We start from the raw sequence: 922,746 nt of genomic DNA on the forward strand, positions 1-922,746 counted from the left end.
TGCAGGCTCCCTCACAGGACGTCGCGACGATGCCCGGCGCTGGCGCAACGCTCCCGGACGTAGCCGACCGGCAGCAGAAGATCCCCGGAGCCAACGTCTTCATTCTCTTCGACACCAGCAACTACATGTACCGTGGCTTCGTTTACGCGCAGGATTCGATCGCTGACTTCGTCCGCTCCCTCGATAGCGTGAGCAAGCTCGCCCTCTACTCCTACAGCCGCGATCTCTCACGCGTCACCCCGCTCACGCCAGATCGCTCACAGATCCTCCACGGCGTCCGCTACACCGTGGCCGGCGATAACGCCGCCCTCTACAACAGCCTTCTGCTCACGGTGAAGGACGCCGCCCCGCTCTCCGGACGCAAGGCCATCGTCGTCTTCTCAAACGGGCCAGATAATGCAAGCCTCGTCCCACCGGAGGACATCGCCGAGCTCGCCCAGTCGACCGGAACCATCATTTACATGATCAGTACACGCGCCGCGCAGGCCGAACCGATCTCCACTGCGGTCTTCGAGCGCATGAGCAAAGCCACTGGCGGCAAGGCCTACTTCTCAAAAGACTGGCGCGACGAAAAAGACGCCTTCGCGTCGATCCGCGACGACCTCGCCCACCTCTACACGCTCAGCTACTATCCGCAGTTCAACGCGAACCATGGCTGGCGCAAGATCACCGTGAAACTCGTCGGCAAGGATAAGCAGAAGTACCACATCCGCACCCGCGAGGGATACCGAGTCATTCAGCAGACACAAAAGCCATCTGAAGGTGCATCCTTCGCCAGCGCGGAATCGGCGACGAAATAGCCAAGACGGAGCGGCACTTACTCCGCCTTTTCATCCTTGCCTTTCGGTGTGATCACGACGAGGTCCACGCGACGATTCGTGCGCCGTCCTTCCGGCGTGCTGTTATCCGCCACCGGACGATAAGGCCCATACCCCGCGACCGATATCTTCTCCGGCGGGAAACCTGCGTGATCGACAAGCAGGAGAAGCACGCTCATCGCCCGCGCCGTCGATAACTCCCAGTTCGATTGAAACATCGCGTTGTGGATCGGCTGATCGTCCGAATGTCCTTCCACCCGAAGCTCCAGCCCATGATCCATGAGAATCTTTGCCGTTCCCTGTAGCTTCTCCTCCGCACCAGGCAACAGGTTCGAGGCACCCGAATTGAAGAAGCCAAGCTCCCGCAGGCTGATAATCAACCCATCCTGCGTCTGCTGCATCACGATCTCTTTCTTGCTGATCGAATCCCCAAGGACGCCTTCAAGCTGCTTGCTGAGTTCCGCGGTGTTGTAGTGCGGCGGCGGAGTCCCGACCATCGACCCATCCGTAGGGTCCACAGGATCCAACAGGACATTGGAGCTATTGGCTGGAGGACTCACCACCGGAGGATCGGCACTCAACGCGTCGAAGCCGGTGTGGATCGCATTCGATACCGTGCTCATCCTCTGCTTGCTGTGCCACGAGAATGCAAACAGCACAACGAATACCGCGAACAAAAGCGTCACCAGGTCGGCGTAGGAGACCAGCCAGCGATCACGCTGGTGCGCCTCTGCCTCAATCCGCGTTCTCATCCCACGCCCACGCCTCACGGTACCGCCATCTCCGGAGCAGCCTGTGCCGCCACTACGGCCCTCTGCTCCACAAGGTACGATTGCAGCCTCTGCCGCAATGCCCGAGAGCTGATGCCTTCCACGATCGAAATGACAGAGTCCAGCGTCATCTCGCGAACCACCTGTCTCTCCCTCATCCTGATCTTCAGCTTGCCCGCAAGCGGAATGAAAAAGAGATTGGCGACCCCGATCCCATAGAGGGTAGACACGAACGCAACCGCGATCCCTTTGCCGATCTCGCCGACGTTATCCATGCGTTGCATGACCTGGATCAACCCAAGCACCGCGCCGATGATCCCAAGCGTAGGTGCGAATCCACCGGCCGCCTCGAGCACCTTGGTCACGCTCTCTTCTCGCTCCTCATGAATGGTGAGGTCGATCTCCATCATCTCGCGCAACTCACGCACCGCGATTCCGTCCACTGCAAAGGTGAGGCTCTTGCGCAGGAATGGGTCCTTAATGTCATTGAGATGCGGATCGAGCGCAAGCATGCCGTTTCGTCTAACCGTCAGGCACCAGCCCACAAGCTCTTCCACAAAGTCCGGCGAAAGAGGCTTCGTATCGACAAGCACATGCCGCATCTCGCCCATTGCCTCGCGGACAGTATGTAACGGAAATTGGATCATAATCGCGCCGAGCGTTCCGCCAAGCACGATCAGCGCCGCTGTCGGTTGGATGATCTGCTTCACGCTGCCGCCATCCAGTAGCAGACCAGCCACGATGCCGAACACCGCGAGCAGCACGCCCATCACTGTACTTCTATCGATATGTCGTTTAGGCATCGGTATGATCCGTTTCACGATAGAACCCGGTTTGCACTGCATGCCGAAAGGCGATCACCTTCGCAGTGAGTTCCTCGAGACCTTCCCGGATAACAAGCTTGTTGCCTGTTGTCAGGGTAATAACGGTGTCTGGAGTCGCCTCGACATGCTCGATGAGATCGCTGTTGATGGCGAAAATGATGCCGTTCAATCCCGTCACAGCAACCATAGTGCTGGTCTCGCTTCCATCATGATCGTCCTGTCCTAAACCACTTGATCTCCTTTATGGATACAGGAGAGTTTCGTCCCTCACACCCATGCACGTCGTCTGCCAAAGATCACGAGAGATATAGCCCGCAATTCCCCGGAAACAACCCTCATCATCAACTCACGCACCCGCATCCACCCTATGCGCTGTCCCTATGAGGACTTCATGAGAGAAGAATGGCATTTCGTGTGCACACGCACACTATGAGCTTTGTCTCCATGGGACGAACGCTGCGCTTTGTGTTTGCAAAGAAATTTCAAGCAGGTGTTGAACACAAAGAGAGGCAGTGACGATAGAAGGTCTGCACCAAGAAGGACCTGCCCTAAAAGAGCGATGCTCGGTAGTGGCGCAACCAGTTTAGGAACAGAAAAAAATCAAACAAGGAGCAACACAATGTCACTCAGCATCCTCAACAACATCTCGGCTCTCCAGGCAGAGAACCAACTCTCGATCACAACCGCAGCGGCCAACAAGAGCCTTCAGCAGCTCTCCTCTGGTTCGCGCATCAACTCGGGCTCGGATGACGCCGCCGGTCTCGCTATCTCCGACGGTTTGAACGCCAACGTCGCCGCCCTCAACCAGTCCTCGCTCAACGCGACCAACGCGATTGGCTCGCTCCAGACCGCTGACGGCGCTCTCGCTCAGGTCACCGCTCTCCTCAACCGCTCCGTGACGCTCGCGACCGAAGCCTCCAACACCGGCCTCAGCACCGCGCAGTCCACCGCCATCGACAACGAGTTCCAGGCGCTCCTCACCCAGATCGGCAACATCAACTCCTCCACCAACTTCAACGGCACCGCGGTCTTCGGTTCGACCGTCTCGGCCTTCACCAGCGACGGCACCAGCGCAGGTACCGTCAGCATCGGCGCTTCGGTCTCCGCGACGGACGTCAGCACCCTCTCGCTGAGCTCCTCGAACCTCACCACCACCTCCTCGGCCGCTGCTGCTCTCACCGCCATCAGCGCCGCTGTCTCGAAGGTTTCCGCCGAGCGCGGTACACTCGGTGCCGCCGTCGAGCAGCTCCAGGCCGCGTCCACCGTTGACACCAACGAGTCGGCCAACCTGGTCAGCGCTTCCAGCAACATCACCTCCGCCGACATCAGCACCGTCGTCGCAAACGACACGAAGTACTCCATCCTCCAGCAGACCGGTATCTCGGCTCTCCAGCAGGCCAACCAGCAGGCGCAGACCGTCCTCAAGCTCCTGCAGTAAACTACGGCGCGGCTGCCGGACGATGACTCCGGCAGCCGCACACTTACCCTCGCAACAACCCTGACCACCCGTTACCTGTTTTCATACTTGACTTGCAAACGTAAGAGGCCTGGCGTCCATGAGCACAACCAGTAGCACACTCACTTCGGTCCTCACCGCTCTTGGGGGCTCCACAGGAATCGACGTTACCGACGCGGTCGATGCCATCCTCTACGCCGATCGCGCTCCCGAACGTGGCTGGCAGGCCCAGCAAACCACGCTCAACACACAGGCCGCGGCCATCGAGCAGATCCAGTCCGAAGCATCGTCGCTCTCCGACTCCCTCAGCGACCTGCAAACCTCCGGCGGTGTGCTCAGTTCCACCTCGGCAACAAGCTCCAACACCAGCGTCCTGACGGCCAGCGCAGTCGACTCCACGGCAGCCGGCAGCCATATCATCGTGGTCAACAGCCTGGCCACCACCGGCTCATGGTACTCCGCAGCCGAGACGTCGAGTTCCACAGCCCTCTCCGCCGGCAGCTTCAGCATCACCGCCAACGGCACCACAACGCCAATCACCATCAATAGCGGCGACACCCTCACCTCTCTGGCCGCTTCCATCAACAGCCAGTCCCTCGGCGTCACCGCTAGCGTCGTCACCGATAGCAGCGGCGCCCGTCTCACCCTCGTCTCGCAAAAGTCAGGATCTGCCGCCGACGTCTCCGTCTCGGGCGCAACCGGACTCAGCTTCACCCGCGCCAACACCGGTGCCGACGCCTCCCTCACAGTCGATGGTGTCCCCATTAGCAGCGCGTCCAATACCGTCACGGGAGCCATCTCCGGCGTGACCCTTAATCTTCTCAGCTCCTCCGCGGGCAGCGAAATCAGCCTCAACCTCGCGCCCGATACCTCCTCGATCAGCACTGCGGTCAGCTCCTTCGTCACCGCCTACAACACTCTCATCAAGGATGTAAACTCGCAGTTCGCCTATGACAAGTCCACCAACACCGCGGGCACGTTGTCAGGCGACAGCACGATCTTTGCTCTCCAGTCCGCCCTTCTCGGGGCAACGAATTTCACGGGCACAACTGGTAGCATCACCTCCCTCTCGCAACTCGGCATCAGCACCAACGAGGATGGAACCCTCAGCCTCGACACAGACACCCTCAACAGTGCCGTCTCAAGCAACAGCAGCGCGGTAGCAAGCTTCTTCCAGGGAGCCTCGAGCAACGGATTCGCCGCTTCCGTCACGAACACCCTCAACACCTATACGGACTCTACCCAGGGCGCCTTCACCATCGATCTCAAGAGCATCAGCAGCGAATACACGGATCTCGGCAACCAGATCGATACTCTCGAGCTCTATGTAACCTCCCAGCAGAGCATCTTGACGGCGAAGTACAACGCGGCTGACATCGCCATCCAGGAACTTCCGCAGAAGCTCAAGCAGATCAATGCTCTTCTCAATCCAAATAGCGACAACAGCTCTTCGTGACCTCTATGACAAACAACACGGCATCCCTAACATATCGGCGGGCCGCGACCCAGCAGGCATCCGTGGTCGGCCTCGTCATCGCACTGCACGACACCCTCATCGGCGATCTCCGGCGCGCCGCTGAGGCCATGGAAAAGAACGACATCGCCAGTCGGTGCGAGCAACTGATTCACGGCTTCAAAGTTCTCCAGCAACTCGAAGCCATGCTCGACATGAATAACGGTGGACAGACGGCGCTCAACATTCGCCGCTTCTACACCCACGTTCGCGGCCAGATGCTCGCGGCACAGTTCAAGCTCTCACCCGAGATTCTGCACGACCAGATTCGGATCGTCCTCGAGATCCGGCAAGCGTGGCACCATGTGGATAGCGCTCCGATGGAGGCGCGCACCACGACTACATCGTCCTACACTTCGGGGCAAGAGTCAGTGTCGCAGGCAATACAACCTGAAGCGCAAACTTCCTTCTCCTGCAACGGCTAACCCGCTGCGCTGGAAATGAGGATGTGAGTTGAATCCTTTCTAACTTCACGGGCGTCCTGGTAACTCCAGGCCGCCCGCCTTTTGCTTGATCGGAGGCTGCGCCTCATCCTAAGGCGCGCAGCCTCTAAAGCGCCGCATAGGCTCGCAGGAACACACGGACCACTCCTTCCACATGCTTCCGGAGCGAGCGTTCCGAAAGGGGTTCGGTGTCGAACCCCAGAACGAACCAACGCACCGGGCTTCCTGTAATGAGGCTCATGAAATGGCGCGCCATCGTGAGAGAATCCTCGTCCCGCACACGCTTAACCTTGACCTGATCCGAGAGATAAGCGGCGAGTGCATCCTCGCCGCGCTTGGGGCCATTCTCATAGAAGCGTTTCGCGAGCTCCGGATATCGTTCAGACTCCATGCTGATCATCCGGATCAGCGAAATCTGCTCCGGCGACAAGGCAATGCGTAGAAGGTTCAAGCCGAAAGTCTGCAGCGTCTTCTCCGCGGTATCGCACTCCGGGAACTTCGCCACTTGCTCAAAAACAGGGCGCACGCGGCGCTCGATCACAGCGACGAAGAGATCCTCTTTCGTCGGAAAACGCGAGTAGAACGTAGTCTTTGAAGCGTTGGCAAGCCGCACTATCTTGTTTGTGCTCGCCGCCGCAGTCATCAAGGATGTCCTCACCAGGACGGAAGGTCTCACCGACACCATTGGAAGCGAAAGCTCACTCTTCCGCTCAGTGTTTAGTCACCTCGCGCCCTGGATCGTCAGCAAGGACGTTGTCCAGGAGAACAGCACCGAACGCATGAGCCAACTCTCCCTCAACTATCGCGACAGCCCGCTCTCCGCTTCAAGCTTCGCCCCTGGCGGTCTGCACGCCGGAGATCGCGTCCCGGACATCCTGGTCCAACGCATCGGAGGTGAAGGCAGTACATCGACAGAGCAGGCTGCGCAAAGTCTCTTTCAACTCCTGAGCCCTGATCGCTTCACCCTTCTCTTCACCCGCCGGACGAACCCCACCAACGCCGAAGCAGCGCACGAGGACGCACAAGCGACCTTGGCTCCGTGGAAGAACCTGCTCCAGGCCTCTAGCATCATGCCCATGGAGGGGTCACAAGCCGTCTTCGATAAGGTCTTCGGCGCTGATCCCTCCCTGACGCTCGTGCGCCCCGACGGCTATGCCGCCTTCATCGGAGCCGGGACTTCCCTTGAGGCCCTAGCTCAGTATCTGGGCAAATGGTTTCCCACCAAGGAGGCAGAACCGGAGCCAGAGCCGGAAAAGGAGGCGTCGCATGCCTAGTCAAAACCAGGCATGGCCGAAACTCTCAACCGAAACCGGCAGGTCCTCCTCAGCGACCGACTTCACGCGGCGGTTCCCTGACGTCGCATCATCACTGGGGCAGGAACTGTTCCAGTTCGTGCAGAGACTCCGGCTCGGATGAGGTCAGCGTTATCTGCGGACGGAATCCTCAAAAACTTGTCAAGCCCCCTCGACACCTAAGTGCATTTATTCGAACAACTTAGCAATGTCCTTTTAGTTATGGTCGGTTCGTTACAATTAAGAAGATGAGGACATGGGAGAGTGACGGATGCTCACCTTTGGGGAATGGAGGCAAAGATCAGAGCCAAGTGCAGAACCTTCAAAGCGCGGCCTAACTCTTTTATCTACTAATATTTAGCCGTAACGTCTTTGCTTACAGTAGGTTACGGCGAAATGCATCGCGTAAACGCAAGCAAACAAAAGAGTTACACCCAGGCTATGGGAGGGGGGGTGCAGGGTGGTCGACGTAAAAAAGGCCGCAGGCAAATGCCCGCGGCCACGTCCCAAACGGGACGAACTTATTTGAGGTAGTTGAGCAGCGAGTTCTGCAGCACCTTCGCCGCCGCAGCAAGCACAGCCGAGTTATCCGTCTCGGCCGCGGTCAGGTTCTCAGCCGCCGTTGCAGTGTCGATTCCCGTGAGCGAGCTCTCGCTCGCAGTCAAAGTAACCTTGTCCGACGCGAGGTAAGTCTCTTGCGAGGTGAGCTGATTGATCGAGTTGCCGTAGATCACATGCTGCTGCGTCACGTAGTTCAAAGCTGTAGTCACTGCGGTCGTCGCCGTGCCGATGGCAGAGCTCGAGCCGCTCGACAAGGCCTTCGAAAGACCGCTGAGAGCACCCAGAACACTCGCGCTCGAGTTATCGAAGAGCGTGCTGCCCGGAATGTTTGCCTGAACGGTGAGCGTGTCGCCAACCTGGACGCTGTTCACCGAGCTGTTGCCGTTGTATTTGTAGCCCGTGGAGGAAGTCGCATCGGCAGTAAACGCCGCCGTCCCACTCACCGTGCCACCGAAAAGGGAGATGCCCTGGTAGGTCGTGTTTGCGAGCGAGACCACGTTGGAAAGGATCCCCTGAATCGTCGTCGAGAGCGTCTGACGGTCGGAAGTAGAGGACGTGCTGTTCGCGCCCTCGGTCCCGGTCGTGATCGCCTGGTTCAGAAGCGCAACCACCGAGGTCAAAACGGAGTCAGCGCCCTGCGCCTGCGACAGTACCGACTCGGCGTTCGTCGTGTACTGGTCTACGTTCGCGGCCTTCGTCTGTAGCTGCACCAGTGCGGCGGAGGCTGCTGGATCGTCGGAGGGCACGGAGACCCGCTGGCCTGAAGACACCTGCTGCAGTGCGGTCGAGAGACCCTGCTCGCTCGACTGAATGTCGGAGATGACGTCGGAGGTAATATTGGGAACAAAGCGCATATCGATGCCTCTCAGGATCCGCTGATCATGTTGATGGTTGTGTCGAACAAACTCGCAATTGTCGTGACGACTTTGGCCGCCGCTTCGTAGGCTTGCTGATAACGAATCAGGTTCGCCGACTCTTCGTCGATCGATACACCCGAAACAGAGCTCTGCTCATTGTTCAAGCTGGTCAGGCTAAGCTTGGTGGCGGTCGACTCGGCTGTCGCCGTCGAGGTAAGGTTTCCGATCTGGTAGATCAGGTTGGACGCGGTTGTGGTCGCACTCTGACCGGAAGGAAGCACGGTGTTCTGTAACGCCGTGAGGTTTGCGACATTACCGTTTCCGCCCGTCGCCGTATCCGAGCTGGCCGCGATCGCGGTCGGATCGGTCGTGGCAAGCTTGATCGAAGCCGCCGATCCAGCGACCGTCGAAGTGATTCCGCTGAAGAGCGCAGTCCCGGCCGTTCCGTTCTGGTTGTAGCCTCCGGCCTGAGCGGCGTTGAACGCAGTCGCAAATTGGTTGGCGAGCGTGTCCAGCGAGCTCGAAAGACTCGGAAGATCCGTATCGCGAACCTGAATCGTGCCGCCGAGGTCTCCGCCTGAGATAGTCGACGTAATGTTCGCGCCGCCGGAGTCGAGCACCTGGAGATCGCCGGATGAATTATTGGTTGTCGAGAGCGCGTAGCTCTTGCTGCCAAGAACGATCGGAGTTCCGCTGCCAATGCTCAGTGAGTCGCCGTCCGAAGTATGAGTCACCGTAAGGTTCGTCAGGCCCGAGAGTTGCAGCTCAACCGCGTTCAGTTGGTCAGTAACCGTTCCCGAATCTTGTCCCGAGGCCTGCGCCTGCACGAGCTGCTGGTTGAGCGACGCAGCCTGCGAGGCAAGCTTGTTGATCTGCGCAACGTCTGTCTTCACGCTCGTATTCAGGCTGCTCGCGGGGCTGCTCAGTCCGGCTGAAATCGAGTTGAACTGGTTGACCAGTGTCTGCGCACTCGATAGAACAGTCTGACGATTCGCGGTGCTCGTGGGATTTGACGATAGCGCCGAGAGGCTCGTGAAAAAACTCGAGAAGCTGCTCGAGAGGCTCGTGCCTGTGCTCGGAAAAAGTGTCTGAATCTGCGTCAGTGCATTGACTTGCGCGTCCGCGCTGCTCTGCGTCGAGGTCTGCTGCTGAATCCTCAGCGTCAGAAGCTCGTCCTGCACGGACGTGATTCCGTTAATCGTGACGCCATTCCCGATGCTGACGCCGTCTTCGTCGGTCGGGCTTGCCTCGGACAGGCTAACGCTTTCACGGGAATAGCCAACCGTATTCACGTTGGCAATGTTGTTATTCGTAACTGCCAGGTTATCTTCCTGGGCAAGCAGAGACTGGGTAGCGATCGACAGGGATGCATTGAGACTGGACATAATCTTCTCTCCTCTAGAGTTCGCAGGACCAGGTACGGTGGTTCACTCGTACCGTAGCTGCATGCTGCGTGGGCCCACTGTAGCTCCGGAAGAGGCCGGCAAACAGTCGTAAGGTGTCGCCAGAATGCTTCAGCAAAGCAGAATAGCTTTTGTTCAGAAGAAGCAGCGTAGTCGCTGCTGTCTTGATCCGCTCCGCCAGTTCAGCGTCGACGGGGGGCTCATCAGCGCCGTCGTTCTGTGCTCGGCGAGCCGCGGCACGTCTCGGAAACTCAGAGAGCTTTGCGCATACGGCCCGTTGCGCCCTCAGGCTGTCCTCGAAGGATGGAAGCGCCTTCGCGGCCACAGCCTGCATCGCCCGGTCAAGCTCGAGAGCAAGCGTCTCGAGCGACTCCAGGTACTCCTCCGCATCGACTTGTGAGAGCGGTCCGACGATGTGCTGGATCATTTCGGTTTGCATAGTCCAAATAGTCCTATCCGATTGATCGCCGGAGTCCTCATCACTCGCATCCTAGATATCGGAGCTTGAGAGTGCTTCGGCGATCTTGTCAGAATCGAGCTTGTATTGGGCAGATTTCACTTCCTGCTTCAAGTCCTCAACCCTCTGAGCGCGGGTTGGAGAGGTCTGCAGAGCTGCCTGGGTGAGGGACGATACCGAATAGCCGGACGACAGCGTCGTCTTGTCTTCGGTGGCCTGATTCAACTGGTTCTTCGTGTTTGCTGCCTTTTCCGTACCAATCTTGCTGGTCTGCTGCACTGCTTCTGTGGTCGTCGCTGATCCGAAAAGATCTATTCTCACAACACACCTCCTAATCGAACGAACTAACTATCGGCAGGAGGTGGAAAAGCGTTCAGTCATGCCCAGCCAAATTTTGTAAATACCCCTCACGAACTTTTTTTCGCTACTTCTGCGCCACGCAGAACCATCTGAGGTTCAGCCGATTTCCCGGCACGCGATTTCTCAGAATCTGCTGCTGAGTGGAGATGCTGTGTGATCATTTTGGCGATCCCGATCCCGCCCGATTTCGTCATGGAACCCGCAAGTGCCTGCATCGCAATGCCTTGGAACTGATCCTTGCCGGAGTCGCTGTCCTCTTCTCCGTCTCCGCCAGGGACCGTGGCGAAGGTGCTCTCCGCCTGCTGGAGCCAGCTTCCAAGGAGAATCGACTCGAAGTCGGTTCCAGCCTTGGCGATCTTCGCATCCTCCTTGGAGCTCGAAGCGTCTCCCGTTGCTGCCGATCGTGTCTGCTTGAGAAGCTTGTCCGCCTGCGCGTCCAGCATTCCCGTCTGACTCGCCTGCGTGCTCAAACCCGTATCAAATGCCATTTAGATCACCTCCAGGTCTGCTTGTAGTCCGCCGGCGGATTTGACCGCCTGTAGTATGGCCACGATGTCATGAGACGTAGCGCCGATTGCGTGAAGGCCGCGGATCAGGTCATCCACATTGGCCCCGTTATCGAGGCGAATGGACTGCGCCGGAAGATCCTTTACCTCAACAGTCGTGTTTGCGACCGGCGTTGTCGTCCCAGTCTTGCTGAACGGCAGTGGCTGCGAGACTGTATAGCTCGTCTCCACCTCGATGCTCAGGCTGCCATGAAGCACGGACACGGGCGATAAAGTCACCGTTCCTCCCATCACAATCGTGCCAGTCCTCTCATTGATGACGACCTTCGCAGGAGCATGGAATTTGATCGCAAGGCCCTGTACCCGGGAGATCAGAAGCGGAACCGTTGGAGATCCGGAGCTGGCCACGTCAATCTGAATCGTTCGACTATCCAGCGCTATGGCAATCGCACTGCCAAAGTCTCTGTTGATCGCTTCTGCGGTGTCCCTTGCCGCAGTGAAGTCCGGATTTCGTAGAAGCAAGGAGACCTTTCGGAAGTGATTAAGATCGACGAGGCTCTCGCGCTCGATAATGGCACCTTCTGGAATGCGTCCCACAGTAGGATGATTCACCGAACGGATATTCCCTGCGGCCCCTTCAGAGTATCCACCGAGAGCAAGTGGCCCCTGTGCCTCTGCGTACACCTGCCCATCCGGCCCGCGGAGAGAGGTCATCAAAAGAACGCCACCCTCAAGACTCTTTGCGTCTCCCGCAGAGGACACTGTGATATCGAGCTTCATTCCCGGCCGGGAGAAAGCTGGCAGCGATGCCGTAATGAACACCGCAGCAACGTTCTTGACGACGACTTGGCCCGGTGAAATCTGCACCCCCATACGCTTCATCGCGTTCGCAAGGGTCTGAACGGTGAAGTAAGTCTGCTGCCGATCTCCTGTGCCACGTAGGCCGACCACCAAGCCGTAACCAACAAGCTGGTTGTCGCGAACGCCTTCAACATCCGCAATATCCCGTAGCAGAACCTGGCGTTCTGGTTGGCTCGCGTGAGCAGTGGGCGCAACACCGGCCATGATCGCCGCGATCATGAGTAAAGCTCGCAGAGAGGATGCCGACAAAGAACATGAGATAAAAATGGATCGCATAGGATTAGAAACCAAAGAGCCAGAGAACAGCGCGGGTTAGGGCATTCGGTGGACGTACGCTGTCGGAGATGATGCCCTTGCCCTTCATCTCGATCTCGAGATTACTAAGCGCGGCCGACGGGATCGTATTCGCAGAGCTAATATCTCCCGGACGCACGATCCCCCGGACGATGAGATCCTCATGCTGATTGTTCATGGCTATCTGCCGTTCCGCCTCGATCACCATGTTGCCGTTTGCAAGGATGGCGATGATCTGCCCGGTCAGACTGGTAGAGAAGGTGGTGTTGGAAGAGGTCTGCCCTGAACCCTTGAGTGCCGTGGCTGAATTCGCGTTGAACAACGGGTTCATGCCTTTGGTCGCAATATCACCAACAAGTCCGGTGATCCCCGATTGGGTGGAAAAGGTTCTCGAACTGTTCACTGCGCCGCTTTGTGCCGCCGTAGTCTGAACCGAAACTTGCACGATGATCGTGTCGTTCACGTTTCGAGCTCGGTAGTCAGAGGACAGATCGCCAAGAGCGTTCGCTGCGGACCACAGGCTTCCCGTTGTGCGAGCGTCTGGCGGGGGCATGTATTGCTCATGCAACCTTGTAAGATAATCGGCGCGCATCTCCTGAGGTGTCTTCTTGACCGGCTTAATGGCTGCTTGGGCGAGTCCATGAGCGATGACTGAGACGGCTATAACGGCCTTGAAAGACGCTCTTCTTGATAGATTCCAGATCATCTCAGAGACTTCCTTTCAGTAGGGTGGGCGATACCACTTCGCCTACATAAGCTTGTTTGTGATCTACGGTAGATACGCGAACCTTGTCGCCGGCCGCGCCACCTTGAAGACATACCACCTTCATGCGAATATGCACCCGCTCATCATCCATGACGAGAGTCGCCGGCGCGCCAGGCTTGAGAGCAACCCCACTCTGAGAAATTTCGATTCCGCTGCGTTCGTTCGAGGGATGATCCCGGTTGCTTTCCGTCAAGACCTTACCAAGAGAGCCCTTCGAAGCGCGAGACTGCTGGAGTACATCAGCCGGAATCCTTGGTTGAGGGGCATCTTCTGGCCACGAGACTGCGACATAGAAAGGAAGACACTCTACAGGGTTCCGGCAGACTATTTTCAATTGGGCTCGATATGGGGTAGTCATCGAAACTGCCTTGACCTCGAGCAGAGGAGTCGCCACACTAGCGCTCATAGCAACGGCGAGCCTTACCTGCGCTCCATCGAGCGGAAGATGCTTCTCCTGCATTGCTGCCATTACCTGCTCCGACGTGATGGCGTAGCGACTCGATACGACTTCAGCAGGGATAGGTTCTCCAGTTAGCATGAGGCTCGCCGCAATCAGGGGAAGGCAGCATCTCATTGATTGAGTCACTCCGCGCAACACGCTATGTATCACTTCTGGCCTCATCATGAATGTCTTACTGCGAGAGCTGGTTCAACTGCTGCAACATCTCGTCTGCAGCCTTCACGACGCGGGAGTTGGACTCATAAGAACGCTGAGCAACGATCATTTGCACGAACTCATCGACAACGCTTACGTTCGACTGCTCAAGCATCCCCTGCTGCAGGGTCCCAAGCCCTTCGGCTCCACCGGGATTGCCGATAACGGGATCGCCAGAAGCAGTCGTCGCAAGATAGATATTGTTGCCAACGCTGTTGAGGCCGCCCGGATTCACGAACAGCGCTAGCTGAATGCTGCCAACCTGGGTTGATTGCGTCTGGCCCGGTTGGACAACACTAACCGTGCCGTCGCTTCCAATGGTGACCGTTGTCGCATCGGGCGGGATCGTCACGGCCGGTTGTAGTGGGTTGCCATCACCCGTAACCATGTTGCCCTGCGCGTCCGTGTGGAAAGACCCGGCACGCGTGTATCCAGTCTGCCCATTGGGAAGGAGAATCTGAAAGAACCCTCCACCAGAGATCGCGAGATCAAGCGGATTGCCTGTGGTATTGAAATCACCCTGCGTCTGCATGGTCTCCGTCGTCGTGGGGCGGACGCCAAGCCCAACCTGCAGACCGGAAGCATTCGTTGTCTGCTGGGTCGCGGCCGATCCAGGCATCACGGCATTCTGGTACAGAAGATCGGAGAACTGGAGTCGGCGCTGTTGGAATCCGGTAGTGCTGGAGTTAGCCAGGTTATTAGCGATGTTATCGAGGTTCAATTGCTGAGCGGTCATGCCGCTAGCGGCCGTATAAAGAGCACGAATCATGAGGAGTGCCTTTCTCTAAAAAACAAAAGCTTAGCTAACGCGAGGGAGATCCTGAACAGCGGTCTTATCGATCTCGCTATCGATCATCGTCATGGCGTGACGCATGCCTTCCGCCGCACGTTGAGCGTTGATCAGTTCGATGACGCTGGCCACCGGGTTGACGTTTGATCCTTCAAGCATCCCCTGCTGCACCTTCGACTCAGGGGAGGCAACGACATCCTTCTGGGCGACGGTGTAGTAACTCGCGCCCATACTCTGCGGATCCGCCGTTGCCGAGAACTCCACTATCTTCAATCTGCCTGCAATCGCTCCATTTGCCGAGACGGTGCCATCGTTGCTGATCGTGATCGATGCCCCGCGCGGGATCGTTATGGGTCCGCCCTCTCCGAGAACAGGATCGCCGGAAGCGGTAACTAGCTGACCTTGAGAAGAAATCTGTAGCCCCCCATTTCGCGTGTAGGCCGTTCCGCCCTTGGTCTGCACCGCCAGAAAGCCCGGACCGTCAATACCAAGGTCCAGCTCATTTCCAGTGCGCTCCAAAGAGCCTGGCTGAAGATCTAGACGCGATGCACTCAAGAGACCATAGTGATTGGTCGCTTCGTTGAGTTGTGTAGCGAGCGGATGGCCATAGCCCGCAAGAACCGAGCTGAATGTTGTGTGCTTAGCGCGAAAGCCCCCGGTGCTGCTATTTGCCAGGTTATTGGCAATCGAGTCCAGGGCGTCGGTGCGTGCCATCAGAGCCGTGCATGCCGCGTACAGTCCACTATCCATGAAGAAACCTCACGAACAGTTAGTTGCAACGGAGTGGCCATTTGAACCGGAAAATATTGCCTAGTACCTAGCACGTTTGGTGTAGAAAAGTGACGGCATGATGAAGAAAGGAGGAGGAGGGGAGCGCTGGCTAGCCGTGAGAGGCGACATGCTCTCTCATTTTCTAATTGTCATGATGAGGATGAGAGAACCCCTCATCTCTACTCCGCTTGACGGCTCTCCATGCGGGCCACGAGAGTCTGCGCCATGGCGAGAAGCTCGCTCCAGCGGGAACAAGGAACGGCCTCCTGCTCATCCTGAATAGCGGAAAGCAGGTAGCCCGGAAGGTGCCAGTAGTCGGCGAGCATCACACCGAGCGCCCGATGTTCCCGGGATGAATCTCCCGAGCGATTCCAGCCAAGCAAGTGAGGGAATCTTCCGAGTTCATAGAGCAGGCCCACAACGTATGCTTCTTCCGGGGAAAAACCCTCGACGCACTGGGCGAGTTCCTTAGCGCATTGAGCAACCCGCCTACAGTGCTGCCACGCCATAAGAACTTCGCTGTCCTGAGGAATGCTCGAAGCGCATATGGCCTCGTACCAGCGTTCTGAGTTGAGGCTAACAATGCAGTCTTCAATCCGGGTCGGCCTGCCCTCCTCTTCTGGATACTCCTCACCAATCAGCCGTAGGACCTGAAGCGTCGCGCCCGCGTCCGATAGAATTACCTCGGAAACGGCGCTGAGGTCGACTAGCGACTCCTGCAGGAGAAGCTCTAGTTGAAGCTTGGTTCCGACCATCGCAGGCACATCGGGAAGAGGATCGGCAAAGGCGACTATCGGGGAGCCAATAAAGAGACCGGGAGAGTGGATCGTGGGATCCCCTGTTAAGAACTGATCATCTTGCATCTGAGAGACCTTTGCCTCTTTCATGGGTAGCCCCTTCATCGGCATTTTGAAGAGGGCATTTCATCGTGCAAGTTAAGAACGGGCCCGGAGTCGCCATACAGCGTGAGATCAAGAGACCACGGACTGGACGACCTGCGTGATCCGCAGACCGTAGTTGCCGTCGATGATAACCGCCTCGCCTCGCGCCACAACCCGTCCATCCAGCACGAGTTCCACAGGCTCATCCACCTGCCGGTCAAGCTCGACGACCGAGCCGCTCGTAAGATCAAGCACCTCTCTCAAGGAGAGTCGCCGTTGTCCAAAGCGGAGTGTTACATTCAGCGCGACATCCATCACCAAGTCGAGATTGCCACCGGCAGACTCCGCAGCCGGATAGGAGAACGCTTTCGCCGATGCCGCTTTCAGTGACTGAATGACCTTCTCATCGAAGATTAGCATCATGGATGCTTTGCGACTTGGATCCTCGGAATGAACTGACAGTCCGGTCGAGTTCTCGACCGGCAGCTCAGGCATGCCGGCAGCTTCCACCCGCACGGATGCAACACCATATTCCAGAAGTGACTCCTGGAGGTCGCCGGTGCATCGATTTACCGCGCTCGATAGCGCCTTATAGTGTTCCTCTCCAAACCCGTCGGCGTACTCCGGCGCGTCGCGCAGGCTGAGCGACATCGCATCGGAGTGCCGGATGACGAGGAAAACATCCCCCTCCAGCGAACCGCTCAGGGTGAAGCGGAAGTATACGGTCGACTGGGCATCATCCGGCAATTGCGCGGGAGGCTCAGATACTGACACCTGCCAACCTGTCCTGCACGCCTCTGCGAGAGGCCGCGTCAGAGACCGGCCGAATGCGACTTCCAGGGCTTTCCATGCCTTCCCTCGTTCAGGAGCTTGCATTGCGCTCATCCTCATTTATCTCATTTTCGTCGTAGTCGGACTGAACTGGACTAAGCAATTGCATCGCCTTATTGTTTCCCTGCCGAACAGGAGAGGCTTCAAAGTACGTCCTCCCCTCAAGCATCAGCTTGCCAGGAGCTGACACCGGTGCCGAGAGCGTCAGAACACTTCCGACCTCAATTCGGGCTAGATCTTTCACCGATACGTGCAGCTCTGGAATGTCCCCAGCGATTGCGAACTTGCAGTCGAGCAATCTCTTCTGAAGGCTGGGAAGAGGAAGATTTCCCATCCCGCTCTTCCCATTCGCAGGGTCGGTCCGAACATTGCGCACGAGGTGACTCGCCAGGGAAGCCTGGAATGCAAGGTGAAGAGATCCCGTCATTCCTGCGACCGTCACGGCGAACTGAATGCGAAGCACTTTTTCCGTTGGCGGAAAAACCCTGTGCGCAAGGTTTGGCTTGATACATTTTCCGGGTGTGAGTGTCGCCCCAATAGGCTGCCACACACGCTCGATCTGCTGTGCGATCAGCAACCCGGCGCCCTCCATGATCTCTTCATCCATCTCCGTCAGTTCCCGACTCGCCTCCAACTTCGCTCCGGAGCCCCCCAACAAGAGATCGACCATCGTGAACATGAGTTCGTTGTCCATCTCGAGCAGAACCGTGTTAGAGGAGGGGCGAGCCGCGCAGGGGAGGACATAACCCGCTGTCTGACACTTCGCTTTGAAGTCATCCATCGCCAGTTGCTCTAACGTTACAAGGCGAACCTCAAGCCCGGTGCCAAGATAGACATCCAGCGAGTTCATCAGATTTCGAGCCAGGACCTCGTGAAGCGTCGTCAGTGTTCTAGCACTCTCATTCGAAAGACGTCCCGCCGAACGAAAATTGCATGGCAGAATAGTCGCCGCGGCGGCGGAAGAACGTCCGATAATCTTGCTGTCGACAGTCTTCATTTCTGCCCCTTCGATTGAGCCCCGACCGCCTTGCCGGGCTCATGGTGTCCCAGAGCTACTTTCAATTTCGCCAGCGTGGCGAAGTGAATCTGGGAGACACGCGAGACAGCCAGGCCCACGATCTCCGCGACTTCTTTCATCGTCAGTTCCTCGCGGTAGTAGAGCGAGAGAATCAATTGCTCGCGCTCCGAGAGATCCGAGATAGCTTGAACCAGATGAGCTTTCGCCTCTGTCTTGCAATACATCTCAAACGGATTATCCCAACTGCTTGGAGCTGATTCGATCAGGTCTCGCGCGGCCTCACCCTCAAAAGAGGAGGCCGACTCCTGGCCAACGACGTGCAACCCGTTCAATTCCGTCTGAACGTCGTTCAGATCGCGCAGGCTGATCTTCATCTCTGCGGCAATCTCTTCCTTCGTGGGATACCTCCCAAGCGCACCCTCAAGCTTCTGAGTAGCGTCCGCGATCTCTCGCGCCTTCCGCCGAATCCCTCTCGAGCCCCAGTCCAGCGCACGGAGGCTGTCAAGGATTGCCCCTTTGATACGAAACTTCGCGAATGTCTTGAACTGTGCGTTCTTTGTGCTGTCAAACGATCGATACGCCTCTAACAGACCGATAACGCCCGCATGAACGAGATCGCTCAGCTCCACCTGTTGTGGAAGCCGCTCGAGGATACGCGAAGCGATATAGTGAACCTGCGGTAACTCTTGCATGATGAGCTCGTTACGCTCATCGAAATCTGTGTCACTCACCGCGATCATTTTGTAGATCGTATGTGCTGTTGCCATCCGGACCTCCTACTATTTATCGAGTACTCGTGAACTTAGCGGACCACTCCTACCGACTGCACCATCGTCATCGGGGGGATCTCTGTTGGGGAGATCACTACGACCTTTGGAAGAAAAGGTTCCAGTAATCGCCGCAGGTAGAACCGGCCCGGAGAAGAACACAGAAGTACTGGTGGTGCCTCACCAATCTGATCTCCAAACGAAGTACGTAAACTATCTAGCACGCGACGTGCCACAGATATCTGCAGGGCACTGGACGAGAGCTGTCCGCTCTGCATATTTGCGGCACGCGAGCATTCTTCCTCGATCGATGTGTCGAGTGTGACCACTCGCAGCTCACCCTTGGCATCCAGAAGAGGCCGGATCAGGGCGCGTCCAAGCGTCTGTCGCGCTGCTTCTACGAGCGCCACCGGGTTCTTATTCGTCGCGGCGGTGTCTACCAAGGACTCGAGGATCGTTCCGAGATCACGGATCGACACCTGCTCGCGCAGGAGCTGCTGTAGAACCTTCTGAACCTCTCCCAGGCTCATCAACTTAGGAATCAGCTCTTCCACCAGCTTCGGGTGAGAATCATTAAGGCGATCGATCAATCGCTTTGTCTCATGGCGGGACAAAAGCTCATAAGCGTTCCTCTTGATGAGCTCCGACAGGTGCGCCGCGAGAACCGATGTGGAATCCACCACAGCGTAACCGGATGCAATCGCTTGCGCCTGGAGTTCCCTGCTGATCCACTTGGCTGGTACGTCGAATGCCGGCTCTCTGGTCTCTTCTCCGGGGAGGTTCGGCGCGCCTGGTTCGGAGCTGATCGCGAGCAGCGAACCCCGCCTCAACTCCCACCTTGCAATTTCAACGCCCCGCAGATGAACCACATACTCTCCTTCGCGCAGTGAGAGGTTATCTGTGATGTGAATCGAAGGCACAAGGAACCCAAGCTGTTGCGCCAAACTCTTTCGCAGAGCTTTGACGCGGGCAAGCAGCTGTCCGCCCTGCTTTGCATCGACCAGCGGAACCAGCCCGACGCCCACTTCAAGCATTAGCTCGTCAAGCTTGAGGACCGAGTCCATGGCTTCCGTCGCTAAGGCGGCTCCAGGGGCGCCCTTTGCGGCAACAGCCGGTGCAACTTCCGCCAGGTCGGCATCTTCCGCTGGCTTTTCTGTCTTGATCTTCCACGCAGCGTACATCAAGGCAGCCGCCACGCTGAAGAATGCTACCTTCGGAAGCCCGGGAATCATGCCAAGGGCCGCCAGCACACCGCCGCCGATCCAGAGGAGGCGCGGGCTGTTCAGGATCTGTTTTCTGACGTTGACGCCCAGTGACTCCTTCGATGCCGCTCGCGTGACGACGATACCGCCCGCCACCGACACAAGAAGGGAAGGCAGAATCGAAACGAGTCCGTCACCAACCGTGAGGATCGTGTAGGTCTTTAGCGCCTCTTGGAAAGGAATGCCCTGCTGAAAAACTCCGATGAGAAAGCCGGCGATGATGTTGATCGCCATAATGAGAATGGTTGCCAGCGAATCACGTTGCGAGAAGCGCGCAGCGCCATCCATGGCTCCGCAGAATTCAGCTTCACGAGCCACATTCTCGCGCCTTTTGCGCGCCTGCTGCTCTGTGATCAACCCCGCATTCAGATCCGCATCGATGGCCATCTGCTTACCTGGCATAGCGTCGAGCGTGAACCTGGCCGTTACTTCGGCCGTACGGACGGCACCATGACTGACAACGAGATACTGGATCGCGATCAAAGCCAGGAAGATGACGAATCCAACAATATAGTTGCCGCCAACGACAAACTGCCCGAACGCCTCGATGACATGTCCCGCAGCCGAAGCACCTTCATTTCCATGCAGGAGAATACGACGGGTACTTGCGAGGTCCAACGAAAGCCTCAGGAGCGTGAGGAGTAGAAGCAGGCTAGGAAATACCGAGAACTCTACCGGCTTCAAGATCTGAACAGCAGTCAGCAGGACCAACACTGACGCCGTGATGCTCACCGTCAGCATCAGATCGAGGAGAAAACTGGGCATCGGGACGAGCATGACAAAAACCATGGCAACCGCAGCCACGGGTACGACCCACTCGCCGGACGCACCGAGCATCTTAAGGAATCCGTTGCTCTTCGTTACTGTCTTTGGCGCCGCCATTACTGGACCAACTCTCCGGAGGCGTTGCGATTACGGCGCATAGCCTCCTGCTTTCTCACTTCAGCCTGAGCACGGAAGACGATCACCAGGATGTCCGCGACTGCCTGGTAGAGCGTGGACGGGATGGCCTCTCCCACTTCCACGGTCTTGTAGAGTGCCTGTGCCAGGGGCTTGTTTTCGAGGATCGGGATTGCATGTTCCGCACCCAATGCCTTGATCTGTTGGGCCAAAAGATTCTGCCCCTTGGATACAACAAGTGGTGCTGCCATATCCGGGGTATACCGGAGAGCAACCGCGTAGTGGGTCGGGTTTGTAACGATGACGGTTGCAGTTGCTGCTGCGGCGAGCGCCTGCTTCTTCCGCATACGGCGCTGAAGCCGACGGATCCTGCCTTTGATCAAGGGGTTGCCATCGTTCTGCTTCGACTCCTCACGCACCTCTTCCTTCGTCATCTTGAGGTCGCTTTCCATCTTCATCCAGGTCATCAGGTAATCGACACCCGACCACGCAACGAGCACGAGGCTTGCCTTCCAACCTACTTCGAAGATCATGCTTCCGAGCGTGCTCGTAAGTTCGCGAAGTCCGAAGGACGAGGCCCTAACTAGAAGTCCCCAATGTGACCGGATGCAACTCTCTCCGATCCATGCGATCGCCGAGAACGGCAGCAGAGACTTCAAGATCCCGCTGAGACCTGTCAACGAGAAGATCTGGCCCACCTTGCTCGCGGGATTGAAGCGCTCGAACTTAAGCTGCATCGCTTCGGGAGAAAAGCTGATTCCGCCTTGCGCCGCGCCTGCGGCTACGGATAATAAGAGCGAAGCGGAAAGCACAGGCAGAACCCACCGAAACACTTCGACGGCACTCCAGAAGAAGATAGGGCCGTTGCTGTCGAGGCTGCCTGTTGCAGCAGTATTCAACATGTTCCGATAGAACGTCGTCCAATGTGTCGCTGCGTCATGCGACATCAGGCATAGCGAACCAATCGCCCCAGCAATGGCCAACACGCTCGGGAGCTCACGGGAGCGTGCGACCTGGCCCTGCTCCCGCGCTTTTTCGCGCCGTTTGGGTGTAGCCTGTTCTGTTTTATTCGAATCCGCCATTGTTCCTTATCGAGCCAGGTGCATCAGCCGATCGGCATAGCCCATCGAGTTGAGAAAAAGCGACCGGAACATATCCGGCCAGTACTTGAGTGAGGTGAACAGGATCGTCAGACCGAGCAAGCTCTTCACCGCCGGGCCAAGAACCATCAGCGGGAGTTGTGGCGACGCCTTGCCAAGAAGACCAAGCACTATATCGGTCAACAAGGTCGCAGAAAGGACCGGTGCCGCTATCTGCACTCCTATCGAAAGAATCATCGCTCCCGCCCCAATCAGACTGAGAGTGAAAGGACGGGTAAGTTGTGCGGCACCGGGCGGTAGATATCCGAAACTATTTCCAATTGCGCGCAGTAACCAGAGATGAACATCGAGACGCAGGAAGATGAGCATGGCAATCGACTGATGAAACATCGCGACCACTGTGGTATCGACCTGCGTGTTCGGATCCAGGATGTTCACCAGCGAATACCCCATCTGAATGCTTAATACCTGTCCCGCCATCTGGACCGCTTCGAACACGATCGACGTCGCAATCCCAATCGCAACGCCAACTAGCAACTCCCGGAACACAAGTAACGGCCACTCGCTCAGCGGCTGCGGCGGCAGTGTCTTCGAGATCATCGGATACATGAGGAAGGTCAACGCGAGCGTGAGGGCAGCCTTGATCCGAGCCGGGATCACAACGCTTCCGAGAAACGGCGCGAAGAGCATCAGTCCGGAGATACGGACTCCGATCGCGAGCAGTGCCTCGATTACATCTCCAAAGGGTATCTGCATTACTCCAACACCCTATGGAAGTCGCTCAGAAGCTGAACCGTGTACGTGCTCAGGTGACGCCACATCCAGGGCATCAAGATGAAGAGTGCGGTCCCTGTCGCAAGCAGTCTGGGAACAGTTGAAAGGGTTTGATCCTGAAGAGACGTCAGGACTTGCGCAATATTGACGACAAGGCTAACAGCGATAGCGATCAGGAGGATTGGAGCCGTGAGGATGATTACCTCCATCAGCATCGACCGCCCTAGCGCGACTACGGCATCTGTACCCATTAGTTGAAACTCCTCATCAAAGCGCCGATAAGTAGATGCCACCCATCCACCATCAGGAACAGAAGCAGCTTCAGCGGCGTGGAGATAACAACCGGCGGGAGCTGCATCATACCCACCGATGTAGTAATGGATGCGACGACCATGTCCACGATAAGAAAGGGAAGAAAGAGAACAGTGCCGATCTGAAAACCAGCCTTCAACTCGGACAAGATATAGGAAGGCAGCATTACGCGAAAGGAGAGATCCTTGATGTTATTCGGTCGTGGTTCCTTCGCGAGATCGAGAAAGAGCGCAACGTCCTTGTCGCGAACATAATGCGCCATGAACTGCCTGAGTGGAACGCCCGCACGGTTCAAGGCCTCAAGCGGCGTGATCTGACCAGCCTCGAGCGGCACGACAGCGGTATCGTAAACAACCGCACCGACGGGCTGCATCAGGAAGAACGTCAGAATCATCGACAGACCGATCAGCGTCTGGTTCGAAGGCGTGGTCTGCAGCCCAAGCGCCTGGCGCAAAAAGTGAAAGACAATCAGCAACCTTGCGAAGGGAGTGACGCAAAGCAGGAGCGAAGGAATCAGCGAGAGGAAGGTCAGGAGAACGACAACCGTCCAGGGTGCCGAAGCGCCGCCCAGGCCTTGTATCTGAAGTCCGTTCGCATTCGCCGAGGCTCCCGGAGCGACCAGGATCGCACTAAGCATCGGACTTATAAGGTGAACTTGCGATCCCCCGGAAAGAGATGCAGCGCTGGCTGTCGCCGGGAACAAGAACCCGGTAAAAAGGAGAGAGGCTGTAAGGAGACGAAGCTTCATGCCTGCTCCGTCGTCGATAATACCTGCTGATCGAGGGTGTCCCTGAAGCTCGGCTGCTTATCAAGCGCGGAAAGAAGAGCCACACTTCCGGCAGATCCACCAACGAGATAGTCTTTCCCGTCGACCTGAATGATCCAGATGGAGCGCTTCTCGCCGAGCGAGATCGTCTCTGAGATACGCAGCCGACGCATCGTGCTCTGCTGAACGCGCTTCTGCTCCAACCATTTCCAGGCGGATGCGAGGGCTCGCAGCACTCCTAAGGTTTGCTGAGGACGCATCCTTTGAGGAACCGTCTTCTCGACGGTGTTCGCGCCTATCATACGAGATCCGTGATGCGGGCAGCGAGACGCTCTCCTACAACCTCGAACTCAGTCCACGCCATCAGGATGCCGTTCACGTGCAGGGGAATATCTGTGCTCTGGTGGCAGGTCGTCTGTACGAGGGAACCTTCCGCCAGCTTGAGCAGAGATCCCACGGTGAACCCCTGAACTGTTACTTCAAGCGCCAGGGTGCAAGGAAGCCATGGAAGGACATCTCCCGGGTTCGCTTCCTTGGGCGCTGAAGAAGTGGCAGGCGACTTCGTTTGCTTCGTAGCTGGTGTTGTGCTTACCAAGAGTGCCCCTCATGCCGACATCGGCAAGGAAATACCTTCCGAGCCATCCGCGGTCTGCAGCGATCGCAACATGGTCATCGGTCCGGCACTGTCATCAATGCAAGCGGGGGGCCAAACAAGCTCGGGCGGGGGTGAGCTTCTAAAGCTATGAAAACAAAACGTGCCACACTCGCACACCGGTCTTGCAGCATTCGGAGGCGGTCTGACGTTACTGCGATGAGGGTGGGTGAGAAAGAGCCGGCCGTTCTCCGGCGACGGCGAGAACGGCAGGCTCTCATCACTCGCTCATAATGCAGGAGTCACCTGGACTAGCCAGTGATCATCTGAATCGTGGCCTGGGAAATCTGATTCAGGGTCGTAACTGTCTTCGCATTCGCCTGGTAGGCCTGCTGCGCGACGATCATCTTGGAGAATTCAGCCGCGACGTCCACGTTCGACGCCTCGACGGACCCGCCCGTGATCACTCCCCGACCGCCCGTGCCGGCTACTCCAACGAGGGGTGTCCCCGATCCGGCGGTCATTTGGTAGTCATTGTTTCCTGTGCGCAGTAGACCCTGCGTATTGGAGAACGTGGCCACAACAACCTGCCCCAGGGCCGTCACCTGTCCGTTCGAGTAGGTGCCATTGATCGTTCCATCGGTTGCGACCGCGTAACTGGTGAGCGTGCCGCTGGATTTTCCATTCTGGCTCGTGGCGCTGGTGGCGCTGGCGAGGTCGGTCTGCGTGATGCTTGAGTTTCCGGCTTCATCCTTCAAATCCCACGTGAGGCTCATGGAAGCTGCCCCATTGGCAAATGTCGGGACGCTTACGGCGACGCTGCCGCTCGTCGGGGAGGTCAGGTTTCCAGAGCTATCGAAAACCAGGTTCCCGGACGCAACCTGTGAGGATGCGGCACCGGTGTCGGCGGTGGGCATGTTGACCGAGTAGCTCCAGGTGTTTGTTCCAGTCTTCGTGTAGTTGACTGTCAGGACGTGCGAGGCTCCAAGCGAATCGTAAACAGGCGTGGTGCTCGCGAAAGTTGTGCCGGTCGCCGCGGTCGAATTGAGGTTCGTGGTCAACTCGAAGGTCGAGGTCGCGCTCGCGGGAACCACGGAACCGACAGCGATCTGGAGAGGCTGCAGCGTGCCAGTTGTCGAGATAACTCCGTTCACAGCCGGGTATCCCATTACACTCTCGCCGTTCGCGGTGGTGAGCTCGCCAGCCTTGTTCGCCGTGAAGTCGCCAGCACGGGTATACGAGGTCGTGCCGTCAGCGGCCTGCACGACAAAGAATCCATTCCCAGAGAGCGCCATGTTGGAGGAGATCCCCGTCGCATCCGTAGCGCCGTCGGTGAAATCTGACGTCGTCTGCGAAGCCTTCACGCCAAGACCCGCTTCGATGGGATCATTGGTCGCGTTGGTAAGGCTGCTCTGCGCGAAAAGATCGCTGAAAGAAACGGTCTGATCTTTGAAACCGACCGTATCGAGGTTGGCAAGATTATTGGAAACAGCCTGGAGTTGATCCTGGCTGGCGACGAGACCTGAAAGGGGAACACCGAAAAATGACATTACTTGCCTCCGTAAGGGGTGTTAAGAGCTGAAAAGTCGAGGGTGGAATTCGGATCGCTGGACGACAAGCCTAAGGCTTGGGCGTTGCTTGAGGCCGACCCGCCATTCATAAGTTCATTGCGGGCCGCGACCTCTGCCGACGAGCTTACGTGTCCGGTAGTCGTGCCGGAAGTTGTGGTGGAAGTCGTCGCCGTGGTCAGGTTTTGGTTGATGCTGATCAACTGATCAAGCTGGTTGAGCGAGATCATCTGACCCACCATGGCGGTGGAGTCCATGGGAGAGGTCGGATCCTGATTCTGCAACTCCTTGACTAGTAGATTAAGGAACGTCGTACCGGTCGTCGTTCCATCAAGACCGGAAGTGCTTGACGTGCTCGATGTGCTCGAGCCGGTGGTAGCGTTGGCCTTCGCTTTAGCGGCCTTTGCCTTGCTCGCGCTGACGATATCGAGTATCGATGCGGGTGTAGTTGCTGTTACTCCAGAAACGGACATGGTTCCTCCTGATAGAGATTTCTAAATTCGTATGTCTAACCGCGAAGACTTGGCGAGTAGAGATGTTGTCGTGGTTGCCGGGGCAGCTGCCATCCCGATTCCTGCGATCGAAGAATTCCTGGAGGAGCCGCTGGTTTGCGACTGGCGGCCATTCTCTGACTGCCTTCCTGAGTCCCCGGCCGACGTCCCGCTGGAATCCTTGACCTCAACCCTCGCTTGAAGACCATAAGCGCTACCCAGCTTCTGTTCGATCGAGGGAAGATGCATCGCGAGGGCCTGGCCAAGAGCAGAGTGAGATATCGAAATCTGGGCAGAGAGCGCCTGATGTGTGAGTGAAGTGTTAATGGAAATGGAACCAAACTCCGCCGAATGCATACCGAGCTTCATCTCGGATTGCCCCATCGACTGGATAAGGTGTGCGCTGTTCAACGTAGGCAACTCTTGCGCCGCCGTCGCGCTCGCGGCTTGCGCGGGGACCGCGGTCTGTGCGGCACCAGTCGCGTTCGAGGCGGTGCTTTCCGACGCTAACGCGTTTGACGGGGTCGCATTAGCGGTCGCCGCCTGCACAGCCTGCTGCGCGGCATCTCCACCAGCGTTCCCGGTATGCAAACCCGCCGGCTGGTGGTCGATGACGGCAACTACGGCAGGAATCTTCGCTGCGAAGGATGCGTCTGTCTCTTGACTGGACGTCTGCATCCCTTCATCCTCTGACTTCCCTTTGGTCTTGGCATCCGATACGGCTGCGCGATCTTTGCCCGAAGCCGACAGTTGCTTCGAACCGCCGCTCTTCAGCCCACCGGAAGAAGCTAATGCATTGTCAACACTAGATCCATTCTGGGCGGCCTCTACCTTTGCCTGATTCGCGGCAGCCAACGGCTGAGAGTTAGCCGCAGGCAGCAGAGCATTCGCGAGCACCGCGCTCTGACTCGCGGCATCAGGCTGGGCTGAATTGACGCTCTTGGCCTGATCGTCTTCGACCGCAGCCCGCGATTTAGCGATCGTCGCGGCACCATCACCAGCCTCCACGGAAGAGTCTAAAGGGGACGGTAAGGCTGTCATTCCGGCTATCTCAGCTTTCTGCTTCGAACCGAGAGCTCCGTTTCCATCGGCCGCATTCGAAGTTGCGCCTTCGCTCGGAGCAGTTGTCGCGGTACCCGCCGGCACATCACCATCCAACAAGTCTGTACCCGTCGCCGCATCGCTCTCTTGTCCAACGCCCCCGTTAGAATCGCCCGCGTTCTTCGCAGAAGGAAGAGTCACAGCCCCGTTATCTCTTGTATCAAGAGATGTGAGATCTTGGCTGCCGCCATCACCTGCCCCTGAAGGCACCGGCGCAGTCGGAGGCACCACAACTGCCACTGTCACCGGTACTGAGGTCTTCGTCTCGGGCGTGGACACGACAGGAGCTGAGGGATCCTGAGCAGACTGCTTTTCTCTCGTGCCCTTCTTCTCGTCCGCTTGCTTTGTGCCGCCCTGGGCCTTGTGAGCACTTGCAGCATCAGACGCTGCGGAGAAGGCATCCTTGAAACCATTGGAGCTCACGGATGTGGAGGCGAGCTTCACATTCTCCGCAGGAACACTGCTCACGATTTTGGAAGAGACTTGCACGCCTTCTGTAGTTGCATGTTGTGTGCCAAAGCTTCCAGAACAGTTCACGTTCGTATTCCTCTCTTGTTATGAACAACCTACAGATTGTTAGTCGCCGTACTGGAGTAAGACTATGTTCAATCGGCAGTCTTATACGGTAAGACTTGCCGTATCGCTAGGCAAACAGTGCCTAGCGAAGCGCTCTACGTGCCGAGAAATTATCATCCATCATGTTCTGCTCCTGACGAGTCTGTTCGCGGCGATAGGCATAAAGCTGCTGCTCTCGCAAGCCTGCCAGTAGCTCCCTCTTGCGATGCTCTGTCTCGTAGACCTTGACTTGTTGCTGACGCAACCCATCGAGCTTCCTGATATGCGCCTGGGCATCCTTCTCCCGAAGGTCAAGCGCCTTGATCTCTCCTTGAGAGATATGTATCTCCGCCGCTGACATGCGAGCTCGCAACTGCACTTCGCGTAGCGCAATAATCCTGACGCGCCGCGCCTGTATGTCCGCAAGGTTCTGGTGAGCCTGCGCGATCTCTTTCAAAATCTGGCTAAGGGCGCGCTCTTCGCGTTCTTCGGCAATCTCTCGGAGCCTAAGGACGGTCGCAAGTGTAAAGCGGAATGCCATGTCAGCTCGGTATCCCGCTTAGTTGCTTTGTAACCTGGGCGAATGTGGGGGTTTCAAGAGCTCCTTGATGCAGGAACTGCGTGATTTCAGGAAGCACCTCTACGGCTCGATCCAGGACTGAATCAAACCCCTTCTGATATGCCCCAATCCGGATTAGATCCTCGGATCGCGCATAGGATGCGAGTAGGATGCGCAATGCTCGGCTCTTAGCCATGTGCTCCGCGGAGGCAACCGAGGGCATAAGTCGGCTCAAACTATCTAAGATCGAAATCGGAGGATAGTGATTGCGTAGCGCTAGATTTCTGTCGAGGATGATATGGCCATCGAGAAGTGACCGTACAGTGTCAGCAACGGGATCCTGCTGGTCATCTCCCTCCATCAGCACCGTATAGAACGCGGTAATGCTACCCGTGTTGAAGTTCCCAGCTCTTTCAACCAAGCGAGCGAGAGTATTCAAAACCGAAGGTGTGTATCCCTTGGTTGTTGGAGGCTCACCTGCGGCGAGCCCGATCTCTCTCTGCGCCATTGCGAAGCGGGTCAGGGAATCGACCACCAACAAAACATTCTTTCCCTGGGACGCGAAGTGTTCCGCGATCGCAGTCGCTGAAAGCGCGGCACGCATCTTCAGAAGCGGCGACTGATCGGAAGTCGAAACGACAAGAATCGAGCGCCGTCTTCCCTCTTCGCCGATAACCTCTAAGAACTCCTGAACCTCACGGCCGCGCTCGCCAATCAGCGCCATCACCGTAAGATCCGCCTGTGTACCCCGGGCCATCATCCCCAGGAGCGTACTCTTCCCAACACCGCTGCCCCCAAAGACCCCAAGCCGTTGTCCGAGGCCGCACGTGACAAAAGCATCAAGTGCGCGCACGCCGCAACCAAGCGCCTGTCGAATCGGCAAACGATCAAGAGGAAGGGGAGCAGACCCATCGACCGTCATATTGTATCGGCCGCTATAGGGTCCGAGTGAGTCGAGTGGTTGGCCGGTGCCATCGATTACTCGGCCAAGTAGCTCTGGCCCGACACGAATCGATGGTCGCCCGCCCGAAGCAACAATGCGGTCCCCATACCGGATACCTTGCGGGAGCTGCAAGGTCATGGTGAGCATCGTCGCCCCTCGGAAACCGACAACCTCTCCCGCATAGCTGGTGCCGTCGGAGGAAATAATCTCACAGGCGTCGCCCACGGAACAGAATGGGCCTTCCGACTCGACAAGGTTTCCGACAACCTGCAGAACCCGGCCACTCCAGCGAAGGCTGCTGGCGCGATTGAGTTGGCTAAAATATGGAGCCAGCGGTGTCGTCATTAGGCCTGAGGTTTCTGCGCGAGCACATCGAAGAAGCCCTGCTCGATCTCTTTGAGTTGCAGATTAAGGCTGAAGTTGACTGTTCCCAACTCAGTCTCCAGAATGCAATCGGCAGGCTGAAGCGTCCTGTCCTCCACCACGGAGACGTCGAGCTTGAAATCCTGCGAGGCAAAATGGCTTCGCCACCTTTGTCCATCCTCCGGCCGCACACGAATCGAGGCGACAGATCCTTCTTTTAGCTGCCCAAGCGCTATCTGCACGATAGCCGCAACGAGCAGTGGGTCAACCTGGGCCTCTCGGTGGAGGATCTTGCCCGCGATCGCAAGAGCAAGTTGGACGACTTCGAGTTCAACCTTCGAAAAATATTCCTTACGGCTGCGCTCAAACTCATCAATGGCTCGCGTGATTCGCTGGCTCTCTGCCCGAATCTGCTCTTCATATCCGTGCCTGAGCCTTGCCTCGGCCTCCGCGACTCCTTCCGCGCGGGCGGTATCCAGACGCTTGCGCAACACTTCTTCCGTAAGTCGGATACCTGGCTCTCTCACCTCAACTTTGGGTGGTGGCGGCGGTGCCGTATCTTCTGACATTTGACGATACTGAAATCCCGCAACTGGTGTGGCCGAGCTGCTTGGCTGAGTCTCTCTGCTGAATGACATGCTCATCTACTCCCTGGGGTGATACCTGCGTTCTTAGCTATCTGCCTGAGCTACTGCGGCGCCAGTTGCGTCGCCTCAGTCGGTTTCCCCGCGCAACCAGGCCTGTACGACCCGGGCGCTGCTCGCCGGCTCAGACTTTACCTGCAGAACAAGCTGCTCTTTCAGCGCCAGGGTGCGTGCCACGTCGGTCGGCGTTGACGCTATCGGCAGGGGCAACGGAGCAGCCGACTCCGGGAGGATAGGTTGGACCGGTGCCTGCGCCACTGCCGCCCCAAGTACGCGCTTCTGGACCGGACGAATCATCAATAGGTACGCCAGGACGAAGAGAGCAAACAGCATGCCATAGCGGACGAGGGTCGCGTTGTCGGAGACACCTTTGCGAGCGCGGTCAAGAGCTGTCACTGGCGGTACATCCACATCATCCGGCCTCGTGAAGGAGAGATTCTGAACACTGATCACATCGCCCCGATTCGAGTCCAGCCCGATCGCACTCTGCGCAAGCATCTCGATCTGCTTCAGCTCTTGAGGGGAGCGCTTGACACGTGTCGTCGTCCACTTGCCGTTTGCTCCAAGCTTACGAGTGACAGAGTCATCGACGAGCAAAGCCGCTGTAATCCTCTTGATCCGTCCAGCCGGTTCAAGAGTGTGGCGAGTAATCTTATTTACTCCGTAAGTCGCGTTCTCGGTCTTTGAAGTCTGCGAAGAATCCTCGCCGACTGGAGGTGGTACATTCGCCTTATTCTGGGGAACATTGCTCGTCGTCCCCGGCACCCCACCTACGCCTGCACCAGGACCGGTCTGCTCATCAGACCGTTGGACGGAGAGCGGGACACTTACGGAAGGGTCGTACTTATCCTGGCTCTCCTCTGTCGTACCCAGCTCATATTCCACGTTCACACTGGCCCGCAGATGGTCGGCACCGACTACCGGAGTGAGTGTCGCCATCAGCCGCTGACTGAGTTGCCGCTCAGCACCCTCTTCCCCTGGAGACGAATCGCTCGCACCCCGGAGAGACTCGTTCGAATCCGCATCGATGATCGAGACGTCGGAGGGCTTGAGCCCATCGACGGCCCCAGAGACAAGACGCTGAATCGAAATGGTCTCTTCACGAGATAGTCCATCGCGCCCAAGCTTGAGCGTTACCGAAGCCTTCGCGCTCCGTTCCCGGTCAATGAAAACAGATTCCGTAGCCATGACCAGGTGAACCCTGGCACTCTTCACCCCACCGAGTGTCGTGATCGTACGCTCAAGCTCTCCTTCCAATGCACGCTGGTAATTGACCTTTTCATCAAACTCAGTCTGCCCCCAGGACACCTTGTCGAAGATCTCGAAACCCATCCGTCCGCTATGCGTCGTCTGGGTCGAAGCCACATCAAGACGAGCCGCGTCGATTTGGTCCGCCGGCACATTGATGCTCTTGCCGTCGGGGCTCAGCTGGAACGGAATCTTCTTCGCGGTGAGCTCCGCGGAGATAGCCTGCGCGTCAGCCGACTCGAGACCCGTCATGAGCGGCTTATAGTCAGGCGTCGTCATGAGGTTGGCGAAGAGAGCGAGCAAGCCTATCGTCGCAGCCGCTCCGACCCCAAGGAAGATACGCTGGTTCGCTGTCCTGGTAGACCAGAACTGCTTAGCCTGCGTCGTGATTTGATTGAATCCGGCCATAAGGTATCAACTCTTGGGGTAGTTCTTCAGAACTGCATCTTTTCAATGTCTTGGTAGGCGCTCACGATCTTGTTGCGCACCTGCATCATGAGCTGAAATGCGACGTCAGCCTTTTCGACTGAGATCATCACCTTGCTCATATCGTTGCTACCACCTTGCAGAAGCGTGTTCACCTGTTGCTCAGCGCCCCCCTGGAGGTTGCTGACCTGGGAAATGGCATTCTTCAGTACATCCCCGAAGCCTCCATTACTACCCGACGAGTCCGGCTCGGTAAACGATAATGGGCCTGCTCCGGTCGTAATTGGGCTGGAGATACCGAGACCCGAAATACTCATGCTCATAAGAAACTCTCCTCTTGCTGGTTAGCTCTTCAGGATGTCGATCGACTGCTGAATCATCTGCTTGGCGGCGGTGACTGCGGAAGCGTTGAGTTGATAAGCTCGTGTCGATCCCATCAGGTCAACCATCTCCTGAACGGGATTGATCGCAGGATAGGCTACATAGCCATCCTTGTCCGCGTCCGGGTGCCCAGGTTCATACCGCATCACCGGTGGAGTCTTATCTTCAACGATTTGGGAGATGCGAACGGACCCAAGCGTCTTGCCAGTGGTATGCCCGGCACTGGCAAACGCGAGGTGAAAAGAAGCGTTGCTCGCGGATGAGAAGACGACCTCTTTCCGAGTGAAAGGGCCACCGCCATCAGTGTGAGTCGTCTCGGCGTTGGCCATGTTAGCGGCGATCACCTCGGAGCGTTGCCGCTCCGCCGAGAGTGCCGAGGCGCTGATGGAAAGAATGTCGAACGGTCCCATGATTAGCTGCCCCCATTGATTGCGCTGAGTAGTTGATGAAAATTGGACTTCACTAACTGAATGCCCATCTGGTATTGCAGTTGTGTCTGGGCTAGCAGCAGGCTTTCCCGGTCAAGGTTGACATTGTTTCCGTCGGGCCGCTCCAGAAGGCCTTTGACATTCACCACGGTCGGCGTGAGCTGCACCTGACCGTCATCATTGCCAATGGTTGCTAGAGCTTGCTTGAAGTTGACGTCTTTCGTGTGATACCCGGGTGTATCTACGTTCGCCATATTTGCAGCAACGGTCTGCTGCCGGTCACTGGCTACTTCGAGAAAACGCTCGAGTGAGGATGGGATAAGTCCGGAACTTGCCATCTCAGGCATACCTCCTGGGCGGGAGCCCGTATTCGCGAATCCGATTACGCATCGTCCTGATGCTGATTCCCAGCATTTCAGCCGCTTGCGTGCGATTCCCCTGGGTCATCGTCAAGGTACTTTCAAGGTGGGCTCGTTCAAGCTGACGAATAGGTGCTCCTGGATTGAACATCGGAACTGAGGCCGGAACCGAAGCAACCTTGCTACGTCCCTGGAACTCTTGGTCAAAGCAAGAACCATCGAGCTCGACCCCAGGATGAAGCGAGCAGACGCGTCGCATAAAGTTACCAAGCTCCCGCACGTTGCCAGGCCAATGGTGAGCGTTAAGCCTCTCGATAAATTCTTCACTGACCCGCTGGGCCGGACCGCGTCCTTTGGCTGAGAACTTATCCACGAAGTAATGCGCGAGCAGCTCAACGTCCCCCGCTCGATCCCGCAATGCTGGAAGCGTAAGCGGGATCACTGCAAGCCGATAGTACAAGTCACTTCGGAACTTGCCCTCCTCCACCATCGCGCTCAGGTTGACGTTGGTCGTTGCAATAACGCGGATGTCCACCTTCACCGAACGCGTCTCCCCAAGGCGTTCGAACTCACGCTCTTGGAGTGCGCGCAGTAACTTAGGCTGAAGGTTCAGCGGCATGTCACCGATCTCATCGAGTAGCAGCGTGCCACCATTGGCCAGTTCGAACTTCCCGGCTTTGGCGGTCGTAGCTCCCGTGAAGGCACCGCGCGCATGCCCAAACAATTCGCTCTCAAGAAGGTGTTCAGGAACCGCCGCGCAGTTGACTGCGATAAATGGCTTACGGCTCCTGTCGCTTGCGTCATGGATAAACCGTGCAAGCAACTCTTTCCCCGTCCCACTTTCTGCTTCCACCAGGACATCGGCATCCGTCGTCGCCGCTGCTCTTGCCCGCTCAAGCGAGCGCAATAACTGCGGTGCCCGTCCAACAATACTCCTCGCCTCAGAGTGATCCGCGCGAGGGGCGGCCGCACTAGCCCGCATCACCCGTGAGGCGGCCTCTTCGAGTTGCTCAAAAGATACAGGTTTGGTGAGATAGTCGAACGCTCCGCTCCGCATGGCCTGCACGGCGTCCGGAACGTTCCCGAAGGCGGTCAGTAGAATCACCGCCGTGCTGGACGACATCTTCCTGGCGGAGCGCATGACGTCAAGTCCATCACCATCCGGCATACGCATGTCGCTGACAACGAGCTGGAAGTCCTTGTTCTCCAGAAGTTGCGTTGCTTCGTTCACTCCGCTGGCCGTCTCAACTGCCCAGCCGTTCCGCGCAAAGCTGACGCGGAGCGCAGTACGTATTCCAGCCTCATCGTCGACGATAAGGACCGAGGATGGGTTCGTGAATGTCATAGGGCGGGTATCTCCACGAAAAAGGTAGTTCCGACGTTCACTTCGCTGACGACACGAATCTTGCCTTCGTGCTGCCTTACAATTTGCTCGCATACCGCGAGGCCAAGCCCGGAGGTGTTGCCGCTGCCGCTGAAGCCGGGACGAAAGATCTCGTTGATATGTTCTAGAGCAATTCCATCGCCAGTATCCGCGAACTCGATCACGGCGTAGTTATTCAGGTAATTATTTTTGTCTCGGTCCACTCGGGCTGAGACACGGACCGCGCCACCCTTGTGTGTGTGCCGAATCGCGTTACACACAATGTTGAGAACAACCTGCTGCAACGCACTGGAATTTCCCAGCACTTTGACGATAGGATCCGCAGTGAAAAACAGGGAGACACCAGCTTGTTGCGCGATTGGCCGAACGAATTCAACGCTGCTGCGGAGCGCCTCGGAAAGGTCCAGCGCCACTAGCGAGGGGAATCCGACGCCATGAAAACTAAGAACATTATTGACGGTGCCACCCAGCGATCGGATTCCAGCACGTAAATGCGATACCCACTCCGCCGCATCCTCGCCCCCATCGGCGATCAGACCCGCAAAGAGCTCGAGACTGGCGAGAGGGTTTCTAATTTCATGAGCGAGTGTCGTCGCGACTTCCGAAAGAGCCGTCGCCTTCCGTGCGCGCTCTCGCTCATGCTCCGCCTGTTTATGAAGAGTGACGTCCCGGAGGATCAGAATCGTCTGCTGATGCTCTGGACCGTATGAGTCGCTGAAGAGTCGCCGGTCATGAACAGAGAGCCAGCGCTTCATGCCACCAGACGTACGGCAGAACTCCTGTTCGTCTTCCGCACTGCTGTTACGCGTTAGAAAGCCCGCCAGATCGATACCGGCCTTCACCGAGATACTGACCAGGTCGTCGATCGTTTCCGAACCGAGATCCAGCAACCGGCGTCCTTCGGGATTGATCATCGAGACGGAGCAGTCACCCTCCACGACTAACACACCGCAAGGCATCGAAGCCACGATCTGTTGCAGCGCTCCATGAACCCGCTGGTTCTCTGCCAGGCTTGCCTTCAGCGCGGAGTTGCGATCCGCCAGTTCATGGCTGAGGTGAGTTACTTCCTGTTGCAGCGTTGCGTAGGAAGCCTCCAGGCGAGCCGACGCCGAGATGAACTCGGAGAAGGCGTCTGCCAGGAGAAATACCTCGGGCTGACCGGCGCAGGCAGAGGTATTTATTGGCTCGAGATGAGAGAGAGGCTGCATCTGCAGTTACAAGATGCAAGCTGAGGGCCATAGCTATCTAGAGCAGAATATCTTTAGCGGCGATCTCGCGCGCCGTGCCCGCCATAATGCTGGCGCGCTCGATCACGTTCCTGAGCTCACGTACATTCCCAGGCCAGTCATGTTTATAGAGCGCCTCGATAGCCTCAGGAGTAACCGTAACTCCGGGGCAGAACTTGGTCGCAAAGAAGTGCGCGAGTGCCGTAACGTCATTCTCTCGTTCCCGCAACGGCGCAAGCCGGATCGGAAAGACAGCCAGACGATAGTACAGATCTTCGCGAAATAACTTCTGTTTGACGAGGTTCGGTAACTCCGCGTTCGTCGCCGCGACGACACGGACGTCCACCCTCAGGTTGTCATTGCTCCCAAGCCGCTGCACTTCACCCTGCTCGACAAAGCGGAGAATCTTACTCTGCAGAGAAAGAGGCATATCTCCAATTTCATCAAGAAAGAGGGTTCCACCATGCGCGGCGTGAATGCGCCCAATCCGCGACTGCATTGCCCCCGTAAACGCGCCTTTTGCATAGCCGAACAGCTCGGCTTCCAGGAGTGCCTCCGGAATCGCGGCGCAGTTGACAACGATGAACGGCGCTTTCTGCCGCGGGCTGATCATGTGAACAGCCTGGGCGATCAGATCCTTCCCCGTTCCGCTCTCCCCCGTAACCAGCACAGTTGTATCTCGCGCGGCCACCATATGCGTGAGCGCATACGCGTGCTGCATCGGGGCTGAACTCCCAACCATCCCCCGCAGGCCGGGAGTCCCGGTAGAACTGCGAACATAAGTCGTGGGTTTGACTACCGGCTTTACCGGAAGAGACGAAGTCGTTCCCTGATACAGCAGTTCCGCGAGTCTCGAAGCGAAGGGGGTCGGTGAGGTGCTGCCAACCAGCAGATGGCCGGTCGTCGTGTTCATCGTTAGAACTTCGATACCAGGAAACTGCTGACGGACCAGCCCGCAGAACTCGGCGGGAAGCAAGTCCGGCAACACGGGATCGAGGAGCAGGACCCCGGTTTCCTTATCAGCGTGCAGCAGGTCGAGTGCTTCAGCCCCACTCTTCGCTTCGGTCAGATTCCAGCGAAGAGGGGCGAGCCGGCCGCGCAGCTCCTCGCGAAAAGAAGTATTGCCGCTCACCAGCAGAATGTGGACAGCCGCGTTATCTTCCCTTCGACGCGTATTGATACTGGTATCTGAAAGTGTTATGCGGAGGTTCCTTTCTCACACAGGACCGCGTCAGCGCATTACGGTCATGGATCAGACGTTTAGCCTATCTTACTCTCCACTTTCAGTTTTCTCGATACCCAAACATTTCGCCGTATCAGCGTGCCTTTCGAGATAATGTTTACGGTGAGCAGGACCAGCTTACGCGTTCGCCTGGAAAAGATACCCCATCCCGCGCACAGTGCGGATGAGCTTCTCATCGTGCCCTTCGTCGAGCTTATCGCGGAGGTACTTGATGTACACGTCCACAATGTTTGTGTTCGCCTCCGCCGGCATGTTCCAGACCTCTTGCGACAGCATCGACCGCGTTAGGGTCTTCCCCGGATTTTGCATCATGTACTCCAGCAGCGCGAACTCCCGAGGCGTCAGGTCAATGCTGCGCCCGTCACGCTCCACCCGGCACTGGTCCGCGCACAGAGTCACCTTGCTCGTCCGCTGGGCCACCATCTGGCTCGTCGATCCAGCACGGCGCCGGAGAACCCGCACCCGCGCCATCAACTCCAGGAGCGAAAACGGCTTCAACAGATAGTCGTCAGCACCCTGGTCGAGCGCCAGAACGCGATCCTCCACGCCGCCACGCACGCTCAGCGAGAGAACCCGGAGGTCAGGGCGGCGTGAGCGCAGGTTCTGCAGCACGGCGGCTCCGTCCATATCCGCCAGATCGAGGTCGAGGATCAGAAGATGGTAAGGCTTGATTTCCAATAGACTCGTCGCCTCGGCCATGTCATGTGTGACATCCGCCGACACCGACTCCGAAGCCAGCCCGGTTGCCAGCAGACGGGCGAGCGACGCACTTCCTTCAACGATCAGAACACGATACGAAACCGCGGGAGTCGTCTCCGTCATCCCGAATGGGGGGAATCCCGTCTGGTTCATCATCGGGAAAAACTTTGCCAGCGTTCCGGTTTGTTCTGCCATCATTGTCTGCATGTCTGCTCTCCTCAGGCCTTGATTACCTTATAGCAGTCCCATTTTGGCAATGAAAGGGCTTGACGTGGTACTTAAGTACCATTGAGAAGAGCAAATCGGGTGACTGACTCTGCTAGGATAAAGTTGCCGCAGGGCCGTCTCATGCCCAGCCAAACAATTTTCCCTATGCGCAATTTCCTCTATCGTCTCCCTCGATTCAAGACGGACCTCCCCATGGACTTCATCCTCGGAGAGGCCGTCATCATTGGAACCTGCATTAATATCAGCGAGTCGGGCCTGCGTGGTCCATTTTCGAGCCCCGTTCCGGCTGGAGCGGACGGTTTGCTCACCCTTTACCACGGAGAGACAAGCTTCCAGGTCGATGCTCACGTCGAGTCGTTCCGCTCTGGAGAGGCTCGCGTTCGTTTCGTTTTGAAGTCGGATCAGGAACTCGAAGATCTGCGTGCATTCCTGAAGTTACTCACTCCGGTTCCCCTCTGGCGCCGGTGAGGGCGCTGGCGCCTTCGTTCGGGTGAAGAGGCCCTTCGCGCGCGCCATCAGACTTATCGATGGCTTCTCGGCAGCCGGTGCACCACTCTCCGCCTTGGCTTTTTCTTCCGGCGCAGTTCCCGCTTCCGGCTTGGAACTTGTACCGTCCGCTTTTGCGGACTCCTTTGGTGCGTCTTTGCTACCCTCCTTCGGCGCTTCCTTTCCGCCTTCCTTGGGTGTTTCCTTCCCGCCTTCCTTGGCTATTTCCTTGGGCTTTTCCCGCACCGGCAGGTTCTGCACGACGAGCGAGATCCTGCGGTTCGAGGCGTCGAACGGCTTATCCGGCGTGTGGAGGCGCTGGTCGGCGAAACCTCTCACCTGCGAAACCTGGTTCAAACGAACGCCATCGTTCTGCATTGACCGCCTGGCGACATTGGCGCGATCGGTAGAAAGCTCCCAGTTCCCGTACGGCCCCTTGCTCGAGTAAGGCTGCGCGTCGGTATGCCCTTCGATCGAAATGTTGTTCGGCAGGTTCTTCAACTGCTCGGAGAGAACCTTCAGCAACTCCTCCAGAGCGGGCGTTGGCTGCGCGCTTCCTGACTGGAAAAACGTCCCCTTCTCGTCCTCGATCAGCTCGATCCGGAGGCCTTCCTCCGTAATCGAGATCTCGATCTGCTTCTTCAGCTTATTCAGCATGTTGATGCTGTCGATCGCCTTCATCAGGTCCGCCTTGAGGGCGGCCATGTCGTCCTTCTTCTCTTTGGACTGCTCTTTAGGCTGCGGCTTGCCCTCGGAGCCTTTCTTGCTGGCAGTCCCCTTTGGATCGTTGAAGTAGCCGGCAATCTCCTCCTGGGTCTGCTTGTTGGTGGAGCTCAGCAGCCAGAGCACGATGAAGAGGGCCATCATCGCGGTCACGAAGTCGGCGTAGGCGACCTTCCAGGCTCCGCCGTGATGTCCGCCGTGACCACTGACCTTCTTGATGACGATGATCGGTTGTTCGTCTGCCATGTCATGCCTCCTAGGCTGCTACTGCTGCACCCTTCGCACGGCAGGCCTTTTCGACCTCCTGGAAGCTCGGGCGCAGGTGGGCCGGAATGGCGCGGCGGGCAAGTTCGACCGCGAGGATCGGCGTTGTGCCCTTGATGAAGGCCATCATGACCACGCGGAGGATGTGGTAGTACGCGTGCTCCTGGTCGTTCAGCTTGCTCATCATCGAGGCAAGCGGACCGAGCACTCCGTAACACAGGAGAATTCCGAGGAAGGTTCCAACCAGAGCCGCGGCAACCTTGTGGCCGATTTCCTCGGGAGGTCCACCGAGCGCACCCATCGTGACGACGATTCCAAGGACGGCGGCGACGATTCCAAGACCCGGAAGCGCATCGGCGACGGTGTTCAAAGCGGTGGTCGGCAGAGCGGTACTCTGATGGTGAACTTCCATGTCGAGCTCCATCATCTGCTCGACATCGAAGGCGAGCACACCGCCCGTAATCGCCATGCGCATCGTGTCACAGACGAAGTCGCGAATGTGGTGGTCGTGCAGAAACTTCGGATAGGCCGCGAAGATAGTGCTCTTATCCGGACCTTCGACGTCGGCTTCGATCGCGACCAGGCCTTCTTTGCGCGCCTTGGCGAACAGATCGAACATCATCTTCAACGTTTCGGTGTAGCGCTGCTTGGTGAAGGGCGACCCTTTCAGAATGCCCATGACGCCAGCGATGATGCCCTTGAGAATATAAATCGGGTTCGCGACGATAAGGGTTCCGAGCGCCGCTCCCCCGATAGTGACCAGTTCGGCCGGCTGAATCAGGACGGCGAGCTGTCCTTTCTCCATCAGAAATCCGCCGATAACGGCGCCGATAACGACAACAATGCCAACAATCGAGATCATGCGAGGGGCCTCTCCGGGTGTTCTGTCCAGCCTTCGGGCATGGATCAGCGTCCGCACTATCGACAACCGCAGGTAACCCTTCCATACCCCATCCGGGGAATTGCTCACACCTGGGCGCTTTCCGTAGCCTTGTTTGGATTACAGCTTCGCACTTCCCAGGCCACCCCCTCCCCATTGCCCGCGTCCAAGTCTTTTCCATGCAACGATATACGGGGAGGATGTCCGCGTAAATTAGACTAAGTAAAGGACTTAGGCGCAAATATTAGTAAAGAAAAGACTTAGCCACGGATGACAGCACGGCGCTTCGCCTTTTTCTTCACTGCTTAAATTGTAGACTGCCCACCATAACTAAAAGGACATTTCTATCTCTTTTGTTATGATGGAGTTATCCCATTTACCCCCTTGACAAGATTTTCAGCTCGTTATCAGACGCGGACAGATAGTCATCATTGAAGGGATAGAGCAGAGTCCGTTCGGAGTCAAAGCCATAGGGCGACGGCAGCAGTCACGGAAGCGCCAACGGCAAAAGCCTGGCTCCACAGCCTTCTACATGTCCTTGTACCGGAAGAGTGCTTTGAAACCATAGTCCATGTGCTGCTGGATGTGGCAGTGGAAGAGTGACAGGCCGGGCTGGTTCGCGACGAACTCGACCGCGGCGCGACCAAAGTACGGCACGACGACCGTGTCCTTGACGATGCCGTACGTCTTCTTTCCATTGATCTCAACCAACTCGACCTGGTGACGGTGCAGGTGCATGGGGTGCGCATCGTCGGTGCGGTTGCGGTAGACGAGGCGGTAGCGAAGACCCTGTTTCAGGACGAACTCGTTCTCGTGAGGGTAAGGTTTGCCATTGATAAGAAAGGTGTTGAACTTGCCCGATCCTCCGGGGATCTTCTCGAAGATCATATCGATGGTCTGATCGGGGGGTGGCCGGTTCCCTTCCGGGGCGCTGAATCGCGTGTAGTCCCACAGAAGCGATGAGGGTTTGATCCACTGAGGCTGCCGATGCTGATTGGCATATTCGACAATCACCCCCAGCCCGGCTGTCCGAATGGCGTCTTCGGGAGCCCCAAGCACCCACACCCCCGGCTGGTTCATCTCGACGACAGCGTCGACCCGCTCACCCGCTCCGAGAAAGACAGTCTCGACGACCTGCGGCGTCGGAACGGGATTCCCATCAAGCGCGATGATTTTGAACTTGTGCCCACCAAGCGCGATGCGACGGTTTTCGATCGCACTGGCGTTTAGAAGGTGAAACAGGACACGCTGACCTTCCTTCACCCGGATTGGCTCCCCGGCTCCAAGAGACTTGTCGTTAATCGAGTAGGTCATGGAATTGACCTCGAGGCCGTTCGGATCGGTATTAAGGACGGCGGGCTTCTCGAGCTGAGGATCGTTCTGCCCCTCCTCGTCGTCATCCTCCATGCTGCTGGTAAAGAAGGGCTCCCAGTCGCGGATGGCGAGGAAGAGTTCCTGATCGTACTGTCCGGGATCGCTCCCGGAGTCGATGTGGACAAAGCCGAACTGACCGGTAAAGCTGCCTTTGTGCAGGTCGGCGTAGGCCATCGCATGCGAGTGATACCACCGCGACCCAGCGGGATTCGGAGTGAACTGGTAGCGTCTACGCCCCTGCGGCGGCACAAAGGGTGTTCCCTGCTCCTCGACACCATCGACGTCCGCTGGGATGAGCATGCCATGCCAGTGGACCAGCTCAGGCGTGTCGGTCTCGTTGATGACGTCGACGGTGACAGGCTTCCCCTCGCGCATACGCAGGACTGGGCCAGGGGAGGTCCCGTTGTAGCCGATGGTCGAGAGAATCCGGTCCGGAGCAAGTTCGACGGTGACAGGAGCAATCCGCAAGGTAACGTCCGCCTTGCCAGTCTCCGGCGGCGCCGGGGAAGCCGGGCCGCCCATAGGCATCTGGCCGGGAAGCCGAGACGTAGCGGCGAAGGCCGAGGCGGAACCGAGCTTTACAAAGTCACGCCGCTTCACTGACTCCGGCCCTCCTGCGCGCCCCGCAGGTGCGAAGCACGCTAACATCCTCTCACGCTCCTGAAGAGACGTTTCCGGTGGCGGATTGGTGTTTGGCTGCATGAACAACTTCGCGTCCGCCGCACGAGCGTTCTGCAACAACTCTGGAGTGCGCTCCGTCTAAGGACACAAGCTCATCTGTTATGCTCCGGCGTGTGGAGGGACCAGTCCATGAAGCTCCTGCGGAAGACGATCGTCGCGACGTCGGTTCTCGCGGTTGGGACAGGTCTGTTCGCGATGCAGCGGGTGGCGGACTGGGATCGCGAGACGCCGCAAAGCACGGAAAAAGCTGAGTTCTCGTGGTCGCGCCTGAGCTACGCGTCGAGCATGGGAGGCAGCGGATACGGCTTCTACCACTGGGCTACCTGGCGCCGCGACTATCCGAAAGCCGACCGCCAGTTCCTGATCGCGCTGAACCGCCTGACACGGATCCAAGGCAGGACAACCGAGCAGGTCGTCAATCTCGACTCGGATGACATCTTCAACTATCCGATGGTCTATGCAGTACAGGTCCAGACCTGGTCGTTCACGGACGAAGAGGCGAAGCGCATGCGGGAGTATCTGCTGAAGGGCGGCTTCCTGATGGTGGACGACTTCCACGGCTCGGCCGACTGGGAAAACTTCATGAACGGCATGCGCCAGGTATTTCCCGACCGGCCAGTCGAAGACCTCGAGAACAAGGACGAGATCTTCCACGTCCTCTACGACATGGACGATCGCTTCCAGGTTCCCGGCGAGCAGTACATCCGTACCGGACGGACCTACGAGAAGGATGGATATGTGCCGAAATGGCGCGCGATACGGGACGACAAGGGGAGGATCATGGTCGCGATCTGCCACAACATGCACCTTGGCGACGCGTGGGAGTGGGCGGATGATCCGAACTATCCGGAGACGTTCGCGTCGATGGCGTTTCGGGTCGGTTTGAACTATGTCGTCTACAGCATGACGCACTGATCGCCAGGCGCGGTTCGGTTGTCGTTTGATATGGGGGATCGGCTCTACCCGAATGTTTTCTTTCTTATTCAAGTACCCGATCCCGGTGTTTACCAAAGGCAAGTTCATCCTGCTTGGCGCGTGGCCGGGATGGCTTCTACTGGTGCTGATGGTAGCGGCCGCGGCTGGCCTGGGCGTCCTGATTCGAGCCCAGCTGCCAGGAGCTTCGCCGCTGATGCAGACGTGGCGAGCCGGGGTGATCTGGGGTCTGCAGGCGTCGCTTGTTGCCCTTGTGCTCCTTTTGCTGTGGCAGCCGGCGATGACGGTTGCGGAGTTGAAGTCGCAGCAGAACATGATTGCCGTGGTCGTCGACGACTCGCGCAGCATGGCGATCGCGGACGGCGATTCGGGCGCAACACGGGAGGCCTCGGCGATCAAAGAGCTTGAGGGAGGCGTTCTGGATGGGCTGCGAAAGAGGTTCCAGGTGCGACTTTACCGGCTGGACGGAGGGCTGCGGCGAGCGGCGAAGACGGACGAGATCAAGGCTGGAGCCGCGGCGACGCATATCGGCGACGGGCTGAAGCAGTTGACGGCGGAGACGAGCGATCTGCCGGTAGGAGCAGTTGTGCTGCTGAGCGATGGCTCGGAGAACGCGGGAGGGATCGACGTGGAGACGATCGGCGCGCTCAGGAACCGGAGGCTCCCGGTGCATACGATCGGGTTCGGCAGGGAGCGGATGGATCGCGATGTCGAGATGGGGGATGTGACGGCGGCCTCGCGGGCAATGCTGAACTCACGCGTGACGGCCACGGTGAGCTTCCATCAGCGCGGGTACGCCGGAGCGAAGGGCACGCTGTCCGTCAAAGATGGAGATAAGGTGCTCGCCTCGCGTGAGGTGACGTTTGGCCGCGATGGGGCGACACAGAACGAGACCGTCTTCTTCAATGCCGGATCGGCAGGAGCGAGGACCCTAGCCTTCTCAGTAGGCCTGATGCCCGGCGAGGAGAATACGGCGAACAACCAGGTGACCCGTCTGCTAAGCGTCGCAACGGACAAGCGGCGGATCCTGTACGTCGAGGGTGAGCCCCGGTGGGAGTACAAGTTCATTCGTCGAGCGGCGGACGACGATCCGGAGGTGCAGGTCGTCTCCATGCTGCGGACGACGGAGAACAAAATCTATCGCCAGGGAATCAGCGACCCGAAGGAGCTGGCAGACGGATTTCCGACAAGAGCGGAGGACCTGTTCGGGTACCAGGCGATCATCATCGGGTCGGTCGAGGCACAGTACTTCACGCCGACGCAGCAGGAGTTGTTGCGGGAGTTTGTAGACCGGCGTGGCGGCGGGGTACTCTTCCTCGGCGGCCGCTTCGCGCTTGCAGACGGAGGCTGGGGTGCGACGAGCGTAGCGGACCTTCTGCCTACCTTTCTCCCTAACACTAAGGGCACGTTTCGGCGTGATCCGGCCACGGTGCAGTTGACCGCTGCGGGCGAGGCAAGCGCGATCACGCGGCTGATCGATGATCCCGCGAAGAATGCAGCGCGATGGAAGACGCTGCCGTATCTCGCGGACTACGAGGATCCCGGCAGCCCGAAGCCGGGAGCGACGGTGCTGGCCGAGATGCGTGCGGGGCGGTCGATGCCTCTGCTGGTGACGCAGAACTACGGGCGCGGGCGCACAGCGCTCATGGCGACGTCAGGAACGTGGCGCTGGCAGATGAGTTCGACGCTTGGGGATCCGGCGCACGATCTTTTCTGGCGGCAGATCCTCCGGTGGATGTCGGCGGAGTCTCCGGGGCGTGTCGTGGCAACGACGGCGACGCAAGAGCTGCAGGACGAAGGCACGGTGCGGCTGACGGCGACAGTGCGGGATAAAGACTATGAGCCTGCAGGGGACGCGCGGGTGACGGCGCACTTCAACGGCCCTGACGGTTCTTCAGCAGTGGTGGAGATGGCTCCGGTACCGAATGCTCCGGGTAACTTCGAGGCGAACTGGACGGCGGGAAAGGCCGGAGCGTGTCTGGCCGAAGTCACGGCGAGTCGGGGGAAAGAAGAGCTCGGCAAGGATGTCGTTGCGTTCGAGCGGAACGACGGCATGGCGGAGAACTTTCATACCGAACAGAACCGGGAACTGCTGGAGAAGCTATCAGCGGAGACTGGCGGAAGGTACTGGAAGCGCGACGAGTTAGGGAGGCTGCCCGGGGAGATCTCGTACTCGGAGGCGGGCATCTCGGTGCGAGATACGAAGGAGCTCTGGGACATGCCGGTTGTCTTCCTGGCGCTGCTCGGGCTGGGCGCAACCGAATGGCTTCTGCGGCGGAAGTGGGGTGTCGTGTGAAGATGCTCCTCTTCGCTCTGCTGATGCCGGGTCTGGCGCAGGCCTCGACGTTCTACGTCACCGTGGCGGGGCTTGGGGGCGAGCCGGACTATGAGCAGAGGTTCACGGCTACGGCGAACGATCTGGACAAGGTGTTTCGGACAGCGAGCGGAGCACACGTCTACACGCTGACCGGGAAGCAGGCGACGCGGGCAAAGTTGACCGAGACGATGGCGACAGTGGCGCGGGAGGCGAAGGTGGAAGACGACCTGATCCTGACACTGATCGGGCACGGGAGCTTTGACGGAACGGAGTACAAGTTCAACCTGGTGGGTCCTGATGTGTCGGCCACGGAGCTGGCTGCGATGTGCGATAAAGTCCCGGCGCGGCGGGAACTGATCGTGAATACGACGAGCGCCAGTGGCGGTGCGGTGGCGGCGCTTGAGAGGCCGGGCCGTGGGGTGATCGCGGCGACAAAGTCTGGAACGGAGAAGAACGCGACGGTCTTTGCGCGCTACTGGGCAGAGGCGCTTGGGGATCCGACGGCCGATCTGGATAAGAGCGGGTCGGTGTCGGCGATCGAGGCGTACCGGTATGCGGACAGGAAGACGGCTGCGTTCTATGAGTCGCAGAAACGGCTGGCGACAGAGCATGCGGTCTTCGAAGACACCGGACGCGGAGAGGCCGTCCGGACAACGGTGGATGGCGCGCGTGAAGGGGCGCTGCTGGCGAGTTTGACCGTAGTGCGCATCGGGGCGGCGCAAGCGGCCATGAACGATCCCGCGAAGCGCGAGTTGATGGAAAAGAAGGAAGAACTGGAACAGAAGATCGATGCACTGAAGTACCAGAAAGCCGCCATGGAGCCGGGTGAGTATAAGCAGGAGCTGACCGTGCTTCTGGTGCAGTTGGCCAAGCTGCAGGGGGAGTTGGATAAGTGAACCGGCTCGGCATTGCGGCGGTAGTGCTGCTGGCTTTGGCCAGCGCGGATTGCTGCGTCGCCGAATCAGCCACGCCGGCTAGTTGCCGGGTGTTGCGCAAGCACGGTCATGCAGGCGAAGCGGCGAAGTGCTTCGAGACCTTGAGCCGAAGTGACGACCCCTACCTGAGGGCCGAGGGGTTCTGGGGACTCCGGCAGTTCGATCAGGCAAATGAAGCTTTTCGCACGGCGGTGGCAAGTCCGGCGAGCAAGCCTCTATACCGCGTGCGGTGGGGACTTTTGCTGCACGAGCGGTTCAATAACAAGGACTCGGTCGACCTCTTTCACGAGGCGCTCGCGCAGGACCCGTCAAACGCACAGGCTTACTACGGGCTGGCGCTTGTACGTAGTGAGGATTTCGACGGGAAGGCCGCCGAGTACGCGGCGAAAGCAGCGACGCTCGATCCGAAGATGGTCGAGGCGCATGAGCTTCTGGCAGATCTCGCGCTGTCAGACTCCAAACCGCAGGACGCGGTTGTCGAAGCCGACAAGGCGATTGCGCTGGCCCCACAGGGAGATGCGCTCGACGCGATGGCAGTGCGAGCGGCAGTCGAGTTGATCGCGGATCGCTCGCCGGATGCCTGGTTTGCGAAGATAAGCGCCGTGAACCCATCTTACGGCGAGGGTTATGCGCTTGTAGCGCGTCAGCTTGTGCTGAACCGGCGCTACAAGGATGGGGTTGCGTACTACCGGAAGGCCATCGAGGCTGATCCGAAGCTATGGTCTGCTCATGAGCAGTTAGGCATCAACCTGATGCGGCTCGGCGAAGAGAAGGAACCACGAGAGCAGCTCGAGCTTTGCTTCAACAACGGTCAACGCGATGCCGCCACGGTGAACAGCCTGCGGCTGCTCGACAGCTACAGCAGCTTCGTAACGTACCGGGACGACACGACCATTCTTCGGCTGCGCAAGAAGGAGGCCGAGCTTCTTCGGCCTTACTTCGAACCCGAGTTACACAAGGCCATGGCGACGTACCAGAAGAAGTACGGCGTGACGCTCCCGGACCCGGTGCAGTTGGAGGTCTATCCGGATCACGAGGACTTTGCTGTGCGAACGATGGGCATGCCGGGGCTTGGAGCGCTTGGTGTAACCTTCGGCGAGGTCGTCGCAATGGATAGCCCGTCAGGACGCAAACCGGGCGACTTTAACTGGGGGAGCACGCTGTGGCACGAGATGAGCCACGTCTACATCCTGCAGGCAACAAACCATCGTGTGCCACGCTGGTTTACCGAGGGGCTTGCCGTGCATGAGGAAGGTGCGGCGTCACCCGAGTGGAGCAACCGGCTGACACCAGAGATCGTAGCCGCTATACGGGATAAGAAGCTCTTACCAGTTGCGGACATGGATCGCGGCTTCATCTATCCGGAGTATCCGACGCAGGTCATCGTCTCATACTTCCAGGCCGGTACAATCTGCGATTACATCCAGCAGCGTTGGGGCGATGCGGCGCTCATGGGTATGGTGCACTCCTTTGCAGCGCGGAAGACGACGGCTGAGGCTCTTCAGGAAAATCTACAGATAACCCCTGGGGGGTTCGATAAGGCGTACAGCACGTGGCTCGACCAACGCACCGGAGTTACGGTCAAGAACTTCGACACCTGGCGCGCGCAGTTGAAGGATCTCGTGGAGAAATCAAAAGCCAAGGACTACAAGGACGTCATCGCCGAAGCTCCGCAAACAATGAAGCTCTATCCCGAGTACATCGGCGACGCAAACGCTTATGAGCAGCTAGCGGTGGCACAGATAGCGGATGGTGATAAGCAAGGCGCAACGGCTACCTTGACGGCATACGAGAAGATGGGTGGCCAAAGCCCCGATGCGCTGAAGAAACTCGCATCTCTCGAAGAGGATCTTGGACAAAAGCAGGAGGCCGCGGCGACTCTCGATCGCGTGAACTTCATTTACCCCGAGGATGAAGCCATGCATCGCCACCTCGGCGACCTGTGGCTTGGGCTTGGCAACAACCCTGGTGCGGTGCGGGAATACTCCGCAGTGCTCGCGCTTGGCCCGCTTGATCGCGCGTCGGCAGAGTACAACGTTGCGCAGGCGTACATGGCAGAGGGCGACCGTGCCAAGGCCGAGGAGAATGTGCTCGAGGCGCTTGAGGTCGCTCCCGGCTTTCGTCCGGCGCAGAAGTTGTTACTCGAGTTAGAAGCGAAGAAGCAAGGCACCGCAACCGATAGCCCGAAGTAACGAGAGGAAAACACTCGATGGAGATGGTAACCGGACTCGAGCAGGATACGGCTCAACTGCAGCAGCGCATCGAGCGCTTCCACACTGTGCGCGATAGCATCATGGCGCAGGTGCGACAGGTGATCGTGGGCCAGGACGACGTGCTGGACCAGATCCTGATCGCGCTCTTCGTCGGCGGCCACTGCCTGATCACCGGCATGCCCGGCACGGCGAAGACGCTGATGGTGCGAACCATCGCGCAGACGCTTGGGCTCAGTTTCAAACGCATCCAGTTCACGCCGGACCTGATGCCTTCGGACATTACGGGCACGGACATCATCGATGAGGACATCACCACGGGCCATCGCAAGTGGACCTTCGTGCAGGGTCCCATCTTCGGCAACGTTGTGCTTGCGGATGAGATCAACCGCACGCCGCCCAAGACGCAGGCTGCGATGCTCGAGGCCATGCAGGAACGCTCCTGCACCGTACGCGGGCATGTCTATAAGTTACCCGCGCCGTTCTTTGTGCTGGCAACGCAGAATCCGATCGAACTCGAAGGGACATACCCCCTTCCCGAGGCGCAGTTAGATCGCTTCCTCTTCAACTCCCTCCTCGATTACCTGAGCGCAAGTGATGAGTTGAAGGTCGTGGACCTGACGACCGCCACGAAGACGCCTGAGGTCGTGGCAGTTACAAATGCGGAGGAGTTACTCGGATTCCAGCAGCTTGTGCGCATGGTGCCTATCGGAGACTCGCTGGCACGGTATGTCGTCAACCTTGTACGAGCGACACGGCATAAAAGCGAGAACGCTCCGGACTTCATAAAAAAATACGTGAACTACGGCGGAAGTATTCGCGCCGCACAGTTCATCGTCCTCGCCGCGAAGGCACGAGCGCTCTCGCGGAAGCGCTACCACGTGACCTACGAAGACATTACATCGCTTGCTATTCCTGTTCTGCGCCATCGCATTCTGCTGAACTTCCATGCCGAGTCGGAACGAATCGACTCCGACGAGATCCTTCGCCGGCTCATCGCTCATCTGCCACCACCGAAGGAATCCTGAGGAGACGGAATGCTGCAGCGCTTTCTCGATCCCACGGTGCTCGCCGGTATCTCCAGTCTCGACCTGATAGCGAAGACGGTTGTGGACGGGTTCGTGACCGGGCTGCATCGCTCTCCGGACTTCGGCTTCAGCCAGGAGTTTGCGGAGTACCGGGCGTATACACCGGGGGACGATCTGCGGCACGTGGACTGGAACCTATTCGCGCGGACCGAGAGGACCTATCTCAAACGGTATCGCGGAGAGACGAACAGCCAGCTTACGATCCTTCTCGATGCAAGTAACTCGATGAAGTACACCTCGCATGCCGTGACGAAGATGGACTACGCACGCTACATGGCAGCCGCGCTCTGCTACATGGCCATCCATCATCAGCGCGACCCGGCCGGGCTGATCGTCTTCGATGACGAAGTGCGAAACTACATCCGCCCATCGACGCGTCAGGGCCAGCTCTATCGCTTGCTTGCAGGCTTGGAACAAGCTGAGCCACGTGCCAGAACCGACTTCAGCAAGCCGCTCGGACACTTCCAGGAGTTCCTGCATCGGCGCGGGATCGTACTCGTGATCTCGGACTTCTATGCCTCTCCGGAGACGATCGTGAAGACGATCGAGCCGCTGCGCTTTCATGGCAGCGAGGTGGTGCTGTTTCACTTGCTGGATCCGAAGGAGATCCATCCGGAGATGCGCGGCCCGTCCATCCTCGTCGATCTCGAGACGGATCAGAAGATCGAGGTCATCCCGGATTATGTAAAGACCGAATACCGCAAGAAGATAGACGATCACCTTGAGCAGATGCGGGATCGCACGCGGGCCGCGGGGATGGGCTATCACCTCCTGATGACGGATAAGCCGCTCGATAAGGCGCTGACCGAGTATCTCTCGCTAAGAAACAGGGGGCTCTAGATGGGCTTCCTCTCGCCATGGTTTCTACTTGGGCTCGGAGCGCTGGCGCTGCCGGTCTATGTTCATCTGCTGCGACGGCATACGACGGAGCCGCGTCCAGTAAGCTCGCTGATGTTCTTTGAGGCCGGGACACAGAGTTCGACGAAGCATCGAAGGCTGCGCTATCTGCTTCTGTTCGCGCTGCGTGCGCTCCTCGTGCTGCTCGCGGTCCTTGCCTTTGCGAATCCATTTCTGCGGAGAACTTCAGCTTCCGCGAGCGACACTCTCCTTTTGGTTGCGGTCGATCGTTCCTACAGTATGAATGCCGGGACACGGCTGGCAGATGCGAAGAAAGGTGGTCTTGATGTGCTGGCTGCGCGCCGCCTTTCGCAGCGAGCGCAGGTCCTTGTTCTTGGCGAAAAGCTTGAGATCCTTACGCAGCCGATTCAGGATTCAGGAGCGTTACGGGCCGCCGTCGAAGGGATTCAGCCTGGTGATTCGCATGGAACCTTCGGCGAGTTAGGACGCGGCATGCGAGCCATGGCCGAAACGGTTCATACGCCGATCGAGCTGCACCTTTTCAGCGATATGCAGGCGTCGAACATGCCCGCGAACTTCGCCGATATGGTGATGCCGGGCAACGTGCGGCTCGTTCTGCATCCGATCGACACGGCGGTGGTGCCGAACTGGACGGTGGAGAGCGTCGAGGCGCCGGGGCAGCTGGTCGACACCAAGAAGGCGCGAACGGTAGCCGTGATTGCCGGACACGGAACACCCGCGGCTTCGCGCGTCGTGTCGCTTGTGGTGAGCGGGACTGTCGTAGCAACGCGCAAGGTGGACGTGCCCGCGAATGGCCGGGCGACGGTCACATTCGACGGGCTCGACGTGCCGTATGGGACGAGCCGGTGCGAGGTGCGCGTCGAGTCTTCGGACCGCTTTCCTGCGGACGATGTAAGCCTGTTCGCGGTGAAGCGGGCCGACCCGGAGCGAGTGTTGTTTGTCCATCAGGCGGGAGACGCGCGGTCGCCCCTGTATTTCGGCGCGGCTCTTGCGGCAGCGGCGCAAGCGTCCTTTGTGCTGCAGACGATTACCCCCGAGCAAGCGGCGGACGTGGATCCGGCGAAATACGCCTTCGTGGTGCTGTCAGATGTGGTGACGATCCCGTCCATCCTCGAAAACAGTCTCATCCGCAACGTGCAGAGCGGAGGAAGCGTGCTGATCGCGGCCGGTGCTTCAGGAACACATCGAGGACGGATCCCGGTGTATGGAGCGAATGTGCTGGACGGTAAGTTCTACTCGCGTGAGGGCGGATTCGCCTCCGTCGCGCAGATAGATGCGTCGCATCCTTCGATGAAGGAGGCGGGCGGGTGGCCGGCGATGAAGTTCTTCTATGCTTCGATCGTCGATCCGGGGCAGGCACGTGTGGTGGCGAGGCTGACGGACGGAACACCGCTCCTGCTGGATAAGCAGGTCGGCGAGGGGCATGTAGTCGTGTTTGCGTCGGGTCTCGATAATGTGACGAACGATCTCCCATTGCATCCCGCGTTCGTGCCGTTCGTGGAGCAGACGGCGCGCTATCTTTCGGGCGCAGACAGGCTAAGTGGCGCGCGGGTGGTGGACTCGTTCGTGCAGCTTCGGAGCGGCGCCGCATCCGGGGCCGGCGTGGATATCGTTGCGCCGGACGGACGTCATCCCTTGTCACTGAGTGAAGCGGCCACGGCACAGTCGTTCCAGCTTGCCCACGCGGGGTTCTACCAGGTGCGCTTTGTAAACGGGCGGGATTCGCTGATCGCGGTCAACCCCGATCGGCGGGAGTCCGATTTACAGCCGATTTCGGAAGACGTGCTGAAGCTCTGGAGCGGGAGCGCGTCTGACACGCCGACGGGAACGGACGCGACGGCGCAGCCGACGGAACACGTCGCAAGCCTGTGGTGGTGGTTTATGCTGTGTCTACTCGTGGTCGCGCTCTGCGAATCCGTCCTCGCAAGCCGATACCTGGGCACGCAGCGGGAGGAAGCATGAGCAAGCGGGAGCAGCTCAACCTTTATATCCGGCAGGTGCAGGGTAGGCTGCGTGTGGACGCATCGTTGCGCGGCGCGGCCCTAATAGCCGGCGTAGCGCTTCTGGCGACTGTGCTCCTTGCGCTCCTCCTGAATGCGTATGCCTTTCCTGAGAAGGGACTTACCCCAGCCCGGATCGTTCTTTTCGCGACTCTGGCAATCGCCGCGGGGCTTGGGTTGGCATGGCCTCTGCTGCGGCTGGATCGCAGGCGTTCGGTCGACCGCGCGGAGTCCGGCTTCCCCGATTTTCAACAGAGGCTGCTTACTTTTTCTGAAAGGGACGCGAAGGGCCAGCAGGATCCTTTTCTTGAGTTACTCGCGGGAGATACGCTTGCGGTCGCGGCGGAGGCCCGGCCAGATGCGCTCGTAACGCCAGCAAGATTGGGAGTCCTGTTTGCGATCCTCGCGGTCTGCGCCGGTCTTCTGAGCTGGATGGTCGCGGCCCGGCCAGGTTACATGGGGTACGGCGCTTCCCTGCTCTGGACGGGCCCTCACCACGATGTGCCCCCCATCTATGACGTCCGGGTTTTGCCTGGAAACGCGGCAGTGCGACGCAACAGCGACCAGATGGTGACAGCGCAGATCGTCGGCCTCGATACGAATAAGGTCGACCTCTACGCGCGGTATCAAAGCTCGCAGGCCTGGCAGAAGGTCCCAATGTCGCCGCAGATGGACGGTGGCGGCTTCCAGTTCCTGTTTACCGGGCTGCCCGAGAACGTGGAGTACTACGTCGCAGCCGGGCCCGCATCGTCGAAGCACTTCAACTTCCGCGTAGTCGATCTGCCCGCTGTGAAACAGATCGCCGTGAGCTACCGCTACCCGAAGTGGACGGGAATGAAGACCGTCTCAGAAGAGCAGACAGGCGATCTTCGGGCCCTCGAAGGCACGGACGCCGACGTATCGGTAACGATGACGAGCCCGCTTCGTGACGGTGTGCTTGTGCTCGATGGCGGCGAGGTTCTGCACCTCAGCGGCGGCGAGAGCAACCAGTACAAGGGCACGATCCACATGGCCAAGGACGGCGCCTACCACGTGGCAGCAACTGACCAGGGCCAGCAGGTGCGGCTATCCGAGGACTACTTCATCTCCACCAGCAAAGCCAACCCTCCGACCGTCGTCATCGATAAGCCTGGCGCGGACTACAGGGCCAGCCCGATCGAAGAGGTCAAGATCGGCGTCAAGGCCCAGGCGGATTACGGGCTGAACCATGTGAGCCTCCATTACTCGGTAAACGGCGGCGCGGAACAGACCGTCAACGTGCTCAAGCAGAATGGCGCCAAGGATACCGACGGCAGTGCCACGCTAAGCCTCGAGGATTTCAAATTGGTGCCAGGCGACCTCGTAAGTCTCTACGCGACGGCAAACGATCCACATGCAGAGGCCCGGACCGAGATCAGCTTCATCCAGGTAGAGCCGTTCGAGCGCGAGTTCTCGCAGTCGCAGCAGAACGGTGGAGGCGGTGGCGGTGGAGGCGGCGGACAGCAGAACGGGCAGACCGACATCGCGCGTCGCGAGAAGGAACTGATCGAGGCGACGTGGAAGCAAAGGAACGACAAAGCGGCCACGCCGCAGCAGGCGCAGGCAACGGGCAAGCTGCTCTCCGAGGCCCAGACGAAGCTGCGCGAACAGGCGCTCGCACTGACGGCCCGCATGGAGAGCCGCGACCTCTCCGAGGCGAACGAGGAATTCAACAGCTTCGGCAAGGACATGCAGATAGCAGCGAATGCGATGACTCCCTCGGCTGACAAGCTCAGCCACATGCAGTGGCAGGATGCGATGCCCATCGAGCAGAAGGCTCTGCAAGCCCTTCTGCGGGCTGAAGCCACCTTCCGCAAGATCGAAGTTGCCTTCGGCCAGCGCGGGGGCGGAGGCGGCGGTGGTGGTGGAAGCGCCGGGCGTGATCTGGCCAGTCTCTTCGATCTCGAGATGGACACCGAGAAGAACCAGTACGAGACGGCGAACAGCGGCTCTGCCGCCGAGCAGCAGGCAAAGAAAGTTGACGACGCACTGGCCAAGCTCGACGCTCTCGCGAAGCGCCAGGAGGAGTTAGCCCAGCAACAGGAGAACAAGGCCCAAAGCTTCCAGCAGAGGTGGCAGCAGGAGATGCTGCGGCGCGAAGCGGAAGAGCTTCAGCGCGAGATGGAGCAGATGCAGGCAAACCAGCAGGGCCAATCCGGACAGTCTGGACAGCAAGGCCAGTCGGGCCAGCAGTCAGGACGCTCGGGATCCTCCCAGAACTCGCCGAGCCAATCCGCTTCGGCCTCCTCCCGGCAGCAGAACGGGTCCGGTGGATCGACAGACGGCAATACCGATCCACGCGTACAGCAGGCGCTCGACCGCTTGCGTGCCGCGAACGACGAGATGCGCCGTGCCGGCGGCCAGCAGGGGGCACAGCAGAACTCGGCCGAAGCCAAGCGGGCAGCGGACCAGCTACGCCAGGCAACGAACCTGCTCGGCGGCGCGCAGAAGCAGCAGGCCTCGAGCAAGCTGGACGGCCTCGGTCGCGAGGCTGATCGTCTTTCAAAGGAAGAGAGCGCACAAGCCCAGCGAATCCAGAGCCTGGCCGCGAAGAGCGAGGGCGACGAGAGCCCCACTCCCGCCCAGCGTGCGGCCAAAACGCAGGAACGTACGCGCCTGGCAGAAGACCGTCAGCATCTCTCGGACGATCTCTCGCGCCTGCAGAAAGGCATGCGCGATACCGCTCGGGAGCTTGCGTCGAACCAGCCGGGAGCCTCCTCGAACCTGCGCGATGCCCTTGGCGGCATGGATCAGAGCGACCTCACGAACCTCGCGCAGCGAACCGCCGACTGGCTGCGCCGCGGAATTAATCCGAACTCCAACGGTACGGAATCTGAACTGGCTGGCGGCCTCAAGAAGCTGAACGATCAGGTCCGTCAGGCGCAGCAGGCAGCAGGAACCGGACAGCCCGGAAAGCGTGGGCAGGATCCTGGAGATCAGGTCGCGGCTCTCGATCACCTGGACCGCCTGCGCAACCAGGTGCAGCGGCTTGGCAGCCCAGGCAAGCCGGGCGATCAGCGCAACGGCCAGAGCGGACAATCCGGCCAGGGACGGGAGCGCCAAGGCCAGCAGGGCTCCCCCTCGGGAGCAACCGGCCAGCAAGGACAATCCGGGCAGCAAGGGCAAGGCGGTCGCGGACAGGGACGCCAGCCCGGGCAGCCTGGTGGAATCGGCGGAGGGGACCAGAACGGCGGTGATCAGGTCGGCAACCTCGGCGACCGCGTGATCCGGAGCGGCGGAGGAGACACAGGAGCCAACTACGGCGTCAACACCGGCAACAACATGTACGGCCCCGGCCGCGCCGTAAACCCTCAATTAGGTTCGAATCCCGCGGACTCGGAGCGAACCATCCAGCAAGGGCTCAAGGAACTCAATCAGCTTCGGCAGCTTGCCAAGAACGACCCGGCGGCAAGCAAAGAAATCGATGACCTCGTACGCGAGATGCAGCGCCTCGATCCGTCCCACTTCCCAGGTAACCCACAGATGGTCGAGGAGCTTCACGCCCAGGTGCTGAGCGATGTCGACAAGCTCGAAATGCAGTTGCGGCGCGAGATGGATCCGCAGCAGATGAGCCAGGTGCGCACCGCGACGCCCAGCACAGTTCCCCCCGGATACCAGGATGCGGTTGCCGACTATTACCGGCGGCTGGGCAAAACGCACTAGACATCAGCATCCATCGCTTGTAACTGCCCGTTATCAACACAGCTACTTCACCGAGCGCACCAGGAAATCGAATCGCACATTCGCCATCGAGACGACCTGCATGAAGTCGGCGTCAAGTTCATCAGGATCATCCTCAATCGTCGCTTCGCGACCGTTCGACGCATAACCAAGCCGGCTCGTCGTGGTGCGGAGGCGGTCAGCGAGAAACAGGGCGATGGCACGGTAAAAGCGTGAGCCGAACTGGCCATCAGCTTCAAGCTTCTGTTTCAGGAGAGCCTTGTCGATCCCGAGCACAATCGTAGGCATCAGGGCAACCACCGAAGCAAGGGGTGGTCGCGAATCGACAAACGAGATCTCGCCGATGACTTCACCCGACATAAGCGTGGCCACCTGCACGCTGTTCACTTCGACTGAGAGCCGTCCATCAAGCACGATAAAAAGATGCTGTACGGGCAGACCCTGCGTGATGAGCGTGGTGCCCTGCTCGAAGAGCATCTTACTTCCCTTGGTGGCGAGCCATTGCACGTCGATGTCGTTGAGAATTCCCATCAGGTAAAGAACTTTTCTCACGTGTTCCTCTTTTATCTAAGGCGGTAATGCAGATCGTTCAAGCGAGTTGGCGCTTCGCAAGCTCAGCGAAGTGCCCGTTCTGGCTGACTAACTCTTCATAAGTACCGCTCTCATGCAAACGTCCTTCTTTGAACACAAGAATGACGTCGGCGTGGCGGATGGTACTAAGGCGATGAGCAATGACGATGCGCGTAGCCTGCATGGCATCCAGGCTCCTGCTGACAATAGATTGCGTATGGTTATCGAGCGCGCTGGTCGCCTCGTCGAAGAAGAGGATGCGTGGCCGGCGCACAATAGACCGCGCAATCAGGATCCTCTGACGCTGCCCTCCGGAGAGGCCGCTCCCGCTCTCATTGATGACGGTATACATGCCCATCGGCATGGCGCGGATATCGTCGCCGAGACCGACCGCCTCGGCGGCTGCCCACGCATCATCCATGGTAAGCAGCGAGGCGCCGACGATGTTGATGTGGATGTTAGCCTGCATGAGCTTTCCTGCCTGCAGCACGACGCCGATCTGCCGGCGCACAGCTTGCATATCGAGTTCCGCAAGATCCTGCCCGTCATAGAAGATGGATCCACTCTCGGGCTTCTCAAAGCCGAGCAGTAAACGCATCAGCGTGGACTTACCGCATCCCGATTCGCCCACCAGCGCGATATATTGCCCCGCGCGGATGCTGAACGAGACATCCTTCAGGATGACCGGCCCGTCCTTCTCGTAACGAAAGTGCGCGTGGGAAACTTCGATGTCGCCGCGAAGCGCACCGGGCTTTTTCATCTCGGCCTTTAATTCAGGAAGCTCTTCGAGAATGGGCTTCGCACGTTCATATGTTGGAACGATGCTGACAAGGGAGAGCATCGCGGCGCTGAACCCCAGAGTGGCTCCAAGAAATTGCCCAAAGGCTGCGTTGAAGGCAAGAAAACGCCCGGTGCTGAAGCTTGGATCCTGGCGCGCCATATTCGCGGCAAGCACGTAGATCAGGATGGATGTGGCGGCAGGAAACACGGTATTGAACAGCGTCGTCGCAAGAGACACCTTGGCAGCCGTCAGCATGTTCTGCTTCTGCCACGTGTAATCGTGCGCCCAGCGGGCGAAGGCGCGTGGTTCAGTACCGGAAACACGGAATTTCGCGACGCCCTGCAGAAGCTCGGCAACACGGCCGGCAATTTTTCCCTGCATGGCGAGGATGCGCCGATCGAGCCGTACCGTAACAAGCGTGGAGATGATCGAAAAGACGATCGCGCACGCGGCAAGGCCCGTGGCGGCAAGAGCAAGCTTCACGCTGTAACTAAACAGCAGCGCAAAACTGAAGACGGAGAAGATGCCGGTCAGCAGCGCGGAAGTCGCCGTTCCAGTAAGCGCCTGGCGAATCTGGTTGATCGCAAGACTTCGGGAAGCGAGGTCGCCCGTAGTAAACCGGCGAAAGAACGTCGTCGGCAGGTTCATCAGCCGGTCCCATACCGCGGCTTCCATCTCCGACTCCATCCGCCCTTCAAGACGCTGCGTAGCGAAGCTCTGGCCGAGATTCATGAGGAACATTGCGATTGAAGCCGAGAAGAGGATGACGGAAAGCTGCACCAGGTTATTCCGCTGGCCCTCGGGAATCACGTCGTCGAAGAGGACACCGGTTGCGATCGGCATCGCCATGGCCAGCAGTCCGCTCATCATGCCAACAATAAGGATCGTGGTCAGATCCTTCTTTCCGTTTCGCAGGCCAAAGAGCAGGATGTCCTTCGCCGTCAGCTTGCGGTTCGGGAACGAGCGGTAAAGCACATAGGCGTGCGAGTCGAGCGAGTTAGAAAGCGCCTCCGTCATGGACACGCTTGTACCCGAAAGAGGATCGAGCATCACATAGCTTCGCGCATTTTTCGGGAGCAGCGCGACGGCCGAGACGCCGTTAAGCGTAAGCCCAACCATCGGCCCCTGATCCTGCTTCCACCACGCATCGCGCAGTAGCACCTGTCGATACCGCACACCGGACGCCGAAGCGATACGAATGATCGCCTGCTCCGTTTTCTCGTCGGCGATATCGTGCTCCGGCGCATGAATAGGAATACCCATGACCTCCCCAACGGCACGGCATGCTTCAAGCGCTCCGGACATCCTCGAGCTTTTCTCGAAGTGATTCGCGCCCGCCGGCAGCAACGGACGAGTAAGTTCGCGTAACGCTCCGGCAAACACTCGTCCATCGCGCTGAACCTTATCCTGAAAGCGTCCGCGCTCTTTGTCTTCGATGCGCTGACGCTTCTTCCTGCGCTGCGCAAGCATGGCGGCATGAACGGACGCCATCTCGCGAATAAGCCTGCCATCGACGCGCCTCTTCGCGAGCCACTGCTCCGTGGCTTCGCTTGAAAGAGTCTGGCCGCCTTCCGCAACTGCCCACAGATAGCGGCAAACCGGTACAGCCGCGAGGCTGTGATCCTCAGCCTCCGCATAAAGAGAAAGCCCTGCGGTCGCGCCACCGAGCCAAATTACGGATCGACTCCCAATCAGCGTAAGCCCTTCCTCGCCAGTATCGACGGGCTTACCGGCCTGCACCTGCACGCTGGCCGATGGGGCAAGCCCCGGCGCGCACCACTCAGAGATATTCGTGATCCAGGAGTCGAGATACTCTGCATCGACCTCGATAAGATCGATCGGCTGCAGCATGGTCTCGGAAGCGGCCTGCGCCATGATGGTCGTCTCGAATCCGTCGACAAGCACACCGCCCACGCCAAGTAGAAGCGAACCTGCGTCAAGCGTTCCAAGATAATCCAGGCTGCTCTGCGCAACCGTCTCGGCAACATCTACAAGGAAGAGATCAACCGCTCCCGAGACGATCGTCCAGGCCCGCGCGGAATCGTTCAGGATCATGCGGAGCGGCATCGGCACCAGCGGAGCAGCGATCATGTGGCAGACACCAACGCCTCTTCCGGCACGAGCCTGTCCTCAACATGAATGAGCTTCGCGTAAGGCCCAGCCTGCTGCAGCATCTCTTCGTGCGTGCCACGCTGCTGAATCGCCCCACGTTCGAGCACAATGATCTCGTCGCAATCACGAATCGTACTCAGCCGATGCGCGACAATCAGGCAAGCGCAACCAAGACGGCGGAAGTTATCCATCACCATCTTCTCGGTCATCGGATCAAGCGCGCTCGTCGCCTCATCCAGTACAAGGATACTGGGTCCGGTCACAAGCGCCCGCGCTATCTCAAGCCGCTGTCGCTGCCCGCCGCTGAAGTTCCGGCCGCCTTCTTCCACCCTGTAGTCGTAGTCGCCCTTCAGCGACGTGATGAAGTCGTGGATGCATGCGTCCTTGGCAGCCTGCACCACTCGAGCATCATCCATGGTCTCGTCCCACATGGTAATGTTCTCGCGGATCGTTCCATCGAAGAGCGCGATGTCCTGATCGACGCAAGCAACCGAGTTACAAATCACAATGCGTCCATGCTCACTGCGCGGCTTGCCGTCGAACAGGATCTCCCCACTCCATGCCTTGTTGAGTCCCGCGACGATCCGCGCCACGGTCGACTTACCGCTACCCGATCCACCAACAAGCGCTATCCGTTGTCCCGGAGCAAGCGCAAAGTTGAAGCCGTTCAGAAGTGGCGCCTCCAGCCGGCTGTACCCAAACACAACGTCGCGCAACTCAAGCCGTCCCGTAAGCTTATGCGCCGAGGCAGCGGCCCGTACCTCGGTCTCCGGGTCGCTCGCGCACGCAAGCTCATCGACCGGGTTGTCCATCACATCATCGAGCCGATTGATCTGCGTCTGCATCACCTGGTACTGCGTCCCCAGCGCCATCAATCCGCTCACCGGCGTTGTGAAGCTCGTCATCAACGCCTGGAACGTGATCAGCATGCCGATCGTCAGCCCGCCATCCATCACCCGCAACCCGCCAAGGCAAAGCAACGCCGTGCTGTTGAGCCCGGCAAGAAGAAGCGGGATCGACCCAAGCATCAGCGTCGACGACCCAAGCTCCTGCTCGAGACTGACAACGCGCGCCTGGAAGCCCGCCCACTTGGCAAAGAAATCCGATTCCGTCCCCCCCGCCTTGATCGTCTCGATGCTCTGCAACCCGATCATCGAGGTCCCCATCAGCTTGCCCGATGCCTGCAGCAGCTTGCGGCTCTGGTCGATGCGCCGCTTCGAGAGATAGCGCAGGATGCCCACGTTGCAGATCGCCATCGCGATGCCAAGGCAAGTTAGCAGAACATCGTACTTGAACATCACTGCGGCATAGAACATCACCATCAGCACGTTCAACGCGCCACCGGTCAACTGTGTCGCAATCGCAGTCGAGACCGTCTCATTGATCGCGACACGCGCCCCGATCTCCGCCCCATAGCGCTGCGAGAAGAAGTCCATCGGCAGCCGCAGCGTATGCCAGAAGTACTTGGCCGATTCGCTGATCGCCATTCTCATCTGGAACTTCAACGTCACCCATCCGCTCAGCAGCCCAAGCATCAGCATCAGCAGCGTGGTGCCCGTCATCACAAGCGCCAGCGGCCTCATCCAGTTCCACATGCCGCCCAGCAGGATGTTATCGAGAAAGACGCGCGAGTAAGCCGCATTCGCCATGCCCGGTATTACTCCGACAAGACTGGCCAGCAGAAGAAATAGCAGAGGAGTCGAAGCGCCGTTCATGCGCTTGCGCAGGGCAGCAACGATCGACGGCGGACCGCCTTCCTTCCTGAAGTCAGGACCAGGCTCGAACGTGAGCACCACCCCTGTAAAAGACTCCTCAAACTCCCATGGATCGACGTTCCTCCGTCCGATTCCCGGATCGTTCAGGAACGTCTCATCCTTCGCGAACCCATCGATCACGAGGAAGTGATTGAAGTTCCAAAACGCGATCACCGGGAGCTTCATCTCCTTGACCTGATCGATCTCCTTCTTGAAGCCCTTGGCAATCAGCCCATGCGCCCGCGCCGCCCGCAGGATATTGCTTGCCTTGCTCCCATCGCGCGAGACGCCGCAGTCCGAACGCAGTCTCTCCAACGGCACCCATCTGCCGTAGTAAGCAAGGATCATCGAAAGCGACGCAGCGCCGCACTCCACCGACTCCATCTGCAGGATGGTCGGCGTCTTCACTTGCCTGCGATTTCGTCTGAAGCGGGCGAAAGAATTCTTCATGCGTGTTAGTCGGGGTTGAAGAAGCTCTTGAGGAAAGGCATCACAAGCTCAATCGGACGCCGTTCCCGCGTGACCACCTCCACGCTGCAAAGGGTTCCACTGCTGATGATCTGGTTCGGCGTCTTCTTCGATGACCAGGCATAACCACTCGTGTTGTCCGCCTTCTCGAGCACAACCCGCACCTCGTTCGCTACACCCTGCGTCTTGAGCGCATTCACCAGCGACTGATTCTCGAAGGTCCTCATAGCCGCGGCATCCGTAGTGGGAAAGTCCGACACATACGTCACACGGCCCCGCAGATACCCAACCTCTTCCCGCTTCACGGTCGTCGGCGACACCTGCGCAGCCATGCCCGCGGTAATGCGCTTCGCATCACCCGTCGGCACAAAGGCCACAACCTCAAGCTGCCCAATCGCCGGTTGCAAACTAAGAACAGGCGTCCCGGCCACCGCTTCAGAACCCTCATACACCTTGAGTTCAACAACCTCACCATCGAACGGCGAGGTAACCTGCGTGCTCAGCGTCTTCTGCTGCTCAAGCGTCTGCAGTTGCCGCTCAAGCTCTTCCACACGAAGCCTCGCGTCGCGGCGGCTCGTCTCCGGCTGTGCCTCAAGCCCATAGCGCTCCGCATCGATCGCCACGAGCTGCGCCTTATTCTTCTCCACCGTCGATTGCAGTTCCACCACCTTCTGCTGCGCCGCGATCAATTGCTGCCGCGTCTGCAGTCCCCGCTCCAGCAGCCGTTCTTCAACCGGCACCTGCTCCTCCGCAAGCTTCACGAGATTGATCCCCTGCTTGATATCTCCTTCGACCGTAGTCCGTTGCCGGTCGAGCGCCGCGATCTGCAGCCGCGTCGATTCGCCTTGAAGATGCACGGCGCGCCCAGCATCGACGCGCGCCTCTTCCAGCCGATTCTGCGTCTGCCGGATACTCGTCATGATCTCTGGCTGCGAGATCGTCGCGACCACCTCACCCGCATGCACACGATCCCCGATCTTCAGCTTGAAATCAGTAATCGTCCCTGCGCCGGTCGTCACAACATTCACCACGCCTCCCTGCCCGATGAGGATGCCTTCGCCCGCCGCCTTGGTCGGAAGCCGCGCGACGAACGACCACGCCGCGGCCGTCGCCACGAAGCCAAGCAGCCCAAGCAGAACAAGCCACTGCCGCGCGCTCGTCACCGTGAGCATGCGGTCAAGGTCATCCGGAGAAGCAAGGCGCTCCAGTGCCGCCTTCCGGTACATCTTCGAGTTCATCGACTCGGTCGAACTCATCGGTTCCTATCCAGCCTCGCGGCTCCTATGGGAGTGAGGAAAACAAAAGTGGGTCCACCTGTTGGACATCCTGGCCGGCCTGCACGATGGTGCCGGTCGACTGACGCAACGTTACAAGCGCAAGCGCATAAGCAAGACGTGCGTTGACCTCTGCAAGAACGCCGGTAGTAAGCCGGTCTTCCACCGTCAGCACATCCACCAGCGAGTTGAGCCCAAGACGATACTTCTCCTTTTCGCCATCGAGCGCCGCCTGATAGTACCGCACCGCCTCGTGCGCCCGTTGAAGTTGCATGGTCGTGCTCCGAACCCCTTCATACGCCACCACCACCGCCGTAGCCGCTGTACGCGCCGTCTCGGAAAGCGTAACGTCACTCTGCCGCGTAGTAGCCATGGCCGTCTCAAGCCGCCCACGCGCGGCATTGTTGGCCGGGCTCTGGCTATACGTAATCCCCACGGTTACATCCGCGCCCTTCGGCGAATTCCCGACCGAGCGCGGATAGTCCAGAACATTCGTGCCTTCACGCAAGCCCGTATACCCCACGGACGATGAAACATCGAGCTGCGGCTTAAGCTGATTCACCGCCGCATTTTCAAGCGTCCGGTTCGCGTCCCGCCGAAGTCGCGCAGCCAGCACATCGGCTCGCTTCGTATTCGCCAGTTGTAAATAGCCCGCCAGCCGCGACGCATCATACGGCGCAGTCGCGTCCGGAATATCCTGCGCGGGAGCCGGAAGCGAAAGAATCTGATCCGGACCAAGCCCCATCACCAGCACAAGCTGCTGCCTCGCCTGCAGCAAACTCTGCTCCGCGGCGGTGCGGCTCGCGATGCGATCGGCGAGGTTGGCCCGCACCTGGTTCAAATCATTCGCGGGCAGACGATCCGCCTTTACCAGCGTCTCCGTCCCATTCAGAAGATCGCTCCCCCGAGCCTCGGACGCCTTGTAAACCGCAAGCGTGGCGTCCGCCGCAACAAAGTTCCAGTAGCGCGATGCCGCCGTAGCCAGCGTATCGGAGACCAATTGGCTAAGGTCCATCCGAGTCGCCTCAAGCACCTGCCGCGCCGAAGTCTCCTGCGCATCCACAACGCTGCGTCCGCGGTTTCTCAGTACCGGCAGCGTAACAGCCAGCCCCACATGCGATTCGTTGATCCCATCCTGTGTCAGGACATTATCCGTACTCCGCGTCGCCTCAAGCGACGGGGAAACACTGATGCCGTTGCGAAACTCCTTCGCCGCCGACGCCGACACGGTCGATGTATTCGCCACGATGGAGTCGACCCCAGACCCTCCAGGCACGCCGTACTCCGAAGCAAGCACCGGAGTCAGCGGTGTATACGCATGTTGCTGCGAACCATTCGCGGCGAGCGTCCAGTCGAACTGCCCCTTTGCCGTACGCACCACACCGGATTGCGCAGCCACGGTGTAAGTAGCAATCTTCAACTGCGGATTCTTCGCGAGCGATGCCTGCAGCACATCCAGCAACGACAGCCCCGTCGCCGGACTCAACGCCGCATGCGCCGGACCCGCCGGAGCCTGGTTCCCCTGCTCATTCCCCTGCGCCCCCGCACGCACCGCCAACACACCCAACCCAATGGCGACGAGCGCGTTCGAGGCCCATCCGGCAGCCCGCCGTAAATGCTGCATCAACATCAATCCCGATCTGCTCCCCGCCGAACCACTCGCAGCGGGCGCGAATGCTTCGTACACCGTCCACCATACGGACGATGCCCCCGGACAGCAATCGATTTATTCAGCCGCGGCCGCCTACCTCAGGCGATCTCTTCGCTCCACCGCCGCATCACGATTGAGGCGTTCGTCCCCCCAAACCCGAATGAGTTTGTCATCGCATACTCCATCGCCAGCGGCATACCCTTATCCCGCACCAGCCCGAACTCACAAGACGGATCGACATCCACCAGATTCGTCGTAGGCGGCGCCACCTGGTCCCGCAGCGCCATCACCAGGATTCCCGCTTCCAGGCTCCCCGCGCCGCCCAGCAGATGCCCCGTCATCGACTTCGTCGAACTCACCCACAAATCCTTCGCATGCTCCCCAAAGGTCTCGACGATAGCCTTCGCCTCCGCCCGATCCCCCAGTGGCGTCGAGGTCGCATGCGCATTCAAATAGCTGATCTTCGACGGCTCGAGCTCTGCATCCGCCAACGCCATCTGCATCACACGCCGCACTCCGCGCCCATCCTCCGGCGGAGCGTTTGTATGGAACGCATCCGAGTTCGCCGCATAGCCCATGATCTCCGCCAGGATCGTCGCCCCTCGCGCCTTCGCATGCTCCAGCTCCTCGAGGACTAGGACTCCCGCGCCCTCACCCGCCACAAACCCGTCCCGGCCCGCATCCCACGGCCGCGAAGCCGTCGCCGGATCGTCGTTCCTCGTCGACAACGCCCGCATCGCCGCGAATCCCGCGATCGACAGCGGGGTCACGGCCGCCTCGCTCCCTCCCGCGATCATTACATCCGCATCCCCGCGCTCGATCACCCGAAACGACTCGCCGATCGCATGCGCCCCCGTCGTACAAGCCGTCGCATGTGCCAGGTTCGGCCCCGTCGCCCCATACCGTATCGAGATCTGCCCCGCCGCCAGGTTCGCGATGGTAGCCGTAATAAAGAACGGCGACACCCTCCCTGGCCCACCCGTCATCAACTTCTCGTGCTCCCGCTCGATCACCTCGAACGCCCCAATCCCACTCCCCACGTACACCCCGACCCGCTCCGCGTCTTCCGCCTCCATCACCAGACCTGACTGCGCCATCGCAAACTGCGTCGCAGCCAGCGCGAACTGGATGAACCGCCCCGTCTTCTTGATGTCCTTCTTGTCGACGTACTTCTCCGGCTCGAACCCCTTCACCTCACCCGCAACCTGGCACGCGAATCCCGTCGGATCGAAGAGCGTAATCCGCTCAATGCCCGACTCTCCGGCAAGCAGCCTTCGCCACGTCTCCTCGGTCCCAATCCCCACCGGGCTCACCAGCCCCACCCCGGTCACTACCACTCGCCGCCGTATCTGTCCCATCCGCCTGCCCTCAGTCCCACCACACTATACGCCCGCATAAACCGTCGCTCGTAAACATGATGATCGTCATTCATCCGTCAGGCATGGGATGTCCAGCGCCCACATCACGATTCACCTGCGTGCCCCGGTCCCCGAGCCACGCCACCCTCCCGCCAGATCTTCTCCCAGTTCCAGATCCCATCCACCACCTCATGCGCCAGCGGAAATCCGAGTTGATGCGCCAGCAGACAAACCTGCCCCCGGTGATGCGCCTCGTGCGCCAGCATGTAGCAAAGCATCTCCACTCCGACCGGCCACGCCGAAGCCCACGCATCCCTGCGAAACGTCTCAATCCCACCCTCACCCAGAGCCTCCCCCAGCATCTCCGAGCACCGGGCAGCGCTCTCCGCCAGCGCCAGCCGCGCCACCTCCGGCGTGCACCGAGCCCGGTTGAGCTGCATCGGCACAGTCAGATGTGGAGCGGTCAGTCTGACCCACTTGCAACGGATGTTATGCACATGCGTAAAGATCGCCACAATCGTCCGGCCCCCGCCCGGCGGCTTCGCCTTCCAGGCCTCCGGATCGAGATGCTCGATCAGGCTCTGGTTCATCCGATCGCTGGCCGCAAACACATGAATCGCCGTTCGATCGAGTCGAGCTGCAAGCTCCCGTGGACGCATGGCCCATCCTACGTCCAGCCCAACAGCCTTGTGAACCTCTACTTCAGCCCAGATCAAGCGCCCACGTCTGCCCCACAAGGTCCTTCCCAAACGAGTGATGCCGATCCTCCGCGATGAGCTTGAACCCGGCCGCCTGGTAGATCTTCCGCGCCGACACCAGCACATCGTTCGTCCAGAGCAAAAGCTTTCCGTACCCTAACTCCCGCGCCCGCTCGATGCACCACCTCACCAGCCCCGAGCCCACGCCCTGCCCACGCGCCGCCGGATCGACATACAGCAACCGGAGCTTCCCAACCTGCACATCGTCCGTCCTCATCAGAAACACCGACCCGACCACCTCTTCATCCAGCTCAGCGATCCACGCATCCTCCCGTGCAGCGTCGAAATGAGCGACGAAATCCCCCAGGATCTGCGAGACCAGCCCTTCATAGCCCCAGTCCCACCCGTACTCCTTCGCATAGAGAACCGCCTGCCGATGGGCAATCCACCCCAGGTCTCCCACCTTCAAGGGCCGAAACCGCACGTCCTCCCTGGCCGCCGGCCTCGCCTTCAGCAGCCGCTCGATCTCCCGCATGCCCCTCGCCAGTCGTTCGCGATCCGATCCGGAGAGCGGCGTCACCAGCCCCTCAATCTGAGCCTCTGTCCCGTCGTTCAGCGTCTGGAACGCCTTCCTGCCAGCCGCCGTCAGCGACAACAGCTTGTGCTTCCCATGCTCCGGACTCACCCGGCACTTCAACAACCCGGCCCGCCGAAAACGAGTGACGATCCGGCTCACGTGCGCCTTGTCCATATTCAAGCTGCGGATGATCCCGGCAGCCGTCTGCTCTTTCACTTGAGCCAGTTCGTAGAGCACCCGCGCCTCAGCCAGCGTAAACTCGCTGCCAGGCAGGTGCTCGGTCAGCAGGCCGATTTCTCGCGTGTAGAAACGATTGAACCGCCTTACCTGTTCCACCAGCGAGGTCTGCATCGTCAACTCCTGTGTTGTCACCAACAACATATCCGAAGAGCGCCGACCTCCACAACCGAAACCTCGCGACTCGATGCACCCTCCATGTAAAATTCCTCCACACCCCTGACCGAGCGAACTCGTCTGATGACTATGCGTTACTCCGCCGCATCCCGGCTCCGCCTCCTCCGCGCTCGCACCCTCGCGTTCCTTCTAGCCGTGTCTCTCCCTATCTGTGCGTTCGGACAGTCAGTCGTCCAGCACGGCCCCTTTGGCGTCCCCTCCCAGGTCATGGACGAGACCCAGGTCTGGACCACTCCGCTGTCGGTCGCCTCCGATCACGACGTCGAGCTCTACATCCCCGACGTCTCCAGTCCCGACTGGCTGCGGCAGAACTATGCGACCTACGAAAGCAAGGGCGTCTACACTCTCTCGATCTTCACCTTCTACAAAACCACCAAGGCCTGCCAGATCAACCAGGCTGGCTGGGGCAATAGCGATGCCGAACACATCAACGCCTGCGCCGACATCGGCTACCGCGTCCGCCAGGCCCTCGTCGACCCCCAGCAGAAATCCGTCACCCTCATCATGGCCGCCATGGTCGATCACGACGGCCAGCTCGACGTCTCCTCCATCCAGAAGCCGAACACCTTCCGCACCTGGGACCAGCTCGACGCCAACACCCTCGAAGCCGTCAAGAAGGCAAACGGCCTCGTCAAGGAGCAGATGAGGATCTACGACGAGAAGCAGCAGAGCAAGCGCTAAGCAGACCCCAAAACGACTTAGGACTCGAATCCTCGAATATAGGGAGTATTCGGCGGCCGCTGCCCCGTTTCAAAGAGCGGCCCATGCGTCGAGTGATAACTCATGTTCATATACGGCGTCTCGATGCGTCGCCCGACGGCGGAATAACGGCCGTCCTCCCAGTTCGAGTCCATGTAGTGATTCACAATCCCGGTCGACAGCAGAAGCCGTTCCGCGTTGAACGGTTCCTTCCCGGTCAGCATCATCTCCGTGATCCAGTGCTCGTGCCCGTTCGCCGCGTGATACTGCGAGATCGGCCCGGGCCAGCCAAGCATCGAGATGAGCGTCGGGTCTTTCTGGCCCACAATTTCTCCGGCATAGGTCCACCCAACACCCTCGCCCGAGATCACCGCCCCGTTCGTCCCGTCGTTGTATTCCACGATACAGACGTTAGCCCTCCGGCCTTCCTGAAAGTGTCCCGGCGGCAAGTCAAAATTCTTCCTCACCGCCTCAAGCAGGTTGCCGGCCCACGGGTTGGCCTCAACCCACTTCCATGTCTCGGGCCCACGAATCGACTGCACCGACTTGACGCCCGTCTCCCCGCCCTTGCGGCGATCGTGAAACGCCTGTAGCACGTCGATGCAATGCGAGATGGCTCCCTCATCCGGAGCACCTCCAACCACGATCGAGTTCTTGATCGGCGTATCGATCGCAAGTTCTATCTCCGGCTTACGGAAGTAAGTCGGAATAGAGGAACCACCCGTGAGCGCAAACTTCAGTTCACGCGACTTATCGAACATCCACTTCGCATCGTCCCAGTTGTACGAAAGATGCTTGTCGTTGAACACCGGCACCGAGCGCTTGCTCTGCTCGAAAACCTTAACAACCTGCTGATAGATCCACCACCGCGGCAACAGCCAGTGCCCCTTCAGATCGGTCGGATAGTTCCCATGTTCCGCGACGATGACCACACCATCGACAGCAAGCTCTTCGCCCCCAAGCGTCACCGCCTCGCCGACCGTCTTGTAGATGGGAATATTCTTCGCCTTGCACACCTTCTGAGCCAGCAAGCTCGTATCAAGCTGATGAACGTAAACCGACACCACTTCCACCCGCGAGGGAGTATGGGCGCCCTTCCACCAGTAGCCATCCAGCAGCTTGTTGATGATCCAGTCCGCATGCGAAGTCGGGAGACCCCAATAGCTGACGAGACACGCGATCCGAGGCCGCTTCGGCGCGGTCTCCGCAACCGCGTCGGGCCCTAGGCCGGTCAAAGCCGCCACACCGGCCATACCAGTCATTCCCAGCATCTCTCGCCGCGTCAGAAAAGAGTTCGATTCGATCGTTTGGGTAATTCTGGATGAGTCCGCCGCCTCGGCTGCGACTTCGACTTGTCTCTTTTTCATAATCGTCATTTGATCATGTGGTAACAGGTTTGTTCACTCACGGCAAATGCAGTAACTCGCCCCTCTCACCTCGGAGCGGTGTTGTTTTCAAACTCCGAGGAGTATTCCAGGGGGCTCACCCGTTCTGCTCCACGTGCACTCGGTCGGTTGAGCAGGAGGAGCGCGCGCCCTGTCTATAATCGGGAGTCATGCGCAGACAGAGGCTATTTAGACAAATCGCTCCAGCAGTTCTCCTTCTCTCCGGAATAGCCGCAGCGCAAACGCAAGCGCTGGAGAGCTGTAAGCCCGTGAGTGAGCGGACGGGATCGGAGGGCTGCTGGATCCTCGCGAGCAAGCCGCTGGGGATGCTACCTGACCGGCCAATTTTCTGGACACTCGACGTGTACCCTGATCGCGAGACCGCTCAGTCTGCGGCGGCCAGCGGGAGCACAGTGTTGGACGCGCTTGGAAAGGTATGGCTGCTCACCGTCGGCGACAAGCAGCAGTTGACGTCCATGGGTCGCCGTGTGACACAGATCGGGCCTCTGCCGGTGAAGCCCGGGGAAGACTACACGGCTCAATACCGGGAATCGATCATGCGTCCCGGTGCGGTGAGCAGGACGCATCTGCATTCCGGGCCGGAGGTCTTCTACACCGAAACCGGTGAGACCTGTCTTGAAACTCCATCCGGCATGCAGGTAAGTCGAAAAGGGCACGATGTGGTTGTCCCGGAAGGTGAGCCTATGGAATTGACGGCAACGGGGCCTGACAACCGTACGGGTCTCGTTCTCGTGCTGCACTCCTCCTCAAAGCCACACACGACGCTAGTCGCGGACTGGCACTCAAGTGGGCTCTGCAAGAAGCAAAAATAGACCGAAGCCGCTTCACGGACATGTCCTCCTACCGCAGCGCCACGCTCACCCCGTTCCGCTCCGCCCCCACCTCAACCGCCCACGCGACCCCGCTCTGCGTAAGCTCCAGCACCTTCCCCTCGACCTCAACCTTCCGATCCTTCGGCGTCCACCCATACACCTCGATCCGATACGTCTTCCACCACGGCGTATAACTGCCCTCCTGCTGCGCCGCATCGACCGCCATCGAGCCATCCGGCCTGATCTTGCACGTAAACCTCACCCGCGCGAACTGCCCCTTGCGATACGCAAAGCTCTTCCCATCATCTGAGTACACCTCACCCGCGCAAGGCTCGCTCGCATCGCTGCTCAGGTAGATCCTCAAGGTCAGCGGCCCGTTCGGCGCCTCCTCCGTGCTCTGCGTCAAAGGCGCAATCGGCAGAATGCTTCCCCCGCGCACATACACCGGAAGCGTATCCAGCTTCGGCGTAATCATCAGCGGCTTATCCTGTGTCAGCTTGTCTCTCTGCTCGAGATCCAACCTCTGTCCCTTGGTCGCCCGCTCGAAACGCTCCCCCGTCCAGTAGTCGAACCACGTCCCCGGCGGCAGGTGCACCTCGTAGGGATTCACCTCTTCCGGCGATGGATTCGCCGCCACCAGCATCCTCCCGCCAAACAGAAACTCCCCGCCTCCCGTATCCAGATCCATCGGATGCCCATCGCTCGTGGCATGCGGAAACTCCAGGAACAGCGGCCGCATAATCGGGATCCCATCCCGCGAAGTCTCCTCCGCAGCCGTATACAGGTAAGGCATCAGCTTGTACCGCTCCTCGATATACCGCTTCCGGATCGCCTCCTGCTCCGGCCCATCCGCCCACACCTCGTGCGCCCGCGTACCCTTCGCCGCATGGTCCCGGTCGATCGGCTGAAACGCCGCATACTCGATCCACTTCGTCAGCAACTCCGGCGACGGCGACCCCGCGAACCCACCCACATCCGCCCCCGTCATCGAGAACCCGCTCAGACCCAAATTTACAATCTGCGGAACCGTCTGTCGCAGGTGGTTCCACGTCGAGCTATTATCCCCCGTCCACGTCGACGCATATCTCTGCCCACCCGCATAGCTCGCCCGCGTCAGCACAAACGGCCGCACATTCGGCTCAAGCGCCAGCAGCCCCTCGTACGTCCCCCGCGAGTTCTCCATACCAAACACGTTATGAATCTCGAGATGCGACGTCGTCCTCTTCACGAACCCCGGCTCATCGATCCGGTGCTGAATGTTATCCGGCATCGTCTTCGTCGGCGTCTCGAACACCGCAGGCTCGTTCATGTCGTTCCAGAACCCCGCCACGCCCTCTGACGCAAACTCCTTGTAAAGCGTGCCCCACCACTTCCGCGTCTGCGCCCGCGTAAAATCCGGAAATACCGAAGGCCCCGGCCACACCGGCCCAACAAACGTACTGCCGTCCGGGTTCTTCACAAAATGGTCTCCCGCCACGCCCGTATCGTAAGGCTTATACCCAACCCCCGCCTGCTTCGCGATATGCAGGTCGGTAATCACCACGAGATGAAACTTGTCTTTCGCAAGCTCCTTCACCATCTCCGGAAACTTGGGAAACTTCTCCGGATCGACTGTGAACGGAATGTTGTTCTTCTGATAGTCGATATCGAGATACAACGCATCCGAAGGAATCTTGTCTGCCCGCAGCCGGCTCGCAATCGCCATGAACTCCGCCTCGGGGTAGTAGCTATACCGCGACTGCTGAAACCCGAGCGCCCAGAGCGGCGGCAAAGGCGTCGGCCCCGTCAGCCACGCATAGGTCGACACCACCTCTTTCGGCTCCGGCCCATACATCAGGTAGTAGTCGATCGGGCCGTTCGGCGCTCCGAACGAATACGCATGTTCATCCTCGCGCCCAAAGTCGAAGAACGATCGCCACGTGTTATCGAAGAGCACCCCGAACGCCCGCCCCTCGCGAAAGTCGATAAAGAAAGGAATGCTCTTGTAGATCGGATCGGTCGACTCCTGCCAGCCGAAGTTATCCGTGTTCCACATCGTGAACGCCTGCCCGCCCCGGTCAAGCGGCCCCGGCTTATCCCCAAGCCCGAAGAAGTGTTCATCCATCGCCCGCTTCTTGTAGAGCCGAAACCCATCCCCGCGCCAGGCGATCGGACTCGCATCCTCCTGCAACACGTGCCCATCCAGATCCGATACAGTCAGCTTCAACCCCGCCCCGATCTCCACGCGCAGCTTCTGGGTATGAAACCCCGAAGCCGTAGCCGACACGTCCACTGCACTCGTCCTTGCCTTGGGAAGCACAGCCCACGAAGCATCCTCTGGCTTCGTGCCGCCCCGCCATATCCTCACCCGCAGCACGTCCTCCCGCAGCGCTGTCACCTGCATGGTCATGCCTTGGTCCACAGCCTGCACCCCATGGGCGGAAGCAGTGACCTGCTGCGAAAATACGGGGACCAGCGAGCCGAGGAAGAGCGCAGCGGAGAAGAAGCCATTGAAACGAAAGGAGGAACGCATCCAAGCATCAAACAGCAACCGCCCCACACCACGCAACCTGCAGTCGTCGCTACCGCAAAGAAAGTTTTGCGGATTTACGGGCAAATTCGCGTGTCAAGTCCCATAATCGCCTAAGTCACTCAAATAAAACGGCTTGACGATGTCCTTTAGTTACGGTCGGATCGCTACAATTAAGATATAGAGCAAACAAGCAAGAGGATATCGGTCCCGAAAGGCTAACTTGTTTGTTTTCTAATTTTTAGCCGTAACTCCTTTCTTATGAGGATCTTGCGGGGGTTCTCGATGCTCAAGCTAAACATTCGAAAGGACTTAGACCAAGGCTATGGGAGGGGGGGGGTACCGCTCAAACCGGCTCGGCAGCCGACTGGAGCAGGCCACGAATGTAGCCATAGCAAAACGCAAACGACTGCAGACCCTTCGGATCCGTTTCCGCCTGCGGTACATGATCCGGCATGATCATGTACTTGTATCCAACCTCCTGGTACGTCCGGATCGCACGAACGAAGTCAACGTCTCCCTCATCCGGAAACGTCTCGACGAAGTCGTCCCGGTGCCCACGGATGTTGCGGAAGTGAACATTGAAGATCTTGTCCCGCGTCCCGAAGTAGCGAATCACGTCGAAGATCTCCTTACCCGGGTCGGCCAGCATCTCCGAGACCGTTCCCTGGCAAAAATTCAATCCGTGATACGCACTCTCCTGGATCGAGACGAACCTCTTCAATCCATCCACCGTCCCAAGCACACGATGATCGCCCTGGTACCCCTGGGGTGGCACCCCAGGATCGTCCGGATGAAGAGCCATCCGAACCTTGTACTCATTTGCGACCGGAATCACGCGATCGAGAAAGTAGGTGATTCTCGCCCAACTCTCCTCCGCACTCACATTCCCGGCCCGCGTCAACGGAGTCTTCGGATGCGCCTCGGAAAACTTCCAGGTCGCATACATCGCATCGCCTCGCCCAGCAGTTCGAGCAATGCGGGCGTCACCCACAATCTGCAGGTTGTACTTGATCGCAGGAATACCAGCCGCAGCGCAGTTTTTGATCAGCGTTTGAATCGCCTCGATATCGTGATCTCGCTCAGGAGATTGTCCAAGCATGATCGCCGCATGCTTATCCACATCCACCGAAATAGAGGCCAGAAATGGAGGAGCGATCATATCGACCTCAATCCCATTCTTCGCCGCCAGATCCTTCATCCGCTGCAATTCGTCGACAGTCGCGTAAAGCCTCTCATCCGCGATCACCGGATAGCCGCAGATGTTCTTCACGCCATAACGAGCGAGATACTTCAGATGCTCATCAGTCGTTGGAGCAGTCTGACATCCAAGCTTCATCACCAAAGGCTTCCGCTTCGGAGCAGATCCCGAAGCAACACCAGAATTAAGCGAGAGCGCAGCAGCACTCGAAACGGAAAGGAACTGACGACGATTCACACCAGACATAACGCCTCCGATCAACGTGAAGCTTTGCGGTCCAATTCCATTTCCGTCGCAGCCAGCAGAAACGCACCAACACCCTTCGGATCGTCGCTCACCACAGGAGCATGCAGGTAATACGCATCGCTCCCATCGTTCTCCGGCGCAGCGCCAAGAGCAACATGAGTTACAGTTCCGGTAATCGAGACCTCACCCGAAGCCGAGACCTTTACGAACCACTCAAGGATCGCCTTCCAGGCAATCTCCGTCTTCGCTCGATATTGCGCTGGCAGATAGCCAAGACGAACACCCTTCGCCAGCGCATAGGTGAACATCAGCACCGAAGACGACTCGATATAGTTATCCTTCTCGCCAGGCTTATCGAGGATCTGATACCAAAGTCCACTCTGAGGATCCTGCTGACGAATCAAGGCAGCCGAAGTCTCTCGCAGAATACCGATCAACGCAGCGCGATGCCGATCGCTCTTCGGGTAATACGGAATCGTATCGACAAGCGCCATCAGATACCATCCCATTCCGCGCGCCCAAAGGTTCGGCGAAGTCCCAGTCTGACGATTGATCCAAGGTCGAGACTTGCTCTCATCCCAACCGTGATACAGAAGCCCAGTCTCCGGATCGCGCGCATGCTGATCAAGCAGCACGAACTGCCTCGCAACCTCATCCAGATCCTCAGGATGATGGAACGCGCTCGCATACTCCGCGTCAAACGGAGCGAACATGAACGTGTCATCAAGCAGCATCAGGTTCGGAGTCGCTTGCGCATGCCAGAACCCACCGGAAGCTGTCCTCGGCTGCGCGGCAAGTTGCCTGTGAAGCGCCTCGATCGCCTTGCGATACTTCTCATCACGCGTAACGCGATCGAGCATAAGAAGCTGACGACCGATGAGGATATTGTTGAGCGCATAGGCCTGAACATCGTAGGTCCGGATCGATCCATCAGCTTGCACGTACTGGTCAACCGATCTCCGGATGTACTCGAAGCACCTTTGGTCACGCGTCGCGTTCCAGACAGCGTCGAGTCCAGCAAGCACGATCCCCGGTTCGAAGCCCCACGAAACCGCCGCGTTCGCAGGACCGATATGTCCATTCGGCCAACGCTCCATCGCCTCCAAAGCCACTCGCTCAGACAACTTCTGCTGCTGCGCCGATGCTCCAATCGTGCTGATGACCAGAAGAGCGAGCAGACGCGCAGAGACCCTCATGCGCGAGCATCCCACGAAGCCTGACCATGGATCGCTCGACCACCTGTCGCAAGCACCGCCTCAATCGCCGCTCCGATGCCAAGGATCTTCCTGTCCTGTCCGGAAAGCCCAGCGATCGTAAGCCCAACCGGACCTTCTCCAGGCATGTGACTCGGGATCGAGAGCGCACAACCATCGAGGAAGTTGATGATGCTCGGATTGCGAAGCATCGCAACGTTGGCGTCGAAGTACGCTGCATCGCTCGCCTCAAGATCAGCAATCGGAGGCGCAATGCGCGGAACAGTCGGCATGAGGATCGCATCGAAACCCTCGAAGGCAGCCGCAGCATCCGCCATGATCCTCTTGCGCGCGTTGAGCACGTCGATATAGTCCGCGGCGCTCATCTCCTTGCCGCGCAGGATCCGCGAGAGCACACGCGGATCGTAGCGCGCAGCATTCTCCGCCAGCAGCGGCCGATGCCAGGCATACGATTCTGCGGCGCTGAATCCACCCTTCTGATTGGCCATGGGAATCTGCTCGAGCGAAGCGAACGTGACATCAGTCAGCATCGCGCCGAACGAGGAGAGAAGCGACAACGCCGAGGCGAAGGCAGATGAGACCAGAGCCTCGAGCCCATCGAGCACATATCCCTGGAGAACCGCAAGCCTCAGGCCCGCGAGTGGATAGACCTCGAGAGCCTTCGGATCATCACCAGCAAGCACGGCATCGATCAGCGCACAGCAAGCCACAGTCGGTGCGAGCGGCCCAAGCGAGTCCATGGTGGACGAAAGTGGCAACGAACCCTCAAGAGACACGCGGCGAGCAGTAGGCTTGAACCCGGTGAGACCACAGAGAGCTGCAGGAATCCGCACCGATCCGCCCGTATCCGAACCGATCGCCGCGGATGCCATCTGATCAGTCACCGAGATCGCAGCACCCGAAGACGAACCGCCCGGAATGCGCCCGACAACGCGATCGTATGGATTCCGTGGCGTGCCGTAGTGCGGGTTGAGACCGAGACCGGAGAAGGCGAACTCCGTCATATTCGTCCGCCCAACCAGCACCGCTCCGGCGTGGCGGAGACGCTGAACGGCGACGGCGTCCCTTTCGCTGGGCGCGGCATCGGCGAGGATCGCTGAACCAGCAGCAGTTGGCTCACCCACTACGTCGAGGAGATCCTTCACCGATATTGGCAGACCAGCAAGCGGACTCTTTGGACGCGACGCATCGAGTTCAGCCGCGGTCCTTCGCGCAGACTCGCTGTCAACTCGGATGAACGTGCGCGAACCTTCGCCCGCTGGATCGTCGATCGCTTTAAGGCACGCTCCGACTAAAGCACTGCTACTTAGCTTTCCGTTCGCGAGTCGCTCGAGCGTGTCCGCGATGGGCTGGAGTGATCTCACTCATCGTCCTTCGCAGGTGCGTCGTAGAGATGCACCTCAAGCAGAAGACACCCGCCGTTGGACTTGAACGGCCCATGGAATGTCCCAGGAGGACGACAGGCATACGTGTTCGGCCCGAACGACTCTCCCCCATTCCCATCTTCGTCGTTACCGACGGTCAGATCGCCAGAGATGAGATAAACCTCCTCCCAGTAGTCGTGAACGAAAGGAGCAGTCGTGTAAGCGCCGGGGCCGAAGCGCAGATGGCGCGTGCGGTAGCCAAGCATGTTCTTCTCGTCAAGGAAGCCTGCAAGAATCTGCTGCTGGATTCCTGGGGGATAACCGGGCGGAGTCTCCCATCCCTCATCCAGGTCGACCTTGTAGAACTCCTTATGTTCCTTCTCGATCGGCATGCTCTCTCCTTAGTCGTTATAAGGCAGTTCACGGCAAGTGTAGCTGTGTTTCAGAGAGCGCCCCAGCACCGGGTCTTCAAGCTCCAGCGTAAAGGTATCGGCGGACCCCATGGCCGCGAGCAAAGGCATCGTCCCACAGTACATCGCACTGTCCACCGGAAGAACCATAGCTCCTTCGGCGTAGCGTGAGATGAGATCCTCAGGCGCGAGCATGCGGCTTACCAAGCCCTCCTGGTAAAGGGAAGTCTCTCCAGCGCGTGTGACCGAGGATCGAAGGATCAGTGAATCCCAATGGCCTTTAACCGAATCGAACGGCCAAAGCTCCCGGCAGATAGGTTTGGGACACATCTGCTTTGAGACCGTAACCCCATAGGCCTCCACCTTGCGGTCGGTATGATCGGAACCGAGGCCTACACATAAACCTTCCGCCAGAGATATAAGAACGAACTCCGCCTCGCCGCTGCTATCCGGACCCGTGACTTCAATCTCTGAAGCGGTTGTAAGAAGGTCCGCGCCGACGCGATAGAAGCACGGCACAGTGCGCGGACGCGCAACACCGATAACCTGCAGTTCAGCAATATGATGCTCCACGGACGCAGCATCCCGACCCGTCCAACCAGCGATGATCAGGTCCCGGATCTTGGCGGACAACATTTTTCCGTCCAGGATGAACTCGAGTATGGGCATGGCTCCTCAATCGTTACTCAACGGTGTTTGTCTTCCTGCCGTTCAAGTCGTATGTCGACATGAAACGCTCGACGGCAGATGTAGCTCGATCCCAATCGCAGGTGCGAAACGCGTGGGAACGCGTCACCATCTCGGACCCGGCATAGAACATCTCGTATTGAAGATGGCGTGAGCCGAACTCTGAACCGATGGCGTCCCACGCGAGTTTGAAGAGCTTGACACGGCCAGTGGCGTCCGTAACCGGAGAGTGCTGCGTTGCTTCAATGTAACCTTCAATCTCTGGATTGGCGAAATCGCACGCCGAGGACGGTGTCATGATCATGCCTCCGCCAGAGATCCCGCGAATACGCCCCACAAACCTCGGATAAAGCTGCTGTGTAAGAACCATTGCAGGATAGAGACGACGCGCGTTCGGCACAAAGTACTTGCCATAGTGCGCTCCCGTGCACTCCATTGCTTCAAGCAAGCCCTCCACCATGGACACCTCAGCGGCCATCTGCCCCAGAGTCTCGCGCACCGCAGGAATGCCGATGACGCCATTCGTCTCGGCAATCTTCCGTGCTATCCCAAGCAGGAAACGCATCTTCACTGTGAGCCGGATCTGGCACTGATAGTTCTGGTACACGTGCGTCGGCGCGGAGTGCCACTGCGCTGAAGCCATCGCAACGTCGTTATGAACGAAGACTCGACTCCAGGGCACCTTGACCGAATCGAAATAGAGAACGCTATCGTTTTCATCGAAGGCAGAAGACAGGGGGTTATCGAAGGATGCGCCCGCAGAAGCTTCGAAAGACTTACGGGAAAGTAGCTTCAGTCCAGGTGCATTCAGCGGGACCATTGCCGTAATGCTGTACTTCTCCTCTCCCGGCTTCAAAGGCTGAATACACGCTACCATCACCTCATTGGCCATGGGGCATCCCGTCGCAAGCATCTTTGCGCCGCGCAGGGTTACACCTTCGGCATCCTCATCCACAACGCCCGCGGCGACGAACTCATTCGCCTGCTCCGATGCGCCTTTGCTCCGATCAGCCTGCGGGTTGATGATGGCATACGTAAGATACAGGTCGTTGTCACGGGCATATTCGTAATAGGAGCACAAAGCCCTTGCGTATCTCTCCCCGTGAGCCCGAAAGAGATCCATCCCCATATACATTCCGGAAAGCGCCGAGGCAACATGGTCAGGAGATCGACCCAAGAAACCGCAGGAAAGCTCAGCCCAAGCCTCAAGAGCAGCACGCCGCTCGACCAACTCCGCGTACGAAGTGGGAAGCTGCCACATGCGGCTGACGCCCTCTCCTGTCTTCGGCGAGGCGAAGGTCATCTGATGAATATTCTCGGGCCTCGATTGATAGTCGTAGAGAGCGGCTGCGGAACGGACGCTCGAACGAAAGGCGGAGTGATCGACGTGATTCTCGACGAGAGCCCCATCCAGAAAGATATGACGGCCGTCCCGGAGACTCGCAAGGTGCTGAACGCCATTTTTCGGCATGAATCTCCCGTCGCGATGGTCTGGGCTGTGCTCGTCGACTCAGAGAGGAGCATAGGGCGCTGCCCGGAGGTAGTCAAGTAGATTAAGTAAATTATTGTTTCTGTGGATCAAGCCTTTCGTGAAGTTTTCCGGTTAGAGTGGAGCGATGATCCGTTCCTCGAAGAAACGACCGGTGCGGAAGCGAACTGCCATCCCGGATCTCACGGGCGGCGCGCGGAAGCAGCCTTCGAAGGGTACCGTCGCCAGAGCGTCATCGCCGTTGCTCCCGCTCTCAGCGACGCGCCTCGCGATCCTTGATGAGGGCGGAGCCACCGATCATCAGTTTCGACAGCTTCTGCACGATTTCTCCACGCTCGGCGCATCCCTGGAGTTGGCCAGGGCTCATCTCGCTTCGCTGCTCGGCCTCTCTTCGCCTCAGTACAACATCGCCATGATCCTCGCGAATCATCAGCACGAAGGCGGCATCCGGGTAAGCGACGTCGCCAAGAGGCTTCACGTCAGCACAGCATTCATTACAAGTGAGGTTGGGAAACTCGAGTTGGCGGGCCTGGTAAGCAAGCGTCCCAACCCGAGCGATGGGAGAGGCGTGCTGCTTCGGCTAACCGATAAAGGCGAATCGCTGGTTCAGCGTGTTGGTCCGGAGCGTCAGAGAGTGAACGATCACCTGTTCGGAGGTCTCTCCGCCAAGAGCTTTCGCAATCTCTCCAAAACCCTCGCAGCGCTGATCGATGACTTCGCCTATACGATGTCGCTCCTGAAGTTCGCCAAGGTAGACCAAAGCGGAACGATCATCGGCTACGAAGACGGTCAGAAACATCTGCAGCACAGTGAGGACTGATGAAAGCACGTTTGCTCGCTCGACTTGCCATCCTTACCATTGCAGCATTGCCGAGCGCCTATGCACAGACCCTCGTACAGGGCAGAGACGCAGCGGCGCAGGGCTCTCCCGATTACGACCTGCTGCTGAAGGGCGGTCACGTCATCGACGCGAAGAACAGCATCGATACCGTGATGGACCTTGCCATCAAAGATGGAAAGGTCGCGGCAGTCGGGAAAGACATTCCTGCGGACACCGCTGTAAAGGCGGTGACCGTAACCGGCATGTACGTCGTTCCCGGACTGATTGACATCCACACGCACGTGTATGCGGGCACGGGTGAACGGCACTCCTACGCCGGAGACCTTAGTGTGTATCCCGATGGCTTCACGCTGCGCAACGGAGTGACGACCATCGTCGACGCGGGCTCCTCGGGCTGGCGGAACTTTCCCGACTTCAAGGACCGGATCATCGACCGTTCGGAGACGCGCGTCCTGGCGATGCTCAACATCGTTGGGTCCGGCATGAGAGGCGGCAAGTACGAGAACAACCTTGAGGATATGCAGGCCGAGCCCACGGCGGCGATGGCTCTCAAGTATCCGGGTGTCATCGTTGGTGTAAAGAGCGCGCACTTCATGGGACCCGAATGGACGCCGTATGAGCAGGCGGTGAAGGCAGGAACAATCGCGCATATTCCGGTGATGATCGACTTCGGCGGCAGGCGAATCGAAAGGCCGCTCTATCAACTGCTGGAGACTGTCCTGCGGCCAGGCGACATTTATACGCACGCACTCTCCGGCGAGCGCGGCGAGCAGGACTTCAAGACCGGCGGCCCGGGACGCGGCATGCGTGAAGGACGCGCGCGCGGCATCTACTTCGATGTTGGCCATGGGCAGGCGAGCTTCGCATGGTTCACCGCCATTCCTCTGTACAAGGCCGGCTTTGCGCCAGATTCGATCTCGACTGACCTGCACATCGACAGCATGAACGCCGGAATGAAAGACCTGCTGAACGTCGGTGACAAGTTCCTCGCGATGGGCATGCCTCTCCAGGAGGTCGTGAGGGACATGACCTGGAATCCCGCGCGGGAGATCCTGCAGACTCAACTTGGAAACCTTTCCGTCGGGGCCATCGCGGATGTGGCCGTCCTCAGCGTGCAGCACGGTGATTTCGGCTTCGACGACGCGTACAGCACTGTCGTGAGGAGCAACCAGAAAATGTTGTGTGAGTTGACGGTCAAGGATGGGAAGGTCGTCTATGACCTGAATGCCATCACAGGTGAGCCGTGGGATGTCCCTCCAGGCCGCGCCGACCGGCTGGCAAAGCGTTGGACGAAGCTCAGAGAGCGTGGCTTCGGCGACTCACATTGGAAGCCGCTTCCCGGTCAGCCGCTCGTCAAGGATTGGACGCCATATCCCTGGACCGGTGCTGACGCGCCGAAGCCGTAGCCGGGATCAGCTTGGAAGATTAAGGATGTGCATGCAAAAGAGAGTTTCTTGGACGACCGTCGTCGCCTTCGGGGTAATGCTCGCACTCGACCACGCGCAAGCGCAGCAGGATGCTCCGCTTGAGGATGTTGTACGAGAAGCAGCGGGCCGATCAACACTCGCTGCTTCCGGCGGCGTCCCCTTCCACCTGAAAGCGACGATATCTGACGAAAAGAAGCATGATCCACAGTGGGATGCCGAGGTGGAAGAATGGTGGCAGTCGCCGACAGTATGGCGACGTGAGTTTCATTCGAAGACCTTCTCGCAGACCCTTGTGGTGAACGGCGCCGCGAGGGAGGAGCACATTGCCGGACCTGTCTTCCCGGAACTGCTGCGGAATCTAACGGTAGAGTTGGTCGACACGGTGCCGAGGTTCGATCAGCTTGCGGCACTTCACATCAAGGTCGACAAGCCCGACGGCACGCCGGGCCAAATCAAGGCAAAGTGGGAGATTCCTGGAAGCGATGGAACGACCACAAGGGCATTAGCCGCATCCATTGCAATCTCACGTGAAACCGGGCTTTTTGTCTACGGCGGAGACATCGACTGGGATGTGGCGCTTCACGACTTTGCCGATTTCCACGGAAAGCAGATCGCACGCCGCCTCACCGCGCAGTCACAAGGCGGCCCGCAGCTAACCGCGAAGGTCACCCTTCTCGAGGATCTAGCCGGAAGCGAATCGGCAGGCTTCGTCATACGGAGGCCAACTCCCGCCAAACACCAGCTGCGTGTCGTTGTTGTCCCAGAAGGCCAGATGCGCAAGCTCATCCTCCAGGCCCCGCAGCCAAAGTGGCCCGCAGTGCAGACGGGGCCTCTTTCAGGCACCATGGTCATGCGGATCGTTGTTGATCGTGAGGGCAACGTTCGGTCGGTCGACGACTTCTTCTCCGATAACCCGGCTCTCCAGGTGGCAGCTCAGGAACAGATGATGCGATGGAAGTTCCGGCCGTACCCCGATCGAGACGCCTCAGTTCAGGTGATCTCCACCCTCACCTTCCCGTTCAGCACCACGCGAGAAGAGTCCGCAGCTGGCGCACAGATGCCCAAATAGCTGTAATTGAACAAGTTTCATCGCATTCGGCGAAAACTTCCATTCGTACAGATGACAATAAGCACGCTTTCAGCATCATAGAAACCAAAGCGACGTAATCTGGCGATATAGCCCCTCTGTGTTCCTGCACGTCCTCAAACGAAACTATGACGGAGTCGAACGCCAACGTGAACGGTCAAAGCCCCTGGCGGGAACGACTTAGCGCGCTCAAGAACATGCCGCCGGTCCTGAAGATTCTCTGGGATTCGGGTCCGGAGGTCGTGAGCTGGGGCCTTATCCTGCGCGTCATCGTGGCAGTTCTTCCCTTTGCCGTGGCCAAGGTCGCCCAGTACATTATCACGGACATCGCGGGGCATCTGCGTGGAGAGCCGCTCCCATCGCGCTTCTGGTCGCTCGTCGCCGCTGAGGTTGCGCTCAACGTTGTGCTTGGTCTGATCACCCGCGCCATCGACTATTCCGACTCTCTTCTTGCTAACCGGTACACGCAGTACGTCAGCGTTCGCGTGATGGAGCAGGCTGCACGGCTGGATCTCACAACGTACGAGAACCCGGTCTTCTACGACCGCTTGGAACGTGCCCGTGTCCAGGCCACGGATCGCCTGGCGATGATCCAGCAGATGGGGCGCCTCTTCCAGCAGGTGATCACCACCCTCGTCTTTTCGGCCGCACTCGCCTGGGCTTCACCGTGGCTTGTTCTCCTTCTCGCTCTCGGCGTGCTTCCTTCCTTCCTCGGCGAAACGCATTTTGCCTTCCTTGGCTACGCAAAGAACTTCCGCCAGACAACCGCAAAGCGGCAGATGGACTATCTTCGCGAAGTCGCGGGAAGCCGGGAAGGAGCGAAGGAGGTAAAGCTCTTCGGTCTGAATAAATTCTTTACCGAGCGCTTCCAGGCACTCGCCCGGAAGATCTACCAGGAAGATGTCGCCCTGTCTCGATCGAAGTTGATCATGGGTGGCCTTCTCGGAATCATCGGCACACTTGGCTACTACGGCGCCTACGTCTATGTGATCTGGAGAACGATCGCCGGACATTACGACATCGGCCAATTCACCTTCCTCACAGCGGCCATCCAGCAAGCGAGTTCCAACCTGCAGCAAGTCTTCTCGACGGCGTCAGGCATCGCCGACCAGGCACTCTTCCTCACCGACTTGCTCGCGTTTTTTGCAATGGAGCCGACAGTGCGATCTAAGCCGGATGGGTTGCCCGCCCCTCGATCGATCGTTCGTGGATTCGAGTTCCGCAACGTCTCGTTTACCTACCCCGGCACAAACCGCACAGTCTTGAAGGATTTTAACCTGACCCTTTCGCCGGGGGAGCGCATTGCGCTGATCGGCGAGAATGGCCAGGGCAAGACAACGGTAGTGAAACTGATCACCAGGCTCTACGACCCAACTCAGGGACAGATCCTCCTCGATGGAGTGGACCTGCGCGAGTACTCCCTGGAAGATTTGCATCGCCAGATCGGCGTGATCTTCCAGGACTTCATGCGCTTTGAGATGACCGCGAGAGAGAACATTGCCGTCGGTCGTGTCGATCAGACGCACAATCAAAATGACATTGAATCCGCGGCTCATAAGAGTCTTGCCGACACCGTGGTGGTCAAGCTCTCGGAAGGCTACGACCAGATGCTCGGAAGACGGTTTGAGGGAGGCGTTGAGCTTTCCGGCGGTGAGTGGCAAAAGATGGCCCTCGCCCGCGCCTACCTTCGCGATGCGCAATTGCTGATCCTGGATGAGCCGACGGCCGCACTCGACGCACGAAGCGAACTCGAGGTGTTCGAGCGCTTCGCCGAACTCACGCAGGGCAAAATGGCTCTATTGATCTCGCATCGGTTCTCCACGGTCCGTATGGCCGATAGGATCGTGGTGCTTGCGGGTGGCCGGTTGATTGAAGAAGGAAACCACCAGAACCTCATGGCTCGCGGAGGCGTCTACGCGGGCATGTTCGAGATGCAGGCGGCAAGTTATCGCTAGCCCACGGAGTCGCGCACTGCTGCAAGGTCTCGTCGCCTGAGCGATCGACGGCCGGAGGAGGAAACCTTGAAAGCACTCCACGACGATCCGGCAATGCCAGGACACGGGCATCAGTTCACGACGTCGTCCCCTGACGTTCCGGCCGACAGTCTGCCAGAGAAGCCCCTCGTATCTGACAACGTTCTCCGCGACCGGGCAACAACTCTCGCCGAGGGATGGGAGATGTTGCCTCCGGCGAAGTATGAAACCGGTCTTCCGCAGAGACTGAAGGAACTCCGGGCCAAACTCAAGAGCATCCTGGCCACCGCGCACGCCCGCACAACGGGTAAGGAGTTGACGCCGCAATTGGAACTGCTGGAGAGCGGCCGGATGCTGCAAGCGGTCATCGAATCGGCCGAGAGCGCCGTGCCCGCCTTGCAGGCCTTGCCTCATGTACGGCTTACTCACCACGGTGCTCTACCTCGCATCAACAATCTAGCGGAAGAGTATCTCTCGGCCGCCTCCGGAATCTGGTCACCCGCCTCCATCGCTCTTTATGTCCATCAGGTGCAGGAGCGTCACGTACTTCTTCTCGACGAGATCCTGCTTCTTCCACAGGCTCTGAAGTATGCCCAGCTCGAATTCATACTCGATCGTGCAGAAGAGGTATTTGAACAACGCGAGCTGCCACCCATTGAGCAGTCCCCGTTCTCCGCTCCGATTCATAGCCTGCGAAGGCTCAATCAATACGAGTGGCGACATCTGCTTGAGTCTCTTACTTCTTTTGATGAGACCCTCCGAGCTGACCCTGCCGGAGCGTTTGCCCTCATGGAGGATGAGACGCGGCACGCCTATCATGAGCGCGTCGCGCAACTAGCCGAGCATGCCGACTTCAGCGAGTTCGAGACTGCGCAAGCTGCACTCCTCATGGCGCAGCAGGAGCAGGAACTCGGGGACCCCGACCCCCGTGGAGCACGCCGGAAGCAGCATGTGGGGTATTACCTCTTCGCTGAGGGCCTTCCCGCCCTCAAGACGCGCATCGGCTATCATCCTCCACCCTCGGAAAGAATTCGAGATATCGTTCGAGAGCATAACGACTACATCTACGTTCTTGGGATCGTTGTACTCTCCTTCGTCCTCATTCTCCCGATCATCGCGCCGTTGGTTCCCCATCACGCGTTCTGGCCTGTGATGGGTGCTCTTATTCTGGCGCTTCTGCCTGTCACGCAAGGCGCCGTCGACCTGATCAACGGACTCGTCTCTTCTCTACTCAAAGCCGAGTCCCTACCAAAGATGGACTTTGTTAAGAGCGTTCCGGCCGAGGCAACCACGCTCGTCGTCGTGCCTACCCTTCTTCTCAAAGATACCCAGGTCCAGGAGCTGTTTGAGGACCTCGAGGCCCGTTACCTCTCGAATGAAGACGCAAACATTCACTTCGCGTTGCTGACTGACTTTCCCGATAGCATCGCGCAGCCATCGCCCGACGAACGTCATCCGCTTGTTCAGATGGCAATCGAATATACGAATAATCTCAATGCTAAGTACGCGGAAGGACGGGGCGGCTCTTTTCTTTTGTTACACCGGCACCGAGTCTTCAATGCCCGCCAGGGTGTGTGGATGGGATGGGAGCGCAAGCGCGGCAAGCTACTTGACCTGAACAAGCTTCTGCTGCACGAGTTCGACAGCTTCCCGATCAAGGCTGGTCCCCTCGACGTCCTTGAGAAAGTCCGATACGTGATCACGCTGGACTCAGATACCCAATTGCCGCGCTCCACGGCAGCCCGCATGATCGGGACAATGGCCCATCCTCTCAACACCGCAATCATCGATCCGAAAAGAAAGATCGTGACTGCGGGCTATGGCATTCTGCAACCACGCGTCGGCGTCAGCGTGTCGTCCGCATCGCGCTCAAGGCTATCAGCAATTTACTCAGGTGAAACAGGCTTCGACATCTACACGCGCGCCGTGTCGGATGTATACCAGGATCTCTTCGGCGAGGGAATCTTCACCGGCAAGGGTATCTACGACGTGAGCGTGCTCTACCAGGTCCTCGAGCGTCGCTTCCCTCGCAACGCCCTCCTCTCGCACGATCTCATCGAGGGAGCATACGTCCGCGCAGGGCTCGTAACAGATGTGGAAGTCATTGACGACTACCCATCCCAGTACCACGCCCACACACGTCGCAAGCATCGTTGGATTCGCGGCGACTGGCAGATCATGCGCTGGCTATTCCTCAGGGTTCCCGACGAGTCGGGACGCCTGGTCCCGAACCCCATCAGCTTTATCTCGCAATGGAAGATCCTCGATAACCTGCGCCGCAGTCTCGTCGAGCCATTCACGTTTCTAGTACTTGTCCTGGGCTGCTTTTATCTTCCAGGCGGAGCACCGTATTGGACCCTCATTACCATCACGCTGCTTCTCCTTCCAGCGCTCGTCCAACTCATGTTCGATCTCCTGCGGGCCTTATTCAGTACTAGCGTGACAGCCGTGCGTGGGGCCTTCTCAACATTCTTCGGCTCTATTGCTTTTGCGCTCATCAACCTCACATTTCTCGCGCACCAGATGATGCTCTCGATCGATGCCATTGTGCGTACGCTGAGCCGCAGCTTCTTCTCGGGCCGCCGCATGCTGGAATGGGAGACGGCAGCGCAGTCTGAGTCGAGCGCCAAGCGAAATTCACTCGATATCTATCTTCAGCTTTCTCCTGTTCTTGCCCTTGTGCTCGCGGCCTTGCTCGCGGTTCACGATCGCCACGGGTTGCTGGCAGCCGGACCAGTTCTTTTCCTCTGGATAATTGCCCCCTTCGCAGCGAAGTGGCTCAACTCGTCTCCTCGCCCACCGGAGCGCTCCCTAAGTCTCGCGGACCGTGCCTTTCTCGAGCAGCAGGCTCTTCTTCTCTGGCGCTTTTATTCTGAATTCGGTGGGCCAGAGAACCACTGGCTGATCCCGGACAATGTGGAAGAGAAGAATCTCTTGCAAGTGCGCAAGCTTTCGCCCACGAATCTCGGGATGCTCTTGAACGCAAGACAGGCCGCTTGTGAGCTTGGGTTTCTTACAATTCCAGAGTTTGTCGATGCGACACTCGGGACGCTGAGGACGTATGACCGCCTGGAAAAGCAGCGCGGACATATCTATAACTGGTACGACATTGAGACGCTGCAGGCCGTTCCGCCGTTCACCGTCTCCGCTGTCGATAGCGGCAATCTCGCTGCCTCTTTCTACACATTGCATACAGGTGGACTCGACTACCTCAAAAGGCCTCTACTAAGCTCCGAGAGCTTTGCGGCACTCGATCAAATTGCCGCAAATAGTGATACGAAACCACGTGAGGCGGCTGAGGTGACCGCCCACCTGCAAGAGCTTTTCTCCCCGTCAAGGTCAACCAGGGACGGCGCCGGTGCTTCAGACTCGTGGGTCTCCGCCGAGTTGGAGCGGCGGAGATTGGCACTAGTCTCCCTGATTGAAAACTATCTCCCATGGCTCTTGCCAGAATTCGATCCACTCGTTCAGGTGAAGGTCGAAGGAACGACTTCTATCCCATCGCTTGGGCATGCCGAATCGCACTTACGTACTCTCGCAGCGGCGCTCCACAAGCTCGATGCCGACCCTCTTCTGAGTGAGAAGGCCAGAGCCCTTCAGCAGCGGCTGCCGGCTGCCATCGACCGAGTGATCCAGTTAGAGCAAAACACCAAGAGCATCATCGACCTCGCCGAAGGGTTCGCGGAAGCCATGGAGTATGGCTTCCTTTTCGTCGAGTCGCGCCAGCTCCTCTCGATTGGTTACGACGGTCTCACTCATGAACTGCACTCTGCGTGTTATGACCTTCTCGCGTCAGAGGCGCGTATCGCGTCGTTCCTTGCGGTCGCCAAGGGAGACATCCCACAGCAGGCATGGTTTAGACTCGATCGCTCCCATGTCCTTGTGAAAGGCAGGGCGGCGCTCGTCTCATGGACAGGCACGATGTTTGAGTACATGATGCCCGCCCTATGGATGCGCACATTTCCGAATACGCTTCTCTCTAACTCGCTCGAGGCCGCCGTTCGCATTCAGTTCGAGCATGTCCGCAAGATTCCGTGGGGCATCTCTGAGAGCGGGTTTGCAAAAACCGATGAAGCGGGCCGGTATGGCTACCAGGCGTGGGGAATTCCGAAGCTCGCCCTCAAGTACGGAGCGGAGGACGGGCCCGTCATATCGCCCTATTCCACCTTCCTTGCATTGCCCATGCTGCGAAAGGAAGCTCTGTCAAACCTGCGGCGCATGGCATCCATGGGCTGGACCGGAGCCTATGGTTTCTACGAGGCTGCGGATTACACCGAAGGCTCAGAACCCCGGCTCGTGCGCTCCTGGATGGCGCACCATCAGGGTATGGCCCTGCTGGCAGTGACTAACCTTCTGCGTCAGAACATCTTCCAGACATGGTTCCATGCGAACCCCAGGGTACGCGCGGCAGAGCTACTCTTGCACGAGAAAGCCTTGAGCAAGCAGACGATCAGTGAACTTGCGAAACGGAAGACTCCGGAAGCAGCTTGAGGCCGGTAACCCGGCTACTGCACCTTGGTTTTGAGTACATCAAGAGCGAGCTCGAGCTTGACTCCGCGGGATGCCTTCAGCAGGACCGCGTCGCCAGGTCTCAGACTGTCTCTCATCCAGGACCCAGCCTCCTTCGGTGATTCGAAGAATATGCTCTCGACGCCGCCAGTGTGTGCAGCGTCCGCAATCGCCCGGGCATAACCGCGGACTCCAAGTACGAGGACGACGCCACGATCCGCCATTCTCTTACCGCAAGCGGCGTGGAGTGTCTCAGCATCGGGACCAAGTTCGAGCATCTCTCCCGCGACGACGATATGCCGTTCCGCCGGTATCGCGAGCAGGGCGTCTACCATCGCGTCCAAGGCGCGCGGGTTTGAATTGTAACAATCATTGATCACGGTGGCTCCGTTCCACTGCATGATCTCGCCGCGACGATCTCCAGCCTGTAGGGTGCCTAACGCGTCAACGCAAGCTTCGAGATCAATACCGCTTTGCAGACCAATCGCAATCGCGGCGAGCGCGTTCATCACATTGTGTCGCCCGAGCATTCTGAGTTGAACGCTCGCCCGTCTGCCACCGGCCGCAACGGTGAACACGGTTCCCTCCGAGCCGGCTTCGGTGATCTGAGTGGCACGAACCTCGGCGTCTTCTCCCATTCCATAAAAGACCGCGCGCGATCCCATTCCGTGGCCAAACGTTCTTACATACTCGTCGTCCGCATTCAGCACTGCGATCCCGTCTGGAGGGAGAGCCTCGACAAGCTCGTACTTGGCCGCAGCGATTCCCTTGATGCCATCGGCAAAAAACTCCAGGTGCACGGGTGCCACATTCGAAACCACCGCCCAGTCCGGCCGTGCGATCTCCGCAAGCGCACGAATCTCTCCGGCGTGGTTCATTCCCATCTCGATCACAGCGACTTCATGCTCCGGTTCCAGTTTGAGCATTTGAAGCGGCAGACCGAAACCGTTGTTGAAATTCCCATGGGATTTGAGCACGCGAAACCTCGCGCCGAGGACGGTCGCCACGGCCTCCTTGGTGGTCGTCTTTCCAGCCGAGCCCGTCACGCCGATGACGCGGCCACCCCACTCCTGCCGCACACGCAGCGCCAACCGCTGAAGAGCCGCGAGAACACCATCGTTCTCGTAATCGTTCTCATCCGGCACTCGCAATAGCCTGTCAGATCCGACACCTGCGGGGGATAACCATTGCATGCTTACGACTGCTGCCACAGCGCCATTCCCAAGCGCGGCCTCAACGTAGTCGTGCCCATCCATGCGCTCACCACGTACCGCAAAGAAGAGATCTCCTGCGGAGATAGTCCGTGAGTCAATGGAGTAGCCAATAGCTTCCGACTCGGTCGCAAAGTCCCCTTCAGCTCCGATCCAATCCGCCACGCGGCCAAGCCTAAGCTTCATTCGGGTCTCCATCTACTTCGTTCAATTCCGCCAGGACACCGGTTGCAACCGCAACGTCATCGAAAGGCACGGTCTCGTCCGCAAAGATCTGCACCTTCTCATGTCCTTTACCAGCTATCAAAACAATATCGCCCGCCCGCGCGGCACGAATCGCGATGCTGATGGCACCGGCACGGTCCTCCTCCACAATGCAGATCGTGCCGGTCTCGCGAATACCCACCATGATCTCCTCGATGATCTTTTCCGGGTCTTCTGACCTCGGGTTATCGCTCGTCACAACGATCAGGTCACTGCCCTCCGCTGCGGCTCTCCCCATCTTCGGCCGTTTCGTTCGATCGCGATCCCCTCCGCATCCAAAGAGGGTGATGACTCTGCCGCCATGCGGCCCGACAAGTTCACGGCCAAGTGCGATGAGGTTGCGTAACGCATCGTCAGTATGGGCATAGTCCACCACGACGGCGATCTTTGCGTTGCCGGAGGGTACGACCTGGAACCGTCCAGGCACTTGGCCCAAGCGCTCCGCTGCGCCGGCTATCTCTCCAAGCGACAAGCCGCGCGCGAGGGCTGCGCACGAGGCCGCAAGCAGGTTATACACATTCACCCGTCCAGTAAGTGGCGACATGATCGGAACGCAGCCTGCTGGCGTATCAAAATCGAAGATGGTCGCCCCGGCTCGAAGACTGATGTTATCCGCCCGATAAGCCGCGCGAGGCCCGAGTCCATAAGACATGACCTCGGATCCGTTCGCCATTGCTTTCTGTTGCAGCAGGTCACCATGGGGGTCGTCCGCATTGATCACTGCTACCCTCGGAGCCTTTGCGCCTACGCCTTCAAACATGCGCGCCTTGGCTTCGAAATAGCGGTCCATCGTAACGTGATAGTCGAGATGGTCCTGGGTCAGGTTTGTGAAAAGGGCGACATCGAGTGGGATGCTCCAGACGCGCTCCTGATCGAGCGCATGAGAACTCATCTCCATGATCGTCTCCGTGGCGCCAGCGGCCACGCCATCCGCGAACGTCGCAAACAAATCGCGGGCCTCCGGAGTCGTGTGCTCGCTTGATCTCACCTCGTCGGCAACATGAGTCTCGATGGTTCCGATTAGAACACAGGTGCGCCCGGCGCTCTTGAGAAACTGCTCGAGCAGATACGCGGTCGTCGTCTTACCGTTCGTTCCAGTCACTGCGCTGATTGCAAGACGCTCTTCCGGGTGAGAGAAGACATTCGCCGCAACCTCCGCCAAAGCTCTGCGTCCATGCGAAACAAGAGCAACTGGGGAGATGGGTCGCGTCGAACGGTGGGCGTCGTATGCCTCACGAGAGTCGGTGACGATACCAGCAGCTCCTCTAGAGACTGCTATATCAATAAATCGATTGCCATCGGTGCTGCCGCCGCGCATGGCGACGAAGATGTCTCCGTGCTGAACACGTCGTGAATCGTACTCGACACCCGCGACCTGAACTGGGGCGTCGAACCGTTCGACGACGGTGACACCCTTCAGAGCTTCTGCCCACAACATCGGTATCCCCTGAGTCCTATGCTACGCTGACTCGCCTGTTCAGCGAGTGAATCGGACAACCACCTCGGTACCGACTGGAACCATTGCTCCCGCACTCGGAACCTGCTCGCGAGCCAGACCGCTCCCTACCGGCTCGATCCGGAGTCCGAGCGCACCGGCCTCTTCAACCACAGTCCGCAGACCCGCACCTGAAAACGAAGGAACGGCGACTCGCCTGGTCGAGTCCACCACGATGGCGTTGTGACCGATCGCCTGAACAGCGGGTGTGACCAGAGGAGCATGGAGCGGAGCGGTAAGGCCGGCCACAGCATCCGGCATCGTGGATGTCGTTCCACCATTCGCCTTGAAGGCAGCAAGCACCTTCGCAGGCAGCAGATCGATCACGCCTTTACTCCTCACCGGCGGCGTGTAAGGCCTCTCGGACGGCGTAGCCAGAGTCGCGTCGGCTAGCCTCTGCGTGGAAACGGGGTTCGCGTTATTCACAGGCTGGGCACGCAAAGGATCATCCGCGGGAAGGTTGTTGACCTCGGCGAACATGTCACTCAGATCGCCAGGATCGTTGATAGAATCAGCCACTTCCTCAACCGGTGCCTTCATGTCCTTCTTATTGCGCAGCGGTTGATCATGCGGAACGCCAAGATACTCGAGCACCTGTTGCGCGACTTCCGCAAACACGGGAGCGCTTGCCGCACCTCCGTAGTGGGAGACCTCAGACCCCGCGGTCGGCGTATCGATCACCACCGCGACAGCGATCGCCGGATTACTCACTGGCGCGAAACCCGCGAAGCTGGCCACAAGCTTCGTATGCGAATAAGTATGCGTAGCTACATCGATCTTCTGCGCCGTCCCCGTCTTACCCGCCGACGAGTAGCCATTCAGCTTCGCAAGCTTACCCGTGCCCGTCTCGACAGTCCCCTGCATCATCATGCGCATCTTAGCCGAGGTCAGCTCCCGGATCACCCGGTGAGCCCCGTCCGGCAGCGTGGCAGGAAGCTGATTCACCGGATGAAACGCAACGGGCTGAAGACGTGCATCGCCCTTCATCTCATCGGTCGATTGCATCAGGATGCGAGGAGGCATATAGACTCCTCCATTCGCGATGCTCGATACCATCGACACCAACTGCACCGGAGTAACGCCAACCTCCTGCCCGATCGACATAGACAGAATGCTCGTCGCGCCCCACTTTTTGGGAGGCCGCAGAAGTCCACGCGTCTCGCTCGGCAACTCGATACCTGACCGGTCGCCGAACCCGAAGCCCTTCATGTACTCGTAAAACTTTTCGTTCCCAACCTTCAGCGCCATCTTCGCCGCACCCACGTCGCTCGAGTGCTCGAGAGCATACTGCACCGTGACGCGGCCGAAGTGATCGCTCTTATCGTCGTGCAACGTCCGTCCGTACATAGTCATCGCCCCACCCTGGCAATCGACGATATCCGTCGGCTCAACTCCCGCCGAATCCAGCGCCGCTGAATAAGTAACCAGCTTGAACACAGATCCGGGCTCATACACATCGCTCACCGCAAGGTTCTGCAGAACGCTCGCGTCCATGTGCTTCTGATCATTCGGATTGAACCGCGGCGAAACGGCCAGCGCGAGAATATGCCCGGTATGCGGGTCCTGCACGACAACCGTGCCATGCAGCGCCTTGACCTTCTCCACCTGAGCATCGAGCGCCCGTTCCGCCATGTATTGAATATTCGCGTCGATCGACAGAACGAGATTCTCGCCCGGCAGTGGTTCCCGTTCATCCGAGTCGAGCACGTGGCGCTTCGCATCGAGCGCCGTCAGCATATGCCCGGGCGCTCCATGCATCTCGTCATCGAACTTCAGTTCCAGCCCTCCAAGCCCCGCATCTTCCGTCCCGACATATCCAAGCACCTGCGCCAGCAGATCATTATTCGGGTAAAACCGCTTGAACTCCTTCTGCGTGTAAATGCCCTTGAGATTCAACTCACGAATCCGCGTCGCGGTATCCGCATCCACTCGCCGGGCCACCCAGGCAAAGTTCCTCGAAGCATTGAAGCGCGCAAGCATCTGTTGCTGCGAGGTGAAGTTATCCGTGGGGTCCGCGTGAACGATCTTGGCGAGTATCTCCGCCGCGCTCCCACGATTCTCTCCAAGCTCCGAAGGCACGGCATAGATTGAGTCCACCAGCACAGTCATCGCAAGCTCACGCAGATTGCGGTCGTACAGCACACCGCGCCGCGGAGCTACTTCGAACGTCCTCTGCTGCTGCAGCGCCGCCCGATGCACCCAGTCCTGCCGCTTCACCACCTGCAGCCAAGTCAGCCTAAGTCCGATAACTCCCGCCCAGCCGCAAAAAAACAACGCCACGTAGGCGAAGCGGATCCTCCGTATCGGAGCCGTCAACGTCTGCCGTGGCGCCTGCTTCATCCTCATACCAACTCCCACCAAGCCCAAAGATAGTGCTACTGCATCACCGGTGCCGAAGCCTGCGCCAGCACAGGCGCATTCTGCATGCTGCCGTCCGGACGCACAACCTGTCCAGGCTGAGGAACATCAAGTCCAAGTTGCTTTGCAATCCGGTCAATCCGGCCCGGATCGGTCAACTGCGCCTCCGTCAAGCGAAGCTGCCTGTTCTCTTCCCGCAGAGCCTCGACCTGCTGTTTCTGGCTCTCCACGTGATAGCCCACTTCAATCGCCGAGAAGTGCTGCCAGACATACACCATCACCAACAGAAACAAGATCCCCATCACAGCCGAGAAGCTCCGCATTTCGCGGCGTCGTTCCGGATCGTCCGCCTTCACAATCCGGCTGTTATCAATGTGCTTGGCAAAGAAGACCTCAGGCGTAGGTCCGCGCCGCGCCTTCCGTTGCGCCTCAAAGAGCGCCCTGTTCCGCTCCGAGGTCGTGCCCACCCGCCGTGCTCCACTCATGCCCGCTGCTACCATCGTCGCTGCCGCCATCGCCGTCTCCTTCTTCGCCGGCCTCCGCCGCGCGCTTCCTAAACCTTTTCTGCTGCCCGCATCTTTGCACTGCGTGACCTTGGATTCCGCATTTGCTCCTGCTCCTCGGCCACCACAGGTTTCTTCGTCAACACGTCAAATGTCTTGGCCTGTCCGGCCTCTCGAAACGCATCCTTCACCAGCCGGTCTTCCAGGCTGTGGAAGCTGATCAGCACCAGCCTTCCTCCCGGCTTTAACAGAGACCCCGCGCCTTTCAGCAGCGATTGAATCTCGCCTAACTCGTCGTTCACCCTCATTCGGATTGCCTGAAAGGTCTTTGTTGCCGGATGAATCTTGTCGCCTTTCATCTGCGGGGCTACGGCCGATATCACTCGAGCTAATTCCGCTGTCGTTGCTATCGGCCGCGCCCGCACAATGGCTCTGGCGATTTTCCGCGACCTCCTCTCCTCTCCGAATTCGTAAATCAGGTCGGCGAGAACGTTTTCGTCCTCCTGATTTACCACTTGCTCGGCCGTCTCCCCCGTCCGCGGATTCATCCGCATATCCAGGGGTCCATCCGACCGAAAACTGAATCCTCTGTGCGCCTCGTCGAGTTGCAGACTGCTCACGCCAAAGTCAGCGAGCAAACCATCCACACTCTTTGCGGCAACTTCTTCGGCAGCCTCCGAGAACTCCCTCGGCACATACACCACCTGAGGCATCTCTGCTCCAAGCTCGTCGGCGACTTCGCCCATTCGAGCCTTCGCCTTCTCCATCGCCTCGGGGTCGCGGTCGAAGCAGATCAACTTCCCTGCGCCGCCAAGCCTCTTCGCGATCTCGGAAGAGTGCCCCGCCAACCCGAGCGTGGCATCCACATACGTGCCGCCACGTCGCACATTGAGGTACTGCAAAGCTTCTTCTAAAAGAACCGGAACGTGGGCTTGCTTCCGCGCCGCACGCTCTCCCTGGGGAGAAAACCCGGGCTTCTCGTCCACGGGGTCCAACTAAATTCCCAACTCTGCCAACACTGCTTGCTCGGCCTCGGTCATCGGTTCGGCAAGCTTCGCCGTGAACTTCGGCCGGTTCGCCACTTCCAGAAACGTCTGCGAACCAAGAACGACAACCTCGTCGGTCAATCCGGCAGCCTCACGCAACACCTGGGGGAGTAACAATCTCCCTTGGGAGTCCATCTCCGTCATCTGGCCGTAGTAGTTCGTCGCGTCCAGAAACTTCTTCTTCGCCGTGTTCATCGAACCCAGCGTTGCCAGCTTTGCTTCAACTGCTTCCCATTCCTTCAACGGGTAGATCTCAGCCCGCTCTCCATCCTTGCTCGTGATGTAAAACATCGGGCCATACACCTCATCGATCCGGCGCTTGAAGTCCGCCGGCATCTTCAGCCGGCCCTTCTCGTCGATTCGCGTAGGGTGATTGCCACGAAACATGTTCCGCCTCGGTCATCCGGGGAGATTTGAGTGAACTTGAGCTCTTCAGGCTCCACTTCACTCCTTTTTGCTCCACTTTTGACCACTTCCGTCCACATCGTCTCCTGACACCCAGACGATGTAAAGAACTAAATTGGGATTTGGACTGGAGATTTCCACTTTTCTATGTGGATAAGCCACTAATGGGGGATAGTGGCGTCAACTCAACTAGATATGGGGCTGACGGCTTAGATTCTGTACAACTTTGGTATTGCCAAGCCCCGGAAACCTTGATAGGCGAACTAAAAGCGAAAGTCCCCGTGTCAGAGCGAAGACGGTTCCTTCCGCCGCCGGAGAAGCCACAAAAGATATGCCAGGACAAGAAGGTTGATGATCAGGAGCCCAAGCCGAAACCAACTCGGACGACGCGCTAGTTCGTAGAGTTCCCAGGGAAGAAAAGAGATCGTCAGTCCCAGCGTAAGGTACTCCGCCCAGGTCTTCTCAAGCATCAAGCCCACGCCCTCCGTCAGCGCAAGGGCGGAATACCCAAAGGTGGCGATACTGATCTCGTAGAGGCGATGGTGGTCGATCAGGTCGACCTTAGCCATCGCCATCGAGATCAGGCGGCTTTCCGGGTCGAACCGCAGCGCCGTTGCCAGGCGGATGAGCGAATCGCCGAGATCCTTGTGCAGGAAGTGAAGAGCGCCGGCCCCGATCGCGAAGAAGAAGATGGCTTTGCCCAGCTTGAACAGGCCGATCAGCAGAAGACCCCGATCGTGTCCATGGCGCTCTGGCGCGGAGACCGTTTCCTGAGGATTACTCTCGACCTGGATCGCTTCGCTCGACATCGCTGCTTCGTTTAGTTGACTGGGACGGTACCGAATTGTCAACGGTCGATCGGTTCTGGGTCCTCCGGTAGTCACAATTGTGGGATCTTCATCGAGATAGTGCTTTCCCTCCCGGCCAAAGAGGAATAAAAATATCTGGCTTCGAGAGTCATGATGCAATCCGCGCCGAACAGGCCTGCGTAGATGCTAGTGAGCGCCCTGAAGCAGGGCCCCTAAAAATCTCAACCATTTCGACGACCAACAAGGACAAAGGAAGACATCATGAAGAAGACGCTGCTTGCTACTTTCGCTGTAGGTGTTCTCGCACTCTCCACCCTTACCGCTTCTGCCCAGAAGGACCCGATGGTCGGCGGCGCCGCAATGTATCCAGACAAGACGATCGTCGCCAACGCTGTCAACTCGCCCATCCACACGACGCTCGTCGCCGCTGTCAAGGCTGCCGGCCTGGTCGATACCCTCAATGGACCTGGACCGTTCACCGTATTCGCTCCCACCAATGACGCCTTCGCCAAGCTGCCTGCCGGCACGGTCGATACCCTCGTAAAGCCTGAGAACAAGGCGACCCTCACCAAGATCCTCACCTACCACGTCGTCTCCGGCAAGATCTCCAGCAAGGAACTCGCCAAGGACATCAAGAAGGGCGGCGGCAAGTATGACCTCACCACCGTCGAGGGCGGCAAGCTCACCGCCACCATGTCCGGCGGCAAGATCATGTTGACCGACGAAAAAGGCGGCATGTCGACCGTCACTGTCGCTGACGTTTTCCAGTCGAACGGCGTGATTCACGTCGTCGATACCGTTCTGATGCCGAACTAGTCGCTTCCTCTCCCGGACTATGCGTAAAAGGCGCCTCTATCGAGGCGCCTTTTACATTCCTTGATCTTCCTCCCGGGGTGCCCCACCTTCGTCGCTGTTCGATCGCGACGAAGGTGGGAGCCCATGCAGCTCACCCACCTGCCATCAATCCCAGCAGCTCCACCGTCCGCGTGTTCCGGTACCGGAACGTAGCCCCCAACTGGAACGCGATCAAGGGCTGCGCAACCCTTCCCAGTGAGCCAAACGGAACCTCGTACTCCACCTCATCCCGCAGCAAGGTCCCTCCCGCCACCGTCCGCAGCCGATGGCAATGCCTCCACCGCGCAAAGGGCCCTCGAAGCTGCACATCGCAGAAATGATCGTTCCACACAAACTCCGAGATCTCCGCCTCCCAGGGCAACCGGATCGGCGACAGCGGCACCGGACGAAAGCTCATCGTCAACCGCGTCCCAGCCCCGGCCGCGATCCCCTTGATCCGCCGCGCAGGATCGGGGTGAGGCGGAGGCGCTGTAAAGGAGGCCTCTTCGATCCTCGCCTTCTGCCACTGCGGCATCAGCCGCGGGAGGTTCTCCGGGTTGGCGAAAAATGCGAACACGACCTCAATCGGGTAGGAAAGCGTCTGCTCGGAGCTAAAGGTGTAAGCCATCGCTCCCCAAGTAAAGCAAAGATTGCCTCGCCCCAGCGCGGAATTCCCCGGCGGTCCTGGATCCCCCGAAACTTGTCAAGGGGTAAATCGTACAAGATGAACAAAGCAAAGGATTTACCCGTGTCCTTTTTCTCTTCTCTATCCGCTATAATAGAAATAGAGGGAAAAACGCCGGGGTGGCATGCCTTCCTTCTCAACATCGCCTAAGTTGTTTCATATCTAATATTTAGCCGCAAGTCCTTTGCTTTGAACAATTTACAGCGCTAAATTCAGCGCAAATGCAACAAAATAAAAGCTTTACGCCAGGGCAATGGGGAGGGGGGGGTAGGGCCCCAGCCGGCTACCGGAGTTTATTCGCAGGCCGAGTCGGAAGCGTGAAGTGGAAGGTAGCTCCTTCGCCTAGGGTGCTTGTAGCCCAGATGCGTCCTCCGTGCTGCTGGACGATGCTGCGGCAGATAGCAAGGCCAAGACCCGTTCCTCCCATGGCACGAGAGTCGGAAGCATCCACCTGCTGAAAGCGCTCGAAGATCTGCTGCAGCTTGTCCGTAGGAATTCCACGGCCGTGGTCGCGGACCTGGATCTCGGCTTCATCGACGTCCAGGTAGCAGGCACTCAGCTCGATCGAACTGCCCGAAGGCGAGAACTTGATTGCGTTCGAGATGAGGTTCGTCAGCGTCTGGAGGATGCGGTCCGGATCGGCCCAGACATTGACGCCCGCGGCAGCGTACGTAATATTTACGGTCCCCTTGCTATCCGTAGCCTGTTGGAGACTTGTGGCGCGGTGCAGCAAATCGTCGACCGAGCACATCGTGTGGTGAAGCTCCGCCTGGCCGGAACCAATGCGCTCGAGGTCGAGGATGTCGTTGACGAGACGAACGAGCCGATCGGTGTTGGCAATGGCGATCTCGAGCATCTGGCGAAGCTTCTCGGGACGGCGTTGAAGAGCGCCACCGGCAATAAGGCCGAGAGCGGCCCGCAGGCTCGTAAGCGGTGTCCGAAGCTCGTGCGAGACCGTGGAGACGAACTCGTCTTTCATCCGGTCGAGGGCGCGGCGCTCGGTAGTATCAGTGAACGCGACGACCACGCCGATGGCTTTACCTTCCTCGCCGGAAGAGCCGTCCGACTCGATCTGAGGGCGCGCCACGTACTCGACGGGAAAGCTCGTTCCATCCTTACGCCAGAAGACTTCGTTCGAGACGCGGATGGTGTCGCGATTGATGACGGTACGGTTGATACGGCAGTCGGTGACGGGATATCGACTGCCGTCGGGATGAGAGTGATGGATGAGATTGTGTAGCTTCTGGCCGAGGATCTCCTCAGGCTTGTACCCGAGCATCTGGGACGCAGCGGGATTGATGACGGTGACTCGGCCCTCGAGATCGGTACCGTAGATGCCGTCACCGACGCTCTCGAGGATAGAGTTCGACTGGCGGATGAGGACGCGAAGCTTGTCCTCCGCGCGAACGCGTTCGGAGATGTCGATACCGAAGCCGAGGACGTGAGGCTCGTTGCCTGGCACATGAATGAGCTTGTTGCGGTAGGCGATGATCCGGGTTTCCCCGTTGGTATGCCTGAGATGGAGAATGCCCTCGGCTTCGCCGGTCTCCTGGATGCGCTTGAGATAGGGCTCAAACATGGTGAGCGCTTCGTAAGGAACAAGCTCCGCGAGAGAGTGCCCAACGACCTCATTCACACGGCGGCCGATGCTTTGTGCTCCATGAAGATTGACGGAGAGGAGCCTGCCCTGAAGATCGTGGGTGCAGACCATACCGAGCGATCCTTCGACGAGCTGTCGATAGCGCGCTTCAGACTCGCGCAGGGTGGCTTCGGCGGCAAGCTGCTCGGTGACGTCAATGCCGGTCGAGATAACGAATGCGACTTGTCCCTGGGGGTCAAGCAGGGCAGTGGCAGACCAGGCGATGCGGCGGAGATGGCCGTCGGCGGTAAGCCACGAGTTCTCAAAAGCTGTCGGGAATCCCCCGCTGCTGAGACGCTCAAAATCTTTGATGGCGGTAGGGATTTCAGCGTCGGGAATGAGCCTTTCCCACGCGTAGCGTCCGACAAGAGACGGGAAATCGTATCCGCTGACGGTCTCGCACGCGCGGTTGAACCGGACTATGCGGCCGGCAGTGTCGTAGACGACGACCAGAGCGCCTACCGTATCGAGAACGGCAGAAACGAAGTTGCGCTCGACCGTGAGGGCCGACTCGACCCGCTGACGGGCGCGGGCCGCACGATCCATCTGGAGGACACGGGCGTTGAGCTCGAGACGGCCGATGACCTGGCGGGCGAGGGCAGCGAGCCCGGTGCTTTGCGCCTGGCTGAGGCGGCGCACACCGGCATCGAAGACACTGAGGCACCCAATGACGGCTCCGGACGGCGTGACGAGAGGCGCGCCGGCATAGAAACGATAGGAGCGTCCGCTGAAGAGGATGCCAGCCGGGTAGGACGGATCGAGGCGAGCATCGGGAACCTCGTAGATCTCGGAGTTGCGGACAGTCTTCTCAAGAGCGAGGGGAATACGGCGGATTTCGCCGAGTTCAAGGCCGTAGGCTGAACGCAGGTAGAGGCGATCGGGCCCCGGGAGAGCGATAACGGCGACGGGCGCATTGCAGATCTGGGCAGCGAGCCGGCTGATGTCATCGAAGGCAGGATCGGACGCGGCATCGAAGACCTCGTATTCTTCGAGGGCATCGATGCGCCTGGTCCCGTCCTGGTCGAGTAGAACATTCATATGAATGGCTTAGCAGCGAAGCACGATCTGGCCCAATGGTACGGAGGGTGGCTGGAGCTTGGCACTCCTACTTTCGCGTCAGCGCCCAGAGAAAATGGGGAAAACTCGTCCCCTTTTGGGTCAGGGCTTAGGTAAAGTGCAACAATCCCCGGCGGCAGGGGGCTCGTTGGCACTGGCGTCGAGAACGACTTTCCAAGAGCCGTCCGCCGTCTTCTTCCAGAGGGTGATATAACGGCCAGCGGTAACGACGGGCTGACCATGCTGGTCGACGGAATGGCCTTCGTAGTGTCCCCATGTGAAGCCGGAGTCGTTGGAGGGAAGCATCTGGGCTCCCTGCGGCGTCCAGGTGAGCTGATAGGTGTGGGGATCCCAAGTGGCCGAGGCGGCAATGTTCCCGCGTCCGAGGACGGCGGGACGGCCGTTGTTCAGTGCGACGGCGTCATCGGCGAACCAGGTGGCGAAAGCTTTCCCTCCTCCTGCAGCCACGGATGCCGCAAAGCGGTGCTCGAGATCGTAGAGGAAGAGAACTCCTGGAGAGGCGGAAGGCTGCGCGAGGGGCGAAACGGCGGAAGGCACGGCAAGAGGATCGAGCGCCGAGGAGTGCGAGGACTGGCTTGGAAGCTGGGGGCTCAGCGGCTGCTGCGCGGCAACCGTGGAGAGCGGGAGAAGAATGGCAAAGATCGCCTGGCGAGCGTAGCGGCGCATATGTGGTTTCGATGCTATCAGTCGTGTCGGTTCTGCCTGTATGGTGACGTGATGTGAATTTCCGTTTCCGGGATTAGTACGTGTGGCGCAGCAGGGTGGATCGCGGCTGGTATTCTTCGCAGCACATGAATCTTTCGAAGAACGATCTTGGCGTCTTGCTTCCGGCGGTAGCGCTTGTGATGATCGGTGTGGCCGTTCAGGCGACCGGGCGTGGAATGCATGGGTCGCTGGTGGCGAGTGAGACTTTGCGGTGGGTGGGAGTCTTGGGGCTGGCGGTTTACGCGGTAAAGCGACGGACGCTGACGCCCTGGATCTTTGTGGCGATGGTGGCAGGCGCAGAGATCGGATTCGACGCGCCGGGGTTCGCGGTGGGACTGCGGGTGTTTTCAGACATCTTTCTCAGGCTTATCCGAACGATTGTGGCTCCGCTGATCCTGGCGACGTTGGTGACGGGGATCGCGGGGCATGGGGATCTTAAGGGCGTAGGGCGGATGGGGATCAAGAGCCTCATATACTTCGAGGTGCTGACTACACTTGCGTTGGTGATTGGCTTGGTGGCGATCAATATCAGTAAGGCGGGCGTGGGGCTCACGCTACCGGCGTCGGGTGGGGCGACGGAGACGCTCGCGAAGGTTGAGCCGACGCACTGGCAGGACTTTCTGCTGCACGTGTTTCCGGATAACATCGCGAAGTCAATTGCGGAAGGGCAGATTCTGCAGGTGGCGGTGTTCGCTGTATTCTTCGGGATCGCGCTGGCTTCGCTGCCTGCTGAGAAGGGTGCGCCGGTGCTGCGGCTCTGTGAGAGCCTCAGCGAAGTTATGTTCAAGTTTACGAACGTGGTGATGTACTTTGCGCCGATCGGGGTAGGGGCAGCGATGGCGTTTACCGTGGGGCATATGGGGCTTGGCGTGCTCGTGAACCTGGGAAAGTTGCTGCTGACACTCTATGCGGCTCTGGCGGCCTATGGGCTGTTCGTCATGCTGCCGGTGGCGCTGGTCGCAGGAGTGCCAGTGAAGCGGTTCCTGGCAGCAGTGGCAGAGCCGGCTACGATCGCGTTCGCAACCGCTACGAGTGAAGCGGCGCTGCCGAGGGCAATGGAAGCGATGGAGGCACTCGGGGTGCCTAGGCGGATTGTGTCGTTCGTGATTCCGGCGGGGTACAGCTTCAACCTGGATGGGTCAACCCTCTATTTGGCGCTGGCGAGCGTGTTCGTGGCGCAGGCGGCGGGAGTGCCGATGACGTGGGGAGAACAGCTCTTCATGATGGGGACGCTGATTTTGACGAGTAAGGGAGTAGCGGGTGTTCCGCGGGCTACGCTCGTGGTGCTTCTGGCTACGGCCGCTACATTCCGGCTGCCTACGGAGCCTATTTTTGTGATCCTGGGGATTGACGCGTTGATGGACATGGGGCGGACGATGGTGAATGTAGTCGGGAACTGTCTCGCCAGCGCGGTAGTGGCTCGGTGGGAGGGGCAGTTTGACTTGGAGGAGTTGGATGAGGTGGTGGCGGAAGGGTTGGCGGACTAGCCCCACCCTCCCCCTTTTCTTGCAAAGTTTTCAAATCATTTGATTTAGCTTCGGACTTCGAGGGCCGGGCCAAGCTAAAGTCTTGAAAACACGTGAGGTGATTCCGCAAAGTCTTCTAATCAAAGGAGATAGCCTCACCATGGATGCCGGACGAAACGAGATGCACTTTTACCGTCCGAGGGCTGGATTTGCGATGAAGCGAGGTGGGACGGGGTTGTCGGCTATGTCGAAGAGGCTTAGGTAGGCCAGGCGGATGATTTTTGTCATCTTGGTGAAGTCGATGCGGTCTACGGTGTCGGTGACGTGGTGGTAGTCGGGGTGGAAGCCGGTGAAGAACCAGAGGGCCGGGACGTCGTGGAGGATGAAGGGGAATTGGTCGGAGCGGAAAAAGATGCCGAGGGCGGTGTCGCGGTCGAAGCGGTCGTCGAGGATGAGGCCGACGTGCTGGTCTTCGTGCTGGACGATCTTGAGGAGGTCGGGGGCATAAAGGCTGCCAATGAGGTTGAGGCGATTGGTGGTGTCTTTGGGGATCTCGATAGCGCCGTCAGTCTGGGGGCTCGGGGCTTCGTCGCGACCGATCATGTCGCAATTAATCATGGCGCGGGTGGTGGCTAAGGGGCGCAGGGGATGGTTCGACATGTAGTACGAGCCCTGGAGCGGGCCGCGCTCCTCGGCGGCGAAGACCACGAAGAGGATCGAGCGCTTGGGCTTGACCGGATTGGCGGTGAAGGCGTGGGCCAGTTCGACGACGCCCACGGTGCCGGAGCCGTTGTCATCGGCCCCGTGCCAGATTTCAAGGTGGCGCTTGCCGTCGGGGTCTTCGACCTCGGAGGCGCCGTTGTGATCGTGGTGGGCGCTGATGAGGACGGTTTCGGCGGAGAGGGTGGGGTCGCTGCCGGGTAGGAGTCCGGCCACATTGTAGGCTGTGCCAGTGCGAGTGGAGGCGTTGCGGGTTTCGAGGTGGAGTTGAACGCCGGGGATCTCGCGGGACTGGGGCTGGAGGTCCTTGTCGATGGCGGTCTGGAGGGCTTTGGCGGTGGCATTGGCGGGCTGGAGTAGGTCGGCGGCTACGGTGAGCGGGATGGTGGTGCTGGAGATGTGGGTCTCGTCGTCGACGATGGCCTGGAGGGGGAGCGGGGTGAGGCGTTTGGTGTTGACGCCGACGTAGACGGCCATGAGGCGCTTGTTGGTGGAGATGTGGGTGGCATTCGGCTCAGGCATGAGCAGAACGGCGATGGCACCGTGTTTCTGGGCGTTGAGGAGCTTGACTCGGTTGGTAGCGTAGCGCGTGTTGCCAGTACCGTTGAAGATTGATTTGGGATCGTCTTCCTGGGGCTCGTGCTCCATGAGAAGGACGACTTTGCCGTGGACGTCGACGTTGGCGTAGTCATCGTAGTTGAGTTCGGGCGCGGTGATTCCGTAGCCGACGTAGACGAGTCCTCCGGTCACATCAACATTCTGGCGGAAGGAGCTGGTGATGTCGGCGGAGGTCCAGGATTTGGTTGCAGGACCGGTCGCAGGACCGGTCAGGGTGAGGCGGGTCGCGCCGGTGTCCGGCTTGTACTCGACGAGTGGAACGGGCTGCAGGAAGGATGGGTAGCCGGAGGCATCTTTCGCGGCGGGCTGCAGGCCGGCTTTGGCGAACTCGGAGGCGACCCACTCGGCGGAGGCTTCGTCGCCAGGTTGGAGAGACATGCGACCCAGCAGACCATCTCCGGCGATAAAGGTGAGGTTGGCGCGGAGGGTTGATTCCTTGATGGCATTGAAGCCAGTCTGGACGCGTTGGGGAACGGGGGTCTGGGCGAAGGCGATGGTGGAAAGGAGGAAGGACGCAATCTGCAGTGAACGCGAAGGTGACCTCATCGATCTAGTTTGGCATGGACTTCAGTGAAGGCTGGGTTCCGCTGGTCTAGATGCCTGGGCAGCTACGGGCGAGATACTGCATGGATAGGTGCCCCCGGCAAGGTCGTCATGGTCGATAAGGCCGATCAAGGCGAGGATCAATATGGCGACGCTGATGTAGTTGTTCATACGGCCGATATTGATCTTCCGTTTGGCATGAGCGAACCTCTCGAACGGGCTTCGGTCCGCGCACTCGAACCTCTGGATGTTAAGGAGGTGATGCTCCCAGCCGGCTGCGTGGAAGTGGTTCTCGACTCCGCGCAGATAGCTCCCAAGTTTGATGATGTCGTAGGTCAGTGCAGCCATCCGGCTCACGGATGCGACGGCAAGCAGAAGCGGAATGCACCAGAGAAGGACGTGGTGATTGTGATTCGTAATGAGCCATGCCCAGATGGCGCCGACGGCGATGACGAGGTAGCGCTCTTCGGTGCGAGACTCGGTGAGGTGAATCTCGATCTCCTTGCGGAGAGCTTTGTACTCTTCGATGTGGAAGACTTGGGGTTCGGTAAGTTCGGACATGGGGCTGGTCCTGGGATGGGTTTTGGCGGCGGAGCTAGGATAGCGCTGATCGGCTCGAGCCGACTTTTTGTTTTACGGCATCTGGTCAGCCACACGTGTGGCCCGGGTACACGTTCGGGCGGCTCGATAAAGTGGAGTCGTTCGCTACGCTTAGGATGACCGCGAAAAACATGCAACGACCAAATAACAAAGAAGGAACACGAGAAGGAACGTCTCGTCAGGATGGGTGGATGGGGTGGGATGGGTCCTCGTGGGTGTGTTCGACGCTCAGGTTGGGAAGAATCCAGATGAGGGTGACGACAGTGATGGCGGCGAGGGCAGCGCGAGGATACGGGAAGGCGAGCGGAATGGTGCAGGCGTAGACGAAAAGGGAAAGCCAGTGCTTCGTCCTGGCGGCGGTGTCTTCGTGGGCAAGTTCAGCGTGGTGGCGGAGATGGCGCATTACAGCAAGACGCAGAAGCATGAAGGAGAAGCCTGAGACGATGTTCGAGACGCCATAGAGGACGACGGAGAAGGTATTGATCTGCTTCTCCAGAACGTAAGAGGTAAAGAAAGGGAGAAGCGAGAGGCTGAAGAGGAAGGCCAGGTTCGCGTAGAGCATGGCGTTGTCGATGCGCTCGATGCGGTCGATCAGGTATCGGTGGTTGATCCAATAGATGCCGGTGAGGGTAAAGGACAAAGCGTAGACAAGGAGCGTTGGAAGGACAGCGTAGAGACCGGCGAGGCCGTCTTGGTGAGGAACCTTGAGCTCGAGAACCATGATCGTGATGATGACGGCGATCACGCCATCGGAGAAGGCTTCAAGGCGCGCGGGCGTGGGTAGTCTGCGGGGCATGGCGGGGTCCGGTTCCTGGATTTCATTGCAGAATACAGTGGCGCGGGAATTTGGTCGTGCAGGCAAAAATTCTGGAGCGAAGACCTAACGGCTTATGGCGTCGTAGGGCAGGAACACGACGAAGGCCGTGCCATAGCCGACACGGCTGCGGACCTGAATCGCTCCGTTGTGACGGTCGATGATCTCCTTACAGATCCACAAGCCGAGTCCTGTTCCCATGATGCCTTTGGTGGTGTAGAAGGGGCGAAATGCCTTCTGGATGGTCTCCGGGCTCATCCCGCTGCCGTTGTCCGCGAGAGTAAGAGCGATCCCGTGCTGGCCAGTGACGTAGTTCGTGCTTTCGCGTGTGCGCAGGAAAAGGCTTCCGCCTGGAGCAAGCGCATCGAGCGCGTTGCCGAGCAGATTACTGATGACCTGGCGTATCTCTCCTTCGAAGCAGCGAACGGGGCTATCGGCGCGATACCGGGTCTGAACCTGAACTCCAGAGTTGAGGATGCGGCCCTGGTAGATGGACAGTACGCTGCGGATGAGAGCTTCGCCCGTGATCGCCTGCGGGCTGGTGGATTGCTTGTGAAAGCGAAGTGTCTGGCTGGTGACAGCAGCCATGCGTTGCAACTCGTGATCTGCGCTTTCGAGATAGCCTTTCGCCAGATCGAGGGTCTCGCTATTGCGTGCGAGATAGAGCAGATTCGTGACCGACTCCAGCGGGTTGTTGATCTCATGCGCGATGGAGGAGGCGAGACGGCCCACAACCGCGAGCTTATCCGACTCGATGAGGGCGAGTTCCGCCTTCTTCTGCTGCGTGATCTCGAGCGAGGAGGCCGTGATGCCTTGGATCGCGCCGTCGGATCCGAGTACGGGAAAGTAGCTGACGACCCAGTAGCGATGGTCGGTGGGATCGTTGATGAGCGTCCCTTCGAGTGGGAAGTTGACGACAGGCGGACCACCGCTGGCTACCTGGTCGAAGAGCTCCCGCAGGCCCTCGATGGGAGCCATTTCCGTGAGCGTGCGGCCGACGACCTGTTCCGGCTTGAGACCGAAGAATGCAGCCTGACGGTCGTTGAGACGAAGGTAGTGATAGTCGTCGAGATCGAAGAGCGCAAGACCGATGGGAGCGGTGCGGTAGACAGCCTCGATTTCGGCGAACTGGCGTTCCATCTCTTCGCGGCGCCGAAGCAGCTCTTCCCGGTCTCTGCGCTCGGCGGTTATGTCGCGGAAGAAGAGAATGATGCCGTCTTCGGAGGGCAGTGTGTGGATGTCGAAGAGGACATTGAGGGGTTCGGGGTAGAAGTACTCGAAATGGGTCGCGACCCCTTCGTCCATGGAGCGGTGGTAGTTGATCCAGTAAGGCGAATCCTGGATGGCTGCCGCCGGGTAGGCATCCCATAGAGAAACGTCGATGAGTTCCCCGCTTGGGGCGAGGATTTCTCGCGCGCGGCGATTGAGAAAGGTGAAGACGTAGTTGCGATTGAGGAAAGCGATTCCGTCTGAGGTCGCCTCGAAGAATTGGGTCATCTGGCGCCGGATCGCCGCCGTGCTCTGCGCTTCCACTTTTCGGCGTTCCAACACGATGCGATCCTCGTCCTGATGCTAGCCAAAGTATAAATGTGCCCGAGCGACAGGCTCTCGCCGCTATGCCGGTTTTGGGGTACCGAAGCATAGGAGGGCTGCGAAGATTCCCGTTTGGGGGGCCGACCCTGCGCGCTCAGCCTCGCGTTTGAGTCAGCCGGGAAGTTGGTATAGTGAATGGTTGCGGCTTGTTGGCATGGGTCGCCTGAGAAAAAGACGCAATGGACACGATTCTGAGCACGATCACATCGCCGGCGGACCTTAAGAGCATGTCGATGGTGCAGTTGACGCAGTTGGCCGAGGAGATCCGGGAGCGGCTGATTCTTGGGGTTGCCAAGACCGGGGGTCACATTGGGCCGAACCTCGGGGTGGTCGAGCTGACCATTGCGATGCATTACGTGTTCGATACGCCGACGGATAGCTTTATTTTTGACGTTAGCCATCAGGCGTACGTGCATAAGCTGCTAACAGGGCGGGAACACCTGTTCGATACGATCCGGCAGCCGGGTGGGCTGAATGGTTTCATGCTGCGAACCGAGAGCGAGCATGACAGCTATGGGGCTGGACATGCCGGAACGGCATTGAGCGCGGCGCTTGGGATGGCGGTTGGGCGGGATCTCGCCGGCGGCACCGAGCATATTGTCGCGCTGGCGGGAGATGCGGCATTTACAAACGGGATCTCATTTGAGGCGCTGAACAATGTCGCCGCGCAGACGAAGCGGCTGATCATTGTCTTGAATGACAACGAATGGTCGATCGATAAGAATGTGGGAGCGATCGCGGAGTACTTCCATAAGATCGCGATGAACTCGACTTATGTGAGCCTGCATGATGCCGCGGCGGGGTTTGTGGAGAAGATCGGTGGCAAGGCTGCCCGGCACGTTGTGCGGCGAGCGGAAGAAGCGGCGAAGGGCTTGGTCGGGCGGGGGATGATCTTCGAAGAGTTCGGAATCAGCTATTTCGGGCCGATTGACGGCCATAACCTGCCGATGCTCATTGAGACGTTCAAGTTTTTGAAGACGCAGAACAAGCCTGTGGTGCTGCATGCGATTACGCAGAAGGGGCGCGGGTTTCAGCCTGCGCTCGAAGGTCAGAAGAAGTTCCATGGGCTTGGGCCGTACCATCCGGAGACGGGCGAGACGAAGCCCGCCATCCAAAAAACGTACTCGGAGATCTTTGCCGAGACGCTGACGAAACTAGCTACGGCGAACGACAAAGTCGTTGCAATTACGGCAGCGATGCCGAACGGTACGGCACTCGACCTCTTCAGGCCGGTGCATCCGACACGGTACTTCGATGTGGGGATCGCCGAAGAGCATGCCGTGATCTTTGCGGCGGGTCTTGCGATCAAAGGGTTCAAGCCTTTTTGCGCGATTTATTCAACGTTCCTGCAGAGGTCGTTCGACCAGATTGTGCATGATGTGGCTCTGCAGAAGCTGCCCGTGGTGTTCTGCATGGATCGCGGCGGGCTGAGCGGAGACGACGGACCGACGCATCATGGGCTATTCGATATCAGCTACCTGCGTGGGGTACCGAACCTGATCCACATGGATCCGGTGGATGAGGATGAACTGGCAGACATGATGTATACAGCCATGCTGCATGACGGTCCTAGCGCGATACGCTATCCGAGGGGGACGGGGCCGGGAGTTCGCGTCAAGGAGCAGCCGGTTGCGCTCGAGATTGGCAAAGCCAAGGTGCTGAAAGGCAGGCCTGGCGCTGAGGTTGTGGTGTTTGGGCTCGGCGCGATGATGGCGGAGGCGGAGCGCTTTGTGGGGATGCTCGAGGCAGGGGGCTTCAGTGTGGCCCTGATTAATCCGCGGTTCGCAAAGCCGGTCGATCGGGAATGCGTGGATCGGTACGGGGTAGAGTGCGGCCTCGTGGTGACCTTCGAGGACCATGTGCTCGCCGGCGGATTCGGTTCGGCGGTGCTCGAGACGCTGAACGAGTTGCAGATCGATGTGCCCATGGTGCGGGTGGGGTGGCCGGATGAGTTCATCGAGCATGGGAAGGTCGAGGCGCTCAGGGCCAAGTATGGGCTGACGGCCGAAGCTGCCGCGGAGACTTGCCGGGGGGCGTTGGAAGAGATCGTGGAGTGGCGCGCGGAGAATCGTCGACCCCACCTTAGCCGACGGTAACGCCGTCGTCGAAGGTGGGACGCCCGGTGGTCGTCTGGATGGCTAGCAGGGAATGTTGGCTTTCTGCAAGGTGTCCTTCAGGCCCTTCATACTGATTCGGGTGGAGGCTTCGGCGGTGCCGCCGCCGCGCCAGTGAGTTTCAAGGGAGACACCATACTTGTAGCCGTCGCGCTGGAGGGCCTTAAATTGGCCGACCCAGTCCACGATGCCGATGTCGACGGGCTCCCAGTCCCACTTCGCATTGGGAAGTCGTTTGGCGTTCTTGACGTGGCAGTGGCCGATGCGGTTCTTGGGAAGCGCGTCGTAGGCGTTCGGGTAGGGAACGTTGCCCGGGAAGGTGGCGGCGTTGCCGGGATCCCAGTTAAGCATGAAAGCTGGGTTGGGGATGGCGTTGAGGACGGCGAGTGCCTCTTCGCCGCTGCCGGTGTTGCAGGCCATCTCGTTCTCGAGGAGAAGGACGAGGTTATGCTTCGCGCACTTTTCGGCGGCTTCACCCAGTTTGCGATTCATCTCGGCGCGAAAGGGTTTAGGGTCGTCGAGACGCCAGAAGTCGAAGCAACGGATACGGTCGGTCCCGAATTGTTTGGAGAGGTCGATGAGATGGTCAAGGAGGGCGTCCTGCTCTTTATAGTCGAAGTCGGCCTTGAACTTGTCGCGGTGGGGGCTCTCTTTGGAGACGGGTGCCCCAGGGAGGTCGGTCTTGAAGAGGGGGCTCGCAAGGTCAGTGACGCGGAGATTGTATTTGCCCAGAATTTTTCTGGATTCGTCGATCTGCGCGGAGGTTAGGGCAGAAATATTGGTGTTCCACATGCTGCGGAGCTCGATCCACTGAAGACTGAAGTCGCGCGAGGCGACGTAACAGGCGTGGTCAAAGTCGGGAGAGATTTCGTCGTTGATGACGGCGAGACGGAAGGGACAGGCCCGGACGGTTTGCGCAAACATCTTCGTGGAAGCAGTTGCAGCGGCCATGCCAAGGATCATGTTGCGGCGGGAAACGGACATGCTCGTCCTCCAGAGGTTCGACCGTAAACGATCCAAGACATTCTTCCACAAAAGGCCGAGAAGTGGCGGCGGCTTGCGATATCAAAGGCATATGGGGATGGATTGCGTATGGTGGGCATTCTCGTATAACGTTATCGCGCGTGCGGTTGCGGCGGTGCGAGCTGAAGTTGGTAAGACCAAAGAGGTCTGAGGAGAGAGCGTGATTACTCGACGGGAGTTTATAGATGGAGTTGCCCTTGGGGCTGCCGGACTTGCGCTGAGTTCGTCGGCGAGAAGCTATGCACAGATCATGGGCTCGAACGATCGGGTGACCTTCGCGACGATTGGATTGAACAGCCGGGCTTATGCGCATCTTTCTTCGCTGAAGGCGAACGAGAAGACAAGCAGGCTGGCACATATCGCCGATGTGGACAGCAAGATTCTGGATAAGTACTGCGGGAATGCGACGAAGGAGCTTGGGTATGCCCCGAAGACGCATGGCGATTTCAGAAAGATGCTGGAGCTGAAGGAGATTGATGCGATCACGATTGCATCTCCGGACCACTGGCATACGCCGATGGCTGTGGCGGGTTTGCAGGCGGGAAAGAATGTGTATGTCGAGAAGCCTTGCAGCTACGATCCGCATGAGGGTGAGCTGCTGGTAGCGGCGCAGAAGAAGTACGGCAAGCTCGTACAGATGGGAAGCCAGCAGAGGTCGTCGCCCCATTCGATCGAGATCGTCGGGAAGATACACGGTGGTCTGATTGGCCGGGCTTACTTCGCAAAGGCCTGGTATGTGAACAATCGGAAGTCGATTGGCGTGGGAAAGGTGGTACCCGTCCCGTCGACACTCGATTGGGATCTTTGGCAGGGCCCGGCGCCGCGCCAGGCTTACAAGGACAATGTGCATCCTTATAACTGGCACTGGTTCAAAGTGTGGGGCACGGGCGAGAGCCTAAATAATGGAACACACGAGGTCGATGTGTGCCGGTGGGCTCTAGGCGTGGACTTTCCGAAGACGGTGTCCGCGCAGGCGGGCCGTTACCAGTTCAAGGATGATTGGCAGTACTACGACACGATGGTCACGGATTTCAACTACGAAGACAAGATGATCACGTGGGAAGGACGCTGCTGCAACCCGATGAAGTTGTACGACCGGGATCGCGGATCCATTATCCAGGGAACGAATGGATCGGTGATCGTCGATCGCGATGGCTACGAGGTCTATGACCAGAGTGGCAAGAAGAAGATCGACGAGTTCAAAGTGAACACGGCGAAGACGTCATCGACCGATACGACGGGCAAGGACTCGATGACCGATCTTCACTTTGCCAACTTCATCGCGGGTATTCAAAAGGGCGAGAAGCTGAATCAGCCGATTGCATCGGGTAATGTCGCAGTGACGATGCTTCAACTGTCGAACGTTGCATGGGAGACGAATCGCGTGCTGACGCTTGATCAGACGAGTGGACACATCGTCAACGATGCGAAAGCGCAGGCGATGACGCATCGGGAATATGAAAAGGGCTGGGAACTGAAGATTTGAGGTGCTTTGCGTTATGAGTCGGCATAAGTTTGCAGTTATGCTGGCTCGTTGCGCTTCAGCACTTTCTCGATTCGACTTTGGTGGGCCAGGTCGGGAATAAATCGTTAGTAACACGTATCGGTGTAGACGTGCAACCGGACTTCGTGCGTCTCTTTCTGATAAATTTTGATGAGGGACCTGCATTGCCGCAGATAACTCGCACGGGACCGCCCCGCGCGAGAACTGCCGACATGATGCCTCATTTGCTTCGCTGCACGGGATGCGTCTGAGAGTAACAACCTGGGATAAGAGAAGAGCGGGATACTGAAGGCCACATGCCGCTTGAGTGCTTAGCGATCCAAGAAGCCCAGGAGTGAGGATCTGAGAACGATATGTATGAATCGATTCTTTACGAAATTGATGCGGAGATCTCGCGGCTGCATGCATCGAAGGCCAAGCTGCTGAAGAACGTTGGTACCGCTCATAAGAAGCCGGGTCGTCCGGCTAAGACCGTAACGGCTGCGACCAAGCCTACCCGGGGAAGTACAACCAGGACGATGAGCGCTGAGGGGCTAGAACGTATTCGCCAGGCGCAGTTTCGGCGCTGGGCCGCCGTCAAAAAGGCAAAGCGGGCCGCATTAAGAGCTGCCTCTCCGACGGCGAAGGCAAAGAAAAGAACCGCGCGGTAAGCTAAACAAGAGGTCCGAGGTAAAACATCCAAGCCGAAGTCGATATAAGAGTCGGTGAAGTTATCAAGAGCCGGATACGCAATGCGCGTGTCCGGCTCTTGTTTGTGGTTCACCTTAACAGCGAAGAAGAGCTGCAGTCGCCTGCTTAAATGCGAGATACGCATCGGCGGCAGGGTTCTCCGCGGATGCGTATCTCGGTTGTCAGTTTTTATTAGAACTCGAACGGTGCGTCTGCTCCCCAGAGTGCGGTTGCACCCCAGAGTGCCGTGGCACCCCAAAGGGCGGTTGAGCCGTTGACATCTTCCGCACCCCAGAGAGCGGTCGCGGCTGCCGGCGTAGAGGCACCCCAAAGAGCAGTCGCACCCCACAGAGCCGTGTATGCCTGAGGATCGTTAGCGCCCCAGAGAGCCGTGGCTCCCCACAGAGCGGTCTGGCTGCCGACGAAGGCGTTGGCGCCGTAGATCTCCGAAGCTCCCCAGAGAGCGGTCGCACCCCAGAGTGCAGTCTCCGCCTTGCTGTTTGCCGCGCCCCAGAGTGCAGTGCTGTCGATGACGAGGTTGGTTCCACCAGTCGTCGAATCAAAGACCGCGACGGGGGACATCGCGGTGCCCTTAGGGAGCATGAGACCGAACTTCGCGATGTTGATCAGCGAGGCTTCTACATCGAGATAGCCGGCGCCAATGGTGAAGACATCGTAGTTCGCCTTGAAGACGGTGCCGGTGGTGGGATCGGTGACGCTGCTGGTCTGTGGGAAGTAGCTGCGGTTTGAGCTCTTCATCATGATCGCCTTCAACTGGTCGGGCGTGATGAGGGGATCAGCCTGCAGAAGGAGGGCGGCCGCGCCGCTGGTGACGCCGGTGGCCATGCTTGTGCCGCTCAGTGGGAAGTAGTTGACCGAGGATTTACCGTTGCCGCTGACCGTGTAGAAAGAGTTCAGGGTGACGAAGGAAGGATTGTTGATCGCGAGAGCGTCGTTGGAGAACTTCAAGCTGCTGACGAGATTGCCGGGAGCGACGATGTCAGGCTTGACGATGTGGTCGATGAACGAAGGACCCTTCGAGCTGTAGCTGGCGATGAGATCGTCGTTGATGCCTGCGGTGCCGACGGTGCGCATGGCTCCAACCGTGAGAACGTACGGGTCGTTGCCTGGCGATTCGATCGTGCCGTAGCCTTCGGGGTTGAGGGCGAGGTCACGTCCATCGTTGCCGGCGGCGACGACGACCATGATGCCGGCCTTCCAGGCCTTCTCTACAGCCTGGCAAAGCGGGTCAAGAGCATATCCCTCCCAGATGGGCCGTCCGAGCGAGAGATTGATGACGCGGATGTTATAAGCCGACTTGAGCTCGATGGCCCGCCCAATGGCGGCGATGACAGAGGAGTCCGTACCGGAGCCATGTTCGTCGAGCACGCGAAGGTTGATGAGGTTCGCGTTCGGCGCTGCACCGGAAAAGGTACGGAAGTACTTGGAGCCTGTGGAATCGTTACCATTTCCGGCGATCAAACCGGCGACATGGGTGCCGTGACCGAAATGATCCGTGGCATCAGCATCACCGGGGATGAAGCTCTCGCTATAGACGATGCGGCTGGCAACCTTGCCTCTGCCGTGGAGATCGTCAACGAGACTTATACCACTGTCGATGACGGCGACACCGACCCCGGTGCCGTCGAAGCCGACCTTCCAGACCCAGGGTGCGTTGATGGGCTCGGTTGTAAATTCGGCGGCGGTGACTGTGACCTGGCGAGCGCCAACATGGCGGTCCGAGGAGATATAAGCGACGTTGGGATCGGCGGCGATCTCGGCCACCGAAGATGCCGGCACGGTGGTAGCGATCGCGTTGATCGCCGTCAACTCCGTACCCGAGGTTGTTACGTGGGTCGGGCTCTTGGTGAGTCGCGGCAGACCTGGGACTGTCTTGTACTGGATGATCACTGGGATCATGGACGCGGGCGAAGCTGAAGAGGCGTCGGATGAAACTTTCGGGCTGAGGGTGCTCTGGGAGTGAGCTACGGAGGCGAACGGTACCACGGCCAAGAGAGTCAAGATCGGTCTAAAGTAGCGAGACAAGCTGTTCACTGTAATGCTCCTGTGGAAGTCTTTGAACTAAGTCCAAATCGGCTAACTCTTCGCTTTGGCTGCGTGACACGTTCGTGCGGCACAATGTGATGCCTGTTCTGCTTGAGTCGGCGAGCGTCATTCGGTGCCGCGAAGTTCTTATTCTTTGTTTTTATCGGGCATTTCGGCCCTCGTGAGTAACAGTACCAGTGCCCAAAAGGGGAGCCATCACCCTTTAGTTGCACCCTCGAAGAAGTTCGAGGGATAGTGGATGGCCCACCGGAGTGAGGAGGGTCCTCTATTGGTCGTTATTTCGCGGATTAGTTACCTGGCGTTACCATCCCGGTACTCGAGGAGGATTCGGGGTGGGGCGGGAAGGGCGTTCAGCAGAGCAAGTGTGGCCGGGTGCACTGCCTGCTCGATGCGATCGACTGAAAGTAACTCGACGATGGTTCCGGTATCAAGTACGGCGATGCGGTCGCAGAGCTGTAGCACGGAGAGAAGATCGTGCGAGATATAAAGCAGCGTCGTTCCCATGGTCTGATTGAGATGACGCAGAAGCTTGAGGATCTCCGCCTGCGTGACGGGATCGAGAGCGCTTGTAGGCTCGTCTGCAACGAGAATCGCTGGGCGATGCAGAAGGGCTAGCGCGATCATCACGCGCTGAGCCTGCCCGACACTGATCTCGCCGGGCTTTCTCTTCAGGAAGCTCGGGTCGGTGGGGAGCTGAACCTCGGAAAGAAGCGTCGCGAGGCGTGTTTCCAGTGCGGCGCGGCCCCTGTTGTCGTGCGCGCGCCATGCTTCGTCAAAGTGTGCTCGAAGCGAGACGACCGCATTGAGGGCGTTCATGGGACTTTGTGGAATGAGCGCGATACGGCTTCCCCGCAGGCGGCGGGCGTCGCGCTCCGGCATGGTGAGGAGGTTCTGCCCTTCCAGGAGAACCTCCCCCGTGACCGTACCTCCGCGCCAGGGAAGAAGTCCCAGGAGAGCGAGGATCAGTGTGCTCTTCCCTGCTCCGCTTGTGCCAACCAGGCCAAGGGACTCGCCTTTTTCCAAGTCCAAACGGATATCTCGCAGGACCGATTGACGCCCGTAGGAGGCCTGGAGGCTGACACGGAGTAGTGGAATAGCGCCTTCGCTCATCTAGCGAGTTCCCTGCCTTCGGATCATGTCAACGTTCCAGACAACTCCGGGTGAGAGGACGGCGGGTTGAACGCCGCCAAGTTGCGGCGATATCGCATAAAGGGTATTTGGGTGAACGAGATAGATGAAAGGCTGCTGGTCGGCGACGATCTGCTGAACCTGGTCGACAGCACGCTTGCGGTCCGGGGCGCTAAGGCTTGTGGCCTGGATCAGCATCTGCCTGTCGATCTCGGCCTCCCACGGAGTGGCTGGACTTTTTTCGGATGGATTCCATTGATGGTTGGGCGAAGAACTGAGCCAGAGGTTCATCATGGAGTTCGGTTCGGGATCGACATTCGAGAGGCCGAGAAGACAGGCCTGGTAGTCCTGCGTATGCATGAAACGTTCGATGAGTGCTGGGAAATCGAGCGTAACGATAGTGATCTCGATGCCAAGTGCGGCCAGATCCTGCTGGATAAGCGTAGCCATCTTCTGACGTGCAGCATTGCCGGCGTTGGTGAGGATCGAAAACTTCACGGGTTGATTGCCGGCGTCGTAGAGGGTCTTACCGCTCAGATGGAAGCCGCTCGCCGCGAGGAGGCGGGTGGCAGCCGCGACATCTTCGTGTGGGTAGTTTAGGGTCTTGTCGTACCAGGGGGTGTTCGCCGGAGAGATGAAGCTGTATGCGGGTGTGGCGTGGCCGTCGTAGGCGATGCGGGCCAGGTCGGCACGATGAATTGCCTGCGAGATAGCGACGCGGAAGCCGCGGTTCGTGAACCATGCTTTCTCATACGCGGGAAGCGGTGAAGTTGGGGACTCGTTGAACCACATCTGCTCGGTGTTGAGGGATGCGCCAAGGTCGCGCACGGCTCCTGGAGAGCGTTTGGAGAGCGCTGTGAAATACTCGGCGGGAAGGTTGTCGATGAGATCGTAGTCGCCACGCTGGAAACCGGAAATCTCCTGTTCTCGGTTGCTAAGAATGTCGAGGCGGATGCCGGAAAGATAGGGCAGTTGGACGTTAGCCCCATCATGACGCCAATAGTTTGGGTTGCGCTTGAGGCGGATAGACTGGCCGCGCTTGTAGTCGGCGAGAATAAAGGGACCGGACGTCACACGGGCTTCGCTTGGATGGTCGGCAGGCTCGATCGCAATCTCGTCGAAGACACGAGCAATGGCCACGACGCGCTTGGGCAGGGTAACACGGACTGTATGCGCGTCCGGGGCTTCGACTTTCACGTCCTTTGGGGTAAGGAACTCTTCGCCGGCCGGAGCCGCAGTGACTGGGGCAAGGACCCTGCGGATCGACCATGCCGCGTCGCGCGAGGTGAGGTCGGAGCCGTCCGAGAATCTGAGACCAGGACGAAGGTGGAAGGTCAGGACGCGGCCGTCAGGAGACAGGCTGTAGGTCTCTGCCAGGTCAGGTTCAGGCTGCTGGGTGAGACGGTTGACGCGGAGGAGGACACCGCCGGTAAGAAAGCGGACGAGCTCAGAGGACTGGTCGTCAACCTTCGCCGGATCGAACGTCTTGGGGTCGTAGCGGATCGCCCAGGCTAGTTCGCCGGGAGCTTTCGCGGAGGTCTGCGTAAGCAATGGGAGGACGATAAAAAGGAGTGCTCCGATGGAGACCCGGTTGGTGCGCAAACCCATGAGTTATACCTCTACAGCGAATGATTCAAGCAGGAGCAGAACGGCGACGAGCAAGGCTATCGGGAGATAGACCCAGCTAGAGCGGGCGAGAAGCGCGGAGTTATCGAGCTCGAGGAGCATAGTGCCCCACGAGGGAAGAGGTTCGGCGATGCCGAGGCCGAGCGTGCCCAGGTTTGCTTCAGCCACGATGAAGGCGGGGATACAGAGGAGGAACTGCGGAAGGAGAAGCGTCCTGAGGTGAGGAAGAAGATGAAGGCGAGTGAGCTGGACGGGACGGAGACCGCTGGCTCGGCCCTGCATCATCCACTCGGAGGCCCGAAGATTTGTCGCTCCGCTATAGACGGTGCGCGCGCAGGCGGACCAGCCGAGGAAGGCGAGGATGATGAACGTGATCGCGGCTGAGTGCATCGGCGATGTCGTGAGAGGCAGGCCGGAACGGACGAGCATTAGGAGGAAGAGCCACGGCAGCGTAAGGAAGAGGTCACTTGCGAGCATCAGAAGGAACGCAACGACTTTCGGACTGAACGCGGCAAGGGTGCCGACCGCCGCGGCAATGGCGGTCGCGACTGCGGATGCCGCGGTTGCCCCGGCGAAGGAGATTAGCAGGGCCGCGGAGATTCTCACCGTGCGATCGCGGCCTAGTTGGTCGGTGCCTGTCCAGTGCTGGGGGGAAGAGCTGGCCATGATGGCGTCGCGATCCTGAACGGCGTAGCTGCGCCCGGGCTTGAACACGATAAGGCTGGCGGCCAGCATAAGGAGAAAGAGGATTGCAGCGGCGAGGCGAGGCTTCATGCGGTTTCCAGGGGCCGCATCCGCTCGGAGACCATGCCCGCGCAGGCTACGGCAAAGGCCATGAGGAGAGTCACCGTCAGGAGGACGGGGAGGTCACGATTCATCGCCGCGGACCATGCGAGCTGACCGAGGCCGGGAGCGTCGAAGATGACCTCCACGGGAACGACCGCGCTGAGTGCGGTGACGAGGGATAGCGTCGCCAGGGCGAAGACCTGAGGGGCGACGTTAGGCAGGATGAAGGTGCGGATCACGCGATGGAAGCGCATTCCCTGGGCCCGGACCTGGAGGAGATGGGGGGCACGCCAAGCGACGCGGAAGAGGCGGGCGAGGAACTTGAAGTCGCGTGCGGCAAGGATGAGGCTCAGGACGAGAACGGGGCCGCCAGTGTCGGCAAGGAGCGAGACGGTCGCCATGGCTCCCGTGGGGATGGCAAGCAGGAGCGTGAAAGGTGCCGACACGAGGGTCGCTCCCCGGCGAAGCGTGCTGATGGGCAATGCAGCGGCGAACGCAATCAGCCATCCGTTGACGATACTGCGGGCGAGCAGTGAAAGCGTCACCCCAATCCGGGGGCGAACGAGTTCGGAGACGGGCGCGTCGTACTGGCGGGATCGGCCGAGGTCCCCGTGCAGCCAGCCAGCAAAGACATTCCGCGCAATGGCAGCAAGCGAGCCATGCTGGTTCTCCTCGGTCTCAATGGCGGTGTTGGCTGACTGAGCGTATTTCGGGTCGAGCTCGCGGATGTCCGTATAGTACCCAGGGGAGAAGCGCATCAGCACGATGGTCCCCATGGCTGCGAGAAGCATGAGGAGGAAGACACGGCTTAGTCGGCGGACGATGGCGAAGGCCAGCGTCATGCGACTTCGGCTACTTTGCGCGGCCTGTCGATGGGACTGGCGCCCGCCTCGAAGTACTTACGCTTATGAAAGTACATGCGGCGATCGGCAAGCCCAAGCAACTCTTCCGCCGTGTTCCCATCCGCGGGAAAGAACGATGCTCCGAGGCTGACCGAGATATTCATCTCGATCTTAAGATCGGTGGCGGCATGCCTGACGGTCTCCTCGATCAGCTGGAGTTGCGGTGTGCAGCTCTTCATGTCGATGCCGGGAAGGAGAAAGACGAATTCGTCGACCCCGATGCGAGCCACGCTGTCGTAGGAGTGACAGCACGCACGGAAGCCGTCCGCAACAGAGCGGAGAAGCTCGCTCGCCATCTTCGGACCATACCGTTCACTGATTGCTTTCAGCGAATTCAGATTGCAGACGACAACTCCGAGCTGCTCGCTTCCCTTGCTTGCCTTGATCAGGTCGGCTTCCATCCTCGGGAAGAATTGGCGGGTGTTCGGAAGCTGGGTAACGACGTCGACGCGAAGATCCTTTTCGGCGCTGCCGAAACTGAGCACATTCTGCAGGGTGAGTGAATATTTCGCTTCGACGGCCTGCAGGATGCGGAGATGATCGCGCGAAAAGGCGTCGAGCGCGCAGGCGTAGATCGTCAGGACGCCGAAGATGTCTCCCGTGAGGTTGAAGAGAGGAAGTGAGAGGGCTGAGCTCAGCTCCATCGTTGCATCCCTGCCGGCCTCGTAGTTCGGCTCGACCTTTGGATTGCCGTTGAGACTGGGCCGGCCACTCTGCGCCACCCATCCGGAGAGCCCTTCACCAAGAGGAATAGGCCGTGCGGAAAAGGACCGGGTGCCATGGCCGTCGATATACCGGACAGAAAGAATGTCACCCGTCTTAAGATAGAAGGCGAAGCAATCGAACGGGATAAAGTGGCGCAGACGCGAGGACATGACGGAGATGGTTTCGTCAGGGCTGAGCGATGCCCCGAGCGTCTGGCTCATCTCGAAGATCGCCTGCGCCTCTTGACTCGCGGCAGCCACATGGTTCAAGGCATCGAGCCTTGCCGCCTCGCCGGAAGCCAGTTCGCGAGCTACGGCATCGGAACTCTCATTATCCTGCTGGAACCCGGCGCCTGGAGCCTCTCCGCGTGCGACGGTCACGTCAATATTCAGGGGTTCGAGTCCCTTGCCGTGGAGCCGGGCGCGCTCTTCAAGTTCGACATGTCGTTTCTCGAGTACCGCCACGACACGTGGATCGAACTGGATTCCAGCTTTGCTTCTCACCATCGCCATGGCCTCCCCAATGGGGAGCGCTTTGCGGTACGGACGGTCGGAGGCAAGGGCGTCGAAGCAATCGACGGCCGAAAGAATACGTGCGCCGATCGGGATCTCTTCACCCTTGAGCCCGTCAGGGTAGCCGCTTCCATCCCATGCTTCATGGTGCGACCGGACGATGGGAACGACGGGATAGGGAAAGCGGACGCGCTCCAGAATGTCCGCGCCCACGACGGGGTGAATCTTGATCTTTTCGAACTCTTCCGGCGTGAGCTTGCCGGGTTTGTTGATGATGTGCTCCGGCACGGCGAGTTTACCGATGTCGTGGAGAAAGGAGGCTGTCATCAATGCATGCATCTCCAACTCGGTGATGCCAAGCTCGACGCCGATCTCCGCGACATACATGCGAACGCGCACAAGATGGTCGTGGGTATTGTGATCCTTCGCCTCGATCGCCATGGCGAGGCCCTCGATGGTGCGGAGATGGAGGGCTTCGGTCTCCTCCAGGTGGATCTGGCGATCCCGGACCATTGCCATTTGAGCGCGGTAAGCACGATGGATCGTATAGATGACGGGAACGAGCAGGAGCGAGGTAGTCCAGCCAAAGCGGACACTGATGAGATCGGCGACGGCCGCGAGGACCGCTCCGACCAGGTAAAACGGAAGATACCAGGGAAACTCACGCCGCCAGAGCGCGACGGGTGCTTCTCCCTTGGACCAGGCGATGACCAACGCAACCGGAATAGTATTGGCGAAGAAGTAAGTTGTCGCGGCGAGGGCGAGCGCGGGAGCCAGTTCGGTCCCGATTCTCGTCGCGCTCAAGAAGGTCAGAGTCGCTAACGCAGTTGCCGTGATCACGTTCGCGACGTTGAACGCTATCTGGACGAACGTAAACGGCTTGATGACCCGGATGCGGCATTGGGCGATGACGGAGAGTGCGGCCAGCGCGATAGCCTGGCCGGGCGAGAGCTGAACGATGCCGAGAAGGATGAAGGGAAAGTTGACGGCCATGGTGCCATCGCCCTTCGGCATGGCGACCTTCATGCCAGAACTGAGGAGGACGGCGACGAGATACACGGCGAAACGCAACCAAGTGTGTCCCGGGTAACGGGTAGACCACACCACGCTGCACGTTCCAACAAGAATAATGAGAACGATGAGTGCCCTTACCCGGTTCGGCATCCTGCCCCTTTCCCTAGAATCTCAACAGTTGGGCCCAAAACGACGCAAAGGAGTTACTCATGGGTAACTTACCTTGCCGGTCGCGGAAGAAACGTCTCGCAAAGACGGGTTCTTACGTTACTCACAACGGTAACCACTCGTACTCAAGCCTACTATAGCTCTAAGGTTGTACGTGAGGGAACACGGGTGGGACGATGGCTCTAATAGCTTTTCGTCAACATTCGACGATGTTTTTCAAGGAGTTATAGGTTGCACCGGGGTTTCCTGGTAAACAGTTACTCTCAAGTTACCTGCGCAGCGCATTCCCTGAAAGAGTCACCCAGACACCAAATCGAAATAGTACTGCGGGACGCTCGGATCTGTAGAGGTCAGCGCTAGCTCGGAACATGTAGGTGTCGCCCTCGGTCGTCCGCAGGTTGCCAGAGACAGCGTTCAAGGCGTACACAGATGGAATGAAATCTGGTTTGACACTTCTCGCTCCCCTTCTCGTCTGCCTTGGTGTTGTTTTCTACACGCCGACTGCGAGGAGTCAGGCCGCGCCCCACACCGATGGGTCGCTCAGGGTCTATTTCATTGACGTGGAAGGGGGGCAGTCGACTCTGTTCGTCACGCCGGCTGGACAATCGCTCTTAATCGATACGGGATGGCCGGGAAACAATTACCGCGATGCGGACCGGATCGCGGGAGCGGCAAAGCAAGCCGGTATCAGCAAGATCGACTATGTTCTTCTCACGCACTATCACGCTGACCACACGGGAGGGGTCCCTCAACTCGTCTCTCGCATTCCCGTCGGTGCTTTCATCGATCATGGGCCAAATCGTGAGATGGATCACGGAATTACCGAGAAGGACTACTCTGAATATCAGAAGGTGCTCGCGGCGGGAACATATCAGCATATTGTCGGGAAGCCGGGCGATACGTTGCCAATCAAGGGAATGGACGCGCATGTGATCAGCGCAGATGGCAACCTGATCTCGAGTCCACTTCCCGGCGCGGGGCAGGCGAACCCGTACTGTGCGACGTCGGAGGTTCGTCCGGCCGATCAGACGGAGAATTCGAAGTCTCTTGGGATAGAAATCACCTTCGGATCGCTCAAGATTCTCGACCTGGGTGACCTGACCTGGGATAAAGAGATGCAACTCATGTGCCCGCAGAACAAGCTTGGCAAAGTCGATATCCTCATCGTTTCGCATCACGGGTGGGAGCAAAGCTCCAGTCCGGCCCTCGTCGATGCGATTGGCGCTCGGGTGGCAATTATGGATAATGGGGCAAAAAAGGGCGGTTCTACCCCTGTTCTCAAGACTTTTTTGAAGGCTCCGGGGCTGGAAACGCTATGGCAGATCCATTTCTCCGAAGAAGGTGGCATGGAGAACAACACTCCGGAGAAGTACATCGCCAATGTCCCGGGGCCGGATGCGGGGCATGGAATCGAGTTGACGGCGCATGGGGACGGCAGCTTCGATGTGACCAACACGCGGACGGGTTACAAGCAGAACTACGCGGCGAAGCACTGAAAACGTGCGGTAGAACGTGGGGCGATGTGCGGTAAACGTGGTCAGCGGTCGCGTACTAAACGTGGTGAGAGGTGCGTCTTTATTGGGTGAATGCGATTTAAGTGCATGTTTTTCATGTTCGTGGTGAAAATGGGGTCTTCCGGAGGCGACGTTTGTCAAGCGCGGGTGGTTACGACCCGAAGATTACGAGACGGGATGCTTTGAAGATGGCGGCGGGTGCGGCGCTGGCAGGGACGTTGCGTGCGGAGACGGCGGGTGCGGCTAGGAGGCTTGCGGACGGGACGTTCCGACCTCTGCCGCTGGGTGAGGTGAAGCCTCTGGGATGGCTGCAGCGGCAGCTTCGGGTGCAGGCGGATGGGATGGGCGGACATCTGGATGAGTTCTGGCCGGATGTGGGGGGACGAGTGGATGGCTTGGCGGGAAAGGCGAGAGCTGGGAGCGTGGGCCTTACTTTCTGGATGGGCTGATTCCGCTGAGCGTCCTGCTGAATGACGATGTGCTGAAGGCAAAGGCGCAACGGTTCGTAGAGTGGACACTGACGCACCAGGCGGCGGATGGGATGATTGGGCCAGCGAGCAACGATGACTGGTGGCCGCGCATGGTGATGGTGAAGGCGCTGGCGCAATACCAGGAGGCTACGGGAGATCCGCGGGTGCTACCGGTGCTGACGAAGTACTTCAAGCATCAGCTTGTGGCGATGCCGGGAAGGCCTCTGAAGGAGTGGGGTAGGTTCCGATGGCAGGATGAGGTTTTGGTGATCGAGTGGCTGCATGAGCGGACGCAGGATCCGGACCTGCTGAAGCTTGCGGCGCTACTGAAGGAGCAGGGATATGACTGGGAGGCCAGCTTCGTCGACTTCAAATACACCGAGCCGGGGGAGATGCATAAGACGCCGCTCGAGACGCATGGGGTGAACCATGGGCAGGCGTTGAAGGTTGCGGCGGTTCAGTATCGGCTCAGCGGAGATAAGTCGGAGAGGGCAAGCTATTACCGGCAGCTTGGGGCGCTGGATAAGTACCATGGGCTGCCGAATGGGATGTTCTCGTGCGATGAGCATCTGGCGGGGAGGAGTCCGAGCCAGGGGACGGAGTTATGCACGGTGGTCGAGACGATGTTCTCGATGGAGGTGGCTCTGGCAGTGTTTGGGGATGTCGCGATCGCCGACCGGTTGGAGAAGATCGCGTTTAATGCGCTGCCGGGGACGTTCACGGACGACATGTGGGCGCATCAGTATGACCAACAGGCGAACCAGGTGCAGGTTGGGTTGAACTCGAAGCCGTGGCGGACGAATGGGCCGGAATCGAACCTGTATGGGCTGGAGCCTAACTTCGGGTGCTGCACGGCGAACTTCCACCAAGGCTGGCCCAAGTTTGCGGCGAGTCTTTGGATGAGGACGGCGGATGATGGGCTGGTGGCTGCGCTGTACTCGCCGTGCGAGGTGAAGACGATGGTGCGAGAGACTCTCGTACGTGTGGTCGAGGCCACGGAGTATCCTTTTCGCGAGACGGTGAAGCTAACGGTGACGCCGGAGAAAGCGGTGCGGTTTCCTCTGTCACTGAAGGTGCCTGCGTGGGCAGCGGGAGCTACCGTTGTGGTGAATGGCAAGGCTGAGGGTAACGTGACGGCTGGGGAGTTTGTGCGGATCGAGAGGACCTGGGAGGCGGGGGATGTAGTGGAGTTGACGCTGCCGATGAAGCCGGTGGCGACGAGGTGGTTCAATGAGGCGGTTGCCGTGGAACGGGGGCCGCTCGTGTTCTCGCTGGATCTGCAGGGACATTGGGTGAAGTTGCGGGAGCGTGGGTTGACCGCTGACTGGCAGGTGTTTCCGGGAAGGCAGTGGAACTATGGGCTGGATGTATCAGGCCTGCGAGTGAGCGAGGAGACGGTGGGTCCGGTCCCGTTCGCGGCTGCGAATGCGCCGGTGAAGATCCATGCGACGGGACGGCGGGTGAATGGGTGGAAGCCGGAGGATGGGGTGGCGCTGCCGGTGCCTGTGTCGCCGGTGGAGAGCAGTGAACCCGTGGAGGAGCTTGTGCTGATTCCGTATGGGGCTGCGAAGCTGCGGATCACGGCGTTTCCGGAGTTGAAGGGCTAGGCGTTTGCAGGTGGGGCGGATTTAGGGTTCAATCAGGATGTGCGGAAGCTCCTCTCCATCCTGCTGCTGACGCTGTTCAGCTTCACCCTCGTGTCGCCGCTGTTTGCTCTCGGCGGGGACGTAGAGGATGGGCTACCGGCGTGCTGCCGGCGAGGCGGGGCGCATCAATGCGCGATGGGGATGGGCGGTCATGGGGACGCGGTGCAAGCGGGTGTGCGGTTAAGCGCGCCCTTGCAGAAATGCCCTTATTGCCCAAGGGCTGTGTCGTCGGTGCATCAGGATGTGATGTCGGTTGATGTGTCGGATGGATTGTTCGCCTCGCTGATGACGCATCCGGCCGGTGTGGCGCAGACCGAGTCGAAGTGGCGCATCTCGCGTGACCGGTCGCGTCAAAAGCGCGGACCACCTTCCCTGCTCGGCTAAATCCTTCTCTTCGATGGCAATCTTTCCGGGCTCGATGTTACGAGACCGAGGTGATGCCTGCGAGTGTTTGGAATACCGATGGGCCGCGAATGATGTGGCCGGGAGTTTTGCTTCATGCGACGTTTTGTCTTCGTTCTTGTCTTGTGTCTGGTTGGTCATCCTGCCGCGTATGCCACAGTTTTTGGGCAGGTGCAGGGTGTGGTTCACGATACGCAGCACCGGCCTGTGAGTGGGGCTTCCGTGACGATTCACGCGGCTCACTCAGCCTTTACAACCACAACGTCCACGAATCGTGAGGGTGCGTTCGCGCTGCCTGCAGTGCCTCTTGGAGATTACCTGGTTACGGTGACGCAAGTCGGGTTTCGCGTGGTGGAGCAGAGTATTACACTCGCTTCCAATACGACCCCGGTGATGCACTTCGAACTGCCGGTGGGGAGTGTAAGCGAATCGGTTACAGTTTCGACTGACGCGGGTGGGGCGAACATCAACTCGGTGACGCCGACCGCATTGATCGGGCGAGAGGATATCGCCCAGACGCCGGGGGCGGACAGAACGAACAGCCTGGCAATGATTACGGACTTCGTGCCGGGCGCGTACATGACGCATGACATGCTGCACATGCGTGGGGGCCACCAGGTAAGCTGGCTTCTCGATGGGGTGCAGATTCCAAACACGAATATCGCGAGCAACCTGGGAGCGCAGATCGATCCAAAGGACATCGACTATGTCGAGGTGCAGCGAGGGAGCTATACGTCGGACGTGGGGGACAGGACCTATGGGGTCTTCAACGTGGTGCCGCGGACAGGCTTCGAGAGGAACCGGCAGGCTGAGCTTGTGCTGACGGCAGGCAGCTTTCTCCAGACAAATGACCAACTCAACTTTGGCGATCACACAGAGAAATTCGCATACTATGCGAGCCTGAGTGGAAACCGGAGCGACTATGGCTTGTCACCGCCGGTGAGCCAGGTGCATCACGACGCGAGTAACGGATACGGTGCGTTTGGCTCGCTGATTTATAACAAAACGCCGAAGGACCAGTTCCGGCTGATCGCGCAGATTCGGAATGACACGTTCCAGATTCCATACGACCCGGATCCGAACAGCTTCGAGAATGCGCAGTTCGATTCGAGCGGGCTTCGCGACAGTCAGCATGAGCGAGATGGTGTTGTCGCGCTCTCATGGCTGCATACGTTCAACTCTTCGACCGTGCTGCAGGTGTCGCCCTTCTTTCACCACAATCGCGCCGACTACGAGCCGAACGTGAACGATACTCCAGTGGCGACGACATCCGATCGGACGTCGAACTATGGTGGAGCGCAGGCATCGATAACAACGGAGATCGCGCGCAATACCCTCCAAGCGGGCTTTTATTCCTTCGGACAGCATGACAGTTATCTCTTTGGCGCAGTTTTCAATGATGGAAGCGGGAACACGAACTTCTCCCTGCCGGACTCTGCTTCCGGTGGTGTCGTCGAAACGTTTGTTTCGGATAATTACAAGGCGACGAACTGGCTGACACTGATTGCGGGGTTGAGGCAGACGCATTTCCAGGGGCAGTTCAGCGAGAACGAGGTTGATCCGCGGTTCGGAGTCGCGGTGCGGATACCAAGGCTAAACTGGGTGTTTCGTGGATTCTACGGACGGTTCTACCAGCCTCCGCCGCTGCTGACGGCGGCTGGGCCGGTGGTGCAGTTTGCCCAGGCGAATAACACGGACTTTCAGCCGCTGCATGGGGAGCGGGATGAGGAGCATCAGTTCGGTGTGCAGATACCCCTGAAGGGTTGGGTGCTGGATGCGGACACATTCAAGACGCGGGTGAATAACTTTCTCGACCACTCGAACATTGGGGACTCGAGCATTTATTTTCCAGTGACGGTGGATGGGGCGCTGGTGCGGGCGTGGGAAGTTTCACTGCGTTCCCCAAGGCTATGGCGGTTCGGGCAGGCGCATCTTGCTTACTCGAACCAGATCGCCGAGCAGCGTGGCGCGATTACAGGTGGGCTGATCTGCGCGCCGGTGAGTTCGCCGCAATGCGATGCGGATCCGGGGTACACGCCCGTGGACCATGACCAGAGAAATACGTTGAACGTTGGGTTCAATGCTTCCCTGCCCTGGCGCGCGACGGCTTCGACGAATGTCTACTATGGCTCGGGGTTTGTGAATGGGAGCCCGGATCCGACGACACCGTATCCGAACGATTATCTGCCGGAGCATACGACGTTCGACTTAGCCATCGGAAAGAGCTTTGGGGAGAGAACTACGGTTTCTGTCAATGCTTTGAATGTCGGTAATCGGCGGGTGCTGCTGGATAACAGCCTTACCTTTGGCGGCTTTCACTATAACGATCCGCGAGAGATCTATGGGGAAGTGCGATACCGGTTCCATTACTGACGGTTCGGACGCAGAAGAGGCTTCCAGGTGGGAGCCTCTTCTTGTTACCTATTCGTAGCTTATGCCCTGCTCTGGAACTCGCGGGTTTCTGTAGAGACTCTTACCTTTTCGCCTTCCTTGATGAACAGGGGAACGCGGATCTCCATGCCGGTTTCAAGGGTGGCGGGCTTGGTGACGCTGCCGCTTGAGGTGTCGCCGCGAACGCCGGGTTCGGTGTACTTGACATCCAGGTCGACGAAGATGGGGAGTTGCAGGCCGATGGGGTTGCCGTTGAACTTGTGGAGCTGGATGATGGCACCTTCAAGGAGGAAGTCGAGCGCTGTGCCCATCATGCCGGAGTCGAGGGTAAGAGTTTCGAAGCTCTCCTGATCTAGGAAGTGCGATCCGTCGTTGTCGCTGTAGAGGTAGGATGCGGGGACGAGGACGAGGTCGGGCTCCTTGAACTTGTCGTTGGCCTTGAAGGTCTTTTCGAAGACGGCGCTGGTGAGGAGGTTGCGCATCTTGAGGCGAACCAGGGTTTGGCCGCCTCGCGCGGTGGGCGAGCTGACCTCGGCCTCGAGGCAGGAGTAGGGGATGTTTTCAAGCTCGAATAAACTCTTGCGCTTGACGTCGATTGCATCGATCAGTGCGGCCATGAAGTCCTCATACGGCGCGTTCGTGCTGGGGCGAACGGATACCGGTTATCTGTTTATCAAGTATAAGGTTTGGCCGGGCGGCAATCGAGGGCTCGTTCTCCCTAAGCCAACCAAAAGGTTGAGGTGCAAGCCGTCACAAGTGTGGGCGACAGCCCCGAGCGCGAACTCTATCGTTCCTCTGTCACCGAAATTGAGTTTACGAGGTAGCGATGCGATTCGCGGCAGGCCGGTTTGCGCCGGGCGTTCTGATGATGTTGGTATTTTCTTTTGTTTTCTTGAACAGGAATTCGTTTGGCCAGGCGCCGACGGGCACGATTGAAGGGAATGTCACGGACCGGACGGGGCTCGTGCTGGCAGCAGCGCACCTGACCCTGACGGAGAAGACGACCGGGCTGCGTCGTGAGACGGACCTCGAGAGGAGCGGACGGTTTCAGTTCGTCGCGCTACCGATTGGTGAGTATGCGTTGAGGGTGGAATCTGCGAATCTCGCACCGTTTATCGAGGAGCCCATTCGTCTGAACGTCGGCGACACGATTCGCGTGGATGCGAAGCTGGTGCCGGCAACGCTGGTGCAGAGCGTTGTGGTGCAGAGCGGGGCGGATAACATCGATCTGGCGACGAACACGCTGGGCAAGACAGTGACCGCGCGGGAGATCGTCGACCTGCCCTTGAACGGGCGGAACTTTGCGCAACTCGGATTACTGCAGAGCGGCGTGGCGCCGATCAACGCGGGGCTGCTACAGGAAGGCGGATCGCTGCGCGCGGGTCAGTCTTACGTGGTGAATGGACAGAGACCGGAGGCGAATAACTTCATCCTCGATGGAGCGCAGAATGTCGATCGCATGGATGGTGGGTTTGCGCTGAAGATACCGATCGATGCGCTTGCGGAGTTTCGTATTCTGACAGCTACGGCCTCTCCAGAGTATGGGGGCAACATTGGGTCGGTAACAACGATCGTTACGAAGAGCGGGACGTCGCGCTTTCATGGGACGGCGTATGAGTTCTTTCGCAACGACATCTTTGACACGCGGAACTACTTCTCAGCGGGCGTCGAACCGTTAAAGCAGAATCAGTTCGGTGTGACAGTGGGTGGCCCGGCACTTGGGAAGAAGCTGTTCTTCTTCAGCTACTACGAGGGGCTCAGGAATCGCGCGGGAATCACGACGTCGGCTACAGTGCCCACGGCCGCGCAGCAGGCTGGGGACTTTTCTGGTAACAGCACTCCTCTGCTGAACATTGCAGCGGGCGGAACGCCGTTTCCGGGTGGCAAGTTGCCTGCAGGCGCGTTGAGCCAGGTGGGATTGAACGTGGCTAAGTTGTACTACGTGGGCAACACAGCACCTTCGATCTATACGAGCACGCTGGTGGGCACCAATAACTATGATCAGACGGGATTGCGGCTTGACCTGCGGCATACGGATACGGATTCTTACTTCCTGCGGTATTCGTACTTCACGGGCTTGAATCTGAATCCGATCTCGGTGAGAGGTTCGGACCTGCCAGGATTTCCTACGCGAGATGATTTCTCTGTGCACTCGGCGGTGATCGGGAACACGCACTTGTTTGGCGCGCACGTGAGTAACAACGTGCAGACCTCTTTCTTCCGTTATGGCTTCCTCTTCGATCAGAGGTTGAACAGGAATGGGCCCCGGACGTTGGGCTTCAACTATGATTCCGCATCGGCGATCGGGCAGGGTCCGCCGTTCTTCAACCTCAGCGGATACTCGCCGGTGGGCGGCGCGATTACCGGGCCAAGGACTTCGGTGCAGAATACTTACGAGGTCTCCGATACCCTTTCGATCTCGCGTGGAGCGCACCTGGTACGGGTGGGCGGGGACTTCGTGCGAGACCAGTTCAACCTGTTTCAATCGATCGCCCCAAACGGGTTCTTCGTGTTCGCATCTTCGTTCCCAACCAACGATGCATTTGCCAATCTGCTGCTTGGAGTTCCCGTACTCTTTTACCAGGGACTGGGCTCGTTTGATCGCGGGGTAAGGCACTGGGGGCTGTCGGGCTTTGCTACAGATGAGTGGCGGGTCAACTCGCGGCTTACGGTGAATGCGGGACTCCGCTACGAGATCATCAACCCGAATACAGAGATTCATGACCGGCTAAACGCTTTCATTCCGGGGCAGCAATCGACGACACACCCGGATGCTCCGGTAGGGCTTCTGTTTCCCGGCGATGCCGGGATTAGCAGGGGTATCGCGCATCGCTACTACAAGGGCTTCGGGCCGCGCGTAGGGTTTGCGTGGGATCCATATGGGACGGGTAAGACATCGGTGCGCGCCGCTTACGGAATCTTCTATGACCCGTTCTCGAATGGATCGAACGTGACGGCGCAGGCGCCAGTATCTTCGCTTCCCTTTGCGCAGTTCGTGGAGATATCGGGGCAGGTAAACTTCACCGCTCCCTATACGGGCCGCACAGTTCCGACGGCGAATACCTATACGCAGCCCGCGACAGCCTTCGTGATGGATCCGAAGTCGGTGCCTTCCAATGCGCAGGACTGGGACTTTGGCGTGCAGCAGGAGTTAGGTGCTGCGTTTGTGCTTGAGGCTCGATATGTCGGGACAAAGGGCACGCACCTTCCACGGAATATCGAAGCGAACCCAGCGGTCTATGGACCGGGGGCGACGTCCTCCAATGCGGATCGGAGGAGAGAGTATGCGAACTGCCGGCCGAACAACGGGCCGTGCGACTTTGCGACTGTCGGCGAACTGACTTACGGGCAGAACTCGACTTATCACGCGGCACAGATTTCGCTGTCGCGGAACTTCAAGCATGGCTTAGGGATCAACGCGTCCTACTGGTGGTCGAAGACCCTGGACTACCTCTCGTCGATGAACTTGCAGGGAGCTTCGGCAAAGGCTCTGAGTGGTGAGAATGATTTAGCGCAGAATCCCTTCGACCTGAAGGCGGAGCATGGGCCATCGCTCTTCGATGCGCGCAACCGGTTCGTGGCAAGCGCTATCTACGAGTTACCGTTCGCGGCACATAGGACCGGGGTAAGTAAGATCCTGCTGGATGGATGGCAGTTGAATACGATTGCCACGGCAAACAGCGCCACGCCGTTCACGGTGTATGACAGCACGAATGTGTCTCTACAGGCGAGCTCGCCGCCAATCTCGGGATACTTTGCCAGCCGCCCAAACCGGATCGGCGACGCTACAAAGGGGCCGCATACGGTCAACCAATGGATCAGCACTTCGGACTTCCAGAGGCTCAACCCGGCGACGCAGGCCGGACAGTTCGGGAACTCGGGACGAAACGTTGCACGCGGGCCGGGCTTCATCAACGTCGACGCATCCGCGGTGAAGAACTTTCCGCTGCATGAAGCGACCTATCTCCAATTCCGGGCGGAGATGTTCAACATTGCGAACCATGCGAACTTTGGTGTTCCAGTCGCCGATCTTGCTTCGCCTAACTTCGGGCGCATTTTGCAATCGGGATCGCCACGCCTTACTCAATTTGCCGCGAAGATTATTTTCTGAGGAGCGTTATGCCAACTAATGCGATGCTTGCTGGTGCAGCGATTCCTAAGGGGGATCTGTCCGTGGGTGAGACCATACAGTCGGAGAATAAGCTTTCCTACTCGGGATGGAAGGTGACGCTGGCAGCTTTTGTGGGCGTCATGGTGAGCTTCGCGGCCATCATTCCGTTCACGTTCAGCCTGTTCCTCGCACCGCTGCAGGGAACGTTCGGATGGAGGCGGGAGGCGATCTCGCGGGCGTTCGCGATTACGGCGCTCACAGTCGCGGCCTGTTCGCCGACGATCGGCTCGCTGCTGGATCGGCTTCCGCCACGGCGGATCATCCTGCCTTCGATCATTGTGTTCGCTTGCGGGGTAGCTTCGCTTTCCCTGCTTCGAGGGAACATCGCCCAGTTCTATGCGACGTATCTTCTAATCGGTGTTGTGGGCAATGGAACAGCGCAGCTTGCGTACTCGCGTGCAGTGCTGACTTGGTTCGAGCAGAGGCGCGGGCTTGCGCTGGCGGTGGTTCTGACGGGAAGTGGGACGGGGTCGATCGTGATGCCGCTCATTGCGCAGCATATGATCACGACGCACGGATGGCGGGCTTCTTATTCGACGCTTGGGGTGATTGCTCTGCTCGGCTTTCCGCTGACGGCTCTGCTGGTTCGTAACAGGCCGGTGCCTGAAGTGATCGCGAAGCGGGGCGCAGTGACGGTGAAGATCAGCGGCGTGCTGAAGACGCGGGTGTTCTGGTTGATCGCGGTGCCGGTGATGCTTGCGGCACTTAGTCTCAATGGAGCGATCGCTCACCTGGGGGCGCTGCTTACCGGACGCGCCATTACGCCTGCGAGTGCGGCGCTTGCGCTTTCTATGCTCGGCGTATCTGGGATCATCGGCCGATTGATTACGGGTCATATGCTGGACCGCGTGTTCGCACCAACGGTATCGCTCGTGGTGCTCCTGATCGCGACGGCTGGAATCGTCGTGATCGCCTACGCGACGACGGCGAGCATGGGAGTTCTCGGGGCGTTTCTGCTTGGCTTCGGATCGGGGAGCGAGGCGGATGTTGTTCCCTATCTCATCGCGAAGTACTTTGGCCGGGCGAGGTTCTCGACTCTCTATGGGCTAAGCTGGACGGCCTATGCGGTCGGGGGAGCGACCGGACCCGTGATGATGGGGCATGCGTTTGACAAGGCGGGAACTTATCTTTCGTCGAGCGTACTTCTATTGGCCGCTCCGCTTGTGGTCGCGGCACTTTTCCAACTCTTACTCCCCGCTTACCCAAGCCTGGATATAGCAATGTATGACGCGGGTCCGGTGCTTGAGCCCGCGATTGAGAATGCTTTATAACCTCGTTCTATAGGAGATACCGTGCCACACATTGCCCTGCCCAACCTGCCCGGAATTCGCGGTCCCATGGCCTTTCGGCCGGAGACGTCGAAGCCCTTGAATGAGCTCGTCGAAGTTCTTCTGCGTCATCCGAACTCCCTGACACCCGGCGAGCGCGAGTTGATCGCGACCTATGTTTCTTCGCAAAACAATTGTCATTACTGCCAGTCCATCCATGGCGCGATTGCCGCCGCGCATCTTGGTGGCGACGAAGAGTTAGTGCAGTGCGTGAAGGACGACTTCCATGCGGCGGATGTCTCGCCGAAGATGAAGGCATTGCTGAATATCGCTGGTAAGGTGCAGCAGGATGGGAAGAATGTAACTCCCGAAGATGTGGCGGCTGCGCGCGCAGAGGGCGCAACGGATCTTGAGATCCATGACACCGTGCTGATCGCGGCGGCGTTCTGCATGTACAACCGCTATGTCGATGGGCTGGCTACTGTGCAGCCGCAGGATCCCTCGCTTTATCGCGAACGCGGCAAGATGGTTGCGAGAGATGGCTATGTTGCAGCAAATTTGACCAACGTCGCTTCCGCGCCTGCCCCCGAACTGGTTGCGAGGTAACATGGCCCACATTGGATTGAATGCCGAAATTCCTGGGATTGGGGCCGCATTCGCCTTTCGTCCCGAGACCGCAAAGCCCATGCGTGAGCTTGCCCATATCCTCTTGTTCGAGCCTGGACCGGATGCCAGCCTGAGCTCGCGGGATCGTGAGCTGATCGCGAGCTATGTTTCTTCGCGCAACACGTGCTTCTTCTGCCAGACAAGCCATGGGGCCGCTGCTTCAAGCCATGTTGGAGGAAGCCCCGAGCTCACAGCTTCGGTCTGCGCCAGCCCAGCGACGGCCGATATCTCGGACAAGCTCAAGGCGCTACTCATCATCGCAGCGCATGTGCAGGGTGATGCGAAGTCCGTCACTTCCGAGCACATTGAAGCGGCTCGCGAGCAGGGGGCAACGGATCTCGAGATCCATGACACGGTGCTGATTGCGGCGGCGTTTTGCATGTACAACCGCTATGTCGACGGGCTGGCGACGTGGCAACCGCGCAACGAAGAGATGTACCGGGCGATGGGTAAAAGGCTTGCCGAGCACGGTTATAAGCAGAGCAGCGGCGTGCGAAGCTAGACGGGCTTGTGGGCTTACTGTAAGCCCACAAGCGTCTGTGTCAGAGCGACCTGGGATTGAGCAGGCAGGCTTCCGGTGATGAAGGTGCCAAGGTCGAAGGTGTGTCCCTGGTTGAGAGCATAGAGGTTCATGAGCGCGGACGGCCTGGTTCCGGTCGAGCCAAGGGCCGCTGATGCTTCGACGAAGAGCATCGGACCGACAACGCGGCCGGAGACTCCGGAGTAGACGGAGTTGACGCGGTTGTTGAAGGTGTCGGTGAGGCTCGAAGTAAAGGAGGCGAGGAGCTTGATCGCTTCGGTGGGAGCCGTTGCCGCAGTCTTGAGGGAGCCAGCCGCGCTCTTTAAAGCCTTGGTCGCGCCATCGATTATCTCTGCCTCCGTATAGAGGAGAGACTGGAAGAAGGTGTCGCCTGTAGAGTTGAGCGCAAGCTGTACGAACTGGCTTGCCATGGACGGAGCGAAGGAACTTGCGTTGGAGTTCCCTGCGGCGGCAAGTTCGGCCTGAATGGCGGAGAGCTTCGCACCGAGGGTTGCGATCGTGTGCGGATCGGCAGCGATGGCTCGGCGGAGATCGACGTTGGGCCAGTCCCAGAAAGTCTGCCGGTCCATGTTGAACTTGTTAATCGTGGGGCTGGTAAAGCTGATGTCCGTCGAGACGGGCAGAGATGACCAGACGAGAAGAGCGGCGATGGTTTCGTTGCGTTGATACTGACCCAGATCCTGCAGATAGAGAGTGGGAAGAATACTTCTCCACGCGGCCTGTAGAGACCGGGAGAGAGTCATCTGGTCGGGGACGAGAGACGTTGTGCGAGGCTCAAGCCATCCACTGAGCAGGTTCGCGGGAAGGGATAGCTGCATGGAGAGTGCTACGTCGCCGAGGAGGTTGCTCTGCGTATGGGTTGCGGCAGTAAGGGCGATGTCCAGGTCGGTATAGAAGCCACGGATGGATGAGTCGCCTCCGCTGAAGAGTCCGGAGAGATAGTTATGGATGAACGCGGTGGTACGCGCTTCCATGTCGGCTGGGCGCATGCCGGCTTTTGCCTGGAGCATCTCGTAGGCGATCGATCCTTCGGTGTCGAGTCTTGGCTGGCCGCTTGCATCGACAGTAAGTGATGCAAGGATGGAGAGTTGGCTCATCATGCGATTGGCCACGGTCTCAGTGTCGCTCGAGCTGACCTGGTAGAGGAGGACTCGGCCACCCTGATCCTCGGCGGTGAGGGTGACGATGGTGTCGTTTACGCTTGTGCTGGTGAAGTCGAAGAAGGGCATGTGCAGGTCGACGCTGCTGTTGCGCTTGATCTCGTGCGTCAGGGTCGCCTGGTTGAGCGTGACGCCGGTAGTCGACTTCGTCAGAAGCAGTTCGAGGCCGTTTCCGCTCATGACATCTTTGTAGAGTTGTGACGCATCTGCGTTGGAGAGATCGAAGTTGACGTCAAGCAGGGCGGTGTCTGTCGTGGCGTTCTGATAGACGGTGGCGAAGTCGATGCTGTAACGCTTGGTGAGCGCCTGCACAGTCTTCGTGTAGATCGACTCGGCCTTTGTCTCGAGGCTATTGATGGCCGTCTGGATATCTTTGAGAGCGGCGAGGGCGAGGGTCTTATCGAGGAAGTTCGCGAGGCGGTTCTGCAGCCATTGATCGATCTTATCGAAGCTCGCGGCATTCACGGCAGCAGTGATCTGGGCTAGGTCAAGCTTCTGGTTGATGAAAGCCTGCAGCTTGGCGATGAGGCCACCGTTGAGGATGTCGAGGACCTGTCCGGCTACCTTGCTGACGGGTGCGATCTCGTTGGAGAGAGCAAGCAGACCCTTGTCGGCGACAGCCTCGAGGAACTGGCCTTCGGGCGTGTCGCCGAAGGTGGCGTTCTGCAGGATCTTGGCGAGTGCATCGGCGCCGGTGGTGGGGTTCGCGAGGTCGGTGAGGAAGGTCTTGAAGTCGTCGGGAACCTGGTTGCCCGCGAGTTTATCGAGATAGGTCCAGAGCATGGACGAGAGCTTCGCGGGTAGGTTCGTCCAGGTGTTGAGGGCGTTGGTAACGACCTGCTTCGCCTTATCGAACTCGGTGGCAGGGTCGATGCCGGTGCTGCTCTTGAGCAGGTCGAGTGCGGTCTGATCGGCGAGGCCGGCGATCTGCTTGCCGAGATCCTGCGTGGGGTCGGTCCACATCTTCAGGTCGTTGAGGACCTGCAGGCCGTGGACGCCGAAGATGCTTTTGATGAAGTCGCCGAGATCGGTGGGCAGTTGCGGGTCTGCGCCCTGGATGCCAACGTTCACGTTGAAGCCGAAGTTCAGGCCCTTGCTGGCCTGCTTCCATAACTGCAGACGAACAACATCGCTCGTATCTTCGCGACCGACGGCGAGAAGGTACTTACCGCTGACGCTGAACCCAAGGTTTGCCGAGATACTCGCATCAATGCGTGCGCTGAGATCGTGAGTGACTCCCAGGATGCTGAGTTCCTTCGCGTAGCTCATGTTCCAACCGAGGTTAGTCGCGAGTGTGAAGACGAACGACCCATCCGTCTCGACGATCAGCCAGGTTCCCGGCTGGATATTGACATCATGGCCATTGAACGCGACGTGTCGAGGCAGGCGAAGACTGGAGAAGGCATCCTGGAGGACGTTGTCGGCGCTTTCATTCGGGTCGAAGCTATGGACGAGGGCAAGGAGAGCGTCGTGCTTCGCGTTGACGCCAAAGCTTGCCGAGCCGAGCATGCCGACAGGCACTGTGCCGGTACCGGAGGCTGACACGGCATAGCCCGCGTCGATGAGCAGATAGCGCTGGCCTGCCTTGTCGGGAATGGTGAAGCTTGGTGGATTGGCGAGGCTGAGAGCCTGGATGGCGCTCGAGACGCTTCCGTAGACGCCGATGCCGCTCTGCGCGGAGGCGGTGAGATCGAAGCTCACCGAGGCACCGCCAACCGAAGCAGGATTGAGGGACACCTGTCCGGTGTCGGCCGCAAGCGAGATATGGCCGAGGGTGATATCTCCGTCCGGGAACTTACTGTTGGTCGCCACGGCCTCGAGTGCGTTCGCGTCGGTTGAGGCAGCGAGGGTCAGGCTAGTCGTAGTGAAGATACCTGCATCGAGGGTGAAGCTGTGAGAGACTTCGGTCGGCATTGGTCTTCCTTTTCTATCGCAAAGGACTGCGGTGAAGTTACGAGTCGTGTGCGCTTGTGGATGGCTGCGGTCGCGCGAGGCCTGGGACAATCATTTCGTCCCTATCTTGAACGAGGGAACAATAACACTCGCGGAAGGCTTATTCCGAAATTTCATGTTCGTCGCATGCGATCGTTAATCAATGGCATAGTGCAGCCGGCGCGGCGAAGCGTTTCAGCTATTTTCGAGATATGTTCCGGCTGCTTATCGTGAGGTTTTCATGATCCATCTAGCTTCGGATAATCCGGAAGAGCGAATCAGGCGAGCGATGCTGTCGCTCGAAGGCCTGAGTTGCGGGGACTCCTTTGGAGAGCAGTTCTTCTCGATGCCCTTCCTGGAGTCGCGCGAGCGCATCACGAAGAGGCAGCTTCCCGACGACCCGTGGGAGTTTACCGATGACACCATGATGGCGATCTCGATTGTCCACGTTCTCCGCACGCATGGGGAGATACGGGAGGATCGGCTGGCGGACCACTTTGCCAGCCTCTACGATGCGGGCCGGGGATATGGGACGTCCATGCATGGGCTGCTGTCGCGGATTTCGCAGCGCGGTGGGGCGCACTGGGAAGAAGAGGCGGGTGCGCTGTTTGGGGGAAAGGGTTCGCACGGAAATGGCTCGGCGATGCGGGTGGCGCCGCTCGGCGCTTACTTCGCGGATGACATGGAGCAGGTGGTCGGGCAGGCGCGGCGTTCGGCGTTGACGACGCATGCTCATCCGGAAGCTGTCGCTGGAGCGGTCGCCGTTGCCGTCGGCGCGGCGCTTGCATGGAGGTCGCGAAAGTCGATCGATGCGATGGGACGCAGGGAGTTTCTCGAGGCGGCGCTTACCTACATTCCGGAGAGCGAGGTTCGCGAAGGGGTGGAGGCGGCTCTGCTGCTCGAGCCGGATACGACGGCGGAGTTAGCCGGAGCGCTGCTGGGAAGCGGCGGCCATGTGAGCGCGATGGATACAGTACCGTTCGTTCTATGGAGCGCGGGTGGATTCTTGGATAACTTCGAGGAAGCGATCTGGCAGACGGTGAGCGGACGAGGCGACATGGACACGACGTGCGCGATGGTGGGGGGAATCGTCGTGATGAGGACAGGGCCTTCGGGGATTCCGGAGGAGTGGATCCAGCGGCGCGAGGCGCTTCCTCGCCCTTGACGGCTCAGGCCCGGGCAAAGTCGATGTAGGCGTGGGCGGGGTCGGTGTGAACGAGGTTGACGTTGACGGTGTCGCCGACGTCGAGGCCCTGCTCGTTGCGAATGATGCGGCCTTCGACCGGTGGGTCGAAGATGCGGACGTAGGTGCCCTTGCCCGTTGCGCCGACCACCACGCCGCGGAAGCTCTTGCCGATGCTTCCGGTGAGGGCTACGGCAGCCACACGCTTGATCATGGCGCGCTCGACCTTGCGGGCAGCGCCTTCACGCTCGAGACATCGCGCGGCTATGGCTGTCAGTTCGTCGTCGGTGTAGGGCGGAGGTTCGCCGGCGAGGAAGGCTTTGACGATGCGCTGCGTGACGAGATCGACGAAGCGGCGGTTGGGCGCGGTAGAGTGTGCGTAGTCCTGCGCAGCGAGGCCGAAGTGTCCCTGGAGAGGATCATTGGGTCCGGGCACGCCCTTGGCGAGCACATACTGGCCGGGGCCCATCAGCTTGATGACCGAGAGCGCTAGGTCGGGGTAACGGTCGGGATCGGCGGCACGCTGGGCCTGGAGAAAGGCGTTCAACGGAGCAGCATCGGGCGTTGGGGGAAGCTGGGTGCCGTGGCGGGCGACGAGTTCCACGATGCGATCCCAACGGGCCGGTACCTGGACGATGCGGCGGATGCAGGAGCGGCCGGCCTGGCGGAGGGTCTGCGCCATGGTCTCGTTGGAGGCGATCATGAGCTCTTCGATAAGGTCCATGGCGCGGTTGTGGGTCGCGGTGCGAATCCCGTGGATGACGCCGTCGAGCACGATCGGGTCGGCTTCGCTGCGGTTGAACTCGAGTGCTCCGTTGCGGACGCGCAGGGCGTGAAGAGCGTGAGCTGCCTCGTCCTGCAGCTTGAGTTGGGATTGTAGATCAGCGTCGGCGGCTACCTTTGCGTCTGGATCAGCGGTCCCTTCGAGCCAAGGGCCGACGCGGCTGTAGGCAAGCTGTGCGTGGTTCAGCACCTCGGCCTCGTAGATGCGAGTGCGGGTTCGCTGGCCGTCGGGCGTGACGGTGAACTCGACGACGACGGCGCTCCGCGGCCGATCCTCGTTGAGACTTGTCAGGTCGGTCGAAAGCTCGAGCGGAAGCATGGGGAAGTTGTGAACCGCGGTGTAGACGGTCAGGGTCTGGTCGGCGGCGTGGCGGTCGATGGGTGAATCCTTCGCAACCGTGCCTGCGACGTTCGCGATTCCGACGAGCACGCGAATCCCGTCCGGGGTGCGTTCGGCGTATTCGACCTGGTCAAGGTCGCGCGAGGTGTCGTTGTCGATGGACGACCAGAGCAGCGACTTGCAATCGTTCGGCAATTCAGCCGGTTCCCTGCGGATCGCCGCCACCTGCTCCTCCACCTCAGGAGCAAAGCCGATACGAAAGTTGTTGTGAATCATCTCGGCGGCGGCGGCGTTCTGGATGCTGAAGGGTGCGGGGGACTGCTGGTCGGACATATGGGGGGAGGGTACCACGTCCGCCGGACCGGGATTGTCAGGGGCAAAGGCAAAGGCCCCCAAAAAGGGAGCCTTTGTGTGATGACCGCAAAAGTTTGATCAGTGCGCGCGCAGGTTGCCGAACGCGACATCGATGAGGGTCTTCTCCTCAAGATCGTGCGCCTTCGCGGAACCCGTCGCGGGGCTTGCGCTCGCGGCACGCTTTACCGTGAGAACCGCGCGATCGCGGACCATGCGGCGAAGCTCCGGAATGACGTAGGAGAGTGCACCCATGTTGGCCGGCTCTTCCTGCACCCACACCACTTCGGTCGCGCCGGGATGCTGATCGAGCGCTGCCTGCATCTCTGCTTCGGGCCATGGATAAAGCTGCTCCAGGAAGACGATGGCGGTGTCGGTGATCTTGCGCTTCTCGCGTTCGACGCGGAGGTTGTGGCCGATCTTGCCCGAGCAGACGAGGATGCGCGAGGGCGAGGTGACCGAGTTGTCCGGCAGCACGTTGAGGAAGTGATCGGCCTCGAAGTCGGCAAGCTGTGAGGATGCGTCCGGATGACGCAACATGCTCTTCGGGGTGAAGACGATGAGCGGCTTGCGCAGCATGCGCATCGACTGGCGGCGCAGAAGGTGAAAGTACTGCGCGGCGGTCGAGGGCTGGCAGATCTGGATGTTGTCAGTCGCGGCAAGCTGGAGGAAGCGCTCGAGGCGTGCGCTCGAATGCTCCGGACCCTGGCCTTCATAGCCGTGAGGCAGAAGCATGACAATTCCCGAAAGAAGGCTCCACTTGGCCTCGCCCGCCACGATGAACTGGTCGATGATGATCTGCGCGCCGTTGACGAAGTCGCCGAACTGCGCCTCCCAGAGGACAAGCGTCTCGGGGTAGTCGCGCGAGTAGCCGTACTCGAACCCGAGCACCGCAGCCTCCGAGAGCATCGAGTTGTAGACCTCGAAGCGGCCCTGATCGTCGCTGATGTGTGCCAGAGGAACGTAGCGTGCTTCGGTCTCGATATCGATCATGACCGAGTGGCGCTGGTTGAAGGTGCCGCGCTGCGAGTCCTGCCCGCTGAGGCGAACCGGTGTGCCTGCCTTGAGCAATGATCCGAAGGCTACGAGTTCGGCCATGCCGTAGTCGAAGGGACGTGCGCCGGCAGCCATTTCCAGGCGCTGCTCGAAGAGCTTCTTCACCTTGGGATGGACGTTGAAGCCCTCAGGCGATGCCGTTGTCAGCTTTACAAGTTCAGCGATCTCAGACGCCGGGAGGCCGGTCTTCACATCGTCGGCGGAAGTGATATGACCGCCGTGGTAAGCATCCCAGTAATGCGGAAGATAGGCGAGGACGGGCTTGTGCTCGGCCTTGGTCGCGACCTTCTGCTCGTCGAGGAACTCTGCCTGAATGGCCTGCACTTCGGCGGCCGGATCGACGCCGATCTTCTGCGCGTAGATCTGATACAGCACCGGATGATCCTTGATGACGGCGTAGCGGCGCGGCTGTGTGACGGTCGGATCGTCGACCTCGCTGTGGCCGTGACGGCGATAGCCGATGAGGTCGATGACGACATCTGAATGGAACTCGTGGCGGTACTCGGCGGCGAGCTGGGCCACGCGCACGACAGCGTCGACGTCTTCCGCGTTCACGTGGAAGATCGGGATCGGCAGGCGCTTCGCCATGTCGGACGAGAAGCGCGATGCGTTCGACTCTTCCGGCAAGGCGGTGAAGCCAAGCAGGTTATTCACGATAACGTGGATCGATCCGCCGACGTTGAAGCCGGAGAGCCCGGCAAGCACGAGTGCCTCGGCGAAGATGCCCTGGCCGGCGAAGGCTGCGTCGCCATGCAGGATGATGGGGAGGATCTGGTCGCGTCCATCCTTGCCGAGACGTGTCTGCTTGGCGCGGGCGCGGCCGATGGCGACGGGGTCGACGGCTTCGAGGTGACTCGGGTTCGAGACGAGGTGGAGGTCGATCTCCTTGCCGTCGGGCGAGCGGTAGGTGCCGGTCGCGCCCATGTGGTACTTCACGTCGCCGCCGCCGAGGGTGCTGCGCGGGTCGACATCTTCAAACTTGGCGAAGATCTCGGACGGTGCGCGGCCGATGGTGTTCGTCATCACGTTGAGGCGCCCGCGATGGCTCATCGCGAGGATCGAGCCGGTTACGCCGATGTTGGCACTCCCTGCGAAGACGGCATCGAGGAACGGGATGAGCGCCGTCAGGCCCTCAAGCGAGAAGCGCTTGGTTCCGAGATAGCGGGACTGAATGACCTGCTCGAAGACGTCGGCGCGGATCAGTTGGGTGAGAACGTGCGCCTGGTTAGGCTTGGAAGGCTTCTGCTCCATCCGTTCCTGGATCCACTGACGCCTCTCCGGGCTCGCGATGTGCATGAACTCTGCCGCGATGGTGCCACAGTAGAAACCGCGCGCCTCGGTCGAGAGCTCGCCATCAGGGGCTGGAGTGGGAAACGGCTCGCCGGGAAGGAACTGGCCGAGCGGATCGAGCGTGGTCTGCAGATAGCCCCAGCGGCGGAAGATATCGAAGACCACTTCGCGCTGGCTAACATTACTTGTTGGGGTAGAGTCGGACTTGGGAGACTTTGTCTTCGTTGCCATGTTTGTTTCCAATCAGGCCGCAAACCGCGGGAAAAGCTTTCGACCCTACCATGATAGTTGATTCAACACCGCCGATGGCGTCCAGCGTACCGAGTAACGCACATCCCGGAAAAAAATTGGGAGATAGCCCTGCCACTTTCTGTTTGCGCAGTTACCAGATGTTGGTATGGACGATCTGCCTCTTCCCATGCCTAAAGGTCGCAGCCCAGGTGCCCACCGGCGATGACAATGGCCGCCCCTTGCCTGACGTCTCCACGCTCATGCATGAGGTGGAAGCCCATCAGAAAGCCGCCGAAGCCATCATCAAGGACTACACCTACACCTCGTCCGTGACGCAAGTCGAACTCGACGGCCACGGAAATCTCAAGAAGTCCGAGTCGGAGGAGGCGGATGTCTTCTACGTCGACGGTATCCGGGTCGAGAGGACCACGAAGAAGAACGGGCAAGAGCTGACGCTGGACGAGCAGAAGAAGGAGAAGGAACGCGTCGACAAGCACATTGCCAAGGCGCGCGAACGTCGCGAGAAAAAGGAGGCCGGGCATGAGGATGATACGGTCACGTTCTCGCGCTTCCTCGAACTCGGCGCCTTCTCAAACGAACGTCGCGTTATGCTGCGCGGGCGAAGCACCATCGCGCTCGACTACACCGGCGACCCAAAAGCCAAGACACATAACCCACTCGAAGGCGCGATCCACGAGCTTGCAGGGACGGTGTGGGTCGACGAACAGGATCATGCGCTTAGCCGTGTGGAAGGCCATTTCGCAAACAACTTCAAGATTGGTGGGGGACTTCTGGTGAACGTCGCGAAAGGTACCTCGTTTGAGGCGGATTCAAACCTCGTCAACGGTGAGGTGTGGCTGCCATCGCGGTTCTCGGGACAGGGCTCAGCACGCATGCTGCTTCTGTTCAATATGAATGGCCGCGCATTTGGGTCAAACTCGAACTATCGGAAGTTCAAAGCAAGCTCGACCATCCTGCCTGGCGTCCAGGAGGTAGACAGCGAGACGCCGTCTCCTGAATCGGCACCTACCCAGCAGGTGACCGATCACGGCACAACCGCACCTACACAGCCCACACAACCGAAGTAGCAGAAGGGGGAGGAACCGTTCCGAACGGGGAGAAGTTCGGAACGGCGAAGAGGGATAGCCTGAGCCATCCCTCCCGCAAATCTTTTGTTGTATCTGTAACCTGACGCTAAAGCCTACAGAGGCTGAACGTCAGAAGCTTGCCAGCCCTTGGGTCCCTTGACCACGTTGAACTGCACAGCCTGGCCTTCCTGGAGGCTCTTGAAACCGTTCGAATTGATAGCCGAATAGTGCACGAACACATCTTCGCCATTCTGACGGCTGATAAAGCCAAACCCCTTGGCATCGTTAAACCACTTCACTGTTCCCTGTTCCATTGTTCGGTATTTCCTTAGTGATGAATTTGCCGCTAGATCCAAATCGGGGGTTCGGCTGGTGAAACCTTGCTGAAACCAATCTGTTTCAAACGATGTCTGAAGGTTAGCATGAGACGCAAGTTTTGTGTGGAAAATTGGTGATTATTTTTTGGTTGTACCTGCGCCTGTACTTTGAAACGTTCCGTCCTGCACGGAAAAATGCGCCCTGACAATATCCTCCGCACGCGCCAGCACCTGCTCCAGCGTCATCGAAGTCGAGTCGAGAATGACCGCATCCTCGGCCGGGCGCAAGGGCGATTCGGCCCGGTTCCGGTCGCGGTAGTCGCGCTCTTTCAACTCTTTGAGGATTGCCTCCTCGGTGACCTGAGGGACGGGTTCCGCCTGGCGATAGCGCCTGTTGCCGCGTACCTCGGGAGCCGCATCGAGGAAGATCTTCACCTCGGCGTCCGGGAAGACAGCCGTTCCGATGTCGCGGCCTTCCATCACCACGCCACCTTTTTCTCCAAGAGCGCGCTGCTGGTCGACCATCCACGCACGCAGATGGGGATGAACGGACACCTTCGAGGCAGCCTGAGTAACGTCCGTGTCGCGAATGCGCCGTGACACATCGATGCCGTCTACAAGAACCCGATTTCCTTCACGCTGCGGTTCGAGCGCGATCTTTGTATAGTGCGCAAGCTCTAGTAGCGGAGCCTCTTCGTCGAAGTCGAGATCCTGCTCGATCGCCTTGAGCGCGAGCGCGCGGTACATAGCGCCCGTCTCAAGGTTGAGGAAGCCGAACCGCCGCGCGAGATGAGCCGCCAGCGTGCTCTTACCCGCCCCGGCCGGCCCATCGATCGCTACCACTGGCTGCAAACGCCTGCTCGCTCCCTCCGCCATTAAGCTGACTCGCCTTCTTCAGGCTTGCGCTTGCGGTACTCGGGACGCGGGCCGCCGAAGGTCTTTCCGCCTCCGCCCGTCTTTGGCCCGAACTTCTTCCCTCCCGGGCCTGGCTTGCGGAATGGCTTCGCGCCGTCGGCGAACTTCGCGAACGTGCCGGTCGGCCTGGAGCCTGGGCCAGACGGTCTGCCGGTGCCGAAAGGCTTCTTGCCGGCAAACCCGCCCGGCTTGCTGAATCCACCCTGCGGGCGATCGCCTGACGACGGCCTGGAAGGCCTGTCGCCGAACGCCGGACGCGAAGGCCGGTCACCGTAAGCAGGACGCGACGGCCCATCCGGGTTGAATGGACGTGCGCTCTTCGGCTTGTCGAAGCGCGGCGCATCGAATTTGCGGAAGACCTTGCGCGGAGCGTCCGGTCCCGAGGCCGACTGGTCGCGATCACGCGAGAAGCCAGGCTTTCCGCCTGGGGTAAACGGCTTGCGGGCAGCGTAGCCACCGCCTTCCGTGCGTGGAGTGAATGGCTTCCGTCCAGCGAAGCCTTCTCCGCCCGACGGACGGGGCGAGTACGAGCCGGGACGGCGTTCGCCCGCAGGCTTCGCACCGAAGGAGGGGCGCTCACCGCGATCGTTGTTGAAAGGCCTGCGCGGCGCATCGGACGGACCGGAGTCGCGCCCGCCAAAGCTGCGCTGCGGACGCCCTTCACCACGATCAGAGGACGGACGCGGTGTGAAACCACCCTCACGCTTGCGGCCAAAAGTGCCCGGCTTGCTGAAGGTCTTGCGCTCAGGACGTGCGCTCGCGTCGAAGCTGCCAGCGCCTTCCGCAGGCGGGCGTGGCGTGAACTCCCGGCGAGGCGGTCTGCCGGTATCGTCGCGGCGGAAGGTCGGGCGAGTGCCGCCTTCGTTGTTGCGCGAAAAGCCCGGCTTGCTTCCGAAGCTCGGACGCGCACCAAACGGCTTCGCTCCAAACGCAGGGCGCTTGTCCCGGTCGTAACGCGGGCGCTCGGACGATCCCCCTTCGGAATCGCTGGCGGCTGGACGTGGGGGACGATTTTCATCCCATGGCTTGGTAAAGCTTGGTTTGCTCGGACCGTCGAACGGCTTCTTGAATGGCCGCCGCTCGCGGTCTCCACCTGTCCCGGCTGCAGGACGGGGATTGAAGCTCTTCGTGAAGCCCGTGCCCACCTTGCGCGGCTTAGCGACGAACTTCTTGATGCGGTCGGTCCCCTCGAGCGTGACCTCCGCGTCGCTCTCGCCGGCAGCCTCGACCTCAACACCTTCCTCGGAAACGGCAGCCTCCGGTGCAGCAAACGCAGGCAGATCGCCTGCCACATGCACCACGGTACGTCCATCGACTGCGATCGTCTCCAGTTCGCGTGCGCCCATCAGCGCGTGGACGACATCGCGAATGCGCGAGCGCGAAGCCAGCGGCGAAAGGATCGTCTCGATCTCTTCTTCGGTCGCGACGACCGCCATGCCGAGGTAGAGAGAGATCAGCGCCGAAAGCGCCTTGGGCTGGCCTGCGTTGGCTCCTGCCTTGATCTGCTTGGTGAAGCGTGTACTCGTCAGCTCCCACATCGTGGGTCCGTCGTTCTGCGGCACCGGAATCACCCGGAGATGTGCCCAGAGCTCCGACAGAGCCCGGAGCACAGCACCCTCCGTCACCTCTTTGCCAAGCTCATCGACCAACTCCGCTGCCGACAGCGTTACGCGCCGGGCAAGTGCTTCGTATGCCGCCAGCGCAAGCGGCGAAACCTTCACCGGACCCTGCGTGGCGGGTGGAAGCTTCCATGCCTTATCGCCGCGAACGGTGAAAATGTAGGGAAAAACCGCAGCCGAGACGACAAAGTCGGGAATGTCGCCTGTCGTTCCAAGCAGGTTGAGAGGAACCGCGCTTCCCTCGCCGATCAGGCGAGCGAGCAGAGAACGCGCCTCTGTCATCTCAGCGATGGTGGGATCCGCCTTGGGTGCTCCAAGGACCGCCTCGACCAGCGAGGGAGCGGGAGACGGAAGCTGCGCGGCGCGCGGTGTGTAGAGAACGAGGCCGGTCTTGTTCAACCAGGCGCGAAGCGATTCGAGCGTCAGAAGGGCGTCTCCGCCCTGGTGCCACAAGGTGGTGCGGTTCGCGGCAAGTTGTTCTGCCGACGGAAGATTGGGAGTGCTCACGTGTGTTGCCTTCCTGCTGTGCGAGAAGAAGCGCTGCAGCATTCCTTCGCGTTGGCTAAGGAGTAAATCTGTTCCTAAAAGGTATGTGACCCGTAACGAATGATCCGGGGACCCGGCAGCGCCCGCGGAGGCTTCTGGAATTTCAGCTCCGCTGGAACGCGCGTTGGATGTCTTTATGAGAATACCGCAGTGCGATGGGCCTGCCGTGCGGACAGCTCGTCGGATGCTCGGTTTTTGCCAGTTCGGTCAGCAGCCAGTCGATTTTGGCGCTGTCGAGCGGCATGTTGATCTTCACCGCCGCGTGGCAGGCGATGCTCGCCGCGATCCGACGCCGCCGGGTGTCGGCGTTCTCGCTCTGCTGCTCCCGGTCAGGCACCGACAACACCTCTTCGAGCATCTGCTCCAGCTCCCGCCCCTCCAGGCCGACCGGAGCGGCTTTCACCGCCAGCGTCCTCGGCCCGAACGGCTCGACCTCGAAGCCGTTCCGCTCCAGCTCCGCCGCAATCTCGGCGAACGCCACCATCTGGGCTGGCAGCAGGTCGACAAGCATGGGCATCAGAAGCCTCTGCCGCTGGACCTGCTCCACCTCGCGCTCGCGCATCACACGCTCGAACAGAATGCGCTCATGCGCCACGTGCTGATCGACGATCCATAGGCCCTCCTCGTTGACCGCCAGGATGAACGAGTCGCGGATCTGTCCGAGCGACTTCAAGCTTCCTAACGACTCGAGCGTCCCCTCCGGCTCGACCATCGGCCTCGAGCCTTCGTTCCAGCGGTCGTTCCGTACGACGGGCGCTGGCGCCTCATACCCCGCCGCGGGCTTCAGTCCGAGCAGCGGATCTCCCGCCGAGACCGGCTCGTCGTACCCGACCGCGAGCGGGGCTCCCGCAAACTCCAGCCTTCCCGGAGATGCCGGAACGACCGGTGATTTGAGCCGGAAGAAATCGACATCACCGCGGCTTGGATCGCCCTCGGATTCCGGGCGATTTGGCCCAAGGAACGCCTCCGGCCCACCCGGCAAAGGGCTTACATCCAGCAGAAGGGATGGGCTCGCCGATCCCTCCACCGCAGCCATGAAGCTTGCCGCAGGCCGGGCCTGCACCAGCGTCGTCCGTACGGTGTCGCGGATGAAGTCGTGCACAAAGCTCGGCTGCCGAAACCTGACCTCGGTCTTCGCAGGATGGACGTTGACGTCCACCTCCTGCGGCGGCATCTCGAGAAACAGCAGCACAACCGGAAACGATGTCGGCGGGATGATGTTGCGATACGCCTCCGTCAGCGCGTGCAGGACAAGACGGTCGCGGATCAGCCTCTGGTTGACGAAAACATAGACCGAGTTCCGGTTCAGCTTCTGCAACTCCGGCTTCGATACGAACCCCGACACCCGAATATAGCCCGGGTCCGCCGCGACATAGTCCTCTTCGCGCTTCCATGGCGGAGGCTCCGGAAGCCCGGCCCTTGCGAAGTCGAGTTCCGCCGCTGTCGGGAGCATCAGTCCCGTGGTCTCACGACCGAAGATCTGGAACATCCGGTCCCCTGCATGGGGCACGCCCGCTGCCACGAGCAGAGCCTGCGTTGCTGAGTGCAGCTCGAAGTGCTTCTCGGGATGCGCCAGCGCGTAGTGCGTTACCAGGGCTGCGATGTGCGCAAGCTCGGTCTGCTCCGACTTCAGGAACTTGCGCCTCGCCGGGGTGTTGTAGAACAAATCCTTCACGGCGATCGTCGTACCCACCGGCAGCCCTGCATCTTCGACCCGCAGGATGCTCCCACCCGCGATCTCGATGACCGTCCCGGCATCATCCTCAGCCGCCCGCGTCTCCAGATGCACCCGCGCCACGGACGCGATACTCGGCAGCGCCTCTCCGCGAAACCCGAGCGTCGCAATCGAGAGCAGGTCGTCGGACGTCCTCAGCTTCGACGTCGCATGCCGCTCGAACGCCAAGAGCGCGTCGTCCCGCACCATGCCCGACCCGTTATCGACGATCCGGATCAGCTTCCGTCCACCCGCCTCGATCTCCACCCGAATCCGCGTCGCCCCGGCGTCGATCGAGTTCTCGAGCAGCTCCTTCACCACCGAAGCCGGCCGTTCGACCACCTCGCCTGCGGCAATCTGGTTGGCCACCTGGTCGGAAAGAATGCGGATGCGTCCCATGAGCCCATTCTACGGTTCGCGATGGGCCGCAAGAGGCATCGGCGACACGGGCCTCCAAGAACTGCCCGCGCGGCATCCAAATTTGCATGCCAACGCCGAGCACAGAGAAGTCCAGCCGCGTTCTCCTCTTCGTGATGCTGGCCATCATCGTCGCCTCCATCAACGCCTTCCTCGTTCTGCGTCCATCACCCTCTGGAGCGGGGGGCGCCTCGACAACCAACCCCGCGGCCGCGAAAAAGTGACCGCGACAACAATCTGAGCCTAAGTTGGTCCAGATGTCGGCCTAAGCCAGTCCTAGATATCTCCGGCTAAGTCGGTCGCAATTTACACAAAACAAGTTAGTTAGTAACTTCAACTCAGCGATGGCCCATGGGCAACGCGGATCTCATCTTTCGTCTCATACTTAGCAAGAAGCAACACAGGAGGGTTTCGATATGCAAACAGTAGCGACCGGACAGTGCGGACTCTGTAATCACTTCGGCGAGAACCATGCCAAGTCTGACGTACTCATCAGCATCGCCACCAGCAAGCAGGCCGAGACCACGCTCCTCGATGAGTGCGGCCATCCGAAGCATGCGCCACTTCATCTCAAGGTCACCCCGATCAGCGGCTGCGACGGTTTCGTTCCCGTGGCCGCAGCCTAGGCATTTTCAGCCCTCAAATCACGAAGCGGTGCGGATCAGATCCGCTCCGCTTTTGTTTGCTTTAGGCTTTAGTGGGCAGCAACAGGGTAGAGCACGCCGGAACCCGTTGATCCCATGCAGTCTCCAGAGTTGAAGCTATAGCTCAGCGTGATGGAGCTTCCATCAGACGGAATTATTCCGTTCGTGACGACGTTGCCGGAATTGATCGTCACCGCGCTGCCCGATACGGTTCCAGTCCCCTCTTCGTCGCCCACAACGCACTGGGCAGCATTGCCGATGAAAGCTATCTTCCCCGTCAGGTCGTACATCGAGCCATCCGGAGACGCATTCGAGGTTGTGACCGTCGCTGTTACAGGAACGGTCGGACTCTCCGGATCGCCCGTAGTGACATTTCCGGAGTGGCTACCGGCAGGAAGCGTAAACAACGCAACCGGGCTCACAGAAATCGCTAAGCCAGAAGCAGGCTGCGCGAAACCACATGTTCCGCCTGCAACCGAGTAAGAAGCCGATGTCAGCGACTTGCCGTCTTCCGCAAGCGTTCCGGAGACCGACAGTATGCCTCCTGGAAGGTTCGCGGAAGCAAAGCTCACCCTGCGCTGCGCATCCACCGTACCGGCGACGTCGATGACGGCAGACGACGGCACGCATGGTGTCATCCCCGCGAGGGCGACAGGACGCAGGTGACCTGAGACCTCTGCTCCATCAAATGTAAGAATGCCGGCGAACACCGGTGTCTTGGCAACAAGTCCAGTGGCCGTCGCCTGGAAGGCGCCGATCTGCCAGTTGCCCGTGGAACTCTGGTCCGCGATGGCGGCGACGGTGGGAGCGGGAGAGACCGAACTGCTGCATCCGGTGAGGAGCAAGAGTGAAGAAAGGGGAAGGAAAGCTACGCCGAAGCGAATGCGCTTCCGCATGGGATTCATCATGGGCCCAACCTCAAGTACATGTGTCGAATCGTCTGGTAGGTGGCGTTCCGGGCGGGAGTCTCATGGGACCCACTCAGTGCTCGCTCTTCTTGAACGCATCAGCGGGGAGTTATGCCTAAGTTATCTGCGACACGGAATCTTGTAAGTCCCACTTATGTGCCATCACACCAAGGCGGGCACGTGTACGCTAGAGCACTGGAGAGTTCATGGCAAATCGGTATGGCGAAGCGGCGTTGATGGCAGTTCGGATGGAGACGTATGGCAAGGCGATCACACCACTCGAACGGTGGGAGCACGCGGTAGGCAAGCTTTATCCGACGACACCGGCGGGACAGAAAAAGGGCGGACCGCGCGGCGCCTTCCTTGGACTGTGCGAGGCCGGCCTGGTCAAGGGCATTCCGGGGGGAAGCAGCAGTCCGAGTAACAAGAACAAGGTGCTCGCGGTGAAGGCGATTGACCTGTTGAAGGCGGGAACGCACACGACCGTCAGCCAGTTGTGGGCTGAGGTCAACGAAGATCCGGAAACACCGCACGGGAGCCAGATGGACGTCGTCATGGCGCTCTGGAAGAACGGGCTGATCGTCAACGGCTGACGGTAGCTCATATAGAATGAGCCGCATGGCACGTCCCACGAAACCGCCCGTTCCGCCCATCCGCAATCGCGGTCCCGTTCTTGTTGTTGCGATCCTTGGCGTCGCCATTATCGTGACGGGCGGCGTGTTCTTCTACCTCCACACGACGGAAAAGCCCGCTGCGGAGACGACAGAGTCCTCGCCGGTGGCGGCGGTTCAGCCTGAGGTGACGACACCACATGCGATTCCGAAGAATCACATCTACTCGGTGACCGCAGACCCGAAGGTGGAGATCGCGGCCGCGCTGACGCAGGCGAAGAAGGAGAACAAACGGGTCATCCTGGACTTCGGTGGAGACTGGTGCGGCGACTGCCAGGTGCTCGATCTCTACTTCCACCAGGCTCCCAACAGCGGCTTGCTGGCTCAGAACTTCGTGGTGGTGCATATCTACATCGGCGAAGATGGCCAGATGGACCAGCATCTCGATGTCGCGCAGAAGTACGAAGTGCCGATCTCGAAGGGAGTTCCGGCGCTCGCCGTACTCAATGCGGACGGCAAGCTGGTGTACGCGCAGCGCTCGGGTGAGTTCGAGGCCATGCGCCGGATGGACCCAGCATCGGTCAGTGAATTCCTCAATCGATGGAAGGCCTGAGAAAGCGCTATCTCGGAGCCGTGAAGGGGAGACGTTCCCGCACGGCAGGCAGGCCGCTACCGTGGTGGCGGATGAAGCACTTCATGCGCCTGCCGTCGGTCGCCCGGCATACGATCATGCGCGTGGTCGAGCATGACTGCCTCAACGTGGCGCAGTCTGCGGCCTACTCCGCTATCTTCGCGCTCTTCCCTGCGCTGATCGTGATGGCGGCGATCGCGCCGCTTCTTCCGCACGCCGCTCCTCTTCGCCTTCAGGTCGCGCACTTCTTCGAGCGCGTACTGCCTCCGGACGTAACGCCTGTCCTTGAAACGTACTTCACGCGCACCCCGGATCCGCAATCGACCAGTGCGCTTATCATCGCGGCCCTGGTCAGCCTTACCGGCGCATCGAGCGTGATCGTAACGCTGATGGAAGGCTTTCGCCGCGCCCATGACCTTCCAGTCGATTGCTGGGGCTTCTGGCAGAGGCGTTTCCGGGCGTTCGGCCTGGTTCCGCTGTCCCTGCTGCCGTTTACGGCGGCGAGCATCCTCCTTGTCTTCGGGCACGTCATCACGCACTGGTTCGCGATGCATCTTTCGCACACGGTCGAGCTGCTCGTACTGATCCTTGGCTTCGCGATCCGCTGGGTCGTCGCCCTGCTCGGCAGCACGGGGGTGATCGCGCTGATCTACCACATGGGGACGCCGATGCGTCAGGCGTGGCACAGGACGCTGCCTGGAGCCGTCGTCGCGACGGGAATGTGGTTCTTTACAACCCTCGTCTTCGGCTGGTACGTGACGCGCTTTGCCAACTACGGAAAGGTCTACGGCTCGCTCGGTGCCGGCATCGCGCTCCTGTTCTGGCTGTATATCATCTCGCTCAGCATTCTGTCCGGTGCGGAGTTCAACGCGCAGTTCTTTCACGAGAAAACATTACTTGTCACCGGGAGTGTCCCGGCACGAACGGTTCCGCACAATTAGAATTGCCTTCGGCGGGCAAACTTGGTGGTAAGACCATGCGGACGCATGTCCGGCATGGCTGGAAAGATTGGCAGCGAGCATACATGAGCACTTTTTCGACGGAAGAAAATCTGGCTGTTTTCAATCGCACACGTCGGGCCAAGATCGTTGCGACCCTTGGGCCATCGTGTAGCACCATCGGGGTCTTTCGCGATCTGGTCCGCGCGGGCCTCGACGTAGCGCGTCTGAACTTCTCGCACGGAAGCCATGCGCAGAAGTCGGAGTTGATCCGCATGGTGCGGACGGTGGCGAAGGAGGAGCGTAAGCCCATCTGCATCCTCGCCGACCTGCAGGGCCCAAAGATTCGCACCGGCAAGCTGAAGGATCACCAGCCGGTGCAACTCGTGGCAGGCAAGCGGCTGACGATCACGCCGCGCGAGATCGCGGGGACTGCCGAGATGGTCGGAACAACGTTCCTGACGCTCGCGGAGAACCTCGATCCCGGCGCGCGCATCCTGCTTTCGGACGGGTTGATCGAGCTTCGCGTCGACCGCTTGAGCGGGATGGACGTGGTCTGCGAGATCATCAACGGCGGAACGCTCGGCGAGAACAAGGGCATCAATCTTCCGGGAATCCCGGTCAAGGTTCCTTCGCTGACCGAGAAGGATGAGGAAGACCTCATCTTCGCGCTCGGCGAGAACGTGGACACGATTGCAGTCTCCTTTGTCCGCACAGCGCACGATGTACGGCACGTGAAGGCGCGCGTCGCGGCCTGCAACTCCGACGCGTGGGTGATCGCGAAGCTCGAAAAGCCTCAGGCGATCGAGCATCTCGACAGCATCCTCGAGGTCGCGGATGGCATCATGGTCGCGCGCGGCGATCTCGGCGTGGAAGTTCCGCCCGAGAAGGTTCCGGCGATCCAGAAGCACATCATCCGGCGCGCTGCCGAGTATCGCAAGCCTGTGATCACGGCGACGCAGATGCTCGAATCGATGATCGAGAATCCGCGCCCGACGCGCGCCGAGGTTTCGGACGTTGCGAACGCGATCTACGACGGAACGGATTCGGTTATGCTCTCGGGCGAGACCGCCGCAGGCAAGTATCCGGTTCATGCTGTCGCGATGATGGCGACGATCGTGGCCGAGACGGAAGAGCAGATCCGCATCGACCCTCCGTCGCGCAAGCCGCGCACTCACGCGGCCAAGCTTTCCGTGGCGGAGACGATCTGCGAGTGCATGGCGCATTCGGCTCAGGATCTCGATCTGGCTGCGATTGCGATCTTTACCGAAACGGGAAGCACAGCGCGCCTGCTTTCGAAGTACCGGCCTGAGCCTCCGATCTTTGCTCTCTCACCGTTCGAGAAGGTCATCAACCGCTCGATGATGCTCTGGGGAACCTATCCGATCCTGTGCGACCGCTTTCGCGATACCGACAAGCTCGTCAACATGGCCGAGTTGATCCTCGAAGATCTCGGCTTCGTGCAGAAGCGGCAGGTCGTCGGAATCGTTGCGGGAACGCGAACCCGTTCCGGCGCGACCAACTTCATGCGTCTGCACATGGTTGGGGATCGCGATACCGAAGAACAAAAACCGGAGAAGTCAGACAAACCGAAGAAGAGCAAAGGTAAGAAGAAGGCCTAGCTTTCCCATGTGATGGGGAGGGGCACCCCCCCTCCCCATTGCCCGCGCGTAAGTCTTGTCGTTGCAACAAGTTGCAAGCGCCATGCGTCCGCAAATTGCTCATTCACAAAGGGTTACCTCCAAATATTAGTAGACAAAGGACTTATTGGCCCTTGTTCACTCGGAATAGGGCCCGGCCGTCTGCGATCTTTTCGGTTAGTTTTCTTCTACTTCTATTGTAGAGGGCTGACCATAACTAAAAGGACACCGACTTTTCTCTTTGTTATGAGTGAGTTAGGCCATTTGGGGGCTTGACAAGAAATTTTGCGCGCTCCACTCGTGGCCGTCTATCTCGGTTTGACTCGCCTACCAGAGGAGTTGACACCGTAAGGACTTAAGGCTTCACCAGATGACTGAGACGTCAAAAAGGCTGAATTGTCCGTCGGCGGTGAGCACTGGGAGTTTCTCAGCCACCGCCTGAGCGATGAGCATTCGATCGAAGGGGTCGCTGTTGTGATGCGGAAGCGACGCAGCAGCGAGAATGAGGTCTTCATCGATGGGGAGGAAGGTCACGCCCAAGTCTTGAACTTTGCTCATCGCGTCATGAACGGAAGTCCCAGCGAGAAGTAGCTTGCTTCGGCCGATTTTGCTGAGCAGCTTCCACAGCGTTGCATGGCTGACGCAGAGTTCGTTTTCTTCGTCGGCGAGCAGGGTCTTCACTTGTTCGGTGAGATGAGCGCGCGAGTAGATTGCCCATAGGAGAACGTTCGAATCGAGCAGAAGCCTCACACTTTGCCTGAGGTCATCAGCGGTGCGTCGAACATCTCGCGCTCAAGATCGGCGTCCATGGCCTGCCACTCTTCCAGTGAGGGCACGCGCATCTCTCGTTCACCCGCGCCGAGGATCCGGCGACCGGAGCGCTTCAAAGGTTCCGGTGCAGGGTCGGAGACGACGAGCCTGAGAGTTGGCTTGTCCGGGTCAGCGATCTCGACCAGTTCCCCGTTTCGCGCGGCAGCGAGCAGTTCGGGAAAGTGGACTTCGGCGTACTGGGCGCTGACCTTCATGGATCAAGGTTAGAGAATGGAGCGCACAGGGTCAATGAAAAGCATCGGGCTTGACGATATATGCTCCTGAGCGGATTATCTTGACATATGGACGGTGGTCTTCAGCGCTAAGTTCGATGCTGAGTTTGAGGCGCTGCCTACGGAAGTGCAAGATGAGTTCTTCGCGCAGGCGAAGTGGATCGAAGAGTTTGGACCGAAGGCTGGACGGCCTCGCGTCGATACCCTCAAGGGTTCGCGGTACGCCAACATGAAGGAACTGATCTTCGCGGCGGACGATGGAGTCTGGCGCGTTGCTTTTGCCTTCGATCCAAAGCGCATGGCGATCGTGCTTGTGGCCGGAGACAAGTCTGGAGTGAGCCAAAGGAAGTTCTACCAGCGCCTCATCGACAAAGTGGATGAACGGTACGGGAGGCACCTTGAGCGGCTGCGACTGACTGATCAGGAGAAGAGAAAGGGGAGACCATGAAAACCTTGCAGGAGAAGTTGAACGTGCTTCCGAAGGAACGGCGCGAGAAGATCGAAAAGCGGGCCGCGCTGCTTATCGCCGAAGAGATGACGATGCGTGAGTTGCGCAAGGCGCGGAAGATTACTCAGGCCGAGATGGCGAAGACACTTGGGGTGAAGCAGGAGCAGGTGTCGCGGATTGAGAAGCGGACGGATTTGCACTTGTCTACTTTGCGGCGGTCGGTTGAGGCTATGGGTGGGCGGCTTTCACTTGTTGTGGAGTTTCCGAATGGTGCGCCGGTGGTGGTGTCGGGACTCACGAATTCGAAAATTTGAGCGTGAATCCCTTGGAGATTAAGTTCTCCGAGCTCATTTCGAGATATGAAAGGATTGGGCAACCGAGACTTGTTAGGAGTATTACCTTGCCTCATCCAATGTCGATCGCGGAATTTAGAGACCTCATAGAACACGTTGACGGGCTCGATGTTAGTAAGGTCACGAAACCCGAGTTGGGGACGTTGGGCTTACCGGTACTTGCTGAGGCGATTGTTCAAGTGCGGAAGGAAATCGGTGCGATTAGCTCTGTCGCTTCCGAATCCAGCCAACAGCGCCTTGAGGCTGCGACAAGTGCGTATCGACAATATCTAACCACCCTCTATGACATAGCTAGTTTGAGGGGCGAGGAGTTTGCCACACGACGCAGTGAGTTTGGCGGTCCTCTTGCTGCTCAATGGGACGCGATCCGTGAGGTTTGGCCATACTTTGCAGCGCTCGTAACGGACAAGAGCGGATTGGTCGAAGCGCCTAACTCAGCGATCGCGAAAATTGAGGCAGCAAGGGCGCAAAGCGAAGATTCCATCCGAACGATAGTTTCTAGCCTTACGGAACAAGCAACCAAACAGGCTTCTAAAATTGAAGAGAATGCCCGCAAGACTGCAACGGGTTTCTCCGTAAGGGCCGCCCAAGATCAGTTCGATCAAGCCAGCGTCTCCTTGGCCCGGAAAGCCACAGCTTGGGGGTTACTAGCCTTACTGGCGTTTGGATGTTTCGTAGAATTCGCTTTTCAAATCTATCGAAATCCTCCGTCAGTTTTCACCGATAAGTCTGTGGGTCATATTGCATCAATCCCGGAAGCAATCTATCTGACCGCAATCAGGATCACTCTGTTGACAGCAATCGGTGCTTTCGCGACATTCTGTGTCAAGATGCTCCGGGCACATCTTCACATGAGTGAATTCAACAATCACCGCAGGCGCGTCGCAAACAGCATGGCCGCATTCGTAGAAGCCACGCAGACTCCAGAGCAACGAGATCTAATTTTTGGAAAGCTGGTTGATGCAGTCGTAAACTTTGGCGACTCGGGGCTGCTTGAGAAGGACTCAGAATCACTTGGGGTTCCCTCGATTGCATTCGAAGCAATCACCAAAAACCTCACATCGAAGTCCTAGGGATGCAAGCTAGACAAATGGGCGGACTCTTTCGAGTCCGCCCATTCTTCGCTGCGGTAGTTAGTGGTTTTGCGCGAAGCGCTCTCCGCCATAACGCGAAGTTATTCGGCGGCGAGTTCTTCCTGTTCGCCTTCCATGCGCATCTGCTCGAGCTCGCGCTCTTCGGCTTCGATGGCTGCGGTGACTTCCTGCTGGACCTGGGCTGCCGCTTCTTCGAGCTCGGGGGAGAGCTGGACGTTGCGGTAGTACTCCATACCGGTTCCGGCGGGGATCAGGCGGCCGACGATGACGTTTTCCTTGAGGCCGCGGAGGGTATCGATCGATCCGTTGATCGAAGCCTCGGTGAGGACGCGGGTGGTCTCCTGGAAGCTGGCGGCCGAGATGAAGCTGTCGGTCGAGAGCGACGCCTTGGTGATGCCGAGGAGGAGAGCGCGGCCGATCGCCGGGCGTCCGCCCGACATGAGAACGCGCTGGTTCTCGGCGTTGAAGCGGAAGCGGTCCGTCTGCTGGTCGACGAGGAACGTGGTGTCACCCACCTCTTCGACCTTGACCCAGCGGAGCATCTGCCGAACGATCGTCTCGATGTGCTTATCCGAGATGGTCACACCCTGCAATCGATAGACTTCCTGAATCTCGTTGACCAGGTACATCTGGAGTGCGCGGTCGCCGAGAACTTCAAGAATGTCGTGCGGGTTGCGGGGTCCGTCGATGAGCGCATCACCGGCACGGAGGCGTTCGCCTTCCTGCACGTTGACGTACACACCGCGGGGCACCGAGTACTCTTCTTCCTGCCCGTTGTCCGCCGTGACGTAGACCTTGCGCTGACCCTTGGAGACTTCGCCGAAGCGGACGACGCCATCGATCTTCGAGATGATCGCCGGGTCGCGGGGCTTGCGGGCCTCGAACAACTCGACGACACGCGGCAGACCGCCGGTGATGTCCTTGGTGCGGGTGGTCTCGCGCGGGATCTTGGCGAGGACGTCGCCGGGGTAGAGCTCGTCTCCGTCGACAACCATCAAGTGAGCGCGGCTTGGCATCAGGTAACGCTTGTTGCCCTGGGCGCTCTTGATGATGATTGCGGGCTGGCGCTTTTCGTCGCTCGAATCGGCGACGACGAGGCGGGACAGACCGGTGACTTCGTCGACTTCCTCGTTGAGCGTGACGCCTTCCTGCAGGTCCTTGAACTGGACGGTGCCGGCGATCTCGGTGAGAACCGAGAACGTGTAGGGATCCCACTCGCCGAGAACTCCGCCCTGAACGACCTGGGCTCCGTCTTCGACCTTGAGCTTGGCGCCGTAGACGATCGCGTAACGCTCCTTCTCGCGGCCCTTGTCATCGATGATGGCGATGGAACCGTTGCGGTTCATCGCGACCAGGTCGCCCGACTTGGCGCGAACCGTGACGAGGTTGATGAAGCGAACGGAGCCGGCGTTCTTGGCCTCGAGGTGCGAGGCGTCGGAGACGCGCGATGCCGTTCCGCCGATGTGGAAGGTACGCATGGTGAGCTGGGTTCCGGGCTCGCCGATGGACTGCGCGGCGATGACTCCGACCGCTTCGCCCATCTCGACCATCTTGCCGGAGCCGAGGTTACGGCCGTAGCAGAGGATGCAGCATCCACGCTTGGACTCGCAGGTGAGCACCGAACGGATCTTCACCTTCTCGATACCGGCTGCCTGGACGGCAGAGGCGCGATCCTCGTCGATCTCCTGGTTGATATCGACGATCGTCTTGCCTTCGAAGTCCTTGAGCTTCTCGAGCGACACGCGGCCGATGATACGGTCGCGGAGGGGCTCGATGGTCTCGCCGGCTTCGATGATGGGCATGACGTAGATGCCTTCGACGGTGCCGCAGTCGTAGTCGGAGATGATGACGTCCTGGGCCACGTCGACGAGGCGGCGCGTGAGGTATCCGGAGTCGGCGGTCTTGAGCGCCGTATCCGCAAGCCCCTTACGGGCACCGTGAGTCGAGATGAAGTACTGGAGGACGGTGAGGCCTTCACGGAAGTTCGCCGTGATGGGGGTTTCGATGATTTCACCGGAGGGCTTCGCCATCAGTCCGCGCATACCGGAGAGCTGACGAATCTGCTGTTTCGAACCACGCGCACCGGAGTCGGCCATGATGTAGATCGGGTTCATGGCTCCTTCCTTGTCCGCCTTCTTCATGTTCGAGAACATCTCGTCGGCGACGCGCTCGGTGACGCTCGACCAGAGCTGGATGACCTTGTTGTTGCGCTCACCGTTGGTGATGGCACCGTCAAGGTACTGCTGCTGGACGTTGATGACCTGCTTCTCGGCGTCGGAGACGACGGTGTACTTCGAATCCGGAATGACCATGTCATCGAGGCCGACCGAGAGGCCGGACTTGGTGGCATAGCGGAAGCCGAGATCCTTGATGCGATCGAGCGCCTTCACCGTGGTCTCGAGACCGAGGTTCAGGTAGAGGTAGTTGATGAGTTGGCCGATGCCCTTCTTCTTGAGCAGGCCGTTGACGTACGGCATGCCCTCGGGGAGGGAGTCGTTCAGGATGGCGCGGCCGACGGTCGTCGAGATGAACTGCTTCGCGAACTCGACTGGCTCGGTGTGGGTGAGGTCCTGATCGTCGTACGCGGTGGTCATGTCAAGAACCTGACCGGTGTAGCGCAGACGAATCGGGGTCAGGGTCTCGACAGCCTTCGCTTCGAGAGCCATGAAGACCTCTTCGATGTTGGCGAAGACGCGTCCTTCACCCTTGGCTCCGACCTTGGCCTTCGTGAGGTAGTAGAGGCCGAGGACGAGATCCTGCGTCGGCACCGTGATCGGCTGACCGGACGCGGGCGAGAGGATATTGTGCGACGCGAGCATCAGGACCGAGGCTTCGATCTGCGCTTCGGGCGAGAGCGGAATGTGTACGGCCATCTGATCGCCATCGAAGTCGGCGTTGAAGGCGGTGCAGACGAGCGGATGGATCTTGATCGCCTTGCCTTCGACGAGCACCGGCTCAAACGCCTGGATGCCAAGGCGGTGGAGCGTCGGGGCGCGGTTCAGCAGGACAGGGTGATCCTTGATGACCTCTTCGAGGATGTCCCAGACGATGGGCTCCTGCATCTCGACCATTTCCTTCGCCTGCTTGATGGTCGTGCAGTGCCCGGTCTGCTCGAGGCGGTGATAGATAAAGGGCTTGAAGAGCTCGAGCGCCATCTTCTTGGGAAGACCGCACTGGTGCAGCTTCAGCTCGGGACCGACGACGATGACCGAACGGCCGGAGTAATCGACGCGCTTGCCGAGGAGGTTCTGACGGAAGCGGCCCTGCTTGCCCTTGAGGGTGTCGGAGAGCGACTTGAGCGGACGGTTGTTCGCGCCACGGAGAACGCGGCCACGGCGGCCGTTGTCGAACAGAGCGTCGACGGCTTCCTGCAGCATGCGCTTCTCGTTACGGACGATGACCTCAGGAGCGTGGAGGTCCATGAGCTTCTTGAGGCGGTTGTTACGGTTGATCACGCGACGGTAGAGGTCGTTGAGATCGGACGTGGCGAAGCGGCCGCCGTCGAGCGGAACAAGCGGACGAAGTTCCGGCGGGATGACCGGGATCACATCGAGGATCATCCACTGGGGCAGGTTGTCGGACTTGCGGAAGGCCTCGACGATCTTCAGGCGCTTCGAGTACTTGAGCTTCTTCTGGAGCGAGGTCTCGGTCTTCATGCGCTCGCGCAGTTCGACCGAAAGCTCCTGGATCTCGACGCGCTTGAGCAGTTCCTTGATCGCTTCCGCGCCCATCATGGCCTTGAAGCCGGAGGGGCGGTACTGCTGGTCGAGCTCACGGAACTTGGTCTCGTCCTTGATGACCTCGCGCTCCTTGACGGGCGCGTCGCCTGGATCGACGACGACGTACGACTCGAAGTAGAGGACGGCTTCAAGCTCACGCAGCGAGATGTCGAGCAGGTGACCGATACGCGACGGGAGGCCCTTGAAGAACCAGACGTGCGAGCAGGGGCTGGCGAGCTCGATGTGTCCGAGGCGCTCGCGGCGGACCTTCGAGAGGGTGACTTCGACGCCGCACTTGTCGCAGATGACGCCGCGGTGCTTCATGCGCTTGTACTTGCCGCAGAGGCACTCCCAGTCAGTGATGGGTCCGAAGATGCGGGCGCAGAAGAGGCCATCGCGTTCGGGCTTGAAGGTACGGTAGTTGATGGTTTCAGGCTTGGTCACTTCGCCATGCGACCAGCTGCGAATCTTCTCGGGGCTGGCGAGCTGAATCTTGATGGCGTCGAAGTCGGCGATAGGGCCGGTCAGTTCAAAGGGGCTGGAGCGAAACATAGATCGGTCTCCGTGGTGCAGCGGGTTGGCTGCGGGTCGATGATGCGGTTGCTTTACTTCTGCCGGGCGTAGGTTGTTAGGCCCACGCCTGCTTCTATTCTGTGCCGCCGCCCGTGGCGTCTCTCGTTGAACGTTGAGCGTGAGCCTCATTCAGGAGATACGCGCCACGGGGGCTGCGGGGATTGCGTTGCGGCTTAGTCGGCCGCGGCGATGCTGGGCAGAGCGACCTTCTTCTGGTCGGCCTGCTTGATGAGCTCGACATCAAGGCAGAGGGACTGCAGTTCGCGGATGAGCACGTTGAACGACTCCGGCACGCCGGGTTCGATCGCCGCCTCGCCCTTGACGATGGCCTCGTAGATCTTGGTGCGGCCGAAGACGTCATCGGACTTCGCGGTGAGCAGCTCCTGGAGGATGTAAGCCGCGCCGTAAGCTTCGAGCGCCCAGACTTCCATCTCACCGAAGCGCTGTCCGCCGAACTGGGCCTTACCACCAAGCGGCTGCTGGGTGATGAGGGAGTACGGTCCGATCGAGCGGGCGTGGATCTTGTCGTCGACAAGGTGCGACAGCTTGAGCATGTAGATGTAGCCGACCGTGGCGGGCTGCTCGAACTCTTCGCCGAGCATACCGTCGTGGAGCGGCGTCTTGCCCGAGCTGGGAAGACCAGCCGACTTCAGAAGCGCCTTGATCTCCGTCTCGCGTGCGCCGTCGAAGACTGCCGTGCCGAACCAGATACCGCGCTTCATGCCCGCGGCGACGCGCATCGTCTGCTCGTCGTCGAGGTCGAGAAGCTGGTTCAGAGCGGCGGTTCCAGCGAAGCGCGCCTTGAAGAGCTCGCGGACTTCGTTGGCCGACTCCATCTCGGCAGCGGCTGCCGCAACCTGTGCGCCGAGCTCATGGGCAGCCCAGCCAAGGTGCGTCTCGAGGATCTGTCCGACGTTCATACGCGAAGGCACGCCGAGCGGGTTCAGGACGATCTCGACAGGCGTTCCATCCGGGAGGTACGGCATATCCTCCTCGGGCAGAATGCGGGCGATGACACCCTTGTTGCCGTGACGGCCGGCCATCTTGTCGCCGACCGACAGCTTGCGCTTCATCGCGATGTAGACCTTCACCATCTTGATGACGCCTGGGCTGAGCTCGTCGCCCTTCTGCATCTTGCCGATCTTCTCGTTCGTGATCTTGCGGAGCACGTCGATCTGGCGCGAGGTCATCTCCTCGATCTCATCGATCTGCTCGTTGACGCGGGGATCCTTGTCAGCGTAGCGAATGCGCTTGAGGTTACGGGTGCTGATGAGCTCGATCATGTCGCGATCGAGAACCTCGCCCTTCGAGAGGAGACGCTTGTTGGTGCGCTCATCGTGAAGGTCGGCGAGAACCTCGCGGTTGCCGAGAATGGCTTCGAGACGCTTGAGGCGCTCGTCGGTGAGAATGCGGATCTCATCGGCAAGGTTGCGCTCGAGCTTCTCGACCATCTCCTGCTCGATCTGCTTGGCGCGCTCGTCCTTCTCCTGGCCCTTGCGGGAGAAGATGCGGACGTCGACGACGGTGCCTTCGATGCCCGGAGGGCACGTCAGCGACGCGTCGCGCACATCGCCGGCCTTTTCGCCGAAGATGGCCCGGAGAAGCTTCTCTTCCGGCGTGAGCTGCGTTTCACCCTTCGGCGTGACCTTGCCGACGAGGATGTCGTTGTGACCGATCTTCGCGCCGATGCGGATGATTCCGGACTCATCGAGATCACGCAGAGCGTGCTCAGAGACGTTCGGGATATCGCGCGTGATCTCTTCCGGTCCAAGCTTCGTGTCGCGGGCTTCGATCTCGAACTCCTCGATGTGGATCGAGGTGTAGTAGTCCTCGCGGACCAGCTTCTCCGAGATGAGGATCGCGTCCTCGAAGTTGTAACCGCGCCACGGCATGAAGGCGACGAGCACGTTACGGCCGAGGCCGAGTTCGCCCTGCTCGGTGCATGGTCCGTCCGCGATCACCGCACCCTTGAGAACACGGTCACCCTTGCGGACGATCGGCTTCTGGTTGATGCAGGTGTTCTGGTTGGAGCGCTTGAACTTGGTGAGCTGGTAGATGTCCGAACCAACCTCACGCGAGAGCTGCGTGGGGTGATGCTCGCCTTCGACGCGGATGATGATGCGCTCGGAGTCGACCGAATCGACGATACCGTTGCGCTTGGCCAGGATGACGGCGCCCGAGTCGCGGGCGGTGACGCCTTCCATACCGGTACCGACGAACGGCGCTTCCGCGACGAGCAACGGCACCGACTGGCGCTGCATGTTCGCACCCATGAGGGCGCGGTTCGCGTCATCGTGCTCAAGGAACGGCACGAGCGAAGCGGCGACCGAGACAAGCTGCTTGGGCGAGACGTCGACGTAGTCCACGTCAGCTTTGGAGACGAGGACGAAGTTGCCCTGGCGGCGGGCATCGACGATATCCTGCACGATCTTCAGGTCGGCATCGAGTTCGATGTTGGCCTGTGCGATCGTGTGGCGATCCTCTTCCCACGCCGAGAGATAGAAGCTGAAGGGCTCCAGATCCATCGTGCGCTTGCCTTCGGACTTCAGCTTCTCGTTCAGAACCTTCGACTCACCCACTTCGAGGTAGTCACCCTGGCGCAGACCGGACTCACCGGCGTTCGAGACGGCGACGTAGTCGAGGACTACACCGTCCTTCACGCGGCGGTACGGGCTCTCGATGAAGCCGTACTCGTTGATACGGGCAAAGCAGGAGAGCGACGAGATAAGACCGATGTTCGGACCTTCCGGGGTCTCGATCGGGCAGATACGTCCGTAGTGGGTCGGGTGAACGTCGCGGACTTCGAAGCCTGCGCGCTCACGGGAGAGACCACCAGGCCCAAGGGCGGAGAGGCGCCGCTTGTGCGTGATCTCCGAGAGAGGGTTGGTCTGATCCATGAACTGCGAGAGCTGCGACGAACCGAAGAACTCGCGGATCGCGGCCATGACGGGCTTGGCGTTGATGAGGTCGTGCGGCATCGCCGTCGACATCTCCTGGTAGACCGACATCTTCTCCTTGATCGCGCGCTCCATGCGAACGAGACCGATGCGGAACTGATTCTCCATCAGTTCGCCGACGGCGCGGACGCGGCGGTTGCCAAGGTGATCGATGTCATCGACCATGCCGATGTTCTTGCGCAGCTTGAGCAGGTAGCGGATCGTGCCGTAGAAGTCCTCGGGGGTCAACGTGCGCTTGTCGAGGCCCGCGGGATCCTGGTTCTCGTACAGCTTGATGTTGAACTTGAGACGGCCGACGCGCGAGAAGTCATACTTGCGCGGATCGAAGAACATGCCCTCGAAGAGCGCGGTCGCGGTGTCGAGCGTCGGTGGGTCGCCGGGACGCAGCTTGCGGTAGATCTCGATCAGCGCCTCTTCCGGCTTGCGCACGGAGTCGCGGCGAAGGGTGTTGGTGATGATGTTGCCCACATCGTCGCGCTCGGGGAAGAAGACCTCGAAGCTGGTGACGCCGGACTGGATGATCTTGTGCAGCTTGTCGGCGGTCAGTTCCTGGTTGGCCTCGTAGAGAAGCTCGCCGGTGGACATGTCGACGACATCGGATGCCGTCATCGCGCCGTCGAACTCGCTGGTCTCGACGTCAACCGAGGCGACAGCCTGCGCGCGCAGGGCCTTGAGCGTGCTGGCCGAGATCTTGCGGCCGGCAACGGCAACATCCGCTCCGTTGGCCGTGACGGCCTGGGCGGGACGGGTTCCGAGCAGGTTGGTCAGCGTGCCATCGGCGGCGACGTTCCAGCTCAGCTTGCCTTCCTTCACGTTGATCGTGTCGACCGTGTAGAAGGTCTTGAGGATCTCCTCATCGGTGCGCAGACCGAGGGCGCGGAGGAAGATGGTTCCGAGGAACTTGCGCTTGCGATCGATGCGGACGTAGAGGGTGTTCTTCTGGTCGTACTCGAACTCGACCCACGAACCGCGGTACGGAATGATCTTTCCGAGGAAGTAGCTGCGGTTGTTCGCCGTCTCGAAGAAGACGCCGGGCGAACGGTGGAGCTGCGAGACGATGACGCGTTCCGTGCCGTTGACGATGAAGGTGCCGTTCTGACTCATGAGCGGGATGTCGCCGAAGAAGACTTCCTGCTCCTTCATGTCGCGCAGGCTCTTGACGCCGGTCTCTGGGTCCTTGTCGTAGATCTTGAGGCGGATGGTGACCTTGAGCGGGGCCGAGTAGGTCATGCCGCGCTCTTCGCACTCTGCCTGGTCGTACTTCAACTGCAGGCCGACGGGATCGCCGCACTTGGTGCAGAAGTCAGGGGTGTTCTTGTTGTAGGTTCCGCAGAAGTTGCAGAGCACGTCGCCCGGGTGGAAGGGGTCGGTGATGACCATGTGGCCGCATGTGGTGCAGGCCGTGCGGAGGTGGTTGAGACCCTTGAGGTAGCCGCACTTGCACTCCCAGTTACCGATGGAGAAGTCGACGAACTCGAGTTCGGAGACGTTCCTAAAGTCGGTGATGGGAAATACCGATGTAAAGACGGACTGGAGGCCGTTGTCCTCGCGCTCCTGCGGAAGCTTGTCCATCTGCAGGAAACGCTCATAGCTGCGACGCTGAACCTCGATGAGGTTCGGAATCTGGATGGAGGTAGGGATTTTGGAAAAATCGAGACGGCTGCGGATCGCGCGCATTTCGCTGGGCATGCTTTCTCCTGAAACGGACTTCGAGGCCTCTTGACTCGATCCGCCGGCATCGTAGGGATGACGACCGGTGAACCGACTCGCAAGGGTGGAAGGCTGACGGGCAGCCCTCCGGGTTTACTTCTGACTGCGCCCTGAATCTCTTCGGGTGGCTTCGCCCTCGATGCGAAGTTCCCCGTGCGCATGACTGGTTTCGGCGAATCGTGCCGAACGTTCTAAACTCTGAAAACTCTCTGGCTAAACTTTTACTTTCGTACCGCGGGCTTTGCTGCTATAAACACTGCGTCTGCTCCTGCACTCAGCAACGAGCGGGCGCGAAGGCTCTTTCCAAACCAATTCGGATCTCCGGGTTATGGGTTATACGGAAAGACGACAATGCGCCCGAATGGGAACGTGCCCACGAGCGCAGATAGAAGCCGCAGATTGGTTGGTTCAAGGTAATGGAAATGCTTGCCACTCTCTGAGGCCCGCCTGGCCCCAGGTTCGCCGCTCGCTGTTGCCCATTTCACCACATGCCTCCGCCGCTCGAGACACATAATGGCCGGCTCCTTAGCCTGTCTGCCTGACAGGATGACCCGGATATTGCAGAAGTTAGCCGCTTTTCGTCTGGAAACCCAGACTATGCTCCCCAGCGCGTGGCTGGATGGGCATCCGAACTAAGTTTTGGTTGTTGTGTTGCCGGGATATCCCGTCTGCACGCCGAAGCAGAACGCATACCCTCTCCATAGGAGAGAATACCGCGTTCCGCTTCAACGTGCAAGTGGGGTGATCCGTTACTTGATTTCGACAGTCGCGATGCCATCGAACTTCTTCGCGATGGCGGCCGCATCTTCCTTCGAAACGTTCTCCTTCAGGGGCTTGGGAGCTCCGTCGACCAGGTCCTTGGCTTCCTTCAGGCCAAGAGCGGTGACTTCGCGCACAGCCTTGATGGTCGAGATCTTGTTCGCGCCGGCATCCTTGAGGATGACGGTGAACTCGGTCTTCTCTTCCACCGGAGCCGCTGCTGCCGCGCCGCCGCCTGCTGCCGGGGCTGCTGCTGCCGCTGCTGCCGAGACGCCGAGACGGGTCTCAAGGGCCTTGACCAGAGCCGAAGCTTCGAGGAGGCTGAGGTTTACGATCGAGTCTTCAATCTGCTGAATGTCCATGTTCTTCTCCGTATATAGTTCGAAATCGTTGCTGCTGATTACTTCTCCGAAGCCCGACTGCGCTCCGGCTGCTCACTCCCACCCGGGTTTCCGTTGCGCCCAGACCGGCGCACCCGGGAAGGAAGAGCGAACTTGTTTAGCCTTCGACCGGATCGGTCGTGGCTGCTTCGCCAGCCTGCGAGGCCGTGCCATTCTCAGGCTGCGCTTCCGCGGCAGCTTCGACAGCATGCGTCTCGGCTACCAGCTCGCCAGCTTCAGCAGGAGCTTCAACCGCAGGAGCCTCGGCAACCGGTGCGGGAGCAGATGCCACCGCAGCAGGCTCAGCCGAACCGGCGAACTTGCCCTTCTCGACGCCCTGGCCGATGACGACCGCGAGGTCGCGTCCGGTGGCGTTGATGACGGTCGCCAAACGCTGCGCCGGCGACTGGATGAGGAACAGGAGCTTCGCGTACAGCTCTTCCTTACCCGGCATCGTGGCGAGTGCGTTGACTTCTTCAACCGTGATCACCTTGCCGTCGACGATGCCCAGCTTGAACGTGAACTCCGAGTTGTCCTTCACCCAGGCCGAAAGCGCCTTGGCGAGCGCAACCGGATCGCCCGAGGTGTATGCGACCGACGAAACGCCCTTGAGACCCTGGAGCGCCGCTTCGATCTTGGTTCCCTGGCTCGCGCGTGCGGCCAGCTTGTTCTTCACGACGTGGTAGCTGCCACCCGCCTCGCGAACCGTCTTGCGAAGATCGAAGTCCTTCGACGCGGTCAGCGCCTTGAAGGTGCCGATGATCGCCGACGTAGAGTTCTGCAGTTCGCCTGCAAGCTTCTCCAGCTTCTGGGTCTTCTTTGCCCTGGATATTGCCATTGCTAACCTCTTCCCTTGCTCGCTCCGCCTCTCCTCGCTTTACGCGGCCAGAGAGAGCGGGCGGCTATCCGTCAATGTGTTGTTAGTTCTTGCTCGCAGCTTCCGCGGTGGTCGGATCGAGCGAGATGCCGGGGCCCATCGTCGAGCTCAGCGTGATGCCGCGGACATACTTGCCCTTGGCTGCCGACGGCTTCGCCTTCAGAACGCTCGAGATCACCGTCATCGCGTTATCGACCAGCTTCTGCGGATCGAACGAGAGCTTGCCCACCGGAACGTGAACCAGAGCGGTCTTGTCCGTGCGGAACTCGACCTTACCCGCCTTGATCTCCTTGATCGCGCTGACCACATCGGTCGTCACGGTCCCGGTCTTCGGGTTCGGCATCAGGCCGCGCGGTCCGAGAACCTTACCGAGACGTCCAACCGACTTCATCATGTCGGGGGTCGCGATGAGCGCGTCGAAGGCCGTCCAGCCTTCTTTCTGAATCCGCTCGACCAGCTCTTCGCCGCCGAAGAACTCCGCGCCTGCCGCCTCGGCGTCCTTGATCTTGTCGCCCGACGCGATGACCGCTACGATCTTCGACTTGCCAAGCCCGTGAGGAAGAACAACGGTGCCGCGGACCATCTGGTCCGCGTGCTTCGGATCCACTCCAAGCCGCAGCGTCAGGTCGACGGTTTCGTCGAACTTCGCGTACTTGGCCTTCTTGAGGAGAGGAACAGCATCAACCAGCGTGTACGGACGCGGCTCAACCAACGCGCGCGCCGCCGCCAGATTCTTTGAAATCTTCTTTGCCATGGAGGCTTATCCTTCTGTCTACCACCCCATCGGACTCTCTTCCGTCCGGGCGTGGTGCCGACTCATCCCTGCGGGGAGCAGAGACAACCTTCTAAGTATGCCCGTGGACGGGGAAAAGGTCAAGCAATCTCGAAGTCGTGACACATGAACGGTCCGCGTCCCATGCGAGATCCACTTACCCGAAGCATTCGCGAGGATAAGCCGTCACTGCGGTCCCGGAGACTGAAATGCTATTTTTCCCCCGACAATCGTGAGCACACTATGCGTCGCCATCACAGGCGCTGCTGTCGGTGCGCTTACATCCTGCGACAGCACGGTGATGTCGGCAAGCGCACCCGGCTTTATTGTGCCCTTTCGATTCTCCATGAACTCCGCATAGGAGGATCCGATGGTCAATGCGCGCAGCGCGGTCTCGCGATCAACCGCCTGCGGATTCTTGGGGTCGGTCATCACATTGAAGATGAGCCAAGGGGACATGCCACTATCCGATCCGTAGGCGAGCGGGATATTTCCCTCCGACAGAGACTTCCATGGTCTGCCTGGCCGCGGCTGGGCAACGACGATTCCCAACCGGAAGGCACGCGCAATGCGTTCCGGCGTGTCAAGACCGTCGCCGTGTTCGAAGCGGACTCGGAGAGGCTTCCATGTAGCGGCGGGGGCCAGCTTTTCCATCTCATCCATCACCTCGTCCGAGATCGCGTCTCCTGCGGTGTGGAAGAGGAACTGATCCTTCCCACTCAAGGCGATCCTGAGTTGGCGGTCAATGAAGGCTACAGAATAGTCGGGGCGTCCGCGCCAGCCCGGCCTATCTGCATAGTCCTTCGTCCGGTAAGCGAGTTCCTCGATCGGAGTGCCATCGAGAACGAACTTCACCCCCGCGACACGTACGCGCGGCGAAAGAATCTCCTCACCCGTCTTGAGTTTTTCACCGACACGCTCATCTTCACGCGCCATCGGAAACCGCATGATCCGGATGCGTAGCGGAGTGTCCGCATCGACAAATGTCCTTTCGAGATAGCTCAACCGCTGATTGGTGGCCATGATCTGGACGGAGGTGACCCCCTCAGCGAGTCGTCGCTGTGCATAGGCCTTGAAAGCCTGGACCGAAGCAGGTACACCGGCCTCGTCGCTAAGACGCCGCCGGATCTCGTTACCTGCTTCCTCCTCCATGAGGCCCGTCAGGTGACCGGTCGCATCGCGGTCGAAGCGGCCACCCTCGGGATCTGTGATGGTGTCCGCAATGCCAAGCTTAGCGAGCCCTGCGGCATTCACAAAGACGCCGTGGCCCCACCAGGCCTCGACCATGACCGGGTGCGAACCTCCTGCCTCATTCAGGGCGGTCTTTGTCTCTTCCGGGTGACGGATAACGGCGGGGCCGACGACCGAATGGATCCACTCGTTCTGCTGATCGGTAGCAGCGGCTGCCTTTACCCCCGCAGCCAGTTCCGCGATAGAGGGATCGGGGCCCTGGCCATGTGGCGGAGACGGAAACGGTACCTGGATACCATAAAGCGCGCCACCCACATGATCGTGCGAGTCATCGATCCCAGGCATCGCCATCCGGCCTTCGAGATTAATGACCTGGGTATGGGCGTCGGCCGTGGAACACACAGCGCCATCGGCACCGGCGGCAAGGATGCGGTCCCCCCGAATCGCGACCGCTTCTACCCAGGGATTAGTCGTGTCGGCTGTGAAGATGTGTCCGTGACAGAGAACCAGGTCAGGAGAGGCCGGCTTCTGCGCACTCGCGGTGACGGCCAGACACAGGACGACTGAGATAGAAATTTCTCGATGAAGTGGCATTTGAAAGCGCTCCTGGGGCCTTCAGCATAAGGCATTGCTGCGAGAAATTTGATTGTTTCTCGCAATAACAAAGCCTCTTTCACCGCCCGGGTCGTGGAGGTTCTCTCAGCGCTCCATATCGCCATGGTCCTCAACATCGCCATGGTCCTCAACCAACCCAGCCCAACAGGAGCTCTGATAGCATCTCCCGCCCCCACGCTGAACGCACACCTTCACGATCCACCCCGCTTTGGCCTAAGCTGTCACGCCGAAAACGGCAACGGCCTGTGCGGAAAAATGTGCCCGCGCAGGCCGTGATTTGTTTGCTGAGGAGCTTTTTCAATACTCCATATTCCCAAGGTCCTCAATCAACCCAGGCCCAACCGGATCCCACCCCAGCGTCTTCCGCGTCCACTCGCTCGACGCCGGCATATCCAGCCCGGCAAACCCGCAAGCCAGCCGAAGTGCGCCGGAGCCTCCTCCGGAGTGATCGAAACCACCGGCACCTTCAACCCCTTGCCGATCGTCTCCGCCATCTCCTTCATCGATACGCCCTCTTCCTGCACCGCGTGATACACGGTGTAGCCAGCGCCGGTCTTCTCGACCGCCAGCCGGTACAGCTCCGCCACGGCATGGAGCGGGGCCGCCGCCCAGCGATTGCTGCCGTCGCCGATATAAGGCGACACGCCCTTCTCACGCGCCGCTGCAGTCACGTAAGGAACCAGCCCCTGCTTGTGCGTGTCATGCACCTGCGGAAGCCGCACGATCGCAACATGCACACCCTTCTCAGAAATTTTGCGGGCGGTCTGCTCCGGCTTGCGCGGAATCGTCGGCTGATCCACAGGCGGATCCTTCTCCGTGCGCAGGTGACCGGGACCACCGGTCGCCAGGCCCGTTCCCGAGGTGACAACCAGGAGCTTTCCCGGCTCCAGCACCGACCCGAGTGCCTCGATCGCGTGCTGTTCATCCACCGCATTCTGCGCGAACTTCGAGAAGTCATGGCTGAACGCAAGGTGAACCACCGCGTCCATGCCTGTCGCGCCTGCCTTAAGGCTCTCGAGGTCCGTCAACTCGCCCCGATGAACCTCGACGCCAGCCGCCTTTAGCTGCTCCACCCCCGCGTCACTGCGCGTCATCCCGCGCACCTGGTGGCCCGCCTTGACCAGTTCCTTCACCAACTCTGTCCCGATAAATCCCGTCGCGCCTGTCACAAAGACTCGCATATTGACCTCTCCTGCTGTTTAGAGGCGCATACGGAATGCGCCCGGTTGACTTTCCTGCCTCCACTCGCTAAAACGGGGACAGTCTCCGTATACAGAATAGATAAACGGGGACTGTCCCCGGTTGCAAAGATATTCCGCTATTTTCTTTATGTCCAATCCGCTTCCCCCAACTCCGCCGGCCGCCCGTAAGATCCGCGCCGATGCGCAGCGGAATCGCGACCTCATCCTTGAGTTCGCCAAGAAGGCCTTCACCCGCGACGGCGCGGACGCCAGCCTCGACGACATAGCCCGCAGCGCCGGCATCGGCTCCGCGACGCTCTACCGCCACTTCCCCACGCGCGAGGTCCTGATCGAGGCGGTCTACCGCACCGAAGTCGAGAGACTCGCTGCGGCGGAGGAACGTTTCGCCGCCACGATGCCCCCGGTCGAAGCCCTACGCGCCTGGATGCTGCTTTTTGTCGATCACGTCGCCGAGAAGAAGCTCATCATCCCGGCAATGGACGTGGTCGATGGAGGCTCGATGCGCCTCATTGAAGGCGCACGCGTCCAAACCCACGGCGCCTTCCTCAAGGCCGCCCGGCGAGCTATCGACAGCGGAGCCCTACGCTCGGACACCGACCCGAACGACTTCATCCGCGCATTGATCGGCATCTTCCACACGACGGCCACCCCCGGCTGGGAGGAAAGCGCACGCCGCATCGTCGATCTCCTGATTGCCGGAGCCCGCCGCTAATCCTGTCGATCCCGAGGGAAACAAACGGCATGTAAAAAAAACTCTGGGAGAGACCTGCGAAAAACAAGGCAAATTCGCGTGTCAAGGGCCAATCCCTCGTAACTGATTCATTCCAAAAGGAAATGTCGATGTCCCTTTAGTTATGGCGGGAACGGTAGAATTGAAGGTATAAGTCAAGAAGGCAATGGTCTGGAACTGCGGTGGGACGCTTCCAGTTGGTAAATCCGGGCTAACTCCTTTCTTTACTAATATTTAGGGTGTAAGTCCTTTTATTTCATATATTTGCGGCCCTATATTTTCTGTATCTCTAACAAACAAAATAAGTTACGCCCCGACAGTGGGGAGGGGGGATACCCCTTTGTGAATGCACAACAGAGAGGAAGATGGAGGTTGACGGTCAGTCCGTGGGGGTCTACTCTTCACCCACGAGGCGAATATATGGCGAAACTGGAAGACCCGGCAACGCAAGCGTTGTTCCCCATCCTGCCCCAGGGTCCGGTAGGACTGGCACGACTCGCAGCCGAAGCGCAGCACGCGGATGACGGACATAACATCGAGTTCATGACCCTGGAAGCGCGCTCGATTCTCAATCGATCCGTCTCGAAGCGCCAGCTCTCCCTCGCCTGGTCGATCAACCCCTACCGAGGCTGCGAGTTCGCCTGTCGCTACTGCTACGCACGCTACACCCACGAGTTCCTCGAGCCGGAACCGATCGGCATCAAGGACGATCACGCCGACGAGCCACAAGCCTGGGCCACCGCCTTCGAGCGCAAGATCTACCTGAAGCGGAACGCCGCCTGGCTGCTCGAACAGGATCTGAGAAAAGTCGATCCAGCCGAAGAGATCGCGCTGGGAACCGCAACCGATCCCTATCAGCCCATCGAACGCCGCGCCGGAATCACCAGGAGCCTTCTGGAAGTCTTAGCAAAGCGATCGGGATATCGCCTCGGAATCGTAACGAAGTCTAATCTGATCCTCCGCGACATCGATCTGCTCACAAAGATCGCCGCAGGAAACACCCTGGTGATTCACTTGACCATCACCACACCCGACGCAAAGCTCGCACGTCTCTTAGAACCAAGAGCACCAAGACCGGACTTACGTTTCGAAGCCATCCGAAGTCTGCGAGCGGCAAAGCTGACCGCAGGAATCCTCTGCTCCCCTCTGCTTCCAGGCATCACCGACACGTCAAAAGCCCTGAACCGCATGGCATCCAAAGCGGCTGAAGCTGGAGCAAGCTTCTTCGCCGCCCAACCGCTGTTCCTGAAGTCGTGCTCGCGTCCAACCTACCTGAGCTTCGTTCGCGAGCACTTCCCCGCTCTTCTCCCCACATATGAAGAGCACTTCAGCCAGGGAGCCTTCTCGCAAGGTCCATATCGAAGAAGGATGGAAGCGCTGGTTGAGGAAGCTTGCCGAAAGCACGGAGTTCCAGGCCGCTCGACCGACGCGCTTCTGACCCGCGACGCAGGAATGGGACGAAAGGGACCAATCTCCGAGTTCCGCCCGATCCAGCACACGCTGTTTGCGTAATCCAACTAGACCAACACCAAAAGGCGGAGCGCTCAGGAGCGCTCCGCCGACATGGCGTATAGAAGTGGGAAGGACCGGTTTAGGCGGTAACTTCGATGCCCATCGAACGGGCAGTTCCACGGATCGACTTCGCGGCCGACTCGACCGACGACGCGTTCATGTCAGGCATCTTGGTCTTGGCGATCTCGAGGATCTGCTTCTCGGTCACCTTGCCGAGCTTCTCCTTGTTAGGAGTGCCCGAACCCTTGGCAATCCCAGCAGCCTTCATCAGGAGCACTGGAGCCGGAGGAGTCTTGGTGATGAACGAGAACGTGCGGTCCGCGTACACGGTAATGACGACCGGAATAGTCATCCCAGTCATTTCGGGTGTGGAGGTGCGGGCGTTGAACTGCTTGCAGAACTCCATGATGTTGACCTGCGCCTGACCGAGGGCCGGTCCAACCGGGGGTGCCGGGGTGGCCTTGCCACCAGTGATCTGAAGCTTGACGTATCCAGTAATCTTCTTCGGTGCCATTGCGGTAATCCTCTATGCTTCCAGCGGCGGGCTCTGCCAGCCTGCTTTTTCTGCGAATCCTATTCTTCGGATCCGTCAAACTTGTCTACCTTCGAGAACTCGATCTCGACAGGGGTGGAACGGCCGAAGATCGAGACCATGACCTTGAGGGTCTGCTTGTCTTCGTTGACATCGTCGACCGCGCCGTTGAAGTTGGCGAATGGACCTTCGTTGATCCGGACCTGCTCGCCCTTCTCGAACTTGATCTTCATTGCCGGCTTTTCCTTCGAGACATCCGAACGGAAAAGGATCGAGCTGACTTCCTGCTCGGAGAGCGCGACCGGCTTGTCGCCCGTACCAAGGAAGCCCGTGACGCGAGGAGTGTTCTTGATCACATGCCAAAGGTCGTTATCGAGTTCCATCTCCACCAGAACATAACCTGGAAGGAAGACCCGCTCGATGACGTACTTCTTACCATTGCGCAACTCAGTGACGGGCTCGGTCGGGATCATGATGCGGCCGATGCGGTTCTGCAGTCCGAATGCCTGAATGCGGCTCTCGAGTGACTCGCGCACTTTGCGCTCGAAGCCGGAGTAGGCGTGAATGATGTACCACTTGAAGTTCTCGTTGACGGGAGGCGCGAGATGCTCGGTCTCACCCTCGACCGGAAGTGCCGGGTCGCCGGGAAGTGCCGCGCTGGTGTCCAAACCGTCCGGAATCTGCTCGTCTGCCGCCATGAGTATGCCTTTTTGCTTCATCAACTTCTTTCCAAATCGTTGCGGAACCCTGTGCCTAGTGGCTCAACTTCTTCAGAATGAGCTCAATCGCGTGCCCGATGATGTTATCGACGAGCCAGAAGTAGGCCGCGAAGATGAACACCGTGACGATCACGACGATCGTGGTCGTCTGCACCTCGTCGCGCGAGGGCGTGATGACCTTGCGCATCTCGCTGCGAACATCGTGCAGGAAGCTCTGGAGACGCGCAGGAGTGTCCTTCATCTGCTGAAGGCCTCCGTTCTGGTTGGTGTCGGTCGCGACTGCGATTGCTTTAGCCATGGCTGTTGATACACCTTCGTACAACGAAATCTTCTGAATGCACTGCGTAAAGCGAGAACTGGCGGGGGAGCTCGGATTCGAACCGAGAAGTTCGGTTTTGGAGACCGACAGTTTAACCGTTGAGCTTACTCCCCCGGATTTGGCCTTACCAACGTCGGCCACCGGTGAAGCTCTTTGCCGCTTGATTCTCTTTTGCTGCGCGACACGCTCTTCAGCGTCTCGATATCGCGTCTCTTTCTATCCTAACCGATACAGGGCAACGCCGGAGACGGGATCTTTCCCGGCTCCGGCTCTGCTAACTGCATTTTTGGAACAGACAGAGGCGGAAACCTTTGTCGTGAAGCAATTTCTTTACTTGATGATCTCGGAGATGGTACCGGCTCCGACGGTGCGTCCGCCTTCGCGGATAGCGAAGCGCAGACCCTTCTCCATCGCGACCGGCGTGTGCAGCGTGATCTCGAGCTGAACGTTATCGCCAGGCATCACCATCTCGATGCCAGCCGGCAGCTTCGCCGATCCGGTTACGTCCGTGGTGCGGAAGTAGAACTGGGGACGGTAGCCGTTGAAGAACGGAGTGTGACGTCCGCCTTCTTCCTTGCTCAGAACGTAGATCTCGCCCTTGAACTCGGTGTGCGGCGTGATCGAACCAGGCTTCGCAAGCACCATGCCGCGCTCGACATCTTCCTTCGCGATACCGCGCAGGAGGAGGCCGGCGTTATCTCCGGCGAGGCCTTCGTCAAGCTGCTTCTTGAACATCTCGACACCGGTGCAGACGGTCGCGCGCGTGTCGCGGAAACCGACGATCTCGCAGGCTTCACCCACCTTGATCTTGCCACGCTCGATACGGCCGGTGACCACGGTTCCGCGACCCGAGATCGAGAAGATGTCTTCGATCGGCATCAGGAACGGCAGATTGACCGCACGCTCGGGCTGGGGGATGTACTTGTCGACCGCGGCCATGAGCTCGTCGATCTTGGCTTCCCACTGGGCTTCGCCGTTGAGCGCGCCGAGGGCCGAACCACGGATGATCGGGGTGTCGTCGCCGGGGTAGTCGTACTTCGAAAGGAGCTCGCGAACTTCCATCTCGACGAGTTCGATGAGCTCTTCGTCTTCGACGGCATCGCACTTGTTCAGGAAGACGACGATGAAAGGAACGCCAACCTGACGGGCAAGGAGGACGTGCTCCTTGGTCTGGGGCATCGGGCCGTCGGTGGCGGCGACCACGAGGATCGCTCCGTCCATCTGGGCGGCGCCGGTGATCATGTTCTTGATGTAGTCGGCGTGGCCCGGGCAGTCGACGTGCGCGTAGTGCCGGTTCGCCGTCTCGTACTCGACGTGCGAGGTCGCGATGGTGATACCGCGCTCGCGCTCTTCCGGAGCGTTGTCGATGGTGTCGAACGAACGGAACGTGTTGTTCGGGTTGTGCTTCGACAGAACCTTCGTGATCGCCGCGGTCAGCGTCGTTTTGCCGTGATCGATGTGGCCAACCGTGCCAATATTGACGTGCGGCTTAGACCGGTCAAACTTTTCCTTGCCCATGACTGCTACCCTCTCCTGGTGAATGGCCGGCAAACGCACCGGCGATGCGGTTCAAACTGGTGGAATGGAGTGGCTGCGGCGCGACTCAGTAGTACGCGTACAGCTTGAAGAACTTCTGCCTGAGCTCGGGAGCGACGTGCTCGAGAGCGGCGAGGTAGAACTCGCGAATCATGCCCTGATCGCCATTGCCGAGGCTCTTGTACTCGCCCTGCGCTTTCGGCCCGAGCATTCCCTTGCCGAGAACGATCTCGAAGTCGCGAATCCGAAGTCTTGCCCGTTCGAGCGACTTCAGGAAATCCGACACCTTGGTCGACGAAAAGGAAGACTCGATGGCTGCGCGAACCGCGCTGAAGGCCTGCGGATCGGCTACCGGAATCGCTGCCTGCTGATACCCTGTGCTCAACACATCTCCTACAGCAACATACGAAATTTGGAGCGGGAGACGGGAATCGGACCCGCGACCAACAGCTTGGAAGGCTGTGACTCTACCACTGAGTTACTCCCGCGCTTTATAACACCTGCAACCTGCAAATCTGGAGCTGACGGAGAGGCTTGAACTCTCGACCTCTCCCTTACCAAGGGAGTGCTCTACCACTGAGCTACGCCAGCATACCTGCAACAACCATACAATCCTATCGCGAACGCGACCACTGGAGCACGACACGGAAGGCAAAAAATCCGGTCAAAATCCAGACCAGGGACCGATACTGACCCGGTTCCATCGTCTGCCAGGCTAAAACAGCCATAAAGCCAAGCAGAACAAGCGCGATGACCATTCGTCCACTGCCTGCCGGCCTCAGATCCAAACCTGCCACCAACACCTGCCGAACCCTTACCGCTACTACGAAACTGAATGGTGCACAGGGGAGGATTCGAACCTCCGTAGCGCATAACGCGGCAGATTTACAGTCTGCTGCCATTAACCACTCGGCCACCTGTGCACGTCCTGCCAGTTTTCCGTCTTGCGAACTCTTTCCTGCTTGCGACCGAGCGCTTCCCTTGACTACGGGAGGGCTGGATGCGAGTTGAGGAGGAGTTCTGCACGCCGGAACGACCTGCAGTGAAACAAATCCTTCGTCACACACTTTACAAATACTTCACTGCTTCGGGCTGAGGAGAACTGGAGCTGACGAAGGGATTTGAACCCCCGACCCTCTGATTACAAATCAGATGCTCTACCAGCTGAGCTACGCCAGCCCAAACAGCCTGCTTTGCGCTCAAACCGGACAGCGGCCAGAACGCGCCAACGTGCCCGCGCAGAGTGCGCCGCAAGATCAAACTTTAGCACATTCGGAACCCCGGAGCAACGATCCGAAGGCTTTCCGTGCGGCACCGGGAAGGAGGTATCCCCCCTCCCCATAGCCCGCGTTCAAGTCGTTTCGATGCAACGAGTTACGCCGCCCTTACCCCTGCAAATATCAGATAGCAAACAACTTACAGCTAAATATTAGTAGATAAAGGACTTATGCTCGTTAGGCAGATCGCGCCCGAACGCAGGGAGTTCTGTCTTTATCCTCTGCTTCTATTGTACGAGAGCCACCGAAACTAAAAGGACACCTATTTTTCTCTTTAGAATGTGTGGCTTACGTGGTTTCGGGGCTTGACAAGATTTAGAGGGCGTTTACGACGGCGAGGGTAAAGCCGTCGTAGCCTTTGTTGCCCACGGTCTGCAGAGCTGTGGCACTGAGGCGTGGATCTCCGGTGATTTGTGCGAGGAAGCGGCGGACTCCCTGCACGCGTGGATCCTCGCTCGTGGGGTCAGCTACAGCTCCGTTGCGGATCACGTTGTCGGCGATGATGACGGTGCCGGGGCGGGAGAGGCGGAGGGACCACTCAAGGTATTCCGAGTAGCTGGGCTTGTCGGCGTCGATGAAGATGAGGTCGAAGGGCGGCTGGCCCTCACTGTGGAGTCTGGGAAGAGACTCGATGGCGGGGCCAGTGCGGACCTCGACGATGGAGGACATGCCGGCATGGTCGATGTTAGCGCGGGCTGTGTCGGCGTGGTGCGGGTCGAATTCGAGGGTAATGAGGCTGCCGTGGGGCGGGAGGGCCTTGGCGAGCCAAAGGGTGCTGTAGCCGCCTAGCGTACCGATCTCGAGGATTCGCTTTGCACCCTGGATACGGGCCAGGAGATGGAGGAACATGCCCTGGTTTGCGGCTACGTCCATTGCGGGGAGGTTGGCGGCGGCGTTGGCTTTCAGGGCGGCTTCGAGATCGGGATCGGGCTTCAGGAGGGTTTCGACGAGGTAGTGATCGACTTTGGTCCAGAGGTCGCGGCTCATGGACTAAGGTTACCGCCCGGTTGGGGATGAGTGAAACGGGCAACGGCGAATGCACAAGCAAACGCAGATTCCCTTGGGAATGACAACCAGATAGGCAACGACAAGAGCAACGGCGGCTGGGGCTTCCAGAGCGGGTTGGCGCTGCTCGGTATAATCGTGGGAGTCGCGAGCTGCCGCCGAGACTTTTTGCCTATGTCCAGACGCACCCGCTACTTAGTCTTGTCTGCCTTGCTCCTCGTTGCCGCGATTGGGGTCGCATTTTTCGTGGTGAAGCAGTCGCCTCCACGGGCGGCCCGGCTGCTGCCGGAGGCGGATGGGATCGCCTATGTGAACCTGAAACCGATACGGCTGGCGACCCACCTCGACAAGAAGCCTGTTCCCCATTCGCCGGACTACCAGAAGTTCATCGATGCTACGGGGATCGTCTTTGAGAGGGACCTGGATTCAGCGGCGTTTGCGATTCACAAGATGGCGGATCCGAATGGGCCAAACGGGCCGGCGGCATTCTCCGAGGTGTTCGTGGGGCACTTCGATGGGAAGAGGCTGACGGAGTACCTGGCGACGATTGCGACGAGCCGTGAGACGTATGCGGGGCACGAGATCTTTACGATTCCGGTGGGTCTACCGGCGACGGTTGACGCGCATATGGCGGCGACGAGCAGACTGCTGCGGGTGACGCAGTTGAGCGACGACACGATCGCCGCTTCGAATGCTCCGACGACCGAGCAGATTCACGCGATTCTCGATCATCATCGGGCGTCGGTAAACCCGTTTGGCGGGCCCACGTTGTTGGGCGGCTTGTACCCGGAGGTTCCGGCGTTCGCGAGCGTTTGGGGGATTGGGGCGATCGGGCTGCCGTTCGCGGAAGAAGGCCGGGTTTCGGTGTTCGGGTTTCATCTGCCGTTAGCGGATACGACTCCGTTTGTGGCGAGCCTGCGGTATACCACGGGGTTGCACCTGAGGATCGAGCAGATTGCCGCGACGGATGCTGACGCTGAGCGGTCGGTGCAGAAGCTGCGGACACTGTTGATGCTGGTACGGCAGATGCAGGGGCTGGAGGCGGTGGGACCGGCCGAAGAGTCGCTTGCGGCGTTTACGGATTCGTTGAAGATCGAGCAGGAGAAGGATCGGGCGATTCTGACGGCGGTGATTCCGATTGATCTGCTGCGGAAGCTGACTTCGCCAAAGGGGCGGTCTGGGCGGTAGCCTTGTTGCGCGGTACAGCGACTACGAAGGCAACAGCAGACGCAGATTCCCTTCGGGAATGACAACCAAAAGGCAATGGCAAGTGCGCGGCGGTTGGGCCTCCTGCTTTCCGCCCTTAGCCGACAATGATGCCGTCGGCGAATATGGGGCACCCACTGGTCGTGGCTGTTTTGGGGAGAGCAACAACGGTGACAGCCGCATAGAGCGGCCATTGGCCTCCCATGGTGATTTCGACATCTGAAGCTTGTACGGGCTGAGAGGCTGTACTTCCTCGCCTCGCCCTATGGGAGCTAATTTATGAGTTTTCGCTATTCGTTGACGATCCTTGCGGCTGTGCCGTTCGCTTTTGCCGGTTTCGCCTCGCATGCACAGACGAAGCAGACGATTACGGGGCAGGACGCCTTTGCCGATTACAGCAAGCAGCAGCCGGGAGTGCGGAGGAAGATTACCGTCGCGGATCTTCCGGAGCCTAATCCTTCGGAGTCGGTCGATAACGGTCCGACGGTGGTGCCGAAGCCGGATGGGGCGATGCCGATCGCCCCGGCGGGGTTCAAGGTGGAGCTATATGCGGGTGGTGATAGCGGGACGGGGAATTTCCAGCAGCCGCGGCTGATCCGCACGGCTCCGAATGGGGATATTTTCCTGGCGGACTCGATGGCGGGCGAGGTCAAGGTGATGCGGGGCGTGGGCGCGAATGGGAAGGCTGCGACCATCGAGACGTTTGCTTCGGGGCTGGATCATCCGTTCGGGATTGCGTTTTATCCGGCGGCTAATCCGAAGTGGGTTTACGTGGCGAATACCACGACCGTCGTGCGGTTTGCTTATAAAGCCGGAGATTTGAAGGCTTCGGGGGCGCCGGAGATGCTTGTGCCGGACCTTCCTGGGTACGCGCAGTTGCGGGGCGGCGGGCACTGGACGCGGGATGTCGTGTTTACGAAGGATGGGACGAAGATGCTGGTGTCCGTCGGGTCGGGGTCGAATGCCGACGATCCGGATACGCATCCGAGAGAGTTTCACCGGGCGGATGTGCTGGAGTTTACGCCTGCGGGAAAGTTCCTCAAGGTGTACGCGGCCGGGATCCGAAACTGCGTGGGTGAGGCGATCAACCCGGTGACCGGGTCGCTGTGGTGCTCGGTGAATGAGCGGGATGCGCTTGGGAACAACCTGGTTCCGGACTACATCACGAGTGTGAAGGAAGATGGGTTCTATGGGTGGCCATGGTTCTACATGGGCGGGCACCAGGATCCACGGCTTGAAGGAAAGCATCCGGAGCTGAAGGCGAAGGTGCTGACGCCGGATGTGCTGATGCAGCCACACATGGCTTCGTTGGAGATGGTCTTTTACCCGGAGGCGCATGCTTCGTTTCCGGCTGAGTACAAGGGAGATGCATTTGCGGCGGAGCATGGGTCCTGGAACCGGGCGGCACGCGGCGGATACGAGGTTGTGCGTGTTCCGATGCATGCGGGTAGGGCGGAGGGCTCGTATGAGGACTTCCTGACGGGGTTTGTGACGCCGGATGGAAAGGTCTGGGGTCGGCCGGTCGGAGTCACCGTCGCCAAGGATGGGAGCTTGTTTGTCACGGACGACGGTAGCAAGTCGGTGTGGCATGTGACGTATATCGGCATGGGTGGGGCGGCGTCCGGACGATAACGGCTGCGAGTCTATTGGGAGTTGGATTGGGCATCTTCCACCCGGATGAAAGGTGCCCAAAGTGTTGTCGCGAGTTTGGAATCAGCGCGGTATGCTCTTGCCATGCGTTTCGCGCTTTGTATTGCGGCTGTTCTGCTTGCCTCCCGGTTTGCCCATGGTCAGATCGATCTCGAAGAGTCTCATGTAACGACCAGCCTGCGTGGGGTGGACACGGCTGGGACGGGTGTGGCGTGGGCAAGCGGGTCGGGTGGGACAGTGCTGCGGACGGAGGATGCGGGGTTCCTCTGGCAGCCGTGTACTACTCCAAAAGGCGCGGAGAAGCTGGATTTCCGTGGAGTGCAGGCTCTCGACGGGAATACAGCGGTGGTGATGTCGAGCGGGAGCGGGGAGCTTTCGAAGATCTACAAGACGACGGATGGGTGCCAGACGTGGAAGCTCGTCTTTACGAACCCGGACAAAGAGGGGTTCTTCGATACGATCCGGCGGGTGGGGGAGCGGGAGTTCTACGTACTTGGGGATCCGGTGCGGGGAAGGTTCGTGCTGTTCGTCAGCAAGGATGGCGGGGAGAGCTGGTCGGGAGTGAATGACGCTGGGCTTGCGGCGGAGAAGGGCGATGGGGCGTTCGCGGCGAGTAATACTTCGCTGATCGTGAGTGGTGGCACGCTCTACTTTGGGACCGGCGGGACCGGGGTGCCACACGTGTATGCGCGGAGGAGCTCGGCCTGGTCGAAGGCGGATGTGCCGCTGGCTTCGTACTCGACGGCGGCGGGAGTGTTCTCGATTGCGGCTCGGACAGATGCCAAGAGTACGCTGATCGCCGTGGGTGGGGTTTATTCGAAGCCGGACATTGGGGCGGGGACGGCGGCGACTTCTGTTGACGGGGGTAAGACGTGGAGAGGCGCGGATATGTCGCCGGGTGGGTACCGGTCGGGTGTGGCATACGACCGGGATGCGAAGGTGTGGGTGGCCGTGGGAACGAATGGAACGGACTTCTCGCGGGATGACGGGAAGACCTGGAAGCCGCTGGTTCCTACTGCCGCCGATGCGCCTGATGTTGCGAAGGGTTGGAACGCAGTGGCGCTGCCTTATGTCGTGGGGGCGAAGGGGCGGATCGGGCGGGTGAGGCCGGATGCGTTCGGGAAGTAACTCGACCTAGTCGAGGACGGAGAAGACTTCGGTGATGGAGATGACGATGGGTGTGCCGGAAACGGTGAGAGTCGGCTCGCTTGCGACGACGAAGCCGGTGGCGGTGAAGCGGCGGGCTTCGCGAGCGTCGGGATCGAAACACCAGACATGCTCGACGCCCATGGCGAGGTAGTCGTTGAGGCGGGCACGTCTTTTTGCCCAGGTGTCTTCGGGGCTGAGAACCTCGATGCAAAGCAGCGGGGCTTCGCGGACGATGCGGTCGACCTTCTGGGAACGTGGGATAAGCATCACATCCGGAATGCGAAAGCGGTTAGGAGTGACCTGAAGTCTGCACTCGGGTAGGGCGATGACGTTCCATTCCACCTCCCGAATGGAGAAGAGCCCAATGAGCCCTGCCTTGTAACCTGCTGTGCTCGTACTCGCCTAAGTTTCGCTCCTCGATGACGCCATCCACAAAGTCGCAATCGGGCCGGTAGGACGTGCGCAGGTACTCCTCGACGGTGAGGGGGCGGCTTTCGGTCGAGGTGAGGGGCGCGGTAGCCATAGGGGAAGGATGCTCCTCTTCGACGGCACGCGAAAGACCACCCGCAGACGCACGGGTGGCCTTTCACTTTGTGGATCACAAAGCGATGGGAGGCTCAGGATGTGTGGGAGGAGTTAGTTGCCGGACTGGCTCTTGAGGACGATCTCGAGGCTGACGGGGACGGCGGTCGGCCTGTCGTTGACGGTGCCGGGGGTGAAGCGGTACTGGCTGACGGCGTCGAGGACGTTGCGGTTCTCTTCGGCGTCCGGGGAGGCGACGATCTTGAGGTTGGAAGGCTTGCCGGTCTCATCGACGATCATGCCGACGACGAACTTGCGGTCGAGGTTATTGCGGGTCCAGAAGGACGAGTCTTCGGAGGGGATGTTGGTGGAGTGAACGAGCTTGGGAGCGACGACTCCCTTGGAGATGCGGACCTGAGCCTTGGACGTGGTGGTGTCGGCGGACTTGGAGGCGGCGAGTTCGGCTGGCTGAACGAGCTTCGACTCGAGGACCGAAGCGTTGCTGGCAGGGGTTTTTGCCTGAGCGAGAAGGAGAGCGGGGGAAAGCAGGAGGGTGGCTGCAATGACTCGACGCATGATGTTGTATCTCCAGGACAGGAGTGCCCAACACCATCTTCTACTCCCGCTAGCACGATTGTCAACTTTTATTTCTTGATGCTACTAATCCCACCCGCCCCCTGAGACAATTCCAGCTTTTGCTCCGTACTTCTGGACGGGATCTCCGTCCTCCGAAATAAGGAGCGTCGAGACGAAATGGCTATGTAGCATTCTTCATTAAGTTAGAGCGAGATGGTGAGGGGCTCTTCGCTGGTGCGCAAACTTCTTCTCGAAACTTGAGTGTTGTGAATGGGGCTTAGAGGGATTACAACTACGTCATGCGAAGTACGCGTGGCGTAGTTGAATCCGAGCTGGATCCAACGGTCGGCCAATATTCCGATCCTCCGCTGCTGGTGCTTGCGAGTCTCGCAAGTGGGCCCAAGCACGGGCACGCGATGATCGAAGACATAGCGGCGCTGTGCGGGACTCGTCTTGGTCCTGGGACGCTGTATGGGGCGATTGCCCGGCTGGAGAAGCAGGGGTGGATCGAGCCGCTGGCCCAGGAAGAGAGGAGGCAGCCCTATCGCATTACGGCGCATGGAGTGCGCGTGCTGCGAGCGAGGTTAGATACGCTGGCGCGCTTTACCAAGGCCGGGCTGGAAAGGCTGGACGAGATATGAAGACGCTGGCCGCCAGGCTACTCACGCGGCTGTACCCACGCGGGTGGCGCGCGAGATATGGCGCGGAGTTTGAGGCGCTGCTTGAGGCGGAACCTGGTGGGATCTTTTCAGCTGCAAACATCGTTTGGTCTGCTGCGCGGGAACATCTGGCACCGACACAAGGAGGAACAATGGCAGAAGCGGGAATAATGGATCCACTTACTTTCGGTTCTATTCTCAAACGGCCGAGCGCCTTTCTTCCGCTGGCCATGTCCATGATCGCGCTCACGCTCGTTCTCGCTGCGGTCGGGCTGAGTGGTATTCCGAGGAATAGCGATGAAGGTGCCGTTGCGCATCTCTGGCAACTCCTGATGGCGGGTCAGGTGCCGATCATCCTGTTCTTCGCGATCCGATGGCTGCCGAGGTCTCCGAGGCTGACACTCTTCGTTCTGGCGCAGCAGGCGGGAGCAGCGCTGGCGTCGCTTGCAGCGGTCTTCTTTTTCAAGCTTGGGTAAGGATCGACCCGTCAGGCTGGAAGGCGAATGAATCCGTCAAGGGACGGGGCGGCCAGAGGCATGGTCTCGGAGCTCTGGCGGATTCATCACGGCCTTTGCGAGGAGGTACGGCGAAGTTACTGGAGGCGGAGCCACGCGTCGTAGGTGTACATGCCGACGATGACGGCGCCGAGCAGAGCGGATGCGCCGCCGAAGGCACGCACATAAGGACGGGTGCGGGTGACGGACTTCTGGATGTCGTCCTGGAGCTGATGCTCGTGACTGTTGTTGTCGTTAAGGAAGAGCTGATCTTCTTCGTAGCGGGTCACAGTGGCGTTATAGGCGAGCAGGGCAAGGAAGGCGGCAGTGATTACCCCCCAGACGGTAAGCATGATGGCGACGTGACTCATGATGATGCCTCTTTGACGAGCGAAGTCGCGGCCTATCCTGCTCCCGGTTCGTGATCGCCAAAAGCAGGAGAAACCGAGTGGCGACATATTACTCCCGTAACAAAGCTTTTGGGTATAGACCGGCGCGACTTTTCTTTGCCGGTTTCTGCACTTGCCTCTGGCCGGGTCGAGAGGAGTTCTTGCGACCGAGGCGGCGTCGGCGGCATCTATAGGCATGCGACCGAAAGAAATTGCTCCCCGGATGACGGAGGCATACACTATTCGAAGCGCACTTTCTTTCGCGGCGGGTTCGTCAGCGGTTTCAAGCAGACAGCCGACGCGGGAGAGCAAGCAAGTTCGAGATTTTCAAGGAGACTGCCGATGGCGACTGCAACCGTTACTCCCACCCCCGAAGTCGTAAATGCGCCCCCGACTTCGACCACGCCGGTAAACCTGACTTCGGCGGCGATCGCGAAGGTTCGCGAGATCATGTCGACCCAGGATCCGATTCCTGCCGGGCTGCGCATCGGTGTTGTTGGCGGCGGATGTTCGGGATTCCAGTACTCGATGTCGTTTGAGAACGCCAGCGGCATGATGGACAAGGTGATGAAGTTCGACGATTTGAAGGTGTTCGTCGACGCGACTTCGGCCATGTACCTGAACGGCTGCGTGGTGGATTACGTCGAGACGCTTGAGGCCGCGGGCTTCAAGTTCGAGAACCCCACGGTGAAGAGCACGTGCGGATGTGGCTCCTCTTTCTCCGTTTAGTCCCTGGTTTCTGGTATTGAGAAGCCTCGCCCATGCGGCGAGGCTTTTTTGTTTTCGGTGCCGTTCGCGGAACAATGGGTAGGAACGTCTAAAATCTACGTGAGTCCCGGGTGGCGCGCGGGACAGCGATTTTCCCTTATGGCAGAGTTTGTAATCAAGCTGGCGGATGAGCGTGGGCGGGTGCAGGAGCAGACGCATGCCGCTTCGTCGGCCGAGGAGCTGAAGGCGCGGTTTCTGCAGGCGGGGTACTACGTGTACTCCGTCAAGGCGCGGAGCGTGCTCGGGGGGAGCGGCAAGAATAAGAAGGTGAAGCTCGATACCTTCCTGGTGTTCAACCAGCAGTTTCTGACGCTCATCAAAGCCGGTTTGCCGATCCTGGGGTCGCTCGACCTGCTGGCGCGGCGGCAGAAGGTTCCGCATTTCCGGGCGCAGCTCGAGGACGTGACGGCGCGGGTGAAGACGGGCGAGTCGATCTCGCAGGCCTTCGAGGCCCAGGGGGGATTTCCGCTGGTGTACACGACGACGCTGCTCGCCGGGGAGCGGTCGGGAAACCTGGAAGAGGTGTTGCAGCGGTTTCTGGACTTTCAACGGGTTTCGCTGACGTTTTCGAAGAAGCTGAAAGCAAGCCTGGTGTATCCGGCGCTGCTGGTTGTGATGGTGATTGGACTGTTCGTGTTCCTGATCACGTTCGTGGTGCCGCGGTTCGCGGAGCTTTACTCGCAGCTTGGGACGAAGCTGCCATCGATTACGGTGTTCCTGCTCTCACTTGGGGAGAATGCGCAGAAGTATGGGATCTATGTGGCCGTCGTGATCGCGTTGGCGGTGTTTCTGCTGCTGCGATGGATGAAGACAGATGCGGGTGCGAACTTGGTGGACAAGGTTCGGATCGGGCTGCCACTGTTTGGCGGGATCTGGCTCAAGTACCAGGTGGGGCTGTTCGCGAGGACGCTTTCGACGCTGCTGAAGGGTGGGCTGCCGCTGGTTCCGTCGCTGGAGACGGCGGCGCGGTCGATCAACAGCCGGCAGATTGCGGGCGCGGTGTACCGGTCGGTGGAGACGGTGCGCGAGGGCAAGGGGCTGTCGGTCAGTTTGCAGTCGACGAAGGTGTTTCCGGAGCTGGCGATCGAGATGATCGAAGTGGGCGAGTCGACCGGGGCGCTGCCGCAGATGTTGAACTCGGTGGCCGAGTTCTTCGAGGAAGATGTGCAGACGAACCTGACGACCGCGATGAGTTTGATCGAGCCGGCGATCCTTGTGGTGATGGGCGTGGTGGTGGTGATCATTTTGATCGCGCTGTATCTGCCGATCTTCTCGCTGAGCGCTGGGGGCGTGAGCGGGTCTTAAGAATTTCCGTCTCGAGCCCAAACTGTGATGGCGTACCGCGCCTGATCGCGACGAAGTCAAGACCGCCCATTTTGGATTTGTGCCACTTCTTGGGGATTCGGAGTAGCAGCGTGACCAGAGTATAGTGACCACACCGGAGGTGCCCGATGAAAACCATGGCTGCAAGTAAGTTCAAGGCAACGTGCCTAGCGGTGATGGACGAGGTGCAGGCCAAGCGGGAGACGGTTGTGATCACCAAGAATGGGAAGCCCGTGGCACAATTGGTTCCTGTTTCGGTGGAGGAACAGGATCCGATCTTCGGCTTCTATAAAGGCAAGCTGAAGATCGTCGGCGATATCGTTTCTCCGATCGTCCCGCTGGAAGACTGGGATGCGCTCAAGTGATTCTCGTGGACACACATGTGGTCCTCTGGCTGGCGGAGACCCCAGAGATGCTGTCGCCTCTGGTTTACGAGGTCATCACACGGGAGAGAAAGAGGGACGGATTAGCCGTATCCGGGATTACTCTGTGGGAGCTTGCGATGCTGCTTTCGCGAGGACGAGTGCAAAGCAGAACACCTCTCTCGGATTTCCTGCGAGTGGTGGAAAACAGTTTTTCGGTTCTGCAACTCACGTCCGCGGTGGCGGAAACATCCATGGCATTTACGGACGCTTACCCGAAGGATCCGATGGACCGTATGATTGGGGCGACTGCGTTGGTTCATGGCTTGCAGTTGATTACTCGGGATGAACGGATACGACGATCAGGCGAAGTGCCCTGCGTCTGGGACTAACGCCCGAACATTTCAGAAGAGCAGTTTGTGACGAGTTCAAGGCAGGGGAGTCTTACCGGTATGGCGACACCAGTGGCAATCCCGATAGTTGATACGGGCGACGAGACCGAGCGGGCGCGTGGGTTGGCGCGGCGGTATCACGCGGAGTTTGTCGACCTGAAGAACTTCAAGATCCAGCATGAGCTCTTCAAGAGCGTGCCGGTGGACATGATGTTCCGGTACAACTTCGTGCCGCTCGAGCAGGCGGAGGGGCGGCTGGCGATCGCGGTTTCAGATCCCTCGAAGCTGATGGTGCTGGACGAGATTTCGGGGCTGCTCGGGCAGAGGCTGGTGACGCGGGTGGCGACGCTCTCGCAGATTACCGACCTGCTGAAGAAGACGGAGCAGTCGCAGCGCGTGCTGGATGAGGCAAGCGAGGGGCTGGCGTTCGACGTCCTCTCGAATGAGGACAATCCGGACGAGAACATCTCGATCGAGCGGCTGACGGCGGATGAGGATATCTCGCCGATCATCCGGCTTGTCGATACGACGATCTTTACGGCACTCGAACGGCGTGCATCGGATATTCACCTGGAGACGTTCGACGACTCGCTGCAGGTGAAGTACCGTATCGACGGCGTGCTGCAGCAGGCCATGGCGCCGATCGCGCGGGAGCATCACCAGACGATTCTTTCGCGTATCAAGGTCATGAGCGAACTCGATATTGCCGAGCGGCGCGTGCCGCAGGACGGGCGTTTCCGGGTTCGGTATAAGGGGCGGCTGATCGATTTCCGTGTTTCGATCATGCCGACTGTTCACGGCGAAAATGCTGTGCTGCGCGTGCTCGATAAAGAGTCGATGTCGGAGAAGTTCACGAAGCTGTCGCTGGATGTGGTCGGGTTTGCGGCGAAGGATCTGGAGCGCTTTCGACGGTACATCAAAGAACCGTACGGGATGGTTCTGGTGACGGGGCCGACGGGTTCGGGTAAGACGACGACGCTTTACGCCGCTCTGAACGAGATCAAGAGCGAAGAAGACAAGATCATCACGATCGAAGATCCGGTCGAGTACCAGATCCGGGGAATCACGCAGATCCCGGTGAACGAGAAGAAGGGGCTGACCTTCGCGCGCGGGCTGCGTTCGATCCTGCGCCACGATCCGGATAAGATCCTGGTCGGCGAAATCCGCGACGCGGAGACGGCGCAGATCGCGATCAACTCGGCGCTGACGGGTCACCTTGTGTTTACGACCGTCCACGCGAATAACGTCGTCGACGTGCTTGGACGCTTTTTGAACATGGGCGTCGAGCCGTATAACTTCGTTTCGGCGCTGAACTGCATCCTCGCGCAGCGGCTGGTGCGACAGGTATGCGACTTTTGCGCGCACTATGTGACTTATAGCGATGCGGAGTTACTGCAGAGCGGTCTGGATCTGAAGGACTGGAGCGGATTCAAGTTCCGCGAGGGGCCGGGCTGCATGGAGTGCGGCGGAACGGGGTACCGGGGGCGAAGCGCGATTCACGAGCTTCTGGAACTGGACGATGATATTCGCGAGATGCTCCTGGCGAAGAAACCGGGGAGCGAGATTCGCAAGAAGGCTCGGGAAAAGGGCATGGCGTTTCTGCGAGATTCGGCGCTGGAGCGGGTGCGGGACGGCATTACGACGCTACGGGAGATCAACAAGGTCACGTTTATCGAAACGGGGCGCTAGGAAGACAGGCGTGGTTTGGGATATTCGCGCTGGTCTTGCTTTGTTCGAAATGCTTGAGGGCAGGTAGTCTGGAGCGGATGGACATTTTACCGACATCAGTGGGGACGCGGCCGAGGCTGGCGTGCGAGATACGGCCAGAGGGCGTGGTCGCGGCTCGCTGCGAGGATGGCGCCGTCGGGGTCATGGTCGCGGTGTCGCGGACCACGCTTGGCGAGGGGGCGTTCCGGCCGCATCTGCGGGCCGGGAATGTCGTGGATCGGACCGCAGTGGTCGGGGCGGTGCGGCAGTCGCTCGAAAAGGTGTTCGACAAAAACCGGGAGCTGACACTTGTGGTTCCGGATGCGTCGGTTCGGGTGCTTCTTCTGGATTTCGATTCCCTTCCGAGCAAGCCGGCGGAGGCGTTGCCGGTGGTGCGGTTCCGGTTGAAGAAGCTGCTTCCGTTCGATGCGGATGATGCCGCGGTGAGCTACCAGGTGATGTCGACGGGGCGAGGGCTGCTTCGAGTGATGGCCGTTGCCATGCCGAGTGATGTGCTAGCGGAGTACGAGTCCGTGGTGCGCGAGGCGGGCTTCGAGCCGGGCGCGATTCTGCCGAGCACGCTTGCGGCGCTCGCAGGGCTGGATGAATCGGAGGCTCCCGTGCTTCTGGTGAATGCCGGGCCGGAGGCCGTGACGACAGCGATCGTGAAAGGCGGCGTTCTGCTTCTGCATCGTTCGGTCGATATGCGGGTCGATCTACACGTCGAGGCACGGCCGGAGCCGCAGCTTCCTCCTCCGACGATTCCGCCGGAGTTGCTTGCGAACCCGGATCAGACGTTTGCGGATCTTCCGGTTGTAAGCCTTCCACTGGTTGACCGGGAGAGCACGGTACAGGAGTGGGCCATGCAGGAGGCCCTCCCCGAGTATCCGGTGCGGATGGAGACGAGTTCCGCGCAGACGGCGGTGCTGGAGCGGACGATGGTTGAAGAGGAGTTGCCCTCGCCTCTGCCTCCCGCGGAGATTGTGCAGGCAGTGAGCGTGGCCGCAGCTTATTTTGAAGACACGCTTCAGGCCGCGCCGGGAGCTCTTCTTGCCGCCGGTGTGACTTCCGCGGATAGGCTGACCTCCCTTTTACGGACGAGTTCGCTTGGAGAGATGACCGTTCGCGAGGTGGTGGATCCGGCGATGATACCGGCGGCGGTGCCTGCCGGGATGCCGCGTGGGTGGCTTGCCGGGGTCAGGGGAGCGTTGCGAAGCTAATGCGCGTCTCCGTCAATCTCGCCAGCCGTCCCTTCATTGAGCTACGCCCGCTTTTTGCGCGGCTTCGTCTCGCGATGATCGTGCTTGCCGCGCTCGCCATCGGACTTGGTTTCGGGCTCCATGCGCTGACGAAGAAGGCGAACGCAGCGCAGAGCCGGATGGATGCTCTCCGGGACCGGACGCTTGCCTATCAACAGGCTCGCCAGAGGAACGAGGCCCGGATGCGTCAGCCGCAGAACCGGGCTGTACTCGAACGGTCGCAGTTTTTGAACCAGGTGTTTGCGCTGAAGAGCTTTAGCTGGACGTCGGTGATGATGGACCTCGAACGCGTGCTTCCGGCCGGGGTTCAGGTGACGAGCATCGAGCCTGTGATCACCAAAGAAGGCGATGTGAACATACGGCTGAAGGTCAGCGGCGATCGCGACCGGGCGGTGCAGTTAGTGAGGAATCTTGAGCAGTCGCAGCGCTTTCTTGGGCCGCGTCTGAACGGCGAGTCGGCACAGAGCGCGGAAGGTGGGCGGGCGGCTGGGTCGGCGAATCAGCCTCCGAATCCGCTTGCGATTCCGGGAGTTGAGTTCGACATTCTGAGCGGGTATAACCCGCTGCCACTGACACCTCAGAATGCAAAAGCCACCGCTCCTGTTGCTGCGAAGACGGCTGCGCCTGCTCCAGTCAAAACGAAGACGAAGACGGGGGTGACGCCATGAGCGCGACTCTGCAGGCTGTCGCCCAGCGGGCTGCGGCTCGCAACATCGCCGAACGGGCACGGCGCCTGGTGACGATGCTGAACCTGCACTTCGCCGGGGTGGCTCTGCTCGGGCTGGTGAACCTGTATCTCGTCGTGCATATGGTCGTTGCGTACCAGCAGGCGCACAGCCAGAATGAGGAGGCTGTCGCGCAGCAGATGGTGCTGCTGAAGACGGCGCAGCTTGGGGCGGCTCCGCTCGAAGGGCTCGATGCGAAGCTGACTCAGGCTACGGGCGAAGCGGACACCTTCTATGCCAAGCGCCTGCCGTCGGCGTACTCGCAGCTTCTTGCCGAACTTGGCGTTCTCGCCAACCGAGAGCATGTGAAGCTTTCCCGGGTGCAGTATGGGCAGGCTCCGGTTCTCGCGGATACGGCGGGAGAGCTGACCGAGGTGAAGATGGACGCGAACCTCAGCGGCGACTACCGTCCGCTCGTCATCTTCATGAACTCGCTCGAGCGGGACAAGATGTTCTTCGTCATCACGAATATCGCGCTGACCGGACAGCAGAGCGGTACGGTAAATCTGCGTCTGAGGCTGACGACCTACCTGCGCGCTCGTGCGCCGGGTGAGGCACTTGCCCCGCTGGTTCCGGCTGAAGGCGAATCGGATGTTCCGGAACAGGCTGAACAGGCTCCCGCAGCCGGGAGGCCAAGCCGATGAGCGCCGCACGCGTCGTGAAATCCCAGGCGGCTGACCAGAGGAACAAGATCATCGCCGGGGTCGCCGGTGGCATTGTTGCGATCGGGCTGCTCTATTTTGAGCTCTCCGATCCCAATCCGCCTCCGGTTGCGACTGCGCCGCCTGTCGTTACAAGCCCCTCGTCCCCTGCTCCGAAGGCCGGGGCGACCGTATCGTCTCCCTCGGGAAACGTTGCTGGCGCCGCGGCACATAGCGTTGGCACGACCTCCGCGGCGCTTGATCCGACGCTCCATATGCAGGCGATGCTTGTGACCGAGTCGGTCGTCTACAACGGCAGCGGGCGCAACATCTTCGCCGGCGGCAAGGACGCATACTACGCGGCACCGGTGATTCCGAAGCCAATTGCGCCAGCGCGCACTTCGGCCGCGGTGGGCCCGATCTATACTCCCCCGATACTGCCGGCCGGGCCTCCGCCGATCAACCTGAAGTTCTTCGGCACGGCGACCTCGGCGGATGGGCACCGACGCGCATTTCTGCTCCATGGCGATGACGTGTTCCTCGCGTCGGATGGCGACATCGTGCAGCGAAAGTACCGCGTGATCAGCGTCGCGGAGAAATCTGTGCAGATCGAAGACCTGACAAACAACAACAAACAGACACTTCCCTTGCTTGCAAACCCATGATGTTTCCTGATCTCACAAGCCGTCAAACGAATCCCGCTTCGCGCGAGGGTGAGGATGGGTTTGCGCTCGTGATGTTGATCGTGGCGATCTTTGTCATCCTGCTCTTCCTCGGCATTGCCGCACCCAAGGTGGCGCGCGATCTGCGCCGGGAGCGCGAGCTGGAGGCAGTGCATCGGGGCAACCAGTATGTGCGGGCGGTGCAGCTTTACTACAAGAAGTTCAACAGCTATCCGACCTCGATAGATCAGCTCGAAAAAACAAACAATATACGGTTTCTGCGGCAGAAGTATGTCGATCCTATGACGGGCAAGGCTGACTGGCGCATCATCCACGTCGGGGAGAACAAGACGACGGTGAAGGGACTGTTCGGTCAGCCGCTCACAGGATTGGCAGGTGGCGCGGGAATCGGCGGAGCGGGTATCGGGGGAACGGCGACGGTCAGCGACGGTACGGGTAGCTCCACGAGCGGTCCAGGTTCGAGTACATCCGGCTCCACCAGCACCTTCGGCTCAGGTAATTCGGGAGCGTCGAGCACGTTCGGCTCGGGGTCTTCGATCGGCGGGGCGACCTCCGGAAGCACGAGCGTCGGGGGCACGGGGAGTTCAGCGTTTGGCGGACCGAGCACCGTTTCCGACGGCAGCAGCACGGGAAGCACATCCAGCGGGTCGTCGAGCGGGATCGGCAGCCAGAGCGCGACCGGCTTCAAGGGCTCGGGGGGCCCGATCATGGGGTTCGGCAGCTCGCAGGCCGGCGCATCGATCATCTCGCTCAACGAGCAGGATGACTACAGCAAGTGGGAGTTTCTCTATGATCCGCGGATCGAGCAGCTCAAGGCCCGGTCAAGCCTCTTCGGCGGAGGAGGTATCGGCTCGTCGAACGCGATTGGCGGTTCGGGGACGGGCACCAGCAGCTTTGGGTCCTCGCCGGCGGGTACGTTCGGCGCTTCGCCTGGCACCACTGGGTCGGGCACGGGGGCAGGCAGCACCACGATGAACCCGACATCGCCGACCGGAACGACGACACCGCAGTAGTTGGTTGCTCCTTTTCAAAGGGTTGCGCCTCGTGGGCTGCGCTACAATCTCAAAAGCCGCAAGGGTGTGCGAAAGTGGCGAAATTGGCAGACGCACCAGACTTAGGATCTGGCGGAGCAATCCATGGGGGTTCAAGTCCCCCCTTTCGCACCAAAGAACCCAGCCGCATCGGAGTAAGCAGTTATGAGCCAGACCAAGCAGGACGAGCAGCCGTCGTTGACGGTGTTGAATACGGACAAGTACCGCGAAGGCTATGCGAACAGCGTCCAGGTGCGCATGAGCGTGTGGGACTTCCAGCTCGTCTTCGGGACCATGCACCAGACCTCGGCCGAGGAGGTCAAGATCGAAAATTTCCAGGCAGTTTACCTGAGTCCGCAGCAGGCCAAGGCGCTGCTGAACGTGCTTGCGCACAATGTGCAGCAGTACGAGCAGACCTTCGGGCATCTTGAGCTCGAGCCGCAGCGGCCGCAGGTCGGCGGCCCTGTCAACTAATAAAGGTGCGCAGCCGGGATACGGGTCGAGCCGGCTCCTGGCTGTTCCGCTCTGGGTGCTGTTTCCGTTAGTCTTTGTTGCCGTCCTGCTATCGCACTGGACGCTTCTTCGCCTTCCCTACTTCTGGGATGAGGCCGGTTATTACATTCCGGCGGCGCGGGACTTCTTCAAGAGCGGCACGCTGATTCCGCAGACGACCATGACGAACGCGCATCCTCCGATGCCGTCTATCCTGCTTGCGGGCTGGTGGGAGATCTTCGGTTTCAGGATTCTCGCTACCAGGATCTTCGTCGCCGTCGTGGCGGCTGTTGCGCTGGTTGGGGTCTTCCGCATGGTGCGCGGACTTACCGGCGTGGGCGCAGCCTTCGCGACGATGATCCTGACGGCGATCTATCCGATCTGGTTCGCGCAGAGCACGCTTGCGCATGCCGACATCTTCGCAGCCGCGTTCACGCTGTGGGCGCTCTCGTTCTATTTCCTTCGCAAGCAAGATCCGGAGACAGGAGAGCCACGGGACGAGGCTGCGCGCGATCGTATTGCAGCCGCTGTGCTGTTTTCTTTCGCGGCTCTTTCGAAGGAGACGGCGATTGTGACGCCGGCTGCGCTTGGGATGCTGGAGCTCTGGCTTGCGCTGCGGAGCTGGCGGCATGGTGGCAAGACGCAGACGGGGCGGTGGTTCCGGCTGCATCTTGCCTGGGCGGCTTCGCTGTTTGCGCCTGTCGTCCCGCTGCTTGGCTGGTACGCGTATCACCGTTACAAGACCGGGTTTATGTTCGGGAATCCGGAGTACCTCCGCTATAACGCGACGGCGAACCTGGGAGTCTTCCGCATCCTGCTATCGCTTTGGCACCGGACGCTGCATATGACGACACACATGAATCTGTTCGTCGCGACGGGATGCGCGTTGGCGGCGCTCTTGATGCCGGGGATAGCCGGGCGGGGGCGACTCTCGCGTGGTGTGATGGCAGCGCTTGGGGTTGTGCTCGTCGCAAATCTGCTGGAGTTCTCGGTGTTGGGCGGGGCGTTGCTGACGCGGTATTTGCTGCCGATGTACCCGCTGGTGATTCTGCTGTGCGTCGTCGAATGGCGGATGCACTTGAAAGCGTGGGCGGGACTCGGCGCGCTGACCGCCGCCGGCTTTCTCGCGGGGATCTGGATCAATCCGCCATACGCGTTCGCACCGGAGGACAACCTCACCTACCGGGACATGATCGTGCTGCACCAGGAGTCGGTCGGGCTCATCGCGACGCGCTTCCCGGAGGCGACGGTACTGACGGCGTGGCCTGGCAGCCAGGAGTTCGAGCGGCCGGAGCTTGGGTATTTGGATCGACCGGTGAAGACGGTCATGTTGAAGAATTTTTCCTTTGAGGAGATGCAGCGAGCGGCTGAGGATCCGGGTGCGTACGACACGGCGATGATCTTCTCGACGAAGTGGGAGCCCTCGCCAGGAAAGACAAACCTTGGCCGCCGCAACGAGTCGAACGATAGGAAGTATTTCGACTTCCACCATGATCTGCGGCCGGCAGAGGCGGCGCGGATGCTGCATGGCGACGTCATCTGGCAGGGCGCGCGCAAGGGGGAATGGGCCGCCGTGCTGCGGTTTCCACGCTCGGTGAACGCCAGCCTGCGCTAGTCCTGAGCACCTTCTGAGGGCTGAGGGTGAACTCTATAATGGCTTCGAAACGAGGTAAGGGCTCTGAGACAATTTTTGACAGGTCGTGGCTGGGCGATGGGTCTTCTGCTTACGCTCTTTGCAGTTTCCATAGCGACAGCGCAGAGCGCGTCCGATGCGAGCAGCGATGCCCATGAGACTTCCGGACGGCTTGTGCTTGTGCTTCCGTTTGAGAACCGCTCCGGGCAGCCGACACTTCAGTGGATCGGCGACTCCTTTCCGGACACGATCAATCAGCGGCTTAACTCCGCGGGCTTTCTGACCATTACGCGCGACGACCGCCAGTATGCGCTCGATCATCTCGGCTTCCCGGCCGACTTCCGTCCTACCCACGCCACAACCATCCGCATCGCCCAGACGCTCGACGCGAACTTCGTCGTTGTCGGCAGCTTCAATGTGCAGAACGGCAAGATCCTGGTGCAGGCGCAGGTGCTCGAGGTGGACAAGCTGAAGCTATCGCAGGCGCTTAATGATTCGAGCGACCTGGCGCGACTGTTTGACGTGGAGAATGCGATCGCGTGGAAGGTAGCGCGGCAGATCGATCCGAAGTTCTCGGTCGCGGAGCAGACATTTCTCTCGGCCTCCGGCGGCGTGAAGTTGACGGCCTTCGAGGGGTATATCCGGGGAATCTCGGCGACGAATCCGCAGGAACGGATCAAACGTCTGCAGGGTGCCGTCACCGAGGAGCCGAAGTACGCCGCGGCGCTGCTTGCGCTTGGTAAGGCGCAGTACACCGATCGCCAATACGCGGCAGCGGCGGCGACGCTGATCAAGGTACCGAGGACAGACCGGTCAGCGCTTGAGGCGGGCTTCTATCTTGGGCTTGCGCACTTCAATGCGGCGAAGTATGCCGATGCTGAGGCGGCGTTTGCGTTTGTGGCCAGCCGGTTGCCACTTCCAGAGGTCGTCAACAACCAGGGCGTGGCAGCGAGTCGCCAGGGGCGGGACGCAGGGGCATTGTTTCAGCGGGCCACCGCCGCCGACCCGGGTGACGCGGACTACCACTTCAACCTTGCCGTCTCGCTCATGCGGCGTGGCGATGCGGCGGGCAGCCTTCATGAACTCGAGCAGACTCTGAAGCTGCACGCGTCCGATACCGAGGCGGCCGACCTGCGATCGCGAATCACTGCCGCGCGGCTCACCGGCCCGGGACTCAAAGGTGCTGTCGAGACGGGTGGCTTCGAACCGCTCGAGAGGATTCGACGCAGCTACTCCGAGGCGTCGTTCCGTCAAGCTGCGTTTCAGCTCGACCAGATGCGTGGCCTCCGCCTGGCTGCGCTTCCCCCGACAGAGCAGGGGGCGGCTTATAGCCAGCAGGGGCGGGACTATCTTGCGCAGGGATTGGTGCCGGAGGCGGAGCTGGAATTTCAAAAGGCGATCGCCGCCGATCCGAAGAGCGCGATGGCACATGCGGGGCTGGCGCAGGTCCGGGAGCAGAGTGGAAGCGTCGACGACGCACGGAAGGAAGCGAATGCTTCCATCATGCTGAAGCCGAATGTCGTTTCGTTTCTTGTGCTTGCGAGGCTCGATCTGCAGGCGAACCAGATGACGGCCTCCGCCGTGGACGTGGGCAATGCGCTGCGGATTGAGCCGGGGAACTCGGCTGCGATGGGGATGAGGACGGCTCTGGCGGCACGTGGACAGGCGATTCCATGAGCTATTTCGGTCGAATCTGGTGCGTTTTCGTGGTGCTATTCGCGGGCCAATGTATGGCAAACGCGGTCACGAGTACGCCCGATTCGACCGGAATTGTCGTACGGCTTGGGATTCATGACACGATTCAGCCGGTTACGGCGGACTACCTTCGGCGAGGGTTGACGGAGGCGGCGCGGATGCATGCGCGGGCGGTGCTTCTGTCGCTTGGGACGCCGGGTGGGCTGCTCTCGTCGACGCGGGACATGGTGGCGGCGATCGAGGATTCGCCGGTTCCGGTGATCGTGTATATCGGGCCCGCGGGGAGCAGGGCTGGGTCCGCTGGGTTCTTCCTGCTGGAGTCAGCGGATGTGGCGGCAATGGCTCCGGGAACGAATGCCGGGGCGGCGCACCCGATCGTCGAAGGCAAGACGATGGATCCAGTGCTGAAGCTGAAGGTGGAGAACGACGCGGCGGCGTTTCTGCGGTCTTACGTCGAGCGGCGGGGGCGGAATGTCGAGGCGGCTGAGGATGCGGTTCGGAACTCGAAGTCCTACAGTGAACAGGAGGCGCTGAGGATGAAGCTCGTCGACATGGTCGCGAACGACGAGGCTTCCCTGCTGTCGGCGCTCGACGGGCGGGAGATCAAGCGGTTCAACGGGAACCCCGAGACGCTGCATCTGCGGGATGCACAGATTGTGGCGGTGCCGATGTCGGTCCGGGAGCGGCTTCTGGACAAACTGGCGAGCCCCGATCTTGCGGTGCTGCTGATCGTGCTTGGCGGCCTGCTCATCTATCTAGAGTTCAACGTTCCGGGGACGATCGTTCCGGGTTCGGTCGGGACGCTGTTGTTTCTGCTGGGAGTTTTTGGGCTGAACCTTCTGCCGATCCGGCATACCTCGTTGATGCTTCTGGTTGCGGCATTTCTACTGATTGCGCTCGAGGTGAAGTTCGCGAGCCATGGGGTGCTGGCGGCGGCGGGAGTCGGTGCGCTCGTCTTCGGGCTGGCGACGCTGGTGGATGGGCCGATCGACGAGATGCGGGTGCATCTGGGAACCGCGATCGGGGCGGGACTCGGGTTCGGGACCGTAACGTTCGGGCTGGCGTGGGTGGCGATGCGGGCACGACGGAACAAAGTGTTGACCGGAGCGGGCGCGATGATCGGGCGGCAGGCTTTCGTGCGCGCGGTCTATCCGGCTTTAGGAACGGGTCAGGTGGAAGTGCGGGGAGAGTTGTGGCAGGCGCGGACGAATGGGGTGCTTGCTGTCGGCGAAGAAGTACTGGTGAAGTCTGTCGACGGGCTCGTGCTCGTGGTCGAGCGAGCCTGACCGCTCCGGTTATCGTCAAGATGCATCTCGACTTCGGAGAGATCCGGCCGTACCTTGGTATCCTCCAGAGTGATGACTATGACCGGATTAGAGACCACCATTGAACGCTGTTTTTCGCTAGGTTCTGTTGTCGCGGGTAGCCCCGTGGCGCAGGCTGCCTTCTTCTCCCTCCGTACAGCACTTGAATCCGGATCCGTTCGTGCCGCCGAGCCGGATGCTGCCTCCCCGACGGGATGGAGGGTAAATCCGTGGGTGAAACGCGGGATTCTGCTTGGCTTTCGGTTGGGCACCCTTGAAGAGATGAATGGCAGCCATGCGCAGGGCTTCCCTCTCAGCTTTGTGGACAAGAACACGTATCCGGCGCGGCATTTCTCGGCTGCAAATGGTGTTCGCGTGGTTCCGGGTGGGTCGAGTGTGCGTTCGGGGGCGCACGTTGCTTCGGGTGTGGTGATCATGCCGCCGGCGTACATCAACGTCGGCGCGTTTGTCGACGAGGGCACGATGGTCGACTCGCATGCGCTTGTCGGTTCGTGCGCCCAGATTGGGAAGCGGGTCCACCTTTCGGCTGCGGCTCAGATCGGCGGAGTTCTGGAGCCGGTGAATGCTTCGCCGGTCATCATCGAGGACGATGTTCTTGTCGGCGGGAATACGGGCGTGTACGAGGGGACGATCGTCCGGTCGAAGGCGGTGCTCGCGGCTGGAACGATCCTGACGAGAGGGACACCGGTCTACGACGCGACCACGGGCGAGATTCTGCGCGCCACGGCTGACATGCCGCTGATCATTCCTTCGGGGGCGGTCGTTGTTCCGGGGTCCCGGGCGATTACGTCTGGACCTGGCAAGGAGCTTGGGTTATCGGTGTATACGCCGGTGATTGTGAAGTACCGGGATGAAAAGACGGAGTTGTCGCTGGCACTGGAAGATCTTCTGCGGTAGGCGACGGGATCGACCATGCCCAGTGGAGGTGCTAACTTTACTTCAAAGAGCGGAGGCAAAGATGGCACCTTCCAGCACGATCAGCAGCAAAGGACAGATCACAGTTCCCCTCGAAGTTCGTCTTCGGCTTGGATTGAGAAAAGGTGATCGGGTTGAATTTGTCGTAGATGGAGATCGTACCGTCATCCGTCCGGCGCGGTTAGAGGTGAATCCTTTCGATGAGTTTATCGGTGCGTTGCCAGCGTTTGAGACACGGGAGGAAGTCATCGAATGGGTGAGAAGTCTGCGTGATGATGAGCCAGAGTCCGCTTCGCGGTGAAGACGGCTCTCGACACCAATATCCTGTCGGCACTTCTGTCGCGGGAGCCTGGAGCTTCTGAGATCTCTCACCAACTCGGTCGTGCAAAGCAAGAGGGCGCGATTCTGATCTCTCCGGTCGTCTACGCGGAGCTGCTGGCTCACCCTCGAGCTTCCGAGTCCTTCATCGATCAGTTCGTCGAGCGAACCGGGATCGAAGTTGATTTTCGTTTCGGCGACAGCGTCTGGCGTGAAGCGGGCCAACGTTTTGCCCGGCACGCTGCTCGTCGCCGCAGGGCCACGATTTCAGGTCCGAGACGTCTACTGGCTGACTTCCTGGTAGGAGCCCACGCTCTCTCCCATGCAGATCGGCTCATGACGCTCGATACCTCGATATTTGCGCTGGATTTCCCGGATTTACTGCTGTATCCGGTGATCGCTCCCGCCAATGGAACATGAGTCAGCATGGCGGCCATAGGCATCTGACAAGCCCGCCATCCATCCCTGTTAGACTCGGAAGTTGATGGCTACAGATAAATTACGCATGATTCCCCTGGGGGGCCTTGGCGAGTTCGGGATGAACTGCATGGCTCTCCGTTGGCAGGATGACATTATTGTCATCGACGCCGGCCTGATGTTCCCGGAAGAAGAACTGCTCGGCGTCGACATTGTTGTCCCCGATATCAGCTATCTGATCGAGAACCGCTCGAAGGTCCGCGCGATCCTCCTCACGCACGGCCATGAAGATCACATCGGAGGACTCCCCTGGATCCTCTCCGAGTTGAACGTTCCCGTTTACGGCACGGAGTTCACGCTTGCCTACGTGGAAGGCAAGCTCGAAGAGCACAGGCTGCTCGATAACGCCGACCTGATCGAGATGCTGCCGGGCAAGCGCTTCACGCTCGGACCCTTTTCCGTCATGCCAATCCGCGTGACGCACTCGCTTGTGGACTGCGTCGCGCTCGCGATCCATACGCCGGTGGGTGTCGTGCTGCACACGGGCGACTTCAAGGTGGATCTCTCGCCGCCGGATGGCAAGCCGTTCGATCTGCATGCTTTTGCGGAGCTGGGCAAGCAGGGCGTGCTTGCGCTTCTGCAGGATTCGACGAACGTAGATCGTCCTGGATATACGCCTTCTGAGCGGGCTGTTCGTCCGAGGCTTGACGAGATCTTCTCGCAGACGAAGAAGAAGCTCTTCTTTTCCTGCTTTTCGTCCTCGATTCATCGCATTCGCCTGGCAATGGAGCTTGCGCATAAGCATGGGCGCAAGGTCGCGATCATCGGGCGTTCGCTCGATAACTCGACCGAGATCGCACAGGATCTTGGGTATCTCGACCTGCCGCAGGGATTGATTATCAGTCCCGGACAGATTCGCGATATGCCCGCCGAGAAGCTCTGCATCATGATCTCGGGTACGCAGGGTGAGCCGATGTCGGCGCTTTCGCGCGCGGCGGTGAACAACCATAAGTTCGCCAAGATCGATGCGGGCGACACGGTTCTGCTGAGTTCGCGCGTGATCCCGGGGAATGAGAAGGGGATCTACCGGATGATTGATCACCTCGAGCGCCGCGACGCCAAGGTGATCCACGACGACGGTACTGCCGGGCTTATTCACGTCTCCGGCCACGGCTCGCAGGAAGAGCTTCGCCTGATGATCAACCTCGTTCGACCGAAGTACTTCATTCCGGTTCATGGCGACTATCGCCACCTGAAGCGGCACGCGGAACTCGCGGGCAGTATGGGTGTCGTCGAGAAGGTTGTGCTGCTGGAGGATGGAGACATCCTCGAACTGGACAAGAACAACGCCACGAAGAACGGCAAGGTGACGACCGGGCGGGTTTGCATCGACTCTGGCGGATCTATCGACGTGGTGGAAGACGTCGTCATTCGCGACCGCCAGCACCTGTCGGAAGACGGCATCGTGCTGCCGATCATTGCCATCAACAAGCGGACCGGGTTAGTCGAGAACACGCCCGAGATCGTGATGCGCGGGTTTGCGATCCAGGATGAGAAGCTCGTCACGGAGTCGCGGAACATCGTCCAGAGGACGCTCGATAACTCGAGCCCCGAGGAGAAGGCGGATTACGCGATTATCAAGGAAAAGATCCGCAACGATCTCAAACGGTATATCCAGAAGAGCACAAGCCGCCGACCGCTGATTATGCCAGTCATCCTCGAGATCTGATCAATTCCCATTTTGAAGCAAAAGCCGCACCTGGACTATCCGGGTGCGGTTTTTCGTTGGCGACGGGCCTCACGAGGTGCCTGATGGTGATCAGGGTGCCACGTCTGGATCGCACTTCTTGCGTGACCATTGCCCAGGATGGTCATACCATTCGAGATACGGACTAATATTTGATCGGGGGTGTCCTCCGCCTATGCTCGAACAGATTCCGCTCATGCCGCATGCCGTGTGCTGGGCCGCTGCTCCCAGGCTTATCTGGACCATGGTGGTCACGAACTTCATCACCTTCCTGAGCTATCTCACGATCTGCGGCACGCTGCTCTATCTGGTAAGCCGAACCCGCCGGGTGATCGCGCGGGATTGGGCCTACTTCGTGGTTGGCTTCGCGCTGTTCATCGTCGCGTGCGGATCGACCCATCTGCTCGAAGTGATTACGACGTGGATTCCGGTGTTCTGGGTGGACGCCGGAACGAACATCGTCACCGCGGCGCTCTCCGCGTATGTCGCGGTCATGCTGATCCGGCGCGCCTCTACGATCGGCTTCGCGATCAACGATTATTCCGGACGACTGGCCAACGTGGAGCACGAGAAGAGCCTTATCCGCGACCAGCTTATTTCGGCGCGGAAGATGGAAGACTGGAGCCGGATGTCGGCGGTCATCTCGCACGAGATCTCGAATCCGCTGGAGTCGATCCAGAACGTTCTGTATCTGATCCAGACGAACCCCGACAGCTCCAACGAGGCGGTTCGCCTTGCGAGTATCGCTGGGGACGAGGTCCAGCGGGTGATTACGATCTCCCGGTCGACGCTGTCCTTTCATCGCGAGTCGACGAAGCCGGAGCTGGTGGACCTTCGCTCAGTCTGCGAGTCGGTGCGCTTCCTGCTGACGTCGGCGATTGCGAAGAGGGAGATTCGATTCGAGATCTTCAGCGAAGGAGATGCGCATGTGGAGGCGTATCCCGGCGAGACGCGGCAGGTCGTGCTGAACCTTGCCCGAAACGCCTGCGAAGCCATCACCGAGAATGGCCGCAAAGTCACGCTCAATCTGCGGCCGCTGCGCAATGGTGTCGAGCTCCAGGTGACCGATCAGGGGACAGGGATTCCGGCGGATGTGAGGCCGAGACTGTTCGAGTTTGGGAAAAGCAGCAAGGGCGATGAGGGGAACGGGATGGGTCTGTGGACGGTGAAGCAGATCATCGAGAAACACGGCGGAGAGGTCCAGGTCGATTCGAGCTATCAGGGCGGAACGCGCTTCATCGTGTGGTGGCCCAGGAGCTATTCGCCGGCGCAGCCGCAGCAGGTGCTGACGGCCTCGCGATAGCGCAAGAGGCCATTTCGCGGACATCCTGCTTTTGATCTACTTCATTAGTTTTGACAATTATCTAATTCGTGCTATGTTTCATCAAAGGAGGTTCGCCGTGGCAGATTATGGTTCAACGGACAGGGTAAGGCGCTACGCAGCAGAGCAATTCATCTTTCCCGCTCGTAAGCGCGGAGAGGCGACCGTCACCATCCATTCGGGAAGGTTTGGGAAGAATCTCGTTGACCATGACGTGCTTCCACCGAACCGATTCCCTATCATCTGCAATGCACTCAAGTCGAAGCGGTTCCTTGAGGAAAACCACCTCGTCCTCGAAGAGATCCAAGGACCTCCGTCCGGGCGAAGTTCCACCGTCACCTTTGTGTACAGACTAGAACCCATCGCGCCTCCGGCCTCTTCAATTCCTCAGGCGAGTGTCCGTTCAAGAGACCGGTTCCTGGAACTTCGCGGGCTGTTGAGGAAGACCTATCAACAGCTTGGAGGGGCGGAAGAATTCCATCGTCGCGAGCGGGAGAGCTGGGACCGGTGAGACGTATTTACTGGGATACGATGATCCACGTTTACTGGTTCGAGAATAACGATGCGCTTGGCGATCGGGTGCAGCACATTCTCGATGTCATGCTGCAAAGGAGTGACATCCTTTGCAGCAGTCTCTTCACTCTCAGCGAACTTATCGTCGGGCCGACAAAGACCATAGAACCGGGTGAAGTTGAGACAATCGAAGAATACTTCGAATCCGATCTGATCACGCTTCTGCCTTATACGCGGCAGGCGGTCCGAACTTTTGCTGAACTGCGCGCCCATCACGGAGTCAAGCCTCTGGATGCGCTTCATCTGGCGATAGCCGCGAACAACAGCGTCGACCTATTCCTGACTCACGATAAGAGGCTTCAGAGGCTTCGCATGCCCGGGCTTCCGTTCATCGCGAGCCTTGAGACCGACCTCTTCTAATCCCCGAAGCACGGAACAACGAAGGGCACCGTCCGAAGACGACGCCCTTTCTCTTTCGTGAAGCTGGTTTACAGCGAGCTCATGTTGTGCAGGAACTCCTGGTTGTTGCGGGTCTTGCCGAGCTTGTCGGTGAGAAGCTCCATCGCCTCGACCGGGCTCAACGGGTTGAGCACCTTGCGGAGGATCCAAGTGCGCTGGAGGTCTTCCTTCGGGATGAGGAGCTCTTCCTTACGCGTTCCGGAGCGCTGGATGTCGATCGCCGGGAAGACACGCTTGTCGACGAGCTTGCGGTCGAGGATGACTTCCATGTTGCCGGTACCCTTGAACTCTTCGAAGATGACCTCGTCCATGCGGGAGCCGGTGTCGACGAGGGCGGTGGCGATGATGGTGAGCGAGCCGCCTTCCTCGATGTTGCGGGCCGCGCCGAAGAAGCGCTTCGGGCGTTGCAGGGCGTTCGAGTCCACACCGCCTGAGAGCACCTTGCCCGACGGCGGGACGATGGTGTTGTAGGCGCGGGCGAGACGGGTGATGGAGTCGAGGAGGATGACGACGTCGCGCTTGTGCTCGACGAGGCGCTTGGCCTTCTCGATGACCATCTCGGCGACCTGAACGTGGCGCGCGGCGGGCTCGTCGAAGGTGGAGGAGATGACTTCGCCTTTGACCGAGCGCTGCATGTCGGTGACTTCTTCTGGACGCTCGTCGATGAGCAGGACGATCAGGACGACTTCGGGGTGGTTCGAGGTGATGGAGTTGGCGATGGATTGGAGGAGCATCGTCTTGCCGGTGCGCGGCGGAGCGACGATGAGGCCGCGCTGGCCCTTGCCTACGGGAGTCAGCAGGTCCATGACGCGTCCGGAGATGTGCTCGCGGACTGTCTCCATCTTCACGCGTTCCTGCGCGTAGAGCGGCGTCAGGTTGTCGAAGAGAATCTTGTTGCGGGTCTCCTCGGGGCTCTCGAAGTTGATCGCCTCGATCTTGACGAGGGCGAAGTACTTCTCACCTTCGTGCGGCGGGCGGACGTTGCCGCTGATGGTGTCGCCGGTCTTGAGGTCGAATTTGCGAATCTGCGATGGGGAGACGTAGATGTCATCGGGGCCGGGCAGGTAGTTGTAATCGGGCGAACGGAGGAAGCCGTAGCCGTCGGGGAGGATCTCGAGGACGCCTTCGGCGAAGATGTGCCCCTCTTTTTCGCTCTGCGCCTGCAGAATCTTGAAGATAAGGTCCTGCTTGCGGAGTCCGCTGGTACCGGCGATATCGAGGCCGCGCGCGAGCTTGCCCAATTCGGCAATGTTGTGTTCTTTCAACTCAGAAATTGTCATGTTTTACCTGAAGATTTTTACTTTTTGGGAAGGAGAGATGGTTGAAGCGGAGGCGGGATCTGTCAGACGGGGAGTCGGGGACGAGGCCGGAACGCGTGGGAGTAGCAGAAATTGCGGAGTTGTTTGTGATTATGGCAGATTGCGGAGGGATTGTCGTGCAGGAAAACCGGGGTGAAACTGCCGCGCGTTAAGCTGCGCGGCGTTCCTGTGAACCAATAGCAGTGATCTTCTCAACGGGCTCGTTGGCGTCGTCCATGGGAATCGTGTCTTTGAAACGGTCCAGAACCTCATTCGTGGTGTCCTGAAGCCGGGTGTTCGGCTTGTGCAGCTTCCTCGTCGCCTTCGACGCAAGCTGACATAGCTCGTAGCGGTTTGTTACGTGAGTCAAAGCTCCAAAAATCAAATCCGAGCGCATAGCATTCTCCTTTTCTTGCCGGTGGACGTCATCGGTCCACTGGTCTCATTTCGAATACAAACTGTGTTGTTTTCTACCGCACACTCGTTAGACGCTAAAATCCGCGCTGACGACTCTTTCCCAGCCAAAAAGTTCGACTAACCTGTTTCAGACTGGTTTCAGACTGGGTCAAGGGATAAAAAGCACACACGACGGTCGCGGCGAGAGGTCAAAGACCACAGGCTAGTTCCAACGTTTTGTGCGGTTTATGCCAGAATCAGACTATCCGGATGAGAAGAGGCTTAAATGCAAAGACACGGGGGGAAAGCCTATCTCCGTGCCGAACCTGAGCCGCTGAACTCCTCTACCCACGCAGGCACAAAGGCAACGACACTCATGGAAAGTAAATCGTCCGGGGGGGGCGGGTCAATACTTTTTTTGGGAAGTTCGCCTGCGGGTAATCCCGGAAACGGAAGATTTTGAATCGAGAATCAGTCGAATCCGTGTTCGTCAAGACCAATAACTTCGATCAAGTGTCCGGTATTGGATCGCCTCCGCGATGTGTTTGACCGCGATATCCTGCACCCCTTCGAGGTCTGCGATGGTGCGGGAGACCTTGAGGATGCGGTCGTGGGCGCGGGCGCTCAGGCCCTGTTGCTGCATTGCCCGTTCAAGCAGCCTCTCGGCGTCCGAGGACAGCTCGCAGAAGACGCGAATCTGCTGAGTGGACATCTGGGAGTTTGAAAAGACTTTCCGCGAGACTGCTTTGGCGCTTCCCTTCGTCCGCTCCGCCGTCGCGCCAAAGCGCTCATGCTGGCGCTCCCGGGCTGCAAGGACACGCGCCCGGATCTCGGAAGAGCCCTCGCTGGCCGAGCCGCCCCGCAGTTCCTTATATTGCACTGCAGGCACCTCGATGTGGATGTCGATGCGGTCAAGCAGAGGTCCACTGACCTTCGAGACATATCGCTGAATCATCGGCGGCGTACACATGCACTCGCGGCTCTTATCGTTGAAGTAGCCGCAAGGACACGGGTTCATCGCCGCTGCGAGCATGAAGCGCGCGGGAAAGCTGAGGCTCATGGCCGCGCGCGTGATGGTCACCATGCCGTCCTCCAACGGCTGCCGCAGAACCTCAAGGACGTTGCGAGGAAACTCCGGCAGTTCGTCGAGAAAGAGCAGACCGTTGTGTGCGAGCGATACCTCGCCGGGACGCGGCATCACGCCACCGCCGATCAGCCCCGCGTCGGAGATGGTGTGGTGTGGCGAACGGAAAGGCCGGTGCGCCACGAGGCCGTCCTCAGCGTTCAGCACACCCGCTACCGAGTGGATCTTTGTCGTCTCGAGCGCCTCCTCAAACCGCAACGGCGCGAGAATCGAAGGCAGGCGCTTCGCCAGCATCGTCTTTCCGGAACCCGGCGGCCCGATCATCAGGATGTTGTGTCCGCCCGCCGCCGCGACCTCCAAGGCGCGTTTGGCGACGCCCTGCCCGCGTACGTCCTTGAAGTCCGCCGGGAAGTGTTGCATCTCGTTCAGCAGGTCGGTCGCTTCCACCTTGAGCGGCACGGCGGTGATCGCTCCGAACGCCGCCGCGTTCAGCAGTTCGCGGACTTCGGTGAGCGTCTTGACGGGGTACACATCCACGCCTTCGACTACAGCCGCCTCTTTCGCATTGCTCTCGGGAACGATGAGGTTGCGAATGCCCCTGGCCTTCGCAGCCACCGCGATGGGAAGCATTCCCTGCACGGCCCGCAGGCCTCCGTCGAGACCAAGTTCTCCGACCAGGAGGAAGTCGCTCATGTCCTTGATGTTGAGGCCGCCATACGCGCCGAGAATGCCGATGGCGATGGGAAGGTCGAAGCCCGAGCCTTCCTTCTTGAGGTCAGCCGGAGCGAGGTTGATGGTGATGCGGGTGGGAGGCAGACCGAAGCCGGAGTTCTTGATGGCCGCGCGCACACGGTCCCGACTCTCCCGGACCGCCGCATCCGGTAATCCGACCGTGTGGAACTGCTCTTCGCCAAGGGTGACGTTCGCGAAGTCGATCTCGACCTCGATGATGCTTGCGTCGATCCCATAGACCGCCGCACTGCGTACTTTGAAGAGAGACATAAGGTCGCCTGATCAATCCTGGAGGCAGAAGTTTGAAACGGAACAGAAGGAAGCTATGGGCCGGAGTCCGCCCAGTCTAGCACCGCGCCTGCGACCACAGAGGAGGCTGGCACATCAGAAGGATGCGAAGCCGATAAACTTCGCCACGTTTCCGCTGCCTCGTGACACACTATGTGAAATCTCCAAGCCAGCGAACGAAGATAGAGATTTTAGAAGGATTCGCACGCATGCAAGTGTTTCCCCGCTCCCTCCGCCTCGTCGCTTTCGCCGCCGTGCTCCTTGCCGCCACCTCGGGTCACCGGGCCTTCGCACAGAACAACGACGTCTCGTCCCAGGAGACCGATACGCCCCCCGGTCCGTTTGATCCAGGTCATAGTTCCGTTGCGGACGACAAGCAGCAGGCGTGGCTCATCCTCACCGATGCGTACAACGACAAGCACTCGCTGGTGCGCGTGCAGGCTTTGGCCGCGCTCGGCAATGTCGGGGACGACCGCGCCGCCAAGATGATCTCCGATGAGTTGAACGACACCGATATCGATGTGCGCACGGGCGCCGTGCTCGCCTGCGGCGAGGGACGCCAGCTTTTGCTCATCGGCAGGCTGCACGACATGCTCGACGACAAGGAGCCCGAGGTGGCGTTCGCCGCGGCAACGACCCTCTGGAAAATGAAGGACCACTCCGGTGAGGACATCCTGATGGCCGTCGCGAATGGCGACCGGCCTGCAAATGCGACGTTTGTGAACGGGACGATGCACACGATGAACAAGGACTTCCATAACCCGTCGACGCTCACCCGCATGGGCGCGCTGCAGGGAGCCAGCTTTCTGCTCGGTCCCTTCGGCTTTGGCATCACCGCGTACGAGGCGATGCGCAAGAGCGGAGGAAGCTCGGCGCGCGTGGTCGCGATCGAGCAACTCGCGCAGGAACGCACCGGCCCGGTGCGGGCACAGTTGCTGAGCGCGCTTGGCGATAAGGATCCCGGGGTACGGGCCTCAGCCGCGAAGGCGCTCGGTGATTACCACGAGCCTGATGTCGCTACGGCGCTGGCTAATCTGTTCATCGATTCGAAGCCACCGGTTCGGTATACCGCCGCGGCAGCCTATCTGCATTCGACCGGCGCGGCTCCGGCTCCGGCAACTCCACCTGCCGTAGCGAAGCCCGCCTCGAAGAAGCGCTGAATCGATCCGATCCATCAAAATTGACATTACTTCCGGGCCGGAGGATGGTAGCGTTCGACGCAGGAGTTCAACCAACATGCGTAAGTTCATGAGCCTGTTCGTCCTCGCTACCCTCTTCCTCCTTCCAACCATCCCGGTCCAGAGTCAAACCACTGCCCCTCCAGCAAGCATCTCCTGCGATGGAACTCCCGCCGCGGTGCGCGTCTCCGAGATCAAACCCGGGATGATGGCCGACTTTCTGAAGGCCGTTGACGCCCATCGCGCCTGGTATCGAGCGCACGGATTCACCGCCAACCAGATCTACGCCTCGCGCGTCTACGATCAAGGCCCCAACGCTCCGTTTTCCGAGACCGAGGTTCTCACCTTCCACGTCAATCCGCCGACGGCCAGCAGACCCGTGGAGCAGGACGATGCTTACAAGGCGTTCGTCAAGATGTACCGTGACACATCCAGCCTCAAGAACGAGTACCGCATCTGCATGCCGAAGCAGCCTTAGCCTGGAACGCCTTCCCAGGCGACGACCGCCGTACAATCGAGGCTGACGTGAACACAAGCCTCTTCGAGCTCTTCAAGATCGGCATCGGCCCCTCCAGCTCGCACACAGTGGGGCCGATGCGCGCCGCGCTAAGGTTTGTGCGAGAGCTGGATGAGGCTGGACAGCTTGATGCGACAGCGAGGCTGCGCGCCGATCTCTACGGATCGCTTGCGCTGACCGGCATCGGCCACGCGACCGACCGCGCGGTTCTGCTTGGGCTTCTCGGCGAGGCTCCCGATACCGTCGATCCTGCGCTCGTGGAGCAGCATCTTGCCGGCATCCGCGCTGCGGATTCTCTTGCCCTGCTTGGGCGTCATCCGATTCCCTTCAACGAGCCGCAGCATCTTCTCTTTCATCGCGACCAGATGTTCCCGGATCCAGGAGTGCCGACGCATCCAAACGGTATACGTTTCGCGGCGTTTGACGCAGCCGGTGCGCGGCTGCGCGAGGATGTCTTCTTCTCCGTCGGGGGCGGCTTCATTCTCTCGCGGGCGGAGTTTCATCCGGAGAAGGTCGCCACCAGCTCGCGCACCGTGCCCTACCCGTTTTCAAGCGCAGCGGAGTTGCTGCACATAGCCTCGGCCGAAGGGCTGACGATCGCGAATCTCCTGCTCGCCAATGAAGTGGCGCTGCTGGAGTCGGACGCTGCGATCAACCGGCCTCCGCCTCACCCCGAAGCATTCAACGGGACGGCCGAGGACCGAATTCGAGCGAGCATCCTCAGCCTCTGGCGCGTGATGCAGCAATGCACGGAGCGTGGAATCGCCACGCAGGGCATACTGCCCGGTGGGCTCAACGTGCGGCGGCGGGCGCACAGGCTGGCGGAGCGGCTCAACAACCCCCAGGCTCCCGATCCGCTCGCCGCCATCGACTGGGTGACGCTCTACGCCATGGCCGTCAATGAAGAGAACGCCGCGGGTGGGCGCGTCGTAACGGCGCCGACGAACGGCGCGGCCGGGGTGATTCCGTCGATAGCCCACTACTACATGCGGTTCATCGAGGGTCCGGGCCAGAGCACGCAGGAGGAGAAGCAGGATGGGCTGATCCGGTTCTTCCTCACGGCGGCAGCCATCGGGATTCTCTACAAGGAGAATGCCAGCATCTCGGGGGCGGAGGTTGGATGCCAGGGCGAGGTCGGCGTGGCCTGCTCGATGGCTGCCGGAGGTCTTGTGGCCGCGCTGAATGGCACGAACGAGCAGGTCGAACACGCAGCCGAGATCGGCATGGAACACAACCTCGGAATGACGTGCGATCCCATCGGCGGCCTGGTGCAGATCCCGTGTATCGAACGGAACGGCATGGGCGCGGTAAAAGCCATCAACGCGGCGCGCATGGCGATGCACGAGACCGAAGGCCACAAACTCTCGCTCGACCAAGTGATCGCGACGATGTACCAGACGGGGCTGGACATGCAGTCGCGCTACAAGGAGACGTCGCTGGCAGGGCTTGCTCTCAACATTATCGAGTGTTGAGTCGCCCGGTCGTCACGCTGCGGCGGCGAGGTAGGAGTACCGCCCCGCGTGGCTCGTCTCGTAAAGCGCGAGCAGACGCTGGCGCATGAGGTAGTAGGCGCTTGCGGCTTCCTGGACGTTGAACGGCCCGCGAACTTCGCCACGGCCGAACGCAAGGTTGAGCCCAAGCCGGAAGGTCGCGCGTTTGAGCAGGATCGCATCCCGGCGCATCCGTTCGGCGACGATTACGCTCTCGTTGAAGTTCCAGCGCTGCGCGTATCCCGCGAGCGCGATCAGGACGTCCGCGTTGGCGCGCATGCGCTGCAGGCCATCCGCTCCGCCGATCATGGTCCAGAGCTGGTCGGTCTCGATGCCGATCTGACCCTTCATCGGATGAAGATATTCGAGAGCGACCGAAGCGATGCCGTCAGACGGCAGGGGCTCGAGCTTCGCGACGAGATCCTCCCAACTCATGTTGGACAGCCGGGATGATTTGATGTGCGTCCTGACGAACGCGAACCCGATGCAAAGAATCGCTGCGGCAAAGAGGACGAGAAAGGTCATAGGGGAGGTCCGTCGACGCTTGTCAGATCGTATTGCACCCGGCGGTGGAGAGCAACAAGATAAGCGGACATCTCTGGAGAAAGTGGCGCGCGTGCCTTTTCCGGGAGGCAGAAGGTAACGATCCAGAAGCCCAGGACCGACAGGTAAACCCCCATCCGGAGATACGAAAAGACGACAAACTCTCGATCCCAGCCGAGGATGACATGCGCAAACTCCTCGAGCAGCGCGCTGAACGCCCATATCGCGATTCCCTGCCCAAGCGCGACCACGTAGCTTCGCCGCTGCAGGCCCAGCCGGTTTGCGGCCGCCGACATCGCGAGAAAAAGCTCGCAGGTGAGAAGCGAGGTGAAGACCGTCACTCGCACATTCCACAGGGCGAGGCCACGGGACTGCGGCGGACCAAGCTGCAGGGCGAGTCCGGCGGCCGCGACCAAACCAATCATTCCCCACACGAGAAACGAGTTCCTCGCATCGCGAACCCAGGTTCCGGTCGGACGCAGAATATCGCGGGCGATCTCATAGATCAACGCGACCTGGAAGACGTAGTCGGCGAAGCCGGTAATCCAGTAGGCGAGAAAGTAAGCGCGGTGGCTCGCATGGCGCGAGATCACGAAGAGAAGGATCGTGGTCAGCGCCTGGAAGCCCATCATGCCGGTGAAGATCGGATATTCCCCGGCACGCTTCCGGAATGCCAGGACAAGCACGAGGGCGACGTGACCGGCGAAGCCCGCCGCCCACAGTGCGTTGTCCAGCATGGAGACGTTCATCAGTGAGAGACCTGTCCCTGCGGATTAGACCCCTAAGACGACAGCAACAGTGTACGCAACAATGAATGCCGACGAAGCGGAAGCAGCGGCAGGAGGAGGATTCGTGCCCCACCGCTCAGCCTGGGCCATGGGAGCAGCGACGAGGGAAAGGGTGGCGGCGGCAAAGGTGAACGAACGGAGGAAGTTCTTCATGGTGTGGCTCCTTGGGGCGCAAAAGTGCGCTGCTCAAGCGTAGCTGGATGACACACCGTAGAAACAGAGATCATTTGAAGGCGTAGCGTTTGTCTCAAGAGTGAAGGAAGACGGTCTCGAAACAGACATATCTTCCTTTTAAAATGACCACTTCGGGACTGGTCTCGGCCTCGAAACTCACCATAAGAGCGTAAAAAGGGAGCGCCGTAGCGCCCCCTCTCGCCGGACGTGGAATGAACCAGTTACGGAACGGCAATTCCTTGAGGTGAACCTTTCGGCGTCGAAAGATATCCGGAGACCTGATTCTTGGCAATCGAATTCACGACGACCTCGTACAGCACCGGGGACTTGCCTGTATAGAATTGCACCGGCTCGTCGAGGCTCTTATCCTTCTTCTCGATGTTCTTGTCGTCCGCGCTCACGTTGAGCGTGAACTTCGAGTGCTTTTCGTCCGCCTTCTTCAACTGCAGCTTGATCGAGGAGAGAAGCGTTGGCTGCTGGCCCTTGTGCAGCGTGAACTCGTAGTAGTTGCGATCGCCCTTGTGCTTGAGCGTCTCGAGTTCGGAAGCATTGTGAGCGATGAGACCGCTCATCACACCCGCATCGCCTACGACCCGCGAAAGCTGCGTCTTTGTATCTTCAAGATCCTGCTTGGTCGAGGCTACGTCGGTCTTGACGCCGCCGACATCGTTCTTGACTCCGCCGACGTCGGTCTTCACGTTTGAAACATCGCTGGCAACCGCGCCAAGCTGTTTCTCCGTAGACTCCTGTTCTTTCTCGATCTTCGCGGCCGAGGCACGCTGCACGGCCATAATCGCGGCGGCGCGTGTTTCAATCTGCTTCTGGGTCATGCCGACGCTCTGACCCAATGTCTCGCTCGTCGCCTTGAGCTGTGCGTTCGTTGTCTCCAGTTTCTGAACGAGGTCCGCATTGCGGGCATCGGCCGCTGCGAGACGCGTCTCCGCCGCAGAAAGATGGTTCTGCAAGCCGTAGCACCAGACAAGGGCGCCAAGTCCGAGCAACACAGCAACCAGTCCGGCAATCAAGCCGCCCTGAACCGTTCTTTCTTCGACAACAACGTTCTCACTCATCGGAATCCCTCCACGTTCTTTCGACCGCGTCCACAGAAAAGCGGAAGCAGCGCTAAGAATACTCTGATCTTTCCCAAACTAGAATGGTTGGATGCGGTCTTCTGATTTCTGCATCGCGGGAGGGGGAATCATTGGTCTTACCCTCGCGCTTGAACTTCATCGTCGCGGCGCCGAGGTAACTGTCGTAGAACGCGACATCCCACTCAAGCAGGCCTCGCAGGCAGCTGCCGGCATGCTGGCCGTCCGTGATCCCGATAACCCTCCCGAGCTTCTTCCGCTCTCCGAGCTGAGCATCGATCTCTACCCTGCCTTCCTCGACCGGATCGAACGTCTTTCAGGGCAACGTGTTCCGTTCCAGACCACGGTCACGTATCAGTCAGTTGGTCATTCGTCCCTGAGGCCCGCGATCAATCTGCCCACGGGCCTCATCCCCGGCGACGACGGCCTTTCCCGGCTGGAGGAGCATTCGCTCGACCCGCGCCAACTTGCCCCGGCTCTGCTGACCGCTGTCCGCAACACGTCGGTCGTGATCCTCGACCACACGACCATCGAGTCGGCCCCACCCGCCGGCTGCCTGATCAGCACGCTTGGGCCATGGGGTGCGCCACCAGCGGCTCCTCGCAAGGGGCAGATGCTCGCTGTGAGCGTTCCCGCCTCGTTCGGCCTTGATTACGTTGTTCGAACCGAGCATATCTACATCGTTCCCCGCCTCCAGGGACCACGCGCCGGACAGGCTGTGATCGGAGCGACCGTGGAAGACGCCGGCTTCTCGACACACACGGAACCGGCCAGCCTGGCTCGCCTCCGCGGACTGGCTGCTGCCTTCCTCCCTGCGGTTGCTGATGAAACGGACTTTCCGATCGTCGATCACTGGGCAGGTCTGCGTCCCTACACGCCCGACAACCTTCCGATGCTCGGCGAGATCGAGGCGGCTGATCCCGGCAGTACAAAACGCTTCGTCGCGACCGGACACTACCGCAACGGGATCCTCCTCGCGCCCGCAACCGCTCATGTCATGGCCGAACTTCTTACGGGAGAGGTTCCTTCTGTCGACCTGTGTCGGTTCGCTCCGGGACGCTTTGGGAAGGCATAGCATCTTCGCACAACCTCACCGATATTCGCGCAGCCGCCGTGACAAGCGTTTCTCCGCTGCGCTATAACCGAAGGGTCTCGTGCGCACTAAGCGCGAAAGGATTGCCCATGTCCACTGCTGTCGCCTCTAAAGGTTTGGAAGGCATTGTTGCCACGACCTCGTCCATTTGCTGGATCGACGGTGACGCCGGTGTGCTCTCGTACCGCGGCATCGATATCCACGAGCTCGCAAGCAAATCGACCTTCGAAGAGACCACCTACCTGCTTTGGGAAGGTAAGCTGCCGACAGCCTCCGAGCTCGCCTCCTTCTCAAAGGAACTCGCGGAAGCTCGCGAGCTGAACCCCGCGGTCCTCGACTTTCTGCGCAGCGTGCCCACGACCGCGACTCCAATGGAGGTCCTCCGCACGGCCGTCTCGCTTCTGAGCATCTACGACGCCGATGAGAAGCTCTCCACGCATGATGCGAATGTTCGTAAGTCGTTCCGGCTCACTGCGCAGATCGCCATGATCGTTGCCGTGTTCGACCGCATCCGCAAGGGCAAGCCGGTCGTCGAAGCCGACAAGAGCCTCTCGCACGCAGCCAACTTCCTCTGGATGCTGAACGGCGAGAAGCCCTCCGAGACCGCGACCCGCGCGCTCGATATCGCGCTCATCCTCCACGCCGACCACGAACTGAACGCGAGCACCTTCGCCGCGCGCGTCATCGCCGCGACCCTCGCGGATCTGCACTCCGCCATTACGGGGGCCATCGGGGCTCTCAAAGGACCGCTGCACGGCGGAGCCAACGAGGCCACGATGCGCCTGCTCTATGCCATCGATGAAGCCGGAGCCGACCCGGTCGAGTATGTCCGGCAGATGTTTATCGAAAAGAAGAAAATCTCGGGCTTCGGCCACCGCGTTTACCATACCGAAGACCCCCGCGCGACCCACCTGCGCCGCATGTCGGAGGAGCTTGGAACCGCCGCCGGCAACACGAAGTGGTTCGACATGTCGAAGAAGATCGAAGCCTTCGTGAAGGGCGAAAAGAAGCTCAACGCCAACGTCGACTTCTACTCCGCGAGCACCTACACCACGCTTGGCATCGACATCGATCTCTTTACCCCGATCTTCGCCGTCAGCCGCATCTCCGGCTGGGCGGCCCACGTGATCGAGCAGCACGACGACAACCGCCTCATCCGCCCGCGCGCCGACTACACCGGCCCCGAGTACCCCGCACCCTACATTCCTGTCGATAAGCGCTAAGCAGGCGATAACGTCGTGAAGAAGGTGGCCGTGAACTCTCCCGGCCACCTTTTTTCCGAGGCTTACATCTTCTGGCTCGCCGGTGGCACGATCCCGTTCATCCGCAGATACTCCACGAGCTGCCCGTAGTGGTCGAAGCCATGCATGACGCCGTAACCGGCCATGGTTGCCCGTGTCTGGCTATTCGTTCCCAGCACCATCTCGAATGCATTCTCCAACGTCAGCCTGGCCACCGACTGGTGGGCGTAATCGAACGAAGCCTTGAGCGCCGCCACGAGATCGTCCTTGCTCGTGAGGCTTGCAATCGTCTTGGTGTCGACCGTCGTCTGAACGCCGCCAACCGCACGGAAGATGCCGTAGTTGGCCTGGGCGATGTGCGCGATCATCTGCCCGAAGGTGCGCACGCCCTCGTACTTGGTCGTCTGCGACCCGGTAAAGATGGCCTGGCTGGGCGCGAAGCTGTACTTCTCCGCCGGCATGGCCTGCGCGACGCCCATCATTTCTTGCTCGAACGAGGTCAGGAGGCCGTCATACGCCTTGGCCGGCGGGACTGTTGAGGAGGTAGCAGCGGGCCTCGTCTTGCCGTCCTGCAGTTGAGCCGCGGCGCTTGTTACACCGCATGTGGCCATCGCCACGATCGCAATTGTCGACCAACAATACCGTTTCACCGACATGTTCATTCTCTTCTCCTGCCTCTCTCGTTGCGGGTCATCCATATCACGTTGTTCTTAGCGCAGGCTCGCCTGGAAGACATCACTGAGACCTCGGCCGAACCGGCACACGTAAACTAGGAGAGATGGGATCCCGTATCTACATGGACGCGAACGCCACGACTCCGTTACTGCCTGAGGTCGTCGAGGCCATGCGCCCATTCTGGATGGAGCAGTTCGGCAACGCAAGCTCCATCCACCGGCAAGGCCAACACGCCCGCGCCGCGGTCGACCATGCGCGCGAGTCCATCGCCCGTCTGCTGAACTGCCGGTCGTCCGAGATCGTCTTCACCTCCGGCGGCACGGAGAGCGATAACCTCGCGCTCTTCGGCGTCCTGCAGCCCCTGCTGAATAACCCCGAACGCCCACACCTGATCACGACGGCGATCGAGCACCACGCCGTGCTGCACGCCGCCGAGTCGCTCGCGGAGCGCGGAGCCGACGTCACGTTCCTCGCCCCGACCGCGTCCGGGCTGATCGAACCGGAAGACCTGCGGGCAGCGATGCGTCCGTCGACGCGGCTCGTCTCGATCATGTTTGCCAACAACGAGACGGGAACCATCCAGCCCATCGCCGAACTCGCCGCGATCGCCCACGCCGGCGGCGCGCTCTTCCACACTGACGCGATCCAGGCGGCTGCCAAGCTCCCGCTCGACCTCAGCCCCAAAGGCGAACTCAAGGACGTAGATCTACTGAGCATCTCCGGCCACAAGATGTACGCGCCCCAGGGAACTGGCGTCCTCTTCGTGCGCCGCAATACACGCCTCGCACCCATCTTCTTCGGCGGCAACCACGAGCGCCAGCGTCGCCCCGGGACTGAGAACGTCCCGGGAATCGTCGCGCTGGGCAAAGCAGCCGATCTTGCGCGAAGCTGGCTGATAGCGCCAAACGCTGCGGGAGCCGGCTCTGCGAACCCTACAACCCTCTCCAGCCTTCGCGACCGGCTCGAACAGGGAATTCTGGCCCGCGTCCTCGAAGCCAGTACCCCAGGCTCCGGCGTGAATGGGGCAGGCACACTCCGGGTTCCAAATACCTCGAACCTCTATTTCGACGGGGTAGACGCCGAGGCTCTCGTCATCGCGCTCGATCTCAAGGGCCTGTCGATTAGTGGCGGCTCCGCCTGCCAGTCCGGCGCGACCGAACCGTCGCACGTCCTGCTTGCTATGGGTCTCACGGATGCTCGAGCCCGCTCAAGCATCCGTATCTCGATTTCGCGCCTCACCACGGAAGCCGAGGTTGATTGCGCGCTCACGCTCGTTCCTGAAGCAGTCGCACGCCTCCGCTCGCTGGCAGCAGCGAAGGCGTCCTAATCGCTACAGGTACCAGGGAATATTCACCACGACGATGCGCTGGCTTCCACGCACCAGGAGCAGGAGCTTCAGCAACTGCACTCTCTGGTTGTGCAGCGCGTTCTCCCACCAGTGCTTCACCACAAGCTCCGGCAGAAGCACCGCGACCTTGCGACCGGGATGCTCTTCTTCAAGCGCCAGGATGTAGTCCATCAACGGCGAGATGATGAAACGGAAGTTCGATGGAATCGTCACCAGTTCGGGGTCGGTCATGCCCTGCTCGCGAATCGGAACAAGAACCCTCTGCTCCCACTCCTCCTCGATGCCATGCGACTCGTCCTCCGAATGCACGTGAACAACCTTGATCTCTTTCGACAGAAGCAGCCCGAAGCGCAGCGCCTTCTCGGAGATCTTGTTCCAGCCTGCCATCGGGATGACCACAAGCGGTTGTTCGAGATTCGACAGATTAAGCGGCGTCATCTCGCGCATCTCATTGTGGACGCGGCTATAGTGCCGCTTGATGGAGTGCATGAGGAGGATCAGGCAAGGGATCAGAAGCGCAGTCACCCAGGCGCCCGACATGAACTTCGAGGCAAGCACGATGCAGGTCGTGATGCCTGTCGCAACAGCGCCAATACCGTTGACGAACATGTGCCAGGCCCGGCCCTGGTGCGCCTCCTGCTTATTCCAGTGCACGACCATGCCGGCCTGGGACAAGGTGAAGGCAAGGAACGCGCCGATCGCATAGAGCGGGATGAGCCTGTCCGTTACGCCGCCAAACAGGATGAGAATGATGGCCGTGAAGACGGTCAGCGCGTAGACGCCGTGCGAGAAAAGAAGTCGGCGTCCGCGCAGGATGAAGACGTGCGGGAGGTAGTCCTGCATCGCAATCGCACGGGTCAGGCGGGGGAAGTCGGCAAAGGCGGTATTGGCGCTCAAGGCTAGCGCGAGCAGAACGCTGCCCATCGTGAGGAAGTAGAACCATCCCCGCCCGAAAACGGCAGTCACCAAGAGGCTCAGCAGGCTCTGATAGCCTGTCGCATCCGGATTCATTGCCATGATGCCGTAGTGCTTGGAGAGCCATGCCGTGCCGTAAAGAAGCACGATCAGGATCGCGATGATGACCGTCAACGTCACCTGCGCCTTCTTTGCGCGGGGCTCTCCGAAGGCCATCACGCCGTTCGATACAGCCTCGACGCCCGTCATCGCGGCGCATCCGCTCGAGAACGCCTTCAGCAGAAGCCACAGCCCAAGAAACTTGACCGTTTGCGGCAGCGCAGGGGGCATCGCTTCCACGGGGACCGGGTGCCCACCCGCGGCGAACGTCTTGTAGGCGCCGACGCCGATCAGGATCAGAAGTGTCCCGATGAACAGGAACGTTGGCAGGATGAACGCTGCACCGGTATCTTTCACGCCCCGCAGGTTGACGACTGCCAGGATTGCGAGGATCAGAAGGCAGAAGGCCAGCGTGTGCGGCTGCAACGAGGGCACGGCCGAAGTGAGCGCCGTGACGCCGGCGGAGATTCCCACCGCCGCCGTCAGGATGTAGTCGATCATCAGGGCGGCGGCGGCGAGCAGTCCGGCTCCCTCGCCCAGGTTCTCGGACGCGACGGTGTAGCTTCCTCCGCCGTTCGGGTAAGCGGCAATCGTCTGCCGGTAACTGAAGAAAACAATCACCAGAAGGATGAGGATGGACGTGATGATGGGAAGGATGTAGGTGGTGCCCAGCATTCCCAGTGGGATCAGGAGAGAGAGGGCTGCCTCAGGTCCGTAAGCCGCAGAGGTGAGCGCGTCCAATCCAAAAATCGGTATTCCCGCGGCGACACCAATCTGTTCACCACGCTCTTCACTTGTTGCCAGGGGCTTGCCTAAAACACGGTCGCGAATCGACATAACGAGTCGTATCCTAGACCCAACGGGGCTCCGCGCAACGGAAATTTCGACCAAAACTTCTATAATCGAACAAAAGATGCCTAGTCTTTGACTCGCGCGCGGCAGATCCGTAAAGAATCCGTTAAGGATTCCGCCACGACGAGCTTTCTACCCTTTTCCATTTCTCGGCACGATCCGCCTGAACCCGACCAACCGAACGAAGGAGTCACCATGTCCGAAGCCCTCTACGACCTTCCCGTCCACAAGATCACCGGCGAAGGTACCTCGCTTGCCGAATACCGGGGCAAGGTCCTGCTCATCGTCAACGTCGCCTCGAAGTGCGGCCTGACTCCGCAGTATGACGCGCTCGAAAAGCTTTATGCACGATTCAAGGACTCCGGTCTCGCCGTTCTCGGTTTCCCCGCCAACGACTTCGGCGGTCAGGAACCTGGATCGAACGAAGAGATCCAGACCTTCTGCAAGTCGACCTTCGGCGTCCAGTTCCCGATGTTTTCGAAGATTACCGTCACCGGGCCGGAGACGAATCCGCTCTACAAGACGCTTACCGCAGCCCAACCGAAGGCCACCAAGACCGCCGAGGGCTTCCGCGAAAACATCGAAGGCTACCTGAAGAGCAAGGGCCTCCAGGCGACCAATCCGCCCGAGGTTCTCTGGAATTTCGAGAAGTTCCTCGTTGATCGGAAAGGGCAGGTCGTCGCCCGCTTCTCGCCGGACGTGCTTCCGGACGATCCTGCCGTCGTCTCCGCTATCGAAGCCGCACTCAAGGCCTAGCTGGAACGTGGCGGCCTGCGTCTTTCGGGTGCGCCGCCACGTCCAGAAACACATCCCCAACCCGTACGCGACAGGATCACCGTTTCCATGAAAAGAAGCCTCAGACGTCTGGTTGCACTCGCGCCCCTTGCGCTGTTTGGCGCCCATTCCTTTGCCCAGCCCTACAAGACCACGCCGATCCAGATCACGGCCGACCTCTCCGAAGGCCCTCGTAAGATCTACCACGCCGAGGTCGATATTCCGGTGACCGTCGGCCCTATCACGCTTACGACACCCAAGTGGATCCCCGGCAACCATCGCCCCACCGGCCCGGTCGATGAGATCACGGGGGTCGTCTTCACCGCGAACGGCCAAAGCCTTCCCTGGCGTCGCGACGACGAGAACCTTTACGAGTTCCACGTGACCGTCCCCAAGGGCGTCACCACGCTGCACGCGCACCTCGACTGCATCGTTACGGCACGCATCTCGCAGAAGATGGCAGTGCTCGAGTGGGAGAAGCTTCTGCTCTACCCCGCAGGTGTTCCCGTCCGCGACATTCAGGTGCAGCCCACCGTCGTCGTCCCCACAGGCTGGGGTGCCGGCACCGCCCTCCAGCCGCTTGGTCCGGCTTCCGAGGTCACGACCTCCGTTATGCCGGGGAGCAGCACGAAGTACGCCGCCACCAACGTGGAGCAGCTTGAGGACTCGCCCGTCATCACCGGCCAGTACTTCCACGAGTTTCCGCTGGCGCCCGACGTCACCCCCAAGCATTACATCGACGTCGTTGCCGACTCACCCGAAGACTCGCAGCTCCGGCCGCAGCTCCTGGCCGAGCTCAACAACCTCGTCCACGAGACCGGCGCGGCCTATAACTCGCGCCATTACAACGTCTATCACTTCCTGCTCACGCTTTCTGACACCGCCGGTGGCGAGGGCCTCGAGCATGGCCAGTCGTCGGACAACGGTGTAGGCGAGAAGGGCTTCTCCGACGAGGCTCACCAGCTTCGCGAGTCCGATCTGCTCTCGCACGAGTTCACTCACTCCTGGAACGGCAAGTACCGCCGTCCCTACAACCTCTACCAGAACGACTTCGAGAAGATGCAGCAGGGTTCGCTGCTCTGGGTCTACGAGGGCATGACGCAATACCTCGGCAACGTGCTCGCTGCACGCTCCGGCCTCAAGACGCAGGCACAGTACCGTGATGTCCTTGCCGCTTCCGCCGCGAACCTCGACAATAAGCCGGGCCGCGAGTGGCGCTCGACCGAGGACACCGCCATCGCCGCCAGCATCCTGCGTGGTGGTGATCTGGCCTGGTCCAACTGGAAGCGCGGCCAGGACTACTACCAGGAGGGTGAGCTTCTCTGGCTCGACGCCGACACCCTCATCCGCAAGATGACGGACAACAAGAAGTCGCTCACCGATTTCCTGCACATCTTCCTCGCCAAGGGTGGAAACACCGGTCCAAACATCGTCCCGTATGACCGCAAAGAACTTATTGCTGACCTGGATGAGGTCGTGAAGTATGACTGGGCGACCTTCCTGCACGACCGGGTCGACGTTCCCAACCCACGCGCCGATCTCGCTGGCATCACGCAGGGTGGCTATAAGCTCGTCTACACCGACAAGCAGACACCCTCTTCGCGACTGATGGAGAGAGCGGGAGGACGTCGCGGCGGAGGCGGAGCGCCTGACCTCTGGTACTCCCTCGGGATCCGGCTCGGCATGGAAGGCGCGGTCATGGACGTTCGCTGGAAAGGTCCCGCGGACAAGGCGCACCTCACGCCCGGAGACAAGATCATGGGCATCAACGGGCAGGTGCTCACGAACGAAGTGGCGCTCGAGGCGGTCCGAGCCTCGAAGACCGAGTCCGCACCGATCCATCTGATCGTGCAGTCCGGCTTCCTTCTCCGCCAGGTCGATATCGATTACCACGACGGCGAGCGCTATCCGTCGCTCGAACGCGTCGAAGGCACGCCCGACTACCTCGACGACATCACCAAACCGCTCACCACGCCCGATCCAGCCTCGCTTGTTTCGACGAAAGAGCACGACGGGCAGTAGCGAATGATGGCGAGCAAAAGGGACAGCCTTGGGCTGTCTCTTTTGTTTCTAAGTTCCGAAGCGATTACCGCTCGATGTTGGTCCGGCTGCGGAAGAGTCTGTAGCTGATCCCAGCCGACACCCCGTACGGATTCAATACGCCGAAGGTGAACTGCGGCCACCGCTGATACTCGAAATCAACGGCACGGACCTGCCAGTTCCTCCCGACGTTCACGTCCACGCCTCCGCCGCCTGCTACGACAAAGTATGTGCCGTTCCCGTAGCCGAACGGAAAGGTGAACCTCGCCCCGCCGGCCATCGCCTTGACATACGGTTCAAAGGCACCATGCTGCAGGATGGGCACCCGGGGTCCGACGAGGTACGTCGACTCCGTCACCTGGTTATCGCTGTGGTATCCCAACCAGCGCGCCTCGCCCTCGATTCCGACGCGCCAGTAAGGATTGGCGTCCACCCAGGCGACGCCGCCTCCGAGGTGCCGCTCACCATAGTCGATCTGGAAGCCCGAGATACCGCCGCCGATGCGGAGCGCCGTGCCCGGCCCGACCGCTGCGGGAGCGGCCTGCGCCCCAGCCTTCCACGCCATCAGGAGGCCACAGATCAGCCAGAAGACTCCCCAGATCGCACGCCGGATCATTGGGTCACCGTCAGCGCAAGATCGGAGATCTCGCTCGCGCCGGTCTGGACTCCCGAGGCTACGATGCGGACCGTGTAAGAGCCTGCGGGCGTCTTATTCTGCGTCAACTGATTCGCGCACGAGGTCAGCCCCATCCCCATACCAATCAGCACGATCAGGGAGAGGAGACGCGGCAGCGTTCGTCTGCGCCGTCCCCATCCAAGCAGGCCACCGAGCAGAAGAGCGGCCGGAATCGCAAGACCTGCTTCCAGCGTTCCCGGAACACCATCGAAGAGCGACATCCTCTTCGCCTTCGCCGTGACCGACGTCCCAACCCCGAGCGGATTGCCGGTGTCGATCGTCAACTGCACCACGTTTGTCCCATTCGCCGCGAGTGCCGCCTTGTCGGTTGAGAAGGTGCATGTCGCGTCGGCGGGAAGCCCAAGGCAACCGAGCGAGATCGTATCGGCGAAGTTCTTCACCGACGTCATCGTCAGGCTGATCGTTGTGTGAGATCCGCTCGCCATCGACATCGTCGAGGGGTTCGCGGTCATGGTGAACGTCGTCGAAGGACCCTCGGTGATTGTGACTGCATCCGCCACCGATCCCGCATAAGCGGCATCGCCGGAGTACGTCGCGACGATCGTGTACGAGGGATCGACCGGGAAGAAGGTCAGGGTCGCGATGCCTCCCGTCGAGATCTGCGCCGTCCCAATGAGGTTCGTGCCGCTCATGAAAGTCACTGTGCCCGTCGGTGCCGCAGGTCCATCTCCACGAACGACGTCGACCAGGGTAATCTGCGCGCCCGAGAGATAAGTGTCCGAGGAGACGGCCATCGATGTGGTGGTCGCCCGAAGCTGTACCGTCTGGGTCAAGGCTGCCGTCGTCGAAGGCAGGTTGTAGCTGTCGCCGCCATAGCTCGCGACCAGCGCATGGCTTCCCGCGGCAAGCGATGGCAGAGAGAGTACAGCGGTTCCATTGGAGGCAAGGTTGACGCTGCCGATCTGTGTAGCGCCATCCGTAAATGTAACCACTCCGGTTGCATTCTCACCGTTTGTGACGGTTGCCGTGAGTACAATGCCCTGGAGCGTGAGCGCAGGGTTCAGGCTCGACACCACGGAGATACCCGTTTTATTCTGGATCGCCTGAAGAAGCGCATTCGACACGCTCACCTGGGTGCCGGCGTCGCCGCCATAGCGGGCCACGATCGCATGCTGTCCTGCCGTCAGACCGCTCGTGCTGAAGGTAGCGACTCCGTTTGTAACCTTTCCTGTCCCAAGCGTCGTCGAGCCATCCATAAATGTAACTGATCCGGTTGCATTTTCTCCCTTGCTCGATACAGCCGCCGAGAAGATCACGGCTGAACCCGTCACCGAGGGATTTACGTTCGAGCTCAGCGTCACCGTCGTGCCTGCCGCCATCACCACCTGTGAGAGCATGGCCGAGGCGGAAGCCACGTTCGTCGCGTCGCCCGAGTAGCTCGCAACGATCAGATGCGTGCCCTCGACGAGGCTGGAGATGCTGATGCTCACCGAGCCGTTCGCCACCGTGCCCGAGCCGAGCACCGCGGTTCCGTCGGTGAAGGTCACCGTCCCGGTCACCGCTGCCCCGTTCGTTCCGACGACCGCAGCCGTCAGCTTCACGGCATCTCCCACGAGCGACGGGTTCTCGCTCGAGAGGATGGTAGTGGTCGTCGATTCCTGCACACGCTGCGTCAGCACGGTCGACGTGCTGCCCGCGTGCGTCGTGTCGCCCGAGTAGGTAGCCGTAAGAGGATGGTCCCCAATGGTCAGGTTCGAGATCGGATACGTCGCAACCCCCGAGGCATTCAAGGTCACCGTCGTCAGAGTCGTGCCCTGATCCATCAGGGTCACCGTGCCGGTTGGCTGCTGCGCCGTTCCGGTCACCTTGAAGGTGATCCCGATCTGGTCGCCGAAGACGCTCGGATTCTTGCTCGATACGATTGAGGTCACGCTTGTCCCGGTCTGCACAACCTGCACCAGCGCATTGGAGGTGCTCGCCGAATGGCTGGCATCGCCCGCGAAGCTTGCGATCAACGTATGCGACCCTGCGACCAGGCTATTCAGGCTGAAGCTCGCCACTCCCGTTCCGTTCATGGTCGCGGTCGAGAGTACTGAGCCGCCTTCGGTCAGAACGATCTGCCCGGAAGGCACACCACCATTGCTCGAGAGCGAAGCAAGGTACGTGACCGTCCCCCCGGCGAAGGACGGGTTTGCACTTGAGGTCAGGGAAATCTGCGTAGTGGCCTGCTGCACGACCTGAGTCAGCGCGGGCGAGGTGCTCGGGTTATCCTTTGCATCGCCGCCATACGTCGCGACCAGCGACAGGCTGCCGACCGGCAACGTCGTGATACCGAGTGTCGCCTGACCCGAGCCGCCAACCGTTCCCGTTCCGAGCGTGACACCACCGTTCAGGAACGTCACTGTCCCGCCGGGAACGCCGCCCGAGCCCGAAACGACTGCGGTCAGCGTCACGCCTTTACCCGAGATCGAAGGGTTGCTGCTTGACGCAAGCTGCACCGAAGTCGTCGCCAGTTGCACGACCTCACTCAGCGTGTTCGATGTGCTCGAAGCGTAGTTTGTCGATCCTCCGTACACCGCCGCGAGGCCGTGCGTGCCCACACCGAGCGAAGCCACATCGAGCGTCGCCACGCCCGTCGGAGAAATGGTCGCTGTTCCGATGGCGGTTGTGCCGTCTTTGAAGGTAACCACACCCGTCGGCGCTCCAGCCGTCACGTTGGTGACCGCGGCCACCGTCGCGACGAGGTGCAGCGTCGCGCCTGCGCTCACCGGGTTCGCGGAAGAGGTTAGCCCTGTCGAGGTGCTGATCGTCTGCACGGTCTGGGTCAGCGGAGCGGAACTGCTCGTATCGTTCGTGGAGTCGGCCTGGTAAGTCGCCACCAGCGCATGCGTGCCGACAGCCAAAGAAGAGTTGGAGTAACTCGCATTGCCTGAACCATCCACCACAAGCATCGCAAGGCTCACGCCGTTATCGGTTAGAACCACCGCACCTGAAGGCGGTACCGTACTCGTCGTCGTGACGTGGACTGAGAAGATGAGAGGGCTGCCCAATGAGTCGGTTGGATTGCTCGACGTGAGCGTGGTACTGGTGCTCCACAGGTTTACAGCCTGCGACAGAGCCGCCGAGGTTCCCGGCAGCGTATTCGTATCTCCGGAATACACTGCGGTGATCGTATGCGTGCCGGCCGCAAGCAGGTTCGTTGAGGTGCTGGCAACGCCGCTCCCGTTCACCGCGCCCGTGCCGATCTGACTTCCGTTGTCGTTGAAGACGACAGAGCCACCCGGCGTCGTACTCGCTCCAGTCACCGTGGCCGAGAAGGTAATCGATTGGCCAACCTTCGAGGGCATGAGGTTCGAACTCAGCGTGACCGTAGAGGCTTGCTTCACGATCTCCGTCAGAACCGCCGACGTGCTTGGGGAGTTCGTCGAATCTCCACCGAACGCAGCGGTAATTGTGTGAGGTCCAAGCGCCAGCGTAGAGATCGGGAATGTTGCCGTACTTCCTGTCGCTCCCGTGGCCACCGTCCCGAGGAGATTTGTGCCGTCGTAGAACTTGACATTGCCCGCCGGGGCTACTCCATTGCCTGAAACCACGGCTGTAAAGGTGACCTGGGCTCCCAGACCTACTGGATTAACATCCGCGGTCAACGTCGTCACCGTCGGCTCCAACGTATCTGATTCACCCGTCAGATTGATTACGTCCGGCGTATTCGCTGCGTCCGTCTGCACCTGGATCGCCGCTGTAACCGTAGATCCGACCGTCAACGGGACAAACTCGGCTCCGACCAGGCAGGTTGCGCCCGTCGTCAACGGGATCGTCGTCAGGCATGTCGTCTTCGACGTGTCCAGAGCGGAGTTTCCGTCGGGAACGATCGCAGTGAAGTGCATGTCGACGTTGCCATCGTTCTCCACCGTCACGCCCTGTTGCGGTGACGTGCCACCGACCTTGATTGGGTTGTATTTCAGGTAGACGATCGAGTTCTGAATCTCCCGGACGCGGTTGTCGTAGGTGTCCGCCAGGAGGACGTTTCCCTGTGAATCCAATGCAAGGGCGTATGGCCTGTCGATTCCTGCCGCAACTGCCGCCCCACCGTCTCCCCCTTGGAAGGTTGATCCATTTCCTCCAACCGATGTCATCAGGCCGGTGACCGCAGAGAGCTTCCGGATCAAGTTGTTTCCGCTATCCGCGATATACAGGTCGCCCGCGACATCCACCTTCACATCCGAAGGCTGGCGGAGCGGCGTGGACGTTCCCGGCGTACCTTCGGTGGCATCCCCTGCCGAACCGGTGCCTGCCACGGTTGACATGATCCCGGACGCACTCAGTTCGCGAACCACGTTGCCCGCCAGGTCAGCAATGAAGAGGTCGCCGGCCGGGTCCGTCGCGAGGCCGAACGGTTGAGCCACCTGCGCCGCGGTTCCCTGGCCGCCATCTCCATTCGAGCCAGGATTTCCGTTTCCAACCACCGTCGAGATCAGGCCGGTCTGAGCATCCACCTTTCGAATCCGGCAATTACTCGAATCCGCGATAAACAGGTCGCCACGTGCATTCATGGCGATACTCTCCGGTCCGTTCAAGAGTGCGGAACTCGCCGCGCCGCCATCCCCTGCAAATCCTGCCGTGCCAAGCCTTCCGGCGATCGTAGACAGCGTTCCCGTTGCAAGGCTGACCTTGCGAATCGCATGATTCTGCGAGTCCGCGAAGATGATGTCGCCAGCACCGTCGATGATCATCGCCGCCGGAGTGTTGAGCGCGGCGCTCGTCGCCGGCCCGTTATCTCCAGACGTTCCTGCGCTCCCGGTGCCTGCGACCGTAGAGATCAAGCCAGTCTGGGCGTCGATCCTGCGGATGCGGCTGTTGTTCGTGTCGCTCAGAAACACGTTTCCTGATGCATCGGCCGCTACTCCCTCCGGAAAGTAGATCGGAGCGTAGTTCGCCGGAACACCGTCGTTCTTGTAAAACCATGTGCCGCTCACGCCGGCGAGCGTCTGTATCGTTCCCGGAATCATGATCCCAAGCGAACCTGAGCCGATTCCGTAGAGCATCTGGGTTCCCAGAAGGCCACCATTTGCGTCCAGCAGCAGGACCGCCCCGCGCCGCTCACCCGGAGCAGCGGGTTTGAATTGCACCGGAAAGGTGCAGCTCTGGTTTGCTCCCAACGTCTGCCCGGTGCAGGTGTCGCCCCCCGCCGCCGTGAAGTCGCCGTTGACCTTGCCCTGCGTCATTACCCTTGCGCCGGCAATCTCTCCGCCCGTCTTCAGCGTCACCGTAACCGAAAGCACCTGTGTTCCACCGCCAACCGTTGTCGTTCCAGGAAACGCCGTGGCCACCTGGCCGATGGCAGGTGCCGGAGAGAAGCCCGCGATCATGCAGAGCATCGTCAGCGCGAGGCTGAGACGGGGGAATACCGTGAGTCGCTTCATGGCATCTCCGCTGCCCACGCGGCGGGCAGGAACTTCGAAAACTCCGGACAAACGCGAGAGCAGGCCAGGACGTGAGGAGTGGAGGATCCGGGCGCTCGATCGGCTTTCGGCGGAAGGCCTTACCGTGGTAACCAGAAAAGACATTGGGGAGAACGGCAGGAAACGATGTATCATTTCGGACCTTTGGGACGTAATAGTGTCCCAAATCAATAATCATGGAAACCAAAGTAATCAAAAATGACACTTCCCTGCGATGGCTTTCCCCGGAAGTCGTATACTTCCGCACCTTGGTGGTAGCCCTCTCGCCCAACCGCGTCGTCGACGCGACGAACCGGCGAAGACGTATCATGAAGGGGATATGTCCGCCGCTAACACCATCGCGCCCGCGTCCGGCATACCACCGCCGTTGGTGCCGCAAGCCCCGCAGACGATTGCCGTCGCGATGTCGGGTGGCGTCGACTCCTCAGCGGTGGCAGCCCTGCTCCGCGCACAGGGCCATACCCTCGTCGGCCTTACCCTGCAGCTATGGAATCAGCGCCGCCTCGCCGGGCACGAAGGCATGCCCGAGTCCGTCCAGGGCCGCTGCTGCTCCATCGACGACGTCTACGACGCACGACGCGTCGCCGAGCATCTCGACATTCCCTATTACCTCGTCAACCAGGAAGCCCGCTTCGAGGCCGAGGTGGTAAAGCCCTTCGTCTCCGAGTACCTCGCAGGCCGCACGCCTATTCCCTGCACGCTCTGCAACAATCACCTGAAGTTCGACGCGCTCTTGCTTACCGCCCGCCAGATCGGCGCCGAACTCATCGCCACGGGCCACTACGCGCGCAATCACTTCGACCCCATCCGCAACCGCTGGATTCTCTCCCGCCCCGCCGACCATTCCAAGGATCAAACCTACTTCCTCTTCGGCCTGACCCAGGACCAGTTGGCCCACACGCTTTTCCCGCTCGGAGAGATGCAGAAGCCCGTCGTCCGCCAGATGGCCGCCGACGCCGGCCTCGCGCTCGCACAGAAGCCTGACTCGCAGGAGATCTGCTTCATCCCGGGCGGCGACTACTCCGCTTTCCTCGCCGCCTATCTCGAAGATCAGGGCGAAGCGCAACCCGACCTCTCGGGCGATCTGGTCTCCACGTCGGGCGAGATCCTTGGGCGCCACACCGGGATCCATACGGTTACCGTCGGCCAGCGCAAGGGTCTCGGTCTTACCAGCCCAAATCCACTCTATGTCCTGAACATTCACCCCGACAGCCACGCGGTCACCGTAGGCTCAGACGCCGACCTGATGAGCCGCGAACTCCACGCCAACCGGTTGAACTGGATCTCGATCCCCGATCTCGCCGAACCCATCCGCGTGCGTGCCAAGATCCGCCACCGCCACGAGCCGGCCTGGGCCACCCTCTCGCCAGCCGGCCCCGATCTAGCCCACGTCCTCTTCGACGAGCCTCAGCGCGCCGTCACCCCCGGCCAGGCCGCCATCTTCTTCCATGAAGACGAGGTCGTCGGCGGAGGCTGGATCGTCAACCCGAACGATTGATCGCTCCTCTGAGAGAGACAGCAAAGAGTCAGCGGATGCCCAAAAAGTCGCCCCAATCGGCGGCACGAAAAGCAGGCAATTCTGAATGCTCGTGACAAAAATCAAGCCGCGCAAGGCGGCTTGATTCTAACCTTCGTAAGTTCGTAAGACAGCTACCAGCCCGGCTTCCTCTTCGTCTCTGTCTTCCCCTGCACAACCTGCCCAATCCCACCAGTCAGAGCCTTCAGCCGATCGATCAGCGTATCGATCATGTGCTTGCTCTGGATCGTAATCTCCGCGATCTTGCGAGCCGGCACCCGGATCCCGTGATACACCGTCTGCCCGATCTCAGAGGTTGCCGCCAGCGTCGTCGCGACCATGCCATCCACACGCGCCACCTGCTTCTGTGCACGCGCATTCGCATCGTCGAACGTCACGACTGCTCTATCTGCGGTCTGGCGAATTGTCACATCCAGTTTCTCTACTGTCTGGCGTACCGTGTGGCTCGTCTCCACGACGTTCTCGGAGATCACCTTGATCTTTGGCGTTAGGTCATGGAGGATGACCTGGGTCGACGTAGCAATCTCCTGGATATCGGCTATGAGCGGCAAGGCCTTGCCTTTTGTGTCGTCGAAGGACTGCTTCATGTCCTTCACGATGCCCACCAGCTTTCCGAACAGCACCATCGTTGCGATTGCCTGGAGCAGAAGCGCCACCGCGAGAATTCCGACGAAGATTGTAAGCCACATGACGTACCCAGCCGAAACGTCACCTGTTTGCAGCCATACCGCTGTCAACATCATTCCTGCCTCCGCATACAGAAACTATCACGACACAACGAAGGGGCGTCCGCCGAGCGGCACGCCCCTTCGTGAAAGCAAACCACTCGATGCTGAACCTTTACGACACAGTTTCGGGCGCCGTCTTGCTCAGATAAGCGTCCGTGCCGGCATCCACCGCAGCAGAAACGCCTTCCTTCTGGTTATTGATCAAATCCTTACCCTTGTCGACGTATTGCGACCACTGGGTGCGGCCCTTGTCGTAGTAATCCTTGCCCTTGTCGACGTAGTCGCCCGCAACCTGTTTGCCCTGCGCAACGAGGTCGTTTGCCTTGGCGACACCCTGGTTGTAGGCCTCGGTCGCTTTCTGTGCTGTCTGCTGCGCGTAGGCGTTCGCCTTTTCCTTCGCATCGAGCGCACCCGCGACGAGATCATCGCGTGTATCCTTGCCAGCCTTGGGGGCGTAAAGAACGCCGATCAGAGCACCGATACCGAGACCCGTCAAAAACCAACCAAAACCGCTAATTCCGCTTTCGTTATCAGCCATCGTCTTTCTCCTCTATAAGTGTGAGTGGCACCGGAAGCATGCCGTTGCCTTGAACTTGGACCCTGAACGTTAGAACTGATCCAATCTACCGGCCCATGTTCCTTTGGCCGCTGGATCTGAGTTCGAGAATCTTGCTTCTGAACCAGAGTGCCGTTTCACAACATCAAAGTCCAGAGAAACGTGTGCACCCTCAGGAAGATGCCCGGTGCGTGTATTAGGTTGCGCGACCTTGAGGAATCATGGGCATACCATTCCACTGCGGGGCCATACATCTCTGCTTAGGATCCGCAACTTGACGCCTTCCAGGGTCCGTACGCACGAAGAACCCACGGGTTGGCAAAAACTGAACCTAGTCTCGGCACGACCGCATCGCAATCGAGAACCTTGCGTCTATATCCACAGGGCCCAAACACGCAGTTTTCGATACAACACGACTCCTCGCCCGAACGAGATTCGCCGCAACGAGCAGGGCTGTCTCCCGCCCCTCTACTGAAAGGAACGACATGACTCCAGCATCCGACCATCCCATCACCCGCGCCGCCACCGTCGCCGCGCTCGCGATCTCTCTCGCGCTCTCCGGCTGCAAATCCACGCCCGCGCCCGCAACCGACGACGCAAGCCTCAACGCAGCGCTGCAAAGCCGTCTGCAGTCCGATCCCGGCCTGGCGGGCCAGCCCTTCCAGGCATCCGTGAAGGATGGCGTCGCGACCCTCACGGGCACCGTGACCAACCCAGCCGCACGTTCTCTCGCCGCGAACGACGCCTCGCAGGTCGCCGGCATCCGCACTGTCATCAACAGTCTTTCGCTCGTCGCCCCCGCACCCACCGAACCCGAAGTCGTTACGACCCCACCTCCCGCGCCCGTCAAACCCATCCCGGCGAAGCGCGACCGCGTCAAGGTTCCACCGCCCCAACGCGCCCGCGTCGAGCCCCCGCCACCCCCGATGCCGGCTCCGATCGAGCGCCCCGAACCCCAGACAGCGCAGGTCGATCCAACTCCGCCACCGCCACCACCGCCCGCGCCGAAGCCAGCCCCGCCTGCCTTCCGTACCGTGCGGGTTCCTTCCGGAACGGAGCTTCCAGTACGCATTACCCAGACGCTCGACAGTGCATCCACGCAGGCCGGGACCAGCTTCTCCGGAACACTCGCCAGTGACGTCATCGTCGATGGCCTCATCGCCTTCCCCACAGGGACCAAGGTCAGCGGTCGCGTTGAAGACGTCAAGGACGCTGGCCACTTCAGCGGAAACTCCCTGCTTGCTGTCTCGCTGACCAGCGTCAGCCGCCGCGGCGAGACCTTCCCCATCACGACCGACACCTATTCCAAGCAGGGCAACGGCCGCGGCAAGAACACAGCCGAAAAGGTCGGTGGCGGAGCTGCTATCGGAGCTATCCTCGGAGGCATCCTCGGAGGTGGCAAAGGAGCCGCGATCGGAGCCGCATCCGGCGGCGGCATCGGCGCGGGGGTCAACGGCGTCACCCGAGGGCAACAGGTGCAGATCCCCTCGGAAAGCCTCGTCCGCTTCCGCCTGAACACGGAGATCAGCGTCAAAGCTTCCTTGAAGAGTGAGGGAGACGACAACGGCGACCTCCAGCATCACGACCAGTAGCCCGCCTCAAGAGATAGCAATACGACGAAAGCAGCGGCAGACCTCTACGGTCTGCCGTTCGCTCATTCAGCTGGAAGGCCCGTGTAAACTAGGCACGCTGACGCCGGACGATAGACGTCGCATGCGCACGCAGCTCCCCCCGAGGTCCTCGTCTTGACGCAGGCAGCACCAAGCCCGGCAGGCTTTCTCACCATCACGCTGCATGCGCATCTTCCCTGGGTCATCAACCACGGAACCTGGCCGCACGGCATGGAGTGGCTCCACGAAGCTGCCGCCGAGACCTATCTCCCGCTACTCCGCGTCCTCACGAACCTCGAACGCGACGGTATTCCCGCACAGTTCAATATCAATCTCTCTCCGGTTCTCCTCGAGCAGCTCACTCACCCTCTCTTTCTCGCCGAGTTTCCCCGCTACCTCAATCGCAAGATCGTTGCCGCTCGCGAGGATGAGCTTACCTTCACCAACGCCGGCGAAGCCCACTACGCCGAGACCGCTCGTTTCTGGCACCGCGTCTATACGTCAGCCCTTGACGAGTTCAACTCGTACAACCAGGACATTCCCCGCGCCTTCGCCCGTTTCCAACGTTCGGGACTCATCGATTTGATCACCGGCGCCGCGACGCACGGCTATCTACCGCTCCTCGGAACGGACGAGAGCGTGCGCGCCCAGATCCGAACCGCCGTCCAATCGCACATCCGCCACTTCGGCCAGCCACCCGACGGCATCTGGATTCCCGAGTGCGGCTATCGCCCCGCGGGCTTCTGGAACTACCCCGTCGCCAACGCCGACGGAACCACCGACGCCGGCTTCGAACGCATCGGCATCGAGCAGGCGCTCGCCGAGTCCGGCCTCAAGTTCTTCTTCGTCGACACTCATCTCGTCGAAGACTCCAACCGCATCGTTTCGCCTTACGGAACCGGCCCCGGCGGCAACCGGCCCCTGAACCGCCAGCCCGAGCCCCTCAACGACGAACCCACGAAGCCAAGACCCCACGGCCCACATCGCTCGCTCTACCAGCCGTACGAGGTCGACGGCCCATACGACAAGCGCTTCCCAACGAGCGTCTTCCCGCGCGATCCGCGTACCGGCCTTCAGGTCTGGTCCAGTGACACAGGCTACCCCGGCGACAGCAACTACCTCGACTTCCACAAGAAGCGGTACCCCGGCGGGCATCGCTACTGGCAGGTCAGCGGCAGCCGCATCGATATGGCGGACAAGCTTCCGTACTGGCCCCAACAGGCCGCCGAACGCGTCAAGGTACACGCCGCACACTTTGTCGAACTTGTCCAGGACGCCCTCGAAGCGAGCTCCATCTCCGCCAACCCGCCCATCCTCTGCGCTCCCTTCGACGCCGAGCTCTTCGGCCACTGGTGGTTCGAAGGCGCGCTCTGGCTAGAGGCTGTCTGCCGCGCGCTGCATGCCGCCAACAACGGCATTCAGCTCACCACCTGCAGCAGCTATCTCAAGCAGTACCCGGGAACAAACTCCATCGCGATGAACGAGGGTTCCTGGGGAGCGGGCGGGCTGAATCAGGTCTGGATGAACCACGAGACGAGCTGGACCTGGACCCACATCTACCCTGCCGAGCGCTTCACCCGTGAGGTCTGCACCTCGACCGCCTGGCAGGACTCCGAGATTACCGTCCGCGTCGTCAAGCAGCTCTGCCGCGAGCTTCTCCTCCTCGAGGCCTCCGACTGGCAGTTCCTCATCACCACCGGAGCCGCCCGTGACTACGCCGAACTACGCTTCAACACCCACCGGGAGCAGTTCCAGGCCCTGAAGGAGCTCTACCAGAACCTTCAGGCCGGGCTTACCCTCACGCCTTACGACCTCGCCCAACTCGCCGCCACCGAGCTGCGCGACAACATCTTCCCCGACATCGATCCCGGCTTCTGGGCCGAAGGGGCCCACGACCTCCCGCCAGCCATAGCGCGCCGGCCCTGAGCTTTCTTCACGCAAAATCAATCTGTTAGCCGAACCGAAGGCCATCCAAAGACCGGCGTCGGCCATCCTATCCACATGATCGATACAGAAGAAGAAGCACCTCTGTGCCTCGAAACCATAGCGTTATCAGGCTGCATCCCCAGGGCCAAGGCATCAAGAAACCATCGGTCGAAAGTTGGAAGATAATGACGAAGAAGTGGCTTGCACTTCCCCTCCTCCTGGCAACTATCCCAGGCCTCGCCCAGTACGATCGCCGCGGAAACTTTAACAATGGCCTTCGCGATGGCGGACGCCACGGCGACTACTACGGCCACGATCGCCGCTACGACGATCGCTATCGCAATCAGGGTGGAATTGGCCCCGGTAAGGGAGCCCTCATCGGCGGCGCAGGCGGCGCGGCCCTCGGCGCACTTCTCGGAGGTGGCTTGAAGGGTGCGATCATCGGCGGTGGCGCTGGTGCCGGTGTCGGCGCAATCGCTGGTAAGGTCCACCAGGACAACCGCCGCAACGACTACTATTACGGTCGCTAACAGCGCCGGAACTACCCGCTCAAGCTCAAGCACGTGAAAGGATCCTGACTCATGAATCTCCGCTCGATCGCAGCCGCCGCAATCCTCGCCGCCGCTCCCCTCAGCCTTCTGCCCGCATCCGCTATTGCCCAAGCCAACATCCAGCCGAAAGGCGATAACTCCACCGGCCCAGGCAAGACCTTCCCCATCGACCAGATCGTCACCGCCTCGGTTCACGACGCGTGGCTCCTGAGCGGCAAGGACGAGTCCACCTTCTTCGACATCGTCCAGCAGCTCGCCGCCATGTCCGCCGAAAAGCGCGGCGTGACCCTCCCCGATAGCGAAGCTGCCGGCCGCCGCATGGGCAACTACATCAAGGCCCAGGCTCACCTCGACCACGACCAGCTTCTCTACGTCATCGTCGACAAGGCTGTTCGCATGGTCGCAACCAAGGCGGCGACTCCCGCTGCTGCAACAAACTAACTTCCGGCTAACTCCGGCGGATCAGAGATAAGAGCCTCGTTCCTGCTTCCTGAGGAGCGAGGCTCTTCGACGTCCTGCCTACAATGGAAGAGTGCCCGCACCCACCCGGCCGAGTGTCCTGCATCTCTGGCATCTTCTATCTCTCGACGCCCCCACGGTAGCCGTCCTCTGGACCTGCTTTACCGCCCGCCTTACCCACACGCCACTTCCCCTCGCAACACCCGTCGCCATGGCACTCGCCGTCTGGACTCTCTACGCCGCCGACCGCCTCCTCGACACCCGCCAGCTAAGCCCGCAAACCACCGGCCTCGAACCTCGTCACCTCTTCCACCATAAGCACCGCACAGCCTTCCTGATTGGCATCGGCGTCGCGACGATAGTCCTCGCCGCGCTGCTCCCGCTCTTGAGCCCAGCCGCGATGCGTCTCTACCTCACCGAAGCCGCCCTCATGGCCGGGTACTTCCTCCTCATCCACACCTCGCTCGACGCCCGCCCCTTCAACCGCCCGATCCCGAAAGAACTTATCGTCGGTCCCTTCTTTGCAGCCGCCACCTTCATCCCCACCATCTCCCGCAACCCGACCCTGCGCCCCACACTCCTGCCCGCTGCAATCCTCTTCGCCTTCCTCTGCAGCCTAAACTGCCTCTTCATCTACGCCTGGGAGCATCCGACAGGCACCCGCGTCCACTGGACCATCCATCGCGCCACTCAATGCCTCCCCGCCCTCGCGACCCTTCTTCTCGTCGCTTCCATCCTCCTCACCCTGCACTTACGGGCCACCCCCGTGCGCTCGTATCCCATTGCCTGCGCCCTCAGCACCCTTACCCTTGTCGCTCTGAACCAGTGTCGCCATCAACTCTCCCGGCTCACTCTCCGTACCGCCGCCGACGCCGCGCTTCTCACCCCTCTGCTCATCCTGCCCTTCACTTCATGAACCGCAGAACCTCGCCCGGCCGGTCCCGATATCCTGGCTTCTCCTCCAGCCGGTACAGCACGAGCACATTCCTCTCCGGATCATCAAACACCCGATAACGCCCCCTCTCGACCATCCAATACCGTTCTCCAAACCACCGCGTCCCGTAGTCCTCTTCCCCGTTCCAGGCCGCGAACCACTCCGGTCGATACCGGTCGAGCATCGCATCGATTCCACCCATCGCATACTCCGAGTTGATCCCCGCCACCCCGGTCCACATCGTCACATCATCCGCGCTGCTCCCAAGCAGAAGCTGCTTCCCTCCATCCCGCCGCATCGTCCCCGCGATCCCCTCCGCCGCCGTCTGGAAGCTGTACTCCGGCCTCGCCGCATACCACAGCGTCCGCACCATCATCGCCAGGCCCGCCATCCCGACCGCTCCCCCCAGAACCCACGCTCCCCAGATCAACCGCCGAGCCCAAAGCACCTCAATCCCAATCACCACGAGCACCACCACCGGCATTACCATCACGAGGTAATACCGCGGCTGAAGATACGTGTGATACCAGATGAACGTCAGGTACCCCACCGTAGCCAGCACCGAACTCCCAAATAAAGGCGCCCGCCAAAGCTCCCGCAGCCAAACCGCTGAAAGCACCAGAACCGCGACAGCAGCCCAAAAAATCACTGGGTTAATCCAAAGCCCATCCCGCAGAGTCTTCCACGCTTCGATCGGCATGATGCTCAGGTGAACCCGGTCCTTATTGATCGCAAACAGCAACCGGTAATCCTCAATATGAGGCCGCGCCCAGGCCGCGTAATACCCCATCCAAAGCAAAGCCGCCGTACCCCCAACGGTTGCCATCGGCTTCATCCAGCCTCTCCTGGGCCAGTTCATCGAAGCCCACATCTGGTACAGCACTGCCGGCACAAGAAAGAGCCCCGTCGACTTCGTCAGCAGGAGCAGGCAAAGCACAACACCAAGTCCAACCTGCCGAGCTGACTCCCCCTCACGCATCCTCTGGGCCAGCCAAAGCCCGAGCATCATCCAGAACACCAGCACCGGCTCCAGGATCCCCATCCGCCCAAACGCATAGCAGAACGGATTCACCGCCACCAGCGCCACCGCCGCAGCCGCCGAAAGCCGGCCCCGCTCGCGCCTCAGCAACCCATACAGCATCCCTAGCGACAACCCATACAACACCAGCGCCAACACTCGCGCCGATACCATCCCCACACCCGTCACTCCAAACCACCCACGAAGCATCACCGGCCAGACCGGCATCGCCACCACCGGATTGAACGATCCCGGCAGATACCACGCCCCACCCAAAGCCTGCCGGACAGCCGCCCCACCGTACCAGCCTTCATCCGTCATCTTCGACCAGTCGTTCCATGCCGAGCCATTTGGAAAATCAGCCCCCAGATGCACGAAGCAGAGCCCGAAGAACGCCACCGCCACTCCAACCAGCAGCCATTCCACCCACCCCCGCCGCCTCGCCCCGCCGTTCACCATCCCCAAAACCTACCACGCACCACCACCTATCATCGAAGACAAGCCGTGAGCGAGCCACCCAACTTCGACCGCATCGCCCGCCCCTACCGCTGGCTCGAATACTTCACGCTCGGCCCCGTCCTTCAGCAAACCCGTACTCACTTCCTAGCCCATCTCGACGACCGCCGTCAGGCCCTCATTCTTGGCGACGGCGACGGCCGCTTCACCGCTCAACTCCTCCTCCGCAACCCTCATATCGAAGCGGATGCCGTCGATACAAGCGCAACCATGCTCCATCTCCTCGCTCAGCGCGCCAATGCCCCTAAACGCCTTCGAACCCACCATGGGGACGCACTGACCTACGCACCCATCGTCCTGCCCGATCTCATCGTTACCCACTTCTTCCTCGACTGCCTCACCCAACCCGAACTTGACCGCCTCACCCACCGCCTAGCCCAAACTCTTGCGCCCGGAGGCCTCTGGCTGCTCTCAGACTTCCGCATCCCACCCGGTCCAATGAACCGTCCCGCACGGCTCTACATCGCATTCCTCTACAAAACCTTCAGTCTCCTCACCGGCCTGAGCACCGCCAGCCTGCCAGACCACACAACTGCCCTCACCCAGGCCGGCCTGGTTCGCGTTGCACACCACTACCGCCTCTTCGGCCTCCTCACCACGGAACTCTGGCGGAAGACCCAGTAGCATCGGTCTTGGTCTCTGTGGTTGTCATTCCCTACGAGAAAACTCTGTTCCGCCATACAATCACTCCCATGCCCCACCCCCTCCGCCTCGCCCTTCTAACTCTCGTGGCCGCCGTTCCCGCCTGCGCTCAATCTGTCTCCGCCACAAACTCTCCCAACGGAGCCCCGCTCTCCACCCGCGTCGTGGCCTACAACCTCGAGGCCAAGGTTGACCCCGCCCACCACGCCCTCGATGCTACCGAGAGCCTCACCTACAAGAACCTCACCGGCCAGCCTCTCACCACCTTCCCCTTCCATCTCTATCTCAACGCCTTCCGCCCCCAGTCGACCTTCACCACCGAAACCCACTTCGGCGGAGGCATCCGCGACAGCGACGCCGACAACACCTACGACGACAAGAAACTGGGCTCCATCGACGTCTCCCACATCGACGCGACCGGTTACGGCGACCTTACCCCCACCCTCCACTTCACGGCACCCGACGATGGCAATAGCCAGGACCACACCGTAGCCGAGATCACCCTCCCCAGGCCTCTTGCCCCGGGCGACTCCGTCACCTTCAACCTCACCTTCCACGACAAGTTCCCCCTATCGGTCGCTCGCAACGGCTATAAACGCGACTTCCTGATGGGAGGGCAGTGGTACCCCAAGCTCGGTGTCTTCTGGCATGGCGCGTGGAACTGCCACCAGTACCACGCCACCACTGAGTTCTTCTCCGACTTCGGCACCTTCAACGTCCACCTCACCATCCCACAGCGCTACGTCGTAGGCGCCAGCGGCATCCCCACCGGCGAGACCAGCAACCCCGACGACACCAAGACGCTCGGCTTCTACGCCGAAGACGTCGGCGACTTCGCCTTCGCCGCCAGCCCACACTTCAAAGTGACCGACGGAACCTTCCTCTCGTCCATGGGCCCCGTCAAGATCCACGTCCTGGCCCTGGCCGCCCACCCCCAGGCCGGCCCCCGCTACCTCAAGATCATGCAGGACACCATGGCCCAGTTCGACCACCGTTACGGGCCATTCCCCTACAAGATCATCACCGTCATCGACCCCGAACCCGACTCCGAGATCTTCGGCATGGAGTATCCCACCCTCATCACCGCCGGCACGTTCTGGTTTGAACCGACCAACGGCACCGAGAACGTCACCGAGCACGAGTTCGGCCACCAGTACTGGTACGGCATGGTCGCCACCAACGAGTTCGAGGACGCCTGGCTCGACGAGGGCATCAACTCCTACACCGAAGTCAAAGTCACCGGAGCCATCCTCGGCCGCCGCACGAACTTCATCAACTTCCCCTGGGCGAACCTCGCGGACGCCTCCCTCCAGCGCCTCCAGTACATGGGCGCCGTCGACCAGGATCCCGTCACCCGCCACGCCTGGCAGTTCAAGGACGCCAACTCCTACAGCGGCATCACCTACGGCAAGAGCGCCACGCTCCTCGCTACCCTCGAAGGCATCGTCGGAACAGACGTGATGGACGAAGCCATGCGCATATGGTTCATGCGCTATCGCTTCACCCACCCCACCACCGAGGACTTCCTCCACACGATCGAGGAGGTTGCCATCGCCCACGGCAAGGCCACCCCTCTCGCTTACACCCCGGCGACCGGGGGGAGTCTGGGTGCCCCACCTTCGACGACATCATCGTCTAAGGTGGGCGGAGGCGCCACAACGCCCGGCGCAAGTCTGATTCCAGGTTTTACCCCCACCCAGTTCACCTTCTCTGGAACCACCCTCCGTCCCTTCTTCAACCAGGCCGTCTACGGTACCGCCGTCCTCGACTACATGGTCGACAGCATCAATTCCGACCCCGTCCAGTGGTGGCTGCCCGAAGACCCCAAGGCAACCACGCAATATCTCGACACGGTCGTCGTCCGCCGCAAGGGTGACTTCATCCTCCCGGTCACCGTCGAGATCGTCTTCGAAGACGGCACCCGCCTCCGAGAGCAATGGGACGGCATCGATCGCTGGCACCGATTCGCCTACACGAAGAATACGAAGATCGTCTCCGCGGAGGTCGATCCCGACCACATTGTCCTCATGGACCGCGACTTCTTCAACAACAGCATCACGACCGCGGGCAACACAATCCCTGCCCGGAAACTAAGCACCCTGTGGAACATCTTCGAGCAGCTCTACGCTCAATTCTCCACCTGGATCGTCTAGCCGCTGTCGTTGCATTGCCCGTTTTGGTTGTCATTCCCGAAGGGAATCCGCATCCGCTGTTGCCCTAAGCCAGCCGCAAAAAAGGATCAAAATGCCCTCACGCTCGCCTCTCTTCCGTGGCCTCTGTCTCACCCTCCGCCACCCCCGACCATTCCTCTGGGCCTACGTCTTTAACGCAGCCATCATCTGGCTCGCGACCCTGAGCCTCCATCTTCAGTTCGCCGACATCACCCGCTACTCGCTCGGAGCCGAGCGCCTCATCTCCGGCTTCGACCTCGGCACCGTCCTCGAGGTCTCCCGCCGCATGAGCCTCGGGCCCCATGGCACCGTCGCCTCTTCCTTCGTCGGCATCCCCATCTACGTCCTCGTCTTCTTTCTCCTGGTCCCAGGAACCCTTCTCACCTACCAGACCAACTCGTCCATCCGTCTCTCCGGTCTCCTTCAGCAGGGGCTCCTCTCCTTCTGGAGCTTCGTCCGCATCACCTTCTTCACCGGCCTCATCGCAGGTCCCATCCTCGGCATCCTCGGATTCTTGCAGAGCGCCTACAGCAAGCAGATCGACAACATCATCACCGGCGCACCCTCCTTTGTCCTCGACATGACCGGAGCCCTCGTCGTCATGCTGGTCGCCGCCTTTCTCCGCCTCTACTTCGACCTCGTCGAGATCCATACCGTCGCCCAGTCTCAAACCCTGATGGCAAACGGTAAGCCCGACCGCCGCGTCCGCAAGACCCTCGGCCCCGCCCGCCGGACGCTTGGCCGCCGCACTCTCCCCACCTACCTCACCTTCCTGCTTCTCACCTTGCTCGGAGCCGTCGCGGTCTACCTCTGTACCTTCTCGGCCCTTCGCCACCTTGCACAGCCCCGTGTCTGGCCGACCTTCCTTCTCGGTCAACTCGGTCTGTTTCTTCTGCTCTTCACCCGCTTTTGGCAGCGTGCGGCCGAGACCGTTCACTATCAGAACGTGAACCCCATCATCCAGCGCGCTCCAATCTTCGCCCCACCCATCTCCCGAGCCAACCCCGTCCCCCCGCCGCCCCTCGAACCACAGATGACCCCAACGACCCACTACGCCTCCGCCATTCCGCTACCGGACCCTCTCCACGATCCCCTCTCGCCGGTCCTCCCCGGTCCCGATCCTGATCCCTTTCCCCAGCCTGATCCCGGTCTCGATCCCGTTCCCAATCCCGAACCCATTTCTCCCTCGCTCACTTCGCCCGATCCCGGCGTCTTCCACCATGACGTCCCCCCGAAGAAAGACTTGCTAAACTGAGTCTGGGTCGATTGTGAACAGACGATGAATAGCCGAAGCCAACGCGAAGACCCGCCGCGTGGCTGGAACAGATCGGAAATACGCAATGAACCTCTTTATCCTCCGCCACGCGAGCGCTGGAACCCGCCGCGTCAACCCTCTCCTGGACAAGAAACGTCCACTCGATAAGGAAGGCAAGCAGTACTGCCTGCAACTCGCCCAGGTCCTGCAGTCCGTGAAGATCCAGTTTGACGTCATCCTCTCGAGCCCGCTCAAGCGCGCCCTGCAGACGGCGCAACTTGTAGGCACCGAAAGCGGATACGACGCACCGGTCCTCCTCTCCGACGCGCTGGCCCCATCAGGCACTGTCGAAGGCTTCCACAAGCTCGTGCAGGAGATTCAAGTCCACGAAAACGTTCTGGTCGTCGGACACAGCCCGAACATCGAGGCTTTTCTCGCCTCCATGCTTGTCCCAAACAACTCCACGTCCGGCAGGTTCCGCCTGCGCAAGGGCTCGCTTGCCCGCATCAGCATGCAGCGCGGGAGCAACATCCTCACCTGGATGCTGGACCCACGCATCGTCCGCGCTCTCTACGCGACGTCGACGAAGAGTTCCCGCCGAAAGACCTCACGGAAATAAGCAGCTTCTTTCTTCAGCGACCAGGCCTCCAACTCCGCGCCCCCACGCACCGGAACAAGGTCCATCACCACCCGCTTCGGGTAGACGTGCGTCTTGACCTTCACAGCCGCCGTCGCCCGATCCTGGTTGAGCGCCATCGCCAACCGGAGAAGCACCACTGCCCGCACCACACGCGCATGCTCTTCGATCGGCAGTGTCCTCATCACTCGGTCCATCGGATCTGGCCGGCTCTTGCCGAGATACCGCGCGATCGCGCTCACGACCGATCTCTGCTCCGGCGAAAATCCGAAGATCTCGGAGTTCGCGATGATGTATTGGCTGTGCCGGTAGTGTCCCTGGTGATTCATGAACTTTCCGGCTTCCTGCATCATCGCCGCCGCCTCGAGCCAGAGCTTGTACTCCGGCGGAAGTTCATGCACCTTCGCCAACGAGTCGAAAAGCTGCCGCACATGCTGCCGGACGGGTTCCGCCTTGACCTCGTCGATCCCATACCGCCTGCACAGCTCGATCACCCCGGCCCAGCGTTCGCTTTCGATCCTCTGATGCACCGATCCCCGAAGATCTACCTCACCGAGCATCTGCGCCAGCATTCCATCTCGTAGGCCGAGCGGAGAGTATCGAAATCCCTTCAGCCCCATCCGCGTCAGGATCGTCGCGTACACCTCGGCTCCCCCGACGATGATCTCCGATCTTCTCGGCCCCACACCCGGCACCGCGGCCCTCTGCTCGTTGGTCATCTTCAAGAGTCTGTCCGCCAGCTTGCGCACGTTCGGCGTCAGCGCCTCCATCGGCTTCACCCGCACAAATGCCTTGGGCGCGACTTTTTTCGCCGGGGTCTTCACCTCGATTGCCGCACTCGCCTCCGCCAGCGCCGCCGCGGTTCCCGATGTTGCGATCACCAGGTCGACCTCCGGCTTACCCAGTTTCCGATCGGCCTTTCGGAGTTCCCGGTCGATGTACTGCCGCAGGCGTCCCGCATCTTCTTTCGTCGCGGGATCGTTCTGCAGAAATTCCTGCTGCAATCGCACCGCGCCAAGCGGAAGGCTCACCATCGCCTTCACCCGTCCGCCATCCGAGAACGTCACCTCGCAGCTTCCGCCCCCAAGGTCGATCAGAAGGCACTTCCCCTGCGCACCCTCCTCATGCGTCACCACCCCAAGGTGGATCAGGCGTCCTTCCTCCAGCCCTGAGATCACCTCGACGTTCCACCCCGTCGCCGACTTCACCCACTCCGTAAACGCCGCCGCGTTCCGCGCATCCCGCATCGCGCTCGTCGCAACGACGCGGACCTTATCCACCACGTGCACTTGCACGGCCTTGTGGAAGCGCTTCAGCGCCTTGATCGTCCCGGCCATTGATTCCGGCGAGATCACGCCCGTCTGGAAAACGCTTTCTCCAAGACGCGTCACTTCGCGATCTTCATGCAGCGTCTTCAGCTTGTGCTGGACCACGGACGCGATCTTCAAACGGCAGGAGTTCGACCCAATATCGATTGCAGCAAACGTCGGCATCCAGCCCAGCCTCCCTATACAGAATCCACTTTCACCATACATGCACCCTTCCGGCCCAAACGAACATCTTTCCACCGGGCGCCTCTCCGGCTTCCGGCTCACCAATCCGCTATCCTAAGGATTACGTCGTTCGCTTTCCATGAAACCATCTGAACCGTTCTCCATTCTGGCCCGCTCCTTCGCTGGCGGGCCCCGGCCACGCAACGCCGCGCTGATTCTCGGCAGCCTGTGGCTCCTCATCTTCTTCGCGGCCCTCTTCGCTCCGCCCCTGCTCGACGACGCCGATGCGACGCACGCCCAGGCCGCACGCGCCATGGCCACCACCGGAGACCTCGTCACCCTCCGAGTCGACGGCATCCGCTACCTCGAAAAAGCGCCCCTGCCGTACTGGCTGGTCGCCCTCTGCTTCCGCCTCTTCGGCTTCAACACCTTCGCGGTCCATCTCCCGCAGGTCCTCGCCGTGGCCCTCCTGGCGCTTCTCGGCCACCGCTGGGCCAACCAGGCCTTCGGAGCCCGCACCGCCTTCTATACAGCCATCTCTGTCCTCACCTCTGCTGGCGTCTTCCTCTTCACCCGCATCTTCATTCCCGAGATCACCCTCTCTCTGTTCCTCGCCGCCGCTCTCTTCGCGATGTTAAAGTCGCTTCAACCTAACCACGACCTCATCGCCGGGCCTGCGGACCCATCGCCGCAGGATCTCCCACGGGAAAGCCCCGCTGTAGCCTGGTACGCAGGGCCCTACTTCTACCCCTACGTCCTCTGGGCCTCGCTCGCTCTCGCTGTCCTCACCAAGGGCTTCGTCGCCCTGGTCTTCTTCTTCGGCACAGCCTTCTTCTATCTCCTGGTCACCGGCGACTACAAGCTCTGGCGCCGCCTCAAACCCTTCACCGGCGGACTCCTCTTCCTCGCGATCGCCGCCCCCTGGCACATCCTCGCCGGCCTCCGCAACACCGGCGGGATGAACGGCCATGGCTTCTTCTGGTTCTATTTCATCAACGAACACGTCCTCCGTTTCCTCGGACGCCGCATCCCCCGCGACTACAACAAACTCCCCGCATACCTCTTCTGGTCTCTCCACCTCGTCTGGCTCTTTCCCTGGAGCCTCTTCCTCCCTCTCACCGCCATCACCGCATGGCGCAAACGCCGCTCCAGTCTCCCGTCGGCGTTTTCCCCCGCAAGCAGCTTTGCCACCCGCACCGTCCTCCTTCTCGGAGTCTTCGCCGCCCTCATCCTGGTCTTCTTCTCGCTCTCAACCAACCAGGAGTACTACACCTTTCCCGCTTACCTTCCGATCCTCCTGCTCACCTGCGCTGCCATCACGCGCGCCGAGCAGACCTACTCGGTCGACTCCACCAGCCGCCGCTGGGTCCGTTTCGCCCACGCCGCCCTCACCCTACTCGGCGTATTGTTTGCCATCGCTCTTATCTACGGCCTCTGGACCTCGCGCCACGAAGCCTTCGTCCCCGACATTGGAGACCTGCTTGCCCATCGTGGCGTCGGGGACTACACCCTCTCGATGTCCCACCTCTTCGACCTCACCGGCCCATCCTTCGCGGCCTTGCGCCTCCCAGCCGCGCTCGCCGCCCTCGCCTTCGCCATCGGACCGACCATCGCCTGGATGCTCCGCATGCAGCGCCGCCACATCGCCGCAACCACGACCATCGCCTTTACCAGCGCTCTCTTCCTGATCGCTGCTCACATCGCCTTCGTCCGCTTCTCGCCCATGCTGTCGTCGAAGACATTCGCCGACAGGATTCAGCAGCTTGAAGACAATAGCCGCATCTCCCGCGATACGGAAATCCTTCTCTACGGCGACCAATCCTACGGCTCCTCGATTGCCTTCTACCTGGACCGTCAGGTCTCCCTGGTAGAAGGCCGTACCACCTCCATGCTCTTTGGCTCGACCTTCCCGGACGCCCCACGCATCTTCCTCACCAACGCCGATCTTCTCAGCAGCTGGGGGACCGGCGAGCGCAAGCTCCTCTTCGTGCCGCTCGAACGGCGGGACGACGTCGACCACCTCCTGGGTTCCCGGCAGATCATCGTCCAGGAGGCATCCGGGAAAGCCCTCATCACCGACCGCCCGCTCGACCGTTGACAAGCAACCGCCTCTGCAGTTGCCGTTGTCGTTGCATCTCTGGTTGTCATTCCCGAAGGGGATCTGCGTTTTCTGTTGTCGTTGCAGTTGCATTTTCAAGCCCGCCAGCAGGACAACCTGTCATGCTTAAGCGAAAGACAATTAAGTCAAAGCCCGTCCGTCCGCCCCTGAAACAAACACCCGCCCAAACGAAGAGAACCAATTGATCGAAGCAACGCCGAAGCTCGACGAAGCCCGCCTTCCGCTGCTATCGTCCACTCCTACAGTGAATGTCGCCCATCAGACACACGAGCTCCGGACAGTCTCCGCCCCCGCTCGCCTCTGGCAGCCCCGCTCCGTCGGCTACATTCTTCTCGCCTGGCTCATCCTCCAGGTAGGCTGCGTCTTCTCTCCGGGCCTGCTCGACGACGTTGACTCGATCTACATCCAGATCGCACGCGAGATGCTCGATCGACACGACTTTGTCACCCCCACGATCGACGGTATCCGTTTCTTCGACAAGCCCCCACTCATGTACTGGATGGCCGCCGGCTCGATGCGCCTCTTTGGCATACACGACTGGGCCGCCCGCATCCCACTTGTCCTCGGAACCCTCGCGCTCTTCCTAGCCGCGTACGCGCTGGGCATCCGCCTCTTCGCCGCCGTCTCTCCGAAAGAACATCCGGACCGCGGAGGCCTCTACGCCGCCCTGGCCCTTGCCACCAGCGTTGGCCCTTGGCTCTACACCCGCTTCTACATCCCGGACATCGTCGTCGCCCTCTGGATGACACTCGCCGTCCACCTCACCCTCATCGCGGTCGAGCGTATCCGTAACCAGCAGTCCGCCCTGATCCCCTGCCTCGCCTTCGCCGCAGTCCTCGCCGCGAACGTCCTCACCAAGGGCCTCATCGGCCTCGTCTTTCCCCTTGGCTTCGTCATTTTGTATCTCGCCTTCACCCGCCAACTCCGCCTCCTTACAAAACTCCATCTCGCTGCCGGCACCGCTCTGTTCCTGGTGATCGCTGCCCCGTGGCACATCCTGGCTGCTATCCGAAACCCCGCCATCCCGATGCCCGCAGGCATGGAACTCCCAGCCAAAGCCGGATGGGCCTGGTTTTACCTCTACAACGAACACGTCGCCCGCTTCCTCTCGAAGCGCGTTCCCCACGACTACGGCCTCACCCCCATCTGGCTCTTCTGGCTCTACCTCGCCATCTGGGTCATGCCCTTCACCGCCTTCCTTCCCGGCGCGGTCGCTTGCCACATCCGCAAGCTAACCCAGCGCTCCACGCCCCGCGAGCGCGAAGCGGCGCTCTCTCTTCTGCTCTGGTCCGCGCTCATCCTAGGCTTCTTCACCATCTCCAACCGGCAGGAGTACTACTCGCTCCCCGCGCTTCCGGCCCTCGCCCTCATGGCCGGCGGCCTCCTCGCTCGGGCGGAAAGCCCTGCCGCCGACGAAGAAGGCAGGAAGGCCCGCCGCAGCGTCCGCAACTGGACCCTCCGCTTCCTCTTCCCCCTCACCACCGCCGTCGCCGTCATCTGCGCCTTCTTCGCGATCACCGCCCCCAAACCCCCACCCGGTGCCGACCTCTCCACCCTCCTCGCCAACAACCCCGCACTCTACAACCTCTCCCTCGGCCACCTCTTCGACCTCACCGGCGACGCCATGGGCCTCTTCCGCGCCCCCCTCGTCGCCGTCACCATCGGCATGCTCGCCATCGGCATCGGAAGCGCCCGCCTCCGGCATCTCCGTCGTCCGCACGCCGCGACCATGGCAATCGCCATCGGCATGACCTTCACCCTCCTCGCCGCCCACGAGGGGCTTATCCGCTTCAACTCCATCCTCGGCTCAAAGGACCTCGCCGTCGCGATCAACCGCGTCCGCCGCCCCGGCGACCTGATCCTCCTCGACGGCGAGCTCACCTCCGGCTCGACCCTGATCTTCTACACCGGCCAGCCCCTTCACCTCGTCAACGGGCACATCAACGGCCCATGGTTCGGCTCCTTCTGGCCCGACGCTCCCCACATCTTCGAGACCGACGACTCGCTCCACGCCCTCTGGGCCAGCCCCCGGCGTCTCTTCCTTCTCACCTATTCGCGGACCCGCGCACAGGATCTGGCCCGCTTCGGCAGGGTGCGCATCCTCGCCTCCGCCGGCGGCAAGACCATCCTGACCAACCAGCCTTAGGAACCGCCCTCAGGCGTGCGGAGCCTCCACCTGCTCAATCGTCGCTCCTGACGTCGTGGCGCGGCGGTGAAAGCGCCCATCCTCCTCGAGCTGGTACGTCCCGCCGTGATAGGACAGCGTGCTCCCCCAATAGCTCGCCGCCCACAGGATGCCTCCCATCAGGTCCCGCACCGGGTACAACACCGCCTCCGCCATGACCCGCGTACCACCCAAAGCCCGCAGAACCGCGACAGCCATCACCCACCGGCTCAAACAGAGGCCAGCCAGCCAAAGCACCCCCAACTCCCAGTGCCCCGCCAGCAATCCCCACAGGAGACCCATCACCCCATACGGCACCGCGAACGTCAGCCCCGTACCCAAATGCCCCTTCGGGCGCGACCGTCGCGTACTCTTGAGCCACCGCACCTGGTTACGAAAGCTCGCGCCAAAGCCTGTCGGAGGCACCGTCAGCCCGATCACGTGGCTCGAGAGCCCCACCCGGTCCCCGCGATCCGCCAGCCGGTTCCCAAGCACGAAGTCTTCCGCCCAGAACTGCCCAAGCTGCTCGTGCCCGCCCGCACGCTCGAACGCCTCTTTGCGCAGCACCATGGTCACGCCGAGCGCAAACCGCGTGCCCTCGAGCATGTCCGCCACCAGCACGCCACCCGTCATCTCGACGCTCTTACCCAGCGCATCCAGCTTTGCGGCCACACCGCCCTGCGTTGTCCCGATGTAGAGGCAGCTCTCAAGTGCTGTGCCATCCATCAGGCCCTTCACACACTCCCGCAGCGAGTTCCGTTCCACCCGCGCATCGGCATCGCTCGTCACCAGCGTCTCGAACCGGGCTGCCCTCGCAAGTGCTGCCAGCGACCACATCTTCGCGTTCGGAAACTCCGGCTCGCCGCACGTGATAAACCGCGCCCCCACCCCTGGATACCGATCGGCCACACGACGCGCCAACCGCAACCCTTCATCCGTCTCGTGTCGTGCGCAGAATAGAAGCTCGAACGCCGCCGGATAGTCCTGCTCGAAATACCGTACGAGATTCTCCTCCAGCCCAGCCTCGTTCCCATGCAGGGGCTTGAGGACGCTGAGCGGCGGAAATGCCTGAGCAGCCAGCGCCTCTTCCCGGCGTCGGCGCAGGCCGAACCGGACGGTAGCGACCAGCACCATGCCGCAATAAACCGTCGAAGTGATGCTCCCACCAGCGGCAATGCCGAACAATATCCGAAGCGCGAGACTCATCAAAAACCCTGGCGAACTTTCCAACTCGGCAACGCCATCCGGGCGCCTCGGAAACACTTGTGCCGATGCGACACACTAGCTTGATGCGGACCAACCCGAAAGGAGACCAGTTTAAAAGATGCCGCTGGCTTCCACATCCCTCTCTTAGGGGGTCCAGACACGTCCCAATCCACGCTACTTCGACGCCTCGACCCTGCCGCCCTGCTGGAACGTGTAGGTTCCGCCCCGGTAGTAGAAACGATCGCCCGCGAAGCTTGCCGTCCACAGCGCAGCCCCAAGCAGGTCTCGCAATGGGTAGATCACCATCCCGCGCCTCCAGTCCAGATCTCCCAGCACTCGCAGGATTGCTCCCGCCTGCAGCCACCGATTCAAGACCATTGCCGCCAGCCAAAGCAGCCCAATCCCCACATGACCACTCAGGCCCCCCCAAAGCAATCCAAGTAGCCCGAACGGCATGGCAAACGTCAGGCCTGACCCAAGATGCCCCCAGGGCCGCGACCGCCTCGTGCTCTGCATCCACCGCAACTGGTTCCGGAACGATATCCAGAACGGCGAATCCTGCACCATCAGACGAATGACATGCGTCGCCAGAAGGACCCCTGTTCCCTGCGCGGCCAGCCTGTTCCCGAGCACAAAATCATCCGCATAAAACTGCCCCAGCTCGGCAAACCCGCCGACATCCTGGAACGACTTCCGCCGCACCGCCATCGTCGCCCCAAGCGCGAACTTCGTGCCCTCGATCATGTCCGCCACCAGCACACCCGAGGTCATCTCGACACTCTTGCCCACGGCATCCAGCCTCGAGGAAAGTCCCGCCGCATTTCCCTTATCGAGCGACCCAAGGTACACGCACGAAGCCAGCCCCACATGCGGATCCTTCAAGTTCTGCACCATCTTTCGCAGATAGTCCGGCCCCACCCGGACATCCGCATCGCTCGTGATAAACAGATCGTGCTTCGCCACCGAGTTCAGCCTCTCGAGCGAGTAAACCTTCGCGTTATGGAACTTGGGAATCGGCTCACCAGATGTGACATACCGCGCCTCGACATGCGGATACCGTTCCCCCACCGTCCGCGCGAGCCGCAGCCCCGGATCCATCTCCTGCCGCGCGCAGAATAAAAGCTCGAACGGCGCCGGATAGTCCTGCTCGAAGAACGTTTCGAGGTTTCGCTCCATCCCCTGTTCCGTCCCATGCAGCGGCTTGAGTACGCTCACCGCGGGCAGAAACGGAGTTCCATCCCGCTCCTCGCGCCTCTTCCGCAGACCGAACCGAAGCGCAGCCGCCAGCACCATCCCGCAGTAGATCGTCGAAGTCACCGAACCGCACAACGCGGCATAGAACAGAACATGAAGCAAAAGACGCATTCGTACCTTCAGGGAGACGCCGGACGGGCCGCCGGAACGTGCTGGCCGCTCACCCCATTCACCCTCAAGTCTACAACCCGGCTGTCTTCGTCTTCCTCGAAGCCCGGACCGTCTTGGCCGTCTCCTTCGCCTCCGGAACCACCACCGGCCTACGCAGCGGCACCAACCCCGCCGTCGGCTGCGGTTGCATCCGCGCCAGCATCTCGGTCCGCACATAGTCGACGAACCCCTGCATCTGCCGGTTCATCTCCTCCATCCGCTCCCGCATCTGCAGCACGATCGCGATCCCCGCGATATTCACCCCGAGGTCCCGCGCCAGGTTCAGGATGAACTCCAGCCTCTCAAGGTCTTCGTCCGTGTAGAGCCGTGTGTTCCCATCCGACCGCGACGGCCGCAACAGGCCCTCTCGCTCATACAGCCTCAGCGTCTGCGGATGAATCTCGTACATCTCCGCCACCGACGAGATCATGTACGCGCCTTTACCCTTACGCTTCGTTGCCATCGCCCCTCTTCCGCCCTATGCTATCGTCCCACCCGATCCTCGACAACATGGAACCCAAGCATACCCCGCGCGCCACAACCCATCGCCAACACTACGGGAAAGCATCTCAATCCCCATGAAGAAGTCGCAGGGAATCGTACTCGCCCAGATCATCACTGCCGTCACGGCCGCCGCGGCAGCCTACGCGCTCCGCACCCGTGCCCCACGCCTGCGTCAGGTCGTCCTCATCACCGGGGGCTCCCGCGGGCTTGGACTCGCTATCGCCGAACGCTTCGCCCGCGATGGAGCTCAACTCGTCCTCGCCGCCCGCAACGGGGAGGAGCTGGAACGTGCTCGCGACCTCCTGTTCGAGCGCGAGGCTATCCAATCTCCGAACGATGTCCTCCTCATCCCAACCGACCTCAGCGACGAGTCCCAGGCCGCATCCCTGATCGCCGGCGCTCTTGCCCACTTCGGCCGCATCGACGTGCTCATCAACAACGCCGGCATCATCCAGGTCGGCCCCGTCGAAGACCAGCCCATCGACGCCTACCACCGCGCCATGCAGATCAACTTCTTCGCCGCCCTCGCCACCATCCACGCCGCCCTGCCCTCCATGCTCTCCCGATACCGCGACCATGGTCAGCGCAGCGCCATCGTCAACATCGCGAGCATCGGCGGCAAGTTCGCCATGCCGCACCTTCTCCCCTACGTCGCCAGCAAATTCGCCCTCGTCGGCCTCTCCGAGGGCCTACATGCGGAACTACGCCATAAGGGCATCCGCGTCACCACCGTCTGCCCCGGCCTTATGCGCACCGGCTCTCACGTCCAGGCTGAATTCACCGGAGATCACGCGAAAGAGTACCGTTGGTTCGCCCTCGGGGCGACCACACCCCTCATTGCCGCGACGACCGCGCACGCCGCGGAACGCATCTTTCAGGCCGTCCGCACCGGCCGCGCCGAGATCACCATCACCCCTCAAGCCTGGCTCGCCGCCCGAGTCGTCGGCCTCGCACCCGCCGCCACTCAGTTCATAGCCTCCCTCGTCAACGAATATGTCTTGCCAGCACCCACATCCAGGGAAGAAGGCCGAACCCCCGTTCCCGGATTGGCAGTCAAGCAGCCGCGCGTCCCATTCTTTCCAGCCCGGAGTTCCCGGCTCCGGACCGGGCACAATCAGTCCTGAAGCACCTGCGGCCACTGAAACCCGTACGTTTGCACCTCGAACGATCAAAAACGGACCACTCCACGGCCCCTCGCCCTGCGCGCCGGCGGCCTCCCACACCCGAATTACACGTAAATGCCGCGTTAAGAGACAGATACAACCGCAATAATTTCCTGTTGAATTCCCCAAACTTCTGGTCTATTGTTCACCCATAAGCCATATGTCCGTTTAGATCGCAAACGATCAAAAATATGACGTACATACATCTCTATGGATCGCTGCTTGTGAAAAGGCCAGAGATGGCCTCCTTTTCGCATCTTCGCTTCTGGCATGGTGTGGAAGCTATTTGCTCCCTGCACGCAACCCTTGTCACACCTTCTCCAGAGAGCCTGCACAGACGGGCAATCAATCCGGAAGCAAAGTGATCTTCATTCCAACCAATGTTTTAGGAGGCAGTATGCGAGTGCAACGTTTCTTATCGACGTGCCTGTTCGCCCTGTGTATCCATCTTCTTCTGCTGATGCCAGCATGGAGCCAGACGATCACAGGAACCATCACAGGCTCTGTCACGGACCCCACCGGGGCCGCTGTCGCTCACGCCAAGGTCACCGCGCAGAATATCGCCACCGGCGTCAACACCAACACGGAAACGAACCCCAGCGGCATCTATAACCTCCGCTTCCTCCAGATCGGCCGTTACAAGATCACCGTCGAATCCACCGGCTTCAACAAGCAGTCCACCAGCGACTTCGCCCTCGAGGTCTCGCAGGAAGCCCGCGTCGACGTCAAGCTCTCTCTCGGTTCCGACACCCAGACCGTCACCGTCACCGAGACCGCGCCAATCCTGAACGCCGAGAACCCCGAAACCGGTGACACCATCACCGCCGCCCAGGCCACCGAGCTTCCCCTCCAGGCGCGTAACTTCTCCTCCCTGACGACCCTCGTCGCTGGTGCCGTCACCCCCAATCCGCAGGCTCAGAACAACGTCGGCCGCAGCGGCTACAACGGCGGCTTCTTCGTCAACGGCAACCGTGAGCAGTCCAACAACTACACCCTCGACGGCGCCGACATCAACGAAGCAATCGACAATTACATCGGCTACAGCCCCAACGTCGACGCCATCGGTGAGCTCCGCATCATCACCGGCAACGCTACCGCCGAGTACGGCAATGCCAACGGCGGCCAGGTCGTCATGGTCACCAAGAGCGGTACCAACCAGTTCCACGGAAACGCCTTCTGGTTCCTCGAGAACACCAACCTCAACGCCGATAGCTGGTCCAACAAGCACACCGCCGACCCCACCGCCATCGGTGCCACCCCCGCCCTTGACCGCAGCACCTTCGGCGGAACCATCGGCGGACCCATCTTCAAGGATCGCCTCTTCTTCTTCGGCGACTACCAGGGAGCCCGTCAGCACACCAGCTCCGTGGAGTTCCGCTCTGTAGCCACAGCCGCCATGCGCGCTGGCTTCGCCCCCACCCTCGGCACCACCGTTGCCATCACCAACCCCGCCGCGGTCTATCTCTTCGCGCACCCTGAACTCTATCCCCTTCCGAACGTCACCAGCACCAACGCCAACGGCATCGTCAGCAACTACCGCGGCTTCACCGGCCAGACCGTCCGCAACGATCAGGGCGACATCAAGGTCGACGGCAAGCTCACCGCCAGCGACAACGTCTCCGGACGCTTCTCCATCGGCCGCGAGTCCAGCGGTTACAGCAAAGTCTCCCTGCCCACCGACACCCCAGCCAACAACACCGATCCCTACACCGGCTTCGTCGTCAACTGGACCCACGTCTTCTCCTCCAACATCGTCAACGAGGCTCGCGCAGGTTTCGGACGCACCCGCTACACCAACGTCGCCTCCGACATCGCCGGCCAGCTCGGCCTCACCGGCAACGCCAAGCTCGGCATCCCCGGAACCCAGGTCTCTCCCGGTATCTCCACCCTTGATGCCTCCACCTCCAGCGTCGACGCCATCGGCGGCGGCTCCGGCGGCGGAAACGGCGTCCAGTCCGACTCCATCGTCAACGCCTTCGTCTACGGCGACAACCTGAGCTGGCAGCTCGCCAAGCACACCATCAAGCTCGGCGGCCAGGCCATCCGCTACCAGGCCAACCGCAACTACTCCGGAAACGACGGCGCACGCGGCTTCTTCAGCTTCAATGGCAATGCGACCGGCGATGCCTGGGCCGACTTCCTCACTGACCAGGCCTCCTCCTACGGCCAGGGTTCCTACACCGACGAGTGGGGCCAGCGTCAGTGGCGCGACGCCCTCTTCTTCCAGGACGACTGGAAGGTCACCCCGAACCTCACCATCAACCTCGGCCTGCGCTGGGAGTGGGATCAGCCCCTCTACGAAGTCAACAACAAGCAGACCAACATCAACCTGACCACCGGAGCCATCCAGTACGCCGGCCTCAACGGCAACAGCCGCGCCCTGTACAACGACTTCTGGAATGGCTACATGCCCCGCCTTGGCTTCGCCTTCAGCCCCTCTGAGCTCAAAGGCAAGTTCGTCATTCGCGGTGGATACGGCATCACCAACTTCCTCGAAGGCACCGGCGCGAACCTTCGCCTGCCCCTCAACCCGCCCTTCTTCACCGACGCCTCCGGCAACCACGTCGATGGCCAGCCCTACTTCCAGGACAGCAACGGCTTCCCCCTGCCCACCGACGTCGCCACCTTCTCGGGCAATGTCCGCGCCTGGGATCCGAAGCTGAAGCCCGCCCTGATCCAGCAGTTCAACCTCACCACCGAGACCGAGCTCAACAACAGCACCTCGCTCGTCATCGCTTACCTCGGCCAGACCGGCGACCACCTCGTCGATCCGCGCGAAGGCAACCAGAAACAGTGCCCCACCTGCATCTCACCGGTGTCCTCGCTTCCGGGCCTCTCGCTCGTCTCGCAGGTCTCGCTCACCGAGTCCAAGTCCAACATGAACTACAACTCGCTCCAGATCACCGGCCGTCATCGCGCCAGCCATGGTCTTGAGTTCCTCACCAACTACACCTGGAGCAAGTCCCTCACCAACAACCTCGGCTACTACGGCGCGGGCGGCGGTGCTTCAGCTTCGCAGAGCGCCTACTGGCAGGATTCCTACAACGGCGGATCAGACTACGGCCCGGCGTTCTTCGATACCCCGCAGATCTTCTCCTTCTCCGGCTACTATGACCTTCCCGTCGGCCGGGGACGGATGTTCGGCGGCAACATGAACCGCGCGCTCGATGCGGCAGTCGGCGGATGGAAGGTCGGTGCCATCGCCAGCCTCCACTCCGGCATGCCTATCACCATCGCCTCGAACTCGCACTATCTCGTCAACCAGCGCACCGACCGCGGCAATCACTACAGCAAGCTCATCGTGACCAACCGCTCCGTCGACAACTGGTTCGGAACCGGGTCCACCATCAACGTCCCCCAGGTCGTCGACGGTGCCACCATCAACGGATGCCAGACCCAAAACGCCCAGGCTCTTGGCTGCGCTTACGGACCGGAGACCACCGCGTCTCTCGGAACCGCACGCGTCGGCTCCGAGCGCGCTCCGTCCTACAAGGATCTGGATGCGACGCTCAGCAAGGCCTTCACGATCGTCGGAGAGAAGCAGCTCGCCTTCCGCGCCGACTTCTTCAACGTCCTCAACACCACCAGCCTCGCACCGCCCAGCAACAACATCGAGTCCGGCAACTTCGGACAGATCACCGGAACGGTCTCCACCGAACGTCAGATCCAGCTGGCTCTGAAGTTCACCTTCTAACGCACCGCAACCGAAGCAAAGAAGGGCTGCCTGAACACTCAGGCAGCCCTTCTTCTTTGTCATTGCTTCGTCTCCACCATCACCCCGAAGAGAACACGAAGGGACACAGGATTCCGCCTGGACGACCCAAAGCCGCCGGCGTCACACCCTCTGGTTACACTCGCCTATTCTTCCGTTGCGGGAGTCCCATCCGGCAGGTGACCAGCGTGCAGGGATACCGTCTGCATCTCATCGCCAACGATCGTGGCGATGAGCACGCAATCCCTTCCATGCTGTGCGTTCTCAGCTTTGAAGTGCCAGGGTATGACATAAGCTTGAGCTTGTTCGGCGTGTGTAGGCTGATCCATCGAATCCTCCGGAAACACTGTCAAAGTCCTGACTCGACAATGCCCCAGATCCACCGCGCGATCAATACAGCTTGAGTGTCAACGGAATAACACCACCGTCTCATGCAAGCATGGAACAGCTCAGTAAGCTGTGGTCTGAGACCTTTGTCGGAAGCAGAGAAAGCTACGGCTCAAGCGTCAGCCTGTAATGCGGATGCATAATGCCGTGGGCTCCCCAGGGTTCTTCATGCGTGAAGATAAAGCCAAGACGCAGTAGAAGTGCTTTCGAGGCCAGGTTCTGGGGTCCGTGCCCCGCAACAAACGTCCTGGTTGCCAGAGTCTCGCACGCATAGCCCATGACAGCTCGTGCCGCTTCCTCCCCAAGGCGCGCACTCCAGAACCTGCGGGCAATATGGACGCCGAATTCCAGCACGCCCTCCTCATCATGGAAGGGACGTAATCCGGAACATCCTGCAAACTCGCCGGTATCTCGAAGAAAGATTGGCCAGTACTGAAATCCAAGATGTTCCTGTCGAGCCATCTCGGAAGCGAGTCGACTTCGGGTGCCGTCCTCTGTGTAGGGTCCGCCCATATGGCGCATCACTTCGGCATCCTGCCAAATCAGCGCTGCCCGAGCCTCGTCCTCTCGAGTCCAGTGCCGAAAGCCCAGCCGTGGTGAGGTCAGGAAATAAGACACCTGCGATTCCTCCATTCGCCCCTCATCGAGGGGCCTCGGCACAACGATAGTCGAGACCTCGCGCGGCCTTCGCGACGCTCTTGCTAGTCCCAATCTGGCAATCAGACGAGGCCCCGGGTCCATAAGCAGCAAGGAATGTCTCGAGCCGGTGCGACACAAAGAGAATTCTTGCCCAAGATCCAAAGAGCGGAGCATAATTCTGCCAACTTAGGCGCGCCCCCGTCTCGAGGCTCCACGCCGCATCCTTGTCGCCCCGCTCGCACCATCGGCGACGCTGGCAGTCCCATCCCGGGTCGATCCAACCCTCCAGGCTGAACCGTCTCCGTGTGCACCCCGCTAAGAGCGGGCTGTTCCTCTGGAGTTCTCCCATGACCGACATGTTCTTTCCCTCAGTCCTCATCTTCGCCGCTATCTCGCTTGTCTTCGCGCTCCTCCCGCAATACGACTCCTGCACCCACCTTCTCTGTCGACTCCGCAAAAGCCTTTCGGATCGTCTGCATAAACACGCCTGACCCCTCACCGATCCTCCCCTGTCAGGTTCAGACACGTCAGCCAACGAGAACCTTCGTCCAATCGAATAGCATTCCAGCAAGCAGCGCGTTCGATGAAGCCTTTTCTGCTTAGCCTCGCTGTCCTCGCATCCTGTTCCCTCGGCGCGCAAGTGCCCTCAAGCCAGAAGCCGCTCACCGCAACGTCCACCCTGGTCCTGGTTCCGGCACTCGTTCACGACAAGGCTGGGGAGCCGGTGTACATGCTTTCGGCCTCGGATTTCCTTCTGACGGACAACGGACAGCCCCAGGCGTTGCGGGTTGAGGACGATGCAGGAAACGAGCCTCTGGCGGTCGTGATCGACTTGGAAGTGGGCGGAGCCGGCACGCGGGAGTACGACAAGCTCGGCGCGCTCATCCCTATGCTCGAGGCCCTCGTCGGCGGCGTCCAGCATCGCGTCGCGGTCGTCGGCTTCGACAGCGAACCTACCCTAGTCCAACCGTTTACCGCAAAAATCGACTCGGCGAAAGATGCGATCCTCTCTCTTCAGCCCGGATGCACGCGGCAGAATCACTTCAGCAACTGCGAGGGTCCGGACCCGGTCCATGACGCGAGCCTCGGCGATAATGGCGCAGCCATCCTCGACAGCGTCGCGTTTTCCGTGAGCCTGTTACGAGCCCAGCCTGCACGCTACAGGCGCGTCATCCTCCTGATCTCGGAGACAGCGGACCGTGGAAGCAAGGTCACTCTGGACGACGCGGTCAGGGCCATTAGCGATACGAACACGTCGATCTACAGCATCGGCTTTTCGACGGCGAAGTCCGAGGCGGCACACTACGCCCACCAGCAACTTCCAACAGGTCCCGGTACACCCGCGCAGGCGGCGGATGAAAGCCGGACGATGCCGCCAGGTGGGGTAGAACTGTTTGATCGGGCCAATCACATCCCGAATCCTCCCACCGGATGCATGGGCAAGATCCCCGAGCAGCAACTAACCGACGACCCGGATCAGAATCTCGGCCGCCTCTCCCGTCTCTACGATTGCATGGGGCAGCTTATGCCTCCGCTTCTGGTTGCCCGGGTAGCCGCCATCGCCGCGAGCAACGGGCTGAAGCGGAACGCCCCCGAAACCGTGGCCAGGCTCACCGGAGGCGAATACTTCAAACTCACCAATGCGAAGAGCCTGGAACGCAGCCTGTCCGTCATCACGAATCACTTGCCCAATCGATACATGCTGAGCTTCCAGCCTGTCTCTCCTCAGGCCGGTCTACACCACCTGAGTGTCAAGCTAATCGATCGCCCAGGTCTGATCGTGCAGGCGCGAACGACCTACTGGTCTGACGATGGGAACGCGGAAGCGAAGTAGAAGGGCTGTCGGTTGGCTCGGCTAGTGAAAGACCACTTTCGCCATCTGAGCCGCGTTAACCAGCATCATCCCTGCTCAAACAACCCTTCCCGTGGATCCTCCGGGTTCAGCCGTGCCAGCTCCCGCAGAATCTCTTTCGACCGCTCGTCCTGCACCTTCGGCACCACGATCTTCACTTCGACGATCTGGTCCCCGCGCACACCCTCCCGCGCCGCCGACGGCACGCCCTTCTCGCGCAGCCTGAGCTTCTGCCCTGTCTGCGTCCCCTGCGGAATCTTCAACTGCGTCCGCCCATCGATCGTCGGCACATCGATCTTCGCGCCCAGCGCCGCCTCGACCACGGTCACCGGCACCGTCACGTAAACGTCGTCCACGGTCCGCGTAAACACAGGATGCGATCCCGTCTTGATAATCAGGAAGAGATCCCCCGCCTGCCCGCCATCCACACCCGCATTGCCTTTACCCGCTAACCGAATCCTCTGTCCATCGCGCGTCCCGGCCTTGATGCGAAACTCCAGCGGGTCTTTCCGCGTAACGACGCCCTGTCCATGGCACGTCCCGCATGGATGATCCGCCCTCCCCGTCCCGCCGCAGCGTGGGCACTGGATATTGAACTTCATCCTCCCGCCCATCTGCGTCACCTGCCCTGTGCCCTTGCACTCCGGACACTCCCCGCTTCCGCCCGTCGTCGTCCGTCCCTTGCACGTCGGGCAAGTATCCTGCCGCGTGATCTCAAGCTTCGCGACACCTCCGCGCACCGCCGTCCAGAAGTCCACACTTACCTGGTACTCAAGATCCGTCCCCGGCTGCGGCCCGCGCGACGAACCCTTCTGCCCGTGGCTGTTGAAGATCCCGCTGAACACATCCCGGAAGCTTCCGCCAAACCCGCCGCCAGCGGGTTCCTGTGCCTTCCCGCGTCCCGCCTGAAAGTCAGAGAAATCAAACCCGCCAAAGTCGAACGGAACCTCCTGCCCACCGCGCGCACCGCCTCCACTCGGACGATACCCACCGGGCCCAAACGGATTCCCTCCGCCGAACGGACTTCCACCCCCACTCCGCGCCGCAGCCTCGGCCGCAGCCGCATCGATGTTGTCCGAATAGAACCCGAACTGGTCGAACACCTTCCGCTTCTTCTCATCGCTGAGAACGTCGTTCGCCTCGGAGATCTCCTTGAACTTCTCCTCCGCCTTCTTATCATTCGGATTTACGTCCGGATGGTACTTCCGCGCGAGCTTCCGGAAAGCCTTCCGGATCTCATCCTGCGTCGCCGTCTTCTTCACGCCAAGCGTGCCGTAATAGTCCTTCGTCTGAGTCGCCATCGCCTTGCCTGTCTCCCGCTATGCCCTGCGCTGTACTTCCTTCTTGATCTGCGCGAGCGACCCGTGCTCTACCTGGGCAAGCTCGTATGCCTTCTGCAGATCCATCCACATCTCCGCCGTCGTCTCGAAGTAAACCGAAAGCCGAAACGCCGTATCCGCCGTAATCCCGCGCCGCTCCCGGATAATCTCCGAGATCCTCGTCGCCGGAACCCGCAGCGCCAGCGCCAGCGCATTCGCGCTCAACGCGTCAGGCGCCATATATCTCTCCCGAAGAACCTCTCCCGGATGCAGCAGGGACTTTCGCTTCGGACTTCGACCAATCGCCATCGTTCTCTCCTGGCTAACTCAACTCAACCACAATCAGCCGAGCCTAGCACGTTGTACGCACAGCATCCAACGCCTAACGCTACTCCGCCTGGCACACCGGGCACCAGAAAAGATTCCTCCCCCCCATCACCTTCGTCATGACCTTTGTCCCACAAATGAAACAAGGGCGTCCCTGCCGCCGGTACACATAGTGCGCTTCCTCGTTCAACGCCGGCCCTTTCTTATGCGGCCGATCCGCCGGCTTCGTCGTCACAATCCGCCGGTCTTCCATCGCATCCCGCATCAGCTTGCCCGAGTCCTTCCAGATCCGCTTCAGCTTCGCCGCATCCACCTCGTTACCCGCGCGAAACGGACTCAGCCTTGCCCGAAACAGAAGCTCCGCTCTAAAGATGTTTCCCAGCCCGGAAAAGATCTCCTGGTCCATCAGCAGCAGACCGATAGGGGTCTTCCGCTTGGCAATCCTCTCGTAAGCCCGCTTCGGATCGTCCCCGTTCAGAGGATCCGGCCCAAGCCGTTCCCGCAGTGCATTCCACTTCTCCGTCGTCCAGACGCTGCAGTCCGTAGGCCCCCGCAGCTCGAGCCAGTCATTCGGAGTCGAGATCCGCAGCCGCAACGCACCGCGCATCTCCGGAGCCTTGCCCGTCCCCTCGGTGAAGTCCCCATAGAGACCCATGTGTACGTGGAGTACCCGGTCCGGCCCAAAGTCATACCCAAGATGCTTCCCGACAGCCGTAACGCGCTTCAGCACCTTGCGATCGAGCAGCACCGCATCCTCGAAGCGCCCATTCGGCCCTTCGACGCGTACCTTCTTCCCACCAAAGGCCGTGTTATGCATCTCCGCCCAGCGATGCAGCTCATTTCCTTCCGGCACAGATCCCAACCTCTCTGATCGAAAACCTAGGACGAAGAGACGATCAGGTTCTGCTCCGGAGCCTTCTTTCGCGTCCTGCGCGCAATCCGTCCACCGGACTCGATCTCATACTTGTAGTGATCGATGATCCGGTCCGGCGTCCACAGAGCCCAGTGATTCGCGTTCTTGCCGTGCATCCTCGAAATCTGCAACTCATCCATCTGCCGCATCAACCGCCGCAGGTCCGTGTAGTGATCGATAAAAGCGCTGTCCTCGTCCTCGATCAAAGGCCGCATATCGACATACACCGGTTGAGCCCACTCATAGAAGGTGTGCCAGACGTCGTACACCTCGAGATGCCCCTTCTTCACCAGCAGCCCAATGTGATCGTAGAAGTCCAACACCTCGAGCGCACTGACCGGCGGAACATCCCGATCCAGTTCAGCAAGCTCTTCATTGACCAGCCGGTCGACCGCCAGTCTCTTCCGCGCCGCTCGAAAAGCCTCGCCGTGAAACACCGTAAGCTGTTTTTCAAGATTCGAGACCGACCGGTACTCCCGCTCCTGACGCAGTTGCAGGGCCGCATAACCGATCGCCCCTGCACTCGTCAGCACAAGAATTGTCGTTGAGATCGCCTGGAGCTCATTCCAGTCGATCACCTTGAGATACATCGCTAGTTCCAAACCTGCCGTGCATCAATCGCTTCCACAGAAAACGTCTGGTCCGGCTCCATGCGCTGCATCTTTTGTACGAACTCCAAAGCTTCCTCCCGCGTGTCAAATAGCACGCGGTTATACAGTTGCCCTGCCCTGACCTGGTCGCATTTCCACATGGTATCGCCCATCGTTAAACCCCCAGTGATCCAATTGAATTCCAAATAGCTGTCGTCTTTGCTTCCCCTTGGCATTGAAATATCCCGCATCCCTATACGACGCCCTTTTGGCCCTGAGCGCCGTATAAAGTGTGAGGGGCACCCCTTTAGGAACGCCCCTCGGAACATGGATGCAAGTACGTCAGCGAAGGACGATCGGTTCTGCTCTACGATCGGACCGATTCGTCTTACTTATGATCGACATCCACGTACTCGGCATCTATAACACCTTCGTCCTTCTTCGCTTCCTCATTGGTACCGTGATCCGTCGTGCCGCCTGCAGCCGTTCCGCCATCCGTCGGGGCCGAAGCACCCGCCTTGTACATCGCCTCGGCCAGCTTGTGGCTTGCCGTGGTCAGCCTCTCCTTCGACGCGTTCAACTCGCTCGCCGAAGGCGATCCAGCCAGCACCGACTTCGCGTCCGCAAGCGCACTCTCCACCTCGCTCTTGTCCGACGAATCAACCTTGTCGCCGCCATCCTTGATCATCTTCTCGACGCTGTACACCATCGAGTCGAGCCCGTTGCGCGCTTCAACCGCATCACGCTGTTCCTTGTCTTCCGCGGCATGAGCTTCGGCATCCTTCGCCATGCGCTCAACCTCTTCCTTGCTTAGACCCGAAGAGCTGGTGATAGTTATCTTCTGGTCCTTGCCCGTCGCGTTGTCCTTCGCCGTCACGTTCAGAATGCCGTTCGCGTCGATATCGAAGGTCACCTCGATCTGCGGAACGCCACGCGGAGCCGTCGGAATCCCGCTCAGCTTGAACTTGCCCAGCGTGCGGTTCTGCGACGCCATCGGCCGTTCGCCCTGAAGCACATGCACCTCAACTTCGGTCTGGTTATCGGCAGCCGTCGAAAACGTTTCAGTCTTCTTGGTCGGGATGGTCGTGTTGCGCGTGATCATTCCCGTCGCGACACCGCCCATCGTCTCAATCGAAAGCGTCAGCGGAGTGACATCGAGCAGAAGCAAATCCTTCACTTCGCCCGCAAGCACACCAGCCTGAACCGCGGCTCCAATCGCCACAACCTCATCCGGGTTCACACCCTTATGCGGCTCTTTGCCGAAAAGCTCCTTCACCAGTTGCTGGATCTTCGGCATACGCGTCTGACCACCAACCAGCACGACCTCGTCGATCTTGCTTGCATCGACACCGGCATCCTTCATCGCCTGCTTCGACGGTCCGATCGACCGCTGCAGCAGATCGTCCACCAGCGACTCCAGCTTCGCGCGAGTAAGGTTCCGGACAAGGTGCTTCGGTCCGGTCGCATCGGCAGTAATGAAGGGGAGGTTGATCTCCGACTCTTGCGCTGTCGAAAGCTCGATCTTCGCCTTCTCCGCCGCATCCTTCAAACGCTGCAACGCCATCTCGTTGCCCTTCGCATGGAGATCAAGCCCGGTATCGGCCTTGAACTCACCGATGAGCCAATCCACAATTCGCTGGTCGAGGTTATCGCCGCCAAGGTGTGTATCGCCGTTGGTCGACTTCACTTCGATCACGCCTTCGCCAACCTCAAGGATCGAGATATCGAACGTTCCGCCGCCGAAGTCGTACACGGCGATCGTCTCGTCCTTCTTCTTATCCAGCCCGTACGCCAGCGCAGCCGCAGTCGGCTCGTTGACGATACGCTTCACATCCAGCCCGGCAATCTTGCCCGCATCCTTCGTCGCCTGGCGCTGCGCATCGTTGAAGTAAGCCGGAACCGTGATGACCGCCTCGGTCACCGACGTGCCGAGATAGTCCTCGGCAGCCTTCTTCAGCTTCTGAAGGATCATCGCCGACACCTCAGGCGCCGTGAACTCCTTACCCTGTGCCAGCACGCCGACGTTATCGCCCTTCGAAACGACCTTATACGGCACCATCTTCAGCTCGTCGCCGACTTCGTTCATCCGGCGGCCCATGAAGCGCTTGATCGAGTAAACGGTGTTCTCAGGGTTCGTAATCGCCTGGCGCTTCGCAACCTGACCCACCAAACGCTCGCCGCTCTTCGTGAACGCAACGATCGACGGGGTCGTCCGTCCGCCTTCCTCGTTCGCAATCACCTTCGGCTCGCCGCCTTCCATCACGGCAACGCAGGAGTTCGTGGTCCCGAGGTCAATCCCAATAATCTTTGCCATCTGTGCTTCTCCCTTGAAAAATCGTCATCCGGGGATCGCCCGGGTCTTTCTCTCACTTCTCAATCTTCACATGTGAGTGAGTTACTGTCAACTTCCCTGCTTCACTCTTATCTATAGATGCATTTCCTCGCCAAACGTCGCATATCCTACCGCCCTGGGGAACCAACTCCACGACGCTCCCGTACGATCAGCCATGCCGCTCGTCCACCGCGCTCTGCTCCTGGCCACCCTCGCCGTCCCGCTCAGCGCCGTCGCGCAACAAGCCCCGGTCCAGCCCCGCGACCTCCTCCAGCAGGCCCTCGCCGCTGCCCCCGAAGACAAGATCGCCCTCACCCGCTTCACCTACTTCGACCTCGATCACACCCAGAACCGAAACGAGAAGGGGAAGCTGTTCGTCGACTCCACCACCCTTTACGAAGACACCTACATCGCCGACCTCCCCTATAAACGCGTCGTCGAGCGCAACGGAAAGCCCCTCGCCGGGTCCGACGTCGCGAAAGAGCAGGCCCGCTACGACCAGGCCGTCGCCGAACGCAAAGGTCTCGACGCCAAGGCCCGCGCCGACCTTCTCCGCATCCACCTCGTCGAGGCCGGCATCAACCTCCCCGACCTCCTCACCCCCGCCTACCGCCTCACCGAACTCCGCCAGGAGTCCCTCGATGGATACCCCACCCACGTCCTCGAAGCCACTCCCACCGTCCCCGCCGCCACCCGCCGCTATGACCTGTGGGTCAGCGAAACCAGTCCCGCCATCCTCCGCCTCACCTTCGACGTCCTTACCGACGAGGCCCAGATGCTTCACGGCAGCCACGCCCAGAAGGACTTCCAGATCATCGATGGAGTGCCCGTCCCCACCCATAGCGCCGTCCACTTCTTCTACCCGGACAAGGGCAAAACCATCACCGTCGACGTCGAGCACACCTACACCCGCTACCGCCGCTTCACCGCCACCACCCGCATCCTCTCCACCGCCGAGCCTCCGCAATGACGCAAGTCGGCCCCCCGCGAATTCTTGTCAAGCCCCAAAACCACCTAACTCATTGAAACGAAACGGAAAAATCGGTGTCCTTTTAGTTTCGGTGGCAAGTCTACAATTAAAGTAAGCAGTCAAAAGAGAAGACCCATCGGTGCGCCCGCACGGGTATAACCCTTTTCTTATCTAATATTTAGATATAAGCCTATTGGAATGAACAACTTACCGGAGAACCCGCGACGCATGCTCAACAAAAGAAAGCACTTGCGCCCCGCCAGTGGGAGGGGGGGTACACCGTTAGATCATCAGATCATCCTCTTCCCACGATCCAGGAAGAGGAAGACAGGCAGCGCAACCGCCGTATTCGCCAGCGCCCGGATCACCTCGTGCAGCCAGAGCAGGTGGAATCCCGGCAAACCAAGTAACCTGCTTTGAATGAGATACAGCAACACGCTCTCCAGCAGTGAAAAAGCGAAGTTCATCAGCACGCGCGTGCCGATGTTCTCCACATCCACCTTAACTCCAATGCTGGCAGCAATATAGCCGATCACGCACTTGGCCATCCCATTTACGCCGATCGGCTGATTCGTCAACGCATCCTGCATCAGCCCGATCAGCGCGCCTGTCAGCGTTCCGGCAATTGGACTCCGTCGCGCAACGGCAAAGAAGATGGTCGCAATCAGCGGAAGATCCAGGATCGCCAGCTTCGGGATCGCCTTTGGCAGCAGCACCTGCAGCAGGATCGCTGCAAGCGGAACCAGAAGAGTCATCGCTGGGTGAAAGCTGTACTGTTCGAGTTCCCGTCGTGATGTGTAGCTTCGAGTCGCCATAAGCGCGCTAGCGCGGAGTCTCCTGACTGTCCGTCGCCGGAGCGCTCTGAGGCTGACGCGGAGCTCCAGGAGTCAGCTCCGTCGCCGAAGGCGTCGATCCAGGACTATACCGATCCGGATGCAACGTCGGAACAGGCCTTGGAACCAGTTGCACAGGAGGCAAAGGTTTCGTCGGATCAGCCGCGGCAGCAGCAGCAGCCTTCGCCTTCTCCTCCGCATCCTTCGGATCGGTCATATCGAGCCCTCGCTGGGAAGCCGGCGAAGCAGCAGCCGCGGCCTTCGCCGCATTGACATCCTCCGTGTGCTTCGCGAGAGCCACATCGAGATCCTTCTGCGCCTCCGCCGAAAGCTCCGTCTGCGTCGCCGTAATCACCAGGACTTCTTCCAGTTGCGCGAGCTTCGCCGCAGGCCTGATCGTGATCGCCGAATAAGGCTGATGCTCCGGATCTGGCGCGATGCTCTCCACCACACCAACCGGCAAACCCCTCGGATAAACCTGATCGCCACCCGAAGTCAGCACCACCTCACCAGGCTGAATCCGCGAGTCCGCAGTGAGATTCCCAATCTGCACCCGGCCCGACGAGGTCCCCTTCAGGATCGCCCGAATCCGCGTGCTCTGCAGCATCACGCCAGCTCCGGAAGTCTGATCGCTGATCAGCAGAAGCTGCGCACTATGCGGAAAGACATCCCGCAACTTCCCCACGATTCCATCCGGCGTAATCACCGCCATATCCGGCTTCAACCCCGCATCCGCGCCCTTGTCGATCAGCAGCATCCGCGACGTATCGCTTCCACTCGTCCCAATCACCTGAGCCGCAATCGTCGAAGACACATAATGCTCCCGAAACTGCAGCAGCGCCTGCAGCCTTCTGCCTTCGATCACGTCCTCCGCCTGCGCGGCCTGCTGCAACCGGATCGCCGCCAACTGACCCCGCAGTGCCTCATCCTGCTGTCTCACATGCCAAAGCGCCACGTAGTTCGACCACCCACCGCGAACGCCCCCACTGAAGAAGTGCGTCGTCTTCGCCACCGGCGTCACGATCGCCGCAGCCCAGACCCGCAGCAACCGCACCTGCTTGGAATCCGTTCCCGTCGAATCCGGTCCTCGCCTCACCTGTACCGCAAGAGCAATCGTCTGTGCCAGCAGCACAACTATCAGGACGAGTGCGTTCTTGAAGCGGGTGAAGAATTCCATCGGCCTCCCCATTATCGGCGAGATGTCTCCCGCAACGGAAACACGCAACATGAGGAACCCACCTAGCCAAGCCGCGTGCTATCGAACAGAGCTCCCAATGCATCCCAGAGATGCAGCCTATCAACTATGCTGCGCATGAAGCACGGAGACCCCGATGACCCGCAGGTCGATCCCCATCGTCGCCGCCATCACCCTCACCATCTCCGCCTGGACGACCCAAGCCCAGCCCGCAGGCCATCAGCCCCAGAACGCAGCCCTAACGCAGGCGATCCAGAAGGCTCTTCCCCAGGGCGCAACCGAAGTCGCACAGCCTCTGCCGGTGGAACTCGGCCCTCTCGGCCGTGTGCAGGTAGTCCTCTACCGTCGCAATGACGCGGACACCCTCTTCCGCGGCATCGCCCTCATCCCCTCAGCCGACACCTACCGCGCCGTTCCGCTTCCCACCGAAGTCGATAGCGCCGGAAACTACGAAGAGATCACCACTGCCATCCTCGGAGCCGACATCGCCGGCACCGACCCCGACACCTCCGTCCCCGGAGGAGCAAAGCAAGGCCTCACCCAGACCCTCCCGTCAGAGAACGGTCAGCCCCGAACGACACGCACCGAATCGGGTCAGCGCGCTCTCGTGATCCTCTACTACGCCCACCAGTTCGGCCAGACCGCATCGAACGCCTTCGGACGCGTCTACCTCTACGACGCCGGCGCCTTCCGCATCGACGAGGTCCGCTCCCACCTGCTCGACGGCGTCCGCACCGCCGCCGTCGCCCGCCAGCGCCTCGCGCCCAACCCGTGACTATTCCTTGATCGCAACTCCAAGCGCCTTCATCTTCCGGTACAGATGGCTGCGCTCTAGCCCAAGGCTCTCCGCCGTCCGCGTCACGTTGCCATTACATTCATCCAGCTTCTTCAGGATGTAGTCCCGCTCGTACGCCTCCCGCGCCTCGAGGAGCGACCCGAACTCCTCGCCTTTCCCAAGGTTCTTTGCCGCATCCCGCGACTCCCGATACACCAGCATCGGAAGATGCTTCCGCTCGATCCGTGCCGCCTTCGGATTCAGAATGAGCACCCTCTCCACCAGGTTCCGAAGCTCCCGTACATTCCCTGGCCAGTGATATTGCCGCAAGGCCGACAACGCATCCTCGTTCATCTCTACATGCGGCCGGCCGTATTGCTGCCCGAATTCCTGCAGAAACTCCTTCACCAGAAGCGGAATGTCTTCCTTCCGGTCCCTCAGTGGAGGTACATAAAACGGAATGACGTTAAGCCGATAGAAAAGATCCTCGCGGAAGTTCCCACGCGCAATCTCCTCCTCCAGGTCCTTATTCGTCGCTGCAATTACCCGCACATCGACGTGAATTGCATGCGAAGCGCCCACCGGCAAAAACCTCTGCTCATCGAGCGCACGCAACACCTTCGCCTGCGTCTTGAGACTCATGTCCCCGACTTCATCGAGGAACAATGTCCCCCCGTCCGCCCGCTCGAACGTCCCCCGCTTCTCTGGAGGCCCGCCAGGAATCGCGCTGTTGCGATACCCAAACAGCTCGCTCTCGATATAGTCCTCGGGAATCGCCGCGCAATTCAATTCGACGAAAACCCGGTCCTTCCGCAAGCTCTCCGAGTGCATCGCCCGCCCAATCAGCTCTTTTCCCGTTCCGCTCTCGCCGAAGATCAGCACCCGCCCATTCGTCGGAGCCATCAGCTTGATCTGCTGTCGCAATGCCTTCAGCGCCACGCTCTGCCCCGTCACCGTCCCCTTGATCGCAAGCTGCCGCGCAAACTCCTGGTTATCCTCGCGCATCTGTCGCGCCTTCATCGCGTTCTTGATCACGATGAGCGTGCGTTCGAGCGACAGCGGCTTCTCCAGAAAGTCGTAAGCGCCCAGCTTCGTGGCACGCACCGCTGCCTCGATCGTTCCATGCCCCGAGATGATCACCACCTCGGGCAGATTAGCCGATTCGATCCGTCGAATCTCAGCCAGCGCGTCCAGCCCATCCCGGTCCGGCAGCCAGATATCCAGAAGCACCACGTCGTAGGCAGCATCGCGAATCAGCGTCAGCCCTTCGGTCGCCGTAGCCGCCGTGGTCACGAGGTACCCTTCCTCGGCAAGAATCGCTTCCAGCGAGGTGCGGATTTCGGCTTCGTCATCGACGATCAGAACGTGATTCAATCAGTAACTCCTCACGATGAGTCTACCTGTTCATTCCTGAAGGCCTTGCCCGATTCTTATTTGTTCGCTACTGTTGAAGAAATGCGGGAGCATAGCTATCTCGGCGAGTTCGAACTCATGGTTCTCCTCACCATCCTGCACCTCGGCGACGAGGCTTACGGCGTCCCGCTCGCCCGCGAGTTAGCCATCCGCCGGGGACGCGAAGTAGCCGTCGGCAGCGTCTACGCCTCCCTCGATCGTCTCGAGATCAAGGGCCTGATCGCCTCCAGCCTCGGCGAATCGACACCCGAACGCGGCGGCAGGGCCAAACGATACTTCCGCGTCACCGATCAAGGTCTCCAGGCCGTTCACGAGACCCGCAGAGTCCTGAGCAAGTTGTGGAAGTCACTGCCAACTATGGGAGAAGACCTCGCATGAGTTCATCGAACGCCCTGCCCTTCACAACCAGAATCGCCACCTGGCTCCTCGAGCACCTAACCTTCGGAACCCACCGCGACGCCCTCTCCGGAGACCTCCTCGAAGAGCTTCGCGCAGGTCGTTCCAAACAATGGCATCAACGTCAGGTCCTGAAAGCGATCGGGATCGAACTCTGGGCCAGGCTCCGCGACCACGCCCGGCCCATCGTCTTCTCCGCCGGGTGGAACACCCTCTACCCGGTCTGGCAATTCCTTGCGCATGGCCGTCTATCCCAGGCCAACGCCGATCGCTGGATCGCGCTTCCCTGGCCCTACTCCTCCTGCGCTGAGATCGCCAGCGGAGTCGCCCCGGCGATCACCTTCGTCTGGCTCGGCCTCATCCTCTATCTCGTCGCCTTCCCTCACAAGGATCGCGCCCTCTCGCCCGTCAGTCTGGCTCTAGGCTTGTCGACCAGCGTCAGCGTCCTCCTCGTCACCACGTTCGCCGCCCTCCAGTACCTCAGCCATCCCGGAATCTCACTAACCGACGTGGGCCAACAGGACTTCTACCTCACCTTCCACCTCCTTACCATCAGCATCCCACTAACCCTCACCCTCCTCTCCGCCATACTGCTCGCTCTCCCACGCGGACCAAGGTTAGCCCGCACACTCCGCATCCCGACGGCATCGGCCACGAAGTCTACCGAGCATAAAGCCCACCACTATCTGGGCTTCTCTCTCCTACCCCGACGCCGCGCACCTCAAGCCATCTGACTCGGAGGCGGACTCCTGTGACGGAAGAGACCACGCAATCGCCAGCAGCCATCGCCGTTCCGTTACTGGCAAGCCTGATTGTCACGAGCGCCGCTGCGTTCCTCATCTGCACTCCACCCTCTGCTCGTTCCCTCACTTGGCCAACCCTCCTCGGCCACGCCTTGCTCTTCGTCGCAATCGCGGCAGCCGCCCACGCTCTTGCCGTCTGGCTCGCATGCCGTGTCTTTCGCGACCAGATCGAAACCCCTGCGGTTCCACTGATCGCCGGCCTCTGGATGGCGACCGCCTGGCTCCCTCTGCTCGCGCTCCTCTTCCAGGAGGACTCGCCTTGGATCGTCGCGGTCCCGCCCGTTATCGCGATCTACGCGACGTTCTTCCTGCGAAAGTGGAAGCCAGCCCCAGAACCCCACCTCTCGCATAACGTCCAATCCAGTCTCTTCGATTGCCGCGAGCCGCCGCCCTTCCTGCGGACAGTCCTGCCCGCCGTCCTGACCTCCATCGCCCTCGAGGCAGGCATCACGCTTCTCGTCCTTGGCTACTCGCTGCCCGCTGGAATCCTGATCGCCGCAGGCGCAGCCCTATCGCTCTGGGCTCTGCCAACGAAGTCACGGACCGAGGACAAAGCCCGGAAACCTTCGATCAACGCCCTCATCACCGAATCCCTCACGATCATCGTCCTCACCGCGATCGCGCTCATCCCATTTCTCCGCCAGGGCCGCTTCGCCATACTGCACGCCGTCCACGCCAAGGACAACAATCCCTCCGTCGTCCACGACGCAAAGACGACCGGCAGCGACTACTCCGGCATCATCCTAATACTGCCTCTCAAGCCCCATCCCGACATCGTTCCACCCGTACCCATCACCCGCACAAACCTGGCAAGCACGCGCTCAAAGCCGGTCCTCATCCCATTCGACGGAGTCTACTGGTACTTCAAGAAACCCGATCTGCGCCCCAAGCCCGATGCCCGCACTGTCCAAGGCGATCCCACCAAGGCCAACGTCCGCTCCACTGACTTCCAGGCTCTTTCGATGGAGGCTCACCAATCCCTTGGAGCGCCCCTTAGCGTGAGTTGCTGCTCCGCCCTGCGCGTGGCCCTGCAAAACGCCGACAACCGCCTCGGAGCCATTGACGTCGAGATCCTCCTGACAGACAAGACCTCCACGAAGAACCCGTCAGCAGAATCCTTGGGAACCCTTGCAATCGCGTCGAGCGAAGCCCAGACAATCTCCTTGACCCGGCCACCCATAAACGAAGTCCTCACCTTCCCCATCCCCGCCAGCGCTCACGGAAAAGAGTTTGACGAGATCACCGTAAGAATCAAGCCATCGAAAGAAAGATCCCGCGCCGGAGCCCACATCGCCATCCAGCACTTCGAGCTGGTTCCATAAAATACCACTCTATGAACCGCAGCCCCACCGCGAACGATGGGGCCGCAGCAGCACCGCAAGTTACCCACGATTACGCGGCGAGCCAAGCGGCGAGCCGATCATTCCGCCGTCTACCAAGAGTTCCGTCGCATTGACATAGGAAGCATCATCCGAGGCCAGGAATAAAACCGCCTTGGCGATCTCATCCGCCTCACCCCAACGCGCGAGTGGAATCAACGTAGCGACAAACGCCGCCTGCGCCCCGCTCTCTTCCGGAGTCGCATTCGCCCGCGGCCCGCGAGCCCAGATCGGTGTCTTCGTCGCACCCGGTGATACTACGTTCACCCGAATACCACGCGGCGCAAGATCGGCCGCAATCGAGCGAGCCATCGACAGCAGGCCGCCCTTGCTTGCCGCATAAGCAGCCATCCCAGGCTGCCCCGCGGAGATGTGGACCGACGCATTGAAGATGATCGCGCCACCATCGTTCAGCAAGGGAGCCGCTGAGTTAGCCGTCACGAAAGCACCCGTCAGGTTAATGTGAATGATGTTCTCGAAGACCGCCTCATCCGCGGTTCCTGTCGGCGTCCTTCCCGAGATACCCGCGTTGGCAAACACGATATCCAGCGTGCCAAAGTCATTCGCCAACTGCTCAAACAGCACCTTGCGAGCAGCCGCATCCGTAACATCCGCCCGATATCCACGCGCCTTCGGTCCAAGCAGCGCAACCGCTTCATCGAGCGTCTTCTGGTCCCGGCCCGTGATAGCAACCTCTGCGCCCTCCTGGACAAAGCGCAACGCAGTGGCTAGCCCGATGCCGCTGTTTCCCCCGGTAATAAGTGCCTTCTTGCCTGAAAGTCTCATGGTCGATCTCCTCTTTGGCGAAGCATGATGTTCGTCATGTATGATGATTGTCATGTTTGCGTGATTCATTTTCTCAGGGAGGCAGCCATGCGTTATCCCCTCGAAGAGACAGCAGAAAAACACGAGCGCATCGTCCGCGTGGCCTCGGAGTTATTTCGTGAACGCGGCTTCGATGATGTCACCGTCGCGGAAGTGATGAAGGCCGGCGGCCTCACCCACGGTGCCTTCTACAGCCACTTCCCTTCAAAGGAAGCCCTGATGGCCGCAGCCGTCGAGTACGGCATGGAGGCCACACTGGCTGGTATCAAAAAGAACTCCGCCACCGCCACGACCCGTGCCGCCTATCTCAATCGCTACCTCAGCACAAAGCATCGCGACAACCCCGCCCAGGGCTGCACGATGTCCGCACTCTCCGGCGATATTCGCAACGAGCCCGAGGTGCAACACACCTTCTCTACGGAACTGAAGGCCATCCTCGAAGCCATGGGCGGCAATCGAGGCGACGCTATCTTCACCACAGCGGCGATGGTTGGGGCGATGGTCCTGGCACGCGCCGGAGACGATGACTCCCTGTCAAAAGAAATTTTGAGCGAGGTCCGCAAGCGGCTCACCCCAAAGTCACAGGCCTAGAGGTCCTAGTTCGGCAGCGCCCCAGCCTTGACCTCAGCCGCAAGCGCCGAAACCTCAAGCGGCTCCACTGGCTGCCCATCGATCAGCGAAGCAGGCTTCAACTCAACGATAAACTTCGCGCCCACAGGTACGTTCCCTTCTGCCCGGATCGTCCCCTGATGTTCCTGGATGATCTTCGACGCGATCGCCAGCCCGAGCCCTGTGCCCCTCTGCTTCGTCGAGAAGTAAGGCAGAAAGAGACGTTCCCGCATCTCGTCCGTCAGCCCAGACCCCGTATCCGCGACGACAAGCTCCACGAGCCCGTTCGCCAGCAGGCTCGTCTCAATATGAATCTCGCGCAGCAGGCTCTGCTGCATCGCCTCGGCAGCGTTATCGATGAGGTTTCCCAACGCCCGCTTCATCGCCTCCGGGTCGGCCAGCACCAGCGGAAGATCGTCCGCCATGTGCCGCACCAGACGAATCGATTGCAGCCTCCCTGCAAACAACGCAAGCGAACTCTCAACGATCGTATTCAGATCCGCAGGCCGTGGCCGCGCCATCGGAAACTCGGCGAGCGAGGCGAACTGGTCCACCAGAGAACGCATTGACTCCACCGAACTCGTGATCACCTCCGAGCACCGCCGGATGATCGCCACCGAGGGACTCTCGACCTCCTGCTCCGCCATCGTCACCGAGAGCCGTTCGATATGACGATGAATCTGCTCCGCGGAAAGCGAAATTGGTGTTAGTGGATTCTTGATCTCATGCGCCACCCGCCGCGCGACTTCCTTCCATGCTGACTGCTTCTGTGCCCGCAGAAGTTCCGTCGCATTCTCCAGCACAAGCACATAACCAAGATGGGTCCGCGCCGTCCCACCCTCCAGCAGCGCAACGGTGGCAAGCAGATTCATCGTGGCCCCATTGCTCCCGAACGGCGCTTGCCCATTCCCGTTGCCGTTCCCACCCATCTCCATCTCTCCCGCAGCCGATCCCATGCGATGACTCCGCCGCATAAGCCGTTCGAGAGAATCCATCATCTCCGCTGGAAACACCTCTTTGATATCCCGCCCGATGAACGGCCTTTGCCCGCCCGGATCCATCATCTCCGAGAGCGCCCGATTCGCCAGCACGATCCGCCCCGCAGAGTCGAGCGTCGCCACCCCATTCGGAATCGTCTCCAGCATCGTCTCGAGTTCCGACCGCCGCGCCTCCAGAGTCGCGTTCACCACGTTCAACTGGTGCGTCGACTTCTCCACCTGCGCCCGGCTGCTCTCGAGATCCCCCGCCATATGGTTGAAGCTCCGGATCAACTCCCCAAGCTCGTCCGTCGCGCTCTCCGCCACCCTCCGCGCATAGTCTCCCGCGGCAACCGCCTGCATCGCATCGGCAAGACTCTCGACAGGCTTCGTTACCTGCTTGGAGAGATGTAGCGCCAGCCAGCTTGAAGCGAACAGCGCTAGGCAGGTCATCATCGCCAGCAGGATGGCATAGAGATTCCGCAACTGCCGTCGTCCGCGAAACAGCGTCCAGTACGCATCAGCCGAAGTTCGCATCCGCGCCATCGTGCTCGCAAGCCCGTACGGGAGCGGAAGCCCCGCCACGACTGTCCCGCCACCCTTCACCCCAGCCGTGCCGAGTGCATAATCCGTCTGCCCTATCGAGAGAATCGGCTCATCGCTCCGCTGCGCTGTCTCAAGAATCGCTGCATCGGTTGAGAGATTCACCGGATGACTGGCAGAGAGCGTCAGGTCCGGCGGTCGTGCCCCCTTGGTCGCATCGTTGTCATCCTCCGGCTGCGCCGGTTGCTGAGGAAGCCATTCTTTGACCTCAGCGGTCGCACCCGCTTGCTGCGGCATGTGATACGAGGCAACAGCTCGGCCCTCGCGATATACCACGACGAATCCGCCCTGAAGGGTCGTCTCATGCTGCCGCAGGATGCGAATCACTGTCTCGTCCGCAACCTGGCCAGCCCCAGGAGCATGGATCGCCGGAATCGACGCCGCAATCGAATCGGCCTCGACCCTTGCGTTCGCCGCCGTGTAACCGGCAAGCTCGCTCGCCATGTGGTTGGCGTCGTCGCGCATCTGCGTCACCGGCTGCGAGAACCAGCTATCGACCTTCCGGTTCATCAGCCCGAAGCTGAACGCGAACATGAAGGCGATCGGAACGAGCGAAACCAGCACCGCTCCCCACAGCATCCGGGTCCGCAGCCGCGTCCCAAGCACGCGGCTGCGCTGCTCGGCGTAGAGCTTTAGAACGTTCCGCACCAGGAGAACAAGCACCGTGACGAACAGCAGGAACGCCACAGTCGAAAGCCCGGTAAACACAAGAATCTGTTCGTACGAGGAAGGGCTCAGGGAGTTCAGATGAAATGCATTCAGGATCACGAGCCCGCCCATGAGGAGAAGGGTGCAGGCTCCCAGGACAATACTCAGCACCTTGCGCCGGCTTGTCGCTGTTCCCATTCGTTCTCCTCGCTCACAGCCGGCGGCGCTGGCCCTGCTGATGCACTGCTTCTGACGGCGTGTTGATTATAGGAGTTTCAGGAAAGCGGCGGTTATTCTGCCGCGCGCCATCGCGTGGAGCTTCTACATCAAGTAGATCGCGCAGCCGCTGGCAACCAGGTACTTATCATTGGGGGCATTGCATGCGGACAACAGATCGTTCAGGTCTTGTTCCATCAAAACGCACCCCCTTCAAGCTGTAGGAGGCCATGCTGAGCTCGCAGGTCCCGTAACCCATTCACCCGCCGGGACATTCGCCCAATACCGGTGGTCTCTCGCTGCTGCTCATCGAGATCGGCCTGTGTCCTGAGACGCCGCATCGTCTTATCCACAGCCCCCTCCTGGCCGATCCCTAGAGCAACTCCGCCACAGGCGTCCACTCCCGCGCCTGAGCCTGCGCAACGGCCCCATAAGTCAGCGTCCCATTGAAGGTATTAACCCCTTCCGCAATCCCCTTGTCATCCTGAATCGCAGCCGTAGCCCCAAGCTTCGCCAGCTTCAACACATAAGGAAACGTAGCGTTTGTCAGCGCCAGCGTTGAAGTATTCGGCACAGCCGCCGGCATATTCGTCACGCAATAATGCACGACTCCGTTGACCTCGTAAGAAGGATCGCTATGCGTCGTTGGCCGAGCCGTCTCGATGCACCCACCCTGATCGATCGCCACATCCACGATCACCGCGCCCTTCTTCATCTTGGCAACCATCGCCTTGGTCACAATCTTCGGGGCCGCCGCACCCGGGATCAACACCCCGCCAATCACCAGATCCGCCTCACAAACGGCCCGCTCGACGTTGTAGCTGTTCGAAGCGACGGTATAAACCCGTCCGCCAAAGATGTCATCAAGCTCGCGCAGCCGATTCAGGTTCAAATCCAGCAGCGTGACCTTCGCCCCCATACCGAGAGCGATCTTCGCCGCATTCGTCCCCACGATCCCTCCACCAATCACGCACACATTCCCCGGAGCCACACCCGGCACGCCCCCCAGCAGAACCCCGCGCCCGCCATGCTCCTTCTCGAGATACGCCGCGCCCACCTGCACCGACATCCTCCCGGCCACCTCGCTCATCGGCGTCAGCAGCGGAAGCGCCCCTGTCCGATCCCGAACCGTCTCATACGCAATCCCCGTAACCTTCTTCTCCAGCAGAGCGTCCGTCAGGTCACGCAGCGGAGCCAGATGAAGGTACGTAAAAAGCAGAAGCCCCTCGCGGAAGTGCCGATACTCCTTCTCCACCGGCTCCTTCACCTTCACGATCATGTCCGCAAGCCGCCACACGTCATACGCCGACCCGACAATTTCCGCGCCCGCCGACTGGTAATCGTCATCCGGAAATGCCGAAAGCGCCCCCGCGTCATGTTCGACGAGAACGGTATGACCGGCTTCCACCAGCGCCTTCACCCCAGCCGGGGTCACCCCAACGCGGCTCTCGTGATCCTTCACTTCCTTCGGAACGCCAACGATCATCCTTATCCTCTTTCTCGTCTTTTTCGGCCTGTATAGGGCGTGCCTTCACCAAATACCAGCGGCAACACCCCCATTGTATCCACCGCACGCGGGCACGTCATGGCGCGCGTGGTGCATGCCTGGCTGATTCACGCACCCATCCGGCCAACAACGTACAATAGTCCCTTAGCGGCATCCTTAATCTCGCAGTGTCAGGAACGTAACCCCCGAATGGCCTTCAACAGCTCCCGCATCCACAACATGCGCTCGCTTTTCAGCCTGTTCTCAAGCGATCTCGCGATCGACCTCGGAACGGCGAACACACTTGTCTACGCCAATGGCAAGGGAATCATCGTCAATGAACCAAGCATCATCGCCGTCAATACCGTCACCAACGAGGTTGAGGCCGTCGGCAAGGAAGCCAAGGAGATGCTCGGCCGCACTCCCGGCAATATCGTCGCCATCAAGCCGATGAAGGACGGCGTCATCGCCGACTTCCGCCACACCGAAAAGATGTTGAACTACTTCATCATGAAGGCGCACAACAACCGCAAGCGCATGGTGCACCCCCGCATCGTCATCGGCGTCCCTTCTGAAATCACTCAGGTAGAAAAGCGCGCCGTCATGGACTCCGCCTACCGCGCCAAGGCCTCCGAGGTCCACCTCGTCGAGCAGGCCATGGTCGCCGCCATCGGCGCCGGCCTCCCCATCACCGAGCCCGGCGGAAACATGGTCGTCGACATCGGCGGTGGCACCACCGACATCGCCGTCATCTCCCTCGCCGGCATCGTCTATTCGCGCTCCGTCCGCATGGCCGGAAACCAGATGGACGAGGCGATCATCACCTACATCAAGCGCAAGTACAACCTGCTCATCGGCGAGCGCACCGCCGAGCAGATCAAGATGGAGCTCGGCTCCGCCTTCATCCTCGACAAGCCCCTCACCAAGCAGATCGTCGGCCGCAACCTCATCGAAGGCGTCCCCAAAACCATCTCCATCGACGACTCCGAGATCCGCGAAGCCCTCAGCGAGTGCATCGCCACCATCATCAACGCCATCCGCGTCGCCCTCGAGCGCACGCCGCCCGAGCTCTCCGCAGACATCTCCGACCGCGGCATCGTCCTCACCGGCGGCGGAGCCCTCATCAAGAACCTTGACAAACGCATCCGCGAAGAAACCGGCCTGCCCGTCTCCATCGCCGACGACCCGCTAGCCTCCGTCGTCCTCGGAACCGGTAAAATGCTCTCCGACTTCAAGCTCCTGCGCAAGATCTCCATCGACTAATTCTTCGGGTCTGAATCATGAACTCCTACAGCTATCGCGTCACCGTAGAACCTCTGACCGGGTCCAAGGGCGAGCCAGTCGAAGCCACCGCCCTGAGTTTCGTCATCAAAAACCACGACGACATCCTCGCCATCGCCGAGCGCGCCAAGGGCCGCGCGGGCCTCGACGAAGAAACCAGCACCGCCCTCGCCATCAGCCTCAAGATGTTTAGCGAGGTGATGCTACTGAACCGCAAAAATCCCCTCTTCGAGAACATCCAGGGACCCTTCCGCGACTTCATCCAGGCCTTCAAAGCCGCCGGAAAAACCGATCGGGCCGAGTAGCCGCTACTGCATGCGCGGCATGAAGAACCGAAAGAACGTCTCCGAATCGGACTTCAGGCAAACCTGCGCGTTCGCCGGCCCATCCACCTTCCTCGTATAGCCCTTGTCATCCACCTCGATCCGCATCCCCGTCACCGGACAGAGCGAAGGCTTCACCGTATAACCCGCCGCAATCGAATCAAACAGCACCGGCGACTTTGCCTTACCTCCTTGCCACTCCGTCGTCAGCTCCTCAAGCGCCTTGGCAAGTCCCGTTCCCTTCCCAAAGAGTTGCGCCCTCCGAGCCGCATCGAGCGGGATCTGCGTCGAATCGAGCGGCATCACAAACAGCGGAATCCCCGACGAAAACAAAGCCTTCGCCGCCGGCACGTCGCGCACAATGTTCCATTCCGGATCCGGTGTCGTATGCGGCGTGTACCCCCGCTCCACCGACCCGCCCATGATCACGACCCGCTTCAGCTTTCGAAACATCTCCGGATCCCGCTGAATCAGCGTCCCCACGTTCGTCATCGGAGCCACCGCCACGAGCGTGATCTCTCCCGGACTCTTCTTGATCGTCTCCAGCATCCACCCGATCGCGTCGGGGTAAACCCGGTCCGGCTCACCCTCTGCGTATGCCCTCTGCGAGAAGTTCGCGTTCGCAATCTTCTCCGAACTCTTCACTCCCTCGAACACCGGTATATCCCCGCGTCCCGCCGCCGCCAGAAGACGCGAAACGAGGCGCGCCCGTAGATGCGTATCTCCGAACGCCGTCGTCACCCCAAGCACAGTCACCTCGGGGCTCCGGAGCAACAACCCAAGCGCGTACGCATCATCGATATCGTCCCCGATATCCGTGTCGAAGATCACCTTCGCTGCTTCCACCTGCGCGCCCGCCGAGCGAGCAGCACATCCCAGCAATCCGAACAACACTATGAGAGTCGTCAGTCTGAACATTCGCCCCAGTATGACACGCGAGCCCACTCCTAGGACTGAAACACGGTCTCGCTAGCCGCCTCTGCGGAATTCCCATTGTCGGGCGATACTTGTCTCTTTTCGACAGACTCAAGAAACGCCCGAACCTCCCGAATCACATCCTTGGGCGAACTCATATGCGGGCAATGCCCCGGCGTCCCGGTCATCACCAATCTCGCGTCCGGAATATGCTGCTGTACATACTCGCCAACGAACGGCGGAACGACAATATCGTCTTCGCATTGCATCACCAGCACGGGCACCCGAACCTGCGGAAGCTGATCGCGCAGATCGGAGAAAAAAATCACCCGTGCGAAGTGATGCGCAAGCATCGGATCCATTCGGCACAGGCAAGCCTCAAGCTCGGCCACTATCATCGGACTTGCATGCTTTCCGACAATGAGAGGAGCCATCGTCGCCGACCAGACCACGTGGTTGTTTTCCATATCTGCCACTAACTTTTCAAGCCCCAGCCGCTCGAATCCGCCCCTGTAGTCTCCATCGTTCAGATAGCACGGAGACGGCCCGATCATCGTCAGACTCTTGAACTTGTCCGGTCGCGCGATCGTCGCCAGCGCACCGATCATCGAACTCACCGAGTGCCCGACGAAATGGATCTCTTCAAGCTTCATCTCGTCGATGATGTCGACCACATCCCGCGCATAGCCGTGGAGCGTGGCATACCGCGCGCCGCTGAATACGGATGTATCCGAAAGCCCGGAGCCCATGTGATCGAAGAGGACAATCCTGTACTCGGTGTCGAATGCCGGAGTGACCTGCCGCCACATCGTCTGATCGCACCCGAAGCCATGCCCGAGCATGAGCGTCTTCGTACCACGCCCGATCACCCTCACATGATTTCGCCGAATCGCTTTCATTACTCACCCAGCCCAAACCGGCAGACGGAGAGAAGGCCGATTTGCCCCTCCCTGGTATCAATTCTCGCATGGACCGAGACCCGCCATGTACCGCTAATCGGCATCGAATCAACGGTCTATGAGAAAATTTCATACAACTTTAGGGGAATGGATTTGCTGATATCGCGCTGAGGCCGACCGGGCATATCGCACGCCTCCAACATTCGCCACAGGCTTCTAAGCCGGAGCAATCTGCGTTTTGAAGGTCATAGTCGCCCAGTCCAGCATTCCACCCGGTTACCGGGCTGTCGGACGTATCAAACTGCCACAGGCCATCGATGGCACCCGAACCGCCCCCCGGATCCTCCTTGCTGAAGACCTCTGCGGCGGGACCTGCGCGCCGCCCCAACCGGAAGCGCCGCAAGGGCGAACAGTGCCAGCGACACGAACCGTTGCATGATCCACGTGAACCGAAGATCCTCGCGTCGAGCGGAATGACCAACACCTACCAGGTGCGTTCCCTGAGCATACGGTCCACGCCGCACTCCTGCAATCAGCGCGTTACGCCCGCCGGGCCATTTCTTTCACCTGCACCTCGACCCGGTTCCGGCCGTTATTCTTCGCCGAGTACAGCGCCTCGTCCGCCAGTTCCACCAGCGTCGACGACGCTTCCTCGAGCGTGGGAACCTTCGTCGCGACCCCAATACTTATCGTAATCTCTCCGCACGGACGGCCCATGTGCGTGAACTCGTACTGCGACACCGTCCGCCTCAGACCCTCTGCAACTGTACGCGCTCCCTCGATCCCGGTATCCATCAACAGAATCGTAAACTCCTCCCCACCATAACGGGCCGCAAAGTCCTGTTCCCGTCCAAGCCTCGTCCGAAATAGGCTCGCAAGCTGCCTTAGGCATGAATCCCCCGTCGGATGTCCAAGCGAATCATTCAACTGCTTGAAGTGATCTACGTCGATCATCAGAAGGGACAGCGGTTGGTTCGTCCTCTGTGCGCGCCTCCACTCGCGATCAAGTGTCTGATCGAAATTTCGCCGATTCGGTATGCCTGTCAATCCATCCTGTAGAGCTTGGTCTCGACTCCTCTCATTGGCCTTGCGCAACTCCTCCTGCACCGCCAGATACCGCGTCTGCAAAATCGTTGCCCGCACCGCATACAAGACAAACGTCAGCGTTACGAACCCCATCCCTAGATACAAATGCACCGGAACGATCGAAGCGGCCATGAGGAAGACCGAAAAAGGAAACAGGAAGCTACTCCCCGCATCCACAAAAGAATCCCTATGAACCGTTCCCGAAGAGGTGACCACCTTGGATGGACGACTCGCTGCCACAGCCATCCACAGCACAGGCAAATCTGAAATCACCAGCAGCGGCGATCCCCCGAAAACGTGGGCTCGGTGCAGGAGAACTCGGTTCACGAACGTGATTGCCAGCGCATTCGCCCACAGAAACCCGCACAGCCTCCGGAAAAAGCGCCTCTCCCCCGAATCCCTCCGGGCAAAGATCCTCACCGTCGCCGCTACCGCGATCAGCAGATTCGCCACCATCAAGCGGTCCGTCGCCACCAGCGACGGAATCGGCGCATACCCCCCGCCGGGCACCGGGAACGCAAACAACAGCGCAATGAACGCCAGGCCTACCGTCAGCACAGCCTGCGCAAGGTCCAACCGAATGAAGACCCGGGAGTTCTCCCGGTTCGATAGCGAAGCCGCCACCAGGAACGGAAGCCCGCGCAGAAGAAGAAGTACCTCCGGGAACCCCGCCATCTTCCCGGTGGAAGGAAAGACTGATCCGCCGGCGATCTTGAGCATGAATCCAAGCACCCCGACCGCGAATCCAAGCGCGACCATCATCCAGCGCACGCGCATCGTGCCCGTATACCGAAACATTCTCTGGAACGAAGTCAGGCCCGCCAGCGCGTAACAGCATCCGATCCCGGCATAGGTGACAACCCCCTGCTCCGGCAGAAACAATCCGGCAACCGCCTGTATGGCGACCAACGCGATCCCAGCCGCCAGGACCTGTTGAGTGTTCGCTATCTCTTGGGGAGTCTGACCTGCACCCATGGCCACCAATGCCTCACACCCATCGACGATCGAAAATAAACTCCCGAGTTACTTCAGATCGCCGGTTTCGGCCTCTGCAGCCTGCTTTGCCGCAATCTGTTCCAACTCTCGGCGCCAATCCAGGTCCTCAATGAATCCCGGCTTGCTGCGCCATTCCTCCTGCACCTTCACGAAAAGCTCCAGGAAGACCCGTGTCCCCAGCAGCGACTCAATGTCCTTCCGTGCCGCCGTTCCGATCTCCTTCAGCATCGCGCCCTGTTTGCCGATCAAGATAGCCTTTTGTCCCGTTCGTTCGCAAAAAATCGCCGCCGCAATCTTCGTCAGCGGAAGCTTGGCTCCCTTCGGCCTCTTCGCATCCGGCCGTTCTGTCGGCTCTTCGTATTTTTCGATCACGACTGCAGTGGCATACGGAACCTCTTCGCCGGTCAATAGCAGGATTTTCTCCCGAATCAACTCCGCCACCAGAAACCTTTCCGGCTGGTCGGTCAATTGGTGCTTGGGAAAGTATCTCTGTCCTTCGGGCAAGAGCCCTACAACTTTATCCAGCAGGAGATCAAGATTGATCTTCTTCCGGGCCGAAATGGGAATCACTTCGGCGAACGGATACAGCCCCGACCAGTGCGCAATCAGAGGCATAATCTCTGCGGGGGAGATCGCATCGATCTTGTTCAGCAGAAGCACCACAGGACATCCGCCCTCCGTCTGCTTCAGCCTCTGGATCAGTTGCAGCGCGAAATCGTCCTCCGCCTTCGAGAGCGCCATGCGCCCCGTCGTCTTGATCTTCCCGTCAGCCCGTGTATTCTCCGGCTCCGTCTTCGGCAGACGATGCGTCACATCGACGATAAAAAGTACCAGGTCCCGCGACTCCAGCGCATCATGCACCTCCTGCATCATCCGCTTATCAAGGTGCGTGTCCGGCTTATGAATCCCTGGAGTATCGACGAGCACAACCTGCGCCGCCGGATGCCCCGGTTCGCTACTCGTCTTTTTTTTCAGCGGAATCTCGACGACTCCCTGGATCCGCGTCCGCGTCGTCTGCGGCTTGTGCGTCACAATCGCCAGCTTCTGTCCAAGCAGCGCGTTCAACAGCGTGGACTTGCCCGCATTGGGCCGGCCGACAATCGATACGAATCCGGAGCGAAAAGACATTCTTTCTATTATGCGTTACGCACGTTGAGTGCCGAACGACGATCTCGCGCCTACACCCGCGCTCCGTCCCCGTCCGGCGCGCCACCAGCCAGGCTCACCCGGATCCGGTCGATCCGTCTGTCCGTCGAAGCCAGCACCTCCAGCCTCAACCCGTCCTCCTCCACCACCTCACCCGGCAGGGGAATATGTCCCGCGATCTCCGACACCAGCCCACCCAGTGTCGTCGACTCATAGTCCTGCGAAAGTCTCAACGCCGGAGCCTCGTCTTCTTCCTCACTCTCGTCATCCGCCAGAAACTCATCATCTTCCGGCTCGTGAGGCTCCCCATCCTCCGCCGTACGCGAAGCGTCCTTCTGTTCCCTCTGATCCTTATGTTCCTTCGGCTCCTCAAACAGCTCCCTTAGCCGCGACACCTCGAAGCTCCCCGAGACCACATACGTCCCATCCTCCTCCCGAACGGGCTCATCATCCGCCTCCCCTTCGTCATGCTCATCCGAGATGCTCCCGACGATCGCCTCCAACAGATCCTCGATCGTCACCAACCCCGCCACCCCGCCATACTCATCGATCACGATTCGCATGTGCTGCTTCTCGCGCTGCATCTCCTTCAGAAGCTCCGCCACCTTCTTCGTCTCCGGTACAAATGCCGCCGGCCTCTGCAACTGAGCCACCGTCCGCTTTCCCGCGTCCGTATCCAGAATCTGCAGCAGGTCATGGGCAAAGACGATCCCCGTAATCTGGTCGAGCGTTCCTGAAAATACCGGCACCCGTGAGAACACGTGCTCCTCGATCTGCGCCGTGAACTCCTCGAGCGTCAGACTCCCCGGCACAGCGAACATCTGCGGCCGAGGCGTCATCACCTCGCGCACCACCTTATCGCCAAACTCCACCACCGACCGCACCAGTTCCCGATCCGACTCCTCGAAGATTCCCTCTTCCTCGCCCGCCTCCAGCAACGCCTCCATCGCCTCCGAGGGATGCTCGGGCTCTTCCGAGGTCTCCGGGTTCGCCAGCGAAGCGATCGAAAGCAGAAGACTCAACGCCAGCGTCACCGGAGAGATGAGGTACAGCAACCCCCGTATCGGCCACGTCAGCTTCGCCGCCCACAAGCCCCGGGTTCGTGTAAACAGAAGCTGCGGAATCAGACGATCGAAGAGCATCGTCAGAAGCACAACCTCGAACACCGTCCGAGCCACGTCCGGCCAATGTGGGAGCTCTCCGAACTGCGTCGTAGGTGCAAGCCGCAGACCAAGCGTCAGCGCGATTCCCCCAAGCGAAAGCTGCCGTAGCACCGAGCCCGAAAGCGCGATCGACTCCCGACCCAGCCGCAACCGAGGCTCAACCACTTCCTCCCACGAATCGATGTTGTCCTGATACTCCCGCGCCAGGAACTTCCCCATCTCCGAGTAGATCCGGTCTATATAAGAAGCCACCGCCAGCACAAGCAGAAGCGCAACAAGCACAATCGCGTAAGAAAGCGTCACTTGCCCACCTTCTTCTGAGCAGCTTTCTTTCCCGCACGAGCTTCCACCTTTGCCTTTGTGGTTGCCTCTTTGGTTATCACTCCCGAAGGGGCGCGTTTTCTGTTGCCCTTGCCTTTGCCAGTTGCCCTCCCCTTACCCCCCACCATCACCCGCTCAATCAAACTCACTGGCAGCCTCAAAGCCACCCGTAACTCGCCCTCCCGGACCGCCATCTCCCCGTCATCCGTCTCATGATCCATCCCCGACAGATGCAGCAGCCCATGCACGAGCAGAATCCTCACTTCATCCCGCAGCGCGTGCTCGAACAGATCCGCCTGGCGCCCCGCTGTCTCGAGCGAGATCGCGATATCCCCGGCAAACGCCGCATCCCCACCCTCATCGACGGTAGAAGACGGAAAACTGAGTACATCGGTAGACTTGTTTTTCCCCCGGAAATCCCGATTGAGCCGCTTGAGCGTAGCGTCGTCTGCCAGCAGCACATCAACAACACCCACCACACCCACCGCCGCCTGCGCCCGGTTGAGAAAGCGCGTCAGCCCAGACTTCGATAGCACCGGCGCCCCATCCGGGCCGGGCCAACTACTTGGAGGTTCGATGTTGATCATCGGAGCCTTGCATCCCTCACCATCACCACCTGAAAGTACCCTCTTATGAGCACGAATGCCGTGTGCCCCATCTTCGCGACAGTCGCATCGTCGCTAAGGTGGGAGACCCAAACTGCCCGGCCCGCATTCAACCCACAAAAAACAAAGACAGAGGGCCAGGACCGCGCCCTCTGTCATGCTATCTCACCCGATAGGAACTACTGCGGCTTCTGCAAAGGCTTCGGAACCGAAACCTGCCGAATCCCTGCATCCACCAGCCCCGGATCTCCAAGCGGGATCTGCTCCGCCCGTCCATAGCTGTCGTACGCCCGCACGATCCGCTGCACCAGCGAATGCCGGACCACGTCAACATCCTCGAAGTGGCAGAACCGGATGCCCTCAACGCCATCCAGCACCCGCAGCGCCTCCCGCAACCCAGACTTGTTCGGATTCGGCAAATCGCACTGCGTCAGATCGCCCGTGATCACCGCCTTCGAGTTCGTCCCCAGCCGCGTCACGAACATCTTCATCTGCTCGTTCGTCGTATTCTGCGCCTCATCCATGATGATGAACGCATCAGACAGCGTCCGCCCGCGCATGAACGCCAGCGGAGCTACCTCGATCACATTTCGTTCGAGCAGTTTGTCCACGCGCTCCTGGTCGAGCAGGTCATAAAGCGCGTCATACAGCGGCCTTAGATAAGGATCGACCTTCTCCTGCAGCGACCCCGGCAGGAACCCCAACCGCTCGCCCGCCTCAACGGCCGGCCGGACAAGAATAATGCGGCTGAACTTCTTCGCCATCAGCCCCGCCACAGCCATCGCGACCGCGAGATACGTCTTTCCCGTTCCCGCCGGCCCAAGCCCGAACACCATATCGTTCTGCTCGATCGCCTCGACATACTTCCTCTGGTTCGGCGACCGCGGCTGCACCGTTCGCTTCACTCCGACCGATCGTTGTTTCCCGCTATCCGCCAGCCCTCGCAACGTCGTAGCCGGATCCGCCACGACGAGCTTCAACATCCCATGAAGCTCCCCGTTCTGCAGCGAAACCCCGGCCTTTCGAAGTCCGTCGAAGTCGTAGAACACTCGTTCCAGGCGTGCAATCGCTTCGACCGTTCCTTCAACCAGCAGACCGTCGGAGCGCAGATCGATGGTGACATGGAGACCGTCTTCAAGGAGACGGAGATTCTCATCGCGCGTACCGAAGAGAGGCTCAATACCGGGAGGGATGGGGAGCAGTTTTTTGATCAAGCCTGGGCTGACCTCCGTCAGGGATTGCAAGGTTGGGCCGCTCCGAAAGCACGGGAGCCAGCTTTATAGACAAGCGCGAGCGCCCTCCGGAGGGCAGACGCCATCCGTGGAACTCGGCAATGGTGGGGCCGTTTCTCCCCAGAGAATTAGATTCAGGCTCAGGGCTCTCGGATCCATTGGACCCGACCCGGAGGTTCGTCGGGACACCCACGTCGTCTCGCCAGGATGGCGTCGCGTTGCGTGTCGGGATGGCGTAGAGTGCCGTCAATGTGCGAACGATGGGCATAGGCTAGCCCCGGCACTCACCCCCGTCAAGCGAATTTCCCGCGGTCCGGTGCAAATCAGGTCCCAAATTTGTGCTATTTCCAACCTACCTACGGGTTAGGTAAAAGGACCATGATTGCCGTGTAAACCAGTCAATACACCGAACAAAGCCGCGCTGCTTGACATCGCACCATTGCAGACTACCTCTAAAATCGGACACCAGCTCCAACGGAAAATCCGAAGTCCAGAACTAAAGTCTCTGAATCGAAGACTTTAGACTAAAATGCCGTGGGTGGGGGTACCTCACTGAAGCATCACGCCAACGGCTCCTCAAACCGGAGTATCATTCCGCTATCGGGCTCAGCCTCCGCGCGTCTAACAGAAACGTGCGGAATCGTACCCGCGGAGACACCCTCGCTTATGCCCAAGAGTTCGAAGATCCTCCTCCTCGCCGTCTCGGCCGCCCTCGTCCTCACCATCTTTCTGGGCGTGAACTCCTCCGGCGTCTCCGCTGCGACGACCCCGCAAGACGGCGCTTACCGCCAGATCAACGTCTACAGCGAAGTCCTCCGCCACATCCAGTCCGACTACGTCACCGACCCCAACATCACTACCGTCACCAATGGAGCCCTCCGCGGCCTGCTCGAGTCCCTCGACTCCGACTCCAGCTACCTCACTCCCGAGGACTACAAGATCTACAAGGCAGGCCAAACCGGCAAGGCGCAGGTCGGCATCAACGTCGCCAAGCGCTACGGCTACGCCACCGTCATCTCGGTCGTCCCCGGCAGCCCCGCCGACAAGGCCAGTCTCGCCGACGGTGACATTCTCGAGGCGATCGGCACCCAGGACACCCGCGATGTCTCCCTCGCCATGATCCAGATGCTCCTGGAAGGCACCCCCGGCTCCGAACTCTCCGTCTCCGTCGTTCGCCCCCGCCGCTCCACGCCCGAAAAGCTCACCATGTCCCGCGCTATCATCTCTCTGCCCCCGGTGGCCGAGACGATGTACGAGAACTCCAGCATCCTCTATCTCAAGCCAGGAATCCTCGATCACGATCACGTCCAGCAGATCGAAACCAAGCTCAAGGCGATGCCCAAGGCCGGCAACAAGAAAGTCCTCCTCGACCTCCGCGACGTGGCCGCCGGCGATATGACCGAGGCCACCCGCCTCGCCAACTTCTTCCTCCGCACCGGCACCATCGCCACCCTCGAAGGCCAGAAGATGCCGAAGCAGACCATCACCGCCGACTCCGGCAAGGCCCTCAACTCCACCGCACCCGTCGCCATCCTGGTCAACCACGGCACCGCCGGCCCGGCCGAACTCGTAGCCGCCGCCCTCCTCGACAACAAGCGCGCCGAGCTCGTCGGAGAAAAGACCTTCGGCGAAGGCGCCCAGCAGAAGACCTTCGAGCTGCCCGACGGAGCCGCCCTCATCCTTTCCGTCGCCAAGTACCAGACCCCCTCCGGCAAGAAGATCGAGGACGAGGGCATCACCCCTGGCATTCAGGTCGCGTCCGCAGCCGACGAGGCCCCCGTCACCGACGACGACAGCGACGGAGCACCCTCCGCCGCCACTCCATCGCCTGCCAAATCCAGCGTTCAAGTCGACGAGCAGCTCACCAAGGCTATCGACCTCCTGAAGGCAAAAGCCGCCTGATTGGAGACTATTTCGGGTCATCGAGCGATGGCCCGAAATAGTCCTGAAGTGGTATCCGGCGGCCCCTTTCCGGATACCCAGCCGTGCTATCGTGAAGGGGCCGTGCAGACCCTTTTCCCAACTGAGCCCGAGACACCGGAGACCAGGGAAGATCCTGGCACCGCACCTCCCGAGCCAAGACCCGGCCCGGGCCCCCGGCACTACCTGCGCCGTTTCCTCGAGTTCTTCTCGCTGCACGGACCGCAATTCCGCAGCCGCCGCATCGCCCGCCGCGCCGGCTTCCTCGCTCTCCTTGGTCTATCTGCGATGGTCGGCGTCATGCTTGGCCTCTCCGTCGTCTACTCCGTCGATCTACCCCAGATGGACGACCTTGCCCGCTACCACCCCAACACCACCACCGAGCTCCTCGATATCCACGGCAAGGTCTTCGGCTCCTTCGCTCTTGAGCGTCGCGTCGTCGTACCTTACAGCGACTTTCCCAAACAATTCCGCGACGCTGTCATCTCCATCGAAGACAAAGGCTTCGAGCGCAATTGGGGCGTCAACCTCGTTCGCGCCGTCGAAGCCGCATACAAGGACATCCACACCAAGGGCCGTGCCCAGGGTGCCTCCACCATCACGATGCAACTCGCCCGCAACCTCTTCCTCTCCGCGGAGAAGACCTACGGACGCAAGCTGCAGGAGATCTTCCTCTCGGTGCAGATCGAGCGACGCTTCACCAAGCAGCAGATCTTCGCCCTCTACGCCAACCAGATCTACCTCGGCCACGGCACCTATGGATTCGAGGCCGCCGCCGAGTTCTACTTCTCGAAACATATCCGTGACCTCAACCTTCAGGAGTCTGCCCTCTTGGCCGCCCTCCCCAAGGGTCCCGAGTACTACTCCCCCCTCCGCAGCCCCGAGCGCGCCATGCGCCGCCGCAATCTCGTCCTGAACGAGATGCTCGAGGACGGCAAGATCACTCTCTTCGAGGCCAACTCCGCCAAAGCCGCCCCTCTCGGCCTCCACATCGAGACCCCCGCCAACACCGTCGCCCCCTACTTTGTCGAGGAAGTGCGGCGCCAGCTCGAAAAGGAATACGGAGCCGACCTCGTCCACGGAGCAGGCCTCCGTGTCTACACCACCCTCGATCTTGACCTCCAGACCGTCGCCAACAATGCCATTCTCGGAGGCACCGCGGCCTACGAGCGTCGCCACGGCTGGAAGAGTCGCCTCCAGAACATCGTCCTCTCCGGCGTCGACATGCGCACCTACCGCCATCCGGATTGGAATCAGGCACCCGAACCCGGGGCCTACTCCCACGCCCTTGTCGTCGAGGTCACACCAAAACGCGTCACGCTCAAGCTCGGCCCGAAGCCCGCCGTTCTCACCCCTGAGGACTGGACCTGGACCCAGTACAAGACCGCCGACGAGTTCCTCCGCACCGGAGACATCGCCTACGTCCGCGTCGAAGGCACACTTCCCGACGGCAACATCCATGTCTCCCTCCAGCAGGACACCGGAGCCCAGGCGGCCATGATGGCCATGGACAACTCCAACGGAGAAGTCCTCGCCATGGTCGGCGGACGCGACTTCGCCCTCTCGCAATTCAACCGGGCAACCCAGGCCCAGCGCCAGGTCGGATCGTCCTTCAAGCCCTACGTCTATACCGCCGCCGTCGAAGCCGGGGCCAAGCCCACCGACACCATTGTCGACGCCCCCGTCTCCTTTCCCACTCCCAACGGCCCCTACACTCCCCACAACTACGAGCCCGACTACAAAGGCACCATGAGCCTGCTCGCCGCCTTTGAAGAGTCCCGCAACATCCCTGCCCTAAAGCTCGCCGCCCGCGTAGGCATCACGAAGGTCATCGAAGTCGCTCACCGCTTCGGCATTACGAGCAACATCCCTGCCTTCCTACCGATCGCCATCGGCTCAGCCGACATCACCCTCGCCGAGCAGGTGGGAGCCTACTCCGTCTTCCCCAACGACGGTATCCGCATCGAGCCTCACTACATCCGCAAGGTCGTCCAGGCCGACGGACAGCCGCTAGGCGACAAGCTCCCCGAGGTCCGCGAGGTCATCGCCGTCGATACCGCCCGCACCATGATGACCTTCCTCCAGGGAGTCGTCCAACACGGAACCGCCGCCGTCGCCTCCTCCCTCAAGCACCCTCTCGGAGGCAAGACTGGCACGACGAACGACTACACCGACGCTTGGTTCATCGGCTTCTCCCCGTCCGTCACCTGCGGAACCTGGATCGGCTTTGACGACCGCCAATCCCTCGGCGAAAAGGAAACCGGCGCCAAAGCCGCCCTCCCCATGTGGATGGAGTTCATGAAGGCTGCTATCGCGGACAAGCCAAACGAGTACTTCCCGACCGCCAATGCCCCGAAGAAACAGCTCGACGTGCCCCTGACCCCTGCTAACGCCGAGCCCACCCCACCGGCAAAGCCTAAGGCCTCCGATGACTCCGATGCCGACGCGGACCCTGATCCAACAGACAGCGACGCCCCCAAGCCCGCTCCCAAAGCCGCTCCCGCCCAGGCCACTCCACCCTCGAGCCTGACGCAGGATGCTCCCGCAACCCCTGACAGCACACCAAGAGCCCCCGTCCCAATCGTCCGTCAGGCTCCCCGCGCTACGACCCCTGCAAGACCCGCGCCGGCTCCCGTCGTCCGGCGCCCCGCTTCGCCGCCAACCGGTACAAATTGAAGAACCGCTGCGCCCGCCCCACGTCTATCCCGATCTGCGCCTTGAGCGCCTCGGGCGTAGGCCACTTCTTCTCCCCACGCAGCCTCTTATGAAACTCCAGCGTCAACGGCGTCGCCTCATTCAGCTCGATCGGATGAAAGTTCAGCAGGTACGACTCGACTGTGAATGAGTCTTCCCCAAACGTAGGCCGATTCCCTACATTCGTCACGGCCTCAAACGCCTTACCGGCAACCGTCATGGTCGTTACGTAAACGCCGTTGGCCGGCAGAAGTTCGCCATATGGCGCCAGATTGATCGTGGGCACCGTATACCGCGTCCCGTAACCGCGCCCCGAGGCCGGCGTCGACTCCACCGCGAACGCCCGCCCCAGCAGAGCCCGTGCCTGGTTCATCTCCCCTGCCCCCACCAGCCCCCTCACCCTGCTCGAAGAAACCGGAGACCCGCGCAGACTCCGCGGAGCGTACGCCCTCACCCCAAACCCAAGCTCCCGCCCAATCTGCTCCAGCCCGTCGATTCCTGCCTCGGCCTGGTAGCCAAACCGGAAGTTCTCTCCCTCGTGCACCTCGACGACGCCTGCCGCCTCGACCAGCACAACCCGCGCAAACTCCCGCGCCGACATACGCGAAAGCTCATGTGTGAACGGGATCACCACCGCCGCATCCACGCCCGTCTCGGCAATCAGTTCCAGCTTCCGCTCGAGTGGCGTGATCATCGGAAACCACTTCTCTGGCCTCAGCACCCGCACCGGATGAGGGTCGAACGTAATCGCCAGCGATGCCGCACCCAGCTCCCGCGCCCGTCCGATCACCTCTTCGATCACCCACTGGTGCCCGCGATGCACGCCATCGAAGTTCCCGATCGTCGCCACCACCGGTCCACCCCGAGGCAACTCGCCAATTCCCCGATAGACCTTCATGCCTGTATCTCGAAGTCCAGCTTCAACCCGTCGTAGGCCAGCCGTATATGCGGAGGAAGCTCAGCCTCCGTCGCCTCATGGTCGAGATCATGCCCGATGTGCGTAAAATAAGCCCGCTTCGGCTTCAGCTTCTCCACAAACCCCACCGACTTCGCTAGGTGCGAGTGGCTCGGATGCGGCTCCCGCCTCAAGGTATCGAGGATCAGCACATCGAGCCCTTGCAGCCTCTCCATGCTCTCCTTCGGAATATCGCTCATATCCGTCAGGTAGGCCGCGCTTCCAAACCGGTACCCCGTAATCTCCTGCCGTCCATGCGTCACCGCGATCCGCCGGAAGCAAACCCCAAAGAGCCGCACCCCCGCACCTGGAACCGTATCCAGCCGGTGCAGCTTTACCCGCGCGCTCGTCGGATACCGGTTCTCCGTCCGAAACGTGTACTCGAACACCCGCTCGATCACCTTCGCCGTTGCATCGTCCGCGTACAGCGGCAGGTTCTCTGGATTCCGAAAGCTCAGCGGCCGTAGGTCATCCATCCCGAGAATGTGGTCCGCATGGCTATGCGTGTAAAGCACCGCGTCGAGCCTCGTGATCTTCTCTCGCAGCGCCTGCGCATGAAAGTCCGGCCCTGTATCGATCAGCACCGAGTTCCCCCCGAACTCCACCAATACCGAGGGTCGCGTCCGCCGGTTTCTAGGGTCGCTCGATGTACAAATCGCGCACGTACACCCCAGAGTCGGCACCCCCATCGAGGTGCCGCTCCCCAGGAACGTCAGCGTAGCCTTGACCGGCTCACTCTGTTGCTTATCGGACAATGCTTGGGCGCCCACCCGGTATCTGCCCAAACCCCGGAGCCTGTCCTTGCTGCTGTTGCTGCTTCGCCGCCGCCGAACGCGCCAGCGCCTGCGTAATCTCCAGGAACGCCACCTGAACCTCGAACACAGCCCGATCCAGCAGCGCAGCCTCTTCCACGGATAGGTTCCCCGCCGTCTTCTCCGCCAGCGTCCCCAGCATCTCGATCGACTGCTGCGCGCCCATCAGGTCTACCTGCGGCTGCTGTCCTTCTGGAGTCGCACCGCCAAGCTGCATGATCGCCGTCATATAGATCGACTGCACCAGCCCATCGAAGTTCATCGGCGAAGGATGATTCATCCCCGGGTTCGCCGCCCGGATCGCCGTCGACAGCCGGTCCGCCGTCTGCTCATACGCCATCCGCGCCTGCTCCATCTGCTCGGCCGAAGGAGCCTGCGGCATCGTCGCCCCGTCCTCCATCTCAGGCTCAAGAACTGCCTCGGGAACCGGTGCCGCGCTTACAGCCTCCTCGACCGGGGCAGGACGCTCCCGCTCCTCCTTCTCCGGAGACGGGTCCGCATCGGGCCTCAAATCCCCATCCATCGTGTGTCTGCGTCGATCTGTAATCACAAACGGCTTGCTCTGCTCTGCCATAATCTCGCCCTCTTTCAAAATCTTCAGATGCCGGAAGATCCCTCCGCGGCTCTCTACCCCCGGTAAGGCACTGCCACCGGAACAGCCTTACCGCTCACGGAATCTTTGCTATAGCTGATCTCAGCCCCACGCTCCACGGCCTCGCGCCGCACATACCCAAGCCCAAGCTGGACCGTCGCACCCGCGAGCGGAATCGCCGCTACGCTGGTCAACTCCCCTACAGCCTTCCCATCCGCCTCGAGCACTGCGCCCACCGCCGGCACGTCCCCCGTCAGCACAAAAGCCCCGAACCCCCGATGCACATTCCCTCGCGACCGGATCCGTTCCACAATCTCCTGCCCCAGGTAGCATCCCTTGGCAAAGTGCAGCGCCCGCGTCTGCCCCGTCTCCTGCGGAAGCTCCTTATCCCGAATATCTACCCCATACGCCGGCGTCCCATCCAGAATCCGTAGCCAGTCCACCGCCTCCGCCCCAACCGCTCCGCCGCCAAGCCCCGCAGCCTCGGCGATCAAACCCTCCCGCAGCCGCTCAGCGGTAGCCTCATCCGTCCAAACCTCAAACCGCCCGGCCTCAAAAGAGATCACCTCAACCGAGGCCCCATCCCAATCGACCGAAGCCCGCCGCGCCGGCTTCCCGGCAGCAATTCCAACCTTAGCCAGCAACTCCCCACCCAACGGCCCAACAACCCCCAAGCCAACGCGCTTGACGGACACATCCACCAGCTCCACATCATCCATAATGATGTACCGGTCGAATAGCTCCATCATCGCCGCGACCCGATCCTTCGCCGTTTCCATCCAGATCGAATCCGCGTCCACGAACGCCCAGAGATCGCCCTGAATCCGCCCCTGGGCATTCAGCGCAAAGCTATAGTTTCCCTCACCCGGCTTCAACTCCTGGATCGAGTTCGTGACCATCCCGTTCAGCCAGCGCGTCCGATCCTCGCCCGTCGCTCGGATCCACCCCAACCCATCCAGTTCCGACACCCCAACCGTCTCCAGCAGCCACTGAAGCTGCACCGCGCTTTCACCGGCTCGCAATCCGGCAACATCCTCGATCTGTGCTGAAGCTGTCATGGCAAATGGTCCCGCGACTCAACGTACACTGGTGATTATAGCGATTGGACGGAGGCTTCACGGTGGTATCAGCAGCAGTTCCCGGCACCCAGCCGGAAGAAACCGGGAGCCCATCCCGAATCGTCCTCTACCTCCTCGCAGCCCTCCTCACCGCGACCGCCGCCCACGCCCAGCAGCCCCCGGCGCCCCACAAGGACGGCGCCAAGCCTCAAGCTCCCCTCACCAAGGCGCAGTCCAAGGAACTCCTCGACTCCGTCGACGAGATCCTCAAATTCGTCAGCACCGACACCAAACTACCCATCACCCACCCCGTCAAGCGCAAGCTCGTCTCCCGCGACGAGGTCAACCGCTACCTCCAGAAGAAGTTCGACGAGGACGAGAGCACCAGGCGTCTGCAAAACAGCGAGATCGTCCTCAAGAAGTTCGGCCTCCTCGAACGCGACTTCGACCTCCGCCCCTTCCTCATCAAGCTTCTGACCGAACAGATCGCCGGCTTCTACGACGAAAAAACCAAAACAGTAAACCTCCTCGACTACGTCGTCCCCGAAGAGCAAAAACCCGTCCTCGCCCACGAGCTCACCCACGCCCTCCAGGACATGCGCGTCGACCTGGTCAAATGGTCCGATCTCACCCCGCCCGGCAACCCCCACACCGTGCAGGAAGACAACCACCGCCTTCAGGTCGACGAGTCCGGCTCCGCCCGCGAAGCCGTCACCGAGGGCCAGGCCATGGTCACCTTCCTCGACTACAGCATGCGCGACACCGGCCACACCCTTGCCGACGCCCCCCAGGTCGTCGACAAGCTCAAGGACTCCCTCGGCGACAACAGCGACTCCCCCGTCATGGCCCGCGCCCCGCTTCTTCTCCAGCAAACCTTGATGTTCCCCTACATCGAGGGGTTAGGCTTCGAAGCCGCCCTCCTCGCCAAGGGAGGCCGCGATGCCGCCTTCGCCGGAGCCCTCGCCAATCCACCCACCTCCACTTTCGAGATCATCCATCCCGAGGCCTACCTCAACCACGCACACGTCCCCCAGATGACCCTCCCCGACCTCCGGCCCCTCATGCCGCAGTACAGCTTCTACGACCTCGGCGTCATGGGCGAGCTCGACGTCCGCATCCTCACCGAGCTCTTCGGAGGACACGACATCGCCGCCGCAATCTCACCCGAGTGGGACGGCGGCGTCTACTACGCCGCCCAGCGCACCGCCGCTACCCCAGCCGAGAAGCAGACTCCAGCCTCCGTCGGCCTCATCTATGTCTCCCGCTGGAAGAACGAAGACACAGCCCACTCCTTCCTCCGCATCTACGCCGGCCAACTTGCCCGCAAATACTCCGGCCTGGCCCGCCGCCCCAAGGACGAAACCGATGAGGACGAGCAGGTCTACACCACCACCGAGGGCGACGTCCTCCTCACCAGCAAGGACAACACCGTCTACGCCCTCGAAGGCTTCCCCGTCGCCCAGGCTCGCACCCTCCGCGACGCCATCGACGCTGTCCAAACCACCGGCCCCATCCTGCAAGCCACAACACCCACTGCCGAACTCATCCCCCGCCTAGCCGCTTTGCTCAACTCCGTCATTCCCGAACGTTATACTTCAAGGGGCCTCAACCCTTAGCCTTTGTCTTTCTGGTTGTCATTCCCGAAGGGAATCTGCGTCTTCCGTTGCTGTTGCTTGTCCTCCATCGCACAGCCAACAAACCCACCGCCACGCACCAAGGAGCAAACTTGCACACCGCAGAAATCGGAATCATAGGCGGCAGCGGCCTCTACGCCATGCCCGGCCTCACAGAGATCGAAGAAATCGCCATCGATACCCCCTTCGGGCCCCCATCCGAAACCATAGTCCTCGGCACTCTGGAGGGAAGAAAAGTAGCCTTCCTCGCCCGCCACGGCAAAGGCCACCGTATACTCCCGTCCGAGCTCAACTTCCGCGCCAACATCTACGCGCTCAAGAGCCTCGGCGTCACCAGCATCCTCTCCATCTCCGCCGTAGGCTCGCTCAAGCAGGAGCACAAGCCCACCGACTTCGTCATCCCCGACCAGTTCATCGACCGCACGTTCGCACGAAACGCGACCTTCTTCGGAGAAGGCATCGTAGGCCACGTAGCCTTCGGCGATCCCGTCTGCCCCATCGTCCTCGACACCTTCGTCAAAGCCTGTGAAGAGGTCGGCGTCGTCGGCAAGCGTGGTGGAACCTACGTCTGCATCGAGGGCCCACAGTTCTCCACCCGCGCCGAATCGAACCTCTATCGCTCCTGGGGCTCCGACATCATCGGCATGACCAACCTCCAGGAAGCCAAGCTCGCCCGCGAGGCCGAAATCTCCTACGCCACCTTAGCCATGGTCACCGACTACGACTGCTGGTACGAAGGCCACGACGACGTCACCGTCGAGCAGGTCATCGCCGTCATGCACCAGAACTCCGCCGCCGCCCAGAAGGTCGTCAAAGCCGCCGTCCGCCTCCTGCCCACCGACCTGAGCGCCAGCCCCGCCCAATCCGCCGCGAAATACGCCATCATGACCGACCGCGCCCTCATCCCCGAAGCCACCAGGCAAAAGCTAAAAGTCCTCTTCGGCAAATACCTCTAGTCGTAACCCGCCCAAAAGGCCCCGGGTGCTCCATCCTCACCGACAGCTTCATCGTCGGTGAGGATGGGAACGTAAAACGCCCGCACCGCACTTTTGCTTTTAGAAAAGGAACCTCAATGTCCATCCTCGTAGTAGGCTCCGTAGCCTTCGACACCCTCACCACCCCCTCCGGCAAGCGCGAAAAGATCGTCGGCGGAGCCGCCACCTACTTCTCCCTCGCGGCCAGCTTCTTCACCGGCGTCCGCGTCATCGGAGTAGTAGGCGAGGACTTTACGAAAGAGCACGAGTCCATCCTCACCAACCGCGGCGTCGATACCCAGGGCATCGAGCACGCCCCCGGCCTCACCTTCCACTGGACCGGCTCCTACTCGGGCTCCATGAACGAAGCCAAGACCCTCGGCACCGACCTCAACGTCTTCGCCACCTTCTCCCCGAAGATTCCCGCCGCCTACCAGGACTCCGACTTCCTCTTCCTCGCCAACATCGACCCCGTCCTCCAGCTCGAAGTCCGCAAGAAGATGCCGAACGTCAAGATGGTCTGCGGCGACACCATGAACTACTGGATCGCCGACCACACCGACAACCTCAAGGCGGTCCTCAAGGAGCTCGACGTCCTCCTCATCAACGACGGCGAAGCCCGCATGCTCTCGAACCAATCCAATATCGTCAAAGCCGCCGAAGGCGTCCTCGCGCTCGGCCCCAAATCCCTCGTCATCAAGCACGGCGAGTACGGTGCCACCAGCTTCTTCTCCAACCGCGCCTTCCCGCCCGTCGAAGGCCTTGCCGGCATCACCCCCCGCCCCTTCCGCGCCCCCGCCCTGCCTCTCGCCGAGGTCGTCGACCCCACAGGCGCCGGTGACTCCTTCGCCGGAGGCTTCTACGGCTATCTCGCCTCCCAGCCCGTCTTCTCTCCCGAGGTCTTCCGCACCGCAACCTTCTACGGCGGTGTCATGGGAAGCTTCGCGTGCGAAAAGTTCGGCACCGAGCGCCTCCAGACCCTCACCCGCGAAGAGATCGACGCCCGCTTCGAAACCTTCCGCGAAATCTCCCACCTCTCGTAAATCAAGCAGCAGAGGGATAACAAGTAGGTGCCCCACCTTCGGCACGGCACCATTGTGCCTAAGGTGGGCTGCCACGGCGGCGCGTAAAATCAACCCAGAATGCCCCGCCCCAAACCCACCGCCTCGAAGACCGCCGCCGAAATCCTCGCCCGCCCCTCGCGCCCATCCCGCCGCTACAAGCCAGACCCCTTCCCCGACCTCATCCGCCCCGCCACCCGCGAAGAGACCATGCCCGCCGCCCTGGCCTCGGTCATCCTCTCCTTCGTCGCCCTCATCCTCTGCTACAGCCACGGATACCTCCTCCTCTACGGAGACGCCGTCGCCCACCTCGGTATCGCCCGCCGCATCCTCGACAACCGCAACCCATCCCTCATCCAGCTCGGCGGCGTCTGGCTTCCCCTGCCCCACCTCGTCATGCTGCCGTTCATCCAGAACATCACCTGGTGGCAGAACGGCCTCGCGGGTGCCTGGCCGTCGATGATCTTCTACATCCTCGCCGTCGCCGGCATGTACCGCCTCGCCCGACGCATCCTCGTCCCCCGCTGGGCCTTCGCTGCAACCGCCTTCTTCGCCCTCAATCCCAACCTCCTCTACCTCGCCACCACCGCGATGACCGAGCCGCTGTTTCTCGCCCTGCTCATCTGGCTCACCCTCCTTACCCTCGAGTGCGTCGCCGCCATCCGCACCAGCGATCTCCCCAAAATCCCTTCGAAGCTCATCCTCATCGGCTTCCTCATCCTCGCCGCCGTCTACACCCGCTACGACGGTTGGATCCTCGGCGCGGCCATCTGGCTCATCCTTACCTGGAGCCTCCTCGGCAACCGCGACCTCTTCCGCAAGCTCATTCCGTCCTTCACCATCTTTACCGTCATCACCGTCTTTGGCCCCATAAGCTGGCTAGCCTTCAATCAGCATTACTTCCACGACTACCTCGACTTCATGCGCGGCCCCTACTCCGCCTACGCCATCGACCAGCGCACCAAGCCCCCCGGCTCTCAGCACCATCGCGGCTGGCACAATCCCTTCTGGGCCATCCTCTTCTACACCCGCACCGCCCAGGTCGACTCCACCTTCTGGGAGCTCGGCTTCCTCACCATGGCGTCCGCCCTCACCGGCCTCTGGCTCTTCTGGAAGCAGGTCGCCGCCCATGCCCACGAGTCCGTCCTGTACACCCGCGACGCCGTCGCCAGCATTCCCTACGGCCGCGAAGCCCTCGTCACCCTCCTCCTGTGGCTCCCCGTCCCGTTTTACGTCTATTCCATCTCCTGGGGCTCGGTCCCCATCTTCATCCCCAACCTCTGGCCTCACGCCTTCTACAACTCCCGCTATGGCATGGAGCTTCTCCCCGCCCTAGCCCTCTTCGCCGCCTTCGCCTTCTCCGCCATCGAAACCCGCGTGGCAGCCTCGAAACCCATCCAGGCCCGCCTCATCCAGCCCATCACCCTCCTCCTCATCTGCGTCAACACCGTGGGCATGATCTACGCCATCCCTCTCGTCCTCCGCGAAGCCCAGCACAACTCCCTCACACGCATCCCATTCGAAAAATCTATCGCCGAGCAGCTCGAAGCCTTCCCCAAGGGCGTCCCGATCCTCATGGTCAACTCCGACCACGTAGGCGCTCTCCAGCAGGCCGGAATCCCCCTCAAGCAGACCATCAACGAGAACGACTACGACAGCTTCCAGGCCGCCCTCGCCGCCCCCGCCGAAAAAGCCGCCTACGTCATCTCCATCGGAGACGACTCCGTCTCCAAAGCCGTAGCCGAGCACCCCGAAAACCTCACCGAGCTGGTAGTCCTCTGCACCACCGGCCAGTCCTGTGCCCGCGTCTACAAGTCCGAAGCCTACAAACCGCCCCCACCGAAGAACAACTACGAGCCCCAGCACTAGCCACCTGCTACCATCGCTGAAAAATCCATGCCCATCCACTCCTACTTCCACTTCAGCGAACTCGACCAGATATTCCTTTCCATCGGAACAATCAAGCGTCTCCTAATGGCATGCCTCCTCGGCGGTATCGTCGGCCTAGAGCGCGAATGGCGCCACAAGGCCTCCGGAATCCGCACCAACATGCTCCTCTGCCTCGGCTGCGCCTTCTTCACCCTCCTCTCCGCCGTCCTCGCCGGAGAAGGCAATCCCGACAAGGGCCGCGTCGCCGCCAACATCGTCCAGGGCATCGGCTTCCTCGGCGCCGGCCTCATCCTCCACACTCGCAGCCGCGTCCTCGGTCTCACCAGCGCCGCCACAGTCTTCGTCGTTGCCAGCATCGGCATGGCCTGCGGAGCCGGACTTTACCTCCTCGCCCTCCTCGCCACCATCATCGTTCTCATCTCCCTCACCCTCGTCCGCCTCTTCGAGTCCAAACTCGGCTGGAAGCGCTACCCTCTCCTCTACGAGGTACGCGGCCAGGACCAGAACGAGCTTTACCTCGCACTCCTCGCCGTTCTCGACCGCGCCAACATCCACCTCAACATCCTCGAGCGCGACGTCATCGGCACCCTCGAACGCATGACCTTCCAGGTCGTCGCCACCCAGCACACCCACGCCAGCCTCCTCATCGAACTACGCGCCAGCGAAGCCACCGCCAAGGTGATTACCTTCCGCGACACCGACGACGAATAGCCAAACCGCTCGCCGTAAACTAGATCCACACCATGCAAACGAACGATCTCCCACCGCTCGAAGAATCCCCCGCCCCAAAGACCCTCGCCTTCCTCCCCTTCGTCAAGGCCCACGCCAATGGCAACGACTTCCTCATCCTCGAAGAGTCAGTCGCCCACAAGAATCACGCCGCCCTCGCCCGCTGTCTCTGCCACCGCACCCAATCCATCGGAGCCGACGGCATCGAGTTCCTCGACCGCCGCCCCAACGGCGCCTTCTTCATCCGCCTCTTCAACTCCGACGGCTCCGAAGCCGAACTCTCCGGCAACGGCACCCGCTGCGTCGCCGCCTGGCTAGCCGCCACCGAAGGCCTTCAGCGCGTCACGCTGGAAACCCACGGTGGCCCCCGCGCCTGCGAGATCGTCGAGTCCCGCGACCCTCACTTCCTCATCCGCACCGGCATGGGCCTCCCCCGCGTCATGCCCCGCACCATCGACATCCCCAACATAGGCCCCATCCCCGGGGCCATGGTCAACGTCGGCAACCCCCACTTCGTCCTCTTCACCGACACCCCCGACTTCAGCGCCCACAACCTCCCTTGGCAGCAGCTAGGCGCCCTCATCGCCACCAGCCCCCTCTTCCCCCACGGCACCAACGTAGAGTTCGTAAGCGTCCGAAGCCCCGAAGAAATTGCCTTCCGCATTTACGAACGCGGCTGCGGCCCCACTACCTCCTCCGGCACCGGAACCTGCGCCAGCACCGCCGCCGCGATGACTCTCCGAAACACAAACCGCACCCTGAACGCCATAGCCGAGGGTGGTCCTCAAACCGTAACCTGGCCCACCCAGGAAGCCGAGATGCACCTAACCGGCCCCGCCGAAATCATCTGCCGAGGCGAAGCTCTCGGCGTGTCCTAACCATCCATCTCAGCCAAAACAGGCCAGGTGCCCACCTTAGCCGAAGGCTCCATCATCGGCTCAGGCGGGAGCGCAAACCGCCCAACCGCAAGCTCTTACCGTTGTAGCTTCTGTTCCCTTTCTGGTTGCCCTTTCCGAAGGGAATCTGCGTCTGCCCTGGCGTCAGTCCGCCATAGCCACCGAAGGCCCAAACGTAATCAAATTCACAATCTTCCCCTCCGAAGAAATCCGGAGAGAATCATGCCCCGTCATGGCATGCGTCCCATCCAACTGCACCAGAACCCACGTCATCAACGCAACATCATGGTGCGCGGAAATCTCCGTCACCTCAAAATGCGCTCCAGGAAACTTCTCCTGGAAGCCAGCCATATCCTCCAGAGCCGCCTCACGCCCACCCTGAAACTCCGGAACGAGGTACTGAACATCCGCAGCGAAAACGTCTTCCAGAATCTTCATCCGCTTCTCAACCGAAATAGCCTTCCAAGCCTTGACATACCGCCCATAAAGCTTCCCAACCTCTTCCTTCGTCATCATGTTCCTCCCGTCGCGTCTGCCACAGACCCACGATAGAAGGACCCTGCTGACACCGTACCGTCAGCACGAATCGCAACGCCTCGGACCGCCGACGTGAACTGCCCCTCAAATCCATCGCCTTTGTTTCTCTGGTTGTCATTCCCGAAGGAATTCTCTCTCCGCGATCGCATGGAACCAGGTGCCCCATCCTTTCCGACAGCTTCATCGTTGATAGGGTGGGGTATCGAGCAAAGCGAGACCGTTTTGGCCTAGCTTCCTACAACGCCGTTTAGAGGAAAGGACATGAGAAACTGAAATCCGTCCTTCAAGGAGTTGCGTGAGCGAACATCAGCAGGCAGGCTCGCCCGAAATCGATCAAGTAGCAACGGACAGTGCAGCTAACGGCCCAAGAGTGCTGAAACCGGCAACCGAAACGCCACTAGAGTCTCTATCCTCCATCTGCGCCGTACTTGCTGTGGGTCTGTTTGTTATGACCTTTATCTTCCAGAACTTTGTGATTCCCTCCGGCTCGATGGAGAAAACTCTCTTGATCGGCGATCACGTTCTGGTGGATCGCATCACCTTCGCGCCATCTGCCAGGTGGGCTCCGTTGGTCCGCTATCGCGAGCCCCAGCGCGGCGATGTCATCGTCTTTTATAAGCCAAATCCTGAGACTCCTGACCTCATCCTGGTGAAGCGCCTTATCGGAGTCCCTGGCGACCGCATTCACCTCGTCCACGGCGTTGTCTACCTCAACGGCGTTGCTCAGAATGAACGATATGCAGCCATGCCTGAGTCGTCATCCGATCCAGAGGATGCTTACAGCCCCGCGCGCGACGATTTCCCGGCAGATGGCACGCCACTTGGCTCGTTTGAGGTCTGGTCTCAGGCTTTACCTTCGCATGTCGAAAATGGCGATCTGATCGTGCCACACGGGAGCTTCTTTGCCATGGGTGATAACCGTGAGCACTCTGCGGACGGACGCTTTTGGGGTTTCGTGCCGCGCGAAAACATTTTAGGGCGGCCAATGTTTAACTATTGGTCGTTTGAAACGACCGCGCCCCAGATGGACGCACAACAGGAGAGCTTAGGGGCACGCGTCGGCGCATTCTTCACCACTGCTGTGCACCTAGTAGACAAAACCCGGTGGAGCAGGACTTTCCATCTCGTTCGCTAAACTGCTCCCAGAAAGTCGCGTTTTCGGCACCACTCCAATATCTCGTACCATGGCATGACCAACAAAAATCATGCGCACCCTCCTCAAGCCCACGCCCCTGGCCCCTGGCGCCACCCTCGCCATCGTCTCCCCCGCCAGCACCCCGAAACCCGACCGCGTCCAGCAGGGCATCCAAGCCCTCGAAGCCCTCGGCTACAAAACCAGACTCTACCCCAACGCCCTCAACAAGGGCCCCCTCTACTTCGCCGGAGACCGCGCCGAGCGCTTGGCCGACCTCCACGCCGCCTTCGCCGACCCTGAAATCGACGCAATTATCTGCACAAGGGGAGGCTGGGGCTCTGCTGAGCTTCTTCCCCACCTCGACCTCGAGATGATCCGCGCCAATCCCAAGCCCTTCCTCGGCTACTCCGACCACACCAGCCTCCACACCTACTTACTCAAGAGCCTGGGCCTCGTCACCTTCTACGCCCCCATGGTCGCCGCTGACTTCGCCCGCCGAAACGGCTACGACCAGGCAAGCTGGACCCACGCCCTCACCGGCTCCGATCCCTGGTCCCTCACCGCCACCGACGGCCTCCGCACCCTGCGCCCCGGCACCGCCACCGGCCAAATCGTCGGAGGCTGCCTCAGCATCTACACCGAGAGCATGGGTACCCCCTACGCCCCCAACGTCTACGCCCCCGACCTCCCCAACTTCCCCACCATCCTCTTCCTCGAAGACATCGGTACCAAGCCCTACCAGTGGGACCGCTACCTCCTCCACCTCCGCTTCGCTGGCCACCTCGCCACCGCCCAGGCCATCGTCTTCGGCGACATGAGCCAGAACATCGCCCCCGGGAATCCAGAAGACCTCGCCTTCCTCGAAGCGGTCCTCCTCAACAACCTCCGCGATTTCCAGGGCCCCATCGCCATCGGCCTCCGCAGCGGCCACGTCGACGCCCCCAACATCACCCTCCCCCTCGGCATCCAGGCCCAGCTCGACACCAGCGACCCCGACAACCCCCGCCTCACCTATCTCGAATCCGCCGTTCAGCCCTGACTTCCTGACGCTCCAGGAAATTCTTTTCAGAAAACAGATCGAAACCAAAAAAAATCACATGCTACGTCCTCGGCGTAAGCCCATCAACGCAAACAAGATATCGACGGCATAGTGCTTCCGGCACATTTTCTCAAGTACCAGCAGGGATCAAAGAACAAAGTGCGACCTCGATGCGCGCATAACCCTTTTGCTATGAGTGATTTGACTGCAACCCTCTTGCCTGAAGGAATTTGCGTCCTGCGATCAACGCAAATAAAACAAAATAAAAGGAATCGGGCGCGCTACAAAGGAGGAAGGGGGGAGCGGGCCAGAACGAGACGAAGCCTTCCTCGATGCGATATCCTCTCCTTTTCGGCAAAGGATCGCCGCCGCACCCTCTGAACGATCTCCCACCGTCTCTGCAACCGGAAAGAAACAGATCACATGCGCATTCTCGTCCTGGGACATGGCAAGACCGGCAAGCTCGTCGCCGAAGTGGCAAGCGAACGTGGACATGGCGTAAACGTCCTCGACGCCAGGGAAAACCAGAATGCCGCGGCTCTCACTCCCGCATTCCTGGCAGGCTTCGACGCCGTCATCGACTTCACCACACCTGAAGCGGTTATCCCCAACATGCGCGCCTGCCTCTTCTCCGGCGCCCGCATGGTCGTCGGAACCACAGGCTGGTACAGCAAGCTCAAGGACATGCGCGATCTCGCCGAGCGCAAGGATGCAGGTCTTCTCTACGGTTCTAACTTCTCTATCGGCGTACAGGTCATGCATCAACTCGCCGAGCAGATGGGAGCCGCGCTCTCGGGCGCAGGCTACGACTTTGCCATGAGCGAGACTCACCACATCACCAAGATGGATAAACCCTCCGGAACCGCCCTGACCCTCGTAGACGCCGTGGTCCAGGGATCTTCGTCCGCCGGAAAGACAGGCATCGCCAAGGAGCACATCCCAATCGAGGCCATCCGCGACGGCGACGCGCCTGGTCTCCATGTCCTTACCGCAACCTCCGGCGCCGACCGCCTCACCCTAACCCACGAAGCTTTTTCCCGCCGAGGCTTCGCCGAAGGCGCAGTCCGAGCTGCTGAATGGCTGGCTACCCGCAAAGGCTGCTATGACTTCCGCGAGGTCTTTACGAAGCTTTAGATCCAAAGCAGAACGCTGGACTTTCTCCGAAATGCAGCCCGGGGGGTAAGGTCCGACCGTTTTCGCTCTCATCGCCTTGCAACCACCATGCAAAACCCCTAACCTTAGGCCATGAGTCTCCCGGCTATTCTCGAGCAGGCCTCCGCCACCGCCACATTACCGTCATTTGAGAGCCTCACCTTCGAGCAGAAGCTCGATCGATTTGCCGAAGTCGCCGTCCGTGTGGGTCTCAACCTGGCCGAAGGTCAAGAGCTCTTGATCTCCGCTCCGATCGAAGCGCTTCCTTTGGTTCGCCGCATCACGGACCATGCCTACAAAGCTGGAGCGCTCCTCGTCACGAGCTTTTACGCCGACGATCCAGCCGTTCTCGCCCGTTACCAGTTCGCGCAGGATAAGAGCTTTGACTACGCTCCGACGTGGCTGCAGGAAGGAATCGCGAATGCCTTCCGCTCCGGGGCCGCTCGGCTCGCAATCTCCGGAGCGAATCCCGCTCTCCTCTCGGGTCAGGATCCAGGGAAGATCGCCCGCGCCAACGTCGCCGCCTCAAAGGCCAGCAAACCCGCAATGGAGATGATCACCCGCCACGATATCAACTGGTCGATCGTCGCCTACGCGACACCCGAATGGGCTAAACTCGCCTTCCCTGACGCTCCGGTAGAAATCGCCGTCGAAAAGCTCTGGGACGCGATCTTCAAGGCCTCGCGCATCACCGGCGCGGATCCCTGCGCCGACTGGCAGGAGCACACCACGTTCCTTAAATCCCGCGTCGACAAGCTAAACCAGAAGCACTACCACAGCCTGCACTTCAAGGGCTCAGGAACCGATCTCCACGTAGGTCTCGCCGACGACCACCTCTGGGCTGGCGGAGGAGGGCCATCCGGAAACGGAATCTTCTGCAACCCGAACATCCCGACTGAAGAATGCTTCACGACGCCCCACAAGGACCGTGTCGATGGCTTCGCACGCGCCTCGAAACCTCTCTCGCACCAGGGCACCCTGATCAAAGACATCGCGGTTCGCTTCGAAAAAGGGAAGATCGTCCAAGCAAGTGCAAGCGCTGGAGAGGATGCCCTCAAACGCCTGATCGCTACCGATGATGGGGCACGCCGCCTGGGTGAAGTTGCTCTCGTCCCCCACTCCTCGCCCATAGCGCAAACCGGAATCCTCTTCTGGAACACCCTCTTCGACGAGAACGCTGCGAGCCACATCGCACTCGGACAGGCCTACGCGACCTGCCTGATCGACGGCGAGAAGATGGACGAGACGACGCTTGCCGCCAAGGGAGCGAATCACAGTCTCATCCACGTGGACTGGATGATTGGATCCGCAGAGATCGACGTCGATGGTGTCGGCGCCGACGGAACGGCCGAACCGCTGATGCGCAGCGGAGAGTGGGTTTAGTCGCATTAGACCTGACTCCAAAGAACCTTACCTGCGATGCGCGCTCGTCGCGCTAAACTAAGCAGCGATGAACCTCCAAGGCTGCGGTACCGCGCTCATTACCCCATTTCAAGCTGACGGCAGCATCGACGAGTCCGCGCTCGTCGCACTCGTTGACTGGCAGATCGAATCGGGCGTTCACTTCCTGATCCCCTGTGGGACGACTGGCGAAGCCGCAACGCTCACCTCCTCTGAAACCGAGCGCGTCATCGAACTTGTGTGCGCCACTGCCGCGGGCCGAGTCCCGGTATTCGCAGGATGCACTCACAACTCCACCGCTGAAGCTGTGGCTCGGGTTCAAAGTTTGGCGAGAGTCCCCGGCCTGAGCGGCCTGCTCACGGCAAACCCGTATTACAACCGCCCGAACCAGGAAGGGCAGTACCAGCACTTCAAGGCGATCGCGAACGCAGTTGATCTGCCGATCCTGCTCTACAACATTCCCTCGCGCACGGGAGCCAATCTGGAGCCCGCAACAGTGCGGAGGCTGGCGGAGATCACAAATGTCATTGGAATCAAGGAGTCGAGCGGCAACCTAGTCCAGATCACGGAGCTTCTCACAACGCTGTCCCCGGAGTTCAAGGTCTTTGCCGGAGACGATGTGCTTGCGCTTCCCATCCTGGCACTCGGGGCCGTGGGCCTGATCTCGGTCGCCTCAAATGTCATCCCAGCCGAGACCGCTCGGTTGACACAGGCCGCCATCGATGGCGATTGGGCTAGGGCGCGCAGCATCAATCGCGAGTTCTACAAGCTGATGCAGTCTCTCTTCCTTGAACCGAGTCCTGCCCCGGCGAAGGCTCTGTTGAACATCATGGGACGCGCCCACGATGCCTTGCGGCTTCCTTTGGTCTCCGTCTCAGCTCCGGTTCGGCAGAGACTGGAGGATCTGATCGCGGAGATCGCGCAGTTACACGGAGTGTCGACCGCAAGAGATCTTCACATGGTCTAGCTGGCCGTCAGCCCTGGATTTCTTGACCGGTTCGCAACATCCGTTGTTTCTCGAACGTCCAAGAAACAACGGACGTTGCCTCGGCAGAAGCTTTTGCAACACGGCGCGTGGAGCTTCGAACCGGGTAGACTGAAAGTGCACGAGTGTGCGTAAGGAGCCTTTCCTGATGTTGATTTCTCTTGACCGGGCGTCTCACCGGTCCTCCCATCTGTCCACTACCCAGCCCTCTCGCCTCCACCGAATCGTCCGGCATATCTCTTTTCAAACCATGATGTGCGGCCTGGCTCTCGGAGCTCTGTGCATTGTTGGACAGACCCGGGCGGATGCGCAGGCGCAGGTGGTCACGGCGTTCGATCGCCAGTTGAGCCGGCTGGACCTGGCCGTGAGTGGCGCGGGCTACTTCAATACCAAGACGAGCGGAAACAACTACCTTGGTCAGCCTCTAGTCAACGATCCGGGAAACACACTCGGCGCAATCGTCACGATACGTTACACCGCGAGACCCTACGTAGGCTTTGAATTCAACTACGGTTACGCCCGTTTCACGCAGAACTTCTCGTCCATCGGCGGTGTGCAGTCGAACGCAAACGAGTACACCGTGGGATATGTTGCTCATCCCGGCTTCTCCGTCTTCGGGCTTCAGCCATTCGCGGCAATCGGTGCGGGCTCGATCGCCAATAAGCCGACTCCGGGCGGTGGCCAGGGGCTTCAGGAGCAGGCGCGCGCGGCGTACTACTACGGCGTCGGCGTAGATGACCTCTACTTCGGTCCACACTTCGGCTTCCGCGGACAGTTTCGGCAGCTTATCTCTCTCGCTCCGGACTACGGGCAGAACTACCTGACGATCAAGAAGCGGACCATCACGTCAGAGCCAGCATTTGGAATATTTCTGAAGTTCTAACGGTCTGGGTTCCTGCCTGCGGATTACTGAAACCCTCCCATCCTCGCTGGCATACAATCGCATCGGCCCCTCTGCGTGTTCGGCGGGTTCCTGAGAGCTGGTTGCCATGTTGCCCTTTCCATTGCTGATCGTTGTCGCCATTGTTGTCCTCTATGTCATCAACTCCATCAAGATCCTGAAGGAGTATGAGCGCGGTGTCGTCTTTCGTCTCGGACGTGTGCGCTCGGATGCGACAGGACCAGGTGTCGTGCTTGTGTTTCGGCCCATCGATCAGATCGTTCGAGTGAGCTTGCGGCAGGAAGCGATGGAGGTTCCATCGCAGGATGTCATTACGCGCGATAACGTCACGCTAAAAGTGAACGCGGTCATCACGCTGAGGGTCATTGATCCGGTCCGCGCCGTCATCGAGGTCTCGAACTACGTCTATCAGACCTCGCAGTTCGCGCAGACCACCTTGCGCTCTGTGCTTGGCGAGGTGGATCTGGACGAGCTCTTGGCTCACCGCGAGCAGTTGAACCAGAGGATCCAGACCATTATTGATGGGCACACAGCACCGTTCGGCGTAAAAGTGGTCTCGGTCGAGGTCAAGCAGGTTGATATGCCGGAATCGATGCTCCGCGCGATGGCAAAGCAGGCTGAAGCCGAGCGGGAACGCCGATCGAAGATTATCCATGCGGAAGGCGAGTACAACGCTGCGGGCAAACTCGTGGAAGCGGCCGCCCTTATGGCGACGCAGCCTATGACTCTACAGCTTCGATATCTTCAAACGCTGACGGAGATCGGCGTTGAGAAGAACACGACGATCGTGTTTCCGTTGCCAATGGAACTGATGAATCTGCTGAACAGGACGTTTGCTGGGACGGCGAGCGGAGTCGCAGGCCCGGTGAAGACGACTCCAGAGACTGCTCCTGTAGTTCCCGGCGCACGGTTTACTGGCTCGGACGCCGCGGCAACCCGCGAGATGGAGGACTTGAGCGATGAGCCTTCTGCGCAGTGAGAGTGATCTTGAGGATATGACAGACATGCACGACTCCGGACGAGACCGGGAGATTTCTCTTGGCACGTCAACACTGCTTGGAATCTTCTTTGCGCTGGCCTTGGTGTGTTCGGCCTTCTTTGGCTTTGGTTATTCGCTTGGGCGCAAATCGGCTCAACCAACCGGTGCACCGGTTGTTGCTGCGACTACTGACGCGCCAGCCAGCGGTGGCCTGTTCAAGAGCTTCAAACCTTCGCCTGGAAGTCCTGTGAAGGCGAGTGCAACGTCTTCCTCCGATGGGGATGAGGCTTCTAAGGCAGTTACGGCTCCCGCAACGAGGACCGAAGTGGTTGCGGTAGAGAAGAAGGCGTTTGACCCGGATGCGTCCGTTGTGGGAGATGAGCCTGCGCCTGCGCCGAAGACTGCTCCAATCGTTCGTCAGGCCCCTGCTGTCGTTGCTCCGGTCGCTGGTGGGACGGCGGTTGTGCAGGTTGCGGCTGTGTCACACCAGGAGGACGCTGATGTACTGCTCTCAGCGCTCCGGCGCAAGGGTTACAGCGTGAGTGTCCGGCAGGAACCGCAGGACAAGCTGCTGCATGTGCAGCTTGGTCCTTACGCCTCGAAGAAGGATGCCGAGGCAATGCGGCAGAAGCTGCTTGGCGATGGTTACAACGCGATCGTGAAGTAGCTAGACGTTGAGCGCGATCGGCTTCATTGCGGCTGGAAGTGCGGCGGCGATAGAGGCGTGAACGGCGCGCATCAGTTCGTCGCGGGTGGCGAAGGCGGAAGGATAGATCGCGGGCAGGAACTGGATACGGGCGGTTCCTGGGACGATGGCTGCGCTTCCCTTGCGGAGCATGTGTTCCGTGCCGGAGATGGCGATCGGGACGATCGGTGCGAGCGTCTGCTGCGCGAGGAAGAATGGACCCTTTTTGAAAGTCGAGAGACGACCGTCGGTGGAGCGCGTCCCTTCGGGGTAGACGAGGATATTCAGGCCAGAGCGGAGTGCCGCGGCAGCAGCTGCGACGCTGGCTGCGGCAGATTCGCGGCGGCTTCCGCGCTCGACGGGTACGAACTGGGCCATGCGCATCGCCGTTCCAAGAATCGGGATCTTCATCAACTCTTTCTTGAGGAGGACTGAGGATCGGCCTGGGAGCGATGGGAGAAGAACTGGTGGGTCGAGGTTCGAGACGTGGTTGGACATGAAGATCACGCTCTCGGCTTTGGGCACGTTTTCGAGGCCGATCGAGTCGACTTTTATGCCAGCCGCCCTGAGAGCTAGACGAATGATGCGCATGGCCACTCGGTATAGAGGCGAGATGTCCTTGATGAGCCGGGCGTGTGGGATGCCGATGATTCCGGCGAGCGGCCCGAGCGCGGTGAGGACGAAAAGAAACTTGAACGAAGCGAACATTGAATTAGTTGAGGATATCAGCCGGTGCTTCGGCGATGGCATTGGGAAGTTTTTCGTAGATGTTGCCAAAACCGCCGTTGGAGAGAATCGCGATGACATCTCCGGATTTCAGTTGAGGGGTAAGCGCTTCGACGATGGCATCGGCGTCCGGGTAGACGGTGGCGGGAATGTTGCGGGCGCGGAGGCTGGCAGCGACATTTTCAGGGTGGAGACGCTCGGTGACGGGGATGGATTCGCTCTTGAAGACGCCCGCGAGGACGACCTGGTCGGCTAGGGCGAGGGAGTCGACCAGGTCCTGCTCGAAGACGTTGCGGCGGAGCGTGTTCGAGCGGGGCTCGAGGATGGCGACGAGACGGCGTCCGCGATAGCTGGTGCGCAGGGCGCGGAGGGTCTCCCGGATGGCGGTGGGGTGGTGCGCGAAGTCGTCGATGATGGTGATGCCGTGGACCTCTGCGCGGACCTCGAGGCGCCGCTTGACGCTGCGGAAGGTGGCGAGGGCTTCGACGATGGCCTCCGTTGGAACGCCTTGGCCAGCGGCCAGCGCGGCTGCGGCCGTGGCGTTGAAGGCATTGTGCTCACCGGCCATTGGGAGGGTGAGCGTGGCGAAGGGCTCGCCTTTGCGGCGGAGGTCCCAGGTCGAGGTTGTGCCCTCGTGAGTGAGGTTGGCGATGTGCCAGTAAGAGCTGGGCAGGAGGCCGTAGCGCTCGACGGCGCAGAAGGCTCGGTCGATGCACTCGGTGACGTTCAGGCTGGCGTCGAACGCGACGACACGACCTCGGCGGGGAATGAGGTTGACGAGGCGTTTGAAGGCGGTCTTGACGGCTGGTAGATCGGGGTAGATGTCGGCGTGATCGAACTCGACGTGGGTGAGGATGGCGGCGTCGGGAAAGTAGTGGAGGAACTTAGGCCCCTTGTCGAAGAAGGCGGTGTCGTACTCGTCACCTTCAAGGAGGAAGGGCCTGGTGCCGCGGACCAGGAAGGAACGTCCGAAGTTCTCGGCGAGGCCTCCGATGAGGAAGCTTGGAGCGAGTTCGGGGTGGGTGTGGCTGGCGACCTCGTAGATCCAGGCGAGCATGCTTGTCGTGGTGGTCTTGCCGTGGGTTCCGGCGACGACGAGGGATTCGCGGTTGGGGAGGAACTCGTCGTGGAGAAGCGCGGCCATGCTGGTGAAGGGGATGCGCTGGTCGAGGACGTATTCGAGTTCGACGTTCCCTCGGGAGATGGCGTTTCCGACGACTACCAAATCGGGGCGTGGCGTGAGGTTGATTTCGGCGTAGGGCTCGTGGACAGGGATGCGGAGGGCGGCGAGTTGGTCGGACATCGGCGGGTAAGCGGCGGCGTCGGAGCCGGTGACGCTGTGGCCGATCTGTTGGAGCATGCCTGCGAGAGAGGCCATCGCTGTGCCGCAGATGCCGATGAGGTGAATGTGTTTTGTCTTCATGGCTTCGTGATCCGCACCTGTCTCAGGAGGTACCCCCCCTATGTAGTGGGTGACTTTCTTTGTTTTGTGCAGCTTACGCCGATATTTTTTTGCAAATTCCTCCAAACAAAGGAGTTGCGGGTAAATTCCTCAAAAGAAAAGGGTTGCGGCGATCCCCATTCTGGAGTGTGATCCCGGCGATGAATACTTTTTCTCATGTTTCAAGTGTACCGGACTCACCATAACTGATGTGACAGGGCTATCTTCCTTATTTTGAGTGATTTGCGCGATTTTGGACTTGACATGCGGAAATGCTGGTTTTTCTTGCGATTATTTTTGTAAGTGGTTCAAATGATTCGGTTTGTAGTGACTACTTCGGCTGGTGGAGTGGCGGATGGTGCTGAGGATGGGTGCCTCAGGGGCTGAAGCCCCTTTTCCAGATGTTTTCTGATGGCACGGCTGAAGCCGTGCCATCAAGCAGGACGAGCAAGACGCGCGTATGGAGAGGGAGGCGAGAGCCGCTGGAGGCGCGCAGGATTCGAGCGAAGTTGTTGCCGTCGTGAGCTTGCGCTTTGCTTTGGCTGGCGCGTCTACACTACGAGGGCGGGGTTGATCCAATCCCGCCCCAAGACGAAGGACTGACCGCCTATGCAGCCGCCTCTCCATCCCGGAGTGCCCGTTCGCACCGGTCCGAGCTTCTATCTGACCGGACGCCAACCGCTGCGGCCCGGAGCTATCGTGCTGGCTGTCGTGGGTGCCGTGATTGCGTTGTCGTCGGTGCTGTATGCGCTTGGTCACAACGGACGTCTGGCTCTGAGTTCCGGCAGCCCGGGTGATGATCGTTCCGCCAGCACCACCTCTGGAGCGGCTCCGGGTGCTGACGACAAAGACGACAAGGATGATGATCCGAACCAGGTCGACACCATCGTTCTGGGTGATCCGAGCGATGCTCCTGTGCCTGGGAGACGGGGAGATCACGTCAGTCCGGTTCACGCTACCATTCTTGTTCGGCTGCCCCGGTATGGGGACCAGGTGGGGCTTATCCCTGACAGCCCGGCGGGCCATCTGCTCTACGGATGGCTTGCGGCTTTCAACCACGCGAGTCCTTCGGCGCTGGGGGATGTCCTGCCCAACGTTTCGCCTGAAGCCGCGATTGCGGCGCAGATGGAGCTTCGGCAGCAGAGCGGAGGGTTCAACCTGCTTTCGGCCAAAGAGGTGCAGCCTGGGATGCTGGTGTTTCGGCTGCGCGACCAGACTCCCGAGGCGAAGGAGGTGTTGGGGACGCTGCAGGTGCGTCCGGGGTCGAGCCCGGCTGCGATTGGGAGTTTCAGCTTGCGGGGTGTTCCCTCGCCGCGCCGGACCTCTACGACTGAGGCTGCGCCACCGCGATGAAGCGACTACCGGGGAAACCCTCAGGATGGGTTTGATGGACGGGTCTTCCAGTGCCGGGGGTTCCGCTTTCCGTGAAAGCAGGCGATCACGACGATCCGATTCGGCTCGTCGATGAAGAAGATGCCATAGGGAAAGCGGCGAACGCCGGCTCGTCTGCGGTTCCTGTCCGCGACGGCGAAGAGCAATGGGTTGGCGGAGATGTTCTCCATGGTTGCGTCGATCGCCTGAGCGAACCGGATTCCAAGCTCCGGGCGCACGTTACTGTACCAGGCCGCGGCTTCTTTCAGTTCTGCAACCGCTTCGGGCAGCCATACGACCGGCAGGTTCACTTCTTGAATAGATCCGCTCTGACTTGCTCCCATGGAATCACAGCGGAGGAGTCCTGTGCATAGCTCGCCATGCGCCGATCGAGTTCCGAGGATTGTTCGTCGGTCAGGTCGGGCGGATGGGCCTCGATGTTCTCCCAGAGTGCGTCGAGCAAGTCGAACTTTTCCGCGACGGATAGACTGCTGATCTGGCTCGGGAGATTGGTCATGATTTTCAGCTTAAGAAGGTTGGGGATGGGTGTCAATCGCCTTAGACTTCGCCGGCGCGCGTCACGCTGCGGCACGCGGAATCACGAAGATGCCGATGACAACGACTTCGCGGGAGCTTTATCGTGAAAGGCTCCATTCGACGTTTGGGCGACACCTAGAATGGAAATGATTCTCTTTGAAAGCGAGCGCGTCAATGCCCAGAGTCAAGGTCTTGAAGGGAGTTGCACACAACCTTGGTAGCTCGTTCATCAGCTTGATGAACTACACCGCCGATGATTATTCAATGGGACACATCCTCCGATTTGCGCGGGAAAGTGAATGCAGCACGCTGACGATAGACCTGCTCCACGGCACGGGCAATCCAGCCGGGCTGCTGCAGGACCCTATCTCCGATTTGCCAAGTAGGTATTTAGGGATGTTCCACCGGCTGGTTGAGAGCGCCGGATCGGATCGAAGCCTCATCCAAACGGCGACACTCACGCTTACTTACGACCTGCTCAGTAGCCAACCAAGCCCGATCCCGAGTGAGCCACAGAGCGCCTACACCTGTGATGTTTCCATCGTGGACAAACGCGGCAAGGACTATGCAGCACGGTTTGATGGCTGGTGGTTCGTTGAGAGGGCGGAACACAACCGCCTCGTTACAGCTTCGAACATGAAGGGATCGTTAGAGCGCAAGCCGAGATCATGGCGCTGGCCGTGGATTGTTCTAGCTGTTGTCCTTGCCTTAGGAATCGGCTTTGTAGTCTGGGTTTTTGTGCTGGCTCACACCTTCAAGAATGGAATCTGAGACGTTTGCGTAATGCCTCTAACTTGCCGACCCGCTGAATTCTCAGCCAACGCACGCAAAACGGTGTTATCGGAAATCGATCGTGTAGACTAACCCGCCGCCGACCGAAGCACCCGCCTAGGCGGTCGCGATGGCGGAAATGCGGGCGGTGAGGTCGAAGACGGTGGGGTCGGGGTCGGTGAAGAAGGCCTTGTGGAGGGAGCGGATGGCTTCTTCGACGTCTTCTTCGTCGATCATGAAGCTCATGTTGATCTCGCTGGCTCCCTGCGAGATCATGCGCAGGTTCACATGGGAGACGGCGGAGAAGACGCGGCCGGCGATGCCGTTGTGGCCTCGGATGTCTTCGCCTACGAGGCAGATGAGGGCTTTCTTGCCTTCGTATTTCACGTCGGCGATCTTGCCTAGTTCGGCGCAGATCTCGGGGAGTTTTTCGTTGGAATCGACGGTGAGCGAGATGGAGACTTCGCTGGTGGAGACCATGTCGATGGCGCACTGGTATTTGTCGAAGACGTCGAAGACGGCCTTGAGGTAGCCGTGGGACATGAGCATGCGGCTGGCGACCACATCGATGATGGTGAGGCGCTTTTTGGCGGCGATGCTCTTGAAGGGGCTGGCGCAAGGGGGGCTTACGGCGACGATTTTCGTGCCTTCGTTTTCGGCGTTGCGCGAGTTGAGGACCCAGACGGGGATGGACTTCTGGACGGCGGGGAGGATGGTCGCGGGGTGGAGGACCTTGGCGCCGAAGTAGGCGAGTTCGGCGGCCTCTTCGAAGCTGATGGTCTTGACGCGGAGGGCGTCGGGACAGATGCGGGGGTCGGTGGTCATGATGCCGTTGACGTCGGTCCAGATTTCGATGGCTCCGGCATGGAGGCCTCCGCCGACGAGGGCGGCGGTGTAATCGGAGCCTCCCCGGCCTAAGGTGGTGGTGATGCCCTGGGCGTTGGAGCCGATGAAGCCGCCCATGACGGGGGTCTTGCCGGCTTCGATGAGGGGGAGGACGTGCTTGTGGAGGGCCGCCTCAATGGCGGCTTCCTGCGGGGTGGCCTTGCCGTAGTGGTCGTCGGTGATGATGCAGTGGCGGGCTTCGACGTGGGCGCCTTCGAGGCCGCGCTGGGCGAAGGCGGCCGCGACCATGCGGCTGGAGAGGCGTTCGCCGAAGCTGGTGACGAGGTCGTTGGTGCGGGGGGTGAGCTCGCCGACGGCGGCAATGCCGCGAAGGAGATCGTCGAGGGCGTCGAACTCGCTGTGGAGGGCGGCATGGAGGACGGGGAGGTCGGCTTCGCCGAGGAGAGCCATGGCGGTGTCGGCGTGGCGGTTGCGGAGGCGTGCGGCGAGGGCGAGGGCTCCGGCCTTGTCGCCACGGCCGGCGGAGGCGGCGGCGGCAAGGAGCTGGTCGGTGACGCGGGCCATGGCGGAGACGACGACGACCGCGGAGAGGCCCTTGTCGCGGCGGCCCTTGACGATGGCGGCAGTGCGGTTCATGGCGACGGCGTCTTCGACCGAGGTTCCACCGAACTTCATGACGACGAGGTGTTCGCGGACTGTGCTCATGCGGTGACCAGCTTCTTCTTCGACTCGAACTTGCCGAGGCGCGCGAGGACTTCGGCGTTGAGGATAGCCGCACCGGCGGCGCCGCGGATGGTGTTGTGGGAGAGGACGACGAACTTCCAGTCGAGCAGAGAGCAGGGGCGGAGACGGCCGACGGTGGAGGCCATGCCTTTGCCGCGCATGCGGTCGAGGCGGGGCTGGGGGCGGTCGATGGCGTGGTCGTACTCGATGGGCTGGTCTGGGGCGGAGGGGAGATGCTGGCCAGCGAGGGGGTTGAAGTCGGCCCAGGCGGCGAGGATCTCTTCGTGGGTTGCGGGCTTGCGCAGCTTGATGGAGACGCACTCCATGTGGCCGTCTTCGACCGCCACGCGGTTGCAGTGCGCAGTGAGTCTGGCTTCGAGCATCTCGATGTGGTCGCCCTTGTAGGCTCCGAGGAGCTTGAAGACCTCTTCCTGGAGCTTTTCCTCTTCGTTCTTGATGAAGGGGATGACGTTGCCGAGGATGTCGAGCGAGGCGACGCCGGGATAGCCTGCTCCGCTGACGGCCTGCATGGTGGAAACGAAGAGACTCTCGATGCCGAACTTCTCTTCTAACGCCTTGAGGGGGAGGACAAGTCCGATGGCGCAGCAGTTTGGGTTGGTGACGATGTAGCCGCCGGGATGGGAGCCGGGTTGGGCTTCGCGGCGCCAGGTTTGTTTTTCGATCAGGGAGAGGTGGTCGGCGTTGACTTCGGGGACGACGAGGGGGACGTCGGAGACCATGCGGAAGGCGCTGGAGTTGGAGATGACGGCGCAACCGGCGGAGGCGAACTTGGGCTCTAGATCGCGGGCGATATCGGCGTCGAGGGCGGCAAAGATGATCTTGGGCAGCTCGCCTACGGCGCCTTCGGGCACGTTGGGCTGGAGGGTCATGCCGGCGATGCGCTTCGGCAAGGGCGTGTCGAGCTTCCAACGGCAGGCGTCGGCGTAGGTCTTGCCGGCCGAGCGGTCACTTGCCGCAAGCCACGTGATCTCGAACCAGGGGTGATTGGAGAGGAGTTGGATGAATCGCTGGCCCACCATGCCGGTGGCGCCGAGAATGCCTACATTTCGCCGTTCCATCCCAATAGGATAACGCGGAAATACAGTGGCGGAGATAGGACGGAAGGTGTAGAGAAGAGGATCGAGAACGATTGTTTTAGTTGGCGCGGCGCTCGATGGCTCCGGCTACGGCCATGGCCTCGGCGGCACGTTCGAGGACGGTGACCTGGCGTTCGATGCGCTGCATCTGGAGTTCGGCAACGTCGAGGGCATCCATGGGACGGATGAGGGTGAGACTGGGAGCGGACGGCATACTGGGGGCGCGGGACGGGAGGACTTCGAGGCGGTTGGCGAGGACTTCCATGCGAGCGGCGGGAGTTGGTTTTCCTGGGCCTGGACGCGCGGGCCGGCCGAGGGCCGCGAGAGCGGTGACGGTCTGGGTGAGACGGCGGAGGTAGGTGGTGAAGGCGAGGGCGTGCTCGGTGCCCGGGCTGGTTTTGCGACTGAAAGAGGGCTCCAGCAGGAGACGGTCCAGGGTCTCTTCGGCAGCGTTCGAGGCCAAACCGCAGGCGCGGCGGGCGGGGGCAAGGATGCGGCGTTCGATGTCGACGCGGGTGTAATCGCGGCCTATGCGGCGGGGGCTTGGGGTTTCTACAGACTCGGCGGCGCTCCAGAAGCGGAGCATGGCGCGGATGTAGGCGGCGTCGGCGTGAGCCCCAGCTTGGAGGAGCCGGGTGAGCTCGCGGTCTTCGCGCTCGGGCCACAGCAGGCGCATGGCGACAACGGCGATGACTGCTCCGACAAGAGTGGTAACGACGCGGACTCCGGCGTAGCGCCAGTCGCGGAGTTGCGGCAACGAGAGGAGGACGAAGGTTGGGGTAAGGAAGAAGCAGTAGACTCCGTAGTCGACGGCGAAGCTGGCGAGGGTCAATCCGGCGCCGACGGTAATGACGAAGATGATGCCGGCCTGGTTGTGGATGACGGCGGTGAGGAGCGCGGCGAAGATGCCTCCCGCGATGGTTCCTGCGACGCGCTGGAGGCCTCGACGCATGGTTCCGGAGCCGTTTGGCTGGAGGACGATGATGCTGGTCATCGCCAGCCAGAAGCCGTGGTTGACGTGGAGGACGTGCATCAGGAGAACGTCCACGGCTCCGACGGCAGCCATGCGGAGGGCGTGCCGCATCATGGTGGAGCGGAGGGACCAGTCGGCAAGGAGGTTATCGAAGAGACCGGGAAATGGGTTGGTGCGGCGGGTTTCGGGCCGGACGATGAGCTCGGTGGGCGCGCGGAGGCCCCGGGATGATCTGGCATCCGTTCCGCTCCAGATGGAGCGGATTGCTTCGAAGGCTATTTCAAGTTCCTGGCGAGCGTCGCGCTCTTCGGCGGCGAGGTGTCCGGCGAGGTCGTTGCCGGAGGCGATGGGGACGGGCCGACGCCGCAGGAACTCGACGGTGTGGGATCCCTCCGGTGCGAAAGAGGCCCCGAGATCGAGAGGCTGGACGTGGAGGGCCGCGGCGATCGAGTGTTCCGCACGGCCCAGCCACTGGGCGATCTCATGGAGCCCAAGGGAGTCGGGATCAGCATTCGATTCGGCGAGGTCGGCGAGTTCGCTCAGCCGGATGGCGTGGGCGAAGAGCATGTCGGCGGTTTCCAGCAGGACGGTGAGGTTGCGGGCGCGGTGGGTACGCGCAGGGGCGCGGGCGGCGGTCTGGCCGATGGCGATGCGGGCGTCTTCCATGACGACGCGGATGCGGCGCTTCCAGTCGTGCGAAGAAAGGCTATCGAGGGAGCGGGGGGCGTCCGGAGCGGCGATGCGGGACGTGGTCTCAGCGAGGAAATCGTAGGTGATGGCGACGGAGCGGCGGGCAGGCCGGAAGGGATCGAGGGGCCACAGGATGAGCGAGATGGCGGCGGCTCCGATTCCTCCGGCGATGAAGTAGGCGGCGTTCGAAAAGGCCTGCGCGGCGGTGCGGTCGCCACTTCCGAATCCGGCGAAGTAGATGACAAGGATGATGACGCTGGTGGACGCGAGGGGCTGGGTGAGGACGCGGGCGAAGGTGAAGGCGAAGCAGATGGCGGCGGTCGCAAGAGCAGCGATCAGGGTGTGCTGGAGGGATGCGCCGCGCGGCATGAGGCTGCCAACGAAGGACCCTAGGACGCCGGCGAGAGCCCCTGCGGTGAGGAGGGTAAGCATGGTGTTGAGGCGGGAGCGGTATGGGCCGCCGTTATCGACGAGGATGGCTTCGAAGGCTCCGAGGGCGGCCCAACCCATGGGCTTGTGGAAGGCAAGGCAGAGCAGCATGGCGGCCGCGACGGCGATCGCAGCACGGGCTCCGCGGCGCCATTGCAGGCGGGCAGCCAACTCACGCACGGTTGCGGATAGCGTCATAACGACAGTTTATGGTGCGTTCTGGGGTGCATTGACTCAGCTGGACCTAGAGGATCGCGGGTTCGAGTTCACGGACCCTGGTCTTTGACTGCGTCGTAAGCGTGATGGCGGAGGCGAGGATGAGTCCGCCGCCGAGCCACGCGCTTGGACCGAGATGCTCGGAGAGGACGAAGACGCCGAGGAGGGAGCCCATGAGGGGCTCCATATTCAGCAGGACACCTGCCTGAGACGCAGGGACTTGGGTGATGCCCCAGTTCCACAGGCTCGTGGTGACAGCGGTGCACAGGACACCGGCGGCGGCGCTGGCGGCCCAGGGCTTCCAGGAGATCCCATGGATTGCCGGCAGGCCATAGCGGAAGGGCACGACGATGGCAAGCATCGCGGTGCCGAGGAAGATGCCATAAGCGGTAACGAGGAGGTGGTTGTGACCTTCCATGAGCTGCTTGTTCATCAGGATCCAGAAAAGGGCGATGAAGAGGGAGGCGACGACGAGGAGGTCTCCGGCAAGAGATGGACCACCCGGGATGGCACTGTGACGACCGCCGAGAGCAATAAGGCAGGCTCCAAGCGACGAGCCGAAGAGAGCGAACCAGCCGATCTTATCCATGCGCTCGTGCGCCCAGACAGCGGCTCCGACGGCGAGGATGACGGGCATGAGGCCGACCATCAGGGCGGCATGCGAGACGGTGGTGAGGCGTAGTCCTTCGAACTGGAGGAGGAACTGAACTGGGACGCCGAGGAAGGCAGAGAAGGCTAGGATGGTCCACTCACGTGGACTGAAATCGGGCTTGTGGGTGAAGAGAACAGGCAGAAGGGCAAGGCAAGCGAAGGCGAAGCGGTAGAAGACCATCGAGCCCACCCCCATCTCGGCCAGAACGATCTTGCCGAAGAAGAAGCCGCAGCCCCAGAGCGTGCTGGCGAGGGTGCAGGCACCGAAGCCGAGGGCTCTGTGGGTGGGTAGGGTGTTTGAGGGCATTTGTTTATGGTCGCACACTGCGTCCGGCGCGAGGACATGGTCCGGGCGGACGCAACCTTGGCGCGGCGGGCTCGTCTGTGAAAGAGTAAAGTCCACAATCGTCCTATGCCGATGCTGCTTTTTTCTCTCTTGAGTACGGCGACCCGTTCGCGACTTCGTTTCGCTCCTGCCGCTTTGGTTTTCCTTGCGGCGCTTGCCTGCGCTCCGAGGGCGTCCGCGTGGGCCGCGACGGAACATCCGGTGGTGATCGCGCTCGCGGATCTGGGCATGCAGGCGCAGGGTGGGCGGCCTGCGGTTCCGGGAAGCACGGTGGCGACTGCACATTTTGTTGGGGATCATCATGTTCTGGTGACGTTTGCGGTGCGGCGGCTCATGAAGAGGCTTCCGGATACGAGGCCGGAAGACGATGACCGGATGATCGACGCCGTGCTTGTGGATGTTCCTTCAGGCAAGGTGGCGGCGCGGACGACCTGGCGGGTTCACGACGCGGGGCAGTACCTGTGGGACCTGGGGCATGGGAGGTTTCTGCTGCGTGTGAGGGACAGGCTGGCGGTGATCGCGCCACTGGCGAACCTTTCAACCGAAGAACCGTTCCAGGAGCATCACCTGCTCGGGTATGAGCGGAGGGTTGTGGGCATCCTGGTGTCGGCGGAGGGTGACTTGCTGACGGTCGAGACACGGGATCCGAATGCGATCAAAGAGGAGGATGGCGCGGTCGTCCACAAAAAGGTAGAGGAAGGGGTCGAGATCAACTTCTACCGGCTGGTTGGGACAGGCGAGGGCGAAGGGGCTCAGCACGCGGGCGTAGTGCGATCGAAGATGCCAGTCGAGGTCCCGATGACAAAGGACGGGTATCTCGATATCAGCCAGGAAAGCAGGACGCGGTGGCTCTTCGACTACTACTCGCACGAGGGCAAGAAGATCGAGCTTTCGCCGTTCGACACCAGCTGCTTTCCGCGGGCGACGTTTGTGAGCCGGAGCGAGTTTGTGGCGTTCGGGTGCCATGGCTCGCCGGACAAGATCGAGATCGGCGGGTTCGACATGACCGGGCAGCAGATGTGGCAACAGAACTTCTACGACTACTTCGCGCGGGCAACGTTTTCGTTTGCACCGGAGTCAGGAAGATTTGCGATCGGGCGGGGGATTACGACATCTCCTCCTTCACTGATCGGGCAGGATCCTGGGGGTGACTCGATGACCGGGCAGGATATCCAGGTGATGCAGACGCACAGCGGGAAGCAGCTGTTCCACATTGCCACGACCCCGGCACAGAAGAGCGGGCAGAACTTTGCGCTTTCGGCGGATGGGATGGAACTGGCGGTAATTCGCGGGGGCGCGCTCGAGATTTACAAGATGCCCGGGCTATCCGGAAAAGATAAGCAGGAGGTAAAGGCGGCGCGGGAGTTCGCGCTGGAGACGGGGAACGGGCCGATCCGGCTGCAGACGCGGACTCAGAAGACGGAGTCGGCGGGGCTGGCTCCGGTAACTCCGCCTGCCCCGAAGAGTACGGCCCCGGTGACAGCGGTGGCTTCGGCTGTTCCTGCTGTCGCTGCAGCGACTTCAGCAAATGTGCCGGCAGCTCCGCAGAGGCCAGCGGAAAATGTGATCGTGAACGGGGATGTTCCAGATGATGGACCGAGGAAGAAGCCTACGCTTTATGGCGAGGGAGATGCGGGAACAAACGAGACTGCGCCGAAGTAGTGGAGCGCACCGGCTAAATAAGACCAGCCAGAGTGTCCCTGACCGGCATGCCAAACGCGTCAGAGCTCGATAGCAAAGCCGACAAGAGGAATCAGACGTGCGAAAGGCCAGACCCTTATGCTTGGCCTGGCCTTTCGCGAATCTGTCAGCTGGTGCCGGAGACGCTTATGCCTTGACGACGGCGGCTTTGACGCGGGCGTTGAGGCGACTCTTGTAGCGACTGGCAGTGTTCTTGTGGAGAACACCCTTCTGCACGCTCTTGTCGAGGATGGAGACGGTGGTGCGGTACTGCTCGCCAATGGCCTTGGCGTCGCCGGTGACAATGGCTTCGCGGAGGCTGCGCAGGGTTCCGCGGAGCTTGCTCTTGTTGGAGCGGTTAACGGCGGTCTTAACGATGGTCTGACGTGCGCGCTTCAGCGAGGAAACATGATTTGCCATAAACTCTCTTCTCTAATACCCGGACGTTGTCGGGGGAAATGGGATGCAGGCACCGGAGGCTCATCCTGCCGATCGCGGCGGGAGAACACCAGCCAGAGACGTGGCTTGCCGCATCCCCTGCAATTTTCAAGTTTACGGGAGGATGGGCCTGGGGTCAATCGAAAACAGGTCGACTACACGAAAGCTCTTGTCTGAATCTCTTATGGTGGCGGTGGGCAGAATCGAACTGCCGACCTACGGGTTATGAGTCCGTCGCTCTAACCATCTGAGCTACACCGCCTGGTGTGGGGAGGCCGTCCGGTAGGCCGGGGTCGCGTGTGACCATGCGTCTCCCGTTGCCCTTCCTTGTGCCAAGATCGATGATACTTGATTTTGGCGGCGCGGTGTTGGTTTAGACCGCTTCCGAACGGGGGAAATGACGGATTTGCGAACGCTTGGGGTGATTCCGGCGAGGCTGGCTTCTACGCGGCTGCCACGTAAAGTGCTGCGGGAGATCGCGGGACGGCCCATGCTGGCGTGGGTTTGGGAGGCTGCGAAGGCCTGTGAGCAACTAGATGGGCTGGTCGTCGCTACGGATTCGGTGGAGGTGGAGAGCCTTTGCCGGGACCAGGGGTGGGCTTGCGAGATGACCTCCGTTGACTTGGCGAGCGGGAGCGACCGGGTGCATGCGGTGGCGCAGAGGATCGAGGCGGAGATCTACGTCAACATCCAGGGCGATGAGCCTATGCTCCGGCCGGAGCATATCGATGGGCTGCTGGCGCCGTTTACGCGGGAGCATGTGGAGGTGTCGACGCTGAAGGTGCGGTGTGCGCCGGAGAATGTGCACAATCCGAACGCGGTGAAGGTGGTGACGGCTTCGGATGGGCGAGCGCTTTATTTTTCGCGGGCGACGATTCCGTTCGACCGGGATGGTTCCGAGCCGGTTTATTGGAAGCATCTTGGGCTGTATGCGTACCGAAAGGCGGCGATTGACCGCTTCCCTACCCTGTCGGCGAGCATGCTGGAGCGGGCGGAGAAGCTGGAGCAGCTGCGGTTTCTGGAGAACGGATTCAGCCTGTATGTCGAGGCGACGGAGTTCGATACCGTTGGGGTGGATACGGAGGAGGACCTTAGGCGGGTAGAGGGGATTCTCCTCAGGCGATAGGGGTGAAGTGGAGGTGCAGCATGCCTTCGACTTCGGTGACTTTGAGATCTTCGAGGGAGCGGATGATCCAGGTGGCGGCGCTTAGTTCTTCCGGCGAGTGGGTTCCGAGTACGGCAAGGACGCGGCTGCCGGCAGCGATGCCTGCGCCGACCCCCGGAGGGGCGTCTTCGACGACGATGCAGTCCGCGTTCGAGAAGCCGAGGAGTTCGGCACCACGCATGTAGGGCTCGGGGTGGGGCTTGCCGTGGACGACCATGTCGGCGGTGATCAGGTTCGGCGGGATGGGAAGCTGGGCGGCACCGAGGCGGCCGTCGACAAGGCGGCGAGTTCCAGAGGTAACGATGGCCCAGCGGTCGGTTGGCAGGCTGGCCAGGAGTTCGCGAACCCCGGGGAGGACTTCGAGGCCTTCGGTGTCGGCGATTTCGATGTCTTCAATGATGCGAAGGCCTTCGTCCGCGTCCATGTCCGGGCGTAGGATGGCGATGATGTCGCGTGCGCGGACGCCGTGGGGGACTTCGTAGGTATCGGCGTTGGGGATGTTGTGGATGGCGGCCCACTTCTGCCAGGAGCGGACGACGGACTTGATGGACGAGATGAGCACGCCGTCGTTGTCGAAGAGGATTCCGCGGGTTTCGATGTTGAGCGCGGTGCGCGGGGCGTCGGCGGTCTCGTACGTGGCTGTGCTCAGCGGCGTTTCCGTCATGCTGGAATTCCCTTCGTGGTCTTTCCTGTTTGTCTACGCCCCCTGGAGGACGAACTGTTGGGCAGCGGCGAGGATGCGCTCCACAGACTCAGTAGAACAGCTTTCACAGTAGACGCGAAGTAAAGGTTCGGTACCGGAGGCGCGGAGGAGGAGCCATGTTTCAGCTGCGTTCTTTTTTCCGGTGCAGTCGGGATTCTCGAGGAAGAACTTGATGCCATCGAGGGTCTCCATGCGGAGAACCTTGAAGCCGGCGATGGTGTCGAGGCCTGCTCGGGCGCGGCTGATGGCTCCCTGCTTCAGTTCTTCGGTGATGTGCATGTCGACGCGGCCGTACTGGTGCTCGCCGAACTCCTCCTGCAAAGCGGCCACGAGCTGGCCGAGGGTCTTCTTTTCGTCGGCCATGACGTTGGCGAGGAGGAGGGAGTTGAGGAGACCGTCGCGCTCGGGGAGGTGGCGACTGATACCGACGCCGCCGGACTCCTCGCCGCCAATGAGGATCTCGCGCTCGAGCATGAGGTCGCAGACGTACTTGAAGCCGATGCCGTGCTCGTGGAGGGTGCGGCCGTATTTCGCGGCGATGCGGTCGAGCATTTTGGTGGTGTTGAAGGCACGGGTGACATCGCCGGGCCAGTCTTTGCGGGTGAGGAGCCAGTAGAGGATGATCGAGAAGATCTTGTGGGCGTCGACGACGTTGCCATGCTCGTCGACGGCTCCGATGCGGTCGGCGTCGCCGTCGGTAATGAGGCCGGCATCGCAGTGCTCGGCGACTACCTTTTGCCGGGACAGCTCGATGTGGGGAAGGATGGGCTCGGGGTTGATGCCGGGGAAGGCGGGATTGATCTCGTCGCGGATGGCGACGCAGGGGATACCAGCCCGGTCGAAGATGCCCTTGACCACGCCGCGACCAGCTCCGTACATGGTGTCAATGAGGAAGCGGTAGCCGGAGGCGCGGATGGCGTCGAGATCGACGAAGCGCTCGATGGCGGCGATGTAGTCGGGGTTGAAGTCGACCTCGGTGATGGGGGCGGGCGACGCCGCGGCGGGCAGAGGCTGGTCGAGGTAGCTCTCGATCCTGGAGATGATCGCAGGGCGGCCGGAGCCTCCGTAGCTGGCCTTGTACTTCACGCCGTTCCACTCGGCGGGGTTGTGGCTGGAGGTGATCATGACGCCGCCGGCGGCCTTGCGCTCGCGGACGGCGTAGGAGAGCGCGGGCGTTGGGGTGATGTCCGTGGCGAGGGAGACAGGGATACCGGCTTTCGCAAGGACTTCAGCGACAACCTTGGCGAACGACTTCGAGCCGAAGCGTGTGTCGTAGGCGATGCAGACGCCGTGAGTGGGGTCTTCATCGTTGAGGACGTAATGGGCGATCGCGGAGGCGGCTACGCGGACGTTGGCGTAGGTGAAGTCGTCGGCGATGATGCCGCGCCAGCCGTCAGTTCCGAACTTGACGGCGCTTGGTGAGGGAACAGGAGTCGTCATGCGCTGGAGGTGTCGTCCTTCCGGTATCGGTTAGATGAGGTCTTCGCGTCCGCTTTCATGGATGGCGCGGACGATTTTGGAGACGTCCTGCGAACGGCCCCGGGTTGTGATGAGCAGGGCGTCGGGGGTTTCCACGACGACGAGGTCTTCAACGCCGAGCAGGGCTACCATGCGGCCGGGGGCGTGGACGTAGTTTCCCTTGGACTGAACGGCGATGAGGTCGGTGGTGGCTCCGTCGACGACGTTGTCGGTCTCGGCGGAGCCGCGATGCTCGTGGAGCGAGGCCCAGGAACCGAGATCGTTCCAGCCGAAGTCAGCGGGGAGGGAGAAGATGGCGGAGCGGCGTTCGCCCTTGCCGGAACGGGGTTCGAGGACGGCGTAGTCGATCGAGATGTTTTCGCAGAGCGGGTACTGCTCGGCGAAGACCTTCTCGAAGTCGGGCGTGCCGTAGGCGGCGGCGATGGCTTCGAGCGGCGGAGCCATGTCGGGGATGTGCTCGCGGATGGCGTTGGCGAGGGTGCGGGCGGACCAGAGGAAGATGCCGCCGTTCCAGACGTAGTTGCCGAGCGAGAGGAAGCGCTCGGCGGTGTGGCCGTCGGGCTTCTCGCGGAAGCGCCGGACGCGATGAGCGGTGATGCGGTTTTCGGTCGCGCCATCGAGGGTGTCGGTGGTCTCGGGCGGCTCGAAGGCCTCGGGGGCGAGGATGTCGAGGGGGATGGAGTCGCCCTGCTCGATGTAGCCGTAGCCGGTCTCGGGACGGGTGGGCGGAACTCCAAGGACAACGATGTTTTCCCCTGCAGCAGCGATGCGGATGCCGGTCGCGAGGACCTCGGCGAAGCGCTCGATGTTCGAGACGACGTGGTCCGAGGGGAAGATGCCGATGACGGTGTCGGGCTCATTGCGCTCGAGGAGGAAGGCCGAGAGGGCGCAGGCGGGAGCGGTGTTGCGCGGGCAGGGCTCGGAGATCACGTGGGCAGCGGGAACGCCGGGAAGCTGCTCGCTGATGACATCGTGGAGCCAGTGGTTGGTGATGACCCATACGTTTTCCGCGGAAGCGACCGGCAGAAGGCGCTCGAGAGTCTGCTGAATCATGGTGCGTTCGCCGTCGAGGGCGAGGACCTGCTTGGCCCGGGCGCGGCGGCTGCGCGGCCAGAAACGGGTTCCACTTCCTCCGGCCAGGATGACCGCCGCGAATTTTGGCGCGGCTTCGCTGGGACCCGGGGGCAGACTGCTTCCGTTTGTGCTCATGGTCCTCAGTCTATTGGATTTTGAAGAAGGCGTCTCGTGAAAAGCCCGCAAGCGCCGGGTGGCGAGTGCGGGTTTCTGTATGACTTTCGGACTGTTTGCAGGGTTTTCCTGGTTACTTGAGGCCCGCGAAGAACTCGCGCATGCGCTTCACGCCCTCGTCGATGACATCGGCCGAGACTGCGTAGGAGAGTCGGATGTGGTCCGTTGTGCCGAAGGCTTCGCCCGGCACGACAACCACATGGGCCTCACTGAGAAGACGCGCGGCGACGTCGGCGGCGGTGCGGATGCCACCCTTGCCGAAGAAGCTCGAAACGTTCGGGTAGACGTAGAACGCACCCTGAGGAACGGTGCAGGTGAGGCCAGGGATGGTCTTGAAGCCTTCGAGCACGCGGTCGCGGAGCTTGATGTAGTCGGCGCGCATCTCGGCGACGCACTCCTGCGGGCCGTGGACGGCGGCGATGGACGCCCGCTGAACCATGCTGGCTGCGTTCGAGGTGCTCTGGGACTGGAGCTTGCTCATCGCGGAGATGATCTGCTTGGGTCCGAGAGCGAAGCCCGCACGCCAGCCGGTCATCGCGTAAGTCTTCGAGAGCGACCCGAGGATGACCATATGCTCCTTGCAATCCTTGAAGGAGCCGCCGGAGACGACCTCGCCGGTGAAGGTGAGGTAGACGTAACACTCGTCGAGGAGGACATAGATCTCCTTCGCGTGGGCGAGGCGGACGATGGCTTCGAGATCCTCAGGAGCGACAACGGCGCCAGAGGGGTTCGAAGGCGTGTTGAGGATGATGGCCTTGGTCTTGGGGGTGATCGCGGCTTCGATCATCGCGGCGGTGATGCGGAAGTTCTCGGACTCTTTGCTCTCTACGAACACGGGAACGCCGCCGGCGTACTGGATGATGTCCTTGAAGGAGACCCAGTAGGGGACGGGCAGGATGACTTCGTCGCCGTGGTCGACGAGGACCTGGATGGCGTTGAAGAGGGCGAGCTTTCCGCCGGTGGTGAAGACGCACTCGTCGGGGGCGTAGGCGGAGCCGAAGTCGGCGGCGTGACGGTCGACGATTGCCTTGCGCAGGTCGGGGATGCCGGCGACGTTGGTGTAGCGGGTGAAGTTCTGCTGGATGGCCTCGATGGCCGCGTCCTTGATGTGCTGGGGGGTGGCGAAGTGGGGCTCGCCGGCGCCGAAGTCGGAGAGGTCGACGCCCGTGGACTTGAGGCGGAGAGCTTCAGCCGTAATGGCCATGGTGGCCGAGACTTCGATGCGGTTGATGCGGTCCGTAAGGATCTTGCGCGCCTTGGGGGCGGAGGCGACTGGGGCGGCTGGGGTAAGGACGGAAGAGGCGCTCATACCTTCTAGTTTGGCAGATTTGCGGGGTGAGATAAAGGTTGGCGGGGATAATAAGCTCTGGAGCGAATGACCTTGAATCTGCGGTTGGCTGTCGTAGGGGATGTGGACGCGATCTGTGCGATTGAGACGATCCCGGCGTTTCGGATGTTTGTCGGCTCCTGGCCTGCCGAGCAGCACCGAGAGCTGATGGCGAACCCGGACGCACGCTATTTTGTGCTGGCGGATGAACACGGTGACGTGGGTGGATTCGCCATCCTCAGGGGCATGACGTCGGTCCACAAGTCGTTCGAAATTGTGCGGCTTGCCGTGAAGGAACCGAACAAGGGCCTTGGGCGCGTGCTGTTGAAAGCTTGCCTCGCAGCGGCTTTCGAGGAATACAGAGCGCACCGGCTATGGCTGGATTTGTTCGAAGGCAACGAGAGGGCGCGGCATGTGTATCTCAGCGCAGGATTCACGGTGGATGGGGTCTTGCGTGAGTCGATCCTGCTCGATGGGGAGTACTACTCGATGTTGCTGATGTCGATTCTCGAAGACGAGTACCGGCAGAGCCTGCTCACTCCGGAGAGTTGATCGGGACCTTCGTTTTGAGACGTTCCATGACGAGCGGAGGGACGAGGGCGGAGACGTCGCCGCCGAGCTGAAAGACGCCCTTGATGAGGCGGGAGCTGACGTAGGTGTATTTTTCCGCCGGCATCATGAAAAGGGTCTCGACGTTGGGGTCGAGCTTGCGGTTCATCATGGCCATCTGGAATTCGTACTCGTAGTCGGAGATGGCGCGGATGCCGCGTAAGACGGCCTTGGCGCCCTGGGCGCGGCAGAAGTCGACGAGGAGGCCGTTGAAGGTCATGACGGAGACGTTGCCGAAGGGACGGGTAGCCTCGGTGATCATCTCGGCTCGCTCGTCGGGGGTGAAGAGCGGGTTGCTCTTTTCGGAGTTGCGCAGGATGGCGACGACAAGCTGATCGACGATTTGCGAGCCACGGGCGATGAGGTCGAGATGCCCGTTGGTGAGGGGATCGAAAGTTCCGGGGTAGATCGCCTTGACAGTGTGCATGCAGACAGAAGCATACCTGCTTGGGGTGGATTGTTCTGTCAATCGGGTTGGAACGGCGCCAGCGGAGAGTACCTTTTGTTTGGCCCGAAGAAAAATTGCTGCCCGTGTAGGCTTCTCTATGGAAATCTCCGTCAGTGATGGTGAAGGAATGAACTTCGACTCAGGTTCCACCAGAGAGACGATGAGCACACCAAGCCTGACCGCATACGATCCTCTTGATCTGCCATCGATCGGCACGGAGCCGGTCGAGGCGCTGCCGGCCGCAGCGACGCGGGTGGGCACCTTCGACAACATGGCCGAGATCGTGGCCAACCACGAAGTTCGGATCTTCCGGTTCATCCTGGCCTCGCTGCGGGACCGCGATGCCGCCGAGACGCTGACGCAGGAGACGTTTGTGCGGGCTTGGAATGCGCGGGAGAGCTTTCGCGGAGATTGCGCGCCTAACACATGGCTGATGCGCATCGCCGTGAACCTGGTGCGAGATTATACCCGCACGGACCGGTTCAAGTTCTGGAAGAAGGTCGCGACGACGGCGGTCGATGTGACCGAGGTTTCGACTCTGGTGCCAACGCATGAGAGTTCCGCCGAATCGCGGCTGATCGCGCGGCAGCAAGTGGACCTGATCTGGGAGACGGTGGAGACGCTCTCGGAGAGGCAGCGCACGATCTTCCTGCTGCGGTTCGTCGAAGAGCTTGAGCTTGCCGAGATTTCGACGATGACAGGACTTCCGTTGAGCACCGTCAAAAGCCATCTTTACCGCGCACTGAACACCGTCCGCGCACGCCATACACGACTGACGAAAGAGGGCGGACAGCTATGATCGCTACCGATAAGACGAATCACCTTACGTCCGAGCAGATGGATCTTCTGCTCTACATAGGACCAGCCGAGATTGACCAGGAAAGCGCAGGGCACCTGCGTGGCTGTTCAGCGTGCAGCAAAGAATTGCAGGAGCTTCGGCTGTCGCTTGGAGCGTTTCGCGCGACGACGACGGCGCTTGCCGAGAAGGCTGCCATGACACGGCCAAGGACGAATCTACTTCCGGCTCGTCCTGTATGGGGCTGGACTTCGTTCCGGGCTACGCCGGCTTATTTTGCACTGGCGGCCGGGCTGACGGTAGCGGCGGTCCTTGTCCCGTTCGTGCGGCACTCACAGAGTGTCGCGGAACCCGCACAGCCTCTCGCACAATCGACTCGCAATGTCGCCGATGATGACGCGCTGCTGCGGGATATCGATCAGCAGCTCGATGCTTCGGTCCCAAGCGCGATGGAGCCGCTTGCGGATCCGGCCATGAACTCGACCAGAAAATTGGATGCAACGATCAAAGACACTAACAAGGACTGACATGATGATGCGAACTGCTCTTCGGCTTGCTCCCGTAGCCCTCTTCACTTCGACACTGCTGTACGCGCAACAGACACCGGCCCCCTCCGCGGCACCGGTACCGATTATTCGAAACACTCCTCCGGTGGCACAAGGCGGACCGGGTGGCCCGCAGGGCTTTCGCGGCGGCGATGGCGGCATGAACGATCATGGCATGCGGTCGGGCCGGATGCGCTTTGAAGGTGGCATGGGCCCGATGGGGATGTGGTGGAAGAACCCTGACGTGGTTCAGCGAGTGGGGTTGACTCCTGACCAGACCGGAAAGATGGAGGAGATCTTTCAGAAGAGCCGTCTGCAGTTGATCGACCTGAAGGCCAACGTCGAGCGGCAGGAGGTAACGCTGGAACCTCTTCTCGACGCGAACCCGGTGGATACGAAGAAGGCGCTGTTTCAAATCGGTAAGGTCGCGGATGCGCGGGCGGAGCTGGAAAAAGCGAACGCGGCGATGCTTCTGGGACTTCGCGGTGTGCTCACTCCGGAGCAGTGGACCAAGCTCCATGCGGGCTGGCGGCATGGCGACATGATGAAGGGCGATCATCCGGGCGGGACACCGGGTGGCGGCGGTACGGCGACGCGTGGCGACGAAGAGGGTCGACGGTCCGATGCCATGCAGGGCACGCGGTAGAAGCAAAAACAGGCAGATCTCCCGGATGGAGTCTGCCTGTCTTCAGATTTCCAAGATTTCAAGTTTCGCAGCTGACCACTGCGGTTCGGGCGTCCGGATTCTCCGGGCGTCCTTTTCTTCTTTAGCTTGCGACCTTCTTGGCCGGACGGATCGCTTCCTGCGCGAGAGTCGGACCGGCTGCGGGAACCTCGGGGATCGGAGCCACAAGCGCAGCGCCGATACCGAGCTTCTTGCGAAGTTCAGCGTCGATACGCCCGAAGATGTCCTTGTTTTCCTTCAGGAAGTTGCGGACGTTCTCGCGGCCCTGGCCGATTCGCTCGCCCTGGAAGCTGTACCAGGCTCCGCTCTTGTCGACGATGTTGTTCAGGACGGCGAGGTCGAGTGCATCGCCCTCGCGGGAGATGCCTTCGCCGTAGAGGATGTCGAACTCGGCGTCGCGGAACGGGGCGGCAACCTTATTCTTGACGACCTTGACCTTTGTGCGGGAGCCGACAATGACGTCGCCTTCCTTTACCGCGCCAATGCGGCGGATGTCGATGCGCATGGACGAGTAAAACTTGAGCGCGCGGCCGCCCGTGGTCGTTTCCGGGTTACCGAACATAACGCCGATCTTGTCGCGGATCTGGTTAATGAAGATGAGGCAGGTGCGCGACTTGGCTACCGTTCCCGTGAGCTTCCGAAGCGCCTGTGACATCAGGCGAGCTTGCAGCCCCATGTGTGAGTCGCCCATCTCACCGTCGAGTTCGGCCTTGGGAACGAGGGCGGCTACGGAATCGACAACGAGGACGTCGATAGCGTTCGATCGGACGAGGGCTTCGACGATCTCGAGCGCCTGTTCGCCGTAGTCGGGCTGCGAGACGAGAAGGTTGTCGATGTCGACGCCGAGTTTGCGGGCGTAGGCGGGGTCGAGCGCATGTTCGGCGTCGACGAAGGCCGCGAGGCCGCCGGCCTTCTGCGCCTCGGCGATGATCTGGAGGGTGATGGTGGTCTTGCCCGAGGATTCAGGGCCGAAGATCTCGATGACGCGTCCGCGCGGGACGCCGCCTACGCCGAGGGCCGCGTCGAAGGAGATGGATCCGGTCGAGATGACCGCGATCGGGACGATCGCTTCCTTCGAGCCGAGACGCATGATGGAACCCTTGCCGAACTGCTTCTCGAGCTGCGAAAGTGCGGTTTCGATTGCCTTGCTGCGTTCGTCTGCCACGTGTGTTGCTCCTTCGATATGTGCCCGAAAGGTGCTCTGCTGGGCGCGGAATGGTGGTGCTGATTGTTCCCGGATTCTAGCATTCCAATTTGGGAAAAGCAAAGAAAAGGCGAAGCAAAGAATAACAACCAATTCCCTGCCTTCTAGGATCAGCCCATGTACATGCCGCCGTTGACGTCGAGGGTGTGACCGGTGATGTAGGAGGCACCCTCGGAGGCGAGGAAGACGACCGCGTGGGCGATCTCGTCGACCGTACCGACGCGCTGCATGGGGACATGCGTGGTCATCGTCGCCTTCTGCTCGTCAGTCAAAACGCCGGTCATGGCGGTCTCGATGTACCCGGGAGCAACGGCGTTCACTGTGATGGAGCGGGCCGCGAGTTCGCGGGCGAGTGCCCTGGTCATACCGATCAGGCCGGCCTTCGAGGCGGCATAGTTGGCTTGGCCGGATTGTCCGGTTTCGCCGACGACGGAGGTGATGTTGATAATGCGTCCCCATCGGGCTTTAAGCATGGGTGACATGGCGGCCTGTGTCATGAGGAAGGCGCCGGTGAGGTTGGTGGAGAGTACATCGTCCCAGTCCTTGCGCTTCATGCGGAGGGCGAGCGTGTCGCGGGTGATGCCGGCGTTGTTGACGAGGATCTCGAGCTTGCCGAGCTGGGCGACGACGGACTTGGCGCAGGCTTTGATGGAGTCTTCGTCGGCGATGTCGAGCAGAAAGGTGTGAGCGGTGCCACCGGCGGTCTTGATCTCGCCGGCCACATCGGCGAGCTTTTCTTCGTTGCGGGCGGCGAGGGCTACGGTGGCTCCGGCGGCGGCGAGCGCGAGCGCGATGGCGCGGCCGATTCCCTGCGAGGCTCCGGTGACGAGGGCGACGCGGCCGGTGAGGTCTGTTGTGCTGGGGGTCAAATGATTCTCCATGTCTTCCGCCTGAGGCGGTCGGTGCAGGTCCGATTATACGAAGCTCAGGCGGTTGGAGCGTCGGGGGTGAGGGACCAGAGGAAGACCTCGAGGGAGCGGGCGAAGTGCAGGATCGGCGGGCGCGGCGGGAGGATGATGCCGTGGGCGGCGGGGATCGTGTTGACGCGGATCTCCGCTTCGGCGGGTTCGAGGGGCCATGGCAGGTGGTGGATGTGTCCGGCGAGCAGACTGCCGCGATGCGGGGTGAAGAGGGCGTACCGCTCGGTGAGGAAGGCTTCGAGAGAGCCGGCCTGGCTCAAGGCTACTGGGCCGAGGCTCCTATAGGTGGCTTCGAAGATTGCTGTAGTACGCGTGAGGAGACGTCGGCTGGCGTAGTCGACCTGTCCCTGGCTTGTGGTGCGGGTCATCGAGGCAAAGAAGTAGGGAAGATGGAAAAGGACGCGGGCTCCGATCACGGCGAGTGGACTGGCGCAATCGAGCGAAAAGAAGAAAACGCCTGCCAGGCCCGTACGGCGGGAGCGGACGTAGGTGCGCAGGTTCAGTTCCGGGAAAGTGTTGGTTGTAGGCACGCCGAAGGTGGCTTCTCCGGCGAAGCGGGTGCGAACGCGATCCATCCAGAAGGGGACGACGCCGATCCACGCGTATCCGTCGTAGAGATCAGGTTCGAGCCCTGCGGGGAGGAGTGGGGCAAGGTCGGTCGAGGGGATGGGCCAGTGGGCGAAGAGGAGATCGTTCCAGCGCTGGGCTAAACGCCATGGGCGGGTAGGGATGGGGTAAGGGCGGTGGGCGGTTGTGGTGAGGATTGCGGGCACGATGGTTGGATGCCACGTTGTCGGCCACTAACAAGAATAACAACGGCAGTACGAAATACGAGGATCCTTAGCTCCGCTCAGGATGACCGCGTAGAGCGAGCAACGGCAAGAGCGGACACAGGTGGGCTACTCGATCTTGAGCATGCGTTGGAGCTCTTCGAGCGAGACCTGCTTGGTCTCGGGAAAGAAGAAGAGGACAACGAAGAACTGCAGAACCATCATGGCGGAGAAGAAGACGAATGGGCCGGCTCCCGAGCGGGCAGCGATGACCGGGAAGACTCCCGAGAGGATCGCATTCATCACCCAGTGGGTTCCGGAGCCGAGGCTCTGGCCCTTATTGCGCACGCGTGTGGGAAATACTTCGCTGATATAGACCCAGATGACCGCACCCTGCGAGACGGCGAAGAAAGCGATATAGCCAACGAGCGCGTAGACGAGCCATGCCTGGTGCTGATGCAGGTAAAAGATGCCTGCGACGATGGCCAGGCAGATCGCAGTTCCGACCGCGCCGATAAGGAGGAGGAGCTTGCGTCCGAGGCGGTCAATCAGCAGCATGCCGAGCAGGGTGGCGAAGAGGTTCATCGCGCCGATGGCTACGGCCTGCAGGTTTCCGGAGAGTTTGCTGAAGCCGGCGGCGGCGAAGATGTCATTCAGGTAATAGAGGATTGCGTTGATGCCGGCGAGCTGGTTGAACGCGCCGATCGCGATGGCGAGGAACATGGGGCGTCCGTAGCGGAAGCGGCCGTTCAGGCGTTCGAAGAGTGAGGCGCTCTTCTGGTCCGCCTCCATGTGGAGCGACTCGCGGATATCGCGAAGCTCGGCCTCGGAGTTGTTCGAGCCGAGGAGTTCGAGAACGTCTTTGGCTTCCTTGAAGCGGCTCTGCGTGACCAGCCAGCGCGAGCTGCGCGGGATGCCGTAGAGCAAAGCGAAGAAGAGGAACGCGGGAACGGCGGCGACACCAAGCTGGTAACGCCACTCCTGCACGCCGATGTTGAAGAGGCTGATGAGGTAGTTCGAGAGGTAGGCGAGCAGGATGCCGACCACGATCATGATCTGAAAGGTGCCGACGAGGCGCCCGCGGATGCGCGCCGGGGCCAGCTCAGCGATATAGACGGGGCCGAGTACCGAAGAGCCTCCGATGCCGAGGCCGCCAAGGAAGCGGGCAGCGAGCAGGAGATCCCAGTTGGGCGCAATCGCGCAGCCGATCGAGGAGATGAGGTAAAGGATCGCAGTGAGGCGGAGCATCTCGCGCGAACCGTACTTCTGACCGAGCGTTCCAGCCGTGAGCGCACCGATGACGGTGCCCCAAAGAGCGATCGAGACGGTGATGCCGAGCTGGTTGGCCGTGAGCGCGTAGGCGTGCGTGAGGCCTGCTGTAGTGCCCGAGATGACGGCAGTATCGAACCCGAAGAGGAGGCCACCCAGGGCACCCACGAAGGTGCTCCGGATGATGTATTTATTGATGGGCAAGCAGGGCCTCCGGAGAACCTGTAATCGTCTGTGGCTGAAACGGTAACAGGCATGCTCCGAGAAGGCCAGCCGTTGCACCGAGTTGCGCCCCAAGGATATACGTTTTGTGGCGTTCCAGGCGCTCGGGCTCAAGGATCGTTGGCTGGGTCAAGCGATAGACATAGCTGCGGCTGTGGAGCTCGCGAAACATCGCCGGCGAGAAGAGGTCCCATGCCTCGCAGACACCGCCGCCAAGGAGATACAGCGGCAGATTGAGCGTATTGATGAGGCCCGTAAGACCGATTGCGAGAGCGTGGCCGACCGTCTCGAAGACGGAGATGGCCTCGAGATTGCCGTCGCGGGCGAGCAGGGCGACATCGTGAGAGGTGGCCGGGGCGGCATCGCCCATGCGTTCGCGCGCCATGCGCAGGACGGCGGTAGCGGAGGCGTACTGTTCGAGGCAGCCGGAGCCGCCGCATCCGCAGGGAGCACCATCGGTATCGCGGATGATTACGTGGCCGGCCTCGCCCCCCATGCCGGTCGAGCCATGCCAGATACGTCCGTTGAGGATGAGGCCGTTGCCGACGCCGGTCCCCAGGGTGAGGACGCAGAGAGATTCGACACGGTGCGTGCGTCCTGCTCCTAACATCTGCTCGGCAAGGGCGGCGAGGTTGGCGTCGCTCTCGATGTCGATGCTTCGGCCGAGGGTTGATTCGACTGCGTGGCGCAGGTTGAAGCCGTCCCATCCGCCGAGGTTGGGCGGGTTGCGCAGGATACCTTCCGGAAGCTCCAGCGGGCCGGGGGTTCCGATACCGATGCCGGCGAGACTGCGGTCAGAGTACTCCTTCGCCAGAAGCGCGTTGATAGCCTCGCACATGTCGCGAACGACCTGATCGCGACCTTCTTCGAGGCGCGTCGGGATCAGGATGGAGTCGAGGAAGTCGATGCCTTCGGCGTAGGAGGCCACCCGAAGGTTCGTCCCGCCCAGGTCGACGCCGATAGAGTATGTTTCGCTGGCCAGTTTCAAATTCCTAATCCATTCGATAACTCAAGATGTGATAAGCCTTCCAATCCGGTCCTGATCGTCCGGAGCATCGCGAATCTGTCTCCGCTCGAAGGGGACCGGTGCGTGGGCCGTCGGCTATGGGTCAGCATGGCTGTGATGATAATCGTTCCCACTGGATTGTTGGCCGCAGCCCTCATGGTGCATCGTCATGGACGTGCCCTGCAAGCGATAAGTCGCGAGTCCGGTCATGTTCTTGCATAAGAATTGATGGACGGCCTCAGCCTCCGCTGGTATTGTTACCACGCACGATCTGCGCTTTCTCCTGTGCGGCGGAGCGCGGTTTCCGCGCCGTCTCTTGCCGGGCGGAGACACGCCGTCATTTATCCTGTGGGCTTATGAGCGAAGCGCGTAACCCGACGATTCGCGAGGTCGCCAAGCTCGCTCGTGTGGGCTTGATGACCGTCTCGCGCGTGATCAACAATCATCCCTCGGTGCGTCCATCTACGCGCAAAAAGGTCGAGATTGCGATCGCGCAACTCGGCTACCGGCAGAATGAGGCGGCTCGTCTGCTAAAGGGTCAGCGCGCGAAGATGATCGGGTTGATCGTTCCGGACCTGTCGGACGCGTTCTTCGCGTCGTGCGCTCATACGGTCCAACACATTGCGCGCATGCACGGCTACATGACGCTCGTGGTTTCGTCCGAGCGTGATGCGGACCTCGAATTCCAGCAGGGCGAATTGATGGCGAGTCGCAAGGTCTCTGGCCTGCTGATCGTGACGTCGACCTCGCGCGGAGATGAGCGACTCAAGCACTTGCAGAGCACCGGCCTTGCCATCGTTGCGTTCGACCGTCCTCTGCCCGGCGCCGATACCGATTGCGTGGTGGTCGAGAATCGGCTCGGAGCGGAAGAGGCGACGCGGCATGTCATCGAGCATGGACACAGCCGTATCGTCTGCGTGGGATACGACGAGGAGACGTACACCATCTATGAGCGGATCCAGGGCTACACCCACCAGATGAACGCCTCGGGACTGAAACCGGAGGTTGCGCTCGGGCTGCTTACCTTCGAAGAAGTGCGGGACTGGGTGAAGCATCTGCTTGGACGCACCAATCGACCGACGGCGATCTTCTCACTCAACCACCGCACCGCGGTATTCGTGCTGCGTGCGCTGGCGGAGATGCAGATAAAGATTCCGGAAGAGATGTCGGTGCTAGGATTCGACGACTTCGAACTTGCGTCGGTGATCACGCCGCCATTTACGACGGTGGCACAGTCTCCGGTGGAAGTGGCAAGGCGCTCCATGGCTCTTCTGCTCGAACGTATCCAGGGAGTGAAGACGGGCGCCGCCTCGTCTCCAGCGAAGATTCTGCTGCCGGTGAAGTTGATGGTCCGGTCTTCGTGCGCACCCCCGGGTAAAGCTGCATCTTGAAGCGTGAAGAGTGTTGCAAGCTTTGTTACGAATGGAGAGAACCGCATGACGAACCGGGGATTCTTGGCAAGGCGCTGGGTTGTCGTTCTACTCTTCTGCTTCGCGCTCTGCTGTGTTGCTCAGGCGCAGAGCGCGAGCACCGATATCAAGCCCGGGGAGCCGTGGTTCGACGATCGTGGGCAGCAGATTCAGGCGCACGGCGGCGGCATTCTTCATCTTGGCAAGACCTGGTTCTGGTTTGGCGAGGATCGCTCGAAGACGAACGATCCGGACAAGCGCTACGTTGCCTGCTACTCGTCAGATGATCTCGTGCATTGGAAGTATCATCGGCAGGTAATAGCGATGGCCGCGCCTGAGGGTCTTAGCGGGCACTGGGTGCTGGAGCGGCCCAAGGTTTTCTACAACGCGAAGACGAAGAAGTTCGTCTTGTATATGCATCTCGACGACCCCGCGTACAAGATGGCGCGGGTTGCCGTCGCAACGAGCGATACGGTTGACGGCGACTATAACTACATCCGCAGCTTCCGCCCGCTCGACTTCGAGAGCCGCGACATCGGGCAGTTCATCGACGATGATGGTGCGGCGTACCTGATCTTTGAGTCGCGGCCTAGCAAAGGCTTCTATATTGCCAAGCTCTCGGACGACTACCTCGATGTCGCGAAGGAGATGAGCTTCGTCGACGCGCCACTCGAAGGTGGAGCGATCGTTCATTATCAGGGCCTTTACTATGCGCTTGGCTCGCACCTGACGGGCTGGAAGGCAAACCCGAACGTCTATGCCACGTCGGCAACACTCAGCGGGCCATGGTCCGCGATGAAAGACATCGCGCCACCCGAGGTCAACACGTATGACTCGCAGTCGAGCATGCTGGTGAAGGTGGTGGGTAGCAAGGCGACGACGGTCATCTATGTTGGTGACCGTTGGAAGCCGAAGGATCTATGGGACTCGCGGTATATATGGATGCCGGTTGAGATCGGTTCCGGCAATCTTCATCTGCCGCAGCCAAAGTACTGGACCATCAACGCGAAGACGGGCGTCGCGACCGTTGCTCGTTAGTAGGCCTTCGCACAAGAAAGGAATCGCTTCAGCATGGGTCGAATCACACGCAGAGGCTTTGTAACAGCAGCATCGTCGGTTGTAGGCGGGTTTTCGATCGGCAAGCGGAAGGCGCTGGCGTGGGCTCAGCCTGTGACCAGCTATCCCGGGGAGCGGCTTGCGCTCTGGTACGACAAGCCATCGGCGGCGTGGGTCGACGCTCTTCCCGTCGGCAACGGACGCCTGGGTGCGATGGTCTACGGCGGCGGGGACGATGGCTCGCCGCAGCGCGAGGTGCTCCAGTTAAACGAAGACACGCTCTGGTCCGGAAAGCCGATCGACGGTAACAACCTCGATGCGCCGAACCATCTGGCGGAGGTGCGCAAGGCGGTGCTCGAGCAGAAGGACTACCATCTCGCCGACAAGCTCTGCCAAAAGTTACAAGGCAAGTTCGCGGAGTCGTATCAGCCTGCCGGCAATCTGCGGATCGACTTCAAGCATGATGCTGCAGTGACGGAGTATCGGCGCGAACTCGATCTCGACCAGGCGGTCGCAACGACGCAGTACAAGGCCGACGGCGTGAGCTACAAGCGAGAGGTCTTCTCATCGGCGCCGGACCAGGTAATCGTCGTGCGAGTCACAGCCAACAAGCCGCATGCGCTGAACGCGACACTCTCATTCGATGGAGAGTTGCAGAAGTCCGTGACTGCCGTCTCGGATCGTCGCCTGCTGATGACGGGCAAAGCGGCTGCACACATCGCAGGCGCGGGCCACCCGAATAGCGAGAAGCCTGTGACTCTGTCCGACACACCTGGCGACGGCATGTATTTTGTGACGATGCTCAATGTGCTCGTCGACGGCGGAAGCTCGAAGGCTGCGAAGCACGAACACGGCGCGGGAACTCTAAGCATTGCCGATGCCTCGTCCTTCACGATCTTCCTCAACGTAGCGACCGGATATCGCGGCTTCCAGAACGCTCCCGACCTCACGATCGAGCAGATTACGGCGAAGTGCGCTGTGCCACTCGAGAAGGCTATGAAAGTACCCCTCTCCACATTGCGCGAGCGCCATGTGGCGGATCACCAGAGGCTCTTCCGTCGCTCCTCGCTGCATCTTCCGTCGGCTGGTACGGACGCCCCTCTTCGACCGACGAATGAACGTGTCCGAAACTACACGCCCGGCGACGCCGCGCTGCTCGCGCTTTATTTTCAGTACGGTCGCTACCTCCTGATTGCAAGCTCGCGGCCAGGTTCGCAGCCAGCAAACCTGCAAGGCATCTGGAGCTACGAGGTCACACCGCCGTGGAGTTCGAACTGGACGACGAACATCAACGTCCAGATGAACTATTGGCTCGCCGAGACGTGCAATTTGAGCGAGTGCGCGTCGCCTCTATTCGACTGGATCGCCGACCTCAGCAAGACCGGAGCCGTTGCAGCGAAGGAGACCTATGGACTGCCCGGCTGGTGCTCGCACCACAACGTCGATATCTGGCGCTCGGCGAATCCCGTGGGCGAGGGCGTGGGACAGCCGACCTGGGCCAACTGGGGCATGTGCGGCCCATGGGTCTGTGAGCACTTGTACGAGCACTTTCTCTTCACCGGCGACCGAGCCTTTCTCGGCAGCCGCGCGTACCCGCTGATGAAAGGAAGCGCCGAGTTCTGTCTGGCTTGGCTGATTGAGGACGGCAACGGCCACCTCACCACCTGCCCCTCGTTCTCGACCGAGAACGACTTCCTCGCTCCCGACGGCAAGAAGGCCATGACCAGCGCCGGATGCACCATGGACATGGCTCTGATGCGGGAACTCTTCGGCAACTGCATCGCCTCGGCGCGGTTGCTCGGTATCGATGCGGAGTTCGCGGGCAAGCTCGAAGCCGCGATGAAGCGTCTTGTGCCGTACCAGGTCGGCAAGCATGGGCAGCTCCAGGAGTGGGCAATCGACTTCGACGAGAGCACACCAGGGCAGAGGCACATGTCACATATGTATCCGCTCTACCCGGGATGCCAGATCGCGCCCGAAGGAACACCGGACTTGGCAAAGGCGGCGCGTGTCTCGCTCGAACGCAGGCTCGCTGCCGGCGGGGCTTACACCGGGTGGAGTCGCGCCTGGGCCATCGCCTTCTGGAGCCGCCTGCACGATGGCGATATGGCGCTCGAATCGCTCGTGATGCTCATGCTCCACAGCACCAATATCAACCTCTTCGACACGCACCCGGCGGGCAAGGGACAGATCTTCCAGATCGACGGAAACTTCGGTACGACCGCCGCAATCGCGGAGCTTCTGCTCCAGAGCCACGATGGGAGTATCCGCCTTCTGCCTGCCCTTCCGGCGAAGTGGGCCGAGGGCGAGTACAGGGGACTGCGCGCGCGTGGAGGGCTCGAGGTCGATCTCGCCTGGGCAGCCGGAAAGGCTACCTCCTGCACGATCCGCTGCAACCAGGCTGGCGAGGTTCGGCTTCACGCACCGAAGGGACAGAGCATCGCACGGGTCACCAGTGGCGTTGCTGCTCCGGCACTTACGCAGGCGGCGGCCGGAGGCGTCACGGTCAAGCTGCAGGCGGGACGGTCCTACCGGGTGACCTTCAGTGCCTGAATCACGACCGGATTATCCTCGCACGAGCCTTGTATCCTGAAACGACGATGGATGACAAGGATGTGCAGGCGGCGGAAACAGATGTCTATGCGATTCATGGAGCGGAGCCTGAGGTCCTGGCGTATGCCATGGCGAAGTACTCGCGTTCGGCCCTGACCCTCAAGGAGTCGCTCGCCGAGATCAGCACGCAGCGCGCCGAGCAGTTTCTCAACACCTTCTACTTCCAGTACGGGCATCGGTCGATCGCCGACCTTGCCCATATTCCATTCGCCATCGAGCGCCTGAGTCTGCTCGCCGCCATCTCGCTCGTGGATGAGCAGCGCTGGGACGGGCAGGAGCGGTCGACCCGTTACCAGGATTTTCGGCGGTCGGGTTGGTACACGCCTGACTTCGGGACGAGCGAGGACACGCGCGAGACGTACACCTCCGCCATCAAAGCCATGTTCGAGAGCTACAACAGCGTCGGCGCGCTCATGCTGACGGCTTTGAAAGGCGCTATCGAGCGACCGGAGACCATGAAGCACGAGGCCTACGAGCGCACGCTCAAGGCACGAGCGTTCGACGTCGCACGCTACCTGCTTCCGCTCGCGACGAATACCTCGCTCGGCCAGATCGTGAATGCGCGCACGCTCGAGACGCAGGTCTCTCGCCTGCTGACAAGTGAGTTCGCCGAGATCCGCACCATCGGCGAGAAGCTTCGTATCGCAGCCGCTGAACCGGCGTGGAACGTCCAGCACGCCGCCGGGGCGCAGATGGCGGACGAGGTCGCCGACATGGATGAGGAGCTTGGGGGGCGCGTGGGCGAGTTCATGCTCAAGCCGGTCCGCACGGCTCCCACGCTGGTCAAGTACGCCACGCCCTCGAACTATCTTCACCAGAGCTGCTTCGAGCTTGAGCAGGCGGCGCGCGAGCTGATGGATGGGCAGACGATTTATCCCGCGCCGACTGTCGACCTGCTCGAAGACAACGAGCCACTCGAGGTCGAGCTGGTGACCTCACTGCTTTATTCGCACTGTCACTTCTCCTACCGGCAACTTCGTGGCACGGTCGCCGCGCTGACCGAGGCGCAGCGGCTGGAGATCGTCGGGCTGGGGATGAAACATCGCGGACGTCATGATGAGTTGCTCCGCGCTTTCTCGAGCGGGCGCGGCCTGCGCTTCGACTTCCTCATGGACATCGGCGGTTTCCGCGACATGCATCGTCATCGCCGCTGCACGCAGTTGCTCCAGGGATTCACCGACCTGCATGGCTACGAGGATCCGGTCTGCCCGGGCCAGCCGACGCTGGCCGCGGCCGGGCTTGCCGAGGAGTATTCGGTCGCCATGGATTCAGCCTTCACCGCCTTCCGCGCGGTTCGTGATTCAGGCGTCCCCGAGGCGGCACAGAGCGCGCAGTACTGCCTTCCCCTGGGCACGCGCTGCCGGTCGATGTTCAAGATGGACTTCGCGGAGGCGCTCTACATCTCGGAGCTGCGCAGTGGCGTCGCCGGACACTTCAGCTACCGGCGCGTGGCATGGGAGATGTACCAGGCGGTCGCCCGGCGGCATCCAACGCTTGCCTCCTACTTCCGGGTCGAAGATGTCTATCAGCCGGTCGATCTTCTGCGGCGCTAGAGAGGGAACGATGAGCCTGACGATCCGATCCGCCGAGACGACCGAGGAGATCGCGCAGGTACGTGCGCTGATGTCCGCGTACGGGGCTTATCTGGCGGCGAACCCGTCAGGCGCGGCAAGCATCAATGTGGACGGGTATGAGACTGAGCTCGACGCGCTGCCTGGCCCGTACGTGAGACCCGCCGGGGTCCTTCTGCTTGCCGCCGATGGCGATCGCGGGGCGGCGTGCGTCGCCTTCAAACCAATCGAGCCTGCGCTCGAGACCGATCCCGGCGAAAGAGCATGCGAGATGAAGCGGCTGTGGGTCGATCCGGCCTTTCGCGGACATCGGCTCGGAAGGCGTCTAATCGAGGAAGGAATCGCCTGGGCACGTACCGCAGGGTACACCGCGATGTACCTCGACACCGCCCCGGCCGCCATGCCGGAGGCAAATGCCCTCTATGGGCTTCTCGGCTTCGAGCAGGTTCCGCGCTACAACGACAATCCGGTTCCGGACATCGTCTTCTACCGCCTGCGCCTTAGCTAGAGGCGGCTATTCGCCGAGTACATCCAGAATGCGTCCACTCGGCGTCAGTACGGCGACTGACGATCCAGGCATCTCGGCGGCGGTTTTGTCGATCTCCATGCGCGTATAGGCGAAGGTGTTTTCGAGCGCGGCGACGTCGCCCTTCTCCCAGAACTCCGCCTCATCCTGTACGTCGAGCATCTCGAAGAGGTTCTCGGTCTTGTGGAAGAGCTGAATGATCTGCTCATGGACGGCTGCCCCGGCGAATTGGGTCTTGCAACAGTCCTGCATGAAGAGGTCGCGGTCGAACTCGAAGGTCAGCGGTTCGCACTCGGGGTGGGGCAGGAGGTACACGCCGCGAGTCGGCCCGAGGTACACCTCCTCGTACTCGTCGGCATGAGGGTCTTCGGGCTGGAGCGTACGTGTGAGCTGCTTTTTGGCTTCGTCGATCGCGTGTGCCGGCCAGTTCCGCTCAGCGGCAAACTGCTTCACCAGCGTAAGAAACCTCTCGCAACTGGCCTCGGACTGAAGCTGGCCTTGATAGTGGATGGTTAGGCCCATGGCGGAATTGTAGCGGGTCGTCGCGTGAGCGCCTACATGGTGCCGACGGCGCAGGTTTACTCATCCAGCAATACCGTTCTGGCTAATATATCCTGTGGTTCAGAGGTGCTGTGAGGGTGAAGTAGAGGTTTAGGTCTCGCCGCCTAAGTCGAGCGAATTCTGCCGCCTGAACCAGCGGTGGTACGGGAATCGCACTCGCCACCAAGTTAAGGATTGACCGCCATCTCGCGGCTCGTTACTTTCAGGCTAATGGCCGACATGCAAACTATGACCCCGATCAACCAGCTCCCGACACCGACCCCGATCTCGTCGAATATCGGCACCACGATCCGCGGATACCGGCTCCAGAAGGGCATGTCCCAGGGGGACATCGAGAAGCGGACGGGCCTGCTCCGCTGCTATCTGTCGCGAGTCGAGAACGGTCACACCATCCCTTCGCTCGAGACGCTGCAGAAGATCGCCCGCGCGCTCGACCTGCAGCTCGCGCAGTTCTTCGCCGAGGAGACGGTTGGCAAGGAGATGTCGTCGCTTCACCTGAGCGAAGAGGAGATTCGCTTTCTGACACAGGTTCAGCGTTACTCGGCGCACCTGTCCGACTCCGACCGCAAGCTCCTGCTCGCGATGGTCAAGAAGTTCGCCCAGAGTTCTATTAGCTAAAGCAGCCAGGCAGCTAAACGAGTTTCGCGATCCAGTATCCGAACAGGATGAGCAGAAACGTGGCCGCCCCAAAGACGATCTTCTGCCGGGCCAGGTAGCCGGATCGTCCGGCCGTCATCCGCGGCACAAGCCCCGGTCCAAGCGCGAGTCCCGAGAGAAAGCCCCCGATGTGCGCCGAGTTGTCAATCCGGACGAAGCTGCCGAAGACGGGCAGGATCGTCGAAGCACCGATCACGAGGTTGAGCACAGCGAACTGAACGACAGACCGTCGCAGACGCTTCAGTTCTCCCCAGGGGATCGGGAGCTTGCGGTTCGACAACAGAACGATCAGCAGGCCGGCGATGCCGAAGACCGCACCAGACGCCCCAGCGCCGATCCCGAAGGTGAGTTGCTCGTGGAAGAAGAGCGCATAGCCCACATCCCACGCCATGGCCAGCAGGTTTCCGGCGATCCCGGTGATCAGGTAGACCGTCACCAGGCCGTACGGCCCGATCAGCGGCTCGCCGAGCATGCCAAGGTTCCAAAGGCACCACATGTTGGTCGCGAGGTGAATGATGCCGATGTGGACGAAGATGGCCGTTAGCAGCCTGTACCACTGCCCGTTCAGCTCAAGCAGTGTGGAGCTGGCGCCGTAGCGCACGAGATCCCGGGATCCCGGGGAGGTCGGCGAGACACCGTGGCCGATCATCCACAGGAAAACAAGGATGTTGATCGCCAGCAGAAGATAAGTCGCCGGCGCGGTCATGGGGTTCCAGTCGCTGCGCTCGCGGGGTTTCCGGGCAGCAGCCTCGCCCGGCGCGAACTCCGGAACGGAAGTCGCCGGGCCCAGCGGCGGATGGATCTCGGGTTGGTCCGGGAACGACATGGTTATCGTCTACGCTATCGTGTGCCGATAGAGAAGACAACCGCTGAAGGGCGGCGCGTTGGGAGGATTCACGCGTGGTTCTTCATGATCCGGTCGCGCAGGTTTGCCGGCAGCCGATCCTGCGGAAACTTGCGCCGTACGACATCGCCAAGAAAACCAGGAAGCGGCGTCGCAATAGCGACCAGCACCCAAAGGAGCATTGAAAAAAATAGCCCGGCGAAGGCGACCGCCTCGAGCGAGATGGCGATCGGCGTTCGATGAAGCTGGCGAAGCTGAACGTGAACCGCGCCAATATGCGTCAATGCCTCCACGCGATGAATGACGGCGACCGCAAGCAGGAAGGCGAGGATCGAAAGCGAACTGACCGAGATGAGAAGCACATCGATCGTCCGGTGCAGACGTTCCTTCGAGTGGCAGTGCGAGCAGGTGGCGAGGTGATCCTCATAGTCGGTCCGCATGGCGGGCGACAAGCCGGAGATATCGTACCGCCAGCCTGAGAGGATGGCGCCGACAACAGGGTCGGTGCAGATTGTTGCGGGCATGCGGCGATTCCTTTTCTTCGGACGAATTCGCGAAGAGCGTCGGGTGAATAAGGCCATGTCTTAGATAGACCTCATTCTACCCTCGTTAGATAGCGAAGGGAGGCGAAAGATTCAGGCCGGACAGGGTTGCCAGGGAGGGTCTACACCAAAGCACACATCTAACAGTAACGTTTACAGGCAGATAGATGCAAGTGGTTCAGCCTGGTGGGCGAGCAGGACGCGGTTACCCAGAAGAGTCATCCGGTCGCCGATCGCCTGTTCGGCGGCCAGCAGCGCAAGAGCAGGATTGTTGTTCGATTCCGACAGGTGGCCGAGGACAATATAGGCTGCGCCGCCATCGTAGTCCCTGGCGAGGAACTCCGCCGTGGCGTCGTTCGAGAGATGCCCGACGCGCGAGAGCACACGTTGCTTCACGGACCATGGGTATGGGCCGTCGCGCAACATCTCAAGGTCGTGATTTGACTCCAGAAGAAGCACGTCGATACGCTTCAGCGCGGCCTTCACGTTTGGCGGCATGTATCCAAGATCGGTTGCCAGCGCCATCCGGATTCCATCCGCTTCGAAGACGAAGCCGCACGGATCTGCCGCATCATGCGGGATCGTAAACGGGGAGATCTCGATATCGCCGATCGAGAAGTTCGTTCCGGCACGAAAGTATTCCACGGCCGGAAGAAACGTCGGATCAGCCTTCTCCTTCGCTGGCAGATCCGCGCTCGCTTGCTGGTCGCATGACTCCTGGTCCTCATCACCCGGCAGCTCCATCATGGCATTCGGGTCGTCGGAGCGGTTCAGGGCAGGATCGAGGCTTGCTGCCTCAGCCGAGATGTGCGCGACCGCCTCAAGTTGCGCCGGGTCTGGAGCAGAGGAAGGCTCAGTCAACTCGTAGGTAGGAATCGCGGCAGCCGTCGCTGCGGCGCGAGCCTGCTTCTCCTTCTGCAGGTGATCGAGCCACTTGGCGTAGGTCATCGTGGTGCGCGGGGTCAACATCCGGACCCAAGCCCGGTGGGTCGGTTCGGTAAAGAAGACGGGGATTTTAAGGCGCCGCGCGAGCACAGCCAGTCCGGCAACATGATCCTGATGCTCATGCGTGATGAGGATTGCGTCGAGTTGAGCGGGGTCCTCCTCGGCGATCGCCATCCGGCGCAGAAGCTCGCGACACGACAGCCCGGCATCGACCAGGACACGGGTCCGTCCGGAAGAGATCACGGTGCTGTTGCCTTTGGAGCCCGAGGCGAGCACAGTCATGCGCATTTGGTTAACATACGCCGCTGCGCCCGGGGAGAACAAACGGCGACAAGGGCCGCATCTGGAAAACCGCTCCCAAATAGGAATGCCGCCCGACGAGACCTTCCCTATGCCAGTACTTGGGTCGGCGTCCGCACCGCGAGGATATCCTCGAGCAGGATCGACTGTCCCGTCTCGGCCGTCTTGAGGTTTCCGCTCGCGCCGCGCTCGACGGGCAGGAAAAAGACGTCGGGATTGTCTTCACCCTCGTAAACGAACAGAGGCGTCGCGAGAAAGCGTGTGCCGTCCAGCGTTTCCAGTTCGACAATCTGGTCGATGCTTGCGTTCAGCAGCGCAAGATGTTCAGCAGTCATCAGGGTTCCTTTGGGGATAGGAATCAGGGCTTTAGCCTAGCAGCGGAATGTTGCAGGAGGAGGAAAACCGGGCGCGTTCGCAGCAAAAGCACTTCCGCTCTTCATTGCTTCCCTCCGCTCTTCACCGCTTCCATCTAGATCTCGCTCTTCACCGGCGCCAGGAAGTTCACCACCGATCGCATGACAAGCTCATTCCTTTGGTTGTAGACCAGCGTCTGCGTCCGGACGACGCCATACTCCTTGCGATTCTGCGACCGCCTCACCCCGAGCACCTCGATCTCCGAGCGGATGACGTCATTCGGACGCACCGGGGTCGTCCAGCGAATCTCCTCGACGCCCGCGCCGATCATGCCGCCCGCCACGGGAACCGTCTGCACCCGCAGCCGCATCACGATGGCAGCCGTCAGCCATCCCGAGGCGGCAAGCCCTTTGAAGAAGCTCCCTTCACCCGCTGCTTCGTCCAGGTGGAACGGCTGCGGATCGTACTTGTTGCCGAATTCCTTGATCTCTTCCGCCGTAACCTTCGCCCCGCCAACCGAGGCGAACTTCTGGCCTACGTAGAAATCCTCGAAGTAAAGCTCCTTCATCCTGTTCTCCCGTTCCTTTGTGCCATTCGTTCCAACAGTGTAAAAGCTTTGCGACAGCTTGCGTCCGAGCCGTCAGTGTCCCTAGCCTACGCGCAGAAGGAGAACTGTGACGTTATCGTGCCCGCCAACTGCATTCGCGGCGTCGACCAGCGCCACGCAGCCCGCCTCGAGCGATTCGGCGCCTGTTCTAATGCCGGACAGCACATCCGCGATTGCCTCATCGCTGAGGTCGCGGTTCAGCCCGTCCGAGGCCAGCAGAACAATGTCTCCGGTACCTACATCGAGCGGCTGCACCGCGGCCTCAACCTGCGCGTGCGCCCCGATCGCGCGTGTGATGATGTGACGCATGGGCGAGTGGGCCGCCTGGGCGCGCGTCATCAGGCCGGCCTGCATCTGCTCCTGAACCACCGAGTGGTCACAGGTGACGAGCCGAAGCAAGCCCTTCCGGTAGAGATAGCACCGGCTGTCGCCCACGTGGCCGATCCAGAATCTCGCTTCAGGTCGCTCGCTCTCGCTCTCCGCATTTTCCAGCAGTGGCGGAGCGTCAAGGATTGCCGCGACCAGCGTGGTGCCCATCCCGGAGAGCTCCCGATTCTGCTTGGCCTTGCGATACACCGCATCGTTGGCCGCCCGGGCTGCCCGTTGAATGCGTTCTACCGTATCGACCGCCCTGTTGCCGTGGTCCAACGCCCGGGTGAAGGTTTCCACGGCAAGTCGGCTCGCCACCTCACCCGCCGCCGCACCACCCATCCCGTCGCACACCACGAAGACACCCTGTTCCTTCGATGCGGAGCAGAAGTCCTCATTGCCCTTGCGGACGAGCCCGGGGTGCGAGGACATGGCATAGTCGAGTTTGCTAAGGGTCATAAGCGAAAAATAGATGCAAGAAGACAAAGCACGTCGTCTATCAGAACGTGCAAGCCGTCCGCATAGGCCCGGTTCTGTACCGTATCCTGAGGCGAGCCCTCTCCGCAACCCCCTGAGGGATGAACGTACAGCAGAAATGACGAAGCCATGAACCGGATTGTGCATGGAGAAAATCTCGAGGTGCTGCGCGGCCTGCCCGCGGAATCGGCTCACCTGATCTACGTGGACCCGCCGTTCAACACTGGCATCCAGCAAAAGCGCAGACGCATCCGTGTCGTGCAGGACGCCGAGGGCGACCGCGGCGGATTCGGCGGAAAACGCTACCGGACGCTCGCGCCCACGGCCCAGGCCGCGGACGCAGGCTACGCCGACCAGTTTGACGACTACCTCGGCTTCCTCAAGCCGCGTCTCGTCCAGGCGCACCGCATCCTTACCGCGACCGGCTCGCTCTTCTTTCATATCGACTACCGCGAGGTCCACTACTGCAAGGTAATGCTGGACGGCATCTTCGGCCGCGAGTGTTTTCAGAACGAGATCATCTGGGCCTACGACTACGGCGCTCGCTCCCGCACACGCTGGCCCGCCAAGCACGACACCATCCTCTGGTACACCCGGCACCCAAAGAAGTACACCTTCAACCTCGACGAGTGCGACCGGATCGAATACATGGCCCCGCGCATGGTCGGCGCGAAGAAAGCCGCCCTCGGCAAGCTCCCAACGGATGTCTGGTGGCACACCATCGTCTCGCCAACGGGCAAGGAGAAGACCGGCTACGCCACACAGAAACCCCTCGGCGTCCTAGAACGCATCGTCCGCGTCCACTCCAATCCCGGCGAACACGTCCTCGACTTCTTCGCCGGAAGCGGAACCACAGGGGCAGCGGCAGCGAAGCTCGGGCGAGAGTTTCTGCTTGTCGATGAGAGTGGCGAGGCGGTCGCCGTCATGACCAAACGCCTGGAAGCCTACAAACCCGACGTGAGCGATCCGATCGATCCGCAGGCAGGCATGAAACCCGCGATCAAGAAAGCCGCCCCGAAAAAACGCACGTCCAAGGTTGCCGTTCAGACCTGAGCTGGTCTGCAGCCAGGGACGTTACGTATTCTGCGGCTCGATCGACCTGAACCCATACGTCTCATACCGGGTGGCCATCTTGCCATTTGCCACCTCGACAACGGTAAATCCTTCCGGCGTCCCCATCCGGGTGCCATGCCACCAGTTCCCCGAGACCGCCCCGCACGTGTGATACGGAACGCCCTTCCACACGACTAGTTCGTTCACGTGCGTGTGTCCCTGCAGCACCCCGATAACGTTGTACCCCGTGAACCGGTCGATCACCTCGTTTGAGTTGATCAGGCTCAGGCCGCGCCGCGAATCCAGCGACGGCTTTGCCGCTTCATACTGGACAAATGCCGTCACCACCGGGTAGTGAATCGCCACAATCACCGGCATGTGCGGCGGTAGGGCGGCGAGGTCCGCGCTCAGCCACTGGAGCTGCGCCGCATCGACCATGCCCTCGTAGCTCCGGTCCGCGTTGACAACGATCGAGTCCAGCACAATAAAGTGGCAGCCCTTGTGATCGAACGAGTAATACGTCTTTCCAAATCGCTCTTCGTACAGATTCTTTCCATACAGGTTGTCGTTGATCGAAACCGTGTTCGACGGAGTGACAGCGAACACATCGTGATTGCCGAGCACGTGATACATCTTCAGCCCCAGATCCTGCTCAGTCTTCCCGTAGAGATCGTATAGCTGCGTCGCCCGAGGCTTGGAAACGGCGTTCGAATCGAAGACGTGGTCCCCGCCGTTGATCGCAAAATCTGCCTTGATCGTGCGGCCGTGGCGAAACGCCATCCCGGTGCCAAGCACGCCGTTGAGCTCCGGCTGAAGGTGCGCATCGGTAAAGAAGAGAAAAGTGAAGGGCTCGGAGGGAGGAGCGAGCGCGAAGGCCGGCAGCGATGCGGCGCCAAGTGTTGCGCCAGTGAGCGAGAGGAAGCGTCGGCGGTTCATCGAAGTAGCCACACGCCCATCATAAACACGGCTGTTTTCCCTGCGATCAACAACGCCGAGCCCCACCCGCGCCGGAACGATAAGATGGAGGCATGAAATATGTCCTTGCCCTGCTTGCGATGGCTGGCCTCGTCGTCAGCGTTCTTGCCCTGCGCGTGCACAACATGGATCCGAACCTCGCGCCGCCATGCGCCGTGACCGAGCACTGGGACTGCGGCGCGGTGAACCACAGCCGCTTTGCCGTATTCCCACCGCGTTCCTTCGATGAAGACCCGAAGTCCAGCAAGCCGCACATCCCGGTCGCCACCATTGGAATTATCGGCTACAGCCTCATGCTATTGCTCGCGCTCCTTGGCCGCGTTGGCCTGGTTCGGGAGCTTGCCTTGATCGGCTTCATGGCCGCCGGCTTCCTTACTTATCTCGAGGCGTTCGTGCTGGAAAAGTGGTGCATCTACTGCGTCTGGTCGCAAGGAATCGTCACCGTCCTTCTGCTGACCGCGATCGTCGCGGTCTGGCTGCAGCAACGCAGCCTCTCACCCTCAACCCGCTCCATCAGCTAGGCTGAGAACGAACATGGCCACCCCAATCATTGAAAAATCCAGGAGACCCGCCATGTGGCCCAAGATGTTGATCGAGCTCCTGCCCCACCTATCCCGTCTCGTGCCGATGTGGGAGAAGTTCCTCACCTCCCGCGCGGCCAACGACAAGGCTAGCGAGAACGCCCTCACCGCAATGGCCGAAGGTGTTCGGGGCGATCTCGGCCAGGTGACTGCGGCACACGCTGGCCTCTACCGCCAGCTTCAGGACCAGAGTGCGCAAATCGCTTTGCTCGGTGAAGAACTCAAGCTCACCCGCGACGCCGCCGAACGCGCCGAAACAGCCGCTCGTCATACCGATCCGGAGATCTTAGCCCTAACGGCGGCTGTAAAGCGCGTCGGAACGGGACTTCTCTTCGTCGGACTCCTGCTCGTCGTTGTGATCGTGCTTCAAGTCGTCTTTCGGCACGGCTAGCGCGAAACCGGGCGGGGGTAGAATATTGCTATGGGAATCAGCCGCGAACAAGCTCTGGACTGCTTTAACAGCGACGATCTGATCGGCATCGGCATGGAAGCCGACTCGGTCCGCCGCCGCCTGCACCCCGAGGGCGTGGTCAGCTACATCATCGACCGCAACATCAACTACACCAACTTCTGCACCGAGTACTGCACCTTCTGCGCCTTCTACCGGCCGCTCAAGGGCAAGCTCGCCGCCGAAGGCTACATCCTCACCTTCGACACTATCTACGAGAAGATTCGCGAGACCGTCGAAATGGGCGGCACCGGCGTCCTCATGCAGGGCGGCATCCATCCCGACCTCAAGATCGACTGGTTCGAAAGCCTCTTCACCGGCATCAAGGAGCGCTTCCCCTCCATCTGGCTGCACTGCCTCTCGGCTTCCGAGATCCTCGCGATTGCCGAGTACTCCGAGATCAGCCTCCGCGACACCATCATGCGTCTCCGCGACGCCGGTCTCGATTCCATCCCCGGAGGAGGAGCCGAGATCCTCGACGACGAGGTTCGCCACCGTATCGCCCGCCTCAAGTGCCGGACCCAGGATTGGGTCGACGTCCATCGCACCGCCCACGAACTCGGCATGCGCACCACCGCCACCATGATGTTCGGCGTCGGCGAGACGATGGAACAGCGCGTCAACCACTTCGAAGTCGTTCGCAAGCTACAGGAAGAAACCGGCGGCTTCACGGCCTTCATCCCCTGGAGCTTCCAGCCGAACAACACAGCCCTCGGCGGTCGCGGCTGGGACGAAGCCACCTCCGTCGAGTACCTCAAGACCCTCGCCATCAGCCGCATGTACCTCGATAATATCGAGAACGTGCAGTCAAGCTGGGTCACTCAGGGCCTCAAGGTCCTGCAGATGGGCCTCCGCTTCGGAGGCAACGACGTAGGCTCCGTAATGCTCGAAGAAAACGTAGTCAAGGCCGCCGGAACTGCCAACTCCACCACGGAAGAAGAACTCCGCCGCATCATCCGCGACGCCGGCTTCAAGCCCGTCCAGCGCGACACGCTCTACCGCACCATGTTCCTGAACTAGAATGAGCAGCAAGTACAAACGGGGTGACGCATGAACGAGCTTCCCGAACCTGAACTATGGACCGACGAGTACAAAGCGCAGATTCTGCTTAACGCCGCAGGCTCAATAGAAGAATGGGATGAGACCTCTGCCGAGGTACGCTCCTGGGGCCTCGATCCAGCGAAGATTCCCTACGTCGATCCGAATCACCGCGGTACGCTGCCCACCCGAGCGGAGATGTACGAGAGCATAAGACGAGCGCGAGCTGAACTCGGAATCCGTCGCAGTGCCTGATGACGAACTCATTCGGCCTTTTATTGACGCAAACGTTCTCTTCTCCGCAACCCATAAACCGGAAAATGTATTCGTTCGCATCTGGGCGATGACCGGTGTCGTTCCTACCACCTCGCTTCACGCCATTACGGAAGTACGGAACAACATCGGAGAAGCAGCACAGAGACGGCGCCTGGAAAGTCTCCTGCGCTGGAGCGTCATTGTAGGCGATCGACCAGACGACCTCATTCCGCCGAATACCGTCCTCCGCGCGAAAGACAGGCCAATCCTCTCGGCAGCAATCGGAGCGGACTGCAATTACCTTCTCACCAGCGATAAGCATGATTTTGCTCACCTCTACAAACGCACGATCAAAGGGGTTTACATCATGTACACGATGGACTTCTGTTACGCCTTCCAGTACCGTCTCGACCTCGACATGCTCGCGTACAATTTCTCAGAAGCTACCGGGTGGTAGCCAGGGAGATCAATCTGTTTCAAAACGCGCACATGGCTGGAGTCTGGCTTCTTCTTGAAGCCCCGAAGGGTCTCGGCCACTACTGGAAGACTCACTACAGCGACCCCACCTTCCGCAATCTCTACCGCCTCGAAGCCTTCGACCTCTGCATCCTGATCCCGTACTTCATCGTCATGATCATCCTGGCGTTCTACGGAGTTCACCGTTACCAGCTCGTCTGGCTCTACTATCGCAATCGTAAGAACGCGGCCAAATGGAGTGAGCCACCCGCCACCTTCCCGGTAGACGAACTGCCCTTCGTCACCATCCAGCTCCCGATCTACAATGAGCAGTTCGTCATCGACCGCCTCATCGACGCCTGCTGCCGCATCGACTACCCTCGCGACCGCTTCGAGATCCAGGTTCTCGACGACTCCACCGACGAAACCATCGAAGTCGCCCGAGGCATCGTCGACCGTTACGCCGCAGGCTTCGGCGACCTCGCCCCCCAACCCATCGTCTACCTGCACCGCACCAACCGCTACGGCTACAAGGCCGGCGCCCTCGACGAAGGCCTGAAGGTAGCCAAGGGCCAGCTCATCGCCATCTTCGATGCCGACTTTGTCCCGCCGCCCGAGTGGGTCATGCAGGTGATCCATCACTTCGCCGAGCCCGGCATCGGCATGGTCCAGACGCGCTGGACACACCTCAATCGCGACTACAGCTTTCTTACCCAGGTCGAAGCCATCCTCCTCGACGGCCACTTCGTCCTCGAGCACGGCGGCCGCTCGCGTGCCGGGGTCTTCTTCAACTTCAACGGGACCGCGGGCATGTGGCGTCGCGAGACTATCGGAGAAGCCGGAGGCTGGCAGCACGACACCCTCACCGAAGACACAGACCTCAGCTACCGCGCGCAGATGGCCGGCTGGAAGTTCAAGTATCTCCAGGACGTCGAGTGCCCCGCCGAGCTCCCCATCGAGATGACCGCATTCAAGACCCAGCAGGCACGCTGGGCGAAGGGCCTCATCCAGACCGGCAAGAAGATCCTCCCGCGCGTCCTCCACAGCGACGCAGCTTTCCACACGAAGCTCGAAGCCTGGTATCACCTCACCGCGAACATCAGCTATCCCCTGATGATCGTCCTGAGCACCCTGCTCATGCCCGCCATGATCATCCGCAGCTACCAGGGTTGGCTCCAGATGGTCCTCATCGACTTTCCGCTCTTCATCGCCAGTACGATGTCTGTCTCGAGCTTCTATCTGGTCAGCCAGAAAGAGCTCTTCCCCCGGACCTGGTACAAGACGTTCCTCTACCTGCCGTTCCTTATGGCACTCGGTGTAGGCCTCACGATCACGAACACCAAGGCAGTGCTGGAGGCCCTCTTCGGCATCAAGAGCGCCTTCGCCCGCACCCCAAAGTACCGCGTCCAGGAAAAAGGCGAGAAGTCCCAGGCGAAGGTCTATCGCAAACGCCTCGGAATCATCCCATGGATCGAGCTCGCCATCGGCTGCTACTTCGTCGCAACCGTGTGGTACGCCATCTCGAGCGAGAACTTCTTCACCGTGCCGTTCCTTTTGCTCTTCGTCATGGGCTACTGGTACACCGGGCTTCTCAGCCTGTTACAGGGCCGCTTCGAGCGCAACAGCGGCCAGTCCATGCACGAGAAGCCCTACCCCGTCGGCGTCTAGCACGATTCGTGACTAGGAGAGGAAGCCAAACAGTCTGCTTACCCCATTCAGTGGATAAGGTTCGCGGTTCAGGATGATCTCCACCATCGTCGTCGTAAATGGGTGGAAGAGCGAAGCTCCCGCATCGGCGAGCGCACTCAGATCGATCTCCACCGGAGCCGCATCCGCCGTCATATTCGTTTGCGTCTCATTGCTCCCATATCCCTGATACACCATCAACTCCGTACCGCTCGATGCGTGAACCCGCAGCATCAGCGGAACCGTGCCAGTGGAGATACCCTTGGGCAGCCGGATATGAAAGCACCGATAGCTCGGGTCGCTCTTATAGGCGTGGACGTCCGTGTACATCTCTTCGAACGCAACCCACTGATCGCCCTGTTTCGTCAGGACATCGATCAGGTAGTCTCGAACGCCATCCCCGCGCTCGTCCCGTGCGTGAATAGCGAACTGCTGCCAGCCCTCCATCTCCTCGCCACCCGCGAGATGTCCGAAGAAAGTCTTGAGTTCCCCCGTAACTCCGCCGGCGTCCTTTCCTGGATTCACCAGCATCTTCGCTTTGGCATTCTTACCGAACTCCTCGGCTCGCGCGAACCACGCATCCTGCGTCTCTTCTCCGTCGTCGCCAACCTTCAAAAAGTCGGCGATCAGCTTTACCATCGCCGGATCAGGATTGCTGATAAGCGTGGCATGATTCCGGCCCTCGACCGGGATCATGGGGATGTTTAAGCGATCGTCTTCCCACGGCGTAATCGAGATCCGGTCGATGGGCTTGCCATCTGCGCCGATCGGCGTGCGCGTCAGGTCGACAACAATCTTCCTCGTATTCAGCGCGCATCCCGACCAGCGCACCGTGCCATCCGTGCCCGGATCGTTCGCCACGCTCGACAGTCCGTCATAAGGCGTGTTCCCGATGAAAACGCACACATACGGCGTATCCGGCCCCTTGCTGTAGTAGGGCGCTGGTCCCAGCAGATCCGCCTCCGCAAGCTCCCAGGTAAAGCGGCTTCCGAGCTCCAATCCATCAAGCACCTGGTCTCCCGCGTTCAGGAAGTCCGGCCCAACCTGCTTGTCGCCCTTCACCAGCGCGCCCAACCACGTCCGCCCCTTGCTTGCCTGCGGCGAACCCCAGGTCGCCGGTGCAACCCCAATCAAGTGCTTTAAACGCTTCAACCGGTTATTGCTGTTCACCTCGGCGCCATAATTCGTCAGCCACGATCGAATCACGAGCATCCCGGTCGAGTGCACGATCGCATCGAAAGGCTGGTCCGCGTTGAACTTCGGATTCGAGCGAAAGGCCCGGTCGAGTCCCTCCGCGATGTCCTTGATCGTGATCTCGTTGTTGAGCGACACGTAGTTTCCCACGTTGATGTCGACGGCATCGATCCCCTGTCCCTGAAGTGCTGTACGAAGGGGAGTAAAGTCCAGGCCGCTTGCGGAATAGCCGTGAATGAGTACGAGCTGGCGCTTCATCTTGCTCCTCGAGCGAGCGTGAAATTCCCTGATTCGGGGGCCCCACCAGAAGATGATCCACACACGAAATTCGCGGCGATTCTTCCCGCCACGAATTCTCCTGCCCTACACCGGGCGTGTCAATTCAATTCATGAAGAAGCTACCCCTGCATTGCGGAAGCCGCCAGATAGGACTTGCAGATAACCACGAGCTCCTTCCGCAAAGACCGCACCATCTTTGGCGCGGCACCGCCTTCGAGAACCGCCCGTGTCGCCCCGGCCATCACCGCGTACAGCATGAACGTCGTGAACTCAACATCTTCGAAAGACGCATCGGGCGCGGACGCCAGCATCTTCGCCATGGCTGCGCGGCCGTTCCTGCCCACGCGCCGCATCACCTCTACCCCGTTCAACTCCGAGCTCACCGCATACAGCGCCATCGAAACATCCGGCCGTTCCATCTTGGCAGTGATGAACGCAGTCGCCACTGCCTCAGCCATCGCCTCGATCGGCTGATGGTGTTGCTCTGCACACACCTTCTCCATCGTCCGCATCAGACGAGTCAGATGTCCCTCCATCGCGGCAAATAATAGCGCTCGTTTATTCGGAAAATACTGGTAGAGCGTCCCCACCGAAACACCCGCACGTTCCGCCACCCGCGTTGTGGTCAGCCGGTCCGCACCAAGCGACAGCAGAACCTGAATGGTCGCCTCGCCAATCGCCTCAACCGTCACCGCCGACCGTGCCTGGACCGGCGTCTTTCGTACCTCGAACGTCACCTGCGCCTGCGGACTCATATGCGAACTCCGAATCTGAAGATTCCTTCATCTAATCATAAGAAGGATCAACACGGAGGAATCGCATCATGCCGGACACCACCACGAAAGTCGCTCTCATTACGGGAGCCAACAAGGGAATCGGTTTCGAAGTAGCCCGTCAGCTTGGCAAGGCCGGATTCACCGTCCTGCTCGGCGCGCGCAATCTCGATCTCGGTCGCAAAGCCGCCGGCATCCTCGAGTCCGAGGGCATTCACGCCCAGGCCATCGAACTCGACATCATCAACGCCGGCACTATTGAAGCGGCCGCGAAGACCATCTCGACGGAGTTCAAAAAGCTGGATGTCCTCGTAAACAACGCAGGCATCATTCTCCAGGGCGACGGTCTTCCCGGTGCGGCATCTCTCGACGCCGTCGAGACCACCTTCAAGACGAACTTCCTCGGCCCTGTCGCCGTTACCCAGGCAATGCTTCCCTTGCTTCGCGAGGCTCCAGCAGCTCGTATCGTCAACGTCTCCAGCGGCCTCGGCTCGATAAGCCAGAACAACGATCCCAACTGGCCCTACGCTCAGGTCAAATATCTCGGCTACAACGGCTCAAAAGCCGCGCTCAACATGTTCACCGTGCATCTCGCCTGGGAGCTGCGCGACACGAACATCAAGGTCAACTCAGCAGATCCCGGATACACCGCGACCGACCTCAACCAGAACCGCGGTCACCAGACCATCGAGGAGGGCGCAGCCGAAACCGTTCGCCTCGCGCTCCTTCCACCCGACGGACCCACCGGAAGCTTCTCCGATAACGCAGGTTCCGTACCCTGGTAACTGCTGTCGCAGACAAAAAGAAAGGCCCGGCATCCATAGCCGGGCCTTTCCGTTACTTACCAGGACAAGTTAAAAACGAAGACCCACGGTAACAGGTATATAAGTACTCGTAGCGCTGTTGCCTGGGAAGAAATTCGTCGTGGACGCTGCCTTCGCGGTATTGAAGGTATGGACAACGCGAGCCTCGGCATAGAAGCGTTCGTTCGCAAACCGCGAAAACTTATAAGTAATACCAACGCCGCCATTCACGCCGGCCGAGTTACTCGTATACAGATCGAACGTCTGGTTCGCCTGGTACTCATAGCAACCGTAGTACGGATCGCAATACTCACCCGTTTGCGGAAGCGTGAAGTTCGTGACCTTGTGATAGAACCCGCCCCCGACAACTGCGTACGCACCCATCGAATCGCCCTGGTAAAAGTTATAGGTCGGATTCAATGTGATCGACCAGATGTGCGCTCCGCCATCGAGACCGCTGAAGTCAACCGTCGTTCCATCCGAATATACGAAGTTTTGCGCGTTATAGACTGCCTGCTGGCTGGCAAGCAGCTTGCCCGGCAGCGCGAAGTGGTCGAAGTCGAACTGGAACACAACGCCGAACTTCTTATTCACGTTGTAGCCCACACCACCCTGAAGCTTGTAGCCGAGCTTCAGAAAGTTCGTGCTGTCGCCTACAGGAGTCGTGAACCCACCGCCGGCCATGAACGAGATCTTGTTCGATCCATCCGAGTTATGCATCCGGTCGCTATAGTTCGGATGTCCATAACGACGGCGCGGAGGTGGCTGCGCGGAATCCGTCGCCGCGCCCAGGTTATAGTTCTCCGCCGAAGCAAGCTCGTTCGATCCCGTGCTGCTGCTGTACGCAATCCCATCTTCCGTAAGGTTGAGAGCAGGCAGCGACGTGGACGCGGAGCTCACGAGCGGGAACAGCACCGGCTGGTGAAGCTCGGCGGTTATGATGTTCTGCTGCGCATGCATCGCGACGCTGCCGGCCGTGGCAAAAAGAGAAAGCGCTGCCACGCGGCAAGCATGGGCAGTAAAGATCTGTTTCATCGTCATCGTGGTTCAACTCCTGGAACGTGCTCTCCGGTTGCTAACCCGGCACGGCGGAATTTGTTGTGTTCCCGGCTTCAACACCGGGGGTACAGTGGGGAGCGTACAGGACCGGTTCCATGCATAGGCCCGGCTCTGTTTTTAGACGCACGAAGGGGCGCCCTGGTCTACAGGGCGCCCCCGGGCCGCTTTGTTCTAGTGAATATCGAACTGCTCAGGATGCAGGCTCGGATCGCTCTTGATGAGGATCGTCTTTCCGCACATCTCTTCCATCTCCTGCAGCCACTTTGATCCGGTGAGCTTCAACTGCTTGACAACTTCAGGATGCACCCGCAGCATCACATCGCCGCGATCAAGATGCTTATGCATCTTCCGCATCTCGATGTAGATGTCGTTGCATACCGTCACCGGCGACTTCACCATGCCGGTTCCGGTGCATACATTGCATGTCGTCGACAGCGTACGCTCCAGAGACTGCTTCACCCGCTTACGAGTAATGGCGACAAGGCCGAAATCGTTGAACGGCAGAACCTTCGAAGGAGCACGATCCGTCTTCAACTCCTCTTCCAGCGCAGCCATCACGCGATTGCGATTCTTCCGCTCATCCATGTCGATGAAGTCGATGATGATGATGCCGCCAAGGTCCCGCAGACGAATCTGCCGCACAATCTCCGGAATCGCATCGAGGTTCGTCTTCACGATCGTGTCTTCGAGGCGCGCCGTCTTGCCGACAAACTTGCCGGTATTGATATCGATCGCGACCAGAGCCTCCGTCTGGTTGATCACGATCGATCCACCCGACTTCAGCCACACCTTCGAACGCAGCGCCTTGTTGATCTCTTCCGTGATGCCGAACTGTTCGAAGAGCGGCGTCTCCTTCGTGTAGAGCTTCACCCGCCGAATCAACGACGGCTGGAACCGTTGCAGAAAGCGCAGTACCCGTTCGTACTCGGTCTCCGTATCGACCCAGATCGCCGAAAACGTGTCGGTGACCTGGTCGCGGAGAATCCGCTCAACAAGGTTGAGATCGTGATAGATCAGAGCCGGCGACTTCGACGACTCCGACCTCTGCTTGATATCCGTCCACAGGTTCAGCAGGAAGCGCAGGTCCGAACGAAGCTCTTCTTCGCTTGCCCCGGCAGCCGCCGTCCGGACGATGAATCCACCTGCAGCCTCACCCTTCTCGGAGAGGAGAATCTCCTTCAGACGACGACGCTCCGCATCCGACTCGATCTTACGCGAAACACCCGTGTGGCTCACGGTCGGCATGAATACCAGGAACCGTCCCGGAAGCGCGATGTGCGACGTAATGCGCGCACCCTTCTTCGCGATCGGCTCCTTGGCGATCTGGCAGAGAATCTCCTGCCCGGGCTTCAGAAGCTCTGAGATAGCCGGCAGATTGGTCATCTGCATCGACTGACGTCCGCCGCGTCCGCCACCATTTCGCCCACCGCGATCCCGATCTCCGCCGCCGCCCGTATTGCGTGCCCGTTCGCCCATGCCACTGCGATCCGGGTACCCGTTCGAGACGCCACGATCGCCGCCTTCGCTGCGTCCCCCTGACTCGCTGCGCGGCGCGGCCTCACGGTTACCGCTGCGATCCCGATCCCCGCGTCCGCCGCGACGATCCCCACGGCGTCCACCCTCACGACGCCTCCGCGGATCACCACTGCCGTTCGCGAACGAAGCTCCTTCGGCGGAGCCGCCGCGCTCTGTCTCCGTGCTCGCATCTCCTGCGACATACGAGGCCTCGGAGTCAGGCGTCTGGCGGAACGCGTGCCCGCCTTCCATCGGCTCGGCCTCGGCGTACTCGTGAGAGTCTTCGGCATCTTCGGCAACCTCGTCCTCACCGGAAGATTCGAAGCCCTCTTCGTCGAACTCGTCCTCTTCGAGCGTGTCCTCCTCGAAGTCTTCGTCGCCTTCCTCATCCTCCGAGAGGCCAGCTTCGGTCCGCGTAATGTGGTCGATCGACATCTCGCGGATCATCGTCCCGAGATCGGCCGCACCTTCCAGCGGCATCTGCTCCTCGGACTCGACGAACTCCTCCGCCCGCGCCTGAATGCTGTGCGTGTCGAACTCATCGTCCTCCTCGATGAAGTCTTCCTCGAGATCGCCCGTGCCCGGCTCAAAGTGCTGCAGTGAAGGCTGGTACGGGGTTGACTGCGTCTCGACCGCACCCGCCGCCTCGGCCTGTTCCACCTGCTCATCATCGCCATACACGGTCTCGGTCATCGCGATGCCGTGAGGCAGCAGGTGAGTCTCCGTCGATGGAGCCTCCTCAACCTCGTGAGTCTCCACGACCTCCTCAACGACTCCAACAGGAGCTGCGTGGAACGGAGACGGCACCTCGGAGACCATTTCGCCTGTAGGCTCGATAACCGTAACGTCATGCTCCTCGAGCACTTCCTCCTGATGAACCGCCTCGTGGAACGTGGCCTCTGGCTCAAGCACCTCCGCGGATGCCGAAAGACCCTCAATTGCCCCGCCGTGCGCCACGAACGCATCATGCTTAGGCTCAGCCTCGAACACCTCGCCCGAAGGCGCAACCTCAAGATCTTGGTGACGATCCTGCTGCCTATGCTCTTCAACGGCCGGAGCCTCGGGCTCCATCACCTCAACTGTCGGCGCGCTCTGCCGGTACTCGCTAGGCGGTGCCGGATCGACCCGGTAGGAAGCCGAAGCCTCTTCCGGCTCGTACTCCTGCTCAACCTCTGGTTCCGTGGCGGCAAGCTGCGCCGCATCGACAAACTCGACGTCCTTGCCAGCCTCATTGCCGAACACGCTGCTCTCGCCTTTGCTGTCCGCATGCGGTGCCTCGGCAGTCGCCTCCGGCAGCTCGGTGTGCGTGAAGTCGGGCGGGAACTGCTGAATCTGCTCCGAACTCTGGTCGGCGTGAACATAACCGATGACCGGCCCGGCAGACTGCAGATCGCGACCCGGCACCGACGCCGGCACCATCATCGCGTCTTGCGGATTCTGGCGCTGATCCCGTCCACGATCTCCGCGACCATTCTCCGGCCGGCGGAAGTCCGAACGCTCACCACCGCGTCCCTGCGACGCGCCTGAAGCCGGCCCGCCGCGATGCCGCGAGAGCGTCTCACCAGGAAGTGCCGCACCGCCATCCCAGCCGGTGATCGTGATCCCGCTGTCCGGCAGCGAAGCCGGAGCCGCATTAGGCTTCGACGAAGCCGTCTCTTCTCCACCCTTGCGGTACTTCGAAAGCGATTCGCCCGGCAGAATCAACGGCTCGACCGCCGGAGCGGCGTCGACCGAGGCCGAGATCGTCTCGTCCAACTCTGCGGTATCGGCTACGCCGTAAAGCCCACGCGGCGCGAATCCACGAGGCACACGCGGCGCACCGGCATTGCGGTCGCCACGGTCGTTCCGTCCACCGCGATCGTTGCGTCCGCCGCGGTCATTTCGGCCGCCGCGCTCTCCACGGTCCCGGCGCTGTCCGCCATCACCCTGCTGCGGTGCAATCGGTGCGAGCGGCGCAACTACCGGTGTAGGGGCCGAAGCAATCGGAGCCTCTTCCGCGCTGCCATCGATATCGAAGCTGCCTGCCTCATCAAATTCATCGTCGCCAACAACGGGCGCGCCGAACTCCGTCTCGCCCGAAACCGGAGCGCCGGCAACAGAAGCCTGTCCCTCAACCCGCGCACCCGTTCCACGTCCGCGACGCCGTCCGCGGCGTCCGCGCCAGCGGCGGCTGCCATCGGCACCCGGAGCGCCTTCACCAACAACGCCAGCCTCGGCCACCGGGATCTCGGGCTGCCCATCAAACCCGGCCGGAGCCGCCGTCCGCTCTTCAAATTCGTTCGCCTCTTCGGGAACCGCCTGCTGAAACCCCGGGGTCTCCACCGATCCGTTCCGTTCGCCGCCCTGCCGCTCGCCTCCGCGATCCCGCCGTCCGCGACCCCGGTTGCGTCCCCCACGGTCGTTCCCGCCACGATCCCGGTTGCCAAACTCGTCGCCCCGTCCTGCGCTCGCTACCGCGAAGTCGGATGCGGGTGTCGCCGAAGCCTGTTCCTGGTTCCTTTCGGACACATAGGCCGGGCTGCGCTCGCCCCCACGGTCATTTCCACGATCCTGCCCGTTGCGATCCCCACGTCCATTCCGCTGGCCCTCGCCACGCTGACCATCGCCCCGCTGTCCTTCAAGCGTCCTGGGCGCGCGTTGCGTATCCCCGCCATGGTCGAAGTCAGCCGAATCCCCGGCCTCCTCCATGAAGTCAGTGATATAGAGGAACGCGTCGCGCTCGAGCCCGATATCCACGAAGCTTGACTGCATGCCCGGAAGCACGCGCGTCACGCGCCCGTTGTAAATCGAGCCGGCGAGCGTGTACTCGTTCTCTCGCTCGTAGTAGATCTCGGTGAGTTCGTCGTTCTCGACGATCGCGAGCCGCGTCTCATGCGGCGTACTGGAGATATAAATTTCTTTCGACATTCTGCTCTGCTCTTTCTGCCCGTTCCGGGATCGTTCCCGAAGGAGCGTCCCAGCCACGCGCTGGCAGGCAGGCAAAAGTTGGTTCGGCCACAACCCGGTGCTACACCGGTTGCGGCACCCCCGGCAGGACGGACAAGTTGCGGGATGCAGAAGCGGCGTAACCGATCCAACCATTTGGACGTGCTGGACGACCTGGACTTGCCAACCCTTGTTCACGAGCCGCGGCAAGCGCGGAACTCGAAAAGAAGCAGTTAGCGGGGGTCGAACAGGGCAAATCCGAACAGGGGAGACCAAAAACGCTTACATGTGCTTCGAACAGTGGGCGCATTGCGGAGTTTGTGACCAGAACAGCCTCTCTGCGAGGCGGGGCCGTTATCCATCCGGATGCGATCATTCCCTGGAACCTATCCGGCCATCTGGAGTCGAACTCTTTTGCCTGGCCGGCCTTTTCTCTAAAAACTTGTGTTGCCGCTTGCCGGCGCCATGCGCCAAAGGGAGCGGGGTGAAGCGCTGAAACGGCGTCTGGCCGGTCAGGTACTGCAATCAGTATGCACGAAATCCTGTGCATGCGGCATACGGCGTTTCCCGCCGGCATCCTCTGGACTTACAAAACCGTTACGTTCTTTCCAAATCGGGCTGTAACGCTCCGTTCACACTCAGTTCACAAACCGCCGCATGCGGATGTTCATCACAATCCCAAGCGAGAGAAAGGTAAACAGGATCGAAGACCCGCCATAGCTCAACAGCGGAAGCGGAATCCCCGTCACCGGCATCAGGCCAAGAACCATCCCGATATTCACCGCGATCTGGAACACGATCACGGCAACGATGCCCATGATAATCAGCGTGCCCGGCAGGTCGGAGGCCGTTTGAGCGTTTTGAATCAAACGCATCAATATCAAAAAGTATAGCAGCAGCACCCCGAGCGCCCCAATGAAGCCATGCTCCTCGCACAGCGCCGCGAAGATGAAGTCCGTATAGGGAATCGGCAAAAAATCCCCCTGCGTCTGCGTCCCATGGTTCGCGCCCTTGCCCCATACTCCGCCAGAACCAACCGCGATCAGCGACTGCCGAATCTGGTATCCCGACCCCTTCGGATCGTCATCCGGATTCATAAAGCTAGTGAGCCGAGCCTTCTGATATGGCTTGAGCAGCTTCCCTGTATTCCAGGCGACACCCACCACAAGCAAAAGCCCGACAATCAGGATCCCAGCCTGCTTGAACCGGATCCCACCCAGGAACAATCCCATGATCAACACCGGCAGATACGTCAGCGCCGTTCCCAGGTCCGGCTGTTTCAACACCAGCAGCATCGGCACGCAGACCAGGGCAAATGCCTTCCAGACATCGCGCCAGCTCAATTCCCTGCCCGCCATTCCCCAGAAATACCGGGCCAGCATCACGATCAGCACTAGTTTCACCCACTCCGATGGCTGAAAGTGAACGCCCCCGGGGAACTTGATCCACCGCCGCGCCCCCAGGTGCTTCGTCCCGATCACAAGTACCGCCACCAGCGCAGCCACGCTGATCATGTAGGCCGACCGCGCAATATCGATCAGGCGGTGATAGTCGATCAGCGACATGAAAAACATCAGCACTACGCCGATCAGCAGAAACCCGATCTGCTTATGGTCGAACCCATGAAACTTCGTCTGTGCGGTAGCCGACCGAATCTCCAGCACGCTCACGAGCGAAAGCAGCGAGACGAACCCAAGCAGAATCCAGTCGAAGTCCCGGAAGGAAGAGAACCGTGTCATCTACTCGGCACCCGGTCCAGCCGCCGCATCGGCTTTTGTCTCCGTCACCGCGACCGCCTTCGAGGGGTCAGCCGGATTCTCCGGACTCTGCTTCGGCGCTTCCTTGGGAACTTCGGCGATCCGCAGATTATTCGCCAACCGCCTCTGCTTCGTCACGAACGCATTCACCACCTGCGAGGCCAGCTTGGCCGAGTTGAATCCACCGTTCCCATGCTCCCACAGCACCGCCACCACGATATCCGGGTTCCGCCGCGGAGCCATCCCCACAAACCACGCATTCGGCACAGTGTCATGACCCTTGTTCGTCTTCGCCAGCGCGTCGTGCCCGATCACCTGTGCCGTGCCGGTCTTTCCCGCGAAGTCGATTCCGTCGAGATGCGACGCCGCCGCCGTATGAAACGCTCCAGGCGAAGTCACCTCGGCCATTCCGTCCGTCACCGTCTGCCAGTTCGCCGGATCAATTGGAACCGTCTTCTCGCCCGACCCAGGAAAGCTCGCCTCAAGCGCCGATGCGAAATCTTTCGGCATCTCCTCCGGGAACACCAGGTGCGGCCGATGCATCACGCCGCCCGAGGCAATCCCGCCAAGCGCACGAGCCATCTGCAGCGGAGTTACCGTCACCGCCCCTTGCCCGATCCCAACCGAGATCGTCTCCCCGGCGTACCACTTGCGGTGATAGTTCTTCAGCGCCCACTGCGTCGAAGGCACCGTCCCTGAGGCCTCATCCGGAAGATCCACGCCCGTGTGCTGCCCAAGACCGAATGCCGAAGCATACTGCGCGATCTTGTCGATCCCCAACCGGTTCGCCAGCGTGTAATAGAAGGTGTCGCACGAGTACGGAATGGCGTTATGGATGTCCACATGGCCGTGATGTAAATCGCACGCGAAGAAGTGCCCGTAGAAGGTCGCTCCGCCGCTGCACCCGACATTGAGGTCCTGCGCCATCTGCTCCTGCAGCCCCGCTACCGACATGATGATCTTGAAGGTCGACCCCGGAGCCAGTTGCGCCTGGATCGTCTTGTTCATCAGCGGATGGTCCGGGTTCGTCAGGATCTCGTTCCAGTAGCTCTTCGTCAGCCGCACCGAAAACTGGTTCGGATCGAAGCTCGGACGCGACACCATCGCGAGAATCTCCCCGGTATGGGGATCCATCGCAACCATCGCGCCGTTCTTCCCATCCATCGCCTTCTCAGCCGCCCGCTGGACGTCGAGATCGATCGTCAGCTTTAGATCCTGCCCCGGAACCGCCAACTCCTGTCCCAGGTGCCCGACCTCTTTGCCATGCGAGTTGACGATGATGTCCCGCGAACCGTCCTTGCCTCGCAGCAGCGCGTCGTAGGTCTGCTCGACCCCCGAACGTCCCACCACATCACCCGGCGAGTAGAACGCATACCGCTCGTCGTTCTGGAGCATCTGCTCCGAGACCTCGCCGACATAGCCGATCATGTGCGCCGCGAACCCGTCCTTTGGATACAGCCGCCTCTGTTCGTCGTGCGTCTCAAGCTCCGGCAACTCATTCCGGTGCGCCTCGACAAAAGCCTGCTCGTCCTGCGAGATATCCTGCTTCAGCGGAATCGGCTGATACTTCGCCGCACCCTGGAACCTCTTCAGCGTCGCCTGGATCTGCTCGATCGGCAGATGCAGCCCGCTCGCGATCAGCGGCAGATCGACCGAAGGATCCTTGATCTGCTCTACCAGCAGATAGCACGAGACCGAAGGATAGTTATCGACGAGTATCCGCCCCTCGCGATCGAAGATCTTTCCTCGTGGCGCAAGCACCGGAACCTTACGAACGCGATTCGCCTCCGCCAACACCTTCCAGTTATCCGCTCCGAGCACCTGCAGCCGCCACAGCCCCGCCACCAGCACCGCGAGCAGAAGCACAATCGCGTACTGCACCCCGGCCAGCTTGGCAGCCGGAAGCTTCTCGTCGTTGTTCAACTGCCGCGTCGTCGGGGAGGAAAGAGACATAGGCACGTCCACTCCTAGTCTATCTCCCCATTCTGCAGAACACAGCAGCTCCGGCATCTATCCTGCCAACCCACCCTGCGGCCTTTCATCGACCATCAAAGAAATTCTCTTTCAACTCGCATACGCCCTCCGTGTGTGTACCCTTCCGGGTAGCTCCACCGAAAGCTTTGGACCGTCTCTTCCGGAAACGTTATCTGCGATTTCCCTCTAGCTATCGCATTTTGGCGAATCCATGGGCACTTATTCGCGCCGAATCGTTCTTGACATCCATCTTCCAGGCTCTCTATAGTTCGCGGCGAACAAAAATACCCCTTTTGTCCTACCCGGAGGCATATGAAAGTTACCCCGTCAGCATGCAAGCACCGCAGAGTGCTACCGCTCTTTTGCATCCTGTTGCTCCTCGTCATAGTGCTTTCACCGGGTAGCGCGCTCGCCCAGACTCTCTACGGCACCCTCACCGGCACCGTTACCGACGGGACCGGCTCCGTCGTCCCCAACGCCCAGGTCACCGCGCTCAACACCGCGACTGGCATCAGCCGTCAGGCCGTCAGCGGCCCGAACGGCGCCTACCAGATCGGTGACCTGCAGCCCGGCGAGTACGACGTCTCCATATCCCTCGCCGGATTCGGAACCTACCAGGTCAAGGCCTACCCCATCTCCGCCAACGGAACCGTCCGCCTGGACGCCGCCCTCAAGGTCGGCGACGTCTCCCAGCAGGTCACCGTCAGCACCGCGCCGCCCGCACTCCAGACCGAGCGCGCCGATGTCAACTACGACATCACTCCTACCCAGCTCGCGCAGCTCCCCACCAGCTCCTCAGCCGGACGCAACTTCCAGAGCCTCTACCGCCTCGTCCCCGGCATTCCCCCGCCCGTCGAGCAGAACTCCTCCGCCGCCAATCCCGGCCGCGCCCAGGCTATCAACGTCAACGGCGTCTCGAACACCGTCAACAGCACCAAGATCGACGGAGCCGCCGTCGGTTACCCCTGGCTCCCGGCCCTCATCGCCTACATGCCGTCACAGGACGCCATCGAAAGCGTCAACCTCGTCACCAACAGCTTCACCGCCGAGCAGGGAACGGCCGGCGGCGCCGCCGTCAACGTCACCATCAAGAGCGGATCCAACCACTTTCACGGCACCGCCTACGAGTACAACTCCATCTCGCAGTTCAACGCGCGCAACTACTTCTACACCAAGCTCGCGAACCCGGTCCTCCCCAAGAACATCTACAACGAGTTCGGCGGAACCGTCGGCGGCCCAATCCTCAAGGACAAGCTCTTCTTCTTCGTCGACTTCAACCGCGTCACCAACCGCAAGGTCGTCACCAACTCCTTTGAGGTCCCCCTCTCGACCTACCGCTCCGGCAACTTCTCCGCCAGCGGCGTCACCATCTTCGATCCCACCACCGGCAACGCCACCGGCGGCGGGCGCACCGCCTTCGCCAACAACATCATCCCCGCCTCCCGCATCAGCGCCGCTGCCGCGAAGGTGCTAGCCCTGATTCCCAACGAGCTCAACACCTCGACCAGCGGCGGTCTCACCACCAACTACCCCGGAGCCGCCGTCCTCGCCTACAACCGCAACTCCTTCGACACCAAGGTCAACTACAACCGCGGCGACCGCACCACCTTCTTCGGCCGCTACTCCATCCAGCCCTCAAACATCTTCGATCCCCCCGCTTTCGGTCCCGCCATCGGACCCACCTATGACGGCGGACAGCCCGGCAGCGCCCTCGGCCGCATTCAGAACGTAGGCCTCGGCGCCACCCACACCTTCACCCCCAACGTCCTTATGGATGCCAACGCCGGCTACGGACGCATTCGAATCAACGGCCAGTCGCCCGACTACGGCACCAACTTCGGCCTGAACACCCTCGGCATTCCCGGGACCAACGGATCCGATCCCTTCCAGTCCGGCTTCCCCATCTTCAACTTCGCCCAGGGCATCACCTCCGTCGGCAACACGCTCTCCTCGAACCCCTTTGAGTTCCGCGACCAGCAGTACGTCGGCAACGTGAACCTCACCTGGGTCAAGGGCAGCCACAACATGCGCTTCGGCGGCGAGTACATGCACTCTGCCATCAACCAGGCGCAGACCAACGGCAACAGCCCACGTGGCCTCTTCACCTTCAACGGCGGAGCCACCGGCAACAACGACGGAACCAACACCCCGAACTACCAGCGCGTCATCGCCGACTTCCTCCTCGGCCTTCCCAACGTTCTCGGCAAGAGCACCCTGCTCTTCAACCCCAACGGCCCCCGCTTCTCCACCTTCGCCTTCTACGCGCAGGACCAGTGGCACGCCTCGCCCAAACTCACCCTCTCCTACGGCATCCGGTACGAGTACTATCCCTTCGCCAACCGCGACCACACCGGCGTCTTCCGCTACGATCCCATCGCCGGCAACGTCCTCATCGGTGGCCGCGGCACCACACCCACTGACACCGGCGTCACCGTCGGCTGGGGCATGATCGTCCCCCGCTTCGGCATCAACTACCGCATCGACGACAAGACCGTCATCCGCTCCGGCTTCGGCATGACCGTCGACCCCGACAACTTCCGCGCCTTCCGCGACGCCTACCCCGCCATCATCACGCAGCAGACCAACGGCACCACGTACGTCCCTGCCGGAGACCTCCGCACTGGCATCTCCGCCCCCGTCCTGCCGGATATCTCCTCCGGAACGCTCGTCCTGCCTCCCGGCATCCAGACCACCACCGCCCCGCAGAACTTCCGTCGCGGCTACATCGAAACCTGGAACCTCTTCCTCGAGCGTTCCTTCGTCAAAGACCTCGTAGCCAATGTCGGCTACGTCGGAACTCACCACGTCCGGCAGTTCGTCGGCCTCGATCTCAACGCGGCCCCTTACGGCAGCACCTCCAGCTCGCAACGTCCGCTGAAGAACTCCCTCGGCCAGGTCCTCGGCCAGCAGGTCCTTCAGCTTACCCCCTTCGCCGATGAAGAATACTCCGCGCTTCAGGCTCAGCTCATCGACCGCCAGTACCGCGCCTTCCAGTTCGGCTACGCCTACACCTACTCGCACAGCCTCAACAACTTCGACGAGAACAGCACCCTCGCCGCCCTCACCTTCAACTCGCCCGGCCTGCTCAAGCGCAACTACGCCAACTCCGCCTTTGACCGCAAGCACAACAACGCCTTCTGGACCGTCACCCAGCTTCCCGTCGGTCCCGGTCGCGCCTACCTCAACAAAGGTATCCTTGGCCGCATCGTCGGCGGCTTCGACATGAACACCGTCCTCCAGTACACCAGCGGCGCGCCCTTCCAGCTCACCGACTCCACCAACGCCACCTTCGGCGACCAGGAGACACCCAACCAGCTCGGACCCGCCAACCCGCACCTCCGCGGCAACGCAGGCGGCCTCTTCTATCTCGATCCCATCAACTTCGCCAAGAGCGGTGGCCTCGTCGAAGGCAACGTCGGCCGCAACTCGGTCCGTGGTCCCGGCTTCTTCGACCTCGATCTCGGCCTCACGCGCAACATCCCCATCTTCCGCGAGTACACCGTCATCCTGAAGGCGGAAGCCTTCGACCTCACCAACACCCCGCAGTTCGCCAACCCCGGAAGCGCCAACATCGCGCAACCTAGTTCCTTCGGTCAGATCACCACGGCAAATGCCTCCCGCTCCATACGTCTCAGCGGCCGGTTTACCTTCTAACAAACCAGCGACACAAACCATCCGATCAACTATGAGAAGTCGAATGGCCGGGCGAAATGTCCCGGCCATTCTCTCGTTTGAACCCTTGACTTGGTCGTCAATCTCCGCAACCAGTCTGGCCTCACTTCCATCGACCTCACGACCGACTACGGCGCCGCCTTCCCCAGGAGCCCACAGGATCGCTATGACGCCGGGCGATGGATCGTCGAAGGTTCCCTCATGGTGATTCTCTTGCATGTCAACTCAGGGGAATCGCTTCTCTGCACCCTCAAAGGGAACATGCACACCGACGTCTACACCCTCGATGCTTCGGGCTTAATCCTCGCCGTCTCCCAGGAAGAATACCGCCGAACCCACTGATAGATCTTCTATTTCCCTGGAGGTTCCTTCTGTAGCTTGGCGGCCTGGCCCATCTTGTTCGGATCGAGATACCCCAACGAAGCCCCCAGCCCGATCATGGCCTCGGCCATCGTGCTCAACTGCGAGCCTGGCACGGTGGGATCGAAAGAAGTGCCTTGCAGCTTCCCTGTAAAGGGCGGCCCAAACGCATTGAGTCGCTTGATCGAGGCGGCGTTGGCCTCCATATCTCCGGCCATTCCAGCAAGGACCGCAATAACCCAGTGAAGATACGGATTGGCGGGTTCAAGATGATCGCGCATGCCCTCGAGCCAGATGCGAGCCTGCTTGGCATTTGTACCGATGACGGCAGCAGCATTCCGTCCGTAAGTCTCGGAAAACTGCCGCCTGTTTGCAAGATCGAGGCGCCACGTCGAGAGAAAGATATCTTCATTCTGAAGCTCGGAGATCGGAAACACCGTGAGAGAGAAACAGCGGCTGCACATGTTGAAGGCGTAGGAGTTAATGCCTGCGGCCATCCAAAGATCCGCCTGGGTGGAAAGATCCTCAACCCGGCAAGCCGCTGCCACGGCGGCGAGCTTCTTGGCTGAGATATAGGCGTCGGCCATCGCTTTCAAGGTGAAGATCAGGACGATGGTCTTCAAGCCGTCAGCAGTCGTAATGGAGTGAGTGAGTCCCTGCTGCGGAAAGACAACGTAAAAGAGCACCTCTGGCTTGAGGCCGATTCGCACCATCTCTTCGAACTTGCGGTGTGCCCCCAGGAAGTGTACGAACGCACCCTCCGGAGTGTGAGTTTGTGCAACGCACACCTGCACTGCGACCGGCTTCGCGTCAGCTTTGGGGTCGGGTGCGGGCGCCGGTGGTGTCTTGCGAGGTGGGGGATTGCCAAGGTCAAGCGAGGTCAACTTCTTGTCCTTTTGATTGAAGTTCTCGAACATGAGTTCCCCCGAATGGCCACATCATCCGCTACGATGTGTCTCACTTGCAATGTAATTCCTCTAGGCTCACGGTCAGAGCCTGAGCAAAACCGAGAGGTGCGGATGCGTCAGGGAGACGGCGACGAAGGGATCTTGGACGATACCGGGACTGGCAACGATACAGAGACGGGACAGGCCGGAGGCGGAGACATCCAGTGCCCGATCTGCGCGTGGAAGCCCGATAGCTCCTCTCGCTGGATATGCACTTGTCACCACATATGGAACACGTTCGACACGGGAGGGGTGTGTCCCGCGTGTCTCCTGCGATGGGCTTATACAGCTTGCTTAAGCTGCACTTCCTGGTCCAGACACAGCGACTGGTACCGAAAACTGTAAGTTCAAAATCCTTGCCTCCACCTCCTGAAGCAAGTACTATCAGTCCGCGCCTATGACCTCCTGATCCTCTCGCCCGCCGCGAAGCCGCCCAGTAGGGCCGCTCCCTCACGCCTCGAAGAGCCCATCAGGAGTCCCCATGCATCCAGCAGACATCCTCACCCGTCGTCTCCACCTCGTCGCCATCACACCCGCAGCCCTCCACTCCGAACAGTCCAACGACGACCGCCTGGGCTTGATCCTTCAGGCGGCCATCCCGGAAAACTGGCCCCCAGCCGACTGGGAGCCCCACGTCTTCACCATCCTCCTCGCTCAATACGAGAAGCACCCCCAGCAGATCGCGTGGCATCGCTACCTCTGCCTCCGGAATCCCGATCAGACCCGCACCCTCATCGGAGCGGCCGGAGCGTTCTGGCGCGAGACATCACCCGCCGAATGCGAGATCGGCTACTCGGTCCTCTCGCCGTGGGAAGGCAAGGGCTTCGCCACCGAGGCCGCCCAGGCTCTCATCGCAAACATCCGCCTCGATCCTAAAATCGAAAACATCATCGCCCACACCTTCCCCCACCTCACCGCATCCATCCGCATCATGGAAAAATGCGGCCTCACCCCGGATGGCGAGGGCGAAGAGCCCGGAACGATCCGCTACCGCCTCCGCCTCAATTCGTAACCTGCAATCCTGGGCGAAGCGCTGCCAGGTCCTACGATCTGCGCCGCGCTTCCCTCAGCCCGCTTCCCTCAGCCCCTAAAGACAATGCCCATCGCCAAACTCATCATCGAGCTCGAAATCCCCCACGCGCAGTCCCTCAAGGACCGCCGCCAGGTCGTCCGCTCTCTCAAGGAGAAACTCGGCAACAAGTTCAACGCCGGCGTCGCGGAGCTAGACGAAGCGCTCGTCTGGAACCGCGCCACCCTCGGCATAGTCGCCATCTCGAACTCCACCACTTACCTCAAGGGCCAGCTTGAAGAGATCGACCGCACCGTCGCCCGCCTCGTCATCGACCTCGGCGCGCAGGTCAGCGACTCCTACGCCGAGATTCTCGACGAATAAGCAGCCGCCCATGCGCCCACGAAACGACCCGATCGTGGTGTCGGCGACCCCATCTTTGTAGGCTGTCCCACCTTGGCTCTCTAGCGAACAATCGCTATATCAGGACGAGCCATCGTGGCTGCATCCTCCATCCGGCTCATGCAAGGGGAGACCGATATGTCGCCGGCCAACGCCATTGACGCCTGGGCCATGGGCCAGCGAAGTCACACTAACCGTCTCGCGGCGCTCCATGATCCTCGGCAGCGCCGCCACATAGCCGCCCTCAGCCTCCCCACCATCTCGAGTACCGCGGAAGCCGAAGCGCCACGCCCCAACAAGCACTCAGGAGCCTCCATGAATACCATCACCGTCAAAGACGGCACCACCATCTACTACAAGGACTGGGGCACCGGCCAGCCCATTGTCTTCTCCCACGGCTGGCCCCTCAACGCCGACGCCTGGGACGCTCAGATGCTCTTCCTCGGGCAGCAAGGCTACCGCGTCATCGCCCACGACCGACGCAGCCACGGCCGTTCAAGCCAGACCTGGTCAGGCAACGAGATGGACACCTACGCCGACGATCTCGCAGCTCTCTTCGACACCCTCGACCTCAAGAACGCCGTTATGGTCGGCCACTCCACCGGCGGCGGCGAAGTAGCCCGCTACCTTGGCCGCCACGGCTCCAGGCGCGTCGCCAAGGCCGTCCTCATTGGAGCCGTTCCGCCTCTCATGCTCAAGACCGGCGCCAATCCCGGGGGTCTTCCCCTCTCCGTCTTCGATGGCATTCGCGCAGGAGTCGTGAACGACCGTTCGCAGTTCTTCCTCGATCTCAGCATGCCCTTCTACGGCTACAACCGTCCCGGAGCCAAAATCTCCGAAGGGGTGAAAGAGAACTTCTGGTTCCAGGGCATGCAAAGCGGGGTCAAAGGCTGCTACGACTGTATCAAGGCCTTTTCCGAGACCGACTTCACCGAAGACCTCAAGAAGATCGACATCCCCACCCTCGTCCTCCATGGCGAAGACGACCAGATCGTCCCCTTCCCGGACTCCGGCGCGATGACCGCCAGACTCGTCAAGAACGCCAAGTTGAAGGTCTTTCCCGGCTACCCCCACGGCATGTGCCAGATCCACGCCGACGACATCAACGCCGAACTCCTGGCCTTCATCAAGTCCTAGCCAAGCGAGCGGGGTGAGCCATCACCGGCCCACCCCGCCCTTCCTGCTTTGTTTTTCTGGTTGTCATTCCCGAAGGGAATCTGCGTTTGCCCTTGCTCCGGCAGTTCGCAGAAATAGCCTAGCCGCCAGCCTTGACGCCTTCCGTACCCACATCCGCCAGAGTCGTCCGCAGATACTTATGCGGATTCACCGGCGTATTCCTCACCCGGACCTCATAGTGAACATGGTTCCCGGTAGTCCGGCCGCTATGACCGACGTACCCCACCACCTGCCCCTTCACGACCGTCTGCCCACCCATCACGGCAAAACCAGACATGTGCCCGTAGCAGGTCTCGATCCCGTGCCCGTGATCGATCACCACCTCGCGCCCGTAGCCGTTCACCATCCCGGCCGACTTCACAACCCCGTCTGCCGTAGCCCGTACCGGCGTTCCGAGCTCTGCCCGGATGTCGACGCCCTTGTGGAACTCACCTTCGCCGTTCCCTAGGATCGGATCTTCCCTCTGCCCGAAGCTGCTCGAGATCGGTCCGATCACGGGCCACAGCGAAGGAATTTCATTCTCCACATCCCCAAGCGCCGACCCGCCCACGTTGAACCCGCGAATACTCCCAAAACTCGACCCCGTCGAAAGCGAGTTGGAGATCGCCCGATCCGTCGAGACACTCATCGCCGACGACCGCAGCGCATAAAACGTATCCAGCGATTTGAAGTAGCTTTCGTCGGTCATATTTGCGCCCGGATCGTTCGCCGAAGCATCCAGCACCGTCCCGTTCGCCGCCGCCGCGTTCTTCGCATCCTTCTCGAGCTTGGCCGCTTTTCCACCGCCAAGCCGCAGGCGTCCCATTGGGACTGCCAGTTTGCTCGTCGTCAGTCCGTAAAGAGCCGAAACCTCGGTCGCCAGCGACCCGAGCGAAGCCGCCTGCACATCGCTCTCATGCGCTTTTTTCTCGAGATGCGCATAGTCCTTGCGCAGCGTGTCGTGATCCTGCCGGAGCTGGTTGAAGCGAGCCGTCTTGATCAGCATCCGCGTGTACGATCCGGCCATCCCCGTGATCGTAAACATGCCGATCGCCGCCGCCGCCACGAACACGTAGGCGTAGCGAAGCGGCACAGGCACCTTGTGCAGGTTCCCGTCCTCATCGCGGCTGACGAAAACGATGTAGAAACGCCGCTTCGAGCTTCCAAGTTTCCGAGTCAAAGAGTGTCCTTACTGCCGAACGGAATTGCCTGATCTGACCCCACCGAGCCGGTGGCAGGATACTGAGTTCCTCTGGGTCCGGGCAAATCAAGTTCGCCAATCGTCATTCGTCAAACGATTTCAAGACTAAGGAATCTTTACTGGGCGTACTCGCCAAGAATAACAAACCCGTGATCGTCCCCGCAAATCCCGCTCCCCTCTCGCGATATCCTCCGATCAGCATGAAAAACGGCGAACTAGCCCTCATCGACCAGATCCGCGCCACCTTCGCCCACCGTCCAACCCCCACCATCCCCCTCGGCATCGGCGACGACTGCGCCATCCTCCGCCCGCCCCCCGGCCACGAACTCCTCGTCACCACCGACTTCACCCTCGAAGGCCGCCACTTCCGCCGCGACCTCCACCCCGCCGCCTCGGTCGGCCACCGCTGCCTCGCCCGCGGCCTCTCCGACCTCGCCGCCATGGGAGCCACCCCCCTTGCCGCCTTTCTCTCCCTCGCCCTCCCCGCGGGCCTCCCAACCACCGCAAAAGGCCGCCGCTGGATCGCGTCATTCCTGGAAGGCCTCCACACCCTGGCCCAATCTGCGAAAGTAACCCTCGCCGGAGGAGACACCTCCCAATCCCCCTCGGATCACATCCTCGCCGACATCATCCTCATAGGCACCGCCCCCACCGGAACCGCCCTCCGCCGCTCCACCGCCCGCCCCGGCGACCACATCCACGTCACCGGCCAACTAGGAGGCTCCGCCGCCGAACTCCAAACCCTCCTCACCGGCAAACGCATCCACCCCACCCAAACCAGCCCTCACTTCTACCCCACCCCACGCCTGAAACAAGGCCTCCACCTCCGCAGCCAAAAACTAGCCACCGCCTGCATTGACCTAAGCGACGGCCTCTCCACCGACCTGACCCACCTCTGCGAATCCTCCAGGGTCCGCGCCGAGATCGAAGCCGCCGCCCTCCCTATCCACCCCAAAGCCACCTTCAACCTGGCCGTAAACGGAGGCGAAGACTACGAACTCCTCTTCACCGCCGCACCCGCCACTCGGATCCCCAAGCAAATCGCCGGAGTCCCCATCACCCGCGTCGGCACCATCCACCGAGCCTCCCGCGCCAGGCCCCAAATCACCGTCCTCAACCCCGACGGCACCACCCACCCCCTCAAGGCAGGCGGCTGGGAGCACTTCAAGGCTTAGCCGATCCCGCAGCCGACCAGGGCGGCACCACCCCATTCGACCGCGCATAGGCGATCAACTGGCCAAGATGCTCATTGTTGTGGCAGATGATCCGCAGATACATCCCATCCACATCCGCGCTTTCCCCTTCAATATTGACTTTTCGCGCCAGCTCTCCCGGCTTGAGCCCCATCCGGCCCGTCTTCACCGCCTCCAGCGATCGTTTCAGCCAGTCGATCACCTCCACCTTCGAAGCGATCTTCGCTTCCGCCCCCGGAGCCATCAGTTCCGCCGGCATCTTCGACCCCATCGGCGTCAAAAGATAGTAGTTGGCGATCACGATATGCATGTACACCTCGCTGACCGATCTCACCCCCGGTGCCGGCCTCCACGCATACTTCTCCGCCGGAATCGCCTCGGCCAGCGACACCAGCAACCGCGTGACATACCGCAACTCTCCGTCATATCCCTTCCAGATCCCCTCGTTCGGATCGCTCATCGGGGTCGGCATCGCCTCGGCAGTACCCTGGGAATAAAGGCTAGTGGTAGTGACGCTCAGGAAGATCAGGGCGAATAGGAACAGGCTCTTTGCGCGCATGCAGGCACATTACCAGACAAGCGCCCGCATTACCGCTCGCCAGCCGCCAGGTTGTTCCCTAACTTCCCTCCCCATAAACTCAACTCATGCGTGACGCCACCCGGATCATCCGCTCGACCCTCACCCCCGCGGTCGCCGGCGAGCCCCTTCACCACGGCCCCGTCTTCGCCGCTCCCTTCCACACCCCCGGCGACCCCACCGGTGTCCCCTACTCCTACGCCCGCTCCCACAACCCCACCTGGACTGCGCTCGAGAAATCCATCGCCCAGATGGAGTCCGCCCCCGGCTACCGCGCCAAGGCCCTCATCTTCGCCTCCGGCATGGCCGCCGTCACCGCCGTCTTCGGAGCCGTCCTCCGCCCCGGAGACGTCTGCGTCCTGCCCTCGAACGCCTACTTCGCCGCCCGCGTCCTCCTCCAGAAGTACTTCGCCGAGATGGGCATCGTCCTCCGCATGGCTCCCACCGCCGGAAACGCCCAGGCCGAACACCTTGAAGGCGCAAAGCTCCTCTGGATCGAAACCCCCAGCAATCCCACCATGGACATCTGCGACATCGCCGCCCTCTCAGAGGCCGCCCATCGCGCCGGCTGCCTCGTCGCCGTCGACAACACCACCGCCACCCCCCTCGGCCAGAAACCCCTCGCCCTCGGTGCCGACTTCTCCGTCGCCTCCGACACCAAATCCATGACCGGCCACGGCGACCTCCTTCTCGGCCACATCGCTGTCCGCGACCTCGAACTCCACGCCAAGATCGACTCCTGGCGCACCCTTACCGGAGCCGCCGCCGGACCCATGGAAGCATGGCTCGCCCTCCGCTCCATCGCCACCCTGCCTCTGCGCCTCGAACGAAGCTGCGAAAACGCCCAGAAGATCGCCGAGTTCCTCGCCACCCGCCCCGAGGTCACGGAAGTCCTCTACCCCGGCCTCCCCACCCATCCCGGCCACGCCATCGCCCGCGAGCAGATGACCTGGTTCGGCCCCGTCATGAGTTTCACCCTCCCCACCCGTAAAGCCGCCGAAACCTTCCTCAATAAATCCTTCCTCCTCACCGAAGCCACCAGCTTCGGAGGCATGTCCACCACCGCCGAACGCCGAGCCCGCTGGGGCGGAGACGCGATTCCCGAAGGCCTCATTCGCCTCAGCGCCGGATGCGAGGCGATTGAAGACCTCCTCGAAGACATCGCCCAGGCCCTCGAAGCCGCAAACCAGATCGAAGCCGAATGAGCTCCTTCGAAACCTGGCCCCACGTCTGGTCGGTCGAAGTCCTCACCCGCCCACCCCTCATCGCCCCCGCCCGCCAGTTCACCTACCCCCTCCAGATCGCCGGAGAAGAAGACGCCCTGGCCCGCGGAGCCCTGCATCTTCTCATCCGGTCCACCCCCGGCCAGCCACCGTTCCTCGCCACCTGCGCCCTCGGATTCCGCGACCCCACCATGCCCACCGGCGTATACGCCACCCCCAATCCTCGCGAACTATGCGCCGTGGCCGGAGGCTACGCCTACCTCATCGACACCCAATCCCCGGAGGTCTCCACCCACATCCCGCTGAAACCCGTAACCGCCATCCTCCCCATCCCGACGCACGATCTCCTCATCTTCAGCAGCTTCCACACCCTCCTCGCCTGGGGCAAACAAGGCATAGCCTGGACCACCGCCCGTCTAAGCTGGGAAGGGATCACGCTGGGCGAAACCACCGCCACCCACCTTCAGGGCAAAGGCTGGAACATGCTTACCGACCGCGAACTCCCCTTCGAAGTCGATCTCCTCACCGGCCAACACACCGGCGGCGGCTTCACACCATGACCCGGCACAATCCGTGTGTGCCCTTCCCTTCCGGCAGTCTCATCGTCGGATAGGGTATCTAGCCTGGCGAGACCCTCTCTCGACCGCTAGGCGCTAAACCTCCACGACCACCTCCCGCGTAGCATCAATCCCGAACCAAATCCCCGATCCCACCACAAGCAGCCCGATCATCGGCACAAAGGGCGCGTTATACCCATAGCCTTTCACGATGTACCCATAGGCGATCGAAGACACGAAAGCCGAGAGAAACGTAGCCGTATTCATCGCACCGGTCACCGCCCCCGCATACCTCCTGCCGCCCAGATCCAGACACACCGCGAGAACCCCCGGCTGCTGCAGCGTAATCGCCCCGAAGGAAAGCGACAGGAACACCAGGGACCACATCCTCTGCTCGGTCAGCATCGCCGCCGTCAACAGGAGCGCCGCGCTCCCTAAGCCAAAGCATCCCAGCCACCGCCGCCCCCACTTCAGCCCCAACCGCCGCGTCAGCGCTTCACTCAGGAAACCGCCGCAGAAGTTCGCAGCCGCCGCCACGAGGAACGGCAGGCAAGCCAGCAGAAGCCCCGCTTCGGTAAACCCTCGCCCCTTCATTAGGTACGTCGGAAACCACGACTGAAAAAGTAAAGCGTGTACCCATAGCTCGCCGCCATCAACATCACGCACCAGAGATTCCCACTACGAAGCCCAACCATCAGCGGCAGCGCCCGATGCCCCTGGGCCACAGCCCTGGTCTCGGCGACCTCTTTGGCGCTGATCCCCGGCATCTCCGCCGGGAAGTCCCGAAACCACCAGTACCACGCCGCCGACCACGCCACACCCAGGCACCCGAACAGGTAGAACGAAGCCCGCCAGCCATACCGGATCTGGATCGGAACAACGAGCAGCGGAGCCAACGCACCGCCCAGTTGACTGGCCGTCAGCACAACACCCCACGCCGAAGTTCGTCTCTCCAGGGAGAACCATCGTGAGATCGCGATCCCTGCGTTGGGATACGCCCCCGCCTCACCCATTCCAAAGCAGAACCGAGTCACCAGGAGGATCCCGTAGCTGGACACCGCCCCGGTCAACGACGTAAACAACGACCACCAGAGCACGATCCGCGTCAGAACCCGGCGTGGCCCGATCCGATCCCCCAGCGACCCGCTCGGGATCTCAAACACCGCATACGCAACCGTGAACATCCCCGTCACCCAGCCCCACCCCACCGGCCCGATGTGCAACGCATCCTGCATCCGTGGCCCCGCAATCGCAAGGCACACCCGGTCCAGGTACGTAATCACAAGCAGAAGCGAAAGCAGACCAAGCACACGAGGTCGGTATTTCAGTCAGGAGGCCCCTCTCAGCCGGCAGATTGTAACGGTTCCCCAACCATATCAGGACCGCCTTTGCTGTCTTCCTGCCTCTCCGGCCGCATTCTCGAAGAGTTTCCTACTCCCGCTCCCGTAGCAGTTGCAGTTGCAGTTGCAGTTGCAGTTGCAGTTGCAGTTGCCCCAATGGTTGTCATTCCCGAAGGGAATCTGCGTCTGCCGTTACCTGTTCTCTACAAAATCAATCCCGAACCGAAGGTCCCCTACTCGCAGGGCATCCGCGGCAGCCCAAAAAATCTTGTCAAGAGGCAAATCGTACAAAATCAACATAACAATGAACTTAGCAATGTCCTTTTAGTTATGGTGGATCCGATACAATTAAGAAGTAGATCGAAAGCAGGCGGAGATAAGTTGGGCTCAGGCTCGAACCCGTTGCTTTGGAGATACCCCTAAACCCTTTCCCTACTAATATTTAGGGTCTAACTCCTTTGAAATCTTATATTTACGGGCGGAAATCTGCCTTATCCCATTGTAAACAATGGACTTACACCCCGGCAATGGGAGGGGGGGGGGTGGCCCCTCACACCGAACCGCGAATGCTTGAATCCACGAGAGGAATCTCGTAAAGACTAAGCGCGGCGTCCCCCTGCTTCCGCGTGTCGACGAGCTCCAGCGCTCCGAAGCGTCCAGGCATCTTCGTCCGGCTCGCATGCTCCGCGACGATAACGGCGCCAGCAGCCAGGATCACTCGACCCTTCGCGCTGCCGAAGAAGTTGAGCGTCCCGAGATACTCTTGTTCCGCCTCGTACGGAGGATCGAGAAACACGATATCGATCGTTCCCGGAAGCTTCGCGAGCCGCTGCAGCATCGCTCCCGTCCCGCGATCCTCAAGCGTGAATCCCTGGGTAATCTTCAACGTCGCAAGATTCGTACGAATCGAACCAAGAGCCGCGACAGAGTTCTCCGCGAACCAGACATGCGTCGCCCCCCGGCTGATGGCCTCGATCCCAACCGCGCCAGTCCCCGCGTAGAGATCGACAAAACGGCAACCTTCCAGCCTAGGCTGAAGGATGTTGAACAGCGTCTCCCGAAGCCGGTCGCTGGTCGGTCGCGTAGCTGTGCCCTTGGGAGAAACGAGTTGCCGTGAGCGGTGAAGACCGCCGATAACGCGCATCCCTCGATGATATGTCGCGAACTCCTCTCACGGGCAGCGCATACAATCGGAGACATGCGCGGGTGGTCTTTTCCAATCGGTCGAGTTCTTGGTGTTGAGATTCGGATCCACTCGTTCTTCCTCATCCTGCTCGGATTCTCCATCAGCTTCGGGATCTACACCTCCGGCAACGGCGGCCGAGGCTTTCTCCTCTGGTTCATCCTCGTGGCAGCCGTCCTCGTCCGCGAAGCTGCAAGAGGTCTCGCCGCAGCCTGCTACGGCCTAGAACTGCGCAGCCTCCTGCTCCTTCCAACCGGCGGTTTGCCGACCTACGCATCGACGAGCACCTACGAAAAGTCTCCCGAAGACGCGCTCCTGAAGCGAATGACCTTCGTCGGTCCCGCCGCGAACCTCGTCTTTGGAGGAATCCTCGCAGCCGTCGTCACAGCCGTCTCGCCCGAGATCAACCTCTTCTCGCGCCCGCTGGTCACGCCTGCGAGCCTGATGAAGGCCCTCGTCTGGGCGAACCTTCTCCTCGGCCTCGTGAACCTGCTTCCCGCATCCCCGCTCGACGGTGGACGTCTCGTCCCTGCAGGCTTCAACAAGCCAGGAACCAACGGACTCCTCAGCTTCGGCCAGATGATCGCCGTTGGCCTCGTGCTCATCGGAGTCCTTTCTGGCGGCGCCTGGTTCGTCATGATCGGCTTCTTCATCATGTTCGGCTCGCACCTGGAGAATCAGGGATCGCTCCTCCAGACCAGCGTCGACATGGTCAAGATGCGCGACGTCATGCTGACCGACTATTCCACCCTCTCCGCATCAGACACCCTCGAAGACGCTCTCGAGCGCGCGATCCACACTCTGCAGGACGTCTTTCCCGTCGTCCGCGGAGGCACCATCGTCGGAGCCGTCTCCCGCCAGAGCATCCTCGAAGCCCTCCAGGCAGGCGGAAACAGCTATGTACAAGGCGTCATGGCACGCACCTTCGAAATCGCCCATCCCGAAGACGCCCTGGTCAAGACGCTTCGCCGCATCGCCGGAACGGGCGGAACGCAGTTCGTCCCTGTCCTCGAGGGCGAGCGCGTCGTCGGCATCGTGACGCCGCACCATCTCTCCCAGTCCATCCGGCTGCGGAGCCAGCTTCCCAGGCGCGGGCGGGAACGCGATGACCGCTGACGTCCCAGAACCATTCGACGACGATCTAGCCCTGGCACAGCGCGGCAAAGACCGTCCACTCGCGCCGGGCCTCTACCTCGTCGCGACACCAATCGGCAACCTCGAAGACATCACGCTGCGCGCACTCCGAGTCCTGCGTTCCGTTGATCGGATCGCCTGCGAGGACACGCGCCAGACCCAGAAACTGCTCCACTTCTTCGGCATCCAGACCCCGATGGTCAGCTACCACATGCACAACGAGTTCGCCCGCTCCGAGGAGCTTGCCGCCGAACTCCGTGCCGGAGCCCGCATCGCCGTCGTGAGCGACGCCGGGACCCCAGGCATCGCCGATCCTGGAGGACATCTCGCCGCCGCAGCCATCGCCGCCGGAGTCCCCGTCTTCCCTGTTCCCGGAGCCAACGCAGCAATCAGCGCGCTGATAGCCAGTGGCCTCTCCACCGAGCGCTTCACCTTCCACGGATTCCTGCCTGCCAAGCAGGGGCAGCGCAGATCAGCCCTGGAAGCCCTGGAGCGGAGCGGAACGACCCACATCTTCTACGAGGCTCCGCACCGCATCCTCGACACCCTCACCGACGTCTCCGCCGTATTCGGCGACGCGCAGCCGATCGCGCTCGCCCGCGAGCTCACCAAGCTGCATGAGGAGTTCCTGCGTGGGCCCGTGAAAGAGGTGAGTTCCACGCTGGCTGCCCGCTCGCTGGTTCGAGGCGAGATCGTCCTCCTGCTCGCGCCTGTCCAGGAGACCGAAGCCGCCGAAGCGGCAAGCATCGCATCCGAAGTTGCCGTGTTACAGAAAGCCGAAAACCTGAGCGAGATGGACGCTCTGAAGCGTGTCGCCAAGGCGCGCGGAATCGGCAAGAGCGAGGCTTACCGCGAACTGCAGCGCGAGCAGCGCCGAATTCGCTGAGCTACTCGCGGCCGGCTACGCGGTCGTAGAGGTATCGATCGCTCGTAGTACCAAGCGATTCGTTGTAAAGGCTCATCCCGCCCGAAGCCTCTTTCAACTCTTCGCTAAAGCTATGCAGTGAACGGAGATGATCCGCCGTGGCGGGAATCTCGAGGTGCGTCGTCTTCAGAAATTTCTGATAGCCGCGATCGACAATCCGGGCGATTTCCCCGTTTAGCAACCAGCCTGGACGAACCAACAGGTCGACTCCGCCGTCCTTCGCGGCCGCGATTTCGGCGGCGCAGCCGTATTTCCGCACCTGGAAGCTCCCTCGTGAACCCTGAGAGGCGGGAGCGACATCAAAATGCTGAGTGCCGAGCGTGGAAAGGACATCCTGGAAGGTGCGCTGCTGCGTCTTCTTTGCCATAAGTTAGACTCGGTTTAACCATCGCACATCCGCTGCCTGCCATCAATCGGCAACGCGGAGAAGCCCCGGAGAGAAACCCAGGCCAGCATGATCACCACAGTGAAATCTCTCGGCACGAACATTCTCGATCGCATCGGGAACACCCCTCTGGTGCGTCTCGACCGGCTGGCCGCTCACCTCGACGGCATCCAGATCCTTGGCAAGGCTGAGTGGGCGAACCCCGGTGGCTCGGTCAAGGATCGGGCCGCTTCGGCCATCGTCGCCGACGCGCAGGCTCGCGGATTCCTCAAGAATGGGCATGGCCTGCTCGACGCGACCAGCGGAAATACCGGCATTGCCTACGCCATGCTTGGCGCGGCGATGGGCTTTCCGGTAACGCTCTGCATGCCCTCGAATGTCTCGCCCGAACGGAAGCGGATTCTCTCCGCCTATGGCGCGGAAATCGTCTGGACGAATCCGGCTGACGGATCTGACGGAGCCATTCGCGAGGCTCGCGCTCGTGCGGCAGCGGAACCGGACAAGTACTTCTATGCGGATCAGTATTCAAATGAGGCCAACTGGAAGGCGCATTACCGCACAACCGCAAACGAGATATGGGAGCAGACCGAAGGACAGGTGACGCATTTCGTCGCCGGTCTCGGGACGAGCGGGACGTTCATGGGAACGACGCGGCGGCTGAAAGAGCTCAATCCGGCGATCCAGTGCATCTCGATGCAGCCTGACTCGCCGTTCAACGGGCTTGAAGGTTTGAAGCACATGGCGACTGCAATCGTGCCGAAGATCTACGACTCGCATCTCGCGGACGAGAACATCGAGATGCCGACCGAGAACGCTTATCAGATGGCCAAGTCCCTCGCTCGGCATCAGGGACTTCTAGTCGGAATCTCCGCTGCTGGTGCGGTTGCGGCTTCGCTTGCTCTTGGTGAGCGCGAGGCGAAGGCTGGACGTGAAGCGGTGATTGTGACCATCCTGTGCGACTCGGCCGAGAAGTACCTCAGCGAACGTTTCTGGGAGGAAGGCTGATCCATGCTGCAACTCAGCTACAAGCATTACGAAGCGCTGCGCGCCCACGGCGAAGAGACCTACCCGAACGAGTGCTGCGGCGTTCTGCTCGGCAAAGCAACCGAGGGCGGAAACGATGTGCGCGAGATCGTTCGCGCAGGCAATACCCGCACCGACTCCGCGCACAATCGCTACCACATTGCCCCACAGGAACTCGTCAAGATTCAGCGCCAGGCGCGCACTCTAGGGTTCGATATCGTCGGCTTCTATCACTCGCATCCGGATCATCCGGCGCAGTGGTCGAAGACGGATTTCGCCGAGGCCCACTGGCTCGGCTGTTCCTATGTCATTACCAGCGTCGAGCAAGGCAAGGCGGTTTTGACGAACTCGTTCTTTCTTAAAGGATCGAGCGAGGAAGACAAGAGCTTCGAAGATGAGAGCATAGAGATTGAGATCGCCGGGACGTCGCAGACCGGCGAGGTTGTTGAGATCCAGGGAGAGACGGCATGAAGATTCACATTCCTACACCTTTGCGTGCTTACACCGGCGCTCAGGAGACCATTACGCTCGAAGCAACGAGTGTGGCTGCGGCGCTCGATGCGTTGACCGACAAGCATCCAGACCTGCGCCAGCATCTCTTCACGCCGGAAGGCAAGACGCGCTCGTTCGTGAACATCTACCTCAACGACGACGACGTTCGTTACCTTCCCGAGAAGGAACAGTCGCCCGTCAAGGAATCCGACGAACTGACGATCATCCCCTCGATCGCCGGTGGTTGTTGTTGTCTGTAACACCTCTCTCCTGACCTACCTCCGATTCGACATCTGAAACTTCACCTTTCGCGCATCCCGTCGCGTCCGTTCGACGCGTTTTAGAAGGACAAACACCATGCCAACAGCAGTAGAAGAACTGAAAGCCGAGCTCCCGAAGCTCACCAACGAAGAGATCTCCCGCTACTCGCGGCACCTTATCCTGCCCGAAGTGGGCTATGAGGGACAGCAGAAGCTCAAGGCCGCGCGCGTGCTATGCGTCGGCACCGGCGGCCTCGGCGCCCCGCTCGCCCTCTATCTCGCCGCCGCCGGAGTCGGAACCATCGGCCTCGTCGACTTCGACACCGTCGACGCCAGCAACCTGCAGCGGCAGATCATCCACTCGACCGCGACCGTGGGCAAGCTCAAGGTCGATTCGGCTGAGATTATGCTCCATGGCCTGAACCCCAACCTCAAGGTCATCAAGTTCAACACCATGCTCACCAGCGCCAACGCGCTCGAGATCATGAAGGACTTCGACGTGATCGCCGATGGGACCGACAACTTCCAGACGCGGTACCTGGTCAACGATGCCTGCGTCCTGCTCGACAAACCGAACGCCTATGGTTCGATCTTCCGCTTCGAAGGCCAGGCGAGCGTTTTTGCGACCAAGGAAGGTCCTTGCTATCGCTGCCTGTATCCTGAGCCGCCGCCGCCGGGTCTTGTGCCTTCCTGCGCGGAAGGTGGAGTCCTCGGCATCCTTCCAGGGCTCGTTGGCGTTATCCAGGCCACCGAGGTCATCAAGTTGATCCTTGGGATCGGCGAGACGTTGGTGGGCCGGCTGTTGCTCGTTGATGCGTTATCCATGGGATTCCGGACGCTCAAGCTGCGGAAGAACCCGGACTGCCCGGTCTGCGGCACGCATCCGACGGTCACCGAACTGATCGACTACGACCAGTTCTGCGGCGTCCCGAAGCCGACCGAGGTTGGTCCGCTTGAGATTGCCCAGAACCAGGCTGTGGCCGAACTTCCGGTGGTCGATGGCATTCCGCAGATCAGCGTTGAAGGGCTCAAGAAGAAGATGGACGACAAGGAAGACTTCTTTCTGCTCGACGTCCGTGAACCGCATGAGTATCCGATCGCGAATCTTGGAGCGCCGTTGATTCCGGTTGGCGAGATCGAAAAACGCGTTGGCGAAATCGCCGACCAGAAACATCGTCCGGTGTTCGTTCATTGCCGTTCGGGAGCGCGAAGCCAGAAGGCCGCGGTCGCGCTCGTGAAGGCTGGATTTACGAACGTCACCAATGTATCCGGTGGAATTCTGGCCTGGGCGGACAAGATCGATCCATCCATGCCCAAGTACTAATGTTCCTTCGTCCCTGACAAGCCCACGAGTCTTCCGGATCGTGGGCTTTCTTGTTTTAGAAGTACCCCTCCCCCCTCCCATAGCCCGCGTCCAAGTCTTTTCTTTTGTGCTGTTTACGCATGGTATCCGCCTGCAAGTATTAGTAAGGAAAAGACTTACACGCAAATATTAGATATAAAACAACTTACGGCCACACCTCTCAAAATCTCCCTTGTGAAAATAACGAAAGGCCGGGGCTTGAGGCCCGGCCTTTTTCTTCGACTGCTTTAATTGTAGATCACTCACCGTAACTTAAAGGACATTTACAAGTGGCTTGTTTTGTTTACTTTGCGCGATTTAGCTCTTGACAAGATTTTTGGTTTCGCTTTTGGGGGCCTGCGGCGGGAAACGGAGCCATGCATTCCCTTTGGAATGATCGCTGGAAGGCGAGGACCGTGGCAACGGCGAGGGCAGACGCAGATTCCCTTCGGGAGTGACAACAAGAAAGGCAGCGTTCTCCCGTTCGCGGCTTAGCGGCGAAGGACGTGGGACGGCGGTTCTTCGAAGGTGTTTGCTGAGAGGCTGTCGCGCAGGCGCGAAGAGCTGTGGACGTGGGCGTCGAAAGCGTGGCGGGTCTGGAAGCCGCAGGCGCGGTAGAGATCGACGGCGCCCTGGTTGGCTTCTGTCACGGTGAGGGTGATGGCGGCGCATCCGCGCTGCGCCAGTTCGAGCATAGTGTGACGGATGAGGAGGTTGCCGAACTTGCGACCGCGCCAGTCCTTGCGCACGCAGAGCTGGGTGATGTGCGCCGTGTCCTGGCGAACGCGCGAGCTCAGGAGGAGGGCGATGATGGAGCCGTCGCGGAGGTCGCGAAGGATCCACGAGGACCTGGCGTCGAATACGCCGCATCCCGGAAAACGAACGATGTTGTGGAGGAAGCGCTGGGAGCCGTGAAGGGAGCGGTACTGATCGTTGATGGTGGCGTCGATGTGCCCGACATACGCGGCATGGATGAGTTCGGCGGCAGGCTGGTAGTCGCCGGGAACCCAATTGCGGAGCTCGAGAAAGTTCGGGAGTTGCGGCTTCGCGATCGCGCCCGGAGGAATGCCGCGCAGAGGAACGAGATCGACCTCCATGAAGAGACGGCGGTGGATCTGGAAGTTGGCGGCGCGAAAAGGCTCGTTGATACTACCGGTGTCATAGAGCAGAAGCTGGGACTCGATGCGATCGATATCCGGGGAGTGCTCCAGGACTGAAAGGAGTTGGCGCAGGAGTTCGTGCGTCGTTTCCATGGCGGGCATGACGGAGTTATCGAGGGCGTAGGCATCGCCGACGACCGCCTTGTATCCCTCGTAGACGCAGAAGGTGAAGCCGCAGATCTTGCCGCGATCAAGGGCGACGAAGCCGGGAAGGACGCGCGAATCGAGATACTGGAGGAGGAGTTCGGTAGCTTCGTCGTAGTTCCATCGAAGGCGATTCTGCCAGACGCGGGCTTCGTGCTCGAGCAGGGGCCGGAGCTGGCGTCCGGAGAAGTGACGGACGTCCAGGATCTCGAGTTCCGTCTTAACCGCCATGCTTGCCACGATGTGCCGCCCCTACCCTAGGTTACTGCATCGGGCTATCGGATCGGCCCGGCAGCGAGTTCCGCCGTGGATGCCGGCAGGGCCGACGCGGTTGCGTCGTTCGCGTACACCCGGTAGATCTCAAGCCCCTGTGACTCATACAGGAATAGAGGTTTGTAGATGCGCCCGGCAAGATAGCGATCCAGAGTTTCCGTGTCATTCGCACGGAGGACCAGCAGATGTTCACCCTGTGGAACTCCGTCGACCGGATAGTGGACAGTCGGACGGTTGCGGTAAAAGGCGAGACCGTAGTCCATGTCACGCTTCACATTTTGAAGCGCGACGACCTCGACACCGGGAGCCTGGCGGGCGATCTCGTTGGCGAGGGGGCGAGCCGAGTAGTTGAGATCAAGCTCCTTGCCGTAGAAGCCGAGAAGGAAGATGAGCGTCGCGACGACGGGGATCAGCGTCGCGTTGGTCATCTGCGTCGTTCCCCAGCGGCGGGTCATGAAGAGAACAACGGCGCCCATGGTGACGGCGGCGACGCCCGCGCAGACGAGCCATAGCGCCGAGGGAACGAGCGTCTCGTACTTCATATGCTGTGGGGCAAGGACGAGAACGAATACCAGGACAGCGCAGACGATGGCGTGGGACCAGAGAAGCGAATTGGTGAGGCCGCGGCGGCGGATGCGGTTGAGATAGTCGCCGGTAAGGATGGTGATGGGAGGGATGGATGGGAGGATGTAGCCGGGGAGTTTGGAGCCGGAGAAGGAGAAGAAGAGGATGGGAAAGAGAGCCCAGAGGACGAGGAACTCGGGAAAGGCGTCGCCGGCGCGGGAATGACCGAGATAGCGTTTGGGGTCTTTGCGGACGCGCCACTCGGCGAGGCAGACCTGGAGTGCGCTGAAGAGGGCCCGGATGGAGACGACGGTCCAGGGCATGAGGCCGAGGATGAGGACGGCCAGGTAGTACCAGAAGGGTTGATGGTGCTGGTACCGGTTGGTGGCGAAGCGCTCGAGGTTGTGTTCGAGAAAGAAGGATCGATAGAAAGTCGGGTTGCGCTTCTGGACGGCGATGTACCAGGGCAGGACCATGACGAGGTACAGGATGATGCCGGGAACCCAGATGGTTCGCCGGAGAGCCGACCACTCGCGGCGCAGGCCGAGGAAGAGGCTGATGATGGCGAGCGCGAGGAACGGGGCGACGGGTCCCTTGGCGAGGGTGGCCGCGGCTCCGAAGAAGTAAAGGTCGAAGAGCCAGAACTTCTTACCGGTCTCGTACCAGGCATACCAGCCGAGCATGCCGATGCAGAAGGGCGCGGCGAGCTGCATGTCCGTCGACGCGCCGCGGGCGAAGGCGATGATGGCAAGGGAGGACGCGGTGATCAGCGCCGCGTCGAGCTGCCCGCCCGGGCGGAAGCGCTTCATGTGCAGGTAGATCAGGAAGATGAGTGCAAAGGCACCGGAGGTGGAGGGCAGGCGGGCAGACCAGTCGGAGACGCCGAACTCCTTGAAGAAACCCATCGCGCGCCAGTAGTAGAGGGCAGGCTTTTCAAGCCAGGGCTGGCCATAGAGCACGGGCGTGACCGTTCCGCCAAGGATGCAGTGGTAAGCCGCCTCAATGTCGGCGGGGCGGAGGCTGCCGGGCCACATGCTGGTGTGAGCGGCAGCGCATGCCTCCTCGTGCGAGGCAAGCATCTCGCGCGCGATCTGCGCGTAGCGTGGCTCGTCGGCGCCGACGAGACCGAGGCGGTCGCCGCCCGTGAGCGGGGAGAGGCCGAAGCAGAGGAGAAACAGGCTGACGCCGAGGAGAATGCAAAACTCCCACACCACCGCAGGGGCGGGAAGCTGGAACACGTGACGCAGCCGGTCGGAGAGCCCGGAAGATGGTCGCGCGTCGGAATCGGCGGGTTGCTGGATCGTGGTCACGATCGTTTTGTCAAAGCGAAACAAGGCTATCAGAGCGGGTAGGCCTCGATGGCGCGCGGCGTGAACTTTTTACGGCTTCGCGGCTGGCGGGTCGGATGGGGCGGAAAATTTCTTCTCGCGTTTGCGCATGCGGCCAAGCAGTTCGTCCATGCGACCAGTCATGCGTTCGGAACGGTCGATGGCGAAGGTGAGCTCGGGAATGTGGCGGACGCCCATGCGGTCGCGGAGCTGGGACCGGATGTACTCGCGGGCGGTCATGAGGCCGGCGAGCGTTTCGTCTTCTTCAGCCTCGTTGCCCTGTACGGCGACGAAGATGCGGGCGGATTTGCCGCCGGGAGCGAGGACGACTTCGGTGACGTGTGCGGATGCAATACGTGGGTCAGAGAGCTCGCCCTCGAGCATCGCACCGATCTCTTCCGAGAAGGTGTTGGCGACGCGATTGCGGTGATACTGTCGGGCTCGTGGTTCGGGCATGGTGTTTCTATGATAAATGAGATATCGGCGGATGGTGAAGTCTTGTCCATGCGCGAGAATTCGACCTTGGCTCGCGTGAAACATCTCGGGATTGTTGGCTGTTCGGCGGAAGCGCGGGGTTTGGGTTAGGGCTTCCTCGGGGCGGGTCCCGCAGGCTCGGGACGGATGGCTTCGGTTAGAACGCGGCCGACAGCGGCGCTGGGCCGGTTCACGCGCAGGAGCGAGGCGAAAGTGGCGGCGATATCGACCGGCGCGACCATCCCGTGGTAGGTGCCGGGAATGATAGCCGTACCGAAGAGATCGAGGGGGACGTGGCGGTCGTAGCTGTTGGCGGAGAAGTGGGTGGTCCCGGTGTCGTGGCCTGGAAACTGGTATGGCCCAAAGTTGAGATGGAGTGCCCAGCCGATGTTCGGCGAATAGCTATGGGCAACGAGGCGACCGTACTGGGTATCGGGGAGCAGGCCGTCGCGCATCTGGATCGTGGTAAAGACGTGGGTGAGTGCCGGGGGTTCGGAGCGATGACCGGGGCCCGAGGCGCGGTCGGCGGCCTTGATGTCGCTGAAGACCTTTTCGAGCATCGCTTTCGTCGTGTTCTCGGCTTCTTCCTCGCTGACTCCGGCAGCTTCAAAGGCCGGCGGGTTGAGGAACAGGTAGGGATTGTCCATCTGGAGGAGGTACTCCCCTTTTCCCTTGAGCGGATATTTCGCCTCGAGCATGGATTCGAGAGGCGTGGTGAAGACGCTGGCGGAGAAGGCAGAGACGGGCATCCCGACGGCGTCGCCTGCCTGCTGGGTAACCGCTACGCCATGATCGCCGGTCATGGCGACCATGACGTTCTTGAGGCCCACTGTCGTATCGAGCCAGGTGAAGAAGCTGTCAAGGGCGGCGTCTGACTGGACGATGAGGGCTTTCTGCGAGGGGTCGTCGGGCCCGAGGGCGTGGCCGTTGATGTCAGTCGACGAGATGGAGATGGTGATGAGGTCCGGGGTGCCCGCCGGGTTGCGGCCTAGCTTTTCGGCGTCGATGAGGGTCTTTGCGAAGTCGAGCTGGTATGTGACGCTGGCGACGGACTGTCCAACCTTCTCGTAGAAGCTGCCGGTAGCGACTCCGCTCTCCTTGCGCGCCTGCGCGGCGCGGCCGCTGGCGTTGAACTTCGTGGCCCACTCGGGAAGCTGGTTCATCCAGTAGGTCGACGTCTGCCATTGGCCGGAGTCGTGATCGACCCAGAAGGCGCCTTTGCTGGCGTGGCCGCTGGTGAGGATGGCGGCTCGATCCTTGAGCGACACGCCGTAAACACGGGAGCGGCCGCCGGTGGCGAGGACGAGCTCGTCGCCAAGAGTCGTCGCCATTTCGCGGTAGGGAGAAGCGCCGATGAGGTTCTTTGTGCCCTCGGGCGCGCCGACGAGCTTGTAGCGGGGATCATCGACCGAGCTGATGGAGTGCATGACGCCATCGGGGCCAGGCTCATACCACTCGTTGAGCGGAACCTGGTGGCCGTCGGTGTAGGCCCCGGTGCCGATGGTAGCGTGGCCTGCGGCGGTGACGAGATTGGCGTAGTCGTAGTAGCAGTCGGTGAAGTGGGCACCCTGTTTGAGAAACAGGTTCCAGCCGTTCTTTGCCTTGAAGCCGGCGCGATAGCGGTCGAGATAGTCGCCGCGAAATTGATCGAAGACGAGGATGACGACGAGCCTGGGGTTGTCATCGTAGGCGTCTGCGTGGGCGGGGATGGAGAGCGCAAGGATGATGAGGATCGCGACGATACGGGTGACGAACGACATGGAGCGTTTCTCCTCGGAAAAGCAGACAGGCCTGCAGGATGTGCTCGTGAAGGAACGCTCCGCGACAGGTTCATCGTACTAAAGAAGCTTCTTCCCCCGAACTTCCCGGGGGCACCGGCACAAGGCTTCGAAACGAAAGCGCGGATGCTCTCACCACCTTCGGGATGAGCCCTGGCTGTCGGGCTGAACCAGCGTGCGATACTTCCATCCTGGCCCAAATTTCCCCTCTTTCCCGGAGTGATCCGATGCACCGTCTCGCTGGATTTTTCCTGCTTGCCTCTCCTGCCTTCGCTTTAGCCCAGGTTCCGGCCACGGCTCCGGTCGCGCCGGTTCGACCGGTTACGGACAGCTACTTCGGCACCACAGTGACCGATCCGTACCGCTGGATGGAGACAAGCACGGACGAATTGCAGGCCTATATGCAGGCACAGAATGCGGTCACGGCGCAGACGCTTCAGCCCTTCGCCGCACAGGACGCGCAGATTCTCGATGAGTTGACCAAGCTATCCGATACGGTGACGCAGACCGGAGGCGTGGTGCGTGCGCTCGATCAATACTTCTACCGTGACCTGCCTCCGGGAAAGAGCGATGCGCGGTTGATGACGCGGCCAGTCAGCGGAGGGAGTGCCCGGCTGCTGCTCGACCCGGCCACGCTGGCCGAGGGCGGCAAGCACGCGGCAATCGACTACTTCGTTCCCTCACCGGATGGAAAATACCTCGCGGTGGGAGTCTCGCTTGGAGGATCGGAGAACTCGGTGCTGCGCGTGCTTGACACGACGACGGGGGCGCTCCTGAGCGAGGCGATCTCGCGGGCGCAGGACGCCGAACCCGCCTGGACGGACGACAGTAAATTCTTCTACTTTTCACGCCTGCAGCCAATGGTCCCGGGCGCGCCGGCGTCCACGAAGTACGACAACAGGCGGGTCTATCTGCACCGCATTGGTCTGCCGGAAGATACCGACCAGGCAGTCTTTGGGCCTGATGTGACGAAAGATCCGGTCCTTCCGAAGAATGGCGACGTCTTCGTTTTGCCCGTACCGGGAACGAAGATGCTGCTCGCGGGACAGGTCTCCGGGGTCGTCGAGACGCCGGCGCTATGGCTGCGCACGACGGACCGTGGCGCCTGGACGCCGGTGGTGAAGCACGAAGACGGCATGATGGACTTCGCGCTCCACGGAACGCGCCTTTACATCAAGACCAAGAGCGGGGCGAACGGTGCGGTCAGCAATGGCCGTGTGGTCGCCTTCGATCTCGCGAAGGAGACGTTCGCCGACGCCCACGTGTTGCTGCCGGAGAGCAGCCTCGTGCTCTCGAGCAGAACAGGATCAGGCCTGGCCGCCGCAAGCGATGCGTTGTACGTCTACGGCTTTCGCGACGGGCTCGGGGTGGTTACGCGGATCCCGTATGAGCACGAGGCGGAACACGTGGAGTTGAAGCTGCCTACCTCGGGAACGGTCCTCTCGGCGGACGCCGATTATCGCAGGCCCGGCGTCACCATGGCGATGATGGGATGGACGACGCCGAAGCTCATCTATGCCTATGCGCCGGAGACACGCAGCTTCGCGGACACCGGACTGCAGGCTCCGAATCCAATCGACATGTCAGGGGTGACGACAGCGGAGGTACAGGCGAAGAGCGCTGACGGGACGATGGTGCCGCTCTCGATCCTCTACCGCAAGGGCCTCGCGATGGATGGGTCGCATCCTACTCTGGTCGAAGCCTATGGCGCGTATGGAACGTCCATTCCACCGTTCTTCGATCCTTCCCTGCTGCCGTGGCTGAATCGCGGCGGCGTCTTCGCGCTCGCGCATGTGCGGGGTGGAGGCGAGCGTGGCGAGGCGTGGCATCTGGCCGGGATGAAGACGACCAAGCAGCACACGATCGATGACTTTGTGGCGTGCGCGCAGTATCTGATCGACAGACGCTATACCTCGCAGCCGCATCTTGCCGTGTCTGGAACGAGCGCGGGCGGCATTGCGGTGGGCGGCTTCCTGACGCAGCATCCCGAGATGCTCGGCGCGGTCCTTTACCGGGTGGGCATCACGGATATCCTGCGGAGCGAGAAGCGCTCGAGCGGAGGCATGAACGCCTTCGAATACGGATCGGTCTCGGTCGAACCGGAGTTCCGCGCGATGTATGCGATCAGCCCCTATGCCCATGTGAAAGACGGCGCGAAGTATCCGGCTGTACTGCTGGAAACAGGCGCGAACGACCCAAGGGTGACGAGCTGGATGTTGACGAAGATGACAGCGCGCCTGCAGGCGGCGAACGGGTCAACGAATCCAATTTTGCTCCGCGTGGACTTCGACGCCGGCCATGGCATCGGATCGGGACGGAAGCAAGCGCTGAAGCTTCAGGCCGACGAATATACGTTTCTTGGTTGGCGGCTTGGGATGGGCGGTTTCAGCGGCGCAACGACCGCGGGCACGCATTAAGAACCGCGGATCACTCCCGACGAGAGCTTTGCTGTATCCCGCGTGCTTTCGGAAGAGCAAGGATTGTCCCGAGAAGAACCCCTATGCTGTCGGTGACGATGTCCAGCCATTCCAGACTGCTGCCGTAGATAAGGTGCTCTCCCACCTCGATCGCGAGTCCGGAGAGAATCGCCACGAAGAACAGGACAAGGCTGACCTGGCGCGACCAGGAGGCGCGCCCCGCGACGTAAGCGACGACCGTAAAGGCGAGGACGTGACCGAGGCTGTGGAACCTGCCCATCGTGTGCAGCGTCGACTTCCCACTCTCCGGCAGGAAGGAAAGAAAGATCAGGGCTGGAAACAGGACGCACCCCAGCAGGATAAAGGGAACCCTGCTGCTCCGTGACTTGGGCGCGTTCGTCTCCGCGGAAAAGGCCATTCCCCTATTGTCGCCTCATGGGTTTCGAAAACACCACTCTCGCGCGCAAAAGGGCTGTAAGAACGCCCAGATACGGAACTTGATAGAGTTAGCTTCCATGGAGAAAAGTACTGTTCGCCCGGCGTGGAAGACGCTGCTGGCGTTCGCGATTATCTATCTCGTGTGGGGCTCGACGTTTCTCGCGATTCGCGTGGGAGTACACGAGGTTCCCCCCTTTCTCCTCGCGGCAATGCGGTTTCTGGCGGCGGGCCTTGTGCTCTTCGGCTGGACGATTGCCAGGGGCGAGCGGCCGCCGAATCCGCGACAGTGGCTGTCGGTCTCGCTGATTGCGCTCCTGATCTTCGTCTTCGACTACGGGCTCCTCTTCTGGGCGGAGCAGCGCGTCCCGTCCGGCGTCGCCGCCGTCATGATGGCGACGATTCCCGCGTTCATGGCGCTCGCGGAGATCGTCTTCCTGCGCACGCAGACGCTCACGGTCCGGCTTGCTGTCGCGCTTCTGATCGGGCTTGGCGGCGTGGCGGTGCTGATGAGCCATACCGTCGTCCTCGGAGGCGAACCCATTAACGCATGGGGCGCGGTGGCGCTGATCGTCGGCTCGGTAAGCTGGGCGATTGGCTCCGTGTTGACGCGGAAGCTGCCCCTGCCGGAGTCGAAGGGGATGAGTTCGGGCGCACAGATGCTCGTGGGTGGCGTGCTGCTCGCCCTGACATCCGCCACGCTGGGCGAACTGCGCGGATTCGATCCAGCCAAGGTCTCGCGTGAGGCCTGGTTCGCGCTGCTTTACCTGATCGTCTTCGGCTCGATCATCGGCTTCACGGCCTATGTATGGCTGATCCATCACGAGTCGCCGACAAAGGTCGGAACCTATGCCTATGTGAACCCCGTGGTGGCTGTCGTGCTTGGGTATTTCTTCGGAGGCGAACCACTTGGTTTGCGGACCGTACTCGGCACACTCTTTGTGCTGGTGAGCGTGATCGTCATCACGACGACGCCAAAGAAAGTCCCGGCTCTTTCGAGCGTAAAACCCTAGTGTTTGCCGAGCAGGCCGCCGAGCGCATTCTTCAGAGGATCACCGACCACCTTGCCATCGGACGAGCCTGACTTTTTGCCGGGGATGAATCCCTGGGCCGCGCCCAGTCCAACGCTCGTAGCGATACTCCCGATCTTCGGTGCGAAGGTGGGATTGCTGGTCGTGCCTGCGATATCGACTGGGATGCCATTCTTGAGGACGTTGCCCGCGATGCCACCGATCGATCCGAGCCCGCCGCCTCCCGCCGCTCCGCCGGGGATGAATCCCGCGAGCCCGCCGACAAGTCCGGCAACACCGCCGTTGTTCGACGCAGGCGCAGAGCCCGGGGACGTGTTGACGAGACCGGTGAGCTTCAAGAGCATGCTGTAGTTCAGTGCGCCGCCCTCGCTGACGCTCCCGGCACCCGTTGCTGTTCCGACTCCGGCGACATCGAGGGCGATCTTGTCGGTGCGGATATTTCCTGACTGCTCGCGAACATCCATGCTGAGCGAGCGGACGGTCGTACCGGAGCCCGTGGCTAAGCCGATCCTGCCTCCGGTCAGCTTCGACAGGCCCTGCAGCTTGGCACCGAGGTCGAAGCCGGCGAGCTGCGTGTTGCTGAGGCTCACCGGGCCGCTAATGATGGGCGAGGCGGTGGAACCGGATACGGTGAGTGCGGCGGTCACGGTTCCTCCTTGAAGGCGCGAGCCCTGCGGAAGGCTGACGCCAAGGGCGGGAAGGAACGCCTCGATCTCATCGATCGGCATCGCGTTTCCATTAACCTTGAGGTTAATGGCGGTGGTGGGGCCACTGGACTGATAGGTTCCGGCGAGGTTCACCGCAGCGCGTCCAACGGAGAGCGCTGCATGCTGGATCTCGCCCGTCATGGCCTGCTCGTTCTGCGCGACGGCGAACTGAGCTTCGACGGGCTTCGCGGATGGACGGCCGTTTCGGGCCAGCTTGATGTTGTCGACGTGAGCGGTACCCGTCGCGGTAAGGAGCTGGCCGTTCGACTGCACGAGCGCCTGGAGGTCGGCGAGGCCGCTGATGCCGGCGTCGGGGGCGAGAACGCCGCTGGTCTCAAGCTCGACATGCTTGAGCGTGATCTGCGCGGAAAGGGGCGTTGCTGCATTGTTCTCCGCGTTGAATGGGCCAGCCTTCCCATTGGCCGCGAGGCTTCCACCGCCGGGTAGCTGCGCTGTGAGGCTGAAGGGCGACCAGCTTGTCGGCGTGAGGTTCGTTACCTGCGCATTGAGCTGCTGGTAGACCGCGGGGGCTCCGGCCTGGCCGGCGGTGGTGAGGGTGACGGTTCCGTTCTTCACCTCCGCACTATCGACTGTCAGGCTGCGAAGCATGGTCGTGCCTTCGGGGTTGGCGCCCACGGGCTTCGGCTGCTTCGGCGTGTTCGAGCGCACGATGGCGAGATGCGGAGTGTCGACGAGGAGCTTCGTCACGTGCATCTGCTGACCGCTCCAGGCAGCGTCGAGGACGAGGTTCTCGACCAGCCCGGAGATGCCGTCGGACGCGTCGACAAAGCCGGCAGCGAGCGGATCGATGTGCTTCAACTCAAGGTGTCCGGAGAAGGGCGTCTCGGAGGCGTCCTGCTGATTGATAGGGCCAGCGGTCCCATTGGCGGTGACTGTTCCATCACCGGGAAGGTGCGCGCCGACTTTGAACGGGAACGCCTTGGTGAAGCTGAACCCGGTGACGTCGAGCGTCATCTGGTCATACACGCGGGACGGCGTGCTGGAAGCTCCGGCCGCAGCCTGCACGGAGACCGTGACGCGTCCGTCAGCGACTTCCACGTGGCCAACGCTCAGGTCCTGGGGCTGCGCTCCCGGGGTTGGCTGCTTCGTGGACGCACCGCCGATCGACGAGTAGTTCCACGTGCCGTTCGCGGCGCGGATCAGTTGAACCTTGGGCGACTGCAGGAAGAAACCTTCGATGTTGACCTCGCGGCGCAGCACAAGAGGAAGCACCTCGACGCCGATCTTCACGCTGTCGGCCTGGATGAACGGCTGGCTGCTGAACCGCGGGTCGTCGGCGATGACCGCATTTTCGGCGAGTAGGCCACCAGAGAGTATCGACAGGTTTAACTTGCCGATGGTTACCTTGCGGCCAAGGGACTTCGAAAGTTCCGTCTCGATGCGAGTCCGGAAGGAATCGGCGTTGAGGAACATGGGGAGTGCGACGGCTGCGAGAATGACGATTACAACCAGCGCCGCGAGAGCGGAAAGAATGATCTTTGTGAGCTTTCCCATACGATATCCCCCGGGCTACAAACCTTTGTGATGCGGTGAACGAAGCCTCTGTTGCCGGAGCGGGCGACTAAGTCCCTCGCTTACAACGCGACATATCATTCAGGGCTTCGGCAGTGTGCGTGGTCCGGGGCCATCCATGGTCATCTTGACGGGTTCGATGTCTCCGTTCGCGTCGAAGCGCATGGGGTCGATGGCCATCAGACGTTCGTTCGCGCCGGTTGTGCCAAGCGGGTGGCGATGGTAGATGATGTACCAGTCGTCCGTGCCCGGTATCTGCACAACAGAGTGGTGTCCCGGGCCGTTTGCGATGGCTGGGTCGGTCTGGAGGATCTTCCCGGCGCGCACAAAAGGTCCGGTCGGACTCGTGCTCTTTGCATACGCAACGCCGTAGCTGGAGTCGCCCCAGTTGCCTTCGGACCACATGAAGTAATACACGCCCTTGCGCTTGATCATGAACGGCCCCTCGACATAGTGCTCGGGCGTGATCTCCTTGTACCTCGAGCCGTCCTTCATAGGAATCACACTCTTCATATCTGGGGCGAGACGGGAGACATTGCAGTGTCCCTGGCCACCGTAATAGAAGTAGATCGAGCCATCGTCATCCTGGTAGACCATGGGATCGATGGGCTGAGCGCCGTTGTGGAACTCACCGATGAGCGGCTTGCCGAGTGCGTCGATGAAAGGGCCGCCAGGCTTGTCGCTGACAGCGACGCCGATGCCACCTGGAAAGGTGTCGGTCTTCTGAATGTCGTTCGCGGCGAAGAAGAGATAGTACTTTCCGTTGGCGTGAATCGCGGTAGGAGCCCAGACGGCATAGGCCGCCCAGGGAACGTTTTTTACGTCAAGAACATCCGGGTGTTTCGTCCAGTGCACAAGGTCAGGCGAGGAGAAAGCGTCCAGCGAGGTGTGCAGGAGATAGACCGGGTGCACAACATGCCCACTGCGCAGCTTCTGCTGCAAAGGGTTGAAGGTCTGGTTCGCCTGGGCGTCTGCGCGCTGGGTTTGAGCACCCCACTGGGGATCGAAATGAACCTCCGGGCTAGACGAAGTCGGGTAGATCCAGTACTGCCCGTCGAAGACCCGAATTTCCGGGTCGGCGTACCAACCCTGCTGCGCAAGGTTTGCGCCGGCCTGCGTCCAGGCAGCGGGAGCGAGCGAAAGAGAGACAGCAAAAAAGAGTGCGGAGCGGAGCTTCTGGCGCATGGTTCTTTCATTCTAGAGAACCCAGACCAGAAGCTCTTCTTCAGGCCGGGGAGAGTGCCACGGATGCCTCGCTGGTCAGCATGCGAAACGTGAACGTCTCCTGCAGATAGAGCTTCACCGCCGTGTCTGTGTGGCTTAGATACCCGATCGAAACGTCCTGCCCGATGACAAGCTCGAAGTCGCCGCCGCGCGTCGTCAACACGAACGCCCCTTCAATCGCCGGAGCCCAGACGATGTTGCCATCCACAAGGCGCTTCACGTGTTCGAGCACGGGGTGCCCGTTGTCGCGGGTCTCGGCAAGCTCCGTGTAGGCCTTGGCTCCCAGCAGGATTGAGTACGGTCCGTTGACGCCGACAAGTCGAAGCTGGCTCAGCGCCTGCGCGACCGCGTCGGGATACTCCCGCACATCGGCAGGCAGCGTCATCATGGGGTTGCTCGTGCCTTCGCGGATGCCCTGGATGTTGGCTTCGTTATAGCCGTTGAAGATGGCGTGGTCCTCGGCGAAGGCGATCTTCCGGGCAGCGTCCTTGGCCGGTTGCCAGTCGGAGTCGTCCGAGCCACGCTCGACGTCATCGATGGCCTCGCGCGTCAGCTCGAAGGGAACGCGCAACTCGACGAGCGGCTTCACCTCGCGCTGCCTCGCGATGATCTCTTCCCCCGGAGAGGCAATCGACACCAGGTGCCCTGTGCCCACCGCCGGCAAGGCAATGCCGCTCGGCGTCGGAACATCGACGACGCGGCGGCCAGCGAGATAGCGCTTCAGCGTGCGAGTCGTCTCCTCCTCGATCTGATCCCATGCGGCGTCCGAGATTGGTGCCAACTCCCGATGGAGGTTATTCATGTCGTTCTCCTTTGAGCGAACCGATTCCAAGTGATGTGTCGCGCCGTACCGCGGGGGCAGGCGGTTCCGGGGCTGCAGGCAGGGTTGCGATTGCCGCCGCGGGCTGTTCCTCACCAACGCCGTCGAGGAACGTGACCGATGGCGCGAAGAACAGGCCGCCCGTAACCGCCTTGCTGAAGTCGAGCAGCTTGTCGTAATTTCCCGGAGGCCGCCCAATAAACATGTTCTCGAGCATCAGTTCGGTGACGCGCGGCGTTCGGCTGTAGCCGATGAAGTAAGTCCCAAACTCTCCGCGTCCCGGCTGCCCGAAGGGCATGTTATCCCGAAGGATCTTGAGCTCTTTGCCGTTCTCCTCGATGACAGTCAATGCCGTATGGGCCGATGCCGGCTTGGTGGCATCATCGAGCTCGATATCGGTGAGCTTCTTGCGGCCGATGATGCGCTCCTGCGCCTCGGTCGAGAGGGCGTTCCATGCCTTCATATCGTGGAAATACTTCTGCACGATGACATAGCTGCCGCCAGCGAAGGCAGCGTCCTCATCACCAACAAGCGCGGACTCGAGAGCAAGGTTTCCTCTCGGGTTCTCCGTGCCATCGACGAAGCCGATCAGGTCACGATCCTCGAAGTAGCGGAAGCCCTGGACCTCATCAGCGACGGTGACCGCGTCGCCGATCTGTTCCATGATCTGCGTCGCAAGCTCGAAGCAGATGTCCATCCGCCCGGCGCGGATGTGAAAGAGAACATCGCCCGGGGTAGCCGGAGCATATCGTTCGCCGCTGCGGAACTCTCGGAAGGGATGCAGTTCCGCCGGCCGGGTCCTGCCGAACAGCTTGTCCCATACATCCGAGCCGAACGACGCGATGCACGTAAGCCCCGCATCGATGTCGCGGAACTCCACGGCACGGATGAGACCCGAGAGGCCGCTGCAAAAGGAGCGCATGATTTCGTAGCTCCCCGGCTCCGGCTTCACGGTCACCACAAGAAAGATTGCCGCGCGTGTAAGCGGCCCGAGCACAGGCTGCGCGAGAGGAAGCTGGTCCGGCTGGTTGGGAGGATTCGTCATCCGCCCTGCTTCGCTTTGCTTCGGTGGTGCTTCATGCGTCTGCCCTCATCGTCCCAACCTAAAAATACCGGATCGAGGCAGCACTTGCGATTTCAAGTAGTCGAAAATCGTCGGAAATTGGCGCATCGACAGGAAAAGAGTCGTGGGAGGCCGTCAAACTCTCGCCCATCGATCACCTGCAAAAGACAGAACAATTCGTTCGCCTGCTTGAAAAAGGGCTTGGCGAAAATCCGGTATACTCTCCGCGGAGCGAACCGAGGCTGTTCCAGGCAGCACAACGCGTGATCATCGGGTTCTCGTCCTTTGCGCAACGATTCGGCCCTTCGATGCACCATCGGACAGACTATGCCAACCCATAACGGTAAGCTCCTGCTCTCTCTCTCAACGACCCCGATCCTCCTTCTGGCGATCGGCTGCGGCGGAGGCATGTCGCAAGCCGTAAGCACCACGACCGTCACGCCGACTCCCGTCGCCAGCCCGACTCCGGCCGATAGCATCTACGTCTTCCAGGACAACGATGCCTTCTCTCCACCGCAGCCCTCCAGCATCCTGCGCTTTCCCAAGGCCTCTGTCGGTCCCGCCACTCCTGCCTCCACCATTACCGGTCCGGCCAATGTCATCTTTCAGGCTCTCGCCGAAGACGCATCCGGAAACCTCTACGTGGGCGCGAACACCTACAACGCAAGCCCCAACACGGGTCCCGGCGGTGTCGACCTGCTCGTCTACGCCCTCGGCAGCGCCGGAACAAGCGCGCCCACCCGTACGATTGCAGGCTCCGCCACCGGTCTCCAGAACCTCTCCAGTAATCCGATCGCATCACTCGACGTGGACAGCGCGGGGAACCTCTTTGTCGCAGCCGACGTCGTCGTCGGTCCAAACGGCCCCGGCGGACGCATCGTCGATGGCATCTCCGTCTTCTCTCCGAGCGCCAACGGCAACGTCCCGCCGTCTCGCGTCATCGCCGGCGATCAGACCGCAATGTCCGGCGCCATCCCACAGATCGCGGTGACGCCGGCTGGAGGCGTCTACGTTGGCGTCAACGCCTACCAGACCCCAGGTTCTATCCTGTTCTTTCCGCCGACCGCAACCGGTAACATCGCCCCCACCACAGTTCTCGGAGGCCCACTCACCACCATCGTTAACATCTCAGGAGTCGCCATCGATTCTGCGGGAAATATCTACGTCGCCTCCACCACCCTGCCCACCACGAACGACATCCATACCGAAGTCCCGAGCATTCTTGTCTTCGCCGCCGGATCGACGGGCAACGTGGCACCCACTCGCACTATCTCTGGTTCCGCCGCTGACTTCGGCTTTATCCATAACCTCCGCGTGGACAGCACCGGGAATATCTACGTCCTCAGCGGATCCGAGATCCTCAAGTTCACATCCAGCGCCAACGGCAACGTCGCTCCGGCATCCGCAATTACCTCCGCCGCTTACTTCGAGCCGATCGGCAGCCTCGCACTGCAGTAGCCGCCGGGCGAGTAACAGGCGAGTCGGCGGCAGCGGATAAGGCGCACAATCCACATACCGCGATCAATGAGAGGGTACTCGGCATTTGACCGTGCGATGCGCTTGTCGGCGCTTCACTTATTTTCATCGGCGGAGCTTTTGGCAAGGCTGCTTGTGGCTGGCTCGGCGAACGCCTTGGGCTGCTGGCAATTGTACTGACCACAGAGGCGGGCACGGCTGTCGCTATCCTGAGCTTACTGCTCTTGCCGCTGAGCCCAATCCTTTTACCGCTCCCAGGAGTGATGCTGAATGGGACATCGTCCGTACTCTATGGCACGGTACCGGATCTCGTGGCAGCGGACAGGATGCTTATCCTCGCCGCCACTCCCACGAACACGAGAGGGTTGGCCTGGCGATTCAATTGAGAGCATGGTGAATCGATCGTGGCAGAGGAGAGAGCTCACCTATCGGCACTCGAGATGTTTGTGTTGTTCTCAGCGGTGCCGGGTTGGCTTGCTCGCTCCAAAACGGAGGCCATCCACGAGCAGGTCCACCATCTTGCGAGCGTATGCGGGTTCTTTCCCGTCACGCCCGTGGCACAAAGCCGCGACTGCCCACAATAGATCCTCGGGATTGACCCCGGGACGCACGACCTTCGCTGCAACAGCCGCATCGATCAGCTCCGCGAGCGCGGCGTTGATCCGTCTCAGGAAATAACCAGGCAGAGTACTGTACGCGGGATCGCCCGAATGGAGCGCGGCGGCAAGCCCACGCTTTGTGCCGAAGAAATCCATAAGGCGGTAAAGCCAGCGCGCAAGCGCGTCGCCCGGCTCATACTTTTTTGCAAGCGTGGATGCCGCGTCTGCGCATGCATCTACCTGTGTCTGCATCACGGCGGCGATGAGATCCGAACGCCGCGGAAAGTGACGATACATTGTGCCGAGGCCAACACCCGCCTTGTCCGCGATCTCCCGAACCGGCGCGTCAACTCCCGACGTGGCAAAGACCTCAGTAGCCGCCTGCACCAGGGAGTCCATTTTGCGGCGTGCGTCGGCGCGCATCAGCCGGGGCGCTGTCTCGTCCGGCTCCTTTACGGCAGACTTCTTCACGGCAGACTTCTTCACGGCAGACTTCTTCACGGCAGACTTCTTCAGATCGACGTTTCCCTGTGATTTCTTTTTCATGGGCGCGGACTTGCAAACGGAACTATGTTCCGTTTATGATCTGGAACAGGGTTCCGGCTTTCCAGTCAGGATAGCAGGATTTCCGCTTGTTGTATCAAGGAGGAAATGATGGCAAATACACGCATTGCTCTGGTTACCGGAGCGAATCAAGGAGTCGGGCTCCAAGTAGCGAAGGAACTTGTCGCGAGCGGAATGACCGTGTTCGTCGGGTCTCGCGACTTGGAACGCGGCAAGACCGCAGCCGCGGAGATCGGTACGGGAGCCACGGCCCTGCAGATCGATGTGACCGATCGCGTTTCGATCGATGCCGCGGCGGAGAGCATTCGCAAGGAGTTCGGCCGGCTCGACTTACTCGTGAATAACGCTGCTATCTCAAATACCAGAAAGGGCAACTTGTCTCTTCAGGAGTACAGCAAGACTGTTCGGGCGAGCAATGTTTCTCTCGACGAGGTCCGTGCCGTATGGGAGACCAATGTGTTCGGTGCGCTCGCTGTCTATCAGGCGATGCTGCCGCTGCTTCGCGAGTCTTCCGATGCTCGCATCGTCAACGTCTCCAGCGGAGTCGGCTCGCTGACCACGAACGCTGACCCGGCCTTCCACTATCGCAAAATGTACAGCGCCGTCTACCCGGCGTCGAAGGCGGCTCTGAATGCGTTGACGCTTGCCATGATGGTTGAGTTGGAAGGGACCGGCATCAAGGTCAATCTGGTCTCCCCCGGCTTCACGAAGACGGCCCTCAACGGATTTGAGGGAACTGAGTCTTTGGAGGATGGCTCTCGCGAGGTGGTGCGCGTCGCACTGCTTGGCCCGGACGGTCCGACAAACACATACACCCGTTGGGAAAATGCCAGCATCCCCTGGTGATCAAAATGGCGGCATCTTGTTCCTGGTTACACGTGATCCATATCGGCATCATCTCCGGCTGGAAAACGCTTGATTGATCTCCTCGCCGGAGGTGCATGCTCTCAGAATGGATGCACCCTCATGCGACCGGACGAGAGCGTCTCCAGTTCGAGACGTCGCGTCGAGGCGAGGTGCCAAACAGGCGGCTGTATTCGCGGCTGAACTGGGAGACGCTCGCATACCCTACTTCGAGCGCACCCGACTCTACGGTGGCATTGCTGAAGATCATGAGCCGGCGCGCCTCATGGAGGCGGAGTTGTTTTTGATACTGAACGGGCGTCATTCCCGTCACTGCCTTGAATTGACGATGAAACGTCGCCGCACTCATATGCGCGGCAACGACGAGATCTCGCACGTGAATCGGCTCGCGTAGCTTGTCTCGAAGAGTATGAACGGACTGAATGATCCTTCGATCGTGACCGTTTGCCATGATCATCATCTGGCGTACTCGATCGCCGTCAGGACAAGTGAGAAGCCAATAACAGATCTCACGCATGATCCCCGGATAAAGTATCGGAACTGCCTCCGGATATTCCAGAAGCCGGATCGCATGCAAGGTACAGACCAGAATTTGACGACTCACCTCCAGAACGAATGCTCCACGGGCTTCCGTCTTTCCGGATAAAGTCCGGCCGGCTTGAATCTCTTCCGCGACCTCTTGCATGATGGCGAAATCCAAGGCGATCTCGAGGCCGAGATACGGCATCTTGGAACTTGCTACGGTAACCGTGCCGCGGGATGGGATGTCGACCGCGACCATGAGTGCCTGTCCGACGGCAAAGGTGTAACGCTTATCACCAAAGGTCGCCCACTTAGCGCCTTGAAGCGTTAGATAGAGAGCTGGCTTGAACAGGCAGAGCGCGGGCCGATTGGCCCGATCTGAGCGAAGAATTGAGATTCCCTCGATCGCAGTCGGAACCATATCTCGTCCGTTGGCACTATCGGTGTACTGACGCAGGCTCTGGACCAACTCCGGGAGAATTTTCTCCGCGGATTCTTCGCGACCCTTCATAGAGACCTAGTCTACGTGACAGGATTAGGCATGGATCTGAAAGACTTCGGCATTCACGGATGCCAGTCCCGCAGCCTATGCTGAAGATAGAACTACCGGCCGGGCATGTAGTCTGATCATCTGCCTCGAATCGGAAGAGAAATCTGAATGTTTTTCAACTAACGCTGCCTCCAGAGGAGACATCTATGCCATTCGCTCGTATTGATCTACTTGAAGGGAAAACCCCGGAGTATCGCGCCACTGTGGCCGACATCGTCTATAAAGGCATCGTCGATGTTCTCAAAGCGCCGGATGGCGACCGCTTCATCGTCATCAGCGAGAAATCAAGCGACAATCTGATTTACGACCCGAAGTTCCTCGGCTGGGATCGGTCTCCTGACTTTCTCTTGATCCAGGTGACGAGTACCGTTGGAAATAACAAGGAGTCGAAGCTCGCCTTCTTCCGCTTCATTGCAGACGAATTGAAGAGCAAGCTTTCCATCCGTCCCGATGACATTATGATCAACATGGTTTTCGTTGACCGCTCCGATTGGTCATTCGGTAACGGCGAGCCCTGGGTTTAGTGGTTCTTAGCAGCCGGGAGCGACCCTGGCCGCCAGGCATCGATCGGGGTCTGAAATGCTTCCCAAAGCACGTCGAGACCCCGGCGATGGCTGGACCTAAGCAACACAAGAAAGAGTCAGAGAAACGGAAGAGCGATGCGGCTGCCAGCACCGGGATCAGCTCAACCATCAGCTTTCGCGGATACAGACCTGTTGGGTTGCAGGTCTCGGATCAGAAGCTCAAACTCTCGTTGGTATGCATCGTGATGCTTCCATCTGCTGAAGTCAGGCACATAGTATTTCAGGGTATTTTTCTCGCGGGCGGGAGCCCAGAGGCACGGACAGAAGTTGCGAGATACTAATTAATGGAGCACCGAATGGGATTTGAACCCATGAATACTGGTTTTGCAGACCAGCGCGTTAGCCACTTCGCCATCGGTGCCCGTGCCGCCGCGCAGGGAGGCTGCACGGCGGGTCGGCGCGGGAGCTTTGGGGTCTCCCTTTGCTTCTTTGATTCTACCCGCTCTTACTTGGGCTGTGCAGTCGTACGGAGATACGGCTTCACCGTCTTGTAGCCCGGGAAGATCTTATCGGCTTCCTCGTTCGACACAGCAGCCGTGATGATGACATCGCCGCCCTGCTTCCAGTTCGCCGGCGTCGCCACCTTGTGCTTCGCCGTGAGCTGCATCGAATCGAGCACGCGAAGCACTTCGTCGAAGTTACGCCCTGTCGTCATGGGATAGGCGAGAAGAAGCTTGATCTTCTTGTCCGGTCCAATCACGAAGACGGTCCGTACCGGTGCGTTCAGCGCAGGCGTGCGGCCTTCGCTCGAAGTGCCAGCGTCGGCGGCAAGCATGTCGTACAGCTTCGCAACCTTCAGCTCGGGATCGCCGATCATCGGATAGGTGACCTTGTGGCCGCCCACGTCCTCGATATCCTGCGACCACTTCGCGTGGCTCTCCACTGGATCGACCGAGAGGCCGATGACCTTCGCGCCGCGCTTGGCGAACTCGCTCTCCAGACCCGCCATGGCGCCGAGTTCGGTCGTGCAGACAGGCGTGAAATCCTTGGGATGCGAGAAGAGGACGACCCAGCTATCGCCGATCCACTCGTGGAAGTCGATCGTGCCTTGCGTGGTCTCTGCGGTAAAGTTTGGTGCGGTATCGTTGATGCGGAGTGACATAGTGTTCGTTTGCCTTCCGGCTTCCTTTTCCTAATATTTCTTGGATGGTTGGTGTTTGCCAGACAGTGAAAAACCCACCCGGCTCGGTGGCCTAGGGTGGGTTCAGAGTGCTTTCGAAGACGTTACTTCGATCCGCTCATCCACACACCCCTGCAGGGCGGCAGCAACAGCAGCGGCAGCAGGAGGTGATGTTCGAAATGGCGGAGTTGCTGGTCATGGTTCTAAGTTTTTACCGCAGCCAGCTATGCTAGCCGTGGGGCCGTTGTGCCCACGTGCGGTTACCCAAACTGTACGTCTGAGGTGTATTTGATGTCAAACAAGCCAAACTCCGAGACTCCATTCAGCCCTCGTGCCTTCGACTACGCCCAGGTCGATGTCTTCGCCGAGCACGCACTTGAAGGCAACATGCTCGGCATCTTCACCGACGCCCGCGGTCTCTCGGACGAGGAGATGCAGGCGCTCGCACGTGAGACGAACCTCTCCGAGACGACCTTCATCGTGCCCCGTGACGAGGCCGTGGAGCGCGAGCGCGGCGTCCAGGTAAGGATCTTCACCGTGCAGGAGGAGCTACGCTTCGCCGGGCATCCTACGCTCGGGACGGCAAGCTGGCTCTACTGGAATCATCCGACCCTGCGTGGCGCGGAGGAGATACGACTCGACCTCAAGGTCGGCCCCGTGCCGGTGCGTTTCGAGGCTGCGGACGGCAAGCCCGGGGTCTTTGGAAGGATGAAACAACCCGAGCCGGTCTTCGGCGCAATCCACGATCCCGCAAAGATCGCCACGGCCCTCGGCCTCGCCGTGGAAGACCTCGATCCCGACTTGCCTATCCAGACCGTCTCGACCGGCATGCCGTTCTGCATCGTGCCTCTGCGCTCGATGGCGGTCGCAGGTCGCCTGCAGATCCCCTACAGCCTCGCACAGCCATACCTCGACGCAAGCGACGCGAAGTTCTTCCACTGCATCACGCGCACGGAAGGCACGAAAGAAGCCCAGTGGCACGCCCGCATGCAGTTCTACAACGGCGAAGATCCAGCGACAGGATCCGCCTCCGGATGCATGATCGCCTACCTCGTCCAGCACCGCGCCGCGCGGAGCGATGAGGAGGTCATCGTCGAACAGGGGGTAGAGATGAGGCGGCCGAGCAAAATTTACGTTCGGGCGGGCTCCCAAAGCGGGAAGGTCACCGGTGTGTTTGTAGGAGGACGCACCATTCCCGCTGCAATGGGACGCTTTTTCCTGCCATAACACCGGGAGATTTCAACAGCGAATAACCCGTTTGGGTCAACAGGCATAGGGGGTTGCGAAAAACCGTGGATGAGCAAGCCCTAATAACTTCCTCATTTCGCCTTTTCATCGCCACTTGCCAAGCCGGTTGAAGGTTCGTAAGGTTGGGAAGCGTTGACGAGGGAAAGACGGAACCAACCGCCCGACACTCGACCCAACATACTGTTTTCGCCTGTATTTCAAACAATCTGCGATGAGAGAGACGCGCCGTCCCCAAGCGGCACGCCTCGCCCAGGTGCTCAGAAGTTCGCTGCTGCGATCGCCGCGATGTCGCTCCCTTTTGCCTGCAAAACGGGTGCGAGTCGACGGGTCACAGAGACGGCCCCACTGCGCCTGTAGAGATCGGTGCGCGGCCCTGGCCACGAGCGATCCTCTCCCATCAACCCCGCGGTTCGACGTGTTGCGTCGGACGTGGCCCTGATCTGCGCTTGATCCCGAGGGATTGAGTTGTGCATATCCGGGCATCACGCCCCTGCGCCGCCCGCCAGCCGGAACACTGCCCCTCTGGGAGCAGACGCCCGAGCTTTGCCTTTCGGCAGTCTCGGTGAGGAGTGAAGGACGCGAGAACTATCCTTCTCGCGCCGTCGCGGCCTCGTGTCTGCCCGGCCTTCGGAGCAGAGGGGAGACAAGAAACGCCGCCCGCCGGACGCGCCCTGCCAAACAGCAGGCACGCCCTCCGGACCAAAACCGCCGCCCACCGCAACGGTGTCCGTGGCAGATCGAGACTGACCAATGCGCCCGAAGAAGACCATCCTCTGCGTCGACCACAACGAACAGACCCTTTCCGTCCGCACCTTCCTCCTCGAGACCCGCGGCTACCGCGTGATCGCACTGGCCACCGCGCATGAAGCGCTCGATGTCGTGCAACAGTCCGTACCCGGCTCGATCGACCTCCTGCTCGCGGATCTTCTTCTGCCCCAGATGGATGGTAACGAGCTTGTCCGCCGCGCCAAGCAGATCAACCCCGCGCTTCCGGCGATGCTCGTATCGGGCACGGTAACGTCGTTCGAGCGCGCCAGCAGCGCCGACGTCTTTCTCCCCAAGGGCGCGTGCTCGCCGGTAGAGATGCTCGAAAGGATTCGCGTGCTCGTAGCCCGCAAACGTGGCCCCAAGAAGGCTGTGGCGCCCGTACAGCCCGCTGCACTCGCGCAGGCCTCCTAGCTTTCCCGGGAACGGGCGCCATGCTACGTTGAGCAGGCAAGATCGGAGATGCTCTGTCGATGGCGGATTTGCCGGCAGCCTTGCAGGACGAACGGGACGCTGAGCAGAATTTGCTTCGTCGGCATCCCGTTGTCACGTTCTACCTGCTGGCATTCCTCATCGCGTGGACGGGCTACATGCCTGTACTCGCCGCTTCGCGGGGCGTGACGTTCTTTCGCAGCCCGCTCTGGCTGGTCTTCCTCGTTCTGCCGGCGGCAGGCCCTGCGCTGGCCGCCTGGATCGCAGGGCCGACGGGAACAGGCGGCTTGCTCCTCCTGCGCGCGAGCCTCTTCCGCCGTGTCCCGTGGGGATGGTGGATGTTCGCCGTTCTTGCGCCCCTGGCGATGTCCCTGTGCGCCGACTCGCTGAGTCTCTGGTTCGCTCCGGCGCGATCTCCGGACCTCCCGCCTGCTCCGCCTCCCGGGGTTCTGGTAGCGGTAGTGACCTCGCTCTGCGCCAACCTGTGGGAAGAAGTGGGATGGCGGGGATTCGTCCTCACCCATCTGCAAACAAAGTACGACGGACGCCGCGCCGCGCTCATCATCGGAGTGATGTCGGCGCTCTGGCACATCCCCTTATTCTTCTGGACCGGCGGCCCGATGTCGCGCGTTCCGTTCCTGGCCTGGGCTCCGGGCGTGGTGGGCGAATCGTTGGTCCTGGCGTGGCTCTTCAACCGAACGCGCCGCAGTCTCGCGGTGGTCGCCCTCTTCCATATCGCCTTCAACATCTTCGGGGCCGCCCTCGGCGTGCGATCGCATGGAGCAACGTCCGTCGTTGAGATCGGCCTCGGTCTTGTGCTTGCCTTGTCCGCGGGGCCCAGGCTCGGTCTACAGAAGGCCGAGACTCAGGCCTCTACAAGCCCATAGCGGCGCTGCCACTGGTCGCGCAGACGGGTCCAGACTGCCTCGATCTCTTCCGGCGTAATGGCCGGGTCGGGCGTCTCGGCAAACTTCGTGGCCTCTACCTTCGCCAGTTCGAGAACCTCGCGGTCGCGTAGCAGGTTGGCGACGCGGAACTCAGGAAGCCCGGCCTGCTTCGTGCCGAAGAACTCGCCCGGCCCGCGCTGCTGCAAGTCAAGCTCGGCAAGCTCGAAGCCGTTCTGCGTCCGCACCATGGCGTCGAGACGCTCCTCGGCCTCGGGTGAAACGCGCGAGCCGGTCACGAGAATGCAAAAGCTCTTCGCCGCCCCACGGCCAACACGCCCGCGAAGCTGGTGAAGCTGCGCCAGGCCAAAACGCTCGGCATGCTCGATCACCATCACCGAGGCGTTCGGCACATCAACGCCGACCTCGATGACCGTCGTAGCGACAAGCACGTCGATCTCGCCGCGCTTGAACCGCGCCATCGTGACCTCCTTGTCGTCGGAGGAAAGACGCCCGTGCAAAAGCCCAAGCCGCAAGCCCGCGAGTGCTCCATGCTTCAGTTCCTCGAAGCTTCCGGTTGCCGAGCGAAGCGGCTCCGTGGGGAACGACGCCTGGAGTGGCTTCTTCTTCGTTTTCGTCGCCTTCTTGGCAGCAGTCTTCGCCGATGCCCGCCTCCCTGCTTTCGCCGCCGGTTCGACAGGCTCAGCATCATGGGCAAAGTCGAGCTCAGGCTGATCGTCGTTCGCGCCCTCGATCACCGGATACACGAGATACGCCTGCCGCCCCTGCGCCACCTGCTTGCGCACAAACTCCCACACCTCCGGCGCGCGCTCCTCGTTCGTCCGCCTCGTCACAATGGGCGTGCGCCCCGGAGGAAGCTCATCGATCACCGAAGCCTCCAGATCGCCGTAGAGCGTCAGCGCAAGCGTGCGCGGAATAGGCGTCGCCGTCATCACGAGCACATCCGGATCGGTAATCTTCCCATCCACCCCCGGCTTCTTCATCAGGCGAAAGCGCTGCTGTACGCCAAACCGGTGCTGCTCGTCCACGATCACGAGACCGAGGTTATAGAAATCGACCTTGTCTTCCTGCAGCGCGTGCGTCCCGATCACAAGATTCGATTCCCCGCGAAACACGCGCCCCCGGCCTTCGCGCTTCAACTCTTCCTTGAGCGACCCGGTCAGCAGCGTGATCCGGTACGGCTTCCCCGTCGTTGGACTCGTCACCTCACCCAGAAGCTTCCGAGCCGAAAGATAATGCTGCGTCGCCAGGATCTCGGTCGGGGCCATCAGCGCGGCCTGGTAGCCGTTTTCAATCGCGACAAGCGCAGCCTGCAGCGCCACGATGGTCTTACCGGAGCCGACATCTCCCTGCAGAAGCCGTCGCATCGGACGCGGCCGGCGCATGTCCGCCACGATCTCGGCCAGCACCCTCTTCTGCGCCCCGGTGGGATGAAACGGCAGAACCTGCTTGAGCGCCTGCCGAACCTCTTCGCCAGTCGTAAACGCCGTGCCCTCCCGCTCGCGGAGACTGCGCCGCTTCAACTCCAACCCAAGCTCAAGGTAAAAGAACTCTTCAAAGATCAGCCGTCGATGCGCCGGGGTCCGCGCCGACATAAGATCCGTCATCGGGGTTCCTGCCTCGGGAAAATGGATCGCCCGCAGAGCCTCCATTCGGCTTGGAAGCCCAAGACGCTGGCTCAGCGCAAGAGGAATCGTCTCGTCCGTCGCAACGTTCGCCTCGATGAGCTGCTCAAACACCGACCAAACCAGCCGCCTCTGCCACTTCGAGCCGAGCTTGGCTCCCCACGGGGTACTTGCCCCAAGCGTCGGATACACCGGAACGATCCGCCCCATCTCGAGCATCGCGAACTCGGCATCCGCGCCGCCGGAACCAGGCGCGCCAGGCATCGGCAGGATCTCGAACTCCGGCTGAATCATCTTGAACTGCCGCATGTTCGTCCGCGAGCGCTCAAGCTTGCCGTACAGCGCGACTGTCATCCCCGGCTGGAAGCGATCCCGCAGATGCGCCCCGCGAAACCACATGCACTTCACCGTGTGCGTGCCCTGCCCGACCGTGATCTCGAAGAGCGGCCCGGTGCGAGTTTCGAGCAGCGCCGATCCCCTCACTTCGCCAATCACCGACGCCATCGTGTTCGCCTCAAGCTCCGCGATGGGCTTGATGTTGAGGCGGTCTTCGTAGCGAAACGGCAGGTGGTAAAGCAGGTCTTCGACCGTGTGAACGCCGCGCTTGGCGAGGTCCTGCGCAATGCGTTCGCCGACCCGCTTAACGAACTGAATGGGGGTAGAAAGATCCACTCCTTGGATGGTACAAGCGTGATCGTAAGAGCGCGTTTGAGAGAATGGACGGATGTTGATTCCTTCGATAGACCTGATGGGCGGACGGATTGTGCAGCTTGTGCAGGGCGAAAAGCTGAAGCTCGCGTTTGACGATTTCGAGTACTGGATCGAGCGCTTTGCGAAGTACCCGTTGGTGCAGTTGATCGACCTCGACGCCGCCATGCGGCAGGGCGAAAATCGCGGCCTGATCGAGATGATCTGCAAACGCCTTCCCTGCCAGGTAGGCGGCGGCCTGAAGACCGCGGCAGACGGCCAAGCCCTCCTCGATTCCGGCGCAAAGCGCGTGATCTACGGCTCATCTCTATTCGGCGCACCCACCGAAGAAGAAGGCACACGCCGCCACAAGCTCATCCGCCTCGAGGTCGCCGAAAGCCTGAAAAAAGAACTCGGCGAGGACGCCCTATGCTTCAGCGTCGACACGAAGGCCGGAAAGGTCGCGGTCAAGGGCTGGAAGGACTCCGTCGAACTCACGCCCGAAGAGGCAATGACCTGGCTCGAAGACAGCTGCGCCGCCTTCCTCTACACCCACGTCGACACGGAAGGCACCATGACCGGCTTCCCCATCGATGTCGCCGCCATCCTCCGCGCAACGACCGCAAAGCAGTTGATCGTCGCCGGTGGCATCAAGGCCCAATCCGAAGTAGACGCCCTCGACCAGATGGGTGTCGACGCCGTAGCCGGCATGGCCGTCTACTCCGGAGCAATGGATGCCTGACCGGCCGATTAGTCGTTATTGACGCTGTCTCCCAGAGCGTAATAACCCTTCCGCGCCTGGATGTTGTATCCCTTGCCGCAGGTAAGGTCGAGCTTCCGATAGGTCCCATCGGTCTTCGGGTTCAGCGGCGTATAGCTCAACAGGTACTGCGTGCGTAATTCGTCCTGAATCTGGTCGAACGCGTCCTCGAGCTTGCGTCCGCTGTTCCCGACGTCGATGACGCGCCCACCCGTCTCGCTCGCCAGCCGTCGCATCTCAGCCGCGCCGTAGCTCCCGAACGTCCCAAACATCCCGCCGTCCGCGATCAGGATGACGTAGACGATGGCGTTCGCTTTCTGCGCCGCCTCGATCGCGTCCTTGATCTTGTACTGTGAACCCTGGTCGCCGCCATCGGTCAGCATGACGAGGATCTTGCGTCCCGCCTCCTGCCGCAGCTTGTCATGCGCCGCAAGATAGACCGCGTCATACAAAAGCGTTCCACGCGCCGCGCCGTTCCCAGTCACCGAGCCCGACCCGGTCCCCGTATTGATCGTTGCCTTATCCATCGCCCGCTTTATCTCGCGCGCGCTATTCGTATAGTCAGCCAGAAGCGTCGTGTTGATGTCGAAGGAGATTAGGAACGCCTCATCCTTGGGCGTCAGCACCTCCTTCAGAAACCGCGCACCGGACTCCTGTTCGAGCGGCAGAACGTTCTGCTGCGATCCGCTCGTATCGAGCAGGATCCCGATCGTCAGCGGCAGGTTCTTCTCCTGCGTGAAGTTCTTGATCGGCTGGTCGACCTTGTTCTCCGCGATGTTGCAGTCCGTCTTCTTCAGGTTCGTGATGAACCCGCCCTTGTCCCGAGCGCTGAAGTAGACGTTGACCAGGTTCGCCGTCACCTTCAGGGTCTGCAGATCCCCAACATCCGTCGGTTCCTGCTCCGGGGCGGCGTTCGAGGATGGCGGCGGCCCGGAGGGCGAAGGCGCTTCCTGCGCGGCGAGGCGCGGCAGAGGAAGCAGGGCGCAGGCGAACAGGGCCGCGGCGAGGGTTGGCATGGGTACGGCCTTGATCGCGGGGTTCAAAGCCTTGGTCGGAACCTTGGTTGGAACGGTGGGGCGCATGCCAACTTAGACGTGATGCGCACCGCGTAGGTTTCTAGATCGCAAAGGGATACCACAAAGGATGGTAGGTGAGAGGGCAAACATCGCGCCGGGGATCGCGTCCAATGAGAGGTATCGAGGCGAGACAGGACGATTTCGTGACGGTCCACGGCATGCGCTGGTAGTCTCGTGAGTGGGCCGATGCTTCGCATCACAGCGAAGACGCAAGAGTTTGCAGGATTTGCAGCGTTGGTAAGGATGGGGGTTGCAGGTGAACGATAGGTTGATTGCAGGGGCGCTGGCATGGATGCTGCTCGCTCAGGGTGTACCGGCAGGAGCGCAACAGGCGGCGACGCCAGACACTGCGCCAACGCAGCAGGCGATTCCCGACGCGCCAAAGCCACAGTTCTCCCCCGGAGTCACGATCACCCCCGGCAAAGGCACCACCGCAACCTCAAACGGCGATCTCGCCCCAGCCCCGGCCGATGGCGAAAAAGCTCCCGGAACGAGCCTCCCCTCCGGCCCAGCCATCCAGCAGGAAGCACACCCGGACGACGGACCGCCCCCTGAACTTCCCACTCCCGGCACCGGCGCCGAGGTCTTCACCCTCCGCCGCCGCGTGAACTTCGTAGAAATCCCCTTCACCGTCAAGGATTCCAAGAACAAACTGGTTCCCGGGATCCAGTGGCGCGAGGTCCGCATCTACGAGAACGGTCTCCGCCAGCAGCCGGCCATCTTCACCGTCGATCCGTTCCCGCTCTCCGTCGCGCTCGTCATCGACCAGAGCCTGCCCTTCGACACCATGAGCAAGGTCAACATCGCGCTCGGCGCCCTCCAGGGTGCCTTCGCCCCCTACGACGAGATTGCCGTCTTCACCTACAACAACGGCCCCAAGCTCCAGACCGACTTCACCGCCGCCCAGAGCGCGCGCCTCGGTGCCGTGCTCGAGCGTTCGAAATCGACTGGACGCGAGGCCTACCCCATCATCGACGGCCCGCTCGCCCAGACCACCGTCATCAACGGACAGCAGTTCGATCCCAACACCGCCGCCCAGCGCAACCACCAGGGCATGCAGGTCAACGCCCCCCGCGAAGTCCACACGCTCAACGACGCCATCCTCGCCGCCGGTGCCTCGCTCGCCAAGGCGAAAAAAGGGCGCCGCCGCATCATCTATGTCATCAGCGATGGAAAGGATTACGGAAGCACGGCAAAGTACAAGGACGTCGTGAAGTACCTCCAGGCGAACAAGATCGCCGTCTACGCCACGCTCGTCGGCGACCCCACCATCCCCGGCCTCGGCTTCCTCGATCGCATCCATCTCCCGTTCCAGATGCGCGACAACATCCTGCCCCTTTACACGGCAGCCACCGGCGGCCAGACCGATCCTGAGTTCCGCGTCAACGGCATCGAAACCAGCTTTGCCAGGATTTCCGAAGAAGTCCGCACCCAGTACACCATCGGCTACTACACGCACGAGCCCTTCATCGACGGCAAGTATCGTCAGATCGAGGTCAAGGTCCTCCGTCCCAACCTGACGGTGATCTCGAAATCCGGCTACTATCCCTCGGCGGAAGACAGTGCCCCCACACCCCCGGCAACCCCGGCCTCCAACGACGTGGGTCCCCAGACCACGCCGCTCGGCCAGCCGGCACAGCAGCCGGCCGGTCTTCAACAGCGTCCGCAGTAGACGAAGAAAAGTACCAAGCGGGCCGGATGGGTCTCCCGTCCGGCCCATATTTTTTGGAGGATGAGTCTTGGGAATTGCGATTCCCCTCAACGCCGTGCTCGCCCTGATAGCGGCGGTGCTTTGGGGCGGTGGGGATTTTACCGGCGGCATGGGCGTCAAGGGCGCGGGAGGCTCCATGAGCGCGGCCCTCCGCGTCGTCATCATGAGCCACGCCACCAGCCTCTGCGTCCTCATCGCGATCGGCCTCCTGCGAAGCGATCCGTTCCCGCACGGCGCACCCCTTGCCTGGGCCATCGGAGCCGGTCTAATGGGCGGCTCCTCTGTCTGCATCTTCTACATCGCGCTTTCACGCGGAGCGATGGGAGCCTCGGCCGCGGTAAGCGGTCTTCTCGCCGCCGCGATCCCCGCGCTCGTCTCGGTCGGCGTCGACGGAGCCCCCGGGACGCAGCATCTCCTCGGATTCCTGCTGGCCGGTGCCGCCATCTGGCTGATCGCAGCCGCTCCGGGCGAAAACACGGACCGCGGCACCATGAGCCTGGCGATCGTCTCCGGGGCCGGCTTCGGCCTTTACTTCGTGGCTCTAAAATTTGCGGGAGTCGCCGGAATCGTGTGGCCGATGGCCGCCGCGCGCAGCACAAGCGTGGTCTTCTGCTCGACGGCTCTCCTCGTCCTGATCGCCTTCGAGAAGCGCTCCGGAAAGCGAGCCCGGGTTCGCATCAGCCGCAATACCCTGCTCTGGGCCCTTGGAACGGCGATCATGGATACCAGTGGAAACATGTTCTTCGTCGGCGCGACCCGTGTAGGACGTCTCGACGTCGCCTCCGTGCTCGCCTCGCTCTATCCCGCCACGACGATCCTTCTCGCCGCCTGGACACTGCACGAACGGCCTACGCGTCGCCAAGGGCTCGGCATGGGCCTCGCGGCCGCGGCCGTCGTTCTGATTACGCTCTAGACGCAGCAAATCGCATCGGCCCACCATAGGACCGATGCGATTCCTGTTCAATCTCTGGAATGGGAGAGAGTCTAACGCGATGCGCGGGCGGGCACTTGGCTTGTCTACCCGGCGAAACAGCTACTTGGCGTCTTCTGCCTTCGGGGTCACGGTGTGTGCCGTATCGCCCGGCTTGATGTCGTCGGTCACGCCCTTCATGCCCTCTTTGAAGCCCCGCAGGCCTTCCCCGAGTCCCTTGCCGAGTTCAGGCAGCTTCTTGCCGCCGAAAAGCACAATCGCAACGACCGCAACGATGATCAGGTGTGTTGGTGTAAAAAGTTCGCCCATAGTCAATCTCCCTGCAGCATGACGCCTGGAGGCACCGGCTGTCGCCTGTAATTGTCGCACAGCCGTGGCATGCCTTTCTCTTTGGCGCACGTCCTAGATGTAGTTCCCCTGAAGGTGTAGTACCAGCGGAAGTGTTCAAGTCGTTTTCTCTCAAGGAAAACGACCTTCACTCCTGTCGAGCGAAACGACAGCATCAGGAGAACTGCTAGAGAGATACGATGCACATCCGGGCATAGGCACGCTGAACGATATATCCTGAAAGACGTTGGGTCAGGACGCCTGTACGCTCTTTGCGGCCCCCAGCGCGATAAAAAGAGACAGTGGAGAACGATGGCGAACTGGAAGATGCGGAAGCGGTTGGTGACGGGCGTCCTTGGCGCAGTGACGTTGCTTGTGGGAGCGAAGGGTTCGGAGGCGCAGAGCAAGCTTGGTCCCCAGGCTCCCGTCACGTACACAAACCGCTTTGAAGGCTACGGCGGCATCAGCTTCGACAACTTCCAGGCTGGGCAGAACCTGCCGACGCGCATGAACCTCGCCGGAATCGACCTGCTCGGAACCATGTGGCTCACCCAGCGCTGGGGTGTCTCGGCGGACTTCCGCTTCGACGGAGGCACTACGCCCGTGCTCGCTAATCCGTACAAGGTCAACCGGCCCCTGGTCTATCGCGAAACCGGCATGCTCGGCGGCCAGATGCGCGGATGGAAGAACCAGTACGCCGCCGCCAACCTGCACGCCTTCGGGGGCGTCTCGCATGGCACCTTCGACCAGGGCACAAGCGTTCCCCCACAGGTCGTCGGCCTCTACACCAACCGAACCAAACCTATGGGCGTCGTCGGGGCGAGCCTCGATTTCAACCGCTCGGCCCGCCTCGCCATCCGCATCTCGCCTGACCTCGTCTTCGAGCACTTCGGCACCGAGACGCGGGAATTCTTCTCGATCTCCGGCGGTGTCGTCTATCGCTTCGGACAGAAGACGCACTACTGAGAGTTCTGCACCGCTGCAAAAGGGCCGGAGAGATTTCCTCTCCGGCCCTTTCGCATTCCAGCTGCTTGCCTAGGAGCTGTGGTCCTGCAAAAATTCCGCGGACACTGGATTTTCGTACTTGGAGTAGTCCCGAGTGACTACCGTCAGGCCTGACGGAGACACAAAGTAGTTTTTGCGATCCTCATTCTGGTCATACCCGATCACGGTCCCATCCGGAATGTGAACATCCCGGTCGATGATGGCGTGCCGAATCCGGCAGTGGCGCCCGATGTTCACATGCGAGAAGATGATGCTCGCGTCGACATCCGCATAGCTGTTCACGCGCACGTCGTGCGACAGCACCGAGTTCCGAATCACCGAACCCGAAACGATCGAGCCCGAAGCGACAATCGAGTTGATCGCCATGCCCGTACGTCCAATCTCGCCGAACACAAACTTCGCCGGAGGATACTGGTAGGAACGCGTCCGCATCGGCCAGGACTTGTCATAGAGGTTGAAGACCGGCGTCACCCCCGCGACATCCATGTTGGCCTCGTAGTAAGCCTCGAGCGTCCCCACATCGCGCCAGTAGAGCGCCCTCTGCTTGTTCTCATCGACGAAGTTGTAGGCCTGCATCTTGAAGCGGCCAAGCAGCTTCGGCAGGATGTCATGTCCGAAGTCATGCTTCGAGTCCGGATCCTCGGCATCCTTGATCAGCTCCGGAAGAAGAATGTCCGTGTTGAAGAGATAAATTCCCATCGAGACATCCACCATGTCCGGATTAAATGGGGACCGGATCTTCGTCTCCTTTGGCTTCTCTTCGAACCCTGTTACCTCGCCCGTCTTCGCGACCTCAACCACACCGAACGGCGAGACCTCATCCGGCCGCACCGGCAGTGTCGCCAGCGTCACATCGGCTCCCGACGCGCAATGCTGCTGCAGCATCAGGCCGTAGTTCATCTTGTAGATGTGGTCGCCCGAGAGGATGAGGATGTGCTTCGGCTCTTCCGACCCGATCGAATAGATGTTCTGGTACACCGCATCCGCCGTCCCCTGGTACCAACTCTTCGAGACACGCTGCATGGGTGGCAGAATCTCGATGAACTCGCCAAGCTCATTCGCAACCACAGGTCCCCAGCCCTCGCGGATATGCCGGTTGAGCGACAGAGCCTTGTACTGCGTCAGGATGTAAACGTGTCGAAGATCGGAATTGATGCAGTTTGAGAGAGTGATGTCGATGATGCGGTACTGTCCGGCAAACGGGACGGCTGGCTTGGCGCGGTCTCGGGTTAGAGGAAAGAGCCTCTCGCCGGCACCGCCGGCAAGCAGAACGCCAAGTGTGTCTCTCATGTTGCACTTACCTCATAGCGTCGGACGGGCTTTGGAACCCTTGGACGAAATCACGGCCACGTGCGTCAGATGCAGAATTCGGTCTCCACGGATACCGAAACGAGAGTCTACCATCATCGTTTTAAGCCACATGGCGATGTCGTCTTGAAAACCAGGTTTTCGGGCGTTATGCGCTCAGAGACCGAGGCGCGCGGGAGACGTGCGGCGCGCAATGCCGAGAGGCACTCGGGAGAAGTCTTCTCGTCAACAACTTAAATCCGTCCGCTTATTCGGCGGCGGCACTGCCTTCGGCTTCGCTTCCCATGCTGATGCGAAGCGACTTCAGAAACGTCAGATCGTGCGTCGTAAACGGGCCTTCGATGGACTCATCGACAACTTCGGCCGGGTCGACCGACTCCGCCTCATCCATATCGACCTCGTTCAGACCGATCGTCGCCTCCAGCATCAGCAGCACATCGAATCCCTGCTCACGAATATTCTTGACGACTCCCGCTATATGCTCCGACTCCGAGACCGACTCATGGATCGCTTCGCCGAGCTTCTGGATGAGGTTTTTCACCTTTTGATTCAATGCCACCTCCGGGTAGGCCACATCGGTGAGGCGCTCGAGCCACGCTCCGGGAGGAGTCCCGGGGATGCGGCGGGAGCGGCATTGCGGGTGCAAGGGGTCCTTGCCTGTTTGGAGAATACGCTCAGCGCACCCCGCCCGCAATCATCACGATCTGGAAATGGTAGGCGAAACTCGGAGGGTGCGGCTATACAACCGTGTGGTGATCCGCCCAGGCTTCTTCAAGGCGATGCGCCAGCAGGTCGACAGGCTCGGAGGACGCGGACGTGAGGCTACGGACGCGGGCCGCGTCCCAGACCAGAAATCCCACCGCTGCCGCGCAAAAACCACCGATAACCCAGGCCAGACTCTTCATTCGTTGCATCTCCATCGCGCGCAAACGAAATTACCTCTCTGCAGGCACCTACGCGCGTTCTCTCGGCTTGGATGCACCGATGTGGACACGAGTTCCCCACACCGGCGTTTTCCTCCCATTTGGGACGATCGGCGGTACCTTCCGCACGTTTCGCCTGCACACGCCGGGCGTCTACACTAAAAGCATGGATTCGGTTCGATTCGGCCGTGTACTCGGCATCGGAACACGCCTCGCCGGCAAGACGCTCGTCCAGGCGGTCGACGCCGCAACCGCTCCAAACCCCAACGGCCCAACCACACCAGACGGTCCATCCCCCTCGCGCCCGGAACCACCCGCCCAGGGCGTCGTGATCCCCCCAGCCCGCGCCCGCGTCGAAACCGCGGCCCGCCAAGCCCGTGCTACCAGCCAGGGAGTCGCCCGAGGCAGCCGAAAGTTCGGCGACGCCGTCTGGGGTCCGGTAGCCCGGGCCTCTGGCGTCCTCTGGCTCGAGGTCACCGGAGTCTTCTTCGGCCTCATCGCCCTCTTCGGCCTCCAGGGCATGTGGACCAACCGCTTCGCCTTCCGCGCCACCGCCAGCCACACCGACCATCAGCACCTCCTGCTCGAAACCGCCCTCGCCGTGGTCTTCGGCTACTTCTGCGCCAGCAGCTTTATCCGAGCCTCCCGCCGAAGCCGCCGAGCCTGAACATCGCAACGCTCCGCTGAACTTCCCAGCCCGCGTTGTAAACGTGATCGAAACTGCCTTCCCTTCCCCTCAAAATCCCACCCTCCCGCACCGTCCTAGAGATCACGGCCCCTAAGGCAGTCCGACCTCGCTCGCCGGACTCGCAAGCCAACGGCCGGAGCCCACTCCCCGGAGTCATCTCAGAATGCGAGTGCGTCCCACCCTCCTGGCCCTGGCTTTTTCGTCCTCTCTGGCTATCGCCCAGACGATCCCCGAAGCCCACTGCACCTCGCTAGCCGGAACCACCGTCAACCTCCCCGCCGACCTTCAGGGCCGCACCACCATCCTCGTCCTCGGCTTCAGCCGCGACTCCCAGCAGTCCGTCACCACCTGGGGCCGCCGCCTCGCCGCCGACTTTGCCACATCCACCACCGTCTCTTTCTACGAACTCGCCATGCTCGAATCCGTCCCCCGCATCATGCGCGGCCTCGTTCTCCGCTCCATGAAGAAGGACGTCTCCGAGCGCAACCAGCCCCACTTACTTCCCATCACCGACAACGAGCCCCTCTGGCGCAATCTCGCCCACTACGACAAGCCCGAAGACGCCTACGTCCTCCTCGTCGCCCCCGACGGCGCCATCCTGTGGCAAGCCGCCGGCCCGCCCACCGACGCCGCCTACGCCGACCTCAGGAAGCATCTCCCCTGACCCCACGCGATGCTATCGTTGAAGTGCAACCTCCGCACCAGAAGGACCCAAGCCATGGCTGAAATCGTCACATCCCCCCCGCTCCACGAAAACGTCAAAGCCCTGCGCAAAACGGCCCTCAACGCCACCCATCGCCAGCACAAGGCCTCCATGGTCGACTTCGGCGGGTGGGACATGCCCGTCACCTACGCCGGCCTCATCGCCGAACACATGGCCGTCCGCACCGGCGTCGGCCTCTTCGACGTCTCGCACATGGGCGACATTCAGTTCCGCGGCCCCGGCTCCCTCGCCGCCGTCAACCAGCTCTGCATGAACGACGCCTCCAGGCTCCAGGTTGGCCAGGCCCACTACTCGGCCATGCTTCAGCCCGACGGCACCTTCGTCGACGACGTCGTCGTCCACAAGCTCTCCGAAAACGACTACCTCATCGTCATCAACGCCGGAACCCGCGAAAAAGACATCCAGTGGGTTCGCAAGCAGGTCGGCCACATGCCCGGCGTGCACATCAACGACTTTTCGGACTACTACACCCAGCTCGCTATCCAGGGCCCCAAGGCCGAAGCCACCCTCCAGAAACTCACCGATACCGACCTCAGCGTCATCAAGAACTACTGGTTCACCTGGGGCAAGGTCTGTGGCCTCTATAACGTCATGATCGCCCGCACCGGCTACACCGGCGAAGACGGCTTCGAGATCTACATCCCCTCCGACGAGCCCACCAGCGGCCGCGTCTGGGGCGAGGTCCTCGCCGCCGGAGCCGAGTTCGGCATCATGCCCTGCGGTCTCGGCTCCCGCAACACCCTCCGCCTCGAAGCCGCCATGGCCCTCTACGGCCACGAGATCTCCGACACCCTCAACGTCTTCGAAGCCAACCTTGGCCGCTACGCCAAGCTCGACAAACCCTCTTTCGTAGGCCGCGAAGCCCTCTTAGAAGTCCAGAACACCGGCGGCCCCAAGAAGAAGTTAGTCGGCCTCGAGATGATCGAGCGCGGCATCGGCCGCGACGGCTACCCCGTCCTCTCGCTCACCGGAGAGAAGATCGGCGAGATCACAAGCGGCTCCCCCGCCCCCTTCCTCAAGAAAAACATCGCCATGGCCTACGTCCCCATCGAATACTCTGCCGTCGATGGCGAGGTCGCAATCGAAATTCGTGGTCAGGCCGTCAAGGCGAAGGTAGTCGCTTTACCGTTCTACAAACGTCCGAAAAAAACGGCCTGATCCCACCCCGAACCCCATCTACCCTTTAGAAAGAGCTGGAGACACGGCACCTATGGCATATCCCGCAGCCTACAAGTACACCAAGGAACACGAGTGGATCTCCGTCGACGGCACCGTCGGCACGATCGGCATCACTGACTACGCCCAGAACTCCCTCGGCGACATCGTCTTCGTCGAGCTCCCCAAAATCGGTGACAAGCTGGAAGCCCACGCAACCTTCGGCTCCGTCGAGTCCGTCAAGGCCGTCTCCGACCTCTACTCGCCCGTCTCCGGAACCGTCACCGAGATCAACGAGAGCCTGACCGCCTCCCCCGAGGTCATCAACACCGACGCCAACACCACCTGGCTCCTCAAGATCGAACTCACCGACCCCGCCGAGCTCGACTCCCTCCTCTCCTCCACCGACTACGACACCTTCACCGCCGAAGAGACCGGACACTAAAGCATGCGCTACCTGCCCAAATCCCCCACGGACCGCGAGGAGATGCTCGCCGAGATCGGGGTCTCGTCCATCGACGACCTCTTCGCGACCATCCCCGAGGAGTACCAGCTCAAGCGCGATCTCGATATCCCCCGCCAGCACGCCGAGTCCGAGATCATCGACCGCTTCCGCGGCTACGCCGAGTCGAACGCGACCGGCTACTCCAGCTTCCTCGGTGCCGGCGTCTATCGCCACTACAAGCCCGTCATCATCGATTCCCTCGTCCAGCGCGGCGAGTTCCTCACCAGCTACACACCCTATCAGCCTGAGATCGCGCAAGGCACCCTCCAGGCCATGTTCGAGTTCCAGACCATGATCTGCGAGCTCACCGGCATGGAGATCGCCAACGCCAGCATGTACGACGGGTCTACGGGCGCTGCCGAGGCTATCATGATGGCCGTCCGCGTCACCGGACGCAACGCCGCCGTCATCGCCCGTACCGTCCATCCCGAGTACCGCGAGGTCATCGCCACCTACGCCCAGCACCAGCAGATCCCCCTCACCGAGATCAGCTACGCCACCACCGGCCGCGTGGACCTCGCTGCCCTCGACGCCGCGATCACCGACGACACCGCCTGCGTCCTCATCCAGTCGCCTAACTTCTTCGGAACCATCGAAGACGTCGCCGCCATTGCCGAGATCGCCCACGCCAAGGGTGCCCTCCTCATCGTCTCGATCGCCGAAGCGGTCTCCCTCGGCATCGTCCGCCCCCCCGCCGAGGCCGACATCATCTCCCTCGAAGCCCAGTCCTACGGCGTCTCCATCGGCTACGGTGGACCCTACTGCGGCGTCATCGCCTGCAAGGAAAAGTTCCTCCGCCAGATGCCCGGACGCCTCATCGGCGAAACGAAAGACGTAAACGGCAAACGCGGCTTCGTCCTCACCCTCTCCACCCGCGAGCAGCACATCCGCCGCGAGAAGGCCACCTCCAACATCTGCACCAACCAGGCCCTCGTCGCCCTCATGACGACCATCTTCCTCACCGTCTACGGCAAGGAAGGCATGAAGGAACTCGCCGAGCACAACCTCGCCAAAGCCGCCTACCTCAAGAGCGTCCTCGGAGCCGAAGGCAAAGTCCTCTTCGAAGGAGCCCCCCGCTTCCACGAGTTCGTCCTCGACCTCGGAGCGTCCGCAGACGAGATCAACACCGGCCTCCTCAAGGAAAAGATCATCGGCGGCCTGCCCCTCGCGAAGTGGTACCCCGAACTCGGCCCCAACGCCAGCCTCTGGTGCGCCACCGAACTCACCACCCGCGTCCAGATGGATGCCGCCGCCAAAGCCGTCAACGCACTCGCCCCGGCACAAGTGGAACAGACCCTCGTAGCCCGGTAAGGAAAGTAACGTCGCATGGATATCTCAGACATCATCGGGCAGGAGCTGGTCGCCGTCGAGTTCGTTCAGGACTTCGTCCGCCTCCGCTTCGAAACCCCACTCTTCACCCTCCACGAGTGGCCCTACGTCCTGCTCACCGACTTCTCCGTAGGCTACGGCGAACCCGAGTACCGCAACGCCCTCTGCGCCCAGATCGGCGAACAGGTCGCCAAAGCCTCTCTCGAAGAAGGCGAATCCCTCACCATCGAGTTCGAATCCGGAGTCGCCCTCGGCCTCTCCCTCCGCGAAGAAGATCTCGACGCTCCCGAAGCCGGCAGCTTCTCTGCCACCGGTGACGGCTCCGACGAAGAAAGTTTTTAGCAGTCTTTGCTCTTCTGGTTGTCATTCCCGAAGGGAATCCGCGTCTGTCCTTGCTCTGTCTTCCTGAATCGGGGGCACAAAAACCAGGGTGCCCCATCTTCGCCGACGGCACGATCGTCGGCTAAGGTGGGAACGTAAACCGCCCAAACCACGCACCTGCCGTTGCTTTTCTTGTTGTCATAAGGGAATCTGCGTCTGCCCATGGCTTGCGGTTGCCGGTTACCTGGGAAGCAAAAAACCTTGTCAAGCCCCAAAATCACGCAACCCCAACAAAACAAAGCGAAAAGTCGGTGTCCTTTTAGTTATGGTGGATCTTCTAAAATGGAAGTAAGAGAGAAAAAGAAGCAAGCTCCGCCGAGCAAATAAGCTAAGTCCTTTCTCTACTAATATTTGCAGCTAAACCCAATCGTATCTGATATTTACAGCCCATACCGTCCCGCATCCGTAACAAACGAAACGACTTACACGCGGGCAATGGGGAGGGGGAGTACCCCTCAAAAAGCGTAACGGAAGGACACGAGTCATGAGCGAAGCAAAGTTCCAGGGAACCCCGAAGAAGGTCTCGACCCACGTCAACCAGAACGAAGACCTCATCTTCGAGAAGTCCTCGCCCGGCAAGAAGGCCTATCGCCTCGCCGAACTCGACGTCCCCGCGATTGACGCCGCCACCCTTCTCGGCGACTCGCAGCGCAAGGACCTCGGCGTCATGCCCGAACTCTCCGAGATCGAGATCATCCGCCACTTCACCCGGCTCTCCACCTGGAACTACGCCATCGACCTCGGCATGTACCCGCTCGGAAGCTGCACCATGAAGTACAACCCGCGCGTGAACGAGGCTGTCTCCCGCTTCGAGGGTATCGCCGACGCGCACCCCTACCAGCCCGAGAGCCTCTCCCAGGGCGCGCTCAGCATCATGAAGACCCTTCAGGACTGCCTCGTCGAGATCACCGGCATGGACACCATCACCCTCCAGCCCGCCGCCGGAGCCCACGGCGAGTTCACCGGCATCCTCCTCGTCCGCGCCTATCACGAGAGCAAGGGCAACGCCCGCAAGAAGATCCTCATCCCCGACTCCGCCCACGGCACCAACCCCGCCACAGCCGCCGTCTGCGGCTACCAGGTCCAGAACCTCAAGTCGAACGCACTCGGCATGGTCGATCTCGCCGAACTCGAGCGCCTCGTCGACGAAGACACCGCCGCCCTCATGCTCACCAACCCCTCCACCATCGGGGTCTTCGAGAGCGAGATCCACAAGATCGCCGACATCCTCCACGCCAAGGGCGCGCTCCTCTACATGGACGGAGCCAACATGAACGCTCTCGTCGGCAAGACCCGCCCGGGAGACTTCGGCGTCGACGTCATGCACCTGAACCTGCACAAGACCTTCTCCACCCCCCACGGTGGGGGCGGCCCGGGCTCCGGCCCGGTCGCCTGCAAGAAGATCCTCGAGCCGTTCCTCCCGACCCCCGTCGTCATCACCCGCGAAGACGGCTCCCTCGGCCTCGAATACAACCGCCCGCAGACCGTCGGCCGCGTCCGCATGTTCTACGGTAACTTCGGCATGTTCGTCCGCGCACTCGCCTACATCCTCGCGAACGGCCCCGATGGCCTCCGCCAGACCACCGAAGACGCCGTCCTCAACGCCAATTACATCCGCGCCAAGCTGCAGGACACCTTCGAGCTCCCCTACAAGAGCCCGTCCCTCCACGAGGTCGTCTTCTCCGACAAGCTCCAGGCCAAAAACGGCGTCAAGACCGGCGACATGGGCAAGCGCCTCATCGACTACGGCTTCCACGCCTACACCGTCAGCTTCCCATTGGTCGTCTCGGGAGCGATGATGATCGAGCCGACCGAAAGCGAGAGCCGCGAAGAGCTCGACCTTCTCATCGACGCCCTGAAGCAGATCGCCCAGGAAGCCGCCGAGAACCCCGAACTCGTCAAAACGGCACCCCACACCACACGTCTCCAACGCCTCGACGAAACCACCGCAGCCCGCAAGCCCATCCTCCGCTGGAAAGCCCCCATCGCCGCGACGCCACTAGCCGTCGATTCGGCCTCGAAGGAGTGGTGAAGCAAGCTTGATGACGAAAGAAAAAGGCCGCTTCGAGCGGCCTTTTTCTTTTGCACTTGCCCTTCTGGTTGTCATTCCCGAAGGGAATCTGCGTTTCCGTCCTTACTTCGCCAACGAAACGGGAACGAAGACATCCGTCTTCTCCCACTTCACATGCAGGTCAGTCTTAGTCCCGGAGGTGTTCTCGAACGAAATCGACATCACTTCCTTCGGCGTTCCGAGATCCTTCTTCATCATCGGAACGCGCCCAAGGTCCTGATCCTGGTGATATTCCGTTCCCCACTGCTTGGTCTGCTTGTTGACGATGAGCTGCCAGTCGGTCGCACTCGGCAGCGTATAGATCGTATAAGTCCCAGCCGGAACCTTGAGCGTGCCGATCATCAGGTCAGCCGCAATGATGATCGTCGTAGCAGGATTCGCGCCCGTTCGCCAGACTTCACCGTAAGGCACGAGACCGCCCATGATGGTGCGCCCGCGGATGGAAGGTGTGTTGTAGGTGATCTTGATCGCCTTACCGCCGAGCATCACGCTGGCTGTAGCTGGAGGCGAAAGTGTGGCCTCATCCTGCGCGAGCATCGTGGTGGCAAGAAGGACCGTACAGGCAAGTGTGGAAAGAATGCGGAGGAACATAGATCGGGTTATCTCGCTTTCGCTTGAATCGCTAACCTGTTGATGCTGCGTGAGCCGCGAAGCCATGTCAACTGCGGGAAAATGGGCCTGTTGACCGTGCTACCATTCTTGCAGGCGCCCGTAGCTCAGCTGGATAGAGCGGCAGCCTCCGAAGCTGTAGGTCAGAAGTTCGAATCTTCTCGGGCGCACCATCTTAGAATCACTGAGACAAATAAAAGCGGCTCCCGAGATCACTCTCCGGAGCCGCTTCTTCTTGGTTTGGTTGTGGCGCTAGAAGAACACCTTCGCGGAGAACTGCATCTGGCGAGCGGTGTAGAGACCATTGTTCGTTCCGCTGACCGCACCAAACGCATTGAGCCGCTGGCTGACCGTTCCGCTACCCAGGTTCGGGTTTGGCGCGATGCAGCCCTGCAGCGTTGAACCAGCAGGAGCGCCGCCTGCAAGGCACGTCGCAGTCACCGTTCCGGAAGAGCTTGCCCCAACGTTCAGGTACTGCGACTGCGTGCCAACCACACTGGTGATAATGGTGTGGTTGAGCAGGTTGAAGGCATCCGCCGAGAACTGCGCGTAGATCTTCTCGTGGATCGGAATGTTACGCGAGAGCCGGAAGTCCAGGTTGTTGTAGCCCGGTCCGATGATGCTGTTGCGACCGATCTGCGGAGGACGTCCAGTGGTCGCCAGTCCGGAACCGGAGCTCATGGCGCCACCGTAGATGCCGCCATCGTCTCCATAGCTCGTAGAGCTGGTGGAACCGCTGTAGACCGTTCCAGCCATGCTCATAAAGATAGGCTGTCCTGCCGAAGCGATGTCAGCACCTGAGAAGGTCCAGTCGTCCACAAGATGCTTCACCAGTTTGTTGCTCTCGAGGAGGTGCGGCTGGTAGACGAAGCTAAGGGTGAAGCGATTGCGGATATCGATATCCGACAGGCCGTTCTCCGCCTTCTGGTTGTTGGGGTCAAGCGGAGCATCGCCACCATAGAAGGTGCCGTTCGCGCCGCCTACCTGGCCGGTATCGCTGGCGTGAGCCCAGGTGTAGTTCATCAGGACTTCCAGACCGTTCGCGAAGGGACGGCGGACGGTCGCAGCAAGGGAGTTATACCAGGTGTTGGCCTTGGAGAAGCCGGTGTTATAGGTAGCGATGGTCTGGTTGATGCGATCCGTAGGCAGGTAAACGGGCACCGTAAGCTGCTTGGTGACGTTGTTGCTGCCATCCAGAACGTTGTAGCTGCGAAGCCCGTGCGGGGTCTGGCCAAGCAGGTTTGCGTCGATGAAGACCGGCAGACGCATACCGCGTGTGCCAACGTAGCCAACCGAAAGACTCATCTTGCCCGGCAGTGCCTGCTCCACGGAGAGATCAGCCTCATGCGCGTACGGCGGAGCAAAGTTGGGATCCAGACCGTGGAAGCTCTGCGCGCCCGGGGAGGTCGGTCCATTGACGGATGCAACCGTTCCGCCGGTAGGATGGAGCGAGCCGCTGAGCGCTGGGCCAGTGACCGCGAAGGGAACGTTTGGGAAGCCCAGCTTGGCAGCAGTGGTGCCTGTGCCCGGAACCGACGGACAGGAGACCGTCGCCGTCGCCGTAGTCGTGGCACCGCAACCGGAGTAGTTGAAGTTGATCTGGACGACACCGTTTTCCACGCGGTCCGCGTAGTAGGTGCTGCCCTGGTTCAGAGCAGAGAAGACCCCGTAACCACCGCGGACGACCGTGCCGGGATTGGGCTCCCACGCAAAACCGACGCGAGGCTGAAAGCGGCTGACGTTCTTGATGGTCTTGCTGTAGAGCGGGAAAGGCGTGCCGTAGTTCAGCGGGTTGATGCCGGCGATCGTGGGCGGCGTGGTGTACTGAGGCGCAGGCGTGATCTGGATGTCGTAACGGATGCCTGCAGTGAGCGTAAAGTTCGACCGCATCTTCCACGAGTCTTCGGCAAAGCCGTCGACCATGTTCATGTAGAAGTCGTCCTTACCCTGGGTGCCGGCAGCGGTGTTCACCACATCGACCGTCTGCACGAAGCTCGTGTAGTGATACCCGGCGAATGGATCAGTATCTCCCGTCTGGCCCGCGAAGGCGTCCTGCAAATAGGACTGGAAGTTTACGTTGTTGTTCGTCCCGGAGTAGCTGTAGATTCCGCCGCCCTGGAAGAGATTGATCATCACCTCGTGGACGTTGTTGAGGTCGCCACCGAACTTGAACGTGTGATGTCCATGGGTTGTCGAGAAGACATCGGTGAACTGAATGCGGTGTTCATCCGGCTCGGCGATACGGGGCAGCGCGTTCGGCATGCCGAAGGTCACGATGCCCGTCGCCACCGAGGGCCCGGGAGCGTTGGCGCCGGCTGTTTCAAGATCACGGCCGTACTGGAAGTGAACCTGATTGACAGAAGTTTTGCCAATCTGGGTAGTGAGACCCGCGACCAGGAAGCGCTCGTGGTAGCTCGTGGGCGCGTTCGTCGAAGGCGAGCTATTGGAGAAGGTGTTGGCAGGGCTGTAGCCATACGAGGAATCAAAATCCGCGAAGTTATAGTCGACGAAGGCATCGTTGCGGCTGTTGATGTGGTAGTCGAGGCGCGGGAAGAAGAGGTTCTGCTTTTGGAAGCGGCCGGGAGCGGCGTTGGATAGCCCCTGCAGGAAGCTGATGGCGTTGACGCACTGCGTCGAGGTGATACCAAAGTTCTGCGTGTACCCTGTCGTACCAACGACCGGGCACTGGTTCGGAGTTGCCGTGTTGTTCGTGGTGTAGGAGCCGGTGCCAGTGGTCGAAATGACGTTGCTGTCCGAGTAGAGGACGCGCCCGACCTTGCGGAAGCCGTCATAGGTGAAGAAGTAAAAGAGGCGATCCGGGATGATCGGTCCGCCGACAGAGCCGCCGAACTGGTGCTGCTGATGGATGGGCTGGGTCAGCAGGAACGGTGTCCCGCCGTTATGCAGGGCCGAATACTTGCTGAAAGGATCAAGTGCATTCAGATCCGGATAGCGGAGATAGTAGAAGACATCACCATGAATATGGTTGGTGCCGGACTTCGTGATGGCGTTGACCTGTCCACCGGCGGCCTGGCCAAACTCAACCGAGTAATTCGACGTTTCGGCCTGGAACTCCTTGATCGAATCGATGGAGTACACATAGGGCGCGCCCGAAGAACGGCCACGGGCCTCGGAGAAGAGCATCTGGTTGTTGTTCGAACCGTCGACGTAGTTCTGGTTGTAGAGACCCGAGATACCGTGAAAGCTCACCAGTCCCGTGCCACCATCCTGCACCACGTTCGGCGTGTTCAGCACGAACGCGCTCCAGTTACGCGTCGCAACCGGCAGATTGGCCAGCAGGTTCGCATCGAACGTCTGCGACACCTCGGTCTTTTCGGTATCGAGAATCGGCGTGGTCGCCGTCACATCCACAGTGGTCGAGACCGAACCCGAAGTCAGGGTGGCGTCGATCGAGAGCACCTGGCCGACGGTCAGCACGAGGTTCTTGCGATCCACCTTGCTGTAGTTGCCCCCGCCAAGGACGACCTCATAGTGGCCAGGCTGGAGGAACGGCGAGTTGTAGTCGCCGGCACCGCTGGTGGTGAGCGTACGCGTGACACCGGTATCGGTGTTGATCACCGTGACGGATGCGTTAGGAACGACGGCTCCGCTAGTGTCGGTGACCGTGCCACTGATGTTGCCAACGCCTGAGGTCTGGGCCGTGGCGGAGATCGTCATTGAGGTGAAAACAAGGGCAGCGGCGGCGCTACAGGCGAGCCGTTTCAAGGTTCTTTTCGGGGTCATGGGAATGGAAGGCTCCGTGCGCGGGTAAAACTTTCCGTCCCGGCGGCAGCGCGGCTGTCAGGACGGGGTCTCGTGGAACTCTCTTGAGATCGAAAGCGGGTGTTCAGGGACACGCTTCCTCTACTTTTTCGTGATGTCTTAAGGCTCAAGCCACGGGGCGGGGATGTCAAGAACAAAGAGACGGAAAACAGCCACGTCGCATAGGCTTCAACGTATTTTCACCCACGACCGACAATTCAGAGCGGCCCGCGAGATGGCAGCACAGCATGGAACGTTCGCGCTCTTACTGAAGTTGGTCCGGGATCACCGCATGCTGAATCAGAAGCTCGAACGGCACGATCTTCAGCGTGTTCTCATGCGTCGCTTCGAGAACCACCGGGCATGCCGCGCCTGCCTGCTGCACCTGGAGCCAGCGTGCCGCGCAGACGCACCAGCGGTCGCCAGGCCTCAGGCCGGGAAAGCCAAACTGCGGATGCGGCGTCGAAAGATCGTTCCCAAGCGCCTTCGACGCCTGTAAAAACGCCTCATCGACAATGCAGCAGACCGTGTGGACGCCCAAATCATCTTCCCCGGTTTCGCAGCATCCCGTGCGATAGAAGCCGGTCATGGGATCGCAGCCGCAGACCTGCAGGGGCTGGCCGAGGACGTTCTTACCGCGCGGGACGGGATTCGGGATCTCGGATGGCATGGGCTCTAGTATCCCATTTCAGGAGGTGCCGTGCGAAGAGCATGAAAAAGCCCCACCTATCGACGATCGATGAATGGGGCCGAGGAGAGGCATGAACTACTTCGCGGCGGACATGGTCTGTTGCAGCAGGTACTCGCTGTAAGGCCCCTTGAAGTCGTCGATGGTGAAGTTCAACGGGCCGCCGTGGAAGTGCCAGATGCGCGTCGCCACATCGCTGATCAGGTCGAGATCGTGAGTGACCAGGAAGACCGTTCCTTCGTACTTCTGTAGCGCGAGGTTCAGTGCGTTGATGCTCTCGAGATCAAGGTGGTTCGACGGTTCGTCGAAGACAAGCACATTCGGCTTCTGCAACATGATCTTGCAGAAAAGCAGCCTAGCCGCTTCGCCTCCAGAAAGCGCATCGGTCATCTTGGTGCCTTCTTCGCCGCGGAAGAGCATCTGCCCCAGGATGCCGCGAATGTCTTCCTTCGTAGCAGTCGGGTCGAACTGGTGCAGCCAGTCGGATGCGGTCATGCCCTTCTGGATGGATCCCTTGTGATCCTGGGCGAAGTAGCCAATCTGAGCCTCGTGCCCCCACTTCACCACGCCTGAGTCGATCGAAACGTCCTTCTCGTCGACGCCCGGAGCGTTGGCGAGCAGAGCCTTCAGCATGGTCGTCTTACCCTGGCCGTTGCGGCCCATCAGGACGATCTTGTCGCCGCGCATGCAGGAGACGGTGAAGTCCTGGATGACGTGCTCGACCTTCCCGTCCTTCTGCGGATAGCTCTTGTTGACGCGCTCCGCTTCAAGAATTGTGCGGCCCGAGGGACGAGTCTGTTCGAAGCGGATGAACGGACGCTGAATATTCGAACGCGCGACGTCGGTGGTAGCCAGGCGTTCCACTTCCTTCTTGCGGGAATTCACCTGCGAAGAACGTGTACCGGCAGAAAAGCGCGCGATGAAGTCGTTCAACTGTGCGATCTTCTTCTCGCGCTGCTCGTTCTGGCTCTCGATGCGGGTCCGGATCGAGGTCTTCTGCTCGACCATGTCGTCGTAGCCGCCGTTGTACAGGATGATCGTCTCGTAATCGATGTCAGCGATGTGGGTGCAGACCGAGTTGAGGAAGTGCCGATCGTGCGAGATGGTAATGAGCGTCCCGTTATAGCGGACGAGAAAATCCTGTAGCCAGTTAATCGAGTCGAGATCGAGATAGTTCGTCGGTTCGTCGAGCAGCAGGGCCTGCGGATCACCGAACAGCGCCTGGCAGAGGAGCACGCGGACCTTCTGCCCACCTTGCAGCTCCGACATCTTGCGTTCATGCAGTTCGTCGGCAATGTCGAGTCCCTGCAGTAGAATGGCGGCGTTCGATTCGGCTTCGTAACCATCCTCTTCCCCGACGATGCCTTCGAGTTCGCCGAGACGGGAACCGTCTTCGTCGGTCATCTCGGCCTTGTTGTAGATGATCTCGCGCTCTTCAAGAGCCGCCCAAAGGGGCTTGTTGCCCATGATGACGGTGTCAATGACGCGGTAAGCGTCGAAGGCGTACTGGTCCTGCGAGAGCACGCCGATCTTGCGTGGGCGAACGACGTTGCCCTTTTGGGCCTCGAGTTCGCCAGTGAGCACCTTCATGAAGGTGGATTTGCCGGCGCCGTTCGGGCCCGTGAGGCCGTAGCGGCCGCCGGTCGGGAAGGTGACGGAGACATCCTCAAAGAGGAGCTTCTGGCCGTAGCGCATGGTGACATTCGAGACGGAGATCATGGGTCAATCCTGTATGGGCTGATGAGATGTGTCGGCCTCGCGGCCTGATGATTCGATTCGGGACTGCGCGCGTTGACGCAAGGAAGTACCGGGACCGCAGCCTCTTCCGCCAGACGCCCAGAAGCGCTGCCTCGCTTCGGCAACTCTGGATCTGGTGGTAGAGGGAAATTGCTGGGGTATCGCCCAGTTTTAGTATACAGGGGAGCGCAGGTGCAGGTAATCGCGTCCCCGCGCGAACAGAACAGCTATTTGCCGGTGTAGTAGCCGTCGCGCGTCTGAACGTTCAGGTTCTTCTGGTTCGGAACCGTCAGGTCGACCTGGTGATAGCCGTCAGCGGCGGTCGCCTCGTCCGGCGTGTAGCCGAGCCGGTATTGCGAGCGAAGCTCTTCGGCAATCTGCGTGTAGATCTGGTCAACCGTCTGCTTCTTCGTGACCTCGAAGAGACGCCCGCCGGTCTCGTGCGCCATACGTTCGAGGATCTTCTTGCCGTCCACACGGTTCTCGTTGCCCCCTCCGCGATTACCGCCACCACCGCCCCGCCCACCACCGCCGCCCGGGTAGCCTCCTCCGGGAAAACCGATTCCGCCGCCCCGTCCGCCGGGAAAACCGCCTCCGCGGTTGCCGCCTCCGCCGCCATTGTGCTCTTCACCCTTGAAGTAGATAGCGTAGATAATCGCGTCGGCGCGCTGGGCGGTTTCAATCGAGTGGGCAAGATTCTCCTTGCTCCCGTTATCAACACCGTCCGACAGGATGATGAGCGCCTTCCGCCCCTTCTGCTTGGCCATCAGCTCGTCCGAGCTGAGAAAAACCGCGTCGTAAAGTGTGGTCCCACCGCCTCGGCCACCCCTGCGGCCGCCGTGACCACCGGAGTTGCTCCCGGTGTCATTCGGATCGTTCGGATCGGACTGGCTCTGCTGATTGCTGTTGTCGGGAGTCGTGTCAATCTGCTTCAGCGCGGCCTGCAGCTTTGGACGGGATGGAGTCAGGTCCTGGAGAAGCTCGGTCTCGCGCGCGAACTGAATGACAAATGCCTGGTCGGCTGGACGGCCGGAGGGAGCCGTCAGCATCTGGTCGAGAAAGGATCCGCTCGCCGTCCTCTCCTGTTCGATGACGTCGCGCTGCGACTGGCTCGTATCGACCAGAAGGCCAAGCGTCAACGGCAGGTTCGCGTCGCGGTCGAAGTAGCGAATCGTCTGCGGATGGCCGTCGACCTGGAGGTTGAAGTCCGTCTTCGTGAGTGTCGTGACAATCGCCCCCTTCTTGTCCCTCACGATGACAGGAAGATTGACCAGACGCGCGGCGACGGATAGCGTCGCGGCCTTATCCTGCGGCGCTTCGTCTTTCGGCGTCTTGTCGTGCAGCGTTGGCGTCTGTTGAGCGGATACGAACGGAGCAAGGAGCGTCACAGCGAGAGCAAAGTGGCGGAGCGGCGGCATGCGCTTATAGACGTTCCGCAGCCATGGGTGTTTCAGCCTAACGTGCGGCCACAGTGGACGAGCCGGCGACCTCCCGGGCGTGTACGACCTCCGGCAGCGTCGGGTCAGCCTTGGGCCACGCCTTCAGGAACGCCTGATAGCTCGCCTTCGCTGCGGTCTGATCGCCCGAGAGCTCCTGCACCCGAGCGAGGCCGTAAAGAGGAAAGCCGGAGGCCGGCCGCTCGACCAGTGCCGCCTCGTATGCCGCCTTCGCCCCGGGATAGTCCTTCGCCTTGAGCAGCGCAGCAGCCTCGGTTTCCCCGACGGGACGGATGTAGTACGGAGGCTCGTGGTAGCCGAGCTCTTTCTCCTTGGCTCCGGCAGTAGCGTAGACCTTCTTAGCCTCGTCCATCTTGCCCTGAGCGACGAGCACCCCACCTCTCAGTTCGAGCGACTGAATCGTCAGAGCCTTCACCAGCGGACCAGACTCCGCGTCCGGCAGGATCGGGATCATGGGTGGCTCAGCCTTTGCGTCCGTGACCTTGGCGCCGGGCTTCTTTTCCTTTTTATCCTTTCCTTCTTCCTCTTCGACCTGCTTGATACGCCAGAGCCCAGCGTCCATCCGGGCAGAAGCAGCCTCTGCCTCGGGAATCGCGTTCTGATCAAGCGCCCGCATTCCCTTCGCGAAGTCTCTCAGTTCGGATGACAAGAAGCGGAGGTTAGCCGTGTTGTCCTTCTCGCCAGGCTTCAAGGCAGGCCCGGCAGGTTGCGAGTCCAGCATCGTAAGGATCGCGTCCCAGTCGCCCACCCGCAGCGCCACTGGCAGACGGCGGCTGATCCGCGACATCTGGTCACGTGCGCTCCAAATGTAAAGCGTCGCCGAAAGCTCTCCCCGCGCATTGGCCAGCCGATCGGAGAGTGCGTTTGCCTCAGTGAGCTTCCCCTCCTCCATCAGGTTCGCGATCCCGTACATCATGTTGTGAACATAGTTCCAGTCGTCATCGGGGGAGACGTGTTGCTCCCGCATGTAGGTCTCGTCCGCCACGGAAGACGCCTCAAACCACCGCTCCGCCTCCGGATAGTTTCCGACGCGGTAGTAGATGTGCCCCGGCATATGAACCATGTGTCCCGAGGTTGGGGCAAGCGAGGCAAGAAGCGCTGAACTCGGTATCGCCCGCTCCGGATGATTCCCGGGCTCGATCGCATGAATCCAGTAATGATTCGCAGCCGAATCGTTCGGAGCATCCCGCAAAATGCCTTCAAGAATCGCGATCTCTTCCTTTTCACCCGCCTTCGCCTCACCCTTGGCGTCATATCCATCGCCAACGCTCGTGGCCAGCAGGATGCGCGCCTGCAGATCCTTCGGATACTTCTTCACCAGCTTCCGCAAAATGACGATCTTTGCCTTATCGTCCCCATCACCCTTCCGGTCCGCTTCAGCCGCCTCGATGTAGAGCTTTTCCGCCCCCGACGTATGCTTCTTCAGCCGGACTGCCTCCGCGAGCGCCTTCGTCCCGTAAACCTTCTCTGGGCCGCCGCGAAAACCCTCCACCTCGGCCAGACCCCAGTAGCACATCGCGCAGTTCGGATCGACCCGTATCGCCTGCTCGAACGCCTTCGCAGACTCGTAGTCCCAGAAATCATGCATCAGCTTAAGCCCCTGATCGAACCAGGCCTGCGCCTCCGGCGTGGCGGTGATCTGAATGTGCGCGTTCCCCAGACCTGACATGTGAATCGGAACAGGAAGCTGCTCCGGCGAAGGCACGGCCTTCATTCCGGGCATCGCGTGGTTCGGTCCCATGGACATGCCGGCCATGCAGCTTTGCTGCGCAGGCGACACGGCGGTTGTGACTGCAAACGCAGCAAGCGCAAAGGCGGAGAGGGTCTTCAACGTACATCGTGCATGCTTCACGGACATAGGAAGAATCTACGCCGGAGGCCGCCACAATGCACCCTCGGCTAACGCGAATCTTAACGCGAAAAGGCGGCCGCCTGAACAAGCGCGACCGCCTTCCCGGTTCTGGGGAGAACTCAATCAGCGGCCATAACCAAAGCCGTAAGCCGGCGCCCGGTAAAAGCGGTGCTCTCGGTCCCAGCGCTCCTGCCGCGCGAACGCTTCCTGCCGGCGAAACTCATCGCGACGACGTTCGGCATAGAATCCCCGGTCATCGCGGAAACGGTCATCCCGGAAGCCGCGTTCGTACACAGGGCCGCCGTAAGGCCGACCGACACCGACGCTGACCCCGAACTGCTGCGCTTCGGCTTTCTGCGGGGCTGCCATCAGAACCGCGCCGGCAAGGACTCCGGCCGCAATGACCTTCGTGAGATTGGGAGTTTTGGCGGTTTCGATTTTCATGACATCCTCCTGCGTACATCACAGTAAACTCCCTCAGATCCAGGGAGTTGCGCGCAACCTTTCCAAAGAAAGAGGGTCGCGCGTCGAGGATGTGTAGGAGTTGGTGGGCCCACCAGGACTTGAACCTGGAACCAACGGATTATGAGTCCGCTGCTCTAACCAATTGAGCTATAGGCCCTTCAACAACTTACGCGGTTTGGAAGAATTGCTGATGGGAGGATTGATGGGACTCTTTCCCTTCCAGCCTTTCGTTCGCCCGCCCGTTCAGCGCCTCCAGCCTCTCGAATGCCGTTTCGCAGCTTTCGGGGGTTGGGTGAACGTACCGTTGGGACACCGTGACACTGGAATGTCCCGCCAGCCTCATGATTGTAAATGCATCGGTTCCAGCCTCCCCAAGCCGGGTAAGGAAGGTGTGGCGCAACCCGTGGAGGACAAACTCAGCCGGAAATTCCTGAATTCGCTTGCCCTGTAGCAACGGCTCTCGCACTTTGCTGTGCAAGTGATTAAGGCTGGTTACAAGGATTGGAGCTTCGAGCGACTTGCCTGGAAAGACAAAAGGCGACTTCGAAACCTTGCGGCGGGCAAAAAGGACCCGGGAAGCCCGGGCAGTGAGTGATAATGTGCGCTGAGCGTTCCGACTTTTGCCGCTCGTCACCCTGAGAGAACCAAACCGCGCCGCGCCGGTGGGGTCGAAACGGATGTCTTCCCAGCGGAGGTTCAGCAACTCCCCGATCCTCAATCCACTGTCGAGCATGATGGAGGCGACATCGCGGAGCAGAGGAGGGCAGGCTGCGAGATATCGAGCTTCCTCCTGGTGAGATAGAACGAACGTACGCTGATGCTCACCCTTGAGCAGTCGGATGCGAGGAGCCTTTGTGATGATCTTCCAGTCCTCAGCGAGCCTCAGAGCGCGGCGCAAGGTCGCAAGCTCCCGATTGCATGACGCGGGCAGAACGACCGCACGGCGGGCCGTTACGTAGCGTTCAATGAGGGCTTCATCGATAGCGTCGAGCCTCGCCTCCCGAAGCGGGCGGTACTTGAGCAGGCGCGTTGTCCGATCCGCGTAAAATCTGACCGTCGCTGGCTTCTCTGCGGAGCGAACCCGAATTGCCTCCATAAAACGCACCGAGAACTCACCGAACGTCGGAACCTTCTGGCGGTCGACAATCCCAACGTCGCCTTTTGCCAACGCGGTGCGAAAGGCGCGCTCAATCTCTCCTGCTGCACGCTGGCTCTTCACCTTGGTGCTCCGACAATACCTTCTGCCGCCGTAGACAAATTCGAAATAGTACGTGCTGCCGCGTTTGAAAATCGCCATTGGGGTCACCTCATTTCACGTTCTTGGTTTTGTGCAATTGGTAATTTTTTTTAGCCCAGTCTCTCCGCCGAGCTTTATCGCCAGGATCAGTTCTGTGGAATTTCTCTTTGCACTCTCCACAGCAAAATCGCTGGTGCGAGAATTTCGCAAAAAGCCAACGGCGACAGGTGGCACACTGCTTGAACCGGCTAATCTGCCCCGCTTGGGCAAGCTCGAATATCCATAGAATCCACGTGAACTCCCTAAAACTCTCCGTGGTACCTCCACGATGCCAAGCGAGTCTTCCAAATCGGCCACGGGGTGGAGTTTTCCTCCTACTGGTGTCGTCCGTGATGATGTTCGCTTCTATCGAAGGCGTCACCAAATACCGGCCCAACAAGCGATTGGCCGTATGAAACGCACGGATTACCTGGATGGGTGGCTCATATTCAGGTTGCTGCCGCAGTGTCCTACCGGCCACGTTCATGGCTTCATCCGCAGCCTGAAGACGTTTTATGAACACAAGCAGTGCCCGGACATTCAGATCCTTTCGCACGTAGCCAAATGAGAATTCGCCATTGAGCACCTCGGTCGTAATTGTGCCGAGGTATTCCTCTCGTGGCATCTCCAGCCGATTCTGGACACGGCTTGCTTGCTTGGGCATAGCTAGAAAAGTACTACGCTGTTCTGTCTTGCAGCAAGCATTATCTTTCTAGCGCCACTTGCGCCAGGAGAGTTGATATGGAAAAGCTGCTGACAGTAGATGAAGCTGCACGTGCACTTGGGGGAATCAGCAAGTACACCGTTCAGGCGTGGCTTAGTTCTGGGAAGCTGCAACGGACAAAGGTTGGGAGCAGGACAATGATCCGCGAATCGGCTCTGGAAGGAGTTCTGGTGGATGGGGGAAAATCGCAGCCTGTCAAGAGTTCCAAGTGAAGAAGCAACCAACTACGGAACGGGCGAGTGCAATTCCGTTCTCGCTTCTCCCTATGACTGAGGTTCAGGAAAGCGCTATCAACTGGCTTTGGCCGTCTTTTCTTCCAATTGGTATGCTGACGCTCCTGTGCGGGGCAGGCGGAACGGGAAAGAGTACATTGGCATTCTCAATTGCCGCCACTGTAAGCAACGGAGGAACTTTCCCGGACGGCTCACGCTGCGAGAAGTCGGGGGATACCGTTATCTGGAGCGGCGAGGATGCGCTCGACACAACAATCAAACCGCGTTTGGCGCTAGCGGGTGCTAACCCGGCCAGGGTTTACGCAATCCGCGGCGCTACGGATGGGGAAGGGGGAAACCATTCATTTGACCCTTCCCGAGATGTAGAGCACCTACGAGATGCGGTTTCCGGTCTACCTGAATTGTCACTTCTGATAATTGATCCGATCGTTAGCGCGGTCTCAGGTGATATGCACAAGGCAAACGATGTCCGCCGCAGCCTACAGCCGATTGTCAGGTTTGCTGAGGAAAAGAAATGCGCCGTTCTAGGCATCACTCATTTTGCTAAGAATTCTGCCGGAAAGAATCCCACGGATCGCGTCTTAGGGTCGCAAGCGTTTGCCGCGCAAGCTCGAATGGTCCTGGTGGCAGCGCAGGAAGAAGGATCAGATCGCCGCATCTTCACGCGCTCAAAATCAAATATCTCTATCGACACGGGCGGATTTGCTTACGCCATCGAAGCCGCAACGCTCCCAAGTGGGGTGCTCGCTACTCGCGTCATTTGGGGCGAAGCGCTGGAAGGTAGCGCAAGAGACATTCTGGCGAGCGTCGAAACCGGTGAGAAGAACACGAAGCCGATCAATATGCAGGAAGAAGCGCGGGGGTTCCTACAAGCCGAACTGAAGAACGGGCCGGTTCTCGCGCGTGAACTGAAGCATAAAGCAGAAAAGGAGTTTGGGCTGACGGAGCGAACGCTCCAGAGGGCAAAGGACAAGCTCGGCATCATCGTCACCAAGTCTGGTTTCGACGGCGGTTGGGTTTGGAGCTATCCGGTCGATTCCGGCCGACCGAATCAACAAAGGCGATGATATTCTCCGCACATCATGCATATGGCTCCCGGTACAAGTGGCATTGGCGTCGCCATCGCAGTTCCCATCGCCATTTGGATATTGTCGTATTACACGAAAATCCATGACCTCTACAACTTCGATCCGAACGGCATTCCGGGAGCTTTTGAACCGTTTCTGGCGAAGTATTTGAAGATCACGGAAGTAATTATCGGACTCGCGACCGGATCGATTGTTCTTCTAGTCGGCTCTTCGGCGCTCCATGGGCAGGCAGGACACCTCCCTTGGTTCTACGCCTCTCCACTTTACCTGCTCGCATTCTGCGTCCTCTACGGACTCGCGTTTAGCGTTTGGCTGACGTTCCACTACGAGGATTATCAGCATCGGGGAAGGCACACCAAAGCGGCATACGCATTATGCGAAACGCTCGGGTTTGCTTCGTTGTTTTGCTTCGTCCTCGGATACCTTTGGCTAATCTATCGCGTTACGTCGTAAGCGAAGACGTCTCTGCAAAGAGGGGTTGCCTTCTGTCGTCTTCAGTCACCTGTCGTCTTGGGACCGCGAAGGCGACTCAAGGCAACCGGGTCAGTGTGTCGGCTTCGTAGCCGTTTGGTATCTCATGCAGCAATTCGTTGAAGCTAGCAGCCAAATCATGCACGTTCTTGGGGGATGGCTGATATGTTTTCAACCATGCTCCCAATCGTGTTAACGTTTGTATTATTTGCTGATCCCCAGTGGACTCCTGTGATCTTGTACGGTCCATCGACCTTTGACTTGACCGAAACATGCCGGACTTCCGCGCATCCCGACGATGCCAGCCAATTCATTCGCTGTGCCAACTACATCATGGGGGTAGTGGACGCGCAAGCCGAGGGCCCTACAGAAAAAAACCCTCTAAATAGATACTGTCTAAACAACGGCATCACTACGGTCCAACTCTCAAAGGTCTTTGTCAAATACTCAGATGACCACCCTGAAATGATGAACAAAGCCACCCCCTTCGTTTTGGCCCGCGCCTTTGCTAAAGCATTCCCATGCTCCCGTTAAGTTTGCATTTGTCAGTATCTTTATGCCGTTGCAAGCTGCTGTAATGAGACACGTTATGCGTATAGCGAAGATACATATAGACGGATCCTTCGAAAGCCGGAAGACCAAGCTAATCATGTTTTGCGGCGGTCACAAACGTCTTTACAGATATAGGTCGATCTAAACACCCTCTTCGGTCGTCGCGGTGAAGGACTCTACTAAACCCCTCTCTCATCCAATACGTCCTTAGAGACGGGTGAAATGAAGCGCCGCTTAGCATTCGCTGTGGTGACTCCTATTCCGCGTCGGCACCGTACAAGTCTTCAGTTGGGCGCGCGAGGAGCCAAAGCAGTACGTGACCGCCTCTCTTCTACCCCTGGCAGGGTGTTCCACCCTACCCCCCCCCCCGAATGACACCTCTAAATTCTTAGTCGAAAGATCTGCGCCTGATCCGATTTGAGTATCCGCGCAGCAACGGACGGGGGCGATGGGCGATGCTGCTGTCGCGGGTGGTGGGGTTATCCTCCCTCATTTTCTTCACGGCAACGTCGAGGCGCACGGAGCTCCAATCCTTCAGCCGAACGCAGTACGAAGCAGAGGACTATGAGAGCATGGCGGAATGACCCCACTCTTTTGGCTCATCTTAGCTATTGGACTAGGTATCTTCTATGGCCTTTGGCAGATTTGTGATCTGCTCGTTTACATATCGCGTCAGTTGCGAGATTGGAATATCCCCTTATCTGGATCGATCTATGCTCGTAACGACTCGGCGAACCCGCATAATCTGAAAGGTTCTGAGCGCAAGCCCGGTTAGCATGATTTTCTCAAGGAGGGGATGGACTGGTCCTCGCCTATGAAGTTTTCATTCGTGACTGCCCATGTATCTGCAAACATCCTTCACCATGTTCTTGAGTGTCTTCGCTGGTGAAACGTAGAGGACCGTTCCCTTCGAGTCCGCCAATATGCTTCCGCCTGGTTGAGTTTGCAGGGTGTAGAAGGACGCCTGCTGATCCTGAGTTAACGTGACCTTTGGGCAGCTCTTCGAGAATTCAGCCATGACGACGGGTGCGGTGTGGTGCTCCCCGGACGACGCCGCTATGCCCTGGAAAGGCTTGGCATGCTCTTCGGCAACGGCAGAAACCTTGTCGACCACGAAAAGCATTCGAGCGGCATCCGGAGTGCTGCTTTGAGACAAGAGGACAAGGGATAATAAAAGCGTTTTCATGCGCCCCCATTGTTCGCTAAACCGAACAATCAGGTGGAGAATAACCGGAAACATGGCGCATGGCAATCTCTTTACCCGTGCGCTTGGGAAGACGTTTGAGTGAACTACGCGAAAAGCGGGGACTCACTCAGACGCAATTGGCGGATACGGCGGGTATCGGGAGGGCGCATTTGTCACAAATTGAAAATGGAGCGGTGGCGGCAAGGGTAGACACACTTGAAGCGCTATCGGCGGTTCTGGAGACTAGCCTCTCCGAACTCTTTAGAGGGTTGTAGTGCAGGCTTTCGGGTCCACAGTCCGGGGAAAGGGGGATCTCCCCCTTTCGGCAGATGTGCTACTAGTCTCGAAGATTCCATCGTCCCGAGTTGGCAAGGCCTGGGGGGATGTTGATGATGACTTCAGGTGCACTCGGGGCGGCCGGGTCAATCCTCATCACTCCCAAAAGCTCTGCGGCGAGTTTCGCGGCTCCGAGTCGGACCTTATGATCTGGAGTTTGAAACGAGCCTTCCAGCTTCGTAGCCTCCATCGCATCAGCTACGACCTCAGCAATTGCCTCTATCGATCCCCCGCTTCGCTTTAACGCCATCTGCATTCTTCGACGCATTTCCGGCCCCTGGAGCAAGCGGTATGGGGTTCTTGCCTGGCGTGGTGAGTATCCGGCCTCGATGGCGGACGCGGTTGCAGATGATCCTTCTATGATCGAGGTCGCCATTTTCAAGGATCTCCTGTCCTTCTCGTATCGAAGTTCACGCTGTTCCCGCTTTGTCATGACTCCACTCACACTGGGCATATAGCTGACATAATTATAGATATAGCTTTTAGCATCGGCAGAACATAAGTGCCCTTCGCGACCGGTCTCGAAGCTCTCGCAACTCATAACACCACGCGGTGCGTAGAAGCCCCCTCCTTCTAACCAGGACACACACAACGCACTAAAAGCGGAGGGCGTCCATCATTGCATGGGGGTGCTTCGAGTGAACGTAGAATTTGGGCCTCCACGCGATCACCTGTTGAGGATCGACCGCTACATGCGAGGCATAGGCTTCCTTCGTGATGACGACCTGGAGCAGATCAGCAATCCATTTTCGAAAGAGACTGTCTGGAGCGGATTGTGGCTTGGTCAATGCGCGGCTGAATGCGAAGAAGTTCAGGCTCTAGTCTTCACAGTGCTAGAGCCTGAACTTCTTCCAGGTTCGATTGGGAGTAAGCAGGCAGGGAAAACTCTAGTGACAGCATTCAAACGCTTCGAATCGATCGTCGCTGTCAATCAAGAGGGGCCGTCGAGATCGCGTGCGCTACCGATTCAGTCGTTATGTTTAAACTGGGTTTTGCGTAAGCTCGTCTGCTCTGCCAAGCCGGATTGGTTCGCTTCGTCGATCGTCCGGCTGCTTGTTATAACTCTGTTCTTCCTACGCGCTGAGGCTTCCGCGCAACACCCGATCACCGAAAAGGGACCTACCACCAACGTGAGTTCTTTCGGGGCGAAATGTGACGGCACGACTGATGACACCGCAGCGTTTCAGGCTGCGGCTAATGCTGCGCGCGACGCTTTTAGAACCGGACAAACCTCACAGGTACTTACCTTTCCAATGAGGGGCTGTGTGATCGGTGGTCAAATAACTCTCTACTCCGGAACTCACCTACGGGGCGGCGGAACGATCCTTGTGCCTGTCCAGAGGGGTCACACCCTGTATACACAGAATTCAGACGATGTGAGCATCACAGGAGTCAATATCGTGGTGATAAAGCCTGGCGTGGGAGGTCCTGACACGGCAGCTATTGCTTGGTATGCAGTGGGTGATTCTTCCCTACACACATCGTTCTATGTTCAAAAATGTAACGTTCGTAATAGTGGTTGGGGCATTTTGGCGGTTTATAACAATGGAACAGGATCACTGACCGATGTCGATATTTCAGACAACATCGTCACGAGCGACGAAGTCTATACAAATGGAGATGGAATCCACGTTGCAGGCAAGGTGTCGGGTATCAAGATCCATGACAATCGTGTTCTCAACCGGGGGGATGCTGGGATTGCTCTTACTAGTGAATTCACGAACGGCGAGAGGTATGTCCTCTCTGGTGCGATTGTCTCCAACAACATCCTCCTCGAAGACCGGGTTGGATTGGATGATTCAGGGGCGACGGATGCGGTTTGGAGAGGCAACCATGTTCGCGCCACGATTGTTCCCAGGGTGAGCCCTCAGAATCCGGCGTTCCGGCAGATCTTTTATGGCCGCACTTACCCGACGGGAGTCCAGACGCTCAACAACGATTTCACTAGCGGTGATAATTCCGGGGCATCCGCAACCGTCAAGATCGATCCGATGAATCCAGGGCAAACCAGATGGCCGGATCTTCATAGCAGTTTCGAAAAAAACGTCATCCACGGCCCTAACGCCCCTCTTTATATTCGTGGAAGCGGCTTGTCGGTCAAAGACAACACATTTTCGAATGGGGGAGCCTTCATCATCGACTACGACGGGTCTGCAGATCAGGTTGCTACGTCGAATATCGAGCTTGGCACAAATAAGTGGCTCGCTCCCGGCTCGATCAGGTTCGGTCGCGGGTGCGGTCTGTATTCGAACGTCCACCTGCAGCCGCAGTCCGGCCACAATCCCTTGCACTACGAGAACCTTCCCTGCATAGGTAAGCAAAGCTTTACTCCAGCGGATGATTCACCGAAAGGCAAACACTAACGAGCGTCCCTGGCAGATCACAGGCTGGCGGGTGGTCGGGGCGATGTTGAAGCCGGGCGGGAGCAGCTCGTCATCGGCCGGATTGCTCCGGAAGTATTCGGTGATTGCCTGCTTCTCGTCGACGCAGTAGTAGCGGCCGCACATGGCTATAGGAACTCCGCCCGGGCAGCTTTGAGGGCGGCGTAGGCAGCCTCTAGGGCTTCCTGTGCGTTCGCGATGGCCTCCGCCTGCGGCTTTGTTAGGTTGTCTATACCTGGAACATCTAGAACGGGCTGGAGAATCTTGAAGTCGTTCCAGGTCGTTTGAATCAGGTGAGAAAGCACGGCTTTGATCTCGGCTTGCATGATGATCTCCGGAAGAACAGGCTACCATCCGCTTCCGTTCGTTCACCCCCGTCAATCCGTTACGCCCCATACATGTTGAAAATCCATGCATCCAGCCGAACGGCTCCTGTCGTCATAGGCGGAGGGAGTGCACCATGAGCGATGAAAAGCCATTCGAACTAGTTGCGCTCGGAATTGTCGGGACGGACCGATTGACCGGCGATAGTCTGATCGTGGAATTCAGCGACCACACTTCGGCGACCTTTACCGCTGAGGAGCTCGCAGACTGCGCGCCTGATCGCCGCCGAACCGACACGGAATCGTTGCCCATCGAAGAGTAACCCTTCCCTGACAGCACCTTCCTTATCACTTGCAAGCGCCCCGGAGGCCCATGCTCAGCACGCTCCTTTTCCATTGCCCCGGTTGCAAACATGTCTGGCCGGTGCCGGACACCCTCGCGGACAGGCCAGCGACTTGCCCGAAGTGTGGCGAAGCCTCTGGTCCTGAGGGCTTCGCTTACACGACCCTCGCGACGAAAGGGCGTGCGGGTTCGTAACCTTTTCATCAATGACCGGCGGCCCATCTCCAAAGAGACGGAACCGCCAGCCTGCATACCCCACTTTAGCGTTTAGGGGGTTTAGGTGGTTGGATCTTCGTTTCAGGCTTATGCTTGGCGTCCTTCGCAAGGATGATTTTGCTTAGAACTCCCTGAATCTTCAGCGTCGGGGGGGTACGTTTGATCGGCATGGTTCAACTCTCCTTTGGGCGGATGCCCGTAAGGGTATGGCAGATGTTGTCGGACTCGGTCAAACCGGCAGCTCGGCGATTGTGGATTCATTCGCTTCTTCTTCGCCTAGACTGGATGCATGGGTGGACGGCGAGCAGTCCCGATCAACGACGGTTCACAGGAAACGAAACCTCGCGAGTCAGCGCCTTCAAGAGAGGCCGATCCGGAGTCGATAGCCCACATTACTATCGAGACGCCCGTAAATGCTCCACCGCTTACGCCGGACGAGCGCCAGGTGCTTGTCATGGCTTCTATCATTGCGGCAACCCTGATCGGCGAATTCGAACTGAAGGAGTTCGAGGGTGCGCGCTCACCTCGGTTCGTGTCGGCGATTCGCAAGGCGTTCTCCACGGCCCGAGCGCTGCTGGTTCACGCGCGGAACGAATCCGGCCGGGGCAAATAGAAGCCGCTGCTCAGCGGTCTCGTTTTTCGGTTAACCCCCCATACGCATCAAAACCGAATTGCACTCTCGGGTTTTAGCCGATAGTTTGGGCTAAATTACTTGCAGTCGCGCGACAAGCTGGAACCCCACTCTGACGCACCTTGCTTAGGGGGCAGAGGGTGAGCCTACCCCACCCTCGTCTCTGACACCCCGACTTCTCGCCTGAATTCACGTCATCCAGCCTGATGGACGCCAATTGGTCGAGGCACTGAGGCGGGAGGGGAGAGGGGTTAAGCCTTAGGAGTTGGCATCCGTACAGCATCGTTCTTCTGAGACGAGCCCCTGACCCCATATGGGTACCCCCAGGAATCATCTACCTAAGCGAGCATCCGACTCTCGGCTTTCGCGGCGTAACAAGAAGCGACAAGTTACCACTAGACGAGGCAAGCAGATAGTGTTACAGTTACTTCAACGTTGGTAGAAGCATATGTAACGAGGTGCGACGATGGCAAACGGGAAATTTGTCTCTTACCTGAGAGTCTCTACAGCGCGGCAAGGGGCGAGTGGCTTGGGTCTCGAAGCGCAGCGCGAGGCCGTAACCCGATTCTTAAATGGGGGAAAATGGACTCTGGTCCAAGAAGTCATGGAAGTGGAGAGTGGTAAGAAGAACGACCGCCCCGCGATCGCTGAAGCTCTCCGACTCTGCCGTCTTCATAAGGCGACTCTCATAATTGCCAAGCTTGACCGTCTCGCCCGTAACGTGCACTTCATCAGCTCGCTCATGGAATCGGGCGTGGAGTTTATCGCTTGCGACTTTCCGGAGGCGAATCGCCTAACGGTGCATATACTCGCGGCGGTAGCAGAGCATGAGGCCAGCATGATTTCCGCTCGTACAAGGTCAGCTCTTGCAGCGGCGAAGGCGCGGGGACGGATCTTGGGAGGACAGAGAGGACCCTTAGACCGTATGGCAGCAATGTCAAGGAAAGGAACAGTTGCTAGCGGTGTTGCTCGGAGTAAAACAGCCGCCAAGCGCCGGGATGACCTTCTTCCGGTAATTCTAGAACTGCAACAAAAGGGTGCCGGGTCGCTACGGGCGGTCGCGAGAGGATTAGACTTGCTCGGCTTGACCACCTCTCAGGGGGGAAGATGGTCAGCTGTTCAGGTGCAAAGAATTCTCCGTAGGAAACAGGATCTAGTTCTAAGCTCTGACCATGATCCGGACAATGTTCGGGATCCAAATCCATAACCCCGCATGGTTAATCCAAGTATATGATGTTTGACCTCCGGTACCCTTTTGATTACAATCAAGATTATGCCTAGAGTTATCAGCATGGGGCGACATCTCGCTGATTTCCTAACCGAGCTTGACGTTAGCATAAGCGAGATTGAGGGTCACATTGACCGACTAAGCAAGCTTAGGGATCAGTGGGTTGCCGCTCGCAAAAAAGCCGGTGAACTTGGGGAGCTGGTTCATCGTCGCGGAGGAGAAGAATTACCTGTATATCTGAATCAGAACGGACAACTTGCTGGTTTTGTTAGTCCGGCGTTACAAAAACCCGGCGTCAGCGATCCACTGTGGAAGCAACTCGCCTTTCTGATGCGATCAGAGTCTTTCACCATACCTGAGGCGATCAAAAAGCTAGAGGGTTCTGCAGGCAGAGATTTAGGAAAGAACGGCTACCAGAAGATAAGGAACTCGATTCTTCGGCACGGCGAAACATTTAAAAAGAATGAGAATGGAACGTACGACGTAATCATCACCGGGCTTTCAGGAGGTCCTCCAAGCTTGGAGAAGTTACTAGAGTTGTAATCAGGTGGATAGATCTGTTTGAGATGATTACCTGTTGAAGCGAGCGTTCTCCCGAGCCAAGGATGTCGTTCACCAAGAATGCTTAGGAACGGGTTTAAAACATGCGGTCGCATTTTGCCCATAAGGACGAGGTAAAGTTCACTATGCTGAGCGTTGAACCGAGAAAATTCCACCAAGTAGTTTCGGATCTGAGGAGAGCGGTATTCAGTGTGATTAGGGATAGGCCGAATTTGGCTGGAAACGTCGACTCGGCTGCCTTAGGTACTGGATTCTTTATTCGGCCAGACGTTTTTATGAGTTGCGATCATGTAATGAACCCTACTGCGGCACCCCATCAAGCGGGAGACTCGTACCGGCTAATTGCAAATCTTATGGGCGACGACGCCACGGTGCACGTTGTTCAGACTCCACAGATTGGAAGGGAGCTTTCTCTTTTTCCCGAGCTTGATCTCGCAGTCTTACAGGTTCCAAATGCCCCGGATCAGGAATTCGCCTCTATCTGTTACAGTGACGTCCTTGTCGGCCATGAGATCGGCGTGGTTGGTTATCCACTAGCCAAACTCGGAACGGACGCGGGCGGCAATCTTCTTCTTGATGGACTAATTTATAGGGCAGGGCGGGGCGTAATCACTGGGAGATTCTCAGGAGACCTCAATGGGAATGCAACCGCGATACCTCTACTAGAGGTGAACTTCATGTTCGTAAGCGGAAATAGCGGCGGTCCGGTGTTCGACCCCGAAACAGGACGCGTACTAGGCATGGTTCAGGGGATCCAATGGTTTAAGATCGCGGAACAACTCGTGGCCGTAAACGCAGCCCCCGGTCAGTTGCCGCTAGGAATTCCGCCCGTCTATGTTGCCCCGGTTCTCGCCGTCTACTCCAGAGCCATCAAGCTTGATTGCTTCCGGACGGTGCTCGACGGGTTTGGAATTACTGCCTAAATCCATGCGGTCACTGATCCGCGCAATCCTGCCAGTATTCGAGACATAGGTTATTCCACGCCCGTCGTCCATAGAGCACATGATCGTGTTGTTCAAGATAACGTTCATCGGGGCATGCCTCATCGATATGATGCAACTTTTCGTGGTGACGTGCAAGAGGGAAAACGAGGAGGTATCCAATACATTTACATTCAGCCGGAGTGAAGATCGCTCTTTCATATCGCTCTCATCGGCCGTGACTGTAAAGTCACGATCCTCATAAGAATGAAAGTTATCAAACGCTCCAAGACGGTGATGTACCACCCTCGGGGCATTTCACTACAACTTGCAGAGGATTCGAGTCCCTTTCCGTTGTCTAGCGGGCTGCTCATGGCCTGAGCCTCGCAGGTGAACCCAATCCCATGATGGGAATTTTGTAGGGAGTACCCACTTGTACCTGATTGTGTCTGCCAATACCTTCAACTGAGAACAGGGTGCAAATACAAGCACTTGCAATCGACCACAATTGTGTATCCACACCCTCTCTGAGATTATGAGTCCGCTGCTCTAACCAATTGAGCTATAGGCCCGTCGTGCAAGGTTGGGAAGACAAGCGGCCTCCAAGCCACGAAGGAAGATAGTCCCATATTAGACGATCCGGACAGCCTTACTTGACCGTCGCAGAGCCAGGACTGACATTCGCATCTTCAGGCGCGGATGGATTCAGCCGGCCAAGCGCATTCTCGGGTGTTGTCGAATGCACAGCGGTCTGCCCCGGCCCAGCCGTGGACGGGTTATCGCCCTTCGATCCGGATGGTTCGACCGCCGCCTTATGCTCCGAGGGCGGAGTCTTCAGAGGAGCGCTGACGACCCCTTCATGCTTCGCTGCGTTCTGAATCTCTTCCGGGCGCTGATTCGATTCCTGCGGCATCTTAACTCTCCAGTCTGGCCAGTCGCTATTCCTGAGTCTTCTCAGGCATGTTTGACGGCCTTTTTTCTCAGATGCGCATTCGCGAGCGGCTTGGGGATGCGGCCCTCAGTTTTTCGAAGCTTCCCCCGCCAGTACCGCGGGCTGTCGCAGTAGATGCAACTGGGGTGCAGTAAACTGATCGGGAACGTAAAGGGACTGGATTAAACGCTAAACAGGCGCTCCAGGACCTCCGGGATTGGAGTCTTGTGAGCGGAAGTAACTGCATTCTTGTAACGGGCGGCACGGGCTTTATCGGGTCGAACTTTGTCCTCGATTGGATGGGAGCGGGTCCAACCACCTCGGGTAAGCCAACCTCCGATACCGGCATTATCAACCTGGATCTCCTCACCTACGCCGGAAACCCTGCGAACCTGGCCGCTATCGAGGGCCGTCCGGGATACACGCTGGTCCACGGTGACATTTGCGACGCAACTCTCGTCGCCGAGACTCTGGACAGATATCAGCCGAAGGCTATCGTCCACTTCGCTGCCGAAAGCCACGTCGACCGTTCCATCGTCGGCCCGGAAGCCTTCCTCAAGACCAACATCGACGGAACGTTCACCCTCCTAAATGCCGCCCGCAGCTACTACGAACGACTGACCGGCGAGAAGAAGGAAAACTTCCGCTTCCTGCACGTCTCGACTGATGAGGTCTACGGCACACTCGGTCCGCACGATCCCGCCTTTCACGAGAAGACGCCCTACGCCCCTAACTCCCCCTACGCCGCTTCCAAGGCCTCGTCCGACCACCTCGTCCGCGCCTGGGTCCACACCTACAAGCTTCCCTGCATCATCACCAACTGCTCCAACAACTACGGACCGTTCCAGTTTCCCGAGAAGCTCATCCCCCTCATGATCACGCACGCCCTCAACGGGAAGCCTCTTCCCGTCTACGGCGACGGCCAGCAGATTCGCGACTGGCTCTACGTCTCCGACCACGCCAGCGCGCTCGTCGCCGTGCTCGAACGCGGCCGCATCGGCGAGACCTACAACGTCGGCGGGGGCAACCAGCGCAGCAACCTCGCTGTCGTCGAGACCATCTGCGCCCTGCTCGACGAGCTCCGGCCCGACTCAAAGTTCGCCCCTCACAGCCAGCTCATCACCTACGTCAAGGATCGTCCCGGCCACGACCGCCGCTACGCCATCGACGCCCGCAAGATCGAGTCGGAGCTCGGGTGGACTGCCTCCGAGAGCTTCGAAACCGGCCTGCGAAAGACCGTTGAGTGGTACCTCGCCAACCCCGGGTGGATCGAGAACGTGACCAGCGGCGCCTACCAGCAATGGGTCCAGAAGAACTACGGCGACCGCACCGGCATCGCGCCGGCTTCGGAAGTGGTGGCTCGATGAAGGGAATCATCCTCGCCGGAGGCTCCGGCACACGTCTTCACCCGGTCACGCAGGCAGTCTCAAAACAGCTTCTGCCTGTCTACGACAAGCCGATGATCTACTACCCGCTGTCGGTCCTCATGCTCGCCGGCATCCGCGACATCCTCGTCATCTCCACCCCCGACGATACCCCGCGCTTCGAGCAACTCCTCGGCGACGGCTCGAAGTGGGGTATCTCCATCCGCTACGCCGTCCAGCCTTCGCCTGATGGCCTTGCCCAGGCCTTCCTGATCGGCGAGGAGTTCCTCGCGGGCGAAGGATGCTGCCTCGCACTCGGCGACAACATCTTCTACGGCCACGACTTCGCCAAGGCTCTCCGTGACGCCAGCGCGCAGAAGACTGGCGCGACCGTCTTCGCCTATGCCGTCAAGGATCCGGAACGCTACGGCGTCGTCGAGTTCGACGATCAGCGCCGCGCCATCTCACTCGAAGAGAAGCCGCTCAAGCCCAAGTCTCGCTACGCCGTCACCGGCATCTACTTCTACGACAATCAGGTCGTCGACGTCGCTAAGAGCCTCAAACCCTCGCCACGCGGCGAACTCGAGATCACCGACGTCAACCTCTGGTACCTCCGCAAAGGCCAGTTGCGCACGGAACTCCTCGGACGCGGCATGGCTTGGCTCGATACCGGCACCCACGACTCTCTGCTCGAGGCTGCGAACTTCATCTACACCCTCGAACAGCGCCAGGGTCTCAAGGTCTCCTGCCCGGAAGAGATCGCCTTCCGCATGGGTTGGATCGACGCTGCCCAACTCCAGGCTCTCGCCATGAAGATCGCCAAGAGCACCTACGGCAAATACCTCCTGCGCGTCCTCGAAGAAAAGGTCTACTAGTGGCACCTTTGCGACTCCTGGTCACTGGAAGCACAGGACAGGTCGGAGGCGAACTGGTCAATGTCCTCGCCCAATACGGCGAAGTCATAGCACCCACACGCGCCGAGATGGACCTGGCAAACCCCGCCTCAGCGCGCACATTCCTCCGCGACACCAAACCGCAGTGGATCGTGAACGCAGGAGCCTATACCGCAGTCGATCGCGCGGAAAGTGAACCCGATCTCGCCTATGCCATCAACGCCGAATCAGTCGGTGTCATCGGCCAGGAGGCCGCCGCGCTCGGCGCAACCGTCCTGCACTATTCGACCGATTACGTCTTCGATGGCCAAGGCAACGCACCGTACGTCGAGACGGACAAGACCGCTCCCCTCGGCGTCTACGGCGCAAGCAAGCTAGCCGGAGAACAGGCTCTCGCCGAGAGCGGCGCAACCCATGCGATCCTTCGCACGAGCTGGGTCTACGGCTCCACGGGCAAGAACTTCCTCCGCACGATCCTCAAGATGGCACGCGAAAAGGAGCAGCTCCGCGTGGTCGGCGACCAGCACGGCGCACCCACCTGGAGCAGAGATCTCGCCCGCCTCGCTGCTCACATCATCGAGCACAAGACCGTCCCTTCCGGGGTCTACCACGCAGCCGGAACCGGAGAGACCACCTGGGCAGGCTTCGCCGAAGAGGCCATCCGTCAGATCGCAAAGCGCGAGACCGGCGTAAAGCTCGCAAAGGTCATCACGATCCCAACCTCCGCGTATCCCACCCCGGCGGCCCGGCCAGCCAACTCCCGCCTAAACGGAGAAAAACTCGCCCGCACCTTCGGATGGAAGATGATGGACTGGCAGGTTTCGCTCGCGCACGTCCTCGCGGAGATTTCTGCTGACACAGCAAAGTGAAAGGCAAGGTGAATCCTTGAGCGTTGCGGAACGAGCTCTTTTCCTCGATCGAGACGGCGTGATCAACCACGAGGTCGGCTATCTGCACCGGGCGGAAGACGTCACCTTCGTCGACGGAATCTTCTCGCTCTGCCGCACCGCCATGGCCCTCGGCTACCGTCTCATCATCGTCACCAATCAGTCAGGTATCGCGCGCGGCTACTACTCGGTCGCCCAATTCGACGGCCTCATGGACTGGATGCGGATGAAGTTCCGCGCCGAGCACGTCGAACTCGACGCCGTCTACTACTGCCCCTATCACCCTGAACACGGCATCGGCGAGTACCGCCAGGAGCATCCGGACCGCAAACCCGCCCCAGGCATGCTCCTCCGCGGGGCCGCCGAGTTCGGCATCGCGCTCGAGCAGTCGATCATGGTGGGCGATCGTTGCTCCGACATCGCCGCCGCCAACGCAGCAGGACTCCGGCAGGCCTTCCTTTTCGGCGCAACCGAATCCGCCCCCTGCCCCGGAGACTACGCTGCCGTTGCGACCCTGCCCGAGGTAGAAGCCTGGCTCCTCGATAAGAAGTAACCGAGGTAACGAAACGCCCGCTTTCGGCACTATCTCTCTGCGTCTTCCCGCGTCAGTGGCGTGGTTCATGCTGCGGATGTCCCGTGAATGCCCTATGATGGGCGGTATAGACACCGCGAGATGGAAGAAGACGTTTCCCACGGAAGGGTGTTTTCTGCATGCCGAAGGTTCTCGAACACAATTCAGAGGCGGGCATCATCACGCGCGCCATCTTCGAGCACGCCACGCGCATCAGCCGCGTGGAAAAGCTCGAAGACCTCATCCGCCTCAACGCCGACTTCGCCCGTGACCTCGCCGGCGCCGACCGCTGCAGCCTCTGGCTCACGGACGAAAAGACCGGTGAAATCTGGACGATGGTCGCGCACGGCGTCGAGACCATCCGCATCCCGATCGGCCAAGGCCTCGTCGGCGCATGCATCCGCGACGATCAGATCCTCCTCGTCAACGACGCCGCCAACGAACCCCGCCTCCTCCGCCGCATCGACCAGAGCAGCGGCTACAGGACCGAGCAAGTCCTCTGCGTCCCTCTGCGCTCCGAAGGCCGCGTCATCGGTGCCCTGCAACTGCTCAACAAACCCGAAGGCTTCACGGACGCCGACGCCGGCCTCCTTGGTCTCCTCGGCCACTTCGCCGCCGGAGCCATCGAAAGCGAGCGCCTGCGCCGCGATGCCGAGGGCGCACGCCTCATGCGCCACGAACTGAACCTCGCCCGCGATGTGCAGTCCCGCCTTCTACCTCGCGACCCCGAGGGCGTCCGCGGCATCGAGTGCTCCGGCTTCTGCCGCGCTGCTCGTTCCGTTGGAGGCGACTACTACGATCTTCTCCCGCTGCGAGACGGCCGCTTCGCCCTCACCCTCGGCGACGTCTCCGGCAAGGGCATGCCCGCCGCCGTCATGATGGCGAGCATCCAGATGCTTCTCCGCAGCCACCTCCAGCAGGGCCCAGACAATCTCGCCACGATGCTGACCGACATCAACCGGACCGTCTACGCCAGCTCGACCGCCGAGCGCTACTCGACCCTCTTCTGCGGCGTGATCTCCGAGGACCGCAAGACGCTCACCTACCTCAACGCCGGACACATCCCGCCGATCCTGCTCCACGCGAACGGCGTGCTCGAACGTTTACCCGGAGACGGCCTCCCCGTCGGCCTCCTGCCCGAAGCCGAATACCAGCAGCAGGTCGTAACCCTCCTGGAGGGTGACCTTCTCGTGGTCGTCTCGGATGGAATCGTCGAGTCTTGTTGCTCTGAAGGGGTGTTCTGGGAGGAGCAGTCGGTCGAAGAGGCGGTACGGCTCGACGGATCCGTTCCCATCGGCCAGCTTCCCGAATCGCTCTTTCGCCGCGCTGACGACTTCGCCGCCGGGGCCGAGCAGTACGACGACATGACCGTCGTCGCCGCTCGCCTTCTCTCGACCTAGCCTACTTGCCCGATACGCCGACCGGCGCTCCCGGCAGATCTGCAGCCTCAAAACTGCTCCCCACCGCATCTTTAGCCGACACGGCCGGCGTCATCCCCTCAAGCGGCCACTGGATGCCGAGCCTCGCGTCGTTCCACACGATGCACCGCTCTCCCTGCGGGTGATAGAGGTCCGTCGTCTTGTAGAACACCTCGGTGGTCTCCGACATCACCAGGAATCCATGGGCAAAACCCTCTGGAACCCAGAGCATCCGGGGCGTATCTGTCAGGTCCGCGCCCATCAGGTCGAAGCCTTCCCAGCGGCCAAAATCAGGAGACTCGGGCCGAAGATCGACCACGACATCCCAGATATGACCATGCAGCACACGCACCAGCTTTCCCTGCGGACGCCCAAGCTGGTAGTGCAGGCCACGCAATACCCCTTTGCGCGAGAATGACTGGTTGTCCTGAACGAAATGCGTTGGCAGTCCGGCAGCGGCAAAGGCCTGCTGGTTGTAAAACTCGGCAAACCAGCCGCGTTCATCGCCAAAACGGCGGGGCTCAACGATCTTGACATCACGCAGGGAGGTATCGACGACATTCACCAAGCCAGTTTACCCAAGAACACAGCCAGCTACCGAAGGTTTACCCTGACGAATAGCCGAAGGACGCATCACCTCCCTTTGGGATCGGAAAGAAGAACGCCTCAGATGCAGAACATGCGCGACCTTCTCCGCGGCACGCTTCGCCAGAGCCTCCGCGCCATGAGCCCAAACGACCGCCTCGCCGCAGCATGGCCCGTCGCCTGTGGCAAGGCCATGGCCGAACGCGGAGAGATCATCGGCTTCATCGATGGCGTCATCCAGGTCGAAGTCGCCGATGTCACCTGGCTCAAGCAGATGATGTCCATGCGCTCCGTCCTCGAACACGACCTAGCCCGGGTCGCGGGGGTGAAGGTCACCGGGATACACTTTGAATTGAAGAGAACGCTGGGAGACAGGGCACGATGAGTGAGGTTGCATCCGTAACGATCGAGGACGTCCGCCGCGTGGCGGAGCTGGCGAATCTGGAGCTCGCCGCCGAAGAGGAGCCGCGCATGAAGCGCGACCTCAATGCGATCCTCGTACATTTCGCGCAGTTGAGCGAGGTCGACACCACCGGCGTTCCGGCCATGGCGCAGGTCGCCGACATCCTCGGCGGCCTGATCGATGAAAACGGCGCAGAGCTTCGTCCCGACGACATCCGCCCCAGCGTCGATCGCACCGCCGTCATGCATAGCGCACCCGAGACCGATGGCCGCTTCTTCAAGGTGCCCAAGGTGATCGAACGGTGACGGAGACCCACGAAGTGAAGACAGAAATGGAAGCATGGACGATCGACGCCGTGCGCGGCGCGGTTGCCGCAGGATCCACGACCGCGACGTCCGTCGCCGAAGAACACTACACCCGCATCGCCAAGACCGACGGGCCCCACGGCAAGGACATTCACAGCTTCCTCGCCCTCACCCGCGAGCGCGCTCTCGCGCAGGCCGCCCGTATCGACGCCATGGCCGCAAAGGGCGAACCGCTGCCCCCGCTCGCCGGCGTCCCCATCGGCATCAAGGACGTCCTCGCCACCCAGGGCGCTCCCTCGACTGCTGGCTCACTCATCCTCAAGGGCTACACACCCCCATACGACGCCACCGTCGTCAAGAAGCTCGAAGCCGCCGGCGCCGTCATCCTCGGCAAGCTAAATTGTGACGAGTTCGCCATGGGTTCCTCGAACGAGAACTCCGCCTACGGTCCCGTCCGCAACCCCCGCGCGCTCGACCGCGTCCCCGGCGGCTCGAGTGGTGGTTCCGCCGCAGCCGTCGCCGCGAACTTCGCCGTCGCCACGCTCGGCACCGACACCGGCGGCTCCATCCGCCAGCCTGCCGCCTTCTGCGGCGTCGTCGGCCTCCTGCCCACTTACGGACGCGTCTCCCGCTACGGCCTCATCGCCTTTGCCTCCTCGCTCGACCGGGTCGGCCCCTTCACCCGCACCGTCCGCGACACCGCGACCATGCTTCAGGTCCTCGCCGGCGAAGACCCCCTCGACGCCACCAGCGCCGATATCCCCGTAGCCGACTACCTCACCGATCTCGACAAGCCCGTCACCGGCCTCCGCGTCGGCGTCCCCGAAGAGTACTTCGGCGAAGGCCTCGACCCCGAGATCCGCACCGCTATCGAGACTGTCATCGCCGGCCTCGAAAAAGACGGCTGCACCGTCACGAAAGTCAGCCTCCCCCACACTCGCCACGCCATCCCGACCTACTACGTTATCGCCACCGCCGAGGCCTCCTCGAACCTCTCCCGCTTCGACGGCGTTCGCTTTGGCCTCCGCGCCCCCGAATCCAACACCCTCTCCTCCATGTTCCGCAAGACCCGAGACGAGGGCTTCGGAGCCGAGGTCAAGCGCCGTATCCTGCTCGGAACCTACGCCCTCAGCGCCGGATACTACGACGCCTACTACGCCAAGGCCCAGCAGGTCCGCACGCTCCTCACCCGCGACTTCCTCAACGCATTTCAGAGCTGCGACATCCTCGTAGCTCCCATGACTCCGACGCCACCCTTCAAGATCGGCGAAAAGTCTGACGACCCCGTCGCCATGTACCTCGCCGACATCTACTCCGTCGCCGCAAGCCTCGCGGGCATCTGTGGTATCTCGGTCCCATGCGGAGAAACCAAGTCAGGCCTACCCATCGGCGTTCAACTCATGGGCCGCCACTTCGACGAGGCCACCCTTCTGCGCGTCGCACAAGCCGTTGAGAAAGCCCAGAAACCCACGGCGTAGCACCTGTTCGCCGCCGCAACCCTTTTCCGCTAAGCTCGTTTCAGCATGCCCACGCCCCCATGCGTGGGCATCCTTTGCTTCAGCGCGTGCCTCTCACCGAGAAGGGTGGATCGAAATGGCAGAAGACTTCACGACAACGACCATGATCTGCATGTTTCATAGCGCCGAATCAGCTCAGGCTGCGGTAGTGGATCTTCTCGCCCTGGGCCTCTCGGAGAGTGAGATCGCCGTCGTAGGCGACGCCCGCACCGAACTCACCGGCTCAACCCCGACCTCGACTCTTCAGGCAATGCGCGTCCCCGAGGGCGACATCTCCATGCTCATCGACGGCCTGCGCGACGGCGGCACCGTCGTCGCCGTCATGGCTCCCGAAGTCCTCGCCGATCGCATCGAAGACATCTTTCAGGATCAGAGCGCTGCCAAGGTCACTGAGCGCGTCATCGAGACCAATGCCGCCTATCCCGAGGTTACCGGCCAATTCGTCAACCCGGAGAAGCTGCATCTCGACACCACCGGGCACAACCGTCTCGACATCGAGTCCGGCACCGAAGAGGAAGCCGAAGAAGAGCCAATCGATGCCATCGATCCGCTGAACCGCGTCGATTAAGGCAAGGAACAAACGAGCACGGGAGACGCAGCGCATGGCGGTAGAACGGATCAGGATCTACAAGGAAAAGAAGCGGCTCGGCCCGTGGTTCCTGATGATTCCGCTGATCCTCCTGATCGCCTTCGTGGCGTATTTCCTCGCGCGCCACACCTCTGGCGTTCAATCGGCCGCGGCATCCCCCGGCAAGACCTCCAGCTACCTCCCCGACCTCGGCGTCGTCTACTTCGATCCCAGCCAGCCCACGTTAACAGCCGACGGTCAGGCCACCCTCGACCGCGCCGCCGACGCCATGCACGGCAATCCCAACGTGCGTCTCCGCCTCGAAGGCTACGCCGACACCCCGAAGCGCGCCCCACACAAAGCCACCCTGCCTCAGCAGCGAACGCTCGCCGTCGGACGCTATCTCGAGTCCAAGGGCATCGATCACACGCGCATCGCCGGTGGTACCTTCAGCCAGCCTGCGGCCAACAATGCTGAGTCCGTCGACACCGCGAGCGGCGATGGCCGCCGCGTCGAACTCTTCGTCCGCTAGACCCCCATAACTACACGCCGTATCACGAAACTCCGGCATCCCGCTGGATCGTTTCACTATGGTGTAATGCAGGGGCAGGCTCCCACCCTCGAACACCTTTGCCTCACCTTGCCCTTTTAGTCTCACCACACTCTGGAGCGTACGAATGATTGCAGATAAGTTCAGCACCGCTGGATACAACCGGTTTCTCATCACTATCGCTGGCTTCGGTGGCCTGCTCTATGGAATCGACATCGGCATCATCTCCGCGGCGCTCCTCTATCTCAGCAAGACCATCAACCTCTCCGTCGAACAGACTTCGTTCATCGTCGCCGCTGTCCTCGGCGGATCCATGGTCTCCTCGCTCATCGCCGGTCTTCTCGCCGACTGGCTCGGACGACGCCGCATGATGATCCTGAGTGGCTTCATGTTCGTCGCCAGCGTCGCCCTCATCGTCATCTCTCAGAGCTTCACCCTGCTCTTTGTCGGCCGCCTCTTGCAGGGTATGAGCGGCGGAGTCATCGCCGTCGTCATCCCCCTCTACCTCGCCGAAACCCTCGGAGCCAACACCCGCGGCAAGGGCACCGGCATCTTCCAGCTCATGCTGACCATCGGCATCGTTATCGCCTCGGTCGCGGGCTTCCTCTACACTCAGCAGGCCGAGACCGCCATCGCCGCTGCTCATGGCAATGCCGCCCTCATCCGCGCCGCCCAGGACCACGCCTGGCGTGGCATGTTCCTCTCCATGGTCTACCCCGGACTCTTCTTCTTCCTCGGAACCTTCCTCCTCGTCGAGACACCCCGCTGGCTCTTCCGTCAGGGACGCAAGGCTGAAGCCCTCGCCAACCTCCGTCGCCTCTCCCCACCCGACGAAGCCGAAAAGCAGCTCCGCGAGATGGAAACCCTCGCCAACGAAAACACCGCCAGCCAGTCCACCGGCGGAGCCGGCTCCCTGCTCCAGAAGAAGTACGTCATCCCGTTCCTTCTCGCCTGCTTTGTCCTGGCCTCCAACCAGACCACTGGCATCAACTCCGTCCTCAGCTTCCTTGTCGTCATCCTCAAGCAGGCCGGCATGACCGCAAGCCACGCTACCCAGGGCGACGTCGCCGTCAAGGTCCTCAACTGCATCATGACCGTCATCGGCGTCTCCCTCGTCGACAAGAAGGGCCGCAAGTTCCTCCTCAAACTCGGAACCGGGGGCGTCGTCATCTCCCTCCTCACCGGTGCCTTCCTCTTCCACACCTTCGAGTCGCAGCGCATCGACGTCCGCGACAAAGTCCAGGCCGCCGCAGCCAACGACGCCGTCACCATGCCCGTCACCGAGTCCACCCTCGGCCCCGCACTCGAAGGCCGTCCCATGGCCCTCACCGTCCTCTACACCTACGGCGACGGAGACCGGGTCGCCACCGCCATCAACACCGACGTCGACAACACCCTCAAGGTCGCCCCTCTCGACGAGGAGACCGGCCACCCCCTCACCATCAAGCGCGCCTCCTACGGCCCCGTCGCCGCCGAGAAGACCGGCTGGTTCATCACCCTCTGCCTCGCCCTATTCATCGCTTCCTACGCCGTCGGCCCCGGCGTCGTCGTGTGGCTCGCTCTCTCCGAGCTCATGCCTACGCGCATCCGCTCCACCGGCATGGGTATCGCGCTCCTTCTCAATCAGGGCGCCTCCACCGCCATCGCCGCCGTCTTCCTTCCCGTCGTCGGCAACTACGGCTTCTACGCCATGTTCCTCTTCTGGGCCATCTGCACCATGGCCTACTTCCTCGTAGCCACCTTCTTCATGCCCGAGACCAAGGGCCGCACCCTCGAAGAGATCGAAGAGCACTTCGAGGGCAAGCGTAAACTCGCCTGACCAGTACCAGAACCAGCTCGCAAGGAGGAAACGCCATGCTGTCCGATCACCCGCTCATTGGCTTTATCCCCACCACCGACGCCGAACGTTCCAAGGCCTTCTACGTCGACGTCCTCAAGCTCAAGTTCGTCGCCGACGACCACTTCGCCCTCGTCGTCGCCACCAATTCCTCCACCATCCGGATCGTCCGCATGCAGGAGTTCACCCCCGCCCAGGGCACCATCCTCGGCTGGGAAGTCCCCGACCTGCCGATGGAGGTCGCCTCTCTCACCGAAGCCGGCATCACCTTCGAGCGATACGGCTTCCTCGAACACGACGCGCTCGGCATCTGGACCACACCGTCCGGAAGCAAAGTCGCCTGGTTCAAAGATCCCGACGGCAACGTTCTCTCCCTCTCGCAACACTAGCCAGGAGGAGAACAGCGGCACCGGCAGGAAAGCATCGTATAGACTGGACAGAAGGTGAGGACACCCTCACCTTTGGAGTCGAACGTTGCCTACTAAGACCGCGAAGCAAGTCCACGCGAACGTCGTCCTCGCCATCTGCTGCATGAGCCTTCTTCTCGTCGGCATGGACGTGACGATCGTCAACGTCGCTCTCCCCGCCATCCAGCATGATCTCCACGCCAGGATCGCCGATCTTCAGTGGGTTCTCGACGCCTATACCCTCGTCGTCGCCAGCCTTCTTATGTTCTCCGGATCGATGTCCGACCGTTACGGGCGCAGGCGCGTCTTTCAGATCGGCCTCACCCTCTTCTGCGCAGGCTCGCTGGCGTGCAGCCTCGCCCACAGCATCGTCCAGCTCATCCTGTTCCGAGCCATGCAGGGCCTTGGCGCCTCGATGCTCAACCCCGTGGCTCTCTCCATCATCGCCAACGTCTTCCCTGAACCGAAAGATCGAGCGCGCGCGGTCGGAGTCTGGGGAGCCGTCGCCGGCATCTCGCTCGCCCTCGGCCCCGTCATCGGCGGCGCACTGACTCAGGCCATCGGCTGGCGCGCCATCTTCTGGATCAACCTGCCCATCGGCCTAACCGCTATACTCCTCGCCGCGAAGTTCGTGCCGGAATCCAAGGCACCGCGCGCCCGCAGATTCGATCCCGTAGGTCAGGCCCTTGTCTTCATCTGCCTCACGGCCCTCACCTACGGCGTGATCGAAGGCCCGCACTCCGGTTGGACCTCACCCTCCATCCTCGGCCTCTTCACCGTCGCTGCGATCTCCCTCGCCGCATTTCTCTCCTACGAACCGCGCCGCACCGATCCACTCATCGACCTGAGATTCTTCCGCAGCATCCCTTTCAGCAGCGCTGCGGTTTTGGGAGTTCTGGCCTTCTCTTCCTTCGCCGGATTCCTCTTTCTCAACGCCCTTTACCTGCAGCAGATCCGCGGATTTTCCGCCTTTCACACCGGCCTCGACACGCTTCCCCTCGCCGTCGCGATGTTCATTTCGTCGCCGCTCTCCGGCCGGATGGTCGGTAGCTACGGGCCGCGTCCGTCCGTCATGATCGCCGGTGTCGGCTTCCTGCTGAGCACGCTCATCCTCACCGGAATCAACCCAGGCACACCGATCGCTCTCTTGATGCTCGCCTACGCGCTCTTCGGAATCGGCCTCGGCATGGTCAATCCGGCCATCACCAATAACGCGGTCGCCGGAATGCCACTCACCCAGGCAGGTGTTGCCGCCGCCATCGCCTCTACAAGCCGCCAGGTCGGTGCCGCCCTCGGGGTAGCCATCGCCGGAACGGTCGTAGCGGCGAGCCGGGCCGACGATACCGACTTCTCCCGCGCGACCCATCCCATCTGGTGGCTCATGACCGCATCAGGCTCCGTCATTCTGATCGTCGGTTGGGTATCCACCACGCCCTGGGCCCGCGCAACGACCAACAAGGTCGCAATCCGTAAGCCGGGCAGGCCTTCCGCCCTAAATCGTCTGCTCAGCCAGAATCCCGCTATCGAACTCTGTGTAATTATCCAGATGATCCTTGATGATCCGATAACACTCGCACGACCGCCTCTCGAGCTTTTCGACATCGAGAATCCGAATGAGCCCGCGCGAATAGTCGATCAGAGCTTCTTCCTTTAGAAGCCCCGCCGCCACGGAAACAGAGGGCCGCGTACTCCCAAGCATGTCCGCGATGTACTCCTGCGACAGCCTGAACGTATTGCTATGCGCCCGGTCGGCGCAAAGCAGGAGCCAGCGCGCAAGCCTCTGCTCAATCCGATGCTTCGCATTGCATCCGGCCGACTGCATCGCTTGTAGGAGTTGAGCCTGCACATAGCGCAGCGCAAGCGACTGAAAGAGTTGCCCTAGGCCGAACTCCCTCCGCGCCGCCTCTAGCGAACACGAAAAGCCGCGCCCTTCGATCTGCGTGTACACCCGGTTCAGACTGCGCTTCGTTCCCATGAGCCCGGAGACGCCGATCACCCCTTCGTACCCGAACATCCCCACCTCGACCTGCGATCCGTCGCTGAAGGTGTTCGTCATCGAAGCCATTCCCTCTTCGAGGAAGAAAAGATGTTCGATTGAATGTCCCGGGGACTCGATCTCATGCCCGAGCTCGAAGATAATCGGACGCAACTGCAGACGTGCGATCGAGTCCGCATCGAGGGTTCTTAGAAGAGAGTTCTTGTAAGCAATCGTGCGCACGAGAACCTCATTCCCAATGACCGGAGTAGGCTTGATCGTACGCCTAGTACTGCAGTTCCAACGGGAAATAGCTCAAGGTTCCATCTTTCTTTTGATACTTCAAGAAGAGTTTCTTCCGGCTGTCATTGACCGTCGCCGCCACCACGACCCCAGTATCATCCCGTTTCGATACATCGACATGGAAGGTTTTGATCGGCCCTTTCCAGTCGCTCTCCGTCGTCCAATCCTCGGTAAATCGCGAGAGCGGATAGTCCTTGTGGGCATCCGGATGCTTCTGCCAGTCAGGATCGTTCCACCAGATTCCGTAAGCCTTGGCATAATCCCCAGCTTGCAATGTCTCCAGGAAAACACTCACCTTGTGCTCGACCGGGAGGTTCATAAACAGCCATCCGTGACCTGAGATGAAGCCTGCGACCGACAACAGGGCGATGAGCAGGATCGCAATCCCCGAGCCAACGAGGACATTCCGCTTCTTCGCCTCACGGGATGCGTTGTACTCCGGGGCGTTGAGCAAAGTCATCGTAGTCTCCTAGTCATTTCCAAACCAAGACTATTAGACACCGAACCCACGCCATCGGTTCCCCGATTCCTCCGCCCGCCCTTCGACCCAGCCAAAAGCATTCTCCAGAACCTCAAACTCGGGCTCCGACGCCGTCAGGTAAACCGATAGCACGTCGAACCGAGTCGCCATCTCCCCGCGCCCCGGCTCATCGAACGACTTTAGATACACCCGCGCCAGCTTCCGAAGCTGCACGCGCTTCTCTCTGTCGACCGCAACCTCAGCCGCATACGCATCGCGTGCCGTCCTCGTCTTCACCTCGACAAAGCAAAGCGTATCCCCTTTCCACCCAATCAGATCCACATCCCCTCGCACCTTCGCCGTAGCCCACCGCCGCGCCACAACCGTATACCCCAGCCGCCGCAACTCGAACAGCGCTTCCCGCTCACCAACCAACCCCGTCTGCAGGTGCGCCGGAAGCTTCGCCCCCTTACCAAGCCGCCGTGCCAGCGTGTCCAGGCGCTGCAATCCCCATCGTTCTATCCGCGGCACAGGCCGCGCCGCCAACCGGTCCAGAACCATGCCGCAGATCATAGTCCACCCGTAACCCGTTTGAAAGCCCTACGTTCCAACCCCCATTGCTTCCCCCGCCCGACCCTGCGATACTTAACCGTGCCTACACCGCACAAAATTCCTGAACATCTGAAGAGGTCGCGGACATGTCTGCAAAGTACATCTTTGTAACGGGCGGCGTCGTGTCTTCGCTGGGAAAAGGTCTCGCAGCCGCATCGATCGGCTGCCTTCTCGAAGCACGAGGCATCAAGGTCAATCTCATGAAGTTTGACCCCTATCTGAACGTCGACCCCGGAACCATGTCGCCGTTTCAGCACGGAGAGGTCTTCGTCACCGACGACGGCGCCGAAACCGACCTCGATCTCGGCCACTACGAGCGCTTCACCCACGCGAAACTCACGCGCGATAACAACCTCACCACCGGACGCATCTACGAGCAGATCATCACCAAGGAGCGCCGCGGCGACTACCTCGGCAAGACCGTCCAGGTCATCCCCCACGTCACCAACGAGATCAAGAACGCCATGCGCAAGGTCGCGGCGGACTGCGACGTAGCTCTCGTCGAAATCGGCGGCACCGTAGGCGACATTGAGTCCCTGCCCTTCCTCGAAGCCATCCGCCAGATGCGCCAGGAGCTCGGCCGCGACAACACCTGCTTCGTCCACATGACCCTCGTCCCGTGGATCGCCGCCGCCCAGGAGCTGAAAACCAAGCCCACCCAGCACTCCGTCAAGGAGATGCTCTCCATCGGCATCCAGCCAGACATCCTCCTCTGCCGCGCCGACCGCGCCGTCCCCCGCGAGATGCGCTCGAAGATTGCCGCCTTCTGCAACGTCGAAGAAAAAGCCGTCATCATCGCCCGCGACGTCCCCAGCATCTACGAAGTCCCCCTCAACCTCGCCGAGCAGGGCGTCGACGCTCTCGCCCTCAAGTACCTCCGCATCGACACCCACGATGCCAATCTCTCCAAGTGGCAGGACATCGTCCACCGCGCCTACAATCCGCAGGACGACGTCTCCATCGCTATCGTCGGCAAGTACGTCGAGTACGAAGACTCCTACAAGAGCCTCAAGGAAGCCCTCGTCCACGGAGCCCTCTCCCACAACCTCAAGCTCAAGGTCACCTGGATCGAAGCCGAAGGCCTTGAAACCCGCGGCGAAGACGGTCGCCGCAACAACGACTTCTACACTCAACTCGAAGGCTTCGACGGCATCCTCGTCCCCGGCGGCTTCGGCAAGCGCGGCATCGAGGGCATGCTCAACGCCATCCGCTATGCCCGCGAGCACAAGGTCCCGTACTTCGGCATCTGCCTCGGCATGCAGACCGCATGCATCGAATACGCAAGAAACGTTTGCGGTTTAAAGGACGCCAACTCCGGCGAGTTCGACCCCGCCACCCCCCACCGCATCATCTACAAGCTCCGCGAACTCACCGGCGTCGAAGAGATGGGCGGAACCATGCGTCTCGGAGCCTGGGCCTGCGTCCTCGAACCCGGCTCCCTCGCCGCAAAAGCCTACGGCACGACGGAGATCTCAGAACGCCACCGCCACCGTTACGAATTCAACCGCGAGTACGAGGCCATCCTCACCGGAGCCGGCCTACGCCTCACCGGCACCACCCCCGACGCCACCTACGTCGAGATCGTCGAAATCCCTGGCCACCCCTTCTTCCTAGGCTGCCAGTTCCACCCCGAGTTCAAATCCAAGCCCTTGGAGCCCCACCCGTTATTCCGCGACTTCGTAGGAGCCGCCTACAAGAACCGCCGCACCGTAGAAGCCACCGAATCCGCCGACATGCTGGTCGAGTAACCCTCAGAGCCTCAAAGTATGCCAGCTTCCGTAACAATCGTCTTGCTTAAGGGCACGGGTTCACCCGTGCCGCAAGCGCCTCACCCACGCCGCGGCTTCAGCCTCTGAGATACGCTTTCCTGCTGTATCCCGAAGCTACAGCTGTCGTACTATTACCCACGACAACCGGAGCTGTCGTGGGTGACCGCAGATCTGCGCGGCGGTTGCTCTATGATTCGTGACAATGAGACGCGTCGGTCGATTCTCGCTTGCCTTGATCTGTTCGCTCGCTGCACTTGCAGGAGCCTTTTATCTCGGTTCCCTGTTCTTGATGCTATTTGACTCCAACTACCATGATGGAGTCGCTGCGGTGGGAGGAGTAATCATCGGCCTTGTAGTGGCGGTTGTCGTTTTCAAGACGGTTGCGAAGAAGCTGACGGCTGGAGCGTAAGTCTTCCTGAAAAGGCCCCTCAATCGATCCGCTTTAAAGCACTCTCCCATATTGATCCAGCACGATACGGTCCATCACCGTCAGCATCGAGCTGGGGTTCGTCGAACCAAACCCAATAAACTGTGTTGACCCCGAGGCTGCTAGTTTCCTGTCTCGAAATGTCTCCATCCCAAGGTCCACTTAACGCAGTGATCTCTCCAGGGGGAATCGAGATCGCTCCTGTGGCTCCCTTGGCCCAGAAGAAATCCTCTGAAACCCTAACCTTGTCTCCAGGTGCAAACGAAATGTTCACCTAATCGCTCCTCACGCATTGCATCAAGCCTCAGATTCTATGCGTGCACAGGAAGGAACTCGCCTCATACGATTGCGACGAAGGATCGGCGAGGTGTGGGCTCGTCCGCTGCCGCAAATTCCAGAAGTAGGCAGGTACAGCCGCTGAAAAGCTCATTCAACCGGCTGACCGTGACCTCTGAGGACACACTCCACGGCTCTGAATAGGGCTCAAACAGATAGAGCGATGGCGGCGACCAATCAATCTGCGTGGCCAAGTCTTCAATCGACGCGGGAGGCGTCTCACTTGACTCGGACGTTAGAGAGCACATCAACGCTAAGACTTTGTCCGGCGCAATGCGACTGCGGCTTTCACGAGCGAGCTTGATCGCCTCGGAGCTTCCGTCCACCCAAGTCTCACGTTCTTTCCACTCAGGGGCAATTGTGTCTACGTGAAGATCATCTAGCCTCTCGATTCCGCCAGTATCGAGGACCATTTGCATCCATCCGTCGATTACGTTAACCCGATCAACCAATGCCGCCCCCTTCAAGTCTCGATGTTAGCGTTACAAGCGACCCGTAAACTGGCTTCGGCTATCTTGTTACCCCTGAAACGGACGTTTCAGGAGGTTCCGAGATCGCATGAGCAGATCAATTCCCGATCTACTCATCCTGAAGCACAGCCGCGACATGCCGCCCAGGTCGCGGCTGTCGTGCAGAACACGCAACACTGCAACCTGAGAACCATTCACCTGGCACACCAGAAAGTGCCTGAGAGTCATTACTTTCTGGCCGGTACCCGATCACGGCTGCCTACGAGGTGATAGCTATAGAGACCAGCCAGCAACTCCGGCCGCGCCCTCGCACCCGGACGAAAAGGGTCTTCGCTAAGATCGATCAAGGCCTGCGCAATCAGTGTCTCGTAGCGATCCGCCGCCGCCTCTCCGAAGTTCGCGCCACTCCAAGCCATAATTTCGATAAAGTCCCTGTCCGCATCGGCAGAAAGCGCGACTTCATAGACAGCCTTACTCACGAACGAGCACGCAACCCACGCGAGTGTTGCCTGATCGAGTCAGGGCCAGAAAGTGTCACGAATTCGCCACGTTCAATCGATTCGATACCTTCCTGCGCCGCCCCGCGCAGCCGCGCAATCTTCGCAAGGTCCTCGGCCTCCCGCTGCTGCATCATGCGCAACCCTTCGCGCACGACTTCACTCGCATTGCTGTAGCGGCCATCCTCCACTCCTGAAGCCACGAAGCTATCAAGGGTATCGGTGAGATAGAGATTGCGTGTCGGCATGCCGGATTTCCTCAATCTGTGAGGGTAGGGCTTTTATGGCAGAATCAGCCATAAAATTTGCAAGCCACTGACCCAGTGAGATTCCGACCCACTGACTCTGAAATTCTATTGAGCAACCACAGCAGCTTCCTCTTGCTTCGGGCGACCGCCCTTCTTCCCATTCTCCCGCGCGGCCATTGTCTTTGCTGCGCTTCTGGACCTGCCACCTCGCATCCCCATGCGGCTCGCCATCCACCGCTCAGAACCGAAGACGCCTTCGAGCAACGCCGGCAGGTAAAGGTCAGCATCAAGCCTCGGAAAGTGGAGCCCATAGCCAGAGGGAGAGATCTCAATCTCGGCAAGCTGTTCAGCCGTGGCATGCTCCAACCCCTCCGCATCCCGGGGAGAGAAGAAGATGCCAAGATTCGAGCTAAGCTGAACCACAACGCGTCGAATGTGACGGTCATATTTGGCAGACACTGCCTTGGGAACTCTGGACTCCAGTTCCTTTGCCCGCTCGTTCGCCTTCGCAAATTCCTCACGCGTAACCATGGATCCCCTCCCAGACGCGGCAGAGCGGTGGCACATGCTCTCCGAGCGCCTTCTGAATTGCGTTCAACTCGTGCCGTGCGAAGCCAAAGTTCTCACGAAGGCTGGCCGGTCCCTCAGGACAGTTAAGCTCGAAGATGGCCTCTTTTCCACTCCCGATCAAATGAACGTGCGCTGGCCTATGGTCGTTCGGATAGATGACGATGCGAAGACCGGCAAGCCGCAGAACGGTAGGCACCTATTGAGTATAGCAACCCAAACGCTTGGGTTATCGCTTGAGCGATCGAACACTAAACCGATCGGTCGCCCGGCTCGGGCTGAACATCGCGCATCAGCATCTTCTGGACTGCCTGCACGATCAGCGCCCGCAACGTAGTCCTCTCACGCGCGGCAAGCACCTTCAACTGCTGGTGAAGCGCATCGGGGATATCCACAGTCACGCGCATGCCTCAAACTACTACTCTCTTTTACCGCTTCTCCTGGTATTCCCCATCTAAGATCCAAACCGGGAAAGTGGTTCCCACGCATCCCGTATCCTGTAGAAACAACCCATCGAATCGAGCCACACATGACCACGCAGTACGACTACAACCGATCCTCCAGCGGCGGCGGCTTCTTCGTCTTCCTCCTCGCCCTCGTCATCGGCGCGACCGCCCTCGGCGTCTTCGTCCACAACGCCACCTCCGGCCCCCTCGGACGCGTCGCCTCCCTCATCACCGGCCGTACCACCACCTTCGACACCTCCGTCCCCGCCGTCGTCGAGAAGATCCAGCGTCTCAGCCGCCTCGAGTCCGTCGTCTATTCGCTCGACACCGTCGTCGAAGGCGTCCACTCCAGCCCCATCTTCCCCGACCTCCTCGCCGGCGACCGCATCCTCCTCATCGTCCACGGCCAGTCCATCGCCGGCATCGATCTCGCCAAGCTCAAGCCCGAAGACGTCCGCATCGACGAGACCGGACACGGCCGTTCTATCCACGTCACCCTCCCCGCCTCCGAGGTCTTCGTCACCAACCTCGACAACCAGCACAGCCGCGTCTACGCCCGCTCCACCGGCCTCCTCGTTCCCGTCGACCAGAACCTCGAGTCCGATACCCGCGCCAAGGCTCAGGACCAGCTCGGCAAGGCCGCGCTCGCCGACGGCATCCTCGACACCGCCCGCAAGAACGCCCGCGCCACCGTCACCACGCTCCTCTACTCCCTCGGTTTTACCCAGGTGGATGTCGTTTAGAACACTCACCGTCCCGTATCAGAACACTCCCCCGAAAGGTTGAGAGCCGGTCACCGGCAGCGTGCGTTATCATGCAACCCATGAAGTCCCTCTTCCCATTCCGCCTCTTTGCCAGCGCGCCGGAAGACAGTGAAGTCCTCCCCTCGGCCCTACTCGATCCCGCCGCACAGGCCTTCCCTGCTCCCAATCCTCTCCCCTCCGTCACCGACAGCACCCCGACCCTCTTCACCGATTCTGAGGAAGATTCGCAGCCCCAATCCGCCCTGCTCAAGACCATCGGCTGGATTTCGGCGGGCATGGGTGCCCTCGCGCTCGGCGTCATCGTCGGCCGCGAGTTGCGTATCCGTTACAAGTTCAATCGACGCACGCCGTACGACTTCTACGAGCACGCCGGCGACGAGCACGATCTCGAATTCGGAGTCGGAATTTAACCAAGCCCTCCGCCGCCCGTAACAAGGCGGCGGGCCAGGCCGCCTTCCGCTGGTTTACCATCGAAGGCGATGACCACTGCTCCGATTCTGACCGACGCAGCCCTGAAGTTAGCTCTCCTCTTTCCCGGACAAGGGTCCCAGGTCGTAGGCATGGGACGCGACCTCTATGATCGCTTCCCCACCGCCCGCGCCGTCTTTGAAGAGGCCGACGACGCCCTCGGCTTCGCCCTCTCGAAGGTCATCTTCGACGGTCCGGCGGAGGAACTCAACCTCACCGAGCACACCCAGCCCGCCATCCTCACCGTCTCCGTCGCCGCCTATCGCGTCTTCGCCCAGTCAGGCATCACACCCGCCTTCGCCGCCGGACACTCCCTGGGCGAATACTCCGCGCACGTCGCTGCCGGAACGTTCACCTTCGCCGAAGCCGTCAAGGCCGTCCGCAACCGCGGCCGCTTCATGCAGGAAGCCGTCCCCGCCGGCGAGGGAGCCATGGCCGCCATCCTCGGCCTGCCCTACGCCCAGATCAACGATATCTGCGCCCAGGTCATGGACGAAGCACTTGAAGAGCCCGGAGTCGATATCACCCCGAGCGAGTCGCACGCCGAGCGCTCCATCGTCGCCAAGGCTGTCGTCTCCCCGGCCAACCTGAACTCACCCGACCAGACCGTCATCTCCGGAGCCAAAGCCCCCGTCGATCGCGCCATCGAGCTCTGCAAGGAAGCCGGAGCCAAGCGCACCGTTCTCCTCCAGGTCAGCGCGCCCTTCCACTGCAAGCTCATGCAGCCCGCGCAGGAGCGCCTCGCCAACCATCTCGAGAGCGTCTCATTCCATGACCCCGACTTCCCTATCGCCTGCAACGTCGACGCTCGCCTCATCACCCGCGCCCCCGACACCCGCGACTGCCTCATCCGCCAGGTCACCGGCTCCGTCCGCTGGGTCGAGTGCATCCAGCTCCTCGTCGCCCAGGGCGCAACCCACTTCGTCGAAGTTGGCCCCGGCAAGGTCCTCAACGGACTCATGCGCCAGATCGACCGCAGCCAGAAGATCGCCAACGTCGAAGATGCCGCCTCGCTCGAAAAAGCCCTGGCCTTCCTCTCGCAACCCGTCAGCTAAACACCTTCACCACAGAAAGCGGCAAAACATGATGCAGCCCGGCGACGTAGTCGAAGACTTCACCCTGAATAATCAAAACGGCCAGCCCGTCTCCCTATCCGACTATAAGAAATCCCCGGTAGTCCTCTTCTTCTACCCCCGCGCCGACACCCCCGGCTGCACCATCGAAGCCTGCGGCTTCCGCGACACCTTCGAGAAGCTCCAGGCCGCCGGAGCCGTCGTCCTCGGCATCTCCCGCGACGACGTCAAGTCCCAGAAGAAGTTCAAGGATAAGTACGACCTGCCCTACGACCTCCTCGCCGACCCCGACATGGAGCTCATCAACCGCTACGACCTCATCCAGCCCAAGAACATGTACGGCAAGATCGTCAAAGGCGTAAAGCGCACCACCTACATCATCGGCCCCGACACCGGCACCGGCCAGCGCCTCCTCCACGTCTACCCCGACGTCACCCCGAAGGGCCACGCCGAGGAAGTCCTCGCGCTTCTAGCCGCGCAGAAGAAGTAGTCGTGGCCGACCCAGGTCCGCTCGTCGACGCGGCCATGGGCCTTGCCGCGGCCGGCCTCACCGTCGGCGGCTGGACCTACGCGGCCATGTACCCGCGCTCACAGCTATTCGGCCGTGTCCTCGTCGCCGGACACAACCCCGGCGAACTCGCCCTCACCTTCGACGACGGCCCCAACGGCGACACCACCCTCCGCCTCCTCGACGTCCTCGCGAAGCACGAAGCCCGCGCCACCTTCTTCGTCATCGGTCGCTTCGTCCGCAAGCAGCCCGGCATCGTCCAGGCCATCGCCCGCGCCGGACACATCGTCGGCAACCACACCATGACCCACCCCTGGCTGCACATCCAGACCGATGCCCGCATCCGCGAAGAGCTCCGCACCGCCAACGTCGCCATCGAAGACACGCTGGGTGCCCCCGTCCGCTTCTTCCGGCCCCCTCATGGCGCCCGCCGTCCCTACGTCCTCGACTATGCCCGCGAACTAAGCCTCACCACCGTCCAGTGGAACATCATCGCCAACGACTGGCGGCCGCAGGAATCCTCCCGAATCGTCAAGACCATCCAGCGCGGCATCATCCGAAACCGCCGCCGCAACCACTCCACCAACATCGTCCTCCACGATGGCGGCGACGTCGCCCTCGGCCAGCCGCGCCTCCCCACGGTTGGAGCCGTCGACACCCTGCTGGCGTCGCTTTCCAGCCAGGGGATACGCCCCGTCACCGTGGATACCTGGCTCTAGGTTCAACCGGACGCAAGGCCATTACCACCTCCAAAAGAGAGCAGCAGGGGCAGATCCGTCTCGAATGTGGACTTGACCCGTGGGACGTCTCTGTCTGTGCGAATTCGCCGGCTCTTCCGGTACACATCGATCGATCGGACACGTTCGGCAACTCTCCTCGCGTTCTTATGAACAAAGCGCTTCACGGCAAGTCTGTTGAGGCGAACGTGAGAGGAGTCACACCATGCCGTTGATTCAGGTTCAATTGATTGAAAACGTATTTACCCCCGAGCAAAAGCAGGAAGTCATTACAAAGCTCACGGATGCCATGGTCGCGATCGAAGGCGAGAACATGCGGTCGGTGACCTGGGTGATCCTGCAAGAGGTTCGCAGTGGAGAGTGGGGAATCGGCGGGCGGGCCCTGACGACAGAGGCCGTGCACGCACTTGTGTCAGCTACGAACTAAAAAAACTCGCTCATGCTCTTAGCCAAGAGTATGTCCGAGGCCAGCCGTCACAGCGCCACGGACACTCATTTGAACGATTCATTCCACGAAAGAAGGAAAACAATGACAATGCAGGCTTACAAACGCTCCCCCGCTCTCGATAATTCAACCTGGTACAAGGGGATCCTCATCAGCCAGTTAGCTGCAGGCCCCGATACGAATGGTGCCTTCGATTTCGCCGAATCGAAGATGAAGAAAGGAACCGAGCCGCCTCCGCACATTCACGATCGGGAAGACGAGCTCTTCTACATCCTCGCCGGAGAACTCAAAGTCTTCGCCGATGGTCAGGTCTTCACCGTGGCAGCCGGCGAGACCGTCTTTCTACCGAGAAACATACCCCACGCCTACCTCATTCAGTCGGACGAGTGCCATGTGCTCGCTCTCATCACGCCCGGCGGATTCTTCACGGCAATCAACAAGATGAACGCGCCCGCTCGTGCCATGACGATTCCGTCCGACATGGAGACTTACGCGACGGCCGACCTGACCGACACCATGGCCATCTTCACAAAGTATGGCATTCGGATGCTGTCGCCAGCCGAGATCGCGGAGCAGTTGCCGGCATATCCGGCCGCTCACTGATGGCCGATGCCGCGTGGACTGCTGAGATGAAAGTAGTTCACGCGGCTCAGCCCTGCACGGTCTCTCATCGCGCCGATGAAGCTAGGGTTATGGCTCATAAGACACTGTTTGCCGCCATCAGCGTAGGCTTTAGATGTTGTCGGGTTTCGTAGACTCCGGACAGCCGGAGGTTGACGTGGACGAAAACAACGGCTTGCAACTGCACCATCTTCAAAATGGCATCGAGACCGAGCCCACGTATTACATGCAGCGTCAGCAGTCGCTGGCCAGGATACTTTCCCCGGGCCGTTACCAGCATGGGGTAAGCCGAAGCAGGCTGATCGACTACTCCTACGGCCCCGGAGAGTTGATTGTTTGCAATCGCGGAATCGACGAGTTTGTCCGTTGGAAGAGCGAGATACAGATCCTCAAGGTGGACCTCCCGGACGAGGCCTTCCGCGCAATCGCCGAAGAGGCGGGCGCTGAGACGGTCGAGATACAGAGCAGCACGCACTTCGAGGACAAGCGAGTCGATGCCCTTGTCACCGCCGTACAAGCTGAAGAAGAAGGAGGCGGACTTTCCGGTCGGCTCTACATGGATTCGATCGCGCAGGCACTCGCTTCGGCTCTCGTACAACTGCGTGGAAATCTAAAACGTCGCCTCCCGCAATACCGTTGCGGTCTGACGCCAGCGCAGTTGTCGAGAGTAAAGCATCTCGTCTACGGAAGGATGGATCAAGAGGTCTCTCTTCAGCAGATGGCAAGCGCGGCAGGTCTGAGTACAAGCTACTTCAACCAGATGTTTCGCAGATCCACCGGACAGGCCGCTCATCAGTTCGTCTTGACTGCCCGCGTCGAACATGCAAAAGAGCTGCTCAAATCCCCGCGCCTTCGAGTGATCGATGTTGCGATCAGTTGCGGGTTCCAAACGTCCCAGCATTTTGCGCGAGTCTTCCGCTCGGTCTGTGCGGTCACTCCAACGCAGTATCGACGAGCCATCGGAGTTTCTGACTAACCTCCGGATACTGCATGCATCTCCACCGGTAGCTGTCCTGGAGCGCAGCAGGTCCACCAAGCAAGAGCATTGCGCAAAGTCACGACGCCTGGGTCAAGCCCGGCGGCGCGGCTCTGTGCGCGACAAATCCAAATAACCACGAGGGGTCTCACTTACCCGTCAAGTCCTTAGAAGGTGCTCATGCTTCTCCACACCCTACCTGCACTCAGCAGATCTTTCCAAACGCAGGAATTCCTTCGCCCCATCAGCTCGTTTGCCAGGCTTCTTCTCTCGCATACCGGGCCAAGCGGCGTCATCATCCTTGGTCCATCTCATTCGATCTTCGAGGGGAAGTCACTTGCATTCGCCATGCGAGACCTCCTACAGATGCTTTCATGGCTCCTTGATCAGATCCAAAGCGCCCTCGATCTGGCAGGCACCTCATGACCGGCGATCGGAAGTCATACTTAGGTGGACTGGCCGTCAAAGCATCCGAGGTCTTGAATTGGGTCTCCGCGGTCGTGGCATCAACATCACCCACGGCCTACCTGGCGGCAAGCCTCTGTACCGCGATCTTCGGATCAGACGAAGACGGCACCTAGCCTTCCCGCCTACCAACTCCCGGCCCTGACCAACTTCGTTCCTTGCGCGATCTACTCGCGCCGTGTTGCGGCTCGCGCCTCGGCGAGTTCGGGTCGTCCGGGTTGGTCTGCGCGCGCTGCAACGGCGAGTAGTTTCTGAAAATAGAGATCGGCCTTTTCGCGATCCCCTGCCCGCTTCGCCGCCTCAGCCGCTCCGTACAGTGACCAGAAGCGATTAGGTTCCTTGTTCAAAGTAGCTTGAAATTCCCTCAGCGCTTCGGCGGGCCGCTTCTGCTGTAGAAGAAGTTCTCCGAGCATCTCGCGAGCCGGCTTCAAAGGTCCAGGAGTCACCGTAGCGGTCTCTGTCTTGTCCTCCGCCTCGGCCGCGAGACGCATCTCGGTCAGCGCCTCAATCTGGTGACCTTCAACAAAACTCAACATCGCGACGAGCTCCTGCCGTTCGATATCGATCTGGTTCGCCCAGTAGGCGTCCTTCATCTGGGTGAGCTTGTTGCGTATCTGTTCCAGCGATTTGATTGCCTCGCGAACTGCGGATCCATCCTTCAAACGGGCGGCTCCAAGACCCCGCGTGAAGTAGCTGATTGCGTTCGCATACGGAAACGGGCTGGAGAGTGGTTCGAGCTTCGCCGCATCGGCCCAGGCCTGCCGCTCCAGGCAATAACGCGCCGGAATGGCCGCACGCGCGAAGAAGGCCGCAGAGGCAGGAGCCGCTCCGGTTGCGTGTGCGGGATCGAACGCAGCAAACGTCGTGGCCGATGACTCCACCAACCGTTTCGCAGCCTCATCCTGCGCGGTCTGCAGATAGGCATAGACCATGTAATCGCTCGCGTGCAGCACGTCGGCCGGCTGATGCTCGGCCTGCGCCGCCGCTGCGGAAGCGATGTTGGTGTCGATCGAAGATTGCCAGTCACCAATCCTCGTAAAGGTGTGAGACGGCATATGCAAGGCATGTGGCGTCGAGGGCGCAATCGTTCCGTAGCGCCGCGCGGCCTCTGCTGCTCGTGGCGCCAGCGCCGGCTCGTCGTAGGCATGAATGAGGTAGTGTGCCAATCCAGGATGATCGGGATATTTCACGAACAAAGCCTCAAGAAGCGCGCCGGCTTTCAACTGATTCGCATACGTCTTATCAGTGGGATCGGCGTCGGCTGCCAGGGCCAGTGCGTAGAAGATGGTCGCTTCCGTATCTTCAGGGTAGGCGGCACTGATTGCGGCCATCGAGTGTTCATAAGCCTTAACGCGCGTTGGCTGATCGATGTGACTGCTCTCGACGTAGAGATGGGCAACGGCCTCAAGATAGGCGCGCTCTCGATCCGTACTCGCGCCGATGGCACGGCCCTCTTCCACCGCACGCAGGCCCCGCTCCACCTGCGCTGGAGCTTTGAACCCGGCGAAAGGGTTTCCCCAACTGCTCAGTGCAATGCCCCACTCGGCTATCGCACACTTCGGATCCGCCTCCAGAACCGCATTGAATCCCTGAATCGCCGAACCAAACTGGAACGAGTGCATCAGAGCAACCGCACGATTGAACTGAGGTTGCACAGCGGGCAGGCACGAGGTACTGAAGCTGACGCTACCTAGCGTCTCGGCAGGGGCATGGTTGTGTACCTGGGACTGAAGGAGTGGCGAAATGCTGGCCCACACACACAGCATGCCGAAGACAAAGATCTTCATTCCCTGAACCTCTCCTCTGACCCTATGTTCCCTCTTTCGCTGAGAGCAGCACACAGACCATCAATAGGCCTTGAGCTTCACCTTCACCCACTTGCCCTCCGCCGGAAAGAAGATTCCGAAGAACACCTCATCCCCATTGAGCAAGCGGCTCGTCTGCCACTTCCCATCGACGTAAGAGCCTTCCTCAGCCGACAGAAACTGTGCCTTCCTCAGCTCCGATCCACGCCGTGGCATGAACCGCACCAGTGAATCGAAGCCGCAGATCAAAAACTCATCCGGCGCAACTTCCGCGACCATCGCCCTACCCGTCCTGTTCTTCGTAGCCGTGCCGAACAGCCCGCCATACCCCGGCTTCGGAGTACCAAACGTCACCACCGAATCGAACTTCGCAAACGGAAGCCAGAGGTCGGTGATCTGGTCCTCTTCCACCGCGACCTTGATAGCGTTCTTCTGCTGCAGTTTCGATATCTCCCCAACGGCGGGAGCAAAGAGCTTGAAGTTTGCCGCAAGCCCTCCAAACACATCCTCCTGCTTGATCCCGGAGTCCGCCGTCACCCTCGCATCGAGCCCAAACGGCGCGAACGACAGCGAATGGTACTCCCCGATGGCATAGAACATATATCTCGCCGACAAAGGCCCAAGCATCGTCTCCGGCACAAACAGCGGGTTATCCGGCCGGCTGTACTTCCGCAGAATATCCCGATACCCCACGTAGTCGAGAACGTAGTTATCCGGCGCGATCGCATCGAGCGAAGGGGTATTTGCCTTCCAAAGATCCAGCACGTTCGAGGTCGCGCCGCCGCTCGGGTAAGCATCTCCCGGCCGCTCGAAGGTCTTGCGCTCCCGAAGCCAGCAATTCACATACATCGGCAATGGATACTCCGCCTTCCCCGCGGCAGCGACCGCATTGATGTAAGTCGAAATATAGTTGGCGGCGAACGCCTCATTCGCCTCTTCCGGGCCAAACGCCTCAAGCCACGTCCCAGGCTTCTTCTTAAGCGCCTGGATGAGTTTGCCCGGAGCCGCCCCGGCAAAAAGCTTATTCGCCTCGGGCGAGTAGTCCCGATCACTCTCGAGCGACCCCGGCTCATTCTCGACCTGCATCATGATCACGGTGTGCTGCTCCGAATCGACTTCCTTCAGGTGCCGCATCAACGCCGCAAAAGCCTTCGCGTCGGCATTTCGCGTGGTCTCGGAGATAGGCGTAAGCACCCGTATCTGGTCGCCTGCCCTGTCGCGCATCCTTGGGAACTGCGCCGAATCATCCTTCACCCATTGCGGCACATAGTCCATCTCGCCGTTCTTCCATGTCGCGAACCAGAGAAGCACAAGCCGCAGGTTATTCTTGCGCGCCCCGTCAACGATCCTGTCGACCGAGCTGAAGTCAAACTTCCCTGGTTGCGGCTCGATGACCTCCCAATACACCGGGATCTCAGCCGTATTGGCGTGAAGCTCCTTATAGAGCGGCCACGCCTTCTCCAACTGCTCCGGCCACGCCGAGGAGTTCCGCACCTGCGCCCCAAGAATCAGGAAAGGCTGCCCATCCACCATCAGCCGGTAAGAACCGCTGGGGGTCTTCTCAACGTGTGGCATCTCGGAGGCGAACAACGCGGCGGAAGAGAACAGAAGAGCAGAGGCTAGAACCGACAGGAGAATTCGCATAAAGAAATTGCGATGAGAATACGCTTTCCGAACTAATGCTGAAAGCGCTTTCATGGATTGGATAAGATTGGACGCGCCGCAAATCACACGCGGCCAGGCAGCATCGCACCCCGGAGCAATGGATGAACCGCAGAAGCTTTCTAGGTACGCTGGCAGCGATCCCGCTCACCCCATCCCTCGCCTTCGCGGACAAACACCCTCCCGCCAGCACAGCCACCCCCGAATCCGACCGTTTCCATCTCACGCTAAACCGCGTTCTGCACGGCTCGAACCCCGCCTACACCCCCGACTTCCTCCTCGAAGACATCCACGCCACCCCTGGTCGTCGCTTCACCGAGTTCTCCGGCGACGTCTCCGGACGCTGGGTCGGTGCCCTCGCCTCCGCTTCATCCGAGTACGGCACCCCCTTTCCCATCCTCGACGAAGTCGTCCATCGCGTCATCGCCGCCCAGCATCCCGACGGCTACTTCGGCTCTGCCTTCCATTACGACCAGCCCACCGACCGCGACCTCGCCCTCCTCTGGGGCAACGGACGCCTCCTCGTCGGCCTCATGGAGTACCACTCCCTCACCAAAGATCCCGCCACCCTTGCCTCAGCCCGAAAGCTCGGAGACTTCCTCGTCCGCATCGGACCTGAGTTCAACTCAAAAAAGATGGCCGATGACTTCGGCGCCGCCCATTTCGCCTCGAGCTACATCTGCTGGACCCAGCAGACCGAAGGCCTCGCCGCCCTCTACGCCGTCACCCACGACGATCGCTACAAAGACCTCTGCGCCGCCATCTCCGAACGCATCGAGCGCCGCCCCTCGGACCACGTCCACGGCTATCTCTGCAGCCTGCGTGGCACAGTTGACCTCTACCAGGCCACGCACGACTCCACCCACCTCCGCCGCGCCGAAGACGGCTGGCTCAGCGTCATGAACTCCGGCGACGTCCTCGTCACCGGCGGCGTCCCCGAAGCCTGGTCTCCCAAGCGCCTCCGCACCGAAGGCTGCGCCGAGTGCGACTGGCTACGCCTGAACCTATCTCTATGGCGCGCCACCGCCAACCCAAAGTACCTCGACACAGCCGAGCACATCCTCTTCAACGAGTTCTCCATGAACCAGTTCTCCACCGGAGACTTCGGCCATGCCACCCTCGACGAGTCCGGCATCCCGCAAATTGTCTCGGTCCGCGCCTGGTGGTGCTGCACCCTGCACGGCCTGCGCGCCTTCCCCGACGTCCACCGCACCGCCTTCCGCTCCACCGGCCAGAGCCTCTTCTACGACCTCCCCGTAGACAGCACCTTCACCCAGGCCGGTCTTCACGTCGAAGCAAAATCAAGCCTCGCGCAAGACGGAACCATCCAACTGAAAGTAAAACAGTCCCCCGCCGGCCAGAGACTCACCGTGCGCCAACCCGCCTGGGCTGAGACCATCCATCTCGACCGAAACGGCCACCCCGTCCCGGGCCTCACCGTCTCCAACCTCACCCCCAACGACACCATCACGATCACCTATGCCATGGAGAAGAAGCAGACCCCCTCTCCCGGCAACAAGGGCCAACTCTTCACCTACGGCCCCTGGCTCCTCGGAGCTCCCTCAGCCGTGAACCCCGGCTACTTCAACGAACTCCACCCCAGGAACACCCTGCTACCCGCAACCCTGCAAACCGCATCCGAGCCTGCACAAAACCTCTTCGCCGTCCCGGTAGCCGCCGCCCAGTCCGCATACATCCCCGCCGAGTTCCCCGAACAGCCCTCCCAGGTCCAACTCCGTGCCGTAGCCGAGCAAACATCCATGCTTCCAACACCATGGCAGATCGCCTTCCAGGTAAAGAAAACAAGCTAATCCGCTGCCTGCTAAAGTGGCTCGCTATGCGACCTCACAGCATCGCGCTCCTCGCAATCCTTCTCGCCGCCCGCACCCACCCACTCTCAGCCCAAACCGTCCCCGACTGGGCCCAGCCCGGCTCCGCCACGCACAATCAGGTCCCCCCACCCGCCGACTTCCACCGCCCCACCCGCACCTTGGCCGAGCCCATCGGCATCTTCCAGGGCCAGTCCGACATCGGCGCCGCCGTCGTCCCCGGCAACTCCACCTTCGATCCGGCGGGCAAAACCTACACCATCACCTCCGCCGGCTACAACATCTGGTACTCCCGCGACGAGTTCCGCTATCTTTGGAAAAAGGTCTCCGGCGACCTCTCCCTAGCCACCGATCTTTCCTTTCCGAACCCCGAAGGCTACGGCGATCGCAAGGTCGTCATCGTCATCCGCCAGTCGCTCGACGACGACGCCAAGGAAGCCGTGGCCGGCGAGCACGGAACCGGCATGATTCACCTCGCCTGGCGTCCCGAAACCAACCAGCAGATGAAGGACATGTCCTTTCGCTTCGGAGGCACGCTCAACAACGTCCACGCCAAACGCATCGGCATCGAGAAGCATGGAGACGAGATCGCCCTCTACGTCAGCTTCCAGGGCGAACCCATGCACCAGCTGGGCCCACCCCTCAAACTCCCCTTCGAAGGCCCGTTCTACGTCGGCATAGGCTTCTGCTCCCACCTTCCCGCCAAAGCCGACACCGCCATCCTGTCCAACGTCATCCTCGAAGACACCGCTGGCAAGGTAAAGTGAAGCCTCATAACGCAAAAAGGAGGACCGAAACCACCGGCCCTCCTCCCGCTACCCGAATCGGAACAACCTACTTAGGCGTAACCCGGAACACCCCACCGCCCCGAGCATCTTCAAGCAGCCAGAGCGCCCCATCCGGAGCCTCTTCAACATCCCGGATCCGGTGCCCAACCTCCCAACGCTCGGCAGGCTTTGCCCCACCCTTGCCATCGAACGTAACTCGAAGAATCGCCTTCGAAGCCAGCCCGCTGATCAGCGCCGACCCGTTCCACTGCGGAAACATCGAGCCCTTGTAGAACATCAGGTTGCCCGGAGCAATAATCGGCGTCCAGTAGATCACCGGCTTGGTCAAATCAGGCCGCGTATCCGGACTCGGAATCGGCACGCCGTTATAGTTCACCGCGTACGAAGCCAGCGGCCACCCATAGTTCTTCCCCGGCAGAATCAGGTTCAGCTCATCCCCGCCCTTCGGCCCATGCTCCATCTCCCAAAGCTTGCCGTCCGGTGCAAAGGCCAGCCCGTAAGGCGTCCGGTGCCCCATGCTCCACGTCTCCGACTGCGTCAGGTTCGGCCCCGGAAACGTATACGTCTTCACCACAGGAGCCGTCTTCGCCGCTTCGGTATCGTCCGGCGGATCGATCACCGGCACGCTCGCCGCACCCGTCTTGCCCGCCATCGGGTTCCCCGGGGCAGGCTTTCCATCGAGCGTCAGCCGCAGGATCTTGCCCAGAGGCTGGTTCGGATCCTGGGCCGGTGTCATCCTCTGCCGATCCCCAACCGTGAGATACAGGTACTTCGAGTCCGGCGAGAACGCGACTGCCGCCCCGAACTGCCCGCCCTGGCCCCGCTCGCCATCCCGCCAGATCACCTTCAGGTCGTCGAGGCTCGCCGAGCCCTGCCCAAGCGTCAGCTTCGCCCGCGCCAGCGCCAGGCTCGACCCGCCCTCACCCGGCTCCGAATACGTGAGGTACACAAAGTGGTCCTTCGCATAGTGCGGCGAGAGGTAGATCCCCAGCATGCCGCCCTGTCCCCGGGCCAGAACCGCCGGAGCATTCGCCACCGGCGTCTTCTCTCCGGTCTGCGTCACAACCCAGATCGGTCCAACCTTCTCGGTAATCAGCATCCGCCCGTCCGGCAGGAATGCAATCCGCCACGGCAGGTTCAACGTCGTCACCTGCGTCAGCGTAAACGGAACATCCGCCTCGGGCTTCTGCTCGCCCGCATTGATCTGCGCCTTTACCTGGGTCGCGGCCAGAGCCAGAAAAACTCCCGCGATCACGATCTGCTTCATATCTTTTCCCTCGATCCATACGGATTGGTACGGCGTTAGCGATACTCGTTGGACGCAATCAGAGACCGGATCCGCTAGGATGGACGCGCCTCGACCAGCATCCTTTGTACAACACTTCTGTTTCATCGTTGAGCACACGCAGTGTCGATAGGCAGACGGTCGATCCTGCCGGAAAGTCTCGCGACCTGCGATAGTGGTTGGCGGAGACTCAACCGATGATACGTCGTGCTGCCTTCGCGCTCTTCTCGATCACCCTCGTAGCCGCCGCCCAGGAGAACCCCGCAACCAGAATCACCGAAAACCACGCCGTCACCGAAGCCGACGGAACCGTCCGCATGCAGCGCGTCATTCCCCTTCCGCAAAGCCTGAGTCCCGAGGCCACGGCATGGCTCAGCCGCCCCCTCGCCACCGACGCAAACGTCCCCCAGACCATCGAGCAGCGCCGCACCGCACTCGACGCCTCCCAGGCCCGCCACCGCGACGAGCTGCTGAAGCTCTTCCCCGGAACCATCAAGGACACCACGCTAGCAGGCGTCCCCGTCCACGACGTCACCCCAACCACCCTGAAGCACAAAGACCGCGTCCTCATCTGCCTCCACGGCGGCGGTTTCAACGCCGACTCCGGCTCCTACTCCGAATCGATCCCGGTAGCCGGCCTCACCGGCGTACGCGTCGTCAGTCTCCTCTACCGCCTCGCCCCGGAGCATCCCTTCCCCGCCGGCGTGGACGACGTCATCGCCGTCTACCGCGAGCTCCTCAAAACCTACAGGCCCAACCGCATCGGCATCTTCGGCAGCAGCGCGGGAGCCGGCCTCACTCTGCAGGCCGCGGTCAAGATGAAGCAGCTCAAGCTCCCCATGCCCGCCGCCCTCGGCCCCTTCTCCGCCCCCGCCAGCATGGCCGACGGAGGCGACTCCCGCTCCCTCTACAACACCGACGGCCTACGCGGCTACGTCCCCATCATGGACGGCACCCTCGACACCGACTACGTCGGGAAGACCGACCCGCGCGATCCCGTCCTGTCGCCCATGTACGCGGACCTCCACGACATGCCGCCAACGCTCTTCCTCACCAGCGAGCGCGATCTCCTCCTCAGCGCGACAAGCTCCCTCAGCCGCGCCTTTATCCGTGCCGGAAACCAGTCGCAACTCATCGTCTTCGAAGGACTCCCGCATTGCTTCTGGAACAACAGCACCCTGCCGGAGTCACACGAAGCCTGGGGATACATGGCGAACTTCTTCGACCGGGAGTTAGGACGCTAAGCAGGCGATACCAACAATAGAGACAAAACACGGAGGCGACAGATGCAAGGTGAATCGAAGACCGGCCGACGCAATTTTCTCGCAACCGCAGTAACGGCAGCCACTTCAGCTCTCACGGCTGGTCTCTCTCATGTTGACACTCTCGGCCAACAAGCGGGGGCCCACCCGCACCCGACGACATCGTCGCCTCTCTCCTTCGACAATCTGTACGACACCTCAATCCTCGCGACAGCACTGAAAGGCGAAGCCGCCGACCGCCTCGCCCTCCGTCGGCTCGTCGACGCTTGGGCGCACTGCGCCGACAGGCGCCTCGCTGAGCAGCAATCAAACCTCTTCGTCCCCGACGGGGCCATCCTGAACTACGAAGGAGATCCCAAAACCCACGAGCCACACTCGACGATCAAGGGCAGAACCGCCATCCGCACGGCCCTTGCTGTCCTCAACACCTTCACGGTCACCTTACACATGAATGGTCAGAGCGACGCCGTGATCCAGGGCGATCACGCCATCGGTGAGACATATTGCCTGGTCCATCAATTCACAGGGGCAAACGAGCAGCGCAAATGCCAGACCCTGGGAATCCGCTACTACGATCAGTTCCTTCGCCAGGACCACCGCTGGTTCTTCGCGGAGAGGAAACTCGTCATCGACTGGTCCGACACGCGCATGTCCGTCCCGTGACAACAAACGGCCCCCCGCGGGCACCCGTGGGCGAGGTACGGCGATACTTGGCGTCTAACGACCCGCCAGCAACAGGTACGCAGCCGAGGTGAGGATCATGAAAGCCGCCGCTCCGAACATGTAACGATCTTCGACCGTCATGAAGCGCCTCCGAGTGGCAAATCTGCCATCCGGATATATCGACTGCGCTGCTGGCCCAGTTCAGTTCCGGGCGCAACTCTTCTCAGTTCGCTCAGTCTTTCACGCAGCTGCATCGATTGCTACTGAGGCCGCCCTCGTGATGGCCACGACTGTGATGTCATCGGATTGCCCCCGCATTGCTTCTGGAACAACGACACGCTGCCCGAGTAGCACGAAGCCTGGGGTTATATGGCGAATTTCTTCGACCGGGAGCTCGATCGCGGACACAACGCATGACAGAAGTTCCAGCCAGCCTCGCATCGATACGCTTAGGCGGGCTGCCACAGCTCGACACGATTTCCTTCCGGATCCGTCAGCCACCCGAACTTTCCAAAGTCATAGCTCGCCCGTTCCGGATCGACCGTGACACCTTCCGCGATCAAACGGTCCATCACGCCATCCAGGTCATCTACCTGTAGATTGAGCATCGCCTTCTGGGCCGGCGGGAAGTAGTCATTGTCCTGTTTGAAAAGGGAGAAGACAATCTGGGGATGTTGCGTCGGCACAGGAAACGCAAAGGCTCCGTCGGGCTTTGTCAGACCGAGATGCTGCTCGTACCAGGCATACAGGGCCTTCGGATCGTTCGCTCGCAAAAAGATACCGCCAAATCCAGTGATGGAAGCCATGCTTTCTCCAGGGAAACCTTTGTTATCCAGATTGAGTGGGTGGCGGACGGGAGGCTCGGGCTACGCCCCGGCCTCTTGATTTGTTGTCATCATAGCGGCAGACGGTTCAGCGGCGCCCTTGCGGCGAAGGATGGCTGCCGAGATCAGAGTAATGATAAGGCCGACCGGCAGAGGCTCCATGAAGGTGTAAGCCATGTTCACAAAAGGGTTCTGGTAGAGCTGCTGAGAGCGCTGGATGGCAGCGACCTTAGCGGCTGCGGCGGTCGGGTCAAGTCCCGAGGACTGGACCATGTGAATCTGCGCGGCGAAGTAGCTGTCCATGAAGTGGGGCATGAAGTTGAAATAGAGAATCTCCCACATCCCGACGTAGAAGACGCTGCAGATGAGCGTGATCAGGATGCCGCAGGCAAAGGCCCGCCCAAAGGAGATTTGGCCCCCAGGCGTGTTGTCGCGGTAGCTGCGGACTCCGAAGTAGACCAGTAGGAATGACGCCACCATGTTGGTGTAGCCGAGAACCATGCTGTGGGCTGAGCCAAGCTTGCTCGCGAAGATCAGCGAGGTGCCCATCAGGACGGAGATCATGACGCCGGAGATGAGCCCGAAGGTGAGGACGGTTTTCTTCATATGAGCCTCCTGATGAAAGTCCCGGTGCGGGTGCGACTGGAGTCACGATGCGATCAAACATGCCCGAAAGTCGTCATTCTTTCGAGTGATTTTGCGGAAACGCAGCCAAAATCGTACTTTCGGGTGACGCCTTCACGGCAGGAGCCCCAGTTCTTTGCCCCGGAGAACAGCCTGGGTCCGGCGCGCGGCTCCAAGCTTGTCGAAAGCGCGGGCACAGTGTGTCTTGACTGTGTTCTCCGAGACGAAGAGCTGCCTCGCGATCTCGCGATTGCTCAGCCCCAGCGCGACCAGGTTGAGAATCTCAAGCTCGCGCGCCGTGATGCCGGTGGTCTGCTGCTGAGCAGTATCGGGAGCAAACGGTTCGGCAGCAGGGGCCTGAGCCGGCACAACCACCTCCCTCACCACGACCGTTTCCCGGATGGTCTCACGGCCACGCGTGATGCGAAGGCCAAGCCAGATCCCAAAAGCCGAGAACAGCAAAGCCACAAGCGCACCGTACAGCTCGACGGAGTGCTCGATGACGATGAATCGGTATTCGGTGTACTGCAGCGTGGCGATCAGCACGCCGCCGACGACACCGAAGATGAGGACGTGGCGCTTCATGATGGCGTTGTGAAGAAGTATATCCACACCGGCCCGAACCCACGCCTTCATCCGGACCTTACTTCTTTGGAACGGAGATGGTGATATTCCGGTACTGGATCACCCCGTGGTGATCCCCCTGCAGGTAGAAAGGCCCAGGCTCAGCCTCATTGCTATCCAGCGCTCCCCCGGTCGGCCCGGGAATCTCGACGTTGTCGTGATACATCTTGCCATCGCGCAAAACCGTTACATGCCTGCCCACCAGCGTGACGTCGAAGGTCGTCCACTTTCCCAGACCATTCTGCGCACCCTCTGGCGGCGGAAAGTAGCTGTAGATCGCGCCCATCTCATGCGATGGCAGCTTGCCGCCTTCGGTCCCCACCTGCAACTCGTACCGTCCGCGCAGGTAGATGCCGCTGTTTCCACCCTCCGGGCAGTTCACCTCGATATGCAGCTTGAAATCCTGGAACTTCTCCGTGGTCATGATGTTGGCAGCCCCATGCCCCCGCTGACCGGGCACCTCCGGATTGTCATTCACCAGTTCCCCATCCCGGGCCACCCACTTGTTGTTCTCGACATTGCCGATCGGCTCCCAGCCTTTGAGGTCCTTGCCGTCGAAGAGCGCCCTGGGTTTGGTCCACTCCTTCGGCACTGGCCGATCGATCAGGGGCGCCTTCACCCCGGCGAGCATCGGCCCGTCAACGTCACCCTTCTTCTCGACGCCCGCCAGCTTGCCCGCGCTCGGAGACGTGAGCTCCCACGTAAGCGCCGAGCCCGCCCCCGCATCCCCAACGACAACAACCAGCTTGCCCGACGCGATATGAGCGTCCGTGATCGGATGCCATGCACCACCCCGCGGCTGAACCCGGCCTTCGATCTTCCCGCCGTCCTCCGTAAGCTCGATCCATTGCGGATACGGTTTGCCGGTGGCGGGAGTGACCGTCATATCCCAACGACCGAGGAACTCTTTCACATCTTGCGCGAAGAGCGGCGAGGCGAGCGAGGTCGCCAGGAGAGAGACAAACAGGATCTTCGTTTTCACGCGTTTGAGTGTAACGTCTTTGGCCCCTACCATGTCACCTGCTCCCATTAAGACCCGTTGAAAGCCTGTTTTTATTGGGGTCAGGCGGCAACGTGGATGGCCACAGGGGTCGTCCTCGTGATGGCCACGACGGTAATATCATCCGACTGGCCGAAGTGCTTGGCCGCGGCAGCGATCTCAGTCGCCGGATGGGTTGCAATCTTCTGGCTGCGATCGAACCCGAACAGTTCTCCCTCGCCATTCTGTGCCTCGACGACGCCGTCGGAATAAAAGGTGACTCGGCTGCCTTCCGGGAGGAGCACGCGCCTCACCGGAAACGCCGAGCGGCTCAGGATTCCGAGCGGCAGCGCGCCCTCCAGGTCCAGTTCCTGTCCGTCGATGTAAGGAGACAGATGGCCCGCATTGGCTATCTCGACAAAACCATCCGGCGAGAAATACGCAGCCAGCGCCGTCGAGAATCCTCCTCGCGACCGTCCCAGCAGACGTTCATTGAGGCTCGCCAGGATCTCTTGAGGATTGTGCGTAAACTCCGCCGTGGCGCGGATGGCGCCGACGACAACCGACACCAGCATGGCCGCCGGCAGGCCTTTCCCGGCCACATCGCCGATCACCAGAAGCAGTCCCCCGCCAGCAATTGGCACGATCTGGAAAAAGTCGCCGCCAACTTGTTGCGCCGGGACATAGACGCTCTCGATCGCGAAGCCCGGCACCAACTCGATCTGCTCCGGAAGAATCACCTGCTGCACCTCGCGCGCGGCTTCCAGCTCGCCCTCGAGCTGCGCCTGCACGCGGCTCGTCCTGCTGGCGCGAAGCACCATGATGATAGACAGGGCGATCGTCGACAGAATCCCCGAAACATCGTTCAGTGAGATCGCGAAGGGCCCCGCCGGAAACCGCTGGATCAGATTTAGACCGCGCCGCGCCGCCGCGCTCCAACCCGGAATGTTAAACAGCAGCGCCAGCGCGTAGTTGGCGTAGATATACAGGCTGAAGGCAATCGCCGGGATGAGCAGGATGCCCGCCTCTCGGTTGCCGCGACGAAGATGTACTCCGAGAACGATCGGAATCACTGCCGCCAGCAGGGCCACGAACAACAGATTGGTCAGCAACCCGTAGCTGCCCGGTAAGTTTGGCAGAAGACCCTGGTTCGCCAGATTGCTGTAAGCATTCAGCAGCCCTGCAATCCACAGAAAGACGCGGAACTTCCGACCGATCCTGACACTGACGAAGGCGAAATACATCGCGGCGGTGAGAAAGGGCAAGAAGATCGTGAAGCCGGCATTCAGGAATCGCCACCCGATCGGAATGTTATGAAAGAGGGAAATGACCCGGACAGGAAGTTCAGCCAGCGACACCATCCCAAGGCCGAAGATCCACAGGTATTCGCGATGACGCCGCTGAGAAAGAAACAGCGCCAGTGCAACCAAACCCAGGGCGACCGTGGTAACCGAATCCACCATGCTCCCGAAATTCTCGCCAATAACTTCGAGCCAGTCCTTGTCCGCCAGTGCCCCGTCCGGACCGAGCGTAAGATTACCGGTCGAGAGTCCGGGAAATTCGAGGCCCCACTCCTCCTTCGCGATGCCGGCGCGCACCGCCACAACCAGGTGCCCAGTCGCGACCATGCGATCCGGAATGCGTACAAGGATCGGGGCGTTGTAGGTGTAGGGGCGGAGCGGAGCGACCTGGCCTGAGGCCATCAGCCGTTCTCCGTTCACATAGATCTCAAAGGCGCGGGCGAGCGTCTCTTCCCGCAACGCGATACCCGTCTGGGCTGGATCGACCCGCAGGCGGACCCGATACCACACGATCGGCGGATGCGCCCCGTGAAGGAACGCCGAAAGAGAACGATGCAGGTCGAACGCAGCCCACGTGGAATCGTCGAAACCCGGCTCGGCATAGGAGGCACTGTCGCCGGGCTGCGCCAGCCAGCCGTCATCGAGGTCGCGCGGGACAGCAAGCCGCGTGGCGTCGAAGACCGCTGGCCGGGCCTGCGCCTGAAGTTCCGTCGAGCCGGAAGCCAGGATGAGAGCGAGACACAGTCCGGCCATTCGCCACTTGGTCATCGCGAAGACAGCCTCGCGTAACAGAGTCTTCAATCGTCCTCCCAGGGCTCCGTCTGCAAAAATACCTCAAGCGGACAGATAGGCGTCACCCCCTGCCCCGCAGCGCAACTCTTCCTTGATGATTCCACACCCCGCGAAGTCCTGTTCGCAGCCTGCCAAGGACCCAGGACGGCCAGGAGGAACGAAGTTGTCGAAAACGCTGTTTATCATTCGTGCTGAAGGATGACGCCCATATGCGTTTACTCGTCCGATGCCACCTGGCCGTGATTCTCGTTGCCGCCCTTCTCGTTTCGGTAAAAAGCATCGGACAGGAAACGCCGCCCGATACTCTCCAAATCGAAGTTGTTAGGGACAGTGGAGCGCAAACTGCCGGGCCTCTTTTCAAGGTCGAAATGCGCAACAAGACGAATCATCCGCTGATCCTTTACCTTGGGTTGAACGTCGGCGGAAAAGACTACGCCGGTGAAATCAAGTTTTCGCTCACGGACGTAAACGGCAGGGTACATCATCTGGTGAAACGAGATCCCGCCTATATCGCGGGTAGGATGGGGGCTTATTCAGTGACGCTCCCGGTCGGCGGCACCTTCGAGCTACCGGCGATTGATCTTGAGGACTACTGGTCTTACGAACCAAAGATAGCTGCCTTGGAGCTTCCTGCTGGCCGTTACTCTTTGTCTGCGGAATACACGGGCCACAATCCTAATGACGATTTCACCATTGAGAAGGGCAAGCCGCCCTTTCATGAAATCTTCTGGATCGGAACCGTTCACTCCGGGACTTTGCAGTTCGAGCTAGCCTTGCCAATGAGCTACAAAGACAAACGTTGACCAGTGTGAGGGAGGATTGTTAGCCACTGCTGCGGAGACTGGAGCGAAGTCAGTGCTGTCGCCAACTTCGATTTTCAACGCACTCCGGACCAGCCGAAGTTGGTCAAAACGCCGTTTTCAGGGAGTGGAATAAGGCGGGCCGTTTAGACTTCTTCTGTGCAAGCTTTCGGCAAGCGGTTCTCAAATTGGTGGTTGCTGGCGCTTGTTCCAATTGGACTCATCGCCTTGCCTGTCTTGCTTATGGGTTTCTTCATGGCGAATAACTTGGCTGGGGCTTTGTTTGGCCCTCCTGCGATCTGGAACCGCCCATGGCGGGTTCCACCACGCGACGAGCTTGTTGGTCACTACATGGAATCTGAACGCCATCTGGACGAGAGCAGACCTCCCGCTCCGGCCAGCCTAACCTTGCAGGCAGATGGGTCGATGACAGTTGCTAATCTACCGGCTGACTTCGGCACATCCACTTGTACCCTCTCTGGGAGAGGAAGCTGGGCAGGGCCTGATGATGACGGTATTCGCTTGACGGTTGTTTCAGACGAACATCCTGGCTCGTGCCAAACCGGTTCATATGCAGGGCTAGAGCTGGCAGGACATTCAAAGCCCTATCGCTTGTACTGGACAGTCGGAGACCCAGATTCAGGCACAGGAGTCTGGTTTGGGAGAAGGTGAGAGCGGGTCACTCCCGCAAAGTCGGTTTTTCGGAAACTGTGTCGGCAACAGGCCACCGAACCAATGCAGCTTCCCATAACCCCGTTTTCAGGGCGCGACGATGTACCCGGAAGCATTGGTTCAGCGATCACCTCCTCTACTGTGGCGTGCGAGGGGTGCTTTGCGGAGGTCGCGACGCATCTGGAGGTGCAGCGACCTGAGTGTTCTGGAAGGAGTTCAAAAGCCAGCGCCCTCCCTCTTTGCTCAAGATGTACGTGCTTCGTGATTCGCTGGGTGGCCCATCGCCGTGACGATCGACGTTTGTGGTGATAACAACGGCGACGTCGGGACGGATGAAGCGGATCTTCTCGACAACTGTGTGCCTCTGAATATCGTGAAACGGTCCGGCCTGGAGTTTGGTCATGACCCCCACAAAAGGTTCCCGACCTTTTATCCAGCCGCCAGTGAGGTTGATGTAATCTGCATCCGCTACCGCCGTCTGCGCATTGGTGATTTGCTGAGCGTCATGATGACTCCAGGCTGTGTCCAGGTCGGCGAAGCGTTGCCTAATTGCCTGTTCGTCACCCAGACGGGGCTCCTGGGCTGAGACGTGAAGCGTTGTAAGCGTCACTACGGTAGCAACGCAGTAGATAGATAGATAAAGGTGAATCGGGCGCATGAGGAAAACTCCTTTTGGGCAAAGATAGTCGGGACCATTACGTGGACTATGGATGAGCAATATTCCCATTACCAGTCCCCACAGAGCCTCAATTCCTTCATCAAGAACACTCAATTTATCTCAACCGTCGTATGTGATTGAAAGCAAGCCATTATTACTCGCGACGATACTCGGCCCTACGATCAGAAACGCCTAGTAGGGACTTTAGGGCTGGCTTCGAATCGATATTGGCTCCCGGGTCCAATGTTCGTTTGGACATTTAGCTCCGACTGAGGGCACGCAATCGGCTCGGCGTTCCCCGAAAGTCGTTGTTTTCGGCAAGCCCGGCTAACCACCGCTAACACGGGCATCAGCGTCACTGCCAGGTGCGAGCACCCCCGGCCCTTGCGGTGCGGTCTCAACGCCCGCGGAGATAAACCTGAGCCGCTCGCACGCCGTCCACATCTAAACCGCAAGTTAGGTCGCGCGCTAAGATCACAAAACCCATGGCCACCGCTCCAACCTCGCCGGCACCCGAACCTCTCTCCATGGGCGCGGTCCTCCGCATCCCCGCGATGCGTCGCCTCTGGTACGCCCAGATCGTCTCCACCTTTGGCGATTTCCTCGCGCTCTTCGCCGTCATCGGCATCATGACCTTCAAACTGGCCGCCACGCCCCAGCAGGTCATCGGCGTTCAGATCGCCTATCTCGTCCCCATCGCCATCCTCGGCATCGTCGCCGGAGTCTTCGTCGACCGCTGGCCGCTCAAGCCCACCATGGTCGCCAGCGACCTCATCCGCGCCGCCCTCGTCCTGCTTCTCCTCTTCGCCACCCGCGTCAGCCACTACTACGCCGTCCTCGCTGCCATCAGCGTCGTCTCCAGCTTCTTCGGCCCCGCACAGGGAGTCGCCCTTCGCTCCATCGTCCCCTTTCACGGCCTCCGCTCCGCCAACGCCCTCATGCAGCAGGTCATGTTCGTGATGCGCATCGCCGGCCCCTTCGTCGCCGCCATGCTCGTCTCCGCCTTCGGAGCCAAAAGCTGCTACTACGCCGACGCCGTCAGCTTCGTCGCCTCCGGATGCCTCATCGCCAGCGTCGCCTTCGGCAAGCTCACTGCTCCCGTCACGCCCGCGACACCCGCCGCCGCATCCGAAGCCACCGGAGTCACCCGCATCTGGCTCGACATGAAGCAGGGCTTCGACTTCATCATCCATCACGCGGCCCTTCTCTTCACCCTGCTGGCCCTGTCCTCCGGAATGTTCGTCCTCGGCTGCTTCGGCCCGCTCATCGCCGTCTACGTCCGCGATAGCCTCCACGCCTCTACCCGCACCTTCGGCTTCGCCAGCTCCGCCATCGGCATCGGCATGCTCTGCGGCATCAACGGCCTCACCGTCTTCGCCAGGAAGGTCAAGAACACCTACCTCGTCTACGCAGGCCTCTCCGGAATCGCCGCCGGCCTCGTCCTGCTCACTCTCGTCACCCGCTTCTGGACCACGATCGCCGGAGACTTCGCCATCGGCCTCTCCGTCTCGGGCATCATCATCCCCGCCCAGACCCTCATCCAGCAGGAGACCCCGCCGCCCCTCATGGGCCGCGTAGGCTCGACCGTCATGTCCTTCATCTTCGGAGCCCAGATCCTGGGCCTGATCGTCTCGAGCGTACTCGCCGAGCGCATAGGCGTCCGCCACGTCTTCGCCGTCTGCGCCGCCCTCCTCGCTGTCCTGGTCGTCGTAGGCCGCCTCTGGATGGAGCCCCGCGAGTCCGCCTGACCCCCAAAGTCTTGTCAAGCCCCTAAACGGCTTAACTTATTCATTCTAAAAGGAAAATAGAGTGTCCTTTTAGTTATGGTGAGTTCGATACAATTAAAGCAGAAGGAAAAGAGAGAACTCGCCGCCCCAGGGCCGGACGACTCTTCCTGAACTCGCACTTGCCTTGCTGGTTGTCATTCCCGAAGGGAATCTGCGTTTGCACTTGCTTTTCTGGTTGTCATTCCCGAAGGGAATCTGCGTTTGCATTTGCCCCTCCAGGCCTAAGTCCTTTGATAACTAATATTTGGACGCAAGTCCCCTGCAATGAGTCATTTACAGGCCATCACCACCCGCATCTCATTGCAAGAAAAAGACTTACGCCAAGGCTATGGGGAGGGGGGGGTACCCCCGCAGCGGCACCAAACCGCGGCTAAAGCCTGACGAGCCGCCGAAAGTGCAAACGCCACCTCTTCCGGCCCATGCGCCATCGACACAAACGCAGCCTCGTACTGCGAAGGAGGAAGCCACACTCCCGCATCGAGCATAGCCCGATGAAAACGCGCAAACGCCGCCGTATCGGACATCGCAGCCTGCGCAAAGTCCTCAACTGGCATCGGCGTAAAGAACCACGTAAACATCGACCCGACCCGGTTAGTCGTAATCGAGATCCCAACCTCGGCAGCCAGCGCCGCGACGCCCTCCGCGATCGACCGCGTCGTCATCTCCAGATGCGGATAGATCACATCCGCATGTGCGATCAGGTGGGAAAGCTGCGCGATCCCGGCCGCCATCGCCAGCGGATTCCCCGAGAGCGTCCCGGCCTGGTACACCGGCCCAAGCGGAGCGAGGAAGTTCATCACATCCTCCCGCCCGCCGAACGCTCCACAAGGCAGTCCACCGCCAACGATCTTTCCCAGCGTCGTCAGATCCGGCTCGATCCGATAAAGCTCCTGCGCCCCACCAAGCGACAACCGAAACCCCGTCATCACCTCATCCAGAATCAGAAGCGCACCATACCTGGTAGCCAACTCACGAAGACCCTGTAAATACCCGGCCGCCGGCAAAATTGTTCCGGCATTTCCCACCACCGGCTCCACGATGATGCAGGCAATCTGATCCTGATGATTCTCGAACGCAAGCTCAACAGCAGCCAGATCGTTGTAAGGCAGTGCCAAGGTATGCATCGCCGTCTCGGCAGGAACTCCAGCCGAACCCGGAATCCCAAACGTCGCGACGCCCGAACCAGCCTTCACCAGCAGAGCATCCGCATGTCCGTGATAGCAGCCCTCGAACTTGATCACGAACGATCGTCCCGTAAATCCCCTCGCGAGCCGAATCGCCGACATGCAGGCCTCGGTCCCTGAGCTGACGAACCGCATCTTCTTCACCGACGGAAAGCATCGCTGCACCAACTCCGCCAGATCCGCCTCACCCGCATGACTCGCCCCAAAGCTCGCTCCACGAGCCGCGGCAGACTGAATCGCCTCCGTAACCGGAGGAAACGCATGCCCCAGGATCATCGGTCCCCAGGAACCGAAGAAGTCCAGGTATCGGTTCCCATCTGCATCGTAGAGATAAGCACCATCCGCACGCTCGACAAACGGCGGATCGCCGCCAACCGCCCGGAACGCCCGGACCGGCGAATCGACACCACCCGGCAGAAAGGACTCCGCTCGCTGTTGCAACGCCCTGGAACGGGTAAGAACGCGTGAACTGGAAGATGACATTCGTACCAGTATAGGTCGGACAACCAGACAATTTCCCTGTAACGCCGAGCGCTTTGCTCTCCCTATCAGGATCATGGGAGGATATTTTCAGTGAGCGACCAAACCCCGGCGATACGGGAAGACAAGAAGGCGAACGAGAGCAAATTGAGGTTGTTGAAAGCACCCCTGCTAGACTGGCATCTCCAAACATTCACCGCGATCAGCCACTGGAGCAAGACCTTGCCGGACGAGACACTGCCGCCACCTGATGTTCAAACCGAGAAGACGACCGGCTCTGAGCAACAGTCCGCAGCCACTGGTACCGAGACACCCGACGTCGACGCAGGCGTATTCAAGCCCCTTTATCCCACAGACTTCGATGACATCACTGACTTCGGCGCGATCTGGAGCGTCGGTCCCAGCGGCCACGTCCCAGCGATCCGCCCAAGAGACGGACGCGGTCCCGGTGACGCAACGGTTGTCCACGGAACCCGCGGTCCCGCGGAAGGTGGAAAGATAGGCGAGCGAGAGAGACGGAAGATGGAGCGTCGCGCCGCCAGCGCGCAGACCCTTGAGATCGTTCCGGCCAAGGAACAGAAGACTCCTGCAAAGAAGGCATCGGTCAGCTATGCCGACGCGGGCGTGGATATCTCAAGCGGCGACCGCAGCAAGCAGCGCATCAAGATGCTCGCCCGCAAGACGTTCAACAAGAACGTCCTCAGTGAGATCGGCGGCTTCGGTGGTCTCTTCGGCCTCGACCTCGAGAAGTTCCCCAATCCCGTCCTCGTCTCGAGCGCTGATGGCGTCGGAACCAAGCTAAAGGTCGCCTTCGAGCTTGGCATCCACCACACCGTCGGTCAGGACCTCGTCAACCATTGTGTGAACGACATCGCGGTGCAGGGCGCAACACCCCTCTTCTTTCTCGACTACCTCGCGACCGGCGCGCTCGATCCAGCCATCATCGAGACTGTGGTAACGGGTATCTCGGAAGCCTGCCGCGCAAACGGATGCGCCCTCATCGGCGGCGAAACTGCCCAGATGCCCGGCTTCTACTCGGATGGCGAGTACGACCTTGCCGGTTTCATCGTCGGTGCGGTCAGCCGCGACAAGATCATCACGGGCTCGACCATCGAAGTCGGCGATGTGCTGATCGGTCTTCCGTCGAACGGTCTACACACCAATGGCTACTCGCTGGCCCGCAAGCTCCTGTTCGAGGTCGCGAAGTACGGTCCGGATCAATACGTCAACGAGTTGAAGGATAAGACCGGCGCGGCGCTGATGCGCACGCACCGCAGTTATCTCGCCATCATCAAGAAGCTCTGCTCGTCCGAAGTTGTGAGCGGCATGGCCCACATCACCGGCGGAGGGATCACGGAGAATCTGCCGAGAATCCTGCCGAAGGGGATGGGCGCGAGCATCGATCTCGCCTCCTGGCAGGTTCCGCCCCTTTTCGAGCATCTCCAGGAACTCGGCAACGTCGAAAAGGACGAGATGCTCCGTACTTTCAACATGGGCATTGGCCTCATCTGCGTTGTTCCGGCCGAAAAGGTGAAGAAGGCTAAAGCTGTCCTTAACCGGGCAAACGAGCGGCACTGCATCCTAGGACGCGTGGTACGCGGCGAACGGAAGGTCAGCTACACCGGATGACGCGGATCGGAATCCTGTTAAGCGGGCGTGGATCGAACTTCGTGGCCATTGCCGAAGCTATTCGAGACGGGTCTCTACCCCATGTCGAGATCGCGATCGTTCTCTCAAACCGGGAGGACGCCGGTGGTCTCGAAGCCGCCCGCGCAATGGGAATCCCAGCCCGCGCAATCATTTCCAAGGGCATGAAGCGGGCCGAGCATGATGCGCTGATGATCCAGGCGCTACGCGGGGCTCGCGTTGAACTTGTCTGCCTTGCCGGATACATGCGAGTCCTGACCCCGGATTTCGTCGGAGCGTTCCCGGGTGCTATCCTCAACATCCACCCATCGCTCCTGCCGTCCTTTGTGGGGCTTGATGTCCAACAAGCAGCGCTCGACTTCGGCGTCAAAGTAGCTGGCTGCACCGTCCATTTCGTCGATGAAGCTGTGGATCACGGAGTCATCGTGCTCCAGCGGACCGTGGATGTGCTGGACGAGGATACAACCGAGACGCTCTCGGCACGGATCCTTGTCGAGGAGCACAAGGCATACCCCGAGGCAATCCGCCGCGTAGTCAGCGGCGACTATACAGCCGTCGGCCGCCGGTACATCCGGCTCACCTAGCTGTTGAACATGCCGTAGTTTCCGCGTGTGAGGTCGGGAGCAGCCCACATGATTGCTCCCAGCGCAAAGAGCAGCAGAGTGAAAACGATCATTGCGCGGCTGCTTGGCTGCTCCGGCGAAGGACCGCGAACAGCACGCCATGTCATCCCTGCAGCGATAGCGAGAAAGACCCATTCCCGTAGCAGCGCATAAAGCAGGACCGACGTCACGATGAGCAGGTACCGCTGCAACCGGTTGAGAGCGAAAGTGGCCTGTGCACCATCAAGCCCGAGCACCGGGACAAGATTGAACAAGTTAAGAAATGCCGCCGAGTATGCTAACGCCAGGAAAAGCTGCGAGCTGTAAACATGAGCAAGAGTCACGAAGCCGACAGCGGTAAAGAGTCCGAACAGCGGACCCGCAAGGGCAATACCCGAGAGAATCTCAACAGAGACACCCTCGTGATACCACCGCACATAGGCACCGAGACCAGGGATAAAGAGCGGCAGATCAACCTTGAGACCGTAGCGCCGCGCGGCGATGTAGTGGCCGATCTCGTGGATGAGGATCGCGCTGGTGAATCCCAACCCGAATCGCCAGCCGAACAGCGCCCAGTACACTCCGAAGAACGCCAGAAAGCTGAAAAGGAACTTCAGCTTGAAGATCGCGAAGAGAAACGTCTTTGCCTTTAGCAGAAAAAAGGCAATCGGCGCGAGCGGGCCAAGCCGCTTGGTCCAGCGAGCCTTCCGCTCGTCTTCTGACCGGAAACGGGCGTCGATCTGGGCGATGTGATCGCACACGGATTTAGCCTGGGACGACTCAGGTGGAAGCCAGGCAAGCGCCTGCTGCCATGTCGCGCGCGCCGGGCCCCACTCCGACGCCGCCTCCTGCTGCGCGGCGGCCGTGGCGATACGATGCAGGTGCGCACTATAAATAATCATGTGACATTCCGGGCATTGCAGCGTGCCGGGAGGAAGCCACAGCGAACACTCGGGGCAGTTACTAATCGGAACAGCCGCTTCGATGAGGATCGAGGTCTCGCTGGAGGCCTTGAAGGTGGCTGGAGAATCGGTCTGAAGTTCTTGCGGAGTCACCTGTCTATTAGACGACAAGAATGGGATCAAGATGCAGCGATTGACTTGCCGCGCCAGTCAGTTGTGTCCAACACTCCTTCGCTCGAGCCCGAAACACGTCTACGCCTGCGGACCGGTCGGCACATCTCTCGCATCGCTCAAGGTGACGCGAACGTCCATGCGGCGTCTGCCGCGGAAGATCGAGAGTGTCACGGTATCCCCAGCGTGATGCGAGTTTAGGGCACCCGAGAGGTCCTGAGCCGATTGGACGTCCTGTCCGTCGATCGCCACGATGAGGTCACCGCCAAGCATCACCGGGGTGTTGCCCTGGTAGGCACGCTGTGTCCCCCCCTTGAGCCCGGCCTTCTCGGCGGCGCCACCGGGAAGTACCCGCTCTATAAGAATGCCGTAGTCCGAGGGAAGACCGATCTGCTCCGCGATATCAGGACCAATCGGCAACGTAGAAATGTCGAGAGCAGGGCGACGAACGCGGCCATATCGAGCGAAGTCGTCGATGAATGCCTTGGCCGTGTTGATCGGAATCGCGAAACCGATACCAGAGGATTGATCCGCCCCGTTCGAAGCGATCAGCGTTGTAATGCCGATCACCTCTCCGCGCGAATTGAGAAGAGGTCCACCTGAGTTGCCGGGATTAACGCTCGCATCCGTCTGAATGGCGTCTTCAATCGGATTGTTCTGCGGACCATGAATCGACCGTATCGCCGAGATAATGCCGCGAGTCATCGTACCGGACAGACCAAATGGATTGCCAATCGCATACACGCGCTGCCCCACGATGAGGCCGTTCGATTCTGATAGGGTCGCCGGGGTCAGGTTCGGGGCGTTGATCAATAACAGAGCAAGATCATGCCCCTTATCGACCCCTACAATGCTGGCTTTGTATTTGTGTTTATCGGCGAGGGTGACTTCAATCCTCTGCCCGCCATCGATCACATGGTTGTTGGTGAGGATATGTCCCTGCTTATCAAGCAGAAAGCCCGACCCCTGCCCCTGCTGAGGCACGGGACCATAGAAGAAATCATAGGAGACCGTCGTGGACGTAATGTTCACAACAGAAGGCAACGCCTTCTTGTAGACAGCGATATTCTGCTGTTCCTCCGTATCGAAAGCGGGGGCGGCGGAGGCTTCAGTTAACTCGAAGGCACCCAGCGGTCCGGTCACGTTTTCTGTGTGGAGCGCGTTCGATGCGGCCGCCGGTAGCAGATTGCGGACCCAGGGACGCGGCGCTCCGGACGATGCTCCGCGCGTGGTCAGGTAATAGAAACCTGAGAGGAGAACGAGGACCAGGAGGACGGGACGGTATTTCATGGGCTTCAAGGGTTCTGTTCCCTTCTTCCCTTTCGGAGCGAAGAGTGCTTTCTCGGAGTGTCGGCCAGCCTGCCTCCAAAAATGGTTCGACGCAGCCCGGTTCTCCCGGGTCTCTAGGTTCGACACGTTCTTATTGTAGCGATTCCGTGGAGTCCTGGAGCAACTCAGGAACTCTGGCAGCATCCGCGAGGATGGGCCAGAGAGCCTCAACTTGCCGCTCGAGGCCTCCGAGCGAGCCATCGTTTCGAATGACGTGATCGGCCAGGGGAACAGCGACTTCGTCGGAAACCTGAAGCGCGAGCCTCCGCCGGGCTTCAGCCTTCCGCACCTCAGGCCGGTCCGCAGCAGAGCCGGTGCGCCGCAAAAAACGCTCTAACTTGTCGTCTTCGGACGCGGTGACAAGAAGAATGCGGGCAAAACGGCCCGCTCGCGGGTCCCTTGACGGATGTTTCGGGTCAAATAGCAGGGCCGATTCCACAAGGAGCACGGCTGACGGGTTCTGGGCCTCAATAGCCTCCGCCAGTTCTCCTTGCCGGGCGATCACCGCCGGATGGACGATAGCGTTCAATTCCTTGGCATGGCCTTCGGCAAAGGCAATGCGGGCCAGAGCTGGCCGATCGAGCGTCCCATCTGGCTGCAAGACGCCTGGGCCAAAGAGCGCAACAATGGCGTCAAAAACTGGCTTTCCCGGCTGCATCAGCTCTCGACCGATGGCGTCGGATTGAAGCACATGAGCCCCCCGCTTTTCGAATAGGCTGGCCACGGTGGACTTACCGCTACCGAGATTGCCGGTCAAGCCTACGCGGAGCATAGTTGGTCCTTGCGGGCTGTGCGAGCCCTACTTCTTTCCGCGGCGAGCCTTGGCGGCTGTCACCGTGTTTTGCATGAGCATCGCGATGGTGAGCGCACCGACCCCACCCGGAACAGGTGTATACGCCCCCGAGAGCGCAAATGCAGCAGGATGAATGTCTCCCACGACAGTCGACCCACGCTTGGCAAAGAGGGCGGCGCGGGCTTCGTCGTTCGGAAAGAACCGAGCGACTTCAGATGCATCCGTCACGCGATTGATTCCAACATCGATGAGCGTCGCACCCGGCTTAATCATCTCCGGCGTGACGAAGCCCGGGCGCCCGATTGCAGCAACGAGGATATCGGCCTCTCGCGTGTGACGAGCGAGATCTGCGGTGTGGCTGTGGCAAACGGTAACCGTAGCCGAGGCATTGATCAACATCGAGGCGGCCGGCTTGCCAACGATATCTGAACGGCCAAGCACAACGGCGCTCTTCCCCGCGATAGGAATCTCTGAGCGGCGGAGGATCTCCATGATGCCGGCTGGAGTACAGGGAGCGAGTGCCAGCTTGCCTGACTTGCTCGTCGCGCTGCCCGAGTAGCCCTCGGCCAGCAGACGCCCGGCATTGATCGGATGGAAGCCGTCAACGTCTTTCGCGGGATCGACGGCTTCAAGCAAGCGGCGCGTGTCCACGTGTGCCGGGAGCGGAAGCTGGATGAGGATGCCATCGATATCCTGCCGTGCGTTGAGTCCCGCGATCAGATCAAGTAATTCTTCGGTCGTAATCGTCTCAGGCGGCGTGAGCATCTCGGAATAAATCCCCAGTTCCCCGCAGGTCTTCACTTTGGAACGAACGTAAATCTGCGAAGCGGGAACCTCGCCTACGAGAATCACCGCGAGACCCGGCGTAATACCTTCAGGTGCAAGGGCGCGAACCTGTTCGGCAACTTCGGCCTTGATACCGGCGGCAATGGCGATGCCATCAAGAATGCGTGGAGAGTGGGTGAGTGAGGCTTTCGATTCGGGAATCATGCTGTCCCTATCGTATCGCGTACCAGATTTCGGAACCTCCTAAGGAAGTATTCACCTCAGTTCGGGACAAAAGAGTTGATCTACGTCTGCATCACACTGCAACCCGAGGGCGGGAACGTGGGTCTCAGTACCTAGACGTTCGATTCCTCTGGACTTGTATGACATAGCCGAAAGTGAGGAGACCACGTGGATACCTTGAAGATGAGTGCGGTGGAGAAGTTTCCGATGGCCGATCTATCCGGTCTGCGCGACGAGTTGATGCAGTCGGGCCTCGATTCCTGGCAGATCGCCGAGTTGATCAGCAGCTTTTTGATCGCGCGTGGTTATGGGGTATCGAACGATGCGGCACGGAGTGTGGCTAACTCCATCGAACTGACCGGATGTTCCCTACAAAACATGCAGGACGAACTGGAGAAGCTCGCCTTTGTCATGTAAACACTGGCTGTTGTCATGTAAACAGCAGCCTTGCTATCTGGGACGCGCGCGATTGTCTAACCTAGAGGAATGAGTTCCCCAGTCTGGCAACAAGTGCCGAGAGACGAAAGAGAAGATAGGGTAAGCACTTCGCTGCGGAGCCGCATAGCGGGATGTGCGCTGACAGGAGTCCTGGCAGTCTCGTCAGGATTGGCAGCTCAGACGCCAATCACTCAAGAGCCATCTTCATCCTCAGCGGGCCAGCCCTCGAAGGACGGGTCCGGCAAGCAGCAGCTTGGCGTCCAGACGCCTGGGCAGAAGAACGGGGGAACCCAGATGCCGGCGGCTGGCACGGACCCAGCATCGGGCAGGGCGGGTGACCAGGGCGGTCCAAGCAAGTCGGCCAATGGTTCTGCCAGTGGGGTTCCCTCAACCGCACCCTCGGTTCCGCCCCCCGGTCCAAACGGTCGGCGAAGGATCGGAGTGGCTCTCGGTGGCGGCGGAGCACTCGGCCTAAGCGAGATTGGTGCGCTGCAGTGGTTCGAGGAACACCATATTCCGGTCGATGTCATCGCAGGAACAAGTATGGGCGGAATGATCTCGGCCCTCTATGCGACTGGCAACTCAATCGACCAGTTGAAGGCCGTCATGAACGACCAGGTTTTCGGCTCCGTTTTCCGCATTTCAACGTCCTATGCCAGCCGGAGCTTCCGACGCAGAGAAGACAGCCGCGACCTGCCCAACGGACTCACGATTGGCCTGAAGCATGGGGTTTCCTTCCGCAATAGCGTGCTGATCGACCAGGGCCTCAATTCGTTCCTCGACCGCGAGTTCCTCCGCTACGATGACCAGGTAGACTTTAACACCCTGCCCATCCCCTTCCGCTGCCTCTCGACGGACCTAAACGAGGCACGCACAGTCACCTTCGCGCGCGGATCCATCCCAGATGCGGTGCGTGCGTCTATTTCGATTCCGGGCATCTACAGGCCGTTCGAGATGAACGGGCATGAGTACGTGGATGGCGCCGTTCTCCAGAACCTTCCGGCCCAGACCGTACGCAACGATCTCGGAGCCGATGTTGTTATCGCTGTGAGTCTTCCACTCGTGCCTGTCGGGAAAAAGGATCTCGACTCAATTGTTGGCGTCCTGCAACGCAGCTTCAGTGTCGCGATTGAAGGCAACGAGCGTGCTTCACGCAAGCTCGCGGACGTGGTGGTGGAGCCAGACCTTACGGGCTTTTCAGCAGGCGACTATCTCAAATCCGCGGAGTTGGCGGAACGTGGCTATGCTGCCGCGGAGAAGATGAAAGATTCACTTCTCCCCTATGCCGTAGACGACGCAGCATGGAATGCTTACCTTGCACAGCGCACGGCTCGCAAGAGGGGACCGGCAGGAACGCTGCTGCGGGTACGTGTCGCAGCACCAAATGAGGGTGTGACGAAGAACGTCGAGCGCATCTTTGCTCCCCTCATCGATCAACCTGTGGCGACCAATAAAGTTGAATCGCTTCTTGCCGCCATTCGCAGTGACGGTAGGTACGACGCGGATTACACGGTTGGGTATGACAAGGGGCCGGACCGGCGCCCAGTCCTTCTGGTGACGGTGCAGGATAAGAAGACTGGCCCGCCTTTCCTTGAGCTGGGAGCAAACGTTGCGGCGCAGACCGGTGGCATATCGCGAGCGACGATCGAGGGCATCCTGCTCGACCAGGATTTTGGCGGGTACGGCTCGGAGTTGCGGTCTCACATCAAGCTTGGCTATCTCACCGATTTCGATTCAGAGTACTTCCGGAAAGTGCCAAACTTCCTCCAGATTCGCCCGGCGTCGCCGGTAGGGACCATGTTTGTGGCGCCGCACGGGGGTATTCTGCGGCAGCCCTTCCCGATCTACCAGGGCAAGACTCGGGTCTCGGAGCGGGAGCTACAGAAGGCGGGTGGCGGGGTCGACATCGGCTGGACGGATGGCCGCACCACCGAGATACGGGCGGGATGGGAGGAGAACGACATCCGCTGGCATGAGCAGATCGGCATCCAGGATGGACTGCCGAATGTCTATGGAAGCATGCAGCGGGCGCGCGTCCGCTACGCGCTCGACAGGCAGGATAAGGCATTCGTGCCACAGTTCGGGTATCGCGTGACGGCGGAAGGGGGCTATCTGTACGACGCAGCGGGTGGGGCTAACGCGCCGGTCTTCGACACCCAGATCACACTGGGGCACAAGTTCGGCAAAGAGATCGTGGCGTTTGGCACGGAGGGCGGGACGATGTTCGGCCGGAACGTGGCGCAGCCATATCGCTTTACGCTTGGCGGCCCGCTACGCCTTTCGGCGAGCGCTCTCGATGAATTGCGTGGAACCGACTACTTCCTGGTGAGGCCGGTGATTTTGCGAAAGGTGGCCAGCCTTCCGGCTGTTCTGGGGCAGAGTATCTATGTCGGCGCGGCCTATGAGGCGGGGCAGATGCGGGCTCCGGACTTCCGGACGGCGACGCGGCAGGATGTCTTCTTAGGGGTTCTGGCCGAGACGCCTGCGGGTGTGATCTCGTTCGGACCTGCGCTTGGCGATGGCGGCCGTTACAAGCTCATCTTCACTCTTGGCAAGCTGTTCTAAGGTATCCCCCTCTCCCTATGAAAACCCTAAAGTCTTCGAACGAAAGACTTTAGGGTTGGACTTCGAGGATTTCGCCCGCTAAAGTCTTGAAAATAAAGAGCCTTTATTTGTAAAGTCTTGATTCTAAAGAACCTATCCACATCACGGGAGAGGGGCGTAAATAGCTCATCCGGGCGTTGGCGAGCAGAAGTGGGTGGAATGGAGCTCTCCGTAGATAATCGTCGTTATGCCGTCTCTATGGAGTCCAACCGATTGGCCGCAGCGTCTCGCGGAGCTGCAGGCCGCCACTGGTGATGTGAAAGAAGTTCCGCTGCGCCGCGATGTTCGCTCGCTGGGCATGCTGCTTGGCGAGGTGCTGCGTGAGCAGGCCGGAGAGCCGGTCTTTGAGGCTGTCGAAGAGTTGCGGAAGGTCGCCATCGCGCGACGGGAAGAGGATGCCGAAGGCGATGCGGCGGGGGCGCGGAGCCATCTGCAACAGGCTTTGTTTCGTGTTCACGGGCTGGACCTTGCCACCTCTTACAAACTTGCGCGAGCGTTCGGGTTCTACTTCGAACTGATTAACCTGGCTGAGACCAACCATCGGAAGCGGAGGAGGCTGGCGAGCCAGTTGCAGGTGGACGCCCCGCCGCAGCGTGGATCTTTGCGCGGAACGCTGCGGAGGATGAAGGCAGCCGGATTGAGCGCCGAGGACGCGATGGCGATGCTGCGGCGGGTGTGCGTGACGCCGGTGTTCACGGCTCATCCGACGGAGGTGGCGCGCCGGTCGGTAATGTTCAAGCGCAGGCGGATTTCGGATTTACTCGAGCAGTTAGACAGAGTTCCGCAGCCGGAGGCTACTCTCGAAGGGCTTGAGCGGGATGTGCTGGCCGAGATCACGGCATTGTGGCAGACGGACGATGTTCGCAGCGCGCGGCCGACCGTGCGAGACGAGATCCGGATGGCTCTCGACTACTACGAGTCCTCCCTCTTCGATACACTTCCGGTTCTGTACGAGGAGGTTGCCGCGGCGTTCTGTGCGGAGTATGGAATCAAGGAGACGGCGCTGCCGCAGCTCGTAAGCTTCGGATCCTGGATCGGCGGGGATCGCGACGGTAATCCGTTCGTGACGCCCGAGGCGACCCGCGAGGCGCTGGGCATGGCGAAGGCTCTGCTCTTTTGGCACTATGGGCAGCGGCTGCAATGGATCTTCGAGCAGTTGGGGAGCTCGACGCAGCAGGCTCCGGTTTCGGGTGAGTTGGAAGAGCTGCTCAAGCGATATCAGGCTGAGATACGGCTGTCCGGCCAGACGGAGATCAACTCCCGCTTCCCGTTCGAGTCGGTTCGGCTTGCAATCGTTTGCGTCATGATGCGGATTGGCGGGGTCCCTCAGGCTGCCGTTCTGAGCGGCGTAACCGTGGGGCTGAAGCCTTATGTAAACGGCGCGGAGATGGTTGCGGACCTGTTGATCGTTCGGACGAGCCTCGTTGAAAACCGTGGTGAACGGCTGGCGCGGATGCTTATCGATCCGCTCATCATGGAGGTGCGGACCTATGGGCTGCATCTGCAGACACTGGATATCCGGCAGCATGCGCGCGTTCACGCGGTGGCGATCCAGGAACTTTCGGCCTGGAGTGCGCCGGTCGCGGGAAGACCCCTCAGCGTGCCGCCCGGGCTGTCGCCACAGACGCAGGAGGTACTCGATACCTTCCGGGCGATAGCGCAGTTGAAGACAGAGTACGAAGCGGAGACGATCCGCACTTATGTGATCAGCGGGGCGACGTCGGCCGAGGATGTGCTCCAGGTGGTGTGGCTTGGGCGGCTTGGCGGCGTGAGGATCGAGGCTGTTGAGGGCGATCCGGGGCTGATGCCGGTGCCGCTCTTCGAATCGATCGAAGACCTCCAGAATGCCCCGGCGATCTGCCGCGAGCTTTGGTCATCGGAGACCTATAAGCCTCTGCTCGAATCGTGGGGAATGAGGCAGGAGGTCATGCTCGGCTACTCCGACTCGAATAAGGATGGCGGCATGATCGCGAGCACGTGGGAGATCTACAAGGCTCACCGCGCGGTCCATGCCGTGGCGCGTGAGTGCGGCGTGACACTGCGGCTGTTCCATGGCCGAGGCGGAACGGTGGGTCGGGGCGGCGGGCCTACGCACAGGGCGATCTACGCGCAGCCGCTCGACAGTTTTTCGGGCGAGATGCGCATCACCGAGCAGGGTGAAGTGCTGAACTGGAAATACTCGGATGTGGTGCTTGCGGAGAGAAACCTTGAACTGATGATCGCGGCTTCGCTCGATGCCGTGGTTCGGCCCGATCGTATCGTCGCAAAGCCCGGCACGGCCTGTCTTACGGGCGAGTTGAAGCCAGAGTGGGAAAAGGTGCTCGATACGCTCTCCGAGACGTCGTATGCGTTCTATCGGAAGCACATCGTCGACGATGCCGAGGTCTTTACCTACTTCGAGCAGGCCACGCCGGTATCCGAACTGGAGCATGCGCAGATCGGCTCCAGACCGGCGCGCAGGACAGATAAGAAGGCCAAGCGGTCGATGGCCGACCTGCGTGCGATTCCGTGGGTGTTTGGATGGATGCAGAGCCGGCAGCTTGTTCCGGCATGGTTCGGCGTCGGGCATGCGCTTGCGAACTTCGCGGAGCAGCCTGATGGGATGGCTCTGCTACAGGTGATGGCGCGGGAGTTTCCGCTATTTCTTGACATGGTGAGAAACGTAGAGATGGCGCTAGCGAAATCGGACTTCGGGATCGCGCGTCTGTATGCGTCGCTGGTGGAGGACGAAGGCCTGCGGGATCGGGTGTTCTCGATGCTGGAGGCGGAGTTTACGTTGACGCAGAAGATGATTCTCGGCATCACCGGACAGACTTCGGTGCTGGAGAAGAATACGGTTCTGGAGCGGTCGATCCGGCTGCGGAATCCTTATGTCGATCCGATGAGCCTGATCCAGGTGGAGCTGATTCGGCGCAAGCGGGCCGGGGATGACTCGCAGGAGATGAACCGGGCGATTACGGCGACGATCAATGGGATTAGTGCGGGGCTAAGGAATACGGGTTGATTCTGTGGCGAGTTCGGCTCAGGGTTGGGCACCTGTGGCTCCCACCTTAGCGACGATGGTGCTGTCGCGAAGGTGGGGCACCCGGGCATCGTGCGGAGGGTGTCGGGTGCCTCACATCTCAGAGGCGAGATGTGAGGCACCGAGTTTTAGGGGGTTACTTACTTCGCTGGGAGGATTACGTCTTCGCCGTAGAGGGTGAGGAGTGGGTGTTTGAGGACGGCGCGGTACTCGTAGTGCTCGGCGGCATCGGGGTGGAAGGTGGCGGTGAACTCGCCGGGGTGAGGAGCGGGCTGGGTGGGGAGATGCTGCCAGCCGTGCAGGCGGGAGCGGGTGTCTTCGCCGGTGATGATGCGGTATTCGAAGCCGAACTCGGCTCCGGGAGCATCTTCAGGTGCGGACCAGCCTCCGTGGAAGATGACGGCGTCCGGCGTGACGGTCGCGGGCAGGGTGTGGACGACGGGTGGAGTGAATGCCTCCTCGACGTCGGTGAGCTTGATGACCGAGGGGTACGGCCACTGGTCGCTGTCGCGCAGACGCTGGGCGCGCATCACGTGGACGTGGAGACCATCGGCTTCCTGGTGGAAGGTGCTTTGGGGGTCGAGGTTGGGACGGTACTCGACGATCTTGTCGTTCTGGCCGAGGACGCCGACGGTCGTCTTCGGTGTGGCGCGAACGGTCTTGAGGACGAAGTCGCGGGCGGTGCCCCGCTTCCAGATGGGGGCGTTGTCCTCGTCGTCGACGATGGCGTAGAGGGCGTGGTGGTCCTTGGAGCGGGTGTACCAGACGTCGCCCTCGTTGGTCACGACCCAGGGGCGCGTGGCGTAGATGCAGTCGGAGTTGATGAACATCCAGGAGCCGAGGGTTTGGAGGGCTTCTTCCTGCTCGGGGGCGAGGGAACCGTCGGGTTTGGGTCCGACGTTGAGGAGGAGATTGCCGCCTCGGGAGCGGGTGTGGATGAGGATGCGGAGGAGATCGTGGACGGATTTGTAGTGCTCGTCGGAGGGCTGGTAGCCCCAGGCGGTGCCGATGGTCATGTTCGCCTCCCAAGCTCCGGGTAGAGGAGCGCCGGGGACGTTCTGCTCAGGGGTTTCGATGGCTCCGCGCGTGATGACGGTATCGGGCTGGAGACGCCAGACGATGTCGCGAAGGCCCTTGGGCTCGCCATCGAAGAAGACGGCGGCGATGGGGCCGTAGTGGCTCATGAGTTCGGTCATCTGGTCCTGGTCGAGCTTAAGGAGACCGGGGTTGGCGCTCGGCTGCACGCCGGGAACGAGGCGCTCGATCTGCTTGTGGTTGGTATGGAGCCAGAGGAAGTCGTCAGGGGAGAAGTAGACGCCGGGAGCTACACCCTGCTTGCGGAAGGCGGTGAAGAGTTCGGCGGTGACGTCCTTGCCGTAGGGAGTGTGCATGATGTTGAATGGCACGGTTTTGGTGTCCCACATGGCGAAGCCGTTGTGATGTTTGGTGGTGAACATCATGTAGCGGAAGCCGGCGAGGCGGGCGAGGCGGGCGAGGGCGTCGGGGTCGAAGTGGGTTGGGTCGAAGGTCTGAGGGAGATCCTTGTAGAAGCGGTCGACGTACTCGTCGCTGGCGCCGGCGAGCGAATGGCTGATGATGACGCCGAGTTGCGAATCGATGCTCCAGTGGATGAAGAGGCCGAGGCCCTGGTCACGGAACCACTCGAGGCGCTCGGCCTTGTTCGCGTCCTGCACCGGTGCCTGGGCGGATGAGGCGGTGAGAGAGCAAAGGAGGGTGAGGCAGGCCAGGGCGCGCGTGCGGGTGAGCATGGGTGGAGTTTACCCGCAGCGGCTCGGAATTTGTCTGCGGCAGATGACCTAGGCGACCGCTATTGGGTGGAGGCAACGCTCGGCCGGAGAGGATCGAGGAGTTCGGTGACACCCATGGAGACAAACTTTTCCGAGAGCGCCGCGTATCCGCGAAGGCGCTTGAGGATCATCTCTTCGGGAGTGCAAGGAAAGACGGGCAGAAGCCAGATGACCTCATCGTCGCCGGCTTCGATGGCGATGAAGTCCTCGGGCATGAGCAGGGGCTGAAGCATGGAGACGCCGGTGAAGCGCCCGGCGAGGTCGAGCGCGTGGGGAATGGGGACGGAGTGGCCGTAGCCAAGCCAGGTGTCGTGCTCGAAGGGAAAGCGGGCGCACTCCTGGAGGAGGAAGAAGGGCCAGGCGAACTCGGCCTCGCGCCAGCCGCGATTGATCATGCTGAGCGGCCAGTCGGCGGGGAGGCACAGGAAGCACTCGGCGCGGGCGCTCTCATCCATGCCGGCAGGGACGTTCATGGGGCGATTGCTCATACCGGAGGTGACGATGATGAAGTAGGGCCGTGCTTCGGAGGGCATCACTACGTGAAGGCTCACGGGATTGGGGAGCTTGCTCTCTTCGTGGAGCACGAACATCTCAGAGCCAGAGAAATAGGCCTGGAGATGATCGTCGATAGCTTCTAAGCCGAAAGGCATGGTCTTCCTTGGACGAGCGGGGAGATGGTTTGGAGGGGGCCGGGAGACCGGCACGCAGGTTCCGCAAGGCCTCGGGCTGGGACGAGTACCCGTGGGTCTAAACCTCGAACCCAGAAGCCTTGTGACTCTCGGACACCCGCGCGCACATGGGAGAGGGTCTCTTCGTAAAGATTCTTAAAGGACCAGCTAAGTTGTCCAAATGACGGAGTATTGCTGAATTCACTTAACTAAAGCGAGCCGCCCTCGCGGATGGCAGTCGCCTTATCTTTCTCGAAGGTGACGGTGACAGGATGGCCCTGATGTTCGTAGACAACGCTGCGGTTGCCGTAGTCGGTACTTTGGCTGCTGCTAACCTGGCCAAGCGAGAGTTGGGCCTGGCGCTCATTCATTCCGGGGATGGCGCGGTGTTCGTCGATGGCCTTCCAGGTGTCGGAGGGCCACTTTTTGTAGAGGTTGTGGGGATCTTGGTAGAAGAAGATCTCGTCGACGTAGAAGGTGTACTGGCCTTTGTCCCGGTAGCCGATGGGAACAGCGTATTCGGCCTGCGAGCCGGGCTTGGTGAAGATGAAGAGGACGTGGCGGTCGCCGCCGGGGATGCGGAAAGTGGCGGCCTTGGGTGCGACGGCTTCGATGGCATCCTTAATGTCGATCCTATCGGCTCCGAGGAGGATACCGGCAGAGTGAGCGTAGTCGACCTTGTGCGCGGCATAGGGGAAGTAGTCCATCTGGCCGCCGGCGGAGATCCAGAGCGGCTTGCCGGAGAGGTCTTTGACGTCCTGCAGGGTGGAGGGGCGGGTCTTCTTGAGGAAGACCATATCGTCGTCGGAGACGGTCCAGGTCGAGGAGGTCTGCGTCGGTGCGACGGCTTCATGGCGCTCACGGTAGATGAGACCGACACGAATCCCGACGGCGGCGATCAAGATAAGCGTCCCGCCAAGTGCCCACTTCTTGCCTGAATCCATACTTCCTGTCCTCCGGTTCAAAACATCACGATAGAACAAAGCCTAATCGGCTGGCTCGGCGATGCTCTGTTCCCAGTTCGATTCCATCAGCGACTCGGCGGTCAACTGGTCTGCGTTGCGAAGCCGGGGAAAGAGGACAGAGGCCCCGGCTGTCACGAGGAGTGAGCCGATACCACCGAAGACGACAGCGCGGACAGCTCCAAACCAGTGCGCGGTCACACCGCTTTCGAACTCGCCAAACTCGTTCGATGCACCCACGAAGAGCCAGTTCACCGCGCTGACGCGGCCCCGCATCTCGGGCGGGGTGGCGAGTTGTAGGACGCTAGACCGGATGACGACGGAGACCATGTCGCTTGCGCCTATGGCAACGAGCGCGACAAGAGAGACCCACAGGTTCCGCGAGAGGCCGAAAACCACCGTCGCAAAGCCGAAGATGGCGACGCAGGTGAGCATGCGGATTCCCGCACGGCGCTGGATCGGCCAGATGGTGAGGATAAGGCTCACGGCGAGCGCTCCCATAGACGGCATGGCGCGCAGCAGTCCAAGCCCGCGTGGACCGGCGTGAAGGATGTCTTCGGAGAAGATCGGCAGAAGCGCTACTGCGCCACCAAGCAGAACGGCGAAGAGATCGAGCGAGATCGAACCGAGCAGAAGTTTCGTGCTCCAGACATATTCGAGGCCAGCGAGCATCGTGTCGAGCGAGAACGCTTTCTTCTCATTCACCACCATCTTCGGATGGATCATGCCAATCAGAATGAGGAAGCCGCAGAGCATGAGCACGGTGAACCCGTACACAATGGGCGGCCCGTTCCAGCGCCCGATCGCGCCGGAGAAGCGCAGGGTGAAGAGGATGCCGCCAAGTGCAGGACCGGCGATGTTAGCGGTCTGGAAGATGGTCGCGCCCCACGTGACGGCATTGACGAAATGCTCTTTGGGCACGAGGCTTGGCAGAAGTGCGCTCGCGGCGGGACCGCTGAAGGCGCGTCCGGTACCGATCCCAAAAAGCACAAGGTAGATCGGCCAGATGTGCTGTCCAGGATGGAGACCAAGCCATAGAAGGACGCTCGAGCAGATGGCCTGCAGGGTGTAGCAGGCGAGGATGACCATCCGGCGGTCGTAGCGATCCGCGATGTGTCCAGCAGGAAGAACGAAAAAGAGTCCCGGGACGAACAACGCGAGCCCCGTGTATCCAAGGGCAAGTGCGGAGTGGGTGATCTGGTAGACGTGCCAGGCAACGGCGACCGACTGCGCTTCCGCGCCAAGGATCACAAGGAGGCGGGCCGCCTGGTAAAGAACGAAGTCCTTGGAGCCAAACGCACTGCCTGCAGCCAGTTTGCCCCGTTTTTCACCGTCCGCCATAACCTCTATGCTTTCACACTTCCAGCGCTGCTCACGAGAGCCGGAGATCAGTGACCGAGATAGGTCTTGTACTGCGCCTCGACGACACCGATGTTTCGCGCCAGCCCGAGCTTCGCCTGGTTGTTCTGGAATGTGCTGTTGATGAGGCGGGCCTGAGCGTCGGCTAGTGTCGCCTGCGCCTGGACTACGGGCAAGCTATCGTCGACCCCCGCCTTATACCGCTGTACAGTGTCATCCAACTCCTGCGCGGCGAGTTCGACATTACTCTTCGCGTATTTCACGAGCTCCGCGGTCGACGCGACGTCGAGCATGCTGGAACGAATCTGCTGATCGATGGTGATCTTCGTCGACTCCGTCTGCTGCCGCAGGCTCGAGAGCTGCGCGTCGGCGACCTCGCGCTCTCCGCGGAACTGCGCTTCTTTGAAGATGGGGATCTTCATCGTTCCCTGGGCAGTGAAGACGCCGTGATAAAGGCCAGTCGTCTCGCCGAGAACGCCGTAGTAGCCGTTGAACGCCAGCGTGGGCAGATATTCGTAGCGTGCCGCCTTGCGCTCGCGCTCGGTGGCCTGCGCTTCGACATCGAGCATTTGAAGATCCTTGCGGTTGGCAAGGGCGAGCTTCAGGGCGTCTTCATGCGACATGGCCGCGAGGTCGGCATAGGGAATGGTGTCCGTAAGAGTCAGTTCCTGGTCAGCCGGCAGACCCATAATGCGGTTAAGGGCAATCTTGTCCTTCTCCCAGGTATTTTCCGCCTGGATGACCGCCTGCTGCTGTGTCTGCTGCTGCACATGAGCGCGAAGCACATCGATATTGGGGGCGATGCCAGCGTCGTGCGAGAGTGTCGCCTGCCGCAGGACGGCGTTGTCAGCATCGAGGAGAGCCCGGGCGTCCGTGATCTGGGAGGCGTCGGCGATGATCCGGAGATAAGCGTTTCCGACCGAGAGAACGACTTTGTCGCGCCCATCTCCGACTCCAAGCCGAGTGGCATCCGCCGCCTTCTGGGCGGCGCGATACAGGAAGTAGGACGGTAGATCAAAGAGAGCCTGGTCGACGTTAAGCTGCGCCGACGTCGTGTTGACCTTGACGATGACCGGGATCTCTCCGGGGGTGAATCCGAATGCCGCGAGAGCCGAGGGCTTGAAGCCCATGGCGGCGAGGTTGAGTTCCTGGGTATTCGTTTGAGCGGTCGCGGTTACCGTGGGGAGGAGCGCGTTTTCGACCGTGAGGATCTCGCCACGAACGGCGCGATCCTGGATGCGGAGTTGCTGAAGCTGGTAGTTGCTCTTCATCGCGAAAGCGATCGCATCTTCGAGAGAGAGCGAGAGCGGACCGGCTGTCGCCCTGGGAACGATTGTTCCACCCGACGTCTGAAGCGCTCCGTTCGAGGCGGCAACGGCGCTCGGAGCCTGAGGAAGCGCATCAGCCGACGGCGATGGATAGGCGATGTTCGCGCTTACCAAAGGGGCTGGAGTCACATTCTGAGCGCCGGCGGAGAGCGCGACGGAAAGGGCGGCCGAAAGCACGCCAAAGCCCTTGAGAGGGGTAAGGACAGCCGTCCTGCAGCTCAATCCGGAGCGCCGTTTGGCGTCCAAGGTGCGATTCTTCTTTGAGTTCACACCTTTTAGAGTGCCACGAGGCCCCGGCGGTTGCGAAATGACGCAAGGAATTGTGGCGGATAGGCGCGCCTGGCTTCCGGGCTGCTCGGCTAGAATACGGAAGGAACTCTTATGCGTCAGAACACTATGAACCGTCGCCTCTTCGCCGCCGCTCTCGCCACCACAGTTGTCCTTTCCCTGTCCGGTCCCGCGGCGCGAGGTCAGGCCTCCGCTCCGCCGAACACCGCCAACAGCTTCAAGGACACCTCGATGCTGAAGCCGCCGGCCGGCTCACGGGTGGCGATCATCGAGTTTGAAGACCTCGAGTGCCCGGCCTGCGCACACGCGTTTCCGATGGTGCATGACGCGGTCGATCATTACAAGATACCCTATATTCGTCACGACTTCCCCTTGAAGATGCACGTCTGGAGCTTCGACGCGGCGGTGACAGCGCGGTATCTGCAGGACAAGGTCAACCCCGGCATCGCCGAGGAGTATCGTCGCGCAGTGTTCGCCTCGCAGACGGCGATCGGCAGCAAGGATGACCTGCGGAACTTCACGCAGCGCTTTTTCCAGGCGCACGGCGCGGCAATGCCGTTCGTGGTCGACCCCCAGGGGACGCTGACCAAGGAAGTGCAGGCGGACTATGCGCTCGGCGAGCACATCGGCCTTTCACAGACGCCAACGATCTGGGTGGTGACGCCGCAGCAATGGATTCAGGTGACTGATCCAACCATGCTCTACCAGACGATCGATACCGCGCTTGCCCAGACCGCCGGGCCAGCGAAGGTGGCAAGGACTTCGGCTTCCTTGAAGCACAAGTAGCCCTCTGCATCGGCGGTGGTTGAGACGCATCTTAATTGTGTGGCGCTGATTTCCAGCCGTCACGGGAGCGTTTATGCCAGTCATTCGGGCTTGTAGTCATTGTGGACAAAAGAATCGCATCACCGGCAAGCACCTTGCCGACACTGGCCGTTGCGGAGCGTGTAAGTCTGCGTTGTCGCCGGTTGGCGAGCCGCTCGCAGCCGATCAGGCCCTGTTCGACGAGATCGTGAAAGACTCGCCGGTACCGGTGCTGGTGGATTTCTGGGCGGATTGGTGTGGGCCTTGCCGGTCGGCAGCCCCCGAAGTCTCACGCACTGCTGCAGATATGGCGGGCAAGGCCGTTGTTCTAAAGGTCGATACCGAGGCACATCCGGAACTTGCCGCCCGCTTCCAAGTTCGAGGCATTCCGAACTTCGTCGTGCTGAACAAGGGACGGACGGTGATGCAGCAGGCGGGTCTCGTCGGACACCAGCAGATGGAGCAGTGGCTGAGAACCGCGGCCGCAGCTAACGTGGTGTAAAGATCAGGAAGTAGTCCTGGCCGTCGGCCTTGGTGAAGTCGTAGGTGCCGGTTAGTTTGTAGCCTGCTTCCGCCATCTCTTTCAGAACGACGTCGCGCGGCAGCCCGTGGTCGGTACCGTTGCCATTTCGGTCGATGATACCGATCCGAGCTCCGGGGCGCAGCGCGGCGTGCAACTTCTTCATCACCGGGATCGGGTGGGCGATCTCGTGGTAGACCTTCAGCATCAGGAGCGCGTCAATGCTTGTGGGCGGCAGGGAGGGATCATCGGGCGTACCGAGGATCGTTTTCACGTTCGACAGGCTCTCTTTTTTCGCGCGCTGGCCGATATAGCGTACGGCGTCGGCGTTGATGTCCTCGGCAAAGACAACTCCCTGAGGGCCGACGCGGCGGGCCGCACGTACGGAAAACCAGCCGGACCCAGCGCCAAGATCAGCGACGTTCTTTCCCGGGGTAATGCCGAGCAGGTCCATCACGCGGTCGATCTGCAGCTTTCTGTCGCGGTCCGGGTACTCGAAGATCGACAGGTCGCCGGAGTAGGGCGTGCTCGTCGGGCGTTGGTCCTGCGGGGGAGCGGGCGATGCTGCCTGAGTTGGCAGCACTCCGAGCGCAACGAACAGCACAGCGGCGAAGAGGCTGGAGCGCGAAGACGGGCAGAGGGAAATCATGAACGATGATCCGTCTTGGAACTCAACCTAAGCAAGGCGTTTCGCTTCGCTAGTCTCTATACACGTGGGGGAAATGCCGATAGTGTAGGAGTTTCTCCTCAAATCCTTCGTCACCTCAAGGTGAACTTGTTTCCGGGTCCCTCTCACTCTTCGCGGCGCACATGGCTACCAGGCATCCTGACAGCTCTGCTCTTCGGTGTGATCTATGCCATCGTCGACCTTGCGCTGAACCGGCTCGCGTTTGCCAGCGGTTGGACGATCCTTTGGCCCCTGAATGGCGTCTCAATCGCTATTCTCCTGATGCGCCCCCGCTCAGATTGGCCCGCCATCCTGATCGGGATTGGGGCTGGGGCTGGTATCGGGGAGTGCATGGATGGCAACTCCATCAGGATGGAGCTATTGCTTCGACCGATCTCGCTCTCCGAGGTGACGATCAGCGCCTTGCTGCTACCGCACTTCTCGACCCTCGGAGACTGGCTTCGAAAGCCACATATCTTCAAACGGTTCCTTGGCGCGCTCGTGCTTGGGCCATCGATTTCCGGCGTTTTGGCCGCGATCGTCTTCCACGTCTCCGCTCACCAGGGGTACCTTTCCGCCTTCGACGACTGGGCGCCTTCGGACGCGCTCGGGATCGCCGTTACCATGCCGCTGGCGCTGTCGCTGCGCACGCCGGAGATGCGCGACCTTTTCCGGCCCGTTCAGCTTCTCAAGACGGTCAGCGTGCTGGCGCTCGCTTTTCTCGTCGCGGGCCTGGTGTTTGGCGTAAGCCGCTATCCTTTGCTCTTTTTGCTGTACCCGGCACTGTTCCTGGTGGAGTCCCTGCTTGCTTTCTCAGGTTCTGCTGTTGCGGTGCTTGGCGTGGCGTTGATCGCGGTCTACCTGACCGACGGCGGCCGGGGGCCGTTCGGGGTCTGGCCGAAGGATCTCCCCGTCTCGCGCGATGTAGCGATCCAGATCTATCTCGGCTTTCAACTGCTTGCGCTCTTCCCTGCCTCTATCCTGCTGCTGGAGCGCAGGCGCATGGCCGCAGAACTCCGCGACACCAACGAACAGCTCATGATGCTTGCCTCGCTGGATGGACTCACCGGTATCCCGAACCGCCGGTCGCTCGATGAGCGGTTCGCTCAGGAATGGGGCCGCGCGGTGAGATTGCAGACGCCGCTTGGGCTCGTCATGATTGATATCGATCACTTCAAGCAGTTCAACGATCTCTATGGCCACCATGCCGGGGATGAGTGCCTGCGGGCCGTCGCAAGCGTCCTCTACGGGGAGGTACGCCGGACGCACGATCACGTCGCGCGCTTCGGTGGCGAGGAGTTTGCCCTCCTGCTGCCGCATACGGATGTCGACGGAGCTTTCCACATGGCGGAGATCCTGCGACAGGCCATCGTGAGTCTGGCGATCGATCACCGGGGATGCGCAAACGGAGTTGTTACGGTCTCGATCGGATGCGCCGCGATGACGCCGAAGCTCGGAGACAACCGGCTTTCGCTTCTCCAGGTGGCCGACGCAGCGCTTTACGATGCGAAGCGGAGCGGGAGAAATCGAGTCCATATCGGCGAAACCGCGAGGCAGATCGTCCGTTAGCGAATCTGCACGAGTTCCGGGCTTGGCTGGTGGGTACCTTGCCCCGAGCCGGGCGTAATGCTGGTGTGCTGCGGCGCACGCCAGTGGTCGATGTAACTTACTTGATGCACGCAGCTGATGGTGCAGTTCGGAGCGCAAGACTTCTCGGTGAGGAATTCGCGCTTCACATCAGCCGTCTTGTAGTCCGCGATTGGAGTACCGGGGTAGCCACGCTGCTGCGAGCAGTAATGCACCAGACCGTTCTCGCAGATGTACAGGTACCGGCTGCCCGCACGGCAGCGCCAGTCATTCGGCTGGCCGTTGGCGATGGCTTCCTGAAAGTGGTTGAAACGGGAGTAGCTCCGGCGCGTCAGGTTGCGGACGCGGTCCCAGACGTTTCGTTCTGCTTCGCCGAGCGGCTTCAACTGCCCGCTGCCGTCGTGAATGATACCGATGGTCGAGCTGAACCCAAGGGCAAGAGCGCGCTGCGAGACCGTGTAGGCATCCTCGGGGTTGGCAATGCCCCCGCCGACAACCGAGTTGATGTTGACGTGAAAATCGGCGTGCTCGGCGAGCATCTGGAGCTTCTTGTCCAGCACTTTAAGGCTCTTCTTCGAGACCTCGTCGGGCATGACGTTGTCGATCGAAATCTGCATGTGATCAAGACCGGCGGCGTTGAGGCGCTCGATACGCTCCGGCATCAGAAGGTAGCCGTTCGTGATCATGCCGGCGATCGCGCCGGTCGAACGAATGCGCGCAATGACCTTGTCCAGATCAGGATGCAGGAGGGGCTCGCCGCCCGAGATCGTGATCACCGAGGTTCCGAGACGTCCAAGGTGGTCGATGCGACGGTACATCTCGTCGATCGGGACAGGATCGGAGAAGTCGTCGAACTCATTGCAGTAGGTACACGCGAGGTTGCAGCGGCGCATGGGCACGATGTGCGCCATGTAGGGATGATCGGTCGCGGCGACGGCCGAGGCGATCGAACCGAGTTCACGCAGTTTGCGCGTCACCGCCTTCCAGCGGCGCTTGCCCGCGGAGGACTTTGGGACGGGCGGCTTGGTTCTGGCAACGATTTTCGGCTGCGGCGTGGTAGTGGAAGACGTCATGCTCTATCTATTGAACCATACCCGGCCCCCGCCAGCCGAGCGCGTCCCGTTACATCATCGAGAGGGTTCCCAAAGCCACACAAGCCTGCTCCACCTGCGACGCCGGCTGGAAGGTCGCACGCGAGCCTCCGAGGTGCGGCCACATATCCGGAATCAGGCTGGAGTGGTGTTTCGCGTTCGGGACCATTGTCAGGGTCTGCTCCTGTCGGTCACGCAGCACAATGACGTTCACAGGCCTACCCTTATTTTCCCGAATCGTCTTGAACCAGTCGCTGCTGCTCGCAATGTTGTTTCCGTTGACTCGCATGACGACGTCGCCAGCGTGCAAACCGGCGACGGCTGCCGGGCTGTTCGGGTCGACACTGCGAACCAGGAGGCCGGTCTTTCCCTGTGCGCCAAAGTACTCCGCCAACTGGGGCGCCATCCTCTCGAGTAGCACGCCGGTATAGCCGGGACTCAGACCGATTCCGCCGAAAAGATTCCGGCTCACCCGTCCGGGTGACGAGAAGAATCCGGTCCCCCTGCGCTCAATCGTCTCCGGAGCAGGAGGCAACGGCTCAGGATCGGAGATCTTCACGTGCTCCTCCCACGCCTCGCGCTCCACGTCCTCGCGGTTACCCATCTGCGCAGCGATCGTTTGCGACTGTCCATCGCGGTTGATCGTCAGAGTCAGCGAGCGGCCCGGGGGCGCATCGTGGAGCAACCGGCGCAATTGCTCCCCGGTGTCGATTGCCTGTCCATTCACCTGCAAGACTATATCGTGCTCGTGAAGACCGGCCTTGCCGGCGGGACCATCGTGATCGACGCGCACGATCTCGGCACCACGCGGGTCCTTCGAATCCTTGGCGGTCCTCGCTCGTGCGGAGGCCAAAGAAGCTTCGTTCACGTCGCGAATATCGACCCCGAGGTATCCCTGGTTGCTTCGTCCGGCGGCTGCGGTCGGCTGGAATGCCGCGCCATGCAGCACCGGAAGGCCTAAGTGGTCGGGAAGGCGAAGATGCTGCGCGAAGGCAACGCTTCCATGGCTCAGCCCCGCGAGCACGACGGCTGCAACAGCCGTCTGTGCAAACGAACCCTCATGCCAGCCTGCCCGAAACCTCAACGTCCTTGCGTCCTTCATGGCCCCTCGTCCGGAGATGCTTCCATCCGTCGCATCCGCTAATTGCTTCCGATCGCAATTGGGAGACGCACCCTGTCGATTCGACGCCTCGCCGTACGACCCGTAAGCGTAAGTTGCTGGGAGACTTACTTTATTACCAAAACCCATTCGTGGCAACGGGCATTTGGCCCGTTCGTCGACGCCCTATTGAAGAGCGTCCATGCCCTGCAGGGCCTGGAACGACGCCGTCCGGATGTATGGGTTGTCATCGCTGGTCGAGACCGTTCGTAGCACCTGCCGTACGCTGGAGTCGGCCTGTACGGGCTGCAAAAGCCCGATTGCCTCCGTCCGCACCTGGGGGTTGGTGTCATGCAGAAGCGCATCGAGGACCGCGTCGCGCACATGGCGATCCTGTTCGACGTAAGGCTCAAGACCGTCGAGCGCCTTCATCCTCACGCCGGAATTCTTGTCGTAGCGCAGGGAAACCATCAGAGCGCTGCGGACATCCTTGCCGTCGGAGTCGCCCTTGCAGCCATGCGCAGAACGGCACTCATTCGCCAGGTACGACACCGAATCCGTCCGAACCCCGTTCGCAGCAGCGGCGCGCGTGCCCATCAGTAAAAGCTCACGAATCTGCGGATCGTTGAGGGAACCTTCCATCGACTCCGGGACGACACGGTTATAGAGCACCTGCACCACGTCCGGATTCGCGGTCCGCACAATACCGCTGACGTTAGCAATCGCACCCTCGGTAGCGTTCGTCAACACAATGGGTGGCTGAGGTTTAGGGGTGTGCTCGTCCTGATAACGGTGAACGTAGTTTCCGGCCAGAAACCCGAAACCAAGTAGAAGCGTCGCCAGAGCGGGTGCGCTTTGGACATTTCCCACCCAGCGAAAGAAGTTCGTACGGAGCCGCGCAAAAAAGCTGTGGGACGGAATCTGGTCGAGCGCCTCGTCGAGACGCATGCGCGACTGTGCCAGAAAATTCGGGTTCAACTCGACTACGGGGCGCGTCTCAAGGGTCGAGAACATCCCCTGCACCTCGGCAAGCTCCTGCCGGCAGGTCGCACAATCCTGGAGGTGTCGCTCCAACACGATTGCCTGGTCATCCGGCAACTCGCCATACGACGCGAGGACCATACTCTGTTGCGCCATCTCACACTTCATTGCCTTTTACCTCGAACCAGCCTCGAAATTTTGCTTCCTGTTGCGCCGTTCGGGGTTCGAGTCTTATCGGATCCGCCTTTGCTGTCTGCGGCCGTCGCCCAGTTTCCCGAATCTCTCTTTTGGTGATACGCCCCGATTCTCCGGGGTTTGCTTCCCGTCCAACCTGTTCAGAGATCAGGCGCGGAGGGTCGCGAGATTTGCGCGCAGCTTCCGCGTCGCGCGGAAGAGGGTGTTCTTCGCCGTCTCTTCCGTGGTGTTCAACATCTCTCCGATCGTCCGGAGCTTCAATCCCTGGTAGTGCTTCAGTTCAAACACCGTCCGCTCCCGCGGGGTGAGTTTGTCGAGCGCGTCGTTGATGCTGACGCCCATCTGCTTGCGTTCGAGTTCGCGGGCCGGATTCGCCATCGCGCGGTCGTCGGACACATTGGAGAGCAGATCCATCTCGTCACCGCTCGCGTCGAGAACGGTCGCCGGATCTTCGCGACGGCTCTTGCGGCGGCGAAGCTGGTCGAGGCAGAGGTTCGTCACGATGCGGTAGAGCCAGGTATAAAACGAGCACTCAAAGCGGAAGTTCCCCAAGTGCCGGTAGGCCTTGATGAAGGCTTCCTGGTGGACATCCTGCGCGTCCTGCTCGTTGCCAAGCATATGCAACGCGAGCCGCAGCACGGACTGGTCATATCGCCGAACGAGCGCGTCAAAGGCCATTCTCTGGCCGGCCTGCGCCTCGCGGATCAGGTCGTCATCCTCGGAGCGCTGCTGGGCGCGCGCGTCAAGCTGCGCCTGGGTGAGCTTTCCACCGCGTACTCCGGGCTGGGCGAGGGGCTTTGCCATCCGTACAGGGGATTCTACCTGTCTGGCATCACCGTCGGGAACCTGGAGCGCCCCGGAAAACACCTGCGACCGTCCGACGCCCACTAAGGGCATCACCGCTACCATCTCGCCACCAAGGTCCATGCCCATTGCCTCAGCATTCATCGTGATGAAAACTCCGCTTCCGCGAAATTGACTGCCGCTCGACGGGGCTGAACCCGTCCACTCGATAGACCGCCGATTTGCGGAAAGGTGAGCAACCCGGCGTGCCGTCCGGGGCATCGACGCGGGCCTCTCGGATACACTCTCCCCATGCCGTCCCGTACCCCCTCGTCCAGCCTCTTCGGCGACCCCGCCCCGCCTTCCCGCGTTGCAACACAAGGAACCTGGATCAACGCTCATTGCGATGGCGGAGCCCGCGGCAACCCCGGCCCGGCGGGCTACGGAGCGCTCATCCAGGATGACTCCGGCATGGTTGTCGCCGAACTCTCCGAGTTTCTTGGATTGAAAACAAACAACTTTGCAGAGTATTCCGGGCTGCTCGGCTGCCTGGCGTACGCCCTCGAGCACGGCCACGCCCGCCTTCGCGTCGTCTCCGATTCGGAGTTGATGGTGAAGCAGATCCAGGGTAAGTATCAGGTCAAGAGTCCGGACCTGAAGCCTCTGTACGAAGAAGCGAAGCGCCGCATCGCCAAGCTCGATGGCTTCGAAATCTCGCACGCCTTGCGGCACAAGAACAAGGACGCCGACCGCCTTGCCAACGAGGCCATGGATCGTGGCATGAAGCGTCCACACGCCGCGGGCCAGCCCGCGCCCGCTCCCCTGAAGGCGACGCCGTATCCTTCAAAGGCTGAGACGCCGGTCGAGCCACGCAGCTTCGCCCGCCCGGCAGCATCTGCTCCAGTCCCCGTCAGCAAGGCCGACACGATGCTCCGTGGCTTCACCCGCGACGGTGTCGTCCACGTCCTCGGCGGCACCCCCCTGCCGGATGGCATCTTCGTGAAAATCATCCGCGAGTGACCGGCCGTTCCAGCGATCAGCTAGAATTCGTCATTCCCCTGGAGCCTCCATGCACCGTCGCCAGTTTCTTTCGACCTCTCTCGCCGCCTCTGCCCTCTCGCTTGCAAAACCCGGAGAAGCCCTCGCCGCCGTGCCAGACAAAGTCGCCCCCGAGTTCTACCAGATTCGCAAGTACCGCCTCGTAAGCGGACCCCAGACCAAGCTGACCGAAGCCTACTTCGCCGAAGCCCTTATTCCCGCGCTCAACCGGATGGGCATCACCCCCGTCGGAGCCTTCACGGTCTACTTCGGCCCCGAAACACCGACCTTTTACCTCCTGATGCCGTCGAAGACGGTCGAAGCGCTCGCCACGGTGGACCTCGCACTGGCGAAGGACGAGACCTTCATGAAAGCGGCAGCGCCCTTCTGGAACACGCCTGCCTCCTCGCCCGCGTTCATTCGCCTGGAGAGCCAGCTTCTGCGGGCGTTCGAAGGCTTTCCCATGCTCGTGCCGCCGGCGTCTTCGGCCACCAAGGCTCCGCGCGTCTTCCAACTCCGCACCTACGAAAGCCCGACGATGCAGGATCACGTCCGCAAGGTCGAGATGTTCCACTCGGGCGAGTTCGAGATCTTCGCACGCGCGGGCTGCACCCAGGTCTTCTACGGAGACAGTCTCATCGGTGCACGGCTCCCGAGCCTGACCTACATGCTCACCTTCCCCGACACCACGGATCTCGAAGTCCGCTGGAAGGCCTTCTCGAGCGATCCCCAGTGGAAGAAGCTTTCGTCAGACCCGCACTTCGCCTTCGAGCCGACCGTCTCGAACATCGACAGCTTGATCCTCAAGCCGCTTTCCTGTTCTCAGATCTAGCCTGCTCTGCGGCTGATTGCAGATCGGCCTAGATCGCAATCAGCCCGGCGCGGATGGCCATCAGCGAAGCGACCGCCACCACGATCCAGAGCGCCACGCCCTGCACCATCGGCCGCACGCCCACCTTGCGGAACATCTCCCGCGAGAGTCCCGTCCCGATCAAGAACAGCGTGACCGCCATCCCGCTGCGCCCAAGCCCACTCAGCGCGGTATAGATTCCGTGTAGCGTCGGAAGGTATGTCCGAACAACCGCGGCGACACAGAACAGCAGGATGAACCAGGGTATCTTCACCTTCGCCTTGCTCTTCATGGCGTACGCCGTCGCGAAGGACAGAGGGACGATCCACAGTGCCCGCGCCAGCTTTACCGTCGTTCCGATCGTCAGCGCCACCGCCCCATACTTCGCCGCCGCGCCCACCACGGAACTCGTGTCGTGGATCGCGAGCGCCGCCCACAGGCCGAACTGGCTCTGGGTCATATGCAGCCGCGTTCCGACAAAAGGAAACAGCACGAGCGCAACGGAGTTCAGCGTGAAGACAGTTCCAAGAGAGATCCCCATCTCCTCCTCGTTTGCGTCCGTGATCGGTCCAATCGCCGCGATTGCGCTTCCACCGCATATCGCCGTTCCGCAGGTAATCAGAAACGAAGCCTTCCCGGGAACGCGCATGACGCGCCCGAGCAGAAGCCCAAGCAGCATGGCCACGGAGATGCTGACCGCCGTGTAGACGAACCCTGACCGCCCCGCATGGATCACCTCATGCAGGTCCATCCCAAAGCCAAGCGCAACGACCGACGCCTGAAGCAGAAACTTCGACAGATCGTGGCTCTCCATCGCGAACGGATGCTCGACCGTCAATGCGAAGACAAGCCCTGCTAATAGTGCGAGCGGGGGGGACAGCACACCCGCCGCCGCAAGGATCAAACCAAGAAAGAAGATGTTTTTCGTACTCATGGCATTCGCCTCTGAGACCAAGTATTCCGTTCTCCAGAGGGCGCGTCCAAGCAGCAATCATGATGTGCGATAAGCCGCGCTTATCGCTTTACGCGGGCTTCTTTCTTCGTCGCGCCAGAGCCTGTTCCCGCAAAAACTCCAGCAGCACCGACGCGTTCCCGCGAGGCTCCGCGCTGCGCATCGTCACGAACGATAGGTCCCTTCCGATCTTCAACCCATGCACGGGAACCTGCATAAGCGTTCCGAGACGTAGCTGGCGTCGGATCGCCGCACGTGAGTAGAACCCAACGCCGAGCCCAGCCTCCACGCAGGCAAGCAAAGCCTCCGCCGAGTTCAGCTCCATCGCGACATTCAGATCCTTCGCGGCAAGCCCAACGGCTTCCAGCGCAGAATCGACGATCTCCCGCGTCCCCGACCCACGCTCCCGCAGCAGGACAGGCATCCCGCGAAGCTGCTCCGGCGCAATCGCCGCGAGCCCGGCCCACGCATGATTGCTAGCGACAACCAGAACAAGTTCATCCCGCAACCACGCCTCCAGCTTCAATTCCGGACGATGCACCGGCCCTTCGACCAATCCGACGTCGACCGAACCATCGAGCACTGCCGCGGCCACCCCTTCGGTGTTGGCACTCCGCATCCGCAACTCAACCGCCGGGTACCGTCGCAGAAATCTCCCGAGCATCGGTGGAAGCACATACTGAGCAATGGTTGTCGACACAGCAAGCCGCAGCGGACCGGTCACCTGCCCTTCGAGCGCCGCAAGCTCTGCTTCGGCCCGCAGGAGAAGCTCGTTCCCTTCTCTCGCATATCGCAGAAGTATTTCTCCGGCAGCCGTCAGGACGATCTCACGTCCCGCCCGGTCGAAGAGCGGCACAGCGATCTCCTGCTCAAGCGCCTTTATCTGCTGCGTCACCGCAGGCTGTGTCAGGTACAGCAACTCCGCAGCCCGCCGAAAGCTCCTCTGCCCGGCAACCGCGCGAAACACCGTCAGCCGGAAGTTCTCGAGCGCTGAGCGGGAGTGACTGGAGCGGTCGGTCACGTCTACTCCTCGCCTCGAAGGCTACTTCGCCAGTTCGGCCTTGAGAATCTCGCTGACCATTTTGCCGTCGGCCCGTAGCCCGCTCGAAAGAATTCTCTGCTGAACGACCTTCATCGCGGGTCCAATGTCCTTAGGACCAAGCTTCGCCCCGCCAGCCGCAAGATGCTCGATTGCACCGTGAATGATCGTCCGAACCTCATCCTCGCTCGCTGCCTGCGGCATGTAGGCCTCGATCATCGCGATCTCTTCCGTCTCCTTCGCCGCCAGTTCAGGACGCCCGCCCTTGGTGAACGACTCGACCGACTCCCGCCTCTGCTTTAGAAGCGTCGTCAGGATCTGCGTCTCTTCGGCATCGGTCAGCGGCTCCCGCTTGTCGATCTCCTTGTTCTTCAGCGCCGACTTCACCATCCGCAGCGTGGTCAGCTTGTGCTCGTCCTTCGCCTTCATGGCCGTCACAATGTCAGTCTGAATCCTCTTGCCAATACTTTCGTCACTCATCGCGTAGTCCTCAAGTGCCCATTATAGAAACTGTCTGCTCACCGCACCGCGAAAGACCGGAGCCTCCAAGCACCCCCTTACAATAGCCCCATGATCCACAAGCCCCGGCAGTTCACACCCGGCCCCACCGCTGTCCTCCCAGCCATCCAGTTTGCCATGGCCACCTCCACCATCCAGCCCGGGACTTCGGAGTTCCGCGCCCTTTATACGCGCGTCCACATCCAACTCCAGCAGTTCCTCGGAACTACCCACGACGTGGTCCTCCTCTCCAGCTCCGGAACCGGCGCCATGGAAGCCGCCGTCTCCAACCTCACTTCTCCCGGAGACCGCGTCCTCGTCCTCATCGCCGGCAGGTACGGCGAACGCTGGAGCGCACTGGCCAAGAACTTCGGATGCGCCGTCGACGAGGTGATCGCTTGCCACGGCCAGACCTTCTCCCCGGATGCGATCAAGGCAGCTCTCAAACTTGAAACCCGCGCCGTCTTCGTCCAGGCTACCGAGACGTCCACCGGAGTCCAGCACGACATCGCCGCCATCGCCCGGCTCCTCAAGGACGAGGCCTCCGAGGCTCTCCTCGTGGTCGACGCCATCTCCAGCCTCGGCAGCAGCCCGCTCGACATCGACATATTGGGAGTCGACATCCTTCTCGCGGGCTCGCAGACCCTGATGGTCCCGCCCGGCCTGAGCTTCCTCGCCGTCTCCGAAAGCGCCTGGGATCGTATGGAGGCCACCTACAACGCCCGCTACTACTTCGACCTCCGCAAAGAGCGCAAAAGCGCCCGTCGTGGCGAATCCGCCTACACTCCTGCCACCTCGCTCATCGTGGGCCTAAGCGCCGCGCTCGACGTCATCGCCGCGCAGGCCATCGGAGACCTTGCCGCCGGCCGCCGCCTCCTCATCACCAACGCCGAAACCTCTGCCGCCATGACGCGCGCTGCCCTGCTCGCCATGGGTTTCCAACTCTTCGCGCCTGAAGCCTCGTCCGCCGCCGTCACCGCTGTCATCCCTCCCGACGGCGTTGATGCCGCCCATCTCATCGATCAGCTCCAACTCCGCTTCGGAACTCGGATCGCTGGCGGTCACGGCGAACTCGAAGGCCGCATCCTGCGCATCGCCCACCTGGGCTTCACCGACTACATGGACACCATCGCGCTCATCGCAGCCATCGAGCAGGTCCTCGCCTCAACCATCCTGCACCTCGCCCTCGGAACAGGCCCCGTAGCCGCTCAGAAGGTCTATGCCGAATACAGCGGGAATCTGTCCTCTGAACCCGCAACCAGATAAACTCCTTCGGAGCACACTTCAATGAAACGATCGATCCACGTCGCCGCGCCTCTCCTGGCCCTTGCCGCTTCCGCCATGATCGCGGGCTGCCGCAAGCCGGAGATGCGCCGTTGCGTGGATGAGCACAACGTCGTCGTCGCCGACGCTCTCTGCGCCGCCCAGGAAAACCTTCAGCAGCAGAACCATGGCGGGGGCGGAGGCGTTGTGTTCCTTCCCTATCGCTACTACTACGGCGGATACGGCGGCTTTGGCCTCGGCTCTTCCGTCGGCGGTGGAGGCTTCACCGCCGCACCCGGCCGGTCCTACGTCAACAGCAGCGGAGTCCGATCCGGCACCGCCCGCGGGGGTTTCGGAGGTTCTTTCTCCGAGGGTGGAGCCCACGGCGGCGGCGGATCCGGCGAATAAGCAATCAACTCTCAGGTGACCAAATGAAGCGCATCTCCCTCGCTCCCCGCCCCGACTGGCAAAGCAAAGTCGAAGCCGTCGGCCTCACCTACCACTCGCCAGAAGTGATGCCCTATCCCTACTGGGACGAGTCGGCCGCCTACGAGTTCACTTCGTCCGAGGTCGATACGCTCGAAGCCGCCGGAAACACGATGCAGGAGATGTGCCTCGCCGCTGCCCAGCACATCATCGACAACAAACGTTACGCCGAACTCGAGATTCCCGAAGCCGCCATCCCCGTCATCGAACTCGCCTGGAACCAGGAGCCGCCTGCCCTCTACGGGCGCTTCGACTTCTCTTGGGCAAGCGAGCACTCGGGCTCCGCGCCCAAGCTGCTCGAATACAACGCCGACACCCCAACCGCGCTCCTGGAAGCAGCGGTCGTTCAGTGGGACTGGCTCAAAGAAGTCACTCCAAACCTCAAGCACCCCTTACACGGCGGCGACCCAGATCAGTTCAACTCCATCCACGACAAGCTCATCGCCAAGTGGAAGGACCTGATCCCCTATCTCCAGCAGCCCCTCTACTTCGCCGGAATCGACGAGCCCGAAGATCAACTTACCCTCGTCTATCTTCGCGACACGGCGCAACAGGCTGGTTTTCAGACCCTCCAGATGTTTATGGAGGAGATCGGCTGGAACGCCGACGCGCAGGCCTTCCTCGACCCCAACGAAGACCAGATGTTCTCTGTCTTCAAGCTTTACCCATGGGAGGCAATGGTGGCCGAGGAGTTCGGCCAACCGGCTCTCGAGACGTACCAGCAGATGCGGTGGATTGAACCCATCTGGAAGATGCTCCTATCGAACAAGGGAATCCTGCCCATTCTGTGGGAGCTCTACCCCAATCACGAACTCCTTCTTGAAGCACACTTCGAGCCAGCCGCACCCGCCACCAGCACCAACGGAGCCTCCGCCCCCGCTGCCACAGGCTGGAGCGGCGTCAACACCGGCTTTGGTTCCGGCTCGGCTCCTCACTCGATCATCCCAGCGCCTACGGGACCGGGACGCATGCGCAACTACGTTCGCAAGCCCCTGCTTTCCCGCGAAGGAGCCAACGTTACCGTAGTCCGCGATGGGGCGACGGTCTTCGAGACCGCCGGAACCTACCTTGGACGCCAGATCCGCCAGGCCCTCGCTCCGGATGCCATCTTCCCCGATGCCGACGGCAAGCCGCGGTATCCCGTCCTCGGTGTCTGGATAGTCGACCAGGACTGCTGCGGCATGGGGATTCGTGAATCCCGCACCCCTGTCACCGATAACTTAAGTTCCTTTATCCCTCACTATTTCGTCTAGAACCGTTACTGACGGATGACGAAGGTGTGACGGACTCCCCGCATTTCTGAGATATACATGGAGGGCGCGGGGAGCCTCAAGGAAATGACGTTGCTAAAGGTCGGGATCGTCGGCTGTGGCAAGATTGCCGACGGGCACGCCGAAGTGCTGAAGTACATGGAGGGCGCTCAACTCGTCGCAGTCTGTGACCGGGAACCGATCCTTGCCGAACAGTTAGCCGTCCGCTTTGGCGTGAACCATTGGTACGGCAGCCTGGACGAGATGCTTGCGGCGGAGCAGCTCGACGTCGTTCACATCACAACACCGCCCGCCGTCCACCTTGCCCTCACGCGCCAATGCGTTCAGGCCGGAGCGCACGTCTTCCTCGAGAAGCCCCTTGCCTTGCGGGCCGCCGAGTGCCGGGAGCTGATCGACGCCGTCACCTCCGCAGGGCGTCAGATGAGCATCAACTACTGGCCGAACTTCGATCCACCCGCCATGGAGTTGAAGCGCATGCTCGCTTCCGGCATCATTGGCGATCCCGTCCACGTGGAAGCCTTCATCGGCTACGACCTCAGCGGAGCCTACGGTCAGGCGCTCATGACGGACCCCGCGCACTGGGTGCATCGCCTGCCTGGCAAGCTCTTTCACAACATGATGGACCACATCTTCAATCGGATCCTCCCGCTCTTCCCGGACGTCGAGCCCGAGGTCCACGCCTTCGCCCACAAGCGCCGCGAGGTGCTCCGTGGCGACTCCACGGACGCTATGCTGGACGAGCTTCGCGTGGTCCTGCGTGGTGGTGGCGTCTCAGCCTTCGGCAGCCTCTGCAGCCACGCACGGCCGGTCGCGAACCTGTTGAAGATCTACGGGACGAAGAACACCGCCGTGCTCGATTTCTCGAACCGCACGGTAGTCCTCGAAACCACACAACAGTATCCCGGCTCCATCGGCAGGCTCATCCCCGCGTTCCAGATGTCCTCTCGCTATCTGAAGGGCGGATGGAGGAACATCAAGGCATTCAAGCGGCATGAGTTCCAATTCTTCGCCGGCATGACAACGCTGCTGGAGTTGTTCTACGCGAGTATTCGCAACGGTACCGAGCCTCCCATCCCCTACATGGACATGGTGAAGGTGTCAGAAGTGATGGATACGGTGATCGAGCAGGTATATCCAGTGGGGGCGGCACGATGAAGATCCTGGTCACGGGGTCGAGCGGGTTTCTTGGTAAATGTCTTGTGGAGCGTCTCCTGGCACACGGCCAAACCGATCTGCGATGCATGGTGCGAAGCCTCGGCAAGGGCGCGCCGCTGCAGGGGCTGGCTGCCGCCTACCCTGCGGCCGTAATAGAACTTTTCGTTGGAGATCTGAGACACAAAGAGCAGGTGGACTCGGCAGTGGATGGCGTAGATCTTGTCATTCACGCCGCTGCAGCATTGAAGGGCAGTCCAGCCGAGATGTTCATGGATTCCGTCGTATCGAGCCGCAATCTTCTGGATGCAGTCGCTGCCCGTGGTATTCGCGTCGTCATCGTCAGCTCCTTTGGCGCAATGGGAGTTGCCGACTTGGGACGCGGAGCCTTCGTCGACGAAACCACCCCCATGGAGAAGCACCCCGAGCGTCGCGACGTCTACAGCTACACCAAGCTCCGGCAGGAGCAGATGTTCTGGGAATACCGGGACCGGCACGGATTCGAACTCGTGGTGTTGCGCCCGGGAGTTATCTATGGGCCGGGCAGTGGACACTTCTCGAACCGAGTGGGATTGAAGCTCTTCGGAAGGTTCCTCCATCTTGGTGGAAGCAATCTTCTGCCCCTCACCTACGTCGAAAACTGCGCTGAGGCGATCGTCTTCGCAGCCCTGTCAAAGGAAGCGGCAGGACAGATCTACAACGTCGTCGATGATGATCTGCCCACCTCCCGCCAGTACCTGTCGCTTTATCGGCAACGGGTGAAACGAATCAGTACCATCCCGATACCCTACTGGCTTCTCCTTTGGGGATCGGGAAAGGTGCAGGCGTATTCCAATCGATCCAAGGGACAGCTTCCAGCGATCTTCACCCCGTATAAGACGAGGGCCATGTGGGGCGGAAACCGCTTCTCGAACGCGAAGCTCAAAGCCCTAGGATGGAAGCCCATCATCCGCACATCCGAAGCACTGGAACGCACCTTCACATCGTTTAGACAAGAGACCACGACTCCATAGGCGATGTGTTGAGGCTGCAGCAGTGGCCCGCAAAACCAGGGGCCCCATCTTCGCCGACGGCTCCATCGTCGGCTAACTTGGGCTGCCCATGCCTCTTCCCGGTATCCTAAGCAGGACGCCGCTAAGAGTCGAAGGCCTGCTCGCCGCCGCAGCTCCCACTAAGCACCCATGCCAATCGCTCCCCGCAAAGCCGCCCTACTCCTTCTCCTCGCCGCCATCCCCCTCAAAGCCCAGCAGACCCCGCCGCTTCCTACCGCCGATCCGTTAGGTGCGGCCATGTTCACCGCCAGTGGAGCCACCGGCATGGTTGTCGTCGTCGTCCGCGACGAAGGCATCTACATGCAGAGTTATGGAGAACAGCGCCCGCACTCCGGCCAGCATCCCGCTCCCGATTCCCTCATCCGCCTCTGCTCGCTGACGAAGATCATCGCCACTGACCTCCTCGTCAAACTTGCCGTCGACCACCTCGTCGACTTCACCGATCCTCTGCAGAAGTTCGCTCCCGCAGGAGTCACCGTCCCCACCAAGACCCTCCACGGCGAAGCTGAACGTGGCATCACTCTTGGCGACCTCGCCACCCACACGGCCGGTCTCCCCCGCGAAGTCGGTTGGCCTCCCGACGACACCCCGCACTTTACCTTTCCCGATCACGCCTACCGCTGGGACTGGCTCCCGAAACAGCGTCTCCGCTTCTCTCCCGGCAAGTTCTCCGCCTACTCGAACATTGGCTTCGACCTGCTCGGCGACGCCCTCGAGCAGGCCTCCGGAAAACCCTATGCCCAGCTCTTCCAGGAGCGTACCGCCGCCCCGCTGGGCCTCCGCGACACCACCCTCACGCCCACACCCGAGCAATGCTCCCGCCTCATGGTCGGCTTCAAGGACGAAGGCCCATGCACCGACACCCAGGCCTCAGCCGGAAGCGGCGGGATGTACTCCACACCGAACGACATGGTCCGCTGGCTCCAGTACCTGCTCAGGCTGCCTAGCGTTCCCGTTCAGCAGAACACCGCCGCTCAGGCCGTCTACATCCTGCCCAGCCAGCTCAACGGCATGAAAGGCCTCAGCCACGCGGGCGAGCCGTCCGGCATCGGACTCGGCTGGATTCGCCTCGGCCTTCCCGAAGATCCCGGCATGATCATCCAGAAGACCGGCGGCGGTGGCGGCTTCACCACCTACATCGCCCTCCTGCCTTCCCGCCGTACGGGGATTTTCATCGCCATGACCGAGGGCCGACACTCAGGCCACGTTAACGTCTTCCACGAAGCCAACAATCTCGTCACCATTATGGCTGGACTCCCTCCACTTCCGCCCGAGCCCGTCGCCGATCTCCCCTCGGATTCTGTCCAGGCTCACGCCAACCTGCCCGTCCACGCGAAAACACGCGCAGCGACCACGAAGGCCCGCGCAGCTACCGCCAGGGCACAAGCCGTTCATCGCCCTGTAAAGAAGGCCCGAAAGCCTACCCGGTAAACGGACGCTAAGTCCCCGAAGCCTCCGGCCAGCACCTATACTGGAAGACGGCAGAAGTGACTCGAATCACCGTATTTCGCTCTCCTCTCGCGTTTCCTCCGCGTTGAGTCTTCCGAAAGTCCCTGAAGTACCAAGGAGCCGTACACCCGCATGAAGATCGTCCTCGCCGAAAAAGTCTCGCCCGCCACCCTCGCCGTCTTCCAGAAAGAACCGGGCTGGCAGATCGTCTCCCCCGACCAGATTAAGAATGGCCTCGCCGCCGAACTCGCTGACGCCGACGCCCTCGTCGTTCGCTCCGCCGTCCAGGCCGACGCCGCCCTCCTGTCGCACGCCCCCAAACTCCGTGTCATCGGACGCGCCGGAGTCGGCGTCGACAACATCGACACCGATGCCGCCACCCACCAGGGCATCGTCGTCATGAACACCCCCGGAGCCAACGCCGTCGCCGTTGCCGAACTCACCCTCGGCCTCATGATCTCGATGGGCCGCTCCATCCCCCGCGCCAACAACACCATGCACGCGGGCAAGTGGGATAAGAAGACCCTTCAGGGCTCGGAACTGCGTGGCAAGACGCTCGGCATCGTCGGTCTCGGACGCATCGGCCTCGAAGTCGCACGCCGCGCCCACGCCTTCGGCATGACGCTCATCGGCTACGACCCCTTCATTGCCCCAGTCGTCGCCCGCGAGAATGACGTCACGCTCGTCTCCATTGATGAGATCTTCAAGCAGTCTGACTACCTCACGCTCCATGTCGGCCTTACGACCCAGACTGAAGGCCTCATCAACGCCCATTCCATCGGCATCATGAAGCAGGGCATTCGCATCATCAACTGCGCCCGCGGAGAGCTTATCGTGGACGAGGCGCTCGTTGAGGGACTCAAGTCTGGCAAGGTCGCTGGAGCAGCGCTGGACGTCTTCCGCCAGGAACCGCTCAAGGAGTCCGCCTACTATGGCCTCGACAACGTGCTTCTAAGCCCGCATATCGCCGGAGCCACCGACGAGGCCCAGGAGGCCATCGGCATCCAGGTCGCCATGCAGGTTCGCGACTACCTCAAACTCGGAGTGGTCCAGAACGCCGTCAACGTCCCTTCGCTCTCGCGTGAGGAGTACGTCGAAGCCGCGCCTTACATCGAGATGGCCGAACGTCTTGGCAGCTTCCTTGCGCACGCTACTCCCGGCAATCTGGAGAACATCCAGATCACCTACTCCGGACGCCTCGCCACCGGCAAGACCGACCTCATCCGCAACGCGGCCATCTGTGGCATTCTCGCCGACGAGGAGAGCGTCAACCGCATCAACGCGGCAGCGATCGCGGGCGAACGCGGCATCCGCATCCAGGAAGACAAGAAGGAGTTCACCACCGGCGGTACGGGCTCGGTTCTCAAGCTTGTCCTTCACAGCTCCGACGGGGACACCAGCGCTTCCGCGACGGTGCTTCACGGCTCCTCGCCGCGTCTGCTCACCTACGATGGCATCGACATCGAGGCTCCGCTGAACGGAACGCTTGTGGCCATTCGGAACCACGACGTTCCCGGCGTCGTCGGACGCATTGGAACCATTCTGGGCGAGCAGCAGGTCAACATCGCCAACTTCGCCCTCGGTCGCGCCACCTCGACGACACGGGCGCAGCGGGTTCCGCAGGGTCAGGCACTTGCAGTTGTGCAGATTGACGTTCCAAGCGCAGCTTCCGCCAACTCGGCCGTCGAGGCTCTCCGCAAGGTCGAAGCTATCGCGAGCGTTCGTCTCGTCGAGCTTCCGAAGGCATAACCTGGCAGCGGGCGATGTGCTCTCCACATCGCCCGCCGCAATTCGGTAAGCTATCAGCAAGGAACAAGAAGATGCCGCTCTACGAATACGAATGTACGACCTGCCACAAGCACACCGAAAAAATCCAGAAGTTCTCCGATCCTGAGATCACCGTCTGCCCGCATTGCGGCGGACACCTGGAGCGCGTCATCTCCGCGCCTGCGATCTCCTTCAAGGGAGGCGGCTGGTACGCGGATGGCTATGGCAACGCCAAGCCGTCAGCTTCAGGCGAGAGCAAGAGCTCGAGCGAGTCCGTCAGCAAGGACAGCACAAGCAAGCCAGCGAGCGACAGTGCGGCTCCGGCCGCTGCGCCAGCGGCAGCACCTGCGGCTGCTCCAGCGAGCGCGAGCAAAGACTAGGAGCTCAGTGGACCTGGTTCAGAGATGGCACCTGGTCACCTTCCTTCCGAGCCTCGGAGAGCGCGATCGCGATAGCCTGCTTCGGGTTCGTGACCTTCGCTCCGGATCCACTCTTCAGCTTTCCGGCCTTCATGGCCTTCATCTCCGTTTCGACCTTGGCTCCGGCTGCGGCGCTATACTTTGCGCCTTTGGCGGCTTTCTTGGAGGGAGTCTTCTTGGCTGCGGTCTTTTTAGCTGCTGCCTTCTTTGTGGCCATCCAGTTCACCTCTCCACGTCAGACTGAGACGGCGATTCCTGAGTTGCACAGGAATCAGTGCTTTTGTTCCGAGTTCTTCCCCTTTCGAACACGGCCGACGATGCCGAGAAGAAGTAGCCCGACGATTCCCCATAGCGCGGCTTTCAGTGCGGTTTGCCGCCAGCTGTGCGTGCGTTCGAGCGTGCCGTCTGTCCAGGCCTTATGAACGGCGACTAGGTCAGCGCCGAAGCCGGGGATCGTCACGCCTTCGAGGTCCTCTGTCGGTAATGAGCCGAAGATCCTTTCCGGCTGAGGCATGAGGCCGTCGCGGTCCTTTGGGATCGCCTTGATGAGAGCGTTGATCTCGGCGTCCTTCGGGTCGTCGAAGAGAGCTCCATCGGCGGTGTTGGGGAAGAGCGTGGCTTTCCCGGTCATCTTGAGCTCGATCGCGGCGACGACATCCTGGCAGACTCCGAGTGCGTAGTAGCCGCCGAAGGGGAGCGTTGGGCGCTCACGGTGGAGGCGAGCGTAAGCTGCGACCATCGCTCCGGCGAGCCGTGTGACCTCGATGGCTTCGGCGTTGCGGTACTCGTGAGCGTGGCGATCCATGACCCACGGCTGATCGAGCTGGTCCATGACGCGGAACTCGGACTTGCCGTCGATGCCGAAGTAGTGCGCGATGCTGGCGTTGATGACCGGACCGCGAATCTGCCACTCGTATTCGGCATGACTTACAGGGACGAGAAGAGGGCGTTTGGTGCCGGGAACGACGATCTGGGAGTTGACCCAGAAGGGCATCATCACGTCCTGGCCTTTGTAGTGGAAGTGGCCGAAGTTGGCGAAATAGCGTGAGTCGGAGACGACGACCTCGTGTCCGGTGGCGATGAGGACCGCGATGAGATCCTGCGGCGTCGAGACGGTTCTGCCGTTGATCTTCGCCGTCATGTCGGGAGTGATGTGATCTCCATCTTCGAAGCCGTTGAGGCTGAGGCGATTCAAGACCTCGGAGAGGCGCTGGCTTTCGGCGTGCATGGGCGCGAATCGCGGGTCGGGTCCGTCGCCGCGAACGACTCCTGCTCCGATCTCGTTTACCAGGCCTTCGCTTGAGAATCCTGGGCGATTGGATGGTTTGTTCAGGTCTTCGGTGTGTGCTTCGTCCAGATCGTACGGGCCGAAGTCGACAAAGGTGCTCATTTTGGCCGAGACGATTTTTCCGGGCTTCGCGGCTCCCTCGGCGGTGCTGCCGGGGTTTTTCGCGAGTGTGGTTGCGTCGGCGTCTTTTCCTGCGACGTGGCCGACGACGCGAACCGTGGGGTTGATCTGGCGCATGGTCCAGCCGGGAAAGCGATCGAGTCCCTGCCAGTCCTTGCCGAGGATCAGTTCGCGGAGGTGGTGGAGAAGATCCGGTGTCAGGAGCGCGGCTCCGACCTTGGACTGCTTCTGCAACTCGTCGAGCATGGCGTCGGTGAATCCGGGACGAGCGGAGAGTTCGCGCATCATCTCGGAGAGAAGAACAGTGTTTGGAGGCATCTGGCCGGGAGGCGCGAGACGCTCCGAACTTGCGGGTCCCATGCAGGTCACAAGTGTTGCGATTCCAGCCATTCGTACTCCAAGACGCGCGGTTCGCGGCAGCTTCGCCCAGAGGCTGCCTACTTTGTTTCCCAGCGAAATCATTGGTTCATTAGACTATGGATTCGCAGCCTGCAGACACCCCCACCCCCCTCCCCATACGCGGGGCGCAAGTCGTTTCGAATGATGGATTTGCGACAGGGTTGCTCCCGCAAATATCAGTATCGAAAGGACTTAGCTGCAAATATTAGTCAGCAAAGGACTTAGCGGCGTTACGTCGCACCCGTGACGTGGTTTTCGCTCGTTTTCGATTCCTGCATCCAGTGTATCGAACTCACCGAAACTAAAGGGACACGAGATTTCGCTTTGTTTTGTGTTAGTTACAGGTTTTGGGGCTTGACATGCGTTTTTGCCGGGAAATACGCGGAATTTATTTTTAGGTCGCTTTGCGCGTTTGGACCGGCGTGAAGGAGTTGCACCTTGGACTGATCTGCGCGAGGGGTGCAGCCGATATATCCGAGTGGCGGATTGCCACTCGGGGGTGAAGGATGAAGGTCGAAGATCGTTACATGTTCGGAGCGGCAGTGTTCATGGTGGTCACCTCGGCGGCGTACTTGCTGCTGGCGGGACAGTAGAGTCGCTGAAAGAGTCGGCGCGATGGTCGAATCCTGCCGCTACGTCAGACTAAGACGTCCGTCTGACGCAGCAAAGGCTATGGCGGACGTTTAGGATATCGAGGATGAAGACCTCACCGATCGTGCCGGGTACGCAGCCTCGGTTCGTCGCTCTCTTCGCTGCCATGGTTCTCTTGAGCGGATGTGCTGCCGCGCAAACGAACGCCGCAGCGCCTACGGCGGGTGAGGCGTGGTCACGCATCCAGAAGCGATATCTTCCGGCCGCGCCTCCTGACACGGTGGACACCTTGAAGGCAGGGGACCCAGCGACTCCGGTGACCGGAATCGTGACCACGTTTTTGGACACCATGGCGGTGCTCAAGGAGGCGGTGCGGTTGGGCGACAACCTTGTCATCTCCCATGAGCCGACCTTCTATAACCATCGCGACGAGACGAAATCCCTGGCCGATGATCCCGTCTACAAGGAGAAGCTTGCTTACATCGAGCAGCATCACCTTGTCGTGTACCGGCTGCACGATGAGATCCATGCCGACCCGTCCGGGGATCATATCTTGAAGGGCGTGTACGAAGCCCTGGGATGGACGGCTTATCCTCATCCCTCGGGGCCTATGGGCGAATACTTTGTCACGATTCCGCAGACGACTTTGGGCAGGCTTGCGCTCACGCTCAAGGACACTCTCCACGCTCAGACCATGCGAGTGGAGGGAGATCCGGATCTGCTGGTCACGCACGTGGCACTCATACCCGGAGCCGCAGGCCGGGAAGAGCAGATCCGTGCGTTGAATGCGCCCGGTGTCGAGGTTCTCATCGCCGGGGAAGCGAGCGAGTGGGAGACGGTGGAATATGTAAGGGATGCGGTTACCCAAGGCCGCAAGAAGGCGCTGATCCTGCTCGGTCACGAGGTGTCGGAGGAGCCGGGGATGGAACGAGCGGCGAAGGAATTGCGCCTGCTGTTTCCTGGGATTCGGGTAGACCATGTTCTTGCTGGACAGCCACTTTGGAGCCCGGAACATCCGGTGAAGCCTGGGAAGTTCTGATTGCCGATAACAACTTGCTGAGGATAGGTTCAGAACGACGTATCGGCCCAAGGCGGGTTTACCGATATGCGACTTCTGGGGACCATCAAAGCGTAGACGATGAGAACGGCGTTTATCAGGAGTTAAGAGTTCGGTAGTTCCTCAAAGCTGACACATCTGGCTTTCAAAGATTTCGTCGTAAGTAACGATCTCCACATTTATTTCCCGCTTTCGAATGTCGAAAGTGCTCGCATCAGTGCGATTTTGTGGACTGCGGCCAATCAGCACCGCGAGGCGCGAATTCTGCGGTGAGAAACCAAGGCTTTTGGAGATCGCTTCAAGGTTCGTCGGATTGTGCATCGCACGCTGATAATCACGGATTTGGTTGATGGAGGCATGTACCTTATGCGCAAACCCAGCATGGAACCCGCGATTCACAAGCCTCTCGCCGGGTCCTTTGAGCTCGAGCAAGTCCAGATTGCCGTCTTCTGAACCGAGGATTGAGGAAAACACGAAGTCAGGCTTTTGATTTTTAGGTTCTGTGAAGTTTATTTCGTGAGAGAGGGGTATTCTGCCCCTTGCTTCCATGAGAATCGCCGGATGTTGCACAAAGAATTTGTGCATCTCTGTTTCAGTCGCGTCTCTACTAAGCAGTTGTTCGAATAGTGCCACATCGTTGGAGAGGCCCTCGCGGTCGCGGCTGAAGGTTACCCAATCACTTAATTTGCGACGGTCGCCTGCGGCGTTGTAGTGCTCCGTATTACTCCGGCCGTGCTTTCGTTTGAGTGCGGGCTTGATTTGAGCCCGCCCCATTTCGTGCCGAACAAGTAAGCCGCAGCATTCGTAATCAGAGAGCAAAGCTACGTGATGTGCTTTCACAGCAGCCTCGATATGGAACATCATCATTCGAGCTGCGTAGACGTGGTGGAAGCCAAGATAGAACAGGGCCTGGGTACTTACCTTAGCCGCCTGAAGCAGCCATGGTGCGACCGGGCCATGAAAAATGATGAATGGAAGCGAACGCCATTTGCGACCGTCCCTAGTCGTGCAAGCGTCTGGCAACATTCGCGCCTCTTCTGCCAAATAAACCGCAGTGTCGAAGGGATAGTGCGCCTCAAGCTTGTCATCTCGACTCCATCCAAGCTCCACCCCATTCGCGGAGCAAACAATTGCGTCGATGAGTGCCAGGCTGCTACCGGTCTCAAATCGAAGATAGCTTGTCAGCCTGAACCAAGGCATGAACTCAACCAAATGATGAGCAGCACGTAGTTGCGCCATCACCGAATTCGCTTCGGCTTCTTCCAAACCTGGCGTGTTGGTGTAGAGCAGGTTCACGTCTCTGAGTCTACGAGCATCGGTTTGGGTTATGCACGTAACAGTACAGCTACCAGAGTTACATCAGCGATGATCGGGTTGCTCAATCCCACTCAGATATCTGAATTGATGTCATGTCAGTCCTGATATGTCGGCATCTCGGCAGTGGTCCTGCACCGCAAGAAGGGCTCTGCAACTTTGGTTTCGTGCACCCGCATGGGCTTGCCGCATCCAGTACAGAACGGAATGCCGGTTGGGGTAGACCCACCCTATATGGATCCCTACGGAAGAAAGCGTCCTCAGGCAACAGGCTCGTCTGAGGACGCCTTTTCAGGCACGTTTGCGAGGCGACGGCGCATGGACGCCGAAATGTGTTTGGGCTCGAAGATGATTCGGTCGAAGCCGTAGGCCAATCGGATATTTTTCTCCGGGCAGAAGAGGGCATAGACGATCACGTTGTCGCCGAGGTCCAGGACTTTCTCGAACCGAAGTCTCATATCGCCGATGCGGCCTTCGGCACCGAGTGCGTCTTCGATGTGTTCCAGGTTACGCGTCGCAAGGCCACGCTCGGGATCATCGACCCAGCGGATTCTGCTTTGCCCTTCGGTCGGGTAGCTCCACTGTGTGGTGCTGCCCCAGCGTATGGCGTGCGATGTACGAATGCAGATCTTGGGGTATCCGATGTGGACAACACCTTTGATTTCAAGGTCGATATAAAACTCGAACTGGTAGAAGTTTCCGGGGACGAGATTAGGCTTACGCGGAGGCGGCGAAGCCGGCACTGTGGCCGGAGGGACTTTGCGCGGCATGGAAGAGGCAGGCGGCAGGATGGAGAGCGAGGGCGGCTCCTTGCTGATGCCACCAAAAAGGCGCTTCAGGAAATCACCTGGCATTGTTTTTCTCCGCCGGGCCATGCTAGCAGGGTTTGCTCGGGGCGCTAATGCCTGGCTGCATCAGGGGATTTCAGGAAGTTTGCCGGGGGGAGAACGGTGTTGGTGAAGCGTGCGGCGTAGACGTCGCCGGTGAAGAAGTCGCGCTTGTCGATGCGGGTTCCGACGGATGTGGTGCCTGGGGGGAGAGGCGACAAGGTGATGGGGATTTCGCCCTGCAAGGCTCCGTCGACGTAGCCGCGCAGGGTCTTGCCGTCGTAGGTCGCGGTGACGGCGTACCAGCGATCGAGTGGGTGGAGATGCGGTGGGTCGCAGGCGATGGTGACGCCATGCTGCTCGACACCGTGATCGAAGTTGATGCCGACGGTATCGAGACACCACTGGTGATTGACGATGCGGATCTCGAACATGCGGCGGGTTTGCGAGTTGCGGTCCTGGAGATGGAAGAAGCGCTGCGCGGGTGCGCCATGGGAGGAGGGGCGGAAGAGGACGTCGAAGGTGTAGGTGGGGGCGCCGGAGAGGGGCGCGGTGTCGAGGAGGAGGGCGTCGCCGGCGGGGTTGCCGCTTTCGGGGTTGGTGGGGTTGGTGTTTCCGTGGCCCTCGAAGTGGATGGCCTTGCCGATGGGGGTGTCGATGACGTGAGGGGTGCCGATGGTGGTGACGGGAGTGTCGCCGATGCGGGTGAGGTTGTCGAAGCGCCAGGTGGTGGCTTGCTGGGCGAGGGCGGGGATGGCGAAGGTGAGGAGGGCGACAGCCAGGAGTTTCATTGCAGATCAGCATACGCAATCGGCGGCGCGGCTTCCCGGTGGGATGATTTGGGTGATTTGCGCACAGACGCGGGGGTTGGCGTGACGTAGGCTTTGCGGATGAAGATACCTGTCCGCTCGCTCTCCGTCTGCGTTCTGCTCGCTTCGCTCGCCTGTGGGGCACAGACGCCTGCACCGCTTGCTCCGGTGCCGACAACCAAGATCCTGGCGATTGGCCGGCTGAAGGCTGCTCCGACGGCGGAGCAGAGGAAGCTGCTGGGCTCCAAGGAAGTGCCGGAGACGGTGAAGCTCTATCTGGCGGGGAAGATCGACCAGTGGTACTCGATCCGGAACGACAATGGGGTGGTGTTCGTGATGAACGTGTCGACGGTGGAGGAGGCGCATGCGCTGCTGGAAGCGCTGCCGCTTGGACAGGCGAAGCTGATGACGTTCGAGCTGATTCCGCTGGGGCCGCTGAGCCCGCTTGCACTGCTGGTGCGGGAGCCTTGAGTGAATTGGAGCTGAAGTGTCCGATAGGAGACACGCAGGCATGTGCACGGCGAGTGGTCTGAGTTGCAGCCGGATACAAGCATTACGGCAGGTTTCGGACGATAATGCTGATGTGAGACTTATGCATAAGGCCTCAAGAGGCTACTGAGTGAGTTTCGGAACGCCGGGCTTATGCGTTGAAGTCAAGGATGGCAGCAGATGGAGAGCATTTCTTGAACAGGGCCAGGAATTGTTCGTTGCCCGTTGCCCTTGTGACCGGCTCTACTTCTGGCATCGGTGCTGCGATTGCCCGCCGGTTATCCAGCGAGGGATATGCCGTGGTCCTTCACTCGCGCAGTTCAGCAGAAGCAGGCAATGCGCTGGCTACTGAACTTGGAAACGCTATTTACGTTCAAGCTGATCTGGCCGAGGATGCCGATAGAATCAGGCTCGTGAGGGAGTCGGTGTCTCGCTGGGACCGCCTTGATGTCCTTGTTAACAATGCCGGCATTAGCCGCGTTATTCCCCACACCGATCTTCTGGCGGCTTCGCCCGCCATCTGGCATGAACTGCACGAAGTCAACGTGGTGGCCCCGTTTCGCCTGGTGGCGGAAGCTGCAACCGCTCTGAGAGCTGCGGCCACTCGCGGCCGACCGGCATGTGTTGTCAATATCAGCTCACACGCTGGCGTCCGGCCCAAGGGCGCGTCCATCCCTTACGCCGCATCCAAAGCAGCACTAAACCATGTCACCCGCCTGCTCGCGTTATCGCTCGCCCCGGACATCAGAGTGAATGCCGTAGCCCCTGGTCTCGTGGACACGCCGCTGACAGCGGATTGGACAGCTGCCCAAGAGCTTTGGCGAGACCGTTCGCCCATGCGACGGCCAGCCAGCCCGGCTGATATCGCCCAAATCGTCATGATGCTGATAGCCTCCGACTACCTCACTGGTGAAATCGTCGTCTCGGACGGAGGCCTGAGCCTGACGTAGCGGCGAGATCAGGCGGGATTGACGCATCGGAAACCGGTAACAAAGACGCGCTTCCCGAGGCAAATCGTCAATACACCTTCTCAAAAACCGTGAGTGCCTATAAGCATCTCGTGGCGAGTGGATCAGATCGCTGTGTCGCCACGATTCGACTTATCAAGAACCTGCCGAGCGAAAAGCGGCCAGTTCTATGTTTTGGCGCAACCCTCAACTCGATCATTGCCACCGCAAGGGGCTTGTAACGGATGTCCCAGGTCCACAACGTAATGCATGTCGCGGTACACTCACTCCCACGGGATGACGGAGGAAGGATCCTGCGCGTATTCGCCATGCGCTGGTTGAGTTCCGCTGACTGCTCCGCGCGGTGATGGCCGGTGATTGCGCCTCGATGGCTTCCCAGAGCGCGTCCAGCAGATCGAATTTTTCCGCGACGGAGAGAGTACGATCTGGCTTGGAAGACTGTTCGTGGGTTTCAGCTTAGGAAAGCTGGAGAGCAGGGTCAATCGGCTCTCAGAGGGGTCCCAGGGCATCCAGTTTCTTGGTGACGAGCTCGTTGAGGAGGGCGGGGTTGGCCTGGCCTTTGGAGGCGCGCATGACCTGGCCGACGAAGAAGGCGGCGACGGTCCTCTTGCCCTTTCGATACTGCTCGACCTGATTGTCGTTGGCGGCGATGACCTCGTCGATCATGCCCTCGATGGCGGAGGAGTCGGAGATCTGCTGGGGCTTCTCACGCTCGTAGACGGCGGGAAAATCCTCGCTGTTGGCGAAGGCGGTGTCGAGGAGCTGCTTGAGCATCTTGCTCGAGAGGTCGCCGGATTCGAGGAGGTCGGCGGCCATGACGATGCCGGCCATGGAGACGGGGGACTGGTCCTGCTCGAGGTCGGCGAGGCGGAGACGGCTGGTGAGCTCGCTCAGGATGAGGTTGGCTACGCGGCGGGGATTCTTCGCCTGCTTGGCGGCGTCTTCGAACTGGTCGGCGAAGGCGCGGGTGGCGGTGAGCGTCATCGCGTCCTGCTCGCTGATGTCGTAGGCGGCGATCATGCGGGCGCGGCGGGCTTCGGGAAGCTCGGGCATCTGAGCGAGGATGGAGCGCTGCCAGTCGGGACCGACGACGAGGGGCGGGAGGTCGGGCTCGGGGAAGTAGCGGTAGTCGTGGGCCTTTTCCTTGGAGCGCATGGAGTAGGTGCGACCCTCGGCGTTGTTCCAGAGGCGGCTCTCCTGCTGGACGCGGCCGCCGTCTTCGATGACGCCAATCTGGCGCTCGATCTCGTACTCGACGGCGGAGCGGATGTAACGGAAGCTATTGACGTTCTTGACTTCGGCCTTGGTGCCGTACTCGGTGGCACCCTTGAGCATGACGCTTACGTTGGCGTCGCAGCGGAGGGAGCCCTCTTCCATGTTGCAGTCGCTGACGCCGGTGTAGAGGAGGATCTCTTTGAGCTTGGTGAGGTAGTCGAAGACCTCGTCGGCGGAGCGGAGGTCGGGCTCGCTGACGATCTCGACGAGCGGCGTGCCGCAGCGGTTGAGGTCGATGTAGGTCTTGTTGATCGAGTCGGCGAAGCCATCGTGGACGCTCTTGCCGGCATCCTCTTCCATGTGGAGGCGGGTGATGCCGATGCGCTTGGGTTCTCCGTTGGGGCCGGGCACGAAGAGATGGCCGTTTTCGGCGATGGGCTTGTCGAACTGCGAGATCTGGTAGCCCTTGGGGGAGTCAGGGTAGAAGTAGTTCTTGCGGGAGAAGATGCTGCGCTCGCGGATCTCGCAGCCGATGGCTTTGGCGGCGAGCACGGCGTACTCGACGGCCTGGCGGTTGAGGACGGGCAGGGCTCCGGGAAGGCCGAGGCAGGTGGGGCAGCAGTGGGTGTTGGGGTCGCCGCCGTACTGGTTGACGCAGCCACAGAAGGCCTTGGTGCGGGTGAGGAGCTGGACGTGCACCTCGAGGCCGATAACGGGCTGGTACTTGGCGAGAATCTCTGGCGAGAGTGCGGCTGCGGTGGGCATCAACTGAGATTTTATCAGTGGGGAACAGAACGAAAGCCGGTGTTTTCCCTACGCGACGGGTGTCCGGTCGAGGCGGAGGCGGCGTGCCAGTACCAGCCCGACGTGTTACCGAGAATTAACAGAGTGTGAGGTACCGAACGGTTACTCTTGGGCCTTGCCGAAGAACGTCAGGGAGGCGAATGGAAGCGCAAGAGTTGTGGTGTGAGGTGGAGAAGACCACTGAAGATAACGGCGGCCGGCTGGCTACGGTGACGTGCCATGGACGTTTGGTTGCTGGAACATCGGAAGCCATCAAGGCAACTGTGAAACCCCTGATCACCGACGGTGGCCGGATCATCGTGGATGTCGGCGACCTGCAGTACATCGACAGCATGGGGCTCGGTGCACTGGTGGGTTTGAAGGTTTCGGCGATTGGCGCTGGATACTGCACGCTGGAGTTCAAGAATCTCTCGGACCGCTTGCAGGCGTTATTGCGGATCACGAATTTGACGGATCTGTTCAAGTCCTAAAGGTCTAAATCGAACACAGGGGCAGGGATTCCGTAAACTACCGGATTCCCTGCCCCTGTGTTCGTTTGACGATGGAGACGAGGATCTCGTGCCGGAGTGCGGGCTGCGGTGGGCACTCCCGTGGCAGTGGGAAAATGCCCGAAAACGCCAATACACGAGGCTTTTCCCTGGGGTACGGTGTCTCCAGCGCTTAAGATCCGCGGGCTGCTTCCTGGCCTGCGAATACCTCCCCGGAACGCAACTGTCCCCGAATCAAGGGACCAGGTACATGATGAATTCGACCCACGGAACCCTGAAATTTCGCTCCAGCGACGCGGTCTTGTTCGCGGCGATCGATGCTCCGCCACTCAATATGCTTGGGCCTGAACTGGTCAGCGATCTTGTCGAGCTGATCCAGTTGCTCGATAAGGGCGAACCCTACAAGGTCGTGGTCTTCTCGAGCGCAAACCCGAACTTCTTCATCTCTCACGTGGACACGACCAAGATCAAGGAGTACCGGCAGGCTGCCGCGGCGTTGACGGGAGAAGCATCGATTGCCCTGCTCTTCCGGCGCCTGAGCCGTACGAAGGCTGTCAGCATTGCTCAGATCGAGGGGCGGGTTCGGGGTGCCGGGAGCGAGTTTGTGATGGCGTGCGATCTCAGGTTCGGAGCCAGGGAGACGGCGATTCTTGGGCAAAATGAGGGCGGAATGGGCGTGCTGGCCGGTGGAGGTGCGGCTCAATATCTTTCGCATTTGATGGGGAGGGGACGCGCCTTAGAGATCATGCTGACCGCTGACGACTACAGCGCCGATCTGGCGGAGCGCTATGGCTGGATCAATCGCGCGGTGCCCCAGGCGGAGATCGACGGATTTGTCTCGACGATGGCTCATCGCATTGCGCGCTTCCCAGCGAGGGGGCTGTGGGAGATCAAGGCGAGGATGAACGACCTGACGCTGAACCCGGAAGACAACTTCCGTCGCGATTCCGACGCATTCGCGCAGGGCCTCAAGGATCCGGAGGCCCAGGCGGTGATCCAACAAGCGGTCGAAAAGGGCTTCGGCACGTCCGAAGAGGCGGAGCTCAACCTAGGCAGGATGCTGGGAGAGCTTTAGGAGTCCTCCCGCGAAGACAGAAAAAGGACCCCGATCGGGGTCCTTTCTTGTCCAGTCGCACAGGGTTTCACTCTTAGCGGTGGCCCCCTCCGCCGCCGCCGTGGAATCCGCCGCCGCCAGCGAAGCCTGAAGCGTGGGCTACATTGCCGTTGCCGCCGGGGCGAGCGCCCGGGTTAGTGCCTGCGCGGTAAATGCCAGTTCCGCGGATGCCGCCACGGTTATAGAAGCCGCCGCGCCCGTACCCATAGCCGCCGTAGATGAAGCCACCTCCGTAAAGATAACCGGGCGAGTAGAAGCCGTAGCCGAAGGGGTTCCAGAAGAGGCCGTCACCGGGAAGCCAGGAGTAGCCGTAGGGGCCGCCGGCCCAGTACCAGCCGGGGTTGAAGTCGGCTGCGCCTTCGTATTCGGTGGCCAGAGAGAGGTTCGCTTCGCCGAGGTACTCGGAGCGGAGGCTGCTCCACTGCAGGAGGTCATCCTGCGATTTTTCCTTGTCGAACTTCTGCGGCTTTGCGGGCTCTCCGTTGAGGGCGAGCTGGCGGCCGTCCTTCACATCGATGGGCTTGATGTCGGTCTGGAGATTCGTGCCGGGGTAGACGGCGGCTTTGCCGTCGAAAACACGGACGGTTGAGGTGCCGGAGTCGAAGGTATAGAGGCCGTTCTTGAGGAGGTGCGTCTGGCCATTCTTCATGTCGACGAGGAGGCGGTTCTGGGGAAAGAGCTGATCAACCTCGACGTCGGCGCGGCCTTGCTCGAGACGGATCTCGGTGTGCATGAGATCGGGTGAGACCATCTGGACGGTGCTGTCTTCGGCGATGCGCAGGAAGACGCCGGGGGTGAGCAGGATTTCGGCTTTGCCTTTCGCAGTGGCGAGATACTGACTGGCTTCGAGTTCCGTGGTGCCGATGGAGTGGGGAGTGAGCGGGCGGCCCTCGATGGAGGCCTGACCTTCGACGTAGTTCAGAGTCCCTGGGCGGGCTGGGTTTGCGTTTTGCCCGAAGGCGGACGCGCACAGAGTCGCCAGGGAAAGCATAAGGGCTTTCATCCTTGGCATGGTTACTACCTCTGTTTCTTTAGATGTGCGTTTGGGGGAAACGTCACACTTCCGGCGCCGTTTCGGGCGATTATCGCATAGCGTGTGCGATATCGAGAGTCAACGCCGCAGGTGGATTGCGACTCTAAGCAAAGGAAGATGGAGGCCTTACGACTTGTTGAAGATCACAGTGGCGGATGAGGCGAAGCAGTGCTCTGAAGCCGGTGCACGAAGCGTACGCTCGGTGCACCGGATGCCGTTTGGGGCGGAACTGCAGGCGGATGGCGGGGTGCGGTTCCGGGTGTGGGCCCCCGAGGCAGAGTCGATGCGGCTTGCGCTGGATGGGCGCGCGGAGACGATAGCGATGGAGTGCGATGCCGGTGGGTGGTACGAGGTCGTCACGTCCGAGGCAGGCGTTGGGTCGCGGTATCGATTTGTGCTTCCGGATGGCACCTATGTTCCGGACCCGGTTTCACGGTTTCAGCCGGAGGACGTGAGCGGGCCGAGCGAGGTGATGGATCCGGCGGCTTATGCCTGGAGGAATCTGGAATGGCGCGGGAGGCCATGGGACGAGGCCATCCTGTATGAGCTGCATATTGGGACCTTTACGCCGGAGGGGACGTTCCTGGCAGCGATCGGGAAGCTGGATCATCTGGTCGAGCTTGGGGTAACGGCAATTGAGATTATGTCGGTAGGCGACTTTTCGGGGAGGTGGAACTGGGGGTATGACGGGGTTCTGCTGTATGCGCCGGACTCGACGTATGGGCGGCCGGATGATCTGAAGGCGCTGGTGGACGCGGCGCACGATCGCGGGATCATGGTGATCCTCGATGTGGTCTATAACCACTTCGGACCGGAGGGAAACTATCTGCCTCAGTACTTTCCGCAGATCATGACGGACAAGTACCCGACGCCGTGGGGGCAGGCGTTGAACTTTGACGACCGGCAGAGCGACCGGACGCGCGAGTTCATTCTGCACAATGCGCTGTATTGGGTGGAAGAGTTCCGGATGGATGGGCTGCGACTGGATGCGGTGCACGCGATCATCGACACGAGCTCGACGCATATTCTCGATGAGCTTGCGCTGAGCGTACGAGCGGTCGCGGGGGATCGGCGGGTGCATCTTGTGCTCGAGAGCGATGACACGATGTTGCATCGGCTGGGACGGGACAGCGAGGCGCAGCCGCTGACGTCGACGGCGCAGTGGAACCACGATATCCAGTTGCTGGCGCATCTTGGGATGGCCAAGGGGCAGACCGAGGCGCAGGACCGCAGGGATGCGAATCGGCTCGGGAAGGCGTTGGTGGAGGGGTTTACGGCGGCGACGCAGGGGATCTATACGCCGGCGATCGATAACGGGTTGATCCCGCCGGGTGGGTTTGTTTCGTTTATCCAGACGCATGATGTTGTGGGTAATCGGATTGCCGGGGAGCGAGTGACCGCGCTTGCCCCGCCCGAGGTGGTGCGGGCGATGGCCGCGGTGTACCTGCTGGCTCCGCAGGTTCCGATGCTGTTCATGGGCGAGGAGTGGGGGGCTTCGACACCGTTTCCGTACTTCTGCGACTTCAAGGGTGAGCTTGCGGACGCGGTGCGGAAGGGACGGCTGGAACAATTTGGGGATGTCGCCCGGCTTGAGGACCAGGCATACCTGGCGGGGGTTCCGGATCCTCTTGCCGAGAGTACGTTCGTATCTGCCAAGCTGCGGTGGGATGAGGTTTCGCAAGGTGTGCACGCGGAGTGGATGGACTGGTACAGGCGGGTGATCGCGGTGAGAAGGGCGGAGGTGGTTCCGCTGCTGGCGCATCTGCAGAAGATGGCGGGGACCTATGTGGTGCGGGGGCCGAGGGCGGTGACGGTGCGGTGGGCTTTCGAGCAAGGGTGGTTGCGGTTGGATGCGAATTTGTCGGATGTGGCTAGTGGGGCGTTTGATGCGGTGGACGGGCGGGTGATTTGGCAAGAAGGAGTGGGTGGGGTTGGGGGTGAGCTTGGGACCTGGGCGGTTCGGTGGTCGGTGAGGGATGACGCTTTAGAACGGGTAACGGCAACCGCAGATTCCCTTCGGGAATGACAACCAGAAAGGCATAACGGCGGAGGCAATTTCTCAGGCTTCGAGACTCCAGCGGATGGTCCAGGAGTTGAGGTTGTCGTTGTCTTCCGAGCCTTCGAGCCAGAGGGTGCGGCCGGTGGCGGGGCCGAAGGTGTTGGGCCGGTCGCAGAGGTTGGCATTCAGGTGGAGCTTTGCGCCGGATGGGAAGATCCAGCGGGCCTTGAGGGCTCCGGGGGCGATGACCTCGTAGGTGCCGCAGGCGTCGGGGAGTGAGGCCAGGAGCGGAATGATGGACTCGTGGCGGACGGCGAGAATGCGCTTGTACCAGTCGAACCAGGCGGCGTGTGCGGGCTGATCGAGCTCATCCCAGAGGAGTTGAGCGGAACGAAGGGTGGCGTCGTCCTGGGGGTTGGGGGCGCGCGCGAGCTCTTCTTGACTGGGCGCGGGGTCGAGCTTCGAGAGCTGGTCGCAGCGGCCTTTGCGGACGGCTTCGGCGAGGTCGCCGTGGTAGTCGCAGAAGAACGGGAACGGCGTGGTGGCGGCCCACTCCTCGCCCATGAAGAGCATGGGGATTTGCGGGAGCAGGAGACAGATCGCGGCGATGGCGTGGAGCTGATGCGGGGGAACGAGCGCGGAGATGCGCTCGCCGAAGACGCGGTTTCCGATGAGGTCGTGGGTCTGGATGAAGGCGATGAAGGCTGTCGGGGGAACGTGGGGCTCGAGTGGCGCGCCCTGCATCTGCGCGGCGATGACGAAGCCTTCGGCGAGGGCTTTCGCGAGCTTGCCGGTCTCCTCTTCGGCCCCGTCCTTGCCCGAACACAGGTTGCCGAAGGCGGCGCTGAGGAGGTGGGTGATGTCGTGGTTCCACTGGGCGGAGTAGTTGGTGGGCTTGCCCTGATCGTCGCGCTGGAGCTTGTTGGCGATGTTTGTTTCGTTCTCGAGGATGAGGTGGATGTAGCGGTTTTCGGCGTTTGAGAGGGCGTCGACGCGCTCGCGAAGCTCGTCGAGGATGTGCCTGGGGCTGTCGTCGATCATGGCGTGCGATGCGTCGAGGCGGAGACCGTCGGCGTGGAACTCCTCGAGCCAGTAGAGGGCGTTGTGGATGACGTAGTCGCGGACGACGTCGGAGTGCTCGCCGTCGAAGTTGAGGGACTGGCCCCAGGGGGTCTTGTGGCGGTCGGTGACGATGCCGGGGAAGTACTGGGGCATGTAGTTGCCCTCGGGACCAAAGTGGTTGTAGACGACGTCGAGGATGACCATGATGTGGCGGGCGTGGGCGGCGTCGATGAAGGCCTTGACCTCCTCGGGGCGGCCGTAGGCGGAGTCGGTGGCGTAGAAAAGGGTGCCGTCGTAGCCCCAGTTGCGGTTGCCGGGGAACTCGGCGATGCACATGAGTTCGATTGCGGTGATGCCGAGGACGGCGAGATGGTCGAGCTTCCTGACCGCGCTGCTGAAGGTGCCCTCCTTGGTGAAGGTGCCTACGTGGAGCTCGTATAGGATGGCCTCGTTCCAAGGGCGGCCGCGCCAGCCTTTGTCGTTCCACGCGTAGGAGCGCGGGTCAATGACCTCGCTTGCTCCGCTTACGTCTTCGGGCTGGTAGCGGGAGACGGGATCGGGGACCTGGGTGCCGTCGGCGAGCAGGTAGCGATAGCGGCTTCCGGCTTTGGCCTGATCGGTGGTGAGCTCGTGCCAGCCGGTTCCGTCGGCATGCATCGGGAGGGGTTCGCGGCCCTCAAGCGCAAGCCTTACCGACGACTGTGCGGGCGCGTAGATACGGAAGCGGACTCTGCCATCCTCTTCGGTTTCGGCGCCGAACGGCATGCGGTGCACGCGGAGGTTTTCCTGGGATGATGTGGCGATCAAAGCGGGGAAAGCCCTCCGAGTATCTTTGCGTGCGGGTGAGAAGATCATGAATATCTGCGTCTTCTGCAACGGTAGGATGCTGTTCGTACCGGTCGCGCCATCGGTCGCAACTATGCTGTTTCAGAACGGTACTTACCAGCCTGGAGGCGGAGCACAATTTGAAGCTGTCTTACCTTTTGTCACTGATTCTTATCGTCCCTGGCGCGCCAGCATTCGCCGTGGATAGGCCGTCACTCCCTCCGACTGCTCAACGGCCTTTCGTGCGGGAGGCGGTTCTTGTGGAGCGGGACTTCCCCCTGCTTGCGGCGATGCTCGGTAGCGCTCCGATGCGGTCAGTGCTGCTGCAGGACGCGGTGCTGAAGGCGGAGACGGCTAAGCGGTGGGACGAGGTCGCAGAGGTGAATCGCACGTGCCAGAAGGATGCCGTATGCCGGTCGAAGGCGCTGCGGTTTACGCCGGAGCAGGTCGATGAGGTCTCGGCGGAGTTGAGGAGCCTCTACGAGGCGAATGCTGCGGTGAAGGCGTTTGTGCGGGAGAAACTGCAGCCGGCGGCTGTCTTCAGCCTGGACCCTTCGCAGCCCGATGAGGCTCGGCTGGTCGATAGCTGGGTGGCGACGGCGAAGGGGTTGAACCTGATGATCGGGACCTACTGCGATGGCGTGCCGCCGCGCTATGCCGCGATCGATTCCATGACGCTGCAGGCTGGGTCGCCGGGGCTTGCGTCGTTGACGGGGCTGATTCTCGACGGGCTCGATTATGAGGAGACTGCTTCCGGGGCATCACGATCCAAGGAACAGACGCTGTTCTTCGAACCGACGATGCGCTTCGCGATTCGGATCATGGAGGCCAATGAGCGGGATGAGGCGGGACGGCTGTGGCCTATTGAGAAGACCGAGAATGCGGCGGCGGTGAAGGCGGTTCGTTCTGTGAAGTGGGCTAAGTATCCGCACTCGGTGATCGTGGTGCTTGGCGCGGGCGGCGAGACGCCGAATGTGCCGTTATCGCCGCGCGGCAAGGAGCGGGTGCGTGGGGCGGTCGAGGCGTATCGCAAGGGGAGCGCGCCGTTTGTGCTTGTGTCGGGCGGGTATGTTCATCCGTTGCAGACGCCGTTCTCCGAGGCGCTCGAGATGAAGCGGTACCTGATGGAGGTGTACGGGCTCCCGGCGTCGGCGATCCTCGTCGACCCGTATGCGCGGCATACGACGACGAACCTGCGCAATGCGGTGCGGGAGATCTATGCGTATCACATACCGGTGAAGAAGCCGATCCTGATCGTCTCGGACGAGGCACACATTAACTCGGTCGCGAGCGAGGCTTTTGCAACGCGGAACGAGAAGGAGTTGGGGTATCAGCCGGTGGTGATCGGGGCGAGGGTGACGCCCTCGAGCATCGAAGGGATCCCTTCGGAGCGGTCGCTGTACCGAGACACTACGGATCCTCTCGACCCTTAGTGCGACGGTAAGGTGGGAGCCCTCAACAAATAGTGAGGGCCCCTGATTAGAGAGGCGTTACGACCGAAGGATCGCTCTGCTTCCGCGCTTCTTCGGTGGGTTGAGCCTTGGGTGTCCTTTCGGCCATGCCGAGGATCTCGAGCCGCACCTTCGCAACGCCTGCGCGAAGGATGCCGAGGTTCCGGGCTGCTGCCGAGGACAGATCGATGACGCGATCCGGATCGAGGACGCCACGATCGTTGATCTTCACCACAACGGACTTGCCGCTGTTGACATCGACGACGCGCACCATGGTCCCGAAGGGGAGCGTGCGATGGCATGCGGTCATCTTGTCCTTATCGAAGATCTCGCCGCTTGCGGTGCGGTGTCCATTGAGGACCGAGCCGTACCACGAGGCGATACCAAGGTTTGCCATGGCGCGCAGGGGATGCCATTTCTTCCTGCCGCCCGTTACTACATTTGCTGGTGCTCCATTTGTCGCACTGACACTCGCCTGGGCGGGTACATCGATTGCCGAACGTGTTACCGAAGGTACCGGTACGAGGGGAGCTGTTGGAAATGCAAACAGGCTCGCCACCGCCACGCACGCCGCGATCAGGTCCATCTTCAGGTATTGAATCAAATGTTCTCCCTACCGGTGATGTTCCGGCCATCCATAAGTTTACTGATATTCGCGCAGGATGGCACCCACGGATGCCTCGGAAACGGGGCACGGGAGGCTGGTTCCGGAGCGGGGAAAAAGCTCTAAAATTTGTCCCGGAAGTGGTTACATATTCGATAGTCCGCTGCCTGAGCGAGCTTTGTCCTTCTTGACAGGAAACTCAGCTTTTGAGGCAGGTTTTATGAATCGATTCAGACTGGAGCAAATAAATTTCAGCCGGCCGCATCCAGAACGCCACCTCCCGGGGGTTCGATGGCCCATACGCTAGGATTTGGCGAGTGACTGAAACTTCGCCGCACGAGTCAAACGAGCCGATCCCATGCTGTTGAGCACTCCCGCCTTCTTTGTTTTCTTCCTCCTCGTATGGCTTCTGTACTGGGCTGCCGCGACCCAGCGCGCCGCACGGGTGACTTTCGTACTCGCGGCAAATCTGTTCTTCCTGGCCAAGTTCGGACTGCTGTACCTGGCGCTTCCGGCCGCGGCTTCGATCGATTTCCTGGTTGGGCGCGGGCTTGCGCGGGAGGGTGAAAGCAAGGGCCGCAGGTGGGCTTTGCTGTCGGTGTCGCTCGCGCTGAATGTTGGGCTGCTGCTGGCGACGAAGCTGATCCCGGTGGCTGTTGGGGATCGCTATGCGTGGCTTCTGACGCTGTCGCTTTCGTTCTATTGCTTTCAGTCGCTTACCTACACGGTCGATCTCTTCCGGCGTGAAGAAGAGGCCGAGGCTGCGCCGAGCTACCTTGCGTATCTAGGAGGGGCGCTGTTCTTTCCCGTAATGATCGCGGGGCCGATCCTGCGGCTGCATGACTTTCTGAAGCAGCTTTGGCGTCCGGCTTCGTTGACACCGGAGCTTGCTGGGCGGGCGCTTCTGCTGATCGGGATCGGGCTGGTGAAGAAGCTTCTGATCGCCGACTATCTTTCGGAGAATCTCGTCACCCGGGTCTTCGATACTCCGACCCTCTACAGCGGCCTGGAGGTGCTGGCGGCGATCTATGGGTACGCGCTGCAGCTCTTCTTCGATTTTTCGGGATATACGGACATCGCGCTTGGCGTGGGGCTGATGCTTGGGTTGAAGCTGCCGGAGAACTTCAACCGGCCTTACCTGGCCGTGAACCTAATGGACTTCTGGCGGCGGTGGCACATCAGCTTTTCAACTTGGCTCCGGGACTATATCCAGGAGCGTCTGCCCCAGAGGCGGAGGACGCATCCGCTGGCTTCCTACTGCTATTCGGTGATGGTGACGTTTCTGCTCGGTGGGCTGTGGCATGGGATCGCTTGGACGTTTTTGACGTGGGGTGCGCTGCATGGGGTCGCGCTTGCCGCGGTGCGGGTTTGGAAGAACAGGCGGAAAGGCATCAAGCCGACGACGGCCGGGACGGTGCTGGCGACGTTCGTGACGTTTCACTTCGTCTGCTTCACGTGGATCTTCTTTCACGCGTCGTCGATGGCGAATGCGTGGGAAGTGCTTGGGCGGCTGGCTTCGTTGCATACGGCCCAGAGCTGGAGCCATGACAACCTGACACCCGCGATCCTTGGCGTGCTTGTGCTTGCGGCGGCGCTGCACTGCCTGCCGATCAAGCTGCTCGACGACAGCGCGAAGCTACTCGGACGGATGCCGTTCTGGGTTCAGGGCGCGGCGCTGGCGGGGCTTGTGCTGCTGATCCAGACACTCTCCGGGCGGGGCTTGGCGACCTTCATCTACGGGAATTTCTAGCCATGGCGCATGAGCAGATCTTCCCGATCAAGACGGCGCTTGCGCTGGTGACATGTGTGGCTGCGCTGGCGGTTTATCGGCACTTCGACCATGGCAAGGGGCTGAGCCCGGCGATCTTCGGCGAGGCGGCGCATGTGACGCTGATCCGGCATGATCCCTCGCTGACTCCGGCGAAGGCTTCGACGGCAATACCGTTGAACGGCGTTCAGAAGGCGCAGGCTGGACCGGTAGCAGCGCCTCATGTGGACTCTCCCTGTCCGGAGGCTGCGGGTGGCAAGCCGCGAGCGCCGATCTCGCCTTACCTGATCGATGATTGTGGGGACCTTGATCCGTTCTTCGCCGCGCTGCATGGGCTTGAGCTTCCGGCGGTGGCGGGTGCGGCGGATGTGGTGACGGTGCTGCATTATGGCGACTCGCCGACGACGGCTGACCTGATCACGGGGGATGTCCGGTCGATGCTGCAGGAGAGGTTCGGCGACGCAGGGTATGGGTTTCTACTGACCGCGAAGCCGTGGGCCTGGTATCAGCATCGGGGAATCGAGATTACGGATACGGGGTGGAAGACGTCGACGGCGGTGGGTAAGGGGCGCGAGGAGGTCTACGGGATAGGTGGGGCTAGCTTTGAAGGCGATACGGATGCCTCGAGCAAGGTGAGCCTGAAGGGTGGGGGGCAGGCGACGATGGAGGTCGCGTACCTCGAGAGGCAAGATGGCGGGACGGTCCAGGTTTCGGCGGACGATGCTTCTGTTGACTCGTTCTCGACGGCCCACGATGGGGCGAGGCCGGCCTGGCGGGCGGTGCGTTTGCCTGCAGGAGCGAAGGCGGTTGAGATCAAGCCGGCGAGTAGGTCGGTGCGGCTGTTTGGCGAGACGTTTCGCACGGGGCGGCGGGGGATTCTGTATGACTCGCTTGGGCTGAACGGAGCGTCGACCACGGTGCTGTCGAATGGCTTCAACGCAGGCGCGTGGGCGGCGGAGTTGCAGCATGAGGGGCCTCGGCTGGTCATTATCAACTACGGGACGAACGAGAGCGGCTTCGATGCGTTCGTCGACAAGCAGTATGAGCCGGTGCTGCGGGCAGCGATCACGCGGGTGCGGGCGGCGCTGCCGGGAGTGCCGATCCTGGTGATGAGCCCGATGGATCGGGGCAAGCGGACGGGGGTCGACCAGATCGAGACGTTCGATACGATTCCGAAGATCATCGCGATCCAGAAGAAGGTGGCGGCCGAGCAGAAGTGCGCCTTTTTCGATACCTTTGATGCCATGGGCGGAGACGGCACGATGTCCCGCTGGTACACGGGGCACCCCAGGCTTGTGGCCGGCGACCTGATCCATCCGACGCCGCAGGGAGCCGCTTTGGTGGCGCAGCTTTTCGTGAAGGACCTGCTGCTCGGCTACGACCGGTACATGCACCGGCAGACCAATACGGACCTGGTAGTCCCGCCGGCTCCCAACCAACCCGGCAAAATGGGCATCCCAAAGGGAGTAGCCCCGGCCGCTCCGGGATTGACGTCTTCCCCGGCTCCTGTTGCGAAGCCAAAACCATCCGCCGCTGGCGAGCCCGTCGCGACGCCCAAGCAAGCAGAACCAGCGACACCGCAGCCTGCAAGTACGGATACACCGCACGCATGACGACGCCTCCCCCTCAGCTCGATCGGAACCGGGTGTTTCGCGACCGATCCGCACCGATGATTCGGACGCTTCTGCTTGTGGCTCTTTTCTGTTTTAGCTGCCTCGCGTTCGCGGTGGTGGCCAAGAAGGCTCATAAGGCGATCACTGGGGCACGGCCGAAGACGGTGGCCCATTCCAAAGGAAGATCCGTTGCGCGAGGCCAGCGGAGCAATGCGCCGGATATTAGTCCGGAGCGTGGGACCGCGGCGGCGGAAGCGGCGCAGGCCACGCTGGCGGAGACGCCGTCCGCTCCTTTTCTGTATCCACACGCGCTCGATCCGTTCTTTCGCGCGGTCGCGGCGCAGCAGACACAGGCCTCGGGGCCAAATGCACTGAATACCATTCCTGCACTTGCCTCGACGGTTCGCGTGCTGCAGTTTGGCGACTCGCATACGGCGGCCGACATCTTTACGGGAGAGATGCGGGCGCAGCTTCAGGGACGGTTCGGGAACGGCGGGCTGGGATTCCAGTTCCCCGGGCATCCGTTCGCGGGATATCGGCTCGCAGGGTCTTCGAGGTCGCAAAGCTCGGGATGGTTTACCGAGGGCAATAAGTTCACGCATCTCGGCGATGGAGATCTTGGTCTCGGCGGCATCAGCATCACGGCGAATCGGCCGGGTGAATCCGTCACGCTATCGACGACGTGCTCGACGATGCAGGTGCAGTACCTGCGGCAGGCAGAGGGCGGGCATCTTCGCTTCACCGACAACGGCACATTCATCTCCGACATCGATACGAGCGTCAGCCAGTCCGCTGACGCAGCCGTTGGACAGGCGGGCGGAACATCAGCGGGAACGATGACCTACGCCTGCACCCCCGGTGTCCATGCATTTGAACTCACCACGCTCGATCGCGCGCCGGTTCGGCTGCTTGGGCTGGTGACGGAGCAACCGGGCATCACCTACGAGTGCCTCGGGATCAATGGCGCGGTCGCTCCGTTGATGCTGCGGTGGAACCAGGAGATCTTCGCCGACTACCTGCGCGAGCGTGATCCGAATCTTATTGTTCTTGCGTACGGGACCAACGAGGCCGCGAGCGGCGCGGGGATGAACGAGGAGTATGTCGAGCAGTTCAACCGGCTGCTCGAGAACCTGCACCGCATTGTGCCGAAGGCGGCGGTGCTTGTGCTTGGTCCGTATGACCGGGCGACGCGCGTTGGCCGCGGACGCCGGGCCTTGTGGCAGACCTTCCGCGGAACGGATCGAATCATCGCCGACCAGAAGGAGGCTTGCCGTATCCACCACTGCGCCTTCTACGACGAACGCCAACGCATGGGCGGACCGGGTGCGATGATCCGCTGGGTCTCGGCGGGGCTCGCGCAGCCTGACCGAACGCACCTGACAGGGACAGGTTATCGCGCGCTCGCCGAAGCGTTCTATCGCGACGTGCTCGGCGCTTACAAGGCTTACCAGAAGACGGCCGGGGATGCGGGTACCGTGTCTCGCGTTTACTCCTTTCCGGCTGACAACCACATCGACAACTCGAAGAAAGAGATTCACCATGGATAAGAAACCAGGCATCCTCAAGGTCCTCCAGGCTGTTGCCGAAAAGCCCATTACACCCGCGCAGGACGAGAGCCTTTTCACTTCCGGCCTGCTCGATTCATTTGCCCTTACCGACTTCGTCACGGGCCTCGAGAAGGAGTTCCAGGTTTCGATTCCCGACTCCGACTTCTCCGCGCGAAAGTTCGACACGATCGCCAAGGTCGAGCAGTATCTCGACACGAAGGCCAAATAGATGGCCTTTCTTCGAGCTTTCGGATCCTGCTTGCCCGAACGCATCGTCACGAACGACGAACTCGCGCCACGTCTATCGGTTGAGCCGGATTGGATCTTTTCGCAGTCGGGCATCCGTGAACGCCGCTACGCCGCGCCGACCGACACGGTCGCCTCGCTTGGACAGGCGGCCGCGCTCGACTGCCTTGCGAGGGCTAAGGTCGCGCCGGATGACCTCGGGCTGATCCTCGTGGCGAGTGGTTCACCGGACCGCTTCTGCCCGGGTCCGGCAAGCACCATCGCTTCCCTGCTGAGTCCGGCGCTAACCCCGGCGCTCGACGTTCCGGTGGCGAGCGCGGGATCGCTGGCTGGGCTTGCTCTTGCGTCGCGGCTGACGGCTACGATGGGGAACATCCTTGTGATCGGCTCGGAGATTATGTCACGGCGCATCGACTCGAGCCCGGAAGGACGGAACACCGCGATCCTCTTCGGCGACGGCGCGGGCGCGGCGCTTGTCTCGCCGAACGAGGGCTTCGCCCGTATTGTCGACTCGTGCCTGCATACGGACGGCAACTCCGCCGAGGCGCTCGCGGTGCATCATGACCGCGTCCACATGGAGGGAGCAGTCATCATCCGGCACGCGACACGGCGGATGCCGCAGGCGATGGTGGAGTTGCTGGAACGCAATGGCCTGCCTGCGGAGGCGATTGGCACGTTCCTGCTGCACCAGGCGAACCTCAACCTCATCACACGGATCGCGCAGACGATGAAGGCTCCGCTGGAGCGGTTTTTCGCGAATATCGATCGCTACGGCAATACGAGTTCCGCCTCGATGCTCATCGCGGCAGCCGAGTGGCGCGAGGCGAACCCGGCCCCGCTCACCGCGCCGTTGATGTTCTCCGCGTTCGGCGTCGGTTTGAACTGGGGCGCGGTCCTGGCGGTCCCTGCCTGAGGGATCGCCGCTTCAGGCGTAGGGATTGTAGAGATCATCTGGATAGAACGCGCCGCTGAAGAGGCCGACCTGCGAGCGGAGGGAACACCGCTGCACATGATCGGCATCGACGAACGAGTGATGGACTCCGGGAGCTCCCCAATCGCCTCCCCAGATGAGACCGTGGATCTTGCCGAGCACGCCGAGAAGAGAGAAGTCACCCTTCCATGACGGTTCGCCGCCGATATTCTTCACCAGATCGCAGGCCAGCCCGTAGTGATGCACCCCGACCGTTTTGAGCGTCGAGGCGCCCTGATCGAAGAGCATCTGCTGTCTCTCCTGGCTGCGATAGGTTTCAAAAGGCATGAGGGCGATACCGTGAGTCTGTGCATCGTTGATGAGGGCCAGGACCGCAGCCCGTGTGACCGGTTCGAGCAGACTCATATCGGCGATCCGTGTCGTCGAATGAAACCGCGGGTCAGGCTGAATGACATCGAGAAAGAAATTGGACATGCGCACTCCATGGCTGCCGTGTGTGGATCATGGCCCGTTTGCCGAATGAAATCATGGATTTGCGGGAAAGACAACTACTTTTCTCGACGACTTCGGGGAACGCTGCGGGGGACGGCGTTCCCACCCTCGACGCAGCCGTCCTATACTGATCCCGCTGCAACGTCCCCAGGCCTGGTACCGCACGGCCACTTACGATTGAAAGAGGAACTTCGCCACATGGCACTTCACCACCGGCTGGTCTGCGCTACGCTTCTGATTGCCACCCTCACCACCCTGCCCGTATTCGCCCAGACGGCGGCCGAAAAATCCGCGCTCGTTGGAGACTCTCCGGCCGATCCCGGTCCAAAAGCGAGGCTCTCGGGCTCGACGCGTCCGGACGAGGTCCGCGCTGCCGAGAAGCTGGTCGCGGACTGGGAACTCGGACGCATGCAGGGCAAGTACAGCCAGGACTGGACGATCGCGACGCTCTACGCCGGGTTCATGGCAGCCTCCAAGACGCTCGGCGACAACCGTTATGCCGATTTTGACCGCCAGGTGGGCGAGCACTATAGCTGGACACTTGGCCCGCGCCGCATTCATGCCGACGACCAGGCCATCGGACAGGCATACCTCGAGTTGTACAAGCTGCACCCCGATCCGAATATCATCGCGCCGCTGAAGGCACAGTTCGACGACATCATGACGCAGCCGGACGATCCGAAGAAAGAGGTCTGGTGGTGGTGCGATGCGCTCTTCATGGCTCCGCCGGTCTGGGCGAAGCTTTCGGCCGCCACGGGCGATCCGAAGTACGACGCTTACATGGATCACGAGTGGAAGATCACCGATAACCTGCTGTGGGATAAAGAGGAGCACCTCTTCTATCGCGATGCCACTTACTTCCAGAAGCGGGAGAAAGGCGGGCAGAAGATCTTCTGGTCGCGCGGCAACGGCTGGGTGATGGGTGGCCTCGTGCGCGTGCTCGACGTGCTGCCGCCGACGGACCCGAACTACAGCTTCTACGTCGAGCGGTTGAAGGATATGGCCGCGAAGGTGATCACTCTCGAGCGGCCGGACGGTTTATGGAGCCCGGGGCTTCTGGATACACCAAGCTATCCCCTGCCCGAGGTGTCGGGTTCGGCGTTCTTTGTCTATGCGCTGGCGTGGGGGATCAACCATCATCAGCTTGATGCCAGGACGTATCGACCGGTGGTCGAGCGGGCCTGGAAGGCGCTGGTCGGCAACATCTACGGGGATGGACGACTGGGAAGCATTCAGCCAGTGGGTGCCGCTCCTGGAGCGTTTACCGCGGCGTCGAGCTACGCCTTCGGTACAGGAGCGTTCCTGATGGCCGGATCCGAAGTCGTGAAGCTGCCACAGGCCAGGAGTGCAAAGTAACCCACGCGGAAAATAGCCTGGGGGCCGCTGGCTTGCATCACACCAGAGCATAGCCGGTGGTCGAACGGATGGTTCACGCATCTCGTCCTGGTTTTTGGGTTCTAAATAAGTTCCGAATCGGTACGGTGGTGCTACTTTCGCTCCACCGTGCTCTTGCAAACCGGTCTTGACTGACGCAGGATCAGGTTTTATGACGGTTGGTTCAGAGTCATCGAGCTACGCGGAATCATTCCCATGGCAGGCGCTTACGACCAGCCCGATCATGGGCCGGGGCGAGGTCGCGGACCTGATTCGCTCCCATGCATGGGACACAACCCCGCTTGGCCCGGTCGAAGGTTGGTCGGAGACGCTGCTCGCCATCGTCAACCTCATCCTCTCGTCGCCCATCCCCACATACATTGTGTGGGGTCCGGAGATGATTACGCTCTACAACGAGGGCTATGTCAGCATCCTCGCGGCGCGCCATCCACAGGCACTCGGACAACGATTCTCGGAGGTCTGGAGCGAATCCTGGAAGTTGGTGGAGGAGCAGTTCCTTACCGTGCTCACCCATGGCAAGTCCATCACGGAAGAGAATGTGCTGATTCCGGTTAACAGTGGCGAGCGGCTGCAGGACTTCTTCTGGAACTACTCGCGGATGCCAATCTACGAGAATGGGCGCATTGCCGGGCTTCTGAATGCCGTGCAGGATGTGACCGGAACGGTGCTGGCGACGCGCATGCTCCTCGCCAGCGACGATCAGTTGCGGATGACACTGGTCGCCGGAAGTTGCGTCGGAACCTGGGAGTGGAACGTCCCGGACGATATCGTCTCGGGCGATGAGCAGTTTGCGCTGCACTATGGCGCCGATCCACAAGTAGCCTCCGCCGGCGCGCCGACCGCTGTCTTCACGCAGAAGATCCACCCGGACGACGTCAAGAGGGTCGAAGCGGCCGTTCAGCGATCACTTGATAGCCACGAAGAATATTCCGCCGAGTATCGGCTGATCAAGGACGACGGTTCGATCTTGTGGGTGCTTGCGCGGGCTCGATGCCTGTATTCGGAGGATGGGACCCCGATCCGGCTGCGTGGCGTCTCGATCGACATCACCTCGCGCAAGCAGGCCGAGGAGGCCCTGATCCAGAGCGAACGGCTGGTCGCGGCGGGAAAACTCGCGGCGACGATCGCGCACGAGATCAACAACCCGCTCGAGTCGGTAACGAACCTCCTTTACCTTGCACGCAACACGAACGATGCGGCCGAGCGAGACGAGTACCTGTCGATGGCGGAGCGCGAGGTGCGGCGGGCGGCGCTGATCTCCCGACGCACCTTGCTCGTGCATCGGGAGGCGGCGGCGCAGGCTACCCCGGTGGACGTCAACGGGCTTATCGAAGGCGTGCTCGCCGAACTGGCGGACAGAACGCGGCCGCTTGGCATTGAAGTCGACACGCGGTGCCGGGCTGGTCACCTGCTGGTCTGCCGCGAGCCGGAGATCCGGCAGGCGCTGCTTCACCTCATCACCAATTCTGTTGACGCGATGCAGATTGGCGGTGGGCGTTTACTCGTGCGATGCCGTGACGGAAGGAATTGGGCCAACAGCAGGGCCGGTATCGTGATCACGATTGCGGACACCGGAACAGGCATGACCGCCAAGACCCTCGCCGAGATGTTCGATCCCTTCTTCTCGACCAAAGGCCACGGAGGAACGGGCCTCGGTTTATGGGTCAGCAAGGAGAGCGTCGAGCGGCACGAGGGTTCGATCCGGGTGCGCAGCAGCGCCTGGAAGCAGCATCACGGAACGGTGATCTCGCTCTTCCTGCCGTTTCCAAACGCCTCGTAGCGCTGCTACTCCGCCTTGCCGAGCCCGTCGCTCTTGTAGGCCTTCTGCAGGATTCCGAATGCTTCCTTCTTCTCGCCCTGGTCGGAGATGAGGCCCTTGCGGTTGAAGCCGTCCTGGATGCCGGGAAGCTGGCGAACCGGCGAGCGGAAGTCCATCAGGATCCACGGGGTGGTGCCGCGCAGAGACGGAATCCGGTTCAGCATGGCGATCTGGTGGCGGAAGATGTTGGCCTGGTACTCCTCGGTCCAGCGCTCGTGCTCGCCGCCGTGCAGCCCGGCCTTGGCGTCGCCGCCGAATTCGCTGACGATCAGCGGCTTGTCGTAGGCGATCTTCCAGTCGGTCTGATCCATCGCTTCGGGAGTCTTCTCGTACCAGCCGATGTACTCGTTGAAGCCGATGACGTCGAGCGCCTTGCCGAGCGGGTCGTCGATGATCTTGGTGTTGCCCTCACCACGAACAAGCAGAGCGGCCGTCACGAGGCGCGTCGGATCGAGGCCGTGCACGTAGTTCGCCGAGCGGGTGAGGAAGGTGGTGCGGGCCTCGGTGCTTGGAGTTTCGTTCGCGATGGACCAGAGGATGACGGACGCCTTATCGCGGTCGCGGCGGATCTCTTCCGAGAGCTGCCCCTGCGACTTCTTGAAGACCGCCTCATCCTCGAAGTGCAGCGCCCAGTAGACCGGAACCTCCGACCAGACGAGGATGCCGAGCTTATCCGCCGCGCGCTCCATGCGCATGTCGTGCGGGTAGTGGGCGAGGCGGACGAAGTTCGCGCCGAGATCCTGCACCCAGCCAAAGAGCGTGGCGACGTCCTGATCGGTGTTGACGCGGCCGCCGCGATACGGTGCCTCCGCGTGAATGCAGATGCCATGCAGGACGATGGGCTTGCCGTTCAGCAGGATGTGCGTTCCCTGGGTCTCGATGGTGCGGAAGCCCATGTCGTCTTCAAGCGAGTCCGCGCCGGCTTTGAGAGTGACCTTGTAGAGTTTCGGATTGCCCGGAGCCCAGAGCGACAGGCCCTTCGCGGGCATTGAGACGGCGGCTTTTCCATCGGCGTCCGTCACGCCACTGAAGGCGAGCTTCGCCTCAGGGATCGTCACCGAGACCTTCGTGCCTGCTGAAGCGCCTTCGACGTGGACATAGCCCTCGATGACCGAGCGGGTGGCGCGGTCGAGGTGCAGGTCGAAATCGTCGATGAAGTTCGCGGGGGTCGTGATGATGGAGACGTCGCGCGTGAGGCCGCCATAGTTGTACCAGTCCGTCTTAAGCGTGGGAATGCCATCCGCCATGCGCGTGTCGTCGACGTAGATGACGGCGTCGTTCTCGCCGGGTTTGACGAAGTCGGTCACCTCGCAGTCGAAGCTGGTGAAGCCGCCCTCGTGTTCGCAGGCTTCCTTGCCGTTCACGTACATGCGGGAGCGGTAGTTCGCCGCGCCGATGTGCAGCCACGCGCGGTGTCCGGCCTCGGGCTTGTAGTCGAACTCGCGCTCGTACCAGAGCGGCCCCTCGTACAAGCGCAGCCACTCCTTCTGCATGTTCCAGTCGCCCGGAACCTTGATGGTCGGGCTCTTGGCGAAGTTGTACTCGACGAGCGTGTTCTTGCCCGGCTCGGCGACCTGGTCGTTGAAGTAGCCGTTGGCGATCACGTGGTTGTGGAAGTCGTAGAGACCGGCGACGTAGGGATCGGCGATGATGTGCCAGTCGCCGTTGAGGCTCGTGGTCTGACGCCGGTCGACGTCGACCAGGACGATTGAGGGCTTGCCCACGCCCGGACCGGCGCTGGAGCCGCGCGCCTCATCCTGTCCAAACACAACGCCCGAACTCACCAGGGCGCAGACCACTCCGACAACCAGACCATTGACCTTCGATTGCATGACGTCTCCCTAAGACCTCGAAGTTTACCACCCGATTGGTACGACCTGTTTCCGCGCGGCTCTTACCGAGCCCGGGGCCAGCGCTCTACGACCCACGCCGCGAGTTGATCGATGAGACCGCCGGGGACGAGAGCGGTATCCGGTGCGACCTGGATGTTCCGGACGATGCCGCTGTGGTCCACCACGACGATCAGCGGGAAGTCGGTCGCCACGAAGCTGTTCAGTGTCTCCTTCGGGACCGCAAACGTTGGCGTTTCGACGAGAAGCGCGGCTGCGGTAGGCTTGATGGTGAGCGAAAGATCCACGCGCGGCAGACCGGGTTTTTCGCCGGGAAGCAGGGTTGCCGGGGCAGCGGAGCGGGTGGATTTGCCGCTCTTCGCGTTCTCCTTGGGGGCTGGCTTCGGCGGAGGAGTCGCCTGCGCCAGGAGCGCGTAGAAACGGGCTTCCGTCTCGTTGAGCCTGTGTCCCTGCGGCGCGAACCTCGGCCCCACGGCCAGGCACTGGTTGCACCAGTCAGGAAAGAGAAGGAAGACGGTGGCCGCACCGAAAGACGTCTGCGGGTCCGGCATCGCGGGTGCCGCAGGGTCCAGCAGCCAGGCCGTGGTGGTGAACTTCGGCAGCGGGCCGCCGAGCAGCTTGTACTGGCGGCGCGTCTCGGCGATCAGGATGGCGTCGTCGGAGGAGATGTCGGCGGGAAGACTCGCCTCGAGCTCGGCGAAGGAGCTTTCGGCGTCCTTCGGCTGGTTGGCGAACTGCTGCATTGCGGGCAGAGCGATTGCGTCGGCGTAAAGTGCGTGGGCCGGGGGACCTGTGGTTGGGTGCGCTTTCAGCAGGGCAAGGAGGATCGGCTGCCGCTGCAGCAGCAATGAGACCGCATGCTGGTTCTGGATGAGCTGAATGTAGCGCACCGTGCTTCCGGTCGCATCCGACGCGAGGCCGTCCCAGGGGACCGTCCGCAGCATGTCGCGAGAGGTGGCCAGGGCGGTGTCGGGGTCTTTGAGGTGCAGGCTCGCCTGCACTTTATAGTCGAAGGCCTTTGACAGGCTCGGAAAGTCTTTGGCTCTTGCGTCCGGATCGGCTTTCTCGTAGGCGGCCAAATAGAGCGACGAAGCCACCTGGACCGGAGCCCACTCCTGCGCGAAGGCGCACAGAAGGGCATAGGCAAGGAAATCCTCCCCGGCGAACTGGTCGGGTGCGCGCGCGTGGCAACTGGTCTTTGCCTCCTCGGTCGCGATCTTCAGCGCGTCGAGCTCAGCCTCGGACCAGTTCTGCGGCGAGCGCCTTGTGATCTCCAGCGGGCGGACGGCCTGGTCGTATGCCGCCTGGGGAGAGAGCTGCGGCGTAGCGTTTGCGGGAGCCTGCGCGCTCGCCCGGGCAAGGCAGAGCGCGACGAGAAGAGCGAAGAGCTGGCGCACGGGCATTTTCGACGGGCCTTCGGCGTGGATTTCTATCCCGCAGGTTCGGGGCGCTTCAATCTCCATAGTACCGAGCAGAATCGTGTCGGGACGGCCCGCGGTCCTGGTCCGCCAAACCGGATAAACTTGTAAGTGATGGTTTTGCCTTTCGTCCGCGACCTTTTAGCCGACCTCGAACGTTCCGAGACGTTCGAGCGCGTGCGTCGACACCTCGCCGCGGGCTCCGGACGCCGACGCATCGCCGGCCTCACCTTTACCGCCCGCTCGTTGTATCTGCCGTCGTTCGTGAAAGCGGCGAACGGCCCGTGCCTTATCCTCGTGGCCGACAACAAGGCGGCCGAGGCTCTCCACCTTGCCGTCACCGCCGCCTGCGAGCTGACCGGGGCGCTGGCTCCCGAGTCCGTGCTGCGCCTGCCCGGGCATGATGTGCTGCCGTTCGAGAACCTGTCGCCACACCCCGAGATCCAGGAGCACCGGGCCGCCACGCTCTGGAAGCTGTGCGAAAAATCCGCCTCGAAGACCTCCGCCACGCCGCGCCTCATCATCGCGCCAGTCGAGGCGGCATGCATGCGGCTCTTCCCGCGTGACTTCTACAACGGCCTCGCACTTCGCCTTCGCACCGGCGAGGAGTACATGCCGGATATGCTCGTCGACCATCTGCTTTCGGTCGGCTATACGAAGGTCGACGTGGTGGAGATGCCCGGGCAGGTGACGCTGCGCGGCGGCATCCTCGACGTGTACTCGCCCGAGCAGGAACGCCCCGTCCGCATCGATTTCTTCGGCGACGAGATCGAGTCCATCCGCAAGTTCGATCCGGAGACACAGCGCTCCTCGTCACCGACGGATCACGTTCTTCTTCTGCCGCTTACCGAGTTCCCCATCACGGAAAAGATCCTCGCCGCCGTGAACGCCAGGCTGACTCGGTCGGGTTCGGCGGCCGGTGCGAACCTAGAAGGTGGTGAGCAACCGCGCGAGTTACAAACTCATGTAGCCACACGCAGCGGTGAGGCGACGATCTTTCCGGGATGGGAGTTCTTTGCACCCGTAGCCGGGGCTAATGGGACGCTGCTCGATCTGCTTGGGCCGACGACGCGCGTCTTCATCGAAGAGCCCGCGATGGTCAAGAACCAGGGCGAGCGCTGGTGGAACAAGGTCGAGCAGCGCCACGAGCGTGCCGGCATCGGAAACCTTATCCGCCCTGAGGACATCTACATCTCGCCATGGGCACTTGATGACCGCCTGCGCGATTTCAGCGGATGCGAGCTCGATCAGCTTGGCGCGGTCGATATCCTCGATGCGGATCGGTCAGACCTCTCCGAGGTCGACTTTCACACGCGGCCGACGCAGCGCTTTCATGGGTCGATCCCGACGCTGATCGAGGCCATCAAGGACCTTACCCTTGGCGATACGCGCGTTCTGTTGACCGCGCCGAATCAGGGCGAGGTCGAGCGGCTTGCGTCGCTTCTGCAGGAGTATGGCGTACCGTACCGGCTCGGCTCGCGCAACACGCAGCCCGGCTCGACGACGGTCTATTCGGAGTCGAGCTATCTTGGCGGCGATCTGCGCACGCCGGTCATCGTCAAGACGGCCATTGCGAACGGCGTGCAGGTGCTCGACCTTGATAAGGCGACGGCTCGGCAGATCGTTCTCTTCGGCGCGCAGGATCTTACCGACGACGCCGATGTCGCGCCGCGTGTTACTCGCCGTACGAAGTCCAAGACATCAGCGTTTATCTCCGACTTCCGCGACTTAGCCGTCGGCGATTACGTTGTGCACGTCGAGCATGGCATTGCACGCTACTGCGGTCTGCGTGTGCTCGATGAAGACCCCGCCGCCACACCGCTCGAGCTGATGATTCTTGAGTTCGCGGATGAAGCGAAGCTCTATGTTCCGCTGACGCGACTGGATCTTATCCAGAAGTATCGGAGCACCGATACTGGACCTGCACCGCAGCTCAACAAGCTCGGCAACCCCGCGTGGCAGAAGACCAAGGCGCGGGTCAAGAAGGCCATGGCCGACATGGCCGGCGAGTTACTCAAGCTGTACGCGCAGCGCAAAGCCGCGCAAGGAACGCCCTTCTCTCCCGACACCAACATGCAGCACGAGTTCGAAGACGCCTTCGACTTCACCGAGACCGACGACCAGCTCTCCGCCATCGCCGACATCAAGCGTGATATGGAATCGACCCAGCCCATGGACCGCCTGCTCTGCGGCGACGTTGGCTACGGCAAGACCGAAGTCGCCATGCGAGCCGCCTTCAAGGCCGTGCAGGATGGCAAGCAAGTGGCTGTGCTTGCGCCTACGACGGTCCTCAGCTTCCAGCACTTCGAGTCCTTCAAGAAGCGGTTCGCCAACTTCCCCGTGAACATCGACATGCTCTCCCGCTTTCGCACCGCGAAGGAGAAGGCCGAGGTGATGGAGAAGTGCGCGGAAGGCAAGATCGACATCCTCGTAGGCACCCACGCCATTCTCGGGCAGTCGCTCAAGTTCCAGGACCTCGGCCTGCTTATCGTCGACGAAGAGCAGCGCTTTGGCGTCAAGCACAAGGAGCGGCTCAAGCAGATGCGCGCGTCAATCGATGTCCTTGCGATGTCTGCAACGCCCATCCCGCGCACGCTGCACATGTCGCTCATTGGCCTGCGCGATATGTCGGTCATCGAGACGCCGCCGAAAGACCGCATGGCCATCCAGACCATCGTCGCCAAGTTCGACGAGAAGCTCATGCGCACGGCCATCGAGATGGAGTTAGAGCGTGGTGGCCAGACTTACTTCGTGCATAACCGCGTCGAGACCATCTACGAGTTAGCCTCAAAAATCCGCGAGTTAGTTCCGAGTGCACGCGTCGTCGTTGGCCATGGCCAGTTGCCGGAAGCCGAGCTCGAGCGCGTCATGCTCGCCTTCATGAACCACGAGTATGACGTGCTCTGCGCCACGTCGATCATCGAGAACGGCCTCGACATCCCACTCGCCAACACCATCATCATCAACCGCGCTGATCGGCATGGACTGAGCGAGTTATACCAACTCAGGGGACGCGTCGGACGCTCGAATCGCCGCGCTTATGCCTATCTTCTCATTCCACCCGAGACGGAACTCACCGAGATAGCACGCCGCAGGCTAGCCGCGCTTAAGGAGTTCTCTGACTTAGGCGCAGGCTTCAAGATCGCCGCGCTTGACCTTGAGCTAAGGGGTGCGGGTAACATGCTTGGCGGCGAGCAGTCCGGCCACATCGAGGCCATCGGCTTCGAGATGTATACGACGATGCTCGGTGAAGCGGTCGCCAAGCTCAAGGGCGAGGACGGCCCGACCGAGGAGACCGCGACCCTCAACCTCGGCATCTCGCTGCGCATCGACGCGACGTACATCCCGGAAGAGAACCAGCGCCTGCGTATGTACAAGAAGATCGCCGGAGCACCGGATGAGGCCACGCTCGAGGACGTTCGTGCCGAACTTGCCGACCGTTACGGGGACATTCCCGACTCCGTAAAGAACCTGCTGTCCGCGGGCGAGATCCGCATTCACTGTGAGCGCCTCGGCATTGCCTCGCTCGAGCGTAAGCGGACAGCCATTGACCTTCCGGCAGACCCCAAGGCTGCCGCGAAGCCCGCACCGACGATCAACGGTCGTCAAAGCATTCCCGGGCGCTACGGGCAGGCTCCCGTCCACAATCCGCTGCAGCACACCTACCGTGCGGTGGCCTCGCGGCCGGTTACGAACGCGACCATGGCCGTCCGCGCTACAGCGGGAGCACGCCCCGCGACGCCCGGGCAGGCGGGCTCGATCAAGCCCATGCGCGAGATGCTATACGTCAAGTTCACTGAGAGCACCCACGCCCCCGCTGAATCCGGGCGGCAGAAGATGGGCATCGACCCTGGCCTCTTGATGAAGCTCGTCAGCCGCAATACCAAGAACGGCGCGCAGTTCACGCCACAGGGTGTCCTGCGTTGGCCACTGACTTCAGCGAAAGCCGAAGACGTTCTTACTGAGACCCGCGCGCTGCTCAACTCCCTTGATCCTGCGTCGTGAGCGCACAGCCTGCACCGCCGCGAGGTACAGTATCTGCATGCGCATCCGGCTCCTGCTGACGGTTCTCCTGCTCTTCCCGATAGCGTCGCCGGGACAGCAGCCCCAGCCAGCGGCAGACGCCAATGCGACCACCAACTGCGTGCTTGTCTCCGCCGTCGCGCCTACCTACCCGCGCAGCCACTTCAAGAACCCCGAGCGCGCCGTCCTTGTCGGCCTCACGGTCAACACTGAGGGCGTGCCGGAGAACGTACATATCGTTCGCACCGGCGGCGACCGCTTTGACAAGAACGCTCTTGCCACCGTTTCGCAGTACAAGTTCAAACCCGCCCTCAAGTCCGGTCAGCCTGTCGCCCAGGAGATCCAGATCGAGGTCGCCTACAAGTCCCCTCACTAGCCTGGAGCATCGTCCCGTATGAAGCGTCTCTTTCTCCTCATCCTGCTCTCAGCTTTCGCCGCGCCCCTCGCTCCAGCCCAGCGGATCTCCGCCGACGGCGGACCGCAGACGCTCGACTTCTACGCCGAGCACTTCTTCTCCGACATCTACTTCCACTTCTCGCCGACCAACGGAACCTCTGCCGGTCTGCATCAGTACGACACCCAGCTCGAGGACTACTCCGCCAGCGCCGTCCAGCGCGAGATAGCGGCCCTGCATGCCATTCAGCAGAAGATCGAGGCTATCCCCGCCGACTCGCTCGATGCGCCCATCGCCGGCGACCGTGAGATCCTCCTCGGCAACATCCGGTCCATGCTCCTGAGCCTCGAGGTCATCCGACCGTGGGAGAAGAACCCGGATAACTACTCTTCTGGCATCACGCAGTCGGCGTTCGTCCTCATGAGCCGCAAGTTCGCTCCGGCGAACACGCGGCTGCGATCCGTGATTGCCCGCGAACAACTCATGCCGCAGGTGTTGCTGGAGGCGCGCAAGAACCTCAAGAATCCTCCAAAGATCTACACCGAGATCGCGCTCGAGCAGATTGACGGTTCCATCAGCTTCTTCCAGAACGATCTCCCCGCAGGCTTTGCCGACGCTACCGACCCCGCCACCAGGGCCGCCTTCGCCAAGTCGAACGCCGCCGTCATCCAGGCTCTCAAAGACTATGCCGCCTGGATGAAGAGCGACCTGCTCCCGCGCTCCAGTGGCGACTTCCGCTTCGGCACTGATACTTTCCGCAAGAAGCTTGCCTACGACGAGATGGTCGACATCCCGCTCGAAAGCCTGCTTCAGATCGGCTATGGCGACCTGCACCGGAATCAGCTTGAGTTCGCCAGCGTCGCGAAGGAGATCGATCCCACGAAGACTCCGCAGGAGGTCCTCGCCCTGCTCGCGACCATCCATCCTCCGCCGGATAAGCTGCTACAGACCTTCCAGGACCAGTTCTCCGGCCTGATCGGGTTTATCAATTCGCATCACATCATCTCGATCCCGAGCGACGTGGAGCCCACGCTCGAAGAGACGCCGCCCTTCATGCGCGCCACCACGCAGGCGTCGATGGACCCTCCCGGCCCCTTTGAAACCAACTCCACCAAGGCCTACTTCAACGTCACGCTGCCCGAGAAGGACTGGACCAAGGAGCATATCGCCGAACACATGGCCTCCTTCAACGTCGGCACCATCACCTCAACCGCCGTCCACGAGGCTTACCCCGGCCACTACGTGCAGTTCCTCTACCTGCCGCAGTTCTCCTCGAAGATCCGCAAGGTGCTTGGGGCAAACACCAACATCGAAGGCTGGGCGCACTACTGCGAGCAGATGATGCTCGACGAAGGCTACCTGCCCACCCTCACCGGCTCTCCCGAGGAGCAGGCGAAGCAGGCCAAGCTCATCCGCCTCGGCCAGCTTCAGGACGCGCTGCTCCGCGACGCGCGCTTCATCGTCGGCATCCGCATGCATACCGGCGTCGGAGGCCCACTTACCATCGACGAAGCCGCCGCCTTCTTCTCCAAGGAGGGCTACCAGTCCCCCTCGATCGGCATGATGGAGACCAAGCGCGGCACCGCCGACGCCACCTACCTCTACTACACCCTGGGCAAGCTGGAGATCCTGAAGCTCCGCGACGACGTGAAGGCAAAACAGGGCGCGGCGTTCAACCTGCAGGCCTTCCACAATGCTTTCATGCAGCAGGGCTTCGCACCACTGAAGATTATTCGCAAGTCGATGCTGCATAACGACTCGCCTGTGCTGTAAGGTCTTGCATCGAATATATAGGCGTCCCAGGAGCTAAGAGTTATGAAGATCGCCATCCTCGCATCCCGCGTCATCCTCGGACTTCTCTTCTTCGTCTTCGGCCTCAATGGAATCCTGCATTTTATGAATGGTCCCCTGCCTCCGGGAGACGGTGGGATCTGGATCGGCCTCATGACGACGCACAAGTACACCAGCTTCGTCGCGCTCCTGGAAATTATCGGTGGGCTTCTTTTGCTGGTCGGCCGTTACGTTCCGCTTGGCCTGACCATCCTTGCGCCGATCCTGGTGAATGTCCTGTGCTTCCATCTCTTCTTCAGCGTCCCGGGCATCGCTGCGGGTATCGTCTGCACGATCCTCGAACTCTTCCTGATCTTCGCCTACCGCCTGAGCTTCCGCGGTCTGTTCGACGCGGCGCCGGAGGTCTCGTAGCCTCGTTTTCCTCGCGTATTCTCCGTTTCTTTACAACCCGTTTTACGATCGCGGCAACTGAACCGTAGGGGCACTTTGGTACCATCAATCCAACCCCCGACCGGAGAAACTTACGACTGATGCCAACTCCCCAGAAGATTCGTAAAGCGGTGTTCCCTGCAGCGGGAATGGGAACCCGTTTCCTGCCAGCGACCAAGGCTACCCCGAAGGAGATGCTTTGCCTGGTCGATAAGCCCCTGATCCAGTACGGGGTCGAGGAAGCGGTCGCGGCTGGCTGTACCGAGATCATCATCGTCACGGGCCGCGGCAAGACCACCATGGAGGATCATTTCGACCGCTCGCCCGAGCTCGAAGCCTCCCTCGAAGCCAAGAACAAGACCGCCCTGCTCGAGATCGCCCGCTCGGTCTCGAAGCTCGCCAAGATCACGTATACCCGGCAGTCCGAGCCGCTTGGCCTGGGCCACGCGGTCCTGATGGCGAAGGAGATCGTCGGCAACGAGCCGTTCTGCGTTTTGCTCCCCGACGACATCGTCGACGCCGAACCCGGCTGCATGAAGCAGATGGTCGACGCCTTCGCCGAGGTCCAGTCCAGCATCCTTGGCTCCGAGGTTGTCGAAGGGCCGGCCATCTCCGCGTATGGCTGCCTCGACTGCAACCCGCATCCGACCAACTCACGCCTGCTCGACGTCAAGGGCATGGTGGAGAAGCCGAAGTTCGAGGACGCTCCGTCGCCGAACGCGATCATCGGACGCTACATTCTCACCCCGCGCATCTTCGAGATGATCGAAGGCATCACGCCCGGCGCAGGCGGGGAACTTCAACTCACCGACGCTATCAAGGCCCTGCTCCAGCACGAGAAAGTCTACGGCTTCAGCTACGAAGGCAAACGCCACGACGCCGGCGACAAACAGGGTTTTCTTCGCGCCACGGTGGAGTTGGGGATCAAGCACGCGAGCTGCGGCGAAAGTTTCCGCGCGTGGCTCAAGGAACAAACCTTCTAGACGTACCTCTTCAACTGGACGGCATCCATGGCTCTCCGCAACCCTGGGTGCCCTTCCACGCTCCGGTAGACCGCGCCTGTTTGCTGGTTCTCCGCCATCAGCATCGTCAGCCCAAGGTCGATCCCGACGACGTCATTATCGAACCACCCTCGGCTGTCGTTTGCTCCGGGGTTAAACGCATCGACGAATCCATAGCGGCCGAAGGACTTCGGGTGGTGCTCCCGCATCGCGACCAGGGCGACGATGCACTCCTCCGGAAGCAGCGTCAGCGACCCGCCGGCGGCATGCGGCGAGAGCGTACCGTCCCATTCCCCGATGATCGGCGGCGCGGCCCACGCCATGTACTCCCGCCGCTCTGTGTCACAGGCTGAAAACCCCCACACGCGCTCGTCGACCCATTGAAACCTTCCGTGCTGCATCAGGCAATAGGTCTTATGCGCCCGCACTGCCGCGACAGAATTCTGGTAGTAGTCCGCGTAGGCGTCCTTCAAACCGCGCAGATCGAGCCAAACGTGCGGATACTGGTGGATGAACAAGGCTCCGAAGCTGGAGATGAAGCGAATTCCGCCGTAGTCGTAGGTATTCCGCTCGATCGCGTTCCAGATGCCGGCGGGAAGGGGATGTGTCGGCGAAGCGATCGCCAGCAGATACATCAGCATGCATTCCGAATAAGAGGACCACCGGGCCTGCAAGAAGCCCGACCCCGGCAGCCAGCCCATGGATAACATCGCCTCTTTTCCGGAGGGAACTGCATTTGCGTTCAACATCCACGGCCAGTCGATCCGTTCGACGATCGTCTTGACCAGCGCGGTCCCCTCCTGCGAATTCAGGCTCTCACCCGCATGCACCGCGCCGGCTACCAGGAGCGCCGTATCGATCGACGAAAACTCGGACTCCTTCTTCCTTGCGCCCGAGCGGCCGTCGAGATAATGCGCAAAAAAGCCGCGCTCATGTTCAGCCCGATTCGCCAGGAAGCGCAGCGAGGTCATCATCCGCTCCTCGCAACGAGCGGCAGGAACATATCCGTTCCGAGCGGCAATGGACAACGCACTCAACCCAAAGCCTGTCGCTGCAATGGACGCCACACTGTACTGTTCCGCATCGCTCGCCCCATCGGCGGGAGCGCGGTCGAAGGCCAGTCCCGTTCCAGGATCAGAGCGTTCGATGAAGTAGTGGGCCGCACGCTCCCGCACCTCTTCCAGCAATCTGACGGCGCTGGGGCTGAAGTTCGACGGCTGATTCGCCACGGGCCGCTTGGGAAACAGCGCCTGCTCGGGGTGCTCCGGCAACGCCCTATCCGATCGCTCGGCCGCGCCCTTGTGCTTCCCGCATCCCGTCTCCAGCAACGAACTCCCGGCAAGCGCGATCGGAACACTGCCGATCGCACGAAGTGCGTCACGTCGATTCATCCGAACTTGGATGCAGGTCGAAGCCAAATCGACAAAGCTCTCCGTCGACCCGGTCGAAGCTTCTCCACACGCCTGCATTACATTGAAAGAAAGCAGATAAACCGCAGGAGTTCGGATGAACCGTCGCCATTTCCTCCAGCAAGCCGGAGCCACCGCTGCCCTCGGCCTCGCCGGATGCACTCCCCGCCTCAAACCATCTGCATCGACCCAGCAAGCCCCCACGCTCTACACCCCGATCGCGCCCATAAACGCTCAGACGGACCGCCTCTTCCGCATCACCGTCTGCCTGCGTCCCTTCCGTGCCATCGGGCCGCGACTCGACACCGAACAGATCGCCGGCAAGCTCGTCGTGCACAACTACGGCCACGGCGGCTCGGGCTGGTCGCTCTCCTGGGGATCGAGCACCATCGCTATCCAGAAAGCGCTCTCGAACGGCGACCGCGACGTCGCCGTCATCGGCTGCGGAGCCCTCGGCCTGACCTCGGCGACGCTCCTCCAGCGCGCCGGAGCCCGGGTCACGATTTACGCTAAGGACCGTCCGCCCGACGTCCGCTCTTCGCGCGCCACAGGCTCCTGGACCCCCGACTCCCGCATCGCCCTGGCCAAGGACGCACCCGCCACCTTCCCCGCCCAATGGGAGCAGATGGCCCGCACCTCGTGGGCCATGTACCAGTCCTACCTCGGCATGCCCGGGAACCCGGTGGAGTACACCGATCGCTACAACCTGTGGGATGGCGAAGACGGACCGCGCGGCACCCCCGAGCCGTCCGACCCCGGCTTCCTCTACTTGAACGACCGCATCCACGACCTCGCCCACGCTGCCGAGGAACTGTCGCCCGAGGCGAACCCTTTTCCGACAAAGCATTGCTCCCGCGTCACACGCCTTCAATTCAATGTCGCCGACTACTCCCGCCAGCTCGTCAACGACTTCCTCATTGCCGGAGGCAAGCTTGAACCAGCCGAGTTCCACCAGCCCTCCGACTTAGCCGGTCTCCCGCAGAAGGCCATCATCAACTGCACCGGATACGGCGCTCGCGCGCTCTTCAAGGACGAGTCCATCACGCCCGTCCGGGGCCAGATCGGCTGGCTCATCCCCCAGACCGAGGTCAACTACGGCCTCACCTACGGGAACCTCAACGTGCTCTCCCGCCGCGACGGCATCGTCGTCCAGGCCAGCGAGCAGGGCGAGGCCTCCGGCTGGAACGACTCCAACGAGCAGCCCGACCAGCGCGAAGCCGAGACCGCTGTGAAAGCCCTCGCCGACCTCTACGCTCGCATGAAGCAGCCGGCGCGCCGCGCCTGATACGTAACGGAGCTTGCCACATATCGAACAAAGCGGAGCCAATCTCGTCTAATACCCCGTAGACACCCGTAGACGCATGCGTGGAGGCCCTTCTGTTTTTTCTCGAGAAACGACTTCCTCAAATCCCTTTTGCCGGCCGATTCGCGCTCTTTTCTTCTTTCTCCTCAGCTCCATCGTCTTCTCGCCCTACGCCGAAACATCCGGCGTGGGCTACTACGCCTTTCGCATCATCGGGGCGCTGATCATTCTTCTCACCGTCTGGGCTGTGACCTTTAGCCGTGGCCTCCTCGTGCTCGTCATGGTGCTGGCGGTTCCGTCGATTCTGCAGCACCTGTTCTTTCACCCGCACTCGCTGGGCATGCTGCCATTCATCAATCGCATCCTCTCGATCGGCTTCGATCTCATCATCATTGCCATCATCTCGCAGCACATCTTCAAGACGGAGCAGCCGAACTCCGAGACGATCTTCGGCGCGCTCTGCATCTATCTGCTACTCGGCTTCACCTTCGCCAGCATCTACTCCGCTATCTCCAACCGGGTGCAGGACGCCTTCTACCTCGCCCCGACGCTCAATCACCACGCCATCCCGGATCGCTTCGACTTCATCTACTTCAGCTTCGGGACGCTGACTGAACTAGGAACACCCGGCATTACAGCCGTCGCGCCCCTCGCCCGCTCGATCTCACTGCTCGAGGCCATCCTCGGCGTTCTCTATATGGCGGTGCTCCTCTCGCGGCTCATCAACGCCTATCGCGGCGTCGAGACAAGCAATATCGGCCGAGAGGAGAAAATTTATGCCGCCCGGCGCGGGTCGCGGGAATAGCCCTACATGGCATTGCGAGGGTCGGCGCGGTGGCGATGAGGTATCCCGGGCTGCCGGTATCTCAGGTAGCCCAGACCCACCCGCATATTGTGCGTGACATACCCAGGCACGCACACCGCGATCGTGATCCCGAGAATCGCATGCGACAGCGCCAGAGGGTAGAGATTGCGATAGCGCAGGAAGTGCCAGCAGCCTACAAGACCCCATACCAGCGTCAGCACCGTCAGCACAGGATTGGGCAGGTGCGCCAGGGCAAAGACGCCTGCCGCGGTCAGCACCGCGTAGGCAGGTCGCGTCGATAGACGCAGAAAGCGCGGCAGAAAGAAGTCCATCATCAGGAACTGCTGCACGAACGCCCAGATCGCATAGCCGATGTAAGACTTCGCGAACCACACAACACTCGCCTGAGCATGGAGCGTATGCAGATGCGCCGCGACCGCAACTGTGATCGCCGACAGGCAAGCCGCAACGCCGGCGATCCAGAACGAGCGAAGAAGGTTCGCCGTGCGCAGCCCGAGCGCCGCAACATTGTCAAACGAGAGCGCGGTCGTCCCGGCGATCCAGAGAACAGGAAGCCAGTAGAGATAACGCTGCCACGGTCGAGGCGTCCACAGCACCGCCAGGATCAGAAGGTAACCAACACCCACCTCGATCAGCGCGCGCCGCCTGCCCTGCTCGTCAAGGTTCGCTCGGAGACGACCGTTCACGTTGTGAGCATATAGCAGGAGTCAATCGTGACCTCCCGCCTGCGGGCTACTTCAGCGAATTCGCTCCAGCCGGGCTCGTCGCCGAAGCTGACGGCGTCGCCGATTGGATCGGCACGCACGGCTGCGTCGCGGCCTGAGCTGGAGTCATACCCGCTGCCGTCATGCGCATCTGTCCCGACGGGCACGGTTCAAGCAGCATCGCCGGCCTCAGGTTCTCCGGCAACGGCGGAGCCTTCACCACACCTTGCTCGACATGATCCTGCTTCGCACCGGGCCACGCGTACGGAGCGACTCTCAAATCCCCATACCCCACCACGGGAAACTTCGAGTGCACCACGAACAAACGATCCACGGCCACGAACGCCGATTCAGGCTTACTTCCAAGCAAGCGCGTATCCGAGTTGATCTGGAGCAGGTGATCCTCCACCTTGACCGTCAGCGTCTTATCATCGAACGCGTTCGGTTGTTCCTTCGCGCCCGGGAACGTGGCATTCGAGACGATCGTCGTCCCGATCCCGGGCACGTAAAGGTAGATGTAGTGCAGGTTCTGGATGTCGTAGTTCAGCGCCGCCTTGCCGATCATCCCGTCCACGGTCATCGTCCCATGAACGATCGAGAGAGATACCGTCTTCACCGGCTTCTCCTTCTTGACCACGATCTTCTTTCCATGCTCGTCGTATCCGAGGTTGTCCGCCGTCTGCATCAACGGCTTGCCCGACGCGCTGAACATCGGATGGCCCTTGCTATCCCGCAACTGCCGGACCGGCGGGTTGAACATCGGCTTCCCGTCGGGATCGAGCCTTTGCCGCCCCTCTTCATCGAGCATCGGAGTCGGAGGCAACTCCACCACGGTCATCGGCCCGGTGTACTCGCCCTTCTTCTCTTTTTCTTCCTTTGGTTCCTTGACCTTGGCTTCCTTGCCCGGCTTGGCGGAGTCACCCTTCTTCGCCGCGCTTCCCGCCTTCGAGTCGGCGGGAGCGCCCCCAGCGGCCTGCCGCTCCTCGTCCATCCGCTTCTGATACGGCGTTCTTGTATCCGACTGCGTGGAAGCCCCCGCGCTTCCATCCTGTTCCTGCGCATATCCCGAAAGGGAACATGCCAGAACAACCGCCAGAGCCCCTGTTACCAAACCTATTTGCTTCATCAACATACAGCCCCCCGAAGCGCATCAAAGCGCAAAGAACAGCAAGTGGTGCCACGAAATCCAGAAAGACAATCCCAGTATGGGAAACAGTTGCGAACCAAAGCATACCTGCCGACCACGCCACAGGGAAGCATTTTCCTTGCGCCGGTTCACACCAAAGGCATCCAAGAGTCATGCGCTCGGCCCTGCTGAACCTCTCGCTTGAAGAGCCCTCGGTCTCAAACCCCGTCATTCCCGGCGATCACCCCGACCCAACCATCCTCCGCGTCGGCCAGCGCTACTTTGCCTCGGCGACCTCCGGTGAGTGGAGCCCGCAGTTCCCGCTCTTTGAATCCCCCGACCTCACCCACTGGTCCATGACCGGCGCAATCTTCCCTATCCAGCCCGCGTGGGCCGAAGGCTCCTTCTGGGCGCCGGAACTCGTCCACGACGGCAAACAGTTTCTCGCCTACTACGTCGCCCGCGCGCGTGGCGGGCCGCTCAGCATCGCCGTCGCCACCGCCGCCTCACCGCGCGGCCCATGGACCGACCACGGCCCCATCCTTGCTGAACCCCTCGGCTCGATCGACCCCGCCTTCGCCCGCGACGAGCATGGCGACCCGTTCCTCATCTGGAAGACCGACGGCAACTCCGAGCAGAAGCCGACGCCCATCTGGGCCCAGCCCCTCACGCCGGATCTGCTCCACCTCACCGGAACTCCTACCCAGCTCATCACCAACGACGAGCCCTGGGAGGGCGGAGTCGTTGAAGGCCCCTACATCCTCCGCCACGAAGGCCGCTTCTACCTCTTCTACGCCGCCAACGCCTGCTGCGGACGCGAGTGCCAGTACGCCGAAGGCGTCGCCCGCGCCGACCGTCTGCTCGGCCCGTGGGAGAAGAACCCCGCCAACCCGATCATCGCCGACAACCACGGCTGGCGCTGCCCCGGCCATGGCACCATCGTCCACGGGCACACGGCTCCCGGCGAGACCTACCAGGACTATCTCCTGTACCACGCCTACCCACGCGAAGGAACGATCTACATCGGCCGCGAAGCCGTCCTCGACCAGATCGCCTGGAGCCCCGACGGCTGGCCCACCATCAACGCCGGCCAGGGCCCGAACGAGCGTGGCCTCGACCGTCTCGCCCCAGTCGACTTTGAGGACAACTTCGAAAGCCGCACCCTCGCCCCATCCTGGCAGTGGCCCGTCAACACTTACCCGACGATCACCACGGGCCACGGCGAACTCCACCTCACAATCCCGGCAAACCGCCAGTCCGCGATGATCGCCGTACCTGCTCCTGCCATCCCCGGCTACACCGCGACCGTCTCCCTCTGTACCGCTGCGGAACCTAGCGTGGTGCTCTCTTCGGATAGCGCGCAGCCCGACACCCCGACCTACAATCCGCCGCCCGAGACGACGTGGTCCGGCCTGTCGATCGTCGGCGACCCCTTCAACACCATCGGCCTGGGCCTTCGCAGAGGCGACCTCGAGTTGTGGCAGCGCAAGGGCGATACAAGCCAGATCGTTTGGTCTCAGCCCATCGACCGACCTGAGACTCCCCTCTGGCTCCGGGTTTTCTCCTCCGGCGATCTTAAGCTCGACTTCTCGTGGAGCCACGATCAGCAAACCTGGTCGAAAGCGGGAGACACCATCGACGCCTCCGACCTCCCCGCCTGGGACCGAGGCCTCCGCATCGGCCTCATGATCGAAGGCCCGGGACGCGGCACCGTTACCTTCCGGCATTTCCTGCTCAAAGCCGGATAGCCGGCATCTTATCCATCAGCCCGCGACACAACGTCCCGGCACAACCATCGGAGAAATCATGTCGAACGAAGCCACCCCCATCACTCGCGAGAAACTCATCGATCTGCTCAACGAGGATCTCTCCCGCGAATACCAGGCCGTTATCGCCTATGTGAACTACTCGGCTGTCCTCAAGGGAGCGGCTTACATGAACATCGCCGCCGAATTGGCCGTCCACGCCACCGAAGAGCTCGACCACGCGCTCAAGATCGCCAATCAGGTCGACTATCTCGGCGGCATGCCCTCCGTCACCCCGAAGCTCGTCAAGACCTCCGAGAAAGCGGAAGATATGCTCCGCTTCGACCTAGAAAACGAGATCGAGACCATCCGCAACTACCGCCGCCGCGTCAAGCAGGCCGACGAACTCGGCGAGTTCGCCCTCTCCGAAACCATCCGCGAGATCCTCCTCGAAGAGCAGGATCACCTCGTCTCCCTCGCAACCGCCCTCAACGAAGACACCCCCAACCCCGGCATGGCTGACTGATGCGAGATGCCCTTTCCGCGTTCCGTATGATGGGACGCGGAAGGGGAACTGTATTGCCTAGAGTTCGAGGTGACATCACGTGGGTGGTTGCCGCCTCACTGCTTCTCATCCTGATCTGCGAGATCGCCCTCTCCACCCGCCAGGAGTCTCCAAGCTGGGACGAAGGCGACCACATCTTCTCCGGCTACATGAACTGGAAGAACCGCGAGTACAGCCTCAACCCCGAGCACCCACCGCTCGTCAAACTCATCGCCGCCCTGCCTCTGCTCCCGCTCGACCTCAAGGTCGCTCCGCGCAAAGGCCGCTTCTTCAAATCCGAAGCGTACTACGGAGGCCGCGAACTCCTCTTCCGCAACGACCCACGCTACGGCGGCCACTACACCGCCGATACCCTCCTCTTCCGCGCCCACATGGCCGTCAGTGTCTTCGCCCTGCTGCTCGCCTGTCTACTCTTTTTTGCGGGACGGGAGATGTTCTCGCCCGGCGCCGGTGTGATCGGGATGATCCTCTTCGTCTTCGACCCCACCATCCTCACCAACGCACCGTTCGTCACCACCGACACCGCCGCCGCCTGCTTCTTCTTCGCTTCCGTGTACGCCTTCTACCGCTATATCCAGTCGCCGACCTGGCAGCGCATCCTCGCTTGCGGTCTGGCCGTTGGGCTCGCGCTCGTCTCGAAGCACTCGGCCATCATGCTCCTGCCGATTCTGCTACTGCTCGCCGCCGGAGAACTCATGGGACGCTGGTACCCCACCCGGGCTCTTCCGCCAAAGTTCGCAGCCCGCCTCGCCTCCGCCATGGCCATGATGGCGGCTATTTCCATCTTCGTCCTGTGGGCCGTCTACAGCTTCCGCTATGCGATGCACCCCGTGGGCGTGAATCTGCCCCCGCTCGGCGAAGAGGCCGCTAAGCTCCCCGCCATCCCTTCGCACGTCATCCTCTTCTTCGCCCGCTTCCATCTCCTGCCCGAGAGCTACCTCTACGGACTCGTCGACGTCCAGCGCGTCGCCCAGGGCATGCCGACGTACATCTTCGGCAAACTCTACGCACACGGCCAGTGGTTCTACTTCCCCGTCGTGCTCTCGCTGAAGTGGTCGATCGGCATCCTCGGCATCCTGGCGATCGCCATCTACGCCTTCGCCTCAAGCCGCGTCCGCAAGCCACGCGAAGTCTTCTTCCTCGCCACACCCGCACTGTTCTACCTGGCCGTGGCAATGGTTGAGCCGCTGAACATTGGCGTCCGCCACGTGCTTCCCATCTTCCCCTTCACCTTCGCCTTAGCAGCCGGAGGTGCCTGGTCCCTCGCTCAGCAAAAGCGTCTCTGGCTCTACCCCATCGCCGCCCTGCTCCTATGGCACTGCATCGATTCCCTCCGCATGTTCCCCAACTACATGCCCTACGCCAACCCCCTATGGGGCGGTCCCGCCAACACCCACAACGTCCTCTCCGACTCCGCCACAGACTGGGGCCAGCAACTCAAGTGGACCAAACAATACGTCGACGCACACCACATCCAAGACTGCTGGTTCGCCTACTTCCCCGCGCCGTTTCTGCTGCCCAGCGACTACGGCATCCCCTGCAAGCTCCTCCCCACCGTCGACACCCTCTACGAGTTCCAGATCGACATGCCGCCCGTCATCCACGGTCCGGTCCTCATCAGCCTCGCTGACCTCAACGGCTTCGAGTTCGGCACCAAGGTCCGCAACCCCTATCAGAGCTTCTTCGAGCGCAAGCCCGACGCCCTCATCGCCAACGGCATCGCCGTCTTCAACGGAGACTTCGCCGTCCCCCGGGCCGCTTCCCTCGCTCCTATCTGGCGCGCGAAGGAGATACTCGATGATGACGACCATCCCAACCCATCGGCGGCCCTCGCCTATGCTCTCCAGGCCCTCGCCATCGACCCCGATAGCTTCGATGGCAACATCTACGCCGGCGACGCCCTCCATGCTCTTCACCGGGACCCCGAATCCCGACCCCACTACGACCGCGCCATGAACCTCGTAAACACCATGGAGCCCACATCGCAGCAGAAGTGGCGTCCAGAGATCGCCGACAAGCTCGACGACCTCAACCCCTAGCCAAGCCCCTCTATGATGGCGATTTTTCTGCAAATGACTCCTGTAAAAGAACTTGCATTCCTCCCAGGCTCAGACATAATGGCAAGGTATTCGCGAGCCGGGCCGCTCGAGCAATCGCACCACACTGAGGAGTACGTGATGAGACTGGATCTTTTTCGGCGAATCCAAGCAGCCTACATCGCCACGGCGAGGATTCTGTTTCTGTCCATGATCGCAACCAGCGCCATCGCCCAGGGTGCAGACCCATTCGCCGGAACCTGGGTCTGGAATCCCAAAGCAAGCCAACTCGCCAACCAGAAACTCTCGATCACCGCCACCGGGGATCACAAATACACCATCGATGATCACTTCGGCGTCGTTACCACGCTCGTGGCCGATGGCACGCCGCAACCATCGGCTGGAGGAACGCTCTCCCTGAAGCAGATCGACGCCAACACTTGGCAGAGCACATACACAGGCGCGACCGGCACCTCGGGAACCTACAAAATCTCTCCCGACGGGCAAACCATGAAGCGGGACCAACTCATCACTTGGGCCGACGGCGGGAAGGAGAATCGCGAGAGCGACTGGCAGCGCCTCGGCAGCGGCAAGGGCCTCGCCGGTGAATGGCAGAGCAAAAGCGTCGACACCAAATCGGAGAGCAAGCCGTTCAAGTTGCTCATCACTCCCGCCGAAAGCAGTTCCCTCGTCTTCACCTTCCCCTCCATGAAGCTCAGCTATCTCTACAAGTTCGACGGGAAGGACTACGCCGACCCCGATCCCCAGGCTCCCAAGGGATTCACCCTGGCGACGAAGAGGACAGGCACCAGTACGATCCACGTCGACACAAAGATCAATGGAAGCCCCGATGGAACAGCGGACTATGAAATATCCTCCGATGGCCGAACCATGAAGGTTCGGGAGGTCAACAAAGGTCAGCCTGCGCCGATCTTCTACACGCTGGAAAAGCAATAGGCATCGCTCTCGCGATCCAACTGAAACGCTTACGCCCCTGCCCACACGATCTATCCAGGAGATAGGACTCGGCGACCCCGATCACCGTCTCCCTATCTCAGATCGCAACAGGAGCATCCCATGACCACTGCAGCAGCCGCACTCAGCACACACCTCGCCGCCACCCATAAGGGCGACGTTCTCGAAGTATCCGGCAGCTTCCTTATGCCGACCCCCGGCTTTCATATCACCCTCACCAAGGCCGAGCCGCAGGGCTCGAACTCCGCGGTCCTTCTGCTCAAGAAGCATGTCGTCGCGCCCAAGGGCCCGGAGCCGGATCACATCGTCCTCGTTCCCGTCTCGTTCTCCGAGCACACCAGGCACCACTACACCGAGGTCTCCATCATCCCGGACAACATCACCATTCCGGTCAAGACGATCCGGTAACGGAAGCACATTCGTTCCACCGGCCTGCCTGCCCCCAGGCCGCATCCACCACGATGCGGACAGGCAGGCCGAAGTGGTAAACCTGAGATGCAGCCGTACCTCCGCATCGAAAGGTTCTCCCCATGGCCACCGTAAAGCTCTGGACCGACGAAGAAGTCTCCACCGACCCGCGCGTCCAGGCCGTCTTCGACGACATCCGCGCCACCCGCAAGTCCGACTTCGTGAACAACTTCTGGCGCGCCCTGGCCAACCAGCCCGACCTGCTCGAACGCATCTGGGCGAACCTCAAGACGGTGATGATCGCCCCGGGCACGCTCGATCCCCTCACCAAGGAGTTGATTTACATCGCCGTCTCCACGATCAATAGCTGCACCTACTGCGCCCACTCCCACACCGCAGCCGCCCGCGCCAAGGGCCTCACCGATCAGCAATACGCCGAGTTCCTCTCCGTTATCGGCATGGCCTCGCAGACCAACGCCCTGGCTAACGCGATGCAGATACCGGTCGACCCAGAGTTTTCTGTCCGTTAGCGGAGCCCAACTCCTCTTCCAATTCGTAACTGCTCCGCTCGCAGGATAGGTGTTAGACTCGCTTGCACTTTCCCGGAGGCATTGGATGAAGTTCTATCGCCTAGCGGCCACACTCCTCTTCACAGGTACCGCCATGGCGCAATCAAGCGATCCATTTGTCGGAACCTGGGTCTACAACGCTGACAAGAGTCCAAAACCCGTCATTACCTATGCCATCGATGACCGAGGAAATGAGCGTTACGCCCTCACCGGCAGTACCGGTCTAACCGTGGAGATTAGAGCAGATGGCAAACCGATAAAGTCTCCTACGGGAGCCACGTTGTCGTTCGTCAAGGTAGACGATCACACCTGGCATATGGATCGGGTGGACTCCCGAACCATGTCCAGGGTCTACACCGTCTCGCCGGACGACCAGAAGCTAACCCTCGTCGACGAATTCAAAGACGCCAACGAAATTACCGAACGCAACATCACCCAATATCACCGGACGTCGCCAGGCAAGAGCATCTACGGACAGTGGAAGTCGTTTTCCATGGAAATCGAGGTGTTGAAGCCAGAGTCGATCGTGATCCAGCCATTCGAAAAAAATGGGCTCAGCATCACGGAGTTACCAGAGGAAGTTCGGACCGACATGTATTTTGATGGCAAGGAGTACAGGTCGCAGGGACCAGGCGGCCCCTTAGCTCGTTCAAGATCTGCCAGGCGCACTAATCCCTACACCATCGAAATGGAATACCAGGATAAGGGCGAGTTGTCTGGGACGCAGGAATGCACGGTCTCGAAGGATGGAAAAACTCTGACAACCACCGGTAAACCGGTTACGTCCCCCGTAAGCTTTACGAGCGTATGGGACAAGAAGTAACCCGTCGATACCTGAGAGGTGTAACTCCTCTCAGGCGGAGCCAGGTCTTAGCGTCACCGTGCTAAACTCCCGCATGCCTCTCATACTCATTCTCGTAATCCTGTTACTCGTCTTCGGCGGCGGTGGCTATTACATGGGCCCCGGCATCGGCTACTACGGTGGTGGCGGGCTGGATATCATCATCGGCATCATCATCATCTACCTGCTCTTCGGACGCGGACGATCCAGCCTGTAACTCAAAAACCAAAGCGACCGCGCGATAGATCAGTCATCGCACGGCCGCTCGGATTTGCCTTTACTGGAGGACGTTCCCTGAGGACGATCCTTAGCCAGTAATTCCCTTATTCACGACAATCGTCACAACCACACGCCGGTTCTGAGCCTGCGCGTTCCGCGTGTGTTCGGTGGCGACCTGGTTCGAAGTGCCCATCGCGGCAGGAGCAAGAATCCGTGTCATGGGAACAACGCCGGTCTGCTGAATGATGGCCAGCACAGCATCAGCCCGTTCCGCGCTCAACTTCTGATTCAATGCCGCCGAGCCAACGGTCGAAGCATAGCCTTGCACCTCGATCATGTATCCCGGGGTATCCGCGGCTGCCTTCACGAAGTCAGTAAGCTGGTCCTTATCCTTCTTCGTGACCGTCGATTTCCCGTTCGCGAAGTTGACCGTAATGCTTCCCTTGGTCTCGAACTGATCCAGCGCACCGAAGCGCTGATTTGCGCGGCCAAGGCCCTTAGCATTCGTAGCCGTGGCATCGTTCGTCGCTGCAAGCCCCTGCTTCGTCGCGTCGATATCCTGCGAGTTCTTCGCAATATCCTGCTGGGTCTGATCGATGTCCTTCCGATCGCTCTTGAGGTGATCCTGCGCCTCTGCCATCTGCTCGTTCGTAGGATCCAGGCCCGCTTCAATCTGCTTCGCAACGCGATAGGAGTTACGCGAGAACGTGATCTTCTTCGCCATCAACTGGTGATCGGGGTTATACGCACCCTCGACCTTCACAGTCAGGCCCGGAACCAGCTCGGCGATGCCAAGGTCTCTCTTGCCGAGACCGAGAAAGCCGCCCTTTTCTGTCGCCTTCGTCGTATCGGATAGCAGGACGGTCAGCTTCGGGCTATCCGCCGTCTTGACCGACATCGAAGGTCCGCTTCTTCCGGTGACGATCCCTTCGATCGTCGCTTCCTGGGCCATCGCCGTAAGGCCAAGCGACGTGAACATCGCCAGGGACAAGGCCACCCCACGGGTGGTGCTAAGTTGACGCTGAATGAACATAACGTACTCCCTCTTCTCTGATTTGACCGGTCATCGCCTGGGGAAATGCGAGGTACCTCGACCGTTCGCCAATGCCACGCAGCACAAAAGATCAACTGCGGCCATAGCGCTTTCGTGTTAGACGCGCAGAAGCCCGGAAAAGTGGGCTGCAACGGTTAATCAAAGATGCTCCAGACTCATTCGAAAGGACTTGCGTCGATCCTGCGCCACGGATCAAGATACTTCACCCGAACTCAAAGTGTTGCGATACATTCGATTGCGACTCCGGATAAGACCACTGGAAGACTTAGATGAGGGTAGCTCCCATGCGGAAACGAATGCTTGCCCTTGGAGTGCTCGTGCTGCTCGCACCCGCCCTAAACGCGCAGAAGTCAGCCGACGAAGCAGCCGTCCGCGCCGTCATTGCCCGCGAGACCGAGGGCTGGGACAAGTTCGACAGCAGGCAAGTCGCCTCCGTTTTTACTGAAGACGCGGTCTGGCAGAATCCCTTCGGAGTCCGCCTTCACGGGCGCGCCGATATCGAGGAGTTCCTCACCAACCTCATGGCACGCCCCGGATACCGGTCCGCGACGGACACCAGCGCGACGAAGATCCTCGACCTCCGCATGACCTCACCCACCACCGCCTCGGTCTGGAGCGACGAGCAGAGCAAGGGCCAGGTCAACGACGCCAGCGGACATCCCATGGAGCCCCGCCACTCTTATTACCTTGAGGTCCTGGTCAAGAAAGACGGCGCGTGGAAGATCAGCGATTGCCTCATCATGGACCTCATCCATCTCAAGTAACGCTGAAGCTCAAGCAACGCTGAGGAATTCCTCCAGCAAGCACTACCTGGACACGTCGACAAGAATCTTTGCGTTGGCGCTGGCCTCGACACGTTCATGAGCTTTCGCAATTTCCGATAAAGGAAATACTTCAACCTGCTGATGTTGCAGCGCACCTCGTTCCAACAGGGGGGTCAGCAAGTCGATTGCGGCCTTCCTCACCGGAAGGGGCAGGTTGTAGACAATAAAGAAGCGCAGATTGGCGAAGCTCACAATCATCGGCCGGAAGGGAACCTCAACCACTCCGGCCCCGGATCCGTAGATGACCACATCGCCGCCGAACTTCAGCAGTTCGCCATACTTGCTGGCATTCGCGGCCGCATCGACTTCAATGATGGCGTCCACGCCTTTGCCGTCCGTGATCTCACGCACCGCGGCGACCACATCCTGCTCACTCCGATTGATCGCCCACTCGGCTCCGAGCCGGGATGCGAGCTGGCATCGTTCCGTGCTTCCCGCAATGCCGATGACTCTCGCGCCCGAGAGCGCGGCAAGTTGCGTCGCGTAGCCACCCACCGCTCCGGTCGCCCCGTAGACAAGAACCGTCTTCCCGAGAAGACTGCCACAGGCATGCACTGCATACCAGGCCGTCAGGAGCGGAATGCCAAGGGAAGCCCCTGTCTCCATCGAGACGTTCTCAGGCAGAGGCGCAATCTGGTTTTCCGGCAGGGCAATGAGGTCGGCGGCGGTACCAAAAGGGCGCTTCCACTGCCCGTTGATCGTCCAGACCCGCTGCCCAGCCAAATGCGCCGGAACGCCCTCGCCGACTGCTTCGATCACGCCGGCGCCATCGCTGTGCGGAATGACGCGAGGGAACTCCATCGCGGGATTCGAGCTGCCCGAACGAGATTTGACGTCGGATGGATTCACGCCTGAGTAAGCGATGCGCACCAGGACTTCGCCACGTTGCGGGACTGGGTCAGGCTGGTCGCCGACCATGAGCACGTCGCGGGCAGGGCCCTTGGTGGAGTAACAGGCTGCTTTCATCGTAGGTCCATCTCCAGTTGGTTCTTAAGCAGCAACTCCTGGCAACGCTTCGTGCTCTGGATGTCAAGAGTCATCCCTGCGTGTGACAGAGACACATTGCGTATGTGATGTGCAGTAACAGGAAACGATCTGCCGAACCTTTGGAGTTCGGCTACTGCGTCGTCCCGCCCGTGAAGACCGTATCCGATCTGCCGCCGATCACCCGGAACAGCGCGAACTGCCGCGAGGTCTGCCCTCGCAATTCAAACAACAGGCTCGCCCGGTTCGAAGCCTCCACATCGACCACGTCGACAAACCGCATCCACGCCTGCCGGTCGAGATGTGCCGCGTCCGTCACCGAATGCACTGCCATTTTCAAGCCGTTCACCCCATCGGCCTGCGCCACGATCGTGACGTAACGCAGCGCCGCACCCGTCCCCAGCGTGTGCGCCGTGTACACATACGTTGCCGCTCCGCCATAGCTAAGCGTGTAACCCTTCAGATCCTCATCAACAAGCTGGTACTGCGGGTCCGGAGCAGCAGCGGCAGCCTTCTTCGCCTTGGCCGCAGCCGCTCTGCGTGTCGCCGCCGTCTTCGGAGTGGCTGCCGTACCCGTCTTTGTCGCAGCAGTCCTGGCGGTTGCAGTCTTGGCAGGTGCAGCCGGAGCAGCTACAACCGGAGCCGTCACCTGCTCCTTCGCCGCCGCGTTAGGATCCACATGGTTGCGCCTCAGCACCGGCGGAGCACCCGTCGACGTATCCTGCGATTTCAACGCCGGCCCCGCGTTCGGAGCAGGAGTCGCCGCTACACCCGCCGCCGCGGGAGCCGGAGCAGCAGCCGCCGCCACGAGAAGCTCCGCCGGAACCGGCCCGTACGCCACAAGCTGTGCCTTTGCCAGATCCCGCATCTGCTTCAGGATCGCCTGGTGCTCGGTCTCATCCTCCCAGGCCCGCGCGAACGGATGCGGCTCCCGCCGCTTGGGGTCCGACACGCCAATCATCTGGTGCATGTCCGCTGGAAGCCCGTTGAGCGGAGCCAGTTCATCCTCGTCCGTCTCATGGGAACGCTTCATCCTCGGACGATCCGGGTCGTCATTCAGCGATTGCTTTTCCCCTGTCACCGACGACTGGTCCCGAGCCTTCTTATCCTTCTTTGCCTGCTTCGGATCCGCCGGAGGCCTCCGCCGCAGCGTCGGCCGGTCGACATCGTCGTTCGAATCCTTCTTATCGCCGTCGTCGATCTTCACATCTTCTGGAGAACCCGAAGCCGGAGCCGCCGAACCACCCGTTCCGGGCTGCGCGCCATGGGAGGAGAACTTCGGGCGATCCGAATCGTCGTCCGTAACAGGCTTCCCATTCACCGACACCTTCTGGCTCGGCTTTTTCGTCGACAGAGGCTTCGGAGCCGCGGGAGCCTCGAAGCTCCCGTATCCAAGCCACGTATTGTCGTACGGCACGATGTCGGCAGCAGCCGGAATCTGCAGATGCCGAGCCTCCTTCACATCGACCAGCCCCTTCTCCACGCCCGCGTCGTCCAGTTCGTAAAGATTGCCCGGCGTCAGCGCCATCGGAACCGGCCGCGCCATGTACACGCCCGCATCCTGCAACTCGCCGTCGATGAAGATCGTCACGGGCACGAACCTCTGCCCCTTCGGCTTCGTCAGGTCGCCAGTCCACTCATACACCCCGATAGCCCGCACCACCGTCTCCGGCCGCGCGACCTTGTGGATCTGCCCCCGACCGAGCACACCCAGCCCGGCAAGTACCCCACCGACAATCCACCGCTTCCGCCTCATCCCAACATCCTCGCATCCCACATACGCAACATTAGACGCATCGGACCCAAACTCGGTCCTCGACCACACTTACCGTACATTGGCCCGCAAGCTATCCAGCGAAACCAACCGAATTTCGCTACCATCAGCCCAGATGCCCCCGCTCTTACAGGTCGAAAACCTCTCCATCGCCTTCAACAACACCCCGGTCGTCCACAATATCTCCTTTGCTATCAACGCCGGCGAAACGTTAGGACTGGTAGGCGAATCCGGCTCAGGCAAGTCCGCCACATCGCTCGCCCTCCTCCGCCTCCTCTCCCAATCCGCACAAACCACTGGAAACATTACCTTTAGCAACGAAAACCTGCTAACCCTGCCGGAAGAAGGCATGCGCCGCCACAGAGGGCGCTCCATCGCCATGATCTTCCAGGAACCCATGATCGCCCTTAACCCGGTCATGAAGGTAGGAACCCAGATCGCCGAAGCCTACACCGCTCACCATCCCGGCGAGTCTCGCAACATGATCAAAACAAAGGTTCTCGAAGCCATGCTAGCCGTCGCCCTGCCTGAGCCTGAGCGCCGCGTCTACGACTATCCCCACCAGTTCTCAGGGGGACAGCGTCAGCGTATCCTCATCGCGATGGCACTCATCAACCGCCCTCAACTTCTCATCGCCGACGAACCAACAACCGCCCTCGATGTAACGGTCCAGGCTCAGATCCTCAATCTCCTGAAGGAGATACGCCGCACGCACGATCTCGCCATGCTCTTCATCTCCCACGACCTCGCCGTCGTCTCCCAGATCGCAGACCGCGTCGCCGTCATGCAGAAGGGCCGCATTGTCGAACTCGCCCCGACCGAAACACTGTTTCGGAACCCTCAGCACCCCTACACCCGCAAGCTGCTCGCCTCGGCTCCGACCATGCATACAGACCGTTCCGCTCCTCTCGCTTCCGTCTAACCCGAACAATTGATTAGCCTTACCGCTTCACGATCAAACGAGTTATGCTGAACCTTCGGGCACTTGGCTCGACGACGAGCATGCGAGCCCTCATCCTCTCCGACATCCACGGCAACCTCGAAGCTCTCTCGGCCGTCCTCCGCGACGCCGAGGGTCACTACGATGTGCTTTGGAATCTTGGAGATGTCGTCGGCTACGGAGCCAGCCCCAACGAGGTTCTCGATCTCATCCACCCCCTCGCCGAGATCAACGTGCGCGGCAACCACGACCGCGTCTGCACCGGCCAGACGTCGCCCCTCGGCTTCAACCCCGTGGCCCGCACCGCCGCCCTCTGGACCCTCAAAGAGCTCACTCCAGACAACTTAGCCTGGCTCCGGTCCGTCCCTCAAGGGCCTCTCACCCCATCAGCCGCATCGGGTGTCACCTGCGCTCACGGCTCGCCCCTGCACGAAGATGCCTACATCCTCAACATGCGCGACGCCTGGGCTCCCCTCCAGCAGATGCCGACCGCCATCACCTTCTTCGGCCATACCCACATCCAGGGTGGCTTTTCGCAGAAGGAGCAGGACTGGCACGAGGTGCGCCCCCGGTACTTCACCCGCAATGACAAGGAACACTGGATCCTCGACCTCGGCCCGGGCACCCGCCACCTTATCAACCCCGGCTCGGTCGGCCAGCCCCGCGACACCGACTGGCGCGCCGCCTACGCCATCTATGACCTCGAAGCCTGCCGCATCGTCTTCCACCGTATCCCGTACGACGTCACCACCGCGCAGGGCCGCATTCTGATGGCTGGCCTCCCTGAGCGCCTTGCCGAGCGCCTCCGCGAAGGCCGCTAAGCCAATCGAAAATCAGGTGTTCTGCTCCTCCAACTGTGTCGAGAGCTCCTCCCACTCGATCATCAGCGCCGCATGATCCGCCCGCATCTTCTCGAGCGACGTGGCGATTCTCTGGGACTCATCCGCCGAGCTGTAGTTCCCCAACTGCTCCTCCGCGGCCGCAATATCACCCTCCAGCTTCGGCATATCGTGCTCCACCGCCGCCAGGCGATCCTCCAACTGCTTCAGCTTGATCGGGTTCAGCTTCTTGATCGGCGAAACAGCAGCTTTCACAGGAGCCGCAACCACCACGACCGGATCCGGTACGTACGCCGGGCTGCTGCGAATCTCCTCCGTCACCTTCTCCGGACCACCCTGCTTCCGCCACAGGTAGTCCTCATAGTTACCCGGATAAATATGAACCCGCCGATCCTCTACCTCGAACACACGCGTCGCGAGCCCGTCGATGAAGTACCGGTCGTGCGAGACGAAGAGCACTGTCCCGGTGAACTTCCGGATCGCATCGAGCAACACATCCTTCGCTCTCAGATCCAGGTGGTTCGTCGGCTCATCGAGCAGAAGCATGTTCGCCGGCGAGACCAGCATCTTCGCCATGGCGTACCGGTTCCGCTCCCCACCCGAGAGCACCCCAAGCTCCTTGAAGACATCGTCGCCCGAAAACATGAAACACCCAAGCAGACTCCGCAACTCCACCTGCGGCACCTTCAGCGCGATCCCGCTGATGTCGTCCAGCATCTTCGCTTTGGGATCGAGCACCTTGTACTGATCCTGCGCGAAGTAGTCCGCCAGAACGTTATGCCCCAGCTTGATCTCCCCCGACGTCGGCCCCTCCAGCCCCGAAAGCATCCGGATCAGCGTCGACTTCCCCGCCCCGTTCGCTCCCACGAGAGCGATCCGGTCCCCACGGTCGATCGAGAAGCTAACATCCTCAAGAATCTTCTTCTCGCCATAGCTCTTGTACAGATGCTGCACATCGATGACGGTCCGCCCCGAAGCCGGAGGCTGCGGAATGGTGAAGTGAATCGTCGCCTCGTCTTCCGGCACCTCGATCCGTTCGATCTTCTCCAGTTCCTTGATACGCGACTGCACCTGCTTCGCCTTCGTCGCCTGCGCCCGGAAGCGGTTGATAAATGACTCCAGATGCTCGATCTGGTCCCTTTGGTTCTTATAGGCCGACATCAACTGCGCCCGCCGCTCTTCTTTTTGCTTCAGATATTTCTCGTAGTTCCCGAAATAGAAATGCGCCCGCTTGTTCCAGAGCTCGACCGTCTTCCCAACGGTGACATCGAGAAAATACCGGTCATGCGAGATCAGCACAAACGCATTCTCGTAGTTCCGCAGATAGTCCTCGAGCCAGTTCCGCGTCTCCAGATCCAGGTGGTTCGTGGGCTCATCCAGCAATAGAAGCGACGGTTTCTGCAGCAGAAGTTTCGCCAGCGCGATTCGCATCTGCCAGCCGCCGGAAAACTCCTCCGTCTGTCGCAGCCAGTCTTCCTTTGAGAAGCCAAGCCCGCCGAGTACCGTCCCCACCTGGTAGTCGAGCGTGTAGATATCGTTCGCATGCATCACGTCGGTGATGTACGAGTAGCGGTCCGCCGCCGCCTCGTACGCCGGACTTCCCGGTTCATGCTCGGCCAGCTTGGCCGAGAGATCCTCGGCCTCCTGCTCCATCGAGCGGATCTCATCGAAGATCGACAGGCATTCATCGAAGACCGACCGCCCCTTCAGCGCCAGACCATCCTGCGGAAGATAGCCGAGCGTCATCCCCCGCGCCCGCGTCATCGTACCAAGATCCAGTTGCTCGACGCCTGCCAGCACCTTCAGCAGCGTCGACTTGCCCGTACCGTTCCCGCCCACCAGGCCGGTTCGTTCATCCGGCGTAATCAGCCAGTTCACATCTTCATAAAGCAGTTTTTGGCCGAAGCGTTTCCCGGCGCCTGAAAGTTGCAGCATGGACCCATTTTCGCATCCCAAGCCGTCGTTCCCGCTGCTTCAACCCGCGCCCGGAAGCATCCGCGTGGCAAACAGTAGCCAAGACACGCCCCAAGCCCCTCTGCTAAGGTCATGAGGAGGGCCGATGGCCATACAGAACGAGCTATTTCCGGAGCCCGAGCCGGTCGTCATGCATTCTGCATCCGGCGCCGCCGCAGACACCGGCCCCGGCGCGCCCGTATGGCTTCAACGCCTCTCGCTCTTCATCCTTGTGCTCTTCTGCATCTACCTCGGCGTCCTCGTCGCCGTTCTCCCCTGGTGGACGCGCGTCTGGGATCACAACATGTTCCTCGCCGCTCGACCACGCCTCGCCGGCGTCCTTCATAACGGAGCGGTCCGTGGCATCATCTCGGGAGTCGGCCTTCTGGATATCTGGATCGGCATCTCCGAGGCGATCCACTACCGCGACTATCGAGACTAAGATCCCTCTCCGGAGCCCCATGTCGAAGGAAATCCCCCCGCCCGACCCCCTCGCCCGCGCACCCCTCGCCTACGAGAACTCCGAGTTCATCGACTCCCCCGACGGCCGTCTTCTCCGCATCGTGGCCGAGTACCAGGAACCCCTCGTCCGCTTCCGCCGCGAGCGCATCCAGGACACCGTCGTCTTCTTCGGCTCCGCCCGCTTCCGCGCCCTTGACGTCGCCAACAAGGAGCTGCAACTCCTCGAAAACACCGGCTCCAGCACCCCGGCCCCCGAGCACGAGCAGCCTGCCACCCCGCAGGAGATCGAAGCCGGCGAAGCCTCCGGGCAAAAGCTCCGCCTCGCCGAGGCCGCCGTCGAAATGGCCTCCTACTACGAGGACGCCCGCCGCCTCGCCTTCATGGTCGCCACCTGGGCTCACACTGTCCCTGGCCCCCGCCACCGCTTCGTCGTCACCTCCGGCGGCGGCCCGGGCATTATGGAAGCCGCGAACCGCGGAGCCTACGAGGCCGGAGCCAAGACCATCGGCCTCAACATCAAGCTCCCCTTCGAGCAGCTCCCCAACCCCTACATCACCCCATCGCTCAACTTCGAATTCCACTACTTCTTCATGAGGAAGTACTTCTTCGCCTACCTGGCGAAGGCCCTGGTCGTCTTCCCCGGTGGCTTCGGTACTCTCGACGAGATGTTCGAGCTCCTCACCCTCGCCCAGACCCACAAGCTCGCCAAGAAGATGACCATCGTGATCTACGGCTCGAGCTACTGGAAGAACGTCCTCAACCTCGACCTCCTCGCCGAAAAGGGAGCCATCGCCTTCAAGGACCGCGACCTCTTCCAGTTCGCCGATACCCCCGAAGAAGCCTTCGCGATGCTCAAAGAGGGCCTAAGCGCCCACATCGAACTCCCGGGGGAAGAGGAACCCGGAAAGGTTCCCTCCGAGCCCGCCCCGTCTGTTCAGGAACTCCTCGGTCCCGACATCGCCCCCACCCGCTAAACTCATCCTGCCCGAATCACCCCTACAGCCCGGGTGCCCCATCCTCACCGGCAGCACCATCGCCGGTAAGGGTGGGAACTTAAACTGCACAACCGCAAGCCGTCGCCCTGGCCCTTGCCCTTGCCTCTCTGGTTGTCATTCCCGTAGGGAATCTGCCATCTGCCTTTGCTTTCGCAAGGACGCTGAGACGCTCAATACTTCGATATGCCGAGCGTGATGATTTGGGATGGAATCGAAGAGTGGTCATACCGACTATCCTCTGCCGTGTCTGGATACCGGCTGTAGATGGCGGTCACGATGCGATGCCCTTCCTCCATCGTGACCAGCGGGAGCACACAGTCGTTTCCGCTATAAACACCCTGCGGAAAGACAGGGCCATTCTCGCCGGAGGAGTGGCCCTCGCGCCACGCAAGGTCAGGAGCCTGCGTGCGCCAGCGATTAAGCGGATGGTACTCGTTCTGGGTGTAGCCATGGCTGATGATGTCGCGCTCAGTAACCGTGAAGGTCACATCGGTCCCGCGTTGTGCGCGCGTCACATCTGCGAAGGCCGCGAAGATGAATATCCCAGCCGTGCCAGCCGCGAAAAGAGGAGAATGCCCTGCCATGCCGATGGGGATCGCCAGCAGGATCATCCAGAACAAGGCGCGCAGAAACAAGTGCGTCCGCGTGTGCCGCTGCGTGACGCGATATTCTAGCCGGTCGGCCAGATCGCGAATTTCAAGTTTCGCAGCCACCGGTACACAGTTTAGCTCCCTTTCTGACGCACCACACTCATCACTAAATTTGAAGCACCATTGTTGGTGCAGTCACATACGCTTCATCAGAAATCCGGATACTACCCCTGAAACCAGAGGCAAAACTCAAGGGGGCAGAGACCGATGAGCCAGTCCACCATTTCTTACCTTTGGCGTGAACCAAAGGCAGCCAGCCCCTTCGCCACAGGTGTCTCGCTTCACAGCCATACCAGCCAGTCCAAGGAGACCCTCGACTTTATCGCCGAGCTCTCCACCGACTGGAAGCCCCTCCAGCCCATCCTCCGCTGGCTCGAGGACCGTTGCGCCCGCGTTTCCGGTGTCCGTCCCGACTACGCCCGCAGCTACTGGACTCCACCCCTGACCCCGCGCCTCGCCTTCGACCTCGAACGTGAGCAGATCGAGCAGAAGCTCGGCCTCCCCGCCCTTGTCAGCCTCACCGACCACGACGACATCTCCGCTCCCTTGCTTCTCCGCGCCGTCCCCAGCGCCCGTCACATTCCCGTTTCGGTCGAGTGGACTGTTCCCTTCGCCAACCCGCAGGCCGGAACCACCTGCTTCCATCTCGGCATCCACAACCTCCCCAGCGCCACTGGCGTCGAGTGGATGGAGCGCCTGCAGGCCTTCACCGCCATCCCGGTCACCGAGCGGCCCGCCCGCCTTCTCGGCGAATTTCTTGCCGAGCTCCACGAAACTCCAGGCGTCCTCATCGTCTTCAACCACCCGCTCTGGGATCTCTACCGCATCGGCAAAGAGAAGCACCGCTTCCTCGTCAACGACTTCCTCGCCCTCCACGGCCAGTTCTGTCACGCTCTCGAGCTCAACGGCCTGCGCAACTGGGACGAGAACCGCGAAGTCTCCGACCTCGGCCAGCGCTGGAACCAGCTCGTCATCAGCGGTGGCGACCGCCACGGCATCGAGCCGAACGCGAACCTGAACCTCACCCACGCCTTCAACTTCGCCGAGTTCGTTCACGAGGTCCGCGTCCTCCGCCAGAGCCATGTGCTCTTCATGCCGCAGTATGCCCAGCCCTGGAAGCACCGCATCCTGCAGTCGACGCTCGACGCCGTGCGCAATCATCCTCACTTCCCCGAAGGCTCCCGCACCTGGGATGAGCGCGTCTTCCACCCCAACGCCGACGGCGAGATGCGCCCCCTCTCCACAATGTGGCCCGACGGACACGCTCCGCGTTACCTCAGCGTTATCCTGGTCGCCGTTCGCCTGCTCGGCTCCGGACCCGTCTCCGAAACCCTCCGCATGGCCTGGAACGACCGCCAAAATACCGGAGACCTCAAGCCGAGCCTCGCTCCCCGCCAGGCCTGAGTCTTCTTCAATAGCAAATGGCTTTCCGTCTTGCCTAAGGGCACGGCTTCCGCCGTGCCACAAGAGCCTCTTCGGCTGCACGACTCTAGACGCCTGAGTTACGCCTTTGCCTTCTGCGCTGAGCCGCCTGACAAGCCTCTCAGCCAACCGCTGCCAACAACCCGAAAGAGCGATACGCTAGACCCATGCGCCCGCCTCGCGTCGCCTTCTTTCCCGACTCATTCCACGAGGTCAACGGCGTCGCGCACACCAGCCGCAACTTCCTCGCCTTCGCCGAGCGCCGCGACCTTCCATTCCTCTGCGTCCGTGCCGGTGGAACCGCGCCCCGTTCTACGCCGCTCGAGATCACCGGAAACCTGCAAACTCTCGAACTCCCCCGCTCCGGTGCCTCCATCCAGATGGAGAAGGACTTAGATTTCGACCCGCTCTTCTGGCGTCATGCCGGATTGATCCACCGGGCTCTCCGCGCCTTCCAGCCGGACGTCATTCACATCACCGGACCAAGCGAGCTCGGCATCTTCGGTGCCTACTTCGCCTGGAAGCTCGGCATCCCGCTCGCCGCCTCCTGGCATACCAACGTCCACGAGTACGCCGCACGTCGCCTCGCCTGGCTTACCGCGCACCTCGGCCACGATGCCGGGGGAAACCTGGATCGCGGCATCGAACATGGCGCTCTCAGCGCCACACTGTGGTTCTACAGCCTCGCAAAGGTCCTCTTCGCCCCCAACGGCGAACTATGCGAGATGCTCGAAACCGCCACGCACCGCCCCTGCCACCTTATGCAGCGCGGCGTCGATACCCAGCTCTTCTCCCCCGTCCACCGCACCCGGCCCGTCGACGAAAGACCAAGCGCCCCATTCACCCTCGGGTTCGTCGGCCGCCTCTCGGTCGAAAAGAACGTCGCTCTCCTCCCCCGGATCGCCCGCAAGCTAGCAGCCACCAGCCCCCGCCCGATTCGCTTCCTCATCGTCGGCCAGGGAGCCGAGCAGGAGGCCCTCGCACGGGAGCTCCCCGGGGCCAAGTTCGCCGGAGTCCTCCGCGGCCACGCCCTCGCCGAGGCCTACGCCAACATGGATCTCCTCGTCTTCCCGTCCCACACCGACACCTTCGGCAACGTCGTTCTCGAAGCCCTCGCCTCCGGCGTCCCTGCCATCGTCACCCCCGACGGCGGCCCCAAGTACATCATTCAGGAGGGCAAAACCGGCCACATCGTGGCTGATGAACAGTTCTCCGGGGCGATCGAAGGCCTCATCGAGAACCCGATCCGCTTGGCTCGGATGCGCCTCGCCTCCCGCGCGTACGCCCAGACATGCACGTGGGACGCTGTCTTCGACCGCATCTACGAGGCGTACAAGACTCTCCCGGCACCCATTTCCGCCGACCACTCGTGATGGGCCTATCTCATTTGTATTGAAGACTTTAGGGAAACCGATCCCTTTATTTTCAATACTTTAGCAGACGCAGAGGCTCGAAGTCAGAAGCTAAAGCTTTTATTTTGAATACTTTGCGACTTTTACCCAGAGTGGGGAGTACCCTTGCTTCAGCGAATCTCCCCCACAAAAACCCCGTCCGCCTCCAAATCAATATCTTCAACCGTAGCCGGATGCGGCTGCTCCGGTTGCGACCGCAGCAGCGTCCGCAAATAACTCTTTCGCACGCCAACTGTCTTTAGCTCGTCGCCTACCGCAACCTTCGTCGCATGTCCCGAGAGATTGCATGCCACAAGCACCGGCGCACTCAACCCTTTCGCCCGCACCACCCAAACCAGCACATCCTGGCTGTCCTGGTTCAGGTACGTCGCCTGCCCGTCTCTTAAGGACACGTTCGCATGATGCATCTCCGTCAGCGCCCGGTACCACTCGATCATGGCCTTATCCCGCGCCTCGGCCGTCTGATCCTCGTGCGCCGCGTACTCGCTCGCCGGAATCCACAGCCGCATCTCCTCCGCCGAGAACTCCCTCTTCACTGGCGCGACAACTTCGGCACCCTTGCTGGCAAACGGCTCGGCCGCCACCATCGCCGCATCTCCCTCCAACAGCAGCAGCGCCGCCATCACCTTGGCCGTCTCAGCGCGGGTATCGGCAGCTACGAGCAGAGGCAAACGCCCCGCAAGCCCGCCGTCCGCACCAGCCAACTGCTGCCTCACGGCGGCAGTCTGCCCCGCCTGCAACGCCGCATCTACCCGCCGAACCACGAGTTGGGAATCCGGCCCATCCACCCCGTCCGCGATTAAGACGCGTGTTCCCAGAGATCCCGACACTACCGCCCGCAGCCGCTTAACCACCCCCGGAACATCACTTCCCGCCGGAGCCCCATCCCCCCGCACCGCAAACCCCGCCACTCCCCGCGTCAGCCAGAACCGCATCCGTGCCGTCAGATCCTGCTCACCCGCCCCGGAAAAAGCCCCCGCCACTGGCATCTCCAGCACGAGCCGCATCTTCCTGCGCCCGATCTCTTCGATCACCGCGTCAGCATCCTCAACCGATCCGTAAGCGGCATCAACCGGCGAAGGCCCAGCCGTCCCAAGCGCTCCGAGAACAACCGCGTCACACCCCGCCCCCTCCAGCGCTTCAAGCCGAGCCGCGACGGTCTTCAGCGTCACCGCCGTCCCACCCGCAGGCCGCAACCCCACCCGGCAAAACACCCCCCGAGACCACCACGTCTGCGCCGACATTCCCGACCCAGCCCAATTCTTATGTGCCAGCGTCTGCGTTCGTCCGAAACCAGCTGAAGCAAGGAGGAGGAATCCAACACCCCAAGCCGCCAGGCGTGCAGGAAAGCTCAGCAAGCCGCAGCCTCATTCGGGTTCTGAAACGTGTCCGTGTTATCGGCGTCGCTCCCATCTATGCAGGCAAAGTCTTTCTCGAGGATCAGTTCAAGGCTAGTCGAAGCGTCGAGCGCCAGGCTGTCGTAGATCCCGACCTCGCTCTCATCGGTCCAACGCATCACACTCGCCGTCGGGACCACTACCGCGACGTTCCCCGGAGCATACCGGACCGCGATCTTTCTGGCGCCACGCTCATGCTCGAGCGAATAGGTAAACGACTCACCCGCCACGGGTGTGAACTGCACCGTATCCTCAATGCGCCCGCTCTCGACCAGCCGATCCATCTCCGACCGCGAGATGCGCAAACGCAACGAATTTCCTTTGATCCGCAACTTCATCGTGACTCCTGCTCTTCCTGAACACCCAAAATGCGCTCCGCCCCGTGATAGACGTTCAGATGATGCCCACGTAGAAATCCCACAAGCGTAATGTCGAACTGCCGCGCCACCTGCACCGCGAGGCTCGACGGAGCGCCGACCGCCGCAACCGCCGGTATACCGGCCATCAATGCCTTCTGCATCAGCTCAAAGCTAGCCCGTCCCGACAGCAGCAGAAGCCTGTCCCGCAGCGGCGTCCGGTCTGCCAGGAACTCGAAGCCAAGCAGCTTATCCACTGCATTGTGCCGCCCGACGTCCTCACGCACGAGGTGTAGTTCACCCGCCGCATCGAACAGCCCGGCACCATGAATACCGCCCGTCTTATCGAAGACGCTCTGCGCCTCACGCAGTTTGTCCGGCAGTCCATAGAGAACACTGGCGGCGATGCGGAACCGATTCCCGACGCGTGGAGGACAGACCGTCTGCAGCGCAAGCAGCGAAGCCTTCCCGCACACTCCGCAGCTTGACGTCGTATAGAAGTTCCTCTGCAGATTCGCCAGGCTCACCTCAACGCCGGCAGCCAACTCCACACGGACGATGTTGTTCAGTGGCTGATAGGCCAGCGCCGAATCCTGTCGCGCTTCGCTGACTGAGTCGGCATACGGAGTCGCATACCAGACCCGGTCGATATCATCGGCGTCCCGCACCACCCCTTCCGTCATCAGGAAGCCCGCCGCCAATTCGAAGTCATAGCCAGGCGTTCGCATCGTTACCGAGATCGACTTGACCTGCCGGGCGTCGGCTGGCCCATAGGCAAGCTGAATTTCCAGCGGCTCCTCCGCCGCCAGCAGATCACGCACGTCATGCCCGCTGCTGCCCACAAGCTGCGTGATCGTCGTCTCCACCAGCGAGCGCGTCCCGGACACCCTTCCAACCGGCTCTTCTCCAACAATCGTGCTATTAGCAAGGCTACTCATACGCATTCTGATTCCGCCTCTACAGAATACGATGCGCCGGCAGGTTACTCTCGGGCGGTTTGCGGCCCTCGCCGCGCATGGTAGATTTCCTCATGGAATCAAGGGAGTCAGGTGGTTTGCAGCGAAAGGTGGACGAGCACCACATGGCCGCGCTCATCCGCTTCACCGCACGCACCCTCGACACTCCATCTCCCGTACCCTTCGGCGCCCTGATCGTCGACACCGCCACAGGCAAGCCGCTCATTCGTGCCGTCAACGCCGTCCGCGCCGAAAATGACCCAAGCAGCCACGCCGAGGTTCGCACCGTCCGCAAGGCCTGCCGCAAGATCAAGTCGCCCTCGCTCAAGGGCTACACCATGTACACCACGTGCGAGCCCTGCCCCATGTGCATGGCGAACGCCCTCTGGGCCGGACTCGACCGCGTCGTCTACGCCGCCACCATCGAAGACGCGAGCCAACACTGCCGCCAGATTTACATCCCATCGCGCGAAGTCGTCCGCCGCAGCGACATGTCCTGCGAGATAGACGGCCCCATTCTCCGCGACGAGGCCTACGCGCTCTTCACCCACCCCAACATGCTCGCAGCCTTCGCCACTTGGAACCCAAAAGACGGGAACTCAAAGTCCGCATGACCGAAGCCGATCACGCCGCTGTAGCCGCCGCTCTTGCTGGAACAGACGCGCCCGACCGCGTCATCACCAATCCCCAGACCGTCCAGCGCCTCTCGCGGGATTTCTACTGGTATTCTCCCATCCTCAAGGCCCTGCTCGATGACAAGGTGGCCGAGGTCGTCGTCCAGCCCATCTCAACCGACGAGATCCTCCGCGTCCTCGCCACCTGCTACGGGCGCCGCATCCCCGTCACTCCGCGCGGAGCCGGCACCGGCAACTACGGCCAGGCCATCCCCCTCAAGGGCGGAGTCGTCCTCGACCTCTCCCGCATGGATACCATCGAATCCATCACCTCCGAGGGTGTAGCCATCGTGGGCCCCGGAGTCCGCCTAGGCGTCCTCGAAACCACCGCCCGCGTCCAGGGCTGGGAGTTGCGCTGCTACCCAAGCACGGTCGCCAAAGCAAGCGTAGGCGGCTTCCTCGGCGGAGGCTCCGGAGGAATCGGCTCCATCAGCCACGGCGGCTTGCGCGACTTCGGCACCGTCCGCGCCCTCGAAGTCATCACCATGGAGCCTCAACCCCGCATCCTCTTCCTCGAAGGCGAAGCGGTCCACGAGGTCCTCCACGCCTGGGGCACGAACGGCGTCATCACAAAGATTTGGCTCGCCCTCACCCCAGCTGTCGAATGGGCCCAGTGCGCCATCGCATTCCCCACCTTCGAAGCAGCCTTCACCTTCAGCGAGCAAATCGCCGCTGATGACAGATGGACTAAGCGCCTCGTCACCACATTCGAGTGGCCCATCCCTTCCACCTTCGCCCCTATCAAGAGCGTCACCCGCGAAGGCAAAGCCCTTATTTTCATAATGATCGCCGCCAGCGAGCTAGCCGACCTCGAAGCCACGGCAACGGCAGCCGGAGGCGAGATCACCCATGCCGCCCCCTACACTGGCCTCCGCACCATTCCACTCCTCTCCGACTACACCTGGAACCACACAACCCTCTGGGCCATGAAGCATGATCCAGCATTCACCTACCTGCAATGCGGCTTCAGCCCAACCGAAGCCCGCTCCCAGTTCGCCCAGCTCAAAGCCAAGTTCGGCGTCGAGATCCTCTTCCACATCGAATGGATGAAAATCGGCACCGGCGCCGTCATCCCCGGATCCATCCCCCTCGTCCGCTACACCACCGAAGCCCGCCTCAACGAGATGATCGACTTCTGCCGCTCGATCGGCGTCAGCGTAGCCAACCCTCATAGCAATAACGTCGAGGGCGGAGGCCGATACCGTCCCGACAACATTCAGCTCCTCACCAAGTACCGCTACGACCCCCGCGGCCTCATGAACCCCGGTAAGATGGTCACCTTCCAGCCAGCCCCGGAAATGAGCCCCAAGGAGTAAGCACCCATGCAGACCTGGATCCCTCCCGCCCGCCAATTCGCCTACCTGACCTGGAAGCAGGTCGAGGCAATCCCCAGGGACGAAGCCCTCCTCATTCTCCCCACCGCCGCCATCGAACAGCACGGGCACCACCTGCCGCTCGCCACCGACACCCTCATCAATAATCTCCTCCTCGGCAAAGCTCTCGCCAAGCTCCCCGCCGAAGCCCACGTCTACGCTCTCCCGCCCGTCTGCTACGGCAAGAGCAACGAGCACCTCGGCTTCCCCGGAACCCTCTCCGTCTCCGCCGCCACCTTCATGGCCGTGCTCCGCGACCTCGGCGCCAGCGTCGCCGCCTCCGGCTTCCGCCGCCTCTGCCTCTACAACACCCACGGCGGCAACTCCTCCCTCGTCGACGTCATGGCCCGCGACCTCCGCGCCGAGTTCAACCTCCGCACCTTCTGCCTCTTCGGATCCGCCGGAGCCCTCTTCACCGGCATCGCCCCCCAGGAAAAGGCATACGGGTTCCACGCCGGCGAGATTGAAACAGCGTTCCTCCTCGCCGCCACCCCAGACCTCGTCCACCCCGACAAATACACGTCCAACTACATCGCGGACCTCGCGGACCCCGACCTTCTGCTTCCCGAAAACGCTTCCGCCACCTTCTCCTGGCTTACCCGCGACATTGCCCCCAGCGGCGTCATGGGAGACCCCCGCCCCGCCACCGCCGAAAACGGCGAAAAGTGGATCGAAGAAGCCGCGACGAAAATCGCCGCAGCCCTCCAGGCCATGCTCGCATTCAAGGAGTTAGTCCCCGCATGAGCACGCCCAAACTCATCGACTGCGGAGCCGGCGTCACCCTCGAACGCGGCGTCCCCATCCGCATGTCCGACGGCATCACCCTCATTGCGGACCACTACTACCCACCCACCCCCGGCCCGAACCCGACGCTCCTCATGCGCCAGCCCTACGGACGCGACATCGCCTCGACGGTCGTCTACGCCCACCCCGTCTGGTTCGCCCGTCACGGCTACAACGTGGTCATCCAGGACGTCCGCGGACGCGGCGACTCCGAAGGCCACTTCTACCCCTTCCGCCACGAGCGCAAGGACGGCGCCGAAACCATCGCCGCCTTGCGCGACCGCACCGAATCGAACGGCAAGTTCGGCATGTACGGCTTCTCTTACCAGGGCATGACCCAGCTCCTTGCTGCCGCCGAAGCCCCCGAAGGCCTACTCTGCATCGCCCCCGCCCAGACCGCCCACGACCTCTACCACGGCTGGTTCTACAGTGGCGGTGCCCTCCGGCTCGCCTCGTCCTTAGGCTGGGGCCTCCAGATGCTCAAGGCCGACGCCCGCCGACGCAACCATCGCGAAGACAGCGACCGCCTCGAACAAGCCTGGGCCAACCTCCCCGCCCAGTACCTCGCCACCCCCTACGCCGCCCACCCTGCAATTCAGGACGAAGACCTCCCCACCTACGTTCGCGACTGGTTCAAACACGACACCCCCGGCGAGTACTGGTCCGCCATGGACGTCAGCCGCTCCATCGACATCGTCAACCTGAACATCCCCGCCCTCCATCTCTCCGGCTGGTACGACACCTACCTCAAGGGCAGTATCGACGGCTTCCGCGCCATGCACCACCACGCCAACCAGTACCTCGTAGCCGGCCCCTGGGTCCACATCCCATGGGGCAACCGCATCGGCCCCGCCGACCTGGGCCCCGAAGCCAACCTCGACACCGATGCCCTCCTCCTCCTCTGGTTCAATCACTGGCTCAAAGACACGAACGAATTCGCCCACGAACCCCGCGTCCGCCACTTCGCCCTCAACGAAAACCGCTGGCACGCCGCCGAATCCTGGCCCACCCCCACTCAAACCCTCTACCTCCACAGCGAAGGCCGCGCCAACTCCAGCAAAGGCGACGGCACCCTAACCTCCATCGCCCCGTCCATCCCCGAAGCCCCGGACCTCTTCAACTACGACCCCGAAGTCCCCGTTATGGCCCCCGGCGGCCCAACAAACACCTCCGGCCCCACCAACCAGGCCGCCGCGGAACTAGGCAATAACCTCCTCACCTACACGACACATCCCCTCGAATATGCCGTCCGCATCTTCGGCACCCCCCAGGTCACCCTCCACGCATCCACCTCCGCCCCCACCTCCGACCTCGTAGCCAAACTCATCTGCGTAAAACCAAACGGCGACGCCACCTTCCTCTGCATAGGCATCCTACGCAGCCGCCACACCCCCGACATCCCTCACCTCTGGGCCTTCGACCTCGACCCCACCTCCTGCCTCTTCGCCACCGGCGACCGCATCCGCCTCGAAATCGCCAGCTCTGCCTACCCCCTCTTCGACCGCAATCCCAACAACCACACCCCACCCCGCCTCGCCGACTCATGGAACTGGCAGCGCTCCACCCAGACCCTCTTCCACGATCCCGCCCGCCCCTCCGCCCTCCACCTCCCAGTGATCCCCGCATGACCAAACCCGACCGCATCCCAGCCATCCTCCTCGACAGAGTCACCAAGCGTTACGCCGAAGCCCCACCCGTCCTCGAAAACCTCTCCACGACGATCAAGCCCGGCGAGTTCGTCAGCATCATCGGCCCCTCCGGCTGCGGCAAATCCACCCTCCTCAAGCTCGTCTCCGGCCTCAGCCCCACTACCTCCGGCTCCATCGCCGTCGACGGCATGACCCCCGCCAAGGCCCGCGAGATCGTCTCCTTCATCTTCCAGGACCCCACCCTCCTCCCCTGGCGCACAGTCACCCGCAACATCGAACTCGGCCTCGAACTCGAAGGCGTCGCCCGCGAACGCCGCCAGGCCACCGTCGCCGGTCTCCTCACCCTCGTCGGCCTCGAGCACGTCGCGAAATCCTATCCCCGCCAGCTCTCAGGCGGCATGAAGATGCGCGTCTCCATCGCCCGCGCCCTCGCCAGCAACCCCAAGGTCCTGCTCCTCGACGAGCCCTTCGCCGCCCTCGACGAGATGACCCGCGACCGCATGAACGAGGAGCTCATCCGCCTGTACCTTGAGCGCGCGTGGACCGTTTTGTTTGTCACCCACTCGGTCGCCGAAGCCGTCTTTCTCTCCAGCCGTATCCTTGTCCTCGCCCCGCACCCAGGACGCCTCGCCCACGACATCCCGATCGACTTGCCCTTCCCCCGTACTCCCGAACTCCGCCGCTCCGAGCTCTTCGACCGCGTCGTAGCCCAGGTTTCTCGAACGCTCCGGGAGGTTGAGGCGTCATGAAACGCACCGGCACTGCCCTCGCTTCCGCCCTTGGCCTCTTCGCCGCACTCCTTCTCCTCTGGCTTGCCGTCATTCGTATCTTCGCGATCCAGACGTATATCCTGCCCACGCCGCTCCAGGTAGCCAAGGCGGGAGCCGAGCGCTTTCCGTCGCTCCTTACCTCGCTCAGCATTACCGCCGAAGCTGCCGCCGGAGGCCTGCTCGCCGCCATCCTCGTCGGGGTTCTCGTCTCCCTGCTCTTCGCGCAGTCCCGTTGGGTCCGCCGGATGTTCTATCCCTACACGATCCTTCTCCAGACGGTTCCCATCATCGCCATCGCGCCGCTCATCATCATGTGGGTCGGCCACAGCGTCTTCTCCGTCGGCCTGATCGCCTTCATCATCTGCCTCGCGCCCATTATCGCGAACACCACCCAGGGCCTCATCTCGGTCGATCGCAATATGGTCGACCTATTCCTCATGAGTAAGGCCTCCCGCGCCCAAATCCTCCTCAAGCTTCGCCTGCCCCACGCCATGCCATCCCTCTTCTCCGGTATCCGCATCTCAAGTGGTATCGCCGTCATCGGGGCCCTCACCGGAGAACTCTTTGCCGGATCGGCTCGTGTCGGCGTCGGGGGTATCGGATACGCCATCCAATACGCCAGTTCCCAGCTCGAAACGGACTACCTCTTCGCCCTCGTTGCCGCAGCCACTTTCCTTGGCTTCACCTTTTTCTTCACCGTCATGTTCCTCGAGTGGTATTTCCTGCACCAATGGCACGAGTCCGCACGAACTGCCGACGCCGAATAACCCAGGCCCCTCAAGAGAAAGAACGACCACGACATGCTACGACTCGAAACGGAAACCGGTTTCTGGCTGATCACCCACCCCGACCACGCCCACCTCGCCGCCGCCTTCGCCACGCACTGGGGTAACGACCTCTTCCTCCCCCCGAGTCCCCGCTCCAACGTCCTTCACGGCATTGAGGTACACGACGACGGCTGGATTGCCCGCGACGCTCGTCCGCAGGTTACTCGGGCCGGCAAACCATCCGCCTTCTCGAGCGACCTCGTCGGCAAGTACTCGGCCTTCGAAGAGATCGACCTCGCCGACTACCTCGCCGTTCGTGAATCCGCCGTCCAACAGGTTGAGGCCGTCGATCCGTACGCAGCGCTTCTCGTGTCCATGCATACGTACAACCTATTGACTGCGCGCGCCGACCGCTCGACCATCGCACCCGAGCACCTTCCACTTCTAGACGCCTTCCTCGAACGCCAGAAGCAGCGCCAGCAAGCCCTTCGCAAGGGCATTTGCGCCGATCCGCAGTTCCTACCAGCCGACGTCACCGACGAGGCCTTCCTCAACAACTTCCGCCTGCTCCAGGCCACCGACAATCTCTCCCTGCTAAGCAGTGTTGACTACTCGCAGCCAGCCACGCTGCTCCACCCGCTTCCGGCAATCGGAGACACCGAGCGCGAGATCAGGGTAACCCCGATTGGCCCAAGACAATTCCGGCTCGATCCGTATCCCTTCGATTCCTCAAGCCTCACCTTCCCGTTACCCGCCCGTCACGTATCCGGCCATACCTTCGCAGGCGCCGATCAACTCACGGCCCTGTATCAGAGCGCTCCGGTCGAGCAACTCGAGGTTGCCGTCACAGCCTGAAAGCTCTTAGGAAAGCAACGAAACGTGCGCCGCGACGATTCTCCAGCCTTCCGGAAGCCGAACCCAGACCTGGCTCTGCCGTCCCCGCACTGTCTTCGCCGGTGTCTCTCGCGAGAACTCCAGCGTGACGCTTCCGAAGTCTGTGCCAAACGTTACGATGTCCAGCCGGGTCACCGTCCGCGCCAGCCCCGCGGCCGGCCTCGCCTTCCGAAAGGCCTCAATCTCATCCATTCCGTAGAGATTCTCTCCGGCGCCAAACCGCATCGCGAACTCCGAATCCCAGAACATCCGCGTGAGCGTTGCGACATCGTTCTCCATCAGGGCCTTTTCATACGCTGGGTATAGCGACGTGAGTTCCGCAAGCATGTCGGGATCGTTGATCGTCAAAACAACCTCCTCTCCGGCAGAACACTCTTCGCGATCGCCGCGCTCACCGTCACCATCGGCCGGTTCACGACCTGGCTCAACCTCAGTTTCATCGCGACGCTGCACAGCAGGTAAGCCTGCACCGGCTCGAAGCCCCAGCGATCGACCAGAAGATCCACCAACCGGCTCGTTGCCGTCTGGGCTGTCGTCAGTGCTTCGATCCCCGACTCGACCACGATCCACTCCGGCCCATCCTCACCCCGCCGCGCCGCCGACTCGACCATCGGTCCAGCCAGATGTCTCTGTTTGTGCAGCCCAAGGCGTAGCGTTACGTCCGCCGGGCACTCCATTCCATTGATGCAGACCTCTCCATCTCCCTGCGCCGCATGAGCGTCACCGGCTGAAAAGAGCCCACCCTCGACCATCACGGGGAGATACAGCGTGGCGCCGGCGCTCAACTCCCGAACATCCATGTTCCCGCCAAACGCCCCCGGAGGCCGTGTCCGGAATGCCCCCATCTCCGCCTGAGCCAGACCCATCACCCCGCAGAACGGCCGCAGCGGAACGACGGCAGGAGCAAGCGAGGTCGAGACATCCCCATCGAGCTTCCACTCGAAGAAGTACGGCTCGGTGAACCGCCCATCGAGAAACCCAAGTCCGGCTATCACGCTCGACCACGCCCATCCCTTGTGCGCGACCTCGAGCACATCCACCTGCAGCACATCCCCCGGCTGCGCTCCCTCGATGGCGATCGGCCCCGTCAGCGCATGAATCTTCATCCGGTCGATCGCCAGAAAGTCGGCCAGCGTGAATCCGGGCCTCACCTGTGCCCCGCTTGAATCCACGCACTCCATGTGGACCACATCCCCCGGCGCGATCATAAGCCGGGGAGCGAGGTCCCGGTTCCACACCGAATGCGTCGGCTGAGCCCCGAGGGTGTGTTCTCTGGCCGAGCTCAAATCGCAACCACCATCTGCACCTCGACCAGCGCATTCCTCGGCAGCGCGCTCACCCCGATCGCCGCTCGCACATGCCGTCCTGCGTCCCCGAATACCTCGACCAGCAAGTCGGAGGCCCCATTGATGATCTTCGGAGGATCGGGGAAGCCAGGCACCGCGTTCACATACCCGTTCACGCTGACGACTTCCTTCACAAGGTCGAGCGATCCCAGGTGTCGCCGGAGTACCGCGAGATGTTGCAGCGTACACGCCCTCGCCGCACCATAGCCGTCCTCGATCGTACGATCCGCTCCGGCTGTCCCGGCGATCAGACCGCTTTCATCCTTCGAAATAACCCCGGACAGGTAAACAAGGCTTCCCACTGTCTTCGCCGGAATGTAATTTCCGCCCGCAGCCGGAAGCTCCGGCAGTACTAATCCCGCGTCCAAAATCGCTTTCTCTGCGCTCATTGGTCGCTACTGTATCACGCAGCGTGAGACGGGAAACGTCGATCAAATTCGCCCACGGCATTGTGGGTCCGGCGATTTCCCCACCCAACCGTCCTGAACCCCGTTACCATTCAGCCATGGTGCGCCATGTTGAAAGAAGGGCCGTGCTCCTTGTCGTTGCTTTCGTTCTGATTGCTGCTGCAACTTTGTCGAAAGGTGTTCAGGCCACGCAGGTTCCCGGGGAGCCGCGCACGCACCTGAAGCTCCACACCACACGGCAGTCTCCCACCGACCTCGAAATCTCGGGCATCCCCCATACCCCGCATGGCTACCTGACTTACGCCGAACTCGAAAGTTTGCCGCAGATCTCGGCCACCCTGGTCAACAACACGGAATTCCCCGGTCAGACTACTCACGTCACCGGCATCTCACTTGAAGCGCTCATCGAAGCGCTGGAAGCGCCGCCGTCCTTGGACCTGGTCATCGCGCTCTGCACCGACGGCTACCACACCCACTTTCCGTCGAACTCCATCCGGTCCCATCATCCCATCCTTGTCCTCGTGGTCGATGGTCAGACATCCATGAGCTGGGCAAAGAGCACACACAAGTCGGATCCCGGCCCGTACCTGATCGTGTACGACCAATTCGTTCCTGATTTCAAGGTTCTTGCACACGAAGACGAGCCCCAGATCCCGATCAACATTACCGCACTGCATTTCACCTCCGCCGCCCAGACCTTCAAGGCGATCACCCCGCCTGAGGGCACTCTGCCGGACTCACCCGTCCAGCAAGGGTTTGCTATCGCCAAACAGAACTGCCTTCGCTGCCACGCAATGGGCACCACGGGCGGCCAGAAATCAAACGTCACATGGAGCACTATCAGTTCCCTGGCGAAAGCCCGGCCGGACATCGTCGGCAGCTACGTTGTGAACCCCAAGTCCGTCATCCCGGACGCGTCGATGCCGGGTTGGCCAGAATACGATGCGCCGACGATCGCCGCGCTCGTTGCCTATTTCCAGTCCTTACCCAAGGTTCCACCAAGTTCTCCCAGGAGAGTCACCCGCGAATGATTGTCCGCCTCTCCAAGTGTGCCCTTCTGCTTGCCGTCGCCTTTTTCTTCACCCTCGTGGTCTTCAATAACACCACCGACTACAACTCCAATTACCAGTTCGTCCACCACGTCTTGAGCATGGACACCACCTTCCCCGGCAACCACGGCATGTGGCGTTCGCTGCCGTACCCCGGTCTCCAGACCACTTTCTACGCCGGCATCATCTCGTGGGAGACCGTTATCGGTGCGCTCTCCTGGTGGGGCGCCATCCGCCTTCTGCGCAACTTGCAATCCCCCTCTGCTGTCTTCCAACAGGCAAAGTCCATCTCGATCGCCGGTCTCACGCTTGGCTGCCTTCTCTGGTTCGTTGCCTTCATCAGCGTCGGCGGCGAGTGGTTCCTCATGTGGCAATCGAAGACCTGGAACGGCCAGGATGCGGCCTTTCGCATGTTCACGGTTCTCTCCCTGATCCTGATCTACACGTCCGCTCCCGAACACGAGTAACCCGCGCAAAATGCTACCCTCCAGTAAAGAACCCAAACAGGTCACGGAGTCCATCATGCTGTCCGGCAAACTTCTCCCAGGCGCCCTCGTCGGCCTTCTTCTGCTCACAACTGGTTGTAAGTCCAAGTCCGCCTCGACCGGATACTTCCCCGTCACACTCCAGACTGACTGGTACCCGCAGCCGGAGATGGGCGGCTTCTACGAGGCGCAGCTCCAGGGGCTCTACAAGTCGGAAAATCTCGATGTCACGATCGCCCCCGGCGGTCCCTACGTCGTCACCGAGCAGCAGGTTTCGACCGGCGCCGCGCAGTTCGGCATGGGCACATCCGACCAGGTGCTCGTAGGCGTCTCGCGCGGTCTGCCTCTGGTCGCGGTCGCCGCCACCATGCAGCAGGACCCGCAGGGCGTCATGGTCCACGATGCATCACTGGTCCACACCTTCGCCGACCTCGAAGGGCACACCATCGCGGTCAAGCCCGGCTCCATCTGGTTTCAATATCTGCTCCACCGCTACAGCCTGAAGAGTGTGCGTGAGATTCCCGCCACCTTCTCGGTCGCGAACTTCCTCCAAGATCCCGAGTACATCCAGCAGGCCTTCGTCACCTCGGAACCCTTCTTCGCCCATAAGGCCGGCGCCCAGGTCCGCACGCTCCTCGTCAACTCAACCGGATACCAGCCCTACCGGGTCATCTTCACCTCGCGCAAGTTTCTTGCGGACCATCCCGAGGTCGTGCAGAAGTTCGTTCGGGCCTCGCTGAAGGGCTGGCGGAACTATCTGGACAGCCCAAGTCTTGCGAACCTGACCCTGAGCAAATTGAATCCCGCTCTCAGTCCCGACTGGATGCGCTTCAGCGTCGACACCCTCAAAGAGGGCCACTTCATCGACGGACCGGACACCCCGGACTCTCATCTTGGCCACTTTACCGCCGAGCGCTGGACCACCACCTACAAGCAGCTCGAAGAGCTCAAGGTCACCGCGCACCCCATCGACCCGGCGACTGCCTATTCGCTGCAATTCGCACCCTAAACGGCGTCCGTCGCGACCGCGCCGCCGATCGCCTGCAGGATCTCCTGCGAGAGCGCGGGGTCATTGGAAGCACGCGCCAGCACAACCGCTCCAACCATACTCGCGTAAGCCGTAATGGCTTTCTTGCGGCGGCTTTCCTTCGTCCTCGCGGAGACGACTTTCCCAAGCAGGTCGAAGGTCTTGCGGAGCCCCGCTGTCACGGCGTTCCGTACCGACTCCGGCTGCCGTCCCACCTCGCTTCCCACCGCAGCCACAAGGCATCCCGAACCGGGCAGGCTACAGTGATGCCTCGACACAAAATAATCCATCAGCGAGCCTAACGGGTTCTCGGGAGAGTCCTCGAAGATCTTTTCCCAGCGTGCCCGCGAGTCATCCATCGCGCGCTCCGAGGCGAGGGCCACAAGCTCTTCCTTCGACGCGAAGTGCCCGTAGAACCCCCCGTGCGTGAGCCCCACCTCCTTCATCAGCTCCGCCACCCCGATCCCGTCGAACCCGCGCTCGCGGAAGCGCTGCGCCGCTGACGCGAGGATTTTCTCCCGGTGCTCCGCCATTGTTTCCTTGCTCACCTTCATGATCCCCACCCTCCCAAATAATTTCCGCAAACGTAAAGCTATTTTCGCTCTTTTAGATGATGCCTGTCATGATTTTGAATCCTAATTATGACACCCATAATCATAAATACCGTTGCCGCCCCCCATCGAAACGTGAGGGCAGGCCCGAAGGAGGTTTCGGAAAGCTCATGGAAACCCGCACACCACACCGCATTCTGCTCGCAGCCGCTCTACTCGCCCCGCTCGCTGCCGGCGCCCAGAATCTCTCCCCATCGCTCGAGAACGGGACGACAGGCTCCATCGCCACGCCGCGTCCGATCAACCCCGCCGCAGCCACCACAAACCCAAGCGCCCGCGCCACCCAGTCGCTGAATCCTTATCTCGGCAGCGTTCCCGACGGCAAGCTCGTCCCCGGGGTCCTCAGCCTCTCGCTCGACGACGCGATCGACCACGGCCTCAAGTTCAACCTCGGGCTGATTGACTCGCAGCAAGCAGACGCCACTGTGCGGGCGCAACGCGAACGCGCCCTCGCAACGCTGCTCCCGCAGATCTCCGCCCGCGCCCAGCAGACCTACACCCAACTCAGCTACACGGAGCTCGGACTGAAACTCCCGGCTGCCGCCGGCTTCCAGCTTCCCCCGACGAGCGGAGGCTTCGGTTACTCGGACGCCCGCGTCCGAGCCTCGTCGCCCATCGTCAACATGGAACTGATCGCCCGCTACAAGGCGCAGAAGGCGCTCGAAGCAGCCTCCGTCCTCAGCACGAAGGACTCCCGCGATGTCGTCGTCTTCGCCGTTGGAGCAGCATATTTTCAGGTAGTCGCCAGCCAGGCCCGTCTTTCGACAGCGCAATCGACTCTCGCCTCCGCGCAGGAGCTCGAGCGTCAGGTAGCCAACCAGTTCAAGGCCGAGCTCTCCCCCGAGATCGATACCCTTCGCGCCCAAGTCGAGCTCCGCACCGCAGAGCAGCGCGTCACGGACGCCGCCAACGACCTCGAAAAAGACAAGCTCACCCTGGACCGCATCACCGGCATCTCGCTCGACCAGGCATGGACCCCAAGCCACACCTACGACTACTCGCCGCTCCCCGACCCGGGCGTCGACGCGGCCCTGGCCCCGAATACCCGCCCTGACGTCGCCAGCTTGAAGGAGACCGTAGCCGCCGCCCAGCTCAGCGTCAAAGCCGAGCACGCCCAGCGCCTCCCCGTCCTGTCGTTCGAGGGCAACTACGGCGGAGGTGGAGTGAACCCCGCGAACTTCAACCGCGTGTATGAAGCGAGCGCCCGTCTCGACGTCCCCATCTTCACCAGCGGCCGCATCCGCTCCGACATCCACCAGGCCGAGGCCAACCTTACCCAGCGCCGCGCCGAGTACCAGGACCTCCAGGGCCGCGTTGCCTACGACGTTCGCGTGGCCATGCTCGACGCCAAGGCCTCTGAAGCAGGAGTCAAGGTAGCCGAGGCCAACAAGGCTCTCGCCCAGCGCGCCCTCACCCAGTCCCAGGATCGCTTCGACAACGGCGTCACCAACTACCTTGAAGTCGTCCAGGCGCAGGAGTCGCTCGAAGCCGCTAACGAGAACTACATCGCGAGCCTCTTCTCCTTCAACGTCGCCAAAATCTCCCTCGCCCGCGCCCTCGGCTCCTCCGAGACCCGCATCCCCACCTTTTTCGCCACTCGATAACACCACACGCCCTCAGGAGGCATGTCATGTCCGGAACCACAGAAGTCAAAGAGACGAGCGCCCCCGCCGCCTCTCAAACCGAAGCCACGCCAAAGAAATCATCCGCCACCAAACGCCTCATCGCTGGAGCAATCCTTCTCGTAGCCGTCATCGCCGGCCTCATCTACTGGCTGCACGCACGCCACTTTGAAACGACCGACGACGCCGCCATCGACGGCCACTTCGCCTCGCTGAGCACACGCATCGCCGGCACCGTCACCTACGTCAACCCCGACGTCGAGAACAATCACACTGTCGCCGCCGGAACCCTGCTCCTCGCACTCGACCCCCGCGACTACGAGGCCGAACTCGAGCACGCCAAGGCGAACCTCGAGACCAAGGAAGCCGAAGCGAACGTAGCCCGCATCGGCGTCCCCATCGCCGACGCCACCGCCTACAGCAACCTCCAACTCGCCCAGGCCGCGAAGCAGGAGGCCGTTGAAGATGTGGGCTCCGCTCAGGCGGAACTCCTCACCGCCCAGCACCGCGTACAGCTTGACCAGGCCATCGCCTCCCGCGCCGAGCGCGACCGGGTGCGCTATCAAACCCTCGTCGACAAACGCGAGATCTCGCGCTCCTTCTTCGACGCCCGAGAGACCGAGGCCGCCTCGACCATGCAGACCCTCGAAGCCGACCAGGCTGCCGTCACCGCCGCACAGCAGAAGATCGCCCAGCGCCGCGCCCTCGTCCAGGAGCGCGACGCCCAGATCGCGGGAGCCCGCACTGCACCGCAGCGCGCCGCCGACGCTCGCGCCCAGTCCTCCTCCGCCAAGGGAGAGCTCGACCAGGCCCGCGCCGACGTCCACACCGCCGAGCTCAACCTCAGCTACACCAAGGTCTACGCTCCGGTCTCCGGCATCGTCGGCCATAAGACCGTCGAGCTCGGCCACCGCGTCCAGCCCGGCCAGACGCTGCTCACCGTTGTCCCAACCGACGACATTTGGATCACCGCCAACTACAAGGAGACGCAGCTTCGCCTCATGCACCCCGGCCAGGCCGTCACCATCCACGTCGACACCTTCGACCGTGACTACAACGCCACCATCGAAGATATGGCCGCCGCCTCTGGCCCGCTCTTCAGCCTCTTTCCCCCGGAGAACGCCAGCGGCAACTACGTGAAGATCGTTCAGCGCTTCCCGGTTCGCATTCGCCTCGACAGAGACCAGGACCCCGCACACCAGCTACGCCCCGGCATGTCCGCCGAAGCCTCAGTGAAGGTTCGATAGAGCAACGTCCGCACCTAAGGAAAGACCCATGGCCACCGCAACCATCATCCCGGCACAGGCACCCTCAAAACCCGCCATCAACCCCTGGTTCATCGCGGTCACGGTCACCATCGCCGCCTTCATGGAGCTGCTCGACACCTCCATCGCGAACGTCGCCCTCCCCTACATCGGAGGGGGCCTCGGCCGCAGCTACGACGAGGTCACGTGGATCCTGACTACGTACCTCGTCGCCAACGCGGTCGTCCTCCCCATGACTGCATGGCTGAGCCGCCTGCTCGGACGCAAGACCTACTACCTCCTCTGCGTGATCCTTTTCACCATCTCGTCCCTCTGCTGCGGACTCGCCCCGTCGCTCGGTCTGATGCTCATCTTCCGCGTCGTGCAAGGCGTAGGAGGCGGCGGCCTAGCCCCCGTCGCCCAGGCTATCCTCGTCGACACCTTTCCCCCGGCAAGACGCGCCGCCGCGTTCGCCCTCTTCACCGTTGTCATCGTCACCGCACCCGCCATCGGCCCGGTCCTTGGTGGCTGGATCACCGACAACTACTCCTGGCGCTGGATCTTCTTCATCAACGTCCCCGTCGGCCTTATCTCGCTCTACCTCTCGAATAAGCTCATCCACGACCCCGAAGTCTTCACCACCGAACGCCTCACCGCTAAGGCTGAAGGCCGCATGTCCGTCGACGCCACCGGCATCGTTCTCATCACCCTCGCCTCCGGAGCCCTCGAAGTCGCGCTCGACCGCGGCCAGATCGAGGATTGGTTCGCAAGCGACTTCATCGTCACCATGATCACGATTGCCGTCGTTGGTTGGATCGGCACGGTCCTATGGGAGCTCTGGGTCAAGGAACCCATCATCGACTTCCGCCTGCTCACCAATCGCAACTTCGCCATCGCAAGCATTCTCTTTTTCGTCTTCGGCATCGGCCTCTTCGGGACGACCACGCTCATCCCGCAGATGCTGCAATCGCTCTACGGCTACCGCGCCATCGACGCCGGTCTGATCCTCGGACCCGGAGCGCTGGTCATCACACTCCTGGCGCCCGTCTCAGCACAGTTTCTGCAGCGCGGATTAGTCTCGGCGAAGACGCTGGTCTTCTTCAGCCTCTCTTTCATCGCGCTCTCCATGTTCGTCTACAGCGACATGAACCTCGCGACGAACGGCGGCCACTATGTCTGGACACGAGCGCTGCAGGGTGTCGGCTACGGTCTCTTTCTCGTTCCGGTCAACATCATCGCGTACTCCAGCCTGCGTCCCGATCAGAACAACAAGGCCTCGAGCCTCACCAATCTCTTCCGCAACTGGGGCGGAAGCTTCGGTATCGCGTTCATCACGACGACTGTCGAACGCCGCGAGAATCTGCACCAGCTCAACCTCGGCGCGCACCTCGGAGCCAGCTCCCAAACGCTCCAGCAGACCACGCAGGGCGCGCTCAACCGCCTCATGGAACACGGCCTCACGAGTGCTGACGCCATCCCCGCTTCGCTTGGCCTTGTCTACCAGCAGCTTGTTCGGCAAAGCACCTTCCTCGCCTTCATGGACTGCTTCCGCGTCATCGGGTGGCTCACCCTCACAATGATCCCGCTCGTATTCCTCATTCGTAAGTTCCGCGCAGGGGGCGAAGCGCCAGCAGGACACTAACCCGTCCCAAATCGGCAAGCTCGGCGATTCGCCTTCGTGTCTTCTGGTGCGGAGGCGAAGCTGCGTTTGCCTCCGCTCTTGATCCCACGAGGGAACAAGAGCGAAACTTGACACAGGAACACTTAATCCCACGGGTTTCTCAGAAAGCGAACGCTTCAAAGACCAGCACGTTCGTCGCTCACCTATCGGTTCTGCCGATGAATAAAGCGGGAAATAACTATGAACTACTTGCGAAAGTCGGTGTCTACTTAAAAAGGGCGGACATGCCCCTCAAAGAGGCGAACGAATCATCCTATGTGGATCGTAAAAATCGCGCTCACGCGCCCTTACACCTTTATCGTGCTCGCGATCCTTATCTTGATCGCCGCGCCGGTCGTGATCCTCAATACCCCGACCGACATCTTCCCGAACATCAATATACCGGTCGTCTCGATCGCCTGGCAGTACACGGGTTTGAACCCTGAAGAACTCGAAGGCCGCCTCACCACGCCTTACGAGAAGGCCCTGACTGTCCTGGTCGACAACATTCAGCACATCGAGTCGACCACGGTCGCTGGGCAAGTGGTCATCAAGGTCTACCTGCAGCCCGGTGCCAGCCTTGACACGGCTAACTCCCAGGTCTCCGCGGCCTCCGAGTTTCAGCTGCGCCAGCTGCCTCCCGGCCTCCTTCCCCCGCAGATCATCAACTTCTCCGCGTCAAGCGTCCCGATTCTCCAGCTCGGCCTCTCCGGTGACGGCCTCTCCGAACAGCAACTGAACGATCTTGGTCTCAACTTTGTCCGTCCCACGCTGGTCACGATCCCCGGCGCCGTCATCCCGAACGTCTATGGCGGCAAGCAGCGCTCGATCATGATCAACCTCGATCCGCAGCAGCTCCAGGCCAAAGGTCTCGCTCCGCAGGACGTCCTCAACGCCCTCGCCGCCCAGAACGTCGTGCAGCCCGGAGGCACCGCGAAGATCGGCTCGGCCGAGTACGACATTCACCTCAACTCCTCGCCCTTTACTCTCGAAGGCTTGAGCAACCTCCCCGTCCGCCAGTCGCCGAACGGCGTCATCGTTTACCTGCACGACGTCGCAAACGTCAGCGACGGAAGCATCCCGCAGACAAACATCGTCCGCCAAGACGGTCACCGCGGCGTGCTCGTCACGGTCCTCAAGTCCGGAACCGCCTCGACCCTTACCGTCGTCCAGCAGATTCTCGGCGTCATTCCGCAGATCAAGCTCACGTTGCCTCCCGCGCTCAAGATCACCCCCATCGGCAACCAGGCGATCTTCGTGCGCGGCTCGGTCCAGGGCGTTATTCGCGAGGCGATCATCGCCGCCGTGCTTACCGGCCTCATGATCCTGCTGTTCCTTGGTAGCTGGCGCTCGACGATCATCATCGCGGTCTCGATTCCCCTGTCAATCCTGTCGTCGGTCATCGTTCTCGGCCTGCTCGGACAGACCATCAACATCATGACCCTCAGCGGTCTCGCCTTGGCCGTCGGTATCCTCGTCGACGACGCCACCGTCACTATCGAGAACATCGAGCGTTATCTCGAGGAGGGAGCCGAGCTGCACGAAGGCATCCTCGAAGGCGCCGCCCAGATCGCCACCCCAGCCCTCGTCTCGACGCTCTGTATCTGCATCGTCTTCCTGCCGATGTTCTTCCTCTCCGGCGTGGCCCGGTACCTCTTCGTGCCGTTGGCCGAATCGGTCGTCTTCGCCATGATCGCCTCGTACATCCTCTCCCGCACGCTTGTGCCGACGATGGCGATGTACCTCCTCAAGAAGCACGACCACCACGCCGTTCCCTCGAACAACATCCTCGCCCGCTTTCAGCGCGGCTTCGAGCGTCTCTTCGAGCGCGTCCGCGCCGGCTACCAGGATTTACTTGGCCGTTTGCTCGAAGCCCGCAAGGTCTTTGTTCCCGTCTTCCTCCTCCTCTGCCTTTCCGCCTTCATCCTTATCCCCTTCCTCGGGCAGAACTTCTTCCCGGCGACTGATAACGGATCGTTCATCCTGCACGTCCGCGTGAAGAGCGGAACTCGTATCGAGGAGACGGCCAAGGTCTGCGACGAAGTCGAGAACGCCATCCGCGAGGTTGTACCCCCAGCCGAGATGGACACTGTCCTCGACAACATCGGTCTTCCCTACTCCACCCTGAACTTCCAGCACGCCACCTCGGGCCTCATCGGAGCCGGTGACGCCGACATCATGGTCTCGCTCAAGGAAGACCACGGCCCGACCGCGAACTACGTCCGCACCCTGCGCTCGAAGCTCCCCGGCCTCTTCCCCGGAACGACCTTCTACTTCCTCCCTTCCGACATCGTGACGCAGATCCTCAACTTCGGCCTGCCCTCCCCGATCGATGTGCAGATCGAAGGTGCCGACATCGCCGGAAACCGCGTCGTCCTCAACAAGATCCTTGAGCAGCTTCGGCAGGTTCCCGGACTCGTCGATCTCCGCGTGCAGCAGCCGAATGACTACCCCGTCCTGAACCTCGCCGTCGACCGCACCAAGGCGTCGCAGGGTGGATACACCGAGAAGGACATCGGCACCTCGGTCCTCAACATCCTCGGCGGCAGCACCCAGCTCAACCCACAGTTCTTCCTCAACCAGAAGAACGGTGTCGTCTACAATATCGTCGCCCAGACCCCCCAGTACCAGATCTCCTCGATGAGCGACCTGCAGAACATCCCAATCGCCTCCGTGTCGGCCAAGAAGCCTGAAATTCTCGCTGACGTCGCCAACGTCACCCGCGAGTCCGAGATGGAAGTCGTCTCCCACTACAACATCCACCGCACGCTCGATATCTACGGCAACGCGCAGGATCGTGATTTGGGAAGAGTCGCTTCGCAGATCGACAAGATCGTCAAGGCGAACACGAAAGACCTTCCGCGCGGCAGCTTCATCCATGTCCGTGGACAGATCGACACCATGCGCGCCTCGTATATCGGTCTTCTCTCCGGTCTCGCCTTCGCCATCGTCCTCGTCTACCTGCTCATCGTCGTCAACTTCCAGAGCTGGCTCGACCCCTTCATCATCATCACCGCGCTGCCTGCAGCCCTTGCCGGCATTGTGCTCTTCCTCTTCACCACGCACACAACGCTCAGCGTTCCAGCCCTCATGGGAGCCATCATGTGCATGGGCGTCGCGACCGCCAACTCCATCCTCGTCGTCTCCTTCGCCAAGGAGCGCTTTGAAGAGCACGGCGACGGCGTCATGGCCGCACTCGAGTCCGGAGCTACCCGCTTCCGTCCCGTCATGATGACCGCGCTCGCCATGATCATCGGCATGATCCCCATGGCTCTCGGCGCCGGTGAAGGTGGAGAGCAGAACGCGCCCCTCGGCCGCGCCGTCATCGGCGGTCTCAGCGCCGCGACGGTCGCAACCCTCATCTTTGTTCCAGCGGTCTTCGGCCTGCTTCACGGCCGGGGCAAGGCAAAAGCCAACGCCGAGCAGACCACACCCAAAACCGTAAGCGCTGGAGCCTGATTCGATGGCCACTCACATCAACGAACGAACCTCCGGAGACGCCATGAGCACCGATGCAGTCCTTGAATCACCAAAACAGGAAAACGCACGCCAGACACACCTCGACAACGATCGTCTCGACGTAAACGCCCCGCACAAGACCGAAGGCCCCCACGTGGACCCACCGAAGCACGGGCTGCCCAAGTCCGTCTGGATCGCCCTCGTCGTCATCGCGATCGTCGTCGCCGCCGTCGTCTTCTTCGGGATTGCCTCCCGTTCCTCCGATGAGAAGAAGCTCGCGACCGTTACCCACGACGCGTCTGTTCCGATCGTCAATGCAACCCATCCGTCCGTAGCCCGCCTTGCCCCTGAGATATCCCTTCCCGGCAACGCCCAGGCCTACGTGGACACCCCGATCTACGCTCGCACCGACGGCTACCTGAAGTCCTGGTACTTCGACATCGGCGCCCACGTCAAAAAGGGCCAGCTTCTCGCCGTCATTGAAACCCCCGAACTCGATCAACAGCTCCAGGTTGCGCAAGCGCAGCTCAAGAGCAGCCAAGCCAACCTCAACCTCGCCAACATAACCTCCGAGCGCTACCAGAACCTGCTGAAGACCAACTCGATCTCCAAGCAGGAGACCGACCAGGCCGTCAGCGATGCTTCTGCCAAGGAAGCCGCTGTCGACGCCTCGAGCGCAGCCGTGCGCCGCCTGCAACAGCTTCAATCCTTCGAACGCGTCTACGCTCCCTTCGACGGCATCGTCACTGTCCGGAATACTGATGTCGGCCAACTCATCCAGGGCGGTTCCTCGCCGACGCCGCTGTTCCACGTTGCCGCAATCGGCCAGATCCGCGTCTTTGTCCCCGTCCCCGAAGCCTACTCCGGCGCGGTACGTGACGGCGGCAACGCTACCCTCACCCTCGACGAATATCCGGGCCGCTCCTTTACCGGCGTCATTGCCCGCAACTCGAGCGCAATCGATCCTGCCACTCGCACCCTCAACGTCGAAGTCGATGTTCAGAATGCCAAGGCCGAGATTCTTCCTGGCGCCTATGTCTTCGTTCACTTCAAGGTGCCGGACCAAGGGGAGAGCCTCACCCTTCCTTCGAACGCGCTCATCTTCCGCTCCGCCGGTCTGCAGGTCGCCGTCGTCCGTGATGGACGCGTCAAGCTCGTGCCCGTCACTCTTGCACGCGATGCCGGTGCCTTTGTCGAGATATCCTCAGGGTTGACCAGTTCGGATCTCGTCGTCCTTGATCCATCCGACTCCCTCACCAGCGGCCAGCAGGTGGATGCCAAACAAGTATCGTTCACGGTGACAAAATAATGCGGTATCGAACGTCTGTAACAAGTGCAGTTGCACTCAGCTCAGCGATCCTCCTTCTCAGCGGTTGCATGGTCGGTCCGAAGTACGTCAAGCCTGCGGTTCCCATGGCCCAGGCTCCCGACGCCTACAAGGAGACCGACCCCAACTGGAAGCCCGCAAGTCCCTCCGACACCGCTCTCAAAGGCGACTGGTGGCTCATGTTCAACGAGCCGGTCCTCAATGATCTCGAAGTCAAGGTTGCGGCCTCGAACCAGAGCCTCAAAGTCGCCGAAGCCCGCTTCCGCGAAGCCCGCTCGCAGATTCGCATCAACCGTGCGAGCCTCTACCCGACCATCGGCACTGCCCCCACAGTTCAGGGGATCCACGATGCCAACGGCCGCCCCTACTTTACCGCCCCCGTCCCGAACAACGGTCTCGCCGACCTCCAGCTTCCCATCGACTTCAGTTATGAGGTCGACCTCTGGGGCCGCATCCGCCGCACCGTGAACATCGCGAAGGAAGAGACACAGGCCAGCGCTGCCGACCTCGCCACCGCACAACTTAGCCTGCAGGCCGAGGTCGCCCTCGACTACTTCGAAATTCGTTCGGCCGACGCCCAGAAGAAGCTCCTATCGGATACCGTCAACGACTATCGCGAGGCCCTCCGCATCACCACCAATCGCTTCGAAGGTGGTGTCACCTCCGAGGCCGATGTCTACCAAGCGAAGACGCAGCTCCAGGCTGCGATCGTCCAGGAATCAGACATCATGGTCCAGCGTGCACAGTTCGAGCATGCGATCGCGGTACTGATCGGCCAGCCACCCGCCAGCTTCTCACTCGCCGAAGCCCCATTGAACACCATGCCGCCGTACATTCCCACGGGGCTTCCCTCGGAACTCCTCGAGCGTCGCCCCGACATCGCCGCCGCCGAACGCCGCACCAACGAGGCGAACGAACGAATCGGTATCGCGCGCGCCGCCTACTTCCCATCGCTCACCTTCTCCGCGGCGGCAGGCTTCGAGAGCACCGCTATCGCCAGCCTCTTCAACGCGTCCAACTACACCTACGCCCTCGGGCCCACGCTTGCGGAGACGTTCTTTGACGCTGGCCGTCGCGCAGGCGTCTCCGAGCAGGCACGCGCAAGCTTCGATGAGGCCTCCGCGAACTATCGCCAAACCTCGCTCACCGCCTACCAACAGGTCGAAGACAACCTCGCCGTCCTGCGCATCCTTCAGCAGGAGGCGGACCAGCAGCACGCCGCCACCGACGCCGCTCGCGGAGCCCAGCAGATCTTCAATAACCGCTACGTTGGAGGAGTCGACACCTACCTCCAGGTTGTCACAGCCCAAACCACCGCCCTGCTCAACGAGCGCAACGATATCGACATCCTGCGTCGCCGCATGGACGCCAGCGTTCTGCTGGTCAAGGCTCTAGGCGGTGGATGGGACACCAACCAACTTCCCAAGTACTAACTTGAGCCAACCATGTGCCCCACGCATCGACTATGCGTGGGGCTTTTCTTGTTCATGCACCCACGGCAGTAAACTAGCCCAATGCACTGGCGCACGAAACTCATTCAGGCCGAGCCCAAAAGCACCGACGGCTTTCGCTCCCTGACGACCCCTACTTATCGCGGCTCGACGGTCGTCTTCGACTCCCACACTCAGCTCACGGACGACTGGCACGAAGCCCAACTCGGCTACACCTACGGTCTCTACGGAACCCCCACCACCCGCGAATTGGCCGCCCGCATCGCGGACCTCGAAGGCGCCTTCCACACCTTCATCGTCAGCGGCGGTCAAGCCGCCATCGCTCTCATCTATCTCGCCTTCTGTAACGCCGGAAGTCACGTACTCCTCCCGTGGAACGCCTACGGCCCAAGCAAGGACCTCTCCGAAGGCCTCCTCAGCCGCCTCAACATTCAGGTAGAACGCTACGACCCGCTCATCGGCTCCGGCATCTCCGCCCTCATCCGCCCGGAAACCTCCCTCATCTGGTGCGAGAGCCCCGGCTCCATCACCATGGAGATCCAGGATCTCCCCGCCATCGTCGCCGCCGCCCACGCAAGAAACGTACCCGTGGCCCTCGACAACACCTACTCCGCCGGCGTCCTTCTCGACGCGTTCTCCTTCGGCGTCGACGTCAGCATGCAGGCCCTCACCAAGTACGTTGGCGGCCATAGCGACCTCTTCCTCGGCTCCGTCTCCGCCGGCAACGAAGCCGCCTTCGAACGCCTCGGCCCAATTCATCGCCAACTCGGCATGGCCTCCTCGCCCGACGACGCAAGCCTTGCCCTACGCGGCCTGCAAACCATGGGCGTCCGCCTCGAAGCTCTCGAACGCTCCACCCTGGCCGTCGCCGAGTGGCTCACGCACCGCCTCGAAGTCGCCACGGTCCTCCATCCCGCTTTCCCCTCTTGCCCCGGCCACGATCTCTGGAAGCGAGACTTCACGGGCTCCGCCAGCATTTTTTCCATAGTCTTTCAACCGGCATACACGCCAGCCCAGGTGAACGCCTTCGTCGACGCCCTGAGCCTCTTCAAGATCGGCTACAGTTGGGGTGGCGTCACTAGCCTCGCCCTTCCCTACCCATCCCTCGACCGCCCCGGTAACCCCGTCCAGGGCCGCATCGTCCGCTTTAACATAGGCCTCGAACATGTTGAAGACCTCATCGAAGATCTCACCGGGGCCTTCGCTACTCTACAGTAACTCGCGTCGCAAGTGGCATATGGCATCTTCCATCCGCTATCCTCACCACGGATACCGGAGACGCCCCAACCCATGCCTGAACGCCTCGTCCTAGCCGCAGCAACTCTCCTCCTCACCACCCTCTCCGCACTCGCCCAGCAAAACCGCCCTCCCGCCACGCCCCTCATCACCCACGACCCCTACTTCTCCGTCTGGTCCAACACCGACAAGCTTACCGACTCCCCCACCCGACACTGGACCGGCCATCCCCAGCCCCTCGCCGGCCTCGTCCGCATCGACGGCAAGCCATTCCGCATCATGGGCAGCGACCCGCGCAACATCCCCGTCATGGACCAAACCTCCATGCAGCTCACCCCCACTCACACCCGTTATACCTTTGCGGCCAGCGGCATCGAGCTCACTCTCACCTTCTTCACCCCCGCCTTCCTCGACGACCTCGACCTCCTCTCGCGTCCCGTCACCTACCTCACCTGGACCGCGCACTCTACCGACAGCACCTCCCACGAACTCTCCGTCCTCCTCGACGCCAGCCCCGACATCGCAACCAGCTACGATCACCAGCCCGTCACCTTCTCCCGCCACCGCACCGCCGCCACCGAGGTCCTCTCCGTCGGCACCCGCGATCAGGCCATTCTCAACCGCTCCGGCGATGACCTCCGCATCGACTGGGGCTACTTCCACATCGCCATCCCCAGCGACGAGGCCAGCAAGTCCACCATCTCCACCCGACCCGCCGCCGCGTTTACCAAGGACGGCATCCTCCCCGCCGCCGACGACATGGAGGGCGCCATCCCCACCGGCCGCTCCGCCCCCCACCTCGCCGTGGCTTTACCTTTCGGCTCGGTCGGACCCCAAGCCGTCTCTCGCCATCTCCTCGTCTCCTACACCGAGGACTACGCCATCCAGCTCATGCATCAGAACCTCCGCCCCTGGTGGCAGCGCGACAACATGCCCGTAGCCGACATGCTCGACGCCGCCGAGCGCGACTACCCCACCCTTGAAGCCCGCGGAGTCAAGTTCGACGCCGACCTAACCGCCGACCTTACCAAATCAGCCGGCGAGCACTACGCCTGGCTGTGCACCCTCGCCTACCGCCAGTCCATCGCCGCCCACAAGCTCGTCGCCGACGGCAACGGCGAGCCCATGCTCTTCGCCAAAGAAAACTTCTCCAACGGCGACATGGCGACCGTTGACGTCCTCTACCCCTCCGCTCCCATCTTCCTCTTCTTCAACCCCCGGCTTCTCCAGGCCCAGGTCCTTCCCGTCCTCGAGTACGCTGCCAACCCCAGCCACTGGCACTTTCCCTTCGCCCCCCACGACATGGGCCAATACCCTCTCGCCAACGGCCAGGAGTACGGCGGAGGCGAAAAAACCGAAGAAGACCAGATGCCCGTCGAGGAGTCCGGCAACCTCATCATCCTCGTCGATGCGCTCGCCCGCACCGAAGGCAACACTGCCCTCGCCGCTCGCTTCTGGCCTCTTCTCACAAAGTGGGCCGACTACCTCCGCGAAAAGGGCCTCGACCCCGAAAACCAGCTCACCACCGACGACTTCGCCGGCCACGTCGCCCACAACGCCAACCTCTCCATCAAGGCCATCGACGCCATCGCTGCCTACGCCGACCTCGCCAGACTCCTCCACCACGAGTCCGAGTCGAAGCAGTACGCCGCCGCCGCCAAGACCATGGCCGGTAAGTGGATCGACATGGCCAAGGAGGGCGACCACTACAAGCTGGCCTTCAACAGCCCCAACACCTGGAGCCAGAAATACAACCTCGTCTGGGACAAGGTCCTCGACTACAACCTCTTCCCCAAATCCGTCCGCGATAGCGAGATCGCCTACTATAAGACAAAGCTCAATCTCTATGGCATCCCGCTCGACAGCCGAGCCGACTACACCAAGCTCGACTGGGAGCTCTGGACCGCCACCCTCGCCGACAACAAGGCCGACTTCGACACCCTCGTCGACCCCCTCTACAAGTGGTCCAACGAAACCGTCTCCCGTGTCCCCATGACCGACTGGTACGACACCAAGACCGGCAAACAAGTAGGCTTCCAGGCCCGCAGCGTAGTAGGCGGCCTTTTCATCAAAGCCCTGAGCGACCGCCCCTTGGCCGACAAATACCGCGCCAAAGCCACCACAAAATAACCATCAATCCAACTAGGTGCCCCACCTTCGGCTCAGCTTCACCGAGCCAAAGGCGGGCTGCCACCAAGTCCGGCAGGAGTAGGCCCTCCGCCCTATTGCCAACCAAGTCCCACTAGAAGAAGCTCACTTACACAACTTCCATTTCAAAGCCAGAGGTCAGAGCGCCGCGATGCGAACCCCCACTCTTCTCCTAGCGATCCTCGTCGCATCGCTCACCGCATCCGCTCAAGGAACCATCCCCACCTTCCAACACTCCACTTACACGCTCGCCGGCCACTCCCCTACCGGGAACACCACGACCACCATCTCCACCGTAGTAGTCCCCATTACCCTGACCTTCGAGTCCAGCGAGACATCCATGATGGACGCCACCCCAGACGTCCATGCCATCCTCAAATCTCCCATCTTCACCCCGGCGACCTTCCCAACCGGTGGCAAAACCCAGTACACCGACGCCCTCCTCCGCACCACCTTCCCAAGCGCCGCGAACTACCATACCCTCTTAGCCCAACCCGAGATCAAGCCCCTCACCGTCAACATCCCCAAAGGCTTCGGCTACATCCTCTCGTCAAAGAAAACGAACACGAAATTCGCCGTAGTCGACATCGAGTTCCTCCAGAAAGCCCTCTTCCAGCAGCTCCCCAAGCAAGACGGCAAGCTGACCATCGCCGTTACCCACAACACCACCTTCTACGCGGAAGGCGACGCCACCGTCTGCTGCTCCTGGGGAACCCACGGCGTCAATACCGCTACCGGCAACTCCTTCGTCCTCGCCTCCTACCTCCATAACACACCGGCGGTCGTCAAGGATCAGGACCTGCAACCCCTCACCCAGCAGCTCGCCGAGTTCCTCAACGACCCTCTCCACGATCCGCTCTTCCACGGTCCCCGAGGCACCACCGCTCCCGGTAACACCGTTCCCGGTTGGCTCCGTCCCGCATCCATGCCCTCCGGAGACGCGGGTGCCTGCGGAGGCACGAACATCGCCAGCCGCTACTTCCTCCTTGAGCCCACCAACACAAACCCCAAAAACAACTTCCCCGCGTCGAAGCCTTTCCTCATTCAGTCATCCGGCGCTACCTGGCACCTCCAGAACGCGGCCCTGCTGCCCTGGTACACCGGCCCATCGGATGGTCTCGGCAAAACCTTCAGCTTCCCCGACACCCAGGCTCTCACGGAACCGGCCAAACTCTGTCCCGCCCGCCGCCCTGGAGCCGGTGCAACCAAGCCAACTGTAGCTGCCATTCCCCTCGCCGGAGCCCCGAACGGCCACAAACTCATCGGTTACTGGGCCGGATACGGCTCCGCTGGGTCCACCATCCCGCTCCGCGAGGTCTCCCCTCAGTGGGACATCATCATCGTCGCCTTCTCCACGCCGGACAAGAGCGCCCCCGAAGGTACCATGCAGTTCAAGACCCCAGCCGGCCTCGACACCGCGCAGTTCAAAGGCGACATCGCCTACCTGAAGAGTCAGGGGAAAAAGGTCATGATCTCCCTAGGAGGCGGCGGCCAGCACTTCACCCTCGCCAACCCGAAACGCGTCCCCAACTACGTCTCCTCGGTCACGAAGATCGTCGAAGACTACGGCTTCGACGGTATCGACATCGACTTCGAAAGCCCCTCTCTCTCTATCGATCCCGGCGATAGCGACTTCAAACACCCCGTCACTCCCTCCATCGTCAACCTCATCGACGCCCTCCGCCAGCTCCGCGCCCACTTCGGCTCCGAATTCATGGTCAGCCTCGTTCCCGAGGGCACTCAGATCCCCTCCGGCTATCCCTCCTACGGCGGCCAGTTCGGCTCCTACCTCGCCATCACCTACGCCATCCGCGACATCCTCTCCTTCATCGACGTCCAGGACTACAACACCCCGCCCCTCGAAGGCCTCGACGGTGAAATCTACCAGCCCGGCACCGTCGACTACCACGCCGCCATGACCGAACTCCTTCTCCACGGCTTCAACGTCGGCGGCGATCCCTTACACTTCTTTCCGCCTATGCCACCGAACAAGGTAGCCGTCGGATTCCTCACCGGCGACACCGACGCGACGACCGTCACCAGAGCCATGGATTACATCATCACCGGCAAAGCTCCAGCCGAAGCCACCTACAAGCTCCTCGCCCCCAACGGCTACCCGGGGATGATCGGAGCCATGTTCTGGACCATCGACGCCGACCGCCGCCTCAACTACGTCTTCTCGAACGCCGTAGGCCCCGAGTTGCATTCCTACCCACCAGCCCGGTGATACCGACAAGGCCGCAACACGCGACCATTTCGTCGTGAGCCACTTTGGGAGATTTACCTCGATCAATGCGTGTAGCCTGAACGAAGCAAACAACTTCATCCATTACTGACGACCGGGGGATCTCCCCAGGAGGAAGCGCAAAATGCATCGTCGAGAGTTCCTCAAGACCGCGATCGCAACCACCATCGCTTCTTCATCTCTGGTGTCCCTCGCCGAGACACCCATAGCGGCGAGCCTCAAGCCCATGGCGATCGGCCTCCTGATCAAGCCCGCCGAAAATCCCGAGCAGGTCTTCGCCCGCGTCAAGAACCTCGGCTTCACCAACTGCTTCCTCTCGCTCGACTATTACCTCGGCAAATACACCCCAACGCTGGCCAACCAGTTCCGCGGCTACCTCGACAAGTACAACCTCGTCGCCACTACCGCCGAAGTCGTCCATCCCGAGCCGCTTAAGTGGAACTTCCTCGAAGGCCCTTCAACCATCGGAGTCGTCCCGCGCGCCACCCGAGCCGCCCGCGTCGACGCCCTCAAGCAGACCTCAGACTTCGCCAGACTCGTCGGAGTCGGCAACGTCCAGACCCACTGCGGCTTCATCCCCGAGAACCCCGAAGACGCCCTCTATCCCGAGACCGTCCAGGCCATCCGCGACCTCGCCATCCATTGCGCTGGCAACGGCCAGAACTTCCTCATGGAGACCGGCCAGGAGACGCCCATCACCATGCTCCGCGTGATCCGCGACGTCAACCTGCCCAATCTCGGCGTCGGCCTCGACACGGCCAACCTCATTCTCTACGGCAAGTCCAACCCCGTCGACGCGGTCGACATCCTCGGCCCGCACGTCCGCAGCATCCACGCCAAGGACGGCAAGTGGCCCATCGACCCCTCGAAGCTCGGCGAGGAGGTCCTTATCGGCAAGGGTGCCGTCGACTTCAGACAGGTCTTCGCCAAACTGAAGAAAGCCGGCTACACCGGACCCATTACCATCGAACGCGAGACCTCCGGTCCCCAGCAGATCGAGGACGTCAAAGCCGAGAAGCTCTACCTGGAGCACGTCCTCGCGCAGTTACAATCTCCATCGCAGGCGCAGTCGCACCTGCCGTCGCATGTTTTACGCCGTCATTCTGACCCCAGCGAAGGACCCCTGTCTTCGCAGTTCTCCACCCGAGGAGACCGAGCATGAATCGTCGCAACTTCCTCTCTACCGCCGGAGCCGCCTGCGGCCTCATGATCGTCAAACCGAAGACCGCCTTCGGCTACGAGGCGAACTCCGCCGTGCGTTATGCCCTCCTCGGCTGCGGCAAGCGCGGAACCTCAGTCGCCACATCGTTCGCGAAGAACACCAGCGCTCGCATCGTGGCGCTCGGCGACATCTTCCCGGACCAGCTCGCCAAAGGAAAGACCTACTTCGACGAACTCAACGCCAGCCTCGGTAAGGGCGCGATCGACCCCAAGCTCCTGTTCCGCGGACACACCGCATGCGAGCAGCTGGCCTCCTCCCCTGACGTCGACGCGATCCAGATCTCGACGCCACCCTTCTTCCACGTCCAGCACCTAGAAACAATCGTCAACGCCGGCAAGCACTCCTATTGCGAGAAACCCGTCGGGGTCGACGTTCCCCAGACGCAGCACGCACTCGAGATCGCCAAACGCATCGGCACAAAGGTCAGCATCGACGTTGGCTTCCAGATCCGCAGCGCCCCGCCCTTCGTCGAGATCGTCAAGCGCATCCACGATGGGCAGATTGGCAAGATCGCCTCCATCTCCGCCCATTACAACGCGCCCGCCTCGACCTACCCCGACCACTCCGGCATGTCGCCCGACGAGCGCCGTCTCCGCGAGTGGCTCTGGGACGCGAAGATTTCGGGCGACATCCTGCTCGAGCAGAACATCCACGTCATCGACGTCTGCAACTGGGTCATGGGCACGCATCCCGTCAAGGCCGTGGCCAAACGCAGTCGCAAGGTCATCCGCCACGCTGGCGACACCTCCGATAACTACGAGGTCATCTTCACCTACCCCGGCGAGGTCGAGCTCAGCTTTTCCTCCACCCAGTTCGGTAACAACGGCTTCTTCGATGTCGCAGAGACCATCTTCGGCACTGACGGCGTCGCCGAAGCCCCCTACTCCGGCCCCCTGCGCATCCTCGGCCAGACCCCGTGGACTTGGACCTCGGACTCTACGGCAACGAAACCCGGTAAGTTCGCCGCAGACGGAGCGTTCACCGACAATCTCGCCCTCGCCGACACCCGCAAGGACCAGGGCTTCATCGAGAGCATCACCTCCGGCAAGCCTCACAACCAGATCGCCGCCGGTGTCGAATCTGCACTGAGCTGCATGCTCGGTCGCAAGGCCGCCGAGCTTGGCCGCGAAGTCACCTGGGACGAGCTGAGCGCCGACCGCGAAGCCTACTCGCTCGGCTTCGATCTGAGGCAATTCAATTGAGCGCCGCCCTGAGTGAGTTTGCTCGCACCACTGATAAAAAATCACTGCCGCGTGACGAGATCATCTTCGAGGTCTGCGCCGAAGACCTGGACGCCTGCCTCGCCGCCCGCGACGGAGGCGCCGACCGCATCGAGCTCTGCTCAGCCCTTAGCGAAGGCGGCCTCACTCCAAGTCACGCGCTGATTCGCGCAGCCGTGGCCCAGTCCGGCCTGCCGGTCTTCTGCATGCTGCGCCCGCGTGGCGGCAACTTCGTCTATTCAGAATCTGAATTCGAATTGATGCAGGAAGATCTCTCTCACGCCCGCGAACTTGGCACAGCGGGTTTCGTAGCAGGCATGCTCTTTGACAACGGGGCAGTCGACATCGAGCGCATGACTCAACTGGTCGAACTCGCCGCGCCACTCGAGATGACCTTCCATCGAGCGTTCGACGAGGCCGACGATCTAGAGAAGTCTCTGGAAGACGTCATCGCGACCGGCTCTAAACGACTCCTGACATCGGGGGGCGCACCAGACGTCCTCTCCGGCGCGGAACGCATCGCGAGGCTGGTCGATCAAGCAGCAGGAGGAATCGCAATCGCCGTTGGTGGTGGCCTGCGGCTCGAAAGCGCCTTGCAGGTTGCCCGGATCACCCACGCGCCGCAATTTCACGGGTCGGTGAGACACCTGCATCAAGGCCGAATGAAAACTAAAGCATCGGACGTTCAATCGATGATCGAAGCCCTCAGAACCGGAAGGACCGCGACGGCGAGCTTCTAACCCTGAAGCTTCTGCAAAAGGATCTCCCCACTATCAGCCCCTTCGACGCGGCCTGAAAAACGAACTGATTCGCCAACTTCGGTGATGTTGAGGATGATCTCGTCGTTCTTACCCTTCACCCGTTTCAGAAGATCCGGTTCTGAAACATCGTGAAGCTTGAGCACGAGATCCTTAAGGTCAGTGACCGCGCCGCTGCTGGGAACGAATCGCAGCCGATACTGCGCGGCCGCATCGATCTTGGAGGTGAGATCGAGCGAAAACGCTCCATCCTTCCAGTTCCCGGCAAGGTTCGACGCCCAGATCTTCGGAGCAGCGTTCCAGTCACTCGGCGGAGCAACGTTCGTATTGAAGGCCGCAAAGCTTCGCAGGAACGGAACCCGAGCACTCTTCACCGTGATGAGACGAAGCGCATCAACCGTGATCGGCTCAACTGGCTGAATTCGCTTATGCCCGATCGATGTCCCTTCACCGAGCGAGCGCCAAGTCCCATCCGAGCGTCCCTCGATCCGATAGGAACGAACGCGCTCACCCTTCGCTGTATCTTCCTGCAGCACGATCGTGTCGACGCGCTTCGCTGAACCAAGGCTCAAAGTCACAGTCGTTCCGCTGCCCACAGTTCGAGCGACCGGAGTCGTAAAGCGATCCCGGATCGCGAGACCAAAGGCCTTTGCCGACGCACAATCCTCATCCGGCAGAAGGCCATGACGATCCGCTGGAATGTTGAGCAGAAGCTGCGCACCTCGACCGACAGAACGGTAGTACACGGAAAGGAGTTGATCCGGAGTTAGAACCTTCGAAGCATTCTTTGTGCTCCAGAACCAGTCAGGCCGACGGATTGAGACATCCACCTCGCTCGGCATCCATACATCGCCATCCGGATCGCTGTTGAGCGACGTCGCCGTGCCGGTCTTCGCATCCGCCCGATCGATACCATTCCAGCACGGATTCGGTGCAAATCCATTCTCGTTGCCAACCCACCGGATCGTCGCCGCCGGCCCCTGGAAAACCATCGCGTGTGGCTGATACTTCCTCAGCAAGTCGGTCACTGGAGTCGCGGTCGAGCCATCGAACCAAACCTCGACCATCTCTCCATAACGGGACAGCACCTCGGTCCACTGCTCCCGGTACATCGCGTTGTACTTAGCCTGTAGTTCTGGAGTCTTGCAGATCCCTCCAGTCTTTGCACCGAAGTGGTCGTCACGAGGACAGACGTAAACGCCAAGCTTCAACCCATACTTGCGACAGGAAACAGAGACCTCCGCAAGCACATCACCCTTACCAGCCTTCCACGGAGTGTTCCGGATGCTGTACTCAGTGGTCTGAGTCTGCCACATGCAGAAACCGCCTTGATGCTTCGCAACGAAGACGATGTACTTCGCCCCAAAGCTTAGCGCGGTTCGAGCCCACTGATCCGTGTCGAGTTCCTTGGGATCGATTGCAGAGAGCGGCGTAGACAGATCATCCGACTCGACATCCTGCCATGTGTTCGGAGCAAAGTGAACGAACATGCCAAGCTCCAGATCCTGCCACGCGATCTGATCGCGCGATGGAAGCGCAACAGGTCCAACCCCGGCGGCGAACGCAGATCCCGCGATGGCGGATGGCAACGCACCCCGCAGAGCAGACGCGAAGCCCACCTGCGCGAAGCGGGACAGAAGCTGTCGTCTCCTCATCCTTGAAACCCTGGCTCAATCATGTTCGAGAGTTCTCCCTCAGAACACCATATCGCAGGGAATGCCTAAAGCTCTGCCGCGAGCTTAGCGAGACCGGCCTTCGAGACCTGAACGTCGTCCTCGGACTTTCCTCCGCTGAAAGCCGCGATGACGTAACCGTTCTTGGTGTGTGCGATCACGCCACCCTCCCAGCCAAGCTCGCCGGTCATCGGCGGTCTTATTTTGCCTCCGCTGTTCTGGAGCGTATCCGCCATCTCGGCCGCCTTGGAGTAGACGACCGCAAGCAGGTTCGATCCCTTGTTGTCTGCCTTCGGCTCATCCTTATAACGTCCGACGACGAGCATCTTGGAGCTCCACGACTGGATCGTCTCGCCCTCGAAGTACGCGACAACGGCTACACCCGTGATCTTCAACTCGTCGGCCTTGGTCTGCATCGTCGCCAGCGCCGTACTGGCGACAGCATCGAAGCCCGCCGCCTTAGCGCCCACGGCGGCAGACGCTTTGCCCTGCTGCTGCGCGTAGCCAGGCATTGATGCCGCGGAAAGAAGGATCAGTAGTGCCAGCGCACGTCGATTCATGGTGCCTCCGGATCGAAGGAATCATACATGCCTCGATAAGAATGCGATCCTGCACGGAATCTATCCGGACTATGTGCCGGCATTTGCTACCTTATCTGCTATCCCGCTATCATGAGCGCCTGAGCCAAGCAGCACGAGCGACCCCTATGAACAAGCGTGAATTCCTGAAAGCCTCTGGCGCCCTCCTCACCACAGCCCTGCTTCCCGTCATATCATCGGGAGAACCGATGTACAGCGAGAGTCCCACCATCACCGGTAAGCGCACCAACTGGTCCGGAAACTACACCTACAGCACGGACAAGCTATTCCTGCCGGCCTCGACCGAAGAGGTGCGGCACATCGTGAAGGCAGCGCCGAAGCTGCGCACGCTTGGAACGACCCATTCCTTCAACGGCATTGCCGACAGCACGGCTGCACAGATTAGCCTCAAGGGGCTCGACTCGATGGTGCTTGACCGTGCCACCAGGACCGTCACTGTAGGCGGAGGCGTCCCTTACGGAAAGCTCGCGCCCTACATCGATAGCCGTGGATTTGCCGTCCATAATCTGGCTTCCCTACCGCACATCTCGGTCGCCGGAGCATGCTCGACCGGAACCCATGGATCGGGTATCAAGAACGGCAATCTCTCCACCGCCGTCTCAGGCCTCGAGATCGTCACGCCGGACGGCGAGATCGTGCATCTCTCACGTCAGAAAGACGGTGATGCGTTCAAGGGAGCCGTCGTCTCCATCGGCGCTCTCGGCGTCATCACGAAGGTGACGCTTGATGTCGAACCCACCTTCCAGGTCGCCCAGACCGTGTACCAGAATCTTTCCTTCGACGTGCTGAAGGATCACTTCGACGAGATCATGGGCAGCGGGTACAGTGTTAGCCTCTTTACCGACTGGCAGAATCATCGCGCCACCCAGGTCTGGATCAAGCGTCGCATCGATTCCGGCGCGAAGCCGAACCTCGATCCCCAGTTCTTCGGCGCAACACTCGCGACGAAGAAGCTCCATCCGCTCGAGGGCCACGACGCCGAAGCCTGCACTGAGCAGATGGGCATCCCCGGCCCCTGGTACGAACGCCTGCCGCATTTCCGCATGGCTTTCACGCCAAGCAGCGGCCAGGAACTCCAGTCCGAATACTTTGTGCCGCGCGAGCACGCCTACGAGGCCATTCTCGCGGTCGAGCAGATTCGCGATCTCATTACACCGCACCTCTTCATCACCGAACTCCGCACCATCGCGGAAGACGACCTCTGGATCAGTCCCTGCTATAAGCGTCCGTCAGCCGCCATCCACTTCACCTGGAAGCCGGAGTGGCCCGACGTCCAGAAGGTGCTGCCGCATATCGAAGAGAAGCTTGCTCCCTTCAACGCCCGGCCGCACTGGGCGAAGCTCTTCACCATGGCTCCCGACCGGCTACACCAGATGCACCCAAGGCTGGCCGACTTCCGCAAACTGACCCAGACCTACGACCCCAGGGCCAAGTTCCACAACGCTTTCATGGACACGAACGTCTTCGAGGCCTGAGCGACCGGCGCCTCTACCGGCTGCGGGAAAGCCTGTACTCTGCAATTCGCTTACCGCCAGCGTCCGTGAGAGTGATCCGGTAGTTCCCCGTCGGAACCTCAGCTGCGGGCAGAGACACCTCTACATACGTCTCAGTGTCGACCTTCTGGATGGGTAGCCCGGAGAACACCCGGACGTCTTCTCCAGCGTTATTCGCAATCCGAAGTGTGCTCTCCGTCACGGTCAACCCTGCAGGCAAAACGGCTTGCAGACGAACTGACTTAGCGACAGCCGGAATCAGGACCGCCCTGGCCGGCGCTCCTCGCAGAATTGTCGGCAGAAGAATCACCGTAAAAACCGTAGTATCTGTCGCTTTTTTTGTCTCTACGGGTGCGCTTGCGATGGAGTCCAGCCGAGCAACATTACCTTGATCGGAACCCCTTCTCGCCAGCAGGAAGCCGGTAACAAGAACGAGCAAAACGGCCGCAATGGCAGTGATCAGCCTGACCTTCGTCCACGGGAGCGGCCAGCCGGCCTGGCGTTGCTTTGAGCTCTTGAGCCCGATAGGTCTTAGCTCGCCCGTCTTACCGCCGGACGCATCGCGCGCAGCCTTCAAAGCCCGCGCAAAGCTCAGTTGCTTCTGTGCGGACGAATGCATCCGCACAAGCTGCTCGAGACGAGCCGCCGATGCCGCGTCAAGCGTCCCGTCGGCATAAGAGTCCATGATGTCGACAACACCCTCCTCAAACTGGCTGAGAGACTCTGGCTGTGTCAGCATCTCCGCGTCAAGCTCGGCAATCTTCTCCTGAGGAAGCTCCGACAGGAGATAGCTCAGGAGGAGCCTGTTGCGAGCTTCGATTTCCTTCGGTAAGATCATCCGTTTCCTTCACCTGTAGGTGAGTCCGTTGGGTGAAATATCACGCCAGCTCCTTACCGGTCACTTGTGAGCCGCTTCGCCAGGCACTCTTCCAGGAGCTTGCGAAGTCGCAGCATCCGGTTACGCAGAGCATTGAGTGAGATGCCGCTTTCCTCCGCGAGCTGCTGACGTAGCTCAATCTTCTCGCGGGCCGTGGCGCTGTAATAGAGAAGCAGTTGCGTCTTTTGCTCCGCCGCAATCTGCTCAAGACAGTGATCAAGCGCCAGTTCTCGTTCGTCGTGCGGCGTCTCCTGCGCTGGCTGGCTGTACGTCGGATTCGCCCGCAGCAGTTCTCCGGCAATGAACTCCCGTTTTCTGAGCGCAGCGTACTCCTCTCGAAGGAGCATGCGCGCGATGCCGAGCGCGTAGTGGACAGGCTTCTCCACAGCAACGCCCTCCTCCATCCTCCTCGCGAGGCGATCAAGACATACATCGGCAGTACGTTCCGCTTCGATGAGATGGTGTAGCTGAAAGAACCGGCAGAGCCGCCGCCGCAGGTCTTCATAGGCGATCGCGGCTTTTTCGGGATCGGGATCGAGCTGATACAGCAGGGCGTTCAACGCGCTTCGCTGCAGGTTCCATGCCGTTCGTTCGGTCGAATTATCTGGTGGCATGCAGTGTGCTTCCCGAGAGGCCTTCAAGTTGGAACGCGGCCCAATAGTATGGCGAACGATAGCGCGGGTTCTGGGCGAGGGCAAGCTGCGCACGCCTCAAGGAAACACTCGGCGGGAGGTGGCGACGCAGTAGATTTGTATAAAAGTCTTGGACCAGTTCACTCGAAGCGTCGTCTTCGACGCTCCAGAGTGAGCCGATCGCGCTGCGAGCCCCCGCATACAAAAATGCGTTAGCGAGGCTAGCGATTCCTTCGCCCGGAACATTCCTTCCCTCAGCCGTCTGGCATCCGCTCAGGAAAACCATCTCCGGCACGCCGTGAAGTTGATAGATCTGGTTGAGCCACAGCATGCCGTCTTCATGGCGTCCCTTCGCGTCGACCATGGTGAACGCAATGCCCGTGAAGGTTGGCGAAGCACCGAGCAGAGCATGCACCGCGAGATGCATGATCTGGTAGTCGCTCCATTCCGTCGCCAGCATCAGCTTCGCGGACGCGTCCGATCCCAGATGCAAATCAGCGTTGGAGGCCCCGGAGAGCCTTCCGATGAAGGCCGCCTCGGTGCTGCTGGCCGACAGACGGTCGAGCCGCGGCAAGGCAGGTGAAGAGATCTGGCTGACCTGGGTGAGTCCCGGGTGAGACTTCAGCAGACGCTCGTCGCTCTCCGAGTACAGAGGATCGGCGAAGACGACAACACGCCGAGGAGCGGCGCGATCGGCCTTCTGCTGTGCGCTCTCACGTCTCAGGAGTTGAAGCAAGAGGGACGACGAGGGCTCCTCGACAACGTCAGCGTGCTCAATCAATGCGGCGTTCGTCGACGGATCGGTCAGCGCTGGGAACGGCAGGCTCGCCAGTTTGCCGTCAGGTATAACGTAGAGCAGTTTCTGCTGCCGGCCTGCAAGCGGTCTGAGCAGTGTCGTCCCAAGCTGAAGCAGAAGCGCGCTCGTCTGATCGTCGACGCGGTGAATTCGGCTTACGCGCGCTTCCATGTCTTCACCGGCCACCAGCTCCTGCCTGCTCAGAATGGCTTGGTTGAGCGCCTCCACCCTCCTCTCGATCTCACGCCGCGGCGGCAGACGCACCACGCGAAACCGATCCCCTGTGACATACCAGCAGACGCTCTCGGTGTCGCCAAGCCAGAACTCAAGCAGAGATGCCTTCTGCGACCCCATCGACCGTTGTACCTGCGCGACCGTCGCGAGCGTCGCCACACCATGGGAACCTGCCTTGCGATCAAGGCTTTCCAGTGCATCGCATTGCGCGACCAGCGATTGAATCTGCTGCCTCGTCTGCACGATGCGATAGCTTGCGTTGTCACTCGTCAGATAAAGATCAGGCAGACGATGATAGGCGGCGGATAGACGCTGCTCACATGCTACCGTCTGCCCACTTGCTCCATTGCCTGAAGAAGCCGGCCCGGAACCAACTTCTGCCTGGTCCGTAAGACTACGTGCCCGCGCCATCTCCACAATCTCAAACGCTCGTGCTGCATAGCCTCGGCCTGGGCGTGCCTGGTCGAGCCTGAGCATAAGCTGAATCGACAGCTTATAGACCCTCTGTTGATCAGCGAAGTAAGAGGTGCGAAGCTCTCGCCCGGGCACCATGCTTCGCGTTCGCTCGATCAGCGACAGAGCCTCACTGGACTCACGTTCCGCCAATTCGAGCTTTCCAAGATCTACATCGATGCGCGCCATTCGCGAAATGGCATACGCCGCCTGCGTCCGTTCGTTTGCTTCGGTAAAAATGGACTCAGCGCCGCTATACGCTTCCCTTGCGGCAGCCCTGTGCCCAAACGAAAACTCGAGATCCGCGAGATCCAGCGCAGCCGCAGCTTCCCCTTCGATGAAGCCGATCGAGGTCGCCTGCGCCATGGCTTCCCTTGCCTGCCGCGTTGCTTCCCCCGCTTGCCCCTCCGCACCAAGGGTACGCGCCAAGCCGGCCTTTAGAAGCACCGCCTCACGCAGGAGGCCCGCTTCTAACGCGACGGAGAGCGCCGAAGTATAGGACGCATGGGAAGCCTTAAGTTTTCCTTGCGAACGTTCCAGATCGGCCATCTCGGAGGTCGACTCGAGCAGAGCTGCCGAGTCGCTTGCATCGTGCGCGGTCTTGATCGCATGTTCGTAGGCTTCCTCTGCCGCATCTGCTTTACCAGCGTCCTTATAGAAACGTCCAAGGCCGCGCCAGACCCCTGCTTCGACCGCCGGGTAAGGGGCCTGTTGAAGAACACCCAGCGCCTGCTGATAGCTCGCAAATGATTGGCCTAACTCCCCGCGAGCGGAGTGAATCGAGCCCAAGGCTTCCAGCGTGAAGATGCGACCATAGTCATCGTGGAGTTGTTCCGCTGTAGCAAGCGCCTGTTCAGCGGTCGTGAGCGCATTCGAGCTGTCACCACTCTCCAGGTAGACATACGCCAAGTTGCCAAGCAGCACACCCTCCCAATAGCGATCATGCAACGCTCGATAGATGTCCAGTGCTTGCGTCGAGTGCTTGATTGCGGATGGATAGTCGGCCAGATAGTAGTCCGTCGAGCCAAGCGTCTTGACAGCAAGCGCCTGAGTCGCAAGGATCGAGTGATCCGTCAGACTGCTCGTCTCAGCCGAGGGGCTCAGCGCCACAGCTTTAGCGGCAGTTTCATGGGCCTCGAGGTACTGGTTCAAGCGAAACAGCATGAGCCGGGATTCTTCGGTGAGGATCCTCTGCTCAAGCAAAACATCTCCCAGGGCACGGGCCGTTAGGAGTGCCGATTCGAACTCCTCACGCGCACGCGGCCATTTCTTAGCGTTCTTGCCCCGCCGGAGAAACTCCGCGTCGTAAAAGATACCCTCGGCTTCAGCTTTGCGCCGAGCGTCGTTTGCGCTCAGGGGCTCCGCTTCGACTAGGAGGCGGCCTTCCGACTCCTCGTCATTGTGATACGACTCGATGGTGACGCAATACTCCACAACCTCGCCAGTGGCGGGCGCCAGAGTGGATACGATTGCGGCGCCCAGACCGGCGTCATTCGTTCGAATCGGCCCCTTGATCCCGCGACCAGGAAGCGTCAGCTTCTGAAAGTGCTCTCCCTGCACAAGCGAAAGCCGAAGGGGTCTATTGGGAACGACCTTGATGACGAAATCACGATGCCCATGAGGAGCGATCTTGACCGCTTGATCTGCATTAATGCCAATCGATAGCGGTGCGGGGACTTGAGCAGACAAACGAGCCACCGGGAGGCACGGCAGGCATCCGAAAGCTACTACGAGCACCAACCCAGACCGCGCTAACCAGGTGCTGTTATACCTTCTTCGTGTCGAATGAGTCGCAACGTCATTTTTCGTTCGACTCAATAGACTTGCGAGGTAGCCCATCTTTTTATCCCGGTCTTAGCCCAATCCTTCGCCGATGTGCACCGACGCATCCATCTTGGTCGATGAGGATCCAGAAATCAACTTCGATCTGAGCAGTCACTGCACCACTGCGGACCGTTAGGGGTACGCTGGTAACCTTCGAGATGCCGCCAAGGGTGACTCTGTTTATGGGGAACATGACTCGCCAAGGGAATTCCCATTCCAACAGGGCGGACGCCTCCGCACAATACACCTTATGAGTCATGCCAGCGGATGAGTCAACGCTCGCGTTACGATCTCACCGGTCGTACAGCGCGGAATTTGCAATGATGAACTCGAGGGGCGAATCCGAATCAGCCTAAGCGCCCAAGAGACAGCTGGCGCTGTCGCATCTGGAGGACCTAGGCAGTTTTGACTAACTTATACGACCGTCCTTATACAACCGTCGAAGGTGTCTAATCCGCCATTAGCGCCATAAGAGCGACTCATTTCGGTTGCGCCTGAGTCTCCGCTGCCGGTTTCTCAGGCTCGGTCCCAGACTTCGCCGGAGTGTCGAGCGGCTTCTGCGCGGCAGCAGGATCGACTGCCTGTGACTCCGGAGAGGCAACCGGATCGGCAGCAGCCGCAGCGGGAGGAGGTGAAGTAGGGGCGGGAGCTGGCGCTGGCTTCTCCATCGGAGTGGGCAGAAGTACACTTGCCACACTCTCAGGATCATCGCGCAGCTTCAGGTAGACCGTCGTTCCGTCGGCAGGCATCGGCACTTTGAAACTGGTTTCAGCGAAGCCTGTTGGAACTTTCGTTTGATTCGCGAAATCCTTTGCCGCACCAAAAGCCTGCACGAGGAATAGATTGCTACCCTCCGCCGTGCAGGAGGAGTCGCCGGCTGTCGCGCACTGGATCGCGGTAATTTGCGGCGTGCGAACGAGCATTCCGAGCGGCGTCCAATCTCCCGTCGTGCCATCCGCCGCTACAGGCCGCATCTGCAGTTTGCCGAAGGCCGACTGGCCGAATGCTTTCAGCGGATCGAGCGTCGCAATAGCTGTGTGTTCGTCCTGAAGCATTAAGTCGTTGGTTGCGAGCGAAAGACTCGTATGGACAGATCCATCGGCCGTCGCTACTTCAATGGTCTGCGTGCGCGGGAATGCGTCCTTCGTCTGCACGACAAGCGTCAGCTTCCCGTTGAGCGGAATGTCATTCTTAGCCCCGAGCGTGACGGGAAGAGAGCCTTCCTGTTTCGCGGGAGTGTCGTTGAACGAGAGCAGTTGAAGCCCCGGCCTCGCCGCTTCGGTGGAGATCTTGGCGGTCATGGTGCGGCCGTCCTTCAACTTCACCAATGCGTCAGAGCCATCGTCAGGCGAGACTCCCGATTTTGCATCGAGATGCACCGTCGTGCCGTCATTGCCGTCATTAGCGGGCGTGAACGTCTGCTCGCCAATTTGCACCGAGACCACATCTTTGAGGCCCTGGCCCCTGAGGACAGCAGCATGATCCCCTTTGTGGATCTTGAGGCCATCGACGTGAATGTCACCGGTATAGGCGGTGAGTGGAACATCGCTCTTCGCACTCTCGCCGTATTGCTGAATGGCTAGGGAGTAACCACCTGGTTGCCCCTTCTTGAGCGACACGGCAAGATCAAGGGTGTCCTTGTTGTCTTTGTCTCCTGAGGCTGGCTTGAAGGCGACGTCGACGTCTTTGTCCTTGTTATTCGTCAAGGCAATACTCTGTACGCATGCCGTTCCATCGGCTTTTAAGGCAATGTGGCTATCCTGCCCCGCGAGAAGTTGCGTGTCGCTGACGATCTTCCAGCCTTTCCCGGCGACCTGCTGCATGGTAAGTGTCGGTCCATCGAAGGGATCGAATCCCCAATAACCATGAACGGTTCCGGTGATGGTCAGGTCACCGCTGCTTCCGGTCTTTCCGGCAGGCTTTGCGTCCGCGCCCTGGGGCTTGGCATCAGGTTTAGCGTCGCCGAGCGGGGTTCGCTGCTGATCTTTCGCTACGATCAGGCCCCCCTCAAACGCCTCCGGCGTCAGCGGAAGATCGGTTGGGGCCTCGGTCCGATTCAGGCGGAGAACTAGGTCATGAGCAAAGCTTGTCGAGAACACCAGCGGTGCGCCCTCAAGCATCAGGGCCATTTTCGGCTGCAACAGGCATGCGACTTGGTTGGGATCGTGTGCGTGCAGGGGAGGAAGCTTGGCCTTCTGGATAGCAGGCAGCCCGACCACAATGACCGACTCCGGCTTATGGAAGGAAGGAGGTGCGTTCAACTTCAGGTTTAGGGTCGAACCCTGCGGAAAGCTAATCCCAGGAATGTACTGGTACTGCGCCGTCCGCATGAGGCTGACCAGGTGAACCAGATCGACCACCGCCCCGACATAGGCAGAGTAGAGACCAGCACCTGCGGTCTGGGTATAGGAAGCCGCGTTGATGAAGTCTGACGATGGCCCCGTAGAAAGCGCTTCGGCGATGCCCTGTCCATGCCCGTCGTCCAGCAGGACTGGAGCGCTCGACTGAGTCAGGCAGTTTACCTGCTGTTCTATCGGCTGCTTGAAGCAATCGGCGTTCGGCTTTAGCGCAAGCGTCGCCGCCAGCTTAGCCGACCGGTCCTGAATTGCCTTCTGGTCGTTCGTCGGAACGGTCTTCATCGCCGTCAAGTAGCGCTCGATGCGCTGCTGTTCGAATGACGCCTCGTTCAAATCCGCATCGGCCCGGATAAAGAGACCAGGCTTCCCCTTGACGGCGGAGCGAAGAGTGCCGAAATCGCCGCCAGTCTCCGGAGCAATAAAAATAACGGCCTGCTCCGCCTCGCCTGGAACGGTTACCGTAGTCCCCTCTGCTGTCTTCTTGTCCCAGGTCTCGATCTTGGTAAACCAATTGTCTGGAGGCTCATTCGTTGTGCCCCGCAGAAAAGCCACGATAAGCAAAAGGTGGTTGGCTTGGGTGGATGGCAGGTCCGCTTTCACCCAAATCTTGTCGCCCGCCTGAAGGTTCGGAACCTCGGCGATCGGGAGCGTTACACTCCCGCGCGTCACACGAACGTCGATCTTGGGGCCGACGAGGTCAAACCGTGCGTTGTCGGCGTGAAGAACTGCCGTACTGAAGGCGGCAACGAGGCAGGCAGCTACTTTCGAGAACTTCATTCGAGATTAGACGCGGTGCGCATCGAACGCGGTTGTGAAGCGTCTCTATAAATCAAGCTACGCGCGTGCGAGCGCCACACTTTCGGTGCGCGCATCCCGTAAACCGAAGTAAGTAATAGCTAAGAAGTTGTATTCCTGGCAATTCCGTCTTCGGCTAAGGTCGTTTGTATCAAGTAATTAGAGCGCTGCTCTGTACTCATACGACGATTCACCGCCTAGCTTGTCCTCATTTTCTGAGTAAAGACTCTTACAAGAGGAACGCAAAACGCACCTCGTTGAGAGATCTCGAGCACTTCCACGATGATGGGCAGAGCTGCGATTGCTTGTCTGTGAACACGACAGGGTTCTGCCCTCTTGGGTCTCCCATCCGATGGATTGAAAACTGATTCGGGCCCCCATTTTCTGTAAGCGGAGCAAGGATATGCTCACCATTTCGAGGCGCACACCCCACTCGTCCGGCTACCTCCCTACCCTGGATGGATGGAGAGCACTTTCCATTCTGGCAGTCATCCTCTTTCACGATTCTCTTCATACCTTTGGACCTCTGAGCACTCGTTGGTTCTATGAGTACGGGTCTTATGGGGTCGACGTATTCTTCGCCATTAGCGGTTTCTTGATCTGCTCGCGTCTGCTTGACGAGGAGCGCGTGACAGGCTCGATCGATCTCAGGCGGTTCTACGCTCGAAGAGCCCTGCGCATCTTGCCGCCTGCGGTAGCTTACCTGCTCGTTCTCGCAGTGCTTTCGAGAAAGCTCGATTTAAGGGTAGGTTCCGGGGAATGGTTGGAATCTCTTCTCTTCGCCAGAAACTACGGTCATCTGTTCGTTCACCGAGTTGGCTGGTATACGGGTCAATTCTGGTCGCTCGCCCTTGAGGAGCAGTTCTACTTCATCTTTCCCGCCATCCTTGTATTCGCCGCTCTGCGGAATCGTATTCAGGTCTTGACCGCCCTGATTTTAGGAGTTTTCATCCACAGGGCCTTGATACTTCGTAGTCACACCTGGAATCACGTTCGCTTCCATACTGACGTGCGGGTCGACGCGATTCTGGTCGCGGCTCTCTTCGCTGTTCTAGCCGCTGATCCTCTCCAAAGAATGGTCATCAGCAGGTGGTTACGTTTCTGGCCTCTGCTAGTGGTCGCAGTGGTATGCATCATCCCTCTTGGACAGGGCAAGAATTGGCAGATTACTCTGTTGACCCTGCTGACGCCCTGCGTGGTTCTTGGGTCCACTTTGAACAGCGAGGGAGTTTTTGGCAGATTCTTGGAATGGGCACCGCTTCGCTACCTTGGCCGGATCTCTTACAGCCTCTATCTCTGGCAACAGCTCTTTTTTACACACCATTTCGAACCTGACTGTCCCACAAGCAGAGGGAGCTTCGGTAGACGAATCCTGCTTATGGCAATCTGTGCGATCGGTAGCTACTATTTGATCGAAAAGCCATTCGCAAGATTCAGCCGTCGGCTAGTGCCGTCGGCAACGCCAGATCGAGAAGAGGATTCTAAAGCCTTTCGATTAGTTGAGAGCGACAAGTCAATTCCAAGCTATGGCGAGGGCGTTCTGAGCGAATAAAGCCCCTAAACTCCGGTCAAGACAACCTCCTGGAAACTGCTGAGTTGCTCCCGAGATACCATCACGGACAAATCCTCGACGTGGGTCTTCTTGAGAGCGGCGCCCAGCCCTCTGTGTGGAGCCTATACAGAAGTAGGACAACAGTGATAGGCTCATCCGCATGATTTCACAAGGTTTTCAAGACATCGTCATCGAGCCGATCAAGAAGCAGAACGACACGGCCACCAAGTACAAGCTTTATGTCTTTGGAGATCCGGCTTCAGCGAATCTGTGGACTACCCCGGGGGTTTACGACACGCCAGAGCAAGCAGTTGAGACCTTCAAACCTAAGCTTCGTTCGGAATTGAAACAACGAATTCTGAGAACTCTCTTGGATGGGCGCGATATCGCCTTCAGTCTTCAGAAAGCGTTTGACCTCTCAGATATCTAGAGTTCAGGCGTCGGCGGAGTAGAAAATTCTTGACCCTTTGCCTAGTGGCCAGTCTGTTTGTGCCATGTGCCATCCGGCCGTGGCTCTGTGCGAATCGGGGTTTGTAAGGATCTGGTGCTGTCTCGTTCTTTCTGATCGCAACGGATTTGTCGGCGGTGCTACCACTTGCCTTTCCACTAACGCCGTCGTTTTAGAGGTCAGCCTTCGGTTGCAACGGCAAATAGATCGTGAACACAGAGCCGCTTCCTGCCTGACTGGTTACTCCGATTTTTCCGCCATGCGCCTCCAAGATCGCCTTGGAGATCGCAAGCCCCATCCCGGTTCCCTGCACGCGGTGTCGCTGGCTCTGCCCGCGATAAAACTTGTCGAAGATCATCTCCAGTTCCATTCCTTCGATCCCCACGCCTCGATCTGCCACGCTGATCCATGCGTTGCCGCCCTCGGCACCCCCCGAGATGAAGATCGCAGAACCGGCTGGCGAATACTTTACAGCATTCTCGATCAGGTGAATTAGCACCTTCGTCATCAGCTCCAGGTCCACTCCTACCTTGCGCATGGTATCGGACAGCCGAATCTCCACTTGCCGGTCTTCTATGGATCCGCTAAAAGCGAGCAGCGCCGCATCAATCAACTCGCGTGCGTCGTGTTCCTGGAGGTTCAGCCGAATCTCTCTCGCATCCAGGCGCGCCATTTCCGTCGCCTGCGTAATCAGATGATTCAACCGATCACTTTCCTCGTTTATGACAGTCAGCAGTTCCATGCGTGCCACCTCCCGCAAGTTATGCTGCGACAGAAGAGTAGTCACGGAGACCTTGATCGACGTCAGCGGCGTCCTCAAGTCGTGTGTAACCGAATCGAGGAGTGCGGCCCGAAGTCGCTCGCTCTCTTGCGCCGCATCTGCTCGCGCGAGCTTTTCGACCGCAGTCGCGCTTGTGATCGCGATCGCGATCAGACTGCTCATCGCCTCAAGCGTCTCGCGCGAAGGAAGATTACCCTCCACCTTGATCGAGCCGATCGGCCTGACCCCTACCAGCAGGGAAAGGGTTGCCCACTCCAACTCCGGTGAGGCATCTAGCTGCTTCGGGAGTCCCGACCCGATCCCGCTGGACAACTGGCCGTTACGCGCCACGCAGAAAGTGTTCGCCGAAAAAACTGCTTGGCGCAAAACATCGAGGCTCTCAGCCGATGTCACAGGCTCAGAAAAGTACACACGATCCCCGTCCAACAAGTAAAGAGCCGCAGCCCGGGACCGAAACGCACTGACGATATCGTGCGGAATGGCATTGAGAAGCTTGTGGGTGCTCTCAGTCGATAGCAGCCTCTGGCCGAAGTCATACAAGAGCTCCAGCTCGCGACGTCTCTGATTGGCTGCATCTGCCTCCGTTCGGATCCGATTCGACAGGTTGCTCCCGATTAGAGCAGTCGCCAGAAATGCCATGAGCGCTATCCAGTTCTGGCTGTCGGCGATCACGAATGTCCCGATGGGTGGGAGAAAAAAATAGTTGAAGCAAACCGCCGAAACAAAGGAAGCAGTCAGCGCATAGCGAAAGCCCCACGTCGAGGCCAGGAGCAAAATATAAAGAAGCAAAGTCAACGCAACCGTCGTCGGGTTCAGATCCGGCAGATGGGTATACGCACCCAAAATACTAGCGAGCAGCAATACCGCCGCGCACCATCGCATCGTCTCTCGCGTTACTCTTGAGGTCACAAGATCGATTGTACCGATGCCAGGTAAACCCACATTCTCGTCAAGAAGCCCTGAGCAGTGGCTCGAATATCTGGCCGCGTCCGAGAATCCTCGCGGACGTCTCAAGATATTCCTCGGCTATGCACCTGGAGTAGGCAAGACCTTCTCCATGCTCTCCGAGGCTATCCGCCGCTCTTCTCGCGGCGAGAACGTGCTCATTGGAGTCGTTGAAACTCATGGCCGCGTCAACACTGCGGAGCTCGTCGCCCACCTACCCATCGTGCCCCGTCGCGAGCTAGAGTATCGCGGTACGCTATTCGCCGAGATGGATCTTGACGCTATTCTAGACCGCAAACCCGCCGTCGTCCTTATCGACGAACTTGCCCACACGAACATCGAGGGCAGCCGCCACCTTAAGCGCTATGAAGATGTTATGGACCTGCTAGAGGCCAAGATCGACGTCCTGACCACAGTCAACATCCAGCACATCGAAAGCCTCATCCCACGGATCCAGAGCCTGACAGGCATCACCGTACGTGAATCCATCCCGGACTGGGTGCTCGAACGAGCCGACGAGATCGTCCTCGCAGACGTCACTCCCGAAGCCCTTGAAACCCGCATGAAGCGGGGGGACGTCTATCCGGAAGAGCGTGTCGAGCGGGCTCTTGCTCACTTCTTCCGAAGGGGTAACCTCATCGCATTGCGTGAGATGGCATTGCGCCAAGTGACCCGCGCTGTCGACCGCAATCTCGACGCCTACGTCACTCGTAAACGCCTTGGTGGCGAGTGGTGCGTCAAGGAGAAAGTTGCCGTCTGTATCAGCTCCAGTCCCCACGCGCGGCAGCTTATCGCGCGTGGAGCGCGGGTAGCCGAGGGTCTTGGCGCTGAACTCTTTGTCATCCACGTCCATCAGGGCAAAGAGGTTACTGAAGACCGCATGCGCTCCTTTGACGGAAACATCCGCTTTGCACGAAACCTCGGGGCCGAGATCATCGAACTGCGCGACACAAGTGTCGCGCGGGCTACTGCAGCCTTTGTCACAGAGCGCCGTATTACTCAGGTCATCTTCGGCCGCTCAGCCGTCAATGGTCTTAAGAAATATCTCTATTACCTCGCGATCCAGCGCTTCATGGCCGGAGCTCCCCACGCCGACCTTCACATCATCACGCAGGAGCAGGCATGACGTCTCGCCGCATCCTCGTCGTCGATGACGAGCCTCAGATCGCACGTGTGCTCCGTGCATCGCTCGAAAGCAGCGGCTACGAAGTCGCCATCGCATCCGATGGCGAGCAGGCAATCGAGCGCTTCCACACCTTCGAGCCTCAGCTCGTCATCACCGACCTCGCCATGCCGTTCATGGACGGGCTGGCACTGACTCGTGCCATCCGCAAGCTCGGTGACATCCCCATCATCGTCCTCTCGGTCCGCAACTCAGAGCCTATGAAAATCCAGGCGCTCGACGAAGGAGCGGACGACTACATCACCAAGCCCTTCGGGATTCAGGAATTACTGGCGCGTGTCCGCTCCCGCCTGCGCCGTCCCACTACCGACCTTGGCGCCCGCCAGATATCTTCCGGCGACTTTTTCATCGACATCGATCGCCACCATGTCACCTTTCGCGGAAGAGATCTTCATCTCACCCCCAAAGAATTCGACCTGCTTGTTTTCTTTGCGCGCCATCCCGGCCGAGTGCTCACTCACAAGATCCTCCTGCATGCGATTTGGGGCAGCCCGGGGGACGGCAATCCCGAGTATCTCCGAGTCCTCATCGCTCAGCTCCGGAAGAAGATTGAAGCGGCACCCGAAGTTGCGAATCAGAAGCTCGAGCCGCGTTACGTTCGCAACGAGCCCTGGATCGGCTACCGCTTTACACCTGACGGCAACCCTGACGGAGACCCTGACCCAACCGCACTTACGCATTCTTAACTCCGCTTCTATGGATCCTTAACGTCCTTCAGCGTTCTACTCATGGCTGGAGTAGTCAGGTAATGCTGAGTAGAAAGTTCGCGGTAGTCTCCCTCTGTATCTCCTTCGCGGCCCGGAGCTCCTCTCTTTACGCACAATCTACATCCCCGGATGCTCAGGCAGACAAGGCTCCCTCCACATCGGATGTAGAGGGCAATCGCACTCTTCTTTTGCGACTTGCTGACACTTATCGCATGGATTGGCATCCTGCTGAACTCGCAGGTCCCGATCCTGTTCGCCGTGGCTACCCAGCACCTCTCGACTCTCCACCATTTCCATCCAGCGACTACTCTGTCGGCGGCACACCCGTCATCGGCGCGCCCGACACCCAAACCTACCCGCTCATGCAAGCCATCAACGGCAACCAGAGCCGCGTCAAGGTATACGGCTGGCTCAATGGCGGCTTCAACGCATCCACTTCCAACAAGGGCACCGGGGCAAATGCCCCCGCTTCCTACTACGTCAATCCCAACCGCATGACTGGCGATCAACAGGTGCTTTACGTCGAGCGCCTCCCCAACTCTGTCCAAACAGAACACCTTGATTGGGGTTTTCGCTTCGCTCAGCTTTATGGTCAGGACTACCGCTACACAACCGCCAAAGGTTACCTGTCTGACCAACTTCTCGTTCATAACCGCCAGAATGGTTACGATCCTGTCATGTTTTACTTTGACCTCTATGTGCCCCACATAGCCGAGGGTATGAACATCCGAGTCGGCCGCTATATCTCGCTGCCTGATATCGAAGCTCAGCTCGCTCCTAACAACTACACCTACTCGCACTCTCTGCTATACACGGTTGACCCGTACACCCAAACTGGTATCGTCGCGAGCATCAAGCTCTCAAACCACTGGCTCTTACAAGCTGGCTTCTCGGGCGGAGACGATGTTGCTCCCTGGACCAAGGATGCGACTCCAACCGGTACCGCATGCGTCGATTACACATGGCACAAAGGTGGCGACGCTCTCTACACCTGCGCTAACTCCTTTAACAAAGGCAAGTACGCCTACAACAGTCTCCAGGGTTACTACGAAACCTGGTATCACAAGATCAATGCCAAGTGGCACACCGATACCGAGTTCTGGTACATGTACGAGCGAGACGTTCCTAACATCGCCGGTAACGTCACTAAGCCCATCGCTCCAGAGGTCGGCGCAAACGGAGCCTTTTGCCACCCCGGCCAGCACCTCTGCTACGCACCCGAATATGCAATCACAAACTACGTCGAAAGGGAGATCAATACTCACAACTACCTCTCCTTCCGGGCAGACTACCTCGACGATATAAGGGGGCAACGGACCGGCTACCAGACCCGATACTCCGAGCACCTGATCAGCTATGGCCACTGGGTCGGATCGACCATCCTCTTACGCCCGGAGGTCCGCCTAGAACATAGCTACCAGGCTGCCGCCTATGACCTCGGCACCAAGAAGACTCAGTTCGTGATAGCCGCGGACCTTATCTACCACTTCTAAGACCAGACCTTATCCGGGACTCCACCATGTCCGACCTCCTTAGCATCGCTGGAACCATCGCTCTCTTTCTCATCTCGATCCTCTACCTTCGCGGCTGCGATCTCCTCACCCGCAGCAGAAAGCCTCTCCCAAATGCTTGAAAACATCCTCATCCTCGCGCTCTGTTTCGCACTGCTCGCGTACCTCGTCTACGCAATGCTGCGTCCGGAGAAGTTCTAGTCGTGACGACCAACGGTTGGCTCCAAATCATAGTATTATTCGCTTCTGTCCTCGTGCTCGCACGCCCCCTTGGCATCTATATGGTCTGCGTGTATGAACGAAGAAACACGCCTTTCGACCTCATCCTTGGGCCTTGCGAACGCATCCTCTACAAGTTGACCGGCGTCCGGCCCGACGAAGAGATGAGTTGGAGTCAGTATGCCCTTGCCATGCTCCTTTTTTCAGCTACAACCATGCTGTTGACATATGGGGTCGAGCGCGCACAACGCTGGCTTCCCTTCAACCCGCAGCATCTTCCAGGGGTTGCTCCTGGCCTCGCTTGGAACACCGCTGTCTCCTTCACGACCAACACCAACTGGCAAAGTTACGTACCTGAATCAACAATGAGCTACCTCACCCAGATGCTGGGTCTGGCGACGCATAATTTCTGGTCCGCAGCGGTCGGGATGGCCCTTGCTATCGCATTCATCCGCGGCATTGCGCGCCGGGAGAGGACAACGCTTGGTAACTTCTGGGTCGACATGACTCGTTCGATCCTCTATGTTCTGCTTCCACTTTGTCTTGTCTATGCAACCTTGCTCGTCTCGCAAGGTGTCGTCCAGAATTTGCGGCCTTACGACACTGCCACTCTCGTCGAAAAACAGGATGTAAGCACACCGGGCACCAATGGCGCGGCATCCACAGTTCAGACCGTCTCCGTGCAGAACATCGCCCAAGGTCCCGTCGCCTCTCAGGAGGCTATCAAGATGCTCGGAACGAACGGTGGAGGCTTCTTCAATGCCAACAGCGCTCACCCGTTTGAAAATCCCACTCCGTTTACCAACTTCCTACAAATGCTGTCCATCTTTCTTATACCGGCGGGGCTTACCTTCACCCTCGGACGCATGGTCGGTTCGCCGCGTCACGGCTGGGCCATTCTCGCTGCAATGAGCATGTTCTTCTTCGTTGGTGTACTTGCCGCATACCATGCCGAATCTCGCTCCAACCCTCTGTTCCATCATGTCTCTCAGGTTTCGACCGGTACGCAACCTGGCGGCAACATGGAAGGCAAAGAAGTCCGCTTCGGAATAGCCAACTCAGCCCTCTTCGCCACCATAACCACCGATGCGAGCTGTGGCGCCGTCAATTCCATGCATGACAGCTTCACCCCCATCGGCGGCATGGTGCCCATGGTTAATATCCTGCTTGGCGAGATCGTCTTCGGTGGCGTTGGTGCGGGCATGTACGGCATGCTCATATTTGTCCTGCTCGCTGTCTTTATTGCAGGTCTAATGGTCGGTCGGACCCCCGAGTACCTCGGCAAGAAAATTGAAGCCGCCGACATTCAACTTGCGATGCTTTACCTTCTCATCTTCCCCCTGCTCATCCTGGGCTTCTCTGCGGTTTCAGTGCTCGCGCCCACCTTTGGGACCTCAAGCCTCGCAAACCAGGGTCCACACGGGTTGTCTGAGATTCTCTACGCCTTCGCAAGCGCCGTGGGCAATAACGGAAGTGCCTTCGCAGGACTCAACGCCAATACCAACTGGTACAACTACACGCTCGGCTTCAGCATGTTTGCCGGCCGTTTCCTCATGATCATTCCCATGCTTGCCATCGCCGGCAACCTCGCGAGGAAGAAGATCGTTCCCGTATCGCAAGGCACCTTCCCGGTTACTACACCGCTGTTTGTCGTCCTGCTCTGCTCCGTCATCCTCATCGTCGGCGCGCTCACTTTCTTTCCGGTTGTCGCGCTCGGTCCTATCCTCGAGCATCTCCAGATGCACGCCGGCAACACCTACTAATTCAGAAGAAAGTACATCATGGCGAAACAGACCGCTCTCTTTCAACCCCTGATCCTCAGCCGCGCTTCCATCGAGGCCCTGCGCAAACTTGACCCACGTAGCATGGCGAGGAACCCGGTCATGTTCATTGTTGAGGTCGGCAGTGTCCTCACCACAGTCTTGCTTGTTGTTAGCTTCAGGCACCACAGGGACTTCGGCTTCAATCTACAGATCACACTGTGGCTCTGGTTTACCGTGCTCTTCGCAAACTTCGCCGAGGCTATGGCGGAGGGCCGCGGCAAGGCACAGGCGGATAGCCTCCGCAAAGCCAAGAGCGAGACGGTTGCACGTCGTCTTCGTAAAGACTCGAATGACGGAGCTATCGAAGAGGTGCCAAGCTCGCAACTGCGCGTCGACGACGTCGTTGTCGTCGCGGTCAACGAGATGATTCCAGGAGATGGCGAGGTCATCTTCGGGGTTGCCTCGGTTGATGAGTCCGCCATCACCGGCGAGTCCGCGCCTGTCATCCGTGAGGCCGGTGGCGATCGCTCCGCTGTCACGGGTGGTACGCGCGTTCTCTCCGACCTCATCCGTATCCGTATCACATCGAATCCCGGAGAGACATTCATCGATCGCATGATCGCTCTCGTAGAGGGTGCCGAGCGTCAGAAGACGCCCAACGAGATCGCTCTCAATATTCTCCTTGCTGGTCTTACCATCATTTTTCTCCTTGCCGTCGTCACTCTCCAACCCTTTGCCGTCTACGCGGGTGCGCCGCAAACTATCTTTGTGCTCGTGTCGCTGCTCGTCTGCCTCATCCCCACGACCATCGGCGGCCTGCTCTCGGCCATCGGCATCGCCGGTATGGATCGCCTTGTCCAGCACAACGTTCTCGCTATGTCGGGCAGGGCAGTCGAGGCGGCGGGCGACGTTAACACTTTGCTGCTCGATAAGACTGGGACCATCACCATCGGCAACCGTGAGGCCTGTGCCTTCCTGCCCGCACCCGGAGTCAGTGCCGATCAACTCGCTGACGCAGCCCAACTCTCCTCTCTTCCCGACGAGACGCCTGAAGGCCGGTCTATCGTAGTCCTCGCCAAAGAGAAATTTGGCCTGCGCGGGCGCGAGTTCAATCTCAAGAACGCTACCTTTATCCCGTTCAGCGCTGTTACCCGCATGTCGGGCGTCAATCTCGACGAACGCATCGTCCGCAAGGGCGCGGCAGACGCGATTGAAACGTATCTCGTCGACCTCGGCTCCAGCCTTCCACGGGAGGTCCGCCACAATGTAGAAGCAGTCGCGCGCTCTGGTGGCACTCCGCTCGTCGTTGCTGAGGGTGATCGCGCCATGGGTGTGGTCCATCTTAAGGACATCGTCAAGGGCGGTATGAAGGAGCGCTTCAACGAACTCCGCCGTATGGGCATCCGCACGGTGATGATCACCGGCGATAATCCTCTTACCGCCGCAGCCATCGCGCGCGAAGCAGGCGTCGACGACTTCCTCGCAGAAGCCAAACCAAAAGACAAAATGGACCTGATCCGCCGCGAACAGGCTGAGGGCAAGCTTGTAGCCATGACCGGAGACGGCACCAACGATGCGCCCGCACTTGCTCAGGCGGACGTAGGCGTCGCCATGAACTCCGGGACCCAGGCAGCCAAAGAAGCCGGCAATATGGTCGATCTGGACTCTAACCCGACCAAGCTCATCGAGATCGTCGCCATCGGCAAGCAACTCCTGATGACCCGCGGCGCACTCACCACTTTCTCGATCGCAAATGATGTCGCCAAGTACTTCGCCATCATCCCGGCGATGTTCGCGGGAGTCTTTCCGGTCCTGCAGGTGCTCAACATCATGCACCTTCACACTCCGCAATCGGCCGTGCTCTCAGCCGTCATCTTCAATGCGCTCGTCATCGTCGCGCTTATCCCGCTTGCTCTGCGCGGCGTGAGTTATCGAGCGCTCTCGGCTGAGTCGCTGCTTCAGCGCAATCTCCTCATATACGGACTGGGCGGAATCATCGTTCCGTTTTTCGGCATCAAGCTCATTGACCTCTTGATCACCGGCATCCACCTCGCATAATGGAACATTTATCAGGGAGCAAGCCCATGAAGCGTACCCTCGCTACCGCCATCGCCTACACGGTCATTACCGCTCTTTTTCTCGGGATCGCCTATCCCTTCACGATCCTGGGTATAGGCCAAGCTCTCTTCCGCGATAAGGCCAACGGCCAACTCATCATCAGCAATGGGCACCTCATAGGATCCCGCATTCTCGGCCAGCCTTTCACGGGACCGAACTACTTTCACTCCCGACCGTCCGCAGCCGGAATCGGCTACGATGCCCAAGCCTCCTCCGGCTCGAACTTAGGCCCGACTAACAAAACCCTCGTCGACCGCATCAATAGATCGGTGGCGAACGAGCAGACTGGCCAGCCCGTCCCTATTGACCTCGTCACGGCCTCCGCGTCCGGACTCGACCCTGACATCACTCCCGATGCCGCACTCTATCAGGGTCCGCGCATAGCCCAAGCTCGCCACCTCTCCAAGTCGGAGGTAAACCGCCTCATCCAATCCCACATCACGCCGCGCCAGTTCGGCCTTCTTGGCGAACCGCGGATCAATGTTCTTGAACTCAACCTCGCTCTAGACCAGATCAGTCAAAACTAGGTGCACAACAGCTAGGATGCCGGTTGCCGAGACGCTAGCGTACTCCCGACAGGCATCTTCTCTGGAAAGTTGCTCGAAGCGCGAACTGCAATACTGGTGATGAGCCTGCGGCTGTGATCCTCCCGGCCCAGACTAGTTGACATTCGGTCGCCTGGCGCGTTCAGAATGATCTGCTGGCCGCGACTAAATTCTGCCACCCGTTCTTGCTCATCTTCAGCCGTTGTCCACGGTTTAGAAGCACCGATGCCTCGTTGCGGCCCTCTCGCGCTACTTCGCAGACATAGTCCATATTCACAATTGTCGAGCGGTGGATTCTCACAAACCGGGCAGGATCGAGAGTATTCTCCAACTGCTTCACCGTCTCCCGCAGCATGAACGTCTTCGTCCCAACGTGAAGGCACGAGTAGTAGTCCGCGGCCTCGATCCATTCGATCTCCTGGATGTTGACGACCACGTCTTTCGCTCCGTTCGGCACCAGCAGCCGCTTCGGGTACTCTTTTGTTCCACCCCCACGCATCCCCGTCTCAGTCAGAACCTGTTTCAGGCGTTCCTGGTTCAAGAGAGCAGCATCGGAAGCAATCCGTTCCTTGGCTCGACTTAGCGTCGCCTTCAGCCGTTCCCGTTCGACGGGCTTGGTCAGGTAGTCGAACGCGTGCACCTCAAACGCGTGGAGCGCATGTTGGTTATGAGCCGTCACAAACACGGTCACCGGCATCTGGGCCGCACCCATCTGCTCGATCACTTCGAAACCTCCTTTGCCTGGCATCTCGATATCGAGAAACAGAATATCGATCTGCTCCGCTTTCAGCGATGCCACTACCTCGGCTCCGTTCCTGCACTCTCCAACCAGTTCGACCTCGTCGTCGCCGTCGAGAAGAAAGCGCAATCGCTCCCGCGCCAGTGGCTCGTCATCCGCAATGAGGGCCTTCATCTTCATCGTCTCTGCGGCTCGTAGGGGATGATGATCGCAACCTCAAAGCCACCTTCATCGAGCGGCTGAGCCTTCATCGCGAACTCATCTCGATAGAAGTGCACGAGCCGTTCCCGCGTATTCTTTAGCCCAATTCCGTGTCCGTTCTGCGCCGGTATGCCAGCTTCCGTTCCCGTGTCCCGAACCCGCAGGTGCAGGTTCCCGCCTTCTCGCCTCGCGGAAGCCTCCACCTTTCCTTCACTGACGCAATTTGCAATTCCATGGCGTATCGCATTCTCAACGATCGGCTGTAACAGGAAGCACGGCACCATGCCGTCCAGTGCTCCAGGATCGACCTTGATCTGCACCTGCAATCGGTCCGCAAATCGAATCTGCTCAATCGCGAGATAGTTATCAATCATCTCCAGCTCTTGCGAAAGCGGAACCTTCTCCGGCGTTGTCCGTTTCAATGTGCTTTTCAGAATGAGGTTCAGATGCAACAGCATCTCGACCGCCTCGCTCTGCCGTCCAAGCTCCACCAATGTCGTAATCGCGTTCAGCGTGTTGAAGAGAAAGTGAGGTTCCAGTTGCATCTGCAGCGCGCGCAGATGGGCGGACGAGAGCTGTTTCTGAAGCTCGAGGGAGCGCATGGCATCGTGCTGCGCGCGCAGCTTATGCTGAACGACCCCGGTGATCCCGATAATGAATCCGTAGATCAGGAGCTCGAGGCCAACCCGGTTGATGTTAAACAGAACCCCCCGCATCATCTTTTGATTGGACTGACCCCACCCCAGCGGAAAGCCGATACCCCAAAGCAGCGACAGATGAACCAGCGCGAGGATCAAACCCGAAACTGCATGCAGCAGAATTGTCTTTACAGAAAGCCGGGACACGACCGGCAACCGAGGCGCCAGTTTCCATAGAACACACGCAATCGTGCCCCACCATCCCCACAGGACCGCGCCATACGCCACCGACGCCGGATGGGTCACGGACCCGCATTCGGCTGCCGTAGCCAGCGCCAGTATCGCCGCCAACGGCACAATCACCGCATAGCCATTTAGCTCCCTGCCTAGCGGCGTCGCAGCTTCTTCAGCGGATATCTCTTCGATCGCCATGGTGTTTTGGTCCTCCGGGGATCTCGTGGAAGCGTTCATGGCGTCTGCTCTTTCACCCCGGAGGGCTGATTCGTCTCTGAGTAAATCTAACGCGTTCCACGATTCGTTCAACAGAACATTCAAGCGCCAGCATCACCCTCCCAGGAGACATCGACAAGACATTTGCAGCGAACACCCGCTTTGCTGCAGCCAACGAGCCTCCAGCCGTCAGGCATCGCGGCCCCTCCCAACGATCCCATCGAGCTGGCTCCAAACCAGCGGGAGGCAGTATCGCCCACCGCACATTCGACGCTACTCCCTGCACTCTTCGCACCTCCGGCTGCATATCGGTTTTCACGCGAAGCACAAAGGGCCAAGCTCAACTTCTGAGGTAAAGCGCGCATGAAGGTACGTAAGGTTCTCCCGCCACTATGCATCCTGATGTGCATCCCGCTCGCGTCGTGCTCTCGTGCCGTGGTCCACGCTGATGCGTCCTCACCCGAGGCTGTCCCCGTTCATATCACTCAGGTCATATCGCAGGACGTACCCCTCGAGGTCGAAGCCGTAGGCAATGTTGAGGCTGTCGAGCGTGTCGACGTGAAGCCACGCATCGCGGGCCAGATCAGAACAGTCGCCTTCACCGAAGGCAAGGACGTCACCAAAGGTCAGCTCCTCTTCACCATCGATCGCGACACCATGAGCCGTCAACAGGCGCAGCAGCAGGCCGAGCTCGACCGCGACATCGCCATGGAGCAACAGGCCGTCGCCGTTGCGGCGCGAGACGACGCCTCGCAAAGGCAGCACAAGGCTGATTCCGACATCGCGGTGAAGCTTGGCCAGCTCGGCGTGATCTCAGGCCAGGCAGTCAACCAGTCCGTCACCGCCGGCGACGCCGCCCGCTCCAGTCTTCGTGCCGATCAGGCCGCCATCGCCGCGGCAGCAGGAGCCGTCAAGGCCGATCGCGCTCGCCTCGCACAGACGCAGCTTCAGCTCAACTTCTCCGACGTCACCGCTCCCATCTCGGGGCGTACGGGAGCCATCGCGGTCAAGGCTGGCAATGTCGTTCTGCAAAACGATACAACGCTCGTCACGCTGCTTCAGTTGGCGCCTATCCGTGTCACCTTCGGAGCCCCCGAACAGGCGCTCGCTGAGGTGCAGCGGCTCAGCGCGATAGGCTCGCTGGAGGTTGAGGCAACCAACGGCGACCACCTGCCAGCCAAAGGCCGTCTCGACTTCATCGACAACTCCGTCGATGCCACAACCGGAACCGTTCGCCTGAAGGCCACTTTTTCCAACGCCGACCGCACACTCTGGCCCGGCGAGTTCGTCAACGTTCGCCTCCGCCTGCGGGTAGATCCGAATCAGCTCATCGTCCCTCAGTCCGCCGTACAGCAGGGGCTCGAAGGAAAGTACGCATGGCGAATCAAATCGAATGTCGCCGCAATGGTGCCCGTCACGGTGCTCCGCACATGTCGCTCGACGAACTCCCCATCGCAACCGGGCAGCGAAATCGCCGTTCTCGGCAGCGGCCTAAGTCTCGGAGACACGGTCGTAACCGAAGGCCAGCTGCGCCTCACTCCCGGTGCTCACATCACGCCTCTCAACACGACTCCCAATCCGTAAGCAGCCTTTCGCCGCAGTCCCGAGAGGGGTCTTCATCTTGCGCTTTACTGAATTCTTCATCCGTCGCGCGATCACGACCACGCTCCTGATCTCCGCCATTGCGGGATTCGGCCTGCTCAGTTATCTCTCGCTTCCGGTCAGCAACCTTCCCGAGGTAGAGTACCCCACGATCCATGTATCCGCCGCACTTCCCGGCGCCAACCCCGACGCCATGGCCGCCACCGTGGCTACGCCCCTTGAGAGCGAGTTCTCGCGAATCCCTGGCATCGAGAACATGACTTCCAGCAGCTCCGTCGGAGATAGCCAGATCACTCTCCAGTTCGCCCTTAGCCGCAGCGTCGACGCCGCGGCTCAGGACGTTCAGGCCGCCATCTCCCGCGCCGCCGGCAGTCTCCCATCGGGCATGCCCGACCCGCCGTCCTATTCCAAGGTGAACCCCGCCGATGATCCCATCATCTGGCTCGAAATGCACTCGCAGACCATGTCCTTCGAGGACTTTTCACGCTACGCGACGCAGATCGTCTCAAAGCAGATATCCATGGTCAACGGAGTCTCACAGGTCGAAGTCTACGGCCCCGAACGCCCGGCCATTCGTGTCCAGGTCGATCCCGCGCGCCTCGCCGCCTACAGCCTCGATCTCGAACAGATCCGCGGCTCTCTCACGTCGAACAGCGCAAGCCTTCCCAGCGGCACACTCTATGGCAGCGCAAGAGACTTCTCCCTGCAGGCGAACAGTCAGCTCACCACCGCCGGCCAGTTCTCCGATCTCGTCGTCGCCTATCGAAACCAACTCCCCGTGCGCCTTAGCCAGATCGCAAACGTTCAGAACAACTCCTCCAACAACAAGCGCACCTTCTGGATCAACGGGAAACGCAGTGTCATCCTCGCCGTCCGCAAGCAACCCGGCGCGAACACCATAGAAGTTGCCGATCGCGTCAAGGCCGCGGTCAAATCCTTGCGCGAAGTCCTTCCTCCCGGCGTGGGTTTCGGCAATGTCGCCGATAACTCCGATATCGTTCGAGACTCCATCGCAGATGTCAATCGGACCCTCGCCATCACCATCGTCCTCGTCGTGCTCGTCATCTTCGCATTTCTTGGAACAGCTTCTTCGACGTTGATCGCCAGCGCCACCATTCCCGTCTCGATCCTGGGCTCCTTCATCGTCATGCGTCTTCTCGGCTACACCATCGATATGTTTTCGATGATGGCCATCACGCTCTCGGTAGGGTTCGTCGTCGATGACGCCATCGTCATGCTCGAGAACATTGTTCGCCACCGTGAGATGGGAAAGTCCCGGCTTGACGCAGCCTTCGCCGGGTCCGCCGAGGTCGGCTTCACCATCATCTCCATGACGCTTTCTCTCGTCGCCGTCTTCCTTCCCATTCTCTTTCTCGAAGGCGTCCTCGGCCGGGTACTTCGCGAGTTTGCCGTTACCATCACGGTCTCCATCCTGCTGTCAGGAGTCTCCGCGCTCACGCTCACCCCTATGCTCTGCAGCCGCTTCCTCAGCGAGCGCGCACACACGGACGACTGGTTCCATCGCCACACGGAGCGCTTCCACGCCGCGCTCGAAAGCGCGTATCGGAGCTCGCTCGATCGTGTCCTGCGGCATCCGCGCGCGATGATCGTGGCTACCACTGCGATGACTGTCACCACCGCCGTGCTCTTCGCCATCGTCCCGAAGAGCTTCATGCCCACCGTCGATGTCGGCGGCATCTCCGGCTCCATGGAAGCATCGCAGGACAATTCCTTCGCCCAGATGATCTCATCCGCGGAAGAGGTCAACAGAGTAATGAGCACCGTCCCCTGGATGCAAAGCAATCTCTCAGGCGTCTTCTCTCAGAATGGAGGCTGGCTCTGGATCAACCTCCGTCAGGACCGCCATCGGCCCAACGTCAAAATCCTCATCGCCAATCTGCAAAAGCAGCTCGACCGAATTCCCGGACTCAAGGTCTATCTTCGTCAGCCGGACTTCATCGACCTCGGACAAAGCGAGTCCCGCTCTCAGTACTCCGCCGCATTGCAAAGCCCCGACGCCGACCAGCTCTATCGCTGGGCTCCGCGTCTCAAGGACAAGCTCGACTCGCTTCCCGAGCTCGCCAATGTTTCAACCGACCTCCAGATGAGCGCGCCGCGCATCAACGTCGACATCCGCCGCGACCTTGCCATGTCCCTCAACGTCGATTCCGAGAAGATCGCCAACACCATCTACGACGCCTTCGGAAACCGCCGCGCCAACACCATCACCGTCGCATCGCAGCAATACGACATCATCCTCGAAGTCGCCCCGCAATATCAGCGCGATCCCGAAGCGATCGGCGGCATCTATCTCGCATCAGCCTCAGGCAGGCTTGTTCCTCTCTCAGCCGTCACCACCTTCAACCAGACAGTAGCGCCCCTCACCGTCAACCATCTCGGGCAGTTTCCCGCCGTTACCTTTCACTTCGACCTCAAGCCAGGCATCTCGCTCGATAACGCAACCCAGGCCGTGCGCAGGGCAGCCTCCGAGATCGGCATCCCCGCCAGCATGAACTTCACCTTTCAGGGAACCGCCGCACAGTTTCAAAGCTCTCTCAAAGGACTCGGCCTCCTGCTCGTCATCGCGGTGATGGTCATCTATCTCGTTCTCGGCATCCTGTACGAAAGTCTGATCCACCCCATTACGATCCTCTCCGGCCTCCCCGCCGCTGCCATCGGAGCGCTCCTGACACTCGTCATCTTCGGCCAGGATCTTAATCTTTACTCTTTCCTGGGTATCATCTTGCTCATCGGCATCGTCAAGAAGAACGCCATTATGATCGTCGACTTCGCCATCGACGCGGAGCGAAACCAGGGCATGAAGCCCGAACAGGCCATCTATCAGGGCTGCCTGCAGCGCTTCCGCCCCATCATGATGACGACCATGGCGGCGTTGCTTGGCGCGGCTCCCATCGCATTCGGACAAGGTGTTGGCGGTGAGGCCCGCCGCCCCCTCGGTATCGCAATCGTCGGCGGCCTTCTGCTCTCTCAGACCGTCACCCTTTATGTGACACCGGTAATCTATCTATGCCTGCATCGCTTCCGGAGAACTCAGAAGGAAATGAGTGATGGTCAGGCAAATCCATCTTCGGAAGCGATTGGCGTCTCTTGAGCCTCTGGAGCGTATCGAGTACGACCTTTGCTAGGCACCCTGCGGCACCGGAGGATTCACCGATTCCTGACCTCCTAGAGCGACGACCACTCCTAAAACTCCGGATTCCGGACGTGGGGGTTTGATTCGGTTCTATTCAAACGGATTGATCTCAACCGCTGCGCTAAGATGGCGATCTCCATCTCCATTCCGGCTGAACCGCCACCTGAAAGAACTCAGGGATTCGTGCTATCAGCGAGGATGCGGTTTCGATGAGTGCGTCGGCCTGCATTCACTTGGAGACTTCTGACAGGACAGCAGAGGCACTTGCCACATCGTTCGCACTCCCACCATAGTCTGCGGTGATTGAGGCGGTGCCGACGGGGAGAGTGCTGGTTGCAAGAGCCGCCACACCTGCAGTGTTCAGCGCTCCAGCACCGATGACCGTGGAACCGTTCTTGAAGGTAACCGTTCCGGTCGGGATTGCTCCCGAGGCGGCAACAACCTTGGCCGTGAACGTGATGGCCGTCCCATGAGGTGCCGGGTTGAGTGACGACGTGATCGTGGTGGTGGTTTTCGCTTCAGCGATCGTCTCCGCCAGCACAGCAGAGATGCTCGCCGCATCGTTCGCGCTCCCACCATAGTCCGCGGTGATGGAAGCGTTGCCGACAGGGAGAGTGCTGATCGCAAGAGCGGCCACACCTGCAGTGTTCAGCGTTCCAGTACCGATCACCGTGGAGCCACTCTTGAAGGTAATCGCTCCAGTGGGGATCGGTCCCGAGGCGGCAACGACTTTTGCGGTGAAGGTAACTGAAGCTCCGTGGGTCGACGGATTCTTTGACGACGAGAGTGCGAGAGTCGTCTTAGCTTTGTTGATCACCTGTGCCAACGCGCTCGAATTGCTCCCGCCAATGTTGTTGTTACCGACGTAGTTCGCGCTCATGTGGGCGGGACCGACCGGCAGATTGCTAAGAGTAAGGGAAGCAACGTTGCCCGAGAGCGTCGCCGTGCCGAGAACATTGGTGCCGTAGAGGAACTTTACGGTTCCGTCAGCGGCTCCACCGTGCGAAGGAGTTACAGTTGCTTTGAAGGTGATAGCCTGACCGTAATACGAGGGGTTGAGCGATGAGGTGATAGCAGTGGTCGAGTTCGCCTTGTTGATGATCTCGGTCACTGCGCTCGAACTGCTTGCCAGGTAGGAAGTGTTTCCAACAAAGATGGCGTTGATATGTCCGGTACCCACGGCAAGATTGGCTACGGTGAACGATGCAACGCCGTTGGTAAGGTTGGCGGACCCGAGAACGGTCGAGCCGGAAACAAAGTTCACCGCGCCGGTGGGCGCGCCGGAAGGGTTGGCTGTAACAGCGGCCTTGAAGGTAACCGCCTCGCCGTAGATCGAAGGATTCAACGAGCTGGTAAGGGTCGTGGTGGTTATAGACGAGATGGTGAAGCTGGCCGATTTGACCGAGGAGTAGTTACCCGCATTGTCGATGCTGTAGTAATAGAGCGTGTGTGGACCACGGGCCGTGGCACCAATGGTGAGCGGAGAGCTGTAACCTGTGTAGCTCGACCCATCGAGCGAGTAATAAGTGTGGGCTATACCGCTGGTGGAGTCGGAACTGGTGATGGTGATGGTGACGGCGCCGGTGTAGACGCTGCCATTCGTCGCGCCGCTGAGACTGGCTGAGGAGGTCGGGGCCACAGTGTCAACGCAGACCGGCCCATAGGAAGCGTAGGTCGTCCGTCCCTGGTTGTCCCACCCTCTTACATAAGCGGTGTGGCAACCCTGATTGCCGCCCGCGCACCCGGACGCGCCGTTGAACGAGAGGCAGCCGCCAGTTGGATTGATGAACTCAGGTCCGGTGTAGAAGGAGTCTCCACCGCCTCCGTGCGGTTGGCTATAGGAGTCGGCCGGAATCGAGTCCCAGCCCTGGGTGAAACCAAGGGCACCCGGAGCGGGATAGTTGCCGCTACCTGCGTCGGACAGGGTCCAGCCGACTATCTGGTCGGTGTTGTACCAGACATTTGTGGAAGGGCCGCTGAAGGTAAGGGAAGGATTGCCTGCCGCGGGAATCAGCTGCCAGTTGATTGCCCAGGCAAGCTGCATCATGTTGGCCGAGCCCCAGCCGGTGATGGGGTCATAGCCGGTATAAGCGCAGTAGTAGAAGAGATTGTTGGCGACGGTAACGTCATTGCTGTTGCAGCCGCTGGTCATGTCGTAGAAGGGATCATGCGGAGCGCCGTAGAGGCCTGCGTCGTAGATGAAGGGAGAGGCGAGGCCGACCGGTGAACAGGGCGAGGAGCCGCTTCCGCAGACGTTGCCGATCCGGTCGAGGTAGGAGTTTTCCTGCGCAAAGAAGCCGGCAAGTTCCGGCGCGACGATGCTGGTGCCGCCGCCGTAATTGAGCCATGCTCCACCGCTGTAGTACCACTGACCGAGAACTCCCGGGTTCGCTGTCAGCGCGAGGTCGGGTAGGAGGCGGCTGTTGTAGTTGGTGTTGACGTACTCGGTGGTGGTACCGTTGACGGTCTGCCATGAGTAGTAGGGAGACTGGACGCCGTTCGGATAGGTGCCGGAGCTGCCGTTGTTCATGGTTTGCCAGTAAGGAGCAGCGAAGAGGACGCTTCTGCCGCCGGTGCTGCCACCATAGTTCTGTTTGCTGGCACCGCTGTACGTGTAGCCTTGCCAAGCGCTCTCACTGAGGAATGTGCCGTCGGTGTAAAGATTGAGCTGCGTTCCACCTGCCGCAAGGAAATTCGGGTCGGCGGACGGATACTGGACCGATGTCGTCGAGCCGTCCGCGGACGCGCCCTTATCGCCCGAGGCGGCAATCAGGGTGATTCCGGAAGCAATCATGTTGTTCAGAATGCTGTGCATGGTGCCGGTCTCGATATTGGCGGAGGTCGAATTGGGATCCTCACTCCCGCCATAGCTTGTGGACACGACCTTGGCTTTCCCGTCGCTCAGGACATCGTTGTAGGCGTCCTCGAAGGTGCTCCAGTAGTTGTTGGTCATTTCGTACTCGTAGATGGCCGCAGTGTCCAGATAAGAGCCGTAACTGTTAGACATCGCGCCGGAATACTCAACATCGAGAGGCGCCTCTCCATCGACTGCCGGGCAAGTCGATCCGTCAATGCAGTACGGGGTGACATTCGCCGCCATGCCGTAAGCCTGGAAGAAGGTGACGATGTCGGAGGCGTTGTAGTTGCCGTAGCCTACAAGCGCGATGGAGGATTCGGGCGGAGAACCACCGGGATTTCCGGGCACGTTGCAGCACCCGCTAAACCTTTGCAGCGCATTGTAGTCGTAACCCTGGGAGCTCTGGACGTTCGCTGGATCCATGGCGTAAGTACCATTTTTGTCGTCCAGAGAATAGGAATCGTTGGCTCCAAAGCCGGTCGACGTCCGAGTTTTCTTTTGCTTCGCGATGCTCGCTGCGGGTTTGTTCCAAGGAGCCTTCGATGGAGTTCCGGAGAGCTGCAGCTTGTCAAGCGGAGTGAGCGCAGGACCAGCGACGTAGTCCGGACCCTTTATGGTTGGCATCGAGGTGCCCATGCGCTGCACTCTTTCGATATTGTTGAGACCAACAACGGCGCCTAGAATGCCGGAAAGCCTGCTTGGGATAACCGGATCGCGGTCGTTTGCAAAATCAACTTCGTCACCAACCTGGTAGTTGTTCATGGTGACGCCGAAGGCATGCTCGATAGTGCCGGCGGTCGCTTCGACGTCGACCAGCAGACGATTCGGGAAGCGCTTTGTGACGGCGAGACCGGCGCTCTCCGCCCAATCGACGACCGATTGCTCGTCTTCAGCAGATGGAGCGAAGCGGGTGTTCCACTCGTCCTGAGAAAGGAACTTATGGAAGCCAGGTGAGCCCTTGGTGGTCAGTTCTTTGATGAACGCATCTTCGTCGGCGAGATGCGGAGGCCGAATGTTCAGTACCAGACGAAGCTTCTGGTTGGGGTTGTAGTGATTAAGGAGTGCGGCCCTGCCTTCGCGCACTGCCTGTGGGGTCAGGAACGGGACACGCTCCGATGGGGCCAGCAACGGAGAACCTTGTATCTCCCGGATCTCGGGCTGTTGGCCCCTTGCCGATAAGATGCCACAAGCGGCGAGTATGACCAACAAACCTGCCAGTTTGCCGAAAGCGTTGAAGGGATGACGTGAGGAGCCTGCAAGCTGCATGATCGTTCTCCAGAAGCTGAATTAGCGGAATTGGTAAGCAGGAATGCCGTTCAAGGGGATAGTGGCCGAAGTCTGAGATTCGTTACATTCCGGCGAAGCATTTGCGGGCGGCAGCGAGGGTAAGACTGAAGAAGGAGCCCTGATAAGAGGGTTACGGCGTTTCTCGCACCAACCGAACTTACAGCGCGAAGTGACTCGGGCATCGTGTTAAGCAGACTATTGTGCTCCGAGGAATCGACTGGATTTTTCGCTAAGGGAGCGGCATCGCAGACGGTAGCCTTTATGAAAGGCTTCTAGCGCGAAATTGCCAACGCACTCACCGATCGTCGGGGACCGCTTACTCGATTCCCGGAAAGTCGTGCTAGTTCAGTTGGTCAATGCAACGCCATAAACTGCTTTTCGGACCGCGAGGGGTTACGGAAATGGCGGTTCTGGAGGCTGCGTTCGAGTCGGGCGAGTCGGCCAGAGGATGCCTTTGCCGCCTACACGCAGAACTGACTGGCAGACTGGATTTAGGTGAACCCGCGGTGTGGTGATTAGGACTGGATGGCCTCCCAGGGGACTTCGCCATATTCGCCCAGCGAGACGGTGCCGGACATGGTCTTTCCGCTGACCTTGCCCTTGAAGTTGCAGGGTAACGGGTAGTCGACCACCGGCAGCACGCTGCTGAGTGTAATCTGATCGCCATTTATGGTGCCCTTGAAGGTTGCGTCGTAGATTTCGCCGCGCTGTTCGCCGCTCAAGGTATTGCCGTCCTGCTTGAGGAGGAAGGTCTGCTCGCCGGTGCCGCGGACGTAGTGGATGGTGGCAGACCAGGTTCCGGATACTGTGGCGGGCGCGCCGGCGGGGACGATGGGGTCTGGGTTGGAGCCGGGGTTGGTGAGGCCGTCGTGGATGGCGTCAGCAATGATCTTCACCTCGGCTGGCGTGAGGATGTAGGCCCAGACCGTGACGGAGCTCTTCATGTGTTCGGGGCGGGTGCCGGTGCCGGCCATGGAGATGCGGGTTGGAGCGTTGTCGAGCTTGCGGGAGAGCTCGGTGCCCGTAATGCCGATGGTCTCCGCATCCCACTCAACGTGGACGCCGGGGTTGCGATCGATGGAGCCGGGTGGCGGCGTCGGAAGCACGGCCGCGGTCACGCCGGGGATGTCCTTGAGGCGATCGACGATACTCTGCATCCATGCCGTCCACATGACCTGCTCGGCGTCGTGATCTCGCTTGTGCCAGGCGCGGACAGCGGCGAGGAGGCCCATGGTCTCTTCCTTGGATATCTTCATCGCGCGGCCAAAGTTATGGTGAGGTGCGCCCTGGAAGTAGGCGGCCTTGCAGAGAGTCTTGTTGCCGATAAGGAGGCCCGAGGACTGGGGGCCGCGCATGCATTTGCCACCGGAGTAAGCGACGAGATCGGCCCCGGCCTGGATGTGGGGGTTGGGGTTGTTGGGCTCGGTGGCGGCGGCGTCCACAAAGACGGGGATGCCCTTTTCGTGGGCGATCGCGGCGAGGTTCCTGGTGCCCATGGGAGTGTTGTCCCAGTGGGGGTTAGCGAGAATGTAGAGCATCGCGGAGCGTTCGCACATCTTGGCGCGGAGCTCTTCGGGCGTGGTGAACTCGACCATCTCGACGCCGCACATGCGCACGCCGATGTCGTAGGGGTTGCGGGAGTGCGAGGGGATGAGGACTTGGTCCTTCTGCTTGATGTAGGGCAAGGCCTGGCTCTTCTCGACGTCGGTACCAGCAATGCAGGCGACGGTAGAGAGGCAGGTGGCGGCGGCGGTTCCAGTGGTGGCGACGCCCCACTCAGCGCCGCATAGCCTGCCGAACTCGGCGCCGACGGCCTCCATCATCTCGTCGAGGCGCACGTGATAAAGGGAAGCGTTGTACATTGCCTGCTTGACCTCGGGCAGGGAGGTGGAGCCGCTGACTGCGGTGATGGTGCCGCGACAATTGATCATGGGACGGATGCCCATGCGGGTGTACATGTTGTCGTGGAAGTCTCCGTCGGTGAAGGGGACTTCGTTGGGGTTGAGGACCTGACCCCCGATGAACTTGGTCGGCTTGGCGGGCGTGAGTGCGGCGGCGACGGCATTTGGGGTGAGCGCGGCGGTCGCGGTGAGCATCGTGGACTGCTTCAGGACTTCGCGGCGGGACCAGTTCTTCGGAATTGCCATATTTCTCTCCTAGGAGGGGTTGTCCAGTTGCGGTAGAGCTGGGTTACTCTGACTTTTTCGCTCAGGATGACAGAGCTTCCGCAACTCTAGGGCTGCAAGATGAGGCGTGTGCGTCTGAGGTAGTTGACATCGCCGCTACCTGGGCCCCAGCCCTCCAAAATTCCGCGCCGACACCGCCCCCTACCTCCTCTACAAATAGGCCTCTTTGAAGAGGCGGGACTTCAATCCCATTCCAGCCCCACACCGAAGACATTCCTGAGTCGGGTATCGCGGTCTTGCCGCGAGGCCCTCAACGGTACGCTCGATTTGCCAGGTTATGGTGATCCTGTCGACTTTCAGAAGAAGTTCAAAAGCATTCGCTTCCAAAGTACCGTATCGGACAGCAACAGACGGAAAATCCTCTTTATTCGGGGGATTTGTGTGCGGCTCGGGATGTCTTGGGAATTCCTAAAATCAGAAAATGGCGGAAGAGGAGGGATTCGAACCCCCGATACCTTTTCAGGTACGCCAGTTTTCAAGACTGGAGCCATCAACCACTCGGCCACTCTTCCGTATCTGAAGTCTAGTACGCGACCGCGTCCTGCGCAAAACGATCATCCGACCAAGGATTGTTCCTCTTGGCCCTGAATCATCGTAGATTCCACATCCAACTCCCCGCTTCCTCCAATGTGAAAGCGAAACAGGTCCGCGTCCGCTCCCACTCGCAGAATGCCTCGGCCTCCAACAAAACGCCCAGGATTTGCTGTCGCCAACCTCAACGCATCCCATAAGGGGGTTCCCATTACCCTCATGACTTGGGCGACGCCACTTTTCAGCGGCTTCGTGGCCCCGGCGAGAAAACGGGTTCCGGCAAGCCCAAGGCTCCCATCCGCGCTCAACTCTACATCCCCACCGACAGCCGCCCTGTATCGTCCAGGCGGCATGCCGGCAAGCGCTACCGCATCCGACACCAGGATCGACCGCTCCAACCCTTTAGCCCGAAGCATGACTGTGAGAGTGTCGTCCGGCAGGTGGTGGCCGTCGGCGATCAGCATCGCCGTCAGCCGGTCCTCCGCAAGCTGCGCCCAAATGAGGTTGGGGTGTCTCGGAAGTGGATCGGCAAGGCCATTACCGAGATGCGTCGACAGTTCCGCTCCAGCCGCAGCCGCAGCCCGGATCTCTTCTGCCGAACAGTGTGTGTGCCCGATCGAGACATGCACCCCCCGCGCGCGCAGTCCGGCAATGTAAGGAGGCGCTTCCGAGAAATGAGGAGATACCGTAACCATCTTCACGAGCCCGCCCGAAGAGGCCTGCCAGCGGTCAAACTCCTCGAGCGATGGTGGCCGCAAGAACTCCCGTGAATGTGCTCCCCTCGACCCATCTTGCCCGGAAAGATGCGGTCCCTCCATGTGCACGCCCGCAACCATGTGCTCTGCGACAGAATCCCTACTTCGCGCCTCCGCAATTGCGGCCAGCACTTCGACAATCCTCTTCTCCGGCGCTGAGATCAGGGTCGCCAGGAAAGTCGTCACGCCGGTGGCAAGGACCCGGCGAGTTAGTTCCACAACAGTCTCTGGAGTCAGCCCCTCCGCATTCAGATCGCATCCGGCGTAGCCATTGATCTGGAGGTCCACAAGTCCCGCCGAGAGCCAGGCGGTCTCGGTCTCGTCTCCGTCCCGGATCGAAGAAATGCGCCCGTCCTCGATCGTCACTTCGATCGGGCGTCCAGTCCGCGGATCGCGACCGGCAATCGTTCTCATCGAGCCGAGCCAACCCTCGAGAGCCAACTCGCCGACTCGATATCAAGATAAAGATTCCAATGGGGATGCATCCGCAACGCCGACGCAGGACACGTCCCGTTGATCGGTCCTTCGAGCGTCCGTCGGACCGCCTCTCTCTTCAGAGGCCCGGGCACGCAACAGAAGATACTCTCCGCTGCCATCAACCGTGGCACGGTAAGCGTCAACGCATGCGTCGGCACTTCGTCGAATGCCGCGAAGCACTTGTCATCGACCTGCTGTTGACGACAAGCAGCGTCCAGGGCGACGACCTTGACTGCCTTCGGATCATTCAAGTCCGCCGGAGGATCATTGAAGGCCAGATGCCCATTCGTCCCGATCCCGCAACACACGATATCGATCGGCGCCTCTCCAAGCTTTGCAGCGTATCCTTCTGCTGCAGCCTCAGGGTCGTCACCGGGCTCGAGGAGGTTCACCTCGCCGAGCGTCACACGGTCAAACAGATTACGACGCAGCCAGAGTCCAAACCGCTGCGGAGCATATTCAGCCAACCCAAGATACTCATCCATGTGAAACGCCGTAACTCTTCCCCATTCGATTTCCGGCGCAGCCACAAGTGCAGCCAGCATCTCCGATTGACTCGGTGCCGCCGCGAAAATCATGCGTACCTTCGCCTGCGACGAGAGCCGCGCCCGCATCTCAGCCGCAATATCAGCTGCGGCCCTTGAGCCGAGGTCCCTGCGAGACTCACTCACGACGGGCGCAAATTCACTTCGATTCAACATCGCTCCCTCTCTAATTCGCTTCGAACATCTGATCCATTACGCCGCGTCCTCCTTGATGAGTTGGATCAGTGCGTCAGCCTTTGCATCTCTCGAAGGCCACACAAAACCAACCGCAAGAAAGATAAACAACGACGAGAGCACCGGCCCCGCGACTGTAATCGTCGTGGTAAGGTCTCCCGGGAGTTGATCAATCCGACGGGGAAAGACAAACTTGATCAACCCGAACGCCACAGCCCCCACTGCCCACGAGGCTAGTGCAGCCGCCGGTCCCGATCGCCGAAACAACCGCAGCATCCCGAACAGCATCGGAATCGCGATCGGCCCGACCAGCGCTCCGTACCAAAGGATAATCAGCCCCATCACCCCGCCAAAATGATCCGCGCTCAACGCGATGCCCATGCTCATTGCAAGAAACAGCAGCGTGCAGATGCGCCCCGACAGAAGCTGAGCGCTATCGCTTGGTCTCTGCCGATCCTTCCGCAACGCCGGCAAAATATCCCGCACCACCACCGCCGAAATCGCGTTCGCATCCGAAGACGTCATTGCCATCGTGTGCGCGAACAGCCCCGCCAGAACAAGTCCAATCAGCCCCTGAGGAAGAAGCATCTTCGTCAGCAAGGCGTATGACTGTGTTGCGTCCGCAAGATTTGGCAGAAGCAAAGGAGCCGCCCACATCGGGAAGAACAGCACAAGCGGCCACACAAGATAAAGCCCTGCTGATAGCAATGCCGCCTTTCTCGCGTCCTTTCCTGAAGGCGCGGCGATGAATCGCTGCGCCAGATTCCACGTCCCCCCATTGTATGAAAGCGTATTGATCAGCAGATACACGATTGCGAATGCCCAAGTGTACTGCCCCACGAACGGACGCGCGTGCCCCGGCGGCAGCCGTCCCCATATCGTCCACAATGACGACAAGCCCCCAAGCCTGGCCATCACCGCTACAAGCATCACTACCCCGGCAAACACCTGGATGACAAACTGGCTCATGTCCGTCAGCGCATCCGCCCAAAGCCCTCCCACAACCGAATAAGCCAGCGTCACAGTTCCTGTTAGCAGCACGCCCCAAAGCGGCGGCACGCCCGCGAACACCTGCAGCAGAATAGCTGCGGCAGTCCACTTTGCACCGACGTCGAACACCTTCAGCAGCGCACCGCTCCAGGCGAGCACCTGCTGGGTCGGCAGGTCGTAGCGCGTCACCAGGTACTCGAGCGGCGAGATGATTCCGAGCCTCTGCCGAAGCCGCGACCACCGCGCCGGGAACACGTTGCATCCGATCACGAGCGCCGTGGCGATCGAGCACGCCCACCAGATGTAGATGCTGAACCCAGCCGTATACGCGATCGCCGCATACGCCACAAAGACCGCCGAGCTATATCCCGACATGTGGTGCGAGATCCCCGATAGCCACCACGGCATCGCCCCACCCGCAGTAAAGAAGTCGCTCGCGGTCTTCACCTTCGTCCGCGCCCACAGGCCCATCCCCAGCATCACCAGGAAGTAAGCCGTCAGAACGCACCAATCCAGAATGCCCAACTGGCCCCCTCGGCGACTTTGGATTTCAGTATCCCTTGATTGTAGTGATCCACTACTTGCCCACCACCTCCACGAGCCCAGCTTCTGAGTCCACGTCCAGCTTTGCTCCCTCCCTCGTCAACTTCCCCACGCTCTCCGACCAGTGCAGCTTCGTCAACTGCATGTCGCCCTTCTCATATTTATAGGTCGTCCCATCATCCGAATACAGCTCGAAGTCCGCGTCCCTCCCCGGATAAACTCGGAGCTTCGCGATCTGCTGCAAATCGTTCGTATTCTCAACCGGCGCTCCCAATGGCAGAATCGACCCAGCCTTCACAAAGAGGGGAATCGTCTCGATCGGCGCAGCAACGGTGATGCTCTGCCCTCCATGAACCTTCTCGTTGGTCCAGAAGTTATACCAGTCAGTTCCCGCCGGAAGGTACACCTCACGCGACGTTCTTCCCTGCTCCGTCACCGGAGCCACAAGGATCGAAGGTCCAAACATGTATTCGTCTCCGAGGTTCGCAACCTTTGGATCATCGCCGAAGTCCATGAACAATCCACGCATGAACGGCGCGCCCGTCTCATGCGACATATGCCCAAGGGAATACAGATAGGGCATCATCTGGTAGCGCAGCCTGAGATACTTCACAAGAATCGGCTCAGCCGCCTTGCCATAGGACCAGACCTCGTTCTGCGGCCTGCTCCCATGGCTCCGGAAGTTCGGCTGAAACGCCCCATATTCAAACCACCGCACATATAACTCCGGATAGTCGTCATAGTGCTCGATATTAGCCCGCGCATCCGATGGGTCGAGCAGTACCGGCCTCTCCGGAACATGCTTCTCCGGAAGGAACTGCCATCCGCCGATGTCTGTACTCCAGTAAGGCATCCCCGATGCCACGAAGTTGATGCCTGTAGGCACCTGCCGCTTCAACGTATCCCAATTCGCGCTGATATCCGATGACCAGAAGATTGTCCCGTTATGCTGAGCGCCAAGATAACTATCCCGTGCCAGGATCAAGGCCCGCTCGCTTAAGTCGTGACGAATACCGTCATAGAACGCCTTGGTATGAAAGTAGGGATACACATTAAAGAACTGCGTCCCCGGACCGACATGGAAGTAACTTCCATTCGGAGGCAGATCCGGCTCCGTTTCATCCGCCCAGAACGAGTCGAAGCCCATCTTCACGTAGTTATCTTTAACGACTCCCCAATACCATTTCGCCGCATCCGGATTCGTCGTATCGATATCGGCTCCCGCCCGGTCATACGGCAGACCGTTCGTCGGCGTCCCGTCCGCAAGCTTCTCGAACCAATCATTCTTTAGGATCGTCCCATAGTAGCGATCCTCCGGAATGAACCGTGGCCATACGCTGATCATCGTGTGGAAGTTCATCGCGTGTAGCTGCTTGTTCATCGCGACAGGGTCAGGCCACTTCGCCGGATCCATATCCATCTCACCCATCTTCGTGTAGTGAAACCAGTCCACCACTAGGTCGTCAATGGGGTAATGTCTCTCGCGATATCCCTTCGCCACCCCGAGTAACTCTTCCTGGCTCGTATATCTCTGCTTACACTGGATGTACCCATACGCTGACTTCGGCAGCATCGGCACATCCCCGGTCAATAGACGATATCCCTCATAGATCTCGTCATAGGTTTTTCCAGCGATCACGAAGAAGGAAACCCTCTGCCCCACATCCGACGTCCACCGCGTCTGATCGTTGAACCCAAAGGCCACCGTCGTCGCAGAGGGATTGTCCCAGACAATCCCGTATCCTTTATTCGTAACCACGAATGGCACACAAACACTCTGTCCCGCGGGAGCGTTGTAATCGTGCGCGCACCGCACCGCATGTCCCCGCCGGTCAAGATACCCTTCCTGGTTCTGTCCCAGCCCGTAGTAGTGTTCATCCGGTGGCGAAGCGAAGGTCGCTCCCACCTGGAAGAATGGCGCATCCCCTGACCGGCGATCATGCAGAATATCCGCGTTCATATCTTTGTGATTCGGCACCGACATCTGCCATCCCTGCATCTTGACCAGCGACGCACCTTCCGGGGTCATGATCGAGATCCCCACCCCGGGCGTCGAGCCGTTGAAGAACTTCGCAATGTCCGCCGCCGTCCCGGTTGGCGCATACTTCGCGCCCTGCGGAGTCACCGTTACGACCATCCGCGACGACCGCAGTACATCCCCTTCCACGCCGCTCTGCACCGCCCAACCCGCACCATTCGTCTTCGCCGTCACCCCATACCCCGGCCCCGCCAGCGCGTCGTCCTTCCGCAGGCTCAGACTTACCCGCACAACATTCGGCGCATACGGTTCCACCAGCACCGTTGCCTCCGCCCGGCTCAGGCTCAACTGCTGTGCCCCCGCTCCCATACAGCCCAACACCAACAACCCTACCGCAATCGTCCGCATATCCATGCCAGCTTCCTCGTCCAAACAAGCCTGAAAGTGATGTCACACTGAATACCGCTGATGGTCTCATAAGAAGCACCGCTGCGGCTCTGGAGCATCGTCGACACTTATGATGAAGGATAGAACTCTCACAGTTCCCGCTAACGTTGAATCCATTAAACAAATTTCACGTCTACCAACACGGCCGATGCGGAGGACCACGATATGATGAGGCACGATGAGACTCCCTGCACGAATCGTCTCGTACGATCCGCCACGGAAGAGAACTCTTCTGCTCCTGGGCCTGTGTCTTCTGGCGAGTTGCCGCTCCTCTCGACTTCGTGGTGATCCCTCCGTGGCGCTCCGGCAAATACCTGGAGCCAGCATGGGGGGGCGCACCGAGCTCGCTTCCATCAGCGGGACGGTCAGCGGAGCCCACCCCGGCCAGCAGATCGTGATCTACGCCAAGACTGATCAGTGGTATGTCCAGCCGCTGATGCGACGTCCTTTTACCGCGATCGGGACCGATGGGCAATGGCAAGCGTCCATCCATCTTGGCCTGGAGTATGCCGCGCTTCTCGTCAACCCCGGCTTCACGCCACCCGTGAAGCTCGCCGTACTCCCGCCGGTAGGCGGCGATGTAGTCGCCATTGGGTATGCCGGTCCCGATCGTGTCGGCCCCGCTCCTTCGCCCAAAACTCTTCATTTCAGTGGATATGACTGGACAACGCGCAAGATGGAGAGTCCACGCAATGGCCAGTGGAATATTTACGACCCGGACAACGTTTGGACCGACTCCAACGGGGCTCTCCATCTCAAAATAAGCCGTCGTTCTGGCATATGGACCTGCGCGGAGGTCTATCTCACCCGAAGCTTCGGTTACGGCACATACCGCTTTACGGTTCACGACGTCTCCCAACTTGGTCCAATTCCGGCGTTCAGTACCTATACCTTCGATGAGAGGTCGGCGAACCTGAACTATCGAGAGATCGCGATCGAGTTGAGCCGATGGAGCAAGCCCGACAACAAGAACGCGCAGTTCGTCATCCAGCCGTACTACATCTCTGAGAATGTTGCGCGGTTCACCGCTCCTGCCGGTTCGCTCACGAACTCCTTCCTTTGGCAGCCCGGCCGCGTTTCGTTCACCTCGCAACGCACCGCGGCAGGCAAAAGCCACGCCTTACCCGTTGCAGAACATGTCTTCACCTCCGGCATCCCTACTCCCGGCACCGAAACCGTTCATCTCAATCTTTCAATTCCAGTCGGCCATCTCGGAGAGCCTCGCGAAACCGAGGTCGTCCTTGACCGGTTCGAATATCTTCCTTGAGACCATGGCCATTGCGCATGCACCTCGCCGATTCCTGCTCATCCTCTTCGTGCTGCTCTGCATACTTTCTCCCGCCCGCGCTCTCGATCCCACAAAAGCGACTTCACAATACATCGAGGACACCTGGGGCGTGGGAAGCGGCTTTCCTGGAGGAGCCGTGCACTGCATCGCTCAAACGCCGGATGGCTATCTTTGGATCGGATCCGACGAGGGATTGATTCGCTTCGATGGAACGGCCTTCCGCGTCGTCGCACCTCCCGCTTCGATGCCCGTTTCCTTCCGCAATATCCTTAGCCTCGCCTCAACGCCCGACGGGAGCCTCTGGATTCGGCTTCAGGATTCGACCATCCTCCGCTATCAGAGCGGCGCCTTCCACGAGGTCCCCGTTCATACCAGGCAACGCTCGGGCGTCATCAGCGTCATGCATCCACAGAAGAACGATGCACCTATCCTCACCATGGTCACAGGGGGCAGCCTTCAGTTCGACGGAAAACAGTTCGAGGATATCCCGGACGACCGCTTTGAGCCCGACAGCCTCGTCATCTCGCTCGCCCGCACCGGCGATGGTAAGTTCTGGAAAGGCACACGCGATTCCGGACTCTTCTACATCGGTGACGGAAGGCTCGTCCCAGTTCGCAATGGACTTCCTGACACCAAGATCAATACCCTGCTGGCCGTCAGCGATCGCGACCTGTGGGTCGGAACCGACAACGGTGTCGTCCACTGGAACGGCCAGGACCTTACCTCTTCCCCGGCACCCGCCGCGCTCGCACACGTCCAGGCGCTCACCATGGCCTCGGATCGCGACGGGAACATCTGGATCGGAACCGCCCAAGGTATGCTGCGGGTCAGCCCCCATGGCAGCGTCATCCCGCTCAGTAACGTCGAGTCGATCGGCACGATCAGTTCAATCTTCGAAGATCGTGAAGGAAACCTCTGGGCAGGCGGAACCGGAGGGATCTCCCGCCTCCGCGACGCCACCTTCTCCACCTTCTCCGTCAAGGAAGGTCTACCCTCAAACACGAATGGAGCTATCTATGCTGACTCCATAGGCAGGATCTGGTTCGCCCCGATCGAAGGCGGTCTCTTCTGGATTCAGGACGGCAAGATCTCTCAGGCGACAGTGGATGGTCTCAACAGGGATATCATTTACTCGATTGCAGGCTCCGACGGCGAGCTTTGGATTGGGAGACAACGTGGAGGCCTCACCCATCTCACGTACGATCAAAAACACATCACCGCTCACACCTATACCCACCGCGACGGCCTTGCCCAAGACAGCGTGTATACCGTCCACCGAAGCCGAGATGGTGCCATATGGGCCGGCACCCTCAGCGGCGGCGTGAGTGTGCTCCGCGATGGCCATTTCACCACATATTCCGTCGCCAACGGCCTCCTCTCCGACACCGTCAACTCGGTCGTGGACAGCGCTGATGGCACCATCTGGTTCGGTACCACCTCGGGTCTGACCGCATTCTCTGCAGGCCGATGGAAGACCTATGTAACCCAGGACGGCCTGCCTTCCGACGAGATCGATACCCTCTACGCCGATCCTTCGAATGTCCTTTGGGTTGGGACGACCAAGGGCCTGGCGTTCCTGAGCGCGACCGGGGTCCACGTTCCACCCGCGGCTGTTGATACGCTCCACCGGCCCATCTTTGGCATTTCCGGGGATCGTCAAGGCTCCATGTGGGTAACCACGGCCGCGCATCTGCTCCGCTTCAACAGGGACGAGCTTCTGCACGCCTCGATGAATAGCTCAGGTATCCGAGAGTTTGGCCTTGCCGATGGTCTTCAAAGCGTTGAGGGCGTCCGCCGCAGCCAGTCCGTGGCCACAGATCCCCTGGGACGGGTCTGGTTCTCCATGGGTCGCGGCATCTCTGTCACGAATCCGGCCCGCAGCTTGAGCAGCGCTCCTGCTATCGCGCAAATCGAAAACGGATCGGCCGACGGCGCATCCTTCGATCTCCGCGCCGTCCCTCACATTCCGGCGTCCAGCCAACGTATCGTATTCGACTTCGCCGGCGTGAGCCTCTCCATTCCCGAGCGCGTCCGCTTCCGCTACAAGCTCGACGGCTTCGACCGAGACTGGAGTGCACCCGTTGCAACCCGCGAAGCCATCTACACCAACCTCGACCCGGGCGCCTATCGCTTCCGGGTGCTTGCCTCAAGCAGTGACGGTCAATGGAATAGCCCCGAAGCAGTCACCCGCTTCATCATTGAGCCCACTCTCTGGCAGACATGGTGGTTCCGCGTCCTTTGCATCGTCGCCGTCATGGCGGCGGTCCTGCTCGCTTTTCGCCTGCGCATGCTGCAGATGACCGCTCAACTCAACCTCCGTTTTGAGGAGCGTCTCGCCGAGCGCACCCGCATCGCTCAGGAACTCCATGACACCCTCCTACAAGGCTGCCTCAGCGCCTCGATGCAACTTGATATCGCCTATGACCAGCTTGCGAGTGATTCCCCCGTGAAACCCGCGGTCGGCCGCATTCTCCAACTTATGCGCCAAGTGGTTGACGAAGGCAGGAACGCACTGCTCGGCCTGCGCTCCCGCGACCGCAATGCTGACCATCTTGAGCAGTCTCTCGCTCGAGTTGCCCAGGAACTTGCCATCCATGAACACGTTTCCTATCGGCTCCAGGCAGTAGGAAAGCTTCGACCACTGCATCCACTTATCCGTGATGAGGTCTATCGCATCGGTCGCGAAGCACTCGTCAACGCCTTCCGGCACGCAGATGCCGACGCCATCGATGTAGAACTCACTTACAGCGTCAGTAACTTCTGCCTTTCCATCCGCGACGACGGCTGCGGCATCGACGAACAAGTCCTCCGCTCCGGTCGTGAAGGACACTGGGGGCTTCCCGGGATGCGCGAGCGAGCGCAGCGGATCGGCGGAAGGCTTCGCATCGTCAACAGCATCCACGGCGGAGCCGAGGTCGAGCTGATCGTTCCCGCGCAAATCGCCTACCAAGCCCCACCGGAAGCCGCGAGACTGATGCCAGGCTTCGTTTTGCGAGGTCTACAATGGATAAGCGCCCCAAAAGATAGAAGGTAACGCCATGAGCGAATCTCCGCGCATCCGCATCCTCAGTGTTGACGACCATCCTCTCCTGAAGGAAGGCATTGCAGCCGTCATCAACAATCAGCCAGACATGACCATCGTCGCGCAAGCCTCAAACGGCCGCGAGGCCGTCAACGCGTTCAGTCAGCATCACCCCGATGTCACCCTCATGGATCTTCGCCTGCCCGACATGAGCGGCATCGAGGCCATGTCGGCTATTCGCGCCGACTATCCTAACGCCCGCATCGTGATCCTTACCACCTTCTGCGGAGACGTCGAAGTTCAACAGGCCATGGCCGCCGGGGCCCGCTCCTACGTGCTCAAGAGCATGCCGCCCAAAGAACTCGTTGAGGTCATCCGCCAGGTTCACGCCGGCAAGAAGCGCGTCCCCCTCGAAGTCGCGACCCAGATCGCCGAACACATGGGAGGCGAGAGCCTCACTGCTCGCGAGATCGACGTCCTCAAACACGTCGCCGAAGGCAATCGCAACCGCGAGATCGCCGCCAAACTCTTCATCTCGGAAGACACCGTCAAAGGTCACGTGCGCCATATCATGGAGAAACTAAGCGCCCAGGACCGCACCCAGGCCGTCGCGATCGCACTCCGCCGTGGCATCATGCAACTCTAGCTCACCGCTGCCTGACAGATGGCTGTAATCCCGGCAATCCGGCCCATCAGTTCCTCAGGCACACCATGTCGCTTCATCAGGTACTCCGGTTTGTTATAGGAGAGCCAGACTTTACCGTGCGCATCCTCCCATGCCAGCCCTTTAAGCGGGAGATCGATCGCAATCGAGGGCGCGGCGATCATCAGCGGTGTGCCCGCCTTTGAGTTCCCGAAGATCAGCAGTTGCGTCGGTCGCATTGCCAGCCCTGCTCGTTCCGCGTCACCGCTATGGTCGATCCGTGCCAGCACCATGAGCCCCTTCGACACCACCACCGCCTCGAGCTTCGCAATCGTCTCCGCGACACTGTAGCGGCTCTCCAGGTGTGCCAGTCCATCGCCTTTCACTGAATCCATCTCACACTCCCTGATACACCAGCCCGATAAATTCCGCCGGGGTCACGATAAATCTTCCCCACGTCGCATCATAGGCAGAGGTCGGTCTCGCGGCAACGGCCTCGCTCAGCGAGCGTCCCGCCTTCTTGAGCGCCGCCACTTTTTCCCGCACATCGAGCAGCATCTCGTGAAAGCCGCTAAGCTCACCCCGCCCACCCACCGGCCCGTACCCAGGAACAATGAGCGTGTTATTTGTCGTTACGGCGAGGTTCGACCCTGCCGCGCGAATTGTCCCGTCGATGCTCCCACCCGTCGAGTAATCGATGAATGGGTAAGAACCATTCCACCATGTATCCCCCACATGCAGCACGTCCGCTTCACCGAACGTAACCGAGAGGTCACTATCCGTATGCGCCGGGGGGTAATGCTTCAGCAACAGGCTTGTATTGTTTAAGTGCATCCGATAAGTCAACGAAAATACGGCCTCCGGGAGGGCGCCAGAGGGCGCGACCGGAAACGTGTAGTCCCACGCATCGACGCGTGTTGCCGTCGCCATATGTCTCTTCGTATTCTCATGGGCCACAATCGACGCGCCCGACGCATGGAGCCACGCATTCCCATCTGTGTGGTCGAAATGCCAGTGCGTATTGATCAAGTGGCGTATCGGATCGGAGTTGATGGAAGCCAACGCATCCGAGACTCTCGGCCTTGATACGCTGAGCCCCGCGTCCACGAGAACCTTTCCGTCAGGTCCACTGAGGACTGCAACGTTCCCTCCCGAACCGCGCAGTAAGTCGATGTCGCGCCGCAGGTGCTGCACCACGATGCTGGCCGTCGCTGCATCCTTCGTGATCCTCTGAACGACACCGTCATCTCCCGCACCCAGGGCACGCGCACCGAGGAGCGCCACTCCCGCCGACAATCCACCCGCAACAAGAAATTCCCGCCGCGATCCAACGGTCATCGCTGCCGCCCGGTATCAACGCTCATGAAGCTCCCCTCCGCGTGACACGCACGATCTCCGTCCGGATCGCAAATCAGTGGGCCCGATGCGCCCGCCGCCACTCACCCGGCGTGCCCTCGGCCGTTCTCTTGAACGCTCGAATGAAGCACGCCTGATCAGCAAACCCACACTTGATCGCGATCTCCGCCATCGGCATGGCAGGATGCAGAAGGAGTTCCTTCGCTCGTTTAATCCTCTGCTCTGTAAGCCAGCGGTACGGGGGAATACCCATCGTCTGCTTGAAAGCACGCACAAAGTAACTCACGGAAAGCTCACACTCCCGCGCCACATGCGCCATGCAGAGCTCTCCCTCGATATTCGCAGTCAGGATCTCCACCGCGCGGCGCGTCTGCCATGGAGCGAGCCCACCCCGGGCCGGCACGTTCTCAAGCCGCATCTCCCCATACACTCGCGCAAAATGCGCAAGAAGCGCCAGCAATGCGTGATCAAGAAATGGCCTGTGCGACACCCCTGGTGCTTTCATCGCCTCTAGGATCGTCGCCGCAAGCTGGTTGATGACCGGGTCGATCTTCCCTCGCGGACACTTCAGCGTCTCCACCCGCCGTGCTCCATGCTCATCCGCAATCTCGTCCAGGGCAGCTCTTGACACGTAGAACTGCAGGCAGTCGAAGGGACTCGTCTGCAAGAGAGTGTCTCCACGCTCGAGACTCACAATCCCCACTCCACCCTTGGGCATCGAGAAGATATGCTCCGCATCTGCCCCGTCCTTCAGCAGCCACCGATGCATTGCCACGTCCTTGAGGTAGAGATTCACAAGGAAGGCAGGCTCAGCCGGAAGCGCCGATGTCGACTCATGGAAAGCCCTATCCGAACGCATCCGCGTCACCGCAAGCGTAGCCTTCCTCTTGGTCTTCACCACCACGGATGCCGTAACGTCTACCCCCAGATACGCAGCCATGTGCTCCCCATGGGCAACTGGATCCGCTATCCCACTCCCATCTCCGGAGGACGACCGAAGCCGATAGCCCGCTAATTCCTTGTTGCGACTCGAAAAACCTGGCGGAACCGTTCGTTCAAATGACAATCGTTGCGTATCCATGGGAGACTCCCCTTCCTCGGCGCGAAGCCACAATCAGGATTGGTAGCCCCACTCTACGGGGTCAGGCTCATTACCGACACACACGATAGGGTCGTGCCAACGACGCTCTTTTGGGTGATGCCTTAGCCGTGGTCTGGCAGCGGTCCTGTCGAACCGCGGACCACGAACCCCGGATCTACGGTCCAGACCTTCGAATTCGATGGAGTTGGTCGTCCCAGAATCTTGTCCAGCAGGGTCGACGCCGCCAGACTTCCCATCTCGCGCAGTGGCTGCACCACGGTCGTCAGCCCGGGGCTCTGAAAGGCTGCTCCCTGCACATCGTCGAACCCAACTACGGACACATCGCCCGGCACCTTTAGACCAGCCTCGACCAGCGCCTTCATCGCTCCAATCGCCGCACTGTCGTTGAAGGCGAACAAAGCGCTGAACTGCCGTCCTCCCTCTAGCAACCTCCGCGTCGCCGCGTACCCCAATTCGTTTCCCGGTCCCAGGCCATCAAGCTGCTCGACCAGCGTCGAGTCAAGCACAAGCCCTCTCCTCTTGGCAGCCGCGACGATGGACTTCCACCGTATCTGGGTATCCGAACTGAAGACCTGGCCTTTGATGATCGCGATCTTCCTATGCCCAAGCTCAATCAGGTGATCGAGTGCGAGTTCGGCGGCAAGCTTGTGGTTCAAACGAATATTGATCGTCCCTTCTGGTTCACGATGCCCCGACACCACCACCGTAGGTACCGTCAGAGGGTGCTCCAGAGGCGTGTCCACGGCGATGATCCCTTCCACCGCACGCGCCAGCAGCAGATCCATATACTTCGCGATCCTCTCCTGCCTATGATGATGACTCACCACAAAGTAGAAGTAACCCTCCTCCAGCAGCTTCTGCTCGATCCCGCTCAGAACCAGCGTCGCATAGCCTTCGCTCACCTCCGGAACCATCACCCCGATCGTCAAGCTCTTCTGAGAACGCAAGGACCGAGCCAGCACGTTCGGCCGATACTGAAACTTCCTCGCCGCCTCGAAGATTCGCTCCTGCGTCACAGCCGGAATCGAGCGCGCCGCGGGGGAGCCGCTCAGCACTCGCGACACGGCCGCCGTAGACAAGCCGAGATAGTCTGCCAGCGTCCTAAGACTCGCGGCGGGAGGTACCTTCTTTTCCTCGGCACTCAAATTGGCACTTCCCCTTTGAGTAAGAATCTCACATCCGGCGAGGCACCCGATTGACCATGATCGCACCCCTCGCTTGACAGGCGTCTATGTCGTTCGACAGAATGCCGTGGCCAGGCAAACGATTGCTCGCGCAGGTAGTTAGGTTTGAGCACGTCCGTAGCCCTGTACAGCCGCCAGCACTCCCCAAACGGCAGCAGGATCAACTTTGGAGGCAGTACATGAGCATCACCAGGGCCATCGCGTTACGCTTCTGCTCCTTTCCGGCAATTCTCCTCCTCACCCTCTGCATCGCTCCAGCCGCCTTCGCGCAGTTTGGTGCGCGCCTCAGCGGGACCGTGCAGGACTCCACCGGCGCCGTCGTCTCCAAAGCCACGGTCACTCTCACCAACCCAGCCACTCAGCAGACCCGGACTGCCGTCACCGGAGACACCGGGACGTACACCTTCACAGAACTCCCTCCCGGTACTTATAACCTCAACGTTTCCGCCGCTACCTTCAAGAGCGCATCCATCAGCAACATCGCCGTCGCCGCTGAGACTCCCGCCACCGCCGACGTTACCCTCACCACCGGAGGCGCGAGCGACACCATCACCGTCAATGCAGATGAGCGCCCAGGCCTCCAGACCTCTGACGCCTCCATCGGCAGCACCATCGACTCCGAGACCATCCAGCGCTTGCCCTCCACCGGCGGAGATGTCTACGAGCTCCTCCGCACCGCCCCCGGCATCACCGGAGATTCCGCCCGTTCCGGCTCAGGCAACGCCGTCTTCCTACCCAACGGAGCCGGCGCAGGCCAGTCCAACCGAGGCATCTTCCAGACCGAAAATCAGATCCAGATCAGCGCCGCCGGCCAGCAAGTCGCCGCCAACAACTACCTCATCGATGGCGTCAGCGTGAACTCCCTCGGCCAGGCCGGCGCCGCCGTCGTCACCCCCAATCAGGAGTCCGTTGGCTCCATCACGGTTCTCTCGACCTCCTTCTCCGCCGAAGATGGCCGCAACTCCGGAGCCCAGATCAAGACTGTCACCAAGTCCGGCACAGACACCGTCCACGGCAGTCTCTATTTCCGCGAAGATCAACCCGGACTCAACGCCTACGCCAAGGTTGGCGGGCTCGGTGGCGGCAACGCCATGGCGCTGCGGGTCAACAACCGCGTGCTCGACTATGCCGGCTCGCTTGGGGGTCCGATCAAGAAAGACAAAATCTTTCTCTTCGCCTCGTTCGAGGGCAATAAGTTCGTGAGCAATACCTACGTGAATCAGTTCGTCGAAACGCCCGCGTACGACGCCGCCGTCCTGGCCGCGCGTCCCTCCACCGTCACCGGCCAGATTCTCTCCTCCGGAGGTGTCACCCCGCGCGTCGCGCAGGTTCTCACACCAACCTGCTCCTACTACATCGCGCAGGGATATCCCTGCGCGATCGTCGGCAACGGCATGGATGTCGGCTCCTTCTCGACCGCCGCCACTGCAAACGGAACGTACCTCTACCAGGCTAACTGCGACGGCACGACCACCAATAAGGCATGCATGGCTGGTTACACTCGCAACGCTGGAGGCTTCTCCACCGGCGCTGGCCTCGACGGCATCGCCGACCTTCAGTACGCCCAGCTCCTCATTCCCAGCCACTCTCACGGCAACCAGTTCAACGGACGCTTCGACTACCTCATCACCCCTAAAGACCAGTTTGCCGCTAGCGTTTACGTCACCAAGCTCGATAACTACGGCACCTCCGGAGCCACCGGATCCCGCCCCCAGGGCGACCTGCCCTTCAAGCCCCTGAACGAAGCCGCCACCGCCATCTACATCCACACCTTCAACCCGAACATCCTCAACGAATTCCGCGCCAACGCCACCCGCTTCGCCGACAACGCCGTCACTGACGCCGGTGGCACCGTCAACTATGGCATTCCGTACATCGATATCCAGACCATCCCCGGCGGCAACGACGTCAACTATGGAACCTCTGCCGGACCCACCTCGCCTGCCATCCTCGCCGAAAACACTTACGAAGTCCGCGACGCCGTAACCTTCGTCCACGGCCCACGCACCCTCAAGATCGGCGGCGAGTACCGCTGGGAGCAGGACAACAACAACCTCGCCGGCAATGCCCGCCCCACGTACTCCTTCCAGGGCCTCTTCAACTTCGCCAACAACGCCCCCATCTACGAAGGGATCACTGCCGACCCTACCACTGGCGGCCCAGCCAATACTGCCCGCTACCTTCGCTCCGAAACCCTCGGCCTCTTCGTCCAGCACGACTGGAAGGTTACTCCCACCTTCACTCTGAACACGGGCGTCCGTTACGAGTACTTCTCTCCCTTCCACAACAAGGGCATGGAGGTGAACCTTCCCGTCCTCGGCCCGGCCGGAAGCGAACTCACTGCCGCCACCCTTACTCCCCATAACAACTTCTTCAACTCCGATTACACAGGGGTAACTCCGAAAGTTGGCTTCGCTTGGTCGCCCCCGAGCCTGAACGGCAAGGCTGTCATCCGCGGAGGCGTCGCCCGCGCGATGAACCGCCTCAACTTCTCCATCCTCGACACCGCCGTCGAAGACGGCCCCGGCTACTTCTCCTTCGGCCTCTGCTGCGGGACCAACGCTGCCGACTTTGGAACCCCGCTCGCCGCCAACCAGATCCAATATGGCGTCGCCTCTACCAACTCCCCTTTCGCCTATGCCCCCAACCCAGCCCTCAAAACCCGCATCGTCAACGGCCTCCCCGTCGCCGCCGACGGTTCTCCCATCGGCATCGAAGTCTACGGCGCCCCACCCCGCGTGAAGACCCCTTACGCTTACCTCTACGCGCTCGAAACCCAGTACCAGCTTCCAGACACCTTCACGCTGACCGTCGGCTTCCAGGGCTCAACCGCCCACCACTTGCCGCGCCTCGTCAATCAGAACTTCCTCTACTCCCAGCCCGCGCAGCAGATCTTCAACGCCGCCTACTTTCTCCAGACCGACTCCAACTCCAACTACGCCGCCGGCAACGTCCATCTCGCCAAGACTTTCCACAACGGCTACCAGTTCGACGCCGTCTACACCTACTCCAAGTCGCTCGACCAGGTCTCCAACGGCTCCGGTGCCAACTCCCTCGCCAATCAGACCAACCCCGCCAACAACTACACCGAGTGGGGCCCCTCCGACTACGACACCCGCCACCGCATCACCGTCAGCGGCCTATGGAACATCCAGGGCACACGCGGAGACCACAAAGCCCTCAACATCGTCACCAATGGCTGGCAGATCAACGGAATCTATACCTTTCACACAGGTTTCCCCTTCACTCCGGTTGTCGCCAACTCCGCCAGCAACCCCTTCGTGACGAACGCCGCCACCATCAGCCCTACCCGCCCGTACGCTTATCTCGGCGGCTTCCAGTCAAGCTGCCAGAACGGCTTCTATCTCCAGGGTCTCGACGTTGTAAATACGAAGTTCGTCCTCACCCCGCCTGCCGGTACGCCCAACCGCCCCGGCATCGGTCGCAACGCCTTCACCGGTCCTTGCTACACCGACATTGACCTGAGCGCTGCCCGCGAGCAGAAGTTCCACATCCTCGACCACACCATCACCGCCCGCTTCCAAGCAAACTTCTTCAACGCCTTCAACTCCCTCAATCTCACCCCGTTCACCAACGGCAACGCCGGAGGAGCCGCTCAGATCGTAGGAGCCGACCCGTCCAGTCCCACCGACGCGGCCGCTCGCGCAGCCAGCAACTTTGGCAAACCAACAGCAGCCGATGCCGGCCGCCAGATCGAATTCTTTGCCCGGATCCAGTTCTAGCAATCGACACACAATCCGGCACCAATTGCACCAACCGCACAACCCGCCCGGCATACCGACCGTCTTGCTTACAGGCACGTCTTCAGTCGTGCTAAAGCCATCAGCCAGAAAATGGCTTCAGCCGCTGAGGTACGCTCTAAGCAAGCACGGAGACACACAATGCGCCTCCCCCTCCTGTTAACCCTGTTCCTAACCCTCACCGCCCCCGCTCAGACCATCGACGCGACCCAAACCGGCACTCCCTTTCCCCACTTCTGGGAACAGACCTTCGGCTCTGGCCGAGCAATCCTCTCCCTCCGCGAGAGCTACCGCAATGACCTCCGCACCGTGAAGCAAGCCACCGACTTCAAGTCCATCCGCTTCCACGGCATCTTTATGGACGAGGTCGGAATCTACGACCCCGACCGCGTCTACGTTACCCCCGGCCAGGCCACCCGCAAGGACGATACCGCCGCCGCCCCCTACAACTTCTCCTACGTCGACCAGATCTACGACGGTCTCCTCGCCAACCACGTCCAACCCTTCGTGGAACTCTCCTTCATGCCACGCCAGTTGGCCTCCGACCCCAAGGCCCTTCACGCATTTTGGTACAAGCAAAACGTCTCCCCACCCGCCGACTACGCGAAGTGGGACGCCATGATCGCCGCCTTCGCCTCGCACCTTATCGACCGCTACGGCATAGCCGAAGTCTCACAATGGAACTTCGAGGTCTGGAATGAGCCCAATATCGATTTCTGGGTCGGCAATCCCAAGCAGAGCACCTACTTCACCTTCTATGAGCACACCGCCCGCGCCCTCAAGCAGGTGAATACCAGCATTCGCGTCGGTGGCCCCGCCACCGCGCAAGCCGCGTGGGTCGGAGACTTTCTGAAGTATTGCCACGATCACAACGTTCCGGTCGACTTCGCCAGCACCCACGTCTACGCGAACGACACCGCCCCAGACGTCCTCCACACTAAGGAAAACGTGCCTCGCGACAAGATGGTCGCCCGCGCCGTCGCCAAGGTCCACACCGAGATTCTGGCCTCGCCCCTGCCCAAAACGCCCCTCATTTTCTCCGAGTACAACGCCAGCTACGCCAACGAGCCCAACGTCACCGACTCCATCTACCTGGGCTCGTGGCTGGCAAATAATATCGCCCAGTGCGACGGCCTCACCGAGTCCATGGCTTATTGGGCCTTCTCAGACGTCTTTGAAGAACAGGGTGTGGTCCGCACTCCTTTCTATGGAGGTTTCGGTCTCCTCGCAGCCGACAGCATCCCCAAACCTGCCCTTAACGCCTTCGCGATGCTCCACCGCCTCGGCGACACGCGTCTCCCCTCACCCGACCCATCCACCCTCGTCACTCGCAGGGCCGACGGAACCCTCGTCATCGCCCTCTGGAATTACGCCGCGCCCATCGGGACAGGTGCTCACTACACCTCTGGTGAATCCACCGGTCCTTCAAAATCCTTCTCTTTTGATCTCAAAAACCTTCCCTCGAACGCCAAAGCCATCCTCTATCGCCTCGATGAGAATCACGGCAACGTTCTCAAGGCTTACGACGCCATGGGCCGTCCTGCTCTCCTCACCCAACGACAGATTCACGACCTTCAGGGGGCCGGACAACCCGCCCCCATCGAGCTTCTTCCGATGCAGAACGGAAAGGTACAACTTGACGTCCCACCCCAGGGTCTCTACGTTCTGGAGATCAAGTAGCCGGAAGATGGTTCAAACTATTAAGTAATGGACGAGAAACGGCGCTCCAGTTCGAGCCAGCTGAACCCGAGCCTGCTAAACCGCAGGGAAGCCCTGCGCCTCGTCACCGCCGCAGGCCTTACGCCTCCGCTCGCTTTTGCTTCTACTGGAGGCCCCCAAGCCGCTCGTCCACCCCGCCCGCCCGCGCAGCCCGTTTCGGCTGAAACCAGCATTCCAAACCTCACCCTCGCGCAGGACGCCTTCCTCGACGACCTGGAGCATAGCGCCTGTCGCTTCTTCTTTGAGCAGGCCCACCCGAAAAACGGGCAGGTCCGGGACCGTGGACCGGCGGCAGGAAACGAGATCAGGCGTGCTGCTTCTACAGCGGCCACGGGATTTGGTCTGACGGCGTTATGTATTGCCGACGTTCACCACTACTATCCGACTACCGACATTCGAACGCGCGTGCTCAATACGCTGCAGTTTCACCTTGAGCAGATGGTGCATGAGCGGGGATTTCTCTTTCATTTCGCGGATATTGTGACGGGAAAGCGCATATGGGATTGCGAGATGTCGTCGATCGATACGGCGATCTTTCTTTGTGGGGCGCTTACATGCAAGGCCTACTTTGCTGGAGATACTGGGCCGGAGCGGCAGATTCGGGAGCTTGCGACCAAGCTGTATGAGCGCGTGGACTGGCCCTGGATGCTGAACGGCGGATCAACGTTTTCAATGGGTTACAAGCCCGAATCGGGCTTTCTCAAGGCTCGGTGGAGCACATATTGCGAGCTGATGATGCTGTATCTGCTGGCAATAGGCTCGACTACCCATCCAATCGAACCTACTTACTGGCAGAACTTTGCGCGGCCCTATATCAATTACGCCGGGTTCCGGTATCTATCTGATTTGGCACCACTTTTCACGCATCAGTATTCTCATGCGTGGTTTGATTTCCGGAATCAGCGGGACAGGTATGTGAACTATTTTCAGAATTCGGTGGCCGCGACACGGGCGCACAAGGCGTTCTGCCTGGCCCAGGCGAACCAGTATAGTGATGATTATTGGGGAGTTACGGCTTCCGACTCGATTGCGGGGTACACGGCGTGGGGTGGGCCCCCGATGCTCGGGCGGATCGATGGATCGGTGGTGCCCTCGGCGGCAGCGGGGTCTTTGCCGTTTCTGCCGCAGGAGTGTTTGCGGACCTTGATGGCCATGCGGGAGAGGTATGAGCAGAATGCGTGGGGACGGTATGGGTTTGTAGACGCGTTTCATCCGACTTCGGACTGGTATGACACTGATATCATTGGGATTGACCAGGGGATCAGCCTGCTGATGGCGGAGAATCTGCGGACGGAGTTCGTCTGGAAGACCTTCATGTCGAACCCGGAACCTCAGGCGGCGATGAAACTCGCCGGATTCCACACTTAGTGCCGAAAAGTGACGGTAGGATGTGGGGCGTTGTACGGTAAATGCGGTTAGCGGACGCGTTCTAAACGTGGTGGGAGCCGCGTCTTTATTGGGTGGATGCGTTTTCGCTGCATATTTTTCGCGGCGCGTGATGAGGTGGGGCCTTTCGGAGGTTGACGTCTGTCAAGTTTCCGCCTCTCCCACGTGTGGTCTATGCCGTCGCAGCCGAGGTCGCCTTCGCTTCGTCCACACTGGGGTCCTGTTCCCAGCCTTCATTCTCGAGCCTGATGTGCTGGATGGCGATTGCGTTGGAATCAAGATCGGGCAGGGCCTGGTACTCCGAGACCCAGCAGCGATAGATCTTGTACGCGATCAAGAGTTGACCAGCTTCGTTGTACATCTCGAGGTAGAGATCCTTGCGGAAGTTCGGGGGCGAGACCTCGGGGCCGGAACCGGCTTCTAAGTTCCCCGCGAGACCAGCCCAGTCGTGAAAGGCGAGGTTCTGCGTGAGGCCGCGCTCGAGTGTAATGGCCTCGTATTTTGCACGGCCGGGAGAATTGTGTGCCGTCGAAGGATCGCCGCCGGAACGATGCTCGGCGACCTCGGTGCTGTGCTTCAGTGAAGAGACCTTGCTGATGCCGGCCACATAGACTCCGTCCCACTTGATGCGGAATTTGAAGTTCTTGTAGGGATCAAGGCGCTGCGCGTTTCCCGAAAGCTGTGCCATGGAATTCCGTCTTTAGGTTGGCTTTGAGCGGCAATCTGCTCGATCTGGATCACGACGAACTCGGCAGGGTACAACGGAGCGAAGCCCACCAGGATATTCACGATGCCCTGCGCGATGCTCGCCGGGGGATTGTTCTCCGCGTCGCACTTCACGAAGTAGGCCTGTCGCGGCGTCGATCCGGCGAACGCACCCTGCAGGAAGAGTCCCTGCATGAACGCGCCGACGTTGAGCCGGACCTGTCCCCATAACGTCTCGTCGTTGGGCTCAAAGACGACCCATTGCGATCCGCGATGGAGGCTGCTCTCGAGGAAGAGCGCGAAGCGCCGAACAGGCACGTACTTCCAGTCCGACCCGGCCTCGTCGTTGCCGCGCATGGTGCGCGAGCCCCAGACCACATCGCCGTAGGCCGGGAAGTGCCGGATGCAGTTGATGGCCTGCACGTTGAGAACGCCGTTCTGAATGTCCGTCAGGGTATTGGTCAAGCCTGCCTCTCCGGTGAGGCCGGCGCTGATGCCGGCTGGGGCTTTCCAGACGCCACGTGAGGCATCGGTGGCGGCATAGAGGCCCGCGACCATACCGCTGGGGGGAAAGGGCCGCGTCACGTCCTGGACAGGGTCATAGGCATTGACCCACGGGAAATAGAAGGCGGCGTTGATGCCGTTCTGCCCGGTCATGCCGGGGTCGGGGCCGGTCTGGAGGGACCTGAAGGAGGCATCCTGTTCGCAGTCGACGATGAGGAACGCGCGCTTGCCGACGGCGTAGGCCTGAAGCGTCGAGATGGTTGCGGGATCGATCTCGCCTGGGACGACGAGGATGTTGAAGAGGGGCACGCTGTCGAGGAGATTCACGCCAGCACCGTTCGCCAGGAGGGCGGTTTCGAAGTTGCCCGGGCTTCCGGCGGTCATGGTTGGCGTGAGCACGGATCCGTCGACTCCCTCGATCAGACATATGCTTGCAGACCCTGCGGCGAGCGGACCCGCAGGGACACTGGGCGTGTTGGTGATGACGAGAGGTGTGGCGGCGTCCATTGAGGCAGTCATGTAGTTCGATTGCTCATTGAGCACCTGAACGACATACCGGCCGGAGGCGTCCCTCGGGTCCAGCGAGAGATTGCTGAAGCTCTCGACGACACTCCGCGCGAACGACACGGGATCGACAAGCAGCACGGACAGCGTAAAGCGCGTGTAGTCATCGGCCCCTGGCTGTATCTGCGCCGAGAGTCCGTTGCCCCAGGCTCCCGCGTTCGCTGCGGTCAGCGTCAAGCCTCCGGCGCCACCCGTTTCAATCGTGACGACACTCGGACCGGTGGTTGTTGTGGAATCGAAGGTCAGGCCGGAGATCGTAGCCGCAGCCTGCGCCGCGTTCGTTCCATCCGCGCCAGAAGTCAGCGAGGTGAGCCCAAGCGCGGGGACTCCTGTCGGCGCGCTGGTCACCGAAAATATGCCGTAGTTCGAGATGATTGTTCCGAGCCCGGTGTCGTCGAGGTTGTCCCACGATTCCACCGTGGCGGCTATAGCCCCAAGTGGGGCATAGACGAGCGAGAGCCTGAAGTGCGCGGCTACCTTGTCCGAGCTCTTCGCGACCAGAAGCCCGTAGGAGTTGGCCCACGCGCCCTTCGCATGGGCGGTGAAGGCCAGGCTTCCGCCGGTCATGGTGATGGTCGCCGTCGCGGCGACGGGAGTTCCGCCTGCGACGCCCGTAAGGCCTGTTGTGGTAAGCCGGATGATATAGGCCTGCTGCCCCCCGTTCAGAAAAAACTGCTGGACGGCATAACCGAGGTTGCTGTTCGGATCGAGACCGCCGAAGCTCCGCTCGAAGTCCGGCCAACTGAGGACGAGGTTCGCAGCGCCGGTTGGTCCACGCGCAGCCCAACCGGCGAACGCCGCGATCGAGGTCGCAACGCCGGTGATGGTGTGAGCCGCACTCGGAATCTCCTGGATGTATACGCCGGGATAGGTAAACGTGGCCATAGTGCATCCTCCAACGGATGACGATGAAGCGGCGGAAACGGATGTCTCTTGCCGGGCAGCGGCCTGAGCGAAGTGCCGGCGTGCTGCGCCGAAGAGTGTCTCGGTAGATGCGACCATTCGGCAGTGCGAAGAGCGAAGGGTTGAGAGCACCGGACGGGCTCGCACTCTAAGCGCATGAAAGTCTAGCGCCGAAGAAACACCTCCGGCGAGGTAAATCTTGGGGGTCACAGACGACTTCCGCAAGCGGCACAACTTCCTCGCGGAGGTGTGTCGTCAGAATCGTGTCGCGAGCCGGCCAATCGTTACAACTCCTTTTGCCTCAGGCGGATGTCCTAGCCGATTTTTCCGGGAGCAGCCGTTTCACGGTCCTGTAACACTCATGCAACGAGCGAGTCATCGCTAACCCTGAGACTTTCCTTAGACCACACAATCAGGAGCACCTATGCCTCACCCGGTTATACGGAAGAGCAGCCTCTTCTCCCTGCTCTCCCTCGTATTGATTCTTCTTGCGACGTCGCTCTCGGCTTTTGCCCAGTTCGACGCTGCCTCTGTCCTGGGCTACGTCCGCGATAGCAGCGGCGCCGCAATCGCCCAGAGCAGCGTGACGCTCACCAACCAGGACACGGGCATCATCCAGACGGTAAAGTCCGATGCCTCGGGCCGCTATGAGTTCGCCAGTGTGCCGATCGGCGCGTATCGCGTTTCGGCGGAGTCCGCAGGTTTCTCGCGCTCGGAGACAGAGCCCTTTCGCCTCACCGTCAATGCGCGTCAACGCGTCGATCTCGACCTCAAGAATGGTTCTGTAACCGAGGCTGTTACAGTGACCAGCGCGCCGACCTTGCTCGAGACGGAGACAAGCTCGCGTGGCCAGGTGATCCTGCCGCAGCAGATCCAGGATCTTCCGCTGAATGGCCGTTCTTATGCGGACCTCGCCCTGCTCGTTCCGGGTGTGCGCAAGTCAACGCTCGAGAACCAGACGACAAGCAGCCGCGAAGCATCGTTCAACGTGAACGGACAACGCTCGGCCTTCAACAACTTCCTTCTCGACGGACTCGATAACAACAACTACGGCACGTCCAACCAGGGCTTCGCCAACGAGAACATTCCTCCTTCGCCCGATGCGGTCGGGGAGTTCCGCATCGAGACCGATAACTACTCGGCCGAGTATGGACGCGCTTCTGGCGCTGTCATCAACGCGAGCATTCGGCGCGGCACCAACTCGTTCCACGGACGTGCATGGGACTTCAACCGCAACACCGCCTTCAACGCGATCGGACCCTTCGCTCCGGTGCTCGGCGTGAAGCCAAGCCTCATTCGCAACCAGTTCGGCGGCACCTTCGGCGGACCAATCTTCAAGGACCGCACCTTCTTCTTCGCCGACTACGAAGGCCTTCGGCAGATCAGCAAGACGCTGACGCAGGTGACGCTGCCTACGGCCGAACAGCGCAGCGGCGTGTTCCTTCTGCATCGCGTCGACGGCTCGACCGCGCCTATCCCACTGCAAAACCCCATCAACGGATCACAGTTCTACAACGGCACGATCACCGCGAACCAGATCACCGCCTTCTCTTCTGCCGTGCTGAATGCGCTTCCGGCAAACACCGTCGCGGTGGCAGGCGCGAACGGCTTCGGCAACAACTACATCAGCACGCCGCGCGGTACCGTGCAGGATGATAAGGGCGACATACGCCTCGATCATAAGTGGAACGAGAAGCTCTCGCTCTTCTTCCGCTATAGCGAGCACCAGGCCACGATCATCGATCCAAACTCGATCCCCGGCGCGGCAGGTGGAAGCCAGGCGAACGGCACGGTTCATATCTTCAACCAGCAGGTCGCAGCGGGTGCGACTTACACCATCAACTCGAATTCGCTGCTCGATGCACGCGTCGCGTACACGTGGAACGAAGGCGGGAAGACGCCGTATGGTCTTGGTCAGCCGAGCCTGCTCACCGCCAATGGCATCACCAACGGCATTCCTACCGATCCGGCGATTTCGCGCAGCCTCAACGGCCAGGCTGTCAGCGGCTTCACGGCGTTCGGTGGGCAGACCTCGAACCCGCAGTTTCAGAACCCTTTCGTCATCGACCCCAAGGTGAACTACACGCTGATCCGCGGCAACCATAGCATCAAGATCGGTTACGAATTCCAGTCCATCTCGACGGCCATCGACGACTTCAACCCGGTCTATGGTTCGGACACGTACGGCGGCGGCTTTGCAGCCGTGACCGCGGCGAACTGCACGGCCGGACAGGTTTCGACGGCAACCACACCATGCACCCCTACCGATACGGCCGCGGGCAACACGGCGTCCACACAGATCTCGCAAGCACGTAACCTTGCCGACTTCATGTTCGGCAATCGCAGCGCATACCAGCTGAATAACTTCGTGGTCATCAACCTGCGCCAGAAGATGAACTTCATGTATGTGCAGGATGACTTCAAACTCTTCCCGAACCTCACCATCAACGCCGGTCTTCGCTACGAACTTGTGACGCCGCAGTACACCGACGGCAACCACCAGGCGAACTTCGATCCGACCACGAACTCGCTGATCCAGGCGAAGGATGGATCGATCTATAACCGCGCGCTGGTAAACATGCAGAAGAACAACCTTGGACCGCGCTTCGGTTTCTCCTACAGCCCGGATAGCGTCTCGACGATTCGCGGCGGCTATGGCATCAACTACACGCAGTTCAACCGCGAGGGTGGCGAAAATCTCCTTGCCTACAACGGTCCGTACATCGTGGGCGCGAGCATCAATCAGCTTCCGAGCCAGGGTATCTGCACCAGCGATACGCAGGATCAGACGACCTGCTTCCGTCAGACGCAGCAGGGCTACTCGACCACGCTCGTCTCGCCTTCCGCTTTCAATCCGCTGAAGGTTCAGTCGCGCTACATCCCGCGGAATAACCCGACAGGCTATGTGCAGAGCTTCCATCTGTCGGCACAGCGCCAGCTTCCACGCAACATCGTCCTCGACCTTGCTTACGTTGGTTCCAAGGGCACACACCTCATGGTCCTCGGCGATCAGAACCAAGCCGCGGTGCAGAGTGTGACGAGCGCGACCTGCTCGATCACCCCAAATAGCAACGGCACGGCGACTTATATCTCGAGTGGCTGTCCGTCGGAGCAGAGCCGTCGTCCCATCACTAACTTTGCCGGCATTGAAGTGGCCACGGGTATCGGCTACTCCAACTACAACGCTCTCCAGTTCAAGGCCGAGAAGCGTTACGGCAATGGACTCTATCTCATCAACTCTTTCACGTACTCGCGCGGTTTCGATATCGCCTCCGGCCACCTTGAAACGGCGTTCGGGGATAACTCGCGCGTCAACCTCGCGAACCTTCGCGGAGACTACGGTCCTTCGGGCTACGATCAGCCGCTCAACAACACCACGTCGATCCTCTACGATCTGCCGTTCGGCAAGGGACGCCGGTTTGGCAATTCATCGCCCTACCTTGTACGTCAGGCTCTGGGCGGATGGCAGCTTACCATCATCAACCAGTCGACCAGCGGCGTGCCGCTCAACCTGAACTACTCGATCAACTCGGGCTTCACGGTCAGCGATCTGCTTACCTTCCGCCCAAACGTGACCGGCAACCCGCTCGCCTCGAAGTCTGCCTACGTGAAGACCGCGACGGCTCTCAACGGCTTCTTCAACTCAGCAAGTGTGGCTGTTCCCTATACCAACAACCCCTTCGGCAACTCGCAGCGCAACTCGGTTCGCGGGCCTATCTATAACCAGACCGACTTTGGTCTTCACAAGGCGTTTGATCTCTGGCGCGAAGACACCAAGCTCGATATCCGCGGCGAGGCCTTCAACGTTCTCAACCACGTCAACTACACTGGTCCGGACACGAACCGCAGCAACAGCACCTTCGGTTCGATCACGGGCTTCAACCCTGCCCGTCAGCTTCAGGTCGCTGCCAAGCTGATCTTCTAACTCGGAGCCTTTCCGCACATGAAGCTCACACGTCGTTCTCTCCTCAACATGGGCGCTGCCACCGCAGTCGGCAGCGCCCTCAACCCTTCGCTCCGCGCCTTTGACCTGCACCCCGCAGCCGCGCCCAACACGTTCCGCTTCGCCGTCATCGCCGACACGCACATCATCGACGAGTTCTATGTCCCCGGCTCGGAGAACGGCTTCGAAGATAACGACAGTATCCTGAAGACGACCGATCGTCTGACCGCCGCGCGCGATAGCATCAACGCCGCGCATCCGATCGATGGCAAGCAGGTCGAGCAGGTCTTCCTTGTCGGCGACTGCTTTCATAACTACCCTTCGGCCGACCTCGACTTCTATTACAAGCACCGTACGCGTATCGACATCTCGCGCGACCTGCTTGACGGCTTCAAGATGCCGGTACACATCGGATTCGGCAACCACGATTACGACGAGCACCAGAAGCCTGGCATCTCGCGCGAGATGTCGCATCAGCTCTTCAAGGACAAGCTCCGCACTGAGCCCTATTACGCGGTCGACTACAAGGGCTTTCGCTTTCTGCACCTCAACAACTTTCTCGGGAAGACGTGGGACGCGGACCAGCCGCTGAAGGGCCGCACGATAGGCTCGCTTGGTGAGACGCAGCTCCAGTGGGCCGAAGCGCAACTCGCCCAGCGCAAGCCGACCGTGGTCTTCATCCACTATCCTCTGTGGTTCCAGCAGCCGACGGAGTTCGCGGACTTCGGACTGCATCCTTTGCTGCGCAAGTACCAGGACAACATCCGCATCGTGATCGCCGGCCACTATCACAAGTGGATCGATTTCTCGCACACCTACGGCCCGCAGCACACAGTAATGGCCTCGACGCGGTATGACAAGAACGCCTTCATGCTCTTCGACGCCGACTCCAAAGCAGGGTCGATTCGCTGGATCGACAACGATCGGCCGGAGTGGTCGACACATTACGCCAAGCCTTACACGCGCGGTTAGCAGTATTCTTTCTCTGCCGTTCTGACAGGAGTTTCATGAACCTCTTCCGCAAAGCCGCCCTTACCACTCTTCTTCCTCTTGCCGCACTAGCGCAGTCTCCGCAGGCGAAGCAGGATGCCACGGTGCGCATCAACCAGATCCAGGTGATCGGCACGCACAACAGCTATCACGCCGGGTTCGCGCCGAGCGAAGCGGCTTACATGAAGATGAAGAACCCGAAGGCCTTCGAGGCGCTCGACTACTCACACGCTCCGCTCGATCAGCAGCTTTCGAACGGCATTCACCAGATGGAAATAGACGTCTACGCCGATGCCAAGGGCGGACGCTTCGCGCATCCGGCCATCACGCAGATGGTGGCTGACGCCAAGCTCCCTGCCGATCCCGATCTCGACCCCAACCATGACTTCGACAAGCCCGGCTTCAAGGTGATGCACGTCGTCGGCATCGACCAGCGCAGCTCGTGCAAGACGTTGGTTGTCTGCCTCACCGTCGTCCACACGTGGTCCAAGGCTCACCCAAGCCACCTACCCATCTTCCTGCTCATCGAGACCAAATACGACAAGCCAGCGGCCAAGCCACAGCCCTGGTCGGTATCCACCGAGCCCTTCACCCCTGCAGTCTTCGACGCGCTTGATGCCGAAATCCTCTCGGTCTTTCCGAAGGACGAGATCATCACGCCCGACCAGGTGCGCGGGACGCACGCCACGCTGCCCGAGGCCATCGCGGCCAAGGGTTGGCCGACGCTCGCCGAGGCGCGCGGCAAGGTCGTCTTCCTGATGGACCAGTCTTCGATGACGCCGGTCTACACGGAAGGTCATCCCGCACTTAAGGGCCGCATTCTCTTCACGAACGCCATTGCCGGTACTCCGGATGCGGCCTTCGTCGAGATGAACACCGGGACCAAGGCCGAGATTGATACGCTCGTGAAGCAGGGATACATCGTTCGCACACGGACCGACGAGCCAACCGAGGCGGCGCGCACGAACAACACGGTGATGCGCGAACGGGCACTCTCGACCGGAGCACAGTTCCTCTCGACCGACTACCCGGCGAGTGAGGCTGCCCGTTGGGACGGGCACTACCATGTGGAGTTTCCGGGCGGTCGCACGGCGCGGTGCAATCCGTTAAACAAGCCCGCAGGCTGCCAGGATGATCTGCTCGAAGGCGCGAACTAACCCTCGCCTCTCAAACGAGGAAAAGCCCCACTCATCGGCAAACGATGGGTGGGGCTTTTGATTGTTCGTTGAGATGTCAAACCCGCAGGAACATCTTCTTCCTGTAGAGGATAAGGTTGGGAATAAAGCAGAGAGCGACGTAGGCGAGTGAGAAGAGCAGAGACCCGAAGGATGGGTCGACGATGTGTTCGAAGAAGCCCGTGTAGGTGCATTGTTGCAGGCTCATCGTCCTGCCTCCGCATGAGACACGGATCGTGTCTATCAGCGCCGCGCCAAGCTCCGAAACCATGTACGCCGTGATGGCGTTCGAGCCGAAGATGATCATCGGGAGCATCCACTTGCCGCGCCACATCTTCACGTCGATGAGGCCATAGCAGATCGAGAGAAGCGTCAGCGTGCAGCCCGCGGCGAAGAGGACATACGAGCTTGTCCAGAGCTTCTTGTTGATAGGAAAGAAGACGTTCCAGATCTGCCCAAGGACGAGGCCGGCCACAGCGCCGCCGATGAGTCCCATCAGGTGCTGGCTCGCGGAGCGCTTCGTCTTGAGCCACAACGCTGTCAGCACGCCGAGGCATGCTGTTCCGAGCGCGGGTAGATCGCTGATCAGGCCTTCGGGGTCGCGGACGTGCTCGTACAAGCGTCCCGGCAGGAGCGACCGGTCGACGACGGCGACCCAGTTGCGATCGGGATCGAGCAGGGGGATATCCCGCACAGGCAGGCCAAAGCCGGGGACCGGCACCCACCGCATGAGGATGTAATACGCGACGAGGGCAATCACCGTGGTCGCGATAAATGCCATCAGCTTGCGACTATAGCTGTAGAGATAGATCACCGACACCGCGAAGTAGCAGACCGCGATCCTCTGCAGCACACCATAGATGCGCCACGTCGACAGGTGGAAGAACGGGAAGCCGTTGACGATCAGCCCGAAGCAGAAGAGGATCACCGCGCGCTGCAGAGCGTGCAGAAGAAGATCCTTGCGCGCGGCACCCTTGGCGAGGCGTGCCTCGTTCGAGAAGACGACCGTGACACCCACCATGAAAAGGAATGACGGGAAGACCAGGTCGGTGAGCGTCCATCCACTCCACGCGGCGTGCTTCAACTGGGAGTAGGCGTATTTTTCTGAGCCGGCGTCGTTCACGAGGATCATGAAGGCGATCACGATGCCGCGCATCACGTCGAGCGAGAGGATGCGTCCTGCCTTGTACTGCGGTGCGGTTGCGGAAAAATCCATAGGCGCGTTGGTCCTGTGCGTCGCTTTCGACAGTCGTTGCAGAGTGGAGAAGCCTGGCCCATCGCATGGCTTCCGATATGCGGCGGTGTGGCGAAAAGACTAACACGGAATACTTATCCTCTTCTCGGCCGGATGCCCTAGACGACGGGCGGGAACGAACGTTCTGCCACTCGTTTCGAACAATACCGGTGGCGCTTGGGCGGCCATCTGCGTATGCTCTGCACGATTCAAAGGAAGAATGCGACAATTCACGCAAGAGGCGCGTCGCTCTCCGACGAAGATGGCGCGACGTGACGAAAGGCGGCAAGACATTGGCGAAGGCAGTTCGAAGTGCATTGGTCGTGAGCGCGATGGCGATTCTGAGTGCGATGGGCGGAGCCCAGCAGTTTCATAACACCCTGATGCCGCAACCGGCGTCTCTCGCTGCAGGCTCCGGCTCACTGGCACTCGCGTCGACCTTTGCCGTCGAGACACCCGGCTCGCACGACCCGCGCCTCGATGACGCTATCGCACGCGCCACGCGGCGTGTTGAGAACGCGACCGGCCTCCCGCATGCCGGTACGGGTGTCACTCCGCAGACGAAACTCATCGTGAAGGTCACGGCACCCGGCGGAGTTGTCCAAACGCTTGGAGAGGATGAGTCCTACTCGCTGAAGATCACCTCTTCGTCAGCCGAGATCGACGCTCCCACCGACCTCGGCGCGATGCACGGGCTCGAGACGCTGATCCAGCTCATCCAGACCACGCCCGATGGCTACACCCTCCCGCAGGTCACCATCGAGGACACCCCACGCTTCCGGTGGCGCGGCCTCATGATCGACTGCGGACGCCACTTCGAACCCGTTGCCGTGATCAAGCGCACGCTCGACGGCATGGCCGCCGTGAAGCTCAATGTCTTCCACTGGCACCTCACCGAAGACCAGGGCTTCCGCATGGAGAGCAAGCTCTATCCGAAGCTGACGGCTCTCGGATCGGACGGCAATTTCTACACGCAGGAGGAGGCCCGGGACGTCGTTGCCTATGCCCGAGCGCGCGGCATTCGCGTCGTGCCCGAGTTCGAGATGCCCGGCCACAGCGTGGCGTGGCTGATGGCCTATCCGGAGCTCGCGAGCGGCTCAAATCCTGCCAGTATCCGCCGCGAGTTCGGCGTCTCCGAGTTCGCGATCGACCCCACGCGCGACGAGACCTACACCTTCATCGACAAGTTCCTCGGCGAAATGGCGACGATCTTCCCCGACGCCTACATCCACATCGGTGGCGACGAATCGCCGGCGCCCGACTGGAAGAAGAACCCGCGCATCATCGCCTTTATGAAAGCGCATGACCTGAAGGACAACGACGCGCTCCAGGCCTACTTCAACTCGCGCGTTCTCAAGACCATCGAACGTCTGCACAAGCACATGGTCGGCTGGGACGAGATCCTGACGCCCGGGCTTCCGAAGGACGTCGTTGTGCAGTCGTGGCGCGGGATTGAGTCGCTCTCGAAAGGCGCGAAGCTGGGCTATAAGGGCGTTCTTTCGGCGCCGTACTATCTCGACGGCATGAAGCCTGCCGGGGTTCACTATCTCGCCGACCCCCTGCCCTCGAGCTCGGATCTCACGCCCGATCAACGGAAGCTCATCCTCGGCGGCGAGGTCTGCATGTGGGGCGAGCAGCTTAACGCGCGCACTATCGACTCGCGCATCTGGCCCCGCACCGCGGCCATCGCCGAACGGTTCTGGTCGCCGGAGAATGTGCGGGACGTCGACGATATGTACCGCCGGCTCGCGATCGTGTCGGTTGAGCTAGAGACGCTTGGGCTGACCCATCTCCAGTCCGGAGATGCCGGTCTTCGCGACCTCACCGGAAGCCAGCACATCGACGTACTGCGGACCTTCGCCTCGGTCGTCGAGCCGGTGTCGTTTGGAGAGCGCTACAAGGCGCAGCGCACCAACCAGCTCACCGCGCTCGATCGCTTCGTCGACTCTGTCCGGCCTGATCCCCCGTTGCGGTATACGGTGGAGTTCCTGACGAAGCGCTTCCTCGCCAACCCCACCTCCGACACCGAGGACCGGACCCACCTCGACGCCATCTTTACACGGGCGGCGGCCGCGGCGCCTGAAGCGAAGATCGATATGCAGGCCTCGCCAAGGATGGCCGATGTTGCTCCGCGCGCCGACCAGCTTGTGCTGCTTTCGCAGACGGCCAAGGAGGCCCTGGGCTATCTTGCGGCCGGTAACAAGGCTCCTGCGGGATGGAAAGCCAGGAGCATGGCGCAGATCGACGACGCGAAAAAGCCGGTCGCCATCATCCGCTTCACCTTCATCGCGCCCCTGACGGATCTCATCAACGCGGTCTCTGAGTAAATCAGAGCCTCGCGCTCCATGGAACGATGCGTGACTATGGAGCGCGAGGTGGCCGCATGCGAGAGGCTAGTTGGTGGGAACGCCGGCAGGCAGAGGCGCACTCCGGTTCTTCAACCACTCCATCGAGATCGTCTTTTGGCTTGCGTTCACAGTCTTATCGTCGACGCCCGGCATGAAGATCTGGAGTCCCGCCTGCGGGGTCATGCGGGTGTAGCCGTTCACCAGTTGCTCCTGGTAATTCACGAGATCAAGATCGAACCACGGCTCCTGTGATGCGTCGATCATGGTCAGGTCCACATTGCGCATCGTCAGCTTGCCAAAATCGACCGTTCCCCCGGTAAGCATCAGGAAGTTGTGCCATTGCGAGAGCTTCGTCTCGTCGTTCTTGGCTCCGCCGTAGATCACTTCGAGGTCGGGGCCATTCACCTCGACCGAGGTGATGGGACCGCGAATATGCGGAGGCGGCAGGAGCTTTTCGGTATCGAACAGAATGTCGTTATCCACCACCTGCACCCCTGGGACATTTGTCGCATGGACAAGGTCCGAAAGCTCCAGGTGAAAGCCTCCGAGCAGACCCTTCAGGGGAATCTTCAGAACATCGATCTTCGTCACATGGAAACGGACGCGACCGTCCGAGGTTGGAGCCAGCGTCCCGTCCAACTCGACGGATAGCGGCAAGATCTTATGGACCGTTCCGTGAAGCTTGATCTGGTCGCCGTTCGGCTGGATGGAGATGTTCTTCATCGGAGCGTCCTTCGGCGCGTTCGCGTTTAGAAATGCGCTCACATCGCCGATGTTGGCGTGGATGACGCCCTTGTCAATGCGCAGAACGAAGCTTTCCGGATCGTCGAATGAGGGGATGACGCTCTTGCGTGACCGCAGCATCTGTCCCCGAATCCAGCGGACGTAGACGCGAAAAGCCGGGCCCTGCCGGAGCCTCAGGTTGTGCGCATACAGTACCGTGGCGTCTCGATCCTCTTCAGCGGTTGGGTCAGCTCCTGAGGCCGTCTGAGCGGCCGCACTGCCTAAAGCTGAGACGACCGAAGTTGGCGCCGTCCGCCGCTTGTACGCAACGATGCCGATGCCGCAGAGCAGAACACCAGCCGCGGTCGCGACGACGACAAGTCTCTTTCTTGGGAGGATCACAGGCTTATTCTAGATGGCGCCCACTTGAACATCCCCAATTCGTTCGGTCCGAAAATGGTTCAACCCTGCCGAAGCTCGTTTAGGATGCGGTATACGGCAAACTGAGTCCCAAATAGCCGCGCGGATATTTCGTCCTCGTAGAGCCTCTACCGCTGCGTCCGCAGTGCCGATAGTTTGCAGATGCATTCGTTTGTCGGAATCCAAGGGAGTAACTAGCTGCCGTGGGCATTCATACCCTGCACGTCGAACACGTCATGCTCCTGGCCGTCTATACGCTGCTTACAGTGGCCAATTCATGGCTCTATAAGGGGACCAAAGGGATTCACTGGTTCTCGCTGTATAGCTTCTCAGCACTCCTCGGTGCTCTCTCCGTGGCACTGCGTGGAGACATTCCTGACTTCATCTCCATCGTCATCGGTAATCTCTTCGTCGTTGCCGGCTACTTTTTCTTCTTTCTTTCTCTCTCCGAGCTCTTCGGAAGAAGCCGTCTCCGGCTCTATCTTCAGGGCATTCTGCTTTTCGGCGCGATCGTCACGATGGTCGAATGGGGCTCCATTCATCCCAACACCAGGACACGGCTGATCGCCTACAGCGTCGTCCTCGGGCTGCAACAAGCACACATCGCGTTTGTCATCTCTCGTCGCCAGACAGCCATCCTCAGAACCGCGGGGGCTCCAGTGGCGATGATGCTCGGGCTCCTGGCGCTGACGAACCTCGTCCGCATCGTTGGTGTCTACCACTACGGCGCGCCCTCGGATTACCTCAAAGCCGGCGCGTTCCTGGGTTGGATCGTCATCATTACCTCCTGCCTGCAATGCGGCGCGATGGTTGGCTATGTTTGGATGACCGCTGCTCTCCTTCGCAACGATCTTCAGGTCCAGGCGTCGACCGATCCGCTCACCGGCCTTCTAAATCGCCGCGCCATCGAGCGGGAGGCCGAGCCTATGCTGACAAACTGCCGGCAACTCTCCGCCCCCGCCTGCGCCATTCTCATCGATCTCGATGGATTCAAGCAGATCAATGATCGCTTCGGCCATGCATGCGGTGACACAACCTTAACCGAGGTTGCAGCCTGCCTTCAACGCGAAATGCGCAAGACCGACCTGCTCGCTCGCCTGGGTGGTGACGAGTTTGCCATCCTGCTGCCATACACCCCATTAGAAGCCGCTGCCGAGATTGCGGAGCGTCTCCGTCACGCGGTGGACATCCTGAAGATTCCGTGTGGGGAGGACGGGTCTGGGTATACCGGCGTTACGGCGAGCTTTGGCATCGCAGAAACCGAGCCAACGACCCGCACCTGGGAGCAGCTCGCGATGAGTTGCGACGAGGCGCTCTATGTCGCGAAACGGGCCGGAGGGAACCGGGCGCTTCCGGCTGAGCAGTTCGCCTAGACCGGGTGCTGGACCTTATCCTGAAAGAGTGCAGGAAGCGGCATTCGCCGCCTCGCATGACTCTCAGGAGCACCCGATGTCAATCGAAGTTCCGGCGACTGGCCCGGTAAAATCCGCTTGCTGCTCTCCCGCCGCTCACCGCGACTCCGCATCCGAGCCAGTTAGGCTGCACCCCTCGGAAAGCAAGCCGGACACGGCCCGGACTTCCGTCTATCTTCCGGCTGCGACGTTTCTTATGGGAACCGACTACAAGGATGCGTTCTCCGCGGATGGAGAAGGTCCCATCCGACCCGTCAAGCTGGACGCCTACGAAATCGATACCTACCCGGTTACAAATCGCGACTTCGCTGCCTTCATCAGGGACACGGGGTACAAAACCGAAGCGGAGCGCTTCGGCTGGTCGTTCGTCTTCTACGCGCACATCGACCCGCAGCGCTTCGACGAACTCGTCCAGGATACCGTCGCCGCCGCCCCATGGTGGTGCATGGTTCCCGGAGCCACGTGGGACAAACCCGAAGGCCCGGGGTCAAACGTTGACGCACGGGCGAACTACCCCGTCGTCCATGTCTCCTGGAACGACGCTGCCGCCTACGTGGCATGGGCTGGCCGATCGCTGCCTACCGAAGCACAATGGGAGTATGCTGCGCGTGGAGGCCTCGAGCAGAAACTCTACCCGTGGGGGGATGAGCTAACCCCGGACGGCATGCACCTGTGCAATATCTGGCAGGGGAGCTTTCCGCGCGAGGATCTTGGTGAGGACGGATATGCCGGAAGCTCACCCGTCGACGCCTTTCCTCCGAATGGCCACGGTCTCTACTCGATCACGGGAAACGTCTGGGAGTGGTGCTCCGATTGGTTCACCCCAGCTCGCGCGAAGCTCTCTCCCACTGGTGAGGCTCTGCACCACCCCACCGGTCCGGCAGACGGCCAGGCCCGCGTGATGAAGGGTGGCTCGTTCCTGTGCCACGCCTCCTATTGCAATCGCTATCGGGTCGCCGCGCGCACCTCGAACACGCCTGACAGCTCCGCCTCGAACGTAGGCTTTCGTTGCGCCCGCAAACTCTGAGCGCTCCACTAGGCAAAAAGAAGAGGCGCCTGCCTGACCCACACGGGATCGAGCAAGCGCCTCTCGTTCTTTTTGAAGCGACAGAGACTTAAGCGGAAGCCGTTTGAGTCTCGACCGGGCGGTCGCCCGACACGGTGACCTTGACATGCGAGGTCACATCGCGGTGCAGCTTGATTGGCACATGGAACTCACCGATCGTCTTAAGCGGCTCTTCGAGCGAGATCTTGCGACGATCGATCGTGAAGCCCTTCTCCTCGAGCTGGTGCGCGATGTCGCTCGACGTTACCGAACCGAAGAGATGATCGTTATCGCCAACCTTGCGCTCGAACGAAAGTTCGACGGAGGAAAGCTTGGTCGCGAGATCCTCGGCCACAACCTTTTCCTTCGCCAGTTTACGAATCGCCGAGCCCTTCATCTGCTCGATCACGGCCTTGTTGGCGGCGTTCGCGACGATCGCGAGCTTGCCGGGCAACAGGTAGTTCCGTCCATAGCCATCCGCAACCTTGACAACATCGCCACGGTGCCCAAGCTTATTGACGTCCTCTTTCAGAATCACTTCCATGACAATTCTCCGATTCCCTTAGGAATGTGGGAGCGGTCGCGGCACTGCCGCCGTCCGCTCCCAATTAGGCCAGTCCGGCCAGGTTAGAAACGTGCCGCGAACGGAAGCAGAGCGATATTCCGAGCCTGCTTGATCGCCTGCGTGAGCTTGCGCTGGAAGTGGGTGGAGGTGCCCGTCAGGCGGCGCGGAATGATTTTGCCGCGCTCGGAGACAAAGCCCTGAAGCAGGCGCACGTCGCGGTAGCTGATCTTGTCGATCTTCTCTACCGTGAACTTGCAGACCTTCTTGCGGCGGAAGAACTTGCGTCCTCCGGGTCCGCCGGGGCCTGCGGGACGGGCTCCGCCGGGACCACCAGGGCCGCCTGGAGGACGGGGTCCACGCGGTGCGCCGGGGTTGTAACCGCCGGTGGGGCGGGGTGAATCCCCCGCGGATGCTTCCACGCGCGGAGCTGAAACTTGTTCGTTGGTCTCGTCAGCCATTTCGATGTCCTCTCGGTACGTTATGCCGTCCCTCGCCCCAGACACGCCGTGGTGTCTCTGAACATTCCATCCGCTCGAAGGCGGAGGAAATGGAAGCGAAGTAAGCCGTGATACAGCAGCGCAGGCTGGTCCAGAAAACAGGACCGACCCGCGAATCTTTGCGAACTAGACGGTTGCGGGAGCCTCTTCAGCAGCGGCAGCGGTCGTGACATCCGCCTCAGCCGCATTGGCCGTCGCTTCGTCTGCGATCTTGGCCGAGTCCTGCGCAGGGGCCACGGGAGCAGGAGCAGCAGGTGCCGGAACGGATGCCTGGACCTGGGGAAGCGTGCTGCGCTTCACCTTGCTGTCGCGGAGAGCCTTGACCTTCGCGAGGCGCTTGTCTTCCTCGTCCGTGCGGACCGTGATGAACTTGATGACCTGTTCCTGAACCCGGAGACGACGCTCGAGCTCCTGCACCTGCGCGCCTTCTGCGGCAATGATGAACAGGACATAGAAGCCGTCGTTGAACTTGCGGACGGTATAGGCGAGGCGGCGACGGCCCATCTTCTCGACTGCCGTTACGCTTCCGCCGCCGGTGGTGACGTAGCCCGAGAAGGTCTCGATCAGCTTGTCGAGGTCTGCTTCTTCAACGTCCGGACGGACGATGAACATGATTTCGTAAGTACGCATTCTGTTCACTGCTTTCTGCGAGGTTCTGCCTCGCACCGTGCCTGCGTGTGTTCTGCAAACGCGGTCTGGAAGAATTGCTGCCCTTGTTACGCCTTCGGCTTTGGATCCTTTGAATCCTTCTCAGGATCCTCCGGCCGACGGTTGAACTCATTCATCGCGGCGCTGACACCCTTGGTCAGCACCACCTCGACCGCGTCCTTTACCCGGTCGAGCACTTCATCCATCACTTCCAACTCCGCCTTACGCATCGGAGCCAGCAGGTAATCCTTGCCGCCTGCCTTAATCTCTCTGCCGTCCGCCAGCGCCGGTTTCCCAACACCGATACGAACGCGAATCCACTCTTCCGTGCCGAGCGTTCCGGAGATCGACTTCACCCCGTTATGCCCGTTGGCCGAACCGCGCCGGAAGATCTTGAACGTGCCGAGCGGGAAGGCGAGCTCGTCGTAGAGGACAATCACATCCTCCGAGACATCCTCGATTCCCAACTCCCGGACCAGAGCCTGAACGGAAAGCCCGCTCAGGTTCATGAAGGTCTCCGGCTTTGCCAGCAGAACCTCCTGCCCGCCCAGCCGAACCCGAGCCGTCAAAGCCCGGCCCCGGCGGTTCGCCACCACCGCACCGCAATCCTCTGCGATTCGGTCGATGGCAAGAAACCCAGCGTTATGCGGCGTGAACTGATACTCGATGCCAGGGTTCCCAAGCCCGATAATCAGTTTCACGCCGCCCGCCAAACTTCTAGCTTACTTCTTTTTCGCATCGGCAGCAGGAGCAGCAGCCGCATCGGTCTTGCCCTTCTTGGCGACTTCAGGCTCCGCTGGAGCAGCCGCGGCTGCAGCTTCTTCCGCAGTCTCCTTGATCGAGGTGACGTGAGCCACAACAGCCTTCTCGTCGCCCAGATACTTGATGCTTCCGGAGTGCGGCAGATCGGAGATGTGAATCACACCATTCAGTTCAAGACCAGCAACGTCGACGTCAAGGTGGCTCGGAATATCGTTCGGGAGGCACTCGAGTTCGACCTCGCGCAGCACCTGGTCGAGGATACCGCCCTGCGTCTTCACGCCAACCGGGGTGCCGATCAACTGGACCGGAACCGAGACGCGCATCATCTTATCCATCGCAATGCGCTTCATGTCGATGTGCAGGAGCTTGCCCTTGATGGGCTCGTTCTGCCAGTCGACGATCATCGCCTTGCCGCCCTGCTGGCCGGTAATGTCTAGATCGAAGATGGTGTTGTGGCCGGACTCGGAGTGGAGAATCTTGGTGACGGCACGGGGATCAACGGTGACGGCGACCGGAGGCTGACCCGCTCCGTAGACCACTGCCGGGATAAGACCGGCCATCCGAACCCTGCGTGCATGACCCTTATTGAACTTGCCCTCGCGCGGTGTCGCGACGATTCCCTGAATTGCTGAAGCCATTTCATTTTCCTTTCGGGCACAGCCCACTTGCGCGGGACATGCTCCCTTTCTGCCGTTAGTCCTTCGCCACTAATTGAACAGCGTACTGACGCTGGTCTCCATATGAATGCTCTCGATGGCACGACCAAGAAGGCCGGCAATCGAGAGCACTTTAATCTTCGATATCTGCTGCGCCTCAGGCTGCAGCGGAATCGTATTCGTCACGACCAACTGCTCGAGTCGTGATGCCGCGATGCGCTCGATCGCCGGTCCACTCAGCACCGGGTGCGATGCGCACGCGTAAACTTTTTCGGCGCCCTGATCGAGCAGCGCATCCACCGTCTTCACCAGCGTTCCCGCCGTGTCGATGATGTCGTCCAGGATCAGACACGTGCGGCCTTTGACATCGCCGATCACGTTCATTACCTCAGACACATTGATGTCCGTCCGGCGCTTGTCGACAATCGCCAGCGGAACATCCAGCTTCTTGGCGAAGAATCTCGCCCTCTCCACACCGCCCGCGTCCGGCGATACCACCGTCAGGTTCGGAAGGTTCATATCCCGGAAGTGACTCACCAGCACCGGGCTGGCGAACAGATGATCGACCGGAATATTGAAGAACCCCTGAATCTGCGCCGCGTGCAGGTCGACTAACAAAGCCCGGTTTGCCCCGGCCGATGTCAGAAGATCCGCAACCAGCTTGCTCGTAATCGCCACCCTCGGGCGGTCTTTACGATCCTGCCGGGCATATCCATAGTACGGAATGACGACAGTCACACGTCCGGCCGATGCCCGCTTCAATGCGTCCATCATGATCAGCAGTTCGACCAGGTGCTGATCGACTGGAAAACATGTTGGCTGAATCAGAAAAACGTCCGCGCCGCGAACGTTCTCCAAAAGCTGAAAGTGAACCTCGCCGTCAGAGAACCGCTGCAGGCGCGTTTCGCCTAGCGGTACTCCAACGAACTTGCAAACCTCCTCGGCAAGCGGCCGATTAGCCGAGCCGGAAAAGATCTTGAATCGCTTGTCATCGCTCAGACGGCCGGAGCGTTTTCTCTCCGCACCCGTCTTTGCGTTGCCCCCATCTCCGCCTTGTTGTGCGTTGGATGAAACCGGAGGTCCGGTTTGGGCCTGATATCCCGATTGGGCCACGAACTGTGTCGTAGGCTGCTTGGCTGGCGTCGAACCCGTTTGTGTTTCGTTCGCCTGCCCCGCGTTTTGGGGAAGAACCGCAGTCGTGTCTTGTTCGTTCACGTTTGAAACCTCCAGGCTGGTTGACCTTGGTTGAGTTCCTACTGCTTTACTTCTTACCAGAGCCTTGTTGTGGCTCTGCTTCTGCTCGTCGAATACTTGAATCCAATTGCGTCCTTTGGGTTGCTGCCCGCCGGATTGAAACCAATCTACGAAAAGTATCGGTAAGACCTTACTGGTTCTTCTTTTCTCTTCTGCTCGTCCAGGCTCGTTTCGCCCGGACTCTCAAAAATCAAACTCACACGGCACATTGTTGCCGGCTAAAGTTCCCTAAACTTACCTATCGGCGCTCGTGGCCGAATCGTTCACGCCTTCCGGCGTATTCCTCAGGACATGCTGAACAATCGACTTCTTGGCTGGGCGACTAGGATTCGAACCTAGATAAAGTGCTCCAAAGGCACTCGACTTACCATTAGTCGATCGCCCAGTGACGATCTCCGGGGCAGATTCGCCCGAAAAGATCACCCTGCGATCATTCTCCGCCAGTACTCCGCTCGTGGCAAGGTCTCAGTTGCGAGAGCTTTCACGCCCGAAGCCTGAACGCGTTGTTGAGCAGCTTGCGCCTCTGCCGTGGACCGGTAAAGTCCAAACAGAGCCGAACCTGAACCAGAGAGCGCCGCATACACTGCAGGCGATCCCGTTTCCATACCCATCAGTTGACGCTTGATCTCACGCAAGGAGGAATACTGCGAGAAGACGACCTCTTCAAAGTCGTTCTCGATCCCGGTGCGGACAAGCTCGAGAAGGGTATTCTCGGCCAGACCGTTCGATATGCCGCCTTGAATCAAGTCAGGAGCGGGTTCACGAACGATACCGGAGGTGCCGGATTCAGCTTCCAGCCTCTCGGCTTCCCGAAAGACGGACGCGTAAACGCGGCTCAACTCATTTAGAGTATCGCCTCCCCCTCCGGATGTCAAGCCCGGGTACCTTATACCGTTCGATGACGCGTTGTGGCGCGCCGCATACCTCTGATCCCATTCGCGGAAAGCTCGCGGCGTCGATACCCCGACCGCCGGAATCGCCACCACACACGCTGTAGCCGCAAAGTCGGCCATCGGGGAAACAACCTCGCCCCGGCCTTCTCCAAGGACCGCGCCCCCCACAAGAAACAGCGGCACATCCGACCCCACTTCCGCTGCCAGGGCCAAGCGCTCCGCCTCAGGCAGCGCGACCCCCAACTCCCTTTCCAGCGCAATCAGCGCAGCAGCCGCGTTCGCCGATCCAGCCCCCATCCCACCCTGAACCGGCAGCCTCTTCTCGATATGAATCGCCACCTCAGCCGTTACCTCAAGCCGCGTCAAGGCACCCTCAACCATCTTCCAGGCCGTGTTACGCCCATCGCACGGTACGCGGGGATGATCGGATGTCAGCGAGATCTTGATCTCCTCACTCACACGCGCGGACACCGTCACAAAATCATGCAGATCGAGCGTCTGGTATAGGGTCACCAGACCATGAAATCCATCCTCTCGAGCCGGCCCGATTGCCAGTCCAAGATTCACCTTCGCATACGACCGAACCCTTGTGCCCATCAGGCGATTCTAAGCGCCCTGGCTAAAATGAACCCTTTACAGGTGCTCCACCGGAAGCACGCATGAAGCGACCGGCGAATTCGAGGAACGTCGGCCAGTTCGGGGCCGGGGTATGCCCTTCACTATGTTGACGGAACCCCAGATCCCCCGTGATGAGCGGAGTCTGCATCGCAGGGTACTCCGTCGTACCAAGGTCCTTCTTGCCGAGCAGACGGTAGACGGGTCCAGCTCCAACTTCAGCGAGAAACGTCCCACGAGCATCCGCCCAGCCATCCCCGTTCGTCGCTCCGCCTCCTATGAACACGGGCCGTGGCGCGCACAGCGCGATCAGCTCATGCGCATCCACCGGCAGGTCTCCCCATCCGAGCGATCCACCGTACTTCAGGAAATCTCCCGCCATCCAGTGATACTCGCCGGTCGCGGTAAGGTTCTCGACGACCTCGCCCCAGTCCCTGCGGCTCAACTTCGCGCCACCCTCGCCAGAGGAACTCACATAGACGATGGCGAAACGTGGGTCATAGGCCATCGCTACCAGCGACGCCTTGCCATAGCGGGAGTGTCCCTCGATCCCGATCTGCTTCGCGTCCACAGCCTTGTCTGTTTCGAAATAATCGAGCGCCCGGCTCGCTCCCCAGGCCCAGGCTCGCAGCACGCCCCAGTCGTCCAGCTTGCGCGGCTGCCCTTTGTTGCAAAGGCCGATGATGCCCTCGGTCAGCCCCGCGCCGTTATCTGCCTGGACGCTGACCGGGCTCAGCGTGGCGTATCCCCAGCCCTTCGCGAGTACCTGCTGCTGCCACGTCGGACCGACCTGAGGCGGTGGAGGCGGCATCCCCGGACGCCTCGGAAATCCGCCAATAAAACCGATCTCCATCATTACAGGCACCGGACCCTTGGCCGCCAACGGTGTCACCAACTCCATCTGAATATCCACCGTGATCAGCGGATACGACGAGTTGTCGACGTGTCCAACGAGACTCTTGATCGTCGTAGCCACATCGCCATTCACCCCACTCTTCGTCGATGTGACCTCCCACGTCACCTTGGGCGTATGCGCAGGGACACGTCCATAGATCTCGCGATCGAACATCTCGACGATCTCGGGACGTCTCTGCTCCCACCACACTTTCGCCGAGGTAACCTTCTTACCGTTACTCAGAACCAGAGGGTCCGGCAGTGCCGGAAAGGGATTCGCCTTGGCTTCGTCATAGTTCGCCGCGTTTGGCTTATCGGGGCTGCCGCTCTTGCCCGGTCGCAACGTAGTGATATGCAGGAGGTCCAGGAGCCTCTGGTGATCTTGTTCCGCGGTCAGGTGAGCCACCGGGGTGGGTGTCTGCGCCCGCCCCGCGCCAAGCAAGAGGGCTAACGACAAAGATCCAATCAACCCGTTATTTCGCGCTTTCTTGAATCTCTGCATTTGGTCAAAGAACCTCGGCAGCCACCCTACTCTCCTCATTATTTCGAGAGCAATAGGAAAGTTGCCTAGGGCGCCAGCAGTGGATAGAAACGAGGCGGACCCCGCCCTTTTCAGAAGATCTGAAAGTTCACCTCCACGTTCATCTCGACCGTTACGGGTTTACTGTCCTTGAATGCAGGCTTGAAGCGGTATTGCCGAACAGCCGCAATCGCCTTCTCATCCAGCCCCATGCCGATCCCGCGAATGATCCGCACATGTGTCGGCCTCCCCGCCTGGTCGACCCACAGGTAAACAAGCACGTTGCCCGACACTTTGGCCTTCCGCGCCTCCTCCGAGAACTCCGGATCCGGCATAAAGACGGGCACCGGCGCACTTACCCCGCCGCCGATCCGCATCGCGCCACCTCCCGTGTTCCCTCCGGACCCCAACCCAACCCCTGACCCGTTCCCTGTGCCGATACCAGTCCCGAAGCCGTTTCCAAGCGATCCCGTCCCGACGGTCGGCGAGTTCGGCATGCCGAGATTGGGCAGACTGCTGTCCGCCATCTTCAGATCCTTCTGCATCACGACGGTCGGCTCGATTGCTATCTTCGGCTGCTCCAGCGCAGGAGCCTTCGGAGCCACAAGCTGCGTCTCGGCAAACTTCGGCAGCCTCCCCTGGGCCACCGGCGTGGGACTCTTCTGCCCGCCACCTCCACCGACTGCCTGAGCCCTCGGCGGAACCTTCGGAAGAGTCGGCGCTTCCACCATCGCTACAGCGTCAGGCCTTGCTGGGAGCACCATCATCCGCCTCGAAGCCATGCCGAACCCGACCAGCAGAATCGCCACTCCATGCGCGGCGATCGCCCAGCCTACCGGTCCCATCCCCCTGCGTTCGGCCATCCGATCGACGACCGCCACCGGCCTCGACGCAAGCACCAGCGGCGCCATCCTCGGCCGCGCAACCAGATCCCGCAGACTCGCCCAAAGCGATCCAAATACTCCAACTTCCTGCAACCCGCCGCCAACCAGAACGCCCGCGTTCGCCATCGCACCCTCCCCTTCGTTACCTGCCTGACTGACAACCGGCAGAACCGCCTGCCGCATCCTCACGTCAAACCCATCCCGCACCTCCGGATTCGCCGCCTCCCGCAGCACTCCATCCAGCAAACCCTCGAATTCCTCCCCCGAAATCTCTTTCATCGCCTCACCACCCCATCCATAACCCTGACCCTACCGACCGCCTCGAACCGCCTCTTCAGCTCCGCCCTAGCCCGCATCACCCGGCCCCGCACCGTCCCCTCCGGAATCCCCATCGCCTCAGCCACCTCCCGCGACGTCATCTCCTCGATCGCCGAAAGAACAAGCGGCCTGCGCAACTCCTCCGGCAACCCGTCGATCAGCCTCCGCAGCAGATCCCTCTCGCCATCCCCAACTACCTGTTCCTCGGGCGTCTCCCGCAAATCCGCCACCTCCATCTCCGTGACATCGCCATCCCCAGCTCTCTTGTTCCTCCCCTCCAGCCGATCCAACCCAACCCTCCAGACGACCCTGGCCAGAAACGCCCGCTCGTCCTCGATCTCCTTCCACGCATCCCCGCGAAACAGCTTCAGCAACGCCTCCTGTACCGCATCCTCGGCGTCCTGCGCATTCCTCAGAAGTCCAAACGCGACCCGGTAGAGGAACCGTCCGTGCCGGTCCACCAACTCCCCGAATACCCGACCCCTCTCCGAACTCATGCCACTCCGCACATCCAGCCCTTCACCCCCTGAGCCCTTCACCCCTAGGACCGGCCGCACCCCCAAACCGTTCACATTTCTTTCTCGCCACCTCCCCGGAACCAATGCGCTATCCTCCAAGAAAACCCACCCGCAGCCCGGGAATCCCACTCCCAAGGTCAAAACGTTGCTCTCGTCCATCGCAACCCGCTGCCTCCTCCTCTCGCTCTTCACCACTCCCCTGCTCGCCCAGACGGACACCCCCTACATCCCGTCTACCTCGAAGCACGCCATGGTCGTCACCATCCAGCACAACGCCAGCGACGCCGGCCTCGAAGTCCTCAAGGAGGGCGGCAACGCCGTAGACGCCGCCGTAGCCGTCGGCTTCGCTCTCGCCGTCACCTATCCGGTAGCCGGCAACCTCGGCGGTGGAGGCTTCATGCTCGTCCGCATGAAGACCGATCAGCATGGCAAAGCGCTCAAAGCCCCCGAAGCCCACTTCCTCGACTACCGCGAGCGTGCCCCCACTGCCGCCACCGCCGACATGTACCTCGACAAGGACAAGAACGTCATCAAAGGCCTCTCCACCGTCGGCTACAAGGCGATCGGGGTTCCCGGCACCGTGGCTGGCCTCACCTACGCTCAAAAGACCTACGGACGCCTCACCCTCGCGCAAGACATGGCCCCAGCCATCCGCCTCGCCACCAACGGCTTCGAGCTCACCGCCGAGGAGACAAAGTTCCTCCAGACCAAGTACATCGAAAAAGATCCCGAATCACACCGCATCTACCAGCGCAACGGCGACTTCTACAAGCCCGGCGAGACCTTCGCTCAACCCGAACTCGCCAAGACCCTCGCCCGCATCGCCACCAACCCTGGCGACTTCTACCACGGTGACATCGCCAAGCGCCTAGCTGCCTTCGTGCAGGCCGGCGGAGGCCTCATCACCGAAAAAGACCTCGCCGACTACCAGGTCAAAGACCGCACGCCCCTCTACGGCAAGTACCACGGCTACGACATCATCACCTCGCCACCGCCGTCCTCCGGTGGCATTGTCCTGCTGGAGATCCTCAACATCCTCTCCACCTACGACCTCCCCAAGCTAGGTGCCGACCGCTCCGCCGCCCAGATGCACATCATCACCGAGGCCTTCCGCCGCGCCTACATGGACCGCAGCGACTATCTCGGCGACCCCGACTTCAACGACATGCCTCTCACCCAGATGGCCGATCCGAAGTACGCCGCCGCATGGCGAGAGAGCATCGACCCCATCAAACCCACCCCATCCGAAGGCCTCAAGCGCCCCGCCGGCTTTCTGCCTCCGCCACCCGCCGTTCCGCCCGTCCACGAGTCTCCCCAGACCACCCACTTCTCAGTCGTCGACAAGGATGGCAACGCCGCCTCCAGCACCTACACCCTCAACAGCTTCTTCGGAGCTGGCATCACCGCCGGAAACGGCCTCGCCTTCGCCCTCAACGACGAGATGGACGACTTCACCGCGAAGGTCGGCGTGCCGAACATGTTCCGCCTCATCCAGGGCCCCGCGAACTCCATCGCCCCGGGCAAGCGCCCGCTCTCCGCCATGACGCCGACCATGATCATCAAGGACAGCAAGCTGGTCATGATCCTCGGCTCTCCTGGCGGCTCAACCATCATCACCACGGTAGCCAACGACCTCATCAGCGTCCTCGACAATCACCTCTCCATCCAACAGGCCGCCGATGCTCCACGCTTCCACCACCAGTACCTTCCCGACCGCCTCGACGTCGAGAAGAAGTTCCCCATCGCTCCTGTCAACGAGCTCAAGGAGACCGGCTACACCGTCAATCGCGCCGGCGAATTCGACGAGAAGAGCCCTGGCCAGTGGGGCGACAGTGAGCTCATCTATATCGACCCGAAGTCTGGTCTCATCACCGGCGGACAGGATCAGCGACGCCACTTCGGAAAGGCCGCAGGCTACTAACTTACGCTCCGCATCCAGACCAGCACTGCCGTCTACCGCGACGAAGCGGGTTGCGAAGTAGGTTAACAAGTAACCTCCGCCCACAAAGTTTCAAGGGCGCATGCCACCCACAGAGAGCGCCTCCCTACAACTTCCGGACCAGTTTTTTCTTGCAATTTTCATCCTCCGGCGATACGGTAGAGCCACTCCTTGTCCCAATCGGCGGTTTTTCTTCGCTGGAAGATCGCCGATCTCAGTCAGAAGCGGTAGCTATGAACCCCGCTTCGGCCGGCCATGGTCGTACACATCCGCCCCAGAGGTGGAGCTTTCGTTCGTGTTCCCGTGAGCCCCTTTCCAAGGCTCTTCACACCCACGATGGACTAACGGCCCGCAGCAAGTGAAGTATCCAAAAGTGAATACCAACGGGCAGGCTTTCATGGCCGCTCGCTCAACCGTCGTTCCGACGGCAATAACCCTCTGTTCCCTTTTTCGGAGACCACCGTACATGACTATTCCCCCCCGCAGGCACAGCCTCCTTCAGGTTCTGAGCCTGCTTCTTCTCGTCTTCCTTGTCACGGTTCCACAGCTTCACGCGCAGACCTTTCGCGGAGGCATCAACGGAACCGTCACCGACCAGACCGGAGCCGTGGTCGCCGGGGCAACCGTCGTCGCCACCGACGTCGGAACCGCCGTTACCCACAACTCCGTAAGCTCCTCAGGCGGCGACTTCCTTTTCCAGGATTTGCCCCTCGGCGACTACACCGTCACCGTGGCCATGTCCGGTTTCTCCACCGCCAAGTACGACAAGGTACCCGTCTCGGCCGGAGCCATCTATACCCTCCCGGTCAAGCTCGCCGTCTCCAGCAACGGCACCATCATTGAGGTCAACGCCGCCTCCATCGCCCTCGACACCACGACCGTCACCCAGAACACCGTCCTCGACGCCAAGACCGTCGAAGACCTCCCGCTCAACGGACGAGACTTCACCCAGATGATCGCCCTCACCCCCGGCTTCGGCGGCTACTCTGGCGGCGGCTTCGGCTCCCTGAACGGAACCCGCGCCAACCAGCTCAACTGGCAGATCGACGGTGTCGACAACAACGACCTCTGGCATAACATTCCCGCTGTTAACCAGGGCGGTGTCTCCGGCATCGCCGGAATCATCCTGCCCATTGACGCGGTCGATCAGTTCAACGCACAGACTCAATCTGGTCCCGAAGGCGGCCGTAACCCCGGCGGCACCGTCAACCTGACCCTTAAGGCAGGAACAAATCAGCTTCACGGCACCGTCTACTACTTCAACCGCAATGAGCTCTTCGGAGCCAAGAGCCCCTTCTCTGATACCAAGGCGAAGGTCCGCAACTACAACACCGGCTTCTCTGTCGGTGGTCCCTTCATCAAGGACAAGCTCTTCGGCTTCCTGACCTTCGAACATCAGCGCTTCGTCATCGGTCAGTCGGGAAACGCAACTCTGCCGTCCGTAGGATGGCAGAACCAGGCCAAGGCAATTCTCGCTGCCAAGGGTGTCGCCGTAAATCCTCTCATGACGAACGTGTTGAATGCAGTGTACGGAGCGGGCAACCTCGCACAGGATACGACCGGAGTGGTCAGCAACTTCCACTCGAACGATCCTGAGTATGGCTACAGCTGGAACGGCCTCGCCAAGGTCGATTACACCCTGTCCCAGAAGGACACCCTCAGCGCTCACTGGTTCGTCGGTCAGGGCAATCAGGTCGCACCAACGTCCTCGCACCTCCTGGCATATTACGAAGTTGCTCCCATCCACGTCCAGAACATCGCAATCGTCGAAAACCACGTCTTCTCCAACAGCATCACCAACCAGGTCCTCGCTGGAGTCAACTACTTCAACCAGGTCTTCGACGACAATCAGACCAATCAGAACGTCCAGAGCCTCGGCTTTATCACCGGAGCCACCTTTCCCAACGCACCGAACATCAGCATCGGCAGCTTCGACCCAGTCGGCGAGACGCCTCCCGAGGGGCGTAACGACATCACCGGCCACCTCACCGATCAGCTCTCCTGGGTCAAGGGCAAGCACCAGCTCCGCTTCGGCGGCGAATACCGTCAAGCTCAGCTTGACGAGTTCTACCACCGTCACGCCACAGGCTCTTTCACCTTCGATGGAAGCCAGGTTGCCGGAACGACCGGTTACGCCGCTGCCCTCGCCGACTTCCTCGCCGGTAAGACTTCGGCTGCCAGCATCACAATCGGCGATCCAGAGCGTCAGGTATTCGTCAACACCTGGTTTCTGAACGCAGGCGACTCCTGGCAAGTCACGCCGAAGTTGAACTTCAACTACGGCGTCCGCTATGACTATGAAGGACCGCTCCACAACCAGTACCAGAACATGTCGGTCTTCCGTCCTGCCTTGACAGCGAGCAATGGACTGGCCTTCCAGGGCAACCAGGTCGATTCGCTCTATCCGAAGTACTACAAGAACATCAGCCCACGCCTCGGCCTTAGCTATCAGGTCGATGAAAACACCGTCCTCCGCGCTGGCTACGGTTGGTACGCCGACACCCCGAACCTCAACCCTTTCCTCGATAACCGTCCCGGCAACCAGGCACCCAACGGTGTCGAAGGAAACCCCGGCGGCGGAAGCCCCGTCTACAACATCGCCGCGGCAAACGGCGGAAACAACACCACCATTGTTCAGGGCGTGCCGATCTTCCCCTCCGCGATCAGCTACCCCTGCTCAGCCTCTTCGACCTGCGGTGTCTTCAGCGTAGCGCCAAACTTCCGCCCCTCCTATAACGAAAACTACAGCCTCAACGCCGAGCACACGATCAACAAGTACACCATCGCCCAGCTCGGGTACGTCGGTTCCTCGGCACGTCATCTCCTGTCCCTCCTCGACATCAACCAGGCACAGCCCGGCGTATACACCGATACGGTCGATCCCGTCACTGGCGTCACGCTCGTTGGCGCTGACTTCAAACGCCAGCAGACACGACCCTACTTCTCCACCTACTCGCAGTACGGCAACATCAACCAGATCTCCAGCATCGGCACCGCGAACTACAACTCGCTTCAGGCTCAGCTTCGCGTCAACGGCTGGCATCACATCACCACCCAGGCGGTTTACACCTGGGCGCACAATATGGACGAAGTCTCTCAGTACCGCGGCACGCTTGCCCAGGACAGCCGCAACTTCAAGGGGGACTACGGCAACTCCGACTACGACACTCGCAACAACTTCACCGCGTTTGCGAGCTATGAGGTTCCCGGCTCTCAGCACCTCAAACTGCTGACGAACGGCTGGCAGGTAAACGGCCTCGTGAACTTCCACGGCGGTCAACCCTTCCAGATCTTCGCCGGAGCCGACGTAAGCGGAGTCAACGAAGGTCTTGATCGCGTCAACCAGATCGCTCCTGCAAAGACCGGCATCAACGGTCAACATCCGAACGTAAATTGGATCGATCTGAGCGCGTTCGCCCTGCCGACTGCCGGTACCTTCGGAAACTTGCGTCGTAACCAGTTCTACGGCCCCGGCTTCTCGGATGTCGATCTCTCGTTCTTCAAGAACACCAAGATCTACGAGAGACTCACCGTCCAGTTCCGCGCGGAGCTGTTCAACACCTTCAACCGCGTCAACTACGCCCCACCAAACATCAGCTTCGGTTCCGGAACCGCAACCTTGAACGACACCATCGGCGACTACAACGGAGCCCCTGGTATCGGTTCAGGCGAGCCCTTCAACGCACAGTTCGGCGCGAAGATCATCTTCTAACCCGAGCTCAACCCGCTGCAAAAGGAGCCCCTGTCCGCATCCCGGACAGGGGCTCTTCCCTTTGCGACCCACGTTTCGTCCGACGTCCATGATGAGATCAAGTGCTTTCGATTGAAGACTTTACAGGATCTACCTCAATAGAATCAAGACTTTAGCGTCGAAGTCCAACGCTAAGTCTCATCGTTCGAAGACTTTAGGCCATTTACCCCATACCGGGGTGGGTACCTACTTCGCGTCGATGGACTTCTCCACGAGTGGCTCCATAATCGCGTATCCCGCAGCCGTTGGATGAACGCCATCCGAGCTCAGCCCATCCTTCATGCCGCCCGCTACGGTTGTCATGACCGAGTGATAATCGACGTAGGTGATCCCGCTCTTCGCTGCGTAGTCCTTCATCCACGCATTCAGCGCAATGATCTTCGGTGCCGGCTCCAGACCTTTTCGCCAAGGGAAGTCGAATGCCGGAAGGATTGAGCAGAGGATCACCCGGATCCCATGTGCCTTCGCCAGGTCCGCCATCGTCTCGATGTTCTCCTCGGTCATCAGCGGCGTCATCGGTCCGGTGTTCCCAGCCACATCATTGGTCCCCGCCAGGATGACCACAGCCTCGGGGTGCAGGTCGATCACATCCTGCCGGAACCGCACCACCATTTGCGGTGTCGTCTGCCCACTGATTCCGCGCCCGACATATGGCTTGCCCGGGAAGAACACAGAGGCATTTGCCGGCTTGGCCCAGTTATCCGTAATGGAGTCCCCATAGAACACCACCCGTCCCGCCGTCTCCGCAGGCAGAGCCTTATTGGCCTCGGCGTAGCGCCCAAGCTGCGGCCAATCGGCAAGCTGCTTCTTCATCCGGTCCGCCTCGGACGGGGATGCTGCGGAAGGCTGTCCCGAGGTAACCACCCCCTGCCCCACCTTCAACGTCGTCCCCTGCCCATACCCGGTAGCCACCCCCGCCAACAACGCCACTCCCATCCAACCCATGCGAATCATCCAAAATCCTCCGTTCGAGCCAGTCTACTTGGACGGCAACTCGCAGGCTAGAAGATGATCCGCGCGCGGGCGCTTACCAGAGCCCGTACCGCGCTCTGTGTGGCATAGGTAGGATGGATCGAGACCTCCATGTCCGGCCCCACCTCCACACTCCGCGTCAGCCGCAGCCGGTAGAAGGTCTCGAAGATGGACTCATGGTGCTTTCCCTGGAAGTTCGGTTCCGTATAGCTCAAAGAGGCCCCGAACATATCCCCATGCCGCCCGAACGGATGCGTCTGCACCACTCCAAGCGTATCCGTCTGACGGATCGAGGTGCCGCGCGGCGTGGCGAAGCCGACTTTCGCAAACGGCGCCCACCCGTTCTCGAACTCATGCTCAAAGGCGAATGCCCCGCCGTAGCCGCTCCCCAGATTCTTCGTATCCTCCCGGTACATGCCAAGGCGAAAATCGGAGTACTTGCTCCCCGGAGATCCGGTGAACCATCCCGCCTCAATCGCTTCCAGGTACTTCCGATCCTCGAGTGTCTTGATGTTGGTGTACTGCGATCCCTCGGTATCGACCGCAAGCGCATGCACATAGATATGCCGCGTCGCCTGCACTTCAACAGCCGCCCCACCCGCGTACGTCCCGTCGGAAGCGACAGCGAGGTTGCCGTCGTTCTCGCCGTTCAGGAACTGCGTACGCTCGTCGTTGTTGTACATGCTCAGGCTGATGTACTCATTCGGGTGGATCTTGCCCAAGTAGAACGAGAGCCTCTTGGACCAGAAGTCCTGCCGCCAGTAGAGGATGTTCAGCGTGATCGGTCTCTGCGCGCCGCCCCCTTGCAGACAGTTCAGGAAGACCCCCGACCCAAGCTGGTCGCTCAGATTGAACTGTTGGCTCACGCCGAGGTTTGTGCCCGAACGGACTAGCAGAAAAACAGACCCCGCCGTCTTGCCATGGTCATAGGCCGCCCAATTCGCCGTGAAGTCCAGCCTCCCGCTCCCCTGGTTATGACGATCCACCCCGTCCGGCACCGTGGCGGCGTACTGATCGAGCAGTGTGTAGGAAGCGGTGAACTTCACGCGCTCCCCCCTTGCCACCGATCGCGCCACCTCGCGTACGGCCTCGGGAAAAGCGCCAAATGGATCTCCTTCTACGAGTGGGTCGGCCGGCACTTTCGCCAATGCGGCGGAGTCCACGTCGAGCGTTTGCCGAATCTGAACCGGTGGCGGCTTCTGCACGACGCCGTCAGTCGTCTGCTGAGAAGCTCCGGCCTGATTGCTCTGCCCGACAGGATCACCCCCCTTTGCGGCCTGGCCCGATGACACGCCAGCGAGAAGCAGCCAAAGCAACAGGCCGAGCCGGCTCGGGGTCAGGACCTGCCGATCTTTCTGGAACAACGTGCGTCCATCCGCCCATCCAGTCTCGTGTCTCACATCGCTCCTTCGCCGGTGCTATCGTCCGGCAAACACTAAAGCCGTAGCACACCACATCGCGGAGGCGTGTGTCTTGTCAGAAAGGATCGCGCCATGCACAATGCAAGTCGTCTTCTGGTGTTTGGTCCACCACTCCATCCTGTACCCTTAACCAAAATGCAACCCGGAATCTCCACCCACGTCCTCCTGCAGCAACGCCTTCATCCCGGGCATCTCGATGCCTTCGCCCGAGCCGGTGCGCGGCATCTCGAACTCTTCGCGGCGCGCCACCACTTTGATTACACTGACCGGTCTGCAGTTCGGGAGATCGCCAACTGGTTCCGCGCGAACGATGTGACCCCATCGCTCCATCAGCCCCTCTACACTGAGGCCCGCTGGTCACGCCACGTCGCACCAACGCTGAATCTCATCGCGGGCGACAAGTCCCGGCGAATCGAAGCGATGGACGAGGTCAAGCGCGCACTGGAGACAGCCGAACAGATTCCGCTTGCCACCGTCGTTCTTCACCTCGGACTACTGCACGATCCGTGGACGCCGCACTCGCTTGAGCACTCGCTCACGGCCATTGAGCACCTCAAAGCATTCGCGAGCCCACTTGGCGTCCGCCTCCTGCTTGAGAACCTGCACAACGACGTCACTACGCCGGATCATCTTCTCGAGGTCGTTCGCGTCGGGCACTTTGATACTGTCGGGGTCTGCTTCAATATCGCTCACGCGCATCTTTCCCCGGAACAGACCACTGATGGCATCCTGCCTGGCTTGGAGCTTCTGAAGCCGCGGGTCGCTACGCTTCACCTCTCGGATAATGACGGCCGTATCGACCAACATCTGTGGCCCGGGTCCATCGAGAAGAACGGTATCGACTTCCCGGCGGTCCTTCCCAGCCTGAGTGCCCTTCCGCCGAAGACTCCGTGGATCGTCGAGATCGCCCACGATACGAACGAGGATCTCGATGCCCTCACCGCACACTTCACACAGACACTCGACAACTTCCGCCGCCTTGAAGAGATCGTAAACCGCTAATCCCATCCTGTACGGCGGTAGGCTGCCGGGCAGGGATGGGATCGGTGGTCGTGCGCTTAATATAACGAGTTCGGTCTAGTAGATGATCTTCAGACCGAACTGGATGACGCGTGGGGTAAATGTGCTGCTGATGATGCCACCCGTGCTGGCCGTCGCTCCATTCGTCCCGCCGATGGTGGTCGGCAGATACAGGTTGGTGTGATTGAGCAGGTTGTAGAACTCCGTGCGGAACTCAACCTTGAGGCTCTCGACGGGAGTCGAGAACTTCTTGTTGAGCGCGAAGTCAGTCTGATAGAAGGCCGTGTTGCGCAGTGGGTTGCGTGCGGCGTTACCGAAGGGGCTCAGAGGGGTTGCGGCAGTTCCAGTTGCGGGTAGAGAGAAGGCAGCGGGGTTGACATATTGAATGAAGCCGCTCGAGGCGATCTGGGTGTTGAGCTTCTGCTGGACACCTGGAATGACATTCGGCCGGTACAAGTTCAACCCGCGGAAGGATGCTGTGATCTGCGGTGACACCTGGTTTGCAGCGCTTGGACCGTAGGTGAGGTTGAACGGCGTACCGGACTGCATCGTGTTGATGACCGAGACCTGCCATCCGCCGAGAGCCGCGTCGACGAAGCCGTTGGCATTCGAGAGGAACTCGCGACCGCGGCCGACGGGCAGTTCGTAGATAAAGCTGGTGACGTCGGAGATCGGAAGGTTGTAGTCGGACTGGCCGTAGTCTGCGGCGATGTTGTTGCCGTCCTGCGGGGATGGGGTATTTCCTTCTAGCGAGGCGCTGGCATTATCGAGGGCGTGCGACCACGTGAAGGAGTTCAAGATAGTGAGGCCGCGTACGGAGCGCTGTTCGTAGCGGACTTGGAGAGCGTTGTAGTTGGCATAGAACTCGTTGAGGGCTTCGGTGATGTCCGAGGGCCAGTTGGCGTAGGTGCGCTTGAAGCCGTTCGCGGGGTTCTTCTGGTTGGCGTTGAGGAAGCCCTGCAGCTTCAAGCCATGATTGCCGACGTAGGCTACGTCGATCAGGGTGTTCTTCGCCAGCGTGCGCTGAACGCCGAGGAAGTAGCTTTCAACATAGCTGTCGCGCGTGTTCTTGGGAATGTAGGTGATGTTGTCTGTCGCGGGATTGAAGGTGGTGACAAGGGCGCTGGGGAAGCCCTGATCGACCGTCGCAAAGCAACTCGCCGCGGTGCCGTTGATCGGGATGATCTGGGCGGGCAGCGGATTGCAGTGGTTGGTCGCGTTTGGCGTGGGCTGGACGACCGAGGCAAACTGAGCCTGGGGTGCGTTGATCGGGAGGATGTCGCCCGAGCCAGCGCGGGTGTAGTGAACATAGCTCGTGCCGAAGCCGCCGCGGATGGCGGTGTTCGCGTCGGGCGCGTAGGCAAAGCCTATACGAGGAGCGAAGTCGTTCAGGTCAGGATTGACGAGTGTGGATCCGTAGACTCCCGTACCCGTGACGGGGGTGATGCCGGTACCGCTGGCTCCGGAGGTGGTGGTCAGGACGGTCTGGGAAACGGGATCGAAGTTCGAGACATTGTGGTTCTGGTCGGAGTAGGGCGAGCCATACTCCCAGCGGACACCGAGATTGAGGGTGAGGTTGGAGTTGACCTTGAAATCGTCCTGCGCGTAAGCGCTGTTGAGTGTCTGTCGAAGGTGGACGACGAAGTAATTGGCGAGCTGATATGCACTCGAGTTGCCGAAGAGGAAGTCGGCGAAGTAGTTGTCGGAGACGGCGGTTGTGTTGGTGCAGTTTGGGTTGGTCGGGGTCTTGACGCCGTTGACGGTGGTGCTTGGGCAGGTGCTGTATCCGCCGGTGAAGCTCAGCGCGCCGTACAGAGGATTGTTATCGTTAACTGCCATCCACACATGCTCGTACTCGTAGCCGAACTTGAGCGAGTGGCGTCCCTTCACGTAGGTGAAGTTCACCTTCGGATCGAGCAGGGCGGGGTTCTGCCACTGGGGATTCGTGCTTTGACGACCGAAGCCGGAGAAGCCGCTGATCCCGATCGAAGGCAGACCACCCGCGACGATCGGGTTGGTGGGCAAACCGGGAATGGTGACGGCGTTGTTGCCAAGCGAGAGGGTGTACTTGCCGGCCTTGGTGCGGGAGAGACCGACGCGCGCGTCGAGGATCTTGTTGGTGCCGAAGAGATGGGTGACGCCAGCGGCTACCTGCTGATCGAGGACGCGGATGGTTCCGTTCGTCTGTCCGTCGAGGGGAGCGGGGATGGTGGTGTTGTTGACGCCGGTCTCCTTGCGGTCGCTGATGCGAAGGAAGTAGCTAGTGGCGGGGCTCTGCTGGAAGTCGAGGCGAAGGTCGCCCTTATCGGAGTTATCGGTGAATGGTGCCTGGATGAAGTAATCGTTTGTGGCGAGGCCTGTGCTGGGAACGCCCTTGGCCGGAAGTTGGCTGATTGCCTGGAACTGCTTCACGATGCCCGCTGATATCGGGTTGATGGCGGACGCGGGAATCGGTGTCCCGGCCGGGTAAACGACACCGGTGAGCGGGTTCTGCACTGCGACGACGAGATTACCGGCGAGCTCGTTCTGGGTGGGTAGCGTGAGCACGGTGAGTGGCTTGAGAACCTGCCGGAAGCCCTCGTAATCCAGGAAGAAGAAGAGCCTGTCCTTGAGGATCGGTCCGCCGAAGTTGATGCCGTACTGGTTGCGGTTGAAGACCGGCTTCTTGAACGGGATGACGTTTCCTGCGCCGCCGACGGTGGTGGGCTTGAAGAAGCCGGTAGCGTTGAGGTCGGTGTTGCGAATGAACTCGTACGCGACCGCGTGGAAGCGGTTGGTTCCCGCGGCGGAGGCGACGTTGATGGTGGCGCCAGAGGAGCGGCCATACTCGGCGCTCTCATTGTTTGTTACGACCTGAAGCTGGGTGACCGAATCAGGTGGCACGGCGATGATCTGGTTGTCGAAGCCCTGGTTCGACTCGCCGTATGCATTGTTGTCGAGGCCGTCGAGGAGGAAGTTGTTGAACATGCTACGTTCGCCGTTCACGTTGTAGGATCCGGCGCGGACCAGCGAGCTGATGGAGCTTGTAACGGCGGCAGTCGGCGCCTGGCGGGCTCCGGTGACGAGGCCGAGAAGGTCAGAATAGTTACGGCTCACGAGAGGAAGTGCGGCGGTCTGGTAGCCGGTGATGGTCTGGCCACGTTCGCTGGTCTCGGTCTCAACCTGGAGGGAGACGCCGGAGACTTCCACGCTGGTGCTCGTGTTGGCTAGACCAAGAGTCAGGTCGATGCGCTGACGGCCTCCAACGATCACGGAGATGTGGGTCGCGGTGGCGTCTGCGAAGCCCTCGTGGGCGATCACCACGTTGTAGTCGCCCACGCGGAGGTTGGGGACGTCATAGTCGCCGGATGCGTTTGTGGTCCCGGTGCTCACAGCGCTTGTGCCTGTATTGGTGACGGTGACCGTCGCGCCGGAGATCACTGCGCCGCTGCCGTCGTGTACGGTTCCTACGATACTTCCATTTTCGTATTGCGCCAGAGCGGCGGCGGGCAGAAGGAGACACAGCATCGCTGTGAGGAGGCGGAGATAAGGTCGCATGTCCCCGACGTTAGTGGCGCGATGTAACGAGGCGGTAAATGGACGATGAACAACTGATGAGCGCAGGAATGGCGAACAGTATCAGATTCATTATCGGCATACCCAAATTCAGAAGTGATAGATCAGGTCGCTCGCGATCGTGAACTGATTCTGGCGCGTCCCCTGATCGTAGGCGTTCCGATCCCAGGCGTGGTCGAAACGGACCTCGGGGCGGATCTGGATGGTGGAACCGATCCAGTGGCTGAGCATGAAGGTGTTCTCGGTGTACTTCGTGTTGTACCCCGTCCGCTGCCCCTTCTTATCGTTGAGGTAGTCACTCCGGAAGCTGATGAAGTCGTGGGGCCCTAACTGTTTGTTGACATAGTTGACGAAGGCGTAGGCGGGGGTGAGGCAGGTCTGCAGGCCTGGGGCGCAGATGCCCCCGTTGGTTCCCTTTTCAGGCACGATGTTGCTGTAGATGCTGGGAACGCCGCGCTCGTAGAGGATGTAGCCCTCCGTGGCGACATGCCATGTCTTGCCGACCTTGTGATACCAGGTAGCGTCATATTGCTGGTTGTTGTTGAAGGCGTATTTCGCGTCATTGATCCCGTTCGCGCAGAGGTAGACGTTGTCGTTGACGGACTGCGTGGTGTAGCTGACGCAGACGGTTGCAGCCGGCCGAGCGTCAGCGGTCCAGGGAGCTACGTCATGGCTGGCTGAGACTCCTGCCTGGACAAGCCATTTGTCCGTAAGCTTGATGGTGGCGAGGACACCCGTGTCTGTGAAGGGGTCGACCGAATAGAGAAGCGAGTGGCTGAACATGTAGTTATTCGGCGTGAGCTGCGCCTCGATTCCTGGGATAGAGATATAACGACCGATCCGAAGGTTCATGCCCTGGGCGACCTTGGGAAAATAGATATCGACATACTCAAGCGCCGGGTCGAAGCCGTACTGGCGGTCATGATCGAGAAGCTGGCTGGAGAAGTAGCCCTTATTGGTCGTCGAGCGGTAGTCGGTACCGTAAAGGCTGGTGAGGTGGTAGCCAACGTCAACATGGTCCTGCTGGACGGTGTCGGGGAGTCGTTCGAGATAGACAACGAACTGGTTCATCTCAAAGCGATTGGAGAAGATGTCATTTGTCTCCGGGCTGTTGCGATGACTCGAGTTCGTGAAGTTGAGCGTAGGCTCGACCCAGCCGTACAGCTTGGTGCGAGTGTTTGGCTTGTTGAGTGCGGCCATCAGAGGATAGGAGTTTGTATCAGGCTCGCCGATAACCGGAGAACCGCCGTAGGACCAGTCAGAGCTGGGAAACGGCGGCGACTCGAGCGGAGACGGCAGACCGCGGCGCGGTGGGGTGAGGGCATTTGGGTCGGCAGGAGCAGGATGCCAGTCCTGGCGGTAGAAATCGGTCCACCGTCCCAGAAAGGTCGGATTTGGGGCGTCAGGCAGGTCACTCTGCGCGGAGCAGACGCGGCATGCGGAAAGAAGCAGGATAAATCTGAGCGCGGAACGGACTACCAGCACGACACACCGCCTTCAACCTCTTCCTAGGATGCCGGATCTTGCGTAAGAAAGGCATAACACTAAGGCTTTGGAAAAAGTCCTTCAAGCGGCTTCGCCCGCTGCGGGTCGAGTTCTGGCCGAGGGAGCGGCATTCGGGGCATCATGGCGTCGCGCTGGCTGGTGTTGTAGACGAAGATCGCCATGACGGTGGCCATCTGGCGGAGATCGGGTTCGGAGAGGCGTTCGTAGGTGTCGAGGTTCGTGTGGTGTGTCCGCGTCTCGTAGTCGCGAGGGTCTTGAATGAACTGGAAGCCCGGGAGGCCGACCAGCTGAAACGAGACGTGGTCGGTCGAGCCAGTGTTGCGGAGAGAGACGGTGCTGAAGCCTAGATCGCGGATGGGAGCAGCCCACTGCTCGAAGATGCTCGCGGCGGCTGAATTGCCCTCGGCGTAGATGCCAAGAAACTTCCCGGTGCCATTATCGGTGTTGTAGTAGGCGTCGAGTTTGGCATGTTCAGGCTTGGCGCTCATCGCCGTGGGGGCGCGAACGAAGGTGGGGACAATCTGGTCTTCGGGCTTCTGCGAGTAGGAGAGGTTAGCGAAGTGACTGGCGACGTAGCCGGAAGAGCCGAAGATTCCCTGCTCCTCGCCCCCCCAAAGGGCGACGCGGATGGTGCGGCGGGTGTGAATATCGAGCGCTCGAAGAATGCGCATGGCTTCAAGCGCGACGATGACCCCGGCTCCATCGTCCGTGGCTCCGGTGCCCGGGATCCAGCTATCGAGGTGCCCACCGAGCATGACGACCTGATCCTTGAGCATTGGATCCGTGCCTGGAATCTCGCCGATGACGTTCATGCCCTGCTCGTGCTCGCCGGTGATCCTGGTGGCGATATTGAGGCGCACGGAGACGGGGACATCATGAGAGAGCAGTCGGGACATCCGGCCAAAGGCCTCGTTGGCGATGGAGGCCGACGGAATCGCCTGTTTGTGCTGGGGTTGGAAGACGAACCAGCCGAGGGTGGCCGTTGTATCGCCGTGCAGAACACCTCCTGAGCCGCCAGGCCGAAGCACGGCGAGAGCGTGCTCGTCGGCAAAGAAGTGGCCCGTCTTCTCAAGAAAGGCCATGTCCTTGAAGACCTTCCCCCAGAACTCCTGGTCATAGGGCAGGACGTCGGTCTCATTCTGGTTGCCGTCGAGTGGGTAGTCGCGAAGATGAGCTAGCTTGGCTGTGTCGTAGTGCTCGAGCGGCGCGGAAGGGTCGGGGTTGATCTTCGGAGCATCGCCGTAAAGAATGATCTTCCCGGCCAGCTTGCCTTTCCACTTATCGAAATCCTTCTCCTCTTTGAGGGTCGGGATAGCAACGACCTGGGCAGTAATCTCTCCGGCGGTCGCGGGCGACCAGGGAGCGGCTTGCGCCAGAAAGGTCGCGGTTCCGGGCGCAGTCATCTGGAGGACGGTACCGGTCTGCTGCCAACCTATTCCGAACTCTCCCCAGGATTCAGTGTGCGGATTCGCGGCTCCCATGCGGCGAAGCTGGTCGACTGACCAGTCGGCGGCTTTGGCGAAATCTGGCGAGCCCGTGAGACGTGGGCCGATCCCGTCGAAGAGGCCGCTGGCGTACTCCATGATGTGCGAGTGGACAAGACCTTCGTCGCGGATGCGGGCGATAGTGTCGAGGTCGAGAGCCTCCGCTGCCGGTTGAATGGGGGCAGGCTTCGGCTTGTCAGCAGCGTAGACCTGCGTAGCGAGGAGGCAGAGAGCCAGTGCGACGGAAGAAAATTTCATGTGGACACGATATTACGCGAGCCGTTACTTGAAATTTCGCTTCATCGCGACTACCACTCCCTGCTCGAGGGTGATTGAGTCCGACTCCCGTTCAAAGGCCGAACGCACATCATCCTGGCGGAGCGAGACGCTGTGAAACAGGAGCGCACTTCCCTCTATATCGACGTGGGTCGCGGTCAGTTGCCAGTTCGCCTTTCCGACCTCCTCCTGGTCAAGCGAAAAGGTGCCGCCTTCCTTCAGCTTTCCAAGCAGGCCGCCGCCAAAGCTGACCTCGCGCATCAGGTGACCCTTCATGCTGCGAATGCGAAGCTGACGCGTATTGACCGTCATGTCACCCGCCATGGCGGCGAAGACGCGTGCCTCTCGCGTCGGAGGGTGAAACTTCGGATCGGGCTCAAAGTGCATGAGGGTGTTCTCTCCATCGGTTCCAGTTTCAGTCCAGAGGAATGCCGCAGGGAGTAAGGCGAGGAAATCATCGACCTGCTTGCCATCGTGCTCTCGTTCGGCGACCTCTTTCTTTTGCGCCTTGGAGTCGCGCAGAAACTTCTGGATGGAATCGGCTGCGTCCGCCTCGGAGACAGTGTGCTCGTCTTTGGTCACAACGCGGCAGACATCGCCACCAGGCGTTGAAGCGACCCATTGGACGAGATGCTCCTTCGGTTTGCGAAGATCCTCGTGATAGCTCCACATGGAATGATCCGCCTTGTTTGCGGATCGTTCGACATCAACCACCCTCTGCACAAATGCCTGGGGATTCTGTGGCCAGGCCACGCCAGGGAGCATCGCGAGAAGAACAAAGGTGAGCAGATGAGTTCTTACTAGGGTCATGGATTCATCCAGGAGCTAAGTCGTCCAGCGCTTGGGAATTCGATGCGGACGTTTCCCGACGGCTTCAATTTTGAACGTGTATCGGACAGAATGCGACGATTCAGGGAAAGATTGCGCGTCTTTTTGCTCATTTGAGGAACGCAGTGGATCATCTTCCGGATGGTCAGGAGATCCGGACACACTCGTGGGCTAACTGCATGCCCTCTTCCACGTGGATCACCCAGGCTCCGAGGGTGGAGTAGCGGTTGTGGATGTGGGTATCTCCAGCGCACGTGATCTCGTTCTTCTTCTGGTCGATGGCGATTCCCCAGCCGCGCAGACCTTCGGTGACCTCGGTACGAACTTCCGGGGTATTTTCGCCGATGCCTCCCCCGAAGACGACGGCTTCCGCCTCGCCGAGGATAGCGAGGTAGGCTCCGACAAAGTGACGCACGCGATAGCCGAACATCTGGATGGCCAGCTTTGAGGCCGCGTCGTCGCGTTTGCGCAGGATGCGCGTATCGAGAGAGACGCCCGAGATACCGAGGAGACCCGATTTCTTCTCAAGAATCTTGAGCGCGTCTTCAGGCGAGATCTTCTGTTTCTCGGCAAGATAAGGAAGGATGGCAGTGTCGATGCTGCCGCATCGTGTTCCCATCATCAGGCCTTCGAGCGGTGTAAAGCCCATGGAGGTGTCGATGGACTTGCCATTCTGGATGGCGCAGGCAGAGGAGCCGCTTTCGAGGTGCAGAGTGACAATCGAGATGTCTTCCGGCTGCTTGTTGTTTAGGTGAGCGTACTGCTCGAGCATATAGCGGTGGGAGAGGCCGTGAAAGCCGAACTTGCGGATGCCCAGCGAGTCGGCGACTTCGCGGGCAATCGGGTAACGCCAGGCGTGCTCGGGGATAGTGTGGTGGAAGGCGGTGTCGAAGGTGACCGCGACGGGGAGATCCGGTGACTTCCGCTGCAGGACGTCAATGATCTTCAGGGAGTTGGCGTTGTGCAGCGGAGCCTGCTCCTCGCGGCGTTCGATCTCCTCCCGGATCTCCCTGGTGTACCGCTCGGCCTTCTGGAAGGTGTCTCCTCCATGAACGACCCGGACTGCTGCCTGGTCGAGGTCCTTCCAGTTCTGAATCTCGGTGTGGGACTGGAAGAAGTCGACTACGCGCTCCGTGGCTGCGGAAAAGTCCTTGAAGTCCCCTTCCTGCTCGGCGATCGTTTTGCCGTCCTGCTGGACAATGAGTTTCGTCTGCTTTCCGATGTCGTCGACCGTTCCGGTCAGAAGCTTCCTGCCTTCGCTCGCGATCTTCTGGTCGGGCGAAGCGTCGACCAGGTCGAACTTGAGAGAGTTGCTGCCTGGATTCAGGGCCAGGATGCGGGGCATCGTTTCTCCTCCTGCGGCCTGGTGCTTCGGACCGACTGGGAGTTGGATGCGTCAACGTTGAGGAAGGGAGGGCGCATGCGGACGGACGAGTTTGGCAGCGATGCGCTGATCGGAGAGCATAGGCTGCGCTTCCCAAGTGGGACCCTCGGACATGCCGAGGAGACAGGGCGTTGTGGTGGGGAGGTCGGACTCGAGGAGGGTTCCAGCGCGGAGATTGAGAATCTCAGATGCGAGCACGCGGAACGCGGGCAGCCGAAGCGTCGAACGGACGCCAAGGGCTCCGAGACGCTCCTGGAGGAGGCGCCTGGTCGCGGCTGGCTGGATGCGCTCGTGGTCGCGGCGATCAACCTCGCGGAGGAGAGCGGAGGCGATGACGGTGGCTAAAGAGATCTGCAGCGAGCCCTGCCGATCGCCGACATGCATCTCGTAGGTGAAGGTGAGGATGTATTCGGACTGCGGGAAGAAACGGCGTGCGGAGACGGGCATCACGCGCGAGTCATACGAAGCCTGCAGGCCGAACGGAGCCCACATGTGGTTCATCTCGGCGCAGACGATTCCCATGAGTATCTCCATGATGGCTGTGTCGATCTGGGTAAGCTCACGAGTCTGCGTGGCTTTAGGGATCGTCGTGAGACCTCCGAGCGCCAGGTGCACGAGAGGCTCGACGAGCGTCAGGTCCATCGACAGCATAGAGCCTGCGTCGGGCGTGCGAAAGCGGCTCTGGGCGATATAGCAGGTCTCGAAGTCGATGGTGTCGATGAAGTCGTGGAAGAGGGAGCGTTCGGCCACAACCATCGCAAGCGTGATCGGCGCTCCGAGACGAGCGGAGAGATTGATGCTGAGGGATTGGGAGAAGACCTGATTCACGCTTACGAGCATCTGCATCTGCTCTGCCGAGATGGAGGCGCGTTTGGCAAAGTTCACTGGATGCGGCAATGCGGCAGCGGCTCGCGCCTCGGCTTCGGCAGCCTCGCGGAACATGTTAGTGATTGCGTTCTGGTCGAGCTCTTCAGCCATGATGCGGGCTGACTGCATTCCGCTCACCATTGCCCGTTGAACTTGGTGAGACTCTTCTTAGGTTGCGCTGCGCTTTCATGGCAGAGGATGTGCTTTGGTTTGGGAGAGGCTGATTGGAGGTTCGTGTTGGCGGAACAGGCTGGAACGGCGATCGCGTTGGGGCATCAGGGGGATCACGTGGGGTTGAGTCATGTTGGGCTGATGGAGCCGGAAGACGGGCTTGGGGCGGCGATGTCGAAAGAGCGCTGGACTGCGTACGCGGATGTGACCGCGCGGATGTCGGTGCTGATTCCCCTGCCGAATCTCTCGCTGAACGAGCTGATGGCGCTTAAACCTGGGACGCTGCTGGTCTCGCTTTGCCAGATCACGCAGGATGTTCCTTTGCTCGTGGGCGATGTCTTCCTCGCGAACGTAAGTTGCGAGCCTGCAGGCGAGCGGCTTGGCGTGAGGATCAACGGGTTCGATCAGCCGCTGAAAGGCTAGTAACGAGAGGAGTTGCGTATGCCGAAGGAGAAGCAGGTAACGCCGGAGCCGGAGGAGTCGCTCGCGGTGAAGTACTCGATGGAGGACCTGAAGATCAGCGCGCAGTTGCAGCTTGGGTCCACCGTTCTGCCGCTCAGGAGCATTCTCAACATCAAGGTTGGTGAGGTGATTCCGTTGGATCGTCCGCTTGCGGGTCCGGTTCAGGTGATCGCGGGCGGAAGGACCGTGGCTTCGGGGGAGTTGGTGCTTCTGAATGGGTTCTTCGCCGTGGATATCAGAGAGGTCTCGACACTAGAGATGCATTTGCCGGCCGAGACCTCCTAAGTAGCACAGCGTTTGACGCTCAGTGGAGTTACCGGCCAAGGTCGAGCGGTTTCCCGGCGAGGGGCTCACGCGCGTTCCAGTCGAAGCCAAGGAGTTTGGCGATCGTGGCGGCTACCTGGCTCTGGGTGACGGGAGCGGTGTTTTTCTCGAGGCCGGCGGGTTGGACGCCGGGACCGAGCAGGCCGATGAAAATGTTCTTCGACTCGGGAATTTTCTGGCCGTGGTTCTTCCAGCTCTCCGCACTGCTGCCGCGACCGTGGTCGGTGAGAAAGATGAGAGTGGTGTTGTCCCGGTACTGGGGGAGGGACTGGAGGGTACTCCAGAGTTTCGCGAGGTCGGCGTCAACGCGGTGGGCAGAGAGAAGATACTCGCCGTAGTTGCCGCCGTGGGCCCAGTCGTCGGTCTCGCCGAGGGAGAGGAACATAACGCGGGGCTGTTTGAGCTTTAGGTATTCGAGGGCGGTCGAGAAGATGGGCGCGTCGAAGGCTTCGTCGGGCCAGACGCGTGGGGCGTTGGCCTTCTGGTCGTTGAGGAGGTCGATGGCTGAGGTGGATGGGGTGAGGACGAGGGGGTCGTAGGAGACGTTGACGGGGAAGCCGCAGCGGGCGGCGTTGAAGATACCGGTGAAGACCTCCCAGGCTCCGAAGGCGGCGGCCTTGCCGTGGAGCGAGGGCTGCTGGTTGAGCCACTCAAAGACGGTGATATTGGGGTTTGGCTTGTTGTCGTTGGAGTTGATGTTGACGTCAGCGTGGCCGGTGAGGGTCTCACTGTAGCCGGGATAGGAGAAGTTGTAAGGGTTGGTGACGTGGGCGTCGGAGCCCTCGTCGAGGTCGCCGTAGAGGCGGCCCCTGGTCGCGACGGTTCCCCAAAGGAAGGGGAAGAGTTGGGCGCGGCGGGCCTCGGGCGTCGAGGCGAGGAAGTCTTTCTTCAGGGTCTCGACGGGACGGCTGTCCCAGTAGTTCTTGGGCGTGAGGAGAGTCTCGTCGGCGCCGCGGAAGACCTCCTGCCAGCGGACGCCGTCGGACATGACGAGGATGACATTGCGTGTGTTGGCGGTTTGGGGGACGGCAGAGATGCAGGAGAGCGCGGTGGCAGCAACCAGGGAGCAGAGCACTATCGTTCTGGAGAGCAGAAACATGGGTCCGAGATCCTCGTTTGGACATGGTACTTCGGGCCAGCGACAGGAAGGTTAAGAGGGACAGGGACTGCGTTAGCTTCCTGGAGATTGCCTGTATCTCAACTTTCAGGAGGAGCCGACATTCGATGCTTGTGGAGGACTCGTCAAAGAAAGGGCGTTTCTCGTTACTGGTTCTAGGCATTGAGAAGCTGTTCGAAGAGCGGCTCCAGGATTCGCACAAGTTCGTCATCGCTGGCATCTGTCAGGGCCGTTAAGCCCACCATCTGTCGCATTACTTGAAAGCCCGCAATCAGCGACAGGGCGATGGCCGCACGCGGCAATGCAGCCTCTCCCTTCACGAGTGAGGCCATCACCTTCTGGTGGCGCTTCTCAATCTGCTCGCGCCCAATCTCTGCGGCACGCTCGCTTGATGCGGACCGCAGTAGAATCAGAAATCCGTCCAGGGGAGTCGCGTCTTTCTCCGTGATGCTGACCAGCGCCTTAGCAAAGGCTGCCGCGGGATTCGCCAGTCCCAGATTTTCCGGCGCAAGGATGATTGGCGTCGCCATGGTTGCGGCCAGCGCCTCCGCAAACAGCCCCTCCTTCGACCCGAAGTACCGGTTGACCAGCATCGCCGTCACACCTGCCCCCTCCGCGATCTCACGCACGCCAGCGCCGTCATAGCCCGACCGGGCAAATGCCTTCCGCGCAGACAAGAGAATGGCTTCACGTGTGCCAGCAGAGCTTCGGCATCGCGGAACAGCAGGCTTGCTCATAAACGTAGTTTAGCAAGTCTACCGATGTAGACAAAAAGCATCGGCGCGTGTAATGTCTACAACTGTAGACACCTGAGCGACCCTTTTCATTTCGTACCAGAGCCGGCCGCAGCCAGCGCGCGGTTTCATCGTTGGGGAGGCCTCCTGCTCTTGTCACTCGGCACCGCCAGGTGCGGCGCTCATATCGCCGGGACAAAGCAGGCCACTGGATTCGCACACTCGCCGCAATGGCGCGATGGTCGCTTTGAAAATGCGCAGCCCATCTGGGCAGATACCGCAGGGGCATGGAAGCACCTTCTGTTTGGTCATGCGTCGCCGGATGCATTACCACGTACTCCGGTGCCTGTCGGCCATCCCACGTCCTCTTCACTTGCTTCACTGCCTGGGTCGGGTCTGCGCGTCACCTGGTTCGGCCACTCCTCCGCGCTGCTCGAGATTGACGGCAGCCGAATCCTCATCGATCCTTTCTGGGGCGAGCGTGCATCACCGCTTTCATGGTTCGGTCCACGACGCTGGTATCCACCGCTTATTGCGCTCAACGATATGGGACCGATTGATCTTGTCCTCATCTCACATGACCACTACGACCATCTGGATTACGCGACCATTCACGCGATGCGAACATGGAAGACCTCTTTCATCGTGCCGTTGGGCATGGGTCCGCGTCTTGTCGATTGGGGTATCCCGAAGGAGAGCATCACCGAACTCGATTGGTGGCAGAGCAAGCAGTTCGAACGGCTCACATTGGTAGCAACACCCGCGCGCCATGCTTCTGGGCGCACCTCCACCAGGAGTGATCACACCTTGTGGGTCGGCTGGAGCATCCTCGGCCCACAGCATCGCGTCTGGTACTCGGGCGATAGCGGTTTCCACAACGATCTGGCAAAGATCGGCCAACTGTACGGCCCTTTCGATCTCACGCTGATTGAAGCAGGTCAATATGATGCTCGCTGGCCTGACACCCACATGGGGCCGGAGCAGGCCGTGGAAGCTCACCTGGCGGTACGCGGCCGTCTGATGATCCCGGTTCACTGGGGTCTGCTCAGCCTCGCCAACCATAGTTGGACCGAGCCCGCGGAGAGAGTGCTGGCTGCGGCACAATGCCGCAACGCGCAGGTTCTTATCCCTCAACCCGGACAGAGCCTGGAACCAATCAACGGCGCCAACACCGAACGGTGGTGGCCCAAACTCTCCTGGCAATCTGCAACAGAGGCACCGATCCTGTCTACAAAAGACGGCTCCCCTTCAGAGCGCTATATCCCGCAACCCTGCACGCAGCAGGCAGCAGGCAAACCAGAATCAGGGCCCCCGATAGGACGAGGTACAGATGAATAAGACAGTATTAGTCACAGGAGGCACCGGCTTTGTTGCAGGTTGGTGCGTGGTGAAGCTTCTTGAGCAGGGTTACACCGTAAGAACAACCGTGCGCAATCCACAGAAAGAATCTCTTGTTCGGTCGTCCGTGTCGCGCATCGTGAATGCGAATGAACGGCTCAGCGTCTACTGCGCGGATCTGACGTCAGACGATGGCTGGGATGAAGCGATGAAAGGCTGCGACTATGTGCTGCATGTTGCATCACCGATGAGCTCAAAGTCGAAGAACCCCGATGACCTCATCATTCCCGCAAAGGAAGGCACACTACGCGTGCTGCGGACGGCAGCCAAAGCGGTCGTTAGCCGCGTTGTCTTCACCTCCTCGTGCGCAGCAGCGAAGCCTCCTCTCGCAGGCCCTGACAGCGACAACGACGAATCATTATGGACAAACCTCAACGATGCCAACCTGGATACCTACCGGCGATCCAAGATCCGTGCTGAACGGTCCGCATGGGACTTCATGAAGACATGCGATACCGGCATGACACTGGCTACCGTCCTGCCCGGCGCGATCCTCGGCCCTGTGCTCCACACGGAGTCTCTGGGCTCAGTACAGGTCGTCAGCAGACTGCTGACAGGCAGGATGCCCGGCACACCGAGGCTCGGATTCAACATCAGCGACGTCCGCGATCTCGCCGATCTGCATCTTCTCGCCATGACCTCGCCCGTAGCCGCAGGTCAGCGCTTCATCGGCACGGGCGACTTCCTGTGGATGAAGGAGATTGCCGAAACCCTTCGCCATTCTCTGGGGGAGGCGGCCAACAAGGTTCCCCGGCGCTCACTCCCCGATCTGCTAATGCGCCTCATGGCTCGCATCGACCCCACATTGCGTTCCGTAACTCCAACCCTCGGACGTAAACACAATCATTCGTCTGCTAAGGCCCAAACACTTTTGGGATGGAAGCCGCGCCCCGGCAAGGACTCCGTGACCGATTGCGCCAAAAGCCTGATCAGCAGTGGCGCACTCCAGGCGATGAAGTAACGATCAGTCCTGACAAGTCGGCTTATCGAAAGTCAGATAACGGCTTGATCTGGAAGATAATCAAGAGCGGTCATCTTGAAGGCGCGGTCGCGAAAACATGACGAACGTCGCCCTCAGGCGATTCGTGACTTCGGTGCGTTCGCGCTCTCGCGTTTGTAGAACTCGATCTTCTCGATGATCTCTTCGGCGCTTTCGTCGAAGAAGGCCGGGATGCTGGCGTCGCTTTGATTGATGGCTCCGGCGACGCGGCTGACGGGGTTCGAGGAGCGGAGGCCCGGGCGAAGGCGCAGGTGGACCGACGAGAACATGGGCAGGCGGAGGAAGCGGACTTTGAAGATGTAGGCGGATTCGATGTCGTCCCAGGTGTAGAGGCGCGGGGCGCCGACCACGTACTTGATCTCGAGGCCGCGCTCGTCCATGCGGAGGTACATGGTGTTTCGCATGACGATGGCGAGGAGGATGAGGACGACGGCGCTGCCGCCGAAGAGGAGTTCGGTCTGGAAGGTGAGGTGCCGCCAGGGCTCGGGGTTGAGCCAGTAGGAGACGGCGGCTACGCAGAGGAAGAGCAGGATGGGGGTCGTGAGGCGGGTGGGTTGGAAGCGAGAGGTCATGGGTGGGTCTCTCTTTTCGCTGAGGATTTGACTGGTTCGGCCAGGCGAGCGCGGCGGATGGCCGCGCGGTGGAGGTGGGTGCCTACCTCGCTACCTCGCGATGTAGGCACCCACCGCTTCGTTAGGGATAGATGCGGTTGAGGGTGCGGGCGAAGGGGATGGTTTCGCGAACGTGGTCGAGGCCGCAAATCCAGGCCACAGCGCGCTCGATGCCCATGCCGAAACCGCTGTGGGGGACGGAGCCGTAGCGGCGGAGGTCGAGGTACCACTCGAAGGCTTCGAGCGGGAGGTTGTGGTCGAGGATGCGCTGGCGGAGGAGGTCGTAGGAGTCGACGCGCTGGGAGCCTCCGATGATCTCGCCGTAGCCCTCCGGAGCGAGGACGTCGACGCAGAGGGCCTTGGTGGGGTCCTGCTCGTCGGGCTGCATGTAGAAGGCTTTGACGGCGGCGGGGTAGCGGTGGACCATCACCGGGCGGTCGTATTGATTCGAGATGTAGGTTTCGTCAGGGGAGCCGAAGTCGTCGCCGTAGGTGTGGCGGCTTTCGATGAGGCCCTTTTCGAAAGCTTCTTCGAGCATCTGGTGGGCTTCGTCGTAGCTGATCTTGGGGAACGGGGCCTGGATGGTTTCGAGCTTTGCGACGTCGCGGCCGATGACCTTGAGATCAGCTCGATGGTGCTTCAGGACGGTCTGGACGATGTGGGAGATAAAGTTTTCGGCGAGTTCCATGAGTTCGGTGAGGCCGATAAAGGCGACCTCGGGCTCGATCATCCAGAACTCGGTGAGGTGTCTTCGGGTCTTGGACTTTTCGGCGCGAAACGTCGGGCCAAAGCTGTAGACCTTACCGAGCGCGAGAGCCGTCGACTCGATGTAGAGCTGGCCGGACTGGGTGAGGTAGGCCTTTTCGTCGAAGTAGTCCATCTCGAAGAGCTCGCTCGTGCCCTCGCAGGCGGCTGGGGTGAGGATGGGCGGATCCGTCCGGGTGAAGCCGTTGAGGTCGAAGTACTCGGCGGCGGCGCGCATGATGGTGGCGCGGACGCGGAGGATGGCGGACTGGCGGGGGGTGCGGATCCAGAGGTGGCGATGCTCCATGAGGAAGTCGACGCCGTGCTCTTTGAGGGTGATGGGGAAGGGGGTTTCGTCGGGGACGCGCTGGAGGACTTCGATGTTTTCCACGTCGAGTTCGAAGCCGCTCGGAGCGCGCGCGTCGGCGCGGACCTTTCCGGTGACGATAACGCTGGATTCCAGGGTGAGGTTCTTCAGCGTCTCGAAGACTACCTCGGGGACGGCTGCCTTGGGGACGATGCCCTGGATGGTTCCGGAGCCGTCGCGGAAGATGGGGAAGAGGAGCTTGCCGGAGGCGCGGAGATTGTAGAGCCAGCCGCGGAGGGTGACGGTCTGGCCTTCGTGGGCGCTGAGGGTGGCGATGGTGGTGATCGGTGCTTGGGCTTCGGACATGGCTGGATTAGTTTATCCGCTGGAGCGGTGTGCCAGCGGCGGGGTTGTCGCGCTACACTCGGTCGGTCTGAAGATTGCCTCTGGGAGAGAAGCGTATGTTTTTGCGAGGCTTGAGGGTTCTGGTGGGCATGATCGCTCTGACTGTCTGCGCGGTGGCGCAGCAGCGGGCGCCGATCGAGGACTATATCCATACGACATGGGATACGCTGACGCGGTCGATGTTGGAGTGCAAGTCGGTGGTGGACACAAAGGTGACGACGGCACCCATTCTCTATCTGCCGGCGGGGATGGAAACGCCTGCGGCTGTTGCGGCGATGCACGCGCAGTGCGGGGTGCAGATCGATCATCTTCCCCGGCCGATCGGAAAAATGGGAGACGTGAAGCCTTCGGAGTTCCCGAAGAACGGGCTGCTGTATCTGCCAAATCCGTACGTGGTTCCAGGTGGGCGGTTCAACGAGATGTATGGGTGGGATACATACTTCATCCTGCTTGGGCTGGTTTCAGACCACCGGGTGGCGCTTGCGAAGGGGATCGTCGAGAACTTTTTCTTCGAGATCGAGAACTACGGGGCGATTCTCAATGCGAACCGGACGTACTTCCTGACGCGGTCGCAGCCTCCGTTTCTGAGCTCGATGATCCGGGAGGTGTATGAGGCGGAGCCTGCGTCGGGGGAGAACGATGCGTGGCTGGCGAAGGCGTATGAGGATGCCATGCGGGACTACTCGCTGTGGACCTCGCCGGCGCACCGGGCGGGTGAGACGGGGCTTGCGCGCTACGTCGACCTTGGGGCAGGGCCGGTGCCTGAGATGGCGGATGACAGCACCTACTACCCGGACGTGATCCGGTGGCTGCTGGCTCACCCGGATGCGGGTGCCGGGTACATGATGGACGCGCCGGACAATCCTACCGACGACCAGGCTGCGACGCTGGCAGCGACAAGCTGCGACGTGAAAGCTTTGAAGGTTTGTGCGGCGGCGCATGTCGACGGGCATCGGCTGACGGCGGCTTATTTTCGGGGCGACCGGGCTATGCGGGAGTCAGGGTTCGATACAAGCTTCCGATTTGGGCCGTTTTCGGGGTCGACGGATCAGTATGCCCCGGTGTGCCTGAACAGCCTTCTATACAAGTACGAAACGGATATGGAGCACTTCGCGACTCTGCTGCACCGCAAGCAGGATGCGGCGATGTGGGCGAAACGGGCGGTGGCGCGTAAGGCAGCCATCAATCGCTACCTGTGGAACCAGACCAAGAGCATGTTTTACGATTACGACTTCGTGAACAAGAAGGCGTCCGACTACAACTACATCAGCGCCTTTTACCCGCTGTGGGCGCATCTCGCCACGCCCGCGCAGGCGGCGGCAATGGAGACGCAGCTTCCGCTCTTCGAACATGACGGCGGACTGGCGATGAGCGATCGCGCTTCCGGTACGCAGTGGGATCTACCCTTCGGATGGGCTCCGACGAACTGGCTGACGATCTACGGCCTGACGGAGTACGGCGACACGACGGACGCGCTACGCCTGGCGAAGAGCTTCACCCAAACGATCGAGCAAAACTATAGGAATGACGGAACGCTGCGGGAGAAGTACAACGTTGTGAGCGGGTCGGCGAATGTTGCGGTGTCTGCGGGCTACAAGATGAACGTGATTGGGTTTGGGTGGACGAACGGGGCCTATCTGCGGCTAAAGGCTATGCTGGCTGCTGCTCCGGCGAAGCCTTGATCGCTATCAGAAGCGCCTTCCGCCTGGATACGCCGGGAACTGGTAGCGGTTACGGCGAATCAGGTAGATGATCAGCCAGACGATACCGATCGGGATCAGGAACGGGAGGAGCACGAACAGCAGCCATCCTGGGCCCTCCATCACGACGCGGTCACCCGAGATTTCGGCTGTGGGGGCCTGCTGTAGCTCGCCGCCGAAGAGGACGAGCTGTCCGTCGATGTGCGATTGATCCGCCAGCGCGAGCTTGCCTCCGAAGACGACCGTGTCGCCGTTGATGGTCTTGCCGCTATCGACGCTGACGTTGCTGAAGAACGCTACCATGCTGCCCGAAACGTTGCCGTGAATGCGCACGCTGCAGAAGGCGCAGACGACATCCGAGGCAGAGTCTCCCTCGTTGATGTCGATGGTGCTGCCAAAGCTCACGTGGTCGTGGCTTCCATGTGAGACGATGTTGGCCGATTCAGCGAACGACACACCCGTAGCGAACCCGAGCAGGCAGACGAGCAGAGCGGCGAGAAGCACGCACTTCTTCATGACAGAATCCTCAAACTTCCACGTCCTTTGGCGGGAGAGACCGCGTCAAACGTATCCTGCTGGGGCCCGTTTCTACTGAGACTCGATGCTACCCTTAACGTATCCATGAGCGACGAGAAATCCAACGCATACGAACTTCCGAAGGCATACGATCCTTCGACGATTGAAGAACGCTGGGCCGAGTACTGGGTGCGCGAGCGGCTCTTCGATGTCGCGTCCCCGAGCAATACGCAAGAGGCGACGAAGAAGTTCACCATGCTCCTGCCACCGCCAAACGTGACCGGCCGCCTGCACATGGGGCACATGCTGAATCAGGCGGAGATGGATATCCTGACGCGGTGGCACAGGATGCTCGGCGAGACGGCGCTTTGGGTTCCCGGAACCGATCATGCGGGCATCGCGACGCAGATGATGGTCGAGCGGGCGCTGGCGAGCGAGGGCACGAAGCGCGAGGCGCTGGGACGCGAAGCCTTTGTAAAGCGGGTGTGGTGTTGGAAGAAGGAGTACGGCGGCGCGATTACCGGGCAGATGCGCCGCCTGGGAGCGAGCGTCGACTGGAGCCGCGAGTACTTCACCATGGATGACGGACTTTCGGTCGCGGTGAAGGAAGCGTTCGTTCGGCTATACGAGCAGGGGCTGATCTACCGGGGGGCGTACATCGTCAACTGGGATCCGGCGATCCAGACCGCGGTCTCGGACCTCGAGGTGGAGCACGAGGAGCGGGTTGGGAAGATCTACCACGTTCGCTATGACCTGGCCGATGGGACGGGGTCGATCACAATCGCGACCACGCGGCCTGAGACCATGCTCGGCGACGTCGCCGTGGCGGTAAATCCATCGGACGAGCGCTATACAGCGCTCGTGGGCAAGATGCTGGCCCTGCCGCTTGTGGGACGCGAGATTCCCGTGGTCGCGGATGAGTGGGCGAACCCGGAGTTCGGCACGGGCGCCGTGAAGGTGACGCCGGCGCATGACGTGAACGACTTCGCCATCGGTCAGAGGCATAACCTGCCGAACCTCATAATTCTCGATAAGACCGCTCATATCGACCTCGAAGGCTCGCCGTATCACGGAATGGAGCGGTACGAGGCACGCGAGCAGATCGTAGCGGACCTCGAGGCGTTGGGTGCGCTGGTCGAGATCAAGGAGCACACCAACTCGATCGCGCTCTCGCAGCGCTCTGGCGTGGTGATCGAGCCGCGGCTTTCGATGCAGTGGTTCATCGCGGTGAACAAGACGCCTTCTACCGGCGGGGATTCGATCGCGGAGAAGGCGATTGCGGCGGTGCGCGATAACCACATTCGGTTTACGCCGGAGATGTACTCGAAGACGTACTTCGAGTGGATGAACAACATCCATGACTGGTGCATCTCACGGCAGCTCTGGTGGGGGCATCGGATCCCGGCATGGCACTGCGACAAGGGGCACATCACGGTCTCGCGGGAGACACCGGAGGCTTGCTCTATGTGCGGATCGAGTGCCATCACGCAGGAAACGGACGTGCTGGATACATGGTTCTCGTCCGGGCTGCTTCCGTTTACCGTCTTCGGCTGGCCGGAGAGCACGGCGGACCTCACGGCTTTTTACCCAACCCAGCTTTTGGTGACGGGCTTCGACATCCTGTTTTTCTGGGTGGCGCGGATGATCATGCTCGGAAGCCACTTCATGCTCGATGTGCCAATGCAGGACGGCACAGCGCGCAAGCTGGCCGATGCGGTTCCCTTTCGCGAGGTCTACATCCATGCCCTGGTGCGCGACGCGGACCGGCAGAAGATGTCGAAAACCAAGGGAAACGTGATTGACCCGATCGACATCATCAACCGCTTCGGGACGGATGCGGTACGGTTTACGCTGGCGAGCATGGCGTCGCCGGGAACGGATATTGCCTTCTCGGAGGCGCGGACGGAGGGGTACCGAGCGTTCGCTAACAAGATCTGGAACTCTGCACGATTCCTCTTCATGAATGTCGACCGGGCGCGCGACGCTGGGGTTGCGATCGATCCAAAGAAGCTGGCGGCTGCGCTTCAGGATGATGGCTCGACGAGCCTCGAGACGCGGTGGATCCTGGCGCGGCTCGGAGCGGCGACGGAGGCGGTCGACAAGGCGCTGAAGGACTATCGATTCGACGAAGCGGCGAGTGCGATCTACCAGTTCTTCTGGGGCGACTTCTGCGACTGGTACATCGAGATCGTGAAACTTCGGCTGAACTTCGGGCCGGAGGATGACCTCGCGAGCGCGACGGCTGCTTTGACGACACTGCTTGCGGTATTCGAGGCGGCGCTGCGTCTGCTTAGCCCGTTCATGCCATTTATCACCGAGGAGATCTGGCATGCGTTCTGGCCGCAGATCGGGCTCGAGGTTCCGGCGAAGTCGATCGCGTTGACGCGTTACCCCGTGCCGGCCGACTTCCCTGCGGACGGCTCGGCGAGCGTGGCCGCGATGACCCTGCTGCAGGAGATGATCGTTGCGGTTCGCGGGCTACGTAAGGAGATGAGCGTTCCGGAGAAGGAAGCTGCGCCGATCCGGGTGTTCGGGCAGAACCGGGTTGTCGCGCTAGTCGACCAGAACACCGACCTGCTGCGGCGACTTTCGCGGGTGAGCGAGGTCGAGTTTACCCGCGAGGCGATGTCCGGGAACGGTACGCGTTCTACCTCGGCCTTCGATGTGCAGGTGGTCTACGAGCGAACGATCGATGTCCCGGCGGAGCGGGAACGGCTGACGAAGGACCTGGCCAAGTACGAGAAGGGCCTGCAGGCGGCGGAGCGGCAGCTTGGCAACGAGGCGTTCATGGCCAAGGCCCCGGCGCATATCGTCGAGGGGCTGCGGAAGCAGGCGACGGAAACCAAGACGCAGTATGACAAGACAAAGGCTGGGCTGGATGCATTGCCGCCGGCGTAATACGCGCGAAGATACGAGGATGCGAGACATCGGTGCGACCGAGAAGGCTCGGCCTAACGACGTAATATTAAAGGACGATGAAAAAGAAGGAAGTTGGACCCACGCCGGATGGACGTCTTGCCGTACTGGAGGCGAACCGGCGCTTGAAGATGGCGAGATCCGCGCACGCCTACGTTCGCGGAAACACGCTGCAGTTTTATGACTGGCTCGCAACCGGCTCGGGCGATCGGCTTCCACAGGGTCCGCCGATCTGGATTTGTGGCGACTGCCACGCCGGTAATCTCGGTCCGGTGGCGAACGCGGACGGCAAGGTCGAAGTGGAGATCCGCGATCTCGACCAGACCGTGATTGGCAATCCTGCGCATGACCTCGTGCGGCTCGGCCTTTCGCTTGCGACTGCGGCTCGCGGATCCGACCTTCCGGGGGTTACGACGGCGCTGATGCTCGAACAGATGGTGGTGGGCTATAGCGAGGCTCTTTCTTCTCCTCGAAAGGCGGGCGCGGACCCCGAAGGTGGCAATCTGCAGCCAATTCGTCTGATCCTGGAGCAGGCACTGAGCCGCAAATGGCGTCACCTTGCGGAGGAACGGATCGAGGACGTGACGCCGGTGATTCCTCTCGGGTCACGGTTCTGGGCTCTCGCGGAGAGCGAGCGGAGTGCGATCGAGGAACTGCTTCAGAAAACGGCCGGGCTTGCTGCGTTGCTGAGCGGGGAGCAGGAAAAGGGCACCCTCCGCGTGCTCGACGCCGCGTATTGGATGAAGGGATGCAGCTCGCTTGGCCGCCTCCGGTTCGCGGTCCTCGTGGGGATCGGGAAGGCAAGCAAGCGGCGCTATCGGCTGCTCGATATCAAGGAGGCCGTGTGTGCGGCGGCTCCTTCGGCACGGGGGGGCGAAATGCCGGAGGATAACGCGGAGCGGGTTGTTACCGGGGCGCGTGCGCTGTCTCCTTTCCTGGGAGAGCGAATGATGGCGGCGCGCCTGCTGCGCAGGCCAGTGGTCGTGCGCGAGCTGATGCCGCAGGATCTCAAGGTCGAGTTGGAGCGCCTAACGCGCGAGGAGGCGGTTGCGGCAGCGCGGTATCTCGCGATGATCGTCGGGCGGGCTCATGTCCGGCAGATGGACCTTTCCACTAGGAAGAGCTGGAAGGCCGAGCTGGGGCGGAACCGTTCGAAGAGCCTCGACGCGCCGGGATGGCTTTGGCGCAGCGTGGTGGAACTGGTCGCGAGCCATGAGGCGGCTTACCTTGAGCATTGCCGCAGGTACGCGATGGCCTGATCTAGTTCGCGGCGGGCGCCCGGGTGGGCTCGTCCGCCGCGACTTTAGTCTGATCGACCGCGATGACAACATTCTCGTGCTTGATGTCGAGGCGAAGGCGGTTGAAGAAGCTCATATAGATGTTGGCCACCCAGACAAGCGCGAACTCCGAGAGCAGGTACCCGCGCCATCCCGGGTACAGAAGCTGGTAGCGGGTGACCAGGAGAAAAAACGCGGTGACATAGTGCGAGAAGCAGTATTCGCACGTAAAGAGATAGAAGAACTTGCGGGTGACGAGCGGCTTGCAGTTCTGACTCTTCTCTTTGCAAAACTCGCGAGGCTCGCGGAAGACCTCTTCGTGGGTGACGGTCCAGGAGGCGCAGGCGATGGGAATGGCCAAGAGGAACAAGGTCGCGATTTGGTGGGAGAGGTCGGGCATCAGGCGTGTACACCTTGAGATGCAGGTGAGAGGTTTAGGATTACGCCATGGACTGGAAGAGCAGACGAATCCGCACGATTCTGGAAGCGGCCCTTGCGGAAGATAAGGCAGCAAACGACGTCACGACCGTGCTGACGGTCGAGCCCGGGCTGAGGGCGACCGGAACGATCGTCGCCAAGCAGCCATGCGTGATCTCCGGAGTGGGCGCAATTCCGGCGATCCTCGACATCTTCGGGAAGATGGTTTCGGGGGATAATCCTGGAAACCAGAGCCGGTTTGAGGTGGTAAGCCACTTGGAGATCTTCGACGGCGTGCGGGTGAAGAAGGGGCAGACGATCGCCGTCATTCGCCACCATGCTGCGGCGATCCTCTCGTGCGAGAGAGTGATGCTGAACCTGATCCAGCGGATGAGCGGGATTGCCACGCTGACCAATGCCTATGTGAAAGCGCTGTCGGGGACGAACGCGAAGGTGGTCGATACGCGCAAGACGATCCCTGGGCTGCGTGCGCTGGATAAGTACGCCGTATGCTGCGGCGGGGGAACGAACCACCGGCTGGATCTGCAGGACGGCATCCTGATCAAGGCGAGCCATATTGGGCTGGGCGGAGGCCTACCCTCGGCGCTCGAGCATGCGCTGGCGAAGCGGAAGCCGGGACAGCGGGTCGAGGTGGAGGTCAGGAGCCAGGAAGAACTGGATCAGGCGCTCGCCGGGGGGGCGGAGGCGATCCTGCTCGAAGGTATGGCTGTTGCGGCTGTGAAGAAGGCGGTGAAGCAGATACGCGATACGAGGCCAGGAATTCCTATCGAAGCTTCGGGGAACATCACTCTCGATACGGTGAAGAGCTTCGGGCTAACGGGCGTCGACTTCGTCTCGGTGGCCGCGTTGACGCAGTCTCCCGAGACGATCGACATGGGGATGCGAGTTACCGCGAATGTCTTCTGAGGCGTGGGACTCGGACGAGGTCGAACGTGGGCTCGCCGGGAGCCGATTTGCCGTAAGACACCTGGCTACGGTTGGCTCTACGAATACGCTCGCCATCGAAGCAGCCCAGGGTGCGGCGCCGGACAGGTCGGTGTGGGTCGCGGATGAGCAGACCGCAGGGCGCGGGCGGGGAGGGCACGGGTGGCATTCGGCTCCAGGGGATGGGCTCTACGTCAGTGTGCTTTTGCGGCCGAAGCTTGCTCTGGCTGAGGCGCTTTGGATTTCGCTCGCCGCTGGGCTTGCGGTGCAGGCGGCGGTCTTCGATCTGACGGGGCTTTATCCCGATATTCGGTGGCCGAACGATCTGCTACTTGGGGAGAAGAAGTTCGGAGGCATATTGGTGGAGACGGCTGCGGAAACATCCGGCGCGCTTCGCTATGCGGTGATCGGGATCGGGCTGAACGTGGGACATCCGGAGTTCCCCGGGGAGCTTCGGGGTATCGCCACTTCGCTGCTTCTGGAGACGGGGCATGCATGGTCGCGCGAGGGACTCCTCGTTGAGCTTCTGCTCGCGCTTGGCGGAGAGATCGACCGACTGGAGGCCGAGTTCACCGGTCTTTCAGGAACGGCAGCGGGCACCGCGGAGGAAGATTCCCTGCTGAGCCGGTTTGCCGAGGCTTCGAGCTGGGTGCGGGGCAAGGCGGTTCGGGTGGGCGAGGGGGACGGATATACTGGCGTGACGGCTGGACTCGACTCGCGTGGCTTTTTGCGTGTGCTTGGAGACGACGGCACACTCCATACGGTGCTCTCGGGTGGTGTGCGTCCCCGCTAGCTGGAGAGGGTTTTGGAACGAATGCTGCTTGCCATCGACGCGGGAAATACGAATACGGTGCTTGGTCTCTATCGGCTTTCTACGGATGACGTGCCGGGGGAGATGCTGAAGCACTGGCGGATTACCACGCCACTTCGGCAGACTTCCGATGAGATCGGCGTTACGCTGCGGAGTCTGTTTCTCGATGCGGGGCACGATCTGAGCGTGGTGGACGGCATTGCGATTTCGTCGGTGGTGCCTCCGATCGATTCCACGCTGCGGCGAGCCTGCGAGATCTTCTTCAAGGTGAAGCCGCTCTTTATCGAGCCGGGAGTGAAGACGGGTATCCCGGTACTGACCGACAACCCGGCTGAGGTTGGTGCGGACCGCATCGTGAACTGCGTTGCTGCGTTCGACAAGTATGGCGGGCCGACGATCGTGGTCGACATGGGTACGGCGACGACGTTCGATGTGGTGTCGAAGCGCGGGGAGTTTCTGGGCGGCGCGATTGCGCCGGGGCTCGGGATTTCGGCCGAGGCTTTGTTTCAGCGGGCGGCGCGGCTGCCGCGCATCGATGTGAAGAAACCCTCGAAAGTGATTGGCACGGGGACGGTGGACAACATCCAGATCGGACTCTATTACGGCTACATCGGGCTGGTCGACGGGATTCTGAAACGCATGATTGCTGAGCTTGGGCCAGAGACGAAGACCGTGGCGACGGGTGGCCTCTCAAAGCTGATTGCGCCGGGTTCAGAGTACATCCAGGAGACGGACGATATGCTGACGCTGACCGGTTTGCGGCTGGTGTATGAGAAGAATCGCGACCGGCACCGCGAGAAGCCGCGTGAGGCATTGGCGGCGCGGCGTCCGGGAGTCTGAAGCGGGCCGTGCAGAATTACTTCAATTATTTTACCGAGATCGAAGAGCGCTTTCAGCAGAGACGAGGATCGCTGCTCATGTTATCGACGCTGGACTGGGCGCTGATCGAGACGTGGCGGGAAGGCGGGCTGCCGCTCGAGGCGGTGCTGCGCGGGATCGACAATGCGTTTGATAAGCAAGATGCGAAGAAGCAGCGGGCGGGTGGGAAGGTTCGGAAGGTGAATGGGCTGGCGTGGTGCTCGCAGGCGGTGATGGAGGCGGTCGAGAAGGCGCAGGAAGCAGCGACGGGTGCGCTTGTGGAAGGGGCGGTCGAGGCGGCGGAGAGCGGGTTCGAGAGCGGGCGGGTGGCGGCTTACCTGATTGGGAATGCGGGGAAGCTTGAGAATGCGGCGCTTCCCGGAGTTGCGGCGGGCGTCGGGGTGGAGTGCGGGACTCGGCTGCGGCAGATTGCTTCCGGGGTGAGTGCGGCGGGATCGCTGGAGGAGATCGATCGTAAGCTCAACGTGCTCGAAGAAAAGCTCTTTGGGGCGTTGCATATGAGCGCACCGGAGGAGGATCTGGTGCGTCTGCGGGAGCAATCGGCGCGTGAGCTTGCGCCCTATCGGAGCAAGATGCAGGCGGTGCAGATCAAGCAGGTTCAGCAGCAATTTCTGCAGAAGCGGCTGTTCGAGGCGTATGGGCTGCCGCGCTTGAGCCTCTTCTATATGAGCCATTTATGACAGTGAGGATCGAACGGCCTGAGTACGGAGGGACGTTTGTTGGTTTGGACGAGGCGGGAGCAGGGCATTCGGCTCGCTTCGTGTTGCCGGGCGAGTTGGTTGAGCTTCCTTCGCTGCGGGTTCTCGAGGCCTCCGGGGAGCGGGTGGCGCCGCGGTGCCGGCACTTTGGGGTGTGCGGTGGGTGCGATTATCAGCACTCCTCGGACGCGGAGCAGATACGGATCAAGAAGGAGATTCTGCTGGAGACGCTTCAGGCTGCCGGGCTCACCGGGCTTCCGGATGTGGTGGTGCATGCGGGAGAGCCATGGGAGTATCGGAACCGGGTAAGGTTTCGGGTGGAAGCGGTCGATGGGGCATTTCACGCCGGGTATAACCGGCGCGGTGGACGGGAGTTTCTGCCGATCGCCGAATGCCCGATCTCCTCACGGCTCCTTCTGCGGGCGGCAGAGGCGCTACTGAAGCTGGCCGACGGGAAGGAGCCTGGGCGGCGCTGGCTCGCTTCAACCGCTGAGGTTGAGTTTTTTGCCTCGAACGACGAGAAGACGCTGCAGATGACGGTGCTGACACGGGACGGGCGGATCGAGGGATTCGCGGAGTTTTGTGGGGCGCTGGCGGCGATGGTGCCTGAGTTGGTTGGGGCTGGGGTGCTGGCGGCTTCGGCGGGATATGGGGCGAAAGAACGGGCTACCTGGGGGACGGGTGGACTGGTGCAGGAGGTGAGGGACCGGCGGTACTGGGTGTCGCGTGGTGGATTCTTTCAGGTAAACCGCGTCCTCGTTGAGGAGATGGTAGAGCTGGTGACGGCGGGGCGGCGGGGAGCGCTGGCCTGGGATCTGTATGCGGGCGTGGGGCTGTTTTCGCGTGTGCTGGCGGGTAGCTTCGAGTTGGTCGTTGGGGTGGAAGTGGGGGAGCCGGCTGCCTCGGATCTGGCACGGGCACCGAAGAAAACCGAGCACTTACAGGCTGTGACGATGGAAACGGTCGCGTTTTTGCGGGCGGCGGCGGTGCAGCGGGAGAGGCCGGATCTGATCGTGATGGACCCTCCGCGGGCTGGCATCGGGGCTGAGGTTTGTGGGCTTCTGGAGCGGATCGGGGCGGCAGAGATCGTCTATGTTTCGTGTGATGTGGTCACTTTGGCTCGGGATTTGTTTTTGCTGGTAGACTCCGGCTACCGGGTTGCGGAAGTCCATTTGATTGATATGTTTCCGCAGACGTTTCACCTGGAGACGGTGGTTTTTCTGTCGAAAACGATGGTCTGAACGTGGGCCAATGTGTGGCTGATGCGGTTTCCTGCACGCTTCATCGGAGAGCCGGCCGCTTCCCCTGATCCCAGACTCTGGGCCAGGAATGGGTCGCGTCTTGAGCCGCTCAGCTTTCGCCGGACTCCGCTGCTTTGGGCGGCTTTGTGGTTCTGCGTGGGGATCGGGGCTGAGCGGCTTGGATGGGTTCCGGCTGTGGTTTGGGTAATGGCGGTCCTGCTGCTAGCGGGGATGAGCGGGGCGGCGATACGGACGCCTTGGGTCGGGCTGGTTCCTGTGGCGGGGCTCTGGGTGGTGGCGGGGTTGGGGTGCGGGGAGATGCAGCCGGGAGCGGCGACGCAGGCGGAGTTGCGTGGGTTCGCGGATGGGCTTAGCCGGACGGTGCAGGGACGGGTGATGCGGGTGCGGGTGCTTCCTCCGCAGGCTCGGCAGGACGTAGATGTGGATGGCTATGAGGAGACGGAGGGGGATGCGGGGCTGTCGGTCGACCTGGGGGTGGAGGCGGTCGAGGAGGTGACGCCGGATGCGTCGCGGATGGTTCCGGTGACGGGCGGGGTAAGAGTCACGGTGATCGCGGAACCTGGGGTGGCGATGCCGGAGTTGCGGTGCGGGGATGTGGTTGACGTGGCGATGCGGCTCAAGGTGCCAGAGCGGTTTCGGGATCCGGGGGCTTGGCAGTACGGGGATTACCTGCTGGATCAGGGGATCGGGGTTCATGCCTCCGTGCGGGCGGGGAAGCTTGCGGCTGAGACCGCCCGAGGTGCGGGGAAGGCCTGGGATCTGCGGTGCCGGGTGTACGCGGCGCAGGCGTGGGCTTCGGGGAGGATGTTGGCATTTGCCCGGTCGGGGGCGAACCGGGCTCTGCCGGAAGGGTCGCGGCTTACGGCGGAGGATGCGGGGACGCTGAACGCGATGCTCTTTGGGGATCGGTTGGGGCTGAATAGGGAGATGCGCAAAGGGTTCGAGCGAACGGGATCGTTTCATCTGTTCGTGGTTTCGGGGATGCATGTCGGGTTGATCGCGCTCGGGATCTTCTGGGTTTCGCGGCGGACGCGGCTTCCGATGTGGGCGGGGACCTTCGTCACGATCGGGCTGACGACGGGGTATGCGGCGCTCACAGGGCTTGGGATTCCGGTGCAGCGGGCTTTGGGGATGGCTTCGATCTTTCTGATCGCGCGGCTTCTGGACCGGCACCACAACACGCTCAATGCGCTCGGGGCGGCGGTGCTGGGTGCGCTGGCGTGGTCGCCATCCAGCTTGTTCGAGGCGAGCTTTCAGATGACGTTTCTGGCGATTGTGGGGGTGGCGGGGATTGCGATTCCGCTTGGCGAGAGGACGATTCTGCCGTATGCGCGGGCGGCGAGACGGATCGAGGAGGTTTGGCGGGATGTGCGGTTTGAGCCGAGGCTGGCACAGTTCCGGGTGATGCTGCGGATGTTTGGCGAGGCTTTAGGGCGGCTGCTTGGGCGGTGGGCGATGGGCTTGCCTGCCCGGGGTATGCGGGTGGTGCTTTGGGTTGCGGAGCTTTGCCTTGTAGCCCTGGTGACAGAGGCGGTGATGGCTCTACCGATGGCGCTTTATTTTCACCGAGTGGCTCTGCTTGCTCTGCCGGTGAACCTGCTGACGGTTCCAGTGATCGCATTTCTGGTTCCGGCGGCGATGGCTACGTTTTGTGGAAGCTTGCTGAGTCCCTGGGTTGCGGTGCTTCCGGGGACTGTCACGGCGGTTCTGCTGCATGCAGTGGCTGGGACGGTGGGACACATCGCGCGGCTGACGGCTGCGGATGTCCGGGTCCCGGGACCGGCAAGTTGGGTGTGTGGAGTGGTTGTGGCAGGCCTTGGGTTCTGCTGCTGGGCATCGAGGCAAAGGCGAGCGGTTTGGGGATGGCTGACCGTGGCGACGCTGCCCCTGCTGGTCGGGCTTGCGCTTCTGCCAGCGACGCCGAGCGTGATTCCGGGGATGCTTGAGGTTACGGCGATCGACGTGGGACAGGGGGATTCGATTCTTGTCGTTGGGCCGAACGGCAGGGCGATGCTTGTGGATGCTGGTGGGCCGGTCGGTGGTGTGGGGCTTCGAAGTGGCTCTGCGGATACGGGCTTCGACGTCGGCGAGGAGGTGGTTGCGCCTTATCTTTGGTCACGTGAGCTGAGAAGACTTGACGTTCTGGCGTTGACGCATGAGCATAGCGACCATATGGGAGGAATGCCTGCGATCCTGCGAAGCTTCCGGCCGCGCGAGCTTTGGGTGGGGGTGGATGTTCCCTCCCAGGCTTACGGGGCAATGCTTGCGGAGGCTTCCGCGCTTGGCGTCAGGATTCGGCACCTTCGGGCTGGCGATGCGCTCCCTTGGGATGGGGTCGATGTTTCGGTGCTTGGGCCGGAGGCGGAGTACCGGAATGCCGGTGCTCCGAAGAATGACGACTCGCTGGTGATGCGGCTGCAGTTTGGGAAAGCCTCGGTTCTGCTTGAGGGCGACGCGGAGCGGCCGGAGGAGGCGACGATGCTGGCGCACGATCGAGTTGGGCCGGTGACGCTGCTGAAAGTTGGGCATCACGGGAGCGCGACGAGTTCGACGGAGGGGTTTCTGGCGGCGGTAAGCCCACGGGATGCGGTGATCTCGGTTGGGCGCGGAAATACCTTCGGGCATCCGCGAGGCGAGGTGATTACGCGGCTTGCCGGGCGAGGTGTGAAGCTCTACCGGACGGATATGTTTGGGATGACTACCTTTCTGCTGGGCAGGGATGGTGGAATCCGAGAGGTTGTTGGAACGTCAAATTAGTGTTGTCGGGCTTTTACCAGGGAGCGTGACTATGGACGTGCAGGAATCGAGCGAAGAGAAACCAGTGATGTCGCCGGCGGAACAGCAGGAAGAGGCACGGCTGCTGCGGCGCATGCAGATGATGATGAGCATGGTGATGCAGACGATCGCGCAGGATGGGTCTCTGACGGTCGACGAAGCCTCGCAGATGGTAGCCGATACCAAGACCGCCGCGTTGGCGATGTTTCCGGGAAAGGAACTCGCCTACGAACTGATCTGGAGGCCGAGGTTCCAGAGGCTGATGCGGGAGCGGTTTCGGTTGATGTAACGATAGACCGATAGGCCAGCCTCAGGTGAGCTTCGGCTGGCTGACGAGGAGCTTCCAGTCGCTGACGCTCTGGGCTGCGTAGAGGGCAGCGAACTCGAGGATGGCCGCAGTGAAGCGCTTGCCACCGCCGATGTATCCGGCGATGATGCGGGCGTCCCCGGCGCGTGCGTGACCACGGGCCAGTATCTCTCCGCAGACTGCGGCGTATTGGGAGAGGTCGGAGGCCTTCAGGCCGGTGATGTCGACGGAGGCCTTGTGGTCGTTGAGCTGGCGGACGAGGTAGTCGCGTCCGTCGAGGGTGGTCCAGCCGAGGAGCGGGTCCGACTGGAACTGCATGGCCTGCTGGCCTTCGGCGGTGCGCTGGCCCTGATTCTCGCGAAGCTCGGTGTGTTTGCGAAGGTATTCAGCATAGACGGAGGCCGCCTCCTGCTTGATCTGCAGAAAGAGTGGGTCGCCGGGGCCGTTGCCGGCCATGTAGATGACGTAATCGCGGAGGCCTACGGAGCCTGTGCCGACGACCTTGAAGGCGATGTCCACGGGCGTGAACTGGCCGAAGAAGTGTTGCCGCGCCGGGATGAGGGACTGTCGAAAGCCGATGAGCGAGGCGAGCACAGCCTGCGCCTCATTGCCCGTGACGCGGCGCAGAAGAGGAGGCTGGGAGCGGAACCGGCGCTTGGTCTTGTAGGGCTCGGTGAGGCGCTCGAGGGTGTGGACCGGCGTGGCGCGCTGAGCGTTGAGCAGAATCTTTGAGATAGGTGCGATGGACCCGAGGCGGTGGACCTGGTAGCGCGCGACCTCGAGGATGGGCATGCCGGCGAGCTGACGCATGAGATCGCAGTAGGACGTGAGGAAGACGGCGGCGGCGGCGTTGCACGCGGTTTTGCGAACGCCGGCGTCGTTGCCGGCGAGGAGCATGCTGGTGGCCATGCGCTTGATGTCCCACTCGAAGGGTCCGCGAACGGTTTCGTCGAAGTCGTTGATGTCGAAGACGAGGCGGCCGTCGGGTCCGCTATATGCCCCGAGATTCTGGACGTGGGCGTCGCCGCAAAGCTGCGTGATGACGCCGGTGTTGGCGGAGAGCGAGAGGTCATACGCCATGACGGGGGCCGCGCCGCGAAAGAAGCCGAAGGGCGATGCCGACATGCGCTGATACTTGAGCGGCATGAGCTCGGGAAGGCGTTCCCCTTCGGCGCTCTTGAGGATTTGAAGCGGGTCGCGGGTGCGGAGGGAAGGATCCCACTTGGCCAGCTCGGTGCGAGGGTAGGTCTTACGGAACCCTACACCGATGGTGAAACCATCAGGCTTAGTCGTGCTTGTGGTGTTTGTCGTGCGCGTCTTTCGCGTGGTCATCGTGTGGGAAGTCTACGCCATGGAGATGACGGTCAGGGATGGATTGCAGCCTCGTAGATGGCCTTGGCGATGCTCGCGATGGTAGCGTCGCGGGTCTTGTCGTCATCGGTGGAGTTGGTGAGGAAGACGGCGAGGGCAAGAGTGCGGCCGTCGGGCAGAGTGATGAGAGCAACGTCGTTGGTGGCGTAAGTGAGGCCGAGGATGGTCTGCGAGGTTCCGCCCTTGTGGCGCACGACCGTGCCCGGCGGGACACCATCCCGAATGCGGTGGGGCGCCATGGGAGAGGTCTCCATGAGGCCGAAAAGAAGCTGGGTATCGGCGGGGGTAAGCGGGGAGGCGTCGGCGAGAAGGCGCAGGAGTTGGACGGCGGCGCTGGGGCTGATCCAGTTGTGGAACTGGTTCTGGGCGTCGAGGTAGAGGCCGTGCTCTCCGTCGACGATGTGGAAGTCCTTGATACCCAGCGAGGTGATGTAAGCCTGCACGACCTGCGGGCCGCCGATGACGCGGAGGAGGATGTCGGCGGCTACGTTGTCGGAGAGGTTGACCGCGAGGCGGAAGAGTTCGCGGAGGGAGACATCGACGTTGGGGGCGGGGTGCTCATCCTGGAGCGGACTATAGCCGGATGGGATGCGATCGGCCGGGAGGAAGCGGACCTGCTGGTCAAGGGATAGCTTGCTCTGCTCGACGAAGTGAAGGACGGTGACGGCAAGGGGGAGCTTGAAGACGGACTGCATGGGTGGATGCGAGTCGGCGTTGAGGCTGCAATCGAGCTGCGCGTTGGGCAGGGCGCAGGCGACGGCGACGGTTGAGTCGGAATCCGCAGCAATCGTGGCGATGGCCTGTTTCAGAGGCGGTGGGGGTTGCGTCTTCTTCGTGGTCTGGGCGTGCACGGGAAGGACGAACGCAAGGGCCAGGGAAGCAAGCGGGAGACGCATAACGCCAGAGTAGCGGAAGCGGGGACGCCCGGAGCGTTGGGATTACCAGATTTTTGCGGGATGTGATTGAAACTACAGCGCGGCTCGCAGGCCGATGAACACTAACGCTTCCACTTGGCGATAGTGACCGTGGTGCCCTCGTCGGGCGCGGAGACGATATGGAACTCATCGACGAGGCGGCTTGTTCCTCCGAGACCGAGGCCCATGGCTCCGCTCGTAGTGAAACCGTCTTTCATGGCGAGGTGAACGTCTTCGATGCCGGGTCCGCGATCAGAAAAGGTGAGCCGAACGCCGGAGGGCTTTTCGTAGATGGTATCGATCGCCACTTCGCCTTCGCGGCCGTAGGTCAAGGTGTTGCGACCGATTTCCACGGAGGCAGTGACGAGCTTGGTCAATTCGACAAGGCCGAGACCGGCCTCGAGCGCGGCGGTACGGACGGCGGCACGCAGCAGAACGATGTCGTCAGCGGTGCGGATGGGAAGAATCTTCGCCGCAGTCGAGCCCTCGAACTCCGGGCTTAGAGGGAGCATCGTCCTGATCCTCCGCCCGGCCCGCTGCGCTCGGATACCGGGCGAGGGGAAACAGGGTCATGGCAGAGGATCTCTGTGCCGTGCTCGTTCAATGCAACGATGCGCTGGAAAGACGCGCAGGAACGTATGAGTTCTTGCAGGTGCAAAGATAGCAAGCGAGCAGCCCTTTATGGGAACGATAACTTCGTGTTACTAAAGTGTACCAAACGAGGTCGCCTTTCACAGGAAACCCCGTATGGAGCCGAAGGCGGGTGGGGCCGGGCCGGTGGGTTAGTTCCGGCTGGCGAGCCAGGCTTTGAGGCCGGGTTCTTCGTCGGCGCGGCGGCGGATGCAGTCGTTGATGCTGTCGATGGCCTTGGCGAGGGTACGTTCCGACGCGTCGACGTGATGGGTAGCGAAGAAGCTCTGAACCTCGTCACGGCCCTGCACCGTGCAGAAGCTTCCGGTGGCACCGACGACACGGACGCCGGAGTTGGTGGTGAACTGGGCGTGAACTTTATCCCAGTGCTGCTGGATGTAGTTCCAGGCGATGTCGCGGGTTTTGGGCTGACGGAGGAGCAGGGTGAAGAGGATCCAAGAATCCTGGTTGCGGACCTTGCCGGAGGAGGCGTAGTCGAGCGTGCGGATAACGAGGATGGGGGATTGGAAACGGGCGAGGGTGCGGAGCGCGTCGGACTGGAGGCCGGGGTCGGTGGCGTTCTCGGCGACGGCCTGGAGCTTGTCGTAGAGGGCTGAATCGCCATTGAGGGCGGAGACGGTGACGGCGGCATCGACGAGGGCGGCGTCGCTGGATTTGTGGGCGGTGAAGGCGTCGCCGGTGAGCACGTTTGCCTGAGCGAGGATGCTGGGGTCGCCGGCGACTCCGAGGCGCTGGAAGAGCGTGGTACGCCTCTCCTGCGCGTTGTAGGACTCGTGACCGCCGGGCTTGCCGATCATCGCGTAGATGGGGGCGAGTTCGCGGCGCAGGAGAGCGTCGATGTGGTCGGCGTCCTCGGGTGTGGCGATGCTGGCCTGGATGGTGGCGATCTTGCCGAGGGCGCTGTCGATGACGGAGGCGTCGGGATCGGCCTTGAAGGAGAGGGCGAGATCGAGGAAGTCGGCGATGGGCTGCTGGCCGGAGAGCACGAGGGCGTACTCGTCGCCGAGGAGACCCATGCGCTCGGTAGCGCTGAGGGAGTGCTCGGCGGAGGCGGCGATGGCCTTGCGCTGGGCAGGGGTGTAGGAGGTGCGGTAGTAGCCATGGTCGCCGGCGTTCGCGAAGAACAGCTTCGCTTTCGGCGCGAGCGGGAGCGTCGTCTGCTCCGGGGTGATCGGGGTGCAGATCTGCTTGCCGAGCTTGGCTGGGTTGTCGGGCTTGTCGCTCGCCTTTACGCAGACGGGGATCGTCCACTTCTCGGTTGAGGCGCTGTCGGTGGGAGAGAGGAAGAAGCGCTTCTGGGTGACGGTGACGCTCCCCGCGGTCGCGTCGCCAAAGATGAGGAGAGGCACGCCGGGCTGGTCGATGAAGCTGGCCATGATCTTGTCGATGGGCTGGTGCGAGGTTGCTGCCTGGGCATTCCAGAAGTCCTCGGCGGTAGCGTTGGCGTAGAGGTGGGCCTGGAGGTAATTGTGAACACCCTGGCGAAAGAGTTCTTCGCCGAGGTAGCTCTCGACCATGCCGATGACAGAGCCGCCCTTGCCGTAGGAGATGCCGTCGAAGAGTTCGTTGATCTGGTCGGGAGTGCTGGTTTCCTTGGCGCGGATGGCGTGGGTGGTGGGCTGCGCATCGAGGTTCAAGGTGCTGTCGAGGGTCGTGGCGACGTCCTGGGGGAAGTTCCACTCCGGGTGCCACTTGGCGACGGGCTTGTTCTCCATCCAGTTGGCGAAGCCCTCGTTGAGCCAGAGATTGTCCCACCACTGCATGGTGACCATGTCGCCGAACCACTGATGAGCCATCTCGTGGGCAACGACGGAGGCGACGCCTTTTTTCGCGTTGACGCTTGCGTTCTTGTCGACGAGGAGATCGGTCTCGCGGTAGGTGATGCAGCCGAAGTTCTCCATGGCGCCAGCTTCGAAGTCGGGCAGGCCGATGAGGTCGAGCTTGGGCATGGGGTACTTGATGCCGAAGTACTTGTCGTAATAGGGCAGGATGTACTCGGCGGCTTCGAGGGCGAAGTGGGTGAACTGGATCTTGTCCGGCGTGGAGCAGACGCGGATGGGTACGCCGTCGGCCTTGCCGGTGATGCATTGGAAGTCGCCGACGAGGAAGGCGACGAGATACGTCGACATCTTCGGCGTCGTCGCGAAGGTGAGGGTGTGCTTCCCTGCCGCGGCGGGCTTGTCGGAGATCATGGCTCCATTGGCGATGACGGTATCGGGGACGTCGACGGTGAGCGAGAGGTCGTAGGTGGCCTTGAGGGCGGGCTCATCGAAGCTCGGGAAGGCGCGCCGGGCGTCGGTCGGCTCGAACTGCGTGACGGCGTAGTTGCGGGTCTTGGTCTTCGAGAGATAGAAGCCACGGAGCTTGTCGTTGAGGATACCCGTGAAGGCGATGGCAAGATGAACCGGCCCGGCGGCGAGCGGCTGGGCGAAGCTGAAGGTGGCCTGCTCCTTATCCTTGTCGTATCTGACGGTTCCGCTTTGCCCGCCTGCGGAGACGGACGCGATCTCAATCTCGGACGAGTTCAGGGTGATGGTGCTCGAGGAAGCATCGAGCGTCAGGTCGATGGTCTCGTTACCGGCGAAGGTCGCGGCCTTGAGATCGGGGGTCAGCGCGAGGGTGTAGTGCTCGGGATGGACGCCGCCGGGGAGGCGCTGTGCTTCGGAATTGGATGCGAAGGAAGCGAGGGCAAACGACAGGGCAAGGAGGGTGGAGCGGAGATACATCGGGTGAAGCCTTCTTTCAGGGGTGGGACAAATCCAGGGAATATTGGGCTACTTTGCCGCAGGCGGCGTCGCGCTCACAATCTGGTTAGACGCTTTGAGGTGGTAGATGTGTTCGAGCATGTCGCGATAAACATCCATGGGAGGCAGGAGGACCTGGGCGCGGCGTTGATCGAGCGAGGCCGGATCCTCGACAGCGTACATCGCCATCGCTCCATTGACGAACTTGAACTGCGAGCCGTAGCGCTGCAACTGGCCGGTGGCAACGAGCTCCTTGTCGACGACGAGGGCGAGGGTTGAGCCATCAATCTTGCCGGAGTCGGCAAGGGTTTCGAGTTGCGGGAGAATGCTTCGCTGCCACGCGTGGTCGGGGGTGTGGGTGAGGATGAGCATGGCGGCGTTCGAGGCGTCGATGCCGACGAGACGGATGGTCGGCCAGCCCTTGGCGTAGAAGATCTGCTTGAGCTGATCGGTGAGGTCCTGGTCGATGCTGGCCAGGTTCGTGGCGATCTGACCCTGGAGCCCGGTCGAACCGGCGCGAAAGCCGCGCGCCTCCTGGTCCTGCTGCTTCATGGCAAGGAGTTGGTCGCGCAGCACAGTGTCGGTGCCGGGGCCGTTTTGCTGGATGAGCGCCTCGTGCCGTCTCGCCATATCCTGTTGCCAAGCGGGTTGCACTGCCGGTTGCTGTTGGGCTTCCTGCGCTGTTGCGAGGGGCGAAGCAGGGGCGCAAAACGCCAGCGAGAGAAGAAGCACGGCACGCAAAGACATGTTTCCAGTGTACCGTTCAGGCGGACAGGAGCTGGTCAGGCGGGCAGGAGCTGGCTGGGCGTCTTGAGCCTGGTCACGGTGACGCGGGCCGGAAACTCCTCCGCTGGGACCGCTTCGCCGATCCCCGCAGCCAGAACGCAGGCCTGCCAGTCGTCTACCGTAAAGGCGCGCCGAATTGAGATGAGGCCGTCCGAGATGATGATCGGGTGCCAGGGCGCCACGGCTCCGAGAAGGCGGAAGAGACGGTAGGGATTCGGGTGGCGATGGAGGTCGTTGACGAACCAGCCAAGGCGGGCATTCCGCTCCATCCAGTTGAGGAAGCGAATGATGTCGTGGTTCTCAAGGTGATGCGTGAAATGCGCGCTGAGAATGACGTCGATAGGCTGGAGCGGCTCGTACGCAAAGACATCTGAGACGACGTATTCGATGGGGGGCGTCGTGTTGGGGAACTCGCGCGCGACATCGATGGCCCATGGGTTGAGATCGAGGCCGGTCAGCCGTACAGAGAGGCCGCGCTTAGCAGCCCATTTTGCGAGGCGCCGGAGCATGGAGCCATCGCCGCAGGCTACATCGAGGATATTGATCGGCTGCGTCGGATTGGTCGCGGCGATGCGGTTGAGAAAGTGAAGCGTTGCCCGGTGCGCGAGGACGAGGCGGCTCACCGAGTCCAGATCGTGCAGGCATCTTCGATACTCCCCGTAGGTCGAGAGCACGTCCATGCTCTCTTCGAGGTATGCGCGATGGCTGAGATCCATGGGCATTTGATGGTTACGTTGGCTCAGGCAATCTGGTTTTGCCAAACTTCGGATTATGTTACGGGTGAACACGCTTCGATGGAAACATGGGCGGCTGAACAAACCGACTGGGCTTGCGCAACTTGGCTGCAACTGCGCTTTGCGCGTATGGTCAGAGGTTGCCGGTCGAAAGGCGCCTTCCTGCCGCGCTGAGTCCTCCGGCAACGGTTCGAGATCGTCTATCAAAGGCAGGGTAAATACGAGGAATGGAAACGAACATGGCCCAGTACGTCCTCTCACTCGACCAGGGAACCACAAGCTCACGTGCCATGCTTTTCGACCATGAGGGCAAGATCGCAGGTATTGCCCAGCATGAGTTCGAGCAGAAGTATCCGAACACAGGATGGGTCGAGCATGATCCGATCGACATCCTTACTTCGCAATTGACGGCTGCCGTCGAGGTGCTTGCGCGGGCGCACGTTCGTCCACGGGATGTCGCTTCGATCGGCATCGCGAACCAGCGCGAGACGACGATCGTGTGGGATCGCGAGTCTGGTAAGCCGGTTTATAACGCGATCGTCTGGCAGGATCGGCGGACGGCCGAGTTCTGCTCGCAGCTTCGCAATGACGGCAATGAGGAGATGATCCGGAACAAGACCGGGCTTCTGATCGACCCGTACTTCTCCGGAACGAAGATCACGTGGATTCTCGATAACGTTGATGGTGCGCGTGCGCTCGCCGAGCAAGGCAAGCTTGCGTTTGGGACCGTAGACTGCTGGCTGATCTGGAACCTGACCAGCGGGAAATGCCACATCACCGATCGGACTAATGCTTCGCGAACATTGCTATACAACATCGTCGAAGACAAGTGGGATGAGGACTTGCTCAGGCTGCTGCGGATTCCAGCGAGCATGATGCCGGAGGTGGTCTGGTCGAGCCAGAAGGTAGGCCGGGTGACGACCACCCTTGGGCTTGGCGATGTTGAGATCGCGGGGATCGCGGGTGATCAGCAGTCGGCCCTATTTGGACAGATGTGCGTCAATCCCGGCGATGCGAAGAACACGTATGGGACCGGGTGCTTCCTGCTGCAGAACATCGGGGACACGTTCACGCTCTCGAAAGAGCGGATGATTACGACGCTCGCCTGCACGACGAATCAGAAACTCCAGTACGCGCTCGAGGGGAGCGTGTTTATCGGTGGGGCGGTGGTGCAGTGGCTGCGGGACAAGATGCAGTTCTTCGAGGCGGCTCCGGACGTGGAGAAGATTGCGAAGTCGGTGGATAGCTCGAACAACGTCATCCTCGTGCCTGCATTCACGGGACTTGGCGCGCCACACTGGGATCCTTACGCCGGTGGAATGATCATCGGGCTGCAGCGCTCGACCGAGATCGGCCACATTGCGCGGGCGGCGCTTGAAAGCATCGCTTTCCAGGTGACGGATGTACTTCGGGCGATGGACTCCGATACGGACTCGAAGATGACGAAGCTGAGGGCCGACGGTGGCGCGGCAGCGAACGACATGCTGATGCAGTTCCAGGCAGATCTGCTTGGGGTTCCGGTCGAGCGTCCGGCGATTTTGGAGACCACTGCGCAAGGCGCGGCTTACCTTGCAGGGCTCGCGACGGGCTTCTGGGATAGCGTGGAGGAGATCGGCAAGACGCGTCCGGAGGGGCAGATCTTTACGCCGAAGGTCGATCGGGCTCTGGCGGAGAAGAAGTACGCCAAGTGGCAAGATGCGGTGCAGCGGTCGAAGGGTTGGAATAAAGAGAACTAAGGGCTGAAGCGATCCTCCGCAGCATGCACCGCCGAGGATCGCTTTCGTTATTGCACCGACAGGGTGAGTGCGCTCGAATCCGTCGAACCGGGATTGCGGCATGTGATCGAGACCGTCGCCGCCGAGTTCACGTCCTGTGCCCCGACGGCTGCGGTGAGGTGCTGCGCGTCTACCCAGGTCGTGCTGAGGACAGTTCCGTTCCACAACACAGTCGCTCCCGGAAGGAAGCCGGAGCCAGTCAAGGTAAGCGTCTGATTTCCGCTTCCGACAGCGATGGTTGTTGTTCCGGTTGAGGTCAACGAAGGTGCGGGGTTGGTGGTTCCTTCGGCGGGAAGCACGAAGGGACCTCGCAGGAGCAGAATCTGGTTCGGAACTGTGCTGCCGAAGCTGGCAGGCAGGATATAGGCCAAGCCATCCTGCCCCCAGCGTGTCCCGATCACCCCTGAACCGATATTGCTGCTGGGGAACTGTAACTCGTCTTCCATGACGAAGTGCTGGTCATCGAAACGCTCAAGGAAGGTCAGCGCAGTTCCCGCAGTGTTGATACCGATATTGAAGGATTTCTGCTCGGCCGCATATGGAATGACGCCGGCGCCGTAGAGACCCGTGCTGTATGGCCCAACCCCGAGCGGAAGGAGACCTACCTGCGAGGGTGGAGTGGTCGATGGGTCGATGATCCCTCCGCCCGAAGCGTAGACGAGTCCGCGGTCCAGCGCGAAGGTGCCACCAAAGCCCCCGAAGCCGAGCAGCGTTGTGCCGTCGATCGGATGAATCCCGCTGGAGTCCAGCGAATAACGGTAGAACTCGGCACCCGTGGACTGGTTGTCATAGGTATAGAAGTGGGTCGCGTCCGCGAAAGTGACGTTGTTGAGCCCGGGATCGGAGTTCGTCCGGACGGTCGCTGTCGTCCCCGCGAAGTCGATGACGCCGACACCCGTTGCCGCCACCGCGGAATCCGTTCCTGGGACTGCGGCCAACCCGGTTGCAGCGGCGGGACCGCTTCCGAAGTAGGACGTGCTCTGCAGAGGAACGGTGAGATCCAGCGTTTGCGTCTTCAGGTTGAAGCGTCCGAGGCTCTTCGCTCCGCTTAGACCGATATAGAGGTAGTTGCCGGAGGTCGTCTCGGCGAGGAGATTCGGCTCACTGCCGACAGAGATCGGCGTTCCGACGACACCGGTAGCAGGATCGACAGCCGCGAGGCTGTTGCCGGTCACCGACGTGGCCGTGCTCGGCAACGTGGTGTAGAGCTTGCGCGTGAAAGCGTCGTAGGTCATCGCGGTTGCCGGGAGGTTGAGCAGGTTGTAGACGCTCACCGTAAGCGAACCGGACAGACCTCCGCCCGGAGCCGCGGAGCTGACGGTCACCTGCCCCCATCCCATGGTCTTGATCAGGGAGGTGTCGACTGTGGCGGTCAACTGTGTCGCGCTCACAAACGTGGTCGGCAGAGCGCTTCCATTCCACAGAACGCTGGAGGCGGAGCTGAAGCCGCTGCCATTGACCGTGACGGTGAAGGTGGCGCCGCCGGCCGCGACGAAGTTCGGTGCGAGTTGCGTCACCGAAGGCTGAGCGCTGAACAGAGATCCGGTGACCACCGTGTCGGCGGTGACGCGGTTGTTGTTCATCGCCGGGTCGAAGCTCTGCGAGGCTGCCGTCGCGATGGTCTCGATGGTGCCCGAGAGGCTGGGGACACCGGTGAAGGTGACGGTCGCGGTGGCGTTGTTGGCGAGCGAACCAAGGTCGCAGTAGAGGACACCGCTCCCCGTGCAGGTTCCCTGCGACGACGTTACGGCGCCGATGGGGACGGAACCTGGAACGTTGAGGATGAGGGTCGCGCCGACTGCCGCATTCGGACCTGTGTTCGACACTGTGAACTGGTAGCTGAGGTTCGAACCGGTGGATGCGGTTGTGGCCACCTGGGCCGTGACCTTCAGGTCCGCGGGAGAGGCGCTCACGTCCTTCACGATCGGACCCTGCACCACGTACAGCTGGTTGCTGGCATGAAAGGCAAGTCCAGTCTGGCCCCAGCGAATGAGATCGGAACCTGACGAGGAGTAGGAGTTGACAACACCCACGCCCGCCACGGCGAGGCTCGCGACCGGGTTGAAGGTCGTCTCGTCAAAGGCCTGAATCTGGCCGGTGTTGGTGTAGTTGTTGAGGAGAACGAAGGCGCGATTCAGCGTCGAATCTGAAAAGATCGCCCCTGAGGCCGGGACCGGCGTTGTTGAGTAGGAGGATGCGGTGGAGAATTGGCCGAGCGTGGCGCCCGTCGTTGCATCTGCCGCAATGCCCGAGGGGAAGTACAGACGGCCGTTGTCGTACTGGAGGGTCGAACCGCTTCCGCTGGTACTCAGCTGCGTGATTCCCGTCACTCCGGTTGTGTCGACTGAAAGCTTGTAGAGGTAGCTCCCGATCGCCTCGGAGGAGACGTAGAGAGTGGAGGCTGAATCGCCAAACGCGAGTCCACCGACGTTGGAGGTGAAGTAGGTCTGCAATCCGCTGCTTGTGTTCGTTCTCGCAACGCCGGAATCAAAGATCGTGACCACGCCGGCGCTGCTGTACACAGCGACCGCGTTAGGCTGGCCCGGAGGAATTGCGAGGGCCTTCGCGGTGAATGGAGGGTTGTAGACGCCTGGCCCTCCGCCGAGAGAGAACTGCACGCCCGCCGTGCCGGTCTGGAGGTTTACCTGACGGACCGCTCCGATACCGTCAAGACCAACAAATGCCTGCGTGCCGTCGTCCGAGAGGGCGAGCCGGTTGGGTTCGCTGCCGACGAAGATGGTCTTCTGAATGACGCCGGTATTGGGGTCGATGCCGATGAGGCTGTTGCCGATCGACGGACCACCCGATCCCGCGATGGTCGCGTAGATCAGGCTGTCTTTGGCGCTCCAGGCAATATCATTCACCGGGAGCGCAAGATAGGTGCTGAACGGCTGCACCGGAGGAGCCTGCCCGAGATTCTCGGGCGCGCTGATCCCGATGCTGGCGGTTCCGAGCGTCGCGATCAGAGCAGCCGGAACGGTCGCGACGATTTGCGATGAACTGGTGTAAGACGTGACGAGGGGCGTGCCGTTCCACTGCACAACCGTATCGGGGAAGAAGCCGCCCTGTCCGTAGAGGGTGATCTTCGTATCGGGGCTTCCCGCTGGTGCGTAGTTCGGGGAGACGGTGAAGCTCGCTGTCGGATCCAGCACACTCAGAACCATTCCGAATGACGAGAGCGGAGTGGCTCCTGTGATTGTCGGCGGGTTCACTACCACGACGTAGACCGTGCCCGAGCTTGCCAGGAAGCTCGTTGGCAGCGATGCCGTGATCTGCGTCGAGGTTTGCGCAGTGATCGTGAGGGCGGTGCCGTTCGCCGTCACGGTGGCGTTCGCAGCGAAGTTCGATCCGGTGAGGGTCAGCACGGTGGCAGGCGTAGCGGCAGGGGCAACGGCAAGTGCTGTCGGAGTCACCGATGTCAGGACAGGAGGTCCGACTACAGGCAGCGGCACTGCAGGCGACGCGCCTCCGCCAGGACGAGGATTGGAAACCGTGATCTGTGCGACGCCGATGCGCTGCAGGTCATCGGCCGTTAGATTTGCCAGGAGCGACGTGCTGCTGGCAAACGTCGTCTGCCTCGCCGACCCGTTCCATTGCACGACGGAGTTCGCCTCGAAGCCCGTTCCGGCGAGCATGATCGTGACCGCTGGCCCGCCAACTACGATCGCGGCGGGATTGATTGCCGTCACGATGGGAGTTGGACTGACGATGTTGAAGGTCGCGGCGGCCGAGACGCCGCCGTTGGGGTCGCTGTTGGTGACCATGACAGCGCCAGCGCGGCCGGAGGCAAGCGATGCAACGGTCAGGGCCGCCTGCAAGGTGGTTGTGTTGACGAAGGTGGTCGGGAGTGCGACTCCATCGAGCGCAACCACCGAGGTGCTGTTGAAGTTGAATCCCGTGAGGGTGAGGGTCTGGGCCGCGGCTCCCGCGTTCACGGATGCGGGGGCGAGCGATGTGATTGCTGGACTTCCCACGATGCCGAGGGGCATGGCACCGGTGGCGCTTCCGCCCGGGCCCGGATTGTTCACGGTGATCTGACCGGTGCCAAAGTTCTGTACATCCGCAGCCGTCAGCGCGACCTGAAGCGACGTACCGCCGACGAAGGTCGTCGGCCGTGCCGAGCCATTCCACAGGGCACCCGAGTTAGCCTCAAAGCCCGACCCGGAGATCGTGATCGTGACAGCCTTGCCCGGTGGGACGGCGGACGGTGAAAGACTTGTGATGGACGGGGTGGGACTCATCACGTTGAAGCTGGCAATTGGCGAAGTCCCGCCACCGGGAGACGGATTAGAGATTGCGACCGCTCCGACCTCTCCCCTGGCGAGCGCGGTCGCGGGAACCGTGGCCTGGAGCGACGTAGAGCTTCCATAGCTGGTCGGCAAGGTTATGCCGTCGAACGACAGCGTAGACGACGAGAGGAATCCAGTGCCCGCAACCGTGATTGTCTGCGGCGCGGCGCCGGCCGAAACCGAGGCAGGCGAGATGGACGTTATCGCCGGAACAGGGTTCTGCGTGGCTGGAGGTGTGGTCGTCTGAGAGTTGGAGGAACTGGTGCCACCGGAACAGCCTGTGAAAAGTGGAGACAGGGAAACAAGGACAAGAACGAGCCAAGACTTACGTCGCAAGAAAAACTCCGGGGGCATAGCAACGAGAAAGCGTGGCAGCACACTTTCTCGCGGCATGGCGAGCGAATGGTATTACTGGGAACTTCCGGATCATAACGGCAGGATGGAAAACTGACAATCGCTTTTTCGTGACGTCATCGGTTCGAGAAGAATGATCGCGACGGGTACGAAGCCGACTCTCGGTGAAATCCAGCCTATCCATTCTGGCCTCCTTGCTATTTCGTGATGAACCTCTAAGCTGGTGAAGGAGACAACCATGAACCGCGAACGCATGCTTGCCAAAGTGAAAGACCGCACCGAACCGTGGGATATCGTCGTCATCGGCGGGGGCGCTACGGGAGCTGGAGTCGCTGTCGACGCCGCTTCGCGTGGGTACGATGTGCTGCTCGTTGAGCGGGAAGACTTTGGCAAGGGGACTTCGAGCCGGAGCACGAAACTTGTGCATGGGGGCGTTCGTTACCTTGAGCAGGGGAACGTCTCGCTTGTGATGGAGGCGCTGAAGGAGCGTGGCTTGCTGCGGCAGAATGCTCCTCACCTGGTTCACGATCTCCAGTTTGTGGTGCCGAACTACTCGTGGTGGGAGGCACCGTTCTACGGGATCGGGCTCAAGGTCTACGACTTGCTCGCGGGGAAGTACGGGTTCGGGAAGTCGAAGATTCTTTCGCGCGAAGACACGCTCCAGAGGCTTCCCACGCTGCAGCAGGACGGGCTGCGCGGGGGTGTCGTCTACCACGATGGGCAGTTCGATGACACGCGCCTGCTCACGCACATTCTGGCTACGGCCGTTGATCAAGGCGCGACCGTGCTGAACTATGCGTCGGCAGTTGAGGTACTCAAGGGAGACGACGGGTTCGTAAAGGGCGTCGTCGTCGAAGAGCGCGAGAGCGGCGAAAAGCTCAACCTGGCGGCTAAGGTCGTCGTCAATGCCACGGGCATCTTTACCGACGAGGTTCGGCGCATGGCGCAGCCCGAAGTGAAGAGTATGGTAAGCCCGAGCCAGGGGATTCACCTCGTCTTCGAGTCCTCCTTTCTGCGAGCGGGTGCCGCCATCATGGTTCCGCATACGAGTGACGGGCGCGTGATGTTCGCCATTCCGTGGCATGGACATACCGTCGTGGGCACCACCGACACCCCGATCGCCGCGCCCTCCTACGAGCCGCTTCCGCTCGAAGAAGAGATTCAGTTCATCCTCGACACGGCGAAGCTCTACCTGAGCCGTCCGCCGCAGCGTGAGGACATCCTGAGCATCTACGTCGGAATTCGGCCTCTGGTGAAGGCGGCTGGATCGGACGCGAGCAAAACCTCCGCTCTGTCGCGCGACCACACGATCCACATCGACGACTCGGGCCTTCTGACCATCGTTGGCGGGAAGTGGACGACCTATCGTCACATGGCCGAGGACGCGGTGAACCACGCGGCGACGCTTGGCGACCTGAAGGAGTCACCGTGCGTGACCTTCAACCTGCACATTCACGGCTTCTATGAGCATCCGGAGACGCTTGGGTGGCTCGGGGTGTACGGATCGGATGCAGCGAAGATCAAGGCCCTTGCCGACTCCAATCCGGATCTCTACCACAGGCTTCACCCGGATCTCCCCTACATCGCGGCCGAGGTGGTATGGGCCGCGCGGGAAGAGATGGCTCGCACGGTCGATGATGTGCTTGCGCGACGCACTCGTGCTCTGCTGCTGAATGCCAAGGCGGCGATCGCCATGGCGCCCGAGGTTGCGCGTATCCTTGCCGCTGAGCTACAACGGGACGGCGCGTGGGCGGAGGAGCAAGTCGCTTCCTTCACAGCGCTTGCTGCCCAATACGTCGCGGGGCCAGCACCACAGAAGGTCTGAAAGGGTACGAACCATGTTGCGAAATCCCGTCATGGGCGAGTTCATGGGGACCTTCATCATGATGGTCCTCGGTAATGGCGTCGTTGCCGCCTGCGTCCTCAAACGCACCAAGGCCGAGGGGTCGGGGTGGCTTGCCATCACGACGGGGTGGGCGTTCGCGGTCCTGTGTGGGATCTTCGCGGGGAACCTCTTCGGTAGTCCCGACGCGTTCCTCAACCCGGCGATCGCCATCGCTTTTGCGATCAAGCTTGGGGACTTCTCGCATGTCGTCCCGTTCGTTGCCGCTGAGGTCGCGGGTGCGTTCCTTGGCGCAGTGTCCGTATGGCTCTTTTATCTTCCGCACTGGGCGGTTACGGAGAGTCAGGACGACAAGCGTGGATCGTTCTGCACAGGCCCCGCCATCCGTTCGTTTGGCTCGAACTTCTTCTGCGAGATCTTCGCCACATTTGTCCTTGTGCTCGTGGTCGGGGCGATCGGATCGAAGCTCGTGCTGAGCGCGGGGCCTGCTCCGGGCGTTTCGCCGTTCCTGGTTGGGTGCCTGGTGTGGTCGGTAGGTTTGTCACTGGGCGCGACGACGGGGTATGCAATCAATCCGGCACGGGATTTCGGTCCGCGCCTGGCGCATGCTCTTTTGCCGATCGCCGGCAAGGGCTACTCCGACTGGTCGTACGCCTGGATCCCGGTGGCGGGGCCGATCATCGGGGCGAGTTTGGCGGCTTTCGTTCTGCGAGCGCTGGGAGCTTAGGGTTCGGAACGCCTGTTCTTGCGGTTCTTCCACCACGCGCCGACGTCCGGGGCGAACTCTAGGCCGACACTTCCGAGCGCTCCCTCCAGCATGACGACGGAGGAGTTCACCAGCGTCAGGCCCACGCCGCGTTCGTTCGCCGGATAGTAGGCGTTCGAGATCGCCCCGGCGGTAAAGCTTCCCAGGATGTTCGAAGCGTTCACCTGGGTCAACCCGTTGTCGCCTCGGCAGATAAATGGAGCTGACAGAGCGTGCCGGACCCGCGAGCTGATCGAACCGGTTCCCTGCCGGAAAAAGCGTGGATCCTGGTGCAGGAGGATAGGAAAGACCGCACCGGACAGCATCGTCCCGTCGGTCACGTCGGCGTAGTTCCCCCCGGTCCGCTTGGCGAAGCCACCCGGACCCCAGCCATATCCGGGGTGCGTGTCCGTCAGCTCGCTTGCTCCCGCAAGAACCACCGCTCCGACGATGTTGAAGGGGTCGACGGCGTTATGCACGGCCAGATCGAGCTTCTGACCGCTGGAGAGAGGCATCGCAAGGCCGCTGATGACGGTATTGAAGTTCGGAACGACAGTGAGGATGCGCTGCTGCTCCTCAGCCTTCAGTTCTTGCGCCGCGATCGAGTGGATCCACTCGCGGCGCTCGGCCTCTGTCTCATGGGCGTAGACGGTGACCGTGGTATCGATCTGGGGCGGGGCCGAGAGAGCGTCGGGTAGCGCCGGTTGAGACTGGGCCTGCCCGTGGAGCGGAAACGCAAGACACGCTGCCACGGCGAACAGGAGCACGCCGGTACAGGGCCGAAAAGCCATCGTTTATGGGATGGCTTGACGCCGTTCCTGGTTGGTCAGATACGGTTTAGGAGGTCGCCAACACCGAGGCCGCGCGCTCCGAGTGACCGGAGATCTCACCTGCGCGAATCTCGGCGTAACCTGCCGCGCCTAGGAGTGCGCAGGTGTCGTCGAGGATGATGCGGACCGGAATGCCTTGGAGAATTCCCTCCATGCGGCCCTTGTCGACGAACGCCTTCATGAAGACGCCGTTCTGGAGCGTCTTGAGGATCTTCGGAGCGATGCCTCCACCGAGATAGATTCCGCCTGCCGCGAGAATCTTGAGAGCCACGTTGCCGGCCTCCGCCCCGTACGATCCGGCAAAGATCCGCAGTGTTTCGGCGCAGAGTTCGGATGAACCGTCTTCGGCGGACTGACCGATGACCGCGTTCGGATCTTCGTGCTCCATCCGCTCACGCAGCCAGGCGGGCTCTTCTATCTTCTGGTCGTCCTTAAGGAACGCGTAAACGTTCTTGATGCCGATGCCGGAGACGACACGCTCGGTAGAAACGCGTCCGTTCAGGGTTCGGCGCAGGTATTGCAGCAGTGCGATCTCCTGGTCGTCACGCGGTGCGAAGTCGACGTGCCCACCTTCGGACGGGATGGGCGTGTGGCGCTTGTCTCCGTCCCAGATCAGCAGGGCTTCCCCGAGGCCGGTTCCGGCCGAGACGAGCCCACGGTGCCCGACCGAGGTCGGGTCCGCTTGGTGCAGGGTGAAGATCGACTCGGGAGCAAGCTCGGGAATGCCGTAGCCGTTGGCTTCGAGATCGTTGATCAGGAAGATGTGCTCTATCTTCAGCGAAGCCTGCAGGTCGCGGGAATCGAGCGTCCAGGGCAGGTTTGTCAACTTGAGGCGGCCATTCTTGACTGGACCGGGACATCCAAAGCACGCCGCGACGACCTGCTTGCGAGACGCGTCATCATCCTTGAAGAAATCATTGACGATCTCGTCCAACGTCGCGAAATCGTGCGCCGGATACTTATGGTCGCGAACGGGTTTGAGACGGCCGTTCGCGAATTCGTAGAGCGCGAGATGAACCTTGGTTCCGCCGACATCGCCTGCGAGAATCATGCGTTTTGAGCTCCAGAGGTGCCAGTGATGTTACTTGAGCTCCAGGGTTCCAATTGCGGGAGACTTCTCGTCGGACGCCGGTAAGGGCGCGGGAAGATATTCCGCAACGGCCTTATCGATCAGGAGCGTCAGCTTGCCGCTCGCCGGACGAATGATTTGCGAGGGGTAGGTCTCGGGCTGATAGGGGCCCGTGAAGACCTCGTTCAACAGCTTGGCCTTGGCCGAGCCTTCGATCAGAAAGGCCACATCTCGGCTTTGATTGATGACCGGCCAGGTGAGCGTAACGCGCCAGGTGTCCTTCTGCGGAACGTGGTTTGCGATCGCGAGGCGTGAGATCTCGTTAAGCCCTTCGGTGTGCGGGAAGAGCGAGGCGGTGTGGCCGTCGTCTCCCATGCCGAGGAAGAGAAGATCGAAGGTCGGGGTCTCGGCGCCTTCAAGCTTGAAGCTGTTGCGCAGGTCGGACTCATACTTCGACGCAGCGACCTCAGGATCCAGTTCGCCCTCGATGCGGTGTACCTGCGCCGGGGGGAGCGGCACGAAGTCCAGGAGGTTTTCGCGGGTCATGCGGTAGTTGGAGTCGCTGTCGGTCGGGGGAACCGTGCGCTCGTCAACGAAGAAGAGGTCGATCTTGTCCCAGGGGGTCTCGGTCAGGTATGGATACTTTGGATCGGCGAGGATCTTGAACATGGTCTTCGGCGTACTCCCGCCGGAGATGGCAATGCGAACACGGCCACGGGCCTGCGAGACCTGACTCGCCGTCTCGGAAAAGAGCAGGGCTCCCGCCTCGGCCGTAGCGATCGACGTGGGGTAGACCTTATAAGTGAGCGTAACGGGACGTGGCATCTGCTTCCAATCCTTCCAGGTGATCAAACACTTCGCGAGCCTTTGGCTCCCTCATCGAAGCGGTAGAAGTGAGCGTAACTCAAACGGACTGCCTTCCGGAAGCGCCGATAGGAGGATGCGTGGGCAGCCGAAGAGAGTCATAACGCCAAAACAGACCGGGGAGACCGGAACCATCCGATCTCCCCAGGCAAGTAGTACCGTCCTAGAGTTTGCGCCACTTCCGGCCGTCGGCCTTCAGCAGGGCATCCGAGGTTGCCGGACCCCAGGACCCGGCAGGGTAGTTGGGAAGGTCGCTGAGCGGCGTTTTCTTCCAGTTTTCGAGGATGGGCGTGATGAGCGCCCAGGTGGCTTCGACACCGTCACGATGGGCGAACAGCGTCGCGTCCCCGAGCATGGCGTCGAGCAGAAGGCGTTCGTAGCCGTTGTTCGACGAAGGCCCGAAGGCGTCCGCGTAGCTGAAGTCCATGTCAACCGCGCTGATGTCCATCGATGGACCAGGCACCTTGGCGCCAAAGCGCAGGGTGATGCCATCATCCGGCTGGATGCGCATCGAGATGAAATTCGGCTCGATGTGCTCGGACGTTCCCTCTTTCTTGAAGAGGCGAAGCGGCGGCTGCTTGAACATGATGGTGATCTCGGTGAGTCGCTTCGTCATCCGCTTACCGGCGCGAATGTAGAACGGAACACCCGCCCAGCGCCAGTTCTCGATCTCAAGTTTGAGCGCGGCATACGTCTCGGTCTGCGAGGTCGGGCTCACGCGGTCTTCCTCGCGATAGCCGGCCGCTGGCTTTCCATTGATCGTCGACGGACCGTACTGACCGCGGATCGCATGCTCCGGCGCGATCGGCTGGATCGCCCGCCATACCTTCACTTTCTCCGCGCGAACAGCTGATGCCTCGAACGAGACCGGAGGCTCCATCGCGATGAAGCTGAGAACTTCCATGACGTGGTTCTGGACGACGTCGCGCAGCGCACCGGCGCCTTCGTAGAATGGCCCGCGGCCTTCAATGCCGATCGACTCCGCCGCGGTGATCTCGACGTGGTCGATATAGTTGCGGTTCCAGACATTCTCGAAGATCGAATTCGCGAACCGGAAGACCAGGATGTTCTGAACCGTCTCCTTGCCGAGATAGTGATCGATGCGGAAGATCTGGTCCTCATCGAACACCTTGTTGACCTCGTCGTTGAGGGCGCGAGCGCTCTCAAGGTCGTGGCCGAAGGGCTTCTCGATGATGGTACGCACCCAGGTCCTGTCGCTCGTCGGCTTCGACATGCCGTGCTCACCGAGCAGCTTGATGATGTCAGAGAAGTACTCGGGAGCGGTCGCGAGATAGAACAACCGATTGCCCTTGGTGCCGAACTTCTCGTCGATACCGGAGAGGACGGCCTTGAGCGAGTCGTATCCCTTGGGATCGTCGAAGTTCATCGCGTGATAGGAGACCTTCGAGATGAACGGATCGAGCTTCGGATCGTCCTTCTCGACGCCGCCGCCGGCGATGACGCCTTCCTTCATATCAGGCGGAAAACTCTGCTCGAGCGGACGGCGCGCAACGCCGACTACCGCGATCTCGGACGGAAGCAGGTTCCCCTGCTCGAGGTGGTAGAGCGCTGGCAGAAGCTTACGCTTGGTGAGATCTCCGGATGCCCCGAAGATGACGACGATACAAGGATCCGGCTTGCGCTCTGGAGCGGCCGGTGGCGGCGGGGTGACGGAGATTTCGGTGTTTGTCATATCTGCTTCCTTTCGAATGCTACAGGCTACGCGGCGACGCCATAGTCTGCGAGTGAAGTGCGAAGTTGCTCGGAGGAATCGAAGCGGATGGCACGCATGCCGAGCGCAACGGCTGCCTCGCAGTTCTCCTGTTTATCGTCGATAAACAGGGCGGACTGCGCGGGAAGGCCGGAGATCTCGACGGCGGCGCGGTAGATGTCGGGGTGCGGCTTCATCACGTGGACATAGCCCGAGCAGATGAAGTAGTCGAAACAGGGTCGAAGCGCGAACGCATCCAGACGATGATCGTTGAGTTCGCGCGACTCGTTGTTGAGGGTGGCCTGGCGGTAGCGTCCGCTGTCCTTGAGAGACTTGAGGATCTCGAACGAGCCAGGGTGAAGGATCGCACTCTCCGCGCAGACGCGCGGCCAGAGGTCCTCGAAGGTGAAGGAGCGGGGGTGAACAAAGAGCGTCTGATCGAAGAAGGTTCGCGCCGAGGAAAGCCCGCGTTCCCAGTAAAAATTTGCCGCCTCATGCCGTGATTCGTAGTCCGGGAGATCGACACCAAGACCACCAAGAACCCGGGCACGCTGGTGGCGATCCCACCCGTTGGTGAGAAGCACGCCCCCGATATCCCAGAAGATCGTTCGAATGGAACTCACTCGCCCTCCGGGAAGTCCGCGCCGATGGTGAGCGACTCCCATTGATCGAGTTCCTGCTTCCATCCGTCGAGACGCGTGCGGAAACGCGTCAACGCGATCTTTCCAAGCAGAAGATGAAGCGGCGGTTTTTCGGCGCCAACGACATCAAGGATCGCCTGCACGGCCTTCGCCGGGTCGCCCGGCTGCTTGCCTGCCTGGTCGTGGAAGTACTCGCGCGTCTTCCCTGCGGTCGGGTCGTAGTCCGGAATCCTTGCCTCTGCCTCGACGCCGGAACGTCCCAGGAAGTCCGTGCGAAATGGGCCTGGCTCAATAATCGTAACGGCGATGCCAAGGGGCTTCAACTCAGCTGCGAGCGCCTCCGAGAAGCCTTCTACCGCGAACTTGCTCGCGTTGTAGAATCCCCAGCCGGGCGACCCGATGAGACCGCCGATCGACGAGAGGTTCACGACGTGTCCGGACTTCTGCGCTCGCAGGTACGGAAGAACAGCACGGGTGAGTCGGATGAGCCCAAAGACGTTCGTCTCGAAGACCGGCATGTATTCGGCTTCGGTTGCCTCTTCGATGGCTCCGGCGAGGCCGTATCCGGCATTGTTGACGAGCACATCCACGCGGCCGAACTTCGTGATCGCACCAACCACCGCATTCTCGATCGAAGCAGCGCTGGTGACGTCGAGCGGAAGCACGAGGGCCGTCTGCGGAAATTCGTCTGCAAGCTCGGCGATCTGTTCCGGCTTCCTCGCCGTCGCGACCACCTTGTCTCCGCGCCGCAGAGCCCGCTCGGCAAGGTCGCGGCCAAAGCCCGTCGAGGACCCCGTGATGAACCAGACGCGTTGGTTCTTCGATTCAGTCATGATTCTTTCGATGCGACAGGGCCGGTTTTCGGTGCGGAACGGAGTACGTAACAAAGGCTGATCGAGTCAACGATCAGTCCTGCTCGTACTCCCAATCATCTTCCGGATCGGGTGGAACGCTATCTTCATATGTGGCCTGGAGCGATGTGTTGCGCTCGCCCGGGGCCGGAGTGTCGGTCAGCTTCTTGACCATCTCTTTCTCACTCGTGACCATCATGTCTCCTGCGATGTTGCGGGAGGACGGCCCGTCCAGCCTAAGTGCCGGACCGCCCTCCCCGTTGTGTCGCCTACTTCTTGACCAGGCCCTTCGCCACCTCGACCACATGCGCGGCCGAGATGCCCAGCTTGTCCTGCACCAGCGGAGCCGGAGCCGACGCACCAAACCGGTCGAGGCCGATTACCGCGCCATGACGCCCGATGTACTTGTACCAGCCCATGGTCGCGCCCGCTTCGAGTGCGATCTTCGGCACGTCGTGCGGGAACAGGGAGCTGATGTACTCCTCACCGGCTTCTTCGAGCAGTTTGAAGCTGGGCATTGAGATGACGGTCGCCAGGATACCGGCTTCCTTCAGCTCCAGCGCCGCCTTCATGATCATCGCCACTTCAGAGCCAGCCGCGACCAGGATGACGTCCTTGCCGAACGACTCAAGCACATAAGCGCCCTTGCGGGTTCCTTCGAGCACTTTGTACTTCACCGCGTCGAGCACAGGGAGATCCTGCCGCGAGAGTGCCATGAAGCTCGCCGACTTGCGCTCAAGCGCAAGCTGCCAGCAAGCAGCGGTCTCGTTCGCATCCGCCGGTCGGAAGTCGGTGAGCTGCGGAATGGCGCGGAGGCTCATCAACTGTTCGATCGGCTGGTGCGTCGGTCCGTCTTCGCCGAGGCCGATGGTGTCGTGCGTGAAGATGTACAGCGAGTGGCAGCTCATCAGGCCGCCCATGCGCAGCGCCGAACGGCAGTAGTCGGAGAAGGTGAAAAAGGTTGAGCCGAAGGGGATCAACCCGCCATGCGCCGCAATCCCGTTCACCGCAGCCATCATGCCGAACTCACGCACGCCCCAGAACACATTCTTCCCCTTCGGGTCGACGTGGAAGCTGGGGGAATCCTTGAAGATGGTCTTCGTCGACGAGGTAAGATCAGCCGCGCCGCCGAACAACTCCGGAACCGCCTTTTCGATAGCGTTCATGACCACCTGCCCAGCGTTGCGAGTCGCAACTGGCTTGTCCGGCGGGAAGACGGGAATTGCTTTCTCCCAGCCTTCGGTCATCTTCGATGAGAAACAGCGTTCGTACTGCGAGCCAAGCTCCGGGTAGGCCTTCTTGAACGCTTCGAACTTCTCCTGCCACTCAGCCTGGGCCTTGGCGCCCTTGGTTTTGGCCTCGCCCCAGTGCTTCGCAGCCTCTTCCGGAACATAGAAGGCCTTGTCCTCAGGGAAGCCGAGGTTCTTCTTGGTGGCCTTCGTCGCTTCCGGTCCGAGCGCTTCGCCGTGAACTTTGTTCGTGCCCGCCTTGGGGCTGCCGTAGCCGATCACCGTGCGAACCCGGATCAGCGAGGGCTTCGTCGTCTCGGCCTTGGCCGCGAGGATGGCCTTCTCGATGCCTTCGAGGTCGTTGCCGTCATGCACCATCTGCACATGCCAGCCGTAGGAGTGGAAGCGCTCGGTGACATCCTCGGTGTAGCTCAGCTCGGTAGGTCCATCGAGCGAGATCAGGTTGTCGTCGTACAGCAGGATGAGCTTGCCCAGGCCGAGGGTTCCAGCGAGCGAACAGCTCTCGTGCGAGATGCCTTCCATTAGGCAGCCATCGCCGCAGAGCACGTAGGTGTAATGGTCGACCGGCGTGTGGTTCTCGTGGTTGTAGATCGCCGCAGTATGCTTCTCGGCGATGGCGAGGCCAACAGCCATCGCGATTCCCTGCCCGAGAGGACCGGTGGTGACCTCGACGCCCGGCGTCTCGCCATATTCCGGGTGTCCCGGGGTGTGCGAACCCCACTGGCGGAACTTCGCAAGCTGCTCGATCGGCAGGTTATAACCCGCGAGGTGTAGTACTCCATAGAGAAGCGCGGAGGCGTGGCCGTTCGAAAGAACGAACCGGTCGCGATCGGACCAAAGCGGATCCAGCGGGTTGTACTTCATCAGCTTGTGGTAGAGCAGATAGGCGATGGGCGCGCAGCCGAGGGGGGCGCCAGGATGACCGGACTTCGCCGATTCTACGGCGTCGACGGCGAGAAATCGGAGGGTGTTGATCGCTACCTGTTCAAGTTCCAGTACGCTCGTGTCGCTCATTTGATCCTCTAATCCTTCTGATCGTGACGTTGTCTTCTCTTACGTTGCTTTCGTTCTCTTCAGTTTGCCTGATCCCGCTTCACTCGATCTCGGAACAGCCGTGACGAACGTTGACCCAATGCGCCATCTCTTCGGAGCTCTTGCGGGAGGGCCTTTCCTTCCGCGCGTCACAACAGTGTACAAGCGGTCACCGCGAATGCGATTGTCGATGCCTGACCGATTCCATGGGCCTATGAAGAAATTTCGATAAATCGGAGCCCGGTATCAGGTCTTCTTCCTAGATCGCTTCGCCGCGGGCTTTGGCGTCGAAGCGGTTTCGGACGCGTCTTCCACGACATCCACCGCTGCGTCTTCGCTTTCGATCTCGGCCGGTGCGCTTACCGGGGCCGGGGCTGGGACGTTAGGGGTAACGATGGCCACGTCGTAGTTGCGGCCGACCCAGCGACCCTGCTCCGGATATTCCAGTGAGAACGAGATGGTAACGCCAACCTGGTCGATTCCGGTAGGAATATCTGCCTGGAAAAAATTCGCGCTGATCCTGGTCGAATCGAGGCTCTGGGTATTGCCCCAGTTGTCGATCGTCCAGACCAGCCGGAACTTCTCGTGATCGCTGATGCGCAGCGTCTGTCCAGCCGGAACGGTAGACACAATGCGCGTGGTGCGGAAAATCTCCGTGTTGTTGGAGAACGTCCGGTCCGCGGGAGCCTTGGCGTAGCGCTCCTCGACGACGGAGATCGTGTCGAACACCTTACCGTCCGCGACCGACCGCAGGAGCTTCAGGTATTCGGCGTGCGCCCAGACCAGGGGCTGCGCGGAACCGGCCGAGAAACCGAGGAACATGCCTTCTTCTGGCATATCGGCGTGATCCCATACCTGCTCCGGCATCATGCCGCCGATCGAGGAGAACTTTTCGTAGGCCGTGATGAACGGCTTCACATCATGGCCGGCAGCAAGCTCGTAGTGGGCGCGTTCGCCGCCAAGCAGGGGCCACGCGCGTCCCTGTCCCCAGCCGCCGTACGGGCCGCCGTCTTTGCGCTGGCCGTAGCCGTCGTGGTTGTAGCGGCGCCAGCAGTCGCCGTTGGGCGTCTCGATCTTCAGGGTATGGTCGATCACCTTCAGCGAATCGACCATCAGCGGATCGTCCGCCCGGCGAATCCCATAACGGACCAGTTCGAGGAAGCCAGCGTCGACGACTTCACGGGCTTCGAAGGTGTTCTTCTCGCCTGGGCCGCGATTCGCGATGACCAATGAGCCCACAGGAATCGTGTCGTTGTGGAACGGCTCCCCAGGAGCCGGAGGCGTGATGCGGACATAGTGCCGTTTGATGTCCGGGTGCAGAATACCCTCGGTAGTCGTCGTCCACTCGTCGAGATGCGCTTCCAGCCAGTCGGCATACCCCTCGAAGGCGTTGGCGGTATCCGCCTTTCCGCCAGCCCGTGCGAGGTCCGCGGCGCAAACCAGACCCGAGATCACAGCAGCCAGGGTGGACGGCGAGTATCCCGAGTTCTCCTCCCAGCGCTCCTGTTGCGTCACCGGGGCGTACTTGCACAGGAACGCAGCCGCAGCTTCCACAAATGGCAGCACGTCGAAGTTTCCGAGGCCATCGACCTTCCAGAGACGCCATGCCAGGATGATCGGAAAGGCCACTTCGTCGAGCTGTATTCCCGACCAGTAGGCCGTTCCGTCTATCCAGAAATTCTGCGCGAAGCCGCCGTTTGCCTGTTGCGTGCAGGCCAGATAGACGAGCGCGCGGCGAGCCGTATCGATGCGTCCGCACGCCAGGAGCGAGGTTGCCGACTGCACCATGTCGCGCGTCCACACCAGGTGGTATCCGCCAAGATCGTCGTCCGACTTTGAGGCTCCCCACGGAACCGAGGCCGAGGCGATGAACGCCCCGGAGTACGTCTTGTCCTCATGAGTCAGCACGATATCGTGGCTGATGCGCATAAGCCTTCCACCGTCGGTCGAGTACGCGCCCAGGCGCGCCGGCGAAGCAGCCCGGTGCCACTGTTCAATGAAGCGCTTTGAGTGCAGCTCGTAGGGCGTCGAAAGCGTCTGCATCATTCCGGCGAGAGCGGCATGGTGGCCATCTCCGAAGGCGATCGCGATCGTGAAATGAGGCGTGTGCCCGCAGTTGATCTCGCCCATCACGGCCAGGTTGCCGTTTAGCGCCTGCCCGAACTCCCAGGCCATCTTCCCGTTCCGATTCAGATCCTGATAACCGTCGCTCGACCCCACGTACCCGCACGACGACCGGCTGAAGCCGCAATCCGCGCCCATCGCCAGCGAGACGTTATTCTTCCACGCTACGATGCATCGCTGGCCCGCCACGCGGATGGACCGCGCCGAGTTCCCTGCTCCGCCTCCGTCGAGATGCGGCGCCAAAAGTGCATAGCACTTCAGCTTCGCCAACACTTCCGGCTTGGCTTCGATCTTCACGTTCATCAGGACAACCGGGTGATGCGGGTCCGAAATGAACTCCTTCGTAACTTTGTACAGGCCACCCGCGGCATGCCCCGTCACTCGCACCGCTGGCGCGTCCGGGTCGATGTAGCTGAAGTCGTACATGAAATCGCGTTTTTCTTCGTGGACGAAGGTCTCGCCATCCGTGAACAGCAGTTCCATGTCGCGTGTCTGCGGGCGATCGATGGTGGGATAGTACATCTCGTTCAAGGTTCCGTGCGAGAGGGTGAACCACACCCGGCTGGACGCCGCATACGCCGTCGCTACAGCGTCTTTCCGGCTGGACGTCCAGCGCGGCTCAAGGCCCGGACCTCCGAAGGCATGTCCTTGATCGTTGAGCCAATGGTACGCAGATTCGAGGTCGCTCATTTGGAATCATTAGAACGCAAAACCCGGCTGCGTGGGAGCCGCCATGTGCTATTTGCGGACAAATGTTGCGCCTGGGATATGATGCTGAGGCTGGATCAACTTGGGCGGTTTTCGCCCTTGGCTACATGCTGCATCGCGGCGCACGGAGATGGCATCGAAGTAAGCGTGACCGCCCGGCGAACCGCGACCCGGGCCCCTACCGTTTCACGATACGAGGAGAACGCGACATGGCTTTTGAACTTCCCCCCCTGCCTTACGCTTACGACGCTCTTGAGCCCTACATCGACGAAGCAACGATGAAGCTTCACCACGACAAGCACCACCAGACCTACGTCACCAACCTGAACGGTGCCATCGAGAAACATCCCGAGCTCGGCTCCAAGTCGCCCGAAGAGCTCATCAAGGATCTCGCCTCGATCCCCGAGGACGTGCGTCCAGTCGTGAAGAACAACGGCGGCGGCCACGTCAACCACACCATGTTCTGGCAGATTATGAAGCCAGGCGGCGGCGGCACTCCGACCGGCGAGATCGCCGACCAGATCAACGCCGACTTCGGCGACTTCGAGACCTTCAAAAAGACCTTCAACGAAACCACCGCAAAGCAGTTCGGCTCCGGCTGGGGATGGCTCGTGTTCGATGGCGGCAAGCTCAAGATCGTCACCACACCGAACCAGGACAACCCGATCTCGACCGGGCTGTTCCCCATCCTCGGCAACGACGTCTGGGAGCACGCCTACTACCTCAAGTACCAGAACAAGCGCCCGGACTACCTCGCCGCCTGGTGGAGCACCGTCAACTGGGAAGAGGTCAACAAGCGCTTCGCTACCGCCAAGAAGTAAGCATTCAGCAAGAAAGGGCCACCCTGGATGGGGTGGCCCTTCTGCTTTGGTGCAACGCCGAAAGCTTATTCGCCCGAGCTGCTCTGGCTCCGCTTGGGGCGCCGATTTGCCTGGAGAACCTTCTTGCGCATCCGCAGGCTCTTCGGCGTGATCTCCACAAGTTCGTCCTCGGCAATAAATTCGATCGACTGCTCGAGCGTCAACTGCTTGAACGGAACGAGGCGCACCGCGTCATCCGAGCCCGACGCACGCATGTTCGTCAGCTTCTTCTCGCGAACCGCATTGACATCGAGATCGTTGTCGCGCGAGTGCTCGCCCACAAGCATCCCTTCGTAGACTTCAACGCCATCCCCAAGGAACAGCACGCCGCGTTCCTGGATCATGTCCAGCGCGTACATCGTGGTCGTTCCCTGGCGATCCGAGATCAGCGCGCCCGACGGCCTCTGCGGAATATCGCCCTGGTACGGAATGTAGTCGCCCGAGATCGAGTTCATGACGATCGTTCCACGCGTCTCGGTCAGCATCTCGTTGCGCAGACCGATCAGGCCGCGCGAAGGCACCTTGAACTCCATGCGGACGCGTCCCGAGCCGTGATTGGCCATCTTGACCATCTCGCCTTTTCTCGGTCCAAGCCGCTCGATCACCGTTCCGACGAAGTTCTCGGGAATATCGATCGTCAGGATTTCCGAAGGCTCCATCAGCTCCCCGTCGATGCGCTTGGTCACGATCTGCGGACGCGAGACCATGATCTCGAACCCTTCGCGACGCATCATCTCCATCAGCACCGAGAGCTGCAGCTCGCCACGCCCAAGCACCTTGAAGGTCTCCGGAGAGCCGGTGTCTTCAACGCGGATGCTGACGTTGGTCAGAAGCTCGCGGTCGAGACGCTCCTTGATGTTGCGGCTGGTGACGAACTTCCCTTCGCGACCCGCGAACGGCGAGTTGTTCACCGAGAAGTTGATCGCAATCGTCGGCTCGTCGATTTTGATCAGCGGCAGCGGCTCAGGATTCTCGATCGAGCAGAATGTCTCGCCGATTGTGATCCCCGGAACTCCGGCAATCGCGACGATATCTCCAAGCACCGTCTCCGTCGTATCCGTCCGCTTCAGCCCGTCGAAGCTGAACAGCTTCGTGATCTTCACGTTCTGCATCGTACCGTCGGTTTTCGAAACCGCGACTTCCTGGCCGGTCTTAAGGGTACCGTTGAACACGCGTCCGATCGCGAGTCGGCCAAGATAATCCGAGTAATCGAGGTTCGTCACGAGAATCTGCAGCGTGCCGTCCGGATCGCCCGTCGCCGCCGGAATGGTCTTCACGATGAGATCAAACAGAGGCTGAAGATCAGTCCCGGGCGTCGCAAGATCCATCGTCGCGGTTCCGGCCTTGCCGTTCGTGTAGATGATCGGGAACTCAAGCACGCTCTCATCGGCGTCGAGATCGATGAACAGGTCATAGACCTCGTTCACCACTTCCTGCGGGCGCGCATCAGGACGATCGATCTTGTTAATGACAAGAATCGGAGTCAGCTTCGCTTCGAGAGCCTTCGACAGCACGTAGCGCGTCTGTGGCAAAGGACCTTCCGAAGCGTCGACCAGCAGCACAACGCCGTCGACCATCTTCAACGCACGCTCAACCTCACCGCCGAAGTCGGCGTGGCCCGGAGTGTCGACGATGTTGATCTTCGCGTCCTTATAGTGGATCGCGGTGTTCTTGGCGAGAATCGTGATCCCGCGCTCTTTTTCCAGGTCGTTCGAGTCCATGACACGGTCGGTCACCGCCTCATTCGTGCGGAAGGTGCCGGACTGACGAAGCATCGCATCGACCAGCGTGGTCTTGCCGTGGTCAACGTGGGCGATAATGGCGATGTTGAAGATAGGGGCGATCGTGGGATTGCTCACTGCGGATGTGTGTCCTTTGGGTGGGCGCTAGGAGAAAAAATGCGCGTCGACTCCTAGTTTAGCAGGGCGACCCCATCGCCTTCCGTGAAAACACGCCACATCGCCCGATGCGGCCCTCATCAGTGCTCCAGAGCGTAGTACCCGGACCGGATCACCACGCGGTCCACTCGGTCCGACCCCATCCACTCGATCCGGTGAAACGTCCCATCCCACTTCAACTCCGTGGGCCGGTAGACGATCCTATATTGATTACGAAGATCTGCCTCGATCATTTCCAAATCCTCATCGACTTCGGCCTCCGAAGCGTCACTGAAAAACACCCGCCCACCCGTCTCCGCTGCAAGTTCGGCCAGCGTTGCCGGCCCGGTCGAACTGGTCTTCGGCTTGGCGTGGAAGGCGTAAATTGCGGTATTCGCCTTCTGGCAGGTACCCACCACCTGCTTCAGCGTCGCGAAGCTCGCCGTATCCTCTCCATCGGAGAACAGCAGGATGAAGTTCTCGCTGCCGTCATGTTCGAGCGAACCAATCTCAATGCGACAGATATGCTCCAGCGTATCGAATAGCGCCGTACCGCCTCGGGGGTTGACCCCACCCATGGCCCGCTGTTTGACCCCTGCGGCGAGCAAGCTTGCATCACTCGTCCACGGCTGAACGATCTCCGCCTGGTAGCCGAAGTCCATCACAAGCGCTCGGTCTGTCTTCTGTCTGAGCACACGCTGCGCGTACCTCGTGGAGATCGCCCGATCAGTCGCAAGCTCCCCAAGCATTGATCCACTTGTGTCCATCAGGATCGCCGCGCGAATTGGAAAGTCCTTCAGATACTGGAAACGAAGAATCCTCCGAGGGGGCTTGCCGTTATCCAGAAGCCGGACCTCATCCAGCTTCAGATCATTGATGGGCAGACCTTGGGAATCAGCCACGTGAAACGTTACGCTCACCTCATCGACAGCGACCTTGAGCCGGTAACTCCCTGCAGCGCGATCCGGTTGATTCGGAACCTGTGCGCAGAGGCACCGAAGAGGAATGAGCGAGAGAAGCAAGGTCCGCCAGATCACACTCCCACTCTAAATCTGCCGCGAATAAGAGTTACTTGACGCCACATCCTGTACGCCATACAGTGTGTTCAGCACAGTATGACTTCAGCCCTCCAACCCGACCTCTTCGACTCCCTCAAGCTCGAACTCAGGCGTGGCTGCCTCATCCTTGCCGTGCTCGCGCAACTCAAGCAGGAGCACTACGGCTACACCCTCCGCAAGGCTCTCGCCGACGAAGGACTCGCCATCGAGGAAAGCACCCTCTACCCACTGCTCCGCAGGCTCGAAACCCAGGGCCTCCTCACCAGCGAGTGGCGCGAAGAAGAAAAACGAAATAAGCGCTTCTACCGCCTCTCCCCCGCCGGCGAAACCATCCTGACCGATCTTCTTGCCGAGTGGAACGGAATCAACCGGGCCCTGCACGGAATCCTGAACCGCACATCCCACACCCAAAAAGTGAGCTAACCATGCCCTTCCACGACGATCTCCTCAACCGCTACCTCCAGGCCGTTGGGTCTTACCTTCCGGCCGCCAGCAAAGACGACACCCTCGCCGAACTCCGCGCCAACCTCGAGGCCCAGATCGAAGCCCGCGAAGAAGAGACCGGCACGCCCCTCGCGAACGACGAAGTTGCCGCAATCCTAAAGGCCCACGGCCGCCCGGTCCTCGTCGCCGCCCGTTACCTTCCACAGCGCCAGCTCATCGGACCCACCGTCTTCCCCTTCTACTGGATGACGCTTCGACGAGCGTTCCCCTTTGTCCTCCTGATCTACGCTGTCGCCCGCTCTGCCACGATCCTCTTTCACCAGGAAGGAAGCGACCTAGTTGGAGCCATCGCGCGCGCCATCTTCCAGTTCCCCCCGGTCCTCATCACGTTCTGGGCCGTCGTCACCCTCGTATTCGCGGCAATCGAGTACGCGCAGACCAACGGAGGCGTCTCTGCCAACTCATGGACCAAATGGGATCCCCACGATCTACCGCCCGTGTCCCACGAAGACAAGGCCAACAGACCGGAGCCCATGGCAAACCGTGTCGCGGACTGCCTTTTTCACTGCTTTCTCGTCCTATACGTGCTAGCAGTACCCTCGCACCCGTACCTGATTCTAGGTCCGGGAGGGGGCTACCTCGATCGCGTTCCCGTCGGCCTCTCACCCGAGTGGCATGTCTTCTATCTCGTCATCGTCGCGCTGCTCATCGCGCAGATCGCCGCAAAATTCCGCGCGCTCTTCGTCACCACCCGGCGCGCACAGGAAGCCATGGGTTTGGTCACGCAAGCCATCAGCACGGTCACTGCCGCTGTTCTCGTTTCGGCCCGTATGACGTTCATCCCGAAGAGCCCCACAGTCGACTTGGCCAGCCTCGCCACCGTCAACTATGCCGTCAACCTCGGCTTCAAGATTGCGCTTTTGGCCAGCGTGACCGATCTCCTCTGGCGACTATCGAAGTTCTTCCGCGGCCGGATGGGAACCGCATATCTGGCTCTCCCGTAGCGAAAGGGCCGTTCCGCGACCCAAGACCTAGGGTTGAACGCTCGGAACCACCGAAGAAGGCGCGGGGACGCCCGTCTGAGCCGGAGTAGGGGCCTTCGGAACCGGAAGCAGCGCGTCTAACATGACAAGGTCAGCCTGCAGGCTCGTCCAATCCTTCGACGAAGCTCTGTACCAGTCGGGCTCATTGCGCGGACCGCTATAGAAGTCCTTGAAACTCTGCTGCACATCCGCCGTGAACTGCGCTTTGCCGTCGTGCAGGATCGTGTTCAGCAGACGCGCATAGGTTTCATCGGCCAGATGGTACTCGCCGAACCGTGACGGATTCCCCGTGTCGAGGTCAATCTCCGCCAAATCTGGGGCCCGCTGCACGCTCGCCGGTTCAGCCATCTGCATCGCCGGGTCCGCCGCTGGAACAGCGAGCGTGGCCGGGATCGGAGGAGTTGGAACTGGAGTGACCGCTGGCTGATCGGAAACCGTCTTCGAGGCTACGTGAGCCGGAGCAAGCAGTTTCTCAGGAGCAGAAGGATAAACCGGAAGCCAGGGAACCGCGGGTTCAGGCGGTGTCACCTGTGCGAGGTAGATCTTGTAATAATCGACCGTCGTATTGACGCTCTTGATATAGATCTGCTGCTCGTCTGCATTTGGAATGCTGAGCTTGAGCGCCTTTAGCGGGCCAATCTTGGGGAGGTGTGCCACGAAAAAGGCGAAGAACCTCGTTTTCGGTCCGGGATGGACGTACTGCCGTCCATACTCCTTCTCGAACTCGGTCCGCCGCAGGCGATAGAGAAACTTGTTTCGGTTGAAGCCAGGGTTTTCCTTTTCGATCTGGTCCTTGTAGCTGACGAGCGCCACCGTTGTCATCTTCGGAATCAGGCTCGAGACCGCCTTGCGATAGGTCGCGATCGCGAGATCCTCGTGCTTCATTACCGAATCCATCGGGATGCCGTAGGTCTCCTGGAACGCCCTTTCAAGGAGAGGCTTCGAGACCTGGAATCCGATGAAGTCACGGTAGTTCTGCTGTGAGTAGCGCCCATGCGCTACCTCGACCACGTCGAAGCCAAACTCGGTCCGGAGGTGAGCGACCTTATCCTGGTCGTACGTCACCGAGCGGCCGAACCGCTTCTTGAGCTTGGGAAACTCGTCCGAGGTCGCGATGTTGACCGCAGGATGGCCGTAGACGTCGCCGCAGTAGTGTGCGAGCGCTCCAAGCGCAAAGGCATATTCGTTCGCGTCATGCGACTCGCGTATCAGCGCCGAGACGAAATCCCCTGTACGAACATAGTGCAGCAGGTCGGAGTAGTACGGACTGCCGAACGGGTAGTAGCCAATGTCCTGTATCACCGACCCGCCATAAGCGTATCCATGAGCCATCACGAGATCCGCGTCCGAGATGCCTGGAAAACGCGCTTTGAGCATCGGCACGATGGTGGCGAGCCACGCCATATCCACCACCTCCTCGTGCGAGAGCACCGAATAAGCCTCGGCCGACCGGAGCGGGAGGGCAAGCAAGACCAGCAAGACAGCAAGAAAACGGGAAGCAGAGAGGCGGGAACACGCGTTAAGCACACCTAAATCTACGCGGATTCCGCGATCTTCGCCCTCCCACCTTTGGGACGAACTGCTTTTCGTTTCCGCAATGGAATACCTGACTTATACTCAGGGAACCTCATGACCTCATCCACGTCTCCCCAATTCGGACATCCAGCCTTGAAAAACTACAAGCTGGATCATGCCTATGACGAGATGTTCCAGAGCGCCGACGAGCTTCACTCGCATTACGAACCTCTGCTCGAACACTTTACGTCCCTGCCGGAGAACGAGCTGCAGCGGAGAAAACAGTCCGCCGACCTGAGCTTCCTGAACCAGGGAATCACCTTCACGGTCTACGGCCGCGAAGAAGGCACGGAGCGGATCTTCCCTTACGACCTCTTGCCTCGCATCATCACCAGCGCGGAGTGGGCAACGGTCGAGCGTGGCCTGACCCAGCGCATCACCGCCCTGAACCTCTTCCTCAAAGACATCTATAACGAAGGCAAGATCCTCGACGACGGCATCGTGCCCCGCGAGGTCGTTTATAGCTGCAAGCAGTTTCGCCGTCAGATGATCGGCCTCCAGGTTCCGCGCAACGTCTATATCGCGGTCTGCGGAACAGATCTCATCCGCCTCGAAAACGGCGAGTTCGTCGTCCTCGAAGACAACTTGCGCGTCCCCAGCGGCGTGAGCTACATGCTCACCAACCGCCGCGTGATGAAGCGGATCTTCCCCCAGCTCTTCCGCGGCTACAACGTTCGCCCAATCGAGCACTACACTCAGGCGCTGCTCGGCACGCTTCGCTCGCTCGCTCCCGAAGGACGTCCCGAACCGAACATTGTCCTGCTGAGCCCAGGCGTCTTCAACTCGGCCTACTTCGAGCATGCCTATCTCGCTCGCCAGATGGGAATCGAGTTGGTCGAAGGCCGCGATCTCGTCACCCACGACAATATCGTCTATATGCGCACCACGAGTGGCCTCCGCCGCGTAGATGTAATCTACCGCCGCGTCGACGACGACTTCATTGACCCACTCGCCTTCCGAGCCGACTCGATCCTCGGAGTCAGCGGACTCTTCAACGCCTATCGCGCCGGAAACGTCACCCTGGCCAACGCCTTCGGAACCGGCGTAGCCGACGACAAAGCTCTCTATGCCTACGTGCCGGACATCATCAAGTACTACCTCACCGAAGAGCCGATCCTGAAGAACGTCGAAACGTATCTCCTGACCAAGCCCAAGGAACGGAACTACGTTCTCGCGAACCTCGACAAGCTCGTGGTAAAAGCCGTCGGTGAAAGCGGAGGATACGGCATGCTGATCGGCCCTCAGGCCAGCGTCGCCGAGCGCGAGGAGTTTGCCCGCAAGATCGAGGCTGATCCACGCAACTACATCGCACAGCCGACGATCTCGTTCTCCCGCGCCCCCTGCCTCATCGGCGACGAACTCCAACCGCGCCACGTAGACCTTCGTCCCTACGTCCTCTACGGCGACAAGGTCACGATCGTCCCTGGTGGCCTCACCCGCGTCGCCCTCAAGGACGGATCCCTCGTAGTGAACTCATCCCAGGGCGGCGGCAGCAAAGACACCTGGGTCCTGAGCCAGTAACTGAAGCGTTCGATAGAACCACAGAGGAGCCGATTTGCTTTCACGCGTGGCGGATAGTCTTTACTGGATGAGCCGGTACCTCGAGCGGGCGGAGCATACGACGCGCCTGCTCGATGTCAACCTCAACCTTATGCTCGACGAAAGCGAATCGAGCGCCGAGAAGCGTTGGCAGCGCGTCTTGCAGGCGCTCGGGAATCCGAAGGAGGTCGAGTGGACCGGCGACCCCTACGAGCTCACTCGCACCCTCACCTTCGACACGCAGTACAAGGGCTCCATCATCTCCTGCATCATCTCGGCGCGTGAGAATGCCCGCCATGTCCGCGAGCAGATTTCCACCGAGCAGTGGCATCGGCTGAACAGTCTCTACCTCGAAGTGACTGGCCCGAACCTGCGCTTCGACAAGATGACTGGCACCGAGCAGCCGACCGAGTTCCTGCAACAGGTGATGGAAGCCGTCCACCAGTTCCAGGGTGTAAGTGACTCGACGATGAGTCACGGCGAAGGCTGGCAGTTCATCCAGGTCGGCCGATACATCGAACGGGCCGCCGCAACAGCCTTGCTTCTCGAGGCGTACCACGAGGATCTATGGAGCGCCCCCGAGGTCACCGGCGACGGAAACGAGTACCTCGAGTGGATGGGCCTGCTCCGCTCCGCAACAGCCTTTGAAGCGTATTGCAAGGTGTACACAGCCGATTTGACGCCGGACCGCATCCTCGAATTCCTTCTCCTCGATGAGGAGTTTCCGCACTCCCTTCGATTCGCGATCGACTCGCTCCAGCGCTCGCTTATCGCGATCGATAAGGAGAGCGCCATCAGCCACGCCGAGCCTCTGCGGCGACTCGCAGGACGACTCCAGGCTTCGCTCAGCTACAGCAGCGTCGACGAGATCCTGAAGCAGGACGTCATCGCCTATCTCCAGGCCATCCAGACGCAGTGCGGCGAGATCCACAACACCATCTACGAACTGTACGTGGACTATTCGATTCAGGCAGCACTCGCGGGCTAGCTGCATGCGACAGGAGATGCAATGTATTACTCGATTCGGCATCTGACGAAGTTTCTGTACGACAAGCCGGTTAGCGAAAGCATGATGGAGACGCGGATGCATCCGCGCAGCGACCAGAACCAGCGCTGCCTCACGTTCCATCTGTCGGTAAGCCCGCGCTGCCGCGTCTTCAGCTATCGCGATCACCTTGCGAACCACGTGCATCACTTCGATATCCCAGGACAACATGGACAGTTGGTGATCGTCGCGGAATCGCTCGTGGACATGCAGGCCCCGGTCCTCGTTCCGGCCTCTCTCACTCCGGCTGCCTGGTCGGAACTTGATGCGATGGTCGAGGTCGGCGACTACTGGGAAATGCTGTTTCCGAGCGAGTTCACGGCACCGACCTCGGCGCTCGATGAACTCGCAAAGCATCTCGGCGTCGAGCGGACGGACGATCCGCTCTTGTGCCTGCATGAGCTAAATCAGCAGATCTACGACTACTTCGATTATGTGCCGAAGTCGACCAAGGTCGATTCGCCCATCGACGTCGCGCTGACGAGTCGGACCGGGGTTTGCCAGGATTTTGCCCACATCATGATCACGCTGGTGCGGAGCAAGCTGCGGATTCCCTGCCGGTATGTGAGCGGATATCTCTTCCACGAAGACCGAAGCGACCGCTCGTCGGAGTCAGCGACGCATGCTTGGGTTGAAGCGCTTATCCCGGGGTACGGCTGGGTTGGCTTCGATCCGACAAACAGTCTTTTAGCTGGTGAAAGACACATTCGGACGGCGATTGGGCGCGATTATTCGGATGTTCCACCGACGCATGGGATCTTTCGCGGGCGCGCGAAGAGCCAATTGAGCGTAGCTGTAAGGGTCACTCCTTCGATTGGAACGCCGTCGCTCGATCAGGAACTACCGGTGCCTGAGGACTGGTCGATCCTTGTCGAGAAGGCGCAGGCTCTGCCAGAACAGCCGCCTACACCCACCCGTCAGCAGCAAATGGCGCAGCAACAGCAGTAGTTTTTTGTAGTGCGGGAGAATTTGCCGCTCGCTCCGGTCACGATTGTCTGGCTATAGCCGATGCTGGTTCGAAAGGGTACCGGTGGCACCGGATACGACGGCTTTCGCGAAGGATCCGTCCGGACCGCTTTTCGGGGAACCGCCTGTTAGAGGTTCAGTTTCTTGAAGATCCGGTCCGGAATATTGCGAATGACGAACATGATGGGCTGCCACTGAAACGGCACGTAGAGGTTGTCAACGCGCTTGTCGACGGCGTTGACGATCGTCTGTGCCACCTTGTCGACGTCGGCGAACTTCTCGCTTCCCTTCATCGTGCTGGTCATCGCTGTCTTGACCGGACCAGGTTTGATCGTTAGCACCGTGACACCTTCGCGGTCCACCCGATTGCGGAGCCCTCCGAGAAACGCCGAGAGGCCGGCCTTCGAGGAGCCGTAGAGATAGTTCGACTTGCGTCCGCGGTCACCGGCAACGGATGAGATTACAGCAAGCACGCCGGCGTGGCGCTGGACACAATAGTTCGCCAGCCACGTCAGGAGCGAGACCGGCGCGACAAAGTTGGTGTGAAGAATCTGGGCAGCGGTATTGAAGTCCTGCTCGGCGGCCGTCTGGTCGCCGAGGACTCCGTGCGCAAGGTAGGCGACGTCCATGCCGGCGAGCGAGTTGATAGCGTGGGCAAGGAGGGCGGGATGCCCCTCGGTGTCATCGAGGTCGGCAACGGCGGTATCGACGAAGGCGGCTCCGCGTACGCGCAGATCGGCGGCAACGGCGGCGAGTTTGTCGGCGTTACGGGCTACGAGGAATAGGCTCGCACCCTGGCGAGCCCAGATGCGGCACGTGGCCTCCGCAATGCCGGAGGTGGCGCCGAGGACGAGAATCTTCTTCCGTGCGCCAAGGATAGGAGCTTCACCTTGCTGGCTGGCGGCGAGTGCGGTCGGGGCGGTCGTTGAACCGTACGAAGAACCGTTCGTGGTCATAAGGCGAGTTTGTCTCCGGTAACGCGCTCCCAGAAGCTGGAGGTGATGAGGGGATCGCGGAAGCGGGCCAGCTGCTCCCACTGGGGATAAAAGGTCTGAAACTGCGAGGCGGTCATGGCCGCGTCCTTGGCCGGATAGAGACGGCCGCCAAAGTCGCGTGTCATGTCGGCCAGTCGCTCGAAGAGCGGGAACGTCACGTCCGGCTTGATGGGAAAGTCGAGCGCGAGCGTGATGCCGGGCTGCGGGAAGCTCATCAGGCCCGGCGACGGGACATCTCCGAAAGCCTTGAGTACGGCGAGGAAGCTTGCGAGGCCGGACTTTGCGACCTCACCCAGGATCGCGACGGTTCCTTCGCGTGCGTTCTCCCACGGGATGGCGTACTGGAACTGCAGCAGTCCGCGCTTGCCATAAAGGCGATTCCAGCGGAGAACCTTGTCCAGAGGATAGAAGAAGGGTTCGTAGTCCTGGAGCGCCTTCACGCGAGCCTTGATCTGCTTGTGAAAGAAGACGGTGTTGAACAGGGAGACCGTGGTGTGATTCAGCGCGAAACCGGGTGCGTCGAAGGGAAAGATCAGCTTCGGCTCAGGAGACGGCTTCAGCTCGGCCGGCACCTTCGAGTGATCGCCGAGCATGAAGACGCCGCGGCAGAAGTTTTTGCCGGTGGAGGCGCAATCCACCCAGGAGACGGTGTACTCGACATGCTGGCTCTGCCGGGTGATGTCGAGGAACTCGTCGATGCCGTGGAACTGGATCCCCTCATAGTCGATCATGCGCGAGACGATGGGACGCAGACGCAGCGTTGCCCAGGAGATGAAGCCGGTGAGACCGAGGCCGCCGATGGTCGCGGCGTAGAAGTCCGGGTTCTCGGTCGGGCTGCAGAGGCGACGAGAGCCATCCGAGCGGACGAGTTCAAACTGGGTGACGTGACAGCCGAAGGTGCCGGCAACGTGGTGGTTCTTTCCGTGGATGTCGTTGGCGATCGCCCCGCCAAGCGTGACGTACTTCGTTCCAGGACTTACGGGCAGAAAGAATCCGAGGGGGACGGCGAAGTCTAGGATCTGGCCAAGGGTGATTCCGGCTTCGGCCGTCAGAAGGCCGGTAGTGGTATCGAAGGAGAGCAGGCGATTCATGCTCGTGGTGACGAGGAGGTTTCCATCCTTCAACAGGCAGGAGTCGCCATAACTGCGGCCCATGCCGACGGGAAGGGCTCCGTCATGGATGCCTGCGGCGACCTTGGGAAAATCGTTCTGCCAGTGAACCGGGAGAACTTTCGCCTGGTATGTGGGGTAACGACCCCAGGACTCAAAAGGCGCGGGGGCGTCGGGGAGGCCATTGGGGGGTGTTGTAGGCGGCATGATCCTAGCATACCCGATACAGGGTGTGCCTTCGATAAACGGAAGTCATCACCCCGGCGCGAGTAATGGCCGAAAGGAATAAGGGCACAGCCGAAGCCGTGCCCTTTCGATTCCAGGCAAAGAATGCTACGCGGCAGCCTTAATCTTCGGCTCGGTCTTCGGAGCGGCCTTCGCCTGGGCGATCAGGGCCGTGAAGCCGGCTGGGTCGTTGGCGGCGATGTCGGCTAGGATCTTCCGATCAAGCGTGTTCCCCGCGCGCTTGAGGCCGTTGATGAACGTCGAGTAGCTCATGCCGTTGATGCGGCAGGCGGCGTTGATACGAACGATCCAAAGAGCGCGATACTGGCGCTTCTTCTGCTTGCGCCCGGTGTAGGCGAACATGAGTCCGCGCTCGACGGCTTCCTGCGCTGCCTGGTAGAGCTTGGATTTGGTGAGGAAGTAGCCACTCGCACGCTTGAGAATCTTCTTGCGGCGGTCGCTGCGCTTAGTACTCCGTTTAACACGGGGCATGACACAATCTCCTTTTGCGTACTTCGTTTAGCGGCTGGAGGTAAGGGTGGCCTCTTCACGCGCTCTGCAACTTCAAATCTCGGTGGAGGTCCCATCCGGGACTTCCAGGGGCCGGGTTCGCTTTCTGGCCCTTCGCCGGTTTTACCGGACGGCTCGATCTGAAAAACTCTTTCTTCCCTCGCTTTACGCGTAGGGAAGCATACGGGCAATCTTCGGGGTATCCGCCACCGAGATCAGAGCAGCGCCACCGAGCTTGCGCTTGGTCTTGGTCTGCTTTGAGGTGAGGATATGACGCATCTTGGACTGCCCGCGCTTGAACCTGCCGCTGGCGGTCTTGCTGAAGCGCTTCGCCGCGCCGCTGTGTGTCTTCTGCTTTGGCATTGTGTTCCTAACGAGTGGAAGCGATAGTGCTGCCTGGTGATTTCGGCAACGTCTTTCAGTGTAGCAGAGGTTTCGTGGGAGAACGCCTACTCGAGGCGGCGAGAGCTCGCGGCTATCAAGCCAATTTTATACTCTGCAGAGGCACCCCCCCTCCCCATACTTGTCGCATAAGTCGTTTATTATGAAACGCTTAGGTGGATGCGCTTGCCGCAAGCGTATCAAAATAAACAGCTTACGCGTAAATATTAGTCAATAAAGGACTTAGCTCGCTGTCAAATCGAATGTCAAGGTGGCGAAAGTCCGCGGCGCCCTGGGGCGGCGGATGTTCTTCTCTCTAGCTATTATTTTATCGAATGGACCGAAACTAAAAGGACACCGACTTTTCCCTTTGCTTTTAGGGACTTAGGCGATATCGGCCCTTGACACGCGAGTTTTGCCCATTTTTCGAGAAAACACTGATAAAGGTCATTTCGCTGCTTGCCGCGCCCCGCCGACGGACATCGGACGAAGCTATGCCCCGTGGTATACTTGAGCTAGCGCAGGAGCGTCCTCGTCGCGGGTAAGCTGTTGTTTTGAAACACTTTACGCGGGCCAGGCAAAAGTTCCTCGAGAGCTTGCGAAGCGAATTCTTCGCCTGCCACCAAGAATTCTGGAGATCTATGGCATCGACGTCCGTCCCTTCCGTGCAGCCTGTTCCTGATGTTCCCTCCAACGTTGCTGACGCACCGAAGCAAGGCGGCGGTTACTCGGCTGAAAATATTACCGTGCTCGAGGGACTTGCGGCGGTTCGGTTGCGTCCGGCGATGTATATCGGGTCAACGGGCGAACAGGGCTTGCACCACCTGGTGTACGAGGTGGTGGACAACTCGGTCGACGAGGCGCTGGGTGGTCATGCTACGCGGATCGATGTGACGATCCATGTCGATAACTCGATTACGGTGGTCGATGACGGACGCGGGATTCCGGTGGATGACAAGGTCATCAACGGGGAGCGGATGCCGGCGGTGCAGGTCGTGTTGACGATGCTGCATGCGGGTGGAAAGTTCGATGCGTCGAACTACAAGGTTTCGGGTGGTCTGCACGGCGTTGGTGTGAGCTGCGTCAATGCGCTGAGCGAGGAGTTCGACGTCGAGATCTGGCGTGACGACCACGCTTGGGAGCAGGACTACTCCAAGGGTGCTCCGATCAGCACGCTGCGCAAGATGGGTCCGACGAAGCGCAAGGGGACGAAGGTCCACTTCCTGCCGGACAAGACGATCTTTACCGTCACCGAGTTCAGCTATGACACGCTGGCGCAGAGACTGAGGGAACTTGCGTTCCTCAACAAGGGTCTTGAGATTACGCTGACCGATGAGCGCACGACGGATGCGAAGACGGGTGAGGCGAAGAGCCAGCTCTTCAAGTACGCGGGTGGAATTGCCGAGTTCATCAAGCACATCAACAAGGGCAAACAAGTGCTGCACGAGAAGCCGATCTACATGGAGGCTGAGCGTGACAACGTGGCAATGGAGATTGCGCTGCAGTACAACGACGCTTACTCGGAGACGGTGTTCACGTTCGCCAACAACATCAATACGGTCGATGGCGGAACGCATCTCTCAGGGTTCAAGACGGCGCTGACTCGGACGATCAATGCGGCTGGTCAGTCGCTTGGGCTGTTCAAGGATGTGAAGGAGAACCTCTCGGGCGATGACGTTCGCGAAGGTCTCGTGGTTGTTATATCCGTCAAGCTCTCGCAGCCTCAGTTCGAGGGCCAGACGAAGGGCAAGCTGAACTCGGATATCGGGGGAATCGTCCAGGCGTTCGTCAACGAGCGGCTTGGCGCGTTCCTTGAGCAGAATCCGCAGGTGGCGAAGAAGATCATCAACAAGGCAATCGATGCGGCACGTGCGAGAGAAGCTGCACGGAAGGCGAGAGACCTTACGCGGCGGAAAGGTGCGCTCGATGGTGGCGGTTTGCCTGGGAAGCTTGCCGATTGCTCGGAGAGACAGCCTGATCGATGCGAGCTGTACCTGGTTGAGGGTGAATCGGCTGGTGGAACGGCCAAGCAGGGACGGGATCGTCGGTTCCAGGCGATTCTGCCGCTGAAGGGTAAGATCCTCAACGTCGAGAAGGCTCGTTACGACAAGATGCTTGGGCACGAGGAAATCCGGGCGATGATTACCGCGCTTGGATGCGGGATCGGGAAAGACGACTTCGATGCTTCCAAGCTGCGTTACGGGAAGCTGATCCTGATGACGGATGCTGACGTTGACGGATCGCACATTCGGACGCTTCTGCTCACGTTCTTCTTCAGGCACATGACGGAGTTGATCAAGCGTGGTCATGTGTACATTGCTCAGCCTCCGCTTTTCCGGATCAAGAAAGGCAAGTTCGAGCAGTACATCAAGGATGAGCGCGAATACGTGAATGTGATGGTGAAGCGCGCTTCCGATGGAATGGTTCTGACGTACGGAGAAGGAGCTGCGAAGATCGAAGGTGCTGAATTGACTGGGTTTATGCAGCAGCTCAATGAGTATCTCGGGTTCCTGGATAAGGTTCAGAAGAGACTTCGGAATGAGCGGGTTCTGCTGGACTTCGTTGCGCTGTTCGCGCATGAGGGGGCGGCCCCAGCTTTGAAGGCGGATTTTCAGACGCGCGAGAAGCTGGATGCGATGCGGGAGAGGCTGCTTGCGGTCGAGAAGGAGTTTCAGTTCCGGGCCGTCGGCGAGCCTTTCTTCGATGAAGAGCACCAGACGTGGTCGGTCAGCTTTACGGATTCGCAGGGCGCGGAGCGGAAGATCGACTGGGCGCTGGCGAATGCGGCTGAGAGCCGGTTGTTGCTGAGCAAATACTCGCAGATCAAGGACAAGCTGCAGGCTCCGTTCCTGATCTCGTATGCTGCGAAGACGGCGGCTGCCGTGGCGCAGGAGGCTCAGGACGAGGCGGAAGAGGTGGCGTCGGAAGAGGGCGTGAACGAGACGATTGCTGCTGCTCCGGGGACGGTGGCTGAGGCGAAACCTGCGGCGAAGCGTTCAAGCCGGGTGAACCAGGATCCGGTGGAGAAGACGAACGTTCGCGAGGTGTTCGAGTATGTCATCGAGCAGGGACGGAAAGAGTACCAGGTTCAGCGGTACAAGGGTCTGGGCGAGATGACGGCTCCGCAGCTCTGGGAGACGACGATGGATCCGGAACGCAGGACGCTGATGCAGGTGAAGCTCGAAGATATCGCGGCGTGCGAGGAGATCTTTACGACGCTGATGGGCGAGGATGTCGAGAGCCGTCGCAAGTTCATCGAAGAGAATGCGCTGGATGTGAAGAACCTGGATATTTAGGCCTTTGCCTCAGGTTTCAACTTTCTCAAGGGTCATCGCTTGCGCGGTGGCCCTTTTTGCTGCGTTCTTTTTACTGCGTTCTGAGGGGGTACCCCCCCTCCCCACTGTCGGGGTGTAAGCTGTTTCGAATGATGGACTTGCAGCTTAGTAACAGCTGCAAATATATCATTCGAAAGGACTTACACCCTAGATATCAGATAGCAAAGGACTTAGCCGGTGTTTTGGCGGTGCCGGGGCTTTCGTGTCGGCTTTTCTTGCTGCGGCCGGTGTCCTGGTGCCGGTTGGCCTGATGATGGCCGACCCGCTTCCCGGGGCGTGGCTGCTGTGCAGGAGAGACTTGCGGCGTTGGCCCCGCCGCGCAGTTGTTTGCCTGAGGTGGTGCGAGTACCTTGCTGCAATCTAAGATGGTTAGACCCGTATAGACCGTCCCCACGGCCTTTGTTGGGTTTTTCTTTGTACTGTTTTAATTCTACGCTTTTGGAGGGGGTAAACAGGACCGGTACTAAGTACCTTGGAATGATCAGGTTACGTTGTTTTGGGGCTTGACATGCAAATTTGCCCGTAAAAACGGGCCTAATTTCACAACTTTATTTTCCAGCGATCTCTAGGACTGACGGCCCTCAACGAAATCTCCGTCCATGATGCTTTGCGACTGGTGCTATTCTGCGACTTCCAATATGTTCTCCTTCAGGAACGCGGATTGACGAACGCACGGCGAGCCTACACCAAGTCTGAAGAATTGTCGCTCACTACGCAGGTTGGGGGATACTGTCCCCTCTGCGATGCTCCACTCTTTTACACAAAAAGAAATCATGACTACAAAAACTATCAACTCGCGCATATTTACCCGCTCAATCCCACTCCAGAGGAAATTGAAGAGCTCAAGGAAGTGGCGCGACTGCATTCTGAAGTGAACCATCCGGATAATCAAATTCCTCTATGTGCAAGATGTCATAGTCAATTCGACAAACCCCGCACTCGCGAAGAATATGAGCAGCTAGCTGCGATCAAGATCAGCATTCTCCGTCAGCAGATGCAGCGAAGCCTTCGTGGGGACTACCAATTAGAAGCGTCGATTGATGAAGTTATTTCGCTCCTTGGAGAAGTTGACTTCTCGGACGAGAACACCAACAACCTGCAATTCGATGCAAAGAGTCTCGATCAGAAATTCGACGCTTCGCTCCCAGGGCCGACGCGTCGAAAAATCAAGCATCACGTCGCGGACTACTACTCACATATCAAGCGCGGCTTTCGCGACCTCGAGATGCAGACGCCAATGGCGTCTGAAGTTATTTATACGCAGGTGAGATCGTTTTACAAAAAGCAGAAGAGCCTCGGGCTTTCGCAGCCAGAGATTTTCTTAAATATTGTTCTTTGGCTTAGGAGTAACACTGCTTCGCATAGCTTTGATGCTCCTGAGATCATCGCGTCTTTTTTCGTGCAAAATTGCGAGGTCTTCGATTGATCACACCGAACAAAGCGATATCGCTTAAGGAATCAGCCCTCGGTCACCTAGGCGTGATACTGAAAGTGCGGGTGGAAGGCATGGATCTGATTACTCTGTATCACAAAGTGGCAGACCAGTTCGAGAGCTTAGACCAGTTCCTTTTAACCCTAGACACCTTGTACATTCTTGGCCGAATTGACGTTAATGTTACGACTAGGGTTGTGAATTATGCTCCTTGAGATCCGTTCTGAGCAGTTTCGCAAGAAAGTGGTGCAATTCAAGATTGGCCTTAACGTCATCCTTGGGGATGACAATGCAACAAATTCGATTGGTAAATCGACCTTGCTGATGGTCATCGATTTTTGCTTCGGCGGCAGTGATCTTCTAAGCCACAATACCGATTTAATTCCTGAATTGGGTCATCATGATTACTCCTTCGCTTTTAGATTTGAGGAGCAGGATCATCGCTTTCGTCGCGGCACTTTTGAACCCTCGCTTGTTTACATTTGCGACGAGACCTACAGTCCTGGCCCTCCTATTTCACTTCAGGAGTACACCGCCTTCCTCAAGCAGGCATATAAGATCTCCCTGCCCGATCTAAGTTTCAGAGCGCTTGTCGGCCTCTACATCCGTGTATGGGGCAAGGATAACCTCTCCGTGGAGAGGCCGCTAAATTTAGATCAACGACAGGCAGCGGGTCAGTGCGTCGACATTCTTTTAAAGACTTTTGACAGATATAGTGCAATTAGAGATGTCACACAGCAACTGAGCGCCGCGGAGGGTCAAATAGAAGCGCTAAGACAAGCGCGAAAGTATGATTTTGTCCCGAAGATCAGTAAGCGAGCTTATGAAGAAAACGACAAACGGATAAATGAGCTAGAGAGGGAGATGGCAGATATTCGTCTCAACCTCGCAAGGTACGCTACTAACCTCTCTGAAGTCGTGAATAAGGAAGTTCTGCAACTCAAGCTTCAGAAAGATCAGCTGCTCGCGCAGCGGTTGTCCTTAGCGAGTCGTCTTCAAAGAGTTCAGGGTAACCTAAACGGAAGCAGGGTCATACGAAGTGAGAGTTTCCGCGACCTCATAAATTTCTTCCCGGAGATAAGCAAAGATCGACTGGAGAAAGTCGAAGATTTCCATCGTGATGTTGCTCGTCTATTGAGAACCGAGCTTCAGGAGTCTGAGGCTCAACTTGATTTGGAGATATCCCGAATAGATGGTGCGATTGCGGAAATTGATATTGGCATGTCGCAAACTCTTAGTTCCGTTGAGCAACCCAATGCACTCGTCGAACACGTCTACAGGGTATCGGTGGAACTTGATAACACACGTGGAGTGAATCAAATATTCGATGACGAGAGTGCCCTTAAAACGAGGTTAGGTGAACTTCAGGAGCAGCTTGCTCTAGAAAAGAAAAATGTCCTTCAGATCGTCGAAGATACGGTCAACGATGGAATGCGGAGAGTTGTGACGTCCGTGTTTGGCGGGGAGCGCAAGAGCCCTGAACTCACTCTCCAAGAAAAGAGCTATAAGTTCAAAGTATATGACGATACAGGCACCGGCGTTGCTTACTCTAGCCTTGTCGTGCTCGACCTAACTGTCTTTCAAGCGACGGTGCTTCCAGTAGTCGTGCACGATACGCTCCTCTTCAAAAACATTGAAAATGATTCTGTCTCAAGACTTATTCAGATATATCTAAATTCGAATAAGCAATCGTTCATAGCGTTAGATGAAATCGACAAGTATGGATCCGAGACCGCTTCTATCCTTAGAAGCCGTAGCGCAATCGCGCTAGATAACGTAGATGTTCTTTATGTAAAGGACTGGCGCCCAAGCAGAGGTTCGCAGAAATTAGTCAAAGAGTGAGGTAAGCCTCTTAGCTCGATATGATTTCGAGTGATGTGTTAGCTTGGCTGGCGATTTGTTGGAAAAAGCAGGGCGACTGACTAGGGGGTTAGATCGGACGCTGTCTTTAGGATGCAATAATGCGTCCATGAGCGATACGTCTGTTTCTTCTTCGGTTGCGTCTTCGACGCGGCGGCGGTTTCTTGCGGCTTGTTCGGCGGCGGGGTTTGGGGGGACTTTGCTGCCGGGGGTGCTGCTCGGGATGGTGGGGCGGGTTGAGGGGCAGGGGGCGGCGGGGGAGGGGTTGCCGAAGATTACGGGGGCGATGATCGAGGGGGCGGCGGGGATCGCGGGCGTCAGGGTGACGCAGGAGCAGATTGCGATGATGCTCGGGGATGGCGAAACCGGGGGGCTCGAGGAGCAGCGGGGGCATGTGGAGCGGATTCGGGGGTTGGGGATTCCGAATGCGGTGGCTCCGGCGGTGGTGTTCGATCCGGTACCGGGTTGGATGCGGGTGGATGCGGCGAGGAAGGCGGCGCGGATCAGCAAGGCTCCGGGGGTGGGGGGGATTGCGATCGGGGCGGGGCTGGAGGGGACGTCGGATGGGCTGGCGTTTGCCACGGTGCGGGAGCTGGCAGAGCTGGTGCGGACGAAGAAGGTGACGTCGGTTGGGCTGACGAAGATGTACCTGGAGAGGTTGAAGCGGTTCGATCCGCGGCTGCATTGCGTGATTACGCTGACGGAGGCTCGGGCGATGGAGCGGGCGGCGGCGGCGGATGGGGAGATTGCGGGGGGACGGTATAAGGGTCCGCTGCACGGGATTCCGTGGGGGGCGAAGGATCTGCTGGCGGTGAAGGGGTACAGGACGACGTGGGGGGCGGGTGGGTTCGAGGAGCAGAGCTTCGATTACGACGCGGAGGTGGTGAGGCGACTGGATGAGGCGGGGGCGGTGCTGGTGGCGAAGCTGTCGATGGGGGCGCTGGCTTCGGGGGATTTGTGGTTTGGGGGGCGGACGAGGAATCCGTGGAATGTGAGGCAGGGGTCGAGCGGGTCGTCGGCGGGGAGCGCGAGCGCGGTGGCGGCGGGATGCGTGGGGTTTGCGATCGGGACGGAGACGCTGGGGTCGATCTCTTCGCCTTCGACCAGGTGTGGGGTGACGGGGTTGCGGCCCAGTTTTGGGCTGGTTCCGAGGACGGGAGCGATGGCGCTGACGTGGTCGATGGATAAGATCGGGCCGATCTGCCGGTCGGTGGAGGACTGCGCGATGGTGTTGTCGGCGATTTATGGGCCGGATGGGAAGGATCTTTCGGTCAAGGACGCGAGCTTCAATTGGGATGCGGAGTTCGACTGGAAGACGCTGCGGGTGGGGTACTTCAAGGCGGCTTTCGAGGCTCCGAAGGCTGACGAGGAGGAGAAGGAGCCGGTGGGGGCGACGGCGGCGGAGATGGAGGCTTATCGGGGGAGGGTGGCGGGGCGGCGGGAGTTTCTGGCGAGGCAGAGCTATGACTTGAAATACAACGTTGCGGCGGTGGAGAAGCTTAGGGCGATGGGGGTTGCGCTTATCCCCGTCGAGATGCCTAAGTTTCCGTTCGGGTCGATTGTGCCGGTGCTGGAGGCGGAGGCTGCGGCGGCTTTTGACGAGTTGACGCGGAGTGGGCAGGATGGGCTGCTGACGGGGCAGAAAGCCGGGGATTGGCCGAATACGTTTCGGGTGGCGCGGTTTTATTCGGCGGTGGATTATGTGCAGGCGATGCGGGCCCGGACGCTGGCTGTTGGGCTGATGGCGGAGTTGTTCAAGACGGTGGACGTGATTGTGACGCCTTCTTCGGGGACGCAGTTGTCGGCGACGAATCTGACGGGGCAGCCGGCGGTGATTGTGCCGAATGGGGTGCGAGGGGAGGATGCTCCTGTGCCGAGGGTGACGGAGGATGGGGCGGCGGAGAATGTTGGTGGGCCGGGGACTCCGGTGAGTCTTACGTTTCTTGGGGCTTTATATAGCGATGCGCGAGTGGCGTCTTTCGCGAGGGCTTACCAGGAGGCTACGGGGTTTCACCGGCTGAGGCCGGGGTTGGCTTAGTTGAAGTGGATGGTGGTGAAGCGGCCGAGGGTGGACAGGGCTAACTGGATGGGCCGGGGTGGGCCGGTTTTGGGGACGGTGACTTCGACCCATAGGTCTTCGCCGGGCTTGAGGGGGAGTGGGGTTTTGGCGGTGTCTGGGATGTAGAGGGGTACGGTGACGTGGGTGGGGACACGATCGCAGGGCTGGCCTTCCGACAGGGTAATGAGCTGGGTGGCAGGTCTGCGGTCGGCGAGCCGGGCCTGGTACTTGCCGTCGTTGAATTCGAGGGACGCGTTCCAGCTCCAGAAGCCGGGGCCGACGCGTCCATCCGGGAATCGATAGCCTGGACGGCGATGGGCGGGGTCGCGGGGGAGAGCGCAGGCATCGGCGAGGAGTTGAAGGGAGAGGTAGCGGCCGCGGAGCGGGGTGTTGGGATCCCAGGTTCCGGCGCGGACCCAGACGCGTGGGCGGGTGTGGCGCTCGTAGAGGTACTTGCCCGCGATGCTGAGGACGAGAAGAAACTGAACGAGGGTGAGGATGACGGCGGCGCGGAGGGGTTTCATGGGTTCACCTCGGGCGTCGCGCTTATAGACATGGCGTTTACCAGGCGACGCCGGGTCTGCTCGAGGGCCCATCCGCCGGCGAGAAAGAGGACTCCGAGGACGATGAGGCCGAGGGAGCGATTGAGCTTGTCCATGACGCTTGAGAAGTAGAACCAGGCGACGGTGAGGGCGAAGGCGACAATGCCGTAGTTCACCAGGGCCGGGCTGAGGATGTGGACGCCCCACCAGACGAGAAAGACGGCGGAGGCGGCGACGAGAGCGTAAGCGAGGAGGTTGGGTTCGGATGTGGTCCAGGGATGGGCGAGCGTGCCGCCGTTTTGAACCGCCTGAGCCCAGGGGAGTGCGTAGGCGAGCGCCGCTGCGATGGCCGCGGGTGGTGCGCTGCGACGGTCGGCCAGCCAGCCGCAGGCGATCACGGCGAGGATGAGGGCGGCTGCCAGGATCTGGCCGGATACGGGGAGGAAGCCGGTTTGTGAGAGGAAGGAGTTGTTCCTCCAGGCCTCTTCGGCGAGGAAGCCGATCGAGACCGGGGCGAGAATGGCTCCGGCGGCGAAGAGAATGCCGAAGACGGCGCGGCGGCGGGAGCGCAGGAAGGCGGCGAGGTAGACGATGGCGAGGACGAGACCGGCGCGGGCAAGGTATGTGTTGGCGACGGTGTAATTCTGGGCACCGTCGGCCCACTCGCAGGCGATCCAGGCTGGAATGAGGAGGAGGGTGAGGGTCTGCTGGAACTGGTCGCGGAGGAGAAGCCATCCGGCGGCGGCGCAGAGAGCCCATAGGAGAATGGCGGCGGGCCAGTGCTCCTGCATGTTGAAGATCTGGCCGATGAGGGCGATGGCCGCGCCGCAGGAGACGGTGCCGACGGCGTGCATGGCGGTGGCGAGGCCGGGGAAGCGCTGGTGGACAAGGAGGCCGATGCCGTGGAAGAAGGCGAGCATCGACAGGACGAGGGTGAGGCGGGAGGTGGGCGAAAGCGCGTCCCAGTGGGCGGCGACAAAGAGGAGGACTCCGGCGGAGAGGAGGATACAGCCAAGGATGAGAGCGAGGAGGACCTGCCACTGGCGGTTGGCGGGACGGGCATGGGCGGATTCGTAAGCCCGGATGCGGGCCGCGGTGGGGTCGTCGATGAGGCCGGCGGCCTGCCAACGGGTGAGGAGGCTTTCGGGGGTCTCCATGGGGGGAGTAGAGCAGATGCTTCTGTGTGGGTAAAGGGGAAAGATAGTGGGGGTGGGGCGGCGGGTAAGGCAAAGGCAAACGCAGATTCCCTGCGGGAATGACAACCAGAGAAGCAACGGCAGCGGCAGATTCCCTTTGGGAATGACAACCACATGGGCAAGGGAGCGACCGTTCAACGGCAACGGCACCGCGATGGGCGCAGCGCAACTGCTACCATCCGGAAATGTCCGGGAAGATGTCCGAGGGGTTGCTGGTGGAGGCGCGGGGTTTGGTGAAGGAGTATCCGCGGGGGGCGGGTGTGGCCCGGGTGGTGGATGGAGTTTCGTTCTCGATTGGCAAGGGCGAGACGCTTGGGCTGGTGGGGGAGTCGGGGTCGGGGAAGAGTACGGTGGCTCGGATGCTGTTGAGGCTCGTGGAGCCTACAGCGGGTGAGGTGCGGTTTGATGGGGAGGATGTGCTCGGTGCGCGTAAAGGCGAGTTGCGGGCGATGCGGCGGAAGATGCAGATCGTCTTTCAGGATCCGTATGCGGCGCTGAATCCTCGGATGCGGGTGTCGCAGATCCTGGCGGAGCCGTTCGCGATTCATGGGGAGAAGCCGGACTGCGGTGTTGAGGCGCGGGTGCTCCAGTTGCTCGGCCAGGTGGGGCTGGAGGCGGGAGCGCTGCGGCGTTACCCGCATGAGTTCTCCGGCGGGCAGAGACAGAGGATCAATATCGCGCGGGCGTTGGCGCTGCGGCCTAAGTTTCTTGTGCTGGATGAGCCGGTGAGCGCGCTCGACGTGAGCGTGGGGGCGCAGGTGATCAACCTGCTGAAGGATCTGCAGGCGTCGCATGGGTTGACGTATTTGTTTATCTCGCACTCGATGCCTCTGGTGCGGTATCTGTGTGACCGGGTGGCGGTGATGCAGGGGGGACGGCTGGTAGAGATGGGAGATGTCGAGCAGGTCTGTTCGGCGCCGAAGGATGCCTATACGCAGAGGCTGATTGCGGCGACTCCGGTGATGCCGGGTGAGGGTGGCTGAGTTGTTGGTTTGACGGAGGACGCAACAGCCCGCGATTTGACGGTTTGGGTTTCCCACCTTAGCCGACGATGAGACTGTCGGCGAAGATGGGGCACCCGGCTTTACCTGGGATGCGCGGACGCGGAGAGTACAAGGGCAAAAGCAACGGCAGACGCAGATTCCCTTCGGGAATGACAACCAGAAAGACAAGGGCAACGACGTTATCGAGGGCCAGGGCGGCGGTGGAGGCCCCTGGTGCGGGGTCGCCTACAATGAAGAGAGAATGATTTCTGGATTAAGTACGCACTGGAACTTCGTTTGGCTGGTGGCTGCCTCGTTTCTTGCCGGGGTGATGAACGCGATGGCGGGTGGGGGCTCGTTTATCTCGTTTCCGGCGATGATCGCGATGGGGGTACCTCCGGTCGAGGCGAATGCGACGAATACGGTTGCGCTTTGGCCGGGTCAGTTGACCTCCCTGGCGGCGCTCCGCGGGGATATGCGGAAGGATCTGCTGCCGCTGATCTCGGTGGCTTCGATTCTTGGCGGGGTGGGTGGGGCGATTACGCTGCTGAAGACGAAGCAGGTGACGTTCATGCACCTGATCCCGTGGCTGATGCTTGGCGGGGCGCTGATCTTCGGGGTGAGCGGGCCGATTTCGAAGTGGCTGCGGTCGCGGTCGAAGGCACATCCGGATCATGTGGGCGAGAGGCCGCTGCCGTTGATGTGGGTGTTCCTGTGCACGATTCCGGTTTGCTTTTACATCGGGTATTTCGGCGCTGGCGGCGGGTTCCTGATCATGACGATCCTGGCGCTGTTCGGCGTGGAAGAGATGCACGTGCTGAACTCGCTGAAGGTTCTTGCGGCCTGCCTCTCAAACTTCTGCGCGATCGTGACGTTCGTGATCAGCGGACGGGTGCTGTGGCACTACTGCCTGATCTCGATGGTGTTTGCGGCGGGCGGCGGATGGGTGGGCGCGAAGTACGCGCGGAGGACAAACCCGGATGTGCTGCGGGCGATTGTGGTGTCGACCGGGTGTGTGATCGCGGGGTACTTTTTCTGGAAGGGTTGATGGAGCGTGAGCGATGAGTCATGAGGGAATTCGGATTGTGAGCCAGGAGCAGGCGGAGCGGGAGGCTCAGCCCGAGGTGAAGCTGCCTGTGGATGCGGTGACTCCGGCGAAGGTCAGGGTGATGAAGACGGAAGGGACGGGCGTCGAGATCGACTGGCGGGACGGGCACAGGAGCAAGTGGACGTTTGCGTGGCTGCGAGAGGCTTGTCCGTGTGCTACTTGCCATGAGGCAAGAGACGCGGATGGGAGGAAGCCGGGGATTCCAAAGGCGCAGCCGGCTACGCTGCTTCCAATGTTCAAGGAGAAGATTCGTCCGCTGGAAGCGAACGCTGTCGGGAAGTATGCGCTTCGGTTCAAGTGGAACGATGGGCATGAGAGCGGCATCTACTCGTGGGAGTATCTGCGGCGATTGCCGGAAGGAGCGGAGGTTTAGGGATGGAGATGGTGGGTTGGAACGATGCGCAGCCGGTGGCGCTGCAGGAGCTTGCGGAGAGGCTGAAGCCGCTTTATGTGCGACTGGCGGAGCATAAGCTTTATCGGACCTTTCGGTCGATTGAAGACCTGCGGCTGTTTATGGAGGCGCATGTGTTCGCGGTGTGGGACTTCATGTCGCTGCTGAAGACGCTGCAGCGTGGGTTGACCTGCGTTGAGGTGCCATGGGTGCCAAGTACGTTTCCGGTTTCGCGCAGGCTGATCAATGAGATTGTGCTTGGGGAAGAGAGCGATCTCTATGCGGGGAGGCCGGCGAGCCACTTCGAGATTTATCTCTCGGCGATGCGGCTTTGCGGGGCTTCGACGGCGGCGATCGATGGGTTTATCTCAGGCGTGCGGCGTGGGGTTGCGGTTGAGGAGTTGCTGGATGGGATTCCGGCGGCGGCCCGGGAGTTTGTCCGGACTACGTTTGGGTGCATTGCGACGGGTAAGCTGCATGCAGTGGCGGCGGCGTTTACGTTTGGCCGGGAGGATTTGATTCCGGATATGTTTCGGAGCTTCATTCGGGATCAGAATGAGGCTATGTCCGGGCGGCTCGAGATGCTGCGGTGGTACATGGAGCGGCATATCGAGGTCGATGGGGATGAGCATGGACCGATGGCGCTGCGGATGATCGCGGAGTTGTGTGGGTCAGATGAGGTTCGCTGGACGGAGGCGGGTGAGGCCGCGGAAGAGGCTTTGCTGGCGAGGATTGCGCTTTGGGATGGGATCGTGGTGGGGATTGAGACGGGGCGGCTGGTTGGGGTGAGATAGGAAGACAACGACTCCCCGTTGGGCGGCCTACGTTCCCACCCTAACCGACGGTGAAGCTGTCGGTGAGGGTGGGGCACCCGGGCTTTTTCGAAAAGCAACGGCGAAAGTTACTCGTTGGATTCGAGCTTTTGTTCCTGGTAGTGGCCGATGTGGTCGTAGATGGCTTCGGGGAATTTCAGGTTGCGGTAGAGGTTGCCGCAATCAGGATCTTCGGGATTGGGGAGGATGGGGAAGTCCTGCTCGCTCTGCCACTCGAGGATGCGGTCGCGCTTGGGTGGGTTGTAGTCGCGGCCTTCGACCTGTTTGAGCATGAGGGTGGCTTGCTCTTCGGAGAAGTCGCGATCCTTGGTGAGGTAGGCGAGGACTTCTTCATGGGGCATGAAGTGGCGGGCGACCATCGCGAAGACAAGGCGGCCGTAGTGGCCGATGTCTTTGCCTTCGTTGAGGGAGTCGAGGAGGTGGGCCATCATGGAGTCTTTGCGGAGCTCTGATTCGCCACCCTGGCCTGTGGCTTCTCCGGCTGTGCTCGGGGACGGTGGGTTCTTGAGGGCTGCGTCGTCGATGCCTACGTGCTTCGCGGTTGGGGCGGGCTTTTCACGGTGGCTGGCGGCTACGCCTTGCTTGAGCTTGGCGAGTTCGGCTTCGGCTTGCTCGGCGCGCTCGGTGGCGTGACGGAGGGCTTCGGATTGTTCGTCCACAATGACGGGTTGGTCGAGCACTACTTCGCGGTGTGCCATGTTGGTTCCTCACTTGCGCGGACGGCTGGATTCGCCATTTCTTCGCTACAATTGAGACGCGGGCTGGCGGCTGTGCGTTGTCTTGTGAGCTAGAGACCTAGTTGGGTGAGGGCGTCTTCGACGGTGTCGGCGACGAGGAGGATGGCGCGGTTGTGAGGCTTGAGGACGCGCTCGGTGACGCAGTGGTCGAGAAAGGCCAGGAGCGGGTTGTAGAAACCGTCGGTGTTGAGGAGGAGGATGGGTTTGGCGTGGAGCTTGAGGGTTTGCCAGGCGAGGACTTCGAAGAGCTCTTCCATGGTGCCGAAGCCGCCGGGCAGAATGACGAAGGCGTCGGCGCGGTCGCCCATCATCGCTTTGCGGGTGTGCATGGTGTCGACGATATGGAGCTCGGAGAGGCCGTCGTGAGCGACCTCGAGGTCGACGAGGACTTCGGGAATCACGCCTACGACGCGGCCTCCGGCGTTGATGGTGGCCTCGGCTACAGCGCCCATGAGGCCAACCTTTGCGCCGCCGTAGATGAGGCCGATGTTGCGGGCGGCGAGGGCGCGGCCGAAGGCTTCGGCCTGCTCGCGGTAGATGGGGCGGGCGCCTTCGGCCGAGGCGCAGAAGACGGCGATGTTTTGTATCGACATACTGCACCTATTGTCGCAGGGTCGAGTGAGAGTGGTGCGAAGGGGCAGGTCGGGGAGAGCGGATGGTGGCGCTCTCCCCCGGCTGGCCTCATGTTGGGTCGTCCATTGCCGCAGGCGACCGGGGTGAGTTGGTTGTTAGTTGAGGACGACGGTGCTGTCGTTAAGGGCGCTCGAGACTTCGCAGATGACGGCGCCGGCTTCACGCTTGTCGGTCTTGACGTTGTTGATGACGCGGGTGCCGTTGGGAAGCTTGAGCTCCATGGTCTGGCCCGCGGCTACGGTCATGACCTGGTCGCCGGCCTTGAGCTCGATAGGTGCGCCGGAGGAGTTGCGGACGTTGAAGTGGATGGTCTTGACCTTATCGCCGAAGAAGGCGTGGACAGACGGAGTGACGTGGAGCGACGACGCGAAGGCAGCGCTCGGAGCGAGGGTGACGGCGAGAGTGGCGAGGACGACGGCGGACTTCAGGGCGGATGCTTTGAACGATTTGGTCATCATGGCGATTCTCCGGTTTGGATCTATGTTGCGTATCGGGAAGAGGTGCCGGCCACCCTTACCGTCGCACTTGGTTATACGCAGTGAATGTGAGAAGGTTCCGTGGTTCTTATCGAACACTCTGTGAATTAAGTTGTCCGGATTCGTACAGGGTGGAATGGATTAGGTGTCCGGTGAATGGACGATTAAGATGGAGGCTGGAGTGTTGGCATGGCGTCTCACCTTCTTGAAAAAATGAATCCGCAGCAGCAGGATGGCATACAGTCCGTCGATGGACCGGTGCTTCTGCTTGCGGGTGCTGGCAGTGGAAAAACCCGCGTGATCACGCATCGAATCGCGTACCTGATCCAGGAGCGCGGGGTTCCCGCGGACTCGATTCTTGCGGTGACGTTTACGAACAAGGCCGCGAAGGAGATGGCCGAGCGGGTCGACAAGATCATGGGGCATACGTCGCTGGCGAAGCCTACGCTGGCTACGTTTCACAGCTTTTGCGTGAGGGTGCTGCGGCGGGATATCGAGGCGCTAAGAACCAATGGCGTGGGGCTGACGAAGACGTTCGCGATCTATGACGAGACAGATCAGCAGGCGGTGGTGAAGCAGGCGTTGAAGAGGCTTGCGATCGATGACAAGCAGTTGAAGCCTCGGGTCGCGCTTGGCCGTATTAGCTGGGCGAAGAACCACATGATCGATCCGCAGGAGTACTTCCTTGCATCGACTAACCCGATGGAAGAGAAGATCGCGCACATCTTCGAGATTTACCGGAAGGAGTTATTCAAGGCGAATGCTTTGGACTTCGACGACTTACTCCTTGAGACGGTAAGGCTGCTGAAGACATCGAGCGAAGTAAGAGATCGTTACAACCGGCGTTACAGATATCTTTTGATCGACGAGTACCAGGATACGAACAAGCCGCAGTACGAGTTGATGAAGCTGCTTGGGTCGCATGGGAATGTGTGCGTGGTCGGCGATGAGGATCAGTCGATCTATAGCTGGCGCGGCGCGGATATCAAGAACATTCTTGATTTCGAGAAGGACTTCCCTGCTGCGCGGACGATTCGGCTGGAGCAGAACTACCGGTCGACGCAGATCATTCTCGAAGGGGCCTCTGCCGTGGTTGCGCAGAACACGCAGAGGAAGGGGAAGAACCTCTGGACCTCGCGTGAAGGTGGGTCGCTGATTGGGTACTACGAGGCTCCGGATGGAGAAAACGAAGCACTGTTTATTGCGGACCGCGTGAATAAGTATTTGAAGACGGCGGGTGAGTCGGAAGAGGCTCCGCGATGCGCGGTGTTATATCGGACTAACTCGCAGTCGCGCCTCGTGGAAGAGGCGCTTCGGCGATATCAGATTCAGTACCACATGGTTGGGGGCTTCTCGTTCTATGACCGGGCTGAGGTCAAGGACATCCTGAGTTACATGAAGCTGGTGCAGAACACGAACGATTCGATTGCGCTGAATCGCGTGATCAACTCGCCGGCTCGCGGCATTGGGAAGACGACGATGGAGGTGCTGGAGAGGATTGCGCTCACCACCGGCATCAGTACGTGGGACGCGATTGCTCGGGTGATCCAGGATAAGCTTCTGCCGCAACGGGCGCTGATGGCGCTGGCTAGTTTTCGAAGGCTGATTGAAGATGCGCAGGCGATGCTTGGGACTGAGTTCGCGGAGAAGTTGGCTGCTGATGTTGGGGCTTCGGATGCTGCTGAAGTAGAAGATGCCGATGTCTCGTTCGGGTTTGGCGATGAGGCTGGGCCGAGCGAGACCGGAGCGGATGAGACTGCGGATACTTCGTTCGATACGAGTTTCAACTTTGGATTCGATTTTGGGCCGAGCGAGGAGATTTCGACGATCGCGGCGGAGAATGCTTCGGACTCGGATGCGGCGCATGGGATCGCGGCCGGCTTTAATCCGTTTGCTCCGGTGGTGCTCAAGAGTGCCGCGGCTACGAAGCGTGAGAAGGCTGCGGCGATAAAAGCTGCACAGGAAGAGCCGAAGGTGGAGGAGCGTCCGGCTTTCAGGAAGCCTGGGGATGCGGCTACCTTGCCGGAGTTGATCAAGTTTCTGAACGATCGCAGTGGGTACCTCCGGGCTCTTGAAGAAGAGGCTACGCCGGAGTCGTTTTCGCGGATCGAGAACCTGAAGGAACTTGCGAATGCGGCGCAGGACGCGCAGGAGCGCGGGGAGACGCTGCACGAGTTTCTGGATCACGCGGCGCTGGTGTCGGATGCGGACTCGTACTCAGCCGAGGCGCGGGTGACGCTGATGACGCTGCATGCGGCGAAGGGACTCGAGTTTCCTCTGGTGTTCCTGGCAGGCATGGAGGAGGGGTTGTTTCCGCACTCGCGGACGCTGGTGGATCCGACGCAGATGGAGGAGGAGCGGCGGCTCTGCTACGTGGGGATGACGCGGGCGATGGATACGTTGATCATGACGCGGGCGCGGTATCGGCGGCGGTATGGAAGCGACATGCCTGAGGGGAGCGTGGCTTCGCGGTTTCTCGAAGAGGTGCCTTCGAGGCTGGTGGAGGATCTGGGGAGTCCGGGGATGCGGCCTGCGTACAGGGCGGGGTCCGGGTATGGGGTCCGGGCGGGATATGAGGATGGGGAGCGGCACTACTCCTATGAGGACGAGGATCAGAGTGGGGGACGGGCGCGGCCTTCGGGTGCTCCGGGGGTGAATGGCCGGCCTTCGTATGCGGCTCGGGCGGGCGGGTCGGGATCGCTGGATAACGTCGCGAACTTCTTTGCGGCGCGCGGGCAGAAGGTCTCAAGGCCGAAGCTGGCGGTTCCGGAGCCTACGGGCAAGACGGGTTTGCAGCGTGCGGTTCGCGTGAAACACCCGAAGTATGGCGAGGGGATGGTAATTCAGCGGGAGGGCGACGGAGATGACGCGAAGATTACAGTACAATTTCAACAGCACGGCGTGAAGAAGCTGGTGGAGAAGTTTGCCCAGCTCCAGATCCTCTAATGCGCGCCGGGCAAAAACTCCGACATTCTGTATGTAGAAAGATTGGCATCGACTCATGGCGAATACAAAGAGCATTACCGACACCCAGGAACGCAAGAAGATCAAGCGCGCGGCTCGCAAGAAGGCGGCCCCGAAGGCTCCGCGTACGGGTGCTCGTGGCGAAAACAAGCAGAAGCTGAAGAAGGCTGCACGCGGTCAGAGCAAGCGCTAGCTTTTTGGGCGGCTCCTTGGCGGGAGCTGCCCTGCTCTAGACCCGCACCAGGGACACGAAGTGTGAAGCACGTAACGCCCGAACCATAGCCTTTCCCACAACCGGGAAGACCTCAAGATTCAGGGAGCGAGCACACTGGCCCGGCAAATCTTCGCAACGAAGTCCATCGACAAACTGATTCGAGAGTCTGAGCGGCCGGAACACGCGCTGCGCAAGACGCTTGGTCCGGTCTCTTTGACAGCTCTGGGCATCGGGGCGGTAATCGGGTCGGGGATCTTCACTGTCATCGGCACGGCGATTTCTGGAGATATGTCTTCAGGGGCGGTTTCGGGGAGCGTGCTGAAGACCCCGGTTCTGGACTACATTCTGCATCACTCCGCACTGGCTGGACGGCCGGGAGCGGGGCCCGCGCTGGCGTTGTCGCTTGTGCTGGTGGCGATCGTGTGTGCGTTGACGGGGCTCTGCTATGCGGAGCTGGCGTCCATGATTCCGATTGCGGGGTCGGCTTATACGTACACCTACGCAACGATGGGCGAGCTTGTGGCTTGGATCATCGGGTGGGATCTTGTGCTCGAGTATGCATTCTCGAATATGAGCGTGTCAGTGGGGTTCGCGGCGCATGTTGTCGATCTGATGGACTGGCTTGGGCTGCGGCTGAGCCCGAAGTGGCTATCGCCGGCTTACCTGCCGCAGGGTCTGCAGGATCTGGCCGGGAAGGACATTTATCTGCCGGGCTGGCATTCGGGCTTCAATATTCCGGCATTTCTCGTGGTGATGCTGCTTTCAGTTGTGCTGGTGCGGGGGATTCGGGAGTCGGCGCGGACCAACAACATCATGGTGTTGTTGAAGATCGTGGCGATCCTGCTGTTTGTCTTCTTTGGGATCGGGTTCATTCATCCCGGGAACTATCACCCGTTTTCTCCGAATGGCTGGTCGGGCGTGCTGACCGGTGGGTCGATCATCTTCTTTACGTATATTGGGTTCGATTCGGTTTCGACGGCGGCGGAAGAGTGTAAACAGCCGCAACGGGATGTGCCCATCGGGATTCTGGCGACGCTGATCATCTGCACGATTTTGTACTGCGCGGTGGCGATTGTGCTGACGGGCATTGTGAAGTGGGACACGATGGTGGGCGACGCGGCTCCGGTGGTGAACGCGCTGAAGAAGCTATCGGTGCTGCCGGGTGGGCACAAGCTGCACTGGGTTCGGCTTGGCGTGCTGTGCGGGGCGCTGCTTGGGATGATCTCTTCCCTGCTGGTGTTCCAGATGGGGCAGGCCCGGGTTTGGTTTGCGATGTCGCGGGACCGGCTGCTGCCGGACTGGTTCAGCGTGATTCATCCGCGGTTTCGGACGCCGGCGAATGCTACGTGGTTTGCGGCGGTGCTGGTGGCGATTCCGGCGGGGCTGTTCGATGTTGGGACGTTTGCGGAGCTATCGAACATCGGAACACTGTTTGCGTTTGTGCTGGTGTCGGTGGGGGTGCTGGTGTTGCGGTATCGGGAGCCGGCGCGGCGGCGAGGGTTCCGGGTGCCGCTTGGGCCGGTGATTCCGATGCTCAGCATCATCTTCTGTACGCTGCTGATGGCAGGTCTGCCGATTCTTACGTGGCTGCGGTTCTTTGCGTGGCTGGTGATCGGGCTGGGAGTTTACTTCCTTTACAGCAGGAAGCGGAGTGAGTTCTACCCCGGGCCGGGCGCGTAAACTATAGGGATGGCACGTCGGATTCCGAAACCTGAGCTGGAGCTTGAGCCGGAGGTATGGCTCCGCAAGCTTCCTAAAGTGGAGCTGCATCTGCATCTTGAGGGCACGATTCTGCCCGAGACGCTGGTTGCGCTGAGCGAGCGGCATGATGCGGAGCCGTTGACGCTCGCGGGGGCTCAACAGCTTTATCGCTATGCCAACTTTCATGGGTTTCTGATGGCCTTCAAGGCAGTGACGGAGAGGCTGCGGACCCCGGATGACTACGAGTTCATGACGTACACCATGGTTCGGGAGCTGGCGGCGCAGGGTGTGGTGCATGCTGAGGTGTATATCTCGTTCGGGATTCTGAACCGGCAGGGGCGGCTTGCGGTCGATGACGTGATGTTGGCGATCGAGCGGGGGCGGACGCGGGGTGAGGCGGAGTTTGGCACGACCGTTTACTGGCTGATCGATGCGGTGCGGCACTTCGGGGTCGAGGAGGCGGCGGTTGTGTTTCGGGCGGCGGCGGCCATGCGGAAGGAGTTTCCGAGCATTGTTGGGATCGGGATCGGCGGAGATGAGGCGCGAGGTGGGGCGGATCTCTTTCGGGAGCTCTATGAAGAGGCTCGGGAGGCTGGGCTACGGCTGACGGCGCATGCGGGGGAGTCAACGGGGCCGGCTAGTATCTGGTCGGCGATCAATATCGGGGCGGAGCGGATTGGGCATGCACTCACGGCGAAGGAAGATCCGGAGCTGATGGAGGTGTTGGCCGAGAAGCAGATTCCGCTGGAGATGAACGTGACGAGCAATATCCGGACGGGGTGTTGCGCCGACTTCGACGCGCATCCGGTGAAGGAGTACTTCGATCGCGGGCTGATGGTGACGCTGAACTCGGACGATCCGCCGATGTTCGGGAGCAACCTGCTGGGCGAGTACATCCTGGCGTACGAGCGGTATGGGTTCACGCTGGAGCAGATGCGGGAGCTGGCGGCCAACTCGGTCGAGGCGAGCTTTCTGCCTGCGGAGCGGAAGATTGCACTGCTCCAAAAAGTAGAGCAGTTCGGCTGGTAGGTTCGGGCTAATCGCCCAGCAGCTCGCGCTGGTGGAGCATGTGGACGAGCTGGTGGCGCTTCTCCTGGACTACACGCTGAAACCAGGTGCGTTCAATGGGTTCGAGTCTCCGGATCTCGCGTTCGAGGTCGTGGATCCTGCGGTCAAGTTGTTGTTTGGCGTCTTCCTGAATTTCCATGGTGGAGAGACTATCGACACATTATGATGGGGCAAAATACCACGGAAGCGTCAGGTCTCCGCCTGCTTGCCGGCACGAAGGCTCACGTAAGGGATGCGGATGCACCCGACGACGCTGATGTCACCCCACCCCGGAAATTCCACTTCCTTCGAAGTGAGAAGATGTATCAGAACACAGGAGACGAACGATGAAGAATCACACTGTTGCCTTTGCGAAGCGAAGCCTCTTTCTCGCTGCCCTCATTGCCCTTTGCGCCTCGGCCTCAGCGTCCGCGCAGAACAAGGCTATCGGGTTCAAGCAGGGCATGCCCTTCAGCAACGCCTACGTCGCAGGCAACACCCTCTACGTCGCCGGTCAGCAAGGCCCCGATGAGAATGGCAAGGTGACCGGGACCGACATCACCCTGCAGACGACCAACACCCTCAACATCATCAAGAAGATCGTCGAAGACGCCGGCTTCAAGGTCACGGACATCGTGAACGTCACGGTCTACGTAACCGACCTCGCCGATGTGCCAGCTATGAACGCTGTCTACAAGAAGCTTATGCCCGACCCCAAGCCTGCCCGTGCGACGGTCAAGGTCGCCGGACTGATCGGCGACGCCAAGATCGAAATCTCCGCCATCGCCGTCAAGCAGTAATGACGCGCGTGGCTCTGGCGGCTACTCGAGGGTGGCCGCCAGGGCCGGCGTAACGGTTCGGTGCGTTGCGATGACTCGCGGCGGGGCTACCGACATGGGCGCATACCGCTTGTAGACGCTGAGATGAAAACAGGCCTGCTGAAACTCCTCTTCGACATCGATGCGCCCGTCGTCCAGAAGCGGCGTGAGGTAGAGGCGCATCCAGGCGATCTCCGCCTGCGACATTCCCTTCTTCCCAAGATCAATTGCCTGCCCCGTCAGATGGGGTGACGCTGCCTCCCCATCCGCCTGCGCCGCGTTGCCATTCGTCCGCATCAACCTCAACTGAAATGAAACAGTGCGCACGGCCGAGTTGATCTGAAGCGGCGCATGGAACTGTGCGTAGTGGGCCCGGCCCACCGCGAGCAGAAACTGCGCAACCCAGGGCCTGCAGAATCTGCGGTTCACGGGAAGCCGCTCGTCGATCCGGAGGCCTTCGTTCACCGGTAAGGCCACCAGCATCTTCTTCTGCCGCATGTCGAGGAGATCGTCGTCATCCTGTATGCGGGTGAGGCCATCCTGGTCGGCCATGAGGTTCTGGTGCACCAACACCTCGTGGCTGCCACGAAGCGCTGCAGGCATATTGAGGTGACCGCGTCCGTCGTAGAGGCCGGGAACGACCTCGGCTGAGGCCACCACCTCCTCGGCTGGAGCGACTTGCGGGTGTACTGCGTCCTGGCGGATGACGCTCACAACGGAGGTGGGGACGCTCGGTTGAGGGACTGACTTCGGAGTGCTCTCGTCTGGTTCGTCGGCGGAAAGTGCTCTCGTTTGTGCTGCTTTCGTGATTCGCCGGTGACTTTGCCTGGCCTTCAAGAGCTTGACGGGAGTGGCGGCCTGCTTGCGACCGCGTCTCACTGGTTCCTTCACCGCGAGTTCCGCGCGTTTGTGGCGAGAGTCTGCTTTGCGGGAGAGTTCGCGGGACTTGATCGCTTGCCTGCCTGCAGGGCGGACCCAGTGGGCTTCGTGGGTCGGATGGAAGCGCACCTGGGGACGCGGAGGCTTGATTCCGGTCGTGCGGGAATGGTAGGCAAGGAGCGAAACCGGAAGCAAAAACAGGGCCGCGAACGCTGCAAACAAACGGGTTAGCGTGGAACGCATCAGCAGATTGTGGGAGGCCGAGAAGAGCGCCAGAGCCTCTTTAGAGTAGGGGATGGGTATGATTGGTGGGGAGTGGCGGGTTGGGTTCTGTTGCTGAGTTGGTTATTAGGAGCGTGGATGCGGAGCGTCTGGGTGGCTTTAGGTTTGGGGCTTATCTCGTTGTCGGGTAAGGGGTTGTTGGGACAAGAGGAGGCTCGGCCAGAGTTTTACGTCCAGCACGTGAGACCGATCTTCGAGAACCAGTGTTTTCGGTGTCATGGAGGCATGAATCATCGGGGCGGATTGAACATGTCGACTCGGGCGGGGATGTACAAAGGGGGCAAGGATGGGGCCGTGCTGGTTCCCGGGGATCCAAGTAAGTCGTTGATGGTGAAGGCAATACGGCACGAGGGGCAGAACGGGAGTCCAAAGCCGATGCCGGAGAAGAGCAAACTTTCCGATGGCGATATCGGAACCATCGAACGGTGGATCCGGGCGGGGGCGATCATGCCGGTGGACATTCCGAAGCCTTAGAACGCTATCTCGATTCTCGATTTCCCCTCGTGTCCTTGGTGTCCTTCCCGTGGATGGTTTGCCGTTGACCGGATCGTCGGGGCCATGCTAGCGTCGGTTATGGCGTTTTTCGGGCTTCCTCGTTGTCGTTGCTGCCGACCCTCCGTCGGGTGAGCTGCGACCTTCCCAGAGCCTTCTGAAACGCCGTCTCCGGAACTCATCCGAACCCTCACATCCCTGGCTTGCATGGAATTTGCCAACACTTGCGTGTGGTGGCCTGTCGCGAGCCGTGCCTTCGGAGAGAGTTTTATGGAAATCAGAAGAGACGAACAGCTTGCCCACGGCGGCGAGATCACGTCCGCGGGATCCGGCATGATCCTAAAGACCTCAGAGGAGCTCGCCGGTATTATCTCGCTGGTCGCTTCGTCGAATCGATGGGTCGATCGGGTAAGACTCCGTGCTGAACACCGTTGGTACGAGCGGTTATATGACGGTGCGGACCATGACATCTGGGTCATCAGCTGGCTGCCAGGGCAGTCTACCGGGTTCCACGACCATGGCGACTCCGCGGGAGCCTTCGTGGTGGCGACGGGCATTCTCGAGGAGCATCGTCCAGGGGAGCAGCCCCTCACGATCCGTCCAGGGGAGCCGCGCATATTCGGCACCGGCTACGCGCACGATGTCCGCAATGCTTCCCTGGCGCCGGCCATCAGCATCCACGCCTATTCGCCTCCACTCAGTGAGATGAACGAGTACGAACTGGCTGGCGGTGAGCTCGTACCGCGCGAGCGCGCGTCCGAGGAGGCTGAAGGAACAGATTGGAAGCGGAGAGAGAACAAAGAGAAACTGAATGACCGGCCTGTCGTCCTGAGCATCGAGCAGGTGCTTTCCGTGGCGCGCACCCGCCTGCAACGCCTGCCACCTGATGTGGTCTATCGGGAGCTGATTGGAAAGCAGGCCCTGTTCGTCGATATTCGTCCCGAGGGCCAGCGCGCGATTGAGGGTACTATTCCGGGCGCCCTGGTCATCGAGCGGAACGTGCTGGAGTGGCGGCTCGATCCGCTCTCCAGCGCTCGGTTGCCGGTCGCGACCGATCATGATCTCCGGGTCATTCTTTTCTGCTCCGAGGGGTACACCTCGAGCCTCGCCGCTGCCGCTCTCCAGGATCTTGGGCTGTGGCGCGCGACGGACATGATTGGTGGTTTCCATGCATGGAGACTGGCTGGCCTGCCGATCGCGGAAGCGGGCCAGTCTTCCTCGCAGTGTTCGACGCTGAGAGCATCGTAGCCTCTCACGAGAAGCGCTCTCAGCAAGACCGTGCGGGAGTCTATCGTACGATCAGAATCGGCCCAGCTCCGTATCTCGCGCTGGGGACAGGAGCCGAAATGCCATCGTTCTCAAATGAACTTTCCAATGCACTCACTTACAAGCAGTACCTTGCATTGGGGACCAAAGAGCAGAAGCGCCGCTGGACGCAGGTCTATGACATAGGACGCCTCGATGCCGTACAACAGCAGCGCGAAGGGTGCCGGGGCTGGACCCGAAGATGAGGATAAAGATTGCGAGTGTTGGTGAGCCTGTCCTGCGTGATGCAGCAAGGCCTCTTCGTCCGGAGGAGATTGGCACTGGCCGTATCCGCGAATTGATCGAGCATATGCGAGAGACGCTTGCGGATGCTCCCGGTGTAGGCCTGGCCGCCCCGCAGGTAGGGGAGTCGCTGCAACTTGCCATTATTGAAGATAAAGCGGAATACCAGGCTACCGTGGCAGCTGGCGAGTTAGCCGAACGGGAGCGGTCGCCCGTCCCATTCCATGTCCTGATCAATCCTGAGATCGAGTTGCTATCGCCGCCAGAGGTAAGTTTCTTTGAGGGTTGTCTCAGCCTCCCCGGCTTTGTGGCGATGGTGCCTCGCGCGAGACACGTCAGAGTGCGGGCACTGAATGAGACAGGGCAGCCTGTACAGATCGACGCGGAGGGATGGTATGCACGGATTCTGCAGCATGAGATTGATCACCTTCACGGAACCTTGTATATCGACCGCATGTGGCACCGCAGCTTCTCCTCCATCGACCAGCACAGCCGGCATTGGAAGTCCAGATCGACCGCGGAACTTGTAACTCATTTTCGTCCTAAGTGATAAAGCAATAAAACGCAGATAGACATATTGATCTTAATATCAGAGGGCGAAAGGCAACATGCCTGTTGCATTCTTCAGGCAGGCGTGGTTCTATAAGAATAATCATGTTGATCAACTTTTCCATGCGTTGTTGCTGCACTCCGGTTATCGCCGTTGAGTGCCGTGCCGCATGGTGTTGTTGCTGATCTTCATCTCTTCAAGAAGCCTGACCTCTCTTCAAGAGTCTAGACAAGCATCATGCGAAGCCCGGTTTCTGCCCGGGCTTTTTCTGCGCCCCTATCAAACAAACAGACTGCGATAAGGCGTCCATGTATCTCCGGATCCAATTCTCCTCTAGCGCCACCAAAGGCAGTTTGATGCCTATGCCTTGTCGTTGTTGTTGCCGCTGACAGCATAAGACACGCAATGCGCGCTCCTACGCATTAGCAAACCTGCGCGCAAAAAACATCAGCAAAGAAGAGGATCATGAAACATCTGGTACGTGCTTTTCCTATCATCCTGGTATCGTCCTTCGCCATCGCTCAGAACCAGGGTGGTTCTCTCTCAGGCCTTGTCACGGATGCCAGCGGAGCGGCTCTACGGCATGCGCACGTGATCGTTCGCAACACGGCCACCAACAAGATCAGCCAGGCGGACACAGTCGATGACGGCCAGTACACCGTGCCTCTGCTACAGGCAGGCACATACGAAGTCACCGCAAGCTACGACGGCTTCGAGCGCGAGGTTCATACCGGTGTCGTCCTTGCAGTGGACCAGCAGGGCCGTTCCGATTTTTCACTCAAGGTCGGTTCCGCGACCCAGACTGTTGAGGTCACCGCGGCTGCGCCTCTTACTTCCACGGAGAGCTCTGAGGTCGGCACCGTCATCGACAATCGCAAGGTCGTTGGCCTGCCGCTGAACAATCGTCAGTTCTATTCGCTCGCACTCCTCGCACCTGGTGCGTATCCGCCTGCACAGAACTCGGGCCTTGGTTATCGCGGTGGTTTCAACGTGGTCGGCATGCCGGAAGTGACGAATAACTTCAGCGTCAACGGCGTCGATGACAGCGACGAGATCGCCAATGCGCCTTCGTTCCGGCCATCCATCGAAGGGATCCAGGAGTTCAAGCTACAGAGCGGAACTTACACTGCCGAATATGGACGCAGGCCGGGAGCCCAGGTCAATGTCGTGACCAAAGGCGGAAGCAACAGCTTCCATGGCGATCTCTTCGAATTCATTCGCAACCAGGCAATCGACTCGGTCAATTACTTCACCCTTCCCGGCGTCTCACCCTCTTTCAAGAGGAATCAGTTCGGGGGCACGCTCGGCGGCCCCATCCTCCGCGATAAGACGTTCTTCTTCGTGAACTATGAAGGCCTGCGACTCAGGCAGACAGTCTCTCCAAGAACAACTGTTCCTACCTCCACGATGCTCAACGGCGACTTTCGAAACCTTGGCATCTCGATCAAGAATCCGTACACGGGCCTGGACTTCAAGACTCCTAACGTGATCGATCCGAGTCTCATCAGCGGACTCGGAAAAACGCTCTCCGGATACTATCCCTCGCCCACGAGCGCGACGCTTGGAGGCGGGCTGCCAAGTAACAACTACACACTCAATGACGTGCGGCGCGAGACCATGGATGAGATATCCGGCCGCGTCGATCATACCTTGACGAACCGCGACTCACTTTTCGCTAACTACAACTATTTCAACGACCCATCCTATGAGCCGTATAACAATCAGTGCGGAACATCCGTGCTTCCAGGGTTTGGTTGCAGCCAGGGTCTCAAGGTCATTCACATCGCCGTTGGCGAGACACACACCTTCTCGCCAACCCTGATCAATGAGTTCAGCATCGGCGGCAATCGTCTGCACCAGCCGAAATATCCTGATTCCGCCCAAGGCAACTACTTTGGCTTGCTGAACGCGGCATACAACCTGACCTCGCCGATCGGCCTTGCCAGCACCAGCGTCAACGGCTATGGCAACCAGGGAACGGGTGCGATGGTTCCATCGAACCGCTATGACACCACGGCGCAGATCAGCGACTCCGTCACCTTCCTGCGCGGGAAGCATACGTTCAAGGCGGGCTTCCTTTTCATCAGTTCCACCGCGTCTTACAAGAACACCGGCACTGGCAAAGCGACCTTCTCCTTTTCGCCGACGGCAACTAACTTCACCAGTGGCTATGGTCTTGCCGACTTACTCCTTGGACTGCCGAGCACCGTAACCTATAGCCCCAACGCGGGCGCGACGCACCCCATCGTCAATAACTACGACTGGTTTCTCCAGGACGATTGGAAGATCACGCCATACCTCACCATTAACGCGGGCCTTCGCTACGAGCTCAATACGCCGTTCTCCGACCGCGACAACCAGTACTCTACCTTCGATCCGACCCTCGCCTCAACCACGGACTCCGTCGTTGCGGATCACTTCCGTATTGCGGGCCGCAATGGCGAGGGCCGATATCTCACGTCCTGGGATCTGAACAACTTCGCGCCGCGCCTTGGCTTTTCCTGGCAACCTTTGAAGAATGCCGCCACGGTAGTCCGCGGAGGGTTTGGCACATACTTCTACTCGGCTGTGACCTTGACTACGGGCTACACCTATCTGCAGTCGCAGTTCCCCTTCGCCGTTGGGCAGACCTTCACCTCCACCAAGGCGAATCCGGTGCTGCTCTCGAACCCATTTGGAACGGGCAATGCTACAAGCTCCAATACTGCCTATGCCGTCGCAGCCGGTCTCCCCACTCCGTACGTCAACGAGTGGAGTCTCGGGATACAGCAGGCCTTGAACAAGAGGATCCTCTTCGAGGCAACGTACATCGGTTCCAAGGGAACCAAACTTCCGCTCAGCTACAACCTCAACCAGGGGCCTGTCCGTCCCTTCACGACCTTCGCGAATATTCAGGGAATCCGTAACGGAGGCGACTCGTTCTACCACGGTCTTCTGGTGAAGGTAGAGCAGACCTACGGCTCTCACTTCACCTTCCTTGCCTCCTACACTCTCGGCAAGTCCATCGATGACACGCCGGGTCTCATCAGCGCTGGCGACTCCTCGAAGGCTCTCCCTCAGAACTCGCTCAATCCTCGCAGTGAGCGCGGCCTCTCGGACTTCGACATCCGCCAGCGCTTCGTCGTCAGCCCTGTATACACGCTTCCCTTTGGACATGGGCAGCGGCTTCTGAGCTCCGGTATACCGGCACTGGTGACCGGTGGCTGGCAGTTATCGGGCATCTTCACGATACAAGGTGGCACTCCGTTCACGCCCTACTACGCAAGCAACAACAGCGGCAGCTTCAATCTCTCGGACCGCCCGAATATCGCAGGCAATCCCAACAGCGGTCCTAAGACGGTAAACGCCTGGTTCAACACGGCAGCCTTCACGGCCGCGCCCCTCGGCACCTTCGGAACTGCGGGCCGCAACGTCATCACGGGCCCCGGCTACGTCGACGTCGACACGGCCATCACGCGCACCTTCCCCATCCACGAAGACGTCGCCTTTCAGTTCCGCGCCGAGGCCTTCAACCTCGCCAACCATCCCAACTTCCAGAACCCGACCGGCAACTTCGGCACAACCACCTTCGGCAAGGTGACGGTCGCAAGCGATCCACGTCAACTTCAGTTCGCCGCCAAGCTGCTCTTCTAACTCGCCTCATAGCCACAAGGAGCCCTTCATGTCTGACACGCAGAGCACGCCATCCACACGCAGCAGCCTCTTCTACTCCCGCTGCCCTGCCGTTCCCACCAACTCCAGCCTGGCTGCGCAACTCGGCTTTCTGGACGAAGAGTTTGCGCTTGAGCACGATCTCGATATCCGCTCCGAAGTCATCGGTCTCGACCCGAACCCGAACCCTCCCTATGAGGATCGCCTCTGGCTTCGCCATGCCGGTCACGTCAAGGCAGTCTGGGCGCGGTCAAAAGGTGCAGACACAAAACTTGTTACTTTCTCCTGGCTCGAAGGTTCCTATCCCATCTTTGTCCGCCGTGAGTCCGGCATCAAGACCGTGGCCGATCTAAAAGGCAAACGCCTCGCAGCCCTCAAGTTCAAGGACACCCCCTTCGATCTCCTTCGCGCGCAGAACCTCAAGGTCTACGACGCAGCCCTTGGCACCGCAGGCCTCACGCTGGACGACGTTACCCTCGTCGATGTCCCACAGGAGAAGCACAACAAGCCGGAGCCAGACAGCAAGGGCACGGCCCCGAAGAAGAGCGTCTTCGCCTCCATCGCTCGCGACCTTTCGCTCTGGCTTCTCAACGACAAGGTCGATGCCGTGACCGCTCGCATCCCCGCGGATATCGCGGAGTTCTTCGATCTTGTCGAGATATACGACACCCGCAATCACCCCGACGCGAACGCAAGGGTGAACCCGGGCGTGCTACGGAACGTCGTGGTCAGCGGAGCCCTCTTGCGCGAACGCCGCGACCTCGTCGTCCGTATCCTCGCCCGCCTGCTCGAAGCGTCCGACTGGGCAAGAGAGCATCCGGAGAAGACCCTCGAACTTCTCGCCAAAGACCTGAGCACAACACCCGAAGCGCTCGAGACCTACTTCGAAGATCTGGCCAGCGGCATTCAGGTCGACGCCACCACGCAACAGGTTGAAGCCCTGCGCACCCAGAAGGACTTTCTCCTCAAGCACGGCTTCCTCGACAACGACTTCGACATCGACGAGTGGGTGGATCTCACCCCCCTGCAGGAGGCACGCGCGCTGCTCGCTGCCCGTCACGAGAAGGAAGCCGGCGTTCTCGTCTCCTGACGAAGCCCGCATGAGAGCAGAGCTCGCGGAGCTGCGAAGCATCCGGCTCCGCGAGAACGACAACACGAGGAGAGATGATGAGCACCTTCAGCCCCGCAGTCCCTTCAGTCCCCTTGCCCGCTCTTTCCGGGCAAGAGACCGCCGCACCCTCACGACCCGCGCTCGGCAGTTTCTCGCGACACGCTTCCCTGGCGTTGTTGCTTGCGCTCGGAGTCGTCTGTGTTGTGGATGCCGTCATCATCAGCTCGCTCCTCACGCCGATCAAGACCAGCCTCCACCTCACCGACGAGCAATTCTCCCGCACCGCTTCCCTGCTCACTTTTGCCGGCATCGCCGGTGCGCCCGTCTTCGCCTTCTTCGCCAACCGCTTCGGGCGCAAGCGCGTACTCCTCGCGGGCATCCTCCTCTGGAGCATCGCCTCCATTGGCAGCGGCCTCGCCGCGGGTCTCGCCGGCTTGTTACTGTGGCGCGCCACCACAGGCTTCGGCGAAGCCGCCTACAACGGTCTCGCTCCAAGCTGGCTCGCCGATCTTTACTCCGCGAAGTGGCGCAATTTCGTCTTCTCCCTCTTCATGCTGCGCAACAAGGTCGGCTATGCCGTAGCGCTGTGGGCTGGCGCAACCATTGCCAGCCGCTACGATTGGCACCACGCCTTCTTCGTCGCTGGCATCCCCGGCCTCGTGCTCGCCGTAGGCCTTCTCTTCCTCAAAGAGCCACGCCCGGGCGAGGCCGATGGAGCAATTGTTCGAGCAGCGAAGCCAGGATCCAGAGAACTGCTGCAGGTCTTACGCTATCCCGGCTACATCGCGCACGCGGTCGCCTTGCTCGTCTTCTTCATCGCACAGGCAGGGCTCATCTGGATCCCCGCATACCTTCACCGCGTCTATGGCCTCACTAACAAAGAAGCCGCGGGTTTCTTCGCGGGCGTCCAGCTCTATACCCTGCCCGTCGGATTGATCGGCGGCTATCTCGCCGGTCTCACATTGCAGAAGCTTCGCGGCGGCCTCGCAGGCTTCCTTAGCCTCACATCTCTCCTATCCGCCGCCGCTGCCTACCTCGCCTACACCTCGCATGATCTCGCCGTCACCAAGGCCTTCATCATTACCTTCGTCTGCGCCTTCGGAGCAAGCGCCGGAACATTGACCACGCTGGTCGTCGAGACCGTTCCGCCCGAACATCGCATCAGCGCCGGCTCCTTCTCCGCCATCATCTCCACCGGGGTCTCGGGCATCGTCGGCCCTGAGCTCATCGGCATTCTCTCGGATCACTTCGGGCTTCAGAAAGCCATCCTCGTCGCTCCCACGGCCTACTTCACGGCGGGCCTTCTCTGGGCCGCCCTGGCCATCTGGCTCGCCACCCGCAGCCTCCCCCAAACAGCAAGCCACATTGAAGGGATCCCATCACGATGAGCCTCTCCACCGCCGAAGCCCTCGAAGACGCAACGCAACCCACTCAACACCATCGCCCGACAGACTGGCTCACCATCGCACGCTCCCTCGCCGACGACTTCCGCACCCACGCCATCGATCGGGATCGCGAAAAAATTAAGCCATTCCAACAGCTCAGGACGTTGAGAGCCAGCGGCCTGCTGTCTCTCTTCTATCCAAAGGAACATGGTGGCGGCGGTGGCTCGATCCACGACGCAGCCTGGTCTGTCCTTGAGATTGGCCGCGCCGACGGCTCTCTCGGCGCACTGCTCGCCTTCCATTACTACAACTCGGCCGTACCCCTCTTCCTCGACTTCGAAGGCGACAACGCCGCCATCCTACGCCGCTCTACCGAACAGCGCTGGCTATGGGGCAACGTCACCCAGTACGTCAACCGTGATTTCTTCGCCGAGCCTCATCCCGACGGTGGCTACACCATCAACGGCACAAAGAAGTGGAACACCGGCGCCCCACTCGCCGACGTCACCACCGTCTTAGCCATTCACACCGGCCTCGACCGCTATATCTACAGCGTCGTCCCCACCAGCCGCGAGGGCATCACCTTCCACGGCGACTGGGATCCCATCGGCCTTCGTGGAGCCGACTCCAGCACCGTCACTTTCAAGAACGTCCGCGTTCATCCCGACGAAGTCATCCCCTGGCGTCACGAGGGCGTACAGGATAAGCCCATCCCTTTCTGGACCACATTCGGTGCCGTCTATTACTCCGCGGTCTACCTCGGCTCGATCCAGGGCGCGCTCGATACGGCACAGGACTACGCCCGAAACCGCAAGCGCCAGGTCCACGCCAAGAACGCCCCGCCAACCCACGCCGACCCACTCGTCCAGGCCCAGTTCGGCGAAGCCTGGATCAAGCTGCAGGCCGGCCTCGGCTACTTCGATCGCGTCATCGCCGAGTTACAGGAGGCATGGGACCGCCGTCGCAACATCACGGAAGAAGAGCGCAACGAGATCGCCGTCAAGACTCTTGCGCTCCGCTATTACACCGCACGCCTCGCCCTCGAACTTACCCCGCAAACCTTCGAGTTCGGTGGAGGCACCATGACCGGCGACGCCGAGGGCTTCGACCGCTTCTGGCGCAACGTCCGCACCCTCGCATCGCACGATCCCCTCGTCCACTCCGTCCGCACCGTCGGCGACTACGCCCTCAACGGAACCCTCACCCGCTTCGGCTCCCACTTCCCCAAGCCCACACCAGAAGAGAGAAAGGACGAAACAAAATGATCATCGACTGGCACAATCACTGGCTCTCCCCCCGCTCCATCGACCTCCTGCTCGCCCGCACGGAAGCACCGTACCTGCGCCGCTCGGAGGATGGCACCCTCACCTATACCGGAGCCGGCAAAGCCCTCGCCCGCCCAAGCCTTGCCCTCGACCGAGGCTTCCACGACATTCCCACGCGCCTCGCTCATCTCGATGAAGCCGGAGTCGATCGGCAGGTCATATCGTGGCCCACGACCTTCGGTCTCGACGGTGTCCTCGAAGCCGACTTCACCGTGCCGTTCTTCAAGGCATGGAACGAAGACCTCGCCGTGCTCGTACGAAAACACCCCGACCGCTTCACCGGTCTCGCCGCCCTTCCGACAGCGGACATTGCCTGGTCCGCCGCCGAGCTCCAGCGCGCCCACGATGTCTATGGCTTCATCGGGGGCGTCCTTCCCGTCGGAGCCTTCCTCACGCTCGAGGGTGCCGAGACTCTTCGCCCCATCTTCGAAGTGGCCGAGCGCAACCACAGCCATATCTATCTCCACACCGGGGCCGCGCACCCATCCATCCCCGGCCAATGGTCTTCCACCCTTCGCCAGGACGCCGCCTGGGCCCGCTGGCTCCTCGAGGTCAACTCCCACTTCGCCGCGTCCATCATCACCCTCACGCTCGGCGGCTTCCTCGACCGCTACCCCAACGTCACCGTACAGATAGCCATGCTGGGCGGAACCCTGTCCTTCCTCGAAGAGGCCATCACCACACGCTCACGCCCAGAGGCCGATCCCGACGTACCCGCCTCGCTCAAGCGCGTCTTCATCGACACCGGAGTTATGGGACAAGGCCCCAACGCCCTTGCCTCCGCCTACCGCGTCTTCGGCCCCGACCGCATCCTCTTTGGTTCGGACTACCCGCTCGTCCCCAGCCAGCGCACCCTAGAAGTCGTCGAGCAAAGCGGTCTTTCCCACAAGCAGAAATCTCTTCTTCTCGCAGGCAACGGGGAACACCTTCTCAAGCAACTTGTCCGCTCCTAGATTCCGAGATTCCCGGACTCCTAGACACCTAGACGACCGAACCAGAACCCATCAGGAGAACGCTTCATGAAGCCCCTCGTCCACCTCGCCGCAGCACCGTTGCTTGCTGCGCTCTTCGCCTTTACGGCCCTCACCGCAACGCCCGTTGTTCTATCTGCCCAGCAGGCCGCCGCGCCCACGCCCAAGCCAGTGATCGAAGAATGGGTCTACCGCACGAAGTACGGCTTCAAGGACGAGTGGTGGGCGATCTTCAAGAAGTACCAGATCGCCATCCTCGAACGGCAGAAGCAGCTCGGCTACGTCAAAGACTTCACCGTCTACGCCCCGAGCCTCCATACCAGCGAAGACTCCCGCTGGGATTACCGCATCATCATCGTTCGAGCCTCGGCCGACGCGCCTCCGGGCCAGTCCGAGGGGGAGGTAGGCAAGCAACTCTTTCCCGATCAGGCCACCTTCCGGCATGACGAAAACCGCCGCTGGGAGCTGACGACGAACCACTGGGACCTGCCCATCCATGTGGTCAATCTCGATGCGTCGAACTAGCACACACTCGCGACATGGATGCAAAACATCAAGAACTGCGTGGGGCTAGCGCGCGGCGACTGCCGTCGTCTGTGGAATGACTTCGAGGAGCGCCGCGCTGTGAGCCCAGATCTTCGGCGAGGAGTGTGTCGAGGTGAGCGCGAGCGTTGACGGCTCACCTGTCCTTCCTGTTCCGGTAAGCGATGATCCCGTGAAACCGTAAAGGCCACAGGCGCTTGCCGAGAAGGCGCCTACGGGCTGCTCGGTGTTGCCCGCGCTGCATCCTCCCGAGGCGGAGAGGAGATGAGCATAGACACCGCCATGATGCCTGTACCCGACGATGTCGCCTTGCGATGAGAGCACCTCATCCTGCGATGGAGTCACCTGGTCTCCTCCGATCTGGGTCGTCGTGCCGCGGGGATCCATGTCGGTTGCCTGGGGCCGGGCAGCATCCCACACAGTCGTAGGATCAGCGAGTGCACGGACATAGACGGTCAAGGGGACGTGGACTCCGCTTCCATCGAGGGTGTCAAAGCGGATCGCCAGATTCGATGGGCTCTGCGTGGCGTAATGCGTTGTATCGAAGTGGAAGGCGTCAGCCGCCAAAACGTGTCCGGTAACATGAGCACCGGCCGAAACCAGCCTTCCATCCGCGAGTTGCACGAGCTGCGTCGTGTGCGCCGAGACTGTGTCGCCAGCGTGCGCGCGGCTCGCATCGATGCCATGGTCGAAGGTGATGGGGAGGGTCGTACCGGGAGCCAGGCGGGAGACCTGGGCAAAGGCTGTGGAGGCCGTCAGCAGAGCGAGTAGAGGGAGGTAATTTGTTTTCATCCGGGCACCTCGGCCAGATAGATATCCGGCAACAATCGAAGTGGACCATGAAACCCCCTTACCAATTCCTTACAAGATCCTGACATTTATGTCAGAAACTTGCGGAGAAGCGATGCGATGGAGAATGATCGATTCGGGGGGCAGACTTTGCCGGAAGCGCTTGCGTCAGCTCGAATTCTGATCGTGGAAGACGATGCGAGAATGGCCGAGTCCCTCGCCTCCGGCCTCGGTCAGCGGGGCTATCAGACGACAGTCGCTCCAAGCGGCGAGGATGCGTTCTTCCTCGTCCACAGTATGCCTCCAGACCTCATCGTGCTGGATCTGACGCTTCCAAAGCGCGGCGGCCTGGAGATTCTGAAACAGCTCCGAGCGGAGAAGCTGGACATCCGCGTCCTGATCCTGACCTCACACAACTCGGTTGAAGACAGAGTCGCCGGCCTGAACGCGGGGGCCGACGATTATCTTGGTAAGCCGTTCTCCTTTCCGGAGCTTCTCGCCCGGGTTGCTTCTCTGCTGCGCCGCGTTCCCATCGCGACTCCGGTTGCCGCGACCTCTCTGCATCTCGCAGATCTCAAGATAGACAAGCAGACACGGGGGGTGAGCCGTTCCGGCACGCCGATCGATCTCACGCCGCGTGAATTCGATCTCCTGATCTACCTTCTCGATCATCGCGACAACACGGTCTCGCGCGAGATGCTGGCCAAGGATGTTTGGTCGGAGGTCTCCCGCTTCACTCCGCTGGACAATGTCATCGACGTACAGATGGCGAGGCTGCGGCGAAAACTTGATGACCCATTCCCGATCAAGCTGCTGCACACCGTACGTGGCATGGGCTTCATCCTGAAGGAGCCTGCACCGTGAGGCTCTCCCGTCCGACTCATATCCGCACGCGGCTTGCGTTGTGGTATGTCGCGATCCTCGCTTTGACTCTTACGGTTTATATCGGGATCGTCTTCGCCTTTCAGTACGTTCTGCTCGAGCACCAGATTTTCCACGATGAGATTCAGGATGTCGAGACGGTCGAAGGCCTGCTCTACTTCGACCCCTCCGGTGCGCTCCGGGTTCAGGAGAGCTACCACTCTCATCCGCAGTCGCGGCTTCTTGTCGATCGCATGATGGAGATTCGCGATCTCACGGGAACGGTACTTTACCGGAGTGACACACTGCATGGGGTCCCTCTCGGTGGGCCGGCCTTTGCAGGCGAAGGAGCAGGAACGTTCAACCAACGATCCACTCAACTCGCCGATGGTACAAGTGTCCTTGCGATCAGCCATCTGCATCCGGTGGAAGGAAGGCCTGTTCTCATCCGCCTCGCGTATGGTCTGGCCCCGCTGCAGGATCGCATGCTTCATTTCTTCCTGCTTCTTCTGTTGGCGACGCCGGTCGGCCTGCTCGTTGCAGGCTTTGCCGGATACAGCCTCGCCCGCAGGGCTCTTCGTCCGCTTGAACTCATGGCTGCGCGTGCCGAGCAGATTACGGCTAGCAATCTCCACGATCGGATTGAGATAGAGAATCCGCGGGATGAGCTTGGACGCATGGCTCGCGTCATGAACCATCTTCTGGAGCGCCTGGAACAGGCCTTCGCACAGCTTCAACGGTTCACGGCAGACGCCGCGCATGAACTCCGGACGCCGCTCGCTTCTCTTCGAGCTACCGGCGAGCTGGCACTCCAGGGAAACACAACGCTCAGCGAGTATCGTGACTCAGTCGGCAGCATCCTTGAAGAAACAATTCGTCTCAATCAAACGATCGAGGGGCTGCTTCTGCTCTCGCGTGCGGAAACCACCTCGGACGCCACCTTGCAGACGACGTTCTCCCTGCAGGAGGTGGTCGACGAAATCCTGCTTCTGCTCGAAGTGATCATCGAGGAGCGTAAGCTGACCATTCGCAAGGAGCACGAGGTCATCGCGGGACTTCTTACGGCAGATCGAAGTCTTGTTCGCGTCGCCCTCCTCAACGTGCTGCATAACGCAGTAAAGTTTTCGCCCGACGGATCCACGATTCGCATTAGCTACTCCAGCGAGCAGTACGAGAGAACGCCTGTCTTGCAGGTGTGCATCCACGACAGCGGCCCTGGAATCCTCAGGAACGAGTACGATCGCGTGTTTGAGAGATTCTTCACCAGCAGCTCGACAGGGACGATTTCAAAGAGTGGGGCGGGGCTTGGCCTGTCCATCGCAAAACTCATCGTTGCGCGGAGCGGCGGACGTATCTTCTTCGATGAGCAGGTCACCCAGGGTGCGCGCTGCTGCGTCGCGCTCCCAATCTCCACCTCCCAAGGATAAGCCGAGGTTTCTTCGTTCGGTGTCAGTGAGCAAAACCGCTAAAGCTCTGCATAAACGCTAAGATCGCCGGCACCAATAAGACGAGGAAGATGCACGGGAAAATGCAAAATACCAGCGGAAAGATGATCTTGACCTTGGTTTTCGCAGCGGCTTCTTCAGCATGCTGACGGCGCTTGCTGCGAAGTTCATCAGAAAAATCACTCAGGGCTTTTGTGATCGGCGAGCCGAAGCGATCTGTTTCCGACAGCATGTTCACAAAGGCACCGATCTCTTCGATCCGAGTGCGATTCGCCAGCGCGCGCCACGCTTCGACTCTGGATGCTCCCGCGCTTCGTTCGAGCATAACGCGTTCGAGTTCCTCCGCGATCTGCGGATGAGAGAGGGCGAGTTCTTCGGTCACGCGTTGAAGAGCCTGGTCCAGGCCGAGACCGGCTCCCACACAGATCACAAGAAGGTCGACCATGTCCGGGATGCTTCGTCGAATACTCTCCCGTCGCCGTTTCTGCTTCGAGCCTAACCACATGTCAGGGAGCATGAATGCTATTGCTCCGCAAATCAACATCCAGAAGAAGGAGTTAGAAGGGGCGAAACTCCCGAGCAAGCCACCCAGGATTACCCCGGCTCCCTGTGTCAGAAAGAAGAGATCGGACACGTAAGATCCTCGGAGACCCGCTTCTCCGAAACGCCTCAGCATCTTCTCGTTCTTCTTCTTGCCGGAACGTTTACTGACTTTGGATACCTGTCGCGAAAGGGAGTCCGCAAACCGTTCGCCCATGCCTACCTTTCGTTTATCCTCGCGACTGCTCTTTACGAGGGCCAACATTCTCTTGGCTTCGGGAGAAGAACGACGAATCCAGGGCAAGCAAAGCAAGAGGAAGCAACAAGAGCCGAGAAACATGACGAGGAAAAGCGTAGTTGCGTTCATTCTCTAGACCTCGATTGCCTTGACTATCCGGTGAATCAGATAGCCGCCAAGGCAAAGCAGACATGCGGCACCATACATAAGCTTTTGCCCGAGAGGATTGTTGAACAGGACGCTGACGTAACCGGGGTTCGTGAGAGCAAGCATCCCGAGCATCAAGATAGGAAGCAGACAGAGGATCCAACCGGTAAGGCGTCCCTGAGCGGTATGTACCCTTACATCACCCTGCAACTTCAAACGCTCGCGTATCACGGCGGAGGTTCGATCCAATATCTGGACCAGATTGCCTCCACTGTCACGCTGTACCAGGATCGCTGTCACCAGAACTTTGAGGTCTTGCGAGGGATAGTGGCGCACCAACTCGGAGAGCGAGTCGCGCATAGGCAGCCCGAACTTCTGTTGCCGAAACACTTCGCCAAAAGCACTGCCTGCCGGCTCCGCCGCCCCTTCGGCCACGATGCCGATCGCCGCCGACATGGAGTGTCCGGCGCGCAAGGCGCGAGACATCATGTCCAACACCTCAGGCAGAACCTTATTCATGGCTGCAGTCCGGCGCGTGGCCTGCCACCTGAGCAGGAATATCGGTCCGCAAGAGGCTATCGCTCCAGCTACGAGTTCCGCGGACAGACTATGAATGCCACAGAGAAATACCGCCGCAACAGCCGCTATCGCCGCGAGACCGCACCACCGAAGCAGTACCTGCGGCGTTCGCTGACTATTTGCCCGCAGCAGGAGCGACTCCAACTTCAGGAGCGCGGAGAATTTACCTACGACAGCTTCCAGAACATGCGAGGATTCCGACTCAGTCTTCTTGAGGAGATTGATCTGGCTGCTGGCCGACAATCCGCCCGCGCCGCCGACCTGCAGCATCGAGAAACGTGCCTGCATCCGCCGGTCTTCTTCTGACACGCGGCCAGCCAGAAGAACGAAGGGTAGGAACAAACCTACGATTGCGATAGCGGACAGAAGCAGGAGCAAGGATAACCTCAGATCTCCATGGAATGGTTCAGCAGACCAGGAGGAAAGTTGATGCCAGCCGCCGTAAGTTTTTCAGAGAATTTAGGCATGATCCCAGTGGCATAAAACCGGCCCTTCACCTTGTTCTGTGCGTCCAGGCCCTTCTTCTCGAAGAGGAAGATATCTTGCATATTGATGACCTGATCGAAAGCGCCAGTGATTTCCGTGATGTGAGTGACCCGCCGCGAACCATCGCTCATACGGGAAACCTGGATGATGAGGTGCACGGCAGAAGCGATCTGAGTGCGGATGGCCCGCTCCGCCATTCGCATGTCACTCATCATGGCCATTGTTTCCATGCGGGAAATGGCATCGCGCGGAGTATTGGAATGGACCGTCGTAATGGAGCCATCATGTCCAGTGTTCATAGCCTGGAGCATGTCGAGCGTCTCCTCTCCGCGGACTTCTCCAAGGATGACGCGATCCGGGCGCATTCGCAGCGCATTGATCACCAACTCGCGTTGCCGCACGGCTCCCTTGCCTTCCACGTTTGGCGGGCGAGTCTCAAGTCGAACGACGTGCGCCTGCTTCAACTGCAATTCGGCTGAATCTTCGATGGTGACAATCCGCTCCTTCTCAGAGATGAAGCCTGAGAGGACGTTGAGCAGCGTAGTCTTTCCGGCACCGGTGCCGCCTGAGACGACAATATTCAGCCGCGCCTTCACGGCTGCCGCGAGAAGTTCGAGCATGGGCTGTGTCAGCATGCCCGTGCGCACTAAGTCTGCCGCACCCAGCGGAGAGCGTCCGAATCGACGAATCGAAAGTATCGGCCCATCGACGGCGAGGGGAGGAATGATGACATTGACTCTCGATCCATCGGGCAGGCGAGCATCCACCATTGGGGATGACTCATCGATTCGGCGGCCGACACTCGAAACGATCTTGTCAATAATCTGCAGGAGGTGACGGTTGTCACTGAAGGTGATGTCGGTCTTTTCCAGGAGACCGTGCCGCTCAACATAGATGGAGCTGGCGGTATTGACGAGGATGTCGCTGATGGACTGATCGTGCAACAGGGGTTCCAAGGGGCCCAGGCCAAATACTTCGTCGAGTACCTCCTGCGCTAGCGTATTACGCTCCGCCGTGCTCAACGGGGTCGTCTGGTCTGTCAGCAACTGGTGGATGATGGACAGGAGTTGCTGCTGGCCGGCTCGAGTGCTCTGGAATTCCGAGAGCTTCTCGAGGTCAAGGCGCTGAATCAGGTCCTTATGGACTCGAGACTTGATGTCCTGCTGCGACGCGACGATGCTGACACGACCATTCTGCGGTCGAACCGGTGCCGCGTAGTTAAACCGGGGAGCTACAGTGCCGTGGGATTCCATGCTATGCCCTCTTTTCCACGGCTTGGGCTCTCGTGCCGATCGACGAGACAAGTTGCTTCAGAGAGGCCCAGGGATGGGATTTTGTGGTGGGCACCTTCACCGATAGCTTCTCTTCGACGAGCCCCACCAGGGATTGTGCCCACTTGGTGATCTCGATGGTGAAGCCGGATTTGCCATCAGCGCTCACCGGGACACCAAGGTTCGCCGAACGGACGAGCTCGATGTAGTTGTTTGGGATACTGAAACTGACAGGCAGGCGAATGGCCTTTTCTATCTCCTCAAGACTTACCGCGAATTGGGAGGAATAGCGATTGATGACGACTCGTACATCGATCGCGCTATCCATTCGAGCTAGATCGTCCACGTGTCGCGATAGATCGCGTATAGCCGTGATATCCGGAGTGGCTACCAGATAGACCTGGGAGGATGCTGTTACGATCGCCCGTGTCAAGTCGTCAGCCAGATTATCGCAATCGACGATGACGAAATCGTACTCGCCGCGGAGAAACTCCAGGGTAGGAACAACCTCCTCCCGGAACATCTGGCGAGCGATCTGCCCGACATCGGGCGAAGACAGGAGTTCGACCCCGCTCGGGTGCTTGCTCACAAATGACTTCAGAAGCTCACTATCCAAACGATTGACGTTGCTTACAAGTTCCTGGAAGTGGCACGAACTGCCGTCGGCCCCGAGGTAGATACACACGTGTCCGAATTGCGGCTTGCTATCGATGAGGAGCACTTTCTTCTTATTATTCTGTGACAGGTAAATCGCTAGATGGACTCCCAGGGTTGTCGTGCCAACGCCCCCTTTTGCGCCCAGCATCGAAAGGACGGTGCCCGCCGTTTGCGGAGTGGATGTGCGAGCGGCAAGCTGCTGCTCCACACCATGAAATGCATTGTGCAGTGTTTGCGGAGCCAAGGGAAGGTTCAGAAATTCCGTGCAGCCGGCACGCATGGCTGCCAGCATATACGGCATCTCCGCCTTGCCGGACACAGCCATGATCCCAAGGTGTCCGGGGAAGACCTGCCGCAGGAAGGCTGCTGCTTCGGCCGCTTGATCCGGATCCTTCTCGAAGTCAATCAAAGCGATGCAGCCGTCTCCAGCCTTCAGCGCGTCAGGAAAATGAGGGCGGCGGCGCGATGAGATGTAGCTATCGAAACTGGCCCGTGTCACGGTCCATTGACGCTCCATGGCGACATCGAGGGCTGCGCTCACGATGTCCTCGGAGACACACACCGACAGCAACGTCATGTTCAGCGCATCGGAGTCAACTGTATTCATCATCGACCTGCATCTCCAGAGTAGTAAGTCCGCTATGTCGCACTACGGCGTGTGAATCGTCGGAAATCCCGTATCAAACTTCTTTTCGTTCAAGAATGGCCGAACTGTCGTTGGCTCAGCCGGTGGTGTGCTGTCCGACACTGGATCGACTATTGTTGGGGTCACCACAACGATGAGCTCAGAGGTAGACAGGTTGACTCCCTTGGACTTGAAGAGCGCTCCCAGGATCGGAACATTGGCGATACCCGGGGTCCGAGCGAAAGCATCGGTTGTGCGGCGGTCGAGCAAACCGGAGATCGCAAAGCTCTGTCCACTGCGCAACACCACCTGTGTATCCACGTGCTTGGTGGAGATGGCAGGAATGGTGTATCCGCTGATGGAAACTTCATTGGTGTAGTCGAGTGAGCTTACCTCTGGCGACACCTTCAGCTCGATGGTCCCGTCTTCATTGACCTTCGGTGTGAAATTGAGCTTTACGCCATATGGGCGAAATTGAATCGTAATCGAGGTAGCGCCGGTGGATGCTCCCTGCACCACGGGAAAGGGGAACTCGCCACCTGCGAGAAAGCTTGCGGGCTGCCCATTGAGCGTGGTGATAGTGGGCTCGGAGAGGATCTGTACGATTTCTTTATTCTCGAGGTCTTGCACCGAAACTCCAACGCCTGCCCTGGCGCTGTAGAAGAGGAAATTCAACGGATTACTGATGGTCAGCGTATTCCCTCCAACCAGCAGACCAGTACCGGTGCCTCCACTGGTAAGTGTCGCTGGAGAGGAGAACTGCGAGGTCCCCGAAGATCCGACTGAGTTACCGGGGCCCGGAGCAAAGATATTGATTCCGTACTGATTGAGTCTCGAGCGATCGACTTCCACGAAACGCACCTTGAGCTGCACCTGCTTGGCGTTCGTGGAATTCACGTTCAACGAATTCACAACGTCCTTAGTAAATTGAGCGGCTAGCTTCTCGGCGGCGTCCGAGGCGACCTGGGTCGTGACGGAGCCGGTAAGTGTCACGCGCCCCTGATGTTCCTCGACGGCAATCCTCTCGCCCGGCAAAGCTCCTTTGAGGGCACTGCGAAGCGGATCCAGATCAAGCTCGCTGGAGATCATGTAATTCTGCATCTGGTTCTTTTCATCCCAGAGGACGACGGAGACGATCCCCGGAGCTTTCGCGGTAAGGAGGATCTGCTTCGGGCTGACAATATAGGACTCGAGTGCCGTCGGATTACCAACGTAGAGACGACTTACCCTCGACTTTGTATTCACAAAGAGTGTGTGCCCCACACTTAGATGAATCGTGTCCGTCGCGGGCTGCGATGCTTGTGCCGCTTGATCGAGCGAAGTGGTGACCTGCAAGGAATCTCTCGTTGTGGCGCTGCCAGGAGCGGTGGTCTGACACGATACGCTGCCAGTGACACCGAGAACGATGAGTGAGATACAGGCGCGGGGGCGAAGCAAAATGAGTTGGCTCCAATACCTAAGCAGATTTTTCATGGTTGGCCTGCCTGGAATGTTTGAACCGTAGATTTTCCGCCCGAGAGGGTTTCCACGCTGAAGGCGCCCGTTGACTGGCCCGCAGATTTTTTTCCGGACGGCGCAGGCGATTTGCCGGCCGCGCGGCCCAGCGACGAGCCCGGCGGGGCGAGGGTTAGCTGAGGGATATAACTGGACAACGACTTATCCGACTGGTTGCGAAGAACAAAGGTGAGTTTCCCCTGAGAACCTGCTACCGCAAGCCGGGCTGCTTCGTTCGGAGTCAGGAGAAGGGTGAGCGTCTCATCGGAAGGATGCGTGTTGTCCGCTGCCGGGGTCCCCTTTCTTCCAAGAAACAGGACCCGGACATTCTGCACGACCATCGAGCTCACAAACGTTGCATCCGTATCGGAGTGGTAACTCACAAGAATGTCGAGATAACTTCCCACAGCGATCAGACCCGAAAGTCCAGCAGCCTCATCGGACATCTTGATGGATACGGCGCGCATTCCATCCGGTACGGACGCTGCGACGCTATCGACTTCATTCCCGGCCAGGGAATGCTCAACGACCGGCTCGCCCGCGGACACCGAGATCAGAAGCTCCCGTCCGATGATGTCCTGAGGTCGTGTAAAGGCGCCCGGAAACTGCACGGACACTGGCCAACGAACCACCGCGAGCGACGAGGCTGTCAGCCGCTCGCCGTTATGGATATCGTGGGCTGCAACAACGACGTCACGCGTGGCTACCGGACTGGCCGCAGGAGGAGCGGCATGTCCCATGTGCTTGCTCAACTGCCAGGTGAGCAGCCCGGAGCAGGCCAATGCGAAGACCAGAGCGCAAAGTAAGCGTTGAAGGTTCATCGGGGCAGACTCACCGAAGACTGCAGCACTATTGTCAATATGGCTCCCGATGCGATGGCCAGGGCGTATGGCAGGCGGAGAGTATTGCCTTCAAGCACATTGATTTCCGGATGCGGCGTCAATCCACTTCTGCCATGATGCGCCGTCAAGACCAGGACATTCGAGAGGGTCTGCCGGACTGCGCCGCGCTTGACCGCAAGGATGACTCCCATCAATCCACCGCAGAGAGCAGTCCACACCAGGAGCGGACCCACGCTGGCCAGTCCCAAGAAACAACCCTCAGCCGCAATCAGCTTGACATCCCCGGCGCCCATGCCTCCCGCGAGGTGAAATACGAAGAACACCGCGCCGCACGCAAGAAGCGCGAGGAAAGAGCTCCCACACTCGCGCCAACCGCCTGCCACGAAGTGTAGCAACAGCCCCGCGAGCATCGCCGGTCCTGTGAGCCAGTTCGGAATGCGGCGGGTGCGCACATCGGTCAACGCCCCTATCAGGCCGCAGCCAAGCGCCAGCATCGCGGCGAGATTATGTGTGACATCGTAGGTGGTCATTTGGGCCTGGATCATGTTGACGATAGAGCACACACTGAGAGGAACGGTCCACCGAAGCGGGGCTGGACCCTTCCACGGTTAGACGTTGCTGGTTAGAGTGGTACCGATCTTGGTGAAGGCGCTGCCCAGTGTGGTTGCGAAGGTCTTCATGGTTGCGACCGCGCCGAGTCCGATAAGCGCTGCGACGAGGGCGTACTCGATGAGATCCTGCCCGGACTCTTCCCGGACAAGCCTAGAGATGATCTGTTTGATGTTCATTAGTATGCTCTCCTGATAATTGATATTTGTTGTTAGGTCAGCCGGCGACAAGATACTGCTCCGAAAATCACATGCCGGCTTGCAGGACTTCACGCATGTGCTTGCCCTACCTAGACTGCGCGTCTATATCGGCAGATCAAGTGACTTAGCCCAAGCTTCTGCGCGCCCATGGGGGGGATGCGCAAGGGACAAAAGTTGTAGCCACAGTCCTGAACATTGGATCGGAGATGCCGTTATAGACGGCGGCCCTCAGATCGCTCCTTGCCGCAGGTTCTAACAGACTTCGCAGCATGACGGGACAACCACAACCCTCCTCTTTCACTCTGCGGTGACAACAGGAAATTGCCCATGATCTCGGATTCAAATAGCTGAGGAGAGGAGGTTCAAGGTGGATATCTCAACCATTCGCATTATCGCGGCGGTGCTGGCCGTGATCGTGCTCGCTGCTCTCGTGTACCGTCGGAAGTCCTCGAACGCGCTTTAATTACTTGATTGGAACTCTATGCAGACGGTCGTCATTCGCAACCATATAAGCGGCGCGGAAATAGGAGATCGCATCGAATATGCCGCGAACTCCTTGACTCGTCTCGTAGGGCTCCTTGGAAGAAGCACGCTAACCGCCGGGGAGGGATTGTGGATCGATCCCTCCTCAGGTGTCCACACCATCGGAATGCGCTTCGCCATCGACGTCGTAGGCCTGGATCGGAGCATGCGGGTCATCAAAGTCTGGCAGCGACTCAAACCGCAACGCGTGACTTCCATCAGTACCAATGTCCGAAGCGTGCTTGAACTTGCGGCGGGGGAGATTGATGCGCGCTCCATCAGGCTGGGAGATGTGCTCCGCGCGACTCCTGCGCAGAGATAGCGATCTGCGTAACTCTCTCCAGTGCTGTTTCAAATGGAACTCCCCGTCCGGGATCTTTCTCCCGCAGCTTTATAAGACCCTCGGTCGAATAACTCCCTCCCGATGCTAGTTGGGCGATTTTTCCTCCATGGCAGCCGAAGAACGCTGGAGAGCACCGGGCGCGATATTCGTTGCCCATGTCCCCGCCGATTGCCAACGCTTCCTCAATAGCCAATTGATCGCCGGCGCCGCCAGCACTGTCAAGACAGGGTCAACCACGAGCCGGTAGCGGAACTCGGCATGCGTTATGTAATACGGAAGCGGGAAGACAAGCAAAGGGATCAACATCGTCAGACAGATGTCCCTCCTTGCGCCTTGCCACAGTAGAGCAAGGCCGAACCCGCCCAATATCAGCGTCAGGGTTGCGTGAAGCCCAAAGAGAACCGACCCACCCGAAGTTCCGGTACCGGTCCAAAAGCGGAGGACGCGCCGCGCGGACATCGTGAGAAAGATGGACGGATGTGCATGGATAAAGTCTGCCGCCATCTGACCTTTATGCGCCATGTAGTCAATCTCCCCCCTTGCTCTATAGTCCGCCAACTCAGCCTGGTTATATGTCGGAAAGAGTGATGTATCCAGGAAGCCGGTTGCGTGCTCGTTATTCCCCATCCACAGTTCCAACCCTACCGTGGTGCGCGTAAGCACGCAGGCGTGAAAGACCCGGGCGTTGCGCAGTGGCCACGGAGAATACAAGAGTACGGCTCCGAGAGACCAGACTGAGACGAAGCGCCATCGTTTGGCAAGGGCGGGAGCCTTGAAAAGCGTATAGATGACGATGAGTGTCAGGCATGGGGCCAGTGCTGGATTAAACAGAGCGGCCGTTCCGCATAGCATTCCACAGACGCACCAGAATTTCGTTGTATCCCTCCGCCTGGAAAGCAAGAGCGAAGCAAGTCCGATCGGACACAAGGCGGACAGATTCGTTTCCCAAAAGATCGTTGGCATCCAGATCAGCGGAAGAGAGCATGTCCAGAAGATCGAAACGAAGAAAGCACTCCGCTCACTGGCGATCGTCCGGCTTAACCTGTAGATGAGATACGCCGTCGCCACATTGCAGACGGCACCGAAGAGCATCAGGCAGAGCGCCGAGGCCGATGTATAGCTTCCGAACAGACGGAAGACAAAGCTAACCAGGAGCGGATATCCCGGAGCCACGATGGCCGTCGGTCCTGTCTCCATGCCAAAGGGCGAACTCAAGCCCTTTCCCCGGAGGAACGAGTCGGCGAGAAGTCCCATCTCCAAGCCTCGGGAGAAGAACCACCCCGGAGCAAAATAAACCTTCGCATAGAGTACGAGGAGCAGGCGCGAGACAAGCGCGGTAGCGATCACGATTGCGGTACGATCTCGCTCGGGTTCGCCGTACGGCGAGACGCTCCCATGATCTCTATTGGACAATGGTCACCTTAGAGGTGGAGGTGAGCGAGAGGGTATTGTTCGGAAGTAGTGGAGATACGAACGAGAAAGGATAGGTAACCGTCACTGTCACAACACATCCCGCAGCATTGGTCGGGACGGAGGAGGAGGAGAGGCAAGATGCTCCGGTGGCATCTGTCCCCGGCCATGTTGTGCTGGCCGCCAGGTTCGATGGGACAACGCCGGGGGAGGATAACGAGCGCACAAAGGCTGTGACGTTACTGCTGTTCGCGACGCAATTGGACGCAGTGGCCGAGGCGCAACTCGATGTCCAGGAAGCGCCACGAACCATGGCGTAACGCGTGGCCTCCTGTGCCGCATTGGCGACGAAATGATTCACATACACCGCTCGGGAACACTCCATGATTCCGAAGACCAACGTGAACAGAATGATAGCCGAAGAGGTGAATTCAACCAGAGCGCTGCCGCTCTCCTGCTCGACAAGCTTCCACAGCTTCGAGTCGGTGAGACAGAATGGCGGTAATCGGGAGATCCTCTGTGTGAAAGTCATCGGCGTCAATGATTGGTGCGCAAGCGAGAGTTACCGTTCAGGATAATGCTGGAGGGAATTCCGACGATATTGAGGGCCGGTGTATAGATCAGGGATGTCTTGACGTTCACGAAGTTAACGGTCGTCACACTGCAAGTCGGGGTCGCCGTGCAGGAAACAGAGCTCGAGCTTCCGTCCGAGCATTCGCAGCCCCAGCTGGCAGACGAAGTCAGGTTATTGAGGTTTGGACCATTGAGTAAAGCGGCTCGCTGCATTCCGGCAGTGTCCGTGGGATGCTGTGTTCCGTATTGGGCGCCGGCGCTCGCGGCCGCGGACACCTCGATGGCGGCGTAGCAGGCTTGACCCAGATCTACCGAGCCGGCCAGAAGGAGAACAAAGAGCGAGAGAAGCAGGGCCAGTTCAACGAGGCCCTGGCCGTTTTGCTCCGTGCCGAGAGAGCGGACCGAGGAACGACCTGGCATGGATGAGACACCGCGGATTCGAGAGATAGGGTTCACAGTCTTATTTCCAGTCTTGAGCAGATGTTTCTCATTCCGTGTCCTTCTTGCGTAATTCGGCCCGATGGATCACTGCACGACGACGCTCCCCGCTTTCGCGGATGGAAAGGGGCTTCCACCCACAAGAGAAGCGTAGTTGGTACTCGGGGAAAATCCGCTGTTATTCAGTTCGCAGTAGTCAGCTACCAATCCAAAGTAGTTATTCCCTTGAAGGGTGACGTTCGATCCGGTTATCTCCTGGCCCGCAAGATAGAAGATCCCATCCAATCGGGTGCCCGGATTCCAGTTCGCCAGCGTCAGGCCGGCGTTTCCCGCCGGGAGGGTGCGATCCGAGAAGTAGAGAATGCCTTTCAGGCTGCCCGAAGTCGGCGCGGACAAGGTTGCGTTGATGTTCTGAATCGAGCTCGCCCCATAACTGAACCCGTTTCCTTGAGAGACATAGAACGTGATTCCTGAACCGCTCAAATTTGGCCCGTTGATCGTAAGTGCCCCAAGGATGACGTACGTGCCCGGAGCCAGAGTGACCGTTGAGCTCGTATTGATGGTTAGGCCCCCGCAGTATGTCCCGGGCTGAAGATTTGCCGCCGCGGTGACCTTGTAGTTCGTCTGGGTGCAGCCGCTGTAGGTGGGAACAGGAAGGCTCGCTAATGGATCCGTTGTCCTGGGGGAATTGAAGGAAGGCGAAGGGGAGATCGTCCCCGTACTGCCGGATGGACCGCCGGCCACGAAATAAGGACTTCCCGTGCTGGAGGAGCCGCCATTGAAGTTGTAGGAGAGCCCAAGGTAGAAGGCGCACTTAGCCTGGATGGTTTGGTTGATGAGCGTCAACGAGGGTTGACTCGTGCTCTGGGAGAGTAGGTATACGCAGGGCGACGGAGGCACAGTAGCCTCGGCGCGAGCAGCTATATTGACGGTATCGATACCGATTACTTTGGCGAAGACTGTCGAGACCGGGGCGGAGACAACGGCTTCGACATAAGTACTGTTTCCCAGGTTCGGGTCGCCCGCAAGGGCGCACGGCGGATTGTTCAGTGTCAGTTGAAGCTGAAGCGTGTTTCCTGTGGCGCAATTGACGAGAAGGCTGCTCGCGGTGAGGCCGTTCTCTGTGAGTGCGGCTTGTGCAGCGGTCCGCATTGCCGCGCAGTTCGCGGCGGCGCCGCACGCCGAGAGTTCAAGCGCGCCTGCAAGCGCGGAAGCATCCGCGGCATTCTGCAATTGGCGTTTTCTATAGCGAAGCACGCCGCTATCGATCGAGAGCCCTAGAAAGGCCACAATGACGACCATGCAGACGGCGGCGAGCACCAGGGTCTGTCCAGACTCGTCAGTTCGAAGAGATGACCGGAAAACGCGTCGATAGAGACGGCTTAAACCGCGCTCAGAACGGGAAACGGGGGATCGTCGCTTCGGAGAGAGCATCCCAGGAGACCCGTCGCTGCCGTCATCTCTCATACACGCGAGATATATCGGTCAAACAGCGAGATGAGTTCAAATAGAGGTGCCAGTTAGCGTACGACTCTTGTGACGCAGGGTGCTGCGTTGCCGGTATTGAGCGGACGTCGAACCTGTGCCATAACAGGCGGCCCGACGAGACTTAGCCTCCTCCGGCTCTAATGCGCCAGGTCCACCCAGTCATCATCTTTCTTCTTTGCCGGAGGGCGCGTCCGCTGCGCGACTGACCCCACATCCCACTCGCTCCGGACAAAACGAATCAGTCAGGCCCGGCAAGGTGAATTTGAAGAGCTTGTTGTTCCCGGTCTTGTACTTGCGGTACCCCGAACCCCAGTAAACAGAGCCATCCACGATCGCCGGTCCATCCGCGACCGACCCACCGCTCGCAAAGCTCCATAGAATCTTCCCGGTGGCGGAACTCATCGCATACATCTGGCCTGAATAAGACCCCGCGTATACCACTCCATTCGCAACGCTTACCGCTCCCGCATCGACCGAGCCCGCGACAGGGTCCGGCGTTTGCCAGAGGACTTTCCCCGTGCGTGCGTCCAGTGCGCTCCAGGCGCCCCATGTGATCGTCTTTCCGGAAGGATGAAGCGTGTAAGGGTGGCCGAGGTCATTCGCGATGGCAGCATAGATTCTTTTCCCATCCGTGGCGGTCCCCCAGAGAATGCCCCCTACCGTTCCGCTTGGTCCAACCTGGGTGCTCCAGACGACTTTGCCGTCATTCGCATTGAGAGCCCAGTAGATGCCGCTCTTCTGACCGATGCCGACGAGGTTTCCAATCAGGTTGGGACCTGACCCGAAGTCGAAATCCGGGCTCGTCGGCACCTGGCAGTTTGTCTGCGGAAGCATCGGGCGAATGCAGACCAGTGTCCAGGTGTCGCTGCCTTGAAGCCTCCTTGCCCACCGGATCTTGCCGGTCTTCAGATCCATGGCAAGGACTGAATCAAAATGATCGTCGGGAGAGGTGCAGACCGCATTTGGATTCGCCTTCTGACAAGCTGCCACTTCGGCCGGAACAGTGTAGTTATTACCCGTTCCGGTGTAGAGGAGCTTGCGCACCGGATCGACAGCGGGCGACGACCAAATGGCGCCGCCACTGTAGCCGCCGGGCTGGCCATCGTTGTCCGGCACATCGTATGTTCTCCACACAATCCTGCCGGTCTTTGCGTCCAGGGCGACGATGCTGCCCCGAAACGTGCAGCACTCGTACTTCTGATTCTCGGCCTGGCCTTCTTCACTGGAAGAGACACCAACGTAGACCAGGCCGTCAAAGACAACCGGAGACCCACTTACAAATGCAGCCGGATGGTTATCGACCTGGGTAACCCAGCGCAAGGTGCCTGTCTCTCGATCGACTGCAATGACATGAGTGCCCGTCTGGACCTGGTTGGTCCCAGGAAAGTCGCCGATGTAAATCTGGGTGCTGTCCGCGGCAGGGCTCGTGCGGGACCGGGCTCCCGTGCCACCCAGGTAGTCGGAGATAGCATGGGTCCATAGCAGTGAGCCATCGTCTTTCTTGACAGCAAAGAGGTTTCCGGCGGAGTCAGGGAAATAGACATCATTCCCGGCTACGGTCGGCGTGGCGTAGACATCGCCGCCCGCTTCGAAGACCCACTTCTGGCTAAGGTCTTTTACGTTGGAAGCGTTGATGAGGAATTCCAGAGGCTGACTTCTGGAGTTCTCCGCGTTCTGGCCGGAAGTGGGCCATTCGACTGCTCCAAGTTCAACCTTCTGCGCCTGTGTGGGGAAGGCGGAGATAAGTGAAAGGAGCGCGAGGAAAACGAAAGGGAATGAGGAGACATGAATCGGGTTTTTCATTTATGCCTGAGTCGCGGGTGGTGACACCGTACATGGGAGAACGCACGCCAACCCCATTGATCGTGGACCATGAGATTCAGATGTGCATGAGGGAGCAACAGGTAAACGGGCAAACTTGCGAACGCGAGGATCGTATCAAGATTGTCTTTCGTTGCCAAGCGATTACGCTGCCTGTTGCCGTTAATGAACATATCAACAGGCGAACCACCACACGATAAAGAATTGAAGGCAGCTACACAACCAGAAACAATCATTTCGGAAGCGCCTCCCATCCGGGTGGCAGGCGCCGGCGAGTCCTTTACGGCGTTCCCACGGTCTGCTATACAAAGCGGAAGCCCTCCCCGGCCTATCTCGTGCGTCAGAGGAGTTACAGACCTTGAAACGTCTCGTCGCTACGCTCTCGTTGGCAGTCGCCTTGTGGCCGGGCTTCGCTCTGTGCCAAAGCAATCGACTCCCCCTGCCCAAACCAGTCTTCACCGCCAAGACCGTCATCATCTTCAACAACACGCACAATGAAGCCGTCGAGCAGGGCGCCACGGAGGCTCTCAAGCGATGGGGTAAGCTCACCGTTGTCGACGATCCCGACCTCGCGGATATCACGCTGACCTTTGACAAAAAGTCGGCGCACGAGGGGACCAGCTCGCAGAAAACGGATAAGGATGGCACGCCAAGCTCCAACTACAGCTTGTCGTTCTCCTCCTCCATCCATATGCATGCGACTCTCAAAGGAGACTCGACATCGTTCTACGACGCTACCACCACCGAGTCCAAGAAGAAGGCCGGCGCCGAGTGCGTCACGGATCTTCAGCAGGCATACATAAGCGGCCGCTAAGTCGGACTTCTGTAGCAGCGCCCTCATCTTTAAGCAGCTTGCAAAAAAGGAGAGCCCATAGGCTCTCCTTTCTCCATTTGCTTCGAAGCGCCTTAGACAGCCGCTCCGCCGGAGACGAAGATCGTCTCACCGGTGATCCAGCGCGCATCCTCGGACGCCAGAAAAACGGTGGGCAAAGCGATATCCGCCGGCTGCCCGATACGGCCAAGCGGCGTGCTCGCGATCGTCTGCTTCTCCATGTCGCTGCCGATGATTCCCAGGCCCACTGCGCCTTCGGTCTCCACCATGCCGGGATTGATGGCATTGACGCGAATCTTGCGCGGACCAAGCTCCTTGGCGAGCGACTTCGTGATCGTGTCGAGCGCCCCCTTGGTTCCGGAGTAAACCGAGCCAAACGGCGGAGCCAGCGTGCTGACCACCGAGCTGATGTTCACAATGCTGCCGCCGGTATCAGGAAACAGGGGAAGCGCGTGCTTGGTCGCCAAAAAGACCCCGAGTACATTGGTGTCGTACTGCCGGTGATACTCCTCCGGGGTAACCTGGTCGACCGGCCCAAACGCGAAGACACCCGCATTGTTGATGAGGATATCGACCTTCCCGTAGGCTTCCTTCGTCTTGGCGAAGAGGTTGATCACTTCCGCTTCCTTCGCGACACTGCCGCCGACTGCCACGGCTTTGCCGCCAGCCGCGACGATCTCCGCAACAACCTTGTCAGCGCCTTCCTTGCTCGAAGCGTAGTTCACAACCACAGACGCTCCCTCAGCCGCCAGATGTTTTGCGATGGACGCGCCAATGCCCTTCGATGCTCCAGTGACCACTGCTACCTTATTCGTAAGCTTCGCCATAGAACGCTCCTCTTTAATTGACTCGAAATGACATTTCGAGAGTCATCTAATAGATGTGAGGCCCTTCCCGACGATGCAGAATCCCTGCCATTTCTTCATGACGATCCCCACCATGCGAAAATGAAGCACCCATGAAAAAATCCCTCTCCCCACGACAGGCGATCTACTGCGCCATCGCGGGCTTCACCTTCTGGGTTCTGTGCGACGCATCCGTCAAGTTCGCCGGCCGCTCCCAACTGCCCGTCTACGAGATCGTCGCCTTCCTCGGGATCTTCATGGCCTTGTTCATCGGGCTCTATGCCGCCGCGCGAGGCGACGCCCGGGAACTCTGGCCCAAGCGGCCCGCTCGTCTCCTGCTTCGCTCCAGTCTCGATGTCGTCAACCTCGTCGGCCTCGCGATCGCGCTCCGTAACCTGTCCCTCACCCTCTTCTACATCCTCGTGTTCACTTCCCCGATGGTGGTCACCATTCTCGGACGCATCTTCCTGAAAGAGCGTCTCGACTGGCGCAAGGTAGCCGCCATCGTGACTGGTTTTCTAGGTGTCGTGCTTGCGGTCTATCCCTCGGAAGCAAGCGGCACAACTTCGTGGGTTGGGCTCGCGGCCTGTGTCGTCTGTGTCGGCTGCTTCTCGACCGCCGTCGTCTGGTCTCGCGTCATCAGCCAGACCGAGCGGCCCGAGAGCATGACGTTCTTCTCCGGCCTCGTATCAGGAGCGGTCGGACTGCTCGTAATGCTCACCCACGCCATGCCGCTCAACGGACCTCTTCTCATCGCCCTCATGGCTGCTGGGCTTCTCTGCGGACTCGGCAGTCAATTCGTCTTCGTCGCGCTGAAGCACACGAGTGCCGCCACGGTGTCGCAGTACCACTACACGCAGCTCCTCACCGGCTCGATCGTAGCTTTCCTTCTGTTTCACGAAAAGCCGACGCTATGGATGCTGGCGGGAGCTGTCCTGATCGTCGCGGCGGGCCTGTATATCGCGCTCCGTGAAGAGACCGCGTAGCTCACGGAGTAGCACCCGCCGACGCCATGCGGAAGCTGTGTCCGGGAAACCAGAACCACTGGCCCGCCCCGAAGCAGGGAACGTCGAGTAGGCGACATGCGCCGGAGTAGCCGCTCCCCGGTAGAAGGACAAGCGCGATCTCGCATCGGGACTGGAGTTTGCTGTAGGTCCTGTCTTCGCTGCTGCCCTATGGTTATGATTTCGGCCGGCGAGCCAGCAATGCAGAAGACCGAAGAAGTGATGGAAGCAGATATGCTTCGCGGCACGAGTCTAGTTCGGCGAAGGCCGATCGATGTGGTCGATCACGAGCACCTCCACCTGTCCTTTAAACGGGCTCAGTTTCAGCCCAAGCTGCTCCTGCATCGCCGTATACAGCCCCGGAGCGGTCACGCCCGACTCCGCTGGCGGCAGGTGAACGCGACCGCCAAACATACTGTCATACGGCATGAAGGTCAGATCGAAGTCAAACTGCCCCGTAAGCTCCGTCTTCTCCACCACTGGTCGCTCCACAAAGTTCTGGAGCGCCCGCTTGAAGTCTCCCATCGACGAGTTTTGCGCCGTAAAAACAAACCCGCTGTTTCCTGGCGCGGGATGCATGGTGAACGTTACTCCCGGATCGACCATCACGCTCGGGGCCATCCTCGATCCGCCCTTCGCTGTCGTCAGGATCACGGCGGACATCTCGCGGGTCTCCGTATGCACCTTCAACCCGAACCGCTCCTGCAGCATCTTGCGCTCCATGCTGTACCTCTGGTCGAGCGTCGGCCATCCCGGCAGGTCTGGAACGCCCGCATAGTCGTACACATCCTTGAACACCCAGTCCGGCGCACCGATGATCTGCTCGCGCTGCAGTCCGTAGATATCGCCCAGCAGCGCCCCTACCGGCATCGTCGCCTCAAACCGTCGAGCCCCGATCCACCTCCACCCTCCGCCCATCACCTTCGGGTCATGCGGCTTTACCGTCGTCACCTCGAACGTCGGGTCCAGGTTCGCCGCGATGATCTTCGCGTCCGACCCCAACGGCGGCGGGATCACCCAGGCAATCCCCTTCGCGGCTCGCGTCATCGTCATTGCCTGGCTCGCGAACCCGCTTCTTGCGCCGATCCCCTGCGTCCACCGCCCGGCGATAGTTCCATGATCCGCTGCCATCGTTCCCGCAAAGCTGCCACTGAGATCGTTCGCGGTCGCCGTGAACGCCACCGTGTCGCCCTGGAACGTCACCGTCGGAACGCTGGCCGGGTAATGACTTACGTCCACCCAATACACCATTGCCCGCCAACCTGCCGGAGCTTTCGAGATACGAAAAACCACCCGCGTCGGGTCAGCTGCCCCGCTGAACGCAACCTGCCAGTCTCCGGCAACGTCCGTCGCCTTCGCCGAATCCGCTTTGGGAGTCTGTGCCTGCAGACCAGAGGGAAAGCCGCACAGCATAGCCGAAACCAGCAGAACCACACCCACACGCGTCCCTATACGCAAAAGCGTCTCCTTCATAAGCCGATTCTTACGAGCATACTTCTCTTAGACGCCGGACCATGCGAGTTCGGGCAACGCGGAGGCCGTACCCCTTACCTGCCAGCACTTTAGCGGGATGCCGCAGGATGCCGCCTTGAGCCGGCGATGAGGTGATTCCACCCGCTTCCAAACCGAGCTCCGAAGGCGCTCGGAAACGATTCCCGGAAGCCCGACTGAAGCCGCGTTCGCCTCGATAAAACCCTCTATAATAGAGGGATAACGTTATGGCTGACGATCAGAACCCAGAGAACCCGAAACTCCCGCTTGGACCTCCCTCCGACCCCCTTTCGAACTCCGGCCCCACCGATGACGGCAAAGGCGGACCTGCGGACCCACCGTCCTCCGGAACCGTCCAGGGTCGCGGCGCGCTCTCCATGCTCTCGATCAATATCGAGGACGAGATGCGCCGGTCGTACCTCGATTACTCCATGTCCGTCATCATCGGCCGCGCCCTGCCCGACGTCCGCGACGGCCTGAAGCCTGTGCATCGCCGCATCCTCTACGGCATGCAGGAGATGGGCCTCCAGTACAACAAGAAGTACACCAAGTCCGCCAAGGTCGTCGGCCACGTCATGGGTAACTATCACCCCCACGGCGACTCCGCCATCTACGACACGATGGTCCGCCTCGCCCAGCCCTTCTCCCTCCGTTACCTCATGGTCGACGGCCAGGGAAACTTCGGCTCCGTCGACGGTGACCCACCCGCCGCCATGCGGTACACCGAATCCCGCCTCACCCGCGTCGCCGGCGAAATGCTCGCCGACATCGACTCCGACACCGTCGACTTCACCCCCAACTACGACGAGTCCACTCTCGAGCCGGCCGTCCTCCCCGCCCGCATCCCGAACCTCATCGTCAACGGCTCGTCCGGTATCGCCGTCGGCATGGCGACCAACATCCCGCCGCACAACCTCACCGAGGTCATCGGCGCTTGCATCGCGATCCTCTCCCGCGCCCCCGGCGAGGTCAAATCCGACCTCGAACTCGCCCTCGAACACGTCCAGGGCCCCGACTTTCCCACCGGCGGAACCCTCTTTGGCCGCGCCAACATCCCGCAGGCCTACCGCACCGGTCGCGGACGCTTCCTCATGCGCGCCAAGTGCCGCATCGAGAACATCTCCGGCGGCCGCCAGGCCATCATCGTCGAAGAGATCCCCTACCAGGTCAACAAGTCCAAGCTCATCGAGCGCATCGCCGAGCTCATCAACGAAGGCGTCATCACCGACATCGCCCGCGACGAGTTCCGTGACGAGTCCGACCGCGACGGCATGCGCATCGTCATCGGCCTCAAGCGCGGCTCCGAGCACCAGATCGTCCTCAACCAGCTCCACAAGCACACCCAGATGCAGGAATCCTTCTCGATGATCTTCCTCGCCGTCCACAACGGACAGCCGAAGGAGCTCCCCCTCGACAAGGCCATCCGCGCCTTCCTCGACCACCGCGTCGAAGTCGTCCGCCGCCGCACCGCCTTCCTGCTCGCCAAGGCCCGCGACCGCGAACACATCTTGCTCGGCTACCAGATCGCCCTCGATCACCTCGATCAGGTCATCCGCATCATCCGCCAGTCCAGCTCCCGCGCCAACGCCCGCGAGAACCTCTTCGCCTTCTTCTCCGGCAAAGCCGTCACCCTCCGTGGCACCGAACTCGCCGGAGTCACCCTCGACCCCGGCAAGTACAACATCGACACCCGCTTCCTCCCCCTCACCGGCGGGATCGCGACCCTCATCCTCTCGCTCAAGCAGATCGACGCCATCCTCGAACTGCAGCTCTACCGCCTCACCCAGCTCTCCATCGACGAGCTCCTCAACGAACTTCGCCAGATCCGCGAAAACATCGCCGAGCTCGAGTCCATCCTCGCCTCCGCCGCCAAGCTCCGCTCCGTCATCATCAAGGAGCTCGAAGAGATCCGCGACAAGTACGGCGACGCCCGCCGCACCCTCATCCTCGACGAGACCGCCGAACTCGGCCTCGAAGACCTCATCGCCGACGAGCAGGTCGCCGTCACCGTCTCCCACACCGGCTACCTCAAGCGCACGCCCATCTCCACCTACCGCCAGCAGCGTCGCGGCGGAACCGGGCGCATCGGCATGAAGACCCGCGACGAAGACTTCGTCTCCCAGCTCATCATCGATTCCACCCACGCCTACCTTCTCTGCTTCACCAACACCGGCCGCGTCTACTGGCTCAAGATCTACGAGATCCCCGACGCCGGAACCGCCGGCAAGGGCAAGGCCATGGCTTCCCTGGTCGACCTCCAGCCAGGCGAAAAGGTCGTCACCATCCTCGCCCGCAAGAACCTCACCGAGGAAGGCAAGAACATCCTCTTCGCCACCCGCAACGGCACCGTCAAGAAGACCGCCCTCAAGGACTTCTCGAACGTCATGGCCCGCGGCATCATCGCCATCAACATCGAAAAGGACGACGAGCTCATCTCCGCCCGCCTCACCAACGGCGACGACGTCATCTTCCTCGCCACCCACGACGGCATGGCCATCCGCTTCAACGAGCAGGACCTCCGCACCATGGGACGCCCCGCCACCGGGAACCGTGGAATCAATCTCCGCAAGGGCGACTATGTCATCGGAGCCGCCGTCACCCCCTCGCCCGAGGCCCGCGAACGCACCCGCCGCCTCAAAGCCGCCGAACTCGGCCTGACCACCCAGCTCGAAGACGTCATAGGCGCGTCACCTGCCGCCACGGCGGGTGCCCCACCTTCGCCGACGGACTCATCGTCGGATAAGGTGGGATCCCACGAATCCGGCAGCGCCTCCGTCCTGGTCCCCTCCTTCGGCCAGGTAGCCAAACGCACCACCTCCCCCGACGGCCAGGAGATCCTCGGCTCGAACGTAGACCCCGAAGAGATCGACTCCGCCGCCCAGGCCAAGCTCGACAAGCTCGACGAGAAACTAGGCCTGACCCCCTGCCTCATCCTGACGGTCTCGGAAAACGGCTTCGGCAAGCGCACCGACGTCGACCGCTACCGCCTCCAGTCCCGGGGAGGCACAGGCGTCATCAACATGAAGACGACGCCCAAGGTAGGCAAGGTCACGGGCATCCAGCTCGTCGACGACACCACGGAGATGATGGTCATCAGCCAGTTCGGCAAGATCATCCGCATCGACACCAAGCAAATCCGCGCCGCCGGCCGAGGCACCCAGGGCGTAAAGCTCCTCGACCTCGAACAAGGCGACAAGGTAGCCGCCGCCATGACCATCCCGCCAGAAGACGCAAAGACCCAACCAGAAAACGGGACGCTGCTCTAACAGAGCGTCCCACCACCCTTCTGCTCTGCCGTAGCCTCTTTGGTTGTCATTCCCGAAGGGAATGTGCGTTTTGTTTTTGCCCTCACCCAACCAATCACCAAGCCTGTGATCCCGAGCGAAGCGCAGCGAAGTCGAAGGACCTGCGTTTTGCTCTTGCCTTTTGCGCTATGCCCTCTTAAAAATCTGCGCGTGTTCTTGTCCACTCAGGACTAATCCGCGAGCACTGTCATACTGAGCTCAGCGAAGTCGAAGGATCTGCGTTTCGCTTTTGCGTCAACTCTGCTCAAACCCTCTGGATAATCCCGCCACCTTTGCTTTTTTGCCGCCATTCCCGAAGGGAATCTCTCTCCGTTCACAGACATCTGAGGGTAGGGCGCGCCAGCTGTCTTTCCAAGCCATCCTGTTTGCCCCCTGCACGTTGGAGATAGATTCCCACTCTTCCGCGATCACTTGATTCTTAGCCGTAATCGATGCCAGTGTCCTGTATTCATATGTCTTGAAAGATTGGATTGTTGATTTCTTGATATAAAAGACCGTTTGATTTACCCTGACGCACAGGAGAGTGGCATGGAAAACCAGTGCAAAGCTACGGTAATTATTGGGGAAACCACCGTTACTTTTGAAGGGCCTGCGGATTTTGTGGCATCCCAGGTAGCCATATACACCTCGAAAACAAGCAAGCAAGAATTGATGATTGGAGGCCCATCTGAATACACAACGATGTCACCCAAAGACTTGTTGAAAGAAAAGCAGCCAAAAGGACATCACGAAATAGTGGCCGTCTTAGCCTTTTATCTTGCTCAGTCTGGATTGGAAGAATTCACTGAGGACGATATGCGGCGAGCCTACCTCCAGGCTGAGGCGCGACCCCCAAAGGTCGTATCCCAATCAATTCGAGACGCGCGGAGCAAGTACGATTACATCGAGCCAAGTAAGCGCCGCGGCGCTTACAGGTTGTCGCCTCACGGAGACCGAACCGTTCGTTATGATCTTCCTCGGCGTTGAAGCTAGCCAAGTTTTTTGACAGGTGTCACTTACATATCTCGTAGCGTAATTTTGTCATAAATATTCTTGTTGCGTTTTTTTCTTGTTGTAGTAGTCTTCTGTCCACGGAGGGGTTCTCGGTGACTAACGAAGAGATAAGGACTGCTTGCGAGCGTGCGGTGACAATTGCGAATACTTTTGAGTATGCGGATTTGCGTACAGAGGTCTTTGGTGCGGTTCTTTCACGTCTTCTCCAAGAAGAAAACAAGAATGCGAGCGCTAAGAGTGACAGTTACTCTGTAACTGAACGGGAGCCTATCGCAAAAAAGGCTCAAAAAACGGCTAAGGCCCCGAAGACTCGGGCGCGGGGTGGTCTCACGTCGCGCCTCAAAGAATTGATTGCTGACGGGTTTTTCGGAAACGAACGAACGACGATTGAGATTAGCGAAGCCTTACGTGTCGCAGGCTGGAATCATCAGTCCAAGGAAATTAGCGCTCGTCTGATCGAGCTAGTCAGAGGCAAACAGTTGCGGCGCGCCGGCGGCAAAGACAGCGGGTATAGATATTCCAATTGGTAGGGAGTATTTGAATGAAGGGCAAGATCACAATCACTCTTGAAGATGGAACTACCATGAGCGGCACCATAGCTTTGGATTTGCCGAGCGGCGACACAGAGACGCTGGCACGCTCGCTTTCGGCGCAAAGGCCGGAGGGGGTTGGCCTTGATTTCTCTATCCCTTTGCGGCCTTTTATGAACGAGAACAGCGATGGGCTCAGCGGGTCGAAGAAATTTGCTCTGCTGGTTTCTCACTTTGCAAAAGGAGAACTTGATGTGGCAGTTGATCGTGCGGAAATAATCGAAGCTTGGAATAAGATGACCGGCTTGCTAGGAGGGAAATTTAATGGAGCCCACGAGTCTAGGGCCAAGGACAGTGGATGGATATACGTCCCTCAAGCCGGGAAAATTGCGCTTTTGAAGAACTGGACTAAGGCTCTCTCATGAAATCCATTGAAGATTCGGGCTTCATACTGGAACTACTCGCAAAGCGCCTACCGATCGATCGATCTGATTCCCTAGTAAGACACTATCGCGGGCTGATGAGCGATCTTCAAAACTCACAGTGGGAAGCAACCATAGTCAAGGCGGGCAAATTTGCCGAGGCAGTTCTGAAGTGTCTCTGGGCCCACATTGGGCAAACCGTACAAGATGGAAAAGACTTCAAAGCAGATCTGATCATCCGTGGGCTCGAGCAAACACCAGCGACGGTAGCAGAGGACTTCATCAGGCTCACAGTTCCTCGTGCATGTCGATTTGTGTATGACGTTGCAAGCAACCGCGGGGCGAGACACGATTCTGTGAATATCAACCCGAACGTCATGGATGCAAATGGCGTGTCGTCAGCCTGTTCTTGGGTCCTTGCGGAACTGATCAGGTACTCACAAGCGGGCGAAACCTCTCCATCGGCAGCCGTAGAAATCGTCGCCCGGCTGACTGAGAAGAAATACCCCCTTTTTGAGGAGATTGAAGGCCGTCTATATTTTGCCGATGCATCCGTCGGAGCCCGAAAACTCGCTCTCTTGCTCTTGGCTTTCCGCTATCCTGCAAGAATTTCCAGAGATGAGCTCATCGCCGCGATCATGAGACACGGGCAAAGCAAAAGCAGCGCGCAGACCGGGGTCGCGAGGATTAGTAGCTTGGTTGACGATGATGGAATGCGCTGCCTCAGGCTGCGATCGGTAGGACTGAAGGAAGCCGAAGGTCTTCTAAGCGTTTGGCAAGGGGGAGTCCGGAAAGCTAGCCGGCGACAGCGCGCGTCCTGATTTCCTTTACTTACCCCAACCCCAAATCCTTCAACATCCGCTCCCGCAACATCTGATTAGCCCGCGTCTGATACCCCTGTCCATCCTTCTTCAACCACGCGATCACATCCGCGTCCAGACGCAGGCTCACCGACTGCTTCACCGGCCGATAGAACTTCCCCCGCACGCCCCTCTTGAAGTCCTCAGCTGACAACTCCGGAATGTCAGAAGTATCAATAGGCCTACCCTCAAGGGCTTTCAATTGCTCGAGTTGCTTATCGCTAAGGAGCGTTCCCGGTTCTCTTCTAAAAATCACTTTCATAAGACCTTCTCTCATGGGTTGTAGCTTCCCGGGCTGAATGATCCGCACGATCTCCTCGCCCTCTTCAATCAGTGTGTGAACCACGACCAGGATGTACCTGCCGTTCACCTCCCCGGTCGTGATCCAGCGAAGCTCTCCGTTCACGATCCCGTCAGGGACAGTCACGTGGAGAGGATCGTCAAAAACGGGAAGCGCAGTGTCGAACTCGAACCCGTGCTTCCGGAGGTTGCTGGCGTTCTTCTCGTCATCCCACTCGAAGCGCAAGCTCACCGCCTGTACAAGAGTGTATATACAGAATCCTGAAAAAATAAAGTCGGATCCGCCATTGCTTGTCACTTCAGATAGGCGACCCCACCCCCCACATCCGAATCCACTTAAGAGACACAGGAAAGCAGGGAACCAACATGTCCGACATTATCGCCACCGCCGCCCCCATCGAGCACGAAGACGACAAGGGCCACAAGGGTCCCCACGACCCCAAAGAGATCAATCCCAAGATGACCTCCGACATCGCCTACTGGTCGAAGGAGTTCGGCGTCACCGGCCAGATCCTCCACGAGGCGATCCGCACCCACGGCACCCACGTCGACAAGGTCCGCGCCGCCCTCGCCCACCACGAAGTCAACCTGACCTAACCCTTCCGGTGCGGCCCCGAAAACGGGCCGCATCCTCGAAGGAGAGCCAACCGCAGTCAGCGAAAATTCCCAAAATGGGAAAAACAACCCCCACACCGCCCGGCACCCACAAAATGACACGATTTACCACGCAATGGACCGCAAGCTAACCAGCGAAACCGTGCATCCTGCGCTGCCACAAAAGTTGTAGAAAGAGCCGAAAACGGGTGTCTAACCGCCCTGCGAGAGGTCCCCGGCTGCGCTCCGTGCGGCCGCCAGGACCGCTGGATAGGCATACGTGGACCACTTCAACACGTACCCGTTGCCAAGCTCCGTAGTGAACTTAAACCGATACGCATCAACATGTTCCGAGCCGGTCGATGTCTCATGCTCCCACATCGCGTGCTTATGCTTCACCCACGCGGCATGCATATTTCTTATCATGTGGTACATGAAATAGATGGAAGCATGGGCCCTCTCTCCGTCGCCATCCGGCATGAACTGCACATACCCATAATTCGGATCCTCCCCCTGGCACGACCCCTTCGTTTCTATGCCGGGAATGCTGTTCATCAGCTTGATGAGATCGACGATTCCTGTATCGATCTCGACGGATTGGCCTGAACGCAGCTTCATCAGGACCGTCGGGTGGCCGAGGGAGACATAACCTTCGCTCAGCGTCTTACCTGATCTATCTTGCGGGGCCTGCTTTGATTCTTTGGACGTCATCGTTCTAGGGTAAACGCGTCGTTGGCCGGAGGTTAGGGGAAACGATAGACTCCTTTCAGAACAGCTGGAGCGATGACAGGATTGTCTATGAAGCGACGTGATCTTCTTCGTGCAGGCGTGGCTGCTGGAGTTTCAGCAGCGCTCCCCGTCAGCGGATTTGCCGCTTCCCTTCCCTCTACGGGCGATGACCGCGCTGAGTGGTTGATGCATCTTGAGCGCGTGGCGGGCCCGGTGCTTTCGGCGCTCTCGCATCGAAAGCTGATTGCGACGATGCCGGTTGAGTCGGCTGCAGGGCATGATGCAGATCGGCGGAAGGTGACTTATCTGGAGGCGCTTGGGCGGACGCTTTGTGGGATTGCTCCATGGCTCGAGCAGGGCGAGACGACGGGGGCGGAAGGGCAGTTACGCGAGAGGTTCTGTGGGATGGCGCGAGAGGCGATTGCCGCAGGCGTCGATCCGAGGTCTCCGGACTATCTAAGGTTTGGGGTGGATCGGCAGACCATTGTGGATGCGGCGTTTCTGTCGCTGGCGTTGTTGCGGGCTCCACGGGAGTTGCGGGAGAAGCTTCCAGCGGCGGTGCGGGCGCAGCTTGCGGATGGGCTGCGAGCTACGCGCGAGTTGCTGCCAGGGTTCAATAACTGGCTGCTGTTCGCGGCGATGATCGAGGCTTGCCTGTTTCAGCTTGGAGAGCGGTGGGACCGTATGCGCGTCGACTATGCGCTTCGGGAGCATCAAAGCTGGTTTCTCGGAGACGGGGTGTATGGGGATGGGCCGCACTTTCACTGGGACTACTACAACTCGTTCGTGATTCAGCCGTTTCTGCTGACGCTTATCGATGCAGTCGGGGCGCAGGAGCCGGGGTGGGCGGCGATGGGGCCGGCGATCAAGGCGCGGGCGCAGCGGTATGCGGCGATTCAGGAGAGGCTGATTGCGCCGGATGGGACCTATCCGATTGTGGGGAGGTCGATTGCTTACCGGTGCGGGGCGTTTCAGTTGCTGGCGGAGGTGGCTTTGCGGAAGGAACTGCCGGAAGGGGTGACGCCGGAGCAGGTGCGGTGTGGGTTGACTGCCGTCATACGCAAGACGTTGGACACTCCGGGTACGTTCGATGAGAAGGGCTGGTTGCGGATTGGGCTGGCGGGGCATCAGCCTTCGCTGGGGGAGACTTATATCTCGACCGGGAGCTTGTATCTTTGCTCGGCGGTGTTTTTACCTTTGGGGCTTCCTGCGAGCGATGCGTTTTGGAGCGGGAAGGCGGAGCGGTGGACTTCGCAGAAGCTGTGGGCGGGGGTGGATCTTCCTGTGGATCATGCTTTGGATGGATAGGCTTGCACTGCGGGCGGTTGTGGTTTCCCACGTTAGCCGCGATGAGACTGCGGCGAACATGGGGCACCCGGGGTTTGTGGCGGGCCTGAAGCGTACCTCAGGGGCTAAGGCCCCGTTGCCTGCTGAAGTTCTATGGCACGGCTGAAGCCGTGCCCTTAACGAGACGCTCGGAGTGGTGAGGATAGGCTAAGCGCTGAAGGTGTACGGCGGGCGCTGGGGGCGGGAGAGTAGGGCGTTGGCGGGGTCGTTCTTTAGGAACTTCTCTTTGGCTGGGTCCCAGTACATGTGGCGGTTGGTCTTCATCGCGATGTGGTGCAGGAGGCAGGTGGAGCAGGCGCGGTGGCCGATCTCTACCGGGGCAGTTGGGGGTTTGCGGGTCTTGATGCAGTCGAGCCAGTTTCCGTGCTGGTCGTCGCTCTGGTAGGCGTGCCACTCGTTGGGGCCGATGATTGAGGTCAGGATTTTTGGGTCAGAGGCTTCGAGGGGTTCGAGCTTGATGGCTTTGCCGCCGGCGTCGGTGGGTGTGGTCATCTCGTCGCGACGGACGAAGAGCCAGCCCTTAGTGCCGACCCACTTGATGCCATTGTTGAAGTCGCCGGAGATGTCCATGGTGATGCCGTTGGCGTAGACGGCGTGGGTGAGGAACTTGCCGTGGACGTTCCAGAGCCCGGAGGTGGGAAACTCGGCGGTGCCCCAGATTTCTACGGGGCCGGTGAGTTCGGTGTTCATGCCCCAGTGGGCGGTGTCGACGTGATGGGCTCCCCAGCCGGTGATCATGCCGGCTCCGAACTGCTCGCAGCGGAGCCAGCCGGGGCGGTCGAAGCCGGAGGTGGGCATGACGCGGTCGAGGGTATACGGGACCTCGGGGGTCGAGCCGAGCCAGGCGTCGTACTGGAAGTCCGAGGGGATGGGCATGGTGGCGGGATTGCCGCCGGCGGGGTCTCCGGGGAGGCCGATTTCGACGTGCTTGATCTCGCCGATGCGGCCGTTGCGGACTAACTCGACGGCGCGGAGGAACTGCTTCCAGGAACGCTGCTGGCTGCCGATCTGGAGGATGCGGTCGGTGTTCTGGACGGAGTCCGAGAGGTGGCGGCCTTCGGCAATGGTGAGGGATGCGGGCTTCTGGAGGTAGACGTCCTTGCCCGCACGGACGGCGTCGACGGCGACGATGGCGTGCTGGTGGTCGGGCGTGCTGATGACGACGGCGTCTATATCCTTATTGGCGAGGAGTTCATGGTAGTTCGAGTAGCCGGTGACACCGTCGTAGGGCTTGCCGGATTTCTTGGCGTAGACGCCGTTGATGAGCGCCTTGCCCTCTTCGACGCGGTGCGCGGAAAGGTCGCACACCGCCATGATGTGGGCGTTGTCATACTTCCAGATGCCGGGGAGGTCGTGGCCGCGGGAGATTCGTCCGCAGCCGATGGCTCCGATGTTGATGCGATTGCTTGGAGAATTTTCCCCGAAGACGCTGGAGGGGAGGATGGTGGGGAAGCCCGCGGCTGCGGCTGCTCCTAACGATGTTTTGAGGAACCGCCGCCGCGATACGCCTTCGATACGCTTCGCTTCCATTGCCTTCTCCTTCAACGCCGATAGGAACTGCTAGGCTTCGAGCTTCACGGTCTTTGCGGCTCGCTGAGCCTTGATGACCAATTCAGCCGCGAGGAGGCACTGGGCCTGGTCCTGAGCGACGTGGGTGCGGTTGACGACGTCGGAGACAAACTGTGGGCCAAAGGGCAAGGGGACGTTGTTGCAGTCGATGTAGCGCTGGCTGGTCCGGTCGACGATGAAAAGGTTGTTCCCCTGCTTGCTGACAGCGACGTTGGTGTACTTGCGGCACTCGATGTAGCCCTCCGTACCCAGGATGAAGAGACGTCCGTCGCCCCAGGTGCCGAGGCCATCGGGGGTGAACCAGTCGAGGCGCACATAGCCGAGGCCCTTATTACCGCGCAGGACCATATCGCCGAAGTCCTGGAATTTGGGGTGGCCGGGGTGGTTGATGTTGGCGACCTGCGACTCTACGATGTCTGCGGAGGTAGAGCCGGTGTAGTAGAGGAACTGGTCGACCTGGTGGGAGCCGATGTCGGTGAGGATTCCGCCGTAGAGTTCGGGGTCCCAGAACCAGTCGGGCCGCTTGGAGGCTCCCCCGGCGAACTTGTCTCCGTTGGCTCCCTGTTCGATCTGGTGGGGGGCGATGTTGATGGTCTGTATGACCTTGCCGATGGCCCCTGACTGGACGAGTTCACCGGCCTTGATGGCGGCTTTGACCTCCAGGAGCTCGGAGTACATGATGCCGTAGATGCGCTTCGTCTCGGCGATGGTCTTGCGGACTTCGGCGAGTTGCTCGAGGGTGGTGATGCCGGGCTTGTCCGAGAGGAAGTCCTTGCCATGCTTCATGACGCGGACGCCGAGAGGCGCGCGGTGGCTGGCGATGGTGGAGCTAAGGACCAGTTGGACGGAGGAGTCGTTGAGGATCTCATCCTCGGAGGCGGCCACGGGTACGTCGGGGAAGCGAGACTTGAAGAGGGCGACCTTGTCGGGCTCAGCGCCGTACCACTTGACGAGGACGCCACCACCTCGCTGGATGGCGCCGACCATGCCGTAGATGTGGTCGTGGCTCATGCCGCAGACGGCGAACTTGATGGTGTCCTTGGGCTTGATGTCTTGGCCGACGGCAATCTCGTGGATGATGCCTGTGCTGCTGCCGAAGGCGGCCTCGGGGAGTGCCGAAAATGCTCCTGCCGAACCAATCGCCTTCAGGAACGATCTCCGGTTCACCGCGTCCATGCTGCTCATCCTGCACTCTCCTCAAATGTCACTGCCGGGCTTTGTTCGGCGCAATCAGTCTAAATCTTGGCGCACTCCCGGCATTTGTTCGACTGACGTAATTTCTTCCGAACGCGAACGACAGCAATCTATGCCAACAGGTGGATGCTTGGCAACTGAAACGTTTTTTCAGGAGTGTCCGATACAGGCGTAATTCGTTCACTCCTGCCTTCGTTGACGGGACGGGAGAGGACTTGAGCCGCTCAGGCGGATCGGTACGACATTTTTCGGAGTATTTCGTGAATTGGATTTATTTCGGATCGACAAACTAATCTTGATTAGAGTAGAGTGATCGCGTTCCGGCCAGGCCGTTTGGGAGCCTGCGCCCTGAAAGGAAAACGAGATGCTCACTCGACGCGACGTGACCGTCGCCCTTATTGCCATTGGAGCTACCTGCGGAGTATTCGCCGCCGTGAAGCCGGGGATGATCGGTTCCTCTGTCTACGACTGGAACAAGCTCCCGGTGACGAAGACGAAGATCGGCGAGGTGCGGCAGGTGTTCAAGGGGCCAACGGCGACACTCGATGAGCTCGAGATGCACATTACGACGCTGAATCCCGGCGAGGCGTCGCATCCGCCGCATCATCATCCGAATGAGGAGTTGATCATCATCCGGCAGGGGACGGTGGAGACGCTCTCGAAGGGGACGTGGGTGAAGGTGGGGCCGGGCTCGGTGATCCTGAACGGATCGAACGATCTGCACAGCCTGCGGAATGTAGGTACGGACCAGGCGATCTACCATGTCGTCAACTGGAAGTCGGCGACGACTCCTGCCCAGTAAGTACTTTCAAGAAAAAAAGAAGAGGAATGTGGATGTTTGATTTGGCCGGACGATGCGCCGTCGTCCTTGGGGGCACATCGGGTATCGGGCAGGCGATCGCACATGGACTGGCGGAAGCCGGGGCTGATGTTATCGCGTCGTCGAGACAGCAGGGGCAGGTGGATGCCACGGCTGCTGGTATCGAGGCGCTTGGAAGAAGGACGCTGAGGCTTACTTCCGACGTGGTCGATCGTGGGTCGGTGCAGGCGTTGCACGATGCGGTGATCGCGAGCTTCGGCAAGGTCGATATTCTTGTGAACTCGGCGGGGATTACGAAGCGCGTGCCTACGCTTGAGTGCATGGACGAGCTTTGGGGCAACATCATGAACGTCAACCTGAACGGCACGCTGCGGGCGTGCCAGATCTTCGGGAAGACGATGCTTGCGGCGGGTTATGGGCGGATCATCAATATCGCTTCGCTGGCTACGTTTGTTGCGTTTCAGGAGGTGGCGGCTTATGGGGCGAGCAAGGCTGCTGTCGGAGCGTTGACGCGGTCGCTTGCGGTGGAGTGGGCGGCACAGGGAGTGACTGTCAATGCGATTGCCCCGGGGATTATTCCTACAGAGTTGAACCGGAAGATTCTAGATTCGCCGCGTGGACGTGAGTTGACGATGAGGACGCCGATGGGGCGGTATGGGACCGTGGATGAGCTTGTTGGGGCGGCGGTGTATCTTGCTGCGGAGGAGAACGCGTTCATGACTGGACAGATATTGACAGTGGATGGCGGGTATCTTGCCAGTGGAGTCAATCAGTAGGTTTGCTGGAGATGTCATGAAGATTGTTGCTGCTCGTCTTATCGTCTGCTCGCCCGACCGCAACTTCGTCACGTTGAAGATCGAGACGGATGAAGGCATCCATGGGCTTGGCGATGCTACGCTCAACGGACGCGAGCTTGCGGTTGCGGCTTACCTTGAAGAGCACCTGATTCCCTGCCTGATCGGGCGCGATCCGTTTCAGACAGAGGATATCTGGCAGTACTTCTATCGCGGGGCCTATTGGCGACGTGGTCCGGTGACGATGGCGGCGATCGGAGCGATCGATGTCGCGCTTTGGGATATCAAAGGGAAGGCGCTGAATACGCCGGTCTACAACCTGCTTGGGGGAAAGAGCCGCGAAGGGGTGCTCGTTTATACGCACGCAAATGGCGGCGACATTTCAGAGGCGCTCGAGTCAGTGCAGAAGCATATGGCCGAGGGATATCTCGCGGTGCGGGCACAGGCGGGAGTTCCCGGAGTCGCGGGAAGCTATGGCGTGCCGAAGGCAGGCAAGCCGTACGAGCCGGCGGAGCGGGGGCTTCCGAGCGAGAGCCTTTGGTCGAGCGAACGCTATTTGAACTTTGTGCCGAACCTCTTTGAGAGACTTCGGGTTGAGCTAGGGAATGATGTGCATTTACTACACGATGTGCATCATCGGCTGACTCCGATCGAGGCAGCGCGGCTGGGGAAGTCGCTCGAGCCGTACCACCTGTTCTGGATGGAAGATCCCTGCCCGGCCGAGCTACAAGAAGGATTTGAGCTGATCCGGAAGCACACGACGACGCCGATCGCCGTGGGCGAGGTTTTCAATTCGATCTATGACGCGCACGCGCTCATCAGCAGGCAGTGGATCGACTACATCCGCATGACGATCGTGCACGGGGGCGGCATTACCCCACTCAAGAAGGCGGCCGACTTTGCCGCGCTGTATCACGTACGGACAGGGTTCCATGGCGCGACGGATCTCTCGCCGGTGACGATGGCCGCGGCTCTGCATCTTGGGATCGCGATCCATAACCTCGGAATCCAGGAGCATATGCACCACTCGAAGCTGACGGACGAGGTGTTTCCTCATGCGTACACCTTCGACGCCGGGTATATGTATCCGGGGGATAAGCCGGGACTTGGGGTGGAGATCGACGAGGCGCTGGCTGCGAAGCATCCCTATCAGCGAGCTTATCTGCCGGTGGCGCGGAAGCTGGATGGGACGCTGACGGACTGGTAGGTTCTCACCGCCAAGTTGGAATCCTTATGCCATCTCCGCCTCTGTGCGGCACGTGACGCGGGCGTGAATTTTGCTCATTCCAATGTGGTACCTTGAGCCAATCCAGATCGTTATTTCAGGCTTTGAAAGGGTTCATGATGGGCGCGTCGGGTCTATTTCGGGCAGCTATGTTTCAAACGGTGATCGCGGGAGCAGTCTGCGTTCAGGGTGTGGCCGGGGCGCAGGTTGTCACGGTTCCAACAACGCCTGTGGTTGGCTCCTCCAACCCGGCAACGGCCGAACCGCCGGTGACGCGGCCTTCGACGACACCGTGCACCGTCACGCTCTATAACAACGAAGCATTCAACGACTACTCCGCGCATCCGATCGCGTACGCTCCTCCGTCCGGTTGCAAGGGACCGTGGGCGAAGGTAGTCCTGAATCTGGACTTTACGGTCACGGAAGGCCGCCAATACGACCGCACCGCCAGCCTTTACCTTGGCAACGCAAACATCTTCTATGGCACCACAGCGGAGCCCCGCTCGGCCCTGAGCCCTTCCTGGCATGTCGAGCGCGACGTCACGGACCTGTCAGCCTTGTTCAAGACCGCGCAGACGGGCAATGCCATCATCTACAACATCTTCAACAGCACGTATAACGGCGGCATCTACGGAAACGCGACTCTCCAGTTTTATCCGGCGGACTTTCGCAACCCGCCAGCCCAGCCGCCTGATATGGTGGTCCCGGTAAGCGGGGCGAACAGCCCATATGAACTGGACTCAACCAGCAGCGTGCTTTCGACCACCGTCACCTTGCCGCGCAATCTCATCAAGGTCTACCTGGACGTCATCTCGCAGAGCCAGTCCAACGACGAATTTTGGTATCTCGGTGCGCCGAACGACGTGGCCGGTGAGTTGGAAACGTATGGGGGAACGGCGTTCCGAGAGACAGAGATCAGCATTGATGGCAAGGCCGCCGGTATTGCGCCCGTTTCGCCATGGATCTACACGGGCGGCATCGATCCCTATCTGTGGGAGCCGATCACAGGCGTGGAGACACTGAACTTCAAGCCGTATCGCGTGGACCTGACTCCATTTGCCGGTATGTTGAGCGACGGCAAGCCGCACACAGTTGGCATCAGTGTGTACAACGCAAACAGCTACTTCCTTGCGACGGCAAATCTTCTCCTTTACCGCGATCCGCTCCAGGCTGAGACTGGCGGGGACGTGGTCGAGAATACCCTCTCGCCCGCGCCTGTACCTGATGTCGTGGAGAACCTGACTACGGCGAACGGCGCGACCACGGGCACGGTCTTCGTCGGCTCCAAGAGGACGTTTACCGCTAGCGGATACATCAACACTGCGTTTGGACGAGTGAAATCGACCGTGGAATCCACTGTCAACTTCAACAGCGATCAAACCTTCAATGTTTCCACCTCGGGGGTACCGGAGATTCAGAACGTGCGGCAGACCAGCACGGCTGACACGACGAGTACATACCAGTTGGGCATTGTTTCCCAACAGACAGCAAAGCACTGGTCTTTCCCTCTACTGCTCAGCTACAAGTTCGTGCAGAACAACGATGGAAGTTATAGCCAGACTGTTGGCTCGGATCAGGAGCACCACCTGAGCGAGACGACGACTTTCAACGGCTATACACTGTCTAGCTCGCAAGCGGTGGAGCAGGTGAAGAGCGCCGATACGCTGGTGTACAACTCTTCGCTCACTGCGGTAACTGCGGTTGGTCCGACGACGAGTGAGGCGAGCTACGTTTCGACGGATTCTTCGGGCTCCTGCTACAGCCGCACTCTGACTTCGAAGAATCGCGTGCTGAAGTCTGTGCAGGACAACAAGAGCTGCCCAGCGAAGCCCTAGCTCTCGAAAGGGGCGATGGCGGCCGGGCTTCGGCCCGGCCGTTTTTTGCGATGCTCTTCTTCAAGGGGCGCCCCGTCTTGGAAACAATTTCATTTGGAAATAATTCCTCTTTTCGAAGGTACTCGCCGGTGCGTACAATCCTCCCTGTCAAACGCCACTGCGATAAGAGGATCGAACGACCTATGAGATTGACCCGCTTCCGACTGCTCGGTACCGCCGCTGCTTTTCTGCTTTCCGGCAACCTGTTTGCCCAGCAGGACTACTTCAAGGACCTGCCGAAGGGCACGACACCGCAGGAGGTGGGAAAGCGGGTCGCCGAGCACTTCGTTGTGAGCGCACACCAGTACACGCCGACGCTGCACTATGCGGAGGTGGTTGCCTGGTATGGGTCGCTGACATTCGCGCAGTTGACTCATGATGATGCGCTGCGGCAGAAGCTGATCACGCGCTTCGAGCCGATGATGCCGGGCGGGAACGACCAGGCGCGGATTCCGCTGCGTCACCATGTGGACGACTCGATCTTTGGGGTGGTGCCGCTCGAGATCGGACTCCAGACCGGCGACGCGAAGTTTCTGGCGGAGGGTAAACGCTGGGCGGATCGGCAGTGGGAGAATCCGCAGCCAGATGGGCTTTCGGCCGAGACGCGATTCTGGATCGACGATATGTACATGTTGACGCTGCTCCAGCTTGAGGCGTACCGGGCGACGAAGGATCCTAAGTACCTCGACCGCGATGCAAAGGAGATGGTGGCGTATCTCGATAAGCTGCAGCAGCCGAATGGGCTCTTCTACCATGCTCCGGATGTGCCATTTTTCTGGGGGCGCGGCGACGGGTGGGTAGCGGCGGGAATGGCCGAGATGCTGACGAGCCTGCCGGAGAATCATCCGCAGCGGGCGCGCATTCTGAAGGGCTACAAGGCGATGATGGCAAGCCTGCTGCAATTTCAGGGTGCGGACGGGATGTGGCGGGAACTGATCGACAAGCCGCAGGCGTGGCCTGAGAGCTCGTCGTCCGCGATGTTCACCTATGCCATGATCACGGGCGTGAAGCATGGCTGGCTGGATGGTCAGACGTACGGGCCGGCGGCGAGGCGAGGCTGGATCGCGGTGGTTGGGTATATCGACCAGAACGACGACATTACCAGTGTGTGCGAGGGGACAGGTAAGTTCAACAATCTGGAGTATTATCTGGCTCGCAGGCGTCGCACGGGAGACGATCACGGGCAGGCCCCAGTGCTTTGGGCTGCCTCGGCTTTACTCCGCTAGAGCAATCGATTCCGATGCCGGTACCGAGGTAATGGAGAAAGGTCGTATGACGTTGGGTACTGACGGATCGTCGGACACTCTGGAGAAAATGCGCTGAAATGCCGATAGAGAGACCAAGTGCCATGATGTTCCTTCTGGAGCGGATTCGAAGTGCTCTTTCAGGCAGAAGGTGCCGCTACTCTTTCCAAGCTCCGCAACCTTAGCGGAGCTTTTGATTTTTGTGGCTGAGGCCCTTGGGGGTTTGGCCGATGCTGACTATCGGTAAAACCGATAAGATGTTGGGATGGAACTGCGGCATCTCCGGTATGTGGTCGCGGTGGCGGAGCATGGAAGCGTCAGTCGCGCGGCGCGGGCAATGCACGTGTCGCAGTCAGCTGTGAGCGAGCAGATCGCTGATCTCGAGCGGGAGATCGAGGTTGCGTTGTTCGACCGCGCCTTCCGCAGCATTCGGCTGACGCCGCACGGGGAGCTATTCCTGGCCGAAGCGAAGAAGACGCTAGCGGCAGCGGCACAGGCAGTGAAGGTGGCGCAGGGATCACACCGGGGCGAGATCGGCGAACTCCGGATCGGGTTCTTCGCCGGAGGTGTGGGAGCGGGATTCCCGAAGGTGATCAAGGCCTTCCGGAAGAAGCATCCAGATATACGCGTAGTGCTGGAGGAGATGCCGCCAACAACGCAGTGGCATGCCCTGCTGGATGGGCGAATCGATATCGGGTTTACGCGGCGGCTTGAGTCGCCCTATTCGGAGGAATTGGAGTCGGAGACGGTGCGACAGGATCCGGTCGTCGCAGTTCTGCCGCGGGATCATCCGCTTGCCCCGGGTCCGGTCGATATTGGCGACCTGGCGAAGGAGTCGTTCGTGCTTTCGTCGCGGGATACGTCCCCTGCGCTGTTCGACAAGGTGATTGAGCTCTGTTCGGAGGCGGGGTTCTCGCCGCGGATCGCGGCGATCTCGACCGTGTGGTCGAGCGTGGCTCTCCTGGTGGAGGCGGGGGTGGGAATTTCGATTCTGCCGCTAAACCTGCAGCAGGACCGCACGCACGACCTTGTGTTCTGCCCGCTGACGTCGCCAGGAGCGAGCGTGGAGCTGGTGATGGCGTGGCCGAAGGTGCGGGAGACTCCTGCGCTCGACAGCCTGCGCAAACTGGTACGCGGTTCAGCCCGGCAGCTCTAGGCTGAACCGCGTTTGCCCGAAAGACGACTACCAGGCGAGGGTTGGTGGCAGGAACTCGGCGAACAGGTCGTCGTAGTAGGGCTTCAGCTCCGCCATGTTGGGCTTGGTGTGGCCCTTGGAGTAGAGGTCGTACTGGTTGAACTTGAGGATCCAGGGGAGCATGGAGCGATCCTTGTCCGTGCAGAGGTGGTCGTAGGCGCCGTGCCGGTGCCATGGGTAGAAGGAGTGGAAGCGCAGCATGTAGAGCGACTCATCCTGCAGGTAGTTCTCCATCACCTTGGCGATGTAGCCGTCGTGCCCGAAGGACATATGGACGTTCTCGAGGCCGCAGTTGGGCTCGTAGATGCCGTACTTGGTCTGGTACTCGGCGACGTGGCGGTCGGAATTCTTGGCGAAGTACTCGGGGAAGACGATATCTTTCGACCAGGCGCAGCCGACCGGGAAGGTATCGCCGACGACGCCCCACTGCGGCTCGCCGTAGAGGCAGAGGCACTTGCCGAGGTCGTGGATGAAGCCGGTGAGGACCATCCAGCGGGGGTGCCCGTCGCGACGGATGGCTTCGGAGGTCTGAAGGAGGTGCTCGATCTGGGTGAGATCGGTGTCGGGATCGCTGTCGTCGACGAGGGTGTTCAGGAACTCAGCGGCCTCCCAGATGGTCTTCTGACCCTTGTTGAGGCCGAAGTATTCCTTCTCCTTGCCGAGGGTGTAGGCGACGGTCTGGTTCTCGTGGTTGAGGCGGTAGAACTCGGCAACGCCGGGAGTCGCGGTGGCGTCGTAGACGCGGAACTCGGCCTCGGACTTGCCTTCCTTGTAGCGGCCCTCGAGGAACTCGTCCCAGTCATCCATGTCGCCGAGCGGGTTGCCAGGGACGGTGTTTGCTTTCAGCTCAGTATCGAGAATAGATTCTGCGGAGGGAGCGCTCATGGGTGGATCTCCTTGTTTCCTTTAGAAACAAACGCGGCTCGGGACGCCGGTCTTCGGCTGTCTCCGTTACCGGTAACTTATACAAGAATTCCACTATTTCAAGCAAGCGATTCTTTTGAAGACGCGGGATCCGCGATTCCGGTTTGGGATGCCGGGACGCGGACAAAGACCTCATCTCCATAGATACGAACCTCGTACGTCTCGACGGCGGGGTCGTTGGAGCGCTCAGGGGAGCCGTCGGCGAGACGGAAACGCCATCCATGGATCGGGCAGACGACGTATCCGTCGGCAATGGAGCCGCTGGCGAGAGGTGCGCGCTGGTGAGGGCATTCGTTGTCGATGGCGTAGGGCCTGCCGTTGAGGACGCCGACGCAGAGATGGACGCGTCCTCCGGCAAAGCCCTTAAGCCTGCCCTCCTGCGGGAGGCCGGCTACGTCACAAAGCTTTAGAATCATCCCGAAGGCACCCTCGCTGGAATGGTATCGCAAGTGGTTGCGCTCTCAGAGCAAGCTTGACAAGGCCGTTTTCCGCCCGATAAGGTTCCGGCGTCACCGCTAACTATGATTTCCGCGCAGGCTGCGGCCGCACATGGAAGTAACGAGGTTTGATTGACATGTCCAAAGTGACGAAGACCGGAACCGAGACTGTTCGGGCGATCCTGACCGATATCCACTTCTGGATCCCGGCGCTTGTTCTTGCCGGGGGCATCGGGCTTCTGGTCGCACTCCACTAAATCTCAGATTGAAGCGAAAGAGACTCCTGATGGCGACCACAGCAACCACGAAGGCAAATTCAGCCGCAGCATCGGGCCACTCGCTTCACCTGATGGGAGTGCTCTGCGGGCTGGCCGCAGGCGTATGGCTGGGAGCGGCCGAGGCTCCGACGAAGCTTGTGAATGCAGGGTTTTCGCCGTTTGCCATTTCGCTGTGCATGGTCGCCGGGGTGTTCACTGCGCGATGGACGTTTCCGACGCTGCTGAAGGGAACGACGTATGTGTTCGCGGACCTAGCTGCGAAGAAGCACCTGATCGTATGGGCGATCCTGGCGGGGGCGCTGTGGGCGGTAGCGAATACGCTGACCGTCTTCGCGATTCGGGACGTGGGTCTGGCGACGGCGTTCCCGCTCTGGAATACGAATTCGCTGATCGGGCTCCTGTGGGGGCGGCTGTTGTTTTGTGAGCTGAAGGGTGCGGGGGCGAAGAATATTTCGAAGGTAGTCGTGGGGGCGGTGTTGATCGTGATCGCGGCGATCATGCTTGGATTCAGCACGATTCATGGCGGCGCTTCGACCTCGCCGCATGCGATCCGCGGGCTGCTGGCCGCGGCGGGGGCATCGCTGATGTGGGGGACGATGTATGTGCCCTATCGCAAGGCGTACCTAAGCGGGATGAATCCGCTGTCGTTCGTCACGGCGTTTACGGTGGGCGAGCTTGGCACGATGTTTGCGCTGACCTGGTTTCTGGATGGAGGGGCGCACTCTTCGGCGTTTCAGCTTGCGCAGAGCAAGCAGCTTCTCTTCTGGCTATTTCTGGGCGGCTTTGTGTGGGTGATCGGGGATCTGTTTCAGCAGTTTGCGGCGAAGTATCTTGGAATTGGTCGCGGCATTCCCCTTTCGAATACGAACCAGTTGTGGGGATTGGCGTGGGGCGCGCTGGTTTTTGGTGAGCTTGCGACAGCGGACCGGGCGCATATGACGCTCGTGGTGACGGGGTCGGTGTTGATGATCCTGGGGGCTCTGGCGATCTCGACGGCGGTTGCGGGGTCACAGGAGCATCTCTCGAAGAATGAGGCGCTTGTCCGTGAGTGCGAGCGCTACGGGCTGGACTATCGCGAGGTCCTACTGGCGCAGAGCGGCGAGGAGTTTGGCAGCAGGACCGAGAAGAGGCGCTGGTGGGATGTGCTGATCGTCGCGTGTGCCACCGGGGTGTTCGTTTATCTCGGGTATAACGCGGTGGTGCCTCCTCTCGCGATGAACCTTGGGTGGATTGCGGTACTTGGCGTGATCCTTGCGGTAGCGCTTGTAGGCGGTGGCTGGGCACTGTGGCGGCAGACGCGCTTCAGCTAGCCTCCAGCCGGAGAAGCGGACGACATACACTGGAATTGCCGGGCTCGCGACGAACCGCGCCCGTGGAGCTACAGAATGGCCGTTCGGCTCAAGGACATTGCGCAGGATCTCGGGGTTTCAACGGTTACGGTTTCGAAGGTGCTGCGGGGTAATCCGGATATAGGCGAACGCACGCGCGCGCTCGTGCTCAAGCGCATGCAGGAGTTGAACTACCGGCCGAATATGCTGGCGCGTGGGCTGGCGAGTGGCCGGTCATTCGCAGTCGGGCTTGTGGTTCCGGACCTTGTACATCCGTTCTTTGGTGAGTTCGCGAAGGCTATCGGTGGGCTGCTGCGGCAGCATGGACTTGCGCTTGTGCTGGCTTCGTCGGAAGAAGATCCCGAGGTCGAGCGGCAGGAGATTCATACACTTCTGAGCCGCGGGGTTGACGTGCTGATCGTCGCATCGTGCCAGCCTGAGCCGTTCGATGTGGAACTGTTTCGCGAGCATAAGACGCCGTTCCTCCTTGTCGATCGGAATTTCCCTTCGCTGGACGCCAACTTTGTTGGCTCGGACGATGTGAAGGTTGGCGAGCTTGCGACGCAACACCTGATCGAGATTGGCCGGAAGAGGATTGCGCATATCGGCGGACAAGGAATGAGCCCGTCGGTGAACCGGCTGCGGGGGTACCAGGACGCGCTTGCGGCTGCGGGGCTTGTCGTTCGGCCGGAGTTGATCGTCACGCGCGACCGCTTCGAGGAGACGGGTGACTCGGCAGGATACCAGGCGATGCAGGAGTTGCTGGCGCGCACGCCGCGTCCGGATGCGGTCTTTTGCTACAACGATCTTTCGGCGATCGGGGCGATGAAAGCCACGATGGATGCGGGTCTACGCATTCCAGAAGACATCGCGTTTGTTGGCTGCGGGAACCTGCGATATGCCGAGTATCTCAAGGTGCCGCTGACCTCCATCGACCACTCGACGCAGCAGATGGGTGAGCGTGCGGCGCAGTTGGCGCTGCACCTGGCGACGACGCCGTCCGCTCCTATTCAGGCGATCCTGACTCCGCCGAAGCTGGTGGTGCGGCAATCGAGTGTGGCGAGTTAGTTCTCCATCCGTTCAAGACTTCCGATGGTATGAGCGTGTATCGTTTGCTGATCGAAGCAACGAGGAGATTGGACTATGTTGAGGTTGACTGCGCGACATTTTGCCGCATGCATCGCATTGTGCACCGGACTTGTGCAGGCTGCATCTGCCTCTGAGGTTCTTATCGCCGATGCGAAGTCACAGCCGGAGAGCCTTACAGTTGCGCCGGGCGGGGTGCTGATCGTCGGCAGCGCGAGCACACCGTTCATCTACAAGGTTCGTGCGGGGTCGACGACCGCCGAGAAGTTCGTGGATGCGAGCGCTGAAGGTGCGGGCACTTTCTTCTTCGGTATGCTGGCCGATGCCACGACGAATACCCTTTGGGCGTGCCAGCTTACGCCGACACCGGGCACGACGCCGGTGAAGCGCCACACGACGCTGCGGAGTTTCGACCTTGCTACGGGTGCAGCAAAGATTCGCTGGGACCTGCCCGGAGAGAACAGCACATGCAACGACTTCTCATTTGGGCCGGATAAGGCGCTGTACATTAGCGACACCGCCAACAGCAAGATCTATAAACTGCCTGCTGGAGCGACTACCGGAGAACTCTTCCTGGAGGACCGGACGCTTTATGGGATCGATGGGATCACGTTCCTGAACGGCACGCTGTATGTGAACAACGTGTTCTCGAATAATCTTTACCGTGTCCCGATGGATGCTTTCGGGAAGGCGGGAACTCCGGTCGATATCTGGATGGATCAGCCGGTGAAGGGTCCTGATGGCATGCGCGCGGCGAACGGGAAGATTCTGCTTGCGGAGAATGGCAGCGGCAAGATCTCTGTCCTTACGATCAATGGCGATAAGGCAAGCGTCACTGTCATCAAGGAAGGGCTTAAGACGCCGACAGCCGTCGAGCCTGCGGGCGACATGATCTGGATTGCCGAACGGGGCGCGGGCAAGGCTGTGTCGATCCCTATGCCGAAGTAGGGCTAGTAGCGGTTGGCGCGATCGGCCGCCCAGGCTCCCCAGATCATCGCGATGGGATGCAGGCCGGCGAGAGCCCAGCCGAGCGTTGGGATGCCGAGAGCGACGTAGAGGACAAGCATGACCAGCGCTCCAACGACCGTGCTGTAGAGCATGCCGAAGGGTCCGAAGAAGAAGGTAAGGATAAGTGAGAGGACAATGCTCTTGCGTTGCGGCATGCTTCGGTTCGCCTCCTGTGCGATTTGATTCACTATATGCCGAGAGGGTGGGTTCTCCGCCCGATGTTCTACACTCGCCTTCACATAGCTGTAATCGAAACGCGAGAGCCTTGCCTCACATATGATTTCTAGACCTTTAACCAAGCTTGCCCTTGTGCTTCTTTCGACGACCATGCCTATGCTCAGCGCTCAGCAGAATCCTTTCGTCGGCCTGATGACCGAGGCCGCCGCTCATGCAAAGCAGCACAAGGCGCTGATGCCCGCGCTCTCGCCGAACGACGCCACGGTGCTCAACGGAGATGTGCCCGTGGCGAAGCTGCAGAAGATGGGCTTCAAGGTAGTGCCGTGGACAACGAACGATCCGGAGAAGATACGCGCCGTGATCCGGACGTATCCTGACGGGCTGATCTCCGATAGGCCGGACCTGCTGCAGAAGGTGCTGGCGGAGGAGCGAGCGTCGTCGCCGGAGATGGCGGCGCGGTTGAAGAACTTCAACGTGTCGGGGCACCGCGGTGGACGCGGTCTACGACCGGAAAACACGCTTCCGGCGTTCGAATCGGGGCTCGATAACCTGATCGATACGATCGAGACGGATACGGGCGTGACGACGGATCATGTGTCGCTGATATGGCATGACCAGTTCCTGAATCCGCAGTCTTGCCGCAAGGCGGATGGCTCGGCGTACACGATGGCGAACCGGGTGTACACGCGCGATATCTCGATGAAGGAAGCGCAGGCGACATTTATCTGCGACAAGCTCCACTCGACAGCCTTTCCAGACCAGAAGAACGACTTGGCGCTCTCACCGGTAGCGGTTGCATTTGCGGAACATGAGCACCTGATCAGCCCGTATGTTCCGACGTATGTTGAACAGGTTTTTCGGTTCACGGCCTTCTATACCGACTACTACCGCAATGGAGCCGGCAAACAGAGTCCGCATGCGGCGGAGCGGGCAGCAGCGGGTGAACGCGTTCACTTCAACATGGAGACGAAGATCCTGCCGGAGAATCTCCCAGCACCGAAGCCCGGCAGCCCTGAGTCGAAGATCCCACCGGAGATGCTGCAGAACCATACCGTTGGGCCGCAGGTGTTCGTGGACACGTTATGTGGAGCGATCAAGCGCAACCACATGGAAGCACGGTCGGATGTGCAGAGCTTCGACTTCCGCACGCTCATCCTCGTAGAGGAGCAGTATCCGAATATTTCGACGTACTACCTGACTGAAGGGCCGGAGATGCTGTCGACGGAGTTCCTACCGTCGGGCCTGCGTCAGCCGAAGCCCTAGCAACCGCGTCCATCAAAGTGAACCAGCGAGAGCCTCTATCGCGGCTCTCGCTGGTCTATTCTGTAACGGCTGGTCATTCTTCACCCGCCAAGGAAAAGTCCTATGAACTTCCGTCAGCCAGGAAAGTCCATCGCAATGCCCATGTTCCTCGCGGCCGTAGCCGGATTCTGCGGCGGCGTCCGGATGCATGGGCAGGCCGTTCAAGGCGACGATGTATCACGCCAGGCTGCCCAGGATGCTCCGTGGCCGTCCAGCGCTCACGGCTCAACGGCGGGGGTCGAAGTCCTTTCCGACACACAGGGCGTGGACTTCGGCCCATACATCCGGCAGATGCTCCATACCATCAACGACGGATGGCGCAAGCGCCTCGCCCAGGAAACAGGTCTGCCGATCGATAAGCCAAGAGTCACCGTCATTCGATTCAGCATCAGGCCGGATGGCACGTTGGCCAGCATGCGGCTGGAAGGTACGAGCCATGAGGGGGCACTGGACCGCGCGGCGTGGGCCTCGATGACCGAGGTAAATGGCTTTTCGGCTTTGCCCGCGACGTTCACCGGGCAGGCGTTCGAACTCCGCCTCCGCTTCAACTATCTCCCGGCACCGAAGCCGAACACACCCTGAGCTATCGCTCAATCGTCTGTGAACCAAACGAAAAGGGCACCCTGTTGGGGTGCCCTTCCGTTTATAGTGTTCCTGCTGTTTACGGGATGTAGTAGCGGAAGCTGGTGAAGACCATGTTGTTCGTACCCTTCGCGCTGATCCCGTTTGCACCAACCCACGACTCGCGGTTCAGGTAGCTGTAGACCATCTGGTACTGGATACGGCCAGCCGGCCCCGTGTAGAAGCGATACGTGAAGCCAGCCGAACCTTCGAGGATGGCGCGGTTGACACCGGCGCAACTGGCAGGCGTACCTGGCAGATAGCCGGTCGTTCCCGAGGGCGTTGTCTCGACGTTGCAACCCGCATTGCTGCTCGTGATTGGAGCGTACCCAACGAGTTTGCCGGACACGGGATCGAGGTAGGTAGTTCGCTGTGCGTACTCCCCGCCCGCGTAGCCGTTGATATCAAGCTTCGGAGTCGGGTGGAACTCGAGCGAAAGGAGACCCTGGCTCGAGCGGATGGCAGAGAAGGTGCCGTTCGGACGAACCGTCACGTCGGCCAGCGTCGAGGTGCCGTAGCGGCCCACACCGGTTCCCTGCAGTACATGCACGCCAAGCGTGAAGTACTTGGTCGCCGGAACGTGCGCGTTGGCGAAGAAGCCGCCACCGAACTCGGTGTTGTTGGTGCCGCCGGTCGCAGGAACCGAGGTGGCGCTAACGTTGCCCGGGTAGATGCGGTCGCGGAAGAAGCGGGCGAGTCCGCCGACTTCAAAGTGGCCATACCTCGAATCGTAGGCCGTCTTGAAGATGACGTCGGGAGCGACGTTGTTGGAGTAGTTGGCGTTCAGGTTGTAGAGACCGCCACCGACACCGGCGGAGCCAAAGAAGAAGTTCTGGTTCTGATTGGAGGCGGCGAAGATGATCTGCGCCTCTTCGAGCGAAGCCGCAACCGTGAACTGACCAAGCTTCTGCTGGAAGCGAACACCAGGCTGACGCGCCCAGCTAAAGCCGACGTGGTACGCCGCATCCGGAGTCTGCGGAAGCACTTCGGTCCGGTTGTCGGTTCCCTTGGCATTCTCCGTCACAAGCGACCACATCTGACCGCCGGTGAAGGTGAAGCCGCTGTTCATCGCCACCTGGCCAAAGAACTGGCGCTGACGCAGCGTGTAGCTGTTGCTCTGGTTGTCGTTCGAGGTCACACCAGCGGAGAGGAAGTCGCCTTCGAAGTAGCCGTTGAGCGTGCCGAACTTCGGCTTGCCGCTGACCAGAACCGCGAGACGGGACTGGCGGCCCGAGAAGTTGAACTCGCTCGTATGAGCTTCGCCCGCGCCGTTGAACGGAGTGGCGTTGAACGGGGTGTTGATATCGGAGTTGATGGCGCGGCTGCGGTACACCGTTTCTGCCGCGAAGAACCCGCTCGGGGTGATGGTCACCCCCCTGTAGTGCAGCGTCGTGGGAGACTCGACGGCTGCAGCGAGCTTCGCCTGGTTGTCGGTCACCGTCTTCACAGCGGTGTTGGTGGCCACCTGCTGGTCGTTGATCTGACCCTGCAGATCCTTGACCTTGTTGTCCTGCTCGGCCACACTGGAACTCGCCTCGGCCGCCTTCTCGGTAGCGGCAGCGGCCTGCGCCTGCGTAGCCTGAACCGTCTGGTTTGCAGTTGCCAGCTTGGTGTCGCGATCCATGAGCATCTGCTTCAAGTCGTCGATCTCGGCCTGCAGTTTGACCTGCATCATGCGAAGTTCGCGCAACTCTTCTTCAGTCTGGGAGACCGCCTTGGCTTTGGGCTTCTTGTGCGCCGTCTTCGGCGTCGCGGAAGCATCTGTCTGTGCCTGGACAGAGGCGGATCCGACCGCCATGCCCATCGCCAGAACCATCATCGTTCGCTTCGTCATAGATCCTCTCGTAAACGCACACAGATCGGTCTTGCAGTCCTGACGCGCACCTCGACGTTGCGAGGCATCGCTTGGACAAGATTCCATGGCGTTCAGTACCTACGAGGTTGGCAGTCGAATGTGAATGGAGTGCAAATGCGAGTTCCTATTCAACGAATATTGACAATCACCCCGGTCATGGAAGGAATAGTCTGTGGAGACCGCAGAATTGCACTGAAATTGGTGCTCCCGCCTCGCCAAAACTCCAACTCATTGAAAACAGTGGAGCGAATTCATAGCCCATTCATTTCATCCGGTTAGTCTGGCTCAGCATCAGATCAAACAGATAAAGCCAGCACCGCGGGCCGGTGCGGCATACTCGAGGAAAATCATGATTCGCAAGATTCTGCTCTCGGTTGCGTTCTCGGCAGCCTCGCTGACAGCGTTGAGCCAGCAAGTCACCCTGACGGGCGCCGGTTCGACCTTCGCGGCTCCCCTCTACTCCAAGTGGGCCTTCGACTTCAAGCAGGCCAACCCGAACGTTCAGATCAACTACCAGGCGATCGGTTCCGGCGGCGGCATCCGCCAGGTCTCGACCGGTACGGTCGACTTCGGCGGCACCGACGGCCCCATGAATGATGCGCAACTGGCAGACGCCAAGGGCAAGATCCACTCCGACATCCTGCACTTCCCGACCGCCCTTGGTGCCGTCGTTCCCGTCTACAACATCCCCGGCGTCAACGCCGAGTTGAAGTTCACGCAGGATGCGCTGGCCGGCATCTACCTCGGCAAGATCACCAAGTGGAACGATCCCTACATCCAGAGCGCGAATCCTTCGGTAAAGCTGCCGAATGCGAACATTCTCGTCGTTCACCGTTCCGATGGATCGGGTACGACCTTCATCTGGGCCGACTACCTCTCAAAGGTCAGCCCTGAGTGGAAGGGCAAAGTTGGCGTCGGTGCTTCGATCAACTGGCCCGTCGGTCTTGGCGGGAAGGGCAACGAGGGCGTCTCCGGTCTCGTGAAGCAGACGCCGAACTCGATCGGCTACGTGGAGCTCGTGTATGCCGTGCAGAACAAGATCCCATACGGCCAGGTTCGCAACTCCGCCGGCCAGTTCGTGAAGGCGTCGCTTGCCAGCGTGACCGAGGCGGCAGCCGGTGCGGCGAAGAATATGCCTGCGGATTTCCGGGTGTCCATCACCGATGCTCCCGGTGCGCAAACCTATCCGATTGCGAGCTTTACGTGGATGCTGATCCCCCGCAGCATACCCGACAAGGCAAAGGGAGCGGCGCTCAAGGAGTTCCTGAAGTGGTCGCTGACGACTGGACAGAACGAGTGCGAAGGCCTCACCTATGCGAAACTTCCCAAAGAAGTGATCAACAGGGAAGCCGCCGCAATCGGGACACTGCAGTACTAGAACTGATCTTTCGAGAAGTCCGGGGCGATTTGTAGACCATGGCATCATCGACCACAACACCTGCACCACTCGGCACATCGACTCCGCGAGGCTCCGGGCAACAGCCTATGAGCTTCGCGGAGCGGCTGCGTAAGGGCGACGAAATTGCTTATCTCGTCACCCTGATGGCGGCGCTTGCCATTCTCCTCATTACCGGTTTGCTTGCGCAGCACCTTTGGGCGAACTCGCTTCTTTCCCGGCAGAAGTTTGGCTGGCACTTCCTCACCTCATCCACCTGGGACCCGGTCAGCGCGACCTTCGGGGCGCTTCCGTTCGTCTATGGCACGCTGCTGACTTCGGTCATCGGCCTCGTCATCGCCGTCCCGATCGGCATTGGCGCCGCGATCTTCCTTTCGGAGATGGCGCCACGGAAGGTCTCAAACGTTCTGACGTTCCTGATCGAGTTGCTCGCGGCCGTTCCGAGTGTGATCTTTGGGCTGATCGGCATCTTCGTGCTCGTTCCACTGTTGAACAAGGTCGTTCCTCCGATCACGGATCATCTTCAGTTTCTGCCGATCTTCAAGGGGTCGTTCTACGGCGTCAGCTACCTGACCGCGGGCGTCGTGCTCTCGATCATGATCGTTCCGTTCATCGTGTCGATCTCGCGCGAGGTGCTGATGTCGGTGCCGACAGCGCAGCGCGAGGCCATGATGGCCCTCGGGGCGACCAAGTGGGATGTCACCTGGCGCTCGGTCGTTCCATATGCGCGACGGGGGATCATCGGCTCGATCTTTCTTGCGCTTGCACGCGCGCTCGGCGAGACGATGGCGGTCACAATGGTGATCGGCAACGTGCCTGAGATCCACGCATCGCTGCTCTCGCCCGGATATACGATTGCCGCCGTCATCGCGAACGAGTTTACCGAGGCGACCGACGACATTTACCTGCACGCCCTGATCGAGATGGCTCTCGTCCTCTTCGTCGTGACCATGATCGTGAACGCGGCCGCTCGGTTGCTGATGCTGACCGCTGGAATCCGGGAGATTCGCGAATAATGGCTACCGCCAGCTATCCCCCCTTACGCAAGAAGATTACGAACGTCGTCATGCTGACCATCACGGGCCTTTGCGCTCTCGCGGTCGTGTCGGTGCTGATCTTCATCCTTGGCTACCTCGTTGTGAACGGGGCGCGCTCGCTGAGTTGGTCTTTCTTTACCAAGCTGCCGGTCCCCGTGGGCGAAGTCGGCGGCGGTATGGCGAACGCGATCATTGGCTCGGGCAAGCTGTTGATGATCGCAGCAGCGGTCGGTGTGCCGCTTGGCCTGCTCGGCGGCATCCACCTGGCGGAGTTCGCCGGTGGCGCCTTCTCGGCGATTGTCCGCTATACGACCGATCTGCTGAACGGCGTGCCGTCGATCGTGATGGGCATATTCGTCTACACGCTGATCGTGCTGCCGATGCATCACTTTTCGACGCTGGCTGGCGGCGTCGCGCTGGGCATCATGATGATTCCGATCGCGCTCCGCAGCACGGAAGAGTTTCTGCGGGGTGTGCCGCGTTCACTGCGCGAGGGCGCGATGAGTCTGGGCGCAAGCAAGACGCAGACGATCTTCACCGTCATCATTCCGGCAGCGCTTCCCGGCATAGTGACCGGCATCATGCTGAACCTCGCCCGTGTTGCTGGCGAGACGGCCCCACTGCTCTTCACATCCTTCAACAACCAGTACTGGAGCCCGGGCTTCAACCAGCCCTCAGCCTCCCTTCCGGTGGTGATCTTCAACTACGCGATCTCACCTTACGAAGACTGGCATCGGCAGGCATGGGCTGGTGGATTCGTCCTCCTGACGGCCGTCCTGTTGATCAACATTCTCGCTCGCCTGGTTCTCTCAAGGCGGACTCATCTTCCCCGCAGCTAAGGCAAGGCGTACCTTAGGAGCAGCACATGGCAGCAGCCGCATTCAAACTCGGAGATTTCAGCAAGGTTCGGGACGAACGTTTCGGAGACGAACAGCTTTCCATCGTTCCTCCGCTGACGCCGCAGTTCACCGTCAACGACCTGAACTTCTTCTACGGAGATTTTCAAGCGCTGCACCACCTGAACATGAAGGTCCCGGCCGACAAGGTAACCGCACTCATCGGACCTTCGGGCTGCGGCAAGTCGACGTTCCTCCGGATCCTCAACCGCATGAGCGAGACCCTCCCCGGCACACGGGTCGAAGGTGAGATTCTGCTTGGCGATCAGGACCTCTTCAGCTTTCATCCCACCGCTCTTCGCCGCCGTGTCGGCATGGTCTTCCAGCGGCCGAATCCGTTTCCCAAGAGCATCTTCGATAACGTCGCTTACGGTGTCCGCATCAACCGCATGCTTCCGGCGAGCGAGATGAAGGATCGCGTCGAGCAGAGCCTTCGCCGCGCCGCGCTCTGGGAAGAGGTGAAGGACAAGCTCCACGTCTCGGCCCTGTCGCTCTCGGGCGGTCAGCAGCAGCGGCTTTGCATCGCGCGGTCACTTGCTGTCGAGCCTGAGGTTCTTCTGCTCGACGAGCCCTGCTCGGCGCTTGATCCGCTCGCCACCGCGAAGATCGAGGACCTTGTCTTCGAACTCAAGGGCACGTGCACGATCGTGATCGTGACGCACAACATGTTGCAGGCTGCGCGCGTCGCGGACTACGTGGGGTTCTTCCTCACCGGCAAGCTGATCGAGTTCGAGGGTGCGCGCAAGATGTTTATGAACCCGACGAACAAGCAGACCGAGGACTACCTCACCGGCCGCTTCGGGTAAAAAGAAGCTTATCAGCAAAAGCCCCTCCTCCAGATTGCCGGGGAGGGGCTTTTTTGCTGGATGCTTCTATCGAAGATTCACGTAGCCGCCATCGAGCGGGTAGTCCACACCCGTAATGAACGCCGCTTCATCCGAGCACAGGAACAGGGCCAGGTTCGCGACCTCGGCCGGCTGCCCCATGCGCCCGATCGGCTGAGCCGCGGAGAGAGTTGCGAAGACTTCCTCTTCGCGGCCGGCGTAATTGGCCGCCAGGTATCCGTCGACGAACGGCGTGTGTACCCGGGCGGGCGAGATCGCATTGCATCGGATGTTCTTCTTCAGGTAGTCCTTCGCGATCGAGAACGTCATTGAGAGGACGGCTCCCTTGCTCATGGAGTAGGCGAACCGGTCGCTCAGACCGCAGGTGGCCGAGATGGAGGCCATGTTGAGGATAACGCCGCCGCCCTGCTTCACCATGCCGCCGATAATCGCCTTCGTGCAGTGATAGACGCTCTTCACGTTGACGGAGAGCACCTTGTCCATGTCCTCGGCCGTGGTCGTCTCAACAGTGCCGATGGCTGCGACCCCCGCGTTATTGACGAGGACATCGATACGCCCCTCGGAGAGGAGCTTTGAGAAAACAGCATCCACCTCGGCCTGCTTTGCGACATTGCAGCCATGGGCGAAGGCGAGTCCGCCCGCGTCCTCGATAGTCTTCGTGGCGGCACTGGCCGCATCGAGGTTCAGGTCGACGATGTGCACCGTCGCTCCCGCGCCTGCCAGCGCCTGCGCGATCGCCAGACCGATTCCGCTTGCCCCACCTGTCACAATCGCCGAACGCCCATCGAGCCGAAACTTAGCCACGCCACCTCTCCCTGTTGAAGTACCAAGCGATTGTATCGCCCGCCCCATACAATGGTCCGAGACTCGCTCACACGCCGAGTCCACAGGAGATGATGGATGCGCCTTGTAAGCTACGAGTCGAACGGAACCGTCTGTGCGGGACTTCAGTCCGCCTCGCTCGACACGATCTACCCCCTCGCCCGCCTTGGATACCCCGACACCCTTGCGTTTCTGACCGCAGGCGCTGAAGCCTGGGAAGCAGCCGAAAAGGCCTCCGCCTCCGCGACGAACCTGATCCAGGTAGCCGAAGCGACGCTGCTCGCTCCCATCGCGCGTCCCGGCAAGTTCCTCTGCATCGGCCTGAACTATAAGGACCACGCCGAAGAGTCGAACATGGCTCTGCCCAAGACGCCGGTCGTCTTCACCAAGTTCAACAACTCGATCGTCGGCCAGGGCGCGACGGTAATCCTGCCTAAGCTCAGTACGCAGCCCGATTATGAGGCGGAACTCGCCATCGTGATCGGCAAGCGCGGCCGGAACATCGCTCCCACGGACTGGGAGGAGTACGTCTTCGGCTACACCATCGTGAACGACGTGAGCGCGCGCGATGTGCAGATGGCAACCACCCAGTGGAGCCTCGGCAAGAGCTTCGACACCTTCGGCCCCATGGGCCCGGCCATCGTCTCGAAGGACGAGATTACCGACCCGCACAAGCTCTTCATCCGGCTCTCCATCGACGGCGAGATGCTTCAGGACTCAAACACCGATCAACTCGTCTTCAAAGCGCCCGACCTCATCGCATATCTCTCGTCCATCATGACGCTCGAACCGGGCGACATGATCAGCACAGGAACCCCTGCCGGAGTCGGCCTCGGGCGCAAGCCACAGCGCTGGATGAAGCCCGGCGAGACCATGACGATCGAGATCGAAGGCATCGGCTCACTCACCAACCCCATCGCGGCCGAAGCCTAAGGAGAACGACTGCCTTGAGTGAAGTCCTCATCACCCGCGCACGCGTCATCGACCTCCGCTTTCCCACCTCTCGCGAGAGCATCGGCTCCGATGCCGTCAACAAGGATCCCGACTACTCCGCCGCCTACTGTGTGCTCGAAACCAATGCCGGGTTCGAGGGGCACGGGCTAACGTTCACTCTCGGGCGAGGCACCGACCTCGTCGTCGGGGCGCTCGAGTTTCTCTCGACGCTCGCTGTAGGCCGCACTCTCTCCTCGATCACGGAGAACTTCGGCGCCTTCGCCCGCCTACTCACGGACGAGAACCAGTTCCGCTGGCTCGGCCCGGAGAAGGGCGTCATCCAACTCGCCGCTGCTGCGCTCTTGAATGCCCTTTGGGACCTGTATGGGCGGGTCGAGAAGAAGCCCGTGTGGCAGCTTCTCGGCGACATGGAGCCAGAGCAGATTCTCTCTGCGATTGACTTCCGCTACATCGACGATGCGCTTCCGCGCGACTGGGCTCGCGAGCTTCTGGAAGAGAGTCGCAGGGGCTACGCCGAGCGGCTCGATCTTCTCGACCGCGACGGCTTCCCGGCTTACACCACCTCGGCAGGTTGGTTCGGCTTCAGCGACGAGAAGATCCAGCGGCTCTGCCGGGAGGGACTCGCGGATGGCTGGACGCACTTCAAGCTCAAGGTAGGCGGCAACCCTGCCGACGACCTCCGGCGCGGGCGTCTTATGCGCGAGGCAATCGGCCCGGATAACTTCCTGATGGTCGACGCGAACCAGAAATGGGGTGTCGAGGAAGCCATCGCACGCACACGCGAGCTGGCCGAACTCAAGCCATGGTGGATGGAGGAGCCGACCAGCCCCGACGACATCCTCGGCCACGCGCGGATTCGGCGCGAGTCCGGCGTGCGTATCGCGACAGGCGAGCACTGCCACAACCGCATCATGTTCAAGCAGCTCTTTCAGGCGGGCGCGATCGACGTCTGCCAGATCGATAGCTGCCGCGTGGCGAGCGTCAACGAGAACCTCGCGATCATCCTCATGGCGGCAAAGTTCGGTGTCCCGGTGTGTCCGCACGCAGGAGGCGTTGGGCTGTGTGAGTACGTCCAGCACCTCTCGGCATTCGACTTCCTGCGCGTCGGGCAGACGATGAAGGATCGGGTGATCGAGTACGTGGGACACCTGCATGAGCACTTCCTCTACCCGGTGCGGATTCGCCAAGGCCGCTACTTGCTGCCCCACGACCACGGCTACAGCATTGAAATCTTCCAGGAGTCTCTCGACCGTTTTGCCTTCCCCGATGGTCAGTTCTGGAAGGAAGACCGAGAACAGAAGTAAGCATTGCCGCTACAAGGGGCTCCATGGCGTCGATTCAGATGCCTGGGGCTTGGTGCTTTAGCGAGCGATCGCGCGTACGTCGTCTACTCCGTTACGCACCGCGCTCACCACGTCGCGGATCTCGTCGAGCGTGGTTCCCTCGGTCAGAGTAAAGCGCACCGCCGTCTGCGCGACTGCTGGCTCGACGCCCATGGCTACGAGAACATGTGACGGCTCGTCACTTCCCGCCGCACAGGCCGAGCCGCTCGAACAAACGATGCCGCGTTCTTCAAGGTAGAGAAGGACTGCTTCACCACTCGTGCCAGGGAAGCAAAAGGAGGCGCTTCCTGGCAAACGCTTCTGCGGGTGCCCGGTAAGGATTGCCGTCGGGACGGCCGACAGCACACCATGGATGAGCTCATCGCGAACCTCGGTGAGACGCGCCATGCGCTCCGCTCGATCCTGCGAGGCCAGACGAAGAGCGGTCGCGAGTCCTACGGCTCCCGCGACATTCTCCGTGCCAGACCGCTTGCCGCGCTCCTGTCCGCCGCCGTGCATCACCGGCTCAAGCTGAAGGCGTCCCTTGGCGAAGAGCACACCGATTCCTTTCGGAGCCCCGATCTTGTGGCCTGAGAGACTGAGCGCGTCCACGCCGAGGGTTGCGATGTTGAGGTCCAGCGCGCCCGCGCCCTGCACTGCATCCGTATGCGCCGGGACCCCGAGCTTACGGGCAACCGCCGCGATCTCCGCGATGGGCTGGATCGTGCCGACCTCATTGTTCGCCAGCATTACGGTGACGAGGGTGGTGTCTGGGCGAATCGCGGCAGAGACCTGTCCGAGGTCCACCATGCCGTATCGATCGACGGAAAGGATGGTGATTTCGAAGCCATGGATGCGCTGGAGGTAGTCGCAGGATTCGAGCACCGCCTCATGTTCGATCGCGGTCGTGACGATGTGCTTTCCGCGCGGCTGCGCGAGAGCGATTCCCTTGATCGCGAGGTTGTCAGCTTCGGTACCGCCGCCAGTGAAGGTGACCTCACTCGCACGGCAGCCCAGGTCTTTCGCGACAGAAGCCCGGGCCACAGCTAACGCGTCCGCTGCTGACTTTCCCAGAGTGTGATGGCTTGAGGGGTTGCCGAACTCGCCCGTGAGATAGGGCCACATCGCCTCGAGCACCTCCCGCCGCACCGCTGTCGTGGCCGCTGCGTCGAGGTAGATCACGCTCCCGCCTTCACATCCATATCGAGGCCGAGATCGAGCGAGCGCACGCTGTGGGTCAGCGCGCCGACGGAGATCACATCGACGCCCGTGCGTGCGATGGCACTCACTGTCTCGAGCGACACGCCCCCGCTCGCCTCAACCAGTGCGCGGCCAGCAATCTGTTTCACACCCTGTGCGAGGTCTTCGATGGAGAAGTTGTCGAGCATGATCGTGTCGACCTTGGCAGCGAGGACCTCTTCGATCTGGTCCATGCGGTCGACCTCGACCTCCATGTGAATGGTATGCGGCAGAGCCTTGCGCGCCTCGATCAGCGCCTCGGTAAGCGACAGACCGCTCTCCCGGATGACCGCGAGATGGTTGTCCTTGGCCATGACCGCGTCCGAGAGCGAGAAGCGGTGGTTGATCCCGCCGCCGCATCGGACGGCATATCGTTCGATCAGCCGCAGACCAGGGGTGGTCTTGCGTGTGTCGACAATCCGCGCGGAAGTCCCCGCAATTTCAGCCACGTACTTGGCGGTCAGCGTAGCAATGCCCGACATTCTCTGTACGAAGTTGAGGGCTACGCGTTCACCTTGGAGCACGCCGCGCGCAGGCCCAGAAACCTCAGCCAGCACTGTGCCCTTTGCAAACATCTCCCCGTCCTCAACGAGCAGTGTCACTTTGATAGCAGGATCCGTGAACCGCATCCCCGCCGCGAATACGTTACTGCCGCTCATCACGCCTGGTTCGCGCGCCACAAGCTGCGCCTCGGCAATAGCAGACTCCGGCACAAGCACCTGCGAGGTGAGGTCTCCCCACGGGGCATCCTCATCGAGGGCCATCCGGACGACGCGCTCGATGGCACTCGGGGCGAGCGGCATCAGCCCCGGCCGTTTCAGCATAGGACCGGAACCTCTTTCGCGAACGCGAGCTGATGCGCGAAGGCACGCGAGGTCTCGGTGTAGTCGGGACGGTAGTGAGCGCCGCGAGACTCCTTGCGGGCGCTCGCCGCCGCAACCATCACACGGGCTAGCGTCAGCAGGTTCGCATCCTCGAGCTCGGGAACGCTGCGCCCAGCGGCCCGCCAGCCGGCGAGCTCATCCGCGGCCTCGGCCAGACCTTCACCATTGCGGAAGATTCCGACTGACTTCCACATCAGCTCCTGCAGGCGAAGACGATTCACTGGTTCGGCGGATATCTCTTCCTCGAGAGGCGCCGCAGCAATCTCAACCTCCTGGCCACACCCAAGTGACTCGGCTGCGGGAGAGTCCGCAACCACAACCTCAGCGCAACGCCACGCAAAGACCAGGCTTTCCAGCAGAGAGTTCGACGCCAGCCGGTTCGCCCCGTGCACGCCGGTACAAGCCGTCTCGCCGACCGCGAAGAGGCCGGGCAGCGAAGTGCGGCCCCAGACGTCGGTGCGAATGCCGCCCATCCAGTAGTGCGCGGCAGGGGTTACGGGGATCGGGTTGTGGCCCCAGTCCATTCCATAAGCCTTGCAGGCCCGATCGATGGTGGGAAAGCGCTCGGCCAGGAACTCAGCTCCAAGGGCGGTGGCGTCGAGCAGGACCGGCTTGCCATCCTGGCGAGCCATCTGCATCGCGATGCCACGTGAGACGACATCGCGTGGGGCAAGCTCGCCTCCGGGATGCACGTCGAACATGAAGCGCCGCCCCGTCACATCCCGCAGGACAGCTCCATCGCCCCGGACCGCTTCGGAGATGAGGAAGTTTCCACCAACTGCGAGCGCCGTCGGGTGGAACTGATAGAACTCGACATCGGCAACCTGCGCCCCGGCGCGGAGGGCGATCGCAACGCCGTCGCCGGTCGCGACCTTCGGGTTTGTGGTGTGGGTGTAGAGCTGGCCCGCGCCTCCACTCGCCAGCACAACCGAGGAGGCATCGAGTTGCCGGAAGCCATGGTCATGGTCGAGAACTTCGAGGCCAACGACCCTGCCGCCTTCGATCAGAATCTCTTTCGCGAAGGTGTGTTCGAGCACGGTGATGTTGGCCTGACGGACGGCTGTGATCAGAGCAAGTTCGATCGCGTTGCCAGTAGCGTCCCCGCCCGCGTGAAGCACACGGGCATGCGAGTGCGCCGCCTCCATGCCCCGGGCAAGCTCACCGTTCTTCCTGTCGAACTCGACGCCGAGCCGGATCAGATCGCGAATCCGTTGCGGACCTTCGGAGCAGAGGATTTCTACGGCTTCGCGACAGTTTAGGTCAGCCCCGGCGCGCAGCGTATCGGCAACGTGCTCCGCGACCGAATCGTCGTCGGTCATCGCGGCAGCAATGCCCCCCTGGGCATACCGCGTATTGCTGTCCTGCAACTCGGCCTTGGTTACGAGAGTGACGGAGTGCTTTCGGCTGATCTCGAGCGCCGCGATGAGGCCGGCGATGCCACTGCCAACGACGATGACGCGGCTCAAGCCTTCACCGCCACCGTCGCCGGGGCAAGCGCGAGCATGCGTTCGAGCGCGACGCGCGCCGGGACAGCGATCGATTCGGGCACAGTGATCTGGTTCAGAACGTCGCCGCGCTCAAAGGCCTCGAGCACCCACGCCAGATAGCCGGGATGAATGCGGTACATGGTCGAGCAGGGGCAGATCACGGGGTCGAGGCAGAAGATCGTGTGCTGCGGATACTGCCCGCCGAGACGCTGGACGAGATTAATTTCGGTGCCGATGGCGAACGTTGAACCGGCGGGGGCAGCGGCTACTGCCTTGACGATGAAGTCGGTCGAGCCTGCAGCGTCGGCTGCATCGACGACTTCCATCGGGCACTCCGGATGCACAATCACGCGCACGCCGGGATAATCCTTACGCGCCTGCTCGATCTGGGCCACGCTGAACCGCTTATGCACGGAGCAGAAGCCGTGCCACAGAAGCACCTTCGCCGATTCGAGCGTTGCAGCGGTATTGCCGCCCATCGGCTTGCGCGGATCCCAAGTCGGCATCTGCGCGAGCGGAACACCCATTTTCTTCGCCGTATTGCGCCCGAGATGCTGGTCCGGGAAGAACAACACCCTTTGCCCGCGCTCAAACGCCCATTGCAAAACGACCGCCGCATTGGACGAAGTGCAGACGACGCCGCCACGCTCGCCGCAAAAGGCCTTCAGCGCTGCCGATGAGTTCATGTAGGTGACCGGAATCACTGGCACCCTGCCGTCAGCGTCGGCCTCGGTCCCGTAGATCTCCTCAAGCTGCTCCCAGCACTCGGAGACGGAATCAATGTCGGCCATATCGGCCATCGAGCATCCCGCAGCCAGATTCGGCAGGATCACCGATTGGTCAACCCGCGAGAGCATGTCGGCCGTCTCGGCCATGAAGTGGACACCACAGAAGATGATCGCCTCGGCGTTCGGGCAGGTCTTGGCAGCCTGCGCCAACTGGAACGAATCGCCGACAAAGTCGGCGTACTGAATGACCTCGTCCCGCTGATAAAAGTGCCCGAGGACGACCGCCCGTTCGCCGAGCGCATGCTTGGCTGCACGAATGCGCAGATCCAGTTCCTGCGGCGAGGCGTCACGATACTCCTGCGGAAGCTGCCCTTGGCGCGGTGAGTTCGCGGGAATCGAATCGTTCTCCGACGATCCTGGCCCGTAGCTCGGGGGAAGCACATCGAACTGCCACGGCGCGTCCGCCAGCCGCGAATTGCATGTGCTGCGCGTCGCGAACGGCGAGCCCGAAACGCCAGTGGAACCCGCACTGAGAATCGTCTGAATCGTCACGTCAACAGATGACATGGAGCAACCTCCGTACAACCCTGCGAACCCGCGGCCCGGCCGAAATGACACCGTCTGCTGGTGATTAAGATTCAGCAAACAGACAAACGACCCATGAAGCCGACCCATGAAGCTCCTGGAGACTTCCAGGCCGCGCTGCTCCGCGAACGCGCTTACATCGCGTCGATCGCGGAAACCGCATATCCCGTCTATTATCGGCGTCTTCCGCCTCCTGTGACAATCAGGGTAAAGCGAACCACTTCCCTCCTTTGTTCCCTGGACCGGCGGCGCGATCCGAGTCATGTCTTGAACCAACCCTTCTCTCCGGAGCGTATACTTTCCCTAATTTAGGACGCATCCGCAGAGCGGAGCGGCACTGGAGAAGAAGCGTATGAGCCTCACCCAAACCCGTACCTCGATGCCGGAGGTACGTCCCGCCCGCATCACCGCCCACACCCTCCTCGAAAAGAAACGCCAGGCCCAGCCGATCACCGCGCTGACCGCCTACGACTATCCCACCGCACGCCTGGTCGACGAAGCCGGCATCGACGTCATCCTCGTCGGCGACTCGCTGGCCATGGCCGTCCTCGGCCACGAGGACACCCTCTCCGTCACCCTCGACGAGATCCTGCACCACGCCCGCGCCGTCAGCCGCGCCGCCCGCACGGCCTTCCTCATCGGCGACATGCCCTTCGGCAGCTATAACGTCTCCCTTGACGAGTCCGTCCGCAACGCCCTCCGCTTCATCAAGGAAGCCGGCATGGCCGCCGTCAAGATCGAAGGCGGTGTCCACCAGGCACCTCTCGTCGAGCGCCTCACCGCCGCCGAAATCCCGGTAGTCGGCCACATCGGCCTCACCCCACAGGCCGTGCACCGCATGGGCGGATATCGCGTCCAGGGCAAGACCGTCGAGGCCATGGACACCCTCGCCGCCGACGCCCTTGCACTCGAACGCGCCGGAGCCGTGGCGCTCGTCCTCGAAGGCATCCCGCGCGAACTCGCCGAGCGCATCACCCGCTCGCTCAGCATCCCCACCATCGGCATCGGAGCCGGGCCTGACTGCGACGGGCAGATCCTCGTCTTCCATGACCTCTTCAACTTCTCTTTTACCAACACGCCGAAGTTCGTCCGCCGCTTCGGAGACGCCACCCGACTTTACCGCGAAGGCATCGCGCAGTATCGCGAGTCGGTCGTCGCCCGCAGCTTCCCAAGCGACGCCGAAAGCTACCACCTTCCTGGAAACTCCCCAGCGGCGAGGACGCCAGGAATGCGCATCGCAACCACCATCGCCGAGATGCGCGCCGCCTGCCGCGAACTCCGCCACGCGCGTGGCGCGAACAGCATCCTCGGTCTCGTCCCGACGATGGGTGCCATCCACGAGGGGCACCTCTCCCTCGTCCGCGAAGCCCGCCGCAGCTGCGACGTCGTCACGGCCTCCATCTTCGTAAATCCCCTGCAGTTCGGCCCGACAGAGGACTTCTCCCGCTACCCTCGGACCTTCGAAGCCGACTGCCGCCTCCTTGAAACCGCTGGAGTCGACCTCCTCTTCGCCCCGGGCGTTGGAGAGATGATCCCCGCAAATGCCACCACAGCGGTCGAGGTCGCCGGCATCAGCGATCGCCTCGACGGATCCTCGCGGCCCGGCCACTTTCGCGGCGTCGCGACGATTGTCTCGAAGCTCTTCCATATCGTCCAACCCGACACCGCCTTCTTCGGCCAGAAGGACGCCGCGCAGGTCGCCGTGCTGCGCGCCATGGTCCGCGATCTCGATATGCCGGTAAGCCTCGTTGCCTGTCCCACCGTCCGCGACGCCGACGGCCTCGCCCTCAGCTCGCGCAACCGCTATCTCACTGAAGACCAGCGTCAGCGCGCTCTCACGCTCGCGCAGGCGCTCCAATCCGTCGAGGCGCTCGTAGCGGACGGAGAGGTCCACGCCAACGCCCTTCGCGCCGCCATGCATGCCACCCTCACCAGCACGCCGGGCGTCCGTCTCGACTACGCCGAGGTCGTCGATCCGAACACGCTCGAACCGCTCGAGACCATCACCGGGCAGGCCCTGATCGCCATCGCCGCGTGGGTCGGCGAGACACGCCTCATCGACAACACCACCGTCACCGCCCCGGCCTTGAGCCACGTACCGACGCTCGAAGAGGCGCATCATGCCTGACAAGAACGGCATCGGGCCTGACAAGGTCACCGTCGGCGTCTGCGGTGGCATCGCCGCCTACAAAGCCGCCGAACTCGTCCGCGCGCTGCAGGGCAAAGGTCTCGACGTCCACGTCGTCATGACGCGCTCGGCCGAGCAGTTCATCACGCATCTCACCTTCGCCTCGCTTACCGGCCACAAGGTCCACACCAGCCTCTGGGAGAACCCGGCCAACCCGGCCACGGGCGATGACGGTGCCGTCAGATCTGTGGGATTTATAGAGCACATCGCCGAGGCGCAGTCCACGAAGGTCCTCGTCGTCGCCCCCGCAACGGCGAACGCTCTCGCCCGCTTCGCCAACGGCCTCGCCGACGACTTCCTCTCGACCCTCTATCTCGCCACCACCGCCCCGGTGATCGTCGCCCCCGCGATGAACGTCAACATGTGGAACCACCCCGCGACCCGGGCAAACGTCGCGAAACTCCGCGAACGTGGCGTTCAGGTCATCGAGCCGGACGCTGGGTACCTTGCTTGCGGCATGGTCGGCAGCGGTCGCCTCGCCGACATCGCTACGATCGCCGACGCAGTCGTCACCACCCTCAAACAGTCCTTCGCCGTACGCGACCTCGCCGGAGAGACCATCCTCATCACCGCCGGCGGCACACGCGAGCCGATCGATCCCGTCCGCTTCCTGGGCAACCGCTCCAGCGGCAAGATGGGCTACGCCCTCGCCGAAGCCGCCGCCCAGCGTGGAGCCCGCGTGCTCCTCGTCAGCGCCCCGACGGCTCTCGCAGTGCCTCCAGGCTGCGAGTTCGTCCCCATCATCGAAGCCGCAGAGATGCAGCAGGCTGTGCTCGCTCATCTTCCCGAAGCCACGATGGTGATCGCAGCCGCAGCGGTTGCAGACTTCCGGCCGAGCCACGTAGCAGCGCAGAAGATCAAGCGCAAAGGCCCGATCACCCTCACCCTCGAACCCACCGAAGACATCGTCCGCGCCGCCGTCGCCCAGCGTGCGCCCGGCACCTTCGTCATCGCCTTTGCCGCCGAAACCGAGGACGCCCTGCACAACGCCCGGGCCAAGCTTCTCCGCAAAGGCGTCGACGCTATCGTCGTCAACGACGTCTCCCTGCCCGGCCTCGGCTTCGATTCCGACCGAAATGCCGCCATCTTCCTCACCGAGAGCTCGGCCGTCGACCTTCCCGAATCGCCAAAACAAGTTCTCGCACACCGAATCCTGGACGAAGCCGTCCAACAGAAACGTGAACAGAAAGCTGTAAGATGGCAAACATTGGCCTGCGGCCCGAAAGACTGAGCAGCCCCCAACGCGAGGCACTTTTGATGAGCCGGACCCGTCGTACCTGTCGATTGTTGGCCCTGACCGCCGCCCTGTCTCTCGCCGCGCGCCTCCCCGGCATCGCCCAGAAGACCGTCTATGAGACAACGCCCCCCCAGCGCAGCGCAACGGTAACGGTTCTTGCCCTCAGCACGGCAGTCCACCAGGGCTTCGCCGGGAATCAGGACACCTTCCTCGCCGACATCGCGTTCAAGGATGGCGACCACCAGACGGCGCGCCTGATCGACCTGTATCCCTCGTCCGACAACCCCATCCAGCGCACGCTCTTCACAGCGCACCGCCAATTTCACATGCGCCTCATCCGCACGCCGCGCTGTGATGGCCCGGCGAAGGACTTCTTCCTCTACCAGGGCGACGCCTACGTCTACGACGGAAGCGCTCGTACCACCCTCGCCGCCGACCCTTCGGCTCTGATTCCCTGCTACAAGATCGTCCACACCCAGACGAAGCTGATCAAGAAGTAAACCGCTCGATCAGAGCGATCAGCTTGGCGTCCTCCCCGGGAGCGGTCGCGATCTGCATGCCTGTCCCGAAGTTTTCTCCGGGAAGCGCGACCACCGGAAGACCGGCGAGGCTGAATGGCGTCGTGTACCGCAGGATCTCCGGGCGTATGGCGGTGTGATCCTCGCCGGCGACCAGCCTGCTCATCGGGGCGCACGGCAGCATCAGAAGGTCGAAGCGTGCCATCAAGGCTGTCATCCGCTCGCGAAAAACGGCAAGCCGCGCGAGGAGGTCCGTCACCTGCTCGTCGGTCAAGGAAGCTCCCCATTTGAGCCGGGCCGCGATCTCCGCGTCGAATTCGTCGTAGTGCCCCCGATGGATTGCCGCCGCCTCATGCGCCTGGATCCCCGAAAAGATCGCGACGCTTCCCTCCCACTCGCTGGCGTCGAACTCTTCGACCTCGGCCCCTACCCGCTGCCACCGCTCTTTAGATTGCCGGTAGGTCGCGATTACCTCGGCATCACATCTGGAGAGAAAGCTCTCGGCCACGCAGCCAACTCTGATGACTGCCGGAGTTGCCACGGCGGGGACGCCAAAAATCCCCTCCGCCAGCACGCTGAGATCCTTCAGATCGCGAAACAGCACACCTGGCGTATCGAACGAGCGCGCAAGGTGTCTCGCTCCCTGCCAAACCTCTGGCCACCAGGTCGATGCAATCGAATGCGAGCACCGATACCCGACCAGTCCGCAGAGCGCAGCCGGAACACGGATCGATCCGCCCGTATCGGTCCCAATAGCCGCCACCGCCGACCCTTCCTGCACACTCGCCGCCGCTCCGCTCGACGACCCTCCCGTAAGAAGACTGGCATCCCGTGGTTGAACACAATCGCCGTACTCAGGATTCTCGCCGGTGATGCCGTACGCGAGTGCCTGCAGGTGCGTCTTGCCGGTGATCACGCATCCGGCATCCCGCAGCCGTTGCGCCATCGCCGAATCGGCAGACGCAACCTCCCCCGTCCGCTCGTAGAATCGCGAACCGAACGTCGTCCGCGTACCTGCCACATCGAAGCAGTCCTTGATCGAGACCGGAACCCCATAGAGCGGCGGCCTTGCGTCCACATCCGGAAAACGGCCCGCCAGCGCCTCAGCCTGACGTATCGCTTCATCGCGGTCGAAGTGCAGGTAGGTGTTCCGCGATGCGATCCCGTTCGCCCGATCCGCGAAGCGCATCGCCACCTCAACCGGGTCAGCGCCAGCATCAAGCTCTAGCCGCAACTCGTCGATCATCAAAACCCTCCGGGGATCGCCCAAACCGATACAGCCCTTCACAACATCATCTCTTGTCGTGCAGAGCCGCAGCCGCCCAACCCCAACTCCACGAAAGAGTTCCGCGAAACACACCGTTCCCGACCGTGTCTACTCCGACGTACGCAGGTTCGGCACAAGTCAGCCGAACACCAAAAGGAGACTGTCATGAACCTCAAGCATCTGGCCCTGGTCACCGCCCTCACCCTTGCCCCCGCAGCCCTCGTCGCCCAAACCCCCACTCCCGGACGCAATGACTACGACGTCAACCAGCGCCGCGCCGACCAGCAGGCACGTATCGGCCAAGGTGTCCGCAGCGGCCAGCTTACCGGACGCGAGACGGCCCACCTTGAATCCCAGGAACACGGCATTCACCAGGAAGAGCGCGGCATGCGTGCGCAGGATGGCGGCCACCTCACTCACCAGGACCGCACGACCCTTCATCACCAGCAGAACCAGGAGTCGCGCCGCATCTATCGCGACAAGCACAATGCCGCGGTTCGCTAACCACACACCCATCCATACCGCCCGCAGGCGCTGACTAAGCCCCGCGGGCAGTTCTGCGTCTGCCGAAAGCTGTTGACGCCCAGCCACCGACCGGTCAGACTCAAGTTTCCTGCGACAAAATTCAGATCGGCCTGACCGGCAAAGGGAGCGTGTGGATGGAACCTGTCAGCGTGGCAATCCACGAAAAGGCTGCCGCCCCCGTCCCCGAGTCCTACCGGCTCAAACAGCAAATTCTCTCGCCGCTCGAAACCCTCGCCCAGTCCGTCTCGACCATCGCCCCAAGCACCTCGCCCACCCTCACCATCCCCCTCGTCTTCGCCCTCGCCGGGACAGGCACATGGCTCGCGTACACCTTCGCCCTCATCGCGATGACTCTGGTAGGCCTCTGCATCGCGGCGTTCGCGCGCGACTCCGCCTCGCCCGGCTCGCTGTACGTTTACACCAAGCAGACGCTGCCTCCCATCTTTGCCACCATCTCCGCGTGGTCGCTCTTCTTCGCCTACGTCACGACAGCCTCGTCCGTCATCGGTGGCTTCATCGCCTACGCCTACGTGGTCCTCGGCCGCTACGGACACCTCTTCTCCCCCGTCCTCCTCGCCGCCATCGCCACCGCCGCCTGCATCTTCATCGCCTATCGCGACATCCAGGTCTCAACCCGTCTCATGCTCTGGATCGAAGGTGCCTCAGTCTGCCTGATCGCCATCGTCGCCGTCATCGTGCTCTCGCAGCACGGCCTGCACCTCGACCCGACCCAGATCCACCTCACCGGCTCCACTCCCGTCGGCCTGCGCCTCGGAGTCATGCTCGCCATCTTCAGCTTCGTCGGCTTCGAGAGCGCCACGACCCTCGGCGCGGAAGCCAAAGCCCCCCTCACGACCATCCCCCAGGCCGTGATCCGCTCCGCCGTCTTCTCCGGCATCTTCTTCATCATCTGCGCCTACACACTCGTGCTCGGCTTCCACGTCGTGTCGATTCCGCTGAACGAGAGCGCCGCCCCCTTCCGCATCCTCGCCGCCCAGGCCCACATCACCCCCGTCGGCCGCGTCATCGACGTCGGCGTCCTCGTCAGCATGTTCGCCGCCACGCTCTCCTGCATCATCGCCGGAGCCCGCGTCCTCATGCTGATGGCGCACCACGGCTTCGTCCACGCAAGCCTCGGCAAGACCCATGCCACCCACGACACGCCCGGCACCGCCGGTCTCCTTACCGGCTTCCTCGCCTTCATCCCCGCCGCCGTTCTCGCCCACCGCGGCGTCTCCGGCAACGACATCTACGGCTACATGGGCTCAACGGCCGTCTTCGGCTTCCTGACCTGCTACGGACTCGTCGCCGTAGCGCTGCCGGTTCACCTCAAGCGCCAGGACAGGCTGAACGGCGGCTGGCTCCTTCTCGCGATCGCCTCCACCGCCGCCATGCTGCTCGCGATGGTCGGCACCATCTACCCGATCCCACCCGCCCCGTACCGCTACCTGCCCTACGTCTACCTCGCCTATCTACTCTGCGGCCTCGGCTGGTACGCCGTCGTCAGCCGCCGCCGTGCTGCTTAGCTAAAACCCGTCGTCCTAAGCCGGCTCCCCGATATCCTCGTTCCAAACGACCGGCTCCCGCTCGATATACTCCGCCATCATGGCGATGCACTCGCTCGAAGCCAGATCAATCACCTCGACGCCCGCCTCGCGCAGCCACTCCACGCCCCCGCCGAAGTTCACCGATTCCCCCACGACCACCGTCCCGAACCCGAACTGTCGCACCAGCCCCGAGCAGTACCAGCACGGCGCCAGCGTGGTCACCATGATCAGATCCCGATACGACCTCTGCCGCCCCGCCCGGCGAAACGCATCCGTCTCTCCGTGAATCGACGGGTCGTCCTCCTGCACTCTGCGGTTATGCCCGGAGCTGACCAGCCTGCCGTGTCGATCGAAGATCGCCGCGCCGATTGGAATGCCTCCTTCGGCAAGCCCTTTACGGGCCTCCTCTATCGCGGCTTCCAGCATCACGGCGTAACTCAGGGCGGGCGTTTTCATCAACATAGGCGTCTAGGATAGCGCACGGCTAGGCGTTTCATCGACTCCCAAAAGGCTCCATCGCGACCACTCCCGGTCATCAAAACGGACCATTTTTTTGTGGACTTACGGTGAATATCCGATACTCTTCTGGTTATCAGCACCAATTCAGACGCAGGCCCGTAGGCAAGCCCAACGCCCGCTCAGACACTTCCTGTCGGCGCAAGTTTTAGCCCAGGGAAGATCTGCATTCACGCAAAGAAACCCCATTCCGTTGGAGGGTATGCCGTCGTGCATTCAAAGTTCAAAGTCCTAGCCGCCTCCTCTCTGCTCGCCCTTGTTCAACTTCTTACGCCAGCCGCAAACGCCCAGCAGACCCTCGGAGCCATCGTCGGAACCGTGACGGATGCCACCGGAAGCGTCCTTCCCGACGCCACTGTCACGGCGGTCGCCGACGGGACCAACCTCACCCGCACCACGCAGTCCAGCTCGTCCGGCAGCTACGCGCTTCAGAACCTGCCCATCGGAAGCTACTCGGTCACCATCAGCGACACCGGTTTTACGTCCGTGAAGTTCCCGGGCATCAATATCCAGGCGGATCGCACGGTGACGCTTCCTGCGACCCTCGCCGTCGGCTCCACCAACGAGAGCGTCACCGTCGAAGCCACGCCGCTCCTGAACGCCGTCGACACGACGAACGGTTACGTGCTCGATAAGGCACAGATCGAAGCCATCCCGCTTCCCACCGGAAGCTTCACCGGCCTCGCCATCCTCTCGCCCGGCGTCAACGCCGAACTCCCGTCCGGCACCGGCGCTCTCTCCGGCCTCGGCAACTCCCCGATCTGGGCAAACGGCCAGCGCGACACCTCGAACAGCTTCTCGCTGAACGGCGTCGATGCCTCAAATCTCTTCAACGGCAAGTCGACCTCGAACGTCGGCTCCGCACGCGTCGTCAACTCGACCGGCGTCTCCTCGAGCACCGGCGCAGCCGGCGTCATCCAGTCTTCTGCCTCGATCTATCTCTCAATCGGCAATGCGATCCCCACCCCCGCTCCTGAGACCATCCAGGAAGTTCACGTCAATGCCTCCATGTACGACGCCCAACAGGGTTCCACCTCCGGCGCTCATATCGACATGAGCACCTCCACCGGAACGAACTCTTATCACGGCCAGGTCTACGGACGCCGCGGCACCAACGCCATGAACGCCGCGCCCTTCTTCTTCAAGAACGATGACGACATCCCGGCCAACCTGAAGAATCCGCAGCTCCACCGCTACGTCGTAGGCGGAACCTTCGGCGGTCCCATCATCAAGGACAAGCTCTTCGGCTTCGTCGCCTACCAGCACCTGCAGGTCTCCGACTCCGAGATTGGCTACTCCTTCCTCGACGTCCCCGTCGGCCTCTCCGACACTACGCGCGACGCCGCCAGCTTCGCCACCCTCGTGAACAACCAGTACGGCACCAGCCTCGGCGCCGGCGACATCGATAAGACAGCCCTCGCGCTCTTCAACTCGCCCGCGCTCTCCGGTCAGCCCGGCAAGTGGCTCATCCCCAACGACACCGCATCCGGCAGCCTCTCTCCGACCCACCCCTTCGACGCCTTCATCCCAGGAACCGGCCGCTTCAAGGCCGACATCGGCGTCGCCAACCTCGACTACAACGCCACCAAGAAGGACACGCTCGCGCTCAAGTACTACTACCAGCACGATCCCACCCTCGCCCCTTACGCCTACTCGAGCGTCCCCGGTTTCACCGAGCATCTCGACTCCGGCGCGCAGGTCTTCTCCATCGTCAACACCTACCTGGTGAAGTCGAACCTCTCCACTACTCAGACCCTCGGCTATATCCGCGAGAAGACCTACGCGACCAACGAGCAGCCCTTCGGCCCCTCAGCTATCCCGGGAGGCAACGTCGGCACGGTCTCGATCAATCAGTTCGGGTCCAACTACTTTCCCGGCGTGTCGATCGTGAATGTCCTGGGCTCCACCGCCAATAACGCCGGAGTCGGAACCGGCATCCTCAACATCGGCCCGAACGCCGAAGGCCAGGGCCCGAACACCGGGGTCTTCCAGAACCGTCTCCAGCCCTCGGCCAACGCCATCTGGACCCTCGGCAAGCACACCGTCACCTTCGGCGGAAGCTACAGCTACACCCAGCTCAACACCATCGACAAGCGCCCCGGTACGGGAACGATTGCCACCGACGATCTCAGCCAGTACGCCCAGGGTCTCGTGACCCCCGGCGGCTCGTCCACTGGCTTCTATGTCAGCTCGTTCCTTCAGGGCAATGCGAGCCGCTACTACCGCGCCAATCAGGTCGGCATGTACGTGCAGGACAAGTTTCAGGTGACCCCAACCCTCTCGCTCACCGCCGGTCTTCGCTACGACTGGGATGGCGGCCTCACCGAGAAGGAAGGCCGCATCTTCAACTTCGACCCCACCCTTTACAAGTACAACGCCGCCGCCGATAACATCGACAACCCCGGCTTCATCATCGCCGGCAACAACACTAATGGCACATCCGGCGTCAGCCCCACCACCCTCACCGGCCGCCAGTACGGTATCGGCCCGCGCCTCGGTGCCGCCTGGTCGCCCACCATGTTCAACAGTAAGGTCGTCGTCCGCTCGGGCTTCGGCATGTACTACGATCGCGGCGAACTCTTCAGCTACTTCTCGCCCGGATACGCCATCGGAACCGTCACCGGCGGGCCCTTCGGCGTCAACCAGCAACTTCCCTTCGTGACGGCGCAATCCTGCGTACCGACCAACTTCTACGAGGGTTTTCTTCCCACGTGCGACGGAACCAATGCTGGCGGCAATCTCGCCAACCCCTACGGCAGTTCGCAGAGCGCGCCTCCGACCAACCCCAAGTCCTCCGACCTCAGCAAGTACCTGCCGAACCTCGCATCGATCAACAATGGCGGCCAGCCCATCTCGCTCGGCGTCTACGACCGCGCCAACAAGCTTCCCTACACCTATAACTACACCCTCGACATCCAGTGGCAGCCGCGCAACGACCTCGCCATCTCGCTCGGCTACGTCGGCAACCTTGGTCGCCATCAGGTGATCCCGGTGCCCTTCAACCAGCCCAACATCGCTACCCCATCGAGCCCCATCAACGGCGAGAAATACACCTACGGCTACACCGTCGAGGGAGCCCAACTCAACGATGGAAGCGACTACAAGTTCGACTACGAAGGCGGCAACGTCGACCATCGCGTCCCCTACCTCGGCTATGCGGCTGAGTCGATCGACTACAAGGCAGGCGGCATCGACGCCTATAACGCCCTGCAGGCGCATATCGAAAAGCGCATGAGCCACGGCGTCTCGGTCGGCATGTCCTACACCTGGTCGCACGCGCTCGATGAGCAGAGCGGTCTCGGCCTCTTCTACAACGGCAACAATCCGCTCAACCTGCGCGACGCCTACGGCTCGGCCGACTTCGACCGCACCCACGTTCTCAACTTCAACTACGTCTTCCGCTTCCCTGACCTCGCCGAGAAGCACTCCATCATGGGCCGCATCGCCAACGGCTGGTCGCTCGTCGGCCTCACCGTTCTCCAAAGTGGTCAGCCCTACTCGGTCATCGACTTCACCGGAGCCGTCGGCAGCATCTACTACTCCACGAACAACGGCATCACCAATCCCATCGTGCCGCTCGCACCCGGTTGCACCCCACAGAACGCCAAGACCGGCCTCTCGGGAGCATTCGGCGATGCGGCCCTCAAGGCCTCCTGCTTCACCGTCCCGCTGCTCGCCCCCGGAGCTCTCAACGGAGCCATCCCCTCGACCGACAACTTCGAGACGAGCTTCACCAGTGGCCAGCGCAATATCTTCCGTCAGTCCTTCCAGAAGCGTGCTGACGCTTCGATCTTAAAGGTAGCGAACATCAACGACCGCTACAGCCTCAAGTACACCTTCGACATCTATAACCTCACCAACACCTCTAGCTTCGACATCCCTGGGAACGAGGTCTCGCAAAACCAGAACTTCAACAACTTCCCCACCTATGGTCAGCCGCTCTACAACGCACCCTTCGGTCTTGGCGTTGTCACCCACACCATCGGCAGCCCACGGCAGATCCAGATGTCGCTTCGGCTTCTGTTCTAACAACGAGGAAGCATTAAGTCGCTGCAAAATGCCCCACGCGCCACAAGCGCATGGGGCATTTCTTTCGCCATCCATGGTGAGTTCAAGTCGTTTTATTTGAAGACTTTAGAGATTTGGACCACGTGTTTTCAAGACTTTACAGCCGTTTTTTCTCGAAGTCCAGAGCTAACCCTTTTCTTTTGAAGACTTTAGGACTTTTCACCCAGGGTGGGGGTACTCAGAAACCGGTCGGCAGTCCGCAGCGAAAGCGCCATGATCGTCAGCGCCGGATTCGCCGCCAGCGAACTCGGAAACACCGAGTTATCGCAGATCCACAGATTCGGAATCTCGAAGCTCCTCCCAAACGAATCGACAACACCGTCTCTCTCGTTCCCGGCCATCCGGCAAGTCCCAATTACGTGCGCCGACCGCTGAAAGGTCCAGACGTCTGTCGCTCCCGCAGCCTTCCACGCCTCCGTCATCACCTTCTCACCATGCGCCGACATCGCCTTCTCAGCCTCGCCATACGAGAACCGCACCAGCACCTTCGGCACTCCAAACCCATCCACCTCATTTGACAGCGTCAGTGCATTCCGCTCATCCGGAAGGCAATCCCCATTCATCCCGATCCCCCCAAGATAGTTGTACTGATCCAGGTAGTCGACCAACGCCTTCCCCCATAGCTTCCGTCCCCGCGCCACCTGGGAAGCAAACGTCACCGGCACAACCCCAAGACTCTGCACGATATATCCGCCGGGATAGTCCGCATCCGGAGCCCGCATCAGGTCCTCCGAGATGAGCGACGCCGGAAAGCCCTTGTTCATCCGCATGGACTCCGCGAACGTCCCCCACACCTGCGTCGCCACATGCGCCATAAAGTTCCGCCCGACCAGCCCGCTCCCGTTCGCCAGCCCCCGGTTGAGCAGCAGACGGGGCGTCTCGACCGCTCCCCCACACAGAAACACCGCCCGACACCTCTGCCGCACATCCTGCCCATCGTGCCGATACACGACTGCCGTCACCAGCCCGGCGGCATCCCGCTCGATATCCAGCACGAACGACTCCGCCCGTATCTCCGCCCCCGCCCCAATCGCCACCGGCAGATACGTGACATCCATGCTCGCCTTGGCCCCGTTCCGGCACCCCTGATGGCAGTATCCCCGGTTCACACAGGCATGCCGCAACGGATACCCCGGCTGGCTATAGTCCCGTGACACCACCGCCACCGGAGCCTCGGCGGTCCTCAGCCCAAGCGCCCGGAACCCCTTCTCCATTGCCTGCGCCGGAGCGTTCAGGGCCACCGGCGGAAGCGGATAACGCCGCGCCGGATCCCACGGATAGTCTTCCGGCCCCGACACCCCGAGGAAACCCTCCACCTGTACGTAGTACGGCAGCAACTCCTCCGCCGTCAGCGGCCAGTCCGCCCCCACCCCGAACTCCGTGCGGATCCGCAGGTCCCGCGCGTCGGCCCGAGGCACAAACGCTCCCCAGTG

797 protein-coding genes, 12 tRNA genes and 2 pseudogenes (2 of these 811 running past the window's edge) are annotated in these 922,746 nt (G+C 60.6%); 406 read left to right on the plus strand and 405 right to left on the minus strand.

Features of this window, described 5'->3' with window-relative positions; all coding sequences use genetic code 11:
• A protein-coding gene (locus GRAN_RS02555) for a VWA domain-containing protein (protein WP_128911435.1) crosses the window boundary here: on the plus strand, positions 1–800 show its 3' portion. The gene continues 265 nt to the left of window position 1, outside the view; only the last 800 of its 1,065 coding nucleotides appear in the window; its start codon lies beyond the left edge, outside the window; the stop codon is at positions 798–800.
• A gap of 17 nt (positions 801–817) precedes the next feature.
• Here the strand turns inward: GRAN_RS02555 and GRAN_RS02560 are convergent, their stop codons facing one another.
• From GRAN_RS02560 to GRAN_RS02570, 3 genes are read right to left on the minus strand one after another with little or no spacing between them, the layout of a single operon-like run.
• On the minus strand, positions 818–1,570 hold the full coding sequence (locus GRAN_RS02560; protein ID WP_128911436.1) for an OmpA/MotB family protein: 753 nt from the start codon (positions 1,568–1,570) through the stop codon (positions 818–820).
• A gap of 14 nt (positions 1,571–1,584) precedes the next feature.
• Positions 1,585–2,391 (minus strand): flagellar motor protein, encoded by an 807-nt coding sequence (locus GRAN_RS02565; RefSeq protein ID WP_128911437.1) that lies wholly within the window; start codon positions 2,389–2,391, stop codon positions 1,585–1,587.
• The gene (locus GRAN_RS02570) at positions 2,384–2,599 is read right to left on the minus strand and encodes a flagellar FlbD family protein (protein WP_128911438.1); all 216 of its coding nucleotides are present in this window, start codon (positions 2,597–2,599) and stop codon (positions 2,384–2,386) included. The genes GRAN_RS02565 and GRAN_RS02570 overlap by 8 nt, the downstream gene beginning before the upstream one ends.
• Before the next feature lie 432 nt (positions 2,600–3,031).
• Here GRAN_RS02570 and GRAN_RS02575 point away from each other — a divergent pair, with 432 nt between their 5' ends.
• The 3 genes from GRAN_RS02575 (at position 3,032) to GRAN_RS02585 (ending at position 5,806) form a co-directional block, all read left to right on the plus strand.
• On the plus strand, positions 3,032–3,850 hold the full coding sequence (locus GRAN_RS02575; protein WP_128911439.1) for a flagellin: 819 nt from the start codon (positions 3,032–3,034) through the stop codon (positions 3,848–3,850).
• Positions 3,851–3,968: 118 nt separating this feature from the next.
• The gene (gene fliD, locus GRAN_RS02580; RefSeq protein ID WP_128911440.1) at positions 3,969–5,324 is read left to right on the plus strand and encodes a flagellar filament capping protein FliD; all 1,356 of its coding nucleotides are present in this window, start codon (positions 3,969–3,971) and stop codon (positions 5,322–5,324) included.
• A gap of 5 nt (positions 5,325–5,329) precedes the next feature.
• Positions 5,330–5,806: a flagellar export chaperone FliS gene (locus tag GRAN_RS02585; protein ID WP_128911441.1), complete on the plus strand. Its 477-nt coding sequence runs from the start codon at positions 5,330–5,332 to the stop codon at positions 5,804–5,806.
• A 124-nt stretch (positions 5,807–5,930) separates the two neighbouring features.
• On the opposite strand, the gene GRAN_RS02590 is transcribed toward GRAN_RS02585, so the two are convergent.
• A complete protein-coding gene (locus tag GRAN_RS02590; protein WP_241654299.1) occupies positions 5,931–6,365 on the minus strand; it encodes a TetR/AcrR family transcriptional regulator C-terminal domain-containing protein in 435 nt (144 codons plus the stop codon).
• 58 nt (positions 6,366–6,423) lie between these two features.
• On the opposite strand from GRAN_RS02590, the gene GRAN_RS02595 reads away from it, so the two are divergent.
• Positions 6,424–7,098 (plus strand): aromatic-ring hydroxylase C-terminal domain-containing protein, encoded by a 675-nt coding sequence (locus GRAN_RS02595; RefSeq protein ID WP_161570812.1) that lies wholly within the window; start codon positions 6,424–6,426, stop codon positions 7,096–7,098.
• A 539-nt stretch (positions 7,099–7,637) separates the two neighbouring features.
• Here the strand turns inward: GRAN_RS02595 and flgL are convergent.
• The 33 genes from flgL to GRAN_RS02760 all read right to left on the minus strand — a co-directional run bounded on the left by flgL (position 7,638) and on the right by GRAN_RS02760 (position 35,964).
• On the minus strand, positions 7,638–8,531 hold the full coding sequence (gene flgL / locus GRAN_RS02600; RefSeq protein WP_128911444.1) for a flagellar hook-associated protein FlgL: 894 nt from the start codon (positions 8,529–8,531) through the stop codon (positions 7,638–7,640).
• Between the two features lie 11 nt (positions 8,532–8,542).
• Complete coding sequence (gene flgK, locus GRAN_RS02605) at positions 8,543–9,919, minus strand: flagellar hook-associated protein FlgK (RefSeq protein WP_128911445.1); 1,377 nt, start codon at positions 9,917–9,919, stop codon at positions 8,543–8,545.
• 13 nt (positions 9,920–9,932) lie between these two features.
• Positions 9,933–10,376, minus strand: coding sequence for a hypothetical protein (locus GRAN_RS02610; RefSeq protein ID WP_128911446.1), 444 nt, complete (start codon positions 10,374–10,376; stop codon positions 9,933–9,935).
• A gap of 51 nt (positions 10,377–10,427) precedes the next feature.
• Positions 10,428–10,715, minus strand: a complete 288-nt coding sequence (locus GRAN_RS02615) for a flagellar biosynthesis anti-sigma factor FlgM (RefSeq protein WP_128911447.1) — start codon at positions 10,713–10,715, stop codon at positions 10,428–10,430.
• 86 nt (positions 10,716–10,801) lie between these two features.
• Complete coding sequence (locus GRAN_RS02620; protein WP_128911448.1) at positions 10,802–11,242, minus strand: rod-binding protein; 441 nt, start codon at positions 11,240–11,242, stop codon at positions 10,802–10,804.
• A complete protein-coding gene (locus GRAN_RS02625; RefSeq protein WP_128911449.1) occupies positions 11,243–12,340 on the minus strand; it encodes a flagellar basal body P-ring protein FlgI in 1,098 nt (365 codons plus the stop codon).
• 61 nt (positions 12,341–12,401) lie between these two features.
• Complete coding sequence (locus GRAN_RS02630; protein ID WP_241654300.1) at positions 12,402–12,968, minus strand: flagellar basal body L-ring protein FlgH; 567 nt, start codon at positions 12,966–12,968, stop codon at positions 12,402–12,404.
• A gap of 154 nt (positions 12,969–13,122) precedes the next feature.
• Entirely contained in the window at positions 13,123–13,650 is a 528-nt protein-coding gene (locus GRAN_RS02635; protein ID WP_128911451.1) for a hypothetical protein, read from the minus strand.
• 163 nt (positions 13,651–13,813) lie between these two features.
• On the minus strand, positions 13,814–14,605 hold the full coding sequence (gene flgG, locus GRAN_RS02640) for a flagellar basal-body rod protein FlgG (protein WP_128911452.1): 792 nt from the start codon (positions 14,603–14,605) through the stop codon (positions 13,814–13,816).
• Positions 14,606–14,635: 30 nt separating this feature from the next.
• Positions 14,636–15,376: a flagellar basal-body rod protein FlgF gene (gene flgF / locus GRAN_RS02645; RefSeq protein WP_128911453.1), complete on the minus strand. Its 741-nt coding sequence runs from the start codon at positions 15,374–15,376 to the stop codon at positions 14,636–14,638.
• A gap of 200 nt (positions 15,377–15,576) precedes the next feature.
• A complete protein-coding gene (locus tag GRAN_RS02650) occupies positions 15,577–16,284 on the minus strand; it encodes an HDOD domain-containing protein (RefSeq protein ID WP_241654301.1) in 708 nt (235 codons plus the stop codon).
• 84 nt (positions 16,285–16,368) lie between these two features.
• Positions 16,369–17,052: a flagellar motor switch protein FliN gene (gene fliN, locus GRAN_RS26030; RefSeq protein WP_161570813.1), complete on the minus strand. Its 684-nt coding sequence runs from the start codon at positions 17,050–17,052 to the stop codon at positions 16,369–16,371.
• 88 nt (positions 17,053–17,140) lie between these two features.
• The gene (locus tag GRAN_RS02660; RefSeq protein ID WP_128911455.1) at positions 17,141–18,106 is read right to left on the minus strand and encodes a FliM/FliN family flagellar motor switch protein; all 966 of its coding nucleotides are present in this window, start codon (positions 18,104–18,106) and stop codon (positions 17,141–17,143) included.
• Positions 18,103–18,894, minus strand: coding sequence for a sigma-70 family RNA polymerase sigma factor (locus tag GRAN_RS02665; RefSeq protein ID WP_128911456.1), 792 nt, complete (start codon positions 18,892–18,894; stop codon positions 18,103–18,105). Before GRAN_RS02665 ends, GRAN_RS02660 begins: the two co-directional genes overlap by 4 nt.
• A 35-nt stretch (positions 18,895–18,929) precedes the next feature.
• The gene (flhA, locus tag GRAN_RS02670) at positions 18,930–21,038 is read right to left on the minus strand and encodes a flagellar biosynthesis protein FlhA (protein WP_128911457.1); all 2,109 of its coding nucleotides are present in this window, start codon (positions 21,036–21,038) and stop codon (positions 18,930–18,932) included.
• The gene (locus tag GRAN_RS02675) at positions 21,038–22,138 is read right to left on the minus strand and encodes an EscU/YscU/HrcU family type III secretion system export apparatus switch protein (RefSeq protein WP_128911458.1); all 1,101 of its coding nucleotides are present in this window, start codon (positions 22,136–22,138) and stop codon (positions 21,038–21,040) included. The genes flhA and GRAN_RS02675 overlap by 1 nt, the downstream gene beginning before the upstream one ends.
• Before the next feature lie 6 nt (positions 22,139–22,144).
• The gene (gene fliR / locus GRAN_RS02680; RefSeq protein ID WP_128911459.1) at positions 22,145–22,912 is read right to left on the minus strand and encodes a flagellar biosynthetic protein FliR; all 768 of its coding nucleotides are present in this window, start codon (positions 22,910–22,912) and stop codon (positions 22,145–22,147) included.
• Complete coding sequence (locus GRAN_RS02685) at positions 22,912–23,181, minus strand: flagellar biosynthetic protein FliQ (RefSeq protein WP_128911460.1); 270 nt, start codon at positions 23,179–23,181, stop codon at positions 22,912–22,914. Before GRAN_RS02685 ends, fliR begins: the two co-directional genes overlap by 1 nt.
• A complete protein-coding gene (fliP, locus tag GRAN_RS02690) occupies positions 23,181–23,879 on the minus strand; it encodes a flagellar type III secretion system pore protein FliP (protein ID WP_128911461.1) in 699 nt (232 codons plus the stop codon). Before fliP ends, GRAN_RS02685 begins: the two co-directional genes overlap by 1 nt.
• A gap of 107 nt (positions 23,880–23,986) precedes the next feature.
• Positions 23,987–24,310 carry a flagellar biosynthetic protein FliO gene (locus GRAN_RS02695; protein ID WP_128911462.1) on the minus strand — a complete coding sequence of 108 codons (324 nt, stop codon included), beginning with the start codon at positions 24,308–24,310 and terminating at the stop codon, positions 23,987–23,989.
• Positions 24,307–24,465 carry a FliM/FliN family flagellar motor C-terminal domain-containing protein gene (locus GRAN_RS26035; protein WP_241654302.1) on the minus strand — a complete coding sequence of 53 codons (159 nt, stop codon included), beginning with the start codon at positions 24,463–24,465 and terminating at the stop codon, positions 24,307–24,309. Before GRAN_RS26035 ends, GRAN_RS02695 begins: the two co-directional genes overlap by 4 nt.
• 446 nt (positions 24,466–24,911) lie before the next feature.
• Positions 24,912–26,150 (minus strand): flagellar hook protein FlgE, encoded by a 1,239-nt coding sequence (locus GRAN_RS02705; RefSeq protein ID WP_128911464.1) that lies wholly within the window; start codon positions 26,148–26,150, stop codon positions 24,912–24,914.
• Positions 26,150–26,641, minus strand: a complete 492-nt coding sequence (locus tag GRAN_RS02710; RefSeq protein ID WP_128911465.1) for a flagellar hook capping FlgD N-terminal domain-containing protein — start codon at positions 26,639–26,641, stop codon at positions 26,150–26,152. Before GRAN_RS02710 ends, GRAN_RS02705 begins: the two co-directional genes overlap by 1 nt.
• A gap of 21 nt (positions 26,642–26,662) precedes the next feature.
• Positions 26,663–27,901 (minus strand): hypothetical protein, encoded by a 1,239-nt coding sequence (locus GRAN_RS02715; RefSeq protein WP_128911466.1) that lies wholly within the window; start codon positions 27,899–27,901, stop codon positions 26,663–26,665.
• 517 nt (positions 27,902–28,418) lie between these two features.
• Positions 28,419–28,856 (minus strand): flagellar export protein FliJ, encoded by a 438-nt coding sequence (locus tag GRAN_RS02720; protein ID WP_128911467.1) that lies wholly within the window; start codon positions 28,854–28,856, stop codon positions 28,419–28,421.
• A 1-nt stretch (position 28,857) separates the two neighbouring features.
• The gene (locus GRAN_RS02725) at positions 28,858–30,162 is read right to left on the minus strand and encodes a FliI/YscN family ATPase (protein WP_128911468.1); all 1,305 of its coding nucleotides are present in this window, start codon (positions 30,160–30,162) and stop codon (positions 28,858–28,860) included.
• Positions 30,162–30,671: a FliH/SctL family protein gene (locus GRAN_RS02730; protein WP_241654303.1), complete on the minus strand. Its 510-nt coding sequence runs from the start codon at positions 30,669–30,671 to the stop codon at positions 30,162–30,164. Before GRAN_RS02730 ends, GRAN_RS02725 begins: the two co-directional genes overlap by 1 nt.
• A gap of 222 nt (positions 30,672–30,893) precedes the next feature.
• Positions 30,894–32,480, minus strand: coding sequence for a flagellar basal-body MS-ring/collar protein FliF (gene fliF, locus GRAN_RS02735; protein ID WP_128911470.1), 1,587 nt, complete (start codon positions 32,478–32,480; stop codon positions 30,894–30,896).
• 26 nt (positions 32,481–32,506) lie between these two features.
• A complete protein-coding gene (gene fliE, locus GRAN_RS02740) occupies positions 32,507–32,821 on the minus strand; it encodes a flagellar hook-basal body complex protein FliE (protein ID WP_241654304.1) in 315 nt (104 codons plus the stop codon).
• A gap of 21 nt (positions 32,822–32,842) precedes the next feature.
• Complete coding sequence (gene flgC / locus GRAN_RS02745; RefSeq protein WP_128911471.1) at positions 32,843–33,289, minus strand: flagellar basal body rod protein FlgC; 447 nt, start codon at positions 33,287–33,289, stop codon at positions 32,843–32,845.
• 2 nt (positions 33,290–33,291) lie between these two features.
• Complete coding sequence (gene flgB, locus GRAN_RS02750) at positions 33,292–33,654, minus strand: flagellar basal body rod protein FlgB (protein WP_241654305.1); 363 nt, start codon at positions 33,652–33,654, stop codon at positions 33,292–33,294.
• Complete coding sequence (locus GRAN_RS02755) at positions 33,647–35,011, minus strand: sigma-54-dependent transcriptional regulator (protein WP_128911472.1); 1,365 nt, start codon at positions 35,009–35,011, stop codon at positions 33,647–33,649. Before GRAN_RS02755 ends, flgB begins: the two co-directional genes overlap by 8 nt.
• On the minus strand, positions 35,008–35,964 hold the full coding sequence (locus tag GRAN_RS02760) for a two-component system sensor histidine kinase NtrB (RefSeq protein ID WP_241654306.1): 957 nt from the start codon (positions 35,962–35,964) through the stop codon (positions 35,008–35,010). The genes GRAN_RS02755 and GRAN_RS02760 overlap by 4 nt, the downstream gene beginning before the upstream one ends.
• A 72-nt stretch (positions 35,965–36,036) precedes the next feature.
• Between GRAN_RS02760 and GRAN_RS26040 the strand changes: the two genes are divergently transcribed.
• Positions 36,037–36,282, plus strand: coding sequence for a hypothetical protein (locus tag GRAN_RS26040; protein ID WP_241654307.1), 246 nt, complete (start codon positions 36,037–36,039; stop codon positions 36,280–36,282).
• Between the two features lie 13 nt (positions 36,283–36,295).
• Here the strand turns inward: GRAN_RS26040 and GRAN_RS02765 are convergent, their stop codons facing one another.
• Together GRAN_RS02765 and GRAN_RS02770 are read right to left on the minus strand one after the other, a co-directional pair.
• The gene (locus GRAN_RS02765) at positions 36,296–37,408 is read right to left on the minus strand and encodes a sigma-54 interaction domain-containing protein (RefSeq protein WP_241654308.1); all 1,113 of its coding nucleotides are present in this window, start codon (positions 37,406–37,408) and stop codon (positions 36,296–36,298) included.
• Between the two features lie 228 nt (positions 37,409–37,636).
• Positions 37,637–38,425, minus strand: coding sequence for a response regulator transcription factor (locus tag GRAN_RS02770; RefSeq protein WP_128911474.1), 789 nt, complete (start codon positions 38,423–38,425; stop codon positions 37,637–37,639).
• A 165-nt stretch (positions 38,426–38,590) separates the two neighbouring features.
• Between GRAN_RS02770 and GRAN_RS02775 the strand changes: the two genes are divergently transcribed.
• Complete coding sequence (locus GRAN_RS02775) at positions 38,591–38,914, plus strand: PilZ domain-containing protein (protein ID WP_128911475.1); 324 nt, start codon at positions 38,591–38,593, stop codon at positions 38,912–38,914.
• Here GRAN_RS02775 and GRAN_RS02780 read toward each other — a convergent pair.
• The 3 genes from GRAN_RS02780 to GRAN_RS02790 all read right to left on the minus strand — a co-directional run bounded on the left by GRAN_RS02780 (position 38,882) and on the right by GRAN_RS02790 (position 42,773).
• The gene (locus GRAN_RS02780) at positions 38,882–39,901 is read right to left on the minus strand and encodes a flagellar motor protein MotB (RefSeq protein ID WP_128911476.1); all 1,020 of its coding nucleotides are present in this window, start codon (positions 39,899–39,901) and stop codon (positions 38,882–38,884) included. The genes GRAN_RS02775 and GRAN_RS02780 overlap by 33 nt on opposite strands.
• Before the next feature lie 10 nt (positions 39,902–39,911).
• Entirely contained in the window at positions 39,912–40,781 is an 870-nt protein-coding gene (motA, locus tag GRAN_RS02785) for a flagellar motor stator protein MotA (protein WP_128911477.1), read from the minus strand.
• 546 nt (positions 40,782–41,327) lie between these two features.
• On the minus strand, positions 41,328–42,773 hold the full coding sequence (locus tag GRAN_RS02790) for a multicopper oxidase family protein (RefSeq protein ID WP_128911478.1): 1,446 nt from the start codon (positions 42,771–42,773) through the stop codon (positions 41,328–41,330).
• Positions 42,774–42,983: 210 nt separating this feature from the next.
• On the opposite strand from GRAN_RS02790, the gene GRAN_RS02795 reads away from it, so the two are divergent.
• Genes GRAN_RS02795 through GRAN_RS02830 form a run of 8 tightly spaced genes read left to right on the plus strand, consistent with a single transcriptional unit; the run spans position 42,984 to position 56,897 of the window.
• A complete protein-coding gene (locus GRAN_RS02795; RefSeq protein ID WP_128911479.1) occupies positions 42,984–43,769 on the plus strand; it encodes a DUF4159 domain-containing protein in 786 nt (261 codons plus the stop codon).
• 52 nt (positions 43,770–43,821) lie between these two features.
• Positions 43,822–46,083 carry a glutamine amidotransferase gene (locus tag GRAN_RS02800; protein ID WP_128911480.1) on the plus strand — a complete coding sequence of 754 codons (2,262 nt, stop codon included), beginning with the start codon at positions 43,822–43,824 and terminating at the stop codon, positions 46,081–46,083.
• A 2-nt stretch (positions 46,084–46,085) separates the two neighbouring features.
• Positions 46,086–47,000, plus strand: a complete 915-nt coding sequence (locus tag GRAN_RS02805; protein ID WP_128912937.1) for a hypothetical protein — start codon at positions 46,086–46,088, stop codon at positions 46,998–47,000.
• Entirely contained in the window at positions 46,997–49,231 is a 2,235-nt protein-coding gene (locus GRAN_RS02810) for a peptidase MA family metallohydrolase (protein WP_241654309.1), read from the plus strand. The genes GRAN_RS02805 and GRAN_RS02810 overlap by 4 nt, the downstream gene beginning before the upstream one ends.
• 17 nt (positions 49,232–49,248) lie before the next feature.
• A complete protein-coding gene (locus GRAN_RS02815; protein ID WP_128911481.1) occupies positions 49,249–50,277 on the plus strand; it encodes an AAA family ATPase in 1,029 nt (342 codons plus the stop codon).
• A 9-nt stretch (positions 50,278–50,286) separates the two neighbouring features.
• Entirely contained in the window at positions 50,287–51,177 is an 891-nt protein-coding gene (locus GRAN_RS02820) for a DUF58 domain-containing protein (protein ID WP_128911482.1), read from the plus strand.
• Positions 51,178–53,178: a vWA domain-containing protein gene (locus GRAN_RS02825; RefSeq protein WP_128911483.1), complete on the plus strand. Its 2,001-nt coding sequence runs from the start codon at positions 51,178–51,180 to the stop codon at positions 53,176–53,178. It begins immediately after the preceding gene.
• Positions 53,175–56,897 (plus strand): coiled-coil domain-containing protein, encoded by a 3,723-nt coding sequence (locus GRAN_RS02830; RefSeq protein ID WP_128911484.1) that lies wholly within the window; start codon positions 53,175–53,177, stop codon positions 56,895–56,897. Before GRAN_RS02825 ends, GRAN_RS02830 begins: the two co-directional genes overlap by 4 nt.
• Before the next feature lie 42 nt (positions 56,898–56,939).
• Here GRAN_RS02830 and GRAN_RS02835 read toward each other — a convergent pair whose 3' ends face one another.
• The 8 genes from GRAN_RS02835 to GRAN_RS02870 form a co-directional block, all read right to left on the minus strand.
• A complete protein-coding gene (locus GRAN_RS02835) occupies positions 56,940–57,467 on the minus strand; it encodes a cyclic nucleotide-binding domain-containing protein (protein ID WP_128911485.1) in 528 nt (175 codons plus the stop codon).
• Positions 57,468–57,504: 37 nt separating this feature from the next.
• The gene (locus GRAN_RS02840; RefSeq protein ID WP_128911486.1) at positions 57,505–60,357 is read right to left on the minus strand and encodes an NHLP bacteriocin export ABC transporter permease/ATPase subunit; all 2,853 of its coding nucleotides are present in this window, start codon (positions 60,355–60,357) and stop codon (positions 57,505–57,507) included.
• Complete coding sequence (locus GRAN_RS02845) at positions 60,354–62,540, minus strand: NHLP family bacteriocin export ABC transporter peptidase/permease/ATPase subunit (RefSeq protein ID WP_206662692.1); 2,187 nt, start codon at positions 62,538–62,540, stop codon at positions 60,354–60,356. Before GRAN_RS02845 ends, GRAN_RS02840 begins: the two co-directional genes overlap by 4 nt.
• A 47-nt stretch (positions 62,541–62,587) precedes the next feature.
• Positions 62,588–63,856, minus strand: coding sequence for an NHLP bacteriocin system secretion protein (locus GRAN_RS02850; RefSeq protein WP_128911488.1), 1,269 nt, complete (start codon positions 63,854–63,856; stop codon positions 62,588–62,590).
• A gap of 25 nt (positions 63,857–63,881) precedes the next feature.
• The gene (locus GRAN_RS02855) at positions 63,882–65,498 is read right to left on the minus strand and encodes a TolC family protein (protein WP_161570814.1); all 1,617 of its coding nucleotides are present in this window, start codon (positions 65,496–65,498) and stop codon (positions 63,882–63,884) included.
• Positions 65,499–65,623: 125 nt separating this feature from the next.
• Positions 65,624–66,883, minus strand: a complete 1,260-nt coding sequence (fabF, locus tag GRAN_RS02860; protein WP_128911490.1) for a beta-ketoacyl-ACP synthase II — start codon at positions 66,881–66,883, stop codon at positions 65,624–65,626.
• Between the two features lie 104 nt (positions 66,884–66,987).
• Positions 66,988–67,599, minus strand: coding sequence for a DinB family protein (locus GRAN_RS02865; protein WP_241654310.1), 612 nt, complete (start codon positions 67,597–67,599; stop codon positions 66,988–66,990).
• A complete protein-coding gene (locus GRAN_RS02870) occupies positions 67,586–68,509 on the minus strand; it encodes a bifunctional helix-turn-helix transcriptional regulator/GNAT family N-acetyltransferase (RefSeq protein WP_128911491.1) in 924 nt (307 codons plus the stop codon). Before GRAN_RS02870 ends, GRAN_RS02865 begins: the two co-directional genes overlap by 14 nt.
• A 126-nt stretch (positions 68,510–68,635) precedes the next feature.
• Between GRAN_RS02870 and GRAN_RS02875 the strand changes: the two genes are divergently transcribed.
• Positions 68,636–69,253 carry a hypothetical protein gene (locus GRAN_RS02875; RefSeq protein WP_128911492.1) on the plus strand — a complete coding sequence of 206 codons (618 nt, stop codon included), beginning with the start codon at positions 68,636–68,638 and terminating at the stop codon, positions 69,251–69,253.
• 17 nt (positions 69,254–69,270) lie between these two features.
• Here the strand turns inward: GRAN_RS02875 and GRAN_RS02880 are convergent, their stop codons facing one another.
• Entirely contained in the window at positions 69,271–70,638 is a 1,368-nt protein-coding gene (locus GRAN_RS02880; protein WP_128911493.1) for a hypothetical protein, read from the minus strand.
• A 287-nt stretch (positions 70,639–70,925) separates the two neighbouring features.
• Here GRAN_RS02880 and GRAN_RS02885 point away from each other — a divergent pair, with 287 nt between their 5' ends.
• A complete protein-coding gene (locus GRAN_RS02885; protein ID WP_128911494.1) occupies positions 70,926–71,489 on the plus strand; it encodes a hypothetical protein in 564 nt (187 codons plus the stop codon).
• 28 nt (positions 71,490–71,517) lie between these two features.
• Here the strand turns inward: GRAN_RS02885 and GRAN_RS02890 are convergent, their stop codons facing one another.
• The 7 genes from GRAN_RS02890 to GRAN_RS02920 form a co-directional block, all read right to left on the minus strand.
• Positions 71,518–74,001, minus strand: coding sequence for a TIM-barrel domain-containing protein (locus tag GRAN_RS02890; protein WP_128911495.1), 2,484 nt, complete (start codon positions 73,999–74,001; stop codon positions 71,518–71,520).
• 343 nt (positions 74,002–74,344) lie between these two features.
• Positions 74,345–75,337: a mannonate dehydratase gene (locus GRAN_RS02895; RefSeq protein WP_128911496.1), complete on the minus strand. Its 993-nt coding sequence runs from the start codon at positions 75,335–75,337 to the stop codon at positions 74,345–74,347.
• Between the two features lie 119 nt (positions 75,338–75,456).
• Positions 75,457–76,641 (minus strand): glycoside hydrolase family 88/105 protein, encoded by a 1,185-nt coding sequence (locus GRAN_RS02900; protein WP_128911497.1) that lies wholly within the window; start codon positions 76,639–76,641, stop codon positions 75,457–75,459.
• A complete protein-coding gene (locus tag GRAN_RS02905) occupies positions 76,638–78,023 on the minus strand; it encodes an amidase (protein ID WP_192897970.1) in 1,386 nt (461 codons plus the stop codon). Before GRAN_RS02905 ends, GRAN_RS02900 begins: the two co-directional genes overlap by 4 nt.
• A complete protein-coding gene (locus tag GRAN_RS02910) occupies positions 78,020–78,415 on the minus strand; it encodes a cupin domain-containing protein (protein WP_128911498.1) in 396 nt (131 codons plus the stop codon). Before GRAN_RS02910 ends, GRAN_RS02905 begins: the two co-directional genes overlap by 4 nt.
• Before the next feature lie 9 nt (positions 78,416–78,424).
• On the minus strand, positions 78,425–79,102 hold the full coding sequence (locus tag GRAN_RS02915; protein ID WP_128911499.1) for a DUF2848 domain-containing protein: 678 nt from the start codon (positions 79,100–79,102) through the stop codon (positions 78,425–78,427).
• Between the two features lie 13 nt (positions 79,103–79,115).
• A complete protein-coding gene (locus GRAN_RS02920) occupies positions 79,116–80,591 on the minus strand; it encodes a 4-hydroxyphenylacetate 3-hydroxylase family protein (protein WP_128911500.1) in 1,476 nt (491 codons plus the stop codon).
• Between the two features lie 145 nt (positions 80,592–80,736).
• Between GRAN_RS02920 and GRAN_RS02925 the strand changes: the two genes are divergently transcribed.
• The 5 genes from GRAN_RS02925 to GRAN_RS02945 all read left to right on the plus strand — a co-directional run bounded on the left by GRAN_RS02925 (position 80,737) and on the right by GRAN_RS02945 (position 90,428).
• Positions 80,737–81,429, plus strand: coding sequence for a MarR family winged helix-turn-helix transcriptional regulator (locus tag GRAN_RS02925; RefSeq protein ID WP_128911501.1), 693 nt, complete (start codon positions 80,737–80,739; stop codon positions 81,427–81,429).
• Positions 81,429–82,856, plus strand: coding sequence for an amidohydrolase/deacetylase family metallohydrolase (locus GRAN_RS02930; protein ID WP_128911502.1), 1,428 nt, complete (start codon positions 81,429–81,431; stop codon positions 82,854–82,856). Before GRAN_RS02925 ends, GRAN_RS02930 begins: the two co-directional genes overlap by 1 nt.
• Before the next feature lie 31 nt (positions 82,857–82,887).
• Positions 82,888–83,946 (plus strand): energy transducer TonB, encoded by a 1,059-nt coding sequence (locus GRAN_RS02935; protein ID WP_161570815.1) that lies wholly within the window; start codon positions 82,888–82,890, stop codon positions 83,944–83,946.
• A gap of 146 nt (positions 83,947–84,092) precedes the next feature.
• The gene (locus GRAN_RS02940) at positions 84,093–85,919 is read left to right on the plus strand and encodes an ABC transporter ATP-binding protein (RefSeq protein ID WP_241654311.1); all 1,827 of its coding nucleotides are present in this window, start codon (positions 84,093–84,095) and stop codon (positions 85,917–85,919) included.
• 66 nt (positions 85,920–85,985) lie between these two features.
• A complete protein-coding gene (locus GRAN_RS02945; protein ID WP_241654312.1) occupies positions 85,986–90,428 on the plus strand; it encodes a glucoamylase family protein in 4,443 nt (1,480 codons plus the stop codon).
• 14 nt (positions 90,429–90,442) lie between these two features.
• Here the strand turns inward: GRAN_RS02945 and GRAN_RS02950 are convergent, their stop codons facing one another.
• The 7 genes from GRAN_RS02950 to GRAN_RS02980 form a co-directional block, all read right to left on the minus strand.
• The gene (locus tag GRAN_RS02950; protein WP_128911504.1) at positions 90,443–91,843 is read right to left on the minus strand and encodes a UDP-N-acetylmuramoyl-tripeptide--D-alanyl-D-alanine ligase; all 1,401 of its coding nucleotides are present in this window, start codon (positions 91,841–91,843) and stop codon (positions 90,443–90,445) included.
• Positions 91,833–93,359 carry a UDP-N-acetylmuramoyl-L-alanyl-D-glutamate--2,6-diaminopimelate ligase gene (locus GRAN_RS02955; RefSeq protein ID WP_128911505.1) on the minus strand — a complete coding sequence of 509 codons (1,527 nt, stop codon included), beginning with the start codon at positions 93,357–93,359 and terminating at the stop codon, positions 91,833–91,835. Before GRAN_RS02955 ends, GRAN_RS02950 begins: the two co-directional genes overlap by 11 nt.
• Positions 93,360–93,398: 39 nt before the next feature.
• Positions 93,399–95,756: a penicillin-binding protein gene (locus tag GRAN_RS02960; protein WP_128912942.1), complete on the minus strand. Its 2,358-nt coding sequence runs from the start codon at positions 95,754–95,756 to the stop codon at positions 93,399–93,401.
• A gap of 35 nt (positions 95,757–95,791) precedes the next feature.
• On the minus strand, positions 95,792–96,289 hold the full coding sequence (ftsL, locus tag GRAN_RS02965; RefSeq protein ID WP_128911506.1) for a cell division protein FtsL: 498 nt from the start codon (positions 96,287–96,289) through the stop codon (positions 95,792–95,794).
• A 38-nt stretch (positions 96,290–96,327) separates the two neighbouring features.
• Positions 96,328–97,263, minus strand: coding sequence for a 16S rRNA (cytosine(1402)-N(4))-methyltransferase RsmH (gene rsmH / locus GRAN_RS02970; RefSeq protein ID WP_128911507.1), 936 nt, complete (start codon positions 97,261–97,263; stop codon positions 96,328–96,330).
• Positions 97,264–97,272: 9 nt separating this feature from the next.
• Positions 97,273–97,710, minus strand: a complete 438-nt coding sequence (locus tag GRAN_RS02975) for a division/cell wall cluster transcriptional repressor MraZ (protein WP_128911508.1) — start codon at positions 97,708–97,710, stop codon at positions 97,273–97,275.
• A 302-nt stretch (positions 97,711–98,012) separates the two neighbouring features.
• Complete coding sequence (locus GRAN_RS02980; protein WP_128911509.1) at positions 98,013–98,537, minus strand: DUF2127 domain-containing protein; 525 nt, start codon at positions 98,535–98,537, stop codon at positions 98,013–98,015.
• Positions 98,538–98,798: 261 nt separating this feature from the next.
• On the opposite strand from GRAN_RS02980, the gene GRAN_RS02985 reads away from it, so the two are divergent.
• Positions 98,799–99,353, plus strand: coding sequence for a fasciclin domain-containing protein (locus GRAN_RS02985; protein ID WP_128911510.1), 555 nt, complete (start codon positions 98,799–98,801; stop codon positions 99,351–99,353).
• A 130-nt stretch (positions 99,354–99,483) separates the two neighbouring features.
• Here the strand turns inward: GRAN_RS02985 and GRAN_RS02990 are convergent, their stop codons facing one another.
• The 3 genes from GRAN_RS02990 to GRAN_RS03000 all read right to left on the minus strand — a co-directional run bounded on the left by GRAN_RS02990 (position 99,484) and on the right by GRAN_RS03000 (position 103,438).
• Positions 99,484–99,999, minus strand: coding sequence for an SRPBCC family protein (locus GRAN_RS02990; RefSeq protein ID WP_128911511.1), 516 nt, complete (start codon positions 99,997–99,999; stop codon positions 99,484–99,486).
• 340 nt (positions 100,000–100,339) lie between these two features.
• The gene (locus GRAN_RS02995) at positions 100,340–102,733 is read right to left on the minus strand and encodes a PAS domain S-box protein (protein ID WP_128911512.1); all 2,394 of its coding nucleotides are present in this window, start codon (positions 102,731–102,733) and stop codon (positions 100,340–100,342) included.
• 120 nt (positions 102,734–102,853) lie between these two features.
• Entirely contained in the window at positions 102,854–103,438 is a 585-nt protein-coding gene (locus GRAN_RS03000; RefSeq protein ID WP_128911513.1) for a YybH family protein, read from the minus strand.
• A gap of 125 nt (positions 103,439–103,563) precedes the next feature.
• Here GRAN_RS03000 and GRAN_RS03005 point away from each other — a divergent pair, with 125 nt between their 5' ends.
• Positions 103,564–104,964 carry a dicarboxylate/amino acid:cation symporter gene (locus GRAN_RS03005; protein WP_128911514.1) on the plus strand — a complete coding sequence of 467 codons (1,401 nt, stop codon included), beginning with the start codon at positions 103,564–103,566 and terminating at the stop codon, positions 104,962–104,964.
• A 168-nt stretch (positions 104,965–105,132) separates the two neighbouring features.
• Here GRAN_RS03005 and GRAN_RS03010 read toward each other — a convergent pair whose 3' ends face one another.
• From GRAN_RS03010 to GRAN_RS03025, 4 genes are all read right to left on the minus strand, one after another.
• A complete protein-coding gene (locus GRAN_RS03010) occupies positions 105,133–106,827 on the minus strand; it encodes a M20/M25/M40 family metallo-hydrolase (protein ID WP_128911515.1) in 1,695 nt (564 codons plus the stop codon).
• A gap of 21 nt (positions 106,828–106,848) precedes the next feature.
• Positions 106,849–107,385, minus strand: coding sequence for a hypothetical protein (locus GRAN_RS03015; RefSeq protein WP_128911516.1), 537 nt, complete (start codon positions 107,383–107,385; stop codon positions 106,849–106,851).
• 217 nt (positions 107,386–107,602) lie between these two features.
• Positions 107,603–108,220: a TMEM175 family protein gene (locus tag GRAN_RS03020; RefSeq protein WP_128911517.1), complete on the minus strand. Its 618-nt coding sequence runs from the start codon at positions 108,218–108,220 to the stop codon at positions 107,603–107,605.
• An 84-nt stretch (positions 108,221–108,304) separates the two neighbouring features.
• The gene (locus tag GRAN_RS03025) at positions 108,305–109,789 is read right to left on the minus strand and encodes a PAS domain-containing sensor histidine kinase (RefSeq protein WP_241654313.1); all 1,485 of its coding nucleotides are present in this window, start codon (positions 109,787–109,789) and stop codon (positions 108,305–108,307) included.
• Positions 109,790–110,010: 221 nt separating this feature from the next.
• Between GRAN_RS03025 and dxs the strand changes: the two genes are divergently transcribed.
• The gene (gene dxs, locus GRAN_RS03030) at positions 110,011–111,927 is read left to right on the plus strand and encodes a 1-deoxy-D-xylulose-5-phosphate synthase (protein ID WP_128911518.1); all 1,917 of its coding nucleotides are present in this window, start codon (positions 110,011–110,013) and stop codon (positions 111,925–111,927) included.
• A gap of 42 nt (positions 111,928–111,969) precedes the next feature.
• Here dxs and GRAN_RS03035 read toward each other — a convergent pair whose 3' ends face one another.
• Positions 111,970–112,929, minus strand: coding sequence for a sugar phosphate isomerase/epimerase family protein (locus GRAN_RS03035; protein ID WP_128911519.1), 960 nt, complete (start codon positions 112,927–112,929; stop codon positions 111,970–111,972).
• 199 nt (positions 112,930–113,128) lie between these two features.
• Between GRAN_RS03035 and GRAN_RS03040 the strand changes: the two genes are divergently transcribed.
• Positions 113,129–114,454, plus strand: a complete 1,326-nt coding sequence (locus GRAN_RS03040; protein ID WP_128911520.1) for a Gfo/Idh/MocA family protein — start codon at positions 113,129–113,131, stop codon at positions 114,452–114,454.
• 371 nt (positions 114,455–114,825) lie between these two features.
• Positions 114,826–115,122, plus strand: a complete 297-nt coding sequence (locus GRAN_RS03045; RefSeq protein ID WP_128911521.1) for a hypothetical protein — start codon at positions 114,826–114,828, stop codon at positions 115,120–115,122.
• A gap of 211 nt (positions 115,123–115,333) precedes the next feature.
• On the opposite strand, the gene GRAN_RS03050 is transcribed toward GRAN_RS03045, so the two are convergent.
• The 6 genes from GRAN_RS03050 to GRAN_RS03075 form a co-directional block, all read right to left on the minus strand.
• Positions 115,334–117,061 carry a S8 family peptidase gene (locus tag GRAN_RS03050; protein ID WP_128911522.1) on the minus strand — a complete coding sequence of 576 codons (1,728 nt, stop codon included), beginning with the start codon at positions 117,059–117,061 and terminating at the stop codon, positions 115,334–115,336.
• A gap of 438 nt (positions 117,062–117,499) precedes the next feature.
• On the minus strand, positions 117,500–118,318 hold the full coding sequence (locus tag GRAN_RS03055) for an ATP-binding cassette domain-containing protein (RefSeq protein WP_128911523.1): 819 nt from the start codon (positions 118,316–118,318) through the stop codon (positions 117,500–117,502).
• Positions 118,319–119,944 (minus strand): ABC transporter substrate-binding protein, encoded by a 1,626-nt coding sequence (locus GRAN_RS03060; RefSeq protein ID WP_128911524.1) that lies wholly within the window; start codon positions 119,942–119,944, stop codon positions 118,319–118,321.
• A gap of 3 nt (positions 119,945–119,947) precedes the next feature.
• Positions 119,948–120,736, minus strand: a complete 789-nt coding sequence (locus tag GRAN_RS03065; protein WP_128911525.1) for an ABC transporter permease subunit — start codon at positions 120,734–120,736, stop codon at positions 119,948–119,950.
• On the minus strand, positions 120,733–121,590 hold the full coding sequence (locus tag GRAN_RS03070) for an ABC transporter permease subunit (protein WP_128911526.1): 858 nt from the start codon (positions 121,588–121,590) through the stop codon (positions 120,733–120,735). The genes GRAN_RS03065 and GRAN_RS03070 overlap by 4 nt, the downstream gene beginning before the upstream one ends.
• Complete coding sequence (locus GRAN_RS03075; protein WP_161570816.1) at positions 121,587–123,938, minus strand: HD domain-containing phosphohydrolase; 2,352 nt, start codon at positions 123,936–123,938, stop codon at positions 121,587–121,589. The genes GRAN_RS03070 and GRAN_RS03075 overlap by 4 nt, the downstream gene beginning before the upstream one ends.
• Before the next feature lie 545 nt (positions 123,939–124,483).
• On the opposite strand from GRAN_RS03075, the gene GRAN_RS03080 reads away from it, so the two are divergent.
• The 5 genes from GRAN_RS03080 (at position 124,484) to GRAN_RS03095 (ending at position 130,454) form a co-directional block, all read left to right on the plus strand.
• Positions 124,484–125,545 carry a ComEC/Rec2 family competence protein gene (locus tag GRAN_RS03080; RefSeq protein WP_128911528.1) on the plus strand — a complete coding sequence of 354 codons (1,062 nt, stop codon included), beginning with the start codon at positions 124,484–124,486 and terminating at the stop codon, positions 125,543–125,545.
• 152 nt (positions 125,546–125,697) lie between these two features.
• A complete protein-coding gene (locus GRAN_RS25835) occupies positions 125,698–126,012 on the plus strand; it encodes a hypothetical protein (protein ID WP_206662694.1) in 315 nt (104 codons plus the stop codon).
• Positions 126,013–126,041: 29 nt separating this feature from the next.
• Complete coding sequence (locus GRAN_RS03085) at positions 126,042–127,640, plus strand: beta-L-arabinofuranosidase domain-containing protein (RefSeq protein WP_206662695.1); 1,599 nt, start codon at positions 126,042–126,044, stop codon at positions 127,638–127,640.
• 39 nt (positions 127,641–127,679) lie between these two features.
• Positions 127,680–128,063: a hypothetical protein gene (locus GRAN_RS03090; protein WP_128911529.1), complete on the plus strand. Its 384-nt coding sequence runs from the start codon at positions 127,680–127,682 to the stop codon at positions 128,061–128,063.
• A 114-nt stretch (positions 128,064–128,177) separates the two neighbouring features.
• Positions 128,178–130,454, plus strand: coding sequence for a TonB-dependent receptor (locus GRAN_RS03095; protein ID WP_128911530.1), 2,277 nt, complete (start codon positions 128,178–128,180; stop codon positions 130,452–130,454).
• Between the two features lie 59 nt (positions 130,455–130,513).
• Here GRAN_RS03095 and GRAN_RS03100 read toward each other — a convergent pair whose 3' ends face one another.
• Positions 130,514–131,089, minus strand: a complete 576-nt coding sequence (locus GRAN_RS03100; RefSeq protein WP_128911531.1) for an elongation factor P — start codon at positions 131,087–131,089, stop codon at positions 130,514–130,516.
• Between the two features lie 209 nt (positions 131,090–131,298).
• Here GRAN_RS03100 and GRAN_RS03105 point away from each other — a divergent pair, with 209 nt between their 5' ends.
• The 4 genes from GRAN_RS03105 to GRAN_RS03120 are packed head-to-tail and all read left to right on the plus strand — an operon-like array spanning position 131,299 to position 137,079.
• Entirely contained in the window at positions 131,299–134,583 is a 3,285-nt protein-coding gene (locus GRAN_RS03105; protein WP_128911532.1) for an outer membrane beta-barrel protein, read from the plus strand.
• A gap of 8 nt (positions 134,584–134,591) precedes the next feature.
• Positions 134,592–135,914: an MFS transporter gene (locus GRAN_RS03110; RefSeq protein ID WP_128911533.1), complete on the plus strand. Its 1,323-nt coding sequence runs from the start codon at positions 134,592–134,594 to the stop codon at positions 135,912–135,914.
• A gap of 21 nt (positions 135,915–135,935) precedes the next feature.
• Positions 135,936–136,517, plus strand: coding sequence for a carboxymuconolactone decarboxylase family protein (locus GRAN_RS03115; protein ID WP_128911534.1), 582 nt, complete (start codon positions 135,936–135,938; stop codon positions 136,515–136,517).
• Between the two features lies 1 nt (position 136,518).
• The gene (locus tag GRAN_RS03120; protein WP_128911535.1) at positions 136,519–137,079 is read left to right on the plus strand and encodes a carboxymuconolactone decarboxylase family protein; all 561 of its coding nucleotides are present in this window, start codon (positions 136,519–136,521) and stop codon (positions 137,077–137,079) included.
• Between the two features lie 14 nt (positions 137,080–137,093).
• Here GRAN_RS03120 and GRAN_RS03125 read toward each other — a convergent pair whose 3' ends face one another.
• Positions 137,094–140,192, minus strand: a complete 3,099-nt coding sequence (locus GRAN_RS03125) for a hypothetical protein (RefSeq protein WP_128911536.1) — start codon at positions 140,190–140,192, stop codon at positions 137,094–137,096.
• Positions 140,193–140,451: 259 nt separating this feature from the next.
• Here GRAN_RS03125 and GRAN_RS03130 point away from each other — a divergent pair, with 259 nt between their 5' ends.
• Entirely contained in the window at positions 140,452–141,375 is a 924-nt protein-coding gene (locus GRAN_RS03130; protein ID WP_128911537.1) for an ADP-ribosylglycohydrolase family protein, read from the plus strand.
• 4 nt (positions 141,376–141,379) lie between these two features.
• Here GRAN_RS03130 and GRAN_RS03135 read toward each other — a convergent pair whose 3' ends face one another.
• Complete coding sequence (locus GRAN_RS03135; RefSeq protein WP_128911538.1) at positions 141,380–142,849, minus strand: RNB domain-containing ribonuclease; 1,470 nt, start codon at positions 142,847–142,849, stop codon at positions 141,380–141,382.
• Between the two features lie 99 nt (positions 142,850–142,948).
• Positions 142,949–145,444, minus strand: a complete 2,496-nt coding sequence (locus GRAN_RS03140; protein WP_128911539.1) for a 2-oxoglutarate dehydrogenase E1 component — start codon at positions 145,442–145,444, stop codon at positions 142,949–142,951.
• Positions 145,445–145,602: 158 nt separating this feature from the next.
• Here GRAN_RS03140 and GRAN_RS03145 point away from each other — a divergent pair, with 158 nt between their 5' ends.
• A complete protein-coding gene (locus GRAN_RS03145) occupies positions 145,603–146,532 on the plus strand; it encodes a hypothetical protein (protein ID WP_128911540.1) in 930 nt (309 codons plus the stop codon).
• A 113-nt stretch (positions 146,533–146,645) separates the two neighbouring features.
• On the opposite strand, the gene GRAN_RS03150 is transcribed toward GRAN_RS03145, so the two are convergent.
• The 4 genes from GRAN_RS03150 to mutL form a co-directional block, all read right to left on the minus strand.
• Positions 146,646–146,846: a cold-shock protein gene (locus GRAN_RS03150; RefSeq protein WP_013581125.1), complete on the minus strand. Its 201-nt coding sequence runs from the start codon at positions 146,844–146,846 to the stop codon at positions 146,646–146,648.
• 141 nt (positions 146,847–146,987) lie between these two features.
• Positions 146,988–147,725 (minus strand): (d)CMP kinase, encoded by a 738-nt coding sequence (cmk, locus tag GRAN_RS03155; protein WP_128911541.1) that lies wholly within the window; start codon positions 147,723–147,725, stop codon positions 146,988–146,990.
• Complete coding sequence (locus GRAN_RS03160) at positions 147,725–149,890, minus strand: hypothetical protein (RefSeq protein WP_128911542.1); 2,166 nt, start codon at positions 149,888–149,890, stop codon at positions 147,725–147,727. Before GRAN_RS03160 ends, cmk begins: the two co-directional genes overlap by 1 nt.
• A 142-nt stretch (positions 149,891–150,032) precedes the next feature.
• Positions 150,033–152,042 carry a DNA mismatch repair endonuclease MutL gene (gene mutL, locus GRAN_RS03165; protein ID WP_128911543.1) on the minus strand — a complete coding sequence of 670 codons (2,010 nt, stop codon included), beginning with the start codon at positions 152,040–152,042 and terminating at the stop codon, positions 150,033–150,035.
• Positions 152,043–152,128: 86 nt separating this feature from the next.
• Here mutL and GRAN_RS25370 point away from each other — a divergent pair, with 86 nt between their 5' ends.
• Positions 152,129–152,284, plus strand: coding sequence for a hypothetical protein (locus GRAN_RS25370; protein ID WP_161570817.1), 156 nt, complete (start codon positions 152,129–152,131; stop codon positions 152,282–152,284).
• A gap of 192 nt (positions 152,285–152,476) precedes the next feature.
• The gene (locus GRAN_RS03170) at positions 152,477–152,686 is read left to right on the plus strand and encodes a hypothetical protein (RefSeq protein WP_128911544.1); all 210 of its coding nucleotides are present in this window, start codon (positions 152,477–152,479) and stop codon (positions 152,684–152,686) included.
• A 68-nt stretch (positions 152,687–152,754) separates the two neighbouring features.
• Here the strand turns inward: GRAN_RS03170 and GRAN_RS03175 are convergent, their stop codons facing one another.
• Complete coding sequence (locus GRAN_RS03175) at positions 152,755–153,612, minus strand: hypothetical protein (RefSeq protein WP_150133248.1); 858 nt, start codon at positions 153,610–153,612, stop codon at positions 152,755–152,757.
• 206 nt (positions 153,613–153,818) lie between these two features.
• On the opposite strand from GRAN_RS03175, the gene GRAN_RS03180 reads away from it, so the two are divergent.
• The 4 genes from GRAN_RS03180 (at position 153,819) to pyk (ending at position 157,414) form a co-directional block, all read left to right on the plus strand.
• Positions 153,819–154,205 carry a DUF6979 family protein gene (locus GRAN_RS03180; RefSeq protein WP_128911546.1) on the plus strand — a complete coding sequence of 129 codons (387 nt, stop codon included), beginning with the start codon at positions 153,819–153,821 and terminating at the stop codon, positions 154,203–154,205.
• A gap of 25 nt (positions 154,206–154,230) precedes the next feature.
• On the plus strand, positions 154,231–154,836 hold the full coding sequence (locus GRAN_RS03185) for a thioredoxin family protein (protein WP_128911547.1): 606 nt from the start codon (positions 154,231–154,233) through the stop codon (positions 154,834–154,836).
• Positions 154,837–154,919: 83 nt separating this feature from the next.
• Positions 154,920–155,795 (plus strand): YihY/virulence factor BrkB family protein, encoded by an 876-nt coding sequence (locus GRAN_RS03190; protein WP_241654314.1) that lies wholly within the window; start codon positions 154,920–154,922, stop codon positions 155,793–155,795.
• A gap of 83 nt (positions 155,796–155,878) precedes the next feature.
• Positions 155,879–157,414, plus strand: coding sequence for a pyruvate kinase (pyk, locus tag GRAN_RS03195; protein WP_128911549.1), 1,536 nt, complete (start codon positions 155,879–155,881; stop codon positions 157,412–157,414).
• Positions 157,415–157,795: 381 nt separating this feature from the next.
• On the opposite strand, the gene GRAN_RS03200 is transcribed toward pyk, so the two are convergent.
• Positions 157,796–158,182, minus strand: a complete 387-nt coding sequence (locus GRAN_RS03200; RefSeq protein ID WP_128911550.1) for a type II toxin-antitoxin system VapC family toxin — start codon at positions 158,180–158,182, stop codon at positions 157,796–157,798.
• Positions 158,179–158,457 carry a hypothetical protein gene (locus GRAN_RS03205; RefSeq protein ID WP_128911551.1) on the minus strand — a complete coding sequence of 93 codons (279 nt, stop codon included), beginning with the start codon at positions 158,455–158,457 and terminating at the stop codon, positions 158,179–158,181. Before GRAN_RS03205 ends, GRAN_RS03200 begins: the two co-directional genes overlap by 4 nt.
• A 94-nt stretch (positions 158,458–158,551) precedes the next feature.
• Between GRAN_RS03205 and GRAN_RS03210 the strand changes: the two genes are divergently transcribed.
• The 3 genes from GRAN_RS03210 to GRAN_RS03220 all read left to right on the plus strand — a co-directional run bounded on the left by GRAN_RS03210 (position 158,552) and on the right by GRAN_RS03220 (position 160,349).
• Complete coding sequence (locus GRAN_RS03210; protein ID WP_241654316.1) at positions 158,552–158,923, plus strand: type II toxin-antitoxin system RelE/ParE family toxin; 372 nt, start codon at positions 158,552–158,554, stop codon at positions 158,921–158,923.
• A complete protein-coding gene (locus GRAN_RS03215) occupies positions 158,920–159,237 on the plus strand; it encodes a helix-turn-helix domain-containing protein (protein WP_128911553.1) in 318 nt (105 codons plus the stop codon). Before GRAN_RS03210 ends, GRAN_RS03215 begins: the two co-directional genes overlap by 4 nt.
• Positions 159,238–159,323: 86 nt before the next feature.
• Entirely contained in the window at positions 159,324–160,349 is a 1,026-nt protein-coding gene (locus GRAN_RS03220; RefSeq protein WP_128911554.1) for a hypothetical protein, read from the plus strand.
• Positions 160,350–160,450: 101 nt separating this feature from the next.
• Here the strand turns inward: GRAN_RS03220 and rpoC are convergent, their stop codons facing one another.
• From rpoC to GRAN_RS03255, 7 genes are all read right to left on the minus strand, one after another.
• Positions 160,451–164,641 carry a DNA-directed RNA polymerase subunit beta' gene (rpoC, locus tag GRAN_RS03225; protein WP_128911555.1) on the minus strand — a complete coding sequence of 1,397 codons (4,191 nt, stop codon included), beginning with the start codon at positions 164,639–164,641 and terminating at the stop codon, positions 160,451–160,453.
• Positions 164,642–164,835: 194 nt separating this feature from the next.
• The gene (gene rpoB, locus GRAN_RS03230; RefSeq protein ID WP_128911556.1) at positions 164,836–169,308 is read right to left on the minus strand and encodes a DNA-directed RNA polymerase subunit beta; all 4,473 of its coding nucleotides are present in this window, start codon (positions 169,306–169,308) and stop codon (positions 164,836–164,838) included.
• A 770-nt stretch (positions 169,309–170,078) separates the two neighbouring features.
• Entirely contained in the window at positions 170,079–170,450 is a 372-nt protein-coding gene (rplL, locus tag GRAN_RS03235) for a 50S ribosomal protein L7/L12 (RefSeq protein WP_128911557.1), read from the minus strand.
• Positions 170,451–170,586: 136 nt separating this feature from the next.
• On the minus strand, positions 170,587–171,306 hold the full coding sequence (gene rplJ / locus GRAN_RS03240; protein WP_128911558.1) for a 50S ribosomal protein L10: 720 nt from the start codon (positions 171,304–171,306) through the stop codon (positions 170,587–170,589).
• Positions 171,307–171,388: 82 nt separating this feature from the next.
• Positions 171,389–172,099 carry a 50S ribosomal protein L1 gene (rplA, locus tag GRAN_RS03245; protein WP_128911559.1) on the minus strand — a complete coding sequence of 237 codons (711 nt, stop codon included), beginning with the start codon at positions 172,097–172,099 and terminating at the stop codon, positions 171,389–171,391.
• A gap of 204 nt (positions 172,100–172,303) precedes the next feature.
• Positions 172,304–173,902, minus strand: coding sequence for an amidohydrolase (locus GRAN_RS03250; protein WP_128911560.1), 1,599 nt, complete (start codon positions 173,900–173,902; stop codon positions 172,304–172,306).
• Positions 173,903–174,249: 347 nt separating this feature from the next.
• The gene (locus GRAN_RS03255) at positions 174,250–175,104 is read right to left on the minus strand and encodes an SDR family oxidoreductase (protein WP_338323413.1); all 855 of its coding nucleotides are present in this window, start codon (positions 175,102–175,104) and stop codon (positions 174,250–174,252) included.
• Positions 175,105–175,252: 148 nt separating this feature from the next.
• On the opposite strand from GRAN_RS03255, the gene GRAN_RS03260 reads away from it, so the two are divergent.
• Both GRAN_RS03260 and GRAN_RS03265 read left to right on the plus strand, forming a co-directional pair.
• A complete protein-coding gene (locus tag GRAN_RS03260) occupies positions 175,253–175,837 on the plus strand; it encodes a TetR/AcrR family transcriptional regulator (protein WP_128911561.1) in 585 nt (194 codons plus the stop codon).
• Between the two features lie 438 nt (positions 175,838–176,275).
• Positions 176,276–177,367: an SPL family radical SAM protein gene (locus GRAN_RS03265; RefSeq protein WP_128911562.1), complete on the plus strand. Its 1,092-nt coding sequence runs from the start codon at positions 176,276–176,278 to the stop codon at positions 177,365–177,367.
• A gap of 79 nt (positions 177,368–177,446) precedes the next feature.
• On the opposite strand, the gene rplK is transcribed toward GRAN_RS03265, so the two are convergent.
• The 11 genes from rplK to GRAN_RS03320 all read right to left on the minus strand — a co-directional run bounded on the left by rplK (position 177,447) and on the right by GRAN_RS03320 (position 182,737).
• Positions 177,447–177,881 (minus strand): 50S ribosomal protein L11, encoded by a 435-nt coding sequence (gene rplK, locus GRAN_RS03270; protein WP_128911563.1) that lies wholly within the window; start codon positions 177,879–177,881, stop codon positions 177,447–177,449.
• A 59-nt stretch (positions 177,882–177,940) separates the two neighbouring features.
• Positions 177,941–178,618, minus strand: coding sequence for a transcription termination/antitermination protein NusG (gene nusG / locus GRAN_RS03275; RefSeq protein ID WP_128911564.1), 678 nt, complete (start codon positions 178,616–178,618; stop codon positions 177,941–177,943).
• 34 nt (positions 178,619–178,652) lie between these two features.
• Positions 178,653–178,916 (minus strand): preprotein translocase subunit SecE, encoded by a 264-nt coding sequence (secE, locus tag GRAN_RS03280; RefSeq protein ID WP_128911565.1) that lies wholly within the window; start codon positions 178,914–178,916, stop codon positions 178,653–178,655.
• Positions 178,917–178,975: 59 nt separating this feature from the next.
• A tRNA-Trp gene (locus GRAN_RS03285) sits at positions 178,976–179,051 on the minus strand.
• 216 nt (positions 179,052–179,267) lie between these two features.
• Entirely contained in the window at positions 179,268–180,455 is a 1,188-nt protein-coding gene (gene tuf, locus GRAN_RS03290) for an elongation factor Tu (RefSeq protein ID WP_128911566.1), read from the minus strand.
• A gap of 85 nt (positions 180,456–180,540) precedes the next feature.
• Entirely contained in the window at positions 180,541–180,861 is a 321-nt protein-coding gene (locus GRAN_RS03295) for a hypothetical protein (RefSeq protein ID WP_421800754.1), read from the minus strand.
• Between the two features lie 25 nt (positions 180,862–180,886).
• Positions 180,887–180,961: transfer RNA gene (locus GRAN_RS03300), tRNA-Gly, on the minus strand.
• A 28-nt stretch (positions 180,962–180,989) separates the two neighbouring features.
• Positions 180,990–181,064 (minus strand) — tRNA-Thr (locus tag GRAN_RS03305).
• A 245-nt stretch (positions 181,065–181,309) separates the two neighbouring features.
• A tRNA-Tyr gene (locus GRAN_RS03310) sits at positions 181,310–181,396 on the minus strand.
• A 180-nt stretch (positions 181,397–181,576) separates the two neighbouring features.
• A tRNA-Thr gene (locus tag GRAN_RS03315) sits at positions 181,577–181,652 on the minus strand.
• A gap of 413 nt (positions 181,653–182,065) precedes the next feature.
• Entirely contained in the window at positions 182,066–182,737 is a 672-nt protein-coding gene (locus tag GRAN_RS03320) for an O-methyltransferase (protein WP_128911568.1), read from the minus strand.
• A gap of 192 nt (positions 182,738–182,929) precedes the next feature.
• Here GRAN_RS03320 and GRAN_RS03325 point away from each other — a divergent pair, with 192 nt between their 5' ends.
• The 3 genes from GRAN_RS03325 (at position 182,930) to GRAN_RS03335 (ending at position 186,739) form a co-directional block, all read left to right on the plus strand.
• Complete coding sequence (locus GRAN_RS03325) at positions 182,930–183,943, plus strand: hypothetical protein (protein WP_128911569.1); 1,014 nt, start codon at positions 182,930–182,932, stop codon at positions 183,941–183,943.
• Positions 183,944–184,240: 297 nt separating this feature from the next.
• Complete coding sequence (locus GRAN_RS03330) at positions 184,241–185,593, plus strand: PQQ-dependent sugar dehydrogenase (RefSeq protein WP_128911570.1); 1,353 nt, start codon at positions 184,241–184,243, stop codon at positions 185,591–185,593.
• 102 nt (positions 185,594–185,695) lie between these two features.
• Entirely contained in the window at positions 185,696–186,739 is a 1,044-nt protein-coding gene (locus GRAN_RS03335; protein ID WP_128911571.1) for a beta propeller repeat protein, read from the plus strand.
• Between the two features lie 6 nt (positions 186,740–186,745).
• Here GRAN_RS03335 and GRAN_RS03340 read toward each other — a convergent pair whose 3' ends face one another.
• The 3 genes from GRAN_RS03340 to GRAN_RS03350 form a co-directional block, all read right to left on the minus strand.
• The gene (locus tag GRAN_RS03340; protein WP_338323414.1) at positions 186,746–187,027 is read right to left on the minus strand and encodes a Uma2 family endonuclease; all 282 of its coding nucleotides are present in this window, start codon (positions 187,025–187,027) and stop codon (positions 186,746–186,748) included.
• Between the two features lie 22 nt (positions 187,028–187,049).
• Positions 187,050–187,283 carry a hypothetical protein gene (locus GRAN_RS03345; protein WP_128911573.1) on the minus strand — a complete coding sequence of 78 codons (234 nt, stop codon included), beginning with the start codon at positions 187,281–187,283 and terminating at the stop codon, positions 187,050–187,052.
• 113 nt (positions 187,284–187,396) lie between these two features.
• Complete coding sequence (locus tag GRAN_RS03350; protein ID WP_128911574.1) at positions 187,397–187,858, minus strand: energy transducer TonB; 462 nt, start codon at positions 187,856–187,858, stop codon at positions 187,397–187,399.
• Between the two features lie 299 nt (positions 187,859–188,157).
• Here GRAN_RS03350 and GRAN_RS03355 point away from each other — a divergent pair, with 299 nt between their 5' ends.
• On the plus strand, positions 188,158–188,499 hold the full coding sequence (locus GRAN_RS03355) for a PadR family transcriptional regulator (RefSeq protein WP_128911575.1): 342 nt from the start codon (positions 188,158–188,160) through the stop codon (positions 188,497–188,499).
• Between the two features lie 188 nt (positions 188,500–188,687).
• A complete protein-coding gene (locus GRAN_RS03360) occupies positions 188,688–188,993 on the plus strand; it encodes a hypothetical protein (RefSeq protein WP_128911576.1) in 306 nt (101 codons plus the stop codon).
• Positions 188,994–189,109: 116 nt separating this feature from the next.
• Here the strand turns inward: GRAN_RS03360 and GRAN_RS03365 are convergent, their stop codons facing one another.
• Positions 189,110–189,382, minus strand: coding sequence for a hypothetical protein (locus tag GRAN_RS03365; RefSeq protein ID WP_128911577.1), 273 nt, complete (start codon positions 189,380–189,382; stop codon positions 189,110–189,112).
• 360 nt (positions 189,383–189,742) lie between these two features.
• Here GRAN_RS03365 and GRAN_RS03370 point away from each other — a divergent pair, with 360 nt between their 5' ends.
• The 21 genes from GRAN_RS03370 to GRAN_RS03470 all read left to right on the plus strand — a co-directional run bounded on the left by GRAN_RS03370 (position 189,743) and on the right by GRAN_RS03470 (position 209,087).
• Positions 189,743–190,129, plus strand: coding sequence for a HesB/IscA family protein (locus GRAN_RS03370; RefSeq protein WP_128911578.1), 387 nt, complete (start codon positions 189,743–189,745; stop codon positions 190,127–190,129).
• A gap of 138 nt (positions 190,130–190,267) precedes the next feature.
• Entirely contained in the window at positions 190,268–191,473 is a 1,206-nt protein-coding gene (locus GRAN_RS03375; protein WP_128911579.1) for a type II secretion system F family protein, read from the plus strand.
• Positions 191,474–191,619: 146 nt separating this feature from the next.
• Positions 191,620–191,856: a type II toxin-antitoxin system Phd/YefM family antitoxin gene (locus tag GRAN_RS03380; RefSeq protein WP_128911580.1), complete on the plus strand. Its 237-nt coding sequence runs from the start codon at positions 191,620–191,622 to the stop codon at positions 191,854–191,856.
• A 5-nt stretch (positions 191,857–191,861) separates the two neighbouring features.
• Positions 191,862–192,245: a type II toxin-antitoxin system VapC family toxin gene (locus GRAN_RS26895; protein ID WP_421800797.1), complete on the plus strand. Its 384-nt coding sequence runs from the start codon at positions 191,862–191,864 to the stop codon at positions 192,243–192,245.
• 60 nt (positions 192,246–192,305) lie between these two features.
• Positions 192,306–193,934 (plus strand): GspE/PulE family protein, encoded by a 1,629-nt coding sequence (locus GRAN_RS03390; protein WP_128911581.1) that lies wholly within the window; start codon positions 192,306–192,308, stop codon positions 193,932–193,934.
• 77 nt (positions 193,935–194,011) lie between these two features.
• A complete protein-coding gene (locus tag GRAN_RS03395; RefSeq protein ID WP_128911582.1) occupies positions 194,012–195,172 on the plus strand; it encodes a type IV pilus biogenesis protein PilM in 1,161 nt (386 codons plus the stop codon).
• Entirely contained in the window at positions 195,172–195,879 is a 708-nt protein-coding gene (locus GRAN_RS03400; protein WP_128911583.1) for a PilN domain-containing protein, read from the plus strand. Before GRAN_RS03395 ends, GRAN_RS03400 begins: the two co-directional genes overlap by 1 nt.
• Positions 195,876–196,580, plus strand: coding sequence for a hypothetical protein (locus GRAN_RS03405; protein ID WP_192897971.1), 705 nt, complete (start codon positions 195,876–195,878; stop codon positions 196,578–196,580). Before GRAN_RS03400 ends, GRAN_RS03405 begins: the two co-directional genes overlap by 4 nt.
• Complete coding sequence (locus tag GRAN_RS03410) at positions 196,577–197,242, plus strand: hypothetical protein (protein ID WP_128911584.1); 666 nt, start codon at positions 196,577–196,579, stop codon at positions 197,240–197,242. The genes GRAN_RS03405 and GRAN_RS03410 overlap by 4 nt, the downstream gene beginning before the upstream one ends.
• Positions 197,239–198,273, plus strand: a complete 1,035-nt coding sequence (locus tag GRAN_RS03415) for a type II secretion system protein (protein ID WP_128911585.1) — start codon at positions 197,239–197,241, stop codon at positions 198,271–198,273. Before GRAN_RS03410 ends, GRAN_RS03415 begins: the two co-directional genes overlap by 4 nt.
• A 68-nt stretch (positions 198,274–198,341) precedes the next feature.
• Positions 198,342–198,426 (plus strand) — tRNA-Leu (locus tag GRAN_RS03420).
• A 30-nt stretch (positions 198,427–198,456) separates the two neighbouring features.
• Positions 198,457–198,765: a DUF3467 domain-containing protein gene (locus GRAN_RS03425; RefSeq protein WP_128911586.1), complete on the plus strand. Its 309-nt coding sequence runs from the start codon at positions 198,457–198,459 to the stop codon at positions 198,763–198,765.
• A gap of 55 nt (positions 198,766–198,820) precedes the next feature.
• A complete protein-coding gene (locus GRAN_RS03430) occupies positions 198,821–200,398 on the plus strand; it encodes an ArnT family glycosyltransferase (protein WP_128911587.1) in 1,578 nt (525 codons plus the stop codon).
• A 75-nt stretch (positions 200,399–200,473) separates the two neighbouring features.
• Positions 200,474–202,093 carry a tetratricopeptide repeat protein gene (locus GRAN_RS03435; RefSeq protein WP_241654318.1) on the plus strand — a complete coding sequence of 540 codons (1,620 nt, stop codon included), beginning with the start codon at positions 200,474–200,476 and terminating at the stop codon, positions 202,091–202,093.
• 53 nt (positions 202,094–202,146) lie between these two features.
• The gene (locus tag GRAN_RS03440) at positions 202,147–203,397 is read left to right on the plus strand and encodes an NfeD family protein (RefSeq protein WP_241654319.1); all 1,251 of its coding nucleotides are present in this window, start codon (positions 202,147–202,149) and stop codon (positions 203,395–203,397) included.
• 72 nt (positions 203,398–203,469) lie between these two features.
• The gene (locus GRAN_RS03445) at positions 203,470–204,333 is read left to right on the plus strand and encodes a 2,3,4,5-tetrahydropyridine-2,6-dicarboxylate N-succinyltransferase (protein ID WP_128911589.1); all 864 of its coding nucleotides are present in this window, start codon (positions 203,470–203,472) and stop codon (positions 204,331–204,333) included.
• Positions 204,334–204,394: 61 nt separating this feature from the next.
• Entirely contained in the window at positions 204,395–204,652 is a 258-nt protein-coding gene (locus GRAN_RS03450; RefSeq protein WP_128911590.1) for an AbrB/MazE/SpoVT family DNA-binding domain-containing protein, read from the plus strand.
• Entirely contained in the window at positions 204,649–205,089 is a 441-nt protein-coding gene (locus GRAN_RS03455; RefSeq protein WP_128911591.1) for a type II toxin-antitoxin system VapC family toxin, read from the plus strand. Before GRAN_RS03450 ends, GRAN_RS03455 begins: the two co-directional genes overlap by 4 nt.
• A gap of 64 nt (positions 205,090–205,153) precedes the next feature.
• Positions 205,154–206,815, plus strand: a complete 1,662-nt coding sequence (locus tag GRAN_RS03460; protein ID WP_128911592.1) for a ribonuclease J — start codon at positions 205,154–205,156, stop codon at positions 206,813–206,815.
• Positions 206,816–207,008: 193 nt separating this feature from the next.
• A complete protein-coding gene (locus GRAN_RS03465; protein ID WP_128911593.1) occupies positions 207,009–208,136 on the plus strand; it encodes a sensor histidine kinase in 1,128 nt (375 codons plus the stop codon).
• Between the two features lie 525 nt (positions 208,137–208,661).
• Positions 208,662–209,087 (plus strand): type II toxin-antitoxin system VapC family toxin, encoded by a 426-nt coding sequence (locus GRAN_RS03470; protein WP_128911594.1) that lies wholly within the window; start codon positions 208,662–208,664, stop codon positions 209,085–209,087.
• A 68-nt stretch (positions 209,088–209,155) separates the two neighbouring features.
• Here the strand turns inward: GRAN_RS03470 and rho are convergent, their stop codons facing one another.
• The 3 genes from rho to GRAN_RS03485 form a co-directional block, all read right to left on the minus strand.
• Positions 209,156–210,406 (minus strand): transcription termination factor Rho, encoded by a 1,251-nt coding sequence (gene rho, locus GRAN_RS03475; RefSeq protein ID WP_128911595.1) that lies wholly within the window; start codon positions 210,404–210,406, stop codon positions 209,156–209,158.
• Between the two features lie 187 nt (positions 210,407–210,593).
• Positions 210,594–210,821, minus strand: a complete 228-nt coding sequence (locus GRAN_RS03480; RefSeq protein WP_128911596.1) for a DNA-directed RNA polymerase subunit omega — start codon at positions 210,819–210,821, stop codon at positions 210,594–210,596.
• A 489-nt stretch (positions 210,822–211,310) separates the two neighbouring features.
• Positions 211,311–212,906: a YifB family Mg chelatase-like AAA ATPase gene (locus tag GRAN_RS03485; RefSeq protein ID WP_128911597.1), complete on the minus strand. Its 1,596-nt coding sequence runs from the start codon at positions 212,904–212,906 to the stop codon at positions 211,311–211,313.
• 227 nt (positions 212,907–213,133) lie between these two features.
• Between GRAN_RS03485 and GRAN_RS03490 the strand changes: the two genes are divergently transcribed.
• The 3 genes from GRAN_RS03490 to GRAN_RS03500 all read left to right on the plus strand — a co-directional run bounded on the left by GRAN_RS03490 (position 213,134) and on the right by GRAN_RS03500 (position 216,091).
• Positions 213,134–214,084 carry a HEAT repeat domain-containing protein gene (locus tag GRAN_RS03490; RefSeq protein ID WP_128911598.1) on the plus strand — a complete coding sequence of 317 codons (951 nt, stop codon included), beginning with the start codon at positions 213,134–213,136 and terminating at the stop codon, positions 214,082–214,084.
• 76 nt (positions 214,085–214,160) lie between these two features.
• Positions 214,161–214,580, plus strand: a complete 420-nt coding sequence (locus GRAN_RS03495) for a hypothetical protein (RefSeq protein WP_128911599.1) — start codon at positions 214,161–214,163, stop codon at positions 214,578–214,580.
• A 47-nt stretch (positions 214,581–214,627) separates the two neighbouring features.
• Positions 214,628–216,091: an L-serine ammonia-lyase gene (locus GRAN_RS03500; protein WP_128911600.1), complete on the plus strand. Its 1,464-nt coding sequence runs from the start codon at positions 214,628–214,630 to the stop codon at positions 216,089–216,091.
• A 12-nt stretch (positions 216,092–216,103) separates the two neighbouring features.
• On the opposite strand, the gene GRAN_RS03505 is transcribed toward GRAN_RS03500, so the two are convergent.
• The 4 genes from GRAN_RS03505 to GRAN_RS03515 all read right to left on the minus strand — a co-directional run bounded on the left by GRAN_RS03505 (position 216,104) and on the right by GRAN_RS03515 (position 218,684).
• On the minus strand, positions 216,104–216,634 hold the full coding sequence (locus GRAN_RS03505; protein ID WP_128911601.1) for a hypothetical protein: 531 nt from the start codon (positions 216,632–216,634) through the stop codon (positions 216,104–216,106).
• Entirely contained in the window at positions 216,631–217,389 is a 759-nt protein-coding gene (locus GRAN_RS03510; protein ID WP_128911602.1) for a hypothetical protein, read from the minus strand. Before GRAN_RS03510 ends, GRAN_RS03505 begins: the two co-directional genes overlap by 4 nt.
• A gap of 36 nt (positions 217,390–217,425) precedes the next feature.
• A complete protein-coding gene (locus GRAN_RS25375; RefSeq protein WP_161570820.1) occupies positions 217,426–217,593 on the minus strand; it encodes a hypothetical protein in 168 nt (55 codons plus the stop codon).
• A gap of 242 nt (positions 217,594–217,835) precedes the next feature.
• Positions 217,836–218,684: a hypothetical protein gene (locus GRAN_RS03515; protein ID WP_128911603.1), complete on the minus strand. Its 849-nt coding sequence runs from the start codon at positions 218,682–218,684 to the stop codon at positions 217,836–217,838.
• A gap of 91 nt (positions 218,685–218,775) precedes the next feature.
• On the opposite strand from GRAN_RS03515, the gene GRAN_RS03520 reads away from it, so the two are divergent.
• Both GRAN_RS03520 and GRAN_RS03525 read left to right on the plus strand, forming a co-directional pair.
• Positions 218,776–219,777 (plus strand): NAD(P)/FAD-dependent oxidoreductase, encoded by a 1,002-nt coding sequence (locus GRAN_RS03520; protein WP_128911604.1) that lies wholly within the window; start codon positions 218,776–218,778, stop codon positions 219,775–219,777.
• Between the two features lie 107 nt (positions 219,778–219,884).
• Entirely contained in the window at positions 219,885–221,018 is a 1,134-nt protein-coding gene (locus tag GRAN_RS03525; RefSeq protein ID WP_128911605.1) for a citrate synthase, read from the plus strand.
• Between the two features lie 62 nt (positions 221,019–221,080).
• Here GRAN_RS03525 and GRAN_RS03530 read toward each other — a convergent pair whose 3' ends face one another.
• A complete protein-coding gene (locus tag GRAN_RS03530; protein WP_161570821.1) occupies positions 221,081–221,698 on the minus strand; it encodes a DinB family protein in 618 nt (205 codons plus the stop codon).
• Between the two features lie 116 nt (positions 221,699–221,814).
• Here GRAN_RS03530 and GRAN_RS03535 point away from each other — a divergent pair, with 116 nt between their 5' ends.
• A complete protein-coding gene (locus tag GRAN_RS03535) occupies positions 221,815–223,038 on the plus strand; it encodes a cysteine desulfurase family protein (RefSeq protein ID WP_241654320.1) in 1,224 nt (407 codons plus the stop codon).
• A gap of 3 nt (positions 223,039–223,041) precedes the next feature.
• Here the strand turns inward: GRAN_RS03535 and GRAN_RS03540 are convergent, their stop codons facing one another.
• Positions 223,042–224,910, minus strand: a complete 1,869-nt coding sequence (locus GRAN_RS03540) for an APC family permease (RefSeq protein WP_128911607.1) — start codon at positions 224,908–224,910, stop codon at positions 223,042–223,044.
• Positions 224,911–225,120: 210 nt separating this feature from the next.
• Between GRAN_RS03540 and GRAN_RS03545 the strand changes: the two genes are divergently transcribed.
• Positions 225,121–225,681: a glutathione peroxidase gene (locus tag GRAN_RS03545; RefSeq protein ID WP_128911608.1), complete on the plus strand. Its 561-nt coding sequence runs from the start codon at positions 225,121–225,123 to the stop codon at positions 225,679–225,681.
• Positions 225,682–225,768: 87 nt separating this feature from the next.
• The gene (locus GRAN_RS03550) at positions 225,769–227,721 is read left to right on the plus strand and encodes a M61 family metallopeptidase (protein ID WP_128911609.1); all 1,953 of its coding nucleotides are present in this window, start codon (positions 225,769–225,771) and stop codon (positions 227,719–227,721) included.
• A 64-nt stretch (positions 227,722–227,785) separates the two neighbouring features.
• On the opposite strand, the gene GRAN_RS03555 is transcribed toward GRAN_RS03550, so the two are convergent.
• Together GRAN_RS03555 and GRAN_RS03560 are read right to left on the minus strand one after the other, a co-directional pair.
• Positions 227,786–228,355 (minus strand): outer membrane beta-barrel protein, encoded by a 570-nt coding sequence (locus GRAN_RS03555; protein ID WP_128911610.1) that lies wholly within the window; start codon positions 228,353–228,355, stop codon positions 227,786–227,788.
• A complete protein-coding gene (locus tag GRAN_RS03560; protein WP_161570822.1) occupies positions 228,352–233,799 on the minus strand; it encodes an Ig-like domain repeat protein in 5,448 nt (1,815 codons plus the stop codon). The genes GRAN_RS03555 and GRAN_RS03560 overlap by 4 nt, the downstream gene beginning before the upstream one ends.
• A gap of 358 nt (positions 233,800–234,157) precedes the next feature.
• On the opposite strand from GRAN_RS03560, the gene mnmA reads away from it, so the two are divergent.
• Complete coding sequence (gene mnmA / locus GRAN_RS03565; protein ID WP_128911612.1) at positions 234,158–235,336, plus strand: tRNA 2-thiouridine(34) synthase MnmA; 1,179 nt, start codon at positions 234,158–234,160, stop codon at positions 235,334–235,336.
• Positions 235,337–235,488: 152 nt separating this feature from the next.
• Here mnmA and GRAN_RS03570 read toward each other — a convergent pair whose 3' ends face one another.
• Together GRAN_RS03570 and GRAN_RS03575 are read right to left on the minus strand one after the other, a co-directional pair.
• On the minus strand, positions 235,489–236,118 hold the full coding sequence (locus GRAN_RS03570; protein WP_128911613.1) for a hypothetical protein: 630 nt from the start codon (positions 236,116–236,118) through the stop codon (positions 235,489–235,491).
• 97 nt (positions 236,119–236,215) lie between these two features.
• On the minus strand, positions 236,216–236,641 hold the full coding sequence (locus GRAN_RS03575) for a YtxH domain-containing protein (RefSeq protein WP_128911614.1): 426 nt from the start codon (positions 236,639–236,641) through the stop codon (positions 236,216–236,218).
• Positions 236,642–237,144: 503 nt separating this feature from the next.
• Between GRAN_RS03575 and GRAN_RS26580 the strand changes: the two genes are divergently transcribed.
• The 5 genes from GRAN_RS26580 to GRAN_RS03595 all read left to right on the plus strand — a co-directional run bounded on the left by GRAN_RS26580 (position 237,145) and on the right by GRAN_RS03595 (position 242,121).
• Positions 237,145–238,251, plus strand: coding sequence for a BON domain-containing protein (locus tag GRAN_RS26580; RefSeq protein ID WP_128911615.1), 1,107 nt, complete (start codon positions 237,145–237,147; stop codon positions 238,249–238,251).
• 153 nt (positions 238,252–238,404) lie between these two features.
• Positions 238,405–240,195 carry a glycoside hydrolase family 57 protein gene (locus tag GRAN_RS03585; protein WP_128911616.1) on the plus strand — a complete coding sequence of 597 codons (1,791 nt, stop codon included), beginning with the start codon at positions 238,405–238,407 and terminating at the stop codon, positions 240,193–240,195.
• A gap of 185 nt (positions 240,196–240,380) precedes the next feature.
• Complete coding sequence (locus GRAN_RS25380; protein WP_161570823.1) at positions 240,381–240,725, plus strand: hypothetical protein; 345 nt, start codon at positions 240,381–240,383, stop codon at positions 240,723–240,725.
• 51 nt (positions 240,726–240,776) lie between these two features.
• Positions 240,777–241,187 (plus strand): hypothetical protein, encoded by a 411-nt coding sequence (locus tag GRAN_RS03590; RefSeq protein ID WP_128911617.1) that lies wholly within the window; start codon positions 240,777–240,779, stop codon positions 241,185–241,187.
• A gap of 91 nt (positions 241,188–241,278) precedes the next feature.
• Complete coding sequence (locus tag GRAN_RS03595) at positions 241,279–242,121, plus strand: hypothetical protein (RefSeq protein ID WP_128911618.1); 843 nt, start codon at positions 241,279–241,281, stop codon at positions 242,119–242,121.
• Here GRAN_RS03595 and GRAN_RS03600 read toward each other — a convergent pair.
• Positions 242,111–243,583: a glycosyltransferase family 39 protein gene (locus tag GRAN_RS03600; RefSeq protein WP_161570824.1), complete on the minus strand. Its 1,473-nt coding sequence runs from the start codon at positions 243,581–243,583 to the stop codon at positions 242,111–242,113. The two genes, GRAN_RS03595 and GRAN_RS03600, sit on opposite strands and share 11 nt — an antisense overlap.
• A 78-nt stretch (positions 243,584–243,661) precedes the next feature.
• Between GRAN_RS03600 and GRAN_RS03605 the strand changes: the two genes are divergently transcribed.
• The 4 genes from GRAN_RS03605 (at position 243,662) to GRAN_RS03620 (ending at position 248,360) form a co-directional block, all read left to right on the plus strand.
• Positions 243,662–244,297, plus strand: coding sequence for a class I SAM-dependent methyltransferase (locus tag GRAN_RS03605; protein WP_128911620.1), 636 nt, complete (start codon positions 243,662–243,664; stop codon positions 244,295–244,297).
• Positions 244,298–244,365: 68 nt separating this feature from the next.
• Positions 244,366–246,468, plus strand: coding sequence for a M1 family metallopeptidase (locus tag GRAN_RS03610; RefSeq protein WP_128911621.1), 2,103 nt, complete (start codon positions 244,366–244,368; stop codon positions 246,466–246,468).
• Positions 246,469–246,559: 91 nt separating this feature from the next.
• A complete protein-coding gene (locus tag GRAN_RS03615) occupies positions 246,560–247,741 on the plus strand; it encodes a hypothetical protein (protein ID WP_128911622.1) in 1,182 nt (393 codons plus the stop codon).
• An 85-nt stretch (positions 247,742–247,826) separates the two neighbouring features.
• Positions 247,827–248,360 (plus strand): SixA phosphatase family protein, encoded by a 534-nt coding sequence (locus GRAN_RS03620; RefSeq protein ID WP_128911623.1) that lies wholly within the window; start codon positions 247,827–247,829, stop codon positions 248,358–248,360.
• Here GRAN_RS03620 and GRAN_RS03625 read toward each other — a convergent pair.
• Positions 248,312–249,871, minus strand: a complete 1,560-nt coding sequence (locus GRAN_RS03625; RefSeq protein WP_128911624.1) for a Ppx/GppA phosphatase family protein — start codon at positions 249,869–249,871, stop codon at positions 248,312–248,314. The genes GRAN_RS03620 and GRAN_RS03625 overlap by 49 nt on opposite strands.
• Before the next feature lie 139 nt (positions 249,872–250,010).
• Between GRAN_RS03625 and GRAN_RS03630 the strand changes: the two genes are divergently transcribed.
• Both GRAN_RS03630 and GRAN_RS03635 read left to right on the plus strand, forming a co-directional pair.
• On the plus strand, positions 250,011–251,969 hold the full coding sequence (locus tag GRAN_RS03630) for an ArnT family glycosyltransferase (protein WP_128911625.1): 1,959 nt from the start codon (positions 250,011–250,013) through the stop codon (positions 251,967–251,969).
• Between the two features lie 202 nt (positions 251,970–252,171).
• Positions 252,172–254,136, plus strand: coding sequence for an ArnT family glycosyltransferase (locus GRAN_RS03635; protein ID WP_241654321.1), 1,965 nt, complete (start codon positions 252,172–252,174; stop codon positions 254,134–254,136).
• Between the two features lie 9 nt (positions 254,137–254,145).
• Here GRAN_RS03635 and GRAN_RS03640 read toward each other — a convergent pair whose 3' ends face one another.
• The 3 genes from GRAN_RS03640 to GRAN_RS03650 form a co-directional block, all read right to left on the minus strand.
• Entirely contained in the window at positions 254,146–255,360 is a 1,215-nt protein-coding gene (locus GRAN_RS03640) for a glycosyltransferase (RefSeq protein ID WP_128911626.1), read from the minus strand.
• A gap of 174 nt (positions 255,361–255,534) precedes the next feature.
• A complete protein-coding gene (locus GRAN_RS03645; protein ID WP_128911627.1) occupies positions 255,535–256,725 on the minus strand; it encodes a glycosyltransferase in 1,191 nt (396 codons plus the stop codon).
• Positions 256,726–256,795: 70 nt separating this feature from the next.
• Positions 256,796–257,227, minus strand: coding sequence for a MerR family transcriptional regulator (locus GRAN_RS03650; RefSeq protein ID WP_128911628.1), 432 nt, complete (start codon positions 257,225–257,227; stop codon positions 256,796–256,798).
• 115 nt (positions 257,228–257,342) lie between these two features.
• On the opposite strand from GRAN_RS03650, the gene GRAN_RS03655 reads away from it, so the two are divergent.
• Positions 257,343–258,392, plus strand: coding sequence for an SDR family NAD(P)-dependent oxidoreductase (locus GRAN_RS03655; protein WP_128911629.1), 1,050 nt, complete (start codon positions 257,343–257,345; stop codon positions 258,390–258,392).
• A 442-nt stretch (positions 258,393–258,834) separates the two neighbouring features.
• Positions 258,835–262,125: a TonB-dependent receptor gene (locus tag GRAN_RS03660; RefSeq protein WP_161570825.1), complete on the plus strand. Its 3,291-nt coding sequence runs from the start codon at positions 258,835–258,837 to the stop codon at positions 262,123–262,125.
• A 164-nt stretch (positions 262,126–262,289) separates the two neighbouring features.
• Here GRAN_RS03660 and GRAN_RS03665 read toward each other — a convergent pair whose 3' ends face one another.
• On the minus strand, positions 262,290–262,472 hold the full coding sequence (locus GRAN_RS03665) for a hypothetical protein (RefSeq protein WP_128911631.1): 183 nt from the start codon (positions 262,470–262,472) through the stop codon (positions 262,290–262,292).
• A gap of 163 nt (positions 262,473–262,635) precedes the next feature.
• A complete protein-coding gene (locus tag GRAN_RS03670; RefSeq protein WP_161570826.1) occupies positions 262,636–263,163 on the minus strand; it encodes a GNAT family N-acetyltransferase in 528 nt (175 codons plus the stop codon).
• Between the two features lie 353 nt (positions 263,164–263,516).
• Between GRAN_RS03670 and GRAN_RS25385 the strand changes: the two genes are divergently transcribed.
• Complete coding sequence (locus GRAN_RS25385; RefSeq protein ID WP_161570827.1) at positions 263,517–263,660, plus strand: hypothetical protein; 144 nt, start codon at positions 263,517–263,519, stop codon at positions 263,658–263,660.
• Between the two features lie 92 nt (positions 263,661–263,752).
• Complete coding sequence (locus tag GRAN_RS03675; RefSeq protein ID WP_128911633.1) at positions 263,753–265,003, plus strand: VWA domain-containing protein; 1,251 nt, start codon at positions 263,753–263,755, stop codon at positions 265,001–265,003.
• 65 nt (positions 265,004–265,068) lie between these two features.
• Here GRAN_RS03675 and GRAN_RS03680 read toward each other — a convergent pair whose 3' ends face one another.
• The 6 genes from GRAN_RS03680 to dnaK all read right to left on the minus strand — a co-directional run bounded on the left by GRAN_RS03680 (position 265,069) and on the right by dnaK (position 270,484).
• Positions 265,069–266,322: a DnaJ C-terminal domain-containing protein gene (locus tag GRAN_RS03680; RefSeq protein ID WP_128911634.1), complete on the minus strand. Its 1,254-nt coding sequence runs from the start codon at positions 266,320–266,322 to the stop codon at positions 265,069–265,071.
• 18 nt (positions 266,323–266,340) lie between these two features.
• Positions 266,341–266,649 (minus strand): HigA family addiction module antitoxin, encoded by a 309-nt coding sequence (locus tag GRAN_RS03685; protein ID WP_128911635.1) that lies wholly within the window; start codon positions 266,647–266,649, stop codon positions 266,341–266,343.
• 79 nt (positions 266,650–266,728) lie between these two features.
• Complete coding sequence (locus tag GRAN_RS03690) at positions 266,729–267,520, minus strand: Fpg/Nei family DNA glycosylase (RefSeq protein ID WP_128911636.1); 792 nt, start codon at positions 267,518–267,520, stop codon at positions 266,729–266,731.
• A 26-nt stretch (positions 267,521–267,546) separates the two neighbouring features.
• Positions 267,547–268,170 carry a hypothetical protein gene (locus tag GRAN_RS03695; protein ID WP_128911637.1) on the minus strand — a complete coding sequence of 208 codons (624 nt, stop codon included), beginning with the start codon at positions 268,168–268,170 and terminating at the stop codon, positions 267,547–267,549.
• Between the two features lie 2 nt (positions 268,171–268,172).
• On the minus strand, positions 268,173–268,421 hold the full coding sequence (locus tag GRAN_RS03700) for a hypothetical protein (RefSeq protein ID WP_128911638.1): 249 nt from the start codon (positions 268,419–268,421) through the stop codon (positions 268,173–268,175).
• A gap of 137 nt (positions 268,422–268,558) precedes the next feature.
• A complete protein-coding gene (gene dnaK / locus GRAN_RS03705; protein WP_128911639.1) occupies positions 268,559–270,484 on the minus strand; it encodes a molecular chaperone DnaK in 1,926 nt (641 codons plus the stop codon).
• A 193-nt stretch (positions 270,485–270,677) separates the two neighbouring features.
• Here dnaK and GRAN_RS03710 point away from each other — a divergent pair, with 193 nt between their 5' ends.
• Positions 270,678–271,472, plus strand: a complete 795-nt coding sequence (locus GRAN_RS03710) for a hypothetical protein (RefSeq protein WP_128911640.1) — start codon at positions 270,678–270,680, stop codon at positions 271,470–271,472.
• A 290-nt stretch (positions 271,473–271,762) separates the two neighbouring features.
• Here GRAN_RS03710 and mreD read toward each other — a convergent pair whose 3' ends face one another.
• Together mreD and mreC are read right to left on the minus strand one after the other, a co-directional pair.
• On the minus strand, positions 271,763–272,287 hold the full coding sequence (gene mreD, locus GRAN_RS03715; RefSeq protein ID WP_128911641.1) for a rod shape-determining protein MreD: 525 nt from the start codon (positions 272,285–272,287) through the stop codon (positions 271,763–271,765).
• 7 nt (positions 272,288–272,294) lie between these two features.
• Positions 272,295–273,482 carry a rod shape-determining protein MreC gene (gene mreC, locus GRAN_RS03720; RefSeq protein WP_128911642.1) on the minus strand — a complete coding sequence of 396 codons (1,188 nt, stop codon included), beginning with the start codon at positions 273,480–273,482 and terminating at the stop codon, positions 272,295–272,297.
• Between the two features lie 154 nt (positions 273,483–273,636).
• Between mreC and GRAN_RS03725 the strand changes: the two genes are divergently transcribed.
• The gene (locus tag GRAN_RS03725; RefSeq protein WP_128911643.1) at positions 273,637–274,275 is read left to right on the plus strand and encodes a hypothetical protein; all 639 of its coding nucleotides are present in this window, start codon (positions 273,637–273,639) and stop codon (positions 274,273–274,275) included.
• Here the strand turns inward: GRAN_RS03725 and GRAN_RS03730 are convergent, their stop codons facing one another.
• Positions 274,276–275,649: a sigma-54-dependent transcriptional regulator gene (locus tag GRAN_RS03730; RefSeq protein WP_128911644.1), complete on the minus strand. Its 1,374-nt coding sequence runs from the start codon at positions 275,647–275,649 to the stop codon at positions 274,276–274,278.
• Between the two features lie 81 nt (positions 275,650–275,730).
• On the opposite strand from GRAN_RS03730, the gene GRAN_RS03735 reads away from it, so the two are divergent.
• Genes GRAN_RS03735 through GRAN_RS03745 form a run of 3 tightly spaced genes read left to right on the plus strand, consistent with a single transcriptional unit; the run spans position 275,731 to position 278,209 of the window.
• The gene (locus GRAN_RS03735; protein ID WP_128911645.1) at positions 275,731–276,066 is read left to right on the plus strand and encodes a PadR family transcriptional regulator; all 336 of its coding nucleotides are present in this window, start codon (positions 275,731–275,733) and stop codon (positions 276,064–276,066) included.
• Positions 276,063–276,818 (plus strand): hypothetical protein, encoded by a 756-nt coding sequence (locus GRAN_RS03740; protein ID WP_128911646.1) that lies wholly within the window; start codon positions 276,063–276,065, stop codon positions 276,816–276,818. Before GRAN_RS03735 ends, GRAN_RS03740 begins: the two co-directional genes overlap by 4 nt.
• Positions 276,819–276,835: 17 nt before the next feature.
• Positions 276,836–278,209 carry a hypothetical protein gene (locus tag GRAN_RS03745; RefSeq protein ID WP_128911647.1) on the plus strand — a complete coding sequence of 458 codons (1,374 nt, stop codon included), beginning with the start codon at positions 276,836–276,838 and terminating at the stop codon, positions 278,207–278,209.
• A gap of 60 nt (positions 278,210–278,269) precedes the next feature.
• On the opposite strand, the gene GRAN_RS03750 is transcribed toward GRAN_RS03745, so the two are convergent.
• Positions 278,270–279,052, minus strand: a complete 783-nt coding sequence (locus GRAN_RS03750; protein ID WP_128911648.1) for an SDR family NAD(P)-dependent oxidoreductase — start codon at positions 279,050–279,052, stop codon at positions 278,270–278,272.
• A gap of 87 nt (positions 279,053–279,139) precedes the next feature.
• On the opposite strand from GRAN_RS03750, the gene GRAN_RS03755 reads away from it, so the two are divergent.
• Positions 279,140–279,682, plus strand: coding sequence for a TetR/AcrR family transcriptional regulator (locus tag GRAN_RS03755; RefSeq protein ID WP_128911649.1), 543 nt, complete (start codon positions 279,140–279,142; stop codon positions 279,680–279,682).
• 5 nt (positions 279,683–279,687) lie between these two features.
• On the opposite strand, the gene GRAN_RS03760 is transcribed toward GRAN_RS03755, so the two are convergent.
• A complete protein-coding gene (locus tag GRAN_RS03760; protein ID WP_128911650.1) occupies positions 279,688–282,126 on the minus strand; it encodes a sensor histidine kinase in 2,439 nt (812 codons plus the stop codon).
• Between the two features lie 391 nt (positions 282,127–282,517).
• Positions 282,518–283,630: an alanine dehydrogenase gene (gene ald, locus GRAN_RS03765; RefSeq protein WP_128911651.1), complete on the minus strand. Its 1,113-nt coding sequence runs from the start codon at positions 283,628–283,630 to the stop codon at positions 282,518–282,520.
• Between the two features lie 210 nt (positions 283,631–283,840).
• Between ald and GRAN_RS03770 the strand changes: the two genes are divergently transcribed.
• Together GRAN_RS03770 and GRAN_RS03775 are read left to right on the plus strand one after the other, a co-directional pair.
• Positions 283,841–284,893: a rod shape-determining protein gene (locus GRAN_RS03770; protein ID WP_128911652.1), complete on the plus strand. Its 1,053-nt coding sequence runs from the start codon at positions 283,841–283,843 to the stop codon at positions 284,891–284,893.
• A 17-nt stretch (positions 284,894–284,910) separates the two neighbouring features.
• Complete coding sequence (locus GRAN_RS03775) at positions 284,911–285,216, plus strand: DUF3861 domain-containing protein (protein WP_128911653.1); 306 nt, start codon at positions 284,911–284,913, stop codon at positions 285,214–285,216.
• A gap of 3 nt (positions 285,217–285,219) precedes the next feature.
• Here the strand turns inward: GRAN_RS03775 and GRAN_RS03780 are convergent, their stop codons facing one another.
• The 7 genes from GRAN_RS03780 to GRAN_RS03810 form a co-directional block, all read right to left on the minus strand.
• Complete coding sequence (locus GRAN_RS03780; protein WP_241654322.1) at positions 285,220–286,080, minus strand: nucleoside hydrolase; 861 nt, start codon at positions 286,078–286,080, stop codon at positions 285,220–285,222.
• Positions 286,081–286,181: 101 nt separating this feature from the next.
• Positions 286,182–287,048 (minus strand): alpha/beta fold hydrolase, encoded by an 867-nt coding sequence (locus GRAN_RS03785; protein ID WP_128911655.1) that lies wholly within the window; start codon positions 287,046–287,048, stop codon positions 286,182–286,184.
• 540 nt (positions 287,049–287,588) lie between these two features.
• On the minus strand, positions 287,589–289,109 hold the full coding sequence (locus GRAN_RS03790) for a GGDEF domain-containing protein (protein WP_128911656.1): 1,521 nt from the start codon (positions 289,107–289,109) through the stop codon (positions 287,589–287,591).
• A 48-nt stretch (positions 289,110–289,157) separates the two neighbouring features.
• The gene (era, locus tag GRAN_RS03795; RefSeq protein WP_128911657.1) at positions 289,158–290,258 is read right to left on the minus strand and encodes a GTPase Era; all 1,101 of its coding nucleotides are present in this window, start codon (positions 290,256–290,258) and stop codon (positions 289,158–289,160) included.
• A 50-nt stretch (positions 290,259–290,308) separates the two neighbouring features.
• Positions 290,309–291,742: a hemolysin family protein gene (locus tag GRAN_RS03800; RefSeq protein WP_241654323.1), complete on the minus strand. Its 1,434-nt coding sequence runs from the start codon at positions 291,740–291,742 to the stop codon at positions 290,309–290,311.
• Entirely contained in the window at positions 291,739–292,347 is a 609-nt protein-coding gene (ybeY, locus tag GRAN_RS03805) for an rRNA maturation RNase YbeY (RefSeq protein WP_128911658.1), read from the minus strand. Before ybeY ends, GRAN_RS03800 begins: the two co-directional genes overlap by 4 nt.
• 197 nt (positions 292,348–292,544) lie before the next feature.
• Positions 292,545–293,579, minus strand: a complete 1,035-nt coding sequence (locus GRAN_RS03810) for a PhoH family protein (RefSeq protein WP_128911659.1) — start codon at positions 293,577–293,579, stop codon at positions 292,545–292,547.
• 684 nt (positions 293,580–294,263) lie between these two features.
• Here GRAN_RS03810 and GRAN_RS03815 point away from each other — a divergent pair.
• Positions 294,264–295,499 (plus strand): S41 family peptidase, encoded by a 1,236-nt coding sequence (locus tag GRAN_RS03815; protein ID WP_128911660.1) that lies wholly within the window; start codon positions 294,264–294,266, stop codon positions 295,497–295,499.
• Positions 295,500–295,601: 102 nt separating this feature from the next.
• Positions 295,602–298,193 carry a penicillin-binding protein 1A gene (locus tag GRAN_RS03820; protein ID WP_421800755.1) on the plus strand — a complete coding sequence of 864 codons (2,592 nt, stop codon included), beginning with the start codon at positions 295,602–295,604 and terminating at the stop codon, positions 298,191–298,193.
• Here GRAN_RS03820 and ribF read toward each other — a convergent pair.
• Genes ribF through ygfZ form a run of 4 tightly spaced genes read right to left on the minus strand, consistent with a single transcriptional unit; the run spans position 298,120 to position 301,628 of the window.
• Positions 298,120–299,109, minus strand: coding sequence for a bifunctional riboflavin kinase/FMN adenylyltransferase (gene ribF, locus GRAN_RS03825; RefSeq protein ID WP_128911662.1), 990 nt, complete (start codon positions 299,107–299,109; stop codon positions 298,120–298,122). The two genes, GRAN_RS03820 and ribF, sit on opposite strands and share 74 nt — an antisense overlap.
• Positions 299,106–299,855 (minus strand): MBL fold metallo-hydrolase, encoded by a 750-nt coding sequence (locus GRAN_RS03830; protein ID WP_128912949.1) that lies wholly within the window; start codon positions 299,853–299,855, stop codon positions 299,106–299,108. Before GRAN_RS03830 ends, ribF begins: the two co-directional genes overlap by 4 nt.
• A 55-nt stretch (positions 299,856–299,910) precedes the next feature.
• On the minus strand, positions 299,911–300,552 hold the full coding sequence (locus tag GRAN_RS03835; RefSeq protein WP_128911663.1) for a DUF1844 domain-containing protein: 642 nt from the start codon (positions 300,550–300,552) through the stop codon (positions 299,911–299,913).
• A 53-nt stretch (positions 300,553–300,605) separates the two neighbouring features.
• Positions 300,606–301,628 (minus strand): CAF17-like 4Fe-4S cluster assembly/insertion protein YgfZ, encoded by a 1,023-nt coding sequence (gene ygfZ, locus GRAN_RS03840; protein ID WP_128911664.1) that lies wholly within the window; start codon positions 301,626–301,628, stop codon positions 300,606–300,608.
• 62 nt (positions 301,629–301,690) lie between these two features.
• Here ygfZ and GRAN_RS03845 point away from each other — a divergent pair, with 62 nt between their 5' ends.
• The 6 genes from GRAN_RS03845 (at position 301,691) to dapF (ending at position 308,794) form a co-directional block, all read left to right on the plus strand.
• On the plus strand, positions 301,691–303,244 hold the full coding sequence (locus tag GRAN_RS03845; protein ID WP_241654324.1) for a hypothetical protein: 1,554 nt from the start codon (positions 301,691–301,693) through the stop codon (positions 303,242–303,244).
• A 110-nt stretch (positions 303,245–303,354) separates the two neighbouring features.
• The gene (mtnP, locus tag GRAN_RS03850) at positions 303,355–304,218 is read left to right on the plus strand and encodes an S-methyl-5'-thioadenosine phosphorylase (RefSeq protein ID WP_128911665.1); all 864 of its coding nucleotides are present in this window, start codon (positions 303,355–303,357) and stop codon (positions 304,216–304,218) included.
• A gap of 116 nt (positions 304,219–304,334) precedes the next feature.
• Positions 304,335–305,279, plus strand: a complete 945-nt coding sequence (locus tag GRAN_RS03855) for a PfkB family carbohydrate kinase (protein ID WP_128911666.1) — start codon at positions 304,335–304,337, stop codon at positions 305,277–305,279.
• A gap of 99 nt (positions 305,280–305,378) precedes the next feature.
• Positions 305,379–307,166, plus strand: coding sequence for a glycosyltransferase family 39 protein (locus GRAN_RS03860; RefSeq protein WP_128911667.1), 1,788 nt, complete (start codon positions 305,379–305,381; stop codon positions 307,164–307,166).
• A 27-nt stretch (positions 307,167–307,193) separates the two neighbouring features.
• Positions 307,194–307,898 carry an MgtC/SapB family protein gene (locus GRAN_RS03865; RefSeq protein ID WP_128911668.1) on the plus strand — a complete coding sequence of 235 codons (705 nt, stop codon included), beginning with the start codon at positions 307,194–307,196 and terminating at the stop codon, positions 307,896–307,898.
• A gap of 32 nt (positions 307,899–307,930) precedes the next feature.
• Positions 307,931–308,794: a diaminopimelate epimerase gene (gene dapF, locus GRAN_RS03870; RefSeq protein ID WP_128911669.1), complete on the plus strand. Its 864-nt coding sequence runs from the start codon at positions 307,931–307,933 to the stop codon at positions 308,792–308,794.
• 162 nt (positions 308,795–308,956) lie between these two features.
• Here the strand turns inward: dapF and GRAN_RS03875 are convergent, their stop codons facing one another.
• Positions 308,957–309,328, minus strand: a complete 372-nt coding sequence (locus GRAN_RS03875; RefSeq protein ID WP_128911670.1) for a nuclear transport factor 2 family protein — start codon at positions 309,326–309,328, stop codon at positions 308,957–308,959.
• Positions 309,329–309,644: 316 nt separating this feature from the next.
• On the opposite strand from GRAN_RS03875, the gene lepB reads away from it, so the two are divergent.
• The 8 genes from lepB (at position 309,645) to GRAN_RS03915 (ending at position 317,608) form a co-directional block, all read left to right on the plus strand.
• Positions 309,645–310,484 (plus strand): signal peptidase I, encoded by an 840-nt coding sequence (gene lepB / locus GRAN_RS03880; protein WP_421800756.1) that lies wholly within the window; start codon positions 309,645–309,647, stop codon positions 310,482–310,484.
• Positions 310,485–310,554: 70 nt separating this feature from the next.
• Positions 310,555–311,523: a S66 peptidase family protein gene (locus GRAN_RS03885; protein WP_128911671.1), complete on the plus strand. Its 969-nt coding sequence runs from the start codon at positions 310,555–310,557 to the stop codon at positions 311,521–311,523.
• A 423-nt stretch (positions 311,524–311,946) separates the two neighbouring features.
• Positions 311,947–312,657 (plus strand): 4-hydroxy-tetrahydrodipicolinate reductase, encoded by a 711-nt coding sequence (gene dapB / locus GRAN_RS03890; protein ID WP_128911672.1) that lies wholly within the window; start codon positions 311,947–311,949, stop codon positions 312,655–312,657.
• Between the two features lie 111 nt (positions 312,658–312,768).
• A complete protein-coding gene (locus tag GRAN_RS03895) occupies positions 312,769–314,058 on the plus strand; it encodes an aminopeptidase (RefSeq protein WP_128911673.1) in 1,290 nt (429 codons plus the stop codon).
• A 67-nt stretch (positions 314,059–314,125) separates the two neighbouring features.
• Complete coding sequence (gene dapA, locus GRAN_RS03900) at positions 314,126–315,043, plus strand: 4-hydroxy-tetrahydrodipicolinate synthase (protein ID WP_128911674.1); 918 nt, start codon at positions 314,126–314,128, stop codon at positions 315,041–315,043.
• Positions 315,044–315,209: 166 nt separating this feature from the next.
• Complete coding sequence (locus GRAN_RS03905) at positions 315,210–315,944, plus strand: outer membrane beta-barrel protein (RefSeq protein WP_128911675.1); 735 nt, start codon at positions 315,210–315,212, stop codon at positions 315,942–315,944.
• 106 nt (positions 315,945–316,050) lie between these two features.
• Positions 316,051–316,941: a slipin family protein gene (locus GRAN_RS03910; RefSeq protein WP_128911676.1), complete on the plus strand. Its 891-nt coding sequence runs from the start codon at positions 316,051–316,053 to the stop codon at positions 316,939–316,941.
• Complete coding sequence (locus GRAN_RS03915; protein WP_128911677.1) at positions 316,922–317,608, plus strand: SPOR domain-containing protein; 687 nt, start codon at positions 316,922–316,924, stop codon at positions 317,606–317,608. The genes GRAN_RS03910 and GRAN_RS03915 overlap by 20 nt, the downstream gene beginning before the upstream one ends.
• Here the strand turns inward: GRAN_RS03915 and GRAN_RS03920 are convergent, their stop codons facing one another.
• On the minus strand, positions 317,609–318,334 hold the full coding sequence (locus GRAN_RS03920) for a lysophospholipid acyltransferase family protein (protein WP_128911678.1): 726 nt from the start codon (positions 318,332–318,334) through the stop codon (positions 317,609–317,611).
• 4 nt (positions 318,335–318,338) lie between these two features.
• Positions 318,339–319,775 (minus strand): UDP-N-acetylmuramate:L-alanyl-gamma-D-glutamyl-meso-diaminopimelate ligase, encoded by a 1,437-nt coding sequence (gene mpl / locus GRAN_RS03925; RefSeq protein WP_128911679.1) that lies wholly within the window; start codon positions 319,773–319,775, stop codon positions 318,339–318,341.
• A gap of 627 nt (positions 319,776–320,402) precedes the next feature.
• On the opposite strand from mpl, the gene GRAN_RS03930 reads away from it, so the two are divergent.
• Positions 320,403–321,146, plus strand: coding sequence for a hypothetical protein (locus GRAN_RS03930; RefSeq protein ID WP_128911680.1), 744 nt, complete (start codon positions 320,403–320,405; stop codon positions 321,144–321,146).
• A 20-nt stretch (positions 321,147–321,166) separates the two neighbouring features.
• Here the strand turns inward: GRAN_RS03930 and GRAN_RS03935 are convergent, their stop codons facing one another.
• Positions 321,167–321,475, minus strand: a complete 309-nt coding sequence (locus GRAN_RS03935) for a type II toxin-antitoxin system RelE/ParE family toxin (protein WP_161570828.1) — start codon at positions 321,473–321,475, stop codon at positions 321,167–321,169.
• Positions 321,472–321,681, minus strand: coding sequence for an addiction module protein (locus GRAN_RS03940; protein WP_128911682.1), 210 nt, complete (start codon positions 321,679–321,681; stop codon positions 321,472–321,474). Before GRAN_RS03940 ends, GRAN_RS03935 begins: the two co-directional genes overlap by 4 nt.
• A gap of 194 nt (positions 321,682–321,875) precedes the next feature.
• Between GRAN_RS03940 and GRAN_RS03945 the strand changes: the two genes are divergently transcribed.
• Entirely contained in the window at positions 321,876–322,472 is a 597-nt protein-coding gene (locus GRAN_RS03945) for a hypothetical protein (RefSeq protein ID WP_128911683.1), read from the plus strand.
• Between the two features lie 117 nt (positions 322,473–322,589).
• Here GRAN_RS03945 and lysC read toward each other — a convergent pair whose 3' ends face one another.
• From lysC to GRAN_RS03965, 4 genes are all read right to left on the minus strand, one after another.
• Positions 322,590–324,023, minus strand: coding sequence for a lysine-sensitive aspartokinase 3 (gene lysC / locus GRAN_RS03950; RefSeq protein WP_128911684.1), 1,434 nt, complete (start codon positions 324,021–324,023; stop codon positions 322,590–322,592).
• Positions 324,020–325,120, minus strand: coding sequence for an aspartate-semialdehyde dehydrogenase (asd, locus tag GRAN_RS03955; protein ID WP_128911685.1), 1,101 nt, complete (start codon positions 325,118–325,120; stop codon positions 324,020–324,022). Before asd ends, lysC begins: the two co-directional genes overlap by 4 nt.
• A 76-nt stretch (positions 325,121–325,196) precedes the next feature.
• Positions 325,197–327,428: an FUSC family protein gene (locus GRAN_RS03960; RefSeq protein WP_128911686.1), complete on the minus strand. Its 2,232-nt coding sequence runs from the start codon at positions 327,426–327,428 to the stop codon at positions 325,197–325,199.
• A 46-nt stretch (positions 327,429–327,474) separates the two neighbouring features.
• Positions 327,475–328,404: a DMT family transporter gene (locus tag GRAN_RS03965; protein WP_128911687.1), complete on the minus strand. Its 930-nt coding sequence runs from the start codon at positions 328,402–328,404 to the stop codon at positions 327,475–327,477.
• Between the two features lie 105 nt (positions 328,405–328,509).
• On the opposite strand from GRAN_RS03965, the gene GRAN_RS03970 reads away from it, so the two are divergent.
• The gene (locus GRAN_RS03970) at positions 328,510–330,105 is read left to right on the plus strand and encodes a hypothetical protein (RefSeq protein ID WP_128911688.1); all 1,596 of its coding nucleotides are present in this window, start codon (positions 328,510–328,512) and stop codon (positions 330,103–330,105) included.
• A 165-nt stretch (positions 330,106–330,270) separates the two neighbouring features.
• On the opposite strand, the gene rpsT is transcribed toward GRAN_RS03970, so the two are convergent.
• Both rpsT and GRAN_RS03980 read right to left on the minus strand, forming a co-directional pair.
• Positions 330,271–330,543, minus strand: coding sequence for a 30S ribosomal protein S20 (rpsT, locus tag GRAN_RS03975; protein WP_128911689.1), 273 nt, complete (start codon positions 330,541–330,543; stop codon positions 330,271–330,273).
• 203 nt (positions 330,544–330,746) lie between these two features.
• Positions 330,747–330,823, minus strand: a tRNA-Met gene (locus GRAN_RS03980).
• A gap of 135 nt (positions 330,824–330,958) precedes the next feature.
• On the opposite strand from GRAN_RS03980, the gene kdsB reads away from it, so the two are divergent.
• Positions 330,959–331,687, plus strand: a complete 729-nt coding sequence (kdsB, locus tag GRAN_RS03985; RefSeq protein ID WP_128911690.1) for a 3-deoxy-manno-octulosonate cytidylyltransferase — start codon at positions 330,959–330,961, stop codon at positions 331,685–331,687.
• Here kdsB and GRAN_RS03990 read toward each other — a convergent pair.
• The 4 genes from GRAN_RS03990 to GRAN_RS04005 all read right to left on the minus strand — a co-directional run bounded on the left by GRAN_RS03990 (position 331,677) and on the right by GRAN_RS04005 (position 336,465).
• Positions 331,677–332,390, minus strand: a complete 714-nt coding sequence (locus tag GRAN_RS03990) for an HAD-IA family hydrolase (protein WP_128911691.1) — start codon at positions 332,388–332,390, stop codon at positions 331,677–331,679. The genes kdsB and GRAN_RS03990 overlap by 11 nt on opposite strands.
• Before the next feature lie 33 nt (positions 332,391–332,423).
• A complete protein-coding gene (locus GRAN_RS03995; RefSeq protein WP_128911692.1) occupies positions 332,424–333,869 on the minus strand; it encodes a phosphoglucomutase/phosphomannomutase family protein in 1,446 nt (481 codons plus the stop codon).
• 30 nt (positions 333,870–333,899) lie between these two features.
• On the minus strand, positions 333,900–335,117 hold the full coding sequence (locus GRAN_RS04000; protein WP_128911693.1) for a mannose-1-phosphate guanylyltransferase: 1,218 nt from the start codon (positions 335,115–335,117) through the stop codon (positions 333,900–333,902).
• Positions 335,118–335,229: 112 nt separating this feature from the next.
• Complete coding sequence (locus tag GRAN_RS04005; RefSeq protein ID WP_128911694.1) at positions 335,230–336,465, minus strand: pyridoxal phosphate-dependent aminotransferase; 1,236 nt, start codon at positions 336,463–336,465, stop codon at positions 335,230–335,232.
• Positions 336,466–336,531: 66 nt separating this feature from the next.
• Between GRAN_RS04005 and GRAN_RS04010 the strand changes: the two genes are divergently transcribed.
• Positions 336,532–337,035, plus strand: a complete 504-nt coding sequence (locus tag GRAN_RS04010) for a GNAT family N-acetyltransferase (protein WP_128911695.1) — start codon at positions 336,532–336,534, stop codon at positions 337,033–337,035.
• Here the strand turns inward: GRAN_RS04010 and coaD are convergent.
• Positions 337,019–337,519: a pantetheine-phosphate adenylyltransferase gene (gene coaD, locus GRAN_RS04015; protein ID WP_128911696.1), complete on the minus strand. Its 501-nt coding sequence runs from the start codon at positions 337,517–337,519 to the stop codon at positions 337,019–337,021. The genes GRAN_RS04010 and coaD overlap by 17 nt on opposite strands.
• 181 nt (positions 337,520–337,700) lie before the next feature.
• On the opposite strand from coaD, the gene GRAN_RS04020 reads away from it, so the two are divergent.
• From GRAN_RS04020 to GRAN_RS04030, 3 genes are read left to right on the plus strand one after another with little or no spacing between them, the layout of a single operon-like run.
• On the plus strand, positions 337,701–338,339 hold the full coding sequence (locus GRAN_RS04020; protein WP_128911697.1) for an RNA polymerase sigma factor: 639 nt from the start codon (positions 337,701–337,703) through the stop codon (positions 338,337–338,339).
• Complete coding sequence (locus GRAN_RS04025) at positions 338,336–338,863, plus strand: hypothetical protein (protein WP_128911698.1); 528 nt, start codon at positions 338,336–338,338, stop codon at positions 338,861–338,863. The genes GRAN_RS04020 and GRAN_RS04025 overlap by 4 nt, the downstream gene beginning before the upstream one ends.
• Before the next feature lies 1 nt (position 338,864).
• Positions 338,865–339,527 carry a periplasmic heavy metal sensor gene (locus GRAN_RS04030; protein WP_161570829.1) on the plus strand — a complete coding sequence of 221 codons (663 nt, stop codon included), beginning with the start codon at positions 338,865–338,867 and terminating at the stop codon, positions 339,525–339,527.
• A gap of 121 nt (positions 339,528–339,648) precedes the next feature.
• Here the strand turns inward: GRAN_RS04030 and recA are convergent, their stop codons facing one another.
• From recA to GRAN_RS04055, 5 genes are all read right to left on the minus strand, one after another.
• Positions 339,649–340,731 carry a recombinase RecA gene (recA, locus tag GRAN_RS04035; RefSeq protein WP_128911700.1) on the minus strand — a complete coding sequence of 361 codons (1,083 nt, stop codon included), beginning with the start codon at positions 340,729–340,731 and terminating at the stop codon, positions 339,649–339,651.
• A gap of 149 nt (positions 340,732–340,880) precedes the next feature.
• Positions 340,881–341,651, minus strand: a complete 771-nt coding sequence (fabG, locus tag GRAN_RS04040) for a 3-oxoacyl-[acyl-carrier-protein] reductase (protein WP_128911701.1) — start codon at positions 341,649–341,651, stop codon at positions 340,881–340,883.
• Between the two features lie 44 nt (positions 341,652–341,695).
• A complete protein-coding gene (locus tag GRAN_RS04045; protein ID WP_128911702.1) occupies positions 341,696–342,463 on the minus strand; it encodes a YqjF family protein in 768 nt (255 codons plus the stop codon).
• 126 nt (positions 342,464–342,589) lie between these two features.
• The gene (locus GRAN_RS04050) at positions 342,590–343,933 is read right to left on the minus strand and encodes a sugar porter family MFS transporter (RefSeq protein WP_128911703.1); all 1,344 of its coding nucleotides are present in this window, start codon (positions 343,931–343,933) and stop codon (positions 342,590–342,592) included.
• The gene (locus tag GRAN_RS04055; protein ID WP_241654325.1) at positions 343,920–344,939 is read right to left on the minus strand and encodes an ROK family protein; all 1,020 of its coding nucleotides are present in this window, start codon (positions 344,937–344,939) and stop codon (positions 343,920–343,922) included. The genes GRAN_RS04050 and GRAN_RS04055 overlap by 14 nt, the downstream gene beginning before the upstream one ends.
• 374 nt (positions 344,940–345,313) lie before the next feature.
• Between GRAN_RS04055 and GRAN_RS04060 the strand changes: the two genes are divergently transcribed.
• The 5 genes from GRAN_RS04060 to GRAN_RS04080 are packed head-to-tail and all read left to right on the plus strand — an operon-like array spanning position 345,314 to position 352,114.
• Positions 345,314–346,348: a LacI family DNA-binding transcriptional regulator gene (locus GRAN_RS04060; protein ID WP_128911704.1), complete on the plus strand. Its 1,035-nt coding sequence runs from the start codon at positions 345,314–345,316 to the stop codon at positions 346,346–346,348.
• A gap of 45 nt (positions 346,349–346,393) precedes the next feature.
• Complete coding sequence (locus GRAN_RS04065) at positions 346,394–347,404, plus strand: family 43 glycosylhydrolase (protein ID WP_128911705.1); 1,011 nt, start codon at positions 346,394–346,396, stop codon at positions 347,402–347,404.
• Between the two features lie 33 nt (positions 347,405–347,437).
• On the plus strand, positions 347,438–349,975 hold the full coding sequence (locus GRAN_RS04070) for a glycoside hydrolase family 95 protein (RefSeq protein ID WP_128911706.1): 2,538 nt from the start codon (positions 347,438–347,440) through the stop codon (positions 349,973–349,975).
• A 47-nt stretch (positions 349,976–350,022) separates the two neighbouring features.
• A complete protein-coding gene (locus GRAN_RS04075) occupies positions 350,023–351,588 on the plus strand; it encodes an FAD-dependent thymidylate synthase (RefSeq protein ID WP_128911707.1) in 1,566 nt (521 codons plus the stop codon).
• Between the two features lie 10 nt (positions 351,589–351,598).
• Positions 351,599–352,114, plus strand: a complete 516-nt coding sequence (locus GRAN_RS04080; protein ID WP_161570830.1) for a GNAT family N-acetyltransferase — start codon at positions 351,599–351,601, stop codon at positions 352,112–352,114.
• Between the two features lie 6 nt (positions 352,115–352,120).
• Here GRAN_RS04080 and GRAN_RS04085 read toward each other — a convergent pair whose 3' ends face one another.
• Entirely contained in the window at positions 352,121–352,654 is a 534-nt protein-coding gene (locus GRAN_RS04085) for a hypothetical protein (protein ID WP_128911709.1), read from the minus strand.
• Between the two features lie 258 nt (positions 352,655–352,912).
• Here GRAN_RS04085 and GRAN_RS04090 point away from each other — a divergent pair, with 258 nt between their 5' ends.
• Entirely contained in the window at positions 352,913–353,311 is a 399-nt protein-coding gene (locus GRAN_RS04090; protein ID WP_241654326.1) for a helix-turn-helix domain-containing protein, read from the plus strand.
• A gap of 13 nt (positions 353,312–353,324) precedes the next feature.
• Here the strand turns inward: GRAN_RS04090 and GRAN_RS04095 are convergent, their stop codons facing one another.
• The 6 genes from GRAN_RS04095 to GRAN_RS04120 form a co-directional block, all read right to left on the minus strand.
• Complete coding sequence (locus GRAN_RS04095; RefSeq protein WP_128911711.1) at positions 353,325–354,176, minus strand: rhomboid family intramembrane serine protease; 852 nt, start codon at positions 354,174–354,176, stop codon at positions 353,325–353,327.
• Positions 354,177–354,244: 68 nt separating this feature from the next.
• Entirely contained in the window at positions 354,245–354,718 is a 474-nt protein-coding gene (locus GRAN_RS04100) for a hypothetical protein (RefSeq protein WP_128911712.1), read from the minus strand.
• A 171-nt stretch (positions 354,719–354,889) separates the two neighbouring features.
• Complete coding sequence (locus tag GRAN_RS04105) at positions 354,890–355,969, minus strand: MBL fold metallo-hydrolase (protein WP_128911713.1); 1,080 nt, start codon at positions 355,967–355,969, stop codon at positions 354,890–354,892.
• 101 nt (positions 355,970–356,070) lie between these two features.
• On the minus strand, positions 356,071–356,316 hold the full coding sequence (locus tag GRAN_RS04110) for a hypothetical protein (RefSeq protein ID WP_128911714.1): 246 nt from the start codon (positions 356,314–356,316) through the stop codon (positions 356,071–356,073).
• 134 nt (positions 356,317–356,450) lie between these two features.
• Positions 356,451–356,903, minus strand: coding sequence for a MaoC family dehydratase (locus GRAN_RS04115; protein ID WP_128911715.1), 453 nt, complete (start codon positions 356,901–356,903; stop codon positions 356,451–356,453).
• Positions 356,904–356,984: 81 nt separating this feature from the next.
• Positions 356,985–357,770: a protein phosphatase 2C domain-containing protein gene (locus tag GRAN_RS04120; protein WP_128911716.1), complete on the minus strand. Its 786-nt coding sequence runs from the start codon at positions 357,768–357,770 to the stop codon at positions 356,985–356,987.
• A 147-nt stretch (positions 357,771–357,917) separates the two neighbouring features.
• Between GRAN_RS04120 and GRAN_RS04125 the strand changes: the two genes are divergently transcribed.
• Complete coding sequence (locus tag GRAN_RS04125) at positions 357,918–358,841, plus strand: DNA-methyltransferase (RefSeq protein ID WP_128911717.1); 924 nt, start codon at positions 357,918–357,920, stop codon at positions 358,839–358,841.
• A gap of 21 nt (positions 358,842–358,862) precedes the next feature.
• Here the strand turns inward: GRAN_RS04125 and GRAN_RS04130 are convergent, their stop codons facing one another.
• A complete protein-coding gene (locus GRAN_RS04130) occupies positions 358,863–359,777 on the minus strand; it encodes a metallophosphoesterase family protein (protein WP_128911718.1) in 915 nt (304 codons plus the stop codon).
• Positions 359,778–359,869: 92 nt separating this feature from the next.
• Here GRAN_RS04130 and GRAN_RS04135 point away from each other — a divergent pair, with 92 nt between their 5' ends.
• Genes GRAN_RS04135 through GRAN_RS04160 form a run of 6 tightly spaced genes read left to right on the plus strand, consistent with a single transcriptional unit; the run spans position 359,870 to position 364,262 of the window.
• Complete coding sequence (locus GRAN_RS04135) at positions 359,870–360,337, plus strand: vitamin K epoxide reductase family protein (RefSeq protein WP_128911719.1); 468 nt, start codon at positions 359,870–359,872, stop codon at positions 360,335–360,337.
• A gap of 52 nt (positions 360,338–360,389) precedes the next feature.
• Positions 360,390–360,788: a hypothetical protein gene (locus tag GRAN_RS04140; RefSeq protein WP_128911720.1), complete on the plus strand. Its 399-nt coding sequence runs from the start codon at positions 360,390–360,392 to the stop codon at positions 360,786–360,788.
• 30 nt (positions 360,789–360,818) lie between these two features.
• On the plus strand, positions 360,819–361,865 hold the full coding sequence (mqnC, locus tag GRAN_RS04145; protein ID WP_128911721.1) for a cyclic dehypoxanthinyl futalosine synthase: 1,047 nt from the start codon (positions 360,819–360,821) through the stop codon (positions 361,863–361,865).
• 30 nt (positions 361,866–361,895) lie between these two features.
• Complete coding sequence (locus GRAN_RS04150; RefSeq protein ID WP_128911722.1) at positions 361,896–362,138, plus strand: hypothetical protein; 243 nt, start codon at positions 361,896–361,898, stop codon at positions 362,136–362,138.
• Positions 362,131–362,595 carry a PIN domain-containing protein gene (locus GRAN_RS04155; protein ID WP_128911723.1) on the plus strand — a complete coding sequence of 155 codons (465 nt, stop codon included), beginning with the start codon at positions 362,131–362,133 and terminating at the stop codon, positions 362,593–362,595. Before GRAN_RS04150 ends, GRAN_RS04155 begins: the two co-directional genes overlap by 8 nt.
• Positions 362,596–362,627: 32 nt before the next feature.
• Complete coding sequence (locus tag GRAN_RS04160; RefSeq protein ID WP_128912953.1) at positions 362,628–364,262, plus strand: cellulose synthase family protein; 1,635 nt, start codon at positions 362,628–362,630, stop codon at positions 364,260–364,262.
• A 12-nt stretch (positions 364,263–364,274) separates the two neighbouring features.
• On the opposite strand, the gene GRAN_RS04165 is transcribed toward GRAN_RS04160, so the two are convergent.
• Together GRAN_RS04165 and GRAN_RS04170 are read right to left on the minus strand one after the other, a co-directional pair.
• Positions 364,275–365,732, minus strand: a complete 1,458-nt coding sequence (locus tag GRAN_RS04165) for an esterase/lipase family protein (protein WP_128911724.1) — start codon at positions 365,730–365,732, stop codon at positions 364,275–364,277.
• A 140-nt stretch (positions 365,733–365,872) separates the two neighbouring features.
• Positions 365,873–366,508 carry a TetR/AcrR family transcriptional regulator gene (locus tag GRAN_RS04170; RefSeq protein WP_128911725.1) on the minus strand — a complete coding sequence of 212 codons (636 nt, stop codon included), beginning with the start codon at positions 366,506–366,508 and terminating at the stop codon, positions 365,873–365,875.
• Positions 366,509–366,576: 68 nt separating this feature from the next.
• Here GRAN_RS04170 and GRAN_RS04175 point away from each other — a divergent pair, with 68 nt between their 5' ends.
• On the plus strand, positions 366,577–367,311 hold the full coding sequence (locus GRAN_RS04175) for an SDR family oxidoreductase (RefSeq protein ID WP_128911726.1): 735 nt from the start codon (positions 366,577–366,579) through the stop codon (positions 367,309–367,311).
• A 69-nt stretch (positions 367,312–367,380) separates the two neighbouring features.
• On the opposite strand, the gene GRAN_RS04180 is transcribed toward GRAN_RS04175, so the two are convergent.
• From GRAN_RS04180 to mrdA, 4 genes are all read right to left on the minus strand, one after another.
• Complete coding sequence (locus tag GRAN_RS04180) at positions 367,381–368,370, minus strand: hypothetical protein (protein ID WP_128911727.1); 990 nt, start codon at positions 368,368–368,370, stop codon at positions 367,381–367,383.
• Positions 368,371–368,559: 189 nt separating this feature from the next.
• The gene (locus GRAN_RS04185) at positions 368,560–372,810 is read right to left on the minus strand and encodes an Rne/Rng family ribonuclease (protein WP_128911728.1); all 4,251 of its coding nucleotides are present in this window, start codon (positions 372,808–372,810) and stop codon (positions 368,560–368,562) included.
• A 656-nt stretch (positions 372,811–373,466) separates the two neighbouring features.
• Entirely contained in the window at positions 373,467–374,567 is a 1,101-nt protein-coding gene (gene rodA, locus GRAN_RS04190) for a rod shape-determining protein RodA (RefSeq protein WP_128911729.1), read from the minus strand.
• The gene (gene mrdA, locus GRAN_RS04195; protein WP_128911730.1) at positions 374,568–376,538 is read right to left on the minus strand and encodes a penicillin-binding protein 2; all 1,971 of its coding nucleotides are present in this window, start codon (positions 376,536–376,538) and stop codon (positions 374,568–374,570) included. It abuts the gene before it with no gap.
• Between the two features lie 333 nt (positions 376,539–376,871).
• Here mrdA and GRAN_RS04200 point away from each other — a divergent pair, with 333 nt between their 5' ends.
• Together GRAN_RS04200 and GRAN_RS04205 are read left to right on the plus strand one after the other, a co-directional pair.
• Positions 376,872–380,213 carry a TonB-dependent receptor gene (locus GRAN_RS04200; RefSeq protein ID WP_128911731.1) on the plus strand — a complete coding sequence of 1,114 codons (3,342 nt, stop codon included), beginning with the start codon at positions 376,872–376,874 and terminating at the stop codon, positions 380,211–380,213.
• Positions 380,214–380,303: 90 nt separating this feature from the next.
• Positions 380,304–380,573 (plus strand): hypothetical protein, encoded by a 270-nt coding sequence (locus GRAN_RS04205; RefSeq protein ID WP_128911732.1) that lies wholly within the window; start codon positions 380,304–380,306, stop codon positions 380,571–380,573.
• Positions 380,574–380,581: 8 nt separating this feature from the next.
• Here GRAN_RS04205 and GRAN_RS04210 read toward each other — a convergent pair whose 3' ends face one another.
• Complete coding sequence (locus GRAN_RS04210) at positions 380,582–381,508, minus strand: hypothetical protein (RefSeq protein WP_128911733.1); 927 nt, start codon at positions 381,506–381,508, stop codon at positions 380,582–380,584.
• A gap of 511 nt (positions 381,509–382,019) precedes the next feature.
• Between GRAN_RS04210 and GRAN_RS04215 the strand changes: the two genes are divergently transcribed.
• The 3 genes from GRAN_RS04215 to GRAN_RS04225 all read left to right on the plus strand — a co-directional run bounded on the left by GRAN_RS04215 (position 382,020) and on the right by GRAN_RS04225 (position 384,086).
• Complete coding sequence (locus tag GRAN_RS04215) at positions 382,020–382,550, plus strand: GNAT family N-acetyltransferase (protein WP_128911734.1); 531 nt, start codon at positions 382,020–382,022, stop codon at positions 382,548–382,550.
• Positions 382,551–382,634: 84 nt separating this feature from the next.
• Positions 382,635–382,931 (plus strand): DUF503 domain-containing protein, encoded by a 297-nt coding sequence (locus GRAN_RS04220; protein ID WP_128911735.1) that lies wholly within the window; start codon positions 382,635–382,637, stop codon positions 382,929–382,931.
• 333 nt (positions 382,932–383,264) lie between these two features.
• A complete protein-coding gene (locus GRAN_RS04225; protein ID WP_128912954.1) occupies positions 383,265–384,086 on the plus strand; it encodes an alpha/beta fold hydrolase in 822 nt (273 codons plus the stop codon).
• A gap of 118 nt (positions 384,087–384,204) precedes the next feature.
• On the opposite strand, the gene GRAN_RS04230 is transcribed toward GRAN_RS04225, so the two are convergent.
• Complete coding sequence (locus GRAN_RS04230; protein ID WP_128911736.1) at positions 384,205–385,284, minus strand: M23 family metallopeptidase; 1,080 nt, start codon at positions 385,282–385,284, stop codon at positions 384,205–384,207.
• A 170-nt stretch (positions 385,285–385,454) separates the two neighbouring features.
• On the opposite strand from GRAN_RS04230, the gene thiL reads away from it, so the two are divergent.
• Positions 385,455–386,480 (plus strand): thiamine-phosphate kinase, encoded by a 1,026-nt coding sequence (gene thiL / locus GRAN_RS04235; protein ID WP_241654327.1) that lies wholly within the window; start codon positions 385,455–385,457, stop codon positions 386,478–386,480.
• On the opposite strand, the gene GRAN_RS04240 is transcribed toward thiL, so the two are convergent.
• Entirely contained in the window at positions 386,470–387,057 is a 588-nt protein-coding gene (locus tag GRAN_RS04240) for a DinB family protein (protein WP_128911737.1), read from the minus strand. The two genes, thiL and GRAN_RS04240, sit on opposite strands and share 11 nt — an antisense overlap.
• Before the next feature lie 86 nt (positions 387,058–387,143).
• On the opposite strand from GRAN_RS04240, the gene GRAN_RS04245 reads away from it, so the two are divergent.
• Both GRAN_RS04245 and GRAN_RS04250 read left to right on the plus strand, forming a co-directional pair.
• On the plus strand, positions 387,144–388,280 hold the full coding sequence (locus GRAN_RS04245; protein ID WP_128911738.1) for a cystathionine gamma-lyase: 1,137 nt from the start codon (positions 387,144–387,146) through the stop codon (positions 388,278–388,280).
• The gene (locus GRAN_RS04250) at positions 388,277–388,858 is read left to right on the plus strand and encodes a hypothetical protein (protein WP_128911739.1); all 582 of its coding nucleotides are present in this window, start codon (positions 388,277–388,279) and stop codon (positions 388,856–388,858) included. The genes GRAN_RS04245 and GRAN_RS04250 overlap by 4 nt, the downstream gene beginning before the upstream one ends.
• 93 nt (positions 388,859–388,951) lie before the next feature.
• Here the strand turns inward: GRAN_RS04250 and GRAN_RS26585 are convergent, their stop codons facing one another.
• The 3 genes from GRAN_RS26585 to rsmD form a co-directional block, all read right to left on the minus strand.
• Positions 388,952–389,449, minus strand: coding sequence for an MFS transporter (locus tag GRAN_RS26585; RefSeq protein WP_128911740.1), 498 nt, complete (start codon positions 389,447–389,449; stop codon positions 388,952–388,954).
• Positions 389,449–390,165 carry an MFS transporter gene (locus GRAN_RS26590; protein WP_161570831.1) on the minus strand — a complete coding sequence of 239 codons (717 nt, stop codon included), beginning with the start codon at positions 390,163–390,165 and terminating at the stop codon, positions 389,449–389,451. The genes GRAN_RS26585 and GRAN_RS26590 overlap by 1 nt, the downstream gene beginning before the upstream one ends.
• Before the next feature lie 580 nt (positions 390,166–390,745).
• Positions 390,746–391,339 carry a 16S rRNA (guanine(966)-N(2))-methyltransferase RsmD gene (gene rsmD / locus GRAN_RS04265; protein WP_128911742.1) on the minus strand — a complete coding sequence of 198 codons (594 nt, stop codon included), beginning with the start codon at positions 391,337–391,339 and terminating at the stop codon, positions 390,746–390,748.
• A 54-nt stretch (positions 391,340–391,393) separates the two neighbouring features.
• On the opposite strand from rsmD, the gene GRAN_RS04270 reads away from it, so the two are divergent.
• Complete coding sequence (locus tag GRAN_RS04270; RefSeq protein ID WP_128911743.1) at positions 391,394–392,494, plus strand: CBS domain-containing protein; 1,101 nt, start codon at positions 391,394–391,396, stop codon at positions 392,492–392,494.
• On the plus strand, positions 392,484–393,398 hold the full coding sequence (gene rsmI / locus GRAN_RS04275; protein ID WP_128911744.1) for a 16S rRNA (cytidine(1402)-2'-O)-methyltransferase: 915 nt from the start codon (positions 392,484–392,486) through the stop codon (positions 393,396–393,398). The genes GRAN_RS04270 and rsmI overlap by 11 nt, the downstream gene beginning before the upstream one ends.
• 1 nt (position 393,399) lies before the next feature.
• Here rsmI and GRAN_RS04280 read toward each other — a convergent pair whose 3' ends face one another.
• The gene (locus tag GRAN_RS04280; protein ID WP_128911745.1) at positions 393,400–393,804 is read right to left on the minus strand and encodes a hypothetical protein; all 405 of its coding nucleotides are present in this window, start codon (positions 393,802–393,804) and stop codon (positions 393,400–393,402) included.
• Between the two features lie 87 nt (positions 393,805–393,891).
• Here GRAN_RS04280 and GRAN_RS04285 point away from each other — a divergent pair, with 87 nt between their 5' ends.
• The 4 genes from GRAN_RS04285 to moeB all read left to right on the plus strand — a co-directional run bounded on the left by GRAN_RS04285 (position 393,892) and on the right by moeB (position 396,921).
• Entirely contained in the window at positions 393,892–394,827 is a 936-nt protein-coding gene (locus tag GRAN_RS04285; protein WP_128911746.1) for a PLP-dependent cysteine synthase family protein, read from the plus strand.
• A 3-nt stretch (positions 394,828–394,830) separates the two neighbouring features.
• Entirely contained in the window at positions 394,831–395,316 is a 486-nt protein-coding gene (locus GRAN_RS04290) for a M67 family metallopeptidase (protein ID WP_128911747.1), read from the plus strand.
• A complete protein-coding gene (locus tag GRAN_RS04295) occupies positions 395,313–395,597 on the plus strand; it encodes a MoaD/ThiS family protein (protein WP_128911748.1) in 285 nt (94 codons plus the stop codon). Before GRAN_RS04290 ends, GRAN_RS04295 begins: the two co-directional genes overlap by 4 nt.
• Before the next feature lie 97 nt (positions 395,598–395,694).
• Positions 395,695–396,921, plus strand: coding sequence for a molybdopterin-synthase adenylyltransferase MoeB (moeB, locus tag GRAN_RS04300; RefSeq protein WP_128911749.1), 1,227 nt, complete (start codon positions 395,695–395,697; stop codon positions 396,919–396,921).
• 509 nt (positions 396,922–397,430) lie between these two features.
• Here moeB and GRAN_RS04305 read toward each other — a convergent pair.
• The 4 genes from GRAN_RS04305 to GRAN_RS04320 all read right to left on the minus strand — a co-directional run bounded on the left by GRAN_RS04305 (position 397,431) and on the right by GRAN_RS04320 (position 402,642).
• Positions 397,431–398,474: a GNAT family N-acetyltransferase gene (locus GRAN_RS04305; RefSeq protein ID WP_128911750.1), complete on the minus strand. Its 1,044-nt coding sequence runs from the start codon at positions 398,472–398,474 to the stop codon at positions 397,431–397,433.
• 44 nt (positions 398,475–398,518) lie between these two features.
• On the minus strand, positions 398,519–400,390 hold the full coding sequence (locus GRAN_RS04310) for an ArnT family glycosyltransferase (protein ID WP_338323415.1): 1,872 nt from the start codon (positions 400,388–400,390) through the stop codon (positions 398,519–398,521).
• Between the two features lie 69 nt (positions 400,391–400,459).
• Entirely contained in the window at positions 400,460–400,864 is a 405-nt protein-coding gene (rbfA, locus tag GRAN_RS04315) for a 30S ribosome-binding factor RbfA (RefSeq protein WP_128911751.1), read from the minus strand.
• Between the two features lie 125 nt (positions 400,865–400,989).
• A complete protein-coding gene (locus tag GRAN_RS04320; protein ID WP_128911752.1) occupies positions 400,990–402,642 on the minus strand; it encodes an alkaline phosphatase family protein in 1,653 nt (550 codons plus the stop codon).
• Between the two features lie 245 nt (positions 402,643–402,887).
• Here GRAN_RS04320 and GRAN_RS04325 point away from each other — a divergent pair, with 245 nt between their 5' ends.
• Positions 402,888–405,077 (plus strand): prolyl oligopeptidase family serine peptidase, encoded by a 2,190-nt coding sequence (locus GRAN_RS04325; RefSeq protein ID WP_161570832.1) that lies wholly within the window; start codon positions 402,888–402,890, stop codon positions 405,075–405,077.
• A gap of 10 nt (positions 405,078–405,087) precedes the next feature.
• Here GRAN_RS04325 and GRAN_RS04330 read toward each other — a convergent pair whose 3' ends face one another.
• Positions 405,088–405,495 (minus strand): VanZ family protein, encoded by a 408-nt coding sequence (locus tag GRAN_RS04330; RefSeq protein WP_128911754.1) that lies wholly within the window; start codon positions 405,493–405,495, stop codon positions 405,088–405,090.
• A gap of 97 nt (positions 405,496–405,592) precedes the next feature.
• Between GRAN_RS04330 and GRAN_RS04335 the strand changes: the two genes are divergently transcribed.
• Positions 405,593–406,525, plus strand: coding sequence for an EamA family transporter (locus tag GRAN_RS04335; protein ID WP_128911755.1), 933 nt, complete (start codon positions 405,593–405,595; stop codon positions 406,523–406,525).
• Here GRAN_RS04335 and GRAN_RS04340 read toward each other — a convergent pair.
• The 4 genes from GRAN_RS04340 to GRAN_RS04355 form a co-directional block, all read right to left on the minus strand.
• Positions 406,522–408,765 (minus strand): AsmA family protein, encoded by a 2,244-nt coding sequence (locus GRAN_RS04340; protein ID WP_128911756.1) that lies wholly within the window; start codon positions 408,763–408,765, stop codon positions 406,522–406,524. The genes GRAN_RS04335 and GRAN_RS04340 overlap by 4 nt on opposite strands.
• A 99-nt stretch (positions 408,766–408,864) precedes the next feature.
• On the minus strand, positions 408,865–409,968 hold the full coding sequence (locus tag GRAN_RS04345) for a glycoside hydrolase family 43 protein (protein ID WP_128911757.1): 1,104 nt from the start codon (positions 409,966–409,968) through the stop codon (positions 408,865–408,867).
• 40 nt (positions 409,969–410,008) lie between these two features.
• Positions 410,009–410,809, minus strand: a complete 801-nt coding sequence (locus GRAN_RS04350) for a family 1 encapsulin nanocompartment shell protein (protein ID WP_128911758.1) — start codon at positions 410,807–410,809, stop codon at positions 410,009–410,011.
• A complete protein-coding gene (locus tag GRAN_RS04355; protein WP_128911759.1) occupies positions 410,802–411,872 on the minus strand; it encodes a Dyp-type peroxidase in 1,071 nt (356 codons plus the stop codon). The genes GRAN_RS04350 and GRAN_RS04355 overlap by 8 nt, the downstream gene beginning before the upstream one ends.
• Positions 411,873–412,217: 345 nt before the next feature.
• Here GRAN_RS04355 and GRAN_RS04360 point away from each other — a divergent pair, with 345 nt between their 5' ends.
• Complete coding sequence (locus GRAN_RS04360) at positions 412,218–413,348, plus strand: SBBP repeat-containing protein (protein ID WP_128911760.1); 1,131 nt, start codon at positions 412,218–412,220, stop codon at positions 413,346–413,348.
• 473 nt (positions 413,349–413,821) lie between these two features.
• Here the strand turns inward: GRAN_RS04360 and GRAN_RS04370 are convergent, their stop codons facing one another.
• Positions 413,822–414,511, minus strand: a complete 690-nt coding sequence (locus GRAN_RS04370) for a TetR/AcrR family transcriptional regulator (protein ID WP_128911761.1) — start codon at positions 414,509–414,511, stop codon at positions 413,822–413,824.
• A gap of 108 nt (positions 414,512–414,619) precedes the next feature.
• Between GRAN_RS04370 and GRAN_RS04375 the strand changes: the two genes are divergently transcribed.
• Positions 414,620–415,375 carry an SDR family NAD(P)-dependent oxidoreductase gene (locus tag GRAN_RS04375; RefSeq protein ID WP_128911762.1) on the plus strand — a complete coding sequence of 252 codons (756 nt, stop codon included), beginning with the start codon at positions 414,620–414,622 and terminating at the stop codon, positions 415,373–415,375.
• 118 nt (positions 415,376–415,493) lie between these two features.
• On the opposite strand, the gene GRAN_RS04380 is transcribed toward GRAN_RS04375, so the two are convergent.
• Complete coding sequence (locus tag GRAN_RS04380; RefSeq protein WP_128911763.1) at positions 415,494–416,426, minus strand: AraC family transcriptional regulator; 933 nt, start codon at positions 416,424–416,426, stop codon at positions 415,494–415,496.
• A gap of 185 nt (positions 416,427–416,611) precedes the next feature.
• Here GRAN_RS04380 and GRAN_RS04385 point away from each other — a divergent pair, with 185 nt between their 5' ends.
• Positions 416,612–416,989: a tautomerase family protein gene (locus tag GRAN_RS04385; protein ID WP_128911764.1), complete on the plus strand. Its 378-nt coding sequence runs from the start codon at positions 416,612–416,614 to the stop codon at positions 416,987–416,989.
• A 345-nt stretch (positions 416,990–417,334) separates the two neighbouring features.
• Here GRAN_RS04385 and GRAN_RS04390 read toward each other — a convergent pair.
• Positions 417,335–417,410: transfer RNA gene (locus GRAN_RS04390), tRNA-Cys, on the minus strand.
• 84 nt (positions 417,411–417,494) lie between these two features.
• A complete protein-coding gene (locus GRAN_RS04395; protein ID WP_128911765.1) occupies positions 417,495–418,151 on the minus strand; it encodes a peroxiredoxin in 657 nt (218 codons plus the stop codon).
• Positions 418,152–418,460: 309 nt separating this feature from the next.
• Between GRAN_RS04395 and GRAN_RS04400 the strand changes: the two genes are divergently transcribed.
• The 3 genes from GRAN_RS04400 to GRAN_RS04410 all read left to right on the plus strand — a co-directional run bounded on the left by GRAN_RS04400 (position 418,461) and on the right by GRAN_RS04410 (position 421,501).
• Complete coding sequence (locus GRAN_RS04400) at positions 418,461–419,396, plus strand: PhzF family phenazine biosynthesis protein (RefSeq protein WP_128911766.1); 936 nt, start codon at positions 418,461–418,463, stop codon at positions 419,394–419,396.
• A gap of 771 nt (positions 419,397–420,167) precedes the next feature.
• Positions 420,168–420,596 (plus strand): response regulator, encoded by a 429-nt coding sequence (locus GRAN_RS04405; RefSeq protein WP_128911767.1) that lies wholly within the window; start codon positions 420,168–420,170, stop codon positions 420,594–420,596.
• A gap of 59 nt (positions 420,597–420,655) precedes the next feature.
• Positions 420,656–421,501, plus strand: coding sequence for a type II CAAX endopeptidase family protein (locus GRAN_RS04410; protein WP_128911768.1), 846 nt, complete (start codon positions 420,656–420,658; stop codon positions 421,499–421,501).
• Here the strand turns inward: GRAN_RS04410 and recG are convergent.
• Complete coding sequence (recG, locus tag GRAN_RS04415; RefSeq protein WP_241654328.1) at positions 421,480–423,816, minus strand: ATP-dependent DNA helicase RecG; 2,337 nt, start codon at positions 423,814–423,816, stop codon at positions 421,480–421,482. The genes GRAN_RS04410 and recG overlap by 22 nt on opposite strands.
• Before the next feature lie 52 nt (positions 423,817–423,868).
• Here recG and GRAN_RS04420 point away from each other — a divergent pair, with 52 nt between their 5' ends.
• On the plus strand, positions 423,869–424,573 hold the full coding sequence (locus tag GRAN_RS04420; protein ID WP_128911769.1) for a 1-(5-phosphoribosyl)-5-[(5-phosphoribosylamino)methylideneamino]imidazole-4-carboxamide isomerase: 705 nt from the start codon (positions 423,869–423,871) through the stop codon (positions 424,571–424,573).
• An 8-nt stretch (positions 424,574–424,581) separates the two neighbouring features.
• Here GRAN_RS04420 and GRAN_RS04425 read toward each other — a convergent pair whose 3' ends face one another.
• Entirely contained in the window at positions 424,582–425,607 is a 1,026-nt protein-coding gene (locus GRAN_RS04425; protein WP_128912958.1) for a VWA domain-containing protein, read from the minus strand.
• A 316-nt stretch (positions 425,608–425,923) separates the two neighbouring features.
• On the opposite strand from GRAN_RS04425, the gene GRAN_RS04430 reads away from it, so the two are divergent.
• Together GRAN_RS04430 and GRAN_RS04435 are read left to right on the plus strand one after the other, a co-directional pair.
• Positions 425,924–427,339, plus strand: a complete 1,416-nt coding sequence (locus tag GRAN_RS04430) for a VWA domain-containing protein (protein ID WP_241654330.1) — start codon at positions 425,924–425,926, stop codon at positions 427,337–427,339.
• A gap of 67 nt (positions 427,340–427,406) precedes the next feature.
• The gene (locus GRAN_RS04435) at positions 427,407–428,291 is read left to right on the plus strand and encodes a DMT family transporter (protein ID WP_241654331.1); all 885 of its coding nucleotides are present in this window, start codon (positions 427,407–427,409) and stop codon (positions 428,289–428,291) included.
• A 120-nt stretch (positions 428,292–428,411) separates the two neighbouring features.
• Here the strand turns inward: GRAN_RS04435 and tatA are convergent, their stop codons facing one another.
• The gene (tatA, locus tag GRAN_RS04440; RefSeq protein WP_128911770.1) at positions 428,412–428,618 is read right to left on the minus strand and encodes a twin-arginine translocase TatA/TatE family subunit; all 207 of its coding nucleotides are present in this window, start codon (positions 428,616–428,618) and stop codon (positions 428,412–428,414) included.
• Positions 428,619–428,948: 330 nt separating this feature from the next.
• Between tatA and GRAN_RS04445 the strand changes: the two genes are divergently transcribed.
• Entirely contained in the window at positions 428,949–429,602 is a 654-nt protein-coding gene (locus GRAN_RS04445) for a hypothetical protein (protein ID WP_128911771.1), read from the plus strand.
• A 69-nt stretch (positions 429,603–429,671) separates the two neighbouring features.
• On the opposite strand, the gene glgC is transcribed toward GRAN_RS04445, so the two are convergent.
• From glgC to GRAN_RS25755, 3 genes are all read right to left on the minus strand, one after another.
• Positions 429,672–430,931, minus strand: a complete 1,260-nt coding sequence (gene glgC, locus GRAN_RS04450) for a glucose-1-phosphate adenylyltransferase (protein ID WP_128911772.1) — start codon at positions 430,929–430,931, stop codon at positions 429,672–429,674.
• Between the two features lie 265 nt (positions 430,932–431,196).
• On the minus strand, positions 431,197–431,595 hold the full coding sequence (locus GRAN_RS04455) for a hypothetical protein (RefSeq protein WP_241654332.1): 399 nt from the start codon (positions 431,593–431,595) through the stop codon (positions 431,197–431,199).
• A gap of 91 nt (positions 431,596–431,686) precedes the next feature.
• Entirely contained in the window at positions 431,687–431,854 is a 168-nt protein-coding gene (locus GRAN_RS25755; RefSeq protein WP_192897973.1) for a hypothetical protein, read from the minus strand.
• A gap of 79 nt (positions 431,855–431,933) precedes the next feature.
• On the opposite strand from GRAN_RS25755, the gene GRAN_RS04460 reads away from it, so the two are divergent.
• The 7 genes from GRAN_RS04460 (at position 431,934) to gcvPB (ending at position 438,686) form a co-directional block, all read left to right on the plus strand.
• Complete coding sequence (locus tag GRAN_RS04460) at positions 431,934–432,539, plus strand: hypothetical protein (RefSeq protein ID WP_128911773.1); 606 nt, start codon at positions 431,934–431,936, stop codon at positions 432,537–432,539.
• A gap of 184 nt (positions 432,540–432,723) precedes the next feature.
• On the plus strand, positions 432,724–433,224 hold the full coding sequence (locus tag GRAN_RS04465) for a hypothetical protein (protein ID WP_128911774.1): 501 nt from the start codon (positions 432,724–432,726) through the stop codon (positions 433,222–433,224).
• A 54-nt stretch (positions 433,225–433,278) separates the two neighbouring features.
• Complete coding sequence (gene gcvT / locus GRAN_RS04470; RefSeq protein ID WP_128911775.1) at positions 433,279–434,442, plus strand: glycine cleavage system aminomethyltransferase GcvT; 1,164 nt, start codon at positions 433,279–433,281, stop codon at positions 434,440–434,442.
• 52 nt (positions 434,443–434,494) lie between these two features.
• Positions 434,495–434,884: a glycine cleavage system protein GcvH gene (gene gcvH, locus GRAN_RS04475; RefSeq protein ID WP_128911776.1), complete on the plus strand. Its 390-nt coding sequence runs from the start codon at positions 434,495–434,497 to the stop codon at positions 434,882–434,884.
• A gap of 3 nt (positions 434,885–434,887) precedes the next feature.
• On the plus strand, positions 434,888–436,255 hold the full coding sequence (gene gcvPA / locus GRAN_RS04480; protein WP_128911777.1) for an aminomethyl-transferring glycine dehydrogenase subunit GcvPA: 1,368 nt from the start codon (positions 434,888–434,890) through the stop codon (positions 436,253–436,255).
• A 15-nt stretch (positions 436,256–436,270) separates the two neighbouring features.
• Positions 436,271–436,615, plus strand: a complete 345-nt coding sequence (locus tag GRAN_RS04485; protein WP_128911778.1) for a hypothetical protein — start codon at positions 436,271–436,273, stop codon at positions 436,613–436,615.
• Between the two features lie 523 nt (positions 436,616–437,138).
• A complete protein-coding gene (gcvPB, locus tag GRAN_RS04490; protein WP_128911779.1) occupies positions 437,139–438,686 on the plus strand; it encodes an aminomethyl-transferring glycine dehydrogenase subunit GcvPB in 1,548 nt (515 codons plus the stop codon).
• A 102-nt stretch (positions 438,687–438,788) separates the two neighbouring features.
• Here gcvPB and GRAN_RS04495 read toward each other — a convergent pair whose 3' ends face one another.
• Positions 438,789–439,316 carry a DUF2911 domain-containing protein gene (locus GRAN_RS04495; protein ID WP_128911780.1) on the minus strand — a complete coding sequence of 176 codons (528 nt, stop codon included), beginning with the start codon at positions 439,314–439,316 and terminating at the stop codon, positions 438,789–438,791.
• Positions 439,317–439,430: 114 nt separating this feature from the next.
• Between GRAN_RS04495 and GRAN_RS04500 the strand changes: the two genes are divergently transcribed.
• Positions 439,431–439,507, plus strand: a tRNA-Arg gene (locus tag GRAN_RS04500).
• A 79-nt stretch (positions 439,508–439,586) separates the two neighbouring features.
• On the opposite strand, the gene GRAN_RS04505 is transcribed toward GRAN_RS04500, so the two are convergent.
• The 8 genes from GRAN_RS04505 to GRAN_RS04540 form a co-directional block, all read right to left on the minus strand.
• Positions 439,587–443,078, minus strand: a complete 3,492-nt coding sequence (locus GRAN_RS04505) for a TonB-dependent receptor (RefSeq protein WP_128911781.1) — start codon at positions 443,076–443,078, stop codon at positions 439,587–439,589.
• A 283-nt stretch (positions 443,079–443,361) separates the two neighbouring features.
• Positions 443,362–443,766, minus strand: coding sequence for a DUF2237 family protein (locus GRAN_RS04510; protein WP_128911782.1), 405 nt, complete (start codon positions 443,764–443,766; stop codon positions 443,362–443,364).
• 96 nt (positions 443,767–443,862) lie between these two features.
• The gene (locus GRAN_RS04515) at positions 443,863–445,503 is read right to left on the minus strand and encodes an ABC-F family ATP-binding cassette domain-containing protein (RefSeq protein ID WP_128911783.1); all 1,641 of its coding nucleotides are present in this window, start codon (positions 445,501–445,503) and stop codon (positions 443,863–443,865) included.
• 245 nt (positions 445,504–445,748) lie between these two features.
• Complete coding sequence (locus tag GRAN_RS04520) at positions 445,749–446,939, minus strand: VWA domain-containing protein (RefSeq protein WP_128911784.1); 1,191 nt, start codon at positions 446,937–446,939, stop codon at positions 445,749–445,751.
• Positions 446,940–446,976: 37 nt separating this feature from the next.
• On the minus strand, positions 446,977–448,809 hold the full coding sequence (locus tag GRAN_RS04525) for a tetratricopeptide repeat protein (protein WP_128911785.1): 1,833 nt from the start codon (positions 448,807–448,809) through the stop codon (positions 446,977–446,979).
• Positions 448,810–448,953: 144 nt separating this feature from the next.
• Complete coding sequence (locus GRAN_RS04530; protein ID WP_128911786.1) at positions 448,954–449,274, minus strand: hypothetical protein; 321 nt, start codon at positions 449,272–449,274, stop codon at positions 448,954–448,956.
• A gap of 101 nt (positions 449,275–449,375) precedes the next feature.
• Positions 449,376–449,452, minus strand: a tRNA-Ile gene (locus tag GRAN_RS04535).
• 9 nt (positions 449,453–449,461) lie between these two features.
• Positions 449,462–450,514: a tyrosine-type recombinase/integrase gene (locus GRAN_RS04540; RefSeq protein WP_161570833.1), complete on the minus strand. Its 1,053-nt coding sequence runs from the start codon at positions 450,512–450,514 to the stop codon at positions 449,462–449,464.
• A 52-nt stretch (positions 450,515–450,566) separates the two neighbouring features.
• On the opposite strand from GRAN_RS04540, the gene GRAN_RS04545 reads away from it, so the two are divergent.
• From GRAN_RS04545 to GRAN_RS26900, 5 genes are all read left to right on the plus strand, one after another.
• Positions 450,567–450,818 (plus strand): hypothetical protein, encoded by a 252-nt coding sequence (locus GRAN_RS04545; protein WP_128911788.1) that lies wholly within the window; start codon positions 450,567–450,569, stop codon positions 450,816–450,818.
• Positions 450,819–451,312: 494 nt separating this feature from the next.
• Positions 451,313–451,507 carry a helix-turn-helix domain-containing protein gene (locus GRAN_RS04550; RefSeq protein ID WP_128911789.1) on the plus strand — a complete coding sequence of 65 codons (195 nt, stop codon included), beginning with the start codon at positions 451,313–451,315 and terminating at the stop codon, positions 451,505–451,507.
• The gene (locus GRAN_RS04555; protein WP_128911790.1) at positions 451,504–452,595 is read left to right on the plus strand and encodes an AAA family ATPase; all 1,092 of its coding nucleotides are present in this window, start codon (positions 451,504–451,506) and stop codon (positions 452,593–452,595) included. The genes GRAN_RS04550 and GRAN_RS04555 overlap by 4 nt, the downstream gene beginning before the upstream one ends.
• Positions 452,596–452,610: 15 nt before the next feature.
• Complete coding sequence (locus GRAN_RS04560) at positions 452,611–453,069, plus strand: hypothetical protein (RefSeq protein ID WP_128911791.1); 459 nt, start codon at positions 452,611–452,613, stop codon at positions 453,067–453,069.
• Positions 453,070–453,264: 195 nt separating this feature from the next.
• Positions 453,265–453,621, plus strand: a complete 357-nt coding sequence (locus GRAN_RS26900) for a Rap1a/Tai family immunity protein (protein WP_421800798.1) — start codon at positions 453,265–453,267, stop codon at positions 453,619–453,621.
• Between the two features lie 841 nt (positions 453,622–454,462).
• Here GRAN_RS26900 and GRAN_RS04565 read toward each other — a convergent pair.
• The gene (locus GRAN_RS04565; protein WP_128911792.1) at positions 454,463–454,879 is read right to left on the minus strand and encodes a hypothetical protein; all 417 of its coding nucleotides are present in this window, start codon (positions 454,877–454,879) and stop codon (positions 454,463–454,465) included.
• Between the two features lie 5 nt (positions 454,880–454,884).
• On the opposite strand from GRAN_RS04565, the gene GRAN_RS26905 reads away from it, so the two are divergent.
• Positions 454,885–455,100, plus strand: coding sequence for a helix-turn-helix domain-containing protein (locus GRAN_RS26905; protein WP_128911793.1), 216 nt, complete (start codon positions 454,885–454,887; stop codon positions 455,098–455,100).
• 62 nt (positions 455,101–455,162) lie between these two features.
• Here the strand turns inward: GRAN_RS26905 and GRAN_RS04575 are convergent, their stop codons facing one another.
• Positions 455,163–455,594, minus strand: coding sequence for a terminase small subunit (locus GRAN_RS04575; RefSeq protein WP_128911794.1), 432 nt, complete (start codon positions 455,592–455,594; stop codon positions 455,163–455,165).
• A 190-nt stretch (positions 455,595–455,784) separates the two neighbouring features.
• On the opposite strand from GRAN_RS04575, the gene GRAN_RS04580 reads away from it, so the two are divergent.
• The gene (locus tag GRAN_RS04580; RefSeq protein WP_128911795.1) at positions 455,785–457,524 is read left to right on the plus strand and encodes a glycosyl hydrolase family 28-related protein; all 1,740 of its coding nucleotides are present in this window, start codon (positions 455,785–455,787) and stop codon (positions 457,522–457,524) included.
• On the opposite strand, the gene GRAN_RS25305 is transcribed toward GRAN_RS04580, so the two are convergent.
• The gene (locus tag GRAN_RS25305) at positions 457,504–457,668 is read right to left on the minus strand and encodes an SOS response-associated peptidase family protein (RefSeq protein WP_150133250.1); all 165 of its coding nucleotides are present in this window, start codon (positions 457,666–457,668) and stop codon (positions 457,504–457,506) included. The genes GRAN_RS04580 and GRAN_RS25305 overlap by 21 nt on opposite strands.
• Positions 457,669–457,670: 2 nt before the next feature.
• Positions 457,671–457,868, minus strand: coding sequence for a hypothetical protein (locus GRAN_RS04585; protein ID WP_128911796.1), 198 nt, complete (start codon positions 457,866–457,868; stop codon positions 457,671–457,673).
• Positions 457,869–458,002: 134 nt separating this feature from the next.
• On the opposite strand from GRAN_RS04585, the gene GRAN_RS04590 reads away from it, so the two are divergent.
• The 5 genes from GRAN_RS04590 to GRAN_RS04605 all read left to right on the plus strand — a co-directional run bounded on the left by GRAN_RS04590 (position 458,003) and on the right by GRAN_RS04605 (position 461,767).
• Positions 458,003–458,188, plus strand: a complete 186-nt coding sequence (locus GRAN_RS04590; RefSeq protein ID WP_128911797.1) for a hypothetical protein — start codon at positions 458,003–458,005, stop codon at positions 458,186–458,188.
• A 690-nt stretch (positions 458,189–458,878) separates the two neighbouring features.
• Positions 458,879–459,037, plus strand: coding sequence for a hypothetical protein (locus GRAN_RS25390; RefSeq protein ID WP_161570834.1), 159 nt, complete (start codon positions 458,879–458,881; stop codon positions 459,035–459,037).
• 484 nt (positions 459,038–459,521) lie between these two features.
• On the plus strand, positions 459,522–460,262 hold the full coding sequence (locus tag GRAN_RS04595) for a recombinase family protein (RefSeq protein ID WP_128911798.1): 741 nt from the start codon (positions 459,522–459,524) through the stop codon (positions 460,260–460,262).
• Positions 460,263–460,346: 84 nt separating this feature from the next.
• Positions 460,347–460,826: a hypothetical protein gene (locus GRAN_RS04600; protein ID WP_128911799.1), complete on the plus strand. Its 480-nt coding sequence runs from the start codon at positions 460,347–460,349 to the stop codon at positions 460,824–460,826.
• A gap of 143 nt (positions 460,827–460,969) precedes the next feature.
• Positions 460,970–461,767 (plus strand): S1 family peptidase, encoded by a 798-nt coding sequence (locus GRAN_RS04605; RefSeq protein WP_161570835.1) that lies wholly within the window; start codon positions 460,970–460,972, stop codon positions 461,765–461,767.
• Positions 461,768–462,413: 646 nt separating this feature from the next.
• On the opposite strand, the gene GRAN_RS04610 is transcribed toward GRAN_RS04605, so the two are convergent.
• The gene (locus GRAN_RS04610; RefSeq protein WP_128911801.1) at positions 462,414–462,677 is read right to left on the minus strand and encodes a hypothetical protein; all 264 of its coding nucleotides are present in this window, start codon (positions 462,675–462,677) and stop codon (positions 462,414–462,416) included.
• A 245-nt stretch (positions 462,678–462,922) separates the two neighbouring features.
• Between GRAN_RS04610 and rfbB the strand changes: the two genes are divergently transcribed.
• The 5 genes from rfbB to GRAN_RS04635 all read left to right on the plus strand — a co-directional run bounded on the left by rfbB (position 462,923) and on the right by GRAN_RS04635 (position 467,810).
• On the plus strand, positions 462,923–464,062 hold the full coding sequence (rfbB, locus tag GRAN_RS04615; protein ID WP_192897974.1) for a dTDP-glucose 4,6-dehydratase: 1,140 nt from the start codon (positions 462,923–462,925) through the stop codon (positions 464,060–464,062).
• Positions 464,059–464,934 carry a glucose-1-phosphate thymidylyltransferase RfbA gene (gene rfbA, locus GRAN_RS04620; protein ID WP_128911802.1) on the plus strand — a complete coding sequence of 292 codons (876 nt, stop codon included), beginning with the start codon at positions 464,059–464,061 and terminating at the stop codon, positions 464,932–464,934. Before rfbB ends, rfbA begins: the two co-directional genes overlap by 4 nt.
• Entirely contained in the window at positions 464,934–465,821 is an 888-nt protein-coding gene (rfbD, locus tag GRAN_RS04625; protein WP_206662696.1) for a dTDP-4-dehydrorhamnose reductase, read from the plus strand. Before rfbA ends, rfbD begins: the two co-directional genes overlap by 1 nt.
• Before the next feature lie 16 nt (positions 465,822–465,837).
• Positions 465,838–466,392, plus strand: a complete 555-nt coding sequence (locus GRAN_RS04630) for a D-glycero-alpha-D-manno-heptose-1,7-bisphosphate 7-phosphatase (RefSeq protein ID WP_128911803.1) — start codon at positions 465,838–465,840, stop codon at positions 466,390–466,392.
• Between the two features lie 158 nt (positions 466,393–466,550).
• A complete protein-coding gene (locus GRAN_RS04635; RefSeq protein ID WP_128911804.1) occupies positions 466,551–467,810 on the plus strand; it encodes a PP2C family protein-serine/threonine phosphatase in 1,260 nt (419 codons plus the stop codon).
• Position 467,811: 1 nt separating this feature from the next.
• Here GRAN_RS04635 and rfbC read toward each other — a convergent pair whose 3' ends face one another.
• The gene (gene rfbC / locus GRAN_RS04640) at positions 467,812–468,393 is read right to left on the minus strand and encodes a dTDP-4-dehydrorhamnose 3,5-epimerase (RefSeq protein WP_150133260.1); all 582 of its coding nucleotides are present in this window, start codon (positions 468,391–468,393) and stop codon (positions 467,812–467,814) included.
• 105 nt (positions 468,394–468,498) lie between these two features.
• On the opposite strand from rfbC, the gene GRAN_RS04645 reads away from it, so the two are divergent.
• From GRAN_RS04645 to GRAN_RS04680, 8 genes and pseudogenes are all read left to right on the plus strand, one after another.
• A complete protein-coding gene (locus GRAN_RS04645; protein ID WP_128911806.1) occupies positions 468,499–468,798 on the plus strand; it encodes a DciA family protein in 300 nt (99 codons plus the stop codon).
• Positions 468,795–469,121 (plus strand): Asp-tRNA(Asn)/Glu-tRNA(Gln) amidotransferase subunit GatC, encoded by a 327-nt coding sequence (gatC, locus tag GRAN_RS04650; RefSeq protein ID WP_128911807.1) that lies wholly within the window; start codon positions 468,795–468,797, stop codon positions 469,119–469,121. Before GRAN_RS04645 ends, gatC begins: the two co-directional genes overlap by 4 nt.
• Positions 469,122–469,147: 26 nt before the next feature.
• Positions 469,148–470,599: an Asp-tRNA(Asn)/Glu-tRNA(Gln) amidotransferase subunit GatA gene (gene gatA, locus GRAN_RS04655; RefSeq protein WP_128912964.1), complete on the plus strand. Its 1,452-nt coding sequence runs from the start codon at positions 469,148–469,150 to the stop codon at positions 470,597–470,599.
• A 115-nt stretch (positions 470,600–470,714) separates the two neighbouring features.
• Positions 470,715–471,206, plus strand: coding sequence for a hypothetical protein (locus GRAN_RS04660; RefSeq protein ID WP_128911808.1), 492 nt, complete (start codon positions 470,715–470,717; stop codon positions 471,204–471,206).
• A gap of 34 nt (positions 471,207–471,240) precedes the next feature.
• A complete protein-coding gene (locus GRAN_RS04665) occupies positions 471,241–471,738 on the plus strand; it encodes an OmpA family protein (RefSeq protein ID WP_128911809.1) in 498 nt (165 codons plus the stop codon).
• A 145-nt stretch (positions 471,739–471,883) separates the two neighbouring features.
• On the plus strand, positions 471,884–473,575 hold the full coding sequence (locus GRAN_RS04670; RefSeq protein ID WP_128911810.1) for an MFS transporter: 1,692 nt from the start codon (positions 471,884–471,886) through the stop codon (positions 473,573–473,575).
• 35 nt (positions 473,576–473,610) lie between these two features.
• Complete coding sequence (locus GRAN_RS04675; protein ID WP_128911811.1) at positions 473,611–473,982, plus strand: VOC family protein; 372 nt, start codon at positions 473,611–473,613, stop codon at positions 473,980–473,982.
• A gap of 142 nt (positions 473,983–474,124) precedes the next feature.
• Positions 474,125–475,312: pseudogene (locus GRAN_RS04680) on the plus strand (DHA2 family efflux MFS transporter permease subunit); the annotation flags it as partial.
• A gap of 180 nt (positions 475,313–475,492) precedes the next feature.
• Here the strand turns inward: GRAN_RS04680 and GRAN_RS04685 are convergent.
• The 3 genes from GRAN_RS04685 to GRAN_RS04695 are packed head-to-tail and all read right to left on the minus strand — an operon-like array spanning position 475,493 to position 477,245.
• Positions 475,493–476,218 (minus strand): Crp/Fnr family transcriptional regulator, encoded by a 726-nt coding sequence (locus GRAN_RS04685; protein ID WP_128911812.1) that lies wholly within the window; start codon positions 476,216–476,218, stop codon positions 475,493–475,495.
• A 43-nt stretch (positions 476,219–476,261) separates the two neighbouring features.
• Positions 476,262–476,738, minus strand: a complete 477-nt coding sequence (locus GRAN_RS04690) for a hypothetical protein (protein ID WP_128911813.1) — start codon at positions 476,736–476,738, stop codon at positions 476,262–476,264.
• Positions 476,739–476,771: 33 nt separating this feature from the next.
• Entirely contained in the window at positions 476,772–477,245 is a 474-nt protein-coding gene (locus tag GRAN_RS04695) for a YraN family protein (RefSeq protein WP_241654333.1), read from the minus strand.
• A 191-nt stretch (positions 477,246–477,436) separates the two neighbouring features.
• Between GRAN_RS04695 and GRAN_RS04700 the strand changes: the two genes are divergently transcribed.
• A complete protein-coding gene (locus tag GRAN_RS04700) occupies positions 477,437–479,098 on the plus strand; it encodes a CTP synthase (RefSeq protein WP_128911815.1) in 1,662 nt (553 codons plus the stop codon).
• Positions 479,099–479,547: 449 nt separating this feature from the next.
• Here GRAN_RS04700 and GRAN_RS04705 read toward each other — a convergent pair whose 3' ends face one another.
• The 6 genes from GRAN_RS04705 to GRAN_RS25395 all read right to left on the minus strand — a co-directional run bounded on the left by GRAN_RS04705 (position 479,548) and on the right by GRAN_RS25395 (position 482,071).
• Entirely contained in the window at positions 479,548–479,820 is a 273-nt protein-coding gene (locus tag GRAN_RS04705) for a hypothetical protein (protein ID WP_128911816.1), read from the minus strand.
• A 759-nt stretch (positions 479,821–480,579) separates the two neighbouring features.
• A complete protein-coding gene (locus tag GRAN_RS04710; protein WP_128911817.1) occupies positions 480,580–480,831 on the minus strand; it encodes a type II toxin-antitoxin system RelE/ParE family toxin in 252 nt (83 codons plus the stop codon).
• Positions 480,828–481,097, minus strand: coding sequence for a type II toxin-antitoxin system ParD family antitoxin (locus GRAN_RS04715; protein ID WP_128911818.1), 270 nt, complete (start codon positions 481,095–481,097; stop codon positions 480,828–480,830). Before GRAN_RS04715 ends, GRAN_RS04710 begins: the two co-directional genes overlap by 4 nt.
• Before the next feature lie 105 nt (positions 481,098–481,202).
• Positions 481,203–481,628: a DUF2442 domain-containing protein gene (locus GRAN_RS04720; RefSeq protein WP_128911819.1), complete on the minus strand. Its 426-nt coding sequence runs from the start codon at positions 481,626–481,628 to the stop codon at positions 481,203–481,205.
• The gene (locus GRAN_RS26910) at positions 481,615–481,863 is read right to left on the minus strand and encodes a DUF4160 domain-containing protein (RefSeq protein ID WP_128911820.1); all 249 of its coding nucleotides are present in this window, start codon (positions 481,861–481,863) and stop codon (positions 481,615–481,617) included. The genes GRAN_RS04720 and GRAN_RS26910 overlap by 14 nt, the downstream gene beginning before the upstream one ends.
• 52 nt (positions 481,864–481,915) lie before the next feature.
• On the minus strand, positions 481,916–482,071 hold the full coding sequence (locus tag GRAN_RS25395) for a hypothetical protein (RefSeq protein ID WP_161570836.1): 156 nt from the start codon (positions 482,069–482,071) through the stop codon (positions 481,916–481,918).
• 122 nt (positions 482,072–482,193) lie between these two features.
• Between GRAN_RS25395 and GRAN_RS04730 the strand changes: the two genes are divergently transcribed.
• From GRAN_RS04730 to GRAN_RS04765, 8 genes are all read left to right on the plus strand, one after another.
• Positions 482,194–482,853, plus strand: coding sequence for a DUF4230 domain-containing protein (locus GRAN_RS04730; protein WP_128911821.1), 660 nt, complete (start codon positions 482,194–482,196; stop codon positions 482,851–482,853).
• Between the two features lie 80 nt (positions 482,854–482,933).
• Positions 482,934–483,284 carry a hypothetical protein gene (locus GRAN_RS04735; RefSeq protein ID WP_128911822.1) on the plus strand — a complete coding sequence of 117 codons (351 nt, stop codon included), beginning with the start codon at positions 482,934–482,936 and terminating at the stop codon, positions 483,282–483,284.
• 69 nt (positions 483,285–483,353) lie between these two features.
• Positions 483,354–484,397, plus strand: a complete 1,044-nt coding sequence (locus tag GRAN_RS04740; protein ID WP_128911823.1) for an ACP S-malonyltransferase — start codon at positions 483,354–483,356, stop codon at positions 484,395–484,397.
• Between the two features lie 28 nt (positions 484,398–484,425).
• Complete coding sequence (locus GRAN_RS04745) at positions 484,426–484,905, plus strand: peroxiredoxin (RefSeq protein ID WP_128911824.1); 480 nt, start codon at positions 484,426–484,428, stop codon at positions 484,903–484,905.
• Between the two features lie 2 nt (positions 484,906–484,907).
• Positions 484,908–485,642 (plus strand): polysaccharide deacetylase family protein, encoded by a 735-nt coding sequence (locus tag GRAN_RS04750; protein ID WP_241654334.1) that lies wholly within the window; start codon positions 484,908–484,910, stop codon positions 485,640–485,642.
• Between the two features lie 223 nt (positions 485,643–485,865).
• Positions 485,866–486,087 carry a tautomerase family protein gene (locus GRAN_RS04755; RefSeq protein ID WP_128911825.1) on the plus strand — a complete coding sequence of 74 codons (222 nt, stop codon included), beginning with the start codon at positions 485,866–485,868 and terminating at the stop codon, positions 486,085–486,087.
• 102 nt (positions 486,088–486,189) lie between these two features.
• On the plus strand, positions 486,190–486,708 hold the full coding sequence (locus tag GRAN_RS04760; protein ID WP_128911826.1) for a cupin domain-containing protein: 519 nt from the start codon (positions 486,190–486,192) through the stop codon (positions 486,706–486,708).
• A gap of 175 nt (positions 486,709–486,883) precedes the next feature.
• The gene (locus tag GRAN_RS04765) at positions 486,884–487,702 is read left to right on the plus strand and encodes a helix-turn-helix domain-containing protein (protein ID WP_161570837.1); all 819 of its coding nucleotides are present in this window, start codon (positions 486,884–486,886) and stop codon (positions 487,700–487,702) included.
• Positions 487,703–488,334: 632 nt separating this feature from the next.
• Here the strand turns inward: GRAN_RS04765 and GRAN_RS04770 are convergent.
• Positions 488,335–489,954, minus strand: coding sequence for a tetratricopeptide repeat protein (locus tag GRAN_RS04770; RefSeq protein ID WP_128911828.1), 1,620 nt, complete (start codon positions 489,952–489,954; stop codon positions 488,335–488,337).
• Between the two features lie 60 nt (positions 489,955–490,014).
• The gene (locus GRAN_RS04775) at positions 490,015–491,616 is read right to left on the minus strand and encodes a DUF5597 domain-containing protein (protein WP_161570838.1); all 1,602 of its coding nucleotides are present in this window, start codon (positions 491,614–491,616) and stop codon (positions 490,015–490,017) included.
• 122 nt (positions 491,617–491,738) lie between these two features.
• On the opposite strand from GRAN_RS04775, the gene GRAN_RS04780 reads away from it, so the two are divergent.
• Together GRAN_RS04780 and GRAN_RS04785 are read left to right on the plus strand one after the other, a co-directional pair.
• Positions 491,739–493,445, plus strand: coding sequence for a beta-L-arabinofuranosidase domain-containing protein (locus GRAN_RS04780; protein ID WP_128911830.1), 1,707 nt, complete (start codon positions 491,739–491,741; stop codon positions 493,443–493,445).
• A gap of 26 nt (positions 493,446–493,471) precedes the next feature.
• Entirely contained in the window at positions 493,472–494,230 is a 759-nt protein-coding gene (locus GRAN_RS04785; protein WP_128911831.1) for a biopolymer transporter Tol, read from the plus strand.
• Positions 494,231–494,297: 67 nt separating this feature from the next.
• Here GRAN_RS04785 and GRAN_RS04790 read toward each other — a convergent pair whose 3' ends face one another.
• The gene (locus GRAN_RS04790; protein ID WP_128911832.1) at positions 494,298–495,518 is read right to left on the minus strand and encodes a PQQ-dependent sugar dehydrogenase; all 1,221 of its coding nucleotides are present in this window, start codon (positions 495,516–495,518) and stop codon (positions 494,298–494,300) included.
• Positions 495,519–495,733: 215 nt separating this feature from the next.
• On the opposite strand from GRAN_RS04790, the gene GRAN_RS04795 reads away from it, so the two are divergent.
• Together GRAN_RS04795 and GRAN_RS04800 are read left to right on the plus strand one after the other, a co-directional pair.
• Complete coding sequence (locus GRAN_RS04795) at positions 495,734–496,780, plus strand: alpha/beta hydrolase (protein WP_128911833.1); 1,047 nt, start codon at positions 495,734–495,736, stop codon at positions 496,778–496,780.
• Between the two features lie 42 nt (positions 496,781–496,822).
• A complete protein-coding gene (locus GRAN_RS04800; RefSeq protein WP_128911834.1) occupies positions 496,823–497,461 on the plus strand; it encodes a nuclear transport factor 2 family protein in 639 nt (212 codons plus the stop codon).
• Between the two features lie 449 nt (positions 497,462–497,910).
• Here GRAN_RS04800 and GRAN_RS04805 read toward each other — a convergent pair whose 3' ends face one another.
• From GRAN_RS04805 to GRAN_RS04825, 5 genes are all read right to left on the minus strand, one after another.
• The gene (locus tag GRAN_RS04805; protein WP_128911835.1) at positions 497,911–498,267 is read right to left on the minus strand and encodes a VOC family protein; all 357 of its coding nucleotides are present in this window, start codon (positions 498,265–498,267) and stop codon (positions 497,911–497,913) included.
• A gap of 60 nt (positions 498,268–498,327) precedes the next feature.
• On the minus strand, positions 498,328–498,891 hold the full coding sequence (locus tag GRAN_RS04810) for a DUF4199 domain-containing protein (protein ID WP_128911836.1): 564 nt from the start codon (positions 498,889–498,891) through the stop codon (positions 498,328–498,330).
• A 132-nt stretch (positions 498,892–499,023) separates the two neighbouring features.
• Positions 499,024–499,545 (minus strand): response regulator transcription factor, encoded by a 522-nt coding sequence (locus GRAN_RS04815; RefSeq protein ID WP_241654335.1) that lies wholly within the window; start codon positions 499,543–499,545, stop codon positions 499,024–499,026.
• A gap of 7 nt (positions 499,546–499,552) precedes the next feature.
• Entirely contained in the window at positions 499,553–500,515 is a 963-nt protein-coding gene (locus tag GRAN_RS04820) for a 3-keto-disaccharide hydrolase (RefSeq protein WP_128911837.1), read from the minus strand.
• A gap of 80 nt (positions 500,516–500,595) precedes the next feature.
• Entirely contained in the window at positions 500,596–502,581 is a 1,986-nt protein-coding gene (locus tag GRAN_RS04825) for a PP2C family protein-serine/threonine phosphatase (protein ID WP_128911838.1), read from the minus strand.
• 233 nt (positions 502,582–502,814) lie between these two features.
• Here GRAN_RS04825 and GRAN_RS04830 point away from each other — a divergent pair, with 233 nt between their 5' ends.
• On the plus strand, positions 502,815–503,408 hold the full coding sequence (locus tag GRAN_RS04830; protein ID WP_128911839.1) for a hypothetical protein: 594 nt from the start codon (positions 502,815–502,817) through the stop codon (positions 503,406–503,408).
• An 805-nt stretch (positions 503,409–504,213) separates the two neighbouring features.
• On the opposite strand, the gene GRAN_RS26915 is transcribed toward GRAN_RS04830, so the two are convergent.
• A complete protein-coding gene (locus GRAN_RS26915; protein ID WP_421800799.1) occupies positions 504,214–504,804 on the minus strand; it encodes an SgcJ/EcaC family oxidoreductase in 591 nt (196 codons plus the stop codon).
• A gap of 416 nt (positions 504,805–505,220) precedes the next feature.
• Between GRAN_RS26915 and GRAN_RS04840 the strand changes: the two genes are divergently transcribed.
• The gene (locus tag GRAN_RS04840) at positions 505,221–506,483 is read left to right on the plus strand and encodes an MFS transporter (RefSeq protein WP_128911841.1); all 1,263 of its coding nucleotides are present in this window, start codon (positions 505,221–505,223) and stop codon (positions 506,481–506,483) included.
• A gap of 365 nt (positions 506,484–506,848) precedes the next feature.
• On the opposite strand, the gene hemL is transcribed toward GRAN_RS04840, so the two are convergent.
• Complete coding sequence (gene hemL / locus GRAN_RS04845; RefSeq protein ID WP_128911842.1) at positions 506,849–508,189, minus strand: glutamate-1-semialdehyde 2,1-aminomutase; 1,341 nt, start codon at positions 508,187–508,189, stop codon at positions 506,849–506,851.
• 90 nt (positions 508,190–508,279) lie between these two features.
• Here hemL and purM point away from each other — a divergent pair, with 90 nt between their 5' ends.
• Positions 508,280–509,815: a phosphoribosylformylglycinamidine cyclo-ligase gene (gene purM / locus GRAN_RS04850; protein WP_479680599.1), complete on the plus strand. Its 1,536-nt coding sequence runs from the start codon at positions 508,280–508,282 to the stop codon at positions 509,813–509,815.
• A complete protein-coding gene (gene purN / locus GRAN_RS04855; protein ID WP_128911843.1) occupies positions 509,812–510,417 on the plus strand; it encodes a phosphoribosylglycinamide formyltransferase in 606 nt (201 codons plus the stop codon). The genes purM and purN overlap by 4 nt, the downstream gene beginning before the upstream one ends.
• Here purN and GRAN_RS04860 read toward each other — a convergent pair.
• The 4 genes from GRAN_RS04860 to GRAN_RS04875 form a co-directional block, all read right to left on the minus strand.
• Entirely contained in the window at positions 510,414–511,490 is a 1,077-nt protein-coding gene (locus GRAN_RS04860; protein ID WP_241654337.1) for a site-2 protease family protein, read from the minus strand. The two genes, purN and GRAN_RS04860, sit on opposite strands and share 4 nt — an antisense overlap.
• 99 nt (positions 511,491–511,589) lie before the next feature.
• Positions 511,590–512,798 carry a S1C family serine protease gene (locus GRAN_RS04865; protein ID WP_128912969.1) on the minus strand — a complete coding sequence of 403 codons (1,209 nt, stop codon included), beginning with the start codon at positions 512,796–512,798 and terminating at the stop codon, positions 511,590–511,592.
• Positions 512,799–512,928: 130 nt separating this feature from the next.
• The gene (gene coaE / locus GRAN_RS04870; RefSeq protein ID WP_128911844.1) at positions 512,929–513,609 is read right to left on the minus strand and encodes a dephospho-CoA kinase; all 681 of its coding nucleotides are present in this window, start codon (positions 513,607–513,609) and stop codon (positions 512,929–512,931) included.
• A gap of 27 nt (positions 513,610–513,636) precedes the next feature.
• A complete protein-coding gene (locus tag GRAN_RS04875) occupies positions 513,637–514,620 on the minus strand; it encodes a bifunctional 5,10-methylenetetrahydrofolate dehydrogenase/5,10-methenyltetrahydrofolate cyclohydrolase (protein ID WP_128911845.1) in 984 nt (327 codons plus the stop codon).
• A gap of 186 nt (positions 514,621–514,806) precedes the next feature.
• Between GRAN_RS04875 and GRAN_RS04880 the strand changes: the two genes are divergently transcribed.
• From GRAN_RS04880 to ppc, 3 genes are all read left to right on the plus strand, one after another.
• Complete coding sequence (locus GRAN_RS04880) at positions 514,807–515,055, plus strand: hypothetical protein (protein WP_241654338.1); 249 nt, start codon at positions 514,807–514,809, stop codon at positions 515,053–515,055.
• Positions 515,056–515,244: 189 nt separating this feature from the next.
• Positions 515,245–517,641, plus strand: coding sequence for a patatin-like phospholipase family protein (locus GRAN_RS04885; protein WP_241654339.1), 2,397 nt, complete (start codon positions 515,245–515,247; stop codon positions 517,639–517,641).
• Between the two features lie 226 nt (positions 517,642–517,867).
• On the plus strand, positions 517,868–520,684 hold the full coding sequence (ppc, locus tag GRAN_RS04890) for a phosphoenolpyruvate carboxylase (protein ID WP_128911846.1): 2,817 nt from the start codon (positions 517,868–517,870) through the stop codon (positions 520,682–520,684).
• Positions 520,685–520,842: 158 nt separating this feature from the next.
• Here the strand turns inward: ppc and GRAN_RS04895 are convergent, their stop codons facing one another.
• From GRAN_RS04895 to GRAN_RS04915, 5 genes are all read right to left on the minus strand, one after another.
• Entirely contained in the window at positions 520,843–522,471 is a 1,629-nt protein-coding gene (locus tag GRAN_RS04895; protein ID WP_128911847.1) for an alpha-L-fucosidase, read from the minus strand.
• A 59-nt stretch (positions 522,472–522,530) separates the two neighbouring features.
• Entirely contained in the window at positions 522,531–523,160 is a 630-nt protein-coding gene (locus GRAN_RS04900) for a suppressor of fused domain protein (protein WP_128911848.1), read from the minus strand.
• 227 nt (positions 523,161–523,387) lie between these two features.
• Positions 523,388–524,122, minus strand: coding sequence for a hypothetical protein (locus GRAN_RS04905; RefSeq protein WP_128911849.1), 735 nt, complete (start codon positions 524,120–524,122; stop codon positions 523,388–523,390).
• A 42-nt stretch (positions 524,123–524,164) separates the two neighbouring features.
• Positions 524,165–525,481: an MFS transporter gene (locus GRAN_RS04910; RefSeq protein ID WP_128911850.1), complete on the minus strand. Its 1,317-nt coding sequence runs from the start codon at positions 525,479–525,481 to the stop codon at positions 524,165–524,167.
• A gap of 47 nt (positions 525,482–525,528) precedes the next feature.
• Positions 525,529–527,073 carry a TolC family protein gene (locus GRAN_RS04915; RefSeq protein ID WP_128911851.1) on the minus strand — a complete coding sequence of 515 codons (1,545 nt, stop codon included), beginning with the start codon at positions 527,071–527,073 and terminating at the stop codon, positions 525,529–525,531.
• Between the two features lie 135 nt (positions 527,074–527,208).
• Here GRAN_RS04915 and GRAN_RS04920 point away from each other — a divergent pair, with 135 nt between their 5' ends.
• Positions 527,209–527,901: a DsbA family protein gene (locus GRAN_RS04920; RefSeq protein WP_241654340.1), complete on the plus strand. Its 693-nt coding sequence runs from the start codon at positions 527,209–527,211 to the stop codon at positions 527,899–527,901.
• Positions 527,902–527,974: 73 nt separating this feature from the next.
• Positions 527,975–528,421, plus strand: coding sequence for a thioredoxin domain-containing protein (locus GRAN_RS04925; protein ID WP_128911852.1), 447 nt, complete (start codon positions 527,975–527,977; stop codon positions 528,419–528,421).
• On the opposite strand, the gene GRAN_RS04930 is transcribed toward GRAN_RS04925, so the two are convergent.
• A complete protein-coding gene (locus GRAN_RS04930) occupies positions 528,408–529,088 on the minus strand; it encodes a class I SAM-dependent methyltransferase (protein ID WP_128911853.1) in 681 nt (226 codons plus the stop codon). The two genes, GRAN_RS04925 and GRAN_RS04930, sit on opposite strands and share 14 nt — an antisense overlap.
• A 126-nt stretch (positions 529,089–529,214) precedes the next feature.
• Here GRAN_RS04930 and GRAN_RS04935 point away from each other — a divergent pair, with 126 nt between their 5' ends.
• The gene (locus GRAN_RS04935) at positions 529,215–530,675 is read left to right on the plus strand and encodes a GGDEF domain-containing protein (protein WP_161570840.1); all 1,461 of its coding nucleotides are present in this window, start codon (positions 529,215–529,217) and stop codon (positions 530,673–530,675) included.
• Here GRAN_RS04935 and GRAN_RS04940 read toward each other — a convergent pair.
• The 4 genes from GRAN_RS04940 to GRAN_RS04955 form a co-directional block, all read right to left on the minus strand.
• The gene (locus GRAN_RS04940) at positions 530,672–531,766 is read right to left on the minus strand and encodes a radical SAM protein (RefSeq protein WP_128911855.1); all 1,095 of its coding nucleotides are present in this window, start codon (positions 531,764–531,766) and stop codon (positions 530,672–530,674) included. The genes GRAN_RS04935 and GRAN_RS04940 overlap by 4 nt on opposite strands.
• A 49-nt stretch (positions 531,767–531,815) precedes the next feature.
• On the minus strand, positions 531,816–532,886 hold the full coding sequence (locus GRAN_RS04945) for a PDZ domain-containing protein (RefSeq protein WP_161570841.1): 1,071 nt from the start codon (positions 532,884–532,886) through the stop codon (positions 531,816–531,818).
• Between the two features lie 183 nt (positions 532,887–533,069).
• Positions 533,070–534,020 (minus strand): HEAT repeat domain-containing protein, encoded by a 951-nt coding sequence (locus GRAN_RS04950; protein ID WP_241654341.1) that lies wholly within the window; start codon positions 534,018–534,020, stop codon positions 533,070–533,072.
• A 186-nt stretch (positions 534,021–534,206) separates the two neighbouring features.
• Positions 534,207–534,863: an RNA polymerase sigma factor gene (locus tag GRAN_RS04955; protein WP_192898006.1), complete on the minus strand. Its 657-nt coding sequence runs from the start codon at positions 534,861–534,863 to the stop codon at positions 534,207–534,209.
• A gap of 291 nt (positions 534,864–535,154) precedes the next feature.
• Between GRAN_RS04955 and GRAN_RS04960 the strand changes: the two genes are divergently transcribed.
• Together GRAN_RS04960 and GRAN_RS04965 are read left to right on the plus strand one after the other, a co-directional pair.
• Positions 535,155–535,862: a reverse transcriptase-like protein gene (locus GRAN_RS04960; protein ID WP_128911858.1), complete on the plus strand. Its 708-nt coding sequence runs from the start codon at positions 535,155–535,157 to the stop codon at positions 535,860–535,862.
• 49 nt (positions 535,863–535,911) lie between these two features.
• Positions 535,912–536,712 carry an NIPSNAP family protein gene (locus tag GRAN_RS04965; protein WP_128911859.1) on the plus strand — a complete coding sequence of 267 codons (801 nt, stop codon included), beginning with the start codon at positions 535,912–535,914 and terminating at the stop codon, positions 536,710–536,712.
• Positions 536,713–536,740: 28 nt separating this feature from the next.
• Here GRAN_RS04965 and GRAN_RS04970 read toward each other — a convergent pair whose 3' ends face one another.
• From GRAN_RS04970 to GRAN_RS04980, 3 genes are all read right to left on the minus strand, one after another.
• Positions 536,741–537,664: a YeiH family protein gene (locus tag GRAN_RS04970; RefSeq protein WP_128911860.1), complete on the minus strand. Its 924-nt coding sequence runs from the start codon at positions 537,662–537,664 to the stop codon at positions 536,741–536,743.
• A gap of 88 nt (positions 537,665–537,752) precedes the next feature.
• Complete coding sequence (locus GRAN_RS04975; protein WP_128911861.1) at positions 537,753–538,703, minus strand: LysR substrate-binding domain-containing protein; 951 nt, start codon at positions 538,701–538,703, stop codon at positions 537,753–537,755.
• Positions 538,704–538,724: 21 nt separating this feature from the next.
• A complete protein-coding gene (locus tag GRAN_RS04980) occupies positions 538,725–539,201 on the minus strand; it encodes a GatB/YqeY domain-containing protein (protein WP_128911862.1) in 477 nt (158 codons plus the stop codon).
• A gap of 90 nt (positions 539,202–539,291) precedes the next feature.
• On the opposite strand from GRAN_RS04980, the gene GRAN_RS04985 reads away from it, so the two are divergent.
• From GRAN_RS04985 to GRAN_RS05020, 8 genes are all read left to right on the plus strand, one after another.
• Positions 539,292–540,485, plus strand: coding sequence for a pyridoxal-phosphate-dependent aminotransferase family protein (locus tag GRAN_RS04985; protein WP_128911863.1), 1,194 nt, complete (start codon positions 539,292–539,294; stop codon positions 540,483–540,485).
• Positions 540,486–540,506: 21 nt separating this feature from the next.
• Positions 540,507–540,890, plus strand: a complete 384-nt coding sequence (locus GRAN_RS04990) for a hypothetical protein (RefSeq protein WP_128911864.1) — start codon at positions 540,507–540,509, stop codon at positions 540,888–540,890.
• 23 nt (positions 540,891–540,913) lie between these two features.
• The gene (locus tag GRAN_RS04995; RefSeq protein WP_128911865.1) at positions 540,914–542,221 is read left to right on the plus strand and encodes a glutathionylspermidine synthase family protein; all 1,308 of its coding nucleotides are present in this window, start codon (positions 540,914–540,916) and stop codon (positions 542,219–542,221) included.
• Between the two features lie 84 nt (positions 542,222–542,305).
• A complete protein-coding gene (locus tag GRAN_RS05000) occupies positions 542,306–543,394 on the plus strand; it encodes a Gfo/Idh/MocA family protein (protein WP_128911866.1) in 1,089 nt (362 codons plus the stop codon).
• A complete protein-coding gene (locus GRAN_RS05005) occupies positions 543,391–544,404 on the plus strand; it encodes an NAD-dependent epimerase/dehydratase family protein (protein WP_128911867.1) in 1,014 nt (337 codons plus the stop codon). The genes GRAN_RS05000 and GRAN_RS05005 overlap by 4 nt, the downstream gene beginning before the upstream one ends.
• 168 nt (positions 544,405–544,572) lie before the next feature.
• A complete protein-coding gene (gene ampH, locus GRAN_RS05010; protein ID WP_128911868.1) occupies positions 544,573–545,874 on the plus strand; it encodes a D-alanyl-D-alanine-carboxypeptidase/endopeptidase AmpH in 1,302 nt (433 codons plus the stop codon).
• A gap of 150 nt (positions 545,875–546,024) precedes the next feature.
• Positions 546,025–547,641 (plus strand): phosphoglycerate dehydrogenase, encoded by a 1,617-nt coding sequence (gene serA, locus GRAN_RS05015; protein ID WP_128911869.1) that lies wholly within the window; start codon positions 546,025–546,027, stop codon positions 547,639–547,641.
• Between the two features lie 71 nt (positions 547,642–547,712).
• Complete coding sequence (locus tag GRAN_RS05020; protein ID WP_128911870.1) at positions 547,713–548,039, plus strand: FmdB family zinc ribbon protein; 327 nt, start codon at positions 547,713–547,715, stop codon at positions 548,037–548,039.
• A 4-nt stretch (positions 548,040–548,043) separates the two neighbouring features.
• Here the strand turns inward: GRAN_RS05020 and GRAN_RS05025 are convergent, their stop codons facing one another.
• Positions 548,044–548,295 carry a DUF6496 domain-containing protein gene (locus tag GRAN_RS05025; protein ID WP_128911871.1) on the minus strand — a complete coding sequence of 84 codons (252 nt, stop codon included), beginning with the start codon at positions 548,293–548,295 and terminating at the stop codon, positions 548,044–548,046.
• A gap of 54 nt (positions 548,296–548,349) precedes the next feature.
• A complete protein-coding gene (locus GRAN_RS05030) occupies positions 548,350–549,876 on the minus strand; it encodes a hypothetical protein (RefSeq protein ID WP_128911872.1) in 1,527 nt (508 codons plus the stop codon).
• 706 nt (positions 549,877–550,582) lie between these two features.
• Between GRAN_RS05030 and GRAN_RS05035 the strand changes: the two genes are divergently transcribed.
• Positions 550,583–551,515 carry a Nif3-like dinuclear metal center hexameric protein gene (locus GRAN_RS05035; protein ID WP_128911873.1) on the plus strand — a complete coding sequence of 311 codons (933 nt, stop codon included), beginning with the start codon at positions 550,583–550,585 and terminating at the stop codon, positions 551,513–551,515.
• A gap of 141 nt (positions 551,516–551,656) precedes the next feature.
• On the opposite strand, the gene GRAN_RS05040 is transcribed toward GRAN_RS05035, so the two are convergent.
• From GRAN_RS05040 to GRAN_RS05050, 3 genes are all read right to left on the minus strand, one after another.
• Positions 551,657–552,829 carry a Shedu anti-phage system protein SduA domain-containing protein gene (locus tag GRAN_RS05040; RefSeq protein WP_128911874.1) on the minus strand — a complete coding sequence of 391 codons (1,173 nt, stop codon included), beginning with the start codon at positions 552,827–552,829 and terminating at the stop codon, positions 551,657–551,659.
• Positions 552,830–553,107: 278 nt separating this feature from the next.
• Complete coding sequence (locus GRAN_RS05045; protein ID WP_128911875.1) at positions 553,108–553,701, minus strand: hypothetical protein; 594 nt, start codon at positions 553,699–553,701, stop codon at positions 553,108–553,110.
• Positions 553,702–553,745: 44 nt separating this feature from the next.
• Positions 553,746–554,465, minus strand: coding sequence for a LamG-like jellyroll fold domain-containing protein (locus GRAN_RS05050; protein WP_128911876.1), 720 nt, complete (start codon positions 554,463–554,465; stop codon positions 553,746–553,748).
• A 99-nt stretch (positions 554,466–554,564) separates the two neighbouring features.
• On the opposite strand from GRAN_RS05050, the gene GRAN_RS05055 reads away from it, so the two are divergent.
• Both GRAN_RS05055 and GRAN_RS05060 read left to right on the plus strand, forming a co-directional pair.
• On the plus strand, positions 554,565–554,954 hold the full coding sequence (locus tag GRAN_RS05055; protein ID WP_206662697.1) for a hypothetical protein: 390 nt from the start codon (positions 554,565–554,567) through the stop codon (positions 554,952–554,954).
• Positions 554,955–555,142: 188 nt separating this feature from the next.
• Complete coding sequence (locus GRAN_RS05060; protein ID WP_128911877.1) at positions 555,143–555,922, plus strand: SDR family NAD(P)-dependent oxidoreductase; 780 nt, start codon at positions 555,143–555,145, stop codon at positions 555,920–555,922.
• Positions 555,923–556,429: 507 nt separating this feature from the next.
• Here the strand turns inward: GRAN_RS05060 and gatB are convergent.
• Positions 556,430–557,920, minus strand: coding sequence for an Asp-tRNA(Asn)/Glu-tRNA(Gln) amidotransferase subunit GatB (gatB, locus tag GRAN_RS05065; RefSeq protein WP_128911878.1), 1,491 nt, complete (start codon positions 557,918–557,920; stop codon positions 556,430–556,432).
• A gap of 179 nt (positions 557,921–558,099) precedes the next feature.
• On the opposite strand from gatB, the gene GRAN_RS05070 reads away from it, so the two are divergent.
• Together GRAN_RS05070 and GRAN_RS05075 are read left to right on the plus strand one after the other, a co-directional pair.
• Positions 558,100–558,429, plus strand: a complete 330-nt coding sequence (locus GRAN_RS05070; protein ID WP_128911879.1) for an STAS domain-containing protein — start codon at positions 558,100–558,102, stop codon at positions 558,427–558,429.
• Between the two features lie 268 nt (positions 558,430–558,697).
• On the plus strand, positions 558,698–559,522 hold the full coding sequence (locus tag GRAN_RS05075) for an enoyl-CoA hydratase/isomerase family protein (protein WP_128911880.1): 825 nt from the start codon (positions 558,698–558,700) through the stop codon (positions 559,520–559,522).
• 73 nt (positions 559,523–559,595) lie between these two features.
• On the opposite strand, the gene GRAN_RS05080 is transcribed toward GRAN_RS05075, so the two are convergent.
• Complete coding sequence (locus GRAN_RS05080) at positions 559,596–560,552, minus strand: FecR domain-containing protein (RefSeq protein WP_241654343.1); 957 nt, start codon at positions 560,550–560,552, stop codon at positions 559,596–559,598.
• A gap of 175 nt (positions 560,553–560,727) precedes the next feature.
• On the opposite strand from GRAN_RS05080, the gene treZ (GRAN_RS05085) reads away from it, so the two are divergent.
• Complete coding sequence (treZ, locus tag GRAN_RS05085) at positions 560,728–562,620, plus strand: malto-oligosyltrehalose trehalohydrolase (RefSeq protein ID WP_206662698.1); 1,893 nt, start codon at positions 560,728–560,730, stop codon at positions 562,618–562,620.
• 33 nt (positions 562,621–562,653) lie between these two features.
• On the opposite strand, the gene treZ (GRAN_RS05090) is transcribed toward treZ (GRAN_RS05085), so the two are convergent.
• Positions 562,654–564,420 (minus strand): malto-oligosyltrehalose trehalohydrolase, encoded by a 1,767-nt coding sequence (gene treZ, locus GRAN_RS05090; protein WP_128912976.1) that lies wholly within the window; start codon positions 564,418–564,420, stop codon positions 562,654–562,656.
• A 200-nt stretch (positions 564,421–564,620) separates the two neighbouring features.
• Here treZ (GRAN_RS05090) and GRAN_RS05095 point away from each other — a divergent pair, with 200 nt between their 5' ends.
• Positions 564,621–565,913: a YdcF family protein gene (locus GRAN_RS05095; protein WP_161570842.1), complete on the plus strand. Its 1,293-nt coding sequence runs from the start codon at positions 564,621–564,623 to the stop codon at positions 565,911–565,913.
• Positions 565,914–565,959: 46 nt separating this feature from the next.
• Here the strand turns inward: GRAN_RS05095 and GRAN_RS05100 are convergent, their stop codons facing one another.
• Positions 565,960–566,535: a septal ring lytic transglycosylase RlpA family protein gene (locus tag GRAN_RS05100; RefSeq protein WP_206662700.1), complete on the minus strand. Its 576-nt coding sequence runs from the start codon at positions 566,533–566,535 to the stop codon at positions 565,960–565,962.
• Positions 566,536–566,893: 358 nt separating this feature from the next.
• On the opposite strand from GRAN_RS05100, the gene GRAN_RS05105 reads away from it, so the two are divergent.
• The 5 genes from GRAN_RS05105 to GRAN_RS05125 are packed head-to-tail and all read left to right on the plus strand — an operon-like array spanning position 566,894 to position 572,622.
• Complete coding sequence (locus tag GRAN_RS05105; protein WP_128911883.1) at positions 566,894–568,285, plus strand: MBOAT family O-acyltransferase; 1,392 nt, start codon at positions 566,894–566,896, stop codon at positions 568,283–568,285.
• Between the two features lie 2 nt (positions 568,286–568,287).
• Positions 568,288–569,916 (plus strand): GDSL-type esterase/lipase family protein, encoded by a 1,629-nt coding sequence (locus tag GRAN_RS05110; protein ID WP_128911884.1) that lies wholly within the window; start codon positions 568,288–568,290, stop codon positions 569,914–569,916.
• A complete protein-coding gene (locus tag GRAN_RS05115; protein ID WP_128911885.1) occupies positions 569,913–571,463 on the plus strand; it encodes a GDSL-type esterase/lipase family protein in 1,551 nt (516 codons plus the stop codon). The genes GRAN_RS05110 and GRAN_RS05115 overlap by 4 nt, the downstream gene beginning before the upstream one ends.
• Positions 571,456–571,692: a phosphopantetheine-binding protein gene (locus tag GRAN_RS05120; RefSeq protein WP_128911886.1), complete on the plus strand. Its 237-nt coding sequence runs from the start codon at positions 571,456–571,458 to the stop codon at positions 571,690–571,692. The genes GRAN_RS05115 and GRAN_RS05120 overlap by 8 nt, the downstream gene beginning before the upstream one ends.
• A gap of 30 nt (positions 571,693–571,722) precedes the next feature.
• Positions 571,723–572,622 carry a 3-oxoacyl-ACP synthase III family protein gene (locus GRAN_RS05125; protein WP_241654344.1) on the plus strand — a complete coding sequence of 300 codons (900 nt, stop codon included), beginning with the start codon at positions 571,723–571,725 and terminating at the stop codon, positions 572,620–572,622.
• Positions 572,623–572,634: 12 nt separating this feature from the next.
• On the opposite strand, the gene GRAN_RS05130 is transcribed toward GRAN_RS05125, so the two are convergent.
• A complete protein-coding gene (locus tag GRAN_RS05130) occupies positions 572,635–573,114 on the minus strand; it encodes a M15 family metallopeptidase (RefSeq protein ID WP_128911888.1) in 480 nt (159 codons plus the stop codon).
• A gap of 216 nt (positions 573,115–573,330) precedes the next feature.
• Here GRAN_RS05130 and GRAN_RS05135 point away from each other — a divergent pair, with 216 nt between their 5' ends.
• Together GRAN_RS05135 and GRAN_RS05140 are read left to right on the plus strand one after the other, a co-directional pair.
• Positions 573,331–574,488: a glycoside hydrolase family 88/105 protein gene (locus GRAN_RS05135; protein ID WP_128911889.1), complete on the plus strand. Its 1,158-nt coding sequence runs from the start codon at positions 573,331–573,333 to the stop codon at positions 574,486–574,488.
• 190 nt (positions 574,489–574,678) lie between these two features.
• Positions 574,679–576,307, plus strand: coding sequence for an ATP-binding protein (locus GRAN_RS05140; protein ID WP_128911890.1), 1,629 nt, complete (start codon positions 574,679–574,681; stop codon positions 576,305–576,307).
• A 5-nt stretch (positions 576,308–576,312) separates the two neighbouring features.
• Here the strand turns inward: GRAN_RS05140 and GRAN_RS05145 are convergent, their stop codons facing one another.
• Both GRAN_RS05145 and GRAN_RS05150 read right to left on the minus strand, forming a co-directional pair.
• Positions 576,313–578,178: a glycoside hydrolase family 2 protein gene (locus GRAN_RS05145; RefSeq protein ID WP_128911891.1), complete on the minus strand. Its 1,866-nt coding sequence runs from the start codon at positions 578,176–578,178 to the stop codon at positions 576,313–576,315.
• A gap of 62 nt (positions 578,179–578,240) precedes the next feature.
• The gene (locus tag GRAN_RS05150; protein WP_128911892.1) at positions 578,241–579,599 is read right to left on the minus strand and encodes a hypothetical protein; all 1,359 of its coding nucleotides are present in this window, start codon (positions 579,597–579,599) and stop codon (positions 578,241–578,243) included.
• Positions 579,600–579,728: 129 nt separating this feature from the next.
• On the opposite strand from GRAN_RS05150, the gene mfd reads away from it, so the two are divergent.
• From mfd to galU, 5 genes are all read left to right on the plus strand, one after another.
• A complete protein-coding gene (gene mfd / locus GRAN_RS05155) occupies positions 579,729–583,619 on the plus strand; it encodes a transcription-repair coupling factor (RefSeq protein WP_128912978.1) in 3,891 nt (1,296 codons plus the stop codon).
• A gap of 37 nt (positions 583,620–583,656) precedes the next feature.
• On the plus strand, positions 583,657–584,013 hold the full coding sequence (locus tag GRAN_RS05160) for an energy transducer TonB (RefSeq protein WP_128911893.1): 357 nt from the start codon (positions 583,657–583,659) through the stop codon (positions 584,011–584,013).
• Between the two features lie 18 nt (positions 584,014–584,031).
• Entirely contained in the window at positions 584,032–585,804 is a 1,773-nt protein-coding gene (locus tag GRAN_RS05165) for a DUF885 domain-containing protein (RefSeq protein WP_128911894.1), read from the plus strand.
• Between the two features lie 42 nt (positions 585,805–585,846).
• Positions 585,847–586,233, plus strand: coding sequence for a DoxX family protein (locus GRAN_RS05170; protein ID WP_128911895.1), 387 nt, complete (start codon positions 585,847–585,849; stop codon positions 586,231–586,233).
• A gap of 119 nt (positions 586,234–586,352) precedes the next feature.
• A complete protein-coding gene (gene galU, locus GRAN_RS05175) occupies positions 586,353–587,234 on the plus strand; it encodes a UTP--glucose-1-phosphate uridylyltransferase GalU (protein WP_128911896.1) in 882 nt (293 codons plus the stop codon).
• On the opposite strand, the gene GRAN_RS05180 is transcribed toward galU, so the two are convergent.
• Entirely contained in the window at positions 587,231–588,643 is a 1,413-nt protein-coding gene (locus GRAN_RS05180; protein WP_161570843.1) for a glucoamylase family protein, read from the minus strand. The genes galU and GRAN_RS05180 overlap by 4 nt on opposite strands.
• A gap of 115 nt (positions 588,644–588,758) precedes the next feature.
• Between GRAN_RS05180 and GRAN_RS05185 the strand changes: the two genes are divergently transcribed.
• Positions 588,759–589,946 (plus strand): FAD-dependent oxidoreductase, encoded by a 1,188-nt coding sequence (locus GRAN_RS05185; protein WP_128911898.1) that lies wholly within the window; start codon positions 588,759–588,761, stop codon positions 589,944–589,946.
• A 205-nt stretch (positions 589,947–590,151) separates the two neighbouring features.
• Positions 590,152–590,769, plus strand: coding sequence for an ion channel (locus tag GRAN_RS05190; RefSeq protein WP_161570844.1), 618 nt, complete (start codon positions 590,152–590,154; stop codon positions 590,767–590,769).
• A 2-nt stretch (positions 590,770–590,771) separates the two neighbouring features.
• Here the strand turns inward: GRAN_RS05190 and GRAN_RS05195 are convergent, their stop codons facing one another.
• Both GRAN_RS05195 and GRAN_RS05200 read right to left on the minus strand, forming a co-directional pair.
• The gene (locus GRAN_RS05195) at positions 590,772–591,476 is read right to left on the minus strand and encodes a CPBP family intramembrane glutamic endopeptidase (RefSeq protein ID WP_128911900.1); all 705 of its coding nucleotides are present in this window, start codon (positions 591,474–591,476) and stop codon (positions 590,772–590,774) included.
• A 46-nt stretch (positions 591,477–591,522) separates the two neighbouring features.
• Complete coding sequence (locus tag GRAN_RS05200) at positions 591,523–592,620, minus strand: hypothetical protein (RefSeq protein ID WP_161570845.1); 1,098 nt, start codon at positions 592,618–592,620, stop codon at positions 591,523–591,525.
• A gap of 173 nt (positions 592,621–592,793) precedes the next feature.
• On the opposite strand from GRAN_RS05200, the gene GRAN_RS05205 reads away from it, so the two are divergent.
• The 8 genes from GRAN_RS05205 (at position 592,794) to GRAN_RS05240 (ending at position 599,976) form a co-directional block, all read left to right on the plus strand.
• Positions 592,794–594,368 carry a family 43 glycosylhydrolase gene (locus GRAN_RS05205; protein ID WP_161570846.1) on the plus strand — a complete coding sequence of 525 codons (1,575 nt, stop codon included), beginning with the start codon at positions 592,794–592,796 and terminating at the stop codon, positions 594,366–594,368.
• A gap of 58 nt (positions 594,369–594,426) precedes the next feature.
• On the plus strand, positions 594,427–594,891 hold the full coding sequence (locus GRAN_RS05210) for a ferritin-like domain-containing protein (protein WP_128911903.1): 465 nt from the start codon (positions 594,427–594,429) through the stop codon (positions 594,889–594,891).
• A gap of 53 nt (positions 594,892–594,944) precedes the next feature.
• On the plus strand, positions 594,945–596,969 hold the full coding sequence (locus GRAN_RS05215; protein ID WP_161570847.1) for an ArnT family glycosyltransferase: 2,025 nt from the start codon (positions 594,945–594,947) through the stop codon (positions 596,967–596,969).
• Between the two features lie 138 nt (positions 596,970–597,107).
• The gene (locus GRAN_RS05220) at positions 597,108–597,923 is read left to right on the plus strand and encodes a hypothetical protein (RefSeq protein WP_128911905.1); all 816 of its coding nucleotides are present in this window, start codon (positions 597,108–597,110) and stop codon (positions 597,921–597,923) included.
• A 120-nt stretch (positions 597,924–598,043) separates the two neighbouring features.
• Positions 598,044–598,349, plus strand: coding sequence for a hypothetical protein (locus tag GRAN_RS05225; protein ID WP_128911906.1), 306 nt, complete (start codon positions 598,044–598,046; stop codon positions 598,347–598,349).
• 122 nt (positions 598,350–598,471) lie between these two features.
• Positions 598,472–598,879, plus strand: coding sequence for a carboxymuconolactone decarboxylase family protein (locus GRAN_RS05230; RefSeq protein ID WP_128911907.1), 408 nt, complete (start codon positions 598,472–598,474; stop codon positions 598,877–598,879).
• 85 nt (positions 598,880–598,964) lie between these two features.
• A complete protein-coding gene (locus GRAN_RS05235; RefSeq protein ID WP_128911908.1) occupies positions 598,965–599,741 on the plus strand; it encodes a hypothetical protein in 777 nt (258 codons plus the stop codon).
• A 73-nt stretch (positions 599,742–599,814) separates the two neighbouring features.
• Entirely contained in the window at positions 599,815–599,976 is a 162-nt protein-coding gene (locus GRAN_RS05240; protein ID WP_128911909.1) for a DUF3309 domain-containing protein, read from the plus strand.
• Between the two features lie 90 nt (positions 599,977–600,066).
• Here GRAN_RS05240 and GRAN_RS05245 read toward each other — a convergent pair whose 3' ends face one another.
• Positions 600,067–601,011: an OmpA family protein gene (locus tag GRAN_RS05245; protein WP_128911910.1), complete on the minus strand. Its 945-nt coding sequence runs from the start codon at positions 601,009–601,011 to the stop codon at positions 600,067–600,069.
• 305 nt (positions 601,012–601,316) lie between these two features.
• On the opposite strand from GRAN_RS05245, the gene GRAN_RS05250 reads away from it, so the two are divergent.
• Positions 601,317–601,796: a YybH family protein gene (locus GRAN_RS05250; RefSeq protein ID WP_161570848.1), complete on the plus strand. Its 480-nt coding sequence runs from the start codon at positions 601,317–601,319 to the stop codon at positions 601,794–601,796.
• A 42-nt stretch (positions 601,797–601,838) separates the two neighbouring features.
• On the opposite strand, the gene GRAN_RS05255 is transcribed toward GRAN_RS05250, so the two are convergent.
• Positions 601,839–602,822, minus strand: coding sequence for an NADPH:quinone reductase (locus GRAN_RS05255; protein ID WP_128911912.1), 984 nt, complete (start codon positions 602,820–602,822; stop codon positions 601,839–601,841).
• Between the two features lie 151 nt (positions 602,823–602,973).
• Positions 602,974–604,596, minus strand: coding sequence for a hypothetical protein (locus tag GRAN_RS05260; RefSeq protein ID WP_128911913.1), 1,623 nt, complete (start codon positions 604,594–604,596; stop codon positions 602,974–602,976).
• A gap of 133 nt (positions 604,597–604,729) precedes the next feature.
• Here GRAN_RS05260 and GRAN_RS05265 point away from each other — a divergent pair, with 133 nt between their 5' ends.
• A complete protein-coding gene (locus GRAN_RS05265; protein WP_128911914.1) occupies positions 604,730–605,536 on the plus strand; it encodes an ABC transporter ATP-binding protein in 807 nt (268 codons plus the stop codon).
• Between the two features lie 44 nt (positions 605,537–605,580).
• Entirely contained in the window at positions 605,581–606,375 is a 795-nt protein-coding gene (locus GRAN_RS05270) for a metallophosphoesterase family protein (RefSeq protein WP_338323416.1), read from the plus strand.
• Between the two features lie 12 nt (positions 606,376–606,387).
• Here the strand turns inward: GRAN_RS05270 and GRAN_RS05275 are convergent, their stop codons facing one another.
• The gene (locus GRAN_RS05275) at positions 606,388–608,328 is read right to left on the minus strand and encodes an ABC-F family ATP-binding cassette domain-containing protein (protein WP_128911915.1); all 1,941 of its coding nucleotides are present in this window, start codon (positions 608,326–608,328) and stop codon (positions 606,388–606,390) included.
• A 124-nt stretch (positions 608,329–608,452) separates the two neighbouring features.
• On the opposite strand from GRAN_RS05275, the gene GRAN_RS05280 reads away from it, so the two are divergent.
• Both GRAN_RS05280 and GRAN_RS05285 read left to right on the plus strand, forming a co-directional pair.
• A complete protein-coding gene (locus GRAN_RS05280; RefSeq protein WP_128911916.1) occupies positions 608,453–608,788 on the plus strand; it encodes a hypothetical protein in 336 nt (111 codons plus the stop codon).
• A gap of 19 nt (positions 608,789–608,807) precedes the next feature.
• The gene (locus tag GRAN_RS05285) at positions 608,808–609,782 is read left to right on the plus strand and encodes an LOG family protein (protein ID WP_128911917.1); all 975 of its coding nucleotides are present in this window, start codon (positions 608,808–608,810) and stop codon (positions 609,780–609,782) included.
• A 191-nt stretch (positions 609,783–609,973) separates the two neighbouring features.
• Here the strand turns inward: GRAN_RS05285 and GRAN_RS05290 are convergent, their stop codons facing one another.
• Positions 609,974–610,516, minus strand: a complete 543-nt coding sequence (locus tag GRAN_RS05290; RefSeq protein WP_128911918.1) for a hypothetical protein — start codon at positions 610,514–610,516, stop codon at positions 609,974–609,976.
• Between the two features lie 144 nt (positions 610,517–610,660).
• On the opposite strand from GRAN_RS05290, the gene GRAN_RS05295 reads away from it, so the two are divergent.
• A complete protein-coding gene (locus tag GRAN_RS05295; protein ID WP_128911919.1) occupies positions 610,661–611,857 on the plus strand; it encodes a PHP domain-containing protein in 1,197 nt (398 codons plus the stop codon).
• Positions 611,858–612,042: 185 nt separating this feature from the next.
• Entirely contained in the window at positions 612,043–613,248 is a 1,206-nt protein-coding gene (locus GRAN_RS05300; RefSeq protein ID WP_128911920.1) for a glycosyltransferase, read from the plus strand.
• A 149-nt stretch (positions 613,249–613,397) separates the two neighbouring features.
• Here GRAN_RS05300 and GRAN_RS05305 read toward each other — a convergent pair whose 3' ends face one another.
• From GRAN_RS05305 to fdhD, 3 genes are read right to left on the minus strand one after another with little or no spacing between them, the layout of a single operon-like run.
• On the minus strand, positions 613,398–614,645 hold the full coding sequence (locus tag GRAN_RS05305) for an alpha-amylase family protein (protein ID WP_128911921.1): 1,248 nt from the start codon (positions 614,643–614,645) through the stop codon (positions 613,398–613,400).
• Positions 614,639–615,022 carry a DUF7009 family protein gene (locus GRAN_RS05310; RefSeq protein ID WP_128911922.1) on the minus strand — a complete coding sequence of 128 codons (384 nt, stop codon included), beginning with the start codon at positions 615,020–615,022 and terminating at the stop codon, positions 614,639–614,641. The genes GRAN_RS05305 and GRAN_RS05310 overlap by 7 nt, the downstream gene beginning before the upstream one ends.
• A complete protein-coding gene (gene fdhD, locus GRAN_RS05315) occupies positions 615,019–615,978 on the minus strand; it encodes a formate dehydrogenase accessory sulfurtransferase FdhD (RefSeq protein ID WP_128911923.1) in 960 nt (319 codons plus the stop codon). Before fdhD ends, GRAN_RS05310 begins: the two co-directional genes overlap by 4 nt.
• A gap of 116 nt (positions 615,979–616,094) precedes the next feature.
• Here fdhD and GRAN_RS05320 point away from each other — a divergent pair, with 116 nt between their 5' ends.
• Genes GRAN_RS05320 through GRAN_RS05350 form a run of 7 tightly spaced genes read left to right on the plus strand, consistent with a single transcriptional unit; the run spans position 616,095 to position 622,867 of the window.
• The gene (locus tag GRAN_RS05320; protein ID WP_161570849.1) at positions 616,095–616,610 is read left to right on the plus strand and encodes a nucleoside deaminase; all 516 of its coding nucleotides are present in this window, start codon (positions 616,095–616,097) and stop codon (positions 616,608–616,610) included.
• Complete coding sequence (locus GRAN_RS05325; protein ID WP_128911925.1) at positions 616,607–617,986, plus strand: FAD-binding oxidoreductase; 1,380 nt, start codon at positions 616,607–616,609, stop codon at positions 617,984–617,986. Before GRAN_RS05320 ends, GRAN_RS05325 begins: the two co-directional genes overlap by 4 nt.
• Before the next feature lie 6 nt (positions 617,987–617,992).
• Entirely contained in the window at positions 617,993–618,787 is a 795-nt protein-coding gene (locus GRAN_RS05330; protein WP_128911926.1) for a creatininase family protein, read from the plus strand.
• Positions 618,784–620,454: a CocE/NonD family hydrolase gene (locus GRAN_RS05335; protein WP_128911927.1), complete on the plus strand. Its 1,671-nt coding sequence runs from the start codon at positions 618,784–618,786 to the stop codon at positions 620,452–620,454. Before GRAN_RS05330 ends, GRAN_RS05335 begins: the two co-directional genes overlap by 4 nt.
• Positions 620,451–621,224 carry an ABC transporter ATP-binding protein gene (locus GRAN_RS05340; protein ID WP_128911928.1) on the plus strand — a complete coding sequence of 258 codons (774 nt, stop codon included), beginning with the start codon at positions 620,451–620,453 and terminating at the stop codon, positions 621,222–621,224. Before GRAN_RS05335 ends, GRAN_RS05340 begins: the two co-directional genes overlap by 4 nt.
• Positions 621,221–622,012 (plus strand): ABC transporter permease, encoded by a 792-nt coding sequence (locus GRAN_RS05345; RefSeq protein WP_128911929.1) that lies wholly within the window; start codon positions 621,221–621,223, stop codon positions 622,010–622,012. Before GRAN_RS05340 ends, GRAN_RS05345 begins: the two co-directional genes overlap by 4 nt.
• Before the next feature lie 33 nt (positions 622,013–622,045).
• Positions 622,046–622,867 carry a DUF3891 family protein gene (locus GRAN_RS05350; RefSeq protein WP_128911930.1) on the plus strand — a complete coding sequence of 274 codons (822 nt, stop codon included), beginning with the start codon at positions 622,046–622,048 and terminating at the stop codon, positions 622,865–622,867.
• Positions 622,868–622,873: 6 nt separating this feature from the next.
• On the opposite strand, the gene hpxZ is transcribed toward GRAN_RS05350, so the two are convergent.
• From hpxZ to GRAN_RS05365, 3 genes are read right to left on the minus strand one after another with little or no spacing between them, the layout of a single operon-like run.
• The gene (gene hpxZ / locus GRAN_RS05355) at positions 622,874–623,254 is read right to left on the minus strand and encodes an oxalurate catabolism protein HpxZ (RefSeq protein WP_206662702.1); all 381 of its coding nucleotides are present in this window, start codon (positions 623,252–623,254) and stop codon (positions 622,874–622,876) included.
• Positions 623,251–624,192, minus strand: coding sequence for an acetamidase/formamidase family protein (locus tag GRAN_RS05360; protein ID WP_206662703.1), 942 nt, complete (start codon positions 624,190–624,192; stop codon positions 623,251–623,253). Before GRAN_RS05360 ends, hpxZ begins: the two co-directional genes overlap by 4 nt.
• Positions 624,189–624,641, minus strand: coding sequence for a RidA family protein (locus GRAN_RS05365; RefSeq protein ID WP_128911931.1), 453 nt, complete (start codon positions 624,639–624,641; stop codon positions 624,189–624,191). Before GRAN_RS05365 ends, GRAN_RS05360 begins: the two co-directional genes overlap by 4 nt.
• Positions 624,642–624,784: 143 nt before the next feature.
• On the opposite strand from GRAN_RS05365, the gene GRAN_RS05370 reads away from it, so the two are divergent.
• From GRAN_RS05370 to GRAN_RS05380, 3 genes are read left to right on the plus strand one after another with little or no spacing between them, the layout of a single operon-like run.
• Positions 624,785–625,690, plus strand: coding sequence for a hypothetical protein (locus tag GRAN_RS05370; protein WP_128911932.1), 906 nt, complete (start codon positions 624,785–624,787; stop codon positions 625,688–625,690).
• The gene (locus GRAN_RS05375; protein ID WP_128911933.1) at positions 625,687–626,175 is read left to right on the plus strand and encodes a DUF2165 family protein; all 489 of its coding nucleotides are present in this window, start codon (positions 625,687–625,689) and stop codon (positions 626,173–626,175) included. The genes GRAN_RS05370 and GRAN_RS05375 overlap by 4 nt, the downstream gene beginning before the upstream one ends.
• Positions 626,176–626,230: 55 nt before the next feature.
• A complete protein-coding gene (locus tag GRAN_RS05380; RefSeq protein ID WP_161570850.1) occupies positions 626,231–627,202 on the plus strand; it encodes an ABC transporter substrate-binding protein in 972 nt (323 codons plus the stop codon).
• On the opposite strand, the gene GRAN_RS05385 is transcribed toward GRAN_RS05380, so the two are convergent.
• The gene (locus tag GRAN_RS05385) at positions 627,199–627,774 is read right to left on the minus strand and encodes a TetR/AcrR family transcriptional regulator (protein ID WP_128911935.1); all 576 of its coding nucleotides are present in this window, start codon (positions 627,772–627,774) and stop codon (positions 627,199–627,201) included. The two genes, GRAN_RS05380 and GRAN_RS05385, sit on opposite strands and share 4 nt — an antisense overlap.
• 167 nt (positions 627,775–627,941) lie before the next feature.
• Between GRAN_RS05385 and GRAN_RS05390 the strand changes: the two genes are divergently transcribed.
• The 12 genes from GRAN_RS05390 to GRAN_RS05445 all read left to right on the plus strand — a co-directional run bounded on the left by GRAN_RS05390 (position 627,942) and on the right by GRAN_RS05445 (position 647,405).
• A complete protein-coding gene (locus tag GRAN_RS05390; RefSeq protein WP_161570851.1) occupies positions 627,942–629,435 on the plus strand; it encodes a TolC family protein in 1,494 nt (497 codons plus the stop codon).
• 26 nt (positions 629,436–629,461) lie between these two features.
• Positions 629,462–630,700, plus strand: coding sequence for an HlyD family secretion protein (locus tag GRAN_RS05395; RefSeq protein ID WP_128911937.1), 1,239 nt, complete (start codon positions 629,462–629,464; stop codon positions 630,698–630,700).
• Positions 630,701–630,728: 28 nt separating this feature from the next.
• Positions 630,729–632,339, plus strand: a complete 1,611-nt coding sequence (locus GRAN_RS05400; protein ID WP_128911938.1) for a DHA2 family efflux MFS transporter permease subunit — start codon at positions 630,729–630,731, stop codon at positions 632,337–632,339.
• A 294-nt stretch (positions 632,340–632,633) separates the two neighbouring features.
• Positions 632,634–635,816 (plus strand): efflux RND transporter permease subunit, encoded by a 3,183-nt coding sequence (locus GRAN_RS05405; RefSeq protein WP_128911939.1) that lies wholly within the window; start codon positions 632,634–632,636, stop codon positions 635,814–635,816.
• Positions 635,817–635,859: 43 nt separating this feature from the next.
• Positions 635,860–637,125: an efflux RND transporter periplasmic adaptor subunit gene (locus GRAN_RS05410; RefSeq protein WP_128911940.1), complete on the plus strand. Its 1,266-nt coding sequence runs from the start codon at positions 635,860–635,862 to the stop codon at positions 637,123–637,125.
• Positions 637,125–638,576, plus strand: a complete 1,452-nt coding sequence (locus GRAN_RS05415; RefSeq protein WP_128911941.1) for an efflux transporter outer membrane subunit — start codon at positions 637,125–637,127, stop codon at positions 638,574–638,576. Before GRAN_RS05410 ends, GRAN_RS05415 begins: the two co-directional genes overlap by 1 nt.
• Positions 638,577–638,657: 81 nt before the next feature.
• The gene (locus tag GRAN_RS05420; RefSeq protein WP_128911942.1) at positions 638,658–639,812 is read left to right on the plus strand and encodes a cystathionine beta-lyase; all 1,155 of its coding nucleotides are present in this window, start codon (positions 638,658–638,660) and stop codon (positions 639,810–639,812) included.
• A gap of 72 nt (positions 639,813–639,884) precedes the next feature.
• On the plus strand, positions 639,885–641,960 hold the full coding sequence (locus GRAN_RS05425) for a glutaminase family protein (protein WP_128911943.1): 2,076 nt from the start codon (positions 639,885–639,887) through the stop codon (positions 641,958–641,960).
• Between the two features lie 169 nt (positions 641,961–642,129).
• Positions 642,130–644,205, plus strand: coding sequence for a glycosyl hydrolase family 18 protein (locus tag GRAN_RS05430; protein ID WP_128911944.1), 2,076 nt, complete (start codon positions 642,130–642,132; stop codon positions 644,203–644,205).
• Between the two features lie 142 nt (positions 644,206–644,347).
• Positions 644,348–645,385 (plus strand): sugar phosphate isomerase/epimerase family protein, encoded by a 1,038-nt coding sequence (locus GRAN_RS05435; protein ID WP_128911945.1) that lies wholly within the window; start codon positions 644,348–644,350, stop codon positions 645,383–645,385.
• Entirely contained in the window at positions 645,382–646,647 is a 1,266-nt protein-coding gene (locus tag GRAN_RS05440; protein ID WP_128911946.1) for a Gfo/Idh/MocA family protein, read from the plus strand. The genes GRAN_RS05435 and GRAN_RS05440 overlap by 4 nt, the downstream gene beginning before the upstream one ends.
• The gene (locus GRAN_RS05445; RefSeq protein ID WP_161570852.1) at positions 646,644–647,405 is read left to right on the plus strand and encodes a copper homeostasis protein CutC; all 762 of its coding nucleotides are present in this window, start codon (positions 646,644–646,646) and stop codon (positions 647,403–647,405) included. Before GRAN_RS05440 ends, GRAN_RS05445 begins: the two co-directional genes overlap by 4 nt.
• Here the strand turns inward: GRAN_RS05445 and GRAN_RS05450 are convergent.
• Both GRAN_RS05450 and GRAN_RS05455 read right to left on the minus strand, forming a co-directional pair.
• Complete coding sequence (locus GRAN_RS05450; protein WP_128911948.1) at positions 647,402–649,078, minus strand: alpha-L-fucosidase; 1,677 nt, start codon at positions 649,076–649,078, stop codon at positions 647,402–647,404. The two genes, GRAN_RS05445 and GRAN_RS05450, sit on opposite strands and share 4 nt — an antisense overlap.
• A 65-nt stretch (positions 649,079–649,143) precedes the next feature.
• Positions 649,144–649,656: a hypothetical protein gene (locus tag GRAN_RS05455; protein ID WP_128911949.1), complete on the minus strand. Its 513-nt coding sequence runs from the start codon at positions 649,654–649,656 to the stop codon at positions 649,144–649,146.
• A gap of 146 nt (positions 649,657–649,802) precedes the next feature.
• Here GRAN_RS05455 and GRAN_RS05460 point away from each other — a divergent pair, with 146 nt between their 5' ends.
• A complete protein-coding gene (locus GRAN_RS05460) occupies positions 649,803–651,170 on the plus strand; it encodes an FAD-binding protein (RefSeq protein ID WP_128911950.1) in 1,368 nt (455 codons plus the stop codon).
• Positions 651,171–651,183: 13 nt separating this feature from the next.
• Here the strand turns inward: GRAN_RS05460 and GRAN_RS05465 are convergent, their stop codons facing one another.
• The 4 genes from GRAN_RS05465 to GRAN_RS05480 all read right to left on the minus strand — a co-directional run bounded on the left by GRAN_RS05465 (position 651,184) and on the right by GRAN_RS05480 (position 659,138).
• Positions 651,184–652,026: a hypothetical protein gene (locus GRAN_RS05465; RefSeq protein WP_128911951.1), complete on the minus strand. Its 843-nt coding sequence runs from the start codon at positions 652,024–652,026 to the stop codon at positions 651,184–651,186.
• Positions 652,027–652,079: 53 nt separating this feature from the next.
• Entirely contained in the window at positions 652,080–652,679 is a 600-nt protein-coding gene (locus GRAN_RS05470; protein WP_128911952.1) for an RNA polymerase sigma factor, read from the minus strand.
• Positions 652,666–655,869, minus strand: coding sequence for a CHAT domain-containing tetratricopeptide repeat protein (locus GRAN_RS05475; RefSeq protein WP_161570853.1), 3,204 nt, complete (start codon positions 655,867–655,869; stop codon positions 652,666–652,668). The genes GRAN_RS05470 and GRAN_RS05475 overlap by 14 nt, the downstream gene beginning before the upstream one ends.
• Before the next feature lie 614 nt (positions 655,870–656,483).
• Positions 656,484–659,138, minus strand: coding sequence for a hypothetical protein (locus GRAN_RS05480; protein ID WP_241654346.1), 2,655 nt, complete (start codon positions 659,136–659,138; stop codon positions 656,484–656,486).
• Between the two features lie 421 nt (positions 659,139–659,559).
• Between GRAN_RS05480 and GRAN_RS05485 the strand changes: the two genes are divergently transcribed.
• Both GRAN_RS05485 and GRAN_RS05490 read left to right on the plus strand, forming a co-directional pair.
• Positions 659,560–660,708 (plus strand): acyltransferase family protein, encoded by a 1,149-nt coding sequence (locus tag GRAN_RS05485; RefSeq protein WP_128911954.1) that lies wholly within the window; start codon positions 659,560–659,562, stop codon positions 660,706–660,708.
• Positions 660,709–660,868: 160 nt separating this feature from the next.
• A complete protein-coding gene (locus GRAN_RS05490; RefSeq protein WP_128911955.1) occupies positions 660,869–661,138 on the plus strand; it encodes a hypothetical protein in 270 nt (89 codons plus the stop codon).
• A gap of 190 nt (positions 661,139–661,328) precedes the next feature.
• On the opposite strand, the gene GRAN_RS05495 is transcribed toward GRAN_RS05490, so the two are convergent.
• Entirely contained in the window at positions 661,329–662,819 is a 1,491-nt protein-coding gene (locus tag GRAN_RS05495) for a DUF4118 domain-containing protein (RefSeq protein WP_128911956.1), read from the minus strand.
• A gap of 43 nt (positions 662,820–662,862) precedes the next feature.
• On the opposite strand from GRAN_RS05495, the gene GRAN_RS05500 reads away from it, so the two are divergent.
• The 7 genes from GRAN_RS05500 to kdpC all read left to right on the plus strand — a co-directional run bounded on the left by GRAN_RS05500 (position 662,863) and on the right by kdpC (position 670,910).
• Positions 662,863–664,008 carry a histidine kinase gene (locus GRAN_RS05500; protein WP_128911957.1) on the plus strand — a complete coding sequence of 382 codons (1,146 nt, stop codon included), beginning with the start codon at positions 662,863–662,865 and terminating at the stop codon, positions 664,006–664,008.
• On the plus strand, positions 664,005–664,751 hold the full coding sequence (locus GRAN_RS05505; protein WP_128911958.1) for a response regulator transcription factor: 747 nt from the start codon (positions 664,005–664,007) through the stop codon (positions 664,749–664,751). The genes GRAN_RS05500 and GRAN_RS05505 overlap by 4 nt, the downstream gene beginning before the upstream one ends.
• A gap of 233 nt (positions 664,752–664,984) precedes the next feature.
• Positions 664,985–666,265: an outer membrane beta-barrel protein gene (locus GRAN_RS05510; protein WP_161570854.1), complete on the plus strand. Its 1,281-nt coding sequence runs from the start codon at positions 664,985–664,987 to the stop codon at positions 666,263–666,265.
• A 132-nt stretch (positions 666,266–666,397) separates the two neighbouring features.
• Positions 666,398–666,484, plus strand: coding sequence for a K(+)-transporting ATPase subunit F (kdpF, locus tag GRAN_RS26920; RefSeq protein WP_128912982.1), 87 nt, complete (start codon positions 666,398–666,400; stop codon positions 666,482–666,484).
• 2 nt (positions 666,485–666,486) lie between these two features.
• Positions 666,487–668,265 (plus strand): potassium-transporting ATPase subunit KdpA, encoded by a 1,779-nt coding sequence (gene kdpA / locus GRAN_RS05520; protein WP_128911960.1) that lies wholly within the window; start codon positions 666,487–666,489, stop codon positions 668,263–668,265.
• 18 nt (positions 668,266–668,283) lie between these two features.
• Positions 668,284–670,323, plus strand: a complete 2,040-nt coding sequence (gene kdpB / locus GRAN_RS05525; RefSeq protein ID WP_128911961.1) for a potassium-transporting ATPase subunit KdpB — start codon at positions 668,284–668,286, stop codon at positions 670,321–670,323.
• Positions 670,324–670,349: 26 nt separating this feature from the next.
• Positions 670,350–670,910 carry a potassium-transporting ATPase subunit KdpC gene (gene kdpC / locus GRAN_RS05530; protein ID WP_128911962.1) on the plus strand — a complete coding sequence of 187 codons (561 nt, stop codon included), beginning with the start codon at positions 670,350–670,352 and terminating at the stop codon, positions 670,908–670,910.
• A gap of 160 nt (positions 670,911–671,070) precedes the next feature.
• Here the strand turns inward: kdpC and GRAN_RS05535 are convergent, their stop codons facing one another.
• Together GRAN_RS05535 and GRAN_RS05540 are read right to left on the minus strand one after the other, a co-directional pair.
• Complete coding sequence (locus GRAN_RS05535; protein ID WP_128911963.1) at positions 671,071–671,847, minus strand: LytR/AlgR family response regulator transcription factor; 777 nt, start codon at positions 671,845–671,847, stop codon at positions 671,071–671,073.
• The gene (locus GRAN_RS05540) at positions 671,844–672,977 is read right to left on the minus strand and encodes a sensor histidine kinase (RefSeq protein WP_128911964.1); all 1,134 of its coding nucleotides are present in this window, start codon (positions 672,975–672,977) and stop codon (positions 671,844–671,846) included. The genes GRAN_RS05535 and GRAN_RS05540 overlap by 4 nt, the downstream gene beginning before the upstream one ends.
• Positions 672,978–673,319: 342 nt before the next feature.
• On the opposite strand from GRAN_RS05540, the gene GRAN_RS05545 reads away from it, so the two are divergent.
• Together GRAN_RS05545 and GRAN_RS05550 are read left to right on the plus strand one after the other, a co-directional pair.
• Positions 673,320–674,540 (plus strand): efflux RND transporter periplasmic adaptor subunit, encoded by a 1,221-nt coding sequence (locus GRAN_RS05545; protein WP_128911965.1) that lies wholly within the window; start codon positions 673,320–673,322, stop codon positions 674,538–674,540.
• A gap of 37 nt (positions 674,541–674,577) precedes the next feature.
• Entirely contained in the window at positions 674,578–677,670 is a 3,093-nt protein-coding gene (locus GRAN_RS05550) for an efflux RND transporter permease subunit (protein ID WP_161570855.1), read from the plus strand.
• Between the two features lie 271 nt (positions 677,671–677,941).
• On the opposite strand, the gene GRAN_RS05555 is transcribed toward GRAN_RS05550, so the two are convergent.
• The 7 genes from GRAN_RS05555 to GRAN_RS05585 all read right to left on the minus strand — a co-directional run bounded on the left by GRAN_RS05555 (position 677,942) and on the right by GRAN_RS05585 (position 690,449).
• Complete coding sequence (locus GRAN_RS05555) at positions 677,942–681,835, minus strand: Ig-like domain repeat protein (protein WP_128911967.1); 3,894 nt, start codon at positions 681,833–681,835, stop codon at positions 677,942–677,944.
• Between the two features lie 536 nt (positions 681,836–682,371).
• Positions 682,372–684,003, minus strand: a complete 1,632-nt coding sequence (locus GRAN_RS05560) for an aminotransferase class V-fold PLP-dependent enzyme (protein WP_128911968.1) — start codon at positions 684,001–684,003, stop codon at positions 682,372–682,374.
• Between the two features lie 461 nt (positions 684,004–684,464).
• Positions 684,465–684,554, minus strand: a tRNA-Ser gene (locus GRAN_RS05565).
• 42 nt (positions 684,555–684,596) lie between these two features.
• Positions 684,597–685,742: an N-acetylglucosamine-6-phosphate deacetylase gene (locus GRAN_RS05570; protein WP_128911969.1), complete on the minus strand. Its 1,146-nt coding sequence runs from the start codon at positions 685,740–685,742 to the stop codon at positions 684,597–684,599.
• A complete protein-coding gene (locus GRAN_RS05575) occupies positions 685,739–686,506 on the minus strand; it encodes a glucosamine-6-phosphate deaminase (protein ID WP_128911970.1) in 768 nt (255 codons plus the stop codon). Before GRAN_RS05575 ends, GRAN_RS05570 begins: the two co-directional genes overlap by 4 nt.
• Positions 686,507–686,542: 36 nt before the next feature.
• A complete protein-coding gene (locus GRAN_RS05580) occupies positions 686,543–688,039 on the minus strand; it encodes a sodium:solute symporter family protein (RefSeq protein ID WP_128911971.1) in 1,497 nt (498 codons plus the stop codon).
• Between the two features lie 52 nt (positions 688,040–688,091).
• Positions 688,092–690,449: a glycoside hydrolase family 31 protein gene (locus GRAN_RS05585; protein ID WP_128911972.1), complete on the minus strand. Its 2,358-nt coding sequence runs from the start codon at positions 690,447–690,449 to the stop codon at positions 688,092–688,094.
• 358 nt (positions 690,450–690,807) lie between these two features.
• Between GRAN_RS05585 and GRAN_RS05590 the strand changes: the two genes are divergently transcribed.
• Genes GRAN_RS05590 through GRAN_RS05600 form a run of 3 tightly spaced genes read left to right on the plus strand, consistent with a single transcriptional unit; the run spans position 690,808 to position 695,438 of the window.
• The gene (locus GRAN_RS05590) at positions 690,808–691,749 is read left to right on the plus strand and encodes a glycoside hydrolase family 16 protein (RefSeq protein WP_128911973.1); all 942 of its coding nucleotides are present in this window, start codon (positions 690,808–690,810) and stop codon (positions 691,747–691,749) included.
• Complete coding sequence (locus GRAN_RS05595; protein ID WP_128911974.1) at positions 691,724–694,804, plus strand: sensor histidine kinase; 3,081 nt, start codon at positions 691,724–691,726, stop codon at positions 694,802–694,804. Before GRAN_RS05590 ends, GRAN_RS05595 begins: the two co-directional genes overlap by 26 nt.
• A 4-nt stretch (positions 694,805–694,808) precedes the next feature.
• The gene (locus GRAN_RS05600; RefSeq protein WP_128911975.1) at positions 694,809–695,438 is read left to right on the plus strand and encodes a response regulator; all 630 of its coding nucleotides are present in this window, start codon (positions 694,809–694,811) and stop codon (positions 695,436–695,438) included.
• Here the strand turns inward: GRAN_RS05600 and GRAN_RS05605 are convergent.
• From GRAN_RS05605 to GRAN_RS05620, 4 genes are all read right to left on the minus strand, one after another.
• Positions 695,435–695,830, minus strand: coding sequence for a DUF302 domain-containing protein (locus GRAN_RS05605; protein ID WP_128911976.1), 396 nt, complete (start codon positions 695,828–695,830; stop codon positions 695,435–695,437). The genes GRAN_RS05600 and GRAN_RS05605 overlap by 4 nt on opposite strands.
• A gap of 1 nt (position 695,831) precedes the next feature.
• Complete coding sequence (locus GRAN_RS05610; RefSeq protein ID WP_128911977.1) at positions 695,832–696,773, minus strand: MBL fold metallo-hydrolase; 942 nt, start codon at positions 696,771–696,773, stop codon at positions 695,832–695,834.
• A 73-nt stretch (positions 696,774–696,846) separates the two neighbouring features.
• On the minus strand, positions 696,847–697,731 hold the full coding sequence (locus GRAN_RS05615) for a helix-turn-helix transcriptional regulator (RefSeq protein WP_161570856.1): 885 nt from the start codon (positions 697,729–697,731) through the stop codon (positions 696,847–696,849).
• Positions 697,732–697,994: 263 nt separating this feature from the next.
• A complete protein-coding gene (locus GRAN_RS05620) occupies positions 697,995–699,038 on the minus strand; it encodes a LacI family DNA-binding transcriptional regulator (RefSeq protein WP_128911979.1) in 1,044 nt (347 codons plus the stop codon).
• Between the two features lie 218 nt (positions 699,039–699,256).
• Here GRAN_RS05620 and GRAN_RS05625 point away from each other — a divergent pair, with 218 nt between their 5' ends.
• The 3 genes from GRAN_RS05625 (at position 699,257) to GRAN_RS05635 (ending at position 705,925) form a co-directional block, all read left to right on the plus strand.
• On the plus strand, positions 699,257–702,820 hold the full coding sequence (locus GRAN_RS05625; RefSeq protein WP_161570857.1) for a TonB-dependent receptor: 3,564 nt from the start codon (positions 699,257–699,259) through the stop codon (positions 702,818–702,820).
• Between the two features lie 159 nt (positions 702,821–702,979).
• Entirely contained in the window at positions 702,980–704,518 is a 1,539-nt protein-coding gene (locus GRAN_RS05630) for a GH39 family glycosyl hydrolase (RefSeq protein WP_241654347.1), read from the plus strand.
• Positions 704,519–704,545: 27 nt separating this feature from the next.
• A complete protein-coding gene (locus tag GRAN_RS05635) occupies positions 704,546–705,925 on the plus strand; it encodes a glucoamylase family protein (protein ID WP_128911982.1) in 1,380 nt (459 codons plus the stop codon).
• Positions 705,926–706,115: 190 nt separating this feature from the next.
• On the opposite strand, the gene GRAN_RS05640 is transcribed toward GRAN_RS05635, so the two are convergent.
• Complete coding sequence (locus GRAN_RS05640) at positions 706,116–706,550, minus strand: phage tail protein (RefSeq protein ID WP_241654348.1); 435 nt, start codon at positions 706,548–706,550, stop codon at positions 706,116–706,118.
• The gene (locus tag GRAN_RS05645) at positions 706,520–708,601 is read right to left on the minus strand and encodes a phage tail sheath subtilisin-like domain-containing protein (RefSeq protein WP_161570858.1); all 2,082 of its coding nucleotides are present in this window, start codon (positions 708,599–708,601) and stop codon (positions 706,520–706,522) included. The genes GRAN_RS05640 and GRAN_RS05645 overlap by 31 nt, the downstream gene beginning before the upstream one ends.
• 442 nt (positions 708,602–709,043) lie before the next feature.
• Here GRAN_RS05645 and GRAN_RS05650 point away from each other — a divergent pair, with 442 nt between their 5' ends.
• Genes GRAN_RS05650 through GRAN_RS05660 form a run of 3 tightly spaced genes read left to right on the plus strand, consistent with a single transcriptional unit; the run spans position 709,044 to position 714,709 of the window.
• Positions 709,044–712,544, plus strand: a complete 3,501-nt coding sequence (locus GRAN_RS05650) for a TonB-dependent receptor (RefSeq protein ID WP_128911985.1) — start codon at positions 709,044–709,046, stop codon at positions 712,542–712,544.
• An 18-nt stretch (positions 712,545–712,562) separates the two neighbouring features.
• A complete protein-coding gene (locus GRAN_RS05655) occupies positions 712,563–713,534 on the plus strand; it encodes a metallophosphoesterase family protein (protein WP_241654349.1) in 972 nt (323 codons plus the stop codon).
• Between the two features lie 35 nt (positions 713,535–713,569).
• Complete coding sequence (locus tag GRAN_RS05660) at positions 713,570–714,709, plus strand: phosphatidylinositol-specific phospholipase C1-like protein (RefSeq protein WP_128911986.1); 1,140 nt, start codon at positions 713,570–713,572, stop codon at positions 714,707–714,709.
• Between the two features lie 76 nt (positions 714,710–714,785).
• Here the strand turns inward: GRAN_RS05660 and GRAN_RS05665 are convergent, their stop codons facing one another.
• A complete protein-coding gene (locus GRAN_RS05665; protein ID WP_128911987.1) occupies positions 714,786–715,943 on the minus strand; it encodes an acyltransferase family protein in 1,158 nt (385 codons plus the stop codon).
• 350 nt (positions 715,944–716,293) lie between these two features.
• Between GRAN_RS05665 and GRAN_RS05670 the strand changes: the two genes are divergently transcribed.
• The gene (locus GRAN_RS05670) at positions 716,294–718,288 is read left to right on the plus strand and encodes a beta-N-acetylhexosaminidase (protein ID WP_128911988.1); all 1,995 of its coding nucleotides are present in this window, start codon (positions 716,294–716,296) and stop codon (positions 718,286–718,288) included.
• Positions 718,289–718,354: 66 nt separating this feature from the next.
• On the opposite strand, the gene GRAN_RS05675 is transcribed toward GRAN_RS05670, so the two are convergent.
• Positions 718,355–719,434: a hypothetical protein gene (locus tag GRAN_RS05675; RefSeq protein WP_241654350.1), complete on the minus strand. Its 1,080-nt coding sequence runs from the start codon at positions 719,432–719,434 to the stop codon at positions 718,355–718,357.
• Positions 719,435–719,655: 221 nt separating this feature from the next.
• Here GRAN_RS05675 and GRAN_RS05680 point away from each other — a divergent pair, with 221 nt between their 5' ends.
• Entirely contained in the window at positions 719,656–720,825 is a 1,170-nt protein-coding gene (locus GRAN_RS05680; protein WP_128911989.1) for a GGDEF domain-containing protein, read from the plus strand.
• 76 nt (positions 720,826–720,901) lie between these two features.
• Entirely contained in the window at positions 720,902–721,891 is a 990-nt protein-coding gene (locus GRAN_RS05685) for a formylglycine-generating enzyme family protein (RefSeq protein ID WP_128911990.1), read from the plus strand.
• A gap of 88 nt (positions 721,892–721,979) precedes the next feature.
• On the opposite strand, the gene rplI is transcribed toward GRAN_RS05685, so the two are convergent.
• From rplI to GRAN_RS05740, 11 genes are all read right to left on the minus strand, one after another.
• A complete protein-coding gene (gene rplI / locus GRAN_RS05690; protein ID WP_128911991.1) occupies positions 721,980–722,453 on the minus strand; it encodes a 50S ribosomal protein L9 in 474 nt (157 codons plus the stop codon).
• 83 nt (positions 722,454–722,536) lie between these two features.
• Positions 722,537–722,932: a 30S ribosomal protein S18 gene (gene rpsR / locus GRAN_RS26830; RefSeq protein WP_128911992.1), complete on the minus strand. Its 396-nt coding sequence runs from the start codon at positions 722,930–722,932 to the stop codon at positions 722,537–722,539.
• A 165-nt stretch (positions 722,933–723,097) separates the two neighbouring features.
• The gene (gene rpsF / locus GRAN_RS05700) at positions 723,098–723,601 is read right to left on the minus strand and encodes a 30S ribosomal protein S6 (RefSeq protein ID WP_128911993.1); all 504 of its coding nucleotides are present in this window, start codon (positions 723,599–723,601) and stop codon (positions 723,098–723,100) included.
• Between the two features lie 86 nt (positions 723,602–723,687).
• A complete protein-coding gene (pth, locus tag GRAN_RS05705) occupies positions 723,688–724,320 on the minus strand; it encodes an aminoacyl-tRNA hydrolase (RefSeq protein WP_128911994.1) in 633 nt (210 codons plus the stop codon).
• A gap of 21 nt (positions 724,321–724,341) precedes the next feature.
• Positions 724,342–725,019, minus strand: a complete 678-nt coding sequence (locus tag GRAN_RS05710) for a 50S ribosomal protein L25 (RefSeq protein WP_128911995.1) — start codon at positions 725,017–725,019, stop codon at positions 724,342–724,344.
• A 69-nt stretch (positions 725,020–725,088) separates the two neighbouring features.
• The gene (locus GRAN_RS05715; RefSeq protein ID WP_128912985.1) at positions 725,089–726,150 is read right to left on the minus strand and encodes a ribose-phosphate pyrophosphokinase; all 1,062 of its coding nucleotides are present in this window, start codon (positions 726,148–726,150) and stop codon (positions 725,089–725,091) included.
• Positions 726,151–726,602: 452 nt separating this feature from the next.
• Positions 726,603–726,676: transfer RNA gene (locus tag GRAN_RS05720), tRNA-Gln, on the minus strand.
• A gap of 34 nt (positions 726,677–726,710) precedes the next feature.
• Positions 726,711–727,781, minus strand: a complete 1,071-nt coding sequence (locus tag GRAN_RS05725; protein WP_128911996.1) for a 4-(cytidine 5'-diphospho)-2-C-methyl-D-erythritol kinase — start codon at positions 727,779–727,781, stop codon at positions 726,711–726,713.
• A gap of 22 nt (positions 727,782–727,803) precedes the next feature.
• Positions 727,804–729,150, minus strand: coding sequence for a glucuronyl esterase domain-containing protein (locus GRAN_RS05730; protein WP_241654351.1), 1,347 nt, complete (start codon positions 729,148–729,150; stop codon positions 727,804–727,806).
• 155 nt (positions 729,151–729,305) lie between these two features.
• Complete coding sequence (locus GRAN_RS05735; RefSeq protein WP_241654352.1) at positions 729,306–730,376, minus strand: energy transducer TonB; 1,071 nt, start codon at positions 730,374–730,376, stop codon at positions 729,306–729,308.
• Positions 730,373–730,912, minus strand: coding sequence for an RNA polymerase sigma factor (locus GRAN_RS05740; protein ID WP_128911998.1), 540 nt, complete (start codon positions 730,910–730,912; stop codon positions 730,373–730,375). Before GRAN_RS05740 ends, GRAN_RS05735 begins: the two co-directional genes overlap by 4 nt.
• Between GRAN_RS05740 and ggt the strand changes: the two genes are divergently transcribed.
• Together ggt and GRAN_RS05750 are read left to right on the plus strand one after the other, a co-directional pair.
• Positions 730,911–732,854 (plus strand): gamma-glutamyltransferase, encoded by a 1,944-nt coding sequence (ggt, locus tag GRAN_RS05745; RefSeq protein ID WP_241654353.1) that lies wholly within the window; start codon positions 730,911–730,913, stop codon positions 732,852–732,854. The genes GRAN_RS05740 and ggt overlap by 2 nt on opposite strands.
• A gap of 484 nt (positions 732,855–733,338) precedes the next feature.
• A complete protein-coding gene (locus tag GRAN_RS05750; RefSeq protein ID WP_161570859.1) occupies positions 733,339–736,584 on the plus strand; it encodes a TonB-dependent receptor in 3,246 nt (1,081 codons plus the stop codon).
• Positions 736,585–736,809: 225 nt separating this feature from the next.
• Here GRAN_RS05750 and GRAN_RS05755 read toward each other — a convergent pair whose 3' ends face one another.
• Positions 736,810–737,577 (minus strand): SGNH/GDSL hydrolase family protein, encoded by a 768-nt coding sequence (locus GRAN_RS05755; protein WP_128912000.1) that lies wholly within the window; start codon positions 737,575–737,577, stop codon positions 736,810–736,812.
• Between the two features lie 47 nt (positions 737,578–737,624).
• Positions 737,625–738,995, minus strand: a complete 1,371-nt coding sequence (locus GRAN_RS05760) for a carbohydrate porin (protein ID WP_241654354.1) — start codon at positions 738,993–738,995, stop codon at positions 737,625–737,627.
• Positions 738,996–739,088: 93 nt separating this feature from the next.
• On the opposite strand from GRAN_RS05760, the gene GRAN_RS05765 reads away from it, so the two are divergent.
• Positions 739,089–740,018, plus strand: a complete 930-nt coding sequence (locus tag GRAN_RS05765; protein WP_241654355.1) for a sugar phosphate isomerase/epimerase family protein — start codon at positions 739,089–739,091, stop codon at positions 740,016–740,018.
• 75 nt (positions 740,019–740,093) lie between these two features.
• Here GRAN_RS05765 and GRAN_RS05770 read toward each other — a convergent pair whose 3' ends face one another.
• The 6 genes from GRAN_RS05770 to GRAN_RS05795 form a co-directional block, all read right to left on the minus strand.
• Positions 740,094–743,573 carry a TonB-dependent receptor domain-containing protein gene (locus GRAN_RS05770; protein ID WP_241654356.1) on the minus strand — a complete coding sequence of 1,160 codons (3,480 nt, stop codon included), beginning with the start codon at positions 743,571–743,573 and terminating at the stop codon, positions 740,094–740,096.
• Between the two features lie 108 nt (positions 743,574–743,681).
• Entirely contained in the window at positions 743,682–745,076 is a 1,395-nt protein-coding gene (locus GRAN_RS05775; protein ID WP_128912001.1) for an outer membrane beta-barrel protein, read from the minus strand.
• A gap of 59 nt (positions 745,077–745,135) precedes the next feature.
• Positions 745,136–746,839 (minus strand): M20/M25/M40 family metallo-hydrolase, encoded by a 1,704-nt coding sequence (locus tag GRAN_RS05780; RefSeq protein ID WP_128912002.1) that lies wholly within the window; start codon positions 746,837–746,839, stop codon positions 745,136–745,138.
• Between the two features lie 24 nt (positions 746,840–746,863).
• Positions 746,864–747,667 (minus strand): hypothetical protein, encoded by an 804-nt coding sequence (locus tag GRAN_RS05785; RefSeq protein WP_241654357.1) that lies wholly within the window; start codon positions 747,665–747,667, stop codon positions 746,864–746,866.
• Positions 747,668–747,830: 163 nt separating this feature from the next.
• The gene (locus tag GRAN_RS05790) at positions 747,831–749,030 is read right to left on the minus strand and encodes an acetate/propionate family kinase (RefSeq protein ID WP_128912003.1); all 1,200 of its coding nucleotides are present in this window, start codon (positions 749,028–749,030) and stop codon (positions 747,831–747,833) included.
• Positions 749,031–749,081: 51 nt separating this feature from the next.
• Positions 749,082–750,065 carry a flagellar motor switch protein FliM gene (locus GRAN_RS05795; RefSeq protein WP_161570860.1) on the minus strand — a complete coding sequence of 328 codons (984 nt, stop codon included), beginning with the start codon at positions 750,063–750,065 and terminating at the stop codon, positions 749,082–749,084.
• Between the two features lie 108 nt (positions 750,066–750,173).
• Between GRAN_RS05795 and GRAN_RS05800 the strand changes: the two genes are divergently transcribed.
• Together GRAN_RS05800 and GRAN_RS05805 are read left to right on the plus strand one after the other, a co-directional pair.
• Positions 750,174–750,530 (plus strand): FliM/FliN family flagellar motor switch protein, encoded by a 357-nt coding sequence (locus GRAN_RS05800; RefSeq protein WP_128912005.1) that lies wholly within the window; start codon positions 750,174–750,176, stop codon positions 750,528–750,530.
• Between the two features lie 18 nt (positions 750,531–750,548).
• Positions 750,549–750,854, plus strand: coding sequence for a FliM/FliN family flagellar motor switch protein (locus tag GRAN_RS05805; protein ID WP_128912006.1), 306 nt, complete (start codon positions 750,549–750,551; stop codon positions 750,852–750,854).
• Positions 750,855–750,882: 28 nt separating this feature from the next.
• On the opposite strand, the gene GRAN_RS05810 is transcribed toward GRAN_RS05805, so the two are convergent.
• Together GRAN_RS05810 and GRAN_RS05815 are read right to left on the minus strand one after the other, a co-directional pair.
• Positions 750,883–751,992: a sulfatase-like hydrolase/transferase gene (locus GRAN_RS05810; RefSeq protein ID WP_128912007.1), complete on the minus strand. Its 1,110-nt coding sequence runs from the start codon at positions 751,990–751,992 to the stop codon at positions 750,883–750,885.
• 173 nt (positions 751,993–752,165) lie between these two features.
• The gene (locus GRAN_RS05815; protein ID WP_206662704.1) at positions 752,166–752,687 is read right to left on the minus strand and encodes a TetR/AcrR family transcriptional regulator; all 522 of its coding nucleotides are present in this window, start codon (positions 752,685–752,687) and stop codon (positions 752,166–752,168) included.
• A gap of 210 nt (positions 752,688–752,897) precedes the next feature.
• Between GRAN_RS05815 and GRAN_RS05820 the strand changes: the two genes are divergently transcribed.
• Together GRAN_RS05820 and GRAN_RS05825 are read left to right on the plus strand one after the other, a co-directional pair.
• The gene (locus GRAN_RS05820) at positions 752,898–754,082 is read left to right on the plus strand and encodes an MBL fold metallo-hydrolase (RefSeq protein WP_206662705.1); all 1,185 of its coding nucleotides are present in this window, start codon (positions 752,898–752,900) and stop codon (positions 754,080–754,082) included.
• Positions 754,075–755,103: an SDR family oxidoreductase gene (locus GRAN_RS05825; RefSeq protein WP_128912009.1), complete on the plus strand. Its 1,029-nt coding sequence runs from the start codon at positions 754,075–754,077 to the stop codon at positions 755,101–755,103. The genes GRAN_RS05820 and GRAN_RS05825 overlap by 8 nt, the downstream gene beginning before the upstream one ends.
• A gap of 113 nt (positions 755,104–755,216) precedes the next feature.
• Here the strand turns inward: GRAN_RS05825 and GRAN_RS05830 are convergent, their stop codons facing one another.
• The gene (locus tag GRAN_RS05830; RefSeq protein ID WP_128912010.1) at positions 755,217–755,714 is read right to left on the minus strand and encodes a hypothetical protein; all 498 of its coding nucleotides are present in this window, start codon (positions 755,712–755,714) and stop codon (positions 755,217–755,219) included.
• A gap of 121 nt (positions 755,715–755,835) precedes the next feature.
• On the minus strand, positions 755,836–757,170 hold the full coding sequence (gene asnS / locus GRAN_RS05835) for an asparagine--tRNA ligase (protein ID WP_128912011.1): 1,335 nt from the start codon (positions 757,168–757,170) through the stop codon (positions 755,836–755,838).
• A gap of 95 nt (positions 757,171–757,265) precedes the next feature.
• Here asnS and GRAN_RS05840 point away from each other — a divergent pair, with 95 nt between their 5' ends.
• Entirely contained in the window at positions 757,266–758,891 is a 1,626-nt protein-coding gene (locus tag GRAN_RS05840; RefSeq protein WP_128912012.1) for a trehalase family glycosidase, read from the plus strand.
• A 6-nt stretch (positions 758,892–758,897) separates the two neighbouring features.
• Here the strand turns inward: GRAN_RS05840 and GRAN_RS05845 are convergent, their stop codons facing one another.
• On the minus strand, positions 758,898–759,425 hold the full coding sequence (locus GRAN_RS05845; RefSeq protein ID WP_128912013.1) for a hypothetical protein: 528 nt from the start codon (positions 759,423–759,425) through the stop codon (positions 758,898–758,900).
• A 105-nt stretch (positions 759,426–759,530) separates the two neighbouring features.
• Between GRAN_RS05845 and GRAN_RS05850 the strand changes: the two genes are divergently transcribed.
• The gene (locus GRAN_RS05850) at positions 759,531–762,323 is read left to right on the plus strand and encodes a valine--tRNA ligase (RefSeq protein WP_128912014.1); all 2,793 of its coding nucleotides are present in this window, start codon (positions 759,531–759,533) and stop codon (positions 762,321–762,323) included.
• Between the two features lie 77 nt (positions 762,324–762,400).
• Positions 762,401–763,600 carry a DUF2252 family protein gene (locus tag GRAN_RS05855; RefSeq protein ID WP_128912015.1) on the plus strand — a complete coding sequence of 400 codons (1,200 nt, stop codon included), beginning with the start codon at positions 762,401–762,403 and terminating at the stop codon, positions 763,598–763,600.
• Between the two features lies 1 nt (position 763,601).
• On the opposite strand, the gene GRAN_RS05860 is transcribed toward GRAN_RS05855, so the two are convergent.
• Positions 763,602–764,018, minus strand: a complete 417-nt coding sequence (locus GRAN_RS05860) for a hypothetical protein (protein ID WP_128912016.1) — start codon at positions 764,016–764,018, stop codon at positions 763,602–763,604.
• A 47-nt stretch (positions 764,019–764,065) separates the two neighbouring features.
• On the opposite strand from GRAN_RS05860, the gene nadC (GRAN_RS05865) reads away from it, so the two are divergent.
• The 7 genes from nadC (GRAN_RS05865) to GRAN_RS05895 are packed head-to-tail and all read left to right on the plus strand — an operon-like array spanning position 764,066 to position 771,694.
• On the plus strand, positions 764,066–764,962 hold the full coding sequence (gene nadC / locus GRAN_RS05865) for a carboxylating nicotinate-nucleotide diphosphorylase (RefSeq protein ID WP_128912017.1): 897 nt from the start codon (positions 764,066–764,068) through the stop codon (positions 764,960–764,962).
• Positions 764,952–765,773: a biotin--[acetyl-CoA-carboxylase] ligase gene (locus tag GRAN_RS05870; protein WP_128912018.1), complete on the plus strand. Its 822-nt coding sequence runs from the start codon at positions 764,952–764,954 to the stop codon at positions 765,771–765,773. The genes nadC (GRAN_RS05865) and GRAN_RS05870 overlap by 11 nt, the downstream gene beginning before the upstream one ends.
• 21 nt (positions 765,774–765,794) lie before the next feature.
• Positions 765,795–766,631: a type III pantothenate kinase gene (locus tag GRAN_RS05875; protein WP_128912993.1), complete on the plus strand. Its 837-nt coding sequence runs from the start codon at positions 765,795–765,797 to the stop codon at positions 766,629–766,631.
• A gap of 8 nt (positions 766,632–766,639) precedes the next feature.
• Entirely contained in the window at positions 766,640–767,350 is a 711-nt protein-coding gene (locus GRAN_RS05880) for a hypothetical protein (protein ID WP_128912019.1), read from the plus strand.
• Positions 767,347–768,609, plus strand: a complete 1,263-nt coding sequence (locus GRAN_RS05885) for a class I SAM-dependent RNA methyltransferase (protein WP_128912020.1) — start codon at positions 767,347–767,349, stop codon at positions 768,607–768,609. The genes GRAN_RS05880 and GRAN_RS05885 overlap by 4 nt, the downstream gene beginning before the upstream one ends.
• A 21-nt stretch (positions 768,610–768,630) precedes the next feature.
• Positions 768,631–771,387, plus strand: coding sequence for a ComEC/Rec2 family competence protein (locus GRAN_RS05890; protein WP_128912021.1), 2,757 nt, complete (start codon positions 768,631–768,633; stop codon positions 771,385–771,387).
• Positions 771,388–771,418: 31 nt separating this feature from the next.
• A complete protein-coding gene (locus GRAN_RS05895) occupies positions 771,419–771,694 on the plus strand; it encodes a hypothetical protein (protein ID WP_128912022.1) in 276 nt (91 codons plus the stop codon).
• 21 nt (positions 771,695–771,715) lie between these two features.
• Here GRAN_RS05895 and GRAN_RS05900 read toward each other — a convergent pair whose 3' ends face one another.
• The 6 genes from GRAN_RS05900 to GRAN_RS05925 form a co-directional block, all read right to left on the minus strand.
• Positions 771,716–773,044 carry a DUF2252 domain-containing protein gene (locus tag GRAN_RS05900; protein WP_128912023.1) on the minus strand — a complete coding sequence of 443 codons (1,329 nt, stop codon included), beginning with the start codon at positions 773,042–773,044 and terminating at the stop codon, positions 771,716–771,718.
• A gap of 32 nt (positions 773,045–773,076) precedes the next feature.
• A complete protein-coding gene (bla, locus tag GRAN_RS05905; RefSeq protein ID WP_128912024.1) occupies positions 773,077–773,979 on the minus strand; it encodes a class A beta-lactamase in 903 nt (300 codons plus the stop codon).
• 101 nt (positions 773,980–774,080) lie between these two features.
• Positions 774,081–774,509, minus strand: coding sequence for an anti-sigma regulatory factor (locus tag GRAN_RS05910; protein WP_128912025.1), 429 nt, complete (start codon positions 774,507–774,509; stop codon positions 774,081–774,083).
• Positions 774,510–774,779: 270 nt separating this feature from the next.
• Positions 774,780–777,374 (minus strand): M1 family metallopeptidase, encoded by a 2,595-nt coding sequence (locus GRAN_RS05915; RefSeq protein ID WP_128912026.1) that lies wholly within the window; start codon positions 777,372–777,374, stop codon positions 774,780–774,782.
• Positions 777,375–777,422: 48 nt separating this feature from the next.
• Positions 777,423–778,139, minus strand: coding sequence for a DUF6624 domain-containing protein (locus GRAN_RS05920; protein WP_128912027.1), 717 nt, complete (start codon positions 778,137–778,139; stop codon positions 777,423–777,425).
• A gap of 35 nt (positions 778,140–778,174) precedes the next feature.
• Positions 778,175–778,900 carry a methyltransferase domain-containing protein gene (locus GRAN_RS05925; protein WP_128912028.1) on the minus strand — a complete coding sequence of 242 codons (726 nt, stop codon included), beginning with the start codon at positions 778,898–778,900 and terminating at the stop codon, positions 778,175–778,177.
• 251 nt (positions 778,901–779,151) lie between these two features.
• Between GRAN_RS05925 and glpK the strand changes: the two genes are divergently transcribed.
• Complete coding sequence (glpK, locus tag GRAN_RS05930; protein ID WP_128912029.1) at positions 779,152–780,648, plus strand: glycerol kinase GlpK; 1,497 nt, start codon at positions 779,152–779,154, stop codon at positions 780,646–780,648.
• Positions 780,649–780,695: 47 nt separating this feature from the next.
• On the opposite strand, the gene GRAN_RS05935 is transcribed toward glpK, so the two are convergent.
• A complete protein-coding gene (locus GRAN_RS05935) occupies positions 780,696–785,312 on the minus strand; it encodes a beta strand repeat-containing protein (protein WP_161570861.1) in 4,617 nt (1,538 codons plus the stop codon).
• A 256-nt stretch (positions 785,313–785,568) separates the two neighbouring features.
• Here GRAN_RS05935 and GRAN_RS05940 point away from each other — a divergent pair, with 256 nt between their 5' ends.
• Together GRAN_RS05940 and GRAN_RS05945 are read left to right on the plus strand one after the other, a co-directional pair.
• Positions 785,569–787,155, plus strand: coding sequence for a glycerol-3-phosphate dehydrogenase/oxidase (locus GRAN_RS05940; RefSeq protein ID WP_128912031.1), 1,587 nt, complete (start codon positions 785,569–785,571; stop codon positions 787,153–787,155).
• 13 nt (positions 787,156–787,168) lie between these two features.
• On the plus strand, positions 787,169–787,900 hold the full coding sequence (locus tag GRAN_RS05945) for an MIP/aquaporin family protein (RefSeq protein ID WP_192897975.1): 732 nt from the start codon (positions 787,169–787,171) through the stop codon (positions 787,898–787,900).
• On the opposite strand, the gene GRAN_RS05950 is transcribed toward GRAN_RS05945, so the two are convergent.
• The 9 genes from GRAN_RS05950 to GRAN_RS05985 all read right to left on the minus strand — a co-directional run bounded on the left by GRAN_RS05950 (position 787,897) and on the right by GRAN_RS05985 (position 798,980).
• Entirely contained in the window at positions 787,897–788,709 is an 813-nt protein-coding gene (locus GRAN_RS05950) for a hypothetical protein (RefSeq protein WP_128912032.1), read from the minus strand. The genes GRAN_RS05945 and GRAN_RS05950 overlap by 4 nt on opposite strands.
• Before the next feature lie 46 nt (positions 788,710–788,755).
• The gene (glk, locus tag GRAN_RS05955) at positions 788,756–789,799 is read right to left on the minus strand and encodes a glucokinase (protein ID WP_128912033.1); all 1,044 of its coding nucleotides are present in this window, start codon (positions 789,797–789,799) and stop codon (positions 788,756–788,758) included.
• Positions 789,800–789,829: 30 nt separating this feature from the next.
• Positions 789,830–790,642 carry a 6-phosphogluconolactonase gene (gene pgl / locus GRAN_RS05960; RefSeq protein WP_128912034.1) on the minus strand — a complete coding sequence of 271 codons (813 nt, stop codon included), beginning with the start codon at positions 790,640–790,642 and terminating at the stop codon, positions 789,830–789,832.
• 202 nt (positions 790,643–790,844) lie between these two features.
• On the minus strand, positions 790,845–792,374 hold the full coding sequence (gene zwf, locus GRAN_RS05965; RefSeq protein WP_128912035.1) for a glucose-6-phosphate dehydrogenase: 1,530 nt from the start codon (positions 792,372–792,374) through the stop codon (positions 790,845–790,847).
• Between the two features lie 26 nt (positions 792,375–792,400).
• A complete protein-coding gene (locus tag GRAN_RS05970) occupies positions 792,401–793,015 on the minus strand; it encodes an HAD family hydrolase (RefSeq protein ID WP_241654358.1) in 615 nt (204 codons plus the stop codon).
• Positions 793,012–793,866, minus strand: coding sequence for an oxidoreductase (locus GRAN_RS05975; RefSeq protein ID WP_128912037.1), 855 nt, complete (start codon positions 793,864–793,866; stop codon positions 793,012–793,014). The genes GRAN_RS05970 and GRAN_RS05975 overlap by 4 nt, the downstream gene beginning before the upstream one ends.
• 73 nt (positions 793,867–793,939) lie before the next feature.
• A complete protein-coding gene (locus GRAN_RS25400; RefSeq protein WP_161570862.1) occupies positions 793,940–794,083 on the minus strand; it encodes a hypothetical protein in 144 nt (47 codons plus the stop codon).
• 70 nt (positions 794,084–794,153) lie between these two features.
• On the minus strand, positions 794,154–796,148 hold the full coding sequence (tkt, locus tag GRAN_RS05980) for a transketolase (protein ID WP_128912038.1): 1,995 nt from the start codon (positions 796,146–796,148) through the stop codon (positions 794,154–794,156).
• A gap of 264 nt (positions 796,149–796,412) precedes the next feature.
• Complete coding sequence (locus tag GRAN_RS05985; protein ID WP_128912039.1) at positions 796,413–798,980, minus strand: glycoside hydrolase family 15 protein; 2,568 nt, start codon at positions 798,978–798,980, stop codon at positions 796,413–796,415.
• A gap of 227 nt (positions 798,981–799,207) precedes the next feature.
• On the opposite strand from GRAN_RS05985, the gene GRAN_RS05990 reads away from it, so the two are divergent.
• Entirely contained in the window at positions 799,208–799,819 is a 612-nt protein-coding gene (locus GRAN_RS05990) for a superoxide dismutase (RefSeq protein ID WP_128912040.1), read from the plus strand.
• A 65-nt stretch (positions 799,820–799,884) separates the two neighbouring features.
• Here the strand turns inward: GRAN_RS05990 and typA are convergent, their stop codons facing one another.
• Together typA and GRAN_RS06000 are read right to left on the minus strand one after the other, a co-directional pair.
• Positions 799,885–801,717, minus strand: a complete 1,833-nt coding sequence (gene typA, locus GRAN_RS05995) for a translational GTPase TypA (protein WP_128912041.1) — start codon at positions 801,715–801,717, stop codon at positions 799,885–799,887.
• A 119-nt stretch (positions 801,718–801,836) separates the two neighbouring features.
• Complete coding sequence (locus GRAN_RS06000) at positions 801,837–802,772, minus strand: VWA domain-containing protein (RefSeq protein ID WP_128912042.1); 936 nt, start codon at positions 802,770–802,772, stop codon at positions 801,837–801,839.
• Between the two features lie 78 nt (positions 802,773–802,850).
• On the opposite strand from GRAN_RS06000, the gene GRAN_RS06005 reads away from it, so the two are divergent.
• Together GRAN_RS06005 and GRAN_RS06010 are read left to right on the plus strand one after the other, a co-directional pair.
• Positions 802,851–803,216, plus strand: a complete 366-nt coding sequence (locus tag GRAN_RS06005) for a PadR family transcriptional regulator (RefSeq protein WP_128912043.1) — start codon at positions 802,851–802,853, stop codon at positions 803,214–803,216.
• Between the two features lie 2 nt (positions 803,217–803,218).
• Positions 803,219–804,241, plus strand: a complete 1,023-nt coding sequence (locus tag GRAN_RS06010; RefSeq protein WP_128912044.1) for a hypothetical protein — start codon at positions 803,219–803,221, stop codon at positions 804,239–804,241.
• Positions 804,242–804,268: 27 nt separating this feature from the next.
• Here GRAN_RS06010 and GRAN_RS06015 read toward each other — a convergent pair whose 3' ends face one another.
• The gene (locus GRAN_RS06015) at positions 804,269–805,807 is read right to left on the minus strand and encodes a zinc dependent phospholipase C family protein (protein ID WP_128912045.1); all 1,539 of its coding nucleotides are present in this window, start codon (positions 805,805–805,807) and stop codon (positions 804,269–804,271) included.
• A gap of 102 nt (positions 805,808–805,909) precedes the next feature.
• Here GRAN_RS06015 and GRAN_RS06020 point away from each other — a divergent pair, with 102 nt between their 5' ends.
• From GRAN_RS06020 to GRAN_RS06030, 3 genes are read left to right on the plus strand one after another with little or no spacing between them, the layout of a single operon-like run.
• On the plus strand, positions 805,910–807,376 hold the full coding sequence (locus tag GRAN_RS06020; RefSeq protein WP_128912046.1) for a circularly permuted type 2 ATP-grasp protein: 1,467 nt from the start codon (positions 805,910–805,912) through the stop codon (positions 807,374–807,376).
• Positions 807,377–807,410: 34 nt separating this feature from the next.
• Entirely contained in the window at positions 807,411–808,382 is a 972-nt protein-coding gene (locus GRAN_RS06025; RefSeq protein WP_128912047.1) for an alpha-E domain-containing protein, read from the plus strand.
• Positions 808,383–808,403: 21 nt separating this feature from the next.
• Positions 808,404–809,387 carry a transglutaminase family protein gene (locus GRAN_RS06030; protein ID WP_128912048.1) on the plus strand — a complete coding sequence of 328 codons (984 nt, stop codon included), beginning with the start codon at positions 808,404–808,406 and terminating at the stop codon, positions 809,385–809,387.
• A 146-nt stretch (positions 809,388–809,533) separates the two neighbouring features.
• Here the strand turns inward: GRAN_RS06030 and GRAN_RS06035 are convergent, their stop codons facing one another.
• The 4 genes from GRAN_RS06035 to rpmI all read right to left on the minus strand — a co-directional run bounded on the left by GRAN_RS06035 (position 809,534) and on the right by rpmI (position 812,607).
• The gene (locus tag GRAN_RS06035) at positions 809,534–810,361 is read right to left on the minus strand and encodes an SDR family oxidoreductase (RefSeq protein ID WP_128912049.1); all 828 of its coding nucleotides are present in this window, start codon (positions 810,359–810,361) and stop codon (positions 809,534–809,536) included.
• A complete protein-coding gene (locus GRAN_RS06040; RefSeq protein WP_128912050.1) occupies positions 810,358–811,716 on the minus strand; it encodes an FAD-binding oxidoreductase in 1,359 nt (452 codons plus the stop codon). The genes GRAN_RS06035 and GRAN_RS06040 overlap by 4 nt, the downstream gene beginning before the upstream one ends.
• 126 nt (positions 811,717–811,842) lie before the next feature.
• Positions 811,843–812,226 (minus strand): 50S ribosomal protein L20, encoded by a 384-nt coding sequence (gene rplT / locus GRAN_RS06045; RefSeq protein WP_128912051.1) that lies wholly within the window; start codon positions 812,224–812,226, stop codon positions 811,843–811,845.
• A 183-nt stretch (positions 812,227–812,409) separates the two neighbouring features.
• Positions 812,410–812,607, minus strand: a complete 198-nt coding sequence (gene rpmI, locus GRAN_RS06050) for a 50S ribosomal protein L35 (RefSeq protein WP_128912052.1) — start codon at positions 812,605–812,607, stop codon at positions 812,410–812,412.
• Positions 812,608–813,266: 659 nt separating this feature from the next.
• On the opposite strand from rpmI, the gene gyrB reads away from it, so the two are divergent.
• The 5 genes from gyrB to GRAN_RS06070 all read left to right on the plus strand — a co-directional run bounded on the left by gyrB (position 813,267) and on the right by GRAN_RS06070 (position 821,290).
• Positions 813,267–815,921, plus strand: a complete 2,655-nt coding sequence (gene gyrB, locus GRAN_RS06055; RefSeq protein WP_128912053.1) for a DNA topoisomerase (ATP-hydrolyzing) subunit B — start codon at positions 813,267–813,269, stop codon at positions 815,919–815,921.
• Positions 815,922–816,621: 700 nt separating this feature from the next.
• Positions 816,622–817,386 carry an ABC-three component system protein gene (locus GRAN_RS06060; protein ID WP_161570863.1) on the plus strand — a complete coding sequence of 255 codons (765 nt, stop codon included), beginning with the start codon at positions 816,622–816,624 and terminating at the stop codon, positions 817,384–817,386.
• Positions 817,383–817,607, plus strand: coding sequence for an ABC-three component system middle component 7 (locus GRAN_RS26925; RefSeq protein ID WP_421800768.1), 225 nt, complete (start codon positions 817,383–817,385; stop codon positions 817,605–817,607). The genes GRAN_RS06060 and GRAN_RS26925 overlap by 4 nt, the downstream gene beginning before the upstream one ends.
• On the plus strand, positions 817,597–819,234 hold the full coding sequence (locus GRAN_RS06065) for a DUF2326 domain-containing protein (protein WP_128912055.1): 1,638 nt from the start codon (positions 817,597–817,599) through the stop codon (positions 819,232–819,234). The genes GRAN_RS26925 and GRAN_RS06065 overlap by 11 nt, the downstream gene beginning before the upstream one ends.
• Positions 819,235–819,361: 127 nt before the next feature.
• The gene (locus GRAN_RS06070) at positions 819,362–821,290 is read left to right on the plus strand and encodes an amidase (protein WP_128912056.1); all 1,929 of its coding nucleotides are present in this window, start codon (positions 819,362–819,364) and stop codon (positions 821,288–821,290) included.
• On the opposite strand, the gene GRAN_RS06075 is transcribed toward GRAN_RS06070, so the two are convergent.
• Both GRAN_RS06075 and GRAN_RS06080 read right to left on the minus strand, forming a co-directional pair.
• On the minus strand, positions 821,287–821,835 hold the full coding sequence (locus GRAN_RS06075) for a hypothetical protein (RefSeq protein ID WP_128912057.1): 549 nt from the start codon (positions 821,833–821,835) through the stop codon (positions 821,287–821,289). The genes GRAN_RS06070 and GRAN_RS06075 overlap by 4 nt on opposite strands.
• The gene (locus GRAN_RS06080; RefSeq protein ID WP_128912058.1) at positions 821,832–823,010 is read right to left on the minus strand and encodes a DUF2157 domain-containing protein; all 1,179 of its coding nucleotides are present in this window, start codon (positions 823,008–823,010) and stop codon (positions 821,832–821,834) included. Before GRAN_RS06080 ends, GRAN_RS06075 begins: the two co-directional genes overlap by 4 nt.
• A gap of 236 nt (positions 823,011–823,246) precedes the next feature.
• Here GRAN_RS06080 and GRAN_RS06085 point away from each other — a divergent pair, with 236 nt between their 5' ends.
• The 4 genes from GRAN_RS06085 to GRAN_RS06100 all read left to right on the plus strand — a co-directional run bounded on the left by GRAN_RS06085 (position 823,247) and on the right by GRAN_RS06100 (position 826,325).
• Positions 823,247–824,032: an ATP-binding cassette domain-containing protein gene (locus tag GRAN_RS06085; RefSeq protein WP_128912059.1), complete on the plus strand. Its 786-nt coding sequence runs from the start codon at positions 823,247–823,249 to the stop codon at positions 824,030–824,032.
• A gap of 262 nt (positions 824,033–824,294) precedes the next feature.
• A complete protein-coding gene (locus GRAN_RS06090) occupies positions 824,295–825,080 on the plus strand; it encodes a sulfite exporter TauE/SafE family protein (protein ID WP_128912060.1) in 786 nt (261 codons plus the stop codon).
• Positions 825,081–825,093: 13 nt separating this feature from the next.
• Positions 825,094–825,513, plus strand: a complete 420-nt coding sequence (locus tag GRAN_RS06095) for a DUF971 domain-containing protein (protein WP_128912061.1) — start codon at positions 825,094–825,096, stop codon at positions 825,511–825,513.
• A gap of 2 nt (positions 825,514–825,515) precedes the next feature.
• Complete coding sequence (locus GRAN_RS06100) at positions 825,516–826,325, plus strand: DUF3050 domain-containing protein (RefSeq protein ID WP_241654360.1); 810 nt, start codon at positions 825,516–825,518, stop codon at positions 826,323–826,325.
• A 107-nt stretch (positions 826,326–826,432) separates the two neighbouring features.
• On the opposite strand, the gene GRAN_RS25840 is transcribed toward GRAN_RS06100, so the two are convergent.
• The 3 genes from GRAN_RS25840 to GRAN_RS06115 all read right to left on the minus strand — a co-directional run bounded on the left by GRAN_RS25840 (position 826,433) and on the right by GRAN_RS06115 (position 828,192).
• Positions 826,433–827,062 (minus strand): hypothetical protein, encoded by a 630-nt coding sequence (locus tag GRAN_RS25840; RefSeq protein ID WP_128912062.1) that lies wholly within the window; start codon positions 827,060–827,062, stop codon positions 826,433–826,435.
• Between the two features lie 89 nt (positions 827,063–827,151).
• Positions 827,152–827,694, minus strand: coding sequence for an LOG family protein (locus GRAN_RS06110; RefSeq protein WP_128912063.1), 543 nt, complete (start codon positions 827,692–827,694; stop codon positions 827,152–827,154).
• 135 nt (positions 827,695–827,829) lie between these two features.
• Complete coding sequence (locus GRAN_RS06115) at positions 827,830–828,192, minus strand: hypothetical protein (RefSeq protein WP_128912064.1); 363 nt, start codon at positions 828,190–828,192, stop codon at positions 827,830–827,832.
• A 207-nt stretch (positions 828,193–828,399) separates the two neighbouring features.
• On the opposite strand from GRAN_RS06115, the gene GRAN_RS06120 reads away from it, so the two are divergent.
• The 4 genes from GRAN_RS06120 to add all read left to right on the plus strand — a co-directional run bounded on the left by GRAN_RS06120 (position 828,400) and on the right by add (position 834,118).
• Complete coding sequence (locus GRAN_RS06120) at positions 828,400–831,156, plus strand: UvrD-helicase domain-containing protein (protein ID WP_241654361.1); 2,757 nt, start codon at positions 828,400–828,402, stop codon at positions 831,154–831,156.
• Between the two features lie 55 nt (positions 831,157–831,211).
• Positions 831,212–831,367, plus strand: a complete 156-nt coding sequence (locus GRAN_RS25765; RefSeq protein WP_192897976.1) for a hypothetical protein — start codon at positions 831,212–831,214, stop codon at positions 831,365–831,367.
• A gap of 174 nt (positions 831,368–831,541) precedes the next feature.
• A complete protein-coding gene (locus GRAN_RS06125; protein ID WP_241654481.1) occupies positions 831,542–833,068 on the plus strand; it encodes an amino acid permease in 1,527 nt (508 codons plus the stop codon).
• A 9-nt stretch (positions 833,069–833,077) separates the two neighbouring features.
• A complete protein-coding gene (add, locus tag GRAN_RS06130) occupies positions 833,078–834,118 on the plus strand; it encodes an adenosine deaminase (protein ID WP_128912066.1) in 1,041 nt (346 codons plus the stop codon).
• Between the two features lie 7 nt (positions 834,119–834,125).
• On the opposite strand, the gene GRAN_RS25405 is transcribed toward add, so the two are convergent.
• The gene (locus GRAN_RS25405; RefSeq protein WP_161570864.1) at positions 834,126–834,296 is read right to left on the minus strand and encodes a hypothetical protein; all 171 of its coding nucleotides are present in this window, start codon (positions 834,294–834,296) and stop codon (positions 834,126–834,128) included.
• 187 nt (positions 834,297–834,483) lie between these two features.
• On the opposite strand from GRAN_RS25405, the gene GRAN_RS06135 reads away from it, so the two are divergent.
• Positions 834,484–834,936, plus strand: coding sequence for a RidA family protein (locus GRAN_RS06135; RefSeq protein WP_128912067.1), 453 nt, complete (start codon positions 834,484–834,486; stop codon positions 834,934–834,936).
• A 21-nt stretch (positions 834,937–834,957) separates the two neighbouring features.
• Here GRAN_RS06135 and GRAN_RS06140 read toward each other — a convergent pair whose 3' ends face one another.
• On the minus strand, positions 834,958–836,076 hold the full coding sequence (locus tag GRAN_RS06140; RefSeq protein ID WP_128912068.1) for a DUF5715 family protein: 1,119 nt from the start codon (positions 836,074–836,076) through the stop codon (positions 834,958–834,960).
• Positions 836,077–836,193: 117 nt separating this feature from the next.
• Between GRAN_RS06140 and GRAN_RS26600 the strand changes: the two genes are divergently transcribed.
• The 9 genes from GRAN_RS26600 (at position 836,194) to GRAN_RS06185 (ending at position 847,673) form a co-directional block, all read left to right on the plus strand.
• The gene (locus tag GRAN_RS26600) at positions 836,194–836,589 is read left to right on the plus strand and encodes a c-type cytochrome domain-containing protein (protein WP_128912069.1); all 396 of its coding nucleotides are present in this window, start codon (positions 836,194–836,196) and stop codon (positions 836,587–836,589) included.
• 288 nt (positions 836,590–836,877) lie between these two features.
• Positions 836,878–837,855 carry a rhodanese-like domain-containing protein gene (locus GRAN_RS06150; RefSeq protein WP_206662706.1) on the plus strand — a complete coding sequence of 326 codons (978 nt, stop codon included), beginning with the start codon at positions 836,878–836,880 and terminating at the stop codon, positions 837,853–837,855.
• Positions 837,856–838,114: 259 nt separating this feature from the next.
• On the plus strand, positions 838,115–838,705 hold the full coding sequence (def, locus tag GRAN_RS06155; protein WP_128912070.1) for a peptide deformylase: 591 nt from the start codon (positions 838,115–838,117) through the stop codon (positions 838,703–838,705).
• Between the two features lie 465 nt (positions 838,706–839,170).
• Complete coding sequence (locus GRAN_RS06160; RefSeq protein WP_128912071.1) at positions 839,171–842,338, plus strand: TonB-dependent receptor; 3,168 nt, start codon at positions 839,171–839,173, stop codon at positions 842,336–842,338.
• A 28-nt stretch (positions 842,339–842,366) separates the two neighbouring features.
• Positions 842,367–843,446, plus strand: a complete 1,080-nt coding sequence (locus tag GRAN_RS06165; RefSeq protein WP_128912072.1) for an ABC transporter substrate-binding protein — start codon at positions 842,367–842,369, stop codon at positions 843,444–843,446.
• A 74-nt stretch (positions 843,447–843,520) separates the two neighbouring features.
• Complete coding sequence (locus GRAN_RS06170; RefSeq protein ID WP_206662707.1) at positions 843,521–844,855, plus strand: MFS transporter; 1,335 nt, start codon at positions 843,521–843,523, stop codon at positions 844,853–844,855.
• The gene (locus GRAN_RS06175) at positions 844,852–846,117 is read left to right on the plus strand and encodes an acyl-CoA dehydrogenase family protein (protein WP_128912074.1); all 1,266 of its coding nucleotides are present in this window, start codon (positions 844,852–844,854) and stop codon (positions 846,115–846,117) included. Before GRAN_RS06170 ends, GRAN_RS06175 begins: the two co-directional genes overlap by 4 nt.
• A complete protein-coding gene (locus tag GRAN_RS06180; protein WP_128912075.1) occupies positions 846,114–847,130 on the plus strand; it encodes an amidohydrolase family protein in 1,017 nt (338 codons plus the stop codon). Before GRAN_RS06175 ends, GRAN_RS06180 begins: the two co-directional genes overlap by 4 nt.
• A 66-nt stretch (positions 847,131–847,196) precedes the next feature.
• Positions 847,197–847,673, plus strand: coding sequence for a hypothetical protein (locus GRAN_RS06185; RefSeq protein ID WP_128912076.1), 477 nt, complete (start codon positions 847,197–847,199; stop codon positions 847,671–847,673).
• Positions 847,674–847,718: 45 nt separating this feature from the next.
• Here GRAN_RS06185 and GRAN_RS06190 read toward each other — a convergent pair whose 3' ends face one another.
• A complete protein-coding gene (locus GRAN_RS06190; RefSeq protein ID WP_128912077.1) occupies positions 847,719–848,483 on the minus strand; it encodes a hypothetical protein in 765 nt (254 codons plus the stop codon).
• 117 nt (positions 848,484–848,600) lie between these two features.
• Between GRAN_RS06190 and GRAN_RS06195 the strand changes: the two genes are divergently transcribed.
• Positions 848,601–849,344, plus strand: a complete 744-nt coding sequence (locus GRAN_RS06195) for a response regulator transcription factor (protein WP_128912078.1) — start codon at positions 848,601–848,603, stop codon at positions 849,342–849,344.
• The gene (locus GRAN_RS06200; protein WP_128912079.1) at positions 849,341–850,768 is read left to right on the plus strand and encodes an ATP-binding protein; all 1,428 of its coding nucleotides are present in this window, start codon (positions 849,341–849,343) and stop codon (positions 850,766–850,768) included. The genes GRAN_RS06195 and GRAN_RS06200 overlap by 4 nt, the downstream gene beginning before the upstream one ends.
• A 22-nt stretch (positions 850,769–850,790) precedes the next feature.
• Here the strand turns inward: GRAN_RS06200 and GRAN_RS06205 are convergent, their stop codons facing one another.
• Both GRAN_RS06205 and GRAN_RS25410 read right to left on the minus strand, forming a co-directional pair.
• Complete coding sequence (locus tag GRAN_RS06205) at positions 850,791–851,693, minus strand: type II secretion system F family protein (protein ID WP_128912080.1); 903 nt, start codon at positions 851,691–851,693, stop codon at positions 850,791–850,793.
• A gap of 3 nt (positions 851,694–851,696) precedes the next feature.
• The gene (locus GRAN_RS25410; protein WP_161570865.1) at positions 851,697–852,230 is read right to left on the minus strand and encodes a type II secretion system F family protein; all 534 of its coding nucleotides are present in this window, start codon (positions 852,228–852,230) and stop codon (positions 851,697–851,699) included.
• Between the two features lie 90 nt (positions 852,231–852,320).
• On the opposite strand from GRAN_RS25410, the gene GRAN_RS25415 reads away from it, so the two are divergent.
• A complete protein-coding gene (locus GRAN_RS25415) occupies positions 852,321–852,596 on the plus strand; it encodes a hypothetical protein (protein ID WP_161570866.1) in 276 nt (91 codons plus the stop codon).
• A gap of 80 nt (positions 852,597–852,676) precedes the next feature.
• Here the strand turns inward: GRAN_RS25415 and GRAN_RS06215 are convergent, their stop codons facing one another.
• The 6 genes from GRAN_RS06215 to GRAN_RS06240 form a co-directional block, all read right to left on the minus strand.
• Positions 852,677–854,029 carry a TadA family conjugal transfer-associated ATPase gene (locus GRAN_RS06215; RefSeq protein ID WP_128912082.1) on the minus strand — a complete coding sequence of 451 codons (1,353 nt, stop codon included), beginning with the start codon at positions 854,027–854,029 and terminating at the stop codon, positions 852,677–852,679.
• Position 854,030: 1 nt separating this feature from the next.
• Entirely contained in the window at positions 854,031–855,314 is a 1,284-nt protein-coding gene (locus tag GRAN_RS06220) for a CpaE/TadZ family protein (protein ID WP_128912083.1), read from the minus strand.
• A 39-nt stretch (positions 855,315–855,353) separates the two neighbouring features.
• Complete coding sequence (locus GRAN_RS06225; protein ID WP_161570867.1) at positions 855,354–856,664, minus strand: type II and III secretion system protein family protein; 1,311 nt, start codon at positions 856,662–856,664, stop codon at positions 855,354–855,356.
• A 134-nt stretch (positions 856,665–856,798) separates the two neighbouring features.
• Positions 856,799–857,644 (minus strand): Flp pilus assembly protein CpaB, encoded by an 846-nt coding sequence (gene cpaB / locus GRAN_RS06230; RefSeq protein WP_128912085.1) that lies wholly within the window; start codon positions 857,642–857,644, stop codon positions 856,799–856,801.
• Entirely contained in the window at positions 857,641–858,195 is a 555-nt protein-coding gene (locus GRAN_RS06235; RefSeq protein ID WP_241654363.1) for an A24 family peptidase, read from the minus strand. Before GRAN_RS06235 ends, cpaB begins: the two co-directional genes overlap by 4 nt.
• Positions 858,196–858,273: 78 nt before the next feature.
• On the minus strand, positions 858,274–858,453 hold the full coding sequence (locus tag GRAN_RS06240) for a Flp family type IVb pilin (RefSeq protein ID WP_128912086.1): 180 nt from the start codon (positions 858,451–858,453) through the stop codon (positions 858,274–858,276).
• A gap of 502 nt (positions 858,454–858,955) precedes the next feature.
• Here GRAN_RS06240 and GRAN_RS06245 point away from each other — a divergent pair.
• Positions 858,956–859,318, plus strand: a complete 363-nt coding sequence (locus tag GRAN_RS06245) for a DUF192 domain-containing protein (RefSeq protein ID WP_128912087.1) — start codon at positions 858,956–858,958, stop codon at positions 859,316–859,318.
• A gap of 105 nt (positions 859,319–859,423) precedes the next feature.
• Here the strand turns inward: GRAN_RS06245 and GRAN_RS06250 are convergent, their stop codons facing one another.
• A complete protein-coding gene (locus GRAN_RS06250; RefSeq protein ID WP_128912088.1) occupies positions 859,424–860,752 on the minus strand; it encodes an ArnT family glycosyltransferase in 1,329 nt (442 codons plus the stop codon).
• Positions 860,753–860,898: 146 nt separating this feature from the next.
• Between GRAN_RS06250 and GRAN_RS26070 the strand changes: the two genes are divergently transcribed.
• On the plus strand, positions 860,899–861,069 hold the full coding sequence (locus GRAN_RS26070) for a hypothetical protein (RefSeq protein ID WP_241654364.1): 171 nt from the start codon (positions 860,899–860,901) through the stop codon (positions 861,067–861,069).
• Between the two features lie 11 nt (positions 861,070–861,080).
• Here the strand turns inward: GRAN_RS26070 and GRAN_RS26930 are convergent.
• From GRAN_RS26930 to GRAN_RS06270, 4 genes and pseudogenes are all read right to left on the minus strand, one after another.
• A pseudogene (locus tag GRAN_RS26930) lies at positions 861,081–861,281 on the minus strand (TadE family protein); the annotation flags it as partial.
• Positions 861,282–861,286: 5 nt separating this feature from the next.
• Entirely contained in the window at positions 861,287–861,778 is a 492-nt protein-coding gene (locus GRAN_RS06260) for a TadE/TadG family type IV pilus assembly protein (protein WP_161570868.1), read from the minus strand.
• Between the two features lie 69 nt (positions 861,779–861,847).
• Positions 861,848–863,080, minus strand: a complete 1,233-nt coding sequence (locus GRAN_RS06265) for a pilus assembly protein TadG-related protein (protein ID WP_161570869.1) — start codon at positions 863,078–863,080, stop codon at positions 861,848–861,850.
• 330 nt (positions 863,081–863,410) lie between these two features.
• On the minus strand, positions 863,411–865,051 hold the full coding sequence (locus GRAN_RS06270; protein ID WP_128912092.1) for an outer membrane protein assembly factor BamB family protein: 1,641 nt from the start codon (positions 865,049–865,051) through the stop codon (positions 863,411–863,413).
• A gap of 376 nt (positions 865,052–865,427) precedes the next feature.
• On the opposite strand from GRAN_RS06270, the gene GRAN_RS06275 reads away from it, so the two are divergent.
• Positions 865,428–865,883 (plus strand): hypothetical protein, encoded by a 456-nt coding sequence (locus GRAN_RS06275; RefSeq protein WP_128912093.1) that lies wholly within the window; start codon positions 865,428–865,430, stop codon positions 865,881–865,883.
• 92 nt (positions 865,884–865,975) lie between these two features.
• On the opposite strand, the gene GRAN_RS06280 is transcribed toward GRAN_RS06275, so the two are convergent.
• Complete coding sequence (locus GRAN_RS06280) at positions 865,976–866,728, minus strand: SDR family NAD(P)-dependent oxidoreductase (RefSeq protein WP_128912094.1); 753 nt, start codon at positions 866,726–866,728, stop codon at positions 865,976–865,978.
• A gap of 131 nt (positions 866,729–866,859) precedes the next feature.
• Here GRAN_RS06280 and GRAN_RS06285 point away from each other — a divergent pair, with 131 nt between their 5' ends.
• The gene (locus tag GRAN_RS06285) at positions 866,860–867,732 is read left to right on the plus strand and encodes a DMT family transporter (RefSeq protein ID WP_128912095.1); all 873 of its coding nucleotides are present in this window, start codon (positions 866,860–866,862) and stop codon (positions 867,730–867,732) included.
• A 270-nt stretch (positions 867,733–868,002) separates the two neighbouring features.
• Here GRAN_RS06285 and GRAN_RS06290 read toward each other — a convergent pair whose 3' ends face one another.
• Entirely contained in the window at positions 868,003–869,223 is a 1,221-nt protein-coding gene (locus GRAN_RS06290) for a TIGR03435 family protein (protein WP_128912096.1), read from the minus strand.
• A gap of 245 nt (positions 869,224–869,468) precedes the next feature.
• Between GRAN_RS06290 and gyrA the strand changes: the two genes are divergently transcribed.
• The 5 genes from gyrA to GRAN_RS06315 all read left to right on the plus strand — a co-directional run bounded on the left by gyrA (position 869,469) and on the right by GRAN_RS06315 (position 875,312).
• The gene (gyrA, locus tag GRAN_RS06295) at positions 869,469–872,507 is read left to right on the plus strand and encodes a DNA gyrase subunit A (protein WP_128912097.1); all 3,039 of its coding nucleotides are present in this window, start codon (positions 869,469–869,471) and stop codon (positions 872,505–872,507) included.
• A 567-nt stretch (positions 872,508–873,074) separates the two neighbouring features.
• Positions 873,075–873,512, plus strand: coding sequence for a hypothetical protein (locus tag GRAN_RS06300; RefSeq protein WP_128912098.1), 438 nt, complete (start codon positions 873,075–873,077; stop codon positions 873,510–873,512).
• Between the two features lie 119 nt (positions 873,513–873,631).
• Positions 873,632–874,069, plus strand: coding sequence for a hypothetical protein (locus tag GRAN_RS06305; protein WP_128912099.1), 438 nt, complete (start codon positions 873,632–873,634; stop codon positions 874,067–874,069).
• Between the two features lie 11 nt (positions 874,070–874,080).
• The gene (locus GRAN_RS06310; RefSeq protein WP_128912100.1) at positions 874,081–874,494 is read left to right on the plus strand and encodes a hypothetical protein; all 414 of its coding nucleotides are present in this window, start codon (positions 874,081–874,083) and stop codon (positions 874,492–874,494) included.
• Positions 874,491–875,312 (plus strand): hypothetical protein, encoded by an 822-nt coding sequence (locus tag GRAN_RS06315; RefSeq protein WP_128912101.1) that lies wholly within the window; start codon positions 874,491–874,493, stop codon positions 875,310–875,312. The genes GRAN_RS06310 and GRAN_RS06315 overlap by 4 nt, the downstream gene beginning before the upstream one ends.
• A gap of 10 nt (positions 875,313–875,322) precedes the next feature.
• Here the strand turns inward: GRAN_RS06315 and GRAN_RS25845 are convergent, their stop codons facing one another.
• A complete protein-coding gene (locus GRAN_RS25845; protein WP_206662708.1) occupies positions 875,323–875,877 on the minus strand; it encodes a BrnT family toxin in 555 nt (184 codons plus the stop codon).
• Positions 875,878–876,017: 140 nt separating this feature from the next.
• Here GRAN_RS25845 and GRAN_RS06330 point away from each other — a divergent pair, with 140 nt between their 5' ends.
• The gene (locus tag GRAN_RS06330; RefSeq protein WP_128912103.1) at positions 876,018–876,248 is read left to right on the plus strand and encodes a DUF3606 domain-containing protein; all 231 of its coding nucleotides are present in this window, start codon (positions 876,018–876,020) and stop codon (positions 876,246–876,248) included.
• 210 nt (positions 876,249–876,458) lie between these two features.
• On the opposite strand, the gene GRAN_RS06335 is transcribed toward GRAN_RS06330, so the two are convergent.
• A complete protein-coding gene (locus tag GRAN_RS06335) occupies positions 876,459–876,956 on the minus strand; it encodes a hypothetical protein (protein ID WP_128912104.1) in 498 nt (165 codons plus the stop codon).
• A gap of 87 nt (positions 876,957–877,043) precedes the next feature.
• Between GRAN_RS06335 and GRAN_RS06340 the strand changes: the two genes are divergently transcribed.
• Positions 877,044–878,282, plus strand: a complete 1,239-nt coding sequence (locus GRAN_RS06340) for a DUF2264 domain-containing protein (protein ID WP_128912105.1) — start codon at positions 877,044–877,046, stop codon at positions 878,280–878,282.
• A gap of 186 nt (positions 878,283–878,468) precedes the next feature.
• Here GRAN_RS06340 and GRAN_RS06345 read toward each other — a convergent pair whose 3' ends face one another.
• On the minus strand, positions 878,469–879,851 hold the full coding sequence (locus tag GRAN_RS06345) for a Gfo/Idh/MocA family oxidoreductase (RefSeq protein ID WP_128912106.1): 1,383 nt from the start codon (positions 879,849–879,851) through the stop codon (positions 878,469–878,471).
• A gap of 30 nt (positions 879,852–879,881) precedes the next feature.
• Complete coding sequence (locus GRAN_RS06350; RefSeq protein WP_161570870.1) at positions 879,882–881,075, minus strand: Gfo/Idh/MocA family protein; 1,194 nt, start codon at positions 881,073–881,075, stop codon at positions 879,882–879,884.
• A gap of 373 nt (positions 881,076–881,448) precedes the next feature.
• On the opposite strand from GRAN_RS06350, the gene GRAN_RS06355 reads away from it, so the two are divergent.
• The 6 genes from GRAN_RS06355 to GRAN_RS06380 all read left to right on the plus strand — a co-directional run bounded on the left by GRAN_RS06355 (position 881,449) and on the right by GRAN_RS06380 (position 888,197).
• Positions 881,449–881,886, plus strand: coding sequence for a cupin domain-containing protein (locus GRAN_RS06355; protein ID WP_128912107.1), 438 nt, complete (start codon positions 881,449–881,451; stop codon positions 881,884–881,886).
• Positions 881,887–881,918: 32 nt separating this feature from the next.
• Positions 881,919–882,680, plus strand: coding sequence for an SDR family NAD(P)-dependent oxidoreductase (locus GRAN_RS06360; RefSeq protein WP_128912108.1), 762 nt, complete (start codon positions 881,919–881,921; stop codon positions 882,678–882,680).
• 16 nt (positions 882,681–882,696) lie between these two features.
• Entirely contained in the window at positions 882,697–883,905 is a 1,209-nt protein-coding gene (manD, locus tag GRAN_RS06365; RefSeq protein WP_128912109.1) for a D-mannonate dehydratase ManD, read from the plus strand.
• Positions 883,906–884,039: 134 nt separating this feature from the next.
• Positions 884,040–885,758, plus strand: a complete 1,719-nt coding sequence (locus GRAN_RS06370) for a peptide-N4-asparagine amidase (RefSeq protein WP_241654365.1) — start codon at positions 884,040–884,042, stop codon at positions 885,756–885,758.
• 182 nt (positions 885,759–885,940) lie between these two features.
• Positions 885,941–887,023, plus strand: a complete 1,083-nt coding sequence (locus tag GRAN_RS06375; RefSeq protein WP_128912110.1) for a glycoside hydrolase family 88/105 protein — start codon at positions 885,941–885,943, stop codon at positions 887,021–887,023.
• A 283-nt stretch (positions 887,024–887,306) separates the two neighbouring features.
• Positions 887,307–888,197 carry a LysR family transcriptional regulator gene (locus tag GRAN_RS06380; RefSeq protein WP_128912111.1) on the plus strand — a complete coding sequence of 297 codons (891 nt, stop codon included), beginning with the start codon at positions 887,307–887,309 and terminating at the stop codon, positions 888,195–888,197.
• A 27-nt stretch (positions 888,198–888,224) separates the two neighbouring features.
• Here the strand turns inward: GRAN_RS06380 and GRAN_RS06385 are convergent, their stop codons facing one another.
• Both GRAN_RS06385 and GRAN_RS06390 read right to left on the minus strand, forming a co-directional pair.
• Positions 888,225–889,043, minus strand: a complete 819-nt coding sequence (locus GRAN_RS06385; protein WP_128913001.1) for an inositol oxygenase family protein — start codon at positions 889,041–889,043, stop codon at positions 888,225–888,227.
• A 176-nt stretch (positions 889,044–889,219) separates the two neighbouring features.
• The gene (locus tag GRAN_RS06390; protein ID WP_128912112.1) at positions 889,220–889,576 is read right to left on the minus strand and encodes a Rieske (2Fe-2S) protein; all 357 of its coding nucleotides are present in this window, start codon (positions 889,574–889,576) and stop codon (positions 889,220–889,222) included.
• 158 nt (positions 889,577–889,734) lie between these two features.
• On the opposite strand from GRAN_RS06390, the gene GRAN_RS06395 reads away from it, so the two are divergent.
• The 4 genes from GRAN_RS06395 (at position 889,735) to GRAN_RS06410 (ending at position 893,237) form a co-directional block, all read left to right on the plus strand.
• Complete coding sequence (locus tag GRAN_RS06395) at positions 889,735–889,854, plus strand: translocated intimin receptor Tir (protein ID WP_128912113.1); 120 nt, start codon at positions 889,735–889,737, stop codon at positions 889,852–889,854.
• A 29-nt stretch (positions 889,855–889,883) separates the two neighbouring features.
• Positions 889,884–891,185 carry a GRP family sugar transporter gene (locus tag GRAN_RS06400; RefSeq protein WP_128912114.1) on the plus strand — a complete coding sequence of 434 codons (1,302 nt, stop codon included), beginning with the start codon at positions 889,884–889,886 and terminating at the stop codon, positions 891,183–891,185.
• Positions 891,186–891,260: 75 nt separating this feature from the next.
• Entirely contained in the window at positions 891,261–892,271 is a 1,011-nt protein-coding gene (locus GRAN_RS06405) for a LacI family DNA-binding transcriptional regulator (RefSeq protein ID WP_128912115.1), read from the plus strand.
• Positions 892,272–892,346: 75 nt separating this feature from the next.
• On the plus strand, positions 892,347–893,237 hold the full coding sequence (locus tag GRAN_RS06410; RefSeq protein ID WP_128912116.1) for an SMP-30/gluconolactonase/LRE family protein: 891 nt from the start codon (positions 892,347–892,349) through the stop codon (positions 893,235–893,237).
• Between the two features lie 2 nt (positions 893,238–893,239).
• On the opposite strand, the gene GRAN_RS06415 is transcribed toward GRAN_RS06410, so the two are convergent.
• Complete coding sequence (locus GRAN_RS06415) at positions 893,240–893,452, minus strand: hypothetical protein (protein WP_128912117.1); 213 nt, start codon at positions 893,450–893,452, stop codon at positions 893,240–893,242.
• 121 nt (positions 893,453–893,573) lie between these two features.
• On the opposite strand from GRAN_RS06415, the gene GRAN_RS06420 reads away from it, so the two are divergent.
• Positions 893,574–894,737 (plus strand): glycerophosphodiester phosphodiesterase family protein, encoded by a 1,164-nt coding sequence (locus GRAN_RS06420; protein ID WP_128912118.1) that lies wholly within the window; start codon positions 893,574–893,576, stop codon positions 894,735–894,737.
• A gap of 102 nt (positions 894,738–894,839) precedes the next feature.
• Entirely contained in the window at positions 894,840–895,358 is a 519-nt protein-coding gene (locus tag GRAN_RS06425) for a TonB C-terminal domain-containing protein (protein ID WP_128912119.1), read from the plus strand.
• A gap of 79 nt (positions 895,359–895,437) precedes the next feature.
• Here GRAN_RS06425 and GRAN_RS06430 read toward each other — a convergent pair whose 3' ends face one another.
• Positions 895,438–897,231 (minus strand): hypothetical protein, encoded by a 1,794-nt coding sequence (locus GRAN_RS06430; protein WP_241654367.1) that lies wholly within the window; start codon positions 897,229–897,231, stop codon positions 895,438–895,440.
• Positions 897,232–897,601: 370 nt separating this feature from the next.
• On the opposite strand from GRAN_RS06430, the gene pstS reads away from it, so the two are divergent.
• From pstS to pstB, 4 genes are read left to right on the plus strand one after another with little or no spacing between them, the layout of a single operon-like run.
• Positions 897,602–898,630 (plus strand): phosphate ABC transporter substrate-binding protein PstS, encoded by a 1,029-nt coding sequence (gene pstS / locus GRAN_RS06435; protein ID WP_128912120.1) that lies wholly within the window; start codon positions 897,602–897,604, stop codon positions 898,628–898,630.
• 38 nt (positions 898,631–898,668) lie between these two features.
• Positions 898,669–899,664, plus strand: coding sequence for a phosphate ABC transporter permease subunit PstC (gene pstC / locus GRAN_RS06440; RefSeq protein WP_206662709.1), 996 nt, complete (start codon positions 898,669–898,671; stop codon positions 899,662–899,664).
• Entirely contained in the window at positions 899,664–900,524 is an 861-nt protein-coding gene (gene pstA / locus GRAN_RS06445; protein WP_128912121.1) for a phosphate ABC transporter permease PstA, read from the plus strand. The genes pstC and pstA overlap by 1 nt, the downstream gene beginning before the upstream one ends.
• A 26-nt stretch (positions 900,525–900,550) precedes the next feature.
• Positions 900,551–901,387, plus strand: coding sequence for a phosphate ABC transporter ATP-binding protein PstB (gene pstB, locus GRAN_RS06450; RefSeq protein ID WP_128912122.1), 837 nt, complete (start codon positions 900,551–900,553; stop codon positions 901,385–901,387).
• Positions 901,388–901,453: 66 nt separating this feature from the next.
• On the opposite strand, the gene GRAN_RS06455 is transcribed toward pstB, so the two are convergent.
• The gene (locus GRAN_RS06455; protein ID WP_241654368.1) at positions 901,454–902,230 is read right to left on the minus strand and encodes an SDR family NAD(P)-dependent oxidoreductase; all 777 of its coding nucleotides are present in this window, start codon (positions 902,228–902,230) and stop codon (positions 901,454–901,456) included.
• Between the two features lie 96 nt (positions 902,231–902,326).
• On the opposite strand from GRAN_RS06455, the gene GRAN_RS06460 reads away from it, so the two are divergent.
• A complete protein-coding gene (locus tag GRAN_RS06460; RefSeq protein WP_128912124.1) occupies positions 902,327–903,181 on the plus strand; it encodes a fumarylacetoacetate hydrolase family protein in 855 nt (284 codons plus the stop codon).
• A gap of 14 nt (positions 903,182–903,195) precedes the next feature.
• Complete coding sequence (locus GRAN_RS06465; protein ID WP_128912125.1) at positions 903,196–904,506, plus strand: enolase C-terminal domain-like protein; 1,311 nt, start codon at positions 903,196–903,198, stop codon at positions 904,504–904,506.
• Positions 904,507–904,563: 57 nt separating this feature from the next.
• On the opposite strand, the gene GRAN_RS06470 is transcribed toward GRAN_RS06465, so the two are convergent.
• From GRAN_RS06470 to nadA, 4 genes are read right to left on the minus strand one after another with little or no spacing between them, the layout of a single operon-like run.
• A complete protein-coding gene (locus GRAN_RS06470) occupies positions 904,564–905,706 on the minus strand; it encodes a cysteine desulfurase family protein (protein ID WP_128912126.1) in 1,143 nt (380 codons plus the stop codon).
• Entirely contained in the window at positions 905,703–906,587 is an 885-nt protein-coding gene (gene nadC / locus GRAN_RS06475) for a carboxylating nicotinate-nucleotide diphosphorylase (protein WP_241654369.1), read from the minus strand. Before nadC (GRAN_RS06475) ends, GRAN_RS06470 begins: the two co-directional genes overlap by 4 nt.
• Positions 906,581–908,113 (minus strand): L-aspartate oxidase, encoded by a 1,533-nt coding sequence (nadB, locus tag GRAN_RS06480; RefSeq protein WP_128912127.1) that lies wholly within the window; start codon positions 908,111–908,113, stop codon positions 906,581–906,583. Before nadB ends, nadC (GRAN_RS06475) begins: the two co-directional genes overlap by 7 nt.
• The gene (gene nadA / locus GRAN_RS06485; protein WP_128912128.1) at positions 908,110–909,429 is read right to left on the minus strand and encodes a quinolinate synthase NadA; all 1,320 of its coding nucleotides are present in this window, start codon (positions 909,427–909,429) and stop codon (positions 908,110–908,112) included. Before nadA ends, nadB begins: the two co-directional genes overlap by 4 nt.
• Before the next feature lie 370 nt (positions 909,430–909,799).
• On the opposite strand from nadA, the gene panB reads away from it, so the two are divergent.
• The 3 genes from panB to GRAN_RS06505 are packed head-to-tail and all read left to right on the plus strand — an operon-like array spanning position 909,800 to position 913,372.
• Positions 909,800–911,575 (plus strand): 3-methyl-2-oxobutanoate hydroxymethyltransferase, encoded by a 1,776-nt coding sequence (gene panB / locus GRAN_RS26835; RefSeq protein WP_338323417.1) that lies wholly within the window; start codon positions 909,800–909,802, stop codon positions 911,573–911,575.
• The gene (coaBC, locus tag GRAN_RS06500) at positions 911,568–912,866 is read left to right on the plus strand and encodes a bifunctional phosphopantothenoylcysteine decarboxylase/phosphopantothenate--cysteine ligase CoaBC (RefSeq protein WP_128912129.1); all 1,299 of its coding nucleotides are present in this window, start codon (positions 911,568–911,570) and stop codon (positions 912,864–912,866) included. The genes panB and coaBC overlap by 8 nt, the downstream gene beginning before the upstream one ends.
• A 26-nt stretch (positions 912,867–912,892) precedes the next feature.
• Positions 912,893–913,372 carry a hypothetical protein gene (locus GRAN_RS06505; RefSeq protein ID WP_128912130.1) on the plus strand — a complete coding sequence of 160 codons (480 nt, stop codon included), beginning with the start codon at positions 912,893–912,895 and terminating at the stop codon, positions 913,370–913,372.
• Here GRAN_RS06505 and GRAN_RS06510 read toward each other — a convergent pair.
• Positions 913,362–914,636, minus strand: coding sequence for an amidase (locus tag GRAN_RS06510; RefSeq protein ID WP_128912131.1), 1,275 nt, complete (start codon positions 914,634–914,636; stop codon positions 913,362–913,364). The two genes, GRAN_RS06505 and GRAN_RS06510, sit on opposite strands and share 11 nt — an antisense overlap.
• Before the next feature lie 186 nt (positions 914,637–914,822).
• On the opposite strand from GRAN_RS06510, the gene GRAN_RS06515 reads away from it, so the two are divergent.
• Both GRAN_RS06515 and GRAN_RS06520 read left to right on the plus strand, forming a co-directional pair.
• Positions 914,823–915,161 carry a hypothetical protein gene (locus tag GRAN_RS06515; protein ID WP_128912132.1) on the plus strand — a complete coding sequence of 113 codons (339 nt, stop codon included), beginning with the start codon at positions 914,823–914,825 and terminating at the stop codon, positions 915,159–915,161.
• A 155-nt stretch (positions 915,162–915,316) separates the two neighbouring features.
• Positions 915,317–916,708, plus strand: coding sequence for an APC family permease (locus GRAN_RS06520; protein ID WP_128912133.1), 1,392 nt, complete (start codon positions 915,317–915,319; stop codon positions 916,706–916,708).
• A gap of 15 nt (positions 916,709–916,723) precedes the next feature.
• Here the strand turns inward: GRAN_RS06520 and GRAN_RS06525 are convergent, their stop codons facing one another.
• Positions 916,724–917,185 (minus strand): nucleoside deaminase, encoded by a 462-nt coding sequence (locus GRAN_RS06525; RefSeq protein ID WP_128912134.1) that lies wholly within the window; start codon positions 917,183–917,185, stop codon positions 916,724–916,726.
• A 270-nt stretch (positions 917,186–917,455) separates the two neighbouring features.
• On the opposite strand from GRAN_RS06525, the gene GRAN_RS06530 reads away from it, so the two are divergent.
• Complete coding sequence (locus tag GRAN_RS06530; RefSeq protein ID WP_128912135.1) at positions 917,456–921,274, plus strand: carboxypeptidase-like regulatory domain-containing protein; 3,819 nt, start codon at positions 917,456–917,458, stop codon at positions 921,272–921,274.
• Positions 921,275–921,462: 188 nt separating this feature from the next.
• Here GRAN_RS06530 and GRAN_RS06535 read toward each other — a convergent pair whose 3' ends face one another.
• Positions 921,463–922,746: the 3' portion of a GMC family oxidoreductase gene (locus tag GRAN_RS06535; RefSeq protein ID WP_128912136.1), read on the minus strand. The gene runs 267 nt beyond the window's last position; 1,284 of the gene's 1,551 nt are visible here — the last part of the coding sequence; its start codon lies off the right edge, out of view — the gene reads right to left on this strand; the stop codon is at positions 921,463–921,465.

Origin of the sequence: Granulicella sibirica (assembly GCF_004115155.1) — a bacterium.
GTDB classification, from domain to species: domain Bacteria; phylum Acidobacteriota; class Terriglobia; order Terriglobales; family Acidobacteriaceae; genus Edaphobacter; species Edaphobacter sibiricus.

Coding starts and splice junctions, on each gene's coding strand:
- GRAN_RS02560 (WP_128911436.1), bottom strand. CDS start 1,570: ATGAGAACGCGGATTGAGGCAGAGGCGCACCAGCGTGATCGCTGGCTG.
- GRAN_RS02565 (WP_128911437.1), bottom strand. CDS start 2,391: ATGCCTAAACGACATATCGATAGAAGTACAGTGATGGGCGTGCTGCTC.
- GRAN_RS02570 (WP_128911438.1), bottom strand. CDS start 2,599: ATGGTTGCTGTGACGGGATTGAACGGCATCATTTTCGCCATCAACAGC.
- GRAN_RS02575 (WP_128911439.1), top strand. CDS start 3,032: ATGTCACTCAGCATCCTCAACAACATCTCGGCTCTCCAGGCAGAGAAC.
- fliD (WP_128911440.1), top strand. CDS start 3,969: ATGAGCACAACCAGTAGCACACTCACTTCGGTCCTCACCGCTCTTGGG.
- GRAN_RS02585 (WP_128911441.1), top strand. CDS start 5,330: ATGACAAACAACACGGCATCCCTAACATATCGGCGGGCCGCGACCCAG.
- flgL (WP_128911444.1), bottom strand. CDS start 8,531: ATGCGCTTTGTTCCCAATATTACCTCCGACGTCATCTCCGACATTCAG.
- flgK (WP_128911445.1), bottom strand. CDS start 9,919: ATGTCCAGTCTCAATGCATCCCTGTCGATCGCTACCCAGTCTCTGCTT.
- GRAN_RS02610 (WP_128911446.1), bottom strand. CDS start 10,376: ATGCAAACCGAAATGATCCAGCACATCGTCGGACCGCTCTCACAAGTC.
- GRAN_RS02620 (WP_128911448.1), bottom strand. CDS start 11,242: ATGGCATTTGATACGGGTTTGAGCACGCAGGCGAGTCAGACGGGAATG.
- GRAN_RS02625 (WP_128911449.1), bottom strand. CDS start 12,340: ATGATCGCGGCGATCATGGCCGGTGTTGCGCCCACTGCTCACGCGAGC.
- GRAN_RS02630 (WP_241654300.1), bottom strand. CDS start 12,968: ATGCCCCCGCCAGACGCTCGCACAACGGGAAGCCTGTGGTCCGCAGCG.
- GRAN_RS02635 (WP_128911451.1), bottom strand. CDS start 13,650: ATGGCAGCAATGCAGGAGAAGCATCTTCCGCTCGATGGAGCGCAGGTA.
- flgG (WP_128911452.1), bottom strand. CDS start 14,605: ATGATTCGTGCTCTTTATACGGCCGCTAGCGGCATGACCGCTCAGCAA.
- flgF (WP_128911453.1), bottom strand. CDS start 15,376: ATGGATAGTGGACTGTACGCGGCATGCACGGCTCTGATGGCACGCACC.
- GRAN_RS02650 (WP_241654301.1), bottom strand. CDS start 16,284: ATGAAAGAGGCAAAGGTCTCTCAGATGCAAGATGATCAGTTCTTAACA.
- GRAN_RS02660 (WP_128911455.1), bottom strand. CDS start 18,106: ATGAAGACTGTCGACAGCAAGATTATCGGACGTTCTTCCGCCGCCGCG.
- GRAN_RS02665 (WP_128911456.1), bottom strand. CDS start 18,894: ATGGCAACAGCACATACGATCTACAAAATGATCGCGGTGAGTGACACA.
- flhA (WP_128911457.1), bottom strand. CDS start 21,038: ATGGCGGCGCCAAAGACAGTAACGAAGAGCAACGGATTCCTTAAGATG.
- GRAN_RS02675 (WP_128911458.1), bottom strand. CDS start 22,138: ATGGCGGATTCGAATAAAACAGAACAGGCTACACCCAAACGGCGCGAA.
- fliR (WP_128911459.1), bottom strand. CDS start 22,912: ATGCAGATACCCTTTGGAGATGTAATCGAGGCACTGCTCGCGATCGGA.
- GRAN_RS02685 (WP_128911460.1), bottom strand. CDS start 23,181: ATGGGTACAGATGCCGTAGTCGCGCTAGGGCGGTCGATGCTGATGGAG.
- fliP (WP_128911461.1), bottom strand. CDS start 23,879: ATGCTTAGTGCGATCCTGGTCGCTCCGGGAGCCTCGGCGAATGCGAAC.
- GRAN_RS02695 (WP_128911462.1), bottom strand. CDS start 24,310: ATGATAGGCGCGAACACCGTCGAGAAGACGGTTCCTCAAAGGATGCGT.
- GRAN_RS02705 (WP_128911464.1), bottom strand. CDS start 26,150: ATGTCATTTTTCGGTGTTCCCCTTTCAGGTCTCGTCGCCAGCCAGGAT.
- GRAN_RS02710 (WP_128911465.1), bottom strand. CDS start 26,641: ATGTCCGTTTCTGGAGTAACAGCAACTACACCCGCATCGATACTCGAT.
- GRAN_RS02720 (WP_128911467.1), bottom strand. CDS start 28,856: ATGGCATTCCGCTTTACACTTGCGACCGTCCTTAGGCTCCGAGAGATT.
- GRAN_RS02725 (WP_128911468.1), bottom strand. CDS start 30,162: ATGACGACACCGCTGGCTCCATATTTTAGCCAACTCAATCGCGCCAGC.
- fliF (WP_128911470.1), bottom strand. CDS start 32,480: ATGGCCGGATTCAATCAAATCACGACGCAGGCTAAGCAGTTCTGGTCT.
- fliE (WP_241654304.1), bottom strand. CDS start 32,821: ATGAGCATGAGTATTTCGGGTCTCGGTATCTCCAGCCCAATTACGACC.
- flgC (WP_128911471.1), bottom strand. CDS start 33,289: ATGGGACCGTTCGACATTCTTTCCATCAGCGCCTCGGCACTCTCGGCG.
- flgB (WP_241654305.1), bottom strand. CDS start 33,654: ATGCCTGAGATGGCAAGTTCCGGACTTATCCCATCCTCACTCGAGCGT.
- GRAN_RS02755 (WP_128911472.1), bottom strand. CDS start 35,011: ATGACATTCACGAACCCATCCTCGGTCCTTATCGTCGACGATGAGGCT.
- GRAN_RS02760 (WP_241654306.1), bottom strand. CDS start 35,964: ATGATCAATCCCGAAGGACGCCGGTTGCTGGATCTCGGTTCGGAAACG.
- GRAN_RS26040 (WP_241654307.1), top strand. CDS start 36,037: ATGAACCCGCTGGTTCTCTGCCAGGCTTGCCTTCAGCGCGGAGTTGCG.
- GRAN_RS02770 (WP_128911474.1), bottom strand. CDS start 38,425: ATGCAGACAATGATGGCAGAACAAACCGGAACGCTGGCAAAGTTTTTC.
- GRAN_RS02775 (WP_128911475.1), top strand. CDS start 38,591: ATGCGCAATTTCCTCTATCGTCTCCCTCGATTCAAGACGGACCTCCCC.
- GRAN_RS02780 (WP_128911476.1), bottom strand. CDS start 39,901: ATGGCAGACGAACAACCGATCATCGTCATCAAGAAGGTCAGTGGTCAC.
- motA (WP_128911477.1), bottom strand. CDS start 40,781: ATGATCTCGATTGTTGGCATTGTTGTCGTTATCGGCGCCGTTATCGGC.
- GRAN_RS02795 (WP_128911479.1), top strand. CDS start 42,984: ATGAAGCTCCTGCGGAAGACGATCGTCGCGACGTCGGTTCTCGCGGTT.
- GRAN_RS02800 (WP_128911480.1), top strand. CDS start 43,822: ATGTTTTCTTTCTTATTCAAGTACCCGATCCCGGTGTTTACCAAAGGC.
- GRAN_RS02805 (WP_128912937.1), top strand. CDS start 46,086: ATGCTCCTCTTCGCTCTGCTGATGCCGGGTCTGGCGCAGGCCTCGACG.
- GRAN_RS02815 (WP_128911481.1), top strand. CDS start 49,249: ATGGAGATGGTAACCGGACTCGAGCAGGATACGGCTCAACTGCAGCAG.
- GRAN_RS02820 (WP_128911482.1), top strand. CDS start 50,287: ATGCTGCAGCGCTTTCTCGATCCCACGGTGCTCGCCGGTATCTCCAGT.
- GRAN_RS02825 (WP_128911483.1), top strand. CDS start 51,178: ATGGGCTTCCTCTCGCCATGGTTTCTACTTGGGCTCGGAGCGCTGGCG.
- GRAN_RS02830 (WP_128911484.1), top strand. CDS start 53,175: ATGAGCAAGCGGGAGCAGCTCAACCTTTATATCCGGCAGGTGCAGGGT.
- GRAN_RS02840 (WP_128911486.1), bottom strand. CDS start 60,357: ATGATCGCTGCTCCGCTGGTGCCGATGCCGCTCCGCATGATCCTGAAC.
- GRAN_RS02850 (WP_128911488.1), bottom strand. CDS start 63,856: ATGAGTTCGACCGAGTCGATGAACTCGAAGATGTACCGGAAGGCGGCA.
- GRAN_RS02855 (WP_161570814.1), bottom strand. CDS start 65,498: ATGCAGCATTTACGGCGGGCTGCCGGATGGGCCTCGAACGCGCTCGTC.
- fabF (WP_128911490.1), bottom strand. CDS start 66,883: ATGGGACAGATACGGCGGCGAGTGGTAGTGACCGGGGTGGGGCTGGTG.
- GRAN_RS02870 (WP_128911491.1), bottom strand. CDS start 68,509: ATGCAGACCTCGCTGGTGGAACAGGTAAGGCGGTTCAATCGTTTCTAC.
- GRAN_RS02875 (WP_128911492.1), top strand. CDS start 68,636: ATGACTATGCGTTACTCCGCCGCATCCCGGCTCCGCCTCCTCCGCGCT.
- GRAN_RS02880 (WP_128911493.1), bottom strand. CDS start 70,638: ATGAAAAAGAGACAAGTCGAAGTCGCAGCCGAGGCGGCGGACTCATCC.
- GRAN_RS02890 (WP_128911495.1), bottom strand. CDS start 74,001: ATGCGTTCCTCCTTTCGTTTCAATGGCTTCTTCTCCGCTGCGCTCTTC.
- GRAN_RS02895 (WP_128911496.1), bottom strand. CDS start 75,337: ATGAAGCTTGGATGTCAGACTGCTCCAACGACTGATGAGCATCTGAAG.
- GRAN_RS02900 (WP_128911497.1), bottom strand. CDS start 76,641: ATGAGGGTCTCTGCGCGTCTGCTCGCTCTTCTGGTCATCAGCACGATT.
- GRAN_RS02910 (WP_128911498.1), bottom strand. CDS start 78,415: ATGCCGATCGAGAAGGAACATAAGGAGTTCTACAAGGTCGACCTGGAT.
- GRAN_RS02915 (WP_128911499.1), bottom strand. CDS start 79,102: ATGCCCATACTCGAGTTCATCCTGGACGGAAAAATGTTGTCCGCCAAG.
- GRAN_RS02920 (WP_128911500.1), bottom strand. CDS start 80,591: ATGCCGAAAAATGGCGTTCAGCACCTTGCGAGTCTCCGGGACGGCCGT.
- GRAN_RS02925 (WP_128911501.1), top strand. CDS start 80,737: ATGATCCGTTCCTCGAAGAAACGACCGGTGCGGAAGCGAACTGCCATC.
- GRAN_RS02930 (WP_128911502.1), top strand. CDS start 81,429: ATGAAAGCACGTTTGCTCGCTCGACTTGCCATCCTTACCATTGCAGCA.
- GRAN_RS02935 (WP_161570815.1), top strand. CDS start 82,888: ATGCAAAAGAGAGTTTCTTGGACGACCGTCGTCGCCTTCGGGGTAATG.
- GRAN_RS02940 (WP_241654311.1), top strand. CDS start 84,093: ATGACGGAGTCGAACGCCAACGTGAACGGTCAAAGCCCCTGGCGGGAA.
- GRAN_RS02950 (WP_128911504.1), bottom strand. CDS start 91,843: ATGAAGCTTAGGCTTGGCCGCGTGGCGGATTGGATCGGAGCTGAAGGG.
- GRAN_RS02955 (WP_128911505.1), bottom strand. CDS start 93,359: ATGTTGTGGGCAGAAGCTCTGAAGGGTGTCACCGTCGTCGAACGGTTC.
- GRAN_RS02960 (WP_128912942.1), bottom strand. CDS start 95,756: ATGAAGCAGGCGCCACGGCAGACGTTGACGGCTCCGATACGGAGGATC.
- ftsL (WP_128911506.1), bottom strand. CDS start 96,289: ATGGCGGCAGCGACGATGGTAGCAGCGGGCATGAGTGGAGCACGGCGG.
- GRAN_RS02975 (WP_128911508.1), bottom strand. CDS start 97,710: ATGTTTCGTGGCAATCACCCTACGCGAATCGACGAGAAGGGCCGGCTG.
- GRAN_RS02980 (WP_128911509.1), bottom strand. CDS start 98,537: ATGTCGAGCGAAGCGATCCAGGTCGAGAGTAATCCTCAGGAAACGGTC.
- GRAN_RS02985 (WP_128911510.1), top strand. CDS start 98,799: ATGAAGAAGACGCTGCTTGCTACTTTCGCTGTAGGTGTTCTCGCACTC.
- GRAN_RS02990 (WP_128911511.1), bottom strand. CDS start 99,999: ATGGCTTACACCTTTAGCTCCGAGCAGACGCTTTCCTACCCGATTGAG.
- GRAN_RS02995 (WP_128911512.1), bottom strand. CDS start 102,733: ATGAATGTTCTACTCGACCAGGACGGGACCAGGCGCATCGATGCCCTC.
- GRAN_RS03000 (WP_128911513.1), bottom strand. CDS start 103,438: ATGCGCCGCTACGCTCGCCAGGCGATCTTTGCCATTCTTCTCCCGCTC.
- GRAN_RS03005 (WP_128911514.1), top strand. CDS start 103,564: ATGAATCTTTCGAAGAACGATCTTGGCGTCTTGCTTCCGGCGGTAGCG.
- GRAN_RS03010 (WP_128911515.1), bottom strand. CDS start 106,827: ATGAGGTCACCTTCGCGTTCACTGCAGATTGCGTCCTTCCTCCTTTCC.
- GRAN_RS03015 (WP_128911516.1), bottom strand. CDS start 107,385: ATGTCCGAACTTACCGAACCCCAAGTCTTCCACATCGAAGAGTACAAA.
- GRAN_RS03020 (WP_128911517.1), bottom strand. CDS start 108,220: ATGCCCCGCAGACTACCCACGCCCGCGCGCCTTGAAGCCTTCTCCGAT.
- dxs (WP_128911518.1), top strand. CDS start 110,011: ATGGACACGATTCTGAGCACGATCACATCGCCGGCGGACCTTAAGAGC.
- GRAN_RS03035 (WP_128911519.1), bottom strand. CDS start 112,929: ATGTCCGTTTCCCGCCGCAACATGATCCTTGGCATGGCCGCTGCAACT.
- GRAN_RS03045 (WP_128911521.1), top strand. CDS start 114,826: ATGTATGAATCGATTCTTTACGAAATTGATGCGGAGATCTCGCGGCTG.
- GRAN_RS03050 (WP_128911522.1), bottom strand. CDS start 117,061: ATGATCCCAGTGATCATCCAGTACAAGACAGTCCCAGGTCTGCCGCGA.
- GRAN_RS03055 (WP_128911523.1), bottom strand. CDS start 118,318: ATGAGCGAAGGCGCTATTCCACTACTCCGTGTCAGCCTCCAGGCCTCC.
- GRAN_RS03060 (WP_128911524.1), bottom strand. CDS start 119,944: ATGGGTTTGCGCACCAACCGGGTCTCCATCGGAGCACTCCTTTTTATC.
- GRAN_RS03065 (WP_128911525.1), bottom strand. CDS start 120,736: ATGAAGCCTCGCCTCGCCGCTGCAATCCTCTTTCTCCTTATGCTGGCC.
- GRAN_RS03070 (WP_128911526.1), bottom strand. CDS start 121,590: ATGACGCTGGCCTTCGCCATCGTCCGCCGACTAAGCCGTGTCTTCCTC.
- GRAN_RS03080 (WP_128911528.1), top strand. CDS start 124,484: ATGAAATCTGGTTTGACACTTCTCGCTCCCCTTCTCGTCTGCCTTGGT.
- GRAN_RS03095 (WP_128911530.1), top strand. CDS start 128,178: ATGCGACGTTTTGTCTTCGTTCTTGTCTTGTGTCTGGTTGGTCATCCT.
- GRAN_RS03100 (WP_128911531.1), bottom strand. CDS start 131,089: ATGGCCGCACTGATCGATGCAATCGACGTCAAGCGCAAGAGTTTATTC.
- GRAN_RS03105 (WP_128911532.1), top strand. CDS start 131,299: ATGCGATTCGCGGCAGGCCGGTTTGCGCCGGGCGTTCTGATGATGTTG.
- GRAN_RS03110 (WP_128911533.1), top strand. CDS start 134,592: ATGCCAACTAATGCGATGCTTGCTGGTGCAGCGATTCCTAAGGGGGAT.
- GRAN_RS03120 (WP_128911535.1), top strand. CDS start 136,519: ATGGCCCACATTGGATTGAATGCCGAAATTCCTGGGATTGGGGCCGCA.
- GRAN_RS03125 (WP_128911536.1), bottom strand. CDS start 140,192: ATGCCGACCGAAGTCTCTCACAGCTTCACCCTCGATGCAGGTATCTTC.
- GRAN_RS03130 (WP_128911537.1), top strand. CDS start 140,452: ATGATCCATCTAGCTTCGGATAATCCGGAAGAGCGAATCAGGCGAGCG.
- GRAN_RS03135 (WP_128911538.1), bottom strand. CDS start 142,849: ATGTCCGACCAGCAGTCCCCCGCACCCTTCAGCATCCAGAACGCCGCC.
- GRAN_RS03140 (WP_128911539.1), bottom strand. CDS start 145,444: ATGGCAACGAAGACAAAGTCTCCCAAGTCCGACTCTACCCCAACAAGT.
- GRAN_RS03145 (WP_128911540.1), top strand. CDS start 145,603: ATGTTGGTATGGACGATCTGCCTCTTCCCATGCCTAAAGGTCGCAGCC.
- GRAN_RS03150 (WP_013581125.1), bottom strand. CDS start 146,846: ATGGAACAGGGAACAGTGAAGTGGTTTAACGATGCCAAGGGGTTTGGC.
- cmk (WP_128911541.1), bottom strand. CDS start 147,725: ATGGCGGAGGGAGCGAGCAGGCGTTTGCAGCCAGTGGTAGCGATCGAT.
- mutL (WP_128911543.1), bottom strand. CDS start 152,042: ATGGGACGCATCCGCATTCTTTCCGACCAGGTGGCCAACCAGATTGCC.
- GRAN_RS25370 (WP_161570817.1), top strand. CDS start 152,129: ATGCCAACGCCGAGCACAGAGAAGTCCAGCCGCGTTCTCCTCTTCGTG.
- GRAN_RS03170 (WP_128911544.1), top strand. CDS start 152,477: ATGCAAACAGTAGCGACCGGACAGTGCGGACTCTGTAATCACTTCGGC.
- GRAN_RS03175 (WP_150133248.1), bottom strand. CDS start 153,612: ATGATGAATCCCATGCGGAAGCGCATTCGCTTCGGCGTAGCTTTCCTT.
- GRAN_RS03180 (WP_128911546.1), top strand. CDS start 153,819: ATGGCAAATCGGTATGGCGAAGCGGCGTTGATGGCAGTTCGGATGGAG.
- GRAN_RS03185 (WP_128911547.1), top strand. CDS start 154,231: ATGGCACGTCCCACGAAACCGCCCGTTCCGCCCATCCGCAATCGCGGT.
- GRAN_RS03190 (WP_241654314.1), top strand. CDS start 154,920: ATGCGCCTGCCGTCGGTCGCCCGGCATACGATCATGCGCGTGGTCGAG.
- pyk (WP_128911549.1), top strand. CDS start 155,879: ATGAGCACTTTTTCGACGGAAGAAAATCTGGCTGTTTTCAATCGCACA.
- GRAN_RS03205 (WP_128911551.1), bottom strand. CDS start 158,457: ATGAAGGTCAGCGCCCAGTACGCCGAAGTCCACTTTCCCGAACTGCTC.
- GRAN_RS03215 (WP_128911553.1), top strand. CDS start 158,920: ATGAAAACCTTGCAGGAGAAGTTGAACGTGCTTCCGAAGGAACGGCGC.
- rpoC (WP_128911555.1), bottom strand. CDS start 164,641: ATGTTTCGCTCCAGCCCCTTTGAACTGACCGGCCCTATCGCCGACTTC.
- rpoB (WP_128911556.1), bottom strand. CDS start 169,308: ATGCCCAGCGAAATGCGCGCGATCCGCAGCCGTCTCGATTTTTCCAAA.
- rplL (WP_128911557.1), bottom strand. CDS start 170,450: ATGGACATTCAGCAGATTGAAGACTCGATCGTAAACCTCAGCCTCCTC.
- rplJ (WP_128911558.1), bottom strand. CDS start 171,306: ATGGCAATATCCAGGGCAAAGAAGACCCAGAAGCTGGAGAAGCTTGCA.
- rplA (WP_128911559.1), bottom strand. CDS start 172,099: ATGGCAAAGAAGATTTCAAAGAATCTGGCGGCGGCGCGCGCGTTGGTT.
- GRAN_RS03250 (WP_128911560.1), bottom strand. CDS start 173,902: ATGCCACTTCATCGAGAAATTTCTATCTCAGTCGTCCTGTGTCTGGCC.
- GRAN_RS03255 (WP_338323413.1), bottom strand. CDS start 175,104: ATGCGAGTCTTTGTGACAGGCGCGACGGGATTTATCGGGACAGAGTTG.
- GRAN_RS03260 (WP_128911561.1), top strand. CDS start 175,253: ATGTCCAATCCGCTTCCCCCAACTCCGCCGGCCGCCCGTAAGATCCGC.
- GRAN_RS03265 (WP_128911562.1), top strand. CDS start 176,276: ATGGCGAAACTGGAAGACCCGGCAACGCAAGCGTTGTTCCCCATCCTG.
- rplK (WP_128911563.1), bottom strand. CDS start 177,881: ATGGCACCGAAGAAGATTACTGGATACGTCAAGCTTCAGATCACTGGT.
- nusG (WP_128911564.1), bottom strand. CDS start 178,618: ATGAAGCAAAAAGGCATACTCATGGCGGCAGACGAGCAGATTCCGGAC.
- secE (WP_128911565.1), bottom strand. CDS start 178,916: ATGGCTAAAGCAATCGCAGTCGCGACCGACACCAACCAGAACGGAGGC.
- tuf (WP_128911566.1), bottom strand. CDS start 180,455: ATGGGCAAGGAAAAGTTTGACCGGTCTAAGCCGCACGTCAATATTGGC.
- GRAN_RS03320 (WP_128911568.1), bottom strand. CDS start 182,737: ATGAGCCGCGACCTCTGGACCAAAGTCGATCACTACCTCGTCGAAACC.
- GRAN_RS03325 (WP_128911569.1), top strand. CDS start 182,930: ATGTCCAGACGCACCCGCTACTTAGTCTTGTCTGCCTTGCTCCTCGTT.
- GRAN_RS03330 (WP_128911570.1), top strand. CDS start 184,241: ATGAGTTTTCGCTATTCGTTGACGATCCTTGCGGCTGTGCCGTTCGCT.
- GRAN_RS03335 (WP_128911571.1), top strand. CDS start 185,696: ATGCGTTTCGCGCTTTGTATTGCGGCTGTTCTGCTTGCCTCCCGGTTT.
- GRAN_RS03340 (WP_338323414.1), bottom strand. CDS start 187,027: ATGCTTATCCCACGTTCCCAGAAGGTCGACCGCATCGTCCGCGAAGCC.
- GRAN_RS03345 (WP_128911573.1), bottom strand. CDS start 187,283: ATGGCTACCGCGCCCCTCACCTCGACCGAAAGCCGCCCCCTCACCGTC.
- GRAN_RS03350 (WP_128911574.1), bottom strand. CDS start 187,858: ATGCGTCGAGTCATTGCAGCCACCCTCCTGCTTTCCCCCGCTCTCCTT.
- GRAN_RS03355 (WP_128911575.1), top strand. CDS start 188,158: ATGCGAAGTACGCGTGGCGTAGTTGAATCCGAGCTGGATCCAACGGTC.
- GRAN_RS03360 (WP_128911576.1), top strand. CDS start 188,688: ATGGATCCACTTACTTTCGGTTCTATTCTCAAACGGCCGAGCGCCTTT.
- GRAN_RS03365 (WP_128911577.1), bottom strand. CDS start 189,382: ATGAGTCACGTCGCCATCATGCTTACCGTCTGGGGGGTAATCACTGCC.
- GRAN_RS03370 (WP_128911578.1), top strand. CDS start 189,743: ATGGCGACTGCAACCGTTACTCCCACCCCCGAAGTCGTAAATGCGCCC.
- GRAN_RS03375 (WP_128911579.1), top strand. CDS start 190,268: ATGGCAGAGTTTGTAATCAAGCTGGCGGATGAGCGTGGGCGGGTGCAG.
- GRAN_RS03380 (WP_128911580.1), top strand. CDS start 191,620: ATGAAAACCATGGCTGCAAGTAAGTTCAAGGCAACGTGCCTAGCGGTG.
- GRAN_RS03390 (WP_128911581.1), top strand. CDS start 192,306: ATGGCGACACCAGTGGCAATCCCGATAGTTGATACGGGCGACGAGACC.
- GRAN_RS03395 (WP_128911582.1), top strand. CDS start 194,012: ATGGACATTTTACCGACATCAGTGGGGACGCGGCCGAGGCTGGCGTGC.
- GRAN_RS03400 (WP_128911583.1), top strand. CDS start 195,172: ATGCGCGTCTCCGTCAATCTCGCCAGCCGTCCCTTCATTGAGCTACGC.
- GRAN_RS03405 (WP_192897971.1), top strand. CDS start 195,876: ATGAGCGCGACTCTGCAGGCTGTCGCCCAGCGGGCTGCGGCTCGCAAC.
- GRAN_RS03410 (WP_128911584.1), top strand. CDS start 196,577: ATGAGCGCCGCACGCGTCGTGAAATCCCAGGCGGCTGACCAGAGGAAC.
- GRAN_RS03415 (WP_128911585.1), top strand. CDS start 197,239: ATGATGTTTCCTGATCTCACAAGCCGTCAAACGAATCCCGCTTCGCGC.
- GRAN_RS03425 (WP_128911586.1), top strand. CDS start 198,457: ATGAGCCAGACCAAGCAGGACGAGCAGCCGTCGTTGACGGTGTTGAAT.
- GRAN_RS03440 (WP_241654319.1), top strand. CDS start 202,147: ATGGCAAACGCGGTCACGAGTACGCCCGATTCGACCGGAATTGTCGTA.
- GRAN_RS03445 (WP_128911589.1), top strand. CDS start 203,470: ATGACTATGACCGGATTAGAGACCACCATTGAACGCTGTTTTTCGCTA.
- GRAN_RS03450 (WP_128911590.1), top strand. CDS start 204,395: ATGGCACCTTCCAGCACGATCAGCAGCAAAGGACAGATCACAGTTCCC.
- GRAN_RS03460 (WP_128911592.1), top strand. CDS start 205,154: ATGGCTACAGATAAATTACGCATGATTCCCCTGGGGGGCCTTGGCGAG.
- GRAN_RS03465 (WP_128911593.1), top strand. CDS start 207,009: ATGCTCGAACAGATTCCGCTCATGCCGCATGCCGTGTGCTGGGCCGCT.
- rho (WP_128911595.1), bottom strand. CDS start 210,406: ATGACAATTTCTGAGTTGAAAGAACACAACATTGCCGAATTGGGCAAG.
- GRAN_RS03480 (WP_128911596.1), bottom strand. CDS start 210,821: ATGCGCTCGGATTTGATTTTTGGAGCTTTGACTCACGTAACAAACCGC.
- GRAN_RS03485 (WP_128911597.1), bottom strand. CDS start 212,906: ATGTCTCTCTTCAAAGTACGCAGTGCGGCGGTCTATGGGATCGACGCA.
- GRAN_RS03490 (WP_128911598.1), top strand. CDS start 213,134: ATGCAAGTGTTTCCCCGCTCCCTCCGCCTCGTCGCTTTCGCCGCCGTG.
- GRAN_RS03495 (WP_128911599.1), top strand. CDS start 214,161: ATGCGTAAGTTCATGAGCCTGTTCGTCCTCGCTACCCTCTTCCTCCTT.
- GRAN_RS03505 (WP_128911601.1), bottom strand. CDS start 216,634: ATGACCTTTCTCGTCCTCTTTGCCGCAGCGATTCTTTGCATCGGGTTC.
- GRAN_RS03510 (WP_128911602.1), bottom strand. CDS start 217,389: ATGCTGGACAACGCACTGTGGGCGGCGGGCTTCGCCGGTCACGTCGCC.
- GRAN_RS25375 (WP_161570820.1), bottom strand. CDS start 217,593: ATGAAGAACTTCCTCCGTTCGTTCACCTTTGCCGCCGCCACCCTTTCC.
- GRAN_RS03515 (WP_128911603.1), bottom strand. CDS start 218,684: ATGAGTGAGAACGTTGTTGTCGAAGAAAGAACGGTTCAGGGCGGCTTG.
- GRAN_RS03520 (WP_128911604.1), top strand. CDS start 218,776: ATGCGGTCTTCTGATTTCTGCATCGCGGGAGGGGGAATCATTGGTCTT.
- GRAN_RS03525 (WP_128911605.1), top strand. CDS start 219,885: ATGTCCACTGCTGTCGCCTCTAAAGGTTTGGAAGGCATTGTTGCCACG.
- GRAN_RS03530 (WP_161570821.1), bottom strand. CDS start 221,698: ATGAACATGTCGGTGAAACGGTATTGTTGGTCGACAATTGCGATCGTG.
- GRAN_RS03535 (WP_241654320.1), top strand. CDS start 221,815: ATGGGATCCCGTATCTACATGGACGCGAACGCCACGACTCCGTTACTG.
- GRAN_RS03540 (WP_128911607.1), bottom strand. CDS start 224,910: ATGTCGATTCGCGACCGTGTTTTAGGCAAGCCCCTGGCAACAAGTGAA.
- GRAN_RS03545 (WP_128911608.1), top strand. CDS start 225,121: ATGTCCGAAGCCCTCTACGACCTTCCCGTCCACAAGATCACCGGCGAA.
- GRAN_RS03550 (WP_128911609.1), top strand. CDS start 225,769: ATGAAAAGAAGCCTCAGACGTCTGGTTGCACTCGCGCCCCTTGCGCTG.
- GRAN_RS03555 (WP_128911610.1), bottom strand. CDS start 228,355: ATGATCCGGCGTGCGATCTGGGGAGTCTTCTGGCTGATCTGTGGCCTC.
- GRAN_RS03560 (WP_161570822.1), bottom strand. CDS start 233,799: ATGAAGCGACTCACGGTATTCCCCCGTCTCAGCCTCGCGCTGACGATG.
- mnmA (WP_128911612.1), top strand. CDS start 234,158: ATGTCCGCCGCTAACACCATCGCGCCCGCGTCCGGCATACCACCGCCG.
- GRAN_RS03570 (WP_128911613.1), bottom strand. CDS start 236,118: ATGATGTTGACAGCGGTATGGCTGCAAACAGGTGACGTTTCGGCTGGG.
- GRAN_RS03575 (WP_128911614.1), bottom strand. CDS start 236,641: ATGGCTGATAACGAAAGCGGAATTAGCGGTTTTGGTTGGTTTTTGACG.
- GRAN_RS26580 (WP_128911615.1), top strand. CDS start 237,145: ATGACTCCAGCATCCGACCATCCCATCACCCGCGCCGCCACCGTCGCC.
- GRAN_RS25380 (WP_161570823.1), top strand. CDS start 240,381: ATGACGAAGAAGTGGCTTGCACTTCCCCTCCTCCTGGCAACTATCCCA.
- GRAN_RS03590 (WP_128911617.1), top strand. CDS start 240,777: ATGAATCTCCGCTCGATCGCAGCCGCCGCAATCCTCGCCGCCGCTCCC.
- GRAN_RS03610 (WP_128911621.1), top strand. CDS start 244,366: ATGCCCCACCCCCTCCGCCTCGCCCTTCTAACTCTCGTGGCCGCCGTT.
- GRAN_RS03615 (WP_128911622.1), top strand. CDS start 246,560: ATGCCCTCACGCTCGCCTCTCTTCCGTGGCCTCTGTCTCACCCTCCGC.
- GRAN_RS03620 (WP_128911623.1), top strand. CDS start 247,827: ATGAACCTCTTTATCCTCCGCCACGCGAGCGCTGGAACCCGCCGCGTC.
- GRAN_RS03625 (WP_128911624.1), bottom strand. CDS start 249,871: ATGCCGACGTTTGCTGCAATCGATATTGGGTCGAACTCCTGCCGTTTG.
- GRAN_RS03630 (WP_128911625.1), top strand. CDS start 250,011: ATGAAACCATCTGAACCGTTCTCCATTCTGGCCCGCTCCTTCGCTGGC.
- GRAN_RS03640 (WP_128911626.1), bottom strand. CDS start 255,360: ATGAGTCTCGCGCTTCGGATATTGTTCGGCATTGCCGCTGGTGGGAGC.
- GRAN_RS03645 (WP_128911627.1), bottom strand. CDS start 256,725: ATGCGTCTTTTGCTTCATGTTCTGTTCTATGCCGCGTTGTGCGGTTCG.
- GRAN_RS03650 (WP_128911628.1), bottom strand. CDS start 257,227: ATGGCAACGAAGCGTAAGGGTAAAGGCGCGTACATGATCTCGTCGGTG.
- GRAN_RS03655 (WP_128911629.1), top strand. CDS start 257,343: ATGAAGAAGTCGCAGGGAATCGTACTCGCCCAGATCATCACTGCCGTC.
- GRAN_RS03665 (WP_128911631.1), bottom strand. CDS start 262,472: ATGGATCAGCCTACACACGCCGAACAAGCTCAAGCTTATGTCATACCC.
- GRAN_RS03670 (WP_161570826.1), bottom strand. CDS start 263,163: ATGGAGGAATCGCAGGTGTCTTATTTCCTGACCTCACCACGGCTGGGC.
- GRAN_RS25385 (WP_161570827.1), top strand. CDS start 263,517: ATGACCGACATGTTCTTTCCCTCAGTCCTCATCTTCGCCGCTATCTCG.
- GRAN_RS03675 (WP_128911633.1), top strand. CDS start 263,753: ATGAAGCCTTTTCTGCTTAGCCTCGCTGTCCTCGCATCCTGTTCCCTC.
- GRAN_RS03680 (WP_128911634.1), bottom strand. CDS start 266,322: ATGGCGACTCAGACGAAGGACTATTACGGCACGCTTGGCGTGAAGAAG.
- GRAN_RS03685 (WP_128911635.1), bottom strand. CDS start 266,649: ATGGCGATTGGTCGAAGTCCGAAGCGAAAGTCCCTGCTGCATCCGGGA.
- GRAN_RS03695 (WP_128911637.1), bottom strand. CDS start 268,170: ATGTATCTCAAGGTGATCGACTGGAATGAGCTCCAGGCGATCTCAACG.
- GRAN_RS03700 (WP_128911638.1), bottom strand. CDS start 268,421: ATGCGGGATATTTCAATGCCAAGGGGAAGCAAAGACGACAGCTATTTG.
- dnaK (WP_128911639.1), bottom strand. CDS start 270,484: ATGGCAAAGATTATTGGGATTGACCTCGGGACCACGAACTCCTGCGTT.
- GRAN_RS03710 (WP_128911640.1), top strand. CDS start 270,678: ATGCCGCTCGTCCACCGCGCTCTGCTCCTGGCCACCCTCGCCGTCCCG.
- mreD (WP_128911641.1), bottom strand. CDS start 272,287: ATGGCGACTCGAAGCTACACATCACGACGGGAACTCGAACAGTACAGC.
- mreC (WP_128911642.1), bottom strand. CDS start 273,482: ATGGAATTCTTCACCCGCTTCAAGAACGCACTCGTCCTGATAGTTGTG.
- GRAN_RS03725 (WP_128911643.1), top strand. CDS start 273,637: ATGACCCGCAGGTCGATCCCCATCGTCGCCGCCATCACCCTCACCATC.
- GRAN_RS03735 (WP_128911645.1), top strand. CDS start 275,731: ATGCGGGAGCATAGCTATCTCGGCGAGTTCGAACTCATGGTTCTCCTC.
- GRAN_RS03740 (WP_128911646.1), top strand. CDS start 276,063: ATGAGTTCATCGAACGCCCTGCCCTTCACAACCAGAATCGCCACCTGG.
- GRAN_RS03750 (WP_128911648.1), bottom strand. CDS start 279,052: ATGAGACTTTCAGGCAAGAAGGCACTTATTACCGGGGGAAACAGCGGC.
- GRAN_RS03755 (WP_128911649.1), top strand. CDS start 279,140: ATGCGTTATCCCCTCGAAGAGACAGCAGAAAAACACGAGCGCATCGTC.
- GRAN_RS03760 (WP_128911650.1), bottom strand. CDS start 282,126: ATGGGAACAGCGACAAGCCGGCGCAAGGTGCTGAGTATTGTCCTGGGA.
- ald (WP_128911651.1), bottom strand. CDS start 283,630: ATGATCGTTGGCGTTCCGAAGGAAGTGAAGGATCACGAGAGCCGCGTT.
- GRAN_RS03770 (WP_128911652.1), top strand. CDS start 283,841: ATGGCCTTCAACAGCTCCCGCATCCACAACATGCGCTCGCTTTTCAGC.
- GRAN_RS03775 (WP_128911653.1), top strand. CDS start 284,911: ATGAACTCCTACAGCTATCGCGTCACCGTAGAACCTCTGACCGGGTCC.
- GRAN_RS03785 (WP_128911655.1), bottom strand. CDS start 287,048: ATGAAAGCGATTCGGCGAAATCATGTGAGGGTGATCGGGCGTGGTACG.
- GRAN_RS03790 (WP_128911656.1), bottom strand. CDS start 289,109: ATGGGTGCAGGTCAGACTCCCCAAGAGATAGCGAACACTCAACAGGTC.
- era (WP_128911657.1), bottom strand. CDS start 290,258: ATGTCTTTTCGCTCCGGATTCGTATCGATTGTCGGCCGGCCCAATGCG.
- ybeY (WP_128911658.1), bottom strand. CDS start 292,347: ATGATCAACATCGAACCTCCAAGTAGTTGGCCCGGCCCGGATGGGGCG.
- GRAN_RS03815 (WP_128911660.1), top strand. CDS start 294,264: ATGCCCAAGAGTTCGAAGATCCTCCTCCTCGCCGTCTCGGCCGCCCTC.
- ribF (WP_128911662.1), bottom strand. CDS start 299,109: ATGAAGGTCTATCGGGGAATTGGCGAGTTGCCTCGGGGTGGACCGGTG.
- GRAN_RS03830 (WP_128912949.1), bottom strand. CDS start 299,855: ATGGGGGTGCCGACTCTGGGGTGTACGTGCGCGATTTGTACATCGAGC.
- GRAN_RS03835 (WP_128911663.1), bottom strand. CDS start 300,552: ATGGCAGAGCAGAGCAAGCCGTTTGTGATTACAGATCGACGCAGACAC.
- ygfZ (WP_128911664.1), bottom strand. CDS start 301,628: ATGACAGCTTCAGCACAGATCGAGGATGTTGCCGGATTGCGAGCCGGT.
- GRAN_RS03855 (WP_128911666.1), top strand. CDS start 304,335: ATGTCCATCCTCGTAGTAGGCTCCGTAGCCTTCGACACCCTCACCACC.
- GRAN_RS03860 (WP_128911667.1), top strand. CDS start 305,379: ATGCCCCGCCCCAAACCCACCGCCTCGAAGACCGCCGCCGAAATCCTC.
- GRAN_RS03865 (WP_128911668.1), top strand. CDS start 307,194: ATGCCCATCCACTCCTACTTCCACTTCAGCGAACTCGACCAGATATTC.
- dapF (WP_128911669.1), top strand. CDS start 307,931: ATGCAAACGAACGATCTCCCACCGCTCGAAGAATCCCCCGCCCCAAAG.
- GRAN_RS03875 (WP_128911670.1), bottom strand. CDS start 309,328: ATGATGACGAAGGAAGAGGTTGGGAAGCTTTATGGGCGGTATGTCAAG.
- GRAN_RS03885 (WP_128911671.1), top strand. CDS start 310,555: ATGCGCACCCTCCTCAAGCCCACGCCCCTGGCCCCTGGCGCCACCCTC.
- dapB (WP_128911672.1), top strand. CDS start 311,947: ATGCGCATTCTCGTCCTGGGACATGGCAAGACCGGCAAGCTCGTCGCC.
- GRAN_RS03895 (WP_128911673.1), top strand. CDS start 312,769: ATGAGTCTCCCGGCTATTCTCGAGCAGGCCTCCGCCACCGCCACATTA.
- dapA (WP_128911674.1), top strand. CDS start 314,126: ATGAACCTCCAAGGCTGCGGTACCGCGCTCATTACCCCATTTCAAGCT.
- GRAN_RS03905 (WP_128911675.1), top strand. CDS start 315,210: ATGTTGATTTCTCTTGACCGGGCGTCTCACCGGTCCTCCCATCTGTCC.
- GRAN_RS03910 (WP_128911676.1), top strand. CDS start 316,051: ATGTTGCCCTTTCCATTGCTGATCGTTGTCGCCATTGTTGTCCTCTAT.
- GRAN_RS03915 (WP_128911677.1), top strand. CDS start 316,922: ATGAGCCTTCTGCGCAGTGAGAGTGATCTTGAGGATATGACAGACATG.
- GRAN_RS03920 (WP_128911678.1), bottom strand. CDS start 318,334: ATGTTCGCTTCGTTCAAGTTTCTTTTCGTCCTCACCGCGCTCGGGCCG.
- mpl (WP_128911679.1), bottom strand. CDS start 319,775: ATGAAGACAAAACACATTCACCTCATCGGCATCTGCGGCACAGCGATG.
- GRAN_RS03930 (WP_128911680.1), top strand. CDS start 320,403: ATGCAGCCGCCTCTCCATCCCGGAGTGCCCGTTCGCACCGGTCCGAGC.
- GRAN_RS03940 (WP_128911682.1), bottom strand. CDS start 321,681: ATGACCAATCTCCCGAGCCAGATCAGCAGTCTATCCGTCGCGGAAAAG.
- GRAN_RS03945 (WP_128911683.1), top strand. CDS start 321,876: ATGCCCAGAGTCAAGGTCTTGAAGGGAGTTGCACACAACCTTGGTAGC.
- lysC (WP_128911684.1), bottom strand. CDS start 324,023: ATGAGCACAGTCCGCGAACACCTCGTCGTCATGAAGTTCGGTGGAACC.
- asd (WP_128911685.1), bottom strand. CDS start 325,120: ATGGAACGGCGAAATGTAGGCATTCTCGGCGCCACCGGCATGGTGGGC.
- GRAN_RS03960 (WP_128911686.1), bottom strand. CDS start 327,428: ATGACGCTATCCGCAACCGTGCGTGAGTTGGCTGCCCGCCTGCAATGG.
- GRAN_RS03965 (WP_128911687.1), bottom strand. CDS start 328,404: ATGCCCTCAAACACCCTACCCACCCACAGAGCCCTCGGCTTCGGTGCC.
- GRAN_RS03970 (WP_128911688.1), top strand. CDS start 328,510: ATGCCGATGCTGCTTTTTTCTCTCTTGAGTACGGCGACCCGTTCGCGA.
- rpsT (WP_128911689.1), bottom strand. CDS start 330,543: ATGGCAAATCATGTTTCCTCGCTGAAGCGCGCACGTCAGACCATCGTT.
- kdsB (WP_128911690.1), top strand. CDS start 330,959: ATGACGGATTTGCGAACGCTTGGGGTGATTCCGGCGAGGCTGGCTTCT.
- GRAN_RS03990 (WP_128911691.1), bottom strand. CDS start 332,390: ATGACGGAAACGCCGCTGAGCACAGCCACGTACGAGACCGCCGACGCC.
- GRAN_RS03995 (WP_128911692.1), bottom strand. CDS start 333,869: ATGACGACTCCTGTTCCCTCACCAAGCGCCGTCAAGTTCGGAACTGAC.
- GRAN_RS04000 (WP_128911693.1), bottom strand. CDS start 335,117: ATGAGCACAAACGGAAGCAGTCTGCCCCCGGGTCCCAGCGAAGCCGCG.
- GRAN_RS04005 (WP_128911694.1), bottom strand. CDS start 336,465: ATGAGCGCCTCTTCCGTCCTTACCCCAGCCGCCCCAGTCGCCTCCGCC.
- GRAN_RS04010 (WP_128911695.1), top strand. CDS start 336,532: ATGACCTTGAATCTGCGGTTGGCTGTCGTAGGGGATGTGGACGCGATC.
- coaD (WP_128911696.1), bottom strand. CDS start 337,519: ATGCACACTGTCAAGGCGATCTACCCCGGAACTTTCGATCCCCTCACC.
- GRAN_RS04020 (WP_128911697.1), top strand. CDS start 337,701: ATGAGCACACCAAGCCTGACCGCATACGATCCTCTTGATCTGCCATCG.
- GRAN_RS04025 (WP_128911698.1), top strand. CDS start 338,336: ATGATCGCTACCGATAAGACGAATCACCTTACGTCCGAGCAGATGGAT.
- GRAN_RS04030 (WP_161570829.1), top strand. CDS start 338,865: ATGATGATGCGAACTGCTCTTCGGCTTGCTCCCGTAGCCCTCTTCACT.
- fabG (WP_128911701.1), bottom strand. CDS start 341,651: ATGGAGAATCATTTGACCCCCAGCACAACAGACCTCACCGGCCGCGTC.
- GRAN_RS04060 (WP_128911704.1), top strand. CDS start 345,314: ATGAGCGAAGCGCGTAACCCGACGATTCGCGAGGTCGCCAAGCTCGCT.
- GRAN_RS04065 (WP_128911705.1), top strand. CDS start 346,394: ATGACGAACCGGGGATTCTTGGCAAGGCGCTGGGTTGTCGTTCTACTC.
- GRAN_RS04070 (WP_128911706.1), top strand. CDS start 347,438: ATGGGTCGAATCACACGCAGAGGCTTTGTAACAGCAGCATCGTCGGTT.
- GRAN_RS04075 (WP_128911707.1), top strand. CDS start 350,023: ATGGATGACAAGGATGTGCAGGCGGCGGAAACAGATGTCTATGCGATT.
- GRAN_RS04080 (WP_161570830.1), top strand. CDS start 351,599: ATGAGCCTGACGATCCGATCCGCCGAGACGACCGAGGAGATCGCGCAG.
- GRAN_RS04085 (WP_128911709.1), bottom strand. CDS start 352,654: ATGGGCCTAACCATCCACTATCAAGGCCAGCTTCAGTCCGAGGCCAGT.
- GRAN_RS04090 (WP_241654326.1), top strand. CDS start 352,913: ATGCAAACTATGACCCCGATCAACCAGCTCCCGACACCGACCCCGATC.
- GRAN_RS04095 (WP_128911711.1), bottom strand. CDS start 354,176: ATGTCGTTCCCGGACCAACCCGAGATCCATCCGCCGCTGGGCCCGGCG.
- GRAN_RS04100 (WP_128911712.1), bottom strand. CDS start 354,718: ATGCCCGCAACAATCTGCACCGACCCTGTTGTCGGCGCCATCCTCTCA.
- GRAN_RS04105 (WP_128911713.1), bottom strand. CDS start 355,969: ATGCGCATGACTGTGCTCGCCTCGGGCTCCAAAGGCAACAGCACCGTG.
- GRAN_RS04110 (WP_128911714.1), bottom strand. CDS start 356,316: ATGACTGCTGAACATCTTGCGCTGCTGAACGCAAGCATCGACCAGATT.
- GRAN_RS04115 (WP_128911715.1), bottom strand. CDS start 356,903: ATGAAGGAGCTTTACTTCGAGGATTTCTACGTAGGCCAGAAGTTCGCC.
- GRAN_RS04120 (WP_128911716.1), bottom strand. CDS start 357,770: ATGACCCTTAGCAAACTCGACTATGCCATGTCCTCGCACCCCGGGCTC.
- GRAN_RS04125 (WP_128911717.1), top strand. CDS start 357,918: ATGAACCGGATTGTGCATGGAGAAAATCTCGAGGTGCTGCGCGGCCTG.
- GRAN_RS04130 (WP_128911718.1), bottom strand. CDS start 359,777: ATGAACCGCCGACGCTTCCTCTCGCTCACTGGCGCAACACTTGGCGCC.
- GRAN_RS04135 (WP_128911719.1), top strand. CDS start 359,870: ATGAAATATGTCCTTGCCCTGCTTGCGATGGCTGGCCTCGTCGTCAGC.
- GRAN_RS04140 (WP_128911720.1), top strand. CDS start 360,390: ATGTGGCCCAAGATGTTGATCGAGCTCCTGCCCCACCTATCCCGTCTC.
- mqnC (WP_128911721.1), top strand. CDS start 360,819: ATGGGAATCAGCCGCGAACAAGCTCTGGACTGCTTTAACAGCGACGAT.
- GRAN_RS04150 (WP_128911722.1), top strand. CDS start 361,896: ATGAACGAGCTTCCCGAACCTGAACTATGGACCGACGAGTACAAAGCG.
- GRAN_RS04160 (WP_128912953.1), top strand. CDS start 362,628: ATGGCTGGAGTCTGGCTTCTTCTTGAAGCCCCGAAGGGTCTCGGCCAC.
- GRAN_RS04165 (WP_128911724.1), bottom strand. CDS start 365,732: ATGAAGCGCCAGCTCGTACTCATTCACGGCTATTCCGCAAGCGGCCTG.
- GRAN_RS04170 (WP_128911725.1), bottom strand. CDS start 366,508: ATGAGTCCGCAGGCGCAGGTGACGTTCGAGGTACGAAAGACGCCGGTC.
- GRAN_RS04175 (WP_128911726.1), top strand. CDS start 366,577: ATGCCGGACACCACCACGAAAGTCGCTCTCATTACGGGAGCCAACAAG.
- GRAN_RS04180 (WP_128911727.1), bottom strand. CDS start 368,370: ATGACGATGAAACAGATCTTTACTGCCCATGCTTGCCGCGTGGCAGCG.
- GRAN_RS04185 (WP_128911728.1), bottom strand. CDS start 372,810: ATGTCGAAAGAAATTTATATCTCCAGTACGCCGCATGAGACGCGGCTC.
- rodA (WP_128911729.1), bottom strand. CDS start 374,567: ATGACACGGTTCTCTTCCTTCCGGGACTTCGACTGGATTCTGCTTGGG.
- mrdA (WP_128911730.1), bottom strand. CDS start 376,538: ATGTCTCTTTCCTCCCCGACGACGCGGCAGTTGAACAACGACGAGAAG.
- GRAN_RS04200 (WP_128911731.1), top strand. CDS start 376,872: ATGAAAGTTACCCCGTCAGCATGCAAGCACCGCAGAGTGCTACCGCTC.
- GRAN_RS04210 (WP_128911733.1), bottom strand. CDS start 381,508: ATGTTCGAGAACTTCAATCAAAAGGACAAGAAGTTGACCTCGCTTGAC.
- GRAN_RS04215 (WP_128911734.1), top strand. CDS start 382,020: ATGCATCCAGCAGACATCCTCACCCGTCGTCTCCACCTCGTCGCCATC.
- GRAN_RS04220 (WP_128911735.1), top strand. CDS start 382,635: ATGCCCATCGCCAAACTCATCATCGAGCTCGAAATCCCCCACGCGCAG.
- GRAN_RS04225 (WP_128912954.1), top strand. CDS start 383,265: ATGAATACCATCACCGTCAAAGACGGCACCACCATCTACTACAAGGAC.
- GRAN_RS04240 (WP_128911737.1), bottom strand. CDS start 387,057: ATGCGCGCAAAGAGCCTGTTCCTATTCGCCCTGATCTTCCTGAGCGTC.
- GRAN_RS04245 (WP_128911738.1), top strand. CDS start 387,144: ATGCGTGACGCCACCCGGATCATCCGCTCGACCCTCACCCCCGCGGTC.
- GRAN_RS04250 (WP_128911739.1), top strand. CDS start 388,277: ATGAGCTCCTTCGAAACCTGGCCCCACGTCTGGTCGGTCGAAGTCCTC.
- GRAN_RS26585 (WP_128911740.1), bottom strand. CDS start 389,449: ATGAAGGGGCGAGGGTTTACCGAAGCGGGGCTTCTGCTGGCTTGCCTG.
- rsmD (WP_128911742.1), bottom strand. CDS start 391,339: ATGCGCGTTATCGGCGGTCTTCACCGCTCACGGCAACTCGTTTCTCCC.
- GRAN_RS04270 (WP_128911743.1), top strand. CDS start 391,394: ATGCGCGGGTGGTCTTTTCCAATCGGTCGAGTTCTTGGTGTTGAGATT.
- rsmI (WP_128911744.1), top strand. CDS start 392,484: ATGACCGCTGACGTCCCAGAACCATTCGACGACGATCTAGCCCTGGCA.
- GRAN_RS04280 (WP_128911745.1), bottom strand. CDS start 393,804: ATGGCAAAGAAGACGCAGCAGCGCACCTTCCAGGATGTCCTTTCCACG.
- GRAN_RS04285 (WP_128911746.1), top strand. CDS start 393,892: ATGATCACCACAGTGAAATCTCTCGGCACGAACATTCTCGATCGCATC.
- GRAN_RS04290 (WP_128911747.1), top strand. CDS start 394,831: ATGCTGCAACTCAGCTACAAGCATTACGAAGCGCTGCGCGCCCACGGC.
- GRAN_RS04295 (WP_128911748.1), top strand. CDS start 395,313: ATGAAGATTCACATTCCTACACCTTTGCGTGCTTACACCGGCGCTCAG.
- moeB (WP_128911749.1), top strand. CDS start 395,695: ATGCCAACAGCAGTAGAAGAACTGAAAGCCGAGCTCCCGAAGCTCACC.
- GRAN_RS04305 (WP_128911750.1), bottom strand. CDS start 398,474: ATGGCGGTTAAGACGGAACTCGAGATCCTGGACGTCCGTCACTTCTCC.
- rbfA (WP_128911751.1), bottom strand. CDS start 400,864: ATGCCCGAACCACGAGCCCGACAGTATCACCGCAATCGCGTCGCCAAC.
- GRAN_RS04320 (WP_128911752.1), bottom strand. CDS start 402,642: ATGTCGTTCGTCACCCGTATCGTCGCGATCCTCATCATCCTTGCGCTC.
- GRAN_RS04325 (WP_161570832.1), top strand. CDS start 402,888: ATGCACCGTCTCGCTGGATTTTTCCTGCTTGCCTCTCCTGCCTTCGCT.
- GRAN_RS04330 (WP_128911754.1), bottom strand. CDS start 405,495: ATGGCCTTTTCCGCGGAGACGAACGCGCCCAAGTCACGGAGCAGCAGG.
- GRAN_RS04335 (WP_128911755.1), top strand. CDS start 405,593: ATGGAGAAAAGTACTGTTCGCCCGGCGTGGAAGACGCTGCTGGCGTTC.
- GRAN_RS04340 (WP_128911756.1), bottom strand. CDS start 408,765: ATGGGAAAGCTCACAAAGATCATTCTTTCCGCTCTCGCGGCGCTGGTT.
- GRAN_RS04345 (WP_128911757.1), bottom strand. CDS start 409,968: ATGCGCCAGAAGCTCCGCTCCGCACTCTTTTTTGCTGTCTCTCTTTCG.
- GRAN_RS04350 (WP_128911758.1), bottom strand. CDS start 410,809: ATGAATAACCTCCATCGGGAGTTGGCACCAATCTCGGACGCCGCATGG.
- GRAN_RS04355 (WP_128911759.1), bottom strand. CDS start 411,872: ATGACGAATCCTCCCAACCAGCCGGACCAGCTTCCTCTCGCGCAGCCT.
- GRAN_RS04360 (WP_128911760.1), top strand. CDS start 412,218: ATGCCAACCCATAACGGTAAGCTCCTGCTCTCTCTCTCAACGACCCCG.
- GRAN_RS04370 (WP_128911761.1), bottom strand. CDS start 414,511: ATGAAAAAGAAATCACAGGGAAACGTCGATCTGAAGAAGTCTGCCGTG.
- GRAN_RS04375 (WP_128911762.1), top strand. CDS start 414,620: ATGGCAAATACACGCATTGCTCTGGTTACCGGAGCGAATCAAGGAGTC.
- GRAN_RS04380 (WP_128911763.1), bottom strand. CDS start 416,426: ATGAAGGGTCGCGAAGAATCCGCGGAGAAAATTCTCCCGGAGTTGGTC.
- GRAN_RS04385 (WP_128911764.1), top strand. CDS start 416,612: ATGCCATTCGCTCGTATTGATCTACTTGAAGGGAAAACCCCGGAGTAT.
- GRAN_RS04395 (WP_128911765.1), bottom strand. CDS start 418,151: ATGTCACTCCGCATCAACGATACCGCACCAAACTTTACCGCAGAGACC.
- GRAN_RS04400 (WP_128911766.1), top strand. CDS start 418,461: ATGTCAAACAAGCCAAACTCCGAGACTCCATTCAGCCCTCGTGCCTTC.
- GRAN_RS04405 (WP_128911767.1), top strand. CDS start 420,168: ATGCGCCCGAAGAAGACCATCCTCTGCGTCGACCACAACGAACAGACC.
- GRAN_RS04410 (WP_128911768.1), top strand. CDS start 420,656: ATGGCGGATTTGCCGGCAGCCTTGCAGGACGAACGGGACGCTGAGCAG.
- GRAN_RS04420 (WP_128911769.1), top strand. CDS start 423,869: ATGTTGATTCCTTCGATAGACCTGATGGGCGGACGGATTGTGCAGCTT.
- GRAN_RS04425 (WP_128912958.1), bottom strand. CDS start 425,607: ATGCCAACCCTCGCCGCGGCCCTGTTCGCCTGCGCCCTGCTTCCTCTG.
- tatA (WP_128911770.1), bottom strand. CDS start 428,618: ATGGGCGAACTTTTTACACCAACACACCTGATCATCGTTGCGGTCGTT.
- GRAN_RS04445 (WP_128911771.1), top strand. CDS start 428,949: ATGGCGAACTGGAAGATGCGGAAGCGGTTGGTGACGGGCGTCCTTGGC.
- glgC (WP_128911772.1), bottom strand. CDS start 430,931: ATGAGAGACACACTTGGCGTTCTGCTTGCCGGCGGTGCCGGCGAGAGG.
- GRAN_RS25755 (WP_192897973.1), bottom strand. CDS start 431,854: ATGAAGAGTCTGGCCTGGGTTATCGGTGGTTTTTGCGCGGCAGCGGTG.
- GRAN_RS04460 (WP_128911773.1), top strand. CDS start 431,934: ATGTGGACACGAGTTCCCCACACCGGCGTTTTCCTCCCATTTGGGACG.
- GRAN_RS04465 (WP_128911774.1), top strand. CDS start 432,724: ATGCGAGTGCGTCCCACCCTCCTGGCCCTGGCTTTTTCGTCCTCTCTG.
- gcvT (WP_128911775.1), top strand. CDS start 433,279: ATGGCTGAAATCGTCACATCCCCCCCGCTCCACGAAAACGTCAAAGCC.
- gcvH (WP_128911776.1), top strand. CDS start 434,495: ATGGCATATCCCGCAGCCTACAAGTACACCAAGGAACACGAGTGGATC.
- gcvPA (WP_128911777.1), top strand. CDS start 434,888: ATGCGCTACCTGCCCAAATCCCCCACGGACCGCGAGGAGATGCTCGCC.
- GRAN_RS04485 (WP_128911778.1), top strand. CDS start 436,271: ATGGATATCTCAGACATCATCGGGCAGGAGCTGGTCGCCGTCGAGTTC.
- gcvPB (WP_128911779.1), top strand. CDS start 437,139: ATGAGCGAAGCAAAGTTCCAGGGAACCCCGAAGAAGGTCTCGACCCAC.
- GRAN_RS04495 (WP_128911780.1), bottom strand. CDS start 439,316: ATGTTCCTCCGCATTCTTTCCACACTTGCCTGTACGGTCCTTCTTGCC.
- GRAN_RS04505 (WP_128911781.1), bottom strand. CDS start 443,078: ATGACCCCGAAAAGAACCTTGAAACGGCTCGCCTGTAGCGCCGCCGCT.
- GRAN_RS04510 (WP_128911782.1), bottom strand. CDS start 443,766: ATGCCATCCGAGATCCCGAATCCCGTCCCGCGCGGTAAGAACGTCCTC.
- GRAN_RS04515 (WP_128911783.1), bottom strand. CDS start 445,503: ATGATCTCCGTCTCGAATGTCACCATGCGCTACGGCCAGAAGCTCCTC.
- GRAN_RS04520 (WP_128911784.1), bottom strand. CDS start 446,939: ATGCCGCCGCTCCGCCACTTTGCTCTCGCTGTGACGCTCCTTGCTCCG.
- GRAN_RS04530 (WP_128911786.1), bottom strand. CDS start 449,274: ATGAAAATCGAAACCGCCAAAACTCCCAATCTCACGAAGGTCATTGCG.
- GRAN_RS04550 (WP_128911789.1), top strand. CDS start 451,313: ATGGAAAAGCTGCTGACAGTAGATGAAGCTGCACGTGCACTTGGGGGA.
- GRAN_RS04560 (WP_128911791.1), top strand. CDS start 452,611: ATGCATATGGCTCCCGGTACAAGTGGCATTGGCGTCGCCATCGCAGTT.
- GRAN_RS26900 (WP_421800798.1), top strand. CDS start 453,265: ATGCTCCCAATCGTGTTAACGTTTGTATTATTTGCTGATCCCCAGTGG.
- GRAN_RS04565 (WP_128911792.1), bottom strand. CDS start 454,879: ATGTTTCCGGTTATTCTCCACCTGATTGTTCGGTTTAGCGAACAATGG.
- GRAN_RS26905 (WP_128911793.1), top strand. CDS start 454,885: ATGGCAATCTCTTTACCCGTGCGCTTGGGAAGACGTTTGAGTGAACTA.
- GRAN_RS04575 (WP_128911794.1), bottom strand. CDS start 455,594: ATGACAAAGCGGGAACAGCGTGAACTTCGATACGAGAAGGACAGGAGA.
- GRAN_RS04580 (WP_128911795.1), top strand. CDS start 455,785: ATGGGGGTGCTTCGAGTGAACGTAGAATTTGGGCCTCCACGCGATCAC.
- GRAN_RS25305 (WP_150133250.1), bottom strand. CDS start 457,668: ATGTGCGGCCGCTACTACTGCGTCGACGAGAAGCAGGCAATCACCGAA.
- GRAN_RS04585 (WP_128911796.1), bottom strand. CDS start 457,868: ATGCAAGCCGAGATCAAAGCCGTGCTTTCTCACCTGATTCAAACGACC.
- GRAN_RS04590 (WP_128911797.1), top strand. CDS start 458,003: ATGAGCGATGAAAAGCCATTCGAACTAGTTGCGCTCGGAATTGTCGGG.
- GRAN_RS25390 (WP_161570834.1), top strand. CDS start 458,879: ATGGCTTCTATCATTGCGGCAACCCTGATCGGCGAATTCGAACTGAAG.
- GRAN_RS04595 (WP_128911798.1), top strand. CDS start 459,522: ATGGCAAACGGGAAATTTGTCTCTTACCTGAGAGTCTCTACAGCGCGG.
- GRAN_RS04600 (WP_128911799.1), top strand. CDS start 460,347: ATGGGGCGACATCTCGCTGATTTCCTAACCGAGCTTGACGTTAGCATA.
- GRAN_RS04605 (WP_161570835.1), top strand. CDS start 460,970: ATGCTGAGCGTTGAACCGAGAAAATTCCACCAAGTAGTTTCGGATCTG.
- GRAN_RS04610 (WP_128911801.1), bottom strand. CDS start 462,677: ATGCCGCAGGAATCGAATCAGCGCCCGGAAGAGATTCAGAACGCAGCG.
- rfbA (WP_128911802.1), top strand. CDS start 464,059: ATGAAGGGAATCATCCTCGCCGGAGGCTCCGGCACACGTCTTCACCCG.
- GRAN_RS04635 (WP_128911804.1), top strand. CDS start 466,551: ATGCCGAAGGTTCTCGAACACAATTCAGAGGCGGGCATCATCACGCGC.
- GRAN_RS04645 (WP_128911806.1), top strand. CDS start 468,499: ATGCAGAACATGCGCGACCTTCTCCGCGGCACGCTTCGCCAGAGCCTC.
- gatC (WP_128911807.1), top strand. CDS start 468,795: ATGAGTGAGGTTGCATCCGTAACGATCGAGGACGTCCGCCGCGTGGCG.
- gatA (WP_128912964.1), top strand. CDS start 469,148: ATGGAAGCATGGACGATCGACGCCGTGCGCGGCGCGGTTGCCGCAGGA.
- GRAN_RS04660 (WP_128911808.1), top strand. CDS start 470,715: ATGGCAGAAGACTTCACGACAACGACCATGATCTGCATGTTTCATAGC.
- GRAN_RS04665 (WP_128911809.1), top strand. CDS start 471,241: ATGGCGGTAGAACGGATCAGGATCTACAAGGAAAAGAAGCGGCTCGGC.
- GRAN_RS04670 (WP_128911810.1), top strand. CDS start 471,884: ATGATTGCAGATAAGTTCAGCACCGCTGGATACAACCGGTTTCTCATC.
- GRAN_RS04675 (WP_128911811.1), top strand. CDS start 473,611: ATGCTGTCCGATCACCCGCTCATTGGCTTTATCCCCACCACCGACGCC.
- GRAN_RS04690 (WP_128911813.1), bottom strand. CDS start 476,738: ATGACTTTGCTCAACGCCCCGGAGTACAACGCATCCCGTGAGGCGAAG.
- GRAN_RS04700 (WP_128911815.1), top strand. CDS start 477,437: ATGTCTGCAAAGTACATCTTTGTAACGGGCGGCGTCGTGTCTTCGCTG.
- GRAN_RS04715 (WP_128911818.1), bottom strand. CDS start 481,097: ATGCCGACACGCAATCTCTATCTCACCGATACCCTTGATAGCTTCGTG.
- GRAN_RS04720 (WP_128911819.1), bottom strand. CDS start 481,628: ATGGTTACGCGTGAGGAATTTGCGAAGGCGAACGAGCGGGCAAAGGAA.
- GRAN_RS25395 (WP_161570836.1), bottom strand. CDS start 482,071: ATGCGCGTGACTGTGGATATCCCCGATGCGCTTCACCAGCAGTTGAAG.
- GRAN_RS04730 (WP_128911821.1), top strand. CDS start 482,194: ATGACCACGCAGTACGACTACAACCGATCCTCCAGCGGCGGCGGCTTC.
- GRAN_RS04735 (WP_128911822.1), top strand. CDS start 482,934: ATGAAGTCCCTCTTCCCATTCCGCCTCTTTGCCAGCGCGCCGGAAGAC.
- GRAN_RS04740 (WP_128911823.1), top strand. CDS start 483,354: ATGACCACTGCTCCGATTCTGACCGACGCAGCCCTGAAGTTAGCTCTC.
- GRAN_RS04745 (WP_128911824.1), top strand. CDS start 484,426: ATGATGCAGCCCGGCGACGTAGTCGAAGACTTCACCCTGAATAATCAA.
- GRAN_RS04755 (WP_128911825.1), top strand. CDS start 485,866: ATGCCGTTGATTCAGGTTCAATTGATTGAAAACGTATTTACCCCCGAG.
- GRAN_RS04760 (WP_128911826.1), top strand. CDS start 486,190: ATGACAATGCAGGCTTACAAACGCTCCCCCGCTCTCGATAATTCAACC.
- GRAN_RS04770 (WP_128911828.1), bottom strand. CDS start 489,954: ATGAAGATCTTTGTCTTCGGCATGCTGTGTGTGTGGGCCAGCATTTCG.
- GRAN_RS04775 (WP_161570838.1), bottom strand. CDS start 491,616: ATGCGAATTCTCCTGTCGGTTCTAGCCTCTGCTCTTCTGTTCTCTTCC.
- GRAN_RS04780 (WP_128911830.1), top strand. CDS start 491,739: ATGAACCGCAGAAGCTTTCTAGGTACGCTGGCAGCGATCCCGCTCACC.
- GRAN_RS04785 (WP_128911831.1), top strand. CDS start 493,472: ATGCGACCTCACAGCATCGCGCTCCTCGCAATCCTTCTCGCCGCCCGC.
- GRAN_RS04790 (WP_128911832.1), bottom strand. CDS start 495,518: ATGAAGCAGATCGTGATCGCGGGAGTTTTTCTGGCTCTGGCCGCGACC.
- GRAN_RS04795 (WP_128911833.1), top strand. CDS start 495,734: ATGATACGTCGTGCTGCCTTCGCGCTCTTCTCGATCACCCTCGTAGCC.
- GRAN_RS04800 (WP_128911834.1), top strand. CDS start 496,823: ATGCAAGGTGAATCGAAGACCGGCCGACGCAATTTTCTCGCAACCGCA.
- GRAN_RS04805 (WP_128911835.1), bottom strand. CDS start 498,267: ATGGCTTCCATCACTGGATTTGGCGGTATCTTTTTGCGAGCGAACGAT.
- GRAN_RS04810 (WP_128911836.1), bottom strand. CDS start 498,891: ATGAAGAAAACCGTCCTCACCTTCGGGCTCATCTCCGGCGTCATGATC.
- GRAN_RS04815 (WP_241654335.1), bottom strand. CDS start 499,545: ATGAAGGCGTGGGTTCGGGCCGGTGTGGATATACTTCTTCACAACGCC.
- GRAN_RS04825 (WP_128911838.1), bottom strand. CDS start 502,581: ATGACCAAGTGGCGAATGGCCGGACTGTGTCTCGCTCTCATCCTGGCT.
- GRAN_RS04830 (WP_128911839.1), top strand. CDS start 502,815: ATGCGTTTACTCGTCCGATGCCACCTGGCCGTGATTCTCGTTGCCGCC.
- GRAN_RS26915 (WP_421800799.1), bottom strand. CDS start 504,804: ATGGGAATATTGCTCATCCATAGTCCACGTAATGGTCCCGACTATCTT.
- GRAN_RS04840 (WP_128911841.1), top strand. CDS start 505,221: ATGGCCACCGCTCCAACCTCGCCGGCACCCGAACCTCTCTCCATGGGC.
- hemL (WP_128911842.1), bottom strand. CDS start 508,189: ATGTCATCTTCCAGTTCACGCGTTCTTACCCGTTCCAGGGCGTTGCAA.
- purN (WP_128911843.1), top strand. CDS start 509,812: ATGACGCGGATCGGAATCCTGTTAAGCGGGCGTGGATCGAACTTCGTG.
- GRAN_RS04865 (WP_128912969.1), bottom strand. CDS start 512,798: ATGAAATACCGTCCCGTCCTCCTGGTCCTCGTTCTCCTCTCAGGTTTC.
- coaE (WP_128911844.1), bottom strand. CDS start 513,609: ATGCTCCGCGTAGGCTTGACCGGCAATCTCGGTAGCGGTAAGTCCACC.
- GRAN_RS04875 (WP_128911845.1), bottom strand. CDS start 514,620: ATGATTCCCGAATCGAAAGCCTCACTCACCCACTCTCCACGCATTCTT.
- ppc (WP_128911846.1), top strand. CDS start 517,868: ATGCCGTCTCTATGGAGTCCAACCGATTGGCCGCAGCGTCTCGCGGAG.
- GRAN_RS04895 (WP_128911847.1), bottom strand. CDS start 522,471: ATGCTCACCCGCACGCGCGCCCTGGCCTGCCTCACCCTCCTTTGCTCT.
- GRAN_RS04900 (WP_128911848.1), bottom strand. CDS start 523,160: ATGCCTTTCGGCTTAGAAGCTATCGACGATCATCTCCAGGCCTATTTC.
- GRAN_RS04905 (WP_128911849.1), bottom strand. CDS start 524,122: ATGGATTCAGGCAAGAAGTGGGCACTTGGCGGGACGCTTATCTTGATC.
- GRAN_RS04910 (WP_128911850.1), bottom strand. CDS start 525,481: ATGGCGGACGGTGAAAAACGGGGCAAACTGGCTGCAGGCAGTGCGTTT.
- GRAN_RS04920 (WP_241654340.1), top strand. CDS start 527,209: ATGCGTCAGAACACTATGAACCGTCGCCTCTTCGCCGCCGCTCTCGCC.
- GRAN_RS04925 (WP_128911852.1), top strand. CDS start 527,975: ATGCCAGTCATTCGGGCTTGTAGTCATTGTGGACAAAAGAATCGCATC.
- GRAN_RS04930 (WP_128911853.1), bottom strand. CDS start 529,088: ATGATTTCCCTCTGCCCGTCTTCGCGCTCCAGCCTCTTCGCCGCTGTG.
- GRAN_RS04940 (WP_128911855.1), bottom strand. CDS start 531,766: ATGACGTCTTCCACTACCACGCCGCAGCCGAAAATCGTTGCCAGAACC.
- GRAN_RS04945 (WP_161570841.1), bottom strand. CDS start 532,886: ATGAAGGACGCAAGGACGTTGAGGTTTCGGGCAGGCTGGCATGAGGGT.
- GRAN_RS04950 (WP_241654341.1), bottom strand. CDS start 534,020: ATGGCGCAACAGAGTATGGTCCTCGCGTCGTATGGCGAGTTGCCGGAT.
- GRAN_RS04955 (WP_192898006.1), bottom strand. CDS start 534,863: ATGGCAAAGCCCCTCGCCCAGCCCGGAGTACGCGGTGGAAAGCTCACC.
- GRAN_RS04960 (WP_128911858.1), top strand. CDS start 535,155: ATGCCGTCCCGTACCCCCTCGTCCAGCCTCTTCGGCGACCCCGCCCCG.
- GRAN_RS04965 (WP_128911859.1), top strand. CDS start 535,912: ATGCACCGTCGCCAGTTTCTTTCGACCTCTCTCGCCGCCTCTGCCCTC.
- GRAN_RS04970 (WP_128911860.1), bottom strand. CDS start 537,664: ATGAGTACGAAAAACATCTTCTTTCTTGGTTTGATCCTTGCGGCGGCG.
- GRAN_RS04980 (WP_128911862.1), bottom strand. CDS start 539,201: ATGAGTGACGAAAGTATTGGCAAGAGGATTCAGACTGACATTGTGACG.
- GRAN_RS04985 (WP_128911863.1), top strand. CDS start 539,292: ATGATCCACAAGCCCCGGCAGTTCACACCCGGCCCCACCGCTGTCCTC.
- GRAN_RS04990 (WP_128911864.1), top strand. CDS start 540,507: ATGAAACGATCGATCCACGTCGCCGCGCCTCTCCTGGCCCTTGCCGCT.
- GRAN_RS04995 (WP_128911865.1), top strand. CDS start 540,914: ATGAAGCGCATCTCCCTCGCTCCCCGCCCCGACTGGCAAAGCAAAGTC.
- GRAN_RS05000 (WP_128911866.1), top strand. CDS start 542,306: ATGACGTTGCTAAAGGTCGGGATCGTCGGCTGTGGCAAGATTGCCGAC.
- GRAN_RS05005 (WP_128911867.1), top strand. CDS start 543,391: ATGAAGATCCTGGTCACGGGGTCGAGCGGGTTTCTTGGTAAATGTCTT.
- ampH (WP_128911868.1), top strand. CDS start 544,573: ATGCCAATCGCTCCCCGCAAAGCCGCCCTACTCCTTCTCCTCGCCGCC.
- serA (WP_128911869.1), top strand. CDS start 546,025: ATGAAGATCGTCCTCGCCGAAAAAGTCTCGCCCGCCACCCTCGCCGTC.
- GRAN_RS05020 (WP_128911870.1), top strand. CDS start 547,713: ATGCCGCTCTACGAATACGAATGTACGACCTGCCACAAGCACACCGAA.
- GRAN_RS05025 (WP_128911871.1), bottom strand. CDS start 548,295: ATGGCCACAAAGAAGGCAGCAGCTAAAAAGACCGCAGCCAAGAAGACT.
- GRAN_RS05030 (WP_128911872.1), bottom strand. CDS start 549,876: ATGGCTGGAATCGCAACACTTGTGACCTGCATGGGACCCGCAAGTTCG.
- GRAN_RS05035 (WP_128911873.1), top strand. CDS start 550,583: ATGAAGACCTCACCGATCGTGCCGGGTACGCAGCCTCGGTTCGTCGCT.
- GRAN_RS05045 (WP_128911875.1), bottom strand. CDS start 553,701: ATGCCAGGTGATTTCCTGAAGCGCCTTTTTGGTGGCATCAGCAAGGAG.
- GRAN_RS05050 (WP_128911876.1), bottom strand. CDS start 554,465: ATGAAACTCCTGGCTGTCGCCCTCCTCACCTTCGCCATCCCCGCCCTC.
- GRAN_RS05055 (WP_206662697.1), top strand. CDS start 554,565: ATGAAGATACCTGTCCGCTCGCTCTCCGTCTGCGTTCTGCTCGCTTCG.
- GRAN_RS05060 (WP_128911877.1), top strand. CDS start 555,143: ATGGCAGCAGATGGAGAGCATTTCTTGAACAGGGCCAGGAATTGTTCG.
- gatB (WP_128911878.1), bottom strand. CDS start 557,920: ATGCCCACCGCAGCCGCACTCTCGCCAGAGATTCTCGCCAAGTACCAG.
- GRAN_RS05070 (WP_128911879.1), top strand. CDS start 558,100: ATGGAAGCGCAAGAGTTGTGGTGTGAGGTGGAGAAGACCACTGAAGAT.
- GRAN_RS05075 (WP_128911880.1), top strand. CDS start 558,698: ATGATGAATTCGACCCACGGAACCCTGAAATTTCGCTCCAGCGACGCG.
- GRAN_RS05080 (WP_241654343.1), bottom strand. CDS start 560,552: ATGCTTTCCCTGGCGACTCTGTGCGCGTCCGCCTTCGGGCAAAACGCA.
- treZ (WP_128912976.1), bottom strand. CDS start 564,420: ATGCCGTTCGGCGCCGAAACCGAAGAGGATGGCAGAGTCCGCTTCCGT.
- GRAN_RS05105 (WP_128911883.1), top strand. CDS start 566,894: ATGCTGTTGAGCACTCCCGCCTTCTTTGTTTTCTTCCTCCTCGTATGG.
- GRAN_RS05110 (WP_128911884.1), top strand. CDS start 568,288: ATGGCGCATGAGCAGATCTTCCCGATCAAGACGGCGCTTGCGCTGGTG.
- GRAN_RS05115 (WP_128911885.1), top strand. CDS start 569,913: ATGACGACGCCTCCCCCTCAGCTCGATCGGAACCGGGTGTTTCGCGAC.
- GRAN_RS05120 (WP_128911886.1), top strand. CDS start 571,456: ATGGATAAGAAACCAGGCATCCTCAAGGTCCTCCAGGCTGTTGCCGAA.
- GRAN_RS05130 (WP_128911888.1), bottom strand. CDS start 573,114: ATGTCCAATTTCTTTCTCGATGTCATTCAGCCTGACCCGCGGTTTCAT.
- GRAN_RS05135 (WP_128911889.1), top strand. CDS start 573,331: ATGGCACTTCACCACCGGCTGGTCTGCGCTACGCTTCTGATTGCCACC.
- GRAN_RS05140 (WP_128911890.1), top strand. CDS start 574,679: ATGACGGTTGGTTCAGAGTCATCGAGCTACGCGGAATCATTCCCATGG.
- GRAN_RS05145 (WP_128911891.1), bottom strand. CDS start 578,178: ATGCAATCGAAGGTCAATGGTCTGGTTGTCGGAGTGGTCTGCGCCCTG.
- GRAN_RS05150 (WP_128911892.1), bottom strand. CDS start 579,599: ATGCCCGTGCGCCAGCTCTTCGCTCTTCTCGTCGCGCTCTGCCTTGCC.
- mfd (WP_128912978.1), top strand. CDS start 579,729: ATGGTTTTGCCTTTCGTCCGCGACCTTTTAGCCGACCTCGAACGTTCC.
- GRAN_RS05160 (WP_128911893.1), top strand. CDS start 583,657: ATGCGCATCCGGCTCCTGCTGACGGTTCTCCTGCTCTTCCCGATAGCG.
- GRAN_RS05165 (WP_128911894.1), top strand. CDS start 584,032: ATGAAGCGTCTCTTTCTCCTCATCCTGCTCTCAGCTTTCGCCGCGCCC.
- GRAN_RS05170 (WP_128911895.1), top strand. CDS start 585,847: ATGAAGATCGCCATCCTCGCATCCCGCGTCATCCTCGGACTTCTCTTC.
- galU (WP_128911896.1), top strand. CDS start 586,353: ATGCCAACTCCCCAGAAGATTCGTAAAGCGGTGTTCCCTGCAGCGGGA.
- GRAN_RS05180 (WP_161570843.1), bottom strand. CDS start 588,643: ATGAATCGACGTGACGCACTTCGTGCGATCGGCAGTGTTCCGATCGCG.
- GRAN_RS05185 (WP_128911898.1), top strand. CDS start 588,759: ATGAACCGTCGCCATTTCCTCCAGCAAGCCGGAGCCACCGCTGCCCTC.
- GRAN_RS05200 (WP_161570845.1), bottom strand. CDS start 592,620: ATGAAGCAAATAGGTTTGGTAACAGGGGCTCTGGCGGTTGTTCTGGCA.
- GRAN_RS05205 (WP_161570846.1), top strand. CDS start 592,794: ATGCGCTCGGCCCTGCTGAACCTCTCGCTTGAAGAGCCCTCGGTCTCA.
- GRAN_RS05210 (WP_128911903.1), top strand. CDS start 594,427: ATGTCGAACGAAGCCACCCCCATCACTCGCGAGAAACTCATCGATCTG.
- GRAN_RS05220 (WP_128911905.1), top strand. CDS start 597,108: ATGAGACTGGATCTTTTTCGGCGAATCCAAGCAGCCTACATCGCCACG.
- GRAN_RS05225 (WP_128911906.1), top strand. CDS start 598,044: ATGACCACTGCAGCAGCCGCACTCAGCACACACCTCGCCGCCACCCAT.
- GRAN_RS05230 (WP_128911907.1), top strand. CDS start 598,472: ATGGCCACCGTAAAGCTCTGGACCGACGAAGAAGTCTCCACCGACCCG.
- GRAN_RS05235 (WP_128911908.1), top strand. CDS start 598,965: ATGAAGTTCTATCGCCTAGCGGCCACACTCCTCTTCACAGGTACCGCC.
- GRAN_RS05240 (WP_128911909.1), top strand. CDS start 599,815: ATGCCTCTCATACTCATTCTCGTAATCCTGTTACTCGTCTTCGGCGGC.
- GRAN_RS05245 (WP_128911910.1), bottom strand. CDS start 601,011: ATGTTCATTCAGCGTCAACTTAGCACCACCCGTGGGGTGGCCTTGTCC.
- GRAN_RS05250 (WP_161570848.1), top strand. CDS start 601,317: ATGCGGAAACGAATGCTTGCCCTTGGAGTGCTCGTGCTGCTCGCACCC.
- GRAN_RS05255 (WP_128911912.1), bottom strand. CDS start 602,822: ATGAAAGCAGCCTGTTACTCCACCAAGGGCCCTGCCCGCGACGTGCTC.
- GRAN_RS05260 (WP_128911913.1), bottom strand. CDS start 604,596: ATGAGGCGGAAGCGGTGGATTGTCGGTGGGGTACTTGCCGGGCTGGGT.
- GRAN_RS05265 (WP_128911914.1), top strand. CDS start 604,730: ATGCCCCCGCTCTTACAGGTCGAAAACCTCTCCATCGCCTTCAACAAC.
- GRAN_RS05270 (WP_338323416.1), top strand. CDS start 605,581: ATGCTGAACCTTCGGGCACTTGGCTCGACGACGAGCATGCGAGCCCTC.
- GRAN_RS05275 (WP_128911915.1), bottom strand. CDS start 608,328: ATGCTGCAACTTTCAGGCGCCGGGAAACGCTTCGGCCAAAAACTGCTT.
- GRAN_RS05280 (WP_128911916.1), top strand. CDS start 608,453: ATGGCCATACAGAACGAGCTATTTCCGGAGCCCGAGCCGGTCGTCATG.
- GRAN_RS05285 (WP_128911917.1), top strand. CDS start 608,808: ATGTCGAAGGAAATCCCCCCGCCCGACCCCCTCGCCCGCGCACCCCTC.
- GRAN_RS05295 (WP_128911919.1), top strand. CDS start 610,661: ATGAGCCAGTCCACCATTTCTTACCTTTGGCGTGAACCAAAGGCAGCC.
- GRAN_RS05300 (WP_128911920.1), top strand. CDS start 612,043: ATGCGCCCGCCTCGCGTCGCCTTCTTTCCCGACTCATTCCACGAGGTC.
- GRAN_RS05310 (WP_128911922.1), bottom strand. CDS start 615,022: ATGAAGTTGCGGATCAAAGGAAATTCGTTGCGTTTGCGCATCTCGCGG.
- fdhD (WP_128911923.1), bottom strand. CDS start 615,978: ATGAGTAGCCTTGCTAATAGCACGATTGTTGGAGAAGAGCCGGTTGGA.
- GRAN_RS05325 (WP_128911925.1), top strand. CDS start 616,607: ATGACCGAAGCCGATCACGCCGCTGTAGCCGCCGCTCTTGCTGGAACA.
- GRAN_RS05330 (WP_128911926.1), top strand. CDS start 617,993: ATGCAGACCTGGATCCCTCCCGCCCGCCAATTCGCCTACCTGACCTGG.
- GRAN_RS05335 (WP_128911927.1), top strand. CDS start 618,784: ATGAGCACGCCCAAACTCATCGACTGCGGAGCCGGCGTCACCCTCGAA.
- GRAN_RS05340 (WP_128911928.1), top strand. CDS start 620,451: ATGACCAAACCCGACCGCATCCCAGCCATCCTCCTCGACAGAGTCACC.
- GRAN_RS05345 (WP_128911929.1), top strand. CDS start 621,221: ATGAAACGCACCGGCACTGCCCTCGCTTCCGCCCTTGGCCTCTTCGCC.
- GRAN_RS05350 (WP_128911930.1), top strand. CDS start 622,046: ATGCTACGACTCGAAACGGAAACCGGTTTCTGGCTGATCACCCACCCC.
- GRAN_RS05365 (WP_128911931.1), bottom strand. CDS start 624,641: ATGAGCGCAGAGAAAGCGATTTTGGACGCGGGATTAGTACTGCCGGAG.
- GRAN_RS05375 (WP_128911933.1), top strand. CDS start 625,687: ATGATTGTCCGCCTCTCCAAGTGTGCCCTTCTGCTTGCCGTCGCCTTT.
- GRAN_RS05380 (WP_161570850.1), top strand. CDS start 626,231: ATGCTGTCCGGCAAACTTCTCCCAGGCGCCCTCGTCGGCCTTCTTCTG.
- GRAN_RS05385 (WP_128911935.1), bottom strand. CDS start 627,774: ATGAAGGTGAGCAAGGAAACAATGGCGGAGCACCGGGAGAAAATCCTC.
- GRAN_RS05390 (WP_161570851.1), top strand. CDS start 627,942: ATGGAAACCCGCACACCACACCGCATTCTGCTCGCAGCCGCTCTACTC.
- GRAN_RS05395 (WP_128911937.1), top strand. CDS start 629,462: ATGTCCGGAACCACAGAAGTCAAAGAGACGAGCGCCCCCGCCGCCTCT.
- GRAN_RS05400 (WP_128911938.1), top strand. CDS start 630,729: ATGGCCACCGCAACCATCATCCCGGCACAGGCACCCTCAAAACCCGCC.
- GRAN_RS05405 (WP_128911939.1), top strand. CDS start 632,634: ATGTGGATCGTAAAAATCGCGCTCACGCGCCCTTACACCTTTATCGTG.
- GRAN_RS05410 (WP_128911940.1), top strand. CDS start 635,860: ATGAGCACCGATGCAGTCCTTGAATCACCAAAACAGGAAAACGCACGC.
- GRAN_RS05415 (WP_128911941.1), top strand. CDS start 637,125: ATGCGGTATCGAACGTCTGTAACAAGTGCAGTTGCACTCAGCTCAGCG.
- GRAN_RS05420 (WP_128911942.1), top strand. CDS start 638,658: ATGCACTGGCGCACGAAACTCATTCAGGCCGAGCCCAAAAGCACCGAC.
- GRAN_RS05425 (WP_128911943.1), top strand. CDS start 639,885: ATGCCTGAACGCCTCGTCCTAGCCGCAGCAACTCTCCTCCTCACCACC.
- GRAN_RS05430 (WP_128911944.1), top strand. CDS start 642,130: ATGCGAACCCCCACTCTTCTCCTAGCGATCCTCGTCGCATCGCTCACC.
- GRAN_RS05435 (WP_128911945.1), top strand. CDS start 644,348: ATGCATCGTCGAGAGTTCCTCAAGACCGCGATCGCAACCACCATCGCT.
- GRAN_RS05440 (WP_128911946.1), top strand. CDS start 645,382: ATGAATCGTCGCAACTTCCTCTCTACCGCCGGAGCCGCCTGCGGCCTC.
- GRAN_RS05450 (WP_128911948.1), bottom strand. CDS start 649,078: ATGAGGAGACGACAGCTTCTGTCCCGCTTCGCGCAGGTGGGCTTCGCG.
- GRAN_RS05455 (WP_128911949.1), bottom strand. CDS start 649,656: ATGAATCGACGTGCGCTGGCACTACTGATCCTTCTTTCCGCGGCATCA.
- GRAN_RS05460 (WP_128911950.1), top strand. CDS start 649,803: ATGAACAAGCGTGAATTCCTGAAAGCCTCTGGCGCCCTCCTCACCACA.
- GRAN_RS05465 (WP_128911951.1), bottom strand. CDS start 652,026: ATGATCTTACCGAAGGAAATCGAAGCTCGCAACAGGCTCCTCCTGAGC.
- GRAN_RS05470 (WP_128911952.1), bottom strand. CDS start 652,679: ATGCCACCAGATAATTCGACCGAACGAACGGCATGGAACCTGCAGCGA.
- GRAN_RS05480 (WP_241654346.1), bottom strand. CDS start 659,138: ATGAAGTTCTCGAAAGTAGCTGCCTGCCTCGTTGCCGCCTTCAGTACG.
- GRAN_RS05485 (WP_128911954.1), top strand. CDS start 659,560: ATGCTCACCATTTCGAGGCGCACACCCCACTCGTCCGGCTACCTCCCT.
- GRAN_RS05490 (WP_128911955.1), top strand. CDS start 660,869: ATGATTTCACAAGGTTTTCAAGACATCGTCATCGAGCCGATCAAGAAG.
- GRAN_RS05495 (WP_128911956.1), bottom strand. CDS start 662,819: ATGCGATGGTGCGCGGCGGTATTGCTGCTCGCTAGTATTTTGGGTGCG.
- GRAN_RS05500 (WP_128911957.1), top strand. CDS start 662,863: ATGCCAGGTAAACCCACATTCTCGTCAAGAAGCCCTGAGCAGTGGCTC.
- GRAN_RS05505 (WP_128911958.1), top strand. CDS start 664,005: ATGACGTCTCGCCGCATCCTCGTCGTCGATGACGAGCCTCAGATCGCA.
- GRAN_RS05510 (WP_161570854.1), top strand. CDS start 664,985: ATGGATTGGCATCCTGCTGAACTCGCAGGTCCCGATCCTGTTCGCCGT.
- kdpF (WP_128912982.1), top strand. CDS start 666,398: ATGCTTGAAAACATCCTCATCCTCGCGCTCTGTTTCGCACTGCTCGCG.
- kdpB (WP_128911961.1), top strand. CDS start 668,284: ATGGCGAAACAGACCGCTCTCTTTCAACCCCTGATCCTCAGCCGCGCT.
- kdpC (WP_128911962.1), top strand. CDS start 670,350: ATGAAGCGTACCCTCGCTACCGCCATCGCCTACACGGTCATTACCGCT.
- GRAN_RS05535 (WP_128911963.1), bottom strand. CDS start 671,847: ATGAAGATGAAGGCCCTCATTGCGGATGACGAGCCACTGGCGCGGGAG.
- GRAN_RS05540 (WP_128911964.1), bottom strand. CDS start 672,977: ATGAACGCTTCCACGAGATCCCCGGAGGACCAAAACACCATGGCGATC.
- GRAN_RS05545 (WP_128911965.1), top strand. CDS start 673,320: ATGAAGGTACGTAAGGTTCTCCCGCCACTATGCATCCTGATGTGCATC.
- GRAN_RS05555 (WP_128911967.1), bottom strand. CDS start 681,835: ATGCAGCTTGCAGGCTCCTCACGTCATCCCTTCAACGCTTTCGGCAAA.
- GRAN_RS05560 (WP_128911968.1), bottom strand. CDS start 684,003: ATGGCAATTCCGAAGAACTGGTCCCGCCGCGAAGTCCTGAAGCAGTCC.
- GRAN_RS05570 (WP_128911969.1), bottom strand. CDS start 685,742: ATGAGAACGATTGCCGGTCGCGATCCGCGGACTGGACGCCCGATCGAA.
- GRAN_RS05575 (WP_128911970.1), bottom strand. CDS start 686,506: ATGTTGAATCGAAGTGAATTTGCGCCCGTCGTGAGTGAGTCTCGCAGG.
- GRAN_RS05585 (WP_128911972.1), bottom strand. CDS start 690,449: ATGGATATGCGGACGATTGCGGTAGGGTTGTTGGTGTTGGGCTGTATG.
- GRAN_RS05590 (WP_128911973.1), top strand. CDS start 690,808: ATGGGGGGGCGCACCGAGCTCGCTTCCATCAGCGGGACGGTCAGCGGA.
- GRAN_RS05600 (WP_128911975.1), top strand. CDS start 694,809: ATGAGCGAATCTCCGCGCATCCGCATCCTCAGTGTTGACGACCATCCT.
- GRAN_RS05605 (WP_128911976.1), bottom strand. CDS start 695,830: ATGGATTCAGTGAAAGGCGATGGACTGGCACACCTGGAGAGCCGCTAC.
- GRAN_RS05610 (WP_128911977.1), bottom strand. CDS start 696,773: ATGACCGTTGGATCGCGGCGGGAATTTCTTGTTGCGGGTGGATTGTCG.
- GRAN_RS05615 (WP_161570856.1), bottom strand. CDS start 697,731: ATGGCTGCGTATCTGGGGGTAGACGTTACGGCATCCGTGGTGGTGAAG.
- GRAN_RS05625 (WP_161570857.1), top strand. CDS start 699,257: ATGAGCATCACCAGGGCCATCGCGTTACGCTTCTGCTCCTTTCCGGCA.
- GRAN_RS05630 (WP_241654347.1), top strand. CDS start 702,980: ATGCGCCTCCCCCTCCTGTTAACCCTGTTCCTAACCCTCACCGCCCCC.
- GRAN_RS05635 (WP_128911982.1), top strand. CDS start 704,546: ATGGACGAGAAACGGCGCTCCAGTTCGAGCCAGCTGAACCCGAGCCTG.
- GRAN_RS05645 (WP_161570858.1), bottom strand. CDS start 708,601: ATGGCCACGTTTACCTATCCCGGCGTATACATCCAGGAGATTCCGAGT.
- GRAN_RS05650 (WP_128911985.1), top strand. CDS start 709,044: ATGCCTCACCCGGTTATACGGAAGAGCAGCCTCTTCTCCCTGCTCTCC.
- GRAN_RS05655 (WP_241654349.1), top strand. CDS start 712,563: ATGAAGCTCACACGTCGTTCTCTCCTCAACATGGGCGCTGCCACCGCA.
- GRAN_RS05660 (WP_128911986.1), top strand. CDS start 713,570: ATGAACCTCTTCCGCAAAGCCGCCCTTACCACTCTTCTTCCTCTTGCC.
- GRAN_RS05665 (WP_128911987.1), bottom strand. CDS start 715,943: ATGGATTTTTCCGCAACCGCACCGCAGTACAAGGCAGGACGCATCCTC.
- GRAN_RS05670 (WP_128911988.1), top strand. CDS start 716,294: ATGGCGATTCTGAGTGCGATGGGCGGAGCCCAGCAGTTTCATAACACC.
- GRAN_RS05685 (WP_128911990.1), top strand. CDS start 720,902: ATGTCAATCGAAGTTCCGGCGACTGGCCCGGTAAAATCCGCTTGCTGC.
- rplI (WP_128911991.1), bottom strand. CDS start 722,453: ATGGAAGTGATTCTGAAAGAGGACGTCAATAAGCTTGGGCACCGTGGC.
- rpsR (WP_128911992.1), bottom strand. CDS start 722,932: ATGGCTGACGAGACCAACGAACAAGTTTCAGCTCCGCGCGTGGAAGCA.
- rpsF (WP_128911993.1), bottom strand. CDS start 723,601: ATGCGTACTTACGAAATCATGTTCATCGTCCGTCCGGACGTTGAAGAA.
- GRAN_RS05710 (WP_128911995.1), bottom strand. CDS start 725,019: ATGGCTTCAGCAATTCAGGGAATCGTCGCGACACCGCGCGAGGGCAAG.
- GRAN_RS05725 (WP_128911996.1), bottom strand. CDS start 727,781: ATGGGCACAAGGGTTCGGTCGTATGCGAAGGTGAATCTTGGACTGGCA.
- GRAN_RS05735 (WP_241654352.1), bottom strand. CDS start 730,376: ATGAAAGAGATTTCGGGGGAGGAATTCGAGGGTTTGCTGGATGGAGTG.
- ggt (WP_241654353.1), top strand. CDS start 730,911: ATGCCACTCCGCACATCCAGCCCTTCACCCCCTGAGCCCTTCACCCCT.
- GRAN_RS05740 (WP_128911998.1), bottom strand. CDS start 730,912: ATGAGTTCGGAGAGGGGTCGGGTATTCGGGGAGTTGGTGGACCGGCAC.
- GRAN_RS05750 (WP_161570859.1), top strand. CDS start 733,339: ATGACTATTCCCCCCCGCAGGCACAGCCTCCTTCAGGTTCTGAGCCTG.
- GRAN_RS05755 (WP_128912000.1), bottom strand. CDS start 737,577: ATGATTCGCATGGGTTGGATGGGAGTGGCGTTGTTGGCGGGGGTGGCT.
- GRAN_RS05765 (WP_241654355.1), top strand. CDS start 739,089: ATGCACAATGCAAGTCGTCTTCTGGTGTTTGGTCCACCACTCCATCCT.
- GRAN_RS05770 (WP_241654356.1), bottom strand. CDS start 743,573: ATGCGACCTTATCTCCGCCTCCTCACAGCGATGCTGTGTCTCCTTCTG.
- GRAN_RS05780 (WP_128912002.1), bottom strand. CDS start 746,839: ATGAAATTTTCTTCCGTCGCACTGGCTCTCTGCCTCCTCGCTACGCAG.
- GRAN_RS05785 (WP_241654357.1), bottom strand. CDS start 747,667: ATGACCCTAGTAAGAACTCATCTGCTCACCTTTGTTCTTCTCGCGATG.
- GRAN_RS05790 (WP_128912003.1), bottom strand. CDS start 749,030: ATGCCCCGCATCCTGGCCCTGAATCCAGGCAGCAACTCTCTCAAGTTC.
- GRAN_RS05795 (WP_161570860.1), bottom strand. CDS start 750,065: ATGCAGTCAGCCCGCATCATGGCTGAAGAGCTCGACCAGAACGCAATC.
- GRAN_RS05805 (WP_128912006.1), top strand. CDS start 750,549: ATGCCGAAGGAGAAGCAGGTAACGCCGGAGCCGGAGGAGTCGCTCGCG.
- GRAN_RS05810 (WP_128912007.1), bottom strand. CDS start 751,992: ATGTTTCTGCTCTCCAGAACGATAGTGCTCTGCTCCCTGGTTGCTGCC.
- GRAN_RS05825 (WP_128912009.1), top strand. CDS start 754,075: ATGAATAAGACAGTATTAGTCACAGGAGGCACCGGCTTTGTTGCAGGT.
- GRAN_RS05830 (WP_128912010.1), bottom strand. CDS start 755,714: ATGACCTCTCGCTTCCAACCCACCCGCCTCACGACCCCCATCCTGCTC.
- asnS (WP_128912011.1), bottom strand. CDS start 757,170: ATGTCCGAAGCCCAAGCACCGATCACCACCATCGCCACCCTCAGCGCC.
- GRAN_RS05840 (WP_128912012.1), top strand. CDS start 757,266: ATGTTTTTGCGAGGCTTGAGGGTTCTGGTGGGCATGATCGCTCTGACT.
- GRAN_RS05845 (WP_128912013.1), bottom strand. CDS start 759,425: ATGAAGAAGTGCGTGCTTCTCGCCGCTCTGCTCGTCTGCCTGCTCGGG.
- GRAN_RS05850 (WP_128912014.1), top strand. CDS start 759,531: ATGAGCGACGAGAAATCCAACGCATACGAACTTCCGAAGGCATACGAT.
- GRAN_RS05855 (WP_128912015.1), top strand. CDS start 762,401: ATGAAAAAGAAGGAAGTTGGACCCACGCCGGATGGACGTCTTGCCGTA.
- GRAN_RS05860 (WP_128912016.1), bottom strand. CDS start 764,018: ATGCCCGACCTCTCCCACCAAATCGCGACCTTGTTCCTCTTGGCCATT.
- nadC (WP_128912017.1), top strand. CDS start 764,066: ATGGACTGGAAGAGCAGACGAATCCGCACGATTCTGGAAGCGGCCCTT.
- GRAN_RS05870 (WP_128912018.1), top strand. CDS start 764,952: ATGTCTTCTGAGGCGTGGGACTCGGACGAGGTCGAACGTGGGCTCGCC.
- GRAN_RS05875 (WP_128912993.1), top strand. CDS start 765,795: ATGCTGCTTGCCATCGACGCGGGAAATACGAATACGGTGCTTGGTCTC.
- GRAN_RS05885 (WP_128912020.1), top strand. CDS start 767,347: ATGACAGTGAGGATCGAACGGCCTGAGTACGGAGGGACGTTTGTTGGT.
- GRAN_RS05890 (WP_128912021.1), top strand. CDS start 768,631: ATGCGGTTTCCTGCACGCTTCATCGGAGAGCCGGCCGCTTCCCCTGAT.
- GRAN_RS05895 (WP_128912022.1), top strand. CDS start 771,419: ATGGACGTGCAGGAATCGAGCGAAGAGAAACCAGTGATGTCGCCGGCG.
- GRAN_RS05900 (WP_128912023.1), bottom strand. CDS start 773,044: ATGACCACGCGAAAGACGCGCACGACAAACACCACAAGCACGACTAAG.
- bla (WP_128912024.1), bottom strand. CDS start 773,979: ATGCGTCTCCCGCTTGCTTCCCTGGCCCTTGCGTTCGTCCTTCCCGTG.
- GRAN_RS05910 (WP_128912025.1), bottom strand. CDS start 774,509: ATGCTCCCTCTAAGCCCGGAGTTCGAGGGCTCGACTGCGGCGAAGATT.
- GRAN_RS05915 (WP_128912026.1), bottom strand. CDS start 777,374: ATGTATCTCCGCTCCACCCTCCTTGCCCTGTCGTTTGCCCTCGCTTCC.
- GRAN_RS05920 (WP_128912027.1), bottom strand. CDS start 778,139: ATGTCTTTGCGTGCCGTGCTTCTTCTCTCGCTGGCGTTTTGCGCCCCT.
- GRAN_RS05925 (WP_128912028.1), bottom strand. CDS start 778,900: ATGCCCATGGATCTCAGCCATCGCGCATACCTCGAAGAGAGCATGGAC.
- glpK (WP_128912029.1), top strand. CDS start 779,152: ATGGCCCAGTACGTCCTCTCACTCGACCAGGGAACCACAAGCTCACGT.
- GRAN_RS05940 (WP_128912031.1), top strand. CDS start 785,569: ATGAACCGCGAACGCATGCTTGCCAAAGTGAAAGACCGCACCGAACCG.
- GRAN_RS05945 (WP_192897975.1), top strand. CDS start 787,169: ATGTTGCGAAATCCCGTCATGGGCGAGTTCATGGGGACCTTCATCATG.
- GRAN_RS05950 (WP_128912032.1), bottom strand. CDS start 788,709: ATGGCTTTTCGGCCCTGTACCGGCGTGCTCCTGTTCGCCGTGGCAGCG.
- glk (WP_128912033.1), bottom strand. CDS start 789,799: ATGATTCTCGCAGGCGATGTCGGCGGAACCAAGGTTCATCTCGCGCTC.
- pgl (WP_128912034.1), bottom strand. CDS start 790,642: ATGCCACGTCCCGTTACGCTCACTTATAAGGTCTACCCCACGTCGATC.
- zwf (WP_128912035.1), bottom strand. CDS start 792,374: ATGACAAACACCGAAATCTCCGTCACCCCGCCGCCACCGGCCGCTCCA.
- GRAN_RS05975 (WP_128912037.1), bottom strand. CDS start 793,866: ATGACTGAATCGAAGAACCAACGCGTCTGGTTCATCACGGGGTCCTCG.
- GRAN_RS25400 (WP_161570862.1), bottom strand. CDS start 794,083: ATGATGGTCACGAGTGAGAAAGAGATGGTCAAGAAGCTGACCGACACT.
- tkt (WP_128912038.1), bottom strand. CDS start 796,148: ATGAGCGACACGAGCGTACTGGAACTTGAACAGGTAGCGATCAACACC.
- GRAN_RS05985 (WP_128912039.1), bottom strand. CDS start 798,980: ATGAGCGACCTCGAATCTGCGTACCATTGGCTCAACGATCAAGGACAT.
- GRAN_RS05990 (WP_128912040.1), top strand. CDS start 799,208: ATGGCTTTTGAACTTCCCCCCCTGCCTTACGCTTACGACGCTCTTGAG.
- GRAN_RS06005 (WP_128912043.1), top strand. CDS start 802,851: ATGACTTCAGCCCTCCAACCCGACCTCTTCGACTCCCTCAAGCTCGAA.
- GRAN_RS06010 (WP_128912044.1), top strand. CDS start 803,219: ATGCCCTTCCACGACGATCTCCTCAACCGCTACCTCCAGGCCGTTGGG.
- GRAN_RS06020 (WP_128912046.1), top strand. CDS start 805,910: ATGACCTCATCCACGTCTCCCCAATTCGGACATCCAGCCTTGAAAAAC.
- GRAN_RS06030 (WP_128912048.1), top strand. CDS start 808,404: ATGTATTACTCGATTCGGCATCTGACGAAGTTTCTGTACGACAAGCCG.
- GRAN_RS06035 (WP_128912049.1), bottom strand. CDS start 810,361: ATGACCACGAACGGTTCTTCGTACGGTTCAACGACCGCCCCGACCGCA.
- GRAN_RS06040 (WP_128912050.1), bottom strand. CDS start 811,716: ATGCCGCCTACAACACCCCCCAATGGCCTCCCCGACGCCCCCGCGCCT.
- rplT (WP_128912051.1), bottom strand. CDS start 812,226: ATGCCCCGTGTTAAACGGAGTACTAAGCGCAGCGACCGCCGCAAGAAG.
- rpmI (WP_128912052.1), bottom strand. CDS start 812,607: ATGCCAAAGCAGAAGACACACAGCGGCGCGGCGAAGCGCTTCAGCAAG.
- gyrB (WP_128912053.1), top strand. CDS start 813,267: ATGGCATCGACGTCCGTCCCTTCCGTGCAGCCTGTTCCTGATGTTCCC.
- GRAN_RS06065 (WP_128912055.1), top strand. CDS start 817,597: ATGCTCCTTGAGATCCGTTCTGAGCAGTTTCGCAAGAAAGTGGTGCAA.
- GRAN_RS06070 (WP_128912056.1), top strand. CDS start 819,362: ATGAGCGATACGTCTGTTTCTTCTTCGGTTGCGTCTTCGACGCGGCGG.
- GRAN_RS06075 (WP_128912057.1), bottom strand. CDS start 821,835: ATGAAACCCCTCCGCGCCGCCGTCATCCTCACCCTCGTTCAGTTTCTT.
- GRAN_RS06080 (WP_128912058.1), bottom strand. CDS start 823,010: ATGGAGACCCCCGAAAGCCTCCTCACCCGTTGGCAGGCCGCCGGCCTC.
- GRAN_RS06085 (WP_128912059.1), top strand. CDS start 823,247: ATGTCCGAGGGGTTGCTGGTGGAGGCGCGGGGTTTGGTGAAGGAGTAT.
- GRAN_RS06090 (WP_128912060.1), top strand. CDS start 824,295: ATGATTTCTGGATTAAGTACGCACTGGAACTTCGTTTGGCTGGTGGCT.
- GRAN_RS06095 (WP_128912061.1), top strand. CDS start 825,094: ATGAGTCATGAGGGAATTCGGATTGTGAGCCAGGAGCAGGCGGAGCGG.
- GRAN_RS06100 (WP_241654360.1), top strand. CDS start 825,516: ATGGAGATGGTGGGTTGGAACGATGCGCAGCCGGTGGCGCTGCAGGAG.
- GRAN_RS25840 (WP_128912062.1), bottom strand. CDS start 827,062: ATGGCACACCGCGAAGTAGTGCTCGACCAACCCGTCATTGTGGACGAA.
- GRAN_RS06110 (WP_128912063.1), bottom strand. CDS start 827,694: ATGTCGATACAAAACATCGCCGTCTTCTGCGCCTCGGCCGAAGGCGCC.
- GRAN_RS06115 (WP_128912064.1), bottom strand. CDS start 828,192: ATGATGACCAAATCGTTCAAAGCATCCGCCCTGAAGTCCGCCGTCGTC.
- GRAN_RS06120 (WP_241654361.1), top strand. CDS start 828,400: ATGGCGTCTCACCTTCTTGAAAAAATGAATCCGCAGCAGCAGGATGGC.
- GRAN_RS25765 (WP_192897976.1), top strand. CDS start 831,212: ATGGCGAATACAAAGAGCATTACCGACACCCAGGAACGCAAGAAGATC.
- add (WP_128912066.1), top strand. CDS start 833,078: ATGGCACGTCGGATTCCGAAACCTGAGCTGGAGCTTGAGCCGGAGGTA.
- GRAN_RS25405 (WP_161570864.1), bottom strand. CDS start 834,296: ATGGAAATTCAGGAAGACGCCAAACAACAACTTGACCGCAGGATCCAC.
- GRAN_RS06135 (WP_128912067.1), top strand. CDS start 834,484: ATGAAGAATCACACTGTTGCCTTTGCGAAGCGAAGCCTCTTTCTCGCT.
- GRAN_RS06140 (WP_128912068.1), bottom strand. CDS start 836,076: ATGCGTTCCACGCTAACCCGTTTGTTTGCAGCGTTCGCGGCCCTGTTT.
- GRAN_RS26600 (WP_128912069.1), top strand. CDS start 836,194: ATGCGGAGCGTCTGGGTGGCTTTAGGTTTGGGGCTTATCTCGTTGTCG.
- GRAN_RS06150 (WP_206662706.1), top strand. CDS start 836,878: ATGGAAATCAGAAGAGACGAACAGCTTGCCCACGGCGGCGAGATCACG.
- def (WP_128912070.1), top strand. CDS start 838,115: ATGAGGATAAAGATTGCGAGTGTTGGTGAGCCTGTCCTGCGTGATGCA.
- GRAN_RS06160 (WP_128912071.1), top strand. CDS start 839,171: ATGAAACATCTGGTACGTGCTTTTCCTATCATCCTGGTATCGTCCTTC.
- GRAN_RS06165 (WP_128912072.1), top strand. CDS start 842,367: ATGTCTGACACGCAGAGCACGCCATCCACACGCAGCAGCCTCTTCTAC.
- GRAN_RS06170 (WP_206662707.1), top strand. CDS start 843,521: ATGATGAGCACCTTCAGCCCCGCAGTCCCTTCAGTCCCCTTGCCCGCT.
- GRAN_RS06175 (WP_128912074.1), top strand. CDS start 844,852: ATGAGCCTCTCCACCGCCGAAGCCCTCGAAGACGCAACGCAACCCACT.
- GRAN_RS06180 (WP_128912075.1), top strand. CDS start 846,114: ATGATCATCGACTGGCACAATCACTGGCTCTCCCCCCGCTCCATCGAC.
- GRAN_RS06185 (WP_128912076.1), top strand. CDS start 847,197: ATGAAGCCCCTCGTCCACCTCGCCGCAGCACCGTTGCTTGCTGCGCTC.
- GRAN_RS06190 (WP_128912077.1), bottom strand. CDS start 848,483: ATGAAAACAAATTACCTCCCTCTACTCGCTCTGCTGACGGCCTCCACA.
- GRAN_RS06195 (WP_128912078.1), top strand. CDS start 848,601: ATGGAGAATGATCGATTCGGGGGGCAGACTTTGCCGGAAGCGCTTGCG.
- GRAN_RS06205 (WP_128912080.1), bottom strand. CDS start 851,693: ATGAACGCAACTACGCTTTTCCTCGTCATGTTTCTCGGCTCTTGTTGC.
- GRAN_RS25410 (WP_161570865.1), bottom strand. CDS start 852,230: ATGAATAAGGTTCTGCCTGAGGTGTTGGACATGATGTCTCGCGCCTTG.
- GRAN_RS25415 (WP_161570866.1), top strand. CDS start 852,321: ATGAATGCCACAGAGAAATACCGCCGCAACAGCCGCTATCGCCGCGAG.
- GRAN_RS06215 (WP_128912082.1), bottom strand. CDS start 854,029: ATGGAATCCCACGGCACTGTAGCTCCCCGGTTTAACTACGCGGCACCG.
- GRAN_RS06220 (WP_128912083.1), bottom strand. CDS start 855,314: ATGATGAATACAGTTGACTCCGATGCGCTGAACATGACGTTGCTGTCG.
- cpaB (WP_128912085.1), bottom strand. CDS start 857,644: ATGAACCTTCAACGCTTACTTTGCGCTCTGGTCTTCGCATTGGCCTGC.
- GRAN_RS06235 (WP_241654363.1), bottom strand. CDS start 858,195: ATGACCACCTACGATGTCACACATAATCTCGCCGCGATGCTGGCGCTT.
- GRAN_RS06240 (WP_128912086.1), bottom strand. CDS start 858,453: ATGAACATCAAACAGATCATCTCTAGGCTTGTCCGGGAAGAGTCCGGG.
- GRAN_RS06245 (WP_128912087.1), top strand. CDS start 858,956: ATGCAGACGGTCGTCATTCGCAACCATATAAGCGGCGCGGAAATAGGA.
- GRAN_RS06270 (WP_128912092.1), bottom strand. CDS start 865,051: ATGAAAAACCCGATTCATGTCTCCTCATTCCCTTTCGTTTTCCTCGCG.
- GRAN_RS06280 (WP_128912094.1), bottom strand. CDS start 866,728: ATGGCGAAGCTTACGAATAAGGTAGCAGTGGTCACTGGAGCATCGAAG.
- GRAN_RS06285 (WP_128912095.1), top strand. CDS start 866,860: ATGAAAAAATCCCTCTCCCCACGACAGGCGATCTACTGCGCCATCGCG.
- GRAN_RS06290 (WP_128912096.1), bottom strand. CDS start 869,223: ATGAAGGAGACGCTTTTGCGTATAGGGACGCGTGTGGGTGTGGTTCTG.
- gyrA (WP_128912097.1), top strand. CDS start 869,469: ATGGCTGACGATCAGAACCCAGAGAACCCGAAACTCCCGCTTGGACCT.
- GRAN_RS06300 (WP_128912098.1), top strand. CDS start 873,075: ATGGAAAACCAGTGCAAAGCTACGGTAATTATTGGGGAAACCACCGTT.
- GRAN_RS06310 (WP_128912100.1), top strand. CDS start 874,081: ATGAAGGGCAAGATCACAATCACTCTTGAAGATGGAACTACCATGAGC.
- GRAN_RS06315 (WP_128912101.1), top strand. CDS start 874,491: ATGAAATCCATTGAAGATTCGGGCTTCATACTGGAACTACTCGCAAAG.
- GRAN_RS06330 (WP_128912103.1), top strand. CDS start 876,018: ATGTCCGACATTATCGCCACCGCCGCCCCCATCGAGCACGAAGACGAC.
- GRAN_RS06335 (WP_128912104.1), bottom strand. CDS start 876,956: ATGACGTCCAAAGAATCAAAGCAGGCCCCGCAAGATAGATCAGGTAAG.
- GRAN_RS06340 (WP_128912105.1), top strand. CDS start 877,044: ATGAAGCGACGTGATCTTCTTCGTGCAGGCGTGGCTGCTGGAGTTTCA.
- GRAN_RS06345 (WP_128912106.1), bottom strand. CDS start 879,851: ATGGAAGCGAAGCGTATCGAAGGCGTATCGCGGCGGCGGTTCCTCAAA.
- GRAN_RS06350 (WP_161570870.1), bottom strand. CDS start 881,075: ATGAGCAGCATGGACGCGGTGAACCGGAGATCGTTCCTGAAGGCGATT.
- GRAN_RS06355 (WP_128912107.1), top strand. CDS start 881,449: ATGCTCACTCGACGCGACGTGACCGTCGCCCTTATTGCCATTGGAGCT.
- GRAN_RS06360 (WP_128912108.1), top strand. CDS start 881,919: ATGTTTGATTTGGCCGGACGATGCGCCGTCGTCCTTGGGGGCACATCG.
- manD (WP_128912109.1), top strand. CDS start 882,697: ATGAAGATTGTTGCTGCTCGTCTTATCGTCTGCTCGCCCGACCGCAAC.
- GRAN_RS06370 (WP_241654365.1), top strand. CDS start 884,040: ATGATGGGCGCGTCGGGTCTATTTCGGGCAGCTATGTTTCAAACGGTG.
- GRAN_RS06375 (WP_128912110.1), top strand. CDS start 885,941: ATGAGATTGACCCGCTTCCGACTGCTCGGTACCGCCGCTGCTTTTCTG.
- GRAN_RS06380 (WP_128912111.1), top strand. CDS start 887,307: ATGGAACTGCGGCATCTCCGGTATGTGGTCGCGGTGGCGGAGCATGGA.
- GRAN_RS06385 (WP_128913001.1), bottom strand. CDS start 889,043: ATGGATGACTGGGACGAGTTCCTCGAGGGCCGCTACAAGGAAGGCAAG.
- GRAN_RS06390 (WP_128912112.1), bottom strand. CDS start 889,576: ATGATTCTAAAGCTTTGTGACGTAGCCGGCCTCCCGCAGGAGGGCAGG.
- GRAN_RS06395 (WP_128912113.1), top strand. CDS start 889,735: ATGTCCAAAGTGACGAAGACCGGAACCGAGACTGTTCGGGCGATCCTG.
- GRAN_RS06400 (WP_128912114.1), top strand. CDS start 889,884: ATGGCGACCACAGCAACCACGAAGGCAAATTCAGCCGCAGCATCGGGC.
- GRAN_RS06405 (WP_128912115.1), top strand. CDS start 891,261: ATGGCCGTTCGGCTCAAGGACATTGCGCAGGATCTCGGGGTTTCAACG.
- GRAN_RS06410 (WP_128912116.1), top strand. CDS start 892,347: ATGTTGAGGTTGACTGCGCGACATTTTGCCGCATGCATCGCATTGTGC.
- GRAN_RS06415 (WP_128912117.1), bottom strand. CDS start 893,452: ATGCCGCAACGCAAGAGCATTGTCCTCTCACTTATCCTTACCTTCTTC.
- GRAN_RS06420 (WP_128912118.1), top strand. CDS start 893,574: ATGATTTCTAGACCTTTAACCAAGCTTGCCCTTGTGCTTCTTTCGACG.
- GRAN_RS06425 (WP_128912119.1), top strand. CDS start 894,840: ATGAACTTCCGTCAGCCAGGAAAGTCCATCGCAATGCCCATGTTCCTC.
- GRAN_RS06430 (WP_241654367.1), bottom strand. CDS start 897,231: ATGACGAAGCGAACGATGATGGTTCTGGCGATGGGCATGGCGGTCGGA.
- pstS (WP_128912120.1), top strand. CDS start 897,602: ATGATTCGCAAGATTCTGCTCTCGGTTGCGTTCTCGGCAGCCTCGCTG.
- pstC (WP_206662709.1), top strand. CDS start 898,669: ATGGCATCATCGACCACAACACCTGCACCACTCGGCACATCGACTCCG.
- pstA (WP_128912121.1), top strand. CDS start 899,664: ATGGCTACCGCCAGCTATCCCCCCTTACGCAAGAAGATTACGAACGTC.
- pstB (WP_128912122.1), top strand. CDS start 900,551: ATGGCAGCAGCCGCATTCAAACTCGGAGATTTCAGCAAGGTTCGGGAC.
- GRAN_RS06460 (WP_128912124.1), top strand. CDS start 902,327: ATGCGCCTTGTAAGCTACGAGTCGAACGGAACCGTCTGTGCGGGACTT.
- nadC (WP_241654369.1), bottom strand. CDS start 906,587: ATGCTGAAACGGCCGGGGCTGATGCCGCTCGCCCCGAGTGCCATCGAG.
- nadA (WP_128912128.1), bottom strand. CDS start 909,429: ATGTCATCTGTTGACGTGACGATTCAGACGATTCTCAGTGCGGGTTCC.
- panB (WP_338323417.1), top strand. CDS start 909,800: ATGAGCCTCACCCAAACCCGTACCTCGATGCCGGAGGTACGTCCCGCC.
- coaBC (WP_128912129.1), top strand. CDS start 911,568: ATGCCTGACAAGAACGGCATCGGGCCTGACAAGGTCACCGTCGGCGTC.
- GRAN_RS06505 (WP_128912130.1), top strand. CDS start 912,893: ATGAGCCGGACCCGTCGTACCTGTCGATTGTTGGCCCTGACCGCCGCC.
- GRAN_RS06510 (WP_128912131.1), bottom strand. CDS start 914,636: ATGATCGACGAGTTGCGGCTAGAGCTTGATGCTGGCGCTGACCCGGTT.
- GRAN_RS06515 (WP_128912132.1), top strand. CDS start 914,823: ATGAACCTCAAGCATCTGGCCCTGGTCACCGCCCTCACCCTTGCCCCC.
- GRAN_RS06520 (WP_128912133.1), top strand. CDS start 915,317: ATGGAACCTGTCAGCGTGGCAATCCACGAAAAGGCTGCCGCCCCCGTC.
- GRAN_RS06525 (WP_128912134.1), bottom strand. CDS start 917,185: ATGAAAACGCCCGCCCTGAGTTACGCCGTGATGCTGGAAGCCGCGATA.